The 922746-nt window shown below is 70.4% G+C and carries 828 protein-coding genes, 4 tRNA genes, 6 pseudogenes and 5 riboswitches (1 of these 843 running past the window's edge); of the genes and pseudogenes, 523 read left to right on the top strand and 315 right to left on the bottom strand.

All coding sequences use genetic code 11. The annotated features are described in order from the left end of the window. Nucleotides 1-166: 166 nt before the first annotated feature. From OG758_RS22550 to OG758_RS22535, 4 genes are all read left to right on the top strand, one after another. The gene (locus tag OG758_RS22550) at nt 167-736 is read left to right on the top strand and encodes a TetR/AcrR family transcriptional regulator (RefSeq protein WP_326711635.1); all 570 of its coding nucleotides are present in this window, start codon (nt 167-169) and stop codon (nt 734-736) included. A gap of 114 nt (nt 737-850) precedes the next feature. Next, the gene (locus tag OG758_RS22545; RefSeq protein WP_326711634.1) at nt 851-2296 is read left to right on the top strand and encodes a DHA2 family efflux MFS transporter permease subunit; all 1446 of its coding nucleotides are present in this window, start codon (nt 851-853) and stop codon (nt 2294-2296) included. Between the two features lie 63 nt (nt 2297-2359). Continuing rightward, a complete protein-coding gene (locus OG758_RS22540; RefSeq protein ID WP_326711633.1) occupies nt 2360-2740 on the top strand; it encodes a DUF3291 domain-containing protein in 381 nt (126 codons plus the stop codon). A 120-nt stretch (nt 2741-2860) separates the two neighbouring features. Next, entirely contained in the window at nt 2861-3916 is a 1056-nt protein-coding gene (locus OG758_RS22535) for a UDP-N-acetylmuramate dehydrogenase (protein ID WP_326711632.1), read from the top strand. A 28-nt stretch (nt 3917-3944) separates the two neighbouring features. On the opposite strand, the gene OG758_RS22530 is transcribed toward OG758_RS22535, so the two are convergent. Beyond that, entirely contained in the window at nt 3945-4577 is a 633-nt protein-coding gene (locus tag OG758_RS22530) for an NAD(P)-dependent oxidoreductase (protein ID WP_326711631.1), read from the bottom strand. A gap of 88 nt (nt 4578-4665) precedes the next feature. Between OG758_RS22530 and OG758_RS22525 the strand changes: the two genes are divergently transcribed. Together OG758_RS22525 and OG758_RS22520 are read left to right on the top strand one after the other, a co-directional pair. Then, the gene (locus tag OG758_RS22525) at nt 4666-5262 is read left to right on the top strand and encodes a TetR/AcrR family transcriptional regulator (protein ID WP_326711630.1); all 597 of its coding nucleotides are present in this window, start codon (nt 4666-4668) and stop codon (nt 5260-5262) included. A gap of 31 nt (nt 5263-5293) precedes the next feature. Beyond that, entirely contained in the window at nt 5294-6019 is a 726-nt protein-coding gene (locus OG758_RS22520; protein ID WP_326711629.1) for a DsbA family protein, read from the top strand. A gap of 18 nt (nt 6020-6037) precedes the next feature. Here OG758_RS22520 and OG758_RS22515 read toward each other — a convergent pair whose 3' ends face one another. Together OG758_RS22515 and OG758_RS22510 are read right to left on the bottom strand one after the other, a co-directional pair. Then, on the bottom strand, nt 6038-7066 hold the full coding sequence (locus tag OG758_RS22515; RefSeq protein WP_326711628.1) for an adenosine deaminase: 1029 nt from the start codon (nt 7064-7066) through the stop codon (nt 6038-6040). 151 nt (nt 7067-7217) lie between these two features. Beyond that, nucleotides 7218-8456 (bottom strand): pyridoxal phosphate-dependent aminotransferase, encoded by a 1239-nt coding sequence (locus OG758_RS22510; protein ID WP_326711627.1) that lies wholly within the window; start codon nt 8454-8456, stop codon nt 7218-7220. 190 nt (nt 8457-8646) lie between these two features. Between OG758_RS22510 and OG758_RS22505 the strand changes: the two genes are divergently transcribed. The 6 genes from OG758_RS22505 (at nt 8647) to OG758_RS22480 (ending at nt 12385) form a co-directional block, all read left to right on the top strand. Continuing rightward, nucleotides 8647-8719: transfer RNA gene (locus OG758_RS22505), tRNA-Trp, on the top strand. A 109-nt stretch (nt 8720-8828) separates the two neighbouring features. Continuing rightward, nucleotides 8829-9116: a preprotein translocase subunit SecE gene (secE, locus tag OG758_RS22500; protein ID WP_100594904.1), complete on the top strand. Its 288-nt coding sequence runs from the start codon at nt 8829-8831 to the stop codon at nt 9114-9116. Nucleotides 9117-9193: 77 nt separating this feature from the next. Then, a complete protein-coding gene (gene nusG / locus OG758_RS22495) occupies nt 9194-10102 on the top strand; it encodes a transcription termination/antitermination protein NusG (RefSeq protein WP_326711626.1) in 909 nt (302 codons plus the stop codon). 177 nt (nt 10103-10279) lie between these two features. Next, the gene (gene rplK / locus OG758_RS22490; RefSeq protein WP_100594902.1) at nt 10280-10714 is read left to right on the top strand and encodes a 50S ribosomal protein L11; all 435 of its coding nucleotides are present in this window, start codon (nt 10280-10282) and stop codon (nt 10712-10714) included. 82 nt (nt 10715-10796) lie between these two features. Further along, the gene (rplA, locus tag OG758_RS22485; RefSeq protein ID WP_100594901.1) at nt 10797-11525 is read left to right on the top strand and encodes a 50S ribosomal protein L1; all 729 of its coding nucleotides are present in this window, start codon (nt 10797-10799) and stop codon (nt 11523-11525) included. Between the two features lie 140 nt (nt 11526-11665). Continuing rightward, the gene (locus OG758_RS22480) at nt 11666-12385 is read left to right on the top strand and encodes a hypothetical protein (RefSeq protein ID WP_326711625.1); all 720 of its coding nucleotides are present in this window, start codon (nt 11666-11668) and stop codon (nt 12383-12385) included. Between the two features lie 22 nt (nt 12386-12407). Here the strand turns inward: OG758_RS22480 and OG758_RS22475 are convergent, their stop codons facing one another. Beyond that, a complete protein-coding gene (locus tag OG758_RS22475; protein WP_326711624.1) occupies nt 12408-12836 on the bottom strand; it encodes a hypothetical protein in 429 nt (142 codons plus the stop codon). Nucleotides 12837-12923: 87 nt separating this feature from the next. On the opposite strand from OG758_RS22475, the gene OG758_RS22470 reads away from it, so the two are divergent. From OG758_RS22470 to OG758_RS22450, 5 genes are all read left to right on the top strand, one after another. After that, nucleotides 12924-13205: a hypothetical protein gene (locus tag OG758_RS22470; protein WP_326711623.1), complete on the top strand. Its 282-nt coding sequence runs from the start codon at nt 12924-12926 to the stop codon at nt 13203-13205. Between the two features lie 278 nt (nt 13206-13483). Beyond that, nucleotides 13484-14014: a 50S ribosomal protein L10 gene (gene rplJ / locus OG758_RS22465; protein WP_100594899.1), complete on the top strand. Its 531-nt coding sequence runs from the start codon at nt 13484-13486 to the stop codon at nt 14012-14014. Nucleotides 14015-14125: 111 nt separating this feature from the next. Then, entirely contained in the window at nt 14126-14509 is a 384-nt protein-coding gene (gene rplL / locus OG758_RS22460; protein ID WP_266561204.1) for a 50S ribosomal protein L7/L12, read from the top strand. Between the two features lie 665 nt (nt 14510-15174). Beyond that, entirely contained in the window at nt 15175-18660 is a 3486-nt protein-coding gene (gene rpoB, locus OG758_RS22455; RefSeq protein WP_100594897.1) for a DNA-directed RNA polymerase subunit beta, read from the top strand. 122 nt (nt 18661-18782) lie between these two features. Next, entirely contained in the window at nt 18783-22682 is a 3900-nt protein-coding gene (locus tag OG758_RS22450; RefSeq protein WP_266673328.1) for a DNA-directed RNA polymerase subunit beta', read from the top strand. 852 nt (nt 22683-23534) lie between these two features. Here OG758_RS22450 and OG758_RS22445 read toward each other — a convergent pair. Together OG758_RS22445 and OG758_RS22440 are read right to left on the bottom strand one after the other, a co-directional pair. Continuing rightward, a complete protein-coding gene (locus OG758_RS22445) occupies nt 23535-24962 on the bottom strand; it encodes an IS1182 family transposase (protein WP_442810432.1) in 1428 nt (475 codons plus the stop codon). A gap of 137 nt (nt 24963-25099) precedes the next feature. After that, nucleotides 25100-25501 carry a hypothetical protein gene (locus OG758_RS22440; protein WP_326711621.1) on the bottom strand — a complete coding sequence of 134 codons (402 nt, stop codon included), beginning with the start codon at nt 25499-25501 and terminating at the stop codon, nt 25100-25102. Between the two features lie 167 nt (nt 25502-25668). Between OG758_RS22440 and OG758_RS22435 the strand changes: the two genes are divergently transcribed. The 5 genes from OG758_RS22435 to tuf all read left to right on the top strand — a co-directional run bounded on the left by OG758_RS22435 (nt 25669) and on the right by tuf (nt 30923). Further along, entirely contained in the window at nt 25669-26142 is a 474-nt protein-coding gene (locus OG758_RS22435; RefSeq protein WP_326711620.1) for a hypothetical protein, read from the top strand. A gap of 438 nt (nt 26143-26580) precedes the next feature. Next, on the top strand, nt 26581-26952 hold the full coding sequence (gene rpsL, locus OG758_RS22430; protein WP_003948652.1) for a 30S ribosomal protein S12: 372 nt from the start codon (nt 26581-26583) through the stop codon (nt 26950-26952). 2 nt (nt 26953-26954) lie between these two features. Then, nucleotides 26955-27425 (top strand): 30S ribosomal protein S7, encoded by a 471-nt coding sequence (gene rpsG / locus OG758_RS22425; RefSeq protein WP_081218873.1) that lies wholly within the window; start codon nt 26955-26957, stop codon nt 27423-27425. 39 nt (nt 27426-27464) lie between these two features. Next, on the top strand, nt 27465-29591 hold the full coding sequence (fusA, locus tag OG758_RS22420; RefSeq protein ID WP_326711619.1) for an elongation factor G: 2127 nt from the start codon (nt 27465-27467) through the stop codon (nt 29589-29591). Nucleotides 29592-29729: 138 nt separating this feature from the next. Further along, the gene (gene tuf / locus OG758_RS22415) at nt 29730-30923 is read left to right on the top strand and encodes an elongation factor Tu (protein ID WP_100594894.1); all 1194 of its coding nucleotides are present in this window, start codon (nt 29730-29732) and stop codon (nt 30921-30923) included. Between the two features lie 102 nt (nt 30924-31025). On the opposite strand, the gene OG758_RS22410 is transcribed toward tuf, so the two are convergent. Next, on the bottom strand, nt 31026-33074 hold the full coding sequence (locus tag OG758_RS22410) for a PIG-L family deacetylase (protein ID WP_405656650.1): 2049 nt from the start codon (nt 33072-33074) through the stop codon (nt 31026-31028). 206 nt (nt 33075-33280) lie between these two features. Further along, nucleotides 33281-33592 carry a hypothetical protein gene (locus tag OG758_RS22405; protein WP_326711618.1) on the bottom strand — a complete coding sequence of 104 codons (312 nt, stop codon included), beginning with the start codon at nt 33590-33592 and terminating at the stop codon, nt 33281-33283. Between the two features lie 491 nt (nt 33593-34083). Between OG758_RS22405 and rpsJ the strand changes: the two genes are divergently transcribed. From rpsJ to truA, 31 genes are all read left to right on the top strand, one after another. Beyond that, entirely contained in the window at nt 34084-34392 is a 309-nt protein-coding gene (gene rpsJ / locus OG758_RS22400) for a 30S ribosomal protein S10 (protein WP_003948644.1), read from the top strand. Nucleotides 34393-34406: 14 nt separating this feature from the next. Beyond that, nucleotides 34407-35051 carry a 50S ribosomal protein L3 gene (rplC, locus tag OG758_RS22395; protein ID WP_100594886.1) on the top strand — a complete coding sequence of 215 codons (645 nt, stop codon included), beginning with the start codon at nt 34407-34409 and terminating at the stop codon, nt 35049-35051. A gap of 7 nt (nt 35052-35058) precedes the next feature. Continuing rightward, nucleotides 35059-35712 carry a 50S ribosomal protein L4 gene (gene rplD, locus OG758_RS22390; protein ID WP_100594885.1) on the top strand — a complete coding sequence of 218 codons (654 nt, stop codon included), beginning with the start codon at nt 35059-35061 and terminating at the stop codon, nt 35710-35712. After that, on the top strand, nt 35712-36128 hold the full coding sequence (rplW, locus tag OG758_RS22385) for a 50S ribosomal protein L23 (protein WP_100594884.1): 417 nt from the start codon (nt 35712-35714) through the stop codon (nt 36126-36128). Before rplD ends, rplW begins: the two co-directional genes overlap by 1 nt. A 39-nt stretch (nt 36129-36167) precedes the next feature. Further along, nucleotides 36168-37004, top strand: coding sequence for a 50S ribosomal protein L2 (gene rplB, locus OG758_RS22380; RefSeq protein ID WP_266561187.1), 837 nt, complete (start codon nt 36168-36170; stop codon nt 37002-37004). 12 nt (nt 37005-37016) lie between these two features. Continuing rightward, nucleotides 37017-37298, top strand: coding sequence for a 30S ribosomal protein S19 (gene rpsS, locus OG758_RS22375; RefSeq protein ID WP_100594882.1), 282 nt, complete (start codon nt 37017-37019; stop codon nt 37296-37298). Between the two features lie 42 nt (nt 37299-37340). Further along, the gene (gene rplV, locus OG758_RS22370) at nt 37341-37688 is read left to right on the top strand and encodes a 50S ribosomal protein L22 (protein WP_026249422.1); all 348 of its coding nucleotides are present in this window, start codon (nt 37341-37343) and stop codon (nt 37686-37688) included. Further along, nucleotides 37688-38530, top strand: a complete 843-nt coding sequence (rpsC, locus tag OG758_RS22365) for a 30S ribosomal protein S3 (protein ID WP_326711617.1) — start codon at nt 37688-37690, stop codon at nt 38528-38530. The genes rplV and rpsC overlap by 1 nt, the downstream gene beginning before the upstream one ends. A 5-nt stretch (nt 38531-38535) precedes the next feature. Further along, nucleotides 38536-38955, top strand: a complete 420-nt coding sequence (gene rplP / locus OG758_RS22360; protein WP_030782563.1) for a 50S ribosomal protein L16 — start codon at nt 38536-38538, stop codon at nt 38953-38955. Next, nucleotides 38955-39179 carry a 50S ribosomal protein L29 gene (gene rpmC, locus OG758_RS22355; RefSeq protein ID WP_010036720.1) on the top strand — a complete coding sequence of 75 codons (225 nt, stop codon included), beginning with the start codon at nt 38955-38957 and terminating at the stop codon, nt 39177-39179. The genes rplP and rpmC overlap by 1 nt, the downstream gene beginning before the upstream one ends. Then, nucleotides 39179-39463: a 30S ribosomal protein S17 gene (gene rpsQ, locus OG758_RS22350; RefSeq protein WP_100594880.1), complete on the top strand. Its 285-nt coding sequence runs from the start codon at nt 39179-39181 to the stop codon at nt 39461-39463. The genes rpmC and rpsQ overlap by 1 nt, the downstream gene beginning before the upstream one ends. A gap of 128 nt (nt 39464-39591) precedes the next feature. Continuing rightward, nucleotides 39592-39960 carry a 50S ribosomal protein L14 gene (gene rplN / locus OG758_RS22345; protein ID WP_003974257.1) on the top strand — a complete coding sequence of 123 codons (369 nt, stop codon included), beginning with the start codon at nt 39592-39594 and terminating at the stop codon, nt 39958-39960. A 2-nt stretch (nt 39961-39962) separates the two neighbouring features. After that, nucleotides 39963-40286 (top strand): 50S ribosomal protein L24, encoded by a 324-nt coding sequence (gene rplX, locus OG758_RS22340; protein ID WP_100594879.1) that lies wholly within the window; start codon nt 39963-39965, stop codon nt 40284-40286. Continuing rightward, nucleotides 40286-40843: a 50S ribosomal protein L5 gene (gene rplE / locus OG758_RS22335; protein ID WP_100594878.1), complete on the top strand. Its 558-nt coding sequence runs from the start codon at nt 40286-40288 to the stop codon at nt 40841-40843. Before rplX ends, rplE begins: the two co-directional genes overlap by 1 nt. Nucleotides 40844-40848: 5 nt before the next feature. Beyond that, nucleotides 40849-41034 (top strand): type Z 30S ribosomal protein S14, encoded by a 186-nt coding sequence (locus OG758_RS22330; RefSeq protein ID WP_003948630.1) that lies wholly within the window; start codon nt 40849-40851, stop codon nt 41032-41034. Nucleotides 41035-41257: 223 nt separating this feature from the next. Then, the gene (gene rpsH / locus OG758_RS22325; protein WP_030221010.1) at nt 41258-41656 is read left to right on the top strand and encodes a 30S ribosomal protein S8; all 399 of its coding nucleotides are present in this window, start codon (nt 41258-41260) and stop codon (nt 41654-41656) included. Between the two features lie 21 nt (nt 41657-41677). After that, a complete protein-coding gene (gene rplF / locus OG758_RS22320) occupies nt 41678-42217 on the top strand; it encodes a 50S ribosomal protein L6 (protein WP_100594877.1) in 540 nt (179 codons plus the stop codon). Nucleotides 42218-42220: 3 nt separating this feature from the next. After that, nucleotides 42221-42604 carry a 50S ribosomal protein L18 gene (gene rplR, locus OG758_RS22315; protein ID WP_326711616.1) on the top strand — a complete coding sequence of 128 codons (384 nt, stop codon included), beginning with the start codon at nt 42221-42223 and terminating at the stop codon, nt 42602-42604. Between the two features lie 42 nt (nt 42605-42646). Next, nucleotides 42647-43249 (top strand): 30S ribosomal protein S5, encoded by a 603-nt coding sequence (rpsE, locus tag OG758_RS22310; RefSeq protein ID WP_326711615.1) that lies wholly within the window; start codon nt 42647-42649, stop codon nt 43247-43249. Continuing rightward, nucleotides 43249-43431, top strand: a complete 183-nt coding sequence (gene rpmD, locus OG758_RS22305; protein ID WP_041985698.1) for a 50S ribosomal protein L30 — start codon at nt 43249-43251, stop codon at nt 43429-43431. Before rpsE ends, rpmD begins: the two co-directional genes overlap by 1 nt. Nucleotides 43432-43433: 2 nt before the next feature. Beyond that, entirely contained in the window at nt 43434-43889 is a 456-nt protein-coding gene (rplO, locus tag OG758_RS22300) for a 50S ribosomal protein L15 (RefSeq protein ID WP_100594874.1), read from the top strand. Between the two features lie 281 nt (nt 43890-44170). Next, nucleotides 44171-45484 (top strand): preprotein translocase subunit SecY, encoded by a 1314-nt coding sequence (gene secY / locus OG758_RS22295; protein WP_266561169.1) that lies wholly within the window; start codon nt 44171-44173, stop codon nt 45482-45484. Then, nucleotides 45484-46137, top strand: a complete 654-nt coding sequence (locus tag OG758_RS22290) for an adenylate kinase (protein WP_326711614.1) — start codon at nt 45484-45486, stop codon at nt 46135-46137. Before secY ends, OG758_RS22290 begins: the two co-directional genes overlap by 1 nt. 104 nt (nt 46138-46241) lie before the next feature. Next, nucleotides 46242-47078, top strand: coding sequence for a type I methionyl aminopeptidase (gene map, locus OG758_RS22285; RefSeq protein WP_116511040.1), 837 nt, complete (start codon nt 46242-46244; stop codon nt 47076-47078). 139 nt (nt 47079-47217) lie between these two features. Further along, nucleotides 47218-47439, top strand: a complete 222-nt coding sequence (gene infA / locus OG758_RS22280) for a translation initiation factor IF-1 (protein ID WP_003948620.1) — start codon at nt 47218-47220, stop codon at nt 47437-47439. Nucleotides 47440-47498: 59 nt separating this feature from the next. After that, nucleotides 47499-47612: a 50S ribosomal protein L36 gene (rpmJ, locus tag OG758_RS22275; RefSeq protein ID WP_003974245.1), complete on the top strand. Its 114-nt coding sequence runs from the start codon at nt 47499-47501 to the stop codon at nt 47610-47612. A 187-nt stretch (nt 47613-47799) separates the two neighbouring features. Continuing rightward, nucleotides 47800-48180 (top strand): 30S ribosomal protein S13, encoded by a 381-nt coding sequence (gene rpsM / locus OG758_RS22270; protein WP_100594870.1) that lies wholly within the window; start codon nt 47800-47802, stop codon nt 48178-48180. Between the two features lie 65 nt (nt 48181-48245). After that, nucleotides 48246-48650, top strand: a complete 405-nt coding sequence (gene rpsK / locus OG758_RS22265) for a 30S ribosomal protein S11 (protein ID WP_003948617.1) — start codon at nt 48246-48248, stop codon at nt 48648-48650. Between the two features lie 152 nt (nt 48651-48802). After that, nucleotides 48803-49825: a DNA-directed RNA polymerase subunit alpha gene (locus tag OG758_RS22260; protein ID WP_003966937.1), complete on the top strand. Its 1023-nt coding sequence runs from the start codon at nt 48803-48805 to the stop codon at nt 49823-49825. A gap of 161 nt (nt 49826-49986) precedes the next feature. Next, nucleotides 49987-50484, top strand: a complete 498-nt coding sequence (gene rplQ / locus OG758_RS22255) for a 50S ribosomal protein L17 (protein ID WP_100594869.1) — start codon at nt 49987-49989, stop codon at nt 50482-50484. Between the two features lie 79 nt (nt 50485-50563). Further along, a complete protein-coding gene (gene truA, locus OG758_RS22250) occupies nt 50564-51433 on the top strand; it encodes a tRNA pseudouridine(38-40) synthase TruA (protein WP_326711613.1) in 870 nt (289 codons plus the stop codon). Between the two features lie 4 nt (nt 51434-51437). Here truA and OG758_RS22245 read toward each other — a convergent pair whose 3' ends face one another. Further along, entirely contained in the window at nt 51438-52295 is an 858-nt protein-coding gene (locus OG758_RS22245) for a hypothetical protein (RefSeq protein WP_326711612.1), read from the bottom strand. Nucleotides 52296-52725: 430 nt separating this feature from the next. Between OG758_RS22245 and rplM the strand changes: the two genes are divergently transcribed. The 3 genes from rplM to glmM all read left to right on the top strand — a co-directional run bounded on the left by rplM (nt 52726) and on the right by glmM (nt 55281). Then, the gene (rplM, locus tag OG758_RS22240) at nt 52726-53169 is read left to right on the top strand and encodes a 50S ribosomal protein L13 (RefSeq protein ID WP_100594865.1); all 444 of its coding nucleotides are present in this window, start codon (nt 52726-52728) and stop codon (nt 53167-53169) included. 42 nt (nt 53170-53211) lie between these two features. Next, entirely contained in the window at nt 53212-53733 is a 522-nt protein-coding gene (gene rpsI, locus OG758_RS22235) for a 30S ribosomal protein S9 (RefSeq protein WP_100594864.1), read from the top strand. A gap of 189 nt (nt 53734-53922) precedes the next feature. Beyond that, entirely contained in the window at nt 53923-55281 is a 1359-nt protein-coding gene (glmM, locus tag OG758_RS22230) for a phosphoglucosamine mutase (RefSeq protein WP_326711611.1), read from the top strand. 14 nt (nt 55282-55295) lie between these two features. Here the strand turns inward: glmM and OG758_RS22225 are convergent, their stop codons facing one another. Together OG758_RS22225 and coaA are read right to left on the bottom strand one after the other, a co-directional pair. Next, on the bottom strand, nt 55296-55589 hold the full coding sequence (locus OG758_RS22225; protein WP_326711610.1) for a DUF389 domain-containing protein: 294 nt from the start codon (nt 55587-55589) through the stop codon (nt 55296-55298). 67 nt (nt 55590-55656) lie between these two features. Continuing rightward, nucleotides 55657-56646, bottom strand: coding sequence for a type I pantothenate kinase (coaA, locus tag OG758_RS22220; RefSeq protein ID WP_372563851.1), 990 nt, complete (start codon nt 56644-56646; stop codon nt 55657-55659). Nucleotides 56647-56893: 247 nt separating this feature from the next. On the opposite strand from coaA, the gene OG758_RS22215 reads away from it, so the two are divergent. The 8 genes from OG758_RS22215 to OG758_RS22180 all read left to right on the top strand — a co-directional run bounded on the left by OG758_RS22215 (nt 56894) and on the right by OG758_RS22180 (nt 64640). Continuing rightward, nucleotides 56894-57127: a hypothetical protein gene (locus OG758_RS22215; RefSeq protein WP_116511024.1), complete on the top strand. Its 234-nt coding sequence runs from the start codon at nt 56894-56896 to the stop codon at nt 57125-57127. A 23-nt stretch (nt 57128-57150) separates the two neighbouring features. After that, a complete protein-coding gene (gene glmS / locus OG758_RS22210) occupies nt 57151-59010 on the top strand; it encodes a glutamine--fructose-6-phosphate transaminase (isomerizing) (protein WP_326711608.1) in 1860 nt (619 codons plus the stop codon). 10 nt (nt 59011-59020) lie between these two features. After that, nucleotides 59021-59389: a holo-ACP synthase gene (locus OG758_RS22205; protein ID WP_326711607.1), complete on the top strand. Its 369-nt coding sequence runs from the start codon at nt 59021-59023 to the stop codon at nt 59387-59389. A gap of 130 nt (nt 59390-59519) precedes the next feature. After that, nucleotides 59520-60965, top strand: a complete 1446-nt coding sequence (locus OG758_RS22200) for an NAD(P)H-hydrate dehydratase (RefSeq protein WP_326711606.1) — start codon at nt 59520-59522, stop codon at nt 60963-60965. Between the two features lie 478 nt (nt 60966-61443). After that, nucleotides 61444-62607 (top strand): alanine racemase, encoded by a 1164-nt coding sequence (gene alr / locus OG758_RS22195; RefSeq protein WP_326711605.1) that lies wholly within the window; start codon nt 61444-61446, stop codon nt 62605-62607. Next, nucleotides 62600-63805: an alpha/beta fold hydrolase gene (locus OG758_RS22190; protein WP_326711604.1), complete on the top strand. Its 1206-nt coding sequence runs from the start codon at nt 62600-62602 to the stop codon at nt 63803-63805. The genes alr and OG758_RS22190 overlap by 8 nt, the downstream gene beginning before the upstream one ends. After that, complete coding sequence (gene tsaE / locus OG758_RS22185) at nt 63777-64292, top strand: tRNA (adenosine(37)-N6)-threonylcarbamoyltransferase complex ATPase subunit type 1 TsaE (protein WP_326711603.1); 516 nt, start codon at nt 63777-63779, stop codon at nt 64290-64292. Before OG758_RS22190 ends, tsaE begins: the two co-directional genes overlap by 29 nt. 135 nt (nt 64293-64427) lie before the next feature. Continuing rightward, nucleotides 64428-64640, top strand: coding sequence for a hypothetical protein (locus OG758_RS22180; RefSeq protein ID WP_326716300.1), 213 nt, complete (start codon nt 64428-64430; stop codon nt 64638-64640). A gap of 32 nt (nt 64641-64672) precedes the next feature. On the opposite strand, the gene OG758_RS22175 is transcribed toward OG758_RS22180, so the two are convergent. Beyond that, nucleotides 64673-65224: a hypothetical protein gene (locus tag OG758_RS22175; protein WP_326711602.1), complete on the bottom strand. Its 552-nt coding sequence runs from the start codon at nt 65222-65224 to the stop codon at nt 64673-64675. A 108-nt stretch (nt 65225-65332) separates the two neighbouring features. Here OG758_RS22175 and tsaB point away from each other — a divergent pair, with 108 nt between their 5' ends. The 7 genes from tsaB to OG758_RS22140 all read left to right on the top strand — a co-directional run bounded on the left by tsaB (nt 65333) and on the right by OG758_RS22140 (nt 70847). Next, complete coding sequence (gene tsaB / locus OG758_RS22170) at nt 65333-65986, top strand: tRNA (adenosine(37)-N6)-threonylcarbamoyltransferase complex dimerization subunit type 1 TsaB (protein ID WP_266561136.1); 654 nt, start codon at nt 65333-65335, stop codon at nt 65984-65986. Between the two features lie 17 nt (nt 65987-66003). Further along, nucleotides 66004-66507, top strand: a complete 504-nt coding sequence (gene rimI, locus OG758_RS22165) for a ribosomal protein S18-alanine N-acetyltransferase (RefSeq protein WP_326715999.1) — start codon at nt 66004-66006, stop codon at nt 66505-66507. Further along, nucleotides 66500-67597, top strand: a complete 1098-nt coding sequence (tsaD, locus tag OG758_RS22160) for a tRNA (adenosine(37)-N6)-threonylcarbamoyltransferase complex transferase subunit TsaD (RefSeq protein WP_326711601.1) — start codon at nt 66500-66502, stop codon at nt 67595-67597. The genes rimI and tsaD overlap by 8 nt, the downstream gene beginning before the upstream one ends. Continuing rightward, a complete protein-coding gene (locus OG758_RS22155) occupies nt 67594-67851 on the top strand; it encodes a hypothetical protein (RefSeq protein WP_326711600.1) in 258 nt (85 codons plus the stop codon). The genes tsaD and OG758_RS22155 overlap by 4 nt, the downstream gene beginning before the upstream one ends. Nucleotides 67852-67957: 106 nt before the next feature. Further along, nucleotides 67958-68968, top strand: coding sequence for an LCP family protein (locus OG758_RS22150; RefSeq protein ID WP_326715998.1), 1011 nt, complete (start codon nt 67958-67960; stop codon nt 68966-68968). Between the two features lie 155 nt (nt 68969-69123). Then, complete coding sequence (locus OG758_RS22145; protein ID WP_100594848.1) at nt 69124-69480, top strand: YciI family protein; 357 nt, start codon at nt 69124-69126, stop codon at nt 69478-69480. Nucleotides 69481-69536: 56 nt separating this feature from the next. Further along, complete coding sequence (locus OG758_RS22140; protein ID WP_326711599.1) at nt 69537-70847, top strand: RNA polymerase sigma factor; 1311 nt, start codon at nt 69537-69539, stop codon at nt 70845-70847. On the opposite strand, the gene OG758_RS22135 is transcribed toward OG758_RS22140, so the two are convergent. Next, the gene (locus OG758_RS22135; protein ID WP_326711598.1) at nt 70829-71281 is read right to left on the bottom strand and encodes a hypothetical protein; all 453 of its coding nucleotides are present in this window, start codon (nt 71279-71281) and stop codon (nt 70829-70831) included. The two genes, OG758_RS22140 and OG758_RS22135, sit on opposite strands and share 19 nt — an antisense overlap. Next, complete coding sequence (locus OG758_RS22130) at nt 71265-72476, bottom strand: class I SAM-dependent methyltransferase (protein ID WP_326711597.1); 1212 nt, start codon at nt 72474-72476, stop codon at nt 71265-71267. Before OG758_RS22130 ends, OG758_RS22135 begins: the two co-directional genes overlap by 17 nt. A gap of 91 nt (nt 72477-72567) precedes the next feature. Between OG758_RS22130 and OG758_RS22125 the strand changes: the two genes are divergently transcribed. From OG758_RS22125 to groL, 4 genes are all read left to right on the top strand, one after another. Continuing rightward, entirely contained in the window at nt 72568-73509 is a 942-nt protein-coding gene (locus OG758_RS22125) for a polysaccharide deacetylase family protein (protein WP_382060112.1), read from the top strand. Further along, entirely contained in the window at nt 73509-74522 is a 1014-nt protein-coding gene (locus tag OG758_RS22120) for a polysaccharide deacetylase family protein (protein ID WP_326711595.1), read from the top strand. Before OG758_RS22125 ends, OG758_RS22120 begins: the two co-directional genes overlap by 1 nt. Nucleotides 74523-74735: 213 nt before the next feature. Next, nucleotides 74736-75044, top strand: a complete 309-nt coding sequence (groES, locus tag OG758_RS22115; RefSeq protein WP_326711594.1) for a co-chaperone GroES — start codon at nt 74736-74738, stop codon at nt 75042-75044. A 110-nt stretch (nt 75045-75154) separates the two neighbouring features. Next, a complete protein-coding gene (gene groL, locus OG758_RS22110) occupies nt 75155-76780 on the top strand; it encodes a chaperonin GroEL (RefSeq protein WP_326711593.1) in 1626 nt (541 codons plus the stop codon). Nucleotides 76781-76901: 121 nt separating this feature from the next. On the opposite strand, the gene OG758_RS22105 is transcribed toward groL, so the two are convergent. From OG758_RS22105 to OG758_RS22095, 3 genes are all read right to left on the bottom strand, one after another. Beyond that, nucleotides 76902-77609 carry an ester cyclase gene (locus OG758_RS22105; RefSeq protein ID WP_326711592.1) on the bottom strand — a complete coding sequence of 236 codons (708 nt, stop codon included), beginning with the start codon at nt 77607-77609 and terminating at the stop codon, nt 76902-76904. A 150-nt stretch (nt 77610-77759) separates the two neighbouring features. Next, nucleotides 77760-78533 carry an SDR family NAD(P)-dependent oxidoreductase gene (locus OG758_RS22100; protein ID WP_266561105.1) on the bottom strand — a complete coding sequence of 258 codons (774 nt, stop codon included), beginning with the start codon at nt 78531-78533 and terminating at the stop codon, nt 77760-77762. A gap of 450 nt (nt 78534-78983) precedes the next feature. Then, nucleotides 78984-79664, bottom strand: a complete 681-nt coding sequence (locus OG758_RS22095; protein WP_326711591.1) for an MOSC domain-containing protein — start codon at nt 79662-79664, stop codon at nt 78984-78986. 80 nt (nt 79665-79744) lie between these two features. Between OG758_RS22095 and OG758_RS22090 the strand changes: the two genes are divergently transcribed. Beyond that, on the top strand, nt 79745-80641 hold the full coding sequence (locus tag OG758_RS22090; protein WP_326711590.1) for a LysR family transcriptional regulator: 897 nt from the start codon (nt 79745-79747) through the stop codon (nt 80639-80641). Between the two features lie 59 nt (nt 80642-80700). Here OG758_RS22090 and OG758_RS22085 read toward each other — a convergent pair whose 3' ends face one another. Beyond that, entirely contained in the window at nt 80701-81039 is a 339-nt protein-coding gene (locus OG758_RS22085) for a WhiB family transcriptional regulator (protein ID WP_266561100.1), read from the bottom strand. A gap of 381 nt (nt 81040-81420) precedes the next feature. Between OG758_RS22085 and OG758_RS22080 the strand changes: the two genes are divergently transcribed. From OG758_RS22080 to OG758_RS22065, 4 genes are all read left to right on the top strand, one after another. Further along, nucleotides 81421-82032, top strand: a complete 612-nt coding sequence (locus tag OG758_RS22080; protein WP_003948568.1) for a response regulator transcription factor — start codon at nt 81421-81423, stop codon at nt 82030-82032. A gap of 253 nt (nt 82033-82285) precedes the next feature. Beyond that, the gene (locus OG758_RS22075; protein ID WP_266561098.1) at nt 82286-82870 is read left to right on the top strand and encodes a sigma-70 family RNA polymerase sigma factor; all 585 of its coding nucleotides are present in this window, start codon (nt 82286-82288) and stop codon (nt 82868-82870) included. 216 nt (nt 82871-83086) lie between these two features. Beyond that, nucleotides 83087-84592 carry an IMP dehydrogenase gene (gene guaB / locus OG758_RS22070; protein WP_326711589.1) on the top strand — a complete coding sequence of 502 codons (1506 nt, stop codon included), beginning with the start codon at nt 83087-83089 and terminating at the stop codon, nt 84590-84592. A 114-nt stretch (nt 84593-84706) separates the two neighbouring features. After that, a complete protein-coding gene (locus OG758_RS22065; RefSeq protein ID WP_116510973.1) occupies nt 84707-85831 on the top strand; it encodes a GuaB3 family IMP dehydrogenase-related protein in 1125 nt (374 codons plus the stop codon). 116 nt (nt 85832-85947) lie between these two features. Here the strand turns inward: OG758_RS22065 and OG758_RS22060 are convergent, their stop codons facing one another. Beyond that, nucleotides 85948-87201: a nucleotide sugar dehydrogenase gene (locus OG758_RS22060; RefSeq protein WP_326711588.1), complete on the bottom strand. Its 1254-nt coding sequence runs from the start codon at nt 87199-87201 to the stop codon at nt 85948-85950. A 285-nt stretch (nt 87202-87486) separates the two neighbouring features. On the opposite strand from OG758_RS22060, the gene OG758_RS22055 reads away from it, so the two are divergent. After that, nucleotides 87487-89193, top strand: coding sequence for a glycerol-3-phosphate dehydrogenase/oxidase (locus OG758_RS22055; protein ID WP_326711587.1), 1707 nt, complete (start codon nt 87487-87489; stop codon nt 89191-89193). Between the two features lie 137 nt (nt 89194-89330). On the opposite strand, the gene OG758_RS22050 is transcribed toward OG758_RS22055, so the two are convergent. Further along, entirely contained in the window at nt 89331-90374 is a 1044-nt protein-coding gene (locus tag OG758_RS22050; RefSeq protein WP_326711586.1) for a serine hydrolase domain-containing protein, read from the bottom strand. 114 nt (nt 90375-90488) lie between these two features. Between OG758_RS22050 and OG758_RS22045 the strand changes: the two genes are divergently transcribed. The 7 genes from OG758_RS22045 (at nt 90489) to OG758_RS22015 (ending at nt 104121) form a co-directional block, all read left to right on the top strand. Continuing rightward, a complete protein-coding gene (locus OG758_RS22045) occupies nt 90489-92579 on the top strand; it encodes a serine/threonine-protein kinase (RefSeq protein WP_326711585.1) in 2091 nt (696 codons plus the stop codon). A gap of 129 nt (nt 92580-92708) precedes the next feature. After that, nucleotides 92709-95222, top strand: a complete 2514-nt coding sequence (locus OG758_RS22040) for a protein kinase (protein WP_326711584.1) — start codon at nt 92709-92711, stop codon at nt 95220-95222. Nucleotides 95223-95447: 225 nt separating this feature from the next. Continuing rightward, nucleotides 95448-97022 (top strand): serine/threonine-protein kinase, encoded by a 1575-nt coding sequence (locus tag OG758_RS22035; RefSeq protein WP_326715997.1) that lies wholly within the window; start codon nt 95448-95450, stop codon nt 97020-97022. 100 nt (nt 97023-97122) lie between these two features. Beyond that, nucleotides 97123-98715, top strand: coding sequence for a serine/threonine-protein kinase (locus tag OG758_RS22030; protein ID WP_326711583.1), 1593 nt, complete (start codon nt 97123-97125; stop codon nt 98713-98715). 70 nt (nt 98716-98785) lie between these two features. Next, nucleotides 98786-100492 (top strand): serine/threonine-protein kinase, encoded by a 1707-nt coding sequence (locus OG758_RS22025; protein WP_326711582.1) that lies wholly within the window; start codon nt 98786-98788, stop codon nt 100490-100492. A gap of 128 nt (nt 100493-100620) precedes the next feature. Continuing rightward, nucleotides 100621-102249 (top strand): succinic semialdehyde dehydrogenase, encoded by a 1629-nt coding sequence (locus OG758_RS22020; protein WP_326711581.1) that lies wholly within the window; start codon nt 100621-100623, stop codon nt 102247-102249. Between the two features lie 30 nt (nt 102250-102279). Beyond that, entirely contained in the window at nt 102280-104121 is a 1842-nt protein-coding gene (locus OG758_RS22015; RefSeq protein WP_326711580.1) for a GMC family oxidoreductase, read from the top strand. Between the two features lie 67 nt (nt 104122-104188). On the opposite strand, the gene OG758_RS22010 is transcribed toward OG758_RS22015, so the two are convergent. Next, nucleotides 104189-105211: an LAETG motif-containing sortase-dependent surface protein gene (locus OG758_RS22010; RefSeq protein ID WP_326711579.1), complete on the bottom strand. Its 1023-nt coding sequence runs from the start codon at nt 105209-105211 to the stop codon at nt 104189-104191. A 300-nt stretch (nt 105212-105511) separates the two neighbouring features. Between OG758_RS22010 and OG758_RS22005 the strand changes: the two genes are divergently transcribed. After that, nucleotides 105512-106237: a hypothetical protein gene (locus OG758_RS22005; protein ID WP_326711578.1), complete on the top strand. Its 726-nt coding sequence runs from the start codon at nt 105512-105514 to the stop codon at nt 106235-106237. A 601-nt stretch (nt 106238-106838) separates the two neighbouring features. Here OG758_RS22005 and OG758_RS22000 read toward each other — a convergent pair. Further along, nucleotides 106839-107150, bottom strand: a complete 312-nt coding sequence (locus OG758_RS22000; RefSeq protein WP_326711577.1) for a chorismate mutase — start codon at nt 107148-107150, stop codon at nt 106839-106841. A gap of 321 nt (nt 107151-107471) precedes the next feature. Here OG758_RS22000 and guaA point away from each other — a divergent pair, with 321 nt between their 5' ends. Then, on the top strand, nt 107472-109058 hold the full coding sequence (guaA, locus tag OG758_RS21995; protein ID WP_326711576.1) for a glutamine-hydrolyzing GMP synthase: 1587 nt from the start codon (nt 107472-107474) through the stop codon (nt 109056-109058). A 112-nt stretch (nt 109059-109170) separates the two neighbouring features. Here guaA and OG758_RS21990 read toward each other — a convergent pair whose 3' ends face one another. After that, entirely contained in the window at nt 109171-109650 is a 480-nt protein-coding gene (locus OG758_RS21990) for a pyridoxamine 5'-phosphate oxidase family protein (protein WP_326711575.1), read from the bottom strand. 117 nt (nt 109651-109767) lie between these two features. Between OG758_RS21990 and OG758_RS21985 the strand changes: the two genes are divergently transcribed. From OG758_RS21985 to OG758_RS21975, 3 genes are all read left to right on the top strand, one after another. Continuing rightward, entirely contained in the window at nt 109768-110559 is a 792-nt protein-coding gene (locus OG758_RS21985) for a class II aldolase/adducin family protein (RefSeq protein WP_326711574.1), read from the top strand. 173 nt (nt 110560-110732) lie between these two features. After that, entirely contained in the window at nt 110733-111998 is a 1266-nt protein-coding gene (locus OG758_RS21980; protein ID WP_442810341.1) for a hypothetical protein, read from the top strand. 125 nt (nt 111999-112123) lie between these two features. After that, a complete protein-coding gene (locus tag OG758_RS21975; RefSeq protein WP_326711572.1) occupies nt 112124-112651 on the top strand; it encodes a DoxX family protein in 528 nt (175 codons plus the stop codon). A gap of 117 nt (nt 112652-112768) precedes the next feature. On the opposite strand, the gene OG758_RS21970 is transcribed toward OG758_RS21975, so the two are convergent. Next, nucleotides 112769-112993, bottom strand: a complete 225-nt coding sequence (locus tag OG758_RS21970; RefSeq protein ID WP_326711571.1) for a hypothetical protein — start codon at nt 112991-112993, stop codon at nt 112769-112771. Continuing rightward, nucleotides 112980-114371 carry a PspC domain-containing protein gene (locus OG758_RS21965; RefSeq protein ID WP_326711570.1) on the bottom strand — a complete coding sequence of 464 codons (1392 nt, stop codon included), beginning with the start codon at nt 114369-114371 and terminating at the stop codon, nt 112980-112982. Before OG758_RS21965 ends, OG758_RS21970 begins: the two co-directional genes overlap by 14 nt. 162 nt (nt 114372-114533) lie before the next feature. Here OG758_RS21965 and OG758_RS21960 point away from each other — a divergent pair, with 162 nt between their 5' ends. Both OG758_RS21960 and OG758_RS21955 read left to right on the top strand, forming a co-directional pair. Then, the gene (locus OG758_RS21960) at nt 114534-115823 is read left to right on the top strand and encodes an ATP-binding protein (RefSeq protein WP_326711569.1); all 1290 of its coding nucleotides are present in this window, start codon (nt 114534-114536) and stop codon (nt 115821-115823) included. Further along, nucleotides 115820-116545, top strand: coding sequence for a response regulator transcription factor (locus tag OG758_RS21955; protein WP_326711568.1), 726 nt, complete (start codon nt 115820-115822; stop codon nt 116543-116545). The genes OG758_RS21960 and OG758_RS21955 overlap by 4 nt, the downstream gene beginning before the upstream one ends. Before the next feature lie 82 nt (nt 116546-116627). Here the strand turns inward: OG758_RS21955 and OG758_RS21950 are convergent, their stop codons facing one another. Then, nucleotides 116628-117698, bottom strand: coding sequence for a C40 family peptidase (locus tag OG758_RS21950; RefSeq protein ID WP_326711567.1), 1071 nt, complete (start codon nt 117696-117698; stop codon nt 116628-116630). Nucleotides 117699-117991: 293 nt separating this feature from the next. Between OG758_RS21950 and OG758_RS21945 the strand changes: the two genes are divergently transcribed. After that, on the top strand, nt 117992-118345 hold the full coding sequence (locus OG758_RS21945) for a hypothetical protein (protein WP_266561052.1): 354 nt from the start codon (nt 117992-117994) through the stop codon (nt 118343-118345). Between the two features lie 25 nt (nt 118346-118370). On the opposite strand, the gene OG758_RS21940 is transcribed toward OG758_RS21945, so the two are convergent. Continuing rightward, nucleotides 118371-119318 carry a tellurite resistance/C4-dicarboxylate transporter family protein gene (locus OG758_RS21940; protein ID WP_326711566.1) on the bottom strand — a complete coding sequence of 316 codons (948 nt, stop codon included), beginning with the start codon at nt 119316-119318 and terminating at the stop codon, nt 118371-118373. Between the two features lie 27 nt (nt 119319-119345). Next, nucleotides 119346-120527 carry a C40 family peptidase gene (locus tag OG758_RS21935; RefSeq protein ID WP_326711565.1) on the bottom strand — a complete coding sequence of 394 codons (1182 nt, stop codon included), beginning with the start codon at nt 120525-120527 and terminating at the stop codon, nt 119346-119348. Between the two features lie 8 nt (nt 120528-120535). Further along, nucleotides 120536-120685: riboswitch (cyclic di-AMP (ydaO/yuaA leader) on the bottom strand. 268 nt (nt 120686-120953) lie between these two features. Here OG758_RS21935 and pcrA point away from each other — a divergent pair. Further along, on the top strand, nt 120954-123464 hold the full coding sequence (pcrA, locus tag OG758_RS21930; RefSeq protein WP_326711564.1) for a DNA helicase PcrA: 2511 nt from the start codon (nt 120954-120956) through the stop codon (nt 123462-123464). A 27-nt stretch (nt 123465-123491) separates the two neighbouring features. On the opposite strand, the gene OG758_RS21925 is transcribed toward pcrA, so the two are convergent. Both OG758_RS21925 and OG758_RS21920 read right to left on the bottom strand, forming a co-directional pair. Next, nucleotides 123492-125084, bottom strand: coding sequence for a M23 family metallopeptidase (locus OG758_RS21925; RefSeq protein ID WP_326711563.1), 1593 nt, complete (start codon nt 125082-125084; stop codon nt 123492-123494). A gap of 221 nt (nt 125085-125305) precedes the next feature. Then, the gene (locus OG758_RS21920; RefSeq protein ID WP_326711562.1) at nt 125306-126310 is read right to left on the bottom strand and encodes a lipase family alpha/beta hydrolase; all 1005 of its coding nucleotides are present in this window, start codon (nt 126308-126310) and stop codon (nt 125306-125308) included. Between the two features lie 439 nt (nt 126311-126749). On the opposite strand from OG758_RS21920, the gene OG758_RS21915 reads away from it, so the two are divergent. Then, complete coding sequence (locus OG758_RS21915) at nt 126750-127166, top strand: cobalamin B12-binding domain-containing protein (protein WP_100594811.1); 417 nt, start codon at nt 126750-126752, stop codon at nt 127164-127166. Nucleotides 127167-127278: 112 nt separating this feature from the next. Here OG758_RS21915 and OG758_RS21910 read toward each other — a convergent pair whose 3' ends face one another. Both OG758_RS21910 and OG758_RS21905 read right to left on the bottom strand, forming a co-directional pair. Continuing rightward, entirely contained in the window at nt 127279-128928 is a 1650-nt protein-coding gene (locus OG758_RS21910; RefSeq protein ID WP_326711561.1) for a DUF5691 domain-containing protein, read from the bottom strand. A gap of 62 nt (nt 128929-128990) precedes the next feature. Next, nucleotides 128991-130388, bottom strand: a complete 1398-nt coding sequence (locus OG758_RS21905; RefSeq protein WP_326711560.1) for an SWIM zinc finger family protein — start codon at nt 130386-130388, stop codon at nt 128991-128993. Nucleotides 130389-130567: 179 nt separating this feature from the next. Here OG758_RS21905 and OG758_RS21900 point away from each other — a divergent pair, with 179 nt between their 5' ends. The 7 genes from OG758_RS21900 (at nt 130568) to sucD (ending at nt 140567) form a co-directional block, all read left to right on the top strand. Further along, nucleotides 130568-131707 carry an ATP-binding protein gene (locus OG758_RS21900; protein ID WP_326711559.1) on the top strand — a complete coding sequence of 380 codons (1140 nt, stop codon included), beginning with the start codon at nt 130568-130570 and terminating at the stop codon, nt 131705-131707. Continuing rightward, on the top strand, nt 131704-134100 hold the full coding sequence (locus OG758_RS21895; RefSeq protein WP_326711558.1) for a DUF5682 family protein: 2397 nt from the start codon (nt 131704-131706) through the stop codon (nt 134098-134100). Before OG758_RS21900 ends, OG758_RS21895 begins: the two co-directional genes overlap by 4 nt. Next, nucleotides 134100-135302, top strand: a complete 1203-nt coding sequence (locus OG758_RS21890; RefSeq protein ID WP_326711557.1) for a VWA domain-containing protein — start codon at nt 134100-134102, stop codon at nt 135300-135302. The genes OG758_RS21895 and OG758_RS21890 overlap by 1 nt, the downstream gene beginning before the upstream one ends. A gap of 494 nt (nt 135303-135796) precedes the next feature. Further along, the gene (locus tag OG758_RS21885) at nt 135797-136459 is read left to right on the top strand and encodes a hypothetical protein (RefSeq protein ID WP_326711556.1); all 663 of its coding nucleotides are present in this window, start codon (nt 135797-135799) and stop codon (nt 136457-136459) included. A gap of 149 nt (nt 136460-136608) precedes the next feature. After that, on the top strand, nt 136609-137994 hold the full coding sequence (locus OG758_RS21880) for a hypothetical protein (RefSeq protein WP_326711555.1): 1386 nt from the start codon (nt 136609-136611) through the stop codon (nt 137992-137994). A 488-nt stretch (nt 137995-138482) separates the two neighbouring features. Continuing rightward, nucleotides 138483-139664, top strand: coding sequence for an ADP-forming succinate--CoA ligase subunit beta (gene sucC, locus OG758_RS21875; protein WP_326711554.1), 1182 nt, complete (start codon nt 138483-138485; stop codon nt 139662-139664). A gap of 21 nt (nt 139665-139685) precedes the next feature. Further along, a complete protein-coding gene (gene sucD / locus OG758_RS21870; RefSeq protein ID WP_266561023.1) occupies nt 139686-140567 on the top strand; it encodes a succinate--CoA ligase subunit alpha in 882 nt (293 codons plus the stop codon). Nucleotides 140568-140669: 102 nt separating this feature from the next. On the opposite strand, the gene OG758_RS21865 is transcribed toward sucD, so the two are convergent. After that, nucleotides 140670-141848: a helix-turn-helix domain-containing protein gene (locus OG758_RS21865; protein ID WP_326711553.1), complete on the bottom strand. Its 1179-nt coding sequence runs from the start codon at nt 141846-141848 to the stop codon at nt 140670-140672. A gap of 24 nt (nt 141849-141872) precedes the next feature. Here OG758_RS21865 and OG758_RS21860 point away from each other — a divergent pair. Then, nucleotides 141873-143174 (top strand): annotated as a pseudogene (locus tag OG758_RS21860) (cell division protein PerM); the annotation flags it as partial. A 647-nt stretch (nt 143175-143821) separates the two neighbouring features. On the opposite strand, the gene OG758_RS21855 reads toward OG758_RS21860, so the two are convergent. Continuing rightward, nucleotides 143822-144649 carry a hypothetical protein gene (locus OG758_RS21855; protein WP_326711551.1) on the bottom strand — a complete coding sequence of 276 codons (828 nt, stop codon included), beginning with the start codon at nt 144647-144649 and terminating at the stop codon, nt 143822-143824. Nucleotides 144650-144862: 213 nt separating this feature from the next. On the opposite strand from OG758_RS21855, the gene purN reads away from it, so the two are divergent. Then, nucleotides 144863-145528: a phosphoribosylglycinamide formyltransferase gene (gene purN, locus OG758_RS21850; RefSeq protein WP_100594959.1), complete on the top strand. Its 666-nt coding sequence runs from the start codon at nt 144863-144865 to the stop codon at nt 145526-145528. After that, nucleotides 145525-147087, top strand: coding sequence for a bifunctional phosphoribosylaminoimidazolecarboxamide formyltransferase/IMP cyclohydrolase (gene purH / locus OG758_RS21845; RefSeq protein ID WP_326711550.1), 1563 nt, complete (start codon nt 145525-145527; stop codon nt 147085-147087). Before purN ends, purH begins: the two co-directional genes overlap by 4 nt. 272 nt (nt 147088-147359) lie before the next feature. Here the strand turns inward: purH and OG758_RS21840 are convergent, their stop codons facing one another. Next, on the bottom strand, nt 147360-147974 hold the full coding sequence (locus OG758_RS21840) for a hypothetical protein (protein WP_326711549.1): 615 nt from the start codon (nt 147972-147974) through the stop codon (nt 147360-147362). 235 nt (nt 147975-148209) lie between these two features. Between OG758_RS21840 and OG758_RS21835 the strand changes: the two genes are divergently transcribed. The 9 genes from OG758_RS21835 (at nt 148210) to OG758_RS21795 (ending at nt 160437) form a co-directional block, all read left to right on the top strand. Continuing rightward, entirely contained in the window at nt 148210-149073 is an 864-nt protein-coding gene (locus OG758_RS21835) for a bifunctional methylenetetrahydrofolate dehydrogenase/methenyltetrahydrofolate cyclohydrolase (RefSeq protein ID WP_100594794.1), read from the top strand. Nucleotides 149074-149110: 37 nt separating this feature from the next. Further along, entirely contained in the window at nt 149111-149530 is a 420-nt protein-coding gene (locus OG758_RS21830; RefSeq protein ID WP_326715996.1) for a DUF3017 domain-containing protein, read from the top strand. A gap of 658 nt (nt 149531-150188) precedes the next feature. Beyond that, nucleotides 150189-151334, top strand: coding sequence for an XRE family transcriptional regulator (locus tag OG758_RS21825; RefSeq protein WP_326711548.1), 1146 nt, complete (start codon nt 150189-150191; stop codon nt 151332-151334). A gap of 341 nt (nt 151335-151675) precedes the next feature. After that, nucleotides 151676-152668 (top strand): malate dehydrogenase, encoded by a 993-nt coding sequence (locus OG758_RS21820; protein WP_326711547.1) that lies wholly within the window; start codon nt 151676-151678, stop codon nt 152666-152668. A gap of 380 nt (nt 152669-153048) precedes the next feature. After that, nucleotides 153049-154551 carry an aldehyde dehydrogenase family protein gene (locus tag OG758_RS21815; protein WP_326711546.1) on the top strand — a complete coding sequence of 501 codons (1503 nt, stop codon included), beginning with the start codon at nt 153049-153051 and terminating at the stop codon, nt 154549-154551. A gap of 102 nt (nt 154552-154653) precedes the next feature. Then, nucleotides 154654-156192, top strand: coding sequence for a GMC family oxidoreductase (locus tag OG758_RS21810; RefSeq protein ID WP_326711545.1), 1539 nt, complete (start codon nt 154654-154656; stop codon nt 156190-156192). Next, nucleotides 156192-157436, top strand: coding sequence for a quaternary amine ABC transporter ATP-binding protein (locus OG758_RS21805; RefSeq protein WP_326711544.1), 1245 nt, complete (start codon nt 156192-156194; stop codon nt 157434-157436). The genes OG758_RS21810 and OG758_RS21805 overlap by 1 nt, the downstream gene beginning before the upstream one ends. Further along, complete coding sequence (locus tag OG758_RS21800; protein WP_326711543.1) at nt 157436-159409, top strand: ABC transporter permease; 1974 nt, start codon at nt 157436-157438, stop codon at nt 159407-159409. Before OG758_RS21805 ends, OG758_RS21800 begins: the two co-directional genes overlap by 1 nt. Before the next feature lie 86 nt (nt 159410-159495). Further along, nucleotides 159496-160437 carry an ABC transporter substrate-binding protein gene (locus tag OG758_RS21795; RefSeq protein WP_326715995.1) on the top strand — a complete coding sequence of 314 codons (942 nt, stop codon included), beginning with the start codon at nt 159496-159498 and terminating at the stop codon, nt 160435-160437. Between the two features lie 60 nt (nt 160438-160497). Here the strand turns inward: OG758_RS21795 and OG758_RS21790 are convergent, their stop codons facing one another. Beyond that, nucleotides 160498-160986 carry a carboxymuconolactone decarboxylase family protein gene (locus OG758_RS21790; protein ID WP_326711542.1) on the bottom strand — a complete coding sequence of 163 codons (489 nt, stop codon included), beginning with the start codon at nt 160984-160986 and terminating at the stop codon, nt 160498-160500. Next, nucleotides 160983-161507 (bottom strand): carboxymuconolactone decarboxylase family protein, encoded by a 525-nt coding sequence (locus OG758_RS21785; protein ID WP_326711541.1) that lies wholly within the window; start codon nt 161505-161507, stop codon nt 160983-160985. Before OG758_RS21785 ends, OG758_RS21790 begins: the two co-directional genes overlap by 4 nt. A gap of 47 nt (nt 161508-161554) precedes the next feature. Here OG758_RS21785 and pdxR point away from each other — a divergent pair, with 47 nt between their 5' ends. Then, complete coding sequence (pdxR, locus tag OG758_RS21780) at nt 161555-162979, top strand: MocR-like pyridoxine biosynthesis transcription factor PdxR (RefSeq protein ID WP_326711540.1); 1425 nt, start codon at nt 161555-161557, stop codon at nt 162977-162979. Between the two features lie 52 nt (nt 162980-163031). On the opposite strand, the gene OG758_RS21775 is transcribed toward pdxR, so the two are convergent. Both OG758_RS21775 and rocD read right to left on the bottom strand, forming a co-directional pair. After that, nucleotides 163032-163877 (bottom strand): hypothetical protein, encoded by an 846-nt coding sequence (locus tag OG758_RS21775; RefSeq protein ID WP_326715994.1) that lies wholly within the window; start codon nt 163875-163877, stop codon nt 163032-163034. Nucleotides 163878-164036: 159 nt separating this feature from the next. Further along, nucleotides 164037-165263 (bottom strand): ornithine--oxo-acid transaminase, encoded by a 1227-nt coding sequence (gene rocD, locus OG758_RS21770; protein ID WP_372563808.1) that lies wholly within the window; start codon nt 165261-165263, stop codon nt 164037-164039. Nucleotides 165264-165380: 117 nt separating this feature from the next. Next, a riboswitch (ZMP/ZTP riboswitch) is annotated at nt 165381-165467 on the top strand. 61 nt (nt 165468-165528) lie between these two features. Here rocD and OG758_RS21765 point away from each other — a divergent pair. Beyond that, the gene (locus OG758_RS21765; protein ID WP_326711539.1) at nt 165529-166977 is read left to right on the top strand and encodes a glycine hydroxymethyltransferase; all 1449 of its coding nucleotides are present in this window, start codon (nt 165529-165531) and stop codon (nt 166975-166977) included. A gap of 80 nt (nt 166978-167057) precedes the next feature. Here OG758_RS21765 and OG758_RS21760 read toward each other — a convergent pair whose 3' ends face one another. The 3 genes from OG758_RS21760 to OG758_RS21750 all read right to left on the bottom strand — a co-directional run bounded on the left by OG758_RS21760 (nt 167058) and on the right by OG758_RS21750 (nt 169451). Next, nucleotides 167058-167771, bottom strand: a complete 714-nt coding sequence (locus OG758_RS21760; RefSeq protein WP_326711538.1) for a hypothetical protein — start codon at nt 167769-167771, stop codon at nt 167058-167060. A gap of 176 nt (nt 167772-167947) precedes the next feature. Further along, the gene (locus tag OG758_RS21755) at nt 167948-168811 is read right to left on the bottom strand and encodes a hypothetical protein (RefSeq protein ID WP_326711537.1); all 864 of its coding nucleotides are present in this window, start codon (nt 168809-168811) and stop codon (nt 167948-167950) included. Then, nucleotides 168804-169451 carry an RNA polymerase sigma factor gene (locus OG758_RS21750; protein ID WP_326711536.1) on the bottom strand — a complete coding sequence of 216 codons (648 nt, stop codon included), beginning with the start codon at nt 169449-169451 and terminating at the stop codon, nt 168804-168806. Before OG758_RS21750 ends, OG758_RS21755 begins: the two co-directional genes overlap by 8 nt. A gap of 206 nt (nt 169452-169657) precedes the next feature. On the opposite strand from OG758_RS21750, the gene trpS reads away from it, so the two are divergent. Both trpS and OG758_RS21740 read left to right on the top strand, forming a co-directional pair. After that, on the top strand, nt 169658-170671 hold the full coding sequence (gene trpS, locus OG758_RS21745; RefSeq protein ID WP_116510850.1) for a tryptophan--tRNA ligase: 1014 nt from the start codon (nt 169658-169660) through the stop codon (nt 170669-170671). A 51-nt stretch (nt 170672-170722) separates the two neighbouring features. After that, a complete protein-coding gene (locus tag OG758_RS21740) occupies nt 170723-171304 on the top strand; it encodes a 2'-5' RNA ligase family protein (protein WP_326711535.1) in 582 nt (193 codons plus the stop codon). 36 nt (nt 171305-171340) lie between these two features. Here the strand turns inward: OG758_RS21740 and OG758_RS21735 are convergent, their stop codons facing one another. Together OG758_RS21735 and OG758_RS21730 are read right to left on the bottom strand one after the other, a co-directional pair. After that, entirely contained in the window at nt 171341-172096 is a 756-nt protein-coding gene (locus OG758_RS21735; protein WP_326711534.1) for a decaprenylphospho-beta-D-erythro-pentofuranosid-2-ulose 2-reductase, read from the bottom strand. Nucleotides 172097-172294: 198 nt separating this feature from the next. Continuing rightward, a complete protein-coding gene (locus OG758_RS21730; protein WP_326715992.1) occupies nt 172295-173632 on the bottom strand; it encodes an FAD-binding oxidoreductase in 1338 nt (445 codons plus the stop codon). 363 nt (nt 173633-173995) lie between these two features. Between OG758_RS21730 and OG758_RS21725 the strand changes: the two genes are divergently transcribed. The 4 genes from OG758_RS21725 to OG758_RS21710 all read left to right on the top strand — a co-directional run bounded on the left by OG758_RS21725 (nt 173996) and on the right by OG758_RS21710 (nt 177055). Then, nucleotides 173996-174514: a phosphatase PAP2 family protein gene (locus OG758_RS21725; RefSeq protein WP_326711533.1), complete on the top strand. Its 519-nt coding sequence runs from the start codon at nt 173996-173998 to the stop codon at nt 174512-174514. Continuing rightward, nucleotides 174511-175566 carry a decaprenyl-phosphate phosphoribosyltransferase gene (locus OG758_RS21720; RefSeq protein ID WP_382060089.1) on the top strand — a complete coding sequence of 352 codons (1056 nt, stop codon included), beginning with the start codon at nt 174511-174513 and terminating at the stop codon, nt 175564-175566. Before OG758_RS21725 ends, OG758_RS21720 begins: the two co-directional genes overlap by 4 nt. 116 nt (nt 175567-175682) lie before the next feature. Continuing rightward, complete coding sequence (locus tag OG758_RS21715) at nt 175683-176147, top strand: GtrA family protein (RefSeq protein WP_326711531.1); 465 nt, start codon at nt 175683-175685, stop codon at nt 176145-176147. Continuing rightward, nucleotides 176135-177055: a YihY/virulence factor BrkB family protein gene (locus OG758_RS21710; protein ID WP_326711530.1), complete on the top strand. Its 921-nt coding sequence runs from the start codon at nt 176135-176137 to the stop codon at nt 177053-177055. Before OG758_RS21715 ends, OG758_RS21710 begins: the two co-directional genes overlap by 13 nt. Before the next feature lie 58 nt (nt 177056-177113). Here OG758_RS21710 and OG758_RS21705 read toward each other — a convergent pair whose 3' ends face one another. Beyond that, complete coding sequence (locus OG758_RS21705) at nt 177114-178637, bottom strand: D-alanyl-D-alanine carboxypeptidase (protein WP_326711529.1); 1524 nt, start codon at nt 178635-178637, stop codon at nt 177114-177116. Between OG758_RS21705 and OG758_RS21700 the strand changes: the two genes are divergently transcribed. The 3 genes from OG758_RS21700 to OG758_RS21690 all read left to right on the top strand — a co-directional run bounded on the left by OG758_RS21700 (nt 178576) and on the right by OG758_RS21690 (nt 182009). After that, nucleotides 178576-178815 carry an SCO4848 family membrane protein gene (locus OG758_RS21700; protein ID WP_227296876.1) on the top strand — a complete coding sequence of 80 codons (240 nt, stop codon included), beginning with the start codon at nt 178576-178578 and terminating at the stop codon, nt 178813-178815. The genes OG758_RS21705 and OG758_RS21700 overlap by 62 nt on opposite strands. Nucleotides 178816-178917: 102 nt before the next feature. Beyond that, complete coding sequence (locus tag OG758_RS21695) at nt 178918-180234, top strand: metallophosphoesterase (RefSeq protein ID WP_326711528.1); 1317 nt, start codon at nt 178918-178920, stop codon at nt 180232-180234. A 218-nt stretch (nt 180235-180452) separates the two neighbouring features. Further along, nucleotides 180453-182009, top strand: coding sequence for an ABC transporter substrate-binding protein (locus OG758_RS21690; protein ID WP_326711527.1), 1557 nt, complete (start codon nt 180453-180455; stop codon nt 182007-182009). Nucleotides 182010-182074: 65 nt separating this feature from the next. Here the strand turns inward: OG758_RS21690 and OG758_RS21685 are convergent, their stop codons facing one another. Next, nucleotides 182075-183637, bottom strand: a complete 1563-nt coding sequence (locus OG758_RS21685; RefSeq protein ID WP_327578261.1) for a sensor histidine kinase — start codon at nt 183635-183637, stop codon at nt 182075-182077. Beyond that, on the bottom strand, nt 183634-184308 hold the full coding sequence (locus OG758_RS21680) for a response regulator transcription factor (protein WP_326715991.1): 675 nt from the start codon (nt 184306-184308) through the stop codon (nt 183634-183636). Before OG758_RS21680 ends, OG758_RS21685 begins: the two co-directional genes overlap by 4 nt. 373 nt (nt 184309-184681) lie before the next feature. On the opposite strand from OG758_RS21680, the gene OG758_RS21675 reads away from it, so the two are divergent. Next, nucleotides 184682-187213: an MMPL family transporter gene (locus tag OG758_RS21675; RefSeq protein WP_326715990.1), complete on the top strand. Its 2532-nt coding sequence runs from the start codon at nt 184682-184684 to the stop codon at nt 187211-187213. Here the strand turns inward: OG758_RS21675 and OG758_RS21670 are convergent. Then, a complete protein-coding gene (locus OG758_RS21670; RefSeq protein ID WP_326711525.1) occupies nt 187143-188468 on the bottom strand; it encodes an MFS transporter in 1326 nt (441 codons plus the stop codon). The two genes, OG758_RS21675 and OG758_RS21670, sit on opposite strands and share 71 nt — an antisense overlap. Before the next feature lie 94 nt (nt 188469-188562). Here OG758_RS21670 and OG758_RS21665 point away from each other — a divergent pair, with 94 nt between their 5' ends. Continuing rightward, entirely contained in the window at nt 188563-189069 is a 507-nt protein-coding gene (locus OG758_RS21665; protein WP_326711524.1) for a MarR family winged helix-turn-helix transcriptional regulator, read from the top strand. A 293-nt stretch (nt 189070-189362) separates the two neighbouring features. Here the strand turns inward: OG758_RS21665 and OG758_RS21660 are convergent, their stop codons facing one another. From OG758_RS21660 to OG758_RS21635, 6 genes are all read right to left on the bottom strand, one after another. Continuing rightward, entirely contained in the window at nt 189363-190556 is a 1194-nt protein-coding gene (locus OG758_RS21660; protein WP_326711523.1) for a D-alanyl-D-alanine carboxypeptidase family protein, read from the bottom strand. A 24-nt stretch (nt 190557-190580) separates the two neighbouring features. After that, nucleotides 190581-191363, bottom strand: coding sequence for a TetR/AcrR family transcriptional regulator (locus tag OG758_RS21655; RefSeq protein ID WP_326711522.1), 783 nt, complete (start codon nt 191361-191363; stop codon nt 190581-190583). Between the two features lie 9 nt (nt 191364-191372). Next, nucleotides 191373-191882, bottom strand: coding sequence for a thiol-disulfide oxidoreductase DCC family protein (locus OG758_RS21650; RefSeq protein WP_326715989.1), 510 nt, complete (start codon nt 191880-191882; stop codon nt 191373-191375). A 5-nt stretch (nt 191883-191887) separates the two neighbouring features. Beyond that, the gene (locus OG758_RS21645; RefSeq protein WP_326711521.1) at nt 191888-192298 is read right to left on the bottom strand and encodes a hypothetical protein; all 411 of its coding nucleotides are present in this window, start codon (nt 192296-192298) and stop codon (nt 191888-191890) included. 111 nt (nt 192299-192409) lie between these two features. Further along, a complete protein-coding gene (locus tag OG758_RS21640) occupies nt 192410-192811 on the bottom strand; it encodes a VOC family protein (protein WP_326711520.1) in 402 nt (133 codons plus the stop codon). Between the two features lie 44 nt (nt 192812-192855). Further along, on the bottom strand, nt 192856-193785 hold the full coding sequence (locus OG758_RS21635) for an SMP-30/gluconolactonase/LRE family protein (RefSeq protein WP_326711519.1): 930 nt from the start codon (nt 193783-193785) through the stop codon (nt 192856-192858). 110 nt (nt 193786-193895) lie between these two features. On the opposite strand from OG758_RS21635, the gene OG758_RS21630 reads away from it, so the two are divergent. Beyond that, nucleotides 193896-194336 (top strand): Lrp/AsnC family transcriptional regulator, encoded by a 441-nt coding sequence (locus tag OG758_RS21630; RefSeq protein ID WP_326715988.1) that lies wholly within the window; start codon nt 193896-193898, stop codon nt 194334-194336. Between the two features lie 84 nt (nt 194337-194420). Here the strand turns inward: OG758_RS21630 and OG758_RS21625 are convergent, their stop codons facing one another. The 5 genes from OG758_RS21625 to OG758_RS21605 all read right to left on the bottom strand — a co-directional run bounded on the left by OG758_RS21625 (nt 194421) and on the right by OG758_RS21605 (nt 198559). Next, on the bottom strand, nt 194421-195185 hold the full coding sequence (locus OG758_RS21625; protein WP_116510811.1) for a succinate dehydrogenase iron-sulfur subunit: 765 nt from the start codon (nt 195183-195185) through the stop codon (nt 194421-194423). Next, nucleotides 195185-196939, bottom strand: a complete 1755-nt coding sequence (gene sdhA, locus OG758_RS21620) for a succinate dehydrogenase flavoprotein subunit (RefSeq protein WP_326711518.1) — start codon at nt 196937-196939, stop codon at nt 195185-195187. Before sdhA ends, OG758_RS21625 begins: the two co-directional genes overlap by 1 nt. 23 nt (nt 196940-196962) lie before the next feature. Next, a complete protein-coding gene (locus OG758_RS21615) occupies nt 196963-197451 on the bottom strand; it encodes a succinate dehydrogenase hydrophobic membrane anchor subunit (RefSeq protein ID WP_266560928.1) in 489 nt (162 codons plus the stop codon). A gap of 8 nt (nt 197452-197459) precedes the next feature. Further along, nucleotides 197460-197840, bottom strand: a complete 381-nt coding sequence (gene sdhC / locus OG758_RS21610) for a succinate dehydrogenase, cytochrome b556 subunit (protein ID WP_100594758.1) — start codon at nt 197838-197840, stop codon at nt 197460-197462. A gap of 149 nt (nt 197841-197989) precedes the next feature. After that, nucleotides 197990-198559: a 2-oxo-4-hydroxy-4-carboxy-5-ureidoimidazoline decarboxylase gene (locus OG758_RS21605; RefSeq protein WP_326711517.1), complete on the bottom strand. Its 570-nt coding sequence runs from the start codon at nt 198557-198559 to the stop codon at nt 197990-197992. 357 nt (nt 198560-198916) lie between these two features. On the opposite strand from OG758_RS21605, the gene OG758_RS21600 reads away from it, so the two are divergent. From OG758_RS21600 to OG758_RS21585, 4 genes are all read left to right on the top strand, one after another. After that, the gene (locus tag OG758_RS21600) at nt 198917-200524 is read left to right on the top strand and encodes a beta-N-acetylhexosaminidase (RefSeq protein WP_326711516.1); all 1608 of its coding nucleotides are present in this window, start codon (nt 198917-198919) and stop codon (nt 200522-200524) included. 157 nt (nt 200525-200681) lie between these two features. Then, nucleotides 200682-201191, top strand: coding sequence for a hypothetical protein (locus OG758_RS21595; RefSeq protein ID WP_266569233.1), 510 nt, complete (start codon nt 200682-200684; stop codon nt 201189-201191). Between the two features lie 75 nt (nt 201192-201266). Next, nucleotides 201267-201824 (top strand): hypothetical protein, encoded by a 558-nt coding sequence (locus OG758_RS21590; RefSeq protein ID WP_326711515.1) that lies wholly within the window; start codon nt 201267-201269, stop codon nt 201822-201824. Beyond that, nucleotides 201824-202588, top strand: coding sequence for a hypothetical protein (locus OG758_RS21585; protein WP_326711514.1), 765 nt, complete (start codon nt 201824-201826; stop codon nt 202586-202588). Before OG758_RS21590 ends, OG758_RS21585 begins: the two co-directional genes overlap by 1 nt. 238 nt (nt 202589-202826) lie before the next feature. Here the strand turns inward: OG758_RS21585 and OG758_RS21580 are convergent, their stop codons facing one another. From OG758_RS21580 to OG758_RS21565, 4 genes are all read right to left on the bottom strand, one after another. After that, on the bottom strand, nt 202827-205490 hold the full coding sequence (locus OG758_RS21580; protein ID WP_326711513.1) for an N-acetylmuramoyl-L-alanine amidase: 2664 nt from the start codon (nt 205488-205490) through the stop codon (nt 202827-202829). A gap of 145 nt (nt 205491-205635) precedes the next feature. Then, entirely contained in the window at nt 205636-205845 is a 210-nt protein-coding gene (locus tag OG758_RS21575) for a hypothetical protein (RefSeq protein ID WP_326711512.1), read from the bottom strand. Continuing rightward, nucleotides 205838-206071 carry a hypothetical protein gene (locus tag OG758_RS21570; protein ID WP_326711511.1) on the bottom strand — a complete coding sequence of 78 codons (234 nt, stop codon included), beginning with the start codon at nt 206069-206071 and terminating at the stop codon, nt 205838-205840. Before OG758_RS21570 ends, OG758_RS21575 begins: the two co-directional genes overlap by 8 nt. Beyond that, nucleotides 206071-206676, bottom strand: a complete 606-nt coding sequence (locus tag OG758_RS21565; RefSeq protein ID WP_326711510.1) for a hypothetical protein — start codon at nt 206674-206676, stop codon at nt 206071-206073. The genes OG758_RS21570 and OG758_RS21565 overlap by 1 nt, the downstream gene beginning before the upstream one ends. Nucleotides 206677-208407: 1731 nt before the next feature. On the opposite strand from OG758_RS21565, the gene OG758_RS21560 reads away from it, so the two are divergent. From OG758_RS21560 to OG758_RS21545, 4 genes are all read left to right on the top strand, one after another. Beyond that, nucleotides 208408-216015, top strand: coding sequence for a golvesin C-terminal-like domain-containing protein (locus tag OG758_RS21560; protein ID WP_442810431.1), 7608 nt, complete (start codon nt 208408-208410; stop codon nt 216013-216015). A gap of 94 nt (nt 216016-216109) precedes the next feature. After that, on the top strand, nt 216110-216577 hold the full coding sequence (locus tag OG758_RS21555; RefSeq protein ID WP_326711508.1) for a hypothetical protein: 468 nt from the start codon (nt 216110-216112) through the stop codon (nt 216575-216577). A gap of 231 nt (nt 216578-216808) precedes the next feature. Further along, nucleotides 216809-217336 (top strand): hypothetical protein, encoded by a 528-nt coding sequence (locus OG758_RS21550; protein ID WP_326711507.1) that lies wholly within the window; start codon nt 216809-216811, stop codon nt 217334-217336. A 245-nt stretch (nt 217337-217581) separates the two neighbouring features. Next, a complete protein-coding gene (locus OG758_RS21545; RefSeq protein ID WP_326711506.1) occupies nt 217582-218130 on the top strand; it encodes an SMI1/KNR4 family protein in 549 nt (182 codons plus the stop codon). A gap of 114 nt (nt 218131-218244) precedes the next feature. On the opposite strand, the gene OG758_RS21540 is transcribed toward OG758_RS21545, so the two are convergent. Next, a complete protein-coding gene (locus OG758_RS21540) occupies nt 218245-220248 on the bottom strand; it encodes a calcium-binding protein (protein WP_326711505.1) in 2004 nt (667 codons plus the stop codon). 307 nt (nt 220249-220555) lie between these two features. Between OG758_RS21540 and OG758_RS21535 the strand changes: the two genes are divergently transcribed. From OG758_RS21535 to OG758_RS21525, 3 genes are all read left to right on the top strand, one after another. Next, nucleotides 220556-220942 (top strand): hypothetical protein, encoded by a 387-nt coding sequence (locus OG758_RS21535; protein ID WP_326711504.1) that lies wholly within the window; start codon nt 220556-220558, stop codon nt 220940-220942. A 57-nt stretch (nt 220943-220999) separates the two neighbouring features. Beyond that, nucleotides 221000-221503 carry an SMI1/KNR4 family protein gene (locus tag OG758_RS21530; protein WP_326711503.1) on the top strand — a complete coding sequence of 168 codons (504 nt, stop codon included), beginning with the start codon at nt 221000-221002 and terminating at the stop codon, nt 221501-221503. A 152-nt stretch (nt 221504-221655) separates the two neighbouring features. Then, complete coding sequence (locus OG758_RS21525) at nt 221656-222225, top strand: DinB family protein (protein ID WP_326711502.1); 570 nt, start codon at nt 221656-221658, stop codon at nt 222223-222225. A gap of 9 nt (nt 222226-222234) precedes the next feature. Here OG758_RS21525 and OG758_RS21520 read toward each other — a convergent pair whose 3' ends face one another. Both OG758_RS21520 and OG758_RS21515 read right to left on the bottom strand, forming a co-directional pair. After that, nucleotides 222235-222498, bottom strand: coding sequence for a DUF397 domain-containing protein (locus OG758_RS21520; RefSeq protein ID WP_326711501.1), 264 nt, complete (start codon nt 222496-222498; stop codon nt 222235-222237). Further along, nucleotides 222479-223309, bottom strand: coding sequence for a helix-turn-helix domain-containing protein (locus tag OG758_RS21515; protein ID WP_326711500.1), 831 nt, complete (start codon nt 223307-223309; stop codon nt 222479-222481). Before OG758_RS21515 ends, OG758_RS21520 begins: the two co-directional genes overlap by 20 nt. 118 nt (nt 223310-223427) lie before the next feature. Here OG758_RS21515 and OG758_RS21510 point away from each other — a divergent pair, with 118 nt between their 5' ends. The 11 genes from OG758_RS21510 (at nt 223428) to OG758_RS21460 (ending at nt 232127) form a co-directional block, all read left to right on the top strand. Beyond that, nucleotides 223428-223646 carry a hypothetical protein gene (locus OG758_RS21510; protein ID WP_100594949.1) on the top strand — a complete coding sequence of 73 codons (219 nt, stop codon included), beginning with the start codon at nt 223428-223430 and terminating at the stop codon, nt 223644-223646. 179 nt (nt 223647-223825) lie between these two features. After that, complete coding sequence (locus OG758_RS21505) at nt 223826-224650, top strand: hypothetical protein (protein ID WP_326711499.1); 825 nt, start codon at nt 223826-223828, stop codon at nt 224648-224650. A gap of 315 nt (nt 224651-224965) precedes the next feature. Then, nucleotides 224966-225553, top strand: coding sequence for a hypothetical protein (locus tag OG758_RS21500; protein WP_326711498.1), 588 nt, complete (start codon nt 224966-224968; stop codon nt 225551-225553). 111 nt (nt 225554-225664) lie between these two features. After that, nucleotides 225665-226153 carry a hypothetical protein gene (locus tag OG758_RS21495; RefSeq protein ID WP_326711497.1) on the top strand — a complete coding sequence of 163 codons (489 nt, stop codon included), beginning with the start codon at nt 225665-225667 and terminating at the stop codon, nt 226151-226153. Nucleotides 226154-226344: 191 nt separating this feature from the next. Beyond that, complete coding sequence (locus OG758_RS21490) at nt 226345-226791, top strand: hypothetical protein (protein ID WP_326711496.1); 447 nt, start codon at nt 226345-226347, stop codon at nt 226789-226791. A 142-nt stretch (nt 226792-226933) separates the two neighbouring features. Continuing rightward, entirely contained in the window at nt 226934-227863 is a 930-nt protein-coding gene (locus tag OG758_RS21485; protein WP_326711495.1) for a L,D-transpeptidase family protein, read from the top strand. A 210-nt stretch (nt 227864-228073) separates the two neighbouring features. Next, complete coding sequence (locus OG758_RS21480) at nt 228074-228523, top strand: hypothetical protein (protein ID WP_326711494.1); 450 nt, start codon at nt 228074-228076, stop codon at nt 228521-228523. Between the two features lie 97 nt (nt 228524-228620). After that, nucleotides 228621-229238, top strand: a complete 618-nt coding sequence (locus OG758_RS21475; RefSeq protein ID WP_326715987.1) for an RNA polymerase sigma factor — start codon at nt 228621-228623, stop codon at nt 229236-229238. After that, nucleotides 229235-229972: a hypothetical protein gene (locus OG758_RS21470; RefSeq protein WP_326711493.1), complete on the top strand. Its 738-nt coding sequence runs from the start codon at nt 229235-229237 to the stop codon at nt 229970-229972. The genes OG758_RS21475 and OG758_RS21470 overlap by 4 nt, the downstream gene beginning before the upstream one ends. Before the next feature lie 320 nt (nt 229973-230292). Further along, nucleotides 230293-230979, top strand: a complete 687-nt coding sequence (locus OG758_RS21465; protein WP_326715986.1) for an RNA polymerase sigma factor — start codon at nt 230293-230295, stop codon at nt 230977-230979. Continuing rightward, on the top strand, nt 230979-232127 hold the full coding sequence (locus OG758_RS21460; protein WP_326711492.1) for a hypothetical protein: 1149 nt from the start codon (nt 230979-230981) through the stop codon (nt 232125-232127). The genes OG758_RS21465 and OG758_RS21460 overlap by 1 nt, the downstream gene beginning before the upstream one ends. Nucleotides 232128-232360: 233 nt before the next feature. On the opposite strand, the gene OG758_RS21455 is transcribed toward OG758_RS21460, so the two are convergent. Next, nucleotides 232361-233215 (bottom strand): L,D-transpeptidase family protein, encoded by an 855-nt coding sequence (locus tag OG758_RS21455; RefSeq protein ID WP_326711491.1) that lies wholly within the window; start codon nt 233213-233215, stop codon nt 232361-232363. A 232-nt stretch (nt 233216-233447) separates the two neighbouring features. Between OG758_RS21455 and OG758_RS21450 the strand changes: the two genes are divergently transcribed. Next, nucleotides 233448-235028, top strand: a complete 1581-nt coding sequence (locus tag OG758_RS21450) for an acyl-CoA mutase large subunit family protein (RefSeq protein ID WP_326711490.1) — start codon at nt 233448-233450, stop codon at nt 235026-235028. A 91-nt stretch (nt 235029-235119) separates the two neighbouring features. Then, entirely contained in the window at nt 235120-235776 is a 657-nt protein-coding gene (leuE, locus tag OG758_RS21445) for a leucine efflux protein LeuE (protein WP_326711489.1), read from the top strand. A gap of 19 nt (nt 235777-235795) precedes the next feature. On the opposite strand, the gene OG758_RS21440 is transcribed toward leuE, so the two are convergent. The 4 genes from OG758_RS21440 to OG758_RS21425 all read right to left on the bottom strand — a co-directional run bounded on the left by OG758_RS21440 (nt 235796) and on the right by OG758_RS21425 (nt 240246). Next, on the bottom strand, nt 235796-236695 hold the full coding sequence (locus OG758_RS21440) for a class I SAM-dependent methyltransferase (RefSeq protein ID WP_326711488.1): 900 nt from the start codon (nt 236693-236695) through the stop codon (nt 235796-235798). Between the two features lie 94 nt (nt 236696-236789). Beyond that, the gene (locus OG758_RS21435) at nt 236790-237935 is read right to left on the bottom strand and encodes an acyltransferase family protein (protein ID WP_326711487.1); all 1146 of its coding nucleotides are present in this window, start codon (nt 237933-237935) and stop codon (nt 236790-236792) included. Further along, the gene (locus tag OG758_RS21430; protein ID WP_326711486.1) at nt 237932-239269 is read right to left on the bottom strand and encodes a polysialyltransferase family glycosyltransferase; all 1338 of its coding nucleotides are present in this window, start codon (nt 239267-239269) and stop codon (nt 237932-237934) included. Before OG758_RS21430 ends, OG758_RS21435 begins: the two co-directional genes overlap by 4 nt. Beyond that, nucleotides 239266-240246 carry a glycosyltransferase family 2 protein gene (locus OG758_RS21425; RefSeq protein WP_326711485.1) on the bottom strand — a complete coding sequence of 327 codons (981 nt, stop codon included), beginning with the start codon at nt 240244-240246 and terminating at the stop codon, nt 239266-239268. Before OG758_RS21425 ends, OG758_RS21430 begins: the two co-directional genes overlap by 4 nt. Nucleotides 240247-240444: 198 nt before the next feature. Here OG758_RS21425 and OG758_RS21420 point away from each other — a divergent pair, with 198 nt between their 5' ends. The 12 genes from OG758_RS21420 (at nt 240445) to OG758_RS21365 (ending at nt 254794) form a co-directional block, all read left to right on the top strand. After that, on the top strand, nt 240445-241761 hold the full coding sequence (locus tag OG758_RS21420) for a DUF6716 putative glycosyltransferase (RefSeq protein WP_326711484.1): 1317 nt from the start codon (nt 240445-240447) through the stop codon (nt 241759-241761). 26 nt (nt 241762-241787) lie between these two features. After that, entirely contained in the window at nt 241788-243089 is a 1302-nt protein-coding gene (locus OG758_RS21415; RefSeq protein ID WP_326711483.1) for an N-acylneuraminate cytidylyltransferase, read from the top strand. A gap of 14 nt (nt 243090-243103) precedes the next feature. Beyond that, complete coding sequence (locus tag OG758_RS21410) at nt 243104-244042, top strand: N-acetylneuraminate synthase family protein (RefSeq protein WP_326711482.1); 939 nt, start codon at nt 243104-243106, stop codon at nt 244040-244042. Between the two features lie 85 nt (nt 244043-244127). Next, nucleotides 244128-245195 (top strand): hypothetical protein, encoded by a 1068-nt coding sequence (locus OG758_RS21405; protein ID WP_326711481.1) that lies wholly within the window; start codon nt 244128-244130, stop codon nt 245193-245195. A 181-nt stretch (nt 245196-245376) separates the two neighbouring features. Next, nucleotides 245377-246159 carry a glycoside hydrolase domain-containing protein gene (locus OG758_RS21400; protein ID WP_326715985.1) on the top strand — a complete coding sequence of 261 codons (783 nt, stop codon included), beginning with the start codon at nt 245377-245379 and terminating at the stop codon, nt 246157-246159. A 158-nt stretch (nt 246160-246317) separates the two neighbouring features. After that, complete coding sequence (locus tag OG758_RS21395) at nt 246318-247577, top strand: amidohydrolase (protein ID WP_326715984.1); 1260 nt, start codon at nt 246318-246320, stop codon at nt 247575-247577. A 209-nt stretch (nt 247578-247786) separates the two neighbouring features. Beyond that, complete coding sequence (locus OG758_RS21390; protein ID WP_326711480.1) at nt 247787-248848, top strand: BMP family lipoprotein; 1062 nt, start codon at nt 247787-247789, stop codon at nt 248846-248848. Between the two features lie 192 nt (nt 248849-249040). Next, nucleotides 249041-250609: an ABC transporter ATP-binding protein gene (locus tag OG758_RS21385; protein ID WP_405656662.1), complete on the top strand. Its 1569-nt coding sequence runs from the start codon at nt 249041-249043 to the stop codon at nt 250607-250609. Continuing rightward, nucleotides 250606-251751, top strand: coding sequence for an ABC transporter permease (locus OG758_RS21380; RefSeq protein ID WP_326711479.1), 1146 nt, complete (start codon nt 250606-250608; stop codon nt 251749-251751). Before OG758_RS21385 ends, OG758_RS21380 begins: the two co-directional genes overlap by 4 nt. Further along, the gene (locus OG758_RS21375) at nt 251748-253037 is read left to right on the top strand and encodes an ABC transporter permease (RefSeq protein WP_326711478.1); all 1290 of its coding nucleotides are present in this window, start codon (nt 251748-251750) and stop codon (nt 253035-253037) included. Before OG758_RS21380 ends, OG758_RS21375 begins: the two co-directional genes overlap by 4 nt. Then, nucleotides 253034-253423, top strand: coding sequence for a cytidine deaminase (locus OG758_RS21370; protein WP_116510695.1), 390 nt, complete (start codon nt 253034-253036; stop codon nt 253421-253423). The genes OG758_RS21375 and OG758_RS21370 overlap by 4 nt, the downstream gene beginning before the upstream one ends. Nucleotides 253424-253516: 93 nt before the next feature. Continuing rightward, nucleotides 253517-254794: a thymidine phosphorylase gene (locus OG758_RS21365; protein ID WP_326711477.1), complete on the top strand. Its 1278-nt coding sequence runs from the start codon at nt 253517-253519 to the stop codon at nt 254792-254794. Between the two features lie 59 nt (nt 254795-254853). Here OG758_RS21365 and OG758_RS21360 read toward each other — a convergent pair whose 3' ends face one another. Then, nucleotides 254854-255777 carry an AEC family transporter gene (locus OG758_RS21360; protein ID WP_326711476.1) on the bottom strand — a complete coding sequence of 308 codons (924 nt, stop codon included), beginning with the start codon at nt 255775-255777 and terminating at the stop codon, nt 254854-254856. A gap of 187 nt (nt 255778-255964) precedes the next feature. Here OG758_RS21360 and OG758_RS21355 point away from each other — a divergent pair, with 187 nt between their 5' ends. Next, complete coding sequence (locus OG758_RS21355) at nt 255965-256336, top strand: STAS domain-containing protein (protein ID WP_326711475.1); 372 nt, start codon at nt 255965-255967, stop codon at nt 256334-256336. Here OG758_RS21355 and OG758_RS21350 read toward each other — a convergent pair. Beyond that, nucleotides 256238-257230, bottom strand: a complete 993-nt coding sequence (locus tag OG758_RS21350) for a sigma-70 family RNA polymerase sigma factor (RefSeq protein ID WP_326711474.1) — start codon at nt 257228-257230, stop codon at nt 256238-256240. The two genes, OG758_RS21355 and OG758_RS21350, sit on opposite strands and share 99 nt — an antisense overlap. 149 nt (nt 257231-257379) lie before the next feature. Beyond that, a complete protein-coding gene (locus tag OG758_RS21345) occupies nt 257380-258669 on the bottom strand; it encodes an MFS transporter (protein ID WP_326711473.1) in 1290 nt (429 codons plus the stop codon). A 62-nt stretch (nt 258670-258731) separates the two neighbouring features. Between OG758_RS21345 and OG758_RS21340 the strand changes: the two genes are divergently transcribed. Further along, nucleotides 258732-259703: a LysR family transcriptional regulator gene (locus tag OG758_RS21340; protein WP_326711472.1), complete on the top strand. Its 972-nt coding sequence runs from the start codon at nt 258732-258734 to the stop codon at nt 259701-259703. On the opposite strand, the gene OG758_RS21335 is transcribed toward OG758_RS21340, so the two are convergent. Further along, nucleotides 259704-260462 (bottom strand): alpha/beta hydrolase, encoded by a 759-nt coding sequence (locus tag OG758_RS21335; RefSeq protein ID WP_326711471.1) that lies wholly within the window; start codon nt 260460-260462, stop codon nt 259704-259706. It abuts the gene before it with no gap. A 113-nt stretch (nt 260463-260575) separates the two neighbouring features. On the opposite strand from OG758_RS21335, the gene OG758_RS21330 reads away from it, so the two are divergent. Beyond that, complete coding sequence (locus OG758_RS21330) at nt 260576-261733, top strand: adenosine deaminase (protein ID WP_326711470.1); 1158 nt, start codon at nt 260576-260578, stop codon at nt 261731-261733. Nucleotides 261734-261875: 142 nt separating this feature from the next. Further along, a complete protein-coding gene (locus OG758_RS21325; protein ID WP_326711469.1) occupies nt 261876-262220 on the top strand; it encodes an ATP-binding protein in 345 nt (114 codons plus the stop codon). Nucleotides 262221-262318: 98 nt separating this feature from the next. Here the strand turns inward: OG758_RS21325 and OG758_RS21320 are convergent, their stop codons facing one another. The 5 genes from OG758_RS21320 to afsQ1 form a co-directional block, all read right to left on the bottom strand. Continuing rightward, complete coding sequence (locus OG758_RS21320; protein ID WP_100594716.1) at nt 262319-262519, bottom strand: PspC domain-containing protein; 201 nt, start codon at nt 262517-262519, stop codon at nt 262319-262321. Nucleotides 262520-262626: 107 nt separating this feature from the next. Beyond that, nucleotides 262627-263169, bottom strand: coding sequence for a VanZ family protein (locus OG758_RS21315; protein ID WP_326711468.1), 543 nt, complete (start codon nt 263167-263169; stop codon nt 262627-262629). A gap of 77 nt (nt 263170-263246) precedes the next feature. Then, complete coding sequence (locus tag OG758_RS21310) at nt 263247-263858, bottom strand: hypothetical protein (RefSeq protein ID WP_326711467.1); 612 nt, start codon at nt 263856-263858, stop codon at nt 263247-263249. After that, nucleotides 263855-265435 (bottom strand): HAMP domain-containing sensor histidine kinase, encoded by a 1581-nt coding sequence (locus OG758_RS21305; protein ID WP_326711466.1) that lies wholly within the window; start codon nt 265433-265435, stop codon nt 263855-263857. Before OG758_RS21305 ends, OG758_RS21310 begins: the two co-directional genes overlap by 4 nt. After that, complete coding sequence (gene afsQ1, locus OG758_RS21300) at nt 265432-266109, bottom strand: two-component system response regulator AfsQ1 (RefSeq protein ID WP_030682803.1); 678 nt, start codon at nt 266107-266109, stop codon at nt 265432-265434. The genes OG758_RS21305 and afsQ1 overlap by 4 nt, the downstream gene beginning before the upstream one ends. Nucleotides 266110-266347: 238 nt before the next feature. Here afsQ1 and OG758_RS21295 point away from each other — a divergent pair, with 238 nt between their 5' ends. Beyond that, nucleotides 266348-267121 (top strand): SigE family RNA polymerase sigma factor, encoded by a 774-nt coding sequence (locus tag OG758_RS21295; RefSeq protein ID WP_266560825.1) that lies wholly within the window; start codon nt 266348-266350, stop codon nt 267119-267121. Nucleotides 267122-267281: 160 nt separating this feature from the next. Here OG758_RS21295 and OG758_RS21290 read toward each other — a convergent pair whose 3' ends face one another. Further along, on the bottom strand, nt 267282-267917 hold the full coding sequence (locus OG758_RS21290) for a uridine kinase family protein (protein WP_326711465.1): 636 nt from the start codon (nt 267915-267917) through the stop codon (nt 267282-267284). Between the two features lie 155 nt (nt 267918-268072). Here OG758_RS21290 and OG758_RS21285 point away from each other — a divergent pair, with 155 nt between their 5' ends. Continuing rightward, nucleotides 268073-268489 carry a hypothetical protein gene (locus OG758_RS21285; RefSeq protein WP_326711464.1) on the top strand — a complete coding sequence of 139 codons (417 nt, stop codon included), beginning with the start codon at nt 268073-268075 and terminating at the stop codon, nt 268487-268489. 284 nt (nt 268490-268773) lie between these two features. Here OG758_RS21285 and OG758_RS21280 read toward each other — a convergent pair whose 3' ends face one another. From OG758_RS21280 to deoC, 3 genes are read right to left on the bottom strand one after another with little or no spacing between them, the layout of a single operon-like run. Beyond that, complete coding sequence (locus OG758_RS21280; RefSeq protein WP_326711463.1) at nt 268774-269670, bottom strand: aldehyde dehydrogenase family protein; 897 nt, start codon at nt 269668-269670, stop codon at nt 268774-268776. Continuing rightward, nucleotides 269671-271122: an aldehyde dehydrogenase family protein gene (locus OG758_RS21275; protein WP_326711462.1), complete on the bottom strand. Its 1452-nt coding sequence runs from the start codon at nt 271120-271122 to the stop codon at nt 269671-269673. It lies immediately after the preceding gene. A 3-nt stretch (nt 271123-271125) separates the two neighbouring features. Beyond that, on the bottom strand, nt 271126-272076 hold the full coding sequence (deoC, locus tag OG758_RS21270) for a deoxyribose-phosphate aldolase (protein ID WP_116513451.1): 951 nt from the start codon (nt 272074-272076) through the stop codon (nt 271126-271128). Nucleotides 272077-272506: 430 nt separating this feature from the next. Here deoC and OG758_RS21265 point away from each other — a divergent pair, with 430 nt between their 5' ends. After that, complete coding sequence (locus OG758_RS21265; protein WP_326711461.1) at nt 272507-273130, top strand: PH domain-containing protein; 624 nt, start codon at nt 272507-272509, stop codon at nt 273128-273130. Between the two features lie 58 nt (nt 273131-273188). On the opposite strand, the gene OG758_RS21260 is transcribed toward OG758_RS21265, so the two are convergent. From OG758_RS21260 to OG758_RS21250, 3 genes are all read right to left on the bottom strand, one after another. Beyond that, nucleotides 273189-274832 (bottom strand): phospho-sugar mutase, encoded by a 1644-nt coding sequence (locus OG758_RS21260; protein ID WP_326715982.1) that lies wholly within the window; start codon nt 274830-274832, stop codon nt 273189-273191. A gap of 39 nt (nt 274833-274871) precedes the next feature. After that, nucleotides 274872-275708: a purine-nucleoside phosphorylase gene (locus tag OG758_RS21255; protein WP_326711460.1), complete on the bottom strand. Its 837-nt coding sequence runs from the start codon at nt 275706-275708 to the stop codon at nt 274872-274874. Between the two features lie 92 nt (nt 275709-275800). Next, on the bottom strand, nt 275801-276238 hold the full coding sequence (locus OG758_RS21250; protein WP_116510652.1) for a gamma-glutamylcyclotransferase: 438 nt from the start codon (nt 276236-276238) through the stop codon (nt 275801-275803). A gap of 116 nt (nt 276239-276354) precedes the next feature. Here OG758_RS21250 and OG758_RS21245 point away from each other — a divergent pair, with 116 nt between their 5' ends. Together OG758_RS21245 and OG758_RS21240 are read left to right on the top strand one after the other, a co-directional pair. After that, nucleotides 276355-277803: an NAD(P)H-quinone dehydrogenase gene (locus OG758_RS21245; RefSeq protein WP_266560809.1), complete on the top strand. Its 1449-nt coding sequence runs from the start codon at nt 276355-276357 to the stop codon at nt 277801-277803. A gap of 182 nt (nt 277804-277985) precedes the next feature. Further along, nucleotides 277986-278951 carry a DeoR/GlpR family DNA-binding transcription regulator gene (locus OG758_RS21240; RefSeq protein WP_326711459.1) on the top strand — a complete coding sequence of 322 codons (966 nt, stop codon included), beginning with the start codon at nt 277986-277988 and terminating at the stop codon, nt 278949-278951. 73 nt (nt 278952-279024) lie between these two features. Here OG758_RS21240 and OG758_RS21235 read toward each other — a convergent pair whose 3' ends face one another. Both OG758_RS21235 and OG758_RS21230 read right to left on the bottom strand, forming a co-directional pair. Next, entirely contained in the window at nt 279025-279573 is a 549-nt protein-coding gene (locus tag OG758_RS21235; protein ID WP_199841831.1) for a TetR/AcrR family transcriptional regulator, read from the bottom strand. A gap of 203 nt (nt 279574-279776) precedes the next feature. After that, nucleotides 279777-281531: an acetyl/propionyl/methylcrotonyl-CoA carboxylase subunit alpha gene (locus OG758_RS21230; protein WP_326711458.1), complete on the bottom strand. Its 1755-nt coding sequence runs from the start codon at nt 281529-281531 to the stop codon at nt 279777-279779. 355 nt (nt 281532-281886) lie between these two features. Here OG758_RS21230 and OG758_RS21225 point away from each other — a divergent pair, with 355 nt between their 5' ends. Next, nucleotides 281887-282360 carry a hypothetical protein gene (locus tag OG758_RS21225; RefSeq protein WP_326711457.1) on the top strand — a complete coding sequence of 158 codons (474 nt, stop codon included), beginning with the start codon at nt 281887-281889 and terminating at the stop codon, nt 282358-282360. A 30-nt stretch (nt 282361-282390) separates the two neighbouring features. On the opposite strand, the gene OG758_RS21220 is transcribed toward OG758_RS21225, so the two are convergent. The 4 genes from OG758_RS21220 to OG758_RS21205 all read right to left on the bottom strand — a co-directional run bounded on the left by OG758_RS21220 (nt 282391) and on the right by OG758_RS21205 (nt 285198). Further along, complete coding sequence (locus OG758_RS21220) at nt 282391-283014, bottom strand: Maf family protein (RefSeq protein ID WP_326711456.1); 624 nt, start codon at nt 283012-283014, stop codon at nt 282391-282393. A 76-nt stretch (nt 283015-283090) separates the two neighbouring features. Beyond that, nucleotides 283091-283219, bottom strand: coding sequence for a morphogenic membrane protein MmpB (gene mmpB, locus OG758_RS21215; RefSeq protein ID WP_266673571.1), 129 nt, complete (start codon nt 283217-283219; stop codon nt 283091-283093). 79 nt (nt 283220-283298) lie between these two features. Next, the gene (locus OG758_RS21210) at nt 283299-283529 is read right to left on the bottom strand and encodes an acyl-CoA carboxylase epsilon subunit (RefSeq protein WP_326711455.1); all 231 of its coding nucleotides are present in this window, start codon (nt 283527-283529) and stop codon (nt 283299-283301) included. 61 nt (nt 283530-283590) lie between these two features. After that, nucleotides 283591-285198 carry an acyl-CoA carboxylase subunit beta gene (locus OG758_RS21205; protein ID WP_326711454.1) on the bottom strand — a complete coding sequence of 536 codons (1608 nt, stop codon included), beginning with the start codon at nt 285196-285198 and terminating at the stop codon, nt 283591-283593. Nucleotides 285199-285382: 184 nt separating this feature from the next. On the opposite strand from OG758_RS21205, the gene OG758_RS21200 reads away from it, so the two are divergent. The 5 genes from OG758_RS21200 to hutH all read left to right on the top strand — a co-directional run bounded on the left by OG758_RS21200 (nt 285383) and on the right by hutH (nt 291517). Beyond that, nucleotides 285383-286264, top strand: a complete 882-nt coding sequence (locus tag OG758_RS21200) for a biotin--[acetyl-CoA-carboxylase] ligase (protein ID WP_326711453.1) — start codon at nt 285383-285385, stop codon at nt 286262-286264. Between the two features lie 489 nt (nt 286265-286753). Beyond that, nucleotides 286754-287866 carry an adenylate/guanylate cyclase domain-containing protein gene (locus OG758_RS21195; protein WP_266560788.1) on the top strand — a complete coding sequence of 371 codons (1113 nt, stop codon included), beginning with the start codon at nt 286754-286756 and terminating at the stop codon, nt 287864-287866. 39 nt (nt 287867-287905) lie between these two features. After that, the gene (locus OG758_RS21190; RefSeq protein WP_326711452.1) at nt 287906-288697 is read left to right on the top strand and encodes an enoyl-CoA hydratase/isomerase family protein; all 792 of its coding nucleotides are present in this window, start codon (nt 287906-287908) and stop codon (nt 288695-288697) included. Between the two features lie 65 nt (nt 288698-288762). Next, nucleotides 288763-289914, top strand: a complete 1152-nt coding sequence (locus OG758_RS21185; RefSeq protein ID WP_326711451.1) for a GGDEF domain-containing protein — start codon at nt 288763-288765, stop codon at nt 289912-289914. Nucleotides 289915-289978: 64 nt separating this feature from the next. Continuing rightward, nucleotides 289979-291517 (top strand): histidine ammonia-lyase, encoded by a 1539-nt coding sequence (hutH, locus tag OG758_RS21180; protein WP_326715981.1) that lies wholly within the window; start codon nt 289979-289981, stop codon nt 291515-291517. A 56-nt stretch (nt 291518-291573) separates the two neighbouring features. Here the strand turns inward: hutH and OG758_RS21175 are convergent, their stop codons facing one another. Continuing rightward, a complete protein-coding gene (locus OG758_RS21175; protein ID WP_116513449.1) occupies nt 291574-291858 on the bottom strand; it encodes a hypothetical protein in 285 nt (94 codons plus the stop codon). Nucleotides 291859-291967: 109 nt separating this feature from the next. Between OG758_RS21175 and OG758_RS21170 the strand changes: the two genes are divergently transcribed. From OG758_RS21170 to OG758_RS21145, 6 genes are all read left to right on the top strand, one after another. After that, a complete protein-coding gene (locus OG758_RS21170) occupies nt 291968-292312 on the top strand; it encodes a hypothetical protein (RefSeq protein WP_326711450.1) in 345 nt (114 codons plus the stop codon). A gap of 298 nt (nt 292313-292610) precedes the next feature. Next, nucleotides 292611-293867 (top strand): L,D-transpeptidase, encoded by a 1257-nt coding sequence (locus tag OG758_RS21165; RefSeq protein WP_326711449.1) that lies wholly within the window; start codon nt 292611-292613, stop codon nt 293865-293867. Between the two features lie 140 nt (nt 293868-294007). Next, nucleotides 294008-295471: an ABC transporter permease gene (locus OG758_RS21160; protein ID WP_326711448.1), complete on the top strand. Its 1464-nt coding sequence runs from the start codon at nt 294008-294010 to the stop codon at nt 295469-295471. A gap of 50 nt (nt 295472-295521) precedes the next feature. Next, the gene (locus OG758_RS21155) at nt 295522-296208 is read left to right on the top strand and encodes an ABC transporter ATP-binding protein (protein WP_326711447.1); all 687 of its coding nucleotides are present in this window, start codon (nt 295522-295524) and stop codon (nt 296206-296208) included. Nucleotides 296209-296358: 150 nt separating this feature from the next. Next, nucleotides 296359-299661 carry a S8 family peptidase gene (locus OG758_RS21150; RefSeq protein ID WP_326711446.1) on the top strand — a complete coding sequence of 1101 codons (3303 nt, stop codon included), beginning with the start codon at nt 296359-296361 and terminating at the stop codon, nt 299659-299661. 135 nt (nt 299662-299796) lie between these two features. Beyond that, nucleotides 299797-300567, top strand: coding sequence for a group II truncated hemoglobin (locus OG758_RS21145; protein WP_326711445.1), 771 nt, complete (start codon nt 299797-299799; stop codon nt 300565-300567). Between the two features lie 106 nt (nt 300568-300673). Here the strand turns inward: OG758_RS21145 and OG758_RS21140 are convergent, their stop codons facing one another. Beyond that, nucleotides 300674-301606 (bottom strand): helix-turn-helix domain-containing protein, encoded by a 933-nt coding sequence (locus OG758_RS21140; RefSeq protein ID WP_326711444.1) that lies wholly within the window; start codon nt 301604-301606, stop codon nt 300674-300676. A 148-nt stretch (nt 301607-301754) separates the two neighbouring features. On the opposite strand from OG758_RS21140, the gene OG758_RS21135 reads away from it, so the two are divergent. The 5 genes from OG758_RS21135 (at nt 301755) to OG758_RS21115 (ending at nt 305743) form a co-directional block, all read left to right on the top strand. Beyond that, nucleotides 301755-302795 carry an NAD(P)-dependent alcohol dehydrogenase gene (locus OG758_RS21135; RefSeq protein ID WP_326715980.1) on the top strand — a complete coding sequence of 347 codons (1041 nt, stop codon included), beginning with the start codon at nt 301755-301757 and terminating at the stop codon, nt 302793-302795. Between the two features lie 124 nt (nt 302796-302919). Next, nucleotides 302920-303276 carry a DUF1330 domain-containing protein gene (locus tag OG758_RS21130; protein ID WP_326711443.1) on the top strand — a complete coding sequence of 119 codons (357 nt, stop codon included), beginning with the start codon at nt 302920-302922 and terminating at the stop codon, nt 303274-303276. A gap of 75 nt (nt 303277-303351) precedes the next feature. Continuing rightward, nucleotides 303352-303783 carry a helix-turn-helix domain-containing protein gene (locus OG758_RS21125; protein ID WP_326711442.1) on the top strand — a complete coding sequence of 144 codons (432 nt, stop codon included), beginning with the start codon at nt 303352-303354 and terminating at the stop codon, nt 303781-303783. A 122-nt stretch (nt 303784-303905) separates the two neighbouring features. Beyond that, nucleotides 303906-304394: a hypothetical protein gene (locus tag OG758_RS21120; protein WP_326711441.1), complete on the top strand. Its 489-nt coding sequence runs from the start codon at nt 303906-303908 to the stop codon at nt 304392-304394. Nucleotides 304395-304423: 29 nt separating this feature from the next. Then, complete coding sequence (locus OG758_RS21115) at nt 304424-305743, top strand: RNA-guided endonuclease InsQ/TnpB family protein (protein WP_326711440.1); 1320 nt, start codon at nt 304424-304426, stop codon at nt 305741-305743. A 266-nt stretch (nt 305744-306009) separates the two neighbouring features. Here OG758_RS21115 and OG758_RS21110 read toward each other — a convergent pair whose 3' ends face one another. The 6 genes from OG758_RS21110 to OG758_RS21085 form a co-directional block, all read right to left on the bottom strand. Next, nucleotides 306010-306546: a hypothetical protein gene (locus OG758_RS21110; protein ID WP_326711439.1), complete on the bottom strand. Its 537-nt coding sequence runs from the start codon at nt 306544-306546 to the stop codon at nt 306010-306012. Beyond that, the gene (locus OG758_RS21105; protein WP_326711438.1) at nt 306524-307813 is read right to left on the bottom strand and encodes a WXG100 family type VII secretion target; all 1290 of its coding nucleotides are present in this window, start codon (nt 307811-307813) and stop codon (nt 306524-306526) included. Before OG758_RS21105 ends, OG758_RS21110 begins: the two co-directional genes overlap by 23 nt. Continuing rightward, on the bottom strand, nt 307813-308112 hold the full coding sequence (locus tag OG758_RS21100) for a DUF6317 family protein (protein ID WP_326711437.1): 300 nt from the start codon (nt 308110-308112) through the stop codon (nt 307813-307815). Before OG758_RS21100 ends, OG758_RS21105 begins: the two co-directional genes overlap by 1 nt. After that, nucleotides 308112-308618 carry an SAV_915 family protein gene (locus OG758_RS21095; RefSeq protein ID WP_326711436.1) on the bottom strand — a complete coding sequence of 169 codons (507 nt, stop codon included), beginning with the start codon at nt 308616-308618 and terminating at the stop codon, nt 308112-308114. Before OG758_RS21095 ends, OG758_RS21100 begins: the two co-directional genes overlap by 1 nt. 186 nt (nt 308619-308804) lie before the next feature. Next, entirely contained in the window at nt 308805-308939 is a 135-nt protein-coding gene (locus OG758_RS21090; protein ID WP_326711435.1) for a hypothetical protein, read from the bottom strand. Nucleotides 308940-309007: 68 nt separating this feature from the next. Next, nucleotides 309008-310117: a hypothetical protein gene (locus OG758_RS21085; RefSeq protein ID WP_326711434.1), complete on the bottom strand. Its 1110-nt coding sequence runs from the start codon at nt 310115-310117 to the stop codon at nt 309008-309010. Between the two features lie 91 nt (nt 310118-310208). Between OG758_RS21085 and OG758_RS21080 the strand changes: the two genes are divergently transcribed. Beyond that, nucleotides 310209-311381, top strand: a complete 1173-nt coding sequence (locus OG758_RS21080) for a cystathionine gamma-synthase (RefSeq protein WP_326711433.1) — start codon at nt 310209-310211, stop codon at nt 311379-311381. Nucleotides 311382-311414: 33 nt separating this feature from the next. Here OG758_RS21080 and OG758_RS21075 read toward each other — a convergent pair whose 3' ends face one another. The 3 genes from OG758_RS21075 to OG758_RS21065 all read right to left on the bottom strand — a co-directional run bounded on the left by OG758_RS21075 (nt 311415) and on the right by OG758_RS21065 (nt 312762). Continuing rightward, the gene (locus OG758_RS21075) at nt 311415-311666 is read right to left on the bottom strand and encodes a hypothetical protein (RefSeq protein ID WP_326711432.1); all 252 of its coding nucleotides are present in this window, start codon (nt 311664-311666) and stop codon (nt 311415-311417) included. Continuing rightward, nucleotides 311663-312160, bottom strand: coding sequence for a sigma factor-like helix-turn-helix DNA-binding protein (locus tag OG758_RS21070; RefSeq protein WP_326711431.1), 498 nt, complete (start codon nt 312158-312160; stop codon nt 311663-311665). The genes OG758_RS21075 and OG758_RS21070 overlap by 4 nt, the downstream gene beginning before the upstream one ends. A gap of 101 nt (nt 312161-312261) precedes the next feature. After that, on the bottom strand, nt 312262-312762 hold the full coding sequence (locus OG758_RS21065) for a MarR family winged helix-turn-helix transcriptional regulator (RefSeq protein WP_116510573.1): 501 nt from the start codon (nt 312760-312762) through the stop codon (nt 312262-312264). 167 nt (nt 312763-312929) lie between these two features. Between OG758_RS21065 and ilvA the strand changes: the two genes are divergently transcribed. From ilvA to OG758_RS21050, 3 genes are all read left to right on the top strand, one after another. Continuing rightward, nucleotides 312930-314159, top strand: coding sequence for a threonine ammonia-lyase (ilvA, locus tag OG758_RS21060; RefSeq protein ID WP_326711430.1), 1230 nt, complete (start codon nt 312930-312932; stop codon nt 314157-314159). A 186-nt stretch (nt 314160-314345) separates the two neighbouring features. Beyond that, nucleotides 314346-315359 (top strand): ATP-binding cassette domain-containing protein, encoded by a 1014-nt coding sequence (locus tag OG758_RS21055; protein ID WP_326711429.1) that lies wholly within the window; start codon nt 314346-314348, stop codon nt 315357-315359. Continuing rightward, the gene (locus OG758_RS21050) at nt 315356-316198 is read left to right on the top strand and encodes an ABC transporter permease (RefSeq protein ID WP_326711428.1); all 843 of its coding nucleotides are present in this window, start codon (nt 315356-315358) and stop codon (nt 316196-316198) included. The genes OG758_RS21055 and OG758_RS21050 overlap by 4 nt, the downstream gene beginning before the upstream one ends. A gap of 117 nt (nt 316199-316315) precedes the next feature. Here the strand turns inward: OG758_RS21050 and greA are convergent, their stop codons facing one another. Then, entirely contained in the window at nt 316316-316813 is a 498-nt protein-coding gene (gene greA, locus OG758_RS21045) for a transcription elongation factor GreA (RefSeq protein ID WP_266560737.1), read from the bottom strand. A 198-nt stretch (nt 316814-317011) separates the two neighbouring features. Then, entirely contained in the window at nt 317012-317416 is a 405-nt protein-coding gene (locus OG758_RS21040) for a DUF4307 domain-containing protein (protein WP_326711427.1), read from the bottom strand. A 172-nt stretch (nt 317417-317588) separates the two neighbouring features. Here OG758_RS21040 and mca point away from each other — a divergent pair, with 172 nt between their 5' ends. Next, complete coding sequence (gene mca, locus OG758_RS21035) at nt 317589-318449, top strand: mycothiol conjugate amidase Mca (protein ID WP_266569213.1); 861 nt, start codon at nt 317589-317591, stop codon at nt 318447-318449. After that, entirely contained in the window at nt 318442-318696 is a 255-nt protein-coding gene (locus tag OG758_RS21030; RefSeq protein ID WP_116510558.1) for a hypothetical protein, read from the top strand. Before mca ends, OG758_RS21030 begins: the two co-directional genes overlap by 8 nt. 102 nt (nt 318697-318798) lie before the next feature. On the opposite strand, the gene OG758_RS21025 is transcribed toward OG758_RS21030, so the two are convergent. Then, nucleotides 318799-322002 (bottom strand): tetratricopeptide repeat protein, encoded by a 3204-nt coding sequence (locus tag OG758_RS21025; protein ID WP_326711426.1) that lies wholly within the window; start codon nt 322000-322002, stop codon nt 318799-318801. Nucleotides 322003-322121: 119 nt separating this feature from the next. On the opposite strand from OG758_RS21025, the gene OG758_RS21020 reads away from it, so the two are divergent. Further along, nucleotides 322122-324140 carry a thioredoxin domain-containing protein gene (locus OG758_RS21020; protein ID WP_326711425.1) on the top strand — a complete coding sequence of 673 codons (2019 nt, stop codon included), beginning with the start codon at nt 322122-322124 and terminating at the stop codon, nt 324138-324140. Between the two features lie 33 nt (nt 324141-324173). Here the strand turns inward: OG758_RS21020 and OG758_RS21015 are convergent, their stop codons facing one another. The 3 genes from OG758_RS21015 to trhA form a co-directional block, all read right to left on the bottom strand. Then, nucleotides 324174-324800: a TetR/AcrR family transcriptional regulator gene (locus tag OG758_RS21015; protein ID WP_372564681.1), complete on the bottom strand. Its 627-nt coding sequence runs from the start codon at nt 324798-324800 to the stop codon at nt 324174-324176. Beyond that, complete coding sequence (locus OG758_RS21010; protein WP_326711423.1) at nt 324797-326353, bottom strand: DHA2 family efflux MFS transporter permease subunit; 1557 nt, start codon at nt 326351-326353, stop codon at nt 324797-324799. Before OG758_RS21010 ends, OG758_RS21015 begins: the two co-directional genes overlap by 4 nt. Before the next feature lie 162 nt (nt 326354-326515). Next, entirely contained in the window at nt 326516-327205 is a 690-nt protein-coding gene (trhA, locus tag OG758_RS21005; RefSeq protein ID WP_326711422.1) for a PAQR family membrane homeostasis protein TrhA, read from the bottom strand. 231 nt (nt 327206-327436) lie between these two features. Between trhA and OG758_RS21000 the strand changes: the two genes are divergently transcribed. After that, complete coding sequence (locus tag OG758_RS21000) at nt 327437-329278, top strand: phosphoenolpyruvate carboxykinase (GTP) (protein ID WP_326711421.1); 1842 nt, start codon at nt 327437-327439, stop codon at nt 329276-329278. 153 nt (nt 329279-329431) lie between these two features. Here OG758_RS21000 and OG758_RS20995 read toward each other — a convergent pair. Together OG758_RS20995 and OG758_RS20990 are read right to left on the bottom strand one after the other, a co-directional pair. Next, nucleotides 329432-330612 (bottom strand): IS3 family transposase gene (locus OG758_RS20995; RefSeq protein ID WP_326709334.1). Its coding sequence is split into 2 segments (ribosomal slippage): nt 329432-330345 and nt 330345-330612, totalling 1182 coding nucleotides; the frame shifts between segments, so codons are not numbered across the junction. A 153-nt stretch (nt 330613-330765) separates the two neighbouring features. Next, nucleotides 330766-332133: a hypothetical protein gene (locus OG758_RS20990; RefSeq protein WP_326711420.1), complete on the bottom strand. Its 1368-nt coding sequence runs from the start codon at nt 332131-332133 to the stop codon at nt 330766-330768. A gap of 388 nt (nt 332134-332521) precedes the next feature. On the opposite strand from OG758_RS20990, the gene OG758_RS20985 reads away from it, so the two are divergent. Both OG758_RS20985 and OG758_RS20980 read left to right on the top strand, forming a co-directional pair. Next, nucleotides 332522-333922: a glycosyltransferase family 39 protein gene (locus tag OG758_RS20985; protein ID WP_326711419.1), complete on the top strand. Its 1401-nt coding sequence runs from the start codon at nt 332522-332524 to the stop codon at nt 333920-333922. 167 nt (nt 333923-334089) lie between these two features. Continuing rightward, a complete protein-coding gene (locus OG758_RS20980; RefSeq protein ID WP_326711418.1) occupies nt 334090-335184 on the top strand; it encodes a glycosyltransferase in 1095 nt (364 codons plus the stop codon). Between the two features lie 86 nt (nt 335185-335270). Here OG758_RS20980 and OG758_RS20975 read toward each other — a convergent pair whose 3' ends face one another. From OG758_RS20975 to OG758_RS20960, 4 genes are all read right to left on the bottom strand, one after another. Then, complete coding sequence (locus tag OG758_RS20975; RefSeq protein WP_326711417.1) at nt 335271-335690, bottom strand: SCO4983 family protein; 420 nt, start codon at nt 335688-335690, stop codon at nt 335271-335273. 96 nt (nt 335691-335786) lie between these two features. Beyond that, nucleotides 335787-336998, bottom strand: coding sequence for a pyridoxal phosphate-dependent aminotransferase (locus OG758_RS20970; protein WP_326711416.1), 1212 nt, complete (start codon nt 336996-336998; stop codon nt 335787-335789). Nucleotides 336999-337132: 134 nt separating this feature from the next. After that, complete coding sequence (locus OG758_RS20965) at nt 337133-338731, bottom strand: N-acyl-D-amino-acid deacylase family protein (protein ID WP_326711415.1); 1599 nt, start codon at nt 338729-338731, stop codon at nt 337133-337135. A gap of 205 nt (nt 338732-338936) precedes the next feature. Beyond that, nucleotides 338937-340235 (bottom strand): amino acid deaminase, encoded by a 1299-nt coding sequence (locus OG758_RS20960; RefSeq protein WP_326711414.1) that lies wholly within the window; start codon nt 340233-340235, stop codon nt 338937-338939. Between the two features lie 150 nt (nt 340236-340385). On the opposite strand from OG758_RS20960, the gene OG758_RS20955 reads away from it, so the two are divergent. The 4 genes from OG758_RS20955 (at nt 340386) to OG758_RS20940 (ending at nt 344251) form a co-directional block, all read left to right on the top strand. Next, nucleotides 340386-341438, top strand: coding sequence for a sugar kinase (locus OG758_RS20955; protein ID WP_405654186.1), 1053 nt, complete (start codon nt 340386-340388; stop codon nt 341436-341438). Next, the gene (locus OG758_RS20950; RefSeq protein WP_116510529.1) at nt 341435-342247 is read left to right on the top strand and encodes an IclR family transcriptional regulator; all 813 of its coding nucleotides are present in this window, start codon (nt 341435-341437) and stop codon (nt 342245-342247) included. Before OG758_RS20955 ends, OG758_RS20950 begins: the two co-directional genes overlap by 4 nt. Then, complete coding sequence (locus OG758_RS20945; RefSeq protein ID WP_100598214.1) at nt 342244-342654, top strand: RidA family protein; 411 nt, start codon at nt 342244-342246, stop codon at nt 342652-342654. Before OG758_RS20950 ends, OG758_RS20945 begins: the two co-directional genes overlap by 4 nt. Nucleotides 342655-342769: 115 nt before the next feature. Then, nucleotides 342770-344251, top strand: a complete 1482-nt coding sequence (locus OG758_RS20940) for a GntP family permease (protein WP_326711413.1) — start codon at nt 342770-342772, stop codon at nt 344249-344251. A gap of 94 nt (nt 344252-344345) precedes the next feature. Here OG758_RS20940 and OG758_RS20935 read toward each other — a convergent pair whose 3' ends face one another. Beyond that, nucleotides 344346-344723, bottom strand: a complete 378-nt coding sequence (locus OG758_RS20935; protein ID WP_326711412.1) for a hypothetical protein — start codon at nt 344721-344723, stop codon at nt 344346-344348. An 88-nt stretch (nt 344724-344811) separates the two neighbouring features. Here OG758_RS20935 and OG758_RS20930 point away from each other — a divergent pair, with 88 nt between their 5' ends. The 4 genes and pseudogenes from OG758_RS20930 to OG758_RS20915 all read left to right on the top strand — a co-directional run bounded on the left by OG758_RS20930 (nt 344812) and on the right by OG758_RS20915 (nt 347827). Beyond that, nucleotides 344812-346092 carry an MFS transporter gene (locus OG758_RS20930; RefSeq protein WP_326711411.1) on the top strand — a complete coding sequence of 427 codons (1281 nt, stop codon included), beginning with the start codon at nt 344812-344814 and terminating at the stop codon, nt 346090-346092. Between the two features lie 39 nt (nt 346093-346131). Beyond that, the gene (locus OG758_RS20925; protein ID WP_326711410.1) at nt 346132-346638 is read left to right on the top strand and encodes a hypothetical protein; all 507 of its coding nucleotides are present in this window, start codon (nt 346132-346134) and stop codon (nt 346636-346638) included. Between the two features lie 7 nt (nt 346639-346645). Continuing rightward, nucleotides 346646-347094: pseudogene (locus tag OG758_RS20920) on the top strand (Nramp family divalent metal transporter); the annotation flags it as partial. A gap of 25 nt (nt 347095-347119) precedes the next feature. Continuing rightward, on the top strand, nt 347120-347827 hold the full coding sequence (locus tag OG758_RS20915) for a hypothetical protein (protein ID WP_326711409.1): 708 nt from the start codon (nt 347120-347122) through the stop codon (nt 347825-347827). Here OG758_RS20915 and OG758_RS20910 read toward each other — a convergent pair. After that, complete coding sequence (locus OG758_RS20910) at nt 347815-348006, bottom strand: hypothetical protein (protein ID WP_326711408.1); 192 nt, start codon at nt 348004-348006, stop codon at nt 347815-347817. The genes OG758_RS20915 and OG758_RS20910 overlap by 13 nt on opposite strands. An 11-nt stretch (nt 348007-348017) precedes the next feature. Further along, the gene (locus OG758_RS20905) at nt 348018-348872 is read right to left on the bottom strand and encodes a helix-turn-helix domain-containing protein (protein WP_326711407.1); all 855 of its coding nucleotides are present in this window, start codon (nt 348870-348872) and stop codon (nt 348018-348020) included. Nucleotides 348873-349111: 239 nt separating this feature from the next. Between OG758_RS20905 and OG758_RS20900 the strand changes: the two genes are divergently transcribed. After that, nucleotides 349112-349615, top strand: coding sequence for an ATP-binding protein (locus OG758_RS20900; protein ID WP_326711406.1), 504 nt, complete (start codon nt 349112-349114; stop codon nt 349613-349615). On the opposite strand, the gene OG758_RS20895 is transcribed toward OG758_RS20900, so the two are convergent. The 7 genes from OG758_RS20895 to OG758_RS20865 form a co-directional block, all read right to left on the bottom strand. Further along, nucleotides 349602-350153: a hypothetical protein gene (locus OG758_RS20895; RefSeq protein WP_326711405.1), complete on the bottom strand. Its 552-nt coding sequence runs from the start codon at nt 350151-350153 to the stop codon at nt 349602-349604. The two genes, OG758_RS20900 and OG758_RS20895, sit on opposite strands and share 14 nt — an antisense overlap. A gap of 87 nt (nt 350154-350240) precedes the next feature. After that, nucleotides 350241-350885 (bottom strand): hypothetical protein, encoded by a 645-nt coding sequence (locus OG758_RS20890; RefSeq protein WP_326711404.1) that lies wholly within the window; start codon nt 350883-350885, stop codon nt 350241-350243. Between the two features lie 148 nt (nt 350886-351033). After that, on the bottom strand, nt 351034-351462 hold the full coding sequence (locus OG758_RS20885) for a hypothetical protein (protein ID WP_326711403.1): 429 nt from the start codon (nt 351460-351462) through the stop codon (nt 351034-351036). Between the two features lie 4 nt (nt 351463-351466). Then, entirely contained in the window at nt 351467-356197 is a 4731-nt protein-coding gene (locus OG758_RS20880; protein ID WP_326711402.1) for a putative T7SS-secreted protein, read from the bottom strand. Beyond that, entirely contained in the window at nt 356197-356838 is a 642-nt protein-coding gene (locus OG758_RS20875) for a hypothetical protein (protein ID WP_326711401.1), read from the bottom strand. The genes OG758_RS20880 and OG758_RS20875 overlap by 1 nt, the downstream gene beginning before the upstream one ends. Next, nucleotides 356835-357326 (bottom strand): hypothetical protein, encoded by a 492-nt coding sequence (locus OG758_RS20870; protein ID WP_326711400.1) that lies wholly within the window; start codon nt 357324-357326, stop codon nt 356835-356837. Before OG758_RS20870 ends, OG758_RS20875 begins: the two co-directional genes overlap by 4 nt. A 281-nt stretch (nt 357327-357607) precedes the next feature. Continuing rightward, complete coding sequence (locus OG758_RS20865) at nt 357608-358615, bottom strand: chitinase (RefSeq protein ID WP_326711399.1); 1008 nt, start codon at nt 358613-358615, stop codon at nt 357608-357610. Between the two features lie 178 nt (nt 358616-358793). On the opposite strand from OG758_RS20865, the gene OG758_RS20860 reads away from it, so the two are divergent. The 12 genes from OG758_RS20860 to OG758_RS20805 all read left to right on the top strand — a co-directional run bounded on the left by OG758_RS20860 (nt 358794) and on the right by OG758_RS20805 (nt 369236). Next, entirely contained in the window at nt 358794-359837 is a 1044-nt protein-coding gene (locus OG758_RS20860; protein ID WP_326711398.1) for a hypothetical protein, read from the top strand. Between the two features lie 78 nt (nt 359838-359915). Further along, nucleotides 359916-360626, top strand: a complete 711-nt coding sequence (gene cpaB / locus OG758_RS20855; RefSeq protein ID WP_100598201.1) for a Flp pilus assembly protein CpaB — start codon at nt 359916-359918, stop codon at nt 360624-360626. Between the two features lie 91 nt (nt 360627-360717). Then, complete coding sequence (locus OG758_RS20850; RefSeq protein WP_326711397.1) at nt 360718-362313, top strand: AAA family ATPase; 1596 nt, start codon at nt 360718-360720, stop codon at nt 362311-362313. Between the two features lie 65 nt (nt 362314-362378). Then, nucleotides 362379-362813, top strand: coding sequence for a TadE/TadG family type IV pilus assembly protein (locus OG758_RS20845; protein WP_382060557.1), 435 nt, complete (start codon nt 362379-362381; stop codon nt 362811-362813). Between the two features lie 8 nt (nt 362814-362821). Next, the gene (locus tag OG758_RS20840; protein WP_326711396.1) at nt 362822-364159 is read left to right on the top strand and encodes a CpaF family protein; all 1338 of its coding nucleotides are present in this window, start codon (nt 362822-362824) and stop codon (nt 364157-364159) included. 34 nt (nt 364160-364193) lie between these two features. Next, nucleotides 364194-365144 carry a type II secretion system F family protein gene (locus OG758_RS20835; RefSeq protein WP_326711395.1) on the top strand — a complete coding sequence of 317 codons (951 nt, stop codon included), beginning with the start codon at nt 364194-364196 and terminating at the stop codon, nt 365142-365144. Nucleotides 365145-365186: 42 nt separating this feature from the next. Then, nucleotides 365187-366089: a DUF5936 domain-containing protein gene (locus OG758_RS20830; RefSeq protein WP_326711394.1), complete on the top strand. Its 903-nt coding sequence runs from the start codon at nt 365187-365189 to the stop codon at nt 366087-366089. Between the two features lie 147 nt (nt 366090-366236). Then, complete coding sequence (locus OG758_RS20825) at nt 366237-367046, top strand: hypothetical protein (protein ID WP_326711393.1); 810 nt, start codon at nt 366237-366239, stop codon at nt 367044-367046. Nucleotides 367047-367193: 147 nt separating this feature from the next. After that, nucleotides 367194-367412, top strand: coding sequence for a hypothetical protein (locus OG758_RS20820; protein ID WP_240654290.1), 219 nt, complete (start codon nt 367194-367196; stop codon nt 367410-367412). Continuing rightward, nucleotides 367409-368017 (top strand): pilus assembly protein TadG-related protein, encoded by a 609-nt coding sequence (locus tag OG758_RS20815; protein ID WP_326715977.1) that lies wholly within the window; start codon nt 367409-367411, stop codon nt 368015-368017. The genes OG758_RS20820 and OG758_RS20815 overlap by 4 nt, the downstream gene beginning before the upstream one ends. A 21-nt stretch (nt 368018-368038) precedes the next feature. Continuing rightward, nucleotides 368039-368617, top strand: coding sequence for a hypothetical protein (locus tag OG758_RS20810; RefSeq protein ID WP_326711392.1), 579 nt, complete (start codon nt 368039-368041; stop codon nt 368615-368617). 4 nt (nt 368618-368621) lie between these two features. After that, nucleotides 368622-369236: an OmpA family protein gene (locus OG758_RS20805; RefSeq protein ID WP_326711391.1), complete on the top strand. Its 615-nt coding sequence runs from the start codon at nt 368622-368624 to the stop codon at nt 369234-369236. A gap of 455 nt (nt 369237-369691) precedes the next feature. On the opposite strand, the gene OG758_RS20800 is transcribed toward OG758_RS20805, so the two are convergent. The 3 genes from OG758_RS20800 to OG758_RS20790 all read right to left on the bottom strand — a co-directional run bounded on the left by OG758_RS20800 (nt 369692) and on the right by OG758_RS20790 (nt 371053). Further along, on the bottom strand, nt 369692-369997 hold the full coding sequence (locus OG758_RS20800) for a hypothetical protein (protein WP_326711390.1): 306 nt from the start codon (nt 369995-369997) through the stop codon (nt 369692-369694). 124 nt (nt 369998-370121) lie between these two features. Then, nucleotides 370122-370673, bottom strand: a complete 552-nt coding sequence (locus tag OG758_RS20795) for a hypothetical protein (protein ID WP_326711389.1) — start codon at nt 370671-370673, stop codon at nt 370122-370124. A 92-nt stretch (nt 370674-370765) separates the two neighbouring features. Then, a complete protein-coding gene (locus tag OG758_RS20790; protein WP_326711388.1) occupies nt 370766-371053 on the bottom strand; it encodes a winged helix-turn-helix domain-containing protein in 288 nt (95 codons plus the stop codon). 159 nt (nt 371054-371212) lie between these two features. Here OG758_RS20790 and OG758_RS20785 point away from each other — a divergent pair, with 159 nt between their 5' ends. After that, nucleotides 371213-371494, top strand: coding sequence for a hypothetical protein (locus OG758_RS20785; RefSeq protein WP_326711387.1), 282 nt, complete (start codon nt 371213-371215; stop codon nt 371492-371494). A gap of 727 nt (nt 371495-372221) precedes the next feature. Here OG758_RS20785 and OG758_RS20780 read toward each other — a convergent pair. Next, nucleotides 372222-373541 (bottom strand): cytochrome P450, encoded by a 1320-nt coding sequence (locus OG758_RS20780; RefSeq protein WP_326711386.1) that lies wholly within the window; start codon nt 373539-373541, stop codon nt 372222-372224. Nucleotides 373542-373885: 344 nt separating this feature from the next. Here OG758_RS20780 and OG758_RS20775 point away from each other — a divergent pair, with 344 nt between their 5' ends. Continuing rightward, the gene (locus OG758_RS20775) at nt 373886-374674 is read left to right on the top strand and encodes a class I SAM-dependent methyltransferase (RefSeq protein ID WP_326711385.1); all 789 of its coding nucleotides are present in this window, start codon (nt 373886-373888) and stop codon (nt 374672-374674) included. Nucleotides 374675-374991: 317 nt separating this feature from the next. On the opposite strand, the pseudogene tnpA reads toward OG758_RS20775, so the two are convergent. Next, a pseudogene (gene tnpA, locus OG758_RS20770) lies at nt 374992-375359 on the bottom strand (IS200/IS605 family transposase). A 74-nt stretch (nt 375360-375433) separates the two neighbouring features. On the opposite strand from tnpA, the gene OG758_RS20765 reads away from it, so the two are divergent. After that, nucleotides 375434-376753, top strand: coding sequence for an RNA-guided endonuclease InsQ/TnpB family protein (locus tag OG758_RS20765; protein WP_326711384.1), 1320 nt, complete (start codon nt 375434-375436; stop codon nt 376751-376753). 99 nt (nt 376754-376852) lie between these two features. Here OG758_RS20765 and OG758_RS20760 read toward each other — a convergent pair whose 3' ends face one another. Continuing rightward, nucleotides 376853-377188: a DUF192 domain-containing protein gene (locus OG758_RS20760; RefSeq protein ID WP_326711383.1), complete on the bottom strand. Its 336-nt coding sequence runs from the start codon at nt 377186-377188 to the stop codon at nt 376853-376855. Nucleotides 377189-377524: 336 nt separating this feature from the next. Between OG758_RS20760 and OG758_RS20755 the strand changes: the two genes are divergently transcribed. Then, a complete protein-coding gene (locus OG758_RS20755) occupies nt 377525-378043 on the top strand; it encodes a hypothetical protein (protein ID WP_326711382.1) in 519 nt (172 codons plus the stop codon). 49 nt (nt 378044-378092) lie between these two features. Here OG758_RS20755 and mgrA read toward each other — a convergent pair whose 3' ends face one another. After that, the gene (gene mgrA / locus OG758_RS20750) at nt 378093-379133 is read right to left on the bottom strand and encodes an L-glyceraldehyde 3-phosphate reductase (protein ID WP_326711381.1); all 1041 of its coding nucleotides are present in this window, start codon (nt 379131-379133) and stop codon (nt 378093-378095) included. A 133-nt stretch (nt 379134-379266) separates the two neighbouring features. Between mgrA and OG758_RS20745 the strand changes: the two genes are divergently transcribed. The 4 genes from OG758_RS20745 (at nt 379267) to OG758_RS20730 (ending at nt 384356) form a co-directional block, all read left to right on the top strand. Next, entirely contained in the window at nt 379267-380028 is a 762-nt protein-coding gene (locus tag OG758_RS20745; RefSeq protein WP_116510472.1) for an isoprenyl transferase, read from the top strand. A gap of 320 nt (nt 380029-380348) precedes the next feature. Next, on the top strand, nt 380349-381668 hold the full coding sequence (locus OG758_RS20740; RefSeq protein WP_100598186.1) for a PhoH family protein: 1320 nt from the start codon (nt 380349-380351) through the stop codon (nt 381666-381668). A 409-nt stretch (nt 381669-382077) separates the two neighbouring features. After that, nucleotides 382078-382809 (top strand): lytic transglycosylase domain-containing protein, encoded by a 732-nt coding sequence (locus OG758_RS20735; RefSeq protein ID WP_326711380.1) that lies wholly within the window; start codon nt 382078-382080, stop codon nt 382807-382809. A gap of 146 nt (nt 382810-382955) precedes the next feature. Further along, nucleotides 382956-384356 carry an AI-2E family transporter gene (locus OG758_RS20730; RefSeq protein ID WP_326711379.1) on the top strand — a complete coding sequence of 467 codons (1401 nt, stop codon included), beginning with the start codon at nt 382956-382958 and terminating at the stop codon, nt 384354-384356. A gap of 95 nt (nt 384357-384451) precedes the next feature. Here OG758_RS20730 and OG758_RS20725 read toward each other — a convergent pair whose 3' ends face one another. Further along, nucleotides 384452-384982 (bottom strand): alkyl hydroperoxide reductase, encoded by a 531-nt coding sequence (locus tag OG758_RS20725; protein WP_227297019.1) that lies wholly within the window; start codon nt 384980-384982, stop codon nt 384452-384454. Nucleotides 384983-384988: 6 nt separating this feature from the next. Then, nucleotides 384989-385543 carry a peroxiredoxin gene (locus OG758_RS20720; protein WP_100598182.1) on the bottom strand — a complete coding sequence of 185 codons (555 nt, stop codon included), beginning with the start codon at nt 385541-385543 and terminating at the stop codon, nt 384989-384991. Nucleotides 385544-385698: 155 nt separating this feature from the next. On the opposite strand from OG758_RS20720, the gene OG758_RS20715 reads away from it, so the two are divergent. Next, on the top strand, nt 385699-386640 hold the full coding sequence (locus OG758_RS20715) for a LysR substrate-binding domain-containing protein (protein ID WP_372564715.1): 942 nt from the start codon (nt 385699-385701) through the stop codon (nt 386638-386640). Between the two features lie 38 nt (nt 386641-386678). Here OG758_RS20715 and OG758_RS20710 read toward each other — a convergent pair whose 3' ends face one another. The 5 genes from OG758_RS20710 to OG758_RS20690 all read right to left on the bottom strand — a co-directional run bounded on the left by OG758_RS20710 (nt 386679) and on the right by OG758_RS20690 (nt 391612). Beyond that, nucleotides 386679-389084 (bottom strand): FtsX-like permease family protein, encoded by a 2406-nt coding sequence (locus tag OG758_RS20710; protein ID WP_326711378.1) that lies wholly within the window; start codon nt 389082-389084, stop codon nt 386679-386681. After that, nucleotides 389081-389767, bottom strand: a complete 687-nt coding sequence (locus OG758_RS20705; protein WP_326711377.1) for an ABC transporter ATP-binding protein — start codon at nt 389765-389767, stop codon at nt 389081-389083. The genes OG758_RS20710 and OG758_RS20705 overlap by 4 nt, the downstream gene beginning before the upstream one ends. Continuing rightward, on the bottom strand, nt 389764-390291 hold the full coding sequence (locus OG758_RS20700) for a PadR family transcriptional regulator (protein ID WP_266560625.1): 528 nt from the start codon (nt 390289-390291) through the stop codon (nt 389764-389766). Before OG758_RS20700 ends, OG758_RS20705 begins: the two co-directional genes overlap by 4 nt. 113 nt (nt 390292-390404) lie before the next feature. Next, a complete protein-coding gene (locus OG758_RS20695; RefSeq protein ID WP_326711376.1) occupies nt 390405-390686 on the bottom strand; it encodes a hypothetical protein in 282 nt (93 codons plus the stop codon). Next, nucleotides 390683-391612 (bottom strand): SPFH domain-containing protein, encoded by a 930-nt coding sequence (locus OG758_RS20690; RefSeq protein ID WP_326711375.1) that lies wholly within the window; start codon nt 391610-391612, stop codon nt 390683-390685. The genes OG758_RS20695 and OG758_RS20690 overlap by 4 nt, the downstream gene beginning before the upstream one ends. A 268-nt stretch (nt 391613-391880) precedes the next feature. On the opposite strand from OG758_RS20690, the gene OG758_RS20685 reads away from it, so the two are divergent. After that, nucleotides 391881-394157, top strand: a complete 2277-nt coding sequence (locus OG758_RS20685) for a transglycosylase domain-containing protein (protein ID WP_326711374.1) — start codon at nt 391881-391883, stop codon at nt 394155-394157. A gap of 61 nt (nt 394158-394218) precedes the next feature. Here the strand turns inward: OG758_RS20685 and OG758_RS20680 are convergent, their stop codons facing one another. From OG758_RS20680 to OG758_RS20665, 4 genes are all read right to left on the bottom strand, one after another. Beyond that, the gene (locus tag OG758_RS20680; RefSeq protein WP_326711373.1) at nt 394219-396375 is read right to left on the bottom strand and encodes a SpoIIE family protein phosphatase; all 2157 of its coding nucleotides are present in this window, start codon (nt 396373-396375) and stop codon (nt 394219-394221) included. Between the two features lie 49 nt (nt 396376-396424). Further along, nucleotides 396425-397165: a class I SAM-dependent DNA methyltransferase gene (locus tag OG758_RS20675; RefSeq protein ID WP_326711372.1), complete on the bottom strand. Its 741-nt coding sequence runs from the start codon at nt 397163-397165 to the stop codon at nt 396425-396427. A gap of 93 nt (nt 397166-397258) precedes the next feature. Next, nucleotides 397259-397951, bottom strand: coding sequence for a cytidylyl-2-hydroxypropylphosphonate hydrolase (fomD, locus tag OG758_RS20670; RefSeq protein ID WP_326711371.1), 693 nt, complete (start codon nt 397949-397951; stop codon nt 397259-397261). 73 nt (nt 397952-398024) lie between these two features. Continuing rightward, complete coding sequence (locus OG758_RS20665) at nt 398025-399452, bottom strand: class II fumarate hydratase (RefSeq protein WP_382060828.1); 1428 nt, start codon at nt 399450-399452, stop codon at nt 398025-398027. 107 nt (nt 399453-399559) lie between these two features. On the opposite strand from OG758_RS20665, the gene OG758_RS20660 reads away from it, so the two are divergent. Further along, nucleotides 399560-401083 (top strand): ricin-type beta-trefoil lectin domain protein, encoded by a 1524-nt coding sequence (locus OG758_RS20660; RefSeq protein ID WP_326711370.1) that lies wholly within the window; start codon nt 399560-399562, stop codon nt 401081-401083. Between the two features lie 75 nt (nt 401084-401158). Here the strand turns inward: OG758_RS20660 and OG758_RS20655 are convergent, their stop codons facing one another. Then, complete coding sequence (locus OG758_RS20655; protein ID WP_326711369.1) at nt 401159-402829, bottom strand: fumarate hydratase; 1671 nt, start codon at nt 402827-402829, stop codon at nt 401159-401161. Between the two features lie 154 nt (nt 402830-402983). Between OG758_RS20655 and OG758_RS20650 the strand changes: the two genes are divergently transcribed. Then, on the top strand, nt 402984-403652 hold the full coding sequence (locus OG758_RS20650; RefSeq protein ID WP_326711368.1) for a DUF1707 SHOCT-like domain-containing protein: 669 nt from the start codon (nt 402984-402986) through the stop codon (nt 403650-403652). Nucleotides 403653-403804: 152 nt separating this feature from the next. Then, nucleotides 403805-404182: a WhiB family transcriptional regulator gene (locus OG758_RS20645; RefSeq protein WP_326711367.1), complete on the top strand. Its 378-nt coding sequence runs from the start codon at nt 403805-403807 to the stop codon at nt 404180-404182. Between the two features lie 86 nt (nt 404183-404268). On the opposite strand, the gene glpX is transcribed toward OG758_RS20645, so the two are convergent. Beyond that, nucleotides 404269-405303 carry a class II fructose-bisphosphatase gene (glpX, locus tag OG758_RS20640; RefSeq protein WP_227297032.1) on the bottom strand — a complete coding sequence of 345 codons (1035 nt, stop codon included), beginning with the start codon at nt 405301-405303 and terminating at the stop codon, nt 404269-404271. A gap of 149 nt (nt 405304-405452) precedes the next feature. On the opposite strand from glpX, the gene OG758_RS20635 reads away from it, so the two are divergent. After that, nucleotides 405453-405974 (top strand): DUF4245 domain-containing protein, encoded by a 522-nt coding sequence (locus OG758_RS20635; protein WP_326711366.1) that lies wholly within the window; start codon nt 405453-405455, stop codon nt 405972-405974. 109 nt (nt 405975-406083) lie between these two features. On the opposite strand, the gene OG758_RS20630 is transcribed toward OG758_RS20635, so the two are convergent. From OG758_RS20630 to OG758_RS20615, 4 genes are all read right to left on the bottom strand, one after another. Further along, a complete protein-coding gene (locus OG758_RS20630; RefSeq protein WP_326711365.1) occupies nt 406084-406674 on the bottom strand; it encodes a malonic semialdehyde reductase in 591 nt (196 codons plus the stop codon). A 192-nt stretch (nt 406675-406866) separates the two neighbouring features. Beyond that, nucleotides 406867-407103, bottom strand: a complete 237-nt coding sequence (locus OG758_RS20625; protein ID WP_227297033.1) for an exodeoxyribonuclease VII small subunit — start codon at nt 407101-407103, stop codon at nt 406867-406869. Continuing rightward, complete coding sequence (gene xseA, locus OG758_RS20620; RefSeq protein WP_326711364.1) at nt 407100-408347, bottom strand: exodeoxyribonuclease VII large subunit; 1248 nt, start codon at nt 408345-408347, stop codon at nt 407100-407102. The genes OG758_RS20625 and xseA overlap by 4 nt, the downstream gene beginning before the upstream one ends. A gap of 100 nt (nt 408348-408447) precedes the next feature. After that, complete coding sequence (locus OG758_RS20615; protein ID WP_326711363.1) at nt 408448-409836, bottom strand: APC family permease; 1389 nt, start codon at nt 409834-409836, stop codon at nt 408448-408450. Between the two features lie 98 nt (nt 409837-409934). Here OG758_RS20615 and OG758_RS20610 point away from each other — a divergent pair, with 98 nt between their 5' ends. Beyond that, on the top strand, nt 409935-410933 hold the full coding sequence (locus OG758_RS20610) for a 4-hydroxy-3-methylbut-2-enyl diphosphate reductase (protein ID WP_326711362.1): 999 nt from the start codon (nt 409935-409937) through the stop codon (nt 410931-410933). A gap of 30 nt (nt 410934-410963) precedes the next feature. Then, on the top strand, nt 410964-411713 hold the full coding sequence (ppgK, locus tag OG758_RS20605) for a polyphosphate--glucose phosphotransferase (protein WP_326711361.1): 750 nt from the start codon (nt 410964-410966) through the stop codon (nt 411711-411713). 48 nt (nt 411714-411761) lie between these two features. On the opposite strand, the gene OG758_RS20600 is transcribed toward ppgK, so the two are convergent. After that, entirely contained in the window at nt 411762-412304 is a 543-nt protein-coding gene (locus tag OG758_RS20600; protein ID WP_326715975.1) for a DUF6542 domain-containing protein, read from the bottom strand. A 269-nt stretch (nt 412305-412573) separates the two neighbouring features. On the opposite strand from OG758_RS20600, the gene ychF reads away from it, so the two are divergent. The 5 genes from ychF (at nt 412574) to OG758_RS20575 (ending at nt 418158) form a co-directional block, all read left to right on the top strand. Further along, the gene (ychF, locus tag OG758_RS20595; protein WP_326711360.1) at nt 412574-413662 is read left to right on the top strand and encodes a redox-regulated ATPase YchF; all 1089 of its coding nucleotides are present in this window, start codon (nt 412574-412576) and stop codon (nt 413660-413662) included. A gap of 151 nt (nt 413663-413813) precedes the next feature. Further along, nucleotides 413814-414806: an Lrp/AsnC family transcriptional regulator gene (locus OG758_RS20590; protein ID WP_326711359.1), complete on the top strand. Its 993-nt coding sequence runs from the start codon at nt 413814-413816 to the stop codon at nt 414804-414806. 170 nt (nt 414807-414976) lie between these two features. Further along, the gene (locus tag OG758_RS20585; RefSeq protein WP_326711358.1) at nt 414977-416458 is read left to right on the top strand and encodes an amidase; all 1482 of its coding nucleotides are present in this window, start codon (nt 414977-414979) and stop codon (nt 416456-416458) included. 45 nt (nt 416459-416503) lie between these two features. Next, the gene (locus OG758_RS20580; protein ID WP_326711357.1) at nt 416504-416734 is read left to right on the top strand and encodes a hypothetical protein; all 231 of its coding nucleotides are present in this window, start codon (nt 416504-416506) and stop codon (nt 416732-416734) included. Continuing rightward, nucleotides 416731-418158 carry a sodium:solute symporter family transporter gene (locus OG758_RS20575; protein WP_326711356.1) on the top strand — a complete coding sequence of 476 codons (1428 nt, stop codon included), beginning with the start codon at nt 416731-416733 and terminating at the stop codon, nt 418156-418158. The genes OG758_RS20580 and OG758_RS20575 overlap by 4 nt, the downstream gene beginning before the upstream one ends. 81 nt (nt 418159-418239) lie before the next feature. On the opposite strand, the gene OG758_RS20570 is transcribed toward OG758_RS20575, so the two are convergent. Beyond that, the gene (locus tag OG758_RS20570) at nt 418240-420867 is read right to left on the bottom strand and encodes a glycosyl hydrolase family 65 protein (protein WP_442810430.1); all 2628 of its coding nucleotides are present in this window, start codon (nt 420865-420867) and stop codon (nt 418240-418242) included. A gap of 328 nt (nt 420868-421195) precedes the next feature. Here OG758_RS20570 and OG758_RS20565 point away from each other — a divergent pair, with 328 nt between their 5' ends. The 6 genes from OG758_RS20565 to OG758_RS20540 all read left to right on the top strand — a co-directional run bounded on the left by OG758_RS20565 (nt 421196) and on the right by OG758_RS20540 (nt 428270). After that, nucleotides 421196-421948: a GntR family transcriptional regulator gene (locus OG758_RS20565; protein WP_326711354.1), complete on the top strand. Its 753-nt coding sequence runs from the start codon at nt 421196-421198 to the stop codon at nt 421946-421948. Between the two features lie 154 nt (nt 421949-422102). Further along, on the top strand, nt 422103-423788 hold the full coding sequence (locus tag OG758_RS20560) for a purine-cytosine permease family protein (protein WP_326711353.1): 1686 nt from the start codon (nt 422103-422105) through the stop codon (nt 423786-423788). A gap of 195 nt (nt 423789-423983) precedes the next feature. Next, the gene (locus tag OG758_RS20555) at nt 423984-424175 is read left to right on the top strand and encodes an SPOR domain-containing protein (RefSeq protein ID WP_326711352.1); all 192 of its coding nucleotides are present in this window, start codon (nt 423984-423986) and stop codon (nt 424173-424175) included. Between the two features lie 31 nt (nt 424176-424206). Next, nucleotides 424207-424602, top strand: coding sequence for a (deoxy)nucleoside triphosphate pyrophosphohydrolase (locus tag OG758_RS20550; RefSeq protein WP_326711351.1), 396 nt, complete (start codon nt 424207-424209; stop codon nt 424600-424602). Between the two features lie 185 nt (nt 424603-424787). Further along, nucleotides 424788-425276: an ATP-binding protein gene (locus tag OG758_RS20545; RefSeq protein ID WP_326711350.1), complete on the top strand. Its 489-nt coding sequence runs from the start codon at nt 424788-424790 to the stop codon at nt 425274-425276. Between the two features lie 300 nt (nt 425277-425576). Beyond that, nucleotides 425577-428270 (top strand): SpoIIE family protein phosphatase, encoded by a 2694-nt coding sequence (locus OG758_RS20540; RefSeq protein ID WP_326711349.1) that lies wholly within the window; start codon nt 425577-425579, stop codon nt 428268-428270. A 23-nt stretch (nt 428271-428293) separates the two neighbouring features. Here OG758_RS20540 and OG758_RS20535 read toward each other — a convergent pair whose 3' ends face one another. Together OG758_RS20535 and OG758_RS20530 are read right to left on the bottom strand one after the other, a co-directional pair. After that, nucleotides 428294-429007: a PspA/IM30 family protein gene (locus OG758_RS20535; RefSeq protein WP_326711348.1), complete on the bottom strand. Its 714-nt coding sequence runs from the start codon at nt 429005-429007 to the stop codon at nt 428294-428296. Between the two features lie 55 nt (nt 429008-429062). Further along, entirely contained in the window at nt 429063-431177 is a 2115-nt protein-coding gene (locus OG758_RS20530; protein ID WP_326711347.1) for a TPM domain-containing protein, read from the bottom strand. Nucleotides 431178-431301: 124 nt separating this feature from the next. Between OG758_RS20530 and OG758_RS20525 the strand changes: the two genes are divergently transcribed. Beyond that, entirely contained in the window at nt 431302-431985 is a 684-nt protein-coding gene (locus OG758_RS20525; RefSeq protein WP_326711346.1) for a hypothetical protein, read from the top strand. A 12-nt stretch (nt 431986-431997) separates the two neighbouring features. Here OG758_RS20525 and OG758_RS20520 read toward each other — a convergent pair whose 3' ends face one another. The 4 genes from OG758_RS20520 to OG758_RS20505 are packed head-to-tail and all read right to left on the bottom strand — an operon-like array spanning nt 431998 to nt 435849. Beyond that, nucleotides 431998-432771, bottom strand: a complete 774-nt coding sequence (locus OG758_RS20520; protein WP_326711345.1) for a succinate dehydrogenase/fumarate reductase iron-sulfur subunit — start codon at nt 432769-432771, stop codon at nt 431998-432000. After that, nucleotides 432768-434696 (bottom strand): fumarate reductase/succinate dehydrogenase flavoprotein subunit, encoded by a 1929-nt coding sequence (locus OG758_RS20515; RefSeq protein ID WP_326711344.1) that lies wholly within the window; start codon nt 434694-434696, stop codon nt 432768-432770. Before OG758_RS20515 ends, OG758_RS20520 begins: the two co-directional genes overlap by 4 nt. 17 nt (nt 434697-434713) lie before the next feature. Further along, nucleotides 434714-435541: a hypothetical protein gene (locus OG758_RS20510; RefSeq protein WP_326711343.1), complete on the bottom strand. Its 828-nt coding sequence runs from the start codon at nt 435539-435541 to the stop codon at nt 434714-434716. A 20-nt stretch (nt 435542-435561) separates the two neighbouring features. Then, complete coding sequence (locus OG758_RS20505; RefSeq protein ID WP_266560558.1) at nt 435562-435849, bottom strand: hypothetical protein; 288 nt, start codon at nt 435847-435849, stop codon at nt 435562-435564. A gap of 398 nt (nt 435850-436247) precedes the next feature. On the opposite strand from OG758_RS20505, the gene OG758_RS20500 reads away from it, so the two are divergent. The 13 genes from OG758_RS20500 to OG758_RS20440 all read left to right on the top strand — a co-directional run bounded on the left by OG758_RS20500 (nt 436248) and on the right by OG758_RS20440 (nt 455301). Then, complete coding sequence (locus OG758_RS20500; protein WP_326715974.1) at nt 436248-438662, top strand: ABC transporter family substrate-binding protein; 2415 nt, start codon at nt 436248-436250, stop codon at nt 438660-438662. Nucleotides 438663-439016: 354 nt separating this feature from the next. Further along, nucleotides 439017-440891: a translational GTPase TypA gene (typA, locus tag OG758_RS20495; protein WP_326711342.1), complete on the top strand. Its 1875-nt coding sequence runs from the start codon at nt 439017-439019 to the stop codon at nt 440889-440891. 914 nt (nt 440892-441805) lie between these two features. Beyond that, nucleotides 441806-442837, top strand: coding sequence for an ABC transporter permease (locus tag OG758_RS20490; protein WP_326711341.1), 1032 nt, complete (start codon nt 441806-441808; stop codon nt 442835-442837). A 105-nt stretch (nt 442838-442942) separates the two neighbouring features. Then, nucleotides 442943-444739, top strand: coding sequence for an ABC transporter substrate-binding protein (locus OG758_RS20485; protein WP_326711340.1), 1797 nt, complete (start codon nt 442943-442945; stop codon nt 444737-444739). A 109-nt stretch (nt 444740-444848) separates the two neighbouring features. Then, entirely contained in the window at nt 444849-445826 is a 978-nt protein-coding gene (locus OG758_RS20480) for an ABC transporter permease (protein ID WP_326711339.1), read from the top strand. A gap of 10 nt (nt 445827-445836) precedes the next feature. Further along, nucleotides 445837-446898 carry an ABC transporter ATP-binding protein gene (locus OG758_RS20475; protein ID WP_326711338.1) on the top strand — a complete coding sequence of 354 codons (1062 nt, stop codon included), beginning with the start codon at nt 445837-445839 and terminating at the stop codon, nt 446896-446898. Between the two features lie 27 nt (nt 446899-446925). Beyond that, the gene (locus tag OG758_RS20470) at nt 446926-448056 is read left to right on the top strand and encodes an ABC transporter ATP-binding protein (RefSeq protein ID WP_326711337.1); all 1131 of its coding nucleotides are present in this window, start codon (nt 446926-446928) and stop codon (nt 448054-448056) included. A gap of 142 nt (nt 448057-448198) precedes the next feature. Beyond that, entirely contained in the window at nt 448199-449512 is a 1314-nt protein-coding gene (locus OG758_RS20465) for a serine hydrolase domain-containing protein (RefSeq protein WP_326711336.1), read from the top strand. 84 nt (nt 449513-449596) lie between these two features. Beyond that, nucleotides 449597-451231, top strand: a complete 1635-nt coding sequence (locus OG758_RS20460; RefSeq protein WP_326711335.1) for a peptide ABC transporter substrate-binding protein — start codon at nt 449597-449599, stop codon at nt 451229-451231. 63 nt (nt 451232-451294) lie between these two features. After that, nucleotides 451295-452218: an ABC transporter permease gene (locus OG758_RS20455; protein ID WP_326711334.1), complete on the top strand. Its 924-nt coding sequence runs from the start codon at nt 451295-451297 to the stop codon at nt 452216-452218. Continuing rightward, entirely contained in the window at nt 452211-453254 is a 1044-nt protein-coding gene (locus OG758_RS20450) for an ABC transporter permease (RefSeq protein WP_382060832.1), read from the top strand. Before OG758_RS20455 ends, OG758_RS20450 begins: the two co-directional genes overlap by 8 nt. A gap of 6 nt (nt 453255-453260) precedes the next feature. Continuing rightward, nucleotides 453261-454235, top strand: coding sequence for an ABC transporter ATP-binding protein (locus OG758_RS20445; protein WP_326711333.1), 975 nt, complete (start codon nt 453261-453263; stop codon nt 454233-454235). Then, on the top strand, nt 454228-455301 hold the full coding sequence (locus OG758_RS20440) for an ABC transporter ATP-binding protein (RefSeq protein ID WP_326711332.1): 1074 nt from the start codon (nt 454228-454230) through the stop codon (nt 455299-455301). The genes OG758_RS20445 and OG758_RS20440 overlap by 8 nt, the downstream gene beginning before the upstream one ends. 159 nt (nt 455302-455460) lie before the next feature. Here OG758_RS20440 and OG758_RS20435 read toward each other — a convergent pair whose 3' ends face one another. Next, entirely contained in the window at nt 455461-457593 is a 2133-nt protein-coding gene (locus OG758_RS20435; protein WP_326711331.1) for a S9 family peptidase, read from the bottom strand. 165 nt (nt 457594-457758) lie between these two features. Between OG758_RS20435 and OG758_RS20430 the strand changes: the two genes are divergently transcribed. The 8 genes from OG758_RS20430 to OG758_RS20395 all read left to right on the top strand — a co-directional run bounded on the left by OG758_RS20430 (nt 457759) and on the right by OG758_RS20395 (nt 465040). Further along, complete coding sequence (locus OG758_RS20430) at nt 457759-457953, top strand: hypothetical protein (protein ID WP_100596611.1); 195 nt, start codon at nt 457759-457761, stop codon at nt 457951-457953. 31 nt (nt 457954-457984) lie between these two features. Beyond that, the gene (gene mshB, locus OG758_RS20425) at nt 457985-458878 is read left to right on the top strand and encodes an N-acetyl-1-D-myo-inositol-2-amino-2-deoxy-alpha-D-glucopyranoside deacetylase (RefSeq protein ID WP_326711330.1); all 894 of its coding nucleotides are present in this window, start codon (nt 457985-457987) and stop codon (nt 458876-458878) included. Next, nucleotides 458878-459357, top strand: a complete 480-nt coding sequence (locus tag OG758_RS20420; protein WP_326711329.1) for a DUF6113 family protein — start codon at nt 458878-458880, stop codon at nt 459355-459357. The genes mshB and OG758_RS20420 overlap by 1 nt, the downstream gene beginning before the upstream one ends. A 143-nt stretch (nt 459358-459500) precedes the next feature. Then, nucleotides 459501-461450, top strand: a complete 1950-nt coding sequence (locus OG758_RS20415; RefSeq protein WP_326711328.1) for a hypothetical protein — start codon at nt 459501-459503, stop codon at nt 461448-461450. A 143-nt stretch (nt 461451-461593) separates the two neighbouring features. Next, entirely contained in the window at nt 461594-462514 is a 921-nt protein-coding gene (locus OG758_RS20410; RefSeq protein WP_326711327.1) for an ABC transporter ATP-binding protein, read from the top strand. Continuing rightward, nucleotides 462511-463251 carry an ABC transporter permease gene (locus OG758_RS20405; RefSeq protein WP_116510336.1) on the top strand — a complete coding sequence of 247 codons (741 nt, stop codon included), beginning with the start codon at nt 462511-462513 and terminating at the stop codon, nt 463249-463251. Before OG758_RS20410 ends, OG758_RS20405 begins: the two co-directional genes overlap by 4 nt. Before the next feature lie 35 nt (nt 463252-463286). Continuing rightward, the gene (locus tag OG758_RS20400) at nt 463287-464429 is read left to right on the top strand and encodes a sensor histidine kinase (RefSeq protein ID WP_326715972.1); all 1143 of its coding nucleotides are present in this window, start codon (nt 463287-463289) and stop codon (nt 464427-464429) included. Further along, entirely contained in the window at nt 464426-465040 is a 615-nt protein-coding gene (locus OG758_RS20395; RefSeq protein WP_266560518.1) for a response regulator transcription factor, read from the top strand. The genes OG758_RS20400 and OG758_RS20395 overlap by 4 nt, the downstream gene beginning before the upstream one ends. Nucleotides 465041-465044: 4 nt before the next feature. Here OG758_RS20395 and OG758_RS20390 read toward each other — a convergent pair whose 3' ends face one another. Together OG758_RS20390 and OG758_RS20385 are read right to left on the bottom strand one after the other, a co-directional pair. Then, complete coding sequence (locus OG758_RS20390; protein ID WP_326711326.1) at nt 465045-465887, bottom strand: transglutaminase-like domain-containing protein; 843 nt, start codon at nt 465885-465887, stop codon at nt 465045-465047. Between the two features lie 11 nt (nt 465888-465898). Continuing rightward, nucleotides 465899-466957 carry a GNAT family N-acetyltransferase gene (locus tag OG758_RS20385; protein WP_326711325.1) on the bottom strand — a complete coding sequence of 353 codons (1059 nt, stop codon included), beginning with the start codon at nt 466955-466957 and terminating at the stop codon, nt 465899-465901. Nucleotides 466958-467098: 141 nt separating this feature from the next. Between OG758_RS20385 and fdxA the strand changes: the two genes are divergently transcribed. Together fdxA and OG758_RS20375 are read left to right on the top strand one after the other, a co-directional pair. Continuing rightward, complete coding sequence (gene fdxA / locus OG758_RS20380; RefSeq protein WP_030573070.1) at nt 467099-467419, top strand: ferredoxin; 321 nt, start codon at nt 467099-467101, stop codon at nt 467417-467419. A 103-nt stretch (nt 467420-467522) separates the two neighbouring features. Continuing rightward, nucleotides 467523-468650: a bifunctional succinyldiaminopimelate transaminase/glutamate-prephenate aminotransferase gene (locus OG758_RS20375; RefSeq protein ID WP_326711324.1), complete on the top strand. Its 1128-nt coding sequence runs from the start codon at nt 467523-467525 to the stop codon at nt 468648-468650. Nucleotides 468651-468808: 158 nt separating this feature from the next. On the opposite strand, the gene OG758_RS20370 is transcribed toward OG758_RS20375, so the two are convergent. Beyond that, entirely contained in the window at nt 468809-469267 is a 459-nt protein-coding gene (locus OG758_RS20370; RefSeq protein WP_326711323.1) for an ATP-binding protein, read from the bottom strand. Between the two features lie 300 nt (nt 469268-469567). Then, entirely contained in the window at nt 469568-470494 is a 927-nt protein-coding gene (locus OG758_RS20365; protein ID WP_326711322.1) for a heavy metal transporter, read from the bottom strand. Nucleotides 470495-470556: 62 nt separating this feature from the next. On the opposite strand from OG758_RS20365, the gene dapE reads away from it, so the two are divergent. Then, nucleotides 470557-471636, top strand: coding sequence for a succinyl-diaminopimelate desuccinylase (gene dapE, locus OG758_RS20360; RefSeq protein ID WP_326711321.1), 1080 nt, complete (start codon nt 470557-470559; stop codon nt 471634-471636). 73 nt (nt 471637-471709) lie between these two features. Then, a complete protein-coding gene (locus tag OG758_RS20355) occupies nt 471710-472459 on the top strand; it encodes a TIGR00730 family Rossman fold protein (protein ID WP_326711320.1) in 750 nt (249 codons plus the stop codon). An 18-nt stretch (nt 472460-472477) separates the two neighbouring features. On the opposite strand, the gene folP is transcribed toward OG758_RS20355, so the two are convergent. Beyond that, nucleotides 472478-473338, bottom strand: coding sequence for a dihydropteroate synthase (gene folP, locus OG758_RS20350; protein ID WP_326711319.1), 861 nt, complete (start codon nt 473336-473338; stop codon nt 472478-472480). A 150-nt stretch (nt 473339-473488) separates the two neighbouring features. Here folP and OG758_RS20345 point away from each other — a divergent pair, with 150 nt between their 5' ends. Both OG758_RS20345 and OG758_RS20340 read left to right on the top strand, forming a co-directional pair. Further along, nucleotides 473489-473848, top strand: a complete 360-nt coding sequence (locus OG758_RS20345; RefSeq protein WP_266560496.1) for a DivIVA domain-containing protein — start codon at nt 473489-473491, stop codon at nt 473846-473848. Further along, complete coding sequence (locus OG758_RS20340) at nt 473845-474438, top strand: DNA-3-methyladenine glycosylase I (protein WP_326711318.1); 594 nt, start codon at nt 473845-473847, stop codon at nt 474436-474438. The genes OG758_RS20345 and OG758_RS20340 overlap by 4 nt, the downstream gene beginning before the upstream one ends. Before the next feature lie 36 nt (nt 474439-474474). Here the strand turns inward: OG758_RS20340 and OG758_RS20335 are convergent, their stop codons facing one another. Next, nucleotides 474475-475278, bottom strand: a complete 804-nt coding sequence (locus OG758_RS20335) for an enoyl-CoA hydratase/isomerase family protein (RefSeq protein ID WP_326711317.1) — start codon at nt 475276-475278, stop codon at nt 474475-474477. Nucleotides 475279-475590: 312 nt separating this feature from the next. On the opposite strand from OG758_RS20335, the gene OG758_RS20330 reads away from it, so the two are divergent. Next, nucleotides 475591-475758, top strand: coding sequence for a DUF3117 domain-containing protein (locus OG758_RS20330; RefSeq protein ID WP_003966491.1), 168 nt, complete (start codon nt 475591-475593; stop codon nt 475756-475758). A gap of 117 nt (nt 475759-475875) precedes the next feature. On the opposite strand, the gene OG758_RS20325 is transcribed toward OG758_RS20330, so the two are convergent. Continuing rightward, complete coding sequence (locus OG758_RS20325; RefSeq protein ID WP_116510313.1) at nt 475876-476574, bottom strand: O-methyltransferase; 699 nt, start codon at nt 476572-476574, stop codon at nt 475876-475878. Nucleotides 476575-476730: 156 nt separating this feature from the next. Between OG758_RS20325 and sigE the strand changes: the two genes are divergently transcribed. Beyond that, nucleotides 476731-477504 carry an RNA polymerase sigma factor SigE gene (gene sigE / locus OG758_RS20320; protein ID WP_326711316.1) on the top strand — a complete coding sequence of 258 codons (774 nt, stop codon included), beginning with the start codon at nt 476731-476733 and terminating at the stop codon, nt 477502-477504. After that, nucleotides 477501-478484 carry a zf-HC2 domain-containing protein gene (locus tag OG758_RS20315; RefSeq protein ID WP_326711315.1) on the top strand — a complete coding sequence of 328 codons (984 nt, stop codon included), beginning with the start codon at nt 477501-477503 and terminating at the stop codon, nt 478482-478484. The genes sigE and OG758_RS20315 overlap by 4 nt, the downstream gene beginning before the upstream one ends. Before the next feature lie 292 nt (nt 478485-478776). Here the strand turns inward: OG758_RS20315 and OG758_RS20310 are convergent, their stop codons facing one another. Then, entirely contained in the window at nt 478777-479076 is a 300-nt protein-coding gene (locus tag OG758_RS20310; protein WP_326716299.1) for a hypothetical protein, read from the bottom strand. On the opposite strand from OG758_RS20310, the gene OG758_RS20305 reads away from it, so the two are divergent. The 3 genes from OG758_RS20305 to OG758_RS20295 all read left to right on the top strand — a co-directional run bounded on the left by OG758_RS20305 (nt 478957) and on the right by OG758_RS20295 (nt 482124). Further along, nucleotides 478957-480591 (top strand): S1C family serine protease, encoded by a 1635-nt coding sequence (locus tag OG758_RS20305; RefSeq protein WP_326715971.1) that lies wholly within the window; start codon nt 478957-478959, stop codon nt 480589-480591. The genes OG758_RS20310 and OG758_RS20305 overlap by 120 nt on opposite strands. A gap of 238 nt (nt 480592-480829) precedes the next feature. Further along, complete coding sequence (locus tag OG758_RS20300) at nt 480830-481282, top strand: sec-independent translocase (RefSeq protein ID WP_326711314.1); 453 nt, start codon at nt 480830-480832, stop codon at nt 481280-481282. A gap of 173 nt (nt 481283-481455) precedes the next feature. Next, nucleotides 481456-482124: a hypothetical protein gene (locus OG758_RS20295; protein WP_326711313.1), complete on the top strand. Its 669-nt coding sequence runs from the start codon at nt 481456-481458 to the stop codon at nt 482122-482124. A gap of 66 nt (nt 482125-482190) precedes the next feature. Here OG758_RS20295 and OG758_RS20290 read toward each other — a convergent pair whose 3' ends face one another. The 3 genes from OG758_RS20290 to OG758_RS20280 are packed head-to-tail and all read right to left on the bottom strand — an operon-like array spanning nt 482191 to nt 485216. Then, complete coding sequence (locus OG758_RS20290) at nt 482191-483324, bottom strand: Mrp/NBP35 family ATP-binding protein (RefSeq protein ID WP_326711312.1); 1134 nt, start codon at nt 483322-483324, stop codon at nt 482191-482193. A 43-nt stretch (nt 483325-483367) separates the two neighbouring features. Then, nucleotides 483368-483943, bottom strand: coding sequence for a DUF1003 domain-containing protein (locus OG758_RS20285; RefSeq protein ID WP_326711311.1), 576 nt, complete (start codon nt 483941-483943; stop codon nt 483368-483370). Continuing rightward, complete coding sequence (locus OG758_RS20280; RefSeq protein ID WP_326711310.1) at nt 483930-485216, bottom strand: magnesium transporter MgtE N-terminal domain-containing protein; 1287 nt, start codon at nt 485214-485216, stop codon at nt 483930-483932. The genes OG758_RS20285 and OG758_RS20280 overlap by 14 nt, the downstream gene beginning before the upstream one ends. Before the next feature lie 177 nt (nt 485217-485393). On the opposite strand from OG758_RS20280, the gene OG758_RS20275 reads away from it, so the two are divergent. Beyond that, nucleotides 485394-486146 carry a hypothetical protein gene (locus OG758_RS20275; RefSeq protein ID WP_442810340.1) on the top strand — a complete coding sequence of 251 codons (753 nt, stop codon included), beginning with the start codon at nt 485394-485396 and terminating at the stop codon, nt 486144-486146. 18 nt (nt 486147-486164) lie between these two features. On the opposite strand, the gene OG758_RS20270 is transcribed toward OG758_RS20275, so the two are convergent. Together OG758_RS20270 and OG758_RS20265 are read right to left on the bottom strand one after the other, a co-directional pair. Next, a complete protein-coding gene (locus OG758_RS20270) occupies nt 486165-486665 on the bottom strand; it encodes a hypothetical protein (RefSeq protein WP_326715969.1) in 501 nt (166 codons plus the stop codon). Nucleotides 486666-486766: 101 nt separating this feature from the next. Beyond that, nucleotides 486767-487882 carry a magnesium and cobalt transport protein CorA gene (locus tag OG758_RS20265; RefSeq protein ID WP_266560476.1) on the bottom strand — a complete coding sequence of 372 codons (1116 nt, stop codon included), beginning with the start codon at nt 487880-487882 and terminating at the stop codon, nt 486767-486769. Nucleotides 487883-488343: 461 nt separating this feature from the next. Here OG758_RS20265 and OG758_RS20260 point away from each other — a divergent pair, with 461 nt between their 5' ends. Continuing rightward, complete coding sequence (locus OG758_RS20260; protein ID WP_326711309.1) at nt 488344-488940, top strand: suppressor of fused domain protein; 597 nt, start codon at nt 488344-488346, stop codon at nt 488938-488940. A 3-nt stretch (nt 488941-488943) separates the two neighbouring features. Here OG758_RS20260 and OG758_RS20255 read toward each other — a convergent pair whose 3' ends face one another. Continuing rightward, nucleotides 488944-490209 (bottom strand): MFS transporter, encoded by a 1266-nt coding sequence (locus OG758_RS20255; protein WP_326711308.1) that lies wholly within the window; start codon nt 490207-490209, stop codon nt 488944-488946. A gap of 221 nt (nt 490210-490430) precedes the next feature. Here OG758_RS20255 and OG758_RS20250 point away from each other — a divergent pair, with 221 nt between their 5' ends. The 3 genes from OG758_RS20250 (at nt 490431) to OG758_RS20240 (ending at nt 492756) form a co-directional block, all read left to right on the top strand. Beyond that, nucleotides 490431-491069 carry a DUF6758 family protein gene (locus OG758_RS20250; protein ID WP_326711307.1) on the top strand — a complete coding sequence of 213 codons (639 nt, stop codon included), beginning with the start codon at nt 490431-490433 and terminating at the stop codon, nt 491067-491069. A gap of 95 nt (nt 491070-491164) precedes the next feature. Next, nucleotides 491165-492028, top strand: coding sequence for a PHP domain-containing protein (locus OG758_RS20245; protein ID WP_326711306.1), 864 nt, complete (start codon nt 491165-491167; stop codon nt 492026-492028). A 122-nt stretch (nt 492029-492150) separates the two neighbouring features. Continuing rightward, entirely contained in the window at nt 492151-492756 is a 606-nt protein-coding gene (locus tag OG758_RS20240) for a MarC family protein (RefSeq protein WP_326711305.1), read from the top strand. A 138-nt stretch (nt 492757-492894) separates the two neighbouring features. Here the strand turns inward: OG758_RS20240 and OG758_RS20235 are convergent, their stop codons facing one another. Then, nucleotides 492895-493047, bottom strand: a complete 153-nt coding sequence (locus OG758_RS20235; protein ID WP_165914635.1) for a hypothetical protein — start codon at nt 493045-493047, stop codon at nt 492895-492897. 263 nt (nt 493048-493310) lie between these two features. Here OG758_RS20235 and OG758_RS20230 point away from each other — a divergent pair, with 263 nt between their 5' ends. Then, the gene (locus OG758_RS20230; RefSeq protein WP_326711304.1) at nt 493311-494210 is read left to right on the top strand and encodes an NYN domain-containing protein; all 900 of its coding nucleotides are present in this window, start codon (nt 493311-493313) and stop codon (nt 494208-494210) included. A 15-nt stretch (nt 494211-494225) separates the two neighbouring features. Here OG758_RS20230 and OG758_RS20225 read toward each other — a convergent pair whose 3' ends face one another. Both OG758_RS20225 and OG758_RS20220 read right to left on the bottom strand, forming a co-directional pair. Next, nucleotides 494226-495104 (bottom strand): alpha/beta fold hydrolase, encoded by an 879-nt coding sequence (locus OG758_RS20225; protein ID WP_326711303.1) that lies wholly within the window; start codon nt 495102-495104, stop codon nt 494226-494228. Nucleotides 495105-495243: 139 nt separating this feature from the next. After that, a complete protein-coding gene (locus OG758_RS20220; RefSeq protein WP_326711302.1) occupies nt 495244-497373 on the bottom strand; it encodes a DEAD/DEAH box helicase in 2130 nt (709 codons plus the stop codon). A 520-nt stretch (nt 497374-497893) separates the two neighbouring features. Here OG758_RS20220 and OG758_RS20215 point away from each other — a divergent pair. Then, on the top strand, nt 497894-498625 hold the full coding sequence (locus tag OG758_RS20215) for a ferritin-like fold-containing protein (protein WP_116513430.1): 732 nt from the start codon (nt 497894-497896) through the stop codon (nt 498623-498625). Between the two features lie 122 nt (nt 498626-498747). Here the strand turns inward: OG758_RS20215 and OG758_RS20210 are convergent, their stop codons facing one another. The 4 genes from OG758_RS20210 to OG758_RS20195 all read right to left on the bottom strand — a co-directional run bounded on the left by OG758_RS20210 (nt 498748) and on the right by OG758_RS20195 (nt 500607). Then, complete coding sequence (locus OG758_RS20210; RefSeq protein ID WP_326711301.1) at nt 498748-499014, bottom strand: hypothetical protein; 267 nt, start codon at nt 499012-499014, stop codon at nt 498748-498750. A 216-nt stretch (nt 499015-499230) separates the two neighbouring features. Next, nucleotides 499231-499458 carry a DUF3107 domain-containing protein gene (locus tag OG758_RS20205; protein ID WP_227297095.1) on the bottom strand — a complete coding sequence of 76 codons (228 nt, stop codon included), beginning with the start codon at nt 499456-499458 and terminating at the stop codon, nt 499231-499233. 144 nt (nt 499459-499602) lie between these two features. Continuing rightward, nucleotides 499603-500244 carry a TetR/AcrR family transcriptional regulator gene (locus OG758_RS20200; RefSeq protein WP_326711300.1) on the bottom strand — a complete coding sequence of 214 codons (642 nt, stop codon included), beginning with the start codon at nt 500242-500244 and terminating at the stop codon, nt 499603-499605. Nucleotides 500245-500388: 144 nt separating this feature from the next. Beyond that, nucleotides 500389-500607, bottom strand: a complete 219-nt coding sequence (locus OG758_RS20195; RefSeq protein ID WP_116510277.1) for a hypothetical protein — start codon at nt 500605-500607, stop codon at nt 500389-500391. Nucleotides 500608-500754: 147 nt separating this feature from the next. Here OG758_RS20195 and OG758_RS20190 point away from each other — a divergent pair, with 147 nt between their 5' ends. From OG758_RS20190 to moeZ, 12 genes are all read left to right on the top strand, one after another. Continuing rightward, a complete protein-coding gene (locus OG758_RS20190) occupies nt 500755-501774 on the top strand; it encodes an alpha/beta hydrolase (protein WP_326711299.1) in 1020 nt (339 codons plus the stop codon). 112 nt (nt 501775-501886) lie between these two features. Then, nucleotides 501887-503299, top strand: a complete 1413-nt coding sequence (locus OG758_RS20185; RefSeq protein WP_326711298.1) for a DUF3152 domain-containing protein — start codon at nt 501887-501889, stop codon at nt 503297-503299. 56 nt (nt 503300-503355) lie between these two features. Further along, on the top strand, nt 503356-503448 hold the full coding sequence (locus OG758_RS20180; protein ID WP_323182959.1) for an Ms4533A family Cys-rich leader peptide: 93 nt from the start codon (nt 503356-503358) through the stop codon (nt 503446-503448). A 184-nt stretch (nt 503449-503632) separates the two neighbouring features. Next, nucleotides 503633-505351: an ABC transporter substrate-binding protein gene (locus tag OG758_RS20175; protein WP_326711297.1), complete on the top strand. Its 1719-nt coding sequence runs from the start codon at nt 503633-503635 to the stop codon at nt 505349-505351. Between the two features lie 4 nt (nt 505352-505355). Then, nucleotides 505356-506354, top strand: a complete 999-nt coding sequence (locus OG758_RS20170; RefSeq protein WP_326711296.1) for an ABC transporter permease — start codon at nt 505356-505358, stop codon at nt 506352-506354. Next, nucleotides 506351-507340 carry an ABC transporter permease gene (locus OG758_RS20165; RefSeq protein ID WP_326711295.1) on the top strand — a complete coding sequence of 330 codons (990 nt, stop codon included), beginning with the start codon at nt 506351-506353 and terminating at the stop codon, nt 507338-507340. Before OG758_RS20170 ends, OG758_RS20165 begins: the two co-directional genes overlap by 4 nt. Next, nucleotides 507337-508914 carry an ABC transporter ATP-binding protein gene (locus OG758_RS20160; RefSeq protein ID WP_326711294.1) on the top strand — a complete coding sequence of 526 codons (1578 nt, stop codon included), beginning with the start codon at nt 507337-507339 and terminating at the stop codon, nt 508912-508914. Before OG758_RS20165 ends, OG758_RS20160 begins: the two co-directional genes overlap by 4 nt. Before the next feature lie 188 nt (nt 508915-509102). Continuing rightward, a complete protein-coding gene (locus OG758_RS20155) occupies nt 509103-510974 on the top strand; it encodes a DUF3492 domain-containing protein (RefSeq protein ID WP_326711293.1) in 1872 nt (623 codons plus the stop codon). A 305-nt stretch (nt 510975-511279) separates the two neighbouring features. After that, nucleotides 511280-512494, top strand: a complete 1215-nt coding sequence (locus OG758_RS20150) for a hypothetical protein (protein WP_326711292.1) — start codon at nt 511280-511282, stop codon at nt 512492-512494. A gap of 214 nt (nt 512495-512708) precedes the next feature. Then, complete coding sequence (locus OG758_RS20145; protein WP_116510264.1) at nt 512709-513668, top strand: NAD-dependent epimerase/dehydratase family protein; 960 nt, start codon at nt 512709-512711, stop codon at nt 513666-513668. Continuing rightward, nucleotides 513656-514405, top strand: a complete 750-nt coding sequence (locus tag OG758_RS20140) for a spherulation-specific family 4 protein (RefSeq protein WP_326711291.1) — start codon at nt 513656-513658, stop codon at nt 514403-514405. Before OG758_RS20145 ends, OG758_RS20140 begins: the two co-directional genes overlap by 13 nt. 63 nt (nt 514406-514468) lie before the next feature. Continuing rightward, nucleotides 514469-515647 (top strand): adenylyltransferase/sulfurtransferase MoeZ, encoded by a 1179-nt coding sequence (moeZ, locus tag OG758_RS20135; protein ID WP_326715968.1) that lies wholly within the window; start codon nt 514469-514471, stop codon nt 515645-515647. Between the two features lie 127 nt (nt 515648-515774). On the opposite strand, the gene OG758_RS20130 is transcribed toward moeZ, so the two are convergent. From OG758_RS20130 to OG758_RS20120, 3 genes are all read right to left on the bottom strand, one after another. Further along, complete coding sequence (locus tag OG758_RS20130) at nt 515775-517367, bottom strand: alpha/beta hydrolase (RefSeq protein WP_326711290.1); 1593 nt, start codon at nt 517365-517367, stop codon at nt 515775-515777. Between the two features lie 140 nt (nt 517368-517507). Next, nucleotides 517508-519049: an alpha/beta hydrolase gene (locus tag OG758_RS20125; protein ID WP_326711289.1), complete on the bottom strand. Its 1542-nt coding sequence runs from the start codon at nt 519047-519049 to the stop codon at nt 517508-517510. Between the two features lie 140 nt (nt 519050-519189). Then, nucleotides 519190-522105, bottom strand: coding sequence for a lysylphosphatidylglycerol synthase domain-containing protein (locus OG758_RS20120; protein ID WP_382060841.1), 2916 nt, complete (start codon nt 522103-522105; stop codon nt 519190-519192). A gap of 201 nt (nt 522106-522306) precedes the next feature. Here OG758_RS20120 and OG758_RS20115 point away from each other — a divergent pair, with 201 nt between their 5' ends. The 5 genes from OG758_RS20115 (at nt 522307) to nudC (ending at nt 532626) form a co-directional block, all read left to right on the top strand. Beyond that, nucleotides 522307-522681 (top strand): MGMT family protein, encoded by a 375-nt coding sequence (locus tag OG758_RS20115; protein WP_326711287.1) that lies wholly within the window; start codon nt 522307-522309, stop codon nt 522679-522681. Nucleotides 522682-522956: 275 nt separating this feature from the next. Further along, on the top strand, nt 522957-526295 hold the full coding sequence (locus OG758_RS20110; RefSeq protein WP_326711286.1) for an ATP-dependent helicase: 3339 nt from the start codon (nt 522957-522959) through the stop codon (nt 526293-526295). Between the two features lie 122 nt (nt 526296-526417). Next, nucleotides 526418-530167: a UvrD-helicase domain-containing protein gene (locus tag OG758_RS20105; protein ID WP_326711285.1), complete on the top strand. Its 3750-nt coding sequence runs from the start codon at nt 526418-526420 to the stop codon at nt 530165-530167. A gap of 10 nt (nt 530168-530177) precedes the next feature. Beyond that, a complete protein-coding gene (locus OG758_RS20100) occupies nt 530178-531590 on the top strand; it encodes a dipeptidase (RefSeq protein WP_326711284.1) in 1413 nt (470 codons plus the stop codon). A gap of 85 nt (nt 531591-531675) precedes the next feature. After that, entirely contained in the window at nt 531676-532626 is a 951-nt protein-coding gene (gene nudC / locus OG758_RS20095; protein WP_165914633.1) for an NAD(+) diphosphatase, read from the top strand. Nucleotides 532627-532824: 198 nt separating this feature from the next. On the opposite strand, the gene OG758_RS20090 is transcribed toward nudC, so the two are convergent. Next, the gene (locus tag OG758_RS20090; RefSeq protein WP_326711283.1) at nt 532825-533088 is read right to left on the bottom strand and encodes a mycoredoxin; all 264 of its coding nucleotides are present in this window, start codon (nt 533086-533088) and stop codon (nt 532825-532827) included. 106 nt (nt 533089-533194) lie between these two features. On the opposite strand from OG758_RS20090, the gene OG758_RS20085 reads away from it, so the two are divergent. The 4 genes from OG758_RS20085 (at nt 533195) to OG758_RS20070 (ending at nt 536872) form a co-directional block, all read left to right on the top strand. Continuing rightward, nucleotides 533195-535525 carry an ATP-dependent DNA helicase UvrD2 gene (locus OG758_RS20085; RefSeq protein WP_442810339.1) on the top strand — a complete coding sequence of 777 codons (2331 nt, stop codon included), beginning with the start codon at nt 533195-533197 and terminating at the stop codon, nt 535523-535525. Nucleotides 535526-535688: 163 nt separating this feature from the next. Next, complete coding sequence (locus tag OG758_RS20080) at nt 535689-536012, top strand: hypothetical protein (protein WP_326711282.1); 324 nt, start codon at nt 535689-535691, stop codon at nt 536010-536012. 171 nt (nt 536013-536183) lie between these two features. Continuing rightward, nucleotides 536184-536552, top strand: a complete 369-nt coding sequence (locus OG758_RS20075; RefSeq protein ID WP_326711281.1) for a WhiB family transcriptional regulator — start codon at nt 536184-536186, stop codon at nt 536550-536552. Then, a complete protein-coding gene (locus OG758_RS20070) occupies nt 536549-536872 on the top strand; it encodes a hypothetical protein (protein WP_116510236.1) in 324 nt (107 codons plus the stop codon). Before OG758_RS20075 ends, OG758_RS20070 begins: the two co-directional genes overlap by 4 nt. A gap of 370 nt (nt 536873-537242) precedes the next feature. On the opposite strand, the gene OG758_RS20065 is transcribed toward OG758_RS20070, so the two are convergent. Together OG758_RS20065 and OG758_RS20060 are read right to left on the bottom strand one after the other, a co-directional pair. Next, nucleotides 537243-538745 (bottom strand): ABC1 kinase family protein, encoded by a 1503-nt coding sequence (locus tag OG758_RS20065; RefSeq protein WP_326711280.1) that lies wholly within the window; start codon nt 538743-538745, stop codon nt 537243-537245. Nucleotides 538746-538786: 41 nt separating this feature from the next. Further along, nucleotides 538787-539980, bottom strand: a complete 1194-nt coding sequence (locus tag OG758_RS20060; protein ID WP_326711279.1) for a ThiF family adenylyltransferase — start codon at nt 539978-539980, stop codon at nt 538787-538789. 307 nt (nt 539981-540287) lie between these two features. Between OG758_RS20060 and OG758_RS20055 the strand changes: the two genes are divergently transcribed. From OG758_RS20055 to OG758_RS20040, 4 genes are all read left to right on the top strand, one after another. After that, the gene (locus OG758_RS20055; RefSeq protein ID WP_116510229.1) at nt 540288-540884 is read left to right on the top strand and encodes a M48 metallopeptidase family protein; all 597 of its coding nucleotides are present in this window, start codon (nt 540288-540290) and stop codon (nt 540882-540884) included. A gap of 197 nt (nt 540885-541081) precedes the next feature. Then, a complete protein-coding gene (locus tag OG758_RS20050; protein WP_326711278.1) occupies nt 541082-542764 on the top strand; it encodes a TerD family protein in 1683 nt (560 codons plus the stop codon). Nucleotides 542765-542775: 11 nt separating this feature from the next. After that, nucleotides 542776-543456, top strand: a complete 681-nt coding sequence (locus OG758_RS20045; RefSeq protein WP_266560343.1) for an AIM24 family protein — start codon at nt 542776-542778, stop codon at nt 543454-543456. Nucleotides 543457-543472: 16 nt separating this feature from the next. Further along, nucleotides 543473-544228: an AIM24 family protein gene (locus OG758_RS20040; RefSeq protein ID WP_116510223.1), complete on the top strand. Its 756-nt coding sequence runs from the start codon at nt 543473-543475 to the stop codon at nt 544226-544228. Nucleotides 544229-544297: 69 nt separating this feature from the next. On the opposite strand, the gene OG758_RS20035 is transcribed toward OG758_RS20040, so the two are convergent. After that, on the bottom strand, nt 544298-544822 hold the full coding sequence (locus OG758_RS20035) for an NUDIX hydrolase (RefSeq protein WP_326711277.1): 525 nt from the start codon (nt 544820-544822) through the stop codon (nt 544298-544300). After that, nucleotides 544819-546282: a zinc-dependent metalloprotease gene (locus OG758_RS20030; protein WP_326711276.1), complete on the bottom strand. Its 1464-nt coding sequence runs from the start codon at nt 546280-546282 to the stop codon at nt 544819-544821. Before OG758_RS20030 ends, OG758_RS20035 begins: the two co-directional genes overlap by 4 nt. A 190-nt stretch (nt 546283-546472) precedes the next feature. Here OG758_RS20030 and OG758_RS20025 point away from each other — a divergent pair, with 190 nt between their 5' ends. The 4 genes from OG758_RS20025 (at nt 546473) to OG758_RS20010 (ending at nt 549687) form a co-directional block, all read left to right on the top strand. Beyond that, nucleotides 546473-547585, top strand: coding sequence for an SDR family oxidoreductase (locus OG758_RS20025; RefSeq protein ID WP_326711275.1), 1113 nt, complete (start codon nt 546473-546475; stop codon nt 547583-547585). A 139-nt stretch (nt 547586-547724) separates the two neighbouring features. After that, nucleotides 547725-548189: a molybdenum cofactor biosynthesis protein MoaE gene (locus OG758_RS20020; protein WP_116510215.1), complete on the top strand. Its 465-nt coding sequence runs from the start codon at nt 547725-547727 to the stop codon at nt 548187-548189. A 147-nt stretch (nt 548190-548336) separates the two neighbouring features. Next, complete coding sequence (locus tag OG758_RS20015) at nt 548337-548573, top strand: hypothetical protein (protein ID WP_326711274.1); 237 nt, start codon at nt 548337-548339, stop codon at nt 548571-548573. Between the two features lie 25 nt (nt 548574-548598). Then, nucleotides 548599-549687: a YlbL family protein gene (locus OG758_RS20010; RefSeq protein ID WP_326711273.1), complete on the top strand. Its 1089-nt coding sequence runs from the start codon at nt 548599-548601 to the stop codon at nt 549685-549687. Between the two features lie 63 nt (nt 549688-549750). Here OG758_RS20010 and OG758_RS20005 read toward each other — a convergent pair whose 3' ends face one another. Beyond that, nucleotides 549751-550293, bottom strand: a complete 543-nt coding sequence (locus tag OG758_RS20005) for a PPA1309 family protein (RefSeq protein ID WP_326711272.1) — start codon at nt 550291-550293, stop codon at nt 549751-549753. Between the two features lie 140 nt (nt 550294-550433). Between OG758_RS20005 and OG758_RS20000 the strand changes: the two genes are divergently transcribed. From OG758_RS20000 to OG758_RS19985, 4 genes are all read left to right on the top strand, one after another. Further along, on the top strand, nt 550434-553400 hold the full coding sequence (locus tag OG758_RS20000) for a UPF0182 family membrane protein (RefSeq protein ID WP_326715966.1): 2967 nt from the start codon (nt 550434-550436) through the stop codon (nt 553398-553400). 43 nt (nt 553401-553443) lie between these two features. Beyond that, nucleotides 553444-553517, top strand: a tRNA-Met gene (locus OG758_RS19995). Between the two features lie 210 nt (nt 553518-553727). After that, nucleotides 553728-555593, top strand: coding sequence for a tetratricopeptide repeat protein (locus OG758_RS19990; RefSeq protein WP_326711271.1), 1866 nt, complete (start codon nt 553728-553730; stop codon nt 555591-555593). A gap of 158 nt (nt 555594-555751) precedes the next feature. Continuing rightward, nucleotides 555752-555825, top strand: a tRNA-Met gene (locus OG758_RS19985). 69 nt (nt 555826-555894) lie between these two features. On the opposite strand, the gene OG758_RS19980 is transcribed toward OG758_RS19985, so the two are convergent. The 4 genes from OG758_RS19980 to OG758_RS19965 all read right to left on the bottom strand — a co-directional run bounded on the left by OG758_RS19980 (nt 555895) and on the right by OG758_RS19965 (nt 559302). Then, the gene (locus OG758_RS19980; RefSeq protein WP_326711270.1) at nt 555895-557031 is read right to left on the bottom strand and encodes an ABC transporter substrate-binding protein; all 1137 of its coding nucleotides are present in this window, start codon (nt 557029-557031) and stop codon (nt 555895-555897) included. Between the two features lie 31 nt (nt 557032-557062). Further along, nucleotides 557063-557926, bottom strand: a complete 864-nt coding sequence (locus tag OG758_RS19975) for an ABC transporter permease (protein ID WP_326711269.1) — start codon at nt 557924-557926, stop codon at nt 557063-557065. After that, nucleotides 557923-558705, bottom strand: a complete 783-nt coding sequence (locus OG758_RS19970; RefSeq protein WP_326711268.1) for an ABC transporter ATP-binding protein — start codon at nt 558703-558705, stop codon at nt 557923-557925. The genes OG758_RS19975 and OG758_RS19970 overlap by 4 nt, the downstream gene beginning before the upstream one ends. Before the next feature lie 180 nt (nt 558706-558885). After that, nucleotides 558886-559302, bottom strand: a complete 417-nt coding sequence (locus OG758_RS19965; RefSeq protein WP_326711267.1) for a Fur family transcriptional regulator — start codon at nt 559300-559302, stop codon at nt 558886-558888. A gap of 162 nt (nt 559303-559464) precedes the next feature. Between OG758_RS19965 and OG758_RS19960 the strand changes: the two genes are divergently transcribed. Next, nucleotides 559465-560946: a catalase gene (locus tag OG758_RS19960; protein ID WP_326711266.1), complete on the top strand. Its 1482-nt coding sequence runs from the start codon at nt 559465-559467 to the stop codon at nt 560944-560946. A gap of 73 nt (nt 560947-561019) precedes the next feature. Here OG758_RS19960 and OG758_RS19955 read toward each other — a convergent pair whose 3' ends face one another. Both OG758_RS19955 and hisN read right to left on the bottom strand, forming a co-directional pair. Next, on the bottom strand, nt 561020-561421 hold the full coding sequence (locus OG758_RS19955; RefSeq protein ID WP_326711265.1) for a CBS domain-containing protein: 402 nt from the start codon (nt 561419-561421) through the stop codon (nt 561020-561022). Between the two features lie 199 nt (nt 561422-561620). Further along, on the bottom strand, nt 561621-562415 hold the full coding sequence (gene hisN / locus OG758_RS19950) for a histidinol-phosphatase (RefSeq protein ID WP_326711264.1): 795 nt from the start codon (nt 562413-562415) through the stop codon (nt 561621-561623). A 132-nt stretch (nt 562416-562547) separates the two neighbouring features. On the opposite strand from hisN, the gene OG758_RS19945 reads away from it, so the two are divergent. Next, nucleotides 562548-563147, top strand: a complete 600-nt coding sequence (locus OG758_RS19945) for a TetR/AcrR family transcriptional regulator (protein ID WP_326711263.1) — start codon at nt 562548-562550, stop codon at nt 563145-563147. 62 nt (nt 563148-563209) lie between these two features. Here OG758_RS19945 and OG758_RS19940 read toward each other — a convergent pair whose 3' ends face one another. The 4 genes from OG758_RS19940 to OG758_RS19925 form a co-directional block, all read right to left on the bottom strand. Further along, on the bottom strand, nt 563210-563533 hold the full coding sequence (locus tag OG758_RS19940) for a DMT family transporter (RefSeq protein ID WP_100595965.1): 324 nt from the start codon (nt 563531-563533) through the stop codon (nt 563210-563212). Between the two features lie 116 nt (nt 563534-563649). Next, nucleotides 563650-564660, bottom strand: coding sequence for a ribosome small subunit-dependent GTPase A (rsgA, locus tag OG758_RS19935; RefSeq protein WP_326711262.1), 1011 nt, complete (start codon nt 564658-564660; stop codon nt 563650-563652). A 16-nt stretch (nt 564661-564676) separates the two neighbouring features. Next, on the bottom strand, nt 564677-565993 hold the full coding sequence (gene aroA, locus OG758_RS19930; RefSeq protein ID WP_326711261.1) for a 3-phosphoshikimate 1-carboxyvinyltransferase: 1317 nt from the start codon (nt 565991-565993) through the stop codon (nt 564677-564679). Between the two features lie 57 nt (nt 565994-566050). Next, entirely contained in the window at nt 566051-566773 is a 723-nt protein-coding gene (locus tag OG758_RS19925) for a M50 family metallopeptidase (protein WP_326711260.1), read from the bottom strand. Between the two features lie 49 nt (nt 566774-566822). Between OG758_RS19925 and OG758_RS19920 the strand changes: the two genes are divergently transcribed. From OG758_RS19920 to OG758_RS19870, 11 genes are all read left to right on the top strand, one after another. Continuing rightward, nucleotides 566823-567638, top strand: coding sequence for an SOS response-associated peptidase (locus tag OG758_RS19920; protein ID WP_326711259.1), 816 nt, complete (start codon nt 566823-566825; stop codon nt 567636-567638). Between the two features lies 1 nt (nt 567639). After that, entirely contained in the window at nt 567640-568317 is a 678-nt protein-coding gene (locus OG758_RS19915; protein ID WP_326711258.1) for an alpha/beta hydrolase family protein, read from the top strand. Nucleotides 568318-568632: 315 nt separating this feature from the next. Further along, nucleotides 568633-569298, top strand: a complete 666-nt coding sequence (gene sigR / locus OG758_RS19910; RefSeq protein ID WP_199841903.1) for an RNA polymerase sigma factor SigR — start codon at nt 568633-568635, stop codon at nt 569296-569298. Further along, nucleotides 569295-569606 carry a mycothiol system anti-sigma-R factor gene (gene rsrA, locus OG758_RS19905; protein WP_116510175.1) on the top strand — a complete coding sequence of 104 codons (312 nt, stop codon included), beginning with the start codon at nt 569295-569297 and terminating at the stop codon, nt 569604-569606. The genes sigR and rsrA overlap by 4 nt, the downstream gene beginning before the upstream one ends. A gap of 193 nt (nt 569607-569799) precedes the next feature. Then, nucleotides 569800-571125 (top strand): HD-GYP domain-containing protein, encoded by a 1326-nt coding sequence (locus tag OG758_RS19900; RefSeq protein ID WP_326711257.1) that lies wholly within the window; start codon nt 569800-569802, stop codon nt 571123-571125. After that, nucleotides 571044-572402: an HD-GYP domain-containing protein gene (locus OG758_RS19895; protein ID WP_382060845.1), complete on the top strand. Its 1359-nt coding sequence runs from the start codon at nt 571044-571046 to the stop codon at nt 572400-572402. Before OG758_RS19900 ends, OG758_RS19895 begins: the two co-directional genes overlap by 82 nt. A gap of 150 nt (nt 572403-572552) precedes the next feature. Then, nucleotides 572553-573533, top strand: coding sequence for a tetratricopeptide repeat protein (locus tag OG758_RS19890; protein ID WP_326711255.1), 981 nt, complete (start codon nt 572553-572555; stop codon nt 573531-573533). 65 nt (nt 573534-573598) lie between these two features. After that, nucleotides 573599-574249: a peptide deformylase gene (gene def, locus OG758_RS19885; protein WP_326711254.1), complete on the top strand. Its 651-nt coding sequence runs from the start codon at nt 573599-573601 to the stop codon at nt 574247-574249. A gap of 323 nt (nt 574250-574572) precedes the next feature. Then, the gene (gene cyc1, locus OG758_RS19880) at nt 574573-575673 is read left to right on the top strand and encodes an epi-isozizaene synthase (protein ID WP_382060860.1); all 1101 of its coding nucleotides are present in this window, start codon (nt 574573-574575) and stop codon (nt 575671-575673) included. Then, complete coding sequence (locus tag OG758_RS19875) at nt 575670-577046, top strand: bifunctional albaflavenone monooxygenase/terpene synthase (protein WP_326711252.1); 1377 nt, start codon at nt 575670-575672, stop codon at nt 577044-577046. The genes cyc1 and OG758_RS19875 overlap by 4 nt, the downstream gene beginning before the upstream one ends. 84 nt (nt 577047-577130) lie before the next feature. Beyond that, nucleotides 577131-577508 (top strand): hypothetical protein, encoded by a 378-nt coding sequence (locus tag OG758_RS19870; protein ID WP_326711251.1) that lies wholly within the window; start codon nt 577131-577133, stop codon nt 577506-577508. Here OG758_RS19870 and OG758_RS19865 read toward each other — a convergent pair. Next, nucleotides 577474-578463, bottom strand: a complete 990-nt coding sequence (locus OG758_RS19865; RefSeq protein ID WP_326711250.1) for a GlxA family transcriptional regulator — start codon at nt 578461-578463, stop codon at nt 577474-577476. The genes OG758_RS19870 and OG758_RS19865 overlap by 35 nt on opposite strands. A 94-nt stretch (nt 578464-578557) precedes the next feature. Between OG758_RS19865 and OG758_RS19860 the strand changes: the two genes are divergently transcribed. Then, the gene (locus OG758_RS19860; protein ID WP_326711249.1) at nt 578558-578734 is read left to right on the top strand and encodes a hypothetical protein; all 177 of its coding nucleotides are present in this window, start codon (nt 578558-578560) and stop codon (nt 578732-578734) included. A gap of 68 nt (nt 578735-578802) precedes the next feature. Here the strand turns inward: OG758_RS19860 and OG758_RS19855 are convergent, their stop codons facing one another. Both OG758_RS19855 and OG758_RS19850 read right to left on the bottom strand, forming a co-directional pair. Then, nucleotides 578803-579816, bottom strand: coding sequence for a ribonucleotide-diphosphate reductase subunit beta (locus OG758_RS19855; protein WP_326711248.1), 1014 nt, complete (start codon nt 579814-579816; stop codon nt 578803-578805). Next, a complete protein-coding gene (locus tag OG758_RS19850) occupies nt 579816-582212 on the bottom strand; it encodes a ribonucleoside-diphosphate reductase subunit alpha (protein ID WP_326711247.1) in 2397 nt (798 codons plus the stop codon). The genes OG758_RS19855 and OG758_RS19850 overlap by 1 nt, the downstream gene beginning before the upstream one ends. A gap of 117 nt (nt 582213-582329) precedes the next feature. Next, a riboswitch (cobalamin riboswitch) is annotated at nt 582330-582446 on the bottom strand. A gap of 89 nt (nt 582447-582535) precedes the next feature. Here OG758_RS19850 and OG758_RS19845 point away from each other — a divergent pair. Then, on the top strand, nt 582536-583270 hold the full coding sequence (locus tag OG758_RS19845) for a hypothetical protein (RefSeq protein WP_326711246.1): 735 nt from the start codon (nt 582536-582538) through the stop codon (nt 583268-583270). Between the two features lie 68 nt (nt 583271-583338). On the opposite strand, the gene mctP is transcribed toward OG758_RS19845, so the two are convergent. The 3 genes from mctP to OG758_RS19830 form a co-directional block, all read right to left on the bottom strand. Continuing rightward, the gene (gene mctP, locus OG758_RS19840) at nt 583339-584970 is read right to left on the bottom strand and encodes a monocarboxylate uptake permease MctP (protein WP_266560279.1); all 1632 of its coding nucleotides are present in this window, start codon (nt 584968-584970) and stop codon (nt 583339-583341) included. Next, the gene (locus OG758_RS19835; RefSeq protein ID WP_326711245.1) at nt 584967-585221 is read right to left on the bottom strand and encodes a DUF3311 domain-containing protein; all 255 of its coding nucleotides are present in this window, start codon (nt 585219-585221) and stop codon (nt 584967-584969) included. Before OG758_RS19835 ends, mctP begins: the two co-directional genes overlap by 4 nt. A 173-nt stretch (nt 585222-585394) precedes the next feature. After that, nucleotides 585395-586183, bottom strand: coding sequence for a GntR family transcriptional regulator (locus tag OG758_RS19830; RefSeq protein WP_116510148.1), 789 nt, complete (start codon nt 586181-586183; stop codon nt 585395-585397). A 303-nt stretch (nt 586184-586486) separates the two neighbouring features. Here OG758_RS19830 and OG758_RS19825 point away from each other — a divergent pair, with 303 nt between their 5' ends. The 4 genes from OG758_RS19825 (at nt 586487) to OG758_RS19810 (ending at nt 591191) form a co-directional block, all read left to right on the top strand. Beyond that, nucleotides 586487-587767, top strand: coding sequence for an extracellular solute-binding protein (locus OG758_RS19825; RefSeq protein ID WP_266560274.1), 1281 nt, complete (start codon nt 586487-586489; stop codon nt 587765-587767). A gap of 98 nt (nt 587768-587865) precedes the next feature. Continuing rightward, entirely contained in the window at nt 587866-588852 is a 987-nt protein-coding gene (locus OG758_RS19820) for a carbohydrate ABC transporter permease (RefSeq protein ID WP_326711244.1), read from the top strand. Continuing rightward, complete coding sequence (locus tag OG758_RS19815; protein WP_326711243.1) at nt 588849-589688, top strand: carbohydrate ABC transporter permease; 840 nt, start codon at nt 588849-588851, stop codon at nt 589686-589688. The genes OG758_RS19820 and OG758_RS19815 overlap by 4 nt, the downstream gene beginning before the upstream one ends. A gap of 9 nt (nt 589689-589697) precedes the next feature. After that, nucleotides 589698-591191 (top strand): glycoside hydrolase family 3 protein, encoded by a 1494-nt coding sequence (locus tag OG758_RS19810; protein WP_326711242.1) that lies wholly within the window; start codon nt 589698-589700, stop codon nt 591189-591191. Nucleotides 591192-591352: 161 nt separating this feature from the next. On the opposite strand, the gene nagB is transcribed toward OG758_RS19810, so the two are convergent. Beyond that, a complete protein-coding gene (gene nagB, locus OG758_RS19805) occupies nt 591353-592138 on the bottom strand; it encodes a glucosamine-6-phosphate deaminase (protein ID WP_326711241.1) in 786 nt (261 codons plus the stop codon). A 272-nt stretch (nt 592139-592410) separates the two neighbouring features. On the opposite strand from nagB, the gene OG758_RS19800 reads away from it, so the two are divergent. The 3 genes and pseudogenes from OG758_RS19800 to OG758_RS19790 all read left to right on the top strand — a co-directional run bounded on the left by OG758_RS19800 (nt 592411) and on the right by OG758_RS19790 (nt 595897). Beyond that, nucleotides 592411-593481, top strand: coding sequence for an SIS domain-containing protein (locus OG758_RS19800; RefSeq protein WP_326711240.1), 1071 nt, complete (start codon nt 592411-592413; stop codon nt 593479-593481). Nucleotides 593482-593536: 55 nt separating this feature from the next. After that, nucleotides 593537-594176, top strand: a pseudogene (locus OG758_RS19795) (TetR/AcrR family transcriptional regulator). Nucleotides 594177-594430: 254 nt separating this feature from the next. Continuing rightward, nucleotides 594431-595897, top strand: coding sequence for a sensor histidine kinase (locus tag OG758_RS19790; RefSeq protein ID WP_326715965.1), 1467 nt, complete (start codon nt 594431-594433; stop codon nt 595895-595897). 234 nt (nt 595898-596131) lie between these two features. Here OG758_RS19790 and OG758_RS19785 read toward each other — a convergent pair whose 3' ends face one another. Continuing rightward, nucleotides 596132-596389: a WhiB family transcriptional regulator gene (locus tag OG758_RS19785; RefSeq protein ID WP_016639615.1), complete on the bottom strand. Its 258-nt coding sequence runs from the start codon at nt 596387-596389 to the stop codon at nt 596132-596134. 319 nt (nt 596390-596708) lie between these two features. Beyond that, nucleotides 596709-597677, bottom strand: a complete 969-nt coding sequence (locus OG758_RS19780) for a diacylglycerol/lipid kinase family protein (RefSeq protein WP_326711239.1) — start codon at nt 597675-597677, stop codon at nt 596709-596711. A gap of 126 nt (nt 597678-597803) precedes the next feature. Here OG758_RS19780 and OG758_RS19775 point away from each other — a divergent pair, with 126 nt between their 5' ends. Next, the gene (locus tag OG758_RS19775; RefSeq protein ID WP_326711238.1) at nt 597804-598271 is read left to right on the top strand and encodes a hypothetical protein; all 468 of its coding nucleotides are present in this window, start codon (nt 597804-597806) and stop codon (nt 598269-598271) included. 21 nt (nt 598272-598292) lie between these two features. Here OG758_RS19775 and OG758_RS19770 read toward each other — a convergent pair whose 3' ends face one another. The 3 genes from OG758_RS19770 to OG758_RS19760 form a co-directional block, all read right to left on the bottom strand. Beyond that, the gene (locus tag OG758_RS19770; protein ID WP_326711237.1) at nt 598293-599339 is read right to left on the bottom strand and encodes an RNA polymerase sigma factor SigF; all 1047 of its coding nucleotides are present in this window, start codon (nt 599337-599339) and stop codon (nt 598293-598295) included. Further along, a complete protein-coding gene (locus OG758_RS19765; protein WP_100595936.1) occupies nt 599336-599749 on the bottom strand; it encodes an anti-sigma regulatory factor in 414 nt (137 codons plus the stop codon). The genes OG758_RS19770 and OG758_RS19765 overlap by 4 nt, the downstream gene beginning before the upstream one ends. Before the next feature lie 256 nt (nt 599750-600005). Further along, a complete protein-coding gene (locus tag OG758_RS19760; RefSeq protein ID WP_326711236.1) occupies nt 600006-600266 on the bottom strand; it encodes a UBP-type zinc finger domain-containing protein in 261 nt (86 codons plus the stop codon). 53 nt (nt 600267-600319) lie between these two features. Here OG758_RS19760 and OG758_RS19755 point away from each other — a divergent pair, with 53 nt between their 5' ends. Then, nucleotides 600320-601918: a Na+/H+ antiporter gene (locus tag OG758_RS19755; RefSeq protein ID WP_326711235.1), complete on the top strand. Its 1599-nt coding sequence runs from the start codon at nt 600320-600322 to the stop codon at nt 601916-601918. Nucleotides 601919-601925: 7 nt separating this feature from the next. Here OG758_RS19755 and OG758_RS19750 read toward each other — a convergent pair whose 3' ends face one another. The 3 genes from OG758_RS19750 to OG758_RS19740 all read right to left on the bottom strand — a co-directional run bounded on the left by OG758_RS19750 (nt 601926) and on the right by OG758_RS19740 (nt 603927). Beyond that, nucleotides 601926-602852 carry a 1-aminocyclopropane-1-carboxylate deaminase/D-cysteine desulfhydrase gene (locus tag OG758_RS19750; protein ID WP_326711234.1) on the bottom strand — a complete coding sequence of 309 codons (927 nt, stop codon included), beginning with the start codon at nt 602850-602852 and terminating at the stop codon, nt 601926-601928. Between the two features lie 48 nt (nt 602853-602900). Then, nucleotides 602901-603491 carry an N-acetylmuramoyl-L-alanine amidase gene (locus OG758_RS19745; protein ID WP_326711233.1) on the bottom strand — a complete coding sequence of 197 codons (591 nt, stop codon included), beginning with the start codon at nt 603489-603491 and terminating at the stop codon, nt 602901-602903. A gap of 202 nt (nt 603492-603693) precedes the next feature. After that, on the bottom strand, nt 603694-603927 hold the full coding sequence (locus OG758_RS19740; protein ID WP_326711232.1) for a hypothetical protein: 234 nt from the start codon (nt 603925-603927) through the stop codon (nt 603694-603696). 211 nt (nt 603928-604138) lie between these two features. Here OG758_RS19740 and OG758_RS19735 point away from each other — a divergent pair, with 211 nt between their 5' ends. From OG758_RS19735 to OG758_RS19725, 3 genes are all read left to right on the top strand, one after another. Beyond that, nucleotides 604139-605545 carry a family 2B encapsulin nanocompartment shell protein gene (locus OG758_RS19735; protein WP_326711231.1) on the top strand — a complete coding sequence of 469 codons (1407 nt, stop codon included), beginning with the start codon at nt 604139-604141 and terminating at the stop codon, nt 605543-605545. Nucleotides 605546-605616: 71 nt separating this feature from the next. Then, nucleotides 605617-606660, top strand: coding sequence for a family 2 encapsulin nanocompartment cargo protein polyprenyl transferase (locus OG758_RS19730; RefSeq protein WP_326711230.1), 1044 nt, complete (start codon nt 605617-605619; stop codon nt 606658-606660). 183 nt (nt 606661-606843) lie between these two features. Then, nucleotides 606844-607458, top strand: a complete 615-nt coding sequence (locus tag OG758_RS19725) for a GNAT family N-acetyltransferase (RefSeq protein WP_326711229.1) — start codon at nt 606844-606846, stop codon at nt 607456-607458. Between the two features lie 28 nt (nt 607459-607486). Here OG758_RS19725 and OG758_RS19720 read toward each other — a convergent pair whose 3' ends face one another. Next, the gene (locus OG758_RS19720) at nt 607487-608074 is read right to left on the bottom strand and encodes a TetR/AcrR family transcriptional regulator (protein WP_326711228.1); all 588 of its coding nucleotides are present in this window, start codon (nt 608072-608074) and stop codon (nt 607487-607489) included. 173 nt (nt 608075-608247) lie between these two features. Here OG758_RS19720 and OG758_RS19715 point away from each other — a divergent pair, with 173 nt between their 5' ends. From OG758_RS19715 to OG758_RS19680, 8 genes are all read left to right on the top strand, one after another. Beyond that, nucleotides 608248-608847: a dihydrofolate reductase family protein gene (locus tag OG758_RS19715; protein WP_326711227.1), complete on the top strand. Its 600-nt coding sequence runs from the start codon at nt 608248-608250 to the stop codon at nt 608845-608847. A 101-nt stretch (nt 608848-608948) separates the two neighbouring features. Beyond that, nucleotides 608949-609365: a YciI family protein gene (locus OG758_RS19710; RefSeq protein WP_326711226.1), complete on the top strand. Its 417-nt coding sequence runs from the start codon at nt 608949-608951 to the stop codon at nt 609363-609365. Further along, nucleotides 609359-610585 carry an RNA polymerase sigma factor gene (locus OG758_RS19705; RefSeq protein WP_326711225.1) on the top strand — a complete coding sequence of 409 codons (1227 nt, stop codon included), beginning with the start codon at nt 609359-609361 and terminating at the stop codon, nt 610583-610585. Before OG758_RS19710 ends, OG758_RS19705 begins: the two co-directional genes overlap by 7 nt. A 62-nt stretch (nt 610586-610647) precedes the next feature. Continuing rightward, entirely contained in the window at nt 610648-610986 is a 339-nt protein-coding gene (locus tag OG758_RS19700) for a DUF952 domain-containing protein (RefSeq protein WP_326711224.1), read from the top strand. A gap of 145 nt (nt 610987-611131) precedes the next feature. Beyond that, nucleotides 611132-611440 (top strand): hypothetical protein, encoded by a 309-nt coding sequence (locus tag OG758_RS19695; protein WP_326711223.1) that lies wholly within the window; start codon nt 611132-611134, stop codon nt 611438-611440. A gap of 85 nt (nt 611441-611525) precedes the next feature. Beyond that, entirely contained in the window at nt 611526-612971 is a 1446-nt protein-coding gene (locus tag OG758_RS19690) for an MFS transporter (RefSeq protein ID WP_326711222.1), read from the top strand. A gap of 25 nt (nt 612972-612996) precedes the next feature. Then, the gene (locus OG758_RS19685) at nt 612997-613536 is read left to right on the top strand and encodes a hypothetical protein (protein WP_326711221.1); all 540 of its coding nucleotides are present in this window, start codon (nt 612997-612999) and stop codon (nt 613534-613536) included. Beyond that, nucleotides 613533-614018, top strand: coding sequence for a GNAT family N-acetyltransferase (locus OG758_RS19680; protein ID WP_326711220.1), 486 nt, complete (start codon nt 613533-613535; stop codon nt 614016-614018). Before OG758_RS19685 ends, OG758_RS19680 begins: the two co-directional genes overlap by 4 nt. Here the strand turns inward: OG758_RS19680 and OG758_RS19675 are convergent. After that, complete coding sequence (locus OG758_RS19675) at nt 613998-614834, bottom strand: hypothetical protein (protein ID WP_326711219.1); 837 nt, start codon at nt 614832-614834, stop codon at nt 613998-614000. The genes OG758_RS19680 and OG758_RS19675 overlap by 21 nt on opposite strands. Before the next feature lie 91 nt (nt 614835-614925). Next, nucleotides 614926-615321, bottom strand: coding sequence for a superoxide dismutase, Ni (gene sodN / locus OG758_RS19670; RefSeq protein ID WP_100595918.1), 396 nt, complete (start codon nt 615319-615321; stop codon nt 614926-614928). A 165-nt stretch (nt 615322-615486) separates the two neighbouring features. Between sodN and sodX the strand changes: the two genes are divergently transcribed. After that, entirely contained in the window at nt 615487-615930 is a 444-nt protein-coding gene (gene sodX / locus OG758_RS19665; protein WP_326711218.1) for a nickel-type superoxide dismutase maturation protease, read from the top strand. On the opposite strand, the gene OG758_RS19660 is transcribed toward sodX, so the two are convergent. Then, nucleotides 615834-616463, bottom strand: coding sequence for a CGNR zinc finger domain-containing protein (locus OG758_RS19660; RefSeq protein ID WP_326711217.1), 630 nt, complete (start codon nt 616461-616463; stop codon nt 615834-615836). The genes sodX and OG758_RS19660 overlap by 97 nt on opposite strands. A gap of 91 nt (nt 616464-616554) precedes the next feature. Between OG758_RS19660 and OG758_RS19655 the strand changes: the two genes are divergently transcribed. Continuing rightward, nucleotides 616555-617328, top strand: coding sequence for a class I SAM-dependent methyltransferase (locus OG758_RS19655; RefSeq protein WP_326711216.1), 774 nt, complete (start codon nt 616555-616557; stop codon nt 617326-617328). 75 nt (nt 617329-617403) lie between these two features. Here the strand turns inward: OG758_RS19655 and OG758_RS19650 are convergent, their stop codons facing one another. The 3 genes from OG758_RS19650 to OG758_RS19640 are packed head-to-tail and all read right to left on the bottom strand — an operon-like array spanning nt 617404 to nt 620117. Continuing rightward, nucleotides 617404-618171: an amino acid ABC transporter ATP-binding protein gene (locus tag OG758_RS19650; RefSeq protein ID WP_326711215.1), complete on the bottom strand. Its 768-nt coding sequence runs from the start codon at nt 618169-618171 to the stop codon at nt 617404-617406. Then, on the bottom strand, nt 618171-619112 hold the full coding sequence (locus tag OG758_RS19645; RefSeq protein ID WP_326711214.1) for an amino acid ABC transporter permease: 942 nt from the start codon (nt 619110-619112) through the stop codon (nt 618171-618173). The genes OG758_RS19650 and OG758_RS19645 overlap by 1 nt, the downstream gene beginning before the upstream one ends. A 42-nt stretch (nt 619113-619154) precedes the next feature. Next, the gene (locus tag OG758_RS19640) at nt 619155-620117 is read right to left on the bottom strand and encodes an ABC transporter substrate-binding protein (protein ID WP_326711213.1); all 963 of its coding nucleotides are present in this window, start codon (nt 620115-620117) and stop codon (nt 619155-619157) included. Between the two features lie 581 nt (nt 620118-620698). Here OG758_RS19640 and OG758_RS19635 point away from each other — a divergent pair. Together OG758_RS19635 and OG758_RS19630 are read left to right on the top strand one after the other, a co-directional pair. Continuing rightward, nucleotides 620699-621943 (top strand): NAD(P)-dependent malic enzyme, encoded by a 1245-nt coding sequence (locus tag OG758_RS19635; protein WP_326711212.1) that lies wholly within the window; start codon nt 620699-620701, stop codon nt 621941-621943. Between the two features lie 123 nt (nt 621944-622066). Further along, entirely contained in the window at nt 622067-623029 is a 963-nt protein-coding gene (locus tag OG758_RS19630) for a zinc-binding dehydrogenase (protein ID WP_326711211.1), read from the top strand. A gap of 95 nt (nt 623030-623124) precedes the next feature. Here the strand turns inward: OG758_RS19630 and OG758_RS19625 are convergent, their stop codons facing one another. Further along, nucleotides 623125-624165 carry a PadR family transcriptional regulator gene (locus tag OG758_RS19625; RefSeq protein ID WP_326711210.1) on the bottom strand — a complete coding sequence of 347 codons (1041 nt, stop codon included), beginning with the start codon at nt 624163-624165 and terminating at the stop codon, nt 623125-623127. 1 nt (nt 624166) lies between these two features. After that, entirely contained in the window at nt 624167-625075 is a 909-nt protein-coding gene (locus tag OG758_RS19620; RefSeq protein ID WP_326711209.1) for a DUF4097 family beta strand repeat-containing protein, read from the bottom strand. A gap of 179 nt (nt 625076-625254) precedes the next feature. Between OG758_RS19620 and OG758_RS19615 the strand changes: the two genes are divergently transcribed. Beyond that, nucleotides 625255-626103: a hypothetical protein gene (locus OG758_RS19615; RefSeq protein ID WP_326711208.1), complete on the top strand. Its 849-nt coding sequence runs from the start codon at nt 625255-625257 to the stop codon at nt 626101-626103. Between the two features lie 17 nt (nt 626104-626120). On the opposite strand, the gene OG758_RS19610 is transcribed toward OG758_RS19615, so the two are convergent. The 5 genes from OG758_RS19610 to OG758_RS19590 form a co-directional block, all read right to left on the bottom strand. After that, a complete protein-coding gene (locus OG758_RS19610) occupies nt 626121-626303 on the bottom strand; it encodes a DUF6104 family protein (RefSeq protein ID WP_019075209.1) in 183 nt (60 codons plus the stop codon). Nucleotides 626304-626388: 85 nt separating this feature from the next. Continuing rightward, nucleotides 626389-630207 (bottom strand): multifunctional oxoglutarate decarboxylase/oxoglutarate dehydrogenase thiamine pyrophosphate-binding subunit/dihydrolipoyllysine-residue succinyltransferase subunit, encoded by a 3819-nt coding sequence (locus OG758_RS19605; RefSeq protein WP_326711207.1) that lies wholly within the window; start codon nt 630205-630207, stop codon nt 626389-626391. Nucleotides 630208-630468: 261 nt separating this feature from the next. Next, entirely contained in the window at nt 630469-631659 is a 1191-nt protein-coding gene (locus OG758_RS19600; RefSeq protein ID WP_326711206.1) for a HAMP domain-containing sensor histidine kinase, read from the bottom strand. Continuing rightward, the gene (locus tag OG758_RS19595) at nt 631656-632393 is read right to left on the bottom strand and encodes a response regulator transcription factor (RefSeq protein ID WP_116510033.1); all 738 of its coding nucleotides are present in this window, start codon (nt 632391-632393) and stop codon (nt 631656-631658) included. The genes OG758_RS19600 and OG758_RS19595 overlap by 4 nt, the downstream gene beginning before the upstream one ends. 93 nt (nt 632394-632486) lie before the next feature. Next, nucleotides 632487-633188, bottom strand: coding sequence for a spermidine synthase (locus OG758_RS19590; RefSeq protein ID WP_326711205.1), 702 nt, complete (start codon nt 633186-633188; stop codon nt 632487-632489). Nucleotides 633189-633497: 309 nt separating this feature from the next. On the opposite strand from OG758_RS19590, the gene OG758_RS19585 reads away from it, so the two are divergent. Both OG758_RS19585 and lon read left to right on the top strand, forming a co-directional pair. Beyond that, nucleotides 633498-634196: a rhomboid-like protein gene (locus tag OG758_RS19585; protein WP_382060851.1), complete on the top strand. Its 699-nt coding sequence runs from the start codon at nt 633498-633500 to the stop codon at nt 634194-634196. Nucleotides 634197-634370: 174 nt separating this feature from the next. Continuing rightward, nucleotides 634371-636785, top strand: coding sequence for an endopeptidase La (gene lon, locus OG758_RS19580; RefSeq protein WP_326711203.1), 2415 nt, complete (start codon nt 634371-634373; stop codon nt 636783-636785). A gap of 333 nt (nt 636786-637118) precedes the next feature. Here lon and OG758_RS19575 read toward each other — a convergent pair whose 3' ends face one another. After that, nucleotides 637119-637952: a lysozyme gene (locus OG758_RS19575; RefSeq protein ID WP_326711202.1), complete on the bottom strand. Its 834-nt coding sequence runs from the start codon at nt 637950-637952 to the stop codon at nt 637119-637121. Nucleotides 637953-638170: 218 nt separating this feature from the next. On the opposite strand from OG758_RS19575, the gene OG758_RS19570 reads away from it, so the two are divergent. Then, nucleotides 638171-638674: a MarR family winged helix-turn-helix transcriptional regulator gene (locus OG758_RS19570; protein WP_227297195.1), complete on the top strand. Its 504-nt coding sequence runs from the start codon at nt 638171-638173 to the stop codon at nt 638672-638674. A gap of 3 nt (nt 638675-638677) precedes the next feature. Here the strand turns inward: OG758_RS19570 and OG758_RS19565 are convergent, their stop codons facing one another. After that, nucleotides 638678-639466: a protein phosphatase 2C domain-containing protein gene (locus OG758_RS19565; protein ID WP_326711201.1), complete on the bottom strand. Its 789-nt coding sequence runs from the start codon at nt 639464-639466 to the stop codon at nt 638678-638680. A 356-nt stretch (nt 639467-639822) separates the two neighbouring features. Between OG758_RS19565 and OG758_RS19560 the strand changes: the two genes are divergently transcribed. From OG758_RS19560 to OG758_RS19540, 5 genes are read left to right on the top strand one after another with little or no spacing between them, the layout of a single operon-like run. Further along, nucleotides 639823-642699 (top strand): nitrate- and nitrite sensing domain-containing protein, encoded by a 2877-nt coding sequence (locus OG758_RS19560; protein ID WP_405656678.1) that lies wholly within the window; start codon nt 639823-639825, stop codon nt 642697-642699. Next, nucleotides 642696-643199: a roadblock/LC7 domain-containing protein gene (locus tag OG758_RS19555; protein ID WP_116510014.1), complete on the top strand. Its 504-nt coding sequence runs from the start codon at nt 642696-642698 to the stop codon at nt 643197-643199. The genes OG758_RS19560 and OG758_RS19555 overlap by 4 nt, the downstream gene beginning before the upstream one ends. Beyond that, nucleotides 643196-643621 (top strand): DUF742 domain-containing protein, encoded by a 426-nt coding sequence (locus OG758_RS19550; RefSeq protein WP_240654277.1) that lies wholly within the window; start codon nt 643196-643198, stop codon nt 643619-643621. The genes OG758_RS19555 and OG758_RS19550 overlap by 4 nt, the downstream gene beginning before the upstream one ends. Next, nucleotides 643602-644285: a GTP-binding protein gene (locus OG758_RS19545; RefSeq protein WP_326711199.1), complete on the top strand. Its 684-nt coding sequence runs from the start codon at nt 643602-643604 to the stop codon at nt 644283-644285. The genes OG758_RS19550 and OG758_RS19545 overlap by 20 nt, the downstream gene beginning before the upstream one ends. 33 nt (nt 644286-644318) lie before the next feature. After that, nucleotides 644319-645569 carry a styrene monooxygenase/indole monooxygenase family protein gene (locus OG758_RS19540; protein ID WP_326711198.1) on the top strand — a complete coding sequence of 417 codons (1251 nt, stop codon included), beginning with the start codon at nt 644319-644321 and terminating at the stop codon, nt 645567-645569. Nucleotides 645570-645591: 22 nt separating this feature from the next. Here the strand turns inward: OG758_RS19540 and OG758_RS19535 are convergent, their stop codons facing one another. The 4 genes from OG758_RS19535 to OG758_RS19520 form a co-directional block, all read right to left on the bottom strand. Next, a complete protein-coding gene (locus tag OG758_RS19535) occupies nt 645592-646743 on the bottom strand; it encodes a C40 family peptidase (RefSeq protein WP_326711197.1) in 1152 nt (383 codons plus the stop codon). A 146-nt stretch (nt 646744-646889) separates the two neighbouring features. Beyond that, the gene (locus OG758_RS19530) at nt 646890-647171 is read right to left on the bottom strand and encodes a hypothetical protein (RefSeq protein WP_326711196.1); all 282 of its coding nucleotides are present in this window, start codon (nt 647169-647171) and stop codon (nt 646890-646892) included. Between the two features lie 59 nt (nt 647172-647230). Continuing rightward, nucleotides 647231-647956: a TetR/AcrR family transcriptional regulator gene (locus tag OG758_RS19525; RefSeq protein ID WP_266560167.1), complete on the bottom strand. Its 726-nt coding sequence runs from the start codon at nt 647954-647956 to the stop codon at nt 647231-647233. A gap of 72 nt (nt 647957-648028) precedes the next feature. Further along, nucleotides 648029-648967, bottom strand: coding sequence for an AurF N-oxygenase family protein (locus tag OG758_RS19520; protein ID WP_266560165.1), 939 nt, complete (start codon nt 648965-648967; stop codon nt 648029-648031). Between the two features lie 149 nt (nt 648968-649116). Between OG758_RS19520 and OG758_RS19515 the strand changes: the two genes are divergently transcribed. After that, a complete protein-coding gene (locus OG758_RS19515; protein ID WP_326711195.1) occupies nt 649117-650226 on the top strand; it encodes a ferritin-like domain-containing protein in 1110 nt (369 codons plus the stop codon). Between the two features lie 69 nt (nt 650227-650295). Further along, complete coding sequence (locus tag OG758_RS19510) at nt 650296-651168, top strand: hypothetical protein (protein WP_326711194.1); 873 nt, start codon at nt 650296-650298, stop codon at nt 651166-651168. Here the strand turns inward: OG758_RS19510 and OG758_RS19505 are convergent. The 6 genes from OG758_RS19505 to OG758_RS19480 form a co-directional block, all read right to left on the bottom strand. After that, complete coding sequence (locus OG758_RS19505) at nt 651149-651697, bottom strand: DUF3291 domain-containing protein (protein WP_326711193.1); 549 nt, start codon at nt 651695-651697, stop codon at nt 651149-651151. The two genes, OG758_RS19510 and OG758_RS19505, sit on opposite strands and share 20 nt — an antisense overlap. 84 nt (nt 651698-651781) lie before the next feature. After that, the gene (locus OG758_RS19500; RefSeq protein ID WP_326711192.1) at nt 651782-653248 is read right to left on the bottom strand and encodes a peptidoglycan D,D-transpeptidase FtsI family protein; all 1467 of its coding nucleotides are present in this window, start codon (nt 653246-653248) and stop codon (nt 651782-651784) included. Next, entirely contained in the window at nt 653245-654648 is a 1404-nt protein-coding gene (locus tag OG758_RS19495; protein WP_326711191.1) for an FtsW/RodA/SpoVE family cell cycle protein, read from the bottom strand. The genes OG758_RS19500 and OG758_RS19495 overlap by 4 nt, the downstream gene beginning before the upstream one ends. 147 nt (nt 654649-654795) lie before the next feature. Continuing rightward, nucleotides 654796-656091 (bottom strand): HAMP domain-containing sensor histidine kinase, encoded by a 1296-nt coding sequence (locus OG758_RS19490; protein ID WP_326711190.1) that lies wholly within the window; start codon nt 656089-656091, stop codon nt 654796-654798. A gap of 352 nt (nt 656092-656443) precedes the next feature. Further along, on the bottom strand, nt 656444-657199 hold the full coding sequence (locus OG758_RS19485; RefSeq protein WP_326711189.1) for a hypothetical protein: 756 nt from the start codon (nt 657197-657199) through the stop codon (nt 656444-656446). Nucleotides 657200-657316: 117 nt separating this feature from the next. Continuing rightward, a complete protein-coding gene (locus OG758_RS19480) occupies nt 657317-657583 on the bottom strand; it encodes a hypothetical protein (protein ID WP_326711188.1) in 267 nt (88 codons plus the stop codon). Nucleotides 657584-657794: 211 nt separating this feature from the next. On the opposite strand from OG758_RS19480, the gene OG758_RS19475 reads away from it, so the two are divergent. After that, the gene (locus tag OG758_RS19475; protein ID WP_326711187.1) at nt 657795-658598 is read left to right on the top strand and encodes an NERD domain-containing protein; all 804 of its coding nucleotides are present in this window, start codon (nt 657795-657797) and stop codon (nt 658596-658598) included. 13 nt (nt 658599-658611) lie between these two features. Here OG758_RS19475 and OG758_RS19470 read toward each other — a convergent pair whose 3' ends face one another. From OG758_RS19470 to ligD, 3 genes are all read right to left on the bottom strand, one after another. After that, nucleotides 658612-659256: a DNA alkylation repair protein gene (locus OG758_RS19470; RefSeq protein ID WP_382060862.1), complete on the bottom strand. Its 645-nt coding sequence runs from the start codon at nt 659254-659256 to the stop codon at nt 658612-658614. A gap of 99 nt (nt 659257-659355) precedes the next feature. After that, nucleotides 659356-660258, bottom strand: a complete 903-nt coding sequence (locus OG758_RS19465) for an ATP-dependent DNA ligase (protein WP_326711185.1) — start codon at nt 660256-660258, stop codon at nt 659356-659358. Between the two features lie 86 nt (nt 660259-660344). Further along, on the bottom strand, nt 660345-661229 hold the full coding sequence (gene ligD / locus OG758_RS19460) for a non-homologous end-joining DNA ligase (RefSeq protein WP_326711184.1): 885 nt from the start codon (nt 661227-661229) through the stop codon (nt 660345-660347). A gap of 190 nt (nt 661230-661419) precedes the next feature. Here ligD and ku point away from each other — a divergent pair, with 190 nt between their 5' ends. Then, nucleotides 661420-662568: a non-homologous end joining protein Ku gene (gene ku / locus OG758_RS19455; protein WP_326711183.1), complete on the top strand. Its 1149-nt coding sequence runs from the start codon at nt 661420-661422 to the stop codon at nt 662566-662568. A 93-nt stretch (nt 662569-662661) separates the two neighbouring features. Here ku and OG758_RS19450 read toward each other — a convergent pair whose 3' ends face one another. Next, nucleotides 662662-663027, bottom strand: coding sequence for a PH domain-containing protein (locus tag OG758_RS19450; protein ID WP_116509971.1), 366 nt, complete (start codon nt 663025-663027; stop codon nt 662662-662664). A 42-nt stretch (nt 663028-663069) separates the two neighbouring features. Further along, on the bottom strand, nt 663070-663999 hold the full coding sequence (locus OG758_RS19445) for a class I SAM-dependent methyltransferase (protein WP_326711182.1): 930 nt from the start codon (nt 663997-663999) through the stop codon (nt 663070-663072). A 212-nt stretch (nt 664000-664211) separates the two neighbouring features. Between OG758_RS19445 and OG758_RS19440 the strand changes: the two genes are divergently transcribed. From OG758_RS19440 to OG758_RS19425, 4 genes are all read left to right on the top strand, one after another. Continuing rightward, nucleotides 664212-664832 carry a TetR/AcrR family transcriptional regulator gene (locus tag OG758_RS19440; protein ID WP_326711181.1) on the top strand — a complete coding sequence of 207 codons (621 nt, stop codon included), beginning with the start codon at nt 664212-664214 and terminating at the stop codon, nt 664830-664832. Further along, complete coding sequence (locus OG758_RS19435; RefSeq protein WP_442810338.1) at nt 664819-666021, top strand: damage-control phosphatase ARMT1 family protein; 1203 nt, start codon at nt 664819-664821, stop codon at nt 666019-666021. Before OG758_RS19440 ends, OG758_RS19435 begins: the two co-directional genes overlap by 14 nt. A gap of 254 nt (nt 666022-666275) precedes the next feature. Continuing rightward, nucleotides 666276-667049, top strand: coding sequence for a hypothetical protein (locus tag OG758_RS19430; RefSeq protein ID WP_326711179.1), 774 nt, complete (start codon nt 666276-666278; stop codon nt 667047-667049). 320 nt (nt 667050-667369) lie between these two features. Continuing rightward, on the top strand, nt 667370-668593 hold the full coding sequence (locus OG758_RS19425) for a beta strand repeat-containing protein (protein ID WP_326711178.1): 1224 nt from the start codon (nt 667370-667372) through the stop codon (nt 668591-668593). A 234-nt stretch (nt 668594-668827) separates the two neighbouring features. Here the strand turns inward: OG758_RS19425 and OG758_RS19420 are convergent, their stop codons facing one another. Then, nucleotides 668828-669574: an AfsR/SARP family transcriptional regulator gene (locus OG758_RS19420; protein WP_326711177.1), complete on the bottom strand. Its 747-nt coding sequence runs from the start codon at nt 669572-669574 to the stop codon at nt 668828-668830. Nucleotides 669575-669905: 331 nt separating this feature from the next. Here OG758_RS19420 and OG758_RS49080 point away from each other — a divergent pair, with 331 nt between their 5' ends. The 6 genes and pseudogenes from OG758_RS49080 to OG758_RS19395 all read left to right on the top strand — a co-directional run. Then, a complete protein-coding gene (locus OG758_RS49080; RefSeq protein WP_382060863.1) occupies nt 669906-670061 on the top strand; it encodes a GntR family transcriptional regulator in 156 nt (51 codons plus the stop codon). A 29-nt stretch (nt 670062-670090) separates the two neighbouring features. After that, nucleotides 670091-670483, top strand: coding sequence for a hypothetical protein (locus OG758_RS19415; RefSeq protein WP_326711176.1), 393 nt, complete (start codon nt 670091-670093; stop codon nt 670481-670483). A 465-nt stretch (nt 670484-670948) separates the two neighbouring features. After that, nucleotides 670949-671374 (top strand): transposase, encoded by a 426-nt coding sequence (locus OG758_RS19410; protein ID WP_326711175.1) that lies wholly within the window; start codon nt 670949-670951, stop codon nt 671372-671374. A gap of 968 nt (nt 671375-672342) precedes the next feature. Beyond that, entirely contained in the window at nt 672343-672756 is a 414-nt protein-coding gene (locus tag OG758_RS19405; RefSeq protein WP_326711174.1) for a hypothetical protein, read from the top strand. Nucleotides 672757-672878: 122 nt separating this feature from the next. Beyond that, entirely contained in the window at nt 672879-673988 is a 1110-nt protein-coding gene (locus OG758_RS19400; RefSeq protein ID WP_326711173.1) for a glycosyltransferase, read from the top strand. Between the two features lie 593 nt (nt 673989-674581). Then, a pseudogene (locus OG758_RS19395) lies at nt 674582-674764 on the top strand (IS256 family transposase); the annotation flags it as partial. Nucleotides 674765-675160: 396 nt separating this feature from the next. On the opposite strand, the gene OG758_RS19390 reads toward OG758_RS19395, so the two are convergent. Next, nucleotides 675161-675232, bottom strand: a tRNA-Arg gene (locus OG758_RS19390). A gap of 146 nt (nt 675233-675378) precedes the next feature. Here OG758_RS19390 and OG758_RS19385 point away from each other — a divergent pair. The 26 genes from OG758_RS19385 to OG758_RS19260 all read left to right on the top strand — a co-directional run bounded on the left by OG758_RS19385 (nt 675379) and on the right by OG758_RS19260 (nt 703390). Further along, nucleotides 675379-675858, top strand: coding sequence for a response regulator (locus OG758_RS19385; RefSeq protein WP_326715964.1), 480 nt, complete (start codon nt 675379-675381; stop codon nt 675856-675858). A 90-nt stretch (nt 675859-675948) separates the two neighbouring features. After that, nucleotides 675949-676992: an ArgS-related anticodon-binding protein NrtL gene (gene nrtL, locus OG758_RS19380; protein ID WP_326711171.1), complete on the top strand. Its 1044-nt coding sequence runs from the start codon at nt 675949-675951 to the stop codon at nt 676990-676992. 19 nt (nt 676993-677011) lie between these two features. Beyond that, nucleotides 677012-678403: a diaminopimelate decarboxylase gene (gene lysA, locus OG758_RS19375; RefSeq protein ID WP_326711170.1), complete on the top strand. Its 1392-nt coding sequence runs from the start codon at nt 677012-677014 to the stop codon at nt 678401-678403. A gap of 130 nt (nt 678404-678533) precedes the next feature. Beyond that, nucleotides 678534-679823, top strand: a complete 1290-nt coding sequence (locus tag OG758_RS19370) for a homoserine dehydrogenase (RefSeq protein ID WP_326715963.1) — start codon at nt 678534-678536, stop codon at nt 679821-679823. A 6-nt stretch (nt 679824-679829) separates the two neighbouring features. Beyond that, the gene (thrC, locus tag OG758_RS19365; RefSeq protein WP_326711169.1) at nt 679830-680888 is read left to right on the top strand and encodes a threonine synthase; all 1059 of its coding nucleotides are present in this window, start codon (nt 679830-679832) and stop codon (nt 680886-680888) included. Nucleotides 680889-681160: 272 nt separating this feature from the next. Then, entirely contained in the window at nt 681161-682078 is a 918-nt protein-coding gene (thrB, locus tag OG758_RS19360) for a homoserine kinase (RefSeq protein WP_266560063.1), read from the top strand. A gap of 377 nt (nt 682079-682455) precedes the next feature. Beyond that, on the top strand, nt 682456-684468 hold the full coding sequence (gene rho, locus OG758_RS19355) for a transcription termination factor Rho (protein ID WP_326711168.1): 2013 nt from the start codon (nt 682456-682458) through the stop codon (nt 684466-684468). Nucleotides 684469-684610: 142 nt separating this feature from the next. Beyond that, nucleotides 684611-686344, top strand: coding sequence for a trypsin-like serine protease (locus OG758_RS19350; protein ID WP_326711167.1), 1734 nt, complete (start codon nt 684611-684613; stop codon nt 686342-686344). Nucleotides 686345-686548: 204 nt separating this feature from the next. Continuing rightward, nucleotides 686549-687679 carry an LCP family protein gene (locus OG758_RS19345; RefSeq protein ID WP_326711166.1) on the top strand — a complete coding sequence of 377 codons (1131 nt, stop codon included), beginning with the start codon at nt 686549-686551 and terminating at the stop codon, nt 687677-687679. Nucleotides 687680-687851: 172 nt separating this feature from the next. Next, nucleotides 687852-688073, top strand: a complete 222-nt coding sequence (gene rpmE, locus OG758_RS19340) for a 50S ribosomal protein L31 (protein WP_100595864.1) — start codon at nt 687852-687854, stop codon at nt 688071-688073. Between the two features lie 144 nt (nt 688074-688217). Further along, on the top strand, nt 688218-689294 hold the full coding sequence (gene prfA, locus OG758_RS19335) for a peptide chain release factor 1 (protein WP_326711165.1): 1077 nt from the start codon (nt 688218-688220) through the stop codon (nt 689292-689294). Between the two features lie 83 nt (nt 689295-689377). Continuing rightward, on the top strand, nt 689378-690217 hold the full coding sequence (gene prmC, locus OG758_RS19330; RefSeq protein WP_100595862.1) for a peptide chain release factor N(5)-glutamine methyltransferase: 840 nt from the start codon (nt 689378-689380) through the stop codon (nt 690215-690217). A gap of 116 nt (nt 690218-690333) precedes the next feature. Next, complete coding sequence (locus OG758_RS19325; protein ID WP_326711164.1) at nt 690334-690981, top strand: L-threonylcarbamoyladenylate synthase; 648 nt, start codon at nt 690334-690336, stop codon at nt 690979-690981. After that, entirely contained in the window at nt 690978-691619 is a 642-nt protein-coding gene (locus OG758_RS19320) for an arsenate reductase/protein-tyrosine-phosphatase family protein (RefSeq protein WP_326711163.1), read from the top strand. Before OG758_RS19325 ends, OG758_RS19320 begins: the two co-directional genes overlap by 4 nt. A 256-nt stretch (nt 691620-691875) precedes the next feature. After that, nucleotides 691876-693144: a serine hydroxymethyltransferase gene (gene glyA, locus OG758_RS19315; RefSeq protein ID WP_326711162.1), complete on the top strand. Its 1269-nt coding sequence runs from the start codon at nt 691876-691878 to the stop codon at nt 693142-693144. Between the two features lie 129 nt (nt 693145-693273). Further along, a complete protein-coding gene (locus tag OG758_RS19310; RefSeq protein WP_326711161.1) occupies nt 693274-694662 on the top strand; it encodes an MraY family glycosyltransferase in 1389 nt (462 codons plus the stop codon). Between the two features lie 262 nt (nt 694663-694924). Beyond that, entirely contained in the window at nt 694925-695374 is a 450-nt protein-coding gene (locus OG758_RS19305; protein WP_326711160.1) for a hypothetical protein, read from the top strand. 273 nt (nt 695375-695647) lie between these two features. After that, on the top strand, nt 695648-696418 hold the full coding sequence (atpB, locus tag OG758_RS19300) for a F0F1 ATP synthase subunit A (protein ID WP_326715962.1): 771 nt from the start codon (nt 695648-695650) through the stop codon (nt 696416-696418). 75 nt (nt 696419-696493) lie between these two features. After that, nucleotides 696494-696733, top strand: a complete 240-nt coding sequence (gene atpE, locus OG758_RS19295) for an ATP synthase F0 subunit C (protein ID WP_227297233.1) — start codon at nt 696494-696496, stop codon at nt 696731-696733. Nucleotides 696734-696774: 41 nt separating this feature from the next. After that, the gene (locus OG758_RS19290; RefSeq protein WP_326711159.1) at nt 696775-697323 is read left to right on the top strand and encodes a F0F1 ATP synthase subunit B; all 549 of its coding nucleotides are present in this window, start codon (nt 696775-696777) and stop codon (nt 697321-697323) included. After that, nucleotides 697320-698141, top strand: a complete 822-nt coding sequence (locus OG758_RS19285) for a F0F1 ATP synthase subunit delta (protein ID WP_326711158.1) — start codon at nt 697320-697322, stop codon at nt 698139-698141. The genes OG758_RS19290 and OG758_RS19285 overlap by 4 nt, the downstream gene beginning before the upstream one ends. A gap of 120 nt (nt 698142-698261) precedes the next feature. After that, a complete protein-coding gene (gene atpA, locus OG758_RS19280) occupies nt 698262-699854 on the top strand; it encodes a F0F1 ATP synthase subunit alpha (protein ID WP_326711157.1) in 1593 nt (530 codons plus the stop codon). A 20-nt stretch (nt 699855-699874) separates the two neighbouring features. Then, on the top strand, nt 699875-700792 hold the full coding sequence (locus OG758_RS19275) for a F0F1 ATP synthase subunit gamma (protein WP_326711156.1): 918 nt from the start codon (nt 699875-699877) through the stop codon (nt 700790-700792). Further along, complete coding sequence (gene atpD, locus OG758_RS19270) at nt 700792-702234, top strand: F0F1 ATP synthase subunit beta (RefSeq protein ID WP_326711155.1); 1443 nt, start codon at nt 700792-700794, stop codon at nt 702232-702234. Before OG758_RS19275 ends, atpD begins: the two co-directional genes overlap by 1 nt. Nucleotides 702235-702376: 142 nt before the next feature. Further along, nucleotides 702377-702751 (top strand): F0F1 ATP synthase subunit epsilon, encoded by a 375-nt coding sequence (locus tag OG758_RS19265; protein ID WP_116509861.1) that lies wholly within the window; start codon nt 702377-702379, stop codon nt 702749-702751. Between the two features lie 189 nt (nt 702752-702940). Continuing rightward, nucleotides 702941-703390 (top strand): DUF2550 domain-containing protein, encoded by a 450-nt coding sequence (locus OG758_RS19260; RefSeq protein WP_326711154.1) that lies wholly within the window; start codon nt 702941-702943, stop codon nt 703388-703390. Between the two features lie 76 nt (nt 703391-703466). Here OG758_RS19260 and OG758_RS19255 read toward each other — a convergent pair whose 3' ends face one another. The 3 genes from OG758_RS19255 to OG758_RS19245 form a co-directional block, all read right to left on the bottom strand. Further along, nucleotides 703467-705296 carry a glycoside hydrolase family 18 chitinase gene (locus OG758_RS19255; protein WP_326711153.1) on the bottom strand — a complete coding sequence of 610 codons (1830 nt, stop codon included), beginning with the start codon at nt 705294-705296 and terminating at the stop codon, nt 703467-703469. Nucleotides 705297-705471: 175 nt separating this feature from the next. Next, complete coding sequence (locus OG758_RS19250) at nt 705472-706116, bottom strand: response regulator transcription factor (protein ID WP_326711152.1); 645 nt, start codon at nt 706114-706116, stop codon at nt 705472-705474. Beyond that, nucleotides 706113-707306, bottom strand: coding sequence for a sensor histidine kinase (locus OG758_RS19245; protein ID WP_326711151.1), 1194 nt, complete (start codon nt 707304-707306; stop codon nt 706113-706115). The genes OG758_RS19250 and OG758_RS19245 overlap by 4 nt, the downstream gene beginning before the upstream one ends. Before the next feature lie 171 nt (nt 707307-707477). Between OG758_RS19245 and OG758_RS19240 the strand changes: the two genes are divergently transcribed. Further along, entirely contained in the window at nt 707478-708023 is a 546-nt protein-coding gene (locus tag OG758_RS19240) for a hypothetical protein (RefSeq protein ID WP_326711150.1), read from the top strand. Here the strand turns inward: OG758_RS19240 and OG758_RS19235 are convergent. Both OG758_RS19235 and OG758_RS19230 read right to left on the bottom strand, forming a co-directional pair. Beyond that, nucleotides 708020-708592, bottom strand: a complete 573-nt coding sequence (locus OG758_RS19235) for a cob(I)yrinic acid a,c-diamide adenosyltransferase (RefSeq protein WP_326711149.1) — start codon at nt 708590-708592, stop codon at nt 708020-708022. The two genes, OG758_RS19240 and OG758_RS19235, sit on opposite strands and share 4 nt — an antisense overlap. A 13-nt stretch (nt 708593-708605) precedes the next feature. Next, nucleotides 708606-709025: pseudogene (locus OG758_RS19230) on the bottom strand (ABC transporter permease); the annotation flags it as partial. A 344-nt stretch (nt 709026-709369) separates the two neighbouring features. On the opposite strand from OG758_RS19230, the gene OG758_RS19225 reads away from it, so the two are divergent. The 3 genes from OG758_RS19225 (at nt 709370) to OG758_RS19215 (ending at nt 713501) form a co-directional block, all read left to right on the top strand. After that, nucleotides 709370-710218 (top strand): 3-hydroxyacyl-CoA dehydrogenase family protein, encoded by an 849-nt coding sequence (locus tag OG758_RS19225; protein ID WP_326711148.1) that lies wholly within the window; start codon nt 709370-709372, stop codon nt 710216-710218. Between the two features lie 168 nt (nt 710219-710386). Next, nucleotides 710387-710710, top strand: a complete 324-nt coding sequence (locus OG758_RS19220; RefSeq protein ID WP_116509841.1) for an STAS domain-containing protein — start codon at nt 710387-710389, stop codon at nt 710708-710710. 217 nt (nt 710711-710927) lie between these two features. Next, entirely contained in the window at nt 710928-713501 is a 2574-nt protein-coding gene (locus OG758_RS19215; RefSeq protein WP_326711147.1) for an ATP-binding protein, read from the top strand. A 71-nt stretch (nt 713502-713572) separates the two neighbouring features. On the opposite strand, the gene nucS is transcribed toward OG758_RS19215, so the two are convergent. Continuing rightward, on the bottom strand, nt 713573-714244 hold the full coding sequence (gene nucS / locus OG758_RS19210; RefSeq protein WP_189492137.1) for an endonuclease NucS: 672 nt from the start codon (nt 714242-714244) through the stop codon (nt 713573-713575). A gap of 243 nt (nt 714245-714487) precedes the next feature. On the opposite strand from nucS, the gene OG758_RS19205 reads away from it, so the two are divergent. Continuing rightward, complete coding sequence (locus OG758_RS19205; RefSeq protein ID WP_116509837.1) at nt 714488-714880, top strand: SCO5389 family protein; 393 nt, start codon at nt 714488-714490, stop codon at nt 714878-714880. Between the two features lie 99 nt (nt 714881-714979). On the opposite strand, the gene OG758_RS19200 is transcribed toward OG758_RS19205, so the two are convergent. Continuing rightward, complete coding sequence (locus tag OG758_RS19200; RefSeq protein ID WP_326711146.1) at nt 714980-716008, bottom strand: LLM class flavin-dependent oxidoreductase; 1029 nt, start codon at nt 716006-716008, stop codon at nt 714980-714982. A gap of 214 nt (nt 716009-716222) precedes the next feature. On the opposite strand from OG758_RS19200, the gene OG758_RS19195 reads away from it, so the two are divergent. Further along, entirely contained in the window at nt 716223-716564 is a 342-nt protein-coding gene (locus OG758_RS19195; RefSeq protein WP_326711145.1) for an ATP/GTP-binding protein, read from the top strand. Nucleotides 716565-716595: 31 nt separating this feature from the next. Here OG758_RS19195 and OG758_RS19190 read toward each other — a convergent pair whose 3' ends face one another. The 7 genes from OG758_RS19190 to mce all read right to left on the bottom strand — a co-directional run bounded on the left by OG758_RS19190 (nt 716596) and on the right by mce (nt 726464). Beyond that, nucleotides 716596-717453, bottom strand: a complete 858-nt coding sequence (locus tag OG758_RS19190) for an ABC transporter permease (protein WP_326711144.1) — start codon at nt 717451-717453, stop codon at nt 716596-716598. After that, nucleotides 717450-718634 carry an ABC transporter ATP-binding protein gene (locus OG758_RS19185; RefSeq protein ID WP_326711143.1) on the bottom strand — a complete coding sequence of 395 codons (1185 nt, stop codon included), beginning with the start codon at nt 718632-718634 and terminating at the stop codon, nt 717450-717452. The genes OG758_RS19190 and OG758_RS19185 overlap by 4 nt, the downstream gene beginning before the upstream one ends. 123 nt (nt 718635-718757) lie before the next feature. Continuing rightward, nucleotides 718758-719528: an ABC transporter permease gene (locus OG758_RS19180; RefSeq protein WP_326711142.1), complete on the bottom strand. Its 771-nt coding sequence runs from the start codon at nt 719526-719528 to the stop codon at nt 718758-718760. Nucleotides 719529-719531: 3 nt separating this feature from the next. Next, nucleotides 719532-720533 carry an ABC transporter ATP-binding protein gene (locus OG758_RS19175; RefSeq protein WP_326711141.1) on the bottom strand — a complete coding sequence of 334 codons (1002 nt, stop codon included), beginning with the start codon at nt 720531-720533 and terminating at the stop codon, nt 719532-719534. Nucleotides 720534-720607: 74 nt separating this feature from the next. Then, nucleotides 720608-721543 (bottom strand): cellulose-binding protein, encoded by a 936-nt coding sequence (locus OG758_RS19170; protein ID WP_266559998.1) that lies wholly within the window; start codon nt 721541-721543, stop codon nt 720608-720610. A gap of 183 nt (nt 721544-721726) precedes the next feature. Beyond that, nucleotides 721727-725815 (bottom strand): polarized growth protein Scy, encoded by a 4089-nt coding sequence (gene scy / locus OG758_RS19165; protein ID WP_326711140.1) that lies wholly within the window; start codon nt 725813-725815, stop codon nt 721727-721729. 208 nt (nt 725816-726023) lie between these two features. Further along, complete coding sequence (gene mce, locus OG758_RS19160; protein ID WP_100595983.1) at nt 726024-726464, bottom strand: methylmalonyl-CoA epimerase; 441 nt, start codon at nt 726462-726464, stop codon at nt 726024-726026. 137 nt (nt 726465-726601) lie between these two features. Here mce and OG758_RS19155 point away from each other — a divergent pair, with 137 nt between their 5' ends. The 3 genes from OG758_RS19155 to OG758_RS19145 all read left to right on the top strand — a co-directional run bounded on the left by OG758_RS19155 (nt 726602) and on the right by OG758_RS19145 (nt 730266). Further along, a complete protein-coding gene (locus OG758_RS19155) occupies nt 726602-727804 on the top strand; it encodes an acetyl-CoA C-acetyltransferase (protein WP_326711139.1) in 1203 nt (400 codons plus the stop codon). 73 nt (nt 727805-727877) lie between these two features. After that, nucleotides 727878-728834, top strand: coding sequence for a methylmalonyl Co-A mutase-associated GTPase MeaB (gene meaB / locus OG758_RS19150; protein ID WP_116509816.1), 957 nt, complete (start codon nt 727878-727880; stop codon nt 728832-728834). A gap of 181 nt (nt 728835-729015) precedes the next feature. Beyond that, the gene (locus tag OG758_RS19145; RefSeq protein ID WP_326711138.1) at nt 729016-730266 is read left to right on the top strand and encodes an MFS transporter; all 1251 of its coding nucleotides are present in this window, start codon (nt 729016-729018) and stop codon (nt 730264-730266) included. Between the two features lie 37 nt (nt 730267-730303). Here the strand turns inward: OG758_RS19145 and OG758_RS19140 are convergent, their stop codons facing one another. Further along, nucleotides 730304-731152, bottom strand: a complete 849-nt coding sequence (locus OG758_RS19140) for a PepSY domain-containing protein (RefSeq protein ID WP_326711137.1) — start codon at nt 731150-731152, stop codon at nt 730304-730306. Nucleotides 731153-731292: 140 nt separating this feature from the next. Here OG758_RS19140 and OG758_RS19135 point away from each other — a divergent pair, with 140 nt between their 5' ends. Both OG758_RS19135 and OG758_RS19130 read left to right on the top strand, forming a co-directional pair. Further along, nucleotides 731293-731958 (top strand): response regulator transcription factor, encoded by a 666-nt coding sequence (locus tag OG758_RS19135; protein WP_326711136.1) that lies wholly within the window; start codon nt 731293-731295, stop codon nt 731956-731958. Next, complete coding sequence (locus OG758_RS19130) at nt 731955-733463, top strand: sensor histidine kinase (RefSeq protein WP_326711135.1); 1509 nt, start codon at nt 731955-731957, stop codon at nt 733461-733463. Before OG758_RS19135 ends, OG758_RS19130 begins: the two co-directional genes overlap by 4 nt. A 42-nt stretch (nt 733464-733505) precedes the next feature. Here OG758_RS19130 and OG758_RS19125 read toward each other — a convergent pair whose 3' ends face one another. From OG758_RS19125 to OG758_RS19110, 4 genes are all read right to left on the bottom strand, one after another. Beyond that, the gene (locus OG758_RS19125; protein ID WP_326711134.1) at nt 733506-733982 is read right to left on the bottom strand and encodes a MarR family winged helix-turn-helix transcriptional regulator; all 477 of its coding nucleotides are present in this window, start codon (nt 733980-733982) and stop codon (nt 733506-733508) included. Nucleotides 733983-734098: 116 nt separating this feature from the next. Further along, on the bottom strand, nt 734099-734872 hold the full coding sequence (locus OG758_RS19120; protein ID WP_326711133.1) for an AIM24 family protein: 774 nt from the start codon (nt 734870-734872) through the stop codon (nt 734099-734101). Beyond that, nucleotides 734869-735519: an AIM24 family protein gene (locus OG758_RS19115; protein ID WP_326711132.1), complete on the bottom strand. Its 651-nt coding sequence runs from the start codon at nt 735517-735519 to the stop codon at nt 734869-734871. Before OG758_RS19115 ends, OG758_RS19120 begins: the two co-directional genes overlap by 4 nt. Nucleotide 735520: 1 nt before the next feature. Further along, nucleotides 735521-736159 carry an AIM24 family protein gene (locus OG758_RS19110; RefSeq protein ID WP_326711131.1) on the bottom strand — a complete coding sequence of 213 codons (639 nt, stop codon included), beginning with the start codon at nt 736157-736159 and terminating at the stop codon, nt 735521-735523. Between the two features lie 163 nt (nt 736160-736322). Between OG758_RS19110 and OG758_RS19105 the strand changes: the two genes are divergently transcribed. The 6 genes from OG758_RS19105 (at nt 736323) to OG758_RS19080 (ending at nt 740955) form a co-directional block, all read left to right on the top strand. Then, a complete protein-coding gene (locus OG758_RS19105) occupies nt 736323-736667 on the top strand; it encodes a DUF3817 domain-containing protein (protein ID WP_326711130.1) in 345 nt (114 codons plus the stop codon). After that, on the top strand, nt 736664-736960 hold the full coding sequence (locus tag OG758_RS19100; RefSeq protein ID WP_116509796.1) for an MTH1187 family thiamine-binding protein: 297 nt from the start codon (nt 736664-736666) through the stop codon (nt 736958-736960). The genes OG758_RS19105 and OG758_RS19100 overlap by 4 nt, the downstream gene beginning before the upstream one ends. 124 nt (nt 736961-737084) lie before the next feature. Then, a complete protein-coding gene (locus OG758_RS19095) occupies nt 737085-737594 on the top strand; it encodes a MarR family winged helix-turn-helix transcriptional regulator (protein ID WP_326711129.1) in 510 nt (169 codons plus the stop codon). 43 nt (nt 737595-737637) lie between these two features. Next, nucleotides 737638-737976: a DUF3817 domain-containing protein gene (locus OG758_RS19090; RefSeq protein WP_227297261.1), complete on the top strand. Its 339-nt coding sequence runs from the start codon at nt 737638-737640 to the stop codon at nt 737974-737976. Between the two features lie 93 nt (nt 737977-738069). After that, nucleotides 738070-739770, top strand: a complete 1701-nt coding sequence (locus tag OG758_RS19085) for an acyl-CoA mutase large subunit family protein (protein ID WP_326715961.1) — start codon at nt 738070-738072, stop codon at nt 739768-739770. Between the two features lie 96 nt (nt 739771-739866). Then, nucleotides 739867-740955, top strand: a complete 1089-nt coding sequence (locus tag OG758_RS19080; protein WP_326711128.1) for an alpha/beta fold hydrolase — start codon at nt 739867-739869, stop codon at nt 740953-740955. A 36-nt stretch (nt 740956-740991) separates the two neighbouring features. Here OG758_RS19080 and OG758_RS19075 read toward each other — a convergent pair whose 3' ends face one another. Beyond that, entirely contained in the window at nt 740992-741618 is a 627-nt protein-coding gene (locus tag OG758_RS19075) for a TetR/AcrR family transcriptional regulator (protein WP_326711127.1), read from the bottom strand. Between the two features lie 316 nt (nt 741619-741934). Here OG758_RS19075 and OG758_RS19070 point away from each other — a divergent pair, with 316 nt between their 5' ends. The 4 genes from OG758_RS19070 (at nt 741935) to OG758_RS19055 (ending at nt 746085) form a co-directional block, all read left to right on the top strand. Next, entirely contained in the window at nt 741935-742903 is a 969-nt protein-coding gene (locus tag OG758_RS19070; RefSeq protein ID WP_326711126.1) for a tetratricopeptide repeat protein, read from the top strand. Between the two features lie 627 nt (nt 742904-743530). Further along, complete coding sequence (locus tag OG758_RS19065; protein ID WP_100595816.1) at nt 743531-744148, top strand: DUF6230 family protein; 618 nt, start codon at nt 743531-743533, stop codon at nt 744146-744148. A 136-nt stretch (nt 744149-744284) separates the two neighbouring features. Then, on the top strand, nt 744285-744842 hold the full coding sequence (locus OG758_RS19060; RefSeq protein ID WP_326711125.1) for a DUF6114 domain-containing protein: 558 nt from the start codon (nt 744285-744287) through the stop codon (nt 744840-744842). Next, complete coding sequence (locus tag OG758_RS19055; RefSeq protein ID WP_382060855.1) at nt 744832-746085, top strand: hypothetical protein; 1254 nt, start codon at nt 744832-744834, stop codon at nt 746083-746085. Before OG758_RS19060 ends, OG758_RS19055 begins: the two co-directional genes overlap by 11 nt. A gap of 116 nt (nt 746086-746201) precedes the next feature. Here the strand turns inward: OG758_RS19055 and pyk are convergent, their stop codons facing one another. From pyk to pta, 3 genes are all read right to left on the bottom strand, one after another. Next, nucleotides 746202-747632 carry a pyruvate kinase gene (pyk, locus tag OG758_RS19050; protein ID WP_326711123.1) on the bottom strand — a complete coding sequence of 477 codons (1431 nt, stop codon included), beginning with the start codon at nt 747630-747632 and terminating at the stop codon, nt 746202-746204. A gap of 74 nt (nt 747633-747706) precedes the next feature. Beyond that, nucleotides 747707-748939: an acetate kinase gene (locus OG758_RS19045; RefSeq protein WP_326711122.1), complete on the bottom strand. Its 1233-nt coding sequence runs from the start codon at nt 748937-748939 to the stop codon at nt 747707-747709. A gap of 23 nt (nt 748940-748962) precedes the next feature. Continuing rightward, complete coding sequence (pta, locus tag OG758_RS19040) at nt 748963-751038, bottom strand: phosphate acetyltransferase (RefSeq protein WP_326711121.1); 2076 nt, start codon at nt 751036-751038, stop codon at nt 748963-748965. 285 nt (nt 751039-751323) lie between these two features. Between pta and OG758_RS19035 the strand changes: the two genes are divergently transcribed. Beyond that, the gene (locus OG758_RS19035) at nt 751324-752349 is read left to right on the top strand and encodes an ATP-dependent 6-phosphofructokinase (RefSeq protein ID WP_100595810.1); all 1026 of its coding nucleotides are present in this window, start codon (nt 751324-751326) and stop codon (nt 752347-752349) included. A 22-nt stretch (nt 752350-752371) separates the two neighbouring features. On the opposite strand, the gene OG758_RS19030 is transcribed toward OG758_RS19035, so the two are convergent. After that, nucleotides 752372-753067, bottom strand: a complete 696-nt coding sequence (locus OG758_RS19030) for a helix-turn-helix domain-containing protein (protein ID WP_372565237.1) — start codon at nt 753065-753067, stop codon at nt 752372-752374. Between the two features lie 129 nt (nt 753068-753196). Here OG758_RS19030 and OG758_RS19025 point away from each other — a divergent pair, with 129 nt between their 5' ends. Beyond that, on the top strand, nt 753197-753823 hold the full coding sequence (locus OG758_RS19025) for a GntR family transcriptional regulator (RefSeq protein ID WP_326711119.1): 627 nt from the start codon (nt 753197-753199) through the stop codon (nt 753821-753823). 27 nt (nt 753824-753850) lie between these two features. Here the strand turns inward: OG758_RS19025 and OG758_RS19020 are convergent, their stop codons facing one another. Both OG758_RS19020 and OG758_RS19015 read right to left on the bottom strand, forming a co-directional pair. Next, nucleotides 753851-754642: a carbon-nitrogen hydrolase family protein gene (locus OG758_RS19020; RefSeq protein WP_326711118.1), complete on the bottom strand. Its 792-nt coding sequence runs from the start codon at nt 754640-754642 to the stop codon at nt 753851-753853. A gap of 47 nt (nt 754643-754689) precedes the next feature. Beyond that, complete coding sequence (locus OG758_RS19015) at nt 754690-756045, bottom strand: MFS transporter (protein WP_326711117.1); 1356 nt, start codon at nt 756043-756045, stop codon at nt 754690-754692. Between the two features lie 135 nt (nt 756046-756180). On the opposite strand from OG758_RS19015, the gene OG758_RS19010 reads away from it, so the two are divergent. Then, nucleotides 756181-756867: a DUF2848 domain-containing protein gene (locus OG758_RS19010; RefSeq protein ID WP_326711116.1), complete on the top strand. Its 687-nt coding sequence runs from the start codon at nt 756181-756183 to the stop codon at nt 756865-756867. Nucleotides 756868-756931: 64 nt separating this feature from the next. On the opposite strand, the gene OG758_RS19005 is transcribed toward OG758_RS19010, so the two are convergent. The 5 genes from OG758_RS19005 to OG758_RS18985 form a co-directional block, all read right to left on the bottom strand. Next, nucleotides 756932-757762 carry a carbohydrate ABC transporter permease gene (locus OG758_RS19005; protein WP_116509760.1) on the bottom strand — a complete coding sequence of 277 codons (831 nt, stop codon included), beginning with the start codon at nt 757760-757762 and terminating at the stop codon, nt 756932-756934. Further along, a complete protein-coding gene (locus tag OG758_RS19000) occupies nt 757763-758641 on the bottom strand; it encodes a carbohydrate ABC transporter permease (protein WP_326711115.1) in 879 nt (292 codons plus the stop codon). Next, on the bottom strand, nt 758638-760005 hold the full coding sequence (locus tag OG758_RS18995; RefSeq protein WP_382060857.1) for an extracellular solute-binding protein: 1368 nt from the start codon (nt 760003-760005) through the stop codon (nt 758638-758640). The genes OG758_RS19000 and OG758_RS18995 overlap by 4 nt, the downstream gene beginning before the upstream one ends. Nucleotides 760006-760125: 120 nt before the next feature. Continuing rightward, nucleotides 760126-760824: a response regulator gene (locus OG758_RS18990; protein ID WP_240654271.1), complete on the bottom strand. Its 699-nt coding sequence runs from the start codon at nt 760822-760824 to the stop codon at nt 760126-760128. After that, a complete protein-coding gene (locus OG758_RS18985) occupies nt 760821-762452 on the bottom strand; it encodes a sensor histidine kinase (protein WP_326711113.1) in 1632 nt (543 codons plus the stop codon). Before OG758_RS18985 ends, OG758_RS18990 begins: the two co-directional genes overlap by 4 nt. 183 nt (nt 762453-762635) lie before the next feature. On the opposite strand from OG758_RS18985, the gene OG758_RS18980 reads away from it, so the two are divergent. After that, nucleotides 762636-764012 carry a cation:dicarboxylate symporter family transporter gene (locus tag OG758_RS18980; RefSeq protein WP_326711112.1) on the top strand — a complete coding sequence of 459 codons (1377 nt, stop codon included), beginning with the start codon at nt 762636-762638 and terminating at the stop codon, nt 764010-764012. A gap of 148 nt (nt 764013-764160) precedes the next feature. On the opposite strand, the gene OG758_RS18975 is transcribed toward OG758_RS18980, so the two are convergent. Further along, nucleotides 764161-764757 (bottom strand): TetR/AcrR family transcriptional regulator, encoded by a 597-nt coding sequence (locus OG758_RS18975; protein WP_326711111.1) that lies wholly within the window; start codon nt 764755-764757, stop codon nt 764161-764163. Between the two features lie 169 nt (nt 764758-764926). Between OG758_RS18975 and OG758_RS18970 the strand changes: the two genes are divergently transcribed. The 4 genes from OG758_RS18970 to OG758_RS18955 all read left to right on the top strand — a co-directional run bounded on the left by OG758_RS18970 (nt 764927) and on the right by OG758_RS18955 (nt 769920). Then, nucleotides 764927-766690 (top strand): MFS transporter, encoded by a 1764-nt coding sequence (locus OG758_RS18970; RefSeq protein ID WP_326711110.1) that lies wholly within the window; start codon nt 764927-764929, stop codon nt 766688-766690. Nucleotides 766691-766732: 42 nt separating this feature from the next. Continuing rightward, entirely contained in the window at nt 766733-767137 is a 405-nt protein-coding gene (locus OG758_RS18965) for a MerR family transcriptional regulator (RefSeq protein ID WP_326711109.1), read from the top strand. 1 nt (nt 767138) lies between these two features. Then, complete coding sequence (trxA, locus tag OG758_RS18960; RefSeq protein WP_326711108.1) at nt 767139-767465, top strand: thioredoxin; 327 nt, start codon at nt 767139-767141, stop codon at nt 767463-767465. A 199-nt stretch (nt 767466-767664) separates the two neighbouring features. Then, the gene (locus tag OG758_RS18955; RefSeq protein ID WP_326711107.1) at nt 767665-769920 is read left to right on the top strand and encodes a HelD family protein; all 2256 of its coding nucleotides are present in this window, start codon (nt 767665-767667) and stop codon (nt 769918-769920) included. On the opposite strand, the gene glgB is transcribed toward OG758_RS18955, so the two are convergent. The 5 genes from glgB to OG758_RS18930 form a co-directional block, all read right to left on the bottom strand. Further along, complete coding sequence (gene glgB, locus OG758_RS18950; RefSeq protein WP_326711106.1) at nt 769907-772144, bottom strand: 1,4-alpha-glucan branching enzyme; 2238 nt, start codon at nt 772142-772144, stop codon at nt 769907-769909. The two genes, OG758_RS18955 and glgB, sit on opposite strands and share 14 nt — an antisense overlap. Further along, nucleotides 772141-773562, bottom strand: a complete 1422-nt coding sequence (locus OG758_RS18945; RefSeq protein WP_326711105.1) for a maltokinase N-terminal cap-like domain-containing protein — start codon at nt 773560-773562, stop codon at nt 772141-772143. The genes glgB and OG758_RS18945 overlap by 4 nt, the downstream gene beginning before the upstream one ends. Nucleotides 773563-773714: 152 nt before the next feature. Further along, nucleotides 773715-775412: a maltose alpha-D-glucosyltransferase gene (treS, locus tag OG758_RS18940; RefSeq protein ID WP_326711104.1), complete on the bottom strand. Its 1698-nt coding sequence runs from the start codon at nt 775410-775412 to the stop codon at nt 773715-773717. Next, a complete protein-coding gene (locus OG758_RS18935) occupies nt 775409-777538 on the bottom strand; it encodes an alpha-1,4-glucan--maltose-1-phosphate maltosyltransferase (protein ID WP_326711103.1) in 2130 nt (709 codons plus the stop codon). Before OG758_RS18935 ends, treS begins: the two co-directional genes overlap by 4 nt. 194 nt (nt 777539-777732) lie before the next feature. After that, nucleotides 777733-778227: a S8 family serine peptidase gene (locus tag OG758_RS18930; RefSeq protein WP_326711102.1), complete on the bottom strand. Its 495-nt coding sequence runs from the start codon at nt 778225-778227 to the stop codon at nt 777733-777735. Between the two features lie 222 nt (nt 778228-778449). Here OG758_RS18930 and glgP point away from each other — a divergent pair, with 222 nt between their 5' ends. The 3 genes from glgP to OG758_RS18915 all read left to right on the top strand — a co-directional run bounded on the left by glgP (nt 778450) and on the right by OG758_RS18915 (nt 782736). Next, on the top strand, nt 778450-781062 hold the full coding sequence (gene glgP / locus OG758_RS18925) for an alpha-glucan family phosphorylase (protein WP_326711101.1): 2613 nt from the start codon (nt 778450-778452) through the stop codon (nt 781060-781062). 83 nt (nt 781063-781145) lie between these two features. Beyond that, complete coding sequence (locus OG758_RS18920; protein WP_326711100.1) at nt 781146-781667, top strand: GNAT family N-acetyltransferase; 522 nt, start codon at nt 781146-781148, stop codon at nt 781665-781667. A 67-nt stretch (nt 781668-781734) separates the two neighbouring features. Further along, nucleotides 781735-782736 (top strand): GNAT family N-acetyltransferase, encoded by a 1002-nt coding sequence (locus OG758_RS18915; RefSeq protein ID WP_326711099.1) that lies wholly within the window; start codon nt 781735-781737, stop codon nt 782734-782736. A gap of 52 nt (nt 782737-782788) precedes the next feature. Here the strand turns inward: OG758_RS18915 and OG758_RS18910 are convergent, their stop codons facing one another. The 4 genes from OG758_RS18910 to OG758_RS18895 form a co-directional block, all read right to left on the bottom strand. Next, the gene (locus OG758_RS18910) at nt 782789-784372 is read right to left on the bottom strand and encodes a M4 family metallopeptidase (protein ID WP_326711098.1); all 1584 of its coding nucleotides are present in this window, start codon (nt 784370-784372) and stop codon (nt 782789-782791) included. A gap of 292 nt (nt 784373-784664) precedes the next feature. After that, nucleotides 784665-786725, bottom strand: coding sequence for a M4 family metallopeptidase (locus OG758_RS18905; RefSeq protein ID WP_326711097.1), 2061 nt, complete (start codon nt 786723-786725; stop codon nt 784665-784667). Between the two features lie 375 nt (nt 786726-787100). After that, nucleotides 787101-788975 (bottom strand): ABC transporter ATP-binding protein, encoded by a 1875-nt coding sequence (locus OG758_RS18900; RefSeq protein WP_326711096.1) that lies wholly within the window; start codon nt 788973-788975, stop codon nt 787101-787103. Beyond that, nucleotides 788972-790819 carry an ABC transporter ATP-binding protein gene (locus tag OG758_RS18895; protein ID WP_326711095.1) on the bottom strand — a complete coding sequence of 616 codons (1848 nt, stop codon included), beginning with the start codon at nt 790817-790819 and terminating at the stop codon, nt 788972-788974. Before OG758_RS18895 ends, OG758_RS18900 begins: the two co-directional genes overlap by 4 nt. 174 nt (nt 790820-790993) lie before the next feature. On the opposite strand from OG758_RS18895, the gene OG758_RS18890 reads away from it, so the two are divergent. The 4 genes from OG758_RS18890 to OG758_RS18875 are packed head-to-tail and all read left to right on the top strand — an operon-like array spanning nt 790994 to nt 794649. Then, the gene (locus tag OG758_RS18890; RefSeq protein ID WP_326711094.1) at nt 790994-791932 is read left to right on the top strand and encodes an ABC transporter ATP-binding protein; all 939 of its coding nucleotides are present in this window, start codon (nt 790994-790996) and stop codon (nt 791930-791932) included. Then, nucleotides 791929-792702, top strand: coding sequence for an ABC transporter permease (locus OG758_RS18885; RefSeq protein WP_326711093.1), 774 nt, complete (start codon nt 791929-791931; stop codon nt 792700-792702). The genes OG758_RS18890 and OG758_RS18885 overlap by 4 nt, the downstream gene beginning before the upstream one ends. Nucleotides 792703-792737: 35 nt before the next feature. Continuing rightward, a complete protein-coding gene (locus tag OG758_RS18880) occupies nt 792738-794015 on the top strand; it encodes a sensor histidine kinase (protein ID WP_326711092.1) in 1278 nt (425 codons plus the stop codon). After that, nucleotides 794005-794649: a response regulator transcription factor gene (locus OG758_RS18875; RefSeq protein WP_326711091.1), complete on the top strand. Its 645-nt coding sequence runs from the start codon at nt 794005-794007 to the stop codon at nt 794647-794649. Before OG758_RS18880 ends, OG758_RS18875 begins: the two co-directional genes overlap by 11 nt. A gap of 4 nt (nt 794650-794653) precedes the next feature. Here OG758_RS18875 and glgX read toward each other — a convergent pair whose 3' ends face one another. After that, nucleotides 794654-796951: a glycogen debranching protein GlgX gene (glgX, locus tag OG758_RS18870; protein ID WP_326711090.1), complete on the bottom strand. Its 2298-nt coding sequence runs from the start codon at nt 796949-796951 to the stop codon at nt 794654-794656. 219 nt (nt 796952-797170) lie between these two features. Here glgX and OG758_RS18865 point away from each other — a divergent pair, with 219 nt between their 5' ends. From OG758_RS18865 to OG758_RS18840, 6 genes are all read left to right on the top strand, one after another. Then, nucleotides 797171-798319, top strand: coding sequence for a L,D-transpeptidase (locus OG758_RS18865; RefSeq protein ID WP_326715960.1), 1149 nt, complete (start codon nt 797171-797173; stop codon nt 798317-798319). Nucleotides 798320-798504: 185 nt separating this feature from the next. Then, nucleotides 798505-799707 (top strand): L,D-transpeptidase, encoded by a 1203-nt coding sequence (locus OG758_RS18860; RefSeq protein WP_326711089.1) that lies wholly within the window; start codon nt 798505-798507, stop codon nt 799705-799707. A gap of 88 nt (nt 799708-799795) precedes the next feature. Beyond that, entirely contained in the window at nt 799796-800563 is a 768-nt protein-coding gene (locus tag OG758_RS18855; protein WP_116509701.1) for an enoyl-CoA hydratase/isomerase family protein, read from the top strand. A 338-nt stretch (nt 800564-800901) separates the two neighbouring features. Further along, the gene (locus OG758_RS18850) at nt 800902-801405 is read left to right on the top strand and encodes an ATP-binding protein (protein WP_326711088.1); all 504 of its coding nucleotides are present in this window, start codon (nt 800902-800904) and stop codon (nt 801403-801405) included. Nucleotides 801406-801733: 328 nt separating this feature from the next. After that, a complete protein-coding gene (locus OG758_RS18845) occupies nt 801734-802510 on the top strand; it encodes a polysaccharide deacetylase family protein (protein WP_326711087.1) in 777 nt (258 codons plus the stop codon). After that, the gene (locus OG758_RS18840; protein ID WP_326711086.1) at nt 802507-803700 is read left to right on the top strand and encodes a YncE family protein; all 1194 of its coding nucleotides are present in this window, start codon (nt 802507-802509) and stop codon (nt 803698-803700) included. The genes OG758_RS18845 and OG758_RS18840 overlap by 4 nt, the downstream gene beginning before the upstream one ends. Before the next feature lie 10 nt (nt 803701-803710). Here OG758_RS18840 and OG758_RS18835 read toward each other — a convergent pair whose 3' ends face one another. Beyond that, nucleotides 803711-804355, bottom strand: coding sequence for a GNAT family N-acetyltransferase (locus tag OG758_RS18835; RefSeq protein WP_326711085.1), 645 nt, complete (start codon nt 804353-804355; stop codon nt 803711-803713). 57 nt (nt 804356-804412) lie between these two features. Between OG758_RS18835 and OG758_RS18830 the strand changes: the two genes are divergently transcribed. The 5 genes from OG758_RS18830 (at nt 804413) to OG758_RS18810 (ending at nt 810741) form a co-directional block, all read left to right on the top strand. Beyond that, nucleotides 804413-805327, top strand: coding sequence for a helix-turn-helix domain-containing protein (locus OG758_RS18830; RefSeq protein WP_326711084.1), 915 nt, complete (start codon nt 804413-804415; stop codon nt 805325-805327). A gap of 41 nt (nt 805328-805368) precedes the next feature. Beyond that, on the top strand, nt 805369-805584 hold the full coding sequence (locus OG758_RS18825) for an EF-hand domain-containing protein (protein WP_326711083.1): 216 nt from the start codon (nt 805369-805371) through the stop codon (nt 805582-805584). A gap of 120 nt (nt 805585-805704) precedes the next feature. Continuing rightward, nucleotides 805705-806670, top strand: coding sequence for a helix-turn-helix transcriptional regulator (locus OG758_RS18820; RefSeq protein WP_326711082.1), 966 nt, complete (start codon nt 805705-805707; stop codon nt 806668-806670). A 158-nt stretch (nt 806671-806828) separates the two neighbouring features. Beyond that, a complete protein-coding gene (locus OG758_RS18815) occupies nt 806829-809513 on the top strand; it encodes a M4 family metallopeptidase (RefSeq protein ID WP_326711081.1) in 2685 nt (894 codons plus the stop codon). A 568-nt stretch (nt 809514-810081) separates the two neighbouring features. Then, entirely contained in the window at nt 810082-810741 is a 660-nt protein-coding gene (locus OG758_RS18810) for an NADPH-dependent F420 reductase (RefSeq protein WP_326711080.1), read from the top strand. Between the two features lie 21 nt (nt 810742-810762). Here OG758_RS18810 and OG758_RS18805 read toward each other — a convergent pair whose 3' ends face one another. Continuing rightward, complete coding sequence (locus tag OG758_RS18805; protein ID WP_266559857.1) at nt 810763-811314, bottom strand: glycoside hydrolase family 25 protein; 552 nt, start codon at nt 811312-811314, stop codon at nt 810763-810765. A gap of 244 nt (nt 811315-811558) precedes the next feature. Here OG758_RS18805 and OG758_RS18800 point away from each other — a divergent pair, with 244 nt between their 5' ends. Then, entirely contained in the window at nt 811559-812548 is a 990-nt protein-coding gene (locus OG758_RS18800; RefSeq protein WP_326711079.1) for a L,D-transpeptidase, read from the top strand. Between the two features lie 29 nt (nt 812549-812577). Here OG758_RS18800 and OG758_RS18795 read toward each other — a convergent pair whose 3' ends face one another. The 4 genes from OG758_RS18795 to gcvT all read right to left on the bottom strand — a co-directional run bounded on the left by OG758_RS18795 (nt 812578) and on the right by gcvT (nt 817004). Beyond that, nucleotides 812578-813948: an L-serine ammonia-lyase gene (locus OG758_RS18795; RefSeq protein ID WP_326711078.1), complete on the bottom strand. Its 1371-nt coding sequence runs from the start codon at nt 813946-813948 to the stop codon at nt 812578-812580. A 152-nt stretch (nt 813949-814100) separates the two neighbouring features. After that, nucleotides 814101-815375 carry a serine hydroxymethyltransferase gene (glyA, locus tag OG758_RS18790; protein ID WP_326711077.1) on the bottom strand — a complete coding sequence of 425 codons (1275 nt, stop codon included), beginning with the start codon at nt 815373-815375 and terminating at the stop codon, nt 814101-814103. Between the two features lie 13 nt (nt 815376-815388). Continuing rightward, a complete protein-coding gene (gene gcvH, locus OG758_RS18785) occupies nt 815389-815772 on the bottom strand; it encodes a glycine cleavage system protein GcvH (protein ID WP_116509676.1) in 384 nt (127 codons plus the stop codon). Nucleotides 815773-815864: 92 nt separating this feature from the next. Beyond that, nucleotides 815865-817004, bottom strand: a complete 1140-nt coding sequence (gene gcvT / locus OG758_RS18780; protein WP_326711076.1) for a glycine cleavage system aminomethyltransferase GcvT — start codon at nt 817002-817004, stop codon at nt 815865-815867. A 47-nt stretch (nt 817005-817051) separates the two neighbouring features. Beyond that, nucleotides 817052-817163: riboswitch (glycine riboswitch) on the bottom strand. Continuing rightward, nucleotides 817164-817267: riboswitch (glycine riboswitch) on the bottom strand. Between the two features lie 197 nt (nt 817268-817464). Between gcvT and OG758_RS18775 the strand changes: the two genes are divergently transcribed. From OG758_RS18775 to OG758_RS18760, 4 genes are all read left to right on the top strand, one after another. Then, nucleotides 817465-818082, top strand: a complete 618-nt coding sequence (locus tag OG758_RS18775) for an AAA family ATPase (RefSeq protein ID WP_326715959.1) — start codon at nt 817465-817467, stop codon at nt 818080-818082. Between the two features lie 106 nt (nt 818083-818188). Further along, nucleotides 818189-818956 (top strand): enhanced serine sensitivity protein SseB, encoded by a 768-nt coding sequence (locus tag OG758_RS18770; RefSeq protein WP_326711075.1) that lies wholly within the window; start codon nt 818189-818191, stop codon nt 818954-818956. A gap of 169 nt (nt 818957-819125) precedes the next feature. Next, the gene (locus tag OG758_RS18765) at nt 819126-819926 is read left to right on the top strand and encodes an enhanced serine sensitivity protein SseB C-terminal domain-containing protein (protein ID WP_326711074.1); all 801 of its coding nucleotides are present in this window, start codon (nt 819126-819128) and stop codon (nt 819924-819926) included. Between the two features lie 235 nt (nt 819927-820161). Next, the gene (locus OG758_RS18760; RefSeq protein ID WP_326711073.1) at nt 820162-823167 is read left to right on the top strand and encodes an AfsR/SARP family transcriptional regulator; all 3006 of its coding nucleotides are present in this window, start codon (nt 820162-820164) and stop codon (nt 823165-823167) included. A 13-nt stretch (nt 823168-823180) separates the two neighbouring features. On the opposite strand, the gene OG758_RS18755 is transcribed toward OG758_RS18760, so the two are convergent. Beyond that, complete coding sequence (locus OG758_RS18755; RefSeq protein ID WP_326711072.1) at nt 823181-823384, bottom strand: hypothetical protein; 204 nt, start codon at nt 823382-823384, stop codon at nt 823181-823183. A 285-nt stretch (nt 823385-823669) separates the two neighbouring features. Between OG758_RS18755 and OG758_RS18750 the strand changes: the two genes are divergently transcribed. From OG758_RS18750 to OG758_RS18640, 23 genes are all read left to right on the top strand, one after another. Further along, nucleotides 823670-825442 carry a non-ribosomal peptide synthetase gene (locus OG758_RS18750; protein ID WP_326711071.1) on the top strand — a complete coding sequence of 591 codons (1773 nt, stop codon included), beginning with the start codon at nt 823670-823672 and terminating at the stop codon, nt 825440-825442. Continuing rightward, nucleotides 825439-826683 carry a cytochrome P450 gene (locus OG758_RS18745; protein ID WP_326711070.1) on the top strand — a complete coding sequence of 415 codons (1245 nt, stop codon included), beginning with the start codon at nt 825439-825441 and terminating at the stop codon, nt 826681-826683. Before OG758_RS18750 ends, OG758_RS18745 begins: the two co-directional genes overlap by 4 nt. Before the next feature lie 55 nt (nt 826684-826738). Then, nucleotides 826739-827503, top strand: a complete 765-nt coding sequence (locus OG758_RS18740) for a thioesterase II family protein (protein WP_326711069.1) — start codon at nt 826739-826741, stop codon at nt 827501-827503. Beyond that, on the top strand, nt 827487-828722 hold the full coding sequence (locus OG758_RS18735; RefSeq protein WP_326711068.1) for an MFS transporter: 1236 nt from the start codon (nt 827487-827489) through the stop codon (nt 828720-828722). Before OG758_RS18740 ends, OG758_RS18735 begins: the two co-directional genes overlap by 17 nt. A 47-nt stretch (nt 828723-828769) precedes the next feature. Then, a complete protein-coding gene (locus tag OG758_RS18730) occupies nt 828770-834268 on the top strand; it encodes a condensation domain-containing protein (RefSeq protein ID WP_326711067.1) in 5499 nt (1832 codons plus the stop codon). A gap of 74 nt (nt 834269-834342) precedes the next feature. Continuing rightward, nucleotides 834343-835833 carry a M28 family peptidase gene (locus OG758_RS18725; protein ID WP_326711066.1) on the top strand — a complete coding sequence of 497 codons (1491 nt, stop codon included), beginning with the start codon at nt 834343-834345 and terminating at the stop codon, nt 835831-835833. 101 nt (nt 835834-835934) lie between these two features. Then, nucleotides 835935-836951 carry a 3-oxoacyl-ACP synthase III family protein gene (locus OG758_RS18720; protein ID WP_326711065.1) on the top strand — a complete coding sequence of 339 codons (1017 nt, stop codon included), beginning with the start codon at nt 835935-835937 and terminating at the stop codon, nt 836949-836951. 89 nt (nt 836952-837040) lie between these two features. Next, entirely contained in the window at nt 837041-838933 is a 1893-nt protein-coding gene (locus OG758_RS18715) for an HAD-IIIC family phosphatase (protein WP_326711064.1), read from the top strand. A gap of 8 nt (nt 838934-838941) precedes the next feature. Next, nucleotides 838942-839235: an acyl carrier protein gene (locus OG758_RS18710; RefSeq protein ID WP_326711063.1), complete on the top strand. Its 294-nt coding sequence runs from the start codon at nt 838942-838944 to the stop codon at nt 839233-839235. Further along, nucleotides 839232-841085, top strand: coding sequence for a non-ribosomal peptide synthetase (locus OG758_RS18705; protein ID WP_326711062.1), 1854 nt, complete (start codon nt 839232-839234; stop codon nt 841083-841085). Before OG758_RS18710 ends, OG758_RS18705 begins: the two co-directional genes overlap by 4 nt. Before the next feature lie 114 nt (nt 841086-841199). Further along, nucleotides 841200-842003 carry a thioesterase II family protein gene (locus OG758_RS18700; protein ID WP_326711061.1) on the top strand — a complete coding sequence of 268 codons (804 nt, stop codon included), beginning with the start codon at nt 841200-841202 and terminating at the stop codon, nt 842001-842003. Further along, the gene (locus OG758_RS18695) at nt 842000-843304 is read left to right on the top strand and encodes an ATP-grasp domain-containing protein (protein WP_326711060.1); all 1305 of its coding nucleotides are present in this window, start codon (nt 842000-842002) and stop codon (nt 843302-843304) included. The genes OG758_RS18700 and OG758_RS18695 overlap by 4 nt, the downstream gene beginning before the upstream one ends. A 31-nt stretch (nt 843305-843335) precedes the next feature. Then, the gene (locus OG758_RS18690; RefSeq protein WP_326711059.1) at nt 843336-844913 is read left to right on the top strand and encodes a condensation domain-containing protein; all 1578 of its coding nucleotides are present in this window, start codon (nt 843336-843338) and stop codon (nt 844911-844913) included. Then, nucleotides 844910-845710 carry a 4'-phosphopantetheinyl transferase family protein gene (locus OG758_RS18685; protein ID WP_326711058.1) on the top strand — a complete coding sequence of 267 codons (801 nt, stop codon included), beginning with the start codon at nt 844910-844912 and terminating at the stop codon, nt 845708-845710. The genes OG758_RS18690 and OG758_RS18685 overlap by 4 nt, the downstream gene beginning before the upstream one ends. A gap of 186 nt (nt 845711-845896) precedes the next feature. Beyond that, nucleotides 845897-846895 (top strand): ABC transporter permease, encoded by a 999-nt coding sequence (locus OG758_RS18680; protein WP_326711057.1) that lies wholly within the window; start codon nt 845897-845899, stop codon nt 846893-846895. A gap of 57 nt (nt 846896-846952) precedes the next feature. Continuing rightward, entirely contained in the window at nt 846953-848704 is a 1752-nt protein-coding gene (locus tag OG758_RS18675) for an ABC transporter substrate-binding protein (protein WP_442810337.1), read from the top strand. 72 nt (nt 848705-848776) lie between these two features. Beyond that, nucleotides 848777-849784, top strand: coding sequence for an ABC transporter permease (locus tag OG758_RS18670; protein WP_266559838.1), 1008 nt, complete (start codon nt 848777-848779; stop codon nt 849782-849784). Continuing rightward, entirely contained in the window at nt 849781-850881 is a 1101-nt protein-coding gene (locus OG758_RS18665; protein WP_326711055.1) for an ABC transporter ATP-binding protein, read from the top strand. The genes OG758_RS18670 and OG758_RS18665 overlap by 4 nt, the downstream gene beginning before the upstream one ends. Before the next feature lie 8 nt (nt 850882-850889). Then, nucleotides 850890-852248 carry an ABC transporter ATP-binding protein gene (locus OG758_RS18660; protein WP_382060273.1) on the top strand — a complete coding sequence of 453 codons (1359 nt, stop codon included), beginning with the start codon at nt 850890-850892 and terminating at the stop codon, nt 852246-852248. A gap of 95 nt (nt 852249-852343) precedes the next feature. Then, on the top strand, nt 852344-853738 hold the full coding sequence (locus tag OG758_RS18655; RefSeq protein ID WP_326711054.1) for a M1 family metallopeptidase: 1395 nt from the start codon (nt 852344-852346) through the stop codon (nt 853736-853738). A 54-nt stretch (nt 853739-853792) separates the two neighbouring features. Beyond that, on the top strand, nt 853793-854464 hold the full coding sequence (locus OG758_RS18650; RefSeq protein ID WP_326711053.1) for a trimeric intracellular cation channel family protein: 672 nt from the start codon (nt 853793-853795) through the stop codon (nt 854462-854464). 68 nt (nt 854465-854532) lie between these two features. After that, on the top strand, nt 854533-855387 hold the full coding sequence (locus OG758_RS18645; protein ID WP_116509625.1) for a thioesterase family protein: 855 nt from the start codon (nt 854533-854535) through the stop codon (nt 855385-855387). A 90-nt stretch (nt 855388-855477) separates the two neighbouring features. Continuing rightward, on the top strand, nt 855478-856452 hold the full coding sequence (locus OG758_RS18640) for a helix-turn-helix transcriptional regulator (protein WP_326711052.1): 975 nt from the start codon (nt 855478-855480) through the stop codon (nt 856450-856452). Here the strand turns inward: OG758_RS18640 and OG758_RS18635 are convergent. Further along, nucleotides 856415-857272: an alpha/beta fold hydrolase gene (locus tag OG758_RS18635; RefSeq protein ID WP_326711051.1), complete on the bottom strand. Its 858-nt coding sequence runs from the start codon at nt 857270-857272 to the stop codon at nt 856415-856417. The two genes, OG758_RS18640 and OG758_RS18635, sit on opposite strands and share 38 nt — an antisense overlap. Before the next feature lie 75 nt (nt 857273-857347). Then, on the bottom strand, nt 857348-857965 hold the full coding sequence (locus OG758_RS18630; protein ID WP_326711050.1) for a TetR family transcriptional regulator: 618 nt from the start codon (nt 857963-857965) through the stop codon (nt 857348-857350). Nucleotides 857966-858079: 114 nt separating this feature from the next. Between OG758_RS18630 and OG758_RS18625 the strand changes: the two genes are divergently transcribed. The 3 genes from OG758_RS18625 (at nt 858080) to OG758_RS18615 (ending at nt 859883) form a co-directional block, all read left to right on the top strand. Next, entirely contained in the window at nt 858080-858241 is a 162-nt protein-coding gene (locus tag OG758_RS18625) for a hypothetical protein (RefSeq protein WP_326711049.1), read from the top strand. 66 nt (nt 858242-858307) lie between these two features. Further along, nucleotides 858308-858634 (top strand): DUF4190 domain-containing protein, encoded by a 327-nt coding sequence (locus tag OG758_RS18620; RefSeq protein ID WP_382060276.1) that lies wholly within the window; start codon nt 858308-858310, stop codon nt 858632-858634. 79 nt (nt 858635-858713) lie between these two features. Next, nucleotides 858714-859883 carry a cysteine desulfurase family protein gene (locus OG758_RS18615; protein ID WP_326711048.1) on the top strand — a complete coding sequence of 390 codons (1170 nt, stop codon included), beginning with the start codon at nt 858714-858716 and terminating at the stop codon, nt 859881-859883. A gap of 114 nt (nt 859884-859997) precedes the next feature. Here OG758_RS18615 and OG758_RS18610 read toward each other — a convergent pair whose 3' ends face one another. Continuing rightward, complete coding sequence (locus OG758_RS18610) at nt 859998-860702, bottom strand: N-acetylmuramoyl-L-alanine amidase (protein WP_326711047.1); 705 nt, start codon at nt 860700-860702, stop codon at nt 859998-860000. 84 nt (nt 860703-860786) lie between these two features. Between OG758_RS18610 and mnmA the strand changes: the two genes are divergently transcribed. Next, on the top strand, nt 860787-861917 hold the full coding sequence (gene mnmA, locus OG758_RS18605) for a tRNA 2-thiouridine(34) synthase MnmA (RefSeq protein WP_326711046.1): 1131 nt from the start codon (nt 860787-860789) through the stop codon (nt 861915-861917). 44 nt (nt 861918-861961) lie between these two features. Here the strand turns inward: mnmA and OG758_RS18600 are convergent, their stop codons facing one another. After that, nucleotides 861962-862741 carry an alpha/beta fold hydrolase gene (locus OG758_RS18600; protein ID WP_326711045.1) on the bottom strand — a complete coding sequence of 260 codons (780 nt, stop codon included), beginning with the start codon at nt 862739-862741 and terminating at the stop codon, nt 861962-861964. A 41-nt stretch (nt 862742-862782) separates the two neighbouring features. Then, nucleotides 862783-863106: a DUF427 domain-containing protein gene (locus tag OG758_RS18595; protein WP_326711044.1), complete on the bottom strand. Its 324-nt coding sequence runs from the start codon at nt 863104-863106 to the stop codon at nt 862783-862785. Nucleotides 863107-863158: 52 nt separating this feature from the next. On the opposite strand from OG758_RS18595, the gene OG758_RS18590 reads away from it, so the two are divergent. The 12 genes from OG758_RS18590 (at nt 863159) to OG758_RS18535 (ending at nt 878783) form a co-directional block, all read left to right on the top strand. Next, nucleotides 863159-863698: a TIGR00730 family Rossman fold protein gene (locus tag OG758_RS18590; RefSeq protein WP_266559809.1), complete on the top strand. Its 540-nt coding sequence runs from the start codon at nt 863159-863161 to the stop codon at nt 863696-863698. 7 nt (nt 863699-863705) lie between these two features. Then, on the top strand, nt 863706-864404 hold the full coding sequence (locus OG758_RS18585) for an SDR family oxidoreductase (protein ID WP_326711043.1): 699 nt from the start codon (nt 863706-863708) through the stop codon (nt 864402-864404). 61 nt (nt 864405-864465) lie between these two features. Further along, entirely contained in the window at nt 864466-865470 is a 1005-nt protein-coding gene (locus OG758_RS18580) for a methionine synthase (protein ID WP_326711042.1), read from the top strand. A gap of 41 nt (nt 865471-865511) precedes the next feature. Next, complete coding sequence (ligA, locus tag OG758_RS18575) at nt 865512-867719, top strand: NAD-dependent DNA ligase LigA (RefSeq protein ID WP_326711041.1); 2208 nt, start codon at nt 865512-865514, stop codon at nt 867717-867719. Nucleotides 867720-868471: 752 nt separating this feature from the next. Beyond that, a complete protein-coding gene (locus tag OG758_RS18570) occupies nt 868472-870727 on the top strand; it encodes a putative bifunctional diguanylate cyclase/phosphodiesterase (protein WP_442810429.1) in 2256 nt (751 codons plus the stop codon). Nucleotides 870728-870849: 122 nt separating this feature from the next. Beyond that, a complete protein-coding gene (gatC, locus tag OG758_RS18565; RefSeq protein WP_016642027.1) occupies nt 870850-871146 on the top strand; it encodes an Asp-tRNA(Asn)/Glu-tRNA(Gln) amidotransferase subunit GatC in 297 nt (98 codons plus the stop codon). Further along, nucleotides 871146-872651 carry an Asp-tRNA(Asn)/Glu-tRNA(Gln) amidotransferase subunit GatA gene (gene gatA, locus OG758_RS18560; RefSeq protein ID WP_206302172.1) on the top strand — a complete coding sequence of 502 codons (1506 nt, stop codon included), beginning with the start codon at nt 871146-871148 and terminating at the stop codon, nt 872649-872651. The genes gatC and gatA overlap by 1 nt, the downstream gene beginning before the upstream one ends. 5 nt (nt 872652-872656) lie before the next feature. Then, nucleotides 872657-872890: a hypothetical protein gene (locus OG758_RS18555; RefSeq protein ID WP_100598271.1), complete on the top strand. Its 234-nt coding sequence runs from the start codon at nt 872657-872659 to the stop codon at nt 872888-872890. A gap of 16 nt (nt 872891-872906) precedes the next feature. Continuing rightward, nucleotides 872907-874418 (top strand): Asp-tRNA(Asn)/Glu-tRNA(Gln) amidotransferase subunit GatB, encoded by a 1512-nt coding sequence (gene gatB / locus OG758_RS18550; protein ID WP_326711039.1) that lies wholly within the window; start codon nt 872907-872909, stop codon nt 874416-874418. Between the two features lie 129 nt (nt 874419-874547). Beyond that, nucleotides 874548-875801 carry an SLC13 family permease gene (locus OG758_RS18545; protein WP_326711038.1) on the top strand — a complete coding sequence of 418 codons (1254 nt, stop codon included), beginning with the start codon at nt 874548-874550 and terminating at the stop codon, nt 875799-875801. A 182-nt stretch (nt 875802-875983) separates the two neighbouring features. After that, nucleotides 875984-878257 carry an MMPL family transporter gene (locus OG758_RS18540; protein ID WP_326711037.1) on the top strand — a complete coding sequence of 758 codons (2274 nt, stop codon included), beginning with the start codon at nt 875984-875986 and terminating at the stop codon, nt 878255-878257. Beyond that, entirely contained in the window at nt 878235-878783 is a 549-nt protein-coding gene (locus tag OG758_RS18535) for a GNAT family N-acetyltransferase (RefSeq protein WP_326711036.1), read from the top strand. Before OG758_RS18540 ends, OG758_RS18535 begins: the two co-directional genes overlap by 23 nt. 61 nt (nt 878784-878844) lie before the next feature. On the opposite strand, the gene OG758_RS18530 is transcribed toward OG758_RS18535, so the two are convergent. Further along, on the bottom strand, nt 878845-880104 hold the full coding sequence (locus OG758_RS18530; protein ID WP_326711035.1) for a DUF6777 domain-containing protein: 1260 nt from the start codon (nt 880102-880104) through the stop codon (nt 878845-878847). Between the two features lie 209 nt (nt 880105-880313). On the opposite strand from OG758_RS18530, the gene OG758_RS18525 reads away from it, so the two are divergent. After that, nucleotides 880314-881609 (top strand): streptophobe family protein, encoded by a 1296-nt coding sequence (locus OG758_RS18525; protein WP_326711034.1) that lies wholly within the window; start codon nt 880314-880316, stop codon nt 881607-881609. A gap of 43 nt (nt 881610-881652) precedes the next feature. Here OG758_RS18525 and OG758_RS18520 read toward each other — a convergent pair whose 3' ends face one another. Genes OG758_RS18520 through OG758_RS18510 form a run of 3 tightly spaced genes read right to left on the bottom strand, consistent with a single transcriptional unit; the run spans nt 881653 to nt 885813 of the window. Then, entirely contained in the window at nt 881653-882654 is a 1002-nt protein-coding gene (locus OG758_RS18520) for a serine/threonine-protein kinase (protein WP_326711033.1), read from the bottom strand. Continuing rightward, a complete protein-coding gene (locus OG758_RS18515; protein ID WP_326711032.1) occupies nt 882654-883370 on the bottom strand; it encodes a hypothetical protein in 717 nt (238 codons plus the stop codon). Before OG758_RS18515 ends, OG758_RS18520 begins: the two co-directional genes overlap by 1 nt. A 13-nt stretch (nt 883371-883383) precedes the next feature. Further along, a complete protein-coding gene (locus OG758_RS18510) occupies nt 883384-885813 on the bottom strand; it encodes an FHA domain-containing protein (protein ID WP_326711031.1) in 2430 nt (809 codons plus the stop codon). A 139-nt stretch (nt 885814-885952) separates the two neighbouring features. On the opposite strand from OG758_RS18510, the gene OG758_RS18505 reads away from it, so the two are divergent. The 4 genes from OG758_RS18505 to OG758_RS18490 all read left to right on the top strand — a co-directional run bounded on the left by OG758_RS18505 (nt 885953) and on the right by OG758_RS18490 (nt 890562). Then, a complete protein-coding gene (locus OG758_RS18505) occupies nt 885953-886570 on the top strand; it encodes a hypothetical protein (protein WP_326711030.1) in 618 nt (205 codons plus the stop codon). A gap of 208 nt (nt 886571-886778) precedes the next feature. Then, nucleotides 886779-886976, top strand: a complete 198-nt coding sequence (locus OG758_RS18500; protein ID WP_326711029.1) for a hypothetical protein — start codon at nt 886779-886781, stop codon at nt 886974-886976. 158 nt (nt 886977-887134) lie between these two features. Next, nucleotides 887135-890194, top strand: a complete 3060-nt coding sequence (locus OG758_RS18495; protein ID WP_326711028.1) for a helix-turn-helix transcriptional regulator — start codon at nt 887135-887137, stop codon at nt 890192-890194. 95 nt (nt 890195-890289) lie between these two features. Next, nucleotides 890290-890562, top strand: a complete 273-nt coding sequence (locus OG758_RS18490; RefSeq protein ID WP_326715956.1) for a DUF6191 domain-containing protein — start codon at nt 890290-890292, stop codon at nt 890560-890562. Between the two features lie 44 nt (nt 890563-890606). On the opposite strand, the gene OG758_RS18485 is transcribed toward OG758_RS18490, so the two are convergent. Next, nucleotides 890607-891782, bottom strand: a complete 1176-nt coding sequence (locus OG758_RS18485; protein WP_326711027.1) for a PQQ-dependent sugar dehydrogenase — start codon at nt 891780-891782, stop codon at nt 890607-890609. Nucleotides 891783-892019: 237 nt separating this feature from the next. Then, nucleotides 892020-893018, bottom strand: a complete 999-nt coding sequence (locus OG758_RS18480; protein WP_326715955.1) for an aldo/keto reductase — start codon at nt 893016-893018, stop codon at nt 892020-892022. A gap of 98 nt (nt 893019-893116) precedes the next feature. On the opposite strand from OG758_RS18480, the gene OG758_RS18475 reads away from it, so the two are divergent. The 6 genes from OG758_RS18475 to serA all read left to right on the top strand — a co-directional run bounded on the left by OG758_RS18475 (nt 893117) and on the right by serA (nt 903123). Then, nucleotides 893117-894067 (top strand): 2-hydroxyacid dehydrogenase, encoded by a 951-nt coding sequence (locus OG758_RS18475; RefSeq protein WP_326711026.1) that lies wholly within the window; start codon nt 893117-893119, stop codon nt 894065-894067. A gap of 431 nt (nt 894068-894498) precedes the next feature. Beyond that, on the top strand, nt 894499-897327 hold the full coding sequence (locus OG758_RS18470; RefSeq protein WP_442810336.1) for a putative bifunctional diguanylate cyclase/phosphodiesterase: 2829 nt from the start codon (nt 894499-894501) through the stop codon (nt 897325-897327). Nucleotides 897328-897564: 237 nt separating this feature from the next. After that, nucleotides 897565-899412 (top strand): acetolactate synthase large subunit, encoded by a 1848-nt coding sequence (locus OG758_RS18465; protein WP_326711024.1) that lies wholly within the window; start codon nt 897565-897567, stop codon nt 899410-899412. A gap of 29 nt (nt 899413-899441) precedes the next feature. Further along, complete coding sequence (ilvN, locus tag OG758_RS18460) at nt 899442-899969, top strand: acetolactate synthase small subunit (protein ID WP_326711023.1); 528 nt, start codon at nt 899442-899444, stop codon at nt 899967-899969. A gap of 109 nt (nt 899970-900078) precedes the next feature. Then, nucleotides 900079-901080: a ketol-acid reductoisomerase gene (gene ilvC / locus OG758_RS18455; RefSeq protein WP_326711022.1), complete on the top strand. Its 1002-nt coding sequence runs from the start codon at nt 900079-900081 to the stop codon at nt 901078-901080. Between the two features lie 417 nt (nt 901081-901497). After that, nucleotides 901498-903123 (top strand): phosphoglycerate dehydrogenase, encoded by a 1626-nt coding sequence (gene serA / locus OG758_RS18450; protein ID WP_326711021.1) that lies wholly within the window; start codon nt 901498-901500, stop codon nt 903121-903123. Between the two features lie 146 nt (nt 903124-903269). Here serA and OG758_RS18445 read toward each other — a convergent pair whose 3' ends face one another. After that, nucleotides 903270-904805, bottom strand: coding sequence for an MFS transporter (locus OG758_RS18445; RefSeq protein ID WP_326711020.1), 1536 nt, complete (start codon nt 904803-904805; stop codon nt 903270-903272). A gap of 122 nt (nt 904806-904927) precedes the next feature. Here OG758_RS18445 and OG758_RS18440 point away from each other — a divergent pair, with 122 nt between their 5' ends. Further along, nucleotides 904928-905509: a TetR/AcrR family transcriptional regulator gene (locus OG758_RS18440; RefSeq protein ID WP_326711019.1), complete on the top strand. Its 582-nt coding sequence runs from the start codon at nt 904928-904930 to the stop codon at nt 905507-905509. On the opposite strand, the gene OG758_RS18435 is transcribed toward OG758_RS18440, so the two are convergent. After that, complete coding sequence (locus OG758_RS18435) at nt 905498-906676, bottom strand: PucR family transcriptional regulator (RefSeq protein ID WP_326711018.1); 1179 nt, start codon at nt 906674-906676, stop codon at nt 905498-905500. The genes OG758_RS18440 and OG758_RS18435 overlap by 12 nt on opposite strands. Before the next feature lie 183 nt (nt 906677-906859). Between OG758_RS18435 and OG758_RS18430 the strand changes: the two genes are divergently transcribed. Both OG758_RS18430 and pruA read left to right on the top strand, forming a co-directional pair. After that, nucleotides 906860-907786: a proline dehydrogenase family protein gene (locus OG758_RS18430; protein ID WP_326711017.1), complete on the top strand. Its 927-nt coding sequence runs from the start codon at nt 906860-906862 to the stop codon at nt 907784-907786. Between the two features lie 246 nt (nt 907787-908032). Beyond that, the gene (gene pruA, locus OG758_RS18425; protein ID WP_326711016.1) at nt 908033-909664 is read left to right on the top strand and encodes an L-glutamate gamma-semialdehyde dehydrogenase; all 1632 of its coding nucleotides are present in this window, start codon (nt 908033-908035) and stop codon (nt 909662-909664) included. A 93-nt stretch (nt 909665-909757) separates the two neighbouring features. Here the strand turns inward: pruA and bla are convergent, their stop codons facing one another. From bla to OG758_RS18405, 4 genes are all read right to left on the bottom strand, one after another. Next, nucleotides 909758-910660, bottom strand: a complete 903-nt coding sequence (bla, locus tag OG758_RS18420) for a class A beta-lactamase (RefSeq protein ID WP_326711015.1) — start codon at nt 910658-910660, stop codon at nt 909758-909760. An 86-nt stretch (nt 910661-910746) separates the two neighbouring features. Continuing rightward, nucleotides 910747-911943, bottom strand: coding sequence for a lysophospholipid acyltransferase family protein (locus OG758_RS18415; RefSeq protein ID WP_326711014.1), 1197 nt, complete (start codon nt 911941-911943; stop codon nt 910747-910749). Beyond that, a complete protein-coding gene (locus tag OG758_RS18410) occupies nt 911940-912794 on the bottom strand; it encodes a phosphatidate cytidylyltransferase (protein ID WP_326711013.1) in 855 nt (284 codons plus the stop codon). The genes OG758_RS18415 and OG758_RS18410 overlap by 4 nt, the downstream gene beginning before the upstream one ends. Further along, nucleotides 912791-913747, bottom strand: coding sequence for a CDP-alcohol phosphatidyltransferase family protein (locus OG758_RS18405; protein WP_326711012.1), 957 nt, complete (start codon nt 913745-913747; stop codon nt 912791-912793). Before OG758_RS18405 ends, OG758_RS18410 begins: the two co-directional genes overlap by 4 nt. Before the next feature lie 76 nt (nt 913748-913823). On the opposite strand from OG758_RS18405, the gene OG758_RS18400 reads away from it, so the two are divergent. Next, nucleotides 913824-914360 (top strand): GNAT family N-acetyltransferase, encoded by a 537-nt coding sequence (locus OG758_RS18400; protein WP_326711011.1) that lies wholly within the window; start codon nt 913824-913826, stop codon nt 914358-914360. Nucleotides 914361-914763: 403 nt separating this feature from the next. Here OG758_RS18400 and OG758_RS18395 read toward each other — a convergent pair whose 3' ends face one another. Continuing rightward, nucleotides 914764-916362 (bottom strand): purple acid phosphatase family protein, encoded by a 1599-nt coding sequence (locus OG758_RS18395; protein WP_326711010.1) that lies wholly within the window; start codon nt 916360-916362, stop codon nt 914764-914766. Nucleotides 916363-916529: 167 nt separating this feature from the next. Here OG758_RS18395 and OG758_RS18390 point away from each other — a divergent pair, with 167 nt between their 5' ends. Both OG758_RS18390 and OG758_RS18385 read left to right on the top strand, forming a co-directional pair. Continuing rightward, complete coding sequence (locus tag OG758_RS18390; RefSeq protein WP_326711009.1) at nt 916530-917579, top strand: 3-isopropylmalate dehydrogenase; 1050 nt, start codon at nt 916530-916532, stop codon at nt 917577-917579. A gap of 278 nt (nt 917580-917857) precedes the next feature. Next, nucleotides 917858-918946: a branched-chain amino acid aminotransferase gene (locus OG758_RS18385; protein WP_326711008.1), complete on the top strand. Its 1089-nt coding sequence runs from the start codon at nt 917858-917860 to the stop codon at nt 918944-918946. Nucleotides 918947-918987: 41 nt separating this feature from the next. On the opposite strand, the gene OG758_RS18380 is transcribed toward OG758_RS18385, so the two are convergent. Further along, nucleotides 918988-920439 (bottom strand): cytosine permease, encoded by a 1452-nt coding sequence (locus OG758_RS18380; RefSeq protein WP_326711007.1) that lies wholly within the window; start codon nt 920437-920439, stop codon nt 918988-918990. Between the two features lie 157 nt (nt 920440-920596). Between OG758_RS18380 and ureA the strand changes: the two genes are divergently transcribed. Then, the gene (gene ureA, locus OG758_RS18375) at nt 920597-921286 is read left to right on the top strand and encodes an urease subunit gamma (RefSeq protein WP_326711006.1); all 690 of its coding nucleotides are present in this window, start codon (nt 920597-920599) and stop codon (nt 921284-921286) included. Next, nucleotides 921283-922746: the 5' portion of an urease subunit alpha gene (locus OG758_RS18370; RefSeq protein ID WP_326711005.1), read on the top strand. Its footprint extends 270 nt past the window's final position; 1464 of the gene's 1734 nt are visible here — the first part of the coding sequence; its start codon is at nt 921283-921285; the stop codon falls past the right edge of the window. Before ureA ends, OG758_RS18370 begins: the two co-directional genes overlap by 4 nt.

The following is a 922746-nucleotide window of genomic DNA, read 5'->3' as shown; positions in this document are numbered from 1 at the left end:
GGCTGCCCTGTAAGAACCTGAGTAAGGGGCACCCTCCATTGCGGGGTGCCCCTTACTCGTAGGCAGGACTTGCTCGTACGCAGCTACTCGTAGGGACTCCTACGGCTTCGCGGCGGCCGGGATGTGACGCTTGACATAGGTAGTGAGTGACCACTAACTTAGCCGCATGGTCAGGATGAGCGCAGACGAGCGACGCGAGAGCGTCATCCGCGCGGCGATGAGCGAGTTCGCGCGGGGTGGCTACTACGGCACTTCTACCGAGGCGATCGCCAAGCGGGTGGGTGTCTCGCAGCCGTATCTGTTCCGGCTCTTCCCGGGGAAGAAGGCCATCTTCCTCGCGGCGGCGACCCGTTGCGTACAGGACGCGACGCGGCTCTTCGCCGAGGCCGCCGAAGGGCTGGAGGGTGAGGAAGCCCTGGACGCCATGGCGAACGCGTACACCGATGTCATCGCCAAGGATCCCGAGCGGCTCATGATGCAGATGCAGGTGTACGTCGCGGTCGCCGCCGCCGAGGCGGCCGGTGACCACGAGTTCGGCGAGGCGGTCCGCGCCGAGTGGATGAAGCTCTGGGAGGCGGCGCACCTGCCTCTGGGGGCGGACGTGGACACCACGACGACCTTCATGGCCTACGGAATGCTGATCAATGTCCTGGTCTCCATGGGGTTCCCCCCGGAGCACCGGATCTGGGAAGGGCTGTACCCCTCGGCCCGCGCCAAGGGGCGCCTGGAGCACTAGCGGTAGCCGGCAACTGAGCACAGGGAACCAGGGGTGGGTGTCCGGGGAGGTCCCTGGCCTCTCCCTGCCCGCGAAAGTTAGTCATCAATAACTAACCAACATTCTGGGGGAACGATGTCACAGCAGACAGCACGCCGAGGGGGAGCCGTCTGGGCCCTCGTCATCACCAGCGTCGCCGGATTCATGGCGGCCCTCGACAACCTCGTCGTCACCACCGCTCTGCCCTCCATCCGCGAGGACCTCGGCGGAGGGCTCGACGACCTGGAGTGGACGGTCAGCGCCTACACGCTCACCTTCGCCGTGCTGCTGATGTTCGGCGCGGCCCTGGGGGACCGGTTCGGCCGCCGCCGGCTCTTCCTCGTCGGCCTCACCGTCTTCACCGGCGCGTCCGCCGCCGCGGCCATGGCGCCCGGCATCGACTCGCTGATCGCCGCCCGCGCGGTCCAGGGCGTCGGCGCCGCGATCATGATGCCGCTGACGCTCACCCTGCTGACCGCGGCCGTCCCGGCGGCGAAGCGCGGGACGGCGTACGGGATCTGGGGCGCCGTCAACGGGCTCGCGGTCGCGAGCGGGCCGCTGATCGGCGGCAGCCTCACCGAGCACGTCTCCTGGCACTGGATCTTCTGGCTGAACGTCCCGCTCGGCCTCGCCCTGCTCCCGCTCGCCCGGCTGCGCCTGAACGAGTCGTACGGCACCGGCGCCCGGCTCGACCTGGTGGGCACCCTGCTCGCCAGCAGCGGCCTCTTCGGCATCGTGTACGCCCTGGTCCGCGCGCCCCGCGACGGCTGGACCAGCGGGCTCGTCCTGCTGGGCCTGTTCGCCGGCGGCGCCCTGCTCGTCGCCTTCGCTCTGCACGGCACCCGCGCCAGGAACGCGATGCTGCCGATGCGCCTCTTCCGCTCCCGCGCCTTCGCCGGGATCAACGCGGCCAGCCTGCTGATGTTCCTCGGGATGTTCGGCTCGATCTTCCTGCTCAGCCAGTACATGCAGGGCGTCCTCGGCTACTCGCCCACCGAGGCGGGCCTGCGGATGCTGCCCTGGACCGGCATGCCGATGCTCGTCTCGCCGATCGCGGGGTACCTCTCCGACCGGATCGGCGGCCGCCTGGTCGTCGCCACGGGCCTCTTCCTCCAGGCCGCGGGCCTCGCCTACTACGCCTCCGTGATCGCCGTCGACGCCTCGTACACCGCCCAGCTGCCCGCCCTGATCATCAACGGCATCGGGATGTCGCTCTACTTCGCCCCCGCCTCCAACCTGGTCATGTCCAGCGTCCGTCCGCAGGAACAGGGCATCGCGTCCGGCACGAACAACGCGCTGCGCGAGGTGGGCGGAGCGCTCGGTATCGCCGTGATGTCGTCGATCTTCGCGGCTCAGGGCGGCTACGAGCCCGCGCAGAACTTCGTGGACGGCATCCAGCCCGCGCTGTGGGTCGGCGCGGCCACGGTGGCCGTCGCGGGAGCCGCCGCCCTGTTCATCCCCTCCCGCCGGCGCGCGGCCGAGGGACTACAGAGCGAGCCCGAGCCCGAGTCCGCCCCGGTCCTGGAGACCGTCTCGCACTGAGAACGCCCCGCCTCGCACTGAGAACGCCCCGCATCGAACCGGCACTCCCCGAAGGAGCCCGTCATGCCCACGCTGCCCTGGACCGTCCCGAACACCCCGCCGACCGGCGCCGAGGCCCACGTCATGGCCTCCCGCTTCGAGACCCGCACCCTGTGGGGAGCCCTCCGTTTCTTCGCGAAGACCCCCTCTGTCTGGCGTCAGGTGAGCAAGGCGCCCGGCGCGTACGGGGCCTCCGTGAAGGCGGCGCCCCTGCGACGGACCTTCTGGACCCTGTCCGCCTGGGAGTCGCCCGACGCGCTGAAGCGCTTCGCGGGCTCGGCGCCCCACGGCCCCACGGCCGGTGGTCTGCGCTCACAGATGAAGGACGCGAAGTTCGTGCGCTGGCAGACCACCACGGACAAGCTGCCGCTCGACTGGGCGGAGGCGCTGCGGCGCCTGTCGTGATCCGCGCGCCGCCCAGGACCGATCCGCGCGCCGCGCAGGACCACGGACAAGCAGGACCCCAAGTACGTACGAGAACGGCCCCGCCACGACCGGTGGGGCCGTTCTCGTACTCTTGAGCGCGTGCAGGAACTCCACGACACCCCCCTCGCCCCCCTGACCACCTTCCGCCTCGGCGGCCCCGCAGCACGGCTGCTGACGGCGACGACCGACGACGAGGTGATCGCCGCCGTCCGTGAGGCCGACACGGCGGGCACGCCGCTGCTGATCGTCGGCGGTGGCAGCAACCTGGTCATCGGCGACAAGGGCTTCGCGGGCACGGCCCTGCGGATCGCCACGAAGGACTTCTCGCTCGACGGCACGAGCCTTGAGCTCGCGGCCGGCGAGGTGTGGACCGACGCGGTCGCCCGCACTGTCGAGGCCGGCCTCGCGGGCATCGAGTGCCTCGCCGGAATCCCCGGCTCCGCCGGCGCCACGCCGATCCAGAACGTGGGCGCGTACGGCCAGGAGGTCTCGTCGACGATCACCGAAGTGATCGTGTACGACCGGGAGGCCGGCGAGACGGTCACGATTCCGAACGAGGAGTGCGCGTTCTCGTACCGGCACAGCCGTTTCAAGGCCGATCCCGACCGCTTCGTGGTGCTGCGCGTGCGGTTCGGCCTCGAGGACGCGGCCGGCATGAGTGCCCCCATCAAGTACCCCGAGACGGCCCGCACCCTCGGCGTCGAGGCGGGCGACCGGGTCCCCGCGGCTCTCGCCCGCGAGACGGTCCTGAAGCTGCGCGCGGGCAAGGGCATGGTGCTCGACCCCGAGGACCACGACACCTGGTCGGCAGGGTCGTTCTTCACCAACCCGATCCTCACCGAGGAGGAGTTCGCCGCCTTCCACGCGCGCGTGGCGAACCGTCTCGGCCCCGACACCGCCCCGCCCGCCTTCCCGGCCGGCGAGGCCCGCGTGAAGACCTCGGCGGCCTGGCTCATCGACAAGGCGGGCTTCACCAAGGGCTACGGCAGCGGCCCCGCCCGTATCTCCACCAAGCACACGCTCGCGCTCACCAACCGCGGCGAGGCGACCACCGACGACCTCCTCGCGCTCGCCCGCGAGGTCGTGGCCGGCGTCCACGACGCCTTCGGCGTGACGCTGGTCAACGAGCCGGTCACGGTGGGCGTGTCCCTCTGACCCGCTCTCTGACCCGTCCGGGGACCCGTTAGTAGGCGACCCCCACGCCCTGCTTCACCGTCGCGGGGTCGTCGATCATCGCCAGCATCGCGTGGGCCACGTCGGCCCGCGAGATGCTCCGGCCGCTGCGCGGATTCCCGCCGACCACGGTCCGGTACGTGCCCGTGAGCGGCTTGTTCGTGAGCTTCGGCGGGCGTACGGAGGTCCAGTCGGTGGCGCTGGCCGCGAGCTCGCCCTCCATGGCCCGCAGATCGTCGTAGACGGGCTTGAGCAGCGAGTTGATGACGCCGATCATGGCGCGGTCGACGAGCGGTGAGCGCTCGGGCTCGGGGCCGACCGGCGCCGCGCTCACGACGAGCAGACGCCGTACGCCCTCGGCCTCCGCCGCACCCAGAACCGACCGGGTCAGCTCGGCCGCGATGCCCGCGTCGGCGCGCCTGCGGGCGCCGAGCCCGGACAGGACCGCGTCGCGCCCGGCGACCGCGGGGCGCAGCGCCGCGGGGTCCCGCACATCCGCCCGGAACACCTCCAGGCCCGCGCCCGTCACCGTGAACCGCGCGGGGTCACGGACCACCGCGGTGACCTGATGGCCCGATGCCAGTGCCTGCCGGACGATCTCCTGGCCGATACCGCCGGTCGCTCCGAAAACAGTGATCCTCATGGCACACCCTCCTAGGGTGGGTAAGTGTTCACTCACCCCCTAGAGTGAGTGGATACTCACCTGCTCGTCAAGCTCGGTTGGAGCCCGCATGCATCAGAAGCCGGCCCGGGTCCGCATCGTCGACGCCGCCCATGAACTCATGCTGAGCATCGGTCTCGCCCGTGCCACCACCAAGGAGATCGCCAAGGCGGCGGACTGTTCGGAAGCGGCGCTCTACAAGTACTTCGCGAACAAGGAAGAGCTGTTCGTGACCGTTCTCAGCGAGCGGCTGCCCAAGCTCGGACCGCTCCTGAGCGAGCTGTCCAAGGAGCCGGGCGCGAAGAGCGTCGAGGAGAACCTCACGGAGATCGCCCGCGAGGCCGCCCTCTTCTACGAGCAGACCTTCCCGATGGCCGCCTCCCTGTACGCGGAACCCCAGCTCAAGCGCCGTCACGAGGAGGCGCTGCGGGAGATGGGCACGGGCCCCCACCGCCCGATCCAGGGCCTGAACGCCTACCTCAGATCCGAGCAGGACGCGGGCCGCGTCAGCCGCGACGCCGACACCTACGCCGCCGCGTCCCTCCTCCTCGGAGCCTGCGCCCAGCGCGCGTTCGCGTACGACATGGCCCCCGACCGCAAGCCCCCGCAGCCGCTGGACGAGTTCGCCGCGGGCCTCGCCCGCACCCTGCTCACAGGGATCGCATAGAGTTCCCGTTCCTTCTGGGGAGGGCAAGATCATGCTGCGTGGAAGAGGGCGCCGGGGCGCCATATCGGTGCTGGTGGCGGCGCTGACGGGCGTGCTCGCCGTGGGGTGCGGCCGGGGAACGTCCGGCGGGGACGCGGCCGTCGACAAGAAGCCCGATCGGTACGCGAGTTCCGAGCAACTGCCCGAACACCTCGCGGCCGACGGCACGACGGTCGTCGTCGGGTCATCGAAGGCGGACACCGTCGTACGGCTCTACGAGGACCTGCGCTGCCCCGTCTGCCGTGACTTCGAGGAGGACGGCGGCGCCGGCGCGCTGCGGAAGATGACCCTCCACGGCGAGGTCAGGACCGAGTACACCCTGGCGTCGTTCCTCGACGACCGGCTGGGCGGCAAGGGCTCGAAGAAGGCGGCCAACGCGCTGCGGGCCGCCCTGGAACAGGGGAAGTTCGTCGAGTACCACGACCTCCTCTTCCAGGAGCAGCCCGACGAGGCCGTCGACGGCTACACCGACGCTTTCCTGCTTCGCACGGCCTCGCGAGTGAAGGGCCTGCGCGGCGCCGGGTTCGACGCGGCGGTGAAGGGCATGAAGTACCGCTCCTTCGTCACCGCCTCGGAGAAGGCCTACGAGGCCGGCAAGGCGCCCGGCACCCCGTCCTTCGCGGTGAACGGCACCCTCCTCAAGGAGGACCGGCGGAACCTGATGTTCGACCCCGAGTACGTTCCGCTGGCGGTCGGGACGTCGGCCCTGCCGGAGTGACAGACGCACCGGCCCTGATCAGGGGGTGGTGGCCAGCCAGTCGTCGACCCCTGACAGCAGCTTCGCCTTGATGTCCTGCGGCGCCGCCGAGCCGCGCACCGACTGCCGTGCCAGCTCGGCCAGTTCGGCGTCGTCGAAGTCGTGGTGACGGCGCGCGATCTCGTACTGGGCGGCCAGACGCGAGCCGAACAGGAGCGGGTCGTCGGCGCCGAGCGCCATCGGCACCCCGGCCTCGAACAAAGTGCGCAGGGGTACGTCTTCGGGCTTCTCGTAGACGCCGAGCGCGACATTGGAGGCGGGACAGACCTCGCAGGTCACCCCCCGGTCCGCGAGCCGCTTCAGCAGCCGGGGGTCCTCGGCGGCCCGCACTCCGTGCCCGATCCGCGTCGCCTCCAGGTCGTCCAGGCAGTCGCGTACGGAGGCGGGCCCGGTCAGCTCGCCGCCGTGCGGCGCGGCAAGGAGGCCGCCCTCCCTGGCGATGGCGAACGCGCGGTCGAAGTCCCGCGCCATGCCCCGCCGTTCGTCGTTGGAGAGCCCGAAGCCGACGATGCCGCGGTCCGCGTACCGCACGGCGAGGCGGGCCAGCGTGCGCGCGTCCAGCGGATGCTTCATACGGTTGGCGGCCACCAGGACCCGCATGCCGAGACCCGTGTCGCGGGAGGCGGTCTCGACGGCGTCCAGGATGACTTCCAGGGCCGGGATCAGGCCCCCGAGCCGCGGCGCGTACGACGTCGGGTCGACCTGGATCTCCAGCCACCCCGACCCGTCCGCGAGATCCTCCTCCGCGGCCTCGCGCACCAGCCGCTGAATGTCCTCGGGCTCGCGCAGGCAGGACCGCGCGGCGTCGTACAGCCGCTGGAAACGGAACCAGCCGCGCTCGTCGGTGGCCCGCAGTTTCGGCGGCTCGGCCCCGGTCAGGGCGTCGGGCAGCCTGACGCCGTACTTGTCGGCGAGTTCGAGCAGGGTCGTAGGCCGCATCGACCCGGTGAAGTGCAGATGAAGATGGGCCTTGGGCAGCTGCCTTACATCACGTGGTACACGCTCCATTCGAGGATCTTGCCGCACACACCCGCCGCCCGGGAAGCGGCTTTCCCTCTTCGTGGCCTTGTCCGAACGAAAATCCGAACCGAGGATCCGGACGAAAAAACGGGCCGCCCCCGGGAACCCCGGAGACGGCCCGCATCACGCGGAAGACGCGTCAGTCACGCGCCTCGGCGAGCAGCTTCTGAATCCGCGAGACACCCTCGGCCAGGTCCTCGTCGCCCAGGGCGTACGACAGACGCAGGTAGCCCGGCGTGCCGAAGGCCTCACCCGGGACGACCGCGACCTCGGACTCCTCCAGGATCAGCGCGGCCAGCTCGACGGAGTCCTGCGGACGCTTGCCGCGGATCTCCTTGCCGAGCAGCTCCTTCACCGACGGGTACGCGTAGAAGGCGCCCTCGGGCTCGGGGCAGAACACGCCGTCGATCTCGTTCAGCATGCGCACGATGGTCTTGCGGCGGCGGTCGAAGGCCTCGCGCATCTTCGCGACGGCCGTCAGGTCGCCGGACACGGCGGCGAGCGCGGCGATCTGCGCGACGTTCGACACGTTCGACGTGGCGTGCGACTGCAGGTTGGTCGCGGCCTTCACGACGTCCTTCGGGCCGATGATCCACCCGACGCGCCAGCCGGTCATCGCGTACGTCTTGGCGACGCCGTTCACGACGATGCACTTGTCGCGCAGCTCGGGCAGGAGCGCCGGGAGGGACGTGAACTTGGCGTCCCCGTAGACCAGGTGCTCGTAGATCTCGTCCGTGAGAACCCACAGGCCGTGCTCGACGGCCCAGCGGCCGATCGCCTCGGCGTCGGCCTCGCTGTAGACCGCGCCCGTCGGGTTCGACGGCGACACGAACAGGACGACCTTGGTGCGCTCGGTGCGCGCCGCCTCCAGCTGCTCCACGGAGACGCGGTACCCGGTCGTCTCGTCGGCCACGACCTCGACCGGGACACCACCGGCGAGACGGATCGATTCGGGGTACGTCGTCCAGTACGGCGCCGGGACGATGACCTCGTCGCCCGGGTCGAGGATCGCGGCGAAGGCCTCGTAGATGGCCTGCTTGCCGCCGTTGGTGACCAGCACCTGCGAGGGGTCGACCTCGTAGCCGGAGTCGCGCAGCGTCTTCGCGGCGATCGCGGCCTTCAGCTCGGGCAGACCACCGGCGGGCGTGTACCGGTGGTACTTCGGGTTCTTGCAGGCCTCGATGGCCGCTTCGACGATGTAGTCCGGGGTCGGGAAGTCGGGCTCGCCCGCGCCGAAACCGATGACCGGACGCCCAGCGGCCTTTAGGGCCTTGGCCTTGGCGTCGACGGCGAGGGTCGCGGACTCGGAGATCGCGCCGATGCGGGCGGAGACCCGGCGCTCGGTGGGCGAAGAGGAAGGAGTAGCAGCAGCGCTCATAACCCCATCGTTCCAGACCGGAAACCCGGCCGGCACACGGGTTTCACGGACGATCAACGACTGGCCCGCTTCTTTCTGTTCGACGGAGGGCCGCGGAACACGTACACTCACTGCTCGTTGGCCTTCACCGGCCGCTCTCTTCCGGCGTACGACGTGCAATCGGAAGGATGCGGTACGTTGGGGCAGACAAAGGGTCGTAGCTCAATTGGTAGAGCACTGGTCTCCAAAACCAGCGGTTGGGGGTTCAAGTCCCTCCGGCCCTGCTACACACTCCTTCGCCAGGACGTGTGCGCATGTACGTACTGCAAATGCACCGCCGTGCGGCTCAACCGGGCGCGGCACGGCCACGACCCGGAATTCAGGTGAGGACGCGTGACGGACGCCGTGGGCTCCATCGACATGCCTGATGCCCAGGATGAGGCGCCGGAGTCCCAGAAGAAGCCCCGTAAGGGTGGCAAGCGCGGAAAGAAGGGCCCCTTCGGCCGTCTCGCGCTCTTCTACCGCCAGATCGTCGCGGAGCTCCGCAAGGTTGTCTGGCCGACTCGCAACCAGCTCACCACGTACACCAGTGTGGTGATTGTGTTCGTCGTCATCATGATCGGTCTGGTGACCGTGATTGACTATGGCTTCAACCACGCCGTCAAGTACATCTTCGGCTGAGCCGATAGCGAAGGGCGCCGTACCCGGCGCCCCTTTCGCGTGTTCCACCCCTATGTATCCAGGAAGAAGCAGCCACAGTGTCTGACCCGAACCTGAACGAGGCGATCGAGCCCGTCGAGTCCGTTGAGGACGAGCTCGACATTGTCGAGGCGGCGGACGCCGAGAACGCCGAGGACACGGTCCAGGCCGAGGCTGCCGACGAGGCAGCCACTGAGGCTGACGAGCACGCCGAGGACGAGGTCGAAGCCGCCGAGGAGTCCCTCGAGGACGACGCCGAGGACGACGCCGCCGAGCTGTCCGACGAGGACGCCCCCGAGGCCGAGGTCGACGAGGAGTCCGTCGAGGAAGTCGCCGAGGAGTCCGAGCCGGTCGACCCGATCGTCGCCCTGCGCGAGGAACTGCGCACGCTGCCCGGCGAGTGGTACGTCATCCACACGTACGCCGGTTACGAGAACCGCGTGAAGACCAACCTCGAGCAGCGCGCCGTCTCGCTGAACGTCGAGGACTTCATCTTCCAGGCCGAGGTGCCGCAGGAAGAGGTCGCGCAGATCAAGAACGGCGAGCGCAAGACCGTCCGTCAGAACAAGCTCCCCGGCTACGTGCTGGTGCGCATGGACCTGACGAACGAGTCCTGGGGCGTCGTCCGCAACACCCCCGGCGTCACCGGCTTCGTGGGCAACGCCTACGACCCGTACCCGCTGACCCTCGACGAGATCGTCAAGATGCTCGCCCCGGAGGCCGAGGAGAAGGCAGCCCGTGAGGCCGCCGAGGCCGAGGGCAGGCCGGCTCCCTCCCGCAAGGTCGAGGTCCAGGTCCTGGACTTCGAGGTCGGCGACTCGGTCACCGTCACCGACGGCCCGTTCGCGACGCTGCAGGCAACGATCAACGAGATCAACGCCGACTCGAAGAAGGTCAAGGGCCTCGTCGAGATCTTCGGCCGCGAGACTCCGGTCGAGCTCAGCTTCGACCAGATCCAGAAGAACTAGCCCCTTCCGGCACCTTCTGGAACAAGTACTTCCGAACAGGTCAGACGGGCTCTCAAAGCCGGTCTGACCTGCTCGGTTTTTAGCTGCACATGGATACCCGTTATCGTTGTGCGGTATGCCTCCATCCGGATGACCGGGTGGTCGGCTGAAAACTCTCACTAGGACCCGGAGAGAGCAATGCCTCCCAAGAAGAAGAAGGTCACGGGGCTTATCAAGCTCCAGATCCAGGCCGGTGCCGCCAACCCGGCCCCGCCGGTTGGTCCCGCGCTGGGCCAGCACGGCGTCAACATCATGGAGTTCTGCAAGGCCTACAACGCCGCGACCGAGTCGCAGCGTGGCTGGGTCATCCCGGTGGAGATCACGGTCTACGAAGACCGCTCCTTCACCTTCATCACCAAGACGCCCCCGGCCGCCAAGATGATCCTCAAGGCCGCGGGCATCGAGAAGGGCTCCGGCGAGCCTCACAAGACCAAGGTCGCGAAGATCACCGACGCGCAGGTCCGCGAGATCGCCACCACCAAGATGGCCGACCTGAACGCCAACGACCTGGACGCCGCCGCGAAGATCATCGCCGGTACCGCGCGTTCCATGGGCGTCACGGTCGAGGGCTGATCCTCACCCCGTTTGACCTTTCAGTGGTAGGGCCAGCGCTGGTCCGCACCACGAACTCCATACCTGAACTCCAGGAGTAGAAGTGAAGCGCAGCAAGACTCTCCGCGCTGCGGACGCGAAGATCGACCGGGACAAGCTCTACGCCCCGCTCGAGGCCGTCCGTATCGCCAAGGAGACCTCCGCGACGAAGTTCGACGGCACCGTCGAGGTCGCCATGCGTCTGGGTGTCGACCCGCGCAAGGCCGACCAGATGGTCCGTGGCACCGTGAACCTCCCGCACGGCACCGGCAAGACCGCCCGGGTCCTGGTCTTCGCGACCGGTGACCGTGCTGCGGCCGCGGAAGCCGCTGGCGCCGACATCGTCGGCTCCGACGAGCTCATCGACGAGATCTCCAAGGGCAACCGCCTCAACGAGTTCGACGCCGTTGTCGCCACCCCGGACCTCATGGGCAAGGTCGGCCGCCTCGGCCGCGTGCTCGGCCCCCGTGGCCTCATGCCTAACCCGAAGACGGGCACGGTGACCCCGGACGTGGTCAAGGCCGTGAACGAGATCAAGGGCGGCAAGATCGAGTTCCGCGTCGACAAGCACTCGAACCTCCACTTCATCATCGGCAAGGTGTCCTTCGACGACACCCAGCTGGTGGAGAACTACGGCGCGGCCCTGGACGAGATCCTTCGTCTGAAGCCGTCCGCCGCCAAGGGTCGCTACATCAAGAAGGCCGCCATCGCCACCACGATGGGCCCCGGCGTTCCGCTCGACCCGAACCGCACCCGCAACCTCCTCGTCGAGGAGGACCCGGCTGCGGTCTGAGCCTGACAGCTCAGCCAAGTCGGCTCGGGCCCCGCACCTTTCGAGGTGCGGGGCCCGTTCCCGTTTTTCCGCTAACCGCTCCGGGCGCGGGTGCGCTCCGCTAGCGTGCGGGGTCGACCTGGGGCTCGGCGGGGGAGCGTATGAACGGCAGGACATGGGTGCGGCACGCGACGGTCTGCCTGGCGATGGCCGGCCTGGCGTCCTGCGGCACGCACGAGGCGCCCAAGCGCGACGAGGGTGTCACCGGGGCGCTGAAGGCCGCACGCTCCGAGGTCGCCGCCGCCGGGTCCGCGAGGATCGAGGCGACGAGCAGTACGGGCACCAGCCTGTCCTCGCGGAGCGTGGGCGTCCTGCGCTGGTCGGGTGGGCTGCGCGGCACTCTGAGGGTGACCACGACCGGCGGCTCGATGGCCTCGACGACCCGGCTCATGGGCGGCTCCCCGTCCCAGTCACGCTTCCTGCCGGATGCGTACTACACGCGGATGACCGACAAGTTCGCCGCGCTGTCGGACGGCAAGCACTGGATCAGATACCCGTACGTCTCCGGGGCCGACCTCTCGCCGGCGGCTTCCCTCAGGCTGCTGCTGTCCTCGGGGAACGCGCGCGAGGTGGGCCCGGAGACCGTGCGCGGCGTCCGCGCGACGCATTACACGGGCTCGGCCCACGGGCAGCGCGTCGACGTGTGGATCGACCGCGGCCACCTCCTGGTCAAGCGCGTACAGCGGGCCGATACGGCCTCCGGCGCCTTCTCCGGGACGGTGCATTACGGCGACTACGGCGCCCGGGCCTCGGCCGAGCGCCCGCCGGCACGGGACACGGTCGACTTCAAGGACGTCGTCAATCGAAAGCCCGCCGCCTGAGCCCTCGGCATCGTGCGCCCACCTACGTGTATCGATCGTCTGTTCCTAGGGGTGGGGTCGTGACAGTGAACAGAGCGGCGGGGGCCGTGCTGGCCGCCGCCGTCCGCGACGCCACGGAGAACGGGGAGCCGCTGACGTCGTTCGGCTGCCGGATGACCGGCGAGGTCCCCGGCTCGGGCCGGATCGACGGCGAGGCCGCGATCAGCGTGAAGCCGATGGCGATGCGGATGAGGATGACCTCGCTCGACCAGGGCTCCGACGGCGCCCTCGAGATGCGCGTCACCGGCGGCGCCCTGTACATGGGTGGCGGCAAGGGCGCGGCCAAGGAGACGGACGGCAGGAGCTGGCTCAAGTTCGACATCTCCGGGCCCGCGTCGCAGGAGGCCGCGGCGACGAACCCGCCGGCCGGCCAGGCGGACCAGAACCCGGCCGAGCAGGTCACGTTCCTCAACGGCTCCAAGGACCACGAGCGCGTCGGCGAGGAGACCGTGGGGGCGAGAAGACCGCGTACTACAAGGGCACCGTCACGCTCGACCAGATGCGCGAGAGCTACCAGGACGAGGACGCGGCCACCAGGAAGCGCCGTGACAAGAACCTCTCGATGTACGAGGGCCTGGGCGTCGACAAGCTCGCGGTGGACCTGTGGATCGACCAGGACGACCGCACCAGGCGCTTCCGTACCCGCGGCGCGGCGGACAAGGGCCGCTTCGACCTGACGATGACCTTCTTCGACTACGACAAGCCGGTCACCGTACGGGCTCCGGCCGCCAAGGACGTGGTGGATCCGGCGCAGATGATGAAGGGCGCGACCAGCGGTTGAGCGCCCCGGCGGGGCCCGGCAAGAGCGGATTTGCCTGAGGCGGACCCCGTCACGTAATCTCCTTGAGAAGCCAAAGACCGCTGGTCGTTGCCGTGCCCTCGCAAGAGGAACCGGTGACCGAAGGATCTGCTGAAAGCGGACGACCTGCGCAGGTGACTGTGGAAAGTTCCCGGGACTCGTTCCGGTCGAGCTAAGCCCCGTGCGCCTGCGCCGGGGCGTTTTGTTTTGTACAGCCCCTTCTGAGCGGTCCTCATCACCCGGAAGGAGGCCGACGCTCTATGCCGACGCCCGACAAGGCTGCCGCGGTAGCCGAGCTCACGGACAAGTTCCGCAGCTCGAACGCCGCCGTGCTGACCGAGTACCGGGGTCTCACCGTGGCCCAGCTCAAGCAGCTGCGCCGTTCCCTCGGTGAGAACTCCGAGTACGCCGTGGTGAAGAACACGCTGACCAAGATCGCGGCCAACGAGGCCGGGATCAACACGCTGGACGACCTGTTCACGGGTCCGACAGCGGTTGCCTTCGTCACCGGTGACCCGGTGGAGTCGGCGAAGGGTCTTCGTGACTTCGCCAAGGACAACCCCAACCTCATCATCAAGGGCGGTGTCCTTGACGGTAAGGCGCTGTCCGCCGATGAGATCAAGAAGCTCGCGGACCTCGAGTCCCGCGAGGTTCTGCTCGCCAAGCTGGCGGGTGCCATGAAGGGCAAGCAGACTCAGGCTGCTCAGGTCTTCCAGGCGCTCCCGTCGAAGTTCGTCCGCACTGCGGAGGCACTTCGCGTCAAGCGCGACGAGCAGGGCGGTGCCGAGTAACTCGGCTCGCGCATTGACCGTCGCCCACTAGGGAGACGGTCGCAGCGGGCCGAACGTACGCCCGCCGACATTTACATCCGGCACCTGCCGAATTAGTGGAAGGACGCCATCATGGCGAAGCTGTCCCAGGACGACCTGCTCGCGCAGTTCGAAGAGATGACCCTCATCGAGCTCTCCGAGTTCGTGAAGGCCTTCGAGGAGAAGTTCGACGTCACCGCCGCCGCGGCCGTCGCCGTTGCCGGCCCGGCCGGCCCGGGTGCCGCCGCTGAGGCCGTCGAGGAGCAGGACGAGTTCGACGTCATCCTCACCGGCGCCGGCGAGAAGAAGATCCAGGTCATCAAGGTCGTGCGCGAGCTCACCTCCCTCGGCCTCAAGGAGGCCAAGGACCTCGTCGACGGCGCCCCGAAGCCCGTCCTCGAGAAGGTCGCGAAGGACGCCGCGGAGAAGGCTGCCGAGTCCCTCAAGGGCGCCGGCGCCTCCGTCGAGGTCAAGTGACCTCGGGAGTCTGCTGACTCCTTGCTGAGCGGCTCTCGCGTAGGGCTGTAACGCGAACGTACTGAAGGGCGATCACCCAACTGGGTGGTCGCCCTTCAGGCTTTCCTGACGGCCGCTGGCGCTCCAGCTTCGGCTGCCTTGCACTGACGGTCCCGACGAGTATGGTGATCTTCGTTGTGCCTGGAGCCGGCGCCTGGAGCGGGGGCCTGCTGGTGAGTGCGGAGGTCGGGGCAGCCCTGTTCGTACAGGAGGGGGCCTTGACGAACCGCACGCAGCGCGCAATTCTCAGGACGCGTCGTCACAACGATCCGGATCCGAGGCATGGATCGGCGACGAAGAGGGCAGTAAGGATGTGCGTGCCACGAGTGACGTGGTGACGTGTTGCAGCTGTTGAGAACAACGAGGGTCTGACGAGGGTCGTTGAGGACAACGAGGGTCTCAAAAAACCCGCACTGGACATCAGTGAGCCAAGTGGCTACACTGACCCTTTGCGCTGCCTGTTAGCTGCTCCCTGCCCGTCACCAGGGGCATGCCCTCGCTCCAGCACCGTGGACTGAAGTCCTCCTGACCTGGCCCTCACGGGTCGATTCGGGAAGCTTCCGCCTCCGTGCCAGCTTGGGACCGGTACGCGCGTAGTGAGTCCGAGCCCTCGGAAGGACCCCCTCTTGGCCGCCTCGCGCACTGCCTCGACCGCGAATACGAACAACGGCGCCAGCACCGCCCCGCTGCGCATTTCCTTTGCAAAGATCAAGGAGCCCCTCGAGGTTCCGAACCTTCTTGCGCTGCAGACCGAAAGCTTCGACTGGCTGCTCGGCAACGACGCGTGGAAGGCTCGTGTCGAGGCGGCTCTTGAAAGCGGACAGGACGTCCCCAGGAAGTCCGGTCTGGAGGAGATCTTCGAGGAGATCTCTCCGATCGAGGACTTCTCCGGGTCGATGTCGCTGACGTTCCGCGACCACCGCTTCGAGCCGCCGAAGAACTCGATCGACGAGTGCAAGGAGCGCGACTTCACGTTCGGCGCCCCGCTCTTCGTCACCGCCGAGTTCACCAACAACGAGACCGGCGAGATCAAGTCCCAGACGGTCTTCATGGGCGACTTCCCGCTCATGACCAACAAGGGCACCTTCGTCATCAACGGCACCGAGCGTGTCGTCGTGTCGCAGCTCGTCCGCTCGCCGGGCGTCTACTTCGACTCCTCGATCGACAAGACGTCCGACAAGGACATCTTCTCGGCCAAGGTCATCCCGTCCCGGGGTGCCTGGCTCGAGATGGAGATCGACAAGCGCGACATGGTCGGTGTCCGCATCGACCGCAAGCGCAAGCAGTCCGTCACCGTTCTCCTGAAGGCTCTCGGTTGGACGACCGAGCAGATCCTCGAGGAGTTCGGCGAGTACGAGTCCATGCGCGCCACCCTGGAGAAGGACCACACCCAGGGCCAGGACGACGCGCTCCTCGACATCTACCGCAAGCTGCGTCCGGGCGAGCCGCCGACCCGTGAGGCCGCGCAGACGCTGCTCGAGAACCTCTACTTCAACCCGAAGCGCTACGACCTCGCGAAGGTCGGCCGCTACAAGGTCAACAAGAAGCTGGGCGGCGAAGCCCCGCTGGACGCCGGCGTCCTGACCGTCGAGGACATCATCTCGTCGATCAAGTACCTGGTGAAGCTGCACGCCGGTGAGACCGAGACCGTTGGCGACAGCGGTGTATCGATTGTCGTCGAGACCGACGACATCGACCACTTCGGCAACCGTCGTCTGCGTAACGTCGGCGAACTCATCCAGAACCAGGTCCGCACGGGTCTGGCTCGTATGGAGCGCGTCGTCCGCGAGCGCATGACGACTCAGGACGTCGAGGCGATCACGCCGCAGACCCTGATCAACATCCGGCCGGTCGTCGCCTCCATCAAGGAGTTCTTCGGCACCAGCCAGCTGTCGCAGTTCATGGACCAGAACAACCCGCTGTCGGGTCTCACCCACAAGCGCCGCCTGTCGGCTCTTGGCCCGGGTGGTCTCTCCCGTGAGCGGGCCGGCTTCGAGGTCCGTGACGTGCACCCGTCTCACTACGGCCGCATGTGCCCGATCGAGACGCCTGAAGGCCCGAACATCGGTCTGATCGGTTCGCTGGCTTCCTACGGTCGCGTCAACGCGTTCGGCTTCGTCGAGACGCCGTACCGCAAGGTCGTCGAGGGCGTCGTCACCGACGACGTCGACTACCTGACCGCGGACGAGGAAGACCGCTTCGTGATCGCCCAGGCCAACGCCGGCCTCGGCGAGGACATGCGGTTCACCGAGAACCGCGTCCTGGTCCGCCGCCGTGGCGGCGAGATCGACTACATCCCGGGCGACGACGTCGACTACATGGACGTCTCGCCGCGCCAGATGGTGTCGGTCGCGACCGCGATGATCCCGTTCCTCGAGCACGACGACGCCAACCGTGCCCTCATGGGCGCGAACATGATGCGTCAGGCCGTTCCGCTCATCAAGTCCGAGGCGCCGCTCGTCGGCACGGGCATGGAGTACCGCTGCGCCACTGACGCGGGCGACGTGCTCAAGGCGGAGAAGGACGGTGTGGTCCAGGAGGTTTCCGCGGACTACATCACCACCGCCAACGACGACGGCACGTACACCACGTACCGCCTCGCGAAGTTCTCGCGCTCCAACCAGGGCACCTCCGTCAACCAGAAGGTTGTCGTGGACGAGGGCGCCCGCGTGATCGAGGGCCAGGTCCTGGCCGACGGTCCCGCGACCGAGAACGGCGAGATGGCGCTCGGCAAGAACCTGCTCGTGGCGTTCATGCCGTGGGAGGGTCACAACTACGAGGACGCGATCATCCTGTCGCAGCGCCTCGTGCAGGACGACGTCCTCTCCTCGATCCACATCGAGGAGCACGAGGTCGACGCCCGTGACACCAAGCTCGGCCCGGAGGAGATCACCCGGGACATCCCGAACGTCTCCGAAGAGGTCCTCGCCGACCTCGACGAGCGCGGCATCATCCGTATCGGTGCCGAGGTCGTCGCCGGCGACATCCTCGTCGGCAAGGTCACGCCCAAGGGTGAGACCGAGCTGACGCCCGAGGAGCGCCTGCTCCGCGCGATCTTCGGTGAGAAGGCGCGCGAGGTGCGCGACACCTCGCTGAAGGTGCCGCACGGTGAGATCGGCAAGGTCATCGGCGTCCGCGTCTTCGACCGTGAAGAGGGCGACGAGCTGCCGCCGGGCGTGAACCAGCTGGTTCGTGTCTACGTGGCGCAGAAGCGCAAGATCACGGACGGTGACAAGCTCGCCGGCCGTCACGGCAACAAGGGTGTTATCTCGAAGATCCTTCCGATCGAGGACATGCCGTTCCTCGAGGACGGAACTCCGGTCGACATCATCCTCAACCCGCTGGGTGTGCCGTCCCGAATGAACCCGGGACAGGTCCTGGAGATCCACCTCGGCTGGCTCGCCAGCCGCGGCTGGGACGTCTCCGGCCTCGGTGACGAGTGGGCCCAGCGCCTGCAGGCCATCGGTGCCGACCAGGTCGCCCCCGGTACCAACGTCGCGACCCCGGTCTTCGACGGTGCCCGTGAGGACGAGATCTCCGGTCTCTTCGAGGCCACGATCCCGAACCGCGACGGTGACCGTCTGGTCCAGCCGTCCGGCAAGGCCAACCTGTTCGACGGCCGCTCCGGCGAGCCGTTCCCGGACCCGATCTCGATCGGGTACATGTACATCCTCAAGCTGCACCACCTGGTCGACGACAAGCTCCACGCCCGTTCGACCGGTCCGTACTCCATGATCACCCAGCAGCCGCTGGGTGGTAAGGCTCAGTTCGGTGGCCAGCGATTCGGTGAGATGGAGGTGTGGGCGCTTGAGGCTTACGGTGCCGCTTACGCCCTCCAGGAGCTCCTGACGATCAAGTCCGACGACGTGACCGGCCGCGTGAAGGTCTACGAGGCCATCGTCAAGGGCGAGAACATTCCCGAGCCGGGCATTCCCGAGTCCTTCAAGGTGCTCATCAAGGAAATGCAGTCGCTCTGCCTCAACGTGGAGGTGCTGTCCTCGGACGGCATGTCCATCGAGATGCGCGACACCGACGAGGACGTCTTCCGTGCGGCGGAGGAGCTCGGTATCGACCTGTCCCGGCGCGAGCCGAGCAGCGTCGAAGAGGTCTGACGGGCCTGGTCGGGGGCTCCCACAAGGAGCCCCCGGCCATCCCCGGGACCGTTCAGACCATGATGAAGCGCCTTACTTCGCTAACGCGAGGGGCACAACCCCGAAAGAGGGATTGACGCACAGTGCTCGACGTCAACTTCTTCGACGAGCTGCGGATCGGCCTTGCCACCGCGGACGACATCCGGACCTGGTCTCACGGCGAGGTCAAGAAGCCCGAGACCATCAACTACCGCACCCTCAAGCCCGAAAAGGACGGACTCTTCTGCGAGAAGATCTTCGGTCCGACCCGGGACTGGGAGTGCTACTGCGGTAAGTACAAGCGTGTCCGCTTCAAGGGCATCATCTGCGAGCGCTGCGGCGTCGAGGTCACTCGCGCCAAGGTGCGTCGTGAGCGGATGGGCCACATTGAGCTGGCCGCCCCTGTCACGCACATCTGGTACTTCAAGGGCGTTCCGTCGCGCCTCGGCTACCTGCTTGATCTCGCCCCGAAGGACCTCGAGAAGGTCATCTACTTCGCGGCGTACATGATCACGTTCGTGGACGAGGAGCGCCGCACCCGCGACCTGCCCTCCCTCGAGGCGCACGTCCAGGTGGAGCGTCAGCAGATCGAGAACCGTCGCGACTCCGACCTGGAGGCCCGCGCCAAGAAGCTCGAGACCGACCTGTCCGAGCTCGAGGCCGAGGGTGCCAAGGCCGACGTGCGCCGCAAGGTGCGCGAAGGTGCTGAGCGCGAGATGAAGCAGCTGCGCGACCGTGCGCAGCGCGAGATCGACCGCCTCGACGAGGTGTGGAACCGCTTCAAGAACCTCAAGGTCCAGGACCTCGAAGGTGACGAGCTGCTCTACCGCGAGCTGCGTGACCGCTTCGGCACGTACTTCGACGGCTCCATGGGTGCCGCTGCCCTGCAGAAGCGCCTGGAGTCCTTCGACCTCGAGGAGGAGGCCGAGCGCCTCCGCGAGATCATCCGTACCGGCAAGGGCCAGAAGAAGACCCGTGCGCTCAAGCGCCTCAAGGTCGTCTCCGCGTTCCTGCAGACCAGCAACAGCCCCAAGGGCATGGTGCTCGACTGCGTGCCGGTCATCCCGCCGGACCTGCGTCCGATGGTGCAGCTGGACGGTGGCCGCTTCGCGACCTCCGACCTGAACGACCTGTACCGCCGCGTGATCAACCGCAACAACCGCCTGAAGCGACTCCTTGACCTCGGTGCCCCCGAGATCATCGTGAACAACGAGAAGCGCATGCTTCAGGAGGCCGTCGACGCGCTCTTCGACAACGGCCGTCGTGGTCGCCCGGTCACGGGCCCCGGCAACCGTCCGCTGAAGTCGCTGTCCGACATGCTCAAGGGCAAGCAGGGTCGTTTCCGTCAGAACCTGCTCGGCAAGCGAGTCGACTACTCGGCGCGTTCCGTCATCGTCGTCGGCCCGCAGCTGAAGCTGCACCAGTGTGGTCTGCCCAAGGCCATGGCGCTGGAGCTCTTCAAGCCGTTCGTGATGAAGCGCCTGGTCGACCTGAACCACGCGCAGAACATCAAGAGCGCCAAGCGCATGGTCGAGCGCGGCCGCACGGTCGTGTACGACGTCCTGGAAGAGGTCATCGCCGAGCACCCGGTTCTCCTGAACCGTGCGCCGACGCTGCACCGCCTCGGCATCCAGGCCTTCGAGCCGCAGCTGGTCGAGGGCAAGGCCATCCAGATCCACCCGCTCGTCTGCACTGCGTTCAACGCGGACTTCGACGGTGACCAGATGGCCGTGCACCTGCCGCTCTCCGCGGAGGCGCAGGCCGAGGCCCGCATCCTGATGCTGTCCTCGAACAACATCCTCAAGCCGGCCGACGGCCGTCCGGTCACGATGCCGACCCAGGACATGGTCCTCGGTCTGTTCTTCCTGACCACCGACGGTGAGCTCCGTGACGTCAAGGGCGAGGGCCGTGCGTTCGGCTCCACGGCCGAGGCGACCATGGCGTTCGACGCCGGCGAGCTCGCGCTGCAGTCGGCCGTCGACATCCGCTTCCCGGTGGGCACCATCCCGCCGCGCGGCTGGACCCCGCCGGTTGCCGAGGAGGGTGAGGCCGAGTACCAGTCGGGCGACAGCTTCCGTCTGCGTACGACGCTGGGCCGCGCGCTCTTCAACGAGCTGCTGCCCGAGGACTACCCGTTCGTCGACTACTCGGTCGGCAAGAAGCAGCTCTCCGAGATCGTCAACGACCTCGCCGAGCGCTACCCCAAGGTCATCGTGGCGGCGACGCTCGACAACCTGAAGGCGGCCGGCTTCTACTGGGCGACCCGTTCCGGTGTCACCGTGGCCATCTCCGACGTCGTCGTTCCCGAGGCGAAGAAGGAAATCGTCGCGGGTTACGAGGCGCAGGACGAGAAGGTCCAGAAGCAGTACGAGCGCGGTCTGATCACCAAGGACGAGCGCACTCAGGAGCTCATCGCGATCTGGACCAAGGCGACCAACGAGGTTGCCGAGGCGATGAACGCGAACTTCCCGAAGACGAACCCCATCTTCATGATGGTTGACTCGGGTGCCCGAGGAAACATGATGCAGATGCGTCAGATCGCGGGTATGCGTGGTCTGGTGTCCAACGCCAAGAACGAGACGATTCCTCGTCCCATCAAGGCGTCCTTCCGTGAGGGCCTCACCGTTCTGGAGTACTTCATCTCCACGCACGGTGCCCGTAAGGGTCTGGCGGACACCGCCCTGCGTACCGCCGACTCGGGTTACCTGACCCGTCGTCTGGTGGACGTCTCGCAGGACGTCATCATCCGCGAAGAGGACTGCGGTACCGAGCGTGGCCTCAAGCTGAAGATCGCCGAGCGCGGAGCCGACGGCACGCTGCGCAAGACGGACGACGTCGAGACCTCGGTGTACGCCCGCATGCTGGCCGAGGACGTCGTCATCGACGGCAAGGTCATCGCGCCGGCCAACGTCGACCTCGGTGACGTCCTGATCGACGCGCTGGTCGCCAACGGCGTCGAGCAGGTCAAGACCCGCTCGGTCCTGACCTGTGAGTCCGCGGTCGGCACCTGTGCCTTCTGCTACGGACGCTCGCTGGCCACCGGCAAGCTGGTCGACATCGGTGAGGCGGTCGGCATCATCGCCGCCCAGTCCATCGGTGAGCCCGGTACCCAGCTGACGATGCGTACCTTCCACACCGGTGGTGTGGCCGGTGACGACATCACCCAGGGTCTGCCCCGTGTCGTCGAGCTCTTCGAGGCTCGTACGCCGAAGGGTGTCGCCCCGATCTCGGAGGCCAAGGGCCGCGTCCGGATCGAGGAGACCGAGAAGACCAAGAAGCTCGTCGTCACCCCGGACGACGGCAGCGACGAGACGGCGTTCCCGATCTCGAAGCGTGCCCGTCTCCTGGTCGGCGAGGGCGACGCGGTCGAGGTGGGCCAGAAGCTCACCGTCGGTGCCACGAACCCGCACGACGTGCTGCGGATCCTCGGTCAGCGTGCGGTCCAGGTCCACCTGGTCGGCGAAGTCCAGAAGGTCTACAACTCGCAGGGTGTGTCGATCCACGACAAGCACATCGAGATCATCATCCGGCAGATGCTGCGCCGCGTGACGATCATCGAGTCCGGCGACGCGGAGCTGCTGCCGGGCGAGCTCGTCGAGCGCTCGAAGTTCGAGACCGAGAACCGTCGTGTGGTCACCGAGGGCGGTCACCCCGCCTCCGGCCGTCCGCAGCTGATGGGTATCACCAAGGCCTCGCTGGCGACGGAATCCTGGCTGTCGGCCGCCTCCTTCCAGGAGACGACCCGAGTCCTGACGGATGCGGCGATCAACGCCAAGTCCGACAGCCTCATCGGCCTCAAGGAGAACGTCATCATCGGTAAGCTCATCCCGGCCGGTACGGGTCTGTCCCGCTACCGCAACATCCGGGTCGAGCCGACCGAAGAGGCCAAGGCCGCGATGTACTCGGCCGTCGGCTACGACGACATCGACTACTCGCCGTTCGGCACGGGCTCCGGCCAGGCCGTTCCGCTGGAGGACTACGACTACGGTCCGTACAACCAGTAAGGCGTACGTCTGACGAAGGGCGCCCACTCCGTTTTTACGGGGTGGGCGCCCTTCGGCGTTTCCAGGAGTACTCGGCCGCGGGCGGTCAGCGGATGGGCCGGAGGCAGGACTCTCCTGGGCACGCAGCCGGATGTGGTTGTCGGGCCTGGAAGTGGTGCGGGACCTGGGCCATCTCGGGCGCGAAGCCGAGGGGCGCGGACGACGAGGGGGATGCGCGGACGACGAGGGGGATGGTGGTGATGTACCAGGCGGCGATGAAGCCGAACACCACGAAGCGCCCATGAGGAGAGGTACATGCGGCCGGTCCCGGCGAACGAGAAGCGCCGCGCGACGGCGAGCGTGACCCTGGACAGCCCCCGGGTCGCGGCCCAGGCGATCCTGCCCGGCAGCGAGTGCCAGTAGCCGGGCAGGCCTGCCCGGGCATGGCCGCCGTGTGGTGGCCGCGCCCGAGCCGGGGGCCGGGGGCTGCGGGCCGGGGGTACCGCGGGGGTCGGCCCGGCGGCCGCGTAGGGCGGCCCGTAGAGGGCCTCGGGCGCCTGCTGGGGGACGTACGGCGTACCGGACGTGGGCGGGGCGCGTGCGGGTGCCCGGGCGCCACTCCCTGCCCCGCGGGAGCAGGAGGCCGCTGCTCGATCAAGCCGTTGACCGCCGGCAACAGCGCGCGGGCGGACTCCACCTTCTGGAAGTCCTCCGGCTAGGAGCGTGAGTCAGTAACTGGCAAGCGACCGGCCTGGCCGTGGTCGATGGAATCGGTCGGTCGCCCGGCCAGCGCCTGTGAGGCGGCGGCCGGGGGCCTGCTCGTCGGGTGTTTGATCTGGCAGTGCCGTGACGGGGGGCGGGAGGCCCGGCTGGTCAGCCGGCCAGGGCGGCGAGTCCGGTGGTTCCGGTGAGTCGGAAGATCTTGCGGAGGTTGTGGCAGGCGGCCAGGAGTCGCCACTCTCCTCGGGCGCCGTCTTCGCCGCGCAGGAGGAGTTGGCGGCCGTTCTGGCAGGTCATGATCTGCCCGAAGACGGGTTCGACGATGGCCTTGCGGCGGCTGTATGCCTTGCGGCCGGGTTTGGTCCGCAGCTTGCGGGCCATGCGCTCCTTCAAGGTGGCGTCCTTGGGGATGCGTCCGCGTGGTGCGGGCGGGACCTGCTCATCGTGGGCGAGGCGGCCCGTTGCCATGAACGTGTCGGTGCCGCAGGTGAGTTGGCGGTCTTTTGCGGCTTCGAGGTTCGTATCGGAGCAGTATCCGGCGTCGACCAGTGCCTGCCCCGGGTGGATGCCGGTGTTCGCGGCGCACTGGTCGAGCATCGTGGTGTAGTTCAGGGCGTCGGATGCGTTCGTGGTCACGTCGGCGGCGGTGATGACCTGGTGGGCCTCGTCGACGACGGCCTGGGCGTTGTAGGCCTGGATGTAGGCGCCGCCGCCGTTCTTCATGATCCGGGAGTCGGGGTCGGTGAAGTTTGCCTGCGCCTTCGGCTTGGGGCGGGCCTTCGCCGCGGCCTTCTGCCCGGCCTCGGTGACGGCCTGCTCGTCGTGGGCGTGGGCGCGTTCTTGGCGGCGGCGTTCCTTCTCCTCGGCGTGCGTGCGTGCCTTCTCGGCGGCTTCGGCCTCGATCTGGGCGCGGGCGGCCTGCATCCTGGCCAGGCGCTTCTCGCGGCGGTCCAGCTCGGCGGGCAGGTCGGTGTCCTTGCCGGCGACACCGAAGATCTGGTCCTCGGCCGTGTCGCTCGCTTCGGCGTCAGCCAGCAACGCGGCGGCCGTCGCTTCCAGTTCGGCGATCTCGGCCTCGACGCGTTCCTCCTTGTCGACCAGTCGGCCATAGCTCATCGCCTTGTGCTTGGAGGCGCTGGCCTGAAGCTTCGTGCCGTCCAGCGCGACGCGGCCCATCTTGACCATGCCCAGCTTCTGCGCCAGGTGCAGGGACTGGGTGAACAGGTCGGCGAGTGCGTCCAGGTGGCGGCGGCGGAAGCGGGAGATGGAACGGAAGTCCGGTTCCTGGCCGGCGGCCAGGAACCGGAACGCGACGTCGTCGGCGCCCTTGCGCTCGATCGCCCGCGAGGAGCGGATGCCGGTGGTGTAGCCGTAGATCAGGAGGCGCACCATCAGGCGCGGATCGTAGGGCGGGTAGCCGCGCTTCTCGGTGTAGTCGGCCAGGACCGGCCCCAGATCCAGCACGTCATCGACCAGGTCGGCGACGAACCGGGCCAGGTGCCCCTCGGGCAGCCAGTCGTCCAGCGACGGCGGCAGCAGCAGGGCCTGATGCGGGTCGAACGCCCGGAACCGCTTGTCCACCGCCGACGGACGACCATGCGGCCCCTTCTTCTCGACCGGCTCGACCTCGAACATCCCATCCCCACCTTGCATACCGTCATCATTCCGCACGAATGATCACGAAACGCAAGCGGGTCGCTGATTACTCGCCCACGCTCCTAGGCATGCTCAGCGGTCGCGGGGTCGAGCAGGTACGCAGAGAGAATGCTGATCCCGGTGCGCAGTTGCTCGGCCTGGGCGGGCTGACCCGCCTGGTCGTAGGCCTGGGCCGCGGCCTCTCGTTCGGCCAGTTCGGCTCGGACGATCCGCTCGACATCGGCCTCGGTCAGCTCCCGCCGGGGTGCCTCAGCCGCGCCGGCACCCACCGGGGTCTGCTCGATCGCCGGGCTGCCGCCGGGCATTGCGGACAGCTCGACGGCCTCAGCGTTCTCGATCGCCGCCAGGGTGGAGCGGAGCACGGCCAGTGCCACCTTGTCCCGGGCCCGCATGGCAGCTGGCAGCGCAGTCCTGAGCCGCTGCAGTAGCGGCTCAGGGGCGGCTTGAAAGTTCACATTCGACATGCCGAGTACGCTACGGCCCTCCCGCCTTACGCTCGATCGATTTTCCGCAGGATCCGCAGCAGACCGTCTGTACGGCTGTCCGCCAGTTGCCGGTTACTGAGACACGCTCCTAGTCCCCGGCGATCAGTTCCAACTCTTCTTCTGTGGGCGAGAGTTGGCCCTCCTGGATGTCGCTGACGACCAGCCGCGTGTCTTCGAGGCGCTGGGCGGAGGTGAAGGGCCCACGCTTCGACGCCGCCGTGCTGGAACCGGTACCGGCAGAAGTTGATCTTCGCGGAGGCCGGTATCTGGTCCTGCTGCTGGCGCAGGACCTCCAGCTCGTGCTGCTGCCGGGCCTGGCGGAGCCGGAACTCGTGCGCGGCGTCGGGCAGCTCGGTCTCGTAGCGCAGGCTCCGCTGCTCGTGCCGGTGCGCGATCGCCTCGTCGTCCAGGCGCAGCCGCAGGACGCGGGGGCGGCCAGGCCGATGCCCGCAGTGCAGCTGCCGGCCTCCAGTGCCTCCTGCCAGTGCCTCCTGGGCCGCGTGCTCGGCGCGTGGGCTGTCCTCGATCGAGAAGCCGCGGCTGACCCGGCCGCGCGAGCTGATGGAGTTCACGGGTCAGCCGTGTCGGGGCGTCGCGCTCACCGCTCGCCACATAGGTGATCGGATTCCAGGCGGGCCAGGAAGGGGGTGCGGTCGTCGAGACCTCCGTCACCCTGATCGGTGCGCCCCTGCCATGTGCCCCCTGAGCGTTACAGCGAGCGATCAAGCTCCCCAAGCCGAGTGATGCGTGAACATGGAATGGCCAGGATCGGGCCACGAACGGATGGTTCGGGGGTGCGAGAAGTCCGGCGTGTCGCGGTGGACTGCATTTGTTTTGACCGAACCCGATGAGGTAGGTACGCTCAGACCTTGTGCCTGGGGTGTGCCTGGGCTCTCGTGCGTGTCGTCAGCCGCTGCGGGAGTCCGAGAAGGGCCACCGTAATCTGCGCCCTTCCTGCTTGGCGGCGGGAGTTCACAGTATTCGACACACCCGACCGCGTGGGTCGGGAGATGTTCCAGGTTAGTTTTACTATTCGGCACACAGAAACCGGAGAAGTAGTGCCTACGATCCAGCAGCTGGTCCGGAAGGGCCGGCAGGACAAGGTCGAGAAGAACAAGACGCCCGCACTCGAGGGTTCGCCCCAGCGTCGCGGCGTCTGCACGCGCGTGTTCACGACCACCCCGAAGAAGCCGAACTCGGCCCTCCGTAAGGTCGCGCGTGTGCGCCTGACCAGCGGCATCGAGGTCACGGCCTACATTCCGGGTGAGGGACACAACCTGCAGGAGCACTCCATCGTGCTCGTGCGTGGCGGCCGTGTGAAGGACCTGCCTGGTGTTCGTTACAAGATCATCCGCGGTTCGCTTGACACCCAGGGTGTCAAGAACCGCAAGCAGGCCCGCAGCCGCTACGGCGCCAAGAAGGAGAAGTAAGAATGCCTCGTAAGGGCCCCGCCCCGAAGCGCCCGGTCATCATCGACCCGGTCTACGGTTCTCCTCTGGTGACCTCCCTCATCAACAAGGTGCTGCTGAACGGCAAGCGCTCCACTGCCGAGCGCATCGTGTACGGCGCCATGGAGGGCCTGCGCGAGAAGACCGGCAACGACCCGGTCATCACGCTCAAGCGCGCGCTCGAGAACATCAAGCCGACCCTTGAGGTCAAGTCCCGCCGCGTCGGTGGCGCCACGTACCAGGTGCCGATCGAGGTCAAGCCCGGTCGCGCCAGCACGCTGGCCCTGCGCTGGCTGGTCGGCTACTCCCGCGCCCGTCGCGAGAAGACGATGACCGAGCGTCTCCTCAACGAGCTCCTCGACGCCTCCAACGGCCTTGGCGCCGCTGTGAAGAAGCGCGAGGACACCCACAAGATGGCCGAGTCCAACAAGGCCTTCGCGCACTACCGCTGGTAGTCGCTACCCACATCGAGACCGAGAGAAGACTGAGCCGAGATGGCTACCACTTCACTTGACCTGGCCCATGTGCGCAACATCGGCATCATGGCCCACATCGACGCGGGCAAGACGACGACCACCGAGCGGATCCTGTTCTACACCGGTGTTTCGTACAAGATCGGTGAGGTCCACGACGGCGCCGCGACCATGGACTGGATGGAGCAGGAGCAGGAGCGTGGCATCACGATCACCTCTGCTGCCACCACCTGTCACTGGCCGCTGAACGATGTCGACCACACCATCAACATCATCGACACCCCGGGCCACGTGGACTTCACCGTCGAGGTGGAGCGTTCGCTCCGCGTCCTCGACGGTGCCGTGACGGTGTTCGACGGCGTTGCCGGCGTTGAGCCCCAGTCCGAGACTGTCTGGCGTCAGGCGGACCGCTACGGCGTGCCGCGTATCTGCTTCGTCAACAAGCTCGACCGTACGGGCGCCGAGTTCCACCGCTGCGTCGACATGATCGTCAACCGCCTCGGTGCGACCCCGATCGTCATGCAGCTGCCCATCGGCGCCGAGATGGACTTCCAGGGTGTCGTCGACCTCGTCACGATGAAGGCGTTCGTCTGGTCCGCCGAGGCGGCCAAGGGCGAGGCGTACGACATCGTCGACATCCCGGCCACGCACACCGAGGCAGCCGACGAGTGGCGCGGCAAGCTGCTCGAGGTCGTCGCGGAGAACGACGAAGAGATGATGGAGCTGTACCTCGAGGGCACCGAGCCCTCGGTGGACCAGCTGTACGCGGCGATCCGTCGCATCACCATCGCCTCCGGCAAGGGCGGCGACACCACCGTCACCCCCGTGTTCTGCGGCACCGCGTTCAAGAACAAGGGCGTTCAGCCCCTGCTCGACGCCGTCGTGCGCTACCTGCCTTCTCCCCTGGACGTCGAGGCCATCGAAGGCCACGACGTCAAGGACCCGGAGACGGTCGTCAAGCGCAAGCCGTCCGACGAGGAGCCCCTCTCGGCGCTGGCGTTCAAGATCATGAGCGACCCGCACCTCGGCAAGCTCACCTTCGTCCGGGTTTACTCGGGCCGCCTGGAGTCCGGCACCGCCGTGCTGAACTCCGTCAAGGGCAAGAAGGAGCGCATCGGCAAGATCTACCGTATGCACGCGAACAAGCGTGAGGAGATCGAGTCGGTGGGCGCCGGTGACATCGTCGCCGTCATGGGTCTGAAGCAGACCACCACGGGTGAGACGCTCTGTGACGACAAGCAGCCGGTGATCCTGGAGTCCATGGACTTCCCGGCGCCGGTCATCCAGGTCGCCATCGAGCCGAAGTCCAAGGGCGACCAGGAGAAGCTGGGTGTCGCCATCCAGCGCCTCTCGGAGGAGGACCCCTCCTTCCAGGTCCACTCGGACGAGGAGACCGGCCAGACCATCATCGGTGGTATGGGCGAACTTCACCTCGAGGTGCTCGTCGACCGCATGAAGCGCGAGTTCCGCGTCGAGGCGAACGTCGGCAAGCCGCAGGTCGCTTACCGCGAGACGATCCGTCAGGCCGTCGAGCGTCACGACTACACCCACAAGAAGCAGACCGGTGGTACCGGTCAGTTCGCCAAGGTGCAGATCGCGATCGAGCCGATCGAGAGCGGCGAGTCGTCGTACGAGTTCGTGAACAAGGTCACCGGTGGCCGCATCCCCCGGGAGTACATCCCGTCGGTGGACGCGGGTGCGCAGGAGGCCATGCAGTTCGGCATCCTGGCCGGCTACGAGATGACTGGCGTCCGCGTCATCCTTCTCGACGGTGGCTACCACGAGGTCGACTCCTCCGAGCTCGCCTTCAAGATCGCCGGTTCGCAGGCCTTCAAGGAGGCCGCGCGCAAGGCCAAGCCCGTGCTGCTCGAGCCGATGATGGCCGTTGAGGTCACCACGCCCGAGGACTACATGGGCGACGTCATCGGCGACATCAACTCCCGCCGTGGTCAGATTCAGGCCATGGAGGAGCGCAGCGGCGCCCGTGTCGTGAAGGGCCTCGTGCCCCTCTCGGAGATGTTCGGCTACGTCGGCGACCTCCGCAGCAAGACGTCGGGTCGCGCAAGCTACTCGATGCAGTTCGACTCCTACGCCGAGGTTCCGCGGAACGTCGCCGAGGAGATCATCGCGAAGGCCAAGGGCGAGTAACTCACCCGAGTTCACGCTTTAGGCTTGACACCGACCGCTGGGGTTCGTGAATCCCGGACCCCGGCGGCGGGTTTCCCAGCAAAGATCACCTGGCGCCGATGAAGCAAGGCGTACAGAACCACTCCACAGGAGGACCCAGTGGCGAAGGCGAAGTTCGAGCGGACTAAGCCGCACGTCAACATCGGCACCATCGGTCACATTGACCACGGTAAGACGACCCTCACGGCCGCCATTACCAAGGTGCTGCACGACGCGTACCCGGACCTGAACGAGGCCTCGGCCTTCGACCAGATCGACAAGGCTCCTGAGGAGCGCCAGCGCGGTATCACGATCTCGATCGCGCACGTCGAGTACCAGACGGAGACGCGTCACTACGCGCACGTCGACTGCCCCGGTCACGCGGACTACATCAAGAACATGATCACGGGTGCCGCGCAGATGGACGGTGCCATCCTCGTGGTCGCCGCCACCGACGGCCCGATGCCGCAGACCAAGGAGCACGTGCTCCTGGCCCGCCAGGTCGGCGTTCCGTACATCGTCGTCGCCCTGAACAAGGCCGACATGGTGGACGACGAGGAGATCCTGGAGCTCGTCGAGCTCGAGGTCCGTGAGCTCCTCTCCGAGTACGAGTTCCCGGGCGACGACCTGCCGGTCGTCAAGGTCTCGGCGCTCAAGGCGCTCGAGGGCGACAAGGAGTGGGGTCAGTCGATCCTGAACCTCATGGCCGCCGTCGACGAGTCGATCCCGCAGCCCGAGCGTGACGTCGACAAGCCGTTCCTGATGCCGATCGAGGACGTCTTCACGATCACCGGTCGTGGCACCGTCGTCACCGGCCGCATCGAGCGTGGTGTCCTCAAGGTCAACGAGACCGTCGACATCGTCGGTATCAAGACCGAGAAGACCACCACCACGGTCACCGGCATCGAGATGTTCCGCAAGCTGCTCGACGAGGGCCAGGCCGGTGAGAACGTCGGTCTGCTCCTCCGTGGCATCAAGCGCGAGGACGTCGAGCGCGGCCAGGTCATCATCAAGCCCGGTTCGGTCACGCCGCACACCGAGTTCGAGGCCCAGGCCTACATCCTGTCGAAGGACGAGGGTGGCCGTCACACCCCCTTCTTCAACAACTACCGCCCGCAGTTCTACTTCCGCACGACGGACGTGACCGGCGTTGTGACCCTCCCCGAGGGCACCGAGATGGTCATGCCGGGCGACAACACTGAGATGAACGTTGCGCTCATCCAGCCCGTCGCCATGGAAGAGGGCCTGAAGTTCGCCATCCGTGAGGGTGGCCGGACCGTGGGCGCCGGCCAGGTCACCAAGATCGTCAAGTAATTTCCTTGACGGTTTGACCTGGTAGCTCCAGCGAGCACCAGAAAGGGCCCGTACGACTTCGGTCGTACGGGCCCTTTCGCATGCGCGCTTCTTGGTGGGGGCTCAGATCTTGCGGGCGGTCCCGGTGCCGGTGGAGCTGTCCGGGCGCCACAGCCATGGCCGGGCGGCGGGGGAGAGGCCCGCGGCCATGGGACCGCGCGGGGTGGCGCGCAGGGCGGGTCCGTCGAGGGTGACCAGGTCGCGCGCGGCCCGCTGGATCCGGCCGCGGTGCAGCAGCTGGAGCGTGCCGCCGGTGTCCCGGCCCAGGAGGTATGGCCCGTCGGCGGTCACGGGGCCGTAGCCGGGGAAGTCGACCGGAGGTCCGGCCGTCGCCGTCAGCGCCGACGAGGCGGGGGTCCGGTAGTAGAGCCGGCCGCCCGCGGCGGCCACGGCGTCGGAGGGTACCGGCAGCCCGGCGAGCGGCGCGGGTCCCTCCGGCGTCCAGTGGTGCACCGTGTCGCGTCCCGGCGCGTACACATGGACGCCGCCGTCCTCACCGACGACCGCGGTCAGACCGTCCTGCACGGGCCCGCCGCCGAGACCGCGCCACGGCGACCAGCGGCCGTCGAGGCCGCGTACCCGTGTACTGATGCCCTGGTCCGCGTCCCGTACGAAGAGATGGACCTGTCCGTCGCGGGCGGTTACGGCGATGGGGACGCCGATGCGACGGCCGCGCACGGGATCGGTCTCCGGGTTGCCGAGACCGGACCAGGAGCCGAACTCCCCGCCGGGGGCGCGCTGTTCGAGGACCACGATCTCGCGCAGGTCGGAGCCGCCGCGCCCTTCGAGGGCCGCGAGCCGCAGGCCGAGCAGTAGCTGCCGTCCGTCGCGGAGGGTCGCGGAGCCGAGGGCCGGCGCGAGCGGGCCGCCGCCCAGGTCCGTGGGCCGGCCGAAGTCCCCTTGTGGGGTCTCGCGCCAGCGGACGGCACGCATGCCGAGCACGCCGTAGCCGGTCAGCTTGCCGTCCGGTTCCTGGGCCAGGGCGATCCGTGGGCCCGGATAGCGGTAGTGCGTCGAACGGACCCAGCCCTTGTGGTTGGTGAGGGGGCGGTTCCCGCCGACGTTGTAGTCGCCGCAGCCGGAGGGGTTTCCGCACTGCCAGTCAGGGGCCGCGCCGTACGGCATCAGGTGGGCGGCCTTGGCGTGCAGCACGGCCTCGGGGAGGTTCTCGGGCCAGTGGTGGTTGTAGTAGCCGCGGAAGGCGGTGGCCGCGAACGGGGGAGGCCCGCCCGCCGCGGTCTGCGACCAGCGGATCAGCGCCGCCCAGGTGAACGCGGCCACGGCCGTGTGGTCGGCGTGGTCGGAGAAACCGGGCTGCTCGCTGTCACGTATGCGGGTCCGCAGATCGCTGTGCTGGATGTCGGGGTCCGGGTCGAGCGTGTGCACGAGGGTGGGCCGGTAGCGCTCGAAGAGGGCCACGAGTACGTCGACGAGTCCGTCGTAGTCGTACATCTGTGCCTGACGCACCGGTGACCCGTTGACGACGACCGTGCGCAGCGGCAGTCCGCGCTCCCGCCACAGTGCCGGGGCGCCCATGTGGCCCGCCGGGGTGTGCATCGCGAGGTCGAGGAAGACCAGCTCGACGCGGCGGCCCCGGTGTTCCAGGGTGTTCACCTCGGCCTGGTGCCCGCCCGCGAGCGTGGTGACCTCGGTGCGCCAGCCGGTGAAGACCGGCAGGCCGAGCTGGGTCGCATAGGACTGGCGGAGCCCCTGGTGACGGGCGGAGGCGTACGCGGACTTGTCGGCCGGGGGGTGCGGGCGGCCGGGGATCTTGTTGACGCCGTCGGCCTCGCCCGCGGTGACGTACACGCAGACAAGCGGGATACCGGTGGCGACGGCCTGGCTGGTGTCCGGGTTCATGAAGTACAGGTCGTCGTCGGGGTGGGCGAGGACCTGGAGCAGCAGGGCGTGATCGCCCTGCGCCGCGGGGCGGCCGGAGGCGGGGGAGGGGGCGGTGGCGCGGGCCGGGGGCGCGGTCGTGGCCGTGTGGACCACGAGGGCGGCCGCGGTGGCGGCGGCGACGGCGGTGCCCCCGATGAGTACGGCCCGGCGCCCGTGAACGCCGGGTGCCGCAGGGAAGCGCTCCCCCCCGTCGGCTATTCGCCCGCCGATTCCGTCCTCCGCGTTCTGATCACGCTTGTCCTGCCTACGTCCACGTCGCACGTGTCGTCCTCCGTCCGCCGTACGCAGCGGTCGGAATGTGCGCTGCTTCTCGGTGCTTCAGCCGAGAAGAGGCTCGTCAGTGGGGTCAGGTTCCATGCAAAGACATGTTCCGTTCACCCGAACCGGCGTTCTTCGCGGGCCGGGAGTTTCGCGGCTCAGCCGCTGATGCCCCACCGCACCGCCGCCGCGATCCCGAGTGTCAGAGCGGGCGCGACCCACACCCACCCGATGACCCGCCGCGCGGACGGCAGCAGCCAGAGCGCTGCCACCGATCCGGCGGCCGCAATGGTGACGGCGCACGACAGGGCGATGCCCGCGTACGCGTCGTCGTCCCAACTCCCGTACGGGCGAATGGAGATGGCCGTCCAGCAGAAGTACGCGGCGACGAGTGTGAGCACGCCGAACGGCAGGGCGAGCACCACCCGCAGACAGCCACGGTCGTCGTCCGGGCGTGCGAGGTCTGTCATCGACGCGGATGCCCTCCGATTGACTGCCGGGAGATGCCGGCGACCGGCCGGCACGAACACGCCGCCCCGCAACACCCACCCCCGGTTTGACCTTCGTCACTCCGGGGGTACTCTCTACGGCTCGATTGGCCAGGCATGGTCGGCCTGTGGCAGACTGTCGGGGTTGCTCGGTTGAGTGCCGATGCTGCGCGCCTCCCGCCGGGAGGACCGGAAGCGAGTCCCACAGTACTCGTCGCCCCATCTGCCGTAAGGCAGCGCTAGGGCGGACGTACGGGAATCTTTCGGGAAGTGCAGCGAGGTTGTTCAGCCAGGCGCCCGGTGGGTTTCTTCCCCCGGCTTCGCGGTTCTTGGGCCGCAGTCCCTCGCAGGGAAATCCGTATGGATATTTCCGTCAGTGAGACTGCGACACGCCCGACCGCGTGGGTCGGAGGAGGACGGAATAGGACCCGCCAGGTTCCAGAGCGTTTCGAGAGACAGGACTACTAGTAGCCATGGCGGGACAGAAGATCCGCATCCGGCTCAAGGCCTACGACCACGAGGTCATCGACAGCTCGGCGAAGAAGATCGTCGAGACGGTGACCCGCACTGGTGCGTCGGTCGCAGGCCCGGTGCCGCTGCCCACTGAGAAGAACGTGTACTGCGTCATCAAGTCGCCGCACAAGTACAAGGACTCTCGCGAGCACTTCGAGATGCGCACGCACAAGCGCCTGATCGACATCCTCGACCCGACGCCCAAGACCGTTGACTCGTTGATGCGCCTGGACCTTCCGGCCGGCGTTGACATCGAGATCAAGCTCTGAGAGGCGCGGAAGAGATGGCTAAGCAGATCAAGGGCATCCTGGGCGAGAAGCTCGGCATGACCCAGGTCTGGGACGACAACAACCGTGTCGTCCCGGTCACCGTGGTCAAGGCCGGTCCGAACGTCGTGACCCAGGTCCGTACGAACGACACTGACGGCTACGAGTCGGTCCAGATCGCCTTCGGCGAGATCGACCCGCGCAAGGTGAACAAGCCCCTCAAGGGCCACTTCGCCAAGGCCGATGTAACCCCGCGCCGCCACCTGGTGGAGCTCCGTACCCCCGGCGCCAGCGAGTACACGCTGGGCCAGGAGATCACTGCCGAGGTCTTCGAGGCCGGCGTCAAGGTTGACGTCACCGCGAAGAGCAAGGGCAAGGGCTTCGCCGGTGTCATGAAGCGCCACAACTTCAAGGGTGGCAAGGCGTCCCACGGTGCACACCGTGTGCACCGCATGCCCGGTTCCATCGGTGGCTGTGCCACCCCCGGCCGTGTCTTCAAGGGCATGCGCATGGCGGGTCGCATGGGCAACGAGCGGGTCACCACCCAGAACCTGACCGTTCACGCCGTTGACGCGGAGAAGGGTCTGCTCCTCATCAAGGGCGCAGTCCCGGGTCCGAACGGTGGCCTCGTCCTGGTCCGTACCGCGGCCAAGGGGGTTTGAGGAACCGATGAGCACCATTGACATCCTTTCGCCGGCAGGCGACAAGGCCGGGACGGTCGAGCTCCCCGCGGAGATCTTCGACGTAGAGAAGATCAGCATCCCGCTTCTCCACCAGGTCGTCGTCGCACAGCTGGCCGCTGCCCGTCAGGGCACGCACAAGACCAAGCGTCGTGGCGAGGTCCGCGGTGGTGGGCGCAAGCCTTACCGCCAGAAGGGCACCGGCCGCGCGCGCCAGGGTTCGACCCGTGCGCCGCAGTTCGCCGGCGGTGGCGTCGTCCACGGCCCGCAGCCGCGTGACTACTCGCAGCGGACCCCGAAGAAGATGAAGGCCGCGGCCCTGCGCCACGCCCTCACCGACCGGGCCCGCAACGCTCGCATCCACGTCGTCACCGGCGTGGTCGACGGCGGAGTCTCCACCAAGGCCGCCAAGTCGCTGCTCGCCAAGATCTCGGAGCGCAAGAACCTGCTCCTGGTGATCGACCGTGCCGACGAGGCCGCGCTGCTCTCCGCTCGCAACCTGCCCCAGGTCCACATCCTGGAGCCGGGCCAGCTGAACACGTACGACGTTCTCGTCTCGGACGACGTGGTCTTCACCCAGGCCGCCTTCGAGTCCTTCGTGTCCGGCCCGCAGGCCACTGACACCGAAGGGAGCGAAGCCTGATGGCTACGCGTCACCCGAGCATCGCCCCCAAGGCGGCCAAGGCCGCCAAGGCCGCGCGCATCGCCAAGGCGAAGCGCCACGAGGCCGAGGGCAAGAACACCGTTGAGACGCCGCTGAGCAAGAGCTTCACGGATCCCCGTGACGTCCTCCTCAAGCCGGTCGTCTCCGAGAAGAGCTACGCGCTCCTCGATGAGGGCAAGTACACCTTCATCGTTGACCCGCGTGCCAACAAGACCCAGATCAAGCAGGCCGTCCAGGCGGTCTTCTCGGTCAAGGTCACCGGAGTCAACACGATCAACCGTCAGGGCAAGCGCAAGCGGACCAAGACGGGCTTCGGCAAGCGTGCCGACAGCAAGCGCGCGATCGTGACCCTCGCTGAGGGCGACCGTATCGACATCTTCGGCCAGGCCTCCTAACGGAGCGCCTTGGTCCGAATATCGGACGAGGACTGAGAAATGGGAATCCGCAAGTACAAGCCGACGACGCCGGGCCGCCGTGGCTCCTCCGTCGCCGACTTCGTCGAGGTCACGCGGTCCACGCCGGAGAAGTCGCTGGTCCGCCCGCTGCACAGCAAGGGCGGCCGTAACAACGCCGGTCGTGTGACCGTTCGCCACCAGGGTGGCGGACACAAGCGCGCCTACCGAGTGATCGACTTCCGTCGTCACGACAAGGACGGCGTGCCGGCGAAGGTCGCGCACATCGAGTACGACCCCAACCGCACCGCGCGCATCGCGCTGCTGCACTACGCCGACGGCGAGAAGCGTTACATCGTCGCTCCGCGTGGTCTGTCGCAGGGCGACCGCATCGAGAACGGTCCTGGGGCCGACATCAAGCCGGGCAACAACCTGGCGCTCCGCAACATCCCGGTCGGTACCACGATCCACGCGATCGAGCTCCGTCCCGGTGGCGGTGCCAAGTTCGCCCGCTCCGCAGGTGCCTCCGTGCAGCTGCTGGCGAAGGAGGGCCAGATGGCCCACCTGCGTATGCCGTCCGGCGAGATTCGCCTGGTCGACGTTCGCTGCCGCGCCACCATCGGCGAGGTCGGCAACGCCGAGCAGTCGAACATCAACTGGGGCAAGGCCGGCCGCAAGCGCTGGCTCGGCGTTCGTCCGACCGTCCGCGGTGTGGCGATGAACCCGGTTGACCACCCGCACGGTGGTGGTGAGGGCAAGACCTCCGGTGGTCGCCACCCGGTCTCCCCGTGGGGTCAGAAGGAGGGTCGTACTCGTTCGCCGAAGAAGGCTTCGAACAAGTACATCGTCCGCCGCCGCAAGACGAACAAGAAGCGCTAGGAGCGGGTTTAGATGCCGCGCAGTCTCAAGAAGGGGCCCTTCGTCGACGACCACCTCGTAAAGAAGGTGGACGTACAGAACGAAGCCGGCACCAAGAACGTCATCAAGACCTGGTCCCGTCGCTCGATGATCATCCCCAGCATGCTGGGTCACACCATCGCGGTGCACAATGGCAAGATCCACATCCCGGTGTTCGTCACCGAGTCGATGGTCGGCCACAAGCTCGGCGAGTTCTCGCCGACGCGCACCTTCCGGGGTCACGTCAAGGACGACCGGAAGTCGAAGCGCCGCTAAGGCGGGGTGGAATCGACTATGACGAACACTGAAGGGACAACCATGGAAGCCAGGGCCCAGGCGCGGTACATCCGCGTCACGCCCATGAAGGCCCGCCGAGTGGTGGACCTCATCCGTGGCATGGATGCCACGGAGGCTCAGGCGGTCCTGCGTTTCGCCCCGCAGGCCGCGAGCGTGCCGGTTGGCAAGGTGCTGGACAGCGCCATCGCCAACGCTGCACACAACTACGACCACACCGACGCCAATTCGCTGGTCATCAGCGAGGCGTACGTGGATGAGGGCCCGACCCTGAAGCGGTTCCGTCCGCGTGCTCAGGGTCGTGCCTACCGGATCCGTAAGCGGACCAGCCACATCACCGTGGTCGTCAGCAGCAAGGAAGGAACCCGGTAATGGGCCAGAAGGTAAACCCGCACGGGTTCCGGCTCGGTATCACCACGGACTTCAAGTCCCGTTGGTACGCCGACAAGCTGTACAAGGACTACGTCAAGGAAGACGTAGCCATCCGTCGCATGATGACCTCCGGCATGGAGCGCGCCGGCATCTCGAAGGTTGAGATCGAGCGCACCCGTGACCGCGTGCGTGTGGACATCCACACCGCTCGTCCGGGCATCGTCATCGGCCGCCGTGGCGCCGAGGCCGACCGCATCCGCGGTGACCTCGAGAAGCTCACGGGCAAGCAGGTCCAGCTGAACATCCTCGAGGTCAAGAACCCCGAGACCGACGCTCAGCTGGTTGCTCAGGCCGTTGCCGAGCAGCTGTCCTCCCGCGTCTCCTTCCGTCGCGCCATGCGTAAGAGCATGCAGACGTCGATGAAGGCCGGCGCCAAGGGCATCAAGATCCAGTGTGGTGGCCGTCTCGGCGGCGCCGAGATGTCCCGGTCCGAGTTCTACCGCGAGGGTCGTGTGCCGCTGCACACGCTGCGCGCGAACGTGGACTACGGCTTCTTCGAGGCCAAGACGACCTTCGGCCGTATCGGCGTGAAGGTCTGGATCTACAAGGGCGACGTCAAGAACATCGCCGAGGTCCGCGCCGAGAACGCTGCGGCCCGTGCGGGTAACCGCCCGGCCCGTGGTGGCGGCAACGACCGTCCGGCCCGCGGCGGTGGCCGTGGTGGCGAGCGTGGCGGCCGCGGCCGCAAGCCGCAGCAGCAGTCGGCTCCGGCCGCAGAGGCCCCCAAGGCTGACGCGCCCGCCGCTGCCGCTCCGGCTGAGAGCACCGGAACGGAGGCCTGACCGAAATGCTGATCCCCCGTAGGGTCAAGCACCGCAAGCAGCACCACCCCAAGCGCCGCGGTCAGGCCAAGGGTGGTACGACGGTTGCGTTCGGCGAGTACGGCATTCAGGCCCTCACGCCGGCGTACGTGACCAACCGCCAGATCGAGGCGGCTCGTATCGCGATGACCCGCCACATCAAGCGTGGCGGCAAGGTCTGGATCAACATCTACCCGGACCGCCCGCTTACGAAGAAGCCCGCCGAGACCCGCATGGGTTCCGGTAAGGGTTCCCCCGAGTGGTGGGTCGCGAACGTTCACCCGGGTCGGGTGATGTTCGAGCTGTCCTACCCGAACGAGAAGATTGCGCGTGAGGCGCTTACCCGCGCTGCTCACAAGCTTCCGATGAAGTGCCGGATTGTTCGGCGCGAGGCAGGTGAGTCGTGATGTCGGCCGGTACCAAGGCGTCCGAGCTGCGCGAACTGGGCAACGAGGAGCTCCTCAACAAGCTCCGCGAGGCCAAGGAAGAGCTGTTCAACCTCCGTTTCCAGGCGGCGACCGGTCAGCTCGAGAACCACGGTCGGCTGAAGGCCGTCCGCAAGGACATCGCGCGGATCTACACCCTCATGCGTGAGCGCGAGCTGGGCATCGAGACGGTGGAGAGCGCCTGATGAGCGAGAGCAACGTGACTGAAGAAACTGCTGCCCGCGGCTTCCGCAAGACCCGTGAGGGTCTGGTCGTCAGCGACAAGATGGACAAGACCGTCGTCGTCGCTGTCGAGGACCGCGTCAAGCACGCGCTGTACGGCAAGGTCATCCGCCGTACGAACAAGCTCAAGGCGCACGACGAGCAGAACGCTGCCGGCGTCGGCGACCGCGTCCTCATCATGGAGACGCGTCCGCTGTCGGCGACCAAGCGCTGGCGCATCGTCGAGATCCTCGAGAAGGCCAAGTAGGTAATTCCCGCAAGGGAATTCCAACAAGTACAGCTCTGAGGGGTATCCCTCAGAGTTCGTTCCGCCAGGCTCCCGGGGCAGTTCACTGAACTGCCCCGGGGGAACCGGCAGACAATCAGGAGATAGACGTGATCCAGCAGGAGTCGCGACTGCGCGTCGCCGACAACACGGGTGCGAAGGAAATTCTCACCATCCGTGTTCTCGGTGGCTCGGGTCGCCGCTACGCGGGCATCGGTGACGTCATCGTCGCCACCGTCAAGGACGCGATCCCCGGCGGCAACGTGAAGAAGGGTGACGTCGTCAAGGCGGTCATCGTTCGCACCGTCAAGGAGCGCCGCCGTCCGGACGGCTCGTACATCCGCTTCGACGAGAACGCCGCCGTCATTCTGAAGAACGACGGCGACCCTCGTGGCACCCGTATCTTCGGCCCGGTGGGCCGTGAGCTGCGCGAGAAGAAGTTCATGAAGATCATCTCGCTCGCGCCGGAGGTGCTGTAAGCATGAAGATCAAGAAGGGCGACCTGGTACAGGTCATCACCGGTAAGGACAAGGGCAAGCAGGGCAAGGTCATCGCGGCCTTCCCCCGCGAGGACCGCGTCCTGGTCGAGGGTGTCAACCGGGTCAAGAAGCACACCAAGGCCGGCCCCACCGCCAGCGGTTCGCAGGCCGGTGGCATCGTCACGACCGAGGCCCCTGTCCACGTGAGCAACGTTCAGCTCGTGGTGGAGAAGGACGGCAACAAGGTCGTCACGCGTGTCGGTTACCGCTTCGACGACGAGGGCAACAAGGTTCGCGTTGCCAAGCGGACGGGTGAGGACATCTGATGGCTACCACCACGACTCCGCGTCTCAAGACGAAGTACCGCGAGGAGATCGCGGGCAAGCTGCAGGAAGAGTTCTCCTACGAGAACGTCATGCAGACCCCGGGCCTCGTCAAGATTGTGGTCAACATGGGTGTCGGCGACGCCGCCCGTGACTCCAAGCTCATGGACGGTGCCGTCCGTGACCTGACCACGATCACCGGTCAGAAGCCGGCCATCACCAAGGCCCGCAAGTCCATCGCGCAGTTCAAGCTGCGTGAGGGTCAGCCGATCGGTGCCCACGTCACGCTCCGTGGCGACCGCATGTGGGAGTTCCTGGACCGCACCCTGTCGCTCGCGCTTCCGCGCATCCGCGACTTCCGTGGTCTGTCTCCCAAGCAGTTCGACGGCCGTGGCAACTACACCTTCGGTCTCACGGAGCAGGTCATGTTCCACGAGATCGACCAGGACAAGATCGACCGCGTCCGGGGTATGGACATCACCGTGGTCACCACGGCGACCAACGACGCTGAGGGCCGCGCGCTCCTTCGTCACCTCGGCTTCCCCTTCAAGGAGGCGTAACCGAGATGGCGAAGAAGGCTCTTATTGCCAAGGCTGCTCGTAAGCCGAAGTTCGGTGTGCGTGGCTACACCCGCTGCCAGCGCTGCGGCCGCCCGCACTCCGTGTACCGCAAGTTCGGCCTCTGCCGCGTGTGCCTTCGTGAGATGGCTCACCGTGGCGAGCTGCCGGGCGTGACCAAGAGCTCCTGGTAATCCCCTTCTGTCCTTAGGGACTTGGGAATTACCGGACGCTCTCGGTAAGTATTTGGTCGGCGGGAGCCCCCCTTCACATGCCGTAGGCTTGTGGGGTTGGGCGCCCGCCGCCCATACCGACTTACTACGCCGTAGGTCCCCGCACCGCACCCGTCCCGCCTCTGTGTGGGGAGAGGGATGGCGCATACAGGAAACCCCGGCGAGAGAGGCCGAAGGCCAATTCATGACCATGACTGATCCGATCGCGGACATGCTGACTCGTCTGCGTAACGCGAACTCGGCGTACCACGACACCGTGGCGATGCCGCACAGCAAGATCAAGTCTCACATCGCGGAGATCCTCCAGCAGGAGGGCTTCATCACGGGCTGGAAGACCGAGGACGCCGAGGTTGGCAAGAACCTCGTCCTCGAGCTCAAGTTCGGCCCGAACCGTGAGCGCTCCATTGCGGGCATCAAGCGGATCTCCAAGCCCGGTCTCCGGGTTTACGCGAAGTCCACCAACCTGCCCAAGGTCCTCGGCGGCCTCGGCGTGGCGATCATCTCCACGTCGCACGGTCTCCTGACCGGCCAGCAGGCAGGCAAGAAGGGCGTAGGTGGGGAAGTCCTCGCCTACGTCTGGTAGTCGGGAACGGAGGAATAGCTAATGTCGCGTATTGGCAAGCTCCCCATCACGGTTCCCGCCGGCGTGGACGTCACCATCGACGGTCGTACGGTCTCGGTTAAGGGCCCCAAGGGTTCCCTCAGCCACACGATCGTCGCTCCGATCGTCATCACGAAGGACGAGGACGGCGTGCTGAACGTCGCCCGTCCCAATGATGAGCGTCAGAACAAGGCTCTGCACGGCCTGTCCCGCACGCTGGTGGCCAACATGATCACCGGCGTGACCCAGGGTTACGTGAAGAAGCTCGAGATCAGCGGTGTCGGTTACCGCGTCCTGGCGAAGGGCTCCAACCTGGAGTTCTCGCTCGGCTACAGCCACTCGATCGTGATCGAGGCGCCCGAGGGCATCTCCTTCAAGGTCGAGTCGCCGACCAAGTTCTCGGTCGAGGGCATCGACAAGCAGAAGGTCGGCGAGGTTGCGGCCAACATCCGCAAGCTGCGCAAGCCCGACCCGTACAAGGCCAAGGGCGTCAAGTACGAAGGCGAAGTCATCCGCCGCAAGGTCGGAAAGGCGGGTAAGTAAGCCATGGCATACGGTGTCAAGATTGCTAAGGGCGACGCTTACAAGCGTGCTGCCATCAAGCGCCGTCACATTCGTATCCGTAAGCATGTTTCGGGTACGGCCGAGCGTCCGCGCCTGGTCGTGACGCGTTCGAACCGCCACATCGTGGCCCAGGTCATCGACGACGTTAAGGGTCACACCCTCGCGTCTGCGTCGACCCTGGACACCTCGATCCGTGGTGCCGAGGCCGACAAGTCCGCGCAGGCCGTCAAGGTCGGCGCCCTGGTCGCCGAGCGTGCCAAGGCCGCGGGCGTCGAGGCTGTCGTGTTCGACCGTGGTGGTAACCAGTACGCCGGGCGCATCGCCGCTCTGGCGGACGCCGCCCGCGAAGCCGGTCTGAAGTTCTGATCCGGTTCCGTAGCTAGCGGAAAACGAAGAGAGGTAATTCCAATGGCTGGACCCCAGCGCCGCGGAAGCGGTGCCGGTGGCGGCGAGCGGCGGGACCGGAAGGGTCGCGACGGTGGCCCTGCCGCCGAGAAGACCGCATACGTTGAGCGCGTTGTCGCGATCAACCGCGTCGCCAAGGTTGTCAAGGGTGGCCGTCGCTTCAGCTTCACTGCGCTCGTCGTAGTGGGCGATGGCGATGGCACGGTAGGCGTCGGTTACGGCAAGGCCAAGGAGGTGCCGGCCGCCATCGCCAAGGGTGTTGAGGAGGCCAAGAAGCACTTCTTCAAGGTCCCCCGTATCCAGGGCACCATCCCGCACCCGATCACGGGCGAGAAGGCTGCGGGCGTTGTCCTGCTCAAGCCGGCTGCTCCCGGTACCGGCGTTATCGCCGGTGGCCCGGTGCGCGCCGTGCTCGAGTGCGCCGGCGTTCACGACATCCTGTCGAAGTCTCTCGGCTCGTCGAACGCGATCAACATCGTGCACGCGACCGTGGCGGCCCTCAAGGGCCTGCAGCGTCCCGAGGAGATCGCGGCTCGCCGTGGTCTGCCCCTCGAGGACGTCGCCCCCGCGGCTCTGCTTCGTGCACGTGCGGGAGCGGGTGCGTAATGGCTCGCCTCAAGATCACGCAGACGAAGTCGTACATCGGCAGCAAGCAGAACCACCGCGACACCCTGCGTTCGCTCGGGCTCAAGCGCCTGAACGACGTGGTCGTCAAGGAGGATCGTCCCGAGTTCCGCGGCATGGCTAACACCGTGCGGCACCTCGTGACGGTCGAGGAGGTCGACTGATCATGGCGGAGAACAACCCGCTCAAGATCCACAACCTCCGTCCCGCCCCGGGCGCCAAGACCGCGAAGACCCGTGTGGGTCGCGGTGAGGCATCCAAGGGTAAGACGGCCGGTCGTGGTACCAAGGGCACGAAGGCCCGTTACCAGGTTCCGGAGCGCTTCGAGGGTGGCCAGATGCCCCTCCACATGCGTCTCCCGAAGCTCAAGGGCTTCAAGAACCCGTTCAAGACCGAGTTCCAGGTCGTGAACCTCGACAAGCTGAGCGCGCTGTACCCGGAAGGTGGCGAGGTCACCGTTGAGGGTCTCGTCGCCAAGGGTGCCGTTCGCAAGAACAGCCTCGTCAAGGTGCTCGGCCAGGGTGAGCTCACCGTGGCGCTGCAGGTGACGGTTGACGCCGTCTCCAACTCCGCCAAGGAGAAGATCACCGCCGCCGGCGGTACCGTCACCGAGCTCGTCTGACCTTTTCAGGCGTCTCGATGACATGAGCGATTCCCGACCGGGGATGCCCCACATTTGGGGCATCCCCGGTTGGTCGTTCCAAGGGGGCATGGTCGCCGGTATGGTGGCCTGCACTGTGCTGTATCCGTCTGGGGCTGATGCCTCGGGCCGGGCGGTGTGTCCTGAAGGCGACGTGTCTGACGGATCTTCACCCGGTGCTTGACTGTTTACGCATTCCTTCATTCATCGAACCTCAAGACCGTCACCTCTGACGCACGTGCGCGGGGGTCGCAGGAGGCACCGTGCTCACCGCGTTCGCCCGGGCGTTCAAGACGCCCGACCTGCGCAAGAAGCTGCTCTTCACGCTCGGCATCATCGTGATCTACCGCATCGGTACACACGTACCGATCCCGGGAGTCAGCTACTCGAACGTCCAGACATGTGTGGACGCGAACAAAGGCACGCAGGGGCTGTTCGGTCTCGTCAACATGTTCAGTGGTGGCGCGCTCCTGCAGATCACGATCTTCGCGCTCGGCATCATGCCGTACATCACCGCGAGCATCATCCTGCAGCTGCTCACCGTTGTGATCCCGCGGCTCGAGGCCCTGAAGAAGGAGGGTCAGGCGGGTACTTCGAAGATCACGCAGTACACGCGATACCTGACCGTGGCGCTCGCCATCCTCCAGGGCACCGGCCTCGTCGCGACCGCTCGCAGCGGCGCCCTCTTCCAGGGCTGCCCCGTCGCGAACCAGATCGTCCCGGACCAGTCGATCTTCGTGACGATCACGATGGTCATCACGATGACCGCCGGCACCGCCATCGTCATGTGGCTCGGTGAGCTCATCACCGACCGCGGCATCGGCAACGGCATGTCGATCCTGATGTTCATCTCGATCGCCGCCACCTTCCCGAGCGCCCTGTGGACCATCAAGACGACCGGCAACCTCGCCGGCGGCTGGATCGAGTTCGGCGCCGTGATCCTGGTGGGCCTCGTCATGGTCGGCCTGGTCGTCTTCGTCGAGCAGGCGCAGCGCCGAATCCCTGTCCAGTATGCGAAGCGCATGATCGGTCGCCGGTCTTACGGCGGTACGTCCACGTACATCCCGCTGAAGGTCAATCAGGCGGGTGTGATCCCTGTCATCTTCGCTTCGTCGCTGCTCTACATCCCGGCCCTCGTCGCGCAGTTCGCGGGAGGCAATTCCGGGTGGAAGACCTGGATCAACGACCATCTGACCAAGGGAAATCACCCCTATTACATCGTTTCGTACTTCCTGCTGATCGTTTTCTTCGCGTTCTTCTACGTGGCGATCTCGTTCAACCCCGAGGAAGTCGCGGACAACATGAAGAAGTATGGTGGCTTCATCCCGGGCATCCGGGCTGGCCGGCCGACCGCTGAGTACCTGAGCTACGTACTCAACCGGATCACCTGGCCGGGTTCGCTGTATCTGGGTCTGATCGCTCTCGTACCAACGATGGCGTTGGTTGGCTTCGGGGCAAGCCAGAACTTCCCGTTCGGTGGGACAAGCATCCTGATCATCGTGGGTGTGGGTCTGGAGACGGTGAAGCAGATCGAGAGCCAGCTTCAGCAGCGCAATTACGAAGGGTTCCTCCGCTGATGCGTATCGTCCTCGTCGGGCCGCCCGGTGCGGGCAAGGGAACGCAGGCCGCGTTCCTTGCCAAGAACCTGTCGATTCCGCACATCTCCACGGGCGACCTCTTCCGTGCCAACATCAGCCAGGGCACGGAGCTGGGCAAGCAGGCAAAGGCGTTCATGGACGCCGGCAACCTGGTTCCCGACGAGGTCACCATCGGGATGGCCAAGGACCGCATGGAGCAGCCGGACGCCGTGAACGGCTTCCTGCTCGACGGCTTCCCTCGCAACGTCTCGCAGGCCGAGGCGCTCGACGTCGCCCTCAAGGCGGACGAAGTGAAGCTCGACGCGGTCTTGGACCTCGAGGTCCCCGAGGACGAGGTGGTCAAGCGCATCGCCGGCCGCCGCATCTGCCGCAAGGACTCCGCGCACGTCTTCCACGTGTCGTACAAGCAGCCGAAGCAGGAAGGCGTCTGTGACGTCTGCGGCGGCGAGCTCTACCAGCGCGAGGACGACAGCGAGGACACCGTCCGCAAGCGGCTCGAGGTCTACCACACGCAGACCGAGCCGATCATCGACTACTACCGGGCCCAGGGCCTGGTGCGGACGATCTCGGCGCTCGGCAAGGTCGACGAGGTGACCACGCGGGCCATGGACGCCCTCAAGCGCGACAAGTAAGTCGGTTGTTACGCTGCTCCGGCCGCGGTGCCCGTACAGGGCGCCGCGGCCGTAGTGTTGTGCAGGTAAACCCGTAGTACGGAAGACGGAGAGCGCAGGCCCCCATGGTGCAGATCAAGACCCCCGAGCAGATCGCCAAGATGCGTGAGGCGGGGCTGGTCGTCGCCGCGATCCACGCGGCGACGCGTGAGGCCGCGGTGCCCGGTGCCACCACCCGGGACCTGGACGAGGTCGCGCGCAAGGTACTCGACGAGCACGGGGCCAAGTCGAACTTCCTCGGCTACGGGGGATTCCCCGCGACCATCTGCACCTCGGTCAACGAGGTCGTCGTCCACGGCATCCCGGACGACAAGACCGTCCTCAAGGACGGCGACATCATCTCCATCGACTGCGGCGCGATCATCGACGGCTGGCACGGCGACGCCGCTTACACCGCGTTCGTGGGTACCGGTCACGCTCCGGAGCTGGTGGAGCTCTCCCGGGTGACCGAGGAGTCGATGTGGGCCGGCATCGCCGCGATGAAGAACGGCAACCGGCTCGTCGACATCTCCCGCGCCATCGAGTCCTACATCCGCCGCCAGCCCAAGCCGGGCGGCGGCAAGTACGGCATCGTCGAGGACTACGGCGGCCACGGCATCGGCACCGAGATGCACATGGACCCGCACCTGCTGAACTATGTCGAGCGCCGCCGCGGAAAGGGCCCGAAGCTCGTCCCCGGCTTCTGCCTCGCGATCGAGCCGATGGTCTCCCTCGGCACCCCGCGCACCGAGGTTCTCGAGGACGACTGGACGGTCATCACGACGGACGGCACCTGGTCCTCGCACTGGGAGCACTCCATCGCGCTGACCGAACAGGGCCCGCTGGTCCTCACGGCGCCCGATGGCGGCAAGGCGAAGCTGGCCGAGCTCGGCGTCACCGCTGCTCCGGATCCCCTTGCATAATGATCTTCAGTGTGGGGCAAACTTCCCCGATTCGTCTTTCCGGGTGCCCTGACGTAGACTGACTCGTCGGCTCTGGTGCACTCGCATGCCTGCATGTAAGTGCTGAGTCGATCAAGGTAGTCGATTCGAAGGGCAAAGCGTGGCCAAGAAGCAAGGTGCCATCGAGATCGAAGGCACTGTCGTCGAGTCTCTTCCGAACGCCATGTTCAAGGTGGAGCTCCAGAACGGCCACCAGGTCCTGGCTCACATCAGCGGCAAGATGCGTATGCACTACATCCGCATCCTCCCTGACGACCGGGTCGTGGTGGAGCTGTCTCCTTACGACCTGACGCGTGGCCGGATCGTCTACCGGTACAAGTAGATCTTGCCCGCACCCTGCCTCGCGCGGGGTGGTGGCACTGACCCGGAGAACCTCACCCAATGAAGGTCAAGCCGAGCGTCAAGAAGATCTGCGACAAGTGCAGGGTGATCCGCCGTCACGGCCGGGTCATGGTTATCTGCGACAACCCGCGCCACAAGCAGCGCCAGGGCTGACGCACGACTGCAGTTCGCAGAGTTTCGCGCGACGCAAGTAAGCACACATGCAGGACCCGTCCCTCTTCAGATCCATTGGTAATGGAGGGCGACACCCCCGGTCGGAGGCCGGGGACCCAGGATGTACCTCGTACGGCACCTGGGAACGGTTCTGCTGAAGACCTCCGAGTATCAACAGGAGCCTTGAATGGCACGCCTTGAAGGCGTTGACCTCCCGCGCGACAAGCGCGTAGAGGTTGCCCTCACCTACGTGTTCGGCATTGGCCGCACGCTGTCCCAGCAGACGCTGGACGCCACCGGTGTGGACCGCAACATCCGCGTTCGTGATCTGTCCGAAGAGGACCTGATCAAGATCCGCGAGTACGTGGACGCGAACATCCAGACCGAGGGTGACCTCCGTCGCGAGATCCAGGCCGACATCCGCCGCAAGGTCGAGATCGGCTGCTACCAGGGTCTTCGCCACCGTCGTGGCCTGCCCGTCCGCGGTCAGCGCACCAGCACGAACGCTCGTACCCGTAAGGGCCCGCGTCGCGCCATCGCCGGTAAGAAGAAGCCGGGCAAGAAGTAGTCCTCGCTCAGCGGTCTATCGACAGCTGTCGCTGCAGGACCGACCACCTCCCGTAGGAGTAATAGATGCCCCCCAAGGGTCGTCAGGGCGCTGCCAAGAAGGTGCGCCGCAAGGAAAAGAAGAACGTTGCCCACGGGCACGCTCACATCAAGAGCACGTTCAACAACACGATCGTGTCCATCACGGACCCGACCGGCAACGTGATCTCGTGGGCCTCCGCCGGCCACGTCGGCTTCAAGGGCTCGCGCAAGTCCACTCCGTTCGCCGCGCAGATGGCCGCCGAGTCGGCCGCGCGTCGCGCCCAGGAGCACGGCATGCGCAAGGTTGACGTCTTCGTCAAGGGTCCGGGCTCCGGCCGCGAGACCGCGATCCGCTCCCTCCAGGCCACGGGCCTCGAGGTCGGTTCGATCCAGGACGTCACGCCGACCCCGCACAACGGCTGCCGTCCGCCCAAGCGTCGCCGCGTCTGATCTGACGTACGACTGCTTGGTCTGAGGTTTTCGGGCGGTACGGCTCTTATGGGCCGTATCGCCCGTACCCTTGTACTGCATCGACACCGGGCTACCACCCGGTGGCATCAGGGCATCAAATAGTGGGTGCCCCTGACTGAAGGAATCACTTCATGCTGATCGCTCAGCGTCCGTCGTTGACCGAAGAGGTCGTCGACGAGTTCCGCTCCCGGTTCGTGATCGAGCCGCTGGAGCCGGGCTTCGGTTACACCCTCGGCAACTCCCTGCGCCGGACCCTTCTCTCCTCGATCCCGGGTGCGGCGGTCACGTCCATCCGTATCGACGGTGTCCTGCACGAGTTCACCACCGTGCCGGGCGTCAAGGAAGACGTCACCGACCTCATCCTGAACATCAAGCAGCTGGTCGTCTCCTCGGAGCACGACGAGCCGGTCGTGATGTACCTGCGCAAGCAGGGCCCGGGTCTGGTCACCGCCGCCGACATCGCGCCCCCGGCCGGTGTCGAGGTGCACAACCCCGACCTCGTCCTCGCCACGCTCAACGGCAAGGGCAAGCTGGAGATGGAGCTGACCGTCGAGCGCGGTCGCGGCTACGTCTCCGCCGTCCAGAACAAGCAGGTCGGTCAGGAGATCGGGCGCATCCCGGTCGACTCGATCTACTCGCCGGTCCTGAAGGTCACGTACAAGGTCGAGGCCACGCGTGTCGAGCAGCGCACCGACTTCGACAAGCTGATCGTCGACGTCGAGACGAAGCAGGCCATGCGTCCGCGTGACGCCATGGCGTCGGCCGGTAAGACCCTGGTGGAGCTGTTCGGTCTCGCCCGCGAGCTGAACATCGACGCCGAGGGCATCGACATGGGCCCGTCCCCCACGGACGCCGCCCTGGCCGCCGACCTGGCGCTGCCGATCGAGGAGCTCGAGCTCACCGTCCGTTCGTACAACTGCCTCAAGCGCGAGGGCATCCACTCCGTGGGTGAGCTCGTGGCCCGTTCCGAGGCGGACCTGCTCGACATCCGCAACTTCGGTGCGAAGTCGATCGACGAGGTCAAGGCGAAGCTGGCCGGTATGGGCCTCGCGCTGAAGGACTCGCCTCCCGGCTTCGACCCGACCGCCGCCGCCGACGCCTTCGGCGCCGACGACGACGCGGACGCGGGCTTCGTCGAGACCGAGCAGTACTAGGCGCTCCGCGAGGACGCCGGATTTCGGCTGCGGGTCCGCTTCGGCTGGTCGCGCAGTTCCCCGCGCCCCTTACGGGGCGCGGGTCTCCGACGGGCATCCGCCCGCTCGGACACTGACCCTGGTACCTGATACGGCCGGGGCAGACATCTAGGAGAAACACCATGCCGCGTCCCGCCAAGGGTGCCCGTCTGGGCGGCAGTGCTGCGCACGAGAAGCTGCTTCTCGCGAACCTCGCGAAGTCGCTCTTCGAGCACGGCAAGATCACGACGACCGAGGCCAAGGCCCGTCGTCTGCGTCCGTACGCGGAGCGTCTGGTCACCAAGGCGAAGAAGGGCGACCTTCACAACCGCCGTCAGGTGCTCCAGGTCATCACCGACAAGAGCGTCATCCACACGCTCTTCACGGAGATCGCCCCGCGTTACGAGAACCGCCCGGGTGGTTACACCCGTATCACCAAGATCGGTAACCGCCGTGGCGACAACGCGCCCATGGCTGTCATCGAGCTGGTCGAGGCGCTGACGGTTGCGCAGCAGGCCACCGGTGAGGCCGAGGCCGCCACCAAGCGTGCCGCCAAGGACACCGAGGCTGCCGCTCCGGCCGCCGAGGTCGTCGAGGACGCCGCAGCGGTCGAGGCCGCTGAGGAGTCCAAGGACGCCTGAGGCTCTGCCTTGATGTGAGCGGGTCCGCCCTTCGGGGCGGGCCCGCTTTCGTATTGCCTTCGCCTGAGAGGATCTGTGTGTGAGTGACGAGGTAGAGCCCGGGTTCGTGCGGGTGCGGCTTGATCTGTCGTACGACGGCAAGGACTTCTCCGGGTGGGCGAAGCAGGCCAGTGGCCGGCGGACCGTGCAGGGTGAGATCGAGGACGCGCTGAGGACCGTGACCCGGTCCGTGCAGACGTACGAGCTGACCGTGGCCGGGCGGACCGACGCGGGGGTGCACGCGCGCGGGCAGGTCGCGCATGTCGATCTGCCGGAGGACGTCTGGGCCGAGCACCAGGACAAGCTCCTGCGCCGGCTCGCGGGGCGGCTGCCGCACGATGTGCGGGTGTGGAAGGTGGCTCAGGCGCCGAGCGGGTTCAACGCGCGGTTCGCCGCCGTGTGGCGACGGTACGTGTACCGGGTGACCGACAACCCGGGTGGTGTCGATCCGCTGTTGCGCAGTCATGTGCTGTGGCACGACTGGGAGTTGGACCTCGACGCGATGAACGCGGCTGCGGAGAGGCTGGTCGGGGAGCACGACTTCGCCGCGTACTGCAAGCGCCGCGAGGGCGCGACGACGATCCGTACGCTCCAGGAGCTGCGGTGGGAGCGGTCGCCCGACGGGATCCTCGAAGCGACCGTCCGGGCCGACGCGTTCTGCCACAACATGGTGCGCTCGCTGGTCGGCGCGATGCTGTTCGTCGGCGACGGGCACCGGCCGCCGGACTGGCCCGCGAAGGTCCTTGCCGCCGGCGTACGGGACTCGGCGGTGCACGTGGTGCGGCCGCACGGCCTGACGCTGGAGGAAGTCGGTTACCCCGCCGACGAGTTGCTCGCGGCGCGCAGCAAGGAGGCCAGGAACAGGCGGACGCTGCCGGGAGCGCCCTTCTCGGAGCCGGGGTGCTGCTGAGCCCCTACTGGGGCGCCTCGGCCGCGGCGGAGGCCTGCGCCTCGCCGCGCCGGGTGATCTGACGGAACGTGAACTCGGCGAGGTCGTCACCGGTGGTGAAGACGGCCCGGTCCTTGGTCGTGACGTCCCGGCCGCCGCTGGTGAACCCGGCGGTCGTGAAGTACGCGTAGCGGCCGTACGAGTTGGTGGTCGAGCGGCAGATCGTCGTACGGCAGAACGCGGGGACGCCCGAGCCGGACAGGGAGGTCACGGTGCCCTTGGTGTACTGGTTCTTGGCCTTGGTGGCCTGGGCCTCCGTGTCGAAGACGGCGACGCCGACGGTGACCGCCACGCCGTCCTTGGCGTAGGTGGCGCGGATCAGGCGCGTGCAGTCGTTGCCCGTCAGGACGCCGCCGAGCGCGCCCTGGGTGGCCGAGGAGCAGCTCTTCGTGCTGGACGTGGCGCCCTTCTTGTAGACGCGGTCGCCGACGGTGAGCCTGGTGCCGGGGAAGAGGGTGTCCGCGCTGAGCGGGGCCTTGTCCTTCTTGGCGCTGGAGATGAAGTCCTTGGGGTCGAGCGGGGGCGGCGGCGTGGTCTCCGCGAACGTCGGGTCCGCCGGGGTCGTGTCGCTCGGGATATCCGCGGTCGTCGGCAGCTGGTCGGCGGGCTTGTTCGAGGCCGTGCTGTTGCCGTTGGCGGAGACGATCGCGAACGCGACGGCCGAGCCGACGGCGACCGTGGCGAGCGCGCCACCGCCGATCATCAGCCAGCGCCGGCGCCGCGCGCGCGCCTCGGACGCTTCGGCGAGCGCCGCCCAGTCCGGTCCCTGTGAACCACCACTGCCCCCGGAACCCCACTGGGGTCCCCCCTGCCCAAAGCTCATGGGGCGCATCTTAGACCGCCGCGCAGGGGGTGCCGGGGCGCGGTGGGGAAGGGTGTGCGCAGGGTGTGGCCGATCTTGTGTGTGCCGTGTGTGCGCTTCTTGTGTGCCTGGGGTCACGCTCGTGCGGCGCTGCCTGCGGCGACGTGCGGTTACTCTGGTGGACGGCAGGGCCGCCCAGTGCGGCGGATCCGGCGGTGCCGGTGTCCAGGTCCGCGTTTTGACCCGTACGGGGAAGCGCGGGTATCATGCCAAGTCGTTGTGTGTATTGGCTTGCTCGCTCTCGCGTGAGGAGCCATACGCAGGTTCCCTGGAGCAGTTACCAGTGGGCGGCATACGGGCGCTGAACCCGGCACTGTCGTCCCCAGCTGCACGATCGCTTCAGTGATGCCACTTTCAGCACCCATCCACTGAAGAAGAAGAAGGCTGCTAAGTGCGTACGTACAGCCCTAAGCCCGGCGACATCACTCGCCAGTGGTACGTCATCGACGCCCAGGATGTCGTCCTGGGTCGTCTGGCGACCACTGCCGCGAACATCCTGCGGGGCAAGCACAAGCCGATCTACGCCCCCCACGTCGACGCTGGTGACTTCGTCATCATCATCAACGCGGACAAGGTGCACCTCTCCGGCAACAAGAAGACCCAGAAGATGGCGTACCGCCACTCCGGTTACCCGGGCGGTCTGCGTTCGGTTCGTTACGACGAGCTGCTGGACAAGAACCCCGAGAAGGCCGTCGAGAAGGCCATCAAGGGCATGATCCCCAAGAACACCCTGGGCCGTCAGGTGCTCTCGAAGCTGAAGGTCTACTCGGGCGACCAGCACCCCCACGCTGCCCAGCAGCCGGTGCCGTTCGAGATCACCCAGGTCGCGCAGTAGTTCCGGCCACCCCCAAAGACGAAAAAGAATCTGAGGAGAATCGTGGCCGAGACCACCGTTGAGCAGCCGGTCGAAGAGACCGAGATTGTCGACGTCGAGCAGTACACCACCGAGTCCGAGGTCCCCGTCGAGGGCGAGTACACCTCGGAGTCGAACGCCGCGCGCTTCGGCGACCCGCAGCCGGCCGCCGGCCTGGGCCGTCGCAAGAACGCCATCGCGCGCGTTCGCATCGTGCCCGGCACCGGCAAGTGGAAGGTCAACGGGCGTACGCTCGAGGACTACTTCCCGAACAAGGTCCACCAGCAGGAAGTCAACGAGCCCTTCAAGGTGCTCGAGCTCGACAACCGCTACGACGTCATCGCCCGCATCTCGGGTGGCGGCGTCTCCGGTCAGGCCGGTGCGCTCCGTCTCGGTGTCGCCCGTGCGCTGAACGAGGCCGACGTCGACAACAACCGCGGCGCCCTCAAGAAGGCCGGTTACCTCAAGCGTGACGACCGTGCGGTCGAGCGCAAGAAGGCCGGTCTCAAGAAGGCCCGTAAGGCCCCGCAGTACAGCAAGCGCTAAATCGCTGCTGCTTGTTCGTTTCGTTCGCCCCGGCGGCACGCTGTGTGCCGCCGGGGCGTTCGTATATTGCGGCCCTGGGCGTATATCGGCACAAGGTGCTCATAATAACGACACAAGGTGCTCATAAGTTTGCATGCTCGGATGATTTCCGACGCTTCTTCGAGAATTGCGAAAGTTCGGAGGACACCAGTGGGACGACTGTTCGGCACGGACGGCGTACGAGGTGTCGCCAACGCGGATCTGACGGCCGAGCTCGCGCTCGGACTCTCCGTGGCGGCGGCTCATGTACTCGGCGAGGCGGGGACGTTTGAGGGGCACCGTCCGGTGGCCGTGGTCGGTCGTGACCCGCGGGCTTCGGGCGAGTTCCTGGAGGCCGCGGTCGTCGCGGGTCTGGCCAGCGCGGGCGTCGACGTCCTGCGGGTCGGCGTGCTGCCCACCCCCGCGGTGGCGCATCTCACCGGCGCGCTGGGCGCCGACCTCGGCGTGATGCTGTCCGCCAGCCACAACGCGATGCCGGACAACGGCATCAAGTTCTTCGCGCGCGGCGGCCACAAGCTCGCCGACGAGCTGGAGGACCGTATCGAGCAGGTCTACGAGCAGCACCGCACCGGTGCGCCGTGGGACCGCCCGACCGGTGCCGGCGTCGGCCGCGTGAACTCGTACGACGCGGGTGCCGACCAGTATGTTGCCCACCTCATCGGTGTGCTGCCCAACCGCCTCGATGGCATGCGGATCGTCCTGGACGAGGCGCACGGTGCGGCGGCGCGGGTCTCGCCCGAGGCGTTCGCGCGGGCCGGTGCCGAGATCGTCACGATCGGCGCCGACCCGGACGGCCTGAACATCAACGACGGCTGCGGATCCACCCACCTCGACCTGCTGAAGGCCGCCGTCGTCGAGCACGGCGCCGACCTCGGCATCGCGCACGACGGTGACGCCGACCGCTGCCTGGCCGTCGACCACACGGGCGCCGAGATCGACGGGGACCAGATCCTCGCCGTACTCGCCCTGTCGATGCGGGAGCACGGCGCCCTGCGCCAGGACACCGTTGTCGCGACCGTCATGTCGAACCTCGGCTTCAAGCTGGCCATGGAGCGCGAGGGCATCGAGTTCGTGGCGACCGGCGTCGGCGACCGGTACGTCCTGGAGTCGATGAAGGAGCACGGGTACGCGCTCGGCGGCGAGCAGTCCGGGCACGTGATCATCCTCGACCACGCGACGACCGGCGACGGCACGCTCACGGGTCTGCTGCTCGCGGCCCGCGTCGCCCAGACCGGCCGCACCCTCCAGGACCTCGCCTCCGTCATGGAGCGCCTGCCGCAGGTCCTGGTCAATGTGCGCGACGTCGACAAGTCCCGCGTCACGACGTCCGCCGAGCTGGCCGCCGCCGTCACCGACGCCGAGCGGGAGCTGGGCGCGACGGGCCGGGTGCTGCTGCGTTCGTCGGGCACGGAGCCGCTGGTCCGCGTCATGGTCGAGGCCGCCGACATCGAGCAGGCCCGCTCGATCGCAGGTCGCCTCGCCGATGTCGTCAAGTCCACGCTCGGCTGAGGCAGTTCGCTGCGTCAGGCCGGTCCGGCCGCAGGAGCGGCACGCTTGCGCCGTGTCGCCCAGAACCACTTCTGGGCGAGCAGCGTGAGCGTGCCGGCCAGGACGATGCCGCCGAGGTTCGCGAGGAGCCGGCCGGTCGAGCCCCACGTCTGGGCGTAGTCGCTGTACGCGAACGCCACCGCCGCGTTCGCCGCCGCCGGGACCGTCGTCACCGAGATGGCGACACCGATCAGGGCGCCCGACTTCGCCGAAGTGAGGGACAGCGTCCCGGCGATGTCCGCGAGGAACGCCACGATCAGGCGAGCCACCCGTCGGTCTTGTCGACCGGGGCGATCAGCGCAGGTGCAGTATGCGCGAACGTAGCTTTCCGGTCTTCTACAGCTTCCGCAGGCTCAGCCGCTGCACCTTGTGGTCGGGGCCCTTGCGCACGACGAGCGTCGCGCGGCCGCGCGTGGGCGCCACATTCTCCAGCAGGTTCGGCTTGTTGATGGTCCGCCAGGTCTTCCGCGCGTAGTCGAGTGCCTCCTCCTCGGAGACCTGCGTGTACTTGCGGAAGTACGAGGACGGGTTCTGGAAGGCCGTCTGGCGGAGCTTCTTGAACCGGTTGAGGTACCAGCGCTCGATGTCCTCGGCGCGCGCGTCCACGTACACGCTGAAGTCGAAGTAGTCGGCGAGGCCAACGCGGGTGCGGCCGTCCTTGCCGGGCATGGCCGGCTGGAGCACGTTCAGGCCCTCGACGATGAGGATGTCGGGGCGGCGGACCGTGAGCTTCTGGCCGGGCACGATGTCGTAGATCAGGTGGGAGTAGACGGGCGCCGACACCTCGTCCTTGCCCGCCTTGATGTCGGCGACGAAGCGGGTCAGGGCGCGGCGGTCGTACGACTCGGGGAAGCCCTTGCGGGACATCAGGCCGCGCCGCTCCAGCTCCTTCGTCGGCAGCAGGAAGCCGTCCGTGGTGACCAGCTCCACGCGCGGGTGCTCGGGCCAGCGGGACAGCAGCGCCTGGAGGAGGCGGGCGACGGTCGACTTGCCCACCGCCACCGAACCGGCGACCCCTATGACGAAGGGCGTGCCCGACTGGGACGCCTTCTCGACGGTCTCGCCGAGGAAGGTGTTGAGGGCGCCGCGCAGGGTGTCGGTGGCGCCGACGTACAGGTTGAGAAGGCGCGAGAGCGGGAGGTAGATGTCCCTGACCTCGTCCAGGTCGATGACATCGCCGAGGCCGCGCAGTTTCTCCAGCTCATCGGCGGTGAGGGGGAGCGGCGTCTTGTTGCGCAGCGCGCTCCACTCGGTGCGGGTGAGGTCGACGTAGGGAGTCGCCTCCGGCTTGTGCCGGTGGGCGCTCCGGGGTGCCGTCGGGGGCACGGAGACCGAAGAGATCACAGTCCATTGTTACGGCTGTGTGGACGGGGTGGGGGGTGGGGTGCGTCACCTTGCGGTCGGCGGGGTGCGTCGGAGTGGGGTTTTGGTGCACGGTGCGTGCCTGATGCGTGTCTGATACGTGCTCGATTCCGGGAGTTCTGCGGTCGCAGGTCTGGACCGGGCGGGGGAACGGGGATACGTTCCCGGCACCTGGCGCCGAGCCGCGCCGTCCGGCTGGGAGGGAATCGTCATGGCCGTGCCCCGTTTGCGTGACCTCGTCCGGCGCAGACCCGGACCCGTCGAGGACGACTTCGCCGGGCATGTGCGCAGCGAGCTCGCCCTCGACCTGCCCGACGAGGACCTGCGCGACGATCTCGACGACTGTCTCGACCTCTACGAGATGGGCAGCAAGCCGCGCTGCGAGGAAGTCGAGTATCTGCGTCTCCTCGAGGACGCGCGGGACCGGATCGTCTGGGGCTGCTGACCGCGCGGCCTTAGGCTGCCGCTATGTGCGGAATCGTGGGATACGTCGGATCTCAGTCGGCGCTCGACGTCGTGCTCGCCGGACTGAAGCGGCTCGAATACCGGGGGTACGACTCGGCCGGGGTCGCGGTGCTCGCCGATGGCGGCCTTGCCTCGGCCAGGAAGGCGGGCAAGCTCGCCAACCTGGAGAAGGAGCTCGTGGAGCGGCCGCTGCCGGCCGGGGCCACGGGCATCGGCCACACCCGCTGGGCCACCCACGGCGGCCCGACCGATGTGAACGCGCATCCGCACCTCGACAACGCCGGCCGCGTCGCCGTCGTCCACAACGGCATCATCGAGAACTTCGCCGAGCTGCGCGCCGAACTCGCCGAGCGCGGACATGTCCTGGAGTCCGAGACCGACACCGAGGTCGTCGCGCATCTGCTCGCCGAGGAGTTCTCTGTGTGCGCCGGACTCGCCGAGGCCATGCGCCTCGTCTGCCGGCGCCTCGAAGGGGCGTTCACGCTGGTCGCCGTGCACGCCGACGAGCCCGACGTCGTCGTGGGCGCCCGGCGCAACTCGCCTCTTGTCGTCGGCGTGGGGGAGGACGAGGCGTTCCTCGCCTCCGACGTCGCCGCCTTCATCGCCCATACGCGCTCCGCGATCGAACTGGGCCAGGACCAGGTCGTCGAGCTGCGGCGGGACGGCGTGGGGGACGGGGTGACCGTCACCGACTTCGACGGCCGGCCGGCCGAGGTGCGGTCGTACCACGTCGACTGGGACGCCTCCGCCGCCGAGAAGGGCGGCTACGACTACTTCATGCTCAAGGAGATCGCCGAGCAGCCGAAGGCGGTCGCAGACACGCTGCTCGGGCGCATCGGCGTCGACGGGGCGCTGACCCTCGACGAACTCCGGATCCCCGCAGCCGTGTTGAAGGAAGTCGACAAGGTCGTGATCGTGGCGTGCGGGACCGCGTTCCACGCCGGTCTCATCGCCAAGTACGCCATCGAGCACTGGACCCGGATCCCTTGCGAGGTGGAGCTCGCGAGTGAGTTCCGGTACCGGGATCCCATTCTCGGCGGGCGCTCGCTCGTCATCGCCATCTCGCAGTCGGGCGAGACCATGGACACGCTGATGGCGCTGCGGCACGCCCGAGACCAGGGTGCGACCGTCCTCGCCATCTGCAACACGAACGGGTCGACCATTCCCCGCGAGTCCGACGCAGTTCTCTACACGCATGCCGGGCCGGAGGTCGCCGTCGCCTCCACCAAGGCGTTCCTCACGCAGCTCGTCGCCTGCTATCTCGTGGCCCTTTACCTGGGGCAGGTGCGCGGCACGAAGTGGGGGGACGAGATCCGCGCGGTGATCCGGGACCTGGCCGACATCTCCGGGGAGGTCGAGCGCGTTCTGGAGACCATGGAGCCCGTGCGGACGCTGGCCCGGTCGCTCTCCGACAAGCGGACCGTGCTCTTCCTGGGGCGGCACGTGGGCTATCCCGTCGCCCTTGAAGGAGCCCTGAAGCTCAAGGAGCTCGCCTATATGCACGCGGAGGGCTTCGCCGCCGGTGAACTCAAGCACGGGCCCATCGCGTTGATCGAGGACGACGTGCCTGTCGTGGTCGTCGTGCCGTCGCCCAAAGGACGGTCCGTCCTCCACGACAAGATCGTGTCCAATATCCAGGAGATCCGGGCCCGCGGGGCGCGCACCATCGTGATCGCCGAGGAGGGTGACGAGGCGGTCGTCCCCTACGCCGACCATCTCGTACGGATCCCTGCCACCCCTACGCTCCTTCAGCCGCTGGTTGCGGCGGTGCCGTTGCAGGTGTTTGCTTGCGAGCTGGCCACGGCCCGGGGGAACGAGGTCGACCAGCCTCGCAATCTCGCTAAGTCCGTGACGGTGGAGTGAGGGGCTGGATTTGATTATTGGGGTCGGGATCGACGTCGCCGAGATCGAGCGGTTCGAGGCGTCCCTCGCGCGTACGCCCGGAATGGCCGAACGGCTCTTCTGCGATCGGGAGTTGCTGCTTCCCAGCGGGGAGCGGCGCGGTGTCGCCTCGCTGGCTGCCCGCTTCGCCGCCAAGGAGGCGCTGGCCAAGGCGCTGGGGGCGCCGGCCGGGTTGCGGTGGACCGATGCGGAGGTCTGTGTCGAGGACAGTGGGCAGCCGCGGCTCCGGGTGACCGGCACCGTTGCCGCGCGTGCCGCGGAGATGGGTGTGCGGTCGTGGCATGTGTCGCTCAGTCATGATGCCGGGGTTGCGTCGGCGGTTGTGATCGCTGAGGGGTAGGGGCTCAGAGGCAGGGGCTGGGGCAGGGGCAGCGGCAGGGGCTGGGGGGCTTCGGCCTCTCGCCGGCCCTGGCTCTGGATCTGGCTTCGGCCGGGGGCGAGGTGTTCCACTGTGCGGGAGACTCGGTCCTATGCGTACCGCCTACAGCGTCGACACCGTACGGACCGCCGAGCGCGCCCTCATGGCGCGGCTTCCCGAAGGCGCCCTGATGCAGCGGGCCGCCGCCGGGCTCGCCGTCGTCTGCGCCGAACTCCTCGGCAAGGTGTACGGGGCCCGGGTCGTGCTCCTCGTCGGGTCCGGGGACAACGGGGGTGACGCCCTCTACGCCGGCGCCCGGCTCGCCCGCCGTGGCGCCGGGGTCGCCGCCGTGCTCCTGGACTCCGAGCGGGTGCACCGTGTCGGGCTCGCCGCGTTCCTCTCCGCCGGGGGGCGCGTCGCCGAATCCGGTGAGCGCGCTCTTGCCGGCGCCGATCTCGTCGTCGACGGGATCGTGGGTATCGGGGGGCGGGGTGGGCTTCGCGCGGCTGCCCTGCCCGTTGTCCGTGCCGCCTTGGAGTCCCGTGCCGTCGTCGTCTCGGTGGATCTGCCCAGTGGCGTCGATGCCGATACCGGGCAGGTCGCCGGGGAGGCCGTCCGCGCCGATGTGACCGTCACCTTCGGTGTGTACAAGCCTGGGCTTCTCGTGGATCCCGGGCGGGAGTACGCCGGTGCCGTTCGGCTCGTCGACATCGGGCTCGAACTGGGGCGCGGCGAGGGGGATTTGGAGGCCCTTCAGCACGGTGACGTAGCCCGGCTGCTGCCTGAACCCACCGGTGAGAGCGACAAGTACCGGCGTGGTGTCGTGGGCATCGTCGCCGGGTCCGCCCGGTATCCCGGTGCCGCCGTGCTTGCCGTCGCCGGGGCACTGCGGGGTGGCGCCGGGGCCGTTCGGTACGTCGGACCTGCGGCCGGCGCCGTCGTCTCACGGTTCCCCGAGACGTTGGTGTCCGAAGGCGCGCCGGGGAAGGCGGGGCGGGTGCAGGCGTGGGTGGCCGGGCCCGGACTTGGTGACGACGCCTCCGGGCTCGCGGATGTCCTGGGTGCGGAGGTGCCCGTTCTGATCGACGCCGATGGGCTGCGGCTCGCCGATCCTGAGGCCGTTCGGGGGCGGGCCGCGCCTACGTTGCTCACGCCTCATGCGGGGGAGGCCGCCGCATTGTTGGGGGTTGCCCGGGAGGAGGTGGAGGCGGAGCGGCTCGCGGCTGTCCGGGAGTTGGCTGACCGGTTCTCCGCCACAGTGCTCTTGAAGGGGTCCACCACCTTGGTTGCCGGGGGACGGGGGGAGGGTGCCGAGCGTTTGGCTCGGGTCAATTCCACGGGTACCGCCTGGCTGGCCACCGCGGGGAGTGGTGACGTGTTGTCCGGGCTTTGCGGGTCGCTGCTCGCTGCGGGGCTCGGAGCGCTCGACGCCGGGTCCGTGGGGGCCTACCTGCATGGGCTTGCTGCTCGGCGTGTGTCTGGTGGGGCGCCTGTCGTTGCTCAGGATGTGGCTGGTGGGATTGCTGGGGCCTGGGGGGATGTTCGGCACGGGTTGTAGGGCGGTGGGCTCCTGCGTCGCTCCGTGGGGGCGCTTCGCCGTCTTCGGGGCGGGGCCGCCCCGGGATGTACGTGCTCGCTGTTCTATGGGTCGGCCCCCTCCGGCCAAGCGCCCGTAACGGGGTGGAGGTGGCTCCGCGCGCACATCCCGGTGCGTCCCCTCCTGTTGTCTTGCGACTGGCGGGCGGTGGGGGGTTCGTCCTTCCGTCTGGTTGGTTGTGCGGCTGGCGGGTGGCAGGCGGTGGGGGGTTCGTTGTCCCGTCTGGTTGGTTGTGTGGCTGGTGGCTGGTGGCTGGTGGCTGGTGGCTGGTGGCTGGTGGCTGGTGGCTGGTGGCTGGTGGCTGGCGGGTGGTGGGGGGTTCGTCGTGCCGACTTGTTGGTTGTGCTGTTGTTGACCTGGTGATTTGGGTTGGTGTGGGTGGTTTGCCGGGCGGTGATCACGTGGGGGTGTCGGGGGGCTCTGAGACACTGGGCGCACGATGACTGAGAGAGCACCTGCCGTGGGCCGTGCCCGGGCTGAGATCGATCTGGCCGCTCTGCGGGCCAATGTGCGATCCCTGCGCGATCGTGCGCCAGGGGCCGCCTTCATGGCTGTGGTCAAGGCTGATGCCTACGGCCACGGCATGATCCCCTGTGCGCGCGCCGCGCGGGAGGCCGGTGCCACCTGGATCGGTACGGCCACGCCCGAGGAGGCTCTCGCGGTGCGTGCCGCGGGGATCGAGGGGCGCGTCATGTGCTGGCTCTGGACGCCCGGCGGGCCCTGGCGCGAGGGCATCGAGGCCGATCTCGACATGTCCGTGAGCGGCATGTGGGCTTTGGACGAGGTCGTTGCCGCCGCTCGGGTGGTGGGGCGTGCCGCCCGTATTCAGTTGAAGGCCGATACGGGGCTCGGACGTAATGGGTGTCTGCCCGGTGACTGGCCCGAGCTTGTGCGTTCTGCCGTAGCCGCGGAGCGCGAGGGGCTTGTTGTCGTTACGGGGCTCTGGTCCCACTTCGCCTGTGCCGATGAGCCGGGGCATCCGTCGATTGCCGCTCAGTTGGAGCGTTTTCGCGAGATGGTCTCCTTCGCGGAGGGGGCCGGGGTCCGGCCTGAGGTCCGGCATATCGCCAATTCGCCGGGGACCCTGACTCTGCCTGAGACCCATTTCGATCTGGTGCGGCCCGGCATCGCCATGTACGGGATCTCGCCCAGCCCCGAGATCGGCACGCCCGAGGACTTCGGGCTGCGGCCCGTCATGACCCTGTCCGCCTCGCTCGCCCTGGTGAAGCACGCCCCGGGCGGGCTCGGCGTCAGTTACGGGCATCACTACGTCACCCCGGGCGAGACCACCCTGGGGCTCGTGCCTCTCGGGTACGGGGACGGGATCCCCCGGCATGCCTCGGGGACCGGGCCCGTACTCATCGGGGGCAAGCTGCGTACCGTCGCCGGGCGCGTCGCCATGGACCAGTTCGTCGTCGATCTCGGCGGCGACGAGCTGGCGGCCGGGGACGAGGCCGTGCTGTTCGGGCCCGGCGACCGGGGCGAGCCGACCGCCGAGGACTGGGCGCAGGCCGCCGGCACCATCGCGTACGAGATCGTCACCCGGATCGGGGCGCGTGTTCCGCGCGTCTATGTGGACGACGGAGGAGCGGCACGTGAGTGAGAGCAGCGCCGAGGTCACGGCGGCCGTCGCGAGCTGGCGGCGGGCCGGGCTGGCCGGCGCCGCGATAGGTGTCGTGGCGGCCGGTGCCGCCGCCGGTGTCGCCGTGGAGCGGCTCACCGTCGGCCGCGGCATGCGCAGAAAGGCGCGGCTCGCGCTGGATGCCTCCGGCCCCTACGGGTCCCTGCGCGGCACTCCCGGGAGGGCCTGTGCCGAGGACGGCACCGAGCTCTACTACGAGGTCGAGGAAGTCGGGGCCGAGGGCGGTGAGGGTCCTCGCAGGCGTCGTCTTTTCGGCCGTAAGGCCCCCGCGCCGGTCACCGTGGTCTTCAGCCACGGGTACTGCCTCAACCAGGACTCCTGGCATTTCCAGCGTGCCGCCCTGCGGGGCGTGGTGCGCTCCGTCTACTGGGATCAGCGCAGCCATGGGCGGTCCGGGCGCGGGGTCGAGCAGGCCGACGGCGGGCCCGACGTCACCATCGACCAGCTCGGGCGCGATCTGAAGGCCGTCATCGACGCCGCCGCCCCCGAAGGGCCGCTCGTCCTCGTCGGGCACTCCATGGGCGGCATGACCGTGATGGCGTTCGCCGACCAGTTTCCCGAGGTCGTGGCCGAGCGCGTCGCCGGCGTCGCCCTCGTCGGGACCTCCTCCGGCAAGCTCGGCGAGGTCAGCTACGGGCTGCCCGTGCTCGGCGTCAACGTCGTCCGGCGCGTACTCCCCGGCGTTCTGAAGGTCCTGGGCCAGCGCGCCGACCTCGTGGAGAAGGGGCGCCGTGCGACCGCCGACCTGTTCGCCGGCGTCATCAAGCGCTACTCGTTCGCCTCACGTGACGTCGATCCAGCCGTCGCCCGCTTCGCCGAGCGCCTGATCGAGAGCACGCCGATCGACGTCGTCGCCGAGTTCTACCCCGCCTTCCAGGAGCACGAGAAGAGCGAGGCCATCGAGCGGTTCGCGCAGCTGCCCGTCCTCGTACTGGCCGGCGACCAGGATCTCATCACCCCCAGTGAGCACAGCGAGGCCATCGCAGGGCTGCTCCCCGACGCCGAGCTGGTGCTCGTGCCCGACGCCGGGCACCTGGTGATGCTGGAGCACCCCGAGGCCGTCACCGACCGGCTGGCCGACCTCCTCTCACGCACGGGAGCCGTTCCCGCAGGGGCTACCGTGGGAAGTTATGGAGACACCGCACAGCCCGGCAGCTGACGCCGCCACCGCCTCGATCACCGTCAACTCGCCCACCCATATGGGGGATTTGGGCCGCCGCCTCGCCAAGCTGCTGCGCCCGGGCGACCTCGTCATGCTCACCGGCGAGCTGGGCGCGGGCAAGACCACCCTGACCCGCGGGCTCGGCGAGGGCCTCGGTGTGCGGGGCGCCGTGACCTCTCCGACCTTCGTCATCGCCCGCGTTCACCCGCCCCTCGGTGACGGGCCCGCCCTGGTGCACGTGGACGCGTACCGGCTCGGCGGCGGGCTCGACGAGATGGAGGACCTCGACCTCGACGTATCGCTGTCCGACTCCGTGGTCGTCGTCGAGTGGGGCGACGGCAAGGTCGAGGACCTCGCGGACGACCGGCTCCATGTGGTGATTCACCGCGCCACGGGGGACACGGACGACGAGGTGCGCTCCGTGACGTTGCGTGGCCTCGGTGCGCGCTGGGCCGGCGCCGGCCTGGAGGCTCTGGCCGCCTGACTCTCGTACCTTCACCCGAACGTTCCGACATGGCGTCGGCAAAATGTTGCGCGGCGTGCGCTCGGCGTGGTCACATGGAGACCAGTCCTGGTTAGGTCTACCTAACTTTGCTGCCCCGGAGCCCAGGAGGCATCCATGTCGGCTTCAGAACGTGACGTGCCGCAGCAGCCCCGCGTGGCGCCGGGGCACGGGGACATGTCCGGGATCGCCGCCTCGGGGCTGTCCATGAGAGATCTGCTCGCGTCCTGTGCCGCCGCCTCGGCCGTGTCCACTCCGCCTGCCGACGAGGAGGGGGAGGCCGAAGGCGCGGGCGCCTGTGCCGGTGAGGGGCGTCGCGACGCCGCGTGAGGGTTTTTGTGCCGTGCCTCAGGTGACGGGTTCTACTGGACCACGACGATCTTCTTGCCGATCGTCGCGAAGTCCCACATCGCGTCGCCGTCCGCCCGCTTCTCGCGGATGCCGCCCGTCTTCTTGGCCGGGTCCGGCGCCGGTACCGAGCCGTCGACCGCCGCGCTGAAGCCGATCGTGATGCCGCCGACGTTCGCGAACCGCACCACGTGCTCGATCGGTACGCCGTCGCTTCCGGTGATCGAGGCCGAGCGCGACGTCACCAGGTACTTGCCGACCGGCGGGTCCACCGTGCTCGGCGTCACCGTGAAGGTGCGCTGCGCCTTGCCGCCCTCCGAGATCAGCCACACCCGGTCGCCGCCCACGGAGTAGACGACCCGCTCACCGGCGCCGGACTGCGCGGGTACCGCGGTCTCCTTCTTGTCCTTGGGGGAGTGGGAGGCGGCCGTGGAGGGGGTTTTCCCGGCCTTCGGCGGGGCCAGGCTGTCCGGCGCGCTGGCCGACGCCTGGTAGGTGAGGAAGCCGACCACGGCGAGCGCCGCCGCGGTGAGCCCGGCCACGAATCCCGAGCTGCTCCGTGCCACCTGTGTGCCCACCTCTCGTGCCCGTACGTCTTTGGGGTGACGGTAGCAGCAGGCGTGCGGCTCACCGGGGCGGCCGTGGGCGGGGCGCCGGAGCCGTAGGCTGTTTGCGTGCTCTTGCTCGCGCTGGATACCGCCACCCCCGCCGTCACCGTCGCCCTGCACGACGGCTCGTCCGTCGTCGCCGCATCGAGCCAGGTGGACGCCCGCCGGCACGGGGAGCTGCTGCTGCCCGCCGTCGACCGGGTGCTCGCCGAGGCCGGCGTCAGACTCGACGCCGTCACCGGCATCGTCGTCGGCGTGGGCCCCGGCCCCTACACCGGCCTCCGCGTCGGTCTGATGACCGCCGACACCTTCGGGCTCGCCCTCGGTGTGCCCGTGCACGGTCTGTGCACGCTGGACGGGCTCGCCTACGCCGCCGAGGTCGACGGCCCCTTCGTCGTCGCCACGGACGCGCGGCGCAAGGAGGTCTACTGGGCGCGTTACGAGGACGCGCGCACCCGTGTCACCGAGCCCGCCGTCGACCGCCCCGCCGACATCGCCGAGCAGGTCGCGGGCCTTCCCGCGGTCGGCGCCGGTGCCGTGCTGTACCCGGACACGTTCCCTGACGCGCGCGCCCCCGAGAACGTGTCGGCGGCCGCCCTGGCCGCCCTCGCCGCCGAGAAGCTCGGCGCCGGCGAGGAACTCCAGGCGCCGCGCCCCCTGTATCTGCGCCGGCCCGACGCGCAGGTGCCCAAGAACTACAAGGTGGTCACTCCGAAGTGAGCGCTGTTCTGCGCGAGATGCGCTGGTGGGACATCGAATCCGTGCACGCGCTCGAGAAGGATCTCTTCCCGGACGACGCGTGGTCCCGCGGCATGTTCTGGTCCGAGCTCGCGCACGCGCGCGGCGCCGGGTCGACCCGCCGCTATGTCGTCGCCCACGACGGCGACCGGCTCGTCGGGTACGCGGGCCTCGCCGCGTCCGGCGCGGACTCCGACGACGCCGCCGCCGTGGGGGCCGACGTGCAGACCATCGCGGTCGCCCGGGACCAGTGGGGCACCGGGCTCGGCGCCCGGCTCCTCACCGTCCTGCTGCGCCACGCGACCGACTTCGAGTGCACCGAAGTGATGCTCGAGGTGCGGGTCGACAACACCCGGGCGCAGAAGCTCTACCAGCGCTTCGGCTTCGAGCCCATCGGCTTCCGCCGCGGCTACTACCAGCCGGGCAACGTGGACGCGCTCGTGATGCGTCTGACCGACCCCTCGACCTCAGTGACACCCGTACAAGGAACCGAAAATGGCTGACGAACCGCTCGTCCTCGGTATCGAGACCTCCTGCGACGAGACCGGTGTCGGCATCGTCCGCGGCCACACGCTGCTCGCCGACGCGGTCGCCTCCAGCGTCGACGAGCACGCCCGCTTCGGCGGTGTCGTCCCCGAGGTCGCCTCGCGCGCGCACCTGGAAGCCATGGTGCCGACCATCGAGCGCGCCCTGAAGGACGCCGGGGTCGCCGCCTCCGACCTGGACGGGATCTCCGTCACCGCGGGCCCGGGGCTCGCGGGCGCGCTCCTCGTGGGTGTCTCGGCGGCCAAGGCGTATGCGTACGCGCTCGGCAAGCCGCTCTACGGCGTGAACCACCTCGCCTCGCACATCTGCGTCGACCAGCTGGAGCACGGGCCGCTGCCCGAGCCCACGATGGCGCTGCTCGTCTCGGGCGGGCACTCGTCGCTGCTGCTCTCCTCCGACATCACGTCCGACGTGCGCCCCCTCGGCGCGACCATCGACGACGCGGCGGGCGAGGCCTTCGACAAGATCGCCCGGGTGCTGAACCTCGGCTTCCCCGGCGGTCCCGTCATCGACCGGTACGCGAAGGAGGGCGACCCCAAGGCGATCACCTTCCCGCGCGGGCTCACCGGGCCGCGCGACCCCGCGTACGACTTCTCCTTCTCCGGGCTGAAGACGTCCGTGGCGCGCTGGATCGAGGCGAAGCGGGCCGCCGGTGAGGACGTTCCGGTGCGCGATGTGTCGGCGTCCTTCCAGGAGGCCGTCGTCGACGTGCTGACCCGCAAGGCCGTGCGCGCCTGCAAGGACGAGGGTGTCGACCACCTCATGATCGGTGGCGGTGTGGCCGCCAACTCGCGGCTGCGGGCCCTCGCCCAGGAGCGGTGCGAGGCGGCCGGTATCCGGCTGCGCGTGCCGCGGCCCAAGCTGTGCACGGACAACGGCGCGATGGTCGCGGCCCTCGGCGCCGAGATGGTGGCGCGCAACCGGTCCGCGTCCGCCTGGGATCTGTCGGCCGACTCGTCGCTGCCGGTGACGGAGACGCACGTGCCGGGACACACGCACGACCACGACCACGCGCACGAGGCCGCGAAGGACAACCTGTACTCATGACCGTCGCGTTGATGTGGGAGGCCCGGGCGGTTGAGGGACGGGGCGACGAGCTGCTCGCCTGGGCGCGGGGGCAGGTCCTCGCCGCCGAGCCGCTGCGGCGCGAGTTCTTCCGTGCCCCGCAGGACCGGGTCCTCGTCATCACCTGGTGGAACGCGGTGTACGACGCCGAACTGCCCGAACTGCCCGAACCGGAGGGTGAGTTGGTGACCCGGACGGTGCATCGGTGGCGGTTCGAGGCGGTGGATCCCGCCTGAGGCGGCATCGTCCGGCGGCGTGAGAACCGTCTGAGATTCCCGAATAACGGCGCCTGACTGGTTTACCGTTGTAATAATTCCGACTTATGTTCGCCCTGTGAAGCGAATACAGCGCCGTCGTGGGCGTTTGGTGAAGACGGCCGGTGTCGTGGCCGGTTGCGTGCTCGTCCTCACCGGGGGCGGGGCCGCGTGGGCCTACTGGCATCTGGACCACAACATCCGGGGCGTCGACATCGACAGCACGCTCGGCGACGACCGGCCCCCGAAGCCGGCCCCGGCCACGCCGGAGCCCTCGGCGACCGCGCCGCCCGCCGGGGCGCTGAACATCCTCGTCCTCGGCTCCGACTCGCGCAGCGGCAGCGAGAACTCCGCGCTCGGCGGCGGCCACAGCGAGGGCGCCCGCTCCGACACCGCGATGGTGGTGCACCTGAACGCCGACCGTTCGGCGGCGACCGTCGTCAGCATCCCCCGCGACACCCTCGTCGAGCGGCCCGCGTGCCCGACCTCGTCCGGCGGCAGCACGCAGGCCGCGTACGGCGCCATGTTCAACAGCGCGTACTCCGTTGGCGGTCCCGTCTGTGCGGTGAAGACGGTCGAGAAGCTCACCGGCGTGCGCATGGACCACTATCTGGAGATCGACTTCTCCGGCTTCGCCTCGGTCGTCGACGCGCTGGGCGGCGTGAACCTCACGACGACCGAGGACATCGACGACGACCTGAGCCACCTCCAGCTCGACGCGGGCTACCACCACCTCGACGGCAAGCAGGCCCTCGCTTTCGCCCGCACCCGCCACGGCGTCGGCGACGGCAGCGACCTCGGGCGCATCAAACTCCAGCAGCAGCTGGTGAAGGCTCTGGTGGCGGAGGTTTCGGGCAGCGATCTCCTGACGGACCCGGCCCGCCTCTACAAGGTCGCCGACGCCCTCACGGGAAGCCTCACGACGGACACCGGCCTCGACTCCCTCGGTGAACTCCAGGGCCTGGCGGGCAGCTTGAAGGGGCTGTCGGCGGATGAGGTGAAGACGGTCATGATGCCGGTGCTCCCGGCTCCGTCCGACCCCAACCGTGTCGTCGCCGACGAGCCGGAGGCCGGGAAGCTGTGGGCCTCGCTGCGGTGACGCGTCGGACGGGGGCGCGGGGGACGGGCGGGCGTGGGGAAGGGCTGGAAAACTTCCCTCAGAAACTTCTGCGCGCGTGTCGATCCGCGGGAAGCCCGTTCGACGCGTAGACGAGAGCGGGGAGAAGCCCCGACCGCACCGAACGAGGAGTCACCATGCCGCGCTACATGACGCTGGTCCGTATCGATGAGAGCAAGGCCCCCGCCGAGGGCCCCAGCGAGGCCCTGATGCAGCGCATGGGCGAGCTGATCGAGGAGATGACCAAGGCCGGCGTGCTGCTGGACACCGGGGGCCTGCACCCGTCGTCCGAGGGCACCCGCGTGCACTACGAGAACGGCGAGATCACCGTCACCGACGGGCCGTTCACCGAGTCCAAGGAGGTCATCGGCGGCTACGCGATCATCCAGGCCAAGGACCGGGCCGAGATCCTGGAGTGGACCAAGCGGTTCCTGAAGGTCCACGAGGAGCACTGGACGGTCACCTCCGAGATCCGGGAGATCGCCGAGGGCTGAGCCACGCAGGGCAGGCCCTTGGCCGCCCCGTGGGCGCGGGTGTCTGATGGTGGGCCGTGACAGCAGAACGTACTGCCGAAGCGGCCCACGCCATCGAAACGGTCTTCCGTCTGGAGGCGCCCCGCATCATCGCCGGTGTCACGCGCATCGTCCGGGACGTGGGCATAGCGGAGGAACTGGCGCAGGACGCGCTCGTCGCCGCCCTGGAGCAGTGGCCGGACGAGGGGATCCCCGACAACCCTGGCGCGTGGCTCATGGCCACCGCCAAGCACCGGGCGATCGACCTCGTGCGCCGCAAGGAGCGGTACGCGCGCAAGCTGGCGGAGGTCGGCCGTGACCTGGAGGCCGCGCCGCCCCACCTGGACGAGCCCGCGGACCCGGACGACATCGACGACGACCTGCTCCGCCTCGTCTTCACGGCCTGCCACCCGGTCCTGTCCGCCGAGGCCCGGGTAGCGCTCACGCTGCGGCTGCTCGGCGGCCTGACCACCGCCGAGATCGCCCGCGCGGTCCTGGCCCCCGAGGCGACGGTCGCCCAGCGCATCGTGCGCGCGAAACGCACCCTCGCCACGAAGAACGTCGCCTTCGAAGTGCCCTACGGCCCCGAGCGAGCGGCCCGCCTCGGCTCCGTCCTCGAGGTCATATACCTCATCTTCAACGAGGGGTACGCGGCAACGGCGGGCGACGACTATCTGCGCCCCGGCCTGTGCGAGGACGCCCTGCGGCTCGCCCGGCTGCTGGCGGCCCTGATGCCGAAGGAGCCCGAGGTGCACGGCCTGGCCGCTCTGCTGGAGCTCCAGGCCTCGCGCTCGGCCGCCCGCACGGGCCTGTCGGGCGAGCCGGTTCTCCTCAAGGACCAGGACCGTACGCGCTGGAACCAGCTCCTGATCCGGCGCGGGTTCGCGGCGCTCGGCCGGGCGGACGCGGTGTCCACCGGCGGCCCCGGCCCGTACGCCCTCCAGGCCGCCATCGCCGCCAGCCATGCGCACGCCCACACGTACGCGGAGACCAACTGGGAGGGGATCGCAACCCTGTACGGGCTGCTCGCCGCCCGGGCGCCCTCCCCCGTCGTCGAGCTGAACCGGGCGGTGGCGGTGTCCATGGCCGAGGGCCCCGCGGCCGGCCTCGCCCTGGTCGACGCCCTGGCCGGTGAACCGGCGCTGCGCGACTACCACTTGCTGCCGAGCGTGCGCGGAGACCTGCTCGATCGGCTCGGGCGGTGCGAGGAGGCGCGGGCCGAGTTCGAGCGGGCGGCGTCGCTGACGCGCAATGAACGGGAGCGGGAGCTGCTGCTGGCGCGCGCGGACAAGTGCCGTGAGGGGCGGGGAAATCCCGATTCCCATGGGTCTCACCAGCCACTACAGTGACGCGGCTGCCGTGACACGGCCGCGTCGGCGGGGGAGACCCCGACGCGGTGGCGTGAGCGGGCGGCACTCCGACGCTCGGCTCTGGCGGCGTCGGTCGCGGCCGGCGCGGACGGGACGAGCAGCGCGGGCGGCGTCGTGCTCAACGACGGCAACACGCTGACCTCGTCGGTGAAGTCGTACCTCAACAGCCTCGACCCCGACGACACCATGATCATCCCGATGGGGACGTCCGCGAAATACGCGCTGACGCACGCGACGTTCTCCAGCTGGCCCTCGACGTACAGCTCACCCCGTACTGCAACGGGGTGGAGCCGCAGAGCACGCGGCAGAGCACCTTCCTGGCCCGCACGAACGGCGGTGACGCCACCTCGGTGGAGCGGACCGGCCCGATCGGTGCCGAGCCGAACCTGGAGCCGCTCAGGACCCGGCGCCACCAGTAGCCGGCTGCGCGGGCGACCCCAGCAGCATCGTCGGGGCGCCCGCGACGCGGGTCAGGAAGACCGTCACCGCGTTCGGGCCGTGCCGTTTCGGCAGCGCCTTGCGGCGCAGCTCCTCCGGCTCCACCGCCGATCCCCGCTTCTTCACCGTCAGGATCCCGACCTCGCGCTCCCGCAGCAGCGCCTTCAGCTTCTTCACGTTGAAGGGGAGCCGGTCCGTGATCTCGTACGCGGTGGCGTACGGCGTCGCCCGCAGCGTGTCGGACGTGACGTAGGCGATCGTCTCGTCGATCAGCCCGCCCGCCACCTCCTCGGCCACGTCGGCGACCAGGTGGGCGCGGATGACGGCGCCGTCGGGCTCGTACAAGTACCGCCCCACGGACCGTACTTCGGGGTCGGGGAGGCCGCGGCCGGTGAGTGCGCGCGGCCCGGGGAGCAGCGTCGCCCGCATGCGGCCCGGCTCGGTGCCGAACCAGAGCACGGCCTCCTTCACGTCCCCGCCGTCCGAGATCCACTCGGCGTCGGCCGCGTCGGGGATCGCCTCGTGGGGGATGCCGGGCGCGATCTTCAGGGCCGCGTGCCGGGCCCCGAGCGCCGCGCCGACCGCCCAGGACAGGGGCGGGGAGTACGCCTCCGGGTCGAAGATCCGGCTGCCCCCCTTGCCGCCGCCCCGGCGCGCGGGGTCGACGAACACCGCGTCGTACGGCTCCGTGTCGACCTCGGTGACATCGGCCTCGCGGACCTCGATCAGCCCGTCGAGACCCAGGGCCTGAGCGTTCGCGCGGGCGACCTCGCAGGTCAGGGGGTCGCGGTCGACGGCGAGTACGGAGATTCCGGCGCGGGCCAGCGCGATCGCGTCGCCGCCGATGCCGCAGCACAGATCGGCGACGGAGCGCACCCCGAGGGCCTTGAACTCCTGCGCGCGATGGGTGGCGACGCTCGTGCGGGTCGCCTGCTCGACGCCGTTCGCCGTGAAGTACATGCGGCGCGCGTCCGCCTCGCCGAACTTCGCCGCGGCACGCTGCCGCAGCCGGGCCTGCGCGATGGCCGCCGAGACGAGGTCCGCCGGGTGGTCGCGGCGCAGCCGGGTGGCGACGGCGAGCTCCTGGCCGGGGGTGATGTCCCGTACGTCGTCGAGGAGCGCCTGGCCCTCCGGGGAGAGCAGCGAGCTGAAGGAGGCGAGGTCGTTCATCAGGCCCATTGTGGGCCAGTCGGTGGACGGTGCGCGCCCGGCCGCGGTGTCGGGCCCTGATCAGCACTGTGAGCTGCGAGGATCCGGCGCCATGCGACTTGTACGACAAAACCACAAAAGAGCCGTTAAGGGGATGCCGGGCCGGGGGACCCGTCACGCCCGTACACGGGCCGGTCTCGCCGTTCTCGCCGCCTGCGCGGTCGCTTCCGGGTGTGCCGCGGCCGACGCCAGGAAGGCCGTCGAGCCGGCGCCCGGCCAGCAGCCCCTCCTGGCGCCGCCCGCCCCCGACTCCCACGCGGGCAAGATGCGTGCCGCCCAGGCCGCCCGGGTCGCGATGGCCAAGAAGTGGCGCCTGTCGAAGCCGCCGCTCCTCGCGCCGCCCGCGCCCGCGGAGAAGCCCGTGATCAGGGCCCGTAAGGGCTTCGAGGTCGACGGCCAGGAGAACCTGCCGCCCGTCTTCACTACGGTGCCGACCAAGGACAAGGTCGTGTTCCTCACCATCGACGACGGCTCCGAGAAGGACCCGGCGTTCCTGAAGATGATGAGCGACCTGAAGATCCCGTACACCGCCTTCCTCAGCAACTACCTGGTGAAGGACGACTACGGCTACTTCGGGAAGATGCAGTCCCGCGGCGTCACGCTGAACAACCACACGCTGACGCACCCGTATCTGCCCGGTCTGTCCTACGCGGGGCAGAAGCGCGAGATCTGCGGCATGCAGAACATCATGCAGAAGCAGTACGGCGAGCGGCCCGTCCTCTTCCGCCCGCCGTACGGCAACTACAACCGGGACACGCTGCGCGCCGCCAAGTCCTGCGGCATCAAGTACGCGCCGATCTGGAACGAAGAGGTGTACGTCGACCACGTCGAGTGGCGCGAGGAGGACCGGGACCTGCACCCCGGCGACATCATCCTGACCCACTTCCGGGGCCGCGGGGAGTGGAAGGGCACCATGCCCGACATGGTCCGCCTGCTCATGAAGTACGTGACCGACAAGGGGTACGCGGTGGCCCGGCTGGAGGACTACCTGTGATGTCCGTGCGGGCGCGACGGGCCTCCGCGCGCACCGGGCCCAGGCGGCTGCTCGCCGCCGCCCTGGCCGCCGGTGTCCTCGTACCCGCGTTGCTCACCGGGTGTGCCCAGTCCGTGGACCCGATCGAGCGGCTCAGCAGGAAGGCGGCCGAGAAGGTCCGCCACTCGCACGACGCGGCACCGGCGGCCACACCGGCCGTCGGTCCGGCGGGCGGGTCGTGGGGTGTGCTCGGGGCCTGGAAGGCGGGAGCGGGCGGGGGACCGGGGCGCGTCGCGCCTCTTCACGCCCCCGCGCGGCACGGCACAACTCCGCGTGGCGGCCGCGCCCCGGACGCCTACCGCCGCTGGGGACTCTCCGCGCCGCTCGCCCCGGCGCCGAGACCCCCGGCGCGCCACGCGGCCGGGGCGGGACCGGGGCCGCACGCGCTCCCGCCCGTCGTGGACCACGTCCGCACCAAGGACCACGTCGTCTTCCTGACCTTCGACGACGGCGTGGACCGCGACCCTCACTTCGCCGACATGGTCCGCGACCTGCGGCTGCCCGTCAGCGTCTTCCTCACGGACGGTGTCGCGGGCCCCGGCCACGACCACTTCGGCAGGCTGCGGAACTTCGGCGCGGGCGTGCAGAACCAGACCCTGAACCACCACTTCCTGCCCTCGCTCCCGTACGCCGAGCAGCACTCCGAGATCTGCGGCCAGCAGGACCGGCTGAAGAACCGCTTCGGCACCCGCCCCCGACTCCTCCGCCCGCCCTTCGGCGAGTACGACCAGAACACCCTGCGTGCCGCCGCCACCTGCGGGGTCGACGTCGTGGTCCTGTGGCGCGCCTCGGTGGGGAGCGGCGACCTGCGTGACGCGGACGGGGGCCGGCTGCGTCCCGGCGACATCGTCCGGGCCCAGTTCCGTGACGGCGACGACCCGCGCGGGACGACGGTCACCGGGACGACGACGCGGCTGCTGCGCCGTATCCAGGCCCAGGGGTTCACGGTGGGGAGGCTCGAGGACTACCTGTGACGGACGGGCGGGAGGGGCCGCGGGGAAGACTCGCCCTCAGTGAATTGGCACTCCGCTTGACCGAGTGCTAATCGCAGCCATAGTCTCGGCCCTGGCACTCCCCACTGGAGAGTGCCAATAGCGACGGGCAGGTCCGGCACCCGCGACGACGGATCCACCTGGTCGCCACCTCAGACAGTTAACCCCGTGATCTCCGAAGGGGGAGGTCGGATCGTGACGACCACCAGCTCCAAGGTTGCCATCAAGCCGCTCGAGGACCGCATTGTGGTCCAGCCGCTCGACGCCGAGCAGACCACCGCCTCTGGCCTGGTCATCCCGGACACCGCGAAGGAGAAGCCCCAGGAGGGCGTCGTCCTCGCCGTGGGCCCGGGTCGCTTCGAGAACGGCGAGCGCCTGCCGCTCGACGTGCAGGCCGGCGACATCGTGCTGTACAGCAAGTACGGCGGCACCGAGGTGAAGTACAACGGCGAGGAGTACCTCGTCCTCTCGGCTCGCGACGTGCTCGCGATCGTCGAGAAGTAACTCACCCACTGTTTTAGTTCTGCGCCCCTGGCACCCCGCTACTCAGCTGCGACTTTTCTCAGCATGCCGGGCGTCGGGGGCGCAGTTCGTTCGAGAGGACTAACAGCTCCATGGCGAAGATCCTGAAGTTCGACGAGGACGCCCGTCGCGCCCTCGAGCGCGGCGTCAACAAGCTTGCCGACACGGTCAAGGTGACGATCGGTCCCAAGGGCCGCAACGTCGTCATCGACAAGAAGTTCGGCGCTCCCACCATCACCAACGACGGTGTCACGATCGCCCGCGAGGTCGAGCTCGACGACCCGTACGAGAACCTTGGCGCCCAGCTGGTGAAGGAGGTGGCGACCAAGACCAACGACATCGCGGGTGACGGCACCACCACCGCCACCGTGCTCGCCCAGGCCCTGGTCAAGGAAGGCCTGCGCAACGTTGCCGCCGGCGCTTCCCCGGCCGCCCTGAAGAAGGGCATCGACGCCGCGGTCAAGGCCGTGTCCGAGGAGCTCCTCGCGACCGCCCGCCCGATCGAGGACAAGGCCGACATCGCCGCCGTCGCCGGTCTGTCCGCCCAGGACTCGCAGGTCGGCGAGCTTATCGCCGAGGCGATGGACAAGGTCGGCAAGGACGGTGTCATCACCGTCGAGGAGTCCAACACCTTCGGTCTGGAGCTGGACTTCACCGAGGGCATGGCGTTCGACAAGGGCTACCTGTCTCCGTACTTCGTGACGGACCAGGAGCGCATGGAGGCCGTGCTCGAGGACCCGTACATCCTGATCAACCAGGGCAAGATCTCCTCCATCCAGGACATGCTGCCGCTGCTCGAGAAGGTCATCCAGGCCGGTGGCTCCAAGCCGCTGCTGATCATCGCCGAGGACGTCGAGGGCGAGGCCCTGTCGACCCTGGTCGTGAACAAGATCCGCGGCACGTTCAACGCCGTCGCCGTCAAGGCGCCCGGCTTCGGTGACCGCCGCAAGGCGATGCTCGGCGACATGGCCACCCTCACCGGTGCCACCGTCATCGCCGAGGAGGTCGGCCTCAAGCTCGACCAGGCCGGTCTGGACGTGCTCGGCACCGCTCGCCGCGTGACCATCACCAAGGACGACACCACGATCGTCGACGGTGGCGGCGTCAAGGGCGACGTCGAGGGCCGCGTCAACCAGATCAAGGCCGAGATCGAGAACACGGACTCCGACTGGGACCGCGAGAAGCTCCAGGAGCGCCTCGCGAAGCTCGCCGGCGGCGTGTGCGTGATCAAGGTCGGCGCCGCCACCGAGGTGGAGCTCAAGGAGAAGAAGCACCGTCTGGAGGACGCCATCTCCGCGACCCGCGCCGCGGTCGAGGAGGGCATCGTCTCCGGTGGTGGCTCCGCTCTGGTGCACGCCGTCAAGATCCTCGAGGGCAACCTCGACAAGACCGGCGACGAGGCCACCGGTGTCGCGGTCGTGCGCCGCGCCGCCGTCGAGCCGCTGCGCTGGATCGCCGAGAACTCCGGCCTCGAGGGCTACGTCATCACCTCGAAGGTCGCCGAGCTCGACAAGGGCCAGGGCTTCAACGCCGCGACCGGCGAGTACGGCGACCTGGTCAAGGCCGGCGTCATCGACCCGGTCAAGGTCACCCGCTCCGCCCTGGAGAACGCCGCGTCCATCGCTTCGCTGCTGCTCACGACCGAGACCCTGGTCGTCGAGAAGCCGGCGGAGGAGGAGCCCGAGGCCGGCGGCCACGGGCACGGTCACTCCCACTAGTGCACTGAGCCACTGGTGCACTGAGCCGGTCCGACTGGCGTCTGTTCGTACGAGGCCCGGTTCCGCGTTCTTCGCGGGGCCGGGTTTCGGCGTGTGCGGCACCGGGTCCGGGCCCGAGCGGTCAGGACTCGAGCTGATCGAGCGCGCCGAGCTGGGCCATCAGCCCCAGCCGGTCCTCGTGCCACCAGCCCTCGACGATCTTCCCGTCCTCCTGGAACCGGAAGATGGTCGCGCCGGTCATCGTGACCTGGATGCCCGACGCCGGAATCCCCATGAAGTCGCCGTTGTGGTCGCCCTTGAAGGTCCACCGCGTGCACACGCGGTCGCCTTCGGTGATCTGGTCGTCGATGGTGAAGTCGATGTCGAACCCGCCGCGGTACATCTCGATCTGGCGCCGCATCGCGTCGAGCCCGATGGTGTCCGTCACGTTGCCGGGGTCGTGGTCGTGGTAGTCCTCCGCGAGCAGGTCGTTGAGCGGCGGCAGTTCACCCTCGGTGGCGACCGTCTCGAAGAACCGGCGCGCGTTGCCCGCGTACAACTGCTCGTCCCGCACCACCTCGAGGTCGGTGAAGGTGGGCATCTCGTCGCAGAGGGCGACCATCTCCCGGAAGATCGTGTCGGTCTCCGGGAGGTTCGAGTTCCGCATCGCCTCCTCGTACGACGGGAACTCCACGATCTCGATGAAGTGCGAGGCGTCGGACCGGTCCTTGGCGACGACACTGTGCGTCGCGGTCCGCTTCCCTTTGGTCCGCTCCGCCCATGTGTCCATGAGCTGGTTCATCTCGTCGAATCGGCTGGTCTTGCAGTCGATCAGTTGCACGAACGTCATGACGCCACCCTCCGGCCCCCCTGCGTAAGGTCCGGACAGCTCCATCCTCCCACCGCCGTGTAACGACCCGGCGGGACCGGGACCGGGCCCCGGCGGGGCCGAGGTCCCGCCACGGCCCGGCCTTGGCCCCCGACCCGGACTCGCCGTGCCTTACTGCGGCCCGTACTTGCGCCCCGTCTTCGCGGTGACGCCGCCGAGCAGCCCGCGAGGCGCCAGCTTCACGACGCCCATCAGCGTCTTGTACCGCGGATCCGGGATCGACAGCGACTTGCCGCGCGCCAGATCGGCGAGCGCCGCCGCCACCAGCTTGTCGGCGTCGAGCCACATCCACTTGGGGATGTTGTCGGTGCCCATGTCGGCCCGCTCGTGGAACTCCGTACGGACGAAGCCCGGGCAGAGCGCCATCAGCCGCACACCGCTGCCGGCCAGGTCCCGCGCCGCGCCCTGCGTGAACTGCACGACCCACGCCTTCGACGCGCCGTACGTCCCGCGCGGCACGAACGCCGCCACCGACGCCACGTTCACCACGCCGCCCCTGCCGCGCTCACGCATCGGCGCCACCGCGGCGGACGTGAGCCGCAGGACCGCCTCGCAGTGCACCTTCAGCATGGTCAACTCGTCGGCGAGCGGGACCTCCAGGTACTGGCCCTTGTTGCCGAAGCCCGCGTTGTTGATCAGCAGGTCCACCGGACGCTTGCGGTCGGTCAGCCGTGCCTCGACCGCGCCGATGCCCTCGTCGGTGGCGAGGTCCGCCGTGAGCACCTCGGCCTCGATGCCGTGCCGGTCGTGGAGCTCGGTGGCCTGCTCCCGCAGCCGCTTGGTGTCACGCGCCACCAGGACGAGGTCGTGGCCGTCCGCGGCGAGCCGGCGCGCGAACGCGGCACCGATCCCCGAGGTGGATCCCGTAATCAGAGCGGTAGTCATGGGGCAAGGCTAGTGACCGCAGTGGGCATGACCACGCTCGGGAGTCCCCGCGCGTTGTCCCTTGTCCACGACCACGAACTGCCCCATCACACCGCTGTCCTCGTGGGAGAGCGGACGGCAGCGGACATGTACGGAGTGTCGGGAAGGAGCGCCCATGCACAGCCCCTTCGCTTTCCGGTATCTCCAACTTGCCTATATCTATGTGTAGTTCGGGTAGTTGCGGAGGTCGTCCCCGATCTGGTGGGGGTGGGTCGGGCGGGAAGCTCGACGCATGTCCCGCTTCAAGCGCGTTCTCCGCGTGGCCGGTTCGGCCGTCACCGTCGTGGCGCTCGCGACCACTTGCGCAACCGGCGCGCGGGCAGCCAGTTCCGGAACCGCCGCGCGGACCGAGGCCGCCGGCGCCGCGCGCCCAGGCCCGCCACCGCCGCGCGGCCCGGGCCCGCTTTGCCCCTACGCCACGTCCCCGCCTCCGTGCTTCGCCACGTACGTACGAGCCGCCTCGACCGCCTCGGGGTCGAGCGCGTCCGCCGCGACGAGCAGCCGCGGGAGCAGGTCCCGGTCGGTCGTGACGGCCCGGAACTGGAAGGCGACGGTCACCTCGTGGTCGGGCCGGTGCACGATCTCGATCGTGTCGCCCGCCCGGATCGCGCCCGGCTCGATCACCCGCAGATACGCGCCGGGGGCGGCCCGCGCAGTGAAGCGCTTGACCCACCCCTTCTCGCCGAGGTGGCCCTGGAACGTGCGGCAGGGGATCCGGCCCGAGGCGACCTCGAGGACCAGGTCGGGGCCGACGCGCCAGCGCTCGCCGATCTTCGCGCCCGTCACGTCGACACCCTCGGTGGTGAGGTTCTCGCCGAACGAGCCGTTGCGCAGAACGTGGCCGAGCGTGCCCTGCCACTCGTCGAGGTCCTCGCGGGCGAAGGCGTAGACCGCCTGGTCGTCGCCGCCGTGATGGCGCATGTCGCACACGGCGTCCCCTTCGAGACCGCTGGCGCCGACACCCTTGGGCCCGGGCGCCGCCACCCGGACAGGGCCCGGCACCGGCCGCTTGTCGATACCGGTCACGCCCTCGGCCTGGTCGGTGTGCTCACTGGCCTCGGGGCGACCCACATTCAGAGACAGAAGCTTCATGACGGCACGTTAAGCGACACGGCGCCAAAGCGTCGACGCAATATTTCCCGTTGCATCCAAGGCTCCCTTATGCTTGAGGAGTGATCGAGGCCCGTCATCTCCGTGTCCTGCGCGCCGTGGCCGCCACCGGCTCCTTCTCGGCGGCCGCCCGCGAACTCGGCTGCACCCAGCCCGCGGTCAGCCAGCAGATGAAGGCCCTCGAATCCTCTGCGGGTACCCCGCTTCTCATCCGTACGGGCCGCGAGATGCGACTCACCCAGGCGGGTGAAGCTCTGGTGCGACACGCGGCGGGAATCCTGGCCGGACTGACCGCGGCGGAGGAAGAAGTCGCCGCCATCGCGGGTCTGCGCGCAGGCCGTGTCCGGCTCGTCTCGTTCCCCAGCGGCAGCTCCACGCTCGTCCCCACGGCGCTGGCCGCCCTGCGCGCCGCGCACCCCGGCACCCGCGTCTCCCTGGTGGAGGCGGAGCCCCCGCGCTCGGTCGAGATGCTGCGTGAGGGCGACTGCGATGTGGCCCTGGCCTTCCGGTACGAAGGGGCGCAGGCCGCGGAGGACTGGGACGACCTCGTCGTACGTCCGCTGCTGGCCGACCGGCTCGTCGGCCTCGTCCCTGAGGGGCACCGGCTGGGCAAGTCGGACGCGGTCTCCATCGGCGAGCTGGCCGACGAGCCCTGGATCGCGGGTTGCCCGCGCTGTCGCCGGCAGTTGGTGGAGGTCTGCGAGGGCGCGGGATTCACTCCGCGCATCGACTTCGCGACCGACGACTATCCGGCGGTGATCGGCCTGGTCGGTGCAGGCCTCGGTGTGGCGGTCCTGCCAGAACTCGCCATCGAATCCGTACGCCCCAAGGGCGCACGCACAGTGACGGTGGAGCCGGCTGTGCAGCGCGAGATCGTCGCTCTCACACTGCCCGACCTGGCCCAGGTGCCGGCCGTGGCGGCCACGCTGGACCACCTGGCGCGGGCCGCGGCCCGCTGATCGGGCCCACACGGGCCCACGGGCACGTCACTGCGTGCCCACCTTGGAAAAACGTTCCTTCAGTTGTTCACGCCGGGTGGGGCGCCGCCCGCCGGTGCCGGTGCGGCGGCGACGAGCCGGTTGCGGGCGCGGCCCATGAGCTCCTCGCGCTCGTCCTCGGTCAGCCCGCCCCACACGCCGTACGGCTCGCGTACCTGGAGCGCATGAGCAGCGCACTCCGCGCGCACCGGACACCTCATGCAGACCTCTTTGGCCGAGTTCTCGCGGGCGCTGCGCGCCGCTCCCCGCTCCCCCTCCGGATGGAAGAAGAGCGAACTGTCCACCCCGCGGCAGGCCGCGAGGAGCTGCCAGTCCCACAGATCTGCGTTCGGTCCGGGAAGGCGGGAGAAATCTGCCATTGCTGTGTCCCCTTGTAGCCGTTCTGACGCGGGAAGGTGCCCAAGAACCGTACATCTACTGTCTAAGGAGATGAAAATATGACCCATTGCGAATCTAGCCTCAGACACCACCGAAAGTGAAGAAAAAGAGCTAAATGGGGCATGCCTTGTGGCGAAACCTTGTGGGTCGCTTGCGCCGTCTGCTCTGTGTCCGGTCCCTCACGTAGAGTGCCGAAGCAGACCGTCGAACCCGTAACTCTTTCGGGTGACCGTCGTTGAGAGTGCGGAGGCGGTTGAAAGAACAAGCGCTCGGGCATCTGTCCGAGAGCGTCGACCGCACAGGTGACGATTCGTACCAGCCTGGAGGCCCAAGGTGACGCGCATCAGCTGCGGAGGACGGTCATGACATCCGTCCTCGTCTGCGACGACTCCCCGCTTGCCCGAGAAGCGCTCCGCCGCGCGGTCGCGACCGTCCCCGGCGTAGAGCGCGTGACGACCGCGGCCAACGGCGAGGAAGTCCTGCGCCGCTGGGGCGCCGACCGTTCGGACCTGATTCTGATGGACGTACGCATGCCCGGTCTGGGCGGCGTCGAGACGGTCAGGCGGCTGCTGTCCGCCGATCCCGGTGCGCGCATCATCATGCTCACCGTGGCCGAGGACCTGGACGGGGTCGCGCTCGCCGTCGCCGCCGGTGCCCGCGGCTATCTGCACAAGGACGCCTCGCGTGCCGAACTGCGTGCCACGGTCACGCAGGCGCTCGCCGACCCGACCTGGCGGCTCGCGCCGCGCAGACTGCGGTCGGCCGAGATGGGTGCGGCGCCGACGCTCACGGCGCGTGAGATCCAGGTGCTCGAGGGCATGAGCCACGGCCGGTCCAACGCGGAGATCGGGCGCGAGCTCTTCCTCTCCGAGGACACGGTCAAGACGCACGCACGACGCCTGTTCAAGAAGCTCGGCGCCTCGGACCGCGCGCACGCCGTGGCGCTCGGCTTCCGCTGGGGCCTGGTCCGCTAAGGCGCACGGTGCGCCGCCGCGGGGGCACAGCGATCCCCGTCCGCCCCAGGGCGGACGGGGCTGCCGACGGCCGCCGGTCCTCGTTTCGCCGGACATGCCGCATCCTTGAGTTGTGGAGTTCCTCAGGGACGAGTCGGCCGAGCGGAAGGGGAGGGCGCGCGAGATGAGTTCCGGCGCACCTGCTCATAACGCTTCAGTGCACAACTACGGACGCGGTGCCACGGACCGGACGCCGCCAAGGCACCATGGACCGATGCGCGACGACGAGGCAGCCGGCCGAGGAGCCATCGGTGCACTGGTCCACAGCGCCGTCGAGGGCGACGAGCAGGCCACGCACGACCTTCTCGCGCACGTCCACCCCCTCGCGATCCGCTACTGCCGCAGCCGTCTGACGCGACTGCCGGGTGACGCACGGCACTTCGTGGAGGATCTCGCGCAGGAAGTCTGTGTCGCGGTGCTCCTCGCGCTGCCGCGCTACAAGGACACCGGGCGCCCCTTCGAGGCGTTCGTCTTCGCCATCGCCGCGCACAAGGTCGCGGATCTGCAGCGCGCCGCCATGCGGCATCCCGGTTCCACCGCCGTGCCCTCCGACGAGATGCCGGAGCGGCCCGACGACTCCCTCGGACCGGAGGAGCGGGCCCTGCTCAGCAGCGATGCGGAGTGGGCGAAGAAGCTCCTCGCCAACCTTCCGGACAACCAGCGCGAGCTGCTGCTGCTCCGGATCGCCGTCGGCCTCACCGCCGAGGAGACCGGACAGATGCTCGGCATGTCGCCGGGTGCCGTCCGCGTCGCCCAGCACCGCGCGCTCAGCCGGCTGCGGGCGCTCGCCGAGCAGTGAGCTGAGCAAGCCGAGTACCGAGGCGAGCAGCGAGCCGAACGCCGAGTCGTTGAGTGACACGCGCCACGCGCGCGTGAGTCACACCAAGGGCGGGCCGCGGTCTGCGCACGTGTGAACGTACAAATCTGCTCGGTGATCTTGATCGTGGAATGAGACACCTCCGGATCCCGTTAGCATGGACATCCGCACCGATCAAGGCCATTTGGGGAAGGTGTCATGACTGCAAACGTCGACGGAGTGCCCGAGAAATTCGCGACACTCGGGCTGACCTACGACGACGTGCTGCTGCTGCCGGGCGCGTCCGAGGTTCTCCCGAACGCGGTCGACACCTCGTCCCGCATCTCCCGCAACGTGCGCGTGAACATTCCGCTGCTGTCGGCGGCGATGGACAAGGTCACCGAGTCCCGCATGGCCATCGCCATGGCGCGGCAGGGTGGCGTCGGCGTGCTGCACCGCAACCTGTCGATCGAGGACCAGGTCAACCAGGTCGACCTCGTGAAGCGTTCCGAGTCCGGCATGGTGACCGACCCGATCACCGTGCACCCGGACGCGACGCTGGCCGAGGCCGACGCGCTCTGTGCGAAGTTCCGCATCAGCGGCGTCCCGGTGACCGACCCGGCCGGCAAGCTGCTCGGCATCGTCACCAACCGCGACATGGCGTTCGAGTCCGACCGCAGCCGGCAGGTGCGCGAGGTCATGACGCCGATGCCGCTCGTGACCGGCAAGGTCGGCATCTCCGGCGTCGACGCCATGGAGCTGCTGCGCCGCCACAAGATCGAGAAGCTTCCGCTGGTCGACGAAGCGGGCGTCCTCAAGGGCCTCATCACGGTCAAGGACTTCGTGAAGGCCGAGCAGTACCCGCACGCCGCGAAGGACGCCGAGGGCCGCCTCCTCGTCGGTGCCGCGGTGGGCGCCAGCCCCGAGGCCCTGGAGCGCGCTCAGGCGCTGGCCGAGGCGGGCGCGGACTTCCTCATCGTCGACACGTCGCACGGACACAACAGCAACGCGCTGAACTGGATGGCGAAGATCAAGTCCAGCGTCGGCGTCGACGTCATCGGCGGCAACGTCGCGACGCGTGACGGCGCGCAGGCCCTGATCGACGCCGGTGTCGACGGCGTGAAGGTCGGTGTGGGCCCCGGCTCCATCTGCACCACGCGCGTGGTCGCCGGTATCGGTGTCCCGCAGGTCACCGCCATCTACGAGGCGGCTCTCGCCGCCCGCGCCGCCGGCGTCCCGGTCATCGGTGACGGCGGTCTGCAGTACTCCGGCGACATCGGCAAGGCGCTCGCCGCAGGTGCCGACACGGTCATGCTGGGAAGCCTCCTCGCGGGTTGTGAGGAGTCTCCGGGCGAGCTGCTGTTCATCAACGGCAAGCAGTTCAAGTCGTACCGCGGCATGGGCTCCCTCGGGGCGATGCAGTCCCGCGGGCAGGGCCGGTCGTACTCCAAGGACCGCTACTTCCAGGCCGAGGTCGCCTCCGACGACAAGCTCGTGCCCGAGGGCATCGAGGGCCAGGTGCCCTACCGCGGCCCGCTGGCCAACGTGCTGCACCAGCTCGTCGGCGGTCTGCGCCAGACGATGGGCTATGTGGGCGCCGCCTCCATCGACGAGATGGAGACCAAGGGCCGCTTCGTGAGGATCACGTCCGCGGGCCTCAAGGAGAGCCACCCGCACGACATCCAGATGACGGTCGAAGCACCGAACTACAGCCGCAGCAAGTAGCCGCAGACAGTCGAAGACAGGGCCAGGGGCGGCCCCGGGGTTCCCGGGGCCGCCCCTGGCGCGTATGTCGGGGATACTGGAAGGCGCTGAAACGCAGAGGGAAAGGCCACACACGTGACTGAGATCGAGATCGGGCGCGGCAAGCGCGGCCGCCGGGCGTACGCCTTCGACGACATCGCCGTCGTACCGAGCCGTCGTACGCGCGACCCGAAGGAGGTCTCGATCGCCTGGCAGATCGACGCCTACCGTTTTGAGCTGCCGTTCCTGGCGGCTCCCATGGACTCGGTCGTCTCGCCGGCCACCGCCATCCGGATCGGGGAGCTCGGCGGCCTCGGCGTGCTGAACCTCGAGGGCCTGTGGACCCGCTACGAGGACCCGCAGCCGCTGCTCGACGAGATCGGCGAGCTGGACACGGAGAGCGCCACACGCCGTCTCCAGGAGATCTACGAGGCTCCCATCAAGGAGGAGCTGATCGGGCAGCGCATCAAGGAGGTGCGCGACTCCGGTGTCGTTACTGCTGCCGCGCTGTCGCCGCAGCGCACCGCCCAGTTCTCCAAGGCCGTCGTGGACGCGGGCGTCGACATCTTCGTGATCCGGGGGACCACCGTGTCCGCCGAGCACGTCTCCGGTGCCGCCGAGCCGCTGAACCTGAAGCAGTTCATCTACGAGCTGGACGTGCCGGTCATCGTGGGCGGCTGCGCCACGTACACCGCCGCACTGCACCTGATGCGCACCGGCGCGGCCGGCGTGCTCGTCGGCTTCGGCGGCGGCGCCGCGCACACCACGCGCAACGTCCTGGGCATCCAGGTGCCGATGGCGACCGCCGTGGCCGATGTGGCCGCCGCCCGCCGCGACTACATGGACGAGTCCGGCGGCCGCTACGTGCACGTGATCGCCGACGGTGGCGTGGGCTGGTCCGGCGACCTGCCGAAGGCCATCGCCTGCGGCGCCGACGCCGTGATGATGGGCTCCCCGCTGGCGCGCGCCACGGACGCGCCCGGCCGCGGCCACCACTGGGGCATGGAGGCCGTCCACGAGGACGTGCCGCGCGGCAAGAAGGTCGACCTCGGGACCGTCGGTACGACGGAGGAGGTCCTCACCGGGCCTTCGCACACCCCGGACGGTTCGATGAACTTCTTCGGCGCCCTCAAGCGCGCCATGGCGACGACCGGCTACAGCGAACTCAAGGAGTTCCAGCGGGTCGAGGTCACGGTGGCGGACTCGCAGCACCGCCGCTGACGCAGTACTACGCAGAAGGGGCCCGCACCGTTTCGGTGCGGGCCCCTTCTACGTAGAGGGCCATTACAGCTCCACGTGGAGGGCCTTTACAGGTCTACGGATCTACGGAGAGGGCTTCACAGGCGGTGGGCCGCGCCCGTCGGGGTGGCGCCCCTGGTGTCCAGGAGGAGCTGGGCCTTCACGGACAGGCCCTGGAGGTCGTACGTGCGGTGCTGCTGGAGCAGGATCGTCAGGTCGGCGTCCGCGGCGGCCTCGTAGAGGGAGTCCGCACGGGGGACGGGGTGGCCGAGGACGTTCCACGACGGGATGTGCGGGTCGTGGTAGCTGACCGCCGCGCCCAGCTGCATCAGCCTCGTGGCGATCTCCTGGGCGGGGGTGCCCTCCAGATCGGCGACGTCGGGTTTGTACGTGATGCCGAGGAGCAGGACGCGGGCGCCGCGGGCGGACTTGCCGTGTTCGTTGAGGAGGGTGGCGGCGCGCTGGATCACGTACTGGGGCATGTGGTGGTTGACCTGCTGGGCCAGTTCCACCATGCGCAGGGGGCGGACCGGGAGGGGCGGGCGTGAGAGGTCCTGGGGGACGCCGTGGCCGCCTACGCCGGGGCCGGGACGGAACGCCTGGAAGCCGAACGGCTTGGTCTCGGCGCAGCGGATGACGTCCCACAGGTCGACGCCCAGGTCGTGGCAGAGGACGGCCATCTCGTTGACCAGGGCGATGTTGACGTGGCGGTAGTTGGTCTCCAGGAGCTGGACGGTCTCGGCCTCGCGGGGTCCACGCGCGCGAACCACCTTGTCGGACAGGCGGCCGTAGAAGGCGGCGGCGGACTCGGTGCAGGCGGGGGTGAGGCCGCCGATCACCTTGGGGGTCGTGGCGTACGCGTGCGTGCGGCTGCCGGGGTCGAGGCGGCCCGGTGAGTAGGCGAGGTGGAAGTCGCGGCCGGCCCGCAGCCCCGAACCGTCCTCCAGGAGGGGGCGCAGGACGCCTTCGGTGGTGCCGGGGGCGACCGGGGTCTCGATGATCACCGTGGTGTGGGGGCGCAGACGGGCGGCGAGGGCGCGCGTGGCGTCGGTGAGCTGCGTGAGGTCGAGGGAGCGGTCCGCGCCGAGGGGGGCGGGGGCGCAGATGACGGCGGTGCGGACGCGGCCGAGTTCGACGGGGTCGCCGGTCGGCCGGAAGCCCCCCGAGAGCATCCGGCGGATGTCGGCGGCGGTCAGGGTTCCCTCGGCGCCGTCGCCGGGGAGCCGGCCGGCCGCGAGGTCGGTGGCGCGTACGGGGTCGTAGCCGATGGTTGCGATGCCGGTGGCGACGGCGGCCTGGGCGAGGGGCAGGCCGAGGTGACCGAGTCCGATGACGGCGAGATCTGCGGGCATGGCGGTGGGCCGTCCTTCCCAATAGCCGGAGCGGGAGGAGAGCGCAAGCCCTGTGGACAGGATGGACGAGCGCAATGTCACACTAGGAGTAAATATGACCGTTATGCGGTATTGCCCGGCCGGGAATCCGGGAGTGTTGTCCACAGGCTGCGGGTGAGTGGTGGCTGAAGTCGGGCACGGCGGTCAGAATCGGTGCATGGGTGATGAGAGCCGGGGCGCATCAGACAGGTGACACCGGTGGGACCGACTGGACCGACGCCGACTGACCGACAGCGGGAGGTAGCAGTGAGGACAGCGACACTGGGACCGGCGGAGCGTGCCGAGGCGCTCGCGGGAATGGCCGAGCGGGAGCTGGACATCCTGGTCGTGGGCGCGGGGGTGGTCGGCGCGGGCACCGCGCTCGACGCCGCGACCCGGGGTCTGTCCACCGGCCTGGTCGAGGCGCGGGACTGGGCCTCCGGCACATCGAGCCGGTCGAGCAAGCTGATCCACGGCGGGCTCCGGTATCTCGAGATGCTCGACTTCGCACTCGTGCGCGAGGCGCTGAAGGAGCGCGGGCTGCTCCTGGAGCGGCTCGCCCCGCACCTCGTGAAGCCGGTGCCGTTCCTGTATCCCCTCCAGCACAAGGGCTGGGAGCGGCTGTACGCGGGCTCGGGCGTCGCCCTGTACGACGCGATGTCGATGGCGCGCGGGCATGGGCGCGGGCTGCCCATGCACCGCCATCTGAGCCGGCGTCAAGCACTGCGGGTCGCGCCCGCGCTCAAGAAGGACGCGCTCGTCGGCGCCTTGCAGTACTACGACGCGCAGATGGACGACGCGCGGTATGTGGCGACGCTGGTGCGCACGGCCGCGATGTACGGGGCGAAGGTCGCCAACAGGGCGCGTGTGACCGGGTTTCTGCGGGAGGGCGAGCGCGTCGTCGGTGCCCGCGTCGAGGATGTCGAGGGCGGCGGGGAGTACGAGATCCGCGCCCGCCAGATCGTGAACGCGACGGGCGTGTGGACGGACGACACCCAGGCAATGGTGGGCGAGCGGGGCCAGTTCCACGTACGCGCGTCCAAGGGCATCCACCTCGTCGTGCCCAAGGACCGGATCAACTCGACGACCGGGCTCATCCTGCGCACCGAGAAGAGCGTCTTGTTCGTGATCCCGTGGGGGCGCCACTGGATCGTGGGCACCACGGACACGGAATGGGACCTCGACAAGGCGCACCCCGCGGCCTCCAGCGCCGACATCGACTATCTGCTCGAGCACGTGAACTCGGTGCTCGCGGTGCCCCTCACGCGCGACGACGTCCAGGGGGTCTACGCGGGCCTGCGGCCCCTGCTCGCCGGTGAGTCCGACGCCACGAGCAAGCTCTCGCGCGAGCACACGGTGGCGCACCCGGTGCCGGGGCTCGTCGTCGTGGCGGGCGGCAAGTACACGACGTACCGGGTCATGGCCAAGGACGCCGTCGACGAGGCGGTGCACGGGCTCGACCAGCGGGTCGCCGACTGCGTCACCGAGGACATTCCGCTGATCGGGGCCGAGGGCTACCACGCGCTGTGGAACGCGCGGGCGAGGATCGCCGCGCGGACCGGGCTCCATGTGGTGCGGGTGGAGCATCTGCTCAACCGGTACGGGTCGTTGGCGGAGGAGGTGCTCGACCTGGTGGCCGCCGACCCCGGGCTCGGCGCGCCCCTCACCGGCGCCGACGACTATCTGCGGGCCGAAATCGTGTACGCCGCCTCGCACGAAGGGGCGCGGCATCTCGACGATGTGCTGACGCGGCGCACGCGGATCTCGATCGAGACGTTCGACCGGGGGACGCGGTGTGCGCGTGAGGCGGCGGAGCTGATGGCCCCGGTGCTCGGCTGGGACAAGGACCAGATCGAGCGGGAGGTGGAGCACTACGAGAAGCGGGTGCAGGCCGAGCGGGAGTCCCAGCGTCAACCGGATGACCTCTCGGCCGATGCGGCGCGACTGGGGGCGCCGGATATTGTGCCGCTGTGACGGGGTGCGCCGGGGTTGCGCTGGGGGCTGTGCCCCCAGGCCCCCCTTTCGCCCTGCGGGCTCGTCCTCAAACGCCGGACGGGCTGGGAGGGCGCGCTCGTCCTCAGGCTCCGGCAGGGTGAAGGGTGCGCCGGTCCTCAGGTGTCGGATCGGCTGAATGGCTGACAGAACTCTGCTGTCAGTAGGTGGCGTTCCAGTTCGGGGGTGTTCTTCGCGGTGTCCGTGTTGGTGCGGAACGTGATGACTCTTGACGCCGTTCTCGTTGCCGCCGTGCGGACGTAGCTGCCTTCGATTCGGCCGTTGTGGCCCCATATCGTCGTTCCGCAGGGGAGCTTCGTGGGGTAGAGGCCCATGCCGTAGCGGCCTTGTGCGGTGCGGGTGTTGAGCATCGTGCGGAGTTGGCTCGGGGGGAGGAGGCGGCCCTTCAGGAGGGCCGTGTAGAAGCGGTTCAGGTCGGTGAGGGTGGAGATCAGTTCGCCTGCGGCGCCGGCCACGCGGGGGTTCAGAGTGGTTACGTCGTCGCCTGTCGCGTCGTACGCGCGGCCGTGTGGCGTGGGCAGTGTGGTGCGGGTGCCGGGGAACGACGTGCCGGTGAGGTGGAGCGGTTCGATGATGCGGTGGAGGGCCTCGGTCGCGTACGAGTGGCCCGTGACCTGGCCTATGACCATGCCCAGTACGACGTAGTTGGTGTTCGAGTACGACCAGTGGTCGCGAGGGCTCGGCGGGTCGGCCTCGGCCAGTTGTACGGCCGTTTTGGGGGATACCGGGATCGTGCCGTGCGTGCGCGCCGTGAAGTCGGGCAGGCCACTGGTGTGGGTGAGAAGCGAGCGGAGGGAGACGGAGTGGTCACGCAGTAGGCCGGGGAGGTGGTCGTCCACCGTGTCCGAGAGGCGCAGGCGGTGTTCGGCGGCGAGTTGCAGCACGACCGCCGCGATGAACGACTTCGTGATGCTCCCGGCCCGGAAGTGGTCGGTGCGGCGGATCGTGGGGCCGGTGCGTACGAAGCGCGTCGTCCCGCCCTCGCGGGCGAGCAGCGCCGCGGCGGGGGCCTTGCCCTCTGTGACCAGCAACGGAAGAGTGGCGTCCGTGGCCGGGGCCGCGAGTGACGTGGAACTGCCCGGAAACATACAGAAGAGGGCCGCTGCCAGGGGTATCGCCAGCAGTGTCCGAAGTACGGGCATGACGGTCCCTCCCTGTGTGCGGTCCATCATGAGCGACGGCCGACCCTGGGCGTGGAGTGGTCCCCGGGTAAGGGACAATGAAGGCTCTGTCAGGGCGGGTTGCAGAGGGGACGCATGTCGGAGGCGGAGCAGGCGGGCACAGCTCGTCAGGACAAGAGTGCACGTCTCCTCGCCGGGCGCTACCGGCTGGGAGAAGTCCTCGGCCGCGGCGGCATGGGCACCGTGTGGCGGGCGAAGGACGAGACGCTCGGCCGGACGGTCGCCGTCAAGGAACTGCGGTTCCCGTCGAGCATCGACGACGAGGAGAAGCGGCGCCTGATCACGCGAACGTTGCGTGAGGCGAAGGCGATCGCGCGGATCCGGAACAACAGCGCGGTGACGGTCTACGACGTGGTCGACGAGGACGACCGGCCGTGGATCGTGATGGAACTCGTCGAGGGCAAGTCCCTCGCGGAGCAGATCCGGGAGGACGGCCTGCTGGAGCCGCGGCGTGCCGCCGAGGTGGGGCTCGCGATTCTCGACGTGCTGCGCGCTGCGCACCGCGAGGGCATCCTGCACCGCGACGTGAAGCCGTCGAACGTGCTGATCGCCGAGGACGGGCGCGTCGTCCTCACGGACTTCGGCATCGCCCAGGTCGAGGGCGACCCCTCGATCACGTCCACGGGCATGCTCGTCGGCGCACCCTCGTACATCTCGCCGGAGCGGGCGCGCGGGCACAAGCCCGGCCCCGCCGCCGACCTGTGGTCGCTCGGCGGACTGCTGTACGCGTCGGTGGAGGGCGTTCCTCCGTACGACAAGGGGTCCGCCATCGCGACCCTGACGGCCGTCATGACCGAGCCGGTCGACCCGCCCAAGAACGCGGGGCCACTGGAGAAGGTCATCTACGGGCTGCTCGCCAAGGACCCGGAGCAGCGGCTCGACGACGCCGGGGCGCGAGCCCTCCTCAACGACGTCCTGCACGCTCCCGAGCCCAAGGACGAGGAACCCGAGCCGGTCGACGCGACCAAGGTCGTGCCGCTGCCGCCCCTTCCCGAGCAGACGCCCAAGGCGCCCAAGACGCCCAAGGTGCGCTTCGGCAAGGGAAGTCCGGCGGGGGCTGCTGCGAGCTCCGGGTCTTCGGCTGCCTCCGTGAGCCCCGAGGACGCCGGTGACGGCACCGGCGCGGGCAAGAGGGGTGAGGAAGCCGCCGAGAAGCTGCGCGGTGCGCTGCGGTCGGTGCGGAAAGCCGCTGCCGCGGCCACCGCTGCGACGGCGACCGGTGCGGCCGGTGCGGCCGGCAGGAGTGGCGGGGCCGCGTCCGGCGGTACGGCGGAGGTCTCCGCCCATCCCGCGGTCGGGCAGGGCGGTTCGGGTGTTCCGGCGCAGCCCGCCGGGCCGCCGCGTACGCCGGCGACCAGGGCCTCGCTCACGGACGTGGTCCCGCGGCGCACCCTCGTGATCGTCGCGGTGCTCGTCGCGCTCGCCGTGATCGGCACCGTCATCGGCATCGCGTTCAGCGGTGGCGACGACGGCGGTTCCGCCAAGGGCGGCGACAAGTCCGTCTCCGCGGGAGCGAGCGGAGGCGGTGGCGGAGGCAGCGGTAGCGGTAGCAAGGACAAGGGCAGCGGGTCCGGCAGCGGCGACGACGCGGCTCAGGGCGGCGGCAAGGGCTCCGACAAGGGCCAGGGCTCCGGCTCGGACACCGGCAAGGGCGGCGGCAAGGACAGCGATGCCGGCCAGGGTGCGTCGCCCGGCAGCAGCACCAGCGGCGGCAGCGGGGTCCCGGGCGGCAGCGGCGCGGCCTCGACGTACAAGCACGACCAGGGCTTCTCCATCGGCCTCCCGAAGGGCTGGAAGTACAGCTCGACGAGCGCGGCGGGGGCCCGCTTCACGGGTCCCGACGGGCAGAAGCTGCTCGTCGGCTGGACGACGACGCCCAAGTCGAACCCGGTCCAGGACTGGCGCAACCAGGAGCAGTACATGCGCCGCTCCCAGTACGACCGGATACGCATCGCGGCCGTCGACTTCCGCGGCTGGAACACGGCGGACTGGGAGTTCACGTACGTCGACGGGGGCACCAAGTACCGCTCGATAGACCGCGGTTTCGTGGTCAACGGCGGTCTCGGGTACGGCCTGATGTACACGGCCAAGGCCGCCGACTGGGACGGTGCGCAGCGCAAGGCCGCCTGGCAGACGTTCACCAAGACGTTCAAGCCGAAGTCCTGAGCCTGAAAGCAGTCCGGCACGTATCGTGAGTGCTTGCGGACCGTGCGCAGCCGTATCGGGACGCATCACTGCGCACAACAGGGCGCAAAACGAACGGAATTGACCACCGGGCGGACAGGGGGACGCGTCGTGGAGGACTATGCCGGCCGAGTGCTCGCCGACCGCTACCGCCTGCCGCTGTCGCCGGCCGACGCGTACGAGTTCGCCCAGACGCGGGCGTTCGACACCTACAGCGGCCAGGAGGTCCTGGTCAGGCAGGTGCCGTTACCCGAAGTCGTCGAGGCCGAGGTGCTCGACGCCGAAGGGCTCCCGGACGGGTTCGTACCGCGTGAGTCGTGTGGCCGGCGCGAGCGGGGGGACGCGGCGCGGACCACGCGGAGGCCGACGGATCCCGCGGTGCGCCGCGCCGTCGAGGCCGCGCAGGCCGCCGCCCAGATACCCGACCACCCAAGGCTCGACCAGGTCTTCGACGTGTTCGCCGAGGGCGGTTCGCTGTGGATCGTCAGCGAGGTCGTCTCCGCGCGCCCGCTCGCCGCGCTGCTCGCCGAGGAGCCGCTGTCCCCGTACCGGGCGGCCGAGGTCGCGTCCGACGTCCTCACCGCGCTGCGCGCGCTGCACGCCCACGGCTGGGTCCACCGGAACATCACCGCCCGTACGGTCCTCGTGTGCGACGACGGCCGGATCGTGCTGACCGGACTCGCCGCCGGTGCGGCGGAGGAGGCGCTGTGCGGCTATGACCCGACGCCGGCGCCTCCCGCTGCCGCGGCACCCCCGGCCCCCCAGCCTTCAGCGCCCGCGTCCCCCTACACGCCTCCCGCTGCTCTTGCTCCCGCGCCGTCCCGGCCCGCCGCTCTTGAGGCCGGGAGCGACCCGCGGGCCGCGCGCGCGGGGGCGATAGCCGCGTACCGGGCGGGTGCGCGGGCCGCCGCGCGCGGGGGTGTGGACACGGACGGGACGCCGGGGCCGCCGCAGCGCGGGCCGGGCGCGGAGCACGGGGGCGAGTCCGGCACCGGTGCGAAGGGCGGCGGTGCGCGCAGCGGCGGCGCGGAGCCCGGCCGGATCGACGACCCCTACGGCGTACGCGGCTCCGCCGGGCGTCCCTGGCACGGGGCGACCCCGCGGCCCCGCAGGGAGCAGCCCGAGCCGGGCGCTCCCACCCCCGAGACTCCCGGCCCCGCGCCCGGAGCGCCCGGGTCCACGCGTGGGGACCAGCTCATCCCCGCGCAGCAGCAGGCGGCCCCGGCGGCCGGTCGCGGGCCCACCACCGCTCTCGCCGCCGACCGCGCGCGGCAGGCGAGGATGACCGTCGTCGGGCCCGTCACCGAGCGCTGGGCGCCCGAGCAGGCGGGGCCCGTCCACGAGAACTGGCAGCTGGCCGCCCCGATCGGCCCGGCCACCGACCTGTGGGCCCTCGGCGCCCTCCTGTTCCGCGCGGTCCAGGGGCATGCCCCGTACCCGGAGGAGAACACCGGCGAGCTGGTGCAGATGGTGTGCGCCGAGCCGCCCGCGTTCGCCGAGGAGTGCGGGCCCCTGCGGCCCGTAGTCGAGTCGCTGCTGCGTCAGGACCCCACGGAGCGGCTCGACTTCGAGGAGTTGCGGGGGTGGCTCAGGTCGCTGGTGCGGTCCGCGCCGGAGCCGGAGGCGGGCACGAACGTCGTGGCCGCGCCCCCCTTCGACGCCACGCGGCTGCCGGTCGTACGGCGCCGGGGCGAGCTCGTGCGCAGACGCCGCCGGCGCTCCGCCGGCCAGGCCGGGGCCGGGGCCGGGCACGCGCGGCACAAGCGGGCCAAGGCGCAACCGCAGCTGGCGGAGAGCCGCATGCGGGCGGAGTCTCGCACACGGCCGGAGCGGGGCTCGCCGCAGCGTCGCATCCAGTCGGACCGGCAGCCCAGGAAGCCCCGTTCGCTCGGCCGCACCCTGCTCGTTCTCGTACTGCTCGGCCTGGCCGCCGCGGTCGCGTACGCCGTGGTCTTCATGCCGAAGGCCGAGCCGAGCGGCGGCACGCCGGGCGACGGTGCGACTGACCATGCGGGCGCCATCGGCGGGGGCGGGCCCGCGCCCGAGGGCGGCAGGTCCACGCCGGCGCCTTCGACGGGTGAATCCGCCGAGGGCCAGGGGAAGAACGGCGGCAAGAGCTCGTCGACCCCGTCCGCCACCGATCCGCAGACCGACTCGTCCGAACCCGAGGTCGCGCAGGGCTTCACCCTGCGCAAGGACCCCGAAGGGTTCCGCGTCGCCGTCGCCAAGGGCTGGAACCGGCAGGGCAGGAACGGACAGGGGCAGGTCCTCTACACGCACGGCGACTTCGAGCTCGTCGTCGTCCCGGGCCGCGACAGCACGTCCGCGTACGGCAGCGATCCGATGGCGTATCAGCGGGAGAAGGAACGCGAGTTGCAGCCGTTCCGCGACTCGACGTGGGCGACGTCCAGCGGGATGCGCCGGATCGACGTGGGCGGGCGGGCCATGGCCGAGGGCCAGTTCACCTGGCAGAACTCGGCGGGCCGCGAGACGTACGTACGCAACCTCGCGATGATCGTGGGCGGCCGCTACCACGTGGTCCAGCTGCGGGGCCCCGAGGCCGAGCGCGACGAGGTGACGCGCCTGTACGAGCAGGCCTCGGCGACGTATCAGAGCACGGGCTGACGTATCGGAGCACGAACTGATACAACGCCAGACGTCGTACTGGCGTACTGAATGCACCAAGTTGATGGCCTGTCGGCTACCGTCCCGATGGGCGACAAGCGTCACAGTGCGGTCTCCGTGCACCCCCGCCGGTTCCCTGTGCCTGGGCCGCTCCCTAATGTGGCTCTGTCAAGGCCATGAGCGGCCTTGGCACGACCAATGCGCCTGCGGGGGAACGTGAATCAGATGCAGGGCCTGCTCCTCGCGGGCCGCTATCGACTCGGTGATTCGATCGGGCGCGGCGGCATGGGCCGGGTGTGGCGCGCGCACGACGAAGTACTGCACCGTGCCGTGGCCGTAAAGGAACTGACTGCGGCCCAGTACGTGCAGGAGGCCGACCGCGCCGTACTGCTCGCGCGGACACAGACGGAGGCGCGGGCCGCCGCGCGGATCAACCACCCGGCGGTCGTCACCGTCCACGACGTGCTGGAGCACGACGACCGGCCGTGGATCGTGATGGAACTCGTCGACGGTCCCTCGCTCGCGGACGCGGTGAAGGAGTCGGGCCGTATCCTGCCGCGCGAGGCCGCCCGCATCGGCCTGTGGACGCTGCGGGCGCTGCGCGCCGCGCACGCGGCCGGGGTGCTGCACCGCGACGTGAAGCCGGGCAACGTCCTGCTCGCCCGCGACGGACGGGTGCTGCTCACGGACTTCGGGATCGCCCAGGTCGAGGGCGACTCGACGATCACGCGGACCGGCGAGATAGTCGGCTCGGTCGACTATCTGGCGCCCGAGCGGGTCAGCGGCGCGGCGCCCGGACCCGCGTCCGACCTGTGGGCGCTGGGCGCCACGCTGTTCACGGCCGTCGAGGGGAAGTCCCCGTTCCGGCGCACGTCGCCGATCAGCACGATGCAGGCCGTCGTCGAGGACGAGCCGGGCGAACTCCTGCACGCGGACGCCCTCGCACCCGTCATTCAGGCACTGCTGCGCAAGGACCCGGCGGCGCGTCCGTCCGCCGACGAGGCCGAGGCGATGCTCGCGGAGGCCGCCGAGGGGCGGCGGTCCAGCGCGGCGCAGGCCTACGTGCCCACGCAGGTGCATGTCGCGGCGCCGCCGACGCCCCCGGAGAAGTCGACCGCGATAGGCGTGCATCACGCCGCCATGCCGGCGGTCCCCGCGGCCGGTCGCCGCAAGTGGCCACGTGTCGTCGCCGTGGCGCTGGCGGCCGCGCTCGTCGGCGGCGGCGGGATGTTCGCCGCGAACCACTACCTGAGTCACCGGACCTCGTCGAACACGAACTCCGGCGAGGACAAGGCCGGGGGTGCCTCGTCGGGTTCCGGCAGCGATCAGCACAAGGCCGGGAGCATCCCCGACAACTGGGTCCGTCAGAACGACGTCGAGGGGTTCAGCCTCATGCTGCCGAAGGGCTGGAAGCGGCAGGCGGACGGCTCTCAGATCGACTACACGCCGGACGGCGGCGCCCACTTCGTGCGGATCGCGGTCGACAAGTCCCCCGAGTGGCCCGACTCGTACCACCACCAGCTGGACCTGGAGCGGCAGGTCACGAAGCCGCCCGGGCTGCCCGACTACCAGCAGGTCAACCTGCAGCCCAACACCTTCCGCGACCGCTCGGGATCCCTGTGGGAATTCACCTGGACCGCGGGCAACAAGGACACGACGTCGGGCCCGCGGCACGCCATCGAGCAGACGTACGTCGAGAACGACGGCACCGAGTACGCCATCTATCTGTCCGTGCCGTCGGCCGACTGGGACGAGGCGCGGCAGCAGTTCGACGCGATCCTGCGGAGCTGGGAACCGTAGGCATCCGTGGTGTGCGGGCGGCCGCCTGCGGTTTCGTTGATCGCTTGACGGCCCGGAGCACGCCCCTCCGGGGCCCGTTCCGTGCGGCATGATGGAACGCATGGGGACCGAGGGGGAGGACAACGTCCGTGTGATCGCCGGGCGTTACCGACTGGAGGCGCGCATCGGCCGGGGCGGAATGGGCGTCGTGTGGCGCGCCTCCGACCAGCTGCTCGGACGGCGCGTCGCGGTCAAGGAACTCGTGCTCGACGAGACGCTCTCCGTCGACGAGGCCCGCCGCCAGAAGGACCGCACCCTGCGCGAGGCCCGCGCGGTCGCCCAGCTCAGCCACCCGAACGTCATCGTCGTCCACGACGTCGTGGAGCACGGCGAACGCCCGTACATCGTCATGGAGTTGATCGAGGGCGGCTCGCTCGCCGACCGGCTCTCGCGGACCGGGCCCGTCGACGCGCGGGAGGCGGCCCGGATCGGGATCGCGCTGCTCGGCGCGCTGCGGGTCGCGCACGCGGCGGGGGTGCTGCACCGGGATCTGAAGCCGGCGAACGTGCTCGTCGAGGCGGGCAGTGAGCGCGTCGTGCTCACGGACTTCGGGATCGCGCAGGTCAGCGGCGCGACGACGCTCACGGAGACGGGTTCCTTCGTCGGCTCGCCCGAGTACACGGCGCCTGAGCGCATGGCGGGGGAGCGGACCGGGCCCGAGTCGGACCTGTGGTCGCTCGGCGCGATGCTGTGCGCCGCCCTGACGGGCGAATCACCGTTCCGGCGCGACTCGCTGGGCGGGATCATGCACGCCGTGGTGGTCGGCGAGATCAATCCGCCCGCCGAGGCCGAGCCGCTCCTGCCCGTCGTACGGGGACTGCTTGAGCGCGATCCGGCGCTCAGGCTCGGCCTGGACGAGGCCGACCGGCTCCTTCGCGCGTACGTCGCCACGGGTACGACGCCGCGGGCCGTGGCCGGTTACACGCCCACTGCCCGGAACACCCCCACGTCGCCCGCTCCGGCGCCCACGCAGAAGCGTTCACCCCGCGCCGTTCTCGCGGCCGCCGCGCTCGTCGCGGCGATGGCCGGGGCCGGCGTCTCCGCGGCCGCGCTCCTCGTGAACGGCGGCGACGGCGGCGGCACCCACCGCCCCACGGCGTCCGCGCCGGGCCCCACGGGCGGCACGGCGTCCCCCTCGGACTCGGCCCCGGAGCCCCGCCCGACGGTCACGGTCACGGAGCAGCAGACCGGCACGCGTCCCGCGTCCCCCGCCGGCTACCGCACGGCCGTCGACCCGGAGGGGTTCTCCCTGGCCGTGCCGGACGACTTCAGCCGCAAGCCCGACGGACCCCGGATCTTCTACGTGTCGCCGGGCGACACGTTCAGGATCGGCATCAAGGTGGCCGCCCCCGACCCGGGCGGACCCGGCGCGGTGCAGCGCCGCTCCGACGCGAAGGGGCCCGCCAACAACCCGGGCTACCGCGACGGTTCCGTCACCGACACCACCCACGGCGGCCGGCCCGCCGCGCTCTGGCGGTTCACGTGGAACGGCTTCAGCACGGCGGAGGGCGCGAGGCACACGTACGACCTGTGCTGGGAGCAGGGCGGACGGATGTACGACGTGTGGGTGTCGGCGCCGGTCGGGCGGATCACGGAGGCCAAGCGGTACTTCGACACGGCGGTCGCCACCTTCGTGCCGTCCGGGGGCGGCTGAGGCATCGGGGCGGTCACAACTGCGTGACCGGAGTGGATCCGAAGGCGTCCCGCACGGTAGGCATGGGGGCATGAGTAACGACGGGGGACCCGCCTACGGCCCGAACGATCCGACGAGCTTCGGACTCCGGCCGCCGCAGCAGCCGCACACGCCTCGGCAGGGGAACCCGTACGCCCAGGAGCCCCCGGCGCCGCAGCAGCCCCCCACCGCGTATCCCCAGCCGCAGCCCTTGCATCAGCCGCCGCCCACCCAGGTCGTGCCGCCGCGGCAGAGTGCGGAGTCCGAGCCGGGCGCGGGGCGCCTCATCGGCGGGCGCTACCGGCTCCTGAGCAAGCTCGGGCACGGCGGTATGGGCACCGTGTGGCGGGCCAAGGACGAGACGGTGGACCGTGAGGTGGCGGTCAAGGAGCCGCGCGTCCCCGACCATCTGCCGGAGCGTGAGCGGACCACCGTCTTCGAGCGGATGCGGCGCGAGGCGCGTGCGGCGGCCCGGCTCGACCATCCGGCCGTGGTCAACGTCCACGATGTAGCCGTCGAGGACGGACAGCCGTGGATCGTCATGGAGTTCGTGCAGGGGCGCACGCTCGGAGACGCGCTCCAGGAGGGCACGCTCGGTGCCCGCGACGCTGCCAGGATCGGCCTCGAAGTGCTCGGTGCCCTTGAGGCCGCGCACGCCGCGGGCGTCCTGCACCGCGACGTGAAGCCCGACAACGTGATGCTGGGCCGCCACGACCGTGTGGTCCTCACCGACTTCGGCATCGCCCAGATCGAGGGCGAGACCAATCTGACGGACACCGGCGGCTTCGTCGGTTCGCCCGAGTTCATCGCCCCGGAGCGCGTCCTCGGGCAGCGCCCGGGCCCCGCCTCCGACCTGTGGTCCCTCGGCGTCGTCCTGTACGCGGCGACGGAGGGTGTGTCGCCGTTCCGCCGCAACAACACGCCGGCGACGCTCCAGTCCGTGATCAACGCGACCCCGGCGGCGCCCGCCGCGGCCTGGGGCCCGCTCGCCGAGGCCATCAACGGCCTGCTCGCCAAGGACCCGGCCCGGCGCCCGAACGCGGCGCGTGTGCGGGACCTCCTGGAGCGCGCGGCCAACCCGCCGGAGCAGCCGCCCACCCAGGTCGTCCAGCTCGCGGGCCCCGGCGGCAAGGGCGTCAGCCTCAGCCGCAAGGCGCTGCTCGGCGTCGGCGCGGCGGTTGTCGCGGCGGCGGTGGTGGCGTACCTGGTGATCGCGGATCCGTTCGCGGGGCCGCTGCCGGACGGGTGGCAGGACCATCAGGAGAAGACGCTCGCGGCGACGTTCGCGGCGCCGCCGGAGTATGTGCGGTTCCAGGCGGACAACAGCATCACCAAGACCGATCACTGGGTCTCCTTCCGGGATCCGAGCTACGCGGTCTCGATCACGCTCTCTCTCACGAAGCAGTCCGAGGACAGCCTGAACGCGATCGCGAGCTCCGCGTCCGCGCAGGCCTACAAGGACTCCGACGAGATCAACAAGGGCGACAACTCGAAGATGGCGGACAAGCCCGCTCCCCACAGCAGGACTGCCAAGACCACGTACAACGACCGCGAGTCCGCCGAGAACACCATCACCTACACGGATGACTCGGACTCCGACGCCCCCAAGCCGCGCGAGGCGAAGGTCTTCTACTACAAGGCCAGGTCGGGCAACATGTACCAGCTCTGGATCGACTACCCGGGCAAGGGCGACTTCCTCGACCGCGGGCGTGAGGTGGCGAAGACGGCAATTGCCAACCTGGATATCCAGAAACTGTGACCGTCGCACGCTGACAACCCGCTGATCAGGGGCTTTGTTGCCAGCGATCGCTGGCGGCGTGTGAGTGCTTGGTGAAACCTCGTTACCCGTGGGTACCCAAAACGTTGACGGGCGCTTACGCTCGCGCCATGACGGACTCGCAGGCCATCTCCAAGGACCGTACGGACAAGACCGGCACGAACCCGGTCGCCCCCGCCCCGCAGGGCGCGCGTACCGCGGCCGACGTGGTGACGCCCGAGCTGGTCGCCCAGCTCACCAAGGGTGTGGCCGGCTCGGGCCGCACCGCCAACCACACGCCGTTCACCGGCGAGAAGCTGGCGGACCTGCCCGAGTCCACGCCCGAGGACGTCGCGAAGGCCTTCGAGCGGGCCCGCGCCGCGCAGGTGGTCTGGGCGAAGGTGCCCGCGCGGCAGCGCGCCGCCGTGCTGCTCCGCTTCCACGACCTGGTGCTCGCCCGCCAGGCCGAGGTCCTCGACCTGATCCAGCTGGAGACCGGCAAGGCGCGCCTGCACGCGCACGAAGAGGTCCAGGCCGTCGCCGTCGCGGCCCGCCACTACGGCCGCAAGGCCCCCGCCTATCTGAAGCCGAAGCGGCACACGGGCGCCGTCCCGACCCTCACCAAGGTCACCGAGCTGCGCCAGCCGCGCGGTGTCGTGGGCCAGATCGCGCCCTGGAACTACCCGTTCGAGCTGTCGGTCGGTGACGCGCTCCCCGCGTTCGTGTCCGGCAACGCCGTCGTCATGAAGCCCGACACGGAGACCTGCCTGACGGCGCTGTGGGCGCGTGACCTGCTCGTCGAGGCGGGGCTGCCCGCCGAGGTCTTCCAGGTCGTCCTCGGTGAAGGCCCGGTCGTGGGGCCCGAGTTGGTCAAGCACGCCGACTACGTCTCGTTCACCGGCTCCACCCGTACGGGCCGCGAGGTCGCCCAGGGCGCCGCCGCGCGCCTCGTCGGCGTCTCGCTCGAACTCGGCGGCAAGAACGCGATGCTGGTCCTCGAGGACGCCGACATCGACAAGGCGGCGGCCGGCGCGGTCCGCGCCTGCTTCTCCTCCGCGGGCCAGCTCTGCATCTCCATCGAGCGGCTCTACGTCCACGAGTCGATCGCCGACGCGTTCGTGGAGCGGTTCGCCACGCGCACCAAGGCGATGCGCCTGGGCAAGTCCCTCGCGTACGGCGCCGACATGGGATCCCTGGTCGGTGAGCGGCAGTTGGAGACGGTGACGCGGCACGTCGACGAGGCCGTCGCCAAGGGCGCGAAGCTCGTGGCCGGTGGCGTCGCGCGCCCCGACATCGGCCCGTACTTCTTCGAGCCGACCATCCTCGACGGCGTCGAGGCGCCGATGGCCGTCTGCAACGAGGAGACCTTCGGCCCGGTCGTCTCCATCTACCGCTTCACGGACGAGGACGAGGTCATCGGCCTCGCCAACGGGACGCCGTACGGCCTGAATTCCTCGGTCTGGACGAAGGACGCGAAGCGCGGCCACGCCGTCGCCTCCCGGCTGCGCACCGGCACGGTGAACATCAACGAGGGCTACGCGCCCGCGTACGGCAGCGTCCAGTCGCCGATGGGCGGCATGAAGGACTCGGGCCTCGGCCGCCGCCACGGCTCCGAGGGCATCCTCAAGTACACCGAGGCGCAGACCGTCGCGCACCAGCGGATCATGCCGATGGCGCCGTCGTTCGGGATGACCGACGAGAAGTACGCCGCGTTCATGAGCCGCAGCCTGAAGGCGATGAAGACCTTCCGTCTTCGTTAGAGCACCACCCGTTCTCAACGAGGAGAGCCAGTGTCACAGGAGAACTCTGCCCGGAGTGAAGCCGGGAGCGCCGACGACGCCGCGTACGACTACGACGTCCTCGTCGTCGGCTCCGGCTTCGGCGGCTCCGTGTCCGCCCTGCGCCTGACCGAGAAGGGCTACCGCGTTGGCGTGCTCGAAGCGGGCCGCCGCTTCTCGCCCGGCACGCTGCCGAAGAACTCCTGGGACCTCAAGAACTATCTGTGGGCGCCCAAGTTCGGCATGTACGGCATCCAGCGCATCCACCTCCTCGGCAACGTGATGGTCCTCGCCGGGGCGGGCGTCGGCGGCGGCTCGCTGAACTACGCCAACACCCTCTACGTGCCCCCGAAGCCCTTCTTCGAGGACCCGCAGTGGAAGGACATCACCGACTGGCAGGCCGAGCTGAAGCCGTACTACGACCAGGCGCAGCGCATGCTGGGCGTGCGGCTCAACCCGACCATGACGCCCGCCGACGTCCACCTCAAGGCGGCGGCCCAGGACATGGGCATCGGCGACACGTTCCACATGGCGCCGGTGGGTGTCTTCTTCGGCGACGGCAAGGACGCCGGCGGCGGGGACGGGGCCGGCTCGGCGAAGGTCGCGCCCGGCACGCAGGTCGACGACCCGTACTTCGGGGGCGCGGGCCCGGCCCGCAAGGCGTGCACCGAGTGCGGCGAGTGCATGACGGGCTGCCGCCACGGCGCGAAGAACACGCTCAACGAGAACTACCTGTACCTCGCCGAGAAGGCGGGCGCGGTCGTGCACCCGATGACGACGGCCGTCTCCGTCACCGACGACTCGCAGGGGGGCTACGCGGTCGCGACGCTCCCGACGGACGACAGGAAGAAGGGCGCGGGCCGTACGTTCAAGGCCCGGCGCGTCATCGTCGCGGCCGGCACGTACGGCACGCAGACCCTGCTGCACCGGATGAAGTCTGGCGGCCAACTCCCTTATCTGTCGGCCAGGTTGGGTGAGCTGACGCGCACGAACTCCGAGGCGCTCGTCGGCGCCCAGACCAACAACCGCCGCTACAAGAAGCGCCACGGCAAGCCCAAGGTCGACTTCACCCAGGGCGTCGCGATCACGTCCTCGATCCACCCGGACGAGAACACGCACATCGAGCCGGTCCGCTACGGCAAGGGCTCGAACGCGATGGGCGGCATGACGATCCTTCAGGTCCCGTACGCGCAGGGCTCGTCCCGCGTGGCCGGGTGGCTCGCCAACGTGGCCAAGCACCCGACGCTGCTGGCGCGTTCGCTCTCCAACCACCGCTGGTCCGAGCGGACCATCATCGGCCTGGTCATGCAGTCCCTCGACAACTCGCTGACGACGTATCTGAAGCCGGACGGCGTCGGCAAGGGCCTGCTCACGGCCGAGCAGGGCCATGGCGCGCCCAACCCCAAGCAGATCAAGGCCGCCGTGGACGCCGCGTCCACGATCGCCGCCGAGATCAACGGCTTCGCGGGCTCGAACATCGGCGAGCTGATGGGCACCCCGCTGACCGCGCACTTCCTGGGCGGCTGCCCGATCGGCGACTCCCCGGAGACGGGCGTCATCGACCCGTACCACCGCGTCTACGGGCACCCGGGCATCTCGGTCGTCGACGGCGCCGCGGTCACGGCGAACCTGGGCGTGAACCCGTCCCTGACCATCACGGCGCAGGCCGAGCGCGCGATGTCGTACTGGCCCAACAAGGGCGAGGAGGACCCGCGTCCGGCGCAGGGCGTGGCGTACGCGCGGCTGTCCGCGGTCGCGCCGAAGAACCCGGCGGTCCCGGAGGACGCGTTCGGCGCGCTGAAGCTGCCGTTCCTGGGGATGCCGGCGGTTCCGCCGAAGCCGACCGGGAAGTAGCCCCGGACACACGAAAGGACCTGCGCCCCCCTCCGAGCGCAGGTCCTTCTCGTTTCCCTACGGGGTGTTACGCGGCGGCGCCGGCCTTGCGGCGACGCACGGCGAACACGGCACCGGCACCGGCGACGACGGCGACGCCGCCGATCAGGCCGATGGTCGGGACCATGGAGGACGAACCGGTCTCAGCGAGGCTGCCGGTCACCTCCTGGGTGTTGTTGTCGTTCGGCTTCTCGGACGGCATCGGAACCTTGCCGCCTTCCTGCGGCTTGGTCCCGTCGGTGTCCGTGCCGGGCTTCACGATCTGGATGATGTAGCTGGCGGACGTGTCGCTGAGGCAGTCCAGCTCGTCGTCGTTGTAGAAGCCGCCGCCGATGGTCAGACCCTCACCGATGGGGGCGCCGGCCTTCACGTTCAGGCGGAGCTGGTAGTTGACGGACTTGCCGGCCTTGATGCCCGACAGGTCGAGGAAGCCGAACGAGTAGCCGTCGCCGTCGTCGATGTCGACCCAGGTGCCGTCGACCTTCGCCTGGAGGCGGACCTGGCTCGCCTTGTACGCGTTCTCGGCGTTCTCGTCGTTCGGGCCGACGCCCGCGTAGAAGATGGCCTCGTCGAGGTCGGACTTCGTCGGGTTCTTCACGTTGAGGGTGAAGCCGTGCCAGCCGCTGCCGGCCGCGATCTTGCCGGGCAGGCCGCTGAGGGAGACGGACAGCTTGGACTGGTAGTCCTCGTTGTCCACCTCGCAGATGCCGGTCGGGTCGGTCGGCTCGTCCGACGGCGTCGCGGACGCGGACGGCGACGGCGACGTGGAGTTGGACGGCGTGCTGGACGCGGAGGCGGCCGGCGTGGTGGTGCTGCCCGTGGAGGGAGTGGTGCTGGTGTTCTCTGCGGGGGTGGAGCTGGTGGTCTCCGACGGAGTCGTGGGCTCGGAGGCCGGCGTGGTGGTGGCAGCCGGGGGGGTCGTCTCGTCCGAAACCGCTGCGGGGACGTCGGGCGCCTCCCCGTCGGCGAACGCGGCCGGCGCCGACAGCAGCGCGATCGGGGCTATGGCAGCCGTCGCGGCCGCGGCGGCCAGGACACGGCGAAGCTTCATGAAGACCTCGGAAAGTCCGGCGTACTGCTATGGCGCAGTACGAGCTGAGAGGCCTCCGCGTTGTGGGGTCGCGGGTGTGGCCGTTGGTTCCGCACATGTGACCGGCAACCCCGGGAAATGGTTGCCCTCGACCTCACACGATTCTTATGTGAGTTGGCTCACCCGGGGCTCCGTACAACCTTTGTGGCGATCTTCGATCGTTACGCAAAGCGCTGGCAAAGAGGGCCGGTCGCGGGCTTGGATGGCGCCTCGGTACGGGCCGACGCGTGGCGCCGTGCCACAGAGGACGAAGGTGGGAATGTGAACTCAGGTGTGAGGCGTGCCGTGGCGGCCGCCGCCGTGGTCGCGGCGCTGGGCGTGACGACGGCGTGCGGAGGGTCCTCCGAGACCGACGACGCCAAGAAGCCGGCCGCTTCGGAGAAGACCTCGGCGCCGGCGAAGCCCGCCGAGGAGGGCGCGAAGACGCTCACCGCGGCCGAGCTGGAGAAGGCCGTCGTCGCCACGGGCGACGTCAAGGGCTACAAGGTCGAGAAGGTGGGCAAGAGCGACCTGCCGCCGGCCGAGAGCGTCCCCGCGAAGCCGGCCGCGTGCCAGCCGCTCGCCGACATGTTCATGTTCTCGACCCAGCCGACGGCGAAGGACCGGGTCGTGCGCACGCTCATGGCGACGGACGAGCTCGACCCCAAGGTGACCTCGCTCGCGCTGCTCGCGCACGACAGCGCCGACGCCGCCGAGGTCATGAAGGGCCTGCGCACGGCCTCGAAGAACTGCACCGCGTACGAGCACGTCGACTACAAGTACAGCGGCGTCAAGGAGCGGCCCGCGCCCGACGCGGGTGACGAGGCGGTCTCGTACGACGTGAAGGGCGTCATCGACGGCGACAAGGTCCCGATGACCTTCACCGTGGTGCGCAGCGGCTCGACGGTCGTGGCCTTCTACACCATGAACATGCTGGACTCGAGCAAGACCGACGTGCCGCAGGTGATCGTCGCAGCGCAGCTGGCGAAGCTGGGGAAGACCGTCTGATCCGCACGGTCCGGATCGGCTTGTGGGCGTAGAGAAGGGCCCCGCGGACGCGTCCGCGGGGCCCTTCGCCTTCAGCACCGACGTCAGGGCGGCGTCGGTGCCGGGGGAGCGGCGCCGGGGGGTTGCGCCGCTGGTGCGGGTCTGCCAGGGTCGCCACCCCGGCGCGCGGTGGCGCGCGGATGGGGCGGACCTGCGGCAATTCACTTGTGCAGCCCGGGACGTGGGGCTTTGTGGGGTGTGGGGGTTTCCTGCGCATCGTGCTCGCGGGTCTGTCGTGCGCGCAACCGTTTCGACCGACCGTTTCGACCACAGGGGCGAAGGGTTCTGCTGGGAGGCCGACCGGCCCCGGGCGTCCCCGGGACCGGCCGTTCTCTTGGGTGACCGGGCTGCTGTCCCCTGCCGTCCGGTCACAAACGCTGGAGCGAGGTCCCACGACGTACGGCATGGATCCCTACGTCTCATCGCTCCAGCGGAGCCACGCGTGGATTGAGCGGGCCCGCCCCTGGCTGGCACGGACATCGGGACCAACGAAGGGTGCCGCGCACCGGTCACGCGCCGTACGGGTGAGAGCGGATCCGAACGTGGGTGCGTCGCGTAGGCCTCAGACCCGGCCGCGGCACAGCTCCAGGAGTGTCATCGCGAGGCCGGTGCCGGGCTTGCCGAGGGCGTCCCGGTAGTGGCCGAGGACCTCCAGTTCGCGGGCCAGGTTCACGCGGCGCCCGCCCGAGGTGATCCGCGCCTCCTGGATGACGGCCGAGACGGCCATCCGTTCCTGGATCAGGCCGATGATCCGGTCGTCGAGCGCGTCGATGCGATCGCGGGCGCCGGTGATCACATCGGCGGCCTCGGAGGTGCGGGCGCCGGTCTTCTCGGCGCTCGTGGCGGTGGTGCTCGTGGTGGTGGTGGCAGTCATCCTGGGGCTCCTCGTCGTATGGGGACGGGTGTCCCGGAGCGGCAAGGACCGGATACGACAGAGCGCCCCGGGCCTTGTCGGCCCGGGGCGCCCGGTAAGTCGCTTGTCAGGTGATCAAGCAGCTCGACCATGGCAGCCGGCGGGCCGGTTGCCATAGGTAAAGATGAAGTCGATGCGGTGCTTGGTCACAAGACCAGTATGCCCCGGCACGAGGGCCCCGGCCACCGCGTCCGTGGGATGAGACGAAGAGTCTCCCCGCGGGCCCGTTAGAATCGACAAAACAGACCCCTGCTCGTGTTCCACCGCCGGAAGGCCGCCGCCGTGCCATCAGCGTCCCCCGCTGCCGCCCCTGACACCGTTCTGGTCGTCGACTTTGGTGCGCAGTACGCCCAGCTCATCGCCCGCCGCGTCCGCGAGGCCCGCGTCTACAGCGAGATCGTGCCGAGCACCATGCCGGTCGAGGAGATGCTCGCCAAGAACCCGAAGGCGATCATCCTCTCCGGCGGCCCCTCGTCCGTGTACGCGGAGGGCGCCCCGCGCCTGGACCGCGCCATCTTCGAGGCCGGCGTCCCCGTCTTCGGCATGTGCTACGGCTTCCAGCTGATGGCCACGACCCTCGGCGGCACCGTCGACGACAACGGCGCCCGCGAGTACGGCCGCACGCCGCTGACCGTCTCCCGCCCCGGCTCCACCCTCTTCGAGGGCACCCCGGCCGAGCAGCCCGTGTGGATGTCGCACGGCGACGCCTGCTCGGCCGCGCCCGAGGGCTTCACCGTCACCGCGTCCACGGACGTCGTGCCGGTCGCGGCCTTCGAGAACGACGCGAAGAAGCTGTACGGCGTGCAGTACCACCCCGAGGTCATGCACTCCACGCACGGCCAGCAGGTCCTCGAGCACTTCCTCTACCGGGGCGCCGGCATCGAGCCGACCTGGACCACGGGCAACGTGATCGAGGAGCAGGTCGCCGCGATCCGCGAGCAGGTCGGCACGAAGCGCGCGATCTGCGGCCTGTCCGGCGGCGTCGACTCCGCGGTGGCCGCGGCCCTCGTGCAGAAGGCCATCGGCTCCCAGCTGACCTGCGTGTACGTCGACCACGGCCTGATGCGCAAGGGCGAGACCGAGCAGGTCGAGAAGGAGTTCGTCGCCTCGACCGGCGCGAACCTGAAGGTCGTCGACGCGAGCCAGCGCTTCCTCGACGCGCTGGCCGGCGTCTCCGACCCGGAGACCAAGCGGAAGATCATCGGCCGCGAGTTCATCCGCGTCTTCGAGCAGGCGCAGGCGGAGATCGTCGCCGAGGGCGCGGCCGACGGCGAGGACGTCGCGTTCCTCGTCCAGGGCACGCTCTACCCGGACGTCGTCGAGTCCGGCGGCGGCACCGGCACGGCGAACATCAAGTCCCACCACAACGTGGGCGGCCTCCCCGAGGACCTGGAGTTCGCGCTCGTCGAGCCGCTGCGCCAGCTCTTCAAGGACGAGGTGCGCATGGTCGGCGCCGAGCTCGGCCTGCCGGACGACATCGTCCAGCGCCAGCCGTTCCCGGGCCCCGGCCTCGGTATCCGCATCGTCGGCGAGGTCACCAAGGACCGGCTCGACCTGCTGCGCGAGGCCGACGCCATCGCCCGCGAGGAGCTGACGGCGGCCGGTCTCGACCGTGACATCTGGCAGTGCCCGGTCGTCCTGCTCGCGGACGTCCGCAGCGTCGGTGTCCAGGGCGACGGCCGCACCTACGGCCACCCGATCGTCCTGCGCCCCGTCTCCTCCGAGGACGCCATGACGGCGGACTGGACGCGCATGCCGTACGACGTCCTGGCGAAGATCTCGACCCGCATCACGAACGAGGTCGCGGACGTCAACCGCGTCGTGCTCGACGTGACGAGCAAGCCGCCGGGCACCATCGAGTGGGAGTAGTCGCTCCCCGACACCGTGTGTGAAGGCGCCGCCCACTGCTGCAAGCAGGGGGCGGCGCCTTCGCGTGTGCCGTTTGTGTGTGCTGAGCGTGTGCCCTTGCGTGCTGCGGGGCTCAGGTGCGCTTGGCGGTGCGTACCGGCTCGCCCGGCTTCCACACCTGTACGACCAGGTACTTTTCGTCCTCGATGAAGGTGCGGGTGACCTCGGTCAGCTCGGTGCGGAAGAGGTGGAAGTCGTCCGGATCGGGCACCTGGACCGAGTCCGTGTACGAGGTGATGACCTCGGGGTCCTCGACGAGCAGCGCGCGGCCCGAGATCCGTACGTCCCCGCCGCCCATGCCGGTGCCGTCGCCCGGGTTGGCCTGGATGGCGAAGCGAGGGTCCCGGAGCAGATCGCGGGCCTTGAGCGAGCCCGGCATCATGCCGAGCCAGAACTCCCCGTGCAGGAACCGAACCTCCAGTCCGCTCGTGCGCGGCGAACCGTCCCTGCGGAGGGTCGCCAGGATGTGGTGCTGGAACTGGCCGAAGCGCTCCTCGACCGTCTTGGCGAGGTCCGGTTCGGCCGCGGTGAATGTGGCCCAGTTCGACGTCATACGTCGAGTCTGGCGCTCATACCCGACACCTGCTGTCCGGTATGAGCGGCAGTTCGGCGCACTCTCTTCACCGCCCGCCTCTGTCCTCCTGCGCTCCTCGGAGGTAACTTCCGCTCCATGTCCACGCAGACGCCCCCGCCGGTGCCCACCGAACACCTCCAGTTCGCGATGCCCCCCATCCATGACTCCCCGGCCGGCGAGCGTCGGCACCGCAAGGAGCGGCTCGCGGGCGCGCTGCGCATCTTCGGGCGTCTCGGCTACGAGGACGGGGTGTCGGGGCACATCACGGCGCGGGACCCGGAGTACGACGACTGCTACTGGGTGAACCCGTTCGGGATGCCCTTCAAGCACGTCACCGTGTCCGACCTGGTCCTCGCCAACGGGGACGGGCAGGTCGTCGAAGGCCGCCGCCATGTGAACCAGGCCGCGTTCACCGTCCACGCCCAGGTCCACCGGGCGCGGCCCGACGTCGTCGCCGTCGCGCACTGCCACTCGCTGCACGGGCGGGCCCTGTCCACGCTGGGCGAGCTGATCGACCCGATCACCCAGGAGGCGTGTGCCTTCTACGAGGATCACGCGCTGCTCGACGAATACACCGGCGTGGCCGTGGACCCGGACGAGGGGCGGCGGATCGCGTCCGCGCTCAGCTCGAACAAGGCGCTCATCCTGCGCAACCACGGGCTGCTCACCGTGGGCGGCTCCGTCGACTCGGCCGCGTGGTGGTTCCTGTCGATGGAGCGCTCCTGCCAGGTGCAGCTCGCCGCGCGGGCCGCGGGCCGCCCGATTCTGATCGACCACCGCAAGGCCGTGTCTACCCGGGAGCAACTGGGCGGCGACCTGGTCGCGTGGATCAACCATCAGCCCCTGTGGCAGGACATCAGCAGTGCGGAGCCGGATCTGCTGTCCTGAGTACGGGGCTGTGGCCTCGGGGGTCAACACCGGCGTTCACCGTTCACCCTCTCTGACCGGACCTGGCGGCCCTGGACGGCCTTGCGTACGGCACAATTCCCAGTCATTACACGGAAGTTGACGTGCGGCCGTTCGGGTCGGGCGGGCTCCGGATGGGAAGGCGGGCGTACCGGGTGGCGGTCCAGGAGGCGCGAGAGGGAACGCACAGCGGGGGCTGCACCTGCGGCGACTGCCCGCACGGAGCGCGCGAAGGGCACCGCAGGGCCGTGGCCGCGTTCCTCGCGAAGCGGGACGAAATGGCGGCCGGGCAAGGGCTGCCCGCCGCCGTCGCGCACTCGGCCGGCGCATCCCGCCAGTGGGTCTCGGACGAACTGACGCAGTCCGCGCGGGACATGGCCGATCGCGGGCGCGCCGAGGGTGACGCCTGGCTCGCGGGGCTGTGGCCGCGCACCGTCGGCGTGGTGTGGGGCGGGTGCGCGCTGCTCCTGATCGTGCAGGCGCTCACGGCGATCGGCGCGGGCTGGACGACGGCGCGCACGGCCGGACTGCTGGCGGCGGTCGTCGTGGGCGGCCTCCTGACCGGCGCGGCCTACGTCCACCGGGCGGCCGGCGGGGTACTCGCCCCGGTCGTCGGCGAGGACAACCGCCTGTCCACCTCCCGCGCCGTCGCCGCCTGCTGGGTCCTCGTCGTGGTCTACGTGGTCCTTGTCCTGGCGGGCGAGCTGGCCGGCGCCTCCGGCCACCGCGAACGGGACGCGCTGATCGCGGGTCTCGAACTCGCTCGGGGAGCCGGGGTGGTCACCGTCCTCGCCGTCGTCTGCGGGATCGCCGTCCTGGTGCGCCGGGTCGTGGGGCTGCGCGTGCTCGGCCAGCGCCTGCAGAAGGTGCGCGCGGACCGGCCGCGCGCCGCCGACCTGCTCACCGACGACTCGGGACGCGGCACCTTCGCCGACATCCAGTACGTGCTGATCTCGGCCGTCGCCCTGGTGTTCGTCGCGGTGCGCCTCGCCCGCCGCCCCGGACAACTGCCGGATCTGCCCTGGGGGCTCGCCCTGCTGGTCCTGGTCTCGGCGGCCACGTATCTCGCGGCCAAGTACGCGGAGGGCGGCCGGCCCGTGATCCTTTCGGTCGTGCGGTCCCGTGAGGCCGGGGACCTGGACGCGCCGATCCGCACCGGCGACGACATCGAGATCCGCGGAGCCGGCTTCGTGCCGCCCGGCGCGGCCACCGCGGACCGGCTCGCCCGCATGGTCGTCCGCATCGGACCCGTGCACGTCCACGTACCTCTCGTCCCGGTGCAGGGCGGCTTCACCAACCCCACCGACTCGGCCCTGACGGTCCCGGTCCCCGTGGACGTCGAGCCGGGCCGGGTCGACGTCCAGGTCGTCACCGCGGCGGGCGTGGAGACGAACCGGTGCGCGATCGACGTCGCGGACTGAGTGCCCGCGTCCGGCCTGCGGTAATGACCAAACGTTACTGAGCAGTCGCGTCCACTCGTACGTATGGTCTGGGGACGGGCAATTTTGCGGGCACCGATGCGGGCGCGAGAGGCGGCGGACGGGCGATGGCTCATGGCATGCGGACGGACACCCATACCAGTTACGTGAATGGCAGAGGCAGCTGGCGGGACAACGCTCAACGGTTCGCACTCCTTCCCTTGCGGATCTTCCTCGGCGTCACCTTCATCTACGCGGGGCTCGACAAACTGACCAACAGCGCGTTCCTCCACGCCACCGGATCGGGGTCGATCGGTGAGCAGATGCGCGGCGTGCGGGACATCTCCGCCATCCCCGCCATGGTCGACCTGGCGCTCAAGAACCCGGCCGGTTTCGGCTACGCGATCGCCTTCGGTGAACTGGCCGTCGGCATCGGCACGTTGATCGGTCTGCTCGCCCGGCTCGCCGCGGTCGGCGGGATGCTGATCTCGCTGAGCCTGTGGCTGACGGTGAGCTGGGCGACCGAGCCCTACTACCTGGGCAACGATCTCGCCTACCTGATGGCGTGGCTGCCGCTGGTGCTTGCGGGGGCGTCGGTGTTCTCGGTGGATGCGATGCTTGCGGCTCGGCGCCGGGCCCGGGGTGGGTTGAGCTGACGGGACCCTTGTGTGCGGCGACGCGTCCTTTTCCCGGGGGCGCGTGTTGTGGTTCGGCCGCGGGGCGGGTGCGGCTGGGCGCACCCCCCGCGCCCTTACGGGGCGCCTCTCGCGCCCTTACCGGGCGCCGGAATCCGTTACGTGCGGTCTTTGGCGGCGGCGGATCGCGTAGGTTGCCGTGCCTGCCGCTCCGGCCAGGAACAGGCCGGCGGTGACTACCGGGATCACCGTGAACCACGGCAACTCCCAGCTTCCCAGCGCGTCGCCCAGGTAGACGGCTCCGGCAGCGGTCAGGAACAGGCCCGCGATCAGCTTTCCCGGCTGGAACTCATGACGTGGCACGGGCCACCTCCGCCTGTCCGACACCGACTTCGAGCCGCAGCTCGACCGTGCCGCCGTCCTTGCTGCCCACCGGAGGTGTCAGGGTCACCCTTTGCTCCTGTCCCGGACGGATGTCCACGTCCTGTGTCTTTTCGTCCGGCAGCCGGATGTCACCGAGGCCCACCTCGGCCCGCAGTACGACCGTCGCGTCCTTCGGCACGACGACCTTGAGCTGCCCCGCCCCGACCTCCGCCCGTGTCGTCAGCGTCTTGCCCTTGCCGACGTCGATCCCGCTCAGATCCAGCGTGCCGACGCCCGTCCCGAGCTCGTATCTCGGCGCGACCTGGGCGACGGAGGCCGGGGTCCAGTTGGTGCGCACCCAGTGGGTGGTGATGTTGGAGGGGAGCACCGCCGACGCGGCGAGGAGCCCGGCCGTGATGACCGCGAGGACGATCGAGCCGGCTCCGGTCCGCCCGACGAAGGCGCTGAGCGCGATGCCCAGGCCGAAGACGACGAGCGCGCACGCGAGACCGGCCTGGAGAGCCGTGCCGAGCGGGTGGCCGTGCCACGTCGCGGCGGTGCCCGCCCAGCCCCCGGCCAGCGCGAGGAGGAACGTCCAGCCACCGATCCAGCGCGGCCCGCGCTGCTTGGGCGCTCGGCTTTCCGGACCGCGGGAGGGGACGTCAGGGCCCCAGACCGTACGGTGCGCGGGCGCCGTGGGCTCGTAACGGATGTCGACGCCGCTGTCGGGCCCCCAGAAGTACCCGGTCCCGCCGACGTGCGTGCCGTCCTTCACTATCGGGTCCCGCCACCAGGAAGGCGCCCCGGTGACCGGCGGTGCCTGGGCCTCGGGCGGCGCGTCGGCCACCGTCTGCGCGGCCAGGGGGTCGGGGTCGGCCGCTCCGCGCTGCTGGGACCAGTACCCCGCGCCCGCGAGGAGCAGGGCGAGGACGGCGGCGAAGGTGAGCACCCCGCCGTTGTTCAGCATGGAGAGGAAGAGTCCGCAGCCGACGAGCGCGAAGAGCACGGCCGTCAGCGCCGGGCCGTCCACACGACCGGAGAGGAGCTTGCGCGCCTCGTTCTCCTCTTCGTCGTCGTACGGGACGAAGAGCCAGGCGAAGCCGTAGAAGATCAGGCCGAGCCCGCCGGTCGCGGCGAGCACGGCGAGGCCGATCCGGAAGATCACCGGATCCATGTCGCAGTGCCGGCCGAGGCCCGCGCACACCCCGCCCAGCGTCCCGTGCCGGCGGTCGCGCCGGAACTTGCCCGGCGGCGCGGGGACGCCGGGCTCCTGTCCCGGTGCGGGCGGCGCGGACGCACCGCCGGAGCCGCGCCCGGACACCGCGTCCTGCGGCTGCCCGGCCTGCGCTCCCGTCGAGGCGTGCTGGTGATCTGTCATGCGTCCATGGTGACGGGCGCAGGTCCGCCGCGGCAGTCGGGACGACCCTGGACGAACCCTGAAATCGCCCCTGACGGCGCTCGGGGCCGGGCCGGAGATCAGGGGAGTCTCCGGGCTCAACCCTGATGCCCGGGGTCCGCCCCACGTGTGACCATCAATGGCATGCCGGAAGCCGCAGCACCACCCGTTGACGTCCCGCGGCCGCCGCGCAAGCTCTACCGCTCCAGCGACGGACGCTGGCTCGGTGGAGTGGCGCGGGGGCTCGCCGGGCATCTCGGCCTGCCCGTGATCTGGGTGCGGCTGGTCTTCGTGGGCCTGTTCATGGCGGACGGCCTCGGCGCGCTCCTGTACGCGGCGTTCTGGTTCTTCGTCCCGCTCGGCGTCGGCGGCGTGGGCAGCGAGCGGCCCCCGGCCTTCACCACGGAGACGGCGCAGGACGGGCGGCGCCGACTCGTCGCCCGCAAGCCGGACAAGGGGCAGATCGTCGCCCTGCTCCTCATGGTCGTCGTGTCGATGGTGTTCGTCGGCAACGTGAATCTGGCGGGGAACGCGAAAGCGTATCTGTGGCCGGCGCTCCTCGTCGGTGCGGGCGTGGCCCTCGTCTGGCGCCAGGCCGACAATGCGCGCCGGGCCCGCTGGATGGAGGTCGGGCGCCGCAAGCGCACGCTGAATCTGGCGCGGGCCGCGGCCGGTGTCGTACTCGTCGGGGCCGGTGTCACCGGGATCTTCGTGCTCCAGGGGTCGGCCGAGCACCTCGGCTCCATCCTTCAGGCCGCCCTCGCCGTCCTCGTCGGAATCGCACTCCTCGCGGGCCCTTATCTCGTGCGCATGACGCAGGATCTGTCCGAGGAGCGCCTCATGCGGATCCGCGCGCAGGAGCGGGCCGAGGTCGCGGCCCATGTCCACGACTCGGTGCTGCACACGCTCACGCTGATCCAGCGGAACGCGGAGAGTGCGAGCGAGGTGCGGCGCCTGGCCCGTGCCCAGGAGCGCGACCTGCGGGCCTGGCTCTACAGACCGGAGGGGAACGGGAAGGACGAGGCGGAGGAGCCCGGCACGGTCGCGGAGGCGGTCAAGCGCAGCGCGGCCGAGGTCGAGGACAAGCACGGAGTGCCCCTCGAGGTCGTGGTGGTCGGCGACTGCCCGCTCGACGACGGTCTCTCGGCACAGATGCAGGCCGCGCGGGAAGCGATGGTGAATGCCGCCAAGTACGGTGGCGAGGGCGGTGCGGTCCAGGTCTATGCCGAGGTCGAGGAGGAGACGGTGTTCGTGTCCGTACGCGACCGGGGCCCCGGCTTCGACCCTGACTCGATTCCCGCGGACCGGATGGGCGTACGAGAATCGATCATCGGCCGGATGGAGCGCAACGGCGGCACGGCGCGGCTGCGCGCGGTGCCGGACGGTGGCACGGAGGTCGAACTGACCATGAAGAGGGCGGAGAAGACCCCATGAGTGACGAGCAGGTCAAGCCTGACGCGACCGCGGCGAGCGCACCGGAGACGGAGCCGGTCGGCCGTCACGCACGCGTGGTCCTCGTCGACGACCACCGGATGTTCCGCACCGGCGTCCAGGCGGAGATCGGCCGCACGGAGACGACGGGTGTCGAGGTGGTCGGCGAGGCCGCGGACGTGGACCAGGCGGTCACGGTCATCACGGCCACACGCCCGGAGGTCGTCCTCCTCGACGTGCACCTTCCCGGTGGCGGCGGCGTCGAAGTCCTGCGCCGCTGCGCCCCGTTGATGACGGCCGCCGACGACCCGGTCCGCTTCCTGGCCCTTTCCGTCTCGGACGCGGCGGAGGACGTCATCGGCGTCATCCGCGGCGGCGCGCGCGGATACGTCACCAAGACGATCACGGGCACGGACCTGGTCGACTCGATCTTCCGCGTCCAGGACGGCGACGCGGTCTTCTCGCCGCGCCTCGCGGGTTTCGTCCTCGACGCGTTCGCCTCGACGGACGCTCCGCCGGTCGACGAGGACCTCGACCGTCTGACGCAGCGCGAGCGCGAGGTCCTGCGCCTGATCGCCCGCGGCTACGCGTACAAGGAGATCGCCAAGCAGCTGTTCATCTCCGTCAAGACGGTCGAGTCCCATGTCTCGGCGGTCCTCAGAAAACTCCAGCTGTCGAACCGCCACGAGCTGACGCGGTGGGCTACGGCGCGGCGCTTGGTGTGACGGTCCGGGGGCCGGGGGCGCGCCGTCAGGGGTGCGCACCGGCCCGTGCCGGCGCCGGGCTCAGCCTCCGCACCGCACCGGCTCACGCCACCCGCGTAGCCCCCGCGAAGGGCATCTGGTCGATCGGGGCGATGCGGACCGGCGCGCTCGGGTTCGGGGCGTGGATCATTTTGCCGTTGCCGATGTAGAGGCCCACGTGGCTGATGCCCGAGTAGAAGAACACCAGGTCACCCGGCTGCAGTTGGGAGCGCGGGATGCGTGGGCCCGCGTTGATCTGGGAGTACGTCGTGCGTGGCAGGGAGATGCCCGCGGAGCGGTACGCGGCCTGGGTGAGGCCGGAGCAGTCGAAGGCGTTCGGGCCCGTGGCGCCCCACACGTAGGGGCTGCCGAGGGCGTTGTAGGCGTAGGCGATGGCCGCCGCCGTGCGGGAGTCCGGGGCCTTCGGCAGGGCGCCGGACGGCATGTCACGGGAGGAGTCCGAGCGGGAGGCGCGGTCGGCCGCGCCGGTGTCGCCGGCGCCCGCTCCGACGCCGGCGCGCTCGGCCGCCGGAAGCTGGTCGAGCAGACGCTTCGCCTCGGCCAGCTTCCCGGTGACCGCCTTCTTCTGCTTCTTCAGCTCGCCCTGCCGTTTGCGCAGCTCGGCGAGCCGGCCGTCGGCCTCGGAGCGCAGCTGTTCGATCTGCCGGAGCTCGCGCTGCACGCGCCCCACCGCAGAGGCCTGCCGGGTGCCGAGCCGGTCGGCGAGCGCCGCGTTGTCGAGGTACCGGGCGGGGTCAGAGGACAGGACGAGTTGGACCGCCGGGTCGAGGGCGCCGGTGCGGTACTGCGCGGCGGCGGCTGAACCGAGCGCTTCACGCTGGGTGTTGAGCCGGTCCGTCCTGCGGGCCGCCTCGTCACGCAGGGAGCCGAGCCTCTTCTCGGCCTTGTCCGCCTTCTCCTTGGCGCCGTTGTACTTCTCGGTGGCCTTCTCGGCCTCCTGGTAGAGCCGGTCGACCTTCGCCTTCACCTGGCTGGGGGTGAGCCGGGGGTCCGCGTGTGCCGCGCCGTCCAGGGCGGTGGCGGTCGCCGCGGAGGCGAGAGCGAGGGTCGCCGCGGTGCGGGCCGTGGGGCCGGTGAGCGAGCGCTGTCGGGGCTTACGGTGCGCTGCCGACACGAGGGGCACGTCCTTCCGGTACGTACTGCTTACGCGTCCGGCGGCGGCCCGCACAGGGGAAGCGGGCCGCCGCCGGACCTTTCTCGGCGGTAGGTGCCCGACTACCGCCCCTGAGCGGGGCGGCGGTGGGGAGCCGGTCACCTGAGGAAGGACGCTAAACCTGACCGTCACGGGTTGGTGACGGATTGTCCGCAACTGGCCCGTGTGTTCCGTGAGTGACCGTATGTGACCGGCGAGGGATCGGTGCGGGCCGGTTCATGGGGGCAGTGAGGCCCCGGCTAGGCTCGCCGGTCATGGACGTACTCATCCACCTCTTCGTCGGCCTGCACATCATCGGCATCGCCTCGCTCCTCGGTGGGTTCCTCACCCAGATGAAGGCGATGGGCAAGGGAACGGCCCGGTTCGTCCCGGCGATGCTGCACGGTGCGCTGACCATGCTGGTCACGGGTGTCGTCCTCGTGGGCCTGAATCAGGCGGACGGCAACACCGTCAACAACATCAAGATCGGCGTGAAGCTCGCGCTGCTGATCGTGATCCTCGGCCTCGTGTACGTGAAGCGGGACGACGAGAAGGTGGACAAGGGCCTGTTCGGCCTCGTCGGCCTCCTGACCACCGCGAACATCTTCATCGCGGTCCTCTGGACCTGAGCCGGCACGGTCCTGTGGACCTGAGTCAGGCGGGTGTGCGGGACCTGAACGTCCCGAACAGGGTGGCGAGCCACGCGGCCACCGCGATCCACACCAGTACCTGCCCCGGCCCCTTGAGCCAGGGCACATCGGCGGCGGCGCTCACGGACAGTGCCGCCGCCGCTGTCATTCCCAACGGGAAGACCGTCGACCAGCGCCGCACGTCGTAACGCGGCCTGGGCCACCGCACCTCCGCCACCGCCAGCACGACGTACCAGGCCACATCGAGCGCGAGCAGCAGGAAGCTCATGGTGCGCAGGACGTCCGTGTCGTCCTTGTTCCACAGGCCCGTCGCGACGAGCTTCGACGCGGCGAGTGCGGAGATGGCGAGCGCGCCGCCCGCGACCCACTGGTCCCCGGCGCCGGAGGCCACCTCGCGCAGGTCGAAGTGGAGCAGCGCCAAGCAGTACAGGACGATCCCGCCCCAGAAGAGCACCATCCCGGTGAACCCGAGCCAGTGCGCGCCGACCGCGGGCACGAGCGTCGCCGCCAGGACGACGAGGCCCTGCGTCGCGACACAGCCGAGGAACACGGCCCCCGGCATCCGCGGCTTCCAGTGCCGTACGACGTTGATCAGGAGCATCGGCCAGACGAGAGCGGCCAGGGCGAGGAGCGCCTCGGCCAGGGTCTGCCAGCCGAACATGGAGATCCGGGTGCCGAGGACGGCCGTCGCCGCGACCGCGGTGAGCGCGGGCGGGGTGTCGGCCTCGGAGTGCCAGCGGTCGCGCTCCCGCAGCAGCCGGCTCGCGAAGTCCGTCGCGAGGACCAGCCAGAGGGCGGCGGCGAGCACCAGTGTGATGCCGGACAGCACCGAGTGACCGGTCAGGTTCAGGCCGACCGAGATGATGCCGGTGGCCATGACGGCGGCACCGGCGGCCGGCGGGAGCTGGGACCACGTGGGTCCGGGACCTGGGGTTGCGTTCGGGCCGCGCACCGCCCGAACGTAACCCCACGAAGGCGGTCAGGCCGGGCGCACCACGCTGTGGATCGGCATGTAGTAGATCGACTCGACGCGCACGTTCGCGCCCGGCTTCGGGGCGTGGATCATCTTGCCGTCGCCGATGTAGATGCCGACGTGGCTGATGTCGTCGTAGAAGAAGACCAGGTCGCCGGGCTGGGCGTTGGCCGTGGTGACGGTCGTTCCGACCTTGACCTGGTCCCAGGTCGTGCGCGGCAGCGAGATGCCGGCCGCCTTCCACGCGGCCTGCGTGAGGCCCGAGCAGTCGTACGAGTCCGGGCCCGTGGCGCCCCACACGTACGGCTTGCCCATCTGGGACTCGGCGAAGGCGATGACCTTCGCGGCCTTGGCGGTGTAGCCACTGCCGGTGCTGCCGGAGCCCGTACCCGTACCCGTACCCGTACCCGTGCCGGAACCGCTGCCCGTGCCCGGGTTCTCCTTCTGGCGCGCCTCCTCGGCCGCCTTGCGCTTGGCCTCCGCCTCGGCCTGCTGACGCGCCAGCTCCTCCGCCTTCTTCCTCGCGGCCTCCTGCTTCTTCTTCTCGATCGCCGCGAGGCGCGCCTTCTCCTCGGCGGTCAGCTTCGACAGGAGTTCGCGGGCGTCGCCGAGCTTCTGCTGGACGTCCCTCTTCGTGCTCCTGAGCGTGGCCTGCGAAGTGGTCAGCGTCTCCAGGCTCTTGGCCGCCTCGGTGCGCTTCTTCGTGGTGGCGGCCTGCTCGGTCTGGTAGTCGTCGACGGCCTTCTTCTGGCGGCTCGTGAGCCGGCTCATCAGCTGGTCCTGGTCGAAGTAGTCCTGCGCGTCGTCGGCGAGGAGCAGCGTCGCGGTGTCGGAGACGGCGCCGGTGCGGTACTGGGCGGCGGCGAAGGTGCCGAGCTCCTGGCGGGCCTTGTTGAGCTTCTCGGTGCGCTGCGCGACGTCGTCGAGCAGGTCGCCGACGTGCTTCTGCTGCTTGGTGGTGCGCTCCTTGGCCGCGTTGTACTTCTCCGTGGCGACGCCCGCCTGGTGGTAGAGGGTGTCGACCTTCTTCTGGACCTCTTCCAGGCTCGGCTTCGGCGGCGCGGAGGGGGCGGCGGTCGCGCTCTGCGAGAGCAGGGCTATGGAGGTGAGGGCCGCCGTGGTGATTCCGACGACGGGGGCCGTGCGGGGACCGGCCGTCCTGCTGCGCGGCTTGCGGTGCGACGCCAAGGGGCGCGTCTCCTTCCCATGACCGCCTACCGGGTTAGCTGTCGGGTTCGGGCGGAGATTCGGAAGGCTGCCCTACGGTCGCGCCCTGACGGGTCGTCGGCCGATTCACCCCAAAGGTCGTGGGTCCCCGGTTCCATGCCTCTCGGCGTACTGAACTCAGCGGGGGCGACCCGTTCGCGGCGCGGTTGCCGGCGGGGGGACGGGCGGCCCGCGGAGCACGCTAGCCAACTCGTGTGGCTGCTGTGAAGGTTGATGTTCGATATGCCCGATACATTTTCGTGACCTTCGGCAATCTCGTTCGTGACCTCCGGTAACTCTCACGGAGGGTGATTTCCGCACTACGAGAGGTGGCCGGAGCTGCGAAGTCGGAGGGAAGTTTCCGGGGCGGCCGTGGGTGTCAGTGGGGCGGCCTAGACTCGTAGAGCGATGAGCAGCCTCTTTGACGACAGCTTCCTGGCGGACCTCACGGCTTCGAAGGCCAGTGAGGAGCATGCCCCGCCGCCGCCCGAGGACGACACGGCTCCGGAGCACGTTCCGGACGACCTGTTCGACGGGAAGTTCGACGTGCCCCCGGCCAGGGACGCGTACTACCGGGACGGCGCCCCGCGCCCCGCGCTGGACCCGGCGGCGCTCCTCGACGGGCTGAACGAGAACCAGAGGGCGGCCGTGGTCCACGGCGGCTCCCCGCTGCTCATCGTGGCGGGCGCAGGTTCCGGCAAGACCCGTGTGCTCACGCACCGCATCGCGTATCTCCTCGGCGAGCGCGGCGTGCACCCCGGCCAGATCCTCGCGATCACGTTCACGAACAAGGCCGCGGGCGAGATGAAGGAGCGCGTCGAGTCCCTCGTCGGCCCGCGGGCGAACGCGATGTGGGTGTCGACGTTCCACAGCGCCTGCGTCCGTATCCTGCGCCGCGAGTCGAAGAAGCTCGGCTTCACGTCGTCGTTCTCGATCTACGACGCCGCCGACTCCAAGCGCCTCATGGCCCTGGTCTGCCGCGACCTCGACCTGGACCCGAAGAAGTTCCCGCCGAAGTCCTTCAGCGCCAAGATCTCGAACCTGAAGAACGAGCTCATCGACGAGGAGGACTTCGCGGCTCAGGCCGCCGACGGCTTCGAGAAGACCCTCGCCCAGGCCTACGCGATGTACCAGTCCCGCCTCCGCGAGGCGAACGCGCTGGACTTCGACGACCTGATCATGACGACGGTAAACCTCCTGCGCGCCTTCCCGGACGTCGCCGAGCACTACCACCGCCGCTTCCGCCACGTCCTGGTCGACGAGTACCAGGACACGAACCACGCGCAGTACGCGCTGGTCAGGGAGCTGGTGGGATCGGTCGACAGCGGCCGCGCGGAGGACGAGCCGCCGCGTGAGGGCGATCTCCCGCCGGCCGAGCTGTGCGTCGTGGGTGACGCCGACCAGTCGATCTACGCGTTCCGCGGAGCCACCATCCGCAACATCCTCCAGTTCGAGGAGGACTACACCGACGCGACGACGATCCTGCTCGAGCAGAACTACCGCTCGACGCAGACCATCCTCTCCGCGGCCAACGCGGTCATCGAGCGCAACGAATCCCGCCGCCCCAAGAATCTGTGGACGAACGCGGGCGCGGGCGCGCAGATCACCGGCTACGTCGCGGACACCGAGCACGACGAGGCGCAGTTCGTCGCCGACGAGATCGACCGGCTCACCGACGCGCGCGACGCGAAGGCCGGCGACGTCGCCGTCTTCTACCGGACGAACGCGCAGTCCCGTGTCTTCGAAGAGATCTTCATCCGCGTCGGCCTGCCCTACAAGGTCGTCGGCGGAGTCCGCTTCTACGAGCGCAAGGAGGTCAGGGACGTCCTGGCCTATCTGCGGGTGCTCGCCAACCCCGAGGACTCCGTCCCCCTGCGCCGCATCCTCAATGTGCCCAAGCGCGGCATCGGCGACCGTGCAGAAGCGATGATCGACGCGCTCTCCCAGCGCGAGAAGATCTCCTTCCCGCAGGCGCTGCGCCGCGTCGACGAGGCGTACGGAATGGCGGCCCGCTCGACGAACGCGGTGAAGCGGTTCAACACGCTGATGGAGGACCTCCGCACGATCGTCGAGTCGGGCGCGGGCCCGGCCACGGTTCTGGAGGCCGTGCTCGAACGGACCGGCTATCTCGCCGAGTTGCAGTCGTCGACGGACCCGCAGGACGAGACCCGCATCGAGAACCTTCAGGAACTCGCGGCCGTGGCCCTGGAGTTCGAGCAGGAGAGCGCGACGGCGGACGGCGCGGCCGAGGGTGAGGGCGAGGCGAGCGTCGGTACGCTCTCCGAGTTCCTGGAGCGGGTCGCGCTCGTCGCCGACTCCGACCAGATCCCGGAGGAGGAGGACGACGGCTCCGGCGTCATCACGCTGATGACGCTGCACACCGCCAAGGGCCTCGAGTTTCCGGTCGTCTTCCTGACCGGCATGGAGGACGGGGTCTTCCCGCACATGCGCTCCCTCGGCCAGGTCAAGGAGCTGGAGGAGGAGCGCCGGCTCGCCTACGTCGGCATCACGCGCGCGCGTGAGCGCCTGTATCTGACGCGCTCCACGCTGCGCAGTGCCTGGGGCCAGCCCTCGTACAACCCGCCGTCGCGCTTCCTGGAGGAGATCCCGGACGCGCATCTGGAGTGGAAGCGGACCGGGGCCATGGCGCCCGCCAAGTCGACCGGCCCGACGAGCGGCATCGCCGCGTCCCTCTCGTCGTCGCGCTCCCGCACGACACCGGCGTTCGCCACGCGCCGGGCGACGGAGAAGCCCGTCGTCGCGCTCTCGGTGGGAGACCGGGTCACGCACGACCAGTTCGGCCTCGGCACGGTCGTCGGCGTCAAGGGCACGGGGGCGAACACGGAGGCGACGGTCGACTTCGGCGAGCCCAAGCCGAAGCGCCTGCTGCTGCGGTACGCGCCGGTGGAGAAGTTGTAGGGAGGGCCGCTGCCGGGAGGCTCGGCCCTACGTCGGGTCGAGCCCGTGGCTGCGGAGCCACGGGAGCGGGTCGACGGCCGAGCCGCCGCCCGGACGCACCTCGAAGTGCAGGTGCGGACCGGTGGAGTTGCCGGAGTTCCCGGAGTGCGCGATGAGGTCACCGGCCTTGACCGGTCCGCTCATCACGGTGTGGCTGGAGAGGTGGCAGTACCAGGTCTCCGTGCCGTCCTTCGCGGTCAGGATCGTCATGTTCCCGTACGCGCTGTTCCACTGCGTACGGACGGTGCCGTCGGTCGCGGCCATCACCGGGGTGCCGTACGAGACGGGGAAGTCGATGCCGGTGTGCACGGACATCCAGTTGATGCCGGCCTGCCCGAAGTACGCGCTCAGCCCGCGCTGCTTGACCGGGAGGACGAACTTGGGCCGCAGGCGCTCCTTGCGCGCCGCTTCCTCCGCCGCCTGCTTCCGCTCGGCCTGCTGCTTGGCCCTGAGGTCGATACGTTCCTGGGTGCGGCTCGCCCGGTCGGCGAAGTCGCCCGCGTCCGCGGAGAGGTCCGCGAGCTGCGTGTCGAGCTTGTTGTTGGCGACGGAGGGCTTAACGGCGGTCGCGTCGGGCGCGGAGGCCGCCGTCGTGTCCTTGCTGTCGTCGCCGCCGAGCCCGCCGACGGAGGCCGCGGCGACTCCCGCGACGCCCATCACGCACACCGAGGGCACCGCGACCGTGAGCAGTGCGGAGCGCTTGGCGGGGGAACGGCGGCGGGAGCGTGCGCGCTGGGCGGGCGTGACCGGGGCGGGCCGCTCGTCGCGGGCGACGATTTCCTCGACGTCGTCGCTGTAGCTGTCGTGATGACTGCCGTCGTGGCTCAACTCCGGCTCGGAAGCTTCGGGTTGGCCGTAGTCGTGCCGGGCGTCGGGGGCGTTGTCGTCACCTTCGGCGCCCGCGGAGTTCCACGCGGTGGCGTCGTACGCGCCGGTGTCGAAGACCGGCGCTTCGAAGGTCTGCGTCGCGAAGGCCTGGGCCTCGAATGCCTGCGTCTCAAAGGCCTGTGTCTCATAGGCCTGTGTCTCATAGGCCTGCGCGTCGAACGCCTGGGCCTCGAAGGCCGCCGGTGCCTGGAAGGTCTGCGTGGCGAACGCGTCCTGTGTGGTGAATCCCTGCGCCTGCGCCCCGAAGGCGTTCGCGTCCCACTGCCCGGTCTGGTCGGCCCACGCGCTGTTGTCCCACTGGCCGGAATGGTCCGGTCCGGACTGGGCCGGAATACCGCCGAGTTGCTCGTGAGCGGCGGTCCCCCAGACAGCGGTGGTGTCGTAGCTGCCGGTGCCGTACGCGGCGGCCTGCTGCTGCGCCGCGTACGGGTCGTGGTGCTGGGGTTCCTGCGTCGTCAGCGTCTGGTGCGCGCCGGTCGACCACTGACCGCTGTCGTACGCGCCGGTGTTCTGCGCGCCGGGCAGGTCGCCGAAGAGGGGGTCGGCGGCGAAACCGCCGGTGGCGTAGCCGTCGTAACCGGTGTGGCCGCCGTACTGGGCGCTCTGCTGGTCATATGCAGCGTAGGGCGCGGATTCGGCGTCCTGAGCCGGGGCCGGGGTGGTCTGAGTCCCCGACGGGTGACGGTCGTTCACCAACTTCTCTTTCGCCTCGACAACAGGGGCTGCCAGAGCAGTGCGGTGACTGTACCCGGCGGTACGCGGGCGCGACAATCTTCAGCAGGTTTCCCTCTCGCAGGAAACGGGCATTCGGCCGTCTTTCGGCGGACTGTGGGCAGAGCTTTGGCTCTGCGTTCGAGAATCGTTCGACGTTTGGCCAGTTCGGGGAGCGTTCCGGGGGCAGGTTCAGGCCGGAGTCAGGCGACCGTCAGGCCATTCACCGCGTCGGTGGTGTGCGTTCCTTCCGCCTCTGCGGCGTCCAGTGCCTGTCGGATACCGGCGGCGACCGCCGGGTGGACGGGGAGCGCGAGGTGTCCGACGCCCGTGACGCGGACGTTCTGCGCGATCAGGTCGGGGTGGTCGATGCAGGCCGTCTCCAGCGGAACCATGATCTGGTCGAGATCGCTCCAGAAGCTCACGAAGTGGGTGCGGCAGCCGGGGGCGGGCCGCGACAGCTCCTCGATGACGGTCGAGCCGGGTCGCATCTGCCGGACGATCGGGTGCGCGTCCATCAGCGGCGCGACCGTCGTTCCGCCGTGCGGGGTGCCGAGCGACACGAGGGTGCGTACGCGCAGATCGCCACCCAGGCATTGCACGTAGTAACGGGCGATGAGCCCGCCGAGGCTGTGCCCCACGATGTCCACGCGGTCGTGGCCCGTGCGTTCGCAGAACTCCTCGACATGGCGGGCGAGCAGCGCGGCGGCGGTGCGGATGTCGTAGGTCAGCGGCGAGTAGTTGAGTGACTCCACGTGGTGCCGGCCGTGCTGGGCGAGCGAGCGGCGCAGCAGGACGAAGACGGAGCGGTTGTCGATGAAGCCGTGCAGGAGAAGAACCGGCGGTTTGCTCTCGGCGGCCGGCAGGCGGGCGCTGCACGTGTTGTGGGTGTCGTCGGTGCTGTGAGCGTTCTGGGCGCCAGGACCGGCCAGGGTGGCGCTCTCCGTCAGGTACGAGGCCTCGTCGCCCCCCTCGCCCATGTCCTCTGGGGTGGGGGCGTAGCCAAGCGCGGGGAGCGCGGGGGCGGTCCTGCGCTCCTGGATGATGCCGGACGGGTACAGGAGGAGGTGCCCGGCGAGGATCGCGACCTCGAGAGCGGTCGCCTTCAGCAGAGAGACGGAGACTCCGGCCAGTCTGGCGGGGAACACCAGCCTGGCGGGGATCAGCTGACAGAGCGGGCGAAAAGGCAGGATGCTCGTGACCTTCATGGCCGACCTCCCGTCGGCACCCGGGAAAACGGCTCTGTCTCCCGTGTGCCCTCATGGGAAGCATGCGCCGAGGTGGCCGACGATGCGCGTCGTACGCGGGCGGTGACCAGTCGGTGCCCGTGAGTGACGGTCGCGGTGCGTCACTAAACCCCGTACGTACCGCCCCGCTGATGCGCGCCGTGCCGCCCGCCGCGCGGTCGGCACGGCGGTGTGGTGCGGCTGTCTCTTTGCGACTCCCCTTGCGCCAATGGCCCCCGTATGCGGCTTCTGAGCCGCCTGCGGCGGTTGTGGCGCGCAGCGAACGTGTCCCATCGTGTGATTTCCCCCTCGCTCCGCACCGCGAAACGGCCGGTTGCGGGATGCTGTCGATAACGTTCGTTCACTTCCCGGGTACGCATCAGGTCAGGTATCGGGTAGAAGTCGCTTCATGGAGGCAGTGATGGGTGTGGCAGCCGGTCCGATCCGCGTGGTGGTCGCCAAGCCGGGGCTCGACGGTCACGATCGTGGGGCCAAGGTGATCGCGCGGGCGCTGCGCGACGCCGGTATGGAGGTCATCTACACCGGCCTGCACCAGACGCCGGAGCAGATCGTCGACACGGCGATCCAGGAGGACGCCGACGCGATCGGTCTCTCGATTCTCTCCGGGGCGCACAACACGCTCTTCGCGCGCGTCATCGAGCTCCTCGTGGAGCGCGACGCCGCGGACATCAAGGTGTTCGGCGGCGGGATCATCCCCGAGGCGGACATCGCTCCGCTCAAGGAGAAGGGCGTCGCGGAGATCTTCACCCCGGGCGCGACGACGGCGTCGATCGTGGACTGGGTCAACGCGAACGTCCGCCAGCCTGCCGGGGCTTGATCCCTGCGGTCCCTCCCGGACGAGGGCGCAGGAGTGCCGGTTCGGTGCGTGGGTCGCGCTCCGCCCGAACCGGTCAGTTCCCCTGTCCTGCCTCGCCGGGTACCTCCAGTGCCTACATCCCTCTCAACTCGTCCCGCATCGCCCGCCGCAGGCGCAATGTGCTGACCAGGCGCTGGAACGCTTCCGACCAGTAGCCGCCGGCTCCGGGGGCCGCGTCCTCCGGTTCGTCCGGGGTGGCGGTGAGGCCGTCGAGGCGGGACGCCTCCGCGGGATCAAGGCAGCGTTCGGCCAGGCCCATGACGCCGCTGAAGCTCCAGGGGTAACTGCCCGCGTCCCGCGCGATGTTCAGCGCGTCGACCACTGCCCGCCCGAGCGGCTCGGCCCACGGCTGGGCGCAGACCCCGAGCAACTGGAACGCCTCGGACAGGCCGTGCGTCGCGATGAACCCCGCCACCCACTCGGCGCGCTCGCCGTCGGACAGCGCGCCGAGGAGCTTCGCCCGTTCGGACAGTGACACGGCGCCGGGGCCTCCGGCATCCGGTGACGCGGGCGCGCCCAGGAGCGCGCGCGACCATACGGCGTCCCGCTGGCGTACCGCGGCCCGGCACCAGGCGGCGTGGAGTTCGCCCTGCCAGTCGTCGGCCACCGGCAGTGCGACGATCTCTTCCGCAGTGCGGCCTCCGAACCGCGCGGTCCAGCCGCCGAGCGGCGTCGCCTCGACCAACTGGCCCAGCCACCATGACCGTTCACCCCGGCCTGTCGGCGGCTTGGCGACGACGCCGTCGCGCTCCATGCCCGCGTCGCACTCGTGCGGCGCTTCGACGGTGATCGTCGCCGCGCCCTGGGTGCGGTCGACGGCGACGCAGGAGGCGGCGCGCGACGCCATCCGGGCCGCGAGCGCCGAGCCGGGGAGTGCCGAGAGCAGCTCCGCGGCGGTGGCTCTGACGTTGCGGCTCCGGTCGGACAACGCCTGTTCCAGGAACGGCTCGTCGGCGTCGGCGAGCCCCGACCGCAGCGAGTCGAGGAACATCAGCCGGTCCTCGGCCCGCTCGGCGGACCAGGTGGTGGCGAGCAGTTCGCGTGCCGCTGCCGGGCTGTGCGCACGTACCGTTGTCAGGAGCGTGACCCGTTCGGCGAACAGGCCCTCCTCCCACAGGCGTTGCACGTCGGCCGCATCCCCGGGCACCGGGAGAGCTGTGCCGCCGCCGGGGGTGGAGCGCAGCGCGAACTTCCAGTCCGGGTTCAGGCGGGCCAGCCACAGCGCGCGCGGGCCGGCGAACGTGAGGGCCTGTGGCCGCAGATCCGTGCGCCCGCGGGCCGCGTCGAGGAGTGCGGGGAGGAGATCCGGAGGCGCCGCGTACCCCTGTTCGTTGGCCCCGGCCAGCCACTGGGGCAGCAGCTCCATCAGGTCGGGGGCTGTTCCGCGGCGGCCGCCTCCGGTGCCGGGGCGGTCGGTGAGCAGCATCGCGAGTCTGCGTCGTGCGGGGGCCGGGAGCGGGGGCCGCGGGTCGTCCGCCGCCCGTGCCGGGGGCGCGGCGGCGGGCGCGGGCCGCAGCCCGGCCCGCCGTCGTACGGTCTGTAGGGCGGCGGCGTCGAGAAGTGCGGTGGGTGCGTCGGCGCCGGTCGAGTGCCCTGGTGGCGTCCGCCGGTCTGTTCCCAGCAGGGCCACGGTGACCAGCTCCTCCCATGGGTCACCGATGGCGGTGGTGGTGCTGGCGGTGGTGCTCGTGGCCGTGGCGTCGGCGGTCGAAGGTGCCTTCATGTCGCTCCTCTCCATGGAATGGGTCCGCCTGGTTGTCTCCGTCGTCTCTGTCGCCCGGCTCGTCAGCACAGCGCCACCGCTTCCCCCGGGCCTTCGGGCCAGGCCGTGAGAGGGGTGAAGCCTCGGTGCCCGCACTCGCCGAAGACGGTGACCGGGGCTCCGCCGGACAGCGCGGCAAGCCGCCACAGCCCGGGGCCCGCCGCCGCCTTCGGAGTGATCGGGACCGCCAGTCGTTCCGAATCCGCTCCCGCCGGATCTGGTCGCTCCAAGTCGTCGTCCGAGTCCGCCAGTTGCCAGCCGCCGCTCGCCTCGTCCGGCGTCGGTATGACCCGGCTCAGCGTCACCGGCCAGGACTCCAGCCAGGGGTCGCGGCCCAGCGCGTCCCCGTACCGCGCCGCCGCCTCCGCCACACCTGCCCCCTTGGGCCGTACGGGACTTGGGGCGGGTGCCGTGAACTGCTCGCCCAGGTCGGCTCGGAGCTGACCGTCTCCCGCGTACGCGGAGAGCTCGGCGTCCAACGCCAGGCCGACCGGCAGCGAGAGCGCCGGGGCGCGGCCCGCCGCCCCGTAGGAAAGGAGGAGCGCCGTGTGGCCGGACTCCGTCCCGTGCAGCCATATCCGGCGTGTGGTGAGCCGGCTGTCGGCCATGTCGTACTGCGCCAGGACCAGCCATCGGTCCCGGGTGGGCCGGCCGTCCGCCGATGACGGCAGTCCGATGCGGGAGCGGACCGTCGCCGCGAGTTCGGCGGGGAGCAGGTCGCGGCGCAGCCAGCCGCGGTCGAGGAGGTGCAGCAGCGCGCATTCCTCCAGGAGTCGCACCGGCCAGCCGGGACCGGACGCGGGTATCGCCCCCAACTCCCGTACCCGCGCGGCCAGTCCGGGCGCCTGCGCGTCCACCATGCGGGCCGCGGTCTCCTCCCACATCCCGTAACCGGCCTGCTCGGCCGAGGCGAGGCCGCCGCGCAGCAGGTCCGCGAGCCGCTGCTCCAGCTCGCTCGCGCCCGCCGTGACCCGCTCGGCACGGCGCTCGGCCCTGCGGCGCGCGGCTTCGGGATCAGCGGCGGCGCCCCCGGCCGCATCTGTCTCCCGCTTGGTCTGCGCCCGCTTCCTGCGCCCTTCGGCCCACTGCTCCGCCCAGTCCGGAAGCGTCTGCGCGTCGGGCACGGAGCCGTCTGCCCCCGCCCACAGCAGGAGCAGCCCGAGCGCGTGCTTGCACGGGAACTTACGGCTCGGACAACTGCACTTGTAGGCCGGGCCCGCCGCGTCCGCGACATCCACGACCGTCTGATACGGCTTGCTTCCACTGCCCTTGCAGAGCCCCCACACCATCCCCTCGCCCGAACTTCCCGCCTCCGACCACGGTCCGGCGACGCCGAGTTTGCTTCCCGCCTTGCGTGACGGGGCGTCAGGCGCCAGTGCCAGCACCTGGTCCGCCGTCCAGCGCACCCCCTGCTGAGTCATGTTCTCGAAGGTAGGTCCCGCCACTGACAATCGCCGGTGGCGCGGGCGTCGGCGCAGGTCAGCGGCGCGCGATCGGTGATTGTCAGTGGCGTGGTGCACGGTGGAGTCACATCCCGGCCGAGTGCTCGGGACGTGCCGGACGTGCCGGCTGAGCCCGGCCGAAATCGAGGGGGATCGCCATGACCGTGTCCGTCGAACCGACCGAGAAGAGCGCCGCGTCCGCGGGGGATCAGGGAGCCGCGCAAGCGCTGCGGCCGCATGCCGAAGACGCCTTCGCCGCCGAACTCGCGGCGCTGGCCGCGCAGGACGACCGGCCGCGCCCGGAGCGCTGGCGCCTCTCGCCGTGGGCCGTCGCCACGTACCTGCTCGGCGGGACGCTGCCCGACGGGACCGTCATCACACCGAAGTACGTGGGGCCGCGCCGCATCGTCGAGGTCGCCGTCACCACGCTCGCCACGGACCGCGCCCTGCTGCTGCTCGGTGTGCCAGGCACCGCGAAGACATGGGTCTCCGAGCATCTCGCGGCGGCCGTCAGCGGCGACTCGACGCTGCTCGTCCAGGGCACGGCGGGCACTCCCGAGGAGGCGATCCGGTACGGGTGGAACTACGCGCGGCTGCTCGCGCACGGCCCCAGCCGCGACGCCCTCGTGCCCAGCCCCGTCATGCGCGCCATGTCCGAGGGCATGACGGCCCGGGTCGAGGAGCTGACCCGCATCCCGGCCGACGTGCAGGACACGCTGATCACGATCCTGTCGGAAAAGACCTTGCCGATACCGGAGTTGGGCCAGGAGGTGCAGGCCGTCAGGGGCTTCAACCTGATCGCCACGGCGAACGACCGGGACCGGGGGGTCAACGACCTGTCGAGCGCGCTGCGCCGCCGCTTCAACACCGTGGTGCTTCCGCTGCCGGAGAGCGCCGAGGCGGAGGTCGACATCGTCTCGCGCCGCGTCGACCAGATCGGCCGCTCCCTCGACCTGCCGGCCGCTCCGGACGGTTCGGACGAGATCCGCCGCATTGTCACGGTCTTCCGCGAGCTGCGCGGCGGCGTCACCGAGGACGGGCGTACGAAGCTGAAGTCGCCGAGCGGCACGATGTCCACGGCCGAGGCGATCTCCGTCGTGACGAGCGGGCTCGCGCTGGCCGCCCACTTCGGGGACGGGGTGCTGCGGCCGTCGGACGTCGCGGCGGGCATTCTCGGCGCCGTCGTCCGTGACCCGGCCGCGGACCGCGTGATCTGGCAGGAGTACCTGGAGGCCGTGGTGCGTGAGCGGGACGGCTGGAAGGACTTCTACCGCGCGTGCCGTGAGGTGAGCGTATGAGCGAGCGGGGGAGGGGGCCGCTGCTGCTGGGGGTGCGGCATCACGGCCCCGGTTCGGCCAGGGCTGTGAGGGCCGCGCTGGACGCGGCCGGTCCGGGTGTCGTCCTGGTCGAGGGGCCGCCCGAGGCGGACGTCCTGGTGTCGCTCGCCGCCGACGAGGACATGGTGCCGCCGGTAGCGCTGCTGGCGCATGTCGTGGACGAGCCGGGGCGTTCCGCGTTCTGGCCGCTGGCCGAGTTCTCCCCGGAGTGGGTCGCGATCCGCTGGGCCCTGGAGCGGGACGTGCCGGTCCGTTTCATCGACCTGCCGGCGGCGCACAGCCTGGCCCTGAGCGCGCAGGCCGAGACGCCGGACGACCCCGAAGGGTTCGGGGAGCAGGGCGAGGACCAGAGCGGGGATGACGTCAGGGAGGCGATGCGTGTCGATCCGCTCGCCGTACTCGCCGAGACCGCGGGACACGACGACCCGGAGCGCTGGTGGGAGGACGTCGTCGAACACCGGGCCGGGGCGGGGGACGCGTTCGCGCCGTTCGAGGCGCTCGGCGAGGCGATGGGGGCGCTGCGGGAGGAGTACGGCGACGGGGGGCACGAGCGGGACCTCGTGCGGGAGGCCTACATGCGCCTTCAGCTGCGCGCCGCGCAGAAGGAGTTCGCGGACGGGGTCGCGGTGGTGTGCGGTGCGTGGCACGTTCCGGCGCTGCGCGTGAAGACGACCGTCGCCGCAGACCGGGCCGTCCTCAAGGGCCTGCCCAAGGCCAAGGTCGACATGACCTGGGTGCCCTGGACGCACCGACGTCTCGCGCGGGCCGGGGGATACGGAGCGGGCATCGACTCGCCCGGCTGGTACGGGCATCTGTTCAGCGCCCCGGACCGGCCCGTCGAACGCTGGATGACCAAGGTCGCCGGGCTGTTCAGGGACGAGGACAGGATCGTGTCGTCGGCACACGTCATCGAGGCGGTGCGGCTGGCCGAGACGCTCGCCGCGATGCGGGGCCGTCCGCTGGCCGGGCTGACCGAGACGACGGACGCGATCCGCGCCGTGATGTGCGAGGGGTCGGACGTCCCCCTGTCGCTCGTCCACGACAAGCTCGTCGTGGGGGACGTGCTCGGCGAGGTTCCGGACGCGGCGCCCGCCGTGCCGCTGCAGCGCGACCTCACACGGCTCCAGCGCTCCCTGCGGTTCAAACCGGAGGCGCTGGAGCGGGAGTTGGAGCTCGACCTGCGCAAGGAGACCGACGCGGCGCGCAGCCGGCTCCTGCACCGGCTCCGCCTCCTCGACGTCGGCTGGGGCGAGCCGGCACGGTCCCTGCGCGCCTCCACCGGCACGTTCCGGGAGACCTGGCGGCTGCGTTGGGAACCCGAGCTGTCCGTGCGTGTCGCCGAGGCGGGGGTCTGGGGCACGACCGTGCTCTCGGCCGCCACCGCCAGAGCCGAGGCGGACGCGATCGGCGCACAGGCCCTCGCCGACGTCACGGCCCTCGCCGAGCGCTGCCTCCTCGCCGAACTGCCGGAAGCCCTCCCGGTGGTGATGCGCATACTGGCCGACCGCGCCGCGATGGACGCGGACGTCGGCCATCTCGCCCAGGCTCTGCCCGCCCTCGTCCGCTCCCTGCGCTACGGCGATGTGCGAGGGACGGGCACCCAGGCATTGAGCGAGGTCGCGGCCGGTCTCGCCGAGCGCGTCTTCGTGGGCCTGCCGCCCGCGTGCGCGGGGCTCGACGGGGACGCCGCGGCCGAGATGCGCGGGCATGTGGACGCGGTCCACGCGGCGGTGGGGCTCCTGGAGGACGACGGGGCGGCCGGACACAGAGGCCGCTGGCACTCCGTGCTGCGGGTCCTCGCCGCACGCGACAGCGTCGCCGGCGTGATCCGGGGGCGGTGCGCGCGACTGCTCCTCGACGACGGACAGCTGGCCGAGGGCGAGGCCGCGCGGCTGATGGGGCTCGCCCTCTCACCCGGCACCGGGCCCGCCGAGGCCGCCGCCTGGATCGAGGGGTTCGTCGGCGGCGGCTCCGGCGGCGGGCTGCTCCTCGTACACGACGAGCGGCTGCTCACGCTCGTCGACGATTGGCTGACGGGCGTCTCCGCCGACGCGTTCACGGACGTACTGCCGCTGCTGCGCCGCACCTTCTCCGCCTATGAATCCGGTGTGCGCCGCACACTGGGCGAGCTGGTGCGGCGCGGGCCCGCGGGGGCGGGACCCACAGCGACCGTGGGCACGGCACCGCCGGGGTTCGCGCCCGGCCTCGACCAGGCGCGCGCGGACGCGGTGCTGCCCGTGGTGCGGCTGCTGCTCGGCACGGACGACGCGGACGCCGACGCCACATCCGGCTCCGGCTCCGGCTCCAGTTCCGGCTCCGGCCGGGGTGACAACGACCTTGTGGGGGTGGCCTGATGGCGGTCGACCAGGTTGACGAGCTCAGCGGGGGAGCCCGGGACGAGCGGATGCGGCGCTGGCGGCTCGTGCTCGGCGGGGGCGAGGCTGACGGCACCGGCTGCGCGCTCGGCGGTCAGGACGCGGCGATGGACGGCGCCCTGACCGCGCTCTACGGGGGAGGGGACAAGAAGGAGGGGCGGGGGCGCGACCGTTCGGCCGGCCTCGGGGCGTCCGCGCCGTCCGTGGCGCGCTGGCTCGGCGACATCCGGACGTACTTCCCGTCCTCCGTCGTCCAGGTCATGCAGCGCGACGCCATCGACCGCCTAGGCCTGTCCGCGCTGCTGCTCGAACCGGAGATGCTGGAAGCGGTCGACGCAGACGTGCACCTCGTCGGCACGCTGCTCTCCCTCAACAAGGCGATGCCGGAGACGACGAAGGAGACCGCACGCGCCGTCGTGCGCAAGGTCGTCGAGGACCTGGAGAAGCGCCTCGTCACGCGGACCCGCGCGACGCTCACCGGCGCGCTCGACCGCAGCGCCCGTATCAACAGGCCCCGCCACCACGACATCGACTGGAACCGCACGATCGCGGCCAACCTCAAGAACTATCTGCCGGAGTACCGAACGGTCGTCCCCGAGCGGCTCATCGGATACGGCCGCGCGTCCCAGTCGGTGAAGAAGGAGGTCATTCTCTGCATCGACCAGTCGGGCTCGATGGCGGCGTCCGTCGTCTACGCCTCCGTGTTCGGCGCCGTGCTCGCCTCGATGCGGTCCATCAACACGAGGCTCGTCGTGTTCGACACGGCCGTCGTCGACCTCACCGATCAGCTCGACGACCCGGTCGACGTCCTGTTCGGCACGCAGCTCGGCGGCGGCACCGACATCAACAGAGCACTCGCGTACTGCCAGTCGCAGATCACCCGCCCCGCCGAGACCGTCGTCGTCCTCATCAGTGACCTCTACGAAGGCGGCATCCGGAACGAGATGCTGAAGCGGGTCGCCGCGATGAAGGCGTCGGGAGTGCAGTTCGTCACGTTGCTCGCACTGTCCGACGAGGGGGCACCCGCATACGACAGGGAGCACGCGGCGGCGCTCGCGGCCTTGGGAGCACCGGCCTTCGCGTGCACTCCGGATCTCTTCCCGGAGGTGATGGCGGCGGCGATCGAGAAGCGGCCGCTGCCGATACCGGACGCCGGGAACCCGGCGAACGGGAAGTCGTAAATCCGGACATGACTACCCATCGGTAACAGGGGGCTTGCGCAACCTCGGGCGTCCCGTGCAAGGATCGGCGCGGCTGTCCTCGTCCCCGCGCCCACGCGTCCCGCGTCCCCGCGCCCCTCGTACGGGAGGGTTCCCCCACCTTGACTTCCCCGATCGCTCTGCCTGTTGCCGCTCCGCGCGTCGTGCGCGCAGCGGCCGGGCGGCGTGCGCTGAACGTGGCGCTCCGGGTGATGTTCCTTGCGGGCGGCCTGATCGTGCTGGGCCTGCTGTGCGGGGGAAGGGCGCAGGCGGCGGGAGGAGTTCTGCCGCCGACCGAGGCTGCTGGTGAGCAGGCGGTTCACGCAACCGCTCACGCGCCGGTTCACGCATCCGCTCACGCGCCGGTTCACGCATCCGCTCACGTGCCGGTTCACGCATCCGTCCCCGCGCGGGCGGCACACCACACGCCTCCCGCCACCGGTTCCCGAGCAGTCGGGACCGTGCGGGAGCAAGCCGTGGAGCCCGTCAGGAAGCGCGTGGTCGAGCCGGTCCGGACCCGCGTGGCCGAGCCGGCCCGAACCCAGGTCGCCGCACCCGTCGTACGAGAAGTACGCGAAGCGCGGGGAAGGGTCCGGGACGCCGTACGGGAAGAGGTCCGGGAAGTGGGTGAGTTCGCCGGAGGGATCGTCGGCGAGCTCGCCGACGAGGCTCCGCCGCGGTTCCTGCCCGCACCGCCGTCGATGCCGGGCCTGCCCGGCATCCCGGGCCGGCCCGGCGAACCCGGCACCCCCGGTCCGGCAGGGGACGGCGCCCACGCGGCACCGGCTCCGAGCGCCGGAACCCATGCGGCCGCCGGGCACGGTGATGCCGCGCGGACCGACAAGCGAGAGGCAGCCGAAGCCGTCGGCGACGTGTTCGTCCCGGCGGGCGCCAACCCCGTACCCGCAGGGACTTCGGCCACGAAGGCGGCCGGAATCTCGACTCCCGCCCCCGCGTTCCCCAGTGGCAGCGCGGTCGGCCAGTCGGCGGGGGACGGCAGTTCGACGCGGCACTCCGATCTCGCCGCGGCAGCCTTCGGCAGCGGCGCTACGGCCCGGCTGCTGCCCGGGGCGACGGCGTCCTACCACGCCGCGCCCACCCGCGACAGGCACCGAGACATCCCCGAATTCCCCGGCTAGGGCAGCCCGTTCCCCGCACGTGACCTGCCGCGCGGGGGCGGCACAGGTCTGCCCGCCGACCGGACCACTCCGGCCGGATGCCGCCGGCCCACCGCTGGACCACTCCAGCGCGGGACCGGAATCCAGAATTCGAAGGATCTGACGCAAGCATGAACAAGAACATCCGCCGTTCCATCGTGATAGCCGCCGGCGTCTCCGGTGCGTGGGCGCTCGGCTCCGCCGTCGCCAGCGCCGACGAAATGCCCGCCCACTCCGTGGCGGTGCCGGACCTGGCCGGTGACGTGGTCGCCGATGTACAGGGCACGGTCTCCCACGTCCAGGGCACCGTCGACGACGTCACCCACGGCACCGTCGGCTCGGTCACCGGCAAGGCCCAGGACACCGTGGCGGGCGTGACCGGCCAGGGCCGGACGACCGCGTCCGGCGCCACCTCCACCGTCTCCGGAACGGTCTCCGGCACCGCCGCCAAGGCCGCTCCCCAGGCCGGTACCGCTGTCACCGGCGCCCAGGGCACCGTCCGGCACGCCGACGCCCGGGTCGAGGCCGTCGCCGCGCACGCCAAGCAGCAGGCCCGCACCTACGTCGAGGGCGTCACCACGGTCGCCGACACCGCCCGCACCGTCGCCGCCCGCGCCGCGCACGCCCACACCGCCGGGGTCCCGAACGTGTCGGCCGGCGCCGTCGCGCAGAACGCCGGCGACCGGGCCGCAGCCGCCCAGGACGGCGCCACCCAGGAGATCGACTACCTGTTCGGCCCCCTGTCCGCGTTCGCCCCCGACGTCGACCGCACGGTGACCGGCGCGCAGGGCCAGGTCCAGGGCGCCACCGCCCAGGTCCAGGGCATCGCGGCCCAGGCGTACGGCACCGCGGCGCAGGTCCCGGGCTACGCCCAGAACGTCCCGGCCACCGCCTCCGGCGCCGTGGGCGGAGTGACGACCGCCGCCGGTCCCGTCGTCGACGAGACCTCGGCCGCGGTACTTCCCCCCATCGCCGCGACCGCCGTGCACGGCGTGGTCCCGGTCGCCGGACAGGCCGTCGGCGACGTCGGCACGCTCGCGGGCGGCGCGGTCGGCGACGTGACGCCGTTCGCCGGTGGCGTCGTCGGCCACGTCACGCCGTTCGCGGACGGGGTCGTGGGCCAGGTCCAGCCCTTCGCGCAGTCGGTCGTCGCGGAGGACGTGACGCCGTTCACGGGCGGTGTCGTCGGCGCGGTCCAGCCCCTCGTGCAGGCCGTGTACGACCAGGTGCAGCCGGTCGTGCAGGGCGTCGGCGGCAGCGCGACGTACCTGGCGCAGGGCGTCGTGGGCGACGTCGCGCCGTTCGCCGGTGGTGTGGTCGGCGACGTGACGCCGTTCGTCGGCGGGGTCGTCGGCGAGGTCTCGCCGTTCGCACAGGACCTGACCGGCACGGTCGGCGCCGACGCGCAGCCGCTCGCCGGGAACGCGGTCCAGGGCGTCCAGGGTGTGGCCGCCTCGGTCGCCCCCAGCTACCTGACGAACGCCACGGACGCCGCCGCCAACGGCATCGGCATCTGAGGTTCCGCAACTGAGAAGTCCGCCTCCGCAACCGAGGAACGCGTCGGCGGACTGAAGTCGGCGGACTGAATACGTCGTCTGCGGGCAACCGGGGACCGGAGTGACAGGCCGGGCCCGGCCCGGCAGATGGCGGCGGGTGGTCCTCATTGGGGTGAGGATCACCCGCCCGGGCCCTTCCCGGTCCGGCGGCAGGGCTCTCCAGGTCCTCCCACCGGGTCTTTCAGGGGCTCTCAGGGGCCCCACCGGGCGCACCCCAGGCCGGTGGGGCCCCGCTCTGTGACTGTTATCACCGCTCAGGTGTGATCTGCGATTTAGGGACCCCGGGCGAGCGGCGATAACCTGCGGGACGGACATGCCGCGTACCGGACTCCGTCCTACGCCTCCCTTGTGACAGCGCAGTCACGTTGCCCTTCGCGGCACGCCCACGCAGACAGCTGACCACAAAGCAGCGAGATCGCAGCGAGATCACGGAAAAGGGACGGACGCGCGTGGACCTGTTCGAGTACCAGGCGAGGGACCTCTTCGCCAAGCACGGTGTACCGGTGCTGGCCGGTGAAGTCATCGACACGCCTGAGGCGGCGCGCGAGGCCACCGAGCGACTGGGCGGCAAGTCGGTCGTCAAGGCGCAGGTGAAGGTCGGCGGCCGTGGCAAGGCAGGCGGCGTCAAGCTCGCCGCCACCCCGGACGAGGCCGTCGCCCGCGCGACGGACATCCTCGGGATGGACATCAAGGGCCACACGGTCCACAAGGTGATGATCGCCGAGACGGCTCCGGAGATCCTCGAGGAGTACTACGTCTCGTACCTCCTCGACCGCACCAACCGCACCTTCCTCGCCATGGCGTCCGTCCAGGGCGGCGTGGAGATCGAGGTCGTCGCGGAGGAGAACCCCGACGCCCTCGCGAAGGTGCCGGTCGACGCCAACGAGGGTGTCTCCAAGGAGAAGGCCCAGGAGATCGTCGCCAAGGCGAAGTTCCCGGCCGAGGTCGCCGACCAGGTCGCCGACATCCTGGTGACGCTGTGGGACACCTTCATCAAGGAGGACGCCCTCCTCGTCGAGGTGAACCCGCTCGCCAAGGTCGCCTCCGGCAAGGTCATCGCCCTTGACGGCAAGGTCTCGCTCGACGAGAACGCGGACTTCCGCCAGCCCGACCACGAGGCGCTCGAGGACAAGGACGCAGCCAACCCGCTCGAGGCTGCCGCCAAGGCCAAGAACCTCAACTACGTCAAGCTCGACGGCGAGGTCGGCATCATCGGTAACGGTGCCGGTCTGGTCATGTCGACCCTGGACGTCGTCGCGTACGCCGGTGAGAACCACGGCAACGTGAAGCCGGCCAACTTCCTCGACATCGGTGGCGGCGCGTCCGCCCAGGTGATGGCGAACGGCCTGGAGATCATCCTCGGCGACCCGGACGTCAAGTCCGTCTTCGTCAACGTCTTCGGTGGCATCACCGCCTGCGACGAGGTCGCCAACGGCATCGTGCAGGCCCTGGCGCTCCTCGCCGACAAGGGCGAAGCGGTCACCAAGCCGTTGGTCGTGCGCCTCGACGGCAACAACGCGGAGCTCGGTCGCAAGATCCTGAGCGACGCCAACCACCCGCTCGTTCAGCGTGTGGACACCATGGACGGCGCGGCCGACAAGGCCGCCGAGCTCGCCGCGGCTGCGAAGTAAGGAAGAGGGACTCAGACCACCATGGCTATCTTCCTCACCAAGGACAGCAAGGTCATCGTCCAGGGCATGACCGGTGCCACGGGCATGAAGCACACCAAGCTCATGCTCGGTGACGGCACGAACATCGTCGGCGGCGTGAACCCGCGCAAGGCCGGCACCAAGGTCGACTTCGACGGCACCGAGGTCCCGGTCTTCGGGACGGTCAAGGAGGCCATGGAGGCGACGGGCGCCAACGTGTCCGTCCTCTTCGTGCCGCCGGCCTTCTCCAAGGCCGCCGTCGTCGAGGCGATCGACGCGGAGATCCCCCTCGCCGTCGTCATCACCGAGGGCATCGCCGTCCACGACTCCGCCGCCTTCTGGGCGTACGCGAAGTCGAAGGGCAACAAGACCCGCATCATCGGCCCGAACTGCCCCGGTCTCATCACCCCGGGCCAGTCGAACGCCGGCATCATCCCGGGCGACATCACGAAGCCGGGACGCATCGGCCTGGTCTCGAAGTCCGGCACGCTGACGTACCAGATGATGTACGAGCTCCGTGACCTCGGCTTCTCGTCGGCCGTCGGCATCGGTGGCGACCCGGTCATCGGTACGACGCACATCGACGCCCTCGAGGCGTTCGAGGCCGACCCCGACACCGACCTGATCGTCATGATCGGTGAGATCGGCGGCGACGCCGAGGAGCGTGCGGCCGACTACATCGCCAAGCACGTCACCAAGCCGGTCGTCGGCTACGTCGCGGGCTTCACCGCCCCCGAGGGCAAGACGATGGGTCACGCGGGCGCGATCGTGTCCGGCTCTTCTGGCACCGCACAGGCCAAGAAGGAGGCCCTCGAGGCCGCCGGCGTGAAGGTCGGCAAGACGCCGACCGAGACGGCCAAGCTGGCGCGCGAGCTGCTCTCGTAGTTCCGCCACCTGCCTGACATCAGTGGGCCCGCACCCTTCCGGGGGTGCGGGCCCACTGTCGTTCGTGCGTGCGGGAAGCCCGTGCGGGAAGCCCGTGGGGGCTCAGTCGACCTCGGGGGCGAGGCGGGACGGGCCGCTCTTTGCCTCCTTGTGCAGCTTGTCGCGCAGCTTCTTGTCCGTGCGCGTGAGCGGTCCCGGCCCCGTCCGCGGCGGTACGCCGCTGATCATGGCGCCGGGGGCGGGGACGGGTTCGTAGCGGGTCGGGGCGGTGTGCAGCGTGAGGGCCGTCGCGCCGATGATCAGGACGGTGAAGGCGATGGCCGAACGGGTCCAGAACTGGGTCCGGCGCTCGCCGTCCGTGCGGACGAGGGTCGACTTGGGGGCCTGGAGCTTCTCGGCGCCCGCGAGTTCGGTCAGGCGCAGGTGGAGCTGGTCGGGCACGGCGAGGCCGGGCAGCTGCTCGGCGACGGCCTCCCGCGCGTGGAGCAGCCGCTGCGCCGCCGCGGGCGTGGTGGCCTCCGTCTCGGCCGCGGTCTCGGGCAGATCGAGCCCGACCCCGTCGTACAGGAGCAGCGTGCGGCGGTACGAGGTCGGCAGGCTCAGGAGTACGTCGAGCAGCGCGCGGTCGTCGGCGTCGGCGGGCGGCGCCTCGGGGTGCCGGTGACTCGGGCGGAGCCGGTGCCAGGGCGACATGGCGTACTCGTACGCGGCGGCCCTGACCCAGCCGGCGGGATCGCGGTCCACGGCGACCTCGGGCCAGCGCTGCCAGGCGAGCTGGAAGGCGCGCTCCACGGACTCCTTGGCGAGGGTGCGGCGGCCGGTGAGGAGGTAGGCCTGGCGGACCAGGCCGGGGGCCGCGTAGGCGTAGAGCCGGTCGAAGGCCTCCGTGGCGTCTTTCGGGGACGCCGCCGGGCCGGGGCTCTCGCCCGCTGCGGCGTTGGCCGCGGGCCGCACCCACCCTCCGCCGCGCTCCTGGCCCCGGTCGAGCGGGGCGGAGTCCCAGCGTCCGACGGATCGTCTGCTCCGGACGGGCGTCGCCGTGGCGGTGGCCGCGGCCTTGGCGGCCGGCGCTTGTCCCTCCGCCTCGACGCTCGTCAGGAGCTTCGCGTAGGTCTCCCTCTTGTGGCCCCTCGGGGTGCTGCGTCCGGATTCCCATGCGCGGACCGTTTCGCAGGTGACGCCTACTTTCGCGGCGACCTGAGCCAGGGTCAGCGACTTCGACTCGCGGAGCCTACGGCGCTCCTTGGGGGTCGGCAGCGGGGAGGCAGGGCTCTGTGTCATAGGGAACTCAACACACCCTTTCGCATGAAAAACTACATAAACGTATCTTGTGCGACACATCCAGTCTTCGCCTGTTACGCGACTAAAGCGTGTGTCATTGGGAGCATGGCCCGCGTGACCCAAATGACCGACCGTGGCCCGTCGTTGCCGCTCCTGCTCTCCCGCGTGCGTGACCGCCCTCCGGGGCCTGCCGTCTGCTTCTTCGGCGGGGTCCTCGCGGCCGGGCTCGGGCTCGGCTCGTCCGCCGTGCTCGTCATGGTGCTGTGGATCAGTTCGCCCTATCCGGACAGTGGTCCCGGCGGTGCTCTGCACGCCGCCGCCGCGCTGTGGCTGCTCGCGCACGGCGCCGAGGTCATCAGGACGGACACGCTCTCCGGGACCCCGGCGCCGATCGGTGTCGCGCCACTGCTCCTTCTGGTGCTTCCGGTGTGGCTGCTGCACCGTGCGGCGCGTGACGCGGTGGAGGGCGAGGACGACGGGGACGCCCCGCAGATGGCCTGGTGGACAGCGTGGTGCGGGGTCGTGGCCGGGTACCTGCTGGTGGGCGGCGGCGCCGCGTTCTACGCGTCGGGCGGTGAACTGCGGCCGTCCTGGCCGAGCGTCACCGCGCATCTGACGGTCGTCGCCGTGGCCGCCGCGGGCGCCGGGATCTGGACGGCCTACGGTCGCCCGCGCACCCCGCTGCCCGCACTCCTGCGCCATCGTCTCGACGCTCTCCCGGACGGCAGGCGCGAGGCGTTCGTACGACGTCTGCTGCCGGTCGCCGCGCGCGCCGCGGCCGCCGGGGCGCTCGTGCTCGTGGCGGGCGGCGCGCTGGTCGTCGCGGCGTCGACGGTGTGGCACATGGGGGCGGTGCGGCATTCGTTCGAGCAGATGACGGGCGTGTGGTCGGGACGGCTCGCGGTGCTTCTGCTGGCCGCCGCGCTGGTACCGAACGCGGCGGTGTGGGGCGCTGCGTACGCGCTCGGGCCCGGCTTCGCGCTCGGCGGGGGAAACGTGGTCGGGCCGCTCGGGGTGTCGTCAGGGCCGCTGCTCCCTGCGTTCCCGCTGCTCGCGGTGGTGCCGGAGCCGGGTCCCGGGTCGCCGCTCACCTGGTCGGCGGGGGCGGTGCCGGTCGTGGCCGGCCTGACGGTGGCGTGGTTCGTGGCGGGGGCGGCGGCGCCCCGGCACGGGGAGCGGGGCGAGGCCTGGTCGCCGGCGAGCACGGCGATGGCGGCGGCCGTCGCGGCGGTGCTGTGCGGGCTGCTCTTCGCGGGGCTCGCGGTGGCGGCCGGCGGGCCGATGGGCGTCGCGAGGCTCGCGGAGTTCGGGCCCGTGGGGTGGCTGACAGGGCTCGCGGCGGCGGGGTGGACGGCGCTGGTGGGGATGCCGGTGGCGGTGGGACTTCGGGCCCGGCGGGTCAGGGTGCCGCGCGACGAGCAGGTCGGTGAGCCGTTCGAGGGGCGGGCCGGGGAATCGCTCGAGGGGCGGGCCCCGTCGTGGTGGCGGCGCCCCCGGATCCCGTCGCCGAAGAGCTGGCTGCCGCGTCGGAGTCAGGAGGGGGCGACTCAGGCCGGGCAGGCGGAGTCGGACGACGCCGCGTTCGAGCCGTACGACTTCTTCCCCGCGGACCCGTTCTCCGCGGACCCCTTCCCGAACGGGCTCTGGCCGGACGAGGCCACGAGGGAAGCGCGCTGGGCAGCGCTCAAGGAGGCGTCGGACACGAGCAGGGACACGGACCCGGACGACGGCGCCGGTGAGAGCGGAGGCGCGGCCCCCGAAGAACGGCCGGACCCGTCCTAGGGCCTCTCGTTTGGATCATGCTGGGCTCGCGGGGTCTGTATCTGCGGCGGTGTCGTCAGTTGCCCGACTCCCCCAAGCTCTCGGCTGCGCTCGAGCAGGGGGACCCCCATCGCATCGGCGCCTTCCTCCGCTTTGCAGCCGCACGCACCAGACCCCGCTCCCTGAACCAGCCTGATCCGAACGAAAGGACCCTAGTCGCGCGTGCCGAGCAGCGTGCGCAGTTCCTTCGGGAGCTTGTCGTTGCACGCCTTCTGGGACGCGCTGGTCAGCGCGTCGTTCACGCACGTGTAGTAGTCGCTGTAGACCAGCTGTGCCGTGAACGTGGCGGCGACCAGTGCCAGGGCGAGGGAGCCGGTGACCAGGCCGCTGACGGCCGCCGTGGTCTGCGGTCTCGATCCGGTGGCGGGACCCGTGGGGGCCGGAGCGTCCGGGTTCGGCTTGCGGGGCTTGGCGCGCAGGGCACTGATGCCCCAGTACAGGGCGAGCGCGCCGAGCAGGAGCGCCACGTAAGGCCAGCTGAACAGGGCGAAGAAGAAGCCCCACATGCCGGAGAGCAGGGCGTAGCGCGCGCGGCGCTGGGCCGGGTCCGCCGGGTCCCAGCGCATACCGGAGCCGGGGCCCTGGGGGCCTTCGGGTCCGCCCTGGCCGCCGGGTCCGCCGCCCTGGCCGGGGCGGTCGCCGAAGCCCCCGCCCTGGGCGCGGCCCGGCTGCCGGTCGCTCCACTGGCCGCCCCACGGGTTCCGGTCCCCGCCCGACCCGTCGCCCCGCCCGTCCTGGCCGCCCTCGGGGCGGCGCGGCTGCCACGGGCGGTCGGGCGAGCCCTCGGGCGGCGGCGCGAACGGGTTGTCGTCCTTGGAGGGCTTGGAGAGCTTGGACGACTCGGGGGACTCAGGGGACTTCTTGGGGGAATCCGCGGACTTGGGTGGTGTGTCCTGGGGCGGAGGAGGCGTGGGACGGCCTTCGCGCAGCAGGGTCGAGCCGGCGGGCAGCAGCGGCAGGCGGAGGCTTCGGTCCGGCATCAGGTGTGCGTCTTCCCCTAGGTCGATCGTGGCGCGGCTGCGGGCGAGCCCGTCCTGAAGTGAACGTCCCGCGAGCGGGCGGCGTTCCTTCGGTCGGCGAATCCGCCACAGACGCTACCTTCCGGCCGCGCCCCCGTCCCGTGGGGGCCGCTCCATGTGCCGGTATCGTTGCTGACGGTCGACCGCTTCGTAGAGTTCCCCGTATCGGGAACCATGAAGCCTTTGTGCGACCCTACAAACGCACTCCCGAGAAAGGCCCTCGCTGTGGCCAAGCGGCTCGTCGTGCTGGTCTCCGGATCAGGCACGAATCTGCAGGCTCTGCTCGACGCCCTCGCGGCCGAGGGCGCGGAGGGATACGGCGCCGAGATCGTGGCCGTCGGCGCCGACCGTGACTCCATCGCCGGCCTCGAGCGCGCCGAGCGCGCCGGGCTGCCCACCTTCGTCTGCCGGGTGAAGGACTTCGCCACCCGCGAGGAGTGGGACCGGGCGCTCGCCGAGGCCACGGCGGCGTACGAGCCGGACCTCGTGGTCTCGGCCGGGTTCATGAAGATCGTGGGCAAGGAGTTCCTCGCCCGGTTCGGCGGGCGGTTCGTGAACACGCACCCCGCCCTGCTCCCCAGTTTTCCCGGAGCCCATGGTGTGCGCGACGCGCTCGCGTACGGCGCCAAGGTCACCGGTTGCACCGTCCACTTCGTCGACGACGGCGTCGACACCGGCCCGATCATCGCTCAGGGCGTGGTCGAGGTCCGGGACGAGGACGACGCGAGCGCTCTGCACGAGCGCATCAAGGAAGTCGAGCGCAGGCTGCTCGTCGATGTCGTGGGGCGTCTGGCCCGCAACGGCTATCGCATTGAGGGACGAAAGGTAGTTATCCAGTGACCGCCGAGAGCAACAAGCGGCCCATTCGCCGGGCGCTCGTCAGCGTCTACGACAAGACCGGTCTGGAAGACCTCGCGCGCGGGCTGCACGAGGCGGGCGTGGAGCTGGTGTCGACCGGCTCGACCGCTGCGAAGATCGCCGCCGCCGGGGTTCCCGTCACCAAGGTCGAGGAGCTCACGGGCTTCCCCGAGTGCCTCGACGGGCGCGTCAAGACGCTGCACCCGAAGATCCACGCGGGCATCCTCGCCGACCTGCGCCTGGAGGACCACCAGCGCCAGCTGGCCGAGCTCGGCGTGGAGCCCTTCCAGCTCGTCGTCGTGAACCTGTACCCCTTCAAGGAGACCGTCGCCTCGGGCGCCACTCCCGACGAGTGTGTCGAGCAGATCGACATCGGCGGCCCCTCGATGGTGCGTGCCGCCGCCAAGAACCACCCGTCGGTGGCCGTCGTCACCAGCCCTGCCCGGTACGCCGACGTCCTCTCGGCCGTCCGCGACGGCGGCTTCGACCTGACCGCCCGCAAGCGTCTCGCCGGTGAGGCCTTCCAGCACACGGCGGCGTACGACGTCGCGGTGGCCTCCTGGTTCGCCGACGGCTACGCGGCTGCCGACGAGAGCGGCTTCCCCGAGTTCCTGGGCGCGACGTACGGGCGCAAGAACGTCCTGCGCTACGGCGAAAACCCGCACCAGGGTGCCGCCCTCTACGTCGACGGCACCGGCGGTCTCGCCGAGGCCGAGCAGCTGCACGGCAAGGAGATGTCGTACAACAACTACACGGACACGGACGCCGCGCGCCGTGCCGCGTACGACCACGACGACCCGTGCGTCGCGATCATCAAGCACGCCAACCCGTGCGGCGTCGCGGTCGCGTCGAGCGTCGCCGAGGCGCACCGCAAGGCGCACGCCTGTGACCCGGTCTCCGCGTACGGCGGTGTGATCGCCGTGAACCGTCCGGTCACCAAGGAGATGGCCGAGCAGGTCGCGGAGATCTTCACCGAGGTCATCGTCGCGCCCGAGTACGAGGACGGCGCGCTCGAGGCCCTCACCAAGAAGAAGAACATCCGCGTGCTGCGCGCCCACCGGGGCCCGTCGGCGGTCGTCGAGACGAAGCAGATCGACGGCGGCGCGCTCCTCCAGGTCACCGACCGCGTCCAGGCCGACGGCGACAACCCGTCGAGCTGGACCCTCGCCACGGGTGACGCGCTGTCCCCGGGCGAGCTCGACGAGCTGGCGTTCGCCTGGAAGGCGTGCCGCGCGGTGAAGAGCAACGCGATCCTGCTGGCCAAGGACGGCGCCTCGGTCGGCGTCGGCATGGGCCAGGTCAACCGCGTCGACTCCTGCAAGCTGGCCGTGGAGCGCGCGGGCGCGGAGCGGGCGCGAGGCTCCTTCGCCGCGTCGGACGCGTTCTTCCCGTTCCCGGACGGGCCGCAGATCCTGATCGACGCCGGTGTGAAGGCGATCGTCCAGCCCGGCGGTTCCATCCGTGACGAGCAGGTCATCGAGGCCGCGAAGAAGGCGGGCGTGACGATGTACTTCACCGGCACGCGCCACTTCTTCCACTGAGACTCACCGGGACTCACTGAGTCGCGCTGAGCGACACACGACCGCGGGCCGTGCCTTCCCTTGTGAAGGCACGGCCCGCGGTCTGAACTGCGCGTCTTTGCACGGTGGTTCGGTCGGCGGCGGCACGACGACGATGCCGCACAAAAGGTCCGTCCCCCCGCCGGACGATCCGACCGAGCAGGGGTACGGCGAAGGGCCGCGCTCCCCTTGTGACGGGAGAGAGCGGCCCTTACGGGTGAAGGATGGGAAACCCTGGTTCGCCGCGAACTCGATCAGTAGCGCGGGCGGTTGAACCAGGCCGACGCCTGCGAGTTCACCATGGCGGCCATGATGATGCCGCCGATGGCCAGCGCGATGAGGGCGCTGAACACGCCGCTGCTTGTGCCGGACGCGATGTTGACGATGCCGCCGAGGATGATCAACGACGCGTACACGATGGTGGTGACACGCACGCCACTGCCGCCCGTGCTGAACTTCACGGCCAAAATGATGCCGAGCACCGCGAGGATGATCAGGATGGCAACGAAGACGAAACCGAGGCCTGCGAGGCCGCTGGTCTTGTCACCGACGCCCGCGCTGCTGGACACGTCCTGTGCGGCACCGACAAGGAGTCCCACGGCGATTGCAGCGATGATCTGCAGGCCGGACATGATGTAGATGAGGACGCGAGCCGTGGTCATCAGGCCCGGCATCGTCATGGGCATCACATTGCCGCCGGGGTACGCGGGCTGGCCCTGCGGGTAGCCGTAGCCGGGCTGCTGGGGCTGCTGCGGGGGCTGGCCCTGCGGGTAGCCGTAGCCGGGCTGGCCCTGGGGCGCCTGCGGCGGGTAGCCGGGCTGCTGACCCTGCGGCGGACCGTAGGGGTTGTTCGGGTCGCCGAAACTCATGGCTTTTTCCTCCGTTGCCTTAGTGCGGGGACAACGCGCGGCACCAAGTGGAGGAAAGGTCTACAGAGCGGTCGTCCCCCCGGTACTGCCCGCGGCACTGTTGCCGCTCATGGTTCTTTAGGTGACGCTTATTTGTCCAGCCGCATTCCGTATGCGTTGTGGAAGTGCAACAACGGTGATCAAGCTGGGACGCCCGGATTGGAACCGGGGCGGTCCCATCCGCGAAGATGGGGGCATGACCGCCCAGATTCTCGATGGCAAGGCCACCGCAGCCACGATCAAGTCCGATCTGTCCGCCCGTGTGGCGGCCCTGAGGGAGAAGGGCGTCACGCCCGGCCTCGGCACCGTCCTGGTCGGTGAGGACCCGGGCAGCCAGAAGTACGTCGCGGGCAAGCACCGCGACTGCGCCCAGGTCGGCATCGCCTCCATCCAGCGCCACCTGCCGGCCACCGCCACGCAGGAGGAGATCGAGGCGGTCGTCCGCGAGCTCAACGAGGACCCCGCCTGCACCGGCTACATCGTCCAGCTCCCGCTGCCCAAGGGCATCGACGAGAACCGCATCCTGGAGCTGATGGACCCGGCCAAGGACGCGGACGGCCTGCACCCGATGAACCTCGGCCGCCTCGTCCTGAACGAGCCGGCGCCGCTGCCCTGCACCCCCTTCGGCATCATCACGCTGCTGCGCGAGCACGGCGTGGAGATCAACGGTGCGGAGGTCGTGGTCGTCGGCCGCGGCGTCACCATCGGCCGCCCGATGCCGCTGCTGCTCACCCGCAAGTCCGAGAACGCGACCGTCACCCAGTGCCACACCGGCACCCGTGACCTGGCCGCCCACCTCAAGCGCGCCGACATCGTCGTCGCCGCCGCGGGCGTCCCGCACCTGATCAAGCCCGAGGACATCAAGCCGGGCGCCGCCGTGCTCGACGTCGGCGTCTCGCGCGACGAGAACGGCAAGATCGTCGGCGATGTCCACCCGGGCGTCACCGAGGTCGCCGGGTGGATCTCCCCGAACCCGGGCGGCGTCGGCCCCATGACCCGTGCCCAGCTCCTCGTGAACGTCGTCGAGGCCGCCGAACGGAACGCGAACGGTGTCGGCTGACGCCGGCACCGGCACCCCGGAAGGCGCCGAGGGTGCGGTGTCGGCCCCGGGCGCCGATGGGGAGCCGGGGCGTGCCTCGCGCCGGTTCCCGCTCTTCACCAGGGACACCGCGCGCCCCGAGGGCGGTGGCCGCGCGGCGCCGGGCGACGCCCCGGCCCCGGCTCGGCAGTGGCCGATCCTCGCGGTGATATCGCTGGTGGGCGTCGGGCTGCTGCTCACCGCGTTCGACGTGTTCCGCGTCGGGACGCTGCTGATCGGCGTCGCCCTGATCGGCGGTGCGGTGCTGCGCTGGACGCTCCCGTCCGTGGGCATGCTCGCGGTGCGCTCCCGTTTCACCGACATGGTGACGTACGGGTTCCTGGGCGTCGTCATCGTGCTGCTCGCGCTGATGGTGCAACCGAATCCCTGGCTCGTCATCCCGTTCCTGAACGACACGCTGCACTTCACGATCAGCTGACGCCGGCAGCGCACGCACAAAGGCGGCGCCCGTCCTCTCCCCCGAGGGAGGACGGGCGCCGCCGGTCTTTGGGGGCCGGGTCGTCCACGTGGGCCTCACCCTCGCCGTGGAGATCTCCTCGCCGTGGTCATCAGAGTCATGGACGCGTCAGGTGTCCTTCAAGGTTGAGCGGGCCGCTGTGGCACGGAAGTGACCATTCCGCCACGGTGTGCGAGGACGGCAACGATCGGTCCGCCGGACGCTTCCCGTAATGGCCCATTCCTCCTGTGCCGAATTGTGTTGATGTATCGACAAGTTCGCGGATTTACCCGCTGTTGCCTCAACAGCGGGGTTAACGTGGGCAATCGGGACGGTCCGGGGCGACCTAGGCGCTGAGCTGGGGTGTTCGAGGTTCCGTGCGGGGGCGGGGGACCCGGTGGGACACTGGACCGCGGGCCTCCGGTCGTGCAACGGTGCACGCCGGTGGGCCGAACGCCGTCGAATGCCCCCGTGCGCCCCCGCCCCCGGAACTGACATCCTGGCTTCGCGCATCCCACTGGGTAGCCAGAGTGGGCCGGCGAGGCCAACGCCGGCGAGGCCAACGCCGGCCGGGGCCGGCGCGAGGGGTGCGGCGCGGCGCGGGGGATCAGGGCACGTACGGGGGGAATAGGGGGAAGCAATGCCTCGTTGGAGGGCGCTACCGGATGAACTCGACCCGCAGGTCAGGGAGTTCGCAAGCCAGCTCCGCAGGCTCGTCGACCGCAGCGGACTGAGCATCGCCGCGGTCGCGGACCGTACCGGGTACAGCAAGACGTCCTGGGAGCGGTATCTGAACGGCCGGCTGCTCGCGCCCAAGCGCGCGATTGTGACCCTGGCCGAGGTGACGGGCACCAATCCGATCCATCTGACCACCATGTGGGAGCTCGCGGAGCGCGCCTGGAGCCGCTCCGAGATGCGTCACGACATGACGATGGAGGCGATACGGATCTCCCAGGCGCGCGCAGCGCTGGGGGAGTTCGGACCTACGGCCACGAAGACCGGCAAGAATGGCAGCGCGGGCGGCGGCGGCAGGACGGCGGCCAGGCCGTCCGGCGGCGGCGGCGCGACCGGCGTCGCGGGGCCCGCGGGCGTCGCACCGACCGTGCCGCCACAGGGGCAGGCTCCCCTGGCGGACTCGCTGCCGTACGGGAGCGAGAGGGAGCAGGGGCTCCGCCCGGGAGAGCGCGCCGGGGGAGGCGTGCCGTACGCGGACGGGGCGGGGGCCTACGCGGGCGGCGGAGGCCGCGGACCGGATGGGCAGCCAGGGACCGGCGGCGGTTCGCCGGACCGGCAGCGGCGCAGGCGCCGGCTGACGATGTTCCTCGCGGGCGTCGTGGGCGCGCTCGTCGTCGTCGCCGCGGCTGTGTACCTCACGGACGCGGGCAAGGGTGAGAAGGACGACGACGCGAAGCCGGAGGCGACGCCGACCAGCAGCGCCCCTGAGCTGCCCGCGGGAGTTCAGTGCAGCGGCAAGGACTGCACCGGCAAGGACCCCGAGGCGATGGGCTGCGGAGGCGAGTTCGCGCGGACCACGGACTCCGTGCTCGTCGGCCAGGCCAAGGTCGAGGTCCGCTACAGCAAGACGTGCGGGGCCGCGTGGGCGCGCATCACGCAGGCGGTGCCGGGCGACGAGGTCCGGATCCAGCAGGCCGGCACCACCGGTGTGCAGAAGGGCACGGTCAACGCGGACCTCGACGCGTACACCCCGATGGTGGCCGTCACGAAGGCGAGCGAGGCGAAGGCCTGCGCGACGCTGAAGGCCGGCCAGAAGGGGTGCACGCAGTAACGGCGGAGGCGTCGCGAAATTCCATGCGACATGGGGGGCATGCCTGCCCCGGTCCGGGGCAGGCGGAGCAGTACCCCCACGGGAGTAGTCACCGAGTGGCACCCCCACAGGCGGCCGTCTGCCCACCTCTCCCGAGCAGGCGGCCGCCTGCCGTTGCGTCACCTCTCGCGTCGCGACGCCTCTCCCGTCGCGTCGCCTCCCGCTGCGTGGAGTGGGTGGTCTGTGGGGCGGGCCACATGCACCCGGAGGTGCGGGGGGTCCGGGGCGCGATAGCCTGACGGCGGATCTCTTGATGCCGAGAGATCGATCAAAAAAAGCCCTGCTGTCATACGGAGAACGCCATGACCCGCACTCCCGTGAACGTCACCGTCACCGGCGCAGCCGGCCAGATCGGCTACGCACTGCTCTTCCGCATCGCCTCCGGCCAGCTGCTCGGCGCGGACGTGCCGGTCAACCTGCGCCTCCTGGAGATCACCCCGGCGCTCAAGGCCGCCGAGGGCACCGCCATGGAACTCGACGACTGCGCCTTCCCGCTGCTGCAGAACATCGAGATCTCGGACGACCCGAACGTCGCGTTCGACGGCGCCAACGTCGCCCTCCTCGTCGGCGCCCGCCCCCGCACCAAGGGCATGGAGCGCGGCGACCTGCTCTCCGCCAACGGCGGCATCTTCAAGCCGCAGGGCAAGGCGATCAACGACAACGCCGCGGACGACATCAAGGTCCTCGTCGTCGGCAACCCGGCCAACACGAACGCGCTCATCGCGCAGGCCGCCGCCCCGGACGTACCGGCCGACCGCTTCACGGCCATGACGCGTCTGGACCACAACCGCGCGCTCACGCAGCTCGCGAAGAAGACCGGCACGACGGTCGCGGACATCAAGCGCCTCACCATCTGGGGCAACCACTCCGCCACCCAGTACCCGGACATCTTCCAGGCGTCCGTCGCGGGCAAGCCGGCCATCGAGGCCATCGGCGGCGACGAGCAGTGGCTGGCCGACAACTTCATCCCGACCGTCGCCAAGCGCGGCGCCGCGATCATCGAGGCCCGTGGCGCGTCCTCGGCCGCCTCGGCCGCGAACGCCGCGATCGACCACGTCCACACGTGGGTCAACGGCACCGCCGAGGGCGACTGGACCTCCATGGGTATCCCGTCGGACGGCTCCTACGGCGTCCCGGAGGGCCTGATCTCCTCCTTCCCCGTCACCACCAAGGACGGCAAGTACGAGATCGTCCAGGGCCTGGACATCAACGAGTTCTCCCGCGCCCGCATCGACGCGTCGGTGAAGGAGCTCGAGGAGGAGCGCGCCGCGGTCCGCGAGCTCGGCCTCATCTGATCCACGCGTCCCGCAGGTACCCGTAGTCACCTGCACGCGGCCTTACCCGCGCCCCCGTCCGTCCGGTCGATCCGGAGGGGCGGGGGCGCGGTGTTTGTACCGGGCGTGTCCGTACCGGGCTTCTTGTGCCCGGCGTGTCCGTACGGGTCATGCCTGTACGAGGCATGTTTGTACAGGGCATGTACCCCGAGTAGCCGCGCCAGTGGTGACTTTTCGGACTTATTGGCCATGTATGCGGTGACGCAGACCACTTTCGGCCACGGGTTGTGCATGCTTTCCGATCCCCAGGGCAGGGGCTTCCGACGTCGCGGGCTCTTCGTGAAAAGGGAGTTCCGCGATGTTCAAGGGGGACTGTTCGGGAACGGAAGGCAAAACGGGACGTGTCTGAAAACCAGAGCATTTTCGTGGACGGAGAGTGGCGCAGCGCCGCCTCCGGGGCCACGCGCGAGATCCTCGACCCGGCGGATGCCCAGCCGTTCGCACTGATCGCCGAGGGCGGCACACAGGACGCGGACGCCGCGGTCGCCGCCGCCCGCCGCGCCTTCGACGAAGGAACGTGGCCGGCGACGCCCGTCGCCGAGCGCGCCGCTCTGCTGCGCCGCGTCGCCGATCTCCTCGTACGCGACCGGGAGAAGATCGGCCTGCTCGAGAGCCGCGACGCGGGCAAGACCGTCGAGGAAGGGCGCGTCGACGTCGACTGTGTCGCCGACGCCTTCCGGTACTTCGCCGATCTGGTCGTCGGAGAGGGCGGCGGACGTGTCGTCGACGCCGGGTCCGACGAGATCCACAGTGTCGTCGTGCACGAGCCCGTCGGCGTCTGCTCCCTGATCACGCCGTGGAACTATCCGCTCCTCCAGGCCAGTTGGAAGGTCGCCCCGGCCCTCGCCGCCGGAAACACCTTCGTCATCAAGCCGAGCGAGATCACGCCGCTGACCACCGTGGTCCTCATCGAGCTCCTGGCGGAGGCCGGTCTTCCCGCGGGCGTCGCCAACATCGTGACCGGCCCCGGCCACACCGTGGGCGCCCGGCTCGCCGAGCACCCGGACGTAGACCTCGTCTCCTTCACCGGCGGCCTGATCAGCGGCACGAAGGTCGCGCAGGCCGCGGCCGCCGACGTGAAGAAGATCGCCCTCGAACTGGGCGGCAAGAACCCGAACGTCGTCTTCGCCGACTCCTGCGAGACCGAGGAAGGCTTCGACACCGCCGTCGACCAGGCGCTGAACGCCGCCTTCATCCACAGCGGACAGGTCTGCTCCGCCGGCGCCCGGCTCATCGTCGAGGAGTCCGTGCGCGAGCGCTTCGTCGCCGAACTCGCCCGTCGCGCCGAGCGGATCAGGCTCGGCCGCGGCACCGAGGACGGCGTCGAGTGCGGCCCCCTCGTCTCCGCGCAGCAGCGCGACAAGACCGAGTCGTACGTGGCGTCGGCCCTCGCCGAGGGCGCCGTGCTGCGCAGCGGCGGCAAGCGGCCCGAGCCCAGCGAAGTACGGCCCGCCGACGGGTACTTCTACGAGCCGACCGTCCTCGACCAGTGCCACCGCGAGATGCGCGTCGTCCGCGAGGAGGTCTTCGGGCCCGTCCTGACGGTCGAGACGTTCCGCACCGAGGACGAGGCCGTCGCGCTCGCCAACGACACCGAGTACGGGCTCGCCGGAGCCGTCTGGACCGCCGACGCGGGCCGCGCGCGGCGCGTCGCCGGACGCCTTCGCCACGGCACCGTCTGGATCAACGACTTCCACCCCTACCTCCCGCAGGCGGAGTGGGGCGGCTTCGGCAAGAGCGGCATCGGCCGCGAGCTGGGTCCGGCCGGGCTCGCCGAGTACCGCGAGACCAAGCACGTCTACCAGAACCTGGCGCCGAAGCCCGTGCGCTGGTTCGCGGGCTGACCACCCACCCTTCGCACCGGGCTGACCACCCGTTTCTTTCGCGCTGGGCCGGCCGACCGCACTTCGCACTGCCCATTACGCGCAGAACCTTGGAGTTGACGCATGCCTGAGAAGTCCGTGAACACCTACGACTACGTCGTCGTCGGCGGCGGCACCGCCGGATCCGTCATAGCGTCCCGCCTCACCCAGAACCCCGACGTCACCGTCGCCGTCATCGAGGGCGGCCCGAGCGACATCGACCGCGACGACGTCCTGACCCTGCGCCGCTGGCTCGGCCTCCTCGGGGGCGACCTCGACTACGGCTACACCACCACCGAGCAGCCGCGGGGCAACTCGCACATCCTGCACAGCCGCGCCAAGGTGCTCGGTGGCTGCTCGTCGCACAACACGCTCATCTCGTTCAAGCCGCTGCCCGGCGACTGGGACGAGTGGGCCGCGGCCGGTGCCGAGGGCTGGGACCACAAGGCGATGGACCCGTACTTCGGCAAGCTGCGCAACAACATCGTGGCGGTCGACGAGAAGGACCGGAACGCGATCGCCCGCGACTTCGTCGACGCCGCGCAGACCGCCACGGGCGTGCCGCGCGTGGACGGCTTCAACAAGGCGCCGTTCAAGGACGGCGTCGGCTTCTTCGACCTCGCGTACCACCCGGAGAACAACAAGCGCTCCAGCGCCTCCGTCGCCTATCTGCACCCGCACATGGAGGCCGGTGACCGGCCCAACCTGACTCTCCTCCTGGAGACCTGGGCGTACCGGCTGGAGATGGACGGCACGCGGGCGCGGGGCGTCCACGTACGGACGAAGGACGGCGAGGAACTGCTCGTCGAGGCGCGGCGCGAGGTCGTCGTGTGCGCCGGCGCCGTCGACACGCCACGGCTGCTCATGCACTCCGGCATCGGGCCGAAGGCCGACCTGGAGAAGCTCGGGATTCCGGTCCTGCACGATCTGCCGGGCGTCGGCGAGAACCTGCTCGACCACCCCGAGTCCGTGATCGTGTGGGAGACGGACGGGCCGATCCCCGACAACTCCGCGATGGACAGCGACGCGGGCCTCTTCGTGCAGCGTGATCCGGAGGCGAGCGGGCCGGACCTGATGTTCCACTTCTACCAGATCCCGTTCACCGACAACCCGGAGCGCCTCGGCTACGTCAGGCCGGAGCACGGGGTGTCGATGACGCCGAACATCCCCAAGCCGCGCAGCCGCGGCCGCCTCTACCTGACCAGCGCGGACCCGGAGGAGAAGCCCGCCCTCGACTTCCGTTACTTCACGGACGAGGACGACCACGACGGCCGCACGCTGGTCGACGGCATCAGGATCGCGCGGGAGATCGCGAAGACCGAGCCGCTCGCCGGCTGGCTCAAGCGTGAGGTGTGCCCCGGGCCCGACGTCGTGGGCGACGAGGAACTCGGCGAGTACGCGCGCAAGGTCGCGCACACCGTCTACCACCCCGCCGGGACCTGTCGCATGGGTGCGAAGAATGATGAACTCGCCGTTGTGGACCCAGAGTTGAGGATCCGGGGCCTGGAAGCGATCCGCATTGCCGACGCGTCGGTCTTCCCGACGATGCCGGCGGTGAACCCGATGATCGGGGTGCTCATGGTCGGGGAGAAGTGTGCCGAGCTGCTGGGTGGTGATGCGTGATGAGTACGAACACGATGGCGAACGCTGAGGTGACGGACGCGCAGGCGGGATCGCCGGTGTTCTCCGTGAACAACCTGTGGAAGGTCTTCGGGCCGAAGGCCGACCGGGTGCCGGGTGACGCGGAGCTGGCCGCCCTGAGCGCCGCCGAACTGCGCGCCCGCACCGGGTGCACCGCCGCGGTCCGCGACGTCAGCTTCGACGTGCGCAGGGGCGAGGTCTTCGTCGTCATGGGCCTTTCCGGCTCCGGCAAGTCCACCCTCGTACGCTGCCTGACCCGGCTCATCGAGCCGACCTCCGGCGGCATATCCATCGACGGCGAGGACGTCCTCGGCATGGACAAGGGGCGCCTGCGCGAACTGCGCCGGCACCGCGCCGCCATGGTCTTCCAGCACTTCGGGCTCCTTCCGCACCGCACCGTGCTCGACAACGTCGCGTACGGCCTGGAGATCCAGGGCGTGGGCCGCGCCGAGCGGCGCGCCAAGGCGGCGGAGGTCGTCGCGAAGGTCGGCCTCGACGGCCTTGAGCAGCGGCGCCCCGGGCAGCTGTCCGGCGGTCAGCAGCAGCGTGTCGGGCTCGCGCGCGCCCTCGCGGTCGATCCCGAGGTGCTGCTGTTCGACGAGCCGTTCAGCGCCCTCGACCCGCTGATCCGCCGCGACATGCAGGAGGAGGTCATCCGGCTCCACCGCGAGGAGGGCCGGACCATGGTCTTCATCACGCACGACCTCAGCGAGGCGCTGCGGCTCGGCGACCGGATCGCGCTGATGCGTGACGGCCGGATCGTGCAGCTGGGCACGCCCGAGGAGATCGTGGGCTCGCCCGCCGACGACTACGTACGCGAGTTCGTCCGGGACGTGCCGCGCGAGCAGGTCATGACAGTCCGCCGCGCGATGCGGCCCGCCGACGCCGAAGAGGAGGGCCGCGGCCCGACCATCGCGCCCGGCGCGACCGTGTCGGAGGCGATCGAGGCGGTCGCCAGGACCGGGTTCGCGGTGCGGGTCATGGACGAGGGGCGCTGCCTGGGCGTCGTGGACCATGCGCGGCTGCTGGGTGTGGTGGCGGGGACGGACGGGTCCGCGATGGAGGGGTTCTCCGGCGAGGCGGACGAGGCCGGGACTGACGCTTCCGGTTCGGGTTCCGATTCGGCTGCGACTGACGCTTCCGGTTCGGGCTCGGGTTCGGCTGTGGCAGGCGCCGGCGCCGATGCGCCCGCGCCCGTCACCCCGCCGGGCGAGGAGGTCGCCTGATGGCTGCCGCCAGTACCGCCACCGCCCCCGCGGCGGACACCCCGCGCTTCGGCGCGCTCCTGCGCAACCGCGTCCTCGGCAAGCTCCTGCTGCTCGCCGTCGTCGCGGCCGTACTCGTACCGATCGTGAACGCCAGGTGGGCGAGCGGCAGTTGGCCGCACGCGCTCACCGTCGATCTGACCGGACCGCTGGGGAAGACCAGTGACTGGATCATCGACAACCGGGACAGCCACCCGCTGTTCCTCTACTTCTTCGGCCACATCAGCAACGCCGTCGTCGTGAGCGTGCGCGGCGTCTACCTGGTGCTCCTCGCGGCCGGCTGGGCCGGCGTCACCGCCGCGGCCGGACTCATCGCCTGGCGGGTCGCGGGCCTGAAGCTCGCGGCGTCCGCCGTCGTCGCGATCCTCGTGTGCGGCTGGTTCGGCATGTGGGTGCCGACCATGCAGACCCTCGCGCTGATGATCGTCGCGGTCCTCGCCTCGGTCGTGCTCGGCATGCTTCTGGGACTCGCGGCCGGACTCTCCGACCGCACGTACCGGGCGCTGCGCCCCGTCCTCGACACGATGCAGGTCTTTCCCGCGTACGCGTATCTGCTGCCGGTCGTCCTGGTGTTCGGCATCGGCGTGCCCGCGGCCGTCCTCGCGACCGTCGTCTACGCCGCCCCGCCGATGGCCCGTCTGACGGCGCTCGGCCTGCGAGGCGCCGACGGCGGCGTGATGGAGGCCGTCGCCTCGCTCGGCGCGACCGCGCGTCAGCGGCTCCTGACGGCCCGGCTCCCGCTCGCCCGCAAGCAACTCCTCCTCGGGCTCAACCAGACGATCATGATGGCGCTCTCGATGGCCGTCATCGCGTCGGTGATCGGCGCGGGCGGCCTCGGCGACCGCGTGTACCAGGCACTGGCCTCCGTGGACGTCGGCGCGGCCCTCGCGGCCGGCATCCCGATCGTGCTGCTCGCCGTGATCCTGGACCGTACGACGGCCGCGGCGGGGGAGCGGCTCGGCGCCGCCGAACCCGACGGCCGTCGCCTGCACGGCGCGTACGGCTGGGGCGTCGCCGCGGTTCTCACGGTGGTCGCCGCCCTCGCGGCCCGTCTCGCGGACCGGATCGACTGGCCCGACACCTGGACCGTGAACATCGCGGACCCGGTCAACAACGCCGTCGACTGGATGACCGACCACCTCTACTCCGGTGTCCCCTACATCGGCGGAACCGCCGACTGGGCCGGGCACTTCACCACCTGGGTCCTCGACCCGCTGCGCGACGGGCTGCAGTGGCTGCCCTGGTGGTCCGTGCTCCTCATCGTCGCCGCGCTGGCCTGGCTGATCGGCACCTGGCGCACCGCCGTGACGGCCGTGCTCGCCATGGCCGCGATCGGTGTCCTCGGTGTGTGGAAGCCGTCGCTCGACACGCTGTCGCAGGTACTCGCGGCCGTCGCCGTGACGCTCGTCGTCGGCTTCGCGGTCGGGATCGCGGCGGCGCGCAGCGGGCGGCTCGAACGCCTGCTCAGGCCGGTGCTCGACGTCTTCCAGACGATGCCGCAGTTCGTCTATCTGATCCCGGTGGTCGCACTGTTCGGCGTCGGCCGTGCCCCCGCGGTCGCCGCCGCCGTCGTCTACGCGCTGCCGGCCGTCATCCGCATCACCACGCAGGGACTCCGCGAGGTCGACGGGGCCGCCATGGAGTCGGCCCGGTCGATGGGCGCGACGAGCGGGCAGCAACTGCGCCAGGTCCAGCTGCCGCTGGCCCGGCCCGCGCTGCTCCTGGCCGTGAACCAGGGTGTCGTCCTCGTTCTCGCCGTCGTGATCATCGGCGGTCTGGTGGGCGGTGGCGCGCTCGGCTACGAGGTCGTGTTCGGCCTCGCGCAGGGCGACCTGGCGACCGGGCTCGTCGGCGGCGCGGCGATCGTGTGCCTCGGTCTCATGCTCGACCGGGTCACCCAGCCGACCGAACGCCGCGCGAAGAAGGGAGCGTGATCGCGATGCGAGCACTTCGATCTTTCCGCCCGGTGCGGGCACGCAGGATGACCACGTTGCGCCCCGTGCGGGCGCGCAGGATGACCATGGGGCTCGCGGCCGCGGGCACCCTGTTGGTGGCGACCGGTTGTGGCGCCGCCGACATGACCAAGCAGTCCTCTCCGTACGCCAACGCGCAGGGCGCGAAGACGGTGACCCTGTCCGTGCAGTCCTGGGTCGGCGCGCAGGCCAACATCGCCGTGGCCGAGTACCTGCTCAAGCACGAGCTCGGCTACCGCGTCGACACCGTCCAGGTCGACGAGGTCCCCGCGTGGGACGCGCTCAGCCAGGGCCGCGTCGACGCGATCATGGAGGACTGGGGCCACCCCGACCAGGAGCAGCGGTACGTCAAGGACAAGAAGACGATCGTGAACGGCGGCGACCTCGGCGTCACCGGACACATCGGCTGGTTCGTCCCCACGTACTTCGCCAAGCAGCATCCGGACGTCACCGACTGGAAGAACCTCAACAAGTACGCGTCCCAGCTGCGGACCGCGGAGAGCGGCGGCAAGGGCCAGCTCCTCGACGGCTCCCCGTCGTACGTCACCAACGACAAGGCGCTGGTCGACAACCTGAAGCTGAAGTACCAGGTCGTGTTCTCCGGTTCCGAGGCGGCTCAGATCACCCAGATCAGGCAGTTCGCCAAGGCCAAGAAGCCGTTCCTGACGTACTGGTACCAGCCGCAGTGGCTGTTCAAGAAGGTGCCGATGACGGAGGTGAAGCTGCCGGCCTACAAGGACGGCTGCGACGCCGACCCGAAGAAGGTGGCCTGCGCCTATCCGAAGACGCCGCTCCAGAAGTACCTCAACGCGGACTTCTCGAAGAACGGCGGCAAGGCGGCGGCCTTCCTGAAGAACTTCAATTGGACCACCGAGGACCAGAACGAGGTCTCCCTGCTCATCGCCGACCAGAAGCTGTCGCCGGACGAGGCGGCGAAGAAGTGGATCGACGAACACGAGTCGACGTGGCGGTCCTGGCTGCCGAAGTAGCCGTACGGCTCCTCCCCGCGCGCGTGCCGGGCGCCTTTCCTGACGGGGGCACCCGGCACGTCACCACTGCGGTCCGCCCGGCGCGATCCGGCGGCTCACCATGAGCCGGTTCCAACTGTTGATGACGGTGATCACGCCGAGGAGATGGGCGAGCTCGTCCTCACCGAAGTGCTTGGCCGCCGCCTCGTACGTCTCGTCCGGCACGAAGCCGTCGGTGAGGACCGTGACGGCCTCGGTGAGTGCGAGCGCGGCCCGCTCGCGCTCGGTGAACTGCTCGGGGACCTCTGCCCACGCGTTGAGCAGCGCGATCCTTTCCCAAGCCCTCGACTTCGCTCGAGCAGGGGATACCCCGACGGCACTCTCACCGTTCTTCTCGACGGCGAGGCCCACGTGCATGTCCAGGCAGAACGCGCACTCGTTGATCTGCGACGCCCGGATCATCACCAGCTCGGCGAGAACCGGGTCGCCGAGCCCCTTCTTCGCGGCGGCGCCGAGCGCGATCATCGCGTCGCGCACACCGGCGTCCAGGTGCGTCGTACGGGCTGTCACTTGAAGTCGCCCGCGGTGTAGTGGCCGGGGACCATCCGCGTCGACACACCGAACCGGTTCCACGCGTTGATCACCGTGATCGCGGCGATCAGCTGCGTCAGCTCCTTCTCATCGTACAGCTTCGCCGCCTTCTCGTACGTCTCGTCCGGCACGAACCCGTCCGTGAGCACGGTGATCGCCTCGGTCAGCTCGATCGCCGCGATCTCCCTGGGCGTGTAGAAGTGCTGCGACTCCTCCCACGCGCCGAGCTGGATGATCCGCTCCACGCTCTCGCCCGCGGCGAGCGCGTCCTTGGAGTGCATGTCGAGGCAGAACGCGCAGTGGTTGAGCTGCGAAGCGCGGATCTTGACCAGCTCCAGCGTCACCGGATCGACGCCCTTACGGGCCTCCGCGTCGAGCCTGATCATGGCCTTGTAGACCTCCGGAGCGTGCTTGGCCCAGGCCAGCCGGGGCGCATGCTCGTGGACGTACTCCTTGGTGGTCCGGCCGGTGCTGTCGGTGGTGTTCTCGTTCGTCGTCATGACATCGACCCTACGAGCGGAGTAGCCCACAGGTATGGTCCATTTCCATGGTGAAACCCTGGGCCACTTCGCCCTCCGGACAGGCACTCGGTATCGATCTGCACGTCGAGCCGACCGGCTCCGGCCTGCGCAAAGGCCTCACCGACGCGCTCCGTGACGCCGTACGCGGCGGACGTCTCGCCCCTGGCGTACGCCTCCCCTCATCCCGCACACTCGCCGCCGATCTGGGCATCGCCCGCAACACGGTCGCCGACGCCTACGCAGACCTCGTCGCCGAGGGCTGGCTCACCGCGCGCCAGGGCTCGGGGACGCGCGTCGCGGAGCGGCCGGTCGAGGCACCCCGGCCGGCCTCGACCCGCGGGCGGCGCGCCCCGGCCGGCCTCCGCCACGACCTGCACCCCGGCACCCCCGACCTCTCCTCGTTCCCACGCGCCGAATGGCTCAAGGCCTCACGCCGTGCCCTCAACGCCGCCCCGAACGACGCCCTCGGCTACGGCGATGCCCGCGGTCGCGTCGAACTGCGCACCGCACTCGCCGGCTACCTCGCCCGCGCCCGAGGTGTCCACGCAGACCCGGACCGCATCGTCATCTGCTCCGGCTTCGTCCACGGCCTGATTCTGCTCGGCGAGGTGCTGCGCAACAGGGGCGTGCGCGACGTCGCCGTGGAGACGTACGGGCTCGACGTCCACTGGGACGTCCTGACACGGTCGGGCCTGCGCACCCACCCCCTTCCCCTCGATCAACTCGGCACCCGCACCGACGAATTGGCGACCGGCGAACCGGCTGTGGGCGCCGCCCTCCTGACCCCCGCCCACCAGTTCCCGATGGGCGGGGCCCTGCACCCCGACCGCCGCGCCGCCGTCGTCGACTGGGCCCGCCGCACCGGCGGACTGATCCTGGAGGACGACTACGACGGCGAGTTCCGCTACGACCGCCAGCCCGTCGGCGCCCTCCAGGGACTCGACCCCGACCGCGTCGTCTACTTCGGCACGGCCAGCAAATCGCTCGCACCCGGCCTGCGCCTCGGCTGGCTGGTGCTGCCGCCCTCCGTCATCGGGGAGGTGATCGAGGCGAAGGGCGTCGCCGACTGGTCGTGCGGCGTCCTCGACCAGCTGACCCTCGCGGAGTTCATCGACTCGGGCGCCTACGACCGCCATGTCCGCGGCGCCCGCCTGCGCTACCGCCGGCGCCGCGATCAGCTGGTCGCCGCCGTTGCCGAACGCGCCCCCGACGTGCGCGCCACCGGGATCGCCGCCGGCCTGCACGCCGTCCTCCAACTCCCGCCCGGCACCGAACAGTCCGTGGTCCGCGCCGCCGCCTGGCAGCGCCTGGGAGTCTCCGGCCTCTCCAGCTTCCGCCATGACGAAGCCACCACCGAACCACCGCTGGACGCCCTGGTGGTCGGCTACGGAACCCCACCGGATCACGCCTGGACCAGCGCGCTGGAGGCCTTGTGCCGGGCGCTGCCGTAGGGGACCGGCATCGGGCGGCAGGCGTCTCGGGTCGGGTCGGCCCGGGTTCGGGTCAGACCCGGGCCGGTGTGGACGCGTCCTCCACCGGCGCCTCCCCGAAGCGCGCCAGCGCCAACGCCCCCGCCACGGCCACCACGAAGCCGAGAGCCGCCAGCCAGCCCAGCCCCTCGCGCGTGCGGTCCCCGAGCCAGATCACCCCGACCAGCGCCGGCCCCACCGTCTCGCCCACGACCATCCCCGCAGTGGCCGTAGTCACCGACCCCTTCTGCAACGCCGAGGTCAGCAGCAGAAACGCCGCACCCCCACCGAGCAGCAGTGCATACGTCGCCGGATTGCTCAGCAGCGCGCCGGGCGACACGTCGTCGATGAGCCGTACCGACACCTCCACCACCCCGAACCCGAAACCCGAGCCGAGCCCCAGCGCGAGCGCCCGGCCCCGCCCCGGCAGCCGCCCGGCCACCGCCCCGATCAACAGCACCCCGAGCGCCGTCCCCAGCATCGCGTACCGCAGCGCGTCCGAGCCGGCCTGCGCTCCCTCCGCCCCCGACGCCAGCCCCAACATCGCGAGCCCCGCCACCACCACCCCGACAGCGCCCCACTCGACGCCGCTCAGCCGTACGTCCAGCAGCCGCGTGGAGACCACCGCCGTCACCGCCAGGCTCGCGGCGAGCGCGGCCCCGACGGCGTAGATCGGAATGGATCGCAGCGCCACGACCTGCAACACGAACCCGAGCAGGTCGAGCCCCAGCCCGGCGACATAACGCCACTGCTGCAGCGCCCGCAGCAACAGCGCGGCGTCGACACCGGACCCCGACCCCGGCTCCGCGGCCCGCGCGGCCATCGCCTGCAACACGGAAGCCGTACCGAAACAGGCCGCCGCCCCGAGCGCGCAAAGCATTCCAAGAAGCACAAAGCGACTGTAGAGGGTGTGCCTACGCCGACCGGCCCGTGAGCGATTCCTGCTCCGGTGGCTCCGTGAGCGGCTCCCCGTCCGGTGGTGCTCCCGTGAGTGGCCGGACCACGAGTCGGCCGCCCGTGCGCCGGAGGCGCACCGCCGTCAGACCGCCAGGACCGCCCGGAGCTGGTCGAGCCCCCAGTCCAGGTCCTCCTTACTGATCATCAGAGGGGGAGCGATCCTGATCGTGCTGCCGTGGGTGTCCTTGACCAGGACGCCCTTGGCCATCAACTTCTCCGAGATCTCTCTTCCCGTCCCGTACGACGGATCGATGTCGACCCCCGCCCACAGCCCGCGTCCCCGCACCTGCGTCACCTTGCCCGTGCCCGTCAGCAGCCCGAGCTCCGCGTGGAGATGCTCGCCCAGCTCGGCCGCCCGCTGCTGGAACTCCCCGGTGCGCAGCATCGCGATGACCTCGAGCGCCACCGCACACGCCAGCGGATTCCCGCCGAACGTCGATCCGTGCTCGCCCGGCTTGAACACCCCGAGCACCTCGCGGCTGGACACCACCGCCGACACCGGCACGACCCCACCGCCGAGCGCCTTGCCCAGCACGTACATGTCAGGCACCACGCCCTCGTGCTCACAGGCGAACGTCCGCCCCGTCCGCCCGAGCCCCGACTGGATCTCGTCCGCGATGAACAGCACGTTCCGCTCGCGGGTCAACTCCCTTACCGCCGGAAGATATCCGGCCGGCGGTACGAGGACACCGGCCTCGCCCTGGATCGGTTCGAGCAGCACCGCGACGGTGTTCTCGGTGACAGCGCCGCGCAGCGCCGTCAGATCGCCGTACGGCACGATCTCGAACCCCGGCGTGTAAGGACCGAAGTCCGCGCGCGCCTCATGGTCCGTGGAGAAGCTGACGATCGTCGTGGTGCGTCCGTGGAAGTTGTTGCCCGCCACGACGATCTTCGCTCTGCCGTCGAGCACCCCCTTGACCTGGTACCCCCACTTCCTCGCCGTCTTTACGGCGGTCTCGACCGCCTCCGCCCCTGTGTTCATCGGCAGCACCATGTCCATGCCGCACAGCTCCGCGAGCTGGGTGCAGAATGCGGAGAACCGATCGTGATAAAAGGCGCGGGACGTCAGCGTCACCCGCTCCAGCTGCGCCTTGGCGGCCTCGATGAGCCGCTGGTTCCCATGGCCGAAGTTGAGCGCTGAGTAGCCTGCGAGCATGTCGAGGTACCGGCGCCCTTCGACATCCGTCATCCACGCGCCCTCCGCCGTGGCGACCACGACGGGCAGCGGATGGTAGTTGTGCGCACTGTGCGCTTCGGACGCGGTGATGAAGGCTTCCGTTGCGGCATTCGGAGGAGTCACAGCAGTCACGGGATCTCCGTTCTTACAGCTCTGATGGCGCGAAGACGTGGGCTTGTGGCCTCTTCCTATCGTCGCTCGCATCGTGGACCTGGAAACCTCGTCCTGCGGCGCGCCCGGTAGTGTGGCCCGCAGGGCCGTGACTGGCGCGCTGGGATGGGACCGACCATCGGGGAGCGGCCTGTGAACTGTGTGCCGTGCGCCTGGGCCGACCCGTGAACCTCCTGCTCTCGACCTCGCTCGAGCAGGGGAGGTCCCATCCGTCCGGAGGTCAGTCATGTCAGAGCCCACCCTCTCCACCGAATCCGTAGCGTTCCGCAGCGCCCTCGACGTGATCCGGGCTGTCGAGCCCCGCGTGGCCGACGCCATCGGCCAGGAGATCGCCGACCAGCGCGAGATGCTCAAGCTGATCGCCAGCGAGAACTACGCGTCCCCGGCCACCCTCCTCGCGATGGGTAACTGGTTCAGCGACAAGTACGCCGAGGGCACCGTCGGCCGCCGCTTCTACGCCGGCTGCCGCAACGTCGACACCGTCGAGGCCCTCGCCGCCGAACACGCCCGCGAGCTCTTCGGCGCCCGCCACGCCTATGTACAGCCGCACTCCGGTATCGACGCCAACCTCGTCGCCTTCTGGGCCGTCCTCGCCCAGCGCGTCGAGGCACCCGCCCTGGAGCTGGCCGGCGTCCGCAACGTGAACGACCTCTCCGACGCCGACTGGGCCGAGCTCCGTCAGGCCTTCGGCAACCAGCGCATGCTCGGCATGTCCCTGGACGCCGGCGGCCACCTCACCCACGGCTTCCGCCCGAACATCTCCGGCAAGATGTTCGACCAGCGCAGCTACGGCACCGATCCGCAGACCGGCCTCGTCGACTACGAAGCCCTGCGCGCCATGGCCCGCGACTTCAAGCCGCTGATCATCGTGGCCGGCTACTCCGCGTACCCCCGCCTGGTGAACTTCCGCATCATGCGCGAGATCGCCGACGAGGTCGGGGCGACCCTCATGGTCGACATGGCGCACTTCGCGGGCCTGGTCGCCGGCAAGGTCCTCACCGGCGACTTCGACCCGGTGCCGCACGCCCAGATCGTCACCACCACGACGCACAAGTCGCTGCGCGGCCCGCGCGGCGGCATGGTGCTCTGCGACGACTCGCTCGCCGACCAGGTCGACCGCGGCTGCCCGATGGTCCTCGGCGGTCCGCTGCCGCACGTCATGGCCGCCAAGGCCGTCGCCCTGGCAGAGGCCCGCCGTCCCGAGTTCCGCGACTACGCCCAGTCCGTCGTCGACAACGCCCGTGCCCTCGCCGAGGGCCTGACCCGCCGTGGCGCCACCCTCGTCACGGGCGGCACGGACAACCACCTCAACCTGATCGATGTCGCCACCTCCTACGAGCTCACCGGCCGCCAGGCCGAGAACGCGCTCCTCGACTCCGGCATCGTCACCAACCGCAACTCCATCCCCTCCGACCCGAACGGCGCCTGGTACACGTCCGGCATTCGTATCGGCACCCCTGCCCTGACCACCCGTGGCCTGGGCACCGCGGAGATGGACGAGGTCGCCGGCCTCATCGACCGCGTGCTCACCGCCGCCGAAGCGGGCACCACCAGCAAGGGCGCGCCCTCCAAGGCGCAGCACGTCCTGGACGAGAAGATCTCCGACGAGGTCTCCGCGCGAGCGTCCGACCTGCTGAGCGGCTTCCCGCTCTACCCGGAGATCGACCTCACCTGATCGCTTGACCGGCCCGTCACCGGCCGCACCGACGGGCCGGTCAGTGCGCTCCCCCAGCCGTGAGAGCTGGAGAGCGACCCTCAGGAATCGATCAGCTGCTGCCGTGGTCCCGCATCGGGCGGGGTCCCGCCCGATGCGTGACGACCCGGCAGCCTGTCGGCCAAGGGCCGCAGCACCAGAGCCAGCGCGGCACCCGCCACCAGACCCGGTATCGCCCACCACCAGTCCACCCCGCCGTGAGACCCGACTGCCGAGGCCCGAGCGCCTTCGGAAGGCCCGGCATCGCGACCGTCGGCTGCCGGAGCTGGAGCTCCACCGAGGGCTTCCTTGGACCGGTCCGGCGACTGCCAGGGCACCGGGAAGATCGGACTCCCGCCCTTTTCGGACCGCGCGCCCATGACTCCGAGGTCCTTCAGCAGCGCGCGCAGCTCCGCCGGCTTGCGCGCCTTGTGCCAGTACCCGTTGTAGGAGTCCGGCACGTGCGTCGCTGTGTGTATCCAGACGTCCTTCGTGCCCGGCGAGTCCGGATAGACCCGGTCGACCCGCCACGGCAGCACGTCGTGCACCAGCCATGTGACATTGAGCTGACGCCCCGCGCCTATTCCCAGGCCGGGCGGCTCCTCCCGGCGCCCCTGGTCCGGCTCGCCGAGGAGACTCTCCAGCGGCCCGTACTTCTTGTCACTGAAGTAGAGCGACGCGCTCTGGCCGCTCTCGGGCGACACCACCAGAACGCTCGTCGGTCCGCCCGCCGACGCCCCTGACGCGCTCAGCAGCATCGAGGCGAGTGCTGCCATCAGTGCCACCGCCAGTGCGGCCGCCCTTCGTACTGTTCGCATCCGTTCCCCCAGCTGCTCCCGGCACGGCCCGCCCGTGTCGATTCACTTCTGGTACACCGCTCGACCCGACCGGGTTCCCAACTTCGGTGTGCGAGTTCTCGGTTGATCGAGTTCGCCGGCCCGGCCGACGGACATCAGCGGAGGGAGTCCGGCTTACGTACCGACCGTGCGATCTCCATCGCCCGTTCCCGGGAACCGACTCCCTCCAGGCGGAGCGTCATCTCCTGTCGACGGGTCCACAGGAGCGTCGGGCCCGCAGTGCGCTCAGAGCGGGTCCACCGGTCGCCGTCGCCGTCGAGCATCCAGAAGCTGAGCAGATGCGGCTGGGCGAACCACAGCCCCGTACCCCGGCCGAGATCGACCCAGTGCGGCTGCACGCGCACCGATTTCATGTACCCGATGTCGAGCTGCGCCGGATACTCGTCGAGTCGGATCGTGTGCCCGTCATCCCGCCAGCACAGTGTGATCAAGAAGCGCGACTTCGGTTCCCGTGTCACCGTCACGGCGTCCGGCATTCCCAGCTCGCCCGGCACCAGCGGTTCGAATCCGGCGTCTCGTCGGGCCTCACCCAGCGACAGCGACGTGCCGCACCCGGGGACGTGCACACCAGGCGACGGCAGGGCCGAGGGGTCGTACCGGACCTCCACCCCGCCGAAGCCGAACCACTCGGTGACCGCGGCCCGCACCGGAGGCGTGAGCACGAGCACGGTCAGCACTCCGCACAGCCCCGCCGTGAGCATCCGCCACCGCCTCCGTATCCAGCGACGCACGCGCCGCATCCGGACAGAGTCCGCCGTCGGCTCGGCCACCGGCGCCGGAACCGATTCGGCGAGTATCTGTGCCAGTACCCGCTCGGCCATCGACTCGCCGCCGGGGCCCAGACCGTCCAGGGACCTGCCCAGCGCCCGCAGCTCAGCCGGCAGCCCACGGTCCGCGCGGGGCCCGTGCTCCTTGCCGGGGCGCCGGCTCCCGTCGTCCTCGTGACGCGGTTCACTCATGCTCATCACCTCCCTCCCGCGGGTCCAGCTCTGCCGGAAGAATCCGCTTCAGCTTCCGCAGGGCGCGATTGAGCCTCGACTTCACGGTGCCGCGCGGCCAGCCGAGCGCCTCGGCCGTCTCCGCCTCGTCCATCTCGAGCAGATACCGGTACGTGACGACCAGCCGATGCTCCTCGCCCAGCTCCTCGAGCGCGGCGAGCAACGCCGTCCGCCGCTCGTCGTGGACGGCCGCGACCGCCGGATCCGTGGTCTCGGGTATCAGCGGCTCGGCCTCTGTCAACGTCGCTTCCCGCCCCACGACCGAGCGCTGTCGCACCGCCGAGCGCACTGTGTTCCTCGTCTCATTGGCGACGATCGCGAGCAGCCACGGCTTGAACGACGAGTCGTCCCGAAACTTTCCCAGGGCGCAGTACGCCTTGAAAAAGGCCTGCTGCACCACGTCCTCCGCGTCCGCTCCTGCCCCGAGGGCCCGGGCCGCCCGCAGCGCCAGCCCAGTGAAGGCGCGCACCAACACCGCGTACGCCTCCACATCTCCGGCGCGCACGCGAGCGATCACCGCACGCTCGTCGTCGACGACGCGGCCCCCCTCCAGGACCTCCCCCTGTGTCCTCACATCGTTGATACACCGCACCCCTCGCATCGGTTCCCACCCGTCGCACAGGTTTTCCGAACTCGTTCCGTGAGGCAGGTCCGAAGCCAGGTCCCGTGGCCGGGTTCCGTGGCCGGGTTCCGGCGACACGCCGGACGGGGTGCGCGACAGCGCTCCGTACACGGTTTCAGCACTTGTCGTGCACCCGTCGCCCACCTGTTTCCAACCAATGAGAGACACCTGAGAGAATGAGGAGCATGGCCTCTGATCGTCCCCGCGTGCTCTCCGGAATCCAGCCCACCGCAGGCTCGTTCCACCTCGGCAACTACCTCGGCGCGGTCCGCCAGTGGGTGGCGCTGCAGGAGTCTCACGACGCGTTCTACATGGTTGTGGACCTGCACGCGATCACCGTGCCGCAGGACCCCAAGGAGCTCCGGGCCAACACCCGGCTCGCCGCCGCGCAGCTCCTCGCCGCCGGGCTGGACCCGGACCGCTGCACGCTGTTCGTGCAGAGCCACGTCCCCGAGCACGCACAGCTCGGCTGGGTCATGAACTGTCTGACGGGCTTCGGCGAGGCCTCACGCATGACGCAGTTCAAGGACAAGTCCGCCAAGCAGGGTGCCGACCGCGCGACTGTCGGCCTCTTCACGTACCCGATCCTCCAGGTCGCGGACATCCTGCTCTACCAGGCCGACCAGGTGCCCGTGGGAGAGGACCAGCGCCAGCACATCGAGCTGACGCGCGACCTCGCCGAGCGCTTCAACGGCCGCTTCGGCGAGACCTTCACGGTCCCGGCGCCGTACATCCTCAAGGAAACGGCGAAGATCTACGACCTCCAGGACCCGTCGATCAAGATGAGCAAGTCGGCGTCGACACCGAAGGGGCTCGTCAACCTTCTCGACGAGCCGAAGACCACCGCCAAGAAGGTCAAGAGCGCGGTCACCGACACCGACACCGTGATCCGGTTCGATCCGGCGAACAAGCCGGGCGTCAGCAACCTCCTCGCCATCTACTCCACCCTCACCGGCACAGGTATCCCGGAACTGGAGCAGAACTACGAGGGCAAGATGTACGGTGCGCTCAAGACGGACCTGGCAGAGGTCATGGTGGACTTCGTGACACCGTTCCGGACCCGTACCCAGGAGTACCTGGACGACCCGGAGACGCTCGACTCGATCCTGGCCAAGGGCGCGGAGAAGGCGCGTGCTGTCGCCGCCGAAACCCTCGCCCAGGCTTACGACAAGGTCGGACTGCTGCCCGCGAAGCACTGAGCCCCAGCCCGTCTGAACCGCCTTACCGCCACACGACGACAGGAGTACGACGTGGGGACCGTAACGATCGGCGTTTCGATCGCGGTCCCGGAGCCACACGGCAGCCAGCTCCAGGAGCGGCGCGCGGGCTTCGGTGACCCCGCTGCGCACGGCATCCCCACGCACGTCACTCTGCTCCCGCCGACCGAGGTGGAGGACAGGTCGCTGCCTTCGGTCGAGGACCATCTCGAGGCGGTCGCCGCCGCGGGGCGGACCTTCGCGATGCGGCTCGCGGGGACGGGAACCTTCCGTCCGCTGTCTCCCGTTGTGTTCGTACAGGTCGTCGAGGGCGCCGAGGCCTGTACGAGGCTGCAGAAGCAGGTCCGTGACACGTCCGGTCCGGTCGCGCGCGAGCTGCAGTTTCCCTATCACCCGCACGTCACGGTGGCGCACGGCATCGCGGAGGAAGCGATGGACCGGGCGTACACGGAGCTCGCCGGGTACGAGGCGGCCTGGCCGTGCACCGGGTTCGCGCTGTACGAGCAGGGAGCCGACGGTATCTGGCGCAAGTTGCGCGAGTTCCCCTTCGGCGGCCCGGCAGTTCCCGCGCAGGGCCCCGACCGCTCGAAGCGGGGCCGACAGCCGGCTCGCTGACGCGCAGCGAGTCGGCCGGACGCTGTGCGACACGGCCTACATCGGCAGGCGCCGGAACACCGGACGCGGGACATGCCGCAGCGCCGACATCACCACGCGCAGGGCCCCCGGCACCCACACGGTCTCCGACCGGCGCCTGAGTCCCGTCTCGATGGCCTGTGCCACCGCCTCCGGGGTGGTGGCCATGGGTGCCTCCGCCATGCCCGCCGTCATCTTTGACCGTACGAAGCCGGGGCGTACGACCATCACATGCACGCCGGTGCCGTGCAGCGCGTCGCCGAGGCCCTGCGCGAAGGTGTCCAGGCCGGCCTTGCTCGACCCGTAGATGAAGTTGGACCGGCGGGCCCGCTCACCCGCGACCGACGAGAGCACCACCAGCGAGCCGTGGCCCTGGGACTGCAGGGCGCGGGCGCAGATGAGGCCCGCCGATACGGCGCCTGTGTAGTTGGTCTGCGCGACGCGCACCGCGGCCAGCGGCTCGTCCTCGTCGCGGGCCTGGTCGCCGAGGATCCCGAACGCCAGCAGCACCATGTCGATGTCGCCCTCGGCGAACACCTTGCCCAGCGTCACCTCGTGCGCCTCGGAGTCGAGCGCGTCGAAGGCGACGGTACGGGCGTCGGCGCCCATGTCGCGGAGTTCGGCGGCCGCACGGTCGAGGGCGGGGGACGGGCGGCCGGCCAGCCACACCGTTCGGGTCCGCCGGGCCACGAGGCGCCGCGCGGTGGCGAGCGCGATCTCGGAGGTGCCGCCGAGGACGAGCAAGGACTGGGGGGTGCCGAAGGCGTCCTTCATGAGAACCAAACTCCAAATGGGCGGGACCGAAATCGGTGGGGGTGGGATGGGAACCCGGACGGCCCGAGCGGTGTACCAAAAGTGAATCGGTGCGGAGGGGCCGTGCCGGGTGAGGGGTATACGACGTGCGTGCGATGCGGGGCAGCGGGACTGTCGGTAAGCGCGAGGGTCCGGTCAGGGCACTCGTTCCTATTTCGGTCAGAGTCCGAGGCGCCGGGACAGATCCGAGCGGAACACGCCTCGCGGGTCCAGCTGGGCTCGCAGGGAGCGGAATTCATCGAGATGGGGATACATCGCCGAGAGCAGCTCAGGCCTCAGCCGCGAGTCCTTGGCGAGGTAGATGCGTCCGTCAGCCGCGACCACCTCCTCGTCGAGTTCATCGAGGAACACGCCGAGTCCTGGCAGGTTCGCGGGAATGTCGAGGGCCAGCGTCCAGCCGGGCATGGGAAACGACAGCCAGCCGGGATCCGCGTCGCCGAAGCGCTTGAGGACCGCCAGGAAGGAGGGGCACCGGCGCTCGGAGATGCGCTGCACGATGCGGCGAAGTGCTTCCTCCTGGCCATATCCGACGACGAATTGGTACTGGACGAATCCGCTGCGTCCGTAGATGCGATTCCAGTGCGGTACGCCGTCGAGGGGGTGGAAGAAGGGGGAGAGCCGCTGGATCTCGCCGACGCGCGACGTGGGGGCCTTGCGGTACCAGAGTTCGTTGAAGAGGCCGACGGTCCTGCGGCCCAGGAGTCCTTCGGGTACGAATCCGGGTGCGGCCGGAAGCTGCCTGGGGCGGAACGTCAGTGGCGCCCTGCGCGCCCGTGCAGGAACGGCATCCAGCGGAGCGTGATCACCGCGGGTCAGTACCGAGCGGCCCATCGAGGCTCCGCGGGCCAGGAGGTCGATCCAGGCGACCGAGTAGCGGTAGAGGTGATCGGTCTCGGTGAGGCGGGCCATCAAGTCGTCGAGGTCAACGGCGCGTTCGGTGTCGACCGACATGAACGAGGTTTCGACAGGGAGGAGTTGGATGGTGGCGGTGAGGATGATCCCGGTGAGCCCCATACCGCCGGCCGTCGCGTCGAACAGCTCGCTGCCGCGCTCGACGATCCGCACTTCGCCGTCGGCCGTGAGTAGTTCCAGGGCGAGCACGTGGCGGGAGAACGATCCCGAGACGTGGTGGTTCTTGCCGTGGATATCGGCGCCGATCGCGCCGCCCACCGTGACGTAGCGCGTGCCGGGAGTCACGGGGACGAACCAGCCCAGGGGAAGGAGGACTTCCATCAGGCGGTGCAGTGAGACGCCCGCGTCGCACAGCACGGTCCCACCGGACGCGTCGATCGCGTGGATGCGGTCCAGGCCGGTCATGTCCAGGACGCTGCCGCCGGCGTTCTGTGCCGCGTCTCCGTAGGCCCGGCCCAGGCCACGGGCGATGTTGCCCCGGTGGCCCGGCGTCCCGCATGCACGGACCACGGCAGCCGCCTCCGCATAGGAGCGGGGGCGCACGATGCGGGCGGCGGTGGGGGCGGTGCGACCCCAGCCGGTCATGGGGACGGTGTCGAGGATGCCGTCGGAGGGGCCGTCGTGGACGGACTCGGGGGAAGGCGACGTGGTGGGGGGAGTGCCGGGTGCCGGGACGGCCGGCGAGATGAGCGCGGGTGCGGGCGCAGAGGTGGGCGCAGTTGTGGACGGCGCGGCAGGGACGGCTGGGCCGGGGGGTGTGACGCCGGGGGCGACTGCGGGTGTGCGGGCGGTGGGGGGAGCGGGGTCGGCAGCCATGACCGCGACCGTATCGCCCATAGATAGATCCTTCGCCCCAAACAAACCTAGCCCTCACCGAAATGGGTGATTGAATGGGTGTCACCCCAAATTGTCTTAGTTATGCGGGTTTTGACCCGCAGAGTGAGCCACATGGACGATATGGACCGCCGATTGCTGTCGGCATTGCGCGACTGCGGTACGGACCGGCGCGTGGCAGCGGCCGCGCGCGCACTGTCCTGGAGCGGGGAGCACGGGGCGCTCTGGCTCGGCGCGGGGCTGTTGGGGGCGGCGGTCGACCGGGAGCGGCGAGGAGCGTGGCTGCGCGGTACGGCGCTGACCGTCGCGGCGCACGTGGCCAGCATGGGGATCAAGCGGGTCGTCCGGCGGCCGCGGCCGGGGGCAGAGAGCGGTGTGGAGCCGCTCGTGCGGACGGCGGGGCGGCATTCCTTCCCCAGTTCGCACGCAGCTTCGGCGGCCGCTGCGACGGTCGTGTACGGGGCGTTGCGGCCGGCGGGGGCGCGGCTCGTCCCGCCGTTGGCGGCGGCGATGTGCGTCTCGCGCATGGTCGTCGGGGTGCACTATCCGTCGGACGTGGCGGCGGGGGCGGCGCTCGGGGCGGTCGCCGCGCGGCTCGGGGCTCGGTGGGTGGCCGGGGGTGCCCGGAGATGACGGAACGGACTGAGCGAAGGGAAGGGGTGGAGGAAGCGATGGGCGCGGGGGGAGCTGGAGACGGGGCGCCGTTGGTGCATGCGTCTGCCCAAGGGGGGCGGGGGTCGGCCGCGGCGCTGTTGAACCGGCCGCGAGGGAAATCGGTGCCGGGGCCGCGTGCGGCGACGACGTTCGGGTTGCCCGCCGGGCTGTTGAAGACGGCGAGACCGCGGCAATGGGTGAAGAACGTGCTGGTCGTGGCCGCCCCCGCGGCGGCCGGCGAGCTGTTCTCGTGGCACGCTGCGGCTCAACTGGCCCTGGTGTTCCTCCTGTTCACTGCGGCCGCCTCCGCGGTGTATTTGATCAACGACGCGCGGGATGCCGAGGCCGATCGGGCGCACCCGGTCAAGCGGAACAGGCCCGTGGCCGCGGGCTACGTTCCGGTGGCGGTGGCCTATGGGGTCGGGGGTGGGCTCGCGGTTCTCGCGCCGCTGGCGGCCAGAACCTTGTGCAACCCGATGACAGCGGCGCTGTTGACCGCCTACGTCGTGATGCAACTGGCGTACTGCATCAGCCTCAAGCACGTTCTCGTCGTCGATCTTGTCGTGGTGACCATCGGGTTTCTGATGCGGGCCATGATCGGCGGGCTTGCGCTGGGGATTCCGCTGTCGCGGTGGTTCTTGATCACGACGGGGTTCGGGGCACTGTTCATGGTGTCGGCCAAGCGGTACTCCGAGGCCGTGCAGATGGCCGGGAAGGCGGGGGCGACGCGGGCGTTGCTGTCGGAGTACACGACCGGCTATCTGCGGTTCGTCTGGCAGCTTGCCGCAGGCGTGGCCGTTCTCGCCTATTGCCTGTGGGCCATGGAGGAAGGCGGGGTGGCGCGAACCAGTCTGCTGCCGTGGAGACAGCTGTCGATGGTGGCCTTCATCCTCGCCGTCCTGCGCTACGCGGTCTTCGCCGACCGTGGCACGGCGGGCGAGCCGGAGGAGGTCGTTCTGCGGGACAGAGCGCTGGCCCTGATCGGCCTGGTGTGGGTGGCGATGTACGGGCTCGCGGTCGCCAACTGGTGAACGTGGGAAGTGAGGGCGTGTCGGATCAGGGCGTGCCGGGGGACGGCCCGCTCAGGGAGCGCGTGTCCCGTGGGGGCGCGAGGGAGGAGCGGGCGTGGTGGGTTCGGGGGTGGTGGATGAAGGGTCTTGGGCCCGAGTTGGTGAGGTTCGCGCTTGTGGGGAGCTGCGCGTACGTCGTCGACCTGGGGCTCTTCGTGTGGCTGCGAGGGTCGGCGGGCTGGGGCCCGATCACCGCCAAGTCGCTGTCATTCTTGGCCGGTTGCACGGTCGCGTACGGGGGGAACGCGCTCGGTACTTATCGGCGGACGGCGATCGAGGTGTCACGGCTGCGGCAGTACGGGGTGTTCTTCGCGGTCAATGTGGCGGGTGCGGTGGTGCAGTTGTTGTGCATCGCCGTGTCGCATTACGGGCTCGGGCTCACGTCGCAGCGCGCGGACACGGTGTCCGGGGCGGGGGTGGGCATGATGCTGGCCACGGTTCTGAGGTTCTGGGGTACTCGGACCCTTGTCTTCGGGGCGGCGATTCCGGCGAGACGTGCGAGAACGGTCAGGGAGGGCAGGCTCGGATCATGGACTGGCTGAAGAGACTCCCCGGCGTCGGGCCGATCGTCGAACGGCTCATGCGTACGCACGCGTGGTGCGCCTACGAGCGGCTCGACCAGGTGCACTGGACGCGGCTCGCGGCGGCGATGACGTTCATCAGCTTCCTGGCGCTGTTCCCGCTGCTGACCGTGGCCGCGGCGATCGCGGCCGGCACGCTCAGCGAGGAGCGGCAGAAGACGCTCCAGGACAAGATCGCGGAGCAGGTGCCCGGCATCTCCGACCAGTTGGACCTGGGCGCGCTCGTCGCGAACGCGGCAACGGTGGGTCTGGTGGCGGGGGCGTTGCTGCTCTTCACCGGCATCGGGTGGGTCGGCTCGATAAGAGAGTGTCTGCGCGCCGTCTGGGAGTTGGAGGACCCGGAGGAGAACCCGGTCATGCGCAAGGTCACGGACGCCGGGGTCCTGGTGGGGCTGGGTGGGGCCGGACTTGTCTCGCTGGCGGCGTCGATGCTCGCCTCGAGCGCGGTCGGGTGGACGGCGGACGAGCTCGGCATCTCCCATGACGGATGGGGCGGCGCGCTGCTCAGGGCGGTGGCGTTCGCGATCGCCGTGCTCGCGGACTTCCTGCTGCTGCTCTATGTGCTGACGCTGCTGCCGGGGGTTCACCCGCATCGGCGGCAGCTGTTGACGGCGGCGCTGATCGGGGCGGCGGGGTTCGAGCTGCTGAAGCTGTTGCTGGGCAGCTATATGAAGGAGGTGGCGTCGAAGAGCATGTACGGGGCGTTCGGGACGCCGGTGGCCCTGATGCTGTGGATCAACTTCACGGCGAAGCTGCTGTTGTTCTGCGCGGCCTGGACGGCCACGCGGGGGCAGCCCGACTCGGAGGTGCCGGACGAGGCCGGGCCGGGGGCGGAGCCGCCGGGGGTGGCGCGGGCCGGCGCCGCCTGAGACAGACGGCGCCGGTGCACTTGAGCCGGACAGCGGTGGCACTCCCGGACGGGTCCCGTCAGCGTCGGGGGAGTCGGCGTACCAGTTCGGGCAGGGGCCAGCGGCGGTTGACGAGGAAGGCGGCCGCGGCCAGGAGGACGAGGGCGCCGCCCGTGATGGCCAGGGCGATACCGATGCCGCTGGAGCTGTTCTGGACGGAGGCGTGGGCGGTCGACGCCTTGTCGGGTGCTGCAGCTCCCTTGTCGCCCTTCGGGCTGGCGGAGGAGCCGTCGGCGCCGCCGGTGTCGGCGCTTTTGGGCGGGACGAGCTGTCCCACCGGCGTGACCTTGCCGTCGGCCTGGAAACCCCAGTCGAGGAGACGGGCCGTCTCCTGGTAGACCGCCTGGTTCTCGCCGGAGTCGGGGTTCATGACGGTGACGAGGAGGACCTTGCCGTTGCGTTCGGCGACGCCGGTGAAGGTGGCGCCGGCGTTGGTGGTGTTGCCGTTCTTGACCCCGGCGATGCCCTTGTAGGGGTTGAGGCCCATGTCGCCGGTGATGAGCCGGTTGGTGTTCTGGATCTCGAAGGAGCTGGTGGTCTTGCCCTTCTTCTGCGACTCGGGGAACTTCGCGGTCGCCGTCGCGCAGTACTCGCGGAAGTCCTTCTTCTGCAGGCCTGAGCGGGCGAAGAGAGTGAGGTCGTAGGCGGAGGAGACCTGGCCGGGGAAGTCGTAGCCGTCGGGGCTGACCACGTGGGTGTCGAGGGCCTGGAGCTCGTCGGCGTGGGACTGCATGTCCTTGACGGTCTGCGGGACACCGCCGTTGAGGGCGGACAGGACGTGGACCGCGTCGTTGCCGGAGCGGAGGAACACGCCGAGCCACAGGTCGTGGACGGTGTAGGTGAAGCCCTCCTTGACGCCGACCATGCTGGAGCCCTCGCCGATACCGGCCAGGTCGGAGGGGACGACCTTGTGCGTCTGCGTCTTGGGGAACTTGGGGAGGACCGTGTCGGCGAAGAGCATCTTGAGGGTGCTGGCGGGGGGCAGGCGCCAGTGCGCGTTGTGCGAGGCGAGTACCTGGCCCGACTCGGCGTCCGTGACGATCCAGGAGCGTGCGCTCAGATCCTTGGGCAGGACGGGGGCGCCGTTCGCCAGATTCACCTGTGTGCCCGGCTTGCCCAGCTGCGCGCCGCCCACGGTCGACATCGAGGCCGGCGGCTTCGCCTTGCCTTTGGAGGACCCCGGCTTGTCGTCGGCCAGCGCGGGTGAGGCGCAGCAGACCGAGAGGAGAGTGGCGGAGGCGGCCACCGTGGCGGCGACGGCGGACCATCGCCCGGCACGCCGAGGACCGGAACGCTTCAGACCGGAACGCTTAAAAGGGGACTCGGTCTTGGCAGAGACGGTCGTGAAATACGACTCATTCGAGGCAGGCACGGTCGTGAACGTACATGGCTGGGGCCCGTAAGTCTCCGCCGAGGTGTCCTGTGTCTCCTGCTCCCCACCCCGGCGGCGGTGCGGACGGAGGACTGGCGATACTGAGGGTATGAAGCTCAGCCGCCCCGTCTCCTGGTTCCTGCTCGCCTTCGGTGTCTGGAGCTGGGTCATCTGGGTCACTTTCGTCAAGAACCTGTGGAAGGACGGGAGTGGGCTCGCCTTCGACGACGCCGGCGACCCGACCGCCTACTTCTGGGTGCATCTGACGCTCGCCGTTGTCTCCTTTGTCTTGGGGACGGTGGTTGGGGGCATCGGGTTCCGCGGACTGCGTGCCCTGCGTCGTGCGTGACGCGATGAGCACAGCGATGAACACAGAGATGAACGCCACTACGAGCACCACTACGAGCACCACTACGAGCAGCGCGATGAACGCAACGGGGGGAGCGGCGTCGTGATCGCCGTCTTAGTGATCGCAGGGGTCGCCTCGCTCGCGGCCTTCGCCGGTCTGCACTGGTACGCGTGGCGCCGTCTGGTGCGCGACACCACGACCCGCGCCGGTCTCGCGCGCCGTGCGGGCACGGTCGTCTTCGTGCTGGGGCCGTTGCTGATGTTCGCGGCGGTGGCGAGCGAGCGGGCCGGTGCGCCGTTCTGGTTGCAGCAGGTTCTGTCCTGGCCCGGGTTCCTGTGGATGGCCTTCTCCATCTATCTGGTCCTCGCGGTCCTGGTGGGTGAAGTGGTGCGCCCCCTGCTGCGGCGTTACCTCGACCGCGGGTCCGCGCCGGGCGGCGCGGAGTCGGGGCCCCTGCCGGAGCCCGTACTGGTTCCGGCGCGCGAGCCCGACGAGCAGCCCACCGCAACCACCACCCCAACCCCAATCCCAACCTCAACTGCCACCCCAACCCCCACCACGCCCAAGCCCGTCACGCCATCGGCCGCGGCCGACCCCTCGCGTCGGCTCTTCGTCTCTCGCGTCGTCGGTGGTGCCGCCGTGGTCGCGGCCACCGGGATCGTCGGGAACGGTGCGTACGGCGTGCTGCGCGGGCCCAGGGTGAAGCGGGTCACGGTTCCGCTGGCCCGGCTGCCGCGTTCCGCGCACGGGTTCAGGATCGCGGTCGTCAGCGACATCCATCTGGGCCCGGTTCTGGGCCGGGGGTTCGCCCAGCGAGTGGTCGACACGATCAACTCCACGCAGCCCGACCTGATCGCGGTCGTCGGGGACCTGGTCGACGGCAGCGTCGAGGACCTGGCGCCGGCCGTCGCGCCGCTCGCGGGGCTGCGGGCCCGGCACGGCACGTACTTCGTGACGGGCAACCACGAGTACTTCTCGGGCGCCGAGCCGTGGGTCGAGCACGTCCGTGAGATCGGCCTGCGGCCGCTGGAGAACGCGCGCGTGGAGATGGGCGCGTTCGACCTGGCCGGGGTGAACGACGTGACCGGCGAGAACTACGGCGACGGGCCCGACTACGACAAGGCGCTCGGGGACCGCGACCCCGGCCGCGCCGCCGTCCTCCTCGCGCACCAGCCCGTGATGATCCACGAGGCGGTGAAGCACGGCGTCGACCTTCAGCTGTCGGGTCACACCCACGGCGGCCAGCTCTGGCCCGGCAACTTCATCGCCGACGCGGCGAACCCGACCCTCGCGGGCCTGGAGCGGTACGGCGACACGCAGTTGTACGTGAGCCGGGGCGCCGGTGCGTGGGGCCCGCCGGTCCGGGTGGGCGCGCCCTCGGACATCACGGTCGTCGAGCTGGCGTCGAAGCGGGCGTGAGGTGGGGGCCGGGGAGGTACGAGGTACCTCCCCGGCCCCCACAAAGAGCTGCCGGCCCTCCCTATCCCCAAAAACACCCCGCCCCGAAACAGGCTCGAAACCCCCTTGCTCACAGGCTTCTCACAAGGTGCCTCTCGGTCTTCGAAACCTCATCACCTTCTCTTCCCACGGCTCAAACTCCTGTGATTCAGTGATCCACGTCACTGGGGAGGGGCGCGATGCGGTCGATTCGCATGCGGGTTTTTGCGACGTTCATGGTGCTTGCCGCCGCCGGAGTCGGCGCATGGCAGCTTCTTCCGGATCGGGACGAGCAGGGGAAGACGATCACCGTCGGTACGACCGACGCCGTGACGTCGCTCGATCCGGCGGGTGCGTACGACGCCGGATCATGGGCGCTGTACAGCAACGTGTTCCAGTCACTCCTGACGTTCGACGCGGGTGGCGCCGCGCCCGTGCCGGATGCCGCGAAGCACTGCGGGTTCGTCGGCCAGGGGCTGCGTACCTACCGTTGCGAGCTGCGTGACGGGCTGACGTTCCCGAGCGGTCGCGCGGTGACGGCCAAGGACGTGAAGTTCTCCTTCGACCGGGTCAGGGCCATCAACTCTCCGGTGGGCCCCGCGAGCTTGCTCGACACTCTCGGCAAGGTCGAGACGAGCGGTGCGCGGACGGTGACCTTCCGGCTGTCCTCGCCCGACGCGACGTTCCCGTTCAAGGTCGCCACGGGCGCCGGTTCCATCGTCGACAGCACCCAGTACCCGGCGCACAGCCTGCGCACCCGTACCCGCGTCGACGGCACCGGCCCCTACCGCCTCAGCTCGTACACGCCCGGCAAGCAGGCGAAGCTCGTCCCCAACGCCCGCTACCAGGGCGCGGTCAAGAACGTCGGGGAGCCCACCACCCTGCGCTACTTCAAGGACTCGGCCGCCCTCGAGTCCGCCTGGAAGGCCCGTTCGGTCGACGTCGCCGCTCGGCAGCTGCCGCCCGCGCTGCTCGCCTCGTACGCGCCGAGCGACAAGGGGGAGCGGCTCACCGAGGTCGAGAGCGCGGAGACCCGGAACCTCGTCCTCAACGTCCGGACGGGCCGCCCGCTGCACGACCGCCGGGTGCGGCAGGCCCTCGCCACGCTCCTCGACCGGGACCGGCTGGTCGCCTCGACGTACCAAGGCACCGTCGACTCCCTCTACTCCGTGATCCCACGCGGCATCACCGGGCACACGACCGCGTTCTTCGACGCGTATCCGAAGCCGGACGCCGCCCGTGCGCGCACGCTGCTCCAGGAGGCCGGGGTGAGGACGCCGGTCCGCTTCGAGTTCGCGTACTCGCGCGGCGCCGCGTCCGCGGCGGAGGCGAAGGAGATCAAGCGGCAGCTGGAGGCGAGCGGGCTGTTCAAGGTGAGCCTGCGCTACTACGAGTGGACCGACTTCCAGAGGCGGTACGCGAGCGGGAAACTCGACGCGTACGCGGTCGGCTGGCTGCCGGACTTCCCCGATCCGGACACGTTCACCGCGCAACTCGTGCGCACCGGGTCCGGCATGCACAACGGATACAGCAGCAAAGAGGTCGACGGCCTGATCCAGGCCAGTCAGCAGTACGAGGATCGCAGCCGCACCATGGGCGACTTCCGCAAGCTCCAGGAAGCGGTCGCGCGCGACGTCCCACTCATCCCTCTGTGGCAGCGCAAGGAGTACGTGCTCAGTACGGAGAGCATCACCGGCGGGCAGTACCTGTCGGACGGGACCGGGGTGTTCCGGTTGTGGCAGCTCGGCTGGATCTGACCGGCTCCGACGACGAGGCCTCACTCACGGAACCCCCACCCACGGGACCCCCACCCACGGGACCCTTACCCACGGGAAACCGCCTCGGCCACAGCCGAGCCCACTGGCCCCCCGCCCCCCGGCAGCACCACCGTCACCCGCACCCCCGCCCCCGGAGCCGTGCGCACGGACACCTCGCCCCCGTGCGCCGACACCACCCCCTGCACGATCGCCAGGCCCAGACCGCTGCCGGCTCCCCCGCCCGCCCGGAAGAAGCGGTCGAAGATCCGTGCCGCGTCCTCCTCGTCAAGCCCGGGGCCCTCGTCGGCCACGCACAGCCGCACCGTCCCGTCCACGCGTTCGAGCGAGACGCTGACCGGGGCGTCCTCCGGTGTGTGGGTGCGTACGTTGGCGAGGAGGTTCCCGAGGATCTGGCGCAGGCCCGACTCGTCGGCGCGGACCAGCAGCGCGCCGTCAGCGGCGACCTGGACCGGGCGGTCCGGCTGCTGCACGCGCAGGTCGTCGGCGGCTTCGCGGACCAGTCGGCTCAGGTCGACGTTCCGCAGGCGCAGTTCGGGTCCCTGGTCGAGGCGGGCCAGGGTGAGGAGTTCGTCGACGAGTCGGCTCATGCGGTCGGCCTCGGCGTGGACGCGGCCCAGGGCGCGGGCGCGTTCGGCCGGGTCGCGGAGCATCCCCTTGTCGTAGAGCTGGAGGTAGCCGCGGATCGCGGCGAGCGGCGTGCGCAGTTCGTGGGAGGCGTCGGCGACGAACCGCCGCAGCTGCGCGGAGCTGCGCTCGCGGGTCTCGAAAGCCGTTTCGACCTGGTGGAGCATGGAGTTGAGGGCGAGCCGAAGCTGTTCGACCTCCAGGGCGGTGTCGTGGTGCGGCGGCACGCGTCGTGCGAGGTCTCCGTCGGCGATCGCCGACGCGGTCTCGACCATGTCTTCGAGGGGCCGCATCCGGTGGCTGACGCCGATCATCGTGAGGACGGCGAGCAGGGCGAGCAGGCCCGTGCCGAGGGCGATGTCGAGCCTGAGCGCCTTGTGGATGCCGGTCTGGACGTTGGCCGTCGAGGTGGCGAGCAGGACGGTCGTGCCGTCGGCGAGGCGGGCGCCCACCGCGCGGTACGGGTCGCCGTGCACGGTGACGTCGTGCGGCTCGTCGGCGGTGGCGAGCGCCTTCGGGTCGTCGACCGCGGAGGCGAGGTCGCGCTGGCGGGCGGTGGGGCGCAGGGTGCCTACGGGGATGGGTTCGCCGGCCCGGTCGACGGCCACGAACACGGTCTCGTTGCGTGGGAGTGAACTCGCGCCTGCGTCAGTCGAGTTGGGCCCGGGGGAGAGTTTGTCGAGAGCGATGCCCAGTTCGCTGAGCGACTCGATCTGTTTGAGGGTGAGGCCGGTGCGCTGGAGCGAGGTACGTGACGACGTCAGCTCGGCGTCGACGTTCTCGAGGAGGTAGTGGCGCATCCCGATGAGGCTGACGGCGGTCGCGGCGACGATGCCGAGGGCGAGCAGCGCGACATTCACGAGGGTGAGCTTGGCGCGCAGGGAGTGGAACCGCCGGCTCCGGCCGGCCGCCTGCCCGCGTCGGCCATGGACCCGCTCGCGTCGGCCACGAAGGCCCTCACCCGCGCCCCCCACCCGGTTCATGCCCCGCCCGCAAGCCCGTACCCGACCCCCCGCCGCGTAGTGATCAACGGCGGCCCCAGCGCTTCGAGTTTGCGCCGCAGGTAGCTGATGTACGTCTCGACGACGGTCGACTCGGCCGTGTGCTCGTACTGCCATACGTGCCGCAGGAGTTGTTCCTTGGGCACGACGCGGCCGCCGTTGCGCACGAGGAAGCGCAGGAGCGCGTACTCGGTGGGCGTGAGCTGGACCGTGTGGCCCGAGCGGTGGACGGTGTAGGCCGTCTCGTCGAGTTCGAGGTCGCCGTAACGCAGCGGCGGGCGTTCGGGCAGGACGTCGGCCGACCGGGTGCGGCGCAGGACGGCGCCCAGCCGGGCCACGACCTCGTCGATGTTGAACGGCTTGGTGATGTAGTCGTCGCCGAAGCCGAGCGCGCCCACGATCTCGGCGGGCGCGTCGCGCGCGGTCAGGAAGACGAGGGCCAGATCGGGCCTGCGGGCGCGCAGTTCGCGCCCGAGCGCCCGGCCGTCGCCGTCCGGCAGCATCACGTCGAGGAGCGCGGCGTCGGGCCGTGTGCGTGTGGCGAGGGCGAGGCCCTCGCGGACGCTGCCCGCGGTCATGACCTCGAAGCGGTGGTAGCGCAGGGCTATCGCGAGGACGTCGGCGATGCTCGGCTCGTCCTCGACGATGAGCACGGTGGCTCCCACGGGGTGCTCCGCGTTGTCCACGGCCCCTGAGCTCAGGGGCCCGGCACTCAGGGGCCCGGCGTTCGAGTGCCCCGCACTTAGGGGCCCGGCGCTCACGGAACCGGCGTTCGCGTGCCCCGAGTTCACCGGCCCGCCCTTCGCGTGCCCCGAGCCAACCGGCCCCGAGTTCACATGCCCAGCACTCATACCCCCAGCGTTCATACGTCCAGTATCGGCGGGCCCGCCCCCGCTCGGCCCTGCTCGCCCCCTTGGAGTTCCTTGAGAGTCATGGCCGCGCCGTCCCGCCGTGCGCCCGTGTCCCCGGATGCTGAGGCCGAGGAAGGCCCGGGGGAAGACCGAAGGAGTGGCAAACGTGACGGCATTGGCACGGTGGTGCTACCGGCATCGCCTGGTGGTCCTGGTGCTGTGGGTGGGAGCGCTGTTCGGGCTGGGCGCCGCGGGCACCTCGGCGGGAACCGACTACTCGAACGTGTTCTCCCTCCCCGACACGGACTCCAAGCAGGCGTACGACCTGATGACGAAGGCGTTTCCGCGGAGCTCGGGCGACACGGACACCGTGGTGTGGCGGTCGTCCGGCGACGCGGGGTCGGTGACGGACACGGCCGTACGGTCCCGGATCGAGCCCGCGCTGAAGGAGATCGCCGGGATGCGGGGCGTCGGCGAGGTCGTGGGCCCCTACGACGCGAAGAATGCCGCCCAGATCAGCCGCGACGGCCGTACCGCCTTCGCGCAGATCACCTTCACCGACCAGGCGAACGGGGTCCCCAAGGGCCTCGTCCAGAAGGTCGTCGACACGGCTCAGGACGCCGAACGCGACGGCCTGCGGGTCGAGTTGGGCGGCCAGGCCATCACCCGTATCCAGGAGCCGCCCACCGGCGTCTCCGAGGTGGTCGGCATCGCGGCGGCGGCCGTGGTCCTCTTCCTCGCCTTCGGCTCGCTCTTCGCGATGCTGCTTCCGATCGTCGTGGCGATCATGGGTGTCGGCAGCGGAATGATGGCGACGATGCTGCTCAGCCATGTGACGAACGTGCCCGAAGTGGCCCCGCTGCTCGGCTCGTTGATCGGTCTCGGCGTCGGCATCGACTACGCGCTCTTCATCGTCACCCGGCACCGGCGCGGCATCCAGCGAGGGCTCGAACCGGAGGAGTCGGCGGTGCGCGCCCTCAACACTTCGGGGCGCGCGGTCCTGTTCGCGGGCGGCACCGTGTGCATCGCGCTGGCCGGAATGCTGGTGATGAACCTGCGCTTCCTGGACGGAGTCGTCATCGCCACGTCCCTGACGGTCGTGCTCAGCGTCCTGGCGGCGATCACGCTGCTGCCCGCGCTCCTCGGTCTGCTCGGCCGGCGCGTCCTCAGCCGCAAGCAGCTGCGGAAGCTCGCGGCGGAGGGGCCCGACCCCGCCGAGGCGAGTGGTCCCGCGGCGCGCTGGTCGGCGTATGTGCAAAAACGCCCGCGCTCGATCGCGGCGATGGCGCTGGTGGTCATGGCGGTGCTCGCGCTGCCCGTACTGTCCCTGCGGCTCGGCGCCACCGATCAGGGCAACAACCAGGAGTCGACGACGACCCGGCAGGCGTACGACCTGCTCGCGGAGGGCTTCGGGCCCGGCTTCAACGGGCCCCTTCAGGTCGTCGTGCCGGGCGGCGCCGACACCACGGAGCTCGTCAGGACGATCCGCGCGACGGACGACGTCGCGCAGGCCGCCGCGGCCCCGCCCGCCGGGGGCATCACCGTCATCCAGGTCGTGCCGAAGACGTCCCCGCAGTCCGTCGGGACGGACCGGCTCATCGACCGGCTGCGTGACGACGTGATCCCGGAAGCCGGTGTCGAGGCGCACGTCGGCGGGGTGACGGCCGTCTTCAAGGACTTCGCGTCGGTGACCGGCGAGCGGCTGCCCTACTTCGTGGGCGCCATCATCGGGCTCGGCTTCCTGCTGCTCCTGATCGCGTTCCGCTCGCTCGTCGTGCCGCTCACGGCCGCGCTGATGAACCTGATCGCGGCCGCCGCGTCGTTCGGCGTCCTGGTGGCGGTCTTCCAGTGGGGCTGGGGGACGGAGTTCCTCGGCATCGGGAAGGAGGGGCCGATCACCGCGTTCCTGCCGGTGATCATGCTGTCGCTGCTGTTCGGCCTCTCGATGGACTACCAGGTGTTCCTGGTGAGCCGGATGCATGAGGAGTGGGTGCACACCGGGGACAACGCGCGGGCCGTGCGCGTCGGCCTCGCCGAGACGAGCCGGGTCATCAACTGCGCGGCCCTCATCATGATCTGCGTGTTCTCGGCGTTCGTCCTGAGCGGCGACATGGAGGGCGCGATGGCGGGCATCGGACTGGCCGCGGCGGTCGCGCTCGACGCGTTCATCCTTCGTACGGCGCTGGTCCCGGCGGCGATGCATCTCCTCGGCCGCTCCAACTGGTGGCTGCCGGGATGGCTGGAGGGGCGGCTCCCGCACCTGGCCGTGGAACCGGCCGAGCCGCCCGCCGAATCCCCGGCCGGGCCCTACAAGAACACACCCCACAAGAACACCGGGCCCCGCAAGAACACTGAGCACGTCCAGACCGCGGAGCACGTCCAGACCGCGGAGTACATCAAGACCGCGGAGCCGGAGAAGAGCGGTACCGGCGGAGCCACCGTCGTCCACGGATTCCTACGCACCGCCGACGGCGACCCCTTGGCCGGCGCCTCCGTGACCCTGGTCTCCAGGGGCGGCCGCCAGCTCGACCGCGTCACGTCCATCGCCGACGGCTCGTACATCGTGTCGGTGCCCGCGCCGGGGGCGTACATCCTGGCGGTGACGGCGCGCGGTCTGGCGTCGCGCGCCCACCACGTCACGGTCGGGAGCGGCCCGTTGGTGTACGACGTGGAGCTGACGGACGAGGGGGCCGGTCTGGTGAACTGACCTTCCCCGTAGGGGTGTCGGCAGGGGTGTCGGTAGGGGTGTTCAGCGTGAACTGCCGTACGCCGGGCACCCCCGCCGTGGCCACGCAGGCCAGGCCCACGGCCGCCGCCGCGATCCACAGTGGGGTCGCCTCGCCCCAGGCGTCGGCGGCGAGCGGGGCGAGGACGTAGCCGAGGGGCATCGCGGCCAGTGACAGCAGCCAGTCGTACGAGGTGACGCGGGCGAGGACCGCCGCGGGAACGGCTGTTTGTACCGCCGTCTCCCACAGGGGGTTGAAGAAGCCGAGACCGGCCAGGGCGACGCCGAACGCGGCGGCGACCGCCGGTGCGGGGGCGTGCAGGGCGAGCAGCCCCAGCGGCAGGACGTACGTGGTCAGGGCCAGGTTGCCCGTGAGGACCGGGCGGCGGGGGCGGGCCCGACCGGACAGGAGTGATCCGAGGAGCAGGCCGACGGCGCCCGCCTGGGCGATCACGATCCAGGCGCCGTCGCCGCCGAGTTCCTTGACGGCGACGGCCGGTCCGAGGGTGGCGAACACGGCTGCCCCGCCGTTCCAGGTGGCGTGGGCGACCAGGCTCGTCCAGTACCAGCCGCGTGAGCGGACCTCGTGCCAGCCCTCGACGAGGTCGGACCGCAGGGAGCGGCGTTCCTCGGCGGGTGTCGTGGTGCGGCTGAGCCGCAGGGTGGCGAGCAGGGCGGCGCTGACGGCGAACGACGCGGCGTCCAGGATGAACGCCCACCCGGGGCCCGCGGTCAGGACGAGCAGCCCGGCGAGCGCCGGACCGCCCGCCAGCGTGCCGCTGCGCACCACGGCGAGCGCGGAGTTGGCGGCCTGCCGGTCCTTCTCGCCGACGATGCCGACGATCAGTGAGGCGAGCGTCGGCATGGCGAAGGCGGAGGCCGCGCCGCCGATCGCCTCGGCGACCGCGATCTGCCACAACTCCGGCTTTCCGGAGAGGAGTTCGATGCCTACGAAGAGCTGGCCGGCGCAGCGCACGAGGTCGGTGGTCAGGGCCACGATGCGCGGGTTGAAGCGGTCGGCGATCACGCCGCCGAGGGGGAGGAGCACGAGCCGCGGCACCATCGCGCAGCCCAGGACCAGTGCGAGCGCCGAGGCCGAGCCGGTGGCGTGCAGCACGGCGAGGGCGAGGGCGGAAGGGATGACGGCGTCGCCGACCAGGGAGAGGAGGCGGCCGAGGAAGAAGCGGCGGAAGCGGGCGTTGCGTAACAACGGGTGGTGGAGGCTGGGGCGCGGCATGCGGGCGAATGTATTTCGTTGTCGAAGTATTCGTCAACGAAGTATCGGGCATCGAAATATCCGGCGCCGAAGGATCTGGCCGTAAACTGCCCCCATGGAACGCGACTCGACCGATGGGCATCTGGCGCGCTGGCTGCCGGTCATCCCGGACCTCGACCCGGACATCGAGGGTGCGGTCACGCGCGCGGAAGAGCTCACCCGATACCTACGCAAGATCCGTGAACAGGCCTTGGTGGACGTGGAGTTGGAGCGGTTCGAGTACGACACGCTGCACAAGCTCGCGGGGCGCGGCGGACGCGCGGCGCCCTCGGAACTCGCCTCGGACCTGGGCCTCGCCCCGGCCTCGGTCACGGGCCGCCTCGACGGCCTAGAACGCCGCGGCCTGGTCGTGCGTACACCGTCCAGGACCGACCGGCGCCGGGTCGACGTGGAGCTGACCGAGGCGGGCCGCGCGATCTGGCGCAAGGCGATGGAGCGGCTCGGCGGCGAGGAGCACCGGGTGCTCGGCGCGCTCGACGCGAAGGAGCGCAGGCAGCTCTCGGACCTGCTGCGGCGGGTGATGGTGGCCGCCGAATCAGGCCCCGCCGGCCGCCGGCCCTGACGGGCACCCCCTCAGAAACGTCAGCCATGACGCCGCACCGCGCTCACGGGTCCGGCGTCAGCTTTGATGTCGCACCGCGTCCCCGGGCTTGGCGTCAGCCTTGATGTCGTACCGCGCCCCCGGGCTCGGCGTCAGCCATGACGCCGCACCGCGCCCCCGGGCTCGGCGTCAGCCCTTGCGCCGTACCGCGCTCACGGGTCCGGCGTCAGCCTTGACGTCGCACGGCGCCCCGGGCTCGGCGTCAGCCATGGCGCCGCGCCGTGCTCACGGGTCCGGCGTCCACCGGCCCGGCGTCAGCCCTGACGCCGCCGACGACTGCTCGGCCGCTCCCGCTCTCGCCGCCGCAGCGCCAGCAGCCCACCACCGGCAAGCACCGCGACCGCCGCCGAGCCGCCGAACGCCCAGTCGTCCGTGTGAGACGTGGCCGTCGCCGCGACGGGAGCGCCCGCGGCCCCCGCACGCGGCTTCGCCGCCGCCCCCTTGGGCTGCTCGCTCAGCGGCGTGACCAGCGTGCCCACCGGATCGGCCTTGCCCGCCGCCGCGAACCCCCAGTCGAGCAGTGCCGCCGTCTCCTCGTACACCGCCTCGTACCCGGACTTGGGGTGCATGACGGTGACGAGCAGGGTGCGCCCGCCTCGGGTCGCCGCGCCGGTGAACGTGTTGCCGGCGTGCGAGGTGTAGCCGTTCTTCACACCGATGAGCCCCTGGTACGCGGCCACGCCCTGCCCGGTGAGGAGGCGGTCCGTGTTCTGGATCTGGAACGTCTTCTTGCCCCCGGCGGGGAAGTCGGCCGTCTTCGTGGCGCAGTAGCCACGGAAGTCGTCGTTCTTGAGCCCGGCGCGCGCGAACAGCGTCAGGTCGTACGCCGACGACACCTGCCCCTTGTGGTCGAAGCCGTCAGGGCTGACCACATGCGTGTCGTTCGCCTGGAGGTCCTTCGCGCGGGCCTGCATCTGGCGGACGGTCTCGCCCACCCCGCCGTTCATGCTGGCGAGCACATGCACGGCGTCGTTCCCGGAGCGCAGGAACACGCCCTGCCACAGCTGCTCGACGGTGTACGAGGTCCCCGCCTGGACGCCGACGAGGCTGCTGCCGTACGGGATCCCCGCGAGATCGGCGGCGGTCACCTTGTGGACCGAGGTCCCCCCGAACTTCGGCAGGACCGTGTCCGCGAACAGCATCTTGAGCGTCGACGCCGGAGGCAGCGCGCGGTGTGCCGCGTACGAGGCGAGGACGTCGCCGCTGTCGTGGTCGGCGACGAGCCATGCCTTCGCGGCGAGCTTCGGCAGCCGGGGCGCGCCGGACGCCACCTGGACCCCGGACCTGCCGAGCCGCTCCCCGCCGATGGCGGAGACGGCGGCCGCGGCACGCGGTCCTGGCAGGGTGACGGAGGCCGCGGCGCCGAGACCGAGGGCGAGCGCGGCGCGACGACTGACGTGTTGCGATGAAGAGGAGCCGGGCATCAGACGACCGTACAAGCTGCGCATGAACCAAAGGTAAGAGCCCCCGCCTCAGCCCTTCCCCTGGTCGTTCCCGTGCCCCTTCTCGTTCCCGTCGCCCTTCCCCTTCTCCCGCGCCGCCGTCGACGCCTCCGTCATGCCCGGCAGGAAGTCCGTGAACAACTCGTGCACCTCGAGGACGAGCGGCCGCAGCACCCGGAACCGGGCGAGCGCGACCCCGCGCGTCGTCAGGCGGGCCCCCCGTTCGGCGAGGCGTCGGCTGCGCTCCCGGCCCTCGGAGCTGTCGAACACCCAGTACAGGACGAGTCCCATCTGGGAGAGCCACATCAACTCCGGCAGGATCGCGGCGAGTTCGGCCGGAACCTTCGTCCTGGACCCGGCCAGCACCTCGCGGTGCACGTCGATGGCCGTCTCGCGGGCGTGCTCCGACTCGGGCGAGAAGGGGCTGAGCGGGCTGGTCGGGTCCGCGGCGGTCTTGAAGAACTGGGCCGCGAACTCGTGGTACGGCTCCGCGATCTCCAGCCAGGCGCGCAGCACCCCGGCGAGCCGCTTCTCCAGGTCGGTCTCCCGGTCGAGCACGGACCGCACGGCCGCCCGGTGCTCCGCGGAGATCTGGTCGTAGAACCCCTGGATGAGGTGTTCCTTGCCCGCGAAGTAGTAGTACGCGTTGCCGACGGAGACCCCGGCCTCCTTGGCGATGGCCCGCATCGTCGTCTTGTCGTAGCCCCGCTCCCGGAACATCCGCATCGCGGTTTCCAGGATCAGCGCCCGCGTCTGCTCACTCTTCGCGGGGCTCTTCGCAGGGCTCTCGGGGGTCTCTTTCTCTGCTGGCACGCTCAGAGCCTAATCGGGCACGTGACAGCCGCTGTCGCAGGCCGCGGGGCCGTAGTACGTCCAGCCGTCGACGCGGTCGTACACCCAGCCGTCCGCCCTGCGGTAGGCGCGGCCCCCGGCCTTCCTGACCTGCTGGTCCCGGTGGGTCTGGCGGTACTTGGCGGCGGCGAGGACCGCGGCGCGCGCGAGGCGGGCGCCCGCGGGGGTGCTGAACTTGTGGGACAGGGGACGGTACTCGGACAGTGCCCACAGGGTGACGACCCAGGCGGCGGGTCCGCGGTAGATCTGGCCGCTGTCGCCGACGAGCGTGATCTCCGAGAGCGTGGAGATGTGGTCGATCCCGGGGCAGCGGCGCCGGGCCTCTTCGGACCCGGCCGGCACCAGGTCGAGCGGGACGAGCTGGCGCTGGCGGGCGAGCCAGTTCCGCAGGAACGTGCAGAGCGGGCACTGGGCGTCGTAGAGGAGGATGAGCCGGCGGACCGGGGCCCCCGTGGTGCCCCGGTCCGCGACCTCGCTCATCGCCGTCACGCCCCGGCCACCGGCGGCGCGGCCCAGCCCTGCGGGGGAACGGGCGGCAGCTGCTCCCGCTCCATCACGCCCCGCCGCCGGATCCTGTTGAGCACCCACACGTTCCCCAGGTGCATGACCCCCAGCACCAGGAGCACCACGCCGAGCTTCGTCGACAGGGCCTCGAAGATGCCCCGGGTGTCGGCGATGTCGTCGTCCCCGCTCAGGTAGAGCGCCACGAAGCCGAGGTTGACGAGATAGAAGCCGACCACCAGCAGATGGTTGACGGCATCCGCGAGCTTCTCGTTCCCGTGCAGCACGTCGGCGAGGAAGACCCTTCCGTTATGGCTCAGGGTGCGCGCCACCCAGACGGTCAGGCTGATGCTGACGACGAGGTAGACGACGTATGCGACGACTGTGAGGTCCATTTCCCCACCCCTCCTTGAACGCGTTCAAAAACGCTGTCGAGAAGGACTGTAGACCTGTTTTTGAACATGTTCAAGCGAGGGTCGGCCGACGGGGATCGGTGAGCCCGGGCATCAACTCCGGGCCAACTCGGGCCGCTTGAGATAGTCCGTGAGGCCGATGACGTTGCCCCACGGGTCCGCGATCTCCACGACGTAGCCGGTGGAGGTGGAGAACGGCGGATCGATGGGCGGGATCCCGACCTCCGCCAGCGCGCGGGCCGCCGCCTTGGCGTCGCGCACCTCGAGCCATACGCGCGGGCCCGGCCACGGAGGAGGCCGGCGACCGAAGTCCTCCTCCGCGCGCAGCAGTACGCCGGGTGTCTCCTTGCCGGCTTCGAGGAGGGCGATCCCGGCCTCGTCGAGGCGGAACTTCACGCGGAAACCGGCCCGCTCGTAGAAGGAGACCGCCTCGCCGAGATCGCCGACGGGGAACAGCACGTTGTCGAAGCCGAGCAGCTCAAGCTCAAGTGACATACCGTCAGATTAGCCGTGCTCAGGGTGAATCGGACAGTACATCGTCAGCGGCGGATACGTGGCGCGCCGGTCACGGACGTCATCAGGCAGTACAGGGACGTCGTCGCGGTGATGAAGAGGATGTTGTTCTTGGGGCCGCCGAACGCGACGTTGGAGACCGGCTCCGGGACGTTGATGCGGCCGATCCGCGTGCCGTCGGGGTCGTAGCAGTGCACACCGCCGTGCATGGCGGCGGCCCACAGCCGCCCGCCGTCGTCGAAGCGGATGTTGTCGAAGCGGCCGTCGTCGCCGCCGGTCTCGGCGAAGACCTTGCCGTCGCTCAGGCTCTCGCCGCCGTCGAGCACGTCGAAGACGCGGATGTGTCCGGCCCGGGTGTCGGAGACGTACAACTGGCGCTCGTCGGGTGAGAAGACGAGCCCGTTCGGCGCCCCGAAGCCGTCGGCGACCTGGCGCACCTCGCCGGTGGCGGGGTCGATCCGGTAGACGTTGTTGGCGCCGATCTCGGACTCGGCGCGGAAGCCCTCGTAGTCGCTGGTGATCCCGAAGTCCGGGTCGGAGAACCAGATCGAGCCGTCCGAGCGCACCACCGCGTCGTTCGGGCTGTTGAGCCGCTTGCCCTCGAAGCGGTCGGCGAGGACGGTGATCCGCCCGTCGGCCTCGGTGCGGGTGACGCGGCGGCCGCCCTGTTCGGCGCTGATGAGGCGCCCCTCGCGGTCGAGGGTGTTGCCGTTGGTGTGTCCGGCGGGGGCGCGGAAGAGGCTGACCGTGCCGGTCGCCTCGTCCCAGCGCAGCAGGCGGTCGTTGGGGATGTCGCTCCAGATGAGCTGGCGCCAGGCGGGCAGATAGACGGGGCCTTCGGTCCAACGGCTGCCGGTGTGCAGGGTGGTGAGGCTGTCGTCCCCGAAGGCGCACCGTCCGGTGCGGAAGCGCTCGTCCAGAATCTCGTACACGCTGGGCTGGTTCTGGCCAGACATGGTTATCCCCCAAGAACGTTGGACCGAATGACATTCTGTCGTATGGGACTATGACAGAACGAGATACGGTTACGCCATGGTCGGCGGAGCGGGAGTGGATCGCAGTGACAGTGGATGACATCGACCGGAAGTTGGTCGCGCTGCTCCAGCACGACGCGACGACGGCGTACGCGGCGCTCGGCAAGGAGGTCGGCCTCTCGGCGGGCGCGGCCCACGAGCGGGTGCGCAAGCTGCGCGAGCGGGGCGTGATCCGGCGGACGACCGTCGACGTGGACCCGGCCGCGCTGGGGCAGGCGGTGCTCGCGTTCGTGATGGTCGAGTCGTCGTCGTGGATGGGCGGGTCGGCCGGGAAGTTCGCCGCGATCCCCGAGATCCAGGAGGCGCACATCATCGCCGGCAGCGCGTCGGTCCTGGTGAAGGTGCGCACGGAGACGACGCAGCAACTCCAGGACGTGCTGCGGCGGTTGTACGCGATCGAGGGCGTCAGCGGCACGCAGGCGACGGTGGCCCTGGAGACGTTCTTCGAGCGCCCCGTGACGTCAGGCCCGTAACAGCAGGCCCGTGTGACGCGCCGAGGGCCCCGCCCCCGGTGCGAAACCGGGAGCGGGGCCCTCAGGGACGTGACGCCGGGAAGGTCAGTAGCGGCGCGTGATCAGCGCGCGCTTGACTTCCTGGATCGCCTTGGTGACCTCGATACCGCGCGGGCAGGCGTCCGTGCAGTTGAACGTCGTGCGGCAACGCCACACGCCGTCCTTGTCGTTGAGGATCTCCAGGCGCTGCTCGCCCGCCTCGTCACGCGAGTCGAAGATGAAGCGGTGCGCGTTGACGATCGCGGCCGGGCCGAAGTACTGGCCGTCGTTCCAGAACACCGGGCACGAGGACGTGCACGCGGCGCACAGGATGCACTTGGTCGTGTCGTCGAAGCGCTCGCGGTCCTCGGCGGACTGCAGACGCTCGCGCGTCGGCTCGTTGCCCGTCGTGACCAGGAACGGCATGACGTCCCGGTACGCCTGGAAGAACGGGTCCATGTCGACCACGAGGTCCTTGAGGACCGTGAGGCCCTTGATGGCCTCGACCGTGATCGGCTTCTCCGGGCTGATGTCCTTGATCAGCGTCTTGCAGGCCAGGCGGTTGCGGCCGTTGATGCGCATGGCATCCGAGCCGCAGATGCCGTGCGCGCAGGAGCGCCGGAAGGTCAGCGAGCCGTCGAGCTCCCACTTGATCTTGTGGAGGGCGTCGAGGACGCGCTCCTTCGGATCGATGTCGAGCTGGAAGTCCTCCCAGACCGCGTCCGCGGACACCTCCGGGTTGAACCGGCGGATGCGGAAGGTGACCGTGATGAGGTGCGAGCCGTTGTCCGCCTCGAGAGCCTCGAGCTTGTCCATGGTCGGGGTAGCCATCAGTACTTACGCTCCATCGGCTGGTAGCGGGTCTGGACGACCGGCTTGTAGTCCAGACGGATGGACTCGGAGCCGTCGTCGCCGACCTCGCGGTACGCCATGGTGTGGCGCATGAAGTTGACGTCGTCGCGGTTCGGGAAGTCCTCGCGGTAGTGGCCGCCGCGGGACTCCTTGCGCGCCAGGGCGGAGGTCGCCATGACCTCGGCCAGGTCGAGCAGGTTGCCCAGCTCGATGGCCTCCAGGAGGTCGGTGTTGAACCGCTTGCCCTTGTCCTGGATCGAGACGTTTTGGTACCGCTCGCGCAGCTCGGCGATCTTCTCGACGGCCGTCTTGATCGTCTGCTCGGTGCGGAACACCATCACGTTGGCGTCCATGCACTCCTGGAGCTCGTTGCGGATGACCGCGACGCGCTCCGTGCCCGTGGAGTTGCGCAGACGCTCGACCTGCTCGACGACCATCGAAGCCGGGTCCTCGGGCAGCTCGACGTAGTCGGCCTTCTCGGAGTACTCGGCGGCCGCGATGCCCGCACGACGCCCGAAGACGTTGATGTCGAGCAGCGAGTTGGTGCCGAGGCGGTTGGCGCCGTGCACGGACACGCAGGCGACCTCGCCGGCGGCGTACAGACCGGGGACGACGGTGGTGTTGTCCGACAGGACCTCACCCTCGACGTTCGTCGGGATGCCGCCCATGGCGTAGTGCGCGGTGGGCTGGATCGGGATCGGGTCCGTGTAGGGCTCGATGCCGAGGTAGGTGCGCGCGAACTCCGTGATGTCCGGGAGCTTGGCGTCGAGCTGCTCCGGCGGGAGGTGCGTGAGGTCGAGGTAGACGTGGTCGCCCTCGGGACCGCAGCCGCGACCCTCACGGATCTCCGTGTAGATGGAGCGGGACACGACGTCACGGGACGCGAGGTCCTTCATGACGGGCGCGTACTTCTCCATGAAGCGCTCGCCGTCCTTGTTACGGAGGATGCCGCCCTCACCGCGGGCGCCCTCCGTGAGAAGGATGCCCATGCGCCAGATGCCGGTCGGGTGGAACTGGAAGAACTCCATGTCCTCCAGCGGCAGACCGCGCCGGTAGCAGGCCGCCTGGCCGTCACCGGTCAGGGTGTGCGCGTTCGACGTCACCTTGAAGAACTTGCCGGTGCCGCCCGAGGCGTAGATGACCGACTTGGCCTGGAAGACGTGGATCTCGCCGGTCGCCAGTTCGTACGCGACGACACCGGCCGAGCGCTTGACGCCGTCGACCTCGACGAGGAGCTGGTCCAGGACGTAGAACTCGTTGAAGAACTCCACGCCCTCCTTCACGCAGTTCTGGTACAGCGTCTGGAGGATCATGTGGCCGGTGCGGTCCGCGGCGTAGCAGGACCGGCGGACCGGGGCCTCGCCGTGGTTGCGCGAGTGGCCGCCGAAGCGGCGCTGGTCGATGGTGCCGTCCGGGGTGCGGTTGAACGGCAGGCCCATCTTCTCCAGGTCGAGGACGGAGTCGATGGCCTCCTTCGCGAGGATCTCGGCGGCGTCCTGGTCGACCAGGTAGTCACCGCCCTTGATCGTGTCGAAGGTGTGCCACTCCCAGTTGTCCTCTTCCACGTTGGCGAGCGCGGCGGCCATGCCGCCCTGCGCCGCGCCGGTGTGGGAGCGGGTGGGGTAGAGCTTCGTCAGGACGGCGGTGCGGCTGCGCTTCGTCGACTCGATGGCCGCGCGCATGCCCGCGCCACCGGCGCCGACGATGACGGTGTCGTACTTGTGGATCTTCATGAGTGGTTACCTCAGCCCCGTGCCTATCGGATGTTCGGGTCGAAGGTGAAGATCACCAGCGTGCCCAGCAGGATCGTGAACACCGTGGCGGTGTACAGGAGGCCCTTCAGCCACAGGCGCGTGTTCGGGCGTTCGGCGTAGTCGTTGATGACCGTACGCAGGCCGTTCGCGCCGTGCAGCATCGCGAGCCACAGCATCAGGAGGTCCCAGCCCTGCCAGAACGGCGAGGCCCAGCGGCCCGCGACGAACGCGAAGCCGATCTTGCTCACGCCGCCGTCGAGGACGAGCTGGATGAGCAGGTGGCCGAGGACCAGGACGACGAGGACGACGCCGGACAGGCGCATGAAGAGCCATGCGGCCATCTCGAAGTTGCCGCGCGTCGAGCGCGGGGTCTTCGAGGTGCGCTTGCGGGGGGCCTCGATGAAGGGCGCCGGGTGGTCGACGTCGTAGACGGCGACGCCCTCGACGGGGCCGACGCCGGGCGTCTTCGCAGGGGTGGTGTCAGCAGACATGTCTGGCGTCAGCTCCCGAAGAGTTCACGGACGGCGTGGCCGAGGACCGGGTACAGCGCGCCCACCATCAGCACGACCCAGATGCCGACGACGGTCCAGAGCATCTGCTTCTGGTAGCGGGGACCCTTCGACCAGAAGTCGACGGCGATGACACGCAGGCCGTTGAGCGCGTGGAAGAGGATGGCGGCGACGAGGCCGTACTCGAGGAGCGCGACGATCGGCGTCTTGTAGGTGGAAACGACGTCGTCGTACGACTCGGGGGAGACGCGGACGAGAGCGGTGTCCAGGACGTGTACGAACAGGAAGAAGAAAATGAGGACACCGGTGACTCGATGAGCCACCCACGACCACATGCCTTCCCGGCCGCGGTACAGCGTTCCAGCCGGCACGGAAGAACCCTCCGGGAGCGGGGATTGGGGCCGCGCCGGCTTCAGTGTCGGTCGGGCCCGGCCGGGTACGGTCCACCGGCCGCTCGTCATCGTATCGACGAGTTGTCGGCTCGCTCGCCCGGGGGCCGCCGGTGTGATCAAACAGGCAATCAAACAGCCACGTACGGGCTATCGGACGAGCTGTCGGGGCGCCCGGAATCCGCTGGTTCCTGCGGGTCTATCGCTTCCTGGGGCTCTGTCCGGGCTTCCAGCGACCGTACGAACCGGGCGAGTCGCCCCCGGGCGAGTCGGCGCAGCTCGTCCCAGGACAGGACGCGCTCCTCCTCGGGATCGTTGCCAAGGCGTGACCGGATTCCGGCCAGGAGCTGGTCGAGGGCCTCGTCGGGCCCGTAGCCGTCGAGGCAGATCACGAACGCGTGGCCGAAGCGGCTCTCGTACGCGCTGTGCGCGGCGCCGAGCGCGGTGTGGGCGACGGAGTACGAGCCGTGCGGCGGCAGGGGGAGCGTCTCGCGGGACAGGGCCTCGTCGAGGTCGGCCGGCGCGAAGTCATAGACAGCCTCGTCGGCGGCGGCGAGCAGCGCGCCGAGGTCCGGGTAGGGCCGGTGTGCCACGAGGCGGCGGGCCCAGTGGAGTGAACCGCAGCAGCTCAGGAGCGCGCGCTCGGCCTCGACCGCGGGCAGCGTGTTGAACCGCGTGAGGCCGTGCGGGGACGACTGCACGGGTGACGAAGGCCCTGGTGGGGACTGCACCGGTATGGGGGCATGCCCGGGGAGGCGGGAGAAACGGTGCGAAGGCAGCGTGCGCTCCTCGGCGAGACGTGGGACGTGACTGGGCTGACACTGGGACGAGACGTGAGTCAGGAGTGTCACGGGACATGTGATGAGGGTGTGGCGGATGTGCGTACACGCTAGCGATCCGGGTCAGGAGCTGTCTGGTGGATGCACCGATTTCACCCGGACGGGAGAGTTCCGGGGCGTGTGGTGGACGGGAGATCGGGGGAGCCGGGCCATACGGTCGCCTCTTAGGACGCGGAATTCGATGTCGGGGTTGCTGTCGAAACCGGAGGACGGTCACTGATGGGTACGCGGAGTCGATCGAGGGTCGGCGCGGGAGTCGTCACGGCGGGGACGGTCGCGCTGACCATGCTCCTCGTCGGCTGCGCCGGTGACGGGGCCGGCGCCGGCGCCACCCGTGCCGAGCGCCCCTCCGACGGAAAGTCCGCCTCCTCCACCCCGGCCTCGGCGGAGCCCTCGCCCTCGAAGTCGTACCCCCTGTCGACGACCCCGCAGACCATCCCCTCCGTGCGCGAGCACACTCCGGCGCGCGGCCCCGGGTGGCGCCCCACCAGCGGCCGGGTCGTCATCGGGGACGCGAGGCTCTCCGACGAGGGCAAGCTCATCGCCGACGAGCTGAGGCTGAAGTACGCGGGCGAGGTCAAGGCAGGCGCCGGTGACGTGGAGCTGGCGCTCGGCGGGAGCGGGAACCCGGAGTCGTACACGATGACCGTGAAGAGCGGCCGGGTGCGGATCGTGGGGCCGGGGGACGCGGGTGTCTTCTACGGCACGCGCACGCTCAAGCAGGAGGTGCACGGCGGGGGGACCGCGCCGGAGGGCGTGGTGAAGGACGCGCCGGCGAAGCCGCAGCGCGGGTTCATGCTGGACATCGCGCGCAAGCCCTTCACCGTCGGCTGGATCAAGGACCGGATCCGGGAGATCGGCGACCTGAAGTACAACCAGTTCGGTCTGCACTTCTCCGACGACCAGGCCTTCCGTATCCAGTCGGACTCGCACCCCGAGATCGTCTCGCCCGACCACCTGACCAAGGCGCAGGTCCGCGAGATCGTCTCGCTCGCCGCCGAGCGGCACATCACCGTGATCCCCGAGATCGACTCGCCGGGACACCTCGGCGCGGTGATCCGGGCGCACCCCGACCTCCAGCTGCGGAACACCGCCGGGGTCGCGACGCGCGGCGCCGTCGACATCTCGAACCCCGGGTCGGCGAAGATCGTCGACGATCTGCTGCGTGAGTACGCCCCCCTCTTCCCCGGCGCCTTCTGGCACCTGGGCGGCGACGAGTACCAGGCCCTGACGGTGAAGAACCCCGAGGCGTCCTTCCCGCAGCTCGCGGCCGCCGCCAAGAAGAAGTACGGGCCGAACGCGACGGTCGAGGACCTCACGACGGGCTGGCTGAACGACCGGGTCGCCACGATGAAGCCGTTCAACCGCTCCCTCAAGGCGTGGAACGACGGGTTCTTCCGGGGCGGTGTCGTCAAGGCCGACAAGAGCCTGGAGGTCGCCTACTGGACGGGCAGGGAGATCGGGGCGCGCCCGCCGGAGGAGTACCTGGCCGAGGGCCGCAAGATGACCAACTACAACGACGAGTACCTCTACTACGTCCTCGGTCAGCCCAACAACTTCCTGTACCCGACCGGGCAGCGGATCTACGAGAGCTGGACCCCGCTCGTCGTGCGCGGCACGACGCCGGTGCCCGCGAAGTACGACAGCCAGATCCTGGGCGGCACGTTCGCCGTGTGGAGCGACCTGGCGAACTCGCAGACGCAGGCAGAGGTCGCGCAGGGGATCCGCATGCCGCTGCGGGCCACGATCCAGAAGCTCTGGTACCCGGGCAAGCCCCCGCTCACGTGGCCCCAGTTCGTGGCGCTCGCGAACCGGCTGGGGTCCTGAGCGGCTGAGCAGTCGGTTTCCGCGGCTGAGCAGTGGACAGTGCGGTGGCGGCGTAATCGCCGGATCTGCGTTTTCGGTGGCGGAGCCACGTATGGCTGTGGTGTATTCGGCCCGAGCCGAGATCAGCCGCTTTCGAAGGCACCGGGGGGACACCGGCATGGGTTACTGGGGCTATTACGTCGTGGCCAAGAGCGAGCGGCCGCTCGTCGAGCTCGACGCGCTGGGCGGGGCGCGCGACGCGCTCACGCTTCTGGAACGGCGGGCCGACGGCTGGCAGGTCTGGGAGTGCCCGGACGGCGGGGAGCGGCGCCACGACGTCGGCAGCATGAACGCGCTGGCCGCCGAGACCGGCGCGCCCGCCCTGTTCGGCTACGTCATGGACAGCGATTGCGTCGTCATCGAGGCGGCCGCGCCGGAGAGCGGCGCGTGGACCACCTGTCTGGCGCGCGACGCCATGGCCGGATACCTCTCCGCGGACGAACTGACCCTGGAGGACTACTTCCTGGAGCCCGCGGACGCCGCGCGGCGCGCGGTCGCGTGGGCGCAGGAGTGCGGCCGCACCGTCGCGCAGGGTCCGCTCGCCGACGTCCTGGGCCAGGATCCCGACCCGTTCGCCGAGCCGCTCTTCTTCCGCTTCCTGGACCGGCTCGGCGTCGCGCCGCTGTGACGTTCCTGCGCCCCGGCACGCAGTAGAGCCCAGTAGGGACGAAATGCCGTGTCGGCAGGGGAAAGGGCGTACGTCATGAGCCTGGTGGAGCTGATCGCGCAGGCCGACGAGCGGGGTCTCGCGGCCAGCGGTCTCGCCTGCCTCGACCGCTGCGTGCCGCTGCTGGGCGCCGAGGACGACGAGGCGCTGCGCCCGCTGTGGGGAAGCCTCGCCGAGGGCGGTCCGGAGTGGGGCGAATGCCTGGCGCAGGCGCGGGCCGCGTTCCAGGCCGGGCCGGACGACGACGTGGACGAGGCGTCGGTGCTCGCCCGGCGCATGCTGGCCGCCGTGCCGGGCACCCCGTCTGCGCCCGCCCTGCGCGAGTGGGCCGACGCCTGTTCGGTCGGCGCGCTCCAGATCCACCGCATGCTGGACACGATGGAGGACGGCGCGGGCTCGGTACGGTCCCGGCGCGAGGGCCGCACGGACGGCATGTCCCCGCTGGTGGCGGCCGAACTGCGGCGTCAGGTCAGGATCCTTGAGCTGCTCGCGGGCCGGGGCGCGGGCGGCCTGCGCCAGGCGCTCGACGTGTCGACGGAGGGCCGGCGCATCCTGCGGGCCGTCGTGTCGCGGCGGGCGCGGGGCCGCGTCTGATGCACGGAATCTCCGGGCCCTCCCCGCGGGCGTGGGCGGCGATCGCGCTGCCGGTGGCGGCGGCACTCGTCGCGCTGGCCGCGCACCGGGGCATACCGGACGATCCGACGGGCCGGCTCCGCGTCGTACCAGGGGTGTTGGAGGATATCGCGCTGCCCTATGGCGGCACGGCGGCGCTGTCCGGGTGCGGTGCGCCGGGTCCTGTGAGGCCCGCGCCGCGTGGAGAGGGTGAGCAGGCGCCCGCGCCCGCGCTCGTGCTCACCTCTTACGGGTACTCGAGTTCGGGGCCGCGCTTCGACGGTCCGCCCGCCTTCACGGTCAGCGCGGTCATCGACCCGGGACCGCGGCCGCTGACGCTGACCGCGCCGGTGGGCGAGCGGCGGATCACGGTCGACGTGTACGGGCCGCACGGCGAGGGCCGCATCGCGTCGGCGCGGGGGCTGACGGCGAAGGTGACGAAGGGGGTGAAGCAGCGGCCTGTCCCGCCGGCTTCGGGCGTCTACCGCTTCACGGACGTCGGGAACCTGGATCTGGAGGTCGAGCTGCCCGGACGGGCGGTCTGCCCGGGCCACACGCGGGCGGACATCGGCCAGTGCGTGCCCGATCACACCAACCAGATCGAGGACTGTCCCGTGGTCACGGTCACCCTCACCGACAAGGCGGTCTCCGCGCAGCGCGCCCTGGTCGCGGGGATCAAGAACTCCGAGCGGTTCAGCGACCGGCTCGTGGCGGTGTCGTTCGAGGAGAACGCCGCCGGAGTCTGAGCGCACGGATCCGACGCACGGACCTGAACGGACCCGAACGGAACCGGGCCCGGCCGCCCCCTCCTGCGGTCGGGTCCGCTTCCGTGGAAGGTAGTGAGTAACCCATCCGGGCGCGGCGACGCAAGTGCGGGCACAAAGCAGACAGGGCTGTGCCAGGGCTGCCAGGGCCGAAACGACTCTCGCCGCGCGGTTCCCGGGAGTGTCGGGAGCCGCGCGGCGAGAGGTTGTGCGGGTGTGGCTACGGGGCCAGCGTGGTGCCCAGGTGGTTGCCCGTCGCGGTGCCGAGCTGCGTCAGTCCGTAGTACTTGGACGTCGAGAGGCCGAGCCCCGTGCTGTTGCTCGGGACGTACAGGAGCGTGCCGTTGCCGGCGTCCTCGCCCGCCGCGCCGATCACCAGGTCCGCGCGGCCGAAGCCGGTCAGGTCGGTGAGGGAGACGGCGGAGCCCAGTTTGTCCTCGGTCTCCGTGGAGCCGGGGACGCCGGGCTCGTCCTGCGAGATCGCGAGGGCGCCGGTGCCGGTGAGGCCGGTCGCCGAGCCCTTGAACAGCAGCGACGTACCCGCGTTGGAACGGTTGCTGGTGCGGGTGATGTCCTCGCCCGGGGCGCCGGCCAGGACGTCCGCGTAGCCGTCGGCGTTGTAGTCGCCGACCGAGACGGACGAGCCGAGGGCGTCGCCGGACTCGGCCGCGCCCGGGACGCCGCTGGTCGCCTGGTGGATGGTCTTGGCACCCGTGGCGGTGAGGCCCGTGCCCGCGGTGCCGTAGACGGCGGTGACCTGGCCGCCCGCGTAGGCGCCGGACTCGGCGGTGTAGGGCTGGCCGATGACGATGTCGTCGACGCCGTTGCCGTCGATGTCGCCGGCGGCGACGGCGCGGCCGCCCTTCACGGTGAGGGTGCCGGCCTTGGTGAGGCCGTTCCTGCCGCCCTTGAACCAGACGACCCGGCCGATGGACGTCGAGTCGCGGTAGTTGAGCGCGACGTCCGCGTAGCCGTCCTTGTTGAAGTCGCCGCTGGTGGCGTCCTCGTAGGAGAGGGCCGTGTCACCGCTGGTGATGTTGGAGCTGCTCTCCTGGCCCTCGGCGTAGCGCGCGGTCCAGGTGCCGCCGGTGCCGGTGGAGGACGCGAAGACGTCCGCGTTGCCGTCGGCGTTGAAGTCGCCGACCGCCACGGCGGAGCCGTACTTGGCGCCGTTCGCGTAGAAGCCCTCGTCGAGGTTCATCTGCGCGCCGGTGGTGAAGGCGGGGCCGTACAGGATGGTGACGGCGCCGCGGTCGGCGTGCGAGGAGGTGTCGTCCTCGCCGGGCTGGCCGATCGCGAGGTCGGCGTAGCCGTCGCCGTTGATGTCGCCGGTGGCCACGGCGGCGCCCCACTGGTCGCCGGCCTCACCGGCGCCGGGCACGCCCGGGCTGGACTGTGTGAGCGAGATCTTCTTGGTGCTGTCGGGGCCGCTCGCGCCGCCCGGCACGACGACGACGCGGCCGCCGCTGGAGGCGCTGGGCAGGCCGGTGACGAGGTCGCTGATGCCGTCGCGGTTCACGTCGGCGGTGGGGATGGCGGAGCTGCGGCCCGCGCCGGCGGCGAAGGAGCGGATCGTGCCGAGCCGGTCCTCGAGCTGCTTGCCCGGGCACTCGGTGGCGTACGCGTCCTGGTGGCCGGAGATGGTCCGCAGGGTCGCGGTCTCGCCGGTCTTGTAGACGCCGGTGTCACCGGCGGCGACGAGGTTCACCGAGCCGTTCGGGTCGACGCCGTACTGGCCGAGCTTGTACGCGGCGACGCGTGCGGCGGACTCCATCGCGGCCCGCGAGGGCTTGGAGTTCACGAAGTTGCCGAGGACCGCGATGCCGGTCGAGTACGAGTTGAAGCCGTACGTGTGCGCGCCGAGGACGGGCTCGTCGATGCCGCCCTCGCGGCCCTCGAATATCTGGCCGCACTTGTCGACCAGGAAGTTGTAGCCGATGTCCTTCCAGCCGTTGCCGTCCGGCGCCGGCTTCACGTGGTACGCGTAGTCGGCGCGGATCAGCTTGGCCGAGTCGGCGCAGCTGTAGTCGTTCGCGTCCACGGTGTGGTGGATGAAGACGGCCTGGATCTTGTCGATGTACTCCGGCGGGCTGTAGTTGACCGCGAGAGAGGTGTCCGGCTTCCACTCCGACCGCATGATGATCGGCGGCTGCTTCACCGTCGAGGGCGGGGCCGGGGGCTTGGTGGGCGTCGGCGACGGGCTGGGGCTCACGCTCGCGCTCGCCGAGGCGGAGTCCGACGGACTCGGCGAGGCGGCCGGAGCCGAATCACTGGGCGACGCCGACGGCGAGGGGTTCTCCAGGGCGGAGTCCGAGGGAGACGGCGAGGGGGACTCGTCGAGGTCGGTGGTGTACGCCGCGTTCTGCGGCCCACCGGCAGCGACGGATGCCTTGGCCGCCTTCGCTTCCTTGGAGGTGACACCCGGGTCGACCATCGCCAGGGTGAGCCCCTTGGGCAGTGCGGTCGACGACCCGTCGGCGGCGACCACGCGCGCCTCGACGCCGTCCGAGGGCCCGACCCACCGGGACTCGGACATGCCCCGCACGCCGTTCTTGCTCTCGGCGGTGTCGGGGTCGGGCAGGTGCGAGTCCGTGTTCACGGACACCCAGTCGGTCCACTTCCCGGTCACGCTGCTGCGCGTGCGGACCTGGGCGGTGCCCTTGAGCTCGGCGCTCTGCTTGTCCCAGGTGACGCCGACCAGCGAGAACGGCTCCGTGCCGGTGCGCGGGAGCTCCCGCCTGGTGCTGCCGTCGGCCTTCAGTTCGGCGGAGCGCACCTTGACCGGCCGCGGAGTCGTCGCGGAGGGGCTGGAACCACCGGACGCCTCCGGGCTGGCGACGGCGTACGTCACCACACCCGCGCCGCCGAGGACGACGGCACCCATCGTCACCCAGGCCCTGCGCTTGAGACTCAGCGGTTTGTACGCATGAGATCTGCGCGCACGCGAAATTCGCGGCCCCAATTGCCCCACCCCTTGAAGAAGTTCAGAGAATGTTCACAAATGCCTCACCCGTCACACGGGTAGCGTTCTATTCAGCGGTAGACCAACGACAAACGTCACTGGTTGCCCTGGTGTGCTGTACATCACCTGACCAGTCGTTCGGTCGGCCGCCGATGCCGGTCCCCGCGGGGGATCCGAGCGCGGTGAGGCCGTAGGCGGCGCCCGCCCCCGCGCTCAGGGCCATGATCGTTCCGTCGCCCGCGTTCTCGCCCTCGGCGCCGATCGCGAGGTCAGCCACGCCGTCCCGGTGCCCTGAGCATGCTGAACGCCTCGGTCGAACGGGCGGCGAGGACGCCCCTGCCGGGGGCGGTCCCGTCCGGTACGGCGACGGTGTGGACGGCTCCCTTGTGCACGGCGGCCTGCGCGGCGGCGGGGTGCGCCCGCCCCGACAGGGAGACGACGCTGAGCACGATGGCGGCGGCGAGCGCGGTACGGGCGGCCTGGCGGCCGAGACTCGGGTACATCACTGCTCTCCCTGCGCGCTCGCCGGGGACTCGGAGACCTCGGGCTCGGGCAGCTCGCCCTGACACGTGGCGCGGCCGAACTTGCCGTAGGCGGTGGCTGTTTGGACGTGCTTGCCGCGGATGGCGAGCTGGCAGCTTGCCCGACCGCCCTTCTCGCCGAGCGTGATGGTCACGATGGGCGGCTTTCCGAGCGGCACACGCACGGTCTTCTTCCAGGGCAGCGTGACGCCGTGCGCGGCGACGGCCTTGCCGGACTCGCTGCGGGCCTGCCAGGTGAGATCGGCGGTGCCTTCGCCACTGACCTCGTACGTCACGGAGGCGGTGGGGACGTGACGCTCGGGCTTCTCGTCCGTGTCGAGCACTCCGTAGAGCACGAGTCCGGCACAGGCGGCGACGAGAACACCACAAACGGCTATGCCGCGCCGGTCAACTCCCTTGCCACTCTTGGCTTCGTCGGCGTTCCCTGACTCGCCCGAGGGCTTCGCCTCCTTCGCTCCCTCGGTGTCCTTGGTGCCCGCGGATTCGTCGGGCGCCTCGGCTTCTTCCGTGGTCGTTTCGGCCGTGTCGGTGGGTTCGGTCGGCTCTGACTGTTCGGGCGATGGCATGGGCCTGGCTTTCGTGAGGCGAACATTCCTCGCGCGAATGCGTCGCGCTCGGCGGAGAACCGGGCGGTTATACCGCATGCGGGAGCGGCCGTTCCAGTGTCCGGAACAAGCGGGCGAATGGGACGAGGCTCAAACTTACGCACAGCACCCCTCGCAACACCCCACGGAACGACCCGAAAGATGCCTGCAGCTGACCCGCCACCGTTTCGATGAATAGAAACCCCGCCGACGTTTATCCCTTTCGGGACGGCGAGCGTGACCAGTCGCGGGCGACGGCTCAGCCCTCCACGGCACGGACACACCGGTGATCGCGATGCCGCCGAGGTCGGTGGCCACGCCGGCTTCACGGGCGACGGCTCGTGCGCAGCGAGTGCCGGGTCCAGATCATCTGCGGATGATCCGCCCCGGGGAGAGTCAATTGCCCGATTGATTCGCTCTGTTGACATGGCCATGCGCAACTGATTAGAAATCTTCCGCCCGTGAAGGAGAAAGCCAGAAACCGACCGACGCATGCCCGGAAGACCTCTTCGGCCAGGGGTCTTCCGGACTTACGTCGGCCAATCCGCCCTGCCCAGCAGCCGACCTTCCCCAGGGGCGCACAACAGTCGTCCGGACGGAAAACCCGTCCGGAAGTTCGGCATGCCCGCATTACGTGCTCGAGAGCAATACCGCACGGGAAACGGGTGTGCCGCAAAGGAAAGGGCACGGGACGTGAAAGTCCGCTATGGGAGATTGATCTCCTGCCTTGTGGTGTCGGCGGTGGTGAGCGCAGCGCTGCCGCAGTTGGCCTATGCCTCCGCACCGGACGCCGGCAAGGACGGTGACGACAAGGGTGTCGTCGACACCGTCAAGAGCTGGTTCTCCGACGACGACAGCGGAGATCAGGCCAAGCCGCCTACGGGCGGGAAGCTGGAGATACCCAGCCGGGAGAAGCTCCCGAAGGGCAAGAAGGCCGCCAAGCCCAAGCGCGTCAAGGAGCTGACCTCCCGCCGCACGGAGCACGCGCGCTTCTGGCAGCTGTCCAACGGGCAGATCCAGGCCGAGCTCTCCCAGGTACCGACCGCGTACCGCTCGGGTTCGGGCAAGAAGAAGTCCTGGAAGTCGATCGACACCGCCGTCGACGCGACCAAGGCCAAGGGCTACGACTTCGTCAACACATCGAACTCTGGGCGTAGTTGGTTCGGTTCGGACCCGGACAAGCTGCTGAAGTTCCAGGCAGGCGCGCACGGCCCGGCGGTGACGCTGGGTCTCAAGGGTGCGTCGTCCAAGTCGGTCGATCCGACGGCCAAGGGCTCCACCGTCACGTACAAGGACGCGGCCGCCGGTGGCGCGGACCTGGAGTACCAGGTCGGTCCGGGCCGCGTGAAGGAGAACATCGTCCTGGCGAAGAAGCCGGACGGGCCCGTCTCCTACACCTTCACGCTGGACGCGCACGGGCTGACGCCGAAGGCGCGGAAGAACGGCTCGATCGAGCTGTACGGCGAGCTGCCCAACACGCCGGTGATGACGATCCCGGCCGCGTACATGTCGGACACCCGCAAGGACGCCGACTCCCCCTACGGGCTCGCGTACAGCCCCAAGGTGAAGCAGAAGCTGGTCCGGGACGGCAAGAACTGGACCATCGTCGTCACGCCGGACGCGAAGTGGCTGGCGTCGTCCAAGCGGCAGTACCCGGTGTCGATCGACCCGACGATCACGATCACGCCGACTCCGTCGCAGTCGCAGGACACGATGGTCCTCTCGGACCAGCCGGCGGCGAACTTCAACAACACCTGGAAGATGTCCGTCGGCAAGACCGACACGGGTATCGCGCGGTCGCTGATCCAGTTCCCGCTGGACGAGATCCCGGCCGGGACGAAGATCGACTCGGCGCGTCTGGGCATGTACTTCGACCAGGCGCACACCACCAACGCCAATGACGTCACGATGGAGGTCCACCGGGCGACCGGCCCGTGGACCGAGTCGGGCGCCACGTGGTCCAACACCAGTGGCCTGTCGGGTGAGCTCTCCGGTACCACCGTCCAGATCGACGACGGCGACACCGGGACCGCCGCCGTCGGCGAGTGGCCCCGGGCCACGACGACCGGCGGCGCGGCGACCAATGACGACTTCGCCTACAACAAGAACAGCCTGACCGGCGAGTCGTACACCTGGCAGCCGATGGTCAACGAGACCGCGTCCTACCGGGTCGAGGCGCACTTCCCGCCGGCCTCGGACGGCGCGACGGCGGCCCCGTACACGATCACGCACCGGGACGGTACGGGGACCGGCACGGTCAACCAGTCCGGCACCACGTCGGCGTGGAAGACGGTGAACAGCAGCCAGTTCTACTTCTCCAAGGGCAACGCGGGGAAGATCGTTCTGGGCGACACCAACAGCTCCACGACCCGCAACATCGCGGACTCGATCCGTCTGGTGAACCCCGCCCAGATCGTCAAGAACACAGGCGAGTACAACCAGTGGCACGACTTCGCGGTGACGGACACCGTGCAGAAGTGGGTCTCGGGCACGGCCACGAACAACGGCTTCGTGATCCAGGCCCAGGACGACACGCTGGCCGCGACGCCCACCGGCGGTCCGCGCTACGAGTCCGGTGACGGCGACTACGGCGGCGAGACCTCCTCGTACCCGCGCCTGACCGTGACGTACGGCAAGGTCGGCTCGGCGCTCAACTCGCCGACGATCGTGCACGACACGGGCCCGGAGCTGTCCTGGTCGGCGTACAAGAACACGACCGGCGACACCGGCCAGGACATCGTCGAGTACCAGCTGCACCGCTCCACGCAGCAGGTCTTCACGCCGAGCGCGGCCACGCTGGTGGCCCCGGTCGACAAGGCGAGCACGGCCTACACGGACACCACCGCGACGCCGACGCCCGACTCGTCCACGGACGAGATCGGCCGCTCGTACTACTACCAAATCGCGGTGAAGACGAAGGACGGCTCCGTCATCGGGTCGCCCACACGCATCGTCGGCGTGCCGAAGGCCGGCCGCACGATGAAGCTGATTCAGGGCACGGCGGGCGGCGTCACCGACACCACCCTCTCGTCCCAGCAGCCGACGACCAACGAGGACACGATCCTCTCGTACACGCCGCAGAAGTGGCTGAGCGTCGGCAACAACTCGGGCACGTACGGCAAGACGCGCGCCGGGCTGAAGTTCCCGACGACGTCGATCCCCGCGACGGCCACCGTTCTCGACTCCAAGCTCTACATGTGGGGCGCGGAGACGACGACCGGCACGAACGGCGCGATCTACGAACTCCACGGCCTGACCAAGGACTTCGACGAGACGACGGCGACCTGGAACAACGCCACGTCGACCACTCCCTGGACGGCGCCGGGCGGTGACTTCTCCGGCACCGTGTCCGACACGGTGGCGCAGGTCTCCGAGGTCGGCCGCCACTGGTGGGATGCCACTTCGCTCACGCAGGGCTGGGTGAAGACCCCGTCCAGCAACAAGGGCGCCCTGCTGAAGCTGAAGGACGAGACGACCACCGGTCCGCAGGAGCGCACGCTGTTCCTGTCATCGGAGACCGCCGACCAGCAGCTCGGCCCGCTGCTTCGCGTGATCTACGTGGACGCGACGACGGAGAACACGTACTACGCTCCGCAGACGCCTCAGCGCATGACGCCGAACTCCACGTACTCCGTGGACGTGACGGTCACGAACACGACTGGCACCGAGTGGCTCGCGGGTGAGCGGCAGCTCTCGTACACCTGGAAGCTGCCCGACGGCACGGACATGACGACGGGCGGCAATCAGCTGTCCACGGCGATTCCGAACCTGAAGCCGGCCCAGTCGGCGACGGTGCATGCGCAGGTCAAGACGCCGATCAACTCGGACGAGGGCAACAAGCGCACGGACTACGTGCTCGGCTGGGACGTCAAGAAGGTGTCGGACGGCAGCTGGCTGTCTGCGGGTACGGGAGGCATCCCGTCCCTGAAGCAGAACGTGGCGGTCGAGGACCCGACGTCGAACTCGCTGGGCCTGGAGAAGTTCTACTCCTACACCGGCAAGAACACCGGCGCCGGCGCGACCGTGATGAGCAACCTCGCGTCCGGCAACAGCGTGTGGTCGTACAACGCGTTCACGAACCCGGGACGCGGTCTCAGCACTTTCGCCCGGTTCTCGTACAACTCGCTCGACACGTCGGACACGGTGCTCGGCGCGGGCTGGTCCGGGCAGGCGGCGGGACCCATTCGCCTGGGGGCACCGCTGGACTTCCATCCGAACCCGAACCCGACGGAGATCCGTCTCCCGGACGGTGACGGTACGACGCACGTCTTCGCCAAGCAGCCGGACGGCACCTGGAAGGCCCCGGCAGGCGTCCACTACAAGGTCACGATGAAGTCGGGCCTGGACTGCACGCCGAACAAGGACCCGATCCCCGACGCGTGGACGCTCACGCGCCCGGACGGAACCCGGTTCCTCTTCGGTTGCGACGGCTACATGACGTCCGCGATCGACAAGAACGGCAACACCCAGACGTACACATACGAGGAGCACAAGTCGGGCGGCAAGCCGACCAAGTACCTCGCGTACATCACCGACCCTGCGGGCCGGCAGACGCTGACTGTCACGTACTTCGACAAGTCGACGGCGCCGTTCCCGAAGGTCGCCGATCACGTCCAGTCGATGACGGACATCTCGGGCCGCAAGGTCACGTTCGAGTACTCGGACAAGGCGCTGCTGACGAAGATCACTGACGGTGCGGGTTCGTCCCAGCCGAAGGTGTTCGCCTTCACGTACGACGCCACGCAGGGCAACAAGAACGTCAAGCTGGTCCAGGTCGACGACCCGCGCGGCAAGGCCACGAAGCTCGACTACTTCGCGCCGAAGACCGGCGACGACCCGAAGTACCACTGGTGGACGAAGACCATCACGGACCGTCTCAACGGGGCGACCGGCTTCGGATACGGAGTGGACGCGGGGAACGCGAAGTTCACCGACACCACGGTCACCGACGCAGAGTCGCACACCACCACCACCGTGACGGACGACTTCGGCCGTCCGGTGCAGACCACCAACGCCAAGTCGCAGACCGGCAAGATGAGCTGGGACGCGAACAACAACGTCACCTACCTCGAAGAGGCCAACGGCGCCAAGACCGCGTACTGCTACGACCAGAAGACCGGATACCCGCTGTGGCAACGTGACGCGGAGAACAACAAGGCGGGCGTACCCCCGACCAGCGACTGCGCGCCGGGCACCTTCCCGGCCAACAGCCAGCAGTACACGTACCAGACCCGTCTGGACGGCTACAGCGCCGACCTGTTCACCAAGACCTCCCCGGAGGGCCGCAAGTGGCAGTTCGGCTATGACTCCTTCGGCAACCTGAAGACGGTCACCGACCCCAAGGGCGTCGCCACCACCGGAACGGCCGGCGACTACACCACCTCGTACGAGTACGACGGCTACGGTCAGCAGACCAAGTCGACGGACGCCAACGGCAACGTCACGACGAACAGCGCCTTCGGTCCCACCGGTTACCCGGCGACCATCACGGATGCGCTGAACAAGTCGACATCCTTCGTCTACGACGAGCGCGGCAAGGTGACTCAGGTCACCGACGCGCTGGGCAAGAAGACCACGCAGGCCTACGACACCTTCGGGCGTCCGCTGGCCAGCACGGTGCCCAAGGACCAAGCGGCGGGCGTTCTCATCACGAAGCCGGCGCCGGAGTACGACGCCAACGACAACGTCACCAAGTCGACGGCGACCAACGGCGCCGTCTACGAGGTGGCGTATGACGCCGCCGACCAGGCCATGTCGTCCACCAGCCCCAAGGACACGACTTCGTCCGACGAGCGGAAGACGACCTACGCCTATGACAAGGTGGGCAACCTCAGGACGTCCACCGAGGCCAAGGGCAACCTGGCGGGCTCGGCGGCAGGCTCGTACACGACGACGAACAACTACGACGCGATCAACGAGCTGACGTCGGTCGTCAACGCCGACCAGGACGAGATCAGCTACGCGTACGACAACGTCGGCAACGTCATCACGGTCGTCGACCCGAAGAAGAACGCGACGGCCGACACCACCGACTACACCACCAAAACCGACTACGACCTGAACCACCGCGTCACCGTTGTCACGGACGCGGCGGGCAAGACCAACAAGCGAGGCTACGACAAGGACTCGCTGGTCACCTCGACCACGGATGCTGAGAACAACACCACGCTCATCAGTTACGACGAGCGCGGAAAGCAGATCCAGGTCAAGGTCCCGTACGACGGCACGTCACCGATCACGTACCACAGCACGAAGTACGAGTACGACCAGGTAGGCAACACCACCAAGGTCATCACTCCGCGAGGTGTGGCCGCCGGCTCCACAGAGGCGTTCGCGGCGCGTACGGACTACGACGCGCTGAACCGCCCCGCCAAGCAGTACCAGCCCTACGATCCGGCCGACGCCCGCTACAACAAGGCGGACGTCTACACCCGCACCGACTACGACGAGGTGGGCCGGGTCGCCAAGACCTCGCTGCCGCCCTCGGCGGGTCAGTCGGTCCGTAGCGACACCAGCTACAGCTACTTCGACAACGGCTGGGTAAAGTCGTCCACGGACCCGTGGGACATCGTCACCACGTACGACTACAACGAGCTGGGCAAGCAGACCGCCCGGACGCTGACGTCGGCAGGCGGGTCCTCCAACCGCACCATGGGCTGGTCGTACTACCCCGACGGCAAGCTCAAGTCCCGTACGGACGACGGTGTTCCGGTCGGTAAGTCGGTGGTTCTCGCCGACAACTCCGACACCCAGAACACCTCGTCGACCGGTACCTGGGCGAAGGGAGACATCGCCGGTCAGCAGGGCTACGACCACCAGACCCACGCGGCGGGCGCGGGCAGCGACTCCTTCACGTGGACGCTGAACGTTCCTCAGGACGGCACCTACACGGCGTATGTGAAATACCCGAAGGTGACGGGCGCGGCGACGGCGGCGAAGTACACGCTCACGCACGGGTCGGGCACGGTGGACAAGACGGTCGACCAGACCGCGTCCACCGGCACCTGGGTGTCGCTCGGCTCGTACGCGTTCAAGCAGGGCAATGGTGCCAAGCTCCAGCTGTTCCAGAACAGTTCGGGTGCGGTCGTGGCCGACGCGGTGAAGCTTGTCCGGGACACCACGGGTGACCCGGTCGCCGACCAGAAGCGGTCCTTCGGCTACGTCTACGACGCCAACGGCAACCTGACCTCCATCGGTGACGCCACACCGGGCGCCGAGATCGACGCCTATGGGGCCGAGTACACCGGTCTCAACCAGGTGGCGAAGGTGACCGAGTCGCTGGCCGGCCAGCAGAAGAAGGCCACCAGCTACACCTACGACGCCGACGGTCAGCCGGACACTGCCACCCACCCCGACCAGTTCTCCAAGTACACGTACGACGTGCGTGAGCTGGTCAAGTCCGTGTCCGTGGGCAAGAACCCGACGGATGCCGACCCGAAGGTCACCGCGTACACCTACACCGACAACGGCCAGAAGCTGAAGGAGACGAAGGACAACAGCAACACCGTCGACTACGGGTACTACCTCGACGGCTCGGTCAAGTCGACGACCGAGAAGAAGGGCAACGGCTCGATCGTCGCCTCCCACACCTACGCCTACGACCCCAACGGGAACAAGGCGCAGGACGTCGCGAAGAAGATGAACGCCGACGATCACGCGGCGTACCTGTCCTCGACGACGGACTACACCTACGATCCGGCCGACCGGCTCGCCAAGTCGGTCAAGACGGGTACCGGCGCCGCGACGGAGACGTACGTCCACGACGACAACGCCAACGTCACGAACCAGACCGTCCAGGGCATCACGACGGCGTTCGCCTACGACCGCAACCGGCTGCTGACGGCGTCGACGACCGGAGCCACGGCCAACTACAACTACGACCCGTACGGCCGCCAGGAGTCCATCACCACGGGCGGCCAGATCGTCCAGCGGAGTACCTACGACGGTTTCGACCACGTCACCAAGTCGGAGACGGCGGACACCTCCGGGGCGCTGCAGCCCACGACGTACACGTTCGACCCGCTGGACCGCACCACCTCGCAGACCGCCAAGGGCAAGACGACGGACTACGAGTACCTGGGTCTGTCCCACCAGGTCCTGGACGAGAAGGTCGCCGGCGAGCTGACCAAGTCGTACCAGTACAGCCCGTGGGGTGAACGCCTGTCGCAGATCAAGTACAACGGGGACGGCACGACCGAGGACAGCTACTACGGCTACAACGGCCACTCCGACGTCGAGACCCTGACCGACTCGACCGGCGACACCAAGGCCACCTACGGGTACACGGCCTACGGCTCGGACGACGTGTCGGAGTTCACGGGCGCCGACAAGCCCGACCAGGCCGACCCCACGAAGGAGGAGTACAACCCCTACCGCTTCAACGCCAAGCGGTGGGACGCCCAGTCCGGCACGTACGACATGGGCTTCCGCAGCTACGACCCGGGTCTCAACCGCTTCACCAGCCGGGACATGTACAACGGTGCGCTCGCCGACATGAGCCTGGGCGCCGACCCGTACACGAGCAACCGCTACGCGTTCACCGGGGGCAACCCCACCAGCCGCGTGGAGTACGACGGTCACGACTGGTGCTTCGGCGTCTGTGACGCCGTCGGCGACGCGGTCGGTAGCGGGCTGGACTGGGCCGGGGACAACGCCGACACGCTGGTCGACGCGGGGCTTCACACCGCGGAGATCATCGGCGGTGCGATGGCGATCGGCGGCGGAATCGACGAGATAGCCGCCGGTGTCGGACTCTGCATCGTTGGCGGCATCGAGACGCTCGGCGCGGCGTGCGTCGCCGGCGCCGGTGTCGCGGTCGCCGGTGTCGCTACGATCGCCGTCGGAGTAAGTGCTGTCGCCGACGGCGCCATCGGTCTCAGCAACGACCTTACGACGCTGCGCAATTCGGACTCGGGAAGCTCGTCGGGTGGCAGCGGTTCCGGCTCGAAGTCGACGGATCCCGGCGCCCAGAACCCGGACATCACCTGGAAGACCGACGATTTCGACGGTTGGCAGCATGTCCAGGACACGCACCGCATCGGCGGCAAGGACTACAACGCTGAAACCAAGGGTGCCTTCATCGGCAAGGGCAAGAAGGTGCAACAGTGGATTCAGCAGGTAGTGAAGAACAACCCGGCCAAGCCCAACCCCACGCCCGGAAACGACGGGTATATCTATGAGGGAAGGATCAATGCGGGTCCCGACGGCGTTGGCATTCTGAGCAAAAAGCAGAGTCAGGGTCTGGGTACGAATAGGGGATACGGGATCAGGGTAGTTCTCAATCCTGACGGAAGCCTGAGAACGGCTCACCCTATTCCGTAATGCACGCCGAGTAGTATAGTCGCCGACCGCCCGCGACGGGGTTGTTTTGCCTGGGTGGTCGGCGGCTACCTCAGAAGACGCATATTGGAGAATAATGTTTAACGTCACTTTTGCCCCAGAGTCGATGCGGGAAATGACGGAAAAGCAGCGTGAAAAGCTGGCGGCTGGTCGTGCCAGTGAAATGGATATGCGGTATGAGTACTTTTGGGTAGATTTTGACTTGACCGTGGACGGCTTCGACCCCGAGTGGTTCCCGGGAATTCCGGTCCTTGACCTCATGTTCTGCCTTCTCTATTCTGCGCAGGCGATCCGGGAAGGCAATCCCGGCACGATTAGCTTCACGGAAAGTGACATGCTGATTCATCTCGCTCCAAGTGGTGAATATCTGTCCGTGGAAAGGTCCTGGAATCCCACTGCAGGCAGCTGTTCCATTGCCGAGTTCCTGGCCGGTGTATCCCGGTTCTCCGGCGAGGCCTTGGAGTACATCGCTCGCAGGTACCCGGACTTCGAGGGGCACCCCACTCACCGAAAATTGATGGACATGTTGGAGCAGGTTGGGTGAACAGCCCGGATTGGCGGACGGCATGCTGATTTCCTGAGCGTGTCCGTTCCCCGGCCCGACATCGAGGCGTGTACATCGCCCCCAGAGTTCCCTGGGGGCGATCGTCATTCAAGAGGAGCTTCCTCAATGCCATCCCAGGGAAGACAAAATTTCAGGGCAGGAGCCGAATATGGGTGAGTTCAGGCCGCTGCCGATTTCCTCGTCTCCAAGTGGCTGGAAGGGCTCGGACAGATGGTGAGGGTCGAAGAGCTGGAGGCCGCGCTTCCGTCGATGACGCAGTGGCGTGTGGCGGCGGGTCGTAGCGTGGATTGGGCTGCCCTCGAAGCGGACCTGGGTACGGCGCTGCCGTCCGACTACCGGTCCCTGGCGGAGGCGTATCCGGCACTGGTCATCGACGACTTCCTCTTCGTGGCCGTGCCGCGGCCCGGGGTCGAGACGGCATGGGCGTCCGGGGCCAGGGAGTCGGCCGAGATCCTCCAGGATCTGTACGAGATGGGCGACGCCCAGGACTACGTCCCCTACCCGCGGCCCGGTGGTCTGTTGCGCTGGGCGGAGTCCAATGAGGGGGACTACCTCTACTGGAGGATGAGCTCACCCGATCCGGACTCCTGGCCCGTGGTGGTGCGTGGGGCCAACGGCGACTGGTCGGAGTTCCCGGTTGGTGCCGTTGAGTTCCTGACCGGCGTGTACCGGCGGACCATCGACGTGCCGGGCCTGCCCGAGGGTTTCCCGAGTGACGACCCGAAGGTAGTGGCCTGAGTGACCGCATCGACTGATCGGCAGCTGCCGTGGCTCTGCTTTACGCGACCGACTCCAACGGAACTTCGAGCGATAACCTGACGCCCTCACAACGTGACTTTCGACCCGGATTCTATGCGGGAATTGACGGAGAAACAGCTGAGTTCCTCGCCGGCGTCTCCAGCTTCTCCGGCGAGGTGTTGGAGTACATCGCCGGCAGGTACCTCGATTTCCAGGGGCACCCCACACACCGAAAGTTGATGGACATGCTGACGATCGAAGAGCTGGAGGCCGCGCTTCCGGCGATGACGCGGTGGCGTGTGCCAGGAGGGCACAGCGTGGACTGGGCCCTCCTGGAGGCGGCCCTCGGGACGGGGCTGCCCTCCGACTTCCGCGCGCTGGCGGAGGCGTACCCTGTGCTGGTCATCGACGACTTCCTGATGGTGTCCTCTCCGGCCCCCGGGGCCGAGGCGTCATGGGCGTCCGCGTCCAGGGAGGACGAGATCCTTCAGGATCTGTACGAGATGGGCGACACCGAGGGCTACGTTCCCTTCCCGCAGCCGGGAGGCCTGATCGGCTGGGCGGATTCCAATTCGGGGGACTCCTTCTACTGGAGGACGAGCTCCCCGGACCCGGACGCCTGGCCGGTGGTCGTCCGCACGGACAACGCCGAGTGGTACGAGTTCCCGGTCGGCGCCGTCGAGTTCCTGGCCGGCGTGTACGGGGGCACCATCGACGTGCCGGGCATGCCCGGGAACTTCCCCGGCGACTTCCCCGAGGTGCTGGGCCTGAGCGACCGTATCGACGGCACCTGATCCGGCGCATGTGAACAGCGATCGCCCCCAGGGTTCCTGGGGGCGATCGTCATTCAGCAGGGTTGGGGTCTGCCCCCGGTCCGAGGATCCTCGGCAGTGACCGGGCGGCCGGGGCTACGGGCAGCTCACGCGGCCGTCGCCGGGGTCGGTCGTGCAGGTGTCGGTGCCCATGCCGCCGTTGGCGGTGTCGTTGCCGGAGACGTTGTCGACCGTGTTGAGCCGGTCGTTGCCGAAGTAGCCGGTCAGGGTGTCGTTTCCGGGGCCACCGATCAGGGTGTCGTTGTCGAACCCGCCGTCGATGTTGTCGTTTCCGGAGCCGCCGTAGACGGTGTCGCTGCCGAAGCTCGCCCGGACGGTGTCGTTGCCGCTCAGGGCGCAGATCACGTCGTTCCCGTAGCCACCCGTGAGGGTGTCGGCGCCGCTGGTGCCGGTGATCGTGCAGCCGTGCGCGTTGTTCACCGTGCTGGTCGCCGTCGCGGAGTTGTTGGCGGGTACCGGATCGGTCTGCGTGGCGGTGACCGTGGCCTTGTCGGACAGGGTGCCGGTGGCCCGGGGTTCGGCGACCACCGTCACCGTGGTCGAGGCACCCGAGGCGAGGGAGCCGAGCGCGCAGTTGGCGCTGGTGGATGTGATGGTGCAGGTGCCCTGGCCGGGCGTGGCCGACAGTACGGTGCCGGGTCCGGTGAGAGCGTCCGCAAGTGTGATGCCGGTGGCCGCCGTCGTGGTGCTCTTGTTGGTCACCGTCACGGTGTACGTGGCCTGATCGCCCAGGCTGACGGTGGCCGGTCCGGTCTTCGTGACGGACAGGTCCACGCCGGTCGGCGGCGGCGTGGCGGCGACCTGGTAGCGGACCAGTCCTCTGTCGTCGCCGGTGTTGCCGGAGACGACGATCTTGCCGTCGGACTGCAACGCCACCGCGCTGGCCGAGTCGAAGAAGCCGAGGTAGACGTCGGTGGTGACCTTGCCGCCGGTCCCGAATCCGCTGTCCAGACTGCCGTCGACGTTGTAACGAGCCACCGCGAAGTCGGCCTGGCTGATGCCGGCGGCGACGATCTTCCCGTCCGGCTGCAACGCCAGGTCGGAACTCCCGTCCAGGGTTCCGGCCCCGAAACTCGTGGTGACCTTGCCGTCCCCGTCGAATCCGCTGTCGAGTGTGCCGTCGGGGTTGTAGCGGGCCAGCGCGAAGTCGAAGTCGCTGGTGCCGGAGACGACGAGTTTCCCGTCCGGCTGCACCTTCAGCCCGCCGGCGACGTCGGCCGTGGCGAAGGGGGTGGTCACCCTGCCGTCGCCGTCGAAGCTCGTGTCGAGGCTGCCGTCGGTGTTGTAGCGGGCGAGCGCGAAGTCCGAGGCGTTCGCCGGGTAGTTGTACCCGGCGCGTCCGGCGACGGCGATCGCGCCGTTGGTCTGCAGCGCCACGTCGTAGGCGGTCGCGCTGCCGCCCGCGAAGCCGGTGATGACCTTGCCGTCGCCGTCGAAGCTCGTGTCGAGGCTGCCGTCGGGGTTGTAGCGGGCGAGCGCGACGTTGGGCCCGCTCTCGCCGACGGCGACGATCGCGCCGTTGGCCTGCACCGTCACCGCGTAGGCCTCCTGCACGCCCGTGCCGAAATCGGTGAGCGCGATGCCGTCGCCGTCGAAGCCGGTGTCGAGGCTGCCGTTGCTGTTGTAGCGGACGACCGTGAACCGGTTGCCTCCGCTCACGGGATCCACGCTGCGGCCGACCACGACGATCTTGCCGTCCGGCTGCACCGCCACCCCGTTGGCGATGTCCTCGTCGCCCCCGCTCACGTCGGTCAGGACCAGGCCGTCGCCGTCGAAGCTCGTGTCGAGGCTGCCGTTGGTGTTGTAACGGGCCAGGGTGAAGTCGGCCGCCCCGCCTTGTGGAGGGTTGTTGAGGCCGACGGTGACGATCTTGCCGTCCGCCTGCAACGCCATGTCGCGGCTCTCGTCGTATCCGCCGAAGTCGGTGACGACCTTGCCGTCGCCGTCGAAGCCGGGATCGAGGTCGCCCGGCGCGGCCAGCGCGGCTCCGGGCGCGGTCAGGACGAGCGCGAGGCCAGTGGCTGCGGCAGCACCGGTTCGTCCCAGCGTTCTTCGCAGACCAGTAATGGGTGTGGGCATGGAGACCTTTCCGCCTCTCATCGCGGAGCAGCGGGCCGCTGCTTCCCGTGGCAGGCCACAGCCTGTTGACACCGCCGGGGCCGGACCCCTGCGGCTGGCCGCGCTGGTCTCTTTGGACCCCGTGATCCACTCCCACGGATGAGGGCCGGCGATCGGGCTCGGCCCGAAGCGACTCCGGCCTGGCTTCGTCCTCGGCCCGGCGCGTCCGGATCACTTCGTTTGTTCCGTCTGTTCCATTTATTTCGTCGCTCGCGTGTGAGGGGTGCCTTGTTGTAGAACCGGGGCCTTCCTCGGGCTGGAGGGGGCTATGTACCGAATGGGCCGGGAGGCGGAGGAATTCATGGAGCGCGACGAACTGGTCGACGCCGTCACGCGGCTGATCGGCTACGACCCCCAGCCGTTGAAGTGCCGCGAGCGAGGACACGGAGCCGGGCACGTGTGCGTCGCCACATCCGATGAACTCGATTTCACCGGCGTGGTGGATGGCATCAGCAGCCGGTACGGGTCCTCCCGCAACCTCGCCATGCGCGGCTTCGTCGATCCCACCGTGGACGCGACGACCGGGCTTCCCGTGCTCGCGCCCTTTGGCACCGACGTGATCGACATGCGGGCCTGGGCGCATGCCGGTTCGTGGATAGGGGCCGGGACGGTCCGGAAGGGCGGCGACGTACGGCATGTCGTCCTCGTCGCCTAGCGGGCCGCGCCCGTCGTGGCGGGGCTGCCGGCCGACGCCACGTGGGTGGAGCGGGTCGTGGCCGTGACCGGGTGGGCCGGTGAGGCCTGTACGGTCGACTGGGATGCGGTGGAGGCGCGGCTCGGCACCCGGCTGCCCGCGGACTTCAAGCAGCTCGCCGAGATCTTCGGATACGGCGCCTTCGACGGCTTCCTCACCCTCTACGTTCCCGAGTCCGACGTCCCCGGCATGGACTTCGTGGAGCATGCGGAGTATCTGGCCGGGTTCGCGGCCCGCTCGGGCACGAGCCTGTGGGAGCCGTACGGCATCCATCCGGCTCCCGGCGGACTCCTGGAGTGGGGGTCGTCCGAGCAGGCGGACCAGTACTACTGGCTCACCGAGGGCGACGACCCCGACCGCTGGCCCGTCCTGGCGTCGCAGGACATCCCGGATTCCTGGACCCGTTTCGACGGCACGGCCGCCGAGTTCGTCTTCCGCATGCTCACGGAGCGCTCACATCCGCACTCGGTCGCCCGCTATTACGACACGCACTGGTTCCAGAGTTACGAGGACGAGGAGTAGTTCCAAGGCGACGGCACCACGTCGATCTCTCGCAGCGTGCCGGCCCGGCCAAGGTTCGGCCTCGTGCGCTCGGTCGTCGCTCGGAGTCCCGCAGGACTCCGTCGGATACGCGTACCGCAAATCAGTGGCGGGCCCGGCCCCCACCGACAACCATGCGACGTATGACTGACCAACCCGCACGATGGAGCCAGGCGTCCGTCTACCCCGATATGTGGGCCGACCCGGACGACGACCCCCGCAGCAGCGAGGGAGTCAGCGCGGAAGGCGAACTAGAGACGCTCCAGACGTTCCTGACGGACTATCGCCTGACCCTGCGGATGAAGTGCGAGGGACTGGACCCGGAGCAGCTGGCCCGCCGGTCGGTACCGCCGTCGACGATGTCGCTGCTCGGCCTGCTGCGGCACCTCGCCGAGGCGGAGCGGGACTGGCACAACTGGATAACCGACGGCGAACCGCTGCCGAAGCTGTACGGCGAGCCGGACGGGGACTTCAACGGCGCCGTCGCCGAGCAGGCCGTGATCGACGCCGCGTACGCCGATCTCGAACGCGAGCAGGCCGCGACGGACGCCGCGCTGGCCGGGCACCCGGATCTGGGCGAGCGTCTCGGGAAGGTCGAGATCCCGGTACGGGAGCTGCTGGTGCACCGGGTCGAGGAGTACGCCCGCCACTGCGGCCACGCCGACCTGCTGCGCGAGTGCATCGACGGAAGGGTGGGCCAGTAGGCCCGTCGCTCAGTGGCGCGGGCGGTCGGCCACCTTCACCGCACCGAGGAACGCCGTCCACGCGCCGCTGGTGAACACGACGGCCGGACCGTGAGGGTTCTTGCTGTCACGTACGGGGACGTGGGCGGCGCAGGCGTGGTCGTTGTCGACGCTGACTTCGAGGCACTGGCCGCTCTCGCCACCGCTGTAACTCGACTTGCGCCACATCGGCAGGGCTGAGGCGTCGGGGACGCGGATGCCCTGCCACTGCTGCTCACTGCTGCTGTGCGTCATGCTCGCAATCCTCCGCGACGGACCTGATCAGCGCCAGGGACTTACGGTGCGACAGGGCGTCGCCCATGGCGTGATCGTAGGCCGTCTGGCATTCGCGTACCACGGAGGGGAGTTCGAGGACGCGACCCCATGTGAGGCCCTCTACGTACGCGACCTGAGGCAGGTCCTCGAACCACATCAGGGACACCGGACCCTCCAGGAGAGCGTGCAAACCCACGGAGAAGGGCAGCACGTGGACGCGAATTCGGCGGATTTCGCCTAATTCCACGATGTGACGGAGCTGCTCGCACATCACTGTTGGGCCTCCCACGGGGCGGCGCAACACCGCCTCGTCCAGGAGAAACCACGTCACTGGCGACTTGAAGTCGTCCAGGACGCGGGCCCTTGCCAGGCGTGTGACAAGGAGCCTGTCACGTTCCTCGTCGGTCTTCGGCGGGAAGCCGGACTGGAGCACTTCGCGGGCGTATGCCTCGGTCTGGAGCATGCCCGGCACGAGCTTCGGCGCGTAGGTCCTGATCACCGTCGCCTGGCGCTCCAACTCCAGTGCTTCTGCGAAGTGTTCGGCGACGCTTCCCTCTCCCTGCGTGGGCAGGAAGTTCTCGAAGACCCCGCCCGTAGTCAGCACCTGGTCCAGGCGTCGCGCGTCCTCAAGCGACGGCCGGCGGCGCCCCGCCTCGATGTGGGCGATGTGGGTACGCGACATGATGGCCCGCGCGCTCAACTCCTCCTGCGTGAACCCGGCGGTCTCCCGGCGGCGCCGCAACTCTTCGCCGTAACTCGTCCGGGAACCGGGATTGTCCTCGATCGCCATCCGCAACTCCCGTATGTGCGACTTGCGTTGTCACGCTCGGACCACTGGCGAGCCTAGCTGCGGCGACCTCACTCTGTGACCGGTTTCCCACGCAAAGCGAGATCGAGAGGCAGTGCCGATGCAGCACGGGGAAGGCGCGTTCGTCGCCCACACCGGTACGGACGTCTACGGGCCCGGCAAGGTGCTCGGCGTCGACGGGGAGTCGCGGCGCGTGCGCTTCGTGTACTTCGTGGCGACGATCGCGGCGCGAGACCTGCGGCCGGCCTCGGAAAGTGAAGAGGTGTGGGTACGGGCGTGGCTGCGGGAGCGCGCGCAGAGATACGGCGGGCAGTGGTGACTACGTCAAGTGACCGTTCGCATACGCAAGTTGCGGTACGGTGAGCGCGACAGCACGCCTCACATGAGGCGGCCCTCAACGCTGGTTCGCACCCAGCGAAGAGGGCCTTCATCACCAGTGGAAGAAGCCACCGGAAAATGCTTCGTCATGCTATCGCGCCTGCCCGTTTCTTCAGTCAGGTGCCGAACGAAATCCTCCGCCATCCGCGCCTCTCGTCGGACGCCGTACGGCTGTTGACCTGGCAGTTGTCGCTCCCCGGTGACGCCAAGGACCCGTTGTCGAAAACCGCCCGTCAGGCCGGGATCGGCAAGTGCGCCTTCAACCGCGTCAAGGGCGAACTGAAGCGCGAGGGCTATCTGCACGAGTGGCGCCAGCAGGGCGTTCGTGGACTGTGGTCGACCGTGCAGCTCGTCTCGAATGTGCCGCTGAAGCCGGAGCAGGCGCTCGCCTTACGGGACGTGGCTCCGACGGGTGGAAACCCGGCCGCCGGTGAGCCGACCGGCCGGACCGTCGGCCGTCATCCAGAAAAACCCGTTCTTGAGAACACCCCCCACCATCCCGAGGCGCCTCCGGAGACGCAGGCGCCCGAGGCTGCCGCGGCCACGGAAGCCGGGCGCCAACTCGTCGCCACGATCCTGGACTTGGAGCCAAGGCTCCGCGTACCGCGCGGCATACTGCCGCAGCTGGCGGCACTGGCAAGCGCCTGGCTGGAGGCGGGCCACACACCAGGCGGCGTAAGGGCGCATGTGCAGCGCAGCTTGCCGGGCCCGAAGCAGCCGATCCATAAGCCGGGCGGCCTGCTGCGGTACATCCTGGGCGACGTACCACCGGCGCCTGCCGAGGAAGAGTCCCGCCGCCCCGAACCCGTACAGCCACGCATCGCCCGACTGCGGGAATGCGAGGGCGTGCATACGCAGGCGCGCTTGTTCCGGCCGGAGGGCGACGAGGAGTTCTGCGGCGAGTGCCTGCGGGGGCGAGTGGCTGACGGCGCGGCGCGGCTGTAGAGCCGCTCCGGGCGGCCCGATTGCCGGGACGCGGAAACCTGTACCTCCCACGGACTGCCGTCCGGCCTCGTTGTATACCTGTCTCCGGCTCGTGAAGGATGAGGCGCAGGGGGTGGGGTCATGGCGGTACGGGCGAGGGCAACGGCTCAGAGCATCGGTGGGGGGCCGGGCAAGGGCGGTGCCCGTCGGCGGTCGCCGGGCTGGACCCGGTTCACGGGCGTGCTGCTGATCCTGCTGGCTCTGATATCGGCGGTGCTCTGCTACATCGCGTTCGCTCGGTGGTTGCCCTCCGACAGGGATCGCTACCGGGACTACGTGGCAGCCGAGCCGTGCCCCGCCCGTGCGACGGCGCAGGTGCAGAAGGACTGCCTGAGCACCTGGCATTTCACCGTCGCGAAGACGGTGATCAAGAGGGGCGGGAAGAGTTCCACCTATACGGCGACGCTGAAGGACGGGGACTCCTGGAGGGGACTCGTGGACTTCGGCGACCCGGGGCCGCTGCTGGAGCGGCTGGAGCCGGGCGACCGGGTCACCGCCACCATCTGGCGCCGCGACATCGTCGTGCTCAGCAAGGACGGCGTCCGGCAGAGCACCTCGGACGCACCCCGCGACGAGCTCCAGATGAACGCCGCCATCGGCATGCTCGCCGCGTTCTTCGCGGCTCAGACGTTCGCGTTCGGCGCGGTACGCCTGGTCAGCCCCCGTGACTACGCGCCCTTCGCCTGGGACCCGTACGGCAGGCGGCTGCTCTTCACCAGCATCGCAGTCTGCTTCGGGGTGGGGCTCCCGGCGGTCTGGATCGGCATCCCGTGGTGGACCGTGCCCGCCGTCGGACTCCCGGCCATGACGTGCGCGGCGGCGCTGATGTATCCCCGCCCCGGGCGCCCGACGGCAGCCAGGTGACCGGATCGTTCCGTCGCTCGCCCGTGACGGGTGCCGCGTTGTAGAACCGGGCTTCACGGCGCCGGGCACGTGTGTCTTGCCGTTTCCGAAGAACTGCTTTGAGGGGAACGGGTGAGGCGAGAAGTGACTTCGACAGGGACAGGTCGTGCGGTCGAAGAGTTCCTGCGCATCGTCCCGGCGGCCCGCACCGTGCTCGATGAGCTGATCGCCTCACATCCCGACCGCTACGGTGCGTGGTCAGAGGGCAGCGTCGGCGACCTGCTGGAATTCCTGCTTGAGGTGTTCACCAGGCCTGTGCTGCTGCCCCTGCTGCGGACCGGCGCCCCGGATGACGAGACGGCCGTGGGAGCCTGCTTCGCGTATATCGAATTGCTGGCGACCGACCCGAACCCCTACGTCGAGAGCTCCGTCCACTTCGGAATCCTGGAACAGTTCCTGGAGGACCAGAACACCCTGCTACGGGCTTGGCACCACAGCCTCCCGGCGACTCGGACGAAGCTGGCGGCCATGCTCGAGGAATATCCGGCGACGCTGCGCGCTCCGGGCGGCGGGCGTGCTCGAGTGAACGGCAAGAGCGTCGCCTCGGGAGAACTCAGGTAACCGATCAGCTGCTGGGCGATCCGGAGAACTGGGAGTAGCTCCGTCCACACGCCGCGGAATTTGTTGCGGCGCGAAGTGTGGGAGCGTCGGGTCCATTGCACCGGTCCGTTCCCTGTGTGATGGCCCGGGCCCGCCGTGCGCCAACCGCACGGCGGGCACTTTCGTGATCCGCGAACGAAGAGAGGTGCGGCATGCCCGACATCGGCAGACACCAGATCCCCGGTCTCCTCCTGATCATGGTCCCGGAGTCCCGGGACGGGATCGAGGCCGTGGCGGGGATGTCCGCTGAACAGGCCGTCTCCGGGGATCTCGGCTGGTTCGATCTCTACGACTTCCTGCGCGACGTGGTCTTCCGCGACCTGGTCCGGCCCGAGCTGCTCGCGCCCGAGGCGGAGCGTGACACCGAACTGCTCGGCCGATGCGCCGAGTTCGCCGAGAACCTGCTCCTGAACTCGACCCAGCCCGTGGCGTCCGCCGTGTTCTACCAGCTGGTGGAGCCGCTGTACGCGAGTGAGGAACTCCTCGTCGCAGCGATTCCCCAGATGCAGCCGGAGATGCTGCGCGTCACGCTCGAGGACATGGCGGTGGACCGGCTTTCGGCGTCGGCGCGCGCCGCGTTGGCGGATTACCTCCACTGATCGCCGCGGAACTCGTGCAACCTGGCGGCGTTGGGCTGATTCCGAAGGGTGTGCCCTGAATGTCTTTCGGGTCGCGGGCGCGTGAGGGGCTCCTATATAAACGGGCCGCCTCCCCACGCCAGCCCACTCGAAGGGTCTCTTCGTGCTGCCCGTTTCCCGTTGCCGTACCGGAATCTTCACCGCAGGTGCCGTGCTCCTGCTGGCCGCCACCGCCGCGTGCGGGCACCAGGACAAGCCGGGATCGTCCGGCGCGGACCAGGTGCGGGCCGAGGACGCCGGTGCCGCGTCCGCCCCGGCATCCATGTCCGCCTCTCCCGCCGCGTCGAAGAAGTCGAAGAAGTCGAAGAAGCCGAAGAAGGAGAGTCCGAGCGGCTCCCCCTCCGCGTCCGCCTCGAAGTCCGCCTCGGCCACGTCCTCCGCCGGTACCCCGGCCAAGTCCGCCGCCACCGAGTCCAAGGCCCCCGCTCCGGGCTCCGCCCCCGACTTCCCCGTGCCCGTCGAGGTGGGCAACGCCACTCAGGTCATCACCGTGAAGTCCAGCGGTTCGTACGCGACCGTCACCGCCTGGACCAAGGGGTCCGCCGGGTGGAAGGCGGTCCTCTCCACCATCGCGGGCCGCGTGGGCTCCAACGGCGTCGTCCCCGGGTCGACGCGGCGTCAGAGCACGTACACGACGCCCTCGGGCACGTACACGCTCACCGAGGGGTTCGGTGTCGAGGCGGGCGGTACCAACATGCCGTACACGCGCGTCGACTCCACGCAGTGGTGGGTCGAGGACCCCGAGTCGAAGTTCTACAACTCGATGCACACCGCGGCCGGCGCGGACTTCCCGCTCACCGAGAGCGGCGACCGTGGCAGCGAGCACCTCGTCAACTACCCGACGCAGTACGCCAAGGCGCTCGTCATCAACTTCAACCGCTGGCCTGCCGTGCCCGGGCGCGGTGCGGGCATCTTCCTCCACGTCAACGGCTCGGGCGCGACAGCCGGTTGCGTCTCCGTCCCGCGCGCCACGATGGACCGCATCATGAGCTGGGTTCAGCCGGGCGCGCATCCGCGCATCGCGATCGGCTGACGCCCGGAGCTCCGGAACGCCTCGCTCCGCCTCTCCGTGCAGCGGTCGCGTAGACGCACAGTCGCTTCAAAGGTTGTACGGACTTTGCCAATTGGTCATGTGAGAAGCGACATGTGTGTGACGCGTGATGCTTCGGTGGCGTCATCCGCTGGGCCATGCGGGGAGTCGCGAAGGCGGCTCCCCGGTACCGGAACGAGGGGCGGACACACCATGGGAGTGGGCCACAAACCCGAGCCGAACGCGGCGGACATGCGGCGGCACGCCGCGGGATTCGTCGCGCACGCCACCGCGCGCAACCGGCTCCCGCTCGACTACACCGTCGCCAGCCTCCGGGTCGCGGACTTCCTCATCGACGGCCTGCGCAAAGGGACTTCGGACCGGACGTCCGTCACGGGGGCCCTGTTCGGCATCGGCGCGTACGTGGGGGAGGTGCTCGTGCGGCGGGCCGGCGCCGTCTGGGTCGACTTCGACGCCGCCCAGCGCCTCTACTTCGGCCAGCCCGCCGGCGTCCGCATGCCCGACGGCCGTGTGTGGAACCCCCTCGGGAAAGTCGTCAACCGCTTCGAGCTCGGCCGCGAGGAATCCCTCCAGACCTTCTACCTGACGCTCCACGGGCGCGGCGGCGACCGCGGCAAGGGAAGGACCTGCGCCGCCCTGTGACATTTCTGTGGGCCGGAACGCTGATGACCGTGGGGGCATGGACACGATGACCTGTGTCGCGTCGGGTCGGTACGCGGACGTACGAAGAGGACAACGGTTGGGCCACGTGGGGGAGCCCCGTAGCGCGCACGCGCGCGACGAGGAGCTGGGCATGGCTGTGGCGCTGGCACAGGACGGGGACGAGGCCGCCTTCGCGGTCGCGTACCGGCTCGTGCAGCCGGGGCTGGTCGGCTATCTGCGCGGCCTCGTCGGCGACGAGGCCGAGGACGTGGCCGGTGACGCCTGGCTGGAGATCGCCCGTGACCTCGGGCGCTTTCGCGGCGACGGCGCCGGGTTTCGCGGCTGGACCGCGACGATCGCCCGGCACCGCGCCCTCGACCTGCTGCGCCGTCAGAAGGTGCGCCCGCGCACCTCGGCCCTCGAACAGGACATGCTCGAACTCCCCGGCGCTCACAGCACGTCCGACCAGGTCCTGGAGACGATCTCCACCGAAGAGGCGCTGAGGTTGATCAGCGACCTCCCGCGCGACCAGGCCGAGGCGGTGCTGCTGCGCGTCGTCGTCGGGCTCGACGGACCGTCCGCCGCGCGCGTCCTCGGCAAACGTCCCGGCGCTGTGCGGACCGCCGCGTACCGGGGCCTCAAGAAGCTCGCGGCACAGCTGGGCGCACGAGGTGTGACGGATGACGGCCCCACAACGCTGGGGGAGTCGAGATGACTGAAAACCCACTTGTGTCCGAGGACGAGCCGGCCGGCCCGGCGGGTGCCGGGGGCTTCGAGGCCCTGCTCGCGGCCGCGGTGCGTTCCGCGAGGCCGCGGGATGACGCCGAGGGGCAGGCCGTCGCCGCGTTCCGCGAGGCCCGCGACCAGGGAGCGCACTCGGCCAGGACGCGACGCCGCGACGACTGGCGTCCGCGCTCCCGAGGCCTCGCCCGCTGGTCACTGCGCACCACCGTGGGCACGCTGGTCGCGGGCGTCACGCTGGGCGGTGTCGCGATGGCCGGGATCGGCGCGGTCGGGGACGCCCCGGGCGACGATGCCGGACAGCGGCCTGCGCCCGAGCGGAGCTCCTCCAGCGCTCCCGGGCGGTCCACGCCCGACCAGGTCCGGCCATCCGCCACGGTGCCCGCCGGGTCAGGGCCCCACGCGCCCGGTCGGTCGGCCGGTCACCCGGACCAGGCCGGTGACACCCTCGCCAAGTGCCACGCGTACGCATCCGTACGGGGCCGGGGCAGGGCGCTCGACTCGCCCGCCTGGCAGCGCTTCCTCGCGGAGGCGGGCGGAGAAGCCTCCGTGGACGCGTACTGCGCGGCGGAACGGGCCCGCCAGGAGACCGGCGGCGGCAGCAACGGCAGCAACGGCAGCGACAACGCGGCCGGTGGGAAAGCCGACGGTCAGCAGAACGGGCACCCGAGCCCGAAGCCGAGCCGGGCGAAGAATCCCAAGAAGTAGCTGAACCCCGAGAAGCAGGGGAGTCCCCGTAAGCAAGGGTGCGGGGGCGGCATCGGCACGCCTCGGCGCGCCCGCCCCGAAGGGCACCGCCGGGACGGCCGAGGCCGCCACCCCCCACAGGAGAGGCCCCGGCCGTCGCGCGGTACGGGCCGCGCGGCGGCCCGTACTACCTTCAGCGCCGCGCGTGCGGTTTCTGTCACACCGCGCTGTGTCACGTGCTAGTTGCGGGTTGTACCAAACGTGGACGGGGAGCCGTATCAGGCCGTAGCGTGCTGGTTCGCGTCGGTGAGCGGCGCAGGGTTAAGCGCAAGGGTGGCGCAGTGCTGGGGGACGACGCGGAGCTGACGGCCGCGGTGCATGCGGCGCAGGACGGGGACGAGACCGCGTTCCGGACTGTGTACCGCGCGGTGCATCCACGCCTGCTCGGGTACGTACGGACACTCGTCGGCGAACCGGACGCGGAGGACGTCGCATCCGAGGCCTGGCTGCAGATCGCCCGGGACCTCGACCGGTTCAGCGGCGACGCCGACCGCTTCCGCGGCTGGGCCGCACGCATAGCCCGTAACCGCGCCCTCGACCACATACGGATGCGGGGGCGCCGGCCCGCCATAGGCGGTGACGAGACCGAGCTCACCGGCCGGCCCGCGACATCCGACACCGCCGACGAGGCGATGGAACTCCTCGCCACCGGTGACACGCTCGCGCTCATCGCCCAGCTTCCGCAGGACCAGGCCGAGGCCGTCGTCCTGCGCGTCGTCGTCGGGCTCGACGCGAAGAGCGCCGCCCAGACCCTCGGCAAGCGTCCGGGCGCCGTCAGGACCGCCGCGCACCGCGGCCTCAAGCGCCTCGCCGAGCTGCTCGGCGCCGAGGGTTCGCATGTGCAGACGGCGCACACGGGCCCGGACGGCACGCTCGACGCCGTACCGCCCCCGAGAGAGCCGCGCGGGCACGCGGTGATGCCCGCCGGTGTGACGCATTCGCGGACGCGGACGCAGAAGGACATGTGATGGCCGACGAGCACAACAAGTGGCTGGACCGGGACGCGGCCGAGCGTCTGCTGCGCGGTGAGCCCCTGGAAGCCGTCGACGCAGCCACCCGCGCCCGGGCCGCCCGCCTCGCCGAGACACTCGACACACTTGCCGTGACACGCGTAGACGGAGGCGAGCTGCCGGGTGAGGCAGCCGCGTTGGCCGCGTTCCGCAAGGCGCGCGAATCCGGCGCGCAGGAGCCCGGCACGGCGACCCCGAAGGCACGCCATGCCAGGCGCCGAGGGGCTCTCGCCCCGGTGTCCTCGCTCCACGGAGCCGTGGGCCATGAGAACGACGCGAACGCGAACACGAACGCCGCGATCGGCGGGCACGCCGGTTCCGACGTCGGCAGTGTCCACCTCGCGAGACCCGACGCGCGGCCCGTCCGCTGGGGCCGCCCGGTGCGGTTCGGGATGGCCGCCGCGCTCGCCGGATGCATGATCGGCGGCGTCGCCGTCGCGGCCGGAACCGGAGTGCTCCCGTCGCCGTTCGGCGGCCGCGGCGAACCCGGGCCCGCCGCCAGCGTCTCCGCCGCCGCGTCTCCCGGACAGCCCCGCACCTCACCGTCGCCCGACATCTCGGACACCGACGGCGGACGCTCGGGCAGCGCCGTGCCCGACGGTCACTCGCACGAGCCCGGCTCGGGCGCCCCGTCCCATGACGACACGGCGGGCCGGCCCGGCTCGGCGACGACGCGGCCCGGCACCGGCCCGCGCGAGTCGGACGCCGCGGACCGGGAGGCCTGGCGGCAGCGCCTGGTCGACGCCTGCCGCAAGTACCGCGGCGGCGCCCTGAGCGACTCCGAGAAGGAGCGCCTCCGGGCTGCCGCGAAGCGCGTCGCCACGAAGAAGCGGGACCAGGACCCCGACCGGTTCTGCGCCCGCGTCCTCCAAGAGGCCGACGGCTCCGGCGGCGGGGACGACGGCGGCAGCAAGAGCGACGACAAGAACAGCGGCAAGGACGGCGACGAGGACAGCCAGAACGGCGAGGGCTCCGGCGTCACCGGCGCCGTGCCGACCGCCTCGTGGGTCCCGTCCGATCCGGGCGGCGACGCCTCGGACACCGGGCCGACGACGCCGTCCACGACGGCCTCGGCCTCGTACAGCGCCGCGGCCGCGCAGCCCTGAGCCTGCCCTCACGCCGGTCCTGATCTGGCGCTGACCTGCGGGAACAAAGAATTTCCGAGGCGGGTGTGACGTTTTCGGACGGCATGGCGCAGTAACAAGTGAGCCGACTGGTCATCGGCCGTGCACGAGCCGCGGGTTCCCCCCGTACCTTCGGCTCTGTGCCACTGGCGCGGGCGGGACACGTTCCCCCGGTCCCGCCCGCGCCCCACTCCCTCTCACCACCTGTGCGCAGGTCACCAGTAGACGACGACCTTGTCGCCGTTGCGGACCTGGGCGAACAGCGACGCGATCTTCCCCTCGTCCCTCACGTTCACGCACCCGTGCGACGCCCCGCTGTAGCCGCGGGCCGCGAAGTCCGCCGAGTAGTGCACCGCTTGGCCGCCGCTGAAGAACATCGCGTACGGCATGGCCGTGTGGTAGATCGTCGAGACGTGGTGCCGGGACTTCCAGTACACGCTGAAGACGCCCTCGCGGGTGGGCGTGAACTGCGAGCCGAACCGTACGTCCGTGGTCATCAGCGGCTTGCCGTCGATCATCCACGTCAGCGTGCGGCTGGTCTTGCTGATGCAGACGACGCGGCCCGTCATGCAGCGCGGGTCCGGCTTCGCCGCGGGCTGCCCGCCGTTCGCGTACAGCTCGTCGCGCGTCGGGGCGTGCGTCATCTTCACCAGCCGCGCCCAGGTCACCGTGTCCGTGTTCCCCGTGCGCGGCAGGCCCCGCTTGCCCTGGAAGCCCTCGACTGCCTTGGTCGTCGCCGGGCCGTACGTTCCGTTCGGCCCCTCGAAGAGCCATGCGATCTGCCGCAGCCTGGCTTGGAGTTCGCGCACCTTGGCGCCGCTCGCGCCGCGCGCCATGAGGACCTTCGGCGGCGGCGTCGGTCTGACCGACGGGGTGCGAGAGGGGGACGGGCCCGGCCTCTTCGCGTCGTCCGGCCTCTTCGCGTCGTCGGACGGGGCCGGTGACGCCGAGCCGTTCGTCTTCGGCGGCGGCTGCTTGCCCCCGCTGTCGACGGCCCCTGTCCTGCAGCCGCCGACCAGGGCGATGACCCCGGCGACGGCGAGTGATCCACGCATGAAGGTCGCACGCATCCGGGCCCCCGCAGTCTCGCCACTAGTCCGATGTGCCAACAGAGATGTTCCCCGCGCGCGTCCGGTTGCGAACTCGGCGTGAGTGCCGCGCATTGTGGGAGGGAGAAACATGACGGACGCGCTGTGAGCAAGGTCCCAGCATGCGGCTCTCCACCGCGAGCAGGCGCGCCGCTACAGTCCGTCGCGGGGGTCGAACCGACTGGCAAGTAACAACCGAGCTGGAGGCACAACCATGGCGCGCGAGTCTGAGTCAGGACTGCCCATCGAGCCGGTCTACGGCCCCGATTCGCTGGCCGACTGGAACGCGGCCGAGAAGCTCGGCGAGCCCGGAAAGTACCCGTTCACGCGGGGCGTCTACCCGTCGATGTACACCGGCCGCCCGTGGACGATGCGCCAGTACGCCGGCTTCGGCACCGCCGTCGAGTCCAACGCCCGTTACAAGCAGCTCATCGCCAACGGCACGATGGGCCTGTCCGTCGCCTTCGACCTGCCCACCCAGATGGGCCACGACTCGGACGCCCCGATCGCGTCCGGCGAGGTCGGCAAGGTCGGCGTGGCCATCGACTCGATCGACGACATGCGGATCCTGTTCGGCGGCATCCCGCTCGACAAGGTGTCCACGTCGATGACGATCAACGCCCCGGCGGCGCTGCTCCTGCTCATGTACCAGCTCGTCGGCGAGGAGCAGGGCGTCCCCGCGGACCAGCTGACCGGCACGATCCAGAACGACGTGCTGAAGGAGTACATCGCGCGGGGCACGTACATCTTCCCGCCGAAGCCCTCCCTGCGGCTGATCGCCGACATCTTCAAGTACTGCCGGGCCGAGATCCCGAAGTGGAACACGATCTCGATCTCCGGCTACCACATGGCCGAGGCCGGTGCCTCGCCCGCGCAGGAGATCGCGTTCACGCTCGCGGACGGCATCGAGTACGTGCGCACGGCCGTCGCGGCCGGCATGGACGTCGACGACTTCGCGCCGCGCCTGTCCTTCTTCTTCGTGGCCCGGACGACGATCCTGGAGGAGGTCGCCAAGTTCCGCGCGGCCCGCCGGATCTGGGCCAAGGTCATGAAGGAGGAGTTCGGCGCGAAGAACCCCAAGTCGCTGATGCTCCGCTTCCACACCCAGACCGCGGGCGTGCAGCTCACCGCCCAGCAGCCCGAGGTCAACCTCGTCCGCGTCGCCGTCCAGGGCCTCGGCGCCGTGCTCGGCGGCACGCAGTCGCTGCACACGAACTCCTTCGACGAGGCCATCGCGCTGCCGACCGACAAGTCCGCGCGCCTCGCCCTGCGAACCCAGCAGGTCCTCGCCTACGAGACCGACGTGACCGCCACCGTCGACCCGTTCGCCGGGTCGTACGTCGTCGAGAAGATGACGGACGACGTGGAGGCCGCCGCCCTCGAACTCATGACGAAGGTCGAGGACCTCGGCGGCGCGGTCAACGCCATCGAGCACGGCTTCCAGAAGAACGAGATCGAGCGCTCCGCGTACCGCATCGCGCAGGAGACCGACTCCGGCGAGCGCGTCGTGGTCGGCGTCAACCGCTACCAGCTCGACGCCGAGGAGCCCTACGAGCCGCTGCGCGTCGACCCGGCGATCGAGGCCCAGCAGGCCCAGCGCCTCACGAAGCTGCGCGCCGAGCGCGACCAGGCGGCCGTGGACACGGCGCTCGCCGCGCTCAAGAAGGCGGCGGAGGGCGAGGACAACGTCCTCTACCCGATGAAGGACGCGCTGCGCGCCCGCGCCACCGTCGGCGAGGTCTGCAACGCGCTGCGCGACGTGTGGGGCACGTACATCCCGACCGACGCGTTCTGAGACCGCGTTCCGGGGTCGCGTCCTGAGGCCGCGTATCACCCTCTGACCAGGGAGTGTCGTATAGCCATATAGGCGTGCGACACTCCCTTTCATGCTCGGTGTCATCAATCTCCCGACCTATCTGGCCGGTCTCGTCCTCATCGTCCTGCTGCCAGGACCGAACTCTCTCTACGTGCTCTCCGTGGCCGCCCGCAAAGGCATACGCACCGGATACGCGGCCGCCGCGGGTGTCTTCACCGGGGACACGGTCCTGATGACACTGGCCGCGCTCGGCGCGGCCTCCGTGCTGCAGACGACGCCGGTGCTCTTCCTCGTCGTGAAGTACGCCGGAGCGGGCTATCTGACGTGGATGGCGATCGGCATGATCCGGTCGGCGCGGGCCCTGTGGAAGCAGCGCGGTGAGCCCGTCGTGGAGAGCGAGGCGCAGCCGGCGACCGGGAGCGGTGACGAGCACCCTTACCGCCGCGCCCTGATCGTCAGCCTCTTCAACCCGAAGGCGATCCTCTTCCTGATCTCCTTCTTCGTTCAGTTCGTGGACCCCGGTTACGCCTACCCGGCGCTGTCCTTCGTGGTCCTCGGCGGGCTGCTCCAGACCGCGAGCTTCCTCTACCTCTCCACCCTGATCTTCAGCGGCACCCGCCTGGCCGGCGCCTTCCGGCGCCGCAAGCGGCTCTCGGCCGGCGCGACCACTGCGGCGGGCGTGCTGTTCCTGGGCTTCGCGGTGAAGCTGTCCCTCGCGGGGGCCTGAGCGGCTTCCGCCGGTCCGGCTAGCCCTTGACGGCGCGGCGCACGGCCCGGGTGACCACCGGTGGCGTCAGGTCCACGGCGATACGGCGGGCAAGGCTCCGCCCGCGTACGGGAGCCGGCTGCGGGGCGGGCGCGGCCTTCGGTTCCTCTGTCACCTCCACGTGGTGGCGTGAGCGCGGGGAGGCGGGCGCCTTGACCGCCTTCGACTTCACGCGGACCAGACGGTGCCCGGCCGCCTGCTGCACGCTCAGGGCGATGTCGTCGCGCTCCCTGAGCATGGCGAGGAGCTCGTCCTGGAAGGGCTCGGGGTCCTCCCATGTGGCGTACAGCTTCTGGGTGCTCAGGCACAGCGGGCGCAGGCCGCGGTTGAGCACGGCCTCCCACGCGGCGACGGAGACGCCCGGCGTGTGCTCGGAGCGGAAGTCGTCCAGGACGACGACGCCGTCAGGGCCGAGCAGCTCGCGGGCCGCGCCGATGTCGCCGTACACATGCTCGTAGAGGTGCGAGGCGTCGATGTGGACGAAGCGGCAGGTGCTGGGGTCGACCTCGCCGGAGATCACGGAGCTGGGCGCCTGGACGACCTGCGGCAGCTCGTCGTGGAACGAGAGGTAGTTCTCCTCGAAGGCCTGCCGGGTCAGTGAGGCGTACGACTTGGTGGATTCGGCCTGGTTCGCCTCGTCGGGCGCGTCGCCCTCGAACAGGTCGCAGACGGTGAACTTCTCGGCGCCGTGCAGGTGCTGTCCGAGAAGGACCGCGCTCTTGCCCATGTAGACGCCGAGCTCCAGCAGGTCGCCGCGGACCTCCTGCCGCGCCTGCCGTTCGAGGAACCAGGTGAACAGGAGTCGGTCGAGCGGGGGGAACCAGCCGGGTACGTCGTCGAGGTCGATCGGGCGCCGGGCGGTGGTGTGCACAGCAGTCATGGGACGCGAACCTATGAGCTTCTGATCGACAGGGTCAAGACGCTCACAGATCGCATCCGCCAATCGTGCAGCAAACTCCACAGGGCATGAATCCTCAGTGAATCCTGGCCGAAGTGGGGTTCAGGCGTTTGCGCAGGAAAGGTGCAAGCGGCTTCTCGACGAAGCGGTTCAGAAGCCATGCCAGGGTGAGCATCGCGGCCACCGTGAGGGCGAACGTCACGGTCGACGGCAGCCCGAGACGCCGGTGCAGCACCTCGATCGTCACCCAGCCCAGATGCTCGTGGACCAGGTAGAACGGGTACGTCAGCGCACCGGCGACCGTCAGCCACCTCCAGTTGGCCCGGTTCAGCAGCCCGAGCGCGATCGCGCCCACCGCCACGAAACCGAGCGTCACTATCAGGATGATCGTTCCCGACCCGCGGTACGAGAAGAAGTGAGGATTCGGTGCGTGCCACAGTGCGGCCACCGCGTAGTGCTGACCGATCAGCCAGCTCACGAGGACGATGCCCCACGCGGTCATGTCGCGGCGGTCGAGGTGGAGAAGGTACAGGCCGACGCCGCCGATGAAGTAGGGCGCGTACTCCGGCATCAGGATGACCTTGAGGGCCGGCTCGCCGGACGCCTGGGTGATCGCGGCGGCGAGCGTCCACACGGCGCAGAACAGCACGATGCGGCGCCGGTTCGCGCCCGGCAGGACGACGCACAGGGCGAACAGCGCGTAGAAGCGGACCTCGGCCCACAGCGTCCAGCAGACGCCGAGGACGCGGTCCACGCCGAGCGGCTGCTGAAGCATCGTCAGGTTGAGGAGCGCGTCGCTGGGCGAGACCGCCTTGTACGCGACCACGGGCAGCGCGAAGACCGCCGTCACCAGGATCACGGCCGCCCAGTACGACGGCAGCAGACGGGACGCGCGGGAGGCGAAGAACGAGCGCAGGGGCTTGCCCCAGCCGCTCATGCAGATCACGAAGCCGCTGATGACGAAGAAGATCTGCACCCCGAGGCAGCCGTAGGCGAACCACTGGTGCAGCGAGGGGAATTGGACCTTCGGTGAGGTGCCCCACGCCTGGGACACCTCACCGTCGCGGCCGCCGTAGTGGTACGCGGCGACCATCAGGGCGGCTATGAGCCGCAGACCGTCCAGGGCTCTCAGCCGCGGTGCGTGCGCGCCGGAGCGCGCGGTCCGCACCGCGGCGTCCGCTCCCGGGGAAAGCTTCGGGAGCGTCGTCTCTGAAGTACTCATCCGAGGGCGGCCCGCTTGAACGAGCGCGCGCGGCGGGCGACTCGGCGCACCGTCGCGTTGCGCGGAATGAACGCGAGCTGGGCCGGGACGGCGCCGGGCAGCGCGAGGGACGTGAGCCGGCGGCGCTTGAAGTAGCGCCACGTGTGGTCGTCCAGACGCGTGGAGAGGTAGCGCTCGGCCGCCGCCCGCAGCTCCGGGTAGATCTTCGGCTGCATCGCGAAGCCGACCGCGCGTACCAGCTGGTTCAGCTCGGCGGTCGCCGTGCCGGACTCCTGCGCGGTCACGGCCGCCTGCTCGGACAGCTCCGGCAGCAGCGCGTCCACGATCGTGACCGGGACGCGGTTGCTGTTCTGGTACGGCGCGAGGCGGTCGAGGAGGGTGCCGGTGCCGATGCGGGCGACGGGGATGCCGTAGAACGCGGACGCGGTCAAAAGCGCCGTCGAGAAGCAGCCGACCACCAGGGCCGGGCGCATCCGCTGGTACAGAACCTCGGCGAGCACGGGCGTGTCGAGGACGGTGAGTTCGACGCCGAGCTTCTCCGCCTCCGCCTCCAGCGTGCGCGACCAGGTGGCCGGCGCCGTCGGATGAGGCTTGAAGACGATCCGCGTGTGGCCGAGGGCGACCGCGCCGCGCATCATCCGCACGTGCAGGTCCTCCTCCTCCTGCGCGGTGAGGATGTCGAGCGCGGACAGGTACTGCCCGAGCAGCACGGCCGGGTCGGGCCCGACGGGCGGCAACTCGCCGCTCACGTCGGCCAGTTCGGCCAGCACCTTCACGAAGACGTCCGTCGGGAGGATCTCGGGCTCCACGCCGAACTCCGTGAGGAGCAGCGGCTTCAGGTCCGGCACGAGGTCCAGATGCAGCAGCCGCCGTACGCGCGTGCCGACCAGCGGGTCGATCTTGTTGCGGGTGGGGCCGTAGCTCATCAGGCCGTCCGCGTACACGTCGACGGGGACGCCCGTGAAGATCTGCGCCACCGCCATCGCCGGGTTGACCTGGATCGACTCCACGGCCAGCTCGACGTCATCGTCGCCCAGACCCCAGGCGAGACGCAGATGGCGCTCCCACAGCGGTACGTCGTCCGGGCGCGGGGCCCAGCCGCCCGGGTGGAACGGTGTGATGGTCTCGTTCCACGACACGACGTCGTCGAAGCGGCCGCGCAGCCGCTCGAAGCCCGGCATCTCATCGACGGCGGGCGTCGTCTCCGGGGTCGCCGCGTTGTTGGCGACGAGCAGGATGCGCCGGTCCGCGGGCGCATAGCAGTCCGCGTCGAGGGCCGCGGCGAGCGTCGCGGTCCCGTACAGCGTGGAGGCGAGGAAGATCTGCGTGGTCACGCGGCAGCCACCCCCGCCGCGGCGGGGCGGCGCCGCAGCCGGCGCAGGCGCGTCGCCCGCTGCACGTCCATCGAGTCGAGCGCGTCGTCGAGCACGTCCTGCGGCATGCGCTTGAGCGCCGCGGAACTCATTGTCTTCAATTTGCGCGCCACTGCCGGTTCGAACCTTTCGATGGATCCCAAGTGGTGGGAAATAATCGCGCAGTACGTACGGACGGCCTTCGGCAGAAGTTTTTCCGCGTCCTTGTCCTGCGCCGTTTCGGCCACCACCTGGTCGAACGCCTTGATGAAATCGAGCTGCCGGACGTCGCCGATCTGCGTCAGTGACGACGCGACTCCGCGCCGGTAGAAAACCCCGAGAAGTCCCACTGCGGCAAAGGATTTCGCCTCGCGGTGCAGCCGCCAGATCCACGGCCGGTCCTCGGCCGTGCGCAGGCCGTCGGTGAAGTGGAGGAGGCCGGCGTCGGCGAGCCGGCGGTGATACATGCCGGCCCAGGCGTACGCGTAGTCGACGGATGTCGAGCGGTCGGCGGGCAGGATCGCCTCGCGCGGATCCATGACGACACCGCGCCTGCCGGTCGGCACGCGGTGGACGGTGCGGGACCGCGCGGTGCACTGGACATGGTCCGTGCGGACGAAGTCGCAGCCCAGGCCCTCGATGGAGGCGAGCAGTTGCTCGTAGTAGCCGGGGGCGAGCCAGTCGTCGCCGTCCAGGAATGTCAGGTACTCACCGCGCGACGCGTCGAGTCCGGTGTTGCGCGCGGTGGCCAGGCCTCCGTTCTTTTCGTGTCTGACCAGGACGGCGCCGGGCAGCTCGCGCTCGGCGCGCGCGAGAATGTCCGGGGTCTCGTCCTTCGAACAGTCGTCGACGAGAATGAATTCGAAGTCGTCGCGCGCGTTGGCGCGGAGACTTCTGAGGGTGTCGGGCGCGTATTGCTGCACGTTGTAGAACGGCACGATGACGGAGAGCTTGACCACGTGAAGGACGCTAGGCGGCGGCCCGGCATTCGTCTTGACCGATGGTGAGATGTCAGGTGAACGACGCGTGGCGGAATAGTGAACCCGCCTGCTTCCCGGCCGCTTCCCGACCGGATTCGCCATTCGTCGGTGCGCTGTTAACCGTTTGTTGCACTCCGGTTGGGCCGCGGTCCCAAATCGCTTCCTAGCTTCTTGGGTGTGCCAGCAAGTACCTCTGAGACCCGACGGGTCGCCGTGCTCGCGGACTCCGACACCCGGTGGAAGTGGGGCGCGCTCACCGCGCGCCGCCTCACCACCGACGAGAGCCCGCTCAACGGATTCCTCCTGCGCGGCCGGGCCACCCCCACACCCCGCCAGCTCGACGAAGTCGGCGTCCGCGCCGACAGCCTCGACGAAGTCACCGCCGTCGAATTCCTGCGCCGTATGGAGCAGGACGCCGACCGGTACGACGTCGTCGTCCTCGCCCTCGTCGGCGGCGCCGTCCAGGCCATGCTCCACGGCCTCGCGCGGGCCTGGCAGGGCCGGGCAAAGCGGCCCGTCGTCGTCACCGGCTACGTGGGAGTCGTCTACGAGAAGCTCGCCGACGGACTGCTCCTGCGGCACGGCGCCGACCTCGTCCTCGCCAACTCCCGCCACGACGCAGAACGTTTCCGCGCCGTGTACGAGGGTGTGGACGCCGACGCCTCCGCGGTGACCGAGTGCGCGCTGCCGTTCCTCGGCGGCGCGCCCTACGAGGAGACGCACGACCCGTACACGGTCGTCTTCGCCGCGCAGCCCTCCGTACCGGACACCGCCGCCGACCGCGCCTACCTGCTCGAGCGGCTCGTCGGGCACGCCCGGCTGCACCCCGAGCGCGAGGTACTGCTCAAGCTGCGCAGCAAGCCCGGCGAGCACACCACCCACATCGAAGAGGCGCCCTACCAGAAGCTCGCCCAGCGGATCGACGGCGGACTGCCCGCCAACTGCCGCCTCGTCTACGGGCACATGGGCGAGGTGCTCGACCGCACCGACCTCCTGGTCACCGTCAGCTCGACGGCCGCGCTCGAAGCCCTGCACCGGCGCATCCCCACCGCCCTGCTCACCGATCTCGGGGTGCGCGAGGCGCTCGGCAACCACCACTTCACGGGCTCCGGGTGCCTCGCCTCCTGGGACCAGCTCGACGCGGGCCATCTGCCGAAGGCCGACGAGGAGTGGGTGGCACGCCAGGGCGTCGCGGCCGACGGCACGTACGACACCGCCTTCGACACGGCCCGCGCACGGGTCACCGGCCTGACCGGAGCCGACCGGCTCCCGCCCCTGGCCCCCTACTACAGCCTCACCACCGCCCCCGGCTACCTGCCGCGCATCCTCGCCCGCCACCACCTCGCCCCCGACGGGACGCCCCTGCCCGGCGCACCCGCCGCCGGCAAGGAGCCCGGCCCCGTCCGGCAGATCGTGCGCCGCGCCGCCCGTGGCGCCTACCGGCACGGAGTGCAGCGCGTGGCGCCCGTCATCCGGCGGATGGGCGAGCTGTGAACGCCCGTACCCCTCAAGGAGACCTGATGACCAACCCGGAAGCGGGCACAGCGGCACCGGTCCGCCGCGTCCTCGCCGTGATCCCCGCCCGTGGCGGCTCCAAGGGAGTGCCCGCCAAGAACCTCGCCCCGGTCGGCGGCGTGCCCCTCGTGGCCCGCACCGTCCGCGAGTGCCGCGCCACCAGGCTCGTCACGGACGTCGTGGTCTCCACCGACGACGCCGCGATCGCCGCCGCGGCCCGCGAGGCGGGAGCCGAGGTCGTCCTGCGGCCGGCCGCCATCGCCGGCGACAAGTCGAGCTCCGAGGCGGCCGTGCTGCACGCCCTCGACGCCCACGAGGCCCTCCAGGGCGCAGCGGTCGACGTCGTGCTCCTCGTCCAGTGCACCAGCCCCTTCATCGTCCGCGAGGACATCGACGGCGTCGTCAACGCGATCGTCGAGAAGGGCGCCGACACGGCCCTGACCGTCGCCCCCTTCCACGGTTTCGTGTGGCGCGACGCCGATGACGAGCCGGCCGCGCCCGCCGCGGTCGAACGCGCCGCCGTCGAAGGCGGCACGGACACGCTGGTCGCCCCCGCGGCCACCAGCGGCGGCTACGGCGTCAACCACGACAAGTCCTTCCGCCAGATGCGCCAGGACCGCCCCCAGGACCTCCTGGAGACCGGCGCGGTCTACGCCATGGACGCGAGCGGCTTCCGCGAGGCCAAGCACCGCTTCTTCGGCCGCACGGAACTCGTCCGCACCGACCCCGCGCGGGTCCTGGAGATCGACGACCCGCACGACCTCTCCCGCGCCCGTGCCCTCGCGCCCCTCTTCGACGCGAACAGGCCCGGCTCCCTCCCGACCGCCGAAGACATCGACGCGGTCGTCCTCGACTTCGACGGCACCCAGACCGATGACAAGGTGCTGATCGACTCCGACGGACGGGAGTTCGTCACCGTGCACCGCGGTGACGGCCTCGGCATCGCGGCCCTGCGCAAGTCGGGCCTGCCGCTGCTGATCCTGTCCACGGAACAGAACCCGGTCGTCGCCGCCCGGGCCAGGAAGCTCCAGATCCCGGTCCTGCACGGCATCGACCGCAAGGACCTCGCACTCAAGCAGTGGTGCGAGGAGCAGGGCATCGCGCCCGAGCGCGTGCTCTACGTCGGCAACGACGTCAACGACCTCCCGTGCTTCGGCCTCGTCGGCTGGCCCGTGGCGGTCGCGAGCGCCCACGACGTCGTACGAGGCGCCGCGCGCGCGGTCACCACTCTCCCCGGTGGTGACGGCGCGATCCGAGAGATCGCCACCTGGATCCTCGGCCCTTCTCTCGACTCCCTCAACAAGTAAGGAACTCCCCAGTCATGAGCACCAACTCCCGCCTGCGCACGTTCGGTTCGAAGACCGCCGGGCCCGGTAACCCCGTGTACATCACCGGCGAGATCGGCATCAACCACAACGGCGACCTCGACAACGCCTTCAAGCTGATCGACGTGGCCGCCGAGGCCGGCTGCGACGCCGTCAAGTTCCAGAAGCGCACCCCGGAGATCTGCACCCCGCGCGACCAGTGGGACATCGAGCGCGACACCCCCTGGGGTCGCATGACGTACATCGACTACCGCCACCGCGTCGAGTTCGGCGAGGACGAGTACCGCCAGATCGACGAGCACTGCAAGAAGCGCGGCATCGACTGGTTCGCCTCCCCGTGGGACACCGAGGCCGTCGCCTTCCTGGAGAAGTTCGACATCCCGGCCCACAAGGTCGCCTCCGCGTCGCTCACCGACGACGAGCTGCTCCGCGCCCTGCGCGCCACCGGCCGCACGGTCATCCTCTCCACCGGCATGTCGACGCCGAAGCAGATCCGGCACGCGGTCGAGGTCCTCGGCAGCGACAACATCCTGATGTGCCACGCCACTTCGACGTACCCGGCGCAGGCCGAGGAGCTCAACCTCCGCGTCATCAACACCCTCCAGGCCGAGTACCCGAACGTCCCGATCGGCTACTCCGGCCACGAGACCGGCCTGCAGACCACGCTCGCCGCCGTCGCCCTCGGCGCCGCCTTCGTCGAGCGTCACATCACCCTCGACCGCGCCATGTGGGGCTCCGACCAGGCCGCCTCCGTCGAGCCGCAGGGCCTCACCCGCCTCGTGCGCGACATCCGCACCATCGAGGCGTCCCTCGGTGACGGCGTCAAGAAGGTCTACGAGTCGGAGCTCGGCCCGATGAAGAAGCTCCGCCGCGTCGCGGGCGTCGTCGCCGAGTCGGAGATCGCCGTCGCCGCGGGCGAGCCGGTCGGCGTCTGACCGTCCGACGTCCGCCCGTGTGGGCCGGCGCCCAGCCGGGCGCCGGCCCACGGGCCCCAACCCCCACAGGTCCCTCGGAGGGCCCATGTCAGCAGCACGCTCCGGAACCCTGTGTTTCGTGGAGAGCCCCGTCCAGCTCCTCAACGTCCTGGAATGGGCGCATCTCGCCGAGAGCACCGACACGACGGACCGGATCACCCTGGTCGTCCTGTCGCCCACGGACCCCATGACCCGCGGCCAGCTGCGCCGCATGGCCGAACTCGCCCGCGACGAGGGCCACACCGTCCGCTGGGAAGAGGCACGTGGCGGCGCCACCGCGCCCTTCCACACCATCGGCGGACTCGCGGGCGCGCTGCGCAAGGCCGCCCGCATCGTCATCGGCGACCCGTTCTCCCGCTACGTGCAGCTCCTGCTGACGATCACCCGGGCCGCCGAACTCGTCGTCGTCGACGACGGCACCGCGACCATGGAGTTCGTCTCCCAGCTCGCCCGCGGTGAGCGCCTCGTGCGCTGGCACCGCCGCGGCGGCCGCCCGGGACCGCGCGACGTCGTCTTCGCGCCCGTCTCCGCCGTCGCCCGCCGCCGCCTCACCCCCGACGGTACCCGCCGCACCGTCGAGGTCTTCTCGGCCATGCCGATCGACTCCGTCCCCGACGGCGTCCGCGTCACCCGCAACGACTTCACCTGGACCCGCGCCCGCTTCGGCCCGCCCCGTATGACGAAGGGCGCCGACCTCGTCGGCACGTCCCTCGTCGAGACCGGCGTCGTCGACCCGGACCGCTACCTGGAGGCCGTCCAGGCCCTGGCCCGCGCCCACGGCGCGACCCGCTACTTCGCCCACCGCCGCGAGAGCTCCGACAAGCTGCACCGTCTCGCGGTGGAGACCGGCCTGGAGATCGTCCGCCCCGACCTCCCCCTCGAACTGATCGCCCGCCGCGGCCCCATCGGCCGTACGATCCTCAGCTTCCCCTCGACGGTCGTCCACACCCTGCCCCTGGCCCTCGTCGGCACCGAGGTCCGCGTCGCTGTCTGCGACATCGACCCCGCCTGGCTGACGGAGAACGCCTCACCGCGCGCCCAGGGCTTCCTCTCCGGCGTCACCGGCACCGCACGCGACGTACACCGCCTCGCTTCGGTCGCCCCGGCGATGTGAGCCCCGGCCTCCCGGACCTTGGCCAGACCTTGGTGATCGCATAGCCATCCGAAGGGCAACGCGACGGGGTGCCAGTCCGTCAGAATCACCGCACCCCCCACTCCGCATCCGTACAGAGCGCCCAGAGGAACCCGTGACGCACCCCCGGCACCGCCTGTCCAAGAGACGCCGCTACCTCGCCATGTCCGCCGCAGGCGTGGCACTGGCCGCCACCGGAGCGATCGTGGCCCAATCCGCGACAGCGACCACCCTGCCCGCGGCCAAGACCTACACCGGCCGCGCCTTCGACACCTGCACGGCCCCCTCCCTCTCCGCCATGAAGGCCTGGAAGACCGGCTTCTACGGCGCCGCAGCCGTCTACGTGGGCGGCAAGAACCGCGGCTGCGCCCAGCCCAACCTCACCGCCTCGTGGGTGAAGTCGGTCAGCGCCTCCGGCTGGAAACTGATCCCGCTCTACGTGGGTGCCCAGCCGCCCTGCCAGTCCGGCGCGAACCCCGAGAAGATGACCGCGTCCACCGCCGCGTCGCTCGGCGCGAAGGACGGCGCCGACGCCGTCGCCAAGGCCGCCGCCCTCGGCATGAAGAGCGGCTCCCCGCTCTACCTGGACATGGAGCCGTACGACACCACCGACACGTCCTGCAACAACGCGGTCCTCACCTACGTCCGCGCCTGGGACAAGGCCGTGCACGCCAAGAACTACCGGACCGGCTTCTACGGCTTCCGCAGCTCCAGCGCGAAGGCCGTCGCCACGACGACGAGCCGCACCGACATGCCGGACATCCTCTGGTACGCGCTCTGGGACAAGGTCAACACCACGACGTCCGACTGGCCTTTCGCCTCCACCCTGTGGACGGGCCACCGCCGCGCCCACCAGTACATGGTGAACAGCAAGGAGTCCCGCGGCGGTTACACGATCACGGTGGACCGGGACGCCTGGGACGCGCCGGTGGCGATCGTCGGGTAGCGAGACCGGTGGGGGGTATGAAAGAGATGTCATACCCCCCGTACGGGTAGGCCATGCGAGCCGGGCCCGAGTTTCTTACCCCAATTCGGTTGAACTTTTGTTGATCGCGGGGCGGTCACCCCCCGCCCCGGCCTACCCTTCAAAGGGTGAACCAATTGATGTCCCGAGGGTCCGAGGCCGGTCAGCCCGCGGAAGCGGTCACCGCAGGAGCGCTGCCCGGCACGCTGTCCGAAGAGCTCCGTGCCGAACTGGTCGCCTTCCGGCGTGACTTGCACATGCACCCCGAGCTCGGCAACCAGGAGTTCCGCACGACGGCGGCGATCAGGGCCCGCCTCGAGAAGGCCGGACTCACGCCACGCATCCTGGACATCGGCACCGGACTCGTCTGTGACATCGGCACCGAGGACGGTGAGTGGCGGGGCGGGCGCCCCATGCTCGCCCTGCGCGCCGACATCGACGCGCTCCCCATCCCGGACACCAAGGCGAGCTGCGCCTACCGCTCCACCGTGCCCGGCCGGGCCCACGCCTGCGGTCACGACGTGCACACGACGGTCGTGCTCGGGGCGGGCCTGGTCCTCGCCGAGCTGCACCGGCAGGGCCGGCTCCCGCACCCCGTACGCCTGATCTTCCAGCCCGCCGAGGAGGTGCTGCCCGGCGGCGCCCCCGACGCCATCGAGTCGGGTGTCCTCGAAGGCGTCGGGTCGATCATCGGCGTGCACTGCGACCCGAAGGTCGACGCGGGCCGGATCGGACTGCGGCCTGGCGCGATCACCTCGGCCTGCGACCGTCTGGAGGTCGCGCTCGACGGGCCCGGCGGGCACACCGCGCGCCCCCACCTCACCACCGACCTCGTGACCGCCGCCGCGAAGGTGGCCACCGAGGTCCCCGCGCTCGTCGCCCGCCGCATCGACGCCCGTTCGGGCCTCGCCGTGACCTGGGGGCGTATCGAATCCGGCCACGCGTGCAACGTGATCCCGCAGCACGCCGAGCTGTCCGGCACCGTCCGCTGCCTCGACCTGGAGGCGTGGCGGCAGGCACCCGACCTGGTGCACGGCGCGATCCAGGAGATCGCCGACCTCTACCGCGCCAAGTCGGAGATCAACTACATCCGCGGGGTGCCGCCCGTGGTCAACGACCCGGAGGTCACCGACCTCCTGACCGCGGCGATGACCCTGCGCCGCGGCCCCCACTCCGTCGAGGACACCCAGCAGAGCCTGGGCGGCGAGGACTTCTCCTGGTATCTGGAGCACGTCCCCGGCGCGATGGCCCGCCTCGGGGTGCGCACCCCCGGCGAGCGCGGCGGACGCGACCTGCACCAGGGCGACTTCGACGCGGACGAGTCGGCGATCACGGCAGGGGTGGAGCTGTTCACGGCGGCGGCGCTGATGGACGGGGCCGCGCGGGAGCAGGGGGCGTGAACCGGTGCGGGGAAAGGGTCGGTGTGGGCGGCACGTAACCCACCCGACCCACCCTCGTAACGCCCCGTAGACCGGACGGCCGGGCGGCGTTCGCGTCAATCCGATAACGGCTGCGGAACGGCCCTTTATCTGACATCTACGCGCGTTACGATCCGTCCGAAAACCAGCGCCGGGAGCCCGGCGCTCAGGTCAGGTCGAAGGAGCCTCCCTTGCGCCGGGTAGCCAAAATCTCTGCTGCGTGCATAGCCACCGCGGCACTCGCTCTCACCGCCACCGCATGTGGCGGCACTTCCTCGGACAACGAGTCCTCGGGCTCCTCGTCGGACTCCGGCAAGAAGGGCGGCGTCAAGATCGGCCTCGCCTTCGACGTCGGCGGCCGGGGCGACCACTCCTTCAACGACTCCGCCGCGCGCGGTGCCGACAAGGCCAAGAAGGAGTTCGGCGGTGACCTCAAGGAGCTGACCGCCAAGACCTCCGACACCGAGGCCGACCGCGAGCAGCGCCTGTCCGACCTGGCCGACGCCGGCTACAACCCCATCGTCGGGGTCGGCTACGCGTACGCCACCTCGATGACCAAGGTCTCCGCGAAGTACCCGAAGACCACCTTCGGCATCGTCGACTCCGTGGTGAACGCCAAGAACACCGACTCCATCGTCTTCACCGAGGAGCAGGGCTCCTACCTGGCCGGCGTCGCCGCCGCGCTGAAGACGAAGAAGGACCACGTCGGCTTCATCGGCGGTGTCGACGTCCCGCTGATCAAGAAGTTCGAGGCGGGTTACGTCCAGGGCGTCAAGGCCACCAACCCGAAGATCAAGGTCGACGTCCAGTACCTGAGCCACGGTTCGGACACCTCCGGCTTCGCCTCCCCGGACAAGGGCAAGGAAGCCGCCCAGGGCATGCTCGACAAGGGTGCCGACGTCGTCTACTCGGCGGCCGGCTCCTCCGGCAACGGTGCCATCGAGGCCGTCTCCGGCACGAAGGGCGCCTGGGCGATCGGCGTCGACTCGGACCAGTACAACATCCCGGGTCTGGCCAAGTACAAGTCCTCGATCCTGACTTCGGTCGTCAAGAACGTCGACATCGGCGTCTTCGACCTGATCAAGTCGGTCAAGGACGGTTCGCCGAAGACCGGCACCAACACCTACGCCCTGAAGGACGGCGGCGTCTCGCTCGCCACCTCCGGCGGCTACATCGACGACATCCAGGCCAAGCTGGACGCCGCCAAGGAGCAGATCGCGAGCGGCAAGGTCAAGGTCAAGACCACCCCGTGACCTGAGGCCCCAAGGGCCTGGCTCGGCGGGGGGAGTGGCGAAAGCTTCCCCTCGCCGGGCCATAACAATGTGTCAACTCTACGCGTGTAGCTAAGAGTTGGCGTATTACCGTCGCCGACGCGCCCCCGCGCGGCTCCGCGCGACCGTTCACCCCTTCCGTACGTACGTCCTGTCCCCCGAGGAGAGTGCGCCATCAACGCGTCCAGCCCTCCCGCCGTCGAACTGCGCGGCATCACCAAGCGCTTTCCCGGCGTCGTCGCCAACCGCGACATCGACATCACCGTACGGCGGGGCACCGTCCACGCCCTGTGCGGTGAGAACGGCGCCGGCAAGTCGACCCTGATGAAGATCCTCTACGGCATGCAGAAGCCGGACGAGGGCACCATCGCGGTCGACGGCACCCAGGTCACCTTCGCCACGCCCGCCGACGCCATCGCGCGCGGCATCGGCATGGTCCACCAGCACTTCATGCTGGCCGACAACCTCACCGTCCTGGAGAACGTCGTCCTGGGCGCCGAGAATCTGCACGGCATCGGCGGCAAGGCGCGTACGAAGATCCGTGAGATATCCGAGGCGTACGGCCTCGGGGTCCGGCCCGACGTCCTCGTCGAGGAGCTCGGGGTCGCCGACCGGCAGCGCGTCGAGATCCTCAAGGTCCTCTACCGGGGCGCCCGGACGCTGATCCTCGACGAGCCCACCGCGGTCCTCGTGCCGCAGGAGGTCGACGCGCTCTTCGACAACCTGCGCGAGCTGAAGTCCGAGGGCCTCACCGTCATCTTCATCTCCCACAAGCTGGGTGAGGTGCTCTCCGTCGCGGACGAGATCACGGTCATCCGGCGCGGGACCACGGTCGGCACGGCCGACCCGAGGAACACCAGCACCAAGCAGCTCGCCGAGCTGATGGTCGGCAGCGAGCTGCCCTCGCCGGAGACCGAGGAGTCGACGGTCACCGACATCCCGATGCTCCACCTGGCAGGGGTGCGCCTCACGCAGACCGACCTGGACGGCGTCGAGCGCGTCATCCTCGACGACGTCACCTTCACCATCCGCCGCGGCGAAGTCCTCGGCATCGCGGGCGTGGAGGGCAACGGGCAGTCCGAACTCGTCGAGGCCATCATGGGCATGCGGACCGCGGACCGCGGCACCGTCGCCCTGGACGGCGCCGACGTCACCCGGACCCCCACCCGCAAGCGCCGCGAAGCCGGTGTCGGGTACATCCCCGAGGACCGGCACCGGCACGGCCTCCTCCTCGAAGCGCCGCTGTGGGAGAACCGGGTCCTCGGCCATGTCACCGAGCGCCCCAACTCCAGGCGCGGGCTGCTCGACCTGAAGGCCGCCCGCGCCGACACCGAGCGCATCGTGCGCGACTACGACGTCCGCACCCCCGGCATCGAGGTCACCGCGGCCTCCCTGTCCGGCGGCAACCAGCAGAAGCTGATCGTCGGCCGCGAGATGAGCCACGCGCCCAAGCTGCTGATCGCCGCCCACCCCACCCGCGGTGTGGACGTCGGCGCGCAGGCGCAGATCTGGGACCAGATCCGCCGAGCCCGCCGCGAGGGCCTCGCCGTGCTGCTCATCTCGGCCGACCTGGACGAGCTGATCGGCCTGTCCGACACCCTGCGGGTGATGTACCGCGGCCGCCTGGTCGCCGACGCCGACCCCGCCACCATCACCCCGGAGGAGCTGGGCTCCGCCATGACAGGCGCGGCCTCCGGCCACCTCCAGCACACGGAAGACGCCGAAGGCGGGGACGCCCGATGAAGACACTGATATCCCGGGGCAAGGCCCGGATCGACAAGGAGCGGCTGATCCTCGCGGTCGCCGCCCCGCTCCTGGCGATCATCGCCGCGCTCGTCGTCACCGCCGTGATCATCGCGGCGACCGGCAAGGACCCCTTCGCCGCGTTCAGCGACATGGTGACCTACGGCTCCGCGAGCGACAGCCAGGTCTACATCCTCAACAAGGCGACGACGTACTACCTCGCGGGTGTCGCGGTGGCCATCGGCTTCCGCATGAACCTGTTCAACATCGGTGTCGACGGCCAGTACCGGCTCGCCGCGTTCGTCGCTGCCGTGCTCGGCGGGGCGCTCACGCTGCCCGGCTGGCTCTCCATCCCGCTGATCATGCTCGCGGCCATGGCGACCGGTGCCCTGTGGGCCGCCATCGCGGGCATCCTCAAGGTGACCCGTGGCGTCAGCGAGGTCATCGCGACGATCATGCTGAACGCGATCGCCACCGCGATCATCGCCTACCTGCTCCAGCCCGAGCAGCTCGGCCAGCTCGACGACGCCGGCACCCTGGTCTCCACCAAGCCGCTGCCCAAGTCCTCGTACTTCTTCGCGATGGACGCGGGTCCGGCCGGCCAGGTCTGGGGCTTCATCGTGATCGCCGTGCTCGTCGGCATCGCGTACTGGTTCGTCCTCGGCCGCACCCGCTTCGGCTTCGACCTGCGCACCGTCGGCCAGTCCGAGTCGGCGGCCGCCGCGAGCGGCGTCAGCGTCAAGAAGATGATCGCCACCAGCATGATCATCTCGGGTGCCGTGGCCGGTCTCGTCGGCATGCCGACCCTGCTCAACGACAGCCACCAGTACGACAACAGCTTCCCGGTCGGCCTCGGCTTCACGGGCATCGCCATCGCGCTGCTCGGCCGCAACCACCCGGTCGGCATCGCGCTCGGCGCCCTGCTGTGGGGCTTCCTGGAGCGCACCACCAACCACCTGGAGTTCCAGGGCTACGACAAGGAGATCCTCGGCGTGATCCAGGGCGTCATCGTCCTGTGCGTCGTCATCGCCTACGAGGTCGTACGCCGCTACGGGCTCAAGCGCCAGCAGCAGCGGGTCGGCGCCGAGCTCGCCGCGCAGGCCGCCGCCGTCCGCACCGACAAGCAGGAGGTGGCCGGATGAGCGCCACGAAGACCGACACCCCGCCTCCCGCGGCCCCCGCGGTGAGCGGCGCCAAGAAGGCGCGCGGCCGGCTCTCCACGGGCCAGACCCTGATGATCGTCGTCGGCGCGCTGTTCCTGGTCTCCGCCGTCCGTGTCATCACGGGCGCCGACCAGCTCACCTCCGGCGGCCAGATCAGCGCCGCGCTCGGACTCGCCGTGCCCATCGGCCTCGCGGCCCTCGCCGGCCTGTGGTCGGAGCGGGCCGGCGTGGTCAACATCGGCCTCGAAGGCATGATGATCCTCGGCACGTTCGGCGCCGGCTGGCTCGGCTGGCAGACCAGTCCGTGGCTCGGCCTCGTCTGCGGCATCGGCTTCGGTGTCCTCGGCGGTCTGGTCCACGCCGTCGCCACCATCACGTTCGGCGTCGACCACATCGTCTCCGGTGTGGCCGTCAACCTCCTCGCCCTGGGCGCCACCCAGTACCTCGCCAAGCTGTTCTTCGCCGACGGCGTGCCCGCGGCCAAGGGCGGCAACCCCAAGCAGTCGCCGCCCGCCGAGTCACTGGGCGACGTCACGATCCCGGGCCTGTCCAGCGGGCTGCACTCCATCGAGCAGCACCACTGGTTCCTGGTCTCCGACCTCGCGGGCATCCTCGGCGGCCTGGTCACCAACGTCTCCGTGATCACGATCCTCGCCGTGCTGCTCTTCGTGGGCAGCTGGTGGGTGCTGTGGCGCACCTCGTTCGGCCTGCGCCTGCGCTCCTGCGGCGAGAACCCGGTCGCGGCCGAGTCCCTCGGCGTCAACGTGTACGCGCACAAGTACGCGGCCGTCGCCATCTCCGGCGGACTCGCGGGTCTCGGCGGCGCGTTCCTCGCGCTGGTCACCTCGCACAGCTACCTGGAGGGTCAGACCGGCGGGCGCGGCTACATCGGCCTCGCCGCCATGATCTTCGGCAACTGGCGGCCGGGCGGACTCGCCATGGGCGCGGGCCTGTTCGGCTTCTCCGACGCGCTCCAGCTGCGCAACGGCGGCGAGACCGTCCACGCGCTGCTGCTCCTGCTGGTTGTCCTGCTCGCCCTCCTGGCGGGCTGGAAGGCGTACCGCAAGGCCATGATCCAGGCCACGATCAGCGCGGTGATTGCCCTGGTCGTCCTGGTCTGGTACCTCCTGACGGATGAGGTGCCCGGCGACTTCGTCGGCGCCACCCCGTATGTCGTCACCCTCCTGGTGCTCTCACTGTCCGCGCAGCGGCTGCGGATGCCGAAGGCCGACGGCATGCGCTACCGGAAGGGCCAGGGCAAGTGACGGAAGCCGACTGGGAAGCACTCAGGGAGGCGGCTCGCGAGGCCATGTCCCGCGCGTACGTGCCGTACTCGGCCTTCCCGGTCGGCGCCGCGGCCCGCGTGGACGACGGCCGCACCGTGTCGGGCTGCAACGTCGAGAACGCGTCGTACGGGCTCGGCCTGTGCGCCGAGTGCGGGCTCGTCTCCCAGCTCCAGCTGACCGGCGGCGGCCGCCTGACGCACTTCACGTGCGTGGACGGCAAGGGCGAGATCCTGATGCCGTGCGGGCGCTGCCGCCAGCTCCTGTACGAGTTCGGGGGGCCCGAGCTGCTCCTGGAGACGACGTCGGGGATCCGCCCGCTCGGCGAGATGCTCCCCGACGCGTTCGGACCCCAGCACCTCAACTGACCGAAGGCCCCGCCCTGTTGGGCGGGGCCGCTTTCAACGGGTCGCTCTATGCGCGTAGAGTCGGCCTGCTGCCACCTGCGGAAGGACAACGCCATGGACGTCATCTCCGTCATCCGGACCAAGCGGGACCGGGGCGAACTCAGCGACGAGCAGATCGACTGGGTCATCGACGCGTACACGCGCGGCGTCGTCGCCGACGAACAGATGTCGGCGCTCGCCATGGCGATCCTCCTCAACGGCATGAACCGTACGGAGATCGCCCGCTGGACCGCCGCGATGATCGCCTCCGGCGAGCGCATGGACTTCTCGTCCCTGTCCCGCCCGACCGCCGACAAGCACTCCACCGGAGGCGTCGGCGACAAGATCACGCTGCCGCTCGCCCCGCTGGTCGCCGCGTGCGGCGCCGCCGTCCCGCAGCTCTCCGGCCGCGGCCTCGGCCACACCGGCGGCACCCTCGACAAGCTGGAGTCCATCCCCGGCTGGCGCGCCCTGCTGTCCAACGACGAGATGCTGAACGTCCTCGACGCCGTCGGCTCCGTGATCTGCGCGGCCGGTGACGGGCTCGCCCCCGCCGACAAGAAGCTCTACGCGCTGCGCGACGTCACCGGCACCGTCGAGGCGATCCCGCTCATCGCCTCCTCGATCATGTCGAAGAAGATCGCCGAGGGCACCGGCTCGCTCGTCCTCGACGTCAAGGTCGGCACCGGCGCGTTCATGAAGACGATCGAGGACGCCCGCGAACTCGCCTCCACCATGGTCGAGTTGGGCACCGACAGTGGCGTGCGCACCGTCGCCCTGCTCACCGACATGTCGACGCCCCTCGGCCTCACCGCCGGCAACGCCCTCGAAGTCCGCGAGTCCGTCGAGGTGCTGGCGGGCGGCGGCCCCGCCGACGTCGTCGAGCTCACTCTCGCCCTGGCCCGCGAGATGCTCGACGCCGCGGGCATCAAGGACGCCGACCCGGCGAAGGCCCTCGCCGACGGTTCCGCGATGGACGTCTGGCGCCGCATGATCGCCGCGCAGGGCGGCGACCCGGACGCGGCGCTGCCCACGTCCCGCGAGCAGCACGTGGTGGTGGCCGGGAAGTCCGGCGTCCTGACCCGCCTCGACGCGTACGACATCGGCGTCGCCGCCTGGCGCCTCGGCGCGGGCCGCGCCCGCAAGGAGGACGTGGTGCAGGCCGCCGCCGGCGTCGAACTCCACGCCAAGCCGGGCGACTCGGTGACGGAGGGCCAGCCCCTCATGACCCTGCACACGGACACGCCGGAGCGCTTCGAGTACGCCCTTGAGTCCGTCGAGGGCTCGTACGACATCGCGGCCCCGGGGACGACGTTCGAGGCCACGCCGGTCGTGCGGGAACGCATCGGCTGACCTGGGGTTTCCTCATTCGGGTGAACGGGATCGGTGGACCTCTGCCGGTCCCGTTCGGCTCACCCCAGCAATGCCGCGACCACCACCAGCGCCGGCACCGACGCCAGCGTCGACAGCAGGATCGACTCCCTCGCCAGCCTCTCCGCGACGTTGTAGCGCGAGGCGTAGGTGAAGAGGTTCTGCGCGGCCGGGAGCGCCGACGTCACCACCACGTCCAGGAGTGACGCTCCCCGCAGGCCGAAGACGCCCGCCGCGAGTACCCACGCCACCGCGGGCTGGCCCACCGACTTCAGGGCCACCGACAGCAGCACCGGGACCCGGTCGGAACCGCGCCGGGCCGGCAGCGAACTCCCGCACAGCGAGATCCCGTACGCGAGCAGCACCACCGGCACGGACATCTTGCCGATCAGATCGACCGGGTTGAAGACCGGCCCCGGCACCGTCCACCCCGTCGCCGCCACGATCACGCCCGCGAGCGCGCCGACCGCGATCGGGTTGCGCAGCGGTGTGACGAGCCGCCGCCACAGCGACTGCTTCTCCCCGGCCTCCGACAGATCGAGGACCGTCACCGCTATCGGCGTCACCACGATCTGCTGGAAGAGCAGCACGGGCGCGACCAGCGAGGCGTCGCCGAGGACGTACACGGCGATGGGGATGCCGAGGTTCCCCGAATTGACGTAGCTGGAGCACAGGGCGCCGATCGTCGTCCGCCCCACGCCCCACCGGCGCGCGACGCCCACCGCGATGAACACCCCGGCGGCCGCCGCCGTGCTCAGCGCGGTCACCAGCAGCCGCGGTGACAGGATCACCGAGAGGTCGGCCTGCGCGAGCGTGGTGAACAGGAGCGCGGGCGTGGCGACATGGAAGGCGAGCTTGGTGAGGACCTCGCGGCCGTTGTCCCCGAGATAGCCGCGCTTGCCGATCAGGAAGCCGACGGCGATGACCACCGCGATGACGGCGAACCCGTTCAGCACCCCTGTCACGATGCCCCCTGCCGGCGTCGTGCGGACGGCTGAGCAGGTGCGCGATCAAGGAGCATCCCCATAGCGTCGGAGGGCACCCGACGCGGGGTCAACGTGATGCGCGCGACACATGGGGAGCGTGATGCACGGCACTCGGCGCGCGGCCGGACCGCCGATGAGTTCCCGCCGCCGGGCAGGTCTGTCCTGCGTGGCTGTTTCCCGACTTCCCGACCTGGCTCTCGCCGGCCCCCTGCGCCGCGGCGACGTGCCGCACCTGTGCGAGCAGGTGCGCACGGCGTGCGCCCGCGCCCCCGCACGCGACGTCGTCTGCGACCTCGCGGCCGTCACCACGGCCGACCTCGCCACCGTGGACGTGCTCGCCCGGATGCAGCTCGCCGCCCGCAGGGCCGGGTCAGGACTGCGGCTGCGCGATCCGTCCCCGGCCCTGTGGGCCCTGCTTCAGCTGGTCGGCCTGCCCGGCCTAGGCGGGCTGGTCGTCGAGATGGAGCGGCAGACCGAACAGCGGGAAATAGCGGGCCGTGTCCAGGAAGCAGTGGAGTCCGGTGATCCGGCCCTCTGAGATCTCCAGGACCTGGACGGCCCACGGCGCGAACCCGCCGTTGTCCGGGTCGGGCTTGTAGTGGGCGAACGCGGGCGAGCCGTTGGCCTCGACGGGCACCAGCCGGCTGTCGGCACATGAGGCGCCGATCGTCGTCATGAAGCCCGTGATGTCCGGCGTGCCGCGCAGCCACAGGTCGAACGGCGGCATGGTCATGATGGCGTCCTCGGCGAGCAGCGCCGTGAGGGCCTTCATGTCGTATCCCTCGAACGCCGCGACATAGCGCTCGAGGAGCGCCTGGTGCTCCTCGTCCAGCTCGCTGTCGGCGCCCTTCGTCTCGACCGGGGCCTCGGCGAGCGTGGCGCGGGCCCGCTGGAGCGCGCTGTTCACCGACGCCACCGACGTGTCGAGGAGCTCGGCGACCTCCTGCGCCTTCCAGGCCAGGACCTCGCGCAGGATGAGCACGGCCCGCTGCTTGGCGGGCAGCTGCTGGAGCGCCGCCACAAAGGCGAGGCGCACCGACTCCCGCGCCACCGCCGCCTCCGCAGGGTCGTGCACGGTCGGCAGCACGCGCGCGTCCGGCATCGGCTCCAGCCACACGTTGTCCGGCCGGGGTGTGAGCGCCGCCTGCGCCAGCGGCGCCGCCGCCGTCAGGTCCATCGGACGGGCCCGCTTGTTGCCCGCGTTCAGCATGTCCAGGCAGACGTTCGTCGCGATGCGGTACAGCCAGGACCGCAGGCTGGAGCGACCCTCGAACTTGTCGAAGCTGCGCCAGGCGCGGACCATCGTGTCCTGCACCGCGTCCTCGGCCTCGAAGGCCGAGCCCAGCATCCGGTAGCAGTACCCGGTCAGCTCGACCCGGTACTTCTCGAGACGGACGTCCAGCTCGGTGGTCGTCCCTGCGATGTCACTCATGTCCACACCCCGCCCTGCAGCTTCTGGCAAGTCCCGAAAGTCCATGCAAGTCCCAGCACTTCGGAAGCTACCGCAGCCCACTGACAACGGCCCCCGGACCGGTGAAATACACCGGTCCGGGGGCCGTTGTCGGTAATCTCCGGGCAGAGTCAGTGCGCCGCCACGAGCGTCTGCCGCTGCTGCACGCGCGCCGCGTGCGAGCCCCACAGGGTCACCGACACGACGCCGAGCACCGCCACCAGGCCGAGGGCCACGGTCCCGGCCCAGCCGCCCGCGTGGAAGGCCACCGCGCCGAGCGTGCCGCCCACGCTGGAGCCGATGTAGTACACGGACTGGTACAGCGCGGACGCCTGCGCCCGCCCGTGCGTCGCCGTGTGGCTGACCGAGGACGACGCCACCGCGTGACCCGCGAAGAATCCGGCCGTGATCAGGACGAGGCCGAGCAGCACCATGGCGATCGAGTCGCCGAGCGAGAGGAGGAGCCCGGACGCCGTCGTGCCCACCGCCAGGTACAGGGCGCCGCGCCGCCCGAGCCGCGCGACGAGCTTGCCGGCCGCGGCCGAGGAGACCGTACCCACCAGGTACACCAGGAAGATCGAGCCGATGATGCCCTGCGGGAGCGAGAACGGCGCGGCCGTGAGCCGGTAGCCGATCACCGTGTACACGGCGCCGAAGACCGTCATGAACAGAGCGCCGATCACGTACAGACGGCACAGCAGCGGGTTCGCGAGGTGGCCGCGCACCGTGCGGGCCAGCACCCGCGGCCGCAGCGAGCCGGGGGTGAAGTGCCGCGGCTGGGGCAGCAGCAGCCGAAACGCGACCGCGCACGCCACGGCGATCACGCCGATCGTGCCGACCGCCGCGCGCCAGCCCCACTCCTGCGCGACCCACCCGGTGATGACCCGGCCGCTCATCCCGCCGATGGAGTTGCCCGCCACGAACAGGCCGATCGCGGCGACCAGCGCCTTGGGCCGCACCTCCTCCGCGAGATACGCCATCGCGGAGGCCGGCAGACCGGCGAGAGCGGCACCCTGGAGCGCCCGCAGCGCGATCAGCACGCCGAGCGAGGGCGCGAACGGCACGAGCAGGCCGACCGCGACCGCCACCGACAGGGACGCCGTCATCACGGTGCGCCGCCCGAACCGCTCCGACAGGGCGCTCATCGGCAGGACACACAGGGCGAGCGCGCCCGTCGCGCCGGACACCGTCCAGCTAGCGGCGCTCGCGTTGACGCCGAAGTCCGAGGAGACGAGGGGGAGCAGGGCCTGCGTGGAGTAGAGCAGGGCGAAGGTCGCGACCCCGGCCAGGAAGAGGGCGAAACTCATCCGGCGGTAGCCGGGTCCGCCCGGGTTCAGACGGGTGTCGGTGGCTTCGGGGGACGACGGCTTACGGGCGGCGACCGCGTGGGTGGCGGTCGCCCCGCTACTGGCAGGAGGCATATCTCGAACGTAGGCCTCCATGTTTGATGCGTCCAATGCATGAAAACGCCATAATCGATCCCATGGCGCATAAGCAGAGTTCAGAGGCTCGTCTGTCACCGTCCAGTGACACAGAAGACATCGTGACGACGCTCGCGCCACGCCTGTCGTACTTCGCCGCGGTCGCCCGCACCGAGCACGTCACGCGGGCCGCCCACGAGCTCGGGATCCCTCAGTCGACGCTGTCGCGCGCCCTGGTCCGCCTCGAACAGGACCTCGGCGTGGAACTGTTCGCCCGCCACGGCCGCACCGTCTCGCTCACCCCCGCGGGCCGCACGTTCCTCACGTCCGTCGACAAGGCGCTCGCCGAGGTCGGCCGCGCCGCCGAGTCGGTACGGGCCGACGCCGACCCCGCGTCGGGCAAGGTCGCCTTCGGCTTCCTGCACACCATGGGCTCCGAGACCGTCCCCGGCCTGATCCGCGCCTTCCGCGCCGACCACCCCCGCATCCGCTTCAGCCTCGTACAGAACTACGGCGAGGCGATGCTGGAGCGCCTGCGCGCCGGCGAACTCGACCTCTGCCTCACCTCTCCCATCCCCGACGCGCCCGGCCTCGTCGCGCGCCGCCTCGACGAGCAGCGCCTGCGTCTGGTCGTCCCCGACGAGCACCGCCTCGCGGGCCGCAAGCGCGTCCGTCTCGCGGAGGCGGCCGACGAGACGTTCGTGACCCTCGAACCCGGCTACGGACTGCGCCGCATCACCGACGGCCTGTGCACGGAGGCGGGGTTCAAGCCGCGCATCGCCTTCGAGGGCGAGGAGACGGAGACCCTGCGCGGCCTGGTCGCGGCGGGCCTCGGCGTGGCGCTCCTGCCGCCGCCGGCCGTACCGCGCCCGGGAGTCGTGGAGCTGACGGTGACCGGCCAGCGGGCGGTACGCGAGATCGGCGTGGCCTGGCTCGACGGGCATCCGGACACCCCGCCGGTCGCCGCGTTCAAGAAGTTCCTGCTCTCCCGGCGCGGCAAGCTGCTCTCCGAGTGGACCCGCGCGGAGGAGTAGTCACCGCCGCAAGGACCTGCCGAAGCCCGAGGCCAGCGGCATCCGCAGCCCCAGCGGCGGCGGCGCGGCGAGCGCGTCCTGCACCGGGCGCGAGAACGCCCGGCCGAAGAGCGAGCCGAGGACGAAGTCGCGGGCCAGGGCGTGGACTTCGGTGCGGTGCTGGTGGAGCGCGTGGCCGTCGGAGTGCACCTCGAAACGGCAGGTGTCGCGGTTGGACTTCTTCGCGCGGGCGGCCAGGCGGAACGACAGCTCGGGATCCGTGCGCTCGTCGTTCGTGCCGTGCACGATCAGGACGCGGCGGCCCACGAGCTGTTTCACCGGTTCGGGGGGCGCGGCGACGTCCTCCTCGGGCAGCCAAGGGGCAAGCGCGAGCACCGAGTTGACGGCGCTGTGCCCGCCCGCGTGCAGCGCCGCGCGGGCGCCCATGTCGACCCCGACGAGGCAGACGGGGACGTCGCCGTAGCGCCGCACGGCCTCGTCCGCCGCCCAGTCGGCGTCGCGCGCGAGCTGCGCCTGCGCGCCGTTCCAGCCGCGGCTGCGGTAGTGCACGACATGCGCCGCAAGGCCGTCCCGCCGCCCCTCGCGCGCGAGGGCGCGCCCCAGGGGCCGAATGGTCGCCGAGGCCAGTGGTGACGGCCCGCGCGCGGAGGTCTCCGCGCCCGCGGGAAGCAGCAGGACCACGCCGCTCACCGTCGCGGGGACGGGCCCCACCGCCTTCCCGAGCCGGGCCTCGCGGACCGTCGTCGCTTGCTGTCCCATGACAGAACAGTGTCAGAAGGCGCGGTGTACGCCACCCGTCCGCAGGGTCACTGTTACGTATCGACAGGCGGACGCCACCCGGTATCTACGCGCGTAGGCGTTAGAGTGCCGAAATGACGAGCCAGACCAGCGGAAACTCGCAGATTCCGACCCACGAGCAGATCGTTCGCGCCCCCAAGGTGCTGCTGCACGACCACCTCGACGGCGGGCTTCGCCCCGGCACCATCGTCGAACTCGCCCTGGAACAGGGCTACGAGAACCTCCCGGAGACCGACCCCGACAAGCTCGGAATCTGGTTCCGCGAGGCCGCCGACTCCGGCTCCCTCGAGCGCTACCTGGAGACCTTCGCCCACACCTGCGCCGTCATGCAGACCCGCGAGGCGCTGTTCCGGGTCGCCGCCGAGTGCGCCGAGGACCTCGCCGAGGACGGCGTCGTCTACGCCGAGATCCGCTACGCCCCCGAGCAGCACCTCGAACAGGGCCTCACCCTCGAAGAGGTCGTCGAGGCGGTCAACTCGGGCTTCCGGGAAGGCGAGCGGCGCGCCAAGGTCAACGGCCACCGCATCCGCGTGGGCGCCCTGCTCACCGCCATGCGGCACGCGGCCCGCGCCCTGGAGATCGCCGAACTCGCCAACCGCTACCGCGACGCCGGCGTCGTCGGCTTCGACATCGCGGGCGCCGAGGCGGGCTTCCCTCCCACCCGCCACCTCGATGCCTTCGAGTACCTCAAGCGCGAGAACAACCACTTCACGATCCACGCGGGCGAGGCCTTCGGCCTGCCCTCCATCTGGCAGGCACTCCAGTGGTGCGGCGCCGACCGCCTCGGCCACGGCGTGCGGATCATCGACGACATCAAGGTCGAGGACGACGGCACGGTCAAGCTCGGCCGCCTCGCCTCCTACGTACGCGACAAGCGCATCCCCCTGGAGATGTGCCCGAGCTCCAACCTCCAGACGGGCGCCGCCGACTCCTACGAGGCCCACCCCATCGGCCTGCTCCGCAAGCTGCACTTCCGCGCCACGGTGAACACGGACAACCGCCTCATGTCCGGCACCAGCATGAGCCGCGAGTTCGAGCACCTGGTCGACGCCTTCGGCTACACGCTCGACGACATGCAGTGGTTCACTGTCAATGCGATGAAATCAGCATTCATTCCTTTCGATGAACGACTGGCCATGATCAATGACGTCATCAAGCCGGGATATGCCGAGTTGAAATCCGAATGGCTGTTCCGTCAGACCGCCTCGACCAGGGGATCTGTCGAGCAGTAGCGCCTGTTTGTGCGAATTCGAAGCGGCCGGGAACATTAACTCCCCGCCGCTTCCGCGCGTATTTCGCTGTTTGCAACGCGCCCTGACGCATGTTTACGGTCGTGGACCGCTCAAGCCCCCGTTCACGAGGACTCATTTCATAATGAAGCAGTCTGCCGTCAAGACCCTCGGTGTCGCCGCCCTCGGTGCCGCCTTCGCCGCCGCGGGCGCCGGTGCCGCGTCCGCCGCCCCAGCCCTCCCGGACGCGGGCTCCGCCCTGGACACCGTGACCGGCACGCTCCCCGCCGAGCAGGTCGCGCAGGTGCTGCCCGCCGGTGGCACCGATTCCCTGACCGCCGGCAAGAACGCCGTCACCGGTGGCCTGAACGCCGCTGCGCCCGCCGTCAAGAAGGCCCTCCCCACCAACGGCCACGACCCGGTCTCCGGGCTCCTCGGCGGCCTGCCCGTCAAGTCGCTGCCCGCCGGCAGCGCCCTGCCCGTCGGCTGACCCACCCGACGCGGCACACGCGCGGACACACAGGAGGGGCGCACCCGCTCGCGCGGGTGCGCCCCTCCTGGTCGTACATCAGCCTGCGGACCCCGTCGTCACCACGCCTGGCGGACCTTGCCCTCGCTCGGCAGCAGGATCCACAGCGCGATGTACAGCAGGAACTGGGGACCGGGAAGCAGACACGAGAGCACGAAGATCACGCGCATCGTGGTCGCGGAGGTGCCGAAGCGCCTTGCCAGCGCTGCGCACACTCCGCCGATCATCCGTCCGTTCGTGGGGCGGGCAAGGGCGGTCATGGTGGGCTCCTTCGCGAACCGTAGCGGTGAGGCGCCCCCTCGGCCGGGCGGCCGGGACGTCTCCGATGGCTTCAAAGCTACGGTGACGAACCGGGCGAAGCGTCAGCTCACGGGGCGATGCCGACCCTGGAAATCGTCGGGGTCCGCCCCTGAGTCGGCTCCTCCCGGGGGAGGGCCGTGACCTCGGTCCTGCGGCGGAGCCTGCCCCTGAGGGTCGGCACCACGGCCGCGTGCGCGAGGGCCACGCCCAGCGTGTTCAGGAACAGCGAGTCGATGTCCACGACCTGCCCCGGCACCCCGGTCTGCAGCAGCTCGATGCCGAGCGAGAGCAGCGCTCCGGCGGCGACCGTACGCACCAGCGAACCCAGCGGCGAGACGACGAGCCGCCCCCCGGCGATCGGCAGCAGCACCCCCAGCGGGGCGAGCAGCAGCAGTTCCTTGCCGATCCGCCGCACCGCCTCCGCCGGGCCGAGCGCGAGATCCGCCCTGATCCCCGCGAACGGATGGAGGTTCGCGGCGCTGACCCACGGCACGTCCAGTGGTCGCAGCGTGATCCAGCAGACGAGAAGCAGATGCGCGGCAAGGAGGACTATCCCTGCCGTACGGAAGCGGATGGCGGCTTTGGAGTCGCCCGGGCGATGGCGCTGCACGCCCCCCAAGACGCGGACGGCGGGACGATCGGTTCCGCGTAGCCGGCGCCCGCCCGCGACAACCGCACCCGCCCCCGTCAGCCGACCGTCTCGGCGGGCGCCGGGACGAGCCCCGGCCGCGTCCGCATCTCCGGAGAACAGTCGTAAGCGCGCAGAGCGTCGTCACCCGGCCCGCCGAGCACGACCTTGTCGTCCTTTGCCGCGGCCCCGCCGTTCGCATACGTACAGACGATCTGGGCCAGCGCGTACGGCGAGAGGTCGTCCGGCGGGACGCTCAGCCGCAGCGCGTTGTCCGGGTCACCCTTGCCCGGCCCCGAGACGGTCATCCCGGGCCGGACGTCCGTCGTGTATCCCGCCTGCCGCTCGGCGCCGACCGGAGACTGCTCCAGCTCGTCGAGCAGCGCCTGCGCGAGCCGCACCCGGTCCGAGGCGCCCTGCCCCTTCGGCAGGGTCACCGACCGGTCGACGCTCACCAGTTGCGACGTACAGACCAGATACACCTGCACGGCGAACTCGCCGCCCGAGCGCGACCCCAGATCGGGCCCCGACAGCGTGCACGGCACCCGTGACGGCGCGGCCCCGAAGTCCGTCGGAACCTCCGTCGGCCTGATCCCGCACCCGGCGAGCAGCACGGCGAGAACCGCCGCGCCCAGCACCGCGTAACGCCGTCCTGCCTTGCGTGCCGTCATCGCGCCCCGCCCTCCTCACCGGAACTGCCACCGACGGTGCCCTCGTCATCGGGCGGCAGCGTCAGCGGTGACGCGTCGAGCGGCAGCCGGAACGTGAACACGGCGCCGCCCTCGGGGGAGTTGGCGGCCGTGATCTCGCCGCCGTGGATGTGCGCGTTCTCCAGGGCGATCGAGAGCCCGAGCCCGCTGCCCTCCGAACGCGGCCGCGACGCGCTCGCCTTGTAGAACCGGTCGAAGACATGCGGGAGCACGTCCTGCGGGATTCCGGGGCCGTGGTCACGCACCTCGATCACCAGCGCCGAGTCCGCAAGCCGTACGGACACCCGCACCGGCGAGCCGCCGTGCTTGAGCGCGTTCCCGATCAGGTTCGCCATGATGACGTCGAGGCGGCGCGGGTCGATGCGGGCCATGATGCCGCGCTCCGCGTTCAGGTCCACCGCGTCGAGCCAGGCGCGGGCGTCGATGCAGGCCGTGATCTGGTCGGCGATGTCGACGTGGTCGAGGACGAGCCGGGCGGTGCCGGCGTCGAAGCGGGTCACCTCCATCAGGTTCTCCACCAGGTCGTTCAGCCGGCGCGTCTCGCTCACCACGAGACGCACGGCCGGCTCGATCATCGGGTCGACCGAACCGGTCTCCGCGTCGAGCTCCTCCTCGAGTACCTCCGTCACCGCGGTGATCGCGGTCAGCGGCGTACGCAGCTCGTGCGACATGTCGGCGACGAAGCGCCGCGACGCCTCCTCGCGCGCACTCATGTCGGCGACCTTCTTCTCCAGATTCTCCGCGGTCCGGTTGAACGTCCGGGAAAGATCGGCCAGTTCATCCGTACCGGACACCCGCAGACGCGTGTCCAGCTTCCCTTCCCCGAGCCGCCGGGCCGCCCGCCCGAGCCGGTGCACCGGCTTGAGCACCGTCGTCGCCGCGGCCTGCGCGAGCAACGCCGAACCGATCAGCGCGAGCGCCGTCGCGATCCCGAGCGACCAGGCAAGGGAGTTGAGATCCTTCGCCTCCGGCTCCAGGGACTTGAGCATGTAGCCCGTCGGCCCCCCGTCGATCACCCGCGCCCCGCCGACCAGATACGGCGTGTCATTGCTGACGATCCGCTGCCAGTACAGGTGGTACGGGTGCTTGTTGCCGTCCGTGAGGGGCTGCTTCCTGTTCACCGCGTCCCGCAGCGAACGAGGCACCTCGGCCAGCGTGATCGCGTCCAGGTCGGAGTTGCCCGCGATCCGCCGGCCGTCCTTGTCGTCGCTGATCAGCAGCACACTGAAGTGCTGACTGCTGCTCGCCATCAGGTTCGCGGCATGCTGCAACTCGCCCTGCGTCGGATGCTCGGGCAGCGCCGCGGCGCGGTTCTGCATCTCCTGCTGGAAGTCGCTGAGCGCCGCGTCCTGCGCCCGGGTCAGCACCGCCTCACGGTTCAGCCAGTACGCGATCCCCGACGCCGACACCGCCGCGGTCAGCGCCACCAGGGCGAAGACGACGACGAGCCGCAGCCGCAGGCTCGTGAAGCGCAGGCCGGCGAGTATCGCCTTCTTCGCTGCGGCCCACCCCCGCAGCCGGTCGTGCGCATCACTCACTGAGGCGTGTCCAGCCGGTAGCCGACCCCGCGCACCGTACGGATCAGCGTCGGCGACGACGGCACGTCCTCGACCTTCGCGCGCAGCCGCTGCACACACGCGTCGACGAGCCGCGAGTCACCGAGGTAGTCGTGCTCCCACACCAGGCGCAGCAGCTGCTGCCGCGACAGCGCCTGGCCCGGCCTGCGGCTCAGCTCCAGGAGCAACCGCAGCTCCGTGGGCGTCAGTTGGAGGTCCTCACCGTTCTTCGTGACCGTCATCGCGGCCCGGTCGATGACGAGACTGCCGAACGACGCCGCGTCGTTCGCCTCCCGCTCGCCCCGCCGGAGCACCGCGCGGATCCGGGCGTCGAGCACCCGCCCCTGCACCGGTTTCACGACGTAGTCGTCGGCGCCGGACTCCAGCCCGACCACCACGTCGATGTCGTCGCTGCGCGCCGTGAGCAGGATGATCGGCAACTGGTCCGTGCGCCGGATGCGCCGGCACACCTCGAACCCGTCGATGCCGGGCAGCATCACATCCAGCACGATCAGGTCCGGCCGCTGCTCACGCAACAGCTTCAGACCGTCCTCGCCGGTGGCAGCGGTGGCAACCCGATGGCCCTGGCGCGTAAGAGAGAGCTCCAGGGCCGTTCGGATGGCGTCGTCGTCCTCGATCAGCAACAGGGAAGGCACAGACGTCATTCTGTCCCATCGCACGGCTCAAGTTCGACCGTTGGAGCGCTCCCAAGCTCGTAATCAGGGGGCATCGGGCCCCATCCGCACACGACTCGCACACGCCCGGGCCCTGTGACAGGTCTGTGACAGTCGACGGACACCGTCATGAAGTGGCCCGGGCAAGCTTTTGGACATCGCAAGGACGCAAGTCCTTACGAGCCACGGGAAACCGAGACTCCACGACGGGGGGCGCGAGATGAACACTCTGCACAGCACCACCACTGGCGCAGTTGTCACACGTCTTCATGACGCTCTCGTGCGGAGTCCCGGTTCCGGGAAGCACGAGTTGTCCGGTGCCGTGAGCGGGCGGGGGTGCGCTCGCGGCACCGGGCGTCAGCACACCACGTACATGACGGTGGTTGACGCGAACCAGGCGGTATCCGACGGGGGAGCCGCGTACGGGGAGGAATCGGGGGAGCGGAAGAAGTCCCTGTCGGAGACCGCAGATGCCGAAGCGGCGTTCACGGCCTACGTCCAGGAGCGCCGCGCCTCCCTGTACGCAACCGCCTACCACCTGACCGGTGACCGGTTCGAGGCCGAGGACCTGCTCCAGAGCGCCCTCTTCTCGACGTACCGCGCCTGGGACAGGATCAGCGACAAGGCGGCGGTCGGGGGCTACCTCCGCCGCACCATGACCAATCTGCACATCAGCGCGTGGCGCCGCCGCAAGCTGAACGAGTACCCGACCGAGGAGCTGCCGGAGACGGCGGGCGACACGGACGCGATGCGCGGCACGGAGCTGCGCGCGGTTCTCTGGCAGGCCCTGGCCCGCCTGCCCGAACTGCAGCGCACGATGCTCGTCCTGCGGTACTACGAGGGTCGTACGGACCCCGAGATCGCGGACATCCTCGACATCAGTGTCGGCACGGTGAAGTCCAGCATCTGGCGCTCCCTGCGCCGGCTGCGCGAGGACGAGGTCCTCAGCTTCGGCCGTGACCTGGAGGAGTCCTTCGGCGAGCTGGTGGCCTGAAGGCAGGGGGCGGGCCGTCGCTCCGGGGGGACGCGACGGTGGTACGAGGGAGCGGTACCGGGGGGATCACGGGGGATCTTCACGGGGGAACGAAGCGGGACCGGAGGGCCGGGGGGTCTCTCCGGTCCCGTTTCTCATGCGTACGGGGTGTGCGGGCCGCTCACGCCTGGGCGCGGGCCTTCACGCGGCGGCCCGCGGCGGCCGCGGCGAGGCGGCCGAGGGCCTCCTCCTTGCCGCACGCGTGCGCGCCGAGCGCCGTCTGGCGGGCCACGATGCCGCGCTCCGCGCGCATCAGGCGCCAGCCGCGGCGCAGCAGGAACGGCACGGACTTGCGGCCCTCCCTGAGGTCGCGCAGCAGCCGGCGGCGGAACGTCGTGGACGGGCGGCCGCGCAGGCACAGCGCGTCGGCGAGCAGGCCGAGGTCCCGGCAGCGCTCCACGATGTCCGCGGCGAAGATGCCCTCCGCGATGAACAGCGGTGTGCGCTCGATGTCGAGCGTCGCCTCGCCCACCCGCGAGCTGGTCGCGATGTCGTAGACGGGAACGCGGGTGCGGCCCGTGCGGCACAGCTCCGCGATCGCGGCGACGGCTGTCTCCGTGTCCCAGGAGTGGGGGGAGTCCCAGTCGATGTCCGAGCTGCCCGGCACCTGCGGCAGCGTCGGGTCGTCACGCTCCTTGTAGAAGTCGTCCAGGCACAGCACGGGAAGCCCGGAGCGGGACGCGAACGACGACTTGCCGGAGCCGGAAGGGCCTGCCAGCAGGACGACCCGGGTCGGTATCGAGGGATGGGAACTCACGAGACACCAGTGTGCTGCATCCTCCGCCCCCGGTGGACCCTGCGGGTCGGCCTTTGTGGCACAGCCCCGCCTCAACTACTCTGCGTACGCGTACGATTACTCGATCTGCGGCGGCGGGCCAACCGGCCGCCGGTACCGGAAACGGGCGGCACTTCATGGCACGACACTCAGCGAAGAAGTCCTCGGCGGCCCAGCGTGCGCTGCTGCGCGCGGGGCTCACCCTCACCGCCGCAGGGGCGGCGCTAGGCGGGGGTGCGGTGAGCGCCGGTGCGGCAGAGCCCGCCGCCGGGCCTGTCGCCTCGCCGGTCGGCGACCTCGACACGGCGGCGGCCGGGGGAGCGGTGGCGGGGGCGCTGGAGACCGCCGCGAACGGGGGCCTCGCCCCGGTCAAGCACCTGAAGCTCAACCCGCTCTCCGGTACCGGGGTCGATCCGCTCGACAACGCGGTCGGCACCCAGGTCGCCGACTTCAAGCCGGTGAGCACGGCCGCCGCGACCGGTCCCGTGGCCAAGGGCGGCGCCCTCGCCGACCTCCCTCTGGTCGGGCCGGCCGGCTCTCTGCTCCCGGGCTAGGGCCTCTCGCTCGGCTCAGGCCGGGCTCGCCCGATCCGAACGAAAGCCCCGATCGGCAGGCGCAGAGACCCGGCAGGAGCGCGCCCCGCAGATGAACTGCCTGATGAGCAGGGGTCGTTACCCGGTTCGAGCTCGTCTCGACTGCATCCTCGACGGGATCGCTGCGCGGCTCCGGGTCTGAATCGTGCTGCCGACGACATGACGAAGTGCCGACGACATGACGAAACCCCGGCCCTCCTGGACGGAGGAGGGCCGGGGTTTCGGGTTTCGGGTCGGGTTCGGGCCTAGTACGAAGAGCCCGATGCGCCGAGTGAACCCGTCGGGTGCCACACCGTCTTCGTTTCCAGGAACGACGTGAGCCGGTCCGTGCCCGGGTCCGTCGTCCAGTCCGTGTCCATAGCCTGTGGACGGCGTACGCGCTTCAGGTTGTCCGCCGCCGCGATCTCCAGGTCACGGGCCAGGTCGGCGTCCGCGCCCGTCAGGTCGATCGCGTTCACGTCCTGGTGCGCGGCCAGCGGCGCGGCGATCTCCGCCGTCCTGCCGGACAGGACGTTCACGACACCACCCGGCACGTCGGACGTGGCGAGCACCTCGCCGAGCGACAGCGCGGGCAGCGGTGACGTCTCGCTCGCGATCACCACGGCCGTGTTGCCCGTCGCGATCACCGGGGCGATCACCGAGACCAGGCCCAGGAACGACGACTTCTGCGGCGCCAGCACGGCCACCACTCCGGTCGGCTCGGGCGTGGACAGGTTGAAGAACGGGCCCGCGACCGGGTTCGCCCCGCCCACGACCTGGCCGATCTTGTCCGTCCAGCCCGCGTACCAGACCCACCTGTCGATCGCGGCGTCCACGACGGCCGCCGCCTTGGACTTCGACAGGCCCTCGGCGTCCGCCACCTCCCGCACGAACTGGTCGCGGCGGCCCTCCAGCATCTCCGCCACGCGGTAGAGCACCTGCCCGCGGTTGTACGCCGTCGCGCCCGCCCAGCCGCCGAACGCCTTGCGCGCGGCCACCACCGCGTCACGGGCGTCCTTGCGGGACGACAGCGGGGCGTTCGCCAGCCACTTGCCCTTCGAGTCCGACACCTCGTACACCCGGCCGCTCTCGGAACGCGGGAACTTCCCGCCCACGTACAGCTTGTAGGTCTTCAGGACTGTGAGTCGCTCAACCGTGCTCATTTATCGCGTGCCCTCCGGGCTCGACGGGGCGAGGTATGCCTCCAGGCCGTGGCGGCCGCCCTCGCGGCCGTGACCCGACTCCTTGTAGCCGCCGAACGGCGAGGTCGGATCGAACTTGTTGAACGTGTTGGCCCAGACGACGCCCGCCCGGAGCTTGTTCGCGACCGAGAGGATGCGCGAGCCCTTCTCCGTCCAGATGCCGGCCGAGAGCCCGTACTGCGTGTTGTTCGCCTTCGCCACCGCCTCCTCCGGAGTGCGGAACGTGAGGACGGACAGCACCGGGCCGAAGATCTCGTCCCGCGCGATCGTGTGCGCCTGCGTGACGTTCGTGAAGAGCGTCGGCGCGAACCAGTAGCCGCTGTCCGGCAGTTCGCACGGCGCCGACCAGCGCTCCGCGCCCTCGGCCTCGCCCGTGTCCGCGAGCGCCTTGATCCTCGCGAGCTGCTCCGCGGAGTTGATCGCGCCGATGTCGGTGTTCTTGTCCAGCGGGTCGCCCAGGCGGAGGGTGGTGAGGCGGCGCTTCAGCGCGTCCAGCACCTCGTCGGCCACCGACTCCTGGACCAGGAGGCGCGAGCCCGCGCAGCAGACCTGGCCCTGGTTGAAGAAGATGCCCGTGACGATGCCCTCGACCGCCTGGTCGACGGGCGCGTCGTCGAAGACGATGTTCGCGCCCTTGCCGCCCAGTTCGAGCGTGACCTTCTTGTCCGTGCCCGCCACCTGGCGGGCGATCGCCTTGCCCACCGCGGTGGAGCCGGTGAACGCCACCTTGTTCACGTCGGGATGCGCCGTGAGCGCCGCGCCCGCGTCGCCGTAGCCCGGGAGGATGTTCACCACACCCTTGGGCAGGCCCGCCTGGCGGCAGATGTCCGCGAAGAAGAGCGCGGAGAGAGGTGTCGTCTCGGCCGGCTTCAGGACGACCGTGTTGCCCGTCGCCAGCGCCGGGGCGATCTTCCACGCCAGCATCAGCAGCGGGAAGTTCCACGGGATGACCTGGCCCGCGACGCCCAGCGGCGCCGGGTTCGGGCCGAAGCCCGCGTGGCCGAGCTTGTCCGCCCAGCCCGCGTAGTAGAAGAAGTGCGCCGCCACCAGCGGGAGGTCCGCGTCGCGCGTCTCCCTGATCGGCTTGCCGTTGTCGAGCGTCTCCAGGACCGCGAGCTCGCGGCTGCGCTCCTGGATGATCCGCGCGATCCGGAACAGGTACTTCGCGCGCTCCGCGCCCGGCAGCGCCGACCACTTCTCGAACGCCTTGCGGGCTGCCTTCACCGCGCGGTCCACGTCCGCCTCGCCCGCCTGGGCGATCTCGGAGAGGACCTCCTCCGTGGACGGGCTGACCGTCTTGAAGACCTTGCCGTCGGCCGCCTCGGCGAACTCGCCGTCGATGAACAGGCCGTAGCTGGGGGCGATGTCGACGACGGAGCGGGACTCCGGCGCGGGTGCGTACTCAAAAGTCATGGGTCAGTCCACCGTGACGTAGTCGGGGCCGGAGTAGCGGCCGGTGCTCAGCTTCTGGCGCTGCATCAGCAGGTCGTTGAGCAGGCTCGAAGCGCCGAAGCGGAACCAGTGGTTGTCCAGCCAGTCGCTGCCCGCGGTCTCGTTGACCAGCACGAGGAACTTGATCGCGTCCTTGGTCGTACGGATGCCTCCGGCGGGCTTCACGCCTACCTGTACGCCCGTCTGGGCGCGGAAGTCACGCACCGCCTCCAGCATGAGCAGGGTGTTCGCCGGGGTGGCGTTCACCCCGACCTTGCCGGTCGACGTCTTGATGAAGTCCGCCCCGGCCATCATGCCCAGCCAGCTCGCACGCCGGATGTTGTCGTACGTCGACAGCTCGCCCGTCTCGAAGATGACCTTGAGGCGCGCGGCGCCCGAGGCCTCCTTCACGGCGACGATCTCCTCGTACACCTTCAGGTAGTGGCCCGCGAGGAACGCTCCGCGGTCGATGACCATGTCGATCTCGTCGGCTCCGGCGGCGACCGCCTCTCGGACGTCCCCGAGCTTCACCTCCAGGGCGGCGCGGCCCGCCGGGAAGGCGGTGGCCACGGAGGCGACCTTCACGTCGCTCCCGGCCACGGCCTCCTTGGCCGTCGCCACCATGTCCGGATAGACGCAGACGGCGGCTGTGCGCGGAGTCGTACGGTCGGTGGGGTCCGGGTGCACGGCCTTCGCGCCGAGCGCGCGGACCTTGCCGGCGGTGTCGGCGCCTTCGAGGGTCGTCAGGTCGATCATCGAGATCGCCAGGTCGATGGCGTACGCCTTGGCCGTGGTCTTGATCGACCGCGTGCCGAGGGACGCGGCGCGAGCCTCCAGGCCGACCGTGTCGACCCCGGGCAGCCCGTGAAGGAAGCGACGCAGTGAACGGTCCGAGGCGACCGCGTCGGCGAATGCGGGTGCGGGTGCAGTGGGCATGGTCACGAGGGGAGCATATCTACGCGCGTAGCTGCTGTACAGGGGGAGGGGTGAGTGGTGGGTCTCTGTGGTGGGTCCCGGTGGCGGCTCCTCGGGGGTGTTTTCCGGTGCGGCTGCTTGGGGGCGTTGTGTTTTCGGGTGCGGGCTCGGTGTGGGCCGCTGCGGTTCGTTTTTGGGTGCGGGGCCGCGGGGGCATGTACGTGCTCGCTGTTCTACGGGCGCATGTCAGCTGGCTGATTACCTGTACGTGGTGCTGGTGGCTCCGCGCGCACATGCCCCCGCGGCCCCTCCCGTCTCGTCGGCGTCTCGCGGCCGGTGGGACTCGCCGCCTTCCGGGCCGCGGCTGGTCGCCGGTGGGGCTTCCGGCGGCCTCTGTGGTTGTTCTCAGGCCGTAATCAACGTTCTTCCCGGCTTCAGGCATCATCGGGGTATGAAGACCCCGGACTCCCAGCCCTCCGTCACGGCACCCGTGGCGGCGGAGCGCGCCTACCGTTCTCCCGCCGGTATCGCGGGTGGCGTCCTGCTGCTCGTGATGGGGGCCTGGCTCGGTTTCGACGCCGTGGTCAACGGCGACGCCCGCACCGCCTGGCTGGCCGTCGCGGGGCTGCTTCTCGCCGTGCCGCTCGTCGTCGCGTTCACGATCCGGCCCGCGGTGTACGCGAATGAGGACCGGCTGCGCGTCCGTAATCCGTTCCGTGTGATCACCCTGCCCTGGGCGTGCGTCGCCGACCTGCGCGCCAGCTACTCCAGCGAGGTCTTCACCGAGGGTGGGGACAAGTACCAGCTCTGGGCCATCCCCGTCTCCATGCGCGCCCGCAAGAAGGCCAATCGGCGTACGGGTGGACGTAAGGACAGGGGGCTGAACGGGGCCGCCGATTTCGTGCCTCGTAAGGCCGCCGGCGATCAGTCGTTGGACGAGATTCGCGAGCTGGCCCGGGACCGCGCCGACAAGCCTTCCGCGCAGGGCGAGCCTTCGATCCGCTGGGCCTACGAGATCATCGCGCCCGCGGTTGCGGGAGCGGTTCTGATGGCCGTTCTGCTTGTGATCGGTTGAGTTCGGAGACGGGAAAGGCCGGGGTCGGTTTCGACCCCGGCCTTCTGCTTGCCCTTTTTCAGATGCCTGCCGCCGTCGACAGGTCCCGCTTGATCGCGTTCAGTACCCGTGTGCCCTCTGCTCGGGCCGAGGCGAGGTCCGAGTGCGCCTCTACCGGGATCACTGCCTCCAAGTAGCACTTGAGCTTGGGCTCCGTGCCGCTCGGGCGGACGATGACCCGGGCCCGGTACTCGCCGTCCAGCGTGTAGCGCAGGCCGTCCGTCGGCGGGAGCGTGGCCGTGCCTCGGGTGAGGTCCTCTGCCTGCGCCACCCGGAGGCCTGCCAGTTCGGTCGGCGGTTCTTCGCGGAGTGCGGCCATCGCCTTGGCGATGACCGTGAGGTCCTCCACCCGCACCGACAGCTGGTCCGTCGCGTGCAGGCCGTGGGCCACCGCCAGGTCGTCCAGCGCGTCGAGCAGGGTGCGGCCCTGTTCCTTGAGCGTCGACGCCAGTTCCGTGACCAGCAGCGCCGCCGTGATGCCGTCCTTGTCCCGTACGCCCTCGGGGTCCACGCAGTAGCCGAGCGCCTCCTCGTAGCCGTAGCGCAGGCCGTCCACCCGGGCGATCCACTTGAAGCCCGTCAGGGTCTCTTCGTAGGGGAGGCCGGCCTTTTCGGCGATCCGGCCCAGGAGCGAGGACGACACGATCGACTCCGCGAAAACGCCCCGTGCTCCGCGGGCCACCAGGTGGGCCGCCAGCAGCGCGCCCACCTCGTCGCCTCGCAGCATCCGCCAGTCCTCGTCGTCCTTCACAGCGACTGCGCAGCGGTCCGCGTCCGGGTCGTTCGCGATGATCAGATCGGGGTCCGCGGTCCGGGCTGCCGCGAAGGACAGGTCCATCGCGCCCGGTTCTTCCGGGTTCGGGAACGCCACCGTCGGGAAGTCCGGGTCCGGGTCCGCCTGCTCGGTCACGAGGACGGGCTCGGGGAAGCCCGCTCGTGCGAAGGCGGCGAGGAGGGTGTCCTTGCCGACGCCGTGCATCGCCGTGTAGACCGTGCGCGCCGTGCGGGGGGAGTCCGGGGCCAGGACTGCGTCCGTGCGGGCCAGGTAGGCCTCCAGGACGCCCTCGTCGAGGGTTTCCCAGCCGGAGTCCGGGCGGGGTACGTCGTGGAGGGTGCGGATCGCTGCGATCTCGGCCGCGATCTCGGCGTCCGCGGGCGGCACGATCTGCGAGCCGTCGCCGAGGTAGACCTTGTAGCCGTTGTCGCGGGGCGGGTTGTGGCTGGCCGTGACCTCCACGCCCGCGACCGCGCCCAGGTGCCGTATGGCGAAGGCGAGGACCGGGGTGGGCAGCGGGCGCGGCAGCACCGCGGCGCGCAGGCCGGCGCCCGTCATGACGGCCGCCGTGTCCCGCGCGAAGTCCGCCGACTTGTGGCGCGCGTCGTACCCGACGACGACGAGCCCGCCCGCCTCGCCCTTGCTCTTGAGATACGCGGCGAGGCCCGCCGCCGCGCGGATGACCACGGAGCGGTTCATCCGCATGGGGCCCGCGCCGAGCTCGCCGCGCAGACCCGCGGTGCCGAACTGGAGCGTGCCGGCGAAGCGCTCGGCGAGCGCCTTGGTGTCGGCGCTCTCGATGAGCTTCGCCAGCTCCTCGCGGGTCTCCGGGTCGGGGTCCTCGGCCAGCCAGGCCTCGGCCCTGGCGAGCAGTTCGGTGTCCTGCAAGGTCACGGTTCGTCCAGCCTCTCGCGTGTCTCTACGGGATCAGATGCGGCCCAGGACCTTGCCCAGGAGCTCGCCCATGCGGGTGGCGGAGTCGCGGCCGGCCTGGAGCACCTCTTCGTGGTTGAGGGGCTCGCCCGTCATGCCCGCCGCCAGGTTCGTGACGAGGGAGATGCCGAGCACCTCTGCGCCCGCCTCGCGGGCCGCGATGGCCTCGAGGACGGTCGACATGCCGACGAGGTCCGCGCCGATCGTGCGGGCCATGCGGATCTCGGCCGGGGTCTCGTAGTGCGGGCCGGGGAACTGCGCGTAGACGCCCTCCTCGAGGGAGGGGTCGATCTCCTTGCACAGGGTGCGCAGGCGCGGGGAGTACAGGTCGGTGAGGTCGACGAAGTTCGCGCCGACGATCGGCGACGTCGCCGTCAGGTTCAGGTGGTCGCTGATCAGGACCGGCTGACCGGGGCGCATGCCCTCGCGCAGACCGCCGCAGCCGTTGGTCAGGACGATGGTCTTGCAGCCCGCGGCGACGGCGGTACGGACGCCGTGCGCGACGGACGCGACACCGCGGCCCTCGTAGTAGTGCGTGCGCCCGAGGAAGACGAGGGTGCGCTTGTCACCGATCTTGTACGAGCGGATCTTTCCGCCGTGGCCCTCGACGGCCGGCGGCGGGAAACCGGGCAGCTCGGTGACGGGGAACTCGGCCTCGGGGGTGCCAAGGGCGTCCACGGCCGGTGCCCAGCCGGAGCCCATCACGAGGGCGACGTCGTGGGTGTCGGCGCCGGTGAGCTCGCGCAGGCGCGTGGCGGCGGCGTCGGCGGCGACTCGGGGATCGAATCCGGCGGCGCCCTGGATGTTGTCCGGAGTAACAGATGCGTTCACGCGATCGAGGGTAGCCGGTTCGGTCCTACGCGCGTAGATGACAGACCTCACGGGAATGGGATCGTTGTCTTGTCGTTTCCGACGAAGCCTGCTCAGCAGGGGCGCTTGCGCAGTTCCATCACGTAGTCGTGCGGGGCTCCGGCCGACTCCGCCGCGTCCGCCAGCTCGCCGAGATAGCGGGCCGAGGGGAACCCGCCCTCGTACCCGTTGAGCACGTACACCCAGGCGGGCTCCTCGCCTTCCAGCGTGTCCACGCGCACGCGCATGCGCCGGTAGATGTCGAGCCCCACGCCCTCCCAGCGGTCCATGGAGTCCTCGTCCATCGGCGCGATGTCGTACAGCGCGACGAAGACCTGCGAGCGGGGCGCCTCGACGAGGGTCGCGAGCGCGCCTTCCCAGCCCATGTGCTCGCCCCCGAACGTCAGCCGCCAGCCGCTGAGCCAGCCCGTCGCGCGCATCGGCGAGTGCGGTGCGCGGCGCGTCATCAGCCGCGCGTCGAGATTGCCGGCGTATGCGGCGTAGAGCGACATGTGGTCGAGGGTACGGCAGGTGTGGCCGGGGTCTCTCCTGTAACAGAAGCCGCTCCGACGTGGGACGCGCACGGACGGAGGCCCCCGGGGCGAAAGCACTTGAAGCGTGCGGGACAATGGAGTACGTGACTCGGATCGTGATCATCGGTGGCGGACCTGGCGGATATGAGGCGGCCCTCGTGGCTGCCCAGCTCGGCGCGGAGGTGACCGTCGTCGACTGCGACGGCCTGGGCGGGGCGTCGGTGCTCACCGACTGCGTCCCGTCCAAGACCCTGATCGCGACGGCCGAGGTGATGACCACCTTCGACTCGTCGTACGAGGAGCTGGGGATCATCGTCGCCGATGACACCCCGCACATCGACAGCCCCGCGCGGGTCGTCGGTGTGGACCTCGGCAAGGTCAACCGGCGTGTGAAGCGCCTCGCGCTCGCCCAGTCCCACGACATCACCGCGTCCGTCACCCGGGCCGGCGCCCGCGTGATGCGCGGCCGCGGCCGCCTGGAGGGCCAGCAGGCCGCCGACGGCTCCCGCAAGGTCGTCGTGCGCACCGCCGACGGCACCGAGGAGACCCTCACCGCCGACGCCGTCCTGATCGCCACCGGCGGTCACCCGCGCGAGGTGCCCGACGCCCAGCCCGACGGCGAGCGCATCCTCAACTGGACCCAGGTCTACGACCTCGACGAGCTCCCCGAAGAGCTCATCGTGGTCGGTTCCGGTGTCACCGGCGCCGAGTTCGCCGGCGCCTACCAGGCCCTCGGCTCCCGCGTCACACTCGTGTCCAGCCGCGACCGCGTCCTGCCCGGTGAGGACCCGGACGCCGCCGCCGTCCTGGAGGACGTCTTCCGGCGCCGCGGCATGAACGTCATGGCCCGCTCGCGCGCCCAGTCCGCCAAGCGCGTCGGCGACCGCGTCGAGGTCACCCTCTCCGACGGCCGCGTCATCTCCGGCACCCACTGCCTGATGGCCGTCGGCGCCATCCCGAACAGCAGCGGGATGGGCCTTGAGGAGGCCGGGGTCAGGCTCAAGGACTCCGGGCACATCTGGACCGACAAGGTCTCCAGGACCACCGCTCCCGGCGTGTACGCCGCCGGTGACGTGACCGGCGTCTTCGCGCTCGCCTCCGTGGCCGCCATGCAGGGCCGCATCGCCGTCTACCACTTCCTCGGCGACGCGGTGGCGCCGCTGAACCTCAAGACGGTCTCCTCGAACGTCTTCACCGACCCCGAGATCGCCACGGTCGGCTACACGCAGGCCGACGTCGACGCCGGGAAGATCGACGCCCGCGGGGTGAAGCTGCCGCTGCTGCGCAACCCGCGCGCCAAGATGCAGGGCATCCGCGACGGCTTCGTCAAGATCTTCTGCCGTCCCGGCACGGGCATCGTGGTGGGCGGAGTGGTCGTCGCCCCGCGCGCGAGCGAACTGATCCATCCCATCTCGATCGCGGTCGACAACAACCTGACGGTCGAGCAGATCGCGAAGGCGTTCACCGTGTACCCGTCACTTTCGGGCTCCATCGCCGAGGTGGCGCGTCAGTTGCACACGCGGAAGACGGCCGACGAAGCCTGACGGCCGCTATTTCGCCGGACACGATCAACTTCCCGCAGGTCACAGCCTGTTGCCGGCCGTGCGGCGGGCATAGGTGCGGGAGATAGGCGTCTATACCACTTCCTGTCGTTCCGTGCGAACAACTTCTGTTATTCGGCGCAAACTGCTGAAAGCAGACGGTCGTTGGGGTTACTGTCAGTTTCGTGTTCGCTGCAGAACGTCGTCAATTGATCCTCGAAATGGTGCGGGCCAATGGAGCGGTATCGCTCCGGGAGCTCGCCCGCGTCGTCCAGACCTCCGAAGTGACCGTACGGCGGGACGTGCGCGCACTGGAGGCAGAAGGACTCCTCGACCGCCGGCATGGCGGTGCGGTATTGCCGGGCGGATTCACGCGGGAGTCCGGCTTTCCGCAGAAATCACATCTCGCGACCGCAGAGAAGACGGCCATCGCCGATCTCGCCGCGGGCCTCGTCGAAGAAGGCGAAGCCATTGTGGTGGGGGCGGGTACGACCACGCAGGAGCTGGCACGCCGGCTCGCGCGGGTGCCCGGACTGACCGTCGTCACCAACTCCCTTCTGGTGGCGCAGGCGTTGGCCCATGCCAACAGGGTCGAGGTCGTCATGACGGGCGGCACTCTGCGCGGTTCCAACTACGCACTCGTGGGCAGCGGGGCCGAGCAGTCCCTCCAGGGACTCAGAGTCTCCCGCGCCTTCCTCTCCGGCAGTGGTCTGACCGCCGAACGCGGCCTCTCCACGTCCAACATGCTGTCGGCCTCCGTCGACCGCGCGCTGGTGCAGGCCGCCGCTGAGGTCGTCGTCCTCGCCGACCACTCCAAACTCGGCACCGACACGATGTTCCAGACGGTGCCGACCGATGTGATCACGCGCCTCGTGACGGACGAACCGCCCGCCCACGACGACCGCGCCGTCACCGAACTCCAGGCACTCGCCGACCAGGGGGTGCAGATCGCGATCGCCGGAGCCTCGGCGACCGGAACCGGGCCGGCGGGGGGAGATCCCGTCCCGACGCGGCAGACGCGCCGGGACGTACCTCTGCCGGGCCAGCGCCGCACCCAGCTCCCGGGCGGCCCCCAGCTGCGCAGCGCTTCCGCCCTCGACCAGGCACCCCCTGAGCGCGCGGTAAGGGTGGCCGACCTCCGCCGGCGCTGAGCAGCACTCCGGGCGGGGCCGAAGCCGGTGCGGAGCTTTCTCCGTACGGCTGCGGGTCGCCGTCGGACGGTCGCTAGCCCGCGGTGATGCCTCGCAGCGTCAGCCGGAGCAGACGATCCGCCAGTTCCGGGTCGTCCGGGGTCTCCTCCGCGGCCAGCGCGATCGCGTTGGTCAGCTGAAGCAGATCGCCGATCGACACGTCCGCGCGCACGGCACCCGCCCGCTGCGCCCTGGACAGCAGGGCCTGGCCCGCCTCGCGCATCGGCGTACTGCACCGCGACAGGGCCGAACTGGCGTCGTGCGACGCCGACATGAGGGCTCGTGAGAGCCCGCGGTACTCACCCGCATGAGTGATGATGTCGCGCAGCCATGCCACCAGTGCCGAGCATGGCTGCGGGTCCGCGAGCAGCGCCCGCGAGCGCGCCAGCAGATCGTTCACCGCGTCCTCGAAGACCGCGCTCATCAGCGCGTGCCGGTTCGGGAAGTGCCGGTAGAGCGTTCCGATGCCGACGCCCGCGCGCCGCGCCACGTCCTCCAGGGACGCGCCCGTGCCGTGCTCCGCGAACGCCGTACGCGCCTCGGCGAGCAGCCGCTCGTAGTTCCGGCGTGCGTCGGCCCGCATGGGGCGTACGGAAGAGGCCGGGCGGGGTCGGTCCGTCTGGTCCGTGCCGGTCGTCATCGGTCCTCCCTGGTCGTGCGCGCGTTCTCCAGGATGCCTGATCGCGCGGCAGCCGGACCACGGACCGAAACAACGCGAACGCCCGGTGGACCGTGTTCCGGTCCGCCGGGCGTTCGTGTCAGGCGCTCTGAGAGCAGATCAGGTGGTCAGTCCTTGATCTCGCAGATGGTGGCGCCGGAGGTGATGGAGGCGCCGATCTCGGTGTTGAGGCCCTTGATGATGCCGGTGCGGTGGGCGTTGAGGGGTTGTTCCATTTTCATGGCTTCGAGGACGACGACGAGGTCGCCTTCCTTGACTTCCTGGCCTTCCTCGACGGCGATCTTGACGATGGTGCCCTGCATGGGGGAGGCGAGGGTGTCGCCGGAGGCGGCGGGTCCGGACTTCTTCGCGGCGCGTCGTTTGGGCTTGGCGCCGGCGGCGAGGCCGGTGCGGGCCAGGGACATGCCGAGTGAGACGGGGAGGGACACCTCGAGGCGTTTGCCGCCGACCTCGACGACGACGGTCTCGCGGCCGGCTTCTTCGTCGGTGTCGGTGTCGGGGGTGGCGGCGAAGGGCTTGATCTCGTTGACGAACTCGGTCTCGATCCAGCGGGTGTGGATGGTGAACGGGTCGCTGGTGAAGGCGGGGTCGACGACGACGGCGCGGTGGAAGGGGATGGCGGTGGCCATGCCTTCGACGTCGAACTCGGCCAGGGCGCGGGCGGCGCGTTGCAGGGCCTGTTCGCGGGTGGCGCCGGTGACGATCAGTTTGGCGAGCAGGGAGTCCCAGGCGGGGCCGATGACGCTGCCGGTCTCGACGCCGGCGTCCAGGCGGATGCCGGGGCCGGTGGGGGGTGCGAAGCGGGTGACGGTGCCGGGGGCGGGCAGGAAGCCGCGGCCGGGGTCCTCGCCGTTGATGCGGAACTCGAAGGAGTGGCCGCGCAGGGTGGGGTCGTCGTAGCCGAGTGCTTCGCCGTCGGCGATGCGGAACATCTCGCGTACGAGGTCGATGCCGGCGACCTCTTCGGTGACGGGGTGTTCGACCTGGAGGCGGGTGTTGACCTCGAGGAAGGAGATGGTGCCGTCGAGGCCGACGAGGAACTCGACGGTGCCGGCGCCGACGTAGCCGGCTTCCTTGAGGATGGCTTTGGAGGCGGTGTAGAGCTGCTCGTTCTGCGCCGGCGTCAGGAAGGGGGCGGGGGCCTCTTCGACGAGTTTTTGGTGGCGGCGTTGCAGGGAGCAGTCGCGGGTGGAGACGACGACCACGTTGCCGTGGGTGTCGGCCAGGCACTGGGTCTCCACGTGGCGGGGCTTGTCGAGGTAGCGCTCGACGAAGCATTCGCCGCGGCCGAACGCTGCGACGGCTTCGCGTACGGCGGAGTCGTAGAGCTCGGGGATCTCTTCGAGGGTGCGGGCGACCTTGAGGCCGCGGCCGCCGCCGCCGAAGGCGGCCTTGATGGCGATGGGCAGGCCGTGTTCGCGGGCGAACTCGACGACCTCGTCGGATCCGGACACGGGGTCCGGGGTGCCGGCGACCAGCGGGGCGCCGGCGCGCTGGGCGATGTGCCGGGCGGCGACCTTGTCACCCAGGTCGCGGATGGCCTGCGGGGGCGGGCCGATCCAGATCAGTCCGGCGTCCAGGACGGCCTGGGCGAACTCCGCGTTCTCCGACAGGAATCCGTAGCCGGGGTGGATGGCGTCCGCGCCCGAGTCCTTGGCGGCCTGCAGCACCTTCGCCATGTCGAGATAGCTGGTGGCCGGGGTGTCACCGCCCAACGCGAACGCCTCGTCCGCCGCTCGGACATGCGAAGCGTCCCGGTCCGGTTCCGCGTAAACGGCAACGCTCGCGATACCGGCATCCCGGCACGCCCGGGCCACGCGGACAGCGATTTCGCCACGGTTGGCGATGAGCACCTTGCGCACGATGGCTCCCTCCTTGAAACAAGCCGAGTTTAGGGACTGCCGACACGGGCTTACGACCCGTCCCCATGAGTGAGCTTGCCCACACGGAGCGCTATTCGAGGCGCGCTCAAGTGGTGAATCCCCTTGTTGCGCCCGGGTACGCAGCCTTCCCTCTTGGAACCCTAGCCCGCCGATGTGGGCTAGGTCTCTGTGAGACGGTGCTGCGGCACTCCGGGATTCTTTGTGGAGTCCCTACGAATGGCCCAACGATTCTTTGCCTTGGGCAGAACCCTTGTCCCGAGGTTTACCCGTTAGTAGCGTTCGCGTTGTCTCGAACGTACTAGGGGTAACAGCAGTCGAAAGTGGGTGGGTTCCGGTGGCACGCAGACCGGTGGCGTGGGTGGCCGCGATCGTGCTCTTCGCGGAGGCGATCGGTATCGCCCTGCTCAACTGGTTCCTGGGGCTGGTCGTCGACCGCCAGGACATGTCCCTGGCCGGGCTCGACCCCCGCGCCATGTCCGTCTCCGCCTGGATAGCCGGCGCGCTCTTCGGGCTCTATCTCGCGCTGTGCGCGATCGTCCTCGTGCGCGTAGCCGTGCGCGACCGCGGGCCGGCCGGCTTCGGCCGCATCCTGCTGATCAGCGCAGCCGTCGTGCACGGGCTGCTCGGGGCGTTCAGCGTCGGCCTGGTCGGCTGGCTCGCGTTCGTCTTCATGATGGTCGTGCTCGGGCTCATCGTGCTCACGCTGGTCGCCTACGACAGGAAGGAGCAGGCGGACGGAACGGAAGCGGGTGCGGGTGACGCCCCCGCGGGACCGGCCGAGGGGGGCGGGGCGCCCCAGCCCGCCTGATCGGCCCGGTCCGGGTGAGGCGAGCTGCGTTCAGTCCGCCCACAAGTCCGTGATGTTCACGCCCAGTTGGGCCAGCAGGCGGCGCAGCAGCGGCATCGACAGGCCGATCACGTTCCCGTGGTCGCCGTCGATGCCGTCGATGAACGGTGCCGAGCGGCCGTCCAGCGTGAACGCGCCCGCCACGTGGAGCGGCTCGCCCGACGCCACGTACGCGGCGATCTCCGCGTCGCTCGGCTCGCCGAACCGGACCACCGTCGAGGCCGTCGCCGACGCGTAGCGGTTCGTCTCCGTGTCGTACACGCAGTGGCCCGTCTGCAGGGTGCCCGCGCGGCCCCGCATCGACTTCCAGCGCGCCGTCGCCTCCTCGGCGTCCGCCGGCTTGCCGAGCGCCCGGCCGTCGATGTCCAGGACCGAGTCGCAGCCGATCACGAGCGCGCCGTGCACCTCAGGCTTCGCCGAGACCACGGACGCCTTCGCCTCCGCCAGCGCCAGGGCCAGTTCGGCCGGGGTGGGGGCGGACACGGCATCCTCGTCGACTCCGCTGACCAGCACCTCGGGGGCGAGGCCCGCCTGGCGCAACAGGGCCAGCCTGGCCGGGGACTGGGAGGCGAGGACAAGGCGGCGGCGCGGGGTGCTCGCGTGGGGATCACTCATGCGCTCAGGGTTCCACATGTGGGTCGCTGGGGGTGCCTCGTCGTGGAGGGTGCGGTGTTGGGGGGTGGGGATCGGTTCAGACGATTCCCAGAACCAGCATCGCTATCACCATCGCCACCGCGAGCACGACGCCCGCTCGGCGGAGCATCGCCTGGGTTTCGCGCAGCTCCTCGGGGGGCTCGTTCTCGGGGTCTGACCACAGCATGGATTCGATACTGCTGCCCCGGTACGCGGTGCGCCTGAGTACGCGTACTCAGGCGCACCCCCACGTAGGGACCAGGGCCCTAGACAGGCCAGTACGTGCGCGCCCAGCTCGTGGGGCCCGGGGCCGGGCGGCGCGCCTGCGCCACCCTTGCCGGGTCGGCCCATGCGTCGCGGGTGCCTGCCGCGCCGGGCGGGGTGTCTGCCGCGCCGGGCGGGGTGGTGGCCGCCGCCGCGGCGCGGGCCTGGACCACCGCCAGTGCGGCGGCCAGCTCCTCGGGGGTGGGGTTGCCCCGTACGACCTTGATCATCATCGGTCGGGTCCTTTCGGGCGGCTCTTTCGGCGGTTCGTATCCGGCGGTTTCGGTCCTGGGGCTAGAGCGGGATGTTGCCGTGCTTCTTGGGCGGGAGGCTTTCGCGTTTGGTGCGGAGCTGGCGCAGGCCGCGGACGATGTGGGCGCGGGTGTCGGAGGGCATGATGACGGCGTCGATGTAGCCGCGTTCGGCGGCGGTGTAGGGGTTGAGGAGGGTGTCCTCGTACTCCTGGATGAGGCGGGTGCGGGTGGCTTCCTGCTCGGTTTCGGGGGCGGCGGCGATGGTGCGGCGGTGCAGGATGTTGACGGCTCCCTGGGCGCCCATGACGGCGATCTGGGAGGTGGGCCAGGCGAGGTTGAGGTCGGCGCCGAGGTGCTTGGAGCCCATTACGTCGTAGGCGCCGCCGAACGCCTTGCGGGTGATGACCGTGATCAGCGGGACGGTGGCTTCGGCGTAGGCGTAGATCAGTTTGGCGCCGCGGCGGATGATGCCGGTGTGTTCCTGGTCGACGCCCGGCAGGAAGCCGGGCACGTCGACGAAGGTGAGGACGGGGACGTTGAAGGCGTCGCAGGTCCGCACGAAGCGGGCGGCCTTCTCGGAGGCGTCGATGTCGAGGCAGCCGGCGAACTGCATGGGCTGGTTCGCGACGATGCCGACCGGGCGGCCCTCGACGCGGCCGAAGCCGGTGAGGATGTTCGGCGCGAACAGCGGCTGCGTCTCGAAGAACTCCATGTCGTCCAGGACGTGCTCGATCACGGTGTGCATGTCGTAGGGCTGGTTCGCGCTGTCCGGGACGAGGGTGTCGAGCTCGTCGTCCTCCGTGGTGCGGGCCAGGTCCGCCTCCTCGGGGAAGGCGGGGGGCTCGGACAGGTTGTTCGAGGGGAGGTAGGACAGGAGCGTCTTGACGTATTCGATGGCGTCTTTTTCGTCGCCGGCCATGTGGTGCGCGACGCCGGAGCTGGTGTTGTGGGTGCGGGCGCCGCCGAGTTCTTCGAAGCCGACGTCCTCGCCGGTGACGGTCTTGATGACGTCGGGGCCGGTGATGAACATGTGGGAGGTCTGGTCGACCATGATCGTGAAGTCGGTGATGGCGGGGGAGTAGACCGCGCCGCCCGCGCAGGGGCCGACCACGAGGCTGATCTGGGGGATGACGCCGGAGGCGTGGGTGTTGCGGCGGAAGATCTCGCCGTACATGCCGAGCGCCATGACGCCTTCCTGGATGCGGGCGCCGCCGGAGTCGTTGATGCCGATGACGGGGCACCCGGTCTTGAGGGCGAAGTCCATCACCTTGATGATTTTCTGGCCGTAGACCTCGCCGAGGGCTCCGCCGAAGACGGTGAAGTCCTGGGAGAAGACGGCTACCGGGCGTCCTTCGACGGTGCCGTAGCCGGTGACCACTCCGTCGCCGTAGGGCTTGTTGTCCTGGAGGCCGAAGGCGGTGGAGCGGTGGCGGGCGAATTCGTCGAGTTCTACGAACGAGCTGTCGTCCAGGAGCAGTTCGATGCGTTCACGGGCCGTCAGTTTGCCCTTCGCGTGCTGCTTCTCCACCGCGCGTGCGGAGCCGGCGTGCGTGGCCTCGTCGATCCGGCGCTGCAGGTCCGCGAGCTTCCCCGCGGTCGTGTGGATGTCGATGGCGCTGGACACGTTGGGCTCTTCCGGAACGGACATCGGGATGCGGCTCCCTGGCTGCTCAATGGGGACGTGAGGACGGGACGGGGCGATGTGGCGCGGCGGTGCGGTGTCGCGGGGTTCGGGGCTGGTTGAGGCCTCGCCCCCATTGCTACTGGCTCGTAGCGTAGTGGCGTGGATACCGTTCGGCAGTGCGGCGTTTACCACACCTAGGGTGGGTTGCATGACGCCCCGAAATGCTTCAGACGATCCTTCCGACGCGAACGACGGTCAGCAGTGGTCGGACCTGGACCGGCCCCCGCTGAACGCTGCTGCCCTGCGGCGCGCCCTCGTGCGCGGAGGGCTTTGGTCCTCCGTCGACGTTGTTCCCGCCACCGGGTCCACCAACTCCGATCTCGTTGCCCTCGCCTTGAGCGGCAAGGCCGAGGAAGGGGCCGTCCTGGTCGCCGAGTCGCAGAGCGCCGGGCGCGGGCGGCTCGACCGGCAGTGGACCGCTCCTGCGCGGTCCGGGCTCTTCTTCTCCGTCTTCCTCAAGCCCGGCGCCGAAGTGCCCGTGGAGCGGTGGGGGTGGCTGCCCCTGCTCACCGGGGTGGCCGTCGCCACGGGGCTCGCGCGGGCCGCAGGGGTCGACACCGCCCTCAAGTGGCCCAACGACCTGCTGGTGAATGTGGGCGGCGAGGAGCGCAAGGCCGGGGGCATCCTCGCCGAACGCGCCGGAGACGGGGTGGTCGTCGGGATCGGGCTCAACGTTTCGCTGCGCGCCGACGAGCTGCCCGTGCCGGGGGCCGGGTCGCTCGCCCTGGCCGGGGCTGTCTCCACTGACCGGGATCCGCTGCTGCGGGCCGTTCTCCGGTCGCTGGAGGAGCGGTTCGTCGGGTGGCGGGCCGCGGGTGGGGATCCTGCGGTGTCGCGGCTTCAGGAGACCTATGCGGCGGGGTGCGCAACGCTCGGGCGCAATGTGCGGGCCGAGCTTCCTGGGGGGATGGAGCTTGTGGGGGAGGCGGTTGCCGTGGACGGGGACGGGCGGCTGGTCATCGCCTCTGAGGACGGGGTGCAGCAGCCTGTGGGGGCGGGGGACATCGTTCATCTGCGTGCGGGGGGCTGACGGGGTTCCGGTGCCGGTCGGGGGCAGCGCCGGGGTTCGTTTTCGGGTGCGCCGTTGTCGGCCTGGGCCTTCTTTCGGGTGTGCCGCCGTTGCGTCAGGTCTTCTTTCGGGTGCGGGGCCGCGGGGGCATGTACGTGCTCGCTGTTCTACGGGCGCACGTCGGCCAGCTCATGACCTGTACGTGGTGCTGGTGGCTCCGCGCGCACATGCCCCCGCGGCCCCTCCCGTCTCGTCGGCGTCTCGCGGCCGGTGGGACTCGCTGCCTTCCGGGCCGCGTCTCGTACGCCGCCGGTCGTTCGGCGGGGCTGCCCCTCCCCGGCGCCCGGCCTTGTTTCGTCCGTGGATGGTCGACGGTGGGCTTTTCGTTTCGGGTTGTACTTGGCTGGGGGCTCGGGACTCGTGTGTGCTGGGGGAGTGAGCTGCGGCACACCTGCCGTAAAGTTGAGGCCGGTCGATACCTGACCGTGGCAGATCGGAAGGGCAGCAGGCGTGACCGTCGACGACTCGGGCTCCGGCGCGGGCACCCCAACCGACATCGGGTCTGTCGAGGAAGGTGCCGGCGGTGAGGACCCGCTTGCCCTCCGTCTCGAGCAGCTCATTCTTGGCGCGGAGCGGCGCTATACGCCTTTCCAGGCCGCGCGCAGCGCCGGTGTTTCCATGGAGCTCGCCTCCCGGTTCTGGCGGGCCATGGGGTTCGCCGACATCGGGCAGGCCAAGGCGCTGACCGAGGCCGATGTGCTCGCCCTGCGGCGGCTTGCCGGTCTTGTCGAGGCCGGGCTGCTCAGCGAGGCCATGGCCGTGCAGGTCGCCCGGTCCACGGGCCAGACCACCGCCCGGCTTGCCGAGTGGCAGATCGATTCCTTCTTGGAAGGGCTCACCGAGCCTCCCGAGCCTGGGATGACCCGTACCGAAGTCACGTATCCCCTGATGGAGCTGCTCCTGCCCGAGCTGGAGGAGTTTCTCGTCTATGTGTGGCGGCGGCAGTTGGCCGCGGCCACGGGACGTGTGGTGCAGGCCGCCGATGACGAGGAGATGGTGGACCGGCGGCTTGCCGTTGGGTTTGCCGACCTCGTCGGCTTTACGCGGCTTACCCGGCGTATGGAGGAAGAGGAGCTCGGGGAGCTCGTCGAGGCCTTCGAGACCACTGCCGCCGATCTCGTGGCCGCCAACGGCGGGCGGTTGATCAAGACCCTGGGTGACGAGGTGCTGTACGCCGCCGATGACTCGGGGGTCGCGGCCGAGATCGCCCTGCGGCTCATCGAGACCATGGCCAATGACGAGACCATGCCCGAGGTGCGGGTGGGGATGGCCTTCGGGACCGTCACGACCCGCATGGGCGATGTCTTCGGGACCACCGTGAATCTCGCCAGCCGGCTCACGTCGATAGCTCCCCGGGATGCCGTGCTCGTCGATGGCGCGTTTGCCGAGGAGCTGCAGCGGGCCGGTGAGGCGCCCGCTTCCGAGGCCGAGGCCGCCGCTCTCGCCGAGAAGGAGGGCGAGGACGCTCCCTCGTACCGCTTTGCCCTTCAGCCCATGTGGCAGCGGCCCGTGCGTGGGCTCGGTGTCGTCGAGCCCTGGCTTCTGACGCGGCGGCCGCTCTAGGATTCTGCCGTTGTTAACTGTCGTTAACCGGGAGGGTCTGTGAGCGAGCGGTTCGGAGAGTTCGTCGAGGTGCGGCGGCACGGCTTTGTCGCCGAGCTCGTTCTCGATCGGCCCAAGGCCATGAACGCCGTGTCCAGCGCCATGGCAGTGAGTGTCGGGGAGGCCTGCGCCTCTCTCTCGCTTGATGCTGGTGCTCGGGTTGTTGTTGTTTCTTCTTCTGCCTCTCGTGCTTTTTGCGTGGGGGCCGACCTCAAGGAGCGGAACTCCTTTTCCGATGCCGAGCTCCTTCGGCAGCGGCCTGTGACTCGGGGGGCCTACGGGGGCGTGCTCGAGCTTCCTATGCCTGTCATCGCCGCTGTGCACGGGTTCGCCCTCGGTGGCGGGTTCGAGCTTGCTCTCGCCTGCGATCTCATCGTGGCCGACGAGACCGCTGTCGTGGGGCTGCCCGAGGTGTCCGTGGGCGTGATTCCCGGTGGCGGCGGTACGCAGTTGCTGCCCCGGCGTGTGGGGGCTGCGAGAGCTGCTGAGCTGATCTTCTCCGCGCGGCGTGTTGAGGCCCGTGAGGCCCTGGAGATGGGGCTTGTCGATCAGGTGGTGGGGGTGGGTGGTGACCGTGAGGCTGCGCTTGAGCTGGCGGGGCGCATTGCCGCCAATTCCCCGGTGGGGCTTCGGGCCGCCAAGCGTGCTCTGAGGGTGGGGTACGGGCTCGATCTGCGGGCCGGGCTCGAGGTCGAGGACGCTGCCTGGCGGTCCGTCGCCTTCTCCGGCGACCGGGCGGAGGGTGTCGCCGCCTTCAATGAGAAGCGGGCCCCTCAGTGGCCCGGTGAATGACTATTCCTGGCCTCGTATGGGTCTTGAATGTATCGAATTGGGCTTTTCTTTCCTAATCTTGGCCTATGGCAGAGGAAGTCCGGTTGCGGGCCGTGGTCGCGATGGCGCAGGGGATGGCCGCGGCGCAGTCTCCGCGTGAGTCCTGGCGGGCCGCCGCCCTCGGTGCCTGTCGCGCCCTGTCCGGCAGCTTCGCGGCGCTGTCCGTGTGGGAGCGGGAGCGCGGGCGGCTGCGCGTCCTGGTGAACGTGGGGGAGCGCGCCGAGGGTGAGGTCGAGTTCCCCGAGGACGAGGCTTATCCCGTTCACCAGTTCCCCGAGATCACCGAGTTCCTGCACGAGCAGTGGGTGGGCGGGGGCGCTCCGCGCGCCTGGGTCGAGACCGCCGCCGGGACCGTGGAAGGCGGCGGCTACTGCCATCAGCGTGTCGCCGCCCTGCGCCGGCGCGGGCGCGGTTGCTGTGTCGTCGCGCCGATCGTGCTCCATGGGCGCGCCTGGGGCGAGTTGTACGTCGCCCGGCCCGAGGGCGCCGAGGTCTTCGGCGCGCAGGATGCCGCCTTCGCCACCGTGCTTGCCTCTGTTGCCGCCGCGGGCATTGCTCAGACCGAGCGGCTCGAGGAGGCGCGGCGGCTCGCCTTCACCGACGCTCTGACCGGGCTCGCGAACCGGCGTGCCGTCGATATGCGCCTGGACGAGGCCATCGAGCGGCATCGCGTCGGGGGCGATGTCGTTTCTCTTGTCGTTTGTGATCTGAACGGGCTCAAACGCGTCAACGACTCGTTGGGGCACGCGGTCGGGGACCGGTTGCTGGAGCGGTTCGGGTCCGTTCTCTCGTTGTGCGGCGCGATGTTGCCGGGGGCTCTGGCCGCGCGGCTGGGGGGTGACGAGTTCTGTCTTGTGGCGGTGGGGCCCGACGCCGATGACGTGCTGCGGGCGGGCGAGGAACTGTGTTTGCGCGCCTCCGAGTTGGAGCTGGGGGACGGGGTCGCCTGTGGGATCGCCTCTACCGGTGACCCGATCGGCGAGGTGCTCAGTGCGCGGCGGCTCTTCCGGCTTGCCGACGCCGCCCAGTACCGGGCCAAGGCGCTGCGGGCCGTGAAACCCGTTGTCGCCGGGAGGGGTGGGCCCGACGATCCCGTCGTGCGTCTTGCCGACTCGCCACCGCCCGCCGTCGGCGACAGCGAGCGGCGCCGGCTCCGGGGGCGGGACGTGGGGGCGTAAGGGGTCCATCCCGGACTCGGTCGTGACATTGGGCTCTTCACCTCGTACGCTCCTGAATATGGATATGCACACTGTGGTGGTGGGGACGTCCGGCGTCAGTGCGGCGGATGTCGTCGCCGTGGCGCGGGCGAATGCCCGGATCGAGCTCTCCGAAGAGGCGGTGGCCGCGCTTGCCTCGGCCCGCGCGATCGTGGACGCGCTGGCCGCGAAGCCCGAGCCCGTGTACGGGGTCTCGACCGGGTTCGGCGCGCTCGCCACCCGGCACATCAGCCAGGAGCTGCGGGCTCAGCTGCAGCGGAACATCGTCCGCTCGCATGCGGCGGGAATGGGACCGCGCGTCGAGCGGGAAGTCGTGCGGGCGCTCATGTTCCTGCGGCTGAAGACCGTCTGCTCCGGGCACACCGGTGTGCGGCCCGAGGTCGCCCAGACCATGGCCGACGTGCTCAATGCCGGGATCACCCCCGTCGTGCACGAGTACGGGTCCCTCGGGTGCTCCGGCGACCTCGCGCCGCTCAGCCACTGCGCCCTGACGCTGATGGGCGAAGGCGACGCCGAAGGGCCCGACGGCGTCGTGGCTCCCGCCGGCGAGCTGCTCGCCGCCCACGGCATCGCACCCGTCGAGCTACGCGAGAAGGAGGGCCTCGCCCTCCTGAACGGCACCGACGGCATGCTCGGCATGCTCGTCATGGCGCTCGCCGACCTCGAGAACCTGTACAAGTCCGCCGACATCACTGCCGCCTTGTCGCTCGAGGCGCTCCTCGGCACCGAGAAGGTCCTCGCGCCCGAGCTGCACGCCATCCGGCCGCATCCCGGCCAGGGCGCCAGCGCCGCCAACATGCTGGCCGTGCTGAAGGGTTCGGAGCTCACCGGGCACCACCAGGACGACGCGCCGCGCGTGCAGGACGCGTACTCCGTGCGCTGCGCCCCGCAGGTCGCCGGGGCCGGGCGGGACACCATGGCCCACGCGCGGCTCGTCGCCGAGCGCGAGCTGGCGTCCGCCGTGGACAACCCCGTCGTGCTGCCCGACGGGCGTGTGGAGTCGAACGGCAACTTCCATGGCGCGCCCGTGGCTTACGTGCTCGACTTCCTCGCCATCGCCGCCGCCGACCTCGGGTCCATCGCCGAGCGGCGCACCGACCGCCTGCTCGACAAGAACCGGTCCCACGGGCTGCCGCCGTTCCTCGCCGACGACGCGGGCGTCGACTCCGGCCTGATGATCGCCCAGTACACGCAGGCCGCCCTGGTCAGCGAGATGAAGCGGCTCGCCGTGCCCGCCTCCGCGGACTCCATCCCGTCCTCCGCCATGCAGGAGGACCACGTGTCCATGGGCTGGTCCGCCGCCCGCAAGCTGCGTACCGCGATCGACAACCTGACGCGGATCGTCGCCGTCGAGCTGTACGCGGCCACGCGCGGCATCGAGCTGCGGGAGGGCCTCACGCCCGCTCCCGCCTCGCGCGCCGTGATCGATGCCGTACGGGCCGCGGGAGTTCAGGGTCCCGGCCCCGACCGGTTCCTCGCGCCCGACCTCGCGGCCGCCGACGCCTTCGTGCGCGGCGGGCACCTCGTCGCGGCCGTGGAGCCCGTCACGGGGCCGCTGGCCTAGGGGTTACGGAACCAAGGGCGGGCCGCACCCTCGGGGTGCGGCCCGCCCTTCGTTGCTCAGAAGGCCGACTCGCGGCTCTTCCTGGCCGAGTACGTCAGGAAGCCCGCGCCGATCCCGAGGAACGCCGAGCCGCCGATCACGTACGGCGTCGTGTCGACCGTTCCCGTGTCGGCCAGGCGCAGTTGGTCCTCGGACTGCGCGTGTACCGCTGTCGCGGTCTGCTGCTGATCTGCCTCCGCCGTCTTCTCGGGCGTCGCGGTGGCGGACGGAACGAACCACAGAGCAGCCAGGAGTGTCCCGGCTGCAGTGGCGGTGAGCAGCGATCGTCGTGCGACGGACACGGAATCGATCCCCCTTGTGGAGCTGGCGAATTGGCCGTGTGAGGCGATGTTAGTGAAAGGTGCGGGTCACAGGAAAGTCGCGGGTGGGGTGAGGCATACGCTCCGTCGTATGAGCACCTCTGAGACATCACGATTTGTTCGGCTCCGCGTGGAATTGGTCCTGGAGATCGAGGACTCCGCCGCCATCACCGGGGCCGCGTTGCAGCGCATCGCCGAGGACGACGACATGGCGGGCGACGAGCGGGCCCACGTCGAGGCCGCCGTCAACGAGGACGAGGCGGAGGCACTCGCCTATCTCGTCGACCCGTTCGACCTGGTCGGCGAGGTGCCCGGGGCGGACCTCGTGCAGGCCTCCTGGTCCAGCGAGCAGGTCGACTACGATCCCGATTCGCCCGACTGGGACCTCGACGTGGATGATGACGAATCCGGCGACGCTCTCGACGCGGACGACTAGGGCCGGATGCGGGGCCGGGTCGGACCGCGCGGACTCGTGGACTCGGGACCCCGGGTGGCAACCGCCGGCCGGGGTTTCCTCGTCCCACAGGGGGTACCAGGAGGGTTCTGTTACCACGGGTGCATGCCTGGTCACGGCAGTCCCGACGTGTCATCCCCCACATCGGGGGCGAAATAGGAACGGGACGAACCGGTCATGGCGTTACATGGGCCATTGGGGATTCCCGCCTTGCGGGGAACGAGGCCTGCAGGGCCTTCGGGGTTGTTGGGGGAATTGTCGACGATGGAGGATGCGTGTGATGACGGACAGTAAGCGGCGCAAGGGCCTGATGGCCGCGTCCGCTCTGGTCGGAGGAGTGCTGGTGCTCTCCGCGTGCAGCGGAAGCGGCAGCCAGGCGAGCGGTGCCGACGGCGGCGGCAAGAATTCGCCGCAGGCCCAGGTCGACGAGGCCGCCGCCAAGAAGACGTCTGAGGCGCTGATCAAGATCGCGCCGAAGGACGGCTCCGACAACGCCGGAATCAACAACGCCGCCGCCGTCACCGTGAGCAAGGGTTCGCTCACGAACGTGAAGATGACGAGCGCCGAGGGCGCGGCGGTCCAGGGGCAGATATCCGCTGACAAGAAGAGCTGGAAGCCCGCCGGCCAGCTCCAGCGCGCCACCGTCTACAAGATCGCCGCCGAGGCCAAGGACTCCAGCGGCCGCGCGGCCCACGAGAACGCCTCGTTCACCACGGTCTCGCAGGCCAACAGCTTCATCGGCAACTTCACGCCCGAGGACGGCTCCACCGTCGGCGTCGGCATGCCGGTCTCGATCAACTTCGACAAGGCGATCACGAACAAGGCCGATGTCCAGAAGGGCATCACCGTCTCCTCCAGCAGCGGCCAGGAGGTCGTCGGCCACTGGTTCGGCAACCAGCGCCTCGACCTGCGCCCCCAGGACTACTGGACGGGCGGCTCCACGGTCACGCTGAAGCTGAACCTCGACGGCGTCGAGGGTGCGAACGGCGTCTACGGCGTGCAGCAGAAGACGGTCACCTTCAAGGTCGGCCGCAACCAGGTCTCGACCGTCGACGCGGAGACCAAGACCATGACGGTCACGCGGGACGGCAAGGTCGTCAAGACCATCCCGATCTCCGCCGGTTCGCCGGAGAACAAGACGTACCAGGGCCAGATGGTGATCTCCGAGAAGTTCAAGGAGACCCGCATGGACGGCTCGACGGTCGGCTTCAAGGGCACCGACGGCAAGGGCGAGTACGACATCAAGGACGTGCCGCACGCGATGCGTCTGTCGAACTCCGGCACCTTCATCCACGGCAACTACTGGGGCGCCAAGTCGATCTTCGGTGGCGCCAACACGAGCCACGGCTGCGTCGGCCTGGCCGACGCCAAGGGTGCCGACGACCCGAGCACCCCGGGCGCCTGGTTCTACGACAACTCCATGGTCGGTGACGTCGTCGTCGTGAAGAACACCGGCGACAAGACCATCCAGCCGGACAACGGTCTCAACGGCTGGAACCTGGACTGGGCGCAGTGGCAGGCCGGTTCGGCCGTCTGACGGACCTCGGCCCGACAGTCCACGCGGAAGGCCCGCACCCCGGCGACGGGGTGCGGGCCTTCGGGTGTTTCCGGAGAGTTCTCATCGGTCTCTTATCCAGGGCTTATCCGATCATCACGGTGTGTCCCTAGCTTCACGGCATGTTCTTCACCTACCTGAGGCGCGAACTGCGCCGCCGCAGAAAGGCGGCCCTCGTCGTCGCCTCCGGGCTCGCGCTCGGTATCGCGCTGGTCATCGTGGTCAACTCCGTGTCCTCCGGCATGAACCAGGCCCAGGACAAGGTCCTCCAGTCCCTGTACGGCCTCGGCACCGACATGACCGTCACCAAGGCGGCCGCTGCGCCCAAGAGCGGGGAGACCGGCCGGCCGCGGTTCGAGTTCGGCGCCAAGGACGACGGCGAGGAGCAGAGCAGCGACCGCGTCATGGTGCAGGGCTTCCAGACTCTCGCCTCGTCGACCGTCACCAAGGTCGCCGGCCAGAAGGGCGTCGCCGACTCCGTGGGCGGCCTCAGCCTCCAGGTGATGAAGGTCAACGGCCAGTTCAAGCGTGGCCAGTTCAAGCAGGACCAGAGCGGCGGCGCCACGCGCCAGGGCGGTCCGGGCGGCTCCGGCGGCCAGCCGCAGGGCCGGGTCGAGGGCGGCGGCGCCTCCTTCGACGTCAACTCCTACAGCGTGTACGGCACCGACGTGGCCAAGCAGGGCCTCGGCCCGCTCACCTCCTCCAAGGTCACCAAGGGCCGTACGTTCAAGACGTCCGAGACCGACGCCAAGGTGGCCGTCGCCGACGCGTCGTACGCCAAGGAGAAGAAGCTCGCCCTCGGCGACAGCGTCAAGATCAAGGGCGTCAAGTACAAGGTCATCGGCATCGCGACGCCGGACAGCGGTGACGCTGCCGCCAATCTGTACGTGCCGCTGAAGCAGGCGCAGACCCTCGCCGACGCCAAGAGCAAGATCACCACGGTCTATGTGAAGGCGACCGACTCGCAGCAGATCTCCGCGGTCAAGGCCACCATCCAGAAGAACATCTCCGGTACGACGGTGACCACTTCGGCCGACCTCGCCGACACCGTCTCCGGCTCCCTGTCCACCGCCTCCAATCTCGCCTCCAACGTCGGCAAGTGGCTCTCCATCGCCGTGCTCGTCGCCGCGTTCCTGGTCGCGGGCCTGCTCACCTCGTCGGCGGTCTCCCGCCGCGTACGGGAGTTCGGCACGCTCAAGGCGCTCGGCTGGAAGTCCGGACGCGTCACCCGCCAGGTCATCGGAGAAGCCGTTGTCAACGGGCTCGTCGGCGGCGCGCTCGGCATCGCAGTCGGCCTCGCGGGCGCCTACGCCGTCACCGCGATCAGCCCCACCCTCACTGCCCAGCTCGGCTCCGGCGCGGGCGGCGGCGCCAGGGGCATCGGCGGCGGCATGGGCATGGGCGGCCCCGGTGTGCGCCAGAGCGCCGGCAAGACCCTCGACATCGCCCTCAGCGCGCCCGTCAGCGCCACCACCATCACGCTCGCCGTCGGCCTCGCCGTCGCCGGAGGCCTGATCGCCGGCGCCTTCGGCGGCTGGCGCGCCTCCCGGCTGCGCCCGGCCGACGCCCTGCGCCGCGTCGAGTAGCCGCACCGCGCGGCCTCCCGAACATCTCTACGTACCGCAGGAGTTGCACCATGTATCAGCTGAGAGGCGTCACCAAGCAGTACCGGCGGGGCAAGTCCACCGTCGACGCGCTCGCCGGGGTGGACCTGACCATCGGCGACGGCGACCGGCTCGTCATCCAGGGCCCCACCGGCGGCGGCAAGTCCACCCTCCTCCAGATGCTCGGCGGGCTCGACCGGCCGACCGCGGGCAGTATCGAGCTCGACGGCGTCGACCTGGCGAAGCTCCCGGAGGCGCGGCTCACCAAGTTCCGCGCCGAGTCCATCGGGTTCGTGTTCCAGAGCTTCAACCTGATCCCGACGCTGAACGCCCAGGAGAACGTCGAGACGGCCCTCGTGCCGCTCGGTCTCAAGGCCGCCGACCGCCGCGAACGCGCCGCGCAGGCCCTGAACTCGGTCGGTCTCGGCGAGCGGCTCGGCCATCTGCCCTCGGAGATGTCCGGCGGCCAGCAGCAGCGCGTCGCCATCGCCCGCGCCCTCGTCAAGAACCCCAAGGTGCTGCTCGCCGACGAGCCCACCGGAAACCTCGACGAGTCCATGCGCGACGAGATCATGGACGTGCTCGAGACCATGTGGAAGGAGCACGGGCTGACCTTCATCATGGTCACCCACGACTCGTCGATCGCCCGCAGGGCTCCCCGGCTCGCCACCATCCGCAAGGGCCGGATCACCATCACCGAAAACTCAAAAGCTGTCTGATTCCGATCGTTTCAGTGCACAACCCGTGACCCCCCTGCATCATCTCTCTGCAGGGGGGCCGCTCGGTCTCCCGCCGGTGAACTACCGTCACCAGGGGGAAAGTTGCACAGACAGGTACGAATAACCTCAAAGAGACTGAGCGCCACGACTGTGGCCGCCGCGGCAGCCGTCGTCCTCACCGCGGGTCTGACCGCCCCGGCCGTGGCCGCCGCCCCTGAGGCGCAGTCCGGCGAGGCCGCGAAGGCCGCGCCCAAGCAGCACATCACGCTCATCACCGGCGACCGCGTCACCCTCGACGCGAAGGGGAAGCCGGTCGGCTACCAGCACGCCAAGGGCCGTGAGCACGTCCCCGCGCAGACGCGCACCGTCGGCGGCCACACCCTCGTGGTGCCGGCCGACGCGCAGCGCCTGGTCGCGAGCGGCAAGCTCGACCAGCGGCTCTTCGACGTCACCGAGCTCTCCAAGTCGGCCAACCGCAAGGCCCAGAAGCACGGCCTCAAGGTGATCGTCGGCTACCGGGGCGCCGCGACCGCCGCCCGCGCCGACGTGCGCGACGCGGGTGACACGACGGTCCGCAGGACCCTCAAGTCCCTGAACGCGGACGCCGTCACGACGCCCAAGCAGGACGCCACCCGCCTCTGGGACGCCGTTACGACCTCCCGGGGCTCCGCCGCCTCCGGCATCAGCCGCATCTGGCTCGACGGCGTGCGCAAGGCCAGCCTCGACAAGTCGGTCCCGCAGATCGGCGCCCCCAAGGCGTGGGCGGCCGGCTACGACGGCAAGGGCGTCAAGATCGCCGTCCTGGACACGGGCGTCGACGCGACCCACCCCGACCTCAAGGGCCAGGTCGTCGGCGAGAAGAACTTCTCCACCTCCGCCGACGCGGTGGACCGTTTCGGCCACGGCACGCACGTCGCGTCCATCGCCGCCGGTACGGGAGCCAAGTCGGGCGGCAAGTACAAGGGCGTAGCCCCCGGGGCCAAGCTGCTCAACGGCAAGGTCCTCAGCGACGACGGCTACGGCGACGACTCCGGCATCATCGCCGGCATGGAGTGGGCGGCCGACCAGGGCGCCGACGTCGTCAACCTCAGCCTCGGCGGCGGCGACACCCCCGAGATCGACCCGCTCGAGGCCGAGGTCAACAAGCTGTCCGCCGAGAAGGGCATCCTGTTCGCCATCGCCGCGGGCAACGAGGGCGAGTTCGGCGACTCGACCGTCGGCTCCCCGGGCAGCGCGGACGCCGCCCTGACCGTCGGCGCGGTCGACGGCAACGACAAGCTGGCCGACTTCTCCAGCCGCGGCCCGCGCATCGGCGACGGCGCCGTCAAGCCGGACGTCACCGCCCCCGGCGTCGACATCACGGCCGCGGCCGCACCGGGCAGCGTCATCGACAAGGAGGTCGGCGAGAACCCCGCCGGCTACCTCACGATCTCCGGTACGTCGATGGCGACCCCGCACGTCGCCGGCGCCGCGGCGATCCTCAAGCAGGAGCACCCGGACTGGAAGTCCGCCGAGCTCAAGGGCGTCCTCACCGGCTCCACCAAGGGCGGCAAGTACACGCCGTTCGAGCAGGGTTCGGGCCGCATCCAGGTCGACAAGGCCATCACGCAGACCGTGTTCGCCGAGCCCGTCTCGGTGAGCTTCGGCGTCGCCCAGTGGCCGCACACCGACGATGCCGCGATCACCAAGAAGGTGACGTACAGGAACACCGGTGACAAGGACGTCACCCTCGACCTGACGGCCACCGGCACCAACCCGAAGGGTCAGGCCGCCCCGGCCGGCTTCTTCGAGCTCGGTGCGACGAAGGTGACCGTCCCCGCGGGCGGCACCGCCTCCGTGGACCTGACCGCGAACACGAAGCTCGGCGGGACGGTCGACGGCGCGTACTCCGCGTACGTCGTGGCGACGGGCGGCGGCCAGTCCGTGCGCACCGCGGCCGCCGTGCAGCGCGAGGTCGAGTCGTACGACGTGACGCTCAAGCACATCGGGCGCGACGGCAAGGACGCCCAGGGCTACGAGACCTCCCTGGCCGGCATCGGTACCGACGCGTACTTCAACGCCTACGACCCGAACTCGGGCACCGTCAAGGTCCGTGTCCCCAAGGGCAGTTACATCCTGAACGAGTACCTGGTGGCCGACCCCGAGGACTTCTCCAAGGGCGCCGACTGGCTGGTGCAGCCGAAGCTGGACGTCACCAGGAACACGACGGTCACGCTCGACGCCCGCACCACCAAGCCCGTCGACGTCACCGTCCCGGACGCCGCTGCCAAGGGCATCCTGGCCGCGCCCGAGTTCACGCTCGACACCGCCGACTCCTCGTCCGGCTACGGCTGGATCCTGGACTCGTACACCAACTTCCGCACCGCCGGCCTCGGCCCGGAGCCGACCGGTGTCAAGCTCCAGCAGCAGTGGACCGGTGTGTGGACGAAGGGCACCGACACCGAGTACGACACCGTCGCCGGCGGCACCGTCAAGAAGCTCGCCACCGGCTACACCAAGCACTACAAGGCGAGCGACCTGGCCACGGTCAAGGTCGGCCTCGGCGGGGCGGCCAAGGACAAGACCGGCTCGGTCAGCGCGATCGGCATGTTGCCCGTGAGCTCCGGCGGCTGGTCCGTCGCCGTCGACCAGAAGCTCCCCGGCACCCGCACCCTGCACCTGTCCACCGCCGACAAGGCGAAGTGGGGCCTGGACTTCTCGCAGAACGGTCCCGAGGACAGTGACGGCTTCCCGACGGAGGAGACCTCCTACACGCTGGGCACACCCCAGTCGTTCCAGGGCGGCAAGGCGTACGAGAAGACGTTCAACACCGGCGTCTTCGGCCCCCGCATCGGCGGTGACTACGGCGTCTACCGCGACGGCAACGAGATCTACGGCAACCTGCCGATGTACGCCGACGGCAAGACCCACGCCGGCTACTCGCAGTACCTCTCGGTGAAGACCACCCTCTACAAGGGCAGCACCAAGGTCGGCGAGAACGACGACCCGCTGGTCGGCGAGAAGCCCTTCAAGGTCACCTCCGGCGACGCCGAGTACAAGCTGTCGACGTCCATCAAGCGCAGCGTCAAGATCGCCGCGGCCTCCACCCGCGTCGACGCCAGCTGGACGTTCCGCTCGAAGAAGCCGGCCTCGTCGGCAGAGGCGGCCAGGCTGCCGCTGTCCACGGCGCGCTTCAATGCGGCCGTCGGCCTCGACAGCACCGCCCCCGCCGGCAAGACCCAGTCGGTCCCGGTCACCGTCCAGGGCGCGGCCGCGGGCAGCAACCTCAAGTCGCTGGCCGTGTACGTCTCCTACGACTACGGCCAGACGTGGAAGAAGCTGGACGTCAAGAACGGCAAGGTCACGGTGAAGAACCCGGCCAAGGGCAACGCCGTCTCCTTCCACGCCAAGATCGCCGACAAGAAGGGCAACAAGTCGACGATCTCGGTCTACAACGCGTACTACGGCAAGTAGCCGCGACGCGCGGCGTAGGCGCGCTACGCCCGCCGGCGTAGTGACGGGCATGGCCCGTTACGCCCAGCGCTGACAGCCCGGGTGGCCCGTCCCGACCTCATGGCCGGGGCGGGCCACCCGTGTTTTGCTGAGGCCATGACGACGCAGACAGTCGAGTACATCCGCTACCGGATTCCCGGGGACCGGTCCGCCGAGTTCCTCGCGGCCTACACGCGCGCCGCCGCCCGGCTCGCCGCGGCGCCCCAGTGCGTCGACTACGAACTGGCGCGCTGCGAGGAGGACTTCGAGCACTTCATCCTGCGCATCACCTGGACCTCGACCGAGGACCACATCGAGGGCTTCCGCAAGTCCGACCTCTTCCAGGACTTCCTCGCCGAGATCAGGCCGTACGTCGGGAACATCGACGAGATGCGCCACTACAAGCCCACATCGGTACGCGGCACCGGCGCCTCCGTGCCGAGCCTGTACGACTGGGCAGGCGGCGCCGACGCCTTCGCGCGGCTCACCGACGTCTTCTACGCCAAGGTTCTCAAGGACGAGCTCCTCGGCCCCCTGTTCGCCGACCTCCCGCCCGAGCACGCCGGGCACGTCGCCCTGTGGATCGGCGAGGTCTTCGGTGGCCCCGCCACCTACTCCGAACGGCAGGGCGGCCACAGCCACATGGTCGCCAAGCACGTCGGCAAGCACATCACGGAGCCGCAGCGCCGCCGCTGGGTCAATCTGATGCACGACGCCGCGGACGAGGCGGGCCTCCCTGCCGACGCCGAGTTCCGTTCGGCGTTCAGCGCCTACATCGAGTGGGGCACCCGGCTCGCCGTCTACTTCTCGGGCCCCGACGCGGACCGGCCCGCCGAACAGCCCGTACCGCTGTGGAACTGGGGGGCGGCGCCGCCCTACCAGCCGTAGAGCGGCCTTTCGTCATCGGTCGGGTGCGTCTTCCGCCGCCGGTCGCGCGGGGCTGTCGTCACGGGTCCGGGTGGGGCAGTCGTCACCGGTCCGGGTGGAGCTGTCGTCACCGGTCCGGGTGGGCCCGGAGGTTCTCGCCCAGGCCCGCCCGGACCGCGTCCGTGCCCCAGCTCGCGAGGAGACGCAGCGCCTCGGCCGACGGGGAGCCCGGCTCCGCGTGGTAGACCACGAGATGCTGCTCCTCGTCGTCGGGCAGGGCCATGGTCTCGTAACTCAGGCTCAGCTCACCCACCAGCGGATGCCGCAGCCGCTTCACGCCGTGGCCCTTCTCCTTGACGTCGTGCGTCGCCCACAGCCGCCTGAACTCCTCGCTCTTGACGGAGAGTTCACCGACCAGCGCCGACAGCTCCGGGTCGTCCGGGTGGCAGCCCGCGTACAGCCGCAGATAGCTGACCATGTCGGACGCCTTCGCATCCCACTCCACGAACAGGTCGCGGTAGGCCGGGGCGAGGAACACCATCCGCGCCCAGTTCCGCTCCCGCGGCGGCAGCTCGCTCCAGTCGCCGAAGACCGCCGCGGCCATCCGGTTCCAGGCGAGCACCTCGGAGCGCCGGCCGGACACGTACGCGGGCACGCCCTCCAGGCTGTCGAGCAGGTGCCGCAGCGCCCCGCGCACCTGCTGCTGCTCCCGCGAGGCCCGCTTCTTCTTGTGCTGCTTCGGCTTCGCGAGATGCGTCAGATGCGCGTGCTCCGCGTCCGTGAGCCGCAGGGCACGCGCGATCGCGTCGAGCACCTCCGCCGACACGTTCCGCCCGTTCCCCTGCTCCAGGCGCGTGTAGTACGCCACCGACACGCCGGCCAGCTGCGCCAGCTCCTCGCGGCGCAGGCCCGGCACGCGCCGGTGCCTGCCGAAGTCCGGCAGCCCCACGTCCTGCGGCTTCAGCCGGGCCCGCCGGGTGCGCAGGAACTCGCTCAGCTCGGCACGCCGGTCCAGCGGCTCGCCGGCGGCCGGGGCGGCGCGGGTCCCGTCATCGTCCATGCCTCCAGTATCGCCGGGCCGCCACAGTCGTACGAAGGTGTTCCTGACCCCGCCAGTAGTAGGACCAGTGGGCGTACGCAAAGCGGGGCAAGGCCCTGAGCCCGGAGGATGCCTCCGGCTGGGGCAGGCTGTACACATGACCGCACAGATCACCACCGTCAGCGCCTACGCCGCACCCTCCGCAAAGGCTCCGCTGGAGCGCACCACCATTCCGCGCCGCCCGGTGGGCGAGTCCGACGTCCTGATCGACATCAAGTTCGCCGGCATCTGCCACTCCGACATCCACCAGGCCCGCGACGGCTGGGGCGAGGGCATCTTCCCGATGGTCCCCGGCCACGAGATCGCCGGCATCGTCACCGAGGTGGGCCCCGGCGTCACCAAGTTCGCCGTCGGCGACCGTGTCGGCGTCGGCTGCATGGTCGACTCCTGCCGCGAGTGCGACAACTGCAAGGCGGGCCTGGAGCAGTACTGCGCCAAGGGCAACGTCGGCACGTACAACGCCCTCGACAAGAACGGCGAGCCCACCTACGGCGGCTACTCCACCCACATCGTCGTCGACGAGAACTACACCGTCGGCATCCCCGAGGGCCTAGCCCTCGACGAGGCCGCGCCGCTGCTGTGCGCGGGCATCACCACGTACTCCCCGCTCAAGCACTGGAACGCGGGCCCCGGCAAGAAGGTCGCCGTCCTCGGCATGGGCGGCCTCGGCCACATGGGCGTCAAGGTCGCGCACGCGCTCGGCGCCGAGGTGACCGTCCTGTCGCAGTCCCTGCGCAAGCAGGAGGACGGCCTCAAGCTGGGCGCCGACCACTACTACGCGACCAGCGACCCGAAGACCTTCGAGGAGCTGGCCGGCACCTTCGACATCATCCTGTCGACCGTCTCGGCCCCGCTCGACTTCGGCGCGTTCCTCTCGCTCCTGAAGACGGACGGCGCCCTGGTGAACGTGGGCGCCCCCGAGGAGCCCATCTCCCTCAACCTGTTCTCCGTGATCGCGGGCCGCAAGTCCCTCTCGGGCTCGGGCATCGGCGGCATCCAGGAGACCCAGGAGATGCTCGACTTCTGCGCCGAGCACGGCCTCGGCGCCGAGATCGAGCTGATCGAGGCGAGCCAGATCAACGAGGCGTACGAGCGCGTGCTCGCGAGCGACGTGCGGTACCGCTTCGTGATCGACACGGCGACGATCTGACCCTCGCCGTTGCCCGACGCATCACCCAGGGCATCACCCGGGGCATTACCTGAGGCGTAATCGACGGTCCGTCCGTCCCCCGGCAGGATCGAGTCATCGAACCGATCCTGCCGGGGAGGACCTCATGACCGCCTACGCCATCGCCGCCCTCCGCAACACCACCGTGCCGAACGAAGAGGTCTTCGACTACATGGAGCGCATCCAGTCGACCCTCGACCCGTTCGGCGGCCGCTTCCTTGTGCACGGCGCCCAGCTGGAGGACATCGAGGGGGCGTGGCCGGGGGGCGTCGTCGTCATCTCGTTCCCTGACAAGGCCGCGGCCCACGGCTGGTACGACTCCGACGCCTACCAGGAGCTCATCCCGCTGCGGACACGGAACCTGGACGGCGAGGTGATCTTCGTGGAGGGGGTTCCGGAGGGGTACGACCCGTCGAGCACGGCCGCGCGGATGCGGGCCGAGGCGGGGCGGGGGCGCGTGTGACGGGTGCTATGCCCACCGTTATGCCGGGGGCAGAACGGTGGGCCGCACCGCGTGGGCCGCTCCTACGCTGAACCCGTGAGCAGCCACGCGTCGAACCACGCCCGCGTCATCCCTCTGCGCCCGGACCTGCGCCCGGATCTGCGCCCGGACCTGCGCCCGGAGTGGCGTCCCGCCCCGGCGGAGCCTGCCGGGCCCCCGTCCAAGGAACCGCTCTGGCGCGACATCGTGGGGGACGTCCTGCGCCGTGAACGCCTCGCCCAGGAGCGCACGCTGAAGGACGTCGCCGACGCCGCCCGAATCTCCCTGCCGTACCTCTCCGAGATCGAGCGCGGCCTCAAGGAGGCGTCGTCGGAGGTCCTGGCGGCCGCCGCCCACGCCCTGGGCCTCGGCCTCGCCGACGTCCTGACCCTCGGTCGGTCCGAGCTGCTCCGCCTCGCCACTCCGGCCTCACGGCCTGCCGTCCGCCGGGCGCCCGCGCGCCAGGGCGAGGTACGCCTCGCGGCGTGAGGACACCGTCCCGGACGCCGTGAGCACAGCCCGTTGTCAGTGGTCGCACCTACGCTGCGAGAGCGGCTGTGTGACGGCTGCCGGATGTCAGGGCTCATGACTTCGGGCGGGACGGGGGCGCGATGCTGATTGCGGTCATGGAGGCCGCCGGGGGAATCATGGCGGCGGCCGTCGGCGCGGTCATCGCGGCGTGGGCGACGCTGCGGGCACGGCGGAAGCAGGACGGGGCGATCAGCTTCGTCGACGTCACGGTGAAGGACGCGGAGTCGCTGCTCGCGGAGCCGGACGCGGACGCGGACGCGCGTGTTCTGGGCGAACTGGTCCCGGAGCGCCCGGTCCTGGACATCGCCGTCTACAACGAGGGCGACCTGGACGGCATCGTGCGACGCGTGCAGGTGGACGTGCGGGGCCTGCTCCACGTCCCCCCGATCGAGCCGCCGTTCGTCCTCGTCCTCCCCGGGGTGACGATCACCGCACCCCTGCCGGCGCAGCAGCGAAGAACGGGCCCGAGCGCGGCGTATGCCGTCAACTTCCCTCTCAGAGAAGGGAGTTATCGCCAATCCGTCAGTCAGCTGATCCCTGCTATCGGGGTTCGGTTTCCATCACGGTGACATTGACCAACTGCAGTATGGTGATCACCGTGGGTGAACTCGGTTTGGAGAAGCGGCAGTTCGGGCACGGTGCCCGACTGGCACTGTCGGCTGCCGAGAATCTCCTCACCGACGAGCAGGCGCACGCCGCCCGCGCGATGTGGAACTGCCTGCACGCGTGGTGGCAGATGATGCCGAAGGACAAGCGGACTCTGGCGAACGCGGACGCCGCGATACGCCAGGCCCGCAAAGAGATCGATTTCCTCGCCGTCCTTCCTGCGCAGGCCGCGCAAGCGGTGCTCAAGACGTACTTCCAAGCCTGGAAGAACTTCTGGGACGGCCGCGTTGACGCTCCGAACTTCAAGGGCCGGTTCCGGTCCGTGATGAGCGTGGACATCCCGCAGGGCCGTGACCTCCAGATCAAGCGGGTACACCGCCGCTGGGGCATGGCCAACATCCCCAAGGTCGGCCGTGTCCGCTTTAGCTGGACCAAAGACCTCCCGGTGGGCAACAAGGCGAACGCCGACAACCGGATCACCGGGGCACGGCTGGTCAAGGACCACCTGGGATGGCACATCGCCTTCCGTGTAAAGAGCTTCGAAGCCAGGCCCGCATCCCACCAGGGGGCGCAGGTTGGAATTGACGCCGGGGTGAACCTGCCACTCGCCCTCTCGGACGGCAACCACCAGGACCACGGGCGTGCGCCTCGCCTCCCGGATGGCAGCGCCGACCGTGACAAGTGGCTGAACACCGAGGAAAAGGGCAAGCTCCTGCGCCTTGAGCGCCGGGCCGTCCAGCGCAAGACACACTGCAAGCCTGGCGAGCGCACCAGCCGCCGCCTGCACCACACCTATGACCAGATCCGAGGGTTGCGCGCAAAAGCCACGCGACGACACCAGGACTGGCAGCACAAGACGACCACCACCCTCGCCCAGAAGTACGGCGTCATGGTGGTCGAAGCACTCACCATCACGAACATGGTCAAGTCCGCTCGGGGCACCATCGCCGAGCCGGGGACAGGCGTCGCCCAGAAAGCCGGACTCAACCGCTCCATTCTCCAAGAGGCGTGGGGCAGGACGGTCACGATGCTGACGTACAAGGCCGGCCGGTACGGCGGCACCCTGCACAAGGTGCCCGCCCCGAACACCTCGCGACGCTGTTCCGCCTGCGGCTTCATCACGCCCGGCAGCCGGGAGGACCAGGCCACGTTCGTATGCAAGAACCCGGACTGCGGATGGTCGGGCAACGCTGACCACAACGCGGCCCGGAACATCTTGCACCTGTACCGGATGGGCCACGCGCTCATTCCGGCTGCCGGGAGGGCAGTCGTCAGGCGTGACAAGCGCGTCAAGCCCGCCACCGCAAGGTAGACGGGAATCTCCTTCCTAAGCTTGCGAAGGGAGGAGAGCACTTCAAGAGAACAAGCTCAAGGTCCTCCTTATCGTGGCGCTCGGCGCATGCCTGACGTGCGCCGCGGACCACACCGGATACGGACCTGGCTGACCGAGCTTGAGCGCGCCACCGAGGAGATCGAGCCCCTGCGCCACCCCCGACCTCGCACACCCGCCGACACGCTTGCTGAAACGTCCGCCGACATGCCCGCCGAGTCGCGTGCCGATGCGGCGATCCCGCCCGCCTACCCCTGCATCGCCCGCCGGGCGCCGACCTCGGTCGGATACTCGCGCACGGTGAGCGCGGCGACGCTCCAGCCCACGCAGAACGCGGCGAACGCCGGCATGACGGGAGCCGCGATCACCACGAGGCCGCGGCCGAGGACGGCCAGACCGGTGGAGCGCCGGACGGAAGCACGCCGCGCGGCACGCGTCCGCCCGGGACTGGGCGGGTCCAGCAGGTCCCTGCGGTGCGCCCGCCGCTGCACGATCCAACCCCAGACGGCGCCCACACACGCCGCGACGGCCTGCGCCACGTCCCACACGGTGCGCACGCCCGACGGCAGCGCCTCACGGAACCCCGAGTAGAGGCTCAGCGAGACGAAACAGAAGAACGCCAGCACGACCAGCCACAGCACACCGGTCCCGGTACGCCGCATCCAGTACCGCGCCCCGCGCTCGTACCAACTGGTCCCGAGCCCGGGCAGCACCGGAATCCGTTCACCGCCCGGCACGGGCGAGGCCCCCGCGGCGGGAACCTCAGAAGATGCTCTTGATGCCACCCCAGACATCCTTCCCAAGTCGCTTGAAGTCGTCCCCGGTCTGGGAGAGGACATGACCGCTGCCGTGCAGTACACCGCCCACCACGCCGTCCTTGTGGATGTCCTCGCTCCAGTGCTCGTGGAAGGCGTGATCGATGACACCGGTCGCGCCGATCACGACCGCGCCGCCGACCCCGGCCACCACGGCCACGGGGACGTCGAAGGGTGCGGCGGCCACCAGGCCCGCGGTGATGGCCGTACCGGCGACGAGGCCGCCGACGTTGGCACCGCCGTCCACGGCTATCGAGTGCTGCCAGGACCAGCCCTTGTCGTGGTCGTCCGACGCCTCCAGCAGACCACACGTGCCCGCGGCGGCGACATCCAGGACCGGGATCTCCTTGAGGAAGTCCGGGAGCTTCTCCACTCCCTCGCCGGCGCGCAGCGCATCCGCGGCATCGGCCAGCTTCACGTTCAGGGCGCGGTCGTAGGGCAGCGCGGTGCTGCCGTGATCGGCGCGGGCGATGTCCTGCTCCAGCGACTCGACGTCCGCGACGGCGTCGCGATAGGCGCCCTTGGCGGGGAGGTCGTCGGGCAGCCGGCGGCCCTGCTGCTGGAACGTCTTCCGTTCCTTGCGGAGTGCCTTCTTGGCGGCGTTCTCCTCGGACTTGGCGTCGTCGATCCTCGCCCGGGCCTCCTTGCCGCCGGCCCGCGCGTCCTCTGCGTCGTAGGCGTACAGGCCGCGCAGATAGTCGGCGAGGGTGACCTTGTCGCCGGGGGAGACCTTGGCGGTGGCCTGGGCGTACAGGCCGCGCAGCCGGTCGGCGGCGACGAGGCGCGCGTGCTGGGCGGTGTGCAGGACTTCCTTGCGTACGGTGTCGTACTCCGTGGCCGCGGAGATCGTCCTCTGGTCGTCGGCGCTCGGCGGATCGGCGGTGACGAACGCCTGCGGAACGCCCTTGTCGCCCATGGGAACGCCCTTGCGCGTGGCGATGTGCTCGGCGTTCTTCAGTGCGGTGTCACAGGCGGAGAGCGCGTCGACGAGCGTGCCGAGGATGTCCCCGGCGTCGTGCACGAGGCCCGCGAAGGCGCCCGCGGTCAGGGCGTCCTCGCTCCAGGCGGCACGGAAGCTCTCCGCCGCCTCGCCCTTCCAGCCCGCGTCGTCCACCAGCGAGTCCACGGCGCCGCCGAGCGGATGGACGACGCCTTCGAGCGCCTTCTTGGCGTTCCGGTACGTCTCGGCCATCGTGCGCAGCCCGCCGATGTCACCGCCGACCCAGCTGTCGGCCATCAGCCCTCGCCCGCCATCAGGTCCTCGAACAGGCCGTGTACGTCGATGTCGTGCCGCCGCAGCGAGTCGCGGGCGGCGGTGACCTTGTCGCCGTGGTCGTCGAGCCGGTCGGCGAAGCCGGTGTGCAGGGCGACGATGAGGTCGGCGACCTCCTTGACGGCGTGATCGAGCCCGGCGTCGCCCCCGCCGGCCGGCGGCGGGGCGACCTGGGGGTGCAGCTCCCGATAGTGGCCGGCCTCGCGGTGGAAGGTGCCGGCCATGGAGGTGAGGTCGCTCATGACCACCTTGAGATCGGCCATCAGGACACCTCCCGGGCGTAGGCGGCCAGGTCGGCCGGCTGCCAGTTGTGGTGCCCCGGGGCCACCTCGGGGTCGAGGCGGACGCGGGCGCCGTGCTCGCGCATGCCCTCGGCCAGCGGGCCGATCGAGGCGGCGATCCACGGCTGGGCCGGGCCGAGCGCGGACACCAGCTTCTCCAGGGTGGTGAACGCGAGGGCCACGCTTCCGTCCGAGGGGTGCGCGAACAGCTCGTAGGCGATGAAGGGCACGCGGGCGGGGCGGCCGTCCGCGTCCGCGATGTCGGCGTAGCGGGGATGGGCCGGTACGTACACGGCCGTGTGGTAGGCGGGAACACCGGGCTTCGGGCCCGCCCCGTCATCGTGTGCGAGCGCCCCCGCGTCGACGCCGCCCACGTAGTCGAGGAGCCGCGAACGCCCATGCGCCGGACCCGTGTCGGCCCCTGCGGGAGGTTCCGCTTCGGCGTGCTCGACGTAGTCGAGCAGCCGCGAACGTATCGGCACCTCCACCGCTGTCTCCCCTTCGCCGCGGACGCTTTCGTTCCGTCACACTAGCCAGCGAAGGAAAGAGCAAATCCTGCTATGTCACCCGCCATCGGGGCCACATGCCGAACACATACGACGCCTTGGCCACGACCTGGCCACCCTTTGACCACCCGATGACCGGGACGGCGACGCAGGAGGGAGCGGGTGCCGTCATGTGACGATCACGCCGGGGACCAGAGCGGCCAGACCTGAGATGAAGCTGCCCACACCGGCCAGTGTGACGATCGCCGCCTTGCCGTCCGAGAACCGATCGGCCGCCGGGTGACGTCTGCTCGTTCGCTGCATCGCCTGCTCGGCGCACCTCGCCGACGTACGGGAAGGGACCGGGACGCCGCCCCGCGCGCGGGGCAAGGTCAGTGGCGCAGCGTCGCCGGGCTCCCGCCGTTCGCCTCGTAGCCCGCGACCGCCAGCGCCCGGTACACCGCGTAGTCCGCGGCCGGGTCCGTGCCCGTCGTCCAGGGGAGCGCGCCGACATGGCCGTCGACGTGGAGCAGCTGCTCCATCGCCTCGGCCCAGCGCTCGCAGCGGACCAGGAAGAACACCAGGAGGTGGCGGACGTGGGAGAGCATCGGGTCGTCCGGGCGGGCGGCCTGGACGGCGAAGAGCGCGCCGTGGATCGACTTGGTGACGACCTCGCTCTGGTAGAAGCTGCGCACCAGATTGACCTCGGGCAGGTGCTCGTAGAGCGCGAAGAGGGGGAGCGCGGCGAGGAGCGAACCGCGCGGGGCGCGCGCGGCGGCGGCCTCGGCGAAGGCGAAGGCGAGCTCGCGCGAGCCGTGCCACTTCTCGCACCAGTACCGCAGGCCCGCGAGGTGGGCGCCCATGTGGCCCGGCGCCGTGTCGAGGATCTTGAGCCAGAGCTGCTCGAAGTCGTGCTGGGAGTAACCGAGGCCGCGGGCCACGGCGAGATGCGTGATGTGGGGGACCGGGTCCCCGGGGGCCAGGAGCGCCGCGTCCTCGCAGGCCGACCTGGCCTCCTCCAGGATGATCCGCCGCTCGTCGGCCTGGGCCTCACCGCCCGCGTTCCGCCAGGCCTGCTGGACCAGGAACTCCGCGAACACCTGTGCCCCGCCCGGGTCCTTGGGCTCCTGGGCACGCCACGCGTGGAGCCATCCGGCTCCGAGCCGCGGGGTCTGCGCCAGCTCCAGGGCGGCGGCGCCGGCGATCGCCTGCACGCGCTCCCAGCGCTGCTCGGTCTCCTTGCCCGTGCCGGCGAGGAGCTGCTTGGCGGCGGTGAAGTCCTGGTTGCGCTGGACCACCGACATCACGTTCAACAGGTCCTGGTCGGGGCCGGGGAGCCGCACGTCCAGGTCCTCCTGGCGCATGAAGCCGTACTCCGCCGGGTCCGCGGCGTCCGGCGAACCGGGCGCGACCTGGCGTATCCCGCCGCGCCTGCGCAGCAGGTACGGGCCGAGCACCGCCCCCAACATGACCACTGCCATCAGGACCCAGAGAATTCCCATACGTACAAGCGAACCAGAAGGGTCGGACAATTGGCGAACCAGGCCCGGTAGGGCCGCCGCGCGGCCCGTGTGCGCACTACGCTCTGGCCGCATGAGCGACATGCACAACAGCCAGAACGCCCACGGCGGTCACGGGTTCGAGACCGTGGCCATTCACGCGGGCAACACGGCCGACCCCCTGACGGGCGCCGTGGTCCCCCCGATCTACCAGGTCTCCACGTACAAGCAGGACGGCGTGGGCGGGCTGCGCGGCGGCTACGAGTACAGCCGCAGCGCCAACCCGACCAGGACCGCCCTGGAGGAGAACCTCGCCGCCCTCGAAGGCGGCCGCCGCGGCCTCGCGTTCGCCTCCGGGCTCGCCGCCGAGGACTGCCTTCTCCGTACGCTCCTCAGCCCCGGCGATCATGTGGTCATCCCGAACGACGCGTACGGCGGCACGTTCCGGCTGTTCGCGAAGGTCGTCTCGCGGTGGGGCGTGGAGTGGTCGGTCGCCGACACCAGCGACCCGGCCTCCGTGCGCGCGGCGCTCACGCCGAAGACCAAGGTCATCTGGGTCGAGACGCCGTCCAACCCGCTGCTCGGGATCACCGACATCGCCGCCGTCGCGCAGGTCGCGCGGGAGGCGGGGGCGCGGCTCGTCGTCGACAACACCTTCGCGAGCCCGTACCTCCAGCAGCCGCTGGCCCTCGGCGCGGACGTCGTCGTGCACTCCCTGACCAAGTACATGGGCGGTCACTCGGACGTCGTCGGCGGCGCGCTGATCGTCGCCGACCCGGCGCTCGGCGACGAGCTGGCGTACCACCAGAACGCGATGGGCGCCGTCGCCGGGCCGATGGACGCCTGGCTCGTACTGCGCGGCATCAAGACGCTGCCCGTGCGCATGGACCGGCACAGCGAGAACGCGACCAAGGTCGCCGACATGCTGTCCCGGCACGCGCGCGTGACGCGTGTTCTCTACCCGGGCCTTCCGGAGCACCCCGGTCACGAGGTCGCGGCCAAGCAGATGAAGGCGTTCGGCGGCATGGTGTCGTTCCAGGTCGAGGGCGGCGAGGAGGCCGCCGTGGCGGTCTGCGACCGGGCGAAGCTGTTCACCCTGGGCGAGTCCCTGGGTGGTGTGGAGTCCCTGATCGAGCACCCGGGACGCATGACGCACGCCTCGGTCGCGGGCTCGGCGCTCGAAGTGCCCAGTGACCTCGTACGCCTCTCCGTGGGCATCGAGTCGGCCGACGACCTGCTCGCCGACCTGCAGCAGGCGCTCGGCTGATCCCGCGCAGGGCCTCCCGGAGGAGGCACGCGGTCACCAGCCAGTGAGGGGTGGAGTCGTCCCGGACGGCGGCTCCACCCAGGGCCTGGCCAGCAGGGCCCACACGAAGAACACGGTCATCGCCAGGCACAGCGCCAGCCACATCAGACGGCGCAGCACCCTCCTGCGGCGCAGGATCCGCCCGCCCCGGCGCACCGCCTCGGCGTGGATCTCGGGCGGCAGCGGTCCCTGGGCGGCCTCCAGGACCGCGCGGACCTCGCGTTCCCTGCGAGCCTGTGCGTTCATGACGGCACCTCTTCCAGGGCCGCCGCGTCCCCAAGGGGGGCGGCCGGGGCGGGCCCGCGCGGCGGGTGCAGGACGAGCGCCATGGCGCGCGCGTGGATGGCGTGCACGCGCTCCATGGGGAGCCCGAGCAGCGCGGCCACCTGCTCCTCACCGACCCCCTCGTACAGGCACAGCACCAGGATCAGCCGCTCCTGCGGGCCCAGGTGACGCAGCACGCCGCCGTACCCGCGGTGCTGGTGCCAGGCCGCGCGGGCGAAGCGCAGGGCGAGCTCCTTGCGGGCACGGTCATAGGGGTCCTCGCCGCGCAGCCGGTCCCAGGAGGCGTACGTCTGCGCGAGCGCCGACGTGAGCAGCTTCCGCGCGCGCGGGTTGTCGTCGGCCGGCTCCGTGGTGAGCAGCGTCGCGGCATGGAGCAGCCGCCCTGCCGCGCCCGCGACGAACGCCTCGAACTCCCGGGCCCGGCGGGCGTCCTGGAACGCGCGCCGTTCTCGCACCGCACCTCCAGCCGGGCCGCTCGGCGGCCGGTCGCCGGGACGGGCCCCGGCCGCATGCGACAGGGGCCCGGTCTCATATGAGGGCAGGTGCGGGCCCGGGGTCAAGAGCCGGGAGCGGCTTCCCCGGACGGGGCGGGCTGGCCCGTCTGCCGCGCGGACAGCGCGGTGTTGAAGCGCGTGAGGAGCGCACAGAACTGTTCGCGCTCCTGCGGGGTCCACTCCTGCGTCAACTCGGCCATCAGGGACCGCCTGGACGTGCGTACCTCGTCGAGCCGGGCGAGGCCGCGCGGCGAGAGCTGGAGGACGACCGCGCGCCCGTCCTCCGGGTGGGACGTCCGCTTGACGAGGCCCGTGTCGACGAGCGGCGCGACCTGACGTGTCACCGTCGACGAGTCGATGCCCATGCTCGCGGCGAGCGCCTTGACGCCCATCGGGCCTTCCTTGTCCAGGCGGTTGAGCAGCAGATACGCGGCTCGGTCCATCGAGTTGCGCACCTGCCCGACCCCGCCGAGCCGGGTCTGTTCGGCACGGCGGGCGAAGACGGCCACCTGGTGCTGCAGGGTTTCGAGGAGGCCGGTGTCGCCGGCGGTCGTCATGTCCATCGTTTCCGGTGGTGTGGGCATGGCCGGGGGCTCACTTCATGCGAGGGGTGGTGGGTTGGGGGACAGGGTACGCGGCCGGACGGCGGGCCGTACCGACGCTGCACAAACCAGTCTCGGACCGTGGTCACGCCAGGAGCCGTACGGCGTGAGCTGCGAGACTTGCCGTCATGAGCTACAGCACGGCTGACTCCTTGCCGACGGTGACCCTGGACGATGTGCGCGGCGCGCAGAAGATGCTCTCGGGGGTCGCTCGGATGACGGCGATGGAGGGCAGCCGGCACCTCTCGGGGCTGGTCGGGGCGCCGGTGCACCTCAAGTGCGAGAACCTCCAGCGGACCGGCTCCTTCAAGCTGCGCGGCGCGTACGTCAGGATCGCCGGCCTGCTTCCCGAGGAGCGCGCCGCGGGCGTGGTCGCCGCGAGTGCCGGAAACCATGCGCAGGGTGTAGCGCACGCGTCTTCTCTCCTCGGCGTACGCTCCACGGTCTTCATGCCGGTCGGCGCGCCCCTGCCGAAGGTCGCGGCGACCCGGGACTACGGCGCGGAGGTGCGGCTCCACGGGCAGGTCGTCGACGAGACGCTGGCGGCGGCGCAGGAGTACGCGCACGCGACGGGCGCCGTGTTCATCCACCCCTTCGACCACCCGGACATCATCGCCGGGCAGGGCACCGTCGGCCTCGAAATCCTGGAGCAGTGCCCCGAGGTGCGCACGATCGTCGTCGGCATCGGCGGCGGCGGGCTCGCCGCGGGCATCGCGGTGGCGGTCAAGGCGCTGCGTCCCGATGTGAAGGTGATCGGTGTGCAGGCGGCGGGCGCGGCGGCGTACCCGCCCTCGCTCGCGGCCGGGCGGCCGGTGTCGATCCCGCATCCGGCGACGATGGCCGACGGCATCAAGGTGGGACGCCCCGGTGACGTGCCGTTCCAGCTGGTCGAGGAGCTGGTCGACGAGGTCCGTACGGTCTCGGAGGACGAGCTGTCGAGCGCGCTGCTGCTCTGCCTGGAGCGGGCCAAGCTGGTCGTCGAACCGGCCGGGGCGAGCCCTGTCGCGGCGCTGCTGAGCGACCCGCACTCGTTCGAGGGCCCGGTCGTGGCGCTCCTGTCGGGCGGCAACGTCGACCCGCTCCTGATGCAGCGGATCCTGCGCCACGGCATGGCTGCCGCCGGGCGCTATCTGTCGCTGCGGCTGCGTCTGACGGACCGTCCCGGCGCCCTGGCCACGCTTCTCGGCGTGCTGTCCGTGGTCGACGCCAACGTCCTCGACGTGAGCCACGTGCGCACGGATCCCCGGCTCGGGCTCACGGAGGCCGAGGTCGAGCTGCACCTGGAGACGAAGGGCCCGGTGCACTGCGCCGAGGTCGGCGCTGCGCTGCGGGACGCGGGTTACCTCGTCATCGACTGACCGGCCGGCCGCGGAATCTCCGGCCCGCCGGCGGATTACGGAAAAGCGGTTGAGGAGACGCGATGTATCGCGATACCTTGTGGTCCACGTCACCATTCCGCCGGGCAGGCCCAGGCGGACATATCTAAGATTTTGCCGAGCAAGGCAACCGAAAAGGTCACCCACAACCCATGGGGGGGAAGCCATATGCCAGGCGCCATCTACGCCGAAGGTCTGGTGAAGACCTTCGGCGACGTCAGGGCTCTGGACGGCGTCGATCTCGATGTCCCGGAGGGCACGGTCCTCGGCCTGCTCGGTCCGAACGGGGCGGGGAAGACCACTGCCGTGCGCTGTCTGACGACGCTGCTCACGCCGGACAGCGGCAAGGCCGTCGTCGCGGGCATCGACGTTCTCAAGCATCCGAACGAGGTGCGGCGCTCGATCGGCCTCTCCGGTCAGTTCGCCGCGGTCGACGAGTATCTGACGGGTCGTGAGAACCTGCAGATGGTAGGCCAGTTGTACCAGATGAAGGCCAAGGAGGCGAAGGCGCGGGCGTCCGAGCTGCTCGAGCGGTTCAACCTCGCGGACGCCGCCGACCGGACCTCGAAGACGTACTCCGGAGGCATGCGCCGCCGGCTCGACCTCGCCGCCGCACTCGTCGTCTCGCCGCCCGTGATGTTCATGGACGAGCCCACGACGGGACTCGACCCGCGCAACAGGCTGCAGCTGTGGGAGGTCATCCAGGAGCTGGTCGCCGGCGGCACGACCCTGCTGCTGACCACCCAGTACCTCGAAGAGGCCGACCACCTGGCGCACGACATCTGCGTGATCGACCACGGCCGCGTCATCGCGCGCGGCACCTCCGACCAGCTCAAGGCCCAGACCGGCGGCGAGCGTGTCGAGCTCGTGGTGCACGAGCGGGAGCACATGACGCCCGCCGCCGAGATCCTCGCCGGGTTCGGCAAGGGCGAGACCACCGTCGAGCAGCACACCCGCAAGCTCACCGTCCCCGTCACCGGCGGCGCCAAGCTCCTCGCCGAGGTCATCAGGGAACTGGACACCCGCGGCATCGAGATCGACGACATCGGTCTGCGCCGGCCCACCCTCGACGACGTCTTCATCTCCCTGACGGGCCACGTGGCCGAGGAGAAGGAGGACGGGAACGGCTCGGGGGCCGGCGCCGCCAAGCAGTCCAAGCGCAAGAAGGAGGCCGACAAGTGAGCGCCGTCACCCAGCCCCTCGCCCCCCGCCCCGCGGGGGGCCCCGCGCAGTCCGTCCGGGACTCCCTCGTCGTCGCCAAGCGCAATCTGATCCGGATGACGCGGATCCCCGAGGTCGTCATCTTCGGGCTGATCCAGCCGATCATGTTCGTGGTGCTGTTCAGCTACGTGTTCGGCGGCTCGATGAACATCGGGGGCACCACCGACCCAGCGGTCTACCGCGAGTTCCTGATGGCCGGCATCTTCGCCCAGACCGTCACGTTCGCCACGGCGGGCGCCGGAGCGGGCATCGCCGACGACATGCACAAGGGCCTCATCGACCGCTTCAGATCGCTGCCGATGTCCCGCGGGGCCGTCCTCACCGGCCGCACCCTCGCGGACCTCGTGCAGACGGCGCTGACCCTGCTCGTCCTCGCGATCGTCGCGCTCCTGGTGGGCTGGCGCATCCACGAGGGCCTCCCGAAGGCCCTCGGCGCCTTCGGCCTGCTGCTCCTCCTCGGATACGCGTTCACGTGGATCGGCGCCCTCATCGGCCTGTCCGTACGCACCCCCGAGGCGGCCACGTCGGGCGGGCTGGTCTGGCTCTTCCCGGTGACGTTCATCTCGAACGCGTTCGTGGACTCCAGCCAGATGACGCCCTGGCTGCGCCACATCGCCGACTGGAACCCGTTCAGCGCCACGGTGCAGGCCTGCCGCGAGCTGTTCGGCAACCCTGGCGTCTCCGATTCCCCCGCCTGGCCCATGCAGCACGCCGTGTGGGCCTCGCTGATCTGGTCCGTCCTGATCGTCGTCGTCTTCCGGACGCTCTCGGTCCGCAAGTACCGCAACGCGACGGCCTGACAGTGAGGGACTGACGGCGACAGCCCGACCGCGACAGCCAGACCGATACGGCCCGGCACGCGAACATGCGAAGGCCCCCGGCGCAGCACGCGCCGGGGGCCTTCGCCATGTGTCGGATCAGCCGCTGTAGGGCTTCGCCTCGAGGATCTTCACCGAGGCGAGCTTGCCGTTCGGCAGCTCGTACTGGGCGTCCTCGCCGATCTTCTTTCCGTTCACGCCGGAGCCCAGCGGGGACTGCGGCGAGTACGTCTCGAAATCGGCGCTTGCGTACTCGCGCGAGGCGAGCAGGAACGTCATGGTGTCGTCCTCGTCGCCGTCGAAGGCGATCGTGACGACCATGCCGGGGGCGGCGACGCCGGCCGCGGCAGGCGCCTCTCCGACCTTGGCCTTCTCCAGGAGCTGGGTCAGCTGGCGGATGCGGAGCTCCTGCTTGCCCTGCTCCTCCTTGGCTGCGTGGTACCCGCCGTTCTCGCGCAGGTCGCCCTCCTCGCGTGCCGCCGCGATCTTCACGGTGATCTCGGCGCGCGCGGGACCAGACAGGTACTCCAGCTCGTCCTTGAGCTTGGTGTACGCCTCCTGCGTGAGCCAGGTGACGTCTTCGCTGGTCTGGGTCACAGGTGCTCCTCGTAGGTACTGGGAATACAAAGCATCGCCCTACCCAGAAGCATGTGCTCTCACGGGAGGGCGAAACCACGAGCCTAACAATTCAGGCGCCGAAGGGGGAGGACATATGCCATCAAGAATTCGTCACCGCAGGTCAGGCATCGAAACCCGGACGGTCGGCGATGCGGCCGCGGTGTGGCGGCCGTGCGGTCAGCCCGTGTGGCAGCCGAGCAGCTCCGCGCTGGTGCCGCGGGACGTGGTGCGCAGCGTCACGACCTTGTCGATCCTGCTGTCGCGCTGGTCGAAGCGGAAGTCCGCGCGGCCCACCTCGGCGCCGTCGGCGGACAGCGACCGGATGGTGCAGTAACCCTTCGCGTCGGTGTCCTTACGGACCTCGAGGTGCGCCTTGACCGCCTTGTCGGAGGCCTTGAAGGTGATGACCTCGGCGCTGATCTTCGTACCGAAGACGTAGTGGTAGCCGAACCAGCCGATCAGGACGACGAGCAGGGCGCCGAGCACGGCGCCGACGATCTTCAGGGTGCGGTCCGCGCGTTCGTCGGCGGATCGGGAACGGCCGTAGCGGCCGTCGGGGAGCTGCTCACTCACCGCACTCATGATCGATCCTCTCGCGCGGGGCGGTCGAGGACCGGCCCCGGACAGACTGCCGGAATTTTCCGCCCCCCGGTTCGGTCACTATAGAAGCCGCCCATTGCGCTGTATGACCGAGGGCGCCTTATTCACCGAGTCATTCACTGAGGATCTTGTCTTGACTGAGCAGCTGCGACTGATGGCCGTTCACGCCCACCCCGACGACGAGTCGTCGAAGGGCGCGGCCACCATGGCCAAGTACGTGTCCGAGGGGGTGGACGTGCACGTCGTGACCTGCACGGGCGGGGAGCGCGGCTCCATCCTCAATCCGAAGCTCCAGGGCGACAAGTACATCGAGGAGCACATCCACGAGGTACGCAAGAAGGAGATGGACGAGGCGCGCGAGATCCTCGGCGTCAAGCAGGAGTGGCTGGGCTTCGTCGACTCGGGCCTGCCCGAGGGCGACCCGCTGCCGCCGCTGCCCGAGGGCTGCTTCGCGCTCGAGGACGTCGACAAGGCGGCGGGGGAGCTGGTCAGGCAGATCCGTTCGTTCCGTCCGCAGGTCGTCACGACGTACGACGAGAACGGCGGCTACCCGCACCCCGACCACATCATGACCCACAAGATCTCGATGGTGGCCTTCGAGGGCGCGGCGGACACCGAGAAGTACCCGGAGTCCGAGTTCGGCCCGGCCTACCAGCCGCAGAAGCTCTACTACAACCAGGGCTTCAACCGGCCGCGCACCGAGGCGCTGCACCAGGCGATGCTGGACCGCGGCCTGGAGTCGCCGTACGCGGAGTGGCTCAAGCGCTGGGACGAGTTCGAGCGGGTCGAGCGGACGCTGACCACGCACATCCCGTGCGCCGAGTTCTATGAGATCCGCGACAAGGCGCTGATCGCGCACGCCACGCAGATCGACCCCGACGGCGGCTGGTTCCGCGTCCCGATGGACGTCCAGAAGGCGGTCTGGCCGACCGAGGAGTACGAGCTCGCGAAGTCTCTCGTCGATACCTCCCTCCCCGAGGACGACCTCTTTGCGGGCATCCGCGACAATGCCTGACATGAGCGCAAGCGCAAGCCTGGCAATGACGCATCTCGTCCCCCTCGCCAAGGAGGTCGACGAGAACAAGGTGACCCCGGGCGTCCTCGGTTTCATCGTCTTCGCGGTGATGGCCGTCGCCGTCTGGGGCCTGATGAAGTCGATGAACCGCCACATGGGCAAGGTCGACTTCAAGGAGAAGTCGGACGCCGCCGCGGACCCCGCGACCGGCTCCGGCGCCTCCCCGGCCTCGCCCGCCAAGGGCTGACGCCCGGCTGGACGGAACGCGCTCGGCACGGCGATGAGCCGCGCCGAGCGCCTTCGTGCTGTGCCCCGGCGCTCAGGCCGGGCGCCCCTCACGCCCACGCCCTCAGCGCCCCGCACTCACCTCCACGCCCATCACGTCCCGGGCGTGCCGCTTCGGGACCATGCCGAGGCGCCAGGCCTGCCAGCCCGCCTCGAGGTCCGCGCCGCGCTCCAGGAGGAGCTGGTAGGCCTCCACGTAGTCGTCGAGCTTGCCGTCCCGGCCGGCGTGGGTCGTGCGGGCGAGCTGGGACAGCTCCTCCTGTGCCACGGCCGTGCCGATCTCCGAGCCGCCCGGTGACGCGTACGGCAGCAGGGTGCAGCGCAGGAAGTCCGCCCAGTCCTCACCGCGGCGGTCGCCGTACGACGCGAACAGCGCCGCCGCCTCCTCGCACAGGGTCAGGGCCTGGGCCGCGCGCCCGTTGCCCGCGTCCACCACCGCCAGTTCCAGGCAGGTCCACCCCTCGCCGTGCGCGACGCCGATGCGCTGGAAGTCGGCGCGGGCGTCGACCAGGAGCTGACGGGCGAAGCCGGAGTTCCGCAACGAGCCCGTCTGCGCGGCGCGCTGGTCACGCGTGACGCGGGCCGAGTGATGGCGGGCGCAGGCGAGCCCGTACACGTCGCGCATCCGCGAGAACATCGTGCGGGAGCGCTCCAGCTCGCGTACCGCCTGGTCGAGGTCGCCACTCTCCTCCAGGGCCTGGCCCAGGTAGTAGAGCGTCCAGGCCTCGCCGCGCGCGTCCTCGTTGTCGCGGTGGCGCGAGGTGGCCTGGCGCAGTCCGTCCGCGGCCGCCGACGCGTCGCCGTCCACCAGGCGCGCCCGCGCCAGCTGGGTGAGCGCCCATGCCTCGCCCCGGCTGTCGCGCGTACGGCTGTACAGGTCGAGGGCGGTGCGCAGCTCGCGCTCCGCGTCCGGCACGTCGCCCATCCGCAGGCACAGCTGCCCCAGCTGGAAGTGCGCCCACGCCTCGCCGTGCACGGACTCGTTCTCGCGGTGCAGGGCCAGCGCCGCGGTCAGCAGGTCGAGCGCCTCCTTCACATGGGCCCGGTCGCGTTCCACCGCGGCGAGCGCGTGCAGCGTCCAGCCCCGGTCGCCCGATGTCTCCTCCGTGACCTGCAGGTCGAGGGCCTCGCGGAGCTTCGCCGCCGCCTCTTTGAGCTGGCCCTGGTGGTGCAGTGTGATGCCCAGCGAGCACAGGGCGCGCGCCGCGCCCGCGTCGTGGTGCGCCTCGAAGTACAGGTCCACCACGGACGCCAGCGTCGTACGCGCCTTGTCGAGCTCGCCGAGCTGGCGCGCGGCGATACCCGTGCGCCACTGGACCGAGCGCACGAGAAGCCCCTGGTCGACGGCCTGGGTGAGCTCGCTGATCTCGCCGAGGCGGTAGAGGTCGCCGCGCAGCAGGCAGTAGTCGCACAGGGCGCCGAGCAGGTTGAGCACGGCCGCATGGTCGACGCCCTCCGCGCCCCGCAGCGTCGCCGTGATGAAGCTGGACTCGTCGTCGAGCCAGCGCAGCGCGGCGTCCAGCGAGGTGAAGCCGTGCGGGCCGATCTGGCCGGCGCGCGTCGACATCTTGCCGTCGACGAGCCGGATCACCGAGTCCGCGAGCTCCGCGTAGTTCTGGATGAGGCGCTCCTGTGCGGCCGTCCGCTCGGCCGGTTCCTCCTCGTCGAGGAGGCGGGCCTGCGCGAAGGAGCGGACGAGGTCGTGCAGCCGGTACCGGCTGCCCCGCACGTGGTCGATCAGCCCCGCCCGTGACAGCGCCGTCAGATGGCGGGTGGCCTCCGACTCGTCCGTCGAGAGGAGCGCGGCCGCCGCGGCCGCGCCGAGCGAGGCCCGCCCGGCGAGCGCGAGCCGGCGCAGCAGCCGCCTGGCCGCCTCGGACTGGTCGGTGTAGCGCAGCCACAGCACCCGCTCGACCGGCTCCACGGGCCCGTACGCACCCAGGTCGGACGCCAGTGCGCGGGTCGTGCGCGGCCCGATCGCGGAGCCCGCGATGCGCAGCGCCAGCGGCAGACCTCCGCACAACTCCCGTATCGTGTCGGACGATTCGGAGTCGTAGGGGCCCGACGCGTCCTCCGCGGACTCGCGCAGGAGTTCCTCCGAGCCCGCCGCGTCCAGCGCGTCCACCGGCACCTGGTGCACCCACGCCGGGACGTCCGCGGGCAGGTCGAGCGGCTTGCGCGCCGTCACCAGCACGAGGCTGTCGGACCGCTCGGGGATCAGTGTGCGCACCTGCTCCGCGTCGCCCGCGTCGTCCAGCACGATCGTGACCGGAAGCCCCGTCAGATGCTGGTGGTACAGCTCGCTCAGGCGGCGCACCTGCTGCTCTTGCGAGGAACGCTCCCGGAAGAGCAGCTGTTCGCGCGGCGCGCCGAGCCGGTTCAGCAGATGGAGCAGCGCGTCCCGGGTCGACAGCGGGGCCTCGGGCGCGTCGCCCCGCAGGTCCACCACGCACGCGCCGCGGAACTGGTCGCGCAGCTCGTGCGCCGCCCGCACCGCGAGCGTCGTACGGCCCGAGCCCGGCGCGCCGTGCAGCACGACGACGGTGGGCCGGGTCTCGGTGCTCGCGCGCGCCGCGTGCACCCACTGCGCGATCCGCTGCATCTGCGTCCTGCGGCCCGCGAACGATCCCTCCGGCTCGGGGAGTTGGGCGAAGGACTGCTCCAGGACATTGCGCCGCCTGGCCGCCGCGCTCTTGTCGGTACGGCGCAGCTGCGGTGTCGGCTTCTTCGCGCCGGTCCCCGCGGTGGCGGCGAGGACGCGCTGCTGGTCGAGGAACGGCCGGATCCCCCGCACGTCGAGCGCTGTCAGCCACTGCAGTCTCAGCTGTTCGGGCCCGCCGGGCTGGCTCCTCGCCCCGGCGCGGCGGCTCGCGGCGGGCACATGGGAGGCCGTCACCTTCGCGACGGTCGTGGCGGCGCCCAGCACGGCGACGGCCGCGCCCGCGCCGACCGCGGTCCCCGCGCCCGTACCGAGCAGCAGGTCGGCCAGGCACGCACCGACCGCGGCAACGGCCGTGACCAGTAAAGGAGTCGACCCGCGCTCCTCCGTGAAGCGCTGCCCGAACGACATCTGCCCGGCCTCGGCCTCGTCCAGGGCGTGCGTGAACTGCGCGTACTCCTCGGCGGCGGTCTCCGCCATATCGTCGAGCGCACCGCGCGCACGCGACAGCAGCACCCCGCCGTCCGTGCGCCCACCCGAACGCCGTACTTCCTCCTCCACGGCCCGGGCCAACAGCCCCTCGGCTTCCGCCCGATGGCTGTCTCGCATCTCAGGTCCCCCTCCGGCAGCAACGGTTCCGCGTCAAGTGTGCTGCGTATGGGGTCACGGCGCGAGAGGCCGGGGATCAAAGGGCCGATCGGCGACCGGCGTGCGCAAGGATGGGACGCATGCCGAACCGACTCGCCCATGAGACGTCCCCCTACCTGCTCCAGCACGCCGACAACCCCGTCGACTGGTGGCCGTGGTCGGCCGACGCCTTCGAGGAGGCGCGGCGGCGCGGGGTCCCGGTGCTGCTCAGCGTCGGGTACTCCAGCTGCCACTGGTGCCACGTCATGGCGCACGAGTCCTTCGAGGACGAGGCGACCGCCGCCCTCATGAACGACCGCTTCGTCAGCATCAAGGTCGACCGCGAGGAGCGCCCCGACGTCGACGCCGTCTACATGGAGGCCGTGCAGGCCGCCACCGGTCAGGGCGGCTGGCCCATGACCGTGTTCCTCACGCCCGAGGCCGAGCCGTTCTACTTCGGCACCTACTTCCCGCCCGAGCCCCGGCACGGAATGGCGTCCTTCCCGCAGATCCTGGAGGGCGTGGCGCAGGCGTGGGCGGAGCGCAAGGACGAGGTCGCCGAGGTCGCCGCGAAGATCGTGGGCGATCTGGCCGGACGCGAGCTGCCGTACGGGGACACGGAGATCCCCGGCGAGGGCGAGCTCGCGCAGGCGCTGCTCGGCCTGACCCGCGAGTACGACGCGACGAACGGCGGGTTCGGCGGCGCACCCAAGTTCCCGCCGTCGATGGTGATCGAGTTCCTGCTGCGTCACTACGCCCGCACCGGCGCCGAGGGCGCGCTCCAGATGGCCGACGACACCTGCGAGCGGATGGCGCGCGGCGGGATCTACGACCAGCTCGGCGGCGGCTTCGCCCGCTACTCCGTCGACCGCGAGTGGGTCGTGCCCCACTTCGAGAAGATGCTCTACGACAACGCGCTGCTGTGCCGCGCGTACGCGCATCTGTGGCGGGCCACCGGTTCGGAGACGGCCAGGCGGGTCGCACTGGAGACCGCGGACTTCATGGTGCGGGAACTGCGGACGAACGAGGGCGGGTTCGCGTCCGCGCTGGACGCGGACAGCGAGGACGCCGAGGGCCGTCATGTCGAGGGCGCGTTCTACGTGTGGACGCCCGAGCAGCTGCGTGAGGTGCTCGGTGAGGCGGACGCCGAACTGGCCGCCCAGTACTTCGGCGTGACGCAGCAGGGCACCTTCGAGGAGGGCGCGTCGGTACTCCAACTCCCGCAGCAGGACGTCGAGGTCGACGCCGCGCGGATCGAGGACGTGCGGCGCAGGCTGTTCGCGGCGCGTGCCGAGCGGCCGGCACCCGGACGGGACGACAAGATCGTCGCCGCGTGGAACGGCCTGGCGATCGCCGCGCTCGCGGAGACCGGCGCGTACTTCGACCGGCCTGACCTGGTGCAGGCCGCACTCGCCGCCGCCGATCTGCTCGTACGGCTCCACATGGACGCGCGGGCGCGCATCGCCCGTACCAGCAAGGACGGCCGCGCCGGCGCGAACGCCGGGGTCCTGGAGGACTACGCGGATGTCGCCGAGGGCTTCCTCGCGCTGGCGTCCGTGACCGGGGAGGGGGTCTGGCTTGAGTTCGCCGGGTTCCTCCTCGACCACGTCCTCGACCAGTTCACCGACGCGGAGTCCGGCGCTCTGTACGACACGGCGGCCGACGCGGAGCAGCTGATCCGCAGGCCGCAGGACCCGACCGACAACGCCACGCCCTCGGGCTGGAGCGCGGCGGCCGGCGCGCTGCTCTCGTACGCGTCGCAGACCGGTTCGGAGCCCCATCGCACCGCCGCCGAACGGGCGTTGGGCGTCGTGCGGGCGCTCGGCCCGCGCGCTCCGCGCTTCATCGGGCACGGGCTCGCCGTCGCGGAGGCGCTGCTCGACGGGCCGAAGGAGGTCGCCGTCGTCGGCGAGATCGGCGGTGAACTCCACCGCGCGGCGCTGCTCGGCACGGCGCCCGGCGCGGTCGTCGCGGCGGGCCAACCGGGTTCCGGTGAACTGCCGTTGCTGGCGGACCGGCCGCTCGTCGACGGCCGCCCGGCCGCGTACGTGTGCCGCAACTTCACCTGCGACGCCCCCGTCACCGAAGCCCAGCAGCTCGCGGTGAAGCTGCAGGACTGAAGCGAGCCGGACGCCGTCGGACCGTGCCGGGCGCTAGAGACCGTTCCTGAACGTCTCCAGCGTGCGGTCCATCAGGTCGCGCAGCTCTTCCCGGTGGCCGTGCTCGGCCCAGTACAGGGTGGTCTCCATGAGCGCGCCGACCAGTGCCATCGCGTAGACGCGGACCTCGAGGCCGTCGGCGTCGCGGCCGGTGCGCTCGCCGATCACCCGGCACAGCAGCTGCCCCGTGACGGACATGGACTCCATCATCCGGGAGCGCACCGCGGGCACCTCGACTTGGAGCCTGGTCCGCAGCCGTGACACCTCGGGATCGTCGTCGAACCCGAGGTGCACGGCCTGCGCGATCACGTGCTTCAGCGAGTCGATGATCGACTCGTCCGAGGGCCGCGCCCGCAGCTCGGCCTCCAGGACCGCGTCGTACTCGTCCGTGAGGACGATGTCCTCCTTGGTCGGGAAGTACCGGAACACCGTGGACGGCGACACCTCCGCGGCCTCGGCGATCTGCTCGACCGTCGTCGCGTCGTACCCCTGCTCGGTGATCAGGCGGTACGTCGCGTCCCTGATCGCGACCCGGGTCTTGAGCTTCTTGCGTTCACGTAGGCCCATCCCGGGGCGGTCGGCGGCGGGGGTGGAGCGTGCGGAGGCGGCCATGGGGCTCATTCTCGGGCATCACCGGGGGCCGGGGCCACGCCGGCGGACGGCGCGGTACGGGGGAGCAGGGCGGCCGCGAGCAGGGCGGTGACCAGCGACGCGACACCCACGACGAGCAGCACCACGTTCATCCCGTGGAGGTACGCGGTGTTCGCCGACGAGGCGAGGGCGTGGTCCCCGAGCTTCGTGGCCACCGCGTGGGCGGCCAGCACGGAGTCCTGGGCGGTGTCCGCCGCGGGACCGGGCAGGCCGGCGGTGTCGAGGCGGCTGCCGTAGGCCCCGGCGAGGAGCGCGCCGAGCAGGGCGATGCCGAGCGCCCCGCCCACCTGCCGCACCGTCATCAGGAGGCCGGAGCCGCTGCCCGCCCGGTCCGCGGGCAGTGCCGACAGCGCGGCGCCCATCGCGGGGACGAGCGCGAAGGAGAAGCCGGCCCCGGCGATGCCCAGCCACAGCGCGGTGAACCCGTACCCGGAGTCGGCCGTGGTGCGGCTGCCGAGGAGCGCGGCGAAGGCCAGGACCGTGAGCGCCGCGCTGATCACTGTGGGCGGCCCGAACCGGGTGACCAGGGGCTGCGCGCACTTCGCGGCCGCCAGCATCCCGGCCATCATCGGCAGCAGCCGTACGCCGGTGCCGAGCGCGTCGTTGCCTAGGACGGCCTGGAGGTACTGCGGCAGCACGAACATCAGACCTGACAGGACGAACATGCCGAGGGTGGCCGCGAGCGTGTTGAGCAGGAAGCCGCGGCGGGCCAGCAGGGTGAGGTCGAGGAGCGGCCGCTCGCTGCGCCGCTCGCGCAGGACGAGGGCCGTGACCAGGGCGACGGAGGCCGCGAACAGGACCAGCACCACCGGGTCGGTCCAGCCGCGGTGCGGCGCCTCGATGATCGCGTAGACCAGGGCGCCGAGGCCGGCCGCGGTGAGCGCGGTGGAGACGACGTCGACCCGCGGTGAGGCGGGGTCGCGGGTCTCCGGCAGCAGAAACAGGCAGGCCGTGATGCCGATGGCGACCATCGGGACGTTGACCAGGAAGACCGAGCCCCACCAGAAGTGGTCGAGGAGCCAGCCGCCGAGGATCGGGCCGAGCGGCATGCCGACCGCCGAGGCCGCGGAGATGATGCCGACGGCCTTGGTGCGCTCGTCGGGGGCGAAGAGCGAGGGCAGCACGGACAGGGCGAGGGGCATGACGAGCGCCGCGCCGACACCCATCAGCGCGCGGGCGCCGATCACCCGGGCGACGTCGCTCGCGAGAGCTCCCACGAGCGAGCCCGCGAGGAAGACGGTGAGTCCGGCGATGAGCATCCGGCGCCGCCCGAACCGGTCGCCGAGCAGCCCGGCCGGAAGCATCAAGGCAGCGAAGACGACGACGTACGAGTCCGCCATCCACTGCTGCTGACCGGTGTCCGCGCCGAGGTCGGCGGCCATGGTCGGCAGCGCCACGTTGAGGATCGTCATGTCGAAGCCGAGCACGAGCATGCTCGCGACCAGGGCGCCGAGCGCCCACCAGCGGCGCGGGTCGCGCTGCACGCTGTCCCGCGGTGAGTCCTGCTTGGTGACAGTAGCCATGAAATGAGAGTAACTCTCAAAAGATGGCTACTGTCAATCTATGGATCCGGACACAAGGGCCACGGATCCGCGCGCAAGATCCGGCGCACAAAAGGCGCAAGGGTCGGGGCACAAAAAATGGCCGCGGCTCGGAAGCCGCGGCCAGAAGGGTGAAGGGCGAGGTCAGGCGTGCTGGTACGCCACCAGTGAGATGCCGACGTAGTGCACGACGAACGCCGCGAGCGTGAGCGAGTGGAAGACCTCGTGGAAGCCGAACCAGCGCGGTGAGGGGTTCGGGCGCTTGATCCCGTAGATCACGCCGCCCGCGCTGTAGAGCAGCCCGCCGACGATCACGCAGACGAGCACGGCCGTGCCGCCCGTGTGCAGGAAGTCCGGCAGGAAGAAGACGGCCGCCCAGCCCATCGCGATGTAGCAGGGCGTGTAGAGCCAGCGCGGGGCGCCGACCCAGAAGACGCGGAAGATGATGCCCGCGGCGGCCGCCGCCCAGATGCCCCACAGCAGCCACTGGCCCTTGGCCTCGGGGAGCAGCAGCATCGTGAGCGGGGTGTAGGTGCCCGCGATGATCAGGAAGATGTTCGCGTGGTCGAGCCGGCGCAGTACGCCGTCGGCGCGCGGGCCCCAGTTGCCCCGGTGGTAGAGCGCGCTCACACCGAAGAGCAGGCAGGCCGTCAGCACGTAGATCCCGCAGGCGATCCGGCCGCGGGTGGAGTCCGCGAGGGCGGTCAGCACCAGGCCGGAGATGACGACCGCGGGGAACATTCCCGCGTGCAGCCAGCCGCGCAGCCGTGGTTTCACCGGAACGGACTCTGTCGCGGTCACTTCGGATGGCGTGGCGGCAGTCATAAGCCGCATCGTACCTACGGGGCCGTAAGTAACGAACGCGAGTGACGATCAGTGACGCAAACGAGTGGCGATCCTCACGTCGCTCAGGTGTGGGGCCCTCTGGACATATGCGCGCCCGCGTCGGATGATCATATGAGTGCGGTCGGCACCGGATGAGCGCCAGAGGGATCAACACGTGAAGCATCCGGGTCGCAGCCCCCAAGGGGCAACAACACAAAAACCCCTCATTTAGGAGCAATCGTGGCGCGCGACATCGCGGCTCCCGTTTCCTTGGGCACTGTCCCCACCAAGCACCAGGAACTGATCTCGTGGGTCAACGAGATCGCCGAACTGACGCAGCCGGCCCGTGTGGTCTGGTGCGACGGGTCCGAGGCCGAGTACGAGCGCCTCGCCGAGGAACTGGTCGACAAGGGAACGTTCAAGAAGCTCGACCCGATCAAGCGCCCGAACTCGTACTACGCCGCCTCCGACCCGACCGACGTCGCACGCGTCGAGGACCGGACGTTCATCTGCTCCGAGGAGGAGCAGGACGCCGGCCCCACCAACCACTGGAAAGCCCCCGCGGAGATGCGCGAGATCTTCCAGGGCAACGAGGGCAGCGGCGGCGTCTTCCGCGGCTCGATGAAGGGCCGGACGATGTACGTCGTCCCGTTCTGCATGGGCCCGCTCGGCTCGGAGCTCTCCGCCATCGGCGTCGAGATCACCGACTCCGCGTACGTCGCCGTCTCCATGCGCACCATGACGCGCATGGGCCAGCCCGTCCTGGACGAGCTGGCCACCGACGGCTTCTTCGTGAAGGCCGTCCACACCCTGGGCGCGCCGCTGGAGGAGGGCCAGCAGGACGTGCCGTGGCCCTGCAACTCCACGAAGTACATCTCGCACTTCCCGGAGTCCCGCGAGATCTGGTCCTACGGCTCCGGCTACGGCGGCAACGCCCTGCTCGGCAAGAAGTGCTACGCCCTGCGCATCGCGTCCGTCATGGCGCGCGACGAGGGCTGGCTCGCCGAGCACATGCTCATCCTCAAGCTGACCCCGCCGCAGGGTGAGTCGAAGTACGTCGCCGCCGCCTTCCCGAGCGCCTGCGGCAAGACCAACCTCGCCATGCTGGAGCCCACGATCTCCGGCTGGACCGTCGAGACCATCGGCGACGACATCGCCTGGATGCGGTTCGGCGAGGACGGCCGCCTCTACGCGATCAACCCCGAGGCCGGCTTCTTCGGCGTCGCGCCCGGCACCGGCGAGCACACCAACGCCAACGCCATGAAGACGCTGTGGGGCAACTCCGTCTTCACGAACGTCGCGCTCACCGACGACAACGACATCTGGTGGGAGGGCATGACGGAGGAGACTCCCGCCCACCTCACCGACTGGAAGGGCAACGACTGGACCCCCGAGTCCGGCGTCCCGGCCGCCCACCCGAACGCGCGCTTCACCACCCCCGCCTCGCAGTGCCCGATCATCGCGCCCGAGTGGGAGGACCCGAAGGGCGTGCCGATCTCGGCGATCCTCTTTGGCGGCCGACGCGCCTCCGCCGTGCCGCTGGTGACCGAGTCCTTCGACTGGAACCACGGTGTGTTCCTCGGCGCGAACGTCGCCTCCGAGAAGACCGCCGCCGCCGAGGGCAAGGTCGGCGAGCTGCGCCGCGACCCCTTCGCGATGCTCCCGTTCTGCGGCTACAACATGGGCGACTACATGGCCCACTGGATCGACGTGGCCAAGGACAAGGACCAGTCCAAGCTGCCGAAGATCTACTACGTCAACTGGTTCCGCAAGAACGACGCGGGCAAGTTCGTGTGGCCCGGCTTCGGCGAGAACAGCCGTGTCCTGAAGTGGATCGTCGAGCGCCTGGAGGGCAAGGCCGAGGGCGTCGAGTCGCCGATCGGCATCCTGCCGACGCGTGACTCCCTCGACACGGACGGCCTCGAACTGGCCGACTCCGACCTCGACTTCCTGCTGACGGTCGACAAGGAGGTGTGGCGCGACGAGGCCTCCCTGGTCCCGGAGCACCTCAACACCTTCGGCGACCACACGCCGAAGGAGCTGTGGGACGAGTACCGCGCGCTGGTCGCCCGGCTCGGCTGACACGCTCCGTAGAACAACGCGGCGGGCCCGACCGACTTCCGCCCTGACCTGTGACGTCATCACAGGCCCGTCACGCCCCGGCCCCCGAAGCCAAACTCACCGGCTTCGGGGGCCGAAGCCTGGGGCCTTCCCCGTGATCGTGGACACCGGTTGTCATGCGGCGGTGGCCAGCGTAGTTGATCGCTGCTCGTAGGTGATCGGGCTGATCTGGCCGAGGCGGGAGTGCCGTCGGCGGGTGTTGTAGCGGGTCGCCCAGCGGAAGACCGCGAGGCGGGCCTCACGCGCCCCGTTCCACCGCTTCCGCCCCTGTAGCGTCTCGCGCTTCATGGTCGCGTTCAGACTCTCCGCGGCGGCGTTGTCCGCACTCGTGCCGACCGCGCCGCGCGATCTGGTCACGCCCAGCTCCGAGCAGACCTGGGCGAACTCCTTCGACACATATTGCGCCCCGTTGTCGCTGTGAAATATCGCCCCGCGCAGACCGTCCCCGCCGCGGGCCCTCGCTGCGGCCCTGAGCGCGTCGGTGACCAGCGAGGTCCGCATGTGGTCGGCGATCGACCAGCCCGCCAGGCGTTTCGAGCACAGGTCCAACACCGTTGCCAGATAAAGAAATTGGCCGTTGCCGATCGGGAGATAGGTTATGTCGCCCACGTACTTGGTGTTCGGCACCTGGGCAGCAAAGTCCCGCTGGAGCAGGTCCGGCACCGGTGTCGCCGACGGCTCGGGAATGGTGGTGCGGACCTTCTTGCGCAGGTGCAGCCCGACGATGTGGAACTTGCGCATGACGCGCTCGACCCGCTTGTGATTGACCGGCCTGCCGGCATCCTTCAGCTCGGCGGTGACGCGCGGAACCCCATAGGTGCCGTCCGATTCCTGATGGATCCGGTTGATGTGCTCGGCGAGCTCGGCATCCGCCCTCGCCCGGCCGGCCCGCGCCGATGCGCCAGCCAGCCACCGGTAGAAGCCGGACCGCGAGACCGCGAGTATCCGGCACAGCCGCTTGACGCCGAAGGCGTCACGGTGATCCTCGACGAACTGGAAGCGGCTGCTCACCAGCTGGTCTCGGCCGCAAAATACTTCGCGGCCCTCCGCAGGATCTCCCGCTCGAGCTCGAGTTCCTTCACCCGCGCCCGCAGCTGCCGGTTCTCCTTCTCCATCGCGGTGGCCTCCACCGCCCCGGGCCGGGCGGCCTGCCCGGCATCCCGCACCCACGTGCGCAGCGTCTCGTGGTTAACGCCCAGGTCCTTGGCCACCGACGCGTATGTCCCACCCGGGCTCGAGTGGTACAGCGCGACGGCATCGGCCCGGAACTCAGGCGAGTACTTCGACGTCCCCAACGGGAACTCCTGTCCTATGGATCATCACGATCCAATGATCAGGGTGTCCACGCTCAAGGGGAAACGCCCCCTCTCCCGTTCCGGGAGCGGCCGTCTCACGCAAGTGTGTCGTGCCCGGATGGTCTGGGCACGGCACACTTCAGTGACTACCCGTCACTTGTGGCTCTTCTTGAATCCCTTCTCGGGTGACCAGTCGAGGCCGCGGCTGGTTGCCAGCTGCTTCAACGCGGCCATGTCGTTCGCGGTCAGCGGCTTGCTGCTCATAAGCGGCTTGATGGATCTGGCGGACAGGGTTCCGGCGGACAGGGTGCTGGCGGGCACCTGGTCAACGGCCGCTACCCATACATCGTCGGGGTCGCATTCGAGCACCGAAGGTTCGCCGTTGCTCACCGAGCAGATGCGTTCGAAGACCTTTCCGTCGGTGGTGACCACCTCGAACCTGACAGTGTTGCCGCGCTCTGCGACCGTGATGCCACAGGCGTTGGACGGGTAGTTGTCGGCGGTGAGGTCCACCCAGGTGTACGGCGGGGTCGCGTTGAAGTCCTGAATAGCCCCGAACGCGGTCCCGTCGGGGGTCAGCACGGCCTTCGATTCGCGTTCGTCGGCTTGCTGGTCGGAGTCGATGGAGATACACGGTCCCGGGTTGCCGGTGTTGCCGGTGTTGCCGGTGTTGCCGGTGTTGCCGGTGTTGCCGGTGTTGCCGGTGTTGCCGGTGTTGCCGGTGTTGCCGGTGTTGCCGGTGTTGCCGGTGTTGCCGGTGTTGCCGGTGTTGCCGGTGTTCCCGGTGTTGCCCGTGTTCCCGGTGTCGCCGGTGTTCCCGGTGTTGCCGGTGTTCCCGGTGTTGCCGGTGTTCCCGGTGTTCCCGGTGTTGCCCGTGTTCCCGGTGTTGCCCGTGTTCCCGGTGTTGCCCGTGTTCCCGGTGTTCCCGGTGTTGCCCGTGTTCCCGGTGTTGCCCGTGTTCCCGGTGTCGCCGGTGTTGCCCGTGTTCCCGGTGTTGCCCGTGTTCCCGGTGTTCCCGGTGTTGCCCGTGTTCCCGGTGTCGCCGGTGTTGCCCGTGTTCCCCGTGTTCCCCGTGTTGCCGGTGTTCCCCGTGTTGCCGGTGTGGCCGGTGTTGCCGGTGTTGCCGGTGTGGCCGGTGTTGCCGGTGTTCCCGGTGTGGCCGGTGTTGCCCGTGTTCCCGGTATTGCCGGTGTTACCGGTGTTGCCCGTCGGCCCGGTGTCTCCCTTGCACTTGTTCTTGTCCTTGTCCTTGTCCTTGTCCTTGTCGCCACGGACAACGGGATCGCCGTAGCGATTGTCCTTGCCCTTGTCGTTGTCCTTGCACTTGTCCTTGTCCTTGTCGCCGCCCTGCGCCCCTGCCGGGGCTACTCCGGCCGTCTGTGACGCCGCGGCAAGCCCCAGCGCGGGGCTGGTGAAGCCGAGCATCACGACGGCCAGCGATGCCACCGCACCGCCGGCGATCCATCTGCCGCGTCGGGGAAGCGGGCCCAGCTTGGATCGGGTCCCGTTTTCAGGACTCATTTAATTTACTCCTTGGGGAACCTGTGTGGTTTCTGCCGGAAGCCCCTTTGAGCCTCCCTCGGGATCTTTCGACAGTGAGCGCAATGCGGTTGAGCGGCGCGCAATGCGATCAATACAATGGCCCAGCATAAATGGCTGATAAGAGATCCATTGGTGTGCTGTGTCTACTCTGGTCGGTGAAAGAGTTGGATTATCGGTTTGAGGGGGCCGCGACTGAGGGCCGATCAGGCGAATGACGGCCTGCTTTGTCCGTGGCTGTCCCGGGCGGCAACGCGGCGGCTCTAAGACTGTTTCCGTGACAACCCTTACCCGTCCTGTTCAGAACGCAGAGACTCAGCCGGAGACCACGAGGCGGAAACGGCTCCTTGGGGCATCTGTCGGTCTATGGATGTGGCCGGCGCTGACCACGCTGGCGATCGCGTGCCTCCGGATCGACGGCCCTCAGCTGGGCACCGATGAGCTCGTCACCTCGGACGTGGGTCGTCGCAGCATGGGCCAGACTCTGGCGATGCTGCACAACGTCGACGCGGTGCATGCCACGTACTACGTTCTGATGCACGGGTGGATGGCCGTCTTCGGTGACTCGGAGACAGCCATGCGCATGCCCTCGGCGCTGGCCATGAGCGGAACAGCGGCTCTGGTGGCCTTGATCGGGCGCAGGCTCTTCGGCCCGCGTGCCGGGATGTGCGGCGGGTTGCTTTTCGCCCTGATCCCCGTCGTGAGCCGGTTCGCTCAGGAGGCGCGCAGTTACGCCCTGGTGGTCCTGGCCGTGACCTTGGCGACGTTCCTGCTGCTCCGCGCCCTCGATGCACCGAGGCGCTGGTGGCGTTGGGTGGGGTATGCCCTGTGTGTGGCGGTCGTCGGGCTGCTGCACCTGATCGCGCTGACCGTTCTGGCGGGGCACTTCGCCGCGGTCGTCCACCGAGCCCGCCGGGAGGGCGGCGTCCTGTGGCGCTTCTGCCTCGCGGCTCTGGCCGGTGCGGCCGGTGTGATCCCGGTGGTCGTGCTGGGCACGTCGCAGGCGTCCCGCCAGCTCTTCTGGGTTCCTGAGCCGGACCTGTGGGGCCTGGTCGACATCTGGCCCGAGGTATTCGCCTCCGGCCTGTGTGCCGGAGTGGTGATCACGCTGGCCGTCATGGCATGGAAGGAGCGCCGCGATGCCCTTCTGCTGTGCTTCACCGGGGCCGTGCTGCCTCCTTTCGTGCTGTGGGCGGCGTCCCACGGAGATGTCTCCTACTTCCGCTATCAGTACGCCCTGTTCACGGTGCCGGCCTGGACGGTGCTGGCGGGGGTCGGCCTTGCCCGGGTGGCGCGGTCCTGGCTGACGGTTGGCGTGGTTCTGGCCGTGGTCGGTCTGCTCGTGCTGCCCGACCAGCTCAGGATGAGAGGGGAATTCGAGCACGACGTCCCGCACAATGCGGACTACAAGGCGGCCGCGCGGACCATCGAAAAGTATTACCACTCCGGGGATGCGGCGGTCTATGTCAAGGGAGCTCCATGGATGCTCGACCAGGGAGTTCGCTACTATCTGCGACCCGGTCTGAATCTGCGGGAAGTATTCGTCGCCACACCGGCGGCCGCGAACAACGAACTGTTTCCGACTTATTGTCCGGTGCCGGTCACGTGCCTGAGAGGCGAGAGTCGAATCTGGGTGGTGGTACCGGGCAATGATCCGGACCCCTTGAGTGCGGTCCCCGCAGATCAGGCCATGGCGCTGCGTGCGCAGTACAACACCACCGGGACGGTCCCCCTCAGTGGTCTGACTGTGGCGCTGCTGGAGCGTAAGTGATGGAGCCCGATCCTGCTGGGCGTTACCGCGGGAACAGTGCCGCGTGCCTTCCCGCGTCAACTCGACGCGCCTGCCTGGCCGGTGGTGTGCAGTCAGTTGTCTTTCCTTTTCGCTGATTTACCTCACAGAGCTGGATGGAACCTGTGAAATCAACGATCTGCTTGAACATGATCGTCAAGAACGAGGCCCATGTCATCCGCCGCTGCCTCGAATCCGTGCGCCCTTTGATCGACACCTGGGTCATCCTGGACACGGGCTCGACCGACGGCACCCAGGACGTCATCCGTGACGTCTTCAGCGATCTGCCCGGCGCCCTGCACGAAAGACCCTGGAAGGGATACGACGGGAGCCGCAGCGAGGCGATCGACCTGGCACGCTCCGAAGCCGACTATCTGCTGTTCATCGACGCCGACGACCTGATGGAGGTGGAGTCCGGCTTTCGCATGCCGGAGCTGACTCACGACGCCTACCATGTCGCACTGCACAGCGGGACGCTCATCCACTGGCGTCAGGCCCTGGTCTCGACTCGGCTGCCCTGGCGCTACGTCGGCGTCCTGCACGAGTACATCGAGTGCGGAGCGTCGCACAGCCTCGGGACGTTCAAGGGCGCCAACATCCTCTCGGTGGGGGGCGGCGCACGCCTGAAGGAGGAAGGCCAGCGGAAGAAGTACCTGCGGGACGCCAAGATCCTTCAGAAAGGCCTGATCAAGGAACCCGACAACTCCCGCTACGTCTTCTACCTCGCCCAGAGCTGGCGCGATGCCGGAGAGCCGAAGAAGTCACTCGCCGCCTACGACCGCCGGGCACGCATGGGCGGCTACGCCGAGGAAGTCTTCTGTGCTCACCTCTACGGCGCACGGCTCGCGGCAGAGATCGGCCGGCCGCCGGCTCAGGTGATCGACCGCTACCTCCGCGCGTACGAAAGCCGTCCCTCGCGCGGCGGCGAAGCCCTCGGTGGACTCGCGCGCTATTGCCGCATGAACGGCGAGCGCTGGCCACTTGCGTACATGTACGCGCGGCAAGCGGCGCAGATTCCGTACCCGAAAGACACTTTGTTCGTCGAGTTCGAATGGTACGAGTGGCACTCACTCGACGAACTCGCCGTTGCCGCCTACTGGACCGGAGAATACGAGGAGTCGGCGCGCTGCAGCCAACGCCTCCTCGAGAGCGGCAAGGTGCCCCCCGATCACCTCGACCGGGTGACCCGCAACCTCGAATCGTCACGAGAGAAGCTGGGTTCGAGGGAGCTCGTGGACGCCTGACCCGATCCGGCGGCCGCCAGGTCGTCGGGTGCGGTACATGAATGGCACCCGGTCCGCGCGCCTCCCCGGCCCGCGGACCGGGGCCGTCAGAGGGCGCCGACCAGTCGAGCGGGTGCGGCGGGGGTGGTGGCGGCGGTGATCGCCGCCGTGTGCGCGTCCATCTGCTCGGCCGCGAGGATCGCGGCCGCCGTGTCGGCGCGGGACGCGGCCACCACCAGTGCGCGGCCCGCGAGGGCATGGGCGCGGCGGTGGAGCGCGAGTGCGGGTGCATCGGTTCGGCCGGTGTGCCGGGCGGGCGGCGTGCCGCGCAGTCGGGCGACCTGGTCGGCGATGCGGTCGCCCACCTCGCCCAGGCCGAGCTCGTCGGTGACCGCGAGCAGGGCGGCCAGGTGCCCCGCGAGCTGGATGTCGAGCTCCTCCTCGCGGGAGCGGTGGGGGAAGTCGCCGGAGCCGGCCATGGCGTGGAGGGGCCTGCGGGGGGAGGCGCTGCGGATCGGCTCGTACATGGGATGGCCTCCAGGCGGGTAGCTTGAAGACCATCCTAGCTTAGATTCAGTCTAAAGTTGAGTCTTGTCCCCGAAAGAGCCTCAGGCGGCCCGCCCTCAGGGCTGGCCGTAGCCGTCCAGGAAGCGCCCTATACGGGTCACGGCCTCGGTGAGCTGGCCGACCGTCGGCAGCGTGACCACCCGGAAGTGATCCGGCTCCGGCCAGTTGAACCCCGTACCGTGCACGACCATGATCTTCTCGGCGCGCAGCAGGTCGAGGACCATCTGCCGGTCGTCCTTGACCTTGAACACCTTCGGGTCGAGTCGCGGGAAGAGGTACAGCGCGCCCTTCGGCTTCACACACGTCACGCCCGGGATCTGCGTCAGCAGCTCGTACGCGACGTCCCGCTGTTCCTTCAGACGGCCGCCCGGCAGCACCAGGTCGGTGATCGTCTGGCGTCCGGTGAGCGCCGCGACGACGCCGTGCTGGCCCGGCATGTTCGCGCACAGTCGCATGTTCGCCAGGATCGTGAGGCCCTCGATGTACGAGTCGGCGTGCGCGCGCGGCCCGGAGATCGCCATCCAGCCCACGCGGTAACCGGCCACCCGGTACGCCTTCGACATGCCGTTGAAGGTGAGGGTCAGCAGGTCGGGGGCGATGGCGGCGGTCGGCGTGTGTGTCGCGCCGTCGTAGAGGATCTTGTCGTAGATCTCGTCCGAGCAGACCAGGAGGTTGTGGCGGCGGGCGATGTCGGTCAGGCCGCGCAACATGTCGTCGCTGTAGACGGCGCCCGTCGGGTTGTTCGGGTTGATGATCACGATCGCCTTGGTGCGGTCGGTGATCTTCCGCTCCACGTCGGCGAGATCGGGCATCCAGTCGGACTGCTCGTCGCAGCGGTAGTGCACGGCCGTGCCGCCGGAGAGGGAGACCGCGGCCGTCCACAGGGGGTAGTCCGGCGCCGGGACGAGGACCTCGTCACCGTCGTCGAGGAGCCCCTGCATCGCCATCACGATCAGCTCGGAGACGCCGTTGCCGATGAAGACGTTCTCGACGTCCGTCTCCACGCCCAGGGTCTGGTAGTGCATCATCACCGCGCGGCGGGCCGCGAGCAAGCCCTTCGCGTCCCCGTAGCCGTGCGCGTCGCCGAGGTTGCGGAGCATGTCCTCGAGGATCTCGGGCGGGCACTCGAAGCCGAACGCGGCCGGGTTGCCGGTGTTGAGCTTGAGGATGCGGTGGCCCGCTGCCTCCAGACGCATCGCCTCCTCGAGCACCGGGCCCCGGATCTCGTAACAGACATTGGCGAGCTTCGTCGACTGGATCACCTGCATATCCGTGAGCTTACGGCCGGGTATGGCAGGGCGCTTCGTGTTTTCGGACACGTGGGGCGGCGCGGGCGGCCGCTTCCGGGGCGTAGTCGCGGGTGGGCGCGGTGCCCCGCGCCCGGCCCGGCCGTCCGGGACGGTTACGCCGTCCTGCGGACCGACCGCCCCGCGAGCACATCCGTGCGGCGCCCGTCCTCCATCACGAACTTCCCGTCGATCAGGACGTGCGGGATGCCCACGGGGAGCGTGCGCGGCGCCTCGAACGTCGAGCCCGCCGCGACCGTCTCGGGGTCGAAGAGGACCAGGTCGGCGCGGTAGCCCTCGCGGACCAGGCCGCGGTCGGCCAGGCGCAGCCGGGCCGCGGGACGCGACGTGAGGTGGGCGACCGTCTCCTCCAGCGACATGATCCCGAGCTCGCGCGCGTAGCGGCCCAGGTAGTGCGGGAACGTGCCGTACGCGCGCGGGTGCGGCTTGAAGCCCTGGAGGATGCCGTCGCTGCCGCCCGTGTGCACCGGGTGCTGCATGATCGCCCGGACGTTCTCCTCGTGGCCGACGTGCTGGAGGATCGTCGAGCCCAGCCTGTCGTCGATGAGCAGACGGCGCGCGGTCACCCACGGCGCCTCGCCGCGCAGGTCGGCCGACTCCTGGACCGTCTTGCCGACGCAGGACGCGAGCCCCGGGCCGGACACACCGGAGATCTCGATCGCGTCCCACTCGATGGGCACACCGTGGCAGCCGTCCGCCCCGATGACCTCCATGTGGTGCCGGATCTTCTCGGCGGTCGCGTCGTCCTGCAGCCGCTTCATGATCTCGTCGGGGCCGCCCTCGCTCGCCCAGCTCGGCAGCATCGCGACGAGCGTCGTGCTGCCCGGCGTGTACGGGTAGGTGTCGAGCGAGATGTCGGCGCCGTCGGCGAGCGCCGCGTCGAGCAGGGAGATCAGGTCGGGCGCCTTGCCCTTGTTCACCCCGAAGTTCATGGTGGCGTGCGCGAGATGGAGCGGGCAGCCCGCCTCGCGGGTGAGTTCCACCATCTCCCGGTACGCGTCGAGCGCCCCGGCGCCGTACGAGCGGTGGTGCGGACAGTAGTAGCCGTCGTACGAGGCCACGACCCGGCACAGCTCGGTGAGTTCGGCGTCCTTCGCGTACATGCCCGGCGTGTAGGTGAGGCCGGACGACATGCCGACGGCGCCCTGCTCCATGCCCTCGGCGACGAGCTGCCGCATGCGGTCGAGCTCCTCGGGCGTCGCGTCGCGGTCGCCCCAGCCCACCGCGTACATCCGTACGGTGCCCTGTGGGATCAGGTACGCGGCATTGACCGCGATGCCGCGGTCCAGGCGGTCCAGGTACTCGCCGACCGTGCGCCAGTCGAAGTCGATGTCGCTGCCGTCACCGTTCCAGCCGGTGATCGCGCGGCGGACCTCGGCGAGCGTGCGGTCGTCGACCGGCGCGTACGAGAGGCCGTCCTGGCCGAGGACTTCGAGCGTGACGCCCTGCGCGGCCTTCGCGCTGTGGTCCGGGTCGCGCAGCAGCGCCAGGTCACTGTGGGCGTGCATGTCGATGAAGCCGGGGGACAGGGCGAGGCCTGACGCTTCCAGCGTTCTCCGGGCCGAGGGACGGGGGCCGCCGTCGCCCTCCCGGTGGATCGTGGTGACGCGGCCGTCCTGGACGCCGACGTCGGCCCGGTAGGAGGCGCCTCCGGTGCCGTCGATGACGCGCGCGTCGCGGATGACCAGGTCCATGGGGGTGCCTCTCTTGGGCGCGGGTGTTCGGGTGCGGGTGCGTCGGGGCTGGTCGCGCAGTTCCCCGCGCCCCTGAGATGCGCACTTCGTGCGGCATCTCATCGGGGAAGGCTGCGCGCGGCGCATGCCTTCAGGGGCGCGGGGCAGCGCCCATCAGCGGCTCCGCCGCGGGGGCACGACCAGTCCCCACGGAGCCGCGGAAGACCTAGAAGAACGTCCGGACGTAGTCCACAACCGTGCCGTCCGCCTCGACGAGAGGAATCAGCGGCCACTTGTCGAACGACGTGCACGGGTGCGACAGGCCCATACCGAGCCAGTCGCCCACCGCCAGGTCCTCGCCCCCGTCCGTGCGCACCCAGCCGTGCTGGTCGGAAAGCCCCGTCACCGTCACGCCGGTGGCCTCGCGCACCTCGCCCGTACGGGCGTCCCGCACGACCTGCGCCTCGGGCAGATCAAGGTCGTACGCCGCGTCGCGCTTGCCCGCGTTCGTGAATGCCTGCGTCGGCGTCGGGCGCGAGACGACCTGCGCCCACAGCCGGAACGCCGGGTGCAGCGCGCCCTCTTCGGGGACCCGGTTGAACGGCGTGAGGTGCTTGTAGTGGCCGTCGTCGTGCGACACGTACGCGCCCGAGCGCAGCAACTTCATTACGGGCGCGGAGAGTTCGGGCAGCTCGGCGAACACCTCCGCCACCGTGTCGAACCAGGCGCTGCCGCCCGCGCTGACCACGATCTCGTCCAGGTCCGCGAAGCGGCTCGCCTTGTCGAAGTCGACGAGCAGCCCGGTGAGCCGGCGCAGCCACGCCCCGACCTTCTCGGGCGACGCGTCGGGCACCTCGCCCTCGTAACCGGCGACGCCGACCAGGCGCAGCGTGTCCGCCGCCGCGACGGCGTTCGCGAGGTCGAAGCACTCGGCCTCGGTCCGCACGCCCGTGCGCGCGCCCTCGCCCGCGCCCAGCTCCACGACCACGTCGACCGGCCGCGTGGCCCCGGCCTCGGCGAGGGCGGCGTCCATCAGCTCGACGCCGCGCACCGAGTCGACGTAACAGATGAAGCGGAAGTCGGGGTCGCGGTCGAGTTCGCCCGCGAGCCAGTGCAGGGCGGCCGGGTCGACGAGCTCGTTCGCGAGGAAGATCCGCTCGATGCCGAAGGCACGGGCGACCCGCACCTGGTGCGGGACGGCGAGGGTGATGCCCCACGCGCCGCGCTCGATCTGGCGATGGAAGAGCTGCGGCGCCATCGAGGTCTTGCCGTGCGGCGCGAAGGCCAGGCCGTGGCGAGTGGCGTATGTCTCCATGAGCGCGAGGTTGTGCTCGAGGCGCTCGGCGGAGAGTGCGAGGACCGGGGTCGTGAAGCCGCCGGTGAAGAGGTTGCGGCGCTCGGCCGCGAGCTCGCCGACGGTCAGGCCTTCCGCGTCCGGGGGCAGCCCCTTGAAGCGGTGGTCGACCCGCTCGAGATCCAGATCCCTGAGACGGGCTACGGCGTTGACGGCGCTGTCGGCGGCCATGGAGCCTCCTCGTAAGAAGGCCGTTGCAAATGTTGCAACGGTCATTGCGTATGTCGCTTACTGCTGTCTAACATCCGAGCCAACGCCGGGTCAACGGAGCCGTTGACCCCTCCTGCATGAGCCCAGATCCCACGAGGAGCCCGAACCACCGTGACCGTCACCGGACCCGCCGCCCCCGCGCACCACGCACCCGTGGATGTCGTCACGCTCGGCGAGTCCATGGTCACCTTCGTGCCCTCCGTACCCGGACGCCTCGCCGACGTACCGTCCTTCGACCGCGGCATCGGCGGAGCCGAGTCCAACGTGGCGTGCGTGCTCGCCGCCGCCGGACACACCGTCCGCTGGGTCAGCCGCGTCGGCGCCGACGGCTTCGGCGACCACCTGGTCGAGGCGATCGGCGCGTACGGCGTCGACACCTCCGCCGTACGCCGCGACCCCGCCCGCCCCACCGGCATCTACTTCCGCACGGCCGGCGACCGCGCGACCGACGCCCACGAAGTCGCCTACTACCGCGCCGGATCCGCCGCCTCCGCGATGACCAGCCAGAACATGGACCTGGCCGCGATCCGCTCCGGCCGCGTCCTGCACCTGTCCGGGATCACGCCCGCGCTCTCCGCCGGCTGCCTCGACCTCACCGCCGACCTCACCGCCCGCACCCCCGCCGGCCGGCCCCTCGTCTCCTTCGACGTCAACCACCGCCCCGGCCTGTGGTCCCACCCCGACGACGCCCGCGTCCTGCTCGACCTGGCCCGCGGCGCCGACCTCGTCTTCGTCGGCGAGGACGAGGCCGAGGACGCCTGGGGCATCACCGGCGGCCCCGACGCGATCCGCGCCGCCCTTCCCGAACCCGCGACGCTCGTCGTCAAGCGCGGCGCCGACGGCGCGGTCGCCTACGACGAACATGGCGTACGCCACACCGAGCCCGCCCCCCGCGTGGACGTCGTCGCCGCGGTCGGCGCCGGCGACGCCTTCGCCGCCGGTTACCTCTCCGGCGCCCTGCGCGGCCTCCCCGTACCCGCCCGGCTGCGCCACGGCCACCTCATGGCCGCCGCCGCCCTCACCACTCCCGGCGACCTCGCCGCGCCCCCGAGCCGCGCCCACGCCGACCGCCTCGCCGACCTCGACGACGCCTCCTGGGGGACACTGCACCTCGGCCCCGGCTGGACCGCCGACAGGGCCGCGGAGGAGGTACGTACGCCATGAGCCAGACAGTCGACCGAGCGCTGAGCATCCTGCCGCTGCTCGCCGAGGGCCCCGCGGACCTGGGCCAGGTCGCCGACCGCCTCGGCGTCCACAAGTCCACGGCACTGCGCCTGCTGCGGACCCTCCACGAACACGGCCTGGTCTACCGCCAGTCCGACCAGCGCTACCGCCTCGGCGCGCGCCTGTTCGCCCTCGCCCAGGAAGCCGTCGAGAACCTCGACGTCCGTGAGATCGCCCACCCCCACCTCACCGCGCTCAACGAGAAGTGCGGCCACACGGTCCACCTCGCCGTGTACGAGGAGAACGAGGTCCTCTACATCGACAAGGTGGAGAGCCGCTACCCGGTCCGCATGTACTCGCGCATCGGCAAGCCGGTGGCCATCACGGTCGCCGCCGTCGCCAAGCTCCTCCTCGCCGACCTCTCCGAAGCCGAGCGCCGCGCCATCGCCGAGAAGCTCGACTACCCCACGTACACGGCCCGTTCGACCCCGAACGCCGGCGCCTTCCTCAAGGAACTCGCCGTCGTCCGCGAACAGGGCTGGGCCACCGACCTCGGCGGCCACGAGGAGTCCATCAACTGCGTCGGAGCGCCCATCCGGGGTGCGGACGGCCGCGTCGTCGCCGCCATGTCGGTCTCCGCACCGAACGTGGTCGTCACGGCCGAGGAACTCCTCACCCTGCTCCCGCTGGTCCGCCGTACGGCCGACGCGATCAGCCGGGAGTACTCCGGAGCCGTACCCGGCTCCAAAGAGGCCACCACCAAGGCCGCCAGCAAAGAAGCCCCCACCAAGGAAGCCACCTCACGATGACCGAGAAGACCGCGCTCACCCCCGCCACGCACACGACCCCTCCCGCGAAGTTCTCGCACGGCGTCAAGAAGGGCAACATCCTTCAGGTCGCGGGCCAGGTCGGCTTCCTGCCGGCCGTGGAGGGCCAGGCCCCCACCCCCGCGGGCCCGACCCTGCGCGAGCAGACCCTCCAGACCTTCGCCAACGTCAAGGCGATCCTCGAAGAGGGCGGCGCCACCTGGGACGACGTCATGATGATGCGCGTCTACCTCACCGACGTCGACCACTTCGCCGAGATGAACGCGATCTACAACGCGTACTTCGAGGAGCAGGGCCTCAAGGCCCCGGCCTCCGCCCGCACCACCGTCTACGTCGGTCTCCCCAAGGGTCTCCTCATCGAGATCGACGCGCTCGCCGTCCTGAGCTGACGCCTTCGCAACACCCGTAACCCGTAAGTCATCGCGGTGCGGCGCCTGTCCCCGAGGCGCCGCACCGCGATCCCCCCTGCCCTGAAAGCCGCATGGAATTACGAGGTCCCCCCTCATGTCCCTCCTGCCTCTCGCCGCGACCGCCCCCGCCCCCGCGCCACCTCATACCGGCGGTCTCCTGACGTTCATCGGCGGCACCGCGGGCCTGCTCACCTGCGCTGCGCTCGGCATCGCCCTTCTGCTCTTCCTGATCATCAAGGTCAGGCTCCAGCCCTTCCTGGCCCTCCTGACGGTCTCCATAGCCGTCGGCCTCGCGGCCGGCCTCTCCGTCACCGAGCTGTTCGGCACAGTCCAGAAGTCCGACGCCGTCTCCCTCATCGAGTCCGGCATGGGCGGCACCCTCGGCCATGTGGCGATCATCATCGGACTCGGCACCATGCTCGGCGCGGTGCTCGAAGTCTCCGGCGGCGCCGAGGTGTTGGCGTCCCGCCTCCTGAACCTCTTCGGCGAGAAGCGCGCCCCCCTCGCCATGGGCCTCACCGGCCTCATCTTCGGTATCCCGGTCTTCTTCGACGTCGGCATCTTCGTCCTCGCGCCGATCGTCTACGCGGCCGCCAAGCGCGGCGGCAAGTCGATCGTCCTCTACGCCATGCCGCTGCTCGCCGGCCTGTCGATGACCCACGCGTTCCTGCCCCCGCACCCCGGCCCCGTCGCGGCCGCCGGGCTGCTCCACGTGCAGCTCGGCTGGGTCATCCTCATGGGCATCATCTGCGGCATCCCCGCGGTGCTCGCCGCCTGGGCCTGGTCCGCGTGGATCGGCAAGCGCATCTTCGTGCCCGTCCCGCAGGACATGGTCGAGGCCGCCGACGAGGCCAAGGCCGCGCTCGTCGAGGAGCAGCGCAAGGCCGGCGTGAAGCCGACCGAGAAGCCGGTCCCGCTCGGCACCGTCCTGGCGATCATCGGCACCCCGCTCGTCCTGATCCTCCTGGCCACGTTCTCCTCGATCGCCCTCGACCCCTCCACGGTCCGCTCGGTCATCGAGTTCTTCGGCCACCCCTTCGTCGCCCTGACGATCGCCCTGCTCCTGGCCTACTACCTGCTGGGCATCCGCCGCGGCTGGTCCCGCAAGTCCCTGGAGACGGTGTCCACGGCTTCCCTGAAGCCGGTCGCCAACATCCTCCTGGTGGTCGGCGCGGGCGGCATCTTCGGCGCGGTCCTCAAGGGCAGCGGCGTCGCCCAGGCCCTCTCCGACACGTTCAACAACGTGGGCCTGCCCGTCCTCGTCCTCGCCTACCTGATCTCCCTGGTCCTGCGCGTCGCCCAGGGCTCGGCCACGGTCGCGATCGTCACGACGGCCGGCATCGTCCTGCCCCTCATCGAGGCGGGCCACTACTCCCAGCCCTTCACGGCCCTCGTCATCATGGCCATCTCGGCGGGCTCCATCTTCGCCTCGCACGTCAACGACGGCGGCTTCTGGATGGTCGCGAAGTACTTCGGCATCTCGGAACGCGACACGCTCAAGACGTGGACGGTCCTGGAGTCGGTCCTGTCCGTCGCGGGATTCGCGGTGGCGGCGGTGATCAGCCTCTTCGTCTAGGACACGGGGCCGTGTGCCTTCGTCCAGGACGCGGACCGCGCACCGACTGCTGAGGCGTCGGGCCGGCGGAGCACTCCTCCGCCGGCCCGACGCCTCACTGCTTGAGGCCCGCGAGCCCGGAACAGTCGTAACCCCCCGAGGGATCAGGCGCGTACACCCAGTAGAGCGCCACGACCTGAACGCACAGCAACAACAGGCCGAGAACCGCGCACACCATGACCGGCCACGCACACCCACGCCCCCGGACCGCGCCCGCACACGTCACCAGCGCGGCCACACTGCAGAGGGGCGCCGCCCACGCGGTCACGTACATCCGCGCCGAGGGCCCCAGGTACCTGCAGTGCCGGAACGTGTCCCCGTCGAAGGACACATGGGCGGCAAGCAGCGCGGCCGACGCGACGGTCAGCACGACGACGCCGACAAGCAGGCCGTTGCGACGGCGGGACGGGGCGGTGAGGTTCATCGTTTCCATCACCACCAGTCAGCTATCCATTTGTTCCGCGTGCTTGGCTTGGGCACTGTTGTCGCCGAACTCACCGGCACACAGGGGGCGGCGCGCAGTGAAGACGACCGGCAGACGCCAGGCGGCGGCGGACGGGCTCACCCGGACCGGCGATTCCCCGAGCCTCTGGCGGACCCCCGCCTTCCGCTCCCTGTTCGGCGCGAGCGTGCTGAGTCAGATCGGCACGAACGTCAGCTACGTCGCCGTACCGCTCCTCGCCGTCACCGAACTCCACGCGAGCCCCGGCCAGATCGGCGCCCTCGCCACCCTCAGCACCGCCGCCTTCCTGCTGATCGGCCTCCCCTCCGGGGCCTGGGTCGACCGGATGCGCCAGCGCCGCGTCCTGATCGTCGCGGACCTCGTACGCGGCCTGCTCTTCGCCTCGGTCCCGCTCGCCTGGTGGCTCGACGCCCTCACCCTCGGGCAGCTCTACGCGGTCGTCCTGCCCAACGGCTGCGCCACCGTCTTCTTCGACGTCGGCTCGCACAGCGTGGTGCCCCAACTTGTCGGCAAGGACCACCTCGTCCAGGCCAACGCCGCCTTCGTCACCCTCGAAGGCCTCACCGGAATCGGCGGGCGGAGCGCCGGCGGCGGCCTGGTCCAACTCCTCACCGCACCCGTCGCTCTGGCGGTCGCGGCGGCGAGCTATCTCGCCTCGGCCCTGGGCCTGACCCCGATCGGCCGCGGCCCCGCGCCGCCCACGCTCTCCGTACGCGTCCGGCTGCACACCCAGATCGCCCAGGGCCTGCGTCACGTCGTCGGCAACAGCGAACTGCGCGCCCTCGCGCTCAACGGCTCACTGATCAACTTCGGCTCCACGGTCATCAACACGATGCTGCCCCTGCTCTTCGTCCGCCAACTCGGCCTCCCGGCAAGCGCGCTGGGCCTCTTCTGGGCGGCGGGCGGCGCCGGAGTCCTCCTCGGCGCCCGCTGCGCCCGCCCGGTCGCCGCCCGCCTCGGCCTCGGCCGCACCCTCGGCTCGGCGGGCCTGTGGCTGGCGCCGGCGGGCCTGCTCGTGCCGCTCATCGACCGGGGACCGTGGCTGCTCGTGGCGGGCGCGGGCTGGTTCGTCTCGGCCGTGCGTACGGGCATGACCAACGTCCTCGGCGTGAGCCTGCGCCAGCGCATGACCGATGACAGCCTGCTCGGCCGCATGAACGCCACTTTCCGCTTCATGTTCATGGGGGCGCTCGCGATCGGTTCGGCCCTCTCCGGCGTCCTCACGGAACTGACGTCGCTCCGCACGACACTCTGGGTGGGCGGCGCGTGCCTCGCCCTGGCTTTCCTGCCGGTCTGCTTCTCCCCGGTGCGGCGACGCACGGATCTTCCGCAGGGCTGAGGGTCCCGCCCCACAGGCTCGTCCGCCATACTTCGCTCCGTGGAGCAGCGCATAGACACTCAGAAGGTCACGCCCGTAGACGCCGCCGGAGCCGACCCGGCCTCCGTCCCCGGCCTCACGCCCCCGCGCCAGGCCCCGGAGACGGAGGAGAAGGCTCTGTCCCTGGAGAAGACGGAGTCGACGGAACCGGCGGAGGAGCTGGACACGGAGCCGGAACCGGAGCCCGCCGAGGACGTGGCCGACGCCCCGACCGACGCCCCGTCCGCCGACGCGGCCGGCCCGGACTTCACCGCCTCCGACCGCCGCGGCTCGATCACCGCGGACGCGACCGGCGTACGCCTCCAACTCGACGACCAGGAGGCCGAGTTCCACTGGGACGAGATCGGTGCGGTCGAGGTCGGCACGTCCCGGCGCCGCCTCACCGTCACGGTCCACACCCCGGACAGCCGCTGGTACCCGAACGACGTGGAGGCCCCGAACAAGGCGCGGGCCCAGGAGTGGGCGGACGAGCTCGACAAGGTCCTGGACGCGTACTTCGAGGACTGACCGGCACATCTTCCTCGTCGGCTTCTTCGCCACGTCGTTCACGTCCCTCATCGGCGTGTGGCACCGGGTGAGCCTGATGTTCGCGGACTTCGCGGAGCGCCACCGCCGCGCTCGCGTCCGCGCGGCCCGGGTGTCGGTGACGGGGGAGGACGTGGCGACGGGCGAACGCGAGAAGGGCTGGCCGTTCCGCGCCTACCTGCTCTGGTTCACTTTCCCCCGATCGTCCTCCTCTTCCAGGGGCAGCCATTCCGCCTGTCATCCTCTACGGCGTACTGGGCGCGGCCTTCATGCCCTTCCTGGCCCTGACCCTGGTCTGGCCTCCTCAACTCCGCCCGCACGCCCCGAGAATGGCGCAACAGCTGGCTGAGCAACGGAATGCTGACGGTGGCGGGCCTGCTCTTCGTAGTCCTGCGCGCCCAACAAATCCGGGACCAGCCTTGGGCGGACTTCTTCTGACGAGCGTTCGCTAGGCTCCCGCGTCATGCCGAACATACGTGCATCGCAGCGTGACGCCGACCGGTTGTGGGGAGTCTTCGGGGTTGCCCTCGGGGCCACGTTCGTCGTGTGGACGGTGTCCTGGCTCGTCACCGGGATCTCCGAGCAGGACGAGCGGTGCGCCCAGGGAATGGTCGGCCCGGGTGGCAATTTCCGCCTGGAGGAGAGCAGCTTCCCGCCCGACGTGAGCTGCGTGTACGAGGACGGCACGACCCTCTCCAGCGCCGGCGCCCTCGTCTGGATCTTCTGGGCGGCGGTCGTGGTCCTGACCGTGTCGGGCCTGGGCGCACTCGCCCTGGAACTCGCCGGCGTCCGCGGCGCGAAGGCGGCGTCCCGCCTGAGCAAGCTGGCGATCACCGGCGCCGCCGCACTCGCCGCGGTCTACGCTCTCGCGTTCCTCGTCACGGGCTCCCCGAAGAGCGACCCCCTCCAGACCTGCTCGGCCTTCACCACGGGCATCTACGAACGGGCACAGTCGGTCCACCGCACACCGTTCCCCGCCCAGACGACGTGCGTCTACGCGGACGGCAAGACGTATGACCTGGTCCCGGGCTGGATGGGGACCCTGGAATGGACGCTGCTGGCGGCGACGTCCGTGTGCGCGGCGGGGGCGGTACGGGCGGGCCGGTACGCGGATAGGGACACGGGCGCAGGCGTCACTCCGCGAGTGACGGAGCCGGATCAGAGCAGGTGATCGGCTTCGCCGGCCTTGATGCCCAAGATGAGCGCGCGGAGCGCTTCGCGGGAGTCGGTGAGATACGTTTCTTCGTCTCCGGCGAGGGAGATGTAGGCGTTGCCGTCGGCGTCGGTACCGAGGCGGAAGCAGTTGGCGCCCTCGCCGCAGAAGGGGTCTTCCCAGGTGATCGTCGGCACGGTGACTTCTCCTAGACGAGGTCGTCGGCGAGCGTTCGGATGAGATCACGGGACGCCTCGGGCGGCAAGGCCACCGCCTCCAGCGCGCGGAACTGAGCACGGTACTTGTGCAACTGCATCGCGGAGTCGATGAATTCCGGCCCGTGGGTGGCATCGAGTTCCACCGTGTCGAGATCGGCCACTGGCCCCTCGGCGTATACGACCGACTGCCCCGCCCCGGGGAAGCCGCCGGCCTTGAACGGCACTACCCGTACGGACACGTCGGGGCGTTCGCCCACGCTCAGGATGTGCTCCAGCTGAAGCCTGGTGACGTCGGGGCCGCCGAACTGCATACGGAGCGCTGCCTCGTGCATGGTGAGCTCGAGCCGGGGCGGATCGGCTCTGTCCAGGACTTGCTGGCGCTCCATTCGGTGAGCGACCCGTACGGCGATGGCGTGCTCGGGCAGGCGCGGAATGACATGTTCGAAGACGGCCCGCGCGTGTTCCTCGGTCTGGATCAGCCCCGGCAGGTGAACGGTGAGGGCGATGCGGAGCTTGCGTGCGTGCCACTCCAGCTCCGCGATGTCCAGGAATCCGGCGGGTAGTTGGGGCCGGTAAGCCTCCCACCACCCTTTGACCCGCTCGCCCGCCATGTCCGCGAGTGCGTCCACGAGCCTCCGGTCCGCACAGCCGTAGTTGGCCGCGAGTGTGCGGACGCGCTCGGGGCTGATGCCGGACCGTCCGGACTCCATGTTGGGCACATTGGTGCGGGGGACGCCGAGAAGGCCGGCGGCGAACTCAGTCGTCATCCCGGCGGCGGTCCGCATCTTGCGCAACTCCGCCCCGAGGCGCCGCTGACGTTCGGTCGGTGTGCTTCTCGGCGGCATGAGACCTCCAGTGACGGCGATGGGGACAGTCTGCCTCGGGGCTCGGACGGGTGAATGCCCCCATGGCCGTAGTACATGTACTCCAGTCGCGCTACAGTAAGTAACGCACAAGCTACACACGGCAGTTGGCAGTGCATCGCGCGAGCCTGCCCGCACGCTTCCTCCCTGGAAGGGTCGGGTTCGCGTCAGGGAGACGAGCCACCGACTGTTGCCCACTCCACCCCACAAGGGAGTTCGCCATGCCGGTCACCCTTTCCGCCTGCCCCGCGCACGCGGACCGCACGGCCCCCACGCCCGAGAACCTCACGTACAGCCTCACCCTCCCCTCCACGCTCACATCACCCGCGATGGCCCGCGCAGCAACCCGGACGTTGCTCGCGGCGCACGGACTGCGCGACATCCTGGACGCGGCTCTCCAGGCAATCGCCGAACTGACGGCAACGGCCTGCCAGATCACCGCCTCGTCCGAGGTCTACGTATCGCTGCGCTATCGCGAGGACGCGCTGCGCCTGATCACGTACGACAGTCACCCGCGCCACACGAATGCCCGGGTCGCGGCGGCCTGCGAGGCCCGGCGCAGGGCGGCGCTGCGCCTGCTGGCCTGCGTCACCCGTACCTGCGGGGGCGACTGGGGATTCGGTCCGGCACGTGAACCGGGAGGCGGTACGCGCATGTGGGCGACGTTGCCGCGTACGAGCACGGCGTCGGCGTACGGCGGGCCGGGTCCGGTCAGTCCGCGATGAACATCTGGGCGGCGTGCCAGGAGAGGACACCCTGCACTCCCTGGGTGGTGATGGTCAGGTCCATGCGCCCGTCCCACCGTTGCTCGCCTATGCGGCTTCCCTCGAGATGATTCAGGCTGACGGTCTCGATCTTCTTGGTGGGCGTGCAGTACATGTCCCGGCGCAGAGCCTTCGCGCCGACTGCGTGGACGGTGAATTTGCCCGAACCGGCGCAGGCGAAGGTCAGTGAATACGTGCGGCCCTCGAGCATCGTGGCTTTCTCGGGGGACTGGTCGAGATCGCGGATACGGATGGTGGCGTGGCCGCCGTTGCGCAGGCCGAACTGGTGGGCGCCGGAGACTCCGTTGCCGTTGCGCTGATTGAAGGTGGCGGTCCCGCCCTCACGCGCGACGGCGGCATGGGCGGCCCCGGCCCACAGCTTGAAGGCGGCCGGTGACGCGGCCTCGGCCTCCCGAGCGCCGCTCGGCCCAAGAACACCCCACAGCCCGGCCCCGACAACGACGGCACCCAACGCAACCCCGCCGACAACCTTCTTCACAACCAACCCCCACCCTCGCGCGCCCGCACGGCGCGCAGGCGTGACGCGATTCTGCCGGAACGCCCGAAACCCCCGCCCCACCAGGCGCTACAAGGTCACGTCAGCGAGTGAACTGCTGCTCCCGGATTCCCACAACGAATCGAGACGGCGCAGGAACGCGGGGAAGTCCGTGACCAGCGCTCTTCGTTCGTCACGTGACAGGTGGTCCAACGGATCGTCGAACCGCAGGCCGTCGGCATCCGGACAATTAGCTCGATTGTCGTTTACTTCATATGTGTGAGTGACGACCCAATAGTCGTCTTCCTCAACAGTGACTGCGCAAAAATCTCTGCCGTTCAACGACAGGGCAAGGAATTCAGGTCTGCCGATTGCTTCGCAAATGCGCGATGGCAGTCTTGAGGTGAGGGAGTCTTGGACGCGGAACCATCCATCCCTCATGCTTCCCTTTCCCCATAGAATAATTAGGAACTCTCCAGGACGCGGCGTGATCAGCGGCTTGGCGATGGTGTCCCAGAGCGTATCCAGCGTATCCAGCGTGTTCATCGAGTTCGCATCTTTAATGTCGACCGTAGCGGTGGGGCGGACGTTTCCTCTCGTCGCTGCGAGGATGGCGGTGTTCGGGTCGCGGGCCTCCTCTGGGAGTGGCTTCCTTGTGATAATGAGACCGCAACTCGCAATCGTCGACTCCCAATCGATCTTGCCGTTCTGATCGATCCGATGCTTCCCTGTCATGACCTCCATCCGTCTCTGGCCTCCAGGCAGTCGATCAACGCGACCGCCGAAGTTCAGCGACTGCAGAGCCACCGGTCAACGGGCTCCAAGTCGCGAGCGGGGCTCAGTGCCGGTTTCGTTCCGATGTTCTCAAATGAACTCTCGTTGATCAAAAGTACTGCGAATCATCGAAGGGGTTCGAGATGTTCCCCCAATGGAAGTTATATGAATGGCGGGAGGGGTTGAATTCGGCACGCAGGCCGACATCTTGGAGCGGGAACTGCGTTCGAAGCCATCCGTCCATGGCCAGAGCTGAAACCTCGGACCGGAAGCTTGCCATCGGAAATGTGAGAGCCGTAACCTTGATGACCAAATCTCCCGGATGGATTCGGTTCAAAGCGTCAGCGTGCGCGGATAGTCCGAATGAAAGCCATGCGGAGTCACGCCAGTTAATATCTACCGGCGGGGTCAGCCATAGATTTCGGTCAATCTGCAGCCGATACGTGCCGGGGAGGGGATCGCTCAAATTTTCGGCCGTAAGATCTGCTGCAAGCCCTCCCATCGGACTGCGCAGGCGGTACTTGTACGTATGTTCCATGTCGTCAGTCCCCAAAGTTCAATAGATGGAAAATCCTCTTGTTGAATACATTCTCCGGACCCATTCCTGTTGGGGCGCGAATGTAGTCGAAGTCATGCGGCAGTCCGTCTCCCCATAGCCTACTATGGGCATTCGCGAAATTCTCCGCAGCTTGTTCGTTGAGCTTGAAGAGGTCAATCTTCTTCAGGCTCGAGAAGTCGTGATCGCTGATCTTGAATGTCATTACCTCCACTTCTGCCCCCCGTGACCTGAGGCGTTCTGCGTATCTTTCTGCTTCTGCTCTTGTTTCCCACGAGTAGACTCCCTCTCCGTAGTGGCCCCGATTTTCTGCATCAGGCCAAGGCGTACCGTCTCTCTTGAGGCGGGCAGCGTTCTGAGGGTCCTGGACGGTGTGGAATTCGTGGTAGTCCGGAGCCAGCCCTAGAGGGTCGGTCCAGGTGTGCGGATTGTCGATATAGGCGGCAGGGTTTGGTGCCGGTGTGAGGCCGAGCGGATCGGCACTGAGGTACCGCGCCGTCTCCGGGTCGTAATGCCGGAAGTAGTTGTAATGCAGCCCCGTCTCCGGGTCGAAGTACTGGCCCGGGAAGCGGAGGGGCGTGTACGTCGTGCTGTCGGCCGACCAGGCCGTCGTGCCCCACAACGTGCTCCGCGTTCGCCATGCGATCTCGCCCTGTTCGTCCACGAGTTCGCTCGGGGTGCCGACCAGGTCGGTGATGATCGCGAAGAAGCGGGAGTCGATCTCCGACTGGGGTGCGTCCGCGCCCGCCGCGCTGATGCGCTCGGTCTGGGCAATGGGGCGTAGACCCTGGTGGTCCCACGTGAGCGTGACCGGGTTCGGCAATTCCGGTGACGCCGTCGTCTGTTCGCAGAGCGTCGTGCCGTCCCACGTGAAGTCCACCCGTTCGACGACCGTCTCGCCGTCGGCAGCCAGTCGGAGTTTCGCCGTGCGGCGGCCCAGCGGGTCGTAGGTGTAACGCCAGCGCGTGCCGTCGGGAGTGACGGTCGAGGTGAGGCGGTCCTCCGCGTCCCACTCGTAGCGCCACGTGTCCGGTTTGCGGGACAGGCGGGTCTTCTGGCGGAGCGTGACGCGGCCGAGCGCGTCGTGTTCGTAGCGGACCCCGCCGGCGCGGGTGATGCGCGTGCCCGTGTAGGTGCGGGGGCCTGTCGCTTCGTGACCGGGGTGATCGGCCGGCCACGAAGCCGCCGTCTGGTTGCCCGCCTCGTCGTAGGCGTACGACTCGGTCCAGTTCGCAGCGTGCACGGCCGTGACGCGACCCGCATCGTTCACGTCGAAGCGGCGGGTGCCGGCGAGCTGGTCGTCGATACCGATCAGGTTTCCGTCGGCCCGGTAGGTGTAGGTGCGGGACTGGATGGGGCGGAGGCGGTCGGTGTCGGGTGCCGTGACCGACTGAACGGCGAGGCGGCCCAGTTCGTCGAAGGCGTTGGCGACGGTGAGGGAATCGCCGATGTGGCGGGCGAGTTCGCGGCCCGCCGGGTCGTACGCGAAGTCGATGGTGCGGCCCGACATCGTCACCTGGCTGCGGTTGCCGACCGCGTCGTACGTCCATGAGCTCGTTGCGCCCGTGGGCGTCGTGCGAGCGGTGCGGCGGCCCTGCTCGTCGTACGCGTACGTGAGTACGCGGCCGTTGACCGTCTCCGATCTGAGCCTGCCGTGACGGTCCCGGAGGAGCGTGAGCGTCGCGTCCGGGGCGGTGGCCTGTGCGAGCTGGTCCGTCAGGTCGTACGCGTATGTCGTGACCCGGCCGTCCGCGTCCTTGCGCGTTGTCTGGCCCAGTTCGTTTCGTTCGAAGGTGATTGTCTGGCCGAGGGCGTTGGTGCGGGAGGTGAGGCGGCCCGCCGTGTCATGGGTGTACGTGAGGACGCGGTTGTCGAAGTCCGTCTCCGATATGAGACGTCCGGCCGGGTTGTACGCGTAACTCCACGTCAGGCCCTGTGGGTTGGTGACCTGAGTGAGGCGGAGTTCGTGGTCGTGGGCGAATTCGTACCGCACACCGTCCGGACCCGTCCGCGCTGTGAGCAGGTCGAAGTGTGTGTACTCGTACGACGAGAGCCCGCCCATCGCGTCCGTGTGCGTCCTGCAGTTGCCCTCGCCGTCGTAGGTCCAGGATTCGCTCGTGCCGTCAGGAGCCGTCCGGCGGGAGAGTCTGCCCTCGGCCGTCCACTCGAGGCGGGTCGTCGCGCCGAGCGGGTCGGTGATCGAGACGGGTCTGCCGAAGGCGTCCCGTTCGTACCGGGTCACCGCACCCAGTGGGTCCGCGATCGAGACGGGGAGCCCGGATCTGTCGCAGCGCACTGTCGTGATGTGACCGAGCGGGTCGGTGACCGCCGTGAGACGGCCTGCCTCGTCATAGGTGAAACACGTCGTCTGCCCGGAAGGGCCGGTCACCGCCGTGCGGTTGCCGCGCTCGTCGTACGTCTGGCGGTGAACCGTACCGTCGGGACCGGTCACCTTGACCGGCAGCCCGTGATCGTCGTATTGGGCCTTCGTCTCGCGGCCGTCAGGGCGGACGGCGCGGACCAGGTTCCCCGCCTCGTCGTAGCGGAAGGACGTCGTGTGGCCGAGCGGGTCCGTCTGCGACAGCAGGCGGTTGTACCGGTCGCGCTCATAGCGGGTTGTCGCGCCGAGCGGATCCGTCTCCGCGATCACCTGCCAGGTCTCGTTGATCAGAAACCGACGTGTGTGGCCCTCGCCGGTCGTCGTGGTGGTCAGTCGCAGGCCGGTTTCCGGGTCCGGCCCGGCGTACGCGAGCCGCAGGCTCATATGGCCCTCGGAACCGCCCTCTGCCACGCACCGGTCCTGGTCGTCGTACTCGTACGTGTACGACCGGTCGTTCGTGTCCGTCCAGGAAATGACCCGGCCTTCGTCGTCGTACGTGAACCGCAGGGGCAGGCCACAGGAGTTGGTGACCTCGGTCAGGTGGCCGTCCTCGCAGTAGCCGTAGCGGATCAGTTCCTCGTCCGAACCGTCCGCCCCTGCCCCTGCCAGGTGCAGCGATGTGACCCGGCCGCCCTCGGTCGTGACCTTCAGGTGGTATCCGCCGCTGTGGATGATCCTGAGCGGCGTTCCTTCGGCGTCGTACTCGAAGGTCAGCCAGTTGCCGTTCCGGTCGTCGATCTGTTCCAGGACGGCCAGGTCGGTGCCGCGGTCGGCGAAGTGCCAGACGCGTCCCGTCACCGGGTCGGTGATCGTGTAGCCGTCGTCCACGCGGTCCAGCGGGTGGCGGGGGCCGTGGGTGGGCAGCGTGGGCAGGCCCGGCGCCGGGTGCGGGTAGGGGAGGAGCAGACCGTCGGCGGTGACGAAGACGACGCCCTCCGAGTCGATCTCCAGGCGCTGGTCGACCGTCGACGACCAGGAGGGGCCGAACCAGCGGCCCAGGTGGTAGCCGGACTCCACGCGCCGGGTGAAGAGAAGCGGCAGGGTGCCGGGCAGCGCGACATCGGTCTGGGGCAAGTACATCTTGCCCGTGGCGAGGTCGACAGGGTCGGTGTTCTTGTTCACCACCGATTCCTCGGGGCGGGTATGCTGCGCAGGGTCCTCCCCCAGCTTTTTCCGTGCTGAACGCTCTGCCGCCGACTCCGCGGCCTCCTTCGCGCCCCGCTCGACCCCGGCCCGGATCCCGCCCTTGGCGAGCCCGAGTCCCTTGCTCCCGAACAACTCCGGCAGCATCCGGCCCCCGAACTCGGAGGGGTCCTCCTTGAAGCTCTTGTACGCGTCCTTCGCCGCACGGTCGGGATGCGTGGCGGTGGACGCCAGACCGGCCAGGGTCAGGTTGACGTTCTGCACGTACGCGGCCGGGTGAGTGATGTTGTAAGGATCTTCCGGGTTGAGACCGCGGACGAAGTTCAGGATGCCCGCCGTTCCCTTGAGCGCTCCGCCCGCGACATGAGTTAGCTCGGTGGTCGTGGCTTGGACGTTGTCAGCGACGTCGGACTTGAGGCGGTCCAGCGGAGGAGGCTCGGCCGGTGCGTGGGCCAGGGCCGCCTTGACCGCCCGGGTGGCGGTGGCGCCGGCCTCGTTGCGCTGGCGGCGCGCCTCCGCGAGTTTCTCGCGCGCATGCTTGATGTCCGCCGTGCCAGGGTCTTTGAACGGATCGGGGCGAGGGCCGGGGTCCTTGTCGGCCTTGAGCGCGGCCTTATACGCGTCGACCCGGTTGTTGTACGTCTCCACGGCCTGGTCGGAGGCGTGCTTGCCCTTTTTGTAGAGGTCGATGGCATCCTGCGCCTGGCCCTGCGCCCACTTGACCGTATCGGCGTACGTGTCGAGGGCCTTGCCCGCTTTGTCGCAGGCGTCCGCCGCGTGCAGCCACTTGCCGGGGTGCATGGCGAACTTCCTCCGGAAGGTGCGCGCCGCCTCGCCGTGCCAGTGCGACGAGTCCAGGGCGCGCATGCCCCCGCCGACCTTGTCGAAGGCTTTGTGGAAGTCCTTCAGGTGGCTCGCGCTCGCGCGGATGTCGCCGGGGTTGCCGTGCACAAGCTCGTTGGCCTGCTCGGTCTCGCCGAGCTGCTGCTCGTCGACGGTCGCGCCGAGGTCGGAGGCGAGCCCGTCGCCGAGGTCCTTGACCTTGTCAGCGGCCCAGTCAGCCCCGACGTACTCGAGACCGTCGCCGAGCTTGTCGGCGCCCCACTCGACCCCCTCGCCAAGGGCCTTCTTGCCGTTGTCCCAGCCGTCCTCCAGTGCGCCAAGGCCCTTGTTCGCCCAGTCACCGATCCCCATCAGTGGGCGCCCCCGCCCTGCTGGGCAGCTGCTTCGGCCCGTTCCTCGGCGGACGGCCCGAACCTGCTGTCCAACCAGGCCTCGTACTCCTTGTCGTTCATGCCACTGATCTGCTGCGGGGTCACGGGACCTCCCACGGTCGAGGTGGCCACGTCCCGGGCAGCGTCCTTGTACCCCTGCCTGATGTTCGTGCGGGCCTCGTCGAAGGATTCCTTGCTGTAGTCCGGGTCGGCGAGGGCGTGATGTCTGCCCAGATCGCCCCAGCTCATCTTGGTGATGTCGTCCTCGGAGGCGTACGGGTTCCCCATCACCGAGTTCGCGCCGATCTTCAGTGCGCCGTCGACGTACTGGTCCGTCTCGTGCAGCGTCCCCGCCGCGAGTCCCACACCCTCGGCGAAGTTGTTGCCCTCGGCGATCAGGGAGCGCACGCCCCACTCCCAGCGCTCGCAGAACGATCCGAAGGCGGAGGTCAGGTCGGCGTGGCCCAGGGCGAGACCGGAGAGGGCCATTCCGTCAAAGCCGCGTCCGGCGCCGGCCATGCCGACCATGCCGATCTCCTTCAGCTCGGCGAGCGTCAGGGTGATGCCTTCGGTGATCTTGGCGAGCCCGCCCACCTGAAGGTCTTTTGTGCCACCGGTCACAGCTCGCCCATCTCCTCGTGCGTCTCCGAGTCCACGGCCACCCGGTCAGGTACGACTCCGGTGATCGGTGGGAGTAGCAGTTCGTCGCCCGGGCTGCCGACGTCCAGGGCCACACCGCACGGCATGTCGAGCGCCGGTGCCACGGCATCGAGAAGGCGGGCGCCCAGGACGCGGTCGAAGGCCCACTCGCGGTTGCTCTCGCCTCTCACAGTTGCGAATCGCGCCAACGACGGTTCGTCCGAGAAGGCGTAGATCCACCGGACTCCGCCGAAGTCGGCGGTGAGTGGGAGTCCGTCGTCGCTCAAGGGGAGGAGCACCGCGGTACGCCGGAACTCGCCCAGCAGGGCCCCGAATTCGTGACGAATGCCGACGACCGGATCCGCTGGTCCGGACGTGGAATGCGTCGCCGGTCCGGTCGTCTCCACATAGTCCTGAAGTGTTGACCTTGGTATGTCCCCGGCGACTGCGCCGCCCCCGTCGTCAGCCATGTCGGGCATCATCACATTCGTGTGTTGACGTATGCAACGCTGGCCCCAGCCGACACAGGCGTCGCCATCAAGCCACAGTCGGTCCACGGCACCGAAATCAGTGGGTGCTGCTGGAGGTCGTGGTCGTGGCTGCCGGTGAGGCCGTGCGGGCCGGCCGTGCGAACGAGAAACCCACCGTCGCCGGCGACGCCCGCCCCCGACACACGGCAGCGCCGCCGGGGGAGCGGCGGCGCTGCGGATTGGAGGGGGGATTGTGGGCGTTCGGGCCGGGGTGGGGGCGGTCAGAGGCCGTGTGCGTGCGGGCCCACCGACGAAGACCAGCCGTTGCCCGTCGACGCGTCCCAGTTCGTCGACCACGTCATCGCGCCGCGCAGGCCCGGGTACGTCTTCGACGGTTTGAAGGAGCCGCAGTTCGTGCCCTTTGTCAGGCAGTCCAGGGCCGCGTTGACCACGGACGGGGACACGTAGCCGCTGCCCGCCGCGCTGGTGGAGGCCGGGACTCCCAGGCCCACCTGGGACGGGGACAGGCCGCCTTCCAGCTGGATGCAGGCGAGCGCGGTCAGGAAGTCGACCGAGCCCTGGCTGTAGACCTTGCCGTCGCAGCCGAGCATCGAACCGCTGTTGTAGTACTGCATGTTGACGACAGTGAGGATGTCCTTCACGGCGAGTGCGGTCTTGAAGTACTCGGCCGACGTCGACTGCATGTCTATCGTCTGCGGGGCCATCGTCAGGACGAAGTCCGAACCCGCCTTTGACGCAAGGGACTTCAGGGCCTGCGACATGTATGTCGAATTCAGGCCGTTCTCGAGGTCGATGTCGACGCCGTTGAAGCCGTATTCCTGCATCAGCGAGTAGACCGAGTTCGCGAAGTTCGTCGCGGAATTCGAGTCATTGATGGAGACGGTGCCGTTCTGGCCGCCGATCGAGATGACGACCGACTTTCCGGCGGCCTGTTTCGCCTTGATGTCCGCCTTGAACGCGTCCTCCGTGTAGCCGCCGAGGCCGGCCGAGTCGAGCGTGAAGTCGACCGCGCCCGGCGTCGTCGTCGCGTCGGCGAAGGCCACCGCGATGATGTCGTAGTCGCCCGGTACGTCGCTGAGCTTCTGGACCGTCGCGCCGTTGTCGAAGTTCTGCCAGTAGCCGGTGACGGCGTGGGCCGGGGGTGCCGCGTCCGCCCCGGCGGGGTCCGCGGTGGCCGTCGCCGTGCCGGTGAGGGCCAGAGCGAGAGTGGTCAGCGCCGCCGCCAGGAATGAACGCTTCCGTGCTGGTTCTGTCGTCGCACGTGCCATTGCTGCCTCCGGTTCAGATGTGGGGGGAGGGGCAGTTGTCGGTTCTACAAACTGGTCCAGACCATTTGGGTTGTCAAGACCTCTGGAATTACTAGTTCCTGGTCGAGCCGCACCGGCCGCCTGGGCAACCTCCCGGTGAACACCGGGAAGTTGGGTGTTGAGCGGGCAATGCGCGGATATGGTGCTGAGACAGGAGTGCACAGAGACCGGGGGGTGTGCGAGAGTGCCGACCGCGATAGCCGTGACCAGCCCTGACCTGGTCCTCGCCGCGGCCGACCGGCATACGCCGTCCGCCGCCGTGCTCCACTCCGCCGAGGACAGGGGTGGCAGGGCGGAGCCGTACGACCTCGATCGCGCGATCGTCGAGATGCACACCCTGATCGAGCACCACGGCTATGTGATCGCCCTGTGTCCGGCTTCCGTGCCGGACCTGGTCGTTCACCGGCTGCACGCTGTGCGTTCCGTGCTGGAAAGTGACCGGATCGCCATCCTGGGACCGGAGCTCCCACCGCTCGGGCTCGCCGTACTCGTGCTCCAGCTACGGCAGTTGACCATGTGCGACTTCAGCCCGGGCGTGCTCGCCTCCGCCGCACGGCTCCTCACCCACTACATCTACGCGGGTGCCGTGCTCGGCTCCGTCGCCCGGCTCGACCGCGTCCCCGTCAGTCTCACCTCGCACGCCAAGTCGTGGGTGCCGGGAGCCCAGTTCGCCGTACTCGCCACCCCGCAGCCCGAACTCGTACGGCTCACCGGACCCGAGCCGCCCCTGCTGAGCGGACCCGCCTTCGGCACCCGCATGTATTACGCCGCCGGGCAGCAGCCCACCGACTGGATCACCGGCACGCTCGCGCCCGCCTGGCAGGTGCAGGGCGCCGTCGAGACCAGGCTGCCCGCCGAATCCGGGCGCTGGTGGGCCACCGGGAAGCCCGGAAGCCCAGGAAAGCTCGCCGAGTTCGCGGCCGCCATCCCCGACATCTCCGTGCTCTACCAGCTCGTCTCGTCCGTCCGGCGCGAGGCGTGCCACTGGTGCGGACTCGAACTCATCGGTGACCGCTGCGGCTTCTGCGCCGCGCCGCTCGCAGATCCGCCCGCCCCGGGCGCGAAGCCACCGGGCGGACGCGGCAGCGCCCTCGCACCCGCCACCGGCCTCGCTGCCGCTACTGCACTGGCCCCCGTCACCGGGCCGGCCCGCGCCGCCCTGCCACCCGCCGCCCGCCCCTGATCCCTTGATCCGCAACGAGATCCACAACGCGCTCTCCACCGAGATCCCCGACGAGATCCCCACGAGGTAGTCCGGTCCATGAACTCACGTCAGCGTCGCGGCGTCATCCTGCTGGTCATCTCGGCCCTGTGCGCCGTCGGCGCCTTCGCCGGGGTGCTCTCGGTGATCCGTGACGTGAACTCGAAGGTGGGCCCGGAAGTCGCGGCGTACCGGCTGAAGGACGATGTCGCGCCGTACAAGGAGCTGACCGCTGACCGGTTCGAGAAGGTCGAGATGCCCGAGCGGTGGCTGTCGAAGACCGCCGTGACCAGCCTCAGCCAGATCCGCGGCAAGATCGCCGTCACGACGCTGAAGAAGGGGTCCCTGCTCCAGACCGACATGATCGTCGCCCGGCCCCAGCTCAGGGACGGACAGCAGGAGATCGCCATCATGATCGACGCCGAGACCGGGGTCGCCGGGAAGATCACGCCCGGGTCGAAGGTCAACATCTACGCCACCTTCAAGGCCGCCAACGAGAAGGCCAAGGACCAGTCCAAGGTCATCGTCGAGAACGCGGAGGTCATGGACGTCGGCAAGCTCACGCCCATCGACGAACAGGGCGGCGACAACGGCCGGCGCCGGCAGGGCGAGGCCGTGCCGATCACCTTCGCCCTCGACCCCGCCGACGCGCAGCGCGTCGCGTACGCGGAGTCGTTCGCGACCCACGTCCGGCTCGCCCTCGTCGCCGCCGGCAGCGACGCGGCCGTCCCGCCGGGCGACCGCTCGTACACCCTCGACGAGGACAAGTAGCCGAGCGACAAGCAGATCAGAGACAAGCAGATCAGAGACAAACAGACCGGCAAAGCCGACAAATAGACTCAGAGAGGAGGCGAGCCGCACTGTGAGCATCCGTATTCTTCCCGCGGTGGGAGACCTGGACGCCGCCCGGTCCCTGGTCACGCTGCTCGGGCAGCTGCCCGACGCCGAGCCCGCGCCGCCCGTCGCCGACTCCACCGCCCTCCTCGACACCCTCGCCCGGCTCGCCGCCGAGTCGCTGGACGAGCTGCCCGAGGTCGTCCTCGTCCACGAGCGGATCGGGCCCGTGCCCGCTCTCGAACTGATCAGGGACCTCGTCCTGCGCTTTCCGGCCGTCGGCGTCGTCCTCGCCACCGCCGACACGAGCCCCGCCCTGCTCACCGCTGCGATGGACTCGGGCGCGCGCGGCATCGTCGGGTTCCCCCTCGGGTACGACGCGCTCGCCGAGCGTGTGCAGGCCGCCGCGTCCTGGTCCGGCGGCATGCGCAGGCACCTCGGCACCGGAGGCGAGCTGGCGATCACGGCCGGCACGCCCGGCGGCCGCGTCATCACCGTCACCGGCGCGAAGGGCGGCGTCGGCACCACCGTCACCGCCGTCCAACTCGCCCTCGCCGCACAGGCGTCGGGCCGCTCGGTCGCGCTCCTCGACCTCGACCTCCAGTCCGGTGACGTCGCGTCGTACCTCGATGTCCAGTTCCGCCGCTCGGTCGCCGACCTCGCCGCCATCCGCGACATCACCCCGCGCGTCCTCCAAGACGCCGTCTTCACCCACGAGACCGGCCTCGGCCTCCTGCTCGCACCGTCGGACGGCGAGCGCGGCGAGGAGGTCACCGACCGCGTGGCCCGCCAGGTCGTCCAGGCGCTGCGCAGCCGCTACGACCTCGTGGTCATCGACTGCGGTACGCAGATGGGGTCCGCGAACGCTGCGGCCGTCGAACTCGCCGACCAGGCAATCCTGTTGGTCACCCCCGACGTCGTCGCCGTACGCGCCGCGAAGCGCATGATCCGTATGTGGGACCGCCTCCAGATCCGCAAGGCCGAGGAGACCGTCACCGTCATCAACCGTCACGCGCGCGGATCCGAGATCACCGCGTCGCTCGTGGAGCGCGTGACGGGCACCCGGGTCGCGCGCGCCAGCGTGCCGGCCGGGTTCAAGGAGCTGCAGGGCGCGGTCGACGCGGGCCGTATGCAGGACCTCGACAGCCGGTCGACGGTGAAGCAGGCGCTGTGGGGGCTCGCGGGCGAGCTCGGCCTGGTCGACGCCGCCGCGCAGGACTCCGGCCGGCGCGCCCGCCGCCGCGGCGGCGACAAGGGCGCGGTCACCCTGGAGTTCGCGGGAATGTTCCCGCTGCTGCTCGTGGTGATGGGCCTGCTGTGGCAGTGCGTCCTGTACGGGTACACGTACTCGCTCGCCGGGAACGCGGCGGACGAGGCGGCCAGGGCCGCGACCTCCGCCGAGGCCGGGAGCGGCGACACGGCGGGCGCGTGCCAGACCGCGGGCGAGAAGAATCTGCCCGGCGCGTGGCAGGGCGCCGCCATCACCTGCGGACCCGACGGATCGGTGATGAAGGCGACCGTGCAGCTCGAGGTGCCAGTGTTCTTCCCCGGGATCGACGCCGGGTGGACCGTCAAGGGCGAGGCGGGCGCCGCGAGGGAGGACGACCAGGGGGTCACGCCGTGAGGCCCCGGCTCCTGGGCGCAAAGGGACGTCTCCGGCGCGGGCGCGGGCTGCGGGCTCGGACGGGAATCGACGGCGCCCGGTGCACGCGGGCGGGAGACGGCCCCCGGCGCCCGCGGACGGGAAACGGCCCCCGCCGCGGCCTGCGCACCGACGACCGAGGCGTCTCCATCCTCGAGTTCGCCGGCTTCCTGCCCTTCCTCCTCCTCATCGGCATGGCCGCCATCCAGCTCGGCCTCGTCGGCTACAGCGCGAACCAGGCCGGTTCCGGCGCCAGGGCCGCCGCCCGCGTGCAGTCGCAGGGCGGCGACGGCACCGGCGCCGGGCAGGCCGCGATGAGTGGCTGGCTCGACGCGGACATCGACGCCGGAGGCGGAGGCGGCGACACGACCACCGCCACGGTCACCGTGCACGTCCCGGTCCTCGTCCCGTTCCTGGGCGACCGGTGGGACGTACGGCGCACCGCCACCATGCCGAACGACCAAGACCCGCAAGGAGGTTGAGCCGGAACATGAGCCTGCGATCAAGGGTGACGGTCCGCGAGGAGCCCGGCCCTTCCCGCGACGACGGCCTCGTCGCCGTCTACCGCGCGAAGCTCCTGGAGGAGATCGACCTCGCCGAGATGTCGTCCCTCGCGGCGGCCGACCGGCGGATCCGTCTCGAACGCGTCCTCGGCCACATCATCAGCCGCGAGGGCCCGGTCCTCTCCTCCTCCGAACGCGGCCAGCTGGTCCGCCGCGTCGTCGACGAGGCGCTCGGGCTCGGCGTACTGGAACCCCTTCTCGCCGACGCGTCCATCACCGAGATCATGGTCAACGGCCCGGACGCGATCTTCGTGGAGCGTGCCGGGCGCGTGGAGCAGCTCCCCCTGCGCTTCGCCTCGCAGGAACAGCTCATGCAGACCATCGAGCGCATCGTCTCCACGGTGAACCGGCGCGTCGACGAGTCGAACCCGATGGTCGACGCCCGCCTGCCCACCGGCGAGCGCGTCAACGTGATCATCCCGCCGCTGTCCCTCACCGGCGCCACCCTCACGATCCGCCGCTTCCCGCGCGCCTACACCCTGCCCGAGCTGATCGACCTCGGCTCGCTCGACGACCAGATGCTGATGCTGCTGTCCGCGTTCGTCCGCGCCCGCTTCAACGTCATCGTGAGCGGCGGTACGGGCTCCGGGAAGACCACCCTCCTCAACGCCCTCTCCGGCCTCATCCCGCCCCACGAGCGCATCATCACCATCGAGGACTCGGCGGAACTCCAGCTCCAGCAGGACCATGTGATCCGCCTCGAATCGCGGCCCCCGAACGTCGAGGGCAAGGGCCAGATCACCATCCGCGACCTCGTCCGCAACTCCCTGCGCATGCGCCCCGACCGCATCATCGTCGGCGAGGTCCGCGGCGGCGAGACCCTCGACATGCTCCAGGCCATGTCGACCGGCCACGACGGCTCGCTCGCCACCGTCCACGCGAACGCCGCCGAGGACGCCCTCATGCGCCTGCAGACCCTCGGGTCCATGTCCGAGGTGCAGATCCCGTTCGAGGCGCTCAAGGACCAGATCAACTCGGCCGTCGACGTCCTCGTCCAGCTCACCCGGCACGCCGACGGCTCGCGCAAGGTCACCGAGATCGCCCTGCTGGTCTCGCACGGCCGCGAGCAGTTCAGGATCTCGACGGTCTCGCGCTTCGTGCCGCACCCGCTCGGCCACGACCACCGCGTGCGCGGCACCTTCGAGCATCTGCCGCTGCCGCGCCGCGTGGCCGAGCGCCTGTACGTCGCGAACGAGCCGGTCCCTCCGGCGTTCGGCGTGCTGGACGGCATCGACGGACGCAACACGAGGGAGGCCATCGGATGAGGACCGAGCGACCCGCTGTCGAGGGTGGCGGATCATGAGCGACCCCGCCCTCATCGCCCTCGGCGCCACCATCCTGACCTGCGCACTCGCCGTCGCCGGCCTCCACGCGTACGCGTCCGGGCGCGCGCAGCGGCAGGCCCTCGTCGACCGGCTCGACGGCCTGTCGGGCGCCGGGCCGCACGGCGGTGCCTCCGGTCGCGTACGCCGCTTCGCCACCGTCGACCGCAGGCTGCGCCGCACCCGGCTCGGCCGCACCATCCATCTGCGCCTGTCCGCGACGGGGCTGGACCTGACGGCGGGGGAGTTCTTCACGTACGTACTCGCCGTGGTCGTCGCCCTCTGGCTGATCGCGTCGGCCGCCCTCGCGCCCTTCTTCGGGCCGATCGCGGGGCTGGTCGGCGTGTGGAGCGCGGTGATCTTCCTCAACTGGCAGCGGCAGAAGCGCATCGAGGCGTTCATCAACCAACTCCCGGACGTGGCACGCATTTTGGCCAACGCAACCGCCGCCGGTCTCGCCCTGCGTACGTCCCTCGCGATGGCCGCGGAGGAGCTGGAGGCGCCCGCGGGCGAGGAGCTGTCCATGGTCGCCGACCAGCTCGCGCTCGGCCGCACCGTCGACGACACCCTCGGCGAGCTCGCCGAACGCCTCCCCTCCCGTGAACTCGTCGTCCTGGTCACGACCCTCGTCCTCGCCAACAAGGCGGGCGGCTCGGTCGTGTCGTCCCTGCGGAACCTCACCCAGACCCTGGAGGACCGCAAGGAGACCCGGCGCGAGATCCGCACGATGCTCTCCGAGGTCAACGCGACCGCGTTCACCGTGCCGCTCCTCGGCCTCGGCTCGCTGCTCCTGATCAACTCGTCGAACGAGGGTGCGCTGGCCAGAGTGACGGGATCGCCGGTCGGCCAGGCGCTGATCCTCGTCTCGCTCGGTCTGTACGGCATCGGGTTCTTCGTGATCCGCCGGCTCGGGAAGATCGAGGTCTGACATGGGCGTCCGTCATCCGGCCCGCGCCGAGCGAGGCAGGTCATGAGTACGGGTCTGATCGGGCTGCTGCTCGCCCTCGCGATGGGCCTCGCCGTCCTCGGGATCTTCCTGGGCATCCGCATGTACCGCGCCGAGGCCAAGCTCCCCGGCGACCTGGCCATCGCCCTCGAAGTCGGCGCCACGCGCGTGTCGGCCGCCGGGTCCGCGGTCGACCGCCTGGGCATGCGCTTCGCCCCCCTCGTCCTTCGGGCCATGGGGCCCCGCCGCGTCGCCTCGAAACGCCGCAGGATCGACATGGCGGGGAACCCGGGCGGCCTCACCATCGACCGCTACGCCGCCCGCCGCGCGGTCTACGGGATCTTCGGCGTCGTCCTCGGCCTGGTCTTCCTCACCAACGGCCAGACCCTGTTCGCCGCCCTCACCCTCGCGTTCGGCCTCCTCGCCGCGGACGGTCTGATCTGGCAGGCCACACGCGAGCGCAAAGAGGTCATCGACCGCACCCTCCCTGACTTCCTCGACGTACTCGCCGTCGTCGTCAGCGCGGGCCTGGGCTTCCGGCAGGCGCTCGACCGGGTCGCCGAGAAGTACGAGGGGCCGTGGGCCGACGAGTTGCGCATTACGCTCCGGCAAATGGACATGGGCGTCAGCCGGCGCCAGGCGTTCGACGAGCTGCGCCGGCGCAACGCTTCCGAACAGGTCGCCCAGTTCGTCTCCGCGCTCCAGCAGGGCGAGGAGCTCGGCTCGCCCATCGCTGACACCCTCATCCAGATCGCCACGGACATGCGGCGCACCGACGCCCAGAACTCCCGCCGCCGGGCCGCGAAGACGATTCCGAAGGCCACGATGGTCACCCTCGTCTTCATGCTCCCGGCCACGATGATCCTGATCGCGACGGGCATGTTCCTGGGCTCCGGGTCCAACTTCGGTTCGATTCTGGGGCGTTGAGGGACTGCTGCGCCAGGCGTTGAGTGGTTACAGTGGCGTGAGCGATTGGTTGGCAGTTGCGAATTTCGCAATAGAGGCGACTGACTCACCGACGGGGGATCGCATGTCGAGTCGAACGGTTCGGGCTCACCGATGACGAGGAGACCGGTGTGGGCAGTGGGCACCTGCCTGGCCCTGGCTACGCTCACGGCCTGCGCCGGCTTCGCATCCCATCCCGAGCCGACGGGTACGGCGCTCCCGTCCGAGGTGCCGTCGAAGCCGACGTACGCGACGGCGAAGGCGGTCGTACGGGCGATGGGCGAGGCCGGCCTCGACTGCGCGACCGTGCGCAGCCGGGACTACGACGGCAGCTCCACGGCGGACTGCGTCGCGACCGTCGACGGGGTGAAGGTCGAGAACGAGATCTCGGTCTTCGACCCCGACGTCGTGTCGAAGACCGAGATCGGCACGTCGATCGAGTCCCGGCGCACGGGCGCGTACGCGCAGACGCTGGTCGCGGCCGGGAACTGGTACATCCGCGTCATGGACCCGCCGTCCGCCCCGGCGATCGCGAAGGCGCTGCGCGCGGTGGTCCTGGACGCGAAGGGCAAGGGGTCGAAGACCCCCGAGTACCCGCTCCCGTACATCCCTTCCACCCCCACCTACAAGAAGGCCGACGCCCTGGCCGACGACCTGTCCGCCTCCGTGGGCTGCTTCCAGCGGGAGACCACGAGCACCGGAAGCATCAAGTGCGAGACCGGAAAGCCGGGTTCGGGGGACTCCGACTGCGCGGTCCTGACCCTGCACCCGACCCACGCCCGCCGCGACACCGCGCTGCGTGAGGCGATCAAGTACCGCGGCGTCCCCGCCGAGCTGGTCACCGCGGGCAACTGGACCGTCAACCTCTGCGACATCACCCTCGGCGCGAAGGTCGCCCGTGACCTGGGTGGGGTCGTGGTGGCGTACGACGGGCGGTGAGGGGCATGACAGGAAGCGACCAACTTCCGGTCAAGCGTGCGCCGTTAATGTGCGAAACACGGCACAGAGGGTTGCAGTTCCCGTACGTTGCGTATGGTGCCCGGGAGGTTCGGGGCGGCGAAGTCGTGCGGGAACGAAGGGGAAACCGTGCTGAAGGAACGCGTACTCGGGGTGTGGGTGAAGTGGACCGTGACGGTGGGGGACCGCGTCCGCGGGAGGGAACGGGATTCCGGGGCGGGGTTCGTGGAGTATGCGGGGTTGATGATCCTGATTGCCGGGATCTTTACGTTGATCGACCAGATCGGTCTCGACGGCATGATCTCCGGAGCGATTCGGGACGCGGTCACCGAGGTGACCGGCGGCTGAACCTCGTTGGCCTTCGTGACGATCGCGGCCAAACCCTGCCCATCTACATCTGGCTCACGGGAATTCTGCTCTTCGTCGCGTTCGCGTTCTTCGCCTTCGCCCAGGCGGCATCGGCTCGCAACGGTGCCCAGTCGGCAGCCGATGCTGCCGCGCTGGCGGCGGCGCAGGATGCGAGAGGCGATCTTGTCGATGGACTGGGGCAGGCCATCGGGCATGGGGACGACTGGCTGGACTGGCTTGCAGGACAAAAGCCGAACGGGGACGGCGCCGAAACCGCGGCGAGTGCGCTTGCTGCGGACAACGACGCGCGGGTAACCGGATTCCAGCCGTGGGAGGTCAATGAGTATCCGGGCTATCGGGTGAAGGTGGAGTCTCTGGACCCTGTTGGAGATTCGATCATCCCCGGTACGGAGTCCGATTACGCGAAGGCCGAGGCCACCGCGGTGATCGAGCCGCGCTGCGAAGTCGCTCCTTCCGCCGATCCGGAAAAGGCGGTGGAGTTCGACTGCGACGGCGGCGAATCCTTCGACTTCGATCCGGGTGACTTCGAGCTGGGAGATCTTCCCGACGCGTCCACCCTGTTCTCCGTCCATCTGGCCGACTGACTAGTGAAGGAACGCGCTTCGATGAAGACTCGGCAACGTACGGCACTGGCCGCGCTGGCGATCACGACCGGGCTGGTACTCACGATGGCCGGATGCGGTGGTGGCGACGGCGGAAAGGCCGAGTCGAAGTCCTCGGCCACACCGAAACAGACCAGTGGGCAGGGCGACGGGAAGCTGTCCGCTACTCCGTCCTCGGAACAGACGCTGGCTGAAGTCAAGAGCAACGGAATCACGCTCACTGTCACCTCGGCGGCCCGGGATCAGGGCGGCTTTCTCACCCTCTCCGGCAAGGTGACCAACGGCGGAGGCAAGTTCTGGATCGCGGCCGACTGGCGAGGTGACGAGCGCGAACTGAGCAAGAATGGATCGTCCCTCGCCGGAGCCTCTGTCGTGGACAAGGCAGGCAAGAAGAAGTACCTCATCCTTCGGGACACCCAAGGCCGCTGTCTCTGCACGAAGTTCGAGGGCGGCGGCGTGGACGCGGGCCAGTCCGCAGACTGGTACGCGCAGTTCCCCGCGCCACCCGAGGGCACCACCAAGGTTGACTTCCAAGTCGGCGACATGCCTCCCGCCCCCGTAGAAATCTCCGAGGGCGAGTAACCCCATGCCCCTCACCCATCGCCTCGCCGCCCTCACCAGCGTCGCCCTGATCACCCTCGGCGGCAGCGCCTACGCCGATGATCCGAAGCCGTCAGGCGCTCCTCCGGGAAGTACGACCACCTCTGCGCCCCCGGAGGTCGATGCCAACAGTCCGGGGCTGAAGCTCGCCGACGGCGCCACGCTGGCGCCGGCCAAGGTGCTCGACATCAAGTCCGTCGTCGAGGACCTGTCCGGCGACGAGCGGCGCGAGGACACCAATCAGGACGTGAAGTTCGCGCTCCAGTCGGAGGTGCTGTTCCAGAAGGACAGTTCCAAGCTGAATCCGGACGCCAAGTCCCGGATCCAGGCCATCGCCGACGAGATCAAGGCGCAGAACGCCACGAACGTCCGCGTCTTCGGCTTCACGGACGACCTCGGGTCGTACGCCCACGGGCTCACGCTCTCGAAGAAGCGCGCGGAGGCTGTGCACGAGCAGCTCGCGGCAGCGCTCGGTTCGCAGGATCAGGACGTCACGTTCGCGGTGCGCGGCTACAGCGAGGACTACCCGATCGCCGACAACAACAGCGAAGAGGGCCGCAAGAAGAACCGCCGCGTGGAGGTGTCGTTCCCGAAGGCGTGAGCGCTCGCCGCACTGGTCACTCGGAAGGAATGCCGCGACCCACTCCCGCTCAGTCTTCAGTCACGGTATGGCTCCGTCGCAAGCCCCGGCCTGGGTACGGGCGTGGATGTATGTCGCCGCCTGCGGGCGCGTTCGTTTTCTTGACTGGCGCGGCTGGTCCCCGGTGGGTGGTGGCTGCTGCCTCCCTCCCTGTCGGCGTCGGCTCTCCGCCCGGTGGGGGCTGACTTTCGTGGGCTGAGGAGCGTGCGTGGGGCGGATGGTTCCCCGAGGTGGCCGGGATGGGTTGCTGCCGCTGGTAGGTGGGGCGAAGCGGGCGCAGCCTGTCGACGAGTGCCGCCCACGGGGGCGGAGCGGGAGCAGCGAGAAGGGAATGTGCCCCATCGGCCGCTGTTGTCACATCAGCCTCGTGAGTGCGCACTGCTTGCGGTCGCTCGAGGGTGAACGCCCGGAGAGTCTCAGCGGAGATCATTCGTAGGGGGGAGGGGCCGAGACTTTGAAGGCAAAGGGGTCTTCTGGTGGGCGAGTTGGGGGCGCTGTGGCGGGAGGGAGAGGGCGTGGCGGATCCGCGCCACCATGCGGGCGCTGTCGTCGAAGACCTCGTGCGCGGTGAAACGAAGGATGAGGCGCACTTCGGGACACATCTGAAGGTCGTTGAAGCGCTCAACGTCCCGGCGGTGTGCCTCGCGGGTGCCGTGGAAGGCGTAGCCCTCGATCTCCACGACGACCCCGTCGCGTACGAAGAAGAAGTCAGGCCGCACCAACCGCCCTTCGTAGGTGGTCAGTTCGACCTGAGGGGTCGGATGCAGCCCCCGGCCTCGGCCATCCGGAGCCTCGCCACGGTCTCGGCGGGCGACGCGGAACGCGTGTCGACGAGGCGCAGCCGCTTCAGCGCCCCCACTCGCCCGCCCATCCCTTCCTGCCCCGCGCCCGACCGACCCTGTCCAGAGTGGTCAGTGGCCTCCGGCGCTGGTGCCGTACCCGGCGCCAGGTGAGGGCCGACTCGACGGCGGTGATCGCGTCGTCCTGCGGAGCCTGGCGCAACAGGTCGGCCAGGGTCCGGTCCACGGTCGTGCAGCGCAGGCCGTGCAACTCGGTCACCTCGGTGTCCGGCAGCGCGATGCGATGGAGGCCGGAGCGATGACGCCCGATGTGCAGGCGCTTGGCCGTGAACTCAGCTTCCGGATAAGGAAGTTCAATGCCCCACAGCCAGGCGGCAGCCGAGTGACTCACCACGAGGTAGGGAGCCGTCCACTGGGTGGCGAGCAGCCGCACCTTCAGGTCGACCGGCGCCCCCGGCTCCAGCCAGGCCCCTTCGACGACACGCTGCCACCCCTCCGCCTTCAGCTGCCGGTACAGCCCGGCCCGGGACCACCCGTCCGCCCGCGCCCAGGCGGACAGCACCAACCCGTCCATGGCGATCTCCCGAAGATCCCGCATCGCCACAGTGTCGCGAAGATTCGTCGCTCCTGCTGCCGCCAGTGGACAACTTCGTACGGCGCGGCATCCCGACTGGGGACGGCGCCGCATGGTCAGTCGTCGGCCTCGGCGGCCGGGTCCGCCGGCTGCGTCGTCGGGGAGACGTAGGTTCCCCGCTGCGGCACGGTGAAGACGAGCCCCTCCTCGATGAGTACGGCGATTGCTCGCCGGACGGTGGTGCGCGCGAGCCCGTACTGCTGCACGAGCTGGGTCTCGCTGGAGATCGCTCGGTTCGGCTGCCAGTCTCCACGCTCGATGCGGGCGCGGAGGATTCCCGCGAGCTGGCGGTACGGCGTAACCGGCCCCTCGTGATCGATTTCAGCATCCGGTTGGAAGTTCATGATCAGGAAGCTACTCGTATAGATAACGCCTCTGTCATCGAGATACGTCTCTATACGTAGCGATACAAGGCGAGCCAAGTTGGCGTCGAGACATGGAAGACCCCCGCGACCGCTGGAACCGGTCCGGGGGCATGGCCAACGCCACATAGGAGCGTCGACATGCTGGACCATGCCGTTCGATTCCTTGCCTGGGTGCTGCGGCTGTGCAGCCCACCACCCCGAGGCCGCCACCGCCTCGGCATCCGCACCTCGCCGCTCGCCCCGCCCCCACCCAGCCACACCGAACGCCTCGACGGCGCCGCGTCCGCGCTCGTACGCCCCTACGTCCTGACGCCCGACGAACGCCACCGCCAACGGGAACGCCGCCGCACTCTCCACCTCGCCACGCTCGGCGTCGACGTAGGCCCGCACCCGCACCTCATCCATGGAGGCGCCCGATGACCGCCCCTCGCCGCCGGCGGTGCGCATGTGCGCACGCTGCCAATGCGTCACAGGTGAACCTGTCCTCGCGCATGAGGTGCACGCCGCAACCGGCCCCGGCTTCAACGTCTACGCCTGCCAGGAATGCGCCGCCCACTACCCGCCGCCTATCGTCGACGAGCTGGAACTTCTTGGTGGGGAAGGTGAGTTGGAGCCTCCAGCGCGACGCTCTCGGCTCACCCTCCGCGTCTACCGGGTGAGAGCCGGCGGTGAGGTCGTGGGCGATCGGGGAGAGGTGAGGGTGCTCCTCGCCTCGGCCGCGGATCAGCCCGTGCGTTCGTCTGCGTACCCGCCGTGCCGGTGCGGGCAGTGTCGGACGGTGGAAGCCAACTGATCTGTCGGCGGGGCTGGCGGGTGCGTCTTGAAAGCGATAGTTCGGAGATGGCCGTCTTCGACGGTCAGCCGCCTCATCACCTGGTCCGGAGCGTGGCATCAGCCTTCCGAATCCGCTTGTTCGAATGGTGGCACATGAAGGACTCGGAACGGCAGTTGGCCAGGCTGGGTGAACGCATCAAATAGCACGATCTGAGCACCGCTGCACGTAGCGCGGCGAGCGCGACAGCATCCCCGTCCGGTTATCCGGGCGGGGACGCTCCAGTCAGGGCGCGAGGGGTGCTGACTGCGGACCGGCTTGCCACCGTCCGATCGGCATCGGAAGCACAGTGGCGTGCTGGGGCTGGACCGCGCCTCAGGCCACGTAGACCGGCAGCGTGTCCACCCCGTACACGATCGACAGCTTGCGGAACTCCAGGTCCCGGGGCTCTACGGCGAGCTTCAACTCAGGGAAGCGGCGGACCAGTTGAGGGAAAGCCGCGCGGAGTTCCATCTTGCCGAGTTCGGCACCGATGCAGCGGTGGATGCCGTAGCCGAACGCGAGGTGGGAGCCGGTGACCTGGCGGGACGGGTCGAAGAGGTCCATGTCCTCCCCGAGGCGCGCGTCGCGGTCGGCGGCGCTGAGGGAGACGAGGACTATGTCTCCGCCGGATATCTGGACCCCGCCGATCTCGACGTCCTCGCGCGCGAAGCGCGGGAACGCGGTCTGGACGACGGTCAGATGGCGCAGCAACTCGTCGACGAAGGGCGCGGCGACGGCCTCCGGGTCCTCCGCGTCGCGCAGCGCGGTGAAGTGCTCGGGGTTCTGGAGCAGGATGAGCGTGCCGAGCGCCAGCATGCTCGCGGTGGTCTCCAGACCGCCGGTGAGGACGCCGTCGGCGAGGCCCGTGAGCTCCTCGTCCGTGATGGAGTCGCCGTATTCGCGTACGAGCATGCCCAGGAGGCCGTCGCCGGGGTTGCGGCGCTGCTCGGCGACGATCCCGCGCAGGTAGTCGAGGGACTGCGACACGGCGCTGAACGACGCGCCCGCGCCGCCGAACACGTCGAAGCGGGCCACGGAGAACTGCTGGAAGTCGTCCCGGTCCTCATAGGGGACACCGAGCAGCTCGCAGATCACCAGCGCGGGCACCGGCATCGCGAAGTGCTCGACGAGGTCCACGGCACCGTCGCCGTCCGCCGCCTTCGCGAGGTCGGCGAGGCGCTCCTCGACGATGGCGTGGATGCGGGGCGTGAGCCGGGAGAGCCGGCGCATCGTGAACTCCGGCGTCAGCATCTTCCGCAGCCGGGTGTGGTCCGGCGGGTCGGTGAAGCCAAGTCCGCCCGGGTTCTGGTCGTCGGTGACACCGGTGTTACCGACCAGATTCCGGAAGTCGTTGCTGAAGGCGGACCCGTGGCCCAGTACCGCCTTCGCCTCGTCGTAGCCGGTGACCAGCCAGACCGTCATGCCGGGGATGGGCAGCCTGCTGACGGGCTCCCGGTCGCGGAGCTCGCCGATCTCGGCCACCGGGTCGAGACCCTCGCGGCGCAGCGGAAGGAGCGCCGCGTCGGGCAGCTTCGAGAGGACGGAGAGGTCGAGGCCGCCCTTCTTCCGGAGTCGGGCGAAGTAGAGGCGGGTGAGCCAGGCCGCTATCGCTGAACGGGCAGAGCGAACGGAGCGGAGGGAACGATCGGACATGTGCTCGCATTTCGGCGCGGGACGGACGGTGCCGTTACCTGTGTCGGGCAGCGGTGCCCGGAGCGGATCCGCCCAGGGTACGTGGAGAACCCCCGTAGGCCGAGGGCGGGCGGACGTGACCTCCCCCGCTCACTTCAGCGGGCCGGCTCCGTGAACCGGGCCGGAGTTCGGTCGGACCCCGGCGTCGATCACGCGGCCGTCGCCCGGCAGTTCATCGGCCGCTCCGCGACGATCACGCGCCCGCCTCCCCGCGATCCAGCGACCGGCATCCGGCCATCCCCCTCCCGCGCGGTCAGTACAAAAAGCACGTGCCGTCGCGGGAACGCCGCTGCGAACATGGCCCCATGAGCACACCCCCCACCCACGCCGGCCGCCCCTTCGACGAGCTCCTCGCGGAGGCGGCCGCCGCCCCCGTGGAGGGCTGGGACTTCTCGTGGTTCGAGGGCCGGGCCACCGAGGAGCGGCCCTCCTGGGGGTATGCGCGTGCCATGGGCGAGCGCATGGGCCGGGCCTCGGCCGGGCTGGACCTCCAGACCGGCGGCGGTGAGGTACTTGCCTCCGCCCCGAAGCTGCCCCCGCTGATCGCCGCCACCGAGGGCTGGCCGCCCAACGTCGCCAAGGCCTCCGCGCTGCTCGCCCCGCGCGGTGTCGTGGTCGTCGCCTCGCCGGAGGGCGCGCCGCTGCCGTTCGCCGACGGCACGTTCGACCTGGTGACCAGCCGCCACCCGGTGAAGGCCCCGTTCGCCGAGATCGCCCGGGTGCTGACGCCCGGCGGTACGTACTTCGCGCAGCACGTCGGCCCGAGCAGCGTCTTCGAGGTCGTCGAGTTCTTCCTCGGCCCGCAGCCGGAAGAGGTCAGGAACGGCCGCGACCCGGAGGGCGAGCGCGCCGAGGCCGAGGCGGCCGGCCTCGATGTCGTCGACCTGCGCGCGGAGCGTCTGCGCATCGAGTTCTACGACGTCGGGGCCGTCGTCCACTTCTTGCGCAAGGTGATCTGGATGGTCCCGGGCTTCACTGTCGAGGCGTACCGGCCGCGACTCCTTGAGCTGCATGAACGGCTCGCGAAGGAAGGGCCGTTCGTCGCCCACAGCACCCGCCACCTGATCGAGGCCCGCAAGCCGATCGCCGGGTGATTCACGGCAATTGGTGTGCAAGCGGGCGGAGTTCACCGGGCCTCTTCCGGAAGCCCGCCGTCCAACCGATTCCGCATCGTTATCGACAATGGCTCGCTACACGTGTCACCGTCACGTAGGTTCAGACCAAGGCAATTCGCGCGAGCAAAGCTGCGCGGCGGCACCGTGCAGTGGAGGGGGCTGCGCGGTGCCGCGTGCCTTTCCCCCATCTACCTTTTGATCTTGGTCAGTGCTCCGGCGTTTACGCCGGGGGTGAAGGCCATCTCAGGACTGCTCTGACTCGCGGGTGAGTACGGGTCGGCACTGTTCACCTCAGCCTACGGGGCCTTCTGGTTCTCGATGTATTGGCGGAGGACGGTCAGGGGCGCACCGCCGCAGCTTCCGGCGAGGTAGGAGCCGGACGGGAAGTGGCCGCCCCACAGGTGCGGCGGATGTGCGCGTCGTACTCCTGGCGCAGACGCCTGGAGGAGACGGAGTTGACCAGCTTGGAGAACTGGACTTTCGGAGGGTAGTGCACGAGCAGGTGCACGTGGTCCTCCTCGCCGTTGAACTGCTTCAGCTCGGCCTCGAAGTCCGTGCACACCTCCCGCATGATCTCTTCGCAGGGCTTCAGCATCTTGTCCGTGAACGTCTTGCGTCGGTATTTGGTGACGACCACCAAGTGGACGTGCAGGTTGTGGACGATGTGTCGGCCGGTTCTGACATCGGGGTTCGGCTTCCATCATGGCGACATTGACCAACTGCAGTATGGTGATCACCGTGGGTGAACTCGGTTTGGAGAAGCGGCAGTTCGGGCACGGTGCCCGACTGGCACTGTCGGCTGCCGAGAATCTCCTCACCGACGAGCAGGCGCACGCCGCCCGCGCGATGTGGAACTGCCTGCACGCGTGGTGGCAGATGATGCCGAAGGACAAGCGGACTCTGGCGAACGCGGACGCCGCGATACGCCAGGCCCGCAAAGAGATCGATTTCCTCGCCGTCCTTCCTGCGCAGGCCGCGCAAGCGGTGCTCAAGACGTACTTCCAAGCCTGGAAGAACTTCTGGGACGGCCGCGTTGACGCTCCGAACTTCAAGGGCCGGTTCCGGTCCGTGATGAGCGTGGACATCCCGCAGGGCCGTGACCTCCAGATCAAGCGGGTACACCGCCGCTGGGGCATGGCCAACATCCCCAAGGTCGGCCGTGTCCGCTTTAGCTGGACCAAAGACCTCCCGGTGGGCAACAAGGCGAACGCCGACAACCGGATCACCGGGGCACGGCTGGTCAAGGACCACCTGGGATGGCACATCGCCTTCCGTGTAAAGAGCTTCGAAGCCAGGCCCGCATCCCACCAGGGGGCGCAGGTTGGAATTGACGCCGGGGTGAACCTGCCACTCGCCCTCTCGGACGGCAACCACCAGGACCACGGGCGTGCGCCTCGCCTCCCGGATGGCAGCGCCGACCGTGACAAGTGGCTGAACACCGAGGAAAAGGGCAAGCTCCTGCGCCTTGAGCGCCGGGCCGTCCAGCGCAAGACACACTGCAAGCCTGGCGAGCGCACCAGCCGCCGCCTGCACCACACCTATGACCAGATCCGAGGGTTGCGCGCAAAAGCCACGCGACGACACCAGGACTGGCAGCACAAGACGACCACCACCCTCGCCCAGAAGTACGGCGTCATGGTGGTCGAAGCACTCACCATCACGAACATGGTCAAGTCCGCTCGGGGCACCATCGCCGAGCCGGGGACAGGCGTCGCCCAGAAAGCCGGACTCAACCGCTCCATTCTCCAAGAGGCGTGGGGCAGGACGGTCACGATGCTGACGTACAAGGCCGGCCGGTACGGCGGCACCCTGCAGAAGGTGCCCGCCCCGAACACCTCCCGGCGCTGTTCCGCCTGCGGCTTCATCACGCCCGGCAGCCGGGAGGACCAGGCCACGTTCGTATGCAAGAACCCGGACTGCGGATGGTCGGGCAACGCTGACCACAACGCGGCCCGGAACATCTTGCACCTGTACCGGATGGGCCACGCGCTCATTCCGGCTGCCGGGAGGGCAGTCGTCAGGCGTGACAAGCGCGTCAAGCCCGCCACCGCAAGGTAGACGGGAATCTCCTTCCTGAGCTTGCGAAGGGAGGAGAGCACTTCAAGGTCACCGGATCTCCAGCGATCAGCGGACCGTCCCGCGAGACGCGAGACGCCGTCACCGCCCCAGGACCGTCACCCGCACCCCCCGCCGCACTCCCCACCGCGCCATCGCCCCCGCCTCGGACTCCAGGACACGCCGGGCGCGCAACCGGGGGAGTCCGATCCGCCCCGGCCGCATCGTCCGCACGGCGAGCACCGTGCCGTGCCGGTCCAGATACGCCACATCTATGGCGAAGCGCATCCCCAGGGTGTGGACACTCGACGACGACGTCAGCAGGAGCGCGCCGTTCACCCCGTCCCGGCCGAGCAGGCCACGTCGCCGCGCCGGTCCCGACTCCGCGATTTCCAGTGGTAGTTCCGCCCCGAGCCCTGGAACGGTGAAGGTCGCCATGGGGGCGCAGCCAACCTCCGGGGCCACTGTGGCGTCAAGCGCGCGTTCGTCGCCCGACTAGCCCATGAGAGGGACGCCGCGTGTGGGCCACAAGCCGGGAAAACCATGGCGAAACCCCGCCCGAACCGGCCGGAAACAGACGTCCAGCCGTCGTCGGGCGACTCCGGAGAGTAGTTGTGGCGCGCCGATGGACCCACCATCACTTACGAAGGGTTATGGTGGAAACCCCCCCTCGGGCCGGTCCGTCTCCCCCCCCACGGACCGGCCCGTTTTTTGTCTCCGACCGGGCCGCGCGTGCGCCCCTCGGGTCACGGCGCCGCGATTAGAGTCCCCGGCATGCCGAACGACTTTCCGCGCCAGGCGCCGCCCACCGCTCCCGGTCCGTACGGAGGCCCGGGTCAGCACGGCGCTCCCGTCCCCTACATCCCCGGCCCCTCCAGCGCGCCCGGACCGTACGGGACGAACCCGCAGTTCGCCCCCGCGCCGCCCCTGAGCATGCCGTCCTCGCTCCGTGCCGCCCGGACGACCACGTACGTGATGGTCGGCCTCGCACTCCTCGCCTCCGTGGCGGTCGGCGTGACGGAGGGGGCGCGGGGCGCCGGCGCCGCGTTCGGCGGGAACATCTTCGGCGTCGCGCTGCTGGTCCTCGCCTGCTTCTACGGGAGGGCGGGACGTGGGCTGCGCATCACGTCGATCGTCATCGCGAGCGTGCAGATCCTGCTCGGCCTGAGCGCAACGATGCGCGGCAACATCGGCGGGCCCATCGCGCTGGTCGGAGGGGTCGTCATGGTCGTCCTGCTCGGCCGGGCGAGCACGGGCGCGTGGTTCCGCAGGCCGCGTACCCCCGGCGCCTAGGGAGAGTCCTGGCGCGAGGGCCGCGGCCCGCGGAACGGAACGGGAGGGGTCAGCTCCGCCCGGCCCAGATGTTCGTGCCCGGGGTCGACACCGCGAACGAGTCGATTTCGGACAGCTCTTCGTCGGTGAGCTTCGGGCCCGCCAGCGCCGCCACGTTCTCCTCGAGCTGCCGGACGCTGGAGGCGCCGATCAGGGCCGACGTCATCCGCTCGTCCCGCAGCACCCAGTTGAGCGCGAGCTGCGCCAGGGACTGGCCGCGGCGCTGAGCGATGTCGTTCAGACCGTTCAGCCGGCGGATGACCTCGGAGTCGCCCGCGAGACCCGGGTCGAGGGACTTGCCCTGCGTGGCGCGCGACCCCTCCGGGATGCCCTTCAGGTACTTGCCCGTGAGCAGGCCCTGCGCGAGCGGCACGAAGGAGATGCAGCCCATCCCGGCCGACTCCAGAGTGTCGAGCAGGCCGTCGTCCTCGGTCCAGCGGTTGATCATCGAGTACGAGGGCTGGTGGATGAGCGCCGGGACGCCCATCTCCTTCAGCAGACGCGCCGCCTCGGCGGTCTGCTCGCTGTTGTACGAGGACACACCCACGTACAGCGCCTTGCCCTGCTGCACGGCGGACGCGAGCGCGCCCATCGTCTCCTCGAGCGGGGTGTCCGGGTCGAAGCGGTGGGAGTAGAAGATGTCGACGTAGTCGAGGCCCATCCGTGACAGGGACGCGTCGAGGGACGACAGCAGGTACTTGCGGCTGCCCCACTCCCCGTAGGGGCCCGCGTGCATGAGATAGCCCGCCTTGGTCGAAATGACCAGCTCATCCCGGTACGGGGCGAAGTCCTGGGCGAACATCTTGCCGAAGTTCAGCTCGGCGGAGCCGGGGGGCGGGCCGTAGTTGTTCGCCAGGTCGAAGTGGGTGACACCGATGTCAAAAGCGCGGCGGAGGATCTCCCGCTGCGAGTCGAGGGTGCGGTCGTCACCGAAGTTGTGCCACAGGCCGAGCGAGATCGCGGGCAGCTTGAGACCGCTGCGGCCGGTGCGCCGGTACTCCATCGAGTCGTAGCGGTCCGGGGCGGCGCGGTAGGAAGACGTGTCGTTCATGGGTACGAAGCTACGTCAGAGCACCGACAGTCCACAGCGTCGGAGCACAGACACCCCACAGTGAGGGCGAGGCCTCACAGCGGTAGGCTTTCGCCCTCGGGGACTGCCGTCTGCACGGAGGGGCTGAAAGACAGTGAACCTGCGCGACCTGGTGTACGGACTTTACGCACGCCGGGTGGAAGGCCGTCTCGACCACGACCAGGTGCCCAAACACATCGGGGTCATCCTCGACGGGAACAGGCGCTGGGCGAAGGCCTCCGGTGGCACTGCGGCGCAGGGCCACCAGGCCGGCGCGTACAAGATCGAGGAGTTCCTCGGCTGGTGCGCCGAGACGGACGTCGAGGTCGTCACCCTCTGGATGCTGTCGACGGACAACTTCGACCGTCCCGAGGAGGAGCTGCGGCCGCTCCTCGGCATCATCGAGGAGACCGTCCGCAGCCTCGCCGTCGACGGCCGCTGGCGCGTCCACCACGTCGGCACCCTCGACCTCCTCCCCGCCCGCACCCAGACCGTCCTCAAGGAGGCCGAGCAGGCCACCGCCGACAACACGGGAATACTCGTGAACGTCGCGGTCGGCTACGGCGGCCGCCAGGAGATCGCCGACGCGGTGCGCTCCCTGCTGCTTGACCACGCGGACAAGGGCACCGCCCTGGAGGAGATCGCCGAGAGCGTCGACATCGACCAGATCTCGAAGCACCTCTACACCAGCGGGCAGCCCGACCCCGACCTCGTCATCCGCACGAGCGGCGAGCAGCGCCTGTCCGGATTCATGCTCTGGCAGTCGGCCCATTCCGAGTACTACTTCTGCGAAGTTTTCTGGCCCGCCTTCCGCAAGGTGGACTTTCTGCGTGCCCTGCGCGACTACGCCGCCCGTCACCGGCGTTACGGCGGCTGACCTCGGGGACGTACGTCACCAGGAGTTAACGCGCGCGCCGTCATATGCCGTGGCATGGCCGCGCGTGTTCGAGGGAATAAGCCTTCCAGGTCGATGTCCGATTCACGGACGTCGAGTCTCAGCGGACGGCACGGGGCTGTCCGCCCGGGAGGCCCTTTGCGCCAGGACGATCACGCGGAGAGCACGCGCTCCGCTGGAGAGGCTGGGGGCCGGTCCACGGCCCACGCATCGCGGCCGTCGACCGGCGGGTACGACCCGCCCCGCCCGGCCCGGGATCCCTCTGTCGCTCCCCGACCTCATCCGAGGGGGTACGTCCTTCCGTGGTGACCAGCAACAAGCGCCAGCCCGACCGGCGCACTTATGTTCTCGACACCAGCGTCCTGCTGGCCGACCCGAACGCCCTGACCAGGTTCGACGAGCACGAAGTGGTGCTCCCGATCGTCGTGGTCACGGAACTGGAGGCCAAGCGGCACCATCCGGAGCTCGGATACTTCGCCCGGCAGGCCCTGCGCCTGCTCGACGACTTCCGTATCCGCCACGGACGCCTGGACGCCCCGATCCCCATCGGTGATCTGGGCGGGACCCTGCGCGTCGAGCTCAACCACTCGGATCCGGGCGTTCTCCCGGCGGGTTACCGCCTGGGGGACAACGACTCCCGCATCCTCGCCGTCGCCCGCAACCTCCAGGCCGAGGGGTACGACGTCACCGTCGTCTCCAAGGACCTGCCGCTGCGCATCAAGGCGTCATCGGTCGGCCTGCTGGCCGAGGAGTACCGCGCCGAGCTCGCCATCACGGACTCCGGCTGGACCGGGATGTCCGAGCTGCGGCTCTCCGGTGAGCAGGTGGACCTCCTCTTCGAGGAGGAGAGCCTGTACGTACCGGAGGCGGCGGAGCTGCCCGTCCACACCGGCCTCACCATCCAGTCCGAGCGCGGCAAGGCGCTCGGCAGGATCACGGCCGAGGGCAACGTCCGTCTGGTGCGCGGCGACCGTGAGGCGTTCGGCATCAAGGGACGCAGCGCCGAGCAGCGCATCGCGCTCGATCTGCTCCTCGACCCGGACATCGGGATCCTGTCGATGGGCGGCCGGGCCGGCACCGGCAAGTCGGCGCTCGCGCTCTGCGCGGGCCTCGAAGCGGTGCTCGAACGGCGCCAGCACCAGAAGGTGATGGTCTTCCGTCCGCTGTACGCGGTGGGCGGCCAGGAGCTCGGCTATCTGCCCGGCACCGAGGCCGAGAAGATGGGCCCGTGGGCGCAGGCGGTCTTCGACACGCTCGGGTCCGTCGCCGGCAAGGCCGTCATCGAGGAGGTCACCGCGCGGGGCATGCTGGAGGTCCTGCCGCTCACCCACATCCGCGGCCGCTCCCTGCACGACGCGTTCGTGATCGTGGACGAGGCCCAATCCCTCGAACGGAACGTCCTTTTGACCGTTCTGTCGAGGATCGGGGCGAATTCGCGGGTTGTGCTCACGCACGACGTGGCGCAGCGCGACAACCTCCGGGTCGGCCGGTACGACGGCGTGGTCGCCGTCGTCGAAAAGCTGAAGGGACACCCGCTGTTCGCGCACGTCACGCTCACGCGGTCCGAGCGTTCACAGATCGCGGCCCTGGTCACGGAGATGCTGGAGGACGGCCCCTTGTGAGGAGAGAGCGAGTGAAGCGCCCCACCTTGTAGGGGTTACGCGGTAGTTGGCGCCGCCCGGCGAAGCGCAGGAGCTTAGCCGGGCGGCGTTGTGCCGTGCGCTTGTTTCCGCGAAACCGCTGGGGCAAACGAGGTGTGAGCTTTCCCACTTGGATGAGAATTGCCTTGAGGCAACCGCGTCCGGCAGAGTCTCAGTCCTGTCAGGCCCCGCATACGACACTTGTGCATCCACAGCATGAAGAGCACCACGAACACCAGAACTTCACAGAGGCCGTCGTATGCCGCCCGAGCACCACGCGGCGCTCCCGTAGCGGGAGTTGCCCACCGGGCCCGTGTCTCCCGTGACCCCGCAGTTGGGAGGCCAGCGTCAGGGGCACGATTGCGTCCGCGAGGGTCACCTACAGCGGGCGATGCTGGAAGGAAACCGTGTGAGCCGGATTTCGGTCCGGGGATTCGCAGTGGCTTCGGCCACCGCGGTCACCACAGTCGGCGCAGTCGTGGGTGTTGCCTCGGGCAGCACCGCTCAGCCCTCCACCAACGAGGCTGAGGCCACGGCGAGCGACGCGACCCTCCTCGCCGACATACCCGCGGGCCAGCAGGCCCAGGTGCAGACCGCCACCCTGACGCAGCAGGCGGAGACGCAGGCCATCGCCGCGGACAACGCCGCTCAGAAGTCGGCGGAGGAAGCAGCCCGTAAGAAGGCTGCCGAGGACGCCGTCGCCAAGCAGCAGGCGGCAGCCGACGCCAAGGAGAAGGCGGAGAAGGAGGCCAAGGAACGCGCGGAGGCCAAGAAGGTCGCCAGCCGTTCGGCCACCCGCGACGCCTCCAGCTTCGCCACGCAGGCCTCTTACTCGGCGTCGCAGATACAGGCGATGGCGCGTCAGATGGTGCCCGCCGGGCAGTTCCAGTGCTTCAGCAACATCGTGGACCACGAGTCCAGCTGGAACTACCGGGCGACCAACGCCTCCTCCGGTGCCTACGGTCTCTTCCAGGCGCTGCCCGCGTCCAAGTACTCCACCGCGGGCGCCGACTGGCAGACCAACCCGGCCACCCAGATCAAGTGGGGCCTCAACTACATGGACAGCCGCTACGGCAGCCCGTGTGAGGCCTGGACCTTCTGGCAGGCCAACCACTGGTACTAGAAGCCGGTACAGCTTCATGACGGGCCCGGACCCGTCAACCTTCCTGAGCCCCTTGCCGTCCTACGGTGAGGGGCTTCGGGCATGTACGGTCGGAGCCGACGACTCCCGGGGGAGTGGTGAGAGAGCACGGGGGAAGAGGGCGGATCATGTCGCGAGTTCCAGGATGGCTCGGCCGGCTCGGCGATGAGCTGAGCCGGATGGGGGAGCGGTTGGACGAGCGCCGCGCCGAGGCCGAGCGTGACGACGGCGGGGACGACACCGCTCCGGACACCGCCCCGCACGCCCATGATGCCGCTCGGGCGCCCGCGCACATGACCGCCGAAGCGTCCCAAGTGCCCGTCACCCGGCCGGAGAACGGCGGCGGCGACCACGTACCTCCGCCGCCCGCGTACGCGCCCGCGATAGCGGCCAGGCCCGACCCGGTCGCGGCCGTGCCGTGGGGGATGCGGGTCGCGGCCGAGGCCGGCTGGCGGCTGCTCGTCCTCGCGGGCACCCTCTGGGTCCTGATGAAGGTCATCAGCGCCGTGCAGCTGGTCGTGTACGCGTTCGTCGCCGCGATGCTCATCACCGCGCTCCTCCAGCCGACCGTGGCCCGCCTGAGGAGGCACGGCGTGCCGCGGGGCCTGGCCACCGCACTCACCGCGATCCTCGGCTTCGTCATCATGGGACTCGTCGGCTGGTTCGTCGTCTGGCAGGTCCAGGAGAACATCGACAACCTCTCGAACCAGATCCAGGACGGCATCGACGAGCTGCGCAGATGGCTCCTCAACAGCCCGTTCCATGTGACCGAGAGCCAGATCAACGACATCGCCAAGTCCCTGCGCGACGCGGTCGGCGCCAATACCGACCAGATCACCTCCGCCGGCCTCGAAGGCGTGACCGTCATCGTCGAGGCCCTCACCGGCATCCTGCTCACGATGTTCTCGACGCTGTTCCTGCTCTACGACGGCCGGCGCATCTGGGAGTGGACCACCAGGCTCGTCCCGGCGCAGGCCCGTCCGGGCATCTCGGGTGCGGGCCCCCGTGCGTGGCGCACGCTCACCGCGTATGTGCGCGGCACGGTGATAGTCGCCCTGATCGACGCGATCTTCATCGGGCTCGGCATCTTCTTCCTCGGCGTCCCGATGGCGGTGCCGCTCGCCGTCTTCATCTTCCTGTTCGCGTTCATCCCGCTGGTGGGCGCGGTGATTTCGGGGGCGCTCGCGGTGGTGGTGGCCCTGGTGACCCAGGGCGTTTTCACGGCCGTCATGACGCTCGCGGTGGTACTGGCCGTGCAGCAGATCGAGGGCCACATCCTCCAGCCGTTCATCCTGGGTCGCGCCGTGCGGGTGCATCCGCTCGCGGTGGTGCTCTCCGTCGCGGCCGGAGGCCTGGTGAACGGGATCGGCGGTGCGGTGGTGGCGGTGCCGCTCGTGGCCGTGACGAACACGGTCGTCGGCTATCTGCGCGCGCACTCGCGTGAGGCGGCGCTGCGGCAGGCGCCTTTGCCGCACGGGGCGACGGTCATCGACGTGGCGCCGGTCGATCCGACGGCCGGGAAGACCTAGGGCGTCTCGTCCGGACACACGAGAACGCCGGGCGGGCTGAAGGAAATTCAGCCCGCCCGGCGTTCTCGTATGCGGTCACCGGAGTGATCCGTCCGTCAGGACAGGACGTCCTCGGAGTCCAGGGTGACGCCCACGGCCTGGACGACCGCGGCGATCTTGAACGCTTCCTGGATCGTCTCGCGGTCGACGCCCGCCTTGCGCAGCACCTGCTCGTGCGAGTCGAGGCACTGGCCGCAGCCGTTGATCGCGGAGACCGCGAGGGACCACAGCTCGAAGTCGACCTTCTCGACGCCCGGGTTGCCGATGACGTTCATCCGCAGGCCGGCGCGCAGCGTCCCGTACTCCGGGTCGGAGAGCAGGTGGCGCGTGCGGTAGAAGACGTTGTTCATCGCCATGACGGCGGCGGCCGACTTGGCGGCCGTGTACGCCTCCGGCGACAGGTTCGCCTTCGCCTCCGGCTCCAGCTCGCGCAGCACGCGCGGGGAGCGGGACGCGATCGCGCAGGCGAGCACGGTGCCCCACAGCTGCTGCTGCGGCAGGTCGGAGTTGCCGATGACCGAGCCGAGGTTCAGGCGCAGGTCCTTGGCGTAGTCCGGGACGGCGGACTTGAGTTCGTCGAGAGCCATGTCAGATCACTCGCCCGACAGGAGCGCGACCGGGTCGAGGGTGTTCTCGCCCTTGGTCCAGTTGCACGGGCACAGCTCGTCGGTCTGCAGGGCGTCGAGGACCCGCAGGACCTCCTTGGGGTTACGGCCCACGGAACCGGCGGTCACCATCGTGAACTGGATCTCGTTGTTCTGGTCGACGATGAAGACGGCGCGCTGCGCGAAGCCGTCCTCGCCCTCGATGCCGAGGTCGCGCATGAGCTCGTGCTTCGAGTCGGCGAGCATCGGGAAGGGCAGGTCGGTCAGGTCCGGGTGGTCCTTGCGCCAGGCGTGGTGCACGAACTCGGAGTCGCCGGAGAAGCCGAGGATCTGGGCGTCACGGTCGGCGAACTCGTCGTTCAGCTTGCCGAACGCGGCGATCTCGGTCGGGCACACGAAGGTGAAGTCCTTGGGCCACGCGAAGACGATCTTCCACTTGCCCTCGTAGGTCTTGTGGTCGATCTGCTCGAACTCCTTGCCCTTCTCCAGGGAGACACAGGCGGTCAGATCGAACTGGGGGAACTTGTCACCGACAGTGAGCACGCACTACTCCTTGCAGCATGGAGGGGCCCTTTTTGAGGGCTTTCCAAGGGGGTTGGACTGGCCACGATCGTGGCACAGGGTGCATTGATTATGGAAATAGCTAGACTCGGTTGTGTTGATCGGAACCGGCTATCAGTAGCCGTAGGTAAAGGGGAGTGACCGTGGCCGGCATCAAGCGGCGACAGCCGAGCCTCGCGCAGCTGCGCGCCTTCGCCGCCGTCGCGGAGCATCTGCACTTCCGGGACGCGGCCGCCGCGATCGGCATGAGCCAGCCCGCGCTCTCCGGCGCCGTGTCCGCCCTGGAGGAGTCCCTCGGTGTGACCCTGCTCGAACGCACGACCCGCAAGGTGCTGCTCTCGCCCGCGGGTGAGCGGCTCGCGGTGCGCGCGAAGGCCGTGCTTGACGAGGTGGGCGCGCTGATGGAGGAGGCCGAGGCGGTACGGGCGCCGTTCACGGGAGCGCTCCGGCTCGGCGTCATCCCCACCGTGGCGCCCTACCTCCTGCCGGCGGTCCTGCGCCTCGTCCACGAGAAGTACCCGGACCTGGACCTCCAGGTCCACGAGGAGCAGACGTCGTCCCTGCTGGAAGGGCTCGCGGCCGGGCGGCTCGATCTGCTGCTGCTCGCCGTGCCGCTCGGCATGCCCGGTGTCACCGAACTCCCCCTGTTCGACGAGGACTTCGTGCTCGTCACGCCACTCGACCACTGGCTCGGGGGCCGGGAGGGCATCCCGCGCGAGGCGCTGCGCGAGCTGCGGCTCCTGCTGCTCGACGAAGGGCACTGCCTGCGCGACCAGGCGCTCGACATCTGCCGCGAGGCCGGCCGCGCGGACGCCCCGGTGACCACGACGGCCGCCGGCCTGTCCACGCTGGTCCAGCTCGTCGCGGGCGGGCTCGGTGTGACGCTGCTGCCGCGCACCGCGCTCGCCGTGGAGACCAGCCGCAGCAGCCAGTTGCTCACCGGGTTCTTCGAGGACCCGGCGCCGACCCGCCGCATCGCCCTCGCCATGCGGACGGGCGCCGCGCGCAGCGCGGAGTACGAGGAGCTGGCCGCGGCCCTGCGCGTGGCGGTGCGGCCGCTGCCGGTACGGGTGCTATGACCTCGGGTGCGCGATAACTCCCGTACCGGCGGGGCGTGTTATTCGGTGCGCAGGCCGTCCGGCCGCATCATGCGCCACAGCGGCGGCAGGCTGAGGAGCGTCACCACCGCGATGAGCGCGGCGCCGCCCGCCGCCAGGGGTGCGAACACCCACCAGTCGGTGACCCGCTTGTCGATCATGCGGGTCATGACGTAGCCCAGGCCGAGCCCGCCCCCGATCGCCAGGCCGAGGCCGAGGGCGACCGGGATCGCCGTCTGCCACAGGACCGACCAGGCCATCGAGCGGCGCCGTGTGCCGAACGCGGTCAGGGCCGCCAACAGCCGCTTGCGCTCGCGCAGTTGCTCCAGCGTGGAGACCAGCATGGACGCCGCGATCAGGGCCATCGTCGCGGCCGCGCCGATCTGCAGCCCCCGCGCGATGCTCGCGTACTGCTTGTCGCGGTCGACCGCCTTGATCGACATCACGTCGAGCATCGGATCGATATGGGCCGCGGTGTTGCGCACGTACTCCTCGGAGTCCGGCACCGTCGGGTCGATCTGCACCATGGCGGTGGTCGTGGCCTCGGTCAGCTTCGCGATGTCGATCGCGCCGGGGGTGGCGAGGATGCCGTCGACCTTGTCGTCCGTCGGGCTGGGCCGCGCCCGGACCGTGCGGGCGTCCGCGGGCAGCGTCCACAGGATCTGGCTCGACTTCCTGCCGTCGCCGGGCCCTACGTCGACGGGTTTGCCCGGGCGCGCCGACTCGTCGACCCAGTCGTTCATCTTCCGGTCCTCGGTGTGCGAGACGAACGTGTCGCCGTCGCGGCAGCTGCCGACGCGGGCCAGCTCGCGCAGGGTCGCGCAGGTGCCGACGCTGATCGTCGTCGTGGGCTGGATCTCGCCCTCCGGGACCGGGCCGGGGCGCGTGGCGTACGTCGACACGGTGCCGATGACGCTCTGGACGCCCTTCGTGGCACGGAAGTCGTCGATCATCCGCTGCGCGAGCCTGCCGTCGCCGGCCAGGGAGCTCACGGTCAGCTGGGCGCGGTGGGGGTCCTGGCCCGTCACGCGGTTGAAGTCGTCGTGCATCGACGCGAACATCATCTGCAGGGCGATCGCGCCGGCCACCGCGATGGTGATGCCGCTGACCGCGCGGGCCGCGGTGCCGCTGCTCAACTGGAGCCGCCGCGTGGCCAGTTGCCACGGTACCGGGCCACCGCGCAGCCGGGCCACGACCGATTCGAGCAGCCAGGGAAGCAGCGTGCTCAGGCCGACCAGGGCCAGGGTCGCGCCGGTGGCGATGGCGTACGCGTTGATGTCCTGGTCGGTACTGCTGACCCGGCCGATGGCCAGGAGGATCCCGATGCCCGTGACGGGCAGGAGCAGCCGCCACCACAGGCGCCGCCTGCGCGGCACGCCACCGCGCACGACACCGAGCGGCTCGATGGCCACCGAGCGCAGCGAGAGGACGGTGACGAGGACCGCCGAGAGCGGCACGGCCACGACGATCAGCGCGGCGAGCACCGGCACCGGTCGCACGTCGGACGGGAACGCGCTGACCTTGTCGACGTCGACCACGGCGACCAGCTGCCGTACGGCGAGGAAGAATACGGTGCCGACGGCCAGGCCGAGCAGCGCCCCGAACAGGGACTCGCCCGCCGCGATCCGCCGCACCGCCCTGGTGTCCGCGCCGACCAGGCGCAGCGCGGCCAGGCGCCGGTCGCGGCGGTCGCCGCCGAACCGCACCGCCGTACCGATGAACACGGCCACGGGCGTGAGCAGCACGACGCAGATCAGTACGACGAGCACCATCAGGAGCGCGTTCAGCGGCTCCGACAGGTCGGAGCCGAACTTCGCCGCCCGGTAGCCGCCGTCGCTGGTCGTGAGGGTGTCGGATCCCGCGTAGTAGAAGAGCTCCCGCGGGGAGACCAGGCCTGCGTCGGCGATCGTTCCGGTGACGCGGTAGTCGCGGAAGCGCTCCTTGAGGAGCCTCGCGCCGGGGTCGTCGAGGAGGTCGCGCAGCGCGGGCGAGACCACCATCTCGTGGTCGCCGGGCAGCTTGCCGAGGCCGGGCGGCAGGACGGGCCGGCCGCCCTCGGCGCGTACGAACCTGCCCTCCAGCGAGCGGTCGCGGAACGTCGTGAACGTGTTGCGCATCAGCACGGTCTTGTCGGACCGCTTGATCTTGCCCGCGAGGGTCATCCGGTCCGCGGCCTCGCGCGCCGAGGAGCGGTCGCTGCGGTGGTCGGTCAGGTACGGCACGGATGTGGCGCCGAGCAGCAGCGCGACGCCCAGTCCCACACCCACGGCGGTGAGGATCGTGCGGACCCAGCCCTCGCGTCCGCCGCCGGCCGCGAAACGCATCCCCATGCCCAGATCGCGGATCCAGGCGCGCACGCCGGTGGGCGCGGAGGCCTCCGCAGTGACCGCGGGCGCGGGCTGCGGCTTCGTACGAGTCACGCTCATGCGATGCGCTCCATGTCGCGGGACCTGCCGTCGCGGACGATGATCTCGCGGTCCGAGTAGGCGGCGACGCGGGCTTCGTGGGTGACGAGGACGACGGCGGCGTGGGTGGAGCGGGCGGCTTCGGTGAGCAGCTCCATGACGCGCTCGCCGTTGAGGGAGTCGAGGGCGCCGGTGGGTTCGTCGGCGAACAGGACGCGGGGGCTGGTGGCCAGGGCGCGGGCGACGGCGACGCGCTGGCCCTGCCCGCCGGAGACCTCGCCGGGGCGCTGGCCGGTGAGGTCGTCGACCTCGAGGCGCTCCATCCAGGCGCGGGCGGTGGCCTCGGCGGCCTTGCGCCTGGCGCCGTTGAGGCGCAGGGGCAGGGCGACGTTCTCGAGGCAGGTGAGTTCGGGGACGAGCTGGCCGAACTGGAAGACGAAGCCGAAGTCGCTGCGGCGCAGGGCGCTGCGGGCGGCGTCGGACAGGGCGGCGAGGTTCTGTCCCGCGTAGGTGATGTCGCCTTCGTCGGGAGTGACGATGCCGGCGAGGCAGTGCAGGAGGGTCGACTTGCCGGAGCCGGAGGGGCCCATGACGGCGACGACCTCGCCGGGGTGGACGGAGAACTCGGCGCCGTTGAGGGCCTTGGTGGCGCCGTAGGTCTTGTGGAGACCGTGGGCGGTCAGGAGGGAGCCGGCGGGGGTCATGGCTTGCGCACCTCCGCGGCGAGCTTGTCCAGGCGGGCGGCGGTGAGTTCGAGCCAGCGCAGGTCCGCTTCGAGGTGGAACAGGGCGTGGTCGCAGATGAGCTGGTCGGCGAGGTCGCCCTTGCGCTTGCGGTCGGTGAGGATGCGCATCATGCGCAGGTGCTCGGCGCGCTGGGTGTCCAGGACCGTGGCGGCGTCGCGCTCGGTGAGCAGCGCGAGGACGACCTTGGTGTAGAGGACGGACTGGAGGTAGGGCTCGGGCGCCTCGGGGGTGGCGAGCCAGCGCTGGACATCGGTGATGCCGGCGTCGGTGATGGCGTAGCGCTTGCGTTCCGGGCCGCCGCCGGCCTCGATCCCGTCGACCTCGACCAGGCCGTTCTTCAGGAGCCGGGACATGGTCGAGTAGACCTGTCCGTAGTGCAGCGGCTTGTCGTGCCCGAAGGTGGCGTCGAAGGTGCGCTTGAGGTCGTAGCCGTGTCGTGGGCCCGACTCGAGAAGTCCCAGAAGGGTGTGACCGATGGACATGGCGGCCACTATACATAGCGGGTATACGTAGTGTGTATAGCCGCTTGGGGGCGGGGTTCCGGGAGGGCTTCGGGGGAAAACGTGAACGGTCCGGGGCGCGTGCCCCGGACCGTTCACTCCGCCTCGCCCCCCGTGGACCCCTTGGGCGGCCGCCCCCGCCGCGGCAGCGGCCCCGCCGAACCGGGCAGCCGCCCGGCCTCCGCGAGAGCGCGCCGCAGCAGGAACTCGATCTGCGCGTTCGCCGAGCGCAGGTCGTCCCCGGCCCACCGTGCGAGCGCGTCGTACACGAGCGGGTCGAGCCGCAGCAGTACTTGCTTGCGCTGTGGCCGCGACCGGCGTGCGGGGCCCTGAGGGGGCCCCTCGTGCGCCTCGTGCGCACCGTCAGGAGGGCTCATTGGTAGAGCGTTCCCGTGTTCAGGACCGGCTGGGCGGCGCGGTCGCCGCACAGGACCACGAGCAGATTGCTGACCATGGCCGCCTTGCGCTCCTCGTCGAGCGCCACGAAGTCCTGCTCCGTGATCCGGGCGAGCGCGTCCTCGACCATGCCGACCGCGCCGTCCACGATGAGCCGCCGCGCCGCGACCACGGCGCCCGCCTGCTGACGCTGGAGCATCGCCGAGGCGATCTCGGGGGCGTACGCGAGGTGCGTGAATCGGGACTCGATGATCTGCACGCCCGCGGTCTCCACGCGTGCGTGGAGCTCCACGGCGAGCTTCTCGGTGATCTCCTCGGCGTTGCCGCGCAGCGAGAGGCCGGCCTCGTCGTGTGCGTCGTAGGGGTACTCGATGGCGATGTGCCGCACGGCGGCCTCGGTCTGCGTGGCGACGAACTCCAGGAAGTTGTCGACCTCGAAGGTGGCCTGCGCCGTGTCCTCGACGCGCCACACGACGACGGCGGCCAGCTCGATCGGGTTGCCGTAGGCGTCGTTGACCTTGAGGACGGCCGTCTCGTGGTTGCGTACGCGGGTCGAGATCTTGGTGCGGGACGTCAGCGGGTTCACCCAGCGCAGGCCGTCCTCGCGGATCGTGCCCCGGTAGCGGCCGAAGAGCTGGACGACGCGGGCCTCGCCCGGCGCCACCATGTTCAGCCCGCACATCGCGAAGAACGCGGCTATCGCGACCACGACGCCGAGGACGATCAGCCCCGCCTTCCCGCCCGCCGACGACAGTGAAGCGCCGGTCGCGATCAGCGCGACGCCCGCGATGAGGCCGATGAGGCCGAGCAGCAGGGCGAGCCCGCCGCCGATGCTGTGAGCGACGACCTCCTTGACGCGCGGCTTGGGCATCTCGGGTACGTCGGCTGTGGTGTCCGTCTCGGACATGAGGGTCCCCGTCCTGTGAACTGGCGGTTCTCGCGAACCAGGTCTAGCAAAGTGATATCACTTTATCGTGTGCGGCAACCATCTGGACCTCCCGATCGTCGGTTCCCATGGGGCAGGTGCTGATTGTCACGTCCGGAAATGCCCGGATCGGCATCCTTTTGCCCTTAGGTGCGGTGTTAGCTTCATGAGCTGATTCAGCACCGATGAGTGTGAAGTGCGCACTGTGCGCGCGGACGTGTCAGCGACTAGAAGCGGAGTACCGGGAGCCATGGGTCGAGCGGACGAGAGACGAGCACGGCAGCGCGGCGGCGCGCGCCGGGCGGCGCGCGGGGGCTCGTCCACCCGGCGGACGGGTATACGCCGCTTCTTCACCTGGAAGAAGATCCTCGGCACACTTTTCGGTCTGTGCCTCCTCTGCATGGGCGCGTTCATCGTGCTGTACATGGTGATCGACGTCCCCGAGGGCAACCCGGACGCGATGCGGCAGAGCAACGTCTACAAGTACAGCGACGGCAGGACCATGGCCCGTGTCGGCCAGGTCAACCGCGAGATCGTCGATCTCTCCGAGGTGCCCACGGGTGTGCAGCACACCTTCGTCGCCGCTGAGAACAAGACGTTCTACAAGGACAAGGGCATCGACCTGAAGGGCACCGCCCGCGGCGTGATCAACACGGTCACCGGCAAGGGCAAGCAGGGTGGTTCGACGATCACCCAGCAGTACGTGAAGAACTACTACCTCACGCAGGACCAGACCGTCACGCGCAAGCTGAAGGAACTGGTCATCTCGCTGAAGGTGGACCGCAAGAAGTCCAAGGAAGACATCCTCGCGGGGTACATCAACACCAGCTTCTACGGCCGCAGTTCGTGGGGCATCCAGGCCGCCGCCCAGGCCTACTACGGCGTCGACGCCAAGGATCTGAACGTGGAGCAGGGCGCGTATCTGGCTGCGCTCCTCCAGGCCCCGAACCAGTACGACTGGGGCATCGCCTCGGACACCGGCAAGAAGCTCGCCGTGGCCCGCTGGAACTACGTCCTGGACAACATGGTCGACATGCACTGGCTCAGCGCGAGCGACCGCGAGGGCATGACGTTCCCCAAGCCGAAGGCGCCGAAGGCCGCCGCCGGACTCGAGGGCCAGGAGGGCTACCTCTACACCGCGGCCAAGGCCGAGGTGATGAAGGACCTGAACCTCACCGAGGCGCAGTTCGACGCGGGCGGCTACACGGTCACCCTCAACATCGACCGCAAGAAGCAGAAGCAGCTGGAGAAGTCGGTCAGGCAGCAGTTGACCGACAACCTGAACCCGAAGAGCAAGAAGGCCGACTCCCGGGTACAGGCCGGTGCCGCCTCGGTCGACCCGAAGACCGGCAAGGTCCTCGCGCTGTACGGCGGTGAAGGGCTCAGCAAGCACTACGTCAACAACGCGACCCGCACCGACTACCAGCCGGCCTCCACCTTCAAGCCGCTGATCCTCGCGGCCGCCCTGGAGAACAACGCCACGACGCAGACCGGGCAGTCGATCAAGGCGAGCACGATCTACGACGGCACCAACAAGCGGCCGGTCGTCAGCGACGGACAGAAGGTCGGCTTCGCCCCGCCGAACGAGGACGATCACAGCTACGGTCCTGTCACCGTGCAGACCGCCATGAACAAGTCCATCAACTCCGTCTTCGCGCAGATGGGCGTCGATGTCGGCATGGACCAGGTCATGGCGACGGCCAAGAAGCTCGGCATGGACGACGCCGACCTCAAGCCGTACCCGGCGCAGACCCTGGGCACCATGGGCGCGAGCCCGATGGAGATGGCCGGTGTCTACGCGACGCTCGACAACCACGGCAAGCAGGTCACTCCGCAGATCGTGAAGTCCGTGTCCAAGCAGGGTCAGGACGTCCCGCTGCCGGACGCGATCGGCAACCAGGTGATCAGCCGCGGTGCTGCGGACTCGGTCACCTCGGTCCTGACCGGTGTGGTCGACGACGGTACGGCGAAGGTCTCGGTGCGTGACAACCCGGCCCGCGACGGCCAGCAGGTCGCGGGCAAGACCGGTACCTCCGACGACAACAAGTCGGCCTGGTTCACCGGCTATACGCCGGATCTGGTCACCTCGGTGGGACTGTTCGGCGAGGGCGCGCTGAAGACATCGGAGGCGGGTGCGCACGTATCGATGAAGGGCGCCGGCGGTCTGCCCCGCGTCGACGGCGGCAGCTTCCCGGCCCGTATCTGGGCGCAGTACACCTTCAACTCGTCCGCCTCCAACGGCGAGTTCGACCTCGACACCGACATGGGTGCGGCCGTCGAGGTGCCGTCCACCCCGCAGGACACGCCGAGTGCCCCGGAGTCCACCCCCGAGAACACCCCGAGCGCCCCGGAGTCCACCCCCGAGAACACCCCGAGCGCCCCGGAGTCGACCCCCGAGTCCACCCCGCCGACCGACGACCCGTCGGGCGGCGTCACGCCCCCGACCGACTCGTCGTCGCCGACCTTCGGAATTCCGGAGAAGCCGGGCAACTCGGGCAGCAACAAGCCACGCGGCCTGACCGGCTGACAGTGACGCACGCGAGTGGGCCCGGAACCGTACGGTTCCGGGCCCACTCGCATATCCAGGTTCAGACAGTGCCGTTCCCGTGCGCCAGCTCGAACCACACGACCTTGCCGGTGCTCAGTCGCGTCGCACCCCAGCGCCGCGCCAGCCTGTTGACCAGGTACAGGCCGCGCCCGCCCTCGTCGGTGGCGCGGGCCTGGCGCAGCCGCGGCAGCTGCGGCACGTCGTCGCCGACCTCGCAGCGCAGCACGTCGGTCCGCAGCAGGCGCAGCGTGACGGGCCGGGACGCGTACCGCACGGCGTTCGTCACGACCTCGCTGACAAGGAGCTCCACCGAGTCCGTCAGCTCCTCCAGGCCCCACCGGGCGAGCGCGCTGCGCGCCAGGCGGCGGGCCCGGCCCGGCGCCGCGTCCTCGGGCTCCAGGAGCCAGTACGCGACGTCGCTCGGCGCGATCCCGTCGAACCGGGCCGCGAGCAGCGCGATGTCGTCGTCCCGGTCGCCCGGACCGAGCATGTCGAGGACCTCGTCGCACAGCGCCTCGAGCGGCGGCGGATGGTCGGGGCCCGTCAGCTGGGCCGTCGCTGCGAGCCGCTCCCGCAGCTGCTCTATCCCGGTCCACACGTCCCGCAGCCGCGACTCGACCAGACCGTCCGTGTAGAGGAGGAGCGTCGCGCCCGCCGGGGCGTCCAGCTCGACCGCCTCGAAGTCGACGCCGCCGACACCGATCGGGGCGCCCGGCGGGACCCGCAGCACCTCGGCGCGGCCGCCCAGATGCAGCAGTACCGGCGGCGGGTGGCCCGCGTTGGCGATGGTGATGCGGTGCGAGACCGGGTCGTAGACCGCGTACAGGCAGGTCGCCATGCGGTCGCTGCCGAGGCGCTGGGCCTGCTCGTCCAGATGGTGCAGGACCTCCTGCGGCGGCAGGTCGAGACCGGCGAGGGTCTGCGCGGTCGTGCGCAGCTGGCCCATGATCGCGGCGGACGTCATGGAGTGGCCCATGACGTCGCCCACGACCAGGGCGACGCGGCTGCCGGGCAGCGGGATCGCGTCGTACCAGTCGCCGCCCACGCGCGCGGTCTCCGCGGCCGGCAGATACCGGGACGCGAGGCGCACGCCCGTCGGCCGCGGCAGCGTCTCGGGCAGCATCGTGCGCTGGAGCTCGTCGGCGATGTACGCCTCGCGGCCGTACAGGACGGCCTTGTCGATGCCGAGCGCGCTGTGTGTGGCGAGCTGCCCCGCGACCAGCAGGTCGTCGTTCTCGAACGCGTGGCGTTCGGGGCGGCGCAGGAAGACGACCGCGCCGATCACCCGGCGGCGGCCGCGCAGCGGCGCGAGGATCGCCCGCTGCCCGGTGGGCAGGGCGAGGTCCGGGTCGTCGCCGAGCAGCTCCGGCAGCGCGGCCAGGGCGGCGGGCGAGTCCGCGAACACGGGCCGTACGCCCCTCAGCACCTCGGCCAGCGCGCCGCCGGTCCGCACCTCGCACAGCTCGGCGGTGACGGGGTCGCCCTGGGCGGCGCCGGCCGCCATCGTCAGGAGCCCGCCGCCGTCGGTGTCCGGGTCCTCGGCGCCCTCCTCGATGAGGCGCAGCCGGTCCGTCCTGCGCAGCCGCAGCACGACGGGCCCGGTGGGCCGCTCGTCGCCGACCGGCAGCGGGTCCCGCAGATACACCAGGATCACGTCGGAGAACGTGGGCACGGAGGCGCGGCACAGGCCCATGACGATCTCGTCGAGATCTATCCCGCGGGCGATCCGCCGGGTCGCGGCGCCCACGAAGCGCAGCCGGTCCCCGTCCCGCCGCATCGGGACGGGTGTCCCCGGCGGCCGCGGCTGTCCGCTCCGCCGCTCGGGCACGGGCCTCGGCCGGTGGGGATCGTCCGGTCCGGCGTCCGACAGGGCGTGCTCGGGCGCGCTCCCACCGGCCCCGGAAGCGGAACCGGGCTTGCGCCGCCCGGGCACCCCACCGCCACCGCTCTCACGGCGCGGTGGCTCGGGTACAGGTGCCGCGCCGGAGTGCTCGGGCGCGGCGCCGCGCGGTGCGGAGGCACCTGACGCGGGCGCGCGGCGCGCGGGATCGGCGTCGTCGGCGGACGCGGTCGCTCCGGGGCGCCCCTGTGCGGGGAACGCGTCGGAGGCGCGCCTCAGGGCCCCGCGGGGGTCCGCGGGGGCGGCGGGGCGGGCGGCCGGCCGGCGGCCCTCGTGGGAGGTGGGGTGCTCCGTCACGCGTTTCGAATCCGTCCGTCCTGGGCTGCGCGCCTAACGACGTGCCGCTTCACTTTCCGGCGCGCCGGCAGTTGAAGAACAGCTGGTGTTCGGGTGGTACATCGGTGCTTGCCGGAGCGTACGCGTACGTGTGCTCGCCGGTGATCTCCAGTCCCGCGTCGCGTACGACCTGGCGCAGCTCGTCCCGCAGAAAACCCGATACCCGGATTGTGTGCCCCAGGAACGGAATCTCGGCGTCGTCCAGATCGGCCTCGACCATCGACAGGGCGAGGAGCCCGCCGGGCCGGAGCATCGAGCGCAGCAGCCGCAGCGCCGCGGGGATCTCTGCGCGCGGCAGCATCAGCAGCGTGAAGAAGCAGGTGACGGCGTCGAACTCGCCCAACTCGCCCTGTTCCTGACCCGGTTCGGGTCTCAGTGACGCGAGGTCCAACTGATGGAACTCGGCCTCGGGGACGTTCTTGCGGGCGAGCTCCAGCATGCCGGCCGACAGGTCCACGCCGACCACCGAGTGTCCCGCGTCCGCCAGTTGACGGCTCGTCGGAACTCCCGTGCCGCAGCCCACCTCGAGTATGCGCGAGCCGGGTGCGAGGCCCGCGAGCAGCGCGTCCACCGCGGCCAACTGGCCTTCCTTGTGCGGAAAGGCGTCGTCGTAGCGGGCTCCGATCGCGTCGAAGGCCTCGGCCTGGCCCGTACGGTCCGGCGCCGGGGTCCGGCGGCCACTCCCGTACGTCTCGTAACCCTCGCTGCCGTGACTCACGGTCCCGCCGCCCCTCGATGACCTCGTTGACATCGTGTCAGACCTGCTGCAAGCGCGAAGAGTTGTATCTGTGTGCACTTGCGGAGGACGATCCTACGTTTGAACCACGGGGGCGCATCAAGGGTCTCATGAGGACACATGCGCGGGCGTACGGTCCCAGTCACCCGGAAGCGCGGGAACCGGCCACGACGGATCGGGCCGCCAGTGCTGCCAGCCGTCGGGGAACGGGTGCCCCCAGTCCTCGATCACCTCGACCGCGGCGCGCCCCGCCCTTCGTACGGACTCCGCCTGCGCCGCGCTCATCAGACCCGCGATCTGCGCCTGCGCGAACTCGTCCTCGTCGAGCCAGCGCCAGGTGCGGTCCGCGGAGACCGACAGGTCGAGGAAGTGGTCTTCGGAGTCCACGCCGCCGGCCCAGCGCACCTGCGGCTGCTCCAGGTTCACGTACCAGTTCCTGAACTGCCAGCCCGGATCCCAGAACAGCCACACCGACCAGGGCTCGCCGGGGCGCGCCAGCTTCAGCACGCCGGTGCCGAACCACCGGTCGCGCAGCACGGTGCGCGGCTTCGTGTACCGGGTGGCCAGCGGCTCCTCGTGCACCGGTGTGCCGTCGGCCAGGACCGGTTTCACGCACTCGGTGCCGGGTGCCAGCCACACGGCGAGCAGCTCGGCGCTGTCCTCGACGACCGTGACGGGGCGGCAGATGTGGAAGCCGTCCCCGCCGTTCGTCCGGTAGCGCCACAGAATCCGGCTGCCGGGCGCCCAGCGCCCAACGCTGCCGTCGGTCCCACCCGCCAGAATGCTCGTCCGGTCCGTCATGTACAGATATTAGGTGCCCCCGGCACGTGACGCTGCGGTGCGCGCCACGAATTCGGTCAGTCGCCGAACGCTGTTACGGCCGCGTCATCCGCAGGACATCCAAGGCCTCGTCGAGCTGCTCGACCGTGAGATCGCCGCGCTCCACGTAGCCGCCCTCCAGGACGACCTCGCGGATCGTCCTGCGCTCGGCCAGCGACTTCTTGGCCACCTTCGCGGCCTCCTCGTAGCCGATGTACTTGTTCAGCGGGGTCACCACGGACGGTGACGACTCGGCGTACTCGCGGGCGCGCTCGCGGTTCGCGGTGATGCCGTCGACGGTCCGGTCGGCGAGCAGGCGCGCGACGTTGGCGAGAAGTCTGATCGACTCCAGGACGTTCCTGGCGATGACCGGCAGCATGACGTTGAGCTCGAAGTTCCCCGCGGCGCCCGCGGCGGCGACCGTCGCGTCGTTCCCGGTGACCTGGGCGGCGACCATGAGCACCGCCTCGGGAATGACCGGATTCACCTTGCCCGGCATGATCGACGAGCCCGGCTGGAGGTCCGGCAGGCTGATCTCGGCCAGTCCGGTGCGGGGGCCCGACGCCATCCAGCGCAGATCGTTGGCGATCTTCGTCAGGCCGACGGCGATGGTCCGCAGCTGCCCGCTGGTCTCCACGATGCCGTCACGCGCGCCCTGCGCCTCGAAGTGGTTGCGCGCCTCGGTCAGCGGCAGGCCCGTGGTCCGCGCGACCTCCGCGATGACGGCGGCCGAGAAGCCGGGCGGCGTGTTGATCCCGGTGCCCACCGCCGTTCCCCCGAGCGGCAGTTCGGCCAGGCGCGGCAGCGAGGCCCGAAGACGTTCGATGCCGTACGCGACCTGCGCCGCGTACCCGCCGAACTCCTGCCCGAGCGTCACCGGCGTCGCGTCCATGAGGTGCGTGCGCCCCGACTTCACGACGTCGGCGAACTCCTCCGCCTTGCGCTCCAGGGCCGCCCGCAGATGGGTGAGCGACGGGATGAGGTCATGGGTGACGGCGGCGGTGGCCGCGATGTGGATCGACGAGGGGAAGACGTCGTTCGACGACTGGGACGCGTTCACGTGGTCGTTCGGGTGGACGTCGCGGCCGAGGCGCTCCGTCGCGAGGGTCGCGAGCACCTCATTGGTGTTCATGTTGGACGACGTGCCCGAGCCGGTCTGGAAGACGTCCACGGGGAACTGGTCGTCCCAGCGCCCGTCGGCGACCTCGCCGGCCGACTCCGCGATGGCCTGCGCGATGTCCTGGTCCACGACCCCGAGCTCGGCGTTCACATGGGCCGCGGCCGCCTTGATGCGGGCGAGCGCCTCGATGTGGGCGCGCTCCAGGCGCTGGCCGGAGATGGGGAAGTTCTCCACGGCCCGCTGCGTCTGGGCCCGCCACTTGGCGTCCGCGGGGACCCGTACCTCGCCCATGGAGTCGTGCTCGATCCGGTACCGGCCGCTGTCGTCGCCGCCGTCGTCATCCATCGCCGTCGTCATCGTCATCCCTCCGTATCCCTCGTAAAACGTGAGCACTTGTCTTGTTCTGGCTATTCCCAAGTCTCTTACCCGCCAGTAAATACCTCGGGTAACACCCAAACCGGGGAGGCGTCATGAACGTCCTGCACCGCACCGGACCCAGCATCAGATGCGCCGTCGCCGTTGTCGCGGCGACGGCCGCCGCACTCGTCGGCCTGACCGCGCCGACCGCGTCCGCGGCACCCGCCGCCGCGGCCACCACCCCACTCCCGCCCGACCTCGAGAAGATCCGCGCCGCCGAGGCCGCCAAGCTCTACGGGGACCCGGCCGAGCGGCCCCTGGCCGACCGCAAGACCGCCCTCATCTCGCTCGGGGACAGCGAGATCTCGGGTGAGGGCGTCGGCACCTACGAGGCCGGCACGAACGGCCCGGACAACTGGTGCCACCGTTCGCCCGACTCCGCCATCCACCGCACCGGGATCCCGGCCGACGTGACGTACAACGTCTCCTGCTCGGGCGCGTACACCGGAAACATCCGCATCGGCGGCAGCAAGCAGTACGCCGACGAGCTGGTGCAGAGCGACGCTCTCGCCGTCAAGGCGCGCAACACGAAGATCAAGATGATCGTGCTCGTCGCGGGCGCCAACGACGACCTCCAGTTCGGTCCCGTCATGACCGACTGCGTGACCCGCTACCTCACCCTTCAGGGCGCGTGCGAGCCCAAGTACGCGCCGGGCTGGCAGGCCAGGGTCGACGGGCTCGTGCCCAAGGTCGAGTCGACCGTCGCCGACCTGAAGACCGTGATGCGCGGCGCGGGCTACGCCGACAGCGACTACAAGCTCGTCCTCATGGGTTACCCCAGCCCCATCGGCCCCGACATCCACGACAACCCCAACTTCCCCGGCAAGCTGCCCGGCGGCTGTCTCGGCTACGACTCCGACGCCGCCTGGGGCCGCAACGCTGCCGTGCCCGCCTTCGAGCGCGGCATGCGCAAGGCCGCCCAGGAGTCCGGCGCCTTCTACCTCGACGACTCCCGCCTCTTCCAGGGCCACGAGGTCTGCATGGAGGACGCCTGGGCCCGCGGCCTCTACGTGGACGTCTCCAACCCGTTCCCGCCCGACTCCAACTCCGTGCGCCAGTCCTTCCACCCGAACGCGCGCGGCCACGGCGCCTTCGCCTCCTGCCTCACCCAGCTCTACAACTCCGGCTACCGGGAAGCAGGTTGCGCCGATCCGGCCAGCACCGGCACCCCCAAGCTCTACCAGGGCGGCTGGGACGACGCGTACCGGCCACTGAAGAACGCGGGCACCGGCACGTGCGCCGACGCCAAGGGGGGAAGCAGCGCGAACAACACGGCCGTCATCGGCTGGGACTGCTCGGGCACCCGTAACCAGGGCTGGTGGTACGACACCGCCGGCCGGTCCCTGCACTCCGAACTCACCCAGGACCGCTGCGTGGACGTCCCCGACAGCGCCTACAGGGCGGGCACGGCCCTCGTCCTGTGGAACTGCCACGGCGGAACCAACCAGCAGTTCGTCCGCCAGGGCGACACTCTGCGCCCGGCCGCCTCGACGGGCCTGTGCCTGACCCTCGCCTCGGCGAAGGACAACGTGCGGCTCCAGAACTGCGACGGCTCGGCGGGCCAGCGGTTCGCATGACCTTCGGGCGGACAGCGGAAGGGCCGCCCGTCGCCGTGAAGGCGGCGGGGCGGCCCTTGTGTCGTGCGTCAGGTGTTACGCGAGGCCGGGGCCGCGCACCGGGATGCTGGTGAACGTGGGCGCCGGGGCCGGGTCCTTGAAGAAGTCGTTGCCCTTGTCGTCCACGACGACGAACGCCGGGAAGTCCTCGACCTCGATCCTCCAGACCGCCTCCATGCCGAGCTCCTCGTACTCGACGACCTCGACCTTCTTGATGCAGTCCTGCGCGAGGCGGGCGGCCGGGCCGCCGATCGAACCGAGGTAGAAGCCGCCGTGCGCGTTGCACGCGTCGGTGACCTGCTGCGAGCGGTTGCCCTTGGCCAGCATGACCTTCGAGCCGCCCGCCGCCTGGAACTGCTCGACGTACGAGTCCATGCGGCCGGCCGTCGTCGGACCGAAGGAACCGGACGCGTAACCCTCCGGGGTCTTCGCCGGGCCCGCGTAGTACACCGGGTGGTCCTTCAGGTACTGCGGCATCTCCTCGCCCGCGTCCAGGCGCTCCTTGATCTTGGCGTGCGCGATGTCGCGGGCCACGACCAGGGGGCCGGTCAGGGAGAGGCGGGTCTTGACCGGGTGCTTCGTCAGCGCGGCGAGGATGTCGTCCATCGGCTGGTTCAGGTCGATCTTGACGACATCGCCCGACTCGTCGAGATGCTCGTCCGTGGTCTCCGGCAGGAAGCGCGCCGGGTCCGTCTCCAGCTGCTCCAGGAACACGCCCTCGGCGGTGATCTTCGCGACGGCCTGGCGGTCGGCCGAGCAGGACACGGCGATCGCGACCGGGCAGGACGCGCCGTGCCGCGGCAGACGCACCACGCGCACGTCGTGGCAGAAGTACTTGCCGCCGAACTGCGCGCCGATGCCGATCTTCTGCGTCAGCTCGAAGACCTTCTCCTCCAGCTCCTTGTCGCGGAAGCCGTGGCCGAGCTCGGAGCCCTCGGCGGGGATCTCGTCCAGGTAGTGCGCGGAGGCGTACTTCGCGGTCTTCAGGGCGTACTCGGCGGACGTGCCGCCGACGACGATCGCCAGGTGGTACGGCGGGCAGGCCGCCGTGCCGAGCGAACGGATCTTCTCCTCCAGGAACTTCATCATCGAGCCCTCGTTGAGGACCGCCTTCGTCTCCTGGTAGAGGAAGGACTTGTTGGCCGAGCCGCCGCCCTTGGCCATGATCAGGAACTTGTAGGCGCCGCCGTCGGTCGCGTACAGCTCGATCTGCGCCGGCAGGTTCGAGCCGGTGTTCTTCTCGTCCCACATGTTCAGCGGGGCCATCTGCGAGTAGCGCAGGTTCAGGTTCTTGTACGCGTCGTAGATGCCGCGCGAGAGGGCCGCCTCGTCGCCGCCCTCCGTGAGCACGTTCTGGCCGCGCTTGCCCATGACGATCGCGGTGCCGGTGTCCTGGCACATCGGAAGCACGCCGGCCGCCGCGATGTTCGCGTTCTTCAGCAGGTCGAGCGCCACGAACTTGTCGTTGCCCGACGCCTCCGGGTCGTCGATGATGCGGCGCAGCTGGGCGAGGTGGGCCGGGCGCAGGTAGTGCTGGATGTCGTGGATCGCCTCTTCGGCGAGCTTGCGCAGCGCCTCCGGCTCGACCTTCAGGAACGTACGGCCGTCCGGCCCCTCGGCGGTCGAGACACCCTCCGTGGTCACCAGGCGATAGGGGGTGGTGTCCTCGCCCTGGGGGAGCAGATCGGTGTACGCGAACTCAGGCATCTCGCCCATTCCTCTTTCGGCCGTTAGCAGCTGGCATCCATTGGCAGCGCCAACCAGCGTAGGACCTGACGGCACGGGCGAACCTGTGAGGTAAGGCTCAGTTCCCGCCGACGCCCCCTAGTCGCGATCTATCGCGTTTGGGTACGCTGGCCCGGTGGACCTTGAGAAGCGCCCCGAGCAGCCCGCGCCGCAGACCGATCTGCGCGCCTCCGACGCCGACCGCGACCGCACCGCGGACATCCTGCGCGAGGCCCTCGCGGAGGGCCGGCTCACCGCGGAGGAGCACGCCGAGCGGATCGACGGGGTGTACCGCGCCAAGACCCACGCCGAGCTCGAGCCGCTCGTAAGGGACCTGCCCGGCGCCCACACCCAGCGCCGGCCCGCGGTCTCCTCGCCGGCCCCGAACCGCCCCACCATGGGCGCGGTCCCGGCGGTCGCCGACGAGAACCTGGTCGCCGTCTTCAGTACCTCGACCCGCAAGGGCCGCTGGCGCGTGGGCCGCAGGACCCACGCGTACGCCGTCTTCGGCAACATCGAGATCGACCTCAGCGAGGCGATCTTCGAGTACCAGCAGGTCGTGATCAAGGCGGTCTCCGTCTTCGGGAACGTGGAGGTCCGCGTCCCGGAGAACATTTCGCTGCGCGGCAGCGGCGGCGGCGTCCTCGGCAACTTCGAGGTGGACACCCTCGACTCGGCCGACCCGGACGCGCCCGTGGTCTACGTCGACGGCATCGCGGTCCTCGGCAACATCGAGGCCAAGCCCAAGCGCGGCAAGCGCCTGCGCGATCTGCACGACCGCATGCGCAAACACCTCGACGGCTGACCCGCCTCCGGGGCGGTGGACGCACGGCACAGCCGCGGCGGCCCGGGGTCGGGGAACTCCCGTCCTTCGGAACTCAGTGCATAGGCGCGCACACAGCGGGTAGAGGTTGCTGCATCGTCGCTCGCTCGCGAAGCCGTCGTCAGGAGTAGACCGTGCTGCATCCGCCGCATCAGTCCCTGCAGGTCGCCGCTGTCCCCCCGCAGCGCGGGCCAGCGCGAGATCGGGACCAGGACGCCCCGTGGCACACGGAGGCCGTGTGCAGGCGCGACGAAGCCGGCCTTTTCTTCGCGCCTTCCAAGGAGCCGACCGCGGCCCGCCTGTCCCGCGAGGAGGCGGCCAAGCGCGTCTGCGCCCGCTGCCCCGTGATGGTCGAATGCCGCGAGCACGCGCTCCTGCAGCCCGAGCCCTACGGGGTGTGGGGCGGCCTCACCGCCGCCGAGCGCCGCGTGGTCCTCGCCCGCAGGCGCCGGCGCGAGGTCGAGCTTCAGAAGGCGACGAGTTCGGTCGACCAGATCCGCGCGGCCGGCTGACGACCCTCCCGATACGCGAATGGGGCGCCCCTCCGCACAAAGGGGCGCCCCGAACGCGTAAGGGGAAAGAACCTGCCGGCCGCGGCCTACTTGGCGCGGTCGAAGTCGATCGCGCTGTACGCGCGCAGCTTCGACAGCCGGTGCTGCGAGTCGATCTGACGGATCGTGCCCGACTTGGAGCGCATCACCAGCGAGGACGTCGTGGCGCTCTCGGCGCGGTAGCGGACGCCGCGCAGCAGCTCGCCGTCCGTGATGCCGGTGGCGACGAAGAACACGTTCTCGCCGGAGACCAGGTCGTTCGTCGACAGGACCCGGTCCAGGTCGTGGCCCGCGTCGATCGCCCGCTGGCGCTCCTCGTCGTCCTTGGGCCACAGCTTGCCCTGGATGACACCGCCCAGGCACTTGATGGCGCACGCCGAGATGATGCCCTCGGGGGTGCCGCCGATGCCCAGGAGCAGGTCGACGCCGCTGTCCTCGCGCACCGCGAGCACGGAGCCCGCGACATCGCCGTCGGAGATCAGCTTGATCCGGGCGCCGGCCTCACGGACCTCCTTGATGATGCCCTCGTGGCGCGGCCGGTCCAGGATGACGACCGTGACGTCCTCGGGAGCGGCCCGCTTGGCCTTGGCGATACGGCGGATGTTCACCGCGACCGGGGCGTTGATGTCCACGTAGTCGGCGGCCTCGGGGCCCGCGACCAGCTTGTCCATGTAGAAGACGGCGGACGGGTCGAACATGGTGCCGCGGTCGGCGGCGGCCAGGACCGCGATGGCGTTCGGCATGCCCTTGGCGCAGAGCGTCGTGCCGTCGATCGGGTCCACGGCGATGTCGACCTCGGCGCTCGTGCCGTCGCCGACGCGCTCCCCGTTGTAGAGCATCGGGGCTTCGTCCTTCTCGCCCTCACCGATGACGACGACGCCGTTCATCGAGACGGTGGAGACGAGGGTGCGCATGGCGCGCACGGCGGCGCCGTCCGCCCCGTTCTTGTCGCCGCGGCCGACCCAGCGGCCGGCGGCCATGGCCGCGGCCTCGGTGACGCGGACGAGCTCCAGGGCGAGGTTCCGGTCGGGAGCCTCCGCGGGGACTTCGAGTTCGGACGGCAACTGGTGATGCTCGGTCATCGAGACGCACCTTTCTGATACGACGACGGCCGGATGAGGGTGATGGCCCCGACTCTATCGTCAGGCCGACAAAATGAGCAGAGGGCCCCACGTATGAGCAGACCGGGCCCACGTGCGGTGATCGCTCACGTACCTGCGACGATGGGGGCGTGGCAGGTACCAAAGGCAAGAAGACCGTGGGCAGTCTGGTCCTCTCGATGGGCGCGACCGTCATCGCGGCGGCAGGCATCTACGTGTTCGTCCCGCACGACAGCTCCGGCACCCCGCCGGTGAAGCGCGTGGACTACCGCGTGGAGCTGCTGACGGCGCGACGCGCCGCTCCGTACCCGGTGGCGGCGCCCGAGGGGCTCGCGAAGTCCTGGAAGGCGACGTCGGTGCGGTACGAGGGATCGGACTTCGACGCCTGGCACCTCGGCTTCCATGACGCCGACGGCCAGTACGTGGCCGTCGAGCAGTCCACCGAGAAGCCGTCGGTCTTCATCGACCGGGCGAGCCAGGGCGCCACGGAGACCAGCGCGACGCAGCGCATCGGCGGCGAGACCTGGCGGCGCTACAAGGGCGACCAGTACGACGCCCTGGTGCTCAAGGCCGACAAGTCGACAACCGTCGTGACCGGTACGGCGTCGTTCGCGCAGCTGACGAAGATGGCCGGGGCGCTGCGGACGAAGTAGGTGCTTCCGGGATTTCCGCGCAGGGGATCTCAGGGATTTCGGCGCATGGGAAAGGCCCCCCGGCTGTTGCCGGGGGGCCTTTCCTTTCCCGTGACGTGTGCGGGAGTACTCAGATCGTGGTGATGACCTGGTCGTGCTCCAGGCGCGGGGAGCGCGGGAACCAAGCGTCCTCGCCCGGCTTGCCGATGTTGATGACCATCAGCGGGGTGTGGTCGTCGTCCAGGAACTCCTTCTGGACACCGGCGAAGTCGAGACCGGTCATCGGGCCCGCGGACAGGCCGGCGGCGCGGACGCCGATGATGAAGTACGCGGCCTGGAGGGAGGCGTTCAGGGCGGCGGCGCCCTCACGGGCGGGGCGCTCCGCGAAGAAGACGTCCTTGGCCTGCGGGAAGTGCGGGAACAGCGCCGGGAGCTCCTCGTGGAACTCGTTGTCCGCGGAGAGGATCGCGACCAGCGGGGCGGACGCCGTCTTCGGACGGTTGCCCTCGGCCATGTGCTGCACGAGGCGCTCGCGGGCCTCGGGGGAGCGGACCAGCGTGATGCGCAGCGGCGACTGGTTGAACGCCGTCGGGCCGAACTTGACCAGGTCGTAGATCGCCTGGACCTGCTCGTCGGTCACCGGCTCGTCGGTGAAGGTGTTCGCGGTGCGGGCCTCGCGGAACAGCAGGTCCTGGGCGGCGGGGTCAAGAACGAGAGACATGGATCAACCTTCTCGATACGTACGTGCTGGGGGTGCGGCCGGTCCGTCGCGACGCTGCGAACGGATCGGCCGATGCACACGACAGTACGTCAGTACCGTTTAACATTCAACCAAAACTGAAACCTCGTGACCCGCTTCACAAACCCCTGACGCCGCGTCTCGTCCCGCTCACCGTCCGCAGGTACCCGCCGCTCAGCCCTCCTCGTCCGCGCCCCCGTCCGGACCGGACTCCGCCAGCGCCGCGTCCAGGCGCGCCCGCGCCCCGTCCAGCCAGCGACGGCACACCTTCGCCAGCTCCTCGCCCCGCTCCCACAGCGCGAGCGACTCCTCGAGCGACGTGCCGCCCGCCTCGAGCCGCCGGACGACCTCGATCAGCTCGTCCCGCGCCTGCTCGTAGCCGAGCCCGGCCTCGTCGGTCTTCGTGGTCATGCGTTCTCCTGGTTCCCGGTCTCGACCCGTACGTTCGCGTTCTCGACCCGTACGGTGAATTCGCCCTCGGCGACGCGCGCCCGCAGCACCTCGTCCGCCGCCACGTCCTCCGCGGCGCGCACGACGTCCCCGTCGGACTTCTGCAACACCGCGTAACCCCGCTTGAGGGTCGCGGCGGGGGACAGGGCCACCACGCGCGCGTGCGTGTGCGACAGCTCCGACTCGGCGCGGTCGAGGAGGTGCCCGAGCGTGCGCCGGCCGCGCTCGGCCAGCGACGTCACCTGCTCCTCGCGCACCTCGATCATGCGGTGCGGGTCCTCCATGACGGGCCGGGCGAGGGCGTGTCTGAGCCCGCGCTCCTCGCGGTCCACGAACGACTCGACGCTGCGCCGCGCCCGGTCCCGCAGCCCCTGCACCCGCTCGTACTCCTCGCCGACGTCCGGCACGACCTTCTTCGCCGCGTCGGTCGGAGTGGAGGCGCGCAGGTCCGCCACGTGGTCGAGGAGAGGGTTGTCCGGCTCGTGGCCGATCGCCGAGACGACCGGCGTGCGGCAGGCGGCGACGGCCCGCACCAGCTGCTCGTCCGAGAACGGCAGGAGGTCCTCGACGCTGCCGCCACCGCGCGCCACGATGATCACGTCGACGTCGTCGAGCGCGTCCAGCTCCTTGACCGCCTGCACGACCTGCGGCACGGCGTGCACGCCCTGGACCGGCACGTTGCGCACCTCGAAGCGGACGGCGGGCCAGCGGTGCCGCGCGTTCTCCAGGACGTCCCGCTCGGCGGCCGACGCGCGCCCGCAGACGAGCCCGATGAGCTGCGGCAGGAACGGCAGCGCCTTCTTGCGCCCGGGCGCGAAGAGCCCTTCGCCGGCCAGGGTCTTCTTCAACTGCTCCAACCTGGCGAGCAGTTCACCGACGCCCACCGGTCTGATCTCGGAGGCCCGCAGCGACAGCTGGCCGCGCGGCGCGTACCATTCCGGCTTCGCCTGGACGACGACGCGCGCGCCCTCGCTCACGACGTCCGCGACCGCGTCGAACACCTGCCGGTAGCAGGTGACGCCGACCGAGATGTCGTGCGACGGATCGCGCAGCGTCAGGAACACGACGCCGGCTCCGGGGCGCCGGGACAGCTGGGTGATCTGCCCCTCGACCCACACGGCACCGAGCCGGTCGATCCACCGCCCGATGAGCCGCGACACCTCCCCGACGGGCAGCGGGGCGTCCGCGGACGTATTCACAGCCATGCCGGTGAGCGTAGCCGCACCCACCGACAACACTCCGTGACGCGAGGGGTGTACGGGGACGGGGCGGGCGCCGGTGCGCGCGCCGCGGCCGGACGCCCCGTCAGACGACCCGCCCGCCCCGCCGCCCCCTCTGTGCCATCAGCACCACGAGCCCCACCGCCAGCCAGATCGCGCCCACCACCTGGGCCGTGCCGGACGCCTCCACGATCACCGCGACCGTGATGGCCGCGCCGAGCACCGGCACGAGCAGATGCCGCCACCAGCTGAATGTCCCCCCGCCGCGCCGCACCACGAACCAGCCCACCACGCTCGCGTGCAGCAGCACGAACGCCGTGAGCGCGCCGATGTCCACCACGGAGACCAGATGGTCCAGGCCGTCGTCCCTGCGGGCCGCCCAGACCGCCGCGACCAGCGTCACCGCCGCCGCGCACAGCAGCGCGACCCGCGGCACCCCGGAGTCCGTCCGCGCCAGCGCCTTCGGCAGCCGCCGGTCGCGGGCCATCGCGAACAGCAGCCGCCCGGCCGCCGCCTGCCCGGCCAGGGCCGCGAACGCCGCGCCGATCGCCTTGCTGACCGCCACCAGGTCGTGCAGCCACCCGCCGACCGACACGTCGATCGCGTCGTAGAAGGCGGACCCCTGCTCCGCCGGGTCCGCGGCGAGCTCCGCCGACGACACCGGTTCGAGGAGCGCCACGAGATACGTCTGCGCGATGAACAGCACACCCGCGAGCGCCAGACAGAACAGCACCGCCCGCGCCACCTTCGCCGAGCCGCCCGTGACCTCCTCCGCGAACGACACGATCGCGTCGAAGCCCAGATACGAGAGCACGGCCACGGACACCGCGCCGACGACCGCCGACAGCGCGAACGCTCCCTGCGACCCGTCCCCGGTCAGCGGGGACAGCCAGCCCCGTTCCGCCCCGTCGCGTACGAGTACGACGATCGCCGACCCGAGGAACACGAGCAGCACGACGATCTCCATCGCCAGGACCGCGAAGCCGACCCGGGCCGCCGCCCGCACGCCCCACAGGTTCAGGAGCGTCGTGATGATCACGGCCAGAGCCGTCCACACCCAGCGCGACACCGACGGCACCAGGGCGTTCATCGCGATCCCGGAGAAGAGATAGGCGACCGCCGGGATGAGGAGGTAGTCGAGCAGGGCCATCCACCCGGCGATGAACCCCGGCGCCTCACCGAGCCCCACGCGCGCGTAGGTGAAGACAGAGCCGGCCTGCGGCGCGACCCGGACCATCTGCGCGTAGCTGAACGCGGTGAACGCCATCGCGACCGTCGCGACGACGTACACCAGTGCGACGGCGCCGTGCGACCTGGCGTCGAGCGTGCCGAAGATGCCGACCGGGGCCATCGGGGCGATGAAGAGGAGCCCGTAGACGACGAGGTCCCGGAAGCCGAGGCTGCGCCGCAGCGTTTCTTCCCCGGCGGGCGGCGGCCCGTCTTCCCCGGCTGGTGGAGCGGTGTGGGCGGACATCGGGCCTCCGTTTGCCGCGCACGGTGTCGCGCACGGGCCTTCAGTCTCGCCAAGCGGTGGATCTTTGACCTGTTGGACACGGCCTTACGATGGTGGGCATGACTGCTACGACTGGCCCCCGCCGCGTCCTGCTCGCCGCCCCCCGGGGCTACTGCGCCGGTGTGGACCGTGCCGTGATCGCCGTCGAGAAGGCCCTCGAGCAGTACGGGGCCCCGATCTATGTCCGCCACGAGATCGTCCACAACAAGTACGTCGTGCAGACCCTGGAGAAGAAGGGCGCGATCTTCGTCGAGCGGACCCAGGAGGTCCCCGAGGGCTCCATCGTGATGTTCTCGGCGCACGGCGTCGCGCCCGTCGTCCACGACGAGGCCGCGGCAGGCAAGCTCGCCACCATCGACGCGACCTGCCCGCTCGTCACCAAGGTCCACAAGGAAGCCGTCCGCTTCGCCAAGGAGGACTACGACATCCTCCTGATCGGCCACGAGGGCCACGAAGAGGTCATCGGCACCTCCGGCGAGGCCCCCGACCACATCACGCTGGTCGACGGCCCCGAGGACGTGGCGAACGTGGAGGTGCGGGACGAGTCGAAGGTCGTCTGGCTCTCCCAGACCACGCTCTCCGTGGACGAGACCATGGAGACGGTCGACGCCCTCAAGAGCAAGTTCCCGAACCTGCTCTCGCCGCCCAGCGACGACATCTGCTACGCCACGCAGAACCGCCAGATCGCGGTGAAGAAGCTGGCCGAGGACGCCGAGCTCGTCATCGTCGTCGGCTCCAAGAACTCCTCCAACTCGATCCGCATGGTCGAGGTCGCCCTGGACGCCGGCGCGCCCGCCGCCCACCTGGTGGACTTCGCCGCCGAGATCGACGAGGCCTGGCTCGAGGGCGTCACCACGGTCGGCCTCACCTCCGGCGCCTCGGTCCCCGACGTACTCGTGGACGGCGTACTGGAGTGGCTGGCCGAGCGCGGTTACGGCGACGTGGAGACCGTGAAGACCGCCGACGAGTCGATCACCTTCTCCCTGCCGAAGGAACTCCGCCGTGACCTGCGCGCGGAGGCCGCGGCCCTCGCGGGGGACGACCCTTCCGAGAAGTGACGTTGAGCCACTCGTCGTAACGTGGTGCCCATGCAGATCTTCGGCGTGGACATCGGCGGATCAGGGATCAAGGGCGCACCCGTTGACCTGAACCGCGGCGACCTGGCACAGGAGCGGTTCAAGGTCCTGACCCCGCACCCGGCCACGCCCGACGGCGTGGCCGACGGGGTGAAGCAGGTCGTGGAGCACTTCGGCACGCGGCCCGACCGGGTCGGGATCACCTTCCCCGGCGTCGTCACGGGCGGCGCCACGATCCGTACGGCCGCCAACGTCGACAAGTCGTGGATCGACGTCGACGCCCGCGCCCTCCTCGGCGAGCGGCTGGACGGGTTCCCCGTGACGGTCCTCAACGACGCGGACGCGGCCGGCGTCGCCGAGATGCACTTCGGCGCGGGCCGCGGCCGCAAGGGCGTGGTGCTGCTCCTCACCTTCGGCACCGGCATCGGCAGCGCCCTGTTCATCGACGGACAGCTCGTCCCGAACACCGAGCTCGGCCATCTGGAGCTGCACGGCCACGACGCCGAGAAGCACGCCTCGACGAAGGCGAAGGAAGACCACGACCTGACCTGGGAACACTGGGCACACCGGGTCCAGAAGTACCTGGCGCACGTCGAGATGCTGTTCTCCCCCGAACTGTTCATCATCGGCGGCGGCGTCAGCCGCAAGGCCGACAAGTTCCTGCCCCTGATCAAGGGCATCAAGGCGGAAATCGTCCCGGCGCAGCTGCAGAACAACGCGGGGATCGTGGGGGCGGCGATGGCGGCGGCGCAGCAGAAGTAGCGGGGGTGGCGGGCGCCGGGGACGGACCGAGCGGCGCCGGAGGACGCGCTAGGCCGTACGCCGCCGGGGGCGCGGGGCCGACGGCACCTGTTGTCCCGCAGTGCGCGGGGAGCCGGCGCGGGCCTGCGCCAGGGCTCGTCGGCGTGCCGCCCGCCGGGTCATGTGGCGGATGCCGCGCACGGTCACGACGACTCCGGCGACGAGCGTGCCGCCGTAGAGCCAGCCGGCGTGCATCGCGAGGGCCGTCACCAGCCCCGTCACCTGCCCGCCGATCCCGCCCGAGCCGTCGGCCACCGGCAGGACCCCGACGGCGAAGCCGATCGGTACGGCGACGGGCGCGCTCACCAGGTCGGCGCGCCGCACCCACATCGCCGTGAGCGCGCTGACCAGCAGGAACAGCACCCCGTACACGGTGACCGAGCCGGCGAACAGCAGCGCGTCCAGGCAGGCGAGCGCGAACATCGTGGCCGTGCAGAACAGCCCGCTGCCCAGGCCGGTGAGGCGCGGATCGGGGAAGCGGCGCAGCGCGAGGACGACCGGCGGCACGGGGCGCGGCGCCGTGCCGCCGCCCTTGCCCGACGCCCGGTACACCGTGCCGGAACCGGACCCGTTGCGTCCGTCGCTGCCGCCCTGCGCCTGCGGGGGGAGCGGCGGCGTGCGGCGGGTCCGGTTCTGCGGGGCGTGCGGCGGAGTGCGACTGGGTTGTTCCACCGCACCAACTTAGGTCGGGTTATGTGTGGAATCCGCTCCGGGACACGCGGTTTCGCCGAGCTTGGCCATGCGTTCGATACGGCGCCGGGGGGTGGCGCGGCACGCCGTAGACTGGGGGTCCTCCATCCTCACGTACGGGAAGTCGCAACGTGTCGCTCACGATCGGAATCGTCGGCCTGCCGAATGTCGGCAAGTCGACCCTTTTTAATGCCCTGACCAAGAACGACGTGCTGGCGGCCAACTACCCGTTCGCCACGATCGAGCCGAACGTGGGCGTGGTCGGTGTCCCCGACCCCCGCCTCGCCAAGCTCGCCGAGGTCTTCAGCTCCCAGAAGATCCTCCCGGCGACGGTCGACTTCGTCGACATCGCGGGCATCGTGCGCGGCGCCTCCGAGGGTGAGGGCCTGGGCAACAAGTTCCTCGCGAACATCCGCGAGTCGGACGCGATCTGCCAGGTCATCCGCGCCTTCAAGGACGAGAACGTCGTACACGTCGACGGCAAGGTCTCGCCCAAGGACGACATCGAGACGATCAACACCGAGCTGATCCTCGCGGACCTCCAGTCCGTCGAGAAGCAGGTCCCGCGCCTCCAGAAGGAGTCCCGCCTCCAGAAGGAGAAGGTCGCGGTGCTCGCCGCGGTCGAGGAGGCGCAGAAGATCCTCGAGTCCGGCACGACGCTCTTCGCCGCGGGCATCACCGCCGGCACGGAGAAGGGCCGCCTGCTCCACGAGCTGCACCTCCTCACCACCAAGCCCTTCCTCTACGTGTTCAACGTGGACGAGGACGAGCTGGTCGACGAGGACTTCAAGGACGAGCAGCGCGCCCTGGTCGCCCCCGCCGAGGCGATCTTCCTGAACGCCAAGATCGAGTCGGAGCTGATCGAGCTCGACGACGACGAGGCGCTCGAACTCCTCCAGTCGATGGGCCAGGAAGAGCCCGGCCTGGCCACGCTCGGCCGCGTCGGCTTCGACACCCTCGGCCTCCAGACGTACCTGACTGCAGGCCCGAAGGAAACGCGCGCCTGGACCATCAAGAAGGGCGCCACGGCCCCCGAGGCGGCCGGCGTGATCCACACCGACTTCCAGAAGGGCTTCATCAAGGCGGAGGTCATCTCCTTCGGCGACCTGATGGAGACGGGCTCGGTCACGGAGGCCCGCGCCAAGGGCAAGGCCCGCATGGAGGGCAAGGACTACGTGATGCAGGACGGGGACGTGGTGGAGTTCCGCTTCAACGTCTGATCCGCCTCACTCGCAGGTCATCCAGGGTCCGCCTCTTCCGAGAGGTGGGCCCTGTTTCGTTGTCCGGGTGCGTGTGAGGGCCGGGCCCCGGTTCCGGTTCGCCGCGCGGTCCCGGTCCGCCGCGCCACCCCCGCTCGTTATGGTCAGTCCTGTGACGCACCCAGTACCGGCCACCCCGACCGCCCCCGCTCCCCTGGACCCCCTCGACCGGCGCATCGTTGCCGCCCTGCAGATCGACGGGCGGGCGTCGTGGCGGCGGATCGCGGCCGCGATCGGGGAGCCCGAGCGGAAGGTGGCGCGGCGGGGGCTGCGGTTGCTGGAGAGTGGGGACGTGGCCGTGCGGGGGCTCGTCGTGCGGGGCGAGACCGTGATCCTGCGGATGACCTGCCGGCCGGGGTCGGTGCGGGACGCGGCCGTGGCGGCCGCCCGGCGGGCGGACTGCATCTTCTCGTACGCGCTGGCGGGACCGGTCGATTGCGTGGCCGAACTCCAGTTTCCGCAGGGGCAGTTGGGGCCGTTGATGCTCGACGAGGTGCCCGCGCTGCCCGGCCTCTTCTCGCAGAGCGTGTCGCCGGTGCTGCGGTACTTCAGGACCGTGCACGAGTGGTCGCCGGGGATCCTTGACGCCGGAGAGATCGAGGCGCTCGGCGGGCCGTCCGGGACCGTCGACGAGATCGGGCTGCCGGAGGTCGAGGCCGGGCCCGAGGAGCGGGCGATCCTGGGGGCGCTCGCCGAGGACGGGCGGCGCACCCACGAGGACCTGGCCGCCGTCGCCGGCGTCTCCGTGGCGACCGCCCGCCGCCGCGTCGAGACGCTGACCCGCGACGGGCACGTGAGCATCCGGGCCGCCGTCGAGCCCGCGCTGCTCGGCCTCCCGGTCGAGGCGCTCCTGTGGATCAGGACCCGGCCCGACGAGGTCGAGAAGGTGGGCCGGCTGCTCGTCGAGTCGCCGCTCGTGCGGTACGCCGCCGTGGTCATGGGCGAGCACCAGCTCCTGGTCGACGTGACACAGCCGTCGAAGGCCGCGCTGTACGAGTTCCTGACCGCCTCGCCCTGGGTGCGGCATGTGGAGGCCGTGCAGTCGCATCTGGTGGTCGAGGCGTTCAAGCGCAGCGGGGTGGAGTTTCCGACGTCCAGTCGCTGACGTTCGTAATGCGACTGAAATCTTCACAGTGGTGGGTTTGGCGTCTTAAAAGTTCATACAGCTTTAGGTGTTGACTGAAAACGTCAGCGCCTTCAGTGTGGTGCAGCACACGCGTCGCCGATCCCGTCCCCGGCCGGCCGCGCCTCTCTGCCCGCTGCCCTAGGACTGCCATGCCCGTTTCCACCGGTCCCGCCGACTCCGGTTCCGCCGCCACCGGCCCCGCCGATCACGCTCCCGCACAGGACGAACTCTGCGCCCTCGACGCCGTCGACCTCGCGGCGCGCGTCCGTCGTGGTGAGCTGTCGGCCCGCGAGGTCGTCCAGGCCCACCTCGACCGCATCGAACGCCTCAACCCCGCCGTCAACGCGATCGTCACCCTGGATCCCGAGGGCGCCCTCGCCGCGGCCGCCGCCGCCGACGAGCGCCAGGCGCGCGGTGAGGAGCTCGGACCGCTGCACGGCTTGCCCATCGCGTTCAAGGACACCCACCTCACCCGCGGCATGCGCACCACGCACGGCTCGCCCCTCTTCGCCGAGCACGTCCCCGACGAGGACGAGCTGCTCGTGCGGCGCATCCAGGACGCGGGCGCCATCCGCATCGGCAAGACCAACGTCCCCGAGTTCGCGGCCGGTTCGCACACGTTCAACCCCGTCTTCGGCGCGACCAGGAACCCGTACGACACGAAGCGGTCGGCGGGCGGCAGCAGTGGCGGGGCCGCGGCCGCGCTCGCCGCCGGGTTCCAGCCGCTCGCCGACGGCAGCGACATGGGCGGCTCCCTGCGCAACCCGGCGTCCTTCTGCAACGTCGTCGGCCTGCGTCCCACCCCCGGCCGCGTCCCCTCGCACCCGGCCGGCAACCTGTGGGAGACCCTCGCCGTCGCCGGGCCCATGGGGCGCACCGTCGCCGACACCGCGCTGCTGCTGTCCGTCATGGCCGGGCCGGACCCGCGCGTCCCGATCTCCCTGGAGGGGCCGGGCGCCGCCTTCCGCGCACCGCTCGGGCGGGACGCGGCCGGGCTGCGGGTGGCGTTCACGCCCGACCTCGGCGGGCGGGTCGCCGTCGACCGCGACGTGCGCGACGTGTTCGAGCGGCAGGCCGAGGTCTTCGAGGAGCTCGGCTGCGTCGTCGCCGAGGACTGCCCCGACCTGGACGGCGCCGAGGACGTCTTCCGCACGCTGCGCGCCCAGGAGTTCAACCAGGGCCTCGGCGCGCTCCTCGACAGCGACCGCGCCTCCCTGAAGGACAGCCTCGTCTGGAACATCGAGGAGGGCCGGCGTCTGACCGGCGCCGACCTCGCCCGCGCGACCGCCGAGCACGCCCGCATCCACCTCGCGGCCGTCGGCTTCTTCGAGCGCTACGACGTACTGGTCGCGCCCGTCAGCCAGGTCACCCCCTTCGACGTGGAGGCGGAGTACCCGACCGTCATCGACGGGCAGCCGCAGCACACCTATCTCGACTGGATGCGCTCGGCGTACTTCCTCTCCGTCCTGGGCGCACCCGCCCTCTCCGTACCGGCCGGCTTCACCGGAGCCGGGCTCCCCGTCGGGCTCCAGATCGTCGGCCGGCCCCGCGCCGAGCGGACCGTGCTCGAGGTCGGCGCCGCCTACGAGGCCGCCACCGGGCACGGGCGCCGTCGCCCCTCCCTCCCGTAGCCGTACCTCCCGTAGCCGTACCTTCCGCAGCCGTATGGAGCCCTGATGAGAAAACCGCACGTGATCTGGGCCTTCGTGCCCGTACTGGCTTTCCTCAGCACCCCGTTCCTGCCCTTCGTCAACGGCCCGTACCTCTGGTTCGGCATCCCCTCCGTCCTGGCCTGGTGCCTGCTGTGGACGGCCGGTACGACGGCGTCGCTCGCCCTCGTCGAGCACTTCGCACGCACCGACAACGAACGCGCCGACCGCGACGAGGCCGAGGAGGCCGCCGCATGAACACCACCATGGCCATCACTCTCATCGGCATGGTCTCCATCGCCGTCGTCGGCGTGAGCGGGCGCAGACCGCGCAGCGGGGAACTCGGCGAATGGACGGTGGGGAAACGGAAGTTCTCCACCTTCACCACCTGGTTCCTCCAGGCGGGCGAGGCCTTCACGACCTTCAGTTTCCTCGGTCTCGCCGGCATCGCCTTCGGCGGAGGCGTCGCCGCCGCGTTCGCCCTGTGCTACCTCGCGATCAACTTCATCCTGCAGTACTTCACCGCGCCCCGCATGCGTGAACTCGGCCGCAAGGGCGGTTACTTGACGCAGGCGGACTTCTTCACCGACCGCTACCGCAGCCCCCTGCTCGGCAAGGTCGTCGCCGTCGTCGGCGCGGTCTTCCTGCTGCCGTACCTCCAGCTCCAGATCACCGGGCTCGGGATGATCGTCCAGCTCGCCACCGGCAGCCGCACGGGCGGCAACCTCAGCATGGTCCTCGCGACCGTCCTCACCGTCGCCTTCGTCCTGTGGTCCGGGATCCGCGGCATCGCCCGCGTCGCCTACCTCAAGGACGCCCTGATGATCTTCGGGCTCGTGGTGCTGCTCATCGGTGTCGCGGTCTCCGTGCGGGGCGGCATCGGCGGCCTCTTCGAGACCGTACGGGACAGCCACCCACAGCTCCTGACGTTCCATCAGGAGGGTTATGACGCCACGTTCTTCGTCACCGCCGTCATCATCTCCGGCATCGGCGGTGGACTCGGCACCATGGCCCACCTGTGGCCGCCGGTCCTCGCCGCCGTCAGCGGGCGCGCCCTGCGCAAGAACGCCGTCTGGCTGCCGCTCTACCAGATAGCGCTCGGCATCCCGGTCATCGTCGGCTTCGCGGGAATCCTCATGCTGAAGCCGGGCTCGCCCGCGAACTCCGTCGCCCTCACCCTCGCGGGCCAGACCCTTCCCGGCTGGCTCGTCGGCGTCGTCGCGGTCGCCGCGGCCTCGGCCGCCATGGTCCCCTCGGCGGCCATCGTCGTGGGCATCTCCAGCCTGCTGTCCCGCAACCTGCTGAGCGCGCGCAACGAACGTACGCAGCTGCGCACCAACCACCTCTGCGTGGTCGCGGCCGCCGCGCTCGCCCTCGTGCTCGGCCTGGCCAGGCCCGGACTCCTGTCCGATCTGCTGCTGCTCACCTACGGAGGCCTCACCCAGCTCGCCCCGGCGATCGTCATGGGCCTGGCCAGGAAGGTGCGTCTGGATGCCGTGCCCGCACTGCTCGGCATCCTGACCGGCGTCGGCGTCCTGATCTGGCTCACCTTCGGGAGTGTGGACGTCGGCACGGTCGACACCGGGCTCATCGCGCTCGTCCCGAACCTGGTGGTGACGGCGGTCGCCCAACTCGTGGTGCGGTCCCGCTCACTGGCGGCCGTGCCGGCCGAGGCCAACTGACCGGCTGCCGGGCGCCGTCGCGCGGTGTGGGGCCGCGCGCGGCGACCGGCGGTTCAGGGCCTGCCGGTCGGGCGGCAGGCCCTAGCTGACCCTCAACTCCTCGACGGGCTCGGGCCTTTCGCTGTTCTCGGTGATACGGACGTACCGGGCCGCTCGCCCCGGCGTGAAGGCCCGCCAGGACGCCCCGTCGGTCGACGTCGTCACCGCGTACGCGCGCGTGCCCGTGACGTCCACCCCGGAGACCTTCCCCGTCCGGCCGAGGTCGACCGTGAGGGAGGCGTGCGCGGTCGCCGGCTGCCAGGGGGTGACCGGATTGCCGTCCACCGCCGCCTCCGCGTACAGGCCCGGCTCCTCGGACGTCGCCGTCGCGGTGCGGCAGCGGGCCAGGTCGGAGGTGGGTTCGAGGTCGGGGCGCCGGGTGCGCAGGACGAGCCCGCCGCGGTCCACCGTCGCGCGCCCGGTGGGCGTGACGACGGGGAACGGCTCGCCCGCGGTCAGCCTGACCGTCGTACGCTCCGGCCCGATCGTGATGTCGTACGTGCGTCCGCGCCAGGTCAGCCCGCGCAGCGTCACGCCCCTGCCGAGCTGCGGCGGCAGCGACGGGTCCAGGCGCAGGGCGTCCTCCTCGAGGCGCAGACCGGTCAGGCCGTGCGTGAACACCTGGAGGAAGCCGCCCTTCCCGGTCAGGAAGTCCTGAGCGGGCGTGCCCGCGAGCGGGTCGCCGGATCCCGCCTTCGTGCCGCGCGCCTCCGAGAACAGCCCGAACGGCTCACGGAAGAACGGCTTCGAGGCGCGCCGCAGGAACGTGTACGTGGCGCAGCCCGGCTCCCCGGCCGACGCGGCGGCCACCGCGTTCACGGAGTCCGTCATCGCGGGCCCGTCCGGGTCGGTGTGCGCGACGTAGTAGTCCAGGGTCGCCGCCGCCGCGCCCTTCGGCATCGGCTTCCAGTCCAGCGGGTACAGCAGCAGGACCGCGTCGGCCTGTTTGATCGTCGAGCCGTTGTAGCCCTCGTACTGGAGGAAGATCTTGCGCTTGGGGTCGTACGGGATGCGGAGCCCGTCGGCGATCGTCGTCCACGCGGCCGGGGGCGCGGCGCCCACGAGCCGGGCGGCGCGGGCGGCGGAGCGCAGGGCCGTGGCCGCGACGGCGTTCGTGTAGACCCCGTCGTCGACGCCGTTGCTGTACTCGTCGGGGCCCGCGACGTCCTTGATGGAGTACGAGCCGTCGGCGTTCTTCGTGACGCGTGAAGTCCAGTACTCCGCAAGACCCTTGAGCAGCGGCCAGCCGCGCGAGCGCAGCCAGGCGCGGTCGCCCGTGGCCAGGTAGTACTGCCAGGCGGCGAGCGCGATGTCGCCCTGGAGGTGGTTCTGGGTGACGCAGTGCGGCGGGTACCAGCTCTGGCACTCCGTCCACAGGGCGCCGCGGCTCGCACTGGTCCACGGGTACATGAGGCCCTTGACCGACGTCTTGAGGGCGTTGTCGGCGGCCGCCTCGCGCGTGCGGTAACGGTATTCGAGGACGGGGCGCGCCAGTTCGGGCCGGCCGGCGAGCAGCGCGGGGAACATCCACGTCTCGGCGTCCCAGAAGATCATGCCCGCGTAGGCGTCGCCGGTGAGCCCGGCGGGCGCGACGCTGTCGCGACCGCCGGCGCGCACCGCGGTGAGGAGCCCGTACCGCGCGGCCCGCACCTGCTGCTGGAGTTCGGGCCGGTCCGGCACCTCGATGTCCGACGTCCACAACTTCCGCCAGGCGGCGGCGTGTCGGCGGAAGACCTCGTCCCATCCGGCGGTGGCGGCCTGCTGCGAGGCGCCGACGGCCGAGTCGTGCGGGGTGCGGGAGGTGAGAGCCGTGTCCACGCCGACGTATTTGGTGACGGTGTAGGTGCGGCCCGTTTCGACGGAGAAGGTGGCGGACTGACGGTTCGTCAACGTATCGGTGCGGCCCGCCGTGTGGGTGCGGCCGGGGGCGCGCAGGGTGGAGGCGACGACGCCGTCCTCGCGGGTGCCGTCCGTGCGGAAGCCCACCGCCATCGTGCGCTTGCCCGCGGGGCCGCCGCCGGTGGGCGCGATCCGGCGGGCGCCACGGCCGTCGATCCGGTCGGTGACGGTCGCCTCACCGCTCCAGTGCGGCGTGACGCGCAGCCGCACGGCTCCGGTGTGCGGGTGGGAGCGGTCGGTCAGCACGTCGTAGGTCAGGTCGGTGTGCCGGCCGTCCTTGTGCGTCCAGGTCAGCGACGTACGGACGAATCCGCAGCGCAGGCTGAGAGTCTGCCGGTAGTGCGAGATCCGGCTGCCGGGGCCGTATGTCTCGTCGCCCACCGTCAGATCGAGCGCGGTCCAGTTCGGCAGCGCGGCGACGGCCTCGCGATGCGCGGTGTTCTCGGGGCCGCGCGCGTAGAGCCCGGCGGTGAACGCCCCGTCGTAGCGCGGCGTGTAGAGCGGCCAGCCGGTCTTGTCGCCGGGCTCGGCGTAGCCCGCGCCGGACGGCGGGACGCGCACGCCGAGATACCCGTTGCCGGTGTACGCGTGATAGGTGTTCGCGGGGTCGATGCGGGTGGTGGCCGGGGCCCAGGCGGGGTCGCCGGTGCAGGCCGCGGAGGCCCGGGAGGGGGAACCCGCGGGCACGGGGGCGAGTGCGGGGGCGGGTTCGGCGGGTGCCGGGCCGGGGCCGGGCGTCGCCAGGGCTGCACCCGGTGAGGCACCGAGCACCGCGAGCGCGAGGAGGACGGTGAGGCGGGCGGGGGATCGGCGGGGTCGGGTCACGCATCCGACGATGCGGGCGGTTGCGGACGGGAGTCGGGCAACCCGCGCCGGGGGTCCCACGGATGGCGGGGGTGTCCCCGCCGCCACCGGTCTCGACGGCCTGGCGTAAGGATTCCCTTACCCGGGAAAAGCCCCTGCGTGAAGGCATACGCCCGCGCATGTCATCACTTCGAGTGATTCTCTGGCCCTTGCTTGCGGCGCACAACCCAGGGTTGCGACGCTGTTGCTGTCTGTCAATCTGACGGGTCGCCATGGGTCTTAGGGAGTGCAGCCAGTGACATTCGGTGAGCAGCCGGCGTATCTGCGCGTCGCGGGTGACCTTCGCAACAAGATCGTCAATGGATCGCTGCCACCGCACACCCGGCTCCCGTCACAGGCCAGGATCCGCGAGGAGTACGGCGTCTCGGACACCGTCGCCCTCGAAGCCCGCAAGGTGCTGATGGCCGAGGGTCTCGTCGAGGGGCGCTCGGGATCGGGCACGTATGTGCGCGAGACGCCGGTCCCGCGCCGCGTCGCCCGCTCCGGATACCGGCCGACCAGCGGCTCCACCCCTTTCAAGCAGGAGCAGGCCGACGAGACGGCGCGCGGCACGTGGGACTCCCGCAGCGAGCAGGTCGAGGCGAGCAGCGTCATCGCCGAGCGCCTCGGTGTCCGCGCCGGGGACCGCGTGATGTGCACGAAGTACGTCTACCGGGACGCGGGGGAGGCCATGATGCTCTCCACCTCCTGGGAACCCCTCACCGTCACGGGACGCACCCCCGTGATGCTCCCGGAGGAGGGCCCTCTCGGCGGCTGCGGCGTCGTCGAGCGCATGGCCGCCATCGACGTGATCGTGGACAACGTGACGGAGGAGGTCGGCGCCCGCCCCGGCCTCGCCGAGGAGCTCATGGCGCTCGGCGGAGTGCCCGGCCATGTCGTCCTCGTCATCCAGCGCACGTACTTCGCGTCGGGCAGACCGGTCGAGACGGCGGACGTCGTCGTCCCCGCCGACCGGTACCGGATCGCATACCACCTGCCCGTGAAGTGACCGATACGCGAACGCCCCGTCCGGGGCGCGTGACGGCGACTTAACCCGCGGCCGCCTCCCGTAACGCCGCGGCAATCACCGGTCGCCCCGCATTGTCATGCACGGCTCCTAACTTCCGTCCGTACCCGCAATCGGCCGGACGACAGGAACCCTCATGACGGACACGGTCACCCGTGACACAGAGGCAGCCGCGCCGCGGCGCAGCTACGCCAGGCTCGCCGCGGACGAGAGCCGCGAGGACTTCTCGCTGCGCTACGCGCCCCACTCCTACCGGCGCTGGTCCCCGACCATGGTCGCGTCCACAGCGCTCGGCGGCATCGCCTACCTCGCCGACTTCGCGATCGGCGCCTCCATCGTCTTCACGTACGGCTTCACGAGCGGGCTCGCCTCGATCCTGTGCGCGGCGACGGTCATCTTCCTGACCGGCATCCCCATCGCCCGCGCCTGCGCCAAGTACGGCCTGGACATGGACCTCATCACCCGGGGCGCGGGCTTCGGCTACTTCGGCTCGACGCTCACGTCCCTCATCTACGCCTCGTTCACCTTCATCTTCTTCGCCCTCGAAGGCTCGATCATGGCGCAGGCCATGCACGAGGTCGTCGGACTGCCGCTGCCCGTCGGCTACTTGCTGACCACGCTCATCGTCATCCCGATCGTCTTCCGCGGCATGGGCGCCCTCGCCAAGGTGCAGGCGTGGACGCAGCCGGTCTGGCTCATCGGGCTCGTGCTGCCCTTCGTGATCCTCGCCTTCCACTCGCCGGGCTCCTTCGGCGACTTCACCCACTTCGGCGGCACGGAGGGTGCGGGCAGCGGGTTCTCCTGGCTCGGCTTCGGCCTCGGCACCGGCGTCGCGCTCTCCCTCATCGCGCAGATCGGCGAGCAGGCCGACTACCTGCGCTTCATGCCGGCCAAGACCGAGCAGAACAGGAAGCGATGGAATCTGGCCGTTCTCGCGGCCGGACCCGGCTGGGTGATCATCGGTGCCGCCAAGCAGCTCGGCGGCGCGCTCCTCGCCTTCGTCGCCCTCGAAGCCGTCGGCAGGACCCATGCGCTGGAACCCGTCGCGCCGCAGATCGAGGCGCTCAAGCCGTGGCTCGGCTCGGTCGCGCTGCCCGCCGCCGCGCTGTTCGTGGTCGTCTCCCAGATCAAGATCAACGTGACCAACGCCTACAGCGGCTCGCTGTCCTGGTCGAACTTCTTCTCCCGCATCACCCACCGCCACCCGGGCCGCGTCTGGTACATCTTCCTCAACCTCGCCATCGCCCTGACGCTGATGGAGATGAACATGTTCGCGGCCCTGAACAAGCTGCTGGGCTTCTACTCGAACGTGGGCATCGCTTGGATCGCGGCCGTCGCCGCCGACCTCGTCATCAACAAGCGGGTCGGCTGGAGCCCCAAGTACATCGAGTTCAAGCGGGCCTATCTGTATGCCGTGAACCCGGCAGGCTTCGGCGCCATGGTGATCGCGTCGGCCGTTTCGATCGTCGCGTTCTTCGGGGTGTTCGGCGAGTACGCGGAGGCCTTCTCGACGTTCATCGCGGCCGGACTCGCCCTGACGCTCTGCCCGTTGATCGCCTGGGCCACCAAGGGCAAGTACTACCTGGCAAGGCCCAACCCGGTGAACGGCCCCGACGTCGAGATCGCCGACATCACGGCGACCCACACGTGCGGTGTCTGCGAGACGGCGTACGAACTCCCGGACATCGCGGACTGCCCCGTCCGGTCGGGCCCGATCTGCTCGCTGTGCTGCTCGCTCGACGCGGAGTGCGGCGACGCCTGCCGCAAGGAGCCGCAGGCGGGCCCGGTGCTGATGCCCATGCCGACGGTGCGTACCGGCTGAGCGCCCGAGCTGCGGAACGCCCAGGGGGCGCACTCTTCGGAGTGCGCCCCCTTCGGATTGGCTGGTTGCGTATCTCTTTGTGCCAATGCGTATCCGCTGCGTGAAGGTCAGGCGTACGCTCGGGCATATGCGGAGTGGGGTTTCCTCAGAAAGCGGGGCGCTGTGCGAGCCGGGGTCGGGGAGTGGAGGGGCGCGATGAACGAGGGCACGACCACGCTTGTGTGGCTCGTCATACGCCAGGACGACAACGGCAACCGCTATCGCGTCGGCAGGTACGCGACCAGGGCGGAAGCCCAGAAGATCGCCGACAATCTCGACGACCGCGGCCACAAGCAGCTCTACTGGGTCGAGCGCCTCGGCCAGGCGCAGAACGGCACCGCGCGCTGACGTTCCCGCCCGCGGCCGTAGGCTCCGGCACATGACTGAACCGACCGTCGTCGTCGCGGCGGCCCTCCAGGAGAGCGGCCGTCTGCTCGCCGCGCGACGCAGTGCGCCCCCCGAGCTCGCGGGCCGCTGGGAACTCCCCGGCGGCAAGGTCGAACCCGGCGAGGACCCGAAGCGGGCTCTCGTGCGGGAGCTGCGCGAGGAGCTCGGGATCGGCGCGGAGCTCGTGGCGCCCGTCCCGGGGGAGTGGCCCCTGAAGCCCGGATACGTGCTGCGGGTGTGGACCGCGCGCCTGCTGTCCGGCCGCCCCCGCCCTCTGGAGGACCACGACGAGCTGCGCTGGCTCGGGCCCGACGAGATCTGGTCCGTGGACTGGCTCGACCAGGACGTACCGGCGGTGAAGGCGGTGCTCGCGGCGCAGCAGCCGTGATCCGTCCGCCGGCGGTCCTGTCCACGGTGCCGGTCGTCGTGCCGTCGGCCGCCACCGTCGTGCAACCGGCTGCCACCGTCGCGCTGCCGGTTGTGTCACCCGTCGTACCGTCCGAAGTGCTCCGTTCGTGCCGCCCTTCGCGGAGTGTTCGTGTGAGACGGTAGCCCTCACGGCCACCCGGGTATATGCCGATTAACCCTACGAAATCGGACGCGATCCGAAGGGGTGGACGGGGTTCTACTGCTGCCTGGGAAGTGATCGGCGTGTTCGACACCGACGGCGACGGGGAGTGCGCCGACTGGGTCTTCCCCGAGGAACCGGGCGCAGTCCGTTCCGCTCGTGCCGCGGTCCGCGGCCAGCTCGGCGTCTGGGGCCTCGATTCGCTCGGCGATGTCACCGAACTGCTCGTCAGCGAGCTGGTGACCAACGCGCTCCGGCACGCTTCCGGCCCCATCGGCGTACGTCTCCTGCGGTCGGCGGAGCCGGCCCACACCCTGCGGGTGGAGGTCTCCGATCATCTTCCGGATCCGCCGTTGGAGCGCGTCGCGGGGCCGGAGGAGGAAAGCGGGCGGGGGCTCCAGCTGGTCGCGGGGGCGGCGCGGCGGTGGGGGACGCGGCCCGGTGACGCGGGCAAGACGGTCTGGTTCGAACTGTCGCTGCCCGGCCGGTACTGACCGCGGCCGTCACCGGTGGCCGGAACCTGCGGCCGGAACCGGTGGCGTCGCGCCGGTTAAGAGGAACCCTCCCTGGTTAGGAGACAGGGAGCATGCTGACCGGCGAAGGGGCCGGCCAGGAAAAGGCACGGGACAGCCGTGGATCTGGTTGTCGTCCTGTTACGTGGGGACGGGCCAAAAAGCGTCGGGACCGTGGTGTGATCGTGAACACCGTGTTGCGCGGCTCCGTAGTGCTGGATACTGCGGGCAGCCGCCCCGGTGACCGGTGCCGGACGCGGTGAGCTGGAGGGGACGGTTCGCGTGAGCGAGATACCAGCGAAGGCCACGTCGTCCGAGGACACCTCGGGCGGGACGGCCGCGCGCGATGCGGCAGGCCCGCTCCGGGCCGAGACGTGGCAGAGCAGTCCGCCCGGCTCCATGTACGACTACATCAAGGTCGCCTCCTTCTCCATCGGCCCGGACGGGCTGATCGACCAGTGGAGCCGGCGCGCGGCGCAGCTCTTCGGCGTCCGTGCGCAGGAAGCCGTGGGCAAGGACCCCATCGAGGCCTTCGTCTCCACCGAACTGCGCGAGCGCGGCCACCGCAAGATGGCGGAGATCCTCGACGGCCGCGAGTGGACCGGCGTCGTCCCCTTCCGGATGCCCAGGGACCGGACGGCGGACGCGGGCGGACCTGCGTCCGGCGAGCGCGATCCGTACGTCCCCGGTCAGCACGGCCCCACTCCGTATACGGAGGGGATAGCCGAGGTCTATGTGATGCCGACCGAGACGGAGTCCGGCGAGCACGCCGCCGTCTGCATCGTCGTCGACGTCCGCGCCCTGCGCCGCATCGAGACGGACCTCGCCGCGTCGCAGGCCATTTTCGGCCAATCTCCTTTCGGCTTCCTGCTGTTCGGCACCGACCTGAAGGTGCAGCGGGCCAACCGGCCCTTCGCCGCCGTCTTCGGGGGCCGGGCCGACGACCACCGAGGCCGCACCGTCCACGACTATCTGCCCCGCGGCGAGGCCGACCGCGTCCAGGCCGCGCTGCGCCGCGTCCTGGAGAGCGGCGAGTCCGTCACCGACATGCAGCTCGTCGGGCCCGCGCCCGACTCCTCCGAGCGCCGGCACTGGTCGATCAACCTCTACCGCGTGCACAGCGGCAGCGGCCGGACCATCGGCGTCGCCGGGCTCGCCACCGACGTCACCCGGCGGCACGCCGCCGCCCGCGAGGCCGCCCACGCCCGCCGCAACCTCGCCCTCCTCAACGAGGCGGGTGCCCGCATAGGCAACTCGCTCGACCTGGAGACCACCGCCCGCGAGCTCCTCGACGTCGTCGTCCCCGGCTTCTGCGACCTCGCCTCCGTCGACCTCTACCAGGGGCTCCTCGCGGGCGACGAGTCGGCGCTCAACAGCCGCAGCCTCGCCGACGGCAGCGCCGAACTGCGCAGGGTCGCCGCCGCGAGCGCCGTCGCCGACGTGCCGTACCTCGAAGCGTCCGGCGGTGACGGGGTCGTCGAGGTCGGGGCCGTCCACCGCTACTCGTTCAACTCGCCCTGTGCGGACGCCCTGCGCACCGCCCGCCCCCAGTTCGTCCCCGCCGTGGCCGGCGGCCTCATCCAGTCCACGCTGGCCGTGCCGATGGTCGCCCACGACACCGTCGTCGGCCTCGCGCGCTTCGCCCGTACGAAGGGCAGCGAGCCCTTCAACGACCGCGACCGCGCCCTCGCCGTCGAACTCGCCGCCCGCGCCGCCGTCTGCATCGACAACGCCCGCCTCTACCGGCGCGAGCACGAGCGCGCCCTGATACTCCAGCGGTCGCTGCTTCCGCCGGACGACCCCGAGGCGTCCGGCCTCGACATCGCCTGTCGTTACCTGCCGGGCAACGCGGCCACCGAGGTCGGCGGCGACTGGTTCGACGTCATCGAGCTGCCGGGGCACAGAACCGCGCTCGTCGTCGGTGACGTCATGGGCCGCGGCCTGCGCGCCGCCGTCGCCATGGGCGAACTGCGCACCGCCGTGCGGACCCTGGCCCTCCTCGACCTCGAACCCGCGGAGGTCCTCTCCGCGCTCGACGAGATCGCCCGTGGCCTCGGCGCGCCCGGCAGCCCGTCGTCCCCGGCCCCCGGCCCCGGCGCCGGCGTCCAGCAGGCCACCCGCGCCGCCCGCAGAACCGGCGACGCCGACCTCTCCGAGGTCTACCTCGCCACCTGCGTGTACGCGGTCTACGACGCCGTGACCCGGCGCTGCACCTTCGCCAACGCGGGCCATCTGCCGCCCGTCCTGGTCGAGCCCGGCGAAGGGGCGCTCATGCTCGACGTACCCCCGGGCATGCCGCTCGGCGTCGGCGGGGAGCCCTTCGAGGAGGTCGAGGTCGAACTGCCCGAGGGCTCACTCCTCGCCCTCTACACCGACGGGCTCGTCGAGTCCCGCGACCATCCCCTCGACGAGGGCCTCTCCGCGTTCCGCAGCGCCCTGGACGATCCCTCGCCCGCGCTCGAAGACGTCTGCGACCACGTGCTGAACACGCTCGACACCCACCACGGCGAGGACGACATCGCGCTGCTGATGGCCCGTGTACAGGGCCTGCCGGCCGACGCCGTGGGCGACTGGACGCTGCCGCGCGAGCCGCGCTCGGTGGGCCGCGCCCGCGAGTTCACCCGTGCCCAGCTGACCCAATGGGACCTGGAGCCGCTCGTCGACACGACGGAACTGCTGGTCAGCGAGCTCGTCACCAATGCCCTGCGGTACGGCGAGGGCGAGATCAGGCTGCGCCTCCTGCTCGACCGCACCCTCGTGTGCGAGGTGTGGGACGCGGGTCTCGTCCAGCCGCGCCGCCGCCGCGCGCGCGACACGGACGAGGGCGGCCGCGGGCTTCAGCTCGTCGGCCTGCTCAGCGCCTCCTGGGGCTCGCGCAGGACGCCGCGCGGCAAGACCGTCTGGTTCGAACTCCCGCTGCCGGACGGCGACTCGGCGACTGTGGACCCGACGGAGGCGCTGCTCAGCCTGTACTGACCGGACGCGCCGCCTCCTCGGCTCTACGCGGACGTCTTGAGCGCCGCCAGGCGCGCCTCGATCTCCGCCGTGTCGCCGAGGCCCTCCAGCTGCTCGAACTGCGCGTCGAGCGACGAGTCGGCGAGTTCCTGCTTGCCCAGCGCCTTGGCCTCCTCGCGGCGCACCTTCTCCTCGAAGCGGCTCAGCTCGCTCGTCGGGTCGAGGACGTTGATGTTCCTGGCGGCGTCCATCATCTGGTTCTGGGCCTGCGCCGTCTTCGCACGTGCCACCAACTGGTCCCGCTTCGACTGGAGTTCGACCAGCTTCGTCTTCATCTGGTCGAGGCCGGACTTCAGCTTTCCGACGACCTCGCTCTGCGCGGCGATCGTCGGCTCGGCGTCCTTCGCCCCCTTCTCCGAGCTCAGCTGCCGCCCGAGCGCCACCTTGGCGAGGTTGTCGAACTTGTCGGCCTCCGCGGCACTGCCCGCCGCCCGCAGTTCGTCGCCCTTCTTGCTCGCGGCGAGCGCCTTGCCGCCCCACTCGGAGGCCGCCTCGACGTCCTCCTTGTGGTCCTGCTCCATCATCCGCAGATTGCCGATGGTCGCCGCCACGGCCTGCTCCGCCTCGGCGATGTTGTTCGAGTAGTCGCGGATCAGCTGGTCGAGCATCTTCTGCGGGTCCTCGGCGCCGTCCAGAAGGGCGTTGATGTTCGCCTTCGCCAGCTGGGTGACGCGGCCGAGAACGGTCTGCTTGGTCATGAGGGTGCTCCTTGTACGAGGGAGATACGTGGGGAAGGGGGTGGATGCCGCCGGGTCAGAACCGTCCGCCACCGCCTCTGCGGCCACGGGTCCCGCCCCCGCCGAAACTCCCCGGACCGCCGCCCCCGCCGAACCCGCCCCCGAAGCCGCCGCCCCCGCCGGACCGCCCGCCGAACCCCCCACCGGACCGCCCGCCGCCCAGGAGTTCGCCGAGGATGATCCCGCCGAGCACCGCGCCGCCCATGCCCCCTCCGCCGCGCCCGCCCCCGCCCCCACCGCCGTACGGATTCCCGAAGGACCGCACGTCCTGCTCGGCGAGCTGCTGTGCCTGCCGGGCCAGCGCGTCGGCCCGCTGGGCGCCGGCCAGGGCGGCGGCGGGATCCGCCTGTGCCGTCGTCCGTACGTACTCCAGGTGCCGCTGTGCCTCGGCCAGGCGTGTACGGGCCTCGCTGCCCACCGCCCCGCGGTGCGTGGTGACGAAGTCCGACGCGGCGCCGACGCTGCTGCGGGCCGTGAGTTCCGCCTGGTCGAGCAGGGAGCGCGCGCGGGCGGTGCCCGACTCGCGTTCGCGGGCCTCGTCCAGGGACGCGTCGAGTGCCGAGTCGGCCTCCTCCACGCGGCGCAGCGCGTCGATCGGGTCGTAGGGGCCGGCGGCCATCTCCTTGCGCACGCCCGCGCCGACGGTCTCCACGCGCGCGATGCGCCCGCGCAGATCGGCCGTGGACGCGCCCTCGGTCATGCCTTCGAGGAGTCCGTGCGCGTCCGCGAGGTCGGTGTCGGACTCGGTGAGCGCGGCCGGCAGCTTCCCGGCGGCCTCGGCCAGTTCACGGCCGAGGCGGTCGACCGCGTCCACGAAGGTGCCCGCCTGGTCGACGGCCGACTCGGCGGCCCGCAGGAACACCGCGGCCCTGCCGTTGTCGCCCGCGCTGACGCAGCTCCGCGCCTGTCCGAGGTTCGTCGTGGCGAACACCAGCCGGTCCTTGGCCTGCTCGACGTGGCCCGCCACGGGAAGCAGTGCGGACGGCGCGTAGCGGGAGCCGAGCGCCGCCAGGGTCTCTTCGGTCGTCGCCGTGCGGGCGGCCAGGTCGCGGGAGGTGAGCTCCACGTGCGCGAGGGCCTCGGGCGCGGTGCGCTCCAGGGCCCGCAGCCGGTCGAAGTCCGCGGCCTCGTCGTCCAGCCTGCGCCCGGCCTCGGTGCAGCGGCTGATGATCTCGTCCAGCATCTGCCGCTTCGTCGCGTCGTCCTCGGGGTGCGCGTCGTCGAGCTGCTGGCGCAGCCGGAAGGCCGCCGTCAGTTCCGACTGGGCATACGCCAGCGCCTCGGTGAACGGCTTGACGGCCTCGTCGCCGAACTGGGCGGTGGCGAAGCCGAGTTCCTCCGTACTCGTGCGGATCGAGTCGTCGCTCTCCACCAGCATCCGCCTGGCCTGCTTGTCCAGCTCGGGCAGCGGCGTGACCTTCGGTCCCGTGCCCCCGCCCCAGCCGCCGCCGGGTGTGGTGCGGGTACGCGTGCGCCTCTTGCGGCGGGTGTACGTGAACGCCGCGAGGGCGCCCGCGCCGGCGACCACGACGAGGGGCAGGGCGAGGTCGGCCGCGCTGGGATGCGTGTCCGAGCCGCCGGGGTCGGCCGGGCCCGGAGTGATCGTGGGGGCGGGGACGGGGCGGCCCGCGAGCGTGGCGGAGATGCCGTTGGCCGCGCCGATCCCGGCGCCCGCCCAGTCGTTCCTGCGCAGCGCCGGTTCGATCGCGGTCTGCGCGACATCCTTGAGCTGCGCGTCGGTGAGCTGGGAGTCCTGGTCGACGGAGTAGGCGTACTGCCGGTCGTGCGTGGCGACGGCGAGGAGTACGTCGTTGAGGCCGAGGCCGTTCTTGGCGGCCGTGTCATCGGCCCAGTCCTGGGCGGAGCGGCCGGAGAAGTCGCGTACGTAGACCACGAAGAGCTGGGTCTTGTGCTCGCTGTCGAGCGAGTCGAGGGCCGAGGCGACGTCGTGCTCACGGTCGCGGAGTGCGTCCACCTTGTCGGTGATCTGGCCGGTTCTCGACAGAGTGACCGGGTCGTCGGCACGGGCGGTCGTGGCGGGCAGAAGCGCCCAGCAGAGCGCGAGCACGGCGGCCACGGCCGACCGCGCGGCTATCCGTACCGGACGGGGGCGACTCGGAGGCGGCGTCACAGTTGGGAGCGTATGACCGTATCTGGGGTACCGCGACCGGGATCGGCACGATCCGGTTGTGCCGAATCCGCATCGTTATCGCCGGACCTTCCGGCAAAACCGCTGCTCAACATAGGTTTCCGGCATGGAGAACGGACCCTGGGCCGCAGGCGGCGCGATCAGCGAACCGGAGCTTGTCGGGTCCGGGCCCGCGGCCCCTGCGCACCGCCCCGAGCTCCCGCCCGCGTCACGGCGGCGGCGCCCCCTCGGCGCGCTGCTCGTCGGCGCGCTCGCCGCGTCCGCCGTCTGGGGCGCCGGCCTGTACGCGTTCGGCGCGCAGGGCCCCGACCTGAGGGGCTATCGGGTCAGTGACCGCCTCTGCTCCCTCCTCGCGATGCCGCACCTCGCCACGGCCTTCGACCGCGGATCGCGCTGGGAGTCCACGCGGAGCGGCAGCGAGGCGGTGGACACGGCGGACTGCTCGGGGGAGCTGGAACGCAAGGAGGGCGCGGGGCGGGCCGCCACCGTCACGGCGTCCATGGTCCTGCACAAGCGGACGGACCCCGGCGCGGAGTTCGACGCGGCGCGCGCGACGGCCGCCGAGCGGATCCCGGGCCGGACCGAGGTGCGGACGGCGAAGGGCCTGGGCGACCGGGCGTACACGGTCGTCCACGGCCGGACGGCTACGGTCCACGTCCTCGACGGCGACGCGGAGTTCACCCTGAGCGTCAGCGCCGCACGGGCCGGCGGGCGCGTCACGCCGGAGCGGCTGCGGCCGCTCGTGGCGGGCGACATAGGCGCGCTGATGCGCCGGTTGAGCACTCCGTAGCGCCGCGCGGCCTTACGAGGACGACCTCCGCCGGATCTTGTTCCCCAGCCACACCACCGGGTCGTACTTGCGGTCGACCGCTCGTTCCTTCAAGGGGATCAGGGCGTTGTCGGTGATGTGGATGCCCTCCGGGCAGACCTCCGTACAGCACTTCGTGATGTTGCAGTAGCCGAGGCCGTGGTCCTCCTGGGCCGTGCGTTTGCGGTCGAGGCCGGATTCCGACGCCGCGTCGAGGGGGTGCATGTCCAGCTCGGCGACCCGCATCAGGAAGCGCGGGCCCGCGAACGCCGCCTTGTTCTCCTCGTGGTCGCGCACCGCATGGCACGTGTCCTGGCACAGGAAGCACTCGATGCACTTACGGAACTCCTGCGAGCGGTCCACGTCCTCCTGCTGCATGCGGTACTCGCCCGGGCCGACCCCGGCCGGCGGGACGAACGCGGGGATCTCGCGGGCCTTCGCGTAGTTGAAGCCGACGTCCGTGACCAGGTCGCGGACCACGGGGAAGGCGCGCAGCGGCGTCACCGTGATGACGTCCTCGCGGTCGAAGACCGACATGCGGGTCATGCACATCAGGCGGGGCCGGCCGTTGATCTCCGCCGAGCACGAACCGCACTTGCCCGCCTTGCAGTTCCAGCGGACCGCGAGGTCGGAGGCCTGGGTCGCCTGGATCCTGTGGATGATGTCGAGGACGACCTCGCCGTCGTTCACCTCCACGGAGAAGTCCGTCAGGTCGCCGCCCTCGGCGTCCCCGCGCCAGACCCTGAAACGCGCATCGTACGAACTCACTCGTACAGCTCCTCTTCGGCGAGGTACTTGACCAGCTCTTCCTTCTCGAAGAGGGCGAGCAGGTCCGGGCGGATGGGCTCGGTGGTGTCGCGCACGAGGTCGATCTGGCCCCGGACCGGGTCGGTGGCCGCGAGGCCGCCGGTCGGATCGACGAGGCGGCACAGCAGGTTCGTGCGGCGCCAGCGGCGGTCCATCGTCGGGTGGTCCTCGCGGGTGTGGCCGCCGCGCGACTCCGTGCGCTCCAGGGCGGCCCGCGCGATGCACTCGCTGACGAGCAGCATGTTGCGCAGGTCGAGCGAGAGGTGCCAGCCGGGGTTGAACTGGCGGTGCCCCTCCACCCCGGCCCGCCGCGCCCGCATCCGCAGTCCGGCGAGCCGGTCGAGCGCCTCGGCCATCTCCTCCTCGCGGCGGATGATGCCGACCAGGTCGTTCATCGCCTGCTGGAGCTCCTGGTGGAGCGTGTACGGGTTCTCGGCGACGCCCCCGGCCGCGGGACCCTCCGCGGAGAACGGGCGCAGTGCCTCCGCCGCCGCCGTGTCGACCTGATCCGCGTCGATGGCCGGGCGCTCGTCGAGCCCGGCCGCGTATTCGGCCGCGTGCTGCCCCGCGCGGCGGCCGAAGACGAGGAGGTCGGAGAGCGAGTTGCCGCCGAGGCGGTTCGAGCCGTGCATGCCTCCCGCCACCTCGCCGGCCGCGAACAGGCCGGGGACGCCGCGCGCCGCCGCCGTGTCCGAGTCGACGGCGATGCCGCCCATCACGTAGTGGCAGGTCGGGCCGACCTCCATCGGCTCGGCGGTGATGTCGACGTCCGCCAGCTCCTTGAACTGGTGGTACATCGACGGCAGCCGGCGCCGGATGCGCTCGGCAGGCATACGCGTGGAGACGTCGAGGAAGACGCCGCCGTGCGGGGAGCCGCGGCCCGCCTTCACCTCGGAGTTGATGGCGCGCGCCACCTCGTCACGGGGCAGCAGCTCGGGCGGGCGCCGGTTGTGGTCCGGGTCGTCGTACCAGCGGTCGCCCTCGTCCTCCGACTCGGCGTACTTCTCCTTGAAGACGTCGGGGACGTAGTCGAACATGAACCGCTTGCCCTCGGAGTTGCGCAGGACCCCGCCGTCGCCGCGCACCGATTCCGTGACGAGGATGCCCTTCACCGACGGCGGCCAGACCATTCCCGTCGGATGGAACTGCACGAACTCCATGTTCAGCAGCGGCGCCCCGGCGAGCAGCGCCAGCGCGTGGCCGTCGCCCGTGTACTCCCACGAGTTCGACGTCACTTTGAACGACTTGCCGATCCCGCCCGTCGCCAGCACCACGCCCGGCGCCTCCAGGACGAAGAAGCGGCCGCTCTCGCGCTCGTAGCAGAACGCGCCGGACACGCGGTCTCCGTCCTTGAGCACGCGGGTGACCGTGCACTCCTGGAAGACCTTGAGGCGCGCCTCGTAGTCACCGAACTCCTTGAAGTCCTCCTGCTGGAGCCCCACGATCTTCTGCTGGAGCGTGCGGATCAGCTCCAGGCCCGTGCGGTCACCGACGTGCGCGAGGCGAGGGTACTCGTGGCCTCCGAAGTTGCGCTGCGAGATCCGGCCGTCCTCCGTCCGGTCGAACAGGGCGCCCCAGGTCTCCAACTCCCATACGCGGTCGGGTGCTTCGCGCGCGTGCAGCTCGGCCATCCGCCACTGGTTGAGGAACTTGCCGCCGCGCAGTGTGTCGCGGAAGTGGACCTGCCAGCTGTCGCCGGAGTTCACGTTCCCCATGGCCGCGGCGATGCCGCCCTCGGCCATCACGGTGTGCGCCTTGCCGAAGAGGGACTTGCAGATCACGGCCGTACGCGCGCCGCGCTCGCGCGCCTCGATCGCCGCGCGCAGGCCCGCACCGCCCGCCCCCACCACGACAACGTCCCACTGCTGCCGCTCCACTTGAGACATCAGAAGTGCCACCCCATCTAGAAGAAGCGCGGATCGTCGAAGGCGCCGGACGACAGCAGGAACACGTAGAAGTCGGCGAGCGCGACGCTGATCAACGACGCCCAGGCGAGCAGCATGTGACGCTCATTCAGCTTTCCGACCCACTGCCACATCCGGTAGCGCACCGGGTGCTTGGAGAAGTGCTTGAGCTTGCCGCCGACGATGTGCCGGCACGAGTGGCAGGACAGGGTGTACGCCCAGATCAGCGTGATGTTCAGGAGGAAGACGAGCGTGCCGAGACCCATGTGGCCCCACGCGTACGTCTCGTCGCGGAACGAGAGCACGGTGTCGTACGTGAGGATGCCCGCCACGAGGATCGCCGCGTAGAAGAAGTAGCGGTGGATGTTCTGCAGGATCAGCGGGAAGCGGGTCTCGCCCGTGTACTTCTTGTGCGGCTCGGCGACCGCGCAGGCGGGCGGTGACGCCCAGAACCCGCGGTAGTAGGCCTTCCGGTAGTAGTAGCAGGTCAGCCGGAAGCCGAGCGGGAAGATCAGGATGAGCAGCGCGGGGGACAGGCCCCACCAGCCGCCGAATATCTCCCAGTTGGGGCCCGCGTGCATCGGCTTGCAGTTCTCCGCGATGCACGGGGAGTAGAACGGCGAGACGTACGGCGCGTGGTAGTAGTGCGTGTTCGCGAAGGCCCGCCACGTCGAGTAGACGATGAAGGCGAGCAGTCCCGCGGCGGTACTGGCGGGCGCCAGCCACCAGCGGTCGGTGCGCAGGTGCCCGGACGCGATCGCGGCGCGCGTCCTGCCCCGGACGCCGTGCGCGTCCGCTCGGGGATGGGGTTCCGTGCCGGTGGCCAACGAAGCCTCCGCTCAGAGGGTCAGGGGGCGTGCCGGTCCCGGGCGCCGAGTCCTTCGTCGTCCGAGTCGGTCCAGAGCGAGCTGTCGTACGGGGTGTCGGGGACGGGCACGAGCTCGGGCCGGCGCGGTGGCGGCGGAGCGGCAGCAGCCGCCCGCAGCAGCGCGACGCTCTCGCGCAGATGGTCGGCGTCGGTGCGTACGCGCCGTACGTCGAGGCCGCCGTCGAGCTGCCGCTCCAGGCGCCCCACGGTCCGGCACAGCTCGTCGAGGCAGCGCTCGGCTGCCGCCAAGTCGTCGTTCAGGGTCATGACTTGCCCTCGCTTCCGCTGGTGCGGCGGAGATGCTCATGCGCCTGCGAGTGTCGCGCGTCACATCACGCCTTGTGAAGAGATCTGCGCGGATTGCTGGAGTGCGGGGCTTCGTGCGCCCCCTTCCGGGGCGGTGCCTCAGGGGCCGGGCGGTGGGGTTTCGCCGGCGGGTGCGGGGCTGTGGGGGCCTGTCGCACAGCCCCGCACCCCCGGCGGGGGCGTCATTGGGCCGCACGAGTGGGGTTCCGGCACCTCAGCGCCGTGTCTGCGACCGCCTGCTCGAGCCGTCCCCTTCAGTGGGGCGATAGATGTGATCAGCTCCATATACCGCCAAACGTGAACAAACCCGGCCCAGTCCTGGCAAGCGGGCGGCCGGGCTAGCCCCGGAGGTACCCGTGATGTCCCATGACGGCGCCACATCGCGCCCCGCCAGGCGTCCCGCGCGGCGTCCCGTCCTGCGCTCGGCCGCGTTCCTCGTGTCGGGGGCGCTCGCAGTGACGGCGCTGGCCGGGTGCAGCTCGGGCGACGACGAAACAGAGTCCAGCAGTGCGGCCGCCGCCCAGGACATCGCGCCCGCTGCCCGCGGCGACATCGCCGACGGCGGCACCCTGCGCTGGGCGGTCGACGCCCTGCCGGTGACCCTCAACTCCTTCCAGGCCGACGCCGACGCGGGCACGTCCCGCGTCGCCGGCGCCGTGCTGCCCTCGATGTACCGGCTCGACAACCAGGGCAGGGCGGTGCGCGACCCGGACTTCCTGGAGAAGGCCGAGGTCATCGAGAGCGAGCCCAAGCAGGTCGTCCTGTACAAGCTCAACCAGCAGGCGGTGTGGAGCGACGGCCGCGAGATCGGCGCCGCCGACTTCGCCGCCCAGTGGCGCGCCCTGTCCGGCAAGGACTCCGCGTACTGGACGGCCCACAACGCGGGCTACGACCGCATCGAGAAGATCGAGCGCGGCAAGAACAACCTGGAGGTGCGGGTCACCTTCGCGAAGCCGTACGCGGACTGGCGTTCGCTGTTCTCGCCGCTGTACCCCAAGGACGTCATGGGGACCCCGGACGCCTTCAACGAGGACGCCCGGCGCAAGCTCAAGGTCACCGCCGGCCCCTTCTCGGTCAAGAAGATCGACCGCGACGCCAAGGACATCACGCTGGTGCGCAACCCGCGCTGGTGGGGCCGCCAGGCCAAGCTGGAGCAGCTCGTCCTGCGGGCCGTGCCCCGTAAGGACCGCGCCGACGCGCTCGTCGCGGGGAAGGTCGACCTCGCCGCCGTCGACCCCGAAGACGCCTCCCGCATCTCCCTCGCCGACCGCGACAAGGGCACCTCGGGCCCGCTCGCCCACGGCCCCGGCGCGCTCACGCCCGCCCAGTCGATGCGGTCCTGGGCCGTCGCGCACAGCGACGACGAGGACGCGGCCGGCGCGGAACTCGACGCCCGCGCGAAGACTCGCAAGGCTGCCACCAAGTACAAGAAGGAACAGTCGCGCCTGGAGGACTACGTCGTCCGCAAGTCCCTCGAACCCGCCTTCACGCAGCTCGCGCTGAACGGCTCCGAGGGGCCCCTGGCCGACGAGCGGGTGCGCCGCGCCGTCGCCCGCGCGATCGACCGCAAGAAGCTCGCCGAGGTCGTCCTCAAGCCGCTCGGCCTGCCCGCGCACCCCGTCGGCAGCCATCTCGCCCTCGCCGGGCAGCAGGCGTACGCCGACAGCAGCGGTGCGCTCGGCGGCCAGGACACCACCGAGGCCCGGGCGCTGCTCGCGGACGCGGGCTGGGTGTCGGGCGGTCCCCTGAAGAAGGAGACCGCGACGGCGAAGCCGAAGACGGCCGGCAACGTCTCCGGCAGCGAGGGCAAGAAGAGCAAGGCGGGCACGGAGGGCGAGAAGGGTGCCGCCTCCGACTCGGACGACGGCACGGGCATCGTCGGCGAGAGCGACCAGAAGCCGGGCGACCGGCAGCCCCCGCTGCTCGACCCCGCGCGCACCGCCGCGTACCAGCACGCCGCGCTCCTGCGCCAGGCCGACGCGCGGAAACTGCGCGAGGCCGACAAGGAGAAGAAGCACGCGGATCAGTACGCGAAGGAGGCCGCCCAGGGGGGCGCCCCGGGCGCGTACGCCCCGAAGGGGACGGCCGCACCGGCCGGTGCCCCCGCCGGGCCGCTCGCCAAGGACGGCAAGCCGCTGACGCTGCGCTTCGTGCTCCCGTCGGGCCCCGGCTCGGACTCACTGCGCGCGGTCGCCGACCGGATCTCGCAGATGCTGGAGAAGATCGGTATCCGCACGGAGACGTCGAAGGTCGCCGACGCCAGCTACTTCAAGGACCACATCGCGTCCGGGCAGTACGACATGGCGCTCTACTCGTGGCCCGTTTCGGCCTTCCCGGCCACCGACGCCCGCCCGATCTACGCCAAGCCGGTGCCCGCGGCGGACGGCTCGCTCACGGTCGAGCAGAACTACACCCGGGTCGGCACGGACCACATCGACCAGCTCTTCGACCAGGCGATCGGTGAGCTCGACGAGGGGGAGGAGCGCTCCCTGGTCAAGCAGGCCGACGCCCGTATCTGGGCCGCAGCAGGATCGATTCCTCTCTACCAGCGCCCCGAGCTCGTGGCCGCCCGTCGCGGCGTCGCCAACGCGGGAGCCTTCGGCTTCCAGGAGCCCGACTACGAGGACATCGGCTTCCTGAAGCCGGGTGCGCGTCCGGGTGCCGAGCCGAACGCCTCCGGCAAGGCGAGCTCGTCCGCGGACTCCTCCGCGAGCCCGTCCGGGAAATCGTCCGGGAGGCCGTCGGAGAAGCGGTCGGAGAAGCCCTCCGAGTAGCCCTCCGAGTAGCCCTCCGAGAAGTGACGCACATCGCACCCTGAGTGGCCCTGAGAGCCGCTGGGAGATCGCCCCCAAGATCGCCCAGCTCAGATCTCGCTCAAGTCGCTTGCCCGCCGGTCCCGCCGGCGGGCAAGGTTCGTATCACCACTGACCTGCGGTTTCCTCGGGGCGCCCCCCACGCCTCTCCGCGGCGTTCACTCACTGTGCACCCTTGACCCCAGAGCCCCAGAAGGCCTACTCGGCCGAAGCCCCGTACGATGGGGTGAGGCCGTGGCGTGTCCAGCCCGGCAGGGCGCGTGTACGAAGAGACGTACGCGCAGCCGTCCACTCACTCCGGGAGTACGCCGCAATATGGCCACGCGCCACGACATCCGTAACGTCGCCATCGTCGCCCACGTCGACCACGGCAAGACCACGCTGGTCGACGCCATGCTCAAGCAGGCCGGCGCCTTCGCGGCGCACGCCGCCGAGTCGCTCGACGACCGCATGATGGACTCGAACGACCTGGAGCGTGAGAAGGGCATCACGATCCTGGCCAAGAACACGGCGGTCAAGTACCACCCGAAGGATGGCGGCGACGCCATCACGATCAACATCATCGACACCCCCGGCCACGCCGACTTCGGTGGTGAGGTCGAGCGCGGCCTGTCGATGGTCGATGCGGTCGTGCTGCTCGTCGACGCCTCCGAGGGCCCGCTGCCGCAGACCCGCTTCGTGCTGCGCAAGGCGCTCTCGGCGAAGATGCCGGTCATCCTGTGCATCAACAAGACGGACCGCCCCGACTCCCGGATCGCCGAGGTCGTCGACGAGACGTACGACCTGTTCCTGGACCTGGACGCGGACGAGGACCAGATCGAGTTCCCGATCGTCTACGCCTGCGCCCGTGACGGCGTCGCCTCGCTGACCAAGCCCGAGGACGGCACCGTCCCGCAGGACAGCGAGAACCTCGAGCCGTTCTTCAACACGATCCTGTCGCACGTTCCGGCCCCGGAGTACGACGAGGACGCCCCCCTCCAGGCGCACGTCACGAACCTGGACGCCGACAACTTCCTCGGCCGTATCGCGCTCTGCCGTGTCGAGCAGGGCGAGCTGCGCAAGGGCCAGACGGTCACGTGGATCAAGCGCGACGGCACGATGTCCAACGTGCGTATCACCGAGCTTCTGATGACCGAGGCGCTCACCCGCAAGCCGGCCGAGATGGCGGGCCCGGGCGACATCTGCGCCATCGCCGGTATCCCGGACATCATGATCGGCGAGACCCTGGCCGACACCGAGAACCCGATCGCGCTGCCGCTCATCACGGTCGACGAGCCGGCCATCTCGATGACCATCGGTGCGAACACCTCGCCGCTGGTCGGCAAGGGCGGCAAGGGCCACAAGGTCACGGCCCGCCAGATCAAGGACCGCCTCGACCGCGAGCTGGTCGGTAACGTCTCGCTCCGTGTCCTCGACACCGAGCGCCCCGACGCCTGGGAGGTCCAGGGCCGTGGTGAGCTCGCGCTCGCCATCCTGGTCGAGCAGATGCGCCGCGAGGGCTTCGAGCTGACCGTCGGCAAGCCCGAGGTCGTCACCAAGCAGGTCGACGGCAAGACGCACGAGCCGATCGAGCGCATGACGATCGACTCGCCGGAGGAGCACCTCGGCGCCATCACGCAGCTCATGGCGACCCGCAAGGGCCGCATGGAGACCATGACGAACCACGGTTCGGGCTGGGTCCGCATGGAGTGGATCGTCCCGTCCCGCGGCCTCATCGGCTTCCGCACGGAGTTCCTGACGCAGACCCGCGGCACCGGTATCGCGCACTCGATCTTCGAGGGCCACGAGCCGTGGTTCGGCGACCTGCGCACCCGTCACAACGGCTCGCTCGTCGCGGACCGCGCGGGCACGGTGACGCCGTTCGCGATGGTCAACCTCCAGGAGCGCGGTGTCATTTTCACCGAGGCCGGCACCGAGGTCTACGAGGGCATGATCATCGGTGAGAACTCGCGCGCCGACGACATGGACGTGAACATCACCAAGGAGAAGAAGCTCACCAACATGCGTGCGGCTTCCGCGGACACCACGGAGAACGTGGTGCCCGCCCGCAAGCTCTCGCTCGAGCAGTCCCTGGAGTTCTGCCGCGACGACGAGTGCATCGAGGTGACCCCGGAGACGGTCCGTATCCGTAAGGTCGTCCTGGACCAGAAGCAGCGCGGCCGCACGGCCTCGCGCGCCAAGAACGGCTGATCCGGCGACAGTTGGGCCCGGGCTCCCCTTCGGGGGGTCCGGGCCTTTGTCGTATGTCCTGCGCCGGGAGGTCCGGGCAGGAGTTTTTACAGGATCGATGCCCGCACCAGGTGGTACTTCACTACCCTCGTGGCATCCTGGACGCGTTCCCGCGCGATCCACGCGCGTTGATCCGCCCGCTGAGAGTCTTCCCACAGCCCTGCGCAAGGGCTCGTGATGTGCAACTCGTTTTCCAGAGGCGACTGTCCGGAATCCGGACCCCATTGACCGATAGATGTGTAACGAGTCCGTTTCGCAGGGATCTATCTAGGATCAGTTTGTCCGGATTTTGGGCTAAGTACGCATCAGGTGTGATCGAACCGAGACCAAAAGACTGTGGTCGGCCCGATTCTGATGCCAGATAGTTGAGCGCGTAGAGCTCGGGTCAATGGGTCACGCACTGTGGGGAGTGCCGACTCGCGAGCACACTGAGGCACTTTCAATCCTCGCCGTCAGGGGTGTCGGTCAGGTGGCATGTGCCTCCACTTGTAGTGAACAAAAGTGGACTCATGAGGAGGAACCCATGCGAGGTGCCACAAGCGCCATATGGGTCGCGTCGTCCCCGATGGCAGGTACAGGACTCGCGGGCAGTAGCTCCGTGGTCGGCACGGCGCTCAAGCGCCGCGACAGTCTCTGACGGCAAGGCCTGCCCTGTCGGGTCAGGTTCCCCCGGGGTGAGTTCACCCCAGTCGTAGCTCAACCGCGCGCATCCGGCCTTGGGTTGCCGTGTACCGCCCGTAGGTCGTCGTACCCCCTGGTGGCAATCCAGCTGGAGTGGCGTACGCCGTGCGACGGCCGTCGGTCCGGTGCTCCGTCCCACAGGGAGGAGCCCGCCGTGTGCCGACGACCTCCAACACCTGTGAAATGGACGAATCATGACGAGTCCAATCGAGATTGAGGGCGCCGAGACCTCTTCCGCCTTGGACAAGGACAGCGCGCCGCAGGCTGACGCGAAGGAGCCCAAGAAGCTCGAGGGGCGCAGCCCCGGACAGCTGATGTGGCGTCGCTTCAAACGGGACAAGACGGGCGTCGTCTCCGCCTTCATCGTCCTGTTCTTCTTCCTGATAGCCGCGCTCGCGCCGCTCATCTCGAAGGTGTACGGCAAGGACCCGTACACCTTCTACGGGCAGGACGACCCCACACTCCTCAACGAGTTCAACCTGCCGGCCGGTCCCAACGGCGGCATCTCGCCGGAGCATTGGTTCGGCATCGACCCGAACTACGGCCGCGACGTGTTCTCGTACCTGCTCTACGGCATGCGTACGTCGCTCTACACGGCGCTGCTCGCCACGATCGGCATCGTCATCGTGGGCGTGCTCATCGGTCTCGTCTCCGGGTACTTCGGCGGCAAGATCGACTACTGGCTCGGGCGGCTGACCGACTTCATGCTCGCCCTGCCCAGCCAGCTGTTCATGGTCGCGGTGATGCCCGTCGTGGTCACGGTGTTCGTGGCGCCCGACGAGGAGACCCCGGTCTACATCCGCTTCCTCGCCATCCTCGGCGTGATGTGGCTCCTCACCTGGATGAGCCTGTCCCGCCTGGTGCGCGCCGTCACGCTCTCCCTGCGTGAGCGCGAGTTCGTGGAGGCGGCGAAGGTCGCGGGGGCCTCGCCCTGGCGGATCATCCGCAAGGAACTGCTGCCCAACCTGATCACGCCGATCATCGTGCAGGGCACGTACCTGCTCCCCAGCACCATCCTCTCGGTCGCCTTCCTGTCCTTCGTCGGTGTCGGGTATCAGGACCCGACCCCCGACTGGGGCCTGATGTTCGCCACCGGCGCGAACATCTACGAGCAGGACCCGACCTACATGTTCTTCCCGGGTGTCGCCATGGTCGTCTTCTTCGTGGCGTTCAACCTCCTCGGGGACTCCGTCCGGGATGCGTTCGATCCCAAGACGGGCCGCTGAACCCAGCCCATCCCGAGGGGGAGCTGCCACCCGGGCGCCGGCCCACACCGGATGCGCCAGGCAGCACCAAAGGATCACTACTCACAGGCAGGTGGATCTAACTCCATGAGCATCCTTCGTACGCGCACGGCGCAGGCAACGGTCGTCGCGGTGACCGCCGGCGCGCTGGCACTCACCGGCTGCAGCAGTGGCAGCAAGAGCTCCGACAAGCCCGCGGGCAAGTCCCAGAAGGACGCCCTCGCGCAGGCCAAGCCGGTCGTCATGGGCACCGCCCAGCAGTCCGTCGGCCCCGCCAAGGAGGTCCCGGGCGCCCGTAAGGGCGGCACCGTGCAGGTCTACCAGGAGACGGACTTCTCCCACCTGGACCCGGGCCAGATCTACGTCTCCGACGGCGGTCTCCTCTCCAAGCTCCTCTACCGTGGCCTGACCACGTACGTCGAGGACGACAAGGGCAACTCGACGGTCGTCGGCGACCTCGCCACCGACGCGGGCAAGTCCTCGGACGGCGGCAAGACCTGGACCTACACGCTGAAGGACGGCGTGAAGGACCAGAACGGCAACGTCATCACGTCGCGCGACATCCGCCACACGTTCGAGCGCATGTACGCCTCCTTCGAGACGGACGGCCCGAGCTACGTCCAGCAGTGGCTGTCCGGCACGGGCACCAAGTACCGCAAGGCGTACGCCGGTCCGTACAAGGGCAAGCACCTGCCCGACTCGGTCCTCGCGACGCCGGACGACAAGACGATCGTCTTCCACTTCCTGACGCCGCAGACGGACACTCCGCAGGCGATGGCGATGGCCGCCTACTCGGTCGTTCCCGAGAAGACGGACACCAAGGAGAAGTACGACCAGGCGCCCGTGGCGACCGGTCCGTACAAGATCTCGGACTACAAGTCCGGCAAGAGCATGAAGCTGGTCCGCAACACCAACTGGGACGCCAAGACGGACCCGATGCGTCACCAGTACGTCGATGGCTTCAACATCGACTACAACCAGGACAAGGCCACGCAGACCAAGACGATCCTGGCCGACCGCGCCGAGGCCAAGAACGCCATCATGTTCACCGGCCAGATCGACGCCACCCAGCTGCAGAAGATCACCACCGACAAGGCGGTCATGAAGCGCACGGTGCAGGGCTACGCCCCGTACGTGTGGCAGCTGAACTTCAACATGGACCGCGTGAAGGACAAGCGCATCCGTGACGCCATCGCCCTGGCGATGCCGGCCTCCGCGGCCGGCCGCGCCGACGGCGGTGCCTACGGCGGCGAGCCCGCGACCAGCCTGATGTCGCCCACCACGCCGGGCTACGACAAGACCTTCGACCCGTTCGGCCGGGCCAAGAAGCCGAACGGTGACATCGCCGCGGCGAAGAAGCTGATCGACGAGGCCGGCGCCAAGGGCAAGAAGCTCGTCTACGCGTACGCCAACACCCCGGTGCGTACCACCCAGGCGAACCTCATCATCAACAACCTGAAGAAGATCGGCCTCGACATCCAGAAGAAGGAAGTCGACGCCGCGACCTGGTACGAGCAGATGGGCAAGGTCAAGAACGGCTTTGACCTCTACATGACCGGCTGGGGTCAGGACTGGGCGTCCGGCAACACCGTCTTCCCGCCGTCCTTCGACGGTGCGCAGATCCAGGACGGCTCGTCGAACTACTCGCACACGAACGACAAGCACGTGAACGACGAGATCGCGCGCATCCAGAAGATCACGGACACGGCCGAGGCGGCCAAGGAGTGGGAGAAGCTCTCCCAGTACATCACCACCAAGATCAACCCGGCTGCCCCGATCTACTACACCAAGGTGTTCCAGATCGCCGGTTCCAACGTCGGTGGCCTGCGGTACTCGACGGTGACGAGCTACACCGACCCGACCGCGGTCTTCCTCAAGAAGTAGTCAGTACAAGGCAGTTCCCGGGGATGAGGGCGCGGCGGTGCCCTCATCCCCGGGTCGCCGGCTCCCTCCTGGCCTCCCACCGCCGCCGTCCTGAGAGCAGCTCATTGCCATGCTTCGATTTCTCATACGCCGGACGCTCGGCGCAGCACTCATCCTTCTGCTGATCAGCGCCTTCACGTACTTCATGTACTTCGCCATCCCACAGGACCCGGCGACGCTCGCATGTGGCAAGAACTGCACTCCGGATGCGCTGGCGCTCATTCACAAGAACCTCGGCCTCGACAAGCCGGTCCCCGTGCAGTACTGGGACTACCTCTCCGGGATCTTCGTCGGACGTGACTTCGCGGTGGGCCACTGCCCCGCACCGTGTTTCGGCGTCTCGTTCCGGAACAACCAGATGGTGTGGTCCACGATGATGGACCGTCTCCCGCTGACGGTTTCCCTCACCTTCGGCTCCCTCGTCGTCTTCCTGTTCGCCGGTCTCGGCGCCGGCCTGATGGCCGCCCGCTTCCGCGGCACCTGGCTCGACAAGACCTTCAGCGGCGCCTCGCTGGTCACCAGCTCGTTCCAGATCTACTTCATCGGCCCGGTCGTCATGGGCCTCCTGGTCTTCAGTACCGGCTGGCTGGACAAGCCCAACTACGTGCCGATCAGCGAGAACCCCTGGGGCTGGTTCATGGGCCTGCTGATCCCCTGGATCGTCATGGCCACCATCTTCACGGCCAACTACACACGTATGGCCCGCTCCTCGATGATCGAGCAGTTGCAGGAAGAGCACGTCCGAGCCGCCAAGGCCAAGGGCATGAGCGCTCGTTACGCCTTCTTCCGCTACGCCTGGCGCGGCTCGCTCATCCCGATCATCACCATCCTGGGCATGGACATCGGCGGTCTGCTCAGCGGTGGCATGGTCACCGAGCTGACCTTCGGCCTCGCCGGCATCGGCCGCCTCGCCCGTGACTCGGTCATCGGCAAGGACCTCCCCGTCCTCATGGGCGTCATGATCCTCAGCGCCGCTTTCATCATCGTCTGCAACATCGTCGTGGACGCTCTGTACGCCGTCGTCGACCCGCGCGTGCGTCTGTCCTAGGAGAACGACCGTGACCACACTCACCAAGACCGAGGACGCCCCGGCCCCCACCGGCGGCGACGCGTTCCTCTCGGTACGCGACCTGAAGGTGCAGTTCTCCACCGAGGACGGCATCGTCAAGGCTGTGGACGGGCTCTCCTTCGACATCGAGCGCGGCAAGACGCTCGGCATCGTCGGCGAGTCGGGCTCCGGCAAGTCGGTGACGAACCTGACCGTGCTCGGCCTGCACAACCGCAAGAGCACCCACGTCGAGGGCGAGATCCTCCTCGAGGGCAAGGAACTGATCACCGCCACCGAGCCCGAGCTCGAAAAGCTCCGCGGCAACAAGATGGCGATGATCTTCCAGGACTCGCTGACCGCCCTGTCCCCGTACTACACGGTGGGCCGGCAGATCTCCGAGCCGTTCCGCAAGCACACCGGGGCCAGCAAGAAGGAGGCCCGGGACCGGGCCATCCAGATGCTGGAGAAGGTGGGCATCCCCCACCCCAAGCAGCGGGTGGACGACTACCCGCACCAGTTCTCCGGCGGTATGCGCCAGCGCGCCATGATCGCCATGTCCCTGGTCTGCAACCCCGACCTGCTGATCGCCGACGAGCCGACCACCGCGCTCGACGTGACCGTCCAGGCGCAGATCCTCGACCTGCTCAAGGACCTCCAGCAGGAGTTCGGCTCCGCGATCATCATGATCACCCACGACCTCGGTGTCGTGGCGAACATGGCCGACGACCTGCTCGTGATGTACGCGGGCCGGGCCGTGGAGCGGGGCTCCGTGCGCGAGGTGCTCAAGTCGCCCGAACACCCCTACACCTGGGGGCTGCTCGGCTCCATGCCGCGCCTCAACTCGGACGTCGACGAACCCCTGCTGCCGATTCCCGGCTCGCCGCCGTCGCTGCTGAACCCGCCGAGCGGCTGCCCCTTCCACCCCCGGTGTGCGTTCACCGACAAGGTGGCAGGCGGCAAGTGCAAGGGCGACCGGCCCACGCTGCCGGACGGCCGCGGCTCTGCCTGCCACCTGACGGCAGATCAGAAGCAGCAGGTGTTCATCGAGACGATTCAGCCCCGGCTGGGCTGAGCTGAAACCGGCGACTGGGGCATGACCATGAGCGAGAACAACCAGACCACCACAGCGGTCGCGGAAGCGATCCCGCAGCAGCGGGACGCGGACAGCACACCGCTCCTCCAGGTCAAGGACCTGAAGAAGCACTTCCCGATCAAGGGCGGCTTCCCGATCCGGCGGACCATCGGCGCCGTCAAGGCCGTCGACGGCGTCTCCTTCGACGTCTTCCGCGGCGAGGCCCTGGGCCTCGTCGGCGAGTCCGGCTGCGGCAAGTCGACGACGGGCCGTCTGCTGACCCGCCTGTACGAGCCGACCGACGGCACGATCACGTACAACGGCCAGGACATCAGTACGGCCAACCGCAAGCAGCTGGCGCCCATCAGGTCCGAGATCCAGATGATCTTCCAGGACCCGTACGCGTCGCTGAACCCGCGACAGACGGTCGGCTCGATCATCGCCGGGCCGATGGAGATCAACGGCATCAACCCGCCCGGCGGCCGCGAGGCGCGCGTGCGGGAACTCCTTGAGATCGTCGGCCTGAACCCGGAGCACTACAACCGCTTCCCGCACGAGTTCTCGGGCGGCCAGCGGCAGCGCATCGGCGTGGCCAGGGCCGTGGCCCTCGAGCCGAAGCTGATCGTCGCGGACGAGCCGGTCTCCGCGCTCGACGTGTCGATCCAGGCCCAGGTCGTCAACCTGCTGCAGAAGGTGCAGCGGGAGATGGGCATCGCGTTCGTCTTCATCGCCCACGACCTGGCCATCGTGCGGCACTTCTCGCAGCGCGTCGCGGTGATGTACCTGGGCAAGATCGTGGAGATCGCCGACCGCGACTCGCTCTACAACCGCCCCCGTCACCCGTACACGCACGCGCTGATGTCGGCCGTGCCGGACGCGGACATCGACGCGGTGAAGAAGGAGCGGATCCGCCTGGAGGGCGACGTCCCCTCGCCGATCTCGCCGCCGTCCGGCTGCCGCTTCCGCACCCGGTGCTGGAAGGCGCAGGACAAGTGCGCCACGGAGGAGCCGCCGCTCGTCCAGATCTCCGGCAGCCGCGAGGGTCACCTCACGGCCTGTCACTTCCCGGAGGACCCGACGACGGAGGACCGCGGCGAGGACATCGTGCTCGACCCGGCCCTCGCGGCCCTCGAGGGCGAGTCCGGCGCGAACGCCTGACCGCGTCCACGCTTCGACCGGCCACGGCCCGACACCGGTGACACACCGGTGACGGGCCGTCGGTGTATCCCGGGCCGGCGGTCGTGGCGGCCACGGTGCGGGCGATGATCCAGGAACGAGCAGGCGAGGGAGAGGGGCCGCAATGCTGGACGACCTGGAGGCGCGGTGCGCGCAGGCCATGGCGGAGCACGGGTGCCCGTCCGTCTCGGTCGCGGTCGCGGTGCACGGCGAGGTGATCCTCGCCCAGGCTTACGGGCTTGCCGACACCGGCGCGGGGATCCCCGCCACCGCGCACACCCCGTACGCCCTCGCCTCCGTCACCAAGCCGGTCACGGCCGCGGCGGTCTGCGTCGCGGCCGACGAAGGGCTGCTCGACCTGGACGCGCCCGGCCCGCTCGGCGCGACCCCGCGTCAGCTCCTGCGGCACCGGGGCGGGCTCGGCGCGCACTACGACTTCCACTACGGCGAGGAGGGCGAGCCGGCCGTGGACGTGGAGCCGTACACGCGGCTCCACCGCGCGCCCGGCTCCGGCTTCGAGTACGCGAACCTCGGCTACCGGCTCCTCGGCCGGCTCCTGGAGGAAGCCACCGGACAGGACCTCGCCACATACGCCCGGGAGCGGGTCCTCGGGCCGCTCGGGCTCGACGGCTTCCGCATCGCCACGGTCTGCCCGGGAGCCGCGACCCGCTACACCCCCGACGGGCGGCCCTACCCGGAAGGCCTGCGCACCAGCCATCCCGGCGCCACGCTCGGCTGGGCGACGGCCCCTCAGCTCGCCCTCTTCGCCCAGACCTGGCCGCGGCTCCTGAAGTCGGAGACGGCGGCCGCGGTCCTCGACGCCGTCCCGATCGGCGAGCACCTCGGGTACGGCCTCGGCTGGTGCGTCTCGCGCGGCGAAGGGCCCCTCCTGGTGAGCCACGGCGGCGGCATGGGCGGCGTGGCCGCGATGGCGGTGTCGGCGCCGGAACTCGGCCTGTCCGTGGCGGTCCTGACGAACACGACGGCGAAGGCGGCCCGCGACGCGGTCGTCGACCACGTCCTCGGCGAGCTCGTACCCGGCTTCGCTCCCGAACTGATCTCACCGGTGTTCTCCGTGCCCGCGCGCCCCTTGACCCTGAAGGAGGGGGAGTGGGCGGGCCACGCCTCGACACCGGAGGGCGAGATCCCGCTGCGGCTACGGATCCTGCCGGGCGCCCGCGCCGAACTCACCACCGGCGGCGAGACCGCCACCGCCCCCGTCGGCGCCACGGCCACCCTCGCGCTGCGAGGCTCCTTTCCCGTACAGCTGCCGACCGCCGACGCGAGGGTCGGCAGTCCGGTGCTCGGTCTGGAACTGCGTCTGGACGAGGGCCGTCTGGCCGGGGTGGCCCGTGTCTACAAGGAGGGCGACCGGGAGGGACTGCTCGGCAACCTGCTGACCCACCCGTGCGAACTGGGGCTCGTACGGCCGGGCTGAGAGTGCGTTATGTGTCGATACGGACGATATTTGGGCCTAAGTGCCGTAAGGCGCCGACCCAGAAGCACTCCGAGGAGGCACTCCATGCGTGGAGCCACGCACGCCAAGTGGGCCGTATGCGCGGTGGCCGTCGCTCTCGCCGCGACGGCCTGTGGTGGTGGGGGCAGCAGCGGCGGCGGTGGCGGCAACGGCTCAGGGATCGTCCGTTCGTCCTGGGGTGACCCGCAGAACCCGCTCGAGCCCGCGAACACGAACGAGGTCCAGGGCGGCAAGGTCATGGACATGGTCTTCCGTGGCCTGAAGCGCTACAACTCGAAGACCGGCGCCGCAGAGGACATGCTCGCGGACAAGATCGAGACGACGGACTCGATCAACTTCAAGATCACGGTCAAGGACGGCTGGACGTTCTCCAACGGGGAGAAGGTCACCGCGCAGTCCTTCGTGGACGCCTGGAACTACGGCGCGAACCTGAAGAACAACCAGAAGAACGCCTACTTCTTCGGCCAGATCGACGGCTACGACAAGGTCCACCCCGACTCCGGCACCCCGAGCGCCACCAACCTGTCCGGGCTCAAGGTCACCGGCCCCCTCACCTTCTCGGTCAAGCTCAACCAGAAGTTCTCGCTGTGGCCGGACACCCTCGGCTACGCGGCCTTCGCCCCGCTCCCCAAGGCCTTCTTCGACAATCACGCCGCGTGGGTGAGCAAGCCGGTCGGCAACGGCCCGTACACGATCGACAACTACACCAAGGGCTCGCAGATGTCCCTGCGCAAGTGGGACGCCTACCCGGGCACCGACAAGGCGCAGAACGGCGGCGTGGACCTGAAGGTCTACACCGACAACAACACGGCGTACACCGACCTGACGGCCGGCAACCTCGACCTCGTCGACGACGTCCCGGCCTCGCAGCTCAAGAACGTCAACGCCGACCTCAGCGGCCGGTACATCAACACCCCCGCCGGCATCATCCAGACGCTCGCCTTCCCGTTCTACGACCCCGCGTGGAACAAGGCGGACAGCGACAAGGTCCGCAAGGGCCTGTCGATGGCGATCAACCGCAAGCAGATCACCGAGACGATCTTCCAGAAGACCCGCACCCCGGCCTCGGACTGGACCTCGCCGGTCCTCGGCAAGGACGGCGGCTTCCAGGACGGCCTGTGCGGCGGCAGCTGCGACTACAACCCCACCGAGGCCAAGAAGCTGGTCCAGGAGGGCGGCGGCATCCCCGGCGGCCAGGTGAAGATCGGCTACAACGCCGACACCGGCAGCCACAAGGAGTGGGTCGACGCCGTCTGCAACAGCATCAACAACGCGCTGGGCAACGACAAGGCCTGCGTCGGCCTGCCCACCGGCACCTTCGCCGACTTCCGCAACAAGATCACGCAGAAGAAGATGACGGGCCCGTTCCGCGCAGGCTGGCAGATGGACTACCCGCTCATCCAGAACTTCCTGCAGCCGCTGTACTACACCAACGCCTCGTCCAACGACGGCAAGTGGTCCAACAAGCAGTTCGACAAGCTCGTCGACCAGGCCAACGCCGAGTCCGACCGCGCCAAGGCCGTCAAGATCTTCCAGCAGGCCGAAGGCGTCGTCAGGGACAACATGGCGGCCATCCCGCTCTGGTACCAGAACGGCAGCGCCGGCTATTCCGACAAAGTCTCCAACGTCGCCCTCAACCCTTTCAGCGTTCCGGTCTACAACGAGATCAAGGTCAGCTGACGCCCGGGGAGCGGCAGTCCGGGGCCCTGAAGGGCGGCCGCTCCCCCCGATTCGGGAGCCCGTATGGGACGTTATGTGATCAGGCGTCTGCTGCAGATGATCCCGGTCTTCTTCGGCGCGACGCTGCTCATCTTCCTGATGGTCAACGTGATGGGCGACCCCATCGCGGGACTGTGCGGCGAGAAGCAGTGCGACCCCGCCACGGCCGCTCAGCTGGAGAAGGAGTTCGGCCTCGACAAGCCCGTCTGGCAGCAATACCTGACGTACATGGGGAACGTCTTCACCGGCGACTTCGGCACCGCGTTCAACGGCCAGAAGGTCACCGAACTGATGGCGGCCGCCTTCCCCGTGACGATCCGCCTGACCATCGTGGCGATCCTCTTCGAGATCGTCATCGGTATCTCGCTCGGCGTCGTCACCGGCCTGCGCCGCGGCCGTCCCATCGACACCAGCGTGCTGCTGCTCACCCTGGTCGTCATCTCCGTCCCGACCTTCGTCACCGGTCTGCTCCTCCAGCTCCTGCTGGGCGTCGAGTGGGGGATCATCAAACCCGCGGTGTCCACGGAGGCGACGTTCTCCGAACTGATCGTCCCCGGCCTCGTGCTCGCCTCGGTCTCCCTCGCGTACGTCACCCGGCTCACCAGGACCTCGATCGCCGAGAACCGCCGCGCCGATTACGTCCGAACGGCCATCGCCAAGGGCCTGCCGCGCCGTCGCGTCATCGTCCGGCACCTGCTGCGCAACTCGCTGATCCCGGTCGTCACCTTCATCGGCACCGACATCGGCGCCCTGATGGGCGGCGCCATCGTCACGGAGCGGATCTTCAACATCCACGGCGTCGGCTACCAGCTCTACCAGGGCATCGTCCGGCAGAACACCCAGACCGTCGTCGGCTTCGTGACCGTACTCGTCCTCGTCTTCCTGGCGGCCAACCTGATCGTCGACCTCCTGTACGCCGTACTCGACCCGAGGATCCGCTATGCCTGAACCCGAGCCGCCGGAGCCCTACTCGTCGGGCGGGGGCCGCGTCCCGGAGGACGGCGGAGCCATTGCCGCGACGGGCGCGGGCGGCGCCATGGACCTCGCCACGAGCGAGGGGACGACCCTGGAGCAGCGGCCATCGGCCGCCGCCGGCGGACGGGCTCCTGGCGGCCCCGAAGGCACGGGACCCGCGGGCAAGCCGAGAAGCCTCTGGTCGGACGCCTGGCGCGATCTGCGCCGCAACCCGGTCTTCATCATCTCGGGCCTGGTCATCGTCTTCCTCGTGGTCATCTCGATCTGGCCCTCGCTGATCGCCTCCGGCAACCCGCTCTCCTGCGACCTCGCCAAGGCCCAGGAGGGCTCCCAGCCAGGCCACCCCTTCGGCTTCGACGGCCAGGGCTGCGACGTCTACACGCGCACCGTGTACGGCGCCCGCGCCTCCGTCACCGTCGGCGTCTGCGCCACCGTCGGCGTCGCCCTCCTCGGCAGCGTCCTCGGCGGGCTCGCCGGTTTCTTCGGCGGGGCGTGGGACGGGATCCTGTCCCGCATCACCGACGTCTTCTTCGCCATCCCCGTCGTCCTCGGCGGCCTGGTGCTCCTGTCCGTGGTCACCAGCTCCACCGTCTGGCCGGTCATCGGGTTCATGGTGCTGCTCGGCTGGCCGCAGCTCTCCCGCATCGCCCGCGGCTCCGTCATCACGGCCAAGCAGAACGACTACGTGCAGGCGGCGCGGGCGCTCGGCGCCTCCAACTCCCGGATGATGCTGCGGCACATCCTGCCCAACGCGATCGCGCCGGTCATCGTGGTCGCCACCATCGCGCTCGGCACGTACATCTCCCTGGAGGCGACGCTCTCGTACCTAGGCGTCGGCCTGAAGCCGCCCACCGTGAGCTGGGGCATCGACATCTCCTCGGCGTCGCAGTACATCCGCAACGCCCCGCACATGCTGCTCTGGCCCGCCGGCGCCCTCGCGATCACCGTGCTCGCTTTCATCATGCTCGGCGACGCGGTGCGCGACGCCCTCGACCCGAAGCTGAGGTAGGCGCCCATGCTGCTCGAAGTGCGCGATCTGCACGTGGAGTTCCGGACGCGCGAGGGGATCGCCAGCGCCGTCAACGGCGTCAGCTACACCGTCGACGAGGGCGAGACCCTGGCCGTGCTCGGCGAGTCGGGGTCCGGCAAGTCCGTGACCGCCCAGGCGATCATGGGCATCCTCGATGTCCCGCCCGGGAAGATCGCCGGCGGCGAGATCCTTTTCCAGGGCACGGACCTCCTCAAGCTCAAGGAGGACGAGCGGCGCAAGATCCGCGGCGCGAAGATGGCGATGATCTTCCAGGACGCGCTCAGCTCCCTCAACCCCGTGCTGTCCGTGGGCGAGCAGCTCGGCGAGATGTTCACCGTCCACAAGGGGATGTCCCGCAAGGACGCCAAGGCCAAGGCCATCGAGCTGATGGACCACGTCAGGATCCCCGCCGCCAAGGAGCGGGTCGGCCAGTACCCGCACCAGTTCAGCGGCGGCATGCGCCAGCGCATCATGATCGCGATGGCACTCGCCCTGGAACCGGACCTGATCATCGCCGACGAGCCCACCACCGCCCTCGACGTCACCGTCCAGGCCCAGGTCATGGAGCTGCTCGCCGAACTCCAGCGCGAGCTCAGGATGGGCCTCATCCTCATCACGCACGACCTCGGCGTGGTCGCCGACGTCGCCGACAAGATCGCCGTCATGTACGCGGGCCGCATCGTCGAGACGGCGCCCGTGCACGAGATCTACAAGGCGCCCGCCCACCCGTACACCAAGGGCCTGCTCGAATCGATCCCGCGCCTGGACCAGAAGGGCCAGGAGCTGTACGCGATCAAGGGCCTGCCGCCCAACCTGATGCACATCCCGCCCGGCTGCGCCTTCAACCCGCGCTGCCCGATGGCCCAGGACGTGTGCCGCGCGGACGTACCCCCGCTCTTCGAGGTGAGCCCCACGCGCCGGAGCGCCTGCTACTTCTGGAAGGAGACGCTCGATGGCTGACCTGGCGAAAGAGGCACGCGGCGCCGCCCCCGTGCCGGCCGGCGAGCCGATCCTGGAGGTCAGCGGGCTGGTCAAGCACTATCCGCTCACCCAGGGGATCCTGTTCAAGAAGCAGATCGGCGCGGTCAAGGCCGTCGACGGCGTCGACTTCGTCCTCGGCCAGGGCGAGACCCTCGGCATCGTCGGCGAGTCCGGCTGCGGCAAGTCGACCGTCGCCAGGATGCTGGTCAACCTGGAGCGGCCGACCGCCGGACAGATCAAGTACCGGGGCGAGGACATCACCAAGCTGTCCGGGCGTGCCCTCAAGGCCGTACGCCGCAACATCCAGATGGTGTTCCAGGACCCGTACACGTCCCTCAACCCGCGCATGACGGTCGGCGACATCATCGGGGAGCCGTACGAGATCCACCCCGAGGTCGCGCCCAAGGGCGACCGGCGCCGCAAGGTGCAGGACCTCCTGGACGTCGTCGGGCTCAACCCGGAGTACATCAACCGGTACCCGCACCAGTTCTCCGGCGGCCAGCGCCAGCGCATCGGCATCGCGCGCGGCCTCGCCCTGCGCCCCGAGATCATCGTCGCCGACGAGCCGGTCTCCGCGCTCGACGTCTCCGTGCAGGCGCAGGTCATCAATCTGCTCGACAGCCTCCAGAACGAGTTCGACCTCTCGTACGTCTTCATCGCCCACGACCTGTCGATCGTGCGGCACATCTCCGACCGGGTCGGCGTCATGTACCTCGGGCGCATCGTCGAGATCGGCACCGACGAGCAGATCTACGAACACCCCACGCACCCCTACACGCAGGCGCTCCTGTCCGCCGTGCCCGTCCCCGACCCGGAGGCGCGCGACCACCGCGAGCGGATCATCCTCACCGGCGACGTGCCGTCCCCGGCCAACATCCCCTCCGGCTGCCGCTTCCGTACCCGCTGCTGGAAGGCGCAGGAGCGGTGCGCACTGGAGGTTCCGGCGCTCGCGGTGCCCGCCGTGTTCCGCATCGGGGACTCACCGGCGAAGCACGACTCGGCCTGCCACTTCGCCGAGGAGAAACACGTCGTCCCCACCGAGTAGGCGTACGTGTCGCGACAAATGCGCATCAACTTCGTTAACACACAGGCAACTTGGCCGTCGCGGCACCGATATACGAACGCGTCAGGCTGAACAGCGTACGGCCGTGCGGGTGCCGTGGACCGGCCGGGGCGCGCCATGTCGCCCCGGCCGGTCGCCTTTCTAGACCAGTCCCAGCGAGCGCTTCAGGAAGTCCACCTGGAGCAGCAGCAGGTTCTCCGCGACCTGCTCCTGCGGCGTCATGTGCGTCACGCCCGACAGCGGCAGCACCTCGTGCGGGCGGCCCGCGGCGAGGAGCGCCGACGAAAGCCGCAGGCTGTGCGCCACCACGACGTTGTCGTCGGCCAGGCCGTGCACGATCATCAGCGGCCGGTGCTGGCCCGCCGCCTCGGCCAGACCGTCGTCGGTGACCAGCGAGTTCTTCGCGTACACCTGCGGCGAGGCCTTCGGGTCGCCCAGGTAGCGCTCCGTGTAGTGGGTGTCGTAGAGCCGCCAGTCCGTGACCGGGGCGCCGGCGATGCCCGCGTGGAAGACGTCCGGGCGGCGCAGGACCGCGAGCCCCGCCAGATAACCGCCGTACGACCAGCCGCGGATCGCCACCCGGTTCAGGTCGAGCGGGAAGGCGTCGGCCAGCGCGTGCAGCGCCGTGATCTGGTCGTCGAGCGTGAGGGTGAGGTCGTCGCGGACCGCCTTCTCCCGGGCGGGGGAGTGGCCGGGGGTGCCGCGGCCGTCCGCGACGACCACCGCGAAGCCCTGGTCGGCGAACCACTGCGACGTCAGATGCGGATTGTGCGCGGCGAGCACCCGCTGCCCGTGCGGGCCGCCGTACGGGTCGAGCAGCACCGGCAGCGGCCCGTCCCCCTGCTCGTACGAGGAAGGGAGCAGGACGGCGCACGGGATGCCGGCCGCCTCCGTGAGCGTCAGACGGGGGCTCAGCGAGGGGCGCTCGGCATGCGAGGCGACCGTCGCGATCTGCTTGCCGTCCCGCATCACCCGCACCCGGGTGCCGGGCTCGTCGGTGCGCGCGGACGCCAGGACGGTCACGCCGCCCGCGCGCACCGCGGAGTGCACGCCCGGCTCGTCCGAGACGCGCTCCACGCCCAGCTCGTTGACCCGGTACACATGCACCTCGCCGGTCTCCCGGTCCCGCGCCGCCGAGCCCGCCGACGCCGAGATGAGCACGTCGCTCTCACCCACGTCCAGGACCGCCCGCACGTGCAACTGCGGCCCGGTCAGGGGCCGTTCGCCGACCGCGAGGACCCGCGCCCCGCCCTCGTCCGCGATCCGCACGAGCTGCCCGCTCGGTGACCACGACGGCACACCGGGGAACAGCTCCAGCCACTGCCCGTCCTCGTCGGCGTGCACCATCCGCGTCGAACCGTCCTCGAGGTTCACCGCGAGATACAGCTCACTGAGCTGGTCACGGGCCTGTACGAGGATCAGCGGCGCCCCGTTGGCCGACCAGTGCACCCGCGCCAGATACGGATACCGCGCCCGGTCCCACGACACCTCGGTGCGCGACCCGTCAAGGCCGATGACGAAGAGCCGCACCTCCGCGTTGGGCGTGCCCGCCGCCGGGTACGCGTTGCGGGCGGGCTTGCGGTCCGGGTGCGCCGGATCCGCGATCCACCAGCGCCGCACCGCCGCGTCGTCCGCCCGGGCCACCAGGAGCCGGTCCGAGTCGGGCGACCACCAAAAGCCCCGGGAGCGGCCCATCTCCTCGGCCGCGATGAACTCCGCGAGCCCGTACGTGACGGTCGAGGCCTCGTCCTCGCCCGGATCGGCGAGGGCCCGGTCGCCCTCGCCGTCGGCGCCGACCACGCGCAGGGCGCCCCCGGACACGTACGCGACATGGCGGCCGTCCGGCGAGGGGCGCGGGTCGATCAGCGGACCGTGACGTGCGGGCTCGCGGAGTTCGCGGGTCGTGCCCGCGCGCAGCTCCGCGGTGAACAGCCGTCCCGACAGCGCGAACGCGGCCAGCTCCACGGCCGCGTCCGTCGCATAGGCGACGATCCCCGCGGCGCCCTCGCGGCTGCGCTCGCGGCGCGAGCGCTCCTCGTCCGACAGGTCCTCCTCGGCGCCGCCGAGGAGGACCCGCGGATCGGCGGCGATCCGCTCCTCGCCGGACGTCACGTCCAGGACCCACAGCGCGTTCGCCCGATCGGTACCGGATCCGGACCGAAGGAAGGCGACGCGCTCGCCGTCGGGCGCCACCGTGAACGCCCGTGGTGCGCCGAGAGTGAAGCGCTGGGTGCGGGCGTGCAGGCGCGGAAAGGAGAGAGGCTCGGTGGTCATCCCCCGACCCTATGGGGCCGTGCCGTCGTGCGCCCCCCTTGCTGCCATGCACCGACTCATGCGTCGGGACGGATAGTTATGATCCATAGCGCTGCGTGGGTAAGAATCGCTCGGCTGCCGCGTGGCGTACGGCAGTTGGACTCGGATCAAGGGAGGTGGACCGCTGTGGCACTCTCGATTTCGGCAGTGGTGCTGTTCGCGATCATCGTCTTCATTCTGATCAGGAAGTCGGGTCTGAAGGCCGGACACGCGATCGTCTGCGTCCTGCTCGGGTTCTACCTCGCCAGCTCCTCCATCGCCCCCACCATCAGCGAGCTCACGACGAACGTCGCGGGCATGATCGGCGGGATCAAGTTCTAGTCGCGCCGTCGGGAGTCCTAGGCTGGGGCGCATGACGGAACTGCCCGACCGGCGTCTGCTCCTCGTGCACGCGCACCCCGACGACGAGTCGATCAACAATGGCGCCACCATGGCCAAGTACGCGGCCGACGGTGCCCACGTCACCCTGGTGACCTGCACCCTCGGCGAGGAGGGCGAGGTCATCCCGGACGTCCTCGCGCACCTCGCCCCGGACCGCGAGGACATCCTCGGCCCGCACCGCATCGGCGAGCTCACCGCCGCCATGAAGGAGCTCGGGGTCACCGACCACCGCTTCCTCGGCGGCCCCGGACGCTTCCGCGACTCCGGGATGATGGGCGCCGAGCAGAACGACCGGCCGGGCGCCTTCTGGTCCGCCGACCTGGACGAGGCCGCCGCGTATCTCGTCGAGGTGATCCGCGAGGTCCGTCCCCAGGTCCTCGTCACCTACGACCCGGACGGCGGCTACGGCCACCCCGACCACATCCAGGCCCACCGCGTCGCCATGCGCGCCGCCGAACTCGCGGCCGAGCCCGCGTTCCGCCGGGACCTGGGGGACACCCACACTGTCGCGAAGATCTACTGGAACCGTGTGCCCAGGTCCGTGGCCGAGGAGCGCTTCCGGTGGCTGGCCGGTGTCCTCGGCTCGACCCCGTACGAGACCGCGGCCGAGATCGGCGACGTGCCGGGCGTCGTGGACGACGAGCGGGTCACCGCAGAGATCGACGGCAGCGCCTTCGCCGGGGCCAAGACCGCCGCGATGCGCGCCCACACCACCCAGGTGGAGATCGCACCCGGCGGCGAGCCGGTCTTCGCGCTGTCGAACGGCCTCGCCCAGCCCGTCTTCGACATGGAGTATTACGAGTTGGCGCGGGGCGAGGCAGAGGCGCCGTACGAGACGGACCTGTTCGCGGGAGTGGTGGCGTGATGAGTGGCGCAGGCAAGTCGGGCAATCCGGCCAAGTCCGGCCGGGCGGCGGCGTCGAGCGGCGTCGCCAAGAGCGCGGGCGGCCCGCCCGTCCGGCCGGCGGCGACCGGCCTCGACGCCGGGCACGTCGCCGTGCTGGCCGGGCTCCTCGTGCTCGGCGCGCTCGTCGGTGTGGCCGGTTCCCTCGTCCAAGGTGGCCTGTTCCCGGGCGGGTTGCTGCTCGCGCTGCTCGGGGCGGCCGGCGCGTTCCTCGGCGGGGCGCGGTTGACGGGCACCAGGGGAGGCGCCGTCGCACCGGCCGTGGGCTGGGCCGTCGCGGTCATCCTGCTCACGGCGAGCCGGCCCGAGGGCGACTTCCTCTTCGGTGCGGGAACCGGCTCCTATCTGTTCCTTCTCGGCGGGATGGCCGTCGCTGTGATGTGCGCCACCCTTGGTCTGTCGCAGCAACCACCGGGCCCCGCCGCCCGACTTGGGAAGTGACGTACCACTTCGGCCCGTGCCCCGCACAGGTTTCGTCGGCGGTCACCGGATGCGTTCCGGCCGCGGCCAGTATGGTGGTGCGCGCCGCCGAGCAGCCCGCGTGAGGTCGAGACGGGCGGCGGAGCCAACCGGGAGATCCTGCTTTGAGCCGTGAAACTGACAGTTCGTCCTCCGGGCCCCACGGGCGCGGCGGTGCCGCGTACCCCTCGGGGACGCCTCCGTACGGCACCCCCGCCCAGGGCGCCGGTCCCGGCGACGGCGCGCCCGGCGATGCCGGGCAGCCCGCCGAGGGCCGTCCGGTCCCCGAGGAACGCAAGACGGAGACCACGCTGACGACGCGGATCCGGATCAACATCCCCGGGTCGCGCCCCATCCCGCCCGTAGTGATGCGCACGCCCATGAGCGACGTGGACGCGGGACCCGCCACCCCGGACCCGGCCGCCGCGCCGGCACCGGCACCTCAGACCCCCGCCGCCCCCGCGCCCCGGACCCCTCCTTCGGGTGACGGCCAGGGCGCACCGGCCGCGGAGGAGAAGGCGAGCAGCTGGTTCGCGCCACGCAAGTCGGGTGCCCCCCAGGGGGGCGGGTCCGCCTCCGGCAGTCCCGCTCCGGGCAACTCCGGTGCGGTGCCCGGCCCGTCGGGCGGCTCCGGCGCCTTCGACGTGTCCGGCGCGGTCGCGTCCGGGCCGCTCGGCGGCACCGATTCACACGGCCGCCCGCCGCAGCCCGGGAACTCCGGCGACCCGCACCGCGGCGACCTGCCCTACTTCGCCGGGAACGCCGACGGCTCGGGCCCCGGCGTCCCCCCGCGCGGCCCTTCGGGCCCGACCACGGGACCCGCCGGCGGCGACAGCCCGATGGCGCGTCCCGGCGGACCTGCCGGTGGCCCTCCCGGCGGTCAGCGGCCGCCGCAGATGAGCGACGACACCGCGATCCTCACGCCGCAGAAGCCCGCGCCCGAGCCGGGCCCGGGCGGGCATGTCTCCGGCGAGACGCTCACGAGCGGCATCCCGGTCGTCCCGCCGGGCCTCGGCGGACCGAACGCGCCGTTCGCCCCCGGCGGCCCGCGTCCCGACGGGCCGCTGCCGCACACCCCGCCGAAGCTCCCCGACCCGGTCGGCCAGAGCGCCCCGGCCGCGCCCCGCAAGAAGAAGGGCCGTAACAAGCTCGTTCTCGTGGGCGCGGGCGTCGTGGGCCTCGCCGGTGTCGCGTACGGCGCCGGTCTGCTGATGAACCACTCGGACGTGCCCAAGAACACGACCGTGCTCGGCGTCGACATCGGCGGGGGCACCCGTGACGAGGCCGCGGCCAAGCTCGACACCGCGTTCGGCAAGCGCACCACCGACCCGCTCCAGCTGTCGGTCGACGGCAAGTCCGTGCCGCTCAGGCCGGACCAGGCGGGTCTGAGCCTGGACAGCACGGCGACGGTGGCGGCGGCCGCGGGCAGCGACTACAACCCGGTCTCCGTGATCGGCTCGCTGTTCGGCAACGAGCGCGTCGTGGAGCCGGTCATGCCCGTCGACGAGGAGAAGCTCCAGGCCGCCCTCGAACGGGCCGCCGGCGGCGCCGATTCCGGCGACGGCACGATCAGGTTCGTCCCCGGCAAGGCCATCGCCGTGTACGGCAGGATGGGCAAGGGCATCGACGTCGCCCGGTCCTCCTCGTCCGTCGAGGAGGCGTACCGCACGCATGTGGAGACGGGCGCCTCGCGGCCCGTGCCGATGGCGACGACGACCCACAAGCCGACCGTCCCGAACGCCGAGGTCGACCGGATGATGAAGGAGTTCGCGGAGCCGGCCATGTCCGCGAACGTCGTCATCAAGGCGGGCAACGCACAGATCCCGTTCGGCCCCGCCAAGTCACTGCCGCAGATCCTCAGCGTCAAGGCCATCGACGGCAAGCTCGTCGACTACTACGACAAGGCCGCCCTGAAGAAGCTGTACGGCAACACGTTCGACGGCATCCTCATCACGCGCGGCACCGGCAAGAAGACGCCGGTGACGCCCGAGGACGTCATCGGCGTGATGCGGCAGGCCCTCAAGGGCAAGACGCCCGCCCAGCGCACCGGGGTCATCGAGACCAACCCGGGATAACCGGCACGCACGTCACACACCGGGCGGGTCCCTTCACGGGGCCCGCCCGCTGTGCTGCCGCCCGCGGACATGACATCTGTCATCCCGGACACCGGCCGCCCGACACTGCCGGGCACCCGCCCCCGCCCGCCACCATGGGTTCCATGACAACGACAGCACAGGCCACCGAGGTGGTCAGCTTCGAGCGGGTGAGCAAGAGCTACGGGGACGTAAGGGCCGTGGACGGGCTCACCCTCGATCTGCACCCGGGCGAGACCGTCGCCCTCCTCGGCCCGAACGGCGCGGGCAAGTCCACCACCCTCGACCTCCTCCTCGGCCTGCGCCCCGCCGACACCGGCACCGTCCGTGTCTTCGGCACCAGCCCCCGGGACGCGATCGTCCAGGGCCGCGTCGGCGCCATGCTGCAGAGCGGCGGCCTGATGGACGAGGTCACCGTGGCCGAGCTCGTGAAGCTCGCCTGCGGCCTGCACCCCAAGCCGTACAAGCCGGGCGACGTGATGTCCCGGGCGGGCATCGCGCAGATCGCCGACCGCAAGGTCAACAAGCTCTCCGGCGGCCAGGAGCAGCGCGTCCGCTTCGCCCTCGCCACCGCCGGGGCCAACGACCTCATCGTGCTCGACGAGCCGACCACCGGCATGGACGTCTCGGCCCGGCAGGCGTTCTGGGCCACGATGCGCGAACAGGCCGACCAGGGCCGCACGGTCCTCTTCGCCACGCACTACCTGGAGGAGGCCGACGCGATCGCCGACCGCGTCCTCGTCCTGCACCGCGGCCGCCTCCTCGCCGACGGCACCGCCGCCGAGATCAAGGCCAGGGCGGGCGCCCGCAAGGTCGCCTTCGACCTGGAGGGCGACATCGACGAACAGGCCCTGCGCGCCCTGCCGTTCCTCACCACCCTCGACGTGTCGGGCCGCACCGTGCGCCTCCAGTCGAGTGACGCCGACGCCACCGTGCACGCCCTGTACGGACTCGGCGTCTACCCGCGCAACCTGGAGGTCGCGGGCCTCGGCCTGGAGCAGGCCTTCGTAGCCATCACCACGGCCGAGGAGGCCAGGACGTCATGAACAGCCTGATCAAGCTCGAGATCACCCGAGCCCTGCGCAACAAGAAGTTCCTGTTCTTCTCCGTCGTCTACCCGTCGGTCCTGTTCCTGCTCATCGCGGGCAGCTCCGACAGCTCGACCATGGTCGACGGCACCGGCCTGAACCTCGCCGCGTTCATGATGGTGTCCATGGCGTCCTTCGGCGCCCTGACCGCCGTCCTCATGGGCAACAGCGAGCGCATCGCCAAGGAGCGCGAGAGCGGCTGGGTGCGCCAGCTGCGCCTGACGACGCTCCCCGGGCGCGGCTACGTCCTCGCCAAGACCGCCAGCGCCGCCGTGGTCAGCCTGCCGTCCATCGTCGTCGTCTTCGTCGTGGCGGCCGTCACCAAGGGCGTACGACTCGACGCCTGGCAGTGGCTCGCCCTCGTCGTCGCGATCTGGGCCGGCAGCCTGTGCTTCGCCGCGCTCGGCGTCGCCATCGGCTACCTCGCGACCGGCGACGCCGTCCGCCCCATCACGATGATCGTCTACTTCGGCCTGTCGATCCTGGGCGGCCTGTGGTTCCCCTCGACCGGCTTCCCGCAGTGGCTCAGCGACATCGCGTCCTGGCTGCCCACACACGCGTACGCTGCCCTCGGCCAGGCCATCGAGCTGGGCAACGCCCCGCACGGCAAGGACGTCACGCTGATCGTCGCCTACTTCCTGGTCTTCGCCGGCGGCGCGGCCTGGCTGTACCGGAAGGACACCCTGAAGGCGTGAACGCCCAGACGGCGGACGAGATCAGGCTCACCGGCATGGGGCAGTCGCCCCGCAACCACCGTGAGGCCCTGCGCAAGCTGCTGTGGATCGGCATCTGGCTGGTCTTCATGGCGGATCCGATCGACGACCTCGTCAACGGCGGCCACACGGCCTGGGCCACCGCGCTCGGCTGGCTCGGCCTGGTCGCCTTCGTCGGCGTCTACCTGGCCCTCGTCTTCCGCCACACGGCCCGCGCCATGCGCCTGGGGCGGCTGGCCGCGGTCCTCGGGGCGCTCGCCGCGGTCGCCGTCGTCATGTCCCTCACGCTCGGCGCCCCCTGGCTCGTCCTGTTCGTGTACGTCTCCGTGTCCTGCGGGGCGGTGCTGCCCATGCGGTACGCCCGCTGGACGATCGTCGCGGTCACGGCCGCGATGGTCCTCCTCGGGATCCCGCTCGGCCGCGGCTGGGACCTCGGCCTGGTCGTGCCCGCCCTCCTCGGCGGGTTCGCGATGACGGGCGTACGGCAGCTCGTGCGCACGACCGTCGAACTGCGCAGGGCGCGCGCCACCGTCGCCCAGCTCGCGGCCAACGAGGAGCGCCTGCGCCTGGCCCGCGACCTGCACGACCTCCTCGGCCACTCGCTCTCCCTGATCACGCTCAAGAGCGAGCTCGCCGGCCGCATGCTCCCCGACCACCCCGAGAAGGCGGCCCAGCAGGTCGCCGACATCGAGCAGGTCAGCCGCCAGGCACTCGTCGACGTCCGGGAGGCCGTCACCGGCTACCGGCGCCCCCGTCTCGGCGCCGAACTGGCCGGAGCGCGCGCCGCGCTGGCCGCCGCCGGCATCGAGGCCGAGGTCCCCGCGGACGCGCCCGACGACCTGCCCGCCGAACAGGAGGCCGCCCTCGCCTGGACCCTGCGCGAGGCCGTCACCAACGCCGTACGGCACAGCGGCGCCCACCGCTGCACGGTCGGCATCGCCCGCCGCCAGACCCTGGACGGCCCCGTCATGGAGCTCACGGTGGAGGACGACGGGGCCGGTGCCGCGGCGGGCGGCAGCGCCGTACCCGGCAACGGCCTGACAGGCCTGCGCGAACGCGTCGAGGGCGTCGGCGGCACCCTGGAGGCGGCGCCCGTGCGGGACCGCGGGTTCCTGCTGGTGGCCCGGGTGCCCGTGGGCTCCGTAGGATCCGCCGCATGAGCGCTCAGATCAAGGTCCTGCTCGCGGAGGACCAGTCGATGGTGCGGGAGGCCCTCGCGGCGCTCCTCGGCCTCGAACCCGACATCGAGGTCGTCGCCCAGGTGGCGCGCGGCGACGAGGTGCTGGAGGCGGCCCGCGCACACGGCCCCGACGTGGCGCTCCTGGACATCGAGATGCCCGGCATGACCGGCATCGAGGCCGCCGCACAGCTCAGCGAGCACCTGCCCGCCCTCAAGGTCGTCGTCCTCACCACCTTCGGCCGCCCCGGCTATCTCCGTACGGCGATGGAGTCCGGCGCCCACGCGTTCCTCGTCAAGGACGCCCCCGCGGCCCAACTCGCCGAAGCCGTACGCAAGGTGCTCGCCGGCGAGCGTGTCATCGACCCCACCCTCGCGGCCGCCGCGCTCGCCGGGGGCGCCAACCCGCTGACCGACCGCGAACGCGAGATCCTGCGCGCGGCGGCCGACGGCTCGACCAACGCCGAGCTGGCGGCGGCCCTGCACCTGTCGCAGGGCACGGTCCGCAACTACCTCTCGACGGCCATCCAGAAGCTCGCCGTGCGCAACAGGGCGGAGGCGGTACGGATCGCCCGCGAGAAGGGCTGGCTGTAGCCGGTCAGTTGAGCATCGCCCGGGCCGCCCGCGCCTGCGCGCGCAGCGTCTCGGCGGCCGGGGCGTCCACGGCGCCCACCACCTCCGCGTACGCGTCCAGCTCCGCCGCCCCCGCGAGGAAGTCCCCGCTGCGGACGAGGAGTTGGGCCCGCTCGTAGCGCAGCCGGGCCGGGTGCGCGGGCAGCAGCAGCGACAGCTCGACCGCCCACAGCGCCACGTCCGACCGCTCCGGCCGCGTGGCCGCCCACGCGCCGATGTTGTTCAGGATCCGCAGCACGACATCCAGCGGATCGGCCGGTTGCAGCATCGCCGCGTTCAGCGGCGCCCCCGTCGCACCGGCCACGAGCAGCTCCGCGTCCGCACCGGTCAGCACCCGGCCCCCGTCGAACGGGTCGGCGAGCACCTGATCCTGCGCGGGGCCGAACCCGACCACGAAGTGCCCCGGCAGCGCCACCCCGTACACCGGAGCCCCCGCCCGCCGCGCGACCTCCATCCACACCACCGACAGCAGGATCGGCAGCCCCCGCCTGCGCAGCACCACCTCGTGCAGGAGCGACGACTCCAGACGCTCGTAGTCGCCCGGCGTGCCACGGAAACCGCAGCGGGTGCCCAGCAGCTCGGCCAGCGCCGTCGCCCACGCCAGCGGGCCGCCGGGCCGGAACGGGACCTGCCCGGCGAGCCGGTCGAGGTCCATCTGGACCGCGTCCATACCGGCCTCGTCGAGCGAGCCGTCCGCTTCGGCGGCCACCAGCAGGCACAGCTGCGACAGATCGGGCCGCTCCGCCCGAGCCTCCTCGGCGAACCGCCGGCGCAGCTCCTCGGAGCGGGGTGAGATGTGGGGGGACATACGTGCCTCGCTCAGTGTCCGGCCGGGTCCGGTGCGCGGTAGTGGTGGTACGCGTGGTGCGCGGCGAAGCCCAGCCGCCCGTACAGCGCCCGAGCCCCCTCATTGTCCGCCTCCACCTGGAGCCAGGCCGCCGACGCGCCCTCCTCCAGTGCGCGCCGCGAGAGTGCCGCCATCACGGCAGACGCCAGGCCCCGGCGCCGCCGTGACGGAGCCACCTCGACCGCCGCGAAACCGGCCCACCGCCCGTCCACGACGCACCGCCCGATCGCGTCGGGCTCCCCGCCCTCGCCCGGCACGGTCGCGAACCACACGGAAGGCCCGGCGGTCAGCACCTTCAGAGCCACCTCGCTCGCGCCCTTGCGCTGATACCGGCCGAGCCACGCCTCGCCCGGCTCCCGCGTCAGCTCGACCCCGTCGCCGGGGTCGCCGTCCGCGACCGGCGCGAGCCCGCCGACCCACATCTCCGCGGTGACCTCACGCACCCACCCTCGCGCCTCCAGCTCCGCGCACAGCAGCTCCTGCGTGCCCTCGGCGCCGGTCGCGGTCTGGATGTACGCGGGCAGCCCGCGCCGCTCGTACCAGGCGCGGACACGGGAGAGCGCCTCGTCGAGGGGGAGCCCCGGATCACCCAGCGGCAGCACCGAGTTGGCCCGCCGCGTGAAGCCCACCCGTCGCCCGTCCGCCGCTCCCCAGGGGCGCGCTTCGTACGGTTCCACCTGCACCGCAGCCCGCAGCTCCCAGTCGCCGAGCCGCTCGCTCTCCACCGGCTGCCACGCGCGTGCGGCAGCCCGCGCCAGCTCCTCGTACGACGCGGCGGGCCCGCGGCGCCGGGCGGGCGCGGCCGGCACGACCTTCCCCGCGACCAGTGACGATTCCGGAATGCGGACCTGTTCGCCACCCCGTGTTGTGATGTGCAGCACACCGTCGTTCCACGATGTGAGAACTCCGACCGCGTCGGTGAACTTCGCACCCGGCGAGCCGCCCTCGGTCAGCCGTCGCACAGACACGCGTTTTCCCACGTCAGAGGCCGTCAAGCGAACCTCGAGCCGTCCGCCCGCAGTGAATTCCACAGCTCTGTCCACCCCTCCTGTTCGGATCATGCCCAGGAACGGAGATACTAGGTGCGGGCATCGACGACGCCGCGCTCCCGCGCGCCACGCGGACGGAGCCGCAGATCGGCCCGCCGCGCCCTATCGAGGAGGAACGACAGCGTGACCTACGTCATCGCGCAGCCTTGTGTCGACGTGAAGGACAAGGCGTGCATCGAGGAGTGCCCGGTCGACTGCATCTACGAGGGCTCCCGGTCCTTGTACATCCACCCGGACGAATGCGTCGACTGTGGAGCCTGTGAGCCGGTCTGCCCGGTCGAGGCGATCTTCTACGAGGACGACACTCCCGAAGAGTGGAAGGACTACTACAAGGCGAACGTCGAGTTCTTCGACGAGCTCGGTTCGCCCGGCGGCGCCAGCAAGCTCGGCCTGATCGAGCGCGACCACGCCTTCATCGCCGCGCTTCCGCCGCAGAACCAGTAAGCGGGCCGCATATCGCGCCGCCCCGGTCCCGTACGGCACGTCCGCTGTACGGGACCGAGGCGTTTGCCCGAGTACGCATGCACGTACGAAAGAAGTGAGCCAGGTGTCCGCAGTCTCCGACCGCCTTCCCACGTTCCCCTGGGACAAGCTCGAGCCGTACAAGAAGACGGCCGCCGCCCATGAGGGCGGGATCGTCGACCTCTCCGTCGGCACGCCGGTCGACCCGGTGCCCGAGCTGATCCAGAAAGCGCTGATCGCGGCCGCGGACTCGCCGGGCTATCCCACGGTGTGGGGCACGCCCGAGCTGCGGGACGCGCTCGTGGGCTGGAGCGAGCGGCGCCTCGGCGCGCGCGGGTTCACCCACCACAACGTCCTGCCGATCGTCGGCTCCAAGGAGCTCGTGGCCTGGCTCCCGACGCAGCTGGGCCTCGGCCCCGGAGACAAGGTCGCCTACCCGCGCCTGGCCTACCCGACGTACGAGGTCGGCGCCCGCCTCGCCCGCGCGGACCACGTCGCGTACGACATCGAGACATTTGCGGCTGACGCCGCGGGCACGGAGCTCGACCCGACGGGGATCAAGCTCCTGTGGCTCAACTCGCCCTCGAACCCGACCGGCCGCGTCCTGTCCAAGGACGAGCTGACCCGGATCGTCGCCTGGGCACGCGAGCACGGCATCCTCGTCTTCTCCGACGAGTGCTACATCGAGCTCGGCTGGGAGGCGGACCCGGTATCGGTCCTGCACCCGGACGTCTGCGGCGGCTCGTACGAGGGCATCGTGTCGGTCCACTCGCTCTCGAAGCGGTCGAACCTCGCCGGCTACCGGGCCGCCTTCCTGGCCGGTGACGCCGCCGTCCTCGGCGACCTGCTCCAGATCCGCAAGCACGGCGGCATGATGACGTCCGCCCCGACGCAGGCGGCCGTCGTCGCGGCGCTCGGCGACGACGAGCACGTACAGGAGCAGCGCGGGCGCTACGCGGCCCGCCGCGCGGCCCTGCGCGACGCCCTGGTCCAGCACGGCTTCCGCGTCGAGCACAGCGAGGCGAGCCTCTACCTGTGGGTCACGCGCGACGAGTCCTGCTGGGACACCGTGGCGCATCTGGCGGAGCTGGGGATCCTGGTCGCGCCCGGCGACTTCTACGGCCTCGAGGGCGACCGGTTCGTCCGTGTGGCGCTGACGGCGAGCGACGAGCGCGTGGCCGCGGCGGTCGAGCGTCTGAGCCGGGGCGTCTGAGCCGGGGCGTCTGAAGACAGGGCCTCTGAGACAGGGCCTCTGAGACAGGGCCTCTGAGACAGGGCCTCTGCGTCACAGCTCACGGCACAGCGAAGGGGGCGGGGAGCCTGTCGTCACAGGCTCCCCGCCCCCTTTCACTCTCACTGTGTGCCGGATGCTCAGCCGAGCGGCAGGCCCTGCGTCGGCAGCTCGCCCGTGGCGGGGAGCGCGCCGGTGGGCAGGCCGCTGCCGAGCGCGCCGGTCGGGAGGCCGCCGTCGGTGGCCGCACCCGTGGTCTGGCCGACCACGTCGCCGGCGCTGCCCGCGACGTCACCGGCCGCCTTCTGGGCGGCGGGGGTGGCCGTCCTGGCGCTCCGGCCAACGGCCTTGCCGACGGTCGGCACGGCCTTCTTCACGGCCTTGCTGCCCGTGTCACCGGCGAGGCCGCTGACGTTCTTGGCGGCGCCGTCGACGGTGTTGCCGACGTTCGCGCCGTCGAGCGCGGTGAGGCCGCCCACGTTCGGGGTGGCCGGGAGGTCTACGGCGCTCGCGGATCCGGCCGCTCCGACCACGGGAGCCGCTCCCGCTGCGATCAGCAGCGCGGCACGGGCGATCCGGCGGGTCAGGGGGAGGGACATTGATGCTCCTTAGACGGGAGAGAACGGTGGTGTCAGGCGCCGGGTGCCCGGCGCTCGGACGCAGTGACTACCGCTCGAAGGTCGCGAAGGTTTCGCTCCCGCAACGTAAAGAGTTGGCAATGTGTCGCATTATCATCTGCGGCGAAAAACGGGCAAACGCCACGCCCTCCGCGTGGTCGTAAAACGCCTACGCCCCTTTGCCCGCAAGGGATTTCCGCATATGCCCACGGGTCCTGCGAAGAACCGTGCGGGACGTCGCCCACGGATGACGTACATCGCCCGATCGAGCTATCAACCGCACTACTGCGCGGTGACGATCCGGACCTCTCGGAGGCCCTTCTCGGCCCCCGCCGCGGCCTGCGCCGCAGCCCCGCTCCACTTGCCGCCGGCGTCGCCCGCGGTCCAGTCGCGGCCCGCGTAGGACACCCGCTCGATGTGCAGGGCCGACGAGTTGGCCACCGCCCAGTGCGCCAGCTCCCAGCCGCGCTGCTGCTCCCCGCCCTCGGCCGAGTCCATTGTGGAGGGCACCGGGACGGTCACGTCGTGCCCGCCCGCGCCGGCCGCCGGCGACACCTCGCGCCCGAAGTCACGCACCAGCGCCGCCTGCACCTTCGCCGGATCGCCCGGCTTCCTGACCTCCGTGCCGCTCGGCCGGCCCTCGCAGGTCAGCGAGGCACCCGCCCGGCCGGTCAGCGCGGCGGCGAGCAGCGTGGCGTCCGGCTCGTGCTTCGCGTACGCCTGCGGATAGCCGCTGCGCTGCACCCGCTGCGCGGCGACCGTCAGGGGCAGCCGCGAATAGCCCGGGATCTTGTCCAGATGCTCGTAGAACCGCCCCGCCGCGTACACCGGGTCCATGATCTGTGCCTGCGTGCCCCAGCCCTCCGACGGGCGCTGCTGGAACAGGCCCAGCGAGTCGCGGTCGCCGTGGTGGATGTTCCGCAGGCCCGACTCCTGGAGCGCGGTCGCGAGGGCGATCGTGACGGCGCGCTCGGGCATGCCGCGCGAGGTGCCGACGGCCGAGATCGTAGCCGCGTTCACCGCCTGCTCGGAGGTGAACTCGTAGGACGCGCCGTCGCCGTTCCCCGACTCGACCGTGCAGCGCGGGGCCGGTCTGCCGCCCGAGACGTACTGGACCACCAGATACGCGGCGACAGCGAGCAGCACCACGACGGCCGCCCCGATACGGAGGAGACGGCCGCGCCGGACGAGGGTGGGGGGCTCAGGCACGCGTCAAAGGTACTGGAGGCCACCGACAGGGCCCGCGGCCGCCGGGCATTAGGGTCGACGCCATGGACCTCACCGCCCTTGACCTCACGCGGGACGCCGCGCTGCTCACCGCCCAGCTGGTCGACTTCGCGTCGCCGAGCGGGCAGGAGAAGCCCCTCGCCGACGCCATCGAGACGGCCCTGCGCGCCCTGCCGCACCTCACGGTCGACCGGTACGGCAACAACATCGTCGCGCGGACGAACCTGGGGCGCGCCGAGCGGGTCATTCTCGCCGGGCACATCGACACGGTCCCGATTGCGGACAACGTCCCCTCGCGCCTCGACGAGGACGGCGTCCTGTGGGGCTGCGGCACCAGCGACATGAAGTCGGGTGTCGCGGTCCAGCTGCGCATCGCGCAGACCGTCACCGAGCCCAACCGCGATCTCACCTTCGTCTTCTACGACAACGAAGAGGTCGCCGCACACCTCAACGGTCTTGGGCATGTGGCCGAGGCCCACCCCGACTGGCTGGAGGGCGACTTCGCGATCCTCCTGGAGGGCACCGACGGCGAGGTCGAGGGCGGCTGCCAGGGCACCCTGCGCGTCATCCTGACGACCAAGGGCGAGCGGGCGCACTCCGCGCGCGCGTGGATGGGCTCCAACGCCGTCCACAAGGCCGCCCCCATCCTCGAACGCCTAGCCGCGTACGAGCCCCGCAAGCCCGTCGTCGACGGACTCCGGTTCCACGAGGGCCTCAACGCCGTGCGCATCGAGGGCGGCGTCGCCACCAACGTCATCCCCGACGCCTGCTCCGTCACCGTCAACTTCCGCTACGCGCCCGACCGCAGCGCCGAGGAGGCCGAGGCCTTCGTCCGGGACTTCTTCGCCGGCTGCGACATCGACGACTACGTGGTCGACGACCACACCGGCGGCGCGCGCCCCGGCCTCGACCACCCGGCCGCCGCCGCCTTCATGGCGGCCGTCGGCGGCAAGGCCCGCCCCAAGTTCGGCTGGACGGACGTCTCCCGGTTCAGCGCGCTCGGCGTCCCCGCCGTGAACTACGGCCCCGGCGACCCGATCTTCGCCCACAAGAGGGACGAGCACGTGGACACCCGCAAGATCCTCGCCGCCGAGGAACGTCTGCGCTCCTGGCTCACGGCCTGACACTCCGAGGTCCCCCGCACGTAACCCGCGTAGACCTACCCTTGCTGCACGTACGCAGTGGAGGGAGCAGCGAATGAGCAACCCCGAGGGCAGGAAGCGCCCCAAGGAGCAGCGGCTCGGCCCGGTGATCCGTCGCCGCGACCAGGTCCAGCCGGGCACCACCGACCAGCGCCTCCTCGACTCCGAAGGTCCCTCCGAGTGGGTGCACACCGACCCCTGGCGGGTCCTGCGCATCCAGTCGGAGTTCATCGAGGGTTTCGGCACGCTCGCCGAACTCCCGCCCGCCATCAGCGTGTTCGGCTCAGCCCGTACGCAGACGGACTCGCCGGAGTACGCGGCCGGAGTCGCCATCGGCAAGGCGCTCGTCGAGGCCGGGTTCGCGGTCATCACGGGCGGCGGGCCCGGCGCGATGCAGGCCGCGAACCAGGGGGCCGTCGAGGCCAAGGGCATCTCCGTGGGCCTCGGCATCGAGCTGCCCTTCGAACAGGGCCTCAACCAGTACGTCGACCTCGGCCTGAACTTCCGCTACTTCTTCGTCCGCAAGACGATGTTCGTGAAGTACGCGCAGGGCTTCGTGGTCCTGCCGGGCGGCCTCGGCACCCTGGACGAGCTGTTCGAGGCGCTCACCCTCGTCCAGACCACGAAGGTCACGCGCTTCCCGATCGTGCTCTTCGGTACGCAGTACTGGAGCGGCCTGGTCGAATGGCTGAAGAACACCGTCATCGCCCAGGGCAAGGCCTCCGAGGCCGACCTGCTCCTGTTCCACGTCACGGACGACGTGGAAGAGGCGATCTCCCTCGTGACCAAGGAAGTCGGCAAGTAAGGCCCTGAGGACAGGCGTCTACGCGAGCCCCCGGCGGGCGACCGCCGGGGGCCGGTGGCCGGCGATGGTGGCGACCATGTCGAGCACCTGCCTGGTCTCGGCCACCTCGTGGACCCGGTACACCTGCGCGCCCAGCCACGCCGACACCGCCGTCGTCGCAAGGGTCCCGATCACGCGCTCCTTGACCGGCCTGTCGAGTGTCTCGCCGACGAAGTCCTTGTTCGATAGGGACACCAGGACCGGCCAGCCCGTCTCCACCATCTCGCCCAGCCTGCGCGTCGCCTCCAGGCTGTGCCGGGTGTTCTTGCCGAAGTCGTGCCCCGGGTCGATGAGCACCGACTCACGCGGGACCCCCAGAGCCACGGCCCGCTCGGCGAGCCCCACTGTCACGTCGAGGATGTCCGCCATCACGTCGTCGTAGGCGACCCGGTGCGGGCGCGTACGCGGCTCGGCGCCGCCCGCGTGTGTGCAGACCAGGCCCTTCCCGTAACGCGCCGCGACCTCCGCCAGCTTGGGGTCGACGCCGCCCCACGCGTCGTTCAGGACATCGGCGCCGGCCTCGCAGACCGCCTCGCCCACGTCGTGCCGCCAGGTGTCGACACTGATGACGACGTCCGGGAAGCGCCGGCGCACCTCGGCCACGAAGCCGACCGTGCGGCGCGCTTCCTCCAGCGCGCTCACCTCGTCGCCGGGGCCCGCCTTGACCCCGCCGATGTCGATGATCGCGGCGCCCTCCGCCACGGCCTGTTCGACCCGGGTGAGAGCGGGTTCGTCGTGGAACGTCGAGCCCTGGTCGTAGAACGAGTCAGGGGTCCGGTTCACGATCGCCATGATCACCGGCTCGTGTGCGCCGAACTCGCGCGGGCCAAGCCTGAGCATCCCCTGTGACTCTCCTTGTGGCTGCTGTGAAACCTGTCGAACGGTCGCCTGCGACCTTAACTGTCACACCCTCATGGCACGATCGGACCCTGACAGTTTCCGGACCGGGATCGGGACCGGATCCGGGCTTCGAGCCAGGGGACAGCGAAGATGGTCATGTTCTTGTTTCTGGTCGTCGCGCTCGTCGTGGTCGTCGGCGCGGTGACCCTCGCCGTGCTCGGCGGCGGCGAGAGCGGGGCGCTCCCGGAGGCGCCGCCCGAGCAGTTCGCCGACCCGCTGCCCTACGACCGGCCGGTCGGCCGCGCCGACGTGGAGGCCCTGCGCCTGCCCGTCGCGCTGCGCGGCTATCGCATGGCGGAGGTGGACGACGCCCTCGGGCGGCTCGGCGCCGAGCTCGCCGAGCGGGACCAGCGCATCGCCGACCTGGAGACCGCCCTGTCGGGGGCGCGGGCCCAGCTACGACCCCAGGGACCCGGTTTCGGCCGGCACCCCGGAGAGGGCCACCAGTGAGCGACGAGAGCGCAGGCGGCGCCGTACCGGGCCCGGACGGGGCGCTGCGCTGCCCGTGGGGCCTGTCCACCGAGGACTACGTGACGTATCACGACGAGGAGTGGGGCCGCCCCGTCCACGGCGACGACGCGCTGTTCGAGCGGGTCTCCCTGGAGGCGTTCCAGTCCGGCCTGTCCTGGATCACGATCCTGCGCCGCCGCGAGGGCTTCCGCGCCGCGTTCGCCGGGTTCAAGATCTCCGACGTGGCCGCGTTCACGGACACCGACCGCGAGCGGCTCCTCGCCGACGAGGGCATCATCCGCAACCGAGCCAAGATCGACGCGACGCTGGCCAACGCGCGCGTGCTCGCCGACTGGCCCGAGGGCGAGCTCGACACCCTCATCTGGTCGCACGCCCCTGACCCCGCCGCCCGCCCGGCGCCGCGCGTCATCGGCGACGTACCCGCGATCACGGACGAGTCGACGGCCCTGTCCAAGGCGCTCAAGAAGCGCGGCCTGCGCTTCGTCGGCCCGACGACGGCGTACGCGCTGATGCAGGCCTGTGGTCTGGTCAACGACCACCTGGTGGACTGCGTGGCCCGCGAGCGCTGAGGACGGGCCTCAGGCGCGCTCCGGGCCGCGCGCGTCCTACCGGCCCAGGTACTTGGGCTTCTCCTTGGCGATGAAGGCCTGGACCGCGATGGTGTGGTCCTCCGACGCGCCCGCCCTCGACTGGAGTTCGTCCTCCTTGTCGAGGGACTCGTCCAGGGTGTGACCCGCCGAGAAGGCGAGGGACTCCTTCAGCGCCGCGTATGCCAGCGTCGGCCCCTCGGCCAGCGAACGCGCCAACTTCCGCGCCTCCCCGGCCAGTTCGGCCGCGGGCACGACCCGGTTCGCGATCCCGAGCTCGTACGCCTCCTGCGCCTTCACCGAGCGCGGGAACAGCAGCAGGTCGGCGGCGCGCCCGGGGCCCACGACGCGCGGCAGCGTCCAGGACACACCTGAGTCCGCGGTCAGGGCGACGCCCGCGAAGGACGTGTTGAAGGCCGCCGTGTCCGAGACGATCCGGTAGTCGGCGGCGAGCGCGAAGCCGAAACCGGCCCCGGCGGCCACGCCGTTGACCGCGGCCACGACAGGCTTGGGCATCTGCGTCAGGGCCCGCAGGATCGGGTTGTAGTGCTCGCGCACGGTGTTCATGGTGCGGCCCGTGCCCGCCTCGCGGTCGGCCATCAGGAAGCCCACGTGCTCCTTCAGGTCCTGGCCCACACAGAACGCCCGGTCCCCCGCGGCGGTGAGCAGTACGGCCCGTACCGCACCGTCCGCCGCGGCCGCCCGTGCCGCGTCCCGGAAGGCGACCTTGGACTCGGTGTTCATCGCGTTCATCGCCTCGGGGCGGTTGAGCGTGATGGTCGCGAGCCCGTCGCTCACCTCGTAGAGAACGCTGTCGGCCATGGATCCCCTCCAACTGATGCGGCTCGGTCGTCGTCAGTGCTCAGCATGACGGAGATCACGGTCCGCGGCGGGGCCCGCGCATGTGACCTGCGTCAAAGAAATATGTCTCGGGGGAGTCGTGAAGGAGGCGCAGTATCGCAGCCACATCGCCGAATTGAGTGGTTTTGCTCAAGCGCGTTGTGCAAGCGATGCGGACCGAAGTTGGTCATCGGGTCCCGCGATGCGGGATAATGGCCGGGAAGCAATGTGTTCGATGCCGGTGACACCTGGGTTGTCGGCTGCGATGAGCTGGTTTCAGGAAGGGGAACGAGCATGGCGGCCATGAAGCCGCGGACGGGCGACGGCCCGCTCGAGGTGACCAAGGAGGGGCGGGGCATCGTCATGCGCGTTCCGCTCGAAGGCGGCGGTCGGCTTGTCGTCGAGCTGACTCCGGACGAGGCCGATGCACTCGGCGATGCCCTCAAGAAGGTCGTCGGCTGACGCGGAAGCGACCATACCTGTCGACTGCCCCGGTACCGCTAGCGGTACCGGGGCAGTCGTGTATCCGCAGGTCAGATGGCGTGCAGAAGCATTTTCTGCGGGGCTGGGGACGCGGTGTCAGCGCTTGACGGCGCAGAGCAGCCCGTCGCCGACCGGGAGCAGCGAGGGCACCAGATCCTGCGCCTCGCGCACCGCCCGCAGCAGCTCCCGCATCCGCAGGACCTCCACCGGCTGGGGGCCCGAATCGACCGTCCGGCCGTCGGCGAAGACACCCTCGAAACAGACGAGCCCACCAGGTCGCAACAGGCGCAACGATTCAGCGAGGTAGTCGAGGCACTCGGTGCGGTCGCCGTCGCAGAAGACGAGGTCGTACCCGCTGTCAGCGAGCCGGGGCAGCACGTCGAGGGCCCGTCCGGGGATGAAACGCGCCCGATTGCTCGCGAATCCTGCGGCGCGGAACGCCTGCCGGGCGAACTGCTGCCGCTCCGGCTCCGGATCCACCGTGGTCAGGACGCCGTCGGGCCGCATGCCGTGCAGCAGATGGATTCCGGACACCCCGGTCCCTGTGCCGATCTCGGCCACCGCCTTGGCGCCCACGGTGGCAGCGAGCATCCGCAGCGCGGCGCCCGCGCCGGGCGACACCGGGCGGGTGCCGGCCTCACGGGCCCGGTCCCGGGCCCAGCGCAGCGCGTCGTCCTCGGCGACAAAGGCGTCGGCGAACGCCCAGCTCGTCTGCCGGTTGCCGGTAATGGCCCTCTCCTGTCCCCGTGGTTGCCTGCGCGTGACTGTATCCGTTGGTGGCGGGAACTCGCAGATGGGACCGGGCGTTTAAGGGGGCAGGGGAAAACGGCGTGGGAAAGAGCGCGGGGGTGCCCGGTGGACCGACAGAGGAATCAGCGCAGGCGAAGCGCCCGGCGCCCTCAGGCAAATCTCAGTAAAAACGCTTATCCGGAGCTAACGGGCGAGGTGGCTATGGTAGGGGCTCCACTGGACACCACCAGAGCCGATAGGGGAGGTGCGGCTGCGCCTGTGGATCGGGGAGGAGTGCTGCGGCGCTTTCTCAGGTCGGCGGGTGAGCCGAAATCCGTGACCAACATTGCTGACCGTTCCAACGCCGCCCGTCCCGCGCAGACCGCGACCTTTGCCGCTGACGCGGAATCGCAGGCGTGGACTCCCCCGACCTGGGAGGAGATCGTCAGCACGCACAGCGGCCGGGTCTACCGCCTCGCCTACCGCCTGACGGGTAACCAGCACGACGCCGAGGACCTCACACAAGAAGTCTTCGTCCGCGTCTTCCGCTCGCTGTCGACGTACACGCCCGGCACCTTCGAGGGCTGGCTGCACCGCATCACCACGAACCTCTTCCTCGACATGGTGCGCCGCAAGCAGCGCATCCGCTTCGACGCCCTCGGCGACGACGCGGCCGAGCGCCTGCCGAGCCGCGAGCCGTCGCCGCAGCAGGTCTTCCACGACACGCACTTCGACGCGGACGTCCAGCAGGCGCTGGACACCCTCGCGCCCGAGTTCCGTGCGGCCGTCGTCCTCTGCGACATCGAGGGCCTCTCGTACGAGGAGATCGCCGCGACCCTGGGCGTCAAGCTCGGCACGGTCCGCAGCCGGATCCACCGTGGCCGCTCGCAGCTGCGCAAGGCCCTGCAGCACCGGTCGCCGGAGGCCCGCGCCGAGCGTCGCTCGCTCGCGACCACGGGCGTTCCCGCGCTTGGAGGAGGGGGCGCGACCGCGTGAGTGGATCACGTCCGGACCCCGCCGAGCGTCAGCTCTCCGAGCACCATCTGGGAGACCGGCTCGCCGCCCTTGTCGACGGCGAGCTGGGCCATGACGCCCGCGAGCGGGGACTAGCCCATCTGGCCACCTGTCCGAGGTGCAAGGCCGAGGCCGACGCGCAGCGGCGGCTGAAGAGCGTCTTCGCCGAGGCGGCACCACCGCCCCCGACCGAGAGTTTCCTGGCACGCCTCCAGGGGCTCCCCGGGGGAGGTGACGACTCACACGGCGGCGGCACCCCGTTCGGCGGGGGAGGACTCGGCGGCAGAGGCTTCGGGAACGGAGTCTTCGGGGTAGACCCCGAACCCTTCGGCTACGCCCCGACCGGCCGCCACGACGCACTGCTCGCCAGTGCCCCGGCCGCGGAGCGCGGCTTCCGTATCCATGAGGTCGGCCGTGGTGACAGCGACCGCGCGGCCTCGCGTGGGCGCCGCTTCGCGTTCGCCGCCGCCGGTGCGGTGTCGCTGGCCGCGATCGCGCTCGGCGGCGTCTCCACCGGTGTTCCCGCCGACACGGGCGGTGACGTCCGGGGCGGCGGTTCGGGCAGCAACGCGACACCGTTGCGCAGCCAGAGTGCCGGCGCCGCCACGGCGGCCGAGTCGCAGCGCCGCCGGAACCTGTCACCGATGCTCGGACAGAGGGCGGGCGGCGCGCTGAACGCGCCGGTCGCCGCCACGGAGTCGGGCGCCCCCCTGCTGTCCGGCACGGCCACGCAGCCGGGCGCGCAGAGCGCCGTCTACCCGCTCGCGGCCCCGCTCCTCAGCGGGACCCAGACGCTGTCTCCGCTGATACGTCCCGCCGCATCCGTCCCCGCAGTGCCCCTGTCCGGCGTCGGCACCGTTTTCGAAAGCCCCGGGCCGGGCCCGGAGTCCAGCCCCGGGTCAAGCCTCGCGGCGGCCCCCGCGGCGTCGCCCTCCGGCACGCCCACGGCCTCCGCCCGCTGACCCTGCCCTCTGCGCGCCGGTCCGCGAACCTGGTTGAATCCATGGTGAGCGGCCGCGCCCGCCGGGCGATCCCGGAGTGCGGCGCCGAGGGGCGGTCCGACTGGGGCGATCGCCGTGTGGCTGCCCGTGGGTCGTTGCCGCGGGCCAGGTGTGGGGAGAGCGGCGGAACATGGACGAGGGGAAGCCCACGAAGGCGAAGTGGTGGAGCCGCCCCCGGCCGACCGGGGGCGCTCCGCGCGACGACGGCGACTTCGAACTGGCCGAGCCGGCGCCCGCGCCCGTGGTGTCGGGCTCAAGGGATGTGCCCGATGCCGCAGAGACCCTCGCCGGGAACGGTGAGGGCGCGGGTGACGGGGCGTCGGTTGCGGGCGCTGGTGCCGATGAGGGTTCCCGCGAAAGCTCTGCCGTTGCCGATGTGGTGACGACTGAAGCTCCCGGTGGTCCCGTGCAGGTGGCCGGTGCTGTGACAGGCGTGGTCGAACCCGTGCAGGTGGCCGATTCCGTTGTCGCCGGGGGGTCTGCCGGGGCGCCCGGCGAAGCCGTGACGGTTGATCAGAGTGCCGTGCAGCAGGCGCGGCCGCGTCCTCGGCATGCGCCGGACCCCTACGGCACGCCGCCTTACGGCGAGCCCGGGCCCTGGGCGCCCGCGCCGCCGGTCCAGCACCCGGCCGCCGCCACGCCCGCGCAGGGCACGGCCATGCCGTCCCCGGCCCACGGCACGCCCATGCCGCCGGAGCACGTCACCCCGCCGCCGTACGCCGGCGGACCCATACCCCACGCCGCCCCGTACGCCCCGCACCCGGCGGATCAGGCACCGGTGCCCGTCGAACAGCAGGCCCACCATGCGGCACCGCCGCTCGCGGGCGGCTCGGCGGGGCTCGGGACGGTACCGGGCGGACCTGGGCTCAACCCGCCCCCGCCCGGAGGGCCCTGGCAGCGGTACGACCCCTGGAACGCGCCCGCGCCCGCGCCCGCGGACGGCCGGCGGCGCGGGACCAAGCGGGGGCGGCGGCTGCTCGTCGTCTGGACCGCCGTGGTCGCGCTCGTCGCGGGCGGGATCGGTGGCCTCGTCGGCACGTATCTGGAGCGCGACGGTTCGTCCGCCGACGTGGAACTGCCGCAGGCCGACACCGAGTCCGTGAAGCGCGACCCCGGCAGCATCGCCGGTATCGCGGCCCGCGTCCTGCCGGGCGTCGTCACGATCCACGTCAGCGGTTCCGACACCCAGGGCACCGGCACCGGCTTCGTCCTCGACTCCCGGGGCCACATCCTCACCAACAACCACGTCGTCGAACCGGCCGGCAGCAGTGGCGACATATCGGTCACCTTCAGCGGAGGCGAGACCGCCAAGGCCGAGGTGATCGGCCACGACTCCGGCTACGACCTCGCCGTCGTCAAGGTCACCGGCGTCCGCGGGCTCAAGCCCCTCGCCCTCGGCAACTCGGAGAACGTCCAGGTCGGCGACCCCGTCGTGGCCATAGGCGCGCCCTTCGACCTGGCCAACACGGTGACCTCCGGGATCATCAGCGCCAAGGAGCGGCCCATCACGGCCGGCGGCGAGAAGGGTGACGGCAGCGACATCAGCTACGTCGACGCGCTCCAGACCGACGCGCCCATAAATCCGGGCAACTCGGGTGGTCCGCTGGTCGATGCGCAGGGTCGCGTCATCGGCATCAACAGCGCCATCCGCTCCGCCGACAGCGGCTCGGACCTGGAGGGCGGCCAGGCCGGCTCGATCGGCCTCGGTTTCGCCATCCCCGTCAACCAGGGCAAGCGCGTCGCCGAGGAGCTGATCAACACGGGCCGCGCGACCCACCCTGTGATCGGCGTCACGCTCGACATGGACTACTCGGGTGACGGAGCCCGTGTCGCGACGAAGGGCAACAACGGCGGTTCGCCGGTGAATCCGGGCGGCCCCGGTGCCAAGGCCGGGATCGAGGGCGGCGACGTCGTCAACGCGGTGGACGGGGCGCGTATCCACTCCGCCGAGGAACTCATCGTCAAGATCCGGTCCCACCGGCCCGAGGACCGCCTGGCCCTGACCGTGGAACGGGGCGGCAAGGAGCGCAAGGTCACCCTCGTCCTCGGCTCGGCGGACGGCAGCTGACGGGGCAACGGACGGTGCGCGACAAGCGCCCCGCCGCGGTCGCGCCCCGGCTCTCGGAGGGTCGGGGCGGGGCCCCTGGTGAGGCGCCGCGGCAAGCGCTTGTGCGACGGCTGAGCCCAGACGTAGCCCAGTGGCTACCGGACGGACAGCAACGCCGGGTACCGTGGACCCGGTCCGGAACCCGGAAGACCTGCCACGGAGACTTGCTGCGGGCCTGAGGACACGCTAGGAGCGCAAGGTGTTCAACGACATAGGCCCACTCGAGCTGCTGACGCTCGTCGTCCTCGCGGTGCTCGTCTTCGGCCCGGACAAGCTGCCGAAGGTCATCCAGGACGTGACGCGCACGATCCGTAAGATCCGCGAGTTCTCGGACAGCGCCAAGCGGGACATCCGCGAGGAACTGGGCCCGGAGTTCAAGGACTTCGACTTCGAGGACCTCAACCCGAAGACGTTCATCCGCAAGCAGCTGGACAACGACGAGCTCGGGCTGAAAGAGATCCGCAACGGCTTCGACCTGAAGAAGGAGATGGCCGAGGTCACGGAGGCCGTGCAGAGCGCGGACGAGGCCTCGTCCGGCTCCGGGGCCGCCGCCGCGTCGTCCGGTTCGGCTCCCGCCAGGATCGACATGCAGAAGAAGCCGGAGAAGCCGGCGGCGGACGACCACCCGCCGTACGACGCCGACGCGACCTGAGGCGTCCCGACTCGCTGCGCAGCGGCCCGGCGACCCGCCCCGCGTACCTGGCGGAACCCGGGGTCGCGTACCCGGGTGTGGCATCCTGCCTTGTTGTTGCGCGGATCGGTGGCGAGGACGCCCGAGGGGGGTGGGCCGCCGCGGTCCGACTGAGCGAGGAGGCGGCCGGGTACATGGAGACGACGAGTCGGGTAGGCGCGCAGGCGCCCGCGGCGGAAGGGGCCCCCGAGGTCCTGACGGCCCGGCGCACGGTCGACGGCTACCTGCTGGCGCCCTTCCCGTGGTACGGCCTCGACGAGGCGTACACGGGGCCGCGGTGGCTGATGCAGGTTGGCACCTCGGCGGAGGGCGCCGTGGAGCACGGTTCCATCGGGCACGGTGACGAGCCCACCCTGCGGAGTGAAGGACCGGCAGGAAGGGACGCCAAGGAGCGGTTCACGGCCGTCGTGACCGTGGCGGCCAGCCCCGTCCGGCGCAGCGCCGACGGTACGGGTGTCCTGGAGGCGACCTCGGTCTCCTCGGCGGCCTGGCTCGCCGGGGTCGGCCTGCTCAACGTCACGTGGCCGGGACAGATGGACCACACCCTGCGCGACGACTGGCTGGACCAGCAGACCGAGACGGCGTGGGTCCTCGCGGACGACCTCGAAGGCGCGGACTGGACGATGCTGTCCCTGCCGGTGGACGGCGTCCCGACGCCGTTCCACTACCGGGAGTCGGAGTTCGGCTGGATCCTCGCCGGGTCGACGCAGCAGGGCGTGCACCTGGGGGCGTACGGGCGCGGCATGAGCGCGTACGGTCTGGGCTTCTCGATGATCAAGGACATCGGCGCCTACGAGGCGTAGGGGTTTCGATTACGCCGATGGGGCACGGTCGCGATGACCGTGCCCCATCGGCGTAATCCCTGAGGGTCAGAACTTGTTGCGCGGGGTGATTCCCAGCGACATGCCCGACAGGCCGCGCTGGCGGCCGCCCAGCTTGCCGGCGATGGCGCGCAGGGCCGAGCCCGCGGGGGAGTCGGGGTCCGAGAGGACCACCGGCTTGCCCTCGTCGCCGCCCTCGCGCAGCCGGACGTCGATCGGGATGGAGCCGAGCACCGGCACGTTCGCCCCGGTCGTCCTCGTGAGGCCCTCGGCGACGCGCTCGCCGCCGCCCGTGCCGAACACGTCGACCATCTCGCCGCAGTGCGGGCACGGCAGGCCCGCCATGTTCTCGACGACGCCGACGATCTTCTGGTGGGTCTGGACGGCGATGGAGCCGGCGCGCTCGGCGACCTCGGCCGCCGCCTGCTGGGGCGTCGTGACGACGAGGATCTCCGCGTTCGGGACGAGCTGCGCGACGGAGATCGCGATGTCGCCCGTGCCCGGCGGCAGGTCGAGGAGCAGGACGTCCAGGTCGCCCCAGAAGACGTCGGCGAGGAACTGCTGGAGCGCGCGGTGCAGCATCGGGCCGCGCCACACGACGGGCGCGTTGCCCGGGGTGAACATGCCGATCGAGATGACCTTCACGCCGTTCGCGGACGGCGGCATGATCATGTTCTCGACCTGGGTGGGACGTCCGTCGGCGCCCAGCATGCGCGGCACGCTGTGGCCGTAGATGTCGGCGTCCACGACGCCGACCTTCAGGCCGTCGGCGGCCATCGCGGCCGCGAGGTTCACCGTCACCGAGGACTTGCCGACGCCGCCCTTGCCGGACGCCACCGCGTACACACGGGTCAGTGAGCCGGGCTTGGCGAAGGGCACCTCACGCTCGGCCGTGCCGCCGCGCAGCGCCGCGGCGAGCTCCTTGCGCTGCTCGTCGCCCATCACGTCCAGCGTGACGTCGACGTGCGTGACGCCCTCGACGGCCGCGACGGCGTCGGTCACGTTCTTCGTGATGGTCTCGCGCATGGGGCAGCCGGAGACGGTGAGGTACACGGTGACCGCGACCGCGCCATCCGCGCCGATCTCCACCGATTTGACCATCCCCAGCTCGGTGATGGGTCGCTGGATCTCGGGGTCGTTCACCGTCGCCAGTGCTTCGCGCACCGCGTCTTCCGTAGCCATACGCCGATAGTACGGCGCGGTAACCCTTGTCCGGAAAGCCCTGTCAGCGGTCGTCTACGTCACGTCCGTGACGTGCGTCGTGCGTGGAGCCGGTTGGGAAGGTGACGCGCTGGTCCTCCAGCTCCTTGAGCAGGTCGTGGAGTTCGGAGCGGATCCAGTCGCGGGTGGCGACCTCGCCGAGGCCCATCCGCAGGGCGGCGACCTCGCGACTGAGGTACTCGGTGTCGGCGATGGACCGCTCGTTCTGCTTGCGGTCCTGTTCGAGGTTGACCTTGTCCCGGTCGTCCTGCCGGTTCTGCGCGAGCAGGATGAGCGGAGCCGCGTACGAGGCCTGGAGCGAGAGCATCAGGGTCAGGAAGATGAACGGGTACTGGTCGAAGCGCAGACTGCTCGGCGCGGAGACGTTCCACACCACCCACGCGATGATGATCACCGTCATCCAGACGATGAACCGGCCCGTCCCCAGGAAGCGCGCGATCCGCTCCGACAGGCGCCCGAAGGCTTCCGGGTCGTAGTCGGGCAGCAGCTTGCGGCGCGGGGGGCGCGGCAGGTCGAGCCGGAAGCGCGGCGCCCGCGCGGCCTCGGGACGGCCGTCCCGCTCGCGCTCAGCGGGCGCCATGGTCCACTTCCGCGTCGGCCAGGTGGAACTCCTGCTCGCGCCAGTCCTCCGGCAGCATGTGGTCGAGGACGTCGTCCACGGTGACCGCGCCGAGCAGCGAACCGCTCTCGTCGACGACGGGCGCCGCCACCATGTCGTACGTCGCGAAGAACCCGGCGACGACCGGGAGCGCGGCGGACGGCGCGAGGGCCTGGAGATCCTCGTCGAGCATCGAGGACACCAGCGTGTACGGGGGATCGCGCAGCAGCCGCTGGAAGTGCACCGTGCCGAGGTACTTGCCGGTGGGCGTCTCGTCGGGCGGGCGGCACACATACACCTGCGCGGCCAGCGCGGGGGAGAGGTCGGGGTTGCGGACCCGGGCCAGCGCGTCGGCGACGGTCGCGTCGGGCCGCAGCACGATCGGCTCGGTCGTCATCAGACCGCCCGCGGTGTTGTCCTCGTACGCCATCAGCCGCCGCACGTCGGCCGCGTCCGAGGGCTGCATCAGCGCTAGCAGCCGCTCCTTGTCGTCCTCGGGCAGCTCGCCGAGCAGGTCGGCGGCGTCGTCCGGGTCCATCTCCTCCAGGACGTCGGCGGCGCGCTCCTCCTTGAGCTTGCCGAGGATCTCGATCTGGTCGTCCTCGGGCAGCTCCTCGAGGACGTCCGCCAGGCGCTCGTTCGTGAGGGCCGACGCGACCTCGGCCCGGCGCTTGGGGGAGAGGTGGTGCAGGACGTTGGCGAGGTCGGCCGGGCGCAGCTGCTCGAACGTGGCGAGGAGGTTCTCGGCGCCCTGCCCGTGCTCCTCCAGCGAGAACCCGTCGACGGCCGACCAGTCGACGGTGAGCGTCTCGCCCTTGGCGCGGCGGAACGCGCCACCGCTCTTGCCCTTGCGTACGAAGACCCGGTCGATCTCCCAGTCCCTGCGGGCCGGCAGCTGCTGGACGGAGACGTCCAGGACCGTCACCTCCTCACCGGACTCGACGAGCCGCACCCGCCGGTCGAGCATCTCGCCGAGGACGAGCCGCTCGGTGGGCCGCTGCTCGAAGCGCCGTACGTTCAGTACGCCGGTGGTGATGACCTGGCCGGACTCGATGCCGGTCACGCGGGTCATCGGCAGGAAGATGCGGCGCCGCGTGGAGAGCTCCACGACGAGCCCGAGCAGCCGGGGCGGGCGGCGGCCGACGCGCAGCATGGCGACGAGATCGCGGACGCGCCCCACCATGTCGCCGTTGGGGTCGAAGACGGCGATGCCGGAGAGATGCGAGACGAAGATCCGGGGGGCGCCTGCCGCCATGCGCCGCGCCTCCTTTACATCCTCATGTGTCCTGAAGGTGTGTTTCAGGCTAGCCCGTCCCGGTCCCGTGCGCCTTTGCGCTGCGTCCGGACGGACTGGCTCCGTTCACCGCAGGTGACACGGGTACGCTGCCGTTCTGCCGCCGAGCAAGACGTCGTACGAGAGGTAGCGCTAGCCGTGACCGTACTTCCCCTGGCCCGCCGTTCCCCAGGGATCTTTCTGGTGGGAGTGATGTGCCTCGGGCTCGCGGCGTGCAGCGGCGAGGATCCGGACGCGGGCACGAACGGCGTCGCCGGACTGACCGCCCCGAAGATCCAGAGCCGCACCGTCAAGGCCGCGCAGGGCGCCGGGGCCGTCCGCCTGTCCGGCACGGTCGTCAGCAGCGGTCACTCGTACAAGATCGACATGCGGCTCAAGGACGAGGGCGGCACGGGATCCGTCACGACGGGCGGCCGGACCTTCCAGTTGCTGCGGGTCAAGGAGCATCTGTTCCTGAAGGCCGACGCGGACTTCTGGACGCACCAGGACAGCAAGGGTTCGGGCAGCGCGGCGCAGGGGGGCACGGCCGCCGCAGCGGACAAGCTCGACGGCAAGTACGTCAAGGTCCCGCAGGGCGACCCGGCCTACAGACGCCTGAGCGGGTTCACCGTCAAGGGCGCGCTCCTGGACGGACTGCTCACCCTGCACGGCAAGGTGGAGAAGGGCGACCGGGGTTCGGCGGGCGGCGTACGCACGGTCGAACTCACCGGCGACAAGGGCGCCGGCGGCACCCTCGACGTCTCCCTCGAGGGCACCCCGTACCCGCTGCGCCTGGAGCGCGCGGGCGGCGCCGGGACACTCCAACTCGCCGACTGGGGCAAGGACTTCACGCTCAGCGAGCCGGGCAAGGGCGACACGGTGGACTACGGGGCCCAACTCCCGACTTCCTGAAACCCTCTTGAAGGGCCCTTACTTCTCGCGCCGCTTGCGGCGGAGCAGGAGGTGGGGGAGCGCCGCGGGGGCCTCGCGACGGGTGGTCGCGGTCGTGGCGAGGGGCGCCGCGGCCAGCGCCTCGGACGACGGCGGGACCGTGGTCCCCGTCGGCTCCAGGCGGAGCACCCGGCACTCCTGTGCCCAGCGCTCCGGCATCGCCTCGCCGTCCGGCGCGTTCAGGCGCTTGCCCTTCAGCTCGGCGACGGCCGCCTCCCACCCCTCGGAGTGCGGGGCGAGCTCGACGACCCTGGCCGTCCAGCCCACGAGGCGCCCGCCCTTGTCCTTGCTGCGCACGGTGACGGTCGCCGCCCCGCCGTCGGCGAGGCCGGGCAGCGGCTGCTCGCCAGGCCCGTCGCCGACCAGGTTCGCCGCGCCCTCGTGCCACACGTGCCACAGGGCGCGCTCGGGGCCAAAGGCGCCCCGTACCCAGATCAGGCCGGACTTCTTGGTGGCCTCCTCGACGAGGGCCTGGTCCATCAACAGGGGTGCCGCGGAGCCGCTCGTCGAGGGGTTGTGGGCGGGCGGGGGGCTGGCCTGATCCGTCATGGGCGCCAGCCTAGAGCCTGTCCGCCGGCCGTTCAGAGCCACCCGTTCCGCTTCAGGATGCGGTGGATCGCGAAGCAGGCGCCCACGGTGACGCCGAGGACGAGCGGGTAGCCGAACCGCCAGTGGAGCTCCGGCATGTGCTCGAAGTTCATGCCGTACACGCCACAGACCATCGTCGGTACGGCGATGATCGCCGCCCAGGACGTGATCTTGCGCATGTCCTCGTTCTGCGCGACGGACGCCTGCGCGAGGTTGGCCTGGAGGATGGAGTTGAGCAGCTCGTCGAAGCCGACGACCTGCTCCTGTACGCGCGCGAGGTGGTCGGCGACGTCACGGAAGTACTTCTGGATGTCCGGGTCGACGAGTCGCATGGGCCGCTCGCTCAGCAGCTGCATGGGCCGCTGGAGCGGCGCCACCGCCCGCTTGAACTCGAGGACCTCACGCTTGAGCTGGTAGATCCGCCCGGCATCGGTGCCTCGCGGAGCGCCCTTGCCCGTCTGCGAGAAGACGTCCGTCTCGACCTCGTCGATGTCGTCCTGCATCGCGTCGGCGACGGCGAGATATCCGTCGACGACGTGGTCCGCGATGGCGTGCAGGACGGCGGACGGGCCCTTGGCGAGCAGCTCGGGGTCGTCCTGGAGCCGGTGCCGCAGCGCCCGCAGCGAGCCCTGGCCGCCGTGCCGGACGGTGATGAAGAAGTCCCGCCCGGTGAAGCACATCACCTCGCCGGTCTCCACGACCTCGCTGGTCGCGGTGAGTTCGGCGTGCTCCACGTAGTGGATGGTCTTGAAGACGGTGAACAGGGTGTCGTCGTAGCGCTCCAGCTTGGGGCGCTGGTGGGCGTGCACCGCGTCCTCGACGGCGAGCGGGTGGAGCCCGAACTCGGCGGCGATACCCGCGAATTCGGACTCGGTCGGCTCGTGCAGACCGATCCAGGCGAAGCCGCCGTCGCGGCGCGCCTTGAGGATCGCGCCGCCGGGGGTCAGACAGTCGCTGTCGTGGACGCGGGCGCCGTCGCGGTAGACGGCGCAGTCGACGACGGCCGTCGACATCGAGGGGTCGCGGGTGGTGTCGTACGGGGCTGACGTGCTGCCGGTCTCGCGCGGCGCGGGGCGGACGGCGGCACGCAGGTCACGGATCATCGACATGGGCAGGCTCCTTCGCGGGCGGGAGCCGCCGGTGGCCATACGGGTCGGCGCTAACCGGAATGAGGACGTCCTGACTGCGGATCCTGTGTGCACGTCCACAAAGCGGGGAGCACCGCACCGGCGCGGTGGCGGCTTCGCTACTGATTCAGATCAGGCGGAAACGAAGTGCTCTTCCGTGGTGCGCAGACAGACTCGAGTGTGCGCTGAAAGCCGGGAAAATGCGGCTCAGTGGCCGGAAGAGCGAGTGGTACTGCACGGTCGACTTCGGTCCATTGCAGCCCCACCTCCTCCAGCCGGTCCCCCGTGAGGGACGACGTCTCATCCCTCGCAGGGGACGCATGTAGGTCAGGGGCTCGAAAGCGACGCTTGGCGTGCTGCCCCGACCAGCGGCCAAGACTATCAGCCGACTGAAGAAGCGAGCCCCGCCTTTACCCATTGGATGCGAGTTCTATGCTCGCGACATGGGAGATGTTCTTGCTCTGGTAGAGGCCCGGCTGCGTACGGCCCTCGGTGAACCGGACGCGCGCGCCGCTGTCACGTTCCTCGGCACCGACCGCATCGAGGTACTGCGCTTCACGGACGCGGCGGACACCGGCCTCGTGCGCTACGCCACGCTCGGTATGTCTGCCGCCCCCATGGCCGACCCGACGTCCGCGCTCGCCGACCCGCTCAAGGGCCCGCGCGCGGAGCTCGTGCTGTCGGTGCGCGCCGGTCGCGGCGACACCGACAAGGTGCTGCGACCGCTCGCCGTGCTCGCCGCGTCGCCGCAGGTCGAGGGGGTCGTCGTGGCCGCGGGCGCCTCGCTCGACGTGGGCGAACCCCTGTGGCCCGGTGCCCCGTTCACGTCAGTGCTCGTCGCGGAGTCCGGGGGCCTCGTGGAGGATCTCGAACTCGACGATCCGCTGGATCCCGTACGGTTCCTGCCGCTGCTGCCGATGACGCAGAACGAGGCGGCGTGGAAGCGGGTGCACGGCGCGGCCGCCCTCGAGGAGAAGTGGCTGGACAGCGGAACGGACCTGCGCGATCCGCTGCGCAGGTCCGTGTCCCTGGATCAGTAGGGGTCAGTTCGCAAAGACGGAGATCCCGTCCTCGCCGGCGTGCTGCGGCGCCAGTTCCTCGGCCTCGTGGGTGAGCGCGCCCCTGCGCACCCACACGACGACCGCGCCGAGCAGCGCCGTGATCGCGGCGACCACGAACGGGATGTGGATGTCGGTCCACTCCTCGATCTTCGGCGCGAAGTACGGGGCGGCCGCGGCGGCGAACCAGCGTACGAAGTTGTAGCCGGCGCTCGCCACGGGCCGCGGCGCGTCCGAGACGCCGAGCGCGAGCTCCGTGTACACGGTGTTGTTCACGCCGATGAAGGCGCCGGACACGATCGTGCAGACGATGGCGGCGGTGTGGCCGCCGTACCCGAGGACCAGGACATCGGCGGCGAGCAGGACCAGCGAGCCGCCGAGTACCTTGAGCGACCCGAAGCGGGCCTGCATGCGCGGCGCGACGATCACCGAGAAGAACGCGAGCAGCACGCCCCAGGCGAAGAAGACCCCGCCCGACTTGTACGGGGTCATGTTCAGGACGAACGGCGTGAAGGCCAGGATCGTGAAGAACGTGTAGTTGTAGAAGAAGGCCGAGACTGCGGCAGAGGCGAGCCCGCCGTGGCCGAGCGCCTTGATCGGATCGAGGATCGAGGTCTTCCTCGCGGGCCGGGGCTGTTCCTTCAGGAACGCCGTGATGCAGAGGAAGCCGATGGCCATCAGGGCCGCGGTGCCGAAGAACGGGTAGCGCCAGCTGGCGTTGCCGAGCAGCGCGCCGACCAGCGGGCCGCAGGCCATGCCGAGGCCGAGCGCGGACTCGTAGAGCAGGATCGCGGCGGCCGAGCCGCCGGCCGCGGCGCCGACGATGACGGCGAGGGCCGTCGAGACGAACAGCGCGTTGCCGAGGCCCCATCCGGCGCGGAAGCCGACGAGCTCACCGACGGAGCCGGAGGTGCCGGCCAGCGCGGCGAAGACCACGACGAGCGCGAGCCCCGCGAGCAGCGTCTTCTTGCCGCCGATCCGGCTGGAGACGAACCCGGTCACGAGCATCGCGACGGCGGTGATCAGGAAGTACGAGGTGAAGAGCAGGGAGACCTGGCTGGGCGTCGCCTCGAGGCCCTTGGCGATGGAGGGCAGGATCGGGTCGACGAGGCCGATGCCCATGAAGGCGACGACGGATGCCCCGGCGGTGGCCCAGACCGCCTTCGGCTGACGCAGCAGGCTGGTCGCCCCTGCGTCCAACGTGTCCCCTTCGGCGGGACCTCCCGCACTTCCGGTACTGCTGTGGCTCATGCCCGTTCCTCGCATTCGTGTGTCGTCCGCACGGTTCGCTCGCGCGGAGACCGCTCGGCGCCGGCTACCGTGGGCGTTCGTTGGCGTATACACATAATAAATTAGCTCGACTAACTAATGCAAGCTACATCTAATTTTTCCTGGAAGGTCCCGCGAGACCCCGCCCTCGGACGGGTGATCGTCCTTGACGGAGCGGGAGACGGGGAGGACCGTTGGACCCTATGAGGGGCGAACCCAGTTGCCCGAAGTGTGGTGGCCGGGTCAGGGCTCCCGGCCTTTTCTCCGACTCCTGGCAGTGCGACGTGCATGGGACGGTGCATCCGCTGCAGCCCGTGATCCCGCCCAGCGTCGAGGCGCTCAGCGTCGTCGTGCACCGCACCCAGGTGCCGGTGTGGATGCCCTGGCCGTTGCCCGTCGGGTGGCTGTTCACCGGGGTGGCCAGCGCGGGCGACGACCGCACGGGCGGCAAGGCGACCGCGGTGGCGTGCTCGGGCCCCGGGCCGCTCGGCGGTGTGGGGGAGATGCTGCTGATCGCGGAGGAGCTCGGCGTCGGCCTCGGCGCCCGGTACGCGGGCATCGACGGCCCCGACCCCGGCCCGCACATGAACGTCGAGAAGCCGCCCCAGGTCAAGGTCCTCGCCGCCGGACGCCCGACCCCGATGTGGCATGTCTCCGGCACCCCCGACGACCGCGCGGTCTTCGCGGGCGAGGCGCGCGGCCTGTGGGTGTGGGCGATCGTGTTCCCCGAGCAGACCGGGCTCCTGATGTACGACGAGCTGGTCCTGACCGACCTGCGCGACGTGGGCGCCGAGGTCGACCTGGTGCCCTGCGGCGCGCTGTCGCCGCGCATCCTGACGTAAGGGGTCGTACCGGGAGACGACGGTGACGGGATCGCTCCGGATCCCCGTTACCCTTGAGCGTCCCCTTCCGTCCGTTCAGAGCCTGGAGTACGCGCGTGCGCATCGATCTGCACACCCACTCCACCGCTTCCGACGGCACGGACTCCCCGGCCGAGCTGGTCGGCAACGCGGCCGCCGCCGGTCTGGACGTCGTCGCACTCACCGACCACGACACGAGCCGCGGGTACGCGGAGGCCGTCGCCGCGCTGCCGGCCGGACTCACGCTCGTCACCGGCGCCGAACTCTCCTGCCGTCTCGACGGCGTGGGCCTGCACATGCTGGCCTACCTCTTCGACCCCGACGAGCCCGAGCTGCTGCGCGAGCGCGAGCTCGTACGGGACGACCGGGTGCCGCGCGCGCAGGGCATGGTCACCAAGCTCCAGGACCTCGGCGTGCCCGTGACCTGGGAGCAGGTCGCCCGCATCGCCGGCGACGGTTCCGTCGGCCGCCCGCACGTCGCGGAGGCCCTCGTCGAACTCGGCGTCGTCGGATCCGTCTCCGACGCCTTCACGCCCGACTGGCTCGCCGACGGTGGCCGCGCGTACGTCGGCAAGCACGAGCTCGACCCCTTCGACGCGATCCGCCTGGTCAAGGCCGCGGGCGGGGTCACCGTCTTCGCGCACCCGGCGGCCGTCAAGCGGGGGCAGGTCGTGCCCGAGTCGGTGATAGCCGACCTCGCCGCGGTCGGACTCGACGGCATCGAGACCGACCACATGGACCACGAACCGGCCACGCGGGCCCGCCTGCGCGGCCTCGCCGCCGACCTCGGCCTCCTGGCCACGGGCTCCTCCGACTACCACGGCAGCCGGAAGACCTGCGTGCTTGGCGAGTTCACCACCGACCCCGAGGTGTACGCGGAGATCACGCGCCGGGCCACCGGGGCGTTCCCCGTGCCCGGGGCGGGCGGAACCACCGCGTAACCGCGCCCTGCCGCGATCCGGCGGGCCGCCCCCTTCATGCCCCGGTGCGGGCTCACGCACCGCACCCCCACGCACGACGCGTCCCGGCTGATCCCGTGGACCCCACTCGCAAGGCCACACCCGTGTTTGATGTCGCTGTCTTCGGATCCCTTTTTCTCACGCTTTTCGTGATCATGGACCCCCCTGGGATCACCCCGATCTTCCTCGCGCTCACCGCGGGCCGGCCCGCCAAGGTGCAGAAGAGGATGGCCTTCCAGGCCGTCTGTGTCGCCTTCGGCGTCATCGCGGTCTTCGGCCTGTTGGGCCACCAGATCCTCGACTACCTGCATGTCTCCGTCCCCGCACTCATGATCGCGGGCGGGCTGCTGCTGCTCCTCATCGCGCTCGACCTGCTCACCGGAAAGACCGACGAACCGAAGCAGACCAAGGACGTGAACGTCGCGCTCGTGCCGCTCGGCATGCCGCTGCTCGCGGGCCCCGGCGCGATCGTGTCCGTCATCCTCGCCGTGCAGAAGGCGGACAGCGCCGCGACGCAGGTGTCGGTGTGGACGGCGATCGTCGCCATCCATGTCGTCCTGTGGGTCGTGATGCGCTACTCGCTGCTGATCATCCGCGTCATCAAGGACGGCGGCGTGGTCCTGGTGACGCGCCTCGCGGGCATGATGCTCTCCGCGATCGCCGTGCAGCAGATCATCAACGGTGTGACCCAGGTGATCCAGGGCTCCTGACGGCGCCGAGCCCTCGCCGGGCACGCAAAAGAGCCCCCGTACGGATGCCGTACGGGGGCTCTGAAGCGTGTTATTCGATTACGTGCGATGGATCAGGAGTCGTCGTCTGCGTGCGGTGGATCAGGAGTCGTCGTCGCGTTACGAGGCCGGCGACTCGGCCGGGCGGATGTAGAGGCGCTGCCCTATGGCGGCCGCCTGCTGAACGATCCGGTTGACGGAGGCGGCGTCCACGACAGTGCTGTCCACGGCGGTTCCGTCGACATCGTCGAGTCGCATGATTTCGAAGCGCATAACCGCTTCTCCCTTCGTCTGGTCATCCTCCTGGAGGAGAACTACTGGTACGGGACAACAGTCTTGCCCCGTCGTACGGCCAGGCGGTTGCCTGACCGTTAAGAGTGGATTGCGCGGCTTCAGTGCCCCGCGTTCTGTAGGGATCAACGAGTTGCCCCCAGCAAACATTCCCTACGCTAAGGAAATTTTTCGCGAGGCTAATTACCCCCGGGTAGCGGGACCAGTTGTGTTCACAGCGTGACGGCCGGGACAATGGGCCACATATGAACGACGACCTGACGGCCATCCGCGCGGAGCTCGACCGTACGAACGAGCTGCTCAAGCGCATGCTCGCCGAAGTGGCCAAGACCCCGTCCACCCACGCGATCTTCGTGGACGCCGGATACCTCTACGCCGCCGCCGGCCGCCTCGTCACCGGGACCGAGGACCGCAGAGCCTTCGACCTCGACGCCGAAGGCATCGTCGACGCCCTCATCGACAAGGCCCGCACGATCTTCGCGGACAGCCGGCTGCTGCGCGTCTACTGGTACGACGGCGCCCGGCGCCGCATCCACACGAACGAACAGCAGTCGATCGCCGAGCTCCCCGACGTCAAGGTCAGGCTCGGCAACCTCAACGCCCACAACCAGCAGAAGGGCGTCGACTCCCTGATCCGCACGGACCTGGAGTCGCTCGCCCGGCACCGCGCCATCAGCGACGCCGCGCTCATCGGCGGGGACGAGGACCTCGTCTCCGCGGTCGAGGCGGCGCAGGGCTACGGCGCACGCGTCCACCTGTGGGGCATCGAGGCACCAGAGGGCCGCAACCAGGCGGACCCGCTCCTGTGGGAGGTCGACAGCCAGCGCACGTTCGACCTGGCGTTCTTCAAGCCGTACGTGTCCCGGCGGACCATCACGGCGACGTACGAGAACGCGGGCACGCCCCGCCCCTCGCGGGAGGACGTGCGGTTCGTCGGTGCGCAGATCGCCGCGAAGTGGCTCGCCGCGCGTGGCAGGGAGTCACTGGTGGAGCTGCTGCCGGGGCACCCGTATCTGCCCGGGCCCGTCGACCAGGAGCTGCTGGTCGAGGCGGAGGCGCTGCTGCAGTACTCGCTGCGGGGGCAGTCCGACCTGCGGCGCGCCCTGCGGGACGGCTTCTGGAGCCATCTCCAGGCGCAGTACTAGTACCGCGCCCTCCGGTCAGACCACCGGCGGGTGCAGGTCCCAGAACTCGGCCAGGGCCGCCGCGGTCTCCTGGGGGCGGTCCGTGTTCGGGGAGTGCTCCGCGCCCGCGATGACGGTCCTGCGGGCCGAGAGGCGTACGGCCATGGAGTCGAGGAGCTGCACCGGCCAGGTGTCGTCGCGCTCGCCCGACAGCACGTGCTTGGGCAGCCGGACTGCCGCCAGCTCGTCGACCAGGTCGGGTTCCGTGCACAGCTGGCGGCCGGTCGCGATGAGCTGGGCCGGGCTGTGGAGCAGCCAGCGGTGCCGCAGGGCCGCGGCGTCGTCTGCGTCCGCTCCGGGGGCGTCCGTCTCCTCGGGCGCGTCGAGCGCCTGTATCGCGTCCCAGACCTGCGCCATGTCGAGCACGGCGAGTGCGTCCCGCAGCAGCTTGACCCGCTCCTGCTGCGACGGCGAGATCTGGGCCGGGCCCGAGGACATGAGGGTGAGCGAGGCGAACGGCGTCGCGTCGACGAGCGCGGCCGCCCGGGCGATCTGACCGCCCATCGAATGCCCCACGAGATGCAGCGGCGTCCCGTCGTCCACGACGGCCGCCTGTGCGAGCACATCGCGGGCCAACTCCCGCTGCGCGTAAGGGGATTCGTCGTCGAGGGGTCCCGTCGACTCGTACTGTCCTCGCCCGTCCACGGCGACTGTGCGGTACCCGGCGGCGGCGAGCGGCACGTGCAGGGCGATGAAGTCCTCCTTGCTGCCGGTGAACCCGGGCAGCAGGAGCGCGGTACCGGTGTGCCCGGCGTCCTGCGGACCGGCACTGATGGCGGCGAAGTCGCCGCGCTCGGTCCGAAGAGCGTGGGCGACGGCGCCGGGCGGCGGGACGAATGCGGGAGGCCGACTCATGCGACGAGGCTAACCGCAGTGTCGCCGCGGGTCATTCGGGGATCGGGCGGGGCTCCCCGCGACCTCCGTGACCGTGAACGCCGATGGCCCGGCCCCGCTTTCGCGGGTGCCGGGCCATCGGCCTGCTGCGTGGTCCTGCTCAGCTCTCCGTCGGCTCCGCGGCCTTGCGGGTGCGGCGGCGGGGCTTGGCGGGCGCCTCCTCGGCGGGCGCTTCGGCGGCGGCCTTGGGGGCCGCGGCCTTGCGCGTGCGCTTCGGCTTGGTCTCCGTGACCTCGGCGGCCGCGTCGGCGGTCGCCTTGGGGGCGGCGGCCTTGCGGGTGCGCTTCGGCTTCGTCTCCGCGACCTCGACGGCCTCGGCCGTGTCCGCCACGGCCTGTGCGGCCTTGCGGGTGCGGCGGCGCGGCTTGGTCTCGGCCTCCTCGGCGACGACCGTCTCGGCGGTCGCCTTGGGGGCGGCGGCCTTGCGGGTGCGCTTCGGCTTCGTCTCCGCGATCTCCGTCGCCTCGACGGTGTCCGCCACGGCCACGGCCTTGGGTGCCGCCTTGCGGGTGCGCTTGGGCTTGGCCTCCGCGGGAGCCTCGACCGACTCGACGGCCTCGACCGTGTCCACCACGGCCTGAGCGGCCTTGCGGGTGCGGCGGCGCGGACTCGGGACCGTCGCCTCGACGGTCTCGGCGACCTCCTCGGCGGCGGCCTTGGGGGCGGCGGCCTTGCGGGTGCGCTTCGGCTTCGTCTCCGCGGCCACGGGCGCCTCGACCGGGTCGGCGACAGCCTCGGCCGTCGCGACGGCGGCGGTCTCGACGACGGCCTCCGGCGCGGCGCCCGAACGGGTGCGACGGCGACGACGCGGCGTACGCGGCTCCACCACCGTGGTGTCCACGGCCTCGGAGACGGCGACCGCCTCGGCCGGAGCCGTCCTCGGCTCGTTCACCGTCGGCGCGGCCACCGGCTCGCCGTTACGGATGCGGCGACGGCGACGCGGCGTCGTACGCGCCGGACGCGGCTCGCGCTCGAGCTCCTGGACGGGAGCCGGAGCGGCCGTACGGCCGCCACGGCCACCGCGCCCGCCACGGCCACCGGTCTCGCCGAGGTCCTCGACCTTTTCGGCGGCCAGGCCGGCCCGGGTGCGCTCGGAGCGCGGCAGCACGCCCTTCGTGCCGGCCGGGATGTTCAGCTCCTCGTACAGGTGCGGAGACGACGAGTACGTCTCGACCGGGTCGGGGAACTTCAGGTCCAGCGCCTTGTTGATCAGCTGCCAGCGCGGGATGTCGTCCCAGTCGACCAGCGTGATCGCGATGCCCTTGGCACCCGCGCGGCCGGTACGGCCGATGCGGTGGAGGTACGTTTTCTCGTCCTCGGGGGACTGGTAGTTGATGACGTGCGTCACGCCCTCGACGTCGATGCCGCGAGCGGCGACGTCGGTGCAGACGAGCACGTCCACCTTGCCGTTGCGGAACGCCCGCAGGGCCTGCTCACGCGCGCCCTGGCCGAGGTCACCGTGGACGGCGCCGGACGCGAAGCCGCGCTGCTGCAGCTGGTCGGCGATGTCGGCGGCGGTCCGCTTGGTACGGCAGAAGATCATCGCGAGCCCGCGGCCTTCGGCTTGCAGGATGCGCGCGACCATCTCCGGCTTGTCCATGTTGTGCGCGCGGTAGACGTGCTGCGAGGTGTTCGCGACCGTCGCGCCCTCGCCGTCGGGCGACGTGGCGCGGATGTGCGTCGGCTGCGACATGTAGCGACGGGCCAGGCCGATGACGGCGCCGGGCATCGTCGCGGAGAACAGCATCGTCTGGCGCTTGGCCGGAAGCATGTTGATGATCTTCTCGACGTCGGGCAGGAAGCCCAGGTCGAGCATCTCGTCGGCCTCGTCGAGGACGAGGGACTTGATGTGCTTCAGGTTGAGCTTCTTCTGGCCCGCGAGGTCGAGGAGACGGCCCGGGGTGCCGACGACGACGTCGATGCCCTTCTTGAGGGCCTCGACCTGCGGCTCGTAGGCACGCCCGCCGTATATGGCGAGGACGCGCACGTTGCGCACCTTGCCGGCCGTCAGCAGGTCGTTCGTGACCTGCTGGCACAGCTCACGGGTGGGGACGACGACGAGCGCCTGCGGGGCGTCGGTCAGCTGCTCGGGCTGCGCCCGGCCCGCCTCGACGTCCGCGGGGACGGTGACGCGCTCGAGGAGCGGAAGCCCGAAGCCGAGCGTCTTGCCGGTGCCGGTCTTGGCCTGGCCGATGACGTCGGTGCCGGAGAGCGCTACGGGGAGCGTCATCTCCTGGATGGGAAAGGGGGTGATGATGCCGACGGCCTCGAGGGCTTCGGCGGTCTCGGGAAGGATCCCGAGCTCTCGGAACGTGGAAAGCTGCTGCGTAGTCAGGGTGTTGCCTCTTCTGTGAGACGCGGTGCGAGGCGAACGCGGGGGTCGTGACCGTGCCGATTGATCGCCGGTCGCCAGCGAGAGGCGGGCGGGCCGGGTGACGCGGGACCACTGCCGACGCTCGAGCGCTCGTGCCGCTGAGGGATTCCCTCCTCGTGCCGTACGTCGTGTGACGTGCCGCCCGGAGGGCTGTCGGGTCGGAGCCGATCGGGCCACCGACCGGGCATCCTCATTCATGAAGCCCGTCGAAAACGCGTACAAACAGACACGTAAAAGTTCTGCTCGTACCCGGCGGGCTCTTTACCACCATACCCCGGAATCGCGCATGTGCGATGGCCGAATTGGTCACGTAGCCGTCGTCACAGTCATTGACCAGGGACTTCCGGGCGGCGGTCGGCGGGCTATTGTGCGCTTCATGGAGACGCCTGACACCGCCGCAGCCGACGAACCCACCGGAATCGCCGCCCAGGACTGGGCGAAGGCATCCGTCGACCCCCATTACCGCGCAGCGGTCGTGGACCTGCTCGGCGCACTCGCGTACGGAGAGCTGGCCGCATTCGAGCGGCTCGCCGAGGACGCGAAGCTGGCGCCTACGCTCGGCGACAAGGCCGAGCTCGCGAAAATGGCGTCCGCCGAATTCCACCACTTCGAGCAACTGCGCGACCGGCTCTCTGCGATCGGCGTCGAGCCGACCGAGGCGATGGAGCCCTTCGTCGCCGCGCTCGACGGCTTCCACAAGCAGACCGCGCCGTCGGACTGGCTGGAAGGTCTGGTCAAGGCGTACGTCGGCGACTCGATCGCCAGTGACTTCTACCGTGAGGTCGCGGCCCGGCTCGACTCGGACACCCGCTCCCTCGTCCTCGCCGTCCTCGACGACACCGGGCACGCCAGCTTCGCGGTGGAGAAGGTGAGGGCCGCGATCGAGGCCGAGCCGCGCGTGGGCGGCCGGCTCGCGCTGTGGGCTCGCCGCCTGATGGGCGAGGCGCTCTCGCAGTCGCAGCGGGTCGTCGCCGACCGGGACGCCCTGTCGACGATGCTCGTCGGCGGCGTGGCCGACGGGTTCGACCTCGCGGAGGTCGGCCGCATGTTCTCGCGGATCACCGAGGCGCACACCAAGCGGATGGCCGCGCTGGGGCTCGCGGCCTGAGGCGGCTTCACCGCCGGTCGGTCACGGTCCAGGGTCTTCCGTCCGGATCGGGCTGGATCAGGGAGCGGGGTCAGATGTGCGTGCCGGACCCCGCGAGCCCGGCACGGTCCGGACGAGGGGACCTACGCCGGCGCTGATCGGCGGGCTCGGGCTGAGGGGCGCAGCAGCAGCGACAGGAACGCCACCCCCACGACGACCGCTCCGGCGAGGGTGGCAAGGGCGTGGCCGGAGCCGAGCGCGGTGTGGGTCAAAAATGCCCCGAAGAGCGCACCCGCGATTCCTGTCGGCAGTACGAGCGCCCGGGACGGGAACCGGCGGGGCAGGCGGACAGTCGCGGCCCAGCCGAGGCCGAGGCCGAGCAGGGCGGAGCCGAGCGCTTCCAGGAGCATTGTGTGAGGTCCCTCCCGCATTGGCCGTGGTGCAAATCGGTCTTGACCGGTGTACCCGCGGGCCGCGGAATGCAATCCTCCCCGTATGGGTTCGCTGTGTCCGCCCTGTGAAGGCCGCAGCGTCGCGGACAGGCACGGAAACAGGTACGGGAAAGGCCCGGTGGCGGATACCACCGGGCCTTTCCCGTATGTCTTTCGTGCCGCCGTGCGCGGGCCCTACACCGGGCCGAAGCCCACCTTGCGCACCGCCGGCTCACCGATCTCCACGTACGCCAGGCGCTCGGCCGGCACCAGGACCTTGCGGCCGTGCTCGTCCACGAGAGTCAGCAGCTGCACCTTGCCGGACAGTGCCTCGGACACCGCGCTCTCGACTTCCTCGGCGGTCTGGCCGCTCTCCAGAACGATCTCGCGAGGCGTGTGCTGCACGCCGATCTTGACCTCCACGGCCTTGTCCCTCCGACGATCCGTGATGTGCGCGGACGACCGCGCCGTACCCAGCACACATTAGCCCGGTGAGGGGACGTACCCGGCGTCCACGCTGCACGCCAGGAGCGAACAAGACCGTGGGCCGCCGTGCGCCGCGCCTCGTCAGTGGTGGTCGGTGCCGTGCAGCGGGAAGCCGGCGATGCCGCGCCAGGCCAGGGACGTCAGGAGCGTCACGGCCTTGTCGCGCGGGATCTGCGACTGGCTGGAGAGCCAGTAGCGCGCCACGACCTGCGATACGCCGCCCAGACCGACGGCGAGCAGCATCGACTCGTCCTTCGACAGGCCGGTGTCCTCGGCGATCACGTCGGAGATCGCCTCCGCGCACTGCAGGCTGACGCGGTCCACGCGCTCGCGCACCGCGGGCTCGTTCGTCAGGTCCGACTCGAAGACCAGGCGGAACGCGCCGCCCTCGTCCTCCACGTAGGCGAAGTACGCGTCCATCGTGGCCGCGACCCGCTGCTTGTTGTCGGAGGTGGAGGCCAGCGCCGTGCGCACGGCGCTGAGGAGCGCCTCGCAGTGCTGGTCGAGCAGGGCGAGGTAGAGGTCGAGCTTGCCGGGAAAGTGCTGGTAGAGCACCGGCTTGCTGACGCCTGCGCGCTCCGCGATGTCATCCATGGCCGCCGCGTGATAGCCCTGCGCGACGAATACCTCCTGGGCCGCGCCCAGAAGCTGGTTACGTCGGGCACGGCGCGGCAGGCGCGTGCCCCGAGGGCGCGCTGCCTCTGTCTGCTCGATGGCTGTCACGCCGCCTCCCAAGATTGTCCGTGTGCGGTGTGCGCCGCTTCGCCATCGTACTTTTCGGTAACCGTGGTGTGCGCGGTGCGAACGCACAATTTCACGGACCGGACAGCTAGGGAAACCGTCCGCATACGGGCAAATACGGGCAGGTCACCGATAGTCGTCCTCGTCCAGATCCACAACGCGGGCCTGTTCGGCACGGTCCGCCTCGTTCGCGGCGTCCGGGTCGGCGTCCGCCGGAGGGTCGTCCCGGTGCGGCGAGAGCTCCGTGAGCTGCTCGGCCGCGTCCGCCTCGGGGGCCTCGACGCCGAACTCCGCGTCGTCCTCCTGCCGCTCGAATGTGTCAGGGTCGGATGGGTCGACCGTCATGGCGGTCCCTTCCCTCATGTGTCCTTGTGCGTCCTCATGTGGGCGGGTGCCCAGATCTGAGCGTAGGAGACACCGGAACGGGGCGCGATGCGATCTGTGACGGCGAACACACGATCCAGTGCGTGATCGTCTCGTAACATATCCCGCATGTCTTCGACCGAGTCGCCGCGCGTGCCTGCCGCCCTCGCAGCCGCGGCTCCCAAGCCGGGCACCGTCCGGGTCGTGGAGGGCGAGCGGCTCGACTCGGTCGGCCTGCCGGGGCTCACGCTCACGATCCGCTCCCGCCCCGGCACCCGCGCAGGGCTGCCGCCCGCGCTGTACGTGCACGGTCTCGGCGGCTCCTCGCAGAACTGGTCGGCCCTGATGCCGCTCCTCGAGGACGTCGTCGACGGCGAGGCGCTCGACCTGCCCGGCTTCGGCGACTCGCCGCCGCCGGACGACGGCGACTACTCGGTGACCGGGCACGCCCGCGCCGTCATCCGCCACCTCGACGCGGCGGGCCGCGGGCCCGTCCACCTCGTCGGCAACTCCCTCGGCGGGGCGATCACGACACGGGTCGCGGCCGTACGGCCCGATCTCGTCCGCACCCTCACACTCGTCTCGCCCGCGCTGCCCGAGATCCGCGTGCAGCGCACGGCGGTGCCGACCGCGCTGCTGGCCGTACCGGGCGTGGCCTCGCTCTTCACCCGCCTCACCAAGGACTGGACCGCCGAACAGAGGGTGCGCGGTGTCACAGCACTCTGTTACGGGGATCCCGGCCGGGTCTCCCCCGAGGGGTACCGAGCCGCCGTCGAGGAGATGGAGCGGCGGCTTCAACTGCCTTATTTCTGGGACGCGATGACCCGTTCGGCGCGTGGCGTCGTGAACGCGTACACCCTGGGCGGGCAGCATGGGCTGTGGCGTCAGGCCGAACGTGTCCTCGCGCCCACGCTCCTCGTCTACGGTGGACGCGATCAGCTCGTGTCCTACCGGATGGCGGCGCGGGCCGCGCGGACGTTCCGTTCCTCGCGGCTCCTGACGCTGCCGGACGCGGGGCACGTGGCGATGATGGAGTATCCGGAGACGGTCGCCACGGCGATGCGCGAACTCCTCGCGGACGCGGGGGAATCGACCGAGAGCGACGAGACGAGCGGGCGGGGAGCTGAGGCGGCGAGTGGGACGGCATAGCCGCCGGGGGCCGGCACCGGCACCGTTGGACGACGCGGAGGCGGTCGGGGCACCGGTCGCCGCAGGCCGCGGTCGCCGCAGGCGCGGCGCCCCCGATGTCCCACGTCCCACCATGCCGGGACCCCAGGCGCAGCAGGGCGCTCCGCGCGGGCAGGCGCAGCCGGCTCCGTACCGCGGCGCGTCGCCGAACGCCGGGCCGCCGCGTGGGTTCTCCGAGGCGACGCCCGCCCATGGCTTTCCCCAGGCGACGCCGCCGCGCGGATTCCCGCAGGCGGCTCCGCCGCAGGGGCCCACCACGCGTGGGTTCTCCGAGGCGACCCCCGCCCATGGCTTCCCGCAGGCGACCCCGCCGCACGGTTTCCCGACGCAGGGGACTCCGGCGCAGGGGTCGCCCCGTGTGACGCCTCCCCATGGATTCCCGCAGGGCACTCCCGCGCACGGCGTTCCGCATGTGCGCGGTGGGCACCCCGAGCAGTTCGAGGGGGGCGCCCGGGGCGAGACCCGCATGGGCGTCGGCTACGCCGCCGCGCCGGTCGTGCCGTCGCCCCGGAGCAGGCCGCGGCAGGACTACGTGGACGCGTTCGCCCCGCCCGTCCGTCCCTCCGACCCGTACGGCGCTGTCACCGACCGGGACGCGGAGGGCAGCGAGCCCGACGTGGCCGCCGCCGGGTCCGCCGGGTCCGCCGAGGATGAGGAGCCGGGTGACAAACGGCGCAAGGGCCGTACGTACACCGGCATCGCGGCCGCCGCCGTGACCACCGTGCTCGCCGTCGTCGTCGCCGGGCACGTCGTCCAGGGGCGTGGCGGCGGGGCCGACGCCCACGCGCAGTCCGCGGCCGGGCCCGGCAAGCGGTCGACGGCCGGGTCGGCGTCCCGTTCGGACGACCGGGCCGTCCCCGGGGGCAAGGCGCGGCCCGTCACCTCGCTGACGTACGACCAGAAGATGGGCAGGACGTATTCCCTGTCCGCCAAGCTCAAGGGTTCCGGGAAGTTCACCGCGGTGCCCGGATTCGACAAGGCGCCGGGCAAGGGGGAGAAGTTCCGGTACCGGATCGACGTCGAGAACGGGCTCGGGCTCGACGGCGCGCTCTTCGCGCAGGCCGTGCAGAAGACCCTGAACGACGACCGCAGTTGGGCCCACGGCGGCGGCAGGACTTTCGAGCGGATTTCCTCTGGAAAGCCCGATTTCGTGATAACGCTGGCCAGCCCGGGGACCACCGGCGTCTGGTGCGAGAAATCCGGGCTCGACACGACCGAGGACAATGTGTCCTGCGATTCCGCTGCCACCGACCGCGTCATGATCAACGCCTATCGGTGGGCGCAGGGATCGACGACGTACGGGAACAAGATCCATCTGTACCGGCAGATGCTCATCAACCATGAGGTCGGGCACCGGCTCGGGTTCAATCATGTGACCTGCACGAAGAACGGCGCGCTCGCGCCCGTCATGCAGCAGCAGACCAAGTTTCTGACCTTTGACGGAATCACCTGCAAGCCCAACCCCTGGGCCTTTCCCGAGAGTTGAGCCGCAGGGCAGGGGTCGCTTTGACATCCGGCGAAAGTTCGTTCATATTTCTCCGCATGTCGCACCGCCACGCACCCTCGCGCACCGCCATTGAGCTCACGCTCATCGGCGTGACCGCGCTGTGCGTCGCCGACGTGCACTGTTGCTGACGCCCGCCCCTGGCGTGCCGCGTCGCAATTAATCTCTCCTTTCCGGTATTCACCCTTATCTCTTCTCAGGGTTTCCGGTTTTGCGGTTTCCGGCTGTCGACGTGCCTCGGGCGAGTTCTGCGCATTTCCCTGCCTGCCCTCTGCTGCCCAGCGCAGCGCACATTCCCCAAGGGGTCGATTTCCGATGCGTCAACCGTCCGTCATAGCGCGCCGCGTGGCCGCCGCATCCGTCAGCGTGGTCCTCGCCGCCGGCGCCGCCGCCTGCGCCGGGCCCAAGGACAGCGACGCAGGGGGGAGCTCCGACGCCAAGCCGCAGAAGGGCGGCACCCTCACCGTCCTCAACTCCAACCCGCAGTCCGACTTCGACCCCGCGCGGCTCTACACCTCCGGCGGCGGCAACGTCCCCTCGCTCGTCTTCCGCACGCTGACCACCCGCAACCGCGAGGACGGCGCAGCGGGCGCGAAGGTCGTCCCCGACCTCGCCACCGACCTGGGCAGGCCCAGCAAGAACGCGACCGTGTGGACGTACACCTTGAAGAAGGGCCTCACGTACGAGGACGGCTCGCCCATCACGTCCACCGACATCAAGTACGGCATCGAGCGGTCCTTCGCGGCCGAACTCTCCGGCGGAGCACCGTACTTGAGGGACTGGCTGATCGGCGGCGCCGACTACCAGGGCCCGTACAAGGACAAGAAGGGCCTCGACTCGATCGAGACCCCGGACGCGCGGACCATCGTCTTCCACCTGAACAAGCCCGAGGGCGAGTTCCCCTACCTGGCCACGCAGACACAGTTCACGCCCGTGCCCAAGGCCAAGGACACCGGCACGAAGTACGAGGAGCACCCCGTCTCGTCCGGCCCGTACAAGGTCGTCAAGAACGAGAACGACGGCGAGCGGCTCGTCCTGGAGCGCAACACGCACTGGTCCGCGACCACCGACGAGGAGCGCAAGGCCTACCCGGACCGGATCGACGTCCGCTCCGGTCTCGACTCCTCCGTCATCAACCAGCGGCTCTCCGCAGGTCAAGGTGGCGACGCCGCCGCAGTCACCACCGACACCAACCTCGGCCCCGCCGAGCTCGCCAAGGTCAGCGGCGACAAGAAGCTCGCCGCCCGCGTCGGCACCGGCCACTTCGGCTACACGAACTACATCGCCTTCAACCCGAAGGTGAAGCCGTTCGACAACCCGAAGGTGCGCCAGGCCATCGGCACCGCCGTCGACCGCTCGTCGGTGATCAACGCGGCCGGCGGCTCCTCGCTCGCCGAGGCCGCGACGACCTACCTGCCGAACCAGAAGTCCTTCGGCTACACCGCGTACGACCACTTCCCGGCCGGTGCCTCGGGCAACGCGCAGAAGGCCAAGGAGCTGCTCAAGGAGGCCGGTTACAAGAAGGGCCTGACCGTCACCCTCACGCACTCCAACGCCAAGGACTTCGAGACCAGTCCGGAGATCGCCACCGCCCTCCAGGACGCCCTGAAGAAGGCCGGCATCATCGTCAAGCTCCAGGGCCTGGAGGCGAACGACTACTCCGACACGATCCACAGCGCCAAGAAGGAGCCCGGCTTCTTCCTCGCGCACTGGGGCGCCGACTGGCCCTCCGGCGGCCCGTTCCTCGCCCCGATCTTCGACGGCCGGCAGATCGTCAAGGACGGCGCGAACTTCAACACCGGCTTCCTCGATGACAAGTCCGTCAATGACGAGATCGACTCGATCAACAAGTTGACCGATCTTGACGCCGCCGCCAAGCGCTGGGGCGCGCTGGACAAGAAGATCGGGGAGCAGGCACTGACCGTGCCGCTGTTCCACCCCGTGTACAAGCGCCTGTACGGACCGGACGTCAAGAACATCGTCATCAGCGACTGGACCGGCGTGCTCGACATCTCGCAGGTCTCGGTGAAGTGACGCGATGACCGAGGCACTTGTGGCCTCGGAGACCGCAGGGGCGGGCGCCATCACGGCGTCCGCCCCCGTCTCCGGAGCCCGTCAGTTCTGGCGGCGCCTGCGCACGCAGCGCGCCGCCCTCGTCGCGGCGACCGTCGTCGCCCTGCTCGTCCTGATCGCGCTCGGGGCCCCGCTCCTCGCGCTGATCGAGGGCCAGGACCCGAACACGTACCACCCCCACCTCATCGACTCCGCGCGCGGCGGCGTGCCCGTCGGCACGTTCGGCGGGGCCGGCGGCGAGCACTGGCTCGGCGTCGAACCGCAGACCGGACGCGACCTGTTCACCCGCCTCGTCTACGGGGCCCGGGTCTCACTCGGCGTCGCACTCGCCGCCACCGTCGTGCAGGTGTTCATCGGCGTCACCGTCGGCATCGCTGCCGGGCTCGGCAACCGCTGGGTCGACCAGATCCTCAGCCGCGCCACCGACGTCATCGTCGCGCTGCCCCTGATGATCCTCGCGCTCGCCCTGATGGCGATCGTCCCGAGCGGCTTTCCCCGGCCCGTCCTCGTCGCCCTGGTGATCGGGCTCGTGGCCTGGGGCGGCACCGCCAAGATCGTGCGCGCCCAGACCATCACCCTCAAGGAACGCGACTTCGTGGCCGCGGCCCGGCTCAGCGGCTGGCCCGCCTGGCAGATCGCCCGTCGCGAACTCCTCCCGTCGCTCGCCGCGCCCGTCATCACGTACGCGTCCCTGCTCGTCCCGACGAACGTCACCGTCGAGGCGGCCCTCTCGTTCCTCGGCGTCGGCGTCAAACCGCCCACACCCTCCTGGGGACAGATGCTCACCGCCGCCGACGTCTGGTACCAGGCCGCACCGCAGTACCTACTGCTGCCCGCGGGCGCGCTCTTCGTGACCGTGCTCGCGCTCACCGTCCTCGGCGACGGCGTGCGCACCGCGCTCGACCCGCGCGCCGCGTCCCGCCTGCGCATCGGCACGGGCCGCAAGCGGGAGGCCGGCGTATGAGCGGCTTCCTGCTGCGCAGGGCGATCGGTGCCGCCGTCACCCTGCTCGCCATCTCCGTGATCATCTACGTCGTCTTCTACGCGGCCCCCGGCAACGTCGCCCAGATCAGCTGCGGCCCCCGCTGCTCGCCCGCCCAAGTGCAGCAGGTCGCCGACCAGTTGAGGCTCGACGACCCGCTGTACCTGCGCTACTGGCACTTCCTCCAGGGCATCTTCGTAGGACAGGACTTCTCCACCGGCACCGCCGTCCAGCACTGCGACGCCCCCTGCCTCGGCTTCTCGTACCAGACCGACCAGCAGGTCACGCAGCTGATCCTCACCAAGCTGCCCGCCACCGCCTCGCTCGCGCTCGGCGCCATGGTGCTGTGGCTGATCCTCGGCGTCGGCACCGGCGTCCTGTCCGCATGGCGGCGCGGCCGTCCCACGGAGCGGATCCTCACCGGAATCACCCTCGCCGGCACGGCCACACCCGTCTTCGTCATCGGCCTGCTGCTGATGATCGTCGTCTGCGGACAGCTCCAGTGGCTGCCCTTCCCGCAGTACGTGCCCTTCACCGACGACCCCGAACAGTGGGCGTGGAACCTGCTCCTGCCCTGGCTGTCGCTCGCCCTCATCGAGGCCGCCAAGTACGCGCGCCTCACCCGCGCCTCCATGCTGGAGACCCTCGCCGAGGACCACGTGCGCACCTTCCGCGCCTACGGGGTCGGCGAACGTTCCATCATCGGACGGCACGCCCTGCGCGGCGCCGTCGCCCCTGTCATCGCCCTGAACGCCAACGACTTCGGCTCCATGTTCGGCGGCGCCGTGCTCAGCGAGACCCTGTTCGGCATCCCCGGCCTCGGCCGCGAACTCGTGCACGCCGTCAACGTCGTCGACCTGCCGGTCGTCGTCGGCATGGTCCTCGTCACCGGCTTCTTCGTCGTACTCGCCAATGCCGTCGCGGACGTCCTGTACGCGGTGGCCGACCGACGGGTGGTCCTGTCATGAGCCTCGTCGAAGTGGACGCGCTCACCGTCGAGTTCGGGGACCTGCGGGCCGTCGACACGGTCTCCTTCCGCCTGGAGGAGGGCGCGGCGCTCGGCGTCGTCGGCGAGTCCGGATCCGGCAAGAGCACGGTCGCCTCCGCGCTCCTCGGCCTCCACCGGGGGACCGGCGCGCGCGTCACCGGGTCCGTGCGGGTCGCCGGCACCGACGTACAGGAAGCCGAGGGCGAGGCCCTGCGGAGGCTGCGGGGCGGGACGGCCGCGATGGTCTTCCAGGACCCGCTGTCCTCCCTCGATCCGTACTACGCCGTCGGCGACCAGATCGCCGAGGTGTACCGCGTGCACTCCAAGGCGTCCCGGCGCGCCGCACGCGCGCGTGCCGTGGAAGTGCTCGACCGGGTCGGCATACCCGACGCCGCCCGCCGCGCGCGCTCACGCCCCCACGAGTTCAGCGGCGGCATGCGCCAGCGCGCCCTGATCGCCATGGCCCTGGCCTGCGAACCCGCTCTCCTCGTCGCCGACGAACCGACCACCGCTCTCGACGTCACCGTCCAGGCGCAGATCCTCGACCTGCTGCACGGACTGCGCCAGGAGACCGGCATGGGCCTCATCCTCGTCACCCACGACGTGGGCGTCGCCGCCGAGAGCGTCGACGACGTCCTCGTCATGCGCCACGGCCGCGCCGTCGAACGCGGAGCCGTCGCCGATGTGCTCGGCGCGCCCTCCGCCGCGTACACGAAGGAACTGCTCGGCGCCGTCCCCCGCGTCGACGCGGCACGCCCGCAGCGCCCGGACGCGACGGGCGACGCCCTGCTCGAAGCGGTCGACCTGCGAAGGGAGTTCGGGCGCGGCAAGCGCGCCTTCGCCGCCGTCGACGGGGTCTCCCTGACCGTGCGCCGGGGCGAGACCCTCGGAATCGTGGGCGAGAGCGGCAGCGGCAAGACCACGCTCGGGCGGATGCTCGTCGGGCTCCTCGAACCGACGTCCGGACAGGTGCTCCTTTCAGGGGCGCGTGCCGACACGGGCGTGCAGATGGTGTTCCAGGACCCCGTCTCCTCCCTCAACCCCCGCCGCAGCGTGGGGGAGTCCGTCGCCGACCCGCTGCGGGCGCGCGGCGACAAGGAGGTGCGCGGCCGGGTCGAGGAACTCCTGGCACGCGTCGGGCTCGACCCGGCGCACTACGGGCGCTATCCGCACGAGTTCAGCGGCGGCCAGCGCCAGCGCGTCGGGATCGCCCGCGCGCTCGCCGCCGAACCACGCATCATCGTGTGCGACGAAGCCGTATCCGCCCTCGACGTCACGACCCAGGCCCAGGTCACCGGCCTGCTGCGGGAACTCCAGGACGATCTGGGCCTCGCCCTCGTCTTCATCGCCCATGACCTCGCCGTCGTCCGCCAGGTCAGCGACCGGGTCGCCGTCATGCGCAAGGGACGCGTCGTCGAGTACGGCACCGTGGACGAGGTCTACGGAGCGCCACAGGACCCGTACACCCGGCAGCTGCTCGCCGCCGTGCCGGCGCTCGATCCGGCCGTCGCCGCGCGACGACGCTCCGCCCGCAGGGAGCTGGCCGCAGCATGACACTCCGTGACTGGTTGAGCGTGTAGCGCGACAGAACGCTACCCGCGCGGGAAAGTTACTGCCGTTCACCCCTTTTGGTGGCGTGATGGACAACCGTCCATCACGCCACCGGCATGTCCGCATACGTTCGTCCCGCTGAGCCGCCGGACCAACGGCGGCTCCCCAGACGGGAGATCGGGGGTGTACTCGTGCGCATCGGACTGCTTACGGAGGGTGGCTATCCGTATGTGAGCGGTGAGGCCAGACTCTGGTGCGACCGGCTCGTGCGCGGGCTCGAGCAGCACGAGTTCGACCTGTACGCGCTCAGCCGCAGCCAGGACCAGGAGGACCGCGGCTGGATCGAACTGCCGCCGCAGGTCATCCGGGTGCGCACCGCGCCGATGTGGACCGTCGACGACGACGGCACCGGCTACGGACGCCGCAGCAGGCGACGCTTCGCCGACGCGTACGCGGAGCTGGCCGCGGCCGTCTGCACCGGCGCTTCCCCCGACACCACCGGCCTCGCGAGTGCGCCCTCCCACTCCGCCGGCGCCGAGGCGGACCGTTTCGGCAATGCGCTGTACGCCCTCGCCGAACTCGCCCGCGACGAAGGCGGACTCGTCGGCGCCCTGCGCTCCGAAACCGCCGTGCGCACACTGGAGCGCGCCTGCCGTGCACCGGGCGCCCTGCGCGCGGCCCGCGCCGCCCGTGTCCCCGACCTCCTCGCCGTCGCCGGACAGATCGAACGCGCCCTGCGCCCGCTCTCCCTCGACTGGTACGGCGACGACGGCCTCGGCTCGGTCGACCTGTGCCACGCCACCTCCGGCGGCCCCGCCGCCCTCCCCGGACTCGTCGCCCACCACTTCTCCGGCATCCCCCTCCTCGTCACCGAGTACGGCGTCCAGCTACGGGCCCACTACATCGCGGCCGGCGACGCCGAACTCAGGGCCCCCGTACGGGCGATGCTCGCCGCATTCCACGGCCGCCTCGCCGCCGAGACCTACCGGCAGGCCGCGATCATCACCCCCGGCAACACGCACGCCCGGCGCTGGCAGGAGCGGTGCGGCGCCGACCGCGCGAAACTGCGCACCGTCCACCCCGGCATGGAGGCCTCCCGCTTCTCCGAGATCGGCGAGCGCGAAGAACCGGGGGAGCCGGGCACCCTCGTCTGGGTCGGCCGCATCGAACCCTCCAAGGACCTGATCTCCCTCCTCCACGCCTTCGCGGAGATCCGCAAGGAGGAGCCCAAGGCCCTCCTGCGCCTCGTCGGAGCGCCCGCCGAGGGACCCGACGCCGCCGCCTACCTCGCCCACTGCAAGGCCCTCGCCGCCCAGCTCTTCCCCGACGAGGCGGAGGGCGCCCACGCGATGGGCGACAACCCGGTCTCCTTCGAGGAGATCGGCGGGCCCGAGACGCCCGACCTCGCGGACGCGTACGCCGCCGGGAGCGTCGTCGTCCTGTCGAGCATCGTCGAGGGGTTCCCCATCAGCCTCGTCGAGGCGATGTTCTGCGGACGCGCGACGGTCTCGACCGACGCGGGCGCCGTCGTCGAGGTCATCGGCGGCACCGGCCTGGTGGTCCCGCCGCGCAATCCCCGGGCGCTCGCCGAGGCGTGTGTGTCGCTGCTGCGTGACCCGGGGCGCCGCGAACGGCTCGGCGCCGCCGCGCGGGCACGAGCGCTCGAACTCTTCACCGTCGAGCAGAACATCACGGCATTTCACGGCATTTACCTGGAGATCGTTTCTCACTGCCCCGTGCGTCGTGAACCCGTGAACGACGCCGGCGAACCCCTGCCCTTCGCCAACCCCCCGGAGGCCTATGTACCGGGCCGCTGGACCGCACCGACGAGCGAGTCGGGCGGAGGCTTCGGCACGTGGCTGGCGGGGCGCTCCGCTTCCGGGGGCGCGCCTAGCTGGGCGGGGACGGAGGGGGACGGGGCTGCCTCTGGGGGCGGTGCCGTTGGTGCGGGTGGGGGGATCGGCTCGGGCGGTGGTGTTGGTTCGGGTGGTGGCGGAGCGCGGCCGACCGGTGAGCAAGGCCAGTTGGCCGGGGCCTTTCCTGGCGGGGAGGGGGACGCGTGAGCGGGCAGGGGTTGGGCGAGACGGTCGTGGGCGCGGGCCTGGACGCGCCTCAGGTGCCGGGTGGCGCGGATGCGTGGGGTACGGGGTCGCAGGAGGCGTTGGGGGAGCCGGGGCCGGGTGCTGAGCCGGTTACGGGGCCGGAGGCTGAACCGGTTACGGGGCCGGGTGCTGAGCCCGAATCGGAGCGTCGTGCGGAGCGGAAGCCGGGTGCTGGACCGGAACCGGAATCGGAGCGGCGTGCGGAGCCGGAGGCTGGATCGGGGTTGCTGGCCCATGGGCTCGAGCCCGCGGGCGACGAAGCGCTGTTGAACGAACCCGCGACCTGGCGTGCCACCGCCGCAGCCGCATCGACGGGCAGCCCGCTCCCCGACGTGCCACCCCCTCCGTCGGCCTCCCCTCCCGGCAACCCCGTCAAGGTCGACGAGGCCACCGGCGGCAGCCGCCGTCGTACCGGCGTGGACCCCGTGAAAGCGCTGATGCACCGGCACCGCGAGCTGTGCGAGCGCGCCGTCGACGCTTTGGAGATCGCCGCCGGTCTGGAGGCCCATGGCGTGACCGACCGGACCGCCGCCCGCTTCCGGCACCGTGACGTCTTCTCGCTCGCCGAAGAGATGTACGCGCGCGTGCCCCGCGACAGCGACAGCGACATCGAACCGGAAACCCGGCATGCCGTATCCGACACGCCGCGGGGCCGGCGCCCCGTCTGGGCCGCCCTCGCGCTGCTGCCCGGCACACTGGGCGCCCTCACCCTCGCAGGACTCGACTTCACCGGCGGACGAGTGCGGCTCGCGGTCGGGGCCGGCGGCGTGCTCGCCGTCTCCGCCGCACTCCGCGCGGCCCTGCGCCGGGGCCCGCTGCGCGCCACCACTCCCACCGTGCCCGCCACCCGCGCCTGGACCTGCTGGCTCCTCGCCTACGCGCTCCTCGGCGACGGACTCCTGAGCGCCGCCGTAGCGGGCGGTCCCGACGAGGCCTGGGCACCCGCCACCGCCCCCCTCCTCGCCCTCGCGTTCGCCGTCGCGCCCGGCGCCTGGTGCGCCCAACTCTTCGGCGCCGTGGCCCGCCGCAGGCTCGCCTCCAGCCGGGGCCTCGAAGAGTTCGCTGCCTCCGTACGCCCCCTCCTTCTCGCCGTCTTCGCGCTCTTCCTGTGTGCGCTGTGGACCCTCATCGGGGTGGCCGCCGCCGTACTCGGCCAGGACGCCGCATACGCCGGTGCCGGAATGCTCGGCGCACTCCTGCTGCTCGCCCGCCTGCTCACGGCGCACGGCCGCACCCACGCCCCCGCCGTCGTCCTCGGCGCAGCCACCGCGGCCGAGGTGCTCGCGGTCTGCACCGTGTTCGCGGGCCGTCTCCCCGGCTGCGGCTTCCTCGCCGTCCCCGTAGAGACGGCCGTCGACGCCTGGGGGCCCGGCGCCGTACCCGGCCTGGCCTGCGGCGCCGGCGCGCTCACCCTCCTCGTCCACGCGGCCCGCACGCTCACCAGGGCCTCCGCCCACGCGCCCACGGACACCACTCCGTGACCGCGTCCGACGCCGTACGACCACCCGAAGCGGCCGGCCCGGCCGCTCCCCTCCCGCGGGGCCGACACCGCGGGCCTTCCGAAGACCCACGGCAACACCCCTAAGGAGAACGCGAGATGACCACCCCTCCCCCCGGAGGCCCCGGCCCAATCAGACGCCCCGGGCGCCCAGGACTTCCCGGAGAGCTCGGAGAGCTCACCCAGGGAGCCGCCCGATGAGGGTGCTGCTGATCGGAGCCAACGGATATCTCGGACGCTTCGTCGCCGACCGCCTCCTCGCCGACCCCGCCGTGCAGCTCACCGCACTCGGCAGGGGCGACGACGCGGACGTACGGTTCGACCTCGCCACCGGAAGCCCGGGCGCACTGACCCGCTTCCTCGACGCGGTCCACCCCGGAGTCGTCATCAACTGCGCGGGAGCCACCCGCGGCGGCGCCCGCGACCTCACCCGCCACAACACCGTCGCCGTCGCCACCATCTGCGAGGCACTGCGGCGCAGCGGCTGCGGCGCCCGCCTCGTCCAGATCGGCTGCGGCGCCGAGTACGGGCCCTCGCAACCCGGCTCCTCCACCGCCGAGGACGCCGTCCCGAGGCCCGGCGGACCGTACGGGGTGAGCAAGCTCGCCGCGACGGAACTCGTCCTCGGCTCCGGCCTCGACGCCGTCGTCCTGCGGGTGTTCTCCCCGGCCGGACCCGGCACCCCCGCCGGCTCGCCCCTCGGCCGTCTCGCCGAGGCCATGCGCCGCGCCATGCAGTCCGGCGACGGTGAACTCAAGCTCGGCGGGCTCGGCGCGCAGCGCGACTTCATCGACGTACGCGACGTGGCCCGCGCCGTCCACGCCGCCTCGCTCTCCGCCGCGCAGGGCGTCATCAACATCGGCTCGGGCCGTGCCGTCCGGCTGCGGGACGCGGCGTCCGTACTCGCCCGCGTCGCCGGCTTCGGCGGCGCGCTCCACGAGCTCGACTCACCCGGCGGCCCCGTCCGCCCGACGCTCGGCCACCCCCGCTCCGACCCCGACCACGTGGCACCCGCCGCGTACCCGTACCCGGACGGCTGCGGCAGCTGGCAGCAGGCCGACGTGCGCACCGCACGCGACCGGCTCGGCTGGCGCCCCCGCATCAACCTCGAGGAATCACTCGCCGACATCTGGATGGAAGCGGCATGCCGTATCTGACCCCCACCGCCCCCGGGACCGCGAGCACGGACATACGGCTCGGCTTCGGCATCCCCGGCTACGCACACCCCCTCATGGCGCCCGTCGAATGGGCCGAACTCACCCGCCCCGGCACCCCCTTGCACTGGGTCGTCCTGAACGTGGCGGACGGACCCGGGGCCCGCCCCGACCCGCACTGCCTCGAAGCCGCGGGCAGGCTGCGCAACCGGGACGTACGGGTCCTCGGCCACCTCGATCTCACCTACGGCGCCCGCTCCTTCGGCGAGGTCGTGTCCGACGCCCACCGCTATCTCGACTGGTACCGAGTCGACGGGTTCTCCCTCGGCCGCTGCCCGACCGAGCGGGCGGCCCTCCCCGAGGTCCGCCGCATCGTCACCACGCTGCGCGCCCTGTGCGAGGACGCCCACATCGTCCTCGGGCACGGCACGCACCCGTACCCGGGATACGCCGAGACCGCCGACCAGTTGGTGACCTTCTCCGGGCCGTGGAGCGACTACCGCTGGTCCCAGGTCGCCGAGTGGACCGCCGACTACCCGCCCGAGCGCTTCTGCCACTTCGTGCACGGCGTACCCCGCGGGCACCTCGACGAGGCGCTGCGCATCGCCCGCTGGCAGGGCGCGGGGACGATCTACTTCACCGACCGCACGGACCGCGGTGGCGCCGCCGATCCCTGGGAGGCCATGCCCGGGTACTGGGACGACATCGTCTCGCGGGTCGGAACGGGTGTCTCGGAATGAAGAGGGGCGTGGCAGTGTTGACGCAAGAACCACTGTTCCGAAATGACGATCAACGGAGCCCCCGTGTCGCTGCCACCCCTGGTAGAGCCAGCTGCTGAGCTCACCGTAGACGAGGTCCGCAGGTACTCCCGCCACCTGATCATCCCCGATGTCGGGATGGACGGGCAGAAGCGGCTGAAGAACGCCAAGGTGCTCGCCGTGGGCGCGGGCGGCCTCGGTTCGCCGGCGCTCATGTACCTGGCCGCGGCCGGTGTGGGCACGCTCGGCATCGTCGAGTTCGACGAGGTCGACGAGTCGAACCTCCAGCGCCAGATCATCCACAGCCAGGCCGACATCGGCCGCTCCAAGGCCGAGTCCGCCAAGGACTCCGTCCTCGGCATCAACCCGTACGTGAACGTGATCCTCCACGAAGAGCGGCTCGAGGCCGAGAACGTGATGGACATCTTCAGCCAGTACGACCTGATCGTTGACGGCACGGACAACTTCGCGACCCGCTACCTGGTCAACGACGCGTGCGTGCTGCTCAACAAGCCGTACGTGTGGGGCTCGATCTACCGCTTCGACGGCCAGGCATCGGTCTTCTGGTCCGAGCACGGCCCGTGCTACCGCTGCCTCTACCCGGAGCCCCCGCCCCCCGGCATGGTTCCCTCCTGCGCCGAGGGCGGCGTCCTGGGCGTGCTGTGCGCGTCCATCGGCTCCATCCAGGTCACCGAGGCGATCAAGGTCCTCGCGGGTGTCGGCGAGCCGCTCGTCGGCCGCCTGATGATCTACGACGCCCTGGAGATGCAGTACCGCCAGGTCAAGGTCCGCAAGGACCCCGACTGCGCGGTCTGCGGCCCGAACGCGACCGTCACCGAGCTCATCGACTACGAGGCCTTCTGTGGCGTCGTGTCCGAGGAGGCTCAGGAGGCGGCGGCCGGCTCGACGATCACTCCCAAGCAGCTCAAGGAGTGGATCGACGACGGCGAGAGCATCGAGATCATCGACGTCCGAGAGCCGAACGAGTACGAGATCGTCTCGATTCCCGGCGCCCGGCTGATCCCGAAGAACGAGTTCCTCATGGGCACCGCCCTGGAGGGCCTCCCGCAGGACAAGAAGATCGTCTTGCATTGCAAGACGGGTGTCCGCAGTGCGGAGGTCCTCGCCGTCCTGAAGTCCGCGGGCTTCTCGGACGCCGTGCACGTCGGCGGCGGCGTGATCGGCTGGGTCAACCAGATCGAGCCCGAGAAGCCGGTCTACTAGACCGCCCGCCGGCCCGCGCGGCTGACGCCACCGGTCAGGGGGCAGCTTTTCCGAACGGGTCCCGCACCTCGCGTGCGGGGCCCGTTCGTCATGGAGCGCCGCACAGGGCGCCGCGTCGGCGTCCGCGTCAGGAACAGACCTTCCCGTCGCGCGGTATTCGGCCCTCCAGGAGATAGCCGTTCACCGTCGAGTCGACACAGCTCGACCCGCTGCCGTACGCGCCGTGCCCCTCGCCCTTCCAGGTGAGCTCGACGCCGACACCCTTGCCGAGCTCGTCCGCCATCCGGCGGGCGCCCTCGTACGGGGTCGCCGGGTCGCCCGTGTTCCCCACGACGAGGATCGGGGCGGCGCCCGGCGCGCTCACCTCAGGCGTCGCGTACTGGCCCGGCACCGGCCAGTCGTGGCACCAGCCCGCCGTGTCCCAGGCCATGAACTCCCCGAAGACGGGCGAGATCTCGCGGAACGACGCGAGCCGCTTCTTCGCCTCCGCCGGCGTCGGCCGCTCCTTGTCGTCGAGGCAGGAGATCGCCCGCTGCGCGTGGCTCTGCGAGCTGTAATGCCCGGCGGGACTCCGCTCGTTGTACGCGTCGGCCAGGGCGAGCAGCGCTGTCCCGTCCCCCTTCTCCGCCGCCTCCAGGCCACGCGCCAGCGCGGGCCAACTGCTCTGACTGTAGAGGGTGACGGTGATACCGATCGTCGCGAGCGACTGGTTGAGCTCGCGGCCGCCCGAGGTCCGCAGCGGCTTCGCGTCGATCCGCTTCAGCAGGGCGGCGATCTTCCGGGACCCCTGATCCGGGTCCTGGCCGGTGGACTTGAGGTAGTTGTCGAGGGCCCGCTGGAAGCCCCTCGTCTGGTTCTCGGCATGGCCCACGGTGTCCGCGGACGGGTCGACCACGGCGTCCAGGACGAGCCGTCCCACCTTGCCGGGGAACAAGTGCGCGTACACACCGCCCAGTTGGGTCCCGTACGAGACGCCCATGTAGTGCATCTTGTCGTCGCCGAGCGCCTGGCGTGCCAGGTCCATGTCGCGGGCCGTCTCGTCCGTCGACACATGCCCGAGCAGCCTGCCGGCCTGCCGGGCACAGCCCGCGCCGAGGTCGGCGGCGTCCTTGAAGTACGCCCGCTCCTCGGCCGGGGTGTCCGGCGTGAGGTCGACGGACTCGGCCGCCTGGATCGCCTTGTCGTCGCGGCACCGTACTCCCTCGCTCGCGCCGACGCCGCGCGGGTCGAAGCTCACCAGGTCGTAGCGCTCGCGCAGCTTCGCGTAGTCCGGTGCGAAGGCGGGCAGCATCGAGACCCCGGAGCCGCCCGGCCCGCCGAAGTTGAACAAGAGCGAGCCGGAACGTCCGCTCCCGCCCGTGGACTTGGCGCGGATGAGGGCGACGCCGATGGTCTCCCCGTCCGGCTTCGCGTAGTCGAGCGGCGCCTTCAGCGTCGCGCACTGCCAGCCGGAGCCGGGCGCGGGGCCGTCATCGGTGGCCTTGCAGCGGCCCCAGTCGAGTCGCTGAGACGTGAGCGCGGCGGGCAGTGCGGGCAGCTTGCCGGCGTGGCCTGCCTTGTCCGAGCCCGGCGGTGACGACGGCGACGAGCGCGGTGGCTGCGTGCGCCCCTTCCCCTCGCCGTGCCCGGCCTTGTCTCCCGACCCGCCGCAGCCCGCGGCGGCACCGGCCACCAGCAGCCCCGCGGCCAGCAGCGCGAACGAACGAACATGACGCGACACAGCCACCCCCCTGGCGATCCCCCTCGCCTGCCTCCGATCCGAAGACAGTCAGACCATCCTAGGCAGCGCCACTGACAATCATCTGCGGCAGCGCGTCAGCGACAACCGGGCGCGCGATCCGAACACGCCTACCCCCACCGCTACTTGCAGACCGTGCCCGCCTTCGGCACCGTCCCGTTCAGCAGATATCCGTCCACAGCGCCTCGCACACACTTGTTCCCGCTGTCGTACGAGCCGTGGCCCTGGCCCTCGTAGGTGAGTTCCACCCCGACACCCTTGCCGAGCGCGTCGACCATCTTCCTCGCACCTTCGTACGGGGTGGCCGGGTCGCCCGTGTTGCCCACGACGAGGATCGGTGCCGAGCCGGGGGCGCTCACGACGGGGTGCTCCGCGGCGCCGGGGACCGCCCAGTCCGTGCAGCTGAGCATGCCCCACGCGAGGTAGTCGCCGAACTGGGGAGAGGCGGCGCGGAACTCGGGGAGCTTCGACTCGACGTAGGCCGGCGTATAGCGGGGCTTGTCGTCGGCACAGTTGACGGCGACGTTGGCCGCCTGGATGTTGCTGTACTGCCCGTTCTCGTTACGGCCGTTCATGGAGTCGGACAGGAGCATGAGGATCTTGCCGTCGCCCTCGTAGGCCTGGACGAGGCCCTCGGTGAGGTACTCCCAGAAGTCCTTGGAGTACAGCGACTGCGCGATGCCGCTCGTCGCGGCGGTCTGCGTCAGCTCGCGTGGGAAGACCCCGGGGATCGGCTTGGATTCCAGGTCCTTGAGCAGCTTCGCGATCTTGGCCTTGACCTGCTCGGGGGTGTCGCCGACCGGGCAGTCCTCGACCTTGGAGGTGCAGTCCTTCGCGTAGTTGTCGAGGGCGAGCTGGAAGCCCTTGGCCTGGCTGAGCGAGCCCTCCTCGGAGTTCTCGGTGGGGTCGACTACGCCGTCGAAGATGGCGCGGCCCACTTTCTTGGGGAACAGGTGGGCGTACACGCCGCCCAGTTCGGTGCCGTACGAGATCCCGAAGTAGTGCAGCTTGTCGTCGCCGAGCACCTGCCGCATCAGGTCCATGTCGCGCGCCGCGTCCGTCGTCGCGACGTGCGGGATGACCTTCCCGGAGTTCCTCTCGCAGGCGTCGTTGAACTGAGTGATGTTGCCGACGAACTGCTTCGTCTCGGCGGCGTCGTCGGGCATGGCGTCCTGCTGGAAGTACTTGTCGAGCTGCTGGTCGTTCTTGCACTTCACGCCGTCGCTGCGGCCGACGCCGCGAGGGTCGAAACTCACCAGGTCGTAGCGGGTGCGCAGCTTCGCGTAGTCGTTGCCGAACGCGGGCAGCGTGGTGACTCCGGAGCCGCCCGGTCCGCCGAAGTTGAAGATGAGCGATCCGATGCGCTGGTCCTCGGCGCCGGAGGACTTGGCGCGGATGAGCGCGATGCCGATCGTGTCGCCCTTGGGCTTGCCCCAGTCGAGGGGCGCCTTCATGGTGGCGCACTGCCAGGCGGCGCCTCCTGGCAGCGGGGACGGCGCGGGTCCGCCGCCCTCCGACTCCGAGGGCGCGGGGCAGTCCTTCCAGTTGAGGGTCTGGGAGGTGAGGTCCGCGTCCTTCGGGTCGCTGCTGCACGCCGCGAGGGCGGAGGTCATGACGAGGGCGGCGGCCAGGGCAGCCACACGCGGCCGGGACGGATTGGGCATGACCCCATCCTGCGGCGACGGCTCACGGGGCGCTCGGGGCGGGGGCCGTGCGGGTGAGCGACGGCGGCTACGGGGGAGGGCTCTCCGAAGAGCCCTCCCGCAAACACGCCCCTACAGGGAGCGCTCCCGGAAACGTGCTCCTACAGGGAGCCCTTCCGGGAGAGGTGGTTGAAGAAGAGCCAGCCCGGCAGCACCGGTACCCACAGCGTCAGGAGCCGGTAGAGCAGCACGGCCGGGGCCGCGACCTCCTTGGGCAGTCCGACCGCGATGAGGCCGACCGTCAGGGTCGCCTCGACCGCGCCCACACCGCCCGGCGTCGGCGCGGCGGAACCGAGCGCGTTGCCCGCGAGGAACACGACCGCGACGCTGGCCAGGCTGAGCGTGGTCGACTCGTCCCCGAAGGCGCGGATCGACGCGTCCAGGCACATCACGAAGCAGGCCGTCAGGAGGAGCATGCCGCCGATGCCGGTGATCAGCTTCTGCGGCCGCTGGAGTACGTCCAGCATGCGCGGTACGACGCCGGCGAACAGGGACCGTACGCGCGTGACGACGAACTTCCGCAGGAACGGGATCGACGTGACCACGAGTACGAGGACCGCGACGGTCAGCAGGCCCGCGATGACCGTCCGGGACGGCGACAGGGACGGGGTCTTCTCCGTGCCGGTCAGATAGCCGAAGGTCAGCAGCATCATGATGTGGGCGCCCAGGCCGAAGAGCTGGGAGGCGCCGACACTGGCCACCGCGAGCCCGGGGCGCACGCCCGCGCGTTGCAGGAAGCGGGTGTTGAGCGCCACACCGCCGACGGCGGCCGGTGCCACGATCTTCACGAACGAGCCGGCGACCTGGGCGGCGACCGTCCGCAGGAACGGCACCCGCTCCGGCACGAAGCCGAGCAGGCTCATCGCGGCGGCGAAGTAGCTCAGTGCCGAGAACAGGACGGCGGCGGCGACCCAGCCCCACTGGGCCTGGTCGAACAGCGTGCCGAACTCGATGTGGGTGAACTGCGACAGCAGGAAGTACGCGCCGATGGCGCCCGCGATGAAGCTCACGAGGGTGCGCGGTTTGATGCGCTCCAGGCGGGCCGGTTCGACGGGTGCCTGCGGCCGGATGCGGAGCACCTGGTGGCGGATCTGGGTGAGGAGATCCTCCTCGCGCGCTTCGTCCAGGGCCTCGTCGATGGCCTTCTTCTCGGCCTGCCGCTCGGCTTTCTCGGTCTGCCGTTCGACCTTCGCGGAGGTCTTGGCCGACGGGGGCGTGATCCGCTCGGCGACCGTCTTCGTAGAGGGCGTTTTCTCGGTGGCCCTCTCCGTAGGCGTCGATTCCTCGGCGGGCGAGGGCTCGGCGAGGGAGGCCTCGTCCAGGCGGGCCTGCTTCGCCCTGCGCGACGCCTCGAGCACGGCCTCGCGCTCGCGTTCGGAACGCTCCCTGCCGAGCTTGCGCAGTGTGGAGCGCGTCGTACGGCTCAGGGCGATGGGCTGGAGCAGCGGCAGACAGTCGGCGATCGCGTCGGGGCCGAGCACTCCCACGGCGGACGCCACGGCACGCTCGGCGCCCACACGAAGGCCCAGCGTGGCCAGGAGCTGGGCGATGTCCATGCGCAGGATCAGATCGCCGGACGCGATCTCGCCGCCGCGCAGATCCGTAAGGATCACCGTGCCGGAACGATCCACCAAAATCGCGTCGCCGGTGAGCCGGCGATGGGCGATACGCCGCGACTGGAGCGCCTGCACCTGGTGCCAGGTGTCGCGCAGCAGCTCGTCGGTGATCTCCTCGTCCGGCACCGAGTCCAGCGAACGGCCACCTGTGTGCTCGTACACGAGCATCACCGCGTCGGGGCCGAGCTCGGACGTCGCGATCAGCTTCGCTGCGTTGGCCCCGGCCGCGATCGCCGCGTACGCGAGGAGCGCCTCCTGCTCCAGCGCCTGGCGCAGCGACTGGAGGCTGCGGCCCGTGGTGATCCCGCGCAGCGTGAGCCGGCGCCACACGCGGTAGAAGAAGCCCTGCGCCTGCTGTTCTCGGTCGACGATGGTGACGTCGAGAGGGGGGCCGTCCTCCAGGGTGACGAAGTAGCGCCGCCCCCTGTCCCCGTTCTCCGTAGCGCCCTCGTGGGCCTCTTCGCGGGCCGCGCTCACCGGGTGGAAGCCGACGTGCCGCAGGCCCGCGAGGAGCGTCTGGCCGGTGGGCCGCACGTTCGGTGAACCGACCGCGTAGAGCGTGCCGTAGGCGACGGTCCAGCCGATGAGGACCGTCAGGATGATCGAGAACGGTGTCGTGTAGCCGGTGACCAGCATCGCGAACGCGTCGAGCAGCAGCACCACCCACAGCACCACGCGCCAGCGTGGTCTGCGGGACATCCCCACGGCTGTCATATAGGCGATGACGGGCGCCAGATAGCCGTGCACCGGATCGGTCAGCGCGTGGATGTCGCCCGGCGACGGGCGGGTGAGCGCGTCCTGGATCGACTGCGGGGCGCCCTGGGCGACCCACAGGTCCGTCGCGAGCGTCACCCCGTGCGCGAGGACGGCCGCGAGAACACCGTCGGCGATCCGCAGCCCGTCGCGTTTGATCAGCCGCTCGATCGCGAAGGCGACCGGGACGAGGAGGATCGCGATGCTCGACGCGAGCCCCGCGAACTTGATCATGAGATCGGGAGCGGCGCCAGTGCCCTTGCTGATGTCCTGCTGAAGACCCGAGGTCGTGCCGTGGGCGAAGGCGGCGATCGCCAGGAGCACGGCGATCGCGAGAACTCCCACCAGGAGACGCATCAGGTCGGAGGGGCGGTGCACGCGCGCGGGGAGGAGCGGTTCGTCGCCTTCCACCCGCTCGGAGTGTGCGTCGGCGTCGATGCACTCCGGGTCGACGAGAGGGACCTCGGTCCGCTCGGGCCCGGCTTCCGCACTCTTCTCGGGCGACGCCTCCGCGGTCTCCTCGGGCGCGCCCGCCGGGGGCGCCTGGGCCGGCCGGCCCAGGCGTTCGGTCACGGGGGAGTGGTCGGCCTCGTCGCTGTCCGGGCGCGCCGAAGCCCCAGAGGTGCCTTCCGCCTTATCGGGATGCACGCCCTGCTGCTCCGTCGTTTCTTCTTGATCTCGTATCACCGGTCACCGCCCGCACGATGGTGGCACGTCCCACTGACACAGGGGGGCATCAGGGTGCGATGCGGGGGAGCAAAGTATCCCGCAACCGCGGATTCGTGCTTCTTCATACGCCTCTCCACGCCCCGTGACCGGGCCGTCACACTGTCGGTGGGGTGCGGCAGGATGGGCCGGATGAGCGAGGAGAGCGGTGCGGCGGGACAGCTGCCGGAGTACGCGGAGCGGGTGCTCGAGGTCGCGGAGCTGATCCCGCCCGGGCGCGTCATGACCTACGGGGACGTCGCCGAATGGCTCGGTGAGGGCGGCCCGCGCCAGGTCGGCCGCGTGATGGCCCTCTACGGGGGAGCCGTTCCGTGGTGGCGCGTCGTGCGCTCGGACGGCGTGCTGCTGCCCGGCCACGAACTGGACGCCATCGCGCACTACCGCGCGGAGAGCACCCCCCTGCGCGAAGCCTCCCGCACGTCCGAGGGACACATCCCGCGCCTCGACATGAGGCACGCGCGATGGGACGGCGAGGAACGCGCGGAATCTCACACCTGACAGCTCCCGCCATCGCGTCCCCGCACGTCCGGCCTGTGGCCCGTACGGGGGAAACGGGGCGAGAGGGGCACTTCGCCGCCATCGCGTACGTTCGTGAATCGCGGCACACCCGTGCCGCACGGGACCCGGGGGACCCGACGGAAGCCCGGCTTCCGCCACACTCGACGGCGTAGCGTCGACGGCGCGCACCGCCCTCACCCCGCAGCCACCGCCCCGCTCGGACGGCCGGCCGTCTCCCCGTCCCCCCAGCACACCCACCAGGACCAGCGATCCACGTGAGCTCCTCTTCCTCCACCCGGAACCTGTCGCACCGCCAGGTACGACAGGGGACCCCCGGCGCGTACCGACTGGTGCGTACCCCGCCGGCCCCGGTGGACCCCCCTCGTCTGGACGCACGGCAGCGCGCGGTGGTTGACCACGTGCACGGCCCGCTGCTCGTCCTCGCGGGACCGGGCACGGGCAAGACGACCACGCTCGTCGAGGCCGTCGCCGCACGCATCGCCAAAGGCACCGACCCCGAGCGCATTCTGGTCCTCACCTTCAGCCGCAAGGCAGCCGTCGAACTGCGCGACCGTATGGCGCTGCGCATCGGCGCCGCCCACGCACCACAGGCCACCACGTTCCACTCGTTCTGCTACGCCCTCGTCCGTGCCCACCAGGACGCCGGCCTGTTCGCGGAACCCCTGCGCCTGCTGTCCGGACCCGAACAGGACGTCGCCGTACGCGAACTGCTCGCCGGCCAGATCGACCTGGAGCAGGCAGACCTCGCCCACGTCCGCTGGCCCGACGAACTGCGGGCCTGCCTGACCACCCGAGGCTTCGCCGACGAGGTACGCGCCGTCCTCGCCCGCAGCCGCGAACTGGGCCTCGGACCGGCCGCACTCGACGCCTTCGCCCGCCGCATCGGCCGCCCCGACTGGAAGGCCGCCGCCACCTTCCTCGCCGAATACCTCGACGTCCTCGACCTGCACGGCGTCCTCGACTACGCCGAACTCGTCCACCGCGCGGTCCTCCTCGCCCACCGCACCCCCGTCGCCGACGAACTCGCCACGCGCTACGACGCCGTGTTCGTCGACGAATACCAGGACACCGACCCGGCCCAGGTGCGGCTGCTGCACGCCCTCGCCGGCGACGGCCGCACCCTGCTCGCCTTCGGAGACCCCGACCAGTCGATCTACACGTTCCGCGGCGCCGACGTGAACGGCATCCTCGAATTCCCCGACCGGTTCCCCCGCGCCGACAAGAGCCCCGCGCCCGTAGAGGTCCTCACGACGTCCCGCCGCTCCGGAGCACACCTCCTCGACGCCACCCGCCGCATCACCCGGCGCATGCCCCTGACCCGGCTGCCCGCCGACAAGGTCCGCGCCCACCGCGAGCTGACCCCCGCGCGGGACGGCGGCCGCGTCGAGGCCTACACGTACCCGACCTCAGGCACCGAACTCGACAACATCGCGGACATCCTGCGCCGCGGCCACCTCGAGGACGGCATCCCCTGGAACGACATGGCCGTCCTCGTCCGCGCCGGCACCCGCTCCATCCCCGCGATCCGCCGCACCCTCACCGCCGCGGGCGTCCCCCTCGACATCGACGGCGACGACCTGCCCCTGCGCCACGAACCGGCCGTCACGCCCCTGCTGACCGCACTCAGGGCCGTCGCCCTCAGCGTCGCGCAGGACACCCCTGAACCCGACGACGACCAGGACCAGGAACCGCCCGTCTGGCTCGACACCGAGACCGCCCTCACCCTCCTCGCCTCACCTCTCGCCGGCATGGACGCCGCCGACCTGCGCCGCCTCGGCCGCGCCCTGCGCGAGGAGGAACGCGCCGCCGGCAACCACCTGCCGCCGCCCTCCGACGAACTCCTCGCACGCGCCCTGGCCCAGCCCGAACGCCTCACCGCCCACGACCCCGCCCACGCCCGCGGCGCCCAGCGCCTCGGCGCACTGCTGCGCGCGGCCCGCGAAACCCTCACCTCCGGAGGCACCGCCGAGGAAGCCCTCTGGCAGCTGTGGAACGGCACCTCCTGGCCCCAGCGCCTGGAACGCGCCGCCCGCCGCGGCGGCGCCGCAGGACGTAACGCGGACCGCGACCTCGACGCCGTATGCGCCCTCTTCGCGACCGCCTCCCGCGCCGAGGAACGCACCGGAGGCCGCGGCGCCCTCAACTTCCTCGGAGAGGTCGAAGCCCAGGACATCGCCGCCGACACCCTCGCCGGACGCGCCGTACGCCCCGACGCCGTACGCCTCATGACCGCCCACCGCTCCAAGGGCCTCGAATGGCGCCTCGTCGTCGTCGCCGGAGTACAGGAAGGGCTGTGGCCCGACCTGCGCCGCCGCGGCTCCCTCCTCGAAGCCGACCGCATCGGACGCGACGGCCTCGCCGAACCCCTCACCCCTGGAGCGCTCCTCTCCGAAGAGCGCCGCCTGTTCTACGTGGCCACCACGCGCGCGCGTGAACGCCTCGTCGTCACCGCGGTCAAGGCACCCGCCGACGACGGCGACCAGCCGTCCCGCTTCCTCACCGAACTCGGCGTCGACCCGCAGGACGTCACCGGCCGCCCGCGCCGCCCCCTGTCCGTCGCCGCGCTCGTCGCCGAACTGCGCGCCACGACCGTCGACCCCCGCGCCTCCGACACGCTGCGCGACGCCGCCGCCCGGCGCCTCGCCCGCCTCGCCGCCCTCACCGACGACGACGGACGCCCCCTCGTGCCGTCCGCGCACCCCTACCGCTGGTGGGGCATGGACGACCCCACCGAGAGCAAGATCCCCCTGCGCGACCGCGACCAGCCCGTCGTGCTCTCCGGAAGCGCCCTCGACCAGCTCGCCAACACCTGCTCCCTGCAGTGGTTCCTCGGCCGCGAGGTCAAGGCCGACGCCCCCGCCACCGCCGCCCAGGGCTTCGGGAACGTCGTCCACGTCCTCGCCGACGAGGTCGCCTCCGGACGCACCCCGGCCGACCTCGCCGTCCTCATGGAACGCCTCGACTCCGTCTGGGACGCCCTCGCCTTCGACGCCCCCTGGAAGTCGGCCCAGGAGAAGGAGCACGCGCGCGTGGCGCTCGAACGCTTCCTCCGCTGGCACGTCGACTCCAGCCGCGTGCGCACCCCCGTAGCCAGCGAACACGCCTTCGACGTCACCCTCGAAGCGGGCTCGTACGAAGTACGCATCCGTGGCTCCATGGACCGCGTCGAACGCGACACCGAAGGCCGTGCCTACGTAGTCGACTTCAAGACGGGCAAGCAGGCCCCCTCCGCCGCCGACGTCGCCCGCCACCCCCAGCTCGCCGTCTATCAGCTCGCCGTCCGCGAGGGCGCCGTCGACGAACCCTTCGACGGCGAACGCCCCGAACCCGGCGGCGCCGAACTCGTCCAGCTGCGCCAGGGCGCCGCCAAGAAGGACGGCGGCGACACCCTCCCCAAGGTGCAGGCGCAACAGCCTCTCGGCGAACACGGGGAAGGCGAGGGGGAGGGAGCGTGGGTCGGCGACCTCCTCGCCACCGCCGCCGGCAAGGTCCTCGACGAACGCTTCACCCCCACCACCGGACAGCACTGCACCCACTGCGCGTTCCGCGCCGCGTGCAGCGCCCGCCCCGAGGGCAAACACGTCGTCGAGTAGCACGCACCTCCACCGCGCCGGGTGCCCGGCGACGCGCGCATCGACCGCTCCGGACACCGCGTGACGAGTGCCTCCACCGGATCGGGCCGGAGCTGTCAGTGGGGCCGGTTAGCCTCGATGAGGTGACCACACGCCTCACCGACCCCGAGCAGCTCAAGGAGCTCCTCGGGATCCCGTTCACCCCGGAGCAGACGGCCTGCATCACCGCGCCGCCCGCCCCGCAGGTGATCGTGGCCGGAGCCGGCTCCGGCAAGACCACGGTCATGGCCGCCCGCGTCGTATGGCTCGTCGGCACCGGCCAGGTCGCCCCGGAACAGGTCCTCGGCCTCACCTTCACCAACAAGGCCGCCGGCGAACTCGCCGAGCGCGTCCGCAAGGCACTGATCAAGGCAGGCGTCACCGACCCCGACGCCATCGACCCGGACAACCCCCCGGGCGAGCCCGTGATCTCCACGTACCACGCCTTCGCCGGCCGCCTCCTCACCGACCACGGCCTGCGCATCGGCCTCGAACCCACCGCACGCCTCCTCGCCGACGCCACCCGCTTCCAGCTCGCCGCCCGCGTCCTGCGCGAGGCCCCCGGCCCCTACCCGGCCCTCACCCGCTCCTTCGCCGACCTCGTCAGCGACCTCCTCACCCTCGACGGCGAGCTCGCCGAACACCTCGTCCAGCCCGACGAACTGCGCGCCCACGACACCCGCCTCCTGCACACCCTCGAAGGCCGCAAACTCACCAACGCCGACCTGCGCAAGGTCCCCGAGGCCGCCGCCGCCCGCCTCGACCTCACCGGCCTCGTCACCCGGTACCGCGAAGCCAAGCGCGCCCGCGACCTCCTCGACTTCGGCGACCAGATCGCCCTCTCCGCCACCCTCGCCCGCACCCGCCCCGAGGTCGGCGCCATCCTCCGCGACGAGTTCCGCGTCGTCCTCCTCGACGAGTACCAGGACACCTCCGTCGCCCAGCGGATCCTCCTGGCCGGCCTCTTCGGAGCGGGCACCGGCCACCCCGTGACCGCCGTCGGCGACCCCTGTCAGGCGATCTACGGCTGGCGCGGCGCCTCCGTCGCCAACCTCGACGACTTCCCCGAACACTTCGCCGACACCGACGGCCGCCCCGCCACCCGCTTCTCCCTCAGCGAGAACCGCCGCAGCGGCGGCCGCCTCCTCGAACTCGCCAACGGCCTCGCCCAGCCGCTGCGCGCACTCCACGCGGGCGTGGAAGCCCTGCGCCCCGCCCCCGGCGCCGAACTCGACGGGGTCGTCCGCTGCGCCCTCCTGCGCACCCACGCCGAGGAGATCGACTGGCTCGGCGACTCCCTCGCCCACCTCGTACGCACCGGCACCGCCCCCGGCGAGATCGCCGTCCTGTGCCGCACCGCGACCGACTTCGCCGCCATCCAGGGCGCCCTCGTCGCACGCGACATCCCCGTAGAGGTCGTCGGCCTCTCCGGCCTCCTCCACCTCCCCGAGGTCGCCGACCTCGTCGCCGTCTGCGAAGTCCTCCAGGACCCCGGCGCCAACGCCTCACTGGTCCGCCTCCTGACCGGCCCCCGCTGGCGCATCGGCCCCCGCGACCTCGCGCTCCTCGGCCGCCGCGCCCGCCTCCTCGTCGCCCACGCGCGCGGGGGCGACGACGACCCCGACCGCCGCCTCGCCGAAGCCGTCGAGGGGATCGACCCCTCCGAAGTGATATCGCTCGCCGACGCCCTCGACACGTTCCTGGAAACCCCCCTCGACGAACCGGGCGACGACAGGCTGCCCTTCTCACCCGCGGCACGCGTACGCTTCGCGCGCCTCGCCACCGAGCTGCGCGACCTGCGCCGCTCACTCGCCGACCCGCTGATGGACGTACTCCACCGCGTCCTCGCCGTCACCGGCCTCGAAGTCGAACTCGCCGCCTCACCGCACGCCCTGGCCGCCCGCCGCCGCGAAACCCTCTCCAACTTCCTCGACATCGCCGCCTCGTTCGCCGCGAACGACACCTCCGCGACCCTCCTCGCCTTCCTCGGCTTCCTGCGCACCGCCGCCCAATACGAAAAGGGCCTCGACAACGCGCTGCCCGGCGGCGAGAACACCGTGAAGGTGCTCACCGCCCACAAGTCCAAGGGCCTGGAATGGGACGTCGTCGCCGTCCCCGGCCTCGTCACGGGCACGTTCCCCAGCGCCCAGGGCCGCGAGAAATGGACCGCCCAGAGCAAGGTCCTGCCGCACGAACTGCGCGGCGACGCCGCCACACTGCCCGACATCGAAGCGTGGGACTCCAAGGGCATGAAGGCCTTCCACGAAGAGATGAAGGAACACCAGCGCACCGAGGAACTCCGCCTCGGCTACGTCACCTACACCCGCCCCCGCACCCTCCTCCTCGGCTCGGGCCACTGGTGGGGCCCCGCCCAGAAGCGCCCCCGCGGCCCCTCCGACTTCCTCCAGGCGCTGTACGACCACTGCGCCGCCGGACACGGGGAGATCGAGGCCTGGGCCGACGAACCGGAGGAGGACGAGGAGAACCCCGCGCTCCAGGAGGCATCCGCCGAGCACGCGTGGCCGCTCCCGCTCGACGACGAGGCCATGGCGCGCCGCCGCGAGGCCGCGGCCACGGTGCTGGCCCACCTCGAAACCCCGGCCGACGCCGACGCCCACTCCCACGAGATGGGCCACCCGGCCACGTACACCGACCCGGACTGGCCGGCCCCGCCGGACGAAGAGGCCCTCTACGAAGACGAGCCCCCCTACGAAGACGGGCCCGTCTACGGAGGCGAGCCCCTCCACGGGGACGAACCTCTTCATGAAGAGGGCGATTTCGTCAGCTCACCGGAGGACGGCCCCGGACCGGACTGGGACGAGTGGGACGACTGGGACGCGCTGCCCCACGAACGCCCCACGCTCCCGCACCCGACCGGCACCCCCGCGCGCGAGCAGCCCGCTGCCGCTGCCCCGCACAAGGACGCGCACCCGCACCCACATCCGGACGACGCCCGACCCATGCATGGCGCCCCGCACACGCCCACGCACCCCCTGGGCGCCATTCCGCACCCCACCACGCCCCAGGACGCCGACACCCGCCCCCACCCCGACCCGGCACCCACCAGCACCGTCCCGACCGTCCCCCCGGAGCGCCACCGGCCAACTCCGGAGGAGACCCGCACACTCGCCTCCTGGGACCGCGACCTCGACGCCCTCACCGGCGAACTCCTGCGCTCCCGCCAAGCCGTCCGCGACGTCCCCCTCCCCACCACCCTCACCGCCTCCCAGCTCCTGCGCCTCGCCGCCGACCCAGACGGCTTCGCCCAGGACCTGGCCCGCCCCATGCCCCGCCCGCCCCAGCCCGCCGCCCGCCGCGGCACCCGCTTCCACGCCTGGGTCGAATCCCGCTTCGAAGAGCTCCGCCTGCCCATGCTCGACCCCGAAGAGCTCCCCGGCAGCGAGGCCGACATCGCCGACGAACGCGACCTCGAAGCCCTCAAGGAAGCCTTCGACAGCACGCCCTACGCCCACCGCACCCCCCACCGCGTCGAAACGCCCTTCCAGCTCGCCATCGCCGGCCGCGTCATCCGCGGCCGCATCGACGCCGTCTACAAAGAAGGCGAGGGCGACCACACCACGTACGAGATCGTCGACTGGAAGACCACCCGCGGCCGCACCGCCGACCCCCTCCAGCTAGCCGTCTACCGACTCGCCTGGGCCGAGCAGCACGGCCTCGCGCCCGAGGCCGTCAAGGCGACGTTCGTCTACGTACGCGACGGCGAAACCGTCACCCCCCGCGACCTCCCCGGACGCGCGGAACTGGAACGCCTCCTCCTCGAAGACCCCACCCCCGGCCCCGGCGACCGCAGAGCACCGGAACCACCGCACGAGCACGCCCCGGCGGACGGATAGGCTCGGGACCATGAGCAAGCCCGTTGACAACGCCGTCAGCACCGTCCGTGCGTACATCGAGACCCACCACGACGCGTTCCTCCAGGACCTCGCCGAGTGGCTCCGAATCCCGTCCGTGTCGGCCCAGCCCGACCACGCACCCGACGTACGCCGCAGCGCCGACTGGCTCGCCGCGAAACTCCGGGAGACCGGCTTCCCGACCACCGAGGTCTGGGAGACACCCGGCGCCCCCGCCGTCTTCGCCGACTGGCCCTCCGACGACCCGCACGCCCCCACCGTCCTCGTCTACGGGCACCACGACGTCCAGCCCGCGGCCCGCGAGGACGGCTGGAACACCGACCCCTTCGAACCCGTCGTCATCGGAAACCGCCTCCACGCGCGCGGAGCAGCCGACGACAAGGGACAGGTGTTCTTCCACACACTCGGCGTCCGCGCCCACCTCGCCGCCACCGGCCGCACCACCCCCGCCGTCCACCTCAAGCTCCTCGTGGAGGGCGAAGAGGAATCCGGCTCCCCCCACTTCCGCGCCCTCGTCGAGCAGCACAGGGACCGCCTCACCGCAGACGCCGTGATCGTCTCCGACACCGGCATGTGGTCCGAGGACACCCCCACCGTCTGCACCGGAATGCGCGGCCTCGCCGACTGCGAGATCGAACTCCACGGCCCCGACCAGGACATCCACTCCGGATCCTTCGGCGGCGCCGTACCCAACCCCGCCACCGCCGCCGCCCGCCTCGTCGCAGCCCTCCACGACGACCGCGCGCGCGTGGCCGTCCCCGGCTTCTACGACGGCATCACCCCCCTCACCGACCGCGAACGGGAACTCTTCGCCGAACTCCCCTTCGACGAAGCCCAATGGCTGCGCACCGCCAAGTCGCACGCCACCCACGGAGAGGCCGGTCACACCACCCTCGAACGGATCTGGGCCCGCCCCACCGCCGAGGTCAACGGCATCGGAGGCGGCTACCAAGGCCCCGGCGGCAAAACCATCGTCCCCTCCTCAGCCACGCTGAAGCTGTCCTTCCGCCTCGTCGCCGGACAGGACCCCGACCACGTGGAAAAGGCCGTCACCGACTGGGTCGCCGGGCAGCTCCCCGCCGGCATCCGCCACACCATCACCTTCGGCGCCGCCACCCGCCCCTGCCTCACCCCCCTCGACCACCCCGCCCTCCAGTCCGTCGTCCGCGCCATGAACCTCGCCTTCGACCAGAAGATCCGCTTCACGCGCGAAGGAGGCTCCGGCCCCGCCGCCGACCTCCAGGACGTCCTCGACGCACCCGTCCTCTTCCTCGGCATCTCCGTCCCCTCCGACGGCTGGCACGCACCCAACGAGAAAGTCGAACTCGACCTCCTCAAAAAGGGCGTCGAAACAGCCGCCCACCTGTGGGGCGACCTCGCGGAGAACTGGCGCGATGCACACTGAGCCACCCCACCCGCCACACCCCGCACCCGCCCAGCCGAACCGTCCCGCCGAAACACCCATTCCATCGGGGGAGTTGGAAGCACCCGTGACCACCTGGACCGACCGCACAGCCGACCGTCCGCTCTCGCTCTCCGCACCCAGCGGCATCGACCGCGCCGCACACCACCGCCTCGACGAGGCCTGGCTCGCCGCGGCCTGGAGCCACCCCACCACCCGCGTCTTCGTGGTCTCCGGCGGACAGGTCCTCATCGACGAGACGCCGGACGGCGCCACCGAACTGGTCATGACCCCGTCCTTCGAAGCGCCCCTCACCGAAGCCCACCGCTACTTCCTGGGCACCGACGACGACGGCGTCAGCTACTTCGCCCTCCAGAAGGACACCCTCCCCGGCCGCATCGACCAGTCCGCGCGCCCAGCCGGCCTGCGGGAAGCCGGACTCCTCCTGTCCCCCAGGGACGCCGGCCTCATGGTGCACGCCGTCGCCCTCGAGAACTGGCAGCGACTGCACCGCTTCTGCTCCCGCTGCGGCGAACGCACCGTCATCGCCGCCGCGGGCCACATCCGCCGCTGCCAGGCCTGCGGAGCCGAGCACTACCCCCGCACCGACCCCGCGGTGATCATGCTCGTCACGGACGACGAGGACCGCGCACTCCTCGGCCGCCAGGTCCACTGGCCCGAAGGCCGCTTCTCCACCCTCGCCGGCTTCGTCGAACCCGGAGAGTCCATCGAGCAGTCCGTACGCCGCGAAGTCTTCGAAGAAGCCGGAGTCGTCGTCGGCCCCGACGTCGAATACGTCGCCAGCCAGCCCTGGCCGTTCCCCTCCAGCCTCATGCTCGGCTTCATGGCCCGCGCCACCTCGTCCGAGATCAACGTCGACGGCGAAGAAATCCACGAAGCCCGCTGGTTCTCCCGCGAGGACCTGCGCGCCGCATTCGAGTCCGGAGAGGTCATGCCCCCCTACGGAATCTCGATCGCGGCCCGCCTCATCGAACTCTGGTACGGCAAGCCCCTCCCCAAGCCCGGCGACGCCGTATAGCCCCGCCCTGATCTGATCCGACTGGCCTGACCGGGCGCCCAACCCCGGTCAGGCCGGGCAGGGCATCCGCCTGGACGGGCCGCACGACCGGCTGAACAGGATTACCGAGCCCCAAGGACACGAACGCGTCAACGCGAAGTGACCAGGAATGCAGAAGACCCCCGCCGAAGCAGGGGCCACTCTGTACGTACGGAGCGATCAGGAGGCGGTGCCGAGCGCCTGCTTGACCTGCGCCAGGCTCGGGTTCGTCATGATGACCTCGGCCCCACCGCTCACGGGGACAACCTGAACGGTCGGAACCGTCTGGTTTCCGCCGTTCGCCCTCTCGACGAACGCCGCCGAATCCGGGTCGTGCTCGATGTTGACCTCGTTGTACTCGATGCCCTCGCGGTCCATCTGGCCCTTCAGCCGACGGCAGTAGCCGCACCACGTCGTGCTGTACATCGTCACAGTCCCCGGCATGTTCCTCATGCTCCTTCACGGCTCGGAATGCTTGTTCGCACTGAGTCGAACGTAAGCGACCCGGCCACCATTCCCGACCCCATTGAGCCTCCGCCACCGCCCGCGCATGACGCCCATCACACCCACAGACGTGACGCGCACCGCATTAATACGACTGCACCCGCCCCCTGTGGACAACGCGACGCACCCGCCCCCACCGACCTGGCAGCATGGCGGGGTGACAGCAGCAACGCACTCCACCCTCTTCCCGCAGGTTCCGGACACGGCCGACGCGGTGCTCGACGGGCTCGACCCCGAACAGCGCGCCGTCGCCACCGCCCTGCACGGACCGGTGTGCGTCCTCGCCGGCGCGGGCACAGGCAAGACCCGCGCCATCACCCACCGCATCGCCTACGGCGTCCGCTCGGGCATCCTCCAGCCCAACAGCATCCTCGCCGTCACCTTCACCAACCGCGCAGCAGGCGAAATGCGCGGACGCCTCCGTCACCTCGGCGCCGGCGGAGTCCAGGCCCGCACCTTCCACGCCGCGGCCCTGCGCCAACTCCAGTTCTTCTGGCCCAAAGCAGTCGGCGGCGAGCTGCCGCGCATCGTCGACCGCAAGATCCAACTCGTCGCCGACGCGGCCGCCGCCTGCCGCATCCGCCTCGAGCGCGGCGAGCTCCGCGACGTCACGGCCGAAATCGAGTGGTCCAAAGTCACCCAGACCGTCCCCGCCGACTACGCCGCAGCAGCCGCCAAAACCGGACGCCTCACCCCCCGCAACAACGCCGAGACCGCCCAGATCTACGCGGCCTACGAAACGCTCAAGCGCGACCGCGCCCTCATCGACTTCGAAGACGTACTCCTGCTCACCGTCGGCATCCTCCAGGACCGCCACGACATCGCCGAACAGGTCCGCTCCCAGTACCAGCACTTCGTGGTCGACGAATACCAGGACGTCAGCCCCCTCCAACAGCGACTCCTCGAACTCTGGCTCGGCGACCGCGACAACCTCTGCGTCGTCGGCGACGCCAGCCAGACCATCTACTCCTTCACCGGCGCCACCCCCGACCACCTCCTCAACTTCCGCACCCGCCACCCCGGCGCCACCGTCGTCAAACTCGTCCGCGACTACCGCTCCACCCCCCAGGTCGTCCACCTCGCCAACACCCTCCTCTCCCACGCCCGAGGCCGCGCCGCCGAACACCGCCTCGAACTCATCTCCCAGCGGGACCGAGGACCAGAACCCGCCTACACGGACTACGCCGACGAACCGACCGAAGCCGAAGGCACCGCCCGCCGCATCCGCGCCCTCATCGACAACGGCGTCTCCGCCGGCGAAATCGCCATCCTGTTCCGCACCAACGGACAGTCCGAGATCTACGAGCAAGCCCTCGCCGACGCCGGCATCCCCTACCAGCTCCGCGGCGCAGAACGCTTCTTCGAACGCGCGGAAGTACGCAAAGCCGGCCACGCCCTCCGCAGCGCCGCCCGCTTCGGAAACAACGACTCCCTCCTCGACGACGCCGTCGACCTGCCCTCCCAGGTCCGCGCCGTCCTCTCCGGCGAAGGCTGGACCAGCCAACCCCCCGACGGCTCCGGAGCCGTCCGCGAACGCTGGGAATCCCTCGCCGCCCTCGTACGCCTCGCCGAGGACTTCGCCCGCGCCAAACCCACCGCCACCCTCACCGACCTCGTCACCGAACTCGACGAACGCGCCGCCGCCCAGCACGCACCAACCGTCGAAGGCGTCACCCTCGCCTCCCTGCACGCCGCCAAGGGCCTCGAATGGGACGCCGTCTTCCTCGTCGGCCTCGCCGAAGGCATGATGCCGATCACGTACGCCAAGACCGACGAACAGATCGAGGAAGAACGCCGCCTCCTCTACGTCGGCGTCACCCGGGCCCGCCACCACCTCAGCCTGTCCTGGGCCCTCTCCCGCTCACCCGGCGGCCGCCCCAACCGCCGCCCCAGCCGCTTCCTCGACGGCATCCGGCCAGGCACCTCAGGAGCCACGGCCCGCAACACGAGCACCGGACAAGGCGGCATCGAACACGGCACACCGACGACGCCCCGCACCACCACCGGACCCGTCCGACGCCGCACCGCCCGAACCGTCGCCCGCTGCCACGTCTGCGGACGCACCCTCACCGACGCCGGCGAGATGAAACTCATGCGCTGCGAGGACTGCCCCTCCGACATGGACGAGGGCCTCTACGAGCGACTCCACGACTGGCGCGCCGACCAGGCACAACAGCTCGGACAGCCCGCCTTCTGCGTCTTCACCGACAAGACCCTCGTCGCCATCGCCGAAGCCATGCCCGAAGACGCGGCCCAACTCGCCCGCATCCCCGGCGTCGGCATGCGCAAGCTCAACCGGTTCGGCACCGACGTGCTCACCATCTGCGCAGGTGGGGCCCCGGATGCGGGCGTTGGAGGAGTCGACGAGGACGACTGATGCAAACTCGTCGAAAAAATAGTTTGCGCATGCCCCAGCAATCCCCATAGGTTCTTAAGCACGGGAACAGCGCCTCTTCTCCGAGGCACTGGTTCCGTGCTGTACTAAAGCCGTCGGACCGGTTCACACCGGTCCCAGAGACGCCGAGAGGAGGCGAATTCCAGTGATCAGCATCAACGCCAGCTTCATCAGCACCGCCAAAATGACCGATCGCTCGGTCGTCGCTTCCTGCCTGCTCGGTTTCTCGAACCTGGGCACCGGTGCGTCCGGCGTTCCCGCCGCCCGTCCGGAGTCCTTCCTGTCTCTCGCCGACCTTCCCGTCCGCGAGAGCAATGAGCGACCGACCAAGGCACCGGAAGCAGTAGCAACGGCACAGGCTCAGGCCTATGCCTTTGCGGCGGCCGGTGCCGGATCCCGGAAGCAGACGACGCACCACCACACGATGTGGGCCTTCCGTGGGCTCGAACCCTGGAGTGATCCAGCCTGATCTTCGATCAGGCCGGCGCCTTCAGGGCCGCGGAACCCCACCCGGGATCCGCGGCCCTTCTGTTTTGCCCGCACGGGACAACAGAACGAAGGGGCCTCGGGACAAGAAAAGACCCGGTACCACCGCCATCCGGCCCACAGGCCGGAACGACCAGACGAGGAAGACAACACCGTGCAACTCGAAGCGCACGCCCCGTCAGTACCGCCTTCAGACACTCTCCCCCCGCCCGGTCTCACGGAGGACTCCACCTTGAACCCCCTGACTACGCTCACCGCGCTCGACGACGCCATCGAGAACCTCGGCGCACCCGTCCCCTGCCGTGCCTACGACCCCGAGGTCTTCTTCGCGGAGTCGCCGGCGGATGTCGAGTACGCCAAGTCCCTCTGCCGCACCTGCCCGCTCGTCGAGGCCTGCCTCGCCGGCGCCAAGGAGCGGCGTGAGCCCTGGGGCGTCTGGGGTGGCGAGCTGTTCGTCCAGGGCGTCGTCGTAGCTCGGAAGCGGCCCCGTGGCCGCCCGCGCAAGAACCCGGTCGCGGCATGAACGCACGAGGAACGATCGACCGCCCCCTGACGCACGACCCCCAGAAGCAGGCCCCGATGAAGCCGTCCACCAGCGAGCCCACCGGCTCTGCGACCCCAGACTTCACCACCACCGACGCGAACGACTCGCGCCAGAACAGGACCCGAGAGATGCAACTCATCCCAGAAGCGCTGGCTCGTGCGCATATGCACGAGCAGCTGCGCTCTGCCGAGGCCGAACGCCGCGCACTGCGCCTGGCAACGGCCCGCCGGATGCAGCGCCGCGCCGAGCGCGCATCACTGCGCGCCCGCCGCGCGCTCGCCATGGCGGTCATGCAGTGACCCACCCCGCGGGGGCCGATCCACAACGGACCGGCCCCCGCGGTGCGTTGCGCCACACCCTCGGAAGACGGAGATATCGTCACCACGTGACGTCTCATCCTGACGGCGACTCAGCGCAGCGACCCGAGCCCGAACCCGGCACCATCGTGTGCGCCCTCTGTGGCACCACCGCCCAGGGCACCCCGCCGACCTGGACCTACTCAGTGGAGAACGGGACCGGCCGACACTACTGCGACCGCTGCGCCCGAGAGAACTTGCGGGCTATTGAGGGGCGGCTCGATTCGGAGTGGTGGTGAGCTTCGGGAGGACATTCCTTGGGGGGCTTCCCTCCCCCCGCCCTCTCCCCACCCCACCCACCCCCAATTCTTGATCACGCCTCAGCAGCCGAGACGCCCTCGGTTGTTCCCGCGCTCGCGGCTGCTTCCGCGGTTATGTCTTCGATCGTGCTGACGGCCGTGCCTTCGACGGCGTCGTCGGTTGTGCTGCCGGCCGCGCCCTCGATCGTGCCGTGAGCCGTGGCGCCTGCCGTCTCGTCGACCGGCTCCTCGTCCGCCGCCAGAAAACCCGGTAGCCACCTCTCCAGTTCGTCCCGCAGCCGTACTGTCGCGCCGAGTTGGCACAGGACTCCTATGGTGCTGAGGGTCACGCGATGTATCAGGAGGTAGGAGGGCGGCAGGTTCAGCTGCTTGCCGAGCTGGTGGGCGGGGGAGCGGAGGTCGGCTATGCGTGCGGCCTGGCTGCGCATCCAGCCGCGGGTGAAGGTGAACTCGTCGACCAGGGCCGGCTCGATGATCGGCAGCAGGTAATCGAGCACGGCGTCGGGTTCGAGGTCGATCGTCTCCTTGACGAATCCCTCTGTGCGCAGCAGTTCGTAGACCGCTTCCGCGTTGCCCGCCAGGGTCATACGCAGTGAGGTGCCGATGGTTTCGGGGAGGCCGCCGGGGAGCCGGTCCACGGTGCCGAAGTCGAGGACCCCCAGTCGCCAGCCGTTCTTCTCGTCGGGCAGCAGCCGGAAGTTTCCCGGGTGTGGATCGGCGTGGAGCAGGCTGGTGCGGGCCGGGCCCGAGAACAGGAAGCGGGCGAGGAGCTGTCCTGCCCGGTCCCGTTCCTCGTCGGTGCCGTCGGTGATCACCTCGGAGAGCGGTGTTCCGTCTATCCATTCGGTGATGAGGACCTGGTCGCACTGGTGCACCACGTCGGGTACGTGCACATCGGGATCGTCGGCGAACTCTTCCGCGCAGGCCCGCTGGGCCTGTGCCTCCAACCCGTAGTCGAGTTCCTCGGACACCCGGTCGCGTAGTTCCGTGATCAGCGGCTTGATGTCCATGCCGGGGATCAGGGGGCCGAGGAGGCGGGCGAAGCGGCCGAGTTGGTTCAGGTCGGAGAGCAGGGCCTCGCCGGCTCCCGGGTACTGCACCTTGACGGCGACCTCGCGGCCGTCGTGCCATATGGCGCGGTGGACCTGACCTATCGATGCGGCTGCCGCGGGCTTGTCCTCGAACTTCAGGAAGTTCTCCAGCCAGTCGTCGCCGAGCCGTTCCGCGAGGACGGCGTGGACCGTCCTGGTGGGCATCGGGGGCGCGGCTTCCTGGAGTTTGGTCAGCGCGGCGCGGTACGGGCCCGCGACCTCCTCGGGGAGGGCAGATTCGAAGACGGACATGGCCTGCCCGAACTTCATGGCTCCGCCCTTGAGCTCACCGAGAACCTTGAAGAGCTGGTCGGCCGTGCGCTGTTGCAGTTCCCGCCCGACGATCTCGGCCGACTTCCCGCCGATGCGTTTGCCGAGGCCCCAGGTCGCGCGCCCGGCGAAGCCGAGTGGCAGCGCGGCCAGTTTGGCGGTACGGGTTACCGCCTTCCGGGGAAGATCAGACATGCGCCCCTCCAAGTCCCAGCCTGCCGTGCCGCCAGTGGCGGTTACCCGGTCATTGTGTCGTGCTGCTCTCCACCCTCGGAGGTCTGCTCCCCCTTACTTCTCCCACCTGCTCCGCATGAGCAGTCCGGATGCGCCCATACCGGGCGGGCATGCCAGTCGAGTCCGGGAGCCGACGCCTCCCAGCGCGCGCCGGTGCTGGACGGCAGTTCGCCGTCGAGGAAGGCGAGTGCGTGTGCTGCCGTGAGTCCGGCGACGGCCGTGGCGAGCGCCAGGTCGCATGCGGGTACCTGGAGTTGACGTCCGGAACGCCATTGGGCGAGCAGTCGGGGCCAGGTCGGGTCGCGGTCCGTGCGGTCCAGCGAGAGGCAGCCGGCGCAGGCGGTGCCGCCGGGCAGTACCAAGGGGCCCACGACTCCGGTGGCCTCGACCACTCCGGCGTAGAGGTGGGGCGTGCCCGAGGTGATGAGTTCTTCGGCGGCGTGAGGGTCGGGAGTGTGGGCGGACAGACCGTCGCGCGGGGCGATGATCACGAGGGAGAGAGCTGGTTCCTCGGCCGGGGGCAGGGCTTGGCTCTCTGAGGGGGATGGGGGCTGGGCTTGGGATGGGGGTGGGCCGGAGCGGCGGTCGGGGCGGGGTGGGCGGTCGGGCGCGGCCTTGCGTACGGCTCGGTACGCGGCCGTGTCGCGGCGTTCTCCGACGGATTCGACGGGGAGTCCGCCCGGGGCGACGTCCCACGGTTCGACGCAGCCTCCGTCGCGCACGTCGACGTGGCCGACGCCGGCGGCGGACAGGACGGACGCGATGACGGTCCCGACGCGGCCGGTTCCCCGGACCTGGATCCGCATGCTGCGGCGGGCCGCCAACTTCCTTGCCCCCGCAGCTGGTTCTGGGGACAGGACAGTGAGGGCCGCGAGGTCGGGGCGGAGTCGGTCGAGGACTCCTTGACGCTTGCGGAGCAAGTCGAATGCCGGGCCGCCGCCGGTGGCGTCGTCGAGCAGTCCGGCTCTGGTCAGCCGATGGAGCAGGGCGTCGACATGACCGTCGGGCAGCCCCATCCGGCGGCCTTCGTCGCGCAGAAGGGCCACGCCGCGGGTTCCGTCGAGGAGGGTGAGGAAGGTGCCGGTCGCGGTGTCGACCGGGCCGAGTACGACGGCGTGAGCGGGTGCCACGCCGAACTGGACGGTATTGAGGTCGCGCCAGCCGCGTCGCAGCGCCGGCTTCAGGATCGGATGCATGGCTGTTGGATGCATGACTGTCGGCGGTGAAGTGCCCATCTGTTCCCCCGTGATGTGCCTGTGTTCTCGCTCTGGTGGTCAAGTTGATGAGGTTGGTGAACCTGGTGAAGTTGGTGACGTGACCGTGGTCCGGAATTCGGGTGGTGTCTCGGTCGATTGCCAGGATGCACGGCGGGGGGAATCCGCGTGAAAAGTTATCCACAGGTGGTGGGTGTTAGTCGTATAAATCGCGCGGCAGGGGCGCGGGGCCGCACCGAAGACTCCCGGAGGCGGGACTTCCCCTATGTGCAGCGGGTAACGTCGAGGCGTGCCCGCCGACCCACTGCACCGTGCCACGAACACGCAGCGCAGCACGACCAGCCCGCCGCCGAGCGGCCCGAGGGCGAGCGCGGTAGAGGTCCGCAGAAGCGCCCGGCGTCGCCGGACGGTCTCCGCGTATCGCGAGGGTGACCGGACCGTCGTCCTCATTCCGGCTCGCATGTCGGAGGCCGAGGAGAAGCGCTGGGTCAACGTCATGCTCGACAAGTTGGCCGCGCAGGAGAGCAAGCGGGTCTTGGGGGACGCGGAGCTCGCCGAGCGGGCGGAGCGGCTGTCCGAGCAGTGTTTCGAAGGCCGGGCCCGCCCCACGTCCGTGCGCTGGGTGACGAATCAGAACACGCGTTGGGGGTCGTGCACGCCGTCCGAGGGCAGCATCCGGCTGTCGCACCGGCTGCAGGGAATGCCGGAGTACGTCGTCGACTACGTACTCGTACACGAGTTGGCGCATCTGCTCGTGCCGGGGCACGGGCCGCGGTTCTGGCGTCTCCTTGAGGCGTATCCGCGCACGGAGCGGGCGCGGGGCTATCTCGAGGGTGTCGTCGCGGCCGACCGTCTGCCGCACCTGCCGGCCGCTCGCGAAGAGTGACCGCAGAGGAATGACGGCAGAGGAATGACCGCAGAGGAGTGAACGTCCAGGGCCTGACCGCCCATCGCGTCTTTCGCTGATTCCGCCCGCCACGTGCCCGTTGTGTACCAGGGCTGTACCGGCTGCCGCCGCTGTCAGCGTTAGCGGTTAGCCTGACGCGACGTATTCACCTTCGGGATGGGGGACGGTCGTTACGTATGGCCAGGGAATTCCAACGCGGCCACAAGGCCAGGATCAGTGACCTCACCGCGGGCACGGATCTGTACGTAGGCGTGCAGATCACGGGGCCCGGGCTGACCTTCGACATCAGCTGCTTCGGTCTCGATGCCGACGAACGGCTCACGGACGACCGGTATTTCGTCTTCTTCAACCAGCCGAAATCGCCCGAGGAGTCGATTCAGCTTCTCGGTGCGCAGGCCGGCGACAGCGAGTCCTTCCGCGTCACTCTCGACCGGATCCCGGCGAACATCCAGAAGCTCTCGTTCACCGCGACGATCGACGGTGCGGGGCAGATGTCGCAGATCGCCCCCGGATACGTACGGATCGTCGCGGGCGGTGAAGAGGTCGCCCGCTATTCGTTCAACGGCACGGAGTTCTCGACCGAACGTGCTGTCATGCTGGGCGACTTCTACCTGAAGGACGTCTGGCGGTTCGCGGCCGTCGGGCAGGGGTTCGACGGTGGACTCGACGCGCTGCTGAAGAACTTCGGCGGTGAGGTCGCCGAGGAGGAGCCCGCCGCCGCGCCGCCGCAGCAGCAGTCCGGTGCGCCGTCGTTCGCGCCGCCCGCGCAGGCCACGCCACCTGCGTTCGGCGCGCCCGCGACGCCCGCGCCCGCCCAGCAGGGCTACGCGCCGCCGCAGGGAGCCACGCCGCCGCCCGCTCCCGCCCCCACTCCGCCGTCGGTGCACGCCGCGCCGACGATCATCGCGCCGCTGGCCACACCGCCCGGCACCATGCAGCCGCCGGCCGCGCCCAGCCCGCACGCGCCGCCCATCGGACAGGTGCCCGGGCAGACCGCGCCCCCGCCCCCGGGCTACGGTCAGCCGACCGCGCCTCCCGGCTACGGGCAGCAGCCCCAGGCACCGACCCCACCCCCGGGCTACGGTCAGCCGGCCCCGCCTCCCGGCTACGGGCAGCAGCCGCCCGGTCAGTTCCCCGGCCAGCAGGGCGCTCCGTCGCCGTACGGGGCACCTCAGGGTGTGCCGCAGGGCGGAGGTGCTCCCGGTGTTGCCGCCGCGCTCTCGGCGTTCCGCGAGGCGCCCACCGGTCAGCGGTGGACTTTGCAGAACAAGAAGCTGATCCGCGTCGACCTCGGCGCCGGCGACCAGCCGGTGCTCGCCCGTCAGGGCAGCATGGTGCTCTACCAGGGCAAGGTCGAGTTCAGCTATAAGGGCGCGGGCTTCGCCGGCCGGATCGTGGGCAACGCGACCGGCCAGGAGATGCAGCTGATGCGCTGCACCGGCCGTGGCCAGGTCTTCCTCGCGGATGAGGCCACGCATCTGCACCCCATCGAGCTCCAGGGCGACGCGATCTGCGTATCCGCGGAGAACGTGCTGGCGTTCGACGAGAGCCTCCAGCACGAGGTGCGCCGGATCGAGGGGCACGGTATTCCCGGCGGCGCCCTGTTCGTCATGCAGTTCCAGGGCACGGGCACGGTCGTCGTCAAGACGCACGGCACGCCCGTCGTGCTGCCCGTGACGCCGACGACGTTCGCCGACTGCAACGCGGTCGTCGCCTGGTCGGCCGCCGCGCAGGCGATCGTGTCCAGCCAGGTGCGCATGCGCTACAACGCCTACCCGGGACACAGCGGGGAGAGCGTGAACCTCCAGTTCCGGGGTGCGCCAGGGAACTTCATCGTCGTCCAGCCGTTCGAGGTCTGAGGGAGCCCGTCATGAACCAGCCGCTCGCGGGCTACGCCCCGACCCCGGTAGCCGCCCGCATGGAGAACCACGGCGCCAACATGCTCAAGGTCGCCATGCAGACCGGCAACGACCTCCTCGCGCGCGTGGGCTCGATGGTCGCCTACGAAGGGTTCGTCCAGTACGAGCCCAACCCGCCCGCCGTCCGCCAGATCGCCCGCGACTGGATCACCGGCGAGGGCGCGCCCCTGATGAAGGCCACCGGAGACGGCATCCTCTACCTCGCCGACTACGGAGCCGAGATCGTCGTCATCAACCTCGGCGGCGAATCGATCTCGGTGAACGGCACGAACCTGCTCGCCTTCGACGCGCACCTGCAGTGGGGCGTCGAGCGCGTCAAGGGCCTCGCCAAGTTCGCCGGCCAGGGCCTGTGGAACATCAAGATCTCCGGGCAGGGCTATGTCGCCCTCACGTCCCGGGGCACCCCCATCGTCGTCGACTGCGGCCGCGGCGAGGACGAGACGTACGTCGACCCGGACGCGCTGATCGCCTGGTCCCCGAACCTCAAGGTGAAGGGCAAGCGCAGCTTCAAGGCCGGCTCGCTCATCGGGCGCGGCAGCGGCGAGGCCTACCAGATGGGCTTCTCCGGGGAAGGCATCGTCGTCGTACAGCCCAGTGAGGACAGCACCGACCGCCTCCGAGTCCGGGGCTGAGGGGGAACGGAACACCATGCAGAGCCCGCTTTTCGCGCACTCCGAGCAGCAGACTCAGGAGCGCTACGCCGTTCAGAACCCGCAGATGCTGCGGGTCACCCTGGAAGGCCACGACGACATCCTCGCCCGCAAGGGCGCCATGGTCGCCTACCAGGGGCTTGTCGAGTTCGACGGCGAGATCCAGACCTCCGGTCAGCGGCGCGCCCGCGCCAACACCGGTGAGGGCCTCGACCTGATGCGCTGCCACGGGCAGGGCACCGTCTATCTCGCCAACCTCGCCCAGTACATCCACGTGGTGGAGGTCGAGCAGGACGGTCTGACCGTGGACAGCAGTTACGTCCTCGCGCTCGACTCCTCGCTCAGCTACCAGGTCGTCGCCGTTGACAGCCAGTACGGCATCTCCGGCTCCGGCAAGTACCAGCTCAACATCACCGGGCGCGGCAAGGTCGCCCTGATGACGTCGGGGCAGCCGCTGATGCTCCAGGTCACCCCGGACCGTTACGTCAACGCCGACGCGGACGCGATCGTCGCCTGGTCCAACGGCCTGCGCGTGCAGATGCAGGCCCAGACGCACTCCTCCGGAGTGTGGCGGCGCCGCGGCAACACAGGTGAGGGCTGGGAGCTCAGCTTCATGGGCCAGGGCTACGCCCTGGTGCAGCCCAGCGAGCTGCTGCCCCCGCAGAACGCGGTGATCGGCCAGGGCCTCGGCGCCCAGTACGGCATGGGCCAGCAGGGCGCCCGCGGCCAGAACCAGGGCAACGTCTGGAGCTGACCCGAAGGACGACCATGAGGCATGTGTAAGGGGCGGCCACCACGGTGGCCGCCCCTTACACATGCCCGCTCACAGTCGGGCGCGCGTCGCCTCCACCAGGCGCACGACGGACTCGTCCGCCACGCCCGCGACCTGGTCGTACGGGAACCAGCGCAGATCGAGCGACTCGTCACTGATGGCGGCCACCGCGTCGGCGGGAGCGAGAGCCGCGTACTGCGTGTCGAGATGTCGCGTGCACGGTCCCGGGATGGGATGCCGGTCGAGCCGCACGGGGCCGCCCGGCAGGAGCGTGAGCCCAGGGATGCCGGACTCCTCGGTCGCCTCCCGCAGCGCGGCGTCGGCGAGCGTCAGGTCACCCGGCTCGCAGTGGCCGCCCATCTGCAGCCACATCTTGAGCTTCTTGTGCAGCGTCAGCAGCACCCGCCCGCGGGACGGGTCGACGACCAGCGCGCTCGCCGTCAGATGCCCGTCCGTGCAGGCCTTCCACATGCCGTCCTCGGGATGGGCCGAAAGGTGGTCCAGGTACGCCTGGCGCAGCTCCGGCTGGCCCTCGTAGGCCTTCAGTACGAGGACCGCGTCGTCGTGCAGCGTCACTTGCCCTCGTCGTCCTCGGAGTCGCCCCTGGGACCGTCCGCGGGACCGTCGCCCTTGGAGTCGTCCTCCTTGGAGAGGTTCGGCTTGTCCAGGCCGCCGCGCGCCGCCTCGCCGAGCATCTTGTCGATCTCGGAGAAGTCCAGCTGCTCGCGGTGCACGAAGCCGTCCGGGTCGTCGAGGTCCGAGGCCGTCGGCAGCATGTCCGGGTGCGCCCACAGACCGTCGCGCCCGTCCACACCACGCGCGTCCGTCAGCGAGGCCCACAGCCGCGAGGCGTCCCGCAGACGGCGCGGACGCAGCTCCAGGCCGATCAGCGTGGCGAACGTCTGCTCCGCGGGGCCACCGGTCGCCCGGCGGCGGCGCAGCGTCTCACGGAGCGCGTCGGCCGACGACAGGCGCGGCTTCGCGGCCGCGTGGACCACGGCGTCGACCCAGCCCTCGACGAGCGCGAGAGCGGTCTCCAGGCGGGCTAGGGCGGCCTTCTGCTCCGGAGTGTCCTCCGGCTGGAACATGCCCTGCTGAAGAGCCTCCTGCAGCTGCTCCGGGTTCTGCGGGTCGAGCTGGCCGACCGCGTCCTCCAGCTTCGCCGTGTCGACCTTGATGCCGCGCGCGTACCCCTCGACCGCGCCGAACAGGTGCGAGCGCAGCCACGGCACGTGCGAGAAGAGCCGCTGGTGGGCGGCCTCGCGCAGCGCCAGGTAGAGCCGCACCTCCTCCTTGGGGATGCCGAGGTCCTTGCCGAACGCCTCGATGTTCACCGGCAGGAGCGCCGCCTTGCCGGCCGGGCCGAGCGGCAGACCGATGTCGGTCGAGCCGACGACCTCGCCCGCGAGGACGCCCACGGCCTGCCCGATCTGCGAGCCGAACATGGCGCCGCCCATGGAGCGCATCATCCCGATGAGCGGGCCGGCCATGGCCTGCATCTCCTCGGGAAGGACGTCGCCCATGGCCAGGCCGACACGCTCGGCGACCGGGTCGACGAGTTCCTTCCACACCGGGAGGGTCGCCTCGACCCACTCGGCGCGGCTCCACGCCACCGCGGACCCGGCGCCCGACGGCAGCGACGTCGCGTCGTCGAGCCACAGGTCGGCGAGGCGCACGGCCTCTTCGACCTGCGAGCGCTCGGCGGGGCCGACACTCGCGTCCTTGGTGCCGTCGGCGGTGCCCTGGGAGACCGTCTGACGGGCGATGTCCTTGGCCATCTCCCAGTTCACCGGGCCGCCCTCGTACGAGAGCATCTGGCCGAGCTGCTGGAAGGCGGCTCCCAGGTCGTTGGGGTTCAGGGAACCGAACATCGCAGCGAACGGGTTGTCCCCGCCGCCCGCGCCGGGCAGTCCTCCGAAACCGAAGGGGTTGGCAGGGCCCTGACCGCCACCGCCCTGCTGATCCTTCTTCTTGCCCTCGTCGCCGTCGTCCGGCTCCTCCGGCGGAAGGCCGAATCCGAATGGGGTGTCACTCACGGGATTCCTCGGCTGGTAAGGCCACCGGTTCTGTCCCGGCGGCGTTTGCCCGACTACACACCCAGCGTAGACACCGTGGCGCGATCGGGCCTCGGTGCTCCGCCGACTCATGGCCTGCGGCAGGATGGATGCCTCCTGGTACGTACGCGTCATACACGTACGTACTGAATACAACCGCTGGAGACGCCCGGTGAGTTCCCCAGATCCACAGGTTCGCGCAGCGCGAAACCCTTCGACCCGTTCCGGGGGGCGCGGCCCCGTCGTCGCGGTCACCGGTGCCGCCTCCGGCGTCGGCGCGCTCCTCACCGAGCGCCTCGCCGCATCCGACGAGATCAAGCAGGTCCTGGCCATCGACGAGCGGCGCGGCGAGTGCGCGTCCGCGACCTGGCACATCCTTGACGTGCGCGACCCGGCGATCGCCGAGAAGCTGCGCGGCGCGGACGTCGTCGTGCACCTCGCGCTCGACCTCGACCTGGAGACCGACCCCGCCGCCCGTACGGCGTACAACGTGCGCGGCACCCAGACGGTGCTCACCGCCGCGGCCGCCGCCGGCGTCCACCGTGTCGTCCTGTGCACCTCGGCGATGGTCTACGGAGCGCTCGAGGACAACGAACTGCCGCTCTCCGAGGACGCCGAACTGCGGGCGACCGCGGAGGCCACCGGCGTCGGCGACCTCCTGGAGGTCGAGCGGCTCGCCCGTCGCGCACCGCGGGCCCACCCGGGACTCAATGTGACCGTGGTCCGCCCCGCCACCCTTGTCGGCGGCACCGACACCGCCCTGACCAGGTACTTCGAGTCGCCGCGGCTCCTCGTCGTGGCGGGATCCCGGCCCGCCTGGCAGTTCTGCCACGTCGAGGACCTGTGCAGCGCCCTCGAGTACGCCGTCCTGGAGAAGGTCGAAGGGGAACTCGCCGTCGGCTGCGACGGCTGGCTGGAGCAGGAGGAGGTCGAGGAGCTCAGCGGGATCCGCCGCATGGAACTGCCCTCGGCGGTCGCCCTGGGCGCCGCGGCCCGGCTTCACCGGATCGGGCTCACACCGTCCCCCGCCGGCGACCTCGCGTACACGATGTACCCCTGGGTGGTCAGCGTGAGCCGGCTGCACGACGCAGGATGGCGCCCCCAGTGGACCAACGAGGAGGTCCTCGCCGAACTCCTCGAAGAGGTCGCCGGACGGCACACAGTGGCGGGCCGGCGCCTCGGACGCAAGGACGCGACCGCCGCCGGAGCGGCCGGAGCCACCGTCGCCCTGCTCGGCGCGGCCGCGGTCGTGCGCCGGGCCCGCAAGGCCAGGCGCAGGATCTGACGGCCCGCCCCGGCCCGCCCCGGCCCGCCCCGGCAGGCCCCCGGACCGGCTCTCCTGTAGGAGGCTCCAACCCACTACGCGCGCGTGCCGGTGGAAAGCGCTATTCCGTGCCGGGGGCCGCGTACGGCACGATGACCTCATGGCACGCACCACGAACGACCACCCCGGAGAGCAGTCGGCGCAGGACCCCATCCGACTCATCGCGATCCGAGACACGCCCTTGTCCGTGGACGAGGTGTTCCGGGCCGTCGGGGAGGACGCGGCGGGCGGTACGGCGCTGTTCGTGGGGACGGTGCGCAATCACGACGGCGGCGCCGACGTCGACGCGCTCGGGTACTCGTGCCACCCCTCCGCCGAGGCCGAGATGCGGACCGTCGCCGAGAAGGTCGTCGCCCAGTTCCCGGTGCGCGCGCTCGCGGCCGTCCACCGGGTGGGCGATCTGGCGGTCGGCGATATCGCGGTCGTCGTCGCCGTGTCCTGCCCGCACCGCGGTGAGGCCTTCGAGGCCTGCCGGAAGCTGATCGACGACCTCAAGCACGAGGTGCCCATCTGGAAGCACCAGAAGTTCTCGGACGGCACCGAGGAGTGGGTCGGCGCCTGCTGACCTCCCGGACCCCGGCCACGACCGCCGCCTTCGCCCACTCGGGCGGTTCCGGTTGCGTAACCGCACCCCTGCAGCGAGCGTTGACGCAGCGGATGGTTAATCTGCTGATCAGTCAGTTGTAGTGGCTCATGGGGTCGGAGGTCCGGCATGGCAGCGCTCTTGTGGCTGCTGATTCCGCTTGTCGCAGGGGTCGGCGCCGGTTTGTGGGGCACTTGGGCCGCACGGAACCGCAAGACCGGCGACGTGACGGAACTCAACGGGTACGCCCGCTTCCGTGAGGCCATGGAACGGACACACACCGGGACGGAAACGGATCCCCTCGGCCCGGCTGCCGACTCGCTGCCCGGCGTCGAGTCCCGGACGGACGCCCCAGCGGTGCACTGACAGACCGGTCCCGTACTGTCGTTCCATGCCACGCCGCACCGCGACGATGCTCGCCTCGACCCTGATGCTGATCGCGCTGCTCTGCGCGGGAGTGCTCATCAAAGTTCCGTACGCGGAGATGACCCCGGGACCGACGGTCAACACGCTCGGGGACCACGACGGCGAGCCGGTGCTCCAGATCTCCGGCCGCAAGACGTACCCGACGACCGGTCACCTCAACATGACGACGGTCCGGGTCACGAGCGCCGACTACAACATGAACCTCGTCTCGGCGGTCTACGGCTGGCTCGCGCACGACAGCATCGTCGTGCCGCACGCCACGCTCTACCCCGACGGCAAGACCGAGCAGCAGTCCTCGCAGGAGAACGCCGAGGAGTTCAGCCAGTCCCAGGAGAGCGCCAAGGTCGCCGCCCTGAACGAGCTGAAGATCCCCGTGAAGTCCTGGGTGATCGTCCAGTCGGTCATCAAGGGCAGCCCCTCCGAGGGACGGCTGCACGCCGGTGACGTGATCAAGGCCGTGGACGGCGCCAAGGTCGAGAAGCCGGCCGATGTCGCGAAGCTCGTCACCAAGCACAAGCCGGGCGAGGACGTCTCCTTCACGATCGTGCCCGTCAAGGTCGCGGCTGCCGCCGAGAAGGAGGGCAAGCAGGCCACCCGCACGCGGAACGTCACGGTCACCACGGAGAAGGCCAAGGACGGCCGTGCGATCGTCGGCATCCAGGCCGGCACCGATCACACGTTCCCGTTCGCCATCGACATCAAGCTCGCCGACGTCGGCGGCCCCAGCGCCGGACTGATGTTCGCGCTCGGCATTGTCGACAAGCTGACGCCCGAGGATCTCACCGGCGGCAAGTTCGTGGCCGGTACGGGCACCATCGACGACGACGGCAAGGTCGGCCCGATCGGCGGCATCCAGATGAAGACCGTCGGCGCCCGTGGCAAGGGCGCGCGCTACTTCCTGACCCCGAAGGACAACTGCGCCGAGGCGGCCAAGGACGTCCCGGGCGGACTCACCCTCGTCAAGGTCAACACCATCGACGACGCGATGAACGCCCTCAAGGACATTCGTTCGGGCAACACCGCCGACCTGCCGAAGTGCACGGTCAAGGGGTGACACGAGGTTCATGAAAGGGGGCGCCGCACACCGTGCGGCGCCCCCTTTCATGCAGTGAGGGTGTTACTCCGCGAACGTCGCCGTGAGGGCCTCGGCCAGGCCCGGGACCAGGTCCGACCCGGTGAGGACCTCGGTGGGGGAGTCCTTCTCGCGCAGGCGCAGCGCCGACTCGCGCGCACCGTCACGCAGCACCGCGACCGTCATCCGGACCTCCTGACGGCCCGGGTGCTTCGCCACCCACTGGGCGAGCTCCGCCTCACCGAGGCCCTCGGGAACGGACGCCTCCGCGGACGGCGGCAGCATCAGACGCTCCACGGTCAGAGCGCAGCCGACCACCGGGTCGGGCCAGGCGATGGTGCCGAGGAACTCGTCGAGCGGCTTGTCGGCGGGCACCTCGTCCTGCTCGATCGGGGTGAGGGCCGCGGTCTCCTGCTCGCCGTCCAGGCCGAGCTGGGCCGCGAGGCCGGGTTCCTGGGCCCGCAGGCGGGCGGTGTCGACGAGGGCGAAGAGTCGGGCGGGCTGGTTCCAGCCGAGGCCGGAGGCGTACTCGTCGATCTCGAGTACGGCCCGGGTGAGCGGGCTGGCTGCCATGGGAGTGTTGGACATGGTCACAATCCTGCCTCGTTAGTACCCGGAACCGGGAACTGAGTAAAGCGTGAGTAAGTTGCATAGGTGATGGGTCCGCGATCACGGGGGCCTGACCGATCGATTTCGAACTTTTCGAGGTGCGCACCTTGGCTTTCCAGATGCCGGACCGCGGCGGAGGCCCGACGGGGCCACGGATGAGAGTGGGCCGACCGTCCCGGCGAGTCCGTTCCCTGCTCATGACGCTCGGCGTTCTTGCCGCGCTGGGCATGGCGTTCGTCATGTTCGCAGGGTTCTGGACCGACTGGCTCTGGTACCGATCGGTCAACTACTCGTCCGTCTTCACGACCACCCTGTGGACGAAGATCGGGCTGTTCTTCGTCTTCGGACTGCTGATGGCGATCGCCGTCGGACTGAACGTCTGGCTCGCGCACCGGCTGCGCCCCCCGCTGAGTGCCATGTCGATGGAGCAGCAGAGCCTCGACCGGTACCGCATGAGCATCGCGCCGTACAAGAAGTGGCTGCTGGTCGGCATCACGGCGCTGGTCGGGCTCATCGCGGGCGCCTCCGCCGCCACCCAATGGCGTACGTGGCTGATGTGGGTGAACGGCGTGCCGTTCCACCAGAAGGACCCCCAGTTCCACCTCGACGTGGCCTTCTACGCGTTCGACCTGCCGTGGTTCCGGTTCCTGCTCGGCTTCGGCTTCGCGGCGACGATCCTCTCCCTGATCTCGGCCGCGCTGACCCACTATCTGTACGGCGGACTGCGGATCACCAGCCCGGGCGCGCGCGCCACCGCCGCGGCCACCGGCCATCTCTCCGTGCTGCTCGGCGTGTTCGTGTCCCTCAAGGCGGTCGCGTACTGGCTCGACCGGTACGGGCTCGCGGTGAAGTCGAGCGACTTCAAGGCCACGGACAACTGGACGGGCCTGCGGTACGTCGACGCGAACGCGTATCTGCCCGCCAAGACCATCCTGTTCTGCATCGCCGCGATCTGCGCCGTGCTGTTCTTCGCGACGCTGTGGCGGCGCACCTGGCAGCTGCCCGTCATCGGCTTCGGCCTGATGGTGCTCTCCGCGATCCTGATCGGCGGCCTGTACCCGGCCATCGTCCAGAAGTTCCAGGTGCAGCCGAACGAGCAGTCCAAGGAAGCCCCGTACATCGAGAAGAACATCGAGGCGACCCGTAAGGCGTACGGGATCGCCGGGGTGTCTCCGGTGGACTACACCGGCAAGGGGACGGTCAAGGACTCCAAGAAGCAGCGCACGGACGCCGACTCGGCGGCCAGCTACCGGGTCAACGATCCGAACGTGGTCTCGCCGACGTTCCAGCAGCTGGAGCAGGAGCGGAAGTACTACCAGTTCCCGAAGACCCTCGACGTCGACCGTTACAAGGGCCAGGACACCGTCATCGGCCTGCGCGAGCTCAACCTCGCGGGCGTCGAGAAGCGGAACTGGATCAACGACCACTTCACCTACACGCACGGCTTCGGAGCGGTCGCGGCCAAGGGCACGCAGACCGACCCGGACTCCCCGGGCGCACCCCTGTTCACCGAGTCGGGCCTGCCCGCCGGCGGCACCCTGGGCTCGTACCAGCAGCGGATCTACTACGGCGAGAAGACCCGTCAGTACTCGATCGTCGGCGGGCCCCAGAAGGAGCTCGACTACGAGCAGGACGACGGCACCCAGAAGACCACGAGCTACAGCGGCAAGGGCGGCGTCGGACTCTCCAACCCGATCACCCGCGCCGCGTACGCGGTGTCCTTCAGTGAGCCGCAGATCCTGTACTCGGGAGCCATCGGCGACGGCTCGAAGATCCTTTACAACCGCACGCCCAAGGAGCGCGTCGAGGCGGTCGCCCCCTGGCTGACCATCGACGGCGACGCGTACCCGGCGGTCGTCAAGGGCAGGATCCAGTGGGTCGTCGACGCGTACACGACGTCGAACGGATACCCGTACGCGTCTCGTACGACGCTCGGTGACACGACGGCCGACTCGCTCAACGAGGGCGACAACCAGCGCGCGGTGGTGGCCCAGCAGAACCAGGTCAACTACATCCGCAACTCGGTGAAGGCCACCGTCGACGCCTACGACGGCACGGTGAAGCTGTACACGTGGGACGACAAGGACCCGGTCCTCAAGACCTGGAAGAAGGCGTTCCCGGGCACGGTCGAGCCCAAGAGCGCGATCCCGCAGGCGCTCAAGGACCATCTGCGGTACCCGCAGGACATGTTCAAGGTGCAGCGCGAGCTGCTGTCCCTGTACCACGTCACGGACTCCGACCAGTTCTACAACGCGTCCGACGCGTGGCAGGTCCCGAACGACCCGACGAAGAAGGACAACAGCGCGGTCCCGCCGTACTACCTGTCCATGAAGATGCCGGGCCAGAGCGACCAGCAGTTCTCGCTGACAACGACGTTCACCCCGAGCGGGCGTCCCAACCTGCGCGCGTTCATGGCGGTCGACGCCGATGCCACGAGCAAGGACTACGGCACGATAAGACTGCTGCGGGTCACCGAGGACAAGGTCTACGGCCCGGAACAGGTGCAGAACAAGCTCAACTCCCTGTCGTCCGTGGCGAACTTCGTCCGCGACATGAAGGGCGCCGACTCGACGGTCCTGTACGGCAATCTGCTGACGGTGCCACTCGACAAGGGCTTCCTCTACGTCGAGCCGATCTACGCACAGGGGCGCAACGCGGAGTATCCGCTGCTGCGTAAGGTCGCGGTCTCGTACGGCGACAGAACCGGATTCGCCGACAACCTCGGGGACGCGCTGAACCAGGCGTTCGGCGTGGACGGCGCACAGCCGGCCGAGCCGGAGAAGCCCGGTGGCGACACCACGAAGCCACCGGAGAACTCCACCGTCAAGGAAGCCCTCGCGGACGCCGAGAAGGCCTTCGAGGACGGCCAGGCCGCCATGAAGAAGGGCGACCTGCACGCCTACGCCGACGCGCAGGACAAGCTGGAGGAGGCCCTCCAGCGTGCCGAGAAGGCACAGTCCGCGGCCGACAAGGCGGCCGGCGACGGCAAGAGCGCCGACAAGTCCAGCGACAAGAGCGCTGATCAGAGCACCGACAAGAACAAGAGCACGGACACCAGCAAGGACAGTGGGGGCTCGAGCAGCTGAGCGAAGACCCACCTCGCGCCGTGGTACGGTTTGAACACAACGGCGCGGGGTGGAGCAGCTCGGTAGCTCGCTGGGCTCATAACCCAGAGGTCGCAGGTTCAAATCCTGTCCCCGCTACTGAAGACGAAGGCCCGGATCCTGATCTTTCAGGATCCGGGCCTTCGTCGTGTGCGCGGGAACCGTCCGTACGTGCGAAGCGTGCCTCTCCCGGGGGTAGTTGAGGTTTTTGTGTTTCACTTATCTCTCTGTGGGCAAGTCGACAAAACGCTGTAGTGACCTCACTGGCTGCGGTATACCAGGTGTACCCAGGTTGCGGGTGGTGCGACGATGGACGTTATGGGGGACAAGGCAACTCTGTTGGAGACAGGGCGGTTTGTGCAGCCGGCCGACCGGGAGGAACCCGGGGCGGCCGCCGAGGAAGCACGCCATCGGCCCGCCGCCGAGTCCGGCGACGTCGAGGCGATGAGTGTCCTCGGAGCCATGCTGCTGCGCCGCGGTGACCTCGACGGAGCCGAGCCCCAGCTGCGCGCTGCGACCGCCGCGGGCGACCGCGCCGCCGCCAACAACCTCGGTGTCCTGCTGCACCAGCGCGGATACGCGGACGAGGCCGCCGGCTGGTGGCGCATCGCCGCCGTCGCCGGATCCGCCCCCGCCGCGCACGCGCTCGGCCGCCACCACCGCGAGCGCGGCGACGAGCCCGCCGCCGAGTACTGGCTGCGGCAGTCCGCCGAACAGGGTCACGCCCTCGGCGCGTACGCGCTCGCCGACCTCCTCGAACACCGCAGCGATGTCGGCGCCGAGCGCTGGATGCGCGCCGCCGCCGAGCACGGCCACCGCGAGGCCGCCTACCGGCTCGCCCGCACCCTCGACCGGCGCGCCGCACAGTCGCGCCCCGAGGGAGCGCTCCGTGGTGCGCCCGCGCCCGCCGACGACAGTGACGCCCCCGGCGACGCGACCGCGACCGGCGCCCGCAGGAAGCTGCCCGCGGCCGCGGAGGCCGAGCAGTGGTACCGGCAGGCCGCCGCGCGCGGACACCGCCGGGCCGCCCTGCACCTCGGCGCGATCCTGGAGAAGCGCGGCGAGCTCAAGGAGGCCGGCCGCTGGTACCTGAACTCCGCGAAGGACGGCGAGCCCCGCGCCGCCTGCGCCCTCGGCTTCCTGCTGCGCGACGCAGGTGACGAGGAGAGCGCCGGGGTCTGGTGGCTGCGCGCCGCCCAGGAGGGCGACGGCAACGCGGCCAACGCGCTCGGCGCCCTGCACGCCCAGCGCGGCGAGACCCAGACCGCCGAGCGCTGGTACCGCGCCGCCATGGACGCGGGCGACATCAACGGCGCGTACAACCTCGGCCTGCTCTGCGCCGAGCAGGGCCGCACCGCGCAGGCCGACCAGTGGTACCGGCGTGCCGCGTACGCGGGCCACCGCGAGGCGGCGAACGCGCTGGCCGTGCTGCTTCTCCAGGGCGGCGACGCGGCGGGCGCCGAACCGTGGTTCTCCAAGGCCGCCGAGGCGGGCAGCGTGGACGCCGCCTTCAACCTCGGCATCCTGTACGCCGGCCGGGACGACGAGGGCGCCGCCCTCCAGTGGTACGAGCGGGCCGCGGCGGGCGGGCACACCGAGGCCGCGCTCCAGGCCGGGATCGCGCGGCTGCGGGACGGCGACGAGCGGGACGCCGAGCGGCATCTGCGGTGCGCCGCCGGCGGGGGCAGCGCGGAGGGCGCGTACCGCCTGGCCACGGTCCTCGACGCGCGGCAGCCCCCGGTCGGGCCGCCCGCGCTCGGCGAGTGCGTCAGTGAGCGCGCCGAGTGCGAGGAGTGGTACGAGCGGGCCGCCGAGCAGGGGCACCGGCGCGCGCAGGTGCGCGTCGGGATGCTGGCCGCGGCGCGGGGTGACATCGTCTGCGCGGCGCGCTGGTACCGCGAGGCCGCGGAGGCGGGCTCGCGCAACGGTGCGTTCAACCTCGGGCTGTTGCTCGCCCGCGAGGGGAGTGAGCCGGAGGCCGCGCTGTGGTGGACGCGCGCGGCCGACGCCGGGCACGGGCGTGCGGCGCTGCGGCTCGCGCTGCTGTGCGCGCGCCGCGGCGACCTCGTCGAGGGGCAGCGGTGGGCGCACCGGGCCGTGGAGCTCGGTCCGGCCGAGGTGTCCGAGCGGGCCGGGCGGCTGCGGGACGCACTGCGGTCGGAGCTGTCCGCGTAGCGCAGCGGCGGAGGCATATCGGGGTGCGGCGGGGCCGAGGCGGGCCCCGCCGCGCCCTGTTTCTCCGCCCCTTTTCCGTCTCTTTTCGTCCGCGCAGGCCAGGCGCCGGAAGGGATTTGCGCTGGTCGGGGGCGTTCGCGTAGAGTCGTGTTTACCGACGCGGGGTGGAGCAGCTCGGTAGCTCGCTGGGCTCATAACCCAGAGGTCGCAGGTTCAAATCCTGTCCCCGCTACTGAAGGCCTGAGGCCCGGAACCATTGGTTCCGGGCCTCAGCTCTGTTTCGGGCCTGGTGAGCCCGGCGTCACGGCTTGTGTCCCACGGCCTCCCCGTACAGCGCCCGGTCCACGACCTCGTCCTCCGGAAGCGGGTCCCCCTTGGAGACGCCCGCCGCGCGGTACGCGGCCTGGAGCCGGTCCGTCGTGCCCGCCCTGATCTCCCAGTCCATCCGCAGCGACGGCGTCGACTCCAGTACGGCCTTGTCGGTCTTCAGGAGCCCGGCGAGGTCGGTGACGAACGCCGGGTCCTTCTTGTAGTCGCCCGCGAAGTACGTGTTGACCGTGCGGATGTACGCGCGCAGCAACGCGACCCCGGCGTCCGGGTCCTCCTTGAGGAGCTTCGGGCCGAACAGGAGACCGCCGAGGGGTTCGCCGAGCGGCTGGCCGCCCAGGAACGCGTACCGCTTGTCGCCGTCGACCTTGCGCCACACCGGGTCGAGCAGCCACGCCGAGTCGACCCCGCCGTTCTGGAGCGCGGTCAGGACGTCGGCCGAGCCGAGCTGCTGGAACTGGATCTTGTCGAGGCCGCCGCCGTGCTTCTTCAGCGCCTTGTCCATGGGGTACGAGATGACCGAGCCCTTGCCGATCATCGTGCCGAGCCTGCGTCCCGCCATCGGTACGTGGTCCGGGCTCTGCCCCTTCTTCAGGCGCACCCACATACCGCTCTTGGACTTCGGGTCCGGGGAGAAGTTCCCGGCGACCCACTTGATGTCGAAGCCGCCGCTGATGCCGTTCATCACCGCGGCCTCGGGCGCCGCCCACTGCGCGTCGATGTCCCCCTTGGCCAGCAGCGGGAGCGCGTCCGGGGTCGGCAGGACCTTCAGAGTGACGTCGAGACCCTCCTTCTCGAACTCGCCCTTCTGCACGGCCAGTTCGAGCGGGGCCACGTACTCGGCGCTCAGGGTGCCGGTCGCGATGGTGAGCTTGCGGGTCTTGGTGAGCTTCACCGGGGCCGGGGTGCCCTTGTCGCAGCGGGCGCGTGCGCGGTCGGCGGCCAGGTCCGACGGATCGGTCCAGCCGGTCTTCCCGCAGCCCGCCACCGCCTTGACCGTGCGGGGCTTCGCGGCCGTGTCCGGCGAGGAGTTGCTGTTGCCGCCGCAGCCGGCCGAGGCGAGCAGGGTGCCGGTCGCGAGCAGGGTCGTACAGACGAGTCTGGTGCGCATGGATTCTCCGTACGGGAAGGGGCGGTGGAGGTCAGGACTGGCCGCGGCCGCGGTCGCGCGGCGCCCACGGAGTGAGCAGCCGGCCCGCGATGCGCACCAGTTCGGAGAAGACGACGCCGAGCACGGCGACACAGACGATGCCGACGAACATCACGTCGTTCTGGAAGAGGGCGCGGGCGTCGAAGATCAGGTGGCCGAGACCGTTCGTGGCCGCGATCTGCTCGGAGGCGACGATCACGAGGACCGCCACGCCCGCGGCGATGCGGGCGCCGACCAGGACCGCGGGCAGTGACGCGGGAAGCAGGACGTGCCGGAACATCTGCCACGGCGAGGCGCCGAAGACCTGGCCGGCGTCCCGGTGGCCGGAGGGGACGGCGAGGACCGCCGCCATCGTGGAGATCCAGACGAAGAAGAAGACGGTGGTGGCGACCAGCGCGATCTGCGGGCCCTCGCCCAGGCCGAACATGTTCAGGAAGACCGGCAGCAGGGCCAGCTTCGGGACGACGTAGAGCGCGTCCAGCATCGGTTCGAGGGCGGCGCGGACGACGGAGAGCGAGCCCATCAGGAGGCCGAGGGCGTACCCGGTGACGGTGCCGATCGCGTATCCGGCGAGTACGCGTTTGAGGGTGGCCCACACGTCCGGCCACAGGTCGCCGTCCGCGGCGCGGTGCCAGCCGTCGACGAGGATCGTGGACGGCGCCGGGTAGACGCGGTCGTCGATCCACGCCTGGGTGGCGGCGAGCTGCCACAGCAGGACCAGGGCGAGAGGGACGGCGACGGCGAGCGAGAGTTCGAGGGCGCGGCGCCTGCGGTGGGTGCGGGCGGGGTGCAGCTCCTGTGGGCCCGGCCGTCTGACCAGGAGCGTCGTGTCTTCCTTCGGGGCGGTCGTCGTCATGCCGGGACCACCTCGTCGCGCCGAACCTCGCCCCGCAGCAGATCCCACAACTCGCCCTTCAGGGCGTTGAATTCGGGCGTCGAGCGGATGTCACCGGTGCGCGGCCGGGCGAACGGCGGGCGGCGCTCGGCGATGATGCGGCCCGGCCGGGCCGACATCACGAGGACGCGGTCGCCCAGCAGGATGGCCTCTTCCAGGCTGTGGGTGATGAAGAGGGTGGTGGTGCGGGTGGTCTGGGTGAGGTCGAGGAGCTCGTCCTGGAGGATCGTGCGCAGCTGGGCGTCGAGGGCCGCGAACGGCTCGTCCATGAGGAGGATCTCGGGCTCCACGGCGAGCGCGCGGGCGATGGCGACGCGCTGGCGCATGCCGCCGGACAGCGCGGACGGATAGGCGTCCGCGAAGTCGGCGAGGCCCATGCGGGTGAGCCAGTCGGTGGCGCGGGCGTCGGCCTCCCGGCGGGGGACCTTCTGGATGTCGAGGCCGAAGCGGACGTTGGCCAGGACCGTCTTCCAGTCGTAGATCCCGTAGTCCTGGAAGATCATCGCGGCCGGTCGGGCGCTGTCGGTACGGATGGCCAGCTCACCGGCGGTCGGGCGCAGCAGGCCGGCGGCGATGCGCAGGAGGGTGGACTTCCCGCAGCCGGAGGGGCCGACCACGCAGGTGAACTCGCCGGGGGCGATGGTGAGGTCGAGGGGGCCGAGGGCCGCCACCGTGCGGTGGCCTCGGCCGAAGGACCGGGTGAGTGTGCGGGCCTGGAGTTTGGGGTGCGGATCTCCCACGGTTTCCCTCCCGGGGTGCGGTGGAGGTGGGCGCCGCCGACGATATGACGGGTCGTCAGATTGGGGAAGGGGGCGGGTTGTTGAGATACGTACCAAAGGGGTGCGCCGGGTGCGCGGGACGGGCAGACGAAGAGGGCCCGCACCGTTCGGTGCGGGCCCTCTTCGGAGGATTCGTGTGCGCTACGCCGCCGCGCAGTTCGGGCAGACGCCCCGGTACGTCACCTCGACGTCCGAGACCGTGAAGCCGAACCGCTCGGAGTCGGGGAGGTCGGTGAGGGGGTTGCCGCTCGGGTGGACGTCCCGGATCGCGCCGCACCGGGCGCAGACCAGGTGCTGGTGCGGGCGGTGCGCGTTCGGGTCGTAGCGCTTGGCGCGCTTGTCCGTGGCGACCTCGATGACCTCGCCGAGGGAGACCATCTCGCCGAGTGTGTTGTAGACGGTCGCCCGGGAGATCTCGGGGAGCTTGGCGACGGCGCGCGCGTGCACCTCATCGGCCGTCAGATGTACATGGTCCCCGTCGAGGACCTCGGCCACGACGCGCCGCTGCGCGGTCATACGCCAGCCGCGTCCGCGCAGTCGTTCCAACAGGTCACTCATGAGGGCCAGCCTAACAGGCGAGGGGACCAGGTCCCGAACGGGTGTGACTTTGGAAGCACACTTGACTTAGACATTGTCCATTGTAGGATCAGAAACGGCTTTGGCCAAGGGACAGGACTTGCAGCAGATGAGGGCGCGGCAACAGCCGCTCCAGTGGAGCCGGTGCTTGCACCGGGGCAGGAGGCGTACGTGACGTCGCAGGGACCGCTCACCACGGAGGCCGGCGCGCCGGTCGCCGACAACCAGAACAGCGAGACCGCGGGCGTCGGCGGGCCTGTCCTGGTCCAGGACCAGGCGCTGCTCGAGAAGCTCGCGCACTTCAACCGCGAGCGCATCCCGGAGCGCATCGTGCACGCCCGCGGCGCGGGTGCGTACGGCACGTTCACGCTGACCCGGGACGTCTCGCAGTGGACGCGGGCCAAGTTCCTCTCCGAGACCGGCAAGCAGACCGAGACGTTCCTGCGGTTCTCCACCGTCGCCGGCAGCCTCGGCTCCGCGGACGCCGTGCGCGACCCCCGCGGCTTCGCGCTGAAGTTCTACACCGAGGAGGGGAACTACGACCTCGTCGGCAACAACACCCCGGTGTTCTTCATCAAGGACGCCATCAAGTTCCCCGACTTCATCCACACGCAGAAACGCGACCCGTACACGGGTTCGCAGGAGGCCGACAACGTGTGGGACTTCTGGGGCCTGAGCCCCGAGTCGACGCACCAGGTCACCTGGCTCTTCGGCGACCGCGGCATCCCGGCGACGCTGCGCCACATGAACGGGTACGGCTCGCACACGTACCAGTGGAACAACGAGGCCGGCGAGGTCTTCTGGGTCAAGTACCACTTCAAGACCGACCAGGGGATCAAGAACCTCAGCCCCGACGAGGCCGCGAAGCTCGCCGGTGAGGACCCGGACTCGCACCAGCGCGACCTGCGGGAGGCCATCGAGCGCGGCGAGTTCCCGTCCTGGACCGTGCAGGTGCAGATCATGCCCGCGGCCGACGCGGCGGCGTACCGCTTCAACCCGTTCGACCTCACCAAGGTGTGGCCGCACGAGGACTACCCGCCGATCGAGATCGGCAAGCTGGAGCTCAACCGCAACCCGGAGAACATCTTCGCCGAGGTCGAGCAGTCCATCTTCAGCCCCGCGCACTTCGTGCCGGGCATCGGCCCCTCGCCCGACAAGATGCTCCAGGGCCGCCTCTTCGCGTACGGCGACGCGCACCGCTACCGCGTCGGCATCAACGCCGACCACCTGCCGGTGAATCGCCCGCACGCCACCGAGGCGCGCACCAACTCCCGTGACGGCTACCTGTACGACGGCCGCCACAAGGGCGGGAAGAACTACGAGCCGAACTCCTTCGGCGGCCCGTTCCAGACGGACCGGCCGCTGTGGGTGCCGACTCCGGTCACCGGCGGCACCGGCAACCACGAGGCTCCCTCGCACGCCGAGGACGACGACTTCGTGCAGGCGGGCAACCTCTACCGCCTGATGTCCGAGGACGAGAAGGCCCGTCTGATCGAGAACCTCGCGGGCAACATCGCGGGCGTCTCCCGTGACGACATCGCCGAGCGCGCGATCGGCAACTTCCGTCAGGCGGACGGTGACTTCGGCAAGCGCCTCGAGGCCGCGGTCCAGGCCCTTCGCGGCTGACCGGGACGCTTGACGCAGGCAGAGGGCCGGCTCCCTTCGGGGGCCGGCCCTCTTGTGCGCCTGACGCGAGGTCCTAGCTCACCAGTGTCGTCGACCGGCGCCGGGCCGAGGCCCAGCAGCGGATGATGTCGCGGACCGACACGATGCCGACCGGCTCCTGGTCGTCGAGCACGATGAGATGCCGGAAGCCGCCGTGGGCCATGGCCTCGGCGGCCTCCTGGAGCGTCCACGCCGGGGCGGCGAAGACGACGTCGGTCGTCGTGTGGGTGCCGGCGATCTCGTGGTCCGGGTTCTGGCCGAGGCCGATCGAGTTGAGGATGTCGCGCTCGGTCAGAATGCCGATTCCGCACGTGTCGGGGTCGAGGACGACCGCCGCACCGACGCGGCGCTCGGACATCAGTCGGGCCGACCTGCGCAGCGTGTGGGCGGGGCCGATGGTGAGGACCATCGTGCTCATGGCGTCGCGGACGAGCATGGGCGTGAGCCACCTCCTTGGTGAATCCGCGGCCTCCGGGATGCCGAAGGATTGCCTCCGGTCCCGACCTGGAGAACGGATTCACAAGTTCACAAGTGGGGGGACTCTCAGAGTCGCAGCCGTTCGGGCCGTCAACAAGGGGGCGCGGAAGGTCCGTTGCGCCGCTACGGTGCTTCCGCACGCCGTAGCGGCGGGACGCTCACGTCTGCAGGTAGCTCAGCAGCTCGCCGTGGAGCAGGCCGTTCGACGCCGCCGCGTTGCCGCTGTGCGGGCCGTGACGCCCGTCGAGGCCGGTGAAAACGCCGCCCGCCTCCGTCACGATGATCGCGTTCGCCGCCATGTCCCACAGGGAGAGCTCCGGCTCCGCCGCCATGTCGACCGAGCCCTCGGCGACCATCATGTACGGCCAGAAGTCGCCGTAACCGCGCGTGCGCCACACCGCGCGCGTGAGGTCGAGGAAGCCGTCGAGCCGGCCCTGCTCCTCCCAGCCGCTCAGCGAGGAGTAGGCGAAGGACGCGTCCGCGAGGCGTCCGACCTTCGAGACGTGCAGGCGCGAGGCCGACGTCAGGCTGCGGCCCGTGTAGGCGCCCGCGCCCTTCGCCGCCCACCAGCGGCGGCCGAGCGCCGGCGCGGAGACGACGCCGACCACCGGCTGGTAGCCGCCCTCGCCCGCCTCCATCAGCGAGATGAGCGTCGCCCAGACCGGCACGCCGCGTACATAGTTCTTGGTGCCGTCGATCGGGTCGATGACCCAGCGGCGCGGGCCCGTGCCCTCGATCCCGTACTCCTCGCCGAGGATCGCGTCCCGCGGCCGTGCCCGCTTGAGCTGACCGCGGATGAGCTCTTCCGCGGCCTTGTCGGCCTCGCTCACCGGCGTCATGTCCGGCTTGGTCTCGACCTTCAGGTCGAGGGCCTTGAACCGGTCCATGGTCGCCGCGTCGGCGGCGTCCGCGAGGACGTGGGCGAGACGCAGATCATCGTGATAGTCGGGCATGGGTGAACAGTATCGATCGAGGTCGGTCCGGGGCCACAGGGCGCCGGGCCCGGTGGCTCGCGAGGGCTATTGACAGGGCACACGGGCGCGTCAACCCTGGCGGTTGAGCCGTTACGGCGTGGGGAGGCGACGATGCCCACAGCGCGGGAGTCCTTGCTCGACGCGGCCGGTGCGGCTCTGGCCGGGCGCCCCTGGTCCCTGGTGCGGATGATCGACGTGGCGGCCGTCGCCGGGGTGTCCCGGCAGACCCTCTACAACGAGTTCGGCACCAAGGACGGGCTCGCGCGCGCCCTGGTCCGGCGCGAGGCCGACGCCTATCTGGCGGGCGTCGACCGGGCCCTGCGGGAGGCCGGGATCGAGGCCGTCGCCGAGTGGACCGTCACCGCGGCCGGCTCCAGCGCACTCGTACGGGCCGTGCTCACCGGCTGCTGGGGCGGGCGCTTGCCCGCCCCGTTGCCCGGCGGGGTGCCCTCGTCGTCCACCGTGCCCGCACAGCGGCGGGCCGACGGGCCGCTCCCCGGTCCCGGCGACCTGGTGAGGCTGGTCCGCGAGCGGGCCGCGGCCGCGCTCCGTTCGGCGGGGCGGCCGAGGGCGGAGGCGGACCGGCTGGCCCGCGACTGCGAACTGGCCGTCCGGCTCGCCCTGTCCTGTCTGCTCGCCCCCGCCGGCGAGGCCGGCGTCACGCGCCTCGTGCGGGACGCGCTGACGCATCACCGGCAACGAGCAGGGTGAACGGCCCGCCGGAGAAGCCGTGTTGAGGTCGCGCGGCCTCGCGAGCGCCGCCCACTGTCAGTTCAGTGCGCCGATCCCGACAGCTGAAGCCCGATCACACCGACGATCACGAACGAGATCGAGACGAGTTTGAGGGTGGAGACCAGGTCGTCGAGGAAGACCATGCCGTAGATCGCGGTGCCCGCGGCGCCGATGCCCGTCCACACCGCGTACGCGGGACCCACGTCGAGCTTGCGCAGGGCGAGCGTGAGGAGGCCGAAGCTGCCGAGGGCGAAGCACGAGAACGCGATCGTCGGCCAGAGCCGGGTGAAGCCGTGCGAGAGCTTCAGGCAGACCGCGAAGCCGGTCTCGAGAATCCCCGCCACGATGACCAGCAGCCACGCCATGTGCTTGCCTCCAGCATCTTCGACTTCCGTGACCGCTTCGTACGGTTTCGATCTTGCGTCCGGCTTGGTGCGATTATGCACTTACCGTCGCGGGGCGGTCGCAAACAACGCTGAGGTCAGTCGCCCTCGCGCCGCTCCCTCGTGGCGAGCAGCCGCCGCAGTGAATACAGACGCGCGGGATCGGCGTGTCCCTGAGTGACCCACTCGTCGAGCGCGCAGTCCGGCTCGTCGTGGCTGCACGCGCGCGGACAGTTCTCCGTGCCCGGCTCCAGGTCGGGGAAGGCGTGGATGACGCGGGACGGGTCGACGTAGTGCAGACCGAAGGAGCGCACGCCCGGGGTGTCGACCACCCAGCCGTTGTCGTCGGGCAGCGGAAGCGCGAGCGCGGACGTCGTGGTGTGCCGGCCGCGGCCCGTGACCGCGTTGACATGGCCCGTCGTACGCCGGCTGCCCTTCGGCACCAGCGCGTTCACCAGCGTCGTCTTGCCCACACCGGAGTGGCCGACGAACACGGTGATCTTGCCGTCGAGCTGCTCGCGCACCCGCGACACCGCGGCCCCGCTCTCCAGCTCGTCCCGGCTGGTGACGACATAGGGGACGCCCAACGCCCCGTACATCTCCAGGAGTTTGTCCGGCGGGTCGAGGTCCGACTTGGTCAGCACGAGGAGCGGGTCGAGGCCGCTGTCGTACGCGGCGACGAGGCAGCGGTCGATCATGCGCGGGCGCGGCTCGGGGTCCGCGAGGGCGGTGACGATGGCGAGCTGGTCGGCGTTGGCGACGACCACGCGCTCGTACGGGTCGTCGTCGTCGGCCGTGCGGCGCAGGACGGAGGTGCGCTCCCCGATGCGGACGATGCGCGCGAGGGTGTCCTTCTTGCCGGACAGATCCCCGACGACGGAGACCTGGTCGCCGACCACGGCCGCCTTGCGGCCCAGCTCGCGGGCCTTCATCGCGGTGACCGGGATGTCGTCGATGAGGACGGTGAGCCGGCCCCGGTCCACGGTCAGGACCATGCCGTCGGCGGCGTCCTCGTGCTTCGGGCGGATGTTCGTGCGCGGGCGGTTGCCCTTGCGGTTGGGGCGGACGCGGATGTCGTCCTCGTCGGGGTTCTTGCCGTAGCGGCGCATGATCTCGATCCGCCCGTCAGTTCCCCAGCATCCCGGCCCACAGGTCGGGGAAGTCGGGCAGGGTCTTGGCGGTCGTCCCCACGTTCTCGATCTCCACGCCCGGCACGGCGAGGCCGATGATCGCGCCCGCGGTGGCCATGCGGTGGTCGTCGTACGTGTGGAAGATCCCGCCGTGCAGGCGGCGCGGCCGGATGTGCAGGCCGTCGGCGGTCTCGGTGACGTCGCCGCCGAGCTCGTTGATCTCCTTGGTGAGCGCGGCCAGGCGGTCCGTCTCGTGCAGACGCAGGTGCGCCACGCCCCGCAGTGTGGAGGGGGAGTCGGCGAGCGCCGCGACGGCCGCGATGCCGGGCGTCAGCTCCCCGACCTCGCTCAGGTCCACGTCGATGCCGTGGACGGAGCCGGAACCGGTGAACTCAAGTCCCTGCTCGGTCAGTTCGCAGGAGCCGCCCATCAGGGTGAAGATCTCGCGCAGCCGGTCGCCGGGCTGCGTCGTGCGCTCCGGCCAGTCGGGGACGATGACCTTGCCGCCGGTGACGAGGGCCGCGGCCAGGAACGGCTGGGCGTTCGACAGGTCGGGCTCCACCGTCAGATCGCGGCCGAGCAGGGCGCCCGACGTGACCCGCCAGACGTTCGGCTCGCCGCCGGACTCAGGGGTGTCGACCTGGGCGCCGACCGTGCGCAGCATGTCGACGGTCATCCGGATGTGCGGCATCGAGGGCAGCGGGCCGCCGACGTGGCGCACCTCCACCCCCTGGTTGAAGCGCGGCGCGGACAGCAGGAGGGCGCTGACGAACTGCGACGAGGAGGACGCGTCGATCTCGACCCGGCCGCCGTCGAGGGCGCCGCCGCCGTGCACGGTCATCGGGAGCGAGCCGCGGCTGTCGTCGTCGATCCGGGCGCCGAGCACGCGCAGCGCGTCGATCACGCCGTTCAGCGGCCGCTCGTACGAACGGGGGTCGCCGTCGAAGCGCACCGGGCCGTCGGCGAGCGCCGCGACCGGGGGCAGGAAGCGCATCACCGTACCGGCGTTGCCCACGTCGACCGTGGCCGGGCCGCGCAGCCCCGAGGGGATCACGCGCCAGGCCTCGCCGGAACCGTCCGGGCCCACGCCCTCCTCGATGCCGACGCCCATGGCGCGCAGGGCGGCCGCCATCAGGAGCGTGTCGCGCGAGCGCAGCGGGCGGCGCAGCCAGCCCGGCTCGGCGGCGAGCGCGGCCAGGACGAGCGCGCGGTTGGTGACCGACTTCGACCCCGGCACATGGACCGTCGCGAAGACGGGGCCGCTCGCGTGCGGGGCGGGCCAGAGAGAGGTGTGCGCGGGGATTTCGGTCATGCCTTTACTTTAGTGGGCTCAGGCGATCGGGCCGGATCACGAGCCCCCACCCGGGGGTCACAGTCCGAGCAGCCAGCGGCCCCCGCCGAGCAGCGAGCACAGTGAGACGGCGTGGAAGAAGAACAGCCACATCCCGGCCGGCACGTGCGTGAGCCGCGACAGCTGGTCCGCGTCCGAGTCACCGGCCCCGCCCCGCCTGCGCTTGCTCTGCAGCTCGAACGCGGGCCGTACGCCGCCCAGGAGCAGGAACCACACGACGACGTACGCGAAGGCGGCCTGCACCTGCGGTCCCGCAAGCCAGGACACGAGCACGAAGGTGCCGCCGGTCAGGATCACGGTCAGCGCGCCGTACGCGTTCCTGATCATCACGAGCAGCGCCACGAGCAGGGCCGTGGCCAGCCACAGGAGGGCCGTGATGTGTCCCGCGGCGAGCAGTGCGGCGCCGCCGAGACCGAGGAGCGGGGGAGCGGTGTATCCCGCGGCCGCTGTCAGGATCATGCCGAGGCCCGACGGCTTGCCGCGGCTGACGGTGAGGCCGCTGGTGTCTGAGTGCAGCCTGATGCCGTCGAGGCGGCGCCCGCTGACGAGGGCCACGACGCCGTGCCCGCCCTCGTGGGCGATGGTGATCGCGTTGCGGGAGAGGCGCCATATGTTGTGCGGGACGACCGCGGCGAGTGCGAGTGCCGCTGTGGCGAACACCACCCACTGGTCGGGGTCGGACTGACTGCCGAAGACCCGGTCCCACAGGTCGGCGGCGCCGGTACTCGCGGTGACGTACATGGTTGGGGAGGCTCCCTCTGGCGGGCCAGTATCTGGCACTGTGGCACGTATGTGCGGACGGTATGCATCGAGTCGTAGGCCCGAGGATCTCGCAGGAATCTTTGAGATCGAGAAGTGGGAGCCCGAGGAGACCCTCGCGCCCGACTTCAACGTGGCCCCGACCAAGGAGGTCTACGCGGTACTCGACCGCCCTGTGAAGGACGCCGCCGACCCGAATCCGGTTCGCCAGCTGCGCACTCTCAAGTGGGGCCTCGTGCCGTCGTGGTCGAAGACCCCCGAGGGAGGTGCCCGGATGATCAACGCCCGCGCCGAGACGGTGTCCGAGAAGCCCTCGTACCGCCGCGCCTTCTCGAGCCGCCGCTGCATCCTGCCCGCCGACGGCTACTACGAGTGGGTCACCGGGGTCGGCGAGCGTGACCTGGAGGTCGAGGGCAAGAAGAAGCGGCCGCGCAAACAGCCCTACTTCGTCACGCCCGCCGACGGCTCCGTCTTCGCGATGGCGGGCCTGTACGAGTTCTGGCGCGACCGCACCCTGCCCGACGAGCACCCCCTCGCCTGGTGGGTGACCTGCACCGTCATCACCACCGAGGCGGAGACCGCGCCGCTCGCCGTCGCGCCCGGCGAGGGGCCCCGCTCGCTCTTCGACATCCACCCCCGGATGCCGCTCATGCTCACGCCGGACCGGTGGGACGCCTGGCTCGACCCGGCCCGCACCGACGTCGACGACCTGAAGTCCCTGCTCGCGCCGCCGCCGGAGGGCCTGATGCGGGCGTACCCCGTGTCGACGTCGGTCAGCAACGTGCGCAACAACGGCCCGGAGCTGCTCAAGGAGCTGGAGGGGCCCGAGGAGGGCACACTCTTCTGACGTGACCAAGAACACGACCGCGAACGCCGCCGAGCCCACCGTCAGGACCGAGACCGTCGGGACCGGCGCCGGCGAAGCGCGCGTCACCTGGCATCCGGCCCCCGCGAAGGAGGCCCGGCTCGTCCTGGCCCTCAGCCATGGCGCCGGTGGCGGCATCGAGGCGCGTGACCTGAAGGCCCTCGCCGCCGAGCTGCCCGCCCGCGGTGTGACCGTCGCCCTCGTCGAGCAGCCGTGGCGGGTGGCGGGCAAGAAGGTGGCATCCGCACCGAAGACCCTGGACGTCGGCTGGCGCGGGGTGTGGTCCGCGCTGGAGAAGCCGGGGCTGCCGGTCGTCTCGGGCGGGCGCAGTGCGGGTGCGCGCGTGGCGTGCCGCACGGCGCAGGAGCTCGGCGCGGCCGCGGTCCTCGCCCTGAGCTTCCCGCTCCACCCGCCGGGCCGCCCCGAGAAGTCCCGCGCCGGCGAACTGCTCGGCGCCGGGGTCCCCACCCTCGTCGTCCAGGGCGGCAACGACCCCTTCGGGAAGCCCGCCGAATTCCCCGGTTCCACCGCGTACGAACTCGTCGAAATCCCTTACGGGGACCATGGGTTCGCGGTGCCGAAGCGGGCGGACATCGGCCAGGACGAGGCCCTCGCGCTCATCGTGGACGCCGTCGTGAAGTGGGCCGGATCACTCGCGTGACCCCCGGGAATGTTGGGGCCCGGACGTCTGTTGTGCGGAACAGACGGTATGAGAGTGCTGTCGAAGACTTGCGAGAAGTCACGAGCTGTCACGAGTTGTCACGAGTGCTGACGAGAGGAAGTCCGCCGCATGGGTTCGACCATCTGCCCGAGCCGCAGCAGCGCCGCTGACCTGGAGTGGAGCGTGCTGCACGCGGCGAAGACCGACCCCATTCGGACGGCGGGCGGACACGATCGCCAGGCCGCTCCGACCGAGGGTCGTCTATTCTCCGATTCGAGTGGGGTCTCCTTCGGCTCCGCCACGTCGTTGGAGGAGGTGGGTCCGGTCACTGGCACCGACGCAGGGACCGAACACGGGCAGGCGGAAGAGCCCGAGGAGACCGCCGCGGAGCGCAGTCTGCGCTTCGAGCGTGACGCGCTCACGTTCCTCGACCAGATGTACTCGGCCGCGCTGCGCATGACGCGCAATCCGGCCGACGCCGAGGACCTGGTGCAGGAGACCTACGCGAAGGCGTACGCGTCGTTCCACCAGTTCCGCGAGGGCACGAACCTCAAGGCGTGGCTGTACCGCATCCTCACGAACACCTTCATCAACTCGTACCGCAAGAAGCAGCGCGAGCCCCAGCGCAGTGCCGCCGAGGAGATCGAGGACTGGCAGCTGGCGCGTGCCGAGTCGCACATGTCGACCGGCCTGCGGTCCGCCGAGTCGCAGGCGCTCGACCACCTGCCCGACTCGGACGTGAAGTCGGCGCTCCAGGCGATCCCCGAGGAGTTCCGGATCGCGGTCTATCTCGCCGACGTAGAGGGCTTTGCGTACAAGGAGATCGCGGACATCATGGGGACACCCATCGGGACGGTGATGTCCCGGCTCCACCGGGGCCGTCGCCAGCTGCGCGGCATGCTCGAGGACTACGCCCGCGACCGCGGACTGGTCCCGGCCGGCGCCGGAGAGTCGAACGAAGCGAAAGGCTCGGGCTCATGAGCTGCGGAGAGCCGCACGAGACGGATTGCAGTGAAGTCCTCGACCATCTCTACGAGTTCCTCGATCACGAGATGCCGGACAGCGACTGCACGAAGTTCGAGACGCACTTCGAGGAGTGCAGTCCGTGCCTGGAGAAGTACGGCCTCGAGCAGGCCGTGAAGAAACTGGTCAAGCGGTGCTGCGGCCAGGACGACGTACCGAGCGACCTGCGGTCGAAGGTCATGGGCCGCATCGATCTGATCCGGTCGGGGCAGGCCGTGCCCGACCAGGACGTGACGGCGTCGGCTCCCAAGCTGCGGGAAGCCTGAGACCGAGGCCGAGCGGTGATGAGCGGGACGTGACGGCGCTACGTCACGTCCCGCCGCCGTTCCCCGCCCCCGTCACCCGAATGTGCTAATCCGCCGTCGGGCGGCCCGGGGAATCCTCGCGATGCCGCCCGCGCGCCCCACCCACCGCCCTATCCTCCGGAACCTGAAGCGGGATCACGGGGAGGGGGTCGGTATGCGCACGGTTCCGCCAGTGGCCCTCGGCTATGTCCTGTGCGCGGCCGGCGGCGCCCTCGCGTGTCTGGCACCCGTCGCGGGTGCGGCCACACCGTGGCCCGCCGTCGGACTCCTCGCCGTCCTCTACACGGGATGCGAACGCGCGGGCCAGTGCCGCGTGATCGGGCGGCGCGTCCCCAAGGGCATGGGCACTTTCTTCCCCGTCCTGCTCGCCGGAGCGTTCCTCCTGCCGCCCGCGGCGGCCGCACTCGTCGCCGTGCCCGGAGCGCTCGTCGCGAGGACGGACCGGCGCCCGGCCGGCCTGCGCCGCGTCTGGCGCGCCGCCCAGCTCGCCCTCGCCACCTGGGCCGCCGCCGGCGTCCACGGAGCGCTCGGCGGCACCGCGGCCGTGTCCGCGCCGCACTTCCCGTACGCGCTCGTGCCCGCCGGAGCGGCCGTCCTGGTCTTCTGCGCCGCCTTCGCCCTGCTCGACGGCGGCATCCTCGCCACCGCCGAACGCGTCCCGCTGCGCGCCGCCTGGCGCGGCCTCTTCCCGCGCGCCCTCGGGCCCGTCGCCGTGCACGGCCTCGCGGGCCTCATGATGGCCGTCCTGTGGCGCAGCCCGTACGGCCCGTTCGCCGCGCTCCTCGTGCTGCTGCCGATGTACATCTCCTGCTGGGTGTTCGCCCAGTACCACCGCGAGCGCGCCGCCCACCAGGAGACGATCCGGGCCCTCGTGCAGGCCGTCGACATCAAGGACGGATACACGCGCGGCCACAGCGAGCGGGTCGGCCAGGCGTCGATGATGATCGCCCGCGAACTCGGCATGGCGGACGAGCGCGCCGAGGTCCTGCGATTCGCCGGGATCCTGCACGACGTCGGCAAACTCGGCGTACCGACCCGCCTGTTGCGCAAGGACGGCCCGCTGACCCCCGAGGAGCGGCGCATCATCGAACTGCATCCCGAGTACGGGCACGAGATGGTGCGCGGGATCGGGTTCCTGGGGGAGGCGCGGGCGGCGATCCTGCATCACCACGAGCGGATGGACGGCAGCGGGTACCCCTATGGGCTCACGGGGGCGCAGATCCCGGAGTTCGCGCGAGTGGTGGCGGTGGCGGACGCGTTCGACGCGATGACGTCCACCCGGTCCTACTCGCGGGCCCGGCCCGTCGACGTCGCCCTCGCCGAGCTGTCCCGGTGCGCGGGCGCGCAGTTCGACCCGCAGATGGTCGGGGCGCTGGTGCGGGCGCTCGGACGGCACGGATGGAACCCCGCCGTGACCGCGGACGAGGCCGCCGCACAGGTGCCCTGGCCCCGCGTGGCGCGGCGGGCGGCCCCGCGGTGACATGGACGCGGTCCCCGGGTCCGGGAAGCGGCCGGGCGCGCACCACGGTCGCGGCCGTCCAGGGCCTCGCTGTCGTGCTCACCGCCGTCTCCCTCGGTTCCACCGTGTGGAACGGCGTCGAGGAGCCCGGGACGGCGCTCGCCTTCGGCGTGCTCATCGCCGTCGGAGAACTCGCCCGCTGGGGGGCACCCGGAGGGGACCGGGAGCCCGCGCCTCTGGGGTCCGCCGGCGCGCTCGCGTACGCACTCCTCGGGGAGACGGCGGGACAGGCGACGCATCACGGAGCGCTCCAGGTCGTCGCCGTCTGCGTCGCGGCCGCGCTCGTCGGCTCCGTACCGCACCTCGCGCTCGGGCACGGCCCGTCCGCCGACCACATGGCGCGGCGAGTCCTGACCGTCGCCTTCGCCGCCGTCTGCTTCCAACCCCTTTACAACCAGGGCAGGTTAGGCGCCTGGCTCGGTGACGGCGCGGCCTACGCGCTGCTGCTCGTCGGGCTGCTCGTCCTGACCGCGCTGTGCGACGCCGTCCTCGCCGCGGCCCTGGCCCACGCCCGTACCGGCTGGCCGTTCGGGCCGCTGCTCAGGGACGAGCTGCGGGCCATGATCGGCATCGGCTCCGCGGTGGGCGCCACCGGCGCCGTCATCGCCCTCGCCGTGGCCGTCGCCGGACTGTGGGCGCTGCCCGTCTTCTGCCTGCCCCTTCTCCTGACCCAGCTCGCGTTCCGCCGGTACGCCGCGGTGCGGACCACGTACCGGCAGACGATCACCTCGCTGGCCCGCGCCACCGAGATCGCCGGGTACACACCCCAGGGCCACGCCCTGCGCGTGGCGGCGCTCAGCCGCGCCGTGGGCCGTGAGCTGGGACTCTCCGAGCCCGACCTCACGGTCCTGGAGTACGCGGCCCTCATGCACGACATCGGGCAGCTGTCCCTCGTCGACCCGGTGGCCGACGGCGCCACCGCCGCCCTGCCCGCCCAGGAGCAGCGCCGCATCGCGCTGCTCGGCGGGGCCGTCGTGCGCCAGACGGGCGTGGACGCGGAGGTGGCCGTCGTCGTCGAGCGCCAGGCCGATCCCTACCGTGAGCAGCCCCTCACCGCGCGCATCGTCCGTACCGCCAACGCATACGACGAGATGGCCCGGGGAGAAGGCCCCCAGGGCCCCCTCACCGCCCTGGAGCGGCTGCGCCTGGCCACGGGGCGCGACTACCAGCCCGATGTGGTGGAATCCCTGGCCAGGGTCGTGTCGAGGGGCGGGGTGACCCTGCCCCCGGCTGGGTAACCCATGGGTAATGAGCGGCTGTCCGGCCGCACGTGGTTGGATGCGAAGAAGAGGATGTCCGGGGGCCCCGGCCCCGGCCGTGCTCCTTGGGGGAAGGCCCCCCGAGGGCACTGTCCCCCGGACCGACAGGCGGGAATGCAGGCGGGAATCGTGAGGATCTTCGGCAAGGGACGGCACCGGCCCTCCGCCTCATGGCGGCAGGCCACCGATCGGGCGTTCACGCTCATCGGCGACGGCCGCTACGAGGACGCCGGGGCTCTGCTCACCCAGGCCGCCGACCTCGAGCCGTGGCTGTCGGAGTCCTGGTTCAACCTCGCGCTGCTGCACAAGTTCCGGCACGACTGGGAGCAGGCACGGGCCGCGGGCCTGCGCGCGGTGGCCCTCCTGGACCGCGAGAGCGGCGCCCCCGACTGGTGGAACGTGGGCATCGCGGCCACCGCCCTGCAGGACTGGCCGCTCGCGCGGCGGGCCTGGCAGGCGTACGGACTCAAGGTGCCGGGCGGCGCGACCGCCGCCGGTGAGCCGACCGGCATGGACCTGGGCAGTGCCGCGGTGCGGCTTTCGCCGGAGGGCGAGGCCGAGGTGGTGTGGGGGCGCAGGCTGGACCCCGCCCGCATGGAGGTCCTGTCCATTCCGCTGCCGTCCTCCGGACGCCGCTGGGGCGAGGTCGTGCTGCACGACGGAGTGCCCCACGGGGAGCGGACGACGGCCGCCGGGCATTCGTACCCCGTCTTCGACGAGATCGAGCTGTGGGCTCCCTCGCCCGTCCCGACCTGGGTCGTCCTCCTGGAGGCGGCGACCGAGGCCGACCGGGACGCACTGGAGCAGCTCGCCTCCGACGCCGGTTTCGCCGCCGAGGACTGGTCGTCCTCCGTGCGGCTGCTGTGCCGGATGTGCTCCGAGTCGCGGATGCCGTCCGACGAGGGCGACGGCCGACACCTGGACCCCCACGACCACAGCGAGCCCGGACATCCCGGGCCGCTCGGCCACCGCACGGACGGCCAGCTGTGGGTGCCCGAGCGCGAGTGCGGTGTCGCCGCGCCCGCGTCGCTCGTGCGGGGGCTGCTCGACGGCTGGGTCGCGGACAGCCCGGACTCCAGGGGCTGGCGGGACCTTGAAGAGGTCTGCTGACCGGTCCCCGTAGGCTGTACCCCGGAAAATTTGTCGCAGCAGGTACCGGAAGGCGTACGTCGGACATGGCGCAGCAGGACACCGAGCACGAGCACGCCGGAGTGCTCCCCGTGGACGACGAGGGCTTCGTCCTCGACACCGAGGACAACGCCGCCCGCGAGGAGGCCGCCGTCGCGCGTGGCACGTCGCGGCCGATCACCGTCGTCGGGAACCCCGTCCTGCACAAGGAGTGCAAGGACGTCACCGAGTTCGGCGACGAGCTCGCGCAGCTGGTCGACGACATGTTCGCCAGCCAGCGCACCGCGGAGGGCGTGGGCCTCGCCGCCAACCAGATCGGCGTCGACCTGAAGGTCTTCGTCTACGACTGCCCCGACGACGACGGTGCGCGCCACACCGGCGTGGTCTGCAACCCGGTGCTCCAGGAGCTTCCCGCGGACCAGCGCCGCCTCGACGACTCGAACGAGGGCTGCCTGTCCGTGCCGACGGCGTACGCGCCGCTCGCGCGTCCCGACTACGCGGTGGTGACCGGGCAGGACGAGAAGGGCAACCCGATCAAGGTCCGAGGCACCGGCTACTTCGCGCGCTGCCTCCAGCACGAGACGGACCACCTGTACGGGTACCTGTACATCGACCGCCTCTCCAAGCGCGAGCGCAAGGACGCCCTGAAGCAGATGGCCGAGGGCACCCCGCGCTACGAGGTCGTCGCCAACGACTGAGCGGGGAGGGCCCGTTGGGGCCCGAGCGCACCTGAGTGACACGCGAGCGGCGTCCGGCCGGATTTCCAACCGACCGGGCGCCGCTCGCCTGTTCGGGGCCCGGACCGCCCCGGCGGTCAGGTGTGCGAACCGGACCGGCCGTAGATGATCCAGAATCAGTCACCTAAGGGGATTTTTCCGGCGCGTGGGGGTAGTGAGGGGGGCAAATCCGTTCCCAGAACGGTCAGTTGTAGTGCTGAATAGAAAGTGCGGGGATACGCAACGGCGCGCGCCCGGCACAGCACAGGGGCGCACGCCACCAGGCGGCTGAGAGGGGTTTGTTCGTGCCTGCTTTCTCACACAGCACTTCACGGACTCGGGTGCAGTCACAGACACAGACGCAGACGGCGGTCCCACCGGCACTGGCGCTACCGGTGATCGAGGAGGCGTTTCCTCGCAACCTGCATCCGTATTGGCCAAAGCTTCAGGAGAAGACGCGGTCCTGGCTGCTCCAAAAGCGCCTCATGTCGGCCGACAAGGTGGAGAAATATGCCGATGGCCTTTGCTACACCGACCTCATGGCGGGCTACTACATAGGAGCCCCCGACGACCTCCTCTCCGCGATTTGCGACTACAGCGCGTGGTTCTTCGTCTGGGACGACCGCCACGACCGTGACGTGATCCACGGCCGGGCCGGTGCCTGGCGGCGCCTCGCCGTCCAGCTCCACGCGGCACTCGAGGCACCTCAGCTCCATCTGCACCACAGGGACCCGCTGGTGGCCGCATTCGCCGACAGCATCGTCCGGCTGAACGGCTCCCTCACCCGTTCATGGAACGCCCGGTTCGCCCGCCACTTCCACGTGGTGATCGACGCATACGACCAGGAATTCCGGAACCGGACCTCGGGAACGGTGCCCACGGTCGAGGAGTACATCGAACTCCGAAGGAACACCTTCGCGCACTGGATATGGCTCGATCTCCTTGAGCCGACCGCGCAGTACGAGCTCCCGAAATGGGTGCTCGAAAGCCCCGCATACCGGCGGGCCGCGCTCGCGTGCCAGGATTTCGCCGCCTGGTACAACGACCTCTGCTCATTGCCCAAGGAACTCGCGGGCGATGAACTCCACAACCTCGGGATAAGCCTTATCCAGCACGAGGGGCTTTCCCTCGAAGAGGCCGTGGGAGAAGTTCGCCGAAGGGTCCGCGGATGCATTACCGAATTCATGGACGCCGAGCCCGAAGTTCTGCGGATGGCGGACGAGGCGGCCGACGGGACTTTAGCGGGCGAGAGCCTCGCCGTGGCACTCAGGTCATGCGTCTCCAATATGCGGAACTGGTTCAGTTCCGTGTACTGGTTCCACCACGAGTCGGGCCGCTATCAGGTGGACAGCTGGGACGACCGCGCCACTCCTCCGTACATCAGCGACCAGGCAGGTGACGAATGACCGTCGAATCGGCAGAATCCTCGGTTCCGGCCGTCGTGGAGCCCGGTGAGCGGCGTACACCGCCGTACGCCGGCGGCGGCGCGCCCCTCCTAGGGCACGCCTGGAACCTCGTGCGCGACCCCCTCGCCTTCGTCGCGGGACTGCGCGGCCACGGCGACCTGGTCCGCATCAGGCTCGGCCCGAAGACGGCGTACGCGGTCTGCGACCCCGACCTCGTGGCCGCGCTCCTCAAGAGCCCCGACTACATGGTCGGCGGGCCCCTCTGGGACACGCTCGGAGTGCTCCTCGGCAAGGGAGTGGCGACCAGCAACGGACCCATGCACCGGCGCCAGCGGCGCACCATCCAGCCAGCGTTCAGGACGGACCGCATCGCCGACCACGCCACCGTGATGGAGGAGGAGGCGCGCGCCATGGCGGCGCGCTGGAAGCCCGGCGACACGGTCGACATCGGCGCCGAGGTGTTCCGTACCGCGGTCCGCATCGTCGCCCGCTCCGTCCTGCACGTCGACTCGGTCGACGAACGCGCCGACCGGCTCAGCTCCTCGCTGCACACGGTCTTCAGCGGCCTGTACCGGCGTATGGTCCTGTCCGTCGGACCCTTCTACCGGCTGCCACTTCCGGCCAATCGCCGTTTCGAGCGGGCCTTGGCCGATTTGCATCGGCTGGTGGACGAGATCATTGCCGAGCGGCGCGCATCCGGCGTCAATCCGGGTGACCTGCTCGCGGCATTGCTCGGTGCCGAGGACGAGAATGGCGAAACGGTCGGCGAGCAGGAGGTGCACGACCAAGTCGTCTCCCTCGTCGTGGCCGGCGCGGAGAATGTCGCGGCGACCCTCACGTGGACGTTCCAGCTCCTCGCGGAACACCCCGAGCAGGAAAGCCGGTTACACGACGAGGTTGAATCCGTGACGGATGGCCGCCCCGTCGCATTCGCCGACCTCAAGGGACTGATCCACACGCGCAATGTCATCACGGAGGCGATGCGCATACGGCCGGCCGTATGGATATTGACGCGGCAGGCCGCCGTCGATACCGAGCTCGGCGGCTATCACATTCCGGCCGGTGCGGACATCGTCTACAGCCCGTATGCGATGCAGCGCGATCCGCGGTCCTTCCGTGACCATCTGGAGTTCGACCCCGACCGCTGGCTTCCGGAACGCGCCTCGGAAAGCCGGCAGAGCGCGATGATGCCGTTCAGTGTCGGCAACCGGAAGTGCCCCGGCGATCACTTCAGCATGGCCGAACTGGCCATCATCCTCGCCACGGTGACGCCCCGCTGGCGGCTGGTTCCGGTCGCGGAGACGGACAGCACGGCCCGCATCGGGATCACGCTCCAGCCCAAGCGGGCGCTGCTGCGGGTGGAGCCGCGCTGACCAGGAGACCCGGCTGTCCGGGGGCCGCTACCGGCCCCCGGAAAACCGGGGGCGGTACGTCAGCGGGCTGCCGATACCGGCGCGATGAGCAGATACGTAGGAGTCGTCGTCATCGCCAGAGGCGCCCGAGAGGTGATGGCACCACTGACCCGTCCCGATGACGACCGCGCGTGGCAACAGTGCTTCACCCCCGTCGAGGTGGGCATGTCGGACGCCTGGACCGTCGAGTTCGTACGCCACAACTGGGACGGACTTCTCCCCCACCTGGAGGCGCTGGCCTGGCCGCGGCCCGAGACGGTGCAGGTGCCCATCGGCGGGGAGGACGACGACTGCTTCGGCCTGTGGATGATGTACGGCGGCAGGCTCGTCGAGGTCCCGCTGCCGCACACCCTGCGTCACCAGGACGGCTACGACTTCACCGGCTGGCTCACGCGGACCGACGGCTCGCCCGCAGAGGGCTGACGGACCGTACGCGGAACGTGCGGCGGAAGGCGTTGGGTGTCGTGCCCAGCGCCTTCATGAACTGATGCCGCATCGCCGCTGCGTTGCCGAACCCGGCCCGCCCGGCGATCGACTCCACCGTCTCGTCCGTCTGCTCCAGCAACTCCTGGGCCAGCAGCACCCGTTGGCGCAGCAGCCAGCGGTACGGCGTCGTGCCCGTCTCCTGCTGGAAGCGGCGCGCGAAGGTGCGCGGCGACATATGGGCGCGCGCCGCGAGCTCCTCGACCGTGAGCGTCCGGTCCAGATGCGCCTCCATCCACGCCAGCACGCCCCCCACGGTGTCGCAGGGAGCGATGGGCAGCGGGCGCTCCACGTACTGGGCCTGCCCGCCGTCGCGGTGCGGCGGGACCACCATGCGGCGCGCGATGGCGTTGGCGACCTCGGAGCCGTGCTCCGTGCGGACGATGTGCAGGCAGGCGTCGATGCCGGCGGCGGTACCCGCCGAGGTGATGACCGGCCCCTCGTCGACGTACAGGACGTCGGGGTCGACGCGGGTGCGCGGGAACGCGACGGCGAGCTCGTGCGCGTACCGCCAGTGCACGGCGCACCGGCGGCCGTCGAGCAGTCCGGCCTCGCCGAGCACGAATACCCCCGAGCAGACGCTGAGGACGCGGGCGCCCCGGTCGACGGCCCGGCGCAGGGCGTCGAGCAGTTCGGGAGGGTAACCCTCGCGGATGCGGCCCGCCGCGGGGACGGCGATGAGGTCGGCCTCCTCCAGCCGCTCCAGGCCGAACGGGGTGGAGATCGTCATGCCCGGTACATGGGTGGCCAGGTCGGGCCCCTCGGCGGACACGGCCGCGAAGTCGTAAACGGGCAGTCCGGCATCGCTGCGGTCGAGGCCGAACACCTCGCAGATGACGCCGAGTTCGAAGGGGTGCACACCGTCGAGCAGCACTGCGGCCACGTTCTTCAGCATGCCGTCCAGTGTGCCGCAGGCTTGGCAGTAATTCGAGGGTCAGTGACAGTCCTGCCACTGCCGGATGCGTCCGCGGGGGACGAGAGTGGAGGACATGAACACAGCGATGAACTACCTCACCGTCCTCTTCGTCTTCGCCCTCCTGGCCGCCCCGTCCCTGTACGGGATCGCCCACGACCGCCGGATCGACCGGCAGCTGCGGCAGGCCGGGCAGGCGCGGCGGGACGCCGAACGCCCGTCCCGCCGCACAGAGTTCACGACCGTCGCCTGAGGATCCCGATCGTCGCCCGGGGATCCCGACCGGAGATCTCGACAGGAGATCCGGCCAGAGGTCCCCGCCTAGAAGTCCTCGTCGAACCCGACCGTGCCCTCGACCGCGACCTGGTACGCCGACGGCCTGCGCTCGAAGAAGTTCGTGAGTTCCTGGACGCCCTGGAGCTCCATGAAGGAGAAAGGGTTCTCCGAGCCGTAGACCGGCGCGAAGCCGAGGCGCTGGAGGCGCTGGTCGGCGACGCACTCCAGGTACTGGCGCATCGAGTCGGTGTTCATGCCGGGCAGGCCGTCACCGCACAGGTCGCGGGCGAACTGGAGCTCGGCCCCGACCGCTTCGCGCAGCATCGCGGTGACCTGCTCCTGGAGCCGGTCGTCGAACAGGTCCGGCTCCTCCTTGCGGACGGTGTCGACGACCTCGAACGCGAACGACATGTGCATCGTCTCGTCGCGGAACACCCAGTTGGTGCCGGTCGCGAGGCCGTGCAGCAGACCGCGGCTGCGGAACCAGTACACGTAGGCGAACGCCCCGTAGAAGAACAGGCCCTCGATGCACGCGGCGAAGCAGATCAGGTTGAGGAGGAAGCGGCGGCGGTCCGCCTTCGTCTCCAGGCGGTCCAGCTTCTCGACCGAATCCATCCACCTGAAGCAGAACTCGGCCTTCTCGCGGATGGAGGGGATCTCCTCGACCGCGTCGAACGCGGCCGCGCGGTCCTCCGGGTCGGGGAGGTAGGTGTCCAGCAGCGTCAGATAGAACTGGACGTGTACGGCCTCCTCGAACAGCTGGCGCGACAGGTACAGGCGCGCCTCGGGGGAGTTGATGTGTTTGTACAGCGTCAGGACCAGGTTGTTCGAGACGATCGAGTCACCCGTCGCGAAGAACGCGACCAGGCGGCCGATCATGTGCTGCTCGCCCGGCGACAGCTTCGCGAGGTCGGCGACGTCCGAGTGGAGGTCGACCTCCTCGACGGTCCAGGTGTTCTTGATCGCGTCCCGGTAGCGCTCGTAGAAGTCCGGGTAGCGCATGGGACGCAGGGTCAGTTCGAAGCCCGGGTCGAGCAGGTTCTTGTTCGCGCTGGTCATTACTGGCAGGCCTCGCAGGACTCGGGGTTTTCGAGGGAGCAGGCGACGGCCTCGGGGTCGGTGGCCTGCTGTACGGGAATGGGGGCGGCGGACGCCGCGCGGGCGATCCGCGTCGCCGGGCGCGAGCGCAGGTAGTACGTCGTCTTCAGACCCGACTTCCAGGCGTACGCGTACATCGACGAGAGCTTGCCGATGGTGGGCGTCTCCAGGAACAGGTTCAGCGACTGCGCCTGGTCGAGGAACGGCGTACGGGCCGCCGCCATGTCGATGAGGCCGCGCTGCGGGATCTCCCACGCCGTGCGGTACAGCTCGCGCACCTCGGCCGGGATCCAGCCGAAGCCCTGCACGGAGCCGCTGGACTCGCGCAGCGCCTCGCGGGTCTGCGCGTCCCACACGCCGAGCCGCTTGAGCTCCTGGACCAGATAGGAGTTGACCTGCAGGAACTCGCCGGACAGCGTCTCGCGCTTGAACAGGTTGGAGACCTGCGGCTCGATGCACTCGTAGACGCCCGCGATGGAGGCGATCGTGGCGGTGGGCGCGATGGCGAGGAGCAGGGAGTTGCGCATGCCGGTGGCGGCGATGCGCTCGCGCAGCGCGGCCCAGCGCTCCGGCCAGGTCAGCTCGACGCCGTAGTGGTCGGGGTGCAGCACGCCGCGCGCGGTGCGGGTCTTCTCCCACGCGGGCAGGGGACCGTTGCGCTCGGCGAGGCCGGCGGACGCCTCGTACGCGGCGAGCATGATGCGCTCGGCGATCCGCGTGGACAGGGCCTTCGCCTCGGGGGAGTCGAAGGGCAGCTTCAGCTGGAAGAAGACGTCCTGGAGGCCCATCGCGCCGAGGCCCACCGGGCGCCACTTGGCGTTGGAGCGGCCGGCCTGCTCGCTCGGGTAGAAGTTGATGTCGACGACGCGGTCGAGGAATGTGACGGCCGTGCGGACGGTCTCGTCGAGGCGCTCCCAGTCGATCTCCCCGCCGCCGGGTCCCTGCCGCACGAAGGCGCCGAGGTTGACCGAGCCCAGGTTGCAGACCGCGGTCTCGCCGTCGTCCGTGACCTCAAGGATCTCGGTGCACAGGTTCGAGGAGTGCACGACGTTGCCGCGCTCCGCCGTCTGGTTGGCGGTGCGGTTGGCGGCGTCCTTGAAGGTCAGCCAGCCGTTGCCGGTCTGCGCCAGGGTGCGCATCATGCGGCCGTACAGCTCGCGGGCCGGCATCGTCTTCTGTGCGAGACCTGCGGCCTCCGCCGCGCGGTACGCGGTGTCGAACTCCTCGCCCCACAGGTCGACGAGGTCGGGCACGTCGGACGGCGAGAAGAGCGACCATGTGCCGTCGTCGGCGACGCGGCGCATGAACTCGTCGGGGATCCAGTGCGCGAGGTTGAGGTTGTGGGTGCGCCGGGCGTCCTCGCCGGTGTTGTCCCGCAGCTCCAGGAACTCCTCGATGTCGGAGTGCCACGTCTCCAGGTAGACGGCCGCTGCGCCCTTGCGCCGGCCGCCCTGGTTCACGGCCGCGACGGACGCGTCGAGGGTCTTCAGGAACGGCACGATGCCGTTGGAGTGCCCGTTCGTGCCGCGGATCAGCGAACCGCGCGAGCGGATCCGCGAGTACGAGAGTCCGATGCCGCCCGCGTGCTTGGAGAGCCGCGCGACCTGGTGGTAGCGGTCGTAGATGGAGTCCAGCTCGTCGAGGGGCGAGTCGAGGAGGTAGCAGGACGACATCTGCGGGTGGCGGGTACCGGAGTTGAAGAGCGTCGGCGACGACGGCAGATAGTCGAGGCGGCTCATCAGGCGGTACAGGGAGGCGACTTCGTCGAGCGCGCGGACCGAGTCGTCCTCGGCGAGGCCGCACGCGACGCGCAGCATGAAGTGCTGCGGGGTCTCGACGACCTGCCGGGTGATCGGGTGGCGCAGCAGATAGCGGCTGTGCAGGGTGCGCAGTCCGAAGTAGCCGAAGCGGTCGTCGGCGCCCTCGGTGACGGAGGCGGTGACGAGCGCGTCGAGGCGCTCGGCGTGCAGCGTCACGAAGTCGTACGTGCGGTCGGCGATCAGGCCCTCGCGGTGGCCCACCGCGACGGACTCGGAGAACGAGGTGACGCCCTGCGACGCGGCCTCGTCGGCGATGCTGATCGTCAGGAGCCTGGCGGCCAGCCGCGAGTACGCCGGGTCGTCGGAGATGAGGCCCGCGGCGGCCTCGGTGGCGAGGGAGCGCAGTTCGGCGGTGATGCCGGAGTCCGCCACCGCGGACCTGCCGCGCAGCGCGGCGGCGGCGACCTTGCCCGGGTCGGTGTCCGGGAGGTCGGCGGTCAGTTCGGTCAGGGTGCGCAGCAGCGCGGTTCCCGGAGCGTCGTGCTGCTCGGGGTTCCCTGCCAGCTCTGAGGCCGGTTCGGCGGGCGCGATGGTCACGTGGGGCTCTCCCTCGCTCGGCTCTGGGCCTGACGGGGAGGAGGGCACGGGGGCATGGCGGGGCCCGCGTCACCGGCCCACTCCACGAGACCCGGACGTCGTCATCCCGGGCCGGACGGCTCGGGCAGGCTGTCGACAGGTCCTCGGACTCGCGTATGCGTGCATACGTACACCGTTGCGGGACAGTTCCGGAATTGCACCGGATTCCCCTGCGGCGACAGCGAGCATGAGCATACATCTTGTGTCGGGCTTGGATGACAGCCCCATATCTTGTGTCGACTAGGGTTGCGGCCGAACTGGTGGCCCAGCAGGGGGAGGTACGGGTGCGAGGCCGGGGAGCGGGCTGTGCCGCCGTACTGCTGATGCTGCTCGCCGGGTGCGGGAACGGCGGGGACGGCGGGTCCGGGCAGCGGGGCGAGGGCGGGAGCAAGCAGTCGTCGGCGTCCGGCGTCGACGGTACGGCGGATCCCGCGAAGGTCTTCACGGGCGCCGAGTTGGGCGCCGCCCTCCTTCCGGCCGAGGACGTGGGCAAGGGCGCGAAGGCGTTGGAGGTCTACCTGGGTCTCTTCGACCAGGGTTCCGGGGGAGGCGACTGGAGCACCTGCGTCGCGGGCCGGGACGCGCACGGGGAACTGTGGCGCATGCGGGGCGCCAGCGCCGAGCGGACGTTCCGTCCCGACCCCGCGGCGGTGGGCGAGGACGACCCCTTCGTCTACGAGCGCCTGGTCTCGATGCCGGCCGGGCGGGCCGGGCGCTATCTCGAACTGCGCCGCGAGCTCCACGAGGCGTGCGGCCGCGTCACCGTCGACACCGACGGCGCGCCCGTCGAGGAGCACCACGAGGTCCGGCCGCTGCCGGACCTGGGCGACGAGGCGGTCCTGGAGACCACGAGGACCACGGGCGGCGACGAGTACGACGGGAGTGCGCACTACGTGGTCGAACTGCGGGTCGGCGGTGTCCTGGTGATCGTGGGGGCGGGCACGGACATGGACCTGACGCTCTCCTCGGCCGCCGAGGCGGCGCGGCGGGTCGGGAAGGACCTCTACGGAGTTTCGTGAACCCCGGGTACGCCAACGGGCCGCCGGAGGGATCCGGCGGCCCGTTGCTGTACTCGGGGGAGGTCGGGTCAGTGCCCGCCGGTTCCCGCCGTCGCCTCCGGCAGCTTCTTCAGGACGCCCGGGTCGCCGGCGTCCGCCGTGTAGTCCGCGGCAGACGTCTCGTCGACGCCCTCAGGGGCCTTCAGCGCCTTCAGGACGAAGGTGAGGACCACCGTGACCACCACGTTCATGACGAACGCCGTGAGGCCGATGTAGCCGATCTCGCCGATGCCCGGGATCTCCTTGGCGCTGCCGCCGAAGTGCTTCTGCGTCGGCGACGCGACCCCGTACGCGGCGAGCGTGCCGTAGACCATGCCGACCGCCCAGCCGGCGAGAAGCGCCCAGCGGTGGAACCAGCGCGTGAACAGGCCGCCGACGAGGGCCGGCATGGTCTGGAGGATCCAGATGCCGCCCAGGAGCTGGAAGTTGATCGCGACGGTCTTGTCCATGGTGAGGACGAAGGCGAGCGCGCCGACCTTCACGAGCAGCGACACCAGCTTGGAGACCTTGGTCTCCTGCTCGGGCGTCGCGTCCGGCTTGATGAAGTCCTTGTAGATGTTGCGCGTGAACAGGTTCGCCGCGGCGATGGACATGATCGCGGCGGGCACGAGCGCGCCGATGCCGATGGCCGCGAACGCGACGCCCGTGAACCAGTCGGGGAACATGTCCTCGAAGAGCTGCGGGATCGCCAGCTGCCCGTTCTGCACCTTGATCCCGGCCGCGATGGCCATGAAGCCGAGCAGCGCGAGCAGGCCCAGCATCAGGGAGTACAGGGGCAGGATGGTGGTGTTGCGGCGGATCACGTTGCGGCTGCGCGAGGACAGCGTCGCCGTGATCGAGTGCGGGTACATGAAGAGCGCCAGCGCCGAGCCGAGGGCCAGCGTCGCGTACGTCCACTGCCCGGCCGGTGCCGGGGCGAGCGATCCGACCGGCTTGCCCGTCGCCGGGTTGGGCGTCGCGAACTTCTCGTTCGCCGCGTGGAAGATGGCGTCGAAGCCGCCCAGCTTGATCGGGATGTAGATGATCGCGACGGCGATGACGAGGTAGATCAGACCGTCCTTGACGAACGCGATCAGGGCGGGAGCCCGCAGACCCGACGAGTACGTGTACGCGGCGAGCACCGCGAACGCGATGAGCAGCGGCAGGTCCTTGATGAACCAGTTGGTCGACTCGTCGCCGCCGACGCCCATGACGTCCAGGACGGCCTGGATGCCGACGAGTTGGAGCGCGATGTACGGCATCGTGGCGAGGATGCCGGTGACGGCGACGGCGAGGGACAGGCCCTTGGAGCCGAAGCGGCCGCGCACGAAGTCGGAGGTCGTCACATAGCCGTGCTTGTGCGACACCGACCACAGACGCGGCAGGAAGGTGAAGATGAGCGGGTAGACGAGGATCGTGTAGGGCACGGCGAAGAAGCCGGAGGCCCCGGCCGCGTAGATCGCCGCCGGGACGGCCACGAAGGTGTACGCGGTGTAGAGGTCGCCGCCGAGCAGGAACCAGGTGACCCACGTACCGAACGAGCGTCCGCCCAGGCCCCATTCGTCGAGGCTCTGCTCGCTGTCGGACCTGCGCCAGCGCGCGGCCAGGAAGCCCATGACCGTGACGGCGATGAAGAAGAAGATGAAGACGCCGAGTGCGACGCCGTTGACTCCGCCGTTCATGCCTGTCCACCCGTCTTCCGGGCGCGCTGGTCACGCTGCCACAGCTTGTACGCGATCATCGTCAGCGCCGTGGAGATGAGGACCCACAGCATCTGGTACCAGTAGAAGAACGGAATACCGATGAAGGTCGGGTCGATCTTCGCGTAGGAGCCGACCCAGAGCATCGCCACGAACGGCGCGACGAGGCACAGGGCAATGACCACTCGCACCGGTGTGACCACCGGCCGTTTCATTTCAGGCACATCCGACATACGGCGGTCCGTCCCCTCGCTGATCCCGCTTATCTCATGCTTAACGTGGCGGAAATCTAGGCGACGATCTCGTCGTATGGAACCCCCGTCCGGATAACGGACAATGCGTGGCCGACATGCCGTTCATGTGCCGACTCGTCGGCCGGCACAGGCGGATTCGCGTACGGTGCCCGTCAGTCCGTCGGACGCTTGAGGCGGGCCACGAACTTGTAGCGGTCGCCCCGGTACACCGAGCGCACCCACTCGACGGGCTGCCCCGTGCCGTCCAGGGAGTGCCGCGACAGCATCAGCATGGGCAGGCCCACGTCCGTGCCGAGCAGGCCCGCCTCGCGCGGGGTGGCAAGGGACGTCTCGATGGTCTCCTCGGCCTCGGCCAGGCGCACGCCGTAGACCTCGGCCAGCGCCGTGTACAGGGACGTGTACTTGACCAGGGAGCGGCGCAGCGCGGGGAAGCGCTTGGCCGACAGGTGCGTCGTCTCGATGGCCATCGGCTCGCCGCTCGCGAGGCGGAGCCGCTCGATGCGCAGGACGCGGCCGCCCGCCGTGATGTCGAGGAGCCCGGCGAGGGTGTCGTCGGCGGTCACGTAGCCGATGTCCAGGAGCTGCGACGTGGGTTCCAGGCCCTGGGCGCGCATGTCCTCGGTGTACGAGGTCAGTTGCAGCGCCTGCGAGACCTTGGGCTTGGCGACGAACGTCCCCTTGCCCTGGATGCGCTCGAGCCGGCCCTCGACGACCAGTTCCTGAAGGGCCTGGCGCACGGTCGTGCGGGAGGTGTCGAACTCGGCGGCGAGGGTGCGCTCGGGCGGGACCGGGGTGCCCGGGGGCAGCGTCTCGGTCATGTCCAGCAAGTGCCGCTTCAGGCGGTAGTACTTGGGCACACGCGCGGTGCGGCCCGCTGCGGGTGCCTCCGCCGTCGTGGCGCCGCCCGCATCGGTTCCGCTGCTGCCCGCATGGGTGCCCATGGTCCGCCTTCCCGGCTCCTGTGGTGCTGCCGTCACCGGCTCCTCCGTCTGTCGCGGCTCACATCGTGGCACGGCCCTCCCCGGGGGCGCCGTGCTCCCTCAGGTGTCGGTCCGATAACGGACGTGACAGCCCTTCTTATACACCCTTGACACCCCTAAAGGTCTAGGCCAAGCTCCGGGTACTGGTCTACACCATTAAAGACCAGGTCCCAGTCCCACGTGCAGTACCACGTCGAGTTTGTTGTGTTCGTCGTATCCGTCGTCGTGGGCGGGGGGGTTGCTGGCATCCCTGAGGAGGGTGACGTGAAGCGCAGGCTCATTGCGGCTATCGGTGTCGCGGGCATGTTGGTTTCGATCGCGGCTTGTGGCAGTGGTGATGACGGCGGCAAGGACAAGAAGGCCGGCGCCGACGGCTACAAGGGCCAGACGCTGACCGTGTGGGCCATGGACGGCTCGACGCCGGACACCTGGCAGAAGGACGTCACGGCGGCCTTCGAGAAGAAGACCGGCGCGAAGCTGAAGATCGAGATCCAGCAGTGGAACGGCATCCAGCAGAAGCTGACCACCGCCCTGTCCGAGGAGAACCCGCCCGACGTCTTCGAGGTCGGCAACACGCAGACCCCCGCCTACGCCAAGACCGGCGGCCTCGCCGACCTCTCCGACCTCAAGTCCTCGGTCGGCGCCGACTGGGCCGAGTCGATGAACAAGTCCGCGGTCTCGGACGGCAAGCAGTACGCCGCCCCGTGGTTCGTCGTGAACCGCGTCGTCATCTACAACAAGAAGATCTGGGCCGACGCCGGCATCAAGGACACCCCCAAGACGCGCGACGAGTTCTACAAGGACCTCGAGGCCATCGGCAAGAAGACGGACGCCGAGCCGATCTACCTGCCCGGGCAGAACTGGTACCACTTCGTCGGCCTGACCATCGGTGAGGGCGCCGAGCTCGTCAAGAAGGACGGCGACAAGTACGTCTCCAACCTGGGCGACCCCAAGGTCGCCGCCGCCATGGAGACATACAAGAAGTTCCAGGCCCTGTCCAAGGCCCCCAAGGACAAGGACGAGGCCACCCCGCAGCAGGCCGAGGTCTTCGCCAAGGGCAAGACCGGCTCCTTCATCGGCATGGGCTGGGAGTCCGCCCTCGCCATCAAGGCCAACCCGAAGATCGAGAAGGAGATCGGCTACTTCACCGTCCCGGGTGTCACGGCCGACAAGCCCGAGGGTGTCTTCCTCGGCGGCTCCAACCTCGCCGTCGCCGCGGGCAGCAAGAAGCAGGACCTCGCCAAGGAGTTCCTGAAGCTCGCGCTCTCCGACAAGTTCGAGGGCCAGCTCGCCAAGGAAGGCGGCGTGATCCCCAACAAGGAGGCGCTGCAGTCCAACCTCAAGGGCAACGCGGCCGCCGAGGCCGCCGCTCCCGCCGCGGCCGGCGGCGGCACCACCCCGCTGATCCCGGAGTGGGCCCCGGTCGAGAACGCGCCCAACCCGATCAAGACCTACATGACCGCGGTGCTGAAGGGTAAGTCCCCGGCCGCCGCCGCCAAGCAGGTCGAGGCCGAGTTCAACAAGCGCCTCTCGCAGAAGCAGTAAGGCAGCAAAAGGCCCCGCGGGGACGGAGAGCGCCGGCAGGCCCTCCGCCCCCGCGGGGTCCACGGTGTCCCGGCAGGCCCAGAAAAGAGATGGCGAGCATGACCGTGCAGACCGAACGGCCGCCCTCCGGTCCGGCGGAGGTCCTGAAAGCGGACGGCGGGGGATCCGGCGGACCGAGTAAGCAGGCCCGCGCACGGGCCGGGACCCTCGCGCCCTACCTGCTGCTGCTTCCCGCGGTCGCGGCCACCGTGCTGCTCCTCGGCTGGCCGCTGCTCAAGGACGGGCTCCTGTCGTTCCAGAACCTCAACATGGGGCAGCTGATCCAGCATGTCACCGAGTGGAACGGCTTCGACAACTACCAAGAGGTACTGACCAGTTCGGACTTCTGGCGGGTGACCGGACGCTCCATCGTCTTCACCCTCGTCAACGCCGTCCTGATCATGGTGATCGGCACCCTCGTCGGTCTGCTCCTCGCCCGGCTCGGCAAGCGCATGCGCGTCCTGCTCCTCGTCGGGCTCGTGCTCGCCTGGGCGATGCCCGTCGTCGCCGCGACCACCGTCTACCAGTGGCTGTTCGCGGAGCGCTTCGGCGTCGTCAACTGGGTCCTCGACAAGCTCGGCTGGCACTCGATGGCCGACTACAGCTGGACCGGCAGCCAGATGTCGACGTTCTTCGTCGTCACCGTGCTGATCGTCTGGATGTCGATCCCGTTCGTCGCGATCAACCTCTACGCCGCGACGACCACCATTCCCAAGGAGCTCTACGAAGCCGCGTCCCTCGACGGCGCCGGCCCCTGGAAGAGCTTCCTCTCGGTCACCCTGCCGTATCTGCGGCCCTTCCTCTACGCGACGACGTTCCTCGAGATCATCTGGGTCTTCAAGGCGTTCGTCCAGGTCTTCACGATCAACGGCGGCGGCCCCGACCGGCTCACCGAGATCCTGCCCGTGTACGCGTACATCGAGGGCGTCGGCAACCAGCACTTCGGCATGGGCGCGGCGATCGCCGTCCTGACGATCCTGATCCTGCTCGTGCTCACCGCCTACTACCTCCGGATCGTGCTCAAGCAAGAGGAGGACGAGCTGTGAAGCGCTCTGCTTCGTCGACGTTCCGCCGCGCCTGGCCCAATGTGACGGCCGTGATCCTGTTCATCGGCTTCGTCTTCCCCGTCTACTGGATGTTCGCGACGGCGCTCAAGCCGACCGGCGACATCATCAGCGAGAACCCCGTCTGGTTCCCGACCGACATCACGTTCGAGCACTTCAGGACGGCGTTCGGCGCCGACAACTTCTGGACGCTGGTGCGCAACTCGGTCACCGTGACCGTGCTCGCCGTCGTCTTCTCGCTGGTCATCGGCCTGGCCGCGGCGTTCGCCCTCGCGCGGATGCGGTTCAAGGGCCGCCGCGGTTTCATCATCGGGTTCATGCTGGCCCAGATGGCGCCCTGGGAAGTCATGGTCATCGCGATCTACATGATCGTGCGCGACGCGTCGATGCTGAACAGCCTCGTCCCGCTGACCCTCTTCTACATGGTGATGATCCTGCCCTTCACCCTCCTCACGCTGCGCGGCTTCGTCGCTGCCGTGCCCAGGGAACTGGAGGAGTCCGCGATGGTCGACGGATGCACCCGCATGCAGGCCTTCCGCAGGGTGATCCTGCCGCTGCTCGCGCCCGGCCTGATGTCGACCTCGATGTTCGGCTTCATCACCGCCTGGAACGAGTTCCCGATGGTCCTCGTCCTCAACAAGTCGTCCGAGGCGCAGACGCTGCCGCTGTGGCTCTCCAGTTTCCAGACCGCCTTCGGCGACGACTGGGGTGCGACCATGGCCGCGTCCTCGCTCTTCGCGATCCCGATCCTGATCCTCTTCGTCTTCCTGCAGCGCAGGGCCGTCAGCGGCCTCACCGACGGCGCCGTGAAGGGATAACACCGCCAGATGACGACACTCACCGCACACGGCACCGACACCCTCACCCGTGACGCGCTCACCGTCCTCCAGCCCGGCTTCACCGGCACCAGCGCCCCCGACTGGCTGCTGCGCCGGCTCGGCGAGGGCCTCGCCTCCGTCGGCCTGTTCGGCCGGAACATCGCCTCGCCCGAGCAACTCGCCGCCCTGACCGCACAGTTGCGGGCCGAGCGCGACGACGTCCTGGTCGCCATCGACGAGGAGGGCGGTGACGTCACCCGCCTGGAGGTGCGCTCCGGTTCCTCGTTCCCCGGCAACCACGCCCTGGGCGCGGTCGACGACGTGGAGCTCACCCGGTCCGTCGCCGCCGAACTCGGCCGCCGCCTGGCCGCCTGCGGCGTCAACCTCAACTGGGCTCCGTCCGCGGACGTCAACTCCAACCCGGCCAACCCCGTCATCGGCGTACGGTCCTTCGGCGCCGACACCGGCCTCGTCTCCCGCCACACCGCCGCCTACGTCACCGGGCTCCAGTCCGCGGGCGTCGCCGCCTGCACCAAGCACTTCCCCGGCCACGGCGACACCGCCGTCGACTCGCACCACGACATGCCCCGCATCGACGTGGGTCTCGACGTGCTCCACGAGCGTGAACTCGCGCCGTTCCGCGCGGCGATCGCGGCCGGCACGCGCGCGGTGATGAGCGCCCACATCCTCGTCCCCGCCCTGGACCCGGACCGCCCCGCCACCCTCTCGCGCCGCATCCTGACCGGCCTGCTCCGCGAGGAACTGGGTTACGAGGGGCTGATCGTCACCGACGGCATGGAGATGCAGGCCATCTCCGCCACGTACGGCATCGAGCGCGGCAGCGTCCTCGCCATCGCGGCCGGCGCCGACGCCATCTGTGTCGGCGGCGGGCTCGCCGACGACGACACGGTCCTGCGGCTGCGCGACGCTCTCGTCGCCGCGGTGCACGCGGGCGACCTGCCGGAGGAGCGGCTCGCCGACGCCGCGGCGCGGGTGCGTTCGCTCGCCCGATGGACCTCGGAGCCGGGCGCGGCCGAGCACTCGGGGGGCGCGCCCGACTCCGGGATCGGACTGGTCGCGGCGCGGCGGGCGGTGACCGTCACGCGCGGTGAGCACGCGGCCCCCGTCACCGAGCCGCCGTACGTCGCCGCCTTCACACCCGTCGCCAACATCGCGGTCGGCGACGAGACGCCGTGGGGTGTCGCCGCCGAACTGGAGCGGCTGCTGCCCGGCACGGAGACCGGCAGCTTCTCCGGCGCGGACGCGGGCGCCGCCGCCCTGGCCGCGGCGGGGGACCGCCGCATCGTCGCCGTGGTCCGCGACGCCCACCGCCACGCGTGGATGGCTCAGGCGCTGGACACGCTCCTCGCGGCCCGCCCCGACACGGTCGTGGTCGAGATGGGCGTACCGCAGGCGCCGCCGCGGGGCGCCCTGCACGTGGCGACACACGGCGCGGCCCGGGTGTGCGGTCTGGCGGCCGCCGAGGTGATCGTCGCCGGGTGAGCCGAGCGCCCCTCCAGAGGCGCGGGGCTGTGACACGGTGCGGCCTCACCGTGCGGGCGCGACAAGCCACGACGCCCCCGCCTCCCGCGGACGGCGAACGCGAAGGTGCCGGTCACCCCTCACCAGGGGTGACCGGCACCTTCATGTCGGCCCGAACTCGCTTACAGCCCCTGCCAAGCGGGCTTGTTCGCGTACGTGTGCCGGAAGTACTCGGAGAGCTTGAGCTTCGACGCCGCCCCCTCGTCGACGACAACCGTCGCGTGCGGGTGCAGCTGAAGCGCCGAAGCCGGCACCACGGAGGCCACCGGCCCCTCGACGGTCGCCGCCACGGCGTCCGCCTTGCCCTCACCGGTGGCGAGCAGCACCAGATGCCGCGCCTCCAGGATCGTGCCGATGCCCTGCGTGATGACGTGACGCGGCACCTGGTCGAGGTCGCCGTCGAAGAAGCGCGCGTTGTCCGCGATGGTCTGCTGCGTCAGCGTCTTGATCCGCGTACGGGAGGCGATCGACGAACACGGCTCGTTGAAGCCGATGTGCCCGTCGGTGCCGATGCCGAGCAGCTGGAGGTCCACACCGCCGGCGGCGGCGAGCGCCTTGTCGTACGCCTCGCAGGCCGCCTGCACGTCCTCGGAGCTGCCGTCCGGGCCCATGAAGGAGCCCTCACTCAGGCCGAGCGGCTCGACGACCTCGCGCAGCACGGTCGCCCGGTAGGACTCGGGGTGTCCGGTCGGCAGTCCCACGTACTCGTCGAGCTGGGCGATACGGGCCTTCGACGCGTCGACCTCGCCGCCGCCGACCTTGGCCGCCAGCGCCTCGTAGATGGGCAGCGGGGTCGAGCCGGTGGCCACGCCGAGCAGGGCGTCGGGCTTGCGGCGCAGCAGCTGGGCCATCGCCTCGGCGATGAGCTCGCCGCCTGCCTTGGCGTCCGGGACGATCACAACTTCCACGCTGGGCCTGCCGATCTGGTCGAGGATGTGATGCTGCGCATGTGGTATAGACCAATCTAGCAGAGGTGGCCCGGCCGGTCACGGGGCGTACGCCCGCCGTTCGACCATGCTCGGCGCTCCCCGCGCCGACGGCACCTCGAAGCCGGCACGCCCGAACCGACTCGGCCGGGCGCGCGCCCGCGTCAGCCGCCACAGTGGAACCGAGCGTGCACAGGAGGAGCCCGGCCGGCCCCGCCCGCCGCACCCGCGACCGCCCCTCCGGAGGAGTCCGCATGACCGCCACCCCGTCGGCCCCGAAGAGCGAGCAGCCGGGCCGGATCATGGCCCGCGAGATGGCCGAGCAGCCCGCGGTGCTGCGCCGCCTCCTGGACACCGGCGCTCCCCGCATCCACGAGGTGGCCCGGCTGGTCGCGGCACAGGCGCCCCGCTTCGTCCTGCTCACCGCCCGCGGCACCTCCGACAACGCCGCCCTCTACGCGAAGTACCTGCTGGAGATCCAGCTCGGGATGCCCTGCGGCCTGGCCTCCATGTCCACCACGACGGCGTACGGCGCCCGGCCCGACCTGCGCGACGTCCTGGCCGTCACCGTCAGTCAATCGGGCGGCTCGCCCGACCTGGTCGCCTCCACGAAGGCGGCCCGAGCGGCCGGCGCGATCACCTTGGCGGTGACCAACAACCCGGACTCGCCGCTGGCCGCCGTCTCCGAGCACCACATCGACATCATGGCGGGCCCGGAGAAGGCGCTCCCGGCCACGAAGACGTACACCGCGTCCCTGCTCGCGCTCTACCTCTTCGTCGAGGGCCTGCGCGGCGGCGACGGCTCGCCCGCCGACGTGCTGCCCGGCCTCGCCCAGCAGCTCCTGGACCGCCAGGACGAGGTGCGCACCCTCGCCTCCCGCTACCGCTTCGCGAACCGCATGGTGATCACCTCGCGCGGCTACGGCTATCCGACCGCCAAGGAGGCAGCCCTCAAACTCATGGAGACCAGCTACATCCCGGCCCTGTCCTACTCGGGCGCCGACCTGCTGCACGGTCCGCTCGCCATGGTCGACAACATCTCACCGGTCATCGCCGTCGTCACGGACGGCAAGGGCGGCAGCATGCTCCAGCCCGTGCTCGACCGGCTGCGCGGCCGGGGCGCCGACCTCGTCGTCATCGGCCCCGAGGCGCAGGTGGACCGGGCGTCGGCCGGGTTCGTCCTGCCGACCGAGGGCGTTGCGGAGGAGGTCCAGCCGGTCCTGGAGATCATCCCGCTCCAGCTCCTCGCGTACGAGGTCACCATCGCCCGCGGCCAGGACCCGGACGCCCCGAGGGCGCTGGCGAAGGTGACGGAGACGCACTGACTCCCACCGCCCTCTCCGGCGCCCGCTCTTCTCCGGCGCCCGCCAGAATCCGCGGATGGCGACCAAGCGGCGCGGACGGCCCCGCTCCTTCGACCGGGACGCCACCCTGGAGAAGGGGATGCGCGCCTTCTGGGAACACGGCTACGAGGCGACGACGGTCGCCGACCTGACCCGGGCCATGGACATCGGCGCCCCAGCCTCTACGCGGCCTTCGGCGACAAGAAGACGCTGTTCGACGAGGTCGTCAGGTTCTACCGCGCCGCGCACGCCTCGTTCGGGGAGCGCGCCTGTGCCGAGGAGACCACGGCCCGGGCCGCGCTGGCCCGCCGCTCCACGAGGCCGCGGCCGCGTTCACACGCCCCGGCCTGCCGCACGGCTGCCTGGTCGTCCACGCGGCGGCCAACTGCACCACACCCGGGATCGAGGACGCCCTGCGAGACCGGCGGCAGGCGGATATCGCCGCTTTCGAGACCCGAATCCGGGCGGGTATCGCGGAAGGAGAGCTTCCACCCGACACGGACGCGGCGGCTCTGGCACGCTGTACGGGGGCGGTCTTCCAGGGGATGTCCCAGCACGCCCGCGACGGCGCGAGCCGGAGCGATCTCGAGTCACTCGCCGGCCTGGCGCTGGCGGCCTGGCCCGTGGCCGCGAAAGCGGATACGAAGAGACAACAACAAACATCGTCCAACGCGTAGACATGACAGAATGGTCTAGTCCACAATGCGATGGTAAAGCCTCCGCCCTCCCCGCACAGGAGGACGGACCGAGGAGCCGGCGCTCTCTGCCCTGACTGCGGCGGGTCCTCACACGGCCGACGGGACCGCACACCCGACGGCTGTTGCAACTCCGGGCTGCGGTGCCGGGAGGGCTGAGGGTCCCTCCCAGGCGCCGCGGCCCGCGGGTGTCTTCGGGGCCGAACCCGCCAGGTACCCTCGGCTCCGTGCCCTCCATGAACGACCTCGTACGCCAGCACACGGCCCTCGGCGACTCCGACCTCGAGTGGCTGCATCTGCTGGTCTCGGAGTGGCAGCTGCTCTCCGACCTCTCCTTCGCCGACCTCGTGCTGTGGGTTCCCACGCTCGACGGCACCCGCTACGTCTCCGTGGCGCAGATGCGGCCCAACACCGGCCCCACCTCGTACCAGGACGACATGGTCGGCCATCTCGTCCCGCGCGGCCGCCGCCCCCTCCTGGACGCCGCCCTCGACGAGGGACGCATCGTCCGCGAGGGCGACCCCGAGTGGCGCGAGGAGGTCCCGGTACGGGTCGAGTCCATCCCCGTACGCAGGGAAGGGCGCGTCCTCGGTGTGATCGCCCGCAACACGAACCTGCTCACGGTCCGTACCCCCTCCCGCCTCGAACTGACCTATCTCCAGTCGGCCTCCGACCTCGCCCAGATGATCGCGGCCGGGTCCTTCCCGTTCCCGGGCCAGCAGGTCGACATGGACGCCTCCCCGCGCGTCGGCGACGGCCTCATCCGCCTCGACGCGGACGGCGTCGTCCAGTACGCGTCGCCGAACGCGCTCTCCGCGTACCACCGGCTCGGATTCTCCGCCGACCTGGTCGGGCACCACCTCGGCCGGACGACGGCCGAACTCGCCCCGTCGCGCGGCCCGGTGGACGAGGCGCTCGCCAAGGTGGCCAGCGGCTGGGCGCCGCGCGAGTTCGAGATCGAGGGGGAGGAGGGGTCGATCCAGCTCCGCGCGATCCCCCTCAAGCCCAAGGGCACCCGCATCGGTTCCCTCGTCCTCCTGCGCGACGTCACCGAACTGCGCCGCCGCGAGCGGGAGTTGATCACCAAGGACGCGACCATCCGGGAGATCCACCACCGGGTGAAGAACAACCTCCAGACCGTCGCCGCCCTGCTGCGCCTCCAGGCCCGCCGCATCGACTCCGACAGCGGCCGCGAGGCGCTGGAGGAAGCGGTGCGCCGCGTCGGCTCCATCGCCATCGTCCACGAGACGCTCTCCCAGAACCTTGACGAGCGCGTGGAGTTCGACGAGATCGCCGACCGGGTGCTCGCCATGGTCGCGGAGATCTCACCGGGCGTGGTCACGGGCCGGCGCACCGGCCGCTTCGGCATCCTGGACGCCGAGGTCGCCACCCCGCTGTCGATGGTCCTCACCGAGGTCCTGCAGAACGCCCTGGAACACGGATTCCGTCAGGGCGACACCGGCACGGTCGAGGTCTCCGCGGTGCGCGGCGGCACCACCAAGGACGCCCGCCTCCTGATCACCGTCACCGACGACGGCATGGGCCTGCCCGAGGGCTTCGACCCGAAGCGCGCCGGCAACCTGGGCCTGCAGATCGTACGCACCCTGGTCGAGGGCGAGTTGAGCGGATCGTTCGACATGATCCCGGCGCCCGGCCGCGGGACGCGGGTCGTCCTCGACATCCCGGTGACCACCGACAAGTAGCCGGCCCGGCGCCGGGCCGCCGCGTCGGCAGACCGACACAGCAACCGACACAGCCGCAAACGCCAGTGAGCCCCGGACCGTTGGGTCCGGGGCTCACTGTTCGCGTTGCCCGGGTCTACATCCCGGGCGGAGCCTGGGTGGAGCTTCGGGGGTACTGCGCGCTGCGGCTCGGGGGCGGGAGTTGCGTACTCGCTGTACGCGCCGCCGGGCTCAGGCTCGTGGGGGGCGTGGACGTCAGGCGCTGGCCTGGCGAGCACGGTTGCGGGCGGCGCGACGCTTCATTGCGCGGCGCTCGTCCTCGCTGAGGCCACCCCAGACGCCGGAGTCCTGGCCGGACTCGAGCGCCCACTGCAGGCACTGCTCCATGACGGGGCAGCGGCGACAGACGGCCTTGGCTTCCTCGATCTGCAGCAGCGCAGGACCGGTGTTGCCGATGGGGAAGAAGAGCTCGGGGTCTTCCTCGCGGCAAACGGCGTTGTGACGCCAGTCCATGGCTGCTACCTCTCCTTGGTATTACGTGCGGGTTGCTTGTGAATGTGAACGCTTTCACGAATCCCTCGACAACGGAAGGGACTTTCGTCACATCTGCGACGGATGTCCTGTGTGTTGAGGAGGGGGTTCGGGCTCTCTGTGGGGCCGATGTTGCGGGCCGTCCCGAGCGCCATGTAGAGATTCGCAAACCTCGGCGGCGGATACAACCCCTTCAGGAAAGTTTTTTTTGATTCCTCGGTGTCGGCTAGGTCACAGCCGTACTTCCATGGGGTGGATCCTGGCCCAAACGTTCGAGATAAAGGACTTTGGGCTCTTCCACTCACACAATCACACGCAGTGCACGGCGTACGCCTGTGAACGTCACGCTCGTTCGCAGCCCCAGGTGGTCACCGTCCATCTGGAGGGGCAGGGGGACCTTCGATTGCAAGGTGAAGTCGGTCAGGTCGTGCAGGGTCACGGCGTTCTTCCCGTGGGGTCCCCGGACGGGTGACGAGGTGAGCAGCTGGGTGCCGTAACGGGCCACCGAAGGAGCGGACAATTTCTTGAGTCCCAGCACGTCAAGGCCGGTGTCGAAGGACGCCTGAGGGGACGCGTAGAGCGGCCTGTTCCCCAGATATGACCATGGGGAGGTATTGCAGACTATGGACAGGACCAGATCGGTGACGGGGGCCTCACCCGGCCGGTCCAGTGTGATCGCGCCGTGCCGGCGGTCGTGCTCGCCGAGGAACTGGCGTACGACCTGACGCAAATAGAGCGCGTGTGTCGATCGCTTTCCGCGTTCGCGTTGCTGTTCGACCCGGCCGATGACGCCTCCGTCGAAGCCGAGACCGGCACAGAACGTGAACCACCGGGACGGGGCGGCCTCGTCCGCCGTGCCCGGCGTGCCGCCCGCGCGGCCGAGACCCACCGTGCGCTCCCGGCCCTCGCGCAGAGCGTCGAGCAGGGCGCCCGTCGCCTCCACCGCGTCGTTCGGCAGGCCGAGGGCGCGGGCGAAGACATTGGTGGAGCCGCCGGGGACGACGGCGAGGCGGGGGAGGCGGTCCGGGTCGGGGCCGTGGTGCAGCAGGCCGTTCACGACCTCGTTGACCGTGCCGTCGCCGCCGAGGGCCACGACCAGCTCGATGTCCTTGCTCTCCGCGGCCTGCCGGCCGAGGTCCCTGGCGTGCCCGCGGTACTCCGTGGTGATCGCCTCGAGTTTCATCTCGCTCGCGAGCGCGTGGATCAGTACGTCACGCGTGCGCGCACTGGTGGTGGTTGCCGCCGGATTGACCACAAGAAGTGCACGCATGCGAAGCAGGGTACCTACCGGGTGGTACTCGGCCCAGACCGAGGTAGGAGTCGGGTAAGAAACGGGGGTCCCGCGGGCCCCACCCGGGGCGGCCGGGAGGTACGGGCCGAGGGCTACCCTGCTTGGGTGACCTCAGAGCAGAACCCCAGCCCCGAAGACGCCGCGACCACCGACGACGGCCCGCGCCCCGGGCGGCTGACCGCGGCCGCCGGGCTGGCCGGTCTCGAGGGGGCCGCCCTGCTCGTCGGCGGCGTCTCCATGCTCGTCATGGGCCTCGCAGGTCACCCCGACGACCCCGAGCAGGCCGTGACCGGCGGTGTCACGCTCGCCGTCCTCGCGCTGCTGCCGCTGATCGCGGCGCGCGGGCTGCTGAAGCGGCGCAGCTGGAGCCGGGGGCCCGCGATCATCACGCAGATCATGGCGCTTCCGGTCGCCTACACGCTGCTCCAGGCCGACAGCGTGATGATCCCGGGCGGGATCGCGCTCGCCGTCGTCGCGGTGACGGCGCTGGTGCTCCTGGTGAACCCGGCCACGACCCGGGCGCTCGGCATCACGACTCCGGGCGCCGCGGGCGACGTACCGGGCCAGAAGTAGCCGGCCCGTACGCCTCGGGGCTCACTCCTCGACGAGGAGCTTCTCGCGCAGCTGGGCCAGGGTGCGGGCCAGCAGGCGCGAGACATGCATCTGGGAGATGCCGACCTCCTGCGCGATCTGCGACTGCGTCATGTTCCCGAAGAAGCGAAGCAGCAGGATCCGCTTCTCGCGCGGCGGCAGGTCCTCCAGGAGCGGCTTGAGGGACTCGCGGTACTCGACGCCCTCCAGCGCCTCGTCCTCGGATCCCAGTGTGTCCGCCACTGCAGGCGACTCGTCGTCCGTGTCCGGGACGTCGAGGGACAGCGTGGAGTACGCGTTGGCCGACTCCAGGCCCTCCAGGACCTCCTCCTCCGAGATCGCCAGCTTCTCGGCGAGCTCGTGGACCGTGGGGGAGCGGCCGTGCAGCTGGGACAGCTCGGCCGTCGCCGTCGTCAGTGCGAGACGCAGTTCCTGAAGACGCCGCGGGACGCGTACCGCCCAGCCCTTGTCGCGGAAGTGGCGCTTGATCTCACCGACGACCGTCGGCGTCGCGTACGTGGAGAACTCCACGCCGCGCTCCGGGTCGAAGCGGTCCACCGACTTGATCAGGCCGATCGTGGCGACCTGGGTCAGGTCGTCGAGCGGCTCGCCGCGGTTGCGGAAACGGCGGGCCAGGTGCTCGACGAGCGGCAGATGCATACGGACCAGCTGATTGCGCAGGTCCGCGTACTCAGGGCTGCCGTCCTTCAGGGTGCGCAGCTCGATGAACATCAGCCGTGCGCCGCTGCGGTCCCGCGGATCGTGGGTGCGCTGCTGGTCACCGTGTCGCTCGTGCTCGCTCATCCATCCCGCCCGTCGCGCGTCCGGTCCTGCGGAGATCTTCTCCCCGCCGGCCGGCTCTGCCTGCCCCGACGCATCGGCCACCGCCGGCGGACCCGGCCGTTCGAGGTCCGCGGGGTCCTCCGGGTGCGGCCGGGCCTGCTGTTCGGGGATGCCGTCGGCAAGCCGCCGCATCCCGTCCCCGCCGTCGGCCGGGAGGTCCTGTGTGCCGTGCTTCTCGTCCCGCACCGGCCCGTCCCCGTTCGTCACGCCGGCCCGGGACCCGCGCCGCGCTGTTTGTAGAGGCTGATCGAGACGGTGTTGTCGTCGGCGACCGTGGAGTCCACCTTGCCCGCGAGGGCCGACAGCACAGTCCAGGCGAAGGTGTCGCGCTCCGGGGCGCGGCCGTCGGTGGTGGGCGCCGAGACCGTCACCTCCAGCGAGTCGTCGACGAGCCGGAAGACGCAGCTGAGTACCGAGCCGGGCACGGCCTGCTGGAGCAGGATCGCGCACGCCTCGTCGACCGCGATACGGAGGTCCTCGATCTCGTCGAGGGTGAAGTCCAAACGCGCCGCGAGGCCGGCCGTGGCCGTCCGCAGCACCGACAGGTAGGCACCCGCAGCCGGCAGCCGGACTTCTACGAAGTCCTGATTCCCGGGCTCGCCTGCGATCTGGGACACCCTCACCTCCATGGTGGTACAAGCACTTTCGGGCTCCGGAGGGTACGTCCCCCGGGTGACGCGCTATGTGTTCAGCGGTGACGCTACCGCGCGCCCAAGTCTTCTGTCCCGGGGACCCCCGGCCCGTTGGTGTCACTCATAGTAAGCCTATGAGTACGGACAGTGGCTAGAGGGTGTGCGGGCTCAATTGGAAAGAGCGGGCGCCGGGTTGACGTACCCAGGCCTCGCACGGTCGAACCGCAAACCGGCGCGGTCCTCAGACGAGCAGGCTGTCCACGAAGCACCAGCGCCAGCTCTCGCCGGGCTCGAACGTCCGGATCACCGCGTGGCCCGTCTCGTTGAAGTGCTGCGTCGCGTGCTTCAGGGGCGAGGAGTCACAGCAGCCCACATGCCCACATTCCAGACAGAGCCGCAGCTGCACCGGGTGGCTGCCGGCCGCGAGGCACTCCGGGCAGGTGTCGCTCAGGGGCGCGGGTTCGGGGTGAGGCAGCGCGTCGACGTGCGGGCACTCGTTCATGATGGCCAGGTTACGACGGGCGGCGGCGTGGCGGACGGCGGAGGGACGGGCTGATGGATGTATTGCCCCTGGTGGCACTGATCGCGGCGAGCGCGGCGGTCGCGGGGGCCGCGCGCCGGACCCCGGTCCCCGCGCCGCTGCTGCTCGTCGCGGTCGGACTCGTGGCGTCGTACCTGCCCGGGGTGCCGCAGTACACGCTCGACCCGCACATCGTGCTTCCGCTCATCCTGCCGCCGCTGCTGCACACCGCGGCCCTGGAGAGTTCGTACCTCGACCTGCGGGCCAATGTCAGGCCGGTCGCGCTGCTCTCCGTCGGGTACGTGCTGTTCGCGACCGTCGCCGTCGGCTGGCTCGCGTACGAGCTGATCCCCGATCTGCCGCTGACGGCCGCGCTGGTCCTGGGCGCGGTGATCGCCCCGCCGGACGCGGTCGCCGCGACGGCCATCGCGCGCAAGGTGGGGCTGCCCGCGCGGATCACGACGATCCTTCAGGGCGAGTCCCTGGTGAACGACGCCACCGCGATCACCGCCTACAAGGTGGCGCTGGCCGCCGCGGTCGGGGAGGGCGCGAGCTGGGCGGGCGGGATCAGGGAGTTCCTGGTGGCGTCGGTCGGCGGCGTCGGCGTCGGGCTCGTCCTGATGGTGCCGCTGCACTGGCTGCGGACGCACCTGAAGGAGGCGATCCTCCAGAACACGCTCTCCCTGCTCATCCCGTTCGTCGCCTACGCGGCCGCCGAGCAGGTCGGCGCCTCCGGAGTGCTCGCCGTGGTCACGGTCGCCCTCTACCTGGGGCACCGCTCCTGGCAGGTCGACTTCGAGACACGGCTCCAGGAGGCCGCCGTGTGGAAGGTGGTCGCCTTCATCCTGGAGTCGGCGGTCTTCGCGCTCATCGGACTCCAGCTGCCCTTCGTCCTCAAGGACCTCGGCGAGTACAGCGTCGGAGAGGCCCTCGCGTACGCCGTCGCGGTCTTCGTGCTCGTCGTGGTGATGCGCTTCGTGTGGTCGTATCCGGCGACCTATGTGCCCTGGTGGCTCTCGGCGCGGACCAGGGAGCGGGAACGGGACACCGACTGGCGGCGGCCGCTCGTGGTGAGCTGGGCCGGGATGCGCGGAGTCGTGTCGCTCGCGATCGCCTTCTCGATCCCGCTGTTCGTCGACGACGGGAGCCCTTTCCCCGCTCGCAACCTGGTCCTGTTCCTGACGTTCACGACTGTGATCGGAACCCTCGTCGTGCAGGGGCTCTCGCTGCCCTGGCTGATCAGGATCCTGAAGCTGCCGGGACGCGACACGCAGGCCGAGACGCTCGCCGAGGCGCAGGCGCAGAACGCCGCATCCCAGGCCGCCGAGGAGCGCGTGAACGAGCTGATGGAGGACGAGCGCAACTGTCTTCCCGGGCCTCTGGAGGACCGGCTGCGGACCGTCCTGGAGCGCCGCCGCAACTCTGTGTGGGAGCGGCTCGGCCAAGCCAACCCGGTGACGGGGGAGTCCGCCGACGACACCTATCGCAGGCTCACTCGGGAGGCCATCGCGGCCGAGCGAGAGGTCTTCGTACGGATGCGGGACGAGCGGCGGATCGACGACGAGATGATGCGCACGCTGCTGCGCAAGCTCGACCTGGAGGAGGCGGCGGCCTACCGGGAGGTCGGCGACTGACCGGCCGCTACGGAGAGGGCGTTCCCGTGACGACGGCCATGAGCCGGGTGCCCGGCGCGAACGCGCCCTCCTCGGTGAGGGTGAGCAGCGCGTACAGGAGCTTGGCCACATAGAGGCGCTCGACCGGCAGGCCGTGACGCTGCTCGAAGTCCTCGGCGAAGGCGAGGAGGGCGGGGGTGGTGCGGCCGTAGCCGCCGCAGTGGAAGCGCTCGTCCAGGGACCAGTCGCCCCGCGGGCCGCCGAACGCCGCCTCCTGGAGGGTGCGTATCTCGTCGCCGAGGAAGCCGCCCCTCAGGACGGGTATGCCGAGCGCTCGCTGCCCCTCGCCGAGCCCGGCGGCGAGTCCGGCGAGCGTGCCGCCCGTGCCGCAGGCGACGCCCACCACGCCGGCGGCCTCCTGCAGTTCCCGCCCGAGCTCCGCGCAGCCGCGGACGGCCTCGGCGTTGCTGCCGCCCTCGGGGACGACGTAGGGCGTGCCCCCGTCACCGTCGCGCGGCGCCACCTCGCGCAGGATGCGCGCGAGCGTGGCCGGATCCCGCTTCTCCCGGTACGTCGTCCGGTCGACGAAGTGCAGGCGCATGCCGTCGTCCGCGCAGCGCGCGAGAGAGATGTTCAGGGGCTGGCCCGCGAGCTCCTGGCCCCGGACGACGCCGATGGTCCGCAGTCCCAGGAGGCGGCCCGCGGCGGCCGTGGCGCGCAGGTGGTTGGAGTAGGCACCGCCGAACGTGAGCAGTGTGCCGTGGCCCCCGGCGGTCGCCGCTGCCAGGTTCGGGGCCAGCTTGCGCCACTTGTTGCCGGGCAGGTCGGGGTGGATGAGGTCGTCTCGCTTGAGCAGGAGCCGCACCCCGTGACGGTGGAACCGGTCGTCGGCGACCGGCTCCACCGGCGAGGGAAGCCGGGGGTGCAGGGGCGGGCGCGGGAGGTGCGGGGTCACCTGCTCATTGTGCAAGCGGGAGGGCGCGGGCCGCGTGCCGGAGGGCGGCTACTTGAGCCGGTCGCGGATGCGCCCCCGCATCGAGGCCATCGTGAAGCCGCGCGGGTCGACCTTGCCCGGCTGCCACTCCAGGTGGCCGATCACCGAGCGCTCCGTCCAGCCGTGATGGCGGCACACCGCGGCCGCCGCCCTCTCGATGGCCTCCAGCTGCGCGGCGGGCCAGGGGTCCTCGCCGTCGCCGAGGTTCTCGCACTCGAAGCCGTAGAAGTGGCGGTTGCCGTCCGTGTTCGCCTCGTTGTCGTGGGGCAGCGCCTTCTCGGCGATGACCGCCCGCAGCACGTCGTCGTCGCCGAGACCCGCGTGGTTGGCCCGGCCGTAGCCGACGAGGTGGACGTGGCCGTCCTTCGTGATGACGCCGTGGCACAGCGGCCCCGGCAGGTCCGCGCGCCCCTTCCGGCAGAGGTCGACGGTCTGCTTGCTGCCCGACGTCACGGTGTGGTGGATCATCACGCCGTTCACCGGGCCCCAGGGGCCCTTGTGGTTGCGGTTGTGGTGTCTCCAGTCGCCTACCTCGACCACCGTCAGGCCTTCATGCCTGAGGGCCTCCAGGAAGCTGCTCGCGGACATGGGTGGGGCCATGGCCGCCTCCTTCGCGGGGTGCGACGGAAGCGGGGCGCGTCCGTCTCGTACGCCGCTTGTACCCGAACCGGCCCACCGGAACTACTTGTTCGCATCGCGTGCGAGCCGTTCCGGTCATCGCGGGCTGTTCCGGTCGGGGAGGCGTGCAGGCGGGCAGGCGTACGTGCCTGTGTGAGGTCGGGTGGGAGGCGGTGCGGCGGCCTCAGCTCCGCAGGAAGCCGTCCCCGTGTTCCGCGACGTGGTGCTCCAGGGCTCCGAGCGCGGCGTGGGTCGCCTCGGGGGTGCCGGTGCCCTTCCGCTCCGCGTAGTAAGCGGCGCCCAGCCTCTTCAGGAGGTCGCCGCCCGCCCGCTGCGCCTGCACCTCGTCGAGCTTCTGCTTGCCCTGCGTGAGCCCTCGCTGCGCCTGCTCCTTGGCGCGGTCCAGGAAGCCTGTCATTGCTGTCTCCCGTCATCGGTGCCTCGGTGTATCGGTTGAACGCCCACCGGGATCTTGAAGTTCCGCCGTCGGAAAGTTCCCTACCCGGAAAAACGGGCATCGTGCCCCGTCCACTCTCACCCAACCCCGCTCGTTTGTGTAATGGCGCGGCCACAATGCGTGCTGGAAGTCTTGTCGCCGCAGGTCAGTTCTTGATCGGGAGGCATAGCCCATGTCGGTAGGCGAAGAAGTCCGCACGGAGCAGGCCGGGCCGCAGCAGAGTCTCGGCACATCCGCCGCGCGGAATCTGGCCACCACCACCAAGTCCGCTCCACAGATGCAGGAGATCAGCTCCCGGTGGCTGCTGCGGATGCTGCCCTGGGTGAACGTGCAGGGCGGCACGTACCGGGTGAACCGGCGGCTCAGCTACTCGGTCGGCGACGGACGCGTGACGTTCGTGAAGACCGGCGACCAGGTGCGGGTCATCCCCGCGGAGCTCGGCGAGCTGCCGGTGCTGCGGGACTACGGGGACCAGGAGGTGCTCGGGGAGCTCGCCGTGCGGTGCCGGCAGCGGGAGTACGCGCCGGGTGAACTGCTCGCCTCGTTCGGCAGCCCCGCGGACGAGGTGTTCCTGCTCGCCCACGGCAGGGTCGAGAAGATCGGCACCGGCCCCTACGGGGACGACGCGGTCCTCGGGATCCTGGCCGACGGGGCGTACTTCGGCGAGCAGGCGCTGCTCGACCCGGAGGCCATCTGGGAGTACACGGCGCGCGCCGTGACCGCGTGCACCGTGCTCGCGCTGCCCCGCCAGGACCTGGAGCAGGTCGCGGAGCGCTCCGAGAGCCTCGCCGGGCACCTGGGAGCGCTGCGGTCCATCCCGGAGCAACGGGCGAACAGGTTCGGCGAGAAGCAGATCGACGTCTCCGCCGGCCACGTCGGCGAGGCGGTGCTTCCGGGTACGTACGTCGACTACGACGCGGCGCCCCGCGAGTACGAGCTGAGCGTCGCCCAGACCGTCCTGCGCATCCACTCACGCGTGGCGGATCTGTACAACCAGCCGATGAACCAGACGGAGCATCAGCTCCGGCTCACCGTCGAGGCGTTGAAGGAGCGCCAGGAGCACGAGCTCATCAACAACCGGGAGTTCGGCCTGCTCAACAACTGCGAGTACGAGCAGCGGCTCCAGCCGCACGACGGCGTGCCCGGCCCGGACGACATGGACGAGCTGCTCAGCCGGCGCCGGGGCTCGAAGCTGTTCCTCGCCCACCCGCGCGCCATCGCCGCGTTCGGGCGCGAGTGCAACAAGCGGGGGCTCGTCCCGGAGTCCGTCGAAGTGGGGGGCAACCGCATCCCGACCTGGCGCGGGGTGCCGATCTTCCCGAGCAACAAGATCCCCGTGTCCGACGCGCGCACGACGTCGATCATCTGCATGCGTACCGGCGAGGAGGAGCAGGGCGTCATCGGCCTCCAGCAGGCGGGCATCCCGGACGAGATCGAGCCGAGCCTGTCGGTGCGGTTCATGGGCATCAGCGAGCAGGCGATCATCTCGTACCTGGTGACGACGTACTACTCGGCGGCGGTGCTCGTGCCGGACGCGCTCGGTGTCCTGGAGAACGTCGAGATCGGCAGGTGGCGTTGAAGCTCAGGACGCAGACGAAGCAGTCCCTAGCGCCGCAGCAGCAAGGGAGACCGGGCGGACGGGACGCAGAGGTGGCCGCGGACGGTCAGGAAGCGGCGGTGATCCTGGCGCAGGCCAGGGCGCAGGTCGACCCGGAGCTGCGCAGGGCCGTGGAAACCCTGCCCACGTCGCTGCGCCGCATCGCTCGCTACCACTTCGGATGGGAGCAGGCGGACGGCGCCGCGGCCGCGGAGCACGCGGGCAAGGCCATCAGGCCGGCGCTCGTCCTCGCCGCGGTACGGGCGCTGGGGGGCGCTCCGGAGCTCGCGGTACGGGCGGCGGCGGCCGTGGAACTCGTCCACAACTTCACGCTCCTGCACGACGACGTCATGGACCGGGACACCACGCGCAGGCACCGGCCGACCGCGTGGACCGTCTTCGGGGACGCCGGCGCGATCCTGGCGGGCGACGCGCTCCAGGCGCTCGCGCAGCGGCTGCTCGCCGAGGACCCGCACCCGGCGGCCCGGCCGGCGGCGGCCCGGATCGCGGCCTGTGTGATGGAGCTGTGCGAGGGCCAGGTCGCCGATGTCGCCCTGGAGAGGCGCGAACCGGACCAGGTCACGCTGGACGAGTGCCTCGTCATGGCGGAGGCGAAGACGGGCGCGCTGCTCGGCTGCGCCTGCGCGGTCGGGGGGCTGTACGCGGGGGCCGGAGAGGAGGAGGTCGCGGCCCTCGACGGGTTCGGCAGACAGGCCGGGCTCGCGTTCCAGCTGATCGACGACGTCATGGGGATCTGGGGGGATCCGGCCCGTACGGGCAAGGCGGCGGGCGCCGATCTCGCGGTGCGCAAGAAGTCACTGCCGGTGGTGGCGGCGCTGGCCTCGGGCACGCCCGAAGCCGGTGAACTGGCCGCGCTCTACGGGGTGGTGGGCCCGGAGGACGGCCCGCCGAAGGAGGGGGAGCTGGAGGCCATGGCAGTGGTCGTCGAGCGCGCCGGGGGGCGCGACTGGGCGCAGCTGCACGCGGCGGACCGGATGTCCCGGGCGGTGCACCAGCTGTCCAGGGCGGTCCCGGCACCGGAGGCCGCGGACGGACTGCTGTCGCTGGCGGAGTTCGTGACGCGGCGTAGCCACTAGGGGGAATCCACCAGCAGGGGAAGGGAGTTGAACTGGCGGCGGGCCCCGCACTCCGGGAGGAGCGCGGGGCCCGTACGCGCGTGCGGAACCGATCGCCTAGGCTGCAGCGGGCCGGCGCGTGGCGGCCGACCGGCGCAGGGACACGGCCCGTTGAGGCGGGCCGCGACGTGAGGGGGCGGGGCCATGGGCGTGGCGATCCGGAGGGCCACGGAGGGCGATCGGGCGGACCTTGTGCGGCTGCTCGACGAGGCGTTCATGGACGACCCGGTGAGCGGCTGGGTCTTCCCCGGCCTGGAGCACCGGCGCCGCAGGCACGCCGGACTCATGGCGGCCTTCATCGACATCTCGCTGAGCGAGGGATATGTCGACATCACCGAGGACGGCGCCGCGGCCGCGCTCTGGCTGTCGGTGCCCGCCGGGCCGCGCGGGACGGGCGGCGCGGACGAGGGCGACGACGGTCCTGCGCAGCTGCGCGCCGCCGTGGACCCCGACAACGAACGGGTCGAGGAGATCGGCCGGTTGACCTCAGGGGCCCACCCGCGCGACCGCGGCGCGCACGAGTACCTGTGGATGATCGCCGTGGACCCGGCGCGGCAGGGCCGGGGCCTCGGCACCGCGCTGATGGAGCCCGTCCTCGACCGCTGCGACCGCGAGGGCGTGGCGTCGTATCTGGAGGCGAGCAGCGACCGTAGCCGTGTGCTGTACGAGCGGCTCGGCTTCGCGTGCACCGGCAGCGGGATCGCGCTGCCGGACGGGCCGACGATGTGGCCCATGTGGCGCGACCCGCAGGTGAGCTGAGCCCCGGCCGTCAGGGTGCGGGCGGCTGCTACTGCGGCACGATCGTGCGGACGATCCGGTCCATGAGCCCTTCGGGGACGCTCACGCCGGGCACGGCGCCGTCCAGCATCCCCGGCATCGTCAGGTGTTCCAGGATGAGCCCCAGCGTGGCGAGGTAGAGCACGGTCACCGTCTCCGCGCCGCCGGGGAGCCCGGACTCGGTGTGGAACGAGATCCCGAAGTCCAGGTCGCCGCGGAGCGACTTCATGAGGGACGCCCGCAGTTCGGGCCTGCGCCCGGCCTCGAGGCGCATCTCCATCATGGCCAGATAGCCGGTGCGGTCGCGCTGGGCGCGGCCCAGCAGATCGTGCATGAACGCGGCGACCAGCTCGCGGTCCCGCGGTCGCTGCAGGAGTTCCGCGACCACCGCCGGGTCCGGGGCCAGCCGCTCGTGCAGCCATGCGTCGATCTGGTGCAGCAGGTCGTCCCGGCTGGAGAAGTAGTTCGACGACGTGCCCGTGGGGACGGCCGCCGCCGCGTCCACCGCGCGGAAGGTCAGGCCGCGCGCGCCCTCGGCCGCGAGCACCTCCACCGCGGCATCGACCAGGGCCACCCTGCGCTCCGCGTTCCGTGCCATCTGTGCGCTCCTTCTGACCGGAGATCCGGCAACCCACCGAACCGGATTCCCGAATCCCGTTGCAACCACTACAGGTGAAGCACTATAACTGCAGTTGTTCGAGCGGAGCCACGGCGGGAAGCCCGTGCGACGGCCCACCCGAACGCCCCTGTCACCTGCGGAAAGAGACCCACTTGCGCAAGCTCACGTACTTCGTCGCCGTGTCGATCGACGGTTTCATCGGCGGTCCCGACGGAGACGCGAACGCCTTCATGCCCTTCGTGGACGAGGAGTTCCTCGGGTTCCTCACGACCGAGTACCCCGAGACCGTCTCGGCGGAGGGCCGGCGGATCCTCGGCCTGGAGCACCTGGCCAACAAGCGGTTCGACACCGTCATCCAGGGCCGGGCCAGCTACCAGGTCGGCCTCGACGCCGGTCTGACCAGCCCGTACGGGCACCTGCGCGAGTACGTCGCGGCGCGCTCGATCGAGAAGTCCCCCGACCCGAACGTGGAGATCGTCGCCGATGACGTCGTCGGCAAGGTCCGCGAACTGAAGGCGGAGGAAAGTGAGTTCGGCATCTGGCTGTGCGGCGGCGCGACGCTCGCCGGTGTGCTCGCCGACGAGGTGGACGAGCTGGTGATCAAGACATACCCGCTGGTGTTCGGCTCGGGCCTGCCGATGTTCGGCTCCGGCTTCGCGATCGGCGAGTTCGCCCTGGAGGAGAACCGGACGTTCGGCAACGGCGTGATCGTGCGGACGTACAGCAGGAAGAGGCAGGGGCTCCCCGGCTAGAATTTTTCTCCGGGCGGTGTCGAGAACGCTGCTGCCGCTCCGACGTCTCCAGTGAAGCCGCCCGCGCCCGGCGGGCGGCTTGGCCGAAGGAGCGCAGAGCGATGAAGTACCTGATGATGGTGACGGGCACCCAGCTCGACTACGAGGCGATGGCGGGCAAGGCGTCCGAGGGCAATCCGGCCTGGGGCGAGAAGGACATCCAGACGATGTTCGCCCACATGCAGAAGATCAACGACGACCTTGCCGAGACCGGCGAGATGCTCGCTGGCGAAGGTCTGGCGGAGCCCGCGAAGACCCGGTTCGTCACGCCGGACGCGGAGGGGCGGCCCGTCATCAGTGACGGCCCCTACGGGGAGACGAAGGAGCTGCTCGCCGGTTTCTGGATCCTCGAGTGCGAGAACCTCGACCGGGTCACCGAGATCGCCAAGCGTGTGGCCGAGTGCCCGGCCCCCGCGGGCGCACCCGCCCGCCCCGTCGTGATCCGCCCCATCCTGGACAGCGGTGGCGACCTTTGCTGACCGCGTCGACCGAGGACCTGCTGCGCCGCCACGCGCCGCAGGTCCTCGGCGCGCTGGTCCGCCGCCACGGACACTTCGACGCCGCCGAGGACGCCGTGCAGGAGGCGCTGCTCGCCGCCGCACGCCAGTGGCCCGACGCCGGGGTGCCCGACAACCCGCGCGGCTGGCTCATCAAGGTCGCGTCGCGCCGCCTCGTCGACGCTCTGCGCAGTGACGACGCGCGGCGCAGGCGCGAGGAGGCGGACGCAGCGCTCACCCCGCGCGACGCGTTCACGGCCCCGCCGCCCGGGGAGAGCCGCGCCCCCTGTGAGGACGACACCCTCACCCTGCTCTACCTCTGCTGCCACCCGGAGCTGACCCCCGCCGCCCAGGTCGCCCTCACCCTGCGTGCCGTAGGCGGCCTCACGACCGCCGAGATCGCCCGCGCCCACCTGGTCCCCGAGCCGACGATGGCGCAGCGCATCAGCCGCGCCAAGCAGCGTGTACGAGGCGTGCGGTTCCGCCGGCCCGAGGACTGGCGCGAGCGGCTGCCCGCCGTGCTCCAGATCCTCTACCTGATCTTCAACGAGGGGTATACGGCCACGTCCGGGCCCCAGTTGCAGCGCGCCGACCTGGCCCGCGAGGCGATCCGGCTGACCCGGGCCGTGCGGGCGCTGCTGCCCGGCGACAGCGAGGTCGCGGGGCTGCTCGCCCTCATGCTGCTGACCGACGCGCGCCGCGCCGCCCGCACCGACGCGGCGGGCGAACTGGTCCGCCTCGACGAACAGGACCGCACCCTGTGGGACCGCGCCGAGATCGACGAAGGCGTCGCACTGGTCGCCCTCGCCCTCCCGCGCGGACCGGTCGGCCCGTATCAACTCCAGGCGGCCATCGCCGCGTTGCACGACGAGGCGGCGAGCGCCGAGGACACCGACTGGCCGCAGATCCTCGCCCTCTACGACCTGCTCGTGCGGGTCGTGCCCGAGGGGGAGGCGATGGCCGCGCTCGGCCGGGCCGTCGCCGTCGCCATGGTGCACGGCCCCGAGGCGGGCCTGACGGAGACGGACAAGCTGACGGCCGCCCTCGGCGGGCACCACCGGCTCGCCGCCGTGCGGGGCCACCTCCTGGAGCTGGCCGGGGACCGCGACGCCGCGCGGGCGGCCTATCAGGAGGCGGCGGGCGGCACGCTCAGCCGCCCGGAGCAGCGCTACCTCCAGCTGCGTGCGGCCCGGCTCGGCTGAGGCGGGCCGCGTCGGCCGGTGGGCTGTACCCGCCCCGGCGATCAGCCCGTAGGTTGGTGCGCATGACCGAACTCCTGCACATCACCGAGCGCTCCCTGTGGGACGCGGCCCGCGCGTCCGGCGCCTACGAGATGTCCACGCGCGGCAAGACCCTCGCCGAGGAGGGCTTCATCCACTGCTCTCTGGCGCATCAGCTCCAGAAGGTCGCCGACTTCCTGTACGGCGCGTACGACGGGCCCGACGAACTGGTGGTGCTGGTCATCGACAGCGAGCGGGTGCCCGTGCCGGTCAGGTTCGAGGCGCCGGAGCCGGGTGCCGACGAATTCCCTCACATCTACGGGCCGTTGCCGGTCGCGGCCGTCACCGAGGTACGGCACTGGGGCGGCGGGCGGGTCTGCTGAGGTCCTCACGGTCCGCCCGCTAGTCGGACGGGCGTTCGGATCCGGGGGGCGGCTCGCTCCCGGACTGGGAGGGGGCGGCGCGCGTACGGCGAGGGGGCGGTCCCGGGGAACGCGGCGGCGGTGGTCCTGCTGGCGGGGTGCGACGGTGCGACGGTGCGACGGTGCGCCGTCCGGCGGGCACCGGACGGCGGACGGTGTCCCGATCGTCCGCGAGGCGAAGGGTGGGCCCGAACTGCCTCTGCACGACTGCCAGTTCACCGCCGAGGACGGCGAGGCGTACAGCACGTTCAAGCGCGCCCGGACCCTCCTCGCCCAGCGGTGCATGCGCGACTTCGGCTTCGCCGGCCTCCCGCGCGACCCGAAGAGCCCGCGCAGCGGGTCCGTGTGCGAGTCGGCGCGGCGTGGCCAGGAGACGGTGCGGGACGACATGCGCGAGGTGCTCACGGCCATGTAATGGCACTGCGGTTCCCTTAAGCGTCCTCACCCTGCTACGTTTGGGATGCCTTAACGGGAACATGGAACCATTTAAGGAGTGCCCCATGTCGGCGCCCACGCAGACCGCCCCCGCCCCGGCCGTCGCACCATCCCCGCACATGACGGCCCGCCAGAAGCTCGTCCTCACCCTCCTCCTCGGCGCCCAGTTCATGATCGCCGTGGACTTCTCGATCCTGAACGTCGCGCTGCCCGTCGTCGGCGAGGGGCTCGGCTTCTCGCTCTCCCATCTCCAGTGGATCGCCACGGCGTTCGCGCTCGCCGCCGCCGGGTTCACGCTCCTCTTCGGCCGCGTGGCCGACCTCGTCGGCCGCAAGAGGCTGTTCCTCGCCGGCATGGCGGTCCTCGGTGCCTCCTCCCTGCTGGGCGGCCTCGCCACCTCGCCCGAAGTCCTGCTTGTGGCCAGGGTGTTGCAGGGACTCGCGACCGCGGCCGTCACCCCGGCCGGACTCGCCCTCCTGACCACCGCCTTCAAGGAGGGGCCGCTGCGCGAACGCGCCCTCGGCCTCAACGGCGCCCTGATGTCCGCCGGGTTCACCGCGGGCGCCATCCTCGGCGGGCTCCTCACCGACCTGCTCTCCTGGCGCTGGGCCTTCTTCGTCAACGTCCCCGTCGCAGCCCTCGTCCTCGTCCTCGCCCCGTCCGTCATCACCGACTCGCGCCCGGACCGCCGCCCGCGCCTCGACCTGCCGGGCGCCGCGACCGTCACCGGCGGACTCCTGCTCCTCGTCTACGGACTCACGCAGGCCGGCGAGACCGGCTGGGGCGCCCCCGCGACCCTGGCGGCGCTCCTTTCCGGGGCCGCGCTCCTCGTCGCCTTCCGGTTCGTCGAGAAGCGGGCCGCCGCGCCCCTCGTCCCGCTCCACATCCTCAAGCGGCGCACCGTGATCTGGGGAAACGCGGCCGGGCTCATCGCCTTCGTCACCGAGACCTCCCTCGTCTTCCTGCTCACGCTCTACCTCCAGGAAGTCCTCGGCTACTCGCCGCTCGCGACCGGGCTCGCCTTCGGCGTCCTCGGGCTCGGCACCGTGATCGGCGGCACGCTCGGCGGCCGCGCCGTCGGACGCCTCGGCAACCGCACCACGATCGTCGTCGGCGGCGCCGTCCAGTCCGTCGCCACGCTCGCCCTGGTGGCGCTCGGCACGTCGGGGGCCTGGATCTGGCTGCTCCTCGCGGCCACGTTCGTCGGGGGCGTCGGCAACATGCTGGTGATCGTCGGCTTCATGGTGACGGCCACGTCCGGGCTGCCCGACGAGGAGCAGGGCCTCGCCACCGGTCTCGCGACCATGACGCAGCAGGTCGGCATCACCCTGGGCATCCCGGTGATGAGCGCGATCGCCACGGCCCGCATGGGCGGGGCGAGCGGTCCGGACGCGGTCCTGTCCGGAGTCTCCACGGCCGTACTCGTCAACTCCCTCCTGGTGGCGGCGGGTTCGGCGCTCGCCGCGCTGTTCCTCGCACCCCGGCGACCGCGTGACAGGGCGGACGCCTGAGCCCCCGGCCCTGCATGATGGGGCCATGCCCGACCACACGGAGAACGCAGCCGCAGCACCGGCTCTCCCGGTGGCCGTCGACGAGGACGCGCTCCTCGCCCTCGCCGACGGCCATCACGCCCGCGCCGTACGCCCGTTGGGCAGCGGTGAGCACGGCGGTCACCTCGTCAAGACGTACGCCATCGAGGCGCCGGGGCGCGCGGTGACGGAGCGGGACGCCGCCGCGGTCATGCCGCTCGTCGGCGCCCACCTGACGCTCGGCGCCGTCCGGGGCTCGCTCGGACTCGCCGTGGTCCTGCTGCACGCCGGGGGAGACGGGGACTACGTCCTCGTCCACACCTGGATCGAGGGTCACATGTCCGACCTCGCGGTCTTCACCGGACCCGCGGGCCACCCGGAACTGCTGCGGCCCGGCCGCACCGGCCTCGCCCCCTGCGTCTGGGAGGCGGCCGTACTCGCCCATGAGCGCACCGCGTTCACCCGCCACGTCCTCGACGGCGAAGGCCCCCTCGCGGACCGCCTCGCCGCCTGGTCCGCGGACGTCACGAAGGAGGACGCCCGGTGACCGACACACAGGTGAGCGTGCGGCACGCCCGCCCCGGCGACCTGCCCGAAGTGGCCCGGCTCGCCGCGGAACACGCCGCGTACGAGAAGGCGGACCCGCCGGCGCCCGGCCTCGCCGACCGCCTCCACACGCTCCTGTTCACCACCGCCACGCCCCGCCTGCGGTGCCTGGTCGCGGAGCCGGCCGACGGCACACTCGTCGGCTACGCGACCTGCGAGCCCGCGATCTCCACCTGGGACGGGTGCGAGTACCTCCACATGGACTGTCTGTACCTCCGCCCCGGCCACCGCGGACTCGGCCTCGGACCGCTCCTCATGGACGCCGTGGCCGCGGAGGCCCGAGCGCTCGGGATCGCCGAGATCCAGTGGCAGACGCCGGTCTGGAACGACGGGGCGATCCGCTTCTACCGGCGCCAGGGCGCCCGCGAGACGGACAAGCTCCGTTTCAGCCGTCCGTCCTCCTCAGGCCCCGTCGGCCAGTAGCCCCCGCAGCGAGTCCGCCATCGCCGCCACGAACGCGTCCCGTGTGCCCGCGTCGACCAGATCCAGGGACAGATACGGATTGAGGTCTTCCAGCTCGACCAGGAGCAGCTCGCCCTCCGGCGTGCGGCAAGCGTCCACGCGCTGGATGCCGTGACCGATGGTGTTCCAGTCGACGAACTTCTGCGCGAACTCACGGTCCGCGTCGGTGGGTTCGTACGGTTCGAGGACCCACCGCTCGTCCGGCCGGGGCGCGTACAGGGCGTACTGCAGAGTGCGGTCGACGAAGTAGAACGACACCTCGTACCGGAAGCGGATCCGCGGCTGGACGAGGATCCCGTCGAACTCCAGGCCGGACAGCGCCTCGCGGCCGACGAACTCGAGTCCGATGGAGTCGGCGCCGAGCAGCGGCTTGACCACGTACTCGTCAGCCTCGGGCAGCAGAGGGAGATCGGCGGCGCGGGCGACGGTCGGGATGACGGGATACCCGGCGGTGGTCAGGTCGAGCAGATACCCCTTGCCCGCCATGTCGGCCTTCCCGGACAGCGCGTTGTAGACGCGTACCCCGCGCGCGAGCGCCTGCTCACGGAACGCGTCGTAGGCGGCCTGGTAGTGCAGCACGGGCCCGCTGTTGCGCACGACGACCGCATCGAAGCCGTCCATCAGCGCGACGGCGTCCAGCGGGTGGCACAGCGCCACGTCGAACTCCTCGCGCAGCCGCGACGAGAGGGCTATGTCCTCGTCGCAGTAGCGGCGGCCACGGGCCGGGTACGCGAGGTCGGTGACGTAGAGGATGCGGGGGCGACGCGAGTGGTCCATCCGGGCGACGCTACCCGAGCGGGCCGAAGACGCCGACAGCACCCGGCTCCGCGCGGACGCCGGGTGCTGTCGGACAGGTGACGCGAAGGCTTCAGGCCTTCTTCGTCTCCCAGAAGATCTTGTCGATCTGGGCGATGTAGTCCAGAGCCTTCTGGCCGGTCGCCGGGTCGCTCGACGCCTTGGCGGCCGAGAGGGCCTTCAGGGTGTCGTTGACCAGCTGGCTGAGCTCCGGGTACTTCTCGAAGTGCGGGGGCTTGAAGTAGTCGCTCCACAGCACCGACACGTGGTGCTTCGCGAGCTCGGCGCGCTGCTCCTTGATGACGATGGCGCGCGTCTGGAACTGCGGGTCGTCGTTGCCGGCCATCTTTTCCTGGACGGCCTTGACCGACTCCGCCTCGATGCGGGCCTGGGCCGGGTCGTACACGCCGCACGGCAGGTCGCAGTGCGCGCTGGCCTTCACCTTGGGGGCAAACAGGCGGGAAAGCATGTAGCAGTCCTTCCTCGTGATCGTCTTCTCAGGTGGGACATTACTCCGTGGCAGACGTGTTTTCTCGGGTGCCCCCATGGGCTTAGGACAAAAGTCCAGGGCGAGACTGGGACTGGTGGAGGATGGGACCGCAAGACCGGCGGGCGGAACCGGGGAGGATGTCTGATGCCTGAGACTGCGGAGGAGACGCGGGAGGCCAGGGTGCCGTTTCAAATCATCGAGGTGGACGGGCCGTCCATGGTGCCCACGCTGTATCCCGGCGACTGGATGCTCGTGCAGCACGGCGCCCGGGTACGGCCGGGCGACGTGGTCGTCCTGCGGCACCCCTTCCAGCAGGATCTGCTCGTGGTGAAGCGCATCTCCGGGCGCCGGGACGGGGGTTGGTGGGTGCTCGGCGACAACCCCGACGCCGGCGGCGACAGCGAGGTGTACGGGGCGGTTCCCGACGACCTCGTGCTCGCCAAGGTGCGCGGGCGCCTTCGCCGCCGCAAGCCGTGGGTGGAGGGCGAGCGTCAGCGGTCCGTGGCGGCCGTGGCTTTGTGGGCCTTCTCGGCGCTGCGCCCCGTGCTGTCCGACCGGTCCGCCTCGGCGCGCTTGCGGGCGCGGTAGGCGGCGACGTTGGCGCGGGTCGCGCAGCGGTCCGAGCAGTAGCGCCGGGAGCGGTTCGTCGACGTGTCCAGGTAGGCGTTGCGGCACGGCGACGCCTCGCACAGGCCGAGGCGGTCCACGCCGTACTCCGTGAGGTGGAAGGCGAGGCCCATGGCGGCGATCGCCGCGTATCCCGCTGTCGCGTTCGACGGGTGGTCCGCGAGGTGCATGTGCCACAACGGGCGGTCGTCGTCGTCCCGGTGGTCGTGCCCGGAGATCTGCGGGCTCACCGGGAACTCCAGGAGGAGCGAGTTCAGCAGGTCGACCGCGAGCGTCTCGTCGCCGCCGTCCGCCGCCTCGAACACCGAGCGCAGGCGCGCCCGTACGCCGCGGAAGCGGGTCAGGTCGGCGTCCGTGGCGCGCCGGGCCGCCGACTGGTTCGCGCCGAACAGGTCGCGCACCGCCTCGACCGTGGTCAGGGAGTCCTTGCCACGCCCCGGCTCCTCGCTGTTGACCAGACGTACGGCGTAGTCCGAGTAATAGGCCAGTTCCACTTGTAGTCCTTACCGGGGCGGTCTATCTTCGTCAGTGACGGGAGTAATAGCTGCTCTTGCTTCGAGGGTATTACGTACGGGAGGGTTCTCGATGACGGGATCTACGGAAACCGCCGGAGTCACCGCCGACTGGCGCGCCTGGCAGGACAGCTGGGACCGGCAGCAGGAGTGGTACATGCCCGACCGCGAGGAGCGGCTGCGGGTCATGCTCGACATGGTGGAGGCCTTCGCCGGGCCCACGCCGCGCGTGCTCGACCTCGCGTGCGGTACGGGAAGTATTACGGACCGGCTCCTGAAGAGGTTCCCCGCAGCCACCAGTGTCGGCGTCGACCTCGACCCCGCGCTGCTCGCCATCGCCGAGGGCACCTTCGCGGGCGACGACCGCGTCACCTTCGTGACCGCCGACCTCAAGGACCCGCACTGGGCCGCGCGGCTGCCGCACACGTCGTACGACGCCGTCCTCACCGCCACCGCCCTGCACTGGCTGCACAACGAACCGCTCGCCACCCTCTACGGACAGATCGCCGGCCTCGTCCGCGACGGCGGTGTCTTCATGAACGCCGACCACATGATCGACGACACCACGCCCCGGATCAACGCCGCCGAACGCGCCCACCGCCACGCGCAGATGGACCGCGCCAAGGCCTCCGGCGCCCTCGACTGGGCCGAGTGGTGGGCCCTCGCCGCCAAGGACCCGGTACTCGCCGGACCCACCGCGAAGCGCTTCGAGATCTATGGGGAGCACGCCGACGGCGAGACCCCGTCGGCCGACTGGCACGCCCGCACCCTGCGCGCCGCCGGGTTCGCCGAGGCCCGCCCCGTGTGGCGCTCGCCCTCGGACGCACTGGTGCTCGCGGTCAAGTAGCCCCGCGCATAAGGGAGGGGCGGTACGGACACCAGGTCCGTACCGCCCCTCCCTTATGCATCTGCGTACGCGGAGCTACAGCACCTTCGACAGGAAGGACTGCGTGCGCTCGTGCTGCGGGTTCGTCAGGACGTCGCGCGGGTGGCCCGACTCCACGACCACGCCGCCGTCCATGAAGACGAGGCTGTCGCCGACCTCGCGCGCGAAGCCCATCTCGTGCGTCACGACGATCATCGTCATGCCGGACTCGGCGAGGTCACGCATCACGTCGAGGACGTCGCCGACGAGCTCGGGGTCGAGGGCCGACGTCGGCTCGTCGAAGAGCATCAGCTTCGGGTCCATCGCGAGCGCGCGGGCGATCGCCACGCGCTGCTGCTGGCCGCCGGAGAGCTGCGAGGGGTAGTTCTTGGCCTTGTCGGCCAGGCCCACGCGCTCCAGGAGCTGGCCTGCCCGCTCGCGCGCGGCCACCCGGGACTGGCCCTTGACCTGGACCGGCGCCTCCATGACGTTCTCGAGAGCCGTCAGGTGCGGGAAGAGGTTGAAGCGCTGGAACACCATGCCGATGTCCCGGCGCTTGACCGCGACCTCGCTGTCCTTCAGCTCGTAGAGCTTGTCGCCCTTCTGCCGGTAGCCGACCAGCTCGCCGTCGACGTAGAGCCGGCCGGCGTTGATCTTCTCCAGGTGGTTGATGCACCGCAGGAACGTCGACTTGCCGGAGCCGGAGGGGCCGATGAGGCAGAAGACCTCGCCCTCCTTGACCTCCAGGTCGATGCCCTTGAGGACCTCGACGTTGCCGAAGGACTTGTGGACGCCCTCGGACTTCACCATGGCGTTGGTGGTCATCACGCGGCTCCCTTCGGCCTGCCGAGCGACAGCAGGTTGGCCTTGATCTTCTGGAACGGCGTCGGAGGAAGCGAGCGGCTGGAGCCGCGGGCGTAGTAACGCTCCAGGTAGTACTGGCCGACGCTCAGGATCGAGGTCATGATCAGGTACCAGGCGGCGGCGAGGAAGAGCATCTCCACCGGGGAGCCGGAGGTCTGGCCGATGTCCTGGGCGTAGCGCAGGAGTTCGTAGTACTGGACCGCCGACACCAGCGAGGTCGTCTTCAGCATGTTGATGACCTCGTTGCCCGTGGGCGGCACGATCACCCGCATCGCCTGCGGGATTACGATCCGGCGCAGGGTCTTGGCGTGGCTCATGCCGAGGGCGTGCGAGGCCTCGGTCTGGCCCTCGTCGACCGAGAGCAGACCGGCGCGGCAGATCTCCGCCATGTAGGCGGCCTCGTTCAGGCCGAGTCCGAGCAGCGCCGTCAGGAACGGCGTCATGAACGAGGACCAGTAGTCCTTGTAGATCGGGCCGAGGTTGATGTACTCGAAGACCAGGCCCAGGTTGAACCAGACGAACAGCTGGACCAGGACCGGCGTACCGCGGAAGAACCAGATGTAGAACCAGGCGATCGACGACGTCACCGGGTTGCGCGAGAGGCGCATCACGGCGAGCAGGATGCCGCCGGCCACACCGATGATCATGGAGATCACGGTCAGGAGCAGGGTCTGGCCGACGCCCTTGAGGATGCGGTTGTCGAAGAAGTAGTCCGGGACCGCGCCCCAGTTGATCTTGCCCTGGGCGAACGCGTAGACGATCGCGGCGAGGACGGCGATGGCGACCACCGCAGCGACGTAGCGGCCGTAGTGCCGGACCGGGATCGCCTTGATGGCCTCGGGTCCCGCCTTGGGCGGCGGGATGTCCTCGGGCCCGTCCGTCTTGTCGATGTCAACAGACACGGGTGTTGCCTTTCAAGCGACTGGGTGACGAAAGGGACGCGGTCACTTGCCGCCGTTGACGGTGGCTTCCTTGACCGCGCCGGCCTCGACGCCCCACTTCGCGATGATCTTCTCGTACTCGCCGTTCTTGATGACGGCGTCGAGCGCCGCGTTCAGGGCGTCCCGCAGCTGGGTGTTGCCCTTGGCGACCGCGATGCCGTACGGGGCGGCCTCGACCTGGTCACCGACGATCTCGAAGTCCTTGCCGCCGCCCGAGGTCTTCACCGCGTAGGCGGCGACCGGGAAGTCGGAGGAACCGGCATCCGCGCCGCCCGAACGCAGCCGGGTCTGGGCCTGCTGGTCGTTGTCGAAGGCCTCGATGGAGAGCTTCTTGCCGGCCGGGCACTTCTTCGCCTCCGCCTTGGCCAGGTCGTGCGAGACCGTGCCGCGCTGGACGACGACCTTCTTGCCGCACAGGTCCTCCCAGGTCTTGATGCCCTGGGTCTTGCCCTTCGGCGTGTAGATCGAGACGCCCGCGTCGAAGTAGTCCACGAAGTCGACGCCCTCGCCGACCTTCTTGCCGGTGTCGGAGTCGACACCGTTCTGCCGGTCCTTGGTGTCCGTCATCGCCGACATGGCGATGTCGTAGCGCTTGGAGCGCAGACCGGTGATGAGGGTGTCGAACGTGCCGTTCTGGAACTCGAACTTCACGCCGAGCTGCTTGCCCATGGCGGCCGCGAGGTCGGGGTCGATGCCCGCCGTGTTGCCGGACTTGTCCTTGAACTCGACCGGCGCGTACGCGATGTCCGAACCGACCGTGATGACGCCCTTGTCGCGGATCTCCTTGGGGAGCTTGCTCGCGAGCGGAGCGCCCTTGGTGGAGTCGGCGGGCGCGTTCTTGTCCTTGGTCTGGTCACCGCAGCCGGACAGCAGCAGAGTGCCGGCGACCGCGATCGCGCCGACCATGGCAATCCGGGACTTCGCGGACTTCGCAGCGGTCGAACGACGGGTGGTGCTTGCGGTCATTTCTGGTTCCTCCGGCAGGGTGAGGGAGTAGCCGATGCAGAGATCCGGCACACATCTTCGAGTGTCGCGACCTCGTGTGATTACGGCATCTTGCCATTCGGACCGGGCCATTCAGGGCCCTCGCTATGTCAAAATCGGATAACGGGTTACCCCCGTACCGCTCCCGGACCCCGACAGGTCGGTACATCGCGCCAGCGGGTGAGCGAATATCTGCGGCGACAGCGCCGTCAGGCCGGAAGATCTGCGGCCCCACGGCTCGTGTCTCACCATGTGAGCGATGCTCCATCGGCTTTGAGCTCGACTTGAGGTCCGGCCCCTAATATCCGGGTCCTCGGCTATGAGTCTCGTCACCGCGCTGTGATCGATCACAAATGGACTCGTCCGGGGTGGCGTCCGTCAGGTAAGAAGGTTCTTTACACCCCTCATCCGGGGCTCAGGGCGCGCGTGCGGCGCGCCCATCGCGTACTGACCCGTACGAGTGCAAGACACCCGACATGTGGGTCATACGCGGTGCCCGCCCGTTCCTCAACCAGGAGCGGACCCACCCTCAACTGATGATTAAGACTTAAGGGGTCATACAAGTGGCAGCGGAGATCGTCAATCCTCGCAGCGACGCCGGTTCCGGCCAGGCCAGTGCGGGCCCGGCGCATACCGGCAACGAAAGCGCCGAAGAGCCCTTCGATCCGGCCTTCGCACTGCACCGCGGCGGCAAGATGGCCGTGCAGGCCACCGTGCCGGTGCGCGACAAGGACGACCTGTCCCTGGCGTACACGCCGGGCGTCGCGAAGGTCTGCTCCGCGATCGCGGAGAATCCCGAGCTCGTCCACGACTACACGTGGAAGTCGTCCGTCGTGGCCGTCGTCACCGACGGCACCGCGGTGCTCGGCCTCGGGGACATCGGTCCCGAGGCGTCCCTCCCGGTGATGGAGGGCAAAGCGATCCTGTTCAAGCAGTTCGGCGGCGTCGACGCGGTGCCGATCGCGCTCGGCACGACCGACACGGACGAGATCATCGAGACCGTCGTCCGCCTCGCTCCCTCGTTCGGCGGTGTGAACCTCGAGGACATCTCGGCGCCGCGCTGCTTCGAGATCGAGCGCAGGCTCCAGGAGCGGCTCGACATCCCGGTCTTCCACGACGACCAGCACGGCACCGCCGTGGTCACGCTGGCGGCGCTGAAGAACGCGGCCAAGCTCAGCGGGCGCACGCTCGGCGAGCTGCGCGCCGTGATCTCGGGCGCCGGCGCGGCCGGTGTCGCCATCGCCAAGTTCCTCCTCGAGGCGGGGCTCGGCGACGTGGCGGTCGCGGACCGCAAGGGCATCGTCAGCCGGGACCGCGAGGACCTCACGGACGTCAAGCGCGAGCTGGCCGAGCTCACCAACAAGGCCAACATCACGGGTTCGCTCGAGACCGCGCTCGCCGGCGCGGACGTCTTCATCGGCGTCTCCGGCGGTACGGTCCCGGAGCCCGCGGTCGCCTCGATGGCGCCCGGCGCCTTCGTCTTCGCGATGGCCAACCCGAACCCCGAGGTTCACCCGGACGTGGCCCACAAGTACGCGGCGGTCGTCGCGACCGGGCGCTCCGACTACCCGAACCAGATCAACAACGTCCTCGCCTTCCCCGGCATCTTCGCGGGTGCGCTCCAGGTGCGGGCGTCGCGGATCACCGAGGGCATGAAGATCGCGGCTGCGGACGCGCTCGCCGACGTGGTCGGTGACGACCTGGACGCCGGGTACGTCATCCCCTCGCCGTTCGACGAGCGGGTCGCTCCCGCGGTGACCGCGGCCGTCGCCGCCGCCGCGCGCGCCGAGGGCGTCGCCCGACGCTGACGACGCCGCAGGACCCGACCGCGCCCCGTGCGCCACGGATCGACTCCGTGGGGCACGGGGCGCGGCGCGTGTCACAGCCCTACGGTGTTCCGCACGGCACCCTGCGGACCTAGGGTCAAGGTCATGTTCGCTGCCTACGCCGCCCGAATCGACCGTGACCAGCCGCTGAACGGCCTTGAGTTGGGGGATCGCCCGGCCCCCGAGGCCCGCCCCGGCTGGACGACCGTGAACGTCAAGGCCGCCTCCCTCAACCACCACGACCTGTGGTCCCTGCGCGGGGTCGGACTCGCTGAGGACAAGCTCCCGATGATCCTCGGCTGCGACGCCGCCGGGATCGACCAGGACGGCAACGAGGTCGTCCTGCACTCCGTCATCGGCCAGGCCGGTTACGGGGTCGGGCCCCGGGAGGGCCGGTCCATCCTCACCGAGAAGTACCAGGGCACCTTCGCCGAGCAGGTGACCGTGCCCGAGTGGAACGTACTGCCCAAGCCGAAAGAGCTCAGCTTCGAGGAGGCGGCCTGCCTGCCGACCGCGTGGCTGACCGCGTACCGGATGCTGTTCACCAACGCCGGTGTGCGGCCCGGTGACTCCGTGCTCGTGCAGGGCGCCGGCGGCGGGGTCGCCACGGCCGCGATCGTCCTCGGCAAGGCGGCCGGTCTCAAGGTCTTCGCGACCAGCCGTGACGAGGCCAAGCGCAAGCGCGCTCTGGAGCTCGGCGCCGTCGAGGCCGTCGAGTCGGGTGCGCGGCTCCCGCAGCGTGTGGACGCCGTCATCGAGACGGTCGGCGCGGCCACGTGGTCGCACTCCATCAAGTCGCTCAAGCCCGGCGGCACGGTCGTCATCTCCGGTGCCACCAGTGGTGACCGCCCCTCGCACGCCGAGCTGACCCGCGTCTTCTTCCTGGAGTTGAAGATCGTCGGCTCGACGATGGGTTCGAAGGACGAGCTGGAGGACCTGCTGTCGTTCTGCGCGGCCACCGGCGTGCGCCCCGTGATCGACGAGACCCTCCCGCTGGACCGCGCCCGCGAGGGCTTCGAGCGGATGGAGGCCGGCGGCCAGTTCGGCAAGATCGTACTGACGGTCTGACGGTCTGGCCTTGCTGGACCCTGCCTGATCTTGCGGATCTGTGAGGGTCGAGGGGCGGTGCCCCTCGACCCCTCCCGCCCCTGCCGTCGCGCGGGTCAGCCCTTGGGTGTCCGCAGGGACGCCCCGATGTGCGCCGCCGCCTCCGACAACCGGCGCCGGGCCTCGCGGAGTTGGTCCTCCGTCACCCCATGGTCCCTGGCCGTGTCGCGGATGTCGTCGCGGAAGCGGTCGAGGAGGCGGTCCAGATCACGGGCCGGGTCGCCGGTCGAGTCCTCGTGACTCCACGACGGCAGATACTCCGCGGGGATGTCACCATGGGTGACCCGCGCCTCGGGCCCGGCGCCGTCCGGACGGGCCGCGCCGCCCGCCTCCTTGCCGAAGTACTTGCCGAAGTCGCCGAACTCCTTAGCCAGTTCGGTCAGGCCCTCCCGGACCCCCGTGGGCCAGTCGCCCTGCGCGAAGTGGTCCTGGACCTGGTCCTGCACACGCTTCGCCAGACGCTCGACCTGCTCCTGCGCCTGCTCGCGCGCCTGCTCCTGCGCCTCCTTGGCCTGCCGGCGCGCCCGCTGGGCCTCCTCGCGGGCCCGGCGGCTCTCGTCCTTCGCGCGCCGTGCCTGCTCCTTCCACTCCTGCCGGGCGCGGCGCAGCTCCTCCTTGGCCGCGCGCCATGCCTCCTTGTCGCCGAAGTCCTGGAAGTCGCCGGACGGGCCCGGCCGCTCGCCCTTGCGCGTGGTCGTCCCCGACCCGTTCCTCGCCTCCGAGGCGGCCGCCCGCATCTCTCGGCGCAGATCGCCCGCCGCGCCCCGCACGTCGTCCCGGATCTCGGCGGCGAGCTCCGCCACGGACTCGCGGATCTCCAGCTCCAGGTCGGCCAGCTCACCACTGCGGTCGGCCAGCTCGGCGCGGCCCGCGTCGGTGATCGAGTAGACCTTTCTGCCGCCCTCCGTGGTGTGCGTGACCAGCCCTTCGGCCTCCAGCTTCGCCAGGCGCGGGTACACCGTGCCCGCCGAGGGCGCGTACAGGCCCTGGAAGCGCTCCTCCAGGAGCCGGATCACCTCGTACCCGTGGCGCGGGGCCTCGTCGAGCAGCTTCAGGAGGTACAGGCGCAGGCGGCCGTGGGCGAAGACGGGGGGCATGTCAGAGCACCTTCTTGTCGGCCGGGCCGCCGGCTGCGGCGCCAGGGGCGGTGGGGGAGTGCTCGACGGGGGCGTCCGCGGCGGGGGTATGGGCGTCGTCCTCCGCCGGAGGCCGCCGCAGGAGTGCGATCGACCCGGAGACCGTCGTCGCCTTCAGCTTTCCGCGGCCTGTGCCGAGCCTGCCCGTGATGCTCTTGGCGCCCCAGTGGCCGCCGACCCGCAGATCCTCGAAGGCGTTCGACACGGATCCGCTCGTCGTGTTCGCCTCGACCTCCGCGTCCGCGGGGTGCGGGAGGCGGATCGCGATCTCGCCCGAGACGCTCGTCAGGTTCACATCCGTCGCCCGGTCGGCGGGGTCGAGGTCCACGATCATCGAGCCGCTCACCGAGTCGGCCCGCACGGAGGCGCCCGCGCCCTCGACGACGGTCAGGTCCCCGGAGACGGAGTTGAAGCGCAGATCCCCTGTCACCGCCTGGGCCTCGACATTCCCGGAGACGGTGTCCGTGCGCACATCGCCCGCGACGCCGACCAGTGTCGTGTCGCCGGTGACGCCCTTGACCTCCGTACGCCCCTGGATCCCGGAGACGACGGCGCCGGCGCCGACGACGCCGACCTCGACTCCGGTGTCTGCCGGGACCGCCAGGGACACGACCGCGCTGCGGCGCCAGCCCTTGGGGTCGAGCCACTTGAGGAAGCCCTTCCAGGGCAGATCGTCATACGCGACGGTCAGCACGCCGTCCGCCAGGGTCACCTGGAGCGGTGGGCCCTCGATCCCGGACACCTCGAGGCGGGCGGAACCTTCGTCGGTGCCCACGACGTTCACCGTTCCGTTGACGATGCGTACGTGGAGCGTCGTCACGGGCTCGTCGAAGGCGAGCTTGTGGGGCTCTGCCACGGACCACTCGGGCATGGTGCGACCTCCTCGGCGGGACGGATCGGGAGCGGACGCGTTGTATCGCACCCTTGCGAGACACGATATATCGCGGATACGGAAAGTCAAGACAGTCGCGACTGGATTCCGTCGCGCCGGCGACCCCGCGCAGGCACATTCATGGGCCAAACCCCACAAACTGACCTAGCGTTGAGTCCATGCCGTCCGACGCCACCGCCGACTCCGCCGGTACCCCCGCCCCACAGGCCAGGCCCGCGGGAGCGCTCCTGCTGTGCCGCGCCGCCCCCGCCGCCGTCGGTCCCGCCGCCAAGCTCCTGCGCGAACGCATGCTCCTCACCCAGGCGGGACCCGACTGGAGCGTCCTGGTCCCCGAGGGCAAGCCCTGGCTGCGCGGCGGCGAACGGGTCGACAGCGTCCTCGCGGGCTGGGCCGCGGCCCTCGCCGTCAGCGTCCCCTGGCCGGTGCTCGCCCTGTGGTGGGACGCCGAACACAGCGGCTACACCCTCGCCTCGGGGTTCCGCCGCTCCGTCGGCTACGTATGGCTGGCGAACGGCACACCCGTCGGCGAGGACGAAGCGATGCGCACGTTCGCCGCGCGCCTCGGCCTCGACCCGGTCCTGGACATGCAGTCCCTGGAGGAACTCACACGGTCCGACAGCGCGGCGGACTCCCGCGCCCGGCTGCTCGGCCTGCTCGCGGTCCTCACGCGCGCGGGGCTCACGCTCCCGGCCGGCCTGACCCCCGGCGAGCCCGCCGACCGGCTGCGCGAGGTCGCGCGCGTGCAGCCCGGCGCCGAACGCATCGAGTGGTCCAGCTGGCGCGACGCCGTCCGCGCGGAACTCGACGTCGTCGAACGCAGCGCCATCGGACCCTGGCTGCGCGGCCCCAAGGCGAGCACAGCGGCGGCGGTCCAGCTCGCCGTGGGCATCCCGCTCACCGTGTGGGGCCTGCGCCGGCGCGGCGCCGGCTGGGCGGTCGCGGGCGCGCTCCTCGTCGTACACGGCGCGCTCGGCCTCGCCTACGACCGGCTGCGCGCCTGGGACTGAGGCCCGCTCGGGACCTGCTACTCGTCGTCATCCTCGTCGTCGAGCCGTGCCAGCCATGTCGCCAGCCGCTCGACCGGCACCTCGAAATCCGGGTTCAGGTCGACGAACGTGCGCAGCTGCTCGGCGAGCCACTCGAAGGTGACCTCCTCCTCGCCGCGCCGCTTCTCCAGTTCCTCGATGCCGCGGTCGGTGAAGTACATGGGCCAGTCGCTCCTGGGGTGATACGGACGTGGGGCCCGGAACAACGTTCCGGGCCCCACAATCGTACGTACGAGGTCAGGCCGCTCAGGCCTCGAAGACCTCGCGCACCAGCTGCTCCTGCTCCGCCTGGTGACGCTTCGCCGAGCCGACCGCCGGGGACGAGCCGTGCGGCCGCGAGATGCGGCGCAGACGCTCACCGTGCGGGACGTCGGCGCCGACCGCCAGGTCCAGGTGGTCGATCAGGTTGAGCGCGATGAAGGGCCATGCGCCCTGGTTCGCCGGCTCCTCCTGCGCCCACAGGTACTTCTCCGCGTTCGGGTACTTGGAGATCTCCGCCTGGAGCTCGGCACCCGGCAGCGGGTACAGGCGCTCGATGCGGATGATCGCCGTGTCCGTCACGCCGCGCTTCTGACGCTCGGCCTCGAGGTCGTAGTAGACCTTGCCCGCGCAGAAGACGACCTTGCGGACCGCGGACGGGTCCACCGAGCTGTCGCCGATGACGGGACGGAAGCCGCCCGTCGTGAACTCCTCCGCCTTCGACGCGGCGGCCTTGAGGCGCAGCATCGACTTTGGTGTGAAGACCACCAGCGGCTTGTGGTGCGGGTTGTGCACCTGCCACCGCAGGAGGTGGAAGTAGTTCGACGGGAGCGTCGGCATGGCGACCGTCATGTTGTTCTGCGCGCACAGCTGGAGGAAGCGCTCCGGGCGGGCGGACGAGTGGTCCGGTCCCTGGCCCTCGTAGCCGTGCGGCAGGAGCAGCGTGACGCCGGAGGTCTGGCCCCACTTCTGCTCGGCGGCCGAGATGTACTCGTCCACCACCGTCTGCGCGCCGTTGACGAAGTCGCCGAACTGCGCCTCCCACATCACGAGCGACTCGGGACGGGCCAGCGAGTAGCCGTACTCGAAGCCCATGACCGCGTACTCGGAGAGCAGGGAGTCGTAGACGTTGTAACGCGCCTGGTCGTCCGAGAGGTACAGCAGCGGGGTGAAGTCCTCGCCCGTCTCACGGTCGATCAGGACCGCGTGGCGCTGGCCGAACGTGCCGCGGCGCGAGTCCTGGCCCGAGAGGCGCACCGGGGTGCCCTCGAGGAGCAGGGAGCCGATGGCGAGCGTCTCGCCCATGCCCCAGTCGATCGTGCCGTCCTCGATCATCGCCGCGCGGCGCTGCAGCTGCGGCAGCAGACGCGGGTGGACGGTGACGCGGTCGGGGATGTTGACCTGAGACTCGGCGATCCGCTTCACGGTCTCCTGGGAGATCGCGGTGCTGACGGCGACCGGGAACTCGGCCTGCGGGTCGAGGGCCGGGACCGGCGCCGGGAGCGCGGTGGCCTCGCGGACCTCCGCGAACACCTTCTCCAGCTGGCCCTGGAAGTCCTGCAGCGCCTGCTCGGCCTCTTCGAGCGTGATGTCGCCGCGGCCGATGAGGGACTCGGTGTAGAGCTTGCGCACCGAGCGCTTCTTGTCGATCAGGTCGTACATCAGCGGCTGCGTGAACGCCGGGTTGTCCGACTCGTTGTGACCGCGGCGGCGGTAGCAGATCAGGTCGATGACGACGTCCTTGTTGAACGCCTGGCGGAACTCGAAGGCCAGTCGGGCAACGCGGACGACGGCCTCGGGGTCGTCGCCGTTCACGTGGAAGATCGGCGCCTCGATCATGCGGGCCACGTCCGTGGCGTACATGGAGGAGCGCGACGACTCCGGGGCGGCGGTGAAGCCGACCTGGTTGTTGATGACGATGTGGACCGTGCCGCCCGTGCGGTAGCCGCGCAGCTGCGACATGTTGAGCGTCTCGGCGACCACACCCTGGCCCGCGAAGGCCGCGTCACCGTGCAGGGCGACCGGCAGGACCGTGAAGTCCGTGCCGCCCTTGTTGATGATGTCCTGCTTGGCGCGGACGATGCCCTCGATGACCGGGTCGACCGTCTCCAGGTGGGACGGGTTCGCGGCCAGCGAGACCTTGATCTGCTCGCCGTCCAGGCCGGTGAAGGTGCCCTGGGCGCCCAGGTGGTACTTCACGTCGCCGGAGCCGTGCATCGACTTCGGGTCGAGGTTGCCCTCGAACTCGCGGAAGATCTGCGCGTACGACTTGCCGACGATGTTCGCCAGGACGTTCAGGCGGCCGCGGTGGGCCATGCCGATGACGACCTCGTCCAGGCGCGACTCGGCGGCGGAGTCGATGACCGCGTCGAGCAGCGGGATGACGGACTCGCCGCCCTCCAGGGAGAAGCGCTTCTGGCCGACGTACTTCGTCTGCAGGAACGTCTCGAACGCCTCGGCCGCGTTCAGCCGGCGCAGGATGCGCAGCTGCTCCTCGCGCTCCGGCTTGGTGTGCGGGCGCTCGACGCGGTCCTGGAGCCACTTGCGCTGCTTCGGGTCCTGGATGTGCATGTACTCGATGCCGGTGGTGCGGCAGTACGAGTCACGCAGGACGCCGAGGATGTCGCGCAGCTTCATCATCGACTTGCCGGCGAAGCCGCCGACCGCGAACTCGCGCTCCAGGTCCCACAGGGTGAGGCCGTGCTCGGCGATGTCCAGGTCGGGGTGCTTGCGCTGGCGGTACTCCAGCGGGTCGGTGTCGGCCATGACGTGGCCGCGGACCCGGAAGGAGTGGATCAGCTCGAAGACGCGGGCGGCCTTCGTGACGTCGTCGTCGTGCGAGGCGTCGATGTCCTTGAACCAGCGGACCGGCTCGTAGGGGATGCGCAGCGCCTTGAAGATCTCGTCGTAGAACTCGCCCTCACCGAGGAGGAGGTTCGCCACGACGCGCAGGAACTCGCCGGAGGCGGCGCCCTGGATGACCCGGTGGTCGTAGGTCGACGTGAGCGTCATGACCTTCGAGATGCCGAGCTTGTTCAGGGTGTCCTGGGACGTGCCCTGGAACTCCGCGGGGTAGTCCATCGAGCCGACGCCCATGATGACCGACTGTCCGGGCATCAGACGCGGCACGGAGTGGACGGTGCCGAGGCCGCCGGGGTTGGTCAGCGAGACCGTGACACCGGTGAAGTCGTCCATGCCGAGCTTGCCGTCGCGGGCGCGGCGGACGATGTCCTCGTAGGCCTGCCAGAACTCGAAGAAGTTCAGCGTCTCGGCCTTCTTGATGCCCGCGACGACCAGCTGGCGGTCGCCGTTGGGCTTCACCAGGTCGATGGCGAGGCCGAAGTTGATGTGCTCCGGCTTGACCAGCGTCGGCTTGCCGTCCTTCTCCGCGAAGGAGTGGTTCATCGACGGCATGGCCTTGATGGCCTGCACCATCGCGTAGCCGATGAGGTGGGTGAAGGAGATCTTCCCGCCCCGGGCGCGCTTCAGGTGGTTGTTGATGACGATGCGGTTGTCGAACAGCAGCTTCACCGGGACCGCGCGCACGGACGTCGCCGTGGGGACCTCGATGGAGGCGTTCATGTTCTTCGCGACGGCGGCGCTCGGGCCGCGCAGCGTCACGAACTCGGGGCCGCCGGCGGCCTCGGTCGCGGGCTGCGCCTTGGCGGGAGCAGGGGCCTTCACGGCAGCGGCGGCCGGCTTCGCGGGCGCCGCTGCGGCGGGCTTGGCCACCGGGGCGGCCGGAGCCGCCTGGACCGGAGCCGGAGCCGGAGCTGCGGCCGGAGCCGGGGCTGCCGGAGCGGCGGGTGCCGCGGCAGTGCCCGCAGCCCCCGCGGCTGCGGTACCGGCGGTGCCGGGACCGGAACCCTGTGCGGGGGCTCCGGTCGTCGGCTGGGCCGGGGCACCCGGCTTGTAGTCGGCGAAGAAGTCCCACCAGGCTCGGTCAACCGAATTCGGGTCCTGGAGGTACTGCTGATAGATCTCGTCGACGAGCCACTCATTGGGACCGAAAGCGGCGGCAGGGCTCTTGCCCTGCCCCTCTTGGTCGGTCGAGGTGCTCGAGTTACTGGGGGACTGTGGCGACACGGCGGTAACCGCCCTCTTCCGCTTCTCACAAGGTGATGGACAGCGGGAATAAAGGCTACGCCTCCAACACCGGGACTTGCAGACCGGGCCGGTCATCCGTCGCGTAAGTCACACCGGAAGCTGTGTTTCGACGCTGGAAATGGCGGGAAACAAGCGGGGTTCCGGTTCACCTTGGGTACGTCCTTGTACGAGTGCGGCCCATCGGCCCGCACCTCGTGACGAATGACACGGCGATCTTGTGCTTTCGGTTCGAACCCTACGTCAACTCTGAGCTCGGGGCAGGCCCGGAAGAGTGACCTGGATCCGGCAGCCGCGAGCCGATTCGGCCACGCCGATCCGGCCGCCGTGCAGGTCCACGGCCCACCGGGCGATGGCGAGGCCCAGACCGGTGCCGCCGTCGCTGCCGGGGCCGTGCGCGGCGCCCTTCACATGGCCGCCCCGGTTGAAGCGCTCGAATACGCGGTGCCACTCGGAGCGGGGGATGCCGGGGCCCTCGTCGAGGACCTCCAGATCGAGCGACTCCGGATAGAGGCCGCGCCGCGCCAGCACGGTCACGCGGCCGTGCGGCGGGCTGTGTTTCACGGCGTTGTCGATGAGGTTGGCCACGACCTGGTGGATCCGCTCGGGGTCCGCGTGCGCGGTCAGCTCGGGCGGCGACACGTCCAGGTGCAGATGCACGTCCGTGCGCGTGTGGGTGCCGGAGCCCGAGGCGATGCCGGCGCGCTGCGAGGCGACCATGTTGGCCTCCTTCAGGACGCCCGACAGATACGGCCACACCTCGAAGCGGCGCGCCTTGAGCGGGACCACGCCGTTGTCGAGCCGCGAGAGGTCGAGCAGCGTCTCGACCAGCCGCCCCAGGCGCTCGGTCTGTTTCAGGGCGGTGCGCATGGTCTCGGGGTCGGCGGCCGAGACCCCGTCCACGACGTTCTCCAGGACGGCGCGCAGGCCCGCGATCGGGGTGCGCAGCTCGTGCGAGACGTTCGCCACGAGCTCCTTGCGCTGCTGGTCCTGGGCCTCCAGGTCGTCGGCCATGCGGTTGATGGTCGCGGCCAGGTCGCCCAGCTCGTCGCGCCGGTCGGCGCCACGGACCCGGCGCGTGTAGTCGCCGTGCGAGATGGAGCGGGCGACCGTGTTCATCTCGTCGAGCGGCGCGGTCAGCGAGTGCGCCACGAACTGGGTGATGAGGAGCGTCGCGATGACCGAGAAGACCGTGATGAAACGGAGCTCGGTCTGGGTGCGGACGGCGACCATCAGCAGTCCGGTCGTGATGAACACCGAGACGACGACCAGCGTGCCGAGCTTGGTCTTGATGGAGAACGGCCGCAGACCGCCCTGCACCCAGTGGCCCGCGAGGGGCCGGGCGACCGGGGGAGCGCCGGGTGGGAGGCCCGGCGGCCCCGGCTCGTACCCGTCCGCGTCCCGTACGTCGGATGCGTCGCCGCTGCCGGTCATGGCGTCGGCGTCTCCAGCGCGTAGCCCACACCGTGGACGGTGCGGATCCGCTCGGCGCCGATCTTCCGGCGCAGCGCCTTGATGTGGCTGTCGACGGTCCGGGTGCCCGACGCGTCCGCCCAGTCCCACACCTCGGCGAGCAGCTGCTCACGCGAGAGGACGGCGCGGGGCGTGTTGGCCAGGCAGACCAGGAGGTCGAACTCCGTGGGCGTCAGGTGGACGTCCTCGGAGCGCACCCGCACCCGGCGCTGTGCGTGGTCGATCTCCAGCTCGCCGAGCCGCAGGATGCCGCTCCTGGGCGTGGCCGCCGCGAGCGCCGCGCGCTCGACCCTCCGCAGCAGGACGTGCACGCGCGCCGCGAGCTCCCGCATCGAGAAGGGCTTCGTCATGTAGTCGTCGGCACCCACGCCGAGCCCGACGAGCATGTCCGTCTCGTCGTCGCGCGCCGTGAGCATCATCACCGGCACCGGCCGCTGCGCCTGCACGCGGCGGCAGACCTCGAGCCCGTCGAAGCCGGGCAGCATGATGTCGAGGATCAGCAGGTCCGGCTGCCATGCCTCTGCCGTGTCGACCGCCGCCGGACCGTCCTGTGCCGTTTGCACGAGGAATCCCTCGGCACGCAGCCGCGCGGCGATGGCGTCGACGATCGTGGGGTCGTCCTCGACCACCAGGACCCGTCGCTGGGCACCCGGCGTCGCCGTGCTGCCGTTGTGGGAGGTGTGTGTCTGCTCCATCGCCCCGCCCCTGAATGCGCACATCCGTGTGCGCTTGACGCTTGAATGATCTGGGTTTCGGCAGTCAGCGTACGGGGAGTTACCGCGAGTCGGCTACGCAGGCCTGACCCCGAGATGTACGACGTCCGGAACGCCCCGGACAACCGGGATCTCTTCGGTGCGGACCGACCGGAATCCGGCATTCCGCAAGGTTCCTTCAAAATTTGCGGAGGGCTGTGCGGACCACACGGCAAGCACACCGCCAGGAGCGAGCCGCGCCCGGCAGGCCGCGAGGCCTACCGGTGAGTAGAGACTGTCATTACCCTCCGTCACTGTCCAGTCGGGTCCGTTGTCGATATCGAGACACAGTGCGTCGTACGTCTCGGCCGATTCCTGGATGTACGAGACAAGGTCCGCCTCCACAATCTCCGTGCGTGGATCGGCGAGCGCGGACCGTGACAACTCGGACAGCGGGCCCTCGCGATGCCAGTCGACGATCGCCGGCTCGCGCTCGACGACGGCGATGCGGCCCCAGCGGGAATTCGCAGCCGCGTGTGTGAGGGAGAATCCGACACCGAGCCCGCCGATGAGAATTCCGGGCGCCTGGCGGTCGTCGAGAGCGTCCAGCGCCGCGTCGACCAGGAGGCGCTCGGAGCGGCCGTCGGACGTGTCCATCAGGAAGCATCCATTGGCGATGATCTGGAGCAGCGCGCCGTGGCGCCGCAGTACGACCTCTCCGAACGGCCCTTCGCGCCGGTCGAGGACGACGGGGGCGGTGTGGTCGGCGTCGTACGGGATGGGGTACGAGGTGGACATGGCGTCCATCCTGCCGCAACCGGCTCGACGCCCGGCCGTCCCTGGCAAGGGAGTTGGGGCGCTCGTGTGCGGCCTGTGAGTCATGCCGCACGTGGCGTCGGTCATGGACAGCGCGGGTACGGGAGGCGAAAGCTGGGGCGGGCCGGAAGGGAAAGGATGCCGCAGGTGGAGCGTGGCGTGACGGTCGAGGCCGACGGGGCTGACGTTTCTTCGAGGGCTGGTTCTCCGTGCACGCTTTCTTCGGGGACGCTGCCCGAGGCTTCGCGGCCCCTGCTCGATGCCGTCCCGGCTCAGCCGGCGGCCTGTGGCATGGCGCCTGCCGCTGCCGGACCCGCGACCGGCGAGCGCATCCCGCCCGAGACCGCCGGCCCCCGGCGCCGGATGCGCCCCTGGCGGCTGCTGCCGACGCCCACGGGGACGCCGTTCACCTTCGCCTACGCCGCCGTGCTCGTCGGCACGTCCCTCTTCGCGCTGTTCGCCGATCCCGGCGTCGTCGCGTCCGCGCTGCGGGGTTCCAGCACCGACGCGGCGCACCTCGCGCACGCGCCCGTGTTCGTGCTGGTCGCCAGTGCGCTGTGGATCGCCGGCGGGATCACGTCCCCGTTCGCGATCGGCTTCCTGGTCGTCCTCACGGCGCTGGAACGCCGGATCGGCGGCCGGCGCACCGCCGGTGTCTTCGTCCTCGGTCACACCGTGGCGACGCTCGCCACCGAGGTGCCCGTCGGGCTCTCCGTGATGGCCGGGCACCTGCCCGAGAGCTCGCTGCACCGCCTCGACTACGGGATCAGTTTCGGCGTGGCCGCGAGCATCGGGGCGCTCGCCGGTCTCCTCACGCCCTGGCTGCGCTGGGCCGTGCTCGCCGTCGTCGGCGGGATGCTGGTCGAGGACCTCGTCGAGTTCGCGGACCCGATGACGAGCTGGGGTCACCTCATGGCATTGGCCATCGGCGTCGGGACCTGGCCGCTGGTGCGCCGGTGGCGCCGCGCGCCGGGACCGTCCGCGGCCTGACGCGTCACCCGTCCCCCGGTCGGCCCATGGTCGTACACGTCACACACCCCCTCTGAGCTGTGGCTTTCCCCTGCCCATCCACTGATCGCCGAGAGCGAACAGCGCCTGGGGAACATTCGGAGGCTCACGTGCATTGAGTCGGCATAGCTCAACTTGACTGCTTAAGGGGAGATCATGGCATCGACGTCCACACCGCTCACCCTGCCCGTGCTGCCGCTCGACGACGAGGTCGTGCTGCCCGGAATGGTGGTGCCCCTGGACCTCAACGACAACGACGTACGCGCCGCGGTGGAGGCCGCTCAGGCAGCGGCCCGTTCCAGCGGATCTGTGGGCGGCAGCAAGCCGAAGGTGCTTCTTGTTCCCCGGATCGACGGCACGTACGCGAACACCGGCGTGCTCGGCACCGTCGAGCAGGTGGGCCGGCTCGCCGACGGCGACCCCGGCGCCCTGATCCGTGGCCGCAGCCGCGTACGGATCGGCGCGGGCACGACCGGCCCCGGCGCCGCCCTGTGGGTGGAGGGCCTCGCGGTCGAGGAGAGCGTGCCGGAGCCGCTGCCCGGCTCCGTGACCGAGCTGGTCACCGAATACAAGGCACTCGCCACGAACTGGCTGAAGAAGCGCGGCGCCTGGCAGGTCGTGGACCGCGTCCAGCAGATCGACGACGTCTCCGCGCTCGCCGACAACTCCGGCTACTCGCCCTTCCTGAGCACGCCGCAGAAGGTGGAGCTTCTGGAGACGGCCGACCCGGTCGCCCGGCTCAAGGTGGCCACCGAGCAGCTGCGCGAGCACCTCGCCGAGCAGGACGTGGCCGAGTCCATCGCCAAGGACGTGCAGGAAGGCGTCGACAAGCAGCAGCGCGAGTTCCTGCTGCGGCGCCAGCTGGACGCCGTGCGCAAGGAGCTGCGCGAGCTGAACGGCGAGACGGAGGGTGAGGAGTCCGACGACTACCGCACGCGGGTCGAGGCCGCCGACCTTCCCGAGAAGGTCCGTGAGGCCGCGCTCAAGGAGGTCGAGAAGCTGGAGCGGTCCAGTGACCAGTCCCCCGAGGGCTCGTGGATCCGCACCTGGCTCGACACCGTGCTCGAACTGCCGTGGAACGAGCGCACCGAGGACGAGTACGACATCCAGGGCGCCCAGCGCGTTCTCGACGCCGAGCACTCCGGCCTCGAGGACGTGAAGGAGCGCATCACCGAGTACCTGGCCGTGCGCAAGCGGCGTTCCGAGCGCGGGCTCGGCGTCGTCGGCGGGCGCAGGGGCGGCGCGGTACTCGCGCTCGTCGGCCCGCCCGGCGTCGGCAAGACCTCGCTCGGCGAGTCCGTGGCGCACGCCATGGGCCGCAAGTTCGTCCGCGTCGCCCTCGGCGGCGTACGGGACGAGGCGGAGATCCGCGGACACCGGCGTACGTACGTGGGTGCCCTGCCGGGCCGGATCGTGCGCGCGATCAAGGAGGCCGGGTCGATGAACCCGGTCGTGCTGCTCGACGAGATCGACAAGGTGGGGTCCGACTTCCGGGGCGACCCGGCGGCCGCCCTGCTCGAAGTCCTCGACCCGGCGCAGAACCACACGTTCCGCGACCACTACCTGGAGGTCGAACTCGACCTCAGCGACGTCGTGTTCCTCGCGACGGCCAACGTCCTGGAGGCCATCCCGGAGGCCCTGCTCGACCGTATGGAGCTGGTCCGCCTCGACGGCTACACCGAGGACGAGAAGGTCGTCATCGCCCGCGACCACCTGCTCCCGCGCCAGCTGGAGCGGGCCGGTCTGGACCAGGACGAGGTCACCCTCGGCGAGAGCGCGCTGCGCAAGCTCGCGGGGGAGTACACGCGGGAAGCCGGCGTGCGCAACCTGGAGCGGTCCGTCGCACGGCTGCTGAGGAAGGTCGCGGCCCAGCACGAACTGGGCGAGCGCGAGCTGCCGTTCACCGTCGAGGACACCGACCTGCGGAGCCTCATCGGGCGCCCGCACCACGTGCCCGAGGCGGCGCAGGACCCGGCCGAGCGTCGTACGGCGGTGCCGGGCGTGGCCACCGGACTGGCGGTCACCGGAGCGGGCGGCGACGTCCTCTACGTGGAGGCGTCCCTCGCCGACCCGGAGACGGGCGCGGCCGGCCTGACCCTGACCGGTCAGCTCGGTGACGTGATGAAGGAGTCGGCGCAGATCGCGCTCTCCTTCCTGCGCTCGCACGGCGCCGAACTGGAGCTGCCCGTCGCCGACCTGAAGGACCGGGGCGTGCACATCCACTTCCCGGCGGGCGCGGTGCCGAAGGACGGTCCGAGCGCGGGTGTCACCATGACGACCGCTCTCGCGTCGCTGCTCAGCGGGCGCCAGGTCCGTACGGATGTGGCGATGACCGGTGAGGTGTCGCTGACCGGGCGCGTGCTGCCGATCGGTGGCGTCAAGCAGAAGCTGCTCGCCGCGCACCGGGCCGGCATCACCACGGTCGTCATCCCGAAGCGGAACGAGGCGGATCTGGACGACGTCCCCGCCGAGGTCCTGGAGAAGCTGGATGTGCACCCGGTGACGGATGTGCGGCAGGTGCTCGAACTGGCACTGGCTCCGGCCGCGGTGGAGGTTCCGGTGGCGGCGTGACGGACGCTGCCGGATGACGAAGGCCCGAGCCCTCTTGGGGGCTCGGGCCTTCCGCGTGTGCCCGGTGCGGACGGGCCCCAGTTGATAGGCAGCCGGCCGCGCAGTGCCGCCTGCACCCCGCCTGGAACCTGGTCTCCGCGTTCAGCACCGCCGTCAGCCGGGGGTGATGCGCCGGCGCACCGTGTGCCGCCGACGCAGGTACGTGCGTGCTGTGGCTCGACGGACCACCGGCTGCACGAACCTCGTGGAGCGGGACCGCCCGGGCGGGCAGCTGCTGACCGCCCTCGCAGGAGCGGCCGGACCCCTGGGGGAGGCCGGCCGCTCTCCGCTCGCTCAGCCGTTGGCCAGTGCCTGCAGCCGGTCGTAGGCGCCGTTGAACTTGCTGTGGTCGCCGACCGTCGGGCCGGACGACGTGTACTGCCACATCGTGTAGAAGCCCCAGCCGGCCGGGAGCGCGCCCGGGTCGGTGTTGTAGCGCGCGATCCAGAGCGGGTTGGTCGCCCCGAACGCGCTGGAGTTGCCGGTGCACTCGGTCCACCAGCTCGTCGCCGTGTAGATCACGGCGTCGCGTCCGGTGCGGGCCTTGTACTGGTTCAGGAAGTCGCGGATCCAGCTGACCATTCCGGCCGCGGTCTTGCCGTAGCAGGACGCGCCGTACGGGTTCCACTCGATGTCGAGCGCGCCCGGCAGGGTCCTGCCGTCCCGGGACCAGCCGCCCCCGTGGTCCACGAAGTAGTTGGCCTGGGCGGCGCCGGTCGTCGTGTCCGGGGTCGCGAAGTGGTACGCGCCGCGGATCATGCCGACGTCGTAGGAGCCGTTGTACTGCTGGGCGAAGTACGGGTTCGTGTAGTACGTGCCTTCCGTGGCCTTGACGTAGGCCCACTTCACGCCGCTGTTCCAGAGCGTCGACCAGGCCACGTTGCCGTTGTGGCTGCTGGTGTCCACGCCCTCGGTCTGGACGGCCTTGTCGCCGGTGGGCAGGCCGCCTTGACCGTCGTGCTCGGCGACGCCCATGCCCATCGTGGCGGAGCCACGGGCGGGGACGTCGGCGGCCTGGGCCGCGGTGGGCAGGGTGAACAGCAGCGAGAGCGCTGCGAGGATGACTCCGGCCGCCGGGAAGCGCCTGAGGCGCGGGCGGCGGACGGTTCCGGATCTGTGCACGGGCATTGCGTGCCTCCGAAGGCCTCGTTGAGCTTCTGTGAGCTCGGTGGGGGGACCTTTCGACATGTCACTGGTGTGGACATGTCACCAATGAAGCTACGCACGTAGACCGCCGGGAGGGAAGGGGGCCCGGATGCTGCCGTTGGTCTACTCCTGCGAAATACTGGCGGAGCTGCGGCAATGGCCGCGAATGGCGGAAACTTTCAGAAACGGGAAACCCTGACATGGGTGCTGACGTGCACGAGGACGGGAACGGCGCGCGGCCGGGCGCCGAATTCGACGCGACGGAGAGTGGTGTGGACCACGAATTCTTGTCCTTGGAAAGGGAGTTGACGGTCTTCCTCAGGCGAGCCCGCGCGTCCTCCGGCGAGATGGCGCGCGCCGTCCACCCGGACCTCGAACCCGCCGCCTACGGACTGCTCGCGCGCCTGGAGGAGTGCGGCCGGCAGCGGGCCACCGAACTCGCCGCGTACGTCGGCGTCGGCAAGGCCACCATGAGCCGGCAGCTGCGGGCCCTGGAGGACCTCGGTCTCGTCGCGCGCGAGCCCGACCCCGCCGACGGCCGCGCCTGGCTCGTCCACCTCACCGACGAGGGCCGCGCCAACTTCCGGCAGGTCCGCGACGCCCGCCGTGCCACGTACGTACGCCAGCTCGCGGGCTGGGACCGCAGCGAGGTGGCGGAACTGGCTCGCCTGCTCCACCAGTTGAACGCCGGCGCCGAGAGCTAGGCCCTACAGCTCCACGTACACCGCCGTCGCGTCGTCGTGGGTCTTGCTGCGCCGCAGGAAGACCCGGTCCCTCTCGTCCGCGTTCTCCAGGGCACGTACGCGCGCGACCACCGCCTCGGCGCCCTCCTTGCGCACGAGCGCGAACAGGTCCGCCCAGTCGCCCTCGCGGAACTTCTCGGCCCAGCGCGTGACTCCGTCGGTCAGTGCCACGAGCGTGCGCGCCCGCGCGCGGGGGAGTTCACCCGTGACCGCTCGGGCGGCGACCGAGGGGTCGGCGGCGGCCGTGAAGAAGCCGCCCTCCTTGTTGCGCACGGTCGCGTCGGCCACCTCGTCCGTGACGAGAGAGGAGCGCGGCACGCGGTCGAGCCGGTCGTCCACCAGTGCCGTGACCGATCCGGACGCGTCCTCGACCAACAACACCGAGTCGGACAGCACCAGATACTCGACACGCTCCGCGTCCCACCGTGCCAGGACCACGGTTGCCTGAGGCGTACGCGGGTGAGAAAGGTCACAAGTTTGCTCATGGGCGTCGGCGGTGCGGCGGATTGCCTCGGCGAGGACGGCGGGCAACGTCATATCCCGCCGCGAAACGGACAGTTCACCCAGCGCGCCGCCCAGCCGGGCCGTGAACCAGGGGACGGAATGCAGACAGCCGCTCTCGCCCCGGGGTGGTGTGACCCCGTCCAGGACCACCAGCGTTCCCCCCTGTCCGGAGGCGGGTACGGCCGCCGAGGCGAAGTCCTCGTTGGGCCGGTCGGGGTTTCCGGGCTCCGTCGCGAGTTCGATGCGCATCAGGCCAGTCTGCACGAGGCCTTCACAAGAGGCCCGTTGAGCCGGGAGTTGAGCCGCATCGGCAGGTCAGACGCCTGGTTTCGACCGGAATGATCAACTCCGCCGGGGAGTGGCGGGGCATCTTGCCAAAGCCTGTGAGAGACGTCCAACCGGCGCCCCGTTCGGGCCCCGTGCCCATGCCACCGGGACTTGCTCCCCAACTCCCGCTCGATGTTCACTCCTTCGGGTGGCTGGCTAGGTGATGCGCGACCACTGCTCACCGGCACTGGAATGGTCTGGAGCCATACCAGGGGGCGCGCGTGTTGACAGATCGTCACCCGGGCCCATGGGTAGACGAGTCAGGAATGCGAGCACCGGTGCGGAAGATGCGGCCTCGACGCAAGGGCAAGCAAGCGGCCTCCGAAGCGGACGAGGGGCGCACGACGGTTCCCGCAGGAGCCGCCGCGCACGCCCCGGCGGGCACCCCCGCCGACCCCGGAGGACGACGCACCGCGCGGGTGCGCAACCGGCTCATCATCGCCGTAGCGGTCGTCGCCGCGGCGATCGCCGGTTCTGCGGCACCCGCCCTCATGGCCGCGTCCGGGCAGGTCAGCGACTCGCAGGAGCTCGTCGACCTCGCGGCACGGACCCAGCAGACCGTCACGCTCTCCCACTCCCTGGCCGACGAGCGCGACGAGGTCACCGCCTTCATCGCAGCCGGGCGGCCCAAGGGACAGGGGCTCTCCGAGAGCCGCAGCGCCCGTGTCGACCGGCAGCTCGAAGAGCTCCGCACCGACGCCCCGGCCCCCCTGCAACGCGACCTCGCCGGCATCGCGGCCGTCCGCCGGGCCGCGCTCACCGGCAAGGGCAGCGCCCTCGAGGCGCACAAGGCGTACTCCGGCGCGATCAACGAGCTGCACAGCACGGCCGAGCAGCTCGCCGAGAGCACCCCGCCCCGCGCGGGCTCCGGAGCGCACGCCTTCGCCGACCTCGACCGGGCCGTCGAGCAGGCCTCCGCCGCGCGCGGGCTCCTGCTCGCCGCGTTCGCCGTACCCCGTACCGACCAGACGTCCACGGTCATCGACCCGGTCACCGGACTCCCGAAGACGGTCGTCTCCCAGGACTCCGCCGACGGCAAGCAGCGCGACGCCCTGAGCGCCGCCGCCCAGCAGGCCCACGTACGCGAACAGGCCGCGCTCGCCGACTTCGAGGACGCCGCCCCGGCCGCGTCCGTCGCCTCCTACGGCGCCACGGTCACCGGGCCCGACGTCACCAAGGCCGACACGTACCTGGCCGCCCTCACGGACGAGCCCACGCTGTCCGCCGACGACCTCGCCGCCAGCCCCAAGAACATCGACGCCGCGCTCTCCGCCCGTATCGACCTGATGCGCGGCGCCGAGTCGTCCCTCTACGACCGGCGCACCAAGGACCTCTCCCTGCTGCGCGACGACGACGTCACCGCGCTCGAGGTCCGTATCGCGCTGGCCGGTCTGTGTCTGCTCGTCGCCGTCGGCGTCTCGATGGCCATGGCCCGCACGCTGACCAGGCCGCTCGCGGTGCTCCGCCTCGGCTCGGCCCGGCTCGCCGCGGACCCGGCGAGCGAGGAGCCGGTCAAGTTCACCGGTCGCAACGACGAGTTCGCCCAGGTCGTACGGTCCGTCAACGCACTGCACGCGCACGCACTCGGCCTCCACGAGCGCCTCACCACGCTCGAGGCCGACCGCAAGCACCTGATCGGCCAGCGCGCGACCATGGCCGACGAGCGCGAGAAGCTGCGCGCCGAACTCGCCTCGGCCGCGGGGCACCTGGACCGGGTCCGGCACAGCATCCACGGCACGTTCGTGAACCTCGCCCTGCGCACCCTCGGCCTCGTGGAGCGCCAGCTCGGCGTCATCGAGAACCTGGAGGAGCGCGAGCAGGACCCCGAGCGCCTCGCGACCCTCTTCAAGCTCGACCACTTCGCCACCGTCATGCGGCGGCACAGCGAGAACCTCCTCGTCCTCGCCGGCGCCGAGCACGGCCACGGAAACCCCGGCGCCGTCCCGCTGGTCGACGTCGTGCGCGCCGCGGTCAGCGAGATCGAGCGCTACGAGCGGGTCAGGATCTCCGCGCTCCCGCCGCACGCGCACCTCGCCGGGTTCGCCGCCGACGACCTCAGCCACCTCGTCGCCGAAGTGCTGGAGAACGCCACCTCGTTCTCGCCGCCCGACGCCTCCGTCGAGGTGTCCGGCTGGCTCCTGGAGAGCGGCGAGGTCATGCTCTCCGTCCAGGACGAGGGCATCGGCATGACCGACGAGCGGATGAAGGAGCTCAACGCCCGCCTCGCCGCCTTCGCGGACCACGAGATGTTCGACCCCGAGGACGGTGACGGACTCGGCCTCGGCCTGTACGTCGTGGCCCGCCTCGCCGCGCGCCACGGCGTGCGGGTGCAGCTGCGCGAGCAGAAGCAGGGCGGGATCGCCGTCGTCATCGTGCTGCCCAGGGCGCTCCTCGCGGCGGCCCCCGCGGCAGCCGCGCCCCCGCGGGTCCCGGTGGCCGGCGCCGCGCCCGCCGTGCATCTGCCCGGATCCGAGGCCGAGGCCAACTCCAATGTCCTGAGCAGCCGTTCCAAGGACGGCCACGACCCGCTGATCGCCGCGGCGGAGCACGCCGTGCGGGAAGCGGGGACGGACGCCGAAGCGCCGCGGGAGCCCGAGGCGGACTTCGAACCGCAGCCCATGGAGCCCACGGTCCCGGTCGAGTCGCCCGCCGAGACGACCATGACCCTGACCGCGCCGATCCCGGCCGTCGACCCGGAGCCGGTACGCGCCGTCGCCCCGGAACCCGTACCGGCGGCGGCCCCCGAGCCCGCGCCGCGGCCCCTGCACCTCGACGACGAGCCCGCGCACGAGCGGGTCGCCGACGAGACGGGCACCGCGGAGACCAGCGGCACCCGGGGCCTGCCCACCCGGCCCAAGGCCGACACGCCTCCCGCCCCCGAGGCGGCGGGCGAGCCCGTGATCCCCTCGGCCCGCACCCCCCAGCGGGAGCGCGTCACGGACAAGGGCCTGCCCAAGAGGACCCCCAAGATCTCGGCCCCCGCGCCCGCCGCGGCGCCGCGCACCGGATCCGTCGACGCCGACGCCCTGCGCCGCCGCCTCGGCGGATTCCACCAGGGCGCCAACAAAGGCCGGCGGGACGTCGAGGCCGAGATCGGCGGAACGGATCCGTCCGCAGAACCCAAGGGGGACACAGTCGAGGAGGCAAGCAGTTGACTGCGCCCAGTCGCACGCCGAGTGCGTCCACCCCTGGATTCGGACTCAGCACCGAAGCCCGCAACCTGCACTGGCTGCTGACCAATCTGGTGGAGGAGGTGCCAGGGCTCCTCTCGGTCGCGGTCGTCTCCTCCGACGGGCTGCTCCTGCTCTCCTCCGACCCCGGCAGGAACAGTGAGCGCCCTGCCGACCACAGCGGCGGACCCAAGGGTTCCAGCGCCGACCTGGCCACGATCGTGTCCGGCGTCGGCAGCCTCACCATCGGCGCCGCCAAGCTGATGGACGGCGGCAGCGTCAAGCAGACCATGGTCGCGATGGAGGAAGGCAGCCTCTTCGTCATGTCCATCAGCGACGGCTCACTGCTCGGCGTGCACGCCACCCCGGACTGCGACATGAGCGTCGTCGCCTATCACATGGCGCTCTTCGTCGGCCGTGCCGGGCACGTCCTCACGCCCGAACTCCGCAGTGAACTGCGCCAGTCGATGGAGAACGCCAAGTGAGCAGCAGCATCACGAATCTCAGTACCGGCGGCCCGAAACTTCCCACCCGGGGCGGCGACCGCAAGCCGGCCCGGGTGCGCCCCTACTCGCTCACCGGCGGCCGCACCCGCTTCGGCCATGTGCTGCTCGTCGAGACGTTCGTCGCCGCGCTCGAAGCGCCCGAGGAACGCCTCGAGATAGGCCAGGGCACGCTCTCGACACGGATCATGCCGGAGATGCGGGCGATCGTGGAGCTGTGCCGCCGCATGCGCACGGTCGCCGAGATCGCCGCGCTCCTGAAAATGCCCCTCGGCGTGGTCCGCGTACTGCTCAGCGACCTCGCCGACCAGGGAAAGATCCGCGTTTACGGAACCGGCCACGGCCCGGGCCAGCCGGACCGCGCACTGCTTGAAAGGGTGCTGAGTGGACTCCGTCGTCTCTGAAGGCGTCACCGAGGGCGTCACGCCCGCCTTCGTACCTGCCCAGCCGTCGTCCGGCCGTGATGCCATCGCCTTCGAGCCCCAGGAGGAGCTCCAGGCCTGGCAGACGGACCGCACCCGCGCCCCGATCGCCACGAAGATAGTGGTGGCCGGCGGCTTCGGCGTCGGCAAGACCACACTCGTCACCGCCGTCTCGGAGATCCAGCCCCTCCAGACGGAGGCGCTGATGACCCAGGCGAGCGAGGAGACCGACGACCTCACCGCCACCCCCGACAAGACCACGACCACGGTCGCCATGGACTTCGGGCGGATCACGCTCGACGACGACCTGGTGCTCTACCTCTTCGGCACGCCGGGGCAGCAGCGCTTCTGGTTCATGTGGGACGACCTGGTGCGCGGCGCGATCGGCGCGGTCGTGCTCGCCGACACCCGGCGGCTGTCCGACTGCTTCCCGGCCCTCGACTACTTCGAGAGCTGCGGGCTCCCGTACGTCGTCGCCGTCAACCACTTCGACGGCTCCGACGAGTTCGCCGCCGCCGACGTGCGCGAGGCCCTGACGGTGCCGCCGCACATCCCTGTCCTCATCATGGACGCGCGGCAGCGCATCTCGGTCGTCGAGACCCTCCTGGCCCTCGTCGGCCACGCGCTCGACGCCACCCCCGAATAGCCACCACCCCTCAGCAGTAGAAGAGGCACCCGCATGCGGAAGATACTCGTCGTCGGAGCCGGCCAGTCCGGTCTCCAGCTCGCCCTCGGCCTCCAGTCGAACGGGTACGAGGTCACCCTGATGTCCAACCGCACCGCGGACGAGATCCGGTCCGGCCGGGTCATGTCCACGCAGTGCATGTTCGACACGGCGCTCCAGCACGAGCGCGATCTCCAGGTGAACTTCTGGGAGTCCCAGGCCCCCAGGATCGAGGGCCTCGGCGTCTCCGTCGCAGCCCCCGGCTCCTTCGACCCGGGCCCCTCGCAGCGCGCCATCGACTGGGTGGGCAAGCTCGACGGCTACGCGCAGTCCGTCGACCAGCGCGTGAAGATGGCCGGCTGGATGGAGACGTTCGCGCAGCGCGGCGGGCAGCTCGTCATCCACGGCGCCGCGGTCTCCGACCTCGACTACTTCGCCCGCACCTACGACCTGGTACTCGTCTCCGCCGGCAAGGGTGAGCTGGTCTCGATGTTCGGCCGCGACGCCTCGCGTTCCCCGTACGCCGAGCCGCAGCGCGCGCTGGCCGTCGCGTACGTGCACGGCATGGGCCCCCGCCCCGAGCACCCGGACTTCGACGCGGTGCGCTGCAACCTGGTGCCCGGCGTCGGCGAGCTGTTCGTGATGCCGACCCTCACCACCTCGGGCCGCGCGGACATCCTGTTCTGGGAGGGCATCCCCGGTGGTCCGCTGGACGCCTTCAAGGGCGTCAAGGATCCCTCGGAGCACCTGGCCCTCACCCTGGAGCTGATGGAGAAGTTCACGCCCTGGGAGTACGCGCGCGCCACGAAGGTCGAGCTGACCGACGCCAACGCGACCCTCGCCGGCCGTTACGCGCCGACCGTCCGCAACCCGATCGGGCGGCTGCCCGGCGGCGGCGCGGTCCTCGGTGTCGCCGACGTCGTCGTCGCCAACGACCCGATCACGGGCCAGGGTTCGAACTCGGCCTCCAAGTGCGCCGCCTCGTACCTCGACTCCATCGTCGAGCACGGCGACAAGCCGTTCGACGAGGAGTGGATGCAGTCCACCTTCGACCGCTACTGGGACACCGCGCAGCACGTCGTGAAGTGGACCAACGCGATGCTGGGCGTCCCGCCGGAGCACGTCCTCAACCTGATCGGCGCCGCCGGCCAGCTCCAGCCGGTCGCCGACCGCTTCGCGAACGGCTTCAACAACCCGGCCGACTTCGAGAACTTCTTCTATGAGCCGGAGAAGACGAACGCCTACCTGGCCTCCGTCTCCGGCTGATCCGCGGTGGGGCGCGCACCGGTCAGCCGGTGGGCGCCCCCGCGGCGCTGTATCCGGTGTCGTCGCTGCCCGTCGCGCTCTCGGGCAGCTCCGGCGGGGTGTAGTCCTTCATCGACGTGGCGCCCTGATCGGGGCGGACGGCGCCGAGCAGCGGGTTGGCCGCGATCGGCGACACCTTGACCTTCGCGCCCGGCCGCGGCGCCTGCACCACCATGCCGTCGCCCAGGTACATCGCCACGTGCGTGGCCTCGGGGAAGTACACGACGAGGTCCCCGGGCCGCAGCTCGTTCAGCGGGACGCGGGGCAGTCGTGCCCACTGCTCCTGCGACGTGCGGGGGATGTTCTCGCCCGCGTGCTCCCACGCCTTTGACGTGAGCCCCGAGCAGTCGAACGCCGCGGGCCCTTCCGCGCCCCACACGTACGGCTTCCCGATCTGTTGCACCGCGTACGCGAGTGCCGCGTCCCCGGCCCGCGACGGCGCCCGCCGCGAGCTGAGCGCTCCCGACGCCATGAACGTCTTCTGGGCCTTCGCCATCCCCGTGTCCTCCAGGCGGGTCAGCTCGGCGAGCTGGTCCGGGCTGAGCGAGGCGAGCAGCTTCTCGACGTCCTTGAGGCGGGCCCGGACCGCGTCCCGGTCCTTCTTCTGCCGGTCCGAGAGCCGGGTCTGCTCGGCGAGCGCCTTGCGTGCCTGGGCCGCCAGGTCGTCGGCGCGCTTCTCGCCGCCGACGAGCCGCTCCACGGTCGCGATGCGCTCCTGGGCCACGCGCCGGATCACATGGCCCTGGTCGAGGGCGTGCTGCGGGTCGCGGGCGAGGAGCAGGCGCACGTAGGGGGAGAAGTTGCTGCTGCCCTGGTACTGCTCGCGGGCGAGGCGGCCTGCCGCGTCGCGGCTGTCGTGGAGCGAGGTGCGGGCTGTGGACAGCTTGCGGGCCAGGTCACCGGCCGTCGTCCGACGTTTTTTGAGCTTCTCCGCGGTCGCGTTGTACGTCTCGGTGGCCTTCTCGGCCTCCCGGTAAAGACGCTGAAGATCCGTCAGAAGTGTGGCGACGGACTTGCTGCCGGCCGCCGGAAGGGGGCCGGGGGTCGGTGCGGTTGCGGCGGTCGCGGGTCCCGGCGCCGCGAGCATCGAGGCCACTGTCGCGGCACAGGCCCACCGCAGAAGGCTTCCTGACACGTCATCACCTCCGGTGCGGGGCGGCCCGTCCGTCCCGCACCGAGAGCATTGACACGTCCGCCTGCACGCGCGCCGCCTGCTGGGCGGTTCGGCCCAAGGACCTCACCCGGCCGGGGGACTCCACGAAGGCGATCCACGAAGGTGATCTACGAAGTCGACTGCTGTGGGCGCGGTTTGGACCAGGGCCACCGGGGCCCGCTGTCGTCGCGTCCCGAGGGGTCGTACTCGTACTTCCAGCGGCGGGTGAACCGGATCCTGCCGGGGACCATCGGCACCCGGCGGTAGATGAGCACCGTGCCCGCGGAGCCGTCGGGGCCCGGCACGGGGATGCGGTACACCTTCGGCGGATGCCCCGTGGGCCCGAGCAGCACAGGCAGCACCCGCCCGTCCATGGGCCCGCCGACGAACGGCGTCTCTTCGCTCTTCACGGCACCAGTGTCACTGTTTCTTGCGAGGAAGCCCCGGCGTTCACGCCGGGGAGGAGGATTCAGAACAGGTGTGCCGCGTCGCTCACCACGGGCAGCACCAGGCGCGCCAGCCGGCCCACGGGCCCGTCCGGCGTCTCCAGGGCGAGCGCGTGCCGCACCGCCCCGGCGGTCTGCGGGTCGCGGCCCGCCGTCGCCGTGAGGACCGCCATGAACTGGTCGACGAGCCCGTCGCGCAGCTCGTCAAGCGGCGGCTTCTTGTCCTCGTCGAGCCAGATCAGCGACGCCGCCTCCACCGCCGTGATCCACATACGTACGGTCATCCGCAACCGGGGACCCGGGTCCGCCACGGCGAGATGGCTCAGGATGTGCTCGGCCGCCGCCCTGCGCACGCCGTCCACGATCGACGTCGTGCGCGACGTCTCCACGACGCTGCCGCCCTGGAGCAGGGCGGCGAACCCCATGTCGTGCTGGTCCACGAACCCGAGGTAGCGGTCGAGCGCCCGCGTGAGCCGGCCGCTCAGCGGTCCTTCCTGCGGCTCCGCGAAGCACTTCTCCAGCTCGTCGGCCGCGGAGCGCAGCGCGGCCTCGTACAACTGCTGCTTGCCGCCGGGGAAGTACCGGTAGACGAGCGGCCGTGAGACACCGGCCGCCTCCGCCACGTCGTCGAGGGACACCTCCTCGGGTGCCCGGTGCGCGAAGAGGGACAGCGCGGCGACGAGGAGCTGACTGCGACGCTCCTCGACGCTGAGCCGTCGGTACGCGCGGGTGCCGGGTGCCGAGGTCATGTTCCGCAGCGTAACCGGCTTTTCGTGCGGAGGTCCTGTGCGGAGGCGCTCCGCACGGTCCCGGGCGCAGTCCTAGGCGAGCAGCCCGGACGACTTCCACAGCCTGCGTCCGACGCCCCGCATGACCCCGATGTCGTCCAGGAAGTCGGTCAGGCGCTTGGCGCCGGTCTGCATGATCTCGCGGCGGTGGCCGCTGGCCTTGACCTGCGCCAGGGCCTCCTTCGGATCGAGCCCGGCCCGTTCGTAGGCCGCCGGGTTGTGGAACGCCGTGTAGATCACGCGGGCCGCCTCGCCGCACACGATCCGGGTGTACGCCGCCTCGGCCGGGCCGCACTTCACCATCTGTCGGCGCAGTTCCTCACGGGCGTAGCGCACGTGCCGAGCCTCCTCGATGACGTGGATGCGGGTGATGCCGCGCACCAGCGGCTGGACGCGCTCGTCCGGGAAGGTCATACGCTGCATCCAGTCGATGATCTCCTCGCCGAGCAGCGTGGCCGCGAAGGATCCCGGCGTCGTGGAGATCGTCTTGAGCACGCGCCCCAGGTTGTGGTGGACGCGCGGCATGGGGAAACTCTCGCCGACGCTCCGCTTGATCATGCGGGCGAACATCATGGAGTGCCGGCACTCGTCGGCGATCTCCGTGAGGGCGTAGCGCACATGGCTGCTGGTCAGCGACTTGTCGTAGATGTGCCGTACGAGGAGCTGCATCAGGATGATCTCGAACCAGACGCCCATGGACGCCATCGAGGCGGCCTCGTACTTGGAGAGCTCGATGCGCTGCTCCTGCGGCATCCGCTTCCACATGGGGGTGTCGTAGAGCGAGCAGAGCTCCGGAGGCCAGTACCACATGCCCTCGACGTCGGGGGCGTCCCAGTCCAGTTCCTTGTCCGGGTCGAAGGAGTGCTTGGCGGAGGAGTCGAGCAGGCGCTCGGCCACCTGTTCGCGGTCCTTGAGCAGCCCGAGCGCGTCGCGCAGACCCTCGAACGCGTCGGCTTCCGTCACGGTCGTCATGGCTGTCCCACCTCGTCGTACGGGAAACGGGCGCCGCGGCACAGGAGTTACCGGCGGTCACGTCTTATGAGACTGCTTGTCAGCAAGGCCGTCAATCCCTTGCGCGCGACTTGTTGACCCGGTGTCCGCGAGCGTGTGAGCCTGCTTGTATGTCGACGCATGAGCTGTACACCAGGGCGCCCGAGGAGCTCAACTGGGACATACCGGCGGCCGGTGCGGCAAGACTCAGCTGGGAGTACGACGAGGGCAGGGACCGCCTCCTCGCGCTCTACCAGAAGGGCAAGGACAAGCAGTGGGACGGCGCCAAGCGCATCGACTGGGATCTCGAGGTCGACCCCCACAACCCGCTCGGCACCCCCGACGAGGCGCTCACCCTCTACGGCACCCGGCACTGGGCGAAGATGACGGACCGGGACAAGGGCGAGCTGCGCAAGCACTACGCGTCCTGGCAGTTCAGCCAGTTCCTGCACGGTGAGCAGGGCGCGATGGTGTGCGCCGCCCGCATCGTCGAGTCCGTCCCCGACATGGACGCCAAGTTCTACTCGGCGACCCAGACCATGGACGAGGCCCGGCACGCGGAGATCTTCGGCCGCTTCCTGCACGAGAAGATCGGGATGCTGTACCCGATCAACGACAACCTCCAGTCGCTCCTCGGTGACACCCTGCGCGACTCCCGCTGGGACATGCCCTACCTCGGCATGCAGGTCCTCATCGAGGGCCTGGCGCTCGCCGCGTTCGGCATGATCCGCGACACCACGGACAAGCCGCTGCCCCAGCAGATCCTGGCGTACGTGATGCAGGACGAGGCCCGCCATGTGGCCTTCGGGCGGATGGCCCTGCGCGACTACTACAAGCAGCTCACCGACGCCGAACTGCGCGAGCGCGAGGAGTTCGTCATCGAGGGCTGCTACCTGATGCGCGACCGGCTGCGCGGCGTCGAGGTCCTGGAGAACTTCGGCATCTCCAAGGCGGAGGCCGAGGAGTACAGCGAGCAGTCCGAGTTCCTGGCCCTCTTCCGTCAGCTGCTCTTCTCCCGGATCGTGCCCTGCGTCAAGGACATCGGCCTGTGGGGCAAGCGCCTCCAGCAGGCGTACGTCGACATGGGCGTCTTCGAGATGGGCAACTCGAACCTCGACCAGCTGATGGCCCAGGACGAGGAGATCGCCGAGAAGCTCGACGCGGAACGCTTCGCGGCGGAGGAACTGGAGCGTGTCGCGGAGGTGGAGTCGACGATCGGGGAGGGCGCGCAGCTCCCCTAGGGCACGCCCGGGGGGTTCGTGGTGTCCGGGGCGTGTGGGCATGTCACCCGCATGCAGTAGTTTGCTGACGTGTCCACGCCTCAGCCGCCCCAGCCCAACCCGTACGGCCAGCAGCCCCCGGCCGCGCCCTACGGCCAGCCCGGTCCGTACGGCCCGCCGCAGCAGCCCGGCCAGCCCGGTCCTTACGGTCAGCCGGGCCAGCCGGGTCCCTACGGTCAGCCGGCCCAGCCCGGCCCGTACGCCCAGCAGCCCTACCCGGGCGGTGCCCCCTACCCCGGATGGGGCGGTGCCCCCATGGGCCCGCCGCCCAAGAAGCGGCGGGTCGGGATGATCCTCGGCATCGTCGGCGGCGCGCTCGCCGTCGTCGTCATCGGGATCGTCGCGGTCGCCATGCTCGGCTCGGAGGTCGACAAGAGCTTTCCGAAGGCCGAGTACAAGCTGACCATCCCGAAGACCGTCCTCGACGGGAGGTACACCCTCACCCAGGACCTGTCCGGCACCCAGGGCAAGCAGATCGAGGACGAGGCGGACGGCGCCTGGGACGCGCGCGACACCAAGGCGGCCGTCGGCCAGTACGCCGCGACCGACCCCGCCAAGAAGAACGCGGGTGTGGTGATCTCCGGCATGTACGGCCGGTTCAAGAACACCGACCTCGCCCGCAAGAACATGATGCAGGGCGCCGCCAAGAGCGACGGCGCCGAAGTCGCCGTGCCCGCCAAGGACTTCAAGCCGGCCGGCTCCGACGTCACCATCACCTGCCAGGTGCTCACCAAGCAGCAGGCGACCATCCCGATGTGCGCCTGGGCCGACGGGAACACGGGCGCCACCGTCGCCGAGATCACCCCCGAGATCGCCCTTCAGGACCCCTCCGACGTGGACCTCGACGCGGCGGCCGCGACCGCGGCGAAGATCCGCTCGGAGATCAGGAAGCCGATCGGCTGACGGACTCCGGCTCAGGCGCCGGCTCACGCTCCGGCTCGGGGCCGGTGCCGCCTGCCGGGAACGCCGTACGCAGATTGAACGCGTACGGCGTCGGGCCGTGCGCCCGCAGATGGACCAGGCGCTCCTCCGCCTCCTCGAGGGTGGGCCGGTGCCCGGCCGGCACCCACCACAGGGCGGTCACCGCCTCGTCGAGACGCTCGAAGAACTCCCGTCGGCGGGCGAGCAGTTCACGGTGCCGGCCCTGGTACATGAACGCCGTCAGCGCGTTCGTGTCCCGCCACACCGACATGTTCACGAGCAGCCACGCGTCGTCGAAGACGCGGAAGCTCGTCGCGTCCCCGCTGTCGTCCTTCAGGCGCCACACGAACCCGTCCGACGCGTCGGCGACGGCGTTCACCGGATCGAGTCCCTCCGCGAAGTCCCTCAGCTGCTGCGAGTCGAGCGGGGCGGTCAGGCGGCCGATGTTCACCTGGGCGAGTTCGTGGCGAGTCCCGTTTTCCGTCGTCTTCGCAGTCCCGTTGTCAGTCATGGACTGCACGATAGGCAGGGGGCGCGGCGCCGTAGAGGGCCATTTCACCTGTTGGTATCAGGGGCCACTTGCGGGCCGATTCCCTTACCGCTCCGCTGAGTTCAGTACCGCTTCCATCACGTCCCGCGCGATCGGCGCCGCGCTCCCGCCGCCGCTGATGTCCGTACGGTTCGCCGACGCGTCCTCGACGACCACCGCGACCGCGACCTCCGCGCTGCCCGCATCCGGGGACCGGGCCCAGGAGATGAACCACGCGTACGGGGCGCCCTTGTTGCCCACGCCGTGCTGCGCCGTGCCGGTCTTGCCGCCGACGGCCACATCGGGGATCTGCGCGTTCGCGCCCGTGCCGTTCTCCACGGCGTCCTGCATCATCTCCTGGAGCTGCACCGCGGTGGCCGGGTTCATCGCCTGCCGGTACGCCTTCGAACCGGTCTGCGCCACGGTGTTGCCGTGGTCGTCCGTCGTCCTCTCCACCAGATGCGGCGCCATCAGGACCCCGCCGTTGGCGACGGCGGCCGAGACCATCGCCATCTGCAGCGGTGTCGCCGTCGTGTTGAACTGGCCGATGGACGAGAGTGCCAGCTGCGAACGGTCCATGTCCGTGTCGAAGTTGCTCCGCGAGACGCCGGACGGGATCCTCACCCCCGCATCGTTGAAGCCGAACCTCCTGGCCGCCGACACCATCCCCTTCAGCCCCACCTGGACACCGAGTTTGGCCATCACCGTGTTGCAGGAGACCCGGATCGCGTCCGCGAGCGACGCGTCCTCACAGCCGCGCGCCTCGTTCTGCAGCAAGGTCGACGTGTCGGGCAGGCGCCAGGGGCTGGGCGTTTCCGTCGGCTCGTACACATCCGTCACGACGCCCGAGTCGAGGGCCGCCGCCGCGGTGACGATCTTGAAGGTCGAGCCGGGTGGGTACGTCTGCCGGATCGCCCGGTTGAGCATCGGCTGACTCGGCGCGCGGTTCAGTTTCTTCCACGCCGACGTCGTCGCCGAATCCGTCCCCGCGATCGTCCCCGGGTCGTACGAGGGGCTGCTCACCAGGGCGAGGATCTCCCCGGTCGCCGGATCGAGCGCCGCGACCGCGCCCCGGCGCCCGGCCAGCCCGGAGTACGCCGCCTTCTGCGCCGCCGCGTTGATCGTGGTCGCCACCTTGCCGCCCGGCTGCTGCGAGTGCGTCAGGTCGTCGAACAGGGGGAGCGGGGCGAGCATCGGGTCCGTGCCGGAGAGGATGTCGTCCTCGGCGTTCTCCAGCAGTGAGGTGCCGTACACCTGGGACGCGTACCCGGTCACCGGCGCGTACAACGGACCGTCCTTGTACGTCCGTTCGTAACGGAGCTGCTCGTCGGTGTCCCTCGAACCGGTGACGGCCTTGCCGTCGACGAGGATGTTGCCGCGCGGCTGGGTGTAGCGCGCGATGGTGTTGCGGCGGTTGGCCGGGTTGTCGTCGAGGGAGTCCGCCTCGAAGATCATGACGCGGGCAGAGTTGACCAGCAGTGCGACGAGCAGCACCAGGCAGAAGATCGAGGCGCGGCGGATGTAGCGGGTCACCGATGCGCCTCCAGCGCGTCGTCCGGCAGGAGTTGGGCACGCGCGGAGTCACTGATCCCGACGAGCAGCGCCACGATGATCCAGTTCGTGACGACGGACGAGCCGCCCTGTGCGAGGAACGGCATCGCCATGCCGGTCAGCGGGATCAGACCCATCACCCCGCCCGCGATCACGAACACCTGGAGCGCGACGATCGACGCGATGCCGATCGCGAGGAGCCGGCCGAACGGGTCGCGCAGCGCCAGCCCGGCACGGTAGCCGCGCTCCACGAGCAGGGCGTACAGCAGGAAGATCGCCGTCAGGCCGACGAGCCCCAGCTCCTCGCCCGCGGTCGCCAGGATGAAGTCCGACTTGACGGCGAACCCGATGAGGATCGAGTGCCCCGCCCCGAGCCCCTGGCCGAGCATGCCGCCCGCCGCGAACGCGAACAGCGACTGCGCGAGCTGGCCGGGACCCTCGCCCGCGTCGATCGAGGCGAACGGGTGCAACCAGTCATGGACGCGGCTGTTCACATGCGGTTCGAGCGCGCCGACGAAGACCGCGCCGCCCGCCGCGAGGAGAAGCCCGATCGCGATCCAGCTGCCGCGGCCCGTCGCCACGTACAGCATCACGATGAAGAGGCCGAAGAACAGAAGCGAGGTACCCAGGTCACGCTCCAGGGCCAGGACGCCCACGCTGATCAGCCAGAAGACCAGGATCGGCGCGAAGACCCGCATGGTGGGGAGCTGGAAGCGCCAGATCTTCTTTCCCGTGTACGAGAGCGCGTTGCGGTTCGCCGCGAGATAGCTGGCGAAGAAGATCGCGAGCAGCACCTTGGCGAACTCGCCCGGCTGGATGGAGAATCCGCCGATCCTGAGCCAGATGCGGGCGCCGTTCACCGCCGGGAAGAAGATCGGCAGGACCATCAGGAGCAGCGCGACGACGGCCGACAGATACGCGTACCGCTGCAGCACCCGGTGGTCGCGCACGAGCACCACGACCGCGATGAACAGGGCCACGCCGAGCGTGGACCAGATGAGCTGGGCCGGCGCCGCCTGGTCGTGGGGCGTCTCCAGGTCGAGCCGGTAGATCAGGACCAGGCCGAGGCCGTTGAGTAGCACACCGATGGGCAGCAGGAGCGGATCCGCGTACGGGGCGCGCAGACGGATCGCGCCGTGCGCGACGAGCGCGAGCACGCCGAGCCCGGCACCGTAACCGGCGGCGCCGGGCGGTACGGAACCGTTCTTGACGAGTCCTACGGCGCAGTATCCGTAGACGCTGAGCAGGACGGCCAGAACGATCAGGACGAGCTCGGTGCCACGGCGCCGCGGGAGGCGGACGGCGGGGACTGCGGAAGGGCTGACGCCGGCTCCCGTGCCTGCCGGGCCCGTGGGTCCCGTCGATCCCGTCGATCCGGTCATGGCGGGAACGTAACAAGCGCTAGCCGGGAAATGCCGCTATGTCGCCTTAATCTGACTGGGGGTGTGTCCGGTGGGCGTTTCGGGCGGGGGTTCCGGGAGGGGGTCTGCGCGAGGTTCCGCGCGGGGATTCCGTGTGGGGGCGGTGCGTCAGGGCTGGTGGTCGTCGTACGGCAACGTCAGCGTCGCCAGCGCCCCGCCGTCCTCCGCGTTCGTGAACCTGAGCGAAGCGCCGAGCACCTTCGCCTGGCCCAGCGCGATCGTCAGACCGAGGCCGTGGCCCTTCGTGCCGCCCTCCGTCCTGAAGCGCTGCGGACCGCCCTCCACCAGGTAGTCCGGGTAGCCCTCCCCGTGATCCCGCACCGTGATCACCGGGCCGTCCACCGTGAGGACCACCGGCGGGCTGCCGTGCCGGTGCGCGTTCGCCACGAGGTTGCCCAGCACCCGCTCCAGGCGCCGGCGGTCCGTCAGTACGCAGACGTCGCGCACCACGACCACCTCCGTCTCCGTGCCGGACCCCCGCACCACCCGCTCGGTGAGCGGGCCGAGCCAGTTGTCGTCCAGGTCCACGCGCTCGCTGCGCGCGTCCAGGCGCGAGATCTCCAGCAGGTCCTCGGTGAGGGTCCGCAGTGCGGCGACCCGGTCCCGTACGAGCTCCGTCGGGCGGCCCGGCGGGAGGAGCTCGGCCGCCGCGTGCAGGCCCGTCAGCGGTGTCCGCAGTTCGTGCGCCACGTCCGCCGTGAACCGTTGCTCGCTGAGCAGCTTGCGCTGCAGCGACGTCGCCATGCTGTCCAGCGCGCCCGCGACCGCGGCCACCTCGTCCTGGGGCCTGGCCGGATTCCGTGTCCTCGGATCGCCCACGCGCGCGTCCAGGTCCCCGCCGCTGATCCGCCGGGCCACCCTCGCCGTCGCGTGCAGGCGCCGCGTCACGCGGGTCACCGCGAACGCTCCCACCAGCAGCGTCGCGCCGATCGCCAGCACGGACGAGCCGACGATCGCCCGGTCCAGGCCGTCGATCGTGCGGGCGCCCTGGGAGTAGTCGATCTCCACGGCGAGTACGCGGTTCCCGTCGATCGGTCCCGCCGCCCACATCGTGGGTGCCTTCGCGCGGCTGCTCACCATGGTGCCGCGGTCTCCGCCCGCGGCGAGCCTGCGCAGCGAGTCGGGAAGGCCAGGGGGGTCGATCCCCGCGAGCGGGCCCAGCCTGGCTCCGGCCTCGTACGCCTGGGTGGCCTCGTCCAGCCGGCCCAGTGCGCGGTCACGGGCCTGGCCGACGGTCTGGTTGGCGACCGATACGTGGACCAGGGCGCCCAGGAGTGCGGCGAGTGCGCAGCACATCACCGTGATGAAGACCGCGGCCTTCCACGTGAGGGTGGCGGTCCAGGCGGGGAGTCGGGGTCTGGGCCTGGTGGGGCTCGGGTCGGCGCGGGCGGTGGTGGGGGTCATGGGCGGCTCTTGGCGGGCTGCCGGGGGCGCGGGTGTTCTGGGCCGGTGTTCTTGCGCCGGGCTGTGTGGGTGGGTGCGGGGCCGGGGCTGGGGCTCGCGCCGGCACTGGGGCTGGGGCTCGCGCCGGTCGTGGGTGCGGGGCCGGGCCGGTATGTCCGTCCTCGCTTGGATGGTTCGGCGTCGGATTTCGTGCGCGTCAGTTGTGGGTGCCGGCTCCGGGCGGACATACCGGCCCGGCCCCTTCCGTTCGGTCGCGGGTGCGGCTGCCTCGGGGCCGGGGTCCGTCGGGCCGTGTACGCGGGCTGGTGCGGGCCGGTCGTGTGGGGCCGTGGTCCCGGGCTCGTGTGTGTCGTCATCGCGTCGGGGCCGATGGGGTTGTTGTCGGGGATCTGGGTTTCGGAGGGGAGGTGGTGGGGCTGGGCTTGGGGGTTGAAGTTGGGGTTGGGGTTGTGGGTGGGCCTGTGCGGAGGATTTCGTCCCGGGTGGGGAGCATCGCGTGCTGGTGCGGGTCCCAGGACCACGCCGTGCGGTACTCGTAGCCCGGCAGGTCCGCCACCGCCCGCAGGATCACGTCGCGGCCCGCGATCTCCACGCTCACGACCGCGTCCGACGTACCCATGATCTGCGTCAGTTTGTGATCCTCGAACTTGTAGCAGCGCACGGCGAGTTGGCCCTTCGGCAGGCGGATCCCCACGATCAGTTCGTCCTTGCCGTCGCCGGTCAGGTCCCGGTAGTACGCCTTCAGTACCGGGCACTTGGTACTGGCCTCCGTGCCGCAGTCGCCCAGCCCTACGACGTTGGTCGGGCTCGGGGACGGGCGCGGCGATGCCGAGGCGGCCGCGGCCTGGGCGCGGACCACTTCGACCGGGTTCACTCGGTGAATGTCGTCACCCTTGGCGGTGATGCCCTTCACGACCTCGGTGTGGCCCGAGCCGTAGTCGTCGGCCGCGGCGGACGCCGGCGGCAGTGTGGGCCACAGCCGGGCCGGCCCCACCGCCGTGGACGTCGGACCCGCGCTGCGCAGCTCGCCCGAATCGCCGCACCCCGCGAGCAGCAGTACCGACGCCGTCACGGCGGCGGCCGCGGTACAGGTGCGCCTGGGATTCACTGCACTCCTGCCTGTCCGCGTACCGGTCACTCACTCACTCACTCACTCACTCACTGGAACCTTATGGGTGAGGAAGTCCTTTTTATTGACCCACGGGACTGTGCGCACCTCGAACCCTCAGTCGTCGGTGCGCCCGCGCCGGTACATCGAGAAGGCGAGTCCCCCCGCGCCCGCCGCCGCCATTCCGCCGCCCGCGGCCAGGAACAGCGGGTTCGAGTCGGGTGTGGCGTGGAATTGCTCGGGTGAGCTTTCCGGAGCGGGGGTCGCGTGCCGGACGGGCTGGGCGTGCGCGAACGCGGCCGTCGGGATCAGGAGCGCGCCGCCGAGAACGGCGGCGACGAAGGTGCCGCGGGCCAGCAGGCGTGCTCGACGGGTGGTGCTCACGGAACGTCTCCTCTGCTCTACTCCCGGTGCGGTGCGCTCCACCAGGTGGCGTAAACGCGGACGTCTTTACCGTAAGGAACCCTCATCACGGCAATTCGGCAGCTGTGTAACAGCGGGCCGAAGCTCTTCGGGCGGTGGTGTCACCGAGGGGCCGGACGGCATATTGCCCTGCGGCTCCGGGGCTGTTCCCATGGTCGTGGGGTGATGGTGCATGAGCGGTCTGCGCGTCATACCGACCTGGCGGCACGGTCGGGAGCGGCTCTATGTCTGCGGCGACGACGGCAGGAACGTCGCCTGGTACGACCGTGAGGCCGGCCGCGTCAATCTGATCAGCGAGGCCCGCCGGGACGCCGTGCTCGACGTCCTCGGACCCTTCCTGACCGGCCACGTCACGGTCGGCCCGCCTCCGGTGCCCACCCCGGCCGAACTCGCCAGGCTCGCCCTCCACCCGGACGACGACCTCGCGCCGAACCGGCCCGGCGAGGCCCTCCAGATCGCCGTCGACCGCGACCCGGGCCCGCCGCGGCGGCTGCGCGGGGACCCGCGGCGCCGGGCCCTGGAGGCCGAGCAGTGCGTCGGCGGAGCGCTCGACGCGTTCGAGCGGGCGGGCTGGCGTGCGCTGCACTCCGTGCCGTTGCCCGGCGGCGCCCGCATCCACCACCTCCTCATCGGACCCGGCGGTCTCTACGCCCTGCACACGCTCCCGGCCCGCAAGCAGCGCGTCCGCGTCGCCGACCCGATGGTGATGACCGGCCGCTCGGAGCCGCACCCGCTCCTGGGGCGCGTCCGCGCGGACGCGGCCCGCGCGTCCTTCGCCCTGACCGCAGAGGTCCGCCCGGTCCTGGCTGTGGCGGGCGCCACGACCGTCGAGGTGGCGGCACCCCCACGGGACGTGCGCATCGTGCTGGACACGGAACTCCAGTCACTCGCGCGCACGGGCGGCGTCCTGAAACCGGCCGATGTCGAGGCCCTGCACGCGATGGCCCGCGACCGCCACACGTGGCTGCGGGTGTGACCTGCGGGCCGTTCTACCGGGCTTGCCGGCGGCGCACGATCTCGGTGATCCAGTCGGGCGCGAACGGAGACGTGCAGCCGGGGGACGTCGGGTAGTCCCTGAGTACCTGGAGGCGCTCACCGATGGCCATCGCCCGGGTGCGGTGCTCGGCGTGGTCGATCCCGATCTGGGCCAGGCAGTGGTTCATCGCCCACTGCAGGCGGTCCGGGGCGTCCTTCATCTCCGCCTCGATGATGTCGAGGAGCGCCGAGAGGTTCAGGCCCTCCGGCTTCTTCTCCACGCGTTCCGTGGTCAGCGCCCAGCCGGCACTCGCGACCACCGGATTCTCATCGGCCGACCAGGCCGCTCGCAGCTCTTCGGCGTGCGGGTTCTTCTTCACCACGTAGTTCACGAGCCAGTCGTGCACCTTGGGCGTGCGCGCCTCGCGCAGCATGGCGTCCAGCTCGTCCCGCTCGAACGCCTTCGGACGGCAGATGAGGAGGGCGAGGAGTCGTGCCGCGGTGTCATCCGTCTCCCAGAGTCCGCGCGCGAGGTCCTGCTGCGTCTTCAGCCGCTTCGCGAGCGCGCGCAACTTGCTGAGGTTCACACCGTGATCGTCACCGTGCTTCTCGTTCACGGCGCGTGCCTTCGGGTCCTCGAGCCCGGCCAGCTCGGCCATCACCTCGGCGACCGTCGTCCCGGTCGGCGTCGTCTCGGCCACCTCGGCCCTCCCGTCCGTCCCGCGCGAGATTTCACCCTACGACGACGGAACGACATCTCATCCGTCGGACCGCACACGCACGAAACGGACGGTCTCGTGGCGTCCGGCCGCCTGGCGCAGTTCGATGAGGACGGGGTCGGTGAGCATGCGCACCGGCCCGTGTTCCGGGTGGTGCGTCAGCCGTCCCAGGCGGCCGCGCACCAGTTCGCCGACCTGCCGCGACTGCGTCGGGGTCAAGCGGGGCGACGTCTTCACGGTTCGATCATCCGGGAGTTGTACGAGAAGTGCCTGCGGTCTGCCCAACGGACCGAAAACGCCGAGGAGTTCCCCGTCCGTCGTGTCCGCGTGCCTGATCTTTCTCCATGCCTGGGTTCCTCCCGCCCGATAGGTCGAGCGCAGTTCCTTCGCCACGATTCCTTCGACGCCGGCAGCTCTTATGCCGCGGAACCAGACATGGGCGGTTTCCTCGTCGAGTGTCGCCAGTACGCGCTGAAGGGGCGGGCCGATGTCCTGGAGCGCGGCGCCGAGCAGCTCCCAGCGCTCTTTCAGCGGCAGGGCTCTGACATCGCGGCCTGGGACGGCGAGGATGTCGAACGCCACGTAGGACACCGGGATGCCCGATCGCTCGCGATCGGCGTGGGACCGGAGGAGATCGGTGAAGCTCAGACGCCCGTCGCGGTAGGCGCACAGTTCGCCGTCCAGCACGGTTCCGGCGGGCAGATGCTCTCCGAGATATGCGGCGATTTCGGGAAACTCCCGGGCCAGGTCCCTTTGGGAGCGTGACTGCAGGAAGACCCGGCCGCCTTCGAGAATGAAGGCGAGGGCGCGGAATCCGTCGAGTTTGAGGGAGTACTGGAGACGCTCCGGCGTGCCTGTCTGTTCGGGGATTTCGTCCACAGCCTGGGGACGCATGACGTCGACGGGCGGTCGCAGGGCTACTGCCGACACGTTTTCGTCCATTCCGTCAGGGTCTGCCCGGCCGGCCTGCCGGGTGGAGAGAGGCTCGCCCTTCGCGTCGGACTGTCACCGGGACAGCCCCGGTGTCCTCACGGCACCCGCCCCGCGCGGTTCAGGTTGATCAGAGGGCCGAGCAGGTCCCCGTGGCGTTCGAGGCGGGGGGTGATGTCGTCGGCCAGGAACGTCAGCTCCCGCGCGTCGGTGCAGGCCTCGACCTCCTCCCACGTCACCGGCGCCGACACGGTCGGCTCCGGGCGGGCGCGCAGCGTGTACGGGGTCGCCGTCGTCTTCGCGGCGGCGTTCTGGCTGAAGTCGACGAATACCTTGCCGGGGCGCAGGCTGCGGGTCATGCGGTGGACGACCAGCTCCGGATGCTCCGCCTCCGCCTCCACCGCGAGGGTCTTCGCGTACGCGCTCACCCGATCGGACGGTGTCGGTTCCAGCGGCACGAGCATGTGCAGCCCCTTGGAACCGGAGGTCTTCACGTACGAGTGAAGCCCGTCCGCGCTCAGCCGCTCCTGAAGCCAGAGCGCGACGGCGCAGCACTCCACCACGTCCGCCGGTTCCCCGGGATCCAGGTCCAGGACCAGCCGGTCGGCCTGTCCCGGCGCGTCCGCCTGCCACTGCGGCGTATGGAACTCCGTCACCAGATTGGCCGCCCACATGAGTGAGGCCAGATCCTGTACGAGGACCTGGCGGGAGGGGGCACTCCTCGAATGCGGCACGTCCGCCGTCCGTACCCACGACGGCGTGCCCGGCGGCACGTTCTTGGTGAAGAACCGCTGGCCCTCGGGCCCGTCCGGGTAGCGCAGGAAGGACACGGGCCGGTCGTAGAGGTGCGCGAGCAGGGGCCCGGCGACGGTCGCGTAGTAGTGCAGCAGCTCGCCCTTGGTGAACCCGGTCGCCGGGTACAGCACCTTGTCGAGGTTGCTGAGCGCGAGCCGCCGCCCCTCCACCTCTGTGATGGGCGTCATACGATGAGAATCCCACGGAAATCGTGACGAGCTGCCCCAAAGGGCTACGGCAGAGGCGGCGACGGCGTTGGCGGCGGTGGGGTGGCTGACGGGCTCGGCTCCGGCAGGGCGCGACAGGCGGCACACAGCGGAGCACTACGCAGGGCACACGGCAGAGCACACGGCAGAGCACTACGCAGAGAGGGACACCGTGCGATCCATATGGAACGGCGCCATCTCGTTCGGCCTGGTCAGCATCCCGATCAAGCTGGTCAACGCCACTGAGAGCCACTCGATCTCCTTCCGGCAGATCCATCTGGAGGACGGCGGCCGCATCCGCTACCGCAAGTTCTGCGAGCTGGAGGAGAAGGAGGTCGCGTCCGCGGAGATCGGCAAGGGGTACGAGGCGGCGGACGGCGCGATCATCCCCATCGCGGAGGAGGATCTGGCCTCCCTGCCGATCCCGACCGCGCGGACCATCGAGATCGTGGCCTTCGTCCCCGCCGACCGGATCGACCCCCTCCAGATGGACGCCGCCTACTACCTCTCCGCGAACGGCGTCCCCGCGGCGAAGCCGTACACCCTGCTGCGCGAGGCGCTCAAGCGGAACAAGAAGGTCGCCATCGCCAAGTTCGCCCTCCGGGGGCGGGAGCGGCTCGGCATGCTGCGCGTCGTCGACGACGTGATCGCGATGCACGGTCTGCTGTGGCCCGACGAGGTGCGCGCCCCGGAGGAGGCGGCACCCGAGACCCAGGTGACCGTGCGTGAGGCCGAACTCGACCTGGCGGACGCGCTGATGGACACCCTCGGCGAGGTCGACATGGAGTCCCTTCACGACGACTACCGTTCCGCGGTCGAGGAGATGATCGAGGCGAAGGCGTCCGGCGAGGGCGTGATGGCGGCGCCCGCTGCCCCTGAGGGCGGCGGAAAGGTCATCGACCTGATGGCGGCCCTGAAGAGCAGCGTCAAGGCGGCCAAGGAGGCCCGGGGCGACGCGGCCGCACCGGAGCGGGAGGCGAAGGTGACCCCGCTGAAGTCCCGTACGGCCCCGAAGGAGGTCGGCGGGAAGAAAACGACGTCGACGAAGGCGAAGCCGGCGGCGTCCGGGAGCGGCACGGCGAGGAAGACCACGGCCAGGAAGTCGGCCGCCTCGTCGAGGACGACGGCCGCAGACAAGGCGAGCACGTCGAAGGCGAGTACTTCCAGGGCAGGGTCGTCGTCCAAGGCCGGTACGTCGTCCAGGGCCGGTACGTCGAAGGCGAGCGGCTCGAAGGCGGGCGCCTCGAAGGCCGCGGCCAAGAAGACGACCGCCAAGAAGTCACCGGCGAAGAAGACGGCGTCGCGCAGGCGGGCGTCTTAGGGGGAGGGCGGTGGGCCGGCGGCGGCACCTTCGTACGCAGATACACATACGTACGAAGGTGCCGCCGCCAGGCCGCTGTTGCGTCTGCTGTGCCTAGCGGGCCACGAACTGCGTCAGGATCGCCTGCACCTCGTAGATGTCGACGCCCTTGCTGAACGTCTTCTGGACGGGCGCCGCCGTGCCGGAGATCCAGATCTTGAGTTCACCGTCGAGGTCGAAGTGACCGGCGGTCTCGACGGAGAAGTGCGTGATGCTGCGGTAGGGGATGGAGTGGTACTCCACCTTCTTGCCGGTGATCCCCTGCTTGTCGACCAAGATCAGGCGCCGGTCGGTGAAGAGGATGGTGTCGCGGATGAGCAGGTACGCGGCCTGCACCTGCTCGCCCTGACCGAACAGCTTGGCGTACTCCTGCTGCGCGCCGACGGGGTCGACGGTGTGCGCGTTTCCGAACAGTGCCATGAGGCCCCCCAGATGATGAACTCCTGCGTAGGCACAGGATCTTCACACTGTAGGTGAGGTCTTGGCCAGGGGGCAGGGGACCTCTTCCGGGTTGTGCGCGGTGACGAGGAATCCGACACTCTTCATCCGCACCTCGCCTTTCCCGTCGGCGTTCCCCTCGCTGACGCGCTCGTACGCGTGCAGGGTGTTCGTGAGGGTGCGGTGCGCCAACTCCCTTGCCTCGCCGTCGACTTGTTCGGTCAGGTGCCTTCCGGGCCCGGAGCCGAGCAGGAACGCGGCGGCATCACCGGCGTCCCGCCCCCACAGCCCGTACCCCTCCACGCGCCGTACCTCGACGCCCGCGAACCCGGCGCCGGACAGCACCTCGCGCGTGGCGTCGGGGTCGGCCAGGGAGAACATCCCCGGGCTGGGTGAAGCGTCCCGCTCGCCCGGAGTCCCGAAGTCGCCGACGGGCAGGATGCCGCGCAGCCCGGCGACGGCCCGGAGCCAGTCGTTGCGCTCGGGCTCTGCGGCGCAGATGAACGCCAGCCTCCCGCCCGGCCGGACGGCGCGCCGGATGTTGGCGAAGGCGGCGACGGGGTCGGCGAAGAACATCACCCCGAACCGGCTGATGGCGACATCGAAGGCCCCGGCGGGGAAGGGGTGGATCTGGGCGTCGCCCCGCTCGAAGCTGACGTCGACCGCCCCTTCCCGCCGAGCGGTCTCCTCGGCCCGGGCCAGCATGGGCCCGGACAGATCGACCCCCAGCGCCCGCCCGCCCGGGCCCGCGCGCCGGGCGGCGAGGCGGGTGGTGGCCCCGGCGCCGCAGCCGACGTCGAGGACCCGCTCGCCTGGGCGGACCGCGGCGGCGTCGAGGAGGGGCTGGTTGAACCCTTCGTTCACGGCATCCCAGCGGTCATGGTTACGGGCCCAGTGCTCACCCTCGTACCCGTTCCAGGCATGGGACTGATCGACGTTCACGATGTGCGGCACAGCGCTACCCCCTCGTCGCGACGGACGGGCCGAAACTAGAATGGGCGCCCGCCCATAGCAAGTATGGGCATGCGCCCATATCGATGGCAAGGGCATTGAAAGCGCATGGCCCGGGACGGTCGACATACGGTCGTACCGAAACCGGACCTGATGTCCGGGCCTGCTGATGGCCGGGCCCGGACCCGATGGCGAACCTGATGGGAAGAGGCACCATGTCCCCGCGCGGAGTGGCGATCCCCGACGTAAGAGAGCGGCTCTTCGACGCGGCGGAGCGGATCCTGGCGCGGGAGGGCCCGTCGGGCCTGACGAGCAGGGCGATCACGACCGAGGCCGGCTGCGCGAAGGGCATGCTGCACAAGCACTTCGCGGGCCTGGACGAACTCGTCGCGGAACTCGTCCTGGCCCGCTTCGCCGGCACGGCGCGCCTGGCGGAGGATCTCCCGGGCCGCGCGGGCGAGTCCACGGTGGCGGCCAACCTGAAGACGATCGGCTATGCGCTTCTGACGTCCCTGAACCCCACGACGGCGGGCCTGGCGGTCTCGACCCCGGCGGCCTCGCTCCGTATCCGTGAGGCCCTGGAGGCGGGCGCCCCGGGCTTCGACGCGATCCAGCAGTCGATCGCGGACTACTTGGACGCGGAAATGGAACGGGGCCGTCTAGCCCCCGCCACGGACACGACGGCGCTGGCGCTGGCCCTGGTCGGGACGGTCCACCACCTGTTGATGACGACATGGGGAGACACAGCACGCGATCCGGGCGAACAGACCGAAAGACTGGTGACGATGCTGCTCGGCCCGACGACCGGAGGATCAATCGGCCATGGAGAACGTTGAAGGTGTTGACGATGTTGACGACGTGATCCGGAGTAACGCCCCCGGATCATTCCCGTACAGCGTGCTGCGCGAACGGCACCCGGCGCTCATCCAGCGGGTGCGGGACGTGTTCCCGTACGACCCGGAGCGGCAGCGGGCACTGGACGCGCTCCTGAGGGAGAGCACGGATCCCGCCGGCGTGATGGAACCGCTGCCGGCCGACGCCCAGGACCGCGAACAGTGGGAGGAGTGGGGGAGCGGCGAGCACGTGGGCGGTTCGTGGTTCGACGCGCCGTTCCTGTGGGCGGAGAGCTACTTCTACCGCAGGCTGCTGGACGCGGTCGGCTACTTCGACGCCGCCGGACCATGGCACGGCATCGACCCGTTCCGCCCCTTCAAGCAGGCGGAGCTACGGAGTCCGGAGGCGCAGGCGGAACTGACGGCCCTGGACCGCCTCGCACAGGAACCACCGGAAACCCAGGGCCGTGCGCTGCTCCACGGCTCACTGTGGGGCAACCGTGCGGACCTGGGCTTCCAACTCACCGCGAACGCCACCGACACCCCCACCACCCCCCTTCTGGCGGACGACTCGGAACGCCTGTGGTCGCTGCTGCCGCCGGGGGCCGGGAACACGGTCCATGTGGTGGCGGACAACGCGGGCCGTGAACTGGTCCCCGACCTCCTCCTCATCGACCACTTCCTCCGTCACGCACACGCGGAACAAGTGGTCCTCCACGTAAAGCCACACCCGTACTACGTCTCCGACGCGACCCCCACGGACGTAATCGACGCCCTGCGCCACCTGAAACAAGCCCCGGGCGAGGCAGGCAATGCGGGCGAACGTCTATGGCAGGCGACATCAACGGGCCAACTGCAACTCCTCGCCCACCTTTTCTCCTGCGCCCCACTGCCGTACGCCGCAATGCCGGACGACCTGAGGAAGCACTTCGAGAAAGCCACACTGGCGATCCTGAAGGGCGACCTGAACTACCGCCGCCTGGTAGGCGACCAACTCCGGCCCCCCACAACCCCATTCCCCACGTGCACCTCCTACTTCCCAACCCCCGTAGCAGCCCTACGCACCCTCAAATCAGACGTAATCGTGGGCCTGGACAAACAAACGGAGGACACGCTGAACGATTCGGAACCCGAATCGTGGCGAACAAAGGGGACGCATGCCGTGATCCAGGTGCGGGGCGAGCCTCGATGAAGTGATGAAGTATGGAATCCCTTTCCGAGCATGCGAGCTGCCCTTGACTCGTGGTTGGCCGGCATGTACTCGGGGCGTACAGGGCTCACGGCGTACGCGCGTGAAGCGCTGCCGGAGAGGGTGAATGAGTGATCGGGAGGCGCGACACGGGCCCGTGACGGAAGGTCCATCCCATGCGCATGTACGTTAAGTAGTCATTGCATTGCAATGGGTAATGCAGTTCTGCACTGCAGACGCACGGAGGGCAAGATTTCATGCTCATGCTCCAGAAGGTCGTGATCGCCGCTGCAACGGTCGGTGGGCTGGTCGCTCTCTGCTCGGGAAGCGCGTATGCCGCCAACTACGGCGACTCCGGCTACGGAGGAACTCGGCCGTTCGTTGCCGCCGGTTTGTTGGGCGATGTCACCCCGCAGGAGCAGCAACCGGTGGAAAGGAAGACGGAGGCGCAGGAGAAGAAGGCGTCGAAGGGTGTCAACCGGACGGCCGCGTGGCAGGCGAACGCGCAGACGGGGCGCATCCTCCGTACTGTCGGGCTGTTGGACGGGCTCTGGGAAGTGCCGCGCCAGCTGGGCGGGACCACCGGCGGGACGAAGCGGAACGGCCAGGTAATTAGTGCCTCCGGTGGCGTCAACCAGAACAACCAGGTAGTTAGTGCCTCCGGTGGCGTCAACCAGAACAACCAGGCAATTAGCGCCTCTGGCGGGGTCAATCAGAACAACCAGGCAAATGGTGGCTCCGGTGGGGTCAACCAGAACAACCAGGCAAATGTTGGCTCTGGCGGCATCAACCAGAACAACCAGGCAAATGTTGGCTCTGGCGGCATCAACCAGAACAACCAGGCAAATGTTGGCTCCGGTGGGGTCAACCAGAACAACCAGGCAAATGTTGGCTCTGGCGGCATCAACCAGAACAACCAGGCAAATGGCGCCTCGGGTGGCATTAACCAGAACAACCAGGTAAACAGGCCCACGATCGCGTTCGCGCCGGCCGTCCAGCAGTTGAATCTGAAGCAGGCGCAGACTGTGTAGGGCACCTGAAGACGCCGACCCTGCCGATCGGCTTCGGCAACATCAACCCGTCACGGTCTCGTGGCGGGTTCCGCCGGTTTCGGGGTGGGATCTGGCGAATGGGCCTCGGCCCTGCCCCCCGGGGGGCATCGAGCGCAAGCACGGCGCTGACGTGAGGCGACGCGGTGGGGCTGAACCATGAGAGCCGCGGCTGCAGCAAATGCTCGTCGGCGAAGGCCACCGGTCCCGTCACGCCAGCGTCACGCGACGGTGATGCCCGGCGCCCCACGATGGCTGGGACAGGTAAGCGCAACCCCGCTTTCACATGTAAGGAAGCCACCATGGTGACAAGCATCCGGCGTCGCATACCTCGCCTGATCGGTGCATCCGGCCTGGCCGCGACGCTTGCCCTCGGGGCAGGCGTGGCGACCGCCACAGCAGCACAGCAGGCGGCACCAAAGGCCTCGACTGCGGCACCGAATCTCTGCGGCAAGCAACCCAGGCCGAACGTCTGCCCGCGCGTTAACCAGGGCAACCAGGCGATCGGGCGCACCGGCAGGGTGAACCAGGGTAACCAGGCTGTCGGGCGCACCGGCAGGGTGAACCAGGGTAACCAGGCGATCGGGAACACTGGCGGGACGAACCAGGGTAACCAGGCTGTCGGAGGCACCGGCAGGGTGAACCAGGGTAACCAGGCGATCGGGAACACTGGCGGGACGAACCAGGGTAACCAGGCTGTCGGGGGCACCGGCGCGGTGAACCAGGGTAACCAGGCGATCGGAGGCGCTGGCGGCACCAACCAGGGTAACCAGGCGATCGGGAACACTGGCGGGACGAACCAGGGTAACCAGGCCGTCGGAGGCACTGGCACGGTGAACCAGGGTAACCAGGCGATCGGGAACACTGGCGGGACGAACCAGGGTAACCAGGCGATCGGGAACACTGGCGGGACGAACCAGGGTAACCAGGCCGTCGGAGGCACTGGCACGGTGAACCAGGGTAACCAGGCGATCGGGAACACTGGCGGGACGAACCAGGGTAACCAGGCTGTCGGGGGCACCGGCGCGGTGAACCAGGGTAACCAGGCGATCGGAGGCGCTGGCGGCACCAACCAGGGCAACCAGGCGATCGGGAACACTGGCGGGACGAACCAGGGTAACCAGGCCGTCGGAGGCACCGGCAGGGTGAACCAGGGCAACCAGGCGATCGGGAACACCGGCGGCACCAACCAGGGCAACCAGGCTGTCGGGGGCACCGGCACGGTGAACCAGGGCAACCAGGCGATCGGGAACACCGGCGGGACGAACCAGGGCAACCAGGCTGTCGGGGGCACCGGCACGGTGAACCAGGGTAACCAGGCTGTCGGAGGCGCTGGCGGCACCAACCAGGGCAACCAGGCGATCGGAAACGCTGGCGGAACGAACCAGGGCAACCAGGCCGTCGGAGGCGCTGGCGGCACCAACCAGGGCAACCAGGCGATCGGAAACGCTGGCGGAACGAACCAGGGCAACCAGGCCGTCGGAGGCGCTGGCGGCACCAACCAGGGGAACCAGGCCATCGGGTAGTAGTGACCCCGGCTGCGGGCTGAACGCCAAACATGTGCCGGCCCGCCTCGAGAACGCGAACCCGCCGCGGGCAACAGCGGCGGGTTCGCAGGCGTTCACCACCGAGCACGTCCCGGACATCATGGGTTCGCGACCCGGAGATCGTCGAGGGCGACCGGCACGAGGGTTCCACGGACGAGCATCACCCGCCGCAGGAGGCCAAGACATGTGATCCGGCCGTGCCCCTCGCGGTCCCTACTGCAAGGATCCGCCACCGGGGTGTGACTGCTGCAGTTCGGCCACGAGCTGGCGCAGCTGCTGTGTGGGGCGGAGTCCCAGCTCGTTGCGCAGACGCTGTGCGTAGCGTTCGAAGTGGTCCAGCGCCTCGACCAGGTTGCCTTCCGCCAGGTAGGCGCGGATCAGCGAGACCTGGCTGCTCTCCCGCAGTGGATCTGCCTGGGCGGCCGTATGAGCGGCCGTCACCGCCCCGGCGAACTGCTCGGCGTCGATGAGTTCTCCCGCCAGTTTCTCGAGGGCATGGAGTCGAAGCTGGCGCCAATGCTCCGCCTCGAGCAAGGCCCACTCGTCGTACCAGCCGGGCAGCAGATCGGCGGAGAGCTGGTCGACGGTCGCCGCGTTGAGGTCGAGGTCCTCGGCCGGGACGCTGGGGTCGAGTATGCGTTCGGCCAACGACCGGGCGTGGTACAGGTCGACGGTGACCTCCCGCGCGAGACGCACCTCACTGGGAGAGACGTCCAGTGCTTGCCGGCCGAGGTCGGGCAGGCGTGACAACGCCGCCCGAAGGTTCGTGTTCGCCCTCGGCTCGGATGCTTCGGGCCAAAGACTTCCGGCGATCAAGGCCCGAGGGACAGAGGCGCGGTAGTTGAGCGCGATTGACGCCAGGAGTCGCTTCGAGCCGAGCGGGACTGTCACCGGGACGTCGCCGACCACGAGGTCGAAACCACCGAGAAGAGCTATGTGTACGGACGGTCGGCTCTTCACGATCAGAGAAGACAAAGCGAGATCATCTGAGCTCATGGCCGTGTGATCGCTCAGGTATCGGCCCACCCGGTCGCCTGCCGACCAGTGGCACCACCATTGCCCAAGGATTCGCGATCTTCACCTCCCGACAGATCCATGTTGCTCTGCCCGCTGAGGGTTGTCTAATCGTCCAAATTGTGCTAACGAGTGCCCTCTGGTCGTGGGCGGCTCACCCCGGGCGGGCGCCGCGCGCATGCCGGGATGGCGCCGCGCGCATGCCGGGACGGCGTCTGACGAGGTGGAACCGGTGAAGGCTGCGCGACACGACCGGGCCGTCACTCAATGAGTTCCCCTGCCGCGAGCCGGTGATCCGCAGAGCGAGGCGGCCCTTGTCGAGAAGTGCGGGGTATCGCGCGGCATGGTTCGTCGCCACGTGCGTGAGCTGGAGACCGCCGGCCACGTCGAGGCGCGACACGGGGTTGGCCGGTTCGTCAGCTCTCGTCCCTGAGCTCCCGATTGCCTCGGCGGCATTGGGCAATGCAGCTGGCCTGGTGGGCACATGGCCTTGCCGAGTCGCTGTCGGCTGACAGGCTGCCGCGGCGGTGGGCACACTCTCGGCGGGTCCAGTCCCAGGCACTGAACCTGGCGCCGACGTTGGGCGAGGACGCCGAGCTGTTGGCGGCCGCAGCCATTGCGCGCAACATCGGGTCTGCCCGCGCCGCCGCGGACACCGAACAGCACATGATCGACGGGGCGCGGTGTTGTGCGCCGTCGTTGGCGCTGATCCGCGGCGGTGCAGCATCGTGGCCTTCCACACGTCCTCCTCATGGGAGCCATCCGAAATGGGAGCCATCCGAACTCGGGTTGGACCATGCGCTCAACGAGTTTGGGCCCGCCGAAATCGAGTTGGTAGACACGATCACCTATTGATCTCGCGTCTCGTCGGCTCATCGGGCCGACGGCGCCACTTGTAGAACCACGCCGCCGACACACCCAGTGCCCGACAGGAGGTGCGGTGCGAAATGTCGTGCACGGTCTTCTGGTCGCTGATCACCCCGACGAGCACTGCCAGGTCCGCCTCAGCTACTTCACCCACAAGACCATGCAGCGTTTGAGGACATCGCGCTCCATCCCCAGCTCCTTGACGTTTTTCTTCAACTCGGCATTCTCCCGCCGCAGCCGCGCGAGCTCCTCGCTCTCGCCCAACCGCCGCGGCCCCAGCGGACCTCCGGGTCCGTGCCTCCCAACTTCCCCTGCAGTGACGGTGTCTACGCTATGAGGGGAAGGTCGCGGGCCGGGAGTCGTCTTGCCGCTGCTCTGCACATACGGGTGAGCCGAACGACACTGCTGCGGGCGGTTATGGCCTTACCCGATCCCGCCTGGACTGTTCCGAGAGTGCTGGGCGTCGATGACTTTGCCACGCGCCGCGGACAGCATTACGGCACCGTGCTCATCGACTGCGAGACCGGCCAGTCCCTCGACCTGCTACCCGGCCGCGACGCAGCGACCCTGGCCGGCCGGCTGCGGAAACACCCCGGCTCCGAGATCATCTGCCGTGACCGAGCTGGTTCCTATGCGGACGGTGCCCACACCGGCGCCCCGAACGCAGTCCAGGTCGCCGAACGGTTCCACCTCTGGCAGAACCTGGGAACTGTCGTCGAGCGGAGCCTGAGTCGCCACGACAACTGCGTGAAGGCAGTCGTCGTCAGGAATGACGGGCCGGCGAGCGATGTCGTCGCCCACCGCGCGGATGCCGATTCGCCTCGGCCTGAAGGGCCTGCCGGAAGCGGTCACCGCGAACTGGCCAAAGGCCCGTTCTGATCAGGCAGGCCGCTACAGCAGCAGTAATGATTCGCAGGGGCATCTTGGCCATGCTGTCACCCCAAAGCGTCGAAAAGAACTGGGTCGCACCCTGCTGAATTGGTAAAGGGGTCAATTGAATGTTTCGGCTTCCCTTTCACGCTCAAGAATATGACCGACCTGCACAGTGCCGACTTCAATTTTGAGGACAGCGAAGGGATTTAATATGGATCGGTTGCCAGGGAGGTCGGCTCGTCACTCATTCGAGAGCAGGTCGGAACGGTCGGAGAGTATGGTCCGAAGCCGCGGAAATAATTGAATGAAGTCAGGGTAATGCGCACCGCTAATGCTCGCAACTCCAGATGCGTCAGTGGAATAGGAATAGTAGAGTTGGCGTGCTGTTGTCTGGACGAACACGTCCCTATTCGCCGGGGTGAAGTACAGGCAAAGGAGAGTTTCATGCGAGGGAAAACGGTACTGAGCGCTGCCGCGATGACTGCGGTAGTCGGAGGAATGGCTGTCGGCATGGTGGGGCCGGCCTCCGCAGCCCCGAATCAAACATGCCAGGTCGCCGGGGGGACCCTGACAGGCCAGAGTTTCGCTCCCAACGGAACATTCACCGTTTCGCCCGGAGGGAAGAGTGTGTCTTCCTCTTCTGACGGCCGTATCGGACCGACGGCTGTCACGGGCACAGGGCCTTTCTCCGTAGGTTCCGTGTCCTGCACGGGAGGGGCTTCCACAGGAAGTGCAGCTGGGGCGGCCGCTGTCGCAGCAGCCGGAACGAGCGCAGCGCAAGCGGCCATACGTGGAGGCGCCTCCCCGGCGCAGGCGAGGGCGCAGGGCACAGCGGCTGCACAAGCCAAGGCGCAGAGCCTCGGTCTGCCGGCAACGGTGGTCAACCAGACAATCAACCAAATCAACCAAATAATCGGTTCAACAATCAACGGGCCAGTCTGTCAGGGCAATCAGCAGGGTGGCGGCAACCAGACGTGCGGAACTCCCACGGGCGGGACTCCTACGGGTGGAACTCCCACGGGCGGGACTCCTACGGGTGGAACTCCCACGGGCGGGACTCCTACGGGTGGAACTCCCACGGGCGGGACTCCTACGGGTGGAACTCCCACGGGCGGGACTCCTACGGGTGGAACTCCTACGGGCGGGACTCCTACGGGTGGAACTCCTACGGGCGGGACTCCTACGGGTGGAACTCCTACGGGCGGGACTCCTACGGGTGGAACTCCTACGGGCGGGACTCCTACGGGCGGGACTCCTACGGGTGGAACTCCTACGGGCGGGACTCCTACGGGTGGAACTCCCACGGGCGGGACTCCCACGGGGGGGACCCCCACGGGCGGGACCCCCACAGGCGAAACCTCCACAGTCGGTATGTGAGACAGGAATGACTCGGGGGGCTGCCGCCCGGGCCTGCGCCGGATCGCGCAGGTCCGGGCCAGGCCCCTCTCAGCCAGCGCGCTCAGTCCGACAGGGAGCAGCGATGATTGTGCAGCCGTCCATTTGCCTATGCATGATCGTAAAGAACGAGTCCGTCGCTATCGAACGCTGCCTCGCGTCGGTCCGTGACCTCATCACCACTTGGGTGATCTCCGACACCGGGTCCACGGACGGCACGCAGAAGATCATCCGCAACGCACTCAGGGACATCCCCGGCGAGCTCCACGAGGAGCCGTGGGTCGATTTCGGTCAGAACCGCAGCCTGAACATCAGTCACGCACGCGGGAAGGCCGATTACTTGCTCCTGCTCGATGCCGACCATGAGATCCGGCAGGACGATGCGCTGCCGCCGCTGACGGCCGACGCCTACATGTTGCGGCATGAAGGCGCTTTCGAGTACTGGATCAGGCGGTTGGTCAGGGGGGACATCGCCTGGCGCTACGAGGGTGTCACCCACGAATACCTCACCACCGACGAGCCGGCCGATCAGTCGAAACTCGACGCTCTGGTCATCGTGGACCATGCCGACGGAGGATCGCGTCACGACAAGTCCGAGCGCGACGCACGTCTGCTGAGCGCCGAACTCAAGCGAGACCCAGACAATCCCCGCACTGTCTTCTACCTGGCTCAGACCATGCGAGACATGGGCAGGAAGGAAGAGGCCATCGCCCTGTTCGAGGGTCGCGCCGCCATGGGCGGCTGGCCGGAAGAGGTCTACTTCTCGCAGTTCCAGGCCGGTGTCCTCAAGGCCGAGACGGGCGACTGGCCAGGCGCCATGGATGCGTTTGTGCACGCCTGGGAGACACGGCCCCAGCGGCTGGAAGCCTGCTACCAACTGTGCTCAAGGCTGCGTTCCATGGGCCACTACCGGGCCGCACATGCCTTCGCCTCCGCCGGTCTCGACCAGCCTGTTCCGGACGACCTGCTGTTCGTCAGCCCCTGGGTGTACCGATGGGGGCTGCTGTTCGAGTTCTCGATCACTGCGTACTGCGTCGGGGACTGGGAGGGTTCCTACCAAGCATGCGACCGGCTTCTTGCCATGCCTGATCTGCCTGAGGCCATTCGCAAGCAGACGCTTGCCAACCGGGAGTTCCCCGCCCAGCACCTCTCCAAGGTGTGGACGTCCTTTTGGTCGATGGCACGCACCTGCGGGAGCCTGGGCGGGAGTGAAGTTCCCTCCTGACTTTCATGCGGCGACGATGGTTTCTGCCGGTTCATCACCGAGGTCTTCGACCGCGCGGGCGCCTTCCTGCTCGGCCGCCGTACGTACCGTACGGAAAGCTCGAGCCGCCCTGGGGTGAAGCCGCCGCTGGTGTCCTCCTGGGGACCGCCAGGTGCCAGTTCCGGAGCCGGTGGGCAGGGTCCGCGGGTGGTCATCCTCGGGGCCGCAAGGCTCACGGCCGGCGCACATGACTCCGGAGTGAATGCGTCGATCACCCCGCACAGCTCTCTGGCTTGCGGCGGAGTTCGACGTATGGCGCCAGTGACGGGGACTGAGCCGGAGGTATGTCGTGCGCGCCGCGCGGCTCGACCTGACGGTTCGGGATGTGCCTCTAGATTACCCTCGTTGCCGCGCCAACTACCGTGGCAGCGAGACGACTTGCTCGACTGGGCGGCGGCTTGTCCTCCCGATCTGCGTCTGCCAGTACGGATGGGAGGCAAGCCGGCTGGAGAGCTCCTGCAATCGTCTGCGCAGCGCTGTGGTCTGAGGAGGTCGCTGGGCGAGCGCTTCGTAAGTGCGGTTCCAGTCGCACTGGGTCTGCATAAACTCGTATGGCGGCCTTCTGGCGGCGTGACCTCTCGGAACACGACGACGAGTACGTGTGGGCCGACGGAGTACACCCGAAGATCCGGCTCGGGCAGGCGCACTCGTGCTTCCTGGTCCTGCTCGGAGGCCGACTGGACGGCTCCAAGGAGCTGATCGAGATCGAGGAAGGGCTGCGGGAGTGCGCCGAGTCCACGGGCCGGCTCTATTCACGAGTAGCGCCGGGAGTCACTGCTTAGCCCCGTGGCTTGATCAAAGTTGATGAGTTCGGGAGTCACTCACGGCTCCGGCAGATGGCTGGCGGGCCACACATCGGCGAATGCCCTCAGCTGCGATATACGGCGCGGACCAGACGCTGAAGCTCGGTCGGGTCGAGCGCCTCGACCTCCCGCTGCACCCTTCTCGAGGGGATGGGGTGGAGCGAGCCGGACCTGCAGTGAGGGCCCGCAGGCGCTGAAATCTCACTCGCCACTCAGTCGAGATCGGTGACAGGCAACGACAAAGGCACGGACTCAGTGAGACTGAGTCCGTGCCTTTGTACTTGGCACTCGCGCAGGTTCAGAGACTTGATCACCCTGGATGCTGCGAAGTGCCCCCGGCAGGATTCGAACCTGCGCACACGGCTCCGGAGGCCGTTGCTCTATCCCCTGAGCTACGGGGGCGTGTTCGCCGCGGCTGGCGTGGCGACGAGTAGAACCCTACCAGCTTCGTCGGGGTCCCCATGAACAGTTAATTCGCTGCTGAGTGGCGTCCTGGGAGGGCTGTGCAGGAGGCACGCGAGGGTGGCAGTCCCCTGTACGGGGCGGAAGTGGGGAAAACCCGGACGCGGTGGCGCCGGCGGACCTACTCTCGAGTTGTGCCAGGCGCGTCCGGCCGAGTGCTTGTTGTGGACGACAACAAGGTGATTCGGCAGCTGATCAGGGTCAATCTCGAGCTGGAGGGCTTCGAGGTCGTGACCGCGGCTGATGGTGCCGAGTGTCTGGATGTGGTGCATCAGGTTCGGCCTGATGTGATCACTCTGGACGTCGTGATGCCCCGACTCGACGGGCTGCGGACCGCCGCGCGGCTTCGTTCCGATGCCCATACACGCGGTGTCCCGATCGTGATCGTGAGTGCTTGCACCATTCAAGAGGTTGATACCGGACTCGATGTCGGGATCGAAGCCTTCCTCGCCAAGCCCTTCGAGCCCGGTGAACTGGTACGCGTCGTACGGCAGTTGAGTGAGCGCGGGCGTGACAGCGGGCGCGGTGCCGAAGATGCCGAGCGCGCCGGGCGTACCCGGGGCTAGGCGGTACGGGGGAGCGGAGCGTGTCCGTATGCCGGACCATCCCGTAAACCGGGTCGCTCACCCACCCCCCTCCTCCCATACGCTTGTCCCGTGACCCCCGTCGAGCTCTCCCGTACCGTCCTGCGCGCCGTGCGCCGCGCGGTCGACGACGGTGAGCTGAGCGTGGCCGTGCCGGCACGCGTCGTGGTCGAGCGGCCGCGGCCCGGTGGGTGCGGGGACTACTCCACCAACGTCGCGCTGCAACTGGCCGGTCCCGCCGGACGCCCGCCCCGGCATGTCGCCGAGCTCCTTTCGCGGCGCCTCTCCGACAGCCCCGGCATCGCCGGCGTCGAGGTCACCGGCCCCGGATTCCTCAATCTCACCCTCGCCGACGACGACCCCGGTGCCCTCGCCCGCGAGATTCTCGCCCGGGGCGGCGGGTATGGGGGCAGCGATGTTCTTGCAGGTCAGCGCTTTGAGATCCGCATTCCGTACGAGGCCAGGGCCGAGGTCGTCGCCGATTCGCTCCGCCGCGTCCTCGCCACGCAGGGCGCCCAGGCCCACGTCGTCCATGGCGACACGGCCGAACCGAGTGCCGCGCAGGTCGTGAATCTGCGGCCCGTGCCCGCTCCCTGCGACCCCGCCGTCCTCGGCCGCGACGCGTCCCGCTGGGCGCTGCTCCTGCCCGCCGCGCACGACCGGCCCCGTATCGACGACGAGCATCTCGCCCAGCGCGAGAGCAACCCCCTCTTCCGCGTCCGGTACGCCCACGCCCGCACCCGCGCCCTCACCCGTAACGCCGCCGCCCTCGGCTTCACCGCCGAACCCGGCGACGTACGCGACCACGACACGGCGACCGGCGCGGGGGACGCCACCCGCGCCCGGGCGAACACCGCGGCCCCCCTCCACGCCGCCCTGTCCATCTACCCCCGAACCCTCACCCTCGCCGCCACTCACCACGCCCCCGACCGGCTTGCCCGGCAGCTTGTCGTGGTGGCCGATGCGTTGCTCGGCTTTGAGCACTCCGTGCTGCCGCAGGGGGAGGAGAAACCCTCGGCCGCCCACCGTGCCCGGCTCGCGCTTGCCGAAGCCGCCGGGGCGGTGCTCGCCGGCGGCCTTTCCCTGCTCGGTATCGACGCACCCGAACATCTCTGAGAGAGCGCAGAAGACAGTCATGAGCCGTTCCGCACACCCCGCCGGGCCCCGCCACGCCGATGTCCTGACCGAGGGGCACTACGCCGCCCCGCCCGCCGATCTCAACGCCCTCGACCCGAAGGTGTGGTCGCGGACCGTCACCCGTGCGGGCGACGGCGCGGTCCGGGTCGGCGGCATCGAAGTGGCCCGGCTCGCCGAGGAGTTCGGCACCCCCGCCTACTTCCTCGACGAGGACGACTTCCGGGCCCGTTGCCGCGCCTGGCGTGACGCCTTCGGGGCCGACGCCGACGTCTTCTACGCCGGCAAGGCGTTCCTCTCCCGCGCCGTGGTGCGCTGGCTGCACGAGGAGGGGCTCAATCTCGATGTGTGCTCCGGTGGTGAGCTCGCCACCGCGCTGTCCGCCGGGATGCCCGCGGAGCGCATCGCCTTCCACGGCAACAACAAGTCCGAGGAAGAGATCGAGCGGGCCGTCGAGGTCGGGGTCGGGCGGATCGTGCTCGACTCGTTCCAGGAGATCGTGCGGGTGTCGCACATCGCCGAGCGGCTCGGCAAGCGCCAGCCGGTGCAGATCCGCGTGACGGTCGGCGTCGAGGCCCACACGCACGAGTTCATCGCCACCGCGCACGAGGACCAGAAGTTCGGGATCGCGCTCGCCGGGGGACAGGCCGCCGAGGCCGTACGGCGTGCGCTCAAGCTCGACGGTCTCGAGCTCATCGGCATCCACAGCCACATCGGCTCGCAGATCTTCGACATGGCGGGCTTCGAGGTCGCCGCGCGGCGCGTCGTGTCGCTGCTGGCCGAGGTGCGCGACGAGCACGGTGTCGAGCTGCCCGAGATCGACCTCGGCGGCGGGCTCGGCATCGCGTACACCTCCGATGACGACCCCCGTGAGCCGCACGAGATCGCCAAGGCGCTCGGTGAGATCGTGACGCGGGAGTGCGAGGCGGCCGGTCTGCGCACGCCGCGCATCTCCGTCGAGCCGGGCCGCGCCATCGTCGGCCCGACCGCCTTCACGCTCTACACGGTCGGCACCATCAAGCCGCTCGAAACCCTCCGTACGTACGTGTCCGTGGACGGCGGCATGTCGGACAACATCCGCACCGCCCTCTACGACGCCGAGTACACGGTCGCCCTCGTCTCGCGGACCTCCGACGCCGAGCCGATGCTCGTCCGGGTGGTGGGCAAGCACTGTGAGAGTGGCGACATCGTGGTCAAGGACGCCTTCCTGCCCGCCGACCTCGCGCCCGGTGACCTGATCGCCGTGCCGGCGACCGGCGCGTACTGCCGGTCCATGGCCAGCAACTACAACCACGCACTTCGCCCGCCCGTCGTCGCCGTGCGCGACGGTGAGGCGCGGGCGATCGTCCGGCGTGAGACGGAGGAAGATCTCCTGCGTCTCGACGTCGGATAAATGAAATACACGTCTCAGGATTCGGACCGGGGGCAGAAACCCCGGTCCGGTGGGTGAGACTGGTCCACTGAAGCAGTATCAAGCAGGCTGAGCTCTCTGAGCTGGGTTCAATGAAAGGCGTAGGTCGATGATGCGTACGCGTCCGCTGAAGGTGGCGCTCCTTGGCTGTGGGGTAGTCGGCTCAGAGGTGGCGCGCATCATGACGACGCACGCCGAGGACCTCGCGGCCCGGATCGGCGCCCCCGTGGAACTGGCCGGGGTCGCCGTCCGGCGTCCGTCGAAGGTGCGCGAGGGCATCGACCCCTCGCTGGTGACGACGGACGCGACCGCGCTGGTCAAACGGGGCGACATCGACGTGGTCGTCGAGGTCATCGGAGGCATCGAGCCGGCCCGCGGCCTCATCATGACGGCGTTCGAGCACGGCGCCTCCGTCGTCTCCGCCAACAAGGCGCTCATCGCCCAGGACGGCGCCGCGCTGCACGCCGCCGCCGAGGAGCACGGCAAGGACCTCTACTACGAGGCCGCCGTCGCCGGTGCGATCCCGCTGATCAGGCCGCTGCGCGAGTCCCTCGCCGGCGACAAGATCAACCGTGTGATGGGCATCGTCAACGGCACCACGAACTTCATCCTCGACAAGATGGACTCGACGGGCGCCGGCTACCAGGAGGCCCTCGACGAGGCCACCGCGCTCGGTTACGCTGAGGCCGACCCGACCGCCGACGTCGAGGGCTTCGACGCCGCCGCCAAGGCGGCCATCCTCGCCGGGATCTCCTTCCACACCCGCGCACGTCTCGACGACGTCTACCGCGAGGGCATGACCGAGGTGACCGCCGCCGACTTCGCTTCCGCGAAGGAGATGGGCTGCACCATCAAGCTGCTCGCCATCTGTGAGCGGGCGGCGCACGGCGGGTCCGTCACCGCGCGCGTGCACCCCGCGATGATCCCGCTCGACCACCCGCTGGCCTCCGTGCGCGGCGCGTACAACGCCGTGTTCGTCGAGGCCGAGGCCGCCGGTCAGCTCATGTTCTACGGGCCTGGAGCCGGCGGCGCGCCCACCGCGTCGGCCGTGCTCGGCGACCTGGTGGCCGTGTGCCGCAACAAGCTCGGTGAGGCCACCGGACCCGGTGACTCCGCCTACACCCAGCTGCCCGTCTCGCCCATGGGCGAGGTCGTGACGCGCTACCACATCAGCCTCGACGTGGCCGACAAGCCGGGCGTCCTCGCCCAGGTCGCGACGGTCTTCGCCGAGCACGGCGTATCCATTGACACGGTGCGCCAATCGGTCAAGGACGGCGAGGCCTCCCTCGTCGTGGTCACCCACCGTGCGGCGGACGCGGCCCTCACCGGGACCGTCGACGCGCTGCGCAAGCTCGACACCGTGCGTGGTGTCGCCAGCATCATGCGTGTTGAAGGGGAGTAACGAGCAATGACCCACCAGTGGCGCGGAATCATCGAGGAGTACCGCGACCGGCTTCCGGTGTCCGACACCACGCCGGTCGTCACGCTGCGCGAGGGCGGCACGCCGCTCGTGCCCGCCCAGGTGCTCTCCGAGCGCACGGGCTGCGAGGTCCACCTCAAGGTCGAGGGTGCCAACCCGACCGGGTCCTTCAAGGACCGCGGTATGACGATGGCGATCACGAAGGCCAAGGAGGAGGGCGCGCAGGCCGTCATCTGCGCCTCCACGGGCAACACCTCCGCCTCTGCCGCGGCCTACGCCGTGCGCGCCGGGATGGTCTGCGCCGTACTCGTCCCGCAGGGCAAGATCGCGCTCGGCAAGATGGGCCAGGCGCTGGTCTACGGCTCGAAGATCCTCCAGGTCGACGGAAACTTCGACGACTGCCTGAACCTGGCCCGCGCCCTCTCCGAGAACTACCCGGTGGCGCTGGTCAATTCGGTCAACCCGTTCCGTATCGAGGGTCAGAAGACCGCCTCGTTCGAGATCGTCGACGCGCTCGGTGACGCGCCCGACATCCACGTCCTTCCCGTCGGCAACGCCGGCAACATCACGGCCTACTGGAAGGGCTACAAGGAGTACGCGGCGGACGGCATCGCCACGCACACGCCGCGTATGTGGGGCTTCCAGGCCTCCGGTTCCGCGCCCATCGTGCGCGGCGAGATCGTCAAGGACCCGTCGACGATCGCCACCGCGATTCGCATCGGCAACCCCGCGTCCTGGGACTTCGCGCTGGCCGCCCGTGACGAGTCCGGCGGCTTCATCGACGAAGTGACGGACCGTGAAATCCTGCGCGCCTACAAGCTGTTGGCGGCCCAGGAGGGTGTCTTCGTGGAGCCCGCGTCGGCCGCCTCCGTCGCCGGTCTGCTCAAGGCCGCAGAGCAGGGCAAGGTCGACAAGGGGCAGAAGATCGTCTGCACCGTCACGGGCAACGGCCTCAAGGACCCCGACTGGGCCGTCGCGGGCGCCCCGCAGCCCGTCACCGTCCCGGTCGACGCGGCCACCGCGGCCGAGCGCCTCGGCCTGGCGTAAGCGGACCGGACCGGTCAACTCCGCACAGGGGGTGCACAGGGGGCTTACGACACGCATCGTGCGCCTCCTGTGCGCCCTATGTCGCCACAGAACCTTCCTTCGATAGGCTGTACCGAACCCACCCCGCCGCATATGCATGTGCCGCGGTGCCGCAGGCGTTGTCGTAGCCCCCGCGGCCTTCGGGTTCTCACACGGGCAGCAATCATCGGATCTCTACCGCAGTCACCTCGTTCATCACGCAAGAACCGCAGCTCAAGGAGTGTCATCGAGCGATGGCCGGTCCCGCCTTCCGCGCCGCCGCCGTCAGGGTGCGCGTCCCCGCCTCCAGCGCCAACCTCGGCCCGGGCTTCGATGCCTTCGGTCTGTCGCTGGGTCTCTACGACGACGTGGTCGTCCGGGTCGCCGACTCCGGCCTGAACATCGACATCGCAGGTGAGGGCTCCGAAACCCTTCCGCGCGACGAGTCCCATCTGCTCGTACGTTCCCTGCGCACCGCCTTCGACCTGCTCGGCGGACAGCCGCGCGGCCTCGAGGTCGTCTGCGCCAACCGGATCCCGCACGGCCGCGGCCTCGGCTCCTCGTCGGCCGCCATCTGCGCCGGCATCGTCGCCGCGCGCGCCGTGACGATAGGCGGCGACGCCCGCCTCGACGACGCGGCCCTGCTGGAGCTCGCGACCGAGATCGAGGGGCACCCGGACAATGTCGCGGCCTGCCTGCTCGGCGGCTTCACGCTCTCCTGGATGGACGGCGGCGCGGCCCGGGCGATCAGGATGGACCCCGCGGGTTCCATCGTTCCGGTGGTTTTCGTACCGGGAAAGCCGGTACTCACCGAGACCGCGCGCGGTCTCCTGCCGCGCAGCGTCCCGCATGTGGACGCCGCGGTGAACGCGGGCCGAGCGGCCCTGCTCGTAGAGGCCCTCACGAGGCGCCCCGAGCTGCTGCTGCCCGCCACCGAGGACCGGCTCCACCAGGAATACCGGGCTCCCGCGATGCCGGAGAGCCTCGCACTCGTGGAGCGGCTGCGGGCCGACGGCGTTCCCGCGGTGATCTCAGGGGCGGGCCCCACGGTCCTTGCCCTTGTGGAGGAGTCAGCGGCCGACAAGGTCGCACGGCTGGCCGGTGAGGGATGGGCGGCGAACCGCCTCGACCTCGATGTCGACGGAGCGAGCGTGCTGCCGCTTGCCCACTGACACGGTTGCCGGAATTCGAGAGGGGGAATATTTGTTGGATCCGGTAGTGTTAACCTCAAGTCTGCACCCGACCCCACCATGGCGAGGTGCTGTGTGTCCCCCTCCGGGACAACCATTCTTCCGGGAGCCCCGCAAATTGCTCTGTGCCGTGCACTGAGTCGTTTCGAGCATGCTCCGGAACCGGTGTGATCGAGCCGGGTGACACAGACATTCCAGTGGAACCCGCGGCTTCGGGACTCGCCGTCACCTAATGAATTCTTCCGCCGCGTTGGCGGACCACCGCCCCGGCACGGTCCATACCGACAGGACCACCGCCGGACAGCACAACCGGTCGCCGAGCCAGACAGGCCGACGTCCGCTCCAGGGAAGGACCCTTCGTGAGCGACACCACCGATCTGATGGGCGTGAGCGCCGACAGCTCCGCTGTTGCGCCCTCCGCCGATGCGGATGCGCCTGCTGCCGGCGCTGCGGGCTCCCGGCGGCGCCGCGGTACCGGCCTTGAGGGCATGGTGCTGGCCGAGCTCCAGCAGGTCGCATCGGGCCTCGGTATCAGGGGCACCGCGCGTATGCGCAAGAGCCAGCTGATCGAGGTCATCAAGGAGGCGCAGGCCGGGGGAGGCGCTCCCGCGAAGAGCGCCGACACCACCGAGACCAAGCCGAAGCGCCGCGCCACCTCCAAGGCGCGCTCCGGCGACGAGGCCACGGCGAACGGCACCGAGGCCCCCGCCAAGGCGGTCAAGACCGAAGACGCCAAGGCCGCGAAGGCCGCCGCTCAGCAGCAGATCGACATCCCCGGTCAGCCGGCGAGCGACGAAAAGGGCGGCGAGCGCCGCCGCCGCCGTGCCACCTCCGAGGCCGGCAGCCCCGAGACCGTCACGGCCGAGGCGAAGACCGAGACCAAGACGGACGCCCAGGGCGACGCCGGTGACAACGGCGCCGAGGGCCGTCGCGAGCGCCGTGACCGTCGTGACCGCGGTGACCGTGGCGGCGACCGCGGTGAGCGCGGTGGCCGTGACCGCGGCGACCGCCGTGGCAAGGGCGACGAGCAGGGCAAGGAGCAGGGCGGGGGCAACCGTCAGCCGCAGGGCGGCGGGCGCCAGGACCGTCAGCGTGACAACGGCCCGCAGGACGACGGCTTCGACGATGAGGGTGGCCGCCGCGGACGCCGTGGCCGCTACCGCGACCGCCGTGGCCGTCGTGGCCGCGACGAGGCCGGCTTCGGCAACGAGGTGCAGGTCTCCGAGGACGACGTCCTGATCCCCGTCGCGGGCATCCTGGACATCCTCGACAATTACGCGTTCATCCGGACCTCCGGCTACCTGCCCGGTCCGAACGACGTGTACGTGTCGCTCGCCCAGGTCCGCAAGAACGGCCTGCGCAAGGGTGACCACGTCACCGGCGCGGTCCGCCAGCCCAAGGACGGCGAGCGCCGCGAGAAGTTCAACGCGCTCGTCCGCCTCGACTCGGCGAACGGCATGGCGGCCGAATCCGGGCGCGGGCGGCCGGAGTTCAACAAGCTGACGCCGCTCTACCCGCAGGACCGGCTCCGTCTGGAGACCGACCCGGGCATCCTGACCACCCGCATCATCGACCTCGTGTCGCCGATCGGTAAGGGCCAGCGAGGCCTGATCGTGGCCCCGCCGAAGACCGGCAAGACCATGATCCTGCAGGCGGTCGCCAACGCGATCACCGTCAACAGCCCCGAGTGCCACCTGATGGTCGTCCTGGTCGACGAGCGTCCGGAAGAGGTCACCGACATGCAGCGGTCGGTGAAGGGCGAGGTCATCTCCTCGACCTTCGACCGCCCGGCCGAGGACCACACCACGGTCGCCGAGCTCGCCATCGAGCGCGCCAAGCGTCTCGTGGAGCTGGGTCACGACGTGGTCGTCCTGCTCGACTCGATCACGCGTCTGGGCCGCGCCTACAACCTGGCGGCGCCGGCCTCCGGCCGCATCCTGTCCGGTGGTGTCGACTCGACCGCGCTCTACCCGCCGAAGCGCTTCTTCGGTGCGGCGCGCAACATCGAGGACGGCGGCTCGCTGACCATTCTCGCCACCGCGCTGGTCGACACCGGCTCGCGCATGGACGAGGTGATCTTCGAGGAGTTCAAGGGCACCGGCAACATGGAGCTCAAGCTCGACCGCAAGCTCTCCGACAAGCGCATCTTCCCGGCGGTGGACGTCGACGCGTCCTCCACCCGTAAGGAAGAGATCCTGCTCAACGCGGAAGAGCTGGCGATCGTCTGGAAGCTGCGCCGGGTGCTGCACGCGCTCGACTCGCAGCAGGCCATCGAGCTGCTTCTCGACAAGATGAAGCAGACGAAGTCGAACGCCGAGTTCCTGATGCAGATCGCGAAGACGACGCCGACGCCGGGCAACGGCAACGACTGATCGCTTCGCCGAGCTGTAGCACCGCTCAAGGGCCGCCCCCGTCACATCCGTGACGGGGGCGGCCCTTTGTGCGCTCCGGGGCGGGTTGTACGATCGCGCTCTTCATCCAACGTTCAACTCATTACTCCCTGGGGGGACTTGCGTGGACATATCTGTATCCGGCTCCGGCCGGCACCGCCGAAGACTCGGCAAGGTGCTGCCGGCCGCGGCGGCCGGGCTCGCCCTGATCGGCGCGGGCGCGTTCGCCGTCACCTCTTACGCGGGGGAGTCCGACACCGGCCGGGTCGTGCAGCCGCCGCCCGGCACGAAGACCGCGGAGCCCGTGGCGTCGTCGCCGTCGCCGAGCGGTGACAGGACGGTCACGCCCCGCATCATCGGCGGCACCTCAAGCGCCGCCTCCTGGATGGTGCAGCTCGTCTACAACGACCCCGCGGGCGGTTCGTACTTCGTCTGCGGCGGCACGCTGGTCGCGCCGAACAAGGTGCTCACCGCCGCGCACTGCGTGCACGACGAGAACGGCAACCGGCAGGACTGGGGCAAGTACGGCGAAGTCGCCGTAGGAACCAGCAAGAGCGTCACCGTCGCCGGCAACGGCGCCACGTACATCGACGTCACCCGCAGCTGGGTGCGCGACGGCTACGACCCCGACGCCATCACGAACGACGTCGCACTCCTCACCCTCGCCAAGCCGGTCGCCCAGACCACGCTGGAACTGGCCGGACCGGATGACAGCGCGCTGTACGCCGCCGGCACGAACGCCACCGTGTACGGCTGGGGTCTCACCAGTTCGAACGAGGACACCGCCGACATCGCGTCCCAGCTGCAGAAGGTCACCCTGCCGCTGAACTCCGACGACGCCTGCACCCAGAACCTGGACCCGTACTTCCAGGCCGGGAAGATGATCTGCGCCGGACAGCTCGGCACCGGCGACGACAGCACCGGCAAGACCACGTGCCCGGGTGACTCGGGCGGTCCGCTCGTCGTGGGCGACAAGGTCGTCGGCATCGTCTCCTGGGGCATCAGCCAGGGCACGCAGCTCTGCAACGTCTCCGGCACGTACGAGGCCTTCACCAAGGTCTCCACGTACCAGCCCAAGGTCCGTCCGCGCATCGACGACACCGACATCAGCCGCAACGGCAAGGCCGACCTCTTCGTCCGGGCCTCCTCCGGTGGCAAGGGCTACGTCAAGGAGTCCACGGGCAGCGGGTTCGCGACGCGCAAGACGCTGAGCGGGTCCTGGAGCGCGTACAACCTCGTCCTCCAGGCCGACATGAACCGCGACGGCTACCAGGACTTCATCATCCGCCGCCGGTCGGACGGGAACGTCTACTGGCGGCACCGGTCCGCGTCCAGCTCGACGTACACGGACACGAAGATCGCGAGCGACTGGGCGACGCGGAAGTTCATCGTGGTGCCCGGCGACGTGACCGGCGACCGGTATCCCGACCTGCTGTCGGCGACCTCCGGCGGCACGCTCTACCTGTACCCCGGCAAGGGCGACGGGACGTACGGCACCCGCACCACCGTCGGCAGCGGCTACCAGGTCTTCAACTCCCTGCGCGGCAAGGGCGACTTCACCGGTGACGGCAGGAGCGACCTGATCGCCCGCGGCAGCGGCGGCAAGCTGTACCTCCTCAAGGGCACCGGCAAGGCGTCCGCGCCCTTCGAGACCGGCGTGCAGGTGCGCACCTGGGACGGGTACAACGCGTTCGCGGCGCCGGGTGACGTGACCGGTGACGGAAAGGCCGACTACGTGGCCCGCACGCCCGGCGGCACGCTCTACCTGTACCCGGGCACGGGGACCGCCTCCTCGGAGATCTTTGCCACACGCATCAAGATCGGGACCGGCTACACGCAGTACAACATCTTCGGATAAACCCGCAGGTGAGAGCCGGACGGCCGGCTCTCGTCAGCACTCTCTGTGCCCGTCGCGAGCCCCGCGGCGGGCACAGCGCGCTGTGCAACCCTTCTTCACGGTTTCCACGTCTCGCGAAGAGACGGACGAAGAGACGTCCGTCCGCGCCTGACCCTGCAAACAGGGGGTAACCGGCCAATCGAGCACCTGAGGACTGAGGAGCACATGCCCGACGAGAGCAGCCCCGCGACCACCGATCCGAGCCGCCCCACCCCCGGCGCCGGAGGCGGCGGCCGTCGGCGCAAGCCGCGCGCCAAGCGCAGCAAGGCCCTCGTCATCACGGCCTGCACCGCGGCGGGACTCGTCGTCCTGGCGGGCGCGGGCGCCGGCTTCCTGTACTTCAAGCTCAACGGGAACCTCAAGGGCGTCGACATCAACGCCGCGCTCGGCACCGACCGCCCCGCGAACGTCGACAACGGCTCGATGGACATCCTCGTCCTCGGCTCGGACTCGCGCTCAGGCGCGAACGCCAAGTACGGGCAGGACGGCGGCGGCGCCCGCTCCGACACCGCGATGGTCGTCCACGTGTACAAGGGCCACCGGAAGGCCGGTGTGGTCTCCATACCGCGCGACACCCTCGTCACCCGCCCGACCTGCACCGACAGTGCCGGCAACACGGTCGCGGGCGGCAGCCAGCAGATGTTCAACACGGCGTACGAGGTCGGCGGCCCGGCCTGTGCCGTCAAGACGGTCGAGAAGATGTCCGGGATCCGCATGGACCACTACGTCGAGGTCGACTTCTCGGGCTTCAAGAAGCTCATCAACACACTCGGTGGCGTCGACATCACCACCCAGCAGGCCATAGACGACAACAAGAGCCATCTGCACCTGGCGGCCGGGAAGCACACCCTCACCGGCGAGCAGGCGCTCGGCCTCGTCCGCACCCGGCACGGCGTCGGCGACGGCAGCGACCTGGGCCGAATACAGCTCCAGCAGGCCTTCATGAAGGCGCTGATCAACCAGATCAAGGACGTCGGCGTCTTCACCAGCCCCAAGAAGCTCTACGACCTCGCGGACACCGCCACCAGCGCCGTCACCACCGACTCCGAGCTCAACTCGGTCAACGAACTGGTCGGCTTCGCGGGCGGCCTCAAGGGCATCGGCGCGGGCGACATGAAGATGGTGACGCTCCCCGTCCAGTACGACCCCGCCGACCCGAACCGTGTACTCCCGCTGGAGAAGGCGGGTGCGAAGGTCTGGGCGGCGCTCAAGACGGACCAGCCCGTTCCGGCCTCCGCGCTCAAGGGCTCCGCCGGTGACAAGGGCGCCGCGGGCTCCGTCGTGACCAGCCACTAGCCGGCCACCGGGCGCCGGTCACCACTTGTCGGTGACCCTTCGGGAATAGTTCCGCCCCGACCCCGGTTTTGGGGGATACGGCCAGTCCTGGCAGACTGGTACGTCGGCCCCGGTTCACGCCCCCGCAATCCGCGGAAGCGACCCGGAGCCCTCCGAGATCATAGGAGACACCTTGAAGCGCGACATCCACCCCGAGTACGTCGAGACGCAGGTCAGCTGCACCTGTGGCGCGTCGTTCACCACCCGCAGCACGATCTCCAGCGGCACCGTCCGTGCCGAGGTCTGCTCCGAGTGCCACCCGTTCTACACGGGCAAGCAGAAGATCCTCGACACCGGTGGCCGCGTGGCCCGCTTCGAGGCCCGCTTCGGCAAGGCTGCTGCCGCCAACAAGTAGCGAGCCACTTGCGCCGGTCCACGGCCGCCCTTCGGGGCGGGCCGGGACCGGCGTGCTTGTTTTTGGTTGGCCGGGGACCCGGGGGTCTTCCCCGGCCGGCCGGTGGCCGTTCCCTTTCGCTGTACCTCACTTCAGGAGCCGGAGATGTTCGAGGCCGTCGAGGACCTCATCGGTGAGCACGCCGATCTCGAGACGAAGCTCGCGGACCCCTCGGTCCACGCCGACCAGGCGAACGCGCGCAAGCTCAACAAGCGCTATGCCGAGCTGACCCCGATCGTCGCCACCTACCGCTCCTGGAAGCAGACCGGTGACGACATCGAGACCGCGCGTGAATTCGCCGCGGACGACCCGGACTTCGCCGCCGAGGTCAAGGACCTCGAGAAGCAGCGCGGGGAGATCACCGAGAAGCTGCGGCTCCTGCTGGTCCCCCGGGACCCCAATGACGACAAGGACGTCATCCTCGAGGTCAAGGCGGGCGCGGGCGGCGACGAGTCGGCCCTCTTCGCCGGCGACCTGCTGCGCATGTATCTGCGGTACGCGGAGCGCGTCGGCTGGAAGACCGAGATCATCGACGCCACCGAGTCCGAGCTGGGCGGCTACAAGGACGTCCAGGTCGCCGTGAAGACCAAGGGCGGCAACGGCGCGACCGAGCCCGGCCAGGGCGTCTGGGCCCGTCTGAAGTACGAGGGCGGCGTGCACCGCGTGCAGCGTGTGCCGTCGACCGAGTCGCAGGGCCGTATCCACACCTCCGCGGCCGGTGTCCTCGTGACGCCCGAGGCCGAGGAGGTCGACGTGGAGATCCACGCGAACGACCTCCGCATCGACGTCTACCGCTCGTCGGGCCCCGGCGGCCAGTCCGTCAACACGACGGACTCCGCGGTGCGCATCACGCATCTGCCCACCGGAGTCGTCGCTTCCTGCCAGAACGAGAAGAGCCAGCTCCAGAACAAGGAGCAGGCGATGCGTATCCTGCGCTCCAGGCTTCTCGCGGCTGCCGTGGAGAAGGCCGAGGCCGAGGCCGCGGACGCGCGCCGCAGTCAGGTCCGCACGGTCGACCGCTCCGAGAAGATCCGTACGTACAACTTCCCGGAGAACCGCATCTCGGACCACCGCGTCGGTTTCAAGGCGTACAACTTGGACCAGGTGCTCGACGGTGAGCTCGACCCGGTGATCCAGGCCTGCCTCGACGCAGACTCGGCCGCCAAGCTCGCCGCCGCCTAAGCCACACCAAAAAAAGACCAGCTCAGTCCCGGAGGACCAGCGTGCAGCAACATCTTGGGGGGCGACCCCCAAACCCCCGCAGCGTGCTGCTCGCGGAAGTCGCCCAGGCCACCCAGCGCCTCGCCGACGCGGGCGTGCCCTCGCCCCGCAACGACGCGGAGGAGCTCGCCGCCTTCGTGCACGGCGTGAAGCGGGGCGAGCTGCATCTGGTCAAGGACGCGGACTTCGACGCCCGTTACTGGGAGGTCACCGCGCGCCGCGAGGCCCGTGAGCCGCTCCAGCACATCACCGGGCGCGCCTACTTCCGCTACCTCGAACTCCAGGTGGGGCCGGGCGTGTTCGTGCCGCGGCCCGAGACGGAGTCCGTGGTCGGCTGGGCCATAGACGCCGTACGGGCCATGGACGTCGTCGAGCCGCTCATCGTCGACCTGTGCACGGGGTCGGGCGCCATCGCGCTCGCCCTCGCGCAGGAGGTCCCGCGCTCCCGTGTGCACGCCGTGGAGCTGTCCGAGGACGCCCTGCGCTGGACGCGCAAGAACGTCGAGGGGTCCAGGGTCGACCTGCGCCAGGGAGATGCTCTGGAGGCTTTCCCCGAGCTCGACGGCCAGGTCGACCTGGTGGTCTCCAACCCGCCGTACATCCCGCTCACCGAGTGGGAGTACGTCGCCCCCGAGGCCCGCGACCACGACCCCGAACTCGCGCTGTTCTCCGGCGAGGACGGGCTCCACCTGATCCGCGGCATCGAGCGCACCGCGCACCGCCTGCTGCGCCCCGGTGGCGTCGTCGTCGTGGAGCACGCCGACACCCAGGGCGGCCAGGTCCCGTGGATCTTCACCGAGGAACGGGGCTGGGCCGACGCCGCCGACCACCCCGACCTGAACAACCGCCCGCGCTTCGCGACCGCCCGCAAGGCGATGCCGTGACGCGACAGAATCAGCGCAACAGCAGCAGCAACGGCAGCAACAGCAGCAACAGCACCAGCAGTTCCCGCATCTCTCGCATGGACTACGTGTACTTCGTGTACGAGGAGGCCCGCTAAATGGCTCGGCGATACGACACCAACGACGCGTCGGACCGTACGACCGGTCTGCGTGAAGCCGCGTCCGCCGTCCGCCGCGGTGAGCTGGTCGTGCTGCCCACCGACACCGTGTACGGCATCGGCGCCGACGCCTTCACCGCCGAGGCCGTCGCCGACCTGCTGGACGCCAAGGGGCGCGGCCGCAACATGCCGACCCCTGTCCTCATCGGCTCCCCGAACACGCTGCACGGCCTCGTCACGGACTTCTCCGAGATGGCCTGGGAACTCGTCGACGCGTTCTGGCCCGGCGCCCTCACGCTCGTCGCCAAGCACCAGCCGTCCCTGGCCTGGGACCTCGGCGACACCCGTGGCACCGTCGCCGTCCGCATGCCCCTGCACCCGGTCGCGATCGAGCTGCTCACCGAGGTCGGCCCCATGGCCGTCTCCTCCGCGAACCTCACCGGGCACCCCGCCCCCGAGGACTGCGACGCCGCGCAGGACATGCTCGGCGACTCCGTCTCCGTCTACCTCGACGGCGGCCCCACGCCCGGCATCGTCCCGTCCTCGATCATCGACGTGACCGGAAAGGTTCCGGTGCTCCTGCGCGCGGGTGCCCTGACCGCGGACGAGCTGCGCAAGGTCGTACCCGACCTCGAGGTGGCGAATTGACAGCCCCTGAGACGGGGCGTGGCATAGGCAACGAGGACTCCTTCCGCATCCTCCATGTCAGCACCGGCAACGTGTGCCGCTCGCCGATCACCGAGCGGCTGACCAGGCATGCCCTGGTGGGCAGACTCGGGAACCCCCTCGTACGCGGTCTGATCGTCGAGAGCGCGGGCACCTGGGGCCACGAGGGCGCGCCCATGGAGGCGAACGCCGAGACCGTCCTCGCGGACTTCGGTGCGGACGCCTCCGGCTTCGTGGGGCGCGAGCTCCTCGACGACCACGTGATCCGCGCGGACCTGGTCCTCACGGCCACCCGCGACCACCGTGCCCAGGTCATCTCCATGGGCCACAGCGCGGGCCTGCGCACCTTCACGCTGAAGGAGTTCACGCGCCTCGTCCAGGCCATCGATCCGGCCACGCTGCCCGACCCGCTGGACGGCGGCGTGGTGGAGCGCGCACGCGCACTGGTGCGCGCCGCGGCGGCTCTACGCGGGTGGCTTCTCGCCCCGAACGCCGAGGCCGACGAGGTCTACGACCCGTACGGCGCACCTCTGCCGTTCTTCCGCTCGGTCGGCGAGGAGATCAGCGAGGCGCTGGATCCCGTGGTGACGGCCTTGACGGGTGTTCCGGCCTGCCGTTGACCCGGCGGACGGAGTCCGGCGCAGCGCTGTGAAGCCGGGAGGCCCGTCGGGGCCGAGCGGTGCGGGTGGCGCGTCGGAGTGGGGCTCAGCGAGGCGCTGGATCCCGTGGTGACGGGCTTGACGGGTGTTCCGGCCTGCCGCCGAACGTGGTGACAGCGTCTGCCGGATTACCCGCTCGTACCTGAGTTTCGGGCGCCGCGGGCAGTGCGGGCCTACATTGGTTTTGAGGTCACCCCCGCGAGGCCCGGAGCCCAAGATGCCGGTCACCACTGAACAAACCCCCGCCGGTGCGACGTACGCGCACGCCGGCTTCGACGTACTGCGCCGGCAGGACCCCGAGATCGCCGAGATCATGCTCGGCGAGGCGGCCCGGCAGGCCACGTCGCTGCAACTGATCGCCGCCGAGAACTTCACGTCGCCGGCCGTCCTCGCGGCCCTCGGCTCCCCGCTCGCCAACAAGTACGCCGAGGGCTACCCCGGCGCCCGTCACCACGGTGGCTGCGAGCTCGTCGACGTGGCGGAGCGGATCGCCGTCGACCGGGCCAGGGCGCTCTTCGGCGCCGAGCACGCCAATGTGCAGCCCCACTCCGGCTCCTCCGCGGTCCTCGCCGCGTACGCCGCCCTGCTGCGCCCCGGAGACACCGTCCTGGCGATGGGGCTCCCGTACGGCGGCCACCTCACCCATGGCTCGCCCGCGAACTTCTCGGGCCGCTGGTTCGACTTCGTGCCCTACGGCGTCGACCCGGAGACCGGCCTCATCGACCACGACCAGGTCCGCGCGCTGGCCCGCGCCCACCCGCCCAAGGCGATCGTCTGCGGCTCGATCGCCTATCCCCGGCACATCGACTACGCGGCGTTCCGCGACATCGCCGACGACGTAGGGGCCTACCTCATCGCCGACGCGGCGCACCCCATCGGCCTGGTCGCCGGGGGAGCGGCACCGAACCCCGTGCCGTACGCCGATGTCGTCTGCGCCACCACGCACAAGGTGCTGCGCGGCCCCCGCGGCGGCATGGTCCTGTGCGGGGCCGAGCTCGCCGGACGCATCGACCGGGCCGTCTTCCCGTTCACGCAGGGCGGCGCCCAGATGCACACGATCGCGGCCAAGGCCGTCGCGTTCGGCGAGGCGGCGACCCCGGCCTTCGCCGCGTACACCCATCAGGTGGTCGCCAACGCGAGGGTCCTCGCGGCCGCGCTCGACGCCGAGGGCCTCGCGATCACCACCGGCGGCACGGACACTCATCTGCTGACCGCCGACCCCACGTCGCTGGGCGTCGACGGCCCGACCGCCCGGGGGCGGCTGGCCTCGGCCGGCATGGTCCTCGACACATGCGCGCTGCCCTTCGGGGACGGGCGTGGCCTGCGTCTCGGCACTGCCGCCGTCACCACCCAGGGCATGGGCGAGCCGGAGATGGCGCGCATCGCGGTGCTCTTCTCGGGAGTGCTGCGGGACGAGATCGATCCGCGTACGGCGCGTGCGGAAGTGCGCGATCTCACCGGAAGATTTCCGCCGTATCCGGACTAGACAGGGGTGGGCGGGCAGGGGTGGTCCGTCACTCGTGCAACCATCATCGCTACCCGGCAGTCCTTCACCACATGCGCGCGAAGCTAGGGTGTGGGGCTGAGATGGCCAGCGATATCTGTGGGGAAGCCCGTGCGTGAATACCTGCTGACGCTCTGCATCACGGCCGCGGTGACATACCTGCTGACCGGCCCGGTGCGGAAGTTCGCGATCGTGGCCGGCGCCATGCCGGAGATCCGCGCCCGCGACGTGCACCGGGAGCCCACGCCCCGGCTCGGCGGGATCGCCATGTTCTTCGGCCTGTGCGCGGGTCTCCTCGTCGCGGACCACCTGACGAACCTCAGCCCCGTCTTCAAGATGTCGAACGAGCCGCGGGCGCTGCTCTCCGGAGCCGCCCTGATCTGGCTGATCGGTGTCCTGGACGACAAGTTCGAGATCGACGCCCTGATCAAGCTGGGCGGCCAGATGATCGCCGCCGGCGTCATGGTCATGCAGGGTCTTACGATCCTGTGGCTGCCGATCCCGGGTGTGGGCACGGTCTCGCTCACGCAGTGGCAGGGCACGCTCCTCACCGTCGCCCTGGTCGTGATCAGCATCAACGCGGTCAACTTCGTGGACGGCCTCGACGGCCTCGCGTCCGGCATGGTGTGCATCGCCGCATCGGCGTTCTTCCTGTACTCGTACCGCCTCTGGTACGGCTACGGCATCGAGGCGGCCGCCCCCGCGACGCTGTTCGCGGCGATCCTGATCGGCATGTGTCTGGGCTTCCTGCCGCACAACATGCACCCCGCCAGGATCTTCATGGGTGACTCCGGGTCGATGCTCATCGGCCTCGTCCTGTCCGCCGGTGCCATCTCCATCACCGGCCAGGTCGACCCGAGCCTGATGAAGCTGAACTTCGGCGGCACCCGTGACGCCACCCACGCGATGGTCCCGGTCTTCATCCCGCTGCTGATGCCGCTGACGATCATCGCGGTGCCGTTCGCGGACCTCGTCCTCGCGATCGTGCGGCGCACGTGGAAGGGCCAGTCACCGTTCGCGGCGGACCGCGGACACCTGCATCACCGGCTCCTGGAGATCGGCCACTCCCACAGCCGCGCGGTCCTGATCATGTACTTCTGGTCGGCGCTGCTGTCCTTCGGCGCGGTCGCCTACTCCGTCCACTCGTCGTCGATGTGGATCGTCATGGCGATCGTCGTGCTGAGTTTCGTCGGTCTCGTACTGCTTCTGCTGCCGCGCTTCACGCCGCGCGCCCCGCACTGGGCGGAGGCCTTCCTGCCGCCGCGCTACCGGCGCAGGCGGGCCGCGCGGGCGGCTGCCCAGGCGCCTGAGACGGCGCCGTCGTACGCGGCTCAGGCAGCGGCCGGGCCGGCCGAGGAGGCGGCCGGGTCAGGTGTGGCCGCGGAGGCGCCCGAGGACGAGGGTGCTCGCACGCCGATGCCCGCAGGAGTCAACGGGGCGACGGCCATTGGCCCCCGTTCGCGCTTCCTGGATCGGCGCAAGGCGCCCTCGTCGCGCTGACGCGAGAGACGAAAACGCCTCATTACCAGACAAGTTGGCCGCTTTTTTGCACAGACGCGCGGAGTACCTCTCACGTGTGACAGTAAGCACACTACAGAGGTAAAGACCTCATCAAATAGTTTGTGATACCGTTCACGAGACCCGGGGATAGAGCCGAAGGACCGTAGTGCGACGGCCCATTGGCCCGAAGTTCCCTCTCGGCCCCGGTCTACGCTCGTCCATGACGACACCCTGCCCCCACCCAGTAAAGGGAGCTGCCGCCATGCCCTCCAACGACGCACGGATCCTCCTTCAGGCCGTTGTGCCCACAGCCATTGCCGGCGCGCTTGCCGCCGTGATCAGTGGTGTGGTCGCCGGCGGCAAGGGGGCCCTCGGTGCAGTCATCGGCACGGTGGTCGTGATCGCTTTCATGGGCCTCGGGCAGGTCGTCCTCCAGCGGACGGCAAAATCGCTTCCGCAGCTCTTCCAGGCGATGGGGCTGATGCTCTACGTCGCCCAGTTGCTGCTGCTTCTGATCTTCGTCGCCGTCTTCAAGGACACGACACTGTTCAACCCCAAGGCCTTCGCCGCTTCACTCGTCGCCGCCACCGTCGTATGGATGGCCGCGCAGGCGCGTGCGCACATGAAGGCCAAGATTTTCTATATCGATCCCGACTCGGCGAAAGACTCCGAGAAGAGCGACAAGCCCGAGAATTCAGGGTCGTCCTCATGAGGGGTAGGGGCGGGATAAGTGCGGGTTCGCGTTACTGCTATCGTCCGGTGCCAACTGCGGCACTGCGGGCGCGGGCATCTGAGCTGACGCCTGCTCGACTGCGAGGCTCACTGCCTGCCTGCCGCCCCCACATCCGAAACACCAGACCGGTGCCGATCCGCGGCTGCGCGCCGCAACGACACAACGAGGTTGCCGTACCTATGCGTCACGCCGAAGGAGCCCGTGGTGAGTGCTGACCAGACTGAGCTCGCCTTTGACTGGAGCTGTCGGATCATGTCCGACAACGGCTGCGGCTTTCCGGCTCCCGGTCTGCACTCGTTCCTCTTCAAGCCGATCTTCACCGTCGGCGGGTTCGAGTTCAACAAGGTGATGCTGCTCGCCCTCCTGACGACTCTCGTCGTCGTCAGTGTCTTCTACGCGGCGTTCGGCAAAGCCAAGGTCGTCCCGGGCAAGCTCCAGATGGCCGTGGAAGCGGGGTACGACTTCGTACGCCGCGGAATCGTCTACGAGACGATGGGCAAGAAGGAGGGCGAGAAGTACGTCCCCTTCATGGTGTCGCTGTTCTTCTTCATCTGGATCATGAACATCTGGTCCGTGATCCCGCTGACCCAGTTCCCGGTCTCGTCGGTGTTCGCGTACCCGGTCGTGCTCGCGGCCATCGTCTACCTGATCTGGGTGCCGCTGACCTTCAAGCGCCATGGTTTCGTGGGCGGTTGGAAGAACATCACGGGCTACGACAACTCGCTCGGCCCGATCAAGTGGCTCGTCTCGTTCATCGAGTTCTTCTCGAACCTGCTCGTCCGGCCGTTCACGCACGCGGTGCGACTGTTCGCCAACATGTTCGCCGGTCACCTGATGCTGGTGATGTTCACCGTCGCCTCCTGGTACCTGCTGAACAGCTGGATGATCCCGGCCGCGGGCGTCTCCTTCGTGATGACCGTCGCCATGGTCCTCTTCGAGCTTTTCGTGCAGGCGGTCCAGGCGTACGTCTTCGTGCTCCTCGCCAGCACCTACATTCAGGGCGCTCTCGCCGAGCACCACTGAGTCCCCGTCCCGTCATACCCCCTGTCGTCCGGTGGCCAACCCCCACCGGTTCGTTAAAGAGAAGGAAGTAACGGCATGTCCGCGACCATCGAACTCGCCGCTGGCGTCTCCGGCTCCCTCGGTTCCATCGGCTATGGTCTCGCCGCCATCGGCCCCGGCATCGGCGTCGGTATCGTCTTCGGTAACGGCACCCAGGCCCTGGCTCGTCAGCCCGAGGCCGCCGGTCTGATCCGTGCCAACCAGATCCTCGGCTTCGCCTTCTGTGAGGCGCTCGCCCTCATCGGCATCGTTCTGCCGTTCGTTTACGGTCAGTGACCTCACTCCTCACAGACCATTATTCGACGAAAGGCACTGATGTGATCGCCAACCTGGTACAGCTGGCGGCCGAGGAGAAGCAGAACCCGCTGATCCCGGCTGGTCCCGAGCTGCTCGTGGGCACCATCGCCTTCGCCATCGTCTTCTTCTTCTTCGCCAAGAAGCTCCTCCCGCGTATCAACAAGGTGCTGGAGGAGCGCCGCGAGCTGATCGAAGGCGGTATCGAGAAGGCCGAGTCGGCCCAGACCGAGGCCCAGAGCGTGCTCGAGCAGTACAAGGCTCAGCTGGCCGAGGCTCGTCACGAGGCCGCGCGTCTGCGCCAGGAGGCGCAGGAGCAGGGCGCCACGCTCATCGCCGAGATGCGCGCGGAAGGCCAGCGGCAGCGTGAGGAAATCATCGCCGCCGGCCACTCGCAGATCGAGGCCGACCGCAAGGCCGCCGCTCAGGCGCTGCGCCAGGACGTGGGCCAGCTGGCCACCACCCTGGCCGGCAAGCTGGTCGGCGAGTCCCTCGAGGACCACGCCCGGCAGTCGCGCACGATCGACCGCTTCCTCGATGACCTCGAGGAGAAGGCCGAGGCTGTTCGATGACTGCCCACGGAGCGAGCCGCGAGGCACTCGCCTCCGCACGTGAGCGTCTCGACGCGCTGACCGACAGCACCTCGGTCGACGCCCGACAGCTTGCCGGAGAGCTGGCCGCGGTCACCGCGCTGCTCGACCGCGAGGTGTCGCTGCGTCGGGTCCTGACCGACCCGGCGCAGGCCGGCGAGGCCAAGGCCGAGCTCGCGGAGCGTCTGCTCAGCGGCCAGGTCAGCGGCACGACCGCCGACCTGGTGGCCGGGCTGGTCCGCTCCCGCTGGTCCGCGTCGCGCGACCTGGTCGACTCCGTCGAGGAGCTGTCCAACATCGCCGAGCTGACCGCGGCGCAGCAGGCCGGCGAGCTGGACGACGTGGAGGACGAGCTGTTCCGGTTCGGCCGGATCGTCGCCTCGAACACCGAGCTGCGCGCCGCGCTCACCGAGCGTAACGCCACGGGCACGGCCAAGAGCGAGCTGCTGCGCAGCCTGCTCGGCGGTCGCGCCAAGGCCTCCACCGAGCGTCTCGTCGAGCGCCTTGTGACCCAGCCGCGTGGACGTAGCCTGGAGACGGGACTCGAGTCCCTGTCCAAGCTCGCCGCGGAGCGCCGGGACCGCATGGTCGCCGTCGTCACCACGGCGGTGCCGCTGAGTGACGCGCACAAGCAGCGCCTGGGCGCCGCCCTGGCGAAGCTCTACGGGCGTCAGATGCACCTGAACCTCGACGTGGACCCCGAGGTCCTCGGAGGGATCACCGTGCAGGTGGGCGACGAGCTCATCAACGGAAGCATCGCGGACCGCATTGAGGACGCCAGCCGCCGTATGGCCGGCTAGCCGACTCGCACAACGTAGTAGTACCTACGGCCCTAGTTGGGCCGTGCAGAGGATTCCTGGGGGCTGACCCCAGACCCCCCAAGAAAACTTCGGGCCCAACAAGGAGAGCAGGGAACCCAGATGGCGGAGCTCACGATCCGGCCGGAGGAGATCCGGGACGCGCTGGAGAACTTTGTCCAGGCGTACAAGCCGGACGCGGCCTCGCGCGAGGAGGTCGGTACGGTCACCCTTGCCGGCGACGGCATCGCGAAGGTCGAGGGCCTGCCCTCGGCCATGGCCAACGAACTGCTGAAGTTCGAGGACGGCACCCTCGGCCTCGCCCTCAACCTCGAGGAGCGCGAGATCGGTGCCATCGTGCTCGGTGAGTTCACCGGTATCGAGGAGGGCCAGCCGGTGCAGCGCACCGGTGAGGTGCTCTCCGTCGCCGTCGGCGAGGGCTACCTGGGTCGCGTCGTCGACCCGCTCGGCACCCCGATCGACGGCCTCGGCGAGATCGAGACCAGCGCGCGTCGTGCCCTTGAGCTGCAGGCCCCCACGGTCATGCAGCGCAAGTCGGTGCACGAGCCGATGGAGACCGGCTACAAGGCCGTCGACGCGATGACCCCGATCGGCCGCGGTCAGCGTCAGCTGATCATCGGCGACCGCCAGACGGGCAAGACCGCCCTGGCTGTCGACACGATCATCAACCAGCGCGACAACTGGCGCACCGGCGACCCGAAGAAGCAGGTCCGCTGCATCTACGTCGCCATCGGCCAGAAGGGCTCGACCATCGCCTCCGTGCGTGGCGCCCTGGAAGAGGCCGGCGCGCTGGAGTACACGACCATCGTCGCCGCCCCGGCGTCCGACCCGGCCGGCTTCAAGTACCTTGCGCCGTACACCGGTTCGGCCATCGGCCAGCAGTGGATGTACGAGGGCAAGCACGTCCTCATCATCTTCGACGACCTCTCGAAGCAGGCCGACGCCTACCGCGCCGTGTCCCTGCTGCTCCGCCGCCCGCCGGGGCGCGAGGCCTACCCGGGTGACGTCTTCTACCTGCACTCCCGCCTCCTCGAGCGCTGCGCGAAGCTCTCGGACGAGATGGGTGCCGGCTCGATGACCGGTCTGCCGATCGTCGAGACCAAGGCGAACGACGTGTCGGCGTTCATCCCGACCAACGTCATCTCCATCACCGACGGCCAGTGCTTCCTGGAGTCGGACCTGTTCAACGCCGGTCAGCGCCCCGCGCTGAACGTCGGTATCTCCGTCTCCCGAGTCGGTGGTTCCGCGCAGCACAAGGCGATGAAGCAGGTCTCCGGCCGCCTCCGTGTGGACCTCGCCCAGTTCCGTGAGCTCGAGGCGTTCGCCGCCTTCGGTTCCGACCTGGACGCCGCGTCGAAGGCCCAGCTGGAGCGCGGTCAGCGCATGGTGGAGCTGCTCAAGCAGCCCCAGTACCAGCCGATGGCGACCGAGGACCAGGTTGTCTCCGTCTGGGCCGGTACCACCGGCAAGATGGACGACGTCCCGGTCGTGGACATCCGGCGCTTCGAGCGCGAGCTGCTCGACTACCTGCACCGCAAGGAGCAGGGCCTGATGACCTCCATCAAGGAGGGCGGCAAGATGTCGGACGACACCCTGACCGCCACCGCCGACGCCATCGCGGACTTCAAGAAGCAGTTCGAGACCTCGGACGGGAAGCTTCTCGGCGAGGACGCTCCGGCCGCCGCCGGTAAGTGACGACGGAAGGGACCTGACTCATGGGAGCCCAGCTCCGGGTCTACAAGCGTCGCATCAAATCCGTCACCGCGACCAAGAAGATCACCAAGGCGATGGAGATGATCGCTGCCTCGCGCGTCGTCAAGGCGCAGCGCAAGGTGACGGCCTCCACGCCGTACGCGACCGAGCTCACCCGCGCGGTCACGGCTGTCGGCACCGGTTCGAACACGAACCACCCGCTGACGACGGAGCCGGAGACGGCGACGCGCACCGCGGTGCTGCTCCTCACGAGCGACCGCGGTCTGGCCGGCGCCTTCAACTCGAACGCCATCAAGGCCGCGGAGAAGCTGACCGCGCGTCTCGAGGCCGAGGGCAAGGAGGTCGAGATCTACATCGTCGGCCGCCGTGGTGTCGCCCACTACAACTTCCGTGAGCGCAAGATCGCGGAGCAGTGGACGGGTTTCACCGACGAGCCCACGTACGCGGACGCCAAGAAGGTCGCGGGCCCGCTGATCGAGGCGATCGAGAAGGACTCGGCGGAGGGCGGCGTGGATGAACTCCACATCGTCTACACGGAGTTCATCTCGATGATGACGCAGTCGGCCGTTGACGGCCGTCTGCTTCCGCTCAGCCTCGAAGAGGTGGCGGAGGAGTCGAAGTCCAAGGGCGAGATCCTTCCGCTGTACGACTTCGAACCGTCGGCGGAGGACGTCCTCGACGCCCTGCTGCCGCGCTACGTCGAGAGCCGTATCTACAACGCGCTGCTCCAGTCGGCTGCTTCCAAGCACGCCGCGACGCGCCGCGCGATGAAGTCGGCGACCGACAACGCGGGAGACTTGATCAACTCGCTCTCCCGACTTGCCAACGCGGCCCGCCAGGCCGAAATCACCCAGGAAATCAGCGAGATCGTCGGCGGCACTGCAGCCCTGGCCGACGCGACCGCGGGGAGTGACAAGTAATGACGACCACTGTTGAGACGGCCGTTGCCACGGGCCGCGTCGCCCGGGTCATCGGCCCGGTCGTCGACGTGGAGTTCCCCGTCGACGCGATGCCGGAGATCTACAACGCCCTGCACGTCCAGGTCGACGACCCGGCCACCGAGGGTGCGAAGAAGACGCTGACCCTCGAGGTCGCCCAGCACCTGGGTGACGGCGTGGTCCGTACGGTCTCGATGCAGCCCACCGACGGTCTGGTCCGCCAGGCCGCCGTGACGGACACCGGCGCCGGCATCTCGGTGCCCGTCGGTGACCTGACCAAGGGCCGGGTGTTCAACACCCTCGGTGACGTGCTGAACGACGACCCGTCCTCGGTCGCCGACGCCCCGCGCTGGACGATCCACCGCAAGGCCCCGGCCTTCGACCAGCTCGAGTCCAAGACCGAGATGTTCGAGACCGGCCTGAAGGTCGTCGACCTTCTCACCCCGTACGTCAAGGGTGGAAAGATCGGTCTGTTCGGTGGTGCCGGTGTCGGCAAGACCGTTCTGATCCAGGAAATGATCGTCCGTGTGGCCAAGCTGCACGACGGTGTCTCCGTCTTCGCCGGTGTCGGCGAGCGCACCCGTGAGGGCAACGACCTCATGGTCGAGATGGAGGAAGCCGGCGTTCTGGACAAGACCGCGCTGGTCTTCGGCCAGATGGACGAGCCGCCGGGCACGCGTCTTCGCGTCGCCCTGGCCGGTCTGACCATGGCGGAGTACTTCCGCGATGTGCAGAAGCAGGACGTGCTGTTCTTCATCGACAACATCTTCCGCTTCACGCAGGCCGGTTCCGAGGTCTCGACCCTGCTCGGCCGCATGCCCTCCGCGGTGGGTTACCAGCCGACCCTCGCCGACGAGATGGGTCTCCTCCAGGAGCGCATCACGTCGACCCGTGGTCACTCGATCACCTCGATGCAGGCGATCTACGTCCCCGCGGACGACCTGACCGACCCGGCCCCGGCCACCACGTTCGCCCACCTCGACGCGACGACGGTTCTCTCCCGTCCGATCTCCGAGAAGGGCATCTACCCGGCCGTGGACCCGCTGGACTCCACGTCCCGCATCCTGGACCCGCGCTACATCGCGCAGGACCACTACGACGCGGCGATGCGCGTCAAGACGATCCTGCAGAAGTACAAGGATCTCCAGGACATCATCGCGATCCTCGGTATCGACGAGCTGGGCGAGGAGGACAAGCTCGTTGTCCACCGTGCCCGTCGCGTCGAGCGCTTCCTGTCGCAGAACACCCACGCCGCCAAGCAGTTCACCGGCGTGGACGGTTCGGACGTGTCGCTCGAGGAGTCGATCACCGCGTTCAACGCGATCTGCGACGGCGAGTACGACCACTTCCCCGAGCAGGCGTTCTTCATGTGCGGTGGCATCGAGGACCTCAAGGCCAACGCCAAGGAGCTCGGCGTCTCCTGATTCTGGCTTCTCCGGAAGCACAGACTCGTGGGAGAGGGGCGGGGGATACCCGCAGGGTGTGTCCCGCCCCTCTCCGTACGCCGACTAGACTTTGACCCAACACCCGGCAGCAACCGCCGGGTGGTGACCCGAGGAGCCCACCTTGGCTGCTGAGCTGCATGTCGAGCTCGTCGCCGCGGACCGCAGTGTCTGGTCCGGCGAGGCCACCCTGGTCGTCGCGCGCACCGCGTCCGGCGACATCGGCGTCATGCCCGGTCACCAGCCGCTTCTCGGTGTGCTGGAGTCGGGCCCGGTGATGATCCGCACGAGCGACGGCGGGACGGTTGTCGCCGCTGTGCACGGCGGTTTCGTCTCGTTCGCCGACAACAAGCTGTCCCTGCTCGCCGAGATCGCCGAGCTGTCGGACGAGATCGATGTCCAGCGTGCGGAGCGGGCGCTCGAGCGCGCGAAGTCGGATGCCGACGCATCCGCCGAGCGTCGCGCGGACGTCCGACTGCGTGCGGTGGCGACGCGCTGAGCCCTGAGGGTACCTCCCATGCCCTTTAGGCTATGGGGGAGCGCGGAGTGACATGACTCAGCCGCGGCCAGGACCGGAGAACCTCTCCGGACCAGGTCGCGGCTGAGGCGATCCTTGGTCAATTTTGCAGTTCCGTTATCGGATCCGCTGTCGGGCCCGTTATCAGATGAGGCGAGGAGGTCGGTACGAATGGTCCTCGTTCTCGTGCTGTGCGTGGTCGCGGTCGTCGTATTCGTATTGCTGGGGTTGTTCGTCTTCGGCCTGAGGCGCCGGCTGATCCAGCGCTCCGGGGGCACCTTCGACTGCTCCCTGCGGTGGGACGTGCCCGAGGGGGGCGACGCCTCCGGCAAGGGCTGGGGCTACGGCGTGGCCCGCTACAACGGCGACCGGATCGAGTGGTTCCGGGTCTTCTCCTACGCGATCAGGCCCCGTCGCACCCTGGAGCGCTCGGCGATCGAGGTGACGGGGCGGCGCGCGCCTGAGGGCGAGGAGGAGCTGGCCCTGCTCTCGGACGCGATCGTCCTCGCGTGCTCGCACCGCGGCTCGCGTCTCGAGCTGGCGATGAGCGAGGACGCGCTGACCGGCTTCCTGGCCTGGCTGGAGGCGGCTCCCCCCGGCCAGAGGGTGAACGTGGCCTGAGGTTTCGCATGGAGAAGCCGGGTGAACAGGGGGCGGCCCCGTTCACCCGGCTTCCGTCATGTGCGGCCCGGCGCTGTTACCTCAGGCCGCCGTCGATGGCGGTCACCAGCTCGCCGTTGGTGGTGTCACCGCTGAACTCCCAGAAGAAGGCGCCGCCGAGGTTCTGACTCTTGGCCCAAGTCATCTTGGAGTTGATGGTCGCGGGAGTGTCGTAGGACCACCAGTCGCTGCCGCAGTACGCGTAGGCCGTGCCGGCGATGGTGCCGTTGGCGGGGCACTTGGTCTTGAGGACCTTGTAGTCCTCGATGCCCTGCTCGTAGGTGCCGGCGGCGGGACCGGTCGCGGTGCCGCCCGGCTCCTTCTGTGTGACGCCGGTCCAGCCGCGGCCGTAGAAGCCGATGCCGAGCAGGAGCTTGCTCGACGGGACGCCCTGGGCCTTCAACTTGGCAATGGCGTCAGCGGAGTCGAAGCCCTGCTGCGGGATGCCGGGGTACGAGGTGAGCGGGGAGTGCGGGGCTGTCGGACCCTGGGCGTTGAACGCGCCGAAGAAGTCGTAGGTCATGACGTTGTACCAGTCGAAGGACTGGGACGCGCCCGCGTAGTCGTTCTTCTCGATCTTGCCGCCGGTGGATCCGTCGGCCGTGATGGCCGCCGTCACCAGGTTGCTGGAGCCGAACTTGGCGCGCAGCGCGGACGCCAGCTTCTTCAGGGCGTCCTGGCCCGAGGTGTCGCAGGACAGACCGCAGGCGTTGGGGTACTCCCAGTCGATGTCGATGCCGTCGAAGACGTCGGCCCAGCGCGGGTCCTCGACCAGCTTGTAGCAGGAGTCGGCGAACGCGGCCGGGTTCTGCGCGGCCTGGCCGAAGCCGCCGGACCAGGTCCAGCCGCCGAACGACCAGATGATCTTCAGGTTCGGGTGCTTGGCCTTGAGCTGGCGCAGCTGGTTGAACGCGCCGCGCAGCGGCTGGTCCCAGGTGTCGGCGACGCCCGAGACGGAGTTGTCGGCCGTGTACGCCATGTCCGTGTCGGCGTACGAGTCGCCCATCGTGCACTGGCCGTTCTGCACGTTGCCGAAGGCGTAGTTGATGTGGGTGACCTTCGCGGCGGAGCCGGAGGTCTCGAGGTTCTTCGGGAAGTACTGGCGGCCGTAGACGCCCCAGTCGGTGAAGTACCCCATCTTGACCTTGCCGCCGAGGCCCGGGTCGGTGCCGCCGCCGGTGGTGTGCACCCTGACGGAGGCGGAGGCCGGTCCGCTCTGGTCGGCTGTGTCACGGGCCTGGACGGTGTACGAGTAGTCCGTGCCGGCGGTGAGCCCGGTGTCGGAGTACGAAGTCCCGGTCACCGTCGCGACCTTGGCGCCGTCGCGCAGGACGTCGTAGTTCTTGATGCCCTTGTCGTCGGTGGCCGCGGTCCAGGCGAGCTTGACCGAGGTGTCCGTGACGGAGGAGGCGGTGGGGGTGCCGGGCGCGGAGGGGGCCGCGTCGCCGGGGACGTCACCGCCGTCGCAGGAGGCGCCGTTGAGCTTGCAGCCGGAGGGGGCGCCGGGGCCCGAGCCGTTGAACCCGAAGGAGACCGAGGCGCCGGGGGCGAGCGACCCGTTCCAGGAGACGTTCTTGGCGGTCCAGTGGTCGGCGGAGTTGGTGACGGTGGCGTCCCAGGCGGAGGTCACCTTGGTCCCGGCGGGGAAGTCCCACTCGACGGTCCATGAACTGAGGGCCGTGGTACCGGTGTTCTTGACGGTCCACTTGCCTTCGAAGCCGGTGCCCCAGTCCTGGGTCTTGGCGTAGGTCGCGGTGGCGGTGCTCGCGGCGGCGGCCGCGTGGGAGGGGGTGGCGAGGCCGACGAGGGCGGCGGCCGGGAGCAGCAGGGTGGTGAGGCCTGCCACGGCTCTCTGTCTGAGTCTCAAGCGCAAGGGGTGCTCCTCGGGTGGTATCCGGGGGACATGACGGGGGTAAAACCCTGCGCCGCCCGTGAGCATCGCCGTGCTGGTCATGTGCATGGCTGCGCTCACCGCAGTGCCGTGAGAATAGAAAGGTCTGGACCAGCGGTCAAGGTCTAAACCAATTACAGGAATCGGCCCCTCACAGCCCCAACTCCTGTGCCAGGACGGCCGCTTGCACCCTGCTGCGCAGCTCCAGCTTCCCGAGCAACCTGCTGACGTGCGTCTTCACCGTCGCCTCCGCCATCCCCAGACGCATGGCGATCTCCGCATTCGACAAGCCGTCACCGAGGCAGGAAAGCACCTCCCGCTCCCGGCGCGTGAGGGTGTCGAGCCCCGCGGGCGCGGGCCCCGGCTCCGCGCGTACGGGCTTCGCCGCGAACTCGGCGATGAGTTTGCGGGTCACCGCCGGAGCGATCAGCCCCTCACCGCGCGCGACCGTGCGGACCCCCTCGATCAGGTCCTTCGCCTCGGTGTTCTTCAGCAGGAACCCGCCGGCGCCCGCGCGCAGCGCCCCGAAGACGTACTCGTCGAGGTCGAACGTCGTCAGGACGAGCACGTCCGCGAGCCCCTCGGAGACCACCTGACGGGTCGCCGAGACGCCGTCGAGGCGCGGCATCTGGATGTCCATGAGGACGAGATCCGGCCGAAGTGCGCGCGCCGTCGCCACCGCCTGTTCGCCGTCCGCCGCCTCCCCGACGACCTCGATGTCGGGGGCGCTGCCCAGGATCAGGACCAGCCCCGCCCGCACGGCGGACTGGTCCTCGGCGACGAGCACGCGGATCACTCGGACACTCCTTCGTCAGCGGGGTCGACGGGCAGCTCGGCCCTGACCTGCCAGATCTTGCCGTCGGGCCCGCTCTCGGGACCCGCCTCGAACAGGCCGTGCAGCAGAGCGGTGCGCTCGCGCATCCCGATGAGCCCGGCGCCCGAGCCGGGTGCGCGCGGGCCGTCCAGATCCCCGTACGGGCTGGTCACCCGCACGGTCAGGGCCCCGTCGGTGCGGTGGACGGCCACGGAGACGGTGCCGTGCGACGCGTGCTTGAGCGCGTTCGTGAGGGATTCCTGCACGATGCGGTACGCGGCGAGCTCGATCGGCGCGGGCAGGCCGCCGACGCCGGCGCCGACGGTGAGCGCGACGTCGAGGCCGTTGGTGCGGGACTGCTCGACGAGGGCGCCGAGTCCGTCCAGTGTGGGCGCGGCGACGGGCTCGCCCCGGGAGTCGCCGCTGTCGTCCCGCAGGATGCCGATGAGGCGCCGCATCTCGGCAAGGCCCTCCACGCTGTTCTCGCGGATGACGGTGAGTGCCTGCCGCGTGGTCCTCGGATCGTCGAGCGAGATCGCGGCCGTGGAGTGGATGGCGATCGCGGACAAATGGTTGGCGACCATGTCGTGCAGCTCGCGGGCCATCCGGGCCCGCTCGGCGACGACCGCCTGCGTGCGGTCCATCTCGGCGAGCAGCGCGGTCTGTTCGGCACGCAGCCGCGCGGACTCGGCGGCCTCCCGGTGGTTGCGTACGAGGACGCCGGTGGCCGCGGGCGCGAACGACACGAGGCCGGTCACGACCCCGATCAGGAGCGCCTCCGGCCTGCGGAACCAGGCCAGGAACCCCAGGGTCACCGCGATGGTGATCAGGGCCGTGGTCACCGGGATGCGGCGGGCGGCGGCCGGGGTGCCGTACAGGACGGCCGCGTAGACGAGGTCGGTGAACATCAGCGTCGTCGCGAGGCTGCCCAGCGTGAACTGGTCCGCGATCAGGACCAGGGTGCCGAGGACCAGGGCGGTCTGGGGCGCGGTCCTGCGCAGCAGTTCCAGGCCCGCCATCGCGCAGAGCGGCACCAGCAGCCAGCCGTCGCCGAGGACCCGCCAGCCCTGGCTGTTGGTCAGGCCGAGCGCCCACAGCAGGAGACCGCCGAGCAGGCCGACCGCCGCGATACGGACGTCGTCGCGGTGCGGGCGGGGCAGGGGCAGGGGCATGCCCCCATTGAATACGGCCGGACGGGGGCGGCGCCTGCACCTGGCGGGCGGGCCTGCGCGACCGACGTACATCGAAGGATGCAGTCCCGATTCGTCACCACCGACGACGATCGGCGGCCGTACCGACGGGACGCTGGAAGGAGACCCCAAGCCCGTCCCGAGGAGCCCGCCGTGATCGTCACGCTGATCGTCGCCTGCGAGATCGGCTTCTGGGTGCTGCTCGCCGCGGGACTCGCCCTGCGCTACGTGGCGAGGATGCCGCGCACGAGCGTCGGCGTCCTGCTGTGCGAGCCGCTCCTGGAGGTCGTCCTGTTCGTCGTCACCGCGATGGACCTCAAGAACGGGGCCGAACCGGACTGGAAACACGGCCTCGCCGCCGTCTACATCGGCTTCTCCGTGGGACTCGGCCACTCCACCGTCACGTGGGTGGACGCCCGCGTCGCCCACCGGTTCGCCGGGGGAGCGCCCCCGGTGAAGCCGCCGAGGTACGGGGCCGCGCGCGCCGCCCACGAGTGGCGGACGGCCGCGCGCTGGATCCTCGCCTGCGCCGTCGCGCTCGCCCTGCTCCAGGGCGCCGTCTGGTACGTGGGCGCCGACGGGAACATCGGCTCGCTGCGGATGTGGCAGCAGAAGATGCTCTTCGTGATCGGTCTCAACCTCGTGATCGCGCTGAGCTACACGCTGTTCCCGAAGAAGGCGCCCGCCCTCGACCGCTAGCGCTCGCCGCCCGGGACCCAGAGCACGTCCCCGACCTCCTTGTTCGCCGTGCGCGCCAGGATGAACAGGAGGTCGGAGAGGCGGTTCAGATACGTCGCGGTCAGCGGGTTCATCGACTCGCCGTGCGCCTCGAGCGCCGCCCAGGTGGAGCGCTCGGCCCTGCGGACCACGGTGCACGCCTGGTGCAGCAGCGCCGCACCCGGCGTGCCCCCGGGCAGGATGAAGGACCGGAGCTTCTCCAGCCGCTCGTTGAAGCGGTCGCAGTCCGCCTCCAGCTTGTCGACGTAGAACTGCTCGACGCGCAGCGGCGGGTACTTCGGTTCCTCGACCACGGGCGTCGACAGGTCGGCGCCCACGTCGAAGAGGTCGTTCTGGACCCGGACGAGGACCTGCACGACCTCCTCGACCAGCCCGCCGAGCGCGACCGCAGTGCCGATGACGGCATTGGCCTCGTTGGCGTCGGCGTAGGCGGAGATCCGCAGATCGGTCTTGGCGGTCCGGCTCATGTCGCCGAGGGCGGTCGTGCCCTGGTCGCCGGTCCTGGTGTAGATGCGCGTCAGATTGACCATGGGGTCAGCGTAGTTACGCGGCCGCCCTGCGGAAGCCACGTGTGCCGACCGTCACGGCGAGCGCCGCCGGGGCGAGGGCGACCAGGACCCCGTACGGCATGTGCGCCGTCGCGTAGTGGCCGACGCAGGCGTCGCGCATCGCGTCGACCGCATGGCGGAGCGGCATGAAGTGCGACAGGACGTCGAGCCAGCCGGGCGCGAGTGCCATCGGCAGCATCAGCCCGGACAGGAGCATCGACGGCATCGACACGGCGTTGACGACCGGGCCGAACTCCTGCGGCTTGTCGACCTTCATGGCCACCGTGTACGACATCGAGCCGAGGGCGACGGTCAGGAGCGCGACGCACGTGAACCCGATGAGCACCCCGGCCGGCGGCGCCCGCAGTCCCATCACCAGCGCGGCGAGGACGAGGACGAGGAGTACCGACTGGAGGACGAACAGCTGATGGCCGGACAGATCAACTGGGTCCGCACGACGCTGCTCTCCCGTATCGCCGCCGGGATGATCAAGGCCAGGCCGGCCGGGGAAGTGTCCCGCGAAGCGCTGGGCCTGCTCGACGAGATGGAGGGTCTTCTGGGCGAGCCGGTGCTCAACTACGCCGTAGGCGACGCCTGATGGCCCGTCCGGTGTGATGTCCGTCATTCGAGACGTGACGCGTATTACTTCGCGGCCCCACGACCCCTCACGGACGCTAATGTCCGCCGGAGAGATACGTGAACAGCGGTTAGCTGTCAGTTGCAAGTGGTACGCGGTCAGCGGGTAAGGGGAGTCGCACAGTGGCAGGGAAGCTCGCCGTCATCGGAGCCGGACTCATGGGGTCCGGAATCGCCCAGGTCTCGGCGCAGGCGGGCTGGGACGTCGTCCTGCGCGACGTCACCGACGCCGCCCTGGCCCGTGGCACCGACGGCATCAAGGCCTCGTACGACAAGTTCGTGAGCAAGGGCAAGCTGTCCGCGCAGGACGCGGAGGCCGCGCTCGGGCGCATCACCACGACCACCGACCTGGACGCGGTCGCCGACGCCGACATCGTCGTCGAGGCCGTCTTCGAGAAGCTCGAGGTCAAGCACGAGATCTTCCGGGCGCTCGACAAGATCGTCCGCGAGGACGCGGTGCTCGCGTCGAACACCTCTGCCATCCCCATCACGAAGATCGCGGCCGTCACGGAGCGCCCGGAGCGCGTCGTCGGCGCCCACTTCTTCTCGCCGGTCCCGATGATGCAGCTGTGCGAGCTGGTCCGCGGCTACAAGACGAGCGACGAAACGCTCGCCATCACGCGGGAGTTCGCCGAGTCGGTCGGCAAGACCTGCATCGTCGTCAACCGCGACGTCGCCGGCTTCGTGACCACGCGGCTGATCTCGGCCCTCGTCGTCGAGGCCGCCAAGCTGTACGAGTCGGGCGTCGCCACCGCCGAGGACATCGACATCGCCTGCAAGCTGGGCTTCGGCCACGCCATGGGGCCGCTCGCCACCGCCGACCTCACTGGCGTCGACATCCTGCTGCACGCCACCAGCAACATCTACACCGAGTCCCAGGACGAGAAGTTCGCCCCGCCCGAGTTGATGCGCCGGATGGTTGACGCCGGTGACATCGGGCGCAAGAGCGGGCAGGGGTTCTACAAGCACTGATCCCTCGCCACCCCATGGGTAACCCCACGGGGTGAATTCGGTATCGGTTCGCTTACAGACGGCAACTTCTGCGCCCCCGCGCCAGTCAGTTGCAGTGACATACCCAGATCGCCGTACGACACAGAGACCACTGGAATCACGGCACACAAGCACTCTCGGGGAGCGCATATGTACATCAGGGGCGACCATGCCGAGCTGGTCGTCGGGGGCCGCCTCGACGTCCGCAGCGCGGCGGACGCCCGTACGGTCCTGCACACGGCCCTCGACGACGGCGTCGGCGACCTGGTGCTCGACCTGTCAGAGCTGGACTCGTGGGACGCGACGGGTCTCGGCGTCATCATGGGCGCTCACCGGCGGGCCGGACGCTGCGGCCGCAGGCTCGTGCTGCGGGGTGTGCCGCCCCAGATGCAGCGCCTCCTGGTGGCGACACGACTGCACCGGATCCTCGCCATCGAGGGCGGCATCGGGGTCGAATCACTGCCCAGGGTATGAATCGGGCGTTCCGGTATGCAGCGCCCACAATCCTCACGAGACTGTGACGTCTCGGGCGGCGCGGTACCCCGGCTGTTCGGCGATACTGAGCCAGGTCTAGGGTTCGGTCGCCCGCGGATCGACGCACCCACTCGCGGGCACCGGACCAGAAGCGACAGCGCAGTGTGCACAGGCCGGGAGGGGCATCGGCACACCACGCTTTTGGGGGGCTTTGACCATGGACCCGATGAACCGGGGACCGGAAGACTTCGGGCACGATCCGTACGGCGGGGATCCCTACGACCGCGCGGACCGCGGCCACCACGACGACGAGCGCGACGCCCGGGCGAGCCGCCCGCGCCCGCCCAGGGATCCCCTCACTCCTGACTTCGGCCAGCCCTCACAAGGGCTCGCCCGCACCGTGCAGCTCGTGTCCGGCGACTTCCTGCTCACCGTCAACCCCGTCGACGGCAGCGAGATCGAGCCCTGCCCGCCGGGGGAGCGGCCGGAGCGGCCCGTCAAGTACGCACCGGCGGAACGCGCCGAGATGGCCCGCGCCGCCCGTCCGCCGCTGCCGGCCGGACCCCCGCTGCCCCGGCTGCCGCTCCTGGAGCGCCAGGAGGAGCACGAGCGGCTCGTCCGGCTTCTCGCGCGCGGGCGTTCCGTGCGGCTCACCGGACCCTCGGGCTCCGGGCGCACCGCGCTGCTCGACACCGTCGCCGAGGACTGCGCGGACATCGCGCCCGACGGCGTCGTCCGGCTCTCCGGACACCGTCGCTCGTCGAACGACCTGGTGTACGACCTCTTCGCGGCCGTGTACAACGCGCCGCTGCACCGCCCCGACCGGGCCCTGCTCCTCGAACTCGTCCACGACATCGGTGCCGTCGTCGTCCTCGACGACCTCGAGTTCGGCGGTGCCGCGCTCGACGAGCTCCTCGAAGCGACGCCCGAGTGCGCCTTCCTGGTCGCGGCCACACCCGATGTCGCCGCGCCGTCCGCCGACTCGCACCTCGAAGAGGTCTTCCTCGGCGGCCTCGGCCGCGGCGGCGGCCTCGAACTCCTGGAGCGGTCCGTCGGCCGCGTCCTCACGGACGAGGAGGCGAACTGGGCCGGCGACCTCTGGTTCGAGTCGGAGGGGCTCCCGCTGCGCTTCGTGCAGGCCGGCGCGCTCCTGCGCCAGCGCGACCAGCTGCGCGCCGACCCGAACGCCTTCGACGAGTTCGGCTACTTCGGAGGCCCCGGCGCCCCGCCCGTGGACGCGCCCTTCGACGCCGAGGACGGCCACGACGTGCCGCTGCCCTCGCTCGCCGACGGCGCCGCGCCCGCGGCCCTGCTCGCGTCCCGGCTCAGCGAATCGGCCCGAGCGACCCTGCGGTTCGCCGTCGCGCTCGGCGGCGAGATACCGCACCAGGCCCACCTGCCCGCCCTCGTGGGCGACACCCACGCCGACGCGGCCCTCGCCGAACTCGTCGGCTGCGCCCTCGTCACCCCGGTCGGCGGCCGCTACCGCCTGGCCTCCGGCGTGCAGGAGCAGCTGGCGACCGCGGGATACGCCGACGACACCGACGGCCGGGCGCATACCGCCGCCCAGCACTACGCGTGGTGGGCCGGACATCCCTCGGTCGGGCCCGAGCGGGTCGCGGCCGAGGCCGACGCGCTGCTCGCCGCGCTGACCGTACTCGTCCCCGTCACGACGCCGGCCGGTCCGGACGAGGAGGGCAGCGTCGCGGTGCTGCTCGCCCGTACCGCCGCGCCCGCGTTCGCCGCCGGGCTCAGCTGGACCGTGTGGGAACGATGCCTGCGGGCCGGCCAGGAGGTCGCGCGGCTCTCCGGCGAAGTGGCCGAAGAAGCCTATTTCCACCACGAGTTGGGCATCCTCGCGCTGCTCGGCGGGCAGCTCGACCGGGCCCGTGCCGAGCTGGAGGCCTCCATCGCCCTGCGCGGCGCGCTGGCCGACAAGCGGGGCACCATCGCGGGCCGCCGCGCCCTCGCCCTGGTCGCGGACCGCTCCGGCGGCGCGCTCCCCGGCGGGCGTACGGCGGCGGGCGAAGAGGTCCCCGCCGCGCGCTACGAGGAATCGGCGTCGCCCCCCGGCGGGGTGCCGGCCGCGTTCGCGCCGCCCGCGCCGCCGCTCCCGGAGCCCGACACGCTGGTTTCCCGGCAGGCCGGGCCCGGTACCGGTACCAAGCCCGGCGGGGCCCGTCGTGCCGTCCTCACCGGCACGCGGCGCAACCTCGTGGCCGCGGGCGCCGGAGCCCTCCTCGCGGCGGTCCTCGGCACCGTCGTGACGCTCGGTGCCACGTCGAACAACGACACCCCGTCCGACAGCGTCAACGTGAACCCGTCGGCCTCGCAGGGCGAGGACGGCGGCGGCATCGGCGCCGACGAGGCGGACCAGGGCGGTGACGACGCGGGCTCCACCCAGCGGCCCGCCGACCCGGGCAAGGACGGCATCCCGAACACGTCGGACGACCCGACGCCCAGCACCGGGCCGTCGTCCGAGAGCGGCAAGCCGTCGGACAAGCCGAGCGACAAGCCCTCCGGCAAGCCGTCGGACAAGCCGACCACGTCGAAGTCGCCGTCCACCAAGCCGCCCACCTCCAAGCCTCCGACGTCGAAGCCGCCGACGTCCAAGCCCCCGACGAGCTCCCCGCCGCCGTCGTCGCCCGAGTCGCCGTCCACCACGCCGTCGACCCCGGGCACATCGGATTCGGCCAGTGGTCCGGCGCCGAGCGGCAGCTCCGCGATGAGCAGCCCGGCGGACAGCGCGCCGGGTTCGCCCGGCGGGCCGGGCGCCTCGGCGACGATCTGACGGCCGTACGTACGCAGCACATGACTGAGGGCCGGGTTCCTGTGAACCCGGCCCTCAGTCATGCCTGACGGTCAGAACAGGCGGAGCTTGTCGTCCTCGATGCCGCGCAGGGCGTCGTAGTCCAGGACCGTGCAGCCGATGCCGCGGTCCGTGGCCAGGACGCGGGCCTGCGGCTTGATCTCCTGGGCGGCGAAGATGCCGCGCACCGGGGCGAGGTGCGGGTCGCGGTTCAACAGCTCGAGATAGCGCGTGAGTTGCTCCACGCCGTCGATCTCGCCGCGCCGCTTGATCTCGATGGCCACGGTCGCGCCGTCACCGTCCCGGCACAGGATGTCGACGGGCCCGATCGCCGTCGGGTACTCGCGGCGGATGAGCGTGTAGCCCTCGCCGAGCGTGTCGATCCTGTCGGCGAGGAGCTCCTGGAGGTGCGCTTCCACGCCGTCCTTGATGAGGCCCGGGTCCACACCCAGTTCGTGCGAGGAGTCGTGGAGGACTTCCTCCATCGTGATGATGAGTTTCTCGCCCGCCTTGTTGATGACGGTCCAGGTGCCGCTGTCGTCGCCCGTGCCCTCCTTCAGGGTGCAGGGCGGGGACATCCAGTTGAGGGGTTTGTAGGCCCTGTCGTCCGCGTGGATCGAGACGCTGCCGTCCGCCTTCACGAGGATCAGGCGGGGAGCCGACGGGAGATGGGCTGTGAGCCTGCCCGCGTAGTCCACGGAGCAGCGGGCGATGACGAGACGCATGGTCGGCAACGCTACTCGACGACCAGTGGTCCACGCGATTCGCCCTGGAACTGACGGGTTCGTTATTGGCCGGTTGTGGACCGACTGTGCCTGCGATCCCCTGTTGCGGGCCCCGCACGTTGCTTACCGTATAAGCGGGAGGTCGCGACGCCTGTACGCAGCGTGTTCGTGGTCGTACGTCGTCGCGCGCTCCTTACCTGCCCGTCAGCCCCCGCTCCCCGCGGGGGTGCGAGAGGAGAACCCATGTCGCTCGACGTCTCACCGGCACTGTTGGAACAGGCCGAGCGAGGCGAGGTCGACGAAGCTGACTTCGTCGACTGCGTCCGGACCTCCCTGCCTTACGCATGGGAGATGATCAGCTCCCTGGTGGCCCAGCTGAAGGTCGATGGCGGAGACTTCGCCGACAACCAGACGCCTCCGCCGGACGAGCAGGCACGTGGGCAGCTGCTGCGTGCGCTCGCGAGTGACGCGATTCGTGGCGCGCTGCAGCGGCACTTCGGTGTACGGCTGGCCTTCCAGAACTGTCACCGTCTGGCGGTGTTCCCACAGGACCCGTCGGTGGACGGCACGCTGGCCCGCTTCACCTCGGCCCGCAACCAGCTGTTGAACCAGTCCCCTGAACTCAGGGATTGCTGACAGCCGCTTGAGGGCGAAATCGGATGGTCTGCCGCTCCGTACGCGGGAGGTGCACAAGTACGGGGCGGCGGACTACGGGCCGCACGGCAGTGACGCGTCTCAGCGCAGCTGGGGGAGTACCTCGGCGCCCAGCCTGCGCACGTTCTCCTCGGTGGCCGCGAGATCTCCGGAGCCCTCGACGAGCAGCGCGAACCGCGTGATGCCCGTGCGCGCCGAGGTCGCCGCGAGCCGGTCCGCGCACTGCTCGGGAGTCCCCACCGGGTGCAGCCCGCACAGCAGTTCCGTGTACGCGACCGGGTCCCGCATGGACCGCGTGCGGCCGTCCACCGTCACATGGGCGTCGAGCCCCTGTTTCAGCCAGCCGGGCATCGCTTTGAGGAGCGTCTCCCGCGCCTGCGCCCCGCGGTCGCCGATCTGGGCCACTCCGGCCGAGACGTGCGCCGCGGCGCGGATCTCCTCCGGGCTGTGGCCGGCGGCCCGCGCGTGCGTGCGCCACAGGGAGACCATCTCGGCCTTCTCCTCGTCCCCGGCGTGCATGCCGAGCAGCATCGGAAGGCCGCGCTCCGCCGCTAGGCGCACGCTCTTCGGTGAGGTGCAGGCGACCACCACCTCGGGACCGTCGGGGGAGTTCAGCGCCTCGTCGGGGCGCGGGACCACGGCGACCTCGCGGAAGCCGAACCGTTCCCCCTCGGCCTCGACACGGGGCTCGCGCAGCCAGCGCAGCAGCAGGTCCAGGGACTCCGGGAACCCCTCCTCGTACGCCTCGATGCCCGAGCCGAAGACCTCCAGGTCCACCCAGGGGCCGCCGCGGCCGACGCCGAGCGAGAAGCGACCGCCGGAGGTCAGGTGCAGCAGCGCCGCCTGCTCGCCGAGGGCAACCGGGTGGGCGGTCGGCAGCACGCTGACCGCCGTGCCGACGCGGATGCGCCGGGTGCGGCCGAGCAGTAACGCGGCGAGCGTCACCGCGGACGGACAGGTGCCGTACGGCACGAAGTGGTGCTCCGCCAGCCAGACCGAGTCGAGCCCGGCCTCCTCGGCCACCTCGGCGGACCGCACCGCCCGGTGCAGCGCCTCCCCCTGTCCCTGGCCGGGGAACTGGGCCGCCAGTACAAAAGTTCCTACGCGCATCGCACTCCTGCCTTTCTTGGCACCGACGCGGCACTCCCCCTACCGGCATTAACGGCTGACAAGTGCCAAGGGCACGGCTTGCCATGGAGATTGGCAGATTTTCCGGAGAACTCATGGGTGTGACTGTGTGCGGGTACCCGGGAGGCGTCCGCGTACGCTGGACGTGAGCCCCAGTCCCTGTGCAGGCACCTGTACAAGTCCTAGAGGAGAGCCGGTGTCCCCGCGCCGAAACCAGACGTCGCCCCGTCGCGGCGGCCGACCGTCCAGCAAGACACCGGACGAGGAGCAGGGCAGCCGCTACGGCGGATTCGAGCGTACCGAGAGGTGGCAGGACGAGGAGTGGAGCGTGCGCCAGGTCGCGGGCGCGAGCGCAGCCGGCAAGACGTACCGGTGCCCCGGCTGCGACCAGGAGATCCCCTCCGGGGTCGCGCACGTGGTGGCCTGGCCCGAGCACTCGGGCGTCGACGAGCGCCGGCACTGGCACAAGGCCTGCTGGAACGCGAAGGACCGCCGCACCACACGGGTGCAGCGGTCCAGGAACGCGCCTCGCTACTAAGGGACTTGACAAGCTCCCGGGGCTGAAAGCTCTACACGTCGCGCCGCTCGAGCAGCGCGAACGCGCCGACCACGGCCGCGGCCGTGACGCCGACGAGCAGCCACACCTGGGACCCGCCCGTGCTCCCGTCGTCAGCGCCGAAGATCTTGGCGAGGGCGTTGATGGCGTTGTACTCCTGCATCTTCTCGCCGAGCGTCCGCGTGCTTCGCGAGATCATCAGGAAGACCGGCAGGATCGACGGCAGCAGCACGATGCCGAGCATCGCGGTGATCGCGCCCGCCGAATGCCGCAGCATGGAGCCCACGGCGAGGCCGAGGACGCCGAGCAGGGACACGTAGAGCCCGCCCTTGAGGACCGTGCCGCCCCAGCTCAGGTCGGCCGCCTCGGGGCCGCTGTGCATCGACGACGTGAGCAGGCCCACCAGCAGGATGGAGCCCGCGGAGACGACGAACGCGACCGCGAAGAACACCAGGATCTTGGCGGCGAACACCCGGTAGCGCTGCGGCGACGCGGTGAACGTCGTGCGGATCATGCCGGTGCCGTACTCCGACGACGTCACGAGGACGCCCAGCGTGATCAGGCAGATCTGGCCGAGCAGCAGGCCGATGAAGGCCGGGAACGTGAAGGGCAGGTCCTGGTAGGTGAGGTCCTCGGTCTGCGCGGAGACGAACAGGCCGCCGCCGAGGACCAGGAACAGGAAGATGCCGAGCGTCCAGAGCGTGGAGCGCACGGACTTGATCTTCGTCCACTCCGAGGCGAGCGCGTGCCCCAGGTGCGTGCGCGTGACCGGGATGGGCGAGGTGTACGAAGTGCCGGGCGCGCCCTGCCAGTTGGGCGCACTCTGCTGGGCGTAGGCCTGCGGAGCCGGCTGCGGGGGCGGCGTCGTCATCGGGGGTCCTCGGGCTTGTTCAGGTCGGCGGGGGCGGGGGCAGGGGCAGGGGCTGCGGGTGCCGCGGGCGCGGCCGGCGGCTGCTGCGGCGCGGCGTACGGGTTCGGCACGCCGGGTGCGGCCTGCGGCGGGCCGAACGGCTGACCGCCCTGCTGGGGCGGCGGCGGCGCGTACCAGTCCGGCTGGCCCTGGCCGGGCGCGGGGAACTGCTGCTGCGGCATCGCGCCCGGCGGGAGCTGCTGCTGAAGACCGGCACGCTGGTCGACGGTCGAGCGGTAGTCGACGGCGCCCTGCGTCATCCGCATGTACGCCTCCTCCAGCGAGGCCTGGTGCGGCGAGAGCTCCCACAGCCGTACGTCGGCGCCGTGCGCCAGGTCGCTGATGCGGGGCAGCGGCAGGCCCATGACGCGCAGCGCGCCGTCCTGCTCGGGCAGCACCTGGCCGCCCGCCTCGGTCAGCGCGGCCGTCAGCTTCTCGCGCTGCTGCGGCTCCGTCTCCGGCGTGCGCACCCGCGCGAAGTCGGCCGAGTTGTGCGAGATGAAGTCCCGCACGCTCATGTCGGCGAGGAGCTGCCCGCGGCCGATGACGATCAGATGCTCGGCGGTCAGCGCCATCTCGCTCATCAGGTGCGAGGAGACGAAGACGGTGCGGCCCTCGGCTGCCAGCGACTTCATCAGGTTCCTGACCCAGAGGATGCCCTCCGGGTCGAGGCCGTTGACCGGCTCGTCGAAGAGGAGCACCTGCGGGTCGCCGAGCAGCGCGGCCGCGATGCCGAGGCGCTGGCCCATGCCGAGCGAGAAGCCCTTGGAGCGCTTCTTCGCCACGTCCTGGAGGCCGACGACGCCGAGCACCTCGTCCACGCGGCGGGCCGGGATGCCGGACAGCTGCGCGAGGCAGAGCAGGTGGTTACGGGCGTGCCGGCCGCCGTGCACCGCCTTGGCGTCGAGCAGGGCGCCGACCTGGCGCGGGGCGTTGGGGAGCTTGCGGTACGGGTAGCCGCCGATGGTCACCTGGCCTGTCGTCGGCTGGTCGAGACCGAGGATCATGCGCATGGTCGTCGACTTGCCGGACCCGTTCGGACCCAGGAAGCCGGTCACCGTACCCGGCCGGACCTGGAAGGAAAGGTTGTACACGGCTGTCTTGGCGCCGTAGCGCTTCGTCAGGCCGACTGCCTCGATCATTCTCCGCACCCATCGAAAGGTTCAGGACATCGGGGCACACGCCCCCGTAAGGGTTAGGAGGATATCGGGGCGCTGACGGTTCCGGCCAAGACGAGGCAAAGCCCCTGGAGCTGCCCGGAACCCCTACGCGTCCCGCTTCTTGAGGAGCACATATCCGAAGAACAGGGCCAGGATCACCCAGATCACCATGATGCCCAGGCCGCCCCACGGGCCGTACGGGGTGTCGTCGTCGATCGGCGTCACCACCTGCATGATCTTGCTGCCGGCCTGGTCCGGCAGGAACCGGCCGATCTTCTTCGTCGCCGAGACGTTGCCCAGGATGTTCGAGATCAGGAAGAAGAACGGCATCAGGATGCCGAGCGACAGCATCGGGCTGCGCAGCATCGACGCGACACCCATCGAGAACATGGCGATGAGCGTCATGTAGAGGCCGCCGCCGATGACCGCGCGCAGGACGCCCGGGTCACCGATCTGCGCCCGGTGCACGCCGAGGACCGCCTGCCCGAGGAAGAACGCGATGAAGCTCGTGGCGAGGCCCACGACGAACGCCAGGACGGTGGCCACGGCGACCTTGCCGAACAGGAACGTGCCGCGCTGGGGGACCGCGGCGAGCGAGGTGCGGATCATCCCGGTGCTGTACTCGTTCGAGACGACGAGGACACCGAAGACGATCATCGCGAGCTGACCGAGACTCATCCCGGCGAAGCTGATGAACGTGGGGTCGAAGGACAGCCGGTCCCTCACATTCATGTTCTTGAACTCGTTCCTGGACAGGATCGAGATCAGCACGCCGAGCGCGATCGTCAGGACCGCCGCGAGGCCGAGCGTCCACACCGTCGAAGCGACGGACCTGATCTTGGTCCACTCGGACCGGAGAACCTGGGTCGTGGCCATGGATCAGGCTCCCTTGTTCTTCGTACGGTCCCAGCCCTCGCCCCAGCCCTGCTGTTGTGGCGGTGGCGGCAGCCGGACCGGCGGCGGCACCCCGGGTTCGTCGGTGTGCGCGTGGTACTCCACCGACTCCGCGGTGAGCTGCATGAACGCCTCCTCGAGCGAGGCCTGCTGAGGGCTCAGCTCATGCAGGACGAGATGGTGGGCGGCCGCGAGGTCACCGAGCTGCTCGGGGCTGCCGCCGTCCACCTCGAGCGTGCCGTTGCCCGCCTCGACGACCGTGATCCCGGCCTCGTGCAGCACATCGAGGAGCCGCTCCTGCTGCGGCGAGCGCAGACGTACGTACGAGCGGGAGTTCTGCTGGATGAAGTCGGACATCGAGGTGTCGGCGAGGAGATGGCCCTGGCCGATGACGACGAGATGGTCCGCGGTCAGCGCCATCTCGCTCATCAGGTGCGAGGAGACGAAGACGGTACGGCCCTGCCCCGCGAGGGACTTCATCAGATTGCGGATCCAATGGATGCCCTCGGGGTCGAGCCCGTTGACCGGCTCGTCGAACATCAGGATCCGCGGGTCGCCGAGGAGGGCGCCCGCGATGCCGAGGCGCTGGCCCATGCCCAGCGAGAACCCCTTCGCCTTCTTCCTGGCGACGGGTGTCAGACCCACCGTGTCGAGGACCTCGACGACGCGGGTGCGCGGGATGCCGTTGCTCTGCGCCAGGCACAGCAGGTGGTTGTAGGCGCTGCGGCCGCCGTGCATGGCCTTCGCGTCGAGGAGCGCGCCGATGTACCGCAGCGGGTCCTTCAGCTGCGCGTAGTGCTTCCCGTCGATGCGCACATCGCCGGCTGACGGGTTGTCGAGCCCGAGCATCATCCGCATCGTCGTGGACTTGCCCGCGCCGTTGGGGCCGAGGAACCCCGTGACGATGCCCGGTCTGACGGTGAAAGTGAGGTTGTTGACGGCCAGCTTATCGCCGTAGTGCTTGGTCAGCCCCTCGAGCTCGATCATGCGGCAACGCTAGAACGGGACAAAGCCCCCTGCCACTGGAGCGGCAAGGGGCTTCGGCGTCCGACTGCGGTTGCTCAGCGGGTCTGCTGGGCGGGAACCCCACGCGAGATCGGCTCGTCCTCCGCGGGTGCACCCGCGGCGGCGACGGCCGCACCGGTGAGCGTCGCCAGCATCTCGCGCACGTTGGTGAGCTGCGCGTTGATGGAGTCGCGGCGGTTCGTCAGCGCGGCGAGCTCGCGCTCCGATTCCGAGCGGATCCGGTCGGCCTTGGCGTTCGCGTCGGCGACGATGTCCTCGGCCTGACGCTGCGCGGTCTCCACCGTCTGACGGGCGCGGCGCTCGGCGTCGGTGCGCAGCTTCTCGGCCTCCAGGCGGAGCTGCTCCGCGCGGTGCTCGATCTCCGCGAGGCGCTTCTCGGCCTTCGCCTGACGCGAGGCCAGGTCGCGCTCGGACTGGTCGCGGCGCTTCGCCAGGTTCGTCTCGAAGTCCGCGGCGGCCTGGGCGGCCTTGGCGCGGGTCTCCTCGAAGAGGGCGTCCGCCTCCTCACGCTTCGACTGAGCGTCCTTCTGGGCCTCGGCGCGCAGCGTGCCCGCTTCGCTCTTGGCCTTCTCGACGATCCGGACGCCCTCGTCCTCGGCCTTGGACTTGCGCTCCGCAGCGAACGATTCTGCGTCGTTGCGCACCTGCTGGGCCGCCGACTCGGCGAGCTCGCGGTGCTGCTCGGCGGCGCGCCGGGCCTCCTCGCGCAGGTCCTTCGCCTCCTCCTCGGCGAGGCGGAGGATCTTCTCGACGCGCGCGCCGAGACCGGCGTACGACGGTTCGGCGTCGTTCACCTGCGCCTGGGCGTTCTGCGTCTCGAGGTGGAGCTCCTCGATGCGCTTTTCCAGAGCAGTGATACGAGCGAGAGCGCTGTCACGGTCGGAGACGAGCTTGGAAATGCGTTCGTCCACCTGAGCGCGGTCGTACCCACGCCGCACAAGCTCGAAGCCGTAGGGGGAAGTGTCGCTCATGGGGTTCCTGTCGAATGAGACCGGTGAGGTGATAGGGGGAATCCTAGGGGTCAAAGCGGCGTGTCATCGAGCAGATGCCCGTTTGATCTGGAGAATGACACCCCTTTTGAGTGGCTAACCGCAGGATGGCTTGCCAGCGGCAGCGCCGAAGGTCCTTTCCAAGCACGCCCGTTGCTGTTCTGGCTACCCTTCCGACCCCTTGCCACCCGATCGGGTAGCCCCGGCTGCGGCTCCCGCCTTGACGGCACCCTCCTTGGTCCCGCCGCCGGCGGACGGGGCCTCGAAGGACTCCAACGCCTCCAGGACGTCCTGGACGCGGGAGATCTCGGCGTTGATGTCCTCGCGGCGGCGGACCAGGACCTCCAGCTCGCGCTTGCCCTCGGTGACCGTGCGCTCCGCCTCCGCCTGCGCCTCGGACAGGACGCGCTCGGCCTCGCGGGTCAGCTCGGTCTTCTTCGCCCCGGCCTCCTTGAGTAGACCCTCGGCCTTCTTCACGGCGGCGATCCGGACCTTGCTCGCCTCCGAACCCGCCTCCGCGACCATCTCCTTGGCCTTCGCCTGCGCCTCGGTGAGCTGCTCCTCGGCGGCCTTCACCAGCGCGTCGCACCGCTCGCCGGCCGTCTTCATGGCCTCGGCGGACTCGCGCCGCGCCCGCTCGTGCAGTTCGTCGATCTCGCCGGTGACGCGCTCGCGCAGTTCCTCGGCGCGCTCCCTGATCGCCGTCGCGTCGCGGCGCGCGCCGACGAGCAACTCGTCCGCGTCCGTACGGGACTTCTCCACCAGGGAGTTGCCCTCGACGGTCGCCTCGGAGACCAGCCGGTCGGCCTCCTTGCGGGCCGCGCCGACCATCATGTCGGCCTGCGACTCGGCGTCCGCGGTCGCCTTCAGCGCGGCCTGCTGCGCCTCGGACGTCAGCTTCTCGGCCTCCGCGCTCGCCTCCGTGATGAGCTTGTCGACCTGCTCGGCGGCCTCCGAGCGGCGCTTGTTGGCGTCCTTGCGGGTCTCGTCGAGGGTCCGCTCGGCCTCGGCGCGCGCCGAGGACGTGAGCCGCTCGGCCTCCTGAGCCGCCTCCGTCTTGACGCGCTCCGACTCGCTGCGGATCCGCTCGGCGTGCTGCTGCGCGGACCCGACGGTCTCGGCCGCCTCGGCGCGCAGCCGCTCGGCGTCCCCGGCCGCGTCCGCGATGAGCTGCTCGGCCCTGGCGACCGACTCGGCGCGCACCCGCTCGGCCTCGGTGAGGGTCTCGTTCGTGAGCTGATCGGCCGCGGTGGTGGACTCCGCGTGCAGCCTGGCGGCCTCGGCCGTGGCGTTGCCGACGAGCTGCTCGGCGCGGGCGACGGACTCCGAACGGACGCGCTCCGCCTCGGCGTTGGTCTCGTTCGTGAGGCGCTCGGCGGCCTCCGTGGCGTCGCCGACGCGCTTCTCGGCCGCGGCCGTCGACTCGGCGCGGACGCGCTCCGCCTCGGTGTTCGTCTCGTGGGTGAGGCGCTCGGCCTCGCTCGTGGCCTCCGTGATGAGGGTGTCCGCCTGCGTGGCGGCGTCCGAACGGATCCGGTTGGCGTCCTCGCGGGCGTCGGCCCGGGCGCGGGACGCGTCCTGCTCGGCCGACGCGAGCCGCTCGGAGACCTCCGTGCGAACCCGCTGGGCGTGCTCCGACGCCTCGGACCGCATCCGCTCCGACTCGGTGATCGCCTCCGAAACCGTGCGCTCCGCAAGGGACTTGGCGGCCTCCGACTCGGCGGCGGCCTCGCCGCGCACGCGGTTGGCGTCGTCGGTGGCGCGCTCGCGCTCCATGTACGCGTCGGCGCGGACCCGGTCGGCCTCCTCCTGCGCCTCGTGCCTGGTGCGCTCGGCCGCGTGCTCCGCGGCGCTGCGCAGGCCCGCGATCTCCTCCTGCGCCTGCTCCTGGAGCCCGGACACGGAGTCGCGCACCTGCTGCGCGGTCTGCTCGGCGGCGCCGACCATCTCGGTGGAGCGCCGGTCGGCCTCCTCCACGAGACGTACGGCCTCTGCCTGCGCCTCCTCGACACGGGCACGGGCGACCGCGAGGAGTTCCTCGCTCTGCTCGCGGGCCCGCTCGCGCTCCTGGTCGGCCTCCTGGCGCGCGGAACCGAGAGTCTCCTCGGCCTCGCGGCGGCGCCTGGCGGCCTCCTCCTGGGCGGCGGACAGCGCCTCCGCGGCCTCCGCGGCGACCCGCTCGGCCGCGGCCGCGGCCTCCGCGCGCACCCGGTCCGCGCTCTCCTGCGCCTCCGACTTGAGCCGCTCGGCCTCGGCCGCGGCCTCGGACCGCAGCCGTACGGCGACGTTCTCCGCCTCGGCGCGGGTCCCGGACGCGTCCGACGCGGCCTCGGTGCGCAGCCGGTCGGCCTCCGTCTCGGCCTGCGCCTGGAGCGTACGGATCCGCTCGGCGGCCTCGGCGCGCAGCCGCTCCGTCTCGTCCGCGGTCTCGCGGCGGATGCGCTCCGATTCGGCCCGCGCGTCGGTGAGTGCGGTCTCGGACGCCGTCAGGCGCTGCTCGGCCTCGGTGTGCAGCCGGGTCAGCTCGTCGGCGGCCTCCGCCTGCCGGGCCGCGACCGCGCGCTCGGTGTCCTCGCGCAGCTCCTGCGCGGCCCGCTCGGCCTCCGCCTTGGTGGCCTCGGCCTGCTCGCCGGCCTCCTCGCGGTGCCGCTCGGCCTCGGCGCGGGTGCGCTCCAGGGTCTCCTCGGCCTGCTTGCGCAGGTTCGTGGCGCGCTCGATGGCCTCGGTGCGGACCCGCTCGCTCTCGGTCTGCGCGCCGGCCCGCAGCTCGTCCGCGTCCGCCTTCGCCTTGCCGAGCAGCTCCTCGGCGGTCCTGGCCGCCTCCTCGATCTGCTGGACGGCCTCGCGGCGGGCCTCGCTGCGGATCCGCTCGCCCTCGTCGACCGCCTCGGCCCGCAGCTGCTCGGCCTCGCCGCGCAGCCGGCGGGCCTCCTCCTGGAGCTCGACGGTCTTGGCGCGGTAGTCCTTGGTGTCGTCCTTCGCTGCGCCCTTGAGCTGCTCGGCGATGTCGTGCGCCTCGCCGCGCAGCCGGTCCGCCTCGGCCTCGGCCTCGCTGCGCAGCCGCTCGGCCTCCTCGGAGGCGGCCTTCATGGTGGCCTTGGCGTCCTCGGACGCCTTGTTGAGCACCTCTTCGGCCGTACGGGCGGCCTTGGCGAGCTGGGAGGCGGTCTCCTCGGCCGTGACGTTGCGTGCCTTCTCGCCCGCCTCGGCGAGGATCTTCTCCGCCTGCTCCTTGGCGTCGGTGACGACCTGCTCGGCCTCCGACTTGGTGGACTCGGCCTCCTTGGTGGCCTCCGAGACGAGCCGGGCGACCTGCTCCTTGGCGGTGCGCGTGCGCTGCTCGTTCGCCGACTCGGCGTTCGCGAGCTGCTTGGCCGCGGCGTCCTTCGCCTCGGTGAGGACCTTGTCCGCCGACGCGCGCGCCTCGCGCAGCGCCGTGTCGGCCTCGGACAGGCGCTGCTCGGCGGCGCGGCTCAGCTCGGCGGACTGACGGCGGGCCGTGTCCGACTCGGTGGCCGTGGACGAGCGCAGCTGCTCGGCGTGGTCGGTGGCTTCCTGCGCCTGCGTCGACGCGGCGTTCAGGAGGCGCTCGGCGTCGGTGCGGGCGCGGCGCAGCAGGGCCTCGGCCTCGGCGCGGGCGGTCTCGGCCTCCGACGTCAGGCGCTGGCGGGCCTCGGTGGCGACCCGCTCGGCCTCGGCGCGGGCGGCGGCGAGCGCCTGGTCGGCCTCGGCACGGGACTCGTCGACGAGCCGGCGGGCCTGCTGCTCGCTGCGGGAGCGCAGCTGCTCGGCCCACGCCACGTTCTCGTTGACGTGTGCCTCTACGGTCTGGCGGCGCTCGGCCAGCTCCTGGTCGAGCTGCTGGCGGCGCGAGACGGCCTCGGCGTGCAGCTCGGACTGGAGCCGGGACTGCTGCTCGGCGTGCTCCTGGAGGATGCGCTGCGTCTGGGCGCGGGCGTCGCGCAGCTCGCGCTCGGCGTCGGCGCGCAGCTGGTCTGCCTGGATCTGCGCGTTACGCAGCAGCTGCTCGGCCTGGTAGCCGATGTCCCCGCCGTCGTAGGCAGGACGGGACGCGAGGTTGCGGCGCGCCTCGTGCAGCTTGGCGCGCAACACCTCGACCTGGTAGCCCAGGTCCTCGGCGTGCTGGACCGCCTTCTCCCGCTCGGTCTTCAGCCGGTCCATCTCGGCCTCGAACCGCGAGAGATGGTCGGTCTCAGCCGGCCGCCGGCTGTCCTGGCTCTCGTAGCCCCGCACTGCGCGGTCCCATCCGTCCCCTGGTCGCAAGTCTCTCCAAACGAGCACCGTCCATCCGCCGAACGGGGCCCCCGGGGAATGGTGTCAGATCAACGGCGGAGCATGGGCTGCTGCCCCGTCGCTCGCCCCCCGAAACCCGGACCCCGGCCCGCGGCCGTCCGTGTGACGGACGGCCGCCCCCAACCCTACCGGCCCAGATATACGGAGGTCAGTGCTCAGGTGACTCAACCGGTGCGGAAGTGACGAGTTCGGTCAGTACGCCGTGGCAGTCCTTGGGGTGCAGGAAGGTGATGCGCGACCCCATCGAACCGATGCGCGGCTCGTCGTACAGGACGCGTACGCCCTTGCCCCTGATGTCCGCGGAGTCGGCGTCGACGTCCGCCGTGCCGAAGGCGATGTGGTGGACGCCCTCACCGTTCTTGGCCAGCCACTTCCCGACCGCGGAGTCCTCCCGGGTGGGTTCGAGGAGCTGGAGGTAGGAGGCCCCGCCGTCACTCGTCTCATTGATCTTGAGCATGGCCTCACGCACGCCCTGCTCCTCGTTCACCTCGGAGTGGAACACTTCGAAGCCGTAGGTAGCGCGGTAGAACTCAACGGTCTTGTCGAGGTCGAAACAGGCGATTCCGATGTGGTCGATTCGCGTCAGCATGCTGTAAGTGCAGCGCGGTCGGAGGTGGTTACGCAACGTGCGCGCGATCACACCGTTCGGCCGGTGACGTGGGGGGTACTGCTCAGTACATTCGAGTAAACCCTCGTTCACTCCTCATCTCCAAGGGGCCGTGCCTCATGTCTGGAACGACCGGTACCACCTCAGTGATCGTCGCGGGCGCCCGTACGCCCATGGGCCGGCTCCTCGGCTCGCTGAAGTCCTTCTCCGGAGCCGACCTCGGAGGGGTCGCCATCAAGGCGGCGCTCGACCGGGCCGGGATCGGCGGAGATCAGGTGCAGTACGTGATCATGGGCCAGGTGCTCCAGGCGGGGGCAGGGCAGATCCCCGCGCGCCAGGCGGCCGTCAAGGCCGGCATCCCCATGAACGTGCCGGCGCTGACCATCAACAAGGTGTGTCTCTCGGGCCTCGACGCCATCGCGCTCGCCGACCAGCTGATCCGCGCCGGCGAGTTCGACGTCGTCGTCGCGGGCGGCCAGGAGTCCATGACGAACGCGCCCCACCTGCTCCCCAAGTCCCGTGAGGGCTACAAGTACGGTGCCGTCGAGATGCTCGACGCGATGGCGTACGACGGCCTGACCGACTCCTTCGAGAACATCCCGATGGGTGAGTCGACGGAGAAGCACAACACCCGCCTCGGCATCAAGCGCCCCGAGCAGGACGAGATCGCCGCCCAGTCGCACCAGCGCGCCGCCGCCGCCCAGAAGAACGGCCTCTTCGAGGCGGAGATCACCCCCGTCGAGATCCCGCAGCGCAAGGGCGACCCGGTCCTGTTCAGCAAGGACGAGGGCATCCGCGCCGAGACGACCGCCGAGTCGCTCGGCAAGCTGCGGCCCGCGTTCGCCAAGGACGGCACGATCACGGCCGGCACCTCCTCGCAGATCTCCGACGGCGCCGCCGCGGTCGTCGTCATGAGCAAGGCGAAGGCGCAGGAGCTCGGCCTGGAGTGGATCGCGGAGATCGGCGCCCACGGGAACGTGGCGGGCCCCGACAACTCGCTCCAGTCGCAGCCGTCGAACGCCATCCGGCACGCCCTCAAGAAGGAGGGCCTGGGCGTCGAGGACCTCGACCTCGTCGAGATCAACGAGGCCTTCGCGGCCGTCGCCGTGCAGTCAATGAAGGACCTTGGCGTGTCCTCGGAAAAGGTGAACGTCAACGGAGGTGCGATCGCCCTCGGTCACCCGATCGGGATGTCCGGCGCCCGTGTCGTCCTGCACCTCGCGCTCGAGCTGAAGCGGCGCGGCGGCGGCGTCGGCGCGGCCGCGCTGTGCGGCGGCGGTGGCCAGGGTGACGCGCTGATCGTGCGCGTACCCAAGGCGTAACCCTTACGCCGGCACGTATGCCGGTACGCATGTCGGCACGTATGTCGGACGAAACCGAGTGAACGGAGCTGTGATGCAGGACGTCTCCACCCTGGTGGCCCAGGCCAGGGAAGGCCGGCCCAGGGCCGTGGCCCGGCTGATCTCCCTGGTGGAGGGGGCGTCCCCGCAGCTGCGCGAGGTGATGGCGGCGCTGGCCCCGCTCGCGGGGCACGCGTACGTCGTCGGGCTGACCGGGTCGCCGGGCGTGGGCAAGTCCACGTCCACGTCCGCCCTGGTCAGCGCCTACCGGCGGGCCGGGAAGCGGGTCGGTGTGCTCGCCGTCGACCCGTCGTCGCCGTTCAGCGGCGGCGCCCTGCTCGGTGACCGTGTCCGCATGTCGGAGCACGCGTCCGACCCCGGCGTGTACATCCGTTCCATGGCCACGCGCGGGCACCTGGGCGGGCTCGCGTGGGCCGCGCCGCAGGCGATCCGCGTGCTCGACGCGGCCGGCTGCGACGTCGTCCTCGTGGAGACGGTCGGCGTCGGCCAGTCCGAGGTCGAGATTGCCTCGCAGGCCGACACGTCCGTCGTCCTGCTCGCTCCCGGCATGGGCGACGGGATCCAGGCGGCCAAGGCCGGAATCCTGGAGATCGGCGACGTGTACGTCGTCAACAAGGCCGACCGCGACGGCGCGGACGCGACCGCGCGCGAGCTCAACCACATGCTGGGCCTCGGTGAGTCCCGGGGCGCCGGTGACTGGCGCCCGCCCATCGTCAAGACCGTCGCCGCCCGCGGCGAGGGCATCGACGAGGTCGTCGAGGCGCTCGAGAAGCACCGGGCGTGGATGGAGGAGCACGGTGTCCTCCAGGAGCGCCGCCTCGCCCGCGCCTCCCGTGAGGTCGAGACGATCGCCGTCACGGCCCTGCGCGAGCGCATCGCGGACCTCCACGGCGACCGCCGTCTCAGCTCGCTGGCCGAGCGCATCGTGGCGGGCGAGCTCGACCCGTACCGGGCGGCGGACTCCCTCGTGGAGGGCTTGACGGAGGCCTGAGCGGCCGGTGGGGCGGAACCGTGCCGCGGTTCCGCCCATCGCCGACTCCCGCTGCCCGCTGGTACGTTGGGCGTATGTTCCTTCTCTGCGCGTAGGGCACGACCCGACCGCGACCACCGTCGAACGGTGACGTCGCGGCCCTCGGCGTCCGTGTGCCCTTCGTTCTGAGGAACTCCCACCCATGTCGTACGCAGCGCTCCTGCGCGTTCCCCATGCCCGCAGGACCTTCGGCGCCGCCCTGCTCGGGCGGCTCTCCTACGGGACCGTGTCCCTGTCCCTGATGCTCGCGGTGAAGTCCGCCACCGGCTCGTACACCGTCGCGGGCACGGCCATGGCGCTCTTCGGCGCCGCGAGCGTCTTCCTCTCCCCCCTGAGAGCGCTCCTCATCGACCGGTACGGGCCGCGCCGCGCGCTTCCGCCGATGACGGGGGCGTACGCCGTCCTGCTCGGCGTGCTCGCGGCGCTGACCTGGCGGCCGGGGGGCTCCGGGCTCCTGCTCGGTGTCGCCGCCCTCGCCGCCGGCGCGTGCACTCCGCCCCTCGGCCCGACCATGCGGACCGTGTGGAGCGAACTCGTCGGCCGGCGCGAGGGGTTGCTCCAGCGCGCGTACAGCCTCGACGGGGTGGCCGAGGAGTTGCTGCTCGTGTCCGGCCCGCTCATCGTGGGCGTGGTCGTGCAGTTCGCCCCCGCGGCGTTCGGCGTCGCCCTCAGCGCGGTCCTGGTGGCGGTGGGAACCGCCGCTTTCGTGGCGTCCCCGGCCGTACGGGCCCTCACGGGCCGGGGCGCGGGGCGGCGCGGGCCCTCCGGCAAGACCTCGCCGGTGCGCGGCCTCGCGCAGCCATTGGTCGTCGCCGTGGGGGTCGGTCTCGCCCTCGGCGCCCTCGACCTGCTCGTCCTCGCCTTCGCCGACGCCCGTCAGCACGCCGACGCCGTGGCCTGGGTGATGGCCGCGCTCTCGGCGGGCAGCGCGGTCGGCGGCCTCGCGAATGGCGCCATCACCTGGTCCACCCCCGCCCGCGTCCGGCTGCCGTTCCTCGCCGCGGGGCTCGCCGCCGCGCTGGGGGCGGCGGCGCTCGCGCCGGGCCTGCTGACGCTCGGCGCGGCGGCCGTGACGGCGGGCCTCTTCGTCGCGCCCGCCCTGACGACCGCGTATCTCGTGGCGGACGAGACGGCCGGGCCGGCGTTCCGCACCCAGGCCGGGGCCTGGGTCAACACGGCGGTGAACGCCGGGATCTCGGCCGGCACGGCGGGAGCGGGCCTCCTGGTGGCCCGTCTCCCGCTCGCGGCCTGCTTCGCCGTGGCCGCGGCGGCGCCGGTCGCGGCGGCGGTGTGGGGGGTACGGGGTGTGCGCGGCGCCCGCAGGACGGCGGAAGCCGCGCCCGGGGACGGTGTCCCGGACGCGGCTCAGGAGACGGGCACGACGGCGCGATGAGCCGATCCGCGCCGAGCCGGGCTCGTCGGCGCCGACGTCAGTCGTCGTCGCCGTGGCGGCCGTGGTCGTCGTCGGCGTCGTGACTGCGGCCGTGGTCGCCGTGGTCGTCAACGGTGTCGTGGGTGGCGGTGTTGTCGCGGCCGTGGTCGTCACCGGCGTCGTGGGTGGCGCGTGTGGTGTTGTCGCGGCCGTGGTCGTCACCGGCGTCGGGGGTGGCGCGTGTGGTGTTGTCGCGGCCGTGGTCGTCGCCCGCGTCGTGGGTGGCGCGTGTGGTGTCGTCGCGGCCGTCGTCGCGGGACGAGCGGTCCGGGGTCACCGCGCCGGTCCGGAGGTCGACGCGCCAGTCGGCGTCGGTGCCGTTCGCCGCCGTGGTCTCGGCCTCCCAGGCGTGGGCCGTGCCGTCGTCGTCGAGGTCGATCTCGGTGACCGTCCCCTTCACGGCGGCGGCCCGTGCCGCGTCCTGCGCCGACGTCTGCGCGCCCTTCAGGGCGGCGGTGACGCGGGTCGTGTCGTCGTGGCGCGAGGTGTGCGAGCCGGTGACCTTGCCCGTGGCGGGGTCGACGAGGACGTCGTGCCACGTCGTGCCGTTCAGGACCTCGACCTCCCAGACCACGTGGTCGTTCTCGTCGTCGAGCTCGGCGGAGACCGCCGTGCCGGGCACCGACTTGAGGGCGGCGGCGATGGCGTCCGAGGCCGTCACCTTCGCGGTCTTCAGCTCGGTGACGTGCTCCGCGCGGTTGTCGTCGTGCCCCGTGCCCCGCGACGTGGTCGACGTGCCCGCCGACGTGGTGTCGTCGTCGCCGCCCGAGACCGCGACGGCGGTCGCGGTGCCGCCACCGATCAGGGCCACGGCGGCGATGGTGGCGATCACGATGTTGCGCTTCATGAGGGATCCTCCCCGAGACGATTCCCGGCCCACCGGACATCCGGTGCGCTTCGACGAGGACCACAGTGGCCGACCGATGCTGAAGCCCCGCTGAAGGAACCTGAAGACTTCTTCAGGTTCCGTTTGCGACCCTGGCCCGCATGCGCCTGCTCATCGTGGAAGACGAAAAGCGTCTCGCCCTGTCCCTCGCCCGGGGCCTGACGGCGGAGGGGTTCGCCGTCGACGTCGTCCACGACGGCCTCGAAGGGCTCCATCGGGCGGGAGAGGGCGCGTACGACCTGGTCGTCCTCGACATCATGCTGCCGGGCATGAACGGCTACCGCGTCTGCGCCGCCCTGCGCGCCGCCGGCCACGACGTGCCGATCCTCATGCTCACCGCCAAGGACGGCGAGTACGACGAGGCGGAAGGGCTCGACACGGGCGCCGACGACTACCTCACCAAGCCGTTCTCGTACGTCGTCCTCGTTGCCCGCGTGAAGGCGCTGCTGCGGCGGCGCGGCACCGGCGGCGGCTCGTCCGTCCGTACGCTCGGCCCGCTGCGGGTCGACACCGGCGCGCGCCGCGTCCTGCACGGCGAGACCGAAGTGCCGCTCACCGCAAAGGAGTTCGCGGTCCTTGAGCAGCTGGTGGTGCGGGCCGGCGAGGTCGTCTCGAAGGCGGAGATCCTGGAGCACGTCTGGGACTTCGCGTACGAGGGCGACCCGAACATCGTCGAGGTATACGTCAGTACCCTGCGCAAGAAGCTGGGTGCGGAGCTGATCCGGACCGTGCGCGGCGCGGGCTACCGCCTGGAGACGCCGCGATGAGGCGCCGGCTGTTCGGATCCGTACGGGCCAGAGCCACGCTCGGCGCGACCCTCGTCGTCGCCGTGGCGCTCCTCGCCGCCGGCGCGTCCGTGCTGCTCGCGCTGCGGTCCAACCTCACCGACCAGGCGTCGAGCGAGGCGGAGTCCTCCGCCCGCAAGGTCGCCGTGTCGATCGCGACGGGCACCGCGCCCGCCGCCCTCGAACTCCCGGACGGGGATGACACCCCGGTGCAGGTCGTGGACGGTGACGGCCGGCTTCTGGCCGCCGGCGAGGACCTGGAGCGGATCAGCGGGACCGGCTCGTCCGCCGTCAAGCCGGTGACCCCGCCGGTCGACGACGACGGTGGCGATGACGGCGGAGGTGACGACGACGGCGGCTCCGACCGCCATGGGGGCAACGGCAACGGCAACGGCAACGGCAAAGGCAAGGGAGGGGGCGGGGACGACGACTCGTACGCGTACGGGGAGATCGCCGACGACGCCGAGGGCGGCAAGGGCTCGGCCACCGTCGACGGGGAGACCCGGGACTACCGGTTCGCCGCGCTGGAGGTGAAGAACACCAGGCAGGGCGACCTCACCGTCTACGCGGGCGCCTCGCTGTCCGCCGAGCAGAGCGCCGTCGGCACCGCGCTGACGGTCATGCTGATCGGCTTCCCGGTGCTGCTCGGCGTCGTCGGCGCGGTCACCTGGCTGGTGACCCGCAGGGCGTTGCGCCCCGTCGAGGGCATCCGGAGCGAGATGTCGGCGATCACGGCGTCGCAGGACCTGGCGCGCCGCGTGCCGGAGCCGGCCACGCACGACGAGGTGGCGCGCCTCGCGCGGACCACGAACGAGACGCTCGCCGCGCTGGAGACGTCCGTGGAGCGCCAGCGCCGGTTCGTCGCCGACGCCTCGCACGAGCTGCGCAGCCCCATCGCGTCGCTGCGCACCCAGCTCGAAGTGGGCGCCGCCCACCCCGAACTGCTCGACGTGGACGGGGCGGTGGCCGACACGGTGCGGCTCCAGGAACTCGCCGCGGGGCTTCTGCTGCTCGCCCGGCTCGACGCGGGGGAGCGGCCGGGGGAGGCGCGGGTCGATCTGGCCACGCTGGCCGGCGAGGAGCTGTCGCAGCGTCCGGCGGGCCGCGTCGCGGTCCGGACGCACCTCGAACCCGTCGAAGTGGCGGGCTCGCGCAGTCAGTTGGCGCGGGTGGTCGGGAATCTGCTGGACAACGCGCAGCGTCACGCCCGGTCCCGTGTGGACATCGCCGTGCGGGCCGAGGGGCCGTGGGCGGTCGTCGAGGTCGGGGACGACGGCGCGGGCGTGCCGGAGGCGGAGCGGGAGCGGATCTTCGAGAGGTTCGTGCGCCTGGACGACGCGCGGGCCCGGGACGACGGCGGGGCGGGTCTGGGACTCGCCATCGCCAGGGACGTCGCCGTGCGGCACGGCGGCGCCCTGACGGTCCGCTCGTCGCCCGCGGGCGGAGCGCTCTTCGAACTCAGGCTGCCGGTGGCGCCGGTGGCCTGAGACCGGTGGACGGGGAAGATCGGCGTTCCCCGTTCGCAATGGTCACGGTTTGCCGCGCTGCGAACGCAGATGTTCGGCGATCGGGGTCAGGGCCTTGTGGAGGGCGTCGAGCTCCTCCGGGGAGATCAGGTCGACGAAGTGCCGCCGTACGGACGCCACGTGGTGCGGGGCGACCTTCTTCATGGTCTCCATGCCGTCCTCGGTCAGGACGGTGTAGAGGCCGCGGCGGTCGGACTCGCAGTTCTCACGGCGGACGAGTCCGGCGTTCTCCATGCGGGTGATCTGATGGGAGAGCCGGCTCTTGGACTGCAGGGTGGCGGTCGCGAGATCGCTCATGCGCATCCGGTGGTCGTCCGTCTCGGAGAGATGCACGAGGATGTCGTAGTCGTTCATCGTCAGGCCGAACGGCTGGAGGTCCCTCTCGAGCTGATACGTCAGCATCCTGTTGACCTCTACGTGCGTGCGCCAGGCGCACTGTTCCTCGTCGGTCAGCCAGCGTGTGGCCGTCTCGGTCTCCATATATTGATTCTACCTAAGAAGTTGAAATGCGAACGAAAGTGGGGGGTGTGACGCCTCCCACCCCCTTGTGGCACAAAGGGGTCACGCGTTCGACGTCACACTCCGCAGATTACCGCTCACAGTCCGAAGCGACGCTGGAGGTCGCCGAGCTGTCCGGGAAGACGCGGTGCCCCCGGCTGCTGTCCGGGCGCCCCCTGGCCACCTGGCACCCCTGCCTGCTGTGGCGCGGCGCCCGTCGCCTGTTCGGTCATCAACGTCTCCGTGGACTGCAGCAATACCGTCCCGGCGCCCACGAACTCGAACTGGTGCTCCTCTCCGGAGACGCCTCCGATGCCCGTCATCGCACGTAGACCGCCGATCACGCCCGTCAGATAGGAGTGGTCGTAGTGGTGGCAAGGTGACGGGCAGTCGGCCCAGCCGACCAGTGCCTGTGGATCTACGCGGATCGGCGGCTCCATGAAGACCACCGGGCCGTTCGAGGCCGCCACGAATTTGCCCGTGCCAATGAGTGTCAGAAAGCCGGGAACGATCGACTGCTTCAGCGCGAGAGTTGGCTGAAAAGCGAGCAGGTTGCCCGAGCGGATGGTCAGGTTCCCGTTCTCCAGGTCGTACGAGTTCACGTCGAAGGCCCGGTCGGCGAGCAGCATCTTGCCCGAGCCCTCCGCAACGACCCAGTCGCTCGCGTGCAGCGGGGAGTGGAAGGACGTCCGTACGAGGCGGTCGAGGCGGCCGTGCCCGATCCCGTTGAAGTCGATGCGCCCGTAGTAGGCGATCATCTTGCCCTTCTGCAGGAACCAGCTGCTGCCCTTGAGCTCCACGCAGAACGTGTACGCGTTCACATTGTCGTCGGCCGGCAGGGTGGCCGGGTCGAAGATCACCGGGGTGCTCACAGCTTCTCCTCCGAGGCCTGGACGTACACCGCGCCGCTGCCGCTGAGCTCCAGCTGGAACGCCTCGCCGGAGCCGCGCCCCACCATGTCGCGCCAGCCGAGGGCCGTCGACAGCTTGTTCCTCACGTCGCCGTGGTGCGCGACGTACGCCTGCGGGTCGACATGGACAGGGCGGCCCGGCGTGATCGGCAGCTCGATGACGCCGCCGTGCGCCATGACGGCGACCGCGCCGTGTCCCTTGAGGGTCGTGGTGAACAGGCCCTGCCCGGTGACCTGGCCGCGCACCATCCCCATGACGCCGCCCTGCGAGCCCATGAACATCGTGCCCTGCTGAAGACTCCCGTCGAAGGCGAGCAGCCGGTCCGCCTCCACGTAGAGGGTGTCCCCGGAGAGGGCTATCACCTGGACGTGATGGCCGCCGTGCCCGAACAGGACGGTGCCGCTGCCGTCCACGGTCATCAGCGGCGTCGCCTCGTTCGCCACGCGGCGCCCGATCATGGACATCACGCCGCCCTGGCCGCCCTGGACGCTGGGCGTGAAGATCACGTCCCCTTTGTAGGCGAGCATCGCGCCGCGCTGGCTGTAGATCCGCTGTCCGGGGGCGACCGTCGCCTCGACCATCTTCGAGTTGATCTCACGGAAGGGCATCTCACACGTCTCCCGCGATCGTGTTGCGCTCACTGGGCTGTACGTAGACCAGGCCGTCGCCCTCGAAGCGGATCTGGAAGGCCTCACCGCCGCCCTCACCCATGAACGTGCGGAACGTGACGCCCGACTGGAAGGACTGCCGCACATTCCCCTGATGTGCGATGTACGCGCCCGGGTCGACGGTCAGGGGGTGTTCCCGGCTGACACGGAGCGCGACCGCTGGGCCCTCACTCATGATCGCCGCCTGGCCGTGGCCCTCGACGGTCGTCGTGAACAGGCCGTTGCCCTGGGAGGCGCCGCGCACGCCGGTGAAGGACGTGCCGGTGCGCAGGCCCGCGTCCGTGCAGAGCAGATTGCTCGACTCGACGAAGAGCTTGTCGCCCCTCAGATTCACGACGCTGATCTCGCTCGCCCGGTCCGCGAACCAGCACGTGCCCTGCCCCTTCACCTCCATCACCGTCATCTCCTCGCCGGTGAGGCGGCGGGTCACCATGCCGCGGATGCCCTCGCCGCCGCCTGTCATCTTCTTGAACGCCATCCGGCCGTCGTACGCGACCATCGAGCCGTTCTTCGCCTTGACGCTGTCGCTCGTCATGTCGACGGCGAGCACTTTGCTGCCTTGGAGCCGGAACGTAGCCACGATGTGACGGTAATGGGCGAGATGCCCCCGTGACAGGGGTCCCGGCCCTGAGCGAACCCTGAGCGAACCCCGGGACATCCCCGATGCCACAATGGGCAGCGCTTGTGCTTACGTTCACAAGATCGAACGCCCGCCCCCTCACCGCTTCTGCCGAAGGTGCCCCGTGGACATCAAGACCGCCTCCGCACTCCGCCGACTCCGCCTGGTCTCCGCTCCTGAGGCCGTCTCCTTCCTGTTGCTCCTCGTCTGCTCGGTGCTGAAGCGGACCACGGAGTTCGACGCCGTCCCGGTCATGGGCATGGTGCACGGCGTCCTGTTCATCCTCTACGTGATCTTCTGGCTCGACGCGTGGAACCGTACGAAGTGGGGCTTCAAGGCCGGAGCCCTCTACTTCGTCCTCTCCGTCCTGCCGACCGGCGGCTTCTTCGCCGAGCGCAAGCTGAAGCGTGAGGCGGAGGCCGCGGTCATCGCGTCCCGCGCCCGCCAGGAGAAGGTCGTGAACGCATGATCGTCGCCTTCTCGGTCTCCCCGCTCGGCGTCGGCGAGGACGTCGGCGAGTACGTGGCCGACGCCGTCCGCGTCGTCCGCGAGTCCGGCCTCCCGAACCGCACCGACGCGATGTTCACCTCCATCGAGGGCGAGTGGGACGAGGTGATGGACGTCGTGAAGCGTGCCGTCGCCGCCGTCGAGGCGCGGGCCCCGCGGGTGTCCCTCGTGCTCAAGGCGGACATCCGCCCCGGTGTGACGGACGGCATGACGTCGAAGGTCGCGACGGTCGAGCGGCACCTCGCCGCCGAGTGACGCCCCGGAACCTGACCTCCGTGTGAAGCCCCGGCCCGGGTGGGCCGGGGCTTTCGCGCAGGGCTCAGGACCGAAGGGCGAGACGGGGCTGACCAGCATATGACCGGCCGGTAAGGTCTTGGGCGTGCCGAAGCCGCTCAGCCTTGCCTTCGATCCCATCGCCCGTGCAGACGAACTCTGGAAGCAGCGCTGGGGATCCGTGCCGTCCATGGGCGCGATCACCTCGATCATGCGCGCGCACCAGATCCTCCTCGCCGAGGTCGACGCGGTCGTGAAGCCGTACGGACTGACCTTCGCGCGCTACGAGGCGCTGGTGCTGCTCACCTTCTCCAAGGCCGGCGAGCTGCCGATGTCGAAGATCGGCGAGCGGCTCATGGTGCACCCGACCTCGGTCACGAACACGGTCGACCGCCTGGTGCGCTCCGGGCTCGTCGACAAGCGGCCCAACCCGAACGACGGACGCGGAACGCTGGCCTCCATCACCGCCAAGGGCCGCGAGGTCTGCGACGCCGCCACCCGCGACCTGATGGCGATGGACTTCGGGCTCGGGGCGTACGACGCCGAGGAGTGCGGAGAGATCTTCGCGATGCTGCGGCCGCTGCGGGTCGCCGCCCACGACTTCGACGAGGCCTGACCCGCGCGAAGATCGCGCAAAACGGGCCGTTACGCTCGTATCCATGAAACGAAGCGTGCTGACCCGGTACCGGGTGATGGCCTTTGTCACGGGCGTCCTGCTGGTCCTGCTGTGCCTCGGCATGATCGCCAAGTACGTGCTCGGCATCGACGGCGCGGCGGATGTCACGCGCGTCGTCGCCATCGCGCACGGCTGGCTGTACGTGATCTACCTGGTCTTCGCCTTCGACCTGGGCTCCAAGGCGAAGTGGCCGGTCGGCAAGCAGCTGTGGGTGCTGATCGCCGGCACGATCCCGACCGCCGCGTTCTTCGTGGAGCGGAAGGTCTCCCGCGAGCTGGACTCCAAGGTCGCCGACGGCGCCCCCGCCGTCGCCAAGGCCTGACGGACCGCGCCACTCCACCGCCCGCACGATGTGCGGGCGGTTTGCCATCGACATTTACTAGGACGTCCAAGTAAATTTGAAGGCATGGGAACCATGGACGCTGACGCCATCGAAGAGGGCCGCCGTCGCTGGCAGGCCCGGTACGACTCCGCCCGCAAGCGGGACGCCGACTTCTCGACGCTCTCCGGGGACCCGGTCGAACCGGCCTACGGGCCACGTCCCGGGGACACCTATGAGGGCTTCGAGCGGATCGGATGGCCCGGCGAGTACCCGTTCACGCGCGGCCTGTACCCGACCGGGTACCGGGGCCGTACGTGGACGATCCGGCAGTTCGCCGGGTTCGGGAACGCCGAGCAGACCAACGAGCGGTACAAGATGATCCTCGCCGCCGGCGGGGGAGGACTGAGCGTCGCGTTCGACATGCCGACGCTCATGGGGCGCGACTCCGACGACGCGCGCTCGCTCGGCGAGGTCGGGCACTGCGGTGTCGCCATCGACTCGGCCGCCGACATGGAGGTCCTGTTCAAGGACATCCCGCTCGGGGACGTCACGACGTCCATGACGATCTCGGGCCCCGCCGTGCCCGTCTTCTGCATGTACCTCGTGGCCGCCGAGCGTCAGGGCGTCGACCCGGCCGTCCTCAACGGCACGCTCCAGACCGACATCTTCAAGGAGTACATCGCGCAGAAGGAGTGGCTCTTCCAGCCCGAGCCGCATCTGCGCCTGATCGGCGACCTCATGGAGCACTGCGCGGCGGGCATCCCCGCGTACAAGCCGCTCTCGGTCTCCGGGTACCACATCCGCGAGGCCGGCTCCACGGCCGCGCAGGAGCTGGCGTACACGCTCGCCGACGGTTTCGGCTATGTGGAGCTCGGCCTGTCGCGCGGGCTCGACGTGGACGTCTTCGCGCCCGGCCTCTCCTTCTTCTTCGACGCGCACCTCGACTTCTTCGAGGAGATCGCCAAGTTCCGCGCCGCCCGCCGCATCTGGGCCCGCTGGATGCGGGACGTGTACGGGGCGAAGACCGACAAGGCGCAGTGGCTGCGCTTCCACACGCAGACCGCCGGGGTCTCCCTGACCGCGCAGCAGCCGTACAACAACGTCGTGCGGACTGCCGTCGAGGCGCTCGCGGCCGTGCTCGGCGGCACCAACTCGCTGCACACGAACGCCCTCGACGAGACCCTGGCGCTCCCTTCCGAGCAGGCCGCCGAGATCGCGCTGCGCACGCAGCAGGTCCTCATGGAGGAGACCGGCGTCGCCAACGTCGCGGACCCGCTGGGCGGTTCGTGGTTCGTGGAGCAGCTCACGGACCGGATCGAGGCCGACGCCGAGAAGATCTTCGAGCAGATCAAGGAGCGCGGCCTGCGCGCCCACCCGGACGGGCAGCACCCGATCGGGCCGATGACCTCGGGCATCCTGCGCGGCATCGAGGACGGCTGGTTCACCGGCGAGATCGCCGAGTCCGCGTTCCAGTACCAGAAGGCGCTGGAGAAGGGCGACAAGCGCGTCGTCGGCGTCAACGCGCACCACGGGTCCGTCACCGGCGACCTGGAGATCCTGCGGGTCAGCCACGAGGTCGAGCGCGAGCAGGTGCGCGAGCTCGGCGTGCGCAAGGCGGCCAGGGACGACGCCCGCGTGCGCTCCGCCCTCGACGAGATGCTGAAGGCCGCGCGCAACGGCGGCAACATGATCCCGCCCATGCTCGACGCCGTACGCGCCGAGGCCACCCTGGGCGAGATCTGCGGGGTGCTGCGCGACGAGTGGGGCGTGTACACCGAACCCGCCGGATTCTGACGGGAGTTCGCGCCGGGGGACGCAGTGGCAGGTGTCACCCGGCGCGGGCCGGGGTAGGCGCGGGCACGTCGATCGTCGCCTGCCCCTGGAGCTCCCGTGCGCCTGTCCGGACTCAACCGCACCACCACCACCGTCGGATGCGCCGCCCTCGCCCTGCTCGGCGGGATGGTCCTCGGCGGATCCGGGGCGGTGAGCGCGAGCCCGCCGGCCGAGCCGAAGGTACAGAACACCTTCGACCCGCTGGGCCCCGACGTACGCGCCGCGAAGCTGCCCTCCGGGCGTACGGCCCACTACACCGACTCGGGCCCGCGCGACGGCGTTCCGGTCCTCTACATAGGCGGCACCGGGACCAGCGCGCGGGCCGTCCACATGACCGACTTCTTCCGCACCACGCGCGCGGACCTGGGCCTGCGGCTGATCTCCGTCGAGCGCAACGGTTTCGGCGACACCGCGTACGATCCCGCCCTCGGCAAGGCCGACTTCGCGCGGGACGCCCTCGACGTGCTCGACCGCCTCGGCGTCGAGAAGTTCAGGATCGTCGCGATCTCCGGAGGCGGTCCCTACGCCGCCGAACTCGCCGCCCGCGCGCCCGGCCGCGTCTCCGCCCTGCACCTGGCCGCCGCCCTGCCCCCGTACGGCGAGAAGCCCGCGTACTGCGCGATGTCCGACGACGCGCTCGCCGCTGCCCTGAAGGATTCCATCACCGACCCGCGCAAGTGGTGGGCGTTCCCCGACGACAGCCCGGTCAAGTCCATCCCGGGCTTCGCGGACACTGCGTACGAGGACGGCGCCCGCACCTACAACCAGCGTGGCCAGCAGGCCGATCCGGCGCCGCAGGTCCACGAGCAGAGGCTGTACTGCGAGCGGCCGGGCCCCGACCTGTCGAAGCTGACGGCCCCCGTCCATCTGTACGGCGGCGACAAGGACACCACGGTCCCGCCGGCCACCCTCGCGACCTGGCGGCAGCAGTTCCCCGCGGACCGCGTCACGGTCCGCACCTACGCGGACTCCGCGCACGACGTGCAGTACCGCCACTGGGACCAGATCCTCGTGGACCTCGCCGGACACGGGGACCGCACGGTCGTGTGCCGGGCCTCGCACACCCGCGTCCTGCCGGCGGACGAGACGGCCCGACTGGTCGCCAAGAAGGGTGCCACGCTGGGCAGTTGCGCCTGGAACAGCTGACGGAGCTCGGCCTGATCCTGAGTCAGGCGAGAGGCCCTAGGACTGTACGGAGGCGAGTCCGCCCAGGAGCAGCGAGGTGAACCGGTCGACCCACTCCTCGTCCACCGGCTCCGCGCTCACCAGCGTGCGGTGCACCACGGCTCCCGCGACCACGTCGAAGATGAGGTCGGCGGTGCGGGCGGCGGCGGCCGGGTCGGCTTCGAGGGGGAGTTCGCCGCGTGCGTGGGCGCGGGCGCGGCCCTCCAGGACCAGACGCTTCTGCCGGTCCACGATCGAGGTGCGGATGCGCTCGCGCAGCGGTTCGTCGCGCGTCGACTCGGCGACCACCGCCATCAGCGCCGTCTTGGTCTCCGGGCGGTTCAGGAGCGCCGCGAACTGGAGGACCACACCCCCGATGTCGGCGGCAAGGCTGCCGTTGTCCGGAAGTTCGAGCTCGTCGAAGAGGACCGCGACCGCGTCCACGACGAGCTCGTTCTTGCCTGCCCAGCGCCGGTAGAGCGTCGTCTTGGCGACGCCCGCGCGGGTTGCCACGTCGCCCATCGTGAGTTTGGACCAGCCGAGGTCCACCAGCGCCGCACGGGTCGCCTCGAGGATCGCCGCGTCGGCGGCGGCGCTTCGGGGGCGGCCCGTTCTCGGGAGGGGCGAGGGGGTGCGGCTCTGCATGAAAGTGACCATACCGGCCGGTAGGGATAGCGCCGTGAGGCAGACCACAGCGAAGATCACCGGAACCCCCTCCCCACGCGGCCCGCGCGAGAGTTACGCTACGAGTCGTAGCGAAAGCTCAGTGAGCCTTGCGACAACCACGAGGTACCGGGTGGGGACCCGGCGCCGAACAGGCCCCTTCGGGCCGCAGAACGGCCCCTCTTGGGGCCGCAGACCAGGTCCGCGACCACATCCTTGACGGCGCCCGCAGTCCGGCGGGAGGCCGCGACGGGTGGTCCCGGCCCACAACGCGCCGCGGAAGGGGGAGGATGTACTCATGCAGCCACGGAACATGTCCATGAGCGGAGTCGTCGACCTCGCCGCGGTGAAGGCGGCCCAGGAGGCCAAGGCGAAGGCGGAGCAGGCGCGTGCCGAGTCCGCGCGGCAGGGCGGCGGCGGGGCCGTCTCCCCGTCGAGCCTCGTCATCGACGTCGACGAGACCGGTTTCGAGCGCGATGTCCTCCAGCGCTCGGCCGAGGTGCCCGTCGTCATCGACTTCTGGGCGGAGTGGTGCGAGCCGTGCAAGCAGCTGAGCCCGCTGCTCGAAGGCCTCGCGGCCGAGTACAACGGCCGGTTCGTGCTCGCCAAGATCGACGTCGACGCCAACCAGATGCTGATGCAGCAGTTCGGGGTCCAGGGGATCCCGGCGGTCTTCGCGGTGGTGGCCGGACAGGCTCTGCCGCTCTTCCAGGGGGCCGCGCCGGCCGAGCAGATCCGCGGGACGCTCGACCAGTTGATCGAGGTCGCCGAGGAGCGCTTCGGCCTGACCGGCATCACGGTCGACCCCGATGCGGAGGGATCTGCACCGGTCGTGGAGGCTCCGGCCGGTCCGCACGACGCTCTGCTCGAAGCGGCCGTGCAGGCTCTTGACGCCGGCGACCTCGCCGGTGCCGTCCAGGCGTACAAGAACGTGCTGAACGACGACCCCGGCAACACCGAGGCCAAGCTCGGCCTGGGGCAGGCCGAGTTGCTCCTGCGCGTGCAGGGCCTGGATCCGCAGAAGGTCCGTCAGGACGCCGCGGACCGGCCCTCCGACGTGGTGGCGCAGATCGCCGCCGCCGACCTCGACCTGGTCGGAGGCCATGTCGCGGACGCGTTCGGCCGACTTGTCGACACGGTGAAGGCCACGGTGGGCGAGGACCGGGACGCCGCGCGCGTGCGACTGCTCGAACTCTTCGAGGTGGTCGGCTCCGACGATCCGCGTGTGGTGACGGGCCGTACGGCTCTGGCCCGGGTTCTCTTCTGAGCCGTTTCTGACCAGTTCCTAAACGCCGGGCGATGTGGTGCCCAGGTGAAAGTTCTGTTCCCGCGGGTACACAGCGGTCGCGCTTTACCAAAACTTGGTAAAGGCGGCCGCTGTTACTTGGAGTAAGTCAGGGGTCATCTTCTGTCCGGTTACGCCCCTGCTTCCTCTGTTTTGGCAACTCGCTTGACGCCACCCTGTGTTGTCGGGGGATGCCACCCGGTCGTCGTTCGGTTATCCGTCCGTTACTAGCGAGTAACGAACCCCCTTGTGTCCGCGCCGAGAATGCACCACGATCGGCGACGCTCGGTCCTCATCCCGCAGTCCGACAGCCAATCGGGTCGCGGGGTTTCAGGGTCCCCACCGAGCAGGCCGGTAGCAGTGCCGCCGGCCTTGGGCAGGGGGGTCTCTGCTTCACGGCAGGGCCTGTCCAGCAGGTTGCGCGTGACTGTCAGGTGCGACCAGTGGTTGTCGCTCGGGGGTGATCGCCGGTGATTCGGGTGCCATTGCGCTCCCCGATGCGGGCGCTCTCCTTCCCGAGGACGTAGCACTTCTCCCATCCCTGCCCGGCTGAGCACCCCAAGTGGTGCTGTCAGGGCCGGAGATGTACGTCCGAGAAGGAGGAAAGTCATGGAGTCCGTGGCTCGTGGCGGAACCAGATGGAAGCGGTTCGCCGTAGTCATGGTGCCGAGCGTCGCGGCGACAGCCGTGATAGGCGTGGCCCTCTCGCAGGGTGCGCTTGCGGCATCGTTCAGTGTTTCGGGTCAGTCGTTCAAGGTGACGGCCGACTCGCTCGACGGTACGGGATTCGTCCAGTACGGGGCGCTCGACAGCGGTAAGTCGGGTGCGCACCCGGTTGCCGTCGTCGGCCTCAACGAGGCGAAGATCACCAACCTGTGCCAGTCGGTCGTCGTGCCGGTGCCGGTCTTCGGTGACGTGTCGATGAAGCTCAGCGCGGGCGGTGCGGGCGGCCCCCGCGTCGAGGCGAAGAAGCTCTACATCGACGCCGACGACCTGTCGACCAACGCCACGTTCAAGAACATCGACATCGGCGTCGGTATCGACTCGACCACCAAGGGTCCGGGTCCGTCCAAGGGCGACAAGTACGTCCCGGACTCGTTCTCGCAGCAGGCCGACTCGGTGCACTTCGAAGATGTCAAGCAGCGCGCGTGGGCGACCACGGCCGGCACCTTCAAGCTCTCCGGCCTGCACATGCAGGTGCAGAAGGGCGCACACGAGTGCTACTAGGCCCCAGGGTCTAGCTCACTCACAGCGCTGAACGGCCGGGCGCGGGGGCGAGCGGGAAGCTCCGGGACGTCCCCGTGCCCGTATCCGACACGCACCATCACCACAGAACAACGCCATTCCCGAGGAGCTGTACGACATGAGCGCCGAAGCGCAAGCAGGGCTGGGCGACAGGCTCGGCCAGACGCGCCGATCGTTCCGAGGGTGGCGCGGTCAGCGCCCATTCTGGGGTGGTCTGCTGACGCTGCTGGGCGGCATTCCGATCATGTACTTCCCGTACGCGAACCTCACGCTCGGCTCGATGACCATCCGGATGTCGACGACCGCCGGCGCCGGTTCGCTGATCATCGGCGTCCTGCTTGTGGTGCTCGGCCTGACGCTCTGGTTCCAGCCGATGTCCCGCGTCTTCGCGGGCGTCGCGGCGATCCTGCTCGCCCTGGTCTCCTTGGTGGTCTCCAACTTCGGTGGCTTTGTCATCGGCTTCCTGCTGGCGCTGCTCGGCGGCGCTCTCGGCATCTCCTGGGGGCCCTCACGGGCTGCGAAGACGGAGACCGGCGGCGTGAAGTCCGCGGACGACGCCGACTCCCCGAAGGGCGAGACGGCGGCCTTCGATGCCTTCGGTGGCGCGTCGGACGATCTGTCAGGAACGAGCACGAGCGGTAACGACGGGACGAACGGGAGGCACCGTGCCGGCTGACGAGGTGCGCCACGAGAACTCTGCGGCAGAGTTCCGTGAGAGAACCGGGCCGCGGCATGCAGCCCCCAGAAAGCATCTGTTCAACAGGCTGCACATGCCCGCGGGCAAGGCCATCGCCATCGCGGCGATGCCCACGGCCGTACTCATGGGCATGGGGCTGACCCCCACGCTCGCGCAGGCCAAGGACAACCCCACCAAGTTCTCGGCGGACGACTACAAGGCGTGCGCCGACGCGATCAAGGCGTCCGAGGACGGCAAGGACGCGGCCGGCGACAAGGGGGACGAGTCCGCCTCGCCCACCCCGTCGCCCTCGGCGTCCGCGAGCAAGGACACGTCGGACGGCAAGGCGGACTCGGGCGACAAGGCCGAGCCCACCCCGTCGCCCTCCGCGTCCAAGTCCACGGACGCGCCCTCGGACGACAGCACGGCCGGCAGCAAGACGGCCACGCCGACCCCGACGCCCACCGAGACCAAGAACCCGCTCGACCCGCTGGGTGTCGGCGACGCGCTCAAGGACCTGCTGACGCCGGATCAGAAGGAGTCGGCGACCCCGACCCCCTCGGCCTCGGCGTCCAAGTCCACGGATGTGGGCGGCACCGTCAAGGACACCGTCGACAAGGTCACCAAGCCCGTCAAGGACACGACGGACAAGGTCGGGGACACGGTCAAGGACACGGTGGACAAGGCCGGAAAGGCCGTCGACGACACCGCGGGCAAGGTCACCGAGGTGGTCCCCACGCCGTCGGCGGGCGAGACCGGTGTGCCGGACAACTGCCCGGCGGCGACGGATGCCGAGGGCGGCAACGAGCAGACCCCTGCTCAGGTCCCGAACGACTCGTGGCGCCTGGAGGCCAGTTCGCTGACCCTCAAGGGCGCGGACTACCAGGGCATCGTGAACGTGCGCACGCCCAACGGCACGGTCAAGAAGGTCCTGAAGTACGTCATCTCGGACGGCACCGACATCGGTGACCTGCACCAGACGGTCGTCGGCCCGGACGGCAAGACGTACCACGTCCAGGCCGGCAAGGGCACCACGTCCACCATCCGTGGTGGGAAGACCACCATGTACACGGAGTCGATCTCGGGCAACCTCCTGGGGCTGATCCCGATCACGTTCGACGCGGAGCACCCGCCGCCGCTGAACATCCCGCTGATCTACTTCACGAACGTGAAGGTCCAGCAGGCCGGTCAGTTCGGTGGCAACCTGCACGTGCCGGGTCTCCACCAGTACCTCACCGGCTGATCCTGCTGCCGCGCGCAGCCAAGGGCCCGTCCGGGAGCCGCACACCACTGAGGGCGCCACCTGAACCAGGTGGCGCCCTCAGTGTGTCGTACGGGGCCGATGAGCCTGAGGAGGCGTCAGTCGCGCTCTCCGCCGCCCAGGTGGTGCACCCGGACCATGTTGGTGGTGCCGGGGACGCCGGGGGGCGAACCGGCCGTGATGATCACGGTGTCGCCGTCGTTGAAGCGGTTCAGCTTCACCATCTCGGCGTCGACCAGGTCGACCATCGCGTCGGTGTTGTCGACGTACGGCACGATGTGCGACTCGACGCCCCAGCTCAGCGTCAGCTGGTTGCGGGTGCCCTCGTCCGTGGTGAAGGCCAGGATCGGCTGGGCCGCGCGGTAGCGGGACAGGCGGCGGGCCGTGTCGCCGGACTGGGTGAAGGCCACGAGGCCCTTGGCGCCCAGGAAGTCGGCGATCTCGCAGGCCGCGCGGGCGACCGAACCGCCCTGTGTGCGCGGCTTCTTGCCGGGCACGAGCGGCCGGAGACCCTTGGACAGGAGCTCCCCCTCGGCCGCGACGACGATCTTCGACATCGTCTTCACGGTCTCGATCGGATAGGCGCCCACGGAGGACTCGGCGGACAGCATGACCGCGTCCGCGCCGTCCAGGATCGCGTTGGCGACGTCGGACGCCTCGGCGCGCGTGGGGCGCGAGTTGGTGATCATCGACTCCATCATCTGGGTCGCGACGATCACCGGCTTGGCGTTGCGGCGGCACATCTCCACGAGGCGCTTCTGCACCATCGGGACCTTCTCGAGCGGGTACTCGACGGCGAGGTCACCGCGGGCCACCATCACGGCGTCGAACGCCGCGACGACGCCCTCCATGTTGTCGACCGCCTGCGGCTTCTCCACCTTGGCGATGACGGGGACCCGGCGGCCCTCCTCGTCCATCACCTTGTGGACGTCCTGGACGTCGTCGGCGTTGCGCACGAAGGACAGGGCGACCATGTCGCAGCCCATCCGCAGGGCGAAGCGCAGGTCGTCGACGTCCTTCTCGGACAGCGCGGGCACGTTCACGGCCGCGCCGGGCAGGTTGATGCCCTTGTGGTCGGAGATGACACCGCCCTCGACGACGATCGACTTCACGCGCGGCCCGTCGACCTCGACGACGCGCAGCTCGACGTTGCCGTCGTTGATGAGGATCTGGTCGCCCTTGGAGACATCGCCGGGCAGACCCTTGTAGGTCGTGCCGCAGATCGACTTGTCGCCCGGCACATCGTCGGTGGTGATGGTGAACTCGTCACCGCGCACCAGCTCGACGGGGCCTTCGGCGAAGGTCTCGAGACGGATCTTGGGGCCCTGGAGGTCCGCGAGGACGCCGACGGCGCGGCCGGTGCTCTCCGCGGCGGCCCGGACACGGTCGTACCGCCCCTGGTGCTCGGCGTGCGTGCCATGGCTGAAGTTGAAGCGGGCCACATTCATGCCGGCTTCGATCAGCGCAACGAGCTGCTCTTCGGAGTCGACGGCGGGGCCCAGCGTGCAGACGATTTTGGAACGGCGCATGGGGGCGATCCTATCGGTTTGTTTCGCTACGGAATATTCCGTCTGGTGGAATCTACAAATGGGCGGTGGTGCGCTCAGTCGTTGCGGGACGCGGAGTCGTGCACGAGGGCGTAGGTCTGCCGCGCGATCTCCAGTTCCTCGTCGGTCGGGACGACGGCGACCGCCACCCGCGCGTACTCCGGCGAGATCAGCCGCGGTTCGTCCGAACGTACGGAATTGAGCTCGCCGTCGACCGCGAGGCCCAGCTCCTCCAGCCCCGCGACGGCAGCTTCGCGCACCGGCGCCGCGTTCTCGCCGACCCCCGCCGTGAACACCACCGCATCCACCCGGCCGAGCACCGCGTAGTAGGCGCCGATGTACTTCTTCAGACGGTGGATGTAGATGTCGAAGGCGAGCCGCGCCTCCTCGTCGCCCTCATCGATACGACGGCGGATCTCCCGCATGTCGTTGTCGCCGCAGAGACCGACGAGACCGCTCTTCTGGTTGAGCAGTACGTCGATCTCGTCGGCGGACATGTTGCCCACCCGCATCAAATGGAAGATGACGGCCGGGTCCACATCGCCCGAACGCGTCCCCATCACCAGGCCCTCCAAGGGCGTCAGGCCCATGGAGGTGTCCACGCACCGGCCGCCGCGCACCGCCGACGCCGAGGCGCCGTTGCCCAGGTGCAGCACGATGACGTTGACCTCCTCGGGGGCCTTGCCGAGGAGCTCGGCCGCCTTGCGGGACACGTACGCGTGCGACGTGCCGTGGAAGCCGTAGCGGCGGATGCGGTGCTCGTCGGCGGTCTTCACGTCGATCGCGTAGCGCGCCGCCGACTCCGGCATCGTCGTGTGGAACGCCGTGTCGAAGACGGCGACCTGCGGCAGGTCCGGGCGCAGCGCCATCGCGGTGCGGATGCCCGTGAGGTTGGCCGGGTTGTGCAGCGGCGCGACCGGGATCAGCCGTTCGATCTCCGCGAGCACCGCGTCGTCGATGACGGTCGGCTCGGTGAAGAACATGCCGCCGTGCACCACCCGGTGGCCGATCGCGGCGAGCTCGGGGGAGTCCGGGCCCATCCCGTCGCGGGCCAGCTCCCCGGCGACCGCCTTCAGGGCCGCGTCGTGGTCGGCGATCGGGCCGTTCACCTCGCGCGCCTCGCCGCCGCCCGCGGTCAGCGGTGTGTGCTTGAGGCGGGACGTCTCCTCGCCGATGCGCTCGACAAGGCCCACGGCGAGCCGGGCGCCGCTCTCCATGTCGAGCAGCTGGTACTTCAGCGACGAGGAGCCGGAGTTGAGGACGAGAACTCGGCTGGGCGTGGCGGTCACAGGTGCTTACCTCTTCGTAGGGGTCAGGAGGCCGGCGTCTGGGCCTGGATCGCCGTGATGGCGACCGTGTTGACGATGTCCTGCACGAGCGCGCCGCGCGACAGGTCGTTGACCGGCTTGCGCAGACCCTGCAGGACCGGACCGACCGCGATGGCGCGGGCCGAACGCTGCACGGCCTTGTACGTGTTGTTGCCGGTGTTCAGGTCGGGGAAGATCAGCACGCTGGCCTGGCCCGCGACCTCCGAGCCCGGCAGCTTGGTCGCCGCCACCGACGGCTCGACCGCCGCGTCGTACTGGATGGGGCCCTCGATCTTCAGGTCGGAGCGCCGCTCGCGCACCAGCTCCGTGGCCTTGCGTACCTTGTCGACGTCCGCGCCCGAGCCCGACGTACCCGTCGAGTAGGACAGCATCGCGATCCGCGGGTCCACGCCGAACTGCTCGGCGGTGGCGGCCGCCTGGACGGCGATGTCGGCGAGCTGCTGCGCGTCCGGGTCCGGGTTCACCGCGCAGTCCCCGTACACGAGGACCTTGTCGGCGAGGCACATGAAGAAGACGGACGACACGATGGCGGCGTCCGGCTTCGTCTTGATGATCTCGAAGGCGGGGCGGATCGTCGCGGCCGTCGAGTGCACGGAACCCGACACCATGCCGTCCGCGAGACCGCCCTGCACCATCAGCGTCCCGAAGTAGTTCACGTCCGCCACCACGTCGTACGCGAGCTCGACCGTGACGCCCTTGTGGGCGCGCAACTGCGCGTACTCGGCGGCGAACCGGTCCCGCAGCTGCGACGTGGCCGGGTCGATGAGCTGCGAGTCCACCAGGTCGACGCCCAGGTCGGCGGCCTTCTTGCGGATCTGCTCCACCGGGCCGAGCAGCGTCAGGTCGCACACCCCGCGGCGCAGCAGGACGTCCGCCGCGCGCAGGACGCGCTCCTCGGTGCCCTCGGGCAGCACGACGCGACGCTTGTCGGCGCGGGCCCGCTCCAGGAGCTTGTGCTCGAACATCATCGGGGTGACGCGGTCGCTGCTCGGTGCCGAGACGCGCTCCAGCAGGCCGGCCGTGTCGACCCACCGTTCGAAGAGGCCGAGCGCCGTCTCCGCCTTGCGGGGCGTCGCCGCGTTCAACTTGCCCTCCATGGCGAACAGTTCACCCGCCGTGGGGAAGGAACCGCCCTTCACCGCCACCACCGGCGTGCCGGGCGCGAGGCGGTCGGAGAGCGTCAGGATCTCCTCGCCGGGCCGCTCGTCGAGGGTCAGCAGCACGCCCGCTATCGGCGGGGTGCCGGCGCTGTGCGCGGCAAGCGAACCCACCACGAGGTCCGCGCGGTCCCCGGGTGTCACGACCAGACAGCCCGGCGTCAGCGCCTTGATGAACGCCGGCAGCATGGCGCCGCCGAACACGAAGTCCAGCGCGTCGCGCGCGAGGCCCGCGTCGTCGCCGAGCAGCACCTCGCCGCCGAGGGCCTGCGTGATCTGGGAGACCGTAGGCGCGGACAGGGCGGGCTCGTCCGGCAGTACGTAGGTGGGGACCGGGAGATGGGCCGTCAGGCTTTCGCGTATCTCCTCGCGGTCCTGCGCCGCCACCCGGTTCACGACCATCGCGAGCACGTCGCAGCCGAGGACCTCGTACGCGCGGTACGCGTTGCGGGTCTCGGCGTGCACGGACTCCGGGGTCTGCTTGCGGCCGCCCACCACGGGGATGACGGACGCTCCGAACTCGTTGGCGAGGCGGGCGTTGACGGCCAGCTCGTCGGGGAGCTGAGTGTCGGCGAAGTCCGTACCGAGGACGAGGACGACCTCGTAGTCGCGGGCGACCTGGTGGAAGCGTTCCACGAGGCGTGAGACCAGTTCGTCGGTGCCCTGTTCGGCCTGCACGGCGGACGCCTCGTGGTAGTCGAGGCCGTAGACCGTCGCCGGGTCCTGGGAGAGGCGGTAGCGCGCCCGCAGCAGATCGAAGAGCCGGTCGGGACCGTCGTGGACGAGCGGGCGGAAGACTCCCACCCGGTCGACCTGCCGGGTCAGGAGCTCCATGACTCCCAGCTCCACGACCTGCCGGCCGTCACCCCGGTCGATCCCGGTCACGTACACGCTGCGCGTCACGCGTGCTCTCCCTTTCGCTGGACGGGCCGCAGAGAAGGGGCCTCTGCCGCAGAGATTCGGCCGCTGAACCGGCCTCTGATGAAAGTCGTAGCCGTGCCCTCTTGACAATACCTCCGGGGGTGGCTAAGTCGCCCGCCGGACAAAGGCCCTGGTCCGGGGGCCGAAAGAGCCCCGGAACACCCGCCGCACGGGCCCCCGCGGCCGGCGGTGACCCGCATCGCCCCCACGGCCGTGAAAGAATCGGAGCGGCTCACAAGTCTCAACAGCGAGCAGGAGACACGCACGATGCGTATCGGAGTTCTCACCGCCGGCGGCGACTGTCCTGGCCTGAACGCAGTGATCCGGTCGGTCGTGCACCGCGCCGTCACGCACCACGGCGACGAGGTGATCGGCTTCGAGGACGGATACGCGGGACTGCTCGACGGGCGCTACCGCACCCTCGACCTGAACGCCGTGAGCGGCATCCTCGCCCGCGGCGGCACCATTCTCGGCTCCTCCCGGCTCGAGCGCGACCGCTTCCGCGCCGCCTGCGAGAACGCCAAGGAACTCGCCACCGAGATCGGCTTCGACGTCCTCATCCCCATCGGCGGCGAGGGCACGCTGACCGCGGCCCGGATGCTCGCCGACGCGGGCCTGCCCGTGGTCGGCGTCCCGAAGACCATCGACAACGACATCTCCGCCACGGACCGCACCTTCGGCTTCGACACCGCCGTCGGCGTCGCCACGGAGGCCATGGACCGGCTGAAGACCACCGCCGAGTCCCACCAGCGCGTCATGGTCGTCGAGGTGATGGGCCGGCACGCGGGCTGGATCGCCCTGGAGTCCGGCATGGCGGGCGGCGCGCACGGCATCTGCCTGCCCGAGCGGCCCTTCGACCCGGCCGACCTGGTCAAGATGGTCGAGGAACGCTTCGCGCGCGGCAAGAAGTTCGCCGTCATCTGCGTGGCCGAGGGCGCGCACCCCGCCGAGGGCACGATGGACTACCAGACCGGCGCGATCGACCGCTTCGGCCACGAGCGCTTCCAGGGCATCGGCACGGCCCTCGCGTTCGAGCTGGAGCGCCGCCTCGGCAAGGAGGCGAAGCCGGTCATTCTCGGCCACGTCCAGCGCGGCGGCACCCCGACCGCGTACGACAGGGTCCTGGCCACGCGCTTCGGCTGGCACGCCGTCGAGGCCGCGCACCGGGGCGTCTCCGGCCGCATGACGGCGCTGCGCGGCACGGAGATCGAGATGGTCCCCCTCGCCGAGGCCGTCGCCGAACTGAAGACGGTGCCGAAGGACCGCATGGACGAGGCGGAATCGGTCTTCTAGAACTCCACGGTCCGGCTACCGCCTACGACGTGTGCATCCTCGACCAGAACTCGTCGAGGATCCCGTCGAGGAACTCCCGCCCGGCCTCGCCCGACTCGCGCCCCGGCCCGCCGCCCCAGCTGAGCGTCGCGGCCATCAGCGCCTGGTACTCGAGCTGCATCTCCTGGAGCGCTTCCTCCAGTCGACCCTTGTGCACGGGGACGAGCTTGGTGATCGGGCGCGTGTACGCCTGCCAGCGCGTGGTCACCGCGCTGCGCAGGAAGTCCGCCAGCTGCTCGTCGCGGCCCGTGACGGTCGCGAAGTCCGGCGGCGCAAGGCCGAGCACCTCGGCGAGGGTCGCCGACTGGCGCTCGTTGCCGCGCCACTCGCCGGTCTCCTCCATCCGCAGATACGAATGGATCTCCACCCCCACCGTGCGCGCCACGTCCTCCGGCGCGATGCCGCGGGCCATCCGGTGCTCGCGCAGCGTCCGCGCCGCGCCTATGAGATCACCCGGCGAGCACCAAAGGGAACCCGCGAGCGCGGTGAGCTCCGCCGAGGTCGGCGAGGTGAGCCCACGCTCCCAGGCGACGATCGTGTCGGGCGTGACGTGATGCTGGCCGTACGAGGCGCGCATGCCGTAAGCGACATGCCCGGGCGCCATCCCGAGGGCCTCACGGAGGCGTCGGGCGGCAGGGGCGTTGAACGGCGGGGCGGAGTCGCTTGGGTGCACGGGCACACGGTAGGTGTGAGAATTGCCGGTGGCTACGGTCTGTTCGCACCGGGTTACTTGTCGTAGGAACCTACGGGGACGGGACTCCCGGTAACCAGATCCGTATACTTCTTGTATGCAACTTTGGGGGCGGTCGTGACGTCGGGACGGGACAAGGCATACGCGTTTCTCAAGGAGAACGTGCTCGCGGACCCGGACAGGCAAGGGGAGTTCCTCTCCGAGCAGGAGCTCGCCGACCGGATCGGCGTCTCCCGCACCCCGATCCGCGAGGCACTCCTGCTGCTCGCCGCCGAGGACCTCGTACGGCTGGTCCCCAAGCGCGGGGCGCAGGTCGTGCCGCTGTCGGGGCGGGAGATCACCGAGCTGATGGAACTGCGCGGCATTGTCGAGCGGTACTCCGCGGAGCGGGTCATCGCCGGGGGCAGGGCCCCCGTGTCCGAGCTGACCGCGCTGCTCGACCGCCAGCGCACGCTCAGCGGGGCCGAGCACGCCAAGGAGTTCATCGCGGTGGATCACCTCTTCCACGCGACGATCGTGGCGGCGGCGGGCAACGCCCTGCTCGACCGCCACTACGACGGGCTCCGCAGCCGCCAGATCCGGGCCGGGGTGGTGGCGCTGTTCAACCAGCACGGCCGGCAGGAGTCCGTGCTCCATGAGCACGAGGCGATCCTCGACGCGATCGCCTCCGGAGACCGGCAGGCCGCGTGCACCGCGATCGACAGCCACCTGGAGTCGACGCTCAAGGTGCTGCTCGCGGGATAGCCGGCCTGCCGTACGTCCGGCTCGTCGTCAAAGGCGGCGGTTGGCCAGTACCGGGATGGAACGGCGGACCGAGGCGACCTCGGCGAGGTCGAGGTCCGCGATGAGCAGCCCCGGTCCCTCTTCGAGGTGCTTGCGCACGGTTCCGTCCGGGCCGACGACGGCGCTGTGGCCGATGCCGGTGGGGGCGTTCGACGCGGCGGGGACGCCGGAGGCCGCGGGGTCGGCCTGGTCCACGGCGGCGAGCCAGAGCGTGGCGTCGAGCGCGCGGGCGCGGATCAGCAGTTCCCACTGCTCCCGCTTGCCCGGGCCCGCGCCCCACGAGGCGGGGAGTACGGACAGGACCGCGCCCGCGTCGGCGTGGGCCCTGAACAGCTCGGGGAAGCGGATGTCGTAGCAGGTCGCGAGGCCGATGCGGGTGCCGTCGACGTCGAAGGTGACGACCTCGGACCCGGGTGCCACCGTGTCGGACTCGGCGAAGCCGTAGGCGTCGTAGAGGTGGATCTTGTCGTACGCCGCCTCGACGCCGGGGCCGGTGGCGAGCACGGTGTTCGCCACCTTTCCGTCCGGGGCGGGGGTGAACATGCCCGCGACGACGACGAGTTCGGCCTCCTTGGCGATCTGGCGCACCGCCGTGGCCCAGGGGCCGTCGAGCGGTTCGGCCAGCGGCGTCAGCGGGGTCCCGAAGCAGGCCATCGCGGCCTCCGGGAAGACGACGACGCGAGCGCCCGCGTCCGCCGCGAGACGGGCCTGCTCGCGCAGGAGCGCGAGGTTCTCCTCGGGGCGGGGGCCGGTGGTGATCTGGCTCAGCGCGATACGCATGAGACGTTCCTCCTCGTGTGGGGGTTCGGGAATGCGTGGTCCGGGGATCAGGATGCCGTCGACGCGGCGGGGGAGCGGGCCGGTTCGCCGCTCAGCAGCTCCTCGTCGCCCGGGTCGCCGTCGCGGCCCAGACACAGCCCGGCGATGGTGACGACCGCGGTGCCCGCGACGTAGAGGGCCAGCGGGATCCACGAGTCGTACGCGTCGAGCAGCGCCGTGAACAGCAGGGGCGCCACGGCGCCGCCGATGACACCGGCCAGCGTGTACGCGAGCGAGGAGCCGGTGTAGCGCAGCCGCGGGGAGAACTGCTCGGCGATGAAGGCCGCCTGCGGCCCGTACATCGCGGAGTGGAAGACCAGGGCCACCACGACGCCGAGTGCGAGCAGCGGCCAGCTCCCGCCGCCGATCATCGGGAAGAACAGGAACGGCCACACACCGGCGGCCGCGGCCGAGACCCCGTACAGGACGCGGCGGTTGACGCGGTCGGAGAGGGCGCCGGCCAGCGGGATCAGGAAGACCTGGAGGGAGGAGCCGATGAGGACGGCGGCCAGGGCGGAGCCGCGGGACATGCCGAGCTCGCCGGTCGCGTAGGTCAGGACGAAGACGGTGAACAGCGCGTACAGGACGTCCGGGGCCACCCGGCTGAGGATCGCGGCCGCCAGGGCGCGCGGGTGCGTCGTGAAGACCTCGCGGATCGGGGCCTCGGGGCGCTTCTGCTCGGCCTCCATCGCCTTGAAGACGGGGGTCTCCTCGAGCTTCGCGCGGATCCACAGGCCGAAGAAGACGAGCACACCGGAGAGCAGGAACGCCACGCGCCAGCCCCAGGACGTGAACTGAGCTTCCGTCAGGAGAGCGCCGAGGGCGGCGAGTACGCCGTTGGCGAGCAGGTTGCCGACCGGCGGGCCGATCTGTGCTGCCGAGGCGTAGAAGCCGCGCCGGCGCGGATCGCCGAACTCGCTGGACAGCAGCACCGCCCCGCCCCACTCGCCGCCGACGCCGACGCCCTGGGCGAAGCGGAGTATCACGAGGGTGAGCGGAGCGGCGACGCCGATCGTGGCGTAGGAGGGGAGCAGGCCGATGGCGAGGGTGGCGGCCCCGATCAGGACGAGGGTCGCGATCAGGACCTTCTTACGGCCGAGCTTGTCGCCGAGGCGGCCGAAGACGAAACCGCCGAGCGGGCGCGACACATAGCCGACGGCGTACGTGGAGAACGCGAGGAGGGTGCCGGTGGCGGGGTCCTCCGAGGGGAAGAAGACGTCGCCGAAGACGAGCGCCGCCGCGACGGAGTAGATGGCGAAGTCGTACCACTCCAGTGCGGTTCCGGTCAGGCTGGCGAAGAATGCGCGGCGGACCGCGGACCCGCCGAGCGGGGTCTTTTCCGTGCTCGTGCTGGTGTGGTTCACGACGTCCGTCCCTGAGGTTCCTTGGGTGAGGTTAACTGTCGACCTTCCGGCATACTTCTTGTATACAGGTCGTATGCGCAAGCCTTCCGCGCAAAGTTAACCTCCCCGATACCGCGAACGATGTGGAGAAACCCCATGGCGCTGCTGACCTTCGAACTGCCCGACGGCACCACCCGCAAGGTCGATGTCGTGCAGGTGCTCAACGCCGGATATGCCGGGCGCAGCCAGGACGACGTCGCCGCCCACGTGGCGGAACTCGCCGAGCTGGGGGTGCCCGCGCCGTCCGTGACCCCCGCGCTCTACCCCGTCTCCCCCTACCTCGCCCAGCACACCGACCAGGTCCGCGTCCAGCACGGGCGCACCTCCGGCGAGGCCGAGTGGGCGCTGGTCGTCGACCAGGACGGAGACCTGCTCCTGACGGCCGCCTGCGACCACACCGACCGCGAGCTGGAGGTGCACGGCGTGGCCTGGAGCAAGAACGCGAGCCCCGACGTCCTCGCCCGCCGCGCCTGGCGCCTCGCCGAAGTGCAGGAGCGCCTCGACGACCTGACCCTGCGCGCCTGGGTGACCCACGACGGCCAGGAGACCCTGATCCAGGACGGCACCCTGGCCGAGCTGCTCACGCCCGCCTACTGGGCCGACGTCCTGCGCGAACGCGGCGACCTGGTGCCCGGCACGGTCCTGATCTCCGGCACGATCCCGATGGCCGAGGGCGTCGACCAGTTCGCCCCCCACTGGCGCGTGGAACTGACCGACCCGGCCACGGGCAACACGATCGGCCTGGCGTACGACGTGGTGAGGATGCCGGTGCCGATCGGCTGAGGGGACGGCCGGGCGGCCCGTCGATCAGTGCGGGGCGCGAGGGTGCGGCAGGCGGCTCGGCCGGTCAGCCCTTGACCGCACCCCCCAGCGCGAACCCCCCGCCGAAGCGCCGGGCCACCAGGACGTACAGCAGGATCACCGGCGTCGAGTAGATGATCGAGAAGGCTGCCAGCTGGCCGTAGACGACTGTGCCCCGGTTGCCGAAGAAGTCGTTGATGCTCACCGAGGCCGGCATCTGTTCGGGAGTGAGCAGCAGCATGAAGGGGACGAAGAAGTTGCCCCACATCATGACGAACGAGAAGACCGTGACCACCGATATGCCGGGTCCCATCAAGGGGAGCACGATGCGGATCAGGGACTGGAACGAGGACGCTCCGTCCGTCCAGGCCGCTTCCTCCAGCTCCTTCGGGACGCCGTCCATGAAGTTCTTCATCAGCCAGATGGCGAACGGGAGTTGGGACGCCGCGAAGAAGAAGATCGTGCCCTGCATCGTGTCGATCAGATTGACCTGCACGAAGAGCGCGTAGACCGGGACCATGATCGCCGTGATGGGCAGGCACGTGGCGAACAGGACCGTCGCCAGGAACGGGTTGTTGAAGCGGGATCGGTAGCGGGACAGCGGGTACGCCGCGAGGGCCGCGCTCGCCACCGTCAGGAGGGTCGCGCCGCCGCACAGCAGCAGGCTGTTGAGGAGCGGCGTGAAGGTGATGTCGGGGGTCAGGACCGCGTCGAAGTTGTCCAGGGTGACGCCGTCGGGGATCTTCACCTGGAGGTTCGCGTGCGCGTCGAGGGCGGAGAGGACCACCCACGCCAGCGGCAGGACGAACGCCGCGGCGACGATCAGGAGTCCGGCGTCGGCCGCGAGGCGGTGGCGGACGGTGCGGGGTGAGGACACTCAGGCCTCCGAGCGCAGCAGGCGCATATAGACCAGCGAGAAGAGCGAGCCGACGACCAGGAGGAGCAGGGCGACCGCCGTGCCGTAGCCGATCATGCTCTTCTGGAAGGCCTGCTCGTACATGAACAGGGGCAGGGTCTGGCTGCGGTTTCCGGGCCCGCCTCGTGTCATCACCCAGATCAGCCCGAAGACGGACAGCGTCTGCAGGGTGTTCAGCATGAGGTTCGTGCCGATGGAGCGGCGGATCATCGGCAGCGTGATGTGCCACATGCGGCGCCAGCCGCCCGCGCCGTCCATCTCCGCCGCCTCGGTGATCTCCTTGGGTATCTCGCCGAGTGCCGCCGAGTAGACCAGCATGGAGAACGCCGTCCCGCGCCACACGTTCGCGAAGGACACCGCGAGGATCGGCAGCGTGAACAGCCAGTTCTGGGTGGGCAGATGGAGCCAGTCCAGGATCGCGTTGAGCGTGCCCTCGCGGCGGAAGAACGCGTAGAGGAGGAAGCCGGCGACGACCTCGGGCAGGACCCACGCGCAGATCACGACCGCGCCCGTGACCGTGCGGACCGGCTTCGACGCGCGCTGCATCAGCGCGGCGAGGGCGAGGCCCAGCGTGTTCTGGCCGATGAGCGAGGACAGGACGGTGAAGACGAGGGTGAGCCAGACCGCGTTCAGGAACGCGTCGTCCCTGAACGCGGCCGTGAAGTTGTCGAAGCCCACGAAGGAGGAGTGGGCCTGGCCCGTCAACTGCAGGTCCGTGAAGGCGATGTACGCGCAGTACGCGATCGGGCCGGCGAGGAAGAGCAGCAGCAGGACCAGGGAAGGGGCCAGGGGCAGGGCGCGTGTCAGGGGGCGGCGTGCACCGCCCCGCCCCACCTTCACTTGGTGATCACCTTGCCGTCCGTCGCCGTCTTGAGTTGCTCGTCATACGTACTCGCCGCCTTCTCGACCGAGCTGTCGCCGGTCGTGACCGACTCCATCGCCTCCTGGATGGCCGTGGAGACCTTCGGGTACGCCGGGTACGCGGGCCGGTAGTGGGTCGACGCCACCAGGTCCGTGAAGAACTTGATGCCGGGCTGCGCCTTCACGTACGCCGGGTCGGCCGCGACGTCCTTGCGTACCGCGATGCCCGAGTTGGCGATGTACCACTTCTGGGCGTTGGCCTTGGTCTGCATGGTCTTGATGAACTCGAAGGCCAGGTCGGGGTTGGACGCCTTCGACGGGACCGACCACGTCCAGCCGCCCGACATGCTGACCTTGCCCGGGGCCTGGCCGTCCTGCGTCGGCATGTGCGCGAGGCCCAGCCTCTGCGACCACTCGGGCCACTCGTGGCCGCTGCCCTTCAGCCAGTCCTGCGGGAGCCAGGAGCCGTCGAGGTTGATCGCCAGCTTGCTCTTGGGGAGCAGTTCGCCGCGGACCCGGGTGCCGATGTTCGGGTCGAGGGCGTCGGAGACGTCGGGGCCGAGCTTCTCGCCGTAGACCGTCTTCACGAAGTTCAGCGCGTCCTTGAACGGCTTGCCCGCGGTGATCCACTTGTTGGACGACCTGTCGTACAGCGGGTCCGCCGTGCCCGACCCCGTCCCGTACAGGAGCATCTCGAAGCCCTGCATCGCCGACTGCTCGCCGCCGGGCTTGCCCGTGTAGACGTTGAGCGGGGTGACGGATGGGACCTTCTTCTTGATCGTGCGGGCCGTGTCGAGGACGTCGTCCCAGGTCTTCGGCTGCCAGGGGGTCTTGATGCCGGCCTTCGCGAAGATGCCCTTGTCGTACCAGAGTCCGCGGGTGTCCGTGCCGTCCGGGACGCCGTACGTCTTGCCGTCCTGGGCCTTGGCCGCGTTCTTCGCCGTGTCGATGAACTGGTTCCAGTCGGGCCACTTGGCGAGATACGCGTCGAGGGGCTTCAGATAGCCGCTGGTGATGTCCGAGTTGATGAGGAACGTGTCCTCGTAGACCAGGTCGGGTGCCGTCTTCGGGGAGCGCAGCATCTGCTGGAGCTTGGTGTAGTACTCGGAGTCCGGCGCCTTGATCGGCACCAGCTTCACCTTCTTGCCCGGATGGTCCTTCTCGAACTGCGTCTTCATCGACGCCAGGTACTTGTCCATGACACGTATCTGGTTGTCGGTCGACTGCTTGAAGGAGATCCTGACGGTGTCCGGGTCGTCCCCGGAGCCGCTGCTGCAGGCCGTCAGGCCGGTCGCGGCGATGAGCAGAGTGGCGCTGAGGAGCACTGGAGCGGTGGGGCGCACGGGCACGACCTCCTACGGGCCGCCGCCGGCCGGCTTGCCGAGCGGGGCTGCTCGGTGAACGTACGGGCGGGGTCGGACCAAGGTCAATCCCCGTGCAGGAGTGGGTGGTTGACCAATGGTCTACACCGCTGTGAGCCAGCGGTAGTGCAGTTCGGGTCGGCCCACCTGGCCGTACTGAGGGCTGCGGGCGGCCCGGCCCGACTCGACGAGATGCTCCAGGTAGCGGCGGGCCGTGATGCGCGAGATGCCCACGGACTCGGCCGCCGCCGCGGCGGTCAGACCCTCCGGGGCGGCGCGCAGCGTCCGAGTGACGCGCTCGAGCGTCGGCGCGCTCAGTCCCTTGGGCAGCGCGGCCGGACCGGGGGCGCGCAGCGTGGCCAGGGCGCGGTCGACCTCGTCCTGGCCGCCCGCCTCGCCCGCCGCGGCCCGGAACTCCGCGTAGCGCACGAGCCGGTCGCGCAGCGTCGGGAACGTGAAGGGCTTCAGTACGTACTGCACCACGCCGAGCGAGACCCCTTCGCGGACCACCGTGAGGTCGCGGGCCGAGGTCACCGCGATGACGTCCGTGTGATGGCCCGCCGCCCGCAGTGAGCGCGCCAGCTGGAGACCGTGGCCGTCCGGGAGGTGCAGGTCGAGGAGGAGCAGGTCGACCTGGGTGCGCTCCAGGGCGCGGTGGGCCTCGGCGGCCGTGTGCGCCTTGCCGATCGCGGTGAAGCCGGGGACCCGGTTCACGTACAGGACGTGGGCGTCGGCGGCCACCGGGTCGTCCTCGACGACCAGTACTCGAATGGTGCCGCCCGTGGCGTCGGGATCGGTCACGCGGTGCCTCCCGTGGGCGTGGTCGCGCTCGTGCGCTGGAGGGGCAGGACGACGGTGAACTGTGCGCCGCCCGTGGGGGATTCGGCCAGGGTCAGGGTGCCGGAGTTACGGGCGACGGACTGCTGGACGAGGGCGAGTCCGAGGCCGCGCCCGCCGGGACCGGCCGGCTTGGTGGACCACCCCCGCTCGAAGACCGCGTCCGCGTGGCCGTCGGCGACACCCGGGCCGGTGTCCGTGACCCGGAGCAGCAGGGTGTCGTCCTGCGCGCGGGCCGTGACCGTCACCTTCGCGTACGGGGAGCCCTGTGCCGCGTCGACCGCGTTGTCGAGCAGGTTGCCGAGGATCGTCACGAGGTCGCGGGCCGGCAGGGTGGGCGGCACCAGACCGTCGTCGATGCGGCTGTCCTCGGATATCTCCAGCTCCACGCCGTGCTCGTTGGCCTGCGCCGTCTTGCCGAGCAGGAGCGCGGCGAGCACCGGCTCGCTCACGGCGGAGACGACCTGGTCGGTGAGGGTCTGCGCCAGCTCCAGTTCGGCCGTCGCGAAGTCGACCGCCTCGCCGGCCCGGTCCAGCTCGATCAGCGAGACGACCGTGTGGAGCCGGTTCGCGGCCTCGTGGGCCTGTGAGCGCAGCGCCTGCGTGAAGCCCCGCTCCGAGTCCAGCTCGCCCATGACCGCCTGGAGTTCGGTGTGGTCGCGCAGGGTCACCACGGTGCCGCGCCGGTCGCCGCTGGAGACGGGGGAGGTGTTGACGACGACCACGCGGTCGGTGGTGAGGTGCACCTCGTCGACGCGGGGCTCCGCCGCGAGGAGCGCGCCTGTGAGCGGGGTGGGCAGGCCGAGCTCCGCCACATTGCGCCCGACCGTCTCGTCGCCGACGCCGAGCAGCTCGCGCGCCCCGTCGTTGATGAGCGCGATCCTGCGCTGCCCGTCGAGCATCACCAGACCCTCGCGCACCGCGTGCAGCGCCGCCTGGTGGTAGGCGTGCATGCGGCTGAGCTCGGTCGCGTTCATGCCGTGGGTGTGCCGACGCAGCCGGGCGTTGATGACGTACGTGCCGATGCCGCCGAGCACGAGGGCGCCCGCCGCGACGCCGGCCACCGCCATCACCTGGCCGCGCGCCTGCGCGCTGATCTCCTCGACCGTGATGCCGGCGCTGACCAGACCGACGATCCGCTGCCCCGACAGGATCGGGGTCACCACGCGCACGGACGGGCCGAGGGTGCCCGTGTACGTCTCCGAGAAGGTCCGGCCGCGCAGGGCGGGCCCGATGTGGCCGAGGAAGCGCTCGCCGATGCGGCGCTCGTCGGGGTGCGTCCAGCGGATGCCGTGCGGATCCATGATCGTGACGAAGTCCACGCCGGTGTGGCGCTGGACGTCGCTCGCGTACGGCTGGAGCGTGCGGGTCGGGTCGCCGTCCCCGGTGATCGCCCCGCGCACGGAGGGCGCGTCCGCGACCGCGCGGGCCGCCGCCGTCGCCTGGCGCGTGGCGGCCTGCTCGGCCTGGTTGCCGTCGCTGATGTACGTGAACAGCGCGCACCCCGCGACCACGACGGCGACCAGGACGACCTGCATCGCGAAGAGCTGGCCGGCCAGGCTGCGGGCGCGTGGCAGGAGGGGGAGGCGCATGGGCCCAGTGTGCCTCTCGGTACGAGCTGAACGTATAAGCGTGAACTAAATGAACGGAAGGGTGACGGCCCTCACAAGCCGGGAGATAGTCCTCGTGATTCGCCAGACGTGAGCCGCACGCATGGCGCGTACGTGCAGGTTTCCCGTACGCAGTACGCCAGACACCGTCGTCAGGAGGCACCCGTGGCCGAGACCCAGGTGGCAGCCGCCACCAAGAGAGACCGCACCCACTATCTGTACATCGCCGTCATCGGTGCCGTCCTTCTCGGCATCGCGGTCGGCTTCATCTGGCCGGACTTCGCCAAGGAGCTCAAGCCGATCGGCACCGGCTTCGTGAACCTGATCAAGATGATGATCTCGCCGATCATCTTCTGCACGATCGTGCTCGGCGTCGGTTCCGTACGCAAGGCCGCCAAGATCGGCAAGGTCGGCGGGCTCGCGCTCGGCTACTTCCTGGTGATGTCCGTGGTCGCGCTCGCCATCGGCCTGGTCGTCGGCAACATCCTGCACCCGGGCGACGGCATGCACCTCACGCAGGCCGTGAAGGACGTCGGCCACACCGCGGCCAAGGACGCCGCCGAGGGTCCCGTCGACTTCGTCCTCGGGATCATCCCGACGACCCTCGTGTCGGCGTTCACGGAGGGCGAGGTGCTCCAGACGCTCCTGGTCGCCCTGCTCGTCGGCTTCGGACTCCAGGCCATGGGGCGCGCCGGTGAGCCGGTCCTCAAGGGTGTCGAGCACATCCAGAAGCTGGTCTTCCGCGTCCTCGGCATGATCATGTGGGCCGCGCCCGTCGGCGCGTTCGGCGCGATGGCGGCCGTCATCGGCGAGACCGGTGTGGACGCCCTGAAGGCACTGGCCACGATCATGCTCGGCTTCTACGTGACCTGCATCCTGTTCGTCGTGGTGGTCCTCGGGAGCGTGCTGCGCCTGGCCACCGGGTACAACCTGTTCGCGCTCCTGAAGTACCTCGGCCGCGAGTTCCTGCTGATCCTGTCCACCTCGTCCTCCGAGTCCGCGCTGCCGCGGCTCATCGCGAAGATGGAGCACCTGGGCGTCAGCCGTCCCGTCGTCGGCATCACCGTGCCGACCGGGTACTCGTTCAACCTCGACGGCACGATGATCTACCTGACCATGGCCTCGCTCTTCATCGCGGACGCCATGGACCAGCCCCTCGCCATCGGCCAGCAGATCGGCCTGCTGCTGTTCATGATGGTCGCGTCGAAGGGCGCCGCGGGTGTCTCCGGTTCCGGTATCGCGGTGCTCGCCAGCGGACTCCAGTCGCACAAGCCCGCGCTCGTCGACGGCGTCGGCCTGATCATCGGCATCGACCGCTTCATGAGCGAGGCCCGCGCCCTGACCAACTTCGCGGGCAACGCCGTCGCCACGCTCCTCATCGGTACGTGGACGGGTGAGGTCGACAAGGACCGCGTCCGGCGCGTGCTCGCCGGTGACCTGCCCTTCGACGAGCGCACGCTCGTGGACGACGGGAGCCACGCCCCGGCGGCCGACGTTCCGGACCAGCGGGGCGGCGACGACAAGGAGCTGGCGAAGGCCTGAGCGCTCCGCCGGGCAAGCGGTGTGGCAGGTGCGGGTCGGCCTGGGTCCGGCCGCGCAGTTCCCCGCGCCCTTGGGGAGGGGGAGGCGGCGGGCCGGTGGGGTCCGGCCGCGCAGTTCCCCGTGCCCCTGACGGGGCGTGTGGCAGCCCTTAGTTGAGCCCTGCCACCAGTTCGGTGGCGCGTGAGGCGGGTACGCCCGCCGCGGTCAGTACGGTGACCGCGGCGGAGCGGCCCGCCTCTTCTGCTGGGATCAGCCCGTCGTTGACCGCTTCGAGCAGTCCGAACAGGACCTGCTCATGGACGTACGCGAGGGCCGGAGGTGGCAGGGGAGAGACGAACTCGCCCGATTCCAGGCCCTGTTGGAGCAGTTCGGTGCAGCTGTCGCGGACCGGGCTGAGCCTGGCGCGGATGCCCTCGACGGTGACGGCGCGCTGCGCGAGCGCGACCAGCAGACGGTAGCGGTCGGCGACCTCCCACACGGCGAGCAGCGAGCGGGCCACGGCCTCGGCCGGGTCGGTCACGCCCGCGCGCCCCTCGGTCTGCGCGGCCTCGACCGCGACGACGGCGTCGTCGACCAGCGCGGCGACGAGCGCCTCGCGGCTGGGGAAGTGCCCGTAGACCGTGCGCCTGACGACGCCCGCGGCCCTGGCGATCTGGTCCATGGACGCGTCCGGGTCGCGCAGCAGCTCGGCGAGGGCGACGTCGAGGATGCGGCGGCGGTTGGTGTCGGCTCGGCCTGAAGTCACGCGCCCATTCTGCACCCCTGCCCCGACCCCGTTCACGTGTGGTTTTGCACAGCGCTGTGCAATGACGTAAATTGCACACTGTTGTGTAATTGCACAGTGCTGTGCAATGTCCATGGACCCATGGACTCGTGGACTGTGGGGGCCGAGCGCCCCGGAGGGTGGCAAGGGAATGCGCCTCGTCATGAAGGAACCGGTCGAGGGGATGGACCGGCCGTACGCCCGTCGCTGGTGGGCCCTGATCGTGCTGTGCCTGAGCCTGCTGATCATCGTCATGGCGAACACCGCGCTCACCGTCGCGGCGCCCGACATGACCAAGGACCTGGGCCTGACCAGCGCCGACCTCCAATGGGTCATCGACGGCTACACCGTCCCGTACGCGGCCCTGATGCTGCTGCTCGGCGCGATCGGCGACAAGTACAGCCGGCGCGGGGCGCTCGTCCTCGGCCTCGTCGTCTTCGGCGGCGGCGCCGTCGCGGGCTCGCTCGTCGACAGCTCCACCGGGGTCATCGCGGCCCGCGCGGTGATGGGCGTCGGCGCGGCCATGATCATGCCCGCCACGCTGTCACTGCTCGCGGTCACCTTCCCGCGCGCCGAGCGCGCCAAGGCCATCGTGCTGTGGACCGCCACCGCGGGCCTCGCCATCGCGGCCGGGCCGCTGGTCGCCGGCGCGCTCCTGCGCGACCACGGCTGGTCGTCGACGTTCCTGATCAACGTGCCCGTGGCCGCCGTCGCCCTCGTCGGCGCCCTCGTCCTCGTACCGCCGTCCAAGGCCGCGCATCAGCACCGCATCGACTACGTCGGCGGACTCCTCTCGGTCGTCTGGGTCGGCGCGCTCGTCTACATGATCATCGAGGGGCCGCACTTCGGCTGGGGCGCCAAGGCGATCGGCGCCGCGGTCGTCGCGGGCGTGGCCCTGGTGGCCTTCGTCGTGTGGGAGCTGCGCCACCCGCGCCCGGTCCTGGACGTCCGCCGCTTCACGGACCGCCGCTTCTCCGGCTCGAACCTCGCGGTCGCCCTCTTCTTCCTCGCGGTCTTCGGCGCCTTCTACTACCTGACCCAGCACCTCCAGTTCGTCCTCGGCTACGACGCGCTGGCCACCGGCGTCCGCATGCTGCCGCTCGCCGGAGCGGTCTTCGTGGGCTCGGCCCTCACGGGGTACCTCACCCCGCGCGTCGGCATGAAGATCACGGTGACGGCCGGCATGGTCGGCGGCACCGCGGCCCTCGCCCTCCTCACACGCGTCGACGCCACGTCCTCGTACGGGGACTTCGTGCTGCCCCTCGTCATCCTCGGCCTCGCGATCGGCCTCGCCCTCTCGCCGTGCACCGACGCGATCATGGGCTCGTTCCCCGAGTCGGAGCTGGGTGTGGGCGGCGCGGTCAACGACACGTCGCTCGAACTCGGCGGCTCGCTCGGCATCGCGATCCTCGGCTCGGTCCTGGCCGGTTCGTACTCGTCGCAGCTGGCGGACGACACGGCCGGTTCGAAGCTGCCCGCCGACGCGCTGAGCACCGCGCAGGACTCGGTCGGCGCGGGCTACGCGGTGGCGCAGGGCATCGGCGACCAGGCCCACAAGGTGGCCGAGAAGGCGGCGGGCGCGACCAGCCCCGAGCAGGCGGCCCAGCTCAAGGCGCAGGCCGAGCAGCTCGCGGGCGGCGCGCGGCAGATGGCCGACGCGGTCGGTTCCGCGTTCTCGGACGCGGTGGCCCACACGAGCGTCGTCGGCGCGGTGATCCTCGGGGTCGGGACGGTGCTGGTGGCGGTACTGCTGCCGCGGCGGGGGGAGCGGGTGGCGGAGGCGGACGCCGCTGCCGAGCAGTCCGGCGCCGCTGAGCCGGACGCCGCCGTCGAGCCGGATGCGGCCTCCGAGTCGGATGCCGAGGTCGCGTCGGACGCCCGTGAGAAGGAGTCGACCGCGCAGAGCAACGCGTAATCGCTGGCCTTTCCGTCGGCGTCAACGTTTACCGTCGAAGGCATGCGCATCGGAGAGCTGGCGGAGCGGGCCGGGACGTCCACGCGGACGCTGAGGTACTACGAGTCGCGCGGGCTGCTGCCCGCGCGGCGCGGGGGCAACGGCTACCGCACGTACGACGAGGCGGACCTGCGGGCCCTGCGGCAGATCAGGACGCTGCAGGACTTCGGGTTCGAGCTGGAGGAGACCCGGCCCTTCGTGGAGTGCCTGCGGGCCGGGCATCCGGAGGGCGACTCGTGCCCCGCCTCGCTCGCGGTGTACCGCCGCAAGCTCGGCGAACTCGATGCGCTGATCGGCGAGTTGACCGCCGTGCGGGAGAAGGTCGGCGCGCAGCTGGAGCGCGCCGAGGAGGCCATGGACGCGCTGGCGGGCGAGGGCCCGTCGCCGCGCTGCGAACTGGGAGGGTGATGTGAGCACGGATCTGAGGGACGTCACGGACGCGGACTTCGACGGCGAGGTGCTGGGGGCGGGGCGGCCGGTCCTGGTGGAGTTCACCGCCGAGTGGTGCGGGCCGTGCCGGCAGCTCGCGCCGGTGCTTCGCTCCATCGCGGACGAGGAGCGGGAGCGGCTCGACGTCGTGGTGATCGACGTGGACCGCAACCCGGAGACCGCGGTGCGTTACGGGGTGCTGTCGATGCCGACGCTCATGGTCTTCAAGGACGGCGAGCCGGTGTGGTCGCGGGTCGGGGCACGCCCGAAGCGGCGACTGCTGGAGGAATTGGCGGAGGTCGTCTGATCGCGTCGGTGTGACGGAGGCCGGTGACCGGGCCGAATAGCGGCGGTGAAATCCCCGGGGTGCAATTGGACCCTGCCAGGGGGTATATTTAGTGTTTCTGTGTGCCCACAGAAAAGGCCCCTCACAAGGGGCCGAATAAACACATCGTACCTGGCAGGGAGCCGCTTTGTCAACCCGTGAAGCGCGTGAAATCGCTGAATTGCAGAAAGAGCAGGAATTCATCGACCGGCTTTACGCGCGCGTCGATGTGCTGCGCGGCGATGCCGCGGAGTCGGTCACGGACGCCCTGACGCCGGTCGGTACCGGCCAGCAGGCGCGGCTCGAAAGGGATCTCCTCGTCGTCGAGCGTTCCGGCCTGCTCGCCGCGCTGAACGCGGTCGACGGTTCGCTGTGCTTCGGCCGGATCGATCTCACCGAAAAGGCGGGCGGCACCGCGCATCACATCGGGCGCATCGGAATTCGCGAGGATGACAGCGAGCACACCCCGATCCTGATCGACTGGCGCGCGCCGGTCGCCCGCCCCTTCTATCTCGCCACCGGGCACACGCCCATGGGCATCAGGCGGCGCCGCCACCTCACCACCGAGGGCCGCACCGTCACCGAGCTGCACGACGAGATCCTCGACCTGGGTGACGAGGAGCGCACCGGGTTCGAGGACCCGACCGGTGACGCGGTGCTGCTCGCCGCCCTGAACTCGGCCCGCACCGGCCGCATGGGCGACATCGTGCAGACCATCCAGGCCGAGCAGGACCGGATCATCCGCCACTCGCACCGCGGTGTGCTCGTGGTGGAGGGCGGCCCCGGCACGGGCAAGACCGCCGTGGCGCTGCACCGGGCGGCGTTCCTCCTCTACGAGCAGCGCGAGCTCCTCGCCAAGCGGGCCGTGCTCATCGTCGGCCCGAACCCCGCCTTCCTCGGCTACATCGGTGAGGTCCTGCCCGCGCTCGGCGAGACCGGTGTGCTGCTCGCGTCGCTCGGTGAGCTGTTCCCCGGCGTGCACGCCACCGCCGAGGACACCCCGCACGCCGCCGCCGTCAAGGGCGCCGAGGCGATGGTGGACGCCCTCGCGCTCGCCGTGCGCGACCGGCAGCAGCTCCCCGAGCCCGGTGCCCCGATAATCGTCCGGCACGACGACGGTGACCTGATCCTCGACTGGGAGATCGCCTACGAGGCCCGGCAGGCGGCCCGCGACACGCTCCTGCCGCACAACCTCGCCCGCCCCCACTTCGCCTTCCGGATCATCGACGCGCTCACCGCCCAGCTCGCGGAGCGCATCGGTGCCGACCCGTACGGCGGGCCCAACTTCCTCGGCCCCGACGACCTCGCCCTGCTCGGCAAGGGAGTCGCCGCCAGCACCGAAGTGCACGCCGCCATCGAGGAGTTGTGGCCTCAGCTCACTCCGCAGGGCCTCGTCGCGGACTTCCTGGCCGAGCCCGTGCACGTGGCCGACGAGGACGCGAAGGCGATCCGCCGGGACGTGACGGGTCCGGCGGACTGGACTCCCGCCGACGTTCCGCTCCTCGACGAGGTCGCCGAGCTGCTCGGCGTCGACGACAGCGCCGAACGCGCCCTGGCCGAGGCGGCGCGGCAGGAGCGGATCGGCTACGCGCAGGGCGTGCTCGAACTCTCCCGCGGCTCGGAGACGTACGAGTTCGAGGACGAGGAGGACTCCGAGGTCCTGGCCGCGCACGACATCGTCGACGCCGAGCGGGTCGCCGACTGGTACGAGGAGGAGGACCACCGCAGCGCCGCCGAGCGCGCGGCGGCCGACCGGACCTGGGCGTTCGGGCACATCATCGTCGACGAGGCGCAGGAGCTGTCGCCGATGGCGTGGCGGCTGCTGATGCGGCGTTCGCCCACGCGGTCCATGACGCTGGTCGGCGACCCCGCGCAGACCGCCGAGGAGGCCGGCGTCGGATCGTGGGAGAAGATCCTCGCGCCGTACGTCGAGGACCGCTGGGAGCACACCCGGCTCGGCGTCAACTACCGCACGCCGTCCGAGATCATGGACGTGGCGGCGGCCGTGCTGCGCGCCGAGCACCCCGGCTTCGAGCCGCCGTCCTCGGTCCGTTCGACGGGCGTGCGCCCCTGGGCACGCGCGGCCGACGACGTCGTGAAGGCCGTGGCCGAGGAGGCCGTCGCCGCGACGCCCGAGGAGGGGCGGCTCGCGGTGATCGCCCCCCGCCGGCTGCACACGGCGCTCGCCGCCGTGCTGCCGGACGTCGTGGCGGGCGGCGAGCCGGACCTCACCAAGCACCTGGTGCTGCTCGACCCCCGCCAGGCCAAGGGGCTCGAGTTCGACCGCGTACTGGTCGTGGAGCCCGGCGAGTACGGCGTCAGTGACCTCTACGTCGCGCTGACCCGGGCGACCCAGACCCTCGGCGTCGTGCACGGCGGGGAGCTGCCCCAGTCGCTGCGCGGCCTGCTACGGCCTGCCCCGGTCACGCGGGCCTGAGCCACACCGTCGCCAGCGGCGGCAGCGTGAGCCGGACACTGGCCGGACGCCCGTGGGCACCCTGGGCGTCCGGCTTGACCGGGTCCGGGTTGCCGACGTCGCCGCCGCCGTAACGGGCCGCGTCGGTGTTGAGGACCTCGTGCCAGGCCGGTACGTCGTCGGGGGCGCCGAGCCGGTACTCGTGGCGGACGACCGGCGAGAAGTTGGACACCGCCATGAGAGGGCTGCCGTCGGCGGCGCGCCGCAGGAACGCGAACACGTTGTCCTGCGCCGCGTCACCGACGATCCACTCGAAGCCCGCCGGGTCCATGTCCCGCTGCCAGAGCGCCGGTTCGCTGCGGTAGACGGCGTTCAGGTCGCGGGTGAGGTCGCGGACACCGCGGTGGTCGGGCTCCGCCGGGTACGACGGGTCGAGCAGCCACCAGTCCGGGCCGTGCGCCTCCGACCACTCGGCTCCCTGCGCGAACTCCTGCCCCATGAACAGGAGCTGCTTGCCCGGGTGGGACCACATGAAGCCCAGGTAGGCGCGGTGGGTGGCGCGCTGCTGCCACCAGTCGCCGGGCATCTTGGACACCAGGGCCTTCTTGCCGTGCACCACTTCGTCGTGCGAGATCGGCAGGACGTAGTTCTCGCTGTACGCGTACACCATCGAGAAGGTCATCTCGTCGTGGTGGTAGCTGCGGTGGACCGGGTCGTGGGACACATAGCCGAGCGAGTCGTGCATCCAGCCCATGTTCCACTTCAGGCCGAAGCCGAGACCCCCGAAGCCGCCGGGCCCGATGTGATGGGTCGCCCGGGTCACGCCGTCCCACGCCGTCGACTCCTCGGCGATCGTCACGACGCCGGGGATCCTGCGGTACAGCGTCGCGTTCATCTCCTGGAGGAACTCGACCGCGTCCAGGTTCTCGCGGCCGCCGTACTCGTTCGGCGTCCACTGGCCGTGTTCGCGCGAGTAGTCGAGGTAGAGCATGGAGGCCACGGCGTCGACCCGCAGGCCGTCGATGTGGAACTCCTCGCACCAGTACACGGCGTTGGCCACCAGGAAGTTGCGGACCTCCTTGCGGCCGTAGTCGAACTCGAGGGTGCCCCAGTCGGGGTGGGCGGCGCGCAGCGGGTCCTCGTGCTCGTACAGGGTGCGGCCGTCGAACTCGGCGAGGGCCCAGTCGTCGCGCGGGAAGTGGGCCGGCACCCAGTCCATGAGGACGCCGATGCCTGCCTGGTGCAGCGCGTCGACCAGATGCCGGAAGTCGTCGGGCGTGCCCATGCGGGCCGTCGGGGCGTAGAAGCCGGTGACCTGGTAGCCCCACGACCCGCCGAAGGGGTGCTCGGCCACCGGCATCAGCTCTACGTGCGTGAACCCCAAGTCGGCTACATAGCGGGGCAGTTGCTCGGCAAGCTGGCGGTAGGTGAGGCCCGGGCGCCAGGACGCGAGGTGGATCTCGTAGACCGAGAACGGGGCTTCGTGCGCGGGCGGCGTGCCGCGGCCGGCCATCCACTCGTCGTCGTGCCAGATGTGGTGCGACGCGTCGACGACGGAGGAATTGGCGGGCGGGACCTCCGTGCGGCGGGCCAGCGGGTCCGCGCGCATCGTCTTCGAGCCGTCCGGACGGGTGATCTCGAACTTGTACAGCTCACCCTCGCCGAGCGACGGGACGAAGAGCTCCCAGATCCCCGTGGAGCCCAGCGAGCGCATCGGGTGGCCCGTCCCGGTCCAGTAGTTGAAGTCGCCCACGACGCACACCCCTTGGGCGTTGGGCGCCCAGACGGTGAAGCGGGTGCCGGTGAGGCCCTGATGCGTCATGGGGTGCGCGCCGAGCGCCTGCCACAGCTGCTCGTGCCGGCCCTCGCCGATCAGGTGCAGGTCGAACCCGGAGAGCGCGGGCAGCAGCCCGTACGGGTCCGGGGTCTCGTGGTCGGCGCCCTCGTAGGTGACCAGGAGACGGTACTCGTCCGGGGGCGCGGGCAGGTCGACGAGGCCCGAGAAGAAGCCGTCGCCGTCGTCGTGCAGCAAGGCCCTGAGGCCGTCCGCCACGACCGTGACCGTGCGGGCGTGCGGGCGCAGCGCCCGGAACGCCGTGCCCGTGGGCGTGGGGTGCGCGCCCAGCGTGGAGTGCGGGTCGTGGTGGGTGCCGGCGAGGAGGCGGTCGCGGTCGGCGGCGGGGGTGGGGGCCGGGGCGGCGGTGACGGGTGTCGGAGGTGTGGAGCGGGAGGGGTCGTGCGTCACGGGGTGGCCTCCTGGCTCGGGGTCGACATGGGGTGCTGCGGTGTCGCGTCTCCGGGGCGGGGGCGCGGCATGCCGGAGGCCTCCGTGGCGAGGCGCTCGATCGCCGAGAGGGGGATCGAAAGCCAGTCCGGGCGGTGATGGGCCTCGTAGACGGCCTCGTAGACCGCCTTGTCCGTCTCGTAGGCGCGCAGCAGGACCGGGTCCGTGCGCGGGTCGTCTCCGGCGGCCTGCGCGTAGCCCGCGCAGTACGCGTCCCGGCACCGGCGCGCCCAGTCCGGCGCCCACGGCCGGTTCGTGCGGGCCGCGTAGTCGAAGGAGCGCAGCATGCCGGCCACGTCCCGGGCGGGCGGGTGCGGCAGCCGGCGTTCGGGCAGGGGGCGGGAGGGCTCGCCCTCGAAGTCGATGACCGACCAGGCGCCGGCGGGCGAGCGCAGGCACTGGCCCAGGTGCAGGTCTCCGTGGACGCGCTGGGCGGTGCGGGGGGTCTTGTCGGCCGCGAGGGCGTCGAAGGCGGTGTGCAGCGCGGGTGCGTAGGGATGGAGCGCCGGTACGGCCTGGACCGCCTTGTCGAGACGGTCCTTCATCGACTGCGCCAGCTGCACGGTGTGGGCGCGGCCCAGGGTGACCGTCGGCAGGGCGTGCGCCAGGGCGAGGTGGATCTCGGCCGTCGCGCGGCCGAGTTCGTGGGCCTCGTGGCGGAAGTCCTGCCCCTTGGACAGTTCGCCGAGCGCGAGGTCCCAGCCGTCCGTCGCGCCGGTGAGATAGGGCTGGAGCAGGCCGAGCGAGAGCGGGTCGGCGTCCGTCGTCTCGAACCACGCCACCGGGGCGAGCGCGCGTTCGCAGCCCTCGTCGGCCAGCGCGCGCTGGAGTTCCAGGTCCGGGTTGAGGCCCGGCGTGACGCGGCGGAACACCTTGAGGATGAACGTATCTCCGTAAATGATCGACGAGTTGGACTGCTCCGCGTCGAGGGGGCGGGGGGCGAGGCCCGGCGGGATCGGGGTCTTGCCGTCATGCGCGAAACGCAGCCCGTCCAGGCGGCCCGGGTGGCGCAGCCGTTCCAGGAGGAGGTCCGTCAGGCGGGGGTCGAGCAGGGCCTCGTAGACCGTGCGCCCGGCGAAGGGTCCCTGTGTGACGTGGCCGATGAGGGCCGGCGCCAGGTACGGGGGCAGTGACTCCCGTACGCCCAGCAGGAGTTGGTACGTGTCCTGGGTGGGCTCGACACGCAGGAGGGCGTGGATCAGGCCCGGCTGCCGTGCCGTGGCCGGCAGCAGGTCCGTCGCGGCGAGCAGGGTGAGGGCGGGTGCTGCTCTGCCCGCGAACCAGCGTTGCCGGGGCAGCCACGCGCGCAGGAGCGGATCGAGCGAGGCGAGCAGCTCGGGTCGCGCGGTCGGGCCGGTTCGGGTGACGGCATCCGGCATGGCGTCACGTCCTTTCCCCGGGGCGGGCCGCGACTGGGTGCGGGGCGGCGTCCCGGAAATGCGGCATAGGCAGTACGTGCGGGACGTGTCGGGGTGTGTGGTGATGGGTGCCCAGGGAGGGGCGGTGGAAACCGGCCCTCCCTGGGCGGCGGTCAGGCTTCGCCGCGCAGCCGGAACCAGTAGAAGCCGTGACCTGCGAGGGTGAGGAGATAGGGCAGTTCACCGATGGCCGGAAAGCGCACCCCGCCGATCAGCTCGACCGGGTGGCGTCCGCTGAAGGCCTGGAGGTCGAGTTCGGTGGGCTGGGCGAAGCGCGAGAAGTTGTGCACGCACAGCACGAGGTCGTCCTTGTACTCGCGCAGGAACGCGATCACCGCCGGGTTGGACGAAGGGAGTTCGGTGTACGAGCCGAGGCCGAATGCTTCGTTCTGCTTGCGGATCTCGATCATGCGCCGGGTCCAGTGCAACAGAGACGACGGCGAGGTCATGGACGCCTCGACGTTGGTCACCTGGTAGCCGTAGACCGGGTCCATGATCGTGGGCAGGGAGAGGCGGCCCGGGTCGCAGGACGAGAAGCCCGCGTTGCGATCGGGTGTCCACTGCATCGGCGTGCGCACCGCGTCGCGGTCGCCGAGCCAGATGTTGTCGCCCATGCCGATCTCGTCGCCGTAGTAGAGGATCGGCGAGCCCGGCAGGGAGAGCAGGAGTGCGGTGAAGAGCTCGATCTGGTTGCGGTCGTTGTCGAGGAGGGGCGCGAGGCGGCGGCGGATGCCGATGTTGGCGCGCATCCGCGGGTCCTTGGCGTACTCCGCGTACATGTAGTCGCGCTCTTCGTCGGTGACCATTTCGAGCGTGAGCTCGTCGTGGTTGCGCAGGAAGATGCCCCACTGGCAACTCGACGGAATGGCGGGGGTCTTGGCCAGGATTTCCGAGACCGGGTAGCGCGACTCCCTGCGCACGGCCATGAAGATGCGCGGCATGACCGGGAAGTGGAACGCCATGTGGCATTCGTCGCCGCCGGAGGCGTAGTCGCCGAAGTAGTCGACCACGTCCTCGGGCCACTGGTTGGCCTCGGCGAGCAGCACCGTGTCCGGGTAGTGCGCGTCGATCTCCTTGCGAACCCGCTTGAGGAGCTCGTGCGTGGCCGGCAGGTTCTCGCAGTTGGTCCCCTCCTCCGCGTAGAGGTAGGGCACCGCGTCGAGCCGGAAGCCGTCGATGCCCAGGTCCAGCCAGAAGCGCAGGGCCGCGATGATCTCCTCCTGGACGCACGGGTTCTCGTAGTTGAGATCCGGCTGGTGGGAGAAGAATCGGTGCCAGTAGTACTGCTTGCGCACCGGGTCGAAGGTCCAGTTCGACGCCTCGGTGTCGACGAAGATGATCCGCGCGTCCTCGTACTGCTTGTCGTCGTCGGCCCAGACGTAGTAGTCGCCATAGGGGCCGGTGGGGTCCTTGCGGGACTCCTGGAACCACTCGTGCTGATCGCTCGTGTGGTTCATGACGAAGTCGATGATCACACGCATCCCGCGCTGGTGCGCGGCGTCGACGAACTCCACGAAGTCGGCCAGGTCGCCGAACTCGGGCAGGACCGCCGTGTAGTCCGAGACGTCGTAACCACCGTCCCGAAGCGGGGACTTGAAGAACGGTGGCAGCCAGAGGCAGTCGACGCCGAGCCACTGGAGATAGTCCAGTTTCGCGGTGATGCCCTTGAGGTCGCCCACGCCGTCGCCGTTGCTGTCCTGGAAGGAGCGGACGAGGACCTCGTAGAAGACGGCACGTTTGAACCAGTCGGGGTCCCGGTCCTTGGCGGGGGTGTCCTCGAAGGTGTCCGGGACGGGTTCATTGACGGTCATGGTGTGGGTGACCCTCCGATCAACGGTGAGGACGGTCGCAGGACGGTGAGGATGTGCGCGGGCGCGCGGCCCGGCTCGAGGCGCACATAGTTGGCCCTGCCCCAGTGGTAGGTCTCACCGGTGAGCTCGTCGCGCACCGGCGCGGACTCGTGCCAGCCGAGTCCCAGTTGCGGCATGTCCAACGACACCGTCGCCTCCTGGGTGTGGTGAGGATCGAGGTTGGCGACCACCAGAACCGTGTTCGAACCATGTGCGCCTGCGACCGACTTGGAGTACGCGATCACCGAGTCCTGGTCGGTGTGGTGGAAGTGCACGTCACGCAGCCGGCGCAGGGCGGGGCTGCGGCGCCTGATGTCGTTGAGCCGGGTGATGAGAGGCGCGATCGAACGCCCCTCGTGCTCGGCCGACTCCCAGTCGCGCGGCCGCAGTTCGTACTTCTCCGAATGGAGATACTCCTCGCTGCCGGGGCGTAGCGGGGCGTTTTCGCACAGTTCGTAGCCGCTGTAGACGCCCCAGGCCGGCGAGAGCGTGGCGGCCAGGACGGCGCGCACCTCGAACGCGGGGCGCCCGCCGTTCTGAAGGTAGGCGTGCAGGATGTCCGGGGTGTTCACGAAGAAGTTGGGGCGCATGTACGCGGCCGTGTCCTTCGCCAACTCCGTGGCGTACTCGGTGAGTTCCTGCTTCGAGTTGCGCCAGGTGAAGTAGGTGTACGACTGCTGGAAGCCGGCCTGCGCGAGGGCGCGCATCATCGCGGGGCGCGTGAACGCCTCGGCCAGGAAGATCACGTCGGGATCGGTGCGGTTGATCCCCCTGATGACCCGTTCCCAGAAGACGACGGGCTTGGTGTGCGGGTTGTCGACGCGGAAGATGCGCACGCCGTGGTCCATCCAGAAGCGCAGGACGCGGGTCGTCTCGGCGACCAGGCCGGGCATGTCCTGGTCGAAGGCGATCGGGTAGATGTCCTGGTACTTCTTCGGCGGGTTCTCCGCGTACGCGATGGTGCCGTCCGGCCGGTGATGGAACCACTCCGGATGCTTCTCCACCCACGGGTGGTCCGGCGAGCACTGGAGCGCGAAGTCGAGGGCGATCTCCAGGCCCAGGTCCGCGGCCCGGCGCACGAAGGCGTCGAAGTCGTCGAGGGTGCCGAGGTCGGGGTGGATCGCGTCGTGACCGCCCTCCGGGGAGCCGATCGCCCAGGGGACACCCACGTCGTGCGGCCCCGGGGAGAGAGAGTTGTCGGGACCCTTGCGGTACGTGGTGCCGATGGGGTGGACCGGCGGCAGATAGAGGACGTCGAAGCCCATCGCGGCGATGGCCGGGAGGCGCTTCGCCGCGGTGTGGAACGTGCCGGAGACCGGCGGTTCCCCCTCGCGCACGATCGCACCCTCCGAGCGCGGGAAGAACTCGTACCACGCTCCGTACAGCGCACGCTCGCGCTCCACGAGGAGCGGCAGCGGCTCGGAGCTGGTGACCAGCTCGCGCAACGGGTGGCGGGCGAGGACCTCGTCGACCTGCGGCGTGAGCGCGGCGGCCAGGCGGGCCGCGGCGGGGCGTGCGGTGTCCCGGAGCGCCGCGGCGGCGCGCAGCACGGTCTCGCGCTGCCCCTTGCGCTGCGGCACGCCCTCGGCGGCGCGCTCGTGCAGCAACGCGCCCTCTTCCAGGACGAGTTCGGTGTCGATGCCCGCCGGGACCTTGATCTGCGCGTGGCGGCGCCAGGTGGTGACGGGGTCGCCCCACGCCTCGACGGTGTAGGTCCAGCGACCCTCCGACGTGGGCGTGACCTGCGCGCCCCAGCGGTCGGTGCCGGGGGCCAGCTCGCGCATCGGGGTCCAGGGGCCCGTGCGGCCGCGCGGCGAGCGGAGCACCACGTTCGCGGCGACCGCGTCGTGGCCCTCGCGGAAGACCGTCGCGCTGACCTGGAAGGACTCGCCCGCCACCGCCTTGGCGGGCCTGCGGCCGTGGTCCACGAGAGGCTGTACGTCCAGGACGGGGATCCGCCCGAGCGTGGTGGCGGCGATGGTGGCCGGTGGGCGCCGTCGGCCCGGTGGTTTCTGTGATTTCGCGCTTCTGGCCGACTGCTTCGCCGGGTCCGCGTGGGGGTTCGGCGAGGGACTCTGTGCGGGCATGACCGCTCCTGACCGCGGGGGTTCGGTTTGCGGAAACGGGGGTGAGGAAGAGGGTCGCGCAGTGTGTACCGGGGGAGCCTTCCACGGTCGCAGGGCGGGCAATCCGGTGCTTTGTTAACTACTCGCGCGTAAGCACACAGACAAGTCCGGCCCCGCCGCGAACGACGGGACCGGATCATGAACTCACCCTTCGGTTACGGGTTGTTGACCTGGAGCAGCTTGTTCGGCGAGCCGGGCAGCACGTCCGTTCCCCGGCCCGTCGCCGCGCGCTTCGTCAGCGCCCGGCTCACCTCGGCCGGCGTGGCCGAGGTGTGGCCGGACAGGTACAGCGCGGCGGCGCCCGCCGCGTGCGGCGACGCCATCGACGTACCGGAGTAAGTCGCCTTCCCTGTGTCGCTCGCGTCGGACGCCGAGGTGATGTCGACGCCGGGGGTGAACAGGTCGAGCCGGGTGCCCCAGTTCGAGAAGTCGGCGCTCCGGTCCTGACGGCCGGGAGTCCACGCACACCGTGTGGCAGCCTCTCGTGCGGCGCGAGGCCCTACAAGACCGCGTGGGGGGCGGAATCGGCCAGATCGTCCATGGGGACCGGTGACGGTCGCGGTGAAGGCTGAGGCGAAGACGGACCTCCTTCGGCCGGTACGCCGGCGGCGGCGCAGTGCGACCGGGGTCGGCGCGACGTACCGGGTCATCCTCATGGCGTACGACCGGCGCACCGGCCGGTTCCTGGGCAAGGACCCCTGCGATGTGGCGAGATGCCCGCGAAACAGGTGCCGACGCGACTCCGTGCGCCGTGGTAGCCGGAGCCCGGTGGCCGTACCGTCGGAGGTGACAGCCGGAGGCCGCGCGACGGAGCGCGTCCTCCTCGCACGTGTGCGCGTATGCCCGCCGCGTCCCCCTACAGAGGTGAGAACGTGAAGGCCATCCGTCGAATCACCGTTCGTCCCGTCCTGCCCGAGCCCCTCGCCCCCCTCCACGAGCTGGCCCGTAACCTGCGCTGGTCCTGGCACACCGGGACGCGCGACCTCTTCCAGGCCGTGGACCCCGGGCGCTGGGCCGCGTCCGACGGGGACCCGGTGCGGCTCCTCGGCGCCGTGCCGCACGCGCGGCTCGCCGAACTCGCGGCCGACGAGGGGTTCCTGCGCCTGCTCGGTGAGGCGGCGGACGACCTCAGGTCCTATGTGGAGGGCGACCGCTGGTACCAGAAGCAGAGCGGTGGCCTGCCCGCCGCCGTCGGATACTTCTCCCCCGAGTTCGGCATCACCGCCGCCCTGCCGCAGTACTCCGGCGGCCTGGGCATCCTCGCCGGAGACCACCTCAAGGCGGCCAGCGACCTCGGGGTGCCGCTGATCGGCGTAGGACTCCTCTACCGGCACGGCTACTTCCGGCAGTCCCTCTCCAGGGACGGCTGGCAGCAGGAGCACTATCCCGTCCTCGACCCGCACGAACTGCCGCTGACCCCGCTGCGCGAACCGGACGGCACCGACTGCCGGGTCGCGCTCGCCCTGCCCGGCGGCGGCCGGCTGCTCGCCCGCGTCTGGCAGGCGCAGGTCGGCCGCGTGCCCCTGCTTCTCCTCGACTCGGACGTCGAGGAGAACGGCCCCGGCGAACGCGATGTCACCGACCGGCTCTACGGCGGCGGCAGCGAGCACCGGCTCCTCCAGGAAATGCTGCTCGGCATCGGCGGGGTGCGGGCCGTGCGCGCCTACTGCCGCCTCACCGGCCACCCCGAGCCCGAGGTGTTCCACACGAACGAGGGACACGCCGGGTTCCTCGGGGTCGAGCGGATCCACGAGCTCGCCGGACGCGGCGTGGACTTCGACGCCGCCATCGAAGCCGTACGCGCCGGGACCGTCTTCACCACGCACACCCCCGTCCCGGCCGGTATCGACCGCTTCGACCGGGAACTCGTCGCCCGCCGCTTCGGGCCCGGCGCCGAACTCCCCGGCATCGACCCCGCACGCATCCTCGGCCTCGGCACGGAGACGTACGCGGGCGGCGACCCGAACGTCTTCAACATGGCCGTGATGGGCCTGCGCCTCGCCCAGCGCGCCAACGGCGTCTCCACCCTGCACGGCAGGGTCAGCCGCGAGATGTTCTCGGGCCTGTGGCCGGGCTTCGACCCGGAAGAGGTCCCCATCACCTCCGTCACCAACGGCGTGCACGCCCCGACCTGGGTGGCCCCCGAGGTCCTGCGGCTCGGCACCCGCCACCTCGGCGAGCAGCGCACCCTGGAAGCCCTGGCCGTCGGCGGCTCCGACCGCTGGGACGCCGTCGCCGAGATCGCCGACCGGGACATCTGGGAGCTTCGCCGCGAGCTGCGCGGCCGCCTCGTGGACGAGGTGCGCGAGCGCCTCGCCGCGTCCTGGCGCCAGCGCGGCGCGGGCGCGGCGGAACTCGGCTGGATCGACGGGGTGCTCGACCCCGACGTCCTCACCATCGGCTTCGCCCGCCGCGTCCCCTCCTACAAGCGGCTCACCCTGATGCTGCGCGATCCGGACCGCCTGAGGCGCCTCCTCCTCGACCCGGACCGGCCCGTCCAGATCGTCGTCGCGGGCAAGGCGCACCCGGCCGACGACGGCGGCAAGCGCCTCGTGCAGGAGCTGGTGCGCTTCACCGACGACCCGCGGGTGCGCCACCGCATCGTGTTCCTGCCGGACTACGGCATGGCCATGGCGCAGAAGCTCTACCCCGGCTGCGACATCTGGCTCAACAATCCGCTGCGTCCCCTGGAGGCCTGCGGGACGTCCGGCATGAAGGCCGCCCTGAACGGCTGCCTCAACCTCTCCGTCCTCGACGGCTGGTGGGACGAGTGGTTCACGCCCGACTTCGGCTGGGCGATCCCCACCGCGGACGGCACCGCGACCGACGAGCAGCGGCGCGACGACCTGGAGGCCGCGGCCCTCTACGACCTGGTCGAGCGCAGGGTCGCGCCCCGCTTCTACGAGCGCGGCCCCGAAGGGCTGCCCGACCGCTGGATCGAGATGGTCCGCCGTACCCTCACCCACCTGGGCCCGAAGGTCCTCGCCGGGCGCATGGTCCGCGAGTACGTCGAGAAGCTGTACGCCCCCGCGGCCCGCTCGGGCCGCGCCCTCACCCCCGACGCGGCGCGCGAACTCGCCCGGTGGAAGTCCAAGGTCCGCGCGTCCTGGCCACGGGTGGCCGTCGACCATGTGGAGGCGTCGACGGCCACGGCCGAGCTCGGCGCGACGCTGGTGCTGCGCGTGCGGGTGGCGCTCGACGAGCTCGGTCCCGAGGACGTCGAGGTCCAGGCGGTGGCGGGCCGCGTCGACTCCGGCGACCGCATCACCGACGCGTCGACGGTATCCCTGAAACCGGTCGGCGGCCCGGATCTGGACGGCCGCTGGGCGTACGAGGGCCCGCTCTCCCTCGACCGCACGGGCCCCTACGGCTACACGGTCCGTATCCTGCCCGCCCACCGGCTGCTCGCCTCACCGGCGGAGACGGGCCTGGTGACCGTCCCCTCGGAGGCGACCGCGGAGGCCGCGGGGGTCCTCATGCGCTGAGGACGCGCCGAGGACGCGCCGAGGACGCGTTGAGGGGCGGCCGGATGGTCGGCGGCGTCGCGGGTCTCGGCGAAGATGGACCCATGACCGAGATCCAGACGCCCCGCCTCCTGCTCCGCCGCTGGTCCGACGACGACCTCGTGCCCCTCTCCGAGATCCAGGCGGACCCGGAGGTCATGCGCCGGGTCGGCGACGGCGGGCCGCGCGACCTGGAGCGGACGGCCGAGGACATCGAGCGCTGGGAGGAGGAGTGGGACGAGGAGGGCTTCGGCCCGTTCGCCGTCGAACTCCTCGCCTCCGGCGAGCTGGCCGGCGTCGTCGGCCTCTCGGTGTCCGAACTCCAGCCCGGCATCGAGATCAACTGGTGGCTCGGCCGCCAGTTCTGGGGCCAGGGCTACGCCTCCGAAGCCGCCCAGGCCACCTTGGAGTTCGCCCTCCAGGACCGCGGCGTCGACCGGGTCGTCGCCCTGATCCGTCCGGGCGACACGGGGTCGGAGAACATCGCCCGCAAGCTGGGCATGACGGAGGGACACGAGTTCGCGCACCCGAAGCACGGCCACTCGCTCCAGGTGCACGAGATCGACCTCACGGAATACGAGAGCTGATCCAGGCACGGACAACTCACATACACAGAAGGTAAGTTGGCCTGACGTCCAGCAACGGGGGTCAGGCATGTCCACGGCGGTAACCGCCACCATCGAGATCGTCCGGGCCGGCGAGGCCCACCTCCGGAGCATCGTCGAACTCGCTGAGGACCGGCGGCTCGACGTCACCGATCCGCAGCGGGCCGGCCGCGACGGATTCCTGGTGTCGAACTACACCCTGGCCGACTACCGGGCGCGGCTCACCACGGCCGAGCACTTCTGGGTAGCGGTCAAAGGCACCGAGGTGCTCGGCTATCTGATGGCGTACAGCGACGCGCAGATCGAGCCCGACGAATGGCTCAACCACCGCATCAAGTCGACGCTCGGCGCGTTCCTCGTCATCAAGCAGATCTGCGTCTCGCGCGGGGCCGCTCGCAGCGGAGTGGCGTCCCGGCTGTACCACCACGTGCTGGAGCAGTGGTCGGACAGTCCGGTGATCGCGGCCGTCGTCAGCGAGCCGTACAACGAGGCGTCCACCCTCTTTCACCGCAAGCTCGGCTTCGAGGAGCTGACCCGCCTCACGCCGCCCGACGGCAAGCAGCGGATGGTCTGGGTGTGGCGCAAGCCGCGCGAGGCGATGCTCCAGGCCCAGTACGCGGTGGCCATCGACCTCTACAAGCACGAGGACACCACCAACTGGCACAAGCTGAACAACTTCTTCTACATCACCGCGGGCCTGGCGGCGGCGCTCGGCTTCACCCTCGGAAAGGAGGGCCGGCCGACGCGGTCCATGGAGGAGATCTCGCAGAGCCTCGCGATGGTCATCTGCGTCATCGGGCTCGGCTCCGCGCTCGCCTTCTCCCAGATGCTGCGCTACGGCCGCCGCTACCTCGGCGCCCGCAAGCGCGCCGCGATGGAGCTGGAGGAGTACATGGCCTGGCACGGCGGTCAGCGGATAGTGGGCCGCGAGACCCAGGTCGACGGCAATGCCTGGTTGAAGCAGTCGCCGACCGGACTCATCATGATGCTGCTTCCGGTTCTTGTCGCCCTGTGCTGGGCGGCGATGATCGGCGTACTGATCGTGAACTGAGAAGTGGGGCGGCGCCTGAAGGCGCCGCCCCACAACTACGGTGCTTCAGGCGTCACTTGACGTTGACCGCGGCCCACGCCCGGTCGACCGCCTTGTACTCCGCCGAGTCGGCGCCGTACAGGTCGGTCGTCGCGCTCAGGGTGCCCTTGCGCGCGCCTGCGTAGTCCGTGTTCGTCGTGAAGTACGACGTCAGGGCCTTGAACCAGATCTTCTCGGCCTTGTCGCGCCCGATGCCCGCGGCCGGCTGGCCGTCCGCGGTCGGGGAGTCGTACGAGACCCCGTTGATCTCCTTCTTCCCGCTGCCCTCCGACAGCAGGTAGAAGAAGTGGTTCGCGATGCCCGACGAGTAGTGCACGTCGACGTTGCCCGCGCCGCTCTTCCAGTTGTCCAGGGACGCGCCGTCCTTGCTCGGCTTGTCCATGTAGCGCAGCGGGGTGCCGTCGCCGTTGATGTCGATCTTCTCGCCGATGAGGTAGTCGCCGACGTCCTTGGCGTTGTTCGCGTGGAACTCGACCGCGGTGCCGAAGATGTCGGAGGTGGCCTCGTTCAGACCGCCGGACTCACCGCTGTAGATGAGGCCCGCGGTCGCCGCGGTGACGCCGTGCGACATCTCGTGGCCCGCCACGTCGATCGACGTCAGGGGCTTCTTGTCGCCCTCGCCGTCGCCGTACGTCATGCAGAAGCAGCTGTCGTCCCAGAACGCGTTGACGTACGCGTTGCCGTAGTGGACCCGCGAGTACGCGCCCTTGCCGTCGCCGTTGATGCCGCTGCGGCCCTGGACGTCCTTGTAGTAGTCCCACGTCACCTGGGCGCCGTAGGCGGCGTCGACCGCGGCCGTGGCCGCGTCGTTGGTGGTGCCGTCGCCCCACTTGTCGTCCGCGTCGGTGAACAGCGTGCCCTTGCCGGACGACCCGTGCTTGAGGTCGTACGTGCTGTGGCCGCCGCGCTCCGCGTCCGTGAGGGCGTACGAGGAGCCGGACTTGGTGGAGCCGACCGTCACGCTGCCGCTGTACTGGCTCTCGCCGGCGCCGGTGTGGATCGCGTCCCACTGGAAGATCTTCTTGCCGGTCGCGGCGTCCGTGACGACGTGCAGCTTGCGCGGCGTGCCGTCCTTCTGCGTGCCGGTGACGACCTTCTCGTAGGCGAGGCGCGGGGTGCCCGACGCCGCCCAGACCACCTTGCGGGCGCCCTCGGGGGCGGCCTTGAGGGAAGCGGAGGCCGTCGTCACCGCGATCTTCTTCGAGGTCGCGCGGGTGACGCCCTCGGACTTGCCGGCCTTGGACTCGTGGACGACCAGGTCGCCGCCGAGGACCGGGAGTCCGTCGTAGGTGCGCTCGTAGCGGGTGTGCGTCGCGCCGTCGCGGTCCTTGACCACGTCACGTACGACGAGCTTCTCCTTGGAGCCGAGCTTCAGCTCCTTCGCCGTCTCGGCCTTCTTCGCGTCGGCGTCCTGGAGGAGGCCGGCGCGGGCGGCGCCCGAGAGCTTCATGGGCGCGCCGCCCGGCGTCACGTCGGCGGCGGGTTGCGCGGACGCGCCGGTGGTCATTCCGGCGGTCAGCAGGGCTCCGGCGGCAACGGCGGTGGCGATGGCCAGAGTCGAACGCTTCTTGGTGAAGCGCGATATGTGGGGGGTCACGCAAGCTCCTTGTGTGTGGGGTAAGAGAGCTGTGTGGTGCTGAACTGGGTGGTGCTTAGCTGTGTGTTGCGTGTGGTGCGTGGGGGAAGCGTGCCAGTTGAGGCTTGTACATGTCAGGAGGGCGATCGCAGGTTGGCCGGAATTCGTCCGTTGAGCGATGTCTCTTGTACGTATTGCGAACGGAACATGAACGGGCGCGCCGTCCCGGGGAGTTGACTCACCCGGGGCGACGCGCCCAGACCGTGCGGGCCGAACAGCTGTCGATCGGCCGTGGGTTACCTCTGCGTGCGGTTTACGGGAAGGTGAGCTTCCAGCTGTTGATGTAGCCGGTGTCCTGCGCGGCCACGTCCTGGACCTTCAGCTTCCAGGTGCCGTTGGCCACCTCGGACGACGCGTTGACCGTGTAGGTCGCGTTGACGTTGTCCGCCGAGTCGCTGCCGCTGGAGTTCTTCAGGCGGTACGTGGACCCGTCCGGGGCCACCAGGTCGACGACCAGGTCACCGCGCCAGGTGTGCACGATGTCCACGGCGACCGAGAGGTTGCTCGGCGCGTTGCCCGTACGGCCGGTCACGGCGATCGACGAGGTGACCGCGGCGCCGGCATCCGGTATCGCGACGTCGGTCGTGTTCTCGAACGACGTACCACCACCGCCGCCGCCACCGGAGCGCGAGCCGACGGCTATGCCGGCCCAGGCGTCCTGCACGGCCTTGTACTCGGTGCTCGTGGTGCCGTAGAGCTCACCGGCGACCGCGAGCGTGCCGGTGCGCGCGGCCGCGTAGTTCGTGGTCGAGGTGAACTTCGTGGTGAGCGCCTTGAACCAGATCAGCTCGGCCTTGGCGCGGCCTATGCCGGTGACCGGAAGGCCGTCCGCCGTCGGCGAGTTGTAGCTGACGCCGTTGATGACCTTGGCGCCGCTGCCCTCGCTGAGCAGGTAGAAGAAGTGGTTGGCCGGACCCGACGAGTAGTGCACGTCGAGGCCGCCGAGACCGGAGTACCAGTTGTCCGCGGACCCGCCGTCCTTGCTCGGCTTGTCCATGTAGCGCAGCGGGGTGCCGTCGCCGTTGATGTCGATCTTCTCGCCGATGAGGTAGTCGCCGACATCCTTGGCGTTGTTGGCGTAGAACTCGACCGCGGTGCCGAAGATGTCGGACGTGGCCTCGTTCAGACCGCCGGACTCACCGCTGTAGTTGAGACCGGCCGTCGCGGCGGTGACGCCGTGGGTCATCTCGTGACCCGCCACGTCGATCGCGGTGAGGGGCTTGAGGTTGCCCTCGCCGTCGCCGTACGTCATGCAGAAGCAGCTGTCGTCCCAGAACGCGTTGACGTACGCGTTGCCGTAGTGCACCCGCGAGTACGCGGCGACACCGTCGCCGTTGATGCCGGTGCGGCCCTGCACGTTCTTGTAGTAGTCCCAGGTCTCCGCCGCGCCGTAGTGCGCGTCCGCGGCCGCGGTCTCGGTGTTCGAGGCGCTGCCGTTGCCCCATACGTCGTCCGCACCCGAGTAGAGCGTCCCGGTGCCGGACGAGCCGTGGTTCAGGTTGTACGTCTTGTGCCCGCCGCGCCCGGTGTCGTTGAGCGTGTACGACGATCCGGACAGGGCCGTGCCGAGCGTCACGGTGCCGCTGTACTGCGTGTTGCCCGTGCCGTTCTCGATGCCCTGCCACTCGTACAGCTTCTTGCCGGTCGCCGCGTCGGTGACGACGTGCAGCTGGTTCGGCGTGCCGTCTTCCTGGAGACCGCCGACCACGGTCTCGTACGCGAGGGTCGGCTTGCCCTGCGCCATCCACACGACCTTGCGCGGCGCGCGGTCCGCCCCGGTCTTCTTCGACCCGTCGGCCGCCGCGGCCTTGACCGCCTGCCGCTCCGCGGTGGCCGGCTTGACCGCCGCGGTGGTGGCGACGCCCTTGAGCGCCGACTTCGCGGCGCGCGTCACGCCCTCGGTCTTCCCGGACTTGGCGGTGTCGACGACCATGTCGCCGCCGAGGACGGGCAGCCCGTCGTAGGTGCGCTCATAGCGGGTGTGCGTCGTGCCGTCACGGTCCTGGATGACGTCCCGTACGACGAGCTTCTCCTTGGCGCCGAGGCCGAGGTCCTTGGCGGTGTCCGCCTTGGTGGAGTTGGCCTCGCGCAGCAGCTCCGCGCGCTTGGCGGGGGAGAGCTTCACGGGGAGGGCGCCGGGGTCGGCGCCCTTCGCGACGGCCTTGGCGGCCGCAGCGGCCGGCTGGACGTCCGCCGAGGCCGTGGCGCCCGCCTGGACGGCGCCGGCGAGCAAGGCGGTGGCTGCCGCGAGCGCGCCGTAGGCGGTCGCTCGCTTGCGGGAGGCGGATCTGTGGGAGGTGTCGGACGATCTCAAGGCTGACTCCTTCTGCGGGCCGTGGATCGCACGGCCGGGGAAGACCGGACGGCGAATGACCGTCCGGGCAGAACAAGGCAGAACAAGGCAGAACAAGGCAGAACAAGGCTGCGCGGGGCGGTGCGAGGTGGAACTGCGAAGCCGGGCACAACTGGGCACATCTGGGCACAACAGGTCGTGCTGCAGTTCACGAACGGGACCCGCCAGTTCGGCTGTGGGACAGCTGTGCGAGGCCGAGGGAAGAGTGGCAGCAGAGAGCGTTGTCTGTCAGGAGCGCGTCATTATGTTGGCCGGAAACGGTCCGTTGCCCGGAGGTTCACGTTCGATATACGGAGCTGTCGCCCGGGCGCGGAGGGGCCGCGTCCGGGCCGCGCCTCAGCCGACCACGCTCTCCCGCCAGGCACGATGCAGATCGGCGAACGCTCCTGTACCGCAGATCAGTTGGTCCGGTGTGCCGTCCTCGGCGATCCGCCCGTGTTCCATGACCAGAACGCGGTCGGCGATCTCCACCGTCGACAGCCGGTGCGCGATGACGACCGCGGTACGGCCGCGCAGCACCGTGAGCATCGCGCGCTGCACCGCCCGCTCGCCGGGGATGTCCAGGGAGCTCGTCGCCTCGTCGAGGATCAGGACCGCCGGGTCGGCGAGCAGCGCGCGTGCGAACGCGACCAGTTGTCGCTGCCCGGCCGAAATTCGACCCCCGCGTTTGCGCACATCCGTGTCGTAGCCGTCCGGGAGCGCCGTGATGAAGTCGTGCGCGCCGATCGCCTTCGCCGCGCGCTCGATCTCCCCGCGGCTCGCCTCGGGCCTGCCGATCGCGATGTTCTCGGCGACCGTGCCGGAGAACAGGAACGCCTCCTGCGTCACCATCACCACGCCCCGCCGCAGCTCGGCCGTGCCCAGGTCGCGCAGGTCGACGCCGTCGAGCAGGACCCGGCCCGCCGAGGGGTCGTAGAAGCGTGCCAGGAGCTTGGCCAGCGTCGACTTCCCGGCGCCCGTGGAGCCGACCACGGCGACCGTCTGTCCCGCGGGCAGTGTGAGATCGAAGCGGGGGAGCACCTCGCCGCCGGTGCGGTAGCCGAAGGAGACCTGGTCGAAGACGACCTCGCGGCCCGGACGGTCGCCGGCGAGCTCGGGCAGATCGCGTGGCGACGACGTCTCCGGCACGGTCGGCGTCTGGTGCAGCAGCCCCGCGATCTTCCGCAGTGAAGCGGCCGCGGACTCATAGGAGTTGAGGAACATCGCGAGCCGGTCGATGGGGTCGTACAGACGGCGGATGAACAGCACGGCGGCCGCCAGGACGCCGAGTTCGAGCGTCCCGTCGGCGACACGGTAGGCGCCCCACAGGACCGTTCCGGCCACCGCGGTGTTCGCGAGGAGGCGGGATCCGATGACGTAGCGCGCCATCTCGAGCATCGCGTCACCGTTGACCCGCTCGTGGCGGTGGTTCAGCCCGGCGAAGTCCGCGTCGTTGGCGCGCTCGCGGCGGAAGGCGCGCACCGGCCTGATCCCGTTCATCGTCTCGGCGAACTTCACGATGACGCGAGCGATCGCCGATGACCGCTCCGCGTACACCCTGGCCGCGCGCCGCCGGTACAGCTGGATGAGGACGGCGAGCGGCAGGAACGACAGGGCGGCCACGGCGCCGATGCCGACGTCGAGCCAGAGCAGCATCGCCGTGATGTACACGGAGGCCAGGATGATGTTGATGAGCTCCTGGAGCCCCTCGGCGAGCAGCTCGCGCAAGGACTCGACGTCCGTCGTCGCGCGGGAGATGAGCCGCCCGGACGTGTAGCGGTCGTGGAAGTCGACGCTGAGGGCCTGCGCGTGCCGGAAGATCTGGCCGCGCAGATCGAGCAGCACGTTCTGGTTGACCCGCGCCGACACCTGCACGAACGCGAACTGGAAGAGGCTGGAGCAGGACGCCGCCAGGAGATAGCCGACCGCCACCGCGATGAGCGGGCCGTGGTCGCCGATGCGGAAGGCGGGCACCGCGCTGTCGATGGCGTAAGCGACGAGCAGCGGCCCCGCCTGCACGGCGGCCTGCTGGAGCAGCAGACACAGCATGGCCAGCCACACCGTGCGCCGGCCAGGCGCGAGCAGGGAGCGCAGCAACGCGCCGGTCGCGCCCTTGGGGGTGGGCAGGTCGTCCTGGTCGAAGGGGTCGCCGGGGGAGGGGAGCCGCAGTTCCTCGCCGTCCTCGGCGGCCGGATCCTGCGGCGTACGGTCCGGCTTCGTCGTCGTGGTCATCGCGTGCCCTTCCCCTCCGGCCCGTGCGGCCCGTCGTCTTCCCTCTCCAGGTCCGCACCCGACATGAGATGCCGGTACTCCGCGTTCGCGCGCAGCAGTTCCTGGTGCGTGCCCACGGCGGTGATCCGCCCGCCCGACAGGAGGGCGACGCGGTCGGCGAGCAGCACCGTCGACGGCCGGTGCGCGACGACGAGCGCCGTGCTCGCGGCGAGCACCTCCCGCAGGGCCGCCTCCACCAGGGCCTCCGTGTGCACGTCGAGCGCGGACAGCGGGTCGTCCAGCACGAGGAAGCGCGGGCTCCCCACGACCGCGCGGGCGAGCGCGAGCCGCTGCCGCTGCCCGCCGGAGAGGCTGAGCCCCTGCTCGCCGACCTGCGTACCGGCCGCGTCCGGCAGCGCCTGCACGAACCCGGCCTGCGCGACGCCGAGCGCCCGGTCGAGCTGCGCGGCGTCCGCTTCGACCGCACCCATCAGCACGTTCTCCGCGACGGAGGCCGAGAACAGCGTCGGCTCCTCGAAGGCCACGGAGACGAGGGTGCGCAACTCCTCGCGCTCCATCGATCCGATGTCCCGCCCGTCGAGGGTGATCCGCCCGTCGGTGAGCTCGTGCAGCCGGGGCACGAGCGCGGTCAGGGTCGTCTTGCCGCTGCCGGTCGCCCCGACGAGCGCCATGGTCTCCCCGGACCGCACATGCAGATCGATCCGCTCCAGGACGGGCTCGGACGCGTCGGGGGCGTCCGGGTACCGGAAGCGGACCCCCTCGAACCGCAGCCCGTCGGCACCGTCTTCCGTCGCGGGGGCACCCGCCGCCGAGACCCCTTCGCTCTCCTCCGGCTCGTCCATGACCTCGAAGAACCGCCGGGTCGCCGTCGCGGCCTCCTGGCTCATGGCGAGCAGGAACCCGATCGAGTCGATCGGCCAGCGCAGCGCGAGGGCCGTCGACAGGAAGGCCACCAGCGTCCCCGCGGACAGCTTCCCGTCCGCGACCTGCACGGACCCGAGCACCAGCGCGGCCCCGAGCGCCATCTCCGGCAGCAGTGTGATGACGCCGAGGATCCCCGCGAGCAGTCGCGCTTTGGTGAGCTCGGTCCCGCGCAGCGTGCGCGACAGGTCGCGGAAGGCCCGCGCCTGGCTGCGGTGCCGCCCGAACCCCTTGATGATCCGGATCCCGAGAACGGACTCCTCGACCACCGTGGTCAGATCCCCGACCTGGTCCTGGGCGCGGCGCGCGGCCGACGCGTACTTCGACTCGAAGCGGTAGCAGAGCACCATCAGCGGCAGCGCGGGCGCCAGCAGGACGAGGCCGAGCCCCCAGTCCTGCGCGATGAGCAGCACGAACCCGGCGACGATCGTCACGCCGTTGACGATCAGGAACGTCAGCGGAAAGGCCAGGAACATGCGTACGACCATGAGGTCGGTCGTCCCGCGTGACAGCAACTGGCCCGAGGCCCAACGGTCGTGGAACGCGACGGGCAGCCGCTGGAGATGCCGGTACAGATCCCCCCGCATGGCCGCCTCGACGCTCGCCAGCGGCCGCGCCACCAGCCACCGTCTCAGCCCGAAGAGCAGCGCCTCGGTGACCCCGAGCGCCAGCAGCATGCCCGCGCCCAGCCACACCCCGCCCGGGTCGTGGTCCGTGACCGGCCCGTCCACGATCCACTTCAGGACGATGGGGAAGACGAGTGACAGACAGGAGGCGACCACGGCGACCGCCGCCGCCCCCGCCCAGCGCGCCCGCACCGGCCGTACGTACGGCCACAGGCGCAGCAGCGTGCGCACGGCGGACTGCTCCGCCGCCGGGACGAGTTGGTCGGGGTCCGTGGCCGGTGCATGTGTAGTGGGCATCAGGAGTGAGACTACGGATCGGCACTGACAACGCCCACCGGGTTTCCGGCGAAACCGCCCCCGCGCCATGGCCCGCCCCGCGGGGGTCGTAGCGCCGTATCAACCGATCGGCTGATGCCCTTTCGAGCGCGATGGGCGATGCCGCCAAGGGGCCCGCGCGGGGATTCTCGGAGCATGACGACGACACACAGCGCAGTACGGGGCGACAGGCCCCTGATCGAGGTCGCCGGGCTCCGCAAGGTCTACGCCGGGCGGGCCGTCGTCGACGACGTCTCGTTCACCGTCGGGGAGGGCGAGATCTTCGGCATCCTCGGCCCGAACGGTGCCGGCAAGACGACCGCGGTCGAATGCGTCGAGGGGCTGCGCGTCCCCGACGCCGGCCGCGTCCGCGTCGCGGGCCTCGACCCCGTCGCCGACCACGACCGCGTCACCGAAATCCTCGGCGCCCAGCTCCAGGAGAGCGAACTCCAGGCGAAACTCACCGTCCGCGAGGCGCTCGAACTGTACGCGGCGTTCTACCCGAACCCGGCCGACTGGCGCCCCCTGGCCGAGCGCCTGCGCCTCACGGACAAGCTCGGCACCCGGTTCGCGAAGCTCAGCGGCGGCCAGAAGCAGCGCCTGTTCATCGCGCTCGCGCTGATCGGGAACCCGCGGGTCGTCGTCCTCGACGAGCTGACCACCGGCCTCGACCCGCGCGCCCGCCGCGACACCTGGCAGCTCATCGAGGACGTCCGCGACAGCGGCGTCACCGTCCTGCTCGTCACGCACTTCATGGAGGAGGCCCAGCGCCTCTGCGACCGGATCGCCGTGATCGACAAGGGCAGGATCGCCGCGCTCGACACCCCGGCGGGCCTCATCAGCCGGGCCGCGGGGTCCACCGTCATGTCGTTCACGCCGTCCGCACCCCTCGACGAGGAGGCGCTGCGGGACCTGCCCGCGCTCGCGTCCGTGGAGCACCGGGACGGCCGCGTCACCCTGGGCGGCACCGACGAGACGGTCAACGCCGTCATCACGCTGCTCGCCCGCCACCACATCACGGCCCACCAACTCCGCGTTTCCGACGCCACGTTGGACGACGCGTTCCTGGACCTGACGGGAGCCACCCAGTCATGAGCACCATCACCGCCACCCTTGTACGTGGCCGCGGAGCCAACTCCGCCGTCCTCAGGAGCGAGGTCCGCCTCTTCCTGCGCGAACCCGGCAGCCTCTTCGGAGTCATGGTCTTCCCGCCCGCCCTGCTCGTGATCCTCGGCTCCATCCCCGCGTTCCGGGAGGCCGACTCGGGGCCGGCCGGTCTGCGCCTGATCGACGCGTACGTCCCCATCACCGTGCTGCTCCCGATGATCGTCGCCGGCCTGCAGGCGATGGCGCCGGTCATCGCCGGCTACCGGGAGCGCGGCATCCTGCGCCGCATGTCGACCACGCCGGTGCAGCCGCCCGCGCTGCTCGGCGCGCAGATGACCATCCACGGTGTCGCCGCGCTCGCCTCGTCGCTGCTCTCGCTCGCCATCGGGCGGCTCGCGTTCGACGTGAAGCTGCCGCAGCAGGCCTTCGGGTATCTGCTCGCCCTTCTGCTGTCCGTCGTCGTCGCCCTCTCGCTCGGCGCGCTGGTCTCCGCCCGCGCCCGCACCGCGAAGGTCGCGAGCGCCATCGGCTCCACCGTGTTCTTCCCGAGCATGTTCTGCGCCGGGGTGTGGCTGCCGGTGCAGTCGATGCCGACGGCACTGGCGAACATCGTCGAGCTCACGCCGTTCGGCGCCGCGGCCCAGGCCATGAACCAGGCCGCGGCGGGTGACTGGCCGTCCTGGTCCCACCTGGCCGTGCTCGCCGCGTGGGCCGTGGTCCTGACCGCTGCGTCCGCCCGCTGGTTCCGCTGGGAGTGAGCGTGTGCGGAATCCGGCCCGTGCAGACTGGAGCCATGGAAATGCAAGGCACAGGCGCGATGGACACCACCATCCGGCAGCGGTGGGCCGCTTTCCACCGCTACGGCCCCTACGCCCTGCTGGCCTTCAGCATCCCCTTGGTCCTGGCGACGTCGGACATCGCCGGCATGGGCAGGGAGCGGTTCCAGTGGTATCTCGCCGGCGGCCTCGTCGCGGCGGCCCTGCTCCTGGAGAGCGTGTGGGGCAGGAGGGCGCTGCGCCACCCCGGCCCCTCCGCGACGGGCGCCGGCTACTACACGGTGCGCTGGGCCATCGCCTTCGTCCTGGCCTGGCTCAACCCGTTCTTCGTGTTCTACGCCGTCATCGGCTACTTCAGCGCCGACCGGCTGCTGCCGCGCCGGTTCGTGCGCACCGGACTGTTCGCCACAGCCGTCGTCATGGCCGGCTCCGAGGCCGGTGGGTTCCCGCCGAAGGGTCCGCTCACCTGGGCCGTCTTCGGTGCGCTCCTTGCCGTGAACATGGGTCTCGTCTCCGTCATGATGCACATCAACGTCAAGGAGGAGGAGCGCAACCGCGTCCAGGCCGAGACCATCGCCGAACTGGAGCGCACGAACAAGGCCCTCCAGGACGCCATGAGCGAGAACGCCGCCCTGCACACCCAACTCCTCGTCCAGGCACGGGAAGCCGGTGTCGCCGACGAGCGCCGCCGGCTCGCCGCCGAGATCCACGACACCATCGCGCAGGGCCTGACCGGGATCATCGCCCAGCTCCAGGTCGTCGCGGGCACCGCCGACCCGGAACAGGCCCGCGAGCACCTCGACCGCGCCGCCGACCTCGCCCGGCACAGCCTCGGCGAGGCCCGCCGTTCCGTGCACAACCTCTCCCCGGCGGCCCTGGAGGACGCCTCCCTGTCCGAGGCGCTGAAGAAGACCGTCACGGAGTGGTCCCGGCGTACCGGCGTACGCGCCGAGTTCACCGTCACCGGCACCACGGAGCAGCTGCACGACGAGATCGAGGCGACCTTGCTGCGCATCGCTGAGGAGGCACTGTCGAACGCCGCCCGGCACGCCCACGCCGGACGGCTCGGCGTGACGCTCTCCTACATGGCGGGCGAGGTCACCCTCGACGTACGCGACGACGGCCGCGGCTTCGACCCTCTGGAGCTGCCCGCCCGCACCGGCACCGGCGGGTTCGGCCTCGACGGGATGCGGGCCAGGGCCGAACGCATCGCGGGCGCACTGACGGTGGAGTCGGAGCCCGGCGGCGGCACGGCCGTCTCGGCTCGCGTACCGTTGGTCCGCCATGACCAGTGACTCCCTCATCTCCCTGCTGATCGTCGACGACCACCCCGTCGTGCGGGACGGCCTGCGCGGCATGTTCGAGTCGGCCGGCGACTTCACGGTCCTCGGCGAGGCGTCGAACGGCGTCGAGGCCGTCGAACTGACCGCCCGCCTCGACCCGGACGTCGTCCTCATGGACCTGCGCATGCCCGGCGGGAACGGCGTCGACGCCATCAAGGAACTCACCCGCCGCGGCGCCCGCTCCCGCGTCCTCGTCCTGACCACGTACGACACCGACTCGGACACGCTGCCCGCGATCGAGGCGGGCGCCACCGGCTACCTCCTCAAGGACGCCCCGCGCGAGGAGCTGTTCACGGCCGTACGCGCCGCCGCCGACGGCCGCACCGTGCTGTCCCCGGCGGTCGCCTCCCGCCTGGTCACCGCGGTCCGCACCCCGGCCGCCCCCGCCGGCGAACCCCTCTCGGCCCGTGAGCGCGAGGTCCTCGCCCTGGTCGCCAAGGGCACGTCGAACAAGGAGATCGCCCGCGTCCTGTTCATCAGCGAGGCGACGGTGAAGACCCATCTCACCCATGTCTACGGCAAGTTGGGCGTGAAGGACCGCGCGGCCGCGGTCGCCGTGGCGTACGACCGGAAGATCCTCGGCTAGAGACTCAGCCCTCCCCGTTGTCCGAGGGGAGCACCCGCAGCAGCAGGACCGTGCGCCCCGGCACGGTGATGACCGCCCCCGCCGCGTGCGTCACCGCCGGTGCGCCCTGCTGCTCCTCCAGTGACGTGTCCACCACGACCTCGTACGCCCGTGCCCACCGTCCGCCGGGCAGGACACAGCTCACCGGCCGGTCCCCGGCGTGCAGGACCGCGAGGAAGCTGTCGTCCGTGACGGGCGTGCCCAGTGCGTCGCGGCCGGGGATGTCGCGCCCGGAGAGGTACATCCCGAGCGTGGCCGCGGGCGCGTACCAGTCCCGCTCCGTCATCTCCGTGCCGCCGGCCGTGAACCACGCGAGGTCCCGCAGCCCGTCCGCCGAGTGCGCGCGCCCCGAGAAGAACGCGCGCCGCCGCAGCACCGGATGCGCGTGCCGCAGTGCGATCAGCCGCGACGTGAGGTTGCACAGGGCCCGCCAGCCCGGCTCCTCGAGGAGCGACCAGTCCACCCAGCTGATCTCGTTGTCCTGGCAGTACGCGTTGTTGTTGCCGCCCTGTGTGCGCCCCAGCTCGTCACCGGCGACGAGCATCGGCACCCCGGTGGACAGCAGCAGCGTCGTCACCAGATTCCTCAACTGCCGCCTGCGCAGGGCGAGTACGCCCTCGTCCGTCGTCTCGCCCTCCGCGCCGCAGTTCCAGGCCCGGTTGTCGTCGGTGCCGTCGCGGTTGCCCTCGCCGTTGGCCTCGTTGTGTTTGCGGCCGTACGACACCAGGTCGCGCAGCGTGAACCCGTCGTGGGCGGTGACGAAGTTGACCGACGCGTACGGGCGGCGCCCGCCCCACGCGTACAGGTCGCTCGACCCGGACAGCCGGTAGCCCAGGTCCCGCACATCGGGCAGGGCGCCGCGCCAGAAGTCCCGTACGGCATTGCGGTAGCGGTCGTTCCACTCGGTCCACAGGGGCGGGAAGGCGCCGACCTGGTAGCCGCCCGAGCCCACGTCCCAGGGCTCTGCGATCAGCTTCACCCGCCGCAGGACCGGGTCCTGCGCTATCACCGCGAGGAACGGCGACAGCATGTCCACGTCGTGCATCGAGCGGGCGAGCGCCGCCGCCAGGTCGAAGCGGAAGCCGTCCACGCCCATCTCCGTCACCCAGTAGCGCAGGGAGTCGGTGAGCAGGCGCAGGACGTGCGGCTGCACGACGTGCAGGGTGTTGCCGCAGCCCGTGTAGTCCGCGTACCGGCGCGCGTCGTCCTGGAGGCGGTAGTAGCCGCGGTTGTCGATGCCCTTCAGGGACAGCGTCGGGCCGAGCTCGCCCGCCTCCGCCGTGTGGTTGTAGACCACGTCGAGGATGACCTCGATGCCGGCCTCGTGCAGCGCCCGCACCATCCGCTTGAACTCGCCGACCTGTTGCCCGCCCGTCCCCGACGCCGCGTACGCCGCGTGCGGGGCGAAGTAGCCGATGGAGTTGTATCCCCAGTAGTTGCGCAGGCCCCGCCCGAGCAGGTGGTCCTCGTGGGCGAACTGGTGCACGGGAAGCAGTTCGACCGCCGTCACACCCAGCTTCACCAGATGCTCCACGGCCGCGGGATGCGCGAGCCCCGCGTACGTCCCCCGCAGTTCCTCGGGGATCCCCGGGTGCCGCTGGGTGAACCCCTTCACATGCAGTTCGTAGATCACCGAGTCCGCCCACGGCGTCTTCGGCCGCCGGTCGTCGGCCCACTCGTCGTCGGGTGCGTCGTCGTGCACGACCACCCCCTTGGGGACGTACGGGGCCGAGTCCCGGTCGTCGCGCACGGTGTCGGCCACATGCTGCTCGGGCCAGTCGCGCACATGGCCGTAGACCTCGGGCGGCAGCACGAAGTCCCCGTCCACGGCCCGCGCGTACGGGTCGAGGAGCAGTTTCGCCGGGTTCCAGCGTGCGCCCGTCCACGGGTCCCAGCGGCCGTGCACCCGGAACCCGTACCGCTGCCCCGGCAGCACGTCCGGTACGAAGCCGTGCCAGATCTCGTGCGTCAGCTCGGTCAGCGGGGCGCGCCGCTCGCGGCCCGCGTCGTCGAAGAGGCAGAGGTCGACCGACTCCGCGCCGCCCGCCCAGAGCGCGAAGTTGGTGCCCGCCGTGCCGTCCGGCCCGACCCGGAAGCGCGCGCCCAGCGGGGTCGGGGCGCCCGGCCACACCGGCTCGACGGGCGGCGGCCTCTCTCTCGTGCGGCGGCCCCTACGTTCGGTCGCGGAGCGCGCCTGCGGAAGCCCCGCGGGCCGTTCCACCAGGGCATCCTGTGGTGCCTCCTGCTCGGGTGCGCTCGCCACCTGTCATGCCTCCCGCGGCTCGGTCGGGCCGGCGCCACCGGCAGGGGAAGGGCGTGCGGCGTCCCGGCCGCGGCTCCCCGTCGCGTCGTCCTCCCCAGTGTTCTGCCCAGAGCTTGGGTCGCACTCACGTTTCCCCGGCGGGGTGACGGTCGTTGATCGGGTGTGAGAACAGCTGTGAGAAACGCAGGGGCCACGCTGGCCGCCGTACTGACGTGGGCGATGGTGCTGACCGGGGTCACCGGATGCACCGCCGCGCAGGATCTGCTCGGCAAGCCGCGGTCCCCCGAGGAAGCCATCAAGGTCGTCCCGGCCAACGGGACCAAGAACGTAGGGGTCGACCGGCCGATCGAGGTGACGGTGCCGGACGGGCGCCTGGAATCGGTCAAGGTCGTGAAGCTCCAGGACGGACAGGAGGCCCCGGTCAAGGGCCGGATCGACGACGACGGCACGCGATGGCGGCCGACCGGCGAACGGCGGCTCTCGCAAGCCGCCCAGTACACCGTGGACGTCATCGCGCGCGACGAGGACGGTCACCGCGCGGCCCGCCACACCACCTTCACGACGGCCGTCCCCGCCAAGCGGTTCGTCGGCTACGTCACGCCGGAGGACCGGTCCACCGTCGGCACTGGCATGATCGTTTCGCTCCAGTTCAACAGGGCCATCGAGAACCGAGCCGCCGTCGAACGCGCCGTCCGCGTCACGGCGAAGCCCGCCGTGGACATCGCCCCGCACTGGTTCGGCAAGTCCCGCCTCGACTTCCGGCCGCGCGAGTACTGGAAGCCGGGCACGGAGGTCACCGTCGACCTGGGGCTGCGCGACGTGGAGTCGGCCCCCGGTGTGTACGGCGTGCAGCACAAGAAGATCGGCTTCACCATCGGTCGCAGTCAGGTCAGCGTGGTGGACGCGGCCGAAGACACCATGGAGGTACACCGCGACGGCGAACTCGTGGACACCATCCCCATCACCGCCGGGGCGCCCAAGACCCCCACGTACAACGGGAAGATGGTCGTCAGCGAGATGCTCGAGATGACCCGGATGGACAGCCGCACCGTCGGGTTCGGCGGCGAGTACAACGTCCCCGACGTGCCGCACGCCATCCGGCTGACGTCATCCGGAACGTTCCTGCACGGCAACTACTGGACATCGGACGCCTTCGGCAACCGCAACATCAGCCACGGCTGCATCGGGCTGGCCGATGCCAGGGGCGGCAGCTCGGACTCGCCCGCGGGTCACTTCTTCGACCGCAGCCTCGTCGGCGACGTCATCGAAGTGGTCAACAGCAAGGACAAGGTGGTCGCACCTGACAACGGCCTCAGCGGCTGGAACATGACCTGGAAGGACTGGAAGGCGGGCGCTGTCACGCACTGAGCCCCGCGGTCGGCCGGCCCGGCCCATGCCCCACCCCACGCCCCGTCAGAGCCAGACCAGTTGGGACTGAACGGTGACATATCTGGGGACCCATAACTGCAGGTCGTGTGGTTATCTGTCGCAGTGCGCGCTAGGACGCGCTGGGGTGCGGGCCTGACCGGCCTTGCGCGAGGGGAGACAAGATCGTGAACGGGCGACGACCGATATCGGGGGCTCTGCTGGGGGCCGCTCTGCTGCTGGCCACGGCTTGCGGCGGAGGGGGCGGCGGCTCCGGTGCGGGGAGTGACGGCAAGGGCGGCGACTCGGGTAAGGCGGACACCAACAAGCCGTCCCAGGCCGTCGTCACCATCGCCCCGAAGGACGGCGCGGACGGCGTGGCCACCAGCGGAGACCTCCGGATCACCGCCGACAAGGGCAAGTTGACCGAGGTGAAGGTCGCCGACACCAAGGGCAACCCGGTCGAGGGAAAGATCGTGGACGGCGGTGCCGGCTGGACGCCCGCTCACCACCTGGCCGCCTCCACCAAGTACAAGGTGCACGCGGTCGCCAAGGACTCCGAGGGCCGCGCGTCCGCGAAGGACGTCGCGTTCACGACGCTGGTCCCGAAGAACACGTTCGTCGGCCAGTTCACGCCGGAGGACGGCTCGAAGGTCGGCGTCGGCATGCCGTTCTCGGTCCACTTCACACGGGGCATCACGCACCCGGAGGACGTGGAGAAGGCCATCGAGATCAAGACGGAGCCGTCCGTGCCGGTCGAGGGCCACTGGTTCGGCAACGACCGCCTCGACTTCCGCCCCGAGAAGTACTGGGCCGCGGGCACCAAGGTGACCGTCAAGCTCAACCTCGACGGCGTCGAGGGCCGGCCGGGCGTCTACGGCAAGCAGGCCAAGACCGTGAAGTTCACGATCGGCCGCAGCCAGGTCTCCACGGTCGACGCCAAGACGCACATGATGACCGTGAAGCGCGACGGCAAGACGATCAAGAAGGTCCCGATCACCACGGGCAAGCCGGGCTACTCCACGTGGAACGGCCAGATGGTCATCAGCGAGAAGCTCACCGTGACCCGTATGAACGGCGAAACGGTGGGCTACGGCGGCGAGTACGACATCAAGGACGTGCCGCACGCGATGCGCCTGACGACGTCCGGCACGTTCATCCACGGCAACTACTGGGGCGGCGGCGCCTTCGGCAACTACAACGCCAGCCACGGCTGCGTGGGCCTGCGCGACGTGCGCGGCGGCTACGACAGCAAGGTGCCCGCGGCCTGGTTCTTCAACAGCTCGATGATCGGTGACGTCGTCGAGGTGAAGAACTCGCAGGACCGGACGGTGGCCCCGGACAACGGCTTCAACGGCTGGAACATGTCCTGGGAGAAGTGGAAGGCCTGACCCCCTTCCGGCCCTGAGTGGAGAGGCCCGGCGCACTGTGACCAAGTGCACCGGGCCTCTCCCGTTAACGCGCACTAACCTGCTGTCCATGACTGCCTACCTCGAAGTCGCCGAAGGCGTCGGCACGATCCGGCTCGACCGGCCGCCGATGAACGCTCTGGACATTGCCACCCAGGACCGCATCAAGGAGCTCGCCGAGGAGGCCTCGCGCCGCGACGACGTGCGCGCCGTGGTCGTCCGCGGCAGCGACAAGGCGTTCGCCGCCGGCGCGGACATCAAAGAGATGCAGGCCATGGACCACGCGGCCATGATCGTGCGCTCCCGCGCCCTGCAGGACTCGTTCACGGCCGTCGCGCGCATCCCCAAGCCGGTCGTCGCCGCGGTCACCGGCTACGCGCTCGGCGGCGGCTGCGAGCTCGCGCTGTGCGCCGACTTCCGCATCGCCGCCGACGACGCCCGGCTCGGCCAGCCCGAGATCCTGCTCGGTCTGATCCCCGGCGCGGGCGGCACGCAGCGCCTCGCGCGCCTGGTCGGCCCCTCCAAGGCGAAGGACCTCATCTTCACCGGCCGCCACGTGAAGGCCGAAGAGGCCCTCGCCATCGGCCTGGTGGACCGGGTCGTGCCCGCCGCGGAGGTCTACGAGCAGGCGCACGCCTGGGCCGCGAAGCTGGCGCAGGGGCCGGCGCTCGCGCTTCGCGCCGCGAAGGAGTCCATCGACGTGGGCCTGGAGACGGACATCGACACCGGTCTCGCGGTCGAGCGAAACTGGTTCGCGGGCCTGTTCGCCACCGAGGACCGCGAGCGCGGCATGCGGAGCTTCGTCGAAGAGGGCCCGGGCAAGGCCAAGTTCCTCTAGCCGGTACGCCGGTGCGCCCGGCGCCGGCGCACGGGCTCGCAGGCCGCGCGAGAAACCCGTATCAACTTCCCCTGATGCACTTGCAGTTGACGGGATGTCTCACCGCTGTCCCTCGTTGGGGCGGTTTATCGCAGCCTTAAGAGAACCTTAAGGCCGTTCGGGTCGCCGAGGTCGGTGATCGGATCGAATCGCGCGATCGCCGCAGCTCAGCACGTGTGCGGCAAGGGTCTAACTGCCAGTGTCATATGCCAAACCAGCCCCCCGGAACGGAAGGTTCCGGGGGGCTTATTCGGCAGGAACGGCCCCGGAACGCGCTCTGGGCAGCCATGATGGGGGGCATGGCGGGGCTGGAGGGTATCGAACAGCCGCGGAGGCACGGGAGTGCGACCGCGGCGCGCTGGTCGCCTGCGGTCGAGGACGAACGGGCTCTGAAGGCACTGGAGTTGTTCGGGAATCCGGCCGAGGCGGAGGTGCCGCTGCCGTCGCGGCCCGAGTCGGCGGCGACCGCGCGCAGGCTCGCCCAGGTGGTCGTCCTGCGGCACTGGGGGCTCTCCCCGAAGGTGACCGAGGATGTCGTGCTGCTCGTCTCCGAGCTCGTCGGCAACGCGGTGCGGCACACGGGGGCCAGGATCTTCGGGTTACGGATGGTCCGCAGGCGTGGCTGGATCAGGGTCGAGGTGCGGGATCCCTCGCGCGGCCTCCCCTGTCTGATGCCCGTCCACGAGCTCGACATCAGCGGGCGTGGACTCTGTCTGGTCGACAAGCTCTCCGACCGCTGGGGCGTGGATCTGCTGCCGCGCGGCAAGACCACCTGGTTCGAGATGCGGGTCGTCGACCGCTGAGTGCGGGGCCCGGCGGCGGCACGGATGCCGGGGCGCCGGGGGTACACGAAAGCCCCCGTTTTCGCCTTGTGGGGCGCCGCGGGGGCTTTCGTGGAGCGCCGTGGATGGTGGGGGTGTTATCCACGGCCGCTGTCGACGACCGAGCCCGGGTCAATGGGGGTCGTGTTTCCGACTATGGCAGACCCCGGCCCGTGAGGCCAAATGAATCCTCGGTGACGTGGGCCACGAGCCTGGCAAATGAAGATTTATTAATGACCCCGTCCAGTATTTGTTAAGACCCCCGGGTCGGTAAGTCCCTTTTGTGTCGCATTGGCCTTGAATGTGACAGGTGACCACGACCGACCGCCGCGGAGCCCTCCGCTTCGGCGCCGGACTCACCGCCGCCGCCCTCACCACCGGCTGCTCCACCACGGCCCGCGACCCGGTGGCCGCCGGGCACTCCGCGAGCCCGGCCCACCCCGCGCGCGCCGCTCCGGCGGCTCCGGGCCCCCGTCGCTTCCCCGGGCAGCCCGCCCAGATCGACCACGGGCCCCGCAACCGCCCCCGCGTCGCCCTCACCTTCCACGGCCAGGGCGACCCGGCGATCGCGTACGCGCTCCTCAAGGAGGCCGAGCGTGCCCACGCCAGGGTGACGGTCCTGGCCGTGGGCACCTGGCTCGACGAGCACCCCGCCGTGGCCCGGCGCATCCTCGACGGCGGCCACGACCTGGGCAACCACACCCTGAACCACCGTGACATCAACACGATGCCCGAGGCCGAGGCGCGAGCGGAGATCACCGGCTGCGCGGACCGCATCCGCCGGCTCACCGGCTCCATCGGCACCTGGTTCCGGCCCTCGCGCACCCAGCGGGCGACCCCGCTCGTCGCGAGCCTGGCCCGTAGCGCCGGCTACCCGCACGTCCTGTCGTACGACGTCGACTCCCTCGACTTCACCTCGCCGGGCGCCGCCGAGGTGACCCGCAAAGTCACCTCGGAGATCCGCGAAGGCTCCGTCGTGAGCCTGCACTTCGGATACGCGGACACGGTCGCCGCGCTGCCCGCCCTCCTGGAAGACCTCGACCGCCGCGGCCTGGCCGCGGTGACCACCACGGAGCTGCTGACATGACACCGCGCCGCACCCGCACCACCGCAGCACTGATCGCCGCCGCCACCGTTCTCGGGGCCCTCGCGGGCTGCGGCGCCGACCCCAAGGTGCACCGGGCCACCGAGGCGCTCGGTACGCACGGTGTGAAGGCCGTCGGGCCGAAGCCGAAGCCGGTCGAACAGGGCCTGCCCGGTATGCCGCCCGTCCTCGACCCCAAGGACCTCTACGCCGCCGACCGGCCCGGCCAGCTGTCGCCGGTCGTCAAGGACTTCCCGTCCCGCGTCTACGTGCCCAACACCGAGTCCGACACCGTCTCCGTCATCGACCCCAGGACGTACAAGGTCATCGAGACGATCCCCGTCGGCAACCAGCCGCAGCACGTCGTGCCGTCCTGGGACATGAAGACGCTGTGGGTCAACGACGACAAGGGCAACACGCTCACGCCCATCGACCCGAAGACCGGCAAGGCCGGCAAGACGGTGGACGTGCACGACCCGTACAACCTCTACTTCACGCCCGACGGCAAGTACTCCATCGTGATGGCCTCGCTCGACCGTGAACTGGTCTTCCGCGACGCGCACACCATGAAGCAGGTCAAGACCGTGCCCGTCAGCTGCTACGGCGTCAACCACGCCGACTTCTCGGCCGACGGCCGGTACTTCATCGTCTCCTGCGAGTTCAGCGGCGAACTCCTCAAGGTCGACACCGCGAAGATGAAGGTCGTCGGCCAGGAGCGGCTGCCGTTCGCGGGCGCGATGCCGCAGGACGTCAAGATCTCCCCGGACGGCAAGACGTTCTACATCGCCGACATGGTGGCCAACGGCATGTGGGTCCTGGACGGCAAGAAGTTCACCACCCCCAAGCTCCTGCCCACCGGCAAGGGCGCGCACGGGCTCTATGTCAGCCGGGACTCCCGCGAGATGTACATCTCCAACCGCGGCGAGGGCACCATCTCCATCTTCGACTTCGCGAAGAACAAGCTGACCAAGAAGTGGACGCTGCCCGGCGGCGGCAGCCCCGACATGGGCGGCGTCTCCTCCGACGGCAAGGTCCTCTGGCTGTCCGGCCGCTACGACTCCGAGGTGTACGCCATCGACACGCGTACGGGGAAGCAGCTCGCCCGCATCCCCGTCGGGGACGGCCCGCACGGCCTGGCCGTGTACCCGCAGCCCGGCCGCTACTCGCTCGGCCACACCGGCATCTTCCGCTAGGGCCTCTCCGCTACCGGGGCGCGGTGAACAGCGCCTCCGCGCCGACGGGACGGTAACCGGCCGCCTGGAACGCCCGGACACTGCGGGCGTTCCCGGGGGACTGCTGGGACCACACCGGCCCGCCGTCCGGGACCAGATGTCGGGCGGACACGGCGAGGAGCCGGCCGAGGCCCCGGTGGCGCGCCTCCTCGTCGACCTCGATCGCCGTCTCCCAGCGGCCCGCGACGCCGCGCCCGAGGACCAGCACCCCGCCGTCCGCCGCCCACATCCGCACGTCGTCACGGCGCACCCGCGCCCGCAGCACCCGCGGATGGTCCGGGTCCGCGATCTCCTCCAGGGCCACCGGCGGCGCGCCCGGCAGCGCAGGAGCCACCGTGAGCAGGTCCGTCGTGTCGTGACGGCGCCCGGTCCGCTCCATGAGCGCGCCGAGGAACCGCGGATTCATCGTCGCCGCCAGCGGATCGCAGTCCAGGCCGCGCAGCGTCTCGTGCACCCATCCCGGGTCCTCGTCCGTGAACACCACCGAGTGGGCGGTGAAGGACAGCACACCCGCGTCCCGGTGATCCGCCTGCGGCACCACCGTCGTGCCCCCGTCCGGCGGGGGGAAGACCCCTCGCGCCGCGGCGTCCAGAATGTTGCGCACAGTGCCCGGCATGGCGTTCCCCTCGGCTCGCTTGAGTCTCCACCCACTGGAAGGCCCAGACTCCTCGACATGATCGACGACGGCCCGCGGCTGCTCACCATCGGGCAGCTGTCCCGGCGCACCGGCCTGTCGGTGCGCACCATCCGCTACTGGTCCGACGTGGGCGCCCTGCCGCCCGTCGGACGCAGCTCGGGCGGCTACCGACTGTACGACGCGAGCTCCCTCGCCCGGCTCGAACTCATCAGAACCCTGCGGGAGTTGGGCCTCGGCCTGGACGACGTACGCAGCGTGGTGGACGGGGAGTCGGACATCGCCTCCGTGGCCGCCGCGCATGTGGCGGCGCTGGATGCGCAGATCCGCTCGCTGCGGCTGAACCGGGCCGTCCTTTCGACCGTCGCGAAGAGGAACTCGAGCGCAGAGGAGATGGCCCTGATGAACAAGCTGGCGCGGCTGAGCGCCGCCGAGCGCAAGCACATCATCGACGACTTCATGGAGCAGACCTTCGGCGGACTGGACGCCGCCGACCCGGACATCCGCACCCGGATGCGGGTCATGGTCCCCGACCTGCCGGACGATCCGACGACCGGGCAGGTCGACGCGTGGGTCGAGCTGGCCGAGCTGATGCAGGACCCGGACTTCCGCGCGCACATGCGCCGGATGATCGAGTTCAACGCCGCCGACCGCGGGCCCGACGTCCCGCCGGGCAGCTCGCTGTGGTTCATGAGCCGCCTGGTGCAGCTCGCCGGGGAGGCGCGGGAGCGCGGCGTCGCACCCGAGTCGCCCGAGGCGGACGAGGTGCTGCGGGGCCTGCTCGGGAACGCCGACCCGGCCGCCGTACTGGAGCGCATGGAGGCCGCGGCCAACGACGACGTGGCCCGGTTCCGTGACCTGGTGTCCCTGGTGCGGGGCCTGGAGACGCTGCCCCGGCACAACGAGGAGTTCGCGTGGGTGGTCGCCGCACTGCGCGCTCGTACGGCCGGTTAATCTGACCTCCGTCAGTGTTACAGCAAGAAGGGGTGGACCCGGTGGCGGACATCGAGGAAGCACGCAAGGCGTTCCAGCGGTTCGACGCGGACGGCGACGGCTTCATCACAGCGGCCGAGTACAAGAGCGCGATGGCTCAGATGGGCGACTTCAACGTCACCGAGTCCGTCGCCGAGGCGCTCATCGCCCGGCAGGACGCCAACGGGGACAAGGTCCTCTCGTTCGACGAGTTCTGGACGAACCTGAACAAGGCCTGAGCGCTGAGACCCCAGCCACGTCCGCGAGTCCCGGCGCCCGAGGCGCCGGGACTCGCGGACGCTTCGCTGCTCACCCTCCTCGGGCTCGGCCCCGAGGAGGACGCCGTCTACCGGCTCCTGGTGGACCGGCCCGACAGCGACCAGGCCGCCCTGGCCGACTCCGGGGCCGGACCGGACGACATCGACCGCGTCCTCGGCCTCCTCGTGGAACGCGGCCTCGCCGGCGCCGAACACCGCGACGGCACCGTCCGCTACCGCGCCGCCCCACCCGTCCTCGCCCTCGGGCCGCTCCTCGAATCCCGCCGTGCCGCGCTGCACCGGGTCGAGTCGCTCGTCGGAGACCTGGCGGAACGGCACCGCTCCGCCCAGTCGTACGTGCCGGTGGAGGTGCTCTCCGGCACGGTCGCGATCCGGCGCAGGCTCCTCGCCATGCAGCGCCAGGCGCGCCACGAGGTGTGCTCTTTCGTGCCGGCGATGCCGGTACCCCAGGTGCTCACCTTCCAGGACAACCTCGAAGAGGCCGAGCGCGACGCGATGGACCGCGGCGTCACCCTGCGCGCCGTCGTGGAGCGGGGCTGCCTCGAACAGCCGGACACCGCGCGCACCCTGGCCGACGTCGTCGCGCACGGCCAGCAGATCTCCGTCGTCGAGGATCTGCCGATCAAGATGATCCTCGTGGATCGCAGGGCCGCCCTGTTGCCGCTCGACCCCGAGCGCGACGAGGTGGAACCCGTCGCCCTCGTCGTGCACCGCAGCGGCCTGCTCACCGGCCTGCAGTCGCTCTTCGAGCAGCACTTCGCCAAGGGCCGGCGGCTGGGCGCGCACGGAGCCGAGGGGCCGGGCGACGGCGGCGGACGTGAACTCGACTCCACCGACCGGCAGATCGTCGGGCTGCTGCACACCGGCCTCACCGACGCGGCCATCGCCCGTCAGCTCGGCATGGGCCATCGCACCGTGCAGCGGCGGTTGCACGCCCTCATGGACGAGGTCGGCGCCGTGACCCGCTTCCAGCTCGGCTGGCACGCGGCCCGCGCGGGCTGGCTGGACGGGGAGACCCCCAACTCCGTTTCACCGCAGGGTTCCTGAGGCGTATTTACGCCACGGCACGTTCGCGCCACCGTCATCCCCTGTTGGCGGAACCCGCCGTACCGAAGCATCGACCCCGTCAACCGAGTGGGGCGCACGCGCCCCGCTTATCGGTGTGTGATGGGGAGGGCTCTGTGAGACGAACGAGGATCCGGCGGATGCTGGCGACCGGTGTGGTCGTCGCCGCCACGGGATCGGCGCTGCTGGCCGCGCCGGCGTGGGCGGACGGCGACACCACGGCGCCCCCGGCCACCACGGCGGCCGACCCGGTGCCGGTCGCTCCCGCGATGACGCAGGGCCTGGACGACGCCGCGCGGTCGGGCACGCCCGCCGAGGCCGCCCGCGCCCATCTGAAGGCCCACAAGGACACGTACAAGATCCCGGTCTCCGACCTGAAGACGCTCGGGACCACCACGTCCGGCAAGCAGTCCTCCGTCCGCTTCCGCCAGCAGCACAACGGTGTGCCGGTGTTCGGTGCCGAGTACGCGGTGCAGAGCGAGGCGGCCGACGGTGGCCGGCGTGTCACCTCAGCGACCGGCACGCTCTACACCCACCTCACGGTCTCCACCACGCCGACGGTGTCGCGGGCCGCCGCCGAGCGGCGGATGTTCACGCTCGACCGCGACCTGTCCCGCGTCGAGGGCGCGAAGACCGCCGAGCACGGTCTGACGGTCCTGCCCGATGCCGCCGGCGGCAAGCTGGCCTGGCACTTCACCGTCACCGGCGCCAGGTCCGACGGCAGCCCCGTGCGCCAGGAGGTGTACGTCGACGCGCGCGTGGGCGGCATCGCGCTCTCGTACAACAACGTCGACGCCGCCGACGCGTCGCCCGCGGAGGGAACAGGCGTACGCGTCGACGGCAGCGAGGCGAAGCTGAACGTCAACAAGGAGTCCGACGGCTCGTACACACTGGTCGACTCGACGCGCGCCATGTACGCGCGGACCGGCGGACAGATCCGCACCTACGACGCGCAGCGCAAGAACTACACTGACGTCGCGGGCGGCCCCGTCACGGACGACATCCCGCTGGTGAAGTCCGCCGGTGACCGCTTCGACGGCGCCAACACGTCGTCGGGCGCGGTGGACGCCCACCTCAACGCCGCCAAGGTCTACGAGTACTACAAGGACAAGCTCGGCCGTGACGGCATCGACGGCAAGGGCAGCAGCATCTACTCCGTCGTCAACGTCGCCTCCAACGGCAAGGACTACGCCAACGCGTTCTGGGACGGCGACAAGATGGTCTACGGCCACATGGGCGGCGTGCCGCTCTCCGTGGGCCTCGACGTGGTCGGCCACGAGATGACGCACGGCGTCACCGAACACTCCGCCGGGCTCGTCTACCTCAACCAGTCGGGCGCCCTCAACGAGGCGATATCCGACTACTTCGGCAACGCCATGGAGACCGCCGACAAGGGCATCGCGATGAGCGACCCCACCTCCGGCTTCGTCGGCGAGTACCTCTGCAACGGCACCAAGCCGCTCGACGAGTGCGCCCTGCGCGACCTCAACGACGGCCGCAACGCGCAGAGCGACTACGACCCCATGACGCTCGACTTCGACAACGGCGGTGTGCACGCCAACTCGACCATCGTCGGTGGCGCGCTGTGGGACATGCGCAAGAGCCTCGGTGCCGACCTCGCCGACCGGATCACCTACCGGGCGGCCCAGAACTACCTCACCCCGCTCTCGGGCTTCACCGACATGCGCAACGCGGTCACCCTCGCCGCGAAGTCCCTGAAGGTCTCCGGCGGCGACCTCGCCGTCATCGCCAAGGCCTTCGACGACCACGGCATCGAGCAGGGCTGGGAGCAGAAGGCCGGCACTCACGACGGCACCACCATCGGCGCCGACGTCCTGCCCGCCTACGAGGTCTACTCCGGCATCGACGAGCAGGCCGCGCAGATCAGCGGCGACGTCTACGCCATCGGCCACGGCGACGCGATCGCCTGGGGCCAGGGCGGCGCGGCCTTCGGCATCACGGTGGGCCGCTTCGGCAAGCATCACCAGCACGAGCTGGCGCAGCGGGACGCCTACCTGATGGACCCGTCCCTCGACGACGAGCGCGTCGTCTTCACCCGGATCTCCGCCACAGGCATCGGCATCTACCAGGCCGGTGACAAGGGCCAGGGCGCGATCAAGAAGCTGGTCGACTCCCCGGACGCCGACGAGACCGAGCCGGTCACCGACCACGGAGCGCTCGCCTACATCCGCACCACCGCCGACGGCGAGCAGGACGTCATGCTCCGCAAGGCCGACGGCACCACGGTCGACGTGACGCCCGAGGCCGGAACCAAGGCGGGCCGACTGGCGATGAAGCACGGGCAGATCGCGTGGGCCGGCGGCGCCGACCACACCTACGTACGCCTCTACGACATCGCCACCGGCACCACCCAGAGCAAGCGGATCGGCGGCTTCATCTTCAACTCCATCGGTGACATCCAGTTCGCCGCGGACCGCGTCTTCTGGCGGGAGAACAGCAGCCTGTTCGGAAGCACCGGCTTCCAGTCCGCGCCCGTCGACGACCTGACCAAGGCGGCGAAGCTGCGCCTGCCGACGGGCACCTACTTCGCCCAGTTCTCCGTCACCGACGACTACTTCGCGTACTCCACGTACGACGCCTGGAGCGGCCTCGGTGGCTGGAGCGGCCCGGAGAAGGTGAAGGTCCTGGCCGCCGGCACGGCCGACGTGGTCGCGGGGACCGGCGCCTTCAGCCGGGTCTCCTGCTCCTCCGGCGCCCAGCTGGCCCCGTCCCTCGGTGACGGCCAGCGCGCCGCGTGGCTGGACACGAGCGCCGCGACGACCGATGTCGTGACCCGGAAGACGTTCGCGGGCACCTGCGAGTAGTAGCCCGGCCCGACCGTCCCCGCGGGGGCGTCCACCGGAGTCCCGGTGGACGCCCCCGCTTCGCCAGGCCGCGGCCACCGCCCGGTTCACGGCCGTCAGGACCGCCCGGACCGACGTCACCAGCGGCGAGGCGTCACGGCCCGCGCCCCACGCCGTCACGCCGTCGATCCGGCACTGCGCGTACGCCGTCGCCTCCTCGCTGTCCGCGTCCTCGGTGAAGTCGACGATGTTGACGCCGACCCCGGCCGCCGCGAGCGTGTCCACGAACGCGGACAGGGTCCCGCTGCCTGCCCCTCGAAGTCGCCTGTGCGGTCGCCTACTTGCGAGACGACCCTCGCCAAGGAACTCGGCCGCGGCCGTTCCACGGTCCGCGAGCCCTGCGCGCCCTCGCCGGCGCCGGTCCGGGCCCGGCAGGGCGCGGGCGTCTTCGTGACCGCCGACCGGCCCGCCAGGACTGAGGCAGGTGCGGCCCCCGTTCGTGTGGCACTCGCGCGAGACCGGCATGGCCCGGCCGGCCCGGAGGTACGTGACCACGCGCGTACCGCACGCTCCTCCGGAAGGGCTCCACATGAAGATCGGCATCATCGGCGCCGGCAACATCGGCGGCAATCTCACCCGCCGTCTCACCGCGGCCGGCCACGACGTGTCCGTGGCCAACTCGCGCGGCCCCGAGACCCTGCGCGACCTCGCCGGGGAGACGGGTGCCACGCCGGTGACCGTCGCCGAGGCGGCCCGCGGCGCCGACGTCGTCGTGGTCACCGTCCCCATGAAGGCCGTCCCCGGCCTGCCCGGTGACCTCCTCGACGACGCGCCGGAAGGCGTCACCGTCATCGACACCGGCAACTACTACCCGCAGCAGCGTGACGGCCGGATCGCCGCCATCGAGGAGGGCATGCCCGAGAGCCGCTGGACCGAACTCCAGCTCGGCCACCCGGTCGTCAAGGTCTTCAACGGCACCTACGCCCACGAACTCCTCGACAGGCCGCGCCCCAAGGGCGACCCCGAGCGCATCGCCCTGCCCGTCGCCGGCGACGACGAAGCGGCCAAGACGGTCGTACGCGACCTGCTCGACGGGATCGGCTTCGACTCCGTGGACACGGGTGGCCTCGACGAGTCCTGGCGCCAGCAGCCCGGCACCCCCGTCTACGGCCTCGCGGCGGACGCGGACACCGTCCGCAAGGCCCTCTCCGAGGCGTCCCCGGAACGCACGGCGGAGTGGCGCGCCTGAGTCACCCGGTGCGAGGGCGCGTCACGGGGTGGCCCAGTCCCGCAGCGCGCCCTTGCTGGTGAACTGGGCGACGTCCTTGTCGAGCGGGCTGTCCGTGTACTGATGGAACTTCCAGGCCGCCTTGATGCGGGGTTTGCCGGCCGTCGTGTAGTCGGCGATCCAGAGCCCGTCACCGGCGTAGGACGTCGTGTCCACGGTCAGCCAGAAGTTGCGGTTCGTGTAGAGCAGCACCCGGTGATGGGGGCGCAGGCGCTTCACCTCGCGGATGAAGCGGTCCTTCTCCGCGTTGCTCGCGCGGGTGCCCTCCCCGGTCGTCTCCCAGTCCACGGCGAGCAAGTCCCCTGCCTTCTCCGGGGCCTTGCTCACGAAGTACTCGGCCTGGGCCGTGAGGTTGCCCGGCCACAGGAAGTGGTAGAAGCCGACGACGCAGCCGCCGTCCCGGGCCAGTTTCGTCTGCGCCGTGAGCCGCGGATTGACGTACGAACGCCCCTCCGTCGCCTTGATGAAGACGAACGACTGGCCTTCCGTGTCGAAGGTGGACTGGTACGAGCTGACGTCGATACCGCGCAGCATGCTGGCCTCCCGGTCGGTGGGGCGACGAGGTCGAACATCCATCGTCCCCGATCCGATCGCGTCGGGGTACCTCTTTCCGCACGTTGATCCGCCCGAGGGATGCGGCGCCGCCAGGACGTTTCGACGGCCGAAGTCTTGGAACACGCTTTACACGGCTTCGTGCAACTGCCGGAGCTGTGTCACTGTCTGACAGGGAGTTGGGCCCGTTGGGGGGCATGGGGTGAATCGGAGAGTGGAGCAGGTCGTGGGACGGCGCAAGGGCGGAATAGGGATCGCGCTCGTTACGGTCGCGGTGCTGGTGGGCGCGAGTGCCTGCGGCGGCGGCAGTGACGACGAGAAAGCGGGCGGGGACCACGGGAAGGCGGCGGGAAAGCCGGGCGCGAGCGCCTCGCCCACACCGGCGAAGCCCAAGGGTCCGCCGATGCTCCTGGAGACGATCACTCCGCTGAACGACGCCAAGGTCGGTGTGGCGATGCCGATTTCGGTGGTCTTCACCAACCCGGTGGCCGCCAAGGCGCGCGCCGCCGTCGAGAAGCACATGAAGGTCAGCACATCGCAGCCGGTGGCCGGTGCCTGGCACTGGTTCGGCGACAAGCGCGCGGACTGGCGCCCGAAGACGTACTGGCCCTCCGGTACGAAGGTGAAGATCGACGCCGACATGAAGGGTGTCAGCAACGGGAACGGACGCTACGGCGTGCACGGTTACACGCACTCCTTCACGGTCGGCGACGACGTCCGGGCCGACGTCTCCGTCACCGGTCACACCATGAAGGTCACCAAGAACGGCCAGGCCGTGCGCACGCTGTCGATCAACGCCGGCAGCGCCGAGTACCCGACCTGGAACGGCACGATGGCCGTCATCGACAAGCAGGAGAAGGTCCACATGACCTCCTGCAGCGTCGGCATCAGCTGCAACAAGGGCAGCGCCAACTACTACGACCTGACGCTGCCCTGGGACGTCCACCTCACCCAGTCCGGCACGTACGTCCACTACTCGACCGGTGACCCGAACCCGGGCAGCGGCTCCGCCCGTGGCTCGCACGGCTGCGTCCACCTGTCGCTGGCCGACGCCAAGTGGTTCTACGGCCAGGTCAAGCAGGGCGACCCCGTCACGATCACGGGCTCGCCGCGCGCCAAGGCTCCGGCCGACAACGGCTACGCGGCCTTCAACCTGGGCTGGGACCAGTGGCTCGCGGGGAGCGGGGCGGGGGAGGGCACGACGGCGACCCTGTGACCGCCGCCGCCCTCAACCCCTGCTGATCCTCAGCACTCGATGATGTTCACCGCGAGCCCGCCGCGGGCCGTCTCCTTGTACTTGACGGACATGTCGGCGCCGGTCTCCTTCATGGTCTTGATGACCTTGTCGAGGGAGACCTTGTGGCTGCCGTCGCCGCGCATGGCCATGCGGGCCGCGGTGACGGCCTTCACGGCCGCCATGCCGTTGCGCTCGATGCAGGGGATCTGGACGAGACCGCCGACGGGGTCACAGGTCAGACCGAGGTTGTGCTCCATGCCGATCTCGGCGGCGTTCTCGACCTGCTCGGGGGTGCCGCCGAGGACCTCGGCGAGGGCGCCCGCGGCCATCGAGCAGGCGGAGCCGACCTCGCCCTGGCAGCCGACCTCGGCGCCGGAGATGGAGGCGTTCTCCTTGAAGAGCATGCCGATGGCGCCCGCGGAGAGCATGAAGCGGACGACGCCTTCCTCATCGGCGCCGGGCACGAAGTTGATGTAGTAGTGCAGGACCGCGGGGATGATGCCCGCGGCGCCGTTGGTGGGCGCGGTCACGACGCGGCCGCCGGCGGCGTTCTCCTCGTTGACGGCCATCGCGTAGAGGGTGATCCACTCCATGGCGCGGGCCATCGGGTCGCCCTCGGCGCGCAGCTGGCGGGCCGAGTTCGCAGCGCGGCGGCGGACCTTGAGGCCGCCGGGCAGGATGCCCTCACGGGACATGCCGCGTGAGACGCAGGCCTGCATGACGCGCCAGATGTCGAGGAGACCGGAGCGGATCTCGTCCTCGGTGCGCCAGGCCTTCTCGTTCTCCAGCATCAGCGCGGAGATGGACAGGCCGGTCTCCTTGGCGAGGCGGAGCAGCTCGTCGCCGGTGCGGAAGGGGTACTTGAGGACCGTGTCGTCGGGGACGATCGGGTTCTCGCCGGCCACGGCATCCTCGTCGACGACGAAGCCGCCGCCCACCGAGTAGTACGTCTTCTCCAGGACGAGGGAGCCCTCGTGGTCGTAGGCGAAGATCGTCATGCCGTTGGCGTGGTACGGGAGCGCCTTGCGGCGGTGCAGGATCAGATCGTCGTCGAAGCTGAACGGGATCTCGTGGACGCCGAGCAGGTTGATCTTCCCGGAGGTCTTGATCGCCTCGACGCGGTCGTCGGCCTTCTCCACGTCGACGGTGCGGGGGGAGTCGCCCTCCAGACCCAGCAGGACCGCCTTGGGGGTGCCGTGTCCGTGTCCGGTGGCGCCGAGGGAGCCGTAGAGCTCCGCCCGTATCGAGGCGGTGTGGGCCAGCAGGCCCTCGTTCTTCAGGCGGCGCGCGAACATGCGGGCCGCCCGCATCGGGCCGACCGTGTGGGAGCTGGACGGGCCGATGCCGATCGAGAACAGGTCGAAGACCGAGATGGCCACGGGGGAACTCCTAGGTGGGGTTTCGGTGGACGCCGTTGTCCGCCGGGTGGTGCGCAAGGCGTTGCGGAGGGCGGTGCATGGGGCGGGGCACCGCTCTCACTGTCCAGTGTGCGCGGTGCCCCGAAATTTCATACGTACAAATGCGTACGAAACTACTTCAGGCCGGGGTACAGGGGGTACTTGTCGGCGAGAGCGGTGACGCGGGCCTTGAGGGACTCCGCGTCCGTGCCCCCGAAGGGAGCGGGCGCCTTCAGCGCTTCGGCGATGATGTCGGCGACCTCGGTGAAGTCCTCGGCCTGGAAGCCACGGGTGGCCAGGGCCGGGGTGCCGATCCGCAGGCCGGAGGTGACCATCGGCGGGCGCGGGTCGTTCGGGACCGCGTTGCGGTTGACGGTGATGCCGACCTCGTGGAGACGGTCCTCGGCCTGCTGACCGTCGAGCTCGGACTCCCGCAGGTCGACCAGGACCAGGTGCACATCCGTGCCGCCGGACAGCACGTTCACGCCCGCGGCGCGCGCGTCGTCCGAGGTCAGACGGGCGGCGAGGATCTGGGCGCCCTCGATGGTGCGCTGCTGGCGCTCCTTGAAGTCCTCGCTCGCGGCGACCTTGAAGGAGACGGCCTTGGCGGCGATCACGTGCTCCAGGGGGCCGCCCTGGAAGCCGGGGAAGACGGAGGAGTTCAGCTTCTTCGCGAAGTCCTTCTTCGCGAGGATGATCCCGCCGCGCGGCCCGCCGAGCGTCTTGTGCGTGGTGGAGGTGACCACGTCGGCGTACTCGACCGGGTTGGGGTGCAGCCCGGCCGCGACGAGGCCGGCGAAGTGGGCCATGTCGACCCACAGGAAGGCGCCCGTCTCGTCCGCGATGCGGCGGAACGCGGCGAAGTCCAGCTGGCGCGGGTAGGCGGACCAGCCCGCGATGATGACCTTGGGGCGGTGCTCCTTGGCGAGGCGCTCGACCTCGGCCATGTCCACCAGGCCGGCCTCGTCGACGTGGTAGGCCACGACGTCGAACTGCTTGCCGGAGAAGTTCAGGCGCATGCCGTGCGTGAGGTGACCGCCGTGCGCCAGGTCCAGGCCCAGGATCGTGTCGCCGGGCTTGGCGAGCGCGAAGAGGGCGGCCTGGTTGGCGGAGGCGCCGGAGTGGGGCTGGACGTTGGCGTACTCGGCGCCGAAGAGGTCCTTGACCCGGTCGATGGCGATCTGCTCGGTGACGTCGACGTGCTCGCAGCCGCCGTAGTAGCGCCGGCCGGGGTAGCCCTCGGCGTACTTGTTGGTCAGGACCGAACCCTGCGCCTCCATGACGGCGACCGGAGCGAAGTTCTCCGACGCGATCATCTCGAGGGTGGACTGCTGACGGTGCAGCTCGGCGTCGACCGCGGCGGCGACGTCCGGGTCGAGCTCGTGCAGGGGGGTGTTCATGAGCGACATGGTCGTGGTGTCCCTAGTTGCCGGAGCCGGAGAACGCGTCGTACTCGTCCGCGGAGAGCAGGTCCTTCGGCTCATCCGAGATGCGGACCTTGAACAGCCAGCCGCCCTCGAACGGGGCGGAGTTCACCAGTGCCGGGTCGTCCACGACGTCCTGGTTCGCCTCGACGACCTCGCCGGTGACCGGGGAGTACAGGTCGCTGACGGACTTGGTCGACTCGAGTTCGCCGCAGGTCTCGCCCGCGGTCACCGTGTCACCGACCTCGGGGAGCTGGGCGTAGACGACATCGCCGAGCGCGTTGGCCGCGAACTCGGTGATGCCGACCGTCGAGACGCCGTCCTCGGCGCCCGACAGCCACTCGTGCTCCTTGCTGTAGCGCAGCTGCTGGGGGTTGCTCATGATCTGAATTCTCCTGTACGCGAATGGGTGCTGCGGAACGAGAGGGGTGTGCGCTGGGTTACTTCCGGCGGCCCCTGAGAGGACTGGTCGGGCTACTTCTGGCGCTTGTAGAACGGCAGCGCCACGACCTCGTACGGCTCGTGGGCGCCGCGGATGTCCACGCCGACGCCCTCGGTGCCGGGGGCGGCGTGCGCCGCGTCGACGTAGGCGATGGCGATCGGCTTGCCGAGCGTGGGGGAGGGGGCGCCGGAGGTGACCTCGCCGATCACCTGGCCGCCGGCGACCACGGACATCCCGGCGCGCGGCACCCGGCGGCCCTCGGCGATCAGGCCGACGAGCTTGCGCGGCGGGGCGGTCTCGGCGCGCTCGGCGGCGGCCTCGAGCGCCTCGCGGCCCACGAAGCGGCCCTCGTTGCCCGTCTTCTCGAACTTCACGACGCGGCCGAGACCGGCGTCGAACGGGGTCAGCGCCGTCGTCAGCTCGTGCCCGTACAGCGGCATGCCGGCCTCCAGGCGCAGCGTGTCGCGGCAGGAGAGGCCGGCGGGGACGAGCCCGACCGGCGCGCCGGCGTCGGTCAGCGCCTGCCACAGCTTCTCGGCGTGCTCCGGGGCGACGAACAGCTCGAAGCCGTCCTCGCCGGTGTAGCCGGTGCGGGCGATGAGGGCCGGGACGCCGGCGACGGTGCCGGGCAGGCCCGCGTAGTACTTGAGACCGTCCAGGTCGGCGTCCGTGAGGGACTTCAGGATGCCGGGGGACTCGGGGCCCTGCACGGCGATCAGCGAGTAGGCGTCGCGGTCGTCGCGGACCTCGGCGTCGAAGCCGGCGGCGCGCTCGGTGATCGTGTCGAGCACGATCTGCGCGTTGCCCGCGTTGGCGACGACCATGTACTGAACAGGGCCGGCCTCCTGCTCGCCCAGGCGGTAGACGATCAGGTCGTCGACGATCCCGCCGTCCTCCTGGCAGATCATGGTGTAGCGGGCGCGTCCGGGGCCGATCGTGGACATGTTGCCGACGAGGGCGTAGTCGAGGAGGTCGACGGCCTGCGGCCCGGTGACGGTGATCTCGCCCATGTGCGACAGGTCGAAGAGGCCCGCCTTGGTGCGGACCGCGATGTGCTCGTCGCGCTCGCTGCCGTACCGCAGCGGCATGTCCCAGCCCGCGAAGTCGGTCATCGTCGCGCCCAGCGAGCGGTGCAGGGCGTCGAGGGCGGTCTTACGGGGGGCGTTGCTCATGAGTGGTGCTCCAGGATCCCAGGCATGACAGACGAGGGCGATGGTCTTCCTCCCCATCTGTCATCGGAACCTGAGAGGTTCGCCGGCGCCACACGTACGGGTGGTCGCGGCTTGCACCTTGGGTGGAGCGGCCCAGGGCCGCCCGCTTTTCAGATATGCCTCGCCCGCGCGGTACGGGGCCTGAGAGATTCAAGGGAGGAACTTGCTCCTTCGGCGCCCCCGGGGACGCGTAGGCGTCCGGGGAGCTCTCCCGCGCGGATTCAAGCGGCCGGTATGCAGTTGGTCGTGCTCTTGGCGCGCACATCATTGCATGCCGACCGCACGGGGAAACCACTTGTACGGCATTACCATCTCTTTACACTTGACGGGCAAGGGTGGCGTGACCGGAGCGGGGAGGACGATCACGGTGCGCAAGGCAGCGGCGGGTGCGTACGCGGCGGCAGGGGTCGGACAGCGAGCGATGCCCCGCCCGAGGTCGGTGACGGGGCGGGGTCCGGTCGTCAGGGATCTGCGCGGCAGAGGCGGCCGTACGCCGAGGCGCCTCGGCTTCGCGCGGGGTGACCTGATCGTGGTCTCGGGGCTCCCGGGCAGCGGCAAGTCCACGCTGATGAGCCGCGTGGTCGGCGGCGGGGGAGCCGTGCGCATCGACTCGCAGGACGCCCGTGACCGCTGGGCGGCCCGGCTGCCCCGGCTCCTCCCGTACGCCGTGTACCGCCCGCTCGTGCGGCTCGCGCACTTCGCCGGGCTGCGGCGGGCCCTGCGCTCGGGAGGCAGCGTCGTCCTGCACGACTGCGGCACGCAGGCCTGGGTGCGGCGCTGGCTGGCCAGGGAAGCCGGGCGGCGGGGCGCGGACCTGCATCTGATGCTGCTCGACGTCGACGCGGACACGGCGCTCGCGGGCCAGCGGGACCGCGGCCGCGGGGTCTCGCGCTACGCGTTCGCCCGGCACCGCCGCGCGGTCGCGGGTCTGGTGGAGTCGGCCGAGCGTGGTGACCTGCCGTGGGGCTGCGCGTCCGCGGTGCTGCTCGACCGGGACGCGACCGATGTGCTGAACGGGATCGCGTTCGAGGGCGGCTGACATCCCGCGACCGCCTGTGAGTGTGCGGATGCGGACGGTGTCGTGTCATCCGCACACGCTAGGGTTCGGCCGCAGACAGAGCGGTTCCAGAGCGGGTGGTAGGCACATGGACATTCCGGCGCAGGCTCATGCACATCCGTACGGCGGGTGGCCGGCCAACGAGCTGGAGGAGGCGCTAGCCGCCTCCCTCGGGGTCGACTCGGCGGGCGGCCGGATCGTCGAGGTCCTCGGACGCAGTCAGGTGTGGATACCGCTGCCCCAGGGCGGCGGGCCCGGCAGTCCGAACCTCGACCTGCCGACGCTGGAGATCGAGGGCCAGGCCTATGTGCCCGTCTTCAGCTCGGAGGAGCAGTTCCTCGCGGTCGTGGGCGACCGGATGGGCTGCACGGTCGCGCCGGCCGTCGAGTTCGCGCGCGGGCTGCCCCCGCAGGTCGGCATCGCGGTGAACCCGGACGGCGCCGTCGGCGTCCCGCTGCCCCCGCCCGCCGTCGCCGAGCTGTGCAGGTCCGGCCGTACGCCGCTGGACGGCCCCGCCACGGGCGGCCGGGTCAGCCTCTACGAGCCCGACTGGCAGAACGACCCGGTCGACTTCCTGGCCGCCGTGCGCGAGGAGTTCGAGGCGTCCGGCGTCGTCCTCACCGCCCGCCGCTGCCTCGCCAGCGTCGAGGGCGGCGACCCCGTCCTCTTCGTCGGCGTCGAGCTGTCGCAGTGGGAGGGGCCCGCGCGCAACCTGCCCATGGACGCCCTGGGCCGCGCTCTGGGCCGGGTCCCGGCGCCCTGGCCGGTGAACCTCGTCCTGCTCGACATCACCCAGGACCCGGTCGGTGACTGGATGCGAGCCACGCTGCGGCCGTTCTACACGCAGGGTCACTGAAAGCCCGGCGCCGGTCCCCGTTCGGGAGAACACGGGAAAGAGGTCGACCGCGCGTACGTCAAGTCGATGTCAGGATCGCCGCTTAAGCTGGTTTCATGACCTGTCTGGGCGGTCCCGCCGCGGGGAGCGGGTCGAAATCGTCGGGTACGTCACGAAGGGGCGGTTACGGGTGAGTGCGTCGGGCACGGCCGCGGCCGGTCAGGTCGAGCACATGCTGCGCCAGGTGACGCCGGGGCGTTACGACGCCTACGAGGCGCTGCTCAACGCGCTCGCGGACCCCGGCGCCGGTCAGGTGTGGATGCTGCTCTGGCACGGCCAGGCCGGATCCCCCGACGCGCAGTACGGGAACATGGAGGTCGACGGCTCCTCGTACGCCCCCTGTGTCACCTCCGCCCAGGAGCTGTCCGCCTCCGGCTGGAGCCGCGCCTACGAGGTCGTCGGCGGCGTCGACGCGGCCCGCACGCTCTACCCCGACCACTACGGCCTCTGGCTCAACCCGCACGCGCCCGGCGGCGGCGTCGGCATCCCGTGGCTCGACCTGCGCCGGATCGCGGGCGGCCTCGACCGCCAGCCCGCCGGGCCCCTGCGGCTGACCGACCCCGCCATCGAAATCCCCCAGTTCTACGCCCTGCTGACGCAGAACGCCCATCGCACCACCGCGATCCGCTCGCTGCGCCGCGCCTGGGTCCAGCCGACGCTCGGCGCGCCCTATCTGGCGATCGGCCTCGATGTGTACGACACGTCGCCGGTGTCCGTGGACGCGGTGCGCGCGATGATGCAGCAGTCGGTCGTCGCCGTGCCCGACGGGCTGCCCGTCTCCACGGTCGCGATGTCCGACGAGCACGACCCCGTCGCCATGTGGCTGCGCGCCAACGCCCGCCCGTTCTACGACCGCGAGGCCCACGCGGCCCCGCCCGCGCCCGCCCCCGTCGCGGGGTACGGATACCCGCCGCCGCACGGGACGTACTGAACTGTTCGGTCTTCAAGTGACATTACGGAACGCTTGGTTGAACGTAAATGAACCGCCCCGCCGCAGTTCACGTGAAGACCAGGTGAGAGCGCTTAAGTAATGCCCTGACCAGGTTTCGAGCACGCTGGTGGAGACCCGCAACTCGCGATCATCGCTGTATAGTCACATCGATTCGGTGGCCGACAGGGGCGGATGGGACGCCTGCGTCCGGTCCACTCCTTAGGGGGGAGCCGTCGTGACAGCAGAAACAACAGCGAGTTACCGAATTCTCGGCCCACTCGAAGTCATCGGCGGCGATCTGCGGGAATGCCGCATCGCGCGCGGCAGACAGCAGGTGATCCTGGGCATGCTGCTCCTGGAGGCCAACCGTGTCGTGAGTGCGGAGAGCCTGATCACGGCCGTGTGGGGCGATTTTCCGCCATCCACGGCGCGTACCCAGATACAGGCCTGCATCTCTTCACTACGCAGCGCTCTCGGGGAAATCGGTGAAGGCGACGCGATCGTGACCAGGGACCCCGGATATGTGATCCAGGTCGGCGATCAGCAGATCGACAGTCAAGTTTTCGCTAAGAAAGTCTCCGAGGCCAACTCCCTGATTGCCGAAGGGAACACGGGCGCCGCCGAATTGCTCGACGAAGCGCTCGGTCTCTGGCGTGGACGAGCCCTGAGTGGAGTTGTCAGCAGCAAATTGCTGTCGAAGGCGTCGGAGCTCGACGAAAACCGGCTGGTCGCCCTGGAGACGTACACGGACCTTGAGTTGGAGTCGGGGCGGGCGGGCCGGCTGGTCGGCTCGCTGCGCGCGCTCGTCGCCGAGCACCCGCTGCGCGAACGTGTGCGCGGCCAGCTGATGCTGGCCCTCTACCGCTCCGGCCGGCAGGCGGAGGCACTGGAGACGTACCGCGCCGGACGGCTCCTCGCGATCGAGGAGCTCGGCCTCGAACCGAGCGACGAACTCAAGCGGCTGGAACTCGCCGTCCTGTCGGGTGAGGCGGCGCTGCACCCCGCCACCGAGCCCGTCACCGCGCCCCGGGAGGCGGAGCCCGGGGCCGCCCCCGGACCGGAGCGCGTCGCCGACCCCGGGGCGCCGGTGTCCGTCTCGCCGCTGGTGCCGTTCCAACTTCCCTCCGACACGGCCGGATTCACGGGCCGGGCCGCCCTGATCGAGGGGATCGACCAAGCCCTGCGCGACGACGGCAACCAGGCCACCCGCATCGTGACGCTGACCGGGCCCCCGGGCGCGGGCAAGAGCACCCTCGCCGTCCACGTCGCCCACCGTGTCGCCGCCCGCTTCCCGCACGGCCAGCTGTACTGCGACGTCGGCGGCACCCGCGCCCAGCCGCTGACCCCCGCCGCCGTACTCGGCCGGTTCCTGCGCGCTCTCGGGGTGCCCGGCGCCGCGCTGCCGGACGACGTGGACGAACGTGCGGAGATGTTCCGGCATCTGCTCGCCGAGCGGCGGGTCCTCGTCGTCCTCGACAACGTTCGCAGCGAACGCCAGTTGCGCATGCTGCTGCCCGGCAGCGCCAGTTGCGCCGTACTGATCACGGGGGGCCCGCGGATCACCGGGCTCGCCGGGGCCCGCGCGTTCAACGTCGACGTGTTCGAGAACGCCGAGGTCCTCGAGATGCTCGAAGGGGTCATCGGGGCGCAGCGCGTACGCGACGAGGTGGCCGCGGCGGAGACCCTCGGGCACATGGTCGGGCGGCTGCCGCTCGCGCTGCGGATCGTCGCCGCGCGCCTCGCCGCCCGCCCGCACTGGTCCCTCGCCTGGATGGTGGAGCGTCTCTCCGACCAGCACCGCACCCTGGACGAACTGGCGCACGGCGACCTGGCGATCAGGACCAGTCTCGCCCTGATGTACAACGGGCTCGACGACGAGGCGCGCCGCCTGCTGCGGCTCCTCAGCCTCCTCGACGGCACGTCGATCCCGGCCTGGACGGCCGCCGCCCTGCTCGACACGGGCCTGCCCCGCGCCGCCGACCTGCTGGAGCTCCTCGTCGACGCGCAGATCCTGCACGTCGAGGGGACCGACCCGACGGGGTCGCCCCGCTACAAACTCAACGGGCTCATACGTCTGTTCGCCCGCGAGGAGCTGGACCGGAACGAGGGGCCCGAGGGGCAGCGCGCGGCGGTCGCCCGCGTCGTCGGCGGCTGGCTGGCCGCGGTGGAGGAGGCCCATCGCCGCATCTACGGCGGCCACTTCACGGTCCTGCACGGCACGGCACCGCGCCTGCGGTTCCCCGCCGGGTACTTCGACCGCGTGCTCGCCGATCCGCTCGGCTGGCTGGAGTCCGAGCGCGCCAACGCGTGTGCGGCGATCCGCCTCGCGGCCGACGCAGGTGAGGCCGAGGCCTGCTGGGACCTGGCCGTCAGCCTCGTCTCGCTCTTCGAGGCCCGCTGCTACTTCGAGGACTGGGAGCAGACCCATCTGTGGGCCCTCGACTGCGTGCGTGAGGCGGGGGCACGGCGCGGGTACGGTGCCCTCATGTGCTCGCTGGGCTCCCTGCACATCAGCCGCTCGCAGCTGACCGCGGCGGGACAGCGGCTCGGCGTGGCCCGCGACGTCTTCGCCGAACTCGGCGACGTGCACGGGCAGGCCATGACCCGGCGCAACCTCGCCCTGCTCGACCAGCGGCGGGGCAACAACGAGGCCGCCCTCGCGCAGTACCGGCCCGCACTCGAGGAGTTCCGCTCGGCCGGTGACTCGGTCGGCGCCGCGAGCGTCCTCGTGCACATGGCGAGCATGGAGATCGACCGCGACAACGCCGACGCCGCGGGCGCCCACCTCTCCGAGGCCTTGACGATCTGCCGTGCCACCGGCAGCCAGCGGGTCGAGGTGCAGGTCCGCTACGTACTCAGCGTGCTGCGCCAGCGCCAGGGCCGTTACACGGAAGCCGAGGAGATTCTCACGGGCATCCTGCGCCAGGTCCGTGAGCGCCGGGACATGGCGGGGGAATCGCGCATCCTGCACCGTCTCGGACTGGTCAACGCCCGGCTCGGCCGCACCGGGGTCGCCCAGGGCCGGCTGCGTGAGGCCATCGCGATCCGCGAGCGGATCATGGACCGGGTCGGCGCGGCCGAAGCGCGCCTGGAACTCGCTCAGCTGGAGGTCGCCATCGAGGACCGGATGCTCCTCGGCGACCACGGCGGTGTCGTCTGCCGCACCGGTGGACCGGCCGGTCCGACGAACACCGCCGGCCCGGGCCGGCCCCGGGGCGACGGTCTGCCGGACAGGCTCTAGGGCCTTCGGTGTATTAGGCGGCGCCCTCGGCCGAGTTGGAGCCCGGGCCCGGCCACGGAGTGTCGAACGGTGTGACGGTGCTGTGCGCGGCAGCGGTGGCGCCGGCCTGTGGGCCGGGCCACGGAGTGTCGTCGGTGGCCGCCCCCAGGCCCAGTGTGAGGGGCAGGACGGCCGCTGCGACGAGTGCTGTCAGGGTGAACGTGGTGGTCCTACGCACGTGTTCCCGCTTTCCCTTGTGAACGAGCCCGGACCTCTGCCCGGACCCAGCCCGTGGATCGTAGGTGACCCCGCTATCACTCAGCTATCGCTTCGCCACCGGTGACGGCACCGGCGGCGACGGCCGACCGAGTCCGCGGCAGCAGCGGACCAGTAGGGCTCATGGTGATGATGCGTGACGGCGGCCGGAGCAGCGTCGGCCGACAGATCCTCGAACTCCCCGGCGCCGACCCCGGCGCCGTCATCCGACGAGGTCCGGGCGACCCCCGGGCGTGGAGGCTGGTCCGTGGACGCGCCGTACCCTTCGCACTCCCTGCCGATCGGGGCGACCTTCGCCCGGCAGGCCCGCCTGACGCCCGACAGGACCGCGGTCCGCGGTGACGACGGCGAACTGACCTACGGCGAACTGCACGACCGCTCCGACCGTCTCGCCCGGCACCTCCAGGACCTCGGAGTGGCCGTCGGCGACGTGGTAGCCCTGGACGCCGGGCGCTCCGTCGCCGCCGTCGTGGGCCTGCTCGGCATCCTCAAGGCGGGCGCCGCCTATCTCGCGCTCGAACGCCGCTATCCGCCGGAGCGGCGCCGGCTGATCCTCGAGGACGCGGGCGCCCGGTTCGTCCTCACCGCGCCCGGCGCATCAGGGGAGTTGCCTCCCGTGTGCACAGCCCTGCCGCTCGACGCGGACCTGCCCGCGCGGGCACCAGCCGACCCCGGCGTGACCCCCGCCGACTCCGCGTACCTCGCCTACACGTCGGGATCGACCGGCGCGCCGAAGGGCGTCTGCGTCCCGCACCGTGCCGTGTCGCGCCTCGTGCTCGGCGCCGACTTCCTCGCCACCACCGCGGACGACGTGTTCCTGCAGTACGCGCCGATGGCCTTCGACGCGTCCACCCTGGAGATCTGGGCGCCGCTCCTCAACGGCGCGCGCCTGGACCTCGCCCCCGACCGTGACCTGTCCGTCAGCGAACTCACCAAGCTGGTACATCACTCGGGCGCGACCGTGCTCTGGCTGACCGCCGGCCTCTTCCAGCAGGTCGTCGAGTCCGGCCTCGACGACCTGCGCGGGTTGCGCGTCCTGCTCGCCGGCGGGGACGTCCTGTCGCCGCCGCACGTGAACCGCGCCGTCGCCGCGCTGCCCGACACCACACTCGTCAACGGCTACGGCCCCACCGAGAACACCACCTTCACCTGCTGCCACATCATCACTGGGCCCGTGACGGGAGCCGTGCCGATCGGCCGGCCGATCCGCGGAACCGGCGTCCATGTGCTCGACGCGGACCTGCGCCCCGTCCCCGACGGGGAGACCGGCGAGCTCTTCGCGACGGGCGAAGGACTGGCCCACGGCTACCTCGGCAGTCCGGACATGACGGCCGAGCGCTTCCTGCCCGACCCCTACGCGACCCGGCCGGGCGCCCGGATGTACCGCACCGGCGACCTGGTGCGCAGGCGCCCCGACGGCGTCATCGAGTACCACGGGCGCGCCGATCAGCAGGTGAAGATCCGCGGCTTCCGCATCGAACCCGGCGAGGTGGAGTCCGCCCTCGCGGCCCTGCCCGGTGTGGCCGAGGCGGCCGTGGTGGCCCAGACGCAGCCGGCCGGCGGCAAGAGCCTCGTCGCGTTCGTCACGGGCCGTCCCGGCGACGAGCTCTCCACCCTCGACCTGCGCAGGCGCCTCGCCGACGTGCTGCCGGAGTACACGATCCCGTCCCGGGTCAGGATCGTCGACGCGCTGCCCCTGACGGCGAACGGGAAGGTCGACCGCGCCGCGCTCACCGCCGAGCGGTCGCCCGGCAGGCCCGAACTCGCGGCAGCGTACCGGGAACCGGCGCCCGGGACCGAGACGGCCGTCGCCCGCCTGTGGAGCGACCACCTCGGCATCGACGGCATCGGCGCCGACGACGACTTCTTCGAACTCGGCGGCCACTCCCTGATCGGCGTCCGCATCACCGCGGACCTCCAGCGCGAGTACGGCGTGGAGATATCCCCGGTCGCCTTCTACCTCGACCCGACCCCGGCGGGGCTCGCCGCGGCCGTCGAGAAGGCGCGGGACGCCGCGTGAGGATCACCGCCGGATGCGTTCCTGTCCCGGCCGCGGATCTCGCGAAGGCCGATCTCTTCGACCCCGGGTTCCACGCGGACGGCGACCTCCATGCCGTGTGGGCGCGCATGCGCACCGACGCGCCGCTCCACCGCCAAGTGCTGCCCGACGGACGCGCGTTCACCTCGGTCACCCGTTACGCGGACGCCTGTCGCGTCCTCGGCGACCACCGTGCCTTCACCTCCGAACGCGGCAGCATCCTCACGCAGCTCGGCCAGGACGACACCTCCGCCGGCCAGATGCTGGTCTCCACCGACCCGCCGCGTCACGGCGAACTGCGCCGTCCCCTCAACGGGAAGCTCACCGCCCGCGCGCTCGCCGACTGGGAGGGCAGGATCCGGCAGGCCGTCACCCACTTCCTCGCCCCCGCGCGCGACGGCGGCGTCTGGGACGTGGCGCGGCGCGCCTACGACCTGCCGATGACCGTGGCCGGCGCGCTGATGGGCGTACCGGAGTCCGACTGGGACGACCTGATGCGGTGGACCGCGATGGCGGCGGCGCCCGAGGACGAGACCTTCCGCGTCGGTACCAGCGGGGCGGCGACGCTGGCCATCGCGCACCACCAGCTCTTCGAGTACTTCGCGCAGACGCTGCGCACGCGCCGCACCGAAGGGCCGGGCGAGAACCTCGTCGGCCATCTGATGACCATGGACGCCGGCGGCGCGAGGCTGAGCGACGCGGAGGTCATCTACAACTGCTACAGCCTCCTGCTGGGGGCCAACGCCACGACACCGCACACCGTCTCCGGCACCCTGCTCGCCCTCTCCGAGCACGAGGACCAGCTGCGCAAGGCCGCCGACGACGCCGCGCTGATCCCCGGCCTGGTGGAGGAGGGGCTGCGCTGGACGTCCCCCGCGAGCAGCTTCCTGCGGTACGCGGTCGAGGACACCGAACTCAGCGGGGGACGGGTGCCCGCGGGCGAGGCCGTCGCCGTGTGGATCGGCTCGGCCAACCGTGACGAGAGCGTGTTCACCGACCCGTACCGGTTCGACGTCCTGCGCGCCGACAACCGGCACATCGCCTTCGGGCACGGCCCGCACTACTGCCTGGGCGCCACGCTCGCCCGCGTCACCTTCCGGATCCTCTTCGAGGAGTTCCTCGCCGGGTTCCGGTCCGTCGAACCCGCCGGGCCGCCGCAGCACCTGAAGTCGGTCTTCATCGCCGGGATGACCAGCCTTCCCGTCGTGACCGCGCCGCGCTGACGCCCGCGGGAACCGGCCGCCTCAAACCCCCGTAGCACACCGAGACAGGTGGAGTATGTCTGTGAATCCCGTGTCCGCCGGCGTCAGGGCCACCACGCCCTGGCTGCTGAGGAAACCGTCGCAGGACGCCGCGGCGCGCGTCTTCTGCTTCCCCTACTCCGGGGTCGGCGCGTCGATGTTCAACGCGTGGCCCGCCCGCTTCGGCGCCGCCGACGGCGTCGAGGTGTGCGCGGTCCAGCTGCCCGGCCGCGAGAACCGGATGCGCGAGCCGCACTACGGCACGTACGAGGAGCTCGCCGGGCACCTCGTCGAGGCTCTGACGCCCTACCTCGACCGCCCCTTCGCGTTCTTCGGGCACTGCGCGGGATCGCTGCCGGCGTTCGAGACGGCGCGGCTGCTCGCGGCGCGTGAACTGCCCCTGCCCGAGACGGTGTTCGTGTCGGCGCAGGTCGCGCCGCACGACTGCCCGCACGACCGCTTCCTCGACATGACGGACGACGAACTGAAGGCCGAGCTGGAGTTCCTCGCCGTCTCCCGCGGCGGCACCGCCCACCCCGCGCTCATCGAGCTCGGCCTCGCCGTGCTGCGCGAGGACCTCGGCGCGAACCGGGCGTACGGAATGGAGCGGCCCGTACGGGTGCCGTTCGGCATCACCGTCCTGCACTGGTCCGACGACCCCGAGGTCACCCACGACGAGCTCAAGGGCTGGCGCGCGTACGCCGACGGCGTCGCCTTTCCCGTACTCGACGGCGGGCACTACGACTTCCTGAAGGCCCCCGACGCTCTGATGGAACGGCTGGCCGATGCGTTCACAGCATGACGTGGACGTGTTCCGCGTGCCCGGCTTCCGGCGCCTCCTCGTCGGGCGCACCCTGTCCTTCCTGGCCACGGCGCTCGTGCCGACCGCGCTCACCCTCGCGGTGATCAGGGCGACGGGCAGCGCAGGCGACCTGGGGATCGTGCTGGCCGCCGAACTCGTGCCCCAGCTCGTGCTGCTGCCCGTCGGCGGCGTGCTCGCCGACCGCTTCCCCGCCCAGCGGGTGGCGTTCGCCGCCGACCTGGTGCGCGGCATCGCCCAACTCGCCATCGGCGCCGAACTGTTGCTCGGCGCCGTGCGGATCGGCGACCTCGCGGTGCTCTCCGCCGTCACCGGCGCCGCCATCGCCTTCGGCACGCCGACCATGTCCCCGCTGGTCGCCGCCACCGTTCCGCAGGAGGCACGGCTGCGCGCCAACGCCCACCTCGGGGTGGCCCGCGGCTTCGCCCTCGTGGCGGGGCCCGGCATCGCGGGAGTCCTGGTCGTCGCCGTCGGCGCGGGCTGGGCCTTCGTGTTCACCGCGATGGTCTTCGGCGTCGGCGCCGTCACCCTGGGCGGCCTGCGGACCGAGCCCAGACAGGCGAAGGCGCACACCCCGACGTTCTTCAGGGAACTCGCCGAAGGCTGGCAGGAGGTGCGCAGCCGTCCCTGGTTCTGGACCAACCTCGTCGGGCACGGGGTCTCCAACCTCGCGGCCGGGGTGCTCATGACGCTCGGACCGCTCATCGCCATCGAGCGGCTCGGCGGAGAGATCTCCTGGGTCGTCGTCTACCAGGCGGGTATGGCCGGCATGCTGGCGGGCGCCTTCGTCGCCCCGCGCCTGAAGGCCACACGCCCCCTGGTCGTCACCTCGGTGTGCGGCGCGCTGTTCGCCCTCCCGATGGTCACTTTCGCGGTGCCGCTGGCCGTGTGGGTGAACGCGGTCGCCTACGGGATCGCCATGCTCGGCATCGGGGTCCTCAACACGCTGTGGCAGACCACCATGCAGCGCCACTTCCCGCCGCACGCGCTGGCCAGGGCCGACTCGTACGACGCCCTGCTGTCCTTCGCGGCCAGACCGCTCGGGCTCGCCGTCGCCGCGCCGGTCGCCGCCCTCACCGGGTCCGCCGCGCCGCTCCTCGTCACCGCGGCACTCGTCGCCGTGGCCAACCTGGCGTGCCTCGCGCTGCCCGACGCCCGCTCCATCACGAACCGCGCCGAGCCCGACGTGCGCGTCGCCTGAATCCGTCCGGACCGCTCGACCTTCCACACTCACAGGGGGCAGGACCCATGGGCACGATCGAAGAGGGAGCGGCGCTCGCCGTCGTCGGCGCGGCTTTCGAATTCCCCCAGTGCGCCGACTGGGACACGCTGACCGCGCTGCTGCGCGAGGGCCGCGACACGATGCGCGGGCTCCCGCAGAAGCGCGCGGAGTCGACCGGCGTCGTACGCACCGCGAGCGACCGCGAAGGCGGCTGGATCGACGATGTGACCGGCTTCGACCACCGCTACTTCGGCATCTCCAAGGCCGACGCAGAGCTGACCGATCCGCGCCAGCGCCGCATGCTCCAACTCGCCGTGCGCGCAATCGGAGAGGCCGGATACGCGCCCGACGAGCTCGCGGGCAGCGGCACGGCGGTCCTCGTGGCCGGCTACGGCGCCCCGCATCCCAGCCTGTACAACCTCCTGCCCGCCGGGCAGCAGGGCGCCGGCCCCGCGATGACGGGCAGTCTGCACGCGTACGCGGCGGGCCGGGTCGCCTACCACCTCGACCTGCGCGGCCCGGCCGAGGTCATCGACACGTCCTGCTCGTCCTTCCTCGTCGCGCTGCACGAGGCCCGCTGGAAGCTGGCGCGCGGCGAGTGCGACCTCGCCCTCGTCGGCGGCTTCGAACTCGTCCTCGGCCCGCTGCCCCGCCGCACCACCGGCACGGACGGCCTCGGCGTCCTGTCGTCGGACGACCGCTGCCGTCCCTTCGACAGCGCGGCCGACGGCACGACCTACGGGGAGGGCGGCGGATTCGTCCTGGTCAAGCGGTACGAGAACGCCGTGCGCGACGGCGACACCATCTGCGCGGTCGTCCGCGGCAGCGCCGTCAACCAGGACGCCGGACGCAGCACCGGCCTCACCGCCCCCAGCCCCGCCGCGCAGAGCGAGGTCATCACCGCCGCCTGGCAGGACGCGGGTGTCGACCCGGCGACCGTCGGCTACGTCGAGGCGCACGGCACGGCCACGAAGATCGGCGACCCCATCGAGATCCAGGGCCTCGCCGGAGCGTTCGCCGCGGCGCGGGACACCACCGGCCTACGGCCCGTGTCCTCGGTCAAGGGCAACCTCGGGCACCTCGGCTCGATGGCCTCGTTCGCCGGACTGATGCGCGTCATCGCCCAGTTCAGGGCCGGCGAGATCTTCCCCACCGCGCACTTCCGTGAGGCGAACCCGCTGCTCGCCCTGCCCGAGCACACCCTGCGGATCGCCGCCGGCGCCGAGCCATGGCCCACCGGCCATGGCCCCCGCCGCGCGGGCATCAGCAGCTTCGGCCTCAGCGGCACCAACGCCCACATGGTCGTCGAGGAGGGGCCGGCCGACCCGCCACCACCCCCGTACACGCACGTCGAGCGCCCCTTCGTGCTCTCCGCGCGCGACCTGTCGGGCCTCGACCGCCAGGTGCGCCGGCTGCGTGACCTGATCGCCGCGGACGTCACCGGCTTCGATCTGGCCGCGGCCGGCGAGGTCCTCACGGCGGCGCGCGAACACTTCCCGCTGCGGCACGCCTGGACGGCGCGCGACACCACCGAACTCCTCGGCCATCTGGACGCCGTACTTCACGGGCCCGCCCAGGCGCCCGTGCCCGGCACGACGCCGCCCCTCGTACTGGCACTCGGCGACACGGTCGCCACGACGGTCGCGGACCTGCGTGCCTGCGCCGCCAGACACCCCGCGTTCGCCGACATCCACGAGGAGGCCGGGCGGGCGCTGCCCGCGGGCGAGTGGAACGCGGCGCAGCGCACGCTGGTGCGGCTGGTCGGCGGGCACGCGATGCTCGCGCGGGCCGGTCTCGCCCCCGCCCTGGTACTCGCCCACGGCGTCGGCGCCCACGCGGCCCGCGTGCTGCGGGAGGAGACGGACCTCGCCGCGGCCATGGGCGCGCTCGGCGACGCGCCCGCGGAGCCCGCGCCGCCCAACCCCGAGGCCCTGCGAGGTGCCCTGTCCGGGCTCGCCGGGCACCCCCTGATCGTCGACCTGGCACCCGGCGGCGCCCTGTCCGGGCTCCTCGCCGCACAGCCCGTCACGGCCGTCGCCACCACCCCCGTGCAGGCCCTGACCCTGGCCTTCGCGCACGGGCACACCGTGGACTGGCGGGCCGCCCTCGGGCGGCCGCCCGAGCGCCGCGTACCGCTGCCCGTCGCGGCCCTGGCGGAGGAACACTGCTGGCCCGCCATGACGGCGGTCCCGGACGCGCCGAACGCGCCCGAGCCGGAGACGGCCGAGCCGGAGACGGCCGCCGGGGGCAGTGTCACGGACATCGTGCTCGGCTTCGCCCGGGGCGTCCTCAAGGAGCCGGGGCTCGGCGAGGACGACGACTTCTTCGACGCGGGCGGGAACTCGCTGAACGGCACCCAGCTCGTGGCCAGGATCAACGAGCACTTCGGCACCGACTTCGAGGTCCTCGACCTGTTCGACCTGCCCGACCTGCGCTCCCTGGCGGACGCCGTGGCCGGGGCCGACCCGCAGGCGGCGACGCCCCGGCCGGACGACGGACAGGAAGAAGGCACGGCACGGGGAGGCGGGGGCGGCGATGTGCGCGAAGGCCCCCTGTGCGGGCAGCAGACCGCCATCTGGGCCGCGCAGCAGCTCGACCCCGAGTCGGGCGCGTACAACGTGCCGGCCGCGCTGCTTCTCGACGGCGAGCCCGACCCCCGGGCACTCGCGGCCCGGCTGACCACGCTGGTGCGCCGGCACCCGATGCTGCGGGCCTTCCTGCGGGACACGCCGGACGGTCCCGTGCAGTGCGTCGCGCCGGCCGACGGCGCCGAAGTCGTCCTGGAACATGTCGAGTCGGACCTCTCGGACCACACCCTGTCCAGCGGTGAAGGCGCCCTGCTCGAACGGCTGCGCGCGCTCGTCGTGGCACCCCTGTCGCCGTACGGCCGGCCCGCGGCCCGCCACCAGCTGATCCGCGCGCGCTTCGCCGACGGCGAGCGGCACGTCCTGCTGCTCACGTACCACCACCTCTTCGTGGACGGCTGGTCGTGGCGGCTCCTGTTCGAGGACCTGGCCGGTACGGCCCCTGAGGCCGCCGAGCCCGGCCGCCATTACCTCGACTACGTGACCGAACAGAGCGAACGCCTCGGACAGGAGGCCGGGCGCACCCTGGAGGCGTTCTGGTCCGGCTATCTCAGCGGCTCCCGCCCCACTCCGCTGCCCGAGGATCCGGCGGACGCGGCCGCCCCCGGCGCCGCCGTCCGCGAACTGCCCGTCGCGCCCCGGCTCGCCGAGCGGCTGCGCGAAGTCGCTCGGCGCGAACGCGCCACGTCCAACATGGTGTTCCTCGCGGCCTGGGCGGCCCTGCTGTGGCGCATCACCGGAGAGACGGACGTGACAGTGGCCGTACCGGCGGCGGGGCGCGCGCCGGCGGACGAACCCGTGGTCGGCAACTACGCCAACACTCTGGTGCTGCGCGTGCGGGTGCGGCCCGGCGAGCCGTTCTCCGCGCTGCTCGCCGCGGTGCGCGACGCCTCGCTGGCCACGCTCGCCCACCAGGACCTGCCCACCGACCGCATCCGCCGCACCGCGCGTCCCGGCTCGGCCGAGCCGCTCGCCGCCACGATGTTCGGCTTCAACAGCGGTGTCGCGCCACTGCGGCGCCTCGGGCCCGACGGGCCGGCCGTCGAACTCCTCGACGTGGGCCAGGGCGCTCCGGCCTTCCCCGTGAGCGTCGCCGTCCTCGAATACGGCGAGGAGACGCGGGCCGGTGTCCAGTACACGCCCGACCGCTTCCGCGCCACGACGGTCGAGGGCTGGCTCGACGCCTACCGGTCGCTGCTGGAATCCGTCGCCGAACAGGGCACGGGCGCCCGTACGGCGGACCTGGCGGGCGGCCCCGCGCCGGTGCGGACCACCGACGTCACCGGCACGGGAGAGACCGGAGAAGGAGCGGACGAAGCCGACGGCGCGGGACACGTGGCCCCACGCACGCCCGTCGAACGCGAACTCGTCGCACTCTGGGCCCAGTTCCTCAAGCGGGACCGGGTCGGGGTCACCGACGACTTCTTCGACCTCGGCGGCGACTCGATCACCGCCATCGCGATCGCCTCGGAGGCCGGGCGCCGCGGCCTTGCCCTGCGGCCGAGGACCGTTCTGGAACTGCGTACGGTCGCGGCGGCCGCGGCCCGCACGACGCGCGCCGAACCCGCTCCCGGACTCCCGGACCACGTGGCCGCGGTCGCCGCCGCCGACGCCCCGGACGAGAGCGACCCCGTCGAACTGACGCCGCCGCAGCTGGAGTTCCTCGCGCGGGGCGCCGCCAGGCCCGACCACTGGAACCACGGTGTGCTCTACCGCGCCCGCCGCCCCCTGGACGCGGCCGAAGTCGGGCGCGCCCTGCGGACGCTCGCGCGGCGGCACCCGGTGCTGCGCGCCAGACTGCGCGAGGACGAGGGCCTGTGGCGCCAGTCGGCCGGCCCCGAGGCCCCGCCCGTGACCGAGTTCGACCTGCGCGGCGCGGACGCCGGACGCATCGCCGAGACCGTCGACTTGCGCGCCACCGAACTGCACGAGTCGCTCGACCTGCGGGAGGGACCCGTCTGCCGGGCGGGCCTGTTCCGCCTCCCGGCCGGGCTGCCCGACGAACTCGTCCTCGTCGTCCACCACGTCGTGGTCGACCTCTACTCGTGGAACATCCTCACCGAGGAACTGTCGGCGCTCCTGCGCGACGGCGACGACCGGGCGCTGGCCCCGGCGGGTCCCTCCTACTTCCACTGGGCGCGCCGTCTGGCCCGCCACGTCGCCGAGCGCCCCGACGACTTCGACGGCTCGTACTGGCTGGACCGCACCTGGGGCGAGGGCGCGCAGCGGGCGACCGTCCCACCGGGCCCGCGCGGCGTCGAGGGCAACACCCAAGAGCTGGTCACCGACCTTCCCGTGCCGGACATCGCGGGCCAGGGCGTCACCTTGTACGAACGTCTGCTCGCCGCGCTCGGTGCCGCCTTCCAGGACTGGCTGGGCGTACGCGGCGGAGAGGTGGCGGTGCAGCTCGTCGCGCACGGGCGGGAGGACCTTTTCCCCGAAGGAGCCCCGGCCGGCGTGGGCGCCGGAGCCGACCTCGGCCGCACCGTGGGCTACTTCAACACGACCTATCCCTTCGCGCTCGCCTTGCCCGGACGCCGCGCCGCCGCCGACCATACGGCGTACGTGGCGCGCGAGCTGCGGTCCGTGCCGCGGGCCGGCTTCGGCTTCGAGGCGCTGCGTCACCACCACCCGGACCCGGGAGTGCGGCGCGCGCTCGGCGCCATCGGGGTGCCCGGGGTGCTCTTCTCCTTCTGGGGCCGCCCGGCCTTCCTCGACGCCGGACAGGCCGGCGACGAGGAAGGCGTCCTCACCGGCGTACGCACCGAACTCGTCGGAAGGGACCGGCCGTTCGACATGGAACGGCCCTGCCCCGTCGAGATTTACCCCAGCCTCGCCGACGGCCGCCTGACCGTGCGCTGGCGCTTCAGCGGCGAGATGTTCACCGCCGCGCGGATCCAGGACCTGGCGGACGCCTTCGGCGCGGCCCTCGGCACCTGACCGCCCTCATCCGTCCGGTACGGGATCAGGCCCGTACAGGAACTTCCGCCCATCCAGCTAGGAGTAGCGATCCCATGACCGCGACACCCCGGAAGAGACTCTTCCGGCTCAGGCCCCTGGCCGCCCTCGCCCTCGGCGCGGCCCTGCTCCCCCTCGGAGTGAACGGCCCCGCGCACGCGGCGGACGCCGACGGCATGCCCGCGGACGTCCTTGCCCGGAAGATGGCCGACGAGGTCACCGGGCCTGGCGCCTGGCGCCACCTCGAGGCGATCAACAAGGCGACCCTCGACAACGGCGGCACTCGCGTCTCGGGGACCCCCGGCTACGACGCGAGCGCCGCCTACATCACGCGTGAGCTCACCAAGGCCGGATACCAGGTCAAGAAGCAGGAGTTCGAGTTCCTCGACTACGACATCCTGTCCGAGCAGGGCTCCGTCGTGGCGCCCGAGGCAAGGACCCTGCACCCGACCATCGCCCGGTTCTCCGTGTCCACGCCGGACGGAGGCCTGACCGCCGACCTCGCGCAGCCGTCCGGCAAGAGCACCGGCTGCAGCGCCGACGACTACGCGGGCACCGACGTCAAGGGCAAGATCGTCCTGGTCGACGTGGGCACCGACTGCTTCATCACGCAGAAGCAGCTGGTCCTCTCGGAGCTGGGCGCCTCGGCGATGCTCATGAACGTCAACTCGCCCAACCCCGACCTCAATCTGCGCTACCGGATGGTCCCGCCGACCGACGCCCGGATCCCCACGGGCACCCTGTCGCGGGCCGAGTCCGAGGCGCTGCGCGCCGACGCCGCCAAGGGCCCCGTCTCGCTCCGCCTCGACCTGCGGGGCAACAACAAGATGACCAAGACGTACAACCTGCTGGCCGACACCCCGACCGGCCGGGCCGACAACACCGTGGTCATGGGCGCGCACCTCGACACCGTGGACACCACGGCGGGCGCGAACGACAACGGCGCCGCGTCCGCGATGGTCCTGGAGACCGCGCTCAAGCTCGCCCCGCACCGCAATCACGTCAAGAACCGCGTGCGGTTCGCCTGGTGGTCCGCGGAGGAGAAGGGCCTGTCCGGCTCGCAGTTCTACGTCGACCAGCTCACGCCCGAGCAGCGCCGGCAGACCGCGCTGTACCTGAACCTGGAGATGATCGGTTCGCCGAACTTCGCCCGCCAGGTCTACAACGGCCAGACCGCGACCGGACCTGCCCCGGCCGGCTCGGAGCAGATCTCCGCGCTCGTCAACGGCTACTTCGCGGACCGTCACCTGCCGACCGTGCCGCTCGTCCTGGACGGCCGCTCCGACCACTCGCCGTTCATCACGGCCGGCATACCCGCGGGCGGCGTCAACGCCGGCGCGGACACCGTGAAGTCGCAGGAGTGGGCGGACCTTTTCGGCGGCACGACCGGGCAGATGCTCGACCCCTGCTACCACCAGGCCTGCGACACGCTCGCCAACGTCAACAAGACGATCTTCGACCAGAACGGCCGCTCGATGGCCTGGGCCGTCGGCCGGTTCGCCGTCGACACCTCGGACATCAACGGCGCGGCGGCGTCACGGCAGTAACACCCGCCGTACAAGCAGCAGTTCACCGCGCACACCGGACCGGGGCCGCCCGAGCGGAGTCTTCGCACAGGCCCCGGTCCGTCTCCCGGGAGGAACGACGGATGTCATTTGGGATCGTGGCCTCGGGCCACGCGCTGGGCGCCCCGGTCACCGTGGACGAGCTGGTGGCCCACGAGGGCGCCGACGCCCGCAAGCTCACGGCGTGGGGCTACCGGCGCTTCCACCGCGCCGACGACGGCGTGGGCCTCACCGACCTGGCGGCCCGCGCCGCGGCCGGGGCGCTGCGCCGGGCCGGCGTCGCCGCCGACGAGGTCGACCTGGTCGTCCTCGCCATCCCCGACATCGCCGAGTACCTGTACTGGGACCCCGCCGCGGCCCTCCAGGGGCGGCTCGGGGCGCACCGCGCGGAGGCCGTGCTCCTGAGCCAGGCCTGCGGCGGCGGAGTCACCGCGTTCGACACGGTGGCCGGCCGGCTCGCCACCCATCCCGGCCACCGCACGGCCCTCGTCGTCGCCGCGAGCCGGGTGGCGGAGCCGTACTGGGACCGCACCGGCAGCGGTACCTCCCTCACCTCGGACGGCGCGGCGGCCGTCGTGCTGCGCCGCGGGCACGACGCGTGCGCATGGCTCGCCACCGAGACCGTCACCGACGGCCGGTACGCCGACTTCATGCGCATGGAGAGCGGGGGAGCGGCCCGTCCCTTCACGCCAGAGAGCCCCGCGAGCCCGGCCGTGGCGAGCGTCGTCGACCGGATGGACACCTTCTTCGAGGGCGACGGCAGGGCCACGTACGAGTTCGCCACCCTCGTGAACACGCGCAACCGTGAGGTCCTCGAACGGGTCTGCGCGCGCACCGGGACGCCCGTCGGATCCGTCGAACGCGTCCTGTACCTGCACGACAACCGCAAGGCCTTCGAGGAACTCGCCAAGGAACTCGGCATCCCCCTGGACCGCACCAACGCCGATGTCGCCATGGAGCTAGGCCACTTCGGCCCCGCCGACCAACTCCTCAGCCTGGAAAGGCTGCTGACCGCCGGAGAGCTCGTCACCGGCGACATGGTGGCCCTCCTGAGCATGGGCAGCGGCATGCACTGGACCTGCACCCTGCTGCGCGTCTGACCGGCACGGACCACCGACCTGGACCACCGAAGCAGATCACCGACGTAGATAACCGACGTAGATCACCGACCCGGAAGGAAACGCTGGCTGTGGACGACCTGCTCCAGCGGGTGCGGCGCCTCGCCGGACCCGAAGCGGCCCCCGACCCCGCCCTCCTCGCCGAGCTGGCCCGCAGCCAGGACGTCACCCTCGTACGAGAGGCGGGACGGCACCTCGCCGCGCTCGACCCCCGGCTCGTGACGCCGCCGGGCCGCACCCCGCGCCCCCTGCGCGTCGCCGTCGTTCCCTCGTTCACGGCCGACAACGTGCTGCCGCTGCTGCGTGTCGGCCTGCTCGCCGCCGGCATCGCCCCCACGTTCCATCTCACGGCACCCGACCAGCAGTTGATGGCCCTGGGCCGCCCCGGGTCGCCGCTCGACGACTTCGCCCCCGACCTCACGCTCTGCCTGGCCCACGAGGACGTCTTCCTGCCGCGGGACTGGGACCCCACGGACCTCGCGGGCCTCGCGGCCGCCGTCGACGAGCGCGCGGGCCGGTACACCGCCGCCGTCGCCTCCTTCGCCGGACGGACCACCGGCAGCGTCCTCCTGCACACCGTCCCGCTCCCGTCCGCCTGGCCGCGCACGGTCACCTCCCACCGGTCCCGGGCCGGGATCGGCAGGCTGTGGCGCGAGCTGAACTTGCGCCTCCTCGACCTCGCCGAGCGCACCGCGTCCGTCGACGCGCTCGACCTGGAGACCCTGCTCGCCGACTGCCCCTCACGCCTGCGCGACGAGCGGCTCTTCCGCTTCGCGAGCATGGCGTGGGCCCCGGCCGTGGAGCGGCTGTACGCCCAGGAGGCCGCCGGATACGGGCGCGCGCTGGCCGGGCTCGGCAAGAAGTGCCTGGTCCTCGACCTCGACAACACCCTGTGGGGCGGGGTGCTCGGCGACGACGGGCCGGAGAACATCGAGATCGGACCGATGTACCCCGGCAACGCCTACGCGGCGGTCCAGCGCACCGCCCTCGCCCTGCGCCGCCAGGGCGTCCTGCTCGCGGTCGCCAGCAAGAACGACCCCGGCCTCGTGGAGCGCGTTCTCGGCGAACATCCCGAACTCGTCCTGCGCCGCGACGACTTCGTCTCCGTGCACGCGAACTGGGACGCCAAGGACGGCAGCATCAGGGCCATCGCCGACGAGCTCAACATCGGCCTCGACAGCATGGTCTTCCTCGACGACTCGCCCTTCGAATGCGACCTCGTGCGCGGCTCGCTGCCCCAGGTCGAGGTCGTCCGGGCGGCGGGGGACCCCGCGCAGCACGTCAACACCCTCCTGTCCGGCGGGTACTTCGACGTCCTCGACACCACCGTCACCGACGCTCGGCGCACCGACCTCTACCGCGCCAGGGTGGAGCGCCGGGAGTGGACCGAACGCCAGGGCCAGGCCTCGCCGGCCGACTATCTGGAGGGCCTCGGCCTGGAGGTCACGATCCGCGCGGCCGACGCCTATCTGCTGCCGCGAGTCATCCAACTGGGCGGCCGTACCAACCAGTTCAACCTCACGGGAAGCGCGCACGCGGAGGCCGAGACGCGGCGAATGGCCGGGTCCGGCGACCACGAGGTGCTCGGCTTCGCGGTCCGCGACCGGTTCGGCGACGAGGGGGTCGTCGGCGCGCTCTGGATCGCCCGGCACCCCGACCACTGGATCGTCCAGAACGCGGTGATGAGCTGCCGGGTCTTCTCCCGGGGCATCGAGTTCGCGGTCCTGGCCGCCGTCGCCGACGGGGCCCGCGCCGCCGGAGCCACCCGTGTCGAGGCCGACTTCCGCGACAGCGGACGCAATGGACCCGCCGCCCGCTTCCTCGCCGACGCCGGATTCACCCCGCGGGACGCCCCCGCGGCCGACGGCACATTGCGCCACGTACTGCCCCTCGAACCCGCCCCGGCGCTCGCCCCCGCGTGGATCTCCGTACGCGACGAACGCCCCGTCCCCACCGAAGGATGACGCACGCGATGACCGACCCGACCACCGGCGCCACCGCCACCGACACCCCCGCCACCGCCCCTCGCACGGACGAACTGGTGCGGGTCATCTCGGCCGTCACCGACGCCCCCGCGGGAGCCCTCACCGGTGCCTCCCGGTTCGACGAGCTCGACAACTGGACCAGCCTCGCCGCCCTGCGCCTGCTCACCGCCGTCGAGGACGCGTTCGGGGTGCGGCTGAACCTGCGCGCCTACCTCGCCACCGAGACCGTGGACGGCCTCGCCCGGATGATCGCGACCGGCCCCACGGGAGGCCGGTCATGACCGCAGACATGCTCAGGGAGGAACGCACCATGGCGCCCGAGACCGCACCGCGGACACCGTCCGGCACGGCCGCACACCGGTTCCTCGACATCGCCGCCCGCTGCGGCACGAGCCCCGCGCTCCGCCAGGGTGAGGTGACGTACACCTACGAGGAGTTGGCCCGGTCGGCGGGCGGCGTGGCCCGCTGGCTGCGGGAACAGGGCGTCGGGCGGGGCGACGTCGTGGCCACGCTCATGGACCGCTCGCCCCGCTGTATGGCCGCCGTCCTCGGCGCCTGGGCCGTCGGCGCCGCCTACGTCCACCTGGAGGCCACCGACCCGGACCCACGCGTCGCCACGCTCCTCGCGACGACCGGGGCCACCGCCGTCGTCACCGACGAACGCAACGCGCCACGTGCCCGGGACCCGCACGGGCGTCCCTCCCGCACCGTCCCCGACGCGCAGCAGGGCGCCCCGTACGAGATCGGCCCGGACCTGGACCCCGCCGACGTCGCCTACCTGGTGTGCACCTCGGGCTCGACCGGCACGCCGAAGGCGGTCGTCGTCCAGCACAGCGCCCTCCTGAACTACTGCGACGCGTTCTGGGAGCGGATCACCCCCGACGCCCTCGACAGCTTCGGCCTCGCCACGACGTTCGCCGCCGACCTCGGCAAGGTGTCGGTGTACGGGGCGCTCCTGTCCGGCGCCCGCCTCGACGTGTACCCGCGCGACACCACGCTCGACCCGGCCGCGCTCGCCGCCGACCTCAAGGCGCACCCCGCGGACTGCCTCACCTACACGCCGTCGCAGCTGGAGGCCCTCGGAGCCGAGGGGGACCTCGCGGCGCTGCTCCCCGAGCGGGTGCTCGTGGTCGCGGGGGAGGCGTTCCCGCCCCGGCTCGCGGAAGCGGTCCTGCGCGTACGGCCCGACCTGGAGGTCCACAACGGCTACGGGCCCTCCGAGGCCACCATCCTCGCCACCACGCACCGCGTGGACCTCGCCGACGGCGGGCGGACCCGAGTCCCTGTGGGCACCCCGCTCGGCGGGGTCCGCGCCCGGGTGCTCGGCGTGGACGGCCGCCCCGTGCCCGACGGCACCCCGGGGATTCTGTACCTCGGCGGTGCCTGCGCGGCCGCCGGGTACCTGGGCGAGCCCGAGCTCACCGCGGCCAAGTTCGCGGCGCTGGACGGGCCGGAGGGGGGAGTCTTCTACTGCACCGACGACCTCGTCGTCAGGGAGCCCGGCGGCGTCCTCGACTACCTGGGGCGCGCCGACCGGCAGCTCAAGGTCAGGGGCAACCGCGTCGAGCCCGGCGAGGTGGAGAGCGCGCTGCTCGCGCTGCCCGGCGTCCGGCAGGCCGTCGTCACGGGGGAACGGCCCGCACCCGAGGCCCCGTTGGAGCTCGTCGCCTATCTCGTGGGCGAGGCGGACCCGAGGGAACTGGCCAGGGAACTGCGCGCCACCCTGTCCGCCGCGCTCGTCCCCAGCCGGCTCCACGTGGTGCCCGCCATCCCCGTGAACCTCAACGGCAAGGCCGACTTCGCCGCGCTGCGGGGCGCCGTGGAAGCGGCCGCCCGCACCTTTGCGGGCGGCGCGCCCGCCGACCCGCCACGCCCCGGCACCGAGCAGTTGATCGCGGACATCTGGGCGCAGGCGCTCGGCCGCGACGCGCTCGGCCGCAACGAGCGGTTCCTGGAGATCGGCGGCGACTCCTTCAAGGCGCTGACCGTCTTCGCGCGCCTGCGCAAGCACCACCCGAAGCTCGTGATCGCGCAGCTCTACGCGCACGCGACGATCGCGGCGCTCGCCGCGGAACTCGACGGCACCGGCGCGACGGACACGACGCCCGCACCGGCCGTCGTCGAGCTGTGACCGCCACCGGCACCACCCCAGGAAGGGTGACCGCCCCATGACCCACGCCGTCGTGGTCAACGACGAGGGATCCCACTCCCTCCGGCCGCCGCGCCGCACCCCGGGCGAGGCGACATGAAACGCCGCCGACTCACCCCGCTCCTCTGGCAGTTCGGTGAGCACCCGCCGTCCCCGGCGCGGACGTTCGTCCTCGCGCCCTTCGGAGGCGGCAGCGCTTACGCCCTCGCGGAATGGCTGCCCGGGCTCCTGGCGGAGGGCGAGAGCGCGCTCGCCCTCCAGTACCCCGGCCGCGGCCCCCGGTCCGGCGAACCCCCCGCCGAACTCCTCACGGAACTCGCGGCCCAGGCCGCCCGCGAGATCGACGCCCGCACGGAGGGGCCCCTCGTCCTGGTCGGCCACAGCCTGGGCGCCGTCCTCTCGTACGAGATCGCGCACCGCCTGGAGGCCGCGGGCCGCGACCTCGAACTCCTCGCCGTCTCGGCGGCCAGGCCCCCGGACCTCCAGCGCCTCGACCCCGCCGCCGTGCTCGCGATGACCCGGGACGACTGGCTGACGGAACTGGCCACCGGCGGCAACGCCGACATCGGCGAGAGCGCGCTCGCCGACATCGTCGACCTGATGATCCCGGTCCTGCGCGCCGACTACCTCCTGCTGGCCCGCTACGCCCCCGGCCCCCGCAGGCCGGTGGCGTGCCCGCTGCTCGCCACCGGGGGAGCGGAAGACCCGTGGGTCACCCGCGACCACCTGGACGCCTGGCAGGCGTGGACGACCGGTGCGTTCACCGGCCGGCTGCTGCCCGGCGGCCACTTCTACTACCGGGACCGCACCGCCGACTTCTGCCGGACGGTCAGGGACTGCCTGCGCCCCGCCGCCGACCGGGTCCCGGCGGCCGGCCCGCGCCACGGACAGGAGGCATGATGCGCAAGACCCTCATCGTGGTGTACGCGGACGGCGCGGCCCACCCCGGCGACATCGCCGTCGGCCTCGCCGACCGGGCCCGCTGCGTCTTCGTCACCGCCCCCGACGACCACACCCGGGCCATGGAGCCGCTGCTCGCCGGGTTCGGGCCCGTCGTGACGGCCGGGTCCCCGGCGCAGGCCGCCGCGAAGGTGCGGGCGTACGAGCCCGAGGGCATCGTCACGTACAGCGAGCGGGCGCTGGCGTACACGGGCGAGCTGGCCGAGGCGCTCGGGCTGCCGTTCCACGACCGGCGCACCGTCGGCCTGCTGACCGACAAGTGGCAGCAGCGGGACGCGCTGCGGGCCGCCGGGGTCGACGCGGTGCGGTGCCGCCGGATCGACACCGTCGGGGACTGGGCGGACGCGGTCGCCGAGACGGGCCTGCCCGCCGTCCTCAAACCCGCGCACGGCGGCGGCAGCCGCAACACGTTCTTCGTGGAGGACGCCTTGGCGGGCCTCGCGCTCGCCCGCACCCTCCTCGCCGAGGACCGGCCCGGACTCGTCGCCGGCGGCACTCTGGTCCTCGAGGAGTACCTGCCGGGCCGGGACACCGGAGCGTTCGGCGACTACGTGTCGGTCGAGAGCGTCGTACGCGACGGCACGGTCGTCGACATCGCCGTGACCGGCAAGTTCCCCATGGTGCCGCCCTTCCGGGAGACCGGCCGCTTCTGGCCCTCGCCCCTGGAACCGGCCGAGGAGGAGCAGGCACGGGACCTGGCGCGGCGCTCCGTCGAGGCGCTCGGGATCCGCGAGGGCCTCACCCACACCGAGATCAAACTGACCCCCGACGGGCCCCGGCTCATCGAGGTCAACGGCCGGCTGGGGGGCGGCATCAACGAGCTGTCCGTCCGCTCCCAGGGCCTCGACCTCATCGAACTCGCCGGCCGCACCGCCCTCGGCGAGCACCCGCCGCTGCCGGCCCTCTACGCCGGCCGCGCCTGCTTCCAGCTCTTCCACCCGGCACCCCGCCGCCCCGGCACCCTCCTCGGCATCGAGGGCACCGACGAGGTCAAGCGGATCCCGGGCGTCACCCTGCACCGCCCCTACGCCAGGCCCGGCACCCGCTTCCCCGGCGGGGTGCAGACCCTGGAACTCGACATCGTGATGGGGGAGGCCCGCGACCTGGCCGAACTCGCGGTGCTCGCCAAGGACATCGAGTCGACGCTGCGCTACCGCTTCGCGTTCGAAGGCGACGACGACACCCCGGACACCCGCCCCACGACAACCGAGGTCACCGGCGCGGAACTGGGCGCCCTGTGACCACGCCCCAGCACAGCGAATGGAGAAACCCGTGAACGACAGCACGACGGCCGTGGCGCCCGAGGCCCTGCTCGCGGACATCTGGAAGGAGATCCTCGGCGTCGGCGAGGTCGGTCCCGACGACGACTTCTTCTCCCTCGGCGGGGACTCGCTCCTGGCCCTGAAGGTGATCGGCGCCGCCCAGGAGCAGGGCCTGTCCCTCTCCCTCCTCGACCTGTTCAAGAACCCGACGCCGCGCGGCGCGTGCCGGTCCCTGACCCCGGCCACGGACCGCCCGGCCCACGGCGCCCTCGACCAGCTCTCCGTCCTGGACCGGGCCCGGGTGCCCGCCGACGCCGAGGACGCGTACCCGGCGGCCAGGCTCCAGCTCGGCCTGATCTACGAGAGCCTGGTCAGTGACGGCGCCTGCTACCTCGACGTCATCTCCCGCACGGTCCTGCGCCCCCTCGACCCGGTGGCCCTGCGTGCGGCCCTCGACCTGCTGTCCGCCCGGCACCCCCTCCTGCGCACCCGCTTCGACCTGGGCACCTTCAGCGAGCCGATGCAGCTCGTGCAGAAGGAGGCGCCGATCCCGCTGGTCGTCGCGGACCACGGGGACCTGACCGGGGCGGCGGCCACGGAGGCGTACGAGCGGGTGATGACGGAGCTCGCCGAGCCGTACGACGCGGAGAGCGCCCCGCTGCTGCGCGTCCACGCGGCCACAGCGGCGCCGGGGTCCGGCTCGTTCCGGCTCTCCTACTCCTTCCACCACGCGATTCTGGACGGCTGGAGCGAGTCGGTCTTCTTCAACGAGCTGGTCGTCGCCTACGCGGCCCTTCTCGACGGCACCCGGCCCGAGTTCGCCGACCCCGTCCCCTACGCGGAGTTCGTGCGCCTGGAGCGCGAGGCACTGCGCGACGAGCAGTCCGTACGGCACTTCCGTGACCTCCAGGCGGAGCTGCCGCCGCAGCGGGAGGCGTCCTCGGCGGAGCCCGAGCACCGCAAGGCGAGCGCCGACGTGCCCGCCGAGGACGCCCGCCGCCTCGGTGAGATGTCCGCGCGCTGGGGGCTGCCGGTCAAGAGCCTTCTGCTCGCCGCCAACTGCGTGGCGGTGGGCGCCGCCTGGGAGACCGAGACCCCGGCCGTCGGCCTCCTCCTCAACGGCCGGCCGGAGCGCACGGGCGCGGACGTCACCCTCGGTCTGTTCCTCAACCAGTTGCCCATGCGCCTCGACCTGCGGGACGCCGACTGGCGCACCGCGGCCCGACGCGCCCTCGACGCGGAGAACGCCCTGCTGCCGCACCGCCGCTTCCCGCACTCGGAGCTGCGCCGGCTGCTCGGCCGCAACCCGTTCGAAGTGACCTTCAACTACGTCCACTTCCACCCGCGCGACGAACTCCTCGCCGCCGGCCTCCTGGCCGCCGACGAGGACATGCGCGACCACACGAGCCTGCCCGTGCGGATCGAGGCGCTCGACGACCCCGAGGGCGGCGGGCTGAGCCTGCACGTCACCGCGGACGTGCACCGCTTCGGTGAGGAGCTGCCGGGCCGCCTCGTCGGGGGCCTGCTCGCCGCGGTCCACGCCCTGGTGACCGACGAGGAGGCGGCCGCGCGACTGCCCTGGTCATGACCTGGGACGACGGGCCCGTCCGGGGTGTTCTGCCCGCCTTCGTCGCGGTGGCGGGCGCGTTCGGGGAGGCGGCGGGCGCGGTCCTGTTTCCCGAGGAGCGCGCCTACGTCGCGGGCGCGGCCGCGACGCGGCGCCGGGAGTTCGGCGAGGTGCGCCACTGCGCCCGACGCGCCCTCGGCGCACTCGGGATCCGCCCGCTGCCGCTGGTGCCGGGCGCGGACCGGGCGCCGCGCTGGCCGGGCGGGGTGGTGGGGAGCATGACCCACTGCCCCGGCTACCGCGCGGCCGCCGTCGCCTCCCGTACGCGTCTGCTCTCCCTCGGTATCGACGCGGAACCGCACGCGCCGCTGCCGGCGGGCGTCCTCGATCTGGTCGCCGACCCGGTCGAGCGCGCGGCGCTGGCCCGTCTCGCGCGCACGCATCCCCAGGTCCACTGGGACACCCTCCTCTTCTCCGCCAAGGAAAGTGTGTTCAAGGCGTGGTTCCCCCTCATGGGGAGCTGGCTCGACTTCACCGACGCCCGGCTCCGCTTCCGCCCCCGGGACGCGGCCTTCGACGTCCGCATCCGGGTGCCCGCCCGGCCCGCGTCGCCGCTTCCGGGACAAAGCACCATTACGCCCTGTTTCACGGGTAGTTGGCGCATCGCGCGGGGCATTCTCGCCACATCGGTCATGGCGTTACATTCCGGACCCGCCACCGAGGGGGGCGACGGGAGCGAATTGTCCGCTCAGCCGGTTCCCACGTCCGCATACTGCACTCCTGTCGCCTCATCACGGTTGCGCAACCTTTCACGGTGAGGGCTGGCGGCTGGTCACAGGCGCATTGAAGACTCCCTGCAGACACGGGGTTTCGACTCTGTGTACGAGCTGAACGGTCAACTACGAGGCCATGCCCCCGGACTGTCCAGCGTGTGAAACAGGATCAAGCCGCTACAGCGGCGGGCGTGGGCCGGCCACCGTCGGCCGAGAGGGGTCAACCACACCGTGACCGCACCGATCGAGACCACTGGGGCCCAGGCCGAGGTGCAGCCCGAGGCTGTGCTCGCCGGCACCAAGGGGCAGCAGATCGAGGGGCGCTCCCTCGGGCGTATCGCCTGGAACCGCTTCAAGAGGGACAAGATCGCCGTCGCCGGCGGCGTCGTCGTCATCCTGCTGATCCTCATCGCCGCCCTGGCGCGCCCTCTCCAGCATCTCTTCGGCCTCGACCCGAACACGTTCCACCAGGACCTGATCGACCCCACCAGCTCGCTCCCCAGGGGCGGTCTCGGCGGTATGAGCGGCGACCACCCCCTGGGTGTGGAGCCGAAGTTCGGCCGCGACATCCTCGCGCGCATCCTCGAAGGCTCCTGGGTCTCCCTCGTCGTCGCCTTCGGTGCGACCGTCCTGTCGAACGTGATCGGGGCGATCCTCGGCGTCGTCGCCGGGTACTACGGCGGCCGGGTCGACTCGGTCATCAGCCGCATGATGGACACGTTCCTGGCGTTCCCGCTGCTGCTGTTCGCGATCTCGATCTCCGCGACCCTCCAGGGCGGAGCGTTCGGTCTGAACGGGCTGCCGCTGCACATCTGCGTGCTGATCTTCGTGATCGGCTTCTTCAACTGGCCCTATCTGGGCCGCATCGTGCGCGGCCAGACCCTGGCGCTGCGCGAGCGGGAGTTCGTGGACGCGGCCCGCGGGATGGGCGCCCGAGGCCCGTACATCCTGTTCCGGGAACTGATGCCCAACCTGGTCGCGCCGATCATCGTCTACTCGACCCTGCTGATCCCGACGAACATCATCTTCGAGGCGTCGCTCAGCTTCCTGGGCGTGGGCATCCAGCCGCCGCAGGCCTCCTGGGGCGGCATGCTCAACCAGGCCGTCGACTACTTCCAGGTCGATCCGCAGTACATGATCGTTCCGGGCCTCGCCATCTTCGTCACCGTGCTCGCGTTCAACCTGCTCGGTGACGGTCTCCGCGACGCTCTCGACCCGCGCAGTCGCTGAGTCCGGCCGCGCAGAGAGCTCCACAAGTTTCCGACAATGGAGGGGATTCCGACCATCATGCGAAGGTCATCACTTGCCGCTGTTGCGGCCATCGGCAGCGTGAGCATGTTGCTCGCCGGCTGCAGCAAGGCCGACGACGGCTCGGACGGCGGCAACAAGTCGGCCGGTGCGAACGCCGCCACGAAGGATGTCGTCAACGCCTCGACGAAGAAGGGCGGCACGGTCACCTACGCGATGTCGGACGTCCCCGACTCGTTCGACCCGGGCAACACGTACTACGCCTACATGTACAACTTCAGCCGGCTGTACGCCCGCCCGCTGATGACGTTCAAGCCCGACGCGGGGGAGAAGGGCAACACGCTCGTCCCCGACCTCGCCTCGGCGCCCGGCAAGCAGTCGGACGGCGGCAAGACCTGGACGTACACGATCCGCAAGGGTCTGAAGTACCAGGACGGCTCGCCGATCACGTCCAAGGACGTCAAGTACGCCGTCGAGCGCTCGAACTTCGCGCGTGACGTGCTCTCCCTCGGCCCGAACTACTTCCAGCAGTTCCTCAAGGGCGGCGACAAGTACAAGGGTCCGTACAAGGACAAGAGCGCCGAGGGCCTCAAGTCCATCGAGACGCCGGACGACACCACCATCGTCTTCCACCTGAACCAGGCCTTCCAGGAGTTCGACTACCTGGTCGCCACCCCGCAGACCGCGCCGGTGCCGAAGGCCAAGGACGACGGCATCGACTACGTCAAGCACATCGTCTCCTCGGGCTCGTACCAGTTCCAGAGCTACCAGGAGGGCAAGCAGGCCGTCCTGGTCCGCAACAAGAACTTCGACCCGAAGTCCGACCCGCTGCGCAAGCAGTACCCGAACAAGATCGTCGTCAACCTGAAGGTCAACCAGCAGACGATCGACAAGGACCTGCAGTCCGGCGACACCCTGATCGACATGCAGGGCAAGGGCGTCGACACCCAGACGCAGGCGCAGCTGGTCAACGACAAGTCGAAGATGGGGAACACGGACAACGCCTACGGCGGCCGTCTCGTCTACGCGGCGATCAACACCAAGCTGAAGCCGTTCACGAACGTCGATTGCCGTAAGGCCGTCGAGTACGCGATCGACAAGGTTTCGGTGCAGACCGCTCAGGGCGGTCCCATCCGCGGTGACGTCGCCACCACGGTCCTGCCCCCGGACATCACGGGCTACGCCAAGGAAGACGTCTACGCCACCAGCGGCAACAAGGGTGACGTGGCCAAGGCCAAGGACGCCCTGAAGGCCTGCGGCGAGAAGACGATCAACACCACGATCACGGCGCGCAGCGACCGTGACGAGGAAGTCTCCGGTGCCCAGGCGCTCATCGAGTCGCTGAAGAAGGTCGGCATCAACGCCAGCCTGAAGCAGTACCCGTCGGGCAAGTACTTCACCGACTACGCCGGTGTCCCGAAGTTCAACCAGAAGAACAAGGTCGGCATCATGATGATGCAGTGGGGCGCCGACTGGCCGTCGGGCTACGGCTTCCTGCAGCAGATCCTGAACAGCAAGGCGATCGGCGAGTCCGGCAACACCGCCCTGTCGGAGCTCGACGACAAGAAGGTCGACTCGATGCTCGCCGAGGCCATCGCGGCGCCCGACGAGGCCACGCGCAACAAGCTGTACGGGCAGATCGACAAGCAGGCCATGGAAGACGCGGCGCTCGTCCCGCTGACCTACTTCAAGGTCCTGATGTACCGCTCGCCGTACGCCACCAACCTGGTGTCCACGGCTGCCTTCAGCGGGCAGTACGACTACCTCAACATCGGCACCACGAAGAAGTAGCAGCCCCGGAAGGCAGGTGAAGGCATTGGTGCCCGCGGGCCGCACGGTCCGCGGGCACCAGCGCCGGTCCCCGTGATCTCGTACATCATCCGCCGGCTGATCGCGGCAGTGATCCTGTTGCTGGTCGTCACCGCGGTCACGTTTTGCATCTTTTTCCTGCTGCCGAGAATCGCCGGCCAGTCCGCCGACCAGCTCGCGCAGCAGTACATCGGCAAGAGTCCCTCGGCCGCGGACATCGCGGCGGTCAAGCACAACCTCGGCCTGGACGAGCCCGTCTACATCCAGTACTGGCACTTCATCAAGGGGATCTTCGCGGGGTCCACCTACGACCTCGGCCCCACCACGGTCCACTGCAACGCGCCGTGCTTCGGCTACTCCTTCAAGAACCACGTCGCGGTGTGGCCCGAGCTGACCGACCGGCTGCCCATCACCCTGTCCCTGGCCGCGGGCGCCGCCGTCATCTGGCTGGTGTCCGGCGTCACGGTGGGTGTGATCTCGGCACTCAAGCCCGGATCGTTCTTCGACCGTGCCTTCATGGGTGTCGCCCTGGCCGGTGTCTCGCTGCCCATCTTCTTCACGGGCCAGCTGGCGCTGCTCGTCTTCACCTACCAGATTCCGATCTTCGGGCGAACGTACGTACCGCTCACGGAAAATCCGGCGCAATGGGCCAACACCCTCTTCCCGGCCTGGTGTTCACTCGCTCTGCTGTACTCCGCCATCTACGCCCGGCTGACCCGCTCGGGCATGCTGGAGACGATGAACGAAGACTTCATCCGCACCGCGCGCGCCAAGGGGCTGCGCGAGCGCACCGTGGTGGGCCGGCACGGTCTGCGCGCCGCACTCACCCCGATCGTCACCGTCTTCGGCATGGACGTCGGTCTGCTGCTCGGCGGCGCCGTGATCACCGAGAACGTGTTCTCGCTGCACGGCATCGGTGAGTACGCGGTACAGGGCATCACCGACAACGACCTGCCCAAGGTGCTCGGCGTGACCCTGCTCGCCGCGTTCTTCGTCGTCTTCTGCAATCTCCTGGTGGACCTTCTCTACGCCGCCGCCGACCCGCGGGTGAGGCTCTCGTGACCGAACTGTCCAAAACCGGTGCCGCCGTGGGCGAGCCGGTGGCCGCGGGCCCGGCCAAGTCCCCGACCGCCTTCCTCGAAGTGCGCGACCTCAAGGTGCACTTCCCGACCGACGACGGCCTGGTCAAGTCCGTCGACGGGCTCAGCTTCAAGCTGGAGAAGGGCCAGACCCTGTCCATCGTGGGCGAGTCCGGGTCCGGCAAGTCCGTGACATCGCTGGCGATCATGGGCCTGCACCGGCTCGGCGCGCGCGGCAAGAACGTGCAGATGTCCGGCGAGATCTGGCTCGACGGCAAGGAGCTGATCGGGGCCGCCCCGGACGACGTGCGCAGGCTCCGCGGCCGCGACATGGCGATGATCTTCCAGGACCCGCTGTCGGCGATGCACCCGTACTACACGGTCGGCAGCCAGATCGTGGAGGGGTACCGCGTCCACAACGACGTGACCAAGAAGGTCGCGCGCAAGAGGGCCGTCGAACTGCTCGACCGCGTGGGCATCCCCGAGCCGGCCAAGCGCGTCGACAGCTACCCGCACGAGTTCTCCGGCGGTATGCGCCAGCGCGCGATGATCGCGATGTCGCTGGCGAACAACCCGCAGCTGCTGATCGCGGACGAGCCGACCACCGCCCTCGACGTCACCGTCCAGGCGCAGATCCTCGACCTGATCAGGGATCTGCAGAAGGAGTTCGAGTCCGCGGTCGTCCTCATCACCCACGACCTGGGTGTCGTCGCCGAGATCGCCGACCAGGTGCTGGTCATGTACGGCGGTCGCTGCGTGGAGCGCGGTCCCGTCGACAAGATCTTCGCCGAGCCGCAGCACCCGTACACCTGGGGTCTGCTCGGCTCGATGCCGCGCATCGACCGTGAGCAGACCGAGCGGCTCATCCCCGTCAAGGGCCAGCCGCCGTCCCTCATCAACATCCCCTCGGGCTGCGCCTTCCACCCGCGCTGTCCGTACGCGGACCTGCCCAAGGGCGGCATCACCCGCACCCAGCGGCCCGAGCTGCACGAGGTCGGCAGCGACCACTTCTCCGCCTGCCACCTCTCGCCGGAGGACCGTACGCGGATCTGGACCGAAGAGATTGCGCCGAAGCTGTGAGTGAGCCCGTGAGCGAGACGAAGAAGGAAGACGCCGGGGACACTGCGGCGGCCACGGTCCCCGCGCAGGCGGCGTCCCCCGAGGACCGGGAGGTGCTGCTCAAGGTCGAGGGCCTGGTCAAGCACTTCCCGATCAAGAAGGGGCTCCTCCAGCGGCAGGTCGCCGCGGTGAAGGCCGTCGACGGGATCGACTTCGAGGTCCGCAAGGGCGAGACCCTGGGCGTCGTGGGCGAGTCCGGCTGCGGCAAGTCGACCATGGGCCGGGTCATCACGAAGCTGATCGAACCCACCGCCGGCAAGATCGAGTTCGAGGGCCAGGACATCACCCGCCTCGGCACGGGGGGCATGCGCCCGCTGCGCCGGGACATCCAGATGATCTTCCAGGACCCGTACGGCTCCCTGAACCCCCGGCACACCATCGGCTCGATCGTCTCGGCGCCGTTCCGGCTCCAGGGCGTGGAGCCCGAGGGCGGGGTGAAGAAGGAGGTCCAGCGCCTCCTGGAGCTCGTCGGCCTCAGCCCCGAGCACTTCAACCGCTACCCGCACGAGTTCTCCGGCGGCCAGCGCCAGCGCATCGGCATCGCCCGCGCGCTCGCGCTCAAGCCGAAGCTGGTCGTGGCGGACGAGCCGGTCTCCGCGCTCGACGTGTCGATCCAGGCGCAGGTCGTCAACCTCATGGACGACCTGCAGTCCGAGCTGGGCCTGACGTACGTGATCATCGCGCACGACCTCTCCGTCGTCCGCCATGTCTCGGACCGCATCGCGGTGATGTACCTCGGCAAGGTCGTCGAACTCGCCGACCGCACCTCGCTGTACGAGGCGCCGATGCACCCGTACACCAAGGCCCTGATGTCGGCCGTGCCGGTGCCGGACCCCAAGCGCCGGGGCGCCAAGAGCGAGCGGATCCTGCTCAAGGGCGATGTGCCCTCGCCGATCTCGCCGCCGAGCGGCTGCCGCTTCCACACGCGGTGCTGGAAGGCGACGGAGATCTGCAAGACCGTCGAACCCCCGCTGCTCCAGCTCGCCCCGGGGCGCCAAGTGGCCTGTCACCACCCGGAGAACGCCGAGGACCAGGCCCCGGGTGACACCAAGCTGCTCGCGGTCGCCAAGGAGGCGATCGAGGTGGTGACGCTGGCGCGGACGGACGCGGACGACGCAACTGAAGAGCCGGCTGCGGAGCCGGCCGAGGCGCTGGTTCAGGCGCCGGCCGAGGCATCGGTTGAGAAGCCGGCCAAGGCGTCGGCCGAGGAGTCCGCCGAGACTCCCGAGGCGGCCGTCGACGCCGGTGACGACAGTGACGTACAGCCGTCGGACGATGCGGGTGACGCGGACGGGACGGATGACGTACAGGAGTCGTCCGGCAGTTAGCGGGGATTTGGCCGAGCAGGTCATGTACACGCCCTGACGGGAGAGTGCAGAGTCTGCGTGTCCGTTACATCGGAACACGCGCGAAGGGACGACTCATGGCACTCTCCCGTTCGGCACGTCTGGCAGCGGTCGCGACAGCGGCCGCCTCGTTCTGTCTGATCGCCGCGGCCCCGGCCCCCACCCCCGGCTCGGACGGCATCGGCGACCCGTACTTCCCACAGCTCGGCAACGGCGGCTTCGACGCCACCCACTACGACCTGAACGTGGCGTACGACCCCGCGACCGACCGCCTCGACGGCGTCACCACCGTCACCGCGCGGGCCACCCAGAACCTCTCCTCCTTCGACCTGGACCTCCAGAAGCTGACCGTCACCTCCGTCGAAGTGAACGGCAGACGCGCCCAGTTCACGCGCTCCGGCGACGAGATACGCGTCACCCCGCGCGACGCGATCCGCGACCACCGCACGTTCTCCGTCACGGTCACCTACGGCGGCGTCCCCGAGGCGCTCAACGGCCCCATCGTCTTCGGCTCCGACTACGGCTGGATGAAGACCGACGACGGTGTCTTCGTCGCCTGCGAACCCAACGCCGCCTCCACCTGGTTCCCCTCCAGCGACCATCCCTCGGACAAGGCGACGTACGACATCCGCATCAAGGCGCCCAAGGGCCTCACCGGCGTCTCCAACGGCCGCCTCGTCGACACGTACGACGTCCGGGGCGGGCAGACCGTGCACCACTGGCGCGAGTCCCGGCCGATGGCGACCTACCTCGCGACCGCCTCCATAGGGAAGTTCGACGTCAAGACCGGCCGGACCCCCTCGGGCATTCCGATCTACGTAGCCATCGACCCGGTCCTGAAGAACAGCAACAACGTCGACGTGTACGGCGTCACGGCCGAGGTCACCGACTACTGGTCGAAGGTGTTCGGCCCCTACCCGTTCGAGGAGACCGGCGCGGTCGTCGACGACATGCCGCAGGCCGGCTTCTCCCTGGAGACGCAGTCCAAGCCGAGCTACTCCGCCGTCCGCTCCGAAGGCACGATCGTGCACGAGCTGGCCCACCAGTGGTTCGGCGACTCCGTCTCGGTGCGGCAGTGGAAGGACATCTGGCTCAACGAGGGCTTTGCCAGCTACGGGCCCTGGCTTTGGAACGAGCACAAGGGCCGCTCCAGCGCCCATGACTCCTTCCTCGCCGCCTACAACTCCGTCCCCGCCTCCTCGTCCTTCTGGCAGAGCGTCATCGCCGACCCGCAGCGCGACACCATGTTCAACAGCGCCGTCTACAACCGCGGCGCGATGACACTCCAGGTCCTTCGCGAGCGGATCGGCGACAAGGACTTCTTCAAGCTGCTGCGCACCTGGACCGCCACACACCGCTACGGCAACGCGCAGACCGCCGACTTCATCCGCCTCGCCGAGAAGGTCTCCGGACAGGATCTCGACGGGCTCTTCCAGACATGGCTCTACACGAAGGGCAAGCCCGCGCTGTAGGCCACGCGCCACACCTGGCTCGGGGCGGCACCCGGCAGTGCGTAACAATGTCGGGTGCTTCTGGAACTCTTCACCCCCTCCGTCCAGCATTGGCTGGACCTCGTCGGGATCTTCGTCTTCGCGATCTCCGGCGCTCTCCTCGCGGTCCGCAAGAACTTCGATGTCTTCGGCATCGCCGTTCTCGCCGAGGTCACCGCGCTGGGCGGAGGGCTGTTCCGCGACGTGATCATCGGCGCCGTCCCGCCGGCCGCGTTCACCGACCTCGGGTACTTCCTGACCCCGCTGGTCGCCGCCGGCCTCGTGTTCTTCCTGCACCCCGAGGTGGAGCGCACCCAGGTCGCGGTGAACATCTTCGACGCGGCGGGTCTCGGCCTGTTCTGCGTCACCGGCACGGTCAAGGCGTACGACTACGGGCTCGGGCTCACGGCCTCCGCGGCGCTCGGCCTCACGACTGCCGTGGGCGGCGGCGTGCTGCGCGACATCATCGCCAACGAGGTCCCGTCCCTGGTCCGCTGGGACCGCGACCTGTACGCGGTGCCGGCGATCGTCGGCTCGACGATCATCGTCCTGTGCATCCGCTTCGACGTGCTGTCCGCGTTCAGCAGCGGCGCCGCGGTCATCACGGCGTTCGCGCTGCGGCTGCTCGCGATGCGCTACCACTGGCGGGCGCCGCGGGCCTGGCACCGCAGGTCGTCGGCGGCGGAGGTGCCGGAGGAGACGCCCTGACCGGGGTCCCGGCGCTCGGCCTGCGATAAAAGCTACCGCTTAGTAGTTTCCTGTTGTACCGTACCTGCATGGCACAGGTATCGTCCGCCGCGCAGGCGGTCATCGGCGACAGCGAGTTCGACCGCGACACCGCGGTCACCCGGCGCGAGCCCGGTGTGTACGACATCGACCTCTCGGCCGGCTGGACGATCATCAGCGCCGTCAACGGCGGCTACCTGCTCGCCGTGCTCGGCCGCGCTCTCGGTGACGCCCTGCCGCACAGCGACCCGTTCACCATCTCCGCGCACTACCTGACCGCGTCCCGGCCCGGCCCCGCCGTGATCAGGACCGACGTCGTCCGCACCGGCCGCACCCTCTCCACCGGCCAGGCCTCCCTCTTCCAGTACGACGACGAGGGCGCCGAGGTCGAGCGGATCCGCGTCCTCGCCTCCTACGGCGACCTCGACGCGCTCCCGGACGACGTCCGCACCACCGCGAAGCCGCCGCACCTCCCGCCGGTCGAGCAGTGCTTCGGCGCGCAGGACGGCCCCACGCCGATCAAGGGCAGCTCCGCGATCACCGAGCGGCTCGCCCTGAAGCTCGACCCGGCCACGCTCGGCTGGGCGATCGGTTCGCCCTCCGGCAAGGGTGAGATGCGGGCCTGGTTCGGCCTCGCGGACGGGCGCGACGCGGACCCGCTCTCCCTGCTCCTCGCCGTGGACGCGCTGCCCCCGACCGCGTTCGAGATGGGCCTGACCGGCTGGGTCCCGACCGTCGAACTGACCGTCCACGTGCGCTGCCGCCCCGCCCCCGGCCCCCTGCGCGTCTCCATCACCACCCGCAACCTCGCGGGCGGCTTCCTGGAGGAGGACGCCGAGGTCTGGGACAGCGAGGACCGCCTCGTGGCGCAGTCCCGGCAGCTCGCGCGGGCGAAGCTGAGCTGACCGGGGCCCGGTCGCACGGCGTGCGCCGGGCCGGGGCGTGAAGTGAGCCCGGCGCCCTCGGGCGCCGCGCGTCGCGAGATGCTCTGACGTGTGAAATCCGACCGGCTGCTCTCGATCCTGCTGCTGCTCCAGACCCGTGGGCGGGTCGCCGCCCCCGAGCTGGCCGAGCGGCTCGAAGTGTCCGTGCGCACCATCTACCGCGACATCGAGGCGCTCTCCGCCAGCGGCGTCCCGGTGTACGCCGAGCGCGGCCGGCACGGAGGCATCGCCCTGCTGCCCGGCTACCGCACGGACGTCACCGGACTCACCGCCGACGAGTCGCGCGCCCTGTTCATCCTGGCCGCCCAAGGCGCACACAGCGCGCTCGGACTCGACTCCGCGTTCCGCTCGGCCCTGCGCAAGGTGATGGCCGCGCTGCCCGAACCGCACCGCCCCGCTGCCGAGCTGACCAGCCGTCGCATCCTCGTGGAGGCGTCACGCTGGAGGGGCGGGCCCATGCCCGCCGTGGACCTGGGCGTGCTCCAGGAGGCGGTGCTCACCGAGCGGCGTCTGCGCCTGCGCTACCGGCACAGCGGCACCGACACACCCCGCGCCTACACCGTCGACCCGTACGGACTCGTCTCCAAGGCCGGGGTCTGGTACCTCGTCGCCGACCGGCGCGCCGAGCCCCAGCTGTTCCGGGCGGACCGGGTGCGCGAGGCGACCCTCACCGACGCGCCCGTAAGGCGGCGCCAGGGGGTCCAACTGGCCGATGTCTGGGCCGTGTTGAAGCGTCAGGTCGAGGACAGGCCGGGCGCCGTCGAGGCCACCGCGCGCGTGCGGCGCACCCACCTCGACCTGTTCCTGCGGCTGTGCGGCAACGCGCTGACGGCGCCACCCGACGACGACGGCCGCAGCGAGTGGATCACCGTGCGTCTCGGCTACGGGGAAGTGCGTGAGGTGCGCTCGCTCCTGTCCTTCGCCGACAACGTCGAGGTCGCCGGCCCGCCCGAGATCCGCGAGGAACTCGCCCGCTGCGCCGCCGCGATCACCGGCGTGTACGGTCCGCCCGCAGGAACTCCGTGACGGCACCGGTCAGTTCGGCCGGGGCGTCCTCCTGTACGAGATGCCCCGCGCCCTCGATCAGCCGCAGTTCGGCGCCGGGGATCAGCTTCGCCAGTTCGTGCCCCCGCGCGACCGGGATCCAGGTGTCGTCGGTGCCCCAGCAGATCAGCACGGGCAGGTCCAACTCCCCGTACCGGTCCTGGATCTCGTGGGTGAAGCGCTGGTCGTTCTGCTCGATCTGACGGTAGAACGCGGGCTGCCCTTCGGGCGTGCACCAGGGTGCGACCAGTCGGTCGAGTGTCTCCGGATGCAGGCCCCGGTGGCTCGCCGACCTGATGTACTCGCGCACCAGCGCCTCGTGCAGGGCCGACGGGAGCTGGGCGAACACCTCGGCGTGCGCGCCGAGATGGCGGTACGTGGGGGAGCCCCACGGGGCGAGAGCCACCGGGTCGACGAGCGCGAGCCGCTCGTAGCGCGCGCCGTGCAGCAGGCGGGCGCGCAGGGCGACACAGCCGCCGAAGTCATGGGCGACGACGGCGGGTTCGGCTCCGGGCCGGTCCAGGCCCCAGTGGCCGAGCAACTCGGTCAGGACGCGGGCGTGGGCGGCCAGGGAGACGTCCTGCCCGTCGTACTTGGCCGAGGCGCCGTACCCGGGCAGGTCCCACACGTACACGCGGTACCGGGCGGCGAGCGCGCGGGCCGGGCCGCGCCAGACGTACGAGGAGAAGGGCGTGCCGTGGACGAGGACGACCGGCGGCGCGTCCGCAGGGCCGAGCGCGGCCCAGGCGACGTCACCGGACGAACTGGTGTAGGAACGGTCGGGATTCCAGTCGGCGGTCATGCATTTCAGGCTAGGGCTTGTCCCGGCCGGGGTCGTGGGGGCGGGCGGCTGTGGCAGGTCACCGGTGGGCCGGCTTCAGTCCAGCCAGTGCGCCCTGCCGAGGTTGACGAGGCGCAACTGCCGTGTGGCGAGGTCGATCGCCGCGTCCATGCGCTCGGGCGGGGTCTCCAGGAAGACGGACGCGGTCATCACCATGTGCTCGACGTAGTGCCAGGCGAGCATCCGCAGGTCGTCGCGGCTCCAGCCGGCGGACACGGGGTCCGCGGCCAGCCCCTCGGCCACCTCCTCGGCGAACCGTGCGAGCTGCCCGCCGATGGCATCCCGCACCCGCTGGACACCGCCGTGCCGCTCACGCGCGATGAAGCGCACGTGGGAGGGGTGCGTGCGGACCAGACGGGCGATCAACCCGACCGTCCGGCCGAGGCGTTCCTCGTTGCTGCCCGTCGTGGTCAGCATCGTGGTGATCGTCTCGTGCAGGCTGCCGAGAGCCTCCTCGACGAGCGCGACGCCGAGCTCGGCCGTCGAGTCGAAGTGCCGGTAGAACGCGGTCGGCGCGACCCCGACGGCCCGGGTGACCTCGCGCAGCCCCAGGCTCGACAGGCTCTGGTCCTCGAGCAGCCCCAACGCCGCGTCGAGCAGCGCCTGTCGGGTCTTCTGCTTCTGGGCCTGCCGGACGCCGAGGGTGTGACTCATGCCATGCAGTTAACACTTGTTCTCTGTAATTCGGAAGCCGTGCGCGCGCTAGACTCAGGAGTCAGTGAACGGTTGTAATCCCAACTGTCGCCGACCCGACCATGAGAGGCACTCATGCTGTTCCTCGTAGCCGCCCTGCTTCTGCTCGGCGTCGCGCTGGGCTCCGTGGCCCACGCGCCTCTTCCCGTCACCCTCGTCGCCGCCGCCGTCATCGTCATCTGGCTGGTCGTCTTCGCCGTGCGCGAGCGGACCGCCCGGCGACGCCACCAGCACTGATCCATCAGCGCTGAACCATCAGCCTGATCACGCCTGATCACACCTGATCCAAGAGGGGGTACCACCATGAACATCACCGCTGACACCACCACCGGCACCAGCACCCACACCGACGCCGTGGGCGGGACGGCCCCTGCGGAGCAGCCCCGCACCGGTGCGCGCGACGCCGACGGAATGGCCGTCGCCTCGTTCGTCCTCGGGCTGCTCGGACTGCTCGTCCTCAACCTCTTCCTCGGCCCCGTCGCCATCGTGCTCGCCGGCCTCGCCCTGTGGCGCGGCACCGCCCGCCGTGGCCGTGCGCTGCTCGGACTCGGGCTCGGCGTGGCCGACCTGGCGGTCCTCGCGGCGTTCGTCGCCGCCGACCACACGCTGTCCTGGAGCCTCGCGGGCTGACCCCTGTCACGCTCTGCGTGGGACGGGACCCCACGCGGCGCGGAGCACCGGGACCGAGGCTCGTAGAATCGAGCCCACCATGGCTTACCTCGACCACGCCGCGACCACTCCGATGCTCCCGGAGGCCGTCGAGGTGATGACCGCCCAGCTCGCCGTCACCGGCAACGCGTCCTCGCTGCACGCAGCGGGTCGGCGCGCCCGACGCACCGTCGAGGAGTCCCGCGAGACCCTCGCCGAATCCCTCGGCGCCCGCCCCAGTGAGGTCGTCCTCACCTCAGGCGGCACCGAGGCCGACAACCTCGCGGTGAAGGGCCTGTACTGGTCCCGCCGCGACGCGGACCCGGCCCGCACCCGCGTCCTCTCCAGCCCCGTCGAACACCATGCCGTCCTCGACGCCGTGCACTGGCTCGGTGAACACGAGGGCGCCACCGTCGAGTACCTGCCCGTCGACGCGTACGGGCGCGTGCACCCGGACGTCCTGCGCGAGGCGATCTCCCGCAACCCCGACGACGTGGCCCTCGCCACCGTCATGTGGGCGAACAACGAGATCGGCACGATCCAGCCCGTCCGTGAACTCGCCGACGTGGCCGCCGAGTTCGGTGTCCCGCTGCATGCCGACGCCGTCCAGGCCTACGGTCAGCTCCCCGTCGACTTCGCCGCGTCCGGCCTCGCCGCGATGACCGTCTCCGGCCACAAGATCGGCGGCCCGTACGGCATCGGGGCGCTCCTCCTGGGCCGCGAGTACACCCCCGTACCCGTGCTCCACGGCGGCGGTCAGGAGCGGCATGTGCGCTCCGGGACGCTCGACGTGCCGGCCGTCGCCGCCTTCGCCGTCGCCGGGCGGCTGGCCGCCGAGCAGCGCGAGCGGTTCGCCCGCGAGATCGGCGGTCTGCGTGACGACCTGGTCGACGCCGTGCGCGCGGCCGTCCCCGGGGTGATCCTCGGCGGCGACCCGGCCCCCGGCGGCCGCCTGCCCGCCAACGCCCACTTCACCTTCCCCGGCTGCGAGGGCGACTCCCTGCTGCTGCTCCTGGACGCGCAGGGCATCGAGTGCTCGACCGGCTCCGCGTGCACGGCCGGTGTGGCACAGCCCAGCCACGTACTGCTGGCCACCGGCACCGACCCGGACCTCGCCCGCGGCACCCTGCGCTTCTCCCTCGGTCATACGTCGACCGAGGCGGACGTCGCAGCGGTGGCGGACGCGATCGGACCGGCGGTGGAGCGGGCCAGGACGGCCGGGCTGAGCTGACGGTCGGCTGGGCTGGGCCGAACTGACGGCCGGGCTGGGCCGAGCTGACGGCCGGGCTGGGCCGAGCTGACGGCCGGGCTGGGGCCCGGGCGTGTCCGGGCCCAGCCGGAGGGCCTACGCCTTGGCCGTGCGCCCCTCGTCATGGGCGCGCTTCACCAGGCGCATGTACCGGTCCCAGTCCCAGTGCGGACCCGGGTCGGTGTGGTCCGTGCCCGGCACCTCGACGTGCCCGATGATGTGCTTCCGGTCGACGGGTATCCCGTAGCGCCTGCATATCCCGGCGGTGAGCCGCGCGGAGGACGCGTACATGGCGTCCGTGAAGTCGGCCGGGCGGTCCACGAACCCCTCGTGCTCGATCCCCACACTGCGTTCGTTGAAGTCCTTGTTCCCCGCGTGGAACGCCACGTCCAGCTCGCGGATCATCTGCGCTATGTGCCCGTCCTTACGCACCACGTAGTGCGCGGCCGCCCCGTGCCACGGGTCCTTGAAGACCTTCAGCGTGCCCTGGTAGCTGCCCTGGGTGACATGGATGATCACGCGGTCGATCGTGTAGTCCGCCGGGCGGTCCGCCCGGCGCCAGTTCGCCGCCGCCGCAGCCACCCACTCCGCGCCCCTGAAGTCGACCTCGCCGGCCTTGCGCGGCTTGTCGATGCCGGGCATCTGCCACCACATGTGCGCCAGGTCGCTGCGGGCGAGCAGGCCCACACCGACGGCCGTCGCCGCGCCTCCGATCAGCAGCGTCCGCCGGCTGACCCCCCGGTCACCGTCGCGCTTCGCGCGGCCCCCGGACCTCCGCCGGGACTTTCCCTGTGCTCCCACGACCCGCCCCCGTTCACGTCGTACGAGATCCACAACGGATACTCGCGGGATTCGGTTCCCGCGGCCCCGTACCCTGTTAGAGCTATGACTTCGCAGACCCCGCAGAGCACCCGCCCCCTTCGCGTCCTCGCCGCCATGTCGGGCGGCGTGGACTCCGCCGTCGCCGCCGCCCGCGCGGCGGAAGCGGGCCACGACGTGACAGGCGTCCACCTCGCCCTCTCCGCGAACCCGCAGTCGTTCCGCACCGGAGCCCGCGGCTGTTGCACCATCGAGGACTCCCGCGACGCCCGCAGGGCCGCCGACGTCATCGGCATCCCCTTCTACGTCTGGGACCTCGCCGAGCGGTTCCGCGAGGACGTCGTCGACGACTTCGTCGCCGAGTACGAGGCCGGGCGCACCCCGAACCCGTGCCTGCGCTGCAACGAGAAGATCAAGTTCGCCGCGCTCCTCGACAAGGCGCTCGCCCTCGGCTTCGACGCCGTCGCCACCGGCCACTACGCGAAGGTGGTCGAGCACCCGGACGGGACCCGCGAACTGCACCGCGCCTCCGACATGGCCAAGGACCAGTCGTACGTCCTCGGAGTGCTCGACGACCGCCAGCTCGCGCACGCCCTGTTCCCCCTCGGCGACACGGTCACGACGAAGGACGAGATCCGCGCGGAGGCCGAGCGGCGCGGCCTCGCCGTCGCCAAGAAGCCCGACTCGCACGACATCTGTTTCATCGCGGACGGCGACACCCAGGGCTTCCTGGCGTCGCGCCTGGGCAAGGCCGAGGGCGACATCGTCGACGAGACGGGCAGCAAGGTCGGCACGCACGAGGGCGCGTACGGCTTCACGATCGGCCAGCGCAAGGGCCTGCGCATCGGCACCCCGGCCCCCGACGGCAAGCCGCGCTACGTCCTCGACATCTCGCCGGTGAACAACACGGTGACGGTCGGCCCCGTCGACTCCCTCGACGTCACGGCCCTCACAGCCATCAAGCCCCGCTGGTGCGGCACGGCCCCCTCGGGACCGGGCACGTACACCGCGCAGCTGCGCGCCCACGGCGACGAGACGCCGGTGACCGCGGAGCTGGTCGACGGCACCCTGGCCGTCACCTTCGACGAGCCCGCACGCGGCGTCGCCCCCGGCCAGGCCATCGTGCTCTACGACGGCACGCGCGTGGTCGGCTCGGCGACGATCGCGACGACCACGCGCGCGAAGGCCGTCGCCTAGTCCCGTCAGCCGCTTCCGGGGTGCGCCGGAGCGCGCGGGCGGGCCTACGCCGAGAAGAAGTCGCTGAGCAGCGGGCCGAGGGCGTCCGGGTCCACCGCGTGGGTCTGGCCGTCCAGCGTGCGGTACGTCCCGTCGGGCACCGCCTCCGCCACCGTCCGCGCCGCCTCGCGCATCCACGCGGGGCTCGCCCCGCCCGCGACGGCGAGCACCGGCACGGTGATCGAGGCCAGCCGCTCCCGCGGCACCAGACCGTCACCCATCGCGGCGTCGTCGTAGGCGAGGGTCGGCGCGACCGCTTCCATGTCCGGCCACCAGGGTGACCGCCGGGCGCCCGCGATCATCCCGGCGGGCATGCCGGTGAGCGACATGAAGAGCTCCACCGCGGCCCCGTTGCGGCCGTCGGCCAGGAGCCCGGACAGCTGCCGCGTGTACTCCGCGCGCTCCTTGCCGCCCCCTGCGCCGAGCGCGAAAGGGGGTTCGTACACGGCGACCCGGGTCACCGCGAGCCCGCTCGCCGCAGCCTCCAGAGCCAGCGCCGCGCCCGAGGACATGCCGTACAGCGCCGCACTGCCGCCCACCGCGTCGATGAGCGCCGCGATGTCCTCCACCTCGCGGGAGACCGCGTACGGGGCCGTGTCACCGCTCGCGCCACGGCCCCTGCGGTCGTACGGGACGGCCCCGAGTCCGGCGCTCAGCCGGGCGGCCAGCGGCTCCATCGACGAGCCCGCCGACAGGGCGCCGCTCACCAGGATGACCGCCGGACCCGTACCGACGCGCTCGTACGCGATGGCCGTGCCGTCGGAGGAGTTCGTCTTCTTGTCCATGTCCGTGAAGACTCCCCCGCCCGGTGGAACTCATCACGCGGTCAGGCGATTTCCACCTCGTAGAAGCACAGGTGGTCCTTGATCCCGGCCACGTCCGGCTTCGGGTCCGGGTACGACCACACCAGGTCGGGGGCGTCCGGCAGGGACCAGTAGGACGCCGTTCCCTTGAAGGGGCAGTACGTCTGTGTGTCGGACGGGGTCAGCAGATCCACGCGGACGTCCGCCGGCGGGATGTAGTAACGCACGGGACAGCCCGTCTCGCGCAGCAGCAGCGGACGCGTGCTCTGCGCGAGCACCACCCCGCCGTGGACGACGCGTACGGAACCGGTGCCCTGCTCGATCGTGATCGTGTGTCCATCAGCCATACCTGGGACAGCACCGGCAAGGGCGCCGTTCTTCCCCCGTACCGTAGGACGCATGAACATCTGCGTCTTTCTCTCCGCCGCCGACCTCGCCGACCGCTACACCCGCCCCGCCCGTGAGTTCGCCGAACTGCTCGGCAAGGGCGGGCACACGCTCGTGTGGGGCGGTTCGGAGAGCGGGCTCATGAAGGTGGTCGCGGACGGCGCGCAGGAGGCCGGAGGGCGCCTCGTGGGCGTCTCCGTGGACTTCCTGGCCGCCAAGGCGCGGACGAACGCCGACGAGATGGTGATCGCCCGTGATCTCGCCGAACGCAAGGCACTGCTCCTGGAGAAGGCCGACGCCGTCGTCATCATGGTGGGCGGTACGGGCACGCTCGACGAGGCCACCGAGATCCTTGAGCTGAAGAAGCACGGCAAGACCACCAAGCCGGTCGTCCTGCTCAACTCGGCGGGCTTCTACGACGGCCTCAAGGAGCAGTTCCGCCGCATGGAGGACGAGGGGTTCCTGCCGGTGCCGCTGACCGAGCTGGTGTTCTTCGCCGAGGAGCCCGTCGGCGCGCTGGCCTACCTGGAGGAATCAGTCGGAACGCTCTAATGCGAGCATGGCCCGTATGGCAACACATGTGATCACCGGGGCCGGATCAGGTATCGGCGCGGCAGTGGCGCGCCGTCTGCACACACGCGGGGACGAACTCGTCCTCCACGCGCGAGATGCGGCCCGCGCGAAGGAACTCGCGGCCCAGTTCCCCGGCGCGGGCACCCTCGTCGGCGACCTCGCCGACCCGGACAAGCTCTCCTGGGCGTTCTCGCACCAGTCGCTGCCCGACCGGGTGGACTCGCTGCTGCACATCGCGGGTGTCGTCGACCTCGGCCCGGTCGGCGAGCTCACCCCCAAGTCGTGGCGCCACCAGCTGAACGTGAACCTGGTCGCCCCCGCCGAGCTGACCCGCCATTTCCTGCCCCAGCTCCGCGTCGCCCACGGCCACGTGGTCTTCGTCAACTCGGGTGCGGGCCTCAGCGCGCATGCCGACTGGTCCGCGTACGCCGCCTCCAAGCACGGCCTGAAGGCGCTCGCCGACTCCCTGCGCCAGGAGGAGCACGGCAACGGCGTGCGGGTCACGTCGGTCTACCCGGGCCGCACGGCCAGCGCCATGCAGGTCAAGGTGCACCAGCAGGAGGGCAAGCCGTACGACGCCGCCCGCTGGATCGACCCCGAGTCGGTCGCCACGACGATCGTCATGGCCCTCGACCTGCCGCGCGACGCCGAGGTCAACGACCTGACGGTGCGTCCGGGCCGCTAGCGCATCGCTTCGGTCCACCTGCGCTTGAGCCGGCCCCGGCCCCGTTACGTACGCTTCGCGAGTGAGCGAAAACAGCAAGTTCAGGCCGGGGCCCGCCACCGGTGTCGGATCGATGCCCGGTGGCGACGCGCGTGAGGCGGCCAAGACGGTCACCGGCAGTGTCGAGGAGTTCCCGTATCTGGCGGAGCTGCCCGCACGCGGACCCGGTGCCGACATGATCGGCCGGACCACCGGCCTGCTCGTCGAGCTCTACGCGCGCGTGGAGCCCAGCGGCTGGCGGCTCGGGGACCGGCCGGGCCGCGACACCCGGCGCGCCCGGTCCTGGATGGGCGAGGACCTGGACGCCCTCGAGGAGTTCACGCAGGGCTACCAGGGGCCGTTGAAGGTGCAGGCGGTCGGCCCCTGGACGCTCGCCGCCGCCCTGGAACTGCGCAGCGGCGAGGTCGCCCTCTCCGACGAGGGCGCCTGCCGCGACCTCGCCGGCTCGCTCGCCGAGGGTCTGCGCCTCCACCTCGACGACGTGCGCCGCCGCGTCCCCGGCGCCGAGATCGTGCTCCAGCTCGACGAGCCGTCCCTCATCGCCGTACTGCGCGGCCAGGTCAAGAGCGCCAGCGGATACCGCACCCACCGCGCCGTCGACCGCCAGCTCGTGGAGAGCACGCTCCGCGAGGCCGTCTCGGTCCACGACGGGCCCGTCGTCGTGCACTCCTGCGCCCCGGACGTCCCGTTCGCCCTGCTGCGCCGCGCGGGCGCCGACGCCATCTCCTTCGACTTCTCGCTGCTCACCGAACGTGACGACGACGCGATCGGTGAGGCCGTCGAGGCCGGTACGCGGCTCTTCGCAGGTGTCGTGCCGGGCACGGACGGCCCATTGTCAGACCCTGCCGGTAGCGTCATGGGAGTCAGGACGCTGTGGCGCAGGCTGGGGCTGAATCCCGGCTCCCTCGCGGAGTCGGTCACGCTCACTCCGTCGTGCGGTCTCGCGGGGGCCTCTCCCGCGTACGCGCGCGCCGCGCTCGCCCACTGCGTCCGGGCGGCGAGATCACTCGCGGACAACCCAGAGTGACGGGTCCGGGTCCGCACAGGGACAAACGGGAGGACGAGACGGTGGCCGGCGATCAGCAGCACGCACAGCCCGCAGAGGTGCCCGCGACGGCACGGGAGCAGCACGCGCAGCTCGCCGAGCAGATCGAGGAGCACCGCTTCAGGTACTACGTGAAGGACCAGCCGGTCGTCAGCGACGGCGAGTTCGACAAGCTCCTGCGCTCCCTGGAGGCGCTGGAGGATCAGTACCCCGAGCTGCGCACGCCCGACTCGCCGACGCAGAAGGTCGCCGGTTCGTACGAGCCGGTGTCCACGACGTTCACGGCCGTCGAGCACCGCGAGCGCATGCTCTCCCTCGACAACGCCTTCGACGACGCCGAGTTGGCCGCCTGGGCCGACCGCATCGCCCGGGACGTCGGCACGCCCGACTACCACTTCCTGTGCGAACTCAAGATCGACGGCCTCGCGGTCAACCTCACGTATGAGGACGGCAGGCTCACCCGCGCCGCCACCCGCGGAGACGGCCGCACCGGCGAGGACATCACTCCCAACGTGCGCACGATCGCGGAGATCCCCGACCGCCTCAAGGGCGACCGCGTCCCGGCACTCGTCGAGATCCGCGGCGAAGTCTTCTTCCCCATGGCGGGGTTCGAGGAGCTCAACGCGCGCCTGGTCGAGGCCGGCGACAAGCCCTTCGCCAACCCGCGCAACGCGGCGGCGGGTTCACTGCGCCAGAAGGACCCCCGCGTCACCGCGACCCGCCCGCTCCACATGGTCGTGCACGGCATCGGTGCCCGCGAGGGCTTCGACATCGACCGCCTCTCCCAGGCCTATGAGCTGCTGCACGAATGGGGCCTGCCCACCGCCCGGCACAACAGGGTGGTCGACAGCATCGAGGACGTACGGGAGTTCATCGCCCACTACGGGGAGAACCGCCACTCCATCGTCGAGCACGAGATCGACGGCGCCGTCGTCAAACTCGACGAGATCCCCCTCCAGGGCCGTCTCGGCTCCACGTCGCGCGCCCCGCGCTGGGCCATCGCCTGGAAGTACCCGCCGGAGGAGGTCAACACCAAGCTGGTCAACATCCGCGTGGGTGTCGGCCGCACCGGCCGCGTCACGCCGTACGCGCAGGTCGAGCCGGTCACCGTGGCCGGCTCCGAGGTCGAGTTCGCGACCCTGCACAACCAGGACGTCGTCAAGAAGAAGGGTGTCCTCATCGGGGACACCGTCGTCCTGCGCAAGGCGGGCGACGTCATCCCGGAGATCCTCGGCCCGGTCGCCGACCTGCGCGACGGCAGCGAGCGGGAGTTCGTGATGCCCGCCGAGTGCCCCGAGTGCGGCACCCCGCTGCGGCCCATGAAGGAGGGCGACATCGACCTCCGCTGCCCGAACGCCCGTTCCTGCCCGGCCCAGTTGCGCGAGCGCCTCTTCTACCTCGGGGGCCGCAAGTCCCTCGACATCGAGAACTTCGGTTACGTGGCGGCCGCCGCCCTCACCAAGCCCCTGGAGCCGGCCGAGCCGGCGCTCGCCGACGAGGGCGACCTGTTCGACCTCACCATCGAGCAGCTGCTGCCGATCCGGGCGTACGTCCTCGATCAGGACAGCGGCCTGCCCAAGCGGGACCCGAAGACCGGCGAGGAGAAGATCGCCACGGTCTTCGCCAACCAGCAGGGCGAGCCCCGCAAGAACGCCCTGTCCATGCTGGAGAACATCGCGGCGGCCAAGGAGCGGCCGCTCGCCCGCGTCATCACCGGCCTGTCCGTGCGCCATGTGGGGCCCGTCGCCGCGGAGGCGCTGGCCCGCGAGTTCCGCTCCATCGACCGCATCGAGCAGGCCACCGAGGAGGAGCTCGCCGCCACCGACGGCGTCGGGCCGATCATCGCCGCCTCGCTCAAGCAGTGGTTCGCGGAGGACTGGCACCGCGAGATCCTGCGCAAGTGGCGGGCCGCCGGGGTGCGGATGGAGGAGGAGGGCGCCGGTGAGGACCAGGGTCCGCGTCCCCTCGAAGGCCTCACGGTCGTCGTCACCGGCACCCTCGAGCACCACACCCGAGATGGCGCGAAAGACGCCCTGCAGAGCAGAGGGGCCAAGGTGACGGGCTCCGTTTCCAAGAAGACCTCCTTCGTCGTAGTGGGGGACAACCCGGGCTCCAAGTACGACAAGGCGATGCAGCTGAAGGTTCCGGTTCTGAACGAGGACGGGTTCGCCGTCCTGCTCGAACAGGGGCCGGACGCGGCGGCGGACGTGGCGCTTCCGACCGAGGAGTAGCGGTTGAAGGCCACCCGTTCAGCGCATACCAGATGCATACGGGTGACCGGGACGCATTCGGGCAACCGTGGGCGACCGCTGCCCCTGGAAGGCTTCTGCGGCCTACTGTTGAGGGGTGCGCCTGCCGTGCCCGGCTGCGGATGGGGCACCCCCTGCCCACGACGGGCAAGGGGCAGTGAACGAGGACGCGGTACCGCTGACGGAAGTCGTCCGCGGCGGATCGCGCGGCGTGGGCACCGCCGGCTGTGAGAGGGACGGGAATGGAACCGACCGAGAGCGCCGCTCCGGACTCACGGCTGCGCACGCGCTGGCGCGTGTGGCGAGGCGCCGAGAGCCCGGCGCCGGCCGCGCGCAGCGTGACGGGACAGGACGAGACCGGCGAGAAGGACGAGTCCGGCGAGACGGACCAGGGGGACGGGCGCCGCGCGGACGACGCCGCCCCGGCAGCGCGCTCCGCGGACGACGGTCCGGGCGGGAGCGAACGCGGTGGTTCGGTGAGCAGGCGCGGCGCGTGGCGCGCAGCGTTCGGGATCCGCGGTGCAGGGCGTACGCGCCGGCGCGCGGGCTCCGGTGCCCAAGGCGAGAGCGGACGGAGCGGCTCCGCCGGCGTATTGGCCGGATCTGCGGCGCCCGCACCCGGCTGGCCCGCGTCCGGTTCGAACGGCGGAGCCGGGATCGGCACCTATGGCGTCCCCGGATCCGGTGCGACGGCGCCCGGTTGGCCCGCCCCGGGTTCGAACGGCGGGGCGGGCATCGGTGTCATCGGCGGTACCGGCTCCGGAGCGGCGGTGAGCGGCGGGACCGGCTGGACCGGGGCCGCCGCTGACGGTGGTTCCGGGTGGACGGGCGCCGAAGCGGGAGACGCGGGCGGCTGGCCGCGTGCGTACGGGACCTTCGGCGGGGCGTTCGGCGAGGCCTTCGGCGAGGAGGGGGACGGCCGGGAGCGCTCCTGGCTGCGCGCGCTGCCCATGCTGCCCCTCGCGATCGTCGCCCTCGCCTCCGCCGTCCTCGGCACCGGCTTCTACCGCGCCTTCACCGGCAGCCATGCGCTCTTCCCGTCCGGCGCCGCCGGCTGGTCCCTGGCCCTGCTGACCGGCATCATCGTCGGCCACCTCGTCGCGCTCGGCCGCGACCGCTGGTGGGGCGGCACCGGCTCGGGCGCGGCCTTAACGCTCGCGGTCCTGCTGCTCTACGGCTGGGTGCCCGCCGGCATGGTCAGCCTCACCGTCGTCGTCCTCGTCGGCATCGCCCGCCGGCACCGCTGGCGCCAGGGCGTCCTGCACGGCGCGGTCGACATCATCGGCATCGGCGCGGGCGGCCTCGTGCTCGCCGTGTTCGGCCAGGTCCCGTCCGTGGAGTCCCCGTGGAAGCCGGAGACCTGGACGGTCCTCAACGCCCCCGAGGTGGCGCTCGTCGCGGCCGCCTACCTCACGGTCACCCGCAGCCTGCTCCGGTACGTCCACGCGCCGCGCACCTCCGGCCTGCCCACCGTCGCCCGCACGGCCCTCCTCCCGCAGGGCCTCGTCGGCGTCGCGCTGCTCGGCATCGCCCCGCTGATCTGCGTGGTCGCGATCGCGCTGCCCGTGCTGCTGCCGCTGTTCGCCGTCCCGCTCATCGCGCTCGACTCGACGCTGTGGATCGCCCGGGCCCGCGCCGAGGAGCAGCTGCGCGACCCGCTCACCGGGCTGCCCAACCGGCAGTGGCTCCTGGAGCGGACCTGGACCGCGCTCGACGACGCCGAGCGGATCGGCGCGCGCAGCGCCCTCATGCTGATCGACCTGGACCGCTTCCGGTCGGTCAACGACACCCTCGGCCACCTGGCGGGGGACCGGCTCCTGCTCCAGATCGCCGACCGGCTCCGGATGGCCCTGCCCCGAGGGGCGGAGGCCGCACGCCTCGGCGGCGACGAGTTCGCCGTACTCCTGCCCGTGGCCGACTCCACGACCTCCGCCACCCGAGTGGCGCGCACCCTGGTCGCCGCCCTCGGCTCCCCGCTCGACCTGGACGGACTCACCCTGGTCCTGGAGGCCAGCGCCGGACTCGCCGTCTTCCCCGACCACGCGCTCGACGCCGAAGGACTCCTGCGCCGCGCCGACGTCGCCATGTACCAGGCGAAGCGCGACCGTACGGGCGTGGAGGTCTACGAGTCGAAGCGCGACTCCAACACCCCCGACCGCCTCGGCCTGCTCGGCGACCTGCGCCGCGCGCTCGACGCGGGCGACGTGGAGCTGCACTACCAGCCGAAGGTCCGCTTCGACGGACAGGTCGCGGGACTCGAGGCGCTGGTGCGCTGGGTGCACCCCGAGCGGGGGAAGGTCCCGCCGGACGAGTTCATCGCGATCGCCGAGTCGTCCGGACTCATGCCCCATCTGACCGAGTACGTCCTGGAGACGGCGCTCGCGCAGGTCGCCCGCTGGCGGGCGCAGGGCCTGCGCGTGCCGGTCGCGGTGAACGTGTCGCCGAGGGACGTGCACACCCCGGGATTCGCCGGCGCCGTCGCCGCGCGGCTCGCCCGGCACGGCGTCCCCGCGGCCGCCCTCCAGCTGGAGATAACCGAGCACGTCCTGCTGGAGGACCCCCAGCGCGCCGCCGACACGCTCGCCGGGCTCACCGGGCACGGCGTGAAGATGTCACTCGACGACTTCGGCACCGGCTACTCCTCCCTCGTCCACCTGCGCCGCCTCCCGGTCAGCGAGCTGAAGATCGACCGCTCGTTCGTGGCCCGCCTGGCCGTGGACAACGAGGACGCGGAGATCGTCCGCTGCACCGTCGACCTGGCGCACTCGCTCGGCCTGCTCGTCGTCGCCGAGGGCGTCGAGGACGACGAGACCTGGGAGCGCCTGCGCGACCTCGGGTGCGACGCCGTCCAGGGCTGGCTGGTCGCCGCCGCGATGCCGCCGGACGAGACGACGGCGTGGCTGCGGGCACGCGGCTCCCGCGGATGGCAGCGGCCCTCCGTCCTCGCCGCCGAGGCCGAGGACCAGTCGTCGGGACAGACGGTCAACTGAGCCGTACAGGGGTGATGCGGGGCGTCGCGGGCCTCCGAACGGGAAACCGTTTAACAGGCACAGCACCGCGCCCCATAGGATTGGGGCCAAACCACACTCACTCACCCCCAGAGGATCGCTGCATGCCTGGCATCACGCGCGAGGAGGTCGCGCACCTCGCACGGCTGGCGCGTCTGGAGCTGAAGGACGAAGAGCTCGACCACTTCGCCGGACAGCTCGACGACATCATCGGCGCGGTCGCCCGCGTCTCGGAGGTCGCCGACCAAGACGTACCGCCGACCTCCCACCCGCTCCCGCTGACGAACGTCATGCGGGCGGACGAGGTTCGTCCGTCGCTCACCCCCGAGCAGGCGCTCTCCGGCGCCCCGGCCCAGGAACAGCAGCGTTTCAAGGTGCCGCAGATCCTGGGGGAGGACTAATCACCATGACGGACAGCAACATCATCAAGCTCACCGCCGCCGAGATCGCCTCGAAGATCGCCGCCGGCGAGCTCACGGCCGTCGAGGTCACCGAGGCCCACCTGGCCCGGATCGAGGCCGTCGACGAGAAGGTGCACGCCTTCCTGCACGTCGACCGTGAGGGCGCGCTCGCGCAGGCCCGCGCCGTCGACGCCAAGCGCGCCGCGGGCGAGAAGCTCGGCCCGCTGGCAGGCGTACCGCTCGCGCTGAAGGACATCTTCACCACCGAGGGCATCCCGACCACGGTCGGGTCGAAGATCCTCGAAGGCTGGATCCCGCCGTACGATGCCACCCTGACGCGCAAGCTCAAGGACGCCGACGTCGTCATCCTCGGCAAGACCAACATGGACGAGTTCGCCATGGGGTCCTCCACCGAGAACAGCGCCTACGGCCCGACCGGCAACCCGTGGGACCTCACCCGCATCCCCGGCGGCTCCGGCGGCGGTTCCTCCGCGGCCCTCGCCGCCTACGAGGCCCCGCTCGCCATCGGCACGGACACCGGCGGTTCGATCCGCCAGCCCGCGGCCGTCACCGGCACCGTCGGCGTCAAGCCGACCTACGGCGGCGTCTCGCGCTACGGCATGGTGGCGTTCTCCAGCTCCCTCGACCAGGGCGGCCCCTGCGCCCGTACGGTGCTGGACGCGGCGCTCCTGCACGAGGTCATCGCCGGCCACGACCCGCTCGACTCGACGTCCATCGACGCGCCGGTCCCGCCGGTCGTCGAGGCGGCGCGCAACGGCTCGGTCCAGGGCATGCGCGTCGGCGTCGTCAAGCAGTTCTCCGGCGAGGGCTACCAGGCCGGCGTCGTCCAGCGCTTCAACGAGTCGGTCGAGCTGCTCAAGTCGCTCGGCGCCGAGATCGTCGAGCTGGACTGCCCGACCTTCGACCTGGCCCTGTCGGCGTACTACCTGATCGCGCCGTCCGAGTGCTCGTCCAACCTGGCCCGCTTCGACGCCATGCGCTACGGCCTGCGGGTCGGCGACGACGGCACGAAGTCGGCCGAGGACGTCACGGCCCTCACCCGTGAGGCCGGCTTCGGCGACGAGGTCAAGCGCCGCGTCATCCTCGGCACGTACGCGCTCAGCTCCGGCTACTACGACGCGTACTACGGCAGCGCCCAGAAGGTCCGCACCCTGATCACCCAGGAGTTCGAGCGGGCCTTCGAGCAGGTCGACGTGATCGTCTCGCCGACGACGCCCACCACCGCCTTCCCGATCGGCGAGCGCGCCGACGACCCGATGGCGATGTACCTGGCCGACGTGTGCACGATCCCGACCAACATGGCGGGCAACGCCGCCATGTCCCTGCCGTGCGGCCTCGCGCCGGAGGACGGCCTTCCGGTGGGGCTGCAGATCATCGCCCCCGCCATGAAGGACGACCGCCTGTACAAGGTCGGCGCTGCCGTCGAGGCCGCCTTCGTGGAAAAGTGGGGACACCCGCTGCTCGAGGAGGCTCCGTCGCTGTGAGTGCCATGGCAAAGAAGGCCAAGAACTTCAAGAAGTCCAAGACCGGCGCATACGTATCGATTGCGACCACCGCATTCGGCGCGATCAGTGTCGCGAAGCAGGCGAAGCTGGCCCGCAACGATCACGACACCCTGCGGCTCATCGACGCCGCGGTGTCCGCCGCCGCCATCGTTACCGGCCTGGCGATCCTCTACCGGGAGCTGAAGCGCCTGGGCGACGACGACGTCCTGCTGGGCTGAGAGGGAAAGTCTCACCGTGACCGTCACTGAACTGATGTCGTACGACGCGGCACTCGCGACGTACGACCCCGTCATGGGCCTCGAGGTCCATGTCGAGCTGGGTACGAAGACCAAGATGTTCTGCGGGTGCTCCACCGAGCTGGGCGCCGAGCCCAACTCGCAGACCTGCCCCACCTGTCTCGGCCTGCCCGGCGCCCTGCCCGTGGTCAACGAGATCGGCATCGAGTCGGCCGTCAAGATCGGCCTGGCGCTCAACTGCGAGATCGCCGACTGGTGCCGATTCGCCCGGAAGAACTACTTCTATCCGGACATGCCGAAGAACTTCCAGACCTCCCAGTACGACGAGCCCATCGCCTTCAACGGCTACCTCGACGTACAGCTGGAGGACGGCGAGATCTTCCGCGTGGAGATCGAGCGCGCCCACATGGAGGAGGACACCGGCAAGTCGCTGCACGTCGGTGGCGCGACGGGCCGTATCCACGGCGCCTCGCACTCCCTGCTCGACTACAACCGCGCCGGCATCCCCCTCATCGAGATCGTCACCAAGCCGATCGAGGGCGCCGGGGAGCGTGCGCCGGAGGTCGCGAGGGCGTACGTCGCCGAGCTGCGCGAGGTCATCAAGGCGCTCGACGTCTCCGAGGCCCGCATGGACAAGGGCCAGATGCGCTGCGACGTGAACCTGTCGCTGCGCACCGGCCCCGAGGCGCCCTTGGGCACCCGCTCGGAGACGAAGAACGTCAACTCGCTGCGTTCCGTCGAGCGCGCCGCCCGTTACGAGATCCAGCGCCACGCCGCTGTGCTGTCGTCCGGCGGCGCGATCGTGCAGGAGACCCGTCACTTCCACGAGGAGGACGGCTCCACCACGTCGGGCCGCATCAAGGACAACGCCGAGGACTACCGCTACTTCCCCGAGCCGGACCTGGTGCCGGTGGCGCCCGCCCGCGCCTGGGTGGAGGAGCTGCGCTCGGAGCTGCCCGAGATGCCGCGCGTGCGCCGCAACCGGCTGCGCGAGGAGTGGGGCGTCTCCGAGCACGACATGCAGTCGATCCTCAACGCGGGCGCGGTCGACCCGATCGTCGCCACGGTCGAGGCCGGCGCGGACTCCGTCTCCGCCCGCAAGTGGTGGATGGGCGAGCTCGCCCGTCACGCCAACGAGTCGGGCACCGCGCTCGACGAGCTGCCCATCACCCCGGCCCAGGTGGCCCGGGTGGCGGCGCTCGTCTCCGCCGGTGACCTCAACGACAAGCTGGCGCGCCAGGTCATCGAGGGTGTCCTCGCGGGCGAGGGCGACCCGGACACCGTCGTCGAGAAGCGCGGCCTGAAGGTCGTCTCGGACGAGGGCGCGCTCGGCGCGGCCGTCGACGAGGCCATCGCGGGCAACGCCGGGATCGCCGACAAGATCCGTGGCGGCAAGGTCGCCGCCGTCGGCGCGCTCGTGGGTGCCGTCATGAAGGCGACCCGGGGTCAGGCCGACGCGGCGCGCGTCAAGGAGCTGATCCTGGAGAAGCTGGGCGTCTCCGAGGGCTGAGGTTCTCCGACCTCATTCGCCGGACGGGCTCGCAGATCCAGCCCGTCCGGCGAATGAGGACCGGGGTCCGGGGCGGATCCCCAGGACTTCGGAAGGGGGCAGGGGGAGTACGAATTCTGGAGTCGCACGTTGAGCACCATCCCCGCCGAACTCCTCTCCGTCACCCTCCTCCTGCTCATCCTCGGCTTCGCCGTGGTCCGTCCCCGGCAGCTGCCGGAGGCCGTCGTCGCCGTGCCCGCCGCGGCGATCGTCGTGGCCGTCGGCGCCGTGTCGCCCGCGCACGCGTGGGCCGAGACGCGGGACCTGCTCCCGGTCGTCGGGTTTCTCGCCGCCGTCCTGGTGCTTGCTCAGCTCTGCGCCGACGAGGGCCTGTTCAAGGCCGCGGGCGACGCCATCGCGCGGGCCTGCAAGGGCAGTCCGCGCCGCATGCTCGGCGGGGTCTTCGCCGCGGCCGCCGTGATCACGGCCGTACTGAGCCTGGACGCCACGGTCGTGCTGCTCACGCCGGTCGTCCTCGCCACCGCCCGCCGGATCGGCGCGAGGCCGCGCCCGCACGTCTACGCGAGCGCCCACCTGGCCAACTCCGCCTCGTTGCTCCTGCCGGTGTCGAACCTCACCAACCTGCTCGCCTTCACCGCGAGCGGCCTCACCTTCGCGCGGTTCGCGGGGCTCATGGCCCTGCCGTGGCTGGGCGCGATCGCCGTCGAGTACGTGGTGTTCCGGCGGTACTTCGCCGACGACCTGGCGGCGCCCGCCCACGAGCCGGATGCCGAGGAGCCGCCCGGCCTGCCGGTGTTCACCCTCACCGTCCTCGCCCTGACGCTCGTGGGCTTCGTGGTCACCTCGTTCGCCGGGATCGACCCGCTGTGGGCGGCGATCGTCGGCACGGTCGTCCTCGCGGCCCGGGCGCTCGGGCAGCGGCGCACGACCCCGCTCGCGCTGGTGAAGTCGGCGCACCCGTACTTCTGCCTCTTCGTCCTCGCGCTCGGGATCGTGGTCAAGGCGGTCGTCGACAACGGCCTCGGGGACGGCATCGACCGGCTGCTGCCCGAGGGCTCGTCGCTGCCCGCGCTGCTCGCCGTCGCCGGAGTGGCGGCCCTGCTCGCCAACCTGATCAACAACCTTCCGGCCGTTCTCGCGCTGCTCCCCGTGGCGGGGCCCGCGGGTCCGGGGCCGGTACTCGCCGTCCTCATCGGCGTCAACCTCGGCCCCAACCTCACGTATGTGGGCTCGCTCGCCACGCTCCTGTGGCGCCGCATCGTCCACGCCCACGACGTGTATCCCGAGCTCGGTGACTTCACACGGCTCGGTGTGCTCACGGTCCCGGCGACGCTGGTCGTGTCAACGGTGGCGCTCTGGGCGGGACTTCAGTTCCTCGGCTGACGGGTCACGGACGGCGGGAAGCGTCATCGGACGGAAGGTGACCGTGAATTCCCACGCGCTCTTGTGACTAAGGCCACGAAAGCGACAAAGGATCACTTCTTGCTGTAAGAGTGGCTTGCCATTGCTCATGTGTCTTTGCGGGCTGTTCCCGGTGAAGATCCACAAACCCTGGGAGCACGTCCGTGGCAGCACTCGCACGATGGTGTGCACGGCACCGCCTCGTAGTCGTCCTGCTGTGGCTCCTCGCCCTCGGCGGCACGAGCGCGGCAGCGGCCGTCGCGGGCTCCTCCTACTCGAACGACTACGAGGCACCGGGCACCGAGTCGGGGCGCGCCACCCAGCTCCTCAACGACGGATTCCCCGGCCTCGGCGGCGACAGCGACACCGTCGTCTGGCACACGGACGGCAGCATGGTCCGCGCCGCCGACGTGAAAGAGCGCATGACCCGCACGCTCGACAGGATCGAGCACCTGCCCGGCATCGCCGCGGTCACCGGCCCGTACGAGCAGCAGAGCAGCGGCCAGATAAGCGCCGACGGTCGCACCGCCTACGCCACGGTCATCTTCGACAAGCAGTCCGGCGACATCGCCGAAGCGGACGCGCAACGCCTCGTCGACACCGCCAAGGCCGCCGAGAACAACGCCCCCGACGGACTGCGGGTCGAACTCGGCGGCAGCGCCGTCGCCCTGACCGAGTCCGCCCAGGGACATGTCGCCGAGATCGTCGGCGTCGTGGTCGCCGCGGTCGTCCTGCTGCTCGCCTTCGGCTCCCTCGCGGCCAGCGCCCTGCCGATCGCCACGGCCCTGGTCAGCGTGGGCACCGCCGCCTCCGGCATCGTGCTCCTCGGCCATGTGATGACCGTCGCCGACTTCGCCCCGATGCTCGGCATGCTCGTCGGCCTCGGCGTCGGCATCGACTACGCGCTGTTCATCGTGACCCGGCACCGGCGCGGCCTGAAACAGGGCCTGCCCGTGAACGAGGCGGCGGAGCGCGCCGTCGCCACCACCGGACGCGCGGTCGTCTTCGCCGGCGCCACCGTCTGCATCGCGCTCCTCGGCATGCTGATCCTGCGCCTCAGCTTCCTCAACGGCGTCGCGATCGCCGCCTCCCTGACCGTGCTCCTCACCGTCGCCGCGTCCGTCACACTGCTGCCCGCGCTCCTGTCGTTCATCGGCATGCGCGCGCTCAGCAGGCGCCAGCGGCGCAGACTCGCCGCACACGGGCCCGAGCCCGAGCTGCCGACCGGGCTCGCCGCCCGCTGGGCCGTCTTCGTGGAGCGTCACCCCCGGCTCCTCGGCGGGCTCGCCCTCGGCGTGATCGCGGTGCTCTCGGTGCCCACTTTCTTCCTGCACCTGGGCACGTCCGACCAGGGCAACAACGCGTCGTCGTCCACGACCAGGCAGGCCTACGACCTTCTCGCCGACGGATTCGGGCCGGGCGTGAACGGGCCGCTGACCCTCGTCACCCCCATAGACGGCGCCGGCGACCAGGTGGCCGTGAGCCGCCTGGAGTCCATGATCGGCTCGGCCGAGGGCGTCTCCTCCGTGACCCCGGCGACGTACAACCAGAGCGGCACCGCCGCCTTCCTGACCGTCGTGCCGAAGTCCGCGCCCCAGTCCCAGAGGACCAGCGAGCTCGTCGACCGGCTGCGCACCGACGTCATCCCCGCGGCCGAGAAGGGCACGTCCCTCGATGTGCAGCTCGGCGGCGTCACCGCCAGCTACGACGACTTCGCCGACGTCATCATCGGCAAACTGCCGCTCTTCGTGGGCGTCGTCATCGGACTCGGCTGCGTCCTGCTGCTCCTCGCCTTCCGCTCGATCGGCATCCCCCTCAAGGCCGCCGCGATGAACGTCGCGGCCGTCGCCTCCGCCTTCGGCGTGGTCGTCGCGATCTTCCAGTGGGGCTGGGGCAGCGAGATGCTCGGCCTCGGCAGAGCGGGCCCGATCGAGCCGTTCCTCCCCGTGATCATGGTGTCGGTCCTGTTCGGGCTCTCGATGGACTACCAGGTGTTCCTGGTCAGCCGCATGTACGAGGAGTGGCTGGAGACCGGCGACAACCGGCGGGCCGTCCGCGTCGGGCTCGCCGAGACCAGCCGCGTCATCAACTCCGCGGCCGTGATCATGATTTCGGTCTTCCTGGCCTTCGTCCTCAGCGGCGACCGCGTCATCGCGATGTTCGGCATCGCCCTGGCCGCCGCCGTCGCCCTCGACGCGTTCGTCCTGCGCACGCTTCTGGTGCCCGCCCTCATGCACATGCTCGGCGGCGCCAACTGGTGGCTGCCGAAGTGGCTCGACCGCCGACTGCCCCGCATCAGCATCGAGCCGCCCGAGTGCCGCGAGCCGCATGCGAGTATTCGTGGACACCACCCGGCCGCGGGCGGCGCCCTGCTGGACGCACCGGTGAAGGCCGAAGCCGAGGAGCGGAAGCGCGATGTACACGATCTCCCTGGGTGACGACGGCGCGGAACTGCGGCCCCTCGAGACGTGGCACGCCGAGCAGTTCCTCGCCCATCTGGAGCGCGGCCGCGAGTTCATCGGGCAGCACATCTCGTTCGGTTCGAACATCAAGGACGTCACCTCGGCCCGTGACCTGCTCAGGTCCTACGCCGACAAGCGCGCCGCCGACAGCGGAAGCCTGCACGGGATCTGGCTGGACGGGACGCTCGTCGGCGGCCTGCTCTTCCGGGTCTTCGACGCGGAGGGCGGCAACTGCGAGATCGGCTGCTGGCTCGAGCCCGCCGCGGCCGGACGCGGCCTCGTCACGCGCGGCGCGCACGTCCTCATCGACTGGGCGGTCCTCGAACGCGGCATCCACCGTGTGGAGTGGGTCGCCTCCTCCGAGAACGGGCCCAGCCTGAGCGTGGCGCGGCGGCTCGGCATGAAGCGGGAGGGCGTTCTGCGCGAGGCAAGCACGCACAAGGGCGTCAAGCAGGATCTTGAGGTGTGGTCGGTGCTCGCGCCGGAGTGGCGCGCGCGTTGATCCGCCTGGCCGTTCCGGATGCCGGTGACCTCGCGGCCGAGCATGCTCCAAACGAACGGCCCTAGCTCGCCGGTCGTGAGGCGGGCGACTCGGGGGCGGGGGACTCCACGCTCGACGGCGGGGCCGACGACGCTCCGGGTGCCTCGGACGACGGCGGCTGCGACGACTCGGGTGACCGGGACGACGGGGACGACTGTGAGGTCTCGGACGACGGGGCTGTCGGGGCGTTCGAGGGGGAGACCCCCGGCGGGGTGCGCGGCGTGGTCTTCCGGTCGCTGCCGCCCGTGGTCCCCGCGGTTCGGGTGAACCAGCCCTCGGTCTCCGGGTCGTACATCACGAACCTGTTCACCGGCTGTGGCGCCGGCGACACGACCACCGCGTTCGACGGCTTGTACCCCGACCAGGCCTTGCCCTGACGCTTCACCGACCCCTGCAGAGGCACCGGCGCGAGCAGCGGGTTCCCGCACGAGCACCGCACGCGCGGCTCCCCGCGGTCGTTCACGAGCACGGCCGTGCCGGACTGGAGCACGGACTGGAAGGTCGTCGCCGCGCCGTCGCGGAAGCCGTGGTTCGTGACCCGGGTGTCGAGGCGTAGCTGGACCGGCGTCAGCGACCGCAGATAGGCGGGGACGCCGGACGGGTCGAGACCGAGGACGGAGGCGAACGCCTTGTTCTTGTCCGGCTGCGCGCCCAGCGCGCGGATCTGCTTCTCCACGTCGCAGCTGGAGACGTTGCGGGTGCCGCCGTACAGACCGGGGGCGGAGCCCTCGACGCCCCGGACGATGTTCGCGCTCTCCGACGGGCCGGTCCCCGAGGCGCTCGGCAGCGCGGTCGGCGTCGTCGCGGTGGCGCCCTTCCTGGTGCTCGACTCGGTGTACGGGTCGGGGCCGGACGAGTCGGCGCTCTGGAGGAAGAGTTCGTCGCCGGCCGCGGTTCCGCCGCCTCCACCCCCGCCGCCGGAGCTGATGAGGACGATGGTGAGGACCACCGCGGCGGCGACCAGGACGCCGAGAGCCACGAGCTTCTTGGGCGTGAACCGCCACCAGGGGCGATCGGGGTGCGGGCCGTCCGGGGGCGGGGTGTCGCCCGGGGGTGGCGTGCCGCCGGGGGGTGGGGTGTCGCCCGGGGGTGGCGTGCCGCCGGGGCCGCCGCCCGTACTGCCGGAGCCTGAACCGGGGCCCGGGCCGGAGCCTTCGCCGGGCGGTGGTCCTGAGGGGTGCCCGGGCGGCGGCGGGGGTACGGACGCGGGCCGGGTCGGGCCCGAGAGTGGGCCGGATGGGGGGCCGGTGGGGCGGCCGGGCTCCGTCGGTCGGTCACTCACGGGCGCTTCTTCTCACCGTAGGAGGCAGGGGGGCGGGACGGGGGAGGGCCCGCCTCGCGGTCCGGCGGCCAGTCCCCTATATCCCGTTACCTCCACATTGTGTGCTCCGTGCGCGTACGGCCCGCAAGCCGAACTCGTACGGTCCGCGACGCGACGCGGTCGGCCCTCCCGAGGGGCGGACCGCCCGGCGCCTGCCTAGCGTGGCCTCCGTGAGTGAACAGGCATCCGACGGCCGGACCGGCACCAGGCGCAGCGCGAAACACGGCTGGGTCGCGGCCCTCGTGGCCGTGCTCGCCGGGCTCGTGGCCATGGTGGTCACGGCGGCCCTCGGTCTGTGGGCCGCGGGCGCGGCCGGGCTTCCCGGGAACTCCTTCCCCCGAGTGGTCGCCGCCGTCGTGGTGATGGCGGCCGGCGGCTCCGTCGAACTGGCCGGAAACGCCGGAGAACTCGCGCAGACACACGCCGACATCTCGGTCCTGCCCCTGTCCGTCACCCTCGCCGGAGCACTGGTGATCGCCGCCGGCTTCCTGCGGCCCCTGCGCCACCGGGCCATCGCGAGCGGCGGCGAACTCCTCGGCTGGGCCGGGCGGGTGGCCGTGCCGTGGGTGGTGGCGCTCGTCGTCCTCTCGCTCCTGGCCAGGCAGGACTTCGCCATCCCCGTCACGGACCCGACCGGCGGCATCATGGAGGACGTCCTGGACGGCGCACCCAAGGTCGGATTCCGGACGAACCTGCCCCTCACGCTGCTCTTCGGCCTGCTGTGGCTCGCGGGCGTCATGATCCTCGCCGTCCTCGTGTCACGCGGCGCCCCGCTCCCCGCCCGCCTCGTCCGCTTCCAGGAGTCGGTGCGCCCGGCCGCGTACGCGATGGTGGCGCTGCTGCTCGTGTACGTGGCGCTGGGCGTCGTCATCGGTCTCGTCGTCGCCGCGACGCGCGGCCACGCGCCCGAGACGTTCGCCGTGATCCTCCTCGGCCTCCCCAACCTCGTCTGGTTCGCCTACACCATCGGCCTCGGCGCGTCCTGGGAAGGCAAGGTCGACGGTCCGTTCGGCCTGCCCATGCCGCACATCCTCGACGCCGTGCTCCGCACGCCCGACATCTCCACCGTCGACGTCAGCACGCTCGCCGAGCAGGACGGCCGTATCTGGTGGTCGATCGCGGTGGCCGCGATCCTGACGCTGGCGGCCGCGTTCGGCATGGCGCTGCGCTCACCCGCCCGGATGCGGGCCTGGCAGCACGCCCTCCACATGGCGGTGGCCCTCGTCCTGACCGTGCTCGCCATCTGCCTCCTCGCCCGCGTCTCCGCGCACTACGGCCTGTCGCTCCTCGGCATCGGCGACATCGGCGGCGGGCTCGGCGGAGAGGTGTCGCTCCGCCCGAAAGTGTGGAGCGCCCTCGGCCTCGCGGTCCTGTGGGGCCTGGTCACCGGGTTCCTCGGCGGCCTGCTCGCGTCCCGGCGCCACCGGCGCGGAGCGGTCGAGACGGCGAAGCCCGACCGGAGTTGACCGGATCGGAGCTCAGGGAGGCGGAGTTGAGGGAGGGGATGGGCTAGCGCACGAGGCCCGTGAAGACCGGCAGCGCCCATCTCGGGGGTGCGGGCGGCGGCTCGGCCGTGGGGGACCACGTACTGATCCGGCCGTTCACCTGCGTCGGGGGATGGTTGTCCCGGGTGCCGCCGCGGGCCGCCGCGCGCAGGGCCGCCACGAACTGGAGGCACGAGTCGTAGCGGTCGTCCGGGCTCTTCGCCAGCGCCTTGGCGAGTACGTCGTTCATCGCCGCCGGGAGATCCGGGCGCAGCCCGGTCAGGGGCGGCGGGGGGTCGAACTGGTGGGCCCACAGCAGCGCCATGTCGTCGTCGCGCTGGAACGGCGGCAGACCGGTCAGGGTCTCCTGGACGACGCAGGCGAGGCTGTAGACGTCGCACCGGCCGTCGACCGGGCGGCCGGAGATCTGCTCGGGTGCCACATAGTCGAGCGTGCCGACGAACTGGCCCACGGACGTGAACCCCGTCAGCGACAGCGACTTCTTCGTCAGGCCGAAGTCGGTGAGGTAGACGTGCTCGGGGTGCTCGCTGTCCGTTCCCGCGGCGACCAGGATGTTGCCGGGCTTCACGTCCCGGTGCACCAGGTCGTGGTCGTGGGCGGCATCGAGCGCGGACGCGACCTGCGCGGCGATCCGTACCGCCGTCCCCACGGGCAGCGGCCCCTGACGGTCGATGAGCGCGCGCAGGTCCTGGCCCGCGACGAAGCGCATGGCGATGTAGAGGATGCCCTCGGTCTCGCCGGCCTCGAAGACCGGCACGATGTGCGGATGGTCGATCGCGGCGGCGACGCGCGACTCGTGCGTGAACCGTTTACGGAAGGTGTCGTTACGGACGAGTTCGGGGGCGAGCAGCTTGAGCGCCACGATGCGGTCGAGGCGCAGGTCCAAGGCCCGGTAGACGACCGCCATGCCGCCCCGGCCGATCTCGCTCTCCACGCGGTACCCGGCGATCTGCCGCCCGAGCAGATCGGACGGCCGGCCGACGGGCAACTGTGGATCGTCCGTCATCACCGGTCACCTGGTGCCTGGGTGCTGCGCTGACGCTCGGCCGGGTCGTTGCCGGTCATCTGCTCGGGGTCGACGACGCGTGTGGGCTCGGGGGCGTTGGGGTTCGAGGCCTGGGGCGAGGTCTGGGTCGGGGTCTGGTCGGGGGCGGGGGGTGCATCGGCGGCGTCCTCGGGCGGGCCGGTGGTGTGCGGGTCCGCGGCCCGCGTGGGCGCCGGCGCCGCGCTCGGCCGTCCCGGTCCCGCCCCCGCCGCGTATGTACTCAGCTGCCTGCCGTCGCAGTACACCCACCGCTCGTGCTCGGCGTCGTACAGCCATACCGCCTCGCCGTCGACGACCATTCCCACCCGCAGCCCCTGCGTGCGGCGCTGGAACGTCTCTCCGTCGATGCGCTCCTCGGCCAGTTCCTGCGCGGCCCGCCGGTACTGGCCCGCGACCTCCTCGACGCGTGCCATCAGCGGGCGCGGATCCGCCGTGCGGGCCATGGGCTTTCCGGCCTCCGGCGGGTCGCGCGGCACGGCGACGAGCAGACGACCGTCGACCCACGCCGACCAGCCGTTGGCGCACACGATCCGGCCCCAGTCGGCGCGCCGGTCGACCAGTTCGACCGGGAGCAGCGGGTCGAGCGGCTGCGTGGGCCGGGACACGTCCGGCTCCTCCCAGGCGGGCATCCCGTCCGGGGGCACGACATGGGTGGGGCGGAACTCCGGTGTCGCCATGGGCGCCTCTCCGCTACTTCCGCATGATGGCGGGCTCGTGCCGGCGCAGCAGGCGCGCGACGGCGAATCCGAAGACGACCGAGAGCACGACCAGCATCCCCATGTTGAGCAGCCACACCCCGGTGGCGTGCTCGAACAGGGGGTCGCTCGTCAGCTTCCCCGGCACGATCCGGGACAGACCGACCGTGCCCGCCATCGCGGCAAGCGCCCACCGCGACGGGACCAGCCACGACAACTGCTCGATACCGGGCACCCCGTGCAGTTTGAGCAGCGCACCGCAGAACACGACCTGGATGATCGCCAGGAGCACCAGGAGAGGCATGGTGACCTCCTCCTTGCGCACCAGCGCGGACACGAGCAGACCGAGCATCATCGCCGTGAAGGACAGGAGTGCCACGGTCAGCGTGATCTCCGCCAGCGGAGGCATCAACACCCCCTTGCCACCTGGCGCGTTGAGGTCGACGCCGACGAGCCCGACGAGCGTCAGCACGACGGCCTGAAGCACCGTGATCGTGCCGAGGACGACGACCTTGGACATCAGATACGCGGATCTGGACAGCCCGACGGCACGTTCCCGCTGGTAGATCACCCGTTCCTTCACCAGCTCGCGCACGGCGTTGGCGGCGCCCGTGAGCACACCGCCCACACACAGCAGGAGCAGCGCGTTCATCGCCGTTTCATGGGTGAGACGGCTGCCGGCCAGCGCACGCACCATCGCACCCATGACGAACGGCAGCGCGATCATGATGGCGAGGAAGGTCCGGTCGGCGCTCAGCGCGGCCGCGTACCGGCGTACGAGCGTCCGCAGCTGCGCGCCCCAGCTCCGTGTCCTCGGCGGCGAGGCCACCTCCTCGGCGGGGGCCGTCGGCAGCCGGGGCTGCGCCGTGGAGTTCACGATGTACTGACGGTGGAACAGGGACGTGTTGTAGTCCTCCGCCCAGCCGCGGTCGCGATCGTTCTCGAAGGCCTCGAACGCCTCCGGCCACTCCTCGAAGCCGAAGAACCCGAGCGCGTCCCCCGGCGGGCCGTAGAACGCGATCTTCCCTCCAGGGGCGAGGACCAGCAGCCGGTCGCACACCTCCAGGCTGAGGACGCTGTGCGTGACGACGATGACGGTCCGCCCGTCGTCGGCGAGGCCGCGCAGCATGTGCATCACCGAGCGGTCCATGCCCGGGTCGAGTCCGGACGTCGGCTCGTCGAGGAAGAGCAGTGACGGCTTCGTGAGCAGTTCGAGGGCGACGCTGACGCGCTTGCGCTGACCGCCGGAGAGGCTGTGGATCGGCTGCGTCGCCCGCTGTTCGAGGCCCAGCTCGCGGACGACCTCGTCGACGCGGTCGCGCCGTTCCGACTTCTCGGTGTCCTGCGGGAAGCGGAGTTCGGCCGCGTAGCCGAGGGCCCGGTGCACGGTCAACTGGGAGTGCAGGATGTCGTCCTGCGGCACGAGCCCGATGCGCTGGCGCAGTTCGGCGTAGTCGCGGTACAGGTCGCGGCCGTCGTACAGGACCGTGCCCTGGTCGGCGGGGCGCAGCCCGGTCAGGGCGTTGAGCAGCGTGGACTTGCCCGCGCCGCTCGGGCCCACGACGGCGAGCAGGCACTTCTCGCCGACCGGGAACGAGACGTGATCGAGGAGCGTCTTGCGGCCCCGGTCCACGGTGACCGCCAGGCCCTGGACGTCGAGCGAGACCTCGCCGGTGTCGACGAACTCCTGCAGCGTGTCGCCGACCAGGCAGAACGCGGAGTGGCCGATGCCCACGATGTCCCCGGGCGAGACCCGGGCGCGGGAGACCGGTGTGCCGTTGAGGTAGGTGCCGTTGTGCGAGCCGAGGTCGACGATCTCGTACGTGCCGTCGGGCTGCGCCCGCAGCTCCGCGTGGCGGCGGGAGACGATGAGGTCGTCGACCACGAGGTCGTTGTCGGCGCTGCGGCCGATGTGCACGGTGCGGGCGGGCAGCGGCCGCACGGTCGTCGGCTGCCGGAACGTGCCGGTCGCGCCGGGCATGGACACGGAGGAGGGCCGTTCGGGGGTGCGGGATGTCGCTGACACCTGATCAAGTACGTGATCAGGAATGCGGTCCGGTACTTGATCCGCCAGGTGATCCGTCACGGGCTCGGGCGCCGGTGGCTCATGGCCGACCAGTACGGCCCGCGGCCCGTCCGCGGGGTGACCGAACCTGATGACCGTCCCCGGTCCCACCTCGGACTCGTGGATGCGCCGGCCCCCGGTGTACGTGCCGTTCGTACTGTCCTCGTCCTCCAGAGACCAGTGGTCGGCGACGGGCCGGAGCACCGCGTGGTGCCATGAGACGCGGGCGTCGTCGATGACGATGTCACTCAGGGGGTCGCGACCGACGTGGTAGTCCCTGCTCGGGCTCATCACCGTGGGTCCGGCATCGGTTTCGAGCACAAGCTCGGGCGCAGTCGGCGCGACGGGCCGCTCTGCCATGCCCGAATTCTATCGACGTGTACTGGTATGCGCCTGATCGGGCCTGTGCCGGGCCGCACACAGGCCCGGCACAGGCCGGTCTCAGCCCGGACTCAGCTCGTTAAGAGAGCTCTCAGACTCCGTCCGTACGGTGCGGGGCATGGTTACGAAGACTGATGACGAGACGACCGAGACCCCCGAGTCCACCACCGCCGAGGCCGCTGAGGTTGCCGCCGAGAGTTCTGAGGTCATCGAGGTCACCAAGGAGGCCGAAGGCACCGACGCCGCCGAGGCCGCAGACGCTCCCGAGGGCACGGACACGAACGCGGACGCGGACCTCGACGACGAGCCGTTCGCGACCGCCGCTCCCGTGGAGGACTCCTCCGGTGCGGGGCAGGGCGCCGGCGCCGTCGTCTCCGCGGCACTCGGCGTCGTCGCGCTCAGCGGCAGCTGGGTCGCGACCGTCGCCTCGGCCCGCGAGTCCCTGATCGGCCAGCTCCAGACCTCGCAGAGCGCGAGCGTCGCCAAGCAGGTCTCCGAGGTCTACGGCGACTCGTGGCACGCCACCGCCCTGGTCGGCGGTATCTTCGCGCTCCTCGCGCTGATCGTCGGCGCGGTCGTCCTGGCCAGGCCCGCGTTCGGCGCCCCGGGCAGGCCGCAGGCCGTGTGGATCAAGTCGGTCGCCTGGGCGGGTGTCTCCCTCGGCGTCCTCGGTCTGCTTCTCGCCGTGGCGAAGTACACCGACATCCTTATGGCGCTTCCCTCGACCTCTTCCTGACACCTGCTTCCTGAGGCGTGAGTCCGGGGGTGCCTCAGACCGGGTCGAGGGTGCCTCAGATCGGTCTGAGGTCCTCTGAGGTACGTCTAAGGCACCCCGTACCCGGAACATGCGGCACTCTCCCGATGTGGCGGACCCCCCTGGGAGACGAGTGTTGAGGCATCGCAGAAAGCGAAGCCGAAACCCACTCGCCACCAGGGAGCACCAGATGTACGAGTACGAGATCCACCAGGTCCGCGCCGCCGAACTGGTCCGCCAGGCCGAGCACAGCCGCCTGGTCCGCGAGGCCCGTGAAGCCCGGCGCAACCGGCGCGCGGAGCGCGGCGCCGCCTCTGCCGGCCAGGACGCGGAGGGTCGGGTGAACAGTCCGCGCTCACGCCGCTCGCGTTTCGCGCGTGCGGCCTGACGATGACGGCAGAGCCGGGGGAGGGCCACACGGGTGTGGTCCTCCCTTTCACCTTCAGCTCCGACCTCAACGCAACCGACAGGCACATCGAGGTCACTGACCCGCGCCCGACTCCGCCCTCGGCGATAACGGGTGCCGCTGCGTCGGACCCCTGTGCGATGCTCGCCCCTGTGGAGACCAGGTGCGTCAGCCCGGTGTTCGTCGGCCGCGCCGGCGAACTGGGCGTACTCAACAAGGCGCTCGTCCGTGCCACCACGGGGGAGCCGCAGGCCATGCTGCTCGGCGGGGAGGCGGGGGTCGGAAAGACCCGTCTCGTCGAGGAGTTCACGCTCGCCGCGGGACGCGAGGGCGCCGTCGTCGCGCTCGGCGGATGCGTCGAGATCGGTGCGGACGGGCTTCCGTTCGCCCCCTTCTCGACCGCTCTGCGCGCCCTGCGCCGACTGCTGCCCGAGGAGTTCGTCGCGGCGGCCGCCGGACAGGAGACCGAGCTCGCACGGCTCCTGCCGGAACTCTCCCCGGCGCCGACCGGACGCGACGGTCGCCACGACGAGGAGAGCATGGCCCGGCTCTTCGAGCTGACGGCCCGTCTCCTGGAGCGCGTCGCCGCGGACCGCACCGTCCTCGTCGTCCTGGAAGACCTCCACTGGGCCGACGCCTCCACCCGCCACCTCCTCTCCTACCTCTTCCGTACGCTGCGCAGCGGCCGCCTCGTCATCGTGGCCACGTACCGCGCCGACGACGTCCACCGCCGCCACCCCCTGCGCCCGCTCCTCGCCGAACTCGACCGCCTGCGCACCGTCACCCGCCTCGAACTCGACCGCTTCAGCCGCGACGAGGTGGCCCGCCAGGTCGCCGGGATCTTCGCCGCCGAGCCCGAACAGGCCCAGGTCGACGACATCTTCGAGCGCTCCGACGGCAACGCGTTCTTCGTCGAGGAACTGGCCGTCGCCACCAGCGAGGGCAGCTGCACCGGCCTGTCCGAGACGCTGCGCGACGTGCTCCTCGTCCGCGTCGAGAGCCTTCCCGACGACGCCCAGCGCGTGGCCAGGATCGTCGCCGAGGGCGGCTCGACCGTCGAGTACGCGCTGCTCGCCGCCGTCGCCCGGCTCGGCGAGGACGAACTGATCGAGGCCCTGCGCGCCGCCGTCGGCGCCAACATCCTGCTCGCCACCCCCGACGGGGACGGCTACCGCTTCCGCCACTCCCTGGTCCGCGAGGCCGTCGGCGACGACCTCCTGCCCGGCGAACGCTCCCGCCTCAGCCGCCGCTACGCCGAGGCACTCGAGGCCGACCCCTCGCTCGTCCGCGCCGACGAACGCGTCACGCGCCTCGCGAGCTACTGGTACCACGCCCACGACCCGGCCAAGGCCCTGCCCGCCGTCCTCGACGCATCCGTCGAGGCCCGCCGCCGGCACGCCTACTCCGAGCAACTGCGGCTCCTGGAACGGGCGATGAACCTCTGGGACGAGACCCCCGAGGACATCCGCGCCGAACTGCGCCCGGTCGACTACACCGAGGTCTACCCGCCCTGCGGCTGCGACCCGGCCACCACCCCGCTGCGCTATCTCGACCTGATGGCCGAGGCCGCCGTCGCCGGCCGGCTGTGCGGCGAACGCGAACGCTCCCTCAAGATCATCAAGCGCGCCCTGCGCCTCATCGACGACGCCGACGACGAGAAGGACCCCCTGCGCGCCGCCTGGTTCTGGATCCAGCGCTCCCGCCTCGTGCCGTCCCTCGGCCGAGGCGACGGCTGGGCCGAGATCGCCACCGCCCAGGAACTCGTACGCGGACTGCCGCCGTCCGAGGTGCACGCCGAGGTCCTCACCAACGTCGCCTCCTGGGGCATGCTCCACAACCCCGGCGAGGAGACCCTGGCCGCAGCCGAACGGGCCGTCGAATACGCCCGCATGGTCAAGGCCGAGGACATCGAACTGAACGCGAGACTCACCCTCGGCAGCCTCCTCGTCGACGCGGGGGAGGCCGACCGCGGCTTGGCCGAGATGTACGCCGTCCGCGACCGGGTCGTCGAGATCGGCCTCGTCCCGCAGGTCGGCCGCGTCCACATCAATCTCGCCTCCGCCCTGGAGAGCGCGGGCCGCTCCCCCGAGTCCGTGACCGTCGCCGAGTCGGGCATGGACCTGTGCCGCCGGTACGGCCTCCTCGACTCGGAGGGCTGGGTCCTGACCAACATGGCCGAATCCCTCACCTCCCTGGGCCGCTGGACCGAGGCCGACGCCGTCGTCGACACGGCACTGCGGTCCTCCGCCCTGAGCGCCAAGCCGCGCGGCACGGCCGCCCTCCGCCGCGCGACCGTCGCCCTCGGCCGAGGGGAACACGCCGAGGCGGCCGCCCAGCTCGCCGCAGCCCGCGCCACCTACGGCACCCACGACACCATGCCCCAGTACGCGCTGCCCCTGTCCGCCCTCGCCGTAGGCATCGCGGCGGCCGGCGGCGGCACCCAGGGACTCCTCGACGCCCGCGCCGAACTCGCCCGCGTCGTCGCCGAGGGCATCCCGCCGAGCAACCAGCGCTATGCCTGGCCCCTCCTCGTCGCCGCCGCCGTCGCCGAGGCAGACGCGCGGGGCCTGCCGACCGCGGAGCCCGGCCGCGCCGGAGCCGTCGACCGTATCCGCACCGCCGCCAAGCGCCTGGCCACACCCATGCCCGTGTGGCTCGCCCACGAACAGTGGGTCCGCGCCGAACTCCTGCGCGCCGAAGGCCGCGACACCCCTGACGACTGGACCCATCCCCTCACCACCTTCGAGTCGCTCGACCGCCCCCACGACCTCGCCCGTGTCCGCTTCCGCGCGGCGGAATCCCTCCTCGCGGCAGCCGCCACGTTCGAGGACGAGAGGGAGCGGGCCACGGAACTGCTGCGGCTCGCCGGAGCCGTCGCCGACCACATCGGAGCGCGCCCGCTCACCGAAGCGGTCGCCCTCCTCGCCCAGCGCGCCCGTCTCACCCTGAACCCCGCCGCGCCACGCCCCCAGACCCCTGCCGACCCCGCCGAGGAACTCGGCCTGACCAGCCGCGAACGCGACGTCCTGCGCCTCGTCGCCGCCGGACGCAGCAACCGCCAGATCGCCGAGGAGCTCTTCATCTCCCCGAAGACGGCGAGCGTCCACGTCTCCAACATCCTCGCCAAGCTGGGCGTCGCCGGCCGCGGCGAGGCAGCCGCTCTGGCCCACCGCCTGAGACTGTTCGCGCCGACGGGCTGAGCCCCGGGCCCGCTCGGGATCGTCACGAAGGGGGAAATTTCGCGCTGTCGTACGCTGGACTGAGGTCTCGGCCACCCGGAGGCGCCGTGTTCAACATGTTCGAGGAGCTGTTCTCACCCGGCCGCAAGCACACCAATGAGGAGCGCAAACGGCTGGAGCTGACCCGAGTCGACCTCAACGACGGCGACCCGGGGCGCGGCCCCATAGACCTCACCTCCGGCAAGGTGGTGGTCCGCGTCCCCGCCCAGGCCACACCTGGCCTGACGGACCCGATGGACCCGACGGACGAAGCGGAGTCGGGGGAGCCGGCCACAGAGGCGGATGCGCCCGACCTCGCCGTCCCCGCCCCATCCGACGGCGAGACCTGAGCCCTGGCTCCGCTCCCGCCCGGGACCGGGGCCGACCTCGCCCTTCAGGACACCTCCAGCTCCAGGATCCGGTCGTCGCCCTTCCGGGGCGTGCCTCTCGAGTCCGTGTTGCTCGTCGTCAGCCACAGCTTGTTCGTGCCCGCGGCGACCACCGTGCGCAACCTTCCGTACTTTCCCTGCTCGGTCGCCTCGTCGATGAGGAAGGACTGGGGCTCGGCCGCCACCCCGGCCCCCTTCAGGGGGATCCGCCACAGCCGCTCGCCTCTCAGGCCCGCCATCCAGATCGAGCCCTCCGCGTAGGCGATGCCGCTCGGTGACGCCTCGGACGTGTGCCACACGGCCACCGGGTCGTGGAAGCCGGACTTGCCGCTCTTGCCCTCCACGTCGGGCCAGCCGTAGTTGTCACCCGGCACGATCAGGTTGAGCTCGTCCCACGTGTCCTGGCCGAACTCCGAGGCCCACAGCCGCTTGTCCTTGTCCCAGGCGAGCCCCTGCACATTGCGGTGACCGTACGTATAGACCACGGAGTCGCCGAAGGGGTTTCCGGGCGCCGGTTTGCCGTCCGGGGTCATCCGGAGGATCTTGCCGCCCGGGGACTTCTTGTCCTGGGCGTACTTCTTCACGTACGTCTCGCCCGTGCCCGCGTAGAGCAGCTTGTCCGGGCCGAACGCGATGCGCCCACCGTTGTGGTTCGTGCCCTTCGGGATGCCCTTGAACACCGTCTCGGGCGCGCCCAGCTGATCGCCCGGCGGCTTCTTCGCGTCGTACCGCATCCGCACGATGCGGTTGTCCGACTTCGCGGTGAAGTACGCGTAGAGCCAGTGGTCGGAGGCGAACGACGGGGAGAGGGCCAGGCCGAGCAGTCCGCCCTCGCCGCCGGGGACCACCCCGGGCACGGTGCCGACCACGGTCTTCTTGCCCGTCTTCGTGTCGACCCGCGTGATCGTCGCCTCGTCCCGCGAGGACACCAGCAGGCCGCCGTCCGGCAGCGGAGCCAGGCCCCAGGGGGAATTCAGGCCCTCGGCGACCGTGCGCACCACCTTCACCGAACCCTTCACCGGACCGGTGTCGCCCCCAGCGCTCCCGGAAGCGGACGTTCCTGGTGGGGACGAGCCGAGGGAGGCGCTGTGCCGGCTGTCGGACGGACGGTCGTCACCCGAGGAGCACCCCGCCGTGAACAGGATCGAGGCGCAGGCCAACACGGCCAACACGGGCTGCACACCTGGACGTTGCACGATCGGATCCCCTCGACGCCGCGGACTGGGCTGCTCTTCTGCGCTGCGGTTCTACTGTTCATACACCGCAGCCACCCCGCAGGTTCCCGATCAACCCCGACGCGTTCGGAGTAACCCACTCCTGCCCGCCGCGCTCACAGCCCCGGCCGTCAAAGCTCCCCCCTCAGCCCCCAGAACTCCCCGTCCCCTCCCCAGAGCTCCCTCGTCCCCAGAGCTCCCCCCTCAGTCCCAAGACCCCCGAGCCCGCGGCAGCTCCCCGATCTCCGCCAGATCACGGTCCGTGAGGCGCAGTTCCGCGGCCGCAGCGTTCTCCGCCGCCCACCGCTCCCGCTTGGCACCCGGCACCGGGACCACGTGCCGCCCGCGGCTCAGCACCCACGCCAGCGCCACCTGCGCAGGAGTGACCGCTTCCCCGTGCCGCGCGGCGATCCGGCGCAGGCCCGCCACGATCGGCTGGTTGGCTGCCATCATCTCCGCGGTGAACCGGGGATGCCGGGCCCGCAGATCGTCCGGTTCGAAGCCCTGCCCCGGCGTCAGCGTGCCCGTGAGGAAGCCGTTGCCCAGCGGCATCGCGGCGAGGAACCCCACGCCCCGCGCCTCGCACCACGGCAGCAGCGTCTCCAGGCCCTCCGGCGACCACACCGACAGCTCGGCCTCCACCGCGCTCACCGGGAACACCTGCTGCACCCGCTCCAGCTGCCGGATCGTTCCCGCATGCAGCCCGGCCCTGCCCCGCCGTGTCGCCCGCGCTCCCACCGCGCACAGCCCGAGCGCCCGCACCTTCCCCGCGCCCACCAGCTCCGCCATGGCGCCCCACGTCTCCTCGACGGGCACCTCGGGGTCGGCCCGGTGCAGCTGGTACAGATCGATCGTGTCGGTCTGGAGCCGCCGCAGCGACGCGTCGCACGCCCGCTTCACATACCCGGGCCGGCCGTTGGCGACGACGTGCTGCTCCCCGACGAGCAGCCCGCACTTGGTCGACACGAAGGCGTCGCCCCGGCGCTCCTTCAGGACCCGTCCGAGCAGCAGCTCGTTCGTGAACGGCCCGTACATGTCCGCCGTGTCCAGCAGGGTCGACCCTCGGTCCAGCGCGGCATGCACGGTGCGTACGGACTCGTCCCCCCGCTGCCGCGAGCCGGTGTAGGCCCAGCTCATCGGCATGCACCCGAGCCCGATCGCGCCCACCTCGAGCGCTGCCGCCCCGATCGTCCTGCGCTCCACCTGGAAGTAGCCTCCCCCTGCGTGTTCGAGAGGCACCCAAACTAACCTCTGGGACCCGGCCCGCCGCGCACAGCCCACCTCCCATTAGCCTCCTGACCATGAGTGCTGAGGTATCCGCCGACGTTTGGCTCCCGTTCCGTCCAGACGAGGTCCCCGGGCTTCCCGAGGGGCTCAACTACCGCTTCTGGGACGGCGGCCCCGACTTTCCCGCCGACCCGGCCGCCTGTGCCTTCTACGTGGTCCCCTACATGAAGGGCGCGGACGTCGGCGTACGCCCCATGGCGCAGATGACGTCCGTACGGGCCGTGCAGACGCTCTCCGCCGGCGTCGACCACGTACAGGGAGGCCTCAAGTCGCTCCCGTCGGGTGTGCGGCTGTGCAACGCGCGCGGCGTGCACGAGGCGAGCACCGCCGAGCTCACTCTCGCCCTGATCCTGGCGTCCCTGAGGGGCATCCCCGGGTTCGTGCGGGGACAGGAGAGCGAGGAGTGGCGCTCCGGCTTCTATCCGGCGCTCGCCGACAAGAGCGTACTGATCATCGGGTACGGGTCGATCGGCTCCGCCATCGAGGACCGGCTCGCTCCCTTCGAGTGCGCGCGGGTGGTGCGCGTCGCACGCTCCGCCCGCACGACCGCACGCGGCCCTGTGCACCCGCTCACCGAACTGCCTGCGCTGCTCCCCGACGCGGACGTGGTGATCCTTTCGACGCCGCTCAACGAGGCGACGCGAGGTCTCGCGAACGCAGCCTTCCTGGCACGACTCAAGGACGGCGCCCTCCTCGTGAACGTCGCGCGTGGGGCCGTCGTCGACACCGAGGCGCTCCTGGCCGAACTGGAGAGCGGCCGGATCGCCGCCGCTCTCGACGTCACCGATCCCGAACCCCTGCCCCAGGGGCACCCGTTGTGGCACGCTCCGGGAGTACTCGTCAGCCCGCACGTCGGCGGCTCCACATCCGCCTTCTGGCCGCGGGCCAAGCGTCTGCTCGCCGCGCAGCTGACCCGGTTCGCGGCGGGAGAACCGCTCGAGAACGTCGTCCTGACGACGGACTGAGGGCGGGCTCCGGAGAGGCCCATCCGCCGCCTCCCGGCCCGGCCTCGCGCACCCCCGCACACGCTCCGCGCCCGCCCGGATGCGCCCCGTACGCGTATCGCCGCTGGTCGTCACGGAGAGTAGAGGCGCTATGTCCCTGAGTGACGAGTCTGGTGTATCGTCCCGACTGGGGTAGCGCCGTGGAGAGTTCGGCGCCGGGGACGGACAACCGGACTGCGAGGGGGGCGACGGGCGATGCACGGCCTATGGGCGAACGATTCGACGCGGCGGGGCCGCCGGCGACGACCCGCGCGCGCACCGGTCCGCACAAGCCGGCCCAGCTGCCACGGCAGCCGCAGGGGCGGACGCCACAGGAGTGGCGTACGCAAAAGGCCTCAGCAAGCAGCACACGGAAATCGGGACACGGGGGCGGCGCGGACCGGAGTGACCCCGTGAGTGCCCCTGGAGCCGTGCTCACCGGCCGCCGCCTGTTCCAGGGCGGAAGGTCCAGTCTCGCCTCGCAACTCGTGCTCGCCCTCCTGTGCGCCGGGTACGCCACGGGGTCCGCGCTCGGCTGGGGATCCGACCGACTCGCCCTGTTCATGGGCGACTTCGGGCTCAGCGCCGCCGCCGCGGTCGCCGCCGTGTCGAACTTCGCGTACGCACGCTGTCGGCGCAGCCACTTTCGACCGGCCTGGATCCTGTTCGCTGGCTCCTCCGCCATGGCATCCCTGGGGAACGGGGTGTGGGGCTGGTACGAGGTCGTGCTCCAGCGCCCCGTGCCGACCCCGAGCCTGGCCGACCTCTTCTTCCTGTGCTTCGCGCCGCCCGCCATCGTCGGGCTGCTCGTTCTCGCCAAGCGCCCGTTCACCAAAGCCGGTTGGGTCTGTCTCGCGCTCGACTCCTGGCTCATCGCCGGCTCGCTGATCACGCTGTCCTGGAGCCTCGCCCTTGTGCACACCGCGCGGTTCGAGGGTCAGAGTGTCACCCGCACCGCGCTCTCCCTCGCGTACCCGCTCCTCGACATCGTGCTGGTCAGCATGGTGCTCGCGCTGCACTTCCGCCGCTCGCCCGGCAACCGCACGGCGGTGAACACCGCGATCGGCGCGCTCGCCCTGACCGTCATGTGCGACGCCCTGTTCACCTCGCCCCTGCTGCACGCGAGTTACCACTCGGGGGAGATCCTCGACGCCGGCTGGTTCGCCGGGTCGCTGCTTCTCGCGTACGCGCCCTGGGTGGGGCCGAGGCGCGGGGAGTGCGACGGAGGGCCCGCGTTCGCGCGGTACCAGGTCACCCGTCCCATCTCCGGATCGCTCGCGGCGCTCACGCCCTATCTGGCCGCCGCCGTCTGCACGCTGGGGATTCTCTACAACGTCCTGAACGGCCACAGCGTCGACCGCGTGGTCCTCTTCACGGCCTGCACGGTCGTCCTGGCCCTCGTCGTCCGCCAGGGCATCATGCTCCTCGACAACATCACCCTCACCCAGGAGCTGGCGCACAAGGAGAACCACTTCCGCTCCCTGGTGCAGGGCTCCAGCGACGTCATCATGATCGCCGCGCCCAACGGCGTCCTCAGATACGTCAGCCCTGCCGCCGCCGGGGTCTACGGGCGCGACGCCGAGGAACTCGTCGGGTCCGAGCTCGCCTCGATCATCCATCCCGAGGATCTCGGGCGCGTGGTCCACGAAGTGCGCCGCTTCCTCGCGGCGAGTCAGATCGAGGAGCCCACGACCCGGATCGAGTGCCGCTTCCGCTCCGGCACCGGCACCTGGCTCAACGTGGAGTCGACGATCAACCGCCACCACGGCGGCCTCATCCTCAACAGCCGGGACGTCACCGAACGGGTCCGTCTCCAGGCGCAGTTGCAGCACAACGCCGAGCACGACCCGCTCACCGACCTGCCCAACCGCTCCCTGTTCACCAAGCGGGTCGGCAACGCGCTGGGCGGCCGCCGCGCCACCGACCACGGCACGGCCGTCCTCTTCATCGACCTCGACGGCTTCAAGCAGGTCAACGACACCATCGGCCATCAGGCCGGCGACGAACTCCTCGTACATGCCGCCCGGCGGCTGGCCGAATCCGTGCGCTCCGGGGACACCGCCGCCCGCCTGGGAGGCGACGAGTTCGCGGCGCTGATCGTCGGCGACGGCAGCCGCGACGACACCGCGCGTGAGCAGCACATCTACGAGCTCGCGGACCGCCTCAGGGTCACGCTCTCGCAGCCGTACGCCATCGACGGCAACGATGTCCGGGTGGCCGCCTCCATCGGTGTAGCCTTCGCCGAACCAGGGCTGTCCGCAGGCGAGTTGCTGCGGAACGCGGACCTGGCGATGTACCGGGCGAAGGCCGCAGGCAAGGGCCGGGTGGAGCTGTACGCGCCCCAGATGCAGGCCGACGTCGTCCGCAAGGCGGAGCTCGCCACCCGACTGCGCGCCGCGCTGCACGAGGGCGAGTTCGCTCTGCTGCACCAGCCGGTCGTCTCCCTCGGCACGGGCCGGATCACGTCGGTCGCCGCGCAGGCCCGCTGGCGCTCGACCCAGGGCATCCTGTTCACGCCCGCCGAGTTCCTGCGGACCGCCGAGGAGGGCGAGCGCACCGCCGAGCTCGGCCGCTGGATGCTGGAGGAGGCCGTCGAGCAGGCCGCCGAACGTGGCCGCAGAGGTCATGCCGTACCCGTGGCCGTCCGGATCAGCGCCCGCCGACTCCTCGACCGGTCGATGCCCCTCGGCTCCATCGAGGCGCTCCTGACCCGGCACGGGCTGCCCTCCGGCGCGCTGGTCATCGAGCTGGCCGACAGCGACCCCAGGGTCCCCCTGGACGAGCTGGAGCGCCGTCTCACCGCACTGCGCAGACTCGGCGTCCGGATCGCCCTGGACGGCTTCGGCAGCGGATACGCGGCCATCACGGCGCTGCGCAGGCTCCCTGTCGATGTACTGAAACTCGACCGCAGTCTCGTAGAAGGGGTAGTGGAATCCGCCCGCCTGCACAAGATCACCAGTGGTCTGCTGCGCATCGCCGGCGACCTCGGCCTGAAGTCCGTGGCCGACGGCGTCGACCTGCCCGAGCAGGTCGTCGCACTGCGCGCCATGGGGTGCACACATGGACAGGGGATGGCCTTCTCCGGGCCGCTCGACGAGTACCGGCTGCGCCGCGCGCTGGCCTCGGGGAGCTACCCGGTGCCCAGCGGTCCGGCCGAGCCGGTGTTCGCGGGGGTACCGTCGCCGTCCGGCCGGACGGCCCTGCTCCGCTCACATAATGAGACTCCCGTCCCACCTACTTGACACGCACTATGTCCCGGAGGGAGGGTCAATGCCATGCGCACCCGAATTCTCGTACTTGGAAAGCGCGTCGGCTGAAGCTGGGACCCACCGGTCCGAACACCGGATCCCAGCGACCGCACCCGGCGCGCTCCCCTCGCTTGCCTCACGGCACGAGGGGTTTTTTGTTGCACAAGCACGTGTAATTCAGTAACCGAACACCGTACAAACCTCGCAAAAACCCTCAGCATCGAGAAGAGAATGCCGATGACCGAGCAGGCCACCGGGGCCCACCATCCGCAGCCGCGGCCCCGAGGACAGCAGTCCGCCCCCGTCGAGCACGTCACGGGTGCGAAGTCCCTCATCCGTTCGCTCGAGGAGGTCGGGGCCGACACGGTATTCGGCATTCCTGGCGGTGCGATCCTTCCCGCGTACGACCCGATGATGGACTCCACCCGCGTCCGTCACGTGCTCGTCCGGCACGAGCAGGGCGCCGGCCACGCGGCGACCGGCTACGCGCAGGCCACCGGCAAGGTCGGGGTGTGCATGGCCACTTCGGGCCCCGGTGCCACCAACCTCGTCACCCCGATCGCCGACGCGCACATGGACTCCGTGCCGCTCGTCGCGATCACCGGCCAGGTCGCCTCCAAGGCCATCGGCACGGACGCCTTCCAGGAGGCGGACATCGTCGGCATCACCATGCCGATCACCAAGCACAACTTCCTGGTGACCAAGGCCGAGGACATCCCGAAGACGATCGCCGAGGCGTTCCACATCGCCTCCACCGGCCGTCCCGGCCCCGTCCTCGTCGACATCGCCAAGGACGCCCTCCAGGCGCAGACCACCTTCAGCTGGCCGCCGCAGACCGACCTGCCCGGCTACCGCCCGGTGACCAAGCCGCACGCCAAGCAGATCCGCGAGGCCGCGAAGCTGATCACCGCCGCGAAGCGGCCGGTCCTCTACGTCGGCGGCGGTGTGCTCAAGGCGCACGCCACGGCGGAGCTGAAGGTCCTCGCAGAACTCACCGGAGCGCCCGTCACCACCACCCTGATGGGGCTCGGCGCATTCCCCGACAGCCACCCGCTGCACGTGGGAATGCCGGGCATGCACGGTGCGGTCACCGCCGTCACCGCGCTGCAGAAGGCCGACCTGATCGTCGCCCTCGGAACCCGTTTCGACGACCGCGTCACCGGCAAGCTGGACAGCTTCGCCCCGTTCGCGAAGATCGTCCACGCTGACATCGACCCGGCCGAGATCGGCAAGAACCGCGCCGCCGACGTGCCGATCGTCGGTGACGCCCGCGAGGTCATCGCCGACCTGGTCCAGGCCGTGCAGAAGGAGCACAGCGAGGGCCGGACGGGCGACTACAGCGCCTGGTGGAAGGACCTCAGCCGCTGGCGCGACACCTACCCGCTGGGCTACGACCAGCCCGAGGACGGCTCGCTCTCGCCGCAGAACGTCATCGAGCGGATCGGCCAGCTCGCGCCCGAGGACACGATCTTCGCCGCGGGCGTCGGCCAGCACCAGATGTGGGCCGCGCACTTCATCCAGTACGAGAAGCCCGCCACCTGGCTCAACTCCGGCGGCGCCGGAACGATGGGCTACTCGGTGCCCGCCGCGATGGGCGCGAAGGCCGGCATGCCGGACCGCACCGTCTGGGCGATCGACGGCGACGGCTGCTTCCAGATGACCAATCAGGAACTGACCACCTGCGCGCTCAACAACATCCCGATCAAGGTCGCCATCATCAACAACGGCGCCCTCGGCATGGTCCGCCAGTGGCAGACGCTGTTCTACAACCAGCGCTACTCCAACACGGTGCTCCACAGCGGCCCGGACGACGTCAAGGACAACAAGGGCACCCGCGTCCCCGACTTCGTCAAGCTGTCGGAGGCCATGGGCTGCTACGCCATCCGGTGTGAGCGCCCCGAGGACCTGGACAAGGTCATCGAAGAGGCAAACTCCATCAACGACCGCCCCGTCGTCGTCGACTTCATCGTCCACGAGGACGCCATGGTGTGGCCGATGGTCGCCGCCGGCACCTCCAACGACGAAGTCATGGCCGCCCGCGGGGTCCGCCCCGACTTCGGCGACAACGAAGACGACTGAGACCGAGAGCGAAAGAGAGACCAAGAGCCATGTCCAAGCACACGCTCTCCGTCCTGGTCGAGAACAAGCCAGGTGTCCTCGCCCGGATCACCGCACTGTTCTCCCGCCGCGGGTTCAACATCGACTCCCTGGCGGTCGGCGTCACCGAGCACCCCGACATCTCCCGCATCACCATCGTGGTGAACGTGATCGAGGCGCTGCCGCTCGAACAGGTCACGAAGCAGCTCAACAAGCTGGTCAACGTCCTGAAGATCGTCGAACTGGAGCAGGGCCACGCCGTCCAGCGCGAGCTCGTCCTCGCCAAGGTCCGCGCCGACAACGAGACGCGCTCGCAGATCGTCGAGATCGTCCAGCTGTTCCGCGCCAAGACCGTGGACGTCTCCCCGGAGGCCGTCACCATCGAGGCCACCGGCTCCAGCGACAAGCTGGAGGCGATGCTCAAGATGCTGGAACCCTTCGGCATCAAGGAGCTCGTCCAGTCGGGCACCATCGCGGTCGGCCGCGGCTCGCGCTCCATCACCGACCGGAGCCTGCGGGCGCTCGACCGCACGGCCTGAGCCCCCAGGTGCTTTCGAGCGCCCTCTCGTATACCGAGACCCGAAAACTTCCCTCCGCAATCCCGCCGTACGGTGGGACGCACCACCTGCACACCAAGGAGAAAATCCAGTGGCCGAGCTGTTCTACGACGACGATGCCGACCTGTCCATCATCCAGGGCCGCAAGGTCGCGGTGATCGGTTACGGCAGCCAGGGCCACGCCCACGCGCTGTCGCTGCGTGACTCGGGTGTCGACGTCCGCGTCGGTCTGCACGAAGGCTCCAAGTCCAAGGCCAAGGCCGAGGAGCAGGGCCTGCGTGTGGTGACCGTGTCCGAGGCCGCCGCCGAGGCCGACGTCATCATGATCCTCGTCCCGGACCCGCTCCAGGCCCAGGTCTACGAGGAGTCCATCAAGGACAACCTCAAGGACGGCGACGCGCTGTTCTTCGGCCACGGCCTGAACATCCGCTACGGCTTCATCAAGCCCCCGGCCAACGTGGACGTGGCGATGGTCGCGCCCAAGGGCCCGGGTCACCTGGTGCGCCGCCAGTACGAAGAGGGCCGCGGCGTTCCGTGCATCGCGGCCGTCGAGCAGGACGCCACGGGCAAGGGCTTCGAGCTGGCCCTCTCCTACGCGAAGGGCATCGGCGGCACCCGCGCCGGCGTCATCAAGACGACCTTCACCGAGGAGACCGAGACCGACCTGTTCGGTGAGCAGGCCGTCCTGTGCGGTGGCACCGCCGCGCTGGTCAAGGCGGGCTTCGAGACGCTGACCGAGGCCGGCTACCAGCCGGAGATCGCGTACTTCGAGTGCCTCCACGAGCTGAAGCTCATCGTCGACCTCATGTACGAGGGCGGCCTGGAGAAGATGCGCTGGTCGATCTCCGAGACCGCCGAGTGGGGCGACTACGTCACCGGCCCGCGCATCATCACGGACGCCACCAAGGCCGAGATGAAGAAGGTCCTCGCCGAGATCCAGGACGGCACGTTCGCCAAGAACTGGATGGATGAGTACCACTCGGGCCTGAAGAAGTACAACGAGTACAAGACCCAGGACGAGAACCACCTCCTGGAGACCACCGGCAAGGAGCTCCGCAAGCTCATGAGCTGGGTGGACAACGACGAGGCGTAAGCCTTGCGACGAGGGGGCCGGGGCGAATGCCCCGGCCCCCTCGTCGAGGTGGACGGCCCGCGGCGCTCTCGCGTCAACATGGTTGTCCACCCCGTCCAGCCACGGACGGGTGATCCTTCCACGGAGGCGCAAGACCACCTCCGAAGCGCCACTAGACTGCAGAACACATTCGCGTCGGGCCCACAGCGTCGTGCGTCTACCACGCGGCACAGCGACACCGAAGAAGTGCAAGCACGTCCCCACGCCGCCCGGCACGCACTCTCGCCGGACCGGCCAAAGGCACGAGTAGCCCCGCTACGAGAGCCTTCGTCCGGCACACCGAGAGCACGCACCGAACGACGCGGGAACGTACCCGCACTTCCCCGGCGCCGTTGACACCCCCTCCACCGCCTGCGGCCGTCGGGACGGCCGTCCGCAATGGGACTTGTGAGGACTCACGTGAGCACTGCTGCAACCGGCAAACCTGTCGTACTCATCGCGGAAGAGCTGTCTCCCGCGACCGTCGACGCTCTTGGCCCTGACTTCGAGATCCGCCAGTGCAACGGCGGAGACCGGGCCGAGCTGCTCCCGGCCATCGCCGACGTCGACGCGATCCTGATCCGCTCGGCCACCAAGGTCGACGCCGAGGCGATCGCCGCCGCGAAGAAGCTGAAGGTCGTCGCACGAGCCGGTGTCGGCCTCGACAACGTCGACGTCTCCGCCGCCACCAAGGCCGGCGTGATGGTCGTCAACGCCCCGACCTCCAACATCGTGACCGCCGCCGAGCTCGCCTGCGGCCTGCTCATCGCCACGGCGCGCAACATCCCGCAGGGCAGCCAGGCCCTCAAGGCCGGCGAGTGGAAGCGCTCCAAGTACACGGGCGTCGAGCTGGCCGAGAAGACCCTCGGCGTCGTCGGCCTCGGCCGCATCGGCGCGCTCGTCGCGCAGCGCATGTCGGCCTTCGGCATGAAGGTCGTCGCGTACGACCCGTACGTGCAGCCCGCGCGCGCCGCCCAGATGGGCGTCAAGGTTCTCACCCTCGACGAGCTGCTCGAGGTCTCCGACTTCATCACCGTGCACCTCCCCAAGACCCCCGAGACGGTCGGCCTCATCGGCGACGACGCGCTGCGCAAGGTCAAGCCGGCCGTCCGCATCGTCAACGCCGCGCGTGGCGGGATCGTCGACGAGGCGGCGCTGTACTCGGCGCTCAAGGAGGGCCGCGTCGCCGGCGCCGGCCTCGACGTGTACGCCAAGGAGCCCTGCACGGACTCCCCGCTGTTCGAGTTCGACCAGGTCGTGGCCACCCCGCACCTCGGTGCCTCCACGGACGAGGCGCAGGAGAAGGCCGGTATCGCCGTCGCCCGCTCCGTGCGGCTCGCGCTCGCCGGTGAGCTCGTACCGGACGCGGTGAACGTCCAGGGCGGCGTCATCGCCGAGGACGTCAAGCCGGGCCTGCCGCTCGCCGAGAAGCTCGGCCGGATCTTCACCGCGCTCGCGGGCGAGGTCGCGGCCCGCCTCGACGTCGAGGTCTACGGCGAGATCACCCAGCACGATGTCAAGGTGCTCGAACTCTCCGCTCTGAAGGGCGTGTTCGAGGACGTCGTCGACGAGACGGTGTCGTACGTGAACGCTCCGCTGTTCGCGCAGGAGCGCGGCGTCGAGGTCCGCCTCACCACGAGCTCCGAGTCCCCGGACCACCGGAACGTCGTCACCGTGCGCGGCACGCTGACCGGCGGCGAGGAGATCTCGGTCTCCGGCACGCTCGCCGGCCCCAAGCACCTCCAGAAGATCGTCGCCGTCGGCGAGTACGACGTGGACCTCGCCCTGGCCGACCACATGGTCGTCCTGCGCTACGAGGACCGTCCCGGTGTCGTCGGCACCGTGGGCCGCGTGCTCGGCGAGGCGGGCATCAACATCGCCGGCATGCAGGTCGCCCGTGCGGACGTGGGTGGCGAGGCGCTCGCCGTCCTGACCGTCGACGACACGGTTCCCGCCGGGGTGCTCAGCGAGCTGGGTGAGGAGATCGGCGCGACGTCGGCGCGTTCCGTGAACCTGACGGACTAGTTCTTGGTACATGGTGGGGCCCGGGTCACCCTTTTGGTGGCCCGGGCCCTTCTTTTTTTCTCCCCCTGACCCAAATGCCGGGCGGGCTGATATTCAGCCCGCCCGGCATTTGAGGACACTCGGGAAGGGGCGGGCCGGGGGAGGGATCAGGCCGTCGCCCGCTCCGGCTCCCGCTGCTCTTCCCGCTGCGGCGCAGCCACCCCGCGCAGGCCCCGCAGGGCCAGTACCGCCGCCCCCAGCAGGACCGCCCCGCCGGCCAGCGCCGCGATGTGCATGCCGCTCGTGAACGCCTCCCGGGCTGACGCGAGGAGCGCGTCGCCCGCCCGGCCCGGCAGGTGCTGCGCCACCGCGAGCGCTCCGCCCAGCGTCTCCTTCGCCTCGGCCGGCGCGTCGCCGATCTCGTGGCGGTAGACCGCCGTACCGATCGAGCCCAGGACGGCCATGCCGAGGGCGCCGCCGAACTCCTGGCCCGTCTCGAGGAGGGACGACGCCGCGCCCGCCTTCTCCGCGGGGGCCGCGCCGAGCGCCAGGTCGGTCAGTTGCGAGCCCACGATCACCGCGCCGGAGGCGAGTACACCCGCTCCGGCCAGGACCGTCCACAGCGAGTCCGTGCCTGTCAGTGCCAGGAGGCCGTAGCCGCAGGCGCTGGTCAGGAAGCCGGCGGTGACGACGGAGCCGCGGTGTACGCCCCGCTGCACGAGGACCGTCGCGATGGGGGCCGCGAGACCGATGAACACGGTCGGCGCGAGCGCCCACAGCGCCGCTTCGAGTGCGCTCTTGCCGAGTACGGCCTGGAGGTACTGCGTCGTGAAGTACGCCGACCCCATCATCGCGAAGGCCGAGATGAGGTTGAGGGTGACGGCGGGGCCGAAGCCGTGGCCCCGGAAGAGGGCCGGCGAGATCATCGGTGACTCGACGGTGCGCTGACGGCGTACGAACAGGGCGCCGAAGACGAGGCCGACGACGATCGAGGCGACGTAGAGCGGCTCGAAGCCCTCGGAGGGGATCTCCTTGATGCCGTAGACGAGGGGGAGCACCGCGGCCATCGACAGCGGGACGCTCAGGAAGTCGAAGCGGCCCGGCTGCGGGTCCTTGAACTCGGGGATCAGGACCGGGGCGAGCAGCAGGAGCAGGGCCATCGCGGGCAGGTTGACGAGGAAGACCGAGCCCCACCAGAAGTGCTCGACGAGGATGCCGCTCATCACCGAGCCGAGCGCGATGCCGCCGGTCATGACGCCGGACCAGATACCGATGGCCGTCGCGCGCTGTTTGTCGTCGCGGAACATGTTGCGCACCAGAGCCATCGTCGTCGGCATCAGGGTCGCGCCGCCGATGCCGAGGATCGCACGGGCCGCGATCAGCATTTCCGCGCTGTTCGCGTAGGCCGCGCAGACGGAGGCGGCGCCGAAGGCGGTGGCGCCGATCATCAGGAGCTTGCGTCGGCCGATGCGGTCGCCGAGGGAGCCCATCGTCATCAGGAGGCCGGCGAGCACGAACGCGTAGATGTCGAAGATCCACAGCTGCTGGGTGCCGGTGGGCTCGAGGTCCGCGCTGATCGAGGGGATCGCGAAGTAGAGGACGGAGACGTCCATCGAGACGAGGAGCAGCGGAAGCATCAGGACCGCGAGAGCCGTCCATTCACGGCGCCCCGCACGGGAGTTGGTGCTCGGTGAGTTCGTCATGAGGAGGACTGTACGGGCGTCTTAAACACTTGTCTAGTACGAGCGTATAGATCGCTTGTGTAAGACGTTGGTATGGGACGTTCGTATGGGACGGCCGTATGAAACGGGGGTACGGTGGCCGCATGGGACATCGCGAGGATCTGCTCGAAGGCGCCAAGCGCTGCCTTCTGGAGAAGGGGTTCGTGCGCACGACGGCGCGCGACATCGTCAAGGAGTCGGGGACCAACCTGGCGTCGATCGGCTACCACTACGGCTCTAAGGACGCGCTGCTCGCGCAGGCGTATGTGGCGCTGGCCGAAGGGGCCTCGGACGACTGGAGCGCGGTGGATGAACTGCCCGGTGCGCCCGGCTCGTTGGAGCGGTTCCGGTCCGTGATGGCCGGGATCACCGACAGCCTCGGCAAACCCGGGTCGATCTGGCACCTGAGCATCGAGCTCGTGACGATGGGCGACAAGATGCCGGTCGTGCGCGAGCAGCTGGCGCAAGCTCAGCACGAGGCGGGGCGCGGCTTCATCGGCATGGTCATGGGGGAGGAGCCGCCGGCCGACGACCCGATCGTGCACACCCTCGGGAAGCTCTTCTCGGTGCTGGTCCTCGGGCTCGTCGCCCAGCACACCTTCGACGCGGACTACTCGCCCAGCGCCGACGAACTCACCGAGGGCCTGCGGCTGTTGCTGGACGCGATGCGCGCGTCACAGACGTGACGCCTTGAGCCCCATGTGCAGCAGCAGCCGGTCCTCGCCGTCGTCCAGGTCGAGCCCGGTGAGCTGCTCCACGCGGGACAGGCGGTAGTAGAGGGTCTGGCGGTGGATGCCCAACTCCGCCGCAGTGCGGCCCGCCTGGCCCGCGCAGTCGAGGAACACCTCGGTGGTGCGGGCCAGTTGACGGTTGGCCGGCAGCAGGAGCGGGGCCAGGACCGGGTCGTGCGCCGTGTCCGGGGGCAGTGCGGTCAGCAGGCGGTACGGGCCGATCGCCGCCCAGTGCGCGTCCGGGCCGAGACGCGGCTCGGCGAGTGCCGCGCGCGCCGCCGCCGTCGCCTCCTGCCAGGCGGCCCCGAGGTCACCCAGTTCGCGCCGCGCGCCCCCGAACCCCGCCGTGACGACCGCCGTACCGGCGCGCTCCCGCAGCTTCGCCGTCGCCGCCATGGCCGGCCCGAGCGCGTCCGCCGCACGCAGCCGCACCAGGAGGGCCAGGGCCTGCCCGGCCGCGCCCCACGGCACCGTGCACAGCGCGTCGGCCGCGGGGATCGTACGGAAGGACGGCGCGTCGTCGGGGTCCGCCGAAGGCCACGGGGCGACGCACACCACTGCGTGCAGCCCGTCCGCGCGTGAGCCGAGCGCCGTGCGCAGGGCCGCCACCGCCATGTCCAGCTGCCAGCCGCGCTCGGCCGTGAGCACCTCGCGGAACTCGCGGGTCAGGTCGGCGCCCGCCTGCGCCTCGTCCGCGAGCAGCGCGCCGATGCGGCCCGCCACCTCCATCGCGGCGGTCAGCTGCTGCTCGGTCGGCCCCGGATCGTCGTCGAGCAGCCACACATAGCCGAGGACGACACCCCGATGGCGTACGGGAAGGCAGATGCGGCCCCGGTAGACCCCGGCCTCCGGGGTCGGCGGGATGCGGACGGGCCCGGTGGCGCGGGCGATGCCGAAGCCCTCGAACCAGGTGCGCACCGCCGCGGTGGAGCGGCGGGTCAGGATCGAGCGGGTACGGACGGGGTCCAGCGTCGATTCGTCGAAATCGCTGTCGCTGTCGTGCGCGCCGAACGCGATCAGGCCGAAATCCCGGTTCTCCAGCGTCGCGGGGGCGCTGAGCAGCGCCGAGATCTCGTCGACCAGTTCCTGGTAGTCGCCCTTCACCCCGCCATTCTCGCGCACCCCACCGAACTCTTCAGACAAATGTCTGAGGTGGTGGCCACAGATGCGTGACAGCTGTCGATGGCACCGGATCGGAGGGATCCTTAGATTTCACGGTGGTTCTCCGTGCCGTACCGGTCTGTTGCGATTCAGTTCGTTTACACCGGTAAGGCCACTCGTTCGTACTCTCCGTGGAGGTGCCCCGTGCTGGGTCCCGTGATTCTCGCCGCGTCGCGCAGCGACAGGATGCGCCGTTTCATCTCGGCAGCCCCGGGCACGAAGCAGGTCGTCGACCGGTTCATCGCCGGTGAGGGCGTCGACGACGTCGTGCCGATCGTCGTGGACGCCTGCGGCAGGGGCCTCGAAGTCACCCTCGACGTGGTCGGCGAGGACATCACCACCCCCGAGCAGGCCGCCGCCGCGCGCGACGCCTACCTCGAGCTGATCGAGCGCCTCAAGGACCTGGGCCTCGGCACCAAGGCCGAGATGTCCGTGAAGCTGTCGATGTTCGGCCAGGCGCTGGAGGGCGGCCACGAGCTGGCCCTCGCCAACGTCCGCCCGGTCGTCGAGGCCGCCGCCGAGATCGGCACCACGGTCACCCTGGACGCCGAGGACCACACCACCCTCGACTCGATGTTCGCCATCCACGAGGAGCTGCGGAAGGACTTCCCGCAGACCGGATGCGTCATCCAGGCCTACCTCTTCCGCACCGAGGACGACGCCCGCCGCCTGGCCGCCGCCGGCAGCCGCGTGCGCATCGTGAAGGGCGCCTACAAGGAGCCCGCCTCCGTCGCGTACCAGGACAAGGGCGAGATCGACAAGGCGTACGTCCGCATCCTGAAGGTTCTGATGGAGGGCGACGGGTACCCGATGATCGGGTCCCACGACCCGCGCCTCATCTCCATCAGCCAGGAGCTCGCCCGCCGCGCCGGGCGCAAGCTGGACGAGTACGAGTTCCAGATGCTGTACGGGATCCGCAGCGACGAGCACGTCCGTCTCGCCGCCGAGGGCCACCGGATGCGCGTCTACACCGCGTACGGCACCGACTGGTACGGCTACTTCATGCGCCGCCTCGCGGAGAAGCCCGCCAACCTGCTGTTCTTCGCCCGCTCCATCCTCACCAAGGGCTGAGCCTGGGTGGGCGGTGTCTCGTGTGCCCCAGAGTGCCTGGGGCACACGAGACACCGTCCAGTGGTCGGCCGAGCCGACCTCAGTCTCGCCGAAAGGAGTTCCGAGACCCGTGACTCCGCCCCTGGGGGCTTCTCACCGGACCGACGCCGCGGTCTCGTGAAGGTCAAGCCCTGACCACCAGACAAGTACGCCGCGGTTTCAGATCCTCCCTGCTGAAGCCCGAGATTCACTCGGAAGAGGTAAGTCATGGACGCTGTAACCCAGGTCCCCGCTCCCGTCAACGAGCCGGTGCACGGCTACGCCCCCGGCTCCCCGGAGCGGGCGCGCCTCGAGGTCAAGCTCAAGGAGCTTGCCGAGAACCCGATCGAGCTGTCGATGACCATCGGCGGCGTCAAGCGCCTCGGTGGCGGTGACGAGTTCACCGTCGTCCAACCGCACAACCACAAGGCCGTCATCGGTACCGGCCGCGGCGCCACGCAGCAGGACGCGCAGGATGCGATCGACGCCGCGCTCGCCGCCGCCCCGGCCTGGCGCGCGATGTCCTTCGACGACCGCGCCGCGATCATCCTGCGCGCCGCCGAGCTGCTGTCCACGACGTGGCGCGAGACGCTCGCCGCGTCCACGATGCTCGGCCAGTCGAAGACCGCGCAGCAGGCCGAGATCGACACCCCCTGTGAGCTCGTCGACTTCTGGCGCTTCAACGTGCACTACGCGCGCCAGATCCTCGCCGAGCAGCCCCCGGCGAACTCCACCGGCGTGTGGAACCGCATGGACCACCGCCCGCTCGAGGGCTTCGTCTACGCGATCACGCCCTTCAACTTCACCGCCATCGCGGGCAACCTCCCCACCGCCCCCGCCCTCATGGGCAACGTGGTGGTCTGGAAGCCGTCCCCGACGCAGACCCACGCCGCCGTGCTGCTCATGCAGCTCCTCGAAGAGGCCGGCCTGCCCAAGGGCGTCATCAACCTCGTCACCGGTGACGGCATCGCGGTCTCCGAGGTCGCCCTCAACCACCGCGACCTGGCCGGCATCCACTTCACCGGCTCGACCCCGACCTTCCAGCACCTGTGGAAGACGGTCGGCGAGAACATCGCGAAGTACCGCACCTACCCGCGTCTCGTCGGCGAGACCGGCGGCAAGGACTTCGTCGTCGCCCACCCGAGCGCCGACCGCGCCGTCCTCAAGACGGCCCTGACCCGCGGCTCCTTCGAGTTCCAGGGCCAGAAGTGCTCCGCGAGCTCGCGCGCGTACATCCCGGCCTCCATCTGGAACTCCGGCTTCAAGGAGGAGTTCGCGGCCGAGGTCGACGGCATCAAGATGGGTGACGTCACCGACCTGTCGAACTTCATCGGCGCCGTCATCGACGACCGCGCGTTCGCCAAGAACAAGGCGGCCATCGACCGCGCCAAGGCCGACGACTCCTGCACCATCGTCGCGGGCGGCACCTACGACGACTCGGTCGGCTACTTCGTGCGCCCGACCGTCGTCGAGTGCGCGGACCCGGAGAACGAGGTCTTCAAGACCGAGTACTTCGGCCCGTTCCTCGCCGTCCACGTCTACGAGGACGACAAGTACGACGAGATGCTGACCCAGATGGAGTCCGCGTCGGACTACGCCCTGACGGGCTCGGTCATCTCCAACGACCGCGCCGCGGCCGCCCGCACGATGGAGAAGCTCCGCTACGCCGCGGGCAACTTCTACATCAACGACAAGTCGACCGGCGCCGTCGTCGGCCAGCAGCCCTTCGGCGGCGGCCGCGCCTCCGGCACCAACGACAAGGCCGGCGCCCCGCAGAACCTCCAGCGCTGGACCCTGACCCGCGCCATCAAGGAGACGCTGGTCCCGCCGACCGAGTACGGCTACCCGCACATGGGCTGACGCCCGCCCCGGGCGGCCCGCACGGACCGCCCCCACCCGCCCCCGCCTCCGACCAGGGCCCCACCCCGGTCGGAGGCGGTGTCGTGTCCGGGGTCAGAGCAGCGCGTCCACGGCGACGCGCGTGATGTCGGCGGCGATCCGGTCCTCGCCCGGGGTGTCCGGGTCGAGCCGGGTCGTGTAAACGGAGACGACCAGGGGAGCCCCGCCGCCCGGCGGCCAGGCCACGGCCACGTCGTTGACCCCGCCGTAGGCAGGCGACCCGGTCTTGTCACCGACCCGCCAGCCCGGCGGGAGTCCCGCGCGGATCCGCTTGTCGCCGGTGGTGTTCTCCACCAGCCACCGGATCAGCTGGCCGCGGTCGAGCGGGTGGAGGGCGTCGCCGAGGACCAGCGCGCGCAGGTCCGCGGCCATGGCGGCGGGCGTCGTGGTGTCCCGCCGGTCGCCGGGGAGGTTCGTGTTGAGGTCGGTCTCCCACCGGTCGAGCCGGGTCACGGAGTCGCCGAGCGAGCGGGCGAACGCGGTGACGCCGGCGGGGCCGCCGATCCGGCGCATCAGCAGATTGGCCGCGGTGTTGTCGCTGTAGGTGATGGCGGCGTCGCACAACTCCCGTACCGTCATGCCGGTATCGAGGTGCAGCTCGGTGCGGGGCGAGGCGGCCACGAGGTCGTCGCGTCCGTAGCGGATCAGTACGTCGAGCAGCCCGGGCTCCTGCTCGCGCGCCCTGTGCAGGATCGCCGAGGCGGCAAGGACCTTGAACGTCGAGGCGATCGCGAAGCGTTCGTGCGCGCGGTAGGCGAGGACGGCGCCGGTGCTGGTGTGCAGGGCGTGCACCCCGATGCGGCCGGGGTAGCCCGCCTCCAGCTCGCTCAGCCGGCGCCGGGCGTCGCCGCCGGCCTCGGGGGAGGGCGCCGCGCCGGCGGTGCCGGGCACGGAGAGGAGGACGGGCGCCAGGGCCGCGGCGCCGAGGAGGGTCCTGCGGGAGGGAGGTAAATTCATGATCTCGAAGGTACGTGAGCGGGGTCGGGGATGCCGCTGTCATCGCCTGGTCCGTGGCGCCGCGCGGCCGGCTGTGACCCGCCGCGTCAGCTCCAGCCCGCCACGACGAGCGAGAGACCGGCCGCGAAACCGCCGCTCAGCAGGCCCAGGTAGAGCCCGTAGAGCCTGCGCAGCCGGTGCACCAGGAAGCCGAACGCGCCGAACGCGAGCCCCACGGTGAGCGTGCGCGAACCGCGGGCACGTGCCGACTCGGACAGCCAGTCCGTGACGGGGACGTCCGCGCGGCCCGCCTCCTTCACGTAGACCTTGAAGGGGATGCCGTTCCAGGGCTGGTGGCCTACCGCCGACGCGCCCTCGACGGACAGCTCGTGACGGACCTCCGCCCGCATCCGGTCCGTCGTCAGGGGTGCGGGCAACGACACGCCCATGGACGCCAGTTGGAACGCGAGCAGGCCGCCCGCGAGGCTGCCCGCGAGCGCGGTGACGGACAGCTTCAGGGCCCGGCGCGGCACCGCCACGCACGCCACCGCGAGGAACAGTTCCGGCATCAGCGGCCAGCTCAGCGCCTCCGCGAACGCCCATACGAAGGCCAGGAGCAGCCCGAGCCGTGCGCTGAGCACGCGGGCCACGACCTTGCGGACGCGGGAGTCCCGCAGCGGCTCCGCGACCGTACGGTCATGCAGCGCCGCGACCGCCTTACGGGCCTCCTCCGGAGTCGCCGTGTAGGCGAGCGGCTCGCCGATCCGCACCCGGACCAGGGACGGGCGCAGCCTGCCGTGCTTGGGCAGGAGCCGGTCCGTGCCCGCGATCCCGACCGGCACGACCGGTACCCGCGCGTGCTCCGCCAGGACCAGCGCGCCCCGGTGGAACGACCCCAGCTCACCCGCACGCGCGCGCGTGCCCTCGGGGAAGAGGACCACGGCGCGGCCCGCGCGCAGTGTGTCCGCCATGCCGAGCAGGTCGTCCATGCCCCCGCCCGAGCGCCGCACCGGGAACCCGGCGGCGAGGCGGCTGCAGATCCGGCTGCGCCAGGGCGAGGCGAACCAGTAGTCGGCCGCCGCACCGATCGCCGGCGCGTGCGACGCGTCGAGCGCGGCGAGCAGCGCCGCGGTGTCGGCGTGCGAGCTGTGGTTGGCGACCACGACGCAGCCGCCGCGCGGGAGCCGGCCCCGGCGCTCCACACCGCCGGTGAGGGTGAGGACGAGCCACCACAGGGCATGGCGGAGACGGGCGGCGGCACGGGCCGGGCGCACGCGGGCCGCAGCGGTCACGGTCGTCGTCACAGGGTCACCACCATCACGAGGAGCAGGGCCACAAGGAGTGAGTCGATACGGTCGAGGAGCCCGCCGAAGCCCGGCAGCCAGCTGCCCGCGTCCTTCACGCCCGCCTCGCGCTTCACCATCGACTCGACGAGATCGCCGAGGACGCAGCCGGCGAGGACGGCCGCCCACAGGACCGGCGTGAACGCGCCGACTGCCGCGAGCGCGGCGGCAGTTGCCGCAGCCGCGCCGGCCACACCCGCCCACGTCTTGCTGGGGGACAGTGGCGAGAGGCGCCGCGCGAGCGGCCCCCGCCGGCCGAGCGCCGTGCCGCCGCACCAGGCGCCCACGTCGCCGAAGGCCACCGCGACCCCCACCGCGAGCGCCGTGTCGCCGAGCAGCACGAGGCCGCTGAGCGACACCGGGATCCACAGCAGACCGAAGAGCGTGCGCGACGCGCGCGTGAAGCCCTGCTCGGCGTCGCCCGCGCAGACCGCCGCGAGGACGGCGAGTGCGAGAAGCGCTCCCGTCGTACGGGGGTCGGGTCCCGCAAGTGCCGCTCCAGGTACGGCGATTGCCGCGGCGACCAGTACGGCTCGCTCGGCGCGGGGCAGGCCCGCCATCCGTGCGTACTCGCCCACGGCGACCACGCCGAGCCCGGCCGCGAGCGCGAACGCGCCCGCGCGGCCCACGAAGAAGGCCCCGATGAACAGCGGCGCGGACAGCGCCCAGGTCCGCCACCGTCTGCGCAGCTCGGCCCGCATCCGTACCCGGGACGGCAGCGAGGCGACGGCGACACCACCGGCCGCGAGGACCCCGGCCACGACCGGCACGGCCCGCCCGGCCACCTCGCCGGCGACGAACGCGGCGCTCATCGGGTGCCCCGCAGCTGCGTGCCGCGGTCCACGGGGGACTGCGGGCGGGTATGCGTGATGCCGCCCGACACCTCGCCGGGGTCGAGAGGGAGGCTCCGATCGGGCTCAGAGGGAGGGGAGCTGAACCTGGGGGAGGAGGACCGGGATCGAGACCACGACGGGGACGGGGATGGGGACGGGCGGCGACGGGTGGCCGGGGACGTGGGCTCCGCCCCCCGCACCACAGGTTTCTCGCTCGCCACAGCCTTCTCTGTAGCCATGCCCTTCTCTGTAGCCATGCCCTTCTCTGTAGCCATGCCCCTCTCTGTAGCCATGTCCCTCTCTGTAGTCACAGCCCACTCGATAGCCACAGCAGCCACAGCAGCCACAGCCGTCTCAGGCTTTCCAAGCGCCCTCCACGCCCACACCGCCCGCACCACCGCCGTCACCGCGGACCCCGCCGCGACGACCGCGAGCACCGGTACCGCCCAGCCCGAGGCCGCGGCCACGACCGCGAGGAGGCAGCGCTCCGTCTTGCCGACCGGGCCTCCGTTGCGCCGGGGGGCACCCGCCGCCGCGCCCGCCAGCGAGACCCACGAAGGGAGCGTCGCCGCGAAGGCCGCCGCGGCCACCAGCCACAGTGGGGCCAGCGGCAGGAGACCCGCGATGACCAGCAGGTCGGCCGCACGGTCGCCCAGCTCGTTCAGGAGCGCGCCGCGCCGCGTCGTGCGGCCGGTGTCGCGGGCGAGCGCGCCGTCCAGGTTCGCGAAGGCGAGCCGCCCCGCGAGCAGCACCGCCACGGGAAGCGCGGCCGACGGCGTCGGCAGCCACGCGAGCGCGGCCGCCGCGCCCGCGGCGCACACGACACCGGCCGCCGTCAGGGTGTCGGGCGAGACCTGCCGGGCGGCGAGCGCGCGGCGCAGGCCGGAGAGCCGGTCCGCGTACCAGGGCTTGAGAGCGTAGAGGCCGTTCATGAGGACGACTGTGCCGCCGCGGACGCGGCGTGAAATCGGCACGCGTACTCAAACAGCGCGTGAGTACGGTGTCCCGGTGACCACGCTGAGCACCGCACACACCGCCGACCTCACGCGAGCCGAACTCCGTTCCGTGCGCGCTCTGTTGGACGACGCTTTCGACGGCGGCTTCAGCGACGACGACTGGGACCACACCGTCGGCGGCGTGCACGCCCTCGTGCGCGACAGCGCCGGTGACCTCGTCGCGCACGGCTCCGTGGTGCAGCGCAGGGTCGCGCACGCGGGCCGCTCACTGCGCACCGGCTACGTCGAGGGCGTCGCCGTCCGCGCCGACGCGCGCAGGAGCGGTCTGGGCGGGCGCGTCATGGCGGCCCTGGAGCGGGTGATCGACGCCGCCTACGAAATGGGCGCGCTGTCGGCGTCGCCCGACGGGGCCGGACTCTACCGGGCGCGCGGCTGGGAACAGTGGCAGGGCGCTTTCGCCGCGTACGGCCCCGACGGGCCGGTGCCACTGCCGGACGACGAGAGCGCGCCGTACCTGCGCCGCGTCACCGCCCCACTCGACCCGGCCCACGCGCTCCTCTTCGACTGGCGGGGCGGCGACATTCTCTGAGCCCGGGACGCCGGCCGACCCCGGCGCGAAGTCACCCGTCGCCGTGACCGCCGTCTCAGATAGTAGGAAGTCCGAGTAATTGTGGAGACAGAAGCAGGCTCCTCGCTTAGCTTTGTAGGAGCCGAACGTCTCGCTCGATCCAGCGAATGGCGGTCGTGAGCTGAGCAGAAGGCAGGCAACCCCTGCGGCTCCAGGCTCCCCGCCTCTTCCGGCGCCTCGAAATCCCAAGTGATCTCAAGGAGTCGATCTCTCATGGCCACAGCGACGCCCGTCCGCCGCCGAGTCCGTCACACATCGCCGTCCGATTCAGACCGTAAGAACGCAGCCGCTGCCCTGCAGCGAGCCCTCGACCGCAGGGACAACGGCGGCGAGACGGGGCACGAAAGCCGTTAGGGCCCCGCCCCTACGGCTGTGTGCCGCGCCTGATCTCGAAGTAGTCGATGCGCTCGCCGCTCTCGGCCAGCGCGGAGACCTTCAGTGCCGGTATCACGCCCGCCCCGCCGGTCTCCGCCTCCACCGCGAGGAACGAGAAGCCGGTGTACCGCACCCGGGACCACTCCACGGTGTCCGGGTCCGGCAGGCGTGACTTCGTCCAGTGGAACGTCACGATCGACTCGCGGTCGTGGACATGGCCCTCGTAGCTGTCCCCGACCCCGATGCCGAACCCGTAGAGGTCCTTGCCGGCGCCGCCCGCGGTGACGTACACGATGCCGTCGCGCGTCGGATCGGTCGACGCGCCGACCGGCACCGGCTTGCCCACCTCTCCGTCCTTGATGGCGTCCGTGCGCTCGTACACGTGGTTGTGCCCGTTGATCACCAGGTCCACCTGGTGCTCGGCGAACAGCGGCAGCCACGCGGCGCGCACCCCGCCGTCCGAGGCGTGCGTCGACGTCGAGTACGCGCAGTGGTGGAAGAAGACCACCACGAAGTCGATGTCCTTGCGCGCGCGCAACGCGCCGAGCCGCTCGGCCAGCCACGCGGTCTGCTTCCCGTCCGTGTAGCCCTTGTTCGCGGGGATCTCGTACGAGACGTCGTTCGCGTCGAGCGCGACGACGCCCACGTTCCCGTACACGAAGGAGTAGACGCCCGGCGCGTTCCGCGGGTCCGGGCCGTTGTCCGGCAGGGTCCAGCGGGCCGACTGGCCGCCGTACCCGTTGGGGGAGTACCAGGCCTCCATGTCGTGGTTGCCGGTCGTCACCATCCACGGCACCGACTTCGCGACCGACTCCGTCTGCGCGAGGAACTGGTCCCACACGCGCGCGTCGTACGTGTCCGACTCCTTCCCGTGCCCGCTGCTGTCGGCGTAGCAGATGTCGCCCGCGTGCAGATGGAACGAGGGGTTCTGGCCCAGGATCAACTGGTCGTTGGCGAGCGCGTCATAGCTGACGCCCTGGTCGCCGAAGGCCGTGAAGACGAACTTCCCCGCCTTCGCCGGAGCCGTGCGGAACGAGCCGATCGTCGCGATGCGCTCCGCGGACGCCGGGTCGAAACCGTCGTGGCCCACTCCGTAGTAGTACGTCGTCCCGGGCGTCAGGCCGTCCAGGGCCGCGTGCAGATAGAGCTGCTCGACCGCCGGAAGCTTCTTCGACAGGCTCGGGGTGTGCAGCGCGCGCACCTCCGCCTCGATCTTCCGGCTGAGGTCCCAGGGCTTGAGGCCCACCCGTACGAACGGCTTGCGCACCGCGAACGGCACCTGCCAGGAGATCCGCATCTGCGTCTTCGGGTCGGCGCCGAAGGCGAGATGGCGGGCGAAGGGCGCGACGAAGGAGCCGTCGACCTGCACGGCCGCCGAGCGGACGGGAGCGGCGGGCGAGGCGGCAGCGGAAGGCGCCGCGTACGCCGAGGAGGACGAGCCGCCCAGGAGGGTCAGGCCGCCCAGGCTCGCCGCGGTCCCGGTCAGTGCGCGCCGCCTGCTGAACCGGGCCCGCAGGTACTCGTGCTGCTCCGGCATGCTCAGACGGCGGGCCAGCTGCTCGGGAATGCCGACGTTCGGTGTGTCCATGAGAAGAAAACTTCCCAGTAACAACCAACAAGGGCCATACCTGCGGGTGAACAGAAATCGACCGCGCGGCGGCCCGTACGGCGGGCCCGGCGAACGGCCCGCACGAGATCTGTCCGAATGGTGGACTGCGAGTGTCATCCCATGGGACGCCGAAGTAGGGTGCCCGTATGTCGGCTAGCTCTCGCATCCTCAATCTCGCAGTGATCCCCGGTGACGGCATCGGCCAGGAGGTCGTGGCCCAGGGGCTCAAGGTCCTCGGCGCCGTCCTCCCGCAGGATGTGAAGCTGGAGACCAAGGAATACGACTTCGGCGCCAGGCGCTACCACGCGACCGGTGAGACCCTCACCGACGCCGATGTCGAGGCGCTCAAGCAGCACGACGCCATCCTGCTCGGCGCGATCGGTGACCCCTCGGTCCCGTCCGGCGTCCTCGAGCGCGGCTTCCTGCTCAAGCTCCGCTTTCTCTTCGACCACCACGTCAACCTCCGCCCGAGCAAGCTGCTCCCGGGTGTGGCGACGCCCCTCAAGGGCCAGCCGGAGATCGACTTCATCGTGGTCCGCGAGGGCACCGAGGGCCCGTACACGGGCAACGGCGGCTCGATCCGCACCGGGACCCCGCACGAGGTCGCCACCGAGGTCTCCGTCAACACGGCGTTCGGTGTCGAGCGCGTGGTCCGTGACGCCTTCGCCCGCGCCCAGGCCCGCCCCCGCAAGAAGCTCACGCTGGTCCACAAGAACAACGTGCTGTCCTTCGCGGGTCACCTCTGGACGAACATCTTCAACAAGGTGGCCACGGAGTTCCCCGAGGTCACCACGGACTACCTGCACGTGGACGCGGCGACGATCTTCCTCGTCACCGACCCCGAGCGCTTCGACGTGATCGTCACCGACAACCTCTTCGGCGACATCATCACCGACCTCGCCGCCGCCGTCTCCGGCGGTATCGGCGTCGCGGCCTCCGGGAACATCAACCCGTCCCGCGAGTTCCCGTCGATGTTCGAGCCGGTCCACGGCTCGGCCCCCGACATCGCCGGCCAGGCCAAGGCCGACCCCACGGCCACGGTCCTGTCCGTGGCGCTCCTGCTGCGGCACCTCGGTTACGAGGCCGAGGCCGCCCGCATCGAGGACGCCGTCTCCGCCGACCTGGCCGAGCGCGGCACCGGCGTGCGGTCGACCGACGAGATCGGCGACGCGCTCGCCGGACGAGTAGCCGGCTGACCCGCCGCTCTTAACGCACTTAAGCAGCCGCCGGGTCGCATCCGCGCCCGGCGGCTTCACCTTTGCGGTCCCCGGGTGCCACCATCAACCCTGGGCCGCACCTCACGCTGTACCCGTACGGGCCGTTTTCGTCCATCGGACCCCACGAGCGATAATCGAACGTGGGGCCGCGGTGAACGCAGAAGCTCGGACGACCAAGTAGTTGGGAAGTTCGTGCTTCCGGCTGCGCGAGCGTGAAGAGCGGTCCGTCACACACAACCGGTGAAGGACACGCAACCATGACGACGCCCACGATCGAGCTCAAGCCCTCCTCGACCCCGCTGTCCGGCGCGGAGCGCGAGGCGATCCTGGCCAACCCGGGATTCGGCCGCCACTTCACCGATCACATGGTGACGATCCGGTGGACCGAGGGCCGCGGCTGGCACGACGGGCAGCTCGTGCCCTACGGACCGCTCTCCCTCGACCCGGCGACGAACGTCCTGCACTACGCGCAGGAGATCTTCGAGGGCCTCAAGGCCTACCGCCGGCCCGACGGCACCGTCGCCACCTTCCGCCCCGAGATGAACGCCAGGCGCTTCCAGGCCTCGGCGCGCCGCCTGGCCATGCCCGAGCTGCCGGCCGAGACGTTCATCGAGGCGTGCGACGCGCTGGTCCGGCAGGACATCGCGTGGGTCCCGGCGCACGGCGGCGAGGAGTCCCTCTACCTGCGCCCCTTCATGATCGCGACCGAGGTCGGCCTGGGCGTGAAGCCCGCCAACGAGTACCTCTTCATCGTGATCGCCTCGCCCGCGGGCGCCTACTTCGCCGGTGGCGTCAAGCCGGTGTCGATCTGGCTGTCCGAGGACCGCGTGCGCGCCGTCCCCGGCGGCATGGGCGACGCCAAGACCGGCGGCAACTACGCGGCGTCCCTCCTGGCCCAGGCCGAGGCCGCCGCCGAGGGCTGCGACCAGGTCGCCTACCTCGACGCCGTCGAGCACAAGTGGGTCGAGGAACTGGGCGGCATGAACCTGTACTTCGTGTACGGAGACAAGATCGTCACCCCCGAGCTGACCGGTTCGCTCCTCGCGGGTGTCACCCGTGACTCGCTCCTGTCGGTCGCCCGCGACCTGGGCTACGAGTCCGTCGAGGACCGCGTCTCCATCGACCAGTGGCAGGCCGACTCCGAGAACGGCACGCTCACCGAGGTCTTCGCCTGCGGCACCGCGGCGGTCATCACGCCCGTCGGCACCGTCAAGCGCGCCGGCGCGCAGTGGACCCAGTCGGGCGGCGAGCCCGGCGAGGTCACGCTGAAGCTGCGCGAGGCGCTGCTCGACATCCAGCGCGGCACGAGCGCGGACAAGCACGGCTGGATGCACCAGCTCGGCTAGGGCCTCTCGTCTGGACGAAAGACCCCACAACCGGCTCGCGCTCAGCCTTCACCGCTCGTGACCAGGGCCGCCTCGGACTTCTTGTCCGCGGCGGCCCTGACGCGTACCGAGCGCACCTCACGTGCCGTCAGTGCCAGGTACGCCGCGCCGCCGACCAGGCCCGACAGCAGGAAGCTGCAGTCCACGCCGCCCGTCAGGGAGAGCAGCGGGCCCTCGTACGACGGCAGGGACACCGCGAGCAGGCCGACGAACGCGCCCAGGGCCCAGGAGGCGGCGGCGCGCGGGTTCCAGCCGTTGCGGTACCAGTAGACGCCGCCGCGCGAGCGCCGGTTGAAGACCTGGAGCGCGTCCGCGTCGTAGACGCCGCGGCAGCGGACGAAGCCGATCAGAGTGATCACGGCCCAGGGGGTGCCGATCGCGGTGAGGAGCAGGACGAACGAGGTCATGGCGTCCTGTGCGGCCCACGCGAAGTGGCCGACGAAGACGCAGACCGTGGCGACGCCGGCGACCGTGTAGGTCGCGGCCGTGCGGGAGGCGCGGGGCAGGATCGCGTCCAGGTCGAGGCCCATGGAGTAGAGCATCAGGCCCGCGTTGCCGACCGAGCCCGCGGAGGCGGCGAGCAGCAGCGGGATCAGGTACCAGGTGGGCGAGGCGGAGACGAGCGAGCCCGCGTAGTCGAGGGCGGCGCGGGCCGCGTAAGCGGTGAACGTGCCGAACAGCTGGGGCGTGAGCAGGCCGACGATCAGGCCGAGCCAGGTGGCGCGCAGGACGCTGCGCTGGGAGTGGCGGGCCGGGGACACGTAGCGCGTGTAGTCGCCGAGGAGCGTGATGAAGGCGATGGGGCCCGACAGGCCGGCCGCGACGAGGGAGAGCAGCCAGGTCGGCCAGAACGAGCCGAGGAGGTAGCCGCCCGCGTCCGGCAGCGGCGCCGTCGTGAAGTGCGGGGCGTACGCGGCGACGCCGAGCGCCAGGAGCGCGGTCATGCCCACGGCCAGGACGCGCGAGAGGCGCAGCAGGACGCGGTAGCCGTAGACCGCGCCGATCACGGTGGCGGCGGCCAGGAGCGCGTAGACGATGCCATAGGTGAGGCCCGACTCGGGCACGCCGAACAGGCGGTGCAGGACGCCCGTCATCGCGTCGCCGCCGATCCACACGGTCAGCGCCGTGTAGCCGAGCGACAGGAGCAGGCCGACGACCGAGCCGACGAGCCGGCCGCGGACGCCGAACTGGGCGCCGGACGACGTCGACAGGTTCGTGCCGGTGCGCAGGGAGACCAGGGCGAGCGGGGCGGTGAGCGCGGTGCCCAGGAGCGTGCCCGCGATCACGGAGGTGACGGAGGCCCACCAGCCGAGCCCGAACGACACGGGCAGCCAGCCGAAGACGATCACCCCGAGGCAGAGGTTCGAGCCGAGGAGGATCGAGACGATGTCCCGGGGACCGCTGGTGCGTTCCTCATCGGGGATGGTGTCTACACCGCGCTGTTCTATCGCCATGGGGGGACCCCTGATCTTTGCGTCGTTGCATCGGTCACGTCGGGCACTTTAGAGCAGCGTTCAATGTGACTCATCACAAGCTGGCACGTCAATGTTTCCGAGTTGTGAATCGTATGGTTAGAGTGAAGTTCTAAACCTGTACGGGAGGTGTGGTGGCGTGCGTCTGACCCCCACGGAACGTGATCGGCTGCTGCTGTTCGGGGCCGCCGAGCTGGCCAGGGCCCGGAAGGCCCGGGGCCTGCGGCTCAATGTCCCCGAAGCGACGGCCCTGATCGCGGACACGGTGTGCGAGGCGGCCAGGGACGGCCGGCGGCTCGCCGAGGCCATCGAGGCGGCGCGCTCCGTCCTCGGCCCCGACGATGTGCTCCCCGGCGTCTCCGACGTCGTGACGGAGGTGCACGTCGAGGCCGTCTTCGACGACGGGTCGCGGCTCGCCGTGGTCAGCGACCCGATCGGCTCGTCGCTGGGCGACGAGGCACCGGGCGCGCTGCTCCCGGGCCCCGAGCACAGCGACCCGCCGGCCACGGTGACGCTCACGGCGACCAACACGTCGAGCGTCCCCGTCTCCGTCACCTCCCACTTCCACTTCTTCGAGGCCAACCCGCGGCTCGACTTCGACCGCGCGGCCGCGTACGGCATGCGGCTCGCCGTCCCCGCCGGGTCGTCGGTGCGGTTCGGGCCGGGGGAGAGCGCCGAAGTGGGCCTCGTGCCCATCGGCGGCGCGCGCGTCGCGATCGGCTTCGCCGGGCTCGTCGACGGCCCACTGGACGCGCCGGGCGCCAAGGAGGAGGCCCTGCGCAGGGCAGCCGCCTGCGGATATCTCGGAGTGAAGGGAACGGGCGCATGAGCAGGCCCACCAAGCACAGCGACCACTGCGCGCCGGGCAGCCGGCACATCGACCCGCACGCGTACGCCGCCACGCACGGCCCGCGCGCCGGCGACCGCGTCCGCCTCGGCGACTCGGGCCTGACCGTCCGCGTCGAGTCCGACGCGCAGGCGTACGGCGACGAGTTCCTCGCCGGGTTCGGCAAGACGGCCCGCGACGGACTGCACCTCAAGGCCGCCGCCGTCCGCGAGACCTGCGACGTCGTGATCAGCAACGTCCTCGTGATCGACGCCGTGCAGGGGATCAGGAAGGTCTCCATCGGCATCTGCGAGGGGCGGATCCACGCCATAGGGCGTGCCGGCAACCCGGACACCCTCGACGGGGTCGACGTCGTCGTCGGCACCGGCACGTCCATCGTGTCCGGTGAGGGCCTCATCGCCACCGCGGGCGCCGTCGACACCCACGTACACCTGCTGTCGCCGCGCATCATGGAGGCCTCGCTCGCCTCCGGCGTGACCACGATCATCGGCCAGGAGTTCGGGCCCGTGTGGGGCGTGGGCGTCAACTCGCCCTGGGCGCTGCGCCACGCCTTCAACGCCTTCGACGCCTGGCCCGTCAACATCGGCTTCCTCGGCCGCGGTTCGTCCTCGCACGACGCCCCGCTGATCGAGGCGCTCGCCGAGGGCGGCGCGTCCGGCTTCAAGGTCCACGAGGACATGGGCGCCCACACCCGCGCCCTCGACACCGCGCTGCGCGTCGCCGAGGAGCACGACGTCCAGGTGGCCCTGCACAGCGACGGCCTGAACGAGTGCCTGTCCGTCGAGGACACCCTCAGGGTCCTCGAAGGCCGCACCATCCACGCCTTCCACATCGAGGGCTGCGGCGGCGGGCACGTACCGAACGTGCTGAAGATGGCGGGCGTCCCGAACGTCATCGGGTCGTCCACCAACCCCACGCTGCCCTTCGGCCGCGACGCCGTCGCCGAGCACTACGGCATGATCGTCTCGGTCCACGACCTGAAGACCGACCTGCCGGGCGACGCCGCCATGGCCCGCGACCGGATCCGCGCCGGGACGATGGGCGCCGAGGACGTCCTGCACGACCTGGGCGCCATCGGCATCACGTCGTCGGACGCGCAGGGCATGGGGCGCGCCGGTGAGACCGTGCGCCGCACGTTCGCCATGGCCGGGAAGATGAAGGCCGAGCTGGGCCCGATGGAGGGCGACGGTGAGGGCGACGACAACGCCCGCGTCCTGCGCTACATGGCCAAGCTCACCATCAACCCCGCCATCGCGCACGGCCTCTCCCACGAGGTCGGCTCCATCGAGGCCGGCAAGCTCGCGGACATCGTGCTGTGGCGCCCCGAGTTCTTCGGTGCGAAGCCGCAGCTCGTCCTGAAGTCCGGCTTCCCCGCGTACGGCGTCGTCGGCGACCCGAACGCGGCCACCGACACCTGCGAACCCCTCGTCCTGGGGCCGCAG

Source organism: Streptomyces sp. NBC_01474 (assembly GCF_035918215.1).
GTDB classification, from domain to species: Bacteria; Actinomycetota; Actinomycetes; order Streptomycetales; family Streptomycetaceae; genus Streptomyces; species Streptomyces aureus.
Note: the sequence above shows the minus strand (reverse complement) of the source record. Positions and strands in the feature narration are given on the sequence as shown.

Excerpts from the sequence above, each read along its gene's own strand:
- OG758_RS21185 (WP_326711451.1), top strand. The coding sequence starts at position 288,763 with ATGGCAGAGGAAGTCCGGTTGCGGGCCGTGGTCGCGATGGCGCAGGGG.
- OG758_RS19760 (WP_326711236.1), bottom strand. The coding sequence starts at position 600,266 with ATGAACGAGTGCCCGCACGTCGACGCGCTGCCTCACCCCGAACCCGCG.
- OG758_RS19285 (WP_326711158.1), top strand. The coding sequence starts at position 697,320 with ATGACTGCCCACGGAGCGAGCCGCGAGGCACTCGCCTCCGCACGTGAG.
- OG758_RS22130 (WP_326711597.1), bottom strand. The coding sequence starts at position 72,476 with ATGAACGACCTCGCCTCCTTCAGCTCGCTGCTCTCCCCGGAGGGCCAG.
- OG758_RS19725 (WP_326711229.1), top strand. The coding sequence starts at position 606,844 with ATGGGCGTGGCGATCCGGAGGGCCACGGAGGGCGATCGGGCGGACCTT.
- OG758_RS20950 (WP_116510529.1), top strand. The coding sequence starts at position 341,435 with ATGAGCCAGACAGTCGACCGAGCGCTGAGCATCCTGCCGCTGCTCGCC.
- OG758_RS20915 (WP_326711409.1), top strand. The coding sequence starts at position 347,120 with ATGCCGAACATACGTGCATCGCAGCGTGACGCCGACCGGTTGTGGGGA.
- OG758_RS21755 (WP_326711537.1), bottom strand. The coding sequence starts at position 168,811 with ATGAGTGAACCGCGTCACGAGGACGACGGGAGCCGGCGCCCCGGCAAG.
- OG758_RS18380 (WP_326711007.1), bottom strand. The coding sequence starts at position 920,439 with ATGGCGATAGAACAGCGCGGTGTAGACACCATCCCCGATGAGGAACGC.
- glpX (WP_227297032.1), bottom strand. The coding sequence starts at position 405,303 with ATGACCGAGCATCACCAGTTGCCGTCCGAACTCGAAGTCCCCGCGGAG.
- OG758_RS20420 (WP_326711329.1), top strand. The coding sequence starts at position 458,878 with ATGAGTGGCGCAGGCAAGTCGGGCAATCCGGCCAAGTCCGGCCGGGCG.
- OG758_RS22125 (WP_382060112.1), top strand. The coding sequence starts at position 72,568 with ATGCGACTTGTACGACAAAACCACAAAAGAGCCGTTAAGGGGATGCCG.
- sodN (WP_100595918.1), bottom strand. The coding sequence starts at position 615,321 with ATGCTTTCCCGCCTGTTTGCCCCCAAGGTGAAGGCCAGCGCGCACTGC.
- OG758_RS21600 (WP_326711516.1), top strand. The coding sequence starts at position 198,917 with ATGGGTACGCGGAGTCGATCGAGGGTCGGCGCGGGAGTCGTCACGGCG.
- OG758_RS19990 (WP_326711271.1), top strand. The coding sequence starts at position 553,728 with ATGGACGTTATGGGGGACAAGGCAACTCTGTTGGAGACAGGGCGGTTT.
- sigE (WP_326711316.1), top strand. The coding sequence starts at position 476,731 with ATGGTAGGGGCTCCACTGGACACCACCAGAGCCGATAGGGGAGGTGCG.
- OG758_RS21405 (WP_326711481.1), top strand. The coding sequence starts at position 244,128 with ATGTCAGCAGCACGCTCCGGAACCCTGTGTTTCGTGGAGAGCCCCGTC.
- typA (WP_326711342.1), top strand. The coding sequence starts at position 439,017 with ATGGCCACGCGCCACGACATCCGTAACGTCGCCATCGTCGCCCACGTC.
- OG758_RS19075 (WP_326711127.1), bottom strand. The coding sequence starts at position 741,618 with ATGCAGAGCCGCACCCCCTCGCCCCTCCCGAGAACGGGCCGCCCCCGA.
- OG758_RS19465 (WP_326711185.1), bottom strand. The coding sequence starts at position 660,258 with ATGGACGAAAACGTGTCGGCAGTAGCCCTGCGACCGCCCGTCGACGTC.
- OG758_RS18390 (WP_326711009.1), top strand. The coding sequence starts at position 916,530 with ATGTCGGCTAGCTCTCGCATCCTCAATCTCGCAGTGATCCCCGGTGAC.
- rplQ (WP_100594869.1), top strand. The coding sequence starts at position 49,987 with ATGCCGCGTCCCGCCAAGGGTGCCCGTCTGGGCGGCAGTGCTGCGCAC.
- OG758_RS20985 (WP_326711419.1), top strand. The coding sequence starts at position 332,522 with ATGTGGCCGGCGCTGACCACGCTGGCGATCGCGTGCCTCCGGATCGAC.
- OG758_RS20395 (WP_266560518.1), top strand. The coding sequence starts at position 464,426 with ATGAGCGCTCAGATCAAGGTCCTGCTCGCGGAGGACCAGTCGATGGTG.
- OG758_RS18590 (WP_266559809.1), top strand. The coding sequence starts at position 863,159 with ATGAACATCTGCGTCTTTCTCTCCGCCGCCGACCTCGCCGACCGCTAC.
- OG758_RS21460 (WP_326711492.1), top strand. The coding sequence starts at position 230,979 with ATGGCCGACGAGCACAACAAGTGGCTGGACCGGGACGCGGCCGAGCGT.
- OG758_RS21890 (WP_326711557.1), top strand. The coding sequence starts at position 134,100 with ATGGCGGTCGACCAGGTTGACGAGCTCAGCGGGGGAGCCCGGGACGAG.
- OG758_RS21055 (WP_326711429.1), top strand. The coding sequence starts at position 314,346 with ATGCCAGGCGCCATCTACGCCGAAGGTCTGGTGAAGACCTTCGGCGAC.
- OG758_RS22045 (WP_326711585.1), top strand. The coding sequence starts at position 90,489 with ATGTCGGAGGCGGAGCAGGCGGGCACAGCTCGTCAGGACAAGAGTGCA.
- OG758_RS20780 (WP_326711386.1), bottom strand. The coding sequence starts at position 373,541 with ATGTCCGATCGTTCCCTCCGCTCCGTTCGCTCTGCCCGTTCAGCGATA.
- OG758_RS21905 (WP_326711560.1), bottom strand. The coding sequence starts at position 130,388 with ATGACTCAGCAGGGGGTGCGCTGGACGGCGGACCAGGTGCTGGCACTG.
- OG758_RS18805 (WP_266559857.1), bottom strand. The coding sequence starts at position 811,314 with ATGCTGCGCGGTATCGACGTCAGCTCGTACCAGTCCACCTTCGACACG.
- OG758_RS18385 (WP_326711008.1), top strand. The coding sequence starts at position 917,858 with ATGACGACGCCCACGATCGAGCTCAAGCCCTCCTCGACCCCGCTGTCC.
- OG758_RS20015 (WP_326711274.1), top strand. The coding sequence starts at position 548,337 with ATGGCAGCGCTCTTGTGGCTGCTGATTCCGCTTGTCGCAGGGGTCGGC.
- OG758_RS19115 (WP_326711132.1), bottom strand. The coding sequence starts at position 735,519 with ATGCCCTTCCGTGAGATCAACTCGAAGATGGTCGAGGCGACGGTCGCC.
- OG758_RS21825 (WP_326711548.1), top strand. The coding sequence starts at position 150,189 with ATGCCTCGTTGGAGGGCGCTACCGGATGAACTCGACCCGCAGGTCAGG.
- OG758_RS18695 (WP_326711060.1), top strand. The coding sequence starts at position 842,000 with ATGATGCGCAAGACCCTCATCGTGGTGTACGCGGACGGCGCGGCCCAC.
- OG758_RS21840 (WP_326711549.1), bottom strand. The coding sequence starts at position 147,974 with ATGAGTTTCGGCGACCCGAACAACCCCTACGGTCCGCCGCAGGGTCAG.
- OG758_RS18465 (WP_326711024.1), top strand. The coding sequence starts at position 897,565 with ATGCCGATGACCGAGCAGGCCACCGGGGCCCACCATCCGCAGCCGCGG.
- OG758_RS21775 (WP_326715994.1), bottom strand. The coding sequence starts at position 163,877 with ATGCTTTGCGCGCTCGGGGCGGCGGCCTGTTTCGGTACGGCTTCCGTG.
- OG758_RS20440 (WP_326711332.1), top strand. The coding sequence starts at position 454,228 with ATGGCTGACCTGGCGAAAGAGGCACGCGGCGCCGCCCCCGTGCCGGCC.
- OG758_RS19305 (WP_326711160.1), top strand. The coding sequence starts at position 694,925 with ATGCCCTCCAACGACGCACGGATCCTCCTTCAGGCCGTTGTGCCCACA.
- OG758_RS18495 (WP_326711028.1), top strand. The coding sequence starts at position 887,135 with ATGCTCGCCCCTGTGGAGACCAGGTGCGTCAGCCCGGTGTTCGTCGGC.
- OG758_RS20285 (WP_326711311.1), bottom strand. The coding sequence starts at position 483,943 with ATGGCGCCCGCTGAGCGCGAGCGGGACGGCCGTCCCGAGGCCGCGCGG.
- OG758_RS20835 (WP_326711395.1), top strand. The coding sequence starts at position 364,194 with ATGAGCGACCCCGCCCTCATCGCCCTCGGCGCCACCATCCTGACCTGC.
- atpB (WP_326715962.1), top strand. The coding sequence starts at position 695,648 with ATGTCCGACAACGGCTGCGGCTTTCCGGCTCCCGGTCTGCACTCGTTC.
- OG758_RS21205 (WP_326711454.1), bottom strand. The coding sequence starts at position 285,198 with ATGTCCGTTCCGGAAGAGCCCAACGTGTCCAGCGCCATCGACATCCAC.
- OG758_RS22010 (WP_326711579.1), bottom strand. The coding sequence starts at position 105,211 with ATGAAGCTTCGCCGTGTCCTGGCCGCCGCGGCCGCGACGGCTGCCATA.
- OG758_RS20215 (WP_116513430.1), top strand. The coding sequence starts at position 497,894 with ATGGAGACGCCTGACACCGCCGCAGCCGACGAACCCACCGGAATCGCC.
- OG758_RS19855 (WP_326711248.1), bottom strand. The coding sequence starts at position 579,816 with ATGACCAGCGCGAACAAGAACCTGCTCGACCCGGGCTTCGAACTGACC.
- OG758_RS20655 (WP_326711369.1), bottom strand. The coding sequence starts at position 402,829 with ATGCCTGAGTTCGCGTACACCGATCTGCTCCCCCAGGGCGAGGACACC.
- OG758_RS21560 (WP_442810431.1), top strand. The coding sequence starts at position 208,408 with ATGGTCCTCTCGGACCAGCCGGCGGCGAACTTCAACAACACCTGGAAG.
- OG758_RS20005 (WP_326711272.1), bottom strand. The coding sequence starts at position 550,293 with ATGTCCAACACTCCCATGGCAGCCAGCCCGCTCACCCGGGCCGTACTC.
- OG758_RS20970 (WP_326711416.1), bottom strand. The coding sequence starts at position 336,998 with ATGCAGGTGATCCAGTCGACGAAGCTCGCCAATGTCTGTTACGAGATC.
- rpsE (WP_326711615.1), top strand. The coding sequence starts at position 42,647 with ATGGCTGGACCCCAGCGCCGCGGAAGCGGTGCCGGTGGCGGCGAGCGG.
- OG758_RS19325 (WP_326711164.1), top strand. The coding sequence starts at position 690,334 with ATGGCTCGGCGATACGACACCAACGACGCGTCGGACCGTACGACCGGT.
- OG758_RS20160 (WP_326711294.1), top strand. The coding sequence starts at position 507,337 with ATGAGCCTCGTCGAAGTGGACGCGCTCACCGTCGAGTTCGGGGACCTG.
- OG758_RS20675 (WP_326711372.1), bottom strand. The coding sequence starts at position 397,165 with ATGTCAACGAGGTCATCGAGGGGCGGCGGGACCGTGAGTCACGGCAGC.
- OG758_RS19800 (WP_326711240.1), top strand. The coding sequence starts at position 592,411 with ATGACCGCCACCCCGTCGGCCCCGAAGAGCGAGCAGCCGGGCCGGATC.
- hisN (WP_326711264.1), bottom strand. The coding sequence starts at position 562,415 with ATGCCCGACTATCACGATGATCTGCGTCTCGCCCACGTCCTCGCGGAC.
- OG758_RS18620 (WP_382060276.1), top strand. The coding sequence starts at position 858,308 with ATGAACATCACCGCTGACACCACCACCGGCACCAGCACCCACACCGAC.
- OG758_RS20435 (WP_326711331.1), bottom strand. The coding sequence starts at position 457,593 with ATGACCACCGAGCCTCTCTCCTTTCCGCGCCTGCACGCCCGCACCCAG.
- OG758_RS21685 (WP_327578261.1), bottom strand. The coding sequence starts at position 183,637 with ATGAACCGGGTGGGGGGCGCGGGTGAGGGCCTTCGTGGCCGACGCGAG.
- OG758_RS20050 (WP_326711278.1), top strand. The coding sequence starts at position 541,082 with ATGGCCAGGGAATTCCAACGCGGCCACAAGGCCAGGATCAGTGACCTC.
- treS (WP_326711104.1), bottom strand. The coding sequence starts at position 775,412 with ATGACCGTCAATGAACCCGTCCCGGACACCTTCGAGGACACCCCCGCC.
- OG758_RS21720 (WP_382060089.1), top strand. The coding sequence starts at position 174,511 with ATGACGGAACGGACTGAGCGAAGGGAAGGGGTGGAGGAAGCGATGGGC.
- OG758_RS20860 (WP_326711398.1), top strand. The coding sequence starts at position 358,794 with ATGGTGCTGAGACAGGAGTGCACAGAGACCGGGGGGTGTGCGAGAGTG.
- OG758_RS21025 (WP_326711426.1), bottom strand. The coding sequence starts at position 322,002 with ATGCGAGACAGCCATCGGGCGGAAGCCGAGGGGCTGTTGGCCCGGGCC.
- OG758_RS22000 (WP_326711577.1), bottom strand. The coding sequence starts at position 107,150 with ATGACTGCCACCACCACCACGAGCACCACCGCCACGAGCGCCGAGAAG.
- OG758_RS21920 (WP_326711562.1), bottom strand. The coding sequence starts at position 126,310 with ATGAAGGTCACGAGCATCCTGCCTTTTCGCCCGCTCTGTCAGCTGATC.
- OG758_RS18815 (WP_326711081.1), top strand. The coding sequence starts at position 806,829 with ATGCTGGCGACCGGTGTGGTCGTCGCCGCCACGGGATCGGCGCTGCTG.
- OG758_RS20730 (WP_326711379.1), top strand. The coding sequence starts at position 382,956 with ATGTCGCGAGTTCCAGGATGGCTCGGCCGGCTCGGCGATGAGCTGAGC.
- OG758_RS20290 (WP_326711312.1), bottom strand. The coding sequence starts at position 483,324 with ATGGCTACGGAAGACGCGGTGCGCGAAGCACTGGCGACGGTGAACGAC.
- OG758_RS21900 (WP_326711559.1), top strand. The coding sequence starts at position 130,568 with ATGACCGTGTCCGTCGAACCGACCGAGAAGAGCGCCGCGTCCGCGGGG.
- OG758_RS21130 (WP_326711443.1), top strand. The coding sequence starts at position 302,920 with ATGACCGCCTACGCCATCGCCGCCCTCCGCAACACCACCGTGCCGAAC.
- OG758_RS19135 (WP_326711136.1), top strand. The coding sequence starts at position 731,293 with ATGCGCCTGCTCATCGTGGAAGACGAAAAGCGTCTCGCCCTGTCCCTC.
- ppgK (WP_326711361.1), top strand. The coding sequence starts at position 410,964 with ATGCAGATCTTCGGCGTGGACATCGGCGGATCAGGGATCAAGGGCGCA.
- OG758_RS18475 (WP_326711026.1), top strand. The coding sequence starts at position 893,117 with ATGAGTGCTGAGGTATCCGCCGACGTTTGGCTCCCGTTCCGTCCAGAC.
- OG758_RS22330 (WP_003948630.1), top strand. The coding sequence starts at position 40,849 with ATGGCGAAGAAGGCTCTTATTGCCAAGGCTGCTCGTAAGCCGAAGTTC.
- OG758_RS20455 (WP_326711334.1), top strand. The coding sequence starts at position 451,295 with ATGGGACGTTATGTGATCAGGCGTCTGCTGCAGATGATCCCGGTCTTC.
- OG758_RS20610 (WP_326711362.1), top strand. The coding sequence starts at position 409,935 with ATGACTGCTACGACTGGCCCCCGCCGCGTCCTGCTCGCCGCCCCCCGG.
- OG758_RS19525 (WP_266560167.1), bottom strand. The coding sequence starts at position 647,956 with ATGACCTCGGCACCCGGCACCCGCGCGTACCGACGGCTCAGCGTCGAG.
- OG758_RS20810 (WP_326711392.1), top strand. The coding sequence starts at position 368,039 with ATGAAGACTCGGCAACGTACGGCACTGGCCGCGCTGGCGATCACGACC.
- OG758_RS21375 (WP_326711478.1), top strand. The coding sequence starts at position 251,748 with ATGAGCGCCACGAAGACCGACACCCCGCCTCCCGCGGCCCCCGCGGTG.
- OG758_RS19685 (WP_326711221.1), top strand. The coding sequence starts at position 612,997 with ATGCCCGACCACACGGAGAACGCAGCCGCAGCACCGGCTCTCCCGGTG.
- OG758_RS20550 (WP_326711351.1), top strand. The coding sequence starts at position 424,207 with ATGACTGAACCGACCGTCGTCGTCGCGGCGGCCCTCCAGGAGAGCGGC.
- OG758_RS21090 (WP_326711435.1), bottom strand. The coding sequence starts at position 308,939 with ATGCAGCGAACGAGCAGACGTCACCCGGCGGCCGATCGGTTCTCGGAC.
- OG758_RS21700 (WP_227296876.1), top strand. The coding sequence starts at position 178,576 with ATGAAGCTCAGCCGCCCCGTCTCCTGGTTCCTGCTCGCCTTCGGTGTC.
- OG758_RS20905 (WP_326711407.1), bottom strand. The coding sequence starts at position 348,872 with ATGCCGCCGAGAAGCACACCGACCGAACGTCAGCGGCGCCTCGGGGCG.
- OG758_RS20515 (WP_326711344.1), bottom strand. The coding sequence starts at position 434,696 with ATGTCTCAAGTGGAGCGGCAGCAGTGGGACGTTGTCGTGGTGGGGGCG.
- OG758_RS20500 (WP_326715974.1), top strand. The coding sequence starts at position 436,248 with ATGTCCCATGACGGCGCCACATCGCGCCCCGCCAGGCGTCCCGCGCGG.
- lon (WP_326711203.1), top strand. The coding sequence starts at position 634,371 with ATGGCATCGACGTCCACACCGCTCACCCTGCCCGTGCTGCCGCTCGAC.
- OG758_RS21345 (WP_326711473.1), bottom strand. The coding sequence starts at position 258,669 with ATGCCTCCTGCCAGTAGCGGGGCGACCGCCACCCACGCGGTCGCCGCC.
- OG758_RS18945 (WP_326711105.1), bottom strand. The coding sequence starts at position 773,562 with ATGCCGGATGCCGTCACCCGAACCGGCCCGACCGCGCGACCCGAGCTG.
- OG758_RS20405 (WP_116510336.1), top strand. The coding sequence starts at position 462,511 with ATGAACAGCCTGATCAAGCTCGAGATCACCCGAGCCCTGCGCAACAAG.
- OG758_RS20235 (WP_165914635.1), bottom strand. The coding sequence starts at position 493,047 with ATGCGCTTCGAAATCATGCGACTCGACGATGTCGACGGAACCGCCGTG.
- OG758_RS18830 (WP_326711084.1), top strand. The coding sequence starts at position 804,413 with ATGATCGACGACGGCCCGCGGCTGCTCACCATCGGGCAGCTGTCCCGG.
- OG758_RS20250 (WP_326711307.1), top strand. The coding sequence starts at position 490,431 with ATGAGGGGCGAACCCAGTTGCCCGAAGTGTGGTGGCCGGGTCAGGGCT.
- OG758_RS22480 (WP_326711625.1), top strand. The coding sequence starts at position 11,666 with ATGAACGGCAGGACATGGGTGCGGCACGCGACGGTCTGCCTGGCGATG.
- OG758_RS20885 (WP_326711403.1), bottom strand. The coding sequence starts at position 351,462 with ATGGAACATACGTACAAGTACCGCCTGCGCAGTCCGATGGGAGGGCTT.
- ligD (WP_326711184.1), bottom strand. The coding sequence starts at position 661,229 with ATGACGCCCATCACAGAGGTGGAGGGGCGGCGGCTCGCGCTCAGCAAC.
- OG758_RS20690 (WP_326711375.1), bottom strand. The coding sequence starts at position 391,612 with ATGTCCGAGACGGACACCACAGCCGACGTACCCGAGATGCCCAAGCCG.
- OG758_RS19275 (WP_326711156.1), top strand. The coding sequence starts at position 699,875 with ATGGGAGCCCAGCTCCGGGTCTACAAGCGTCGCATCAAATCCGTCACC.
- OG758_RS20400 (WP_326715972.1), top strand. The coding sequence starts at position 463,287 with ATGGGGCAGTCGCCCCGCAACCACCGTGAGGCCCTGCGCAAGCTGCTG.
- OG758_RS20295 (WP_326711313.1), top strand. The coding sequence starts at position 481,456 with ATGGAGACGACGAGTCGGGTAGGCGCGCAGGCGCCCGCGGCGGAAGGG.
- OG758_RS18710 (WP_326711063.1), top strand. The coding sequence starts at position 838,942 with ATGACCGACCCGACCACCGGCGCCACCGCCACCGACACCCCCGCCACC.
- OG758_RS20270 (WP_326715969.1), bottom strand. The coding sequence starts at position 486,665 with ATGGACCAGGCCCTCGTCGAGGAGGCCACCAAGAAGTCCGGCCTGATC.
- OG758_RS21105 (WP_326711438.1), bottom strand. The coding sequence starts at position 307,813 with ATGGCCGACAGCTGGGTCGGCGGTGACATCGGCGGGCTGCGCACGATG.
- OG758_RS21535 (WP_326711504.1), top strand. The coding sequence starts at position 220,556 with ATGTACCGAATGGGCCGGGAGGCGGAGGAATTCATGGAGCGCGACGAA.
- OG758_RS19345 (WP_326711166.1), top strand. The coding sequence starts at position 686,549 with ATGCCCGACGAGAGCAGCCCCGCGACCACCGATCCGAGCCGCCCCACC.
- mnmA (WP_326711046.1), top strand. The coding sequence starts at position 860,787 with ATGACTTCGCAGACCCCGCAGAGCACCCGCCCCCTTCGCGTCCTCGCC.
- OG758_RS21965 (WP_326711570.1), bottom strand. The coding sequence starts at position 114,371 with ATGACAGATCACCAGCACGCCTCGACGGGAGCGCAGGCCGGGCAGCCG.
- OG758_RS21165 (WP_326711449.1), top strand. The coding sequence starts at position 292,611 with ATGACGGACAGTAAGCGGCGCAAGGGCCTGATGGCCGCGTCCGCTCTG.
- OG758_RS22180 (WP_326716300.1), top strand. The coding sequence starts at position 64,428 with ATGTCGGCTTCAGAACGTGACGTGCCGCAGCAGCCCCGCGTGGCGCCG.
- OG758_RS22540 (WP_326711633.1), top strand. The coding sequence starts at position 2,360 with ATGCCCACGCTGCCCTGGACCGTCCCGAACACCCCGCCGACCGGCGCC.
- OG758_RS21380 (WP_326711479.1), top strand. The coding sequence starts at position 250,606 with ATGAAGACACTGATATCCCGGGGCAAGGCCCGGATCGACAAGGAGCGG.
- OG758_RS19235 (WP_326711149.1), bottom strand. The coding sequence starts at position 708,592 with ATGGTCAATCTGACGCGCATCTACACCAGGACCGGCGACCAGGGCACG.
- ilvN (WP_326711023.1), top strand. The coding sequence starts at position 899,442 with ATGTCCAAGCACACGCTCTCCGTCCTGGTCGAGAACAAGCCAGGTGTC.
- OG758_RS20220 (WP_326711302.1), bottom strand. The coding sequence starts at position 497,373 with ATGACGCTCCCCGTAGCGCTCTCCGGCACCGACGTCATCGGCCAGGCC.
- OG758_RS20560 (WP_326711353.1), top strand. The coding sequence starts at position 422,103 with ATGACGGACACGGTCACCCGTGACACAGAGGCAGCCGCGCCGCGGCGC.
- OG758_RS19595 (WP_116510033.1), bottom strand. The coding sequence starts at position 632,393 with ATGGAGCAGACACACACCTCCCACAACGGCAGCACGGCGACGCCGGGT.
- OG758_RS21945 (WP_266561052.1), top strand. The coding sequence starts at position 117,992 with ATGGACGTACTCATCCACCTCTTCGTCGGCCTGCACATCATCGGCATC.
- fusA (WP_326711619.1), top strand. The coding sequence starts at position 27,465 with ATGGCTACCACTTCACTTGACCTGGCCCATGTGCGCAACATCGGCATC.
- OG758_RS18535 (WP_326711036.1), top strand. The coding sequence starts at position 878,235 with ATGTACACGATCTCCCTGGGTGACGACGGCGCGGAACTGCGGCCCCTC.
- OG758_RS21145 (WP_326711445.1), top strand. The coding sequence starts at position 299,797 with ATGACGACGCAGACAGTCGAGTACATCCGCTACCGGATTCCCGGGGAC.
- OG758_RS22545 (WP_326711634.1), top strand. The coding sequence starts at position 851 with ATGTCACAGCAGACAGCACGCCGAGGGGGAGCCGTCTGGGCCCTCGTC.
- OG758_RS21010 (WP_326711423.1), bottom strand. The coding sequence starts at position 326,353 with ATGGCTACTGTCACCAAGCAGGACTCACCGCGGGACAGCGTGCAGCGC.
- mshB (WP_326711330.1), top strand. The coding sequence starts at position 457,985 with ATGACGGAACTGCCCGACCGGCGTCTGCTCCTCGTGCACGCGCACCCC.
- OG758_RS19675 (WP_326711219.1), bottom strand. The coding sequence starts at position 614,834 with ATGGACCACTCGCGTCGCCCCCGCATCCTCTACGTCACCGACCTCGCG.
- OG758_RS19600 (WP_326711206.1), bottom strand. The coding sequence starts at position 631,659 with ATGACCGGCAGCGGCGACGCATCCGACGTACGGGACGCGGACGGGTAC.
- OG758_RS21810 (WP_326711545.1), top strand. The coding sequence starts at position 154,654 with ATGCCTGAGAAGTCCGTGAACACCTACGACTACGTCGTCGTCGGCGGC.
- OG758_RS20115 (WP_326711287.1), top strand. The coding sequence starts at position 522,307 with ATGGGCCGGATGAGCGAGGAGAGCGGTGCGGCGGGACAGCTGCCGGAG.
- trpS (WP_116510850.1), top strand. The coding sequence starts at position 169,658 with ATGGCCTCTGATCGTCCCCGCGTGCTCTCCGGAATCCAGCCCACCGCA.
- OG758_RS22025 (WP_326711582.1), top strand. The coding sequence starts at position 98,786 with ATGAGTAACGACGGGGGACCCGCCTACGGCCCGAACGATCCGACGAGC.
- OG758_RS21880 (WP_326711555.1), top strand. The coding sequence starts at position 136,609 with ATGAACAAGAACATCCGCCGTTCCATCGTGATAGCCGCCGGCGTCTCC.
- rplJ (WP_100594899.1), top strand. The coding sequence starts at position 13,484 with ATGCCGACGCCCGACAAGGCTGCCGCGGTAGCCGAGCTCACGGACAAG.
- OG758_RS20280 (WP_326711310.1), bottom strand. The coding sequence starts at position 485,216 with ATGGCGGCAGGCGCCCCCCGGATCTTCGTCTCGCATCTCTCCGGCATC.
- atpA (WP_326711157.1), top strand. The coding sequence starts at position 698,262 with ATGGCGGAGCTCACGATCCGGCCGGAGGAGATCCGGGACGCGCTGGAG.
- OG758_RS22050 (WP_326711586.1), bottom strand. The coding sequence starts at position 90,374 with ATGCCCGTACTTCGGACACTGCTGGCGATACCCCTGGCAGCGGCCCTC.
- OG758_RS21835 (WP_100594794.1), top strand. The coding sequence starts at position 148,210 with ATGACCGCCCAGATTCTCGATGGCAAGGCCACCGCAGCCACGATCAAG.
- pdxR (WP_326711540.1), top strand. The coding sequence starts at position 161,555 with ATGGTGAAACCCTGGGCCACTTCGCCCTCCGGACAGGCACTCGGTATC.
- OG758_RS20175 (WP_326711297.1), top strand. The coding sequence starts at position 503,633 with ATGCGTCAACCGTCCGTCATAGCGCGCCGCGTGGCCGCCGCATCCGTC.
- OG758_RS19785 (WP_016639615.1), bottom strand. The coding sequence starts at position 596,389 with ATGGACTGGCGTCACAACGCCGTTTGCCGCGAGGAAGACCCCGAGCTC.
- rplW (WP_100594884.1), top strand. The coding sequence starts at position 35,712 with ATGGCTACGCGTCACCCGAGCATCGCCCCCAAGGCGGCCAAGGCCGCC.
- OG758_RS20265 (WP_266560476.1), bottom strand. The coding sequence starts at position 487,882 with ATGTCGATGATCCGTGACCTGCGTGCCGCCGTCCGCCCCGCGCCGCGC.
- OG758_RS18655 (WP_326711054.1), top strand. The coding sequence starts at position 852,344 with ATGGCACTCTCCCGTTCGGCACGTCTGGCAGCGGTCGCGACAGCGGCC.
- OG758_RS21120 (WP_326711441.1), top strand. The coding sequence starts at position 303,906 with ATGCTGATTGCGGTCATGGAGGCCGCCGGGGGAATCATGGCGGCGGCC.
- OG758_RS20880 (WP_326711402.1), bottom strand. The coding sequence starts at position 356,197 with ATGGGGATCGGTGACTGGGCGAACAAGGGCCTTGGCGCACTGGAGGAC.
- OG758_RS19620 (WP_326711209.1), bottom strand. The coding sequence starts at position 625,075 with ATGCCCGAGTGGTCCGTGGCAGAGCCCCACAAGCTCGCCTTCGACGAG.
- OG758_RS19655 (WP_326711216.1), top strand. The coding sequence starts at position 616,555 with ATGACGGGATCTACGGAAACCGCCGGAGTCACCGCCGACTGGCGCGCC.
- rplL (WP_266561204.1), top strand. The coding sequence starts at position 14,126 with ATGGCGAAGCTGTCCCAGGACGACCTGCTCGCGCAGTTCGAAGAGATG.
- OG758_RS21955 (WP_326711568.1), top strand. The coding sequence starts at position 115,820 with ATGAGTGACGAGCAGGTCAAGCCTGACGCGACCGCGGCGAGCGCACCG.
- OG758_RS19415 (WP_326711176.1), top strand. The coding sequence starts at position 670,091 with ATGCAGCTGGCCTGGTGGGCACATGGCCTTGCCGAGTCGCTGTCGGCT.
- OG758_RS22155 (WP_326711600.1), top strand. The coding sequence starts at position 67,594 with ATGACCGTCGCGTTGATGTGGGAGGCCCGGGCGGTTGAGGGACGGGGC.
- OG758_RS19515 (WP_326711195.1), top strand. The coding sequence starts at position 649,117 with ATGTCGACGCATGAGCTGTACACCAGGGCGCCCGAGGAGCTCAACTGG.
- OG758_RS22470 (WP_326711623.1), top strand. The coding sequence starts at position 12,924 with ATGCGCGAGAGCTACCAGGACGAGGACGCGGCCACCAGGAAGCGCCGT.
- OG758_RS22405 (WP_326711618.1), bottom strand. The coding sequence starts at position 33,592 with ATGACAGACCTCGCACGCCCGGACGACGACCGTGGCTGTCTGCGGGTG.
- OG758_RS19900 (WP_326711257.1), top strand. The coding sequence starts at position 569,800 with ATGCGCACGGTTCCGCCAGTGGCCCTCGGCTATGTCCTGTGCGCGGCC.
- OG758_RS21320 (WP_100594716.1), bottom strand. The coding sequence starts at position 262,519 with ATGACCGCCCTTGCCCGCCCCACGAACGGACGGATGATCGGCGGAGTG.
- OG758_RS21295 (WP_266560825.1), top strand. The coding sequence starts at position 266,348 with ATGAACACTCTGCACAGCACCACCACTGGCGCAGTTGTCACACGTCTT.
- OG758_RS20045 (WP_266560343.1), top strand. The coding sequence starts at position 542,776 with ATGAACCAGCCGCTCGCGGGCTACGCCCCGACCCCGGTAGCCGCCCGC.
- OG758_RS20685 (WP_326711374.1), top strand. The coding sequence starts at position 391,881 with ATGGGTCGAGCGGACGAGAGACGAGCACGGCAGCGCGGCGGCGCGCGC.
- OG758_RS20940 (WP_326711413.1), top strand. The coding sequence starts at position 342,770 with ATGTCCCTCCTGCCTCTCGCCGCGACCGCCCCCGCCCCCGCGCCACCT.
- OG758_RS22435 (WP_326711620.1), top strand. The coding sequence starts at position 25,669 with ATGTCGCTGACGACCAGCCGCGTGTCTTCGAGGCGCTGGGCGGAGGTG.
- OG758_RS20975 (WP_326711417.1), bottom strand. The coding sequence starts at position 335,690 with ATGTACGAGCCGATCCGCAGCGCCTCCCCCCGCAGGCCCCTCCACGCC.
- OG758_RS19940 (WP_100595965.1), bottom strand. The coding sequence starts at position 563,533 with ATGGCGTGGCTGCTGGTCATCGTGGCGGGGATTCTCGAGACCGGCTTC.
- OG758_RS19630 (WP_326711211.1), top strand. The coding sequence starts at position 622,067 with ATGTTCGCTGCCTACGCCGCCCGAATCGACCGTGACCAGCCGCTGAAC.
- folP (WP_326711319.1), bottom strand. The coding sequence starts at position 473,338 with ATGCTCAGGCTTGGCCCGCGCGAGTTCGGCGCACACGAGCCGGTGATC.
- OG758_RS21515 (WP_326711500.1), bottom strand. The coding sequence starts at position 223,309 with ATGGCGATCGAGGACAATCCCGGTTCCCGGACGAGTTACGGCGAAGAG.
- OG758_RS18600 (WP_326711045.1), bottom strand. The coding sequence starts at position 862,741 with ATGGACAAGAAGACGAACTCCTCCGACGGCACGGCCATCGCGTACGAG.
- OG758_RS20480 (WP_326711339.1), top strand. The coding sequence starts at position 444,849 with ATGCTTCGATTTCTCATACGCCGGACGCTCGGCGCAGCACTCATCCTT.
- OG758_RS19860 (WP_326711249.1), top strand. The coding sequence starts at position 578,558 with ATGAACACAGCGATGAACTACCTCACCGTCCTCTTCGTCTTCGCCCTC.
- OG758_RS19650 (WP_326711215.1), bottom strand. The coding sequence starts at position 618,171 with ATGACCACCAACGCCATGGTGAAGTCCGAGGGCGTCCACAAGTCCTTC.
- OG758_RS19205 (WP_116509837.1), top strand. The coding sequence starts at position 714,488 with ATGTCGCTCGACGTCTCACCGGCACTGTTGGAACAGGCCGAGCGAGGC.
- OG758_RS19370 (WP_326715963.1), top strand. The coding sequence starts at position 678,534 with ATGCGTACGCGTCCGCTGAAGGTGGCGCTCCTTGGCTGTGGGGTAGTC.
- leuE (WP_326711489.1), top strand. The coding sequence starts at position 235,120 with ATGCTCGGTGTCATCAATCTCCCGACCTATCTGGCCGGTCTCGTCCTC.
- OG758_RS21275 (WP_326711462.1), bottom strand. The coding sequence starts at position 271,122 with ATGACTTTTGAGTACGCACCCGCGCCGGAGTCCCGCTCCGTCGTCGAC.
- OG758_RS22260 (WP_003966937.1), top strand. The coding sequence starts at position 48,803 with ATGCTGATCGCTCAGCGTCCGTCGTTGACCGAAGAGGTCGTCGACGAG.
- OG758_RS21910 (WP_326711561.1), bottom strand. The coding sequence starts at position 128,928 with ATGAAGGCACCTTCGACCGCCGACGCCACGGCCACGAGCACCACCGCC.
- OG758_RS22095 (WP_326711591.1), bottom strand. The coding sequence starts at position 79,664 with ATGAAGCTTCTGTCTCTGAATGTGGGTCGCCCCGAGGCCAGTGAGCAC.
- OG758_RS20700 (WP_266560625.1), bottom strand. The coding sequence starts at position 390,291 with ATGTCCATCGGTCACACCCTTCTGGGACTTCTCGAGTCGGGCCCACGA.
- OG758_RS20945 (WP_100598214.1), top strand. The coding sequence starts at position 342,244 with ATGACCGAGAAGACCGCGCTCACCCCCGCCACGCACACGACCCCTCCC.
- OG758_RS22215 (WP_116511024.1), top strand. The coding sequence starts at position 56,894 with ATGGCCGTGCCCCGTTTGCGTGACCTCGTCCGGCGCAGACCCGGACCC.
- OG758_RS18490 (WP_326715956.1), top strand. The coding sequence starts at position 890,290 with ATGTTCGAGGAGCTGTTCTCACCCGGCCGCAAGCACACCAATGAGGAG.
- rpsH (WP_030221010.1), top strand. The coding sequence starts at position 41,258 with ATGACCATGACTGATCCGATCGCGGACATGCTGACTCGTCTGCGTAAC.
- prfA (WP_326711165.1), top strand. The coding sequence starts at position 688,218 with ATGTTCGAGGCCGTCGAGGACCTCATCGGTGAGCACGCCGATCTCGAG.
- tsaE (WP_326711603.1), top strand. The coding sequence starts at position 63,777 with ATGGAGACACCGCACAGCCCGGCAGCTGACGCCGCCACCGCCTCGATC.
- OG758_RS19780 (WP_326711239.1), bottom strand. The coding sequence starts at position 597,677 with ATGCGTGCACTTCTTGTGGTCAATCCGGCGGCAACCACCACCAGTGCG.
- OG758_RS21155 (WP_326711447.1), top strand. The coding sequence starts at position 295,522 with ATGTATCAGCTGAGAGGCGTCACCAAGCAGTACCGGCGGGGCAAGTCC.
- glyA (WP_326711077.1), bottom strand. The coding sequence starts at position 815,375 with ATGTCGCTCATGAACACCCCCCTGCACGAGCTCGACCCGGACGTCGCC.
- OG758_RS20310 (WP_326716299.1), bottom strand. The coding sequence starts at position 479,076 with ATGCCGAGGACGCGGCCGCGCCTGCTGCACGGCACTCTGATCAACCGT.
- OG758_RS20865 (WP_326711399.1), bottom strand. The coding sequence starts at position 358,615 with ATGGCACGTGCGACGACAGAACCAGCACGGAAGCGTTCATTCCTGGCG.
- OG758_RS18865 (WP_326715960.1), top strand. The coding sequence starts at position 797,171 with ATGGTGCTGACCGGGGTCACCGGATGCACCGCCGCGCAGGATCTGCTC.
- OG758_RS18615 (WP_326711048.1), top strand. The coding sequence starts at position 858,714 with ATGGCTTACCTCGACCACGCCGCGACCACTCCGATGCTCCCGGAGGCC.
- OG758_RS19190 (WP_326711144.1), bottom strand. The coding sequence starts at position 717,453 with ATGACGACGCCGCCCCCGCAGCCGGCTCCGCAGGCCTACGCCCAGCAG.
- OG758_RS18630 (WP_326711050.1), bottom strand. The coding sequence starts at position 857,965 with ATGAGTCACACCCTCGGCGTCCGGCAGGCCCAGAAGCAGAAGACCCGA.
- OG758_RS20960 (WP_326711414.1), bottom strand. The coding sequence starts at position 340,235 with ATGGCCGCCGACAGCGCCGTCAACGCCGTAGCCCGTCTCAGGGATCTG.
- OG758_RS19215 (WP_326711147.1), top strand. The coding sequence starts at position 710,928 with ATGGACCCGATGAACCGGGGACCGGAAGACTTCGGGCACGATCCGTAC.
- OG758_RS22550 (WP_326711635.1), top strand. The coding sequence starts at position 167 with ATGGTCAGGATGAGCGCAGACGAGCGACGCGAGAGCGTCATCCGCGCG.
- OG758_RS19035 (WP_100595810.1), top strand. The coding sequence starts at position 751,324 with ATGCGTATCGGAGTTCTCACCGCCGGCGGCGACTGTCCTGGCCTGAAC.
- OG758_RS21285 (WP_326711464.1), top strand. The coding sequence starts at position 268,073 with ATGGCACGACACTCAGCGAAGAAGTCCTCGGCGGCCCAGCGTGCGCTG.
- OG758_RS21310 (WP_326711467.1), bottom strand. The coding sequence starts at position 263,858 with ATGACGGCACGCAAGGCAGGACGGCGTTACGCGGTGCTGGGCGCGGCG.
- OG758_RS21760 (WP_326711538.1), bottom strand. The coding sequence starts at position 167,771 with ATGGCAGCACTCGCCTCGATGCTGCTGAGCGCGTCAGGGGCGTCGGCG.
- OG758_RS20525 (WP_326711346.1), top strand. The coding sequence starts at position 431,302 with ATGGAGAACGGACCCTGGGCCGCAGGCGGCGCGATCAGCGAACCGGAG.
- OG758_RS21960 (WP_326711569.1), top strand. The coding sequence starts at position 114,534 with ATGCCGGAAGCCGCAGCACCACCCGTTGACGTCCCGCGGCCGCCGCGC.
- OG758_RS18440 (WP_326711019.1), top strand. The coding sequence starts at position 904,928 with ATGGGACATCGCGAGGATCTGCTCGAAGGCGCCAAGCGCTGCCTTCTG.
- OG758_RS18685 (WP_326711058.1), top strand. The coding sequence starts at position 844,910 with ATGACCTGGGACGACGGGCCCGTCCGGGGTGTTCTGCCCGCCTTCGTC.
- OG758_RS18920 (WP_326711100.1), top strand. The coding sequence starts at position 781,146 with ATGACCGAGATCCAGACGCCCCGCCTCCTGCTCCGCCGCTGGTCCGAC.
- purN (WP_100594959.1), top strand. The coding sequence starts at position 144,863 with ATGAAGCCTTTGTGCGACCCTACAAACGCACTCCCGAGAAAGGCCCTC.
- OG758_RS18395 (WP_326711010.1), bottom strand. The coding sequence starts at position 916,362 with ATGGACACACCGAACGTCGGCATTCCCGAGCAGCTGGCCCGCCGTCTG.
- sucD (WP_266561023.1), top strand. The coding sequence starts at position 139,686 with ATGGCTATCTTCCTCACCAAGGACAGCAAGGTCATCGTCCAGGGCATG.
- OG758_RS18885 (WP_326711093.1), top strand. The coding sequence starts at position 791,929 with ATGAGCACCATCACCGCCACCCTTGTACGTGGCCGCGGAGCCAACTCC.
- aroA (WP_326711261.1), bottom strand. The coding sequence starts at position 565,993 with ATGACCGAAATCCCCGCGCACACCTCTCTCTGGCCCGCCCCGCACGCG.
- OG758_RS18880 (WP_326711092.1), top strand. The coding sequence starts at position 792,738 with ATGGAAATGCAAGGCACAGGCGCGATGGACACCACCATCCGGCAGCGG.
- OG758_RS21350 (WP_326711474.1), bottom strand. The coding sequence starts at position 257,230 with ATGAGTGACATCGCAGGGACGACCACCGAGCTGGACGTCCGTCTCGAG.
- OG758_RS22510 (WP_326711627.1), bottom strand. The coding sequence starts at position 8,456 with ATGAGCGCTGCTGCTACTCCTTCCTCTTCGCCCACCGAGCGCCGGGTC.
- OG758_RS19010 (WP_326711116.1), top strand. The coding sequence starts at position 756,181 with ATGGCGCTGCTGACCTTCGAACTGCCCGACGGCACCACCCGCAAGGTC.
- OG758_RS20625 (WP_227297033.1), bottom strand. The coding sequence starts at position 407,103 with ATGACCACGAAGACCGACGAGGCCGGGCTCGGCTACGAGCAGGCGCGG.
- OG758_RS19945 (WP_326711263.1), top strand. The coding sequence starts at position 562,548 with ATGCCCACAGCGCGGGAGTCCTTGCTCGACGCGGCCGGTGCGGCTCTG.
- groL (WP_326711593.1), top strand. The coding sequence starts at position 75,155 with ATGGCGAAGATCCTGAAGTTCGACGAGGACGCCCGTCGCGCCCTCGAG.
- OG758_RS19430 (WP_326711179.1), top strand. The coding sequence starts at position 666,276 with ATGCTCATGCTCCAGAAGGTCGTGATCGCCGCTGCAACGGTCGGTGGG.
- OG758_RS20000 (WP_326715966.1), top strand. The coding sequence starts at position 550,434 with ATGCCGGACCGCGGCGGAGGCCCGACGGGGCCACGGATGAGAGTGGGC.
- meaB (WP_116509816.1), top strand. The coding sequence starts at position 727,878 with ATGCAGGACGTCTCCACCCTGGTGGCCCAGGCCAGGGAAGGCCGGCCC.
- OG758_RS20705 (WP_326711377.1), bottom strand. The coding sequence starts at position 389,767 with ATGACCCCCGCCGGCTCCCTCCTGACCGCCCACGGTCTCCACAAGACC.
- OG758_RS19965 (WP_326711267.1), bottom strand. The coding sequence starts at position 559,302 with ATGAGTGACCTGTTGGAACGACTGCGCGGACGCGGCTGGCGTATGACC.
- OG758_RS19435 (WP_442810338.1), top strand. The coding sequence starts at position 664,819 with ATGGAGAACGTTGAAGGTGTTGACGATGTTGACGACGTGATCCGGAGT.
- OG758_RS19955 (WP_326711265.1), bottom strand. The coding sequence starts at position 561,421 with ATGCTCGTCCGCGACGCCATGAGCACGATGGTCCTCACCATCGGCCCC.
- OG758_RS19540 (WP_326711198.1), top strand. The coding sequence starts at position 644,319 with ATGCGGAAGATACTCGTCGTCGGAGCCGGCCAGTCCGGTCTCCAGCTC.
- OG758_RS21160 (WP_326711448.1), top strand. The coding sequence starts at position 294,008 with ATGTTCTTCACCTACCTGAGGCGCGAACTGCGCCGCCGCAGAAAGGCG.
- OG758_RS18775 (WP_326715959.1), top strand. The coding sequence starts at position 817,465 with ATGCCCCGCCCGAGGTCGGTGACGGGGCGGGGTCCGGTCGTCAGGGAT.
- OG758_RS21100 (WP_326711437.1), bottom strand. The coding sequence starts at position 308,112 with ATGGCCGATCTCAAGGTGGTCATGAGCGACCTCACCTCCATGGCCGGC.
- OG758_RS18915 (WP_326711099.1), top strand. The coding sequence starts at position 781,735 with ATGTCCACGGCGGTAACCGCCACCATCGAGATCGTCCGGGCCGGCGAG.
- thrC (WP_326711169.1), top strand. The coding sequence starts at position 679,830 with ATGACCCACCAGTGGCGCGGAATCATCGAGGAGTACCGCGACCGGCTT.
- OG758_RS21435 (WP_326711487.1), bottom strand. The coding sequence starts at position 237,935 with ATGAGTACTTCAGAGACGACGCTCCCGAAGCTTTCCCCGGGAGCGGAC.
- OG758_RS19490 (WP_326711190.1), bottom strand. The coding sequence starts at position 656,091 with ATGACCCCCACCACCGCCCGCGCCGACCCGAGCCCCACCAGGCCCAGA.
- OG758_RS21510 (WP_100594949.1), top strand. The coding sequence starts at position 223,428 with ATGCAGCACGGGGAAGGCGCGTTCGTCGCCCACACCGGTACGGACGTC.
- OG758_RS20335 (WP_326711317.1), bottom strand. The coding sequence starts at position 475,278 with ATGGCCGACAGCGTTCTCTACGAGGTGAGCGACGGGCTCGCGACCATC.
- OG758_RS18935 (WP_326711103.1), bottom strand. The coding sequence starts at position 777,538 with ATGCCCGCACAGAGTCCCTCGCCGAACCCCCACGCGGACCCGGCGAAG.
- rpsQ (WP_100594880.1), top strand. The coding sequence starts at position 39,179 with ATGAGCGAGAGCAACGTGACTGAAGAAACTGCTGCCCGCGGCTTCCGC.
- OG758_RS18740 (WP_326711069.1), top strand. The coding sequence starts at position 826,739 with ATGTCTGTGAATCCCGTGTCCGCCGGCGTCAGGGCCACCACGCCCTGG.
- OG758_RS20460 (WP_326711335.1), top strand. The coding sequence starts at position 449,597 with ATGCGTGGAGCCACGCACGCCAAGTGGGCCGTATGCGCGGTGGCCGTC.
- OG758_RS20125 (WP_326711289.1), bottom strand. The coding sequence starts at position 519,049 with ATGCCCAATCCGTCCCGGCCGCGTGTGGCTGCCCTGGCCGCCGCCCTC.
- rplC (WP_100594886.1), top strand. The coding sequence starts at position 34,407 with ATGGCTAAGCAGATCAAGGGCATCCTGGGCGAGAAGCTCGGCATGACC.
- OG758_RS20170 (WP_326711296.1), top strand. The coding sequence starts at position 505,356 with ATGACCGAGGCACTTGTGGCCTCGGAGACCGCAGGGGCGGGCGCCATC.
- OG758_RS20535 (WP_326711348.1), bottom strand. The coding sequence starts at position 429,007 with ATGACCAAGCAGACCGTTCTCGGCCGCGTCACCCAGCTGGCGAAGGCG.
- rpsC (WP_326711617.1), top strand. The coding sequence starts at position 37,688 with ATGGGCCAGAAGGTAAACCCGCACGGGTTCCGGCTCGGTATCACCACG.
- OG758_RS20390 (WP_326711326.1), bottom strand. The coding sequence starts at position 465,887 with ATGTCCCCCCACATCTCACCCCGCTCCGAGGAGCTGCGCCGGCGGTTC.
- OG758_RS18700 (WP_326711061.1), top strand. The coding sequence starts at position 841,200 with ATGAAACGCCGCCGACTCACCCCGCTCCTCTGGCAGTTCGGTGAGCAC.
- OG758_RS21400 (WP_326715985.1), top strand. The coding sequence starts at position 245,377 with ATGTCCGCCGCAGGCGTGGCACTGGCCGCCACCGGAGCGATCGTGGCC.
- OG758_RS21820 (WP_326711547.1), top strand. The coding sequence starts at position 151,676 with ATGACCCGCACTCCCGTGAACGTCACCGTCACCGGCGCAGCCGGCCAG.
- OG758_RS20735 (WP_326711380.1), top strand. The coding sequence starts at position 382,078 with ATGCTGGAAGGAAACCGTGTGAGCCGGATTTCGGTCCGGGGATTCGCA.
- OG758_RS20100 (WP_326711284.1), top strand. The coding sequence starts at position 530,178 with ATGAGCAAGCCCGTTGACAACGCCGTCAGCACCGTCCGTGCGTACATC.
- glmS (WP_326711608.1), top strand. The coding sequence starts at position 57,151 with ATGTGCGGAATCGTGGGATACGTCGGATCTCAGTCGGCGCTCGACGTC.
- OG758_RS19700 (WP_326711224.1), top strand. The coding sequence starts at position 610,648 with ATGACCGAACTCCTGCACATCACCGAGCGCTCCCTGTGGGACGCGGCC.
- OG758_RS19640 (WP_326711213.1), bottom strand. The coding sequence starts at position 620,117 with ATGACCGCAAGCACCACCCGTCGTTCGACCGCTGCGAAGTCCGCGAAG.
- OG758_RS18730 (WP_326711067.1), top strand. The coding sequence starts at position 828,770 with ATGGGCACGATCGAAGAGGGAGCGGCGCTCGCCGTCGTCGGCGCGGCT.
- OG758_RS19450 (WP_116509971.1), bottom strand. The coding sequence starts at position 663,027 with ATGGCACTGTTCGGAAACGCGCACACCGTCGACCCCGTCGGCGCGCAG.
- OG758_RS21470 (WP_326711493.1), top strand. The coding sequence starts at position 229,235 with ATGACTGAAAACCCACTTGTGTCCGAGGACGAGCCGGCCGGCCCGGCG.
- OG758_RS19875 (WP_326711252.1), top strand. The coding sequence starts at position 575,670 with ATGACCGTCGAATCGGCAGAATCCTCGGTTCCGGCCGTCGTGGAGCCC.
- OG758_RS18895 (WP_326711095.1), bottom strand. The coding sequence starts at position 790,819 with ATGCCCACTACACATGCACCGGCCACGGACCCCGACCAACTCGTCCCG.
- pcrA (WP_326711564.1), top strand. The coding sequence starts at position 120,954 with ATGAGCAGCCTCTTTGACGACAGCTTCCTGGCGGACCTCACGGCTTCG.
- OG758_RS21735 (WP_326711534.1), bottom strand. The coding sequence starts at position 172,096 with ATGAAGGACGCCTTCGGCACCCCCCAGTCCTTGCTCGTCCTCGGCGGC.
- OG758_RS20450 (WP_382060832.1), top strand. The coding sequence starts at position 452,211 with ATGCCTGAACCCGAGCCGCCGGAGCCCTACTCGTCGGGCGGGGGCCGC.
- OG758_RS19130 (WP_326711135.1), top strand. The coding sequence starts at position 731,955 with ATGAGGCGCCGGCTGTTCGGATCCGTACGGGCCAGAGCCACGCTCGGC.
- OG758_RS21565 (WP_326711510.1), bottom strand. The coding sequence starts at position 206,676 with ATGCCATCGCCCGAACAGTCAGAGCCGACCGAACCCACCGACACGGCC.
- hutH (WP_326715981.1), top strand. The coding sequence starts at position 289,979 with ATGCACACTGTGGTGGTGGGGACGTCCGGCGTCAGTGCGGCGGATGTC.
- OG758_RS21595 (WP_266569233.1), top strand. The coding sequence starts at position 200,682 with ATGGGTTACTGGGGCTATTACGTCGTGGCCAAGAGCGAGCGGCCGCTC.
- OG758_RS21640 (WP_326711520.1), bottom strand. The coding sequence starts at position 192,811 with ATGTCACTTGAGCTTGAGCTGCTCGGCTTCGACAACGTGCTGTTCCCC.
- OG758_RS18890 (WP_326711094.1), top strand. The coding sequence starts at position 790,994 with ATGACGACGACACACAGCGCAGTACGGGGCGACAGGCCCCTGATCGAG.
- OG758_RS18810 (WP_326711080.1), top strand. The coding sequence starts at position 810,082 with ATGAAGATCGGCATCATCGGCGCCGGCAACATCGGCGGCAATCTCACC.
- OG758_RS19470 (WP_382060862.1), bottom strand. The coding sequence starts at position 659,256 with ATGGCCGAGCTGGCCGGGCTCGAGGACCCGAAGGCACGCGCCGTGAAC.
- OG758_RS22085 (WP_266561100.1), bottom strand. The coding sequence starts at position 81,039 with ATGGCAGATTTCTCCCGCCTTCCCGGACCGAACGCAGATCTGTGGGAC.
- OG758_RS19020 (WP_326711118.1), bottom strand. The coding sequence starts at position 754,642 with ATGCGTATCGCGCTGAGCCAGATCACCACCGGCCCCCGCCCCGAGGAG.
- OG758_RS21455 (WP_326711491.1), bottom strand. The coding sequence starts at position 233,215 with ATGCGTGCGACCTTCATGCGTGGATCACTCGCCGTCGCCGGGGTCATC.
- OG758_RS19505 (WP_326711193.1), bottom strand. The coding sequence starts at position 651,697 with ATGACTGACAACGGGACTGCGAAGACGACGGAAAACGGGACTCGCCAC.
- OG758_RS19060 (WP_326711125.1), top strand. The coding sequence starts at position 744,285 with ATGAGCGCCGAAGCGCAAGCAGGGCTGGGCGACAGGCTCGGCCAGACG.
- OG758_RS21265 (WP_326711461.1), top strand. The coding sequence starts at position 272,507 with ATGAAGACCCCGGACTCCCAGCCCTCCGTCACGGCACCCGTGGCGGCG.
- OG758_RS20545 (WP_326711350.1), top strand. The coding sequence starts at position 424,788 with ATGCCGATTAACCCTACGAAATCGGACGCGATCCGAAGGGGTGGACGG.
- OG758_RS20775 (WP_326711385.1), top strand. The coding sequence starts at position 373,886 with ATGAGCACACCCCCCACCCACGCCGGCCGCCCCTTCGACGAGCTCCTC.
- OG758_RS20485 (WP_326711340.1), top strand. The coding sequence starts at position 442,943 with ATGAGCATCCTTCGTACGCGCACGGCGCAGGCAACGGTCGTCGCGGTG.
- OG758_RS21395 (WP_326715984.1), top strand. The coding sequence starts at position 246,318 with ATGTCCCGAGGGTCCGAGGCCGGTCAGCCCGCGGAAGCGGTCACCGCA.
- OG758_RS19755 (WP_326711235.1), top strand. The coding sequence starts at position 600,320 with ATGGATGTATTGCCCCTGGTGGCACTGATCGCGGCGAGCGCGGCGGTC.
- OG758_RS19710 (WP_326711226.1), top strand. The coding sequence starts at position 608,949 with ATGAAGTACCTGATGATGGTGACGGGCACCCAGCTCGACTACGAGGCG.
- OG758_RS21040 (WP_326711427.1), bottom strand. The coding sequence starts at position 317,416 with ATGAGTGCGGTGAGTGAGCAGCTCCCCGACGGCCGCTACGGCCGTTCC.
- rsrA (WP_116510175.1), top strand. The coding sequence starts at position 569,295 with ATGAGCTGCGGAGAGCCGCACGAGACGGATTGCAGTGAAGTCCTCGAC.
- rplE (WP_100594878.1), top strand. The coding sequence starts at position 40,286 with ATGGCTACCACCACGACTCCGCGTCTCAAGACGAAGTACCGCGAGGAG.
- OG758_RS20935 (WP_326711412.1), bottom strand. The coding sequence starts at position 344,723 with ATGGAAACGATGAACCTCACCGCCCCGTCCCGCCGTCGCAACGGCCTG.
- OG758_RS19425 (WP_326711178.1), top strand. The coding sequence starts at position 667,370 with ATGGTGACAAGCATCCGGCGTCGCATACCTCGCCTGATCGGTGCATCC.
- OG758_RS21015 (WP_372564681.1), bottom strand. The coding sequence starts at position 324,800 with ATGAGCCCCATGGCCGCCTCCGCACGCTCCACCCCCGCCGCCGACCGC.
- OG758_RS19625 (WP_326711210.1), bottom strand. The coding sequence starts at position 624,165 with ATGCCCCCCGTCTTCGCCCACGGCCGCCTGCGCCTGTACCTCCTGAAG.
- OG758_RS21670 (WP_326711525.1), bottom strand. The coding sequence starts at position 188,468 with ATGCCGCGCCCCAGCCTCCACCACCCGTTGTTACGCAACGCCCGCTTC.
- gatC (WP_016642027.1), top strand. The coding sequence starts at position 870,850 with ATGCCTGGCATCACGCGCGAGGAGGTCGCGCACCTCGCACGGCTGGCG.
- OG758_RS21065 (WP_116510573.1), bottom strand. The coding sequence starts at position 312,762 with ATGGACATGACGACCGCCGGCGACACCGGCCTCCTCGAAACCCTGCAG.
- OG758_RS21020 (WP_326711425.1), top strand. The coding sequence starts at position 322,122 with ATGCCGAACCGACTCGCCCATGAGACGTCCCCCTACCTGCTCCAGCAC.
- OG758_RS19835 (WP_326711245.1), bottom strand. The coding sequence starts at position 585,221 with ATGTCGGATGTGCCTGAAATGAAACGGCCGGTGGTCACACCGGTGCGA.
- dapE (WP_326711321.1), top strand. The coding sequence starts at position 470,557 with ATGGACCTCACCGCCCTTGACCTCACGCGGGACGCCGCGCTGCTCACC.
- OG758_RS18965 (WP_326711109.1), top strand. The coding sequence starts at position 766,733 with ATGCGCATCGGAGAGCTGGCGGAGCGGGCCGGGACGTCCACGCGGACG.
- OG758_RS22120 (WP_326711595.1), top strand. The coding sequence starts at position 73,509 with ATGTCCGTGCGGGCGCGACGGGCCTCCGCGCGCACCGGGCCCAGGCGG.
- OG758_RS18900 (WP_326711096.1), bottom strand. The coding sequence starts at position 788,975 with ATGACCACGACGACGAAGCCGGACCGTACGCCGCAGGATCCGGCCGCC.
- OG758_RS21985 (WP_326711574.1), top strand. The coding sequence starts at position 109,768 with ATGTCCACGCAGACGCCCCCGCCGGTGCCCACCGAACACCTCCAGTTC.
- OG758_RS21585 (WP_326711514.1), top strand. The coding sequence starts at position 201,824 with ATGCACGGAATCTCCGGGCCCTCCCCGCGGGCGTGGGCGGCGATCGCG.
- OG758_RS19740 (WP_326711232.1), bottom strand. The coding sequence starts at position 603,927 with ATGACAGGCTTCCTGGACCGCGCCAAGGAGCAGGCGCAGCGAGGGCTC.
- OG758_RS22080 (WP_003948568.1), top strand. The coding sequence starts at position 81,421 with ATGACATCCGTCCTCGTCTGCGACGACTCCCCGCTTGCCCGAGAAGCG.
- nucS (WP_189492137.1), bottom strand. The coding sequence starts at position 714,244 with ATGCGTCTCGTCATCGCCCGCTGCTCCGTGGACTACGCGGGCAGGCTC.
- rsgA (WP_326711262.1), bottom strand. The coding sequence starts at position 564,660 with ATGCGCCGCTACGGCAAGAACCCCGACGAGGACGACATCCGCGTCCGC.
- OG758_RS20990 (WP_326711420.1), bottom strand. The coding sequence starts at position 332,133 with ATGAGTCCTGAAAACGGGACCCGATCCAAGCTGGGCCCGCTTCCCCGA.
- rimI (WP_326715999.1), top strand. The coding sequence starts at position 66,004 with ATGCGCTGGTGGGACATCGAATCCGTGCACGCGCTCGAGAAGGATCTC.
- OG758_RS20695 (WP_326711376.1), bottom strand. The coding sequence starts at position 390,686 with ATGAGCCCTCCTGACGGTGCGCACGAGGCGCACGAGGGGCCCCCTCAG.
- OG758_RS21690 (WP_326711527.1), top strand. The coding sequence starts at position 180,453 with ATGCGGTCGATTCGCATGCGGGTTTTTGCGACGTTCATGGTGCTTGCC.
- OG758_RS21280 (WP_326711463.1), bottom strand. The coding sequence starts at position 269,670 with ATGAGCACGGTTGAGCGACTCACAGTCCTGAAGACCTACAAGCTGTAC.
- OG758_RS20410 (WP_326711327.1), top strand. The coding sequence starts at position 461,594 with ATGACAACGACAGCACAGGCCACCGAGGTGGTCAGCTTCGAGCGGGTG.
- OG758_RS18840 (WP_326711086.1), top strand. The coding sequence starts at position 802,507 with ATGACACCGCGCCGCACCCGCACCACCGCAGCACTGATCGCCGCCGCC.
- OG758_RS21250 (WP_116510652.1), bottom strand. The coding sequence starts at position 276,238 with ATGTCGCTCTACGCCGCATACGCCGGCAATCTCGACGCGCGGCTGATG.
- atpE (WP_227297233.1), top strand. The coding sequence starts at position 696,494 with ATGTCCGCGACCATCGAACTCGCCGCTGGCGTCTCCGGCTCCCTCGGT.
- OG758_RS22145 (WP_100594848.1), top strand. The coding sequence starts at position 69,124 with ATGCCGCGCTACATGACGCTGGTCCGTATCGATGAGAGCAAGGCCCCC.
- OG758_RS21715 (WP_326711531.1), top strand. The coding sequence starts at position 175,683 with ATGAAGGGTCTTGGGCCCGAGTTGGTGAGGTTCGCGCTTGTGGGGAGC.
- OG758_RS19925 (WP_326711260.1), bottom strand. The coding sequence starts at position 566,773 with ATGTACGTCACCGCGAGTACCGGCGCCGCCGACCTGTGGGACCGGGTC.
- OG758_RS19065 (WP_100595816.1), top strand. The coding sequence starts at position 743,531 with ATGGAGTCCGTGGCTCGTGGCGGAACCAGATGGAAGCGGTTCGCCGTA.
- OG758_RS21520 (WP_326711501.1), bottom strand. The coding sequence starts at position 222,498 with ATGACGCACAGCAGCAGTGAGCAGCAGTGGCAGGGCATCCGCGTCCCC.
- rplB (WP_266561187.1), top strand. The coding sequence starts at position 36,168 with ATGGGAATCCGCAAGTACAAGCCGACGACGCCGGGCCGCCGTGGCTCC.
- OG758_RS21865 (WP_326711553.1), bottom strand. The coding sequence starts at position 141,848 with ATGACACAGAGCCCTGCCTCCCCGCTGCCGACCCCCAAGGAGCGCCGT.
- rplP (WP_030782563.1), top strand. The coding sequence starts at position 38,536 with ATGCTGATCCCCCGTAGGGTCAAGCACCGCAAGCAGCACCACCCCAAG.
- OG758_RS21580 (WP_326711513.1), bottom strand. The coding sequence starts at position 205,490 with ATGGGTGCCGTCGTCCTCGGCGGCGCGGGTGTGGTGACGTACGCCGTC.
- OG758_RS21545 (WP_326711506.1), top strand. The coding sequence starts at position 217,582 with ATGCTGACGATCGAAGAGCTGGAGGCCGCGCTTCCGGCGATGACGCGG.
- mgrA (WP_326711381.1), bottom strand. The coding sequence starts at position 379,133 with ATGAACGACACGTCTTCCTACCGCGCCGCCCCGGACCGCTACGACTCG.
- tsaD (WP_326711601.1), top strand. The coding sequence starts at position 66,500 with ATGGCTGACGAACCGCTCGTCCTCGGTATCGAGACCTCCTGCGACGAG.
- cpaB (WP_100598201.1), top strand. The coding sequence starts at position 359,916 with ATGAACTCACGTCAGCGTCGCGGCGTCATCCTGCTGGTCATCTCGGCC.
- OG758_RS19565 (WP_326711201.1), bottom strand. The coding sequence starts at position 639,466 with ATGCGCATCGAACTCGCGACGGAGCCCGGAAACCCCGACCGGCCCAAC.
- OG758_RS18675 (WP_442810337.1), top strand. The coding sequence starts at position 846,953 with ATGCGAAGGTCATCACTTGCCGCTGTTGCGGCCATCGGCAGCGTGAGC.
- serA (WP_326711021.1), top strand. The coding sequence starts at position 901,498 with ATGGGACTTGTGAGGACTCACGTGAGCACTGCTGCAACCGGCAAACCT.
- OG758_RS21730 (WP_326715992.1), bottom strand. The coding sequence starts at position 173,632 with ATGACCGGCTGGGGTCGCACCGCCCCCACCGCCGCCCGCATCGTGCGC.
- OG758_RS20085 (WP_442810339.1), top strand. The coding sequence starts at position 533,195 with ATGACGCCCATCACACCCACAGACGTGACGCGCACCGCATTAATACGA.
- OG758_RS19085 (WP_326715961.1), top strand. The coding sequence starts at position 738,070 with ATGGACGCTGACGCCATCGAAGAGGGCCGCCGTCGCTGGCAGGCCCGG.
- gcvH (WP_116509676.1), bottom strand. The coding sequence starts at position 815,772 with ATGAGCAACCCCCAGCAGCTGCGCTACAGCAAGGAGCACGAGTGGCTG.
- OG758_RS21210 (WP_326711455.1), bottom strand. The coding sequence starts at position 283,529 with ATGATGATCAAGGTCGTACGGGGCAACCCCACCCCCGAGGAGCTGGCC.
- deoC (WP_116513451.1), bottom strand. The coding sequence starts at position 272,076 with ATGCCCACTGCACCCGCACCCGCATTCGCCGACGCGGTCGCCTCGGAC.
- rpsJ (WP_003948644.1), top strand. The coding sequence starts at position 34,084 with ATGGCGGGACAGAAGATCCGCATCCGGCTCAAGGCCTACGACCACGAG.
- OG758_RS18735 (WP_326711068.1), top strand. The coding sequence starts at position 827,487 with ATGCGTTCACAGCATGACGTGGACGTGTTCCGCGTGCCCGGCTTCCGG.
- OG758_RS19400 (WP_326711173.1), top strand. The coding sequence starts at position 672,879 with ATGATCGTAAAGAACGAGTCCGTCGCTATCGAACGCTGCCTCGCGTCG.
- mctP (WP_266560279.1), bottom strand. The coding sequence starts at position 584,970 with ATGAACGGCGGAGTCAACGGCGTCGCACTCGGCGTCTTCATCTTCTTC.
- OG758_RS18500 (WP_326711029.1), top strand. The coding sequence starts at position 886,779 with ATGTACGAGTACGAGATCCACCAGGTCCGCGCCGCCGAACTGGTCCGC.
- OG758_RS20260 (WP_326711309.1), top strand. The coding sequence starts at position 488,344 with ATGGGAGATGTTCTTGCTCTGGTAGAGGCCCGGCTGCGTACGGCCCTC.
- OG758_RS19140 (WP_326711137.1), bottom strand. The coding sequence starts at position 731,152 with ATGAAGCGCAACATCGTGATCGCCACCATCGCCGCCGTGGCCCTGATC.
- OG758_RS20145 (WP_116510264.1), top strand. The coding sequence starts at position 512,709 with ATGAGGGTGCTGCTGATCGGAGCCAACGGATATCTCGGACGCTTCGTC.
- OG758_RS20190 (WP_326711299.1), top strand. The coding sequence starts at position 500,755 with ATGTCTTCGACCGAGTCGCCGCGCGTGCCTGCCGCCCTCGCAGCCGCG.
- OG758_RS21340 (WP_326711472.1), top strand. The coding sequence starts at position 258,732 with ATGGCGCATAAGCAGAGTTCAGAGGCTCGTCTGTCACCGTCCAGTGAC.
- ilvA (WP_326711430.1), top strand. The coding sequence starts at position 312,930 with ATGAGCTACAGCACGGCTGACTCCTTGCCGACGGTGACCCTGGACGAT.
- OG758_RS21245 (WP_266560809.1), top strand. The coding sequence starts at position 276,355 with ATGGAGTACGTGACTCGGATCGTGATCATCGGTGGCGGACCTGGCGGA.
- OG758_RS20140 (WP_326711291.1), top strand. The coding sequence starts at position 513,656 with ATGCCGTATCTGACCCCCACCGCCCCCGGGACCGCGAGCACGGACATA.
- OG758_RS22030 (WP_326711583.1), top strand. The coding sequence starts at position 97,123 with ATGGGGACCGAGGGGGAGGACAACGTCCGTGTGATCGCCGGGCGTTAC.
- OG758_RS20345 (WP_266560496.1), top strand. The coding sequence starts at position 473,489 with ATGGTCATGTTCTTGTTTCTGGTCGTCGCGCTCGTCGTGGTCGTCGGC.
- atpD (WP_326711155.1), top strand. The coding sequence starts at position 700,792 with ATGACGACCACTGTTGAGACGGCCGTTGCCACGGGCCGCGTCGCCCGG.
- OG758_RS19590 (WP_326711205.1), bottom strand. The coding sequence starts at position 633,188 with ATGTCCACCTCGTACCCCATCCCGTACGACGCCGACCACACCGCCCCC.
- OG758_RS20180 (WP_323182959.1), top strand. The coding sequence starts at position 503,356 with ATGTCGCACCGCCACGCACCCTCGCGCACCGCCATTGAGCTCACGCTC.
- OG758_RS20210 (WP_326711301.1), bottom strand. The coding sequence starts at position 499,014 with ATGCTCCTGGAAGCGCTCGGCTCCGCCCTGCTCGGCCTCGGCCTCGGC.
- OG758_RS18985 (WP_326711113.1), bottom strand. The coding sequence starts at position 762,452 with ATGCGCCTCCCCCTCCTGCCACGCGCCCGCAGCCTGGCCGGCCAGCTC.
- OG758_RS20805 (WP_326711391.1), top strand. The coding sequence starts at position 368,622 with ATGCCCCTCACCCATCGCCTCGCCGCCCTCACCAGCGTCGCCCTGATC.
- OG758_RS21085 (WP_326711434.1), bottom strand. The coding sequence starts at position 310,117 with ATGGGAATTCTCTGGGTCCTGATGGCAGTGGTCATGTTGGGGGCGGTG.
- OG758_RS20470 (WP_326711337.1), top strand. The coding sequence starts at position 446,926 with ATGAGCGAGAACAACCAGACCACCACAGCGGTCGCGGAAGCGATCCCG.
- OG758_RS19975 (WP_326711269.1), bottom strand. The coding sequence starts at position 557,926 with ATGACGACGACCGCCCCGAAGGAAGACACGACGCTCCTGGTCAGACGG.
- OG758_RS21550 (WP_326711507.1), top strand. The coding sequence starts at position 216,809 with ATGGTGAGGGTCGAAGAGCTGGAGGCCGCGCTTCCGTCGATGACGCAG.
- OG758_RS19865 (WP_326711250.1), bottom strand. The coding sequence starts at position 578,463 with ATGCTGAAGAACGTGGCCGCAGTGCTGCTCGACGGTGTGCACCCCTTC.
- OG758_RS20580 (WP_326711357.1), top strand. The coding sequence starts at position 416,504 with ATGAGAAAACCGCACGTGATCTGGGCCTTCGTGCCCGTACTGGCTTTC.
- OG758_RS20980 (WP_326711418.1), top strand. The coding sequence starts at position 334,090 with ATGATCGTCAAGAACGAGGCCCATGTCATCCGCCGCTGCCTCGAATCC.
- OG758_RS20165 (WP_326711295.1), top strand. The coding sequence starts at position 506,351 with ATGAGCGGCTTCCTGCTGCGCAGGGCGATCGGTGCCGCCGTCACCCTG.
- OG758_RS21170 (WP_326711450.1), top strand. The coding sequence starts at position 291,968 with ATGAGCACCTCTGAGACATCACGATTTGTTCGGCTCCGCGTGGAATTG.
- OG758_RS18515 (WP_326711032.1), bottom strand. The coding sequence starts at position 883,370 with ATGGCGACACCGGAGTTCCGCCCCACCCATGTCGTGCCCCCGGACGGG.
- rplK (WP_100594902.1), top strand. The coding sequence starts at position 10,280 with ATGCCTCCCAAGAAGAAGAAGGTCACGGGGCTTATCAAGCTCCAGATC.
- OG758_RS21540 (WP_326711505.1), bottom strand. The coding sequence starts at position 220,248 with ATGCCCACACCCATTACTGGTCTGCGAAGAACGCTGGGACGAACCGGT.
- sodX (WP_326711218.1), top strand. The coding sequence starts at position 615,487 with ATGCCTGAGACTGCGGAGGAGACGCGGGAGGCCAGGGTGCCGTTTCAA.
- OG758_RS20505 (WP_266560558.1), bottom strand. The coding sequence starts at position 435,849 with ATGACCCTGAACGACGACTTGGCGGCAGCCGAGCGCTGCCTCGACGAG.
- rplX (WP_100594879.1), top strand. The coding sequence starts at position 39,963 with ATGAAGATCAAGAAGGGCGACCTGGTACAGGTCATCACCGGTAAGGAC.
- OG758_RS19145 (WP_326711138.1), top strand. The coding sequence starts at position 729,016 with ATGTCGTACGCAGCGCTCCTGCGCGTTCCCCATGCCCGCAGGACCTTC.
- OG758_RS21570 (WP_326711511.1), bottom strand. The coding sequence starts at position 206,071 with ATGTACCCGAGTCTCGGCCGCCAGGCCGCCCGTACCGCGCTCGCCGCC.
- OG758_RS19175 (WP_326711141.1), bottom strand. The coding sequence starts at position 720,533 with ATGATCGAGCTCGAGGGGCTGACCAAGCACTACGGCGATAAGCTGGCC.
- OG758_RS21645 (WP_326711521.1), bottom strand. The coding sequence starts at position 192,298 with ATGGACCTCACAGTCGTCGCATACGTCGTCTACCTCGTCGTCAGCATC.
- OG758_RS21665 (WP_326711524.1), top strand. The coding sequence starts at position 188,563 with ATGGAACGCGACTCGACCGATGGGCATCTGGCGCGCTGGCTGCCGGTC.
- OG758_RS20725 (WP_227297019.1), bottom strand. The coding sequence starts at position 384,982 with ATGGCTCTCGACGAACTCAAGTCCGCCGTCCCGGACTACGCCAAGGAC.
- OG758_RS19180 (WP_326711142.1), bottom strand. The coding sequence starts at position 719,528 with ATGGCCACGACCCAGGTTCTCCGGTCCGAGTGGACCAAGATCAGGTCC.
- OG758_RS18875 (WP_326711091.1), top strand. The coding sequence starts at position 794,005 with ATGACCAGTGACTCCCTCATCTCCCTGCTGATCGTCGACGACCACCCC.
- OG758_RS22075 (WP_266561098.1), top strand. The coding sequence starts at position 82,286 with ATGCGCGACGACGAGGCAGCCGGCCGAGGAGCCATCGGTGCACTGGTC.
- OG758_RS18725 (WP_326711066.1), top strand. The coding sequence starts at position 834,343 with ATGACCGCGACACCCCGGAAGAGACTCTTCCGGCTCAGGCCCCTGGCC.
- OG758_RS21555 (WP_326711508.1), top strand. The coding sequence starts at position 216,110 with ATGTTTAACGTCACTTTTGCCCCAGAGTCGATGCGGGAAATGACGGAA.
- OG758_RS21615 (WP_266560928.1), bottom strand. The coding sequence starts at position 197,451 with ATGTCTGCTGACACCACCCCTGCGAAGACGCCCGGCGTCGGCCCCGTC.
- OG758_RS19570 (WP_227297195.1), top strand. The coding sequence starts at position 638,171 with ATGGGTGCTGACGTGCACGAGGACGGGAACGGCGCGCGGCCGGGCGCC.
- OG758_RS21325 (WP_326711469.1), top strand. The coding sequence starts at position 261,876 with ATGAAGCAGTCTGCCGTCAAGACCCTCGGTGTCGCCGCCCTCGGTGCC.
- lysA (WP_326711170.1), top strand. The coding sequence starts at position 677,012 with ATGAGCCGTTCCGCACACCCCGCCGGGCCCCGCCACGCCGATGTCCTG.
- OG758_RS21915 (WP_100594811.1), top strand. The coding sequence starts at position 126,750 with ATGGGTGTGGCAGCCGGTCCGATCCGCGTGGTGGTCGCCAAGCCGGGG.
- OG758_RS19245 (WP_326711151.1), bottom strand. The coding sequence starts at position 707,306 with ATGCCCCTGCCCCTGCCCCGCCCGCACCGCGACGACGTCCGTATCGCG.
- OG758_RS21365 (WP_326711477.1), top strand. The coding sequence starts at position 253,517 with ATGGACGTCATCTCCGTCATCCGGACCAAGCGGGACCGGGGCGAACTC.
- OG758_RS18705 (WP_326711062.1), top strand. The coding sequence starts at position 839,232 with ATGACCGCAGACATGCTCAGGGAGGAACGCACCATGGCGCCCGAGACC.
- OG758_RS20760 (WP_326711383.1), bottom strand. The coding sequence starts at position 377,188 with ATGGCGACCTTCACCGTTCCAGGGCTCGGGGCGGAACTACCACTGGAA.
- OG758_RS20790 (WP_326711388.1), bottom strand. The coding sequence starts at position 371,053 with ATGAACTTCCAACCGGATGCTGAAATCGATCACGAGGGGCCGGTTACG.
- OG758_RS19690 (WP_326711222.1), top strand. The coding sequence starts at position 611,526 with ATGTCGGCGCCCACGCAGACCGCCCCCGCCCCGGCCGTCGCACCATCC.
- OG758_RS19475 (WP_326711187.1), top strand. The coding sequence starts at position 657,795 with ATGAGCGGTCTGCGCGTCATACCGACCTGGCGGCACGGTCGGGAGCGG.
- OG758_RS21490 (WP_326711496.1), top strand. The coding sequence starts at position 226,345 with ATGCCCGACATCGGCAGACACCAGATCCCCGGTCTCCTCCTGATCATG.
- OG758_RS19520 (WP_266560165.1), bottom strand. The coding sequence starts at position 648,967 with ATGACGACCGTGACGGAAGCCGACGCGTTCGAGGGTCTGCGCGACGCG.
- OG758_RS20070 (WP_116510236.1), top strand. The coding sequence starts at position 536,549 with ATGAACGCACGAGGAACGATCGACCGCCCCCTGACGCACGACCCCCAG.
- rplD (WP_100594885.1), top strand. The coding sequence starts at position 35,059 with ATGAGCACCATTGACATCCTTTCGCCGGCAGGCGACAAGGCCGGGACG.
- OG758_RS21765 (WP_326711539.1), top strand. The coding sequence starts at position 165,529 with ATGTCAGAGCCCACCCTCTCCACCGAATCCGTAGCGTTCCGCAGCGCC.
- OG758_RS21800 (WP_326711543.1), top strand. The coding sequence starts at position 157,436 with ATGGCTGCCGCCAGTACCGCCACCGCCCCCGCGGCGGACACCCCGCGC.
- OG758_RS19720 (WP_326711228.1), bottom strand. The coding sequence starts at position 608,074 with ATGGCACGGAACGCGGAGCGCAGGGTGGCCCTGGTCGATGCCGCGGTG.
- OG758_RS18930 (WP_326711102.1), bottom strand. The coding sequence starts at position 778,227 with ATGACCCGGTACGTCGCGCCGACCCCGGTCGCACTGCGCCGCCGCCGG.
- mce (WP_100595983.1), bottom strand. The coding sequence starts at position 726,464 with ATGCTGACGCGAATCGACCACATCGGAATCGCCTGTTTCGACCTCGAC.
- OG758_RS22020 (WP_326711581.1), top strand. The coding sequence starts at position 100,621 with ATGACGGACTCGCAGGCCATCTCCAAGGACCGTACGGACAAGACCGGC.
- fomD (WP_326711371.1), bottom strand. The coding sequence starts at position 397,951 with ATGACGGACCGGACGAGCATTCTGGCGGGTGGGACCGACGGCAGCGTT.
- OG758_RS21080 (WP_326711433.1), top strand. The coding sequence starts at position 310,209 with ATGAGCGACATGCACAACAGCCAGAACGCCCACGGCGGTCACGGGTTC.
- rpsS (WP_100594882.1), top strand. The coding sequence starts at position 37,017 with ATGCCGCGCAGTCTCAAGAAGGGGCCCTTCGTCGACGACCACCTCGTA.
- OG758_RS18585 (WP_326711043.1), top strand. The coding sequence starts at position 863,706 with ATGGCCCGTATGGCAACACATGTGATCACCGGGGCCGGATCAGGTATC.
- OG758_RS21030 (WP_116510558.1), top strand. The coding sequence starts at position 318,442 with ATGCCTGACATGAGCGCAAGCGCAAGCCTGGCAATGACGCATCTCGTC.
- rpmC (WP_010036720.1), top strand. The coding sequence starts at position 38,955 with ATGTCGGCCGGTACCAAGGCGTCCGAGCTGCGCGAACTGGGCAACGAG.
- OG758_RS19440 (WP_326711181.1), top strand. The coding sequence starts at position 664,212 with ATGTCCCCGCGCGGAGTGGCGATCCCCGACGTAAGAGAGCGGCTCTTC.
- OG758_RS21975 (WP_326711572.1), top strand. The coding sequence starts at position 112,124 with ATGGCTCATGGCATGCGGACGGACACCCATACCAGTTACGTGAATGGC.
- OG758_RS20465 (WP_326711336.1), top strand. The coding sequence starts at position 448,199 with ATGCTGGACGACCTGGAGGCGCGGTGCGCGCAGGCCATGGCGGAGCAC.
- def (WP_326711254.1), top strand. The coding sequence starts at position 573,599 with ATGGCGCAGCAGGACACCGAGCACGAGCACGCCGGAGTGCTCCCCGTG.
- OG758_RS21805 (WP_326711544.1), top strand. The coding sequence starts at position 156,192 with ATGAGTACGAACACGATGGCGAACGCTGAGGTGACGGACGCGCAGGCG.
- OG758_RS21590 (WP_326711515.1), top strand. The coding sequence starts at position 201,267 with ATGAGCCTGGTGGAGCTGATCGCGCAGGCCGACGAGCGGGGTCTCGCG.
- rplO (WP_100594874.1), top strand. The coding sequence starts at position 43,434 with ATGGCGGAGAACAACCCGCTCAAGATCCACAACCTCCGTCCCGCCCCG.
- OG758_RS22100 (WP_266561105.1), bottom strand. The coding sequence starts at position 78,533 with ATGACTACCGCTCTGATTACGGGATCCACCTCGGGGATCGGTGCCGCG.
- rpmJ (WP_003974245.1), top strand. The coding sequence starts at position 47,499 with ATGAAGGTCAAGCCGAGCGTCAAGAAGATCTGCGACAAGTGCAGGGTG.
- OG758_RS20010 (WP_326711273.1), top strand. The coding sequence starts at position 548,599 with ATGCCACGCCGCACCGCGACGATGCTCGCCTCGACCCTGATGCTGATC.
- OG758_RS18520 (WP_326711033.1), bottom strand. The coding sequence starts at position 882,654 with ATGACGGACGATCCACAGTTGCCCGTCGGCCGGCCGTCCGATCTGCTC.
- guaB (WP_326711589.1), top strand. The coding sequence starts at position 83,087 with ATGACTGCAAACGTCGACGGAGTGCCCGAGAAATTCGCGACACTCGGG.
- OG758_RS21660 (WP_326711523.1), bottom strand. The coding sequence starts at position 190,556 with ATGCGCAGCTTGTACGGTCGTCTGATGCCCGGCTCCTCTTCATCGCAA.
- OG758_RS20065 (WP_326711280.1), bottom strand. The coding sequence starts at position 538,745 with ATGTCTGATCTTCCCCGGAAGGCGGTAACCCGTACCGCCAAACTGGCC.
- mmpB (WP_266673571.1), bottom strand. The coding sequence starts at position 283,219 with ATGCTGTGGTCAGACCCCGAGAACGAGCCCCCCGAGGAGCTGCGCGAA.
- OG758_RS20355 (WP_326711320.1), top strand. The coding sequence starts at position 471,710 with ATGAGCAACCCCGAGGGCAGGAAGCGCCCCAAGGAGCAGCGGCTCGGC.
- OG758_RS18635 (WP_326711051.1), bottom strand. The coding sequence starts at position 857,272 with ATGACCGCCGACTGGAATCCCGACCGTTCCTACACCAGTTCGTCCGGT.
- OG758_RS20195 (WP_116510277.1), bottom strand. The coding sequence starts at position 500,607 with ATGACGGTCGACCCATCCGACCCTGACACATTCGAGCGGCAGGAGGAC.
- OG758_RS20840 (WP_326711396.1), top strand. The coding sequence starts at position 362,822 with ATGAGCCTGCGATCAAGGGTGACGGTCCGCGAGGAGCCCGGCCCTTCC.
- OG758_RS18505 (WP_326711030.1), top strand. The coding sequence starts at position 885,953 with ATGGTTACGAAGACTGATGACGAGACGACCGAGACCCCCGAGTCCACC.
- OG758_RS22515 (WP_326711628.1), bottom strand. The coding sequence starts at position 7,066 with ATGGAGCGTGTACCACGTGATGTAAGGCAGCTGCCCAAGGCCCATCTT.
- OG758_RS19070 (WP_326711126.1), top strand. The coding sequence starts at position 741,935 with ATGCAGCCACGGAACATGTCCATGAGCGGAGTCGTCGACCTCGCCGCG.
- thrB (WP_266560063.1), top strand. The coding sequence starts at position 681,161 with ATGGCCGGTCCCGCCTTCCGCGCCGCCGCCGTCAGGGTGCGCGTCCCC.
- OG758_RS18410 (WP_326711013.1), bottom strand. The coding sequence starts at position 912,794 with ATGAGCGCCGCGTTCGTCGCCGGCGAGGTGGCCGGGCGGGCCGTGCCG.
- OG758_RS19575 (WP_326711202.1), bottom strand. The coding sequence starts at position 637,952 with ATGCCCGTGCACAGATCCGGAACCGTCCGCCGCCCGCGCCTCAGGCGC.
- OG758_RS21990 (WP_326711575.1), bottom strand. The coding sequence starts at position 109,650 with ATGACGTCGAACTGGGCCACATTCACCGCGGCCGAACCGGACCTCGCC.
- rplF (WP_100594877.1), top strand. The coding sequence starts at position 41,678 with ATGTCGCGTATTGGCAAGCTCCCCATCACGGTTCCCGCCGGCGTGGAC.
- OG758_RS19820 (WP_326711244.1), top strand. The coding sequence starts at position 587,866 with ATGACCGTGCAGACCGAACGGCCGCCCTCCGGTCCGGCGGAGGTCCTG.
- OG758_RS19260 (WP_326711154.1), top strand. The coding sequence starts at position 702,941 with ATGGTCCTCGTTCTCGTGCTGTGCGTGGTCGCGGTCGTCGTATTCGTA.
- alr (WP_326711605.1), top strand. The coding sequence starts at position 61,444 with ATGACTGAGAGAGCACCTGCCGTGGGCCGTGCCCGGGCTGAGATCGAT.
- OG758_RS19585 (WP_382060851.1), top strand. The coding sequence starts at position 633,498 with ATGGCGCCTGCCGCTGCCGGACCCGCGACCGGCGAGCGCATCCCGCCC.
- OG758_RS21855 (WP_326711551.1), bottom strand. The coding sequence starts at position 144,649 with ATGCCGGACCGAAGCCTCCGCCTGCCGCTGCTGCCCGCCGGCTCGACC.
- OG758_RS19125 (WP_326711134.1), bottom strand. The coding sequence starts at position 733,982 with ATGGAGACCGAGACGGCCACACGCTGGCTGACCGACGAGGAACAGTGC.
- OG758_RS19185 (WP_326711143.1), bottom strand. The coding sequence starts at position 718,634 with ATGATCGAGGCAGTCGGCCTGACGAAGCGCTACGGCGCCAAGACAGCC.
- OG758_RS21650 (WP_326715989.1), bottom strand. The coding sequence starts at position 191,882 with ATGAGCGAGGTCGCGGACCGGGGCACCACGGGGGCCCCGGTCCGCCGG.
- OG758_RS20870 (WP_326711400.1), bottom strand. The coding sequence starts at position 357,326 with ATGGCTGACGACGGGGGCGGCGCAGTCGCCGGGGACATACCAAGGTCA.
- rpsM (WP_100594870.1), top strand. The coding sequence starts at position 47,800 with ATGGCACGCCTTGAAGGCGTTGACCTCCCGCGCGACAAGCGCGTAGAG.
- OG758_RS22200 (WP_326711606.1), top strand. The coding sequence starts at position 59,520 with ATGCGTACCGCCTACAGCGTCGACACCGTACGGACCGCCGAGCGCGCC.
- OG758_RS22440 (WP_326711621.1), bottom strand. The coding sequence starts at position 25,501 with ATGTCGAATGTGAACTTTCAAGCCGCCCCTGAGCCGCTACTGCAGCGG.
- OG758_RS18770 (WP_326711075.1), top strand. The coding sequence starts at position 818,189 with ATGGACATTCCGGCGCAGGCTCATGCACATCCGTACGGCGGGTGGCCG.
- OG758_RS21625 (WP_116510811.1), bottom strand. The coding sequence starts at position 195,185 with ATGGCTACCCCGACCATGGACAAGCTCGAGGCTCTCGAGGCGGACAAC.
- OG758_RS18855 (WP_116509701.1), top strand. The coding sequence starts at position 799,796 with ATGACTGCCTACCTCGAAGTCGCCGAAGGCGTCGGCACGATCCGGCTC.
- OG758_RS21410 (WP_326711482.1), top strand. The coding sequence starts at position 243,104 with ATGAGCACCAACTCCCGCCTGCGCACGTTCGGTTCGAAGACCGCCGGG.
- OG758_RS21795 (WP_326715995.1), top strand. The coding sequence starts at position 159,496 with ATGGGGCTCGCGGCCGCGGGCACCCTGTTGGTGGCGACCGGTTGTGGC.
- OG758_RS22105 (WP_326711592.1), bottom strand. The coding sequence starts at position 77,609 with ATGACGTTCGTGCAACTGATCGACTGCAAGACCAGCCGATTCGACGAG.
- OG758_RS21705 (WP_326711529.1), bottom strand. The coding sequence starts at position 178,637 with ATGACCCAGCTCCAGACACCGAAGGCGAGCAGGAACCAGGAGACGGGG.
- OG758_RS18595 (WP_326711044.1), bottom strand. The coding sequence starts at position 863,106 with ATGGCTGATGGACACACGATCACGATCGAGCAGGGCACCGGTTCCGTA.
- OG758_RS19610 (WP_019075209.1), bottom strand. The coding sequence starts at position 626,303 with ATGTACTTCACCGACCGCGGCATCGAGGAACTGGAGAAGCGGCGCGGC.
- OG758_RS20090 (WP_326711283.1), bottom strand. The coding sequence starts at position 533,088 with ATGCCGGGGACTGTGACGATGTACAGCACGACGTGGTGCGGCTACTGC.
- OG758_RS19200 (WP_326711146.1), bottom strand. The coding sequence starts at position 716,008 with ATGCGCGTAGGAACTTTTGTACTGGCGGCCCAGTTCCCCGGCCAGGGA.
- rplR (WP_326711616.1), top strand. The coding sequence starts at position 42,221 with ATGGCATACGGTGTCAAGATTGCTAAGGGCGACGCTTACAAGCGTGCT.
- OG758_RS20255 (WP_326711308.1), bottom strand. The coding sequence starts at position 490,209 with ATGAGCCACAGCAGTACCGGAAGTGCGGGAGGTCCCGCCGAAGGGGAC.
- trhA (WP_326711422.1), bottom strand. The coding sequence starts at position 327,205 with ATGCGGCTTATGACTGCCGCCACGCCATCCGAAGTGACCGCGACAGAG.
- OG758_RS20490 (WP_326711341.1), top strand. The coding sequence starts at position 441,806 with ATGACGAGTCCAATCGAGATTGAGGGCGCCGAGACCTCTTCCGCCTTG.
- OG758_RS19790 (WP_326715965.1), top strand. The coding sequence starts at position 594,431 with ATGAACGACCTCGTACGCCAGCACACGGCCCTCGGCGACTCCGACCTC.
- bla (WP_326711015.1), bottom strand. The coding sequence starts at position 910,660 with ATGAATTTACCTCCCTCCCGCAGGACCCTCCTCGGCGCCGCGGCCCTG.
- OG758_RS21725 (WP_326711533.1), top strand. The coding sequence starts at position 173,996 with ATGGACGATATGGACCGCCGATTGCTGTCGGCATTGCGCGACTGCGGT.
- OG758_RS20370 (WP_326711323.1), bottom strand. The coding sequence starts at position 469,267 with ATGTCCCTCCCCCTGACCCGCCGGATCGCCCGTGCCGCGCTGCTGATC.
- OG758_RS18445 (WP_326711020.1), bottom strand. The coding sequence starts at position 904,805 with ATGACGAACTCACCGAGCACCAACTCCCGTGCGGGGCGCCGTGAATGG.
- OG758_RS21450 (WP_326711490.1), top strand. The coding sequence starts at position 233,448 with ATGGCGCGCGAGTCTGAGTCAGGACTGCCCATCGAGCCGGTCTACGGC.
- OG758_RS21415 (WP_326711483.1), top strand. The coding sequence starts at position 241,788 with ATGACCAACCCGGAAGCGGGCACAGCGGCACCGGTCCGCCGCGTCCTC.
- OG758_RS21480 (WP_326711494.1), top strand. The coding sequence starts at position 228,074 with ATGGGAGTGGGCCACAAACCCGAGCCGAACGCGGCGGACATGCGGCGG.
- OG758_RS20830 (WP_326711394.1), top strand. The coding sequence starts at position 365,187 with ATGAGTACGGGTCTGATCGGGCTGCTGCTCGCCCTCGCGATGGGCCTC.
- OG758_RS18850 (WP_326711088.1), top strand. The coding sequence starts at position 800,902 with ATGGCGGGGCTGGAGGGTATCGAACAGCCGCGGAGGCACGGGAGTGCG.
- OG758_RS21200 (WP_326711453.1), top strand. The coding sequence starts at position 285,383 with ATGACGCCCCGAAATGCTTCAGACGATCCTTCCGACGCGAACGACGGT.
- OG758_RS22245 (WP_326711612.1), bottom strand. The coding sequence starts at position 52,295 with ATGAGCTTTGGGCAGGGGGGACCCCAGTGGGGTTCCGGGGGCAGTGGT.
- OG758_RS18835 (WP_326711085.1), bottom strand. The coding sequence starts at position 804,355 with ATGCCGGGCACTGTGCGCAACATTCTGGACGCCGCGGCGCGAGGGGTC.
- OG758_RS20040 (WP_116510223.1), top strand. The coding sequence starts at position 543,473 with ATGCAGAGCCCGCTTTTCGCGCACTCCGAGCAGCAGACTCAGGAGCGC.
- OG758_RS22530 (WP_326711631.1), bottom strand. The coding sequence starts at position 4,577 with ATGAGGATCACTGTTTTCGGAGCGACCGGCGGTATCGGCCAGGAGATC.
- OG758_RS21330 (WP_326711470.1), top strand. The coding sequence starts at position 260,576 with ATGACGAGCCAGACCAGCGGAAACTCGCAGATTCCGACCCACGAGCAG.
- OG758_RS19810 (WP_326711242.1), top strand. The coding sequence starts at position 589,698 with ATGACGACACTCACCGCACACGGCACCGACACCCTCACCCGTGACGCG.
- OG758_RS18970 (WP_326711110.1), top strand. The coding sequence starts at position 764,927 with ATGCGCCTCGTCATGAAGGAACCGGTCGAGGGGATGGACCGGCCGTAC.
- OG758_RS19830 (WP_116510148.1), bottom strand. The coding sequence starts at position 586,183 with ATGGGCACCCATGCGGGCAGCAGCGGAACCGATGCGGGCGGCGCCACG.
- OG758_RS21785 (WP_326711541.1), bottom strand. The coding sequence starts at position 161,507 with ATGACGACGAACGAGAACACCACCGACAGCACCGGCCGGACCACCAAG.
- OG758_RS21235 (WP_199841831.1), bottom strand. The coding sequence starts at position 279,573 with ATGCGGGCCGACGCACGCCGGAACTACGAGCGGCTGCTCGCCGAGGCG.
- OG758_RS19920 (WP_326711259.1), top strand. The coding sequence starts at position 566,823 with ATGTGCGGACGGTATGCATCGAGTCGTAGGCCCGAGGATCTCGCAGGA.
- OG758_RS19870 (WP_326711251.1), top strand. The coding sequence starts at position 577,131 with ATGAGCAGATACGTAGGAGTCGTCGTCATCGCCAGAGGCGCCCGAGAG.
- OG758_RS18510 (WP_326711031.1), bottom strand. The coding sequence starts at position 885,813 with ATGGCAGAGCGGCCCGTCGCGCCGACTGCGCCCGAGCTTGTGCTCGAA.
- rpmD (WP_041985698.1), top strand. The coding sequence starts at position 43,249 with ATGGCTCGCCTCAAGATCACGCAGACGAAGTCGTACATCGGCAGCAAG.
- OG758_RS21220 (WP_326711456.1), bottom strand. The coding sequence starts at position 283,014 with ATGAGTGATCCCCACGCGAGCACCCCGCGCCGCCGCCTTGTCCTCGCC.
- OG758_RS19100 (WP_116509796.1), top strand. The coding sequence starts at position 736,664 with ATGATCGTCGCCTTCTCGGTCTCCCCGCTCGGCGTCGGCGAGGACGTC.
- rplV (WP_026249422.1), top strand. The coding sequence starts at position 37,341 with ATGGAAGCCAGGGCCCAGGCGCGGTACATCCGCGTCACGCCCATGAAG.
- OG758_RS19495 (WP_326711191.1), bottom strand. The coding sequence starts at position 654,648 with ATGACCGGATCGACGGGATCGACGGGACCCACGGGCCCGGCAGGCACG.
- gcvT (WP_326711076.1), bottom strand. The coding sequence starts at position 817,004 with ATGAGCAACGCCCCCCGTAAGACCGCCCTCGACGCCCTGCACCGCTCG.
- OG758_RS20665 (WP_382060828.1), bottom strand. The coding sequence starts at position 399,452 with ATGACGATGACGACGGCGATGGATGACGACGGCGGCGACGACAGCGGC.
- OG758_RS19980 (WP_326711270.1), bottom strand. The coding sequence starts at position 557,031 with ATGCGCACCAGACTCGTCTGTACGACCCTGCTCGCGACCGGCACCCTG.
- OG758_RS20445 (WP_326711333.1), top strand. The coding sequence starts at position 453,261 with ATGCTGCTCGAAGTGCGCGATCTGCACGTGGAGTTCCGGACGCGCGAG.
- OG758_RS19220 (WP_116509841.1), top strand. The coding sequence starts at position 710,387 with ATGTACATCAGGGGCGACCATGCCGAGCTGGTCGTCGGGGGCCGCCTC.
- OG758_RS20330 (WP_003966491.1), top strand. The coding sequence starts at position 475,591 with ATGGCGGCCATGAAGCCGCGGACGGGCGACGGCCCGCTCGAGGTGACC.
- OG758_RS18555 (WP_100598271.1), top strand. The coding sequence starts at position 872,657 with ATGGCAAAGAAGGCCAAGAACTTCAAGAAGTCCAAGACCGGCGCATAC.
- OG758_RS21635 (WP_326711519.1), bottom strand. The coding sequence starts at position 193,785 with ATGTCTGGCCAGAACCAGCCCAGCGTGTACGAGATTCTGGACGAGCGC.
- OG758_RS20965 (WP_326711415.1), bottom strand. The coding sequence starts at position 338,731 with ATGGACCTGGTCATCCGCGACGCGCGCGTCATCGACGGCACCGGAGGC.
- OG758_RS22060 (WP_326711588.1), bottom strand. The coding sequence starts at position 87,201 with ATGCCCGCAGATCTCGCCGTCATCGGACTCGGTCACCTCGGCCTGCCC.
- OG758_RS20785 (WP_326711387.1), top strand. The coding sequence starts at position 371,213 with ATGCTGGACCATGCCGTTCGATTCCTTGCCTGGGTGCTGCGGCTGTGC.
- OG758_RS20900 (WP_326711406.1), top strand. The coding sequence starts at position 349,112 with ATGCCGGTCACCCTTTCCGCCTGCCCCGCGCACGCGGACCGCACGGCC.
- OG758_RS20710 (WP_326711378.1), bottom strand. The coding sequence starts at position 389,084 with ATGAGCGTGACTCGTACGAAGCCGCAGCCCGCGCCCGCGGTCACTGCG.
- OG758_RS20060 (WP_326711279.1), bottom strand. The coding sequence starts at position 539,980 with ATGCATCCGATCCTGAAGCCGGCGCTGCGACGCGGCTGGCGCGACCTC.
- xseA (WP_326711364.1), bottom strand. The coding sequence starts at position 408,347 with ATGGCTGTGAATACGTCCGCGGACGCCCCGCTGCCCGTCGGGGAGGTG.
- OG758_RS20585 (WP_326711358.1), top strand. The coding sequence starts at position 414,977 with ATGCCCGTTTCCACCGGTCCCGCCGACTCCGGTTCCGCCGCCACCGGC.
- map (WP_116511040.1), top strand. The coding sequence starts at position 46,242 with ATGGTGCAGATCAAGACCCCCGAGCAGATCGCCAAGATGCGTGAGGCG.
- OG758_RS19155 (WP_326711139.1), top strand. The coding sequence starts at position 726,602 with ATGTCTGGAACGACCGGTACCACCTCAGTGATCGTCGCGGGCGCCCGT.
- rpsG (WP_081218873.1), top strand. The coding sequence starts at position 26,955 with ATGCCTCGTAAGGGCCCCGCCCCGAAGCGCCCGGTCATCATCGACCCG.
- OG758_RS19745 (WP_326711233.1), bottom strand. The coding sequence starts at position 603,491 with ATGGCCCCACCCATGTCCGCGAGCAGCTTCCTGGAGGCCCTCAGGCAT.
- OG758_RS18720 (WP_326711065.1), top strand. The coding sequence starts at position 835,935 with ATGTCATTTGGGATCGTGGCCTCGGGCCACGCGCTGGGCGCCCCGGTC.
- OG758_RS22290 (WP_326711614.1), top strand. The coding sequence starts at position 45,484 with ATGCGTATCGTCCTCGTCGGGCCGCCCGGTGCGGGCAAGGGAACGCAG.
- OG758_RS21140 (WP_326711444.1), bottom strand. The coding sequence starts at position 301,606 with ATGGACGATGACGGGACCCGCGCCGCCCCGGCCGCCGGCGAGCCGCTG.
- OG758_RS22525 (WP_326711630.1), top strand. The coding sequence starts at position 4,666 with ATGCATCAGAAGCCGGCCCGGGTCCGCATCGTCGACGCCGCCCATGAA.
- OG758_RS21710 (WP_326711530.1), top strand. The coding sequence starts at position 176,135 with ATGGACTGGCTGAAGAGACTCCCCGGCGTCGGGCCGATCGTCGAACGG.
- OG758_RS19090 (WP_227297261.1), top strand. The coding sequence starts at position 737,638 with ATGAAACGAAGCGTGCTGACCCGGTACCGGGTGATGGCCTTTGTCACG.
- OG758_RS20795 (WP_326711389.1), bottom strand. The coding sequence starts at position 370,673 with ATGCGGGATCTTCGGGAGATCGCCATGGACGGGTTGGTGCTGTCCGCC.
- OG758_RS21525 (WP_326711502.1), top strand. The coding sequence starts at position 221,656 with ATGCGACGTATGACTGACCAACCCGCACGATGGAGCCAGGCGTCCGTC.
- mca (WP_266569213.1), top strand. The coding sequence starts at position 317,589 with ATGGCCGTTCACGCCCACCCCGACGACGAGTCGTCGAAGGGCGCGGCC.
- OG758_RS21895 (WP_326711558.1), top strand. The coding sequence starts at position 131,704 with ATGAGCGAGCGGGGGAGGGGGCCGCTGCTGCTGGGGGTGCGGCATCAC.
- rpsK (WP_003948617.1), top strand. The coding sequence starts at position 48,246 with ATGCCCCCCAAGGGTCGTCAGGGCGCTGCCAAGAAGGTGCGCCGCAAG.
- OG758_RS20555 (WP_326711352.1), top strand. The coding sequence starts at position 423,984 with ATGAACGAGGGCACGACCACGCTTGTGTGGCTCGTCATACGCCAGGAC.
- OG758_RS20660 (WP_326711370.1), top strand. The coding sequence starts at position 399,560 with ATGAACGTCCTGCACCGCACCGGACCCAGCATCAGATGCGCCGTCGCC.
- OG758_RS18645 (WP_116509625.1), top strand. The coding sequence starts at position 854,533 with ATGGCACAGGTATCGTCCGCCGCGCAGGCGGTCATCGGCGACAGCGAG.
- glyA (WP_326711162.1), top strand. The coding sequence starts at position 691,876 with ATGCCGGTCACCACTGAACAAACCCCCGCCGGTGCGACGTACGCGCAC.
- OG758_RS22520 (WP_326711629.1), top strand. The coding sequence starts at position 5,294 with ATGCTGCGTGGAAGAGGGCGCCGGGGCGCCATATCGGTGCTGGTGGCG.
- OG758_RS21440 (WP_326711488.1), bottom strand. The coding sequence starts at position 236,695 with ATGACTGCTGTGCACACCACCGCCCGGCGCCCGATCGACCTCGACGAC.
- OG758_RS21075 (WP_326711432.1), bottom strand. The coding sequence starts at position 311,666 with ATGAACGCACAGGCTCGCAGGGAACGCGAGGTCCGCGCGGTCCTGGAG.
- pruA (WP_326711016.1), top strand. The coding sequence starts at position 908,033 with ATGGACGCTGTAACCCAGGTCCCCGCTCCCGTCAACGAGCCGGTGCAC.
- OG758_RS20890 (WP_326711404.1), bottom strand. The coding sequence starts at position 350,885 with ATGACAGGGAAGCATCGGATCGATCAGAACGGCAAGATCGATTGGGAG.
- OG758_RS19615 (WP_326711208.1), top strand. The coding sequence starts at position 625,255 with ATGCCGTCCGACGCCACCGCCGACTCCGCCGGTACCCCCGCCCCACAG.
- OG758_RS18625 (WP_326711049.1), top strand. The coding sequence starts at position 858,080 with ATGCTGTTCCTCGTAGCCGCCCTGCTTCTGCTCGGCGTCGCGCTGGGC.
- OG758_RS19895 (WP_382060845.1), top strand. The coding sequence starts at position 571,044 with ATGGAACCCCGCCGTGACCGCGGACGAGGCCGCCGCACAGGTGCCCTG.
- OG758_RS20755 (WP_326711382.1), top strand. The coding sequence starts at position 377,525 with ATGCCGAACGACTTTCCGCGCCAGGCGCCGCCCACCGCTCCCGGTCCG.
- OG758_RS21335 (WP_326711471.1), bottom strand. The coding sequence starts at position 260,462 with ATGGGACAGCAAGCGACGACGGTCCGCGAGGCCCGGCTCGGGAAGGCG.
- sdhA (WP_326711518.1), bottom strand. The coding sequence starts at position 196,939 with ATGAAGATCCACAAGTACGACACCGTCATCGTCGGCGCCGGTGGCGCG.
- OG758_RS21750 (WP_326711536.1), bottom strand. The coding sequence starts at position 169,451 with ATGCGAGGGGTGCGGTGTATCAACGATGTGAGGACACAGGGGGAGGTC.
- OG758_RS20575 (WP_326711356.1), top strand. The coding sequence starts at position 416,731 with ATGAACACCACCATGGCCATCACTCTCATCGGCATGGTCTCCATCGCC.
- OG758_RS22035 (WP_326715997.1), top strand. The coding sequence starts at position 95,448 with ATGCAGGGCCTGCTCCTCGCGGGCCGCTATCGACTCGGTGATTCGATC.
- OG758_RS19735 (WP_326711231.1), top strand. The coding sequence starts at position 604,139 with ATGTCGGTAGGCGAAGAAGTCCGCACGGAGCAGGCCGGGCCGCAGCAG.
- OG758_RS19170 (WP_266559998.1), bottom strand. The coding sequence starts at position 721,543 with ATGAGCGACACTTCCCCCTACGGCTTCGAGCTTGTGCGGCGTGGGTAC.
- OG758_RS20230 (WP_326711304.1), top strand. The coding sequence starts at position 493,311 with ATGAACGACGACCTGACGGCCATCCGCGCGGAGCTCGACCGTACGAAC.
- OG758_RS18405 (WP_326711012.1), bottom strand. The coding sequence starts at position 913,747 with ATGAACGGCCTCTACGCTCTCAAGCCCTGGTACGCGGACCGGCTCTCC.
- pyk (WP_326711123.1), bottom strand. The coding sequence starts at position 747,632 with ATGCGCCGTTCCAAAATCGTCTGCACGCTGGGCCCCGCCGTCGACTCC.
- OG758_RS20225 (WP_326711303.1), bottom strand. The coding sequence starts at position 495,104 with ATGAGTCGGCCTCCCGCATTCGTCCCGCCGCCCGGCGCCGTCGCCCAC.
- OG758_RS20615 (WP_326711363.1), bottom strand. The coding sequence starts at position 409,836 with ATGTCCGCCCACACCGCTCCACCAGCCGGGGAAGACGGGCCGCCGCCC.
- OG758_RS20020 (WP_116510215.1), top strand. The coding sequence starts at position 547,725 with ATGGCACGCACCACGAACGACCACCCCGGAGAGCAGTCGGCGCAGGAC.
- OG758_RS20630 (WP_326711365.1), bottom strand. The coding sequence starts at position 406,674 with ATGTCTCTCGTTCTTGACCCCGCCGCCCAGGACCTGCTGTTCCGCGAG.
- OG758_RS20185 (WP_326711298.1), top strand. The coding sequence starts at position 501,887 with ATGCCGGGACCCCAGGCGCAGCAGGGCGCTCCGCGCGGGCAGGCGCAG.